Genomic DNA, 922,746 nt, shown 5'->3' on the forward strand with positions numbered 1-922,746 from the left:
CGGCGGCCACCGCCTGGCGCTGCACCTGCCGCCGGCGCCGCTGCCGCTGTACGTCGACCGCCACCGCATTGCCCAGGTGCTGAGCAACCTCCTGAACAACGCCGCCAAGTACACGCCACGCGGCGGGCAGATCGACATCGATGCGGTGCTCGAAGGTGGCGAAGTGCGGATCGGCGTGACCGACAGCGGCATCGGCATCGAAGCCGGCATGCTGTCGGCGATCTTCGACATGTACGCCCAGGTGCAGGAACACGCCACCATGGCCCAGGGCGGCCTGGGCGTGGGCCTGAACCTGGTGCGGCGCCTGGTCGAACTGCACGGCGGTCGGGTCACGGCCTATAGTGCGGGGCTGGGCGCAGGCAGCCGTTTCACGGTGATCCTGCCGTACGAGGCGGTGCAGGTGGAAGACACGCCGGATGCCGGCGCCGGCGCAGCGCCTGCGGAACCGCAGCCGGTAGGCGTCGGCCTGCGCATCCTGGTGGTCGACGACAACGCCGACGCCGCCGAGATGCTGCAGGCGGTGCTGGGGATGAGCGGCCACGCGGTGGCGGTGGCCTACGACGGCAGCGCGGCCCTGGCGCGCGCCGCCAGCTTCCGCCCGGACGCCGTCTTCCTCGACATCGGCCTGCCCGACCGCAGCGGCTTCGAAGTCGCCCAGGCCCTGCGCCGCATCGACGGCATGGACCGCGCCACACTGGTCGCGCTGACGGGATGGGGCGCACACGAGGACCGCCAGCGGTCGAGCGAGGCGGGGTTCGATGCGCATCTCACCAAGCCGGCGGACCTGGACCGCGTGCACGAGGTGCTGCGCGAAGCAGCGCAAAAAGCCGGCCGATAAGGCATATTGGGGCCTGCGGCCATGACCGTACGGTGGGGGTATTGAGGCCGGGGGCCTCGATACCGAAGTGCCCACGCGGTTACGTGTTCATCCCTGGTCCATGGCCGTGATGACTCGCTCCGAGACGCTGACTGCGGCCCGAGGCGCTAACGGGATGCTTTGAGAGACGCCGGCAAGAAGCCGCGTCATCGATAAAATCAGCGCCAACAATGATCACCGTTCCGCGTGGGCACGGGGTGCCCACCCTACGAAAAGCACCATCACCTCGCCACTTGAACACATAAAAAAACCGGCATCGCAATGCCGGTTTCTCATTCAAAGCCCGAACCTCAAGCCGTCTGCTTCTCATCCCGCAACTCGCGCCGCAGGATCTTGCCCACGTTCGTCTTCGGCAGCGTCTCGCGGAATTCCACGTGGCGCGGGCGCTTGTAGCCGGTCAGCTCTTCCTTGCAGAAGGCCAGCAGCTCTTCGGCGGTCAGCTTCGGGTCCTTCTTCACCACGTACAGTTTCACGGCTTCGCCCGAGTGCTGGTCCGGCACGCCGACGCAGGCCACTTCCAGCACGCCCGGGTGCGAGGCCACCACGTTCTCGACTTCGTTCGGGTACACGTTGAAGCCCGAGACGATGATCATGTCCTTCTTGCGGTCGACGATGCGCGTGTAACCCTTCTCGTCCATGATGCCGATGTCGCCGGTCTTCAGGAAGCCGTCCGGCGTCATCACCTTCGCCGTTTCGTCGTCGCGCTTCCAGTAGCCAGCCATCACCTGCGGGCCGCGCACCGCGATCTCGCCGGACTGGCCGAAGGGCACCGGCTTGTTCGCTTCGTCGAGGATCTGCACTTCGGTCGACGGCAGCGGCAGGCCGATGGTGCCGGTGAAGGCGGTGATGTCGCAGCGGTTGGCGGTGACCACCGGCGAGGTCTCGGACAGGCCGTAACCCTCGACGATCGGCGTGCCGGTGATCTTCAGCCATTTATCGGCCACGGCCTGCTGCACCGCCATGCCGCCGCCAGGGCAGACCAGGTAAGTCGAGTGGTCCAGGCTGGCGAATGCCGGCTGGTTGACCAGACCGTTGTACAGGGTGTTCACGGCCGGGAAGACGTTGATCTTGTACTTGCCGAGCTCCTTGATGAAGCCGTCCATGTCGCGCGGGTTCGGGATCAGGACGTTCATGCCGCCCAGGCGCATGCCCAGCAGGGCACAGACGGTGAGCGCATAGATGTGGTACAGCGGCAGCGCGCACATGAATTCAAGCTGCTTGCCGGCCGGGGCCTTGCCCAGCGAAGGACCGAACCAGGCTTCGTTTTGCAGCACGTTGGCCAGCACGTTCTTGTGCAGCAGCACGGCGCCCTTCGAGACGCCGGTGGTGCCGCCGGTATACTGCAGGAAGGCGATGTCCTCGTGGCCCAGCTTCACTGGCTTGAAGGTACGGCGCGCGCCGTCGGCCAGGGCTTTCTTGAACGGGACATGGCCGGGCAGCGACCAGGCCGGCACCATCTTCTTGACCTTGCGCACCACGAAGTTGACGATCGTACCCTTGATACCGCCGAGCATGTCGCCCATGGTGCCGACCACCACGTGCTTTACCTGGGTGCCGGCGATCGCCTGCTCCACGGTATGGGCGAAGTTTTCCAGCACGACCAGCGCTTCGGCGCCGGAGTCGTTCAGCTGGTGCTGCAGCTCGCGCGGCGTGTACAGCGGATTCACGTTGACGATGGTGTAGCCGCCGCGCAGGGCGGCCGCCATGGCAATCGGGTATTGCAGCACGTTCGGCAGCATGATCGCCACCCGCGCGCCCTGCTGCAGGCCGCGGCTTTGCAGGAAGGCCGCCATCTGCTGCGACAACCGGTCCAACTCGCCGTAGGTAATGGCCTTGTCCATGCAGGCGAAGGCCTTCTGGCCGGCGTACTTGCGGAAGGATTCTTCCAGCAAATGGGTCAGGGAACGATACTGCGTCGGGTCGATTTCCAATGCCACCCCTGCCTCGTACGACTTGAGCCAAAACTTGTCCATCTCTGCCTCGCCTTCTTAAACTTTGTATCCAATAAAATGCAAAACCGCCCGGAATGCCCGGGCGGTCTTGGCCGGCCAACCTGCGCCGTACTACGGCCTCAGGCGGCTTCTTTCTGTTTCTGCTGCTGTTCGTCGCGCAGCGCACGCCGCAGGATCTTGCCGACGTTGGTCTTCGGCAGTTCGTCGCGGAATTCGATGTACTTCGGTTTCTTGTAGCCGGTGAACTGCGCCTTGCAGTATTCCTGCAGCGCGCTTTCCGTCAGGTTCGGGTCCTTGCGCACCACGAAGACCTTCACCGCCTCGCCGGAATGCTCGTCGGGCACGCCCACGACCGCGCATTCGAGCACGCCCGGGTGGCCGGCGATCACGCCTTCGAGTTCGTTCGGGTACACGTTGAAGCCCGACACCAGGATCATGTCCTTCTTGCGGTCGACGATCTTCACGTAGCCACGCTCGTCCATGATGCCGACATCGCCCGACTTGAAGTAGCCGTCGGCGGTCATGACCTTGGCGGTTTCGTCCGGACGGTTCCAGTAGCCGGCCATCACCTGCGGGCCGCGGATGCCGATCTCGCCAGTCTGGCCGAGCGGCAGGATATTCCCGTCGTCGTCGAGGATGGCGATGTCGGTCGACGGTACCGGCAGGCCGATGGTGCCCGTGAAGCCCTGCTCGTCGGCGCGGTTGCAGGTGGCCACCGGCGAGGTTTCCGACAAACCGTAGCCTTCAATGATACTCTTGCCGGTTATTTGTTTCCACTTGTCATTAACCGCTTGCTGGACGGCCATGCCGCCGCCGTTCGCGGTCTTCAGCGTGGAAAAGTCGATGCTGGCGAAGTCCGGGTGGTTGACCAGCGCGTTGTACAGCGTGTTCACAGCCGGCAGCGTGGTGATCTTGTACTTGCCCAGTTCCTTGATAAAGCCCGGGATGTCGCGCGGGTTCGGGATCAGGATGTTCATGCCGCCGACGCGCATGCCCCACATGGCGCAGGCCGTCAGCGCGAAGATGTGGTACAGCGGCAGCGCGCAGACGATGTTCGGGAACTCGACCGCCGGCGGCTGCGACAGCGCGGGCTGGGCCCAGGCCTCGGTTTGCAGCACGTTGGCGATGATGTTGCGGTGGGTCAGCGTGGCGCCTTTCGAGACGCCGGTGGTGCCGCCGGTGTATTGCAGGAAGGCGATGTCGGATGCGCTCAGCGTGGGCGCGGTGTACGGCATCTTCGCGCCCTGCGCCAGCGCATCCTTGAAGCGCACCATGTTCGGCAGCGTGAAGTCCGGCACCATCTTCTTGATGCTGCGCACCACGAAGTTGACCAGCATGCCCTTGGCGCCGCCCAGCATTTCGCCCATGCTGGCCACGACCACGTGGCGCACCGGGGTGCTTTTGAGCACCTGCTCCACGGTATGGGCAAAGTTTTCCAGCACGATGATGGCTTCGCTGCCCGAGTCCTTCAACTGGTGCTCGAGTTCGCGCGCGGTGTACAGGGGATTGACGTTGACGACGGTGTAGCCGGCGCGCAGGATCGCGGCAATCGCGATCGGGTTCTGGAGGATGTTCGGCATCATCACCGCCACCCGCGCACCCTTGGCCATGCCGCGGCTTTGCAGCCAGGCGGCCAGCCGCTTCGAGCAGGTGTCGAGCTCGGCGTAGGTGAGGAACTTGTCCATGCAGACGTACGCATTGTTCTGCGCGTACTTCTGGAACGACTCTTCCAGCAGGTGCACGAGCGACCGGTACTGGTCCGGGTTGATTTCAGCTGGTACGCCAGCTGGATACGACTTCAGCCAAATCTTGTCCATCAGATGCCCCTGTCTCCAATAGTATCGTTGTCGTTCAGCCTACATTGTCGAATTATATTTGCAAACCGAACGTGCGTGCTTATGCCTTTGCTATTGCCGCATATGATGCTATCGGGCAGCGCGCTCCTATGCAAGCGCTTTTGCCTTAATTGGAACAGGGACTCTACGGCACCCTCTTGGGCAGGCTCTACGGCATGGCTACATTGGTGCGCTGCACCATGACCGGACCGCCTGGTACTGCGGCATCGAACACCTTCAGCGCCGCGGTCCGCTCCGACTTGTCGCGCTTCGACAGCAGCGTGACTTCGCGGTAAAACTTCCGGAAATCCTTGTCACGGCGCAGCATCGCGCGGAAGGCCGGCACGTAGTCGTTATAGGTGGCAATCGACGCCAGGTGGGCATTCGAGAGCGGCTCGGCGAAGAAGCGGTCGTAGCCGGCATAGCCGCCCCACTGCGCTTTCAGCACCTGGTATTCGTCCTTCAGCCCCATGAACAATTTCGCCTTGGCGATGCGCTTGTCCTCGTCGCCGACCGGGGACGCATAGGTACGCTCGAGCTCGCGCCGGTATTTCAGCAACAGTTCGAGGAAGCCCTTGCGCCGCACCGAATAACGTTCGTAGGCGTCGCGCATGGCCGGGTTGCCAAATTTTTCCAGCCACATTTCCACGCCTGCTTCTTCGACGGCGCTGGCAAACGATTCGTTGAAGCGCGAGTCGCCCGGCACATACACCACCTGGTGGGCCAGCTCGTGGAAGATCAGGCGCGCCAGTTCGGCGTCGGGGTAATGGATGAAGGTGGAGATCAGGGGATCGCTGAACCAGCCCAGGGTCGAATAGGCGCTGACGCCGCCGACTTCCACATCGCGGCCCTGCTCGCGGAGTTCCTTGGCATAGGCCTGGGCATCGGCCTTGTTGTAATAGCCGCGGTAATTCACGCAGCCGGCCACCGGGAAGCACCACTGCAGGGGTTTGAGCGACAGCTCGGGGGTCGCCACCACGTTCCATAGCACGTACTGGCGTTTCAGGGCGGCGTAGTTCTTGTAGCTGCCGTTGTCGGGCAAGCCCATCTTCTGGACCGCGAACAGGCGGATCTGGCGCGCCGTCTCCAGACGGTGGCGCAGCGAGGTTTTCGTGGTGGGATCGGCCAACCAGTCGTCGATTGGCCTTGCATCGGAGAGGAGTTCAAGCTGGCCTTGCGCCGCCTGGGTGTAGTAATTCAGAGTAGAACAACTGGCAAGCATTCCGGCGGCAGCGCCCGCAATGAGCGCAGGCCGGAAGAGTCGGGGTAGTCTAAGAAGTAATTTCTTCATGTCCGGGTCGGGGCGCGGCCTTTTCGACCTGCACCAGGGTGTCGTAGAAAGTGGGCGCCCTGCCCATGTCGGTCAGGCGCTGGCTGGTGACTTCATTGGCGTTCTTGCCGTCGCTGGCGAGTTTCTTCCACCAGATCGACAAGCCCACCACGAGGCCCGGTCGCGCTTTCTCGGTCACGCGCGCCTTGGCAACGAAAGAGCCGCGGTCGTTGAAAATACGTGCCATGTCACCGTGGGCGATGCCGCGCGGGGCGGCGTCGTTCGGGTGCATGTCGAGGTGCGGCTCGCCCTCAGTTGCACGCAGGCTCTGTACATTGACAAACGTTGAGTTCAGGAAGTTCCTGGCTGGCGGAGAAATCATCGCCAGCGGATATTTCTTTGCCAATTGCGGGTTCGACGCCACCGACTCATACGGCGCGATATACGCCGGCAGCGGGTCGAGACCATCGCGCTCCATCGTGCTCGAATAAAACTCGCACTTGCCCGACGGGGTCGGGAAACCGCCCTCGGCAAACGGCGCGTCCGGCATGTTCAGTTTTTGCCAGCCCTTCTGCTTCAGCGATTCCCAGTCGAAGTGGATCGCGCGGACGTGGTTCTTGTCGAAAGCCTGGGCCGCGAGTTCCTCGTCACTCTCCTGGAAGCAGGGATCGTCGAAGCCCATGCGCGCGGCCAGCAGGCGGAAAATCTCGGTGTTCGGCTTGGCTTCGCCCAGCGGCGCAATCGCGGCGTTATTCGCCAGCATGTACAGGTGGCCATAGGCCAGGTGCGCATCGACGTGCTCCAGCTGGGTGGTGGCCGGCAGCAGGATGTCGGCGTAGTCGGCACTGTCGGTGCGGAACTGTTCCATCACCACGGTAAAAAGGTCTTCGCGCTCGAAGCCGGCCTGCACCTTGGCCGAATCCGGGGCGATCGCCAGCGGATTGGCGTTGTAGACGATCACGGCCTCGACTTTCGGGCCGAATTCCGGCGAGGCCTCCTTCAGCAAATCGTCGCCGATGGTGGTCATGTTGATGGTGCGGGTCTTGCGGCCGGCCAGCAGGTCCGGGCGCTGCAGCACGGCGCGGTTCGCCGGGAACGAGCCCGAGGTCGACAGCTGGATGCCGCCGGCCGCATGGCGCCAGGCGCCGACCAGCGCCGGCAGGCAGCTCATGTTGCGCACGGCCATGCCGCCGCCCTTTGCGCGCTGCACGCCGTAGTTGCAGCGGATCGCCACCGGCTCGCCGCGCTTCGCGGTTTCGCCGTACAGGCGTGCCAGGTCGATCACTTCCTGGGCGCTGATGCCGCAGGTGTCGGCGGTGCGTTCCGGCGTCCACTCGGCGGCGCGTTCCTTCAGCTGGTCGAAGCCGAGGGTGTAGCTGGCGATGTAGTCGTGGTCGAGCAGGTCTTCCTTGATGAGCACGTGCATCATGCCCAGCGCCAGCGCCGAGTCCGTACCCGGCAGCAAGGCAATGTGCTGGTGGCACTTCTCGGCCGTCAACGAGCGGTAGGGATCGATGGCGATCAGCCTGGCGCCGCGGCGCTTGGCTTCCTGGGCGCGCATCCAGAAGTGCAGGTTCGAGGCGATCGGATTGCCGCCCCAGATCAGGATCAGCTTCGCATCCTGGAACTGCTCCATGTCGGTGCCGATCGAGGCGCCGATGGTGTACTTGTAGCCGGTAAAGCCCGCGGTGGCGCAGATGGTGCGGTCGAGCAGCGAGGCGCCAAGCTGGTTGAAGAAACGCAGCGACATTGACTCGCCCTGCACCAGGCCCATGGTGCCGCAATAGCTGTACGGGAGGATGGCTTGCGGGTCGCGAGAAGCGATTTCGCCCAGGCGCTCCGCGATCTCGTGGATCGCTCGCTCCCACGTAATCTGTTCGAATTTGCCTTCACCCTTCTTGCCGACGCGGCGCATCGGATGCAGCACGCGGTCCGGCGAATAGGTGCGCTCGACGTAGCGCGAGACCTTGGTGCAGAGTACGCCGGCGGTGGTCGGATGTTCCGGGTCGCCACGCACCGCAGTGGCCACGCCGTCCTCGACGGTGACGAGGATGGCGCAGGTATCGGGGCAGTCGTGGGGGCAGGCGGCGCGGACTTGGGTGATGCTCATACTGAATCAGTTCCAGGAAAAAAACGTCGAGAAACCAATACTTTATCCGATTCCGGCTGGCTTCGTTGCGGACCGGTCCGGCTTTTCCTGCCGGGCTGGATTTCATCTGGTGACAAGGGCTACAATGGTTTTGAATAGGCTTAGTTGAACACCATGCTGCTAGGGAGAACAAGATGAGACTGGTAGAACCTATCCTCGCTTTCCAGACCGAACTGGAACAGATCCGGCGCGACATCCACGCCCATCCGGAACTCTGCTACGAAGAACAACGCACCGCCGACGTGGTGGCTGCGCGCCTGACCGAATGGGGCATTCCCGTCGTGCGCGGGCTGGGCGTCACCGGCGTGGTCGGCATCATCAAGAATGGCAACTCGCCGCGCGCAATCGGCCTGCGCGCCGACATGGACGCGCTGCCCATGCAGGAACTCAACACATTTGACCATGCGTCGCGCCACCCCGGCAAGATGCATGCATGCGGTCACGACGGTCATACCGCGATGTTGCTGGGCGCAGCCCACTATTTGTCGCGTCACCGCAACTTCGACGGCACGGTGTACCTGATTTTCCAACCCGCCGAAGAAGGCGGCGCCGGCGCGCGCAAGATGATCGAGGATGGTCTGTTCGACCAGTTCCCGATGGACGCCGTGTACGGCATGCACAACTGGCCAGGCCTGCCGGCAGGCAGCTTCGGTGTGATCCCGGGGCCGATGATGGCATCCAGTAACGAGTTCCGCGTGACCGTCAAAGGCAAGGGCGCGCACGCCGCGCAACCGCACCGCGGCATCGACCCGGTGATGGTGGCAGTGCAGATCGCGCAAGCCTGGCAAACCATCATTTCGCGCGAAAAGAATCCGCTGGAAACGGCGGTGCTGTCGATCACGCAGATTCACGCGGGCAGCGCCACGAATGTGATTCCCGACGAAGCGGTGCTGATCGGCACCGTGCGCACCTTCTCGACCGCCGTGCTGGACCTCATCCAGGAACGTATGGAGGCGATGGCGAGGGGCGTGGCGGCAGGCTTCAATGCCACCGTCGACTTCGGCTTCAAGCGCAACTATCCGCCGCTGATCAACGACCCGGAAAAGACCGCATTCGCGGTCGAGGCGATGCGCGCGGTGGTGGGGCCGGCGGCCGTGAACACGGCGGTCGAACCGACCATGGGCGCGGAGGATTTCGCCTTCATGCTGCAGGCCAAGCCAGGGTGTTATGTGTTCATCGGCAACGGCGACGGCGAGCACCGCGCGGGTGGGCATGGGCTGGGGCCTTGCCAGCTGCACAATGGCAGCTATGACTTCAACGATGACTTGCTGCCGATCGGGGCGAGTTATTGGGCGCGGCTGGTGGAGATGAGTTTGCCGGTAGCGTGACGGCGCCAGGGTTCAAGCGGTGAGATCCGATGGTACGAGTACCCACTCTACCGATGCGCTGCATAGGGTGGGTTCTCGAACCCACCGGCAGTTCAACCGGTGAGACAGCGTGGACAGTAGGGCTGGCTAAATGCCAGCACTACGAATGGCCACCCTACAACGCCGCTTTTCGTAGGGTGGACACCTGTGTCCACGCTGTCGTACTCATACTCACCTCAACGCCACACTCGGTCACATATCCGGCAACTGATCCTCGGCCAACCCCAACCTCACCCCCGGATTGACCCGCTCCAGCGCCAGCAAGGCCGCCGCGTGATCGGCCCCACCCAGCTCCGTCTCGATCGCTTCGTAACTGCGCGTCGCCGCCGCGGCCATCGGCAAGCTCACCCCCGCCTGCCCGGCCGCCGCCAGCACATTGCGCAAATCCTTCAACTGGCTCTTCACCTGCCCGCCCGGCACGAAATTCCGGTCGAGCATGCGCTGCCCATGCAATTCGAGAATCCGGCTGCCCGCAAACCCGCCACGGATCGCCTCGCGCACCGTCGCCGGGTCGGCCCCGGCCGCCTGCGCCAGCAACAATGCCTCGGCCACCACGTTCAGGGTCGCGCCAACGATCAGTTGATTGCACAGCTTGGCGACCTGCCCGCTGCCCGCCGGCCCCACCAGCCGCGCGCTGCCGAGTACCTCGAACAGCGGCAGCGCCTCCTCGAAGTCATGCAGACTGCCGCCGGCCATGATCGCCAGCTTGCCCTCCTGCGCGCCCGGCACCCCGCCCGACACCGGCGCATCGAGAAAGCGCATGCCCTGTCCGCCAAGGCGCGCATGAAAGGCCAGGGCCTCGTCGTGCCGGGTTGAACTCATGTCGATCCACAGGGTTCCCGGCGCCATTGCCGGCAGCGCCACGTCCATCGTCGTGCCCACGGCCGGCCCGGCTTCCAGCATCGAAACCACGATTGCGACGCCCCGCACCGCTTCTTCAACCGATTCGCATACGCGTGCCCCATGCGTGGCAAGCGTGCGCGCCTTGGCTGTGCTACGGTTCCAGGCGTGCAGGGGAAACCCGGCATCGGCCAGGCGCGCCGCCATCGGCTGGCCCATCAGGCCGATGCCCAGGAATGCCACGGCAGGGTAGCTGGCAGGGTCACTCATACGCCTCCTTTTGTCGTTTTGGGTCGTGCGCTACGCGTTTTCATTTACACCAGTAAAATATTCGGCGATCGCCAACATGGATTGGCGACTATTCATGAAAGCAATTATGTTCTCTAATAAAAAAATTGGCAGCCTCCTTGCTGCCGCTGTCCTGATGACGGCTGGCCAGGCCTTTGCCGCCGACAATGGCTGGGTCGACTCGGCCACGTTCGAATTCGGCACCGGATCGAAAGTACGCATGGGCCGCGTGGCCGTCCAGTCGAACTGGGACAAGCAGTGGTTCTCCTCGAACGGCCGCCACCTGGGCGGCTACTGGGATCTGTCGGCCGCCTACTGGCGCGGTTCGGCCTACCGCAATGTCGATGGCCAGCACCAGAACATCGGCGTGATTGGCATCACCCCGGTATTCCGCTACCAGCGCGACGACAAGCTCGGCCTGTACGTCGAAGGCGGCATCGGCGCCAACCTGATGTCGGAACTGTATAACAACAGCGACAACCGCCTGTCGACCGCCTTCCAGTTCGGCGACCACCTCGGTATCGGCTATGTCACCACGAATAAGTGGGACCTGGGCCTGAAGTTCCAGCACTACTCGAACGGCAGTATCAAGAAGCCGAACAGCGGCGTCAACTTCGTGATTGTCCAGGCGCGCTACCAGTTCTGAGTTCCTACCCATCAGCAAACGTCCGGTTGAAATCGGCGTTTGCTGATTTATGTAACAATTCGATCAGGCGCCGCAGCCCGCGTGCGCGGGATTGGATGAGGGCCGATTGGATAGTTCCGCTGTCAAGACTTACCTGCCATGGCTGGTCGCCACTGCCCTATTCATGGAGCAGCTCGACGCCACGGTCGTCAACACCGCCATTCCCAGCATCGCGGCCAGCCTCGGGGTCACCCCGCTGAGCCTGAAATCGGTCGTCACCAGCTACATCCTCGGCCTGGCCGTCGGCATTCCCGTCAGCGGCTGGATGGCCGACCGCTTCGGCACCCGCCGCGTCTTCCTCACCGCGATCGGCATCTTCACTTGCGCTTCGGTCCTGTGCGGCCTGTCGGTGAGCGCCGAGATGATGACCGCCGCCCGCCTGCTGCAGGGCCTGGGCGGCGCCATGATGATGCCGGTCGGGCGGCTGGCCATCGTGCGCACCTTCCCGAAATCCGAACTGCTCGGGGCGATGAACTTCGTCATCATCCCCGCCCTCATCGGCCCGCTGCTGGGCCCGACCGTCGGCGGCCTGATCGTGCACTGGACCTCCTGGCGAGCGATCTTCTTCATCAACCTGCCCTTCGGCCTGATCGCCATGTACCTGGTCTGGCGCCACATGCCCGACTACCACGGCGACGAGCGCCGCCCGCTCGACGTGCTGGGCCTGATCCTGTTCAGCACCGGCACCGCGATTTTGTCCTGGCTGCTGGAAATCTTTGGCGAACACACGCTCAGCGGCCCCACCATGGGCCTGCTGCTGGCGGTGTCGATCGGCCTGCTCGGCACGTATGCGCTGCACGCAAGCCGCATCAAGTTCCCGCTGCTGCGCCTGACTTTATTAAAAGTGCGCACCTTCCGCATTTCCGTGGTCGGTGGTTTTGTCACCCGCCTCGGTGTCGGTGGCCTGCCCTTCCTGCTGCCGCTGCTGTACCAGCTGGGCCTGGGCCTGCCGGCCTGGCAGTCGGGCTTGCTGATGATGCCCTCGGCGGCGGCGGCGATGGGCATGAAGCTGATCGCGCCCAAGGTGCTGGCGCGCTTCGGCTACCGCCAGGTGCTGGTGGCCAATACCCTGTGCATCGGCATCACGATCGCGCTGTTCGGGCAGGTCGGACCGAGCACGCCGCTGGCGGCCATCGTCTGCATCAGCCTGATGCAGGGCTTCTTCAATTCGCTGCAGTTTTCCAGCATGAACACGCTGGCCTATGCCGACATCGAGACCAGGGATTCGAGCATGGCGAGCACGATTGCCAGCTCGTTCCAGCAATTGTCGATGAGCTTTGGCCTGGCGGCGGGCTCGCTGGTGACGGCCTGGTTCCTGGGACGGGTACCGCAGACCAACCACGTGCTGGTGACCGGCGCCCTGCACCACGCCTTCGATTTCCTGGCGGGGTTGACGGTGGTATCGGCGATTATCTTCTGGCGCCTGCGCCGCGAGGACGGCGACAGCATCAGCCGCGGACGGGAAAAGGCGACTCAGGCCGAGCCGGTGGCCCAGCAGGCCTGAGCGCCAAGGTTCAGGCGGCCCTGCTGACCAGGGTCGCAAACACGCGTTCGCGGTTACTCATCACAAAGTTGACGAACATCGGTTCCTTGACGGCCAGCCGCAGCAAGCCCGGCAGCAAGGGATAGCAAAAGGTCGCCACCTTGCGCACCGCTTCGTCGTTGGCCAGCGCGGCGCGCGCCGCCGCTTCGCCGCCACCCAGCAGGGGCAGTACGCTGCTCCTGTGCTTGTCGAGAATGTCGTTCATGGGCGCCATCAATTTGCTGCCCAGGCCTGCCGCGTCGCTACCAGTCTGCATAGTGCTCTCCTCATGATAGAAAGTGGCTATCATCTCGCGGCGCTCTATGATCAGAGATGATTTTGAGCAACTAACAGTCTCCTGCTAAGCTGCCTTCCGTTAGCTTTTACGCAACGCATGCCAGCCGGGTTTGCCTAGAATAGCGGGCGGCCTTTGCCATGTTCCAAGGAGAACTTTCGCATGATAAGCACCCGTCTCGCCATTCTCGAACTCACCCACCGGCACCGGCTCGACGCGGCGACGCTCGGCGCGCTGTGGCGCATTGCCCGTCTCGGCCAGCCATCGCCGGAGCTGGACACCCTGCTGCGCCGCGCTGTCGGCATGCTGGCCGCGCTGCTTGCCGGCCTGGGCCTGATCTTCCTGGTCGCCGCCAACCTCGATGCGCTGGGGCGGCGTGAGATATTTATCCTGCTCCAGTTGTGCGTGGGAGCGGCTTGCCTGGGTGCCGCCTTCCTGCCGCGCCTGCGCACCTCGCTGGCGCTGCTCGGGCTGCTCGTCATTGGCGCGCTGTTCGCTTACTTTGGCCAGACCTACCAGACCGGCGCCGATCCATGGCAACTGTTCGCGGTCTGGGCCGTCCTGGCGCTGCCGCTGGCGCTGGGCGCCCGCACAGACATCGTCTGGAGCGCCTGGGTGATCGTCGCCATGACCGGGCTTACCGCCTGGGACGCCGCGCAGTCGGGATGGTGGCGCTTCGCCGGCCCCAACCTTGGCGCCCACATGCTGGTGGCGCTGCTGGCAAGCGCGCTCGCCGTGCTCATGAGCCAGCCGCTTGCCCGCTTTAGCGGCGCCGGCAGGGTGGCGTTCAACCTTGCCGTGCTGTTCGCAACCACCTCGCTGGGCAGCGCCGGCATGCTGGCCTTGTTCGCCTCGAGCAGCGGGACCGCGCTGTACTATCTGCTGAGCCTGGTCCTGCTTGTCGTTGCGGCAGCCCTCCTGACCCGGCGCAGGCTTTTCGACGTGACCGCGCTCAGCGTGATTGCGCTCGGCCTGATCATCCTGTTCATCGCCGGCATGGTACGTGTCATCGGCCTGGGCCATGGCGGTGAAATCGGCATGCTGCTGGTGGCTGGCTTCACCACGGTCGGACTGATGGCCCTGGCAGTACGGGGCATTCTTGCGCTGATGCGCGAATACGGCAGCGGAGGCAAACCATGAGCAAGCATCTCGACAAGGTGTTGCGTGAAGCGGTCGACCAGGGCTTGCTTGCCGCCGCCCATGCCGAGCTGGAAAGCCAGCACCGGCCATGGCCAGTGATCGTCATGATGGCCATTGCAGCCTGGTTTGCCGCGATTCCCCTCGGGGCGGTGGTCGGACTGCTGTTCCTGACGGGCGCCAATGTGTATGGCACCGCCCTTGTGCTCGGCGTTATTTTCCTGGGTGCGGCCGTGGCCCTGCTGCGCCAGCGCGACATCCCCCTGTTCCTGGAACAGCTGGCCATCCCCTGCCTGATCTTCGGGACCGGGCTATTTGTTGTCGGGCTCGGCAACATGGACTTCGCCAAAAACAACATGGGCCTTGCCATGGCCATCACGGCAAGCCTGGTGTTCGGCCTGGCCTTCCTGCTGCACCAGGTCTGGCTGCGTGTCCTGCTCGGCGCGGCGGGGGCCACCCTGGCGGCGCTGGCGATGTCGGGCGTCCCCCACATTGGCCGCGGCCTGCTCGACCTGCCCTACAGGCAAGCCTGGACCTGCCTGGCGGCCGTGTGGGTGCTCGGCCAGGGCCTGCTGTCGCAGCTGGAACGCACGCCGCTGCGCGCCGGCACGGCCGCCACCCTGGAAACCATCCTGACCGGCATCGGCGGCATGACCCTGCTGGCCCTGGCCTATTGTTCCGGCCCCACTTTCCTGCTCAGCGCCAGCCTGCCGGCCGGACTCGACGGCGGCTATGGCGGGGCGCTGCCGGACAGGTTCGATGGCGTCCTGTCCCTTGCCTGCGCACTGGGCGCGGCCGGATGGATGATGCAGCGCTGGCCCGCGCTGCGCAGCGCCTGGTTCGCGGCGCTAGGCGGCACGGCCGTGGTCCTGTGCTGGCTGGCGCCATCGATGGGACCCGTGCTGCTTATGCTGGCAATCTGCGTGACCACCGGCCGCCGCAACCTGGCCTTGCTTGCCGGAGCGTCGGCGTTGTGGATGGTCGGCGCGCTGTATTACTACCTGTACTGGCCGCTTGCGCACAAGGCCGTGCTCCTGCTCGGCTGCGGCCTGGCCCTGGGCGCCATCGTGCGCTTCGCGATGCCGGGCGCCCTGCTGCCATCGACACCGGAAGCCTTGCCCGAGCTCCAGCCGGCCCCGGCCGCCCCGGATACCAATCCACGCTGGAAACGCGGCCTGCTCGCCGGCGCCGGGATACTGGCGCTGGTCGTCGCCAACGCCGCCATCTGGGAAAAGGAGGCGTTGATCAGCACCGGCCAGGTCGTCTTCGTCGAGCTGGCGCCGGTCGACCCGCGCTCGCTGATGCAAGGCGACTACATGACGCTGAACTACGCCTTCCCTCCCGACTTCGCCATGGTCGACACGGCCAGGACGAAGCTGGTGGCGCGGCGGCCCGAACGGCGTGGTGACCTTGCTGGGCGAGCACGACGGCCGGCCCCTCGGCCCGCAAGAGATGCTGATCGAAGCGATCAGCAAGCGCAGCCGGCCCCTGATCGTGACCGACGCCTGGTACTTCAAGGAGGGCGAAGCCGAACGCTGGGCGGCGGCGCGTTATGGCGAGTTCCGGGTCGATGCGAACGGCAAGGCATTGCTGGTGGGCTTGCGCGGCCCGAAGCTGGAAAAACTATGACGACAGGCGCAGCACCCGGCTGCGCCTGTACGCCGGCAGCCATTGCAGGCACAGCAGCAGCGTGAATAGCACTGCGCAGGCGATCCAGACCGACCACAAAGTATGCGTCAGGAAGTGCGCGCCACGCAGCTGCTGCAACCAACCGACGGCGCCGCCAACAGCGAGCGCAGCCAGGAGGGCACGCAACGCGGTGCGCGGCCGCTCGGGCAGCCACAGCACGCAGAGTGACACCAGCCACAGCGCACTCGATGCATGCCCGGCAGGCAGGCAATGCCCCGGCTGCACACCGAACGGCAATGCATCGAACAGGCGCAGGTAAGGCTCGCTGCCGCCATAGCGCGCCAGGTCCCAGGGACAGTGGGCGACGCTGGCCTGCTTGAGCGAACTGGTCACCAGCGGCACCAGCAGCGCCGACAGGCCCATCACGCGCAGGCGCAAGCGCTGCAAGGGGCTGCGGCCGGGCTGCGGGCGCGCCACATCGTGCAAGGCCAGCAGGATGCAGCCGATCGCCGCCAGCGTCAGCATCATCTTGAGGATGCCGTGGCTGAAGGTCTCGGTCAGCCAGGCGTGGCGCCAGGGAAAGTCGTGCAGGCCGGCATCGTAGAAATCGTCGGCCAGCATCAGGTCGATGTCGGTGCAGCGGCCCAGCCAGAGGATGAAAGCGGCGCCGGCGAGCAGGACGGCGGCGATCCGCCATGCGCTGCGCGCGCCGATCAGTGCCGGCGCGGCCTGGTGTCGCGTGCGCTGCATCAGATACCCCGCGCGCAGCCGTGGAGCAAATCGAGCTTGGGATTGAGCACAGCCGTATTCACGTCGAGCAGGCCCAGCACCGAGTGGAACACGTTGTCGTGCGACAGCGGCTCACCGCGGCGCGCCATCAGGCAGGTGCGGTCGATGCCGAAGCGTTCGCTGAAACCGTCCGACATCCACAACATCATCGGTACCCGGGTCTGCTCGGCGGGCGCGAACAGGTAGGGCGCGCCGTGCAGATACAGGTTGTTTTCGCCCAGCGATTCGCCGTGGTCGGAAAAATACAGCATCGCCGTGTCCATGCCTTCTTGCGCAGCCGTCTGGCGCAGCAAGTCGATGGTCTTGCTGAGGAAGTAATCGGTATACAGAATCGTGTTGTCGTAGGCGTTGGCAATCGAGGAGGAGGAACACTTCTCGAACTCGTTGCTGTCGCACACAGGGCTGAACTTCCCGAAACCCTGGGGGTAGCGCTTCGCGTATGCCGGGCCATGGCTGCCCTTCTGATGCAGCACGATCACCAGGTCCTTGTCGCTGTTGCGGATCAGTTCGGGCAAGCCCGCCAGCAAGCGTTCATCGTGGCACTCCTCGTCTTCGCAATAGGGGTCGCCGGCGACGGGGCGCGACAGATCCTCGTAGCCCACGCGCGCGCATACGCCCTTGCAGCCGGAGTTATTGTCGCGCCACACGACTTTCAAGCCGGCGTGCTGCAAGACGTCGAGCAAGCCTTCCTGGCTGGCGGCCTTCGATTCGGAATACTCGTCGCGGCCAAAGGCGGAAAAGACGCAGGGCACCGAAACTGCCGTCGCCGTCCCGCACGAACTCACGTTCGAGAAATTGATCAGGCCAGGCTGGCGGGCCAGCAGCGGATTGGTCTCGCGCTTGTAGCCGTTCAGCGAAAAGTTCATCGCGCGCGCGGTTTCGCCGACCACGATCACGGTGACGGTCTTGCGCGTCTGTCCGGCCCAGGCCTTGCCCTTCATCGCATCGCGCCCCAGCGGTGCCACCACCACCGGCGTGCTCCACTTGCCGCGCAAATAGCCGTTCATCGCCTGGATGGTATTCGTCGGCGTGAGCAGGAAGCGCAGTTCGCGGTGCTCGCGCACCGCCGGCGCCAGGCTTTTGAAGAGCAACACCAGCAGCAGCACCGCCAGTAGCAGCGAGCCGCCGGCAATCCCCGCGCGCTGCAGCAGGCCGCGCCGTCCTTGCGGATACGCGACCTGGGCACGCGCGATCCAGGCCGCCGGCACCAGCCCGAGCAGGCCGACCGTCAGCAGCATGTGCCAGCTGACCAGTTCGGTCGCTTCGCGCACGTCGGTCTCGAATACGTTCTGGATCATGGCGCGGTCGATCACGATGCCGTACGCGGCAATGAAATAGCTGGCCGTCGAGGCCGTCACCAGCAGCAGGATGAAGACCGGCTTGGCGACGAAACGGAAGCTAGCCAGCGTCAGGCAGGCGTTGAAGAACAACACGATGATGAGCATGGCGCCGGCCAGCAGCGGCAGGTGCGCCAGCGTCAGCCCGCCGGCAGCCTCGGTGAAGGTGGTCCAGAACTTGATGTTGCCGGCGGTGGCAAGGAAGATCGCGACCGCGAGCGTGAGAAATGGCGCGCTGATGCGCTTTGCAAGAAGCTTGTCCAAACTGACATCCGTGCATACATGGCGGCCGGGATCGGCCACGCTTGCATCAAGGATAGAAAACAGCGCGTCAGGCGCTGGTCAGCAGAACGTTAAGAACGTGTGAAATCGCTGGGGAAGCCGATGGTGAAGCGGCTGCCGCCGCCTGCGCGGTCTTCATACGTCAACGTGGCGCCGAGGTATTCGCAGATGCGGCGCACCAGCGACAGGCCGAGGCCGGTGCCGGCCGAACCTTTCGAGGGCACCGCTGCCGGCGTGCCGCCCGGCTGGCGCAGGGTCTCGCGTACCGCGTCCGGCAGGCCGGGGCCGGTGTCCTCGACAACGACCTGCCCCTGCTGGATTTGCACCAGCACCTCGCCGCGCTCGGTGTACTGGCAGGCGTTGCGCACCAGATTGCCGATGGCGGCGGCGCACAGTTCCGCCGGCGCCTGGATGGAAAAGGCCGGCCCGTCCTGGTAGCGCAGCGCGATCGGACGGTTGGCGACCAGGGGACGATAACGTTCGGCTTCGCGCGCGGCGATGGCATCGACCTGTACCGGCGGCAGGCGGCCCAGCTCGGGGGCGCGCGCCAGCAGGAGCAGCACGGTCACGCACTCGGCGGCTTCGTGCGCGGCGCGGTAGATGCGCTCGGCCGGTGCGCGGATGGCGTCGCTGTCGGCCTGGGTCATGAGGATCTCGGCGGCGCCCATGATCACGGTGAGCGGGCTGCGCAGCTCATGGCTGACGTCGCCCGTGAAGAAGCGTTCGCGGTCGAGGAAGGCGCGCAGCTCGGTGGTGTGGGCTTCGAGCGCGCGCGCCAGGATGCCGAGCTCGTCGCCGCGGCCGGTCAGCGGCAAGGTATTGCTGCCCTTGGCGACCGCTGTGGCAAGTTCGGTGATCGGATTGACGATGCGGCGCGCCAGGAAGCGGCCCAGCACGGCGGCGAACAGCATGATGCCGAGCAGGACCGCCGCGAACATCGAGTACACGACCAGCTCCACCTTTTCGTAGTCGCTTTCGTGGTCGACCACGATATACGGGCCACTGGCATCGGTCCCGGTCAGCACGTGCAAGCCGACGCCGTCGACGTCGACTTCGGACACGCCCTCCGGCAGGCCGCGCAGCGATTGCGGAATGTCGCCGCCACGGTGGAAGCGTAGGCCGGCAGGCATGTCGGTCGGCAGGCCTGCGGTCTGGCGTGGCGAAGCCCAGCGCGCCGCTTCGGCCAGGCGATTGTCGACCAGGTGCACCTCGATGCCTTCGATCGCCAGCGCCGCGATCGCCGCGATGAACAGCGACAGGATGATACTGAAGGAAACAAAGGCGACGACGATGCGCCGGCGCAGCGACTCAGCCGCGCGCATCGGGCAGCACCAGTCGGAAGCCGACGCCGGCCACCGTGCGCAGCATCGCGTGCGCGTAGGGTTTGTCGATCGCCTGCCGCAGCGCGTGGATGTGGGTGCGCAGGGCGTCGCTGTCGGGACGGTCCTCGCCCCACACCGCCTGCTCGAGCGTTTCGCGCGGCACGATGCGCGGCGCGGCGCTCATCAGGGTGCGCAGCAGGATGTAGCCGGTTTTGGTGAGCACCACGGGCTGGCCTTCGCGGCTCGCTTCCATGGTGTCGGGATCGAATACCAGGTCGCCGAAACGCAGCGTGTGGCTGACCGCATGCTGGCCCTCCGCGCGGCGCACCAGGGCTTTCAGGCGCACGTCGAGTTCGACCAGCGAGAAGGGTTTGATCAGGTAATCGTCGGCGCCGCTGTCGAAGCCGGCTACCTTGTCGCTCAGGCTATCGCGCGCGGTGAGCATCAGGACCGGCGTCGTGATGTTCAGTTCTTCGCGCAGCTTCTGGCATAGCTCGATGCCGTTCAGGCCGGGCAGACCGATATCGAGGACGATCACGTCGTAGGTGTGTTCCGAGACCAGCGCGAGTCCCGCATAGCCGTTGCGCGCCGAATCGAGAACATGGCCTTTCGGCTCCAGGAAACCATACAGGTTGGCCAGGATATCGGGGTGGTCTTCGACGATCAGGATGCGCATGTGCGTATTGTACGGCCAGCAAACTTTGGTAGGGTGGGTTCTCGAACCCACCACGTCACCGTTCGCATATCGGCGCCGTTTGAAACGCTCCCGCAAGGTTTTGTAGGGTGGGCACCTGTGCCCACGCTGTCTCATCGAACGATCATCGGCGCTGTCTGCAAACAATCACGTACGCAAAATGGACGCACCAAAGCAAAAAGCCCGCTAGCTTTCGCTAACGGGCTTTCGCATATAACTAGCCTGACGATAACCTACTTTCACACTGGTTGCAGCACTATCATCGGCGCAAAGTCGTTTCACGGTCCTGTTCGGGATGGGAAGGGGTGGGACCGACTTGCTATGGTCATCAGGCATGACTTGTACGAGCTTCGTTCGTGGTGAACGCGGCTCAGAATCTGGAGGAAGTAAAGTTCGGTAGTAACTGTCGTGTCAACAAACAGCACTGTAATCTCGATTTTCTATACCTGCTAAGGTTATAGGGACAAGCCGTACGGGCAATTAGTACTGGTTAGCTTAATGCATTACTGCACTTCCACACCCAGCCTATCAACGTCCTGGTCTCGAACGACCCTTCAAGGAGCTCAAGGCTCCGGGAAATCTCATCTCAAGGCAAGTTTCCCGCTTAGATGCTTTCAGCGGTTATCTCTTCCGAACTTAGCTACCCGGCAATGCCACTGGCGTGACAACCGGTACACCAGAGGTTCGTCCACTCCGGTCCTCTCGTACTAGGAGCAGCCCCCTTCAAATTTCCAACGCCCACGGCAGATAGGGACCAAACTGTCTCACGACGTTTTAAACCCAGCTCACGTACCACTTTAAATGGCGAACAGCCATACCCTTGGGACCGGCTACAGCCCCAGGATGTGATGAGCCGACATCGAGGTGCCAAACTCCCCCGTCGATATGAACTCTTGGGAGGAATCAGCCTGTTATCCCCAGAGTACCTTTTATCCGTTGAGCGATGGCCCTTCCATACAGAACCACCGGATCACTATGTCCTACTTTCGTACCTGCTCGACTTGTCGGTCTCGCAGTTAAGCACGCTTATGCCATTGCACTATTAGCACGATGTCCGACCGTACCTAGCGTACCTTCGAACTCCTCCGTTACACTTTAGGAGGAGACCGCCCCAGTCAAACTGCCTACCATGCACTGTCCCCGATCCGGATAACGGACCAAGGTTAGAACCTCAAACAAACCAGGGTGGTATTTCAAGGATGGCTCCACGAGAACTGGCGTCCCCGCTTCAAAGCCTCCCACCTATCCTACACAGATTGGTTCAAAGTCCAATGCAAAGCTACAGTAAAGGTTCATGGGGTCTTTCCGTCTAGCCGCGGGTAGATTGCATCATCACAAACATTTCAACTTCGCTGAGTCTCGGGAGGAGACAGTGTGGCCATCGTTACGCCATTCGTGCAGGTCGGAACTTACCCGACAAGGAATTTCGCTACCTTAGGACCGTTATAGTTACGGCCGCCGTTTACTGGGACTTCAATCAAGAGCTTGCACCCCATCATTTAATCTTCCAGCACCGGGCAGGCGTCACACCCTATACGTCCACTTTCGTGTTTGCAGAGTGCTGTGTTTTTATTAAACAGTCGCAGCCACCAGTTTATTGCAACCCTTTCACCCTTCCACAGTAAAGTGGTCAAGCTACCGGGGCGTACCTTTTCCCGAAGTTACGGTACCAATTTGCCGAGTTCCTTCTCCCGAGTTCTCTCAAGCGCCTTAGAATACTCATCTCGCCCACCTGTGTCGGTTTGCGGTACGGTCTCGTATGACTGAAGCTTAGAGGCTTTTCTTGGAACCACTTCCGATTGCTTCGTGGCGCATGGCCACACGTCCCAGTCCCTTGAATTACGTACCCGGATTTGCCTAAGTACCTTCTATGAACCAGAAACCAGCTATTCCAACAGCTGGACAACCTTCCGCGATCCGTCCCCCCATCGCATCATACGACGGTGCAGGAATATTAACCTGCTTCCCATCAGCTACGCATCTCTGCCTCGCCTTAGGGGCCGACTCACCCTGCTCCGATGAACGTTGAACAGGAAACCTTGGGCTTACGGCGTGCGGGCTTTTCACCCGCATTATCGCTACTCATGTCAGCATTCGCACTTCTGATACCTCCAGCATCCTTTACAAGACACCTTCGCAGGCTTACAGAACGCTCTCCTACCATATGTCCTAAGACATATCCGCAGCTTCGGTGACTGGCTTAGCCCCGTTACATCTTCCGCGCAGGACGACTCGATCAGTGAGCTATTACGCTTTCTTTAAATGGTGGCTGCTTCTAAGCCAACATCCTGACTGTTTTAGCCTTCCCACTTCGTTTTCCACTTAGCCAATCTTTGGGACCTTAGCTGGCGGTCTGGGTTGTTTCCCTCTTGACGCCGGACGTTAGCACCCGACGTCTGTCTCCCAAGCTCGCACTCATCGGTATTCGGAGTTTGCAATGGTTTGGTAAGTCGCAATGACCCCCTAGCCATAACAGTGCTCTACCCCCGATGGTGATACTTGAGGCACTACCTAAATAGTTTTCGGAGAGAACCAGCTATTTCCAAGTTTGTTTAGCCTTTCACCCCTACCCACAGCTCATCCCCTAATTTTTCAACATTAGTGGGTTCGGACCTCCAGGGCGTGTTACCGCACCTTCATCCTGGCCATGGGTAGATCACTTGGTTTCGGGTCTACACCCAGCGACTGTCGCCCTGTTCGGACTCGATTTCTCTACGGCTCCCCTATCCGGTTAACCTCGCCACTGAATGTAAGTCGCTGACCCATTATACAAAAGGTACGCCGTCACGGAACAAGTCCGCTCCGACTGTTTGTATGCACACGGTTTCAGGATCTATTTCACTCCCCTCCCGGGGTTCTTTTCGCCTTTCCCTCACGGTACTGGTTCACTATCGGTCGATTACGAGTATTTAGCCTTGGAGGATGGTCCCCCCATGTTCAGACAGGATTTCTCGTGTCCCGCCCTACTTGTCGTACGCTTAGTACCACCGGTCTGATTTCGTGTACGGGGCTATCACCCGCTATGGCGCCTGTTTCCAAAGGCTTCCACTATCAGTCCGACTATCACGTACAGGCTCTTCCCATTTCGCTCGCCACTACTTTGGGAATCTCGGTTGATTTCTTTTCCTGCAGCTACTTAGATGTTTCAGTTCGCCGCGTTCGCTTTGCATGCCTATGTATTCAGCATGCAATGACCTAAAAGGCCGGGTTTCCCCATTCGGAAATCTGCGGATCAAAGTGTGTTTGCTCACTCCCCGCAGCTTATCGCAAGCTACTACGTCCTTCATCGCCTGTAATCGCCAAGGCATCCACCATGTGCACTTATTCGCTTGTCCCTATAACGTTAGCCCCTGCTGACAACAGGGAGCGTTATAGAAATCAAGAGTACAGCTTAATTGCATGTTTGTTGATACTTGATTACTACCCTAAGTGTGCTCGCTCATCATTTCTGATTCGCTTACACGCTTAAAAAAACTTTACTTCTTCCAGATTGTTAAAGAACAGAACAACAGTGATCTCGAAAAGATCAAACCTAAACCGCACAGGCTTACGTTTGAACTTTAATGGTGGAGGATGACGGGATCGAACCGACGACCCCCTGCTTGCAAAGCAGGTGCTCTCCCAGCTGAGCTAATCCCCCATTGGGTATGACTGGTAGGGCTGGTTGGACTCGAACCAACGACCCCCGCGTTATCAACACGGTGCTCTAACCAGCTGAGCTACAGCCCCGAAACTGTGTTCTTCTTGTTCAACAGTCGATAAGTGCGGACGCTTGATGATGAGCGTTAGCTCCGGTGCTACTCTAGAAAGGAGGTGATCCAGCCGCACCTTCCGATACGGCTACCTTGTTACGACTTCACCCCAGTCACGAATCCTACCGTGGTAAGCGCCCTCCTTACGGTTAAGCTACCTACTTCTGGTAAAACCCGCTCCCATGGTGTGACGGGCGGTGTGTACAAGACCCGGGAACGTATTCACCGCGACATGCTGATCCGCGATTACTAGCGATTCCAACTTCACGCAGTCGAGTTGCAGACTGCGATCCGGACTACGATACACTTTCTGGGATTAGCTCCCCCTCGCGGGTTGGCGGCCCTCTGTATGTACCATTGTATGACGTGTGAAGCCCTACCCATAAGGGCCATGAGGACTTGACGTCATCCCCACCTTCCTCCGGTTTGTCACCGGCAGTCTCATTAGAGTGCTCTTGCGTAGCAACTAATGACAAGGGTTGCGCTCGTTGCGGGACTTAACCCAACATCTCACGACACGAGCTGACGACAGCCATGCAGCACCTGTGTTCAGGCTCCCTTTCGGGCACATCCAGATCTCTCCGGACTTCCTGACATGTCAAGGGTAGGTAAGGTTTTTCGCGTTGCATCGAATTAATCCACATCATCCACCGCTTGTGCGGGTCCCCGTCAATTCCTTTGAGTTTTAATCTTGCGACCGTACTCCCCAGGCGGTCTACTTCACGCGTTAGCTGCGTTACCAAGTTAATTAAAACCCGACAACTAGTAGACATCGTTTAGGGCGTGGACTACCAGGGTATCTAATCCTGTTTGCTCCCCACGCTTTCGTGCATGAGCGTCAATCTTGACCCAGGGGGCTGCCTTCGCCATCGGTGTTCCTCCACATCTCTACGCATTTCACTGCTACACGTGGAATTCTACCCCCCTCTGCCAGATTCAAGCCTTGCAGTCTCCATCGCAATTCCCAGGTTGAGCCCGGGGCTTTCACGACAGACTTACAAAACCGCCTGCGCACGCTTTACGCCCAGTAATTCCGATTAACGCTTGCACCCTACGTATTACCGCGGCTGCTGGCACGTAGTTAGCCGGTGCTTATTCTTCAGGTACCGTCATTAGCAAAGGATATTAGCCTCTACCGTTTCTTCCCTGACAAAAGAGCTTTACAACCCGAAGGCCTTCTTCACTCACGCGGCATTGCTGGATCAGGCTTGCGCCCATTGTCCAAAATTCCCCACTGCTGCCTCCCGTAGGAGTCTGGACCGTGTCTCAGTTCCAGTGTGGCTGGTCGTCCTCTCAGACCAGCTACTGATCGTCGCCTTGGTGAGCCTTTACCTCACCAACTAGCTAATCAGATATCGGCCGCTCCAGGAGCATGAGGTCTTGCGATCCCCCACTTTCATCCTTAGATCGTATGCGGTATTAGCGTAACTTTCGCTACGTTATCCCCCACTCTTGGGTACGTTCCGATATATTACTCACCCGTTCGCCACTCGCCGCCAGGTTGCCCCGCGCTGCCGTTCGACTTGCATGTGTAAAGCATGCCGCCAGCGTTCAATCTGAGCCAGGATCAAACTCTTCAGTTCAATCTCTGTAATGACTTTACGTCATAGTCGGACTGTTTTTAATCAGTCCTTACGCTTCCCATTGGGAAGCGTAAGCTCACTCAAAATACTGACCGTCATCCCATTGCTGAGATAACGTATTTCTTTTGTGCGAACATTTGATAATTTAAGTAATCAGCTGAACAAGTCAGCTGGCACCTTCATCAAACGCCCACACTTATCGACTGTTAATTGTTAAAGAACTTATTCGGTATTGCTTGCTGCGTTCCGACAAATCGTTTTGTTTGTCAGCAGCAGAGAAGTGAGATTATGCAGTGTTTCGTTTGCGTCGTCAACTTCTCTTTTTTACTGCGCCGCGTTTTCCGCGGTTCTCGCTACACCCGTCAACTACTTGATTTCGTTGTCGTTTTCGCGAGGGACCGAACTATAACAAAGCCTGCCGTGGCTGACAAGTGCCTTTCGCGGCAGTGCGGCAATCGCGGCGACGTTGTTCAGCCGGACATACTATGATTGCCAGCTCATCAACACACCACTTCTGCGATGCTTACCTGCCCTGCCCGCGTCAAACTTGTTCCGGCTATGCTGGCTTCCCTCACTGCGTCCGCCTTTGCCCAGGTTCCGGCCCAGCCGCAAACGCCGACCCAGGTCGTGGTCGTGACCGGCAGCCGTGCGGAGCAGGCCAGCTTCGACCTGCCCGCTGCGATCGATGTGGTCGATGCCGCGCGCATCCGCGACAACCAGCCGCGGGTCAATTTGTCGGAAGCGCTTGTTGCGGTTCCTGGTGTGGTGGTCCAGAACCGCCAGAACTATGCGCAGGACTTGCAGATCTCTTCGCGCGGCTTCGGCGCCCGCTCGGCCTTTGGCGTACGGGGAGTGCGCCTGATTACCGACGGGATTCCAGCGACCATGCCGGATGGCCAGGGCCAGGCCGCTACCTTCAACCTCGACATGGCGGAACGGATCGAAGTATTGCGCGGCCCCTTTTCTGCGCTGTACGGTAACCATTCCGGCGGCGTGGTGCAGCTCTTTACGCGCGATGCCAAAGGCCCACCGGAAATCGAATTCAGCGCGGTCGCAGGCAGCGACGGCATGCACAAGTTCGACCTGAATGCCGCGGGCCAGGCCAACGGCATCGGCTACGTGCTCGACGCCTCGCGTTTCGAGACCGATGGCTACCGCGCCCACAGCGCTGCCAAGCGCGAGCAAGGCTATGCCAAGCTGACCGTGCCGACTTCCCGCGACGGCAAGTTGACGGTCATTGCGAATTCGCTGCACCAGCGCGACACGCAGGATCCGCTTGGTATTACCTGGGCGACCTTCCAGCGCGACCCGCGTGCCGGCGAGATCGACACCAGCGACACCCTGTCGCCGCAGCGCACCTTTGCCGACCGCTACGACACACGCAAGAGCATCGACCACCAGCAGGCCGGCCTGCAGTGGCAGCAGAACTTCGGCGCCGACCGCCTGCAGCTGACCGTCTACGGCGGCAACCGCGAAGTCATCCAGTACCAGTCCTTCTCGCGCGCCTTCCAGGCGCCGGCCACCCACTCCGGCGGCGTGGTCGACTTCGACCGCGACTTCCATGGCGTCGACCTCAACTGGCGCGACGTACGCAGCCTGGCCGGCGGTACCCTGCGCACCACGCTGGGCCTGGAATACGCCAGCTCGAAGGATTCGCGCCAGGGCTACGAAAACTACGTGGGCGACCAGTTCGGCGTGCGTGGACGCCTGCGCCGCGACGAACAGAACGACCTGTCCAGCCTTGACCCGTATGTGCAGACGGAATGGGAAGGCGGCCAGTGGGTGCTGACTGCCGGGCTGCGCCGCACCTCCCTGGATGTGGACGTGACCGACGATTTCCTCGGCAACGGCAACGACAGCGGCGGCGTCGACTACAGCGGCACCGCCCCGGTGCTCGGTGTTCTCTATAAATTGACGCCGAACCTGAACGTGTATGCCAGCGCCGTGCGCGGCTTCGAAACGCCGACCCTGAACGAGCTGTTCTATTCAGGCAGCGGCAACGGCTTCAACTTCAACCTGCGCCCGAGCCGCAGCACCAACCTCGAGGCTGGCCTGAAGACCATGCTAGGTGCCGACACCCGTCTCGACCTGGCCCTGTTCCAGGTGCGTACCGATGGCGAACTGACCGTCGACGCCTCCAGTGGCGGACGCACCAGTTACCGGAATGCCGGCGAAACCCTGCGCCGCGGCGTGGAGCTTTCATTCGACACGCGCTTCGGCCCCGGCCTGAACGCGCGCGTTGCCGCCAGCGCGCTGCGCGCCGTGTACGAAGACGGCTTCGGGACTATCCCGGCCGGCAACCGCCTGCCCGGCGTACCGCGCGCCAGTTTGTACGGCGAACTCGGCTGGACAGCTGCCGACGGCAAACTGAACGCCGCGCTGGAAACCATCGCCACCGGCAAGGTGAACCCGGACGACGCCAATGCCGCCACGCCAGCACCCGGCTATGGCATCGTCAATGCACGCGTGCAGGCGCGCCAGGAAATGGGCGAATGGCGCTTCAAGCAGTTTGCACGCCTGAACAACCTGTTCGACCGCGATTACGTTGGTTCTGTGATCGTCGGCGACAGCAATCGCCGCTTCTACGAACCGGCGCCCGGCCGCAACTGGGTGCTGGGCGTCAGCGCGCAGTACCAGTTCCGCTGACAACACCGCTGTCGACACCGCTGACGACGCCGCTGTCGGCAGTGGTGTCGGGCCCAGCCGGCAGCGCGCCGAGCTTAACGCCGGGATACAGCTTGGCCAGGGTGGCGTCGGTTACCTGCGTCACCACCGGATTCACATGCTCCAGCGCCGCCTCGAGACTTGGAGCGGCACGCACGGCACGCCACAAGGCAGGCAAATCGCCGCCATGCGTCTTCAAGGCCTCCTCGACTTCCGCCTGCCAGAACGCCGGCGCCTCGCTGGCCACATAATTGCCGCGCCCCCGGCCAAAGTGGGCCACGGCCAGGTAGCGCAGCACCGCGCCCACCAGCAGCGTCTGCAGGAAGGCGTCGGCAAACTGCACCGCCGCCTCGTTGCGGTCGGCGCGCTGGTTGAAGCCCCAGGCGGCGCCAGCGGCCGTCAGTCCACCGACGAGCGCCCCGAGCAAGGCGCCGCCGCCGAGCGTAAGGCCGCCCGCCATCAGGTCGGCCGACAGCCCGGTGGCCGCGCCCGACACCACGGCGCCCAGCAGCCCGGCCTGGGCCTTGTCGACCGGCGCGCGTACGGCAAAGTTTTCGCGCACGCGAGCGTTGATCGCTTCCGCCTCGCCCGGATCGACCTTGTGCAGCACCAGCATGCGCATCGTCGTCTTGTTGATCTCCCCATTCAAGCGTTCGACCAGGGCCGCCATGGCCGCTTCCTGGCGCCGCTGCTCGTCCTTGCCCAGGCCGACGGCCTTGAGCGCGCTGCGCACCACGCCGCGCCCTTCCTCGGGTACGGGCTCGCTGTCGCGCACGGCGCTCGCAACCTGCTCGGCCGTCATGCGCAGGGCGCTGGCATAGCGCTGGCGGTTGCCGGCCTCCCATGCGGCGCGCAGGCGGAGGTAGCCGGCCTGCTTGCCCGGCTCGACCAGCGGCGCCACCGCTTCGTAGAACACATGCTCGTGCACCCAGCAACGTGCAAACGCGTCCAGCGCCAGCACTTCGCGTACCACGGGGAAGCGTGCCAGGTGCTGCTTCCACTGTTGCCCTTCCGCACTTTCTTGTGCGCCCGGGCGGGGTGGCCCCATTCCGTTGAGCAGCACGACCACCGGCTTGCCCAACCATTCGAGGATGTTCATCTCTGCTGGTAGATAGCCGGCGTCGCCCGGAGGTTCCGCTGAATTGACGAGGTAAAGCACGATATCCGCCTCATCCTTGGCCGCGCGCAAAGCCTGTTGACTCAGCCAGAACGGACGGTCGCGGTAGCGGTCGAATACTTCACGCAAGAACCAGCCAATCGGGTTGCCCGCCATGGCCAAGCGCTTGAGCAGGCGCACCGAATCGCCAAAGCCGGGGGTGTCCCACAGCAGCAGGGTGTCACCGGCGGGGCTGGTCAGCAAGGGATGGGCTTCCGCAAACGTGGTCACGTGGGCGGCGTCGCGCACTTCGCCCACGTCCACGCCGGTCATGGTGCGGGCCAGCGTGGTCTTGCCGTTATTCGTGTGCGATACCAGCGCGAACTGGATCTTGACTGGCGCTTCGTTCATCGCAGCTCCGGCAGGGCGAGGCCGGCGCCGAGTTCGATCGGGTGGCGCTCGGGTTGCAGGAGGTTCACCACCGTGGCGGCGGTGCCGTGGAAGCTGCAGAACTGGCGCCACAGGGCAATGCGTTCGGCGATGCGCGCCTCGGCGCCGCCCTGGCCGCCCGCACGCTCGAGCATGCCCGATTCGTCGAGCAGCACGGCCACGCCACGCTTGCTGTTGCGGGCAAGGTAATCGAGGAAGGCGCCGTGGTTTTCCTTTTCCGGCGTGGCGGCCAGGTTGAACAGCGCGGCGGTGACTGTGACGCCGGCTTCATCGAAGCGCGCATCTTGCAGGCCCGCCTGCAGCGCCTCCTTCGGCTCCTCGCCATACGGCACGGTGGGGCGCAGCAAAACGCGCGCCTGGGCGCCCAGCGCCATCGCGGCCACGGTCCACAAGCCGCGGTCGCGCGCTTCGTCGAGCGTGAAGCTGTAGGGCAGCACGCGCAGGACGGCCGGGGTGCCGGCGCCGATACTGTCGGCCAGCTTGCGGAAATAAGGGTGTTCGAGGTCGAGCGGGAAGCGCCGCGCCAGGCGCCGTGCGCGCAGGGCGGCGATGCTGGCTAACACGATGCGCGGCACGATCACCAGCAGCAGGATGGTGGCGCCATACAGGTGTACCCAGCGCTCACCGGCGCCGGCAGTACCGGCAACGGCGCCGGCCGTGCCGGACAAGGCCCCAGGCACTGCCGCCAGGCCCGGCACTGCACCAGTGGCCACGCCGGCGCCGGCCTGTACACCAAACTGCAGCGCCTCGATATCGGCCAGCGTGAACCCTTGCAGGAAGGGGAACACGGCCAGGGCCGGCGTGAACAGCCAGGACAGCAGGGTATGAACCTCGGTGGCGTCGAGGAAGGTGCTTTCCCAACCGGCCGCGTATTGGGTAAGCAGGCCGCGTGCGTACAGCGAGACGACGGCGCCAAGCGCGAACGCCGCCGCCGCCAAATGTACCGTGCGCGACAGGCGCAGCCGCGTCAGCGGTTCGCTCAATTGGGCCCACTCGGCCATGAAATTGCCCAGGCCCGTAGCCAGCGCCGCCGGCAGCTTGCGCGGCGCAGCCACTTTGCCCACGCTCAGGCGGCGCAGCAGGCCCGCGCCGGCCCAACCGGTCTTGCGGCCAGGAACCAGCGCCCACACCAGCAGCGCCACATACACGAGCAGGTTCCAGCCGACGATGAACAGGAGCGGCGCCGACAGCAGGTCGACCCGGTGCGGGTCGGCGATCCGGTCGAGCAGCGCGCCGGCAAACAGGGCCAGCAGCGGCAGGGCTGCCCAGAAACCGGGCAGGCCGAGGGCGCGCTTCTGGAAGGCGGCAAAGGCCGGCGTGCGCTCGGCCAGCCGCTTCAGGATCTGCTCCGAGCGCTGTTGCAGGAAATGCTCCTGCGTCACCGCGCTCTTGCTGTCGGATGCCTGCCAGGCCGCCAGCTCGCGCGCGCTGCGGCTCGCGTACTTGCGGTCGTCCTCGCTCAGCACGGCATGGCCGGCGTCGGCCGTTTCGATGGCGCGCACCAGCACGACGCGCCTTGCTACCTGTTCATTCATGCGGCTCCCATTTATTCGATTGGCAACACTCCCCCGTATTGTGCCGCAGATCGCGGGCAAGCCCCAGCACGGGCCGCAAGCGCGCCCACCTGGCGGCGAACGGCGCCCTGGCGCGCCTTCCCTCTCAAACCTGATAGCTTGCATTGCCGGCTTTTTGCGCGTGACCATCGATACTCGTCGATGTTCCCGCCGATCTGCCTGTTCCTGACGCCGGTCTGGCTTGTGCGAGGTAGGCAAGAATGCCTTCTGCGTGGGCATAAAATGACGGGACAATTCGCGTTGACACGGTGTATTCTGTAGCCGTATCGCTTGTGTTGAGTTGGTCGAGAACAGTCCAATAAAGTAACGGCGCATGACGCCAGTTACGGACCCAGGAGACAACATGTCGAGGTTTGCCGTTGAACACGTCAAGCGCGTCCGTTCGGTCGTCCAGGACCGGATCGGTACCGACCATTTGGGCACGGCCAACCGGATCACCCGGTCCTGGATCCGATGCCTGAACGATTACCAGCTCGACCCGGGCACCTGCGCCGAGCCCGAAGTCGTCGCCGCCAGCGAACTGCAGGAACGCCAGGCGCGCCTGGCCGATGTGCAGGCGGTCGCCAAGGTCGAAATGGCCAACCTCTACCAGCAGCTGGCCGGCTCCGGCTACGCCATCATGCTGACCGACCGCGAAGGCGTGCTGCTGAACTACTTCGGTGACCCTGCCTTTACCCATGCCGCCTCGAAGACCGGCCTGGCCCAGGGCGCGGTTTGGAGCGAACGGGTGCAGGGCACGAACGGCATGGGCACCTGCCTGGTCGAGCGGCGCCCGATCACCGTGCACCGCGACGAGCATTACCTGTCGCGCAACATCGGCCTGAGCTGCGCCGCCGCCCCGATCTTCGACCACGAGGGCGACCTGGTCGGCGTGCTCGACGCGTCCGGCGAATCGCGCCTGGCCCAGCAGCACACCCTGGCCCTGGTCTGCATGTCGGTGCAGATGATCGAGAACCGGGTCTTCCTGCATCAGTTCCGCCACGACTACATCCTGCGCTTTCATAACCGGCCCGAGTTCGTCGGCACCCTGCACGAAGGCGCGATCGCCCTGAGTACCGAAGGAAAGGTCTTGGCCGCCAGCCGCGGCGCCCTGTTCCAGCTCGGCTTTTCCGGCCCGGACGAAATCGCCGGGCGCGACATCGGCGAACTCTTCAACGTTACCTTCCCCGGCCTGGTCGACAGCAGCGTGCGGCGCGCCTTCCACCCGGTACCGATTTTCGAGGTGCGCAACAGCGCGCGCTTCTTCGCCGTGGTCTACCAGCCGGTCGCCACGAACGGCCTGCGGCGCGCGCCGCGCAGCCTGCCGGGCCATGGCGCCGGCCAGCAGGCCCCCACCGCGCTCGACACCGTGCAGTTCGGCGACCCGGTCATGGCCGGCCATGTCGCTACCGCGCGCCGCATCGCCGAGCGCAATGTCGCTACCGTGCTGCTCGGCGAAACCGGCACCGGCAAGGAAGTGTTCGCGCGCGCCATGCACCTGTCCGGGCCACGGGCATCCCGGCCTTTCGTGGCCATCAATTGCGCCTCGATCCCCGAGTCGCTGATCGAGAGCGAACTGTTCGGCTACCGTTCCGGTGCGTTTACCGGCGCCAGCAAGGATGGCCAGCGCGGCAAGCTGCTGCAGGCAAACGGCGGCACCCTCTTCCTCGACGAGATCGGCGACATGCCCTTCTCCCTGCAGGCGCGGCTCCTGCGCGTACTCGAGGAGCGCGAGGTGGTGCCGCTCGGCGGCGAGGCGCCGGTCAAGCTCGATATCCGCCTGATCAGCGCCACCCACTGCGACCTGGCGAAGAAAATCGCCGCCGGCGAGTTCCGCGAAGACCTGTATTACCGGCTGCAAGGCGTCACGCTGCGCCTGCCGCCGCTGCGCGAACGCGCCGACCGCCGCGCCCTGATTGCCTACCTGGCCGCCCAGGAAAGCGACGAAGGCAGCGTGGTGGAACTCGACGAGCCGCTGCTGGCGGCGCTGGAGCGCCTGCGCTGGCCCGGCAACGTGCGCCAGCTGCGTCACCTGCTGCGCAGCATGATCGCGCTGCGCGAGTCGGACAGTCTCGGCCTGCGCGACCTGCCGCCGGAATACCGGCTCGACCTCGACGACGCCGCTCCTGCGCTCCCCTTGGAGCCGGCTCCCGCCCTGGCAGCAGGCGTTTGCCCGGTCTCCGCCAGCGGCGCCGGGCAGGCCCTGACGGCGCTCGAAAGCGCGGAACGCGAGGTGCTGCTGCAGGCGCTGGACCGGCACGGCTGGAACATGAGCGGCGTGGCGCGCGAACTCAACATCAGCCGCAACACCCTGTACCGCAAGCTGCAGCGCCTGAACATCCAGCATCCCGACAAGGCGCTGTTCCACTGAGCGGGTGCGCGCCGCGTTGCCTCTCCTTCAACCTGTCCATGGAGACCACATGACCATGCCGTCGCTTCGCCGTATCCTGCCAGGCGCCCTGGCATGCCTGGCCACCCTCGCCGCAACGCTGGGTTCGCCGGCCCTGGCGGCGCCCTTTGCCTACGTGCCGAACGAAGGCAGCGGCACGATTTCCGTGATCGACACCGCCAACGACCAGGTCGTCGGCGAGATGCCGGCCGGTACCAAGCCGCGCGGACTCGCAATCGGCGCCGACGGCCGCTGGCTGTACGTGAGCGACCAGCCGAACAACAGCCTGCAGGTGCTCGACCTGAATGCGCGCAAGCCCGGCCCCGCGGTGGCCCTCGGCGAATCGCCCGAAGGCGTGTCGATCTCGCCCGACGGGCGCTGGGTGGTCGCGGCCATCGAGGGCAAGAACGAGATCGCGGTAACCGACACCCGCACCCGCAAGCTGGCATTTGCGATCCAGGTCCACGGCAAGAATCCCGAGCACGCGGTGTTCAGCCCGAACGGTCGGCTGCTGTTCGTCAGCGCCGAGGAAGGCGACGCGGTCGACATCATCGATTTCGCCAGCCGCAAGCAGGTGGCCCAGGTGGCGGTGGGCGCCCGCCCGCGCGGTATCGGTTTCCTGCCCGACAGCAGCCGCGCCTATGTCGCCACCGAGAACGCCAACGAGGTCTTCGTCATCGATGCCAAGACCTACGCCATCGTCGCCCGCATCAAGGCCGGCTTGCGCGCCAACGGGATTGCCGTGCACCCGGGCGGCGGCCAGGTCTATGTGTCGAATGGCGGCGATGCCAACGTCTCGGTCATCGATACCGCGAGCAACCAGGTGGTGGCCACGATCCCGGTCGGCCAGCGGCCCTGGAACATGGCGCTCACGCCCGACGGCAAGAAACTCTACGTGGCCAACGGCCGCAGCAACAACGTGTCGGTGATCGACACCGCCAGCCGCAGCAAGCTGCGCGACATCCCGGTCGGCAAGCTGCCCTGGGGCGTCGTGATCAAGTAAGTCAAGTAAGCCAACTAAGCCAACCAAGCCAGGCAAGCGGCACTCAGGCTTGGCCGAAGCTGTCGACATCGACGGAGACTGCGCGCCGCCGCGTGACCGGAAGCGGCGCAGCCTGCAGTGCGGCCGGGCCCTTTAGCAAGGCAATCACCAGGCCAGCCGGGTTGCAGCCAATCGACGCATGCAGGCCGGCATAGGCGGCCGTCAGGCGCGGATTTACATCCAGCACCACGGTTCCCTGTGCGCTGCGGATGAAGTCCACCCCGACATAGCCCCACAGCGTAGGCAGGGCCGCCGCAACCTGTTGCGCCAGGCCGGCCAGCGCGCCGTCGGCGTCCAGCAGGCCGTTCACGGTACTGCCCAGGAAGTGGAAGCGGTTGTTACGCACGGCCACGCGCTCGCGGTTGCACGCCAGGACCCAGGCCTTGCCGTCGCAGCACAGCAGGGACAGGCTGCCCAGTTCGCCGGGAACGAAAGGCTGCAGCACATAGTCCTGCCCGGCGTTGGCGCGCACGTGGGCCAGGGCCGCGGCGCGGTCGCTGAACAAGCGGGTGTCGAGGCAGCCGGCGCCATTGTCCGGCTTGACCACCCAGGCGCCCGGGCCTTCCGGCAGGCTCGCATGCGGACTGTAGGTGGGCACGGCCGGCACGCCGGCGTCGCGCAGCGCACGCGTCATCTCGCGCTTGCTGGCCGCAACGCGGACGGCGCCGGGCGCGCTGCCCAGCAGGACGCGCTTGCCGCGCAGGACATCGCGCGACACTCCCTCCAGCAAGCCTTCGGTCTCGAGCGCCAGCGGCCAGACGGCATCGGCCGCCTGCACACAGTCGGCGAAACGCTCGCCGAAGTCCCTGTCGCCGAAGGACTTCCCACCGAAGGATGGGGCGGGCGCCCAGGCGGCGCCGGCAGCCGGCATGGTCTGCAGTTCGACCCCGGGTACGGCGCCCAGGTCGGCCAGCAGGGCCTGGAGCAGCATGCCCCCCTGCTGTGCGAGCGCGCATGGCACAGCAGGAGCGCCCGGACCACCGGCGATGGCGTAATCGAATGCGAGAACTTTCAAGCGCGCCATGGCATCCTCCGGTGATGACGGGCCGGGCCTGCAATCGTGCCAGGCTCAGCGCTTCGGATCGGCAACCTTGACCAAGGTAAGTGTTTCTTCAAGCGAGGGAATGCTGCCTCCCCCCGCACCGGGCACTTGTGCGGTGGAGCCGGCCGTGCCTGGGCCGGCCGTACCGGATTGCGCGCGGGCAGTGCCTTCGGCCGGACGCTTGGCCACCCTGCCGTCCGCCAGCGCGCTCGATTGCACGCCAGCTGCCGCATTGATGGTCCGTCCGCTGCCGCTCGTACCCAGCGAGGTCGACAGCTGGTACACGCCGCCCGGTACGGCCTCGCTCAGGATGAAGGTGTAGGTCTTGTGCACGTAGGCTTCGAAGCGCGCATGCAGCGGGTCGTCCAGGTAGGGCTGGATGCGCACCACCTGTCCCTCATACGACTTGCCCTGGAAGTTGATCGTCTGCTTGCCCAACTGGCCGGCATTCGCCAGCGCCATGCGAATGCGCTTGCGGAAGTAGGTAGTGGAGCCCCCGGTCAGGCGTTTCATCTCCGCGATGTCGTGCTCGAGGAAGCCGAGCAGCACCGGATTGCCGTGGGCATCGTCGATGTCGGGCAGCTCGCGCTTGCGCGCTCCGGAAAGAAAGCGCAGGCGCGCATGCATCCGCCCGTTTTCCCTGGTCAGGTCGAGCTCGACCGTGTCGGTAAAGCCCGGTTCGATGTTGCTGACCTTGCGAAAGTCGTAGACCAGCGCCGCCGGCGCCCTGGTGCGCGCCAGGTGGTCGGTCTCGAACAGCAGGGTTTCGGCCGGCGATACCGGCTGGGCCTGCACCAGGCCGGCGCCCAGCCCACCAAGTGCACAGAGCATGCCGAGTGCGAAGCGCATCGACCGGGCGTGCACGCCATGCCGCGGGCCTGCGCCCCCGCCGCGCTGTTGCTGTATGCAGATCATGGCGTCCTCAAGGTGAGGAAGACTGGGGCGGCGGGAGTGCCGACAAGGGCACGCCGTATTGCTCGAGGATGGCCTGGATCTTGCCCTGATTGGTGTCGATCAGCCGGTCGATCAGCTGGCGGAAGTCCTTGTCGGCATGGCGTACGCCCATGGCGATTTCGAAATCGAATTTCATGCCCGGACGCGACTGCAGCGGGATGGCGACGATGGACGCGCCGCGCGTTCGTTTGGCGAAGTAGCCGGCGATCGGCCCCCAGGCAAAGGCAACGTCGATCTTGCCGCTGGCCAGGTCCTTCTCGACGATCTCGCCGGGGTATTGCTCGGCATCGCCGGTCTGGCTCTGGTACCAGTTCACCTGCTCCATCAAACCATTCTGCAGCAGCCACTCGGTGACCGGAGAGCCGGCAAACGCGCCGAAACGCAGTTTCTTGCGTTGCGAGGGGTCGAGCGCCAGCAGGTCGTCAAGGGTACGCACCGTGTCCAGTCCATGGTCTTTTACATAAGCCATGGCATAGCTGGAGCGGTAGTAGGAATGGGTGTTGGCGGCCAGTTCGAACCCCTTGGCGACGCCGGTGACGAGATCGCACTTGAAGCGCTCGGAATGCTCTTCCTTGGCACGCAGGGTATTGCGAATGAAACCCATGCGCTGCGGATACCAGGTGTGCTCCAGCTTCCAGCCCAGCTGCTGGGCGAACAGGGCCGCGATCTTGTTCTCGAAGCCCTCCCCGGCCCGGTTCGACAGCGGCAGGTTGTTCGGGTCCTGGCAGACCCGCAAGACCTTGTCCGCGCCGGGCGCCTCGGTCGCGGCGGACTGCGCGGCCGCCGGTGCAGCCAGGCACCCCAGCAGACTGGCCGCCAGCCCGGCCCGCGCAAGCTGCGTGACAACCCGCGTAGCAACCCGGGTGGCAACCCGTGGCGCAAGTCGCGTGGCAAGGAAGGGCCTGCGCCTCATTTGCCGATCTCCTGCAGCCGGCCCGGTTCGATGGCGCCGTCGGAACGCCCTTTCAGGTAGGCATAGAGGCTGTCGATGTTCTCGGTCACCATCTTGCTGCCGTCGAAGTTCGGCATGCCCTTTTCGATGCGGCCCTTCAGGACCGCGGTCTTGAACTGGTCCTTGCTCAGGACCTTCAGGCTGTCCACCAGCGAGGGGCCGACCATGCCTTCCTGGGCGGCGCCGTGGCAACGTTCGCAGGCCATGGCGCGCCAGGTCTTCCAGCCGCTCAGGGTCTGGGCGTCGACCTTGTTGCCTTCGGCAACCTTGTACGGCGGGGTATCGCCGGCCAGCGCGCTGCCGGGGAACGCTGTGGCGAACAGGCCCACGGACCAGCACAGGGCGGCACACAGGGCGGTACACAGGGAGGCAAGGGGCGCCCGCTTCATGAATGTCTTCATCTCGTTTCCTGGCAATGCATGGCCACGGCGGACGGCATCCTGCGCCGGCCGCCGGGTCCGGTGTTCATCGAAGTGCGCGGCAGCGATGAAGCCGCCGCGCGGCACGGCGTGGCGCGGGCTCAGCGGTCGGGCAGTGCGAACACCGTCAGCACGCCACCCAGCTCGGTATACTTGGCCAGGTCCTTGTAGCCGCCCACCGCACCCAGGCCTTCGGTGCCCTTGGTGAGCCCGGCCGCAAGGCCGATCCCGGCCCAGCCGCCGATACCCGACAGGACCCCGATGTACTGCTTGCCCTTGTATTCCCAGGTGTGGACGTTGCCGATGATGCCCGAGGGCGTCTTGAACTTCCACAGCTCCTTGCCGTTGTGATCGACCGCCTTGATGTGGCCTTCCAGGGTGCCGTAGAAGACCACGTCGCCGGCGGTGGACAGCGCCCCGCTCCAGACCGAGAATTTCTCCGGCTTGGACCAGACGATCTTGCCGGTGCTGGCGTCAAAGGCGATGAAGTTGCCCAGGCCACCGTGGCTGCCCGGCGCCGCGTACATCGAGAGCGTCGAGCCAACGTAGGGCTGGCCCGCCGTGTACTCGATCTGGAAGGGCTCATAGTCCATGCACACGTGGTTCGTCGGCACGTAGAACAAACCGGTCTTGCGCGAGTAGGTGGCCGGCTGCTGGTCCTTGGTGCCGAGCGCCGACGGGCAGATGCCCTTCGAGTTGAAGTCGGGGCCGTTCTTGTCGGTGCTGTACTTGGCCACCACCTGCGGCCGGCCGCTCTTCATGTCGACGTGTGTCGCCCAGTTGACCACCGGGTCGAATTTTTCCGCCACCAGCAGTTCGCCGCTGACGCGGTCGAGCGTGTAGGCAAAGCCGTTGCGGTCGAAGTGCACCAGGGCCTTGCGGGCCTGGCCCTTGACCTTCATGTCGACCAGGATCATTTCGTTGACGCCGTCGTAGTCCCACTCGTCGTGCGGCGTCATCTGGTAGACCCACTTGGCCTGCCCGGTGTCGAGGTCACGCGCGAAGATCGTCATCGACCACTTGTTATCGCCAGGGCGCTGGCGCGGGTTCCAGGTGCTCGGGTTGCCGGTGCCGTAGTAGACCAGGTTCAGGGCCGGGTCATAGCTGTACCACCCCCAGGTGGTGCCGCCGCCCAGCTTCCATTGGTCGCCCTGCCAGCTTTTCAGCGAGGAGTCCGGGCCGATCGGCGCCATCTTGCCATTCGTCCAGGTCATGGTCTTGGCGGGATCGACCAGCAGCTCGTTGTCGGGCCCGGTGCTATAGGCTTTCCACAGCACCTTGCCGGTATTGATGTCGTGCGCCGTGATGCGCCCGCGCACACCGAATTCGCCGCCGCTGATGCCAGTGATGATCTTGTCCTTGAACACGTGCGGGGTATTCGTCGTGGTTTCGCCGATCTTCGGATCGCCGACTTTCACTTTCCACAGCTCGGCGCCGGTCTTGGCGTCCAGCGCCACCAGGGTGGTGTCGGCCTGCTGCAGGAAGATCTTGCCGTTGGCATAGGCCACGCCGCGGTTGACCGTGTCGCAGCACATCACCGGGATCACGGTCGGGTCCTGCTTCGGCTCGTATTTCCAGCGGATGGCCTGGTCTTCCAGCGCGATCGCGAACACCTTGTTCGGGAAGGGGCTGTGGATGTACATGGTGTCGCCGATCACCAGCGGGCCGCCTTCGTGGCCGCGCAGGACGCCGGTGGAGAAGGTCCACGCCACCTGCAGGTCCTTGGCGTTCTTGCTGTTGATTTGCTTGAGTTCGCTGTACCGGTGGTTCGCAAAATTACCAGATTGCATTGCCCAGTTCTTCGGGTCCTTGGTCAATTGCTCCACATCGGAATTGGCAGCCAGCGCCGGACCGGCAAGCAGCGCCAGACACGGCAACCAGCGGATGAGTCTTGTTGGGAATGACATGGTAAGTCTCCTATGGTTTTTATCGGCGGCCGCTTCCGCTGGCCTTGCAAACCTCGACCTGGTGGGATGCCCCATCTTTTCCACAGCACAGAACGTGCCAACCGCGGACCAGTCATTGCGCCGCCCGATCCGCTGCTGCCACGACGGTCCCTGTTCAGATTCGTGACAGTCGCTGCCGCCGCTGTGCCGTCCTGCTGTGCCATCCGTGGCGCAGCACCACACTCATGCAGCAATGCGCCTGCCTCACTGCGCATACTTCAACGCTGCTGCACGTAGCAAGCCTTGTCGGCGCTGGCCTGGAGCGCCTTGTATTTGCTGGCCATTTCTTTCACCGGAACGGGATCGCGGAACATCGCGCCGCGCTCGCCGGCCATGGTCTGGTTACGCAGGGCCGTCGACATCGTCACGTAATCGTCGTAGGACATCTGCCTGGCGATGTGGTCGATGACGCAGGAGCACTTGTAGAGGTACTCGTACTTGCCGTCGTGCTTTTGCATGCACTCGAGCACATACTCCACGCGTCCGCTGGTGGGATAGTCGTTGGCTTGCGCTGCCGGGGGTGTTGCCAGCGATGGCGCCATGGGTAGGGCCAGCAGCGCCGGCAACAGCAGCAGGAACAATCGTTTCATTCGTGTGTCTCCGGTATCCGGCAGGTCGGCACGCCCGCGCTGGTGCGCCGGCGTGCGTTGCTGCTTCTTGCTTGTCCTCGCCTACGCGTCCTGCAGCACGCCGCGTTGCTTGGCGACGTGGGTCGAGATCGCATCCATCAGCGGCGGCGACAGCGCGTCGTAGGGCGGCAGGCCGATCTCGTTCAGGCGCGCACGCACGGCGCCCATGTTTTCCGGACGCGCGCCGGACTCGATGATCGAGGACACGAAGGCGGCGAACTCGGGCGGCGACCAGCCCTTTTCCTTCGACAGCTCGGTGTGCACGAAGTCGAGCCCGTAGAAAGCGTGGCCGGTGTTCTCGATGCGCCCGTACATGTGCACGCCGCAATCGCGACAGGCGTGGCGCTGGATGGTGGCGCTCTCGTCGACCACCTGCAGCTTGTCTTCGTTGGCCGTCACCTTCACCTTGTCCTTGCCGACCACGGCCACCTGCGAGAACAGCGAGCCGTCTGGTTTCCAGCACTTGGTGCAGCCGCACACGTGGTTGTGCGCCACCTGGCTGGTCAACTCCACCGTGACGGGATTGCTGGTGCACAGGCAGGTCAGGGTGCCGCCGGCAAAGCCGGGCGTGGCAGGGGGGATGCCGTTGTCGACGGCGGGATGGATCTTGACTGCGGTATTCATGTCTGTGTCGCTCATGATTGCGTCTCCATGGTTGATTGCTCCCTCAATACAGCACCACCGAGCGGATCGACTGCCCGCTCTTCATCAGCTCGAAGCCCTCGTTGATGCGTTCGAGCGGCAAGGTGTGGGTGATCAGGTCGTCGATGTTGATCTTGCCGTCCATGTACCAGTCGACGATCTTCGGCACGTCGGTGCGTCCGCGCGCGCCGCCAAAGGCCGAGCCTTTCCATTCGCGCCCGGTGACCAGCTGGAACGGGCGTGTAGAAATTTCCTGCCCGGCCGCAGCGACGCCGATGATGAAGGACTGGCCCCAGCCTTTATGGGTGCATTCGAGCGCCTGGCGCATCACGGTGGTATTGCCGATGCATTCGAAGCTGAAGTCGGCGCCGCCGTCGGTCAGTTGCACGATGTGGTCGACGATGTTCGGCACCTCGCCCGGATTGACGAAGTGGGTCATGCCGAACTTGCGCGCGATCTCGGCCCGGCCGGGATTCAGGTCGATGCCGATGATCTTGTCGGCGCCGACCATGCGCGCGCCCTGGATCACGTTCAGGCCGATGCCGCCCAGGCCGAACACGACCACGTTGGCGCCGGCCTGCACCTTGGCCGAGAACACCACGGCGCCGACGCCGGTGGTGACGCCGCAGCCGATGTAGCAGGCCTTGTCGAAAGGCGCATCTTCGCGGATCTTCGCCAGCGCGATCTCGGGCACGACGATGTAGTTGGAGAAGGTCGAAGTGCCCATGTAGTGGAACAATTGCTGGCCGTCGATGGAAAAGCGCGAGGTGGCGTCGGGCATCAGGCCACGGCCCTGGGTCGCGCGGATCGCCTGGCATAGATTGGTCCTGCGCGAAAGGCAAAACTTGCACTGCCGGCATTCCGGCGTGTACAGGGGAATCACGTGGTCGTCGCGCTTGACCGAGGTGACGCCGGGGCCGGTGTCGAGCACGATGCCGGCGCCCTCGTGCCCGAGGATGGCGGGGAAGATGCCTTCCGGGTCGGCGCCGGACAGGGTGTAGTAATCGGTATGGCAAATGCCGGTGGCCTTGATCTCGACCAGGACTTCGCCGGCGCGCGGGCCTTCCAGGTCGACCTCGGCAATGGAGAGCGGTTCTCCCGCTTTCCAGGCGATGGCTGCTTTCGTTTTCATGGTGTCCTTGCTGTGGTGTGTGTCGTCAGGCGCCCGGTCCGGTGACGGGAGCGGGCAACTGCGCCAGTTCGGCGTCGCTGAACAGGCGCGAACGCGTGAGGAAGCGCTGCCCGGTGCCGTTATCGAGCGAGAACATGCCGCCGTTGCCGGCGACCACGTCGATGATCAGCTGGGTGTGCTCCCAGTAGGCGAACTGCTCGGCGCCCATGTAGAACGGCGCGCCGCCCAGCTCGCCGAGGCGCACGTCGGTGTCGCTGACGCTGAATTCGCCGGCCGGGTAGCACATCGGCGCGCTGCCGTCGCAGCAGCCGCCGGACTGGAAGAACATCAGCGGGCCATGGCGCTGGCGCAGTTGCTCGATCAAGCCCAGCGCGGCGGCGGTGGCGACCACGCGCCCGGGCGCGGCACTTGGCTCGGCGCTGTGCAAGCCACTGTCCGGGCTAGCGTCCGGGCCGCTGCCCGCGCCGCCGCTCAGGCCGCTGTTCAATTCGTCCGCACTGTCCATGGCCGCCCCGCTCCGCTCAGAAGAAGCCCAAGGCCTTCGGGCTATAACTCACCAGCAGGTTCTTGGTCTGCTGGTAATGGTCGAGCATCATCTTGTGGTTTTCGCGGCCAATACCCGACTGCTTGTAGCCGCCGAAGGCCGCGTGCGCCGGATACAGGTGGTAGCAGTTGGTCCAGACGCGCCCAGCCTGGATCGCACGGCCGACGCGGAAGGCGCGGCTGCCGTCGCGCGTCCACAGCCCGGCACCCAGGCCGTACAGGGTGTCGTTGGCAATCGCCAGGGCGTCGGCTTCGTCGCGGAAGGTCGTCACCGCCACCACCGGCCCGAAGATCTCCTCCTGGAAGATGCGCATCTTGTTGTGGCCCTTGAACACGGTCGGCTTCACGAAATAGCCTTCCTTCATGTCGCCCTGCAGGGTGTTGCGCTCGCCGCCGGCCAGCACCTCGGCGCCTTCCTGCTTGCCGATGTCGAGGTAGGACAGGATCTTTTCCAGCTGCTCCTGCGAGGCCTGGGCGCCGAGCATGGTCGTCGCATCCAGCGGGTTACCCTGCTTGATGGCGGCCACGCGCGCCAGGGCGCGGTCGATGAACTTGTCGTAGATCGATTCCTGGATCAGCACGCGCGACGGGCAGGTGCAGACTTCCCCCTGGTTCAGCGCGAACATGGCAAAGCCTTCCAGGCACTTGTCGAAGAACGCGTCATCGGCATCCATCACGTCTTCGAAGAAAATGTTTGGCGACTTGCCGCCCAGCTCGAGCGTGACCGGAATCAGGTTTTGCGCGGCATAGCCCATGATCAGGCGGCCGGTCGTGGTTTCGCCGGTAAAGGCGATCTTGGCGATGCGCTTGTTCGAGGCCAGCGGCTTGCCCGCTTCCAGGCCGAAGCCATTCACCACGTTCAGCACGCCCGGCGGCAGCAGGTCGGCGATCAGCTCGACCAGCACCATGATCGAGGCCGGGGTCTGCTCGGCCGGTTTGAGCACCACGCAATTGCCGGCCGCCAGCGCCGGCGCCAGCTTCCAGACCGCCATCAGGATCGGGAAGTTCCAGGGAATGATCTGGCCAACCACGCCCAGCGGTTCGTGGAAGTGGTAGGCATAGGTTTCGTCGTCGATCTGGGCGATCGAACCCTCCTGGGAACGGATGCAGCCGGCGAAGTAGCGGAAATGGTCGATCGCCAGCGGGATGTCGGCGGCGGTGGATTCGCGGATCGGCTTGCCGTTGTCGATGGTCTCGGCGGTGGCGAGCAGCGACAGGTTCTGTTCCATGCGGTCGGCGATGCGGTTCAGGATGCCGGCGCGTTCGGCGGGCGAGGTCTTGCCCCAGGCAGCTTTCGCGGCGTGGGCGGCGTCGAGTGCGAGTTCGATGTCCTCGGCACCGGAGCGTGCGACTTCGCAGAAGGGCTGGCCGGTAATCGGCGTCAGGTTGGGAAAATACTCGCCCTTCACCGGCGCTACGAACTTGCCGCCGATGTAGTTGTCGTAACGCTGCTTGAAGGGATTGGCAACGCCGAGTTTGCTGATGTCCGCGAGATTCATGTCGTCCTCTTTCTGGTTTGTATTGGGTCCCCGGCTGGATCGGTATGGCCGTCCAGATCTGAAACAGTGCCACGCCGGCTGTCCTAATCTGGAACAGGTGCTGCGCCGTTTGCTCAGGCAAGTACCGGGCGGACAGCACGTGGCGTGTGCAGAGCCAAGGCTATGCAAGGGCCGTGCCATTCAGGTCCTGGCGGCCTGGCAGAGATATTGCTTCGTCAACTGCACAGAATATGGAGACATGCATGGTCCAGCTTTCCCTGCGGCGCAAGCCGCTTGCCCTGCTGTGTGCGGGCAGCACCCTGTTTGCAGGCGGCATGGGTACGCCGGCAATGGCCGGCGCGCCCTCGCCCGCAGCTGCGTCTGATGCAGCGCCGGTACCGGTGGTGGTGGTTACCGGCAGCCGCATCGAGCACGACAGCTACGATTTCCCGGCCGCCATCGACGTGGTCGACGCCACGCGCATCGGCAATGCCCAGCTGCGCGTGAATGCGTCGGAGGCGCTGGTGGCGGTGCCGGGACTGGTGGTGCTGAACCGCCAGAACTATGCCCAGGACTTGCAGATTTCCTCGCGCGGCTTCGGCGCCCGCTCAGCCTTCGGGGTGCGCGGGGTGCGCCTGATTGCCGACGGGATTCCGGCTTCGATGCCGGACGGCCAGGGCCAGGCGGCCACCTTCAACCTCGACATGGCCGAACGCATCGAGGTGCTGCGCGGACCGTTTTCCGCCCTGTACGGCAATCACTCGGGCGGCGTGGTGCAGCTGTTCACGCGCGATGGCCAGGGCCGGCCGACCGTCGAGACCACGGTGTCGGGCGGCAGCGACGGCACTTATAAAGTCGACCTGAATGCGCAGGGCGAGGCAGGCGGGATCGGCTACGTGGTCGATGCCTCGCGCTTCGGCACCGATGGCTACCGCGAGCACAGTGCGGCGCGGCGCGACCAGGGCTTTGCCAAGCTGACCACTCGCCCGAGCGCGACCAGCCGCCTGACGATTACCGCCAGCAGCCTGACCCAGGACGATACCCAGGACCCACTGGGCGTGACCTGGAACACTTTCCAGCGCAACCCGCGCGCCGGCGAGATCGACGCCACCGATACCCAGGTGCCGAACCGTACCCTGGCCGAGCGCTACGACACGCGCAAGAGCATCGACCACCAGCAGGGCGGCGCGGCCTTTGAACAGCGTTTCGGCGCGGACCGATTGCGCGTCATGGCGTATGTGGGCAAGCGGCAGGTGATCCAGTACCAGGCGTTCTCGCGTGCTTTCCAGGCGCCGCCCACCCATTCCGGCGGCGTGGTCGATTTCGACCGCGACTTTTATGGCCTCGAGCTCCAGTGGATGACGGTACGCGAGCTGGCCGGTGGCAAGCTCAGCACCACGGCCGGCATCGAATACGGCCGTTCGGTCGACGACCGCCAGGGTTACGAAAACTTTGTCGGCAGCCAGTTAGGGGTCAAGGGCGCCTTGCGCCGCAACGAAAAGGACAAGCTGTCGAACCTCGACCCCTACGTGCAGACCGAGTGGGCCGGCGGCCCCTGGGTGCTGACGGCGGGCCTGCGCCGCAGCAGCCTGAAGGTGGACGTGGACGACCGTTTCCTGGCCAATGGCAACGATAGCGGGTCCGTCGACTACAGCCGCGTAACGCCGGTGCTGGGGGCGCTGTACAAGGTGTCGGATAAATTAAACGTGTACGCCAGTGCGGCGCGCGGCTTCGAGACGCCAACCCTGAACGAACTGTTCTATTCGAGCGGCGGCGGTTTCAATTTCAACCTTGCGCCGGCGCGCAGCAAGCACCTGGAGCTGGGCGCCAAGGCGCAAATGGGCGATGACACGCGCATCAACGCCGCCCTGTTCCAGGCACGTACCGAGGACGAGATGGTGGTCGACACTGCCGGCGGCGGACGCACCAGTTACCGCAACGCCAGCTCGACCTTGCGGCGCGGCGCGGAGGTATCGCTGGAGTCGTCGCTGGGTGCCGGTTTCAGTGCGCGCGCTTCGGTGACGCTGCTGCGGGCCACTTATGAGACCGGATTCGGCAGCGTGGGCGCCGGCAGGCGCTTGCCGGGCGTGCCGCGGGCGAATGGCTATGCCGAGCTGGCCTGGACGGAGCCAAACGGCCGCCTCAGCGCAGCGCTTGAGACCGTCGCTTCGAGCAAGATCTATGCGGAAGACACCAATCTGGAGCGGGCCGCGCCGGGGTATGCGGTGGTGAACGCGCGCATCCAGGCGCGGCAATCGATCGACCGCTGGCGCTTCAGGCAATTCCTGCGGGTGAACAATTTGTTCGACCGCAGCTATGTCGGTTCGGTGATCGTGGGTGATACCAACCGCCGCTATTATGAAGCCGGCACCGGGCGCCAGTGGATGGCGGGCGTCAGCGCCGAGTACACGTTCTGAGCGGGCAGTCTGAATACGGGTTCCCGATATGTGTTCTGACTGCGCGTTTTAAATACGCATTCTGAAACGGCCGGCCGCTTGTATCGTACCGGCCGGCGTCTGGCGTTTCAGAATGTATAGCGCAGGCCGGCAACGAAGGTACGCGGCGCGCCGGGCGCCACGAAGCGCGTGTGCCCGGGTTCAACCTCGCCTTCGTGCGGACGCAATACCTGGCCGTTCGGGAACAAATCGGGCGCCACCGCGCCATAGGTTTCGTAGCGGCGGTCGAAGACATTGCTGATGCGGGCAAAAATTTCCCAGTTCGGCGCCGGCCGGTAGCTGGCGCGCAGGTTCACCAAGGCATAACCGCGCACGCGCCAGTCGGCGCGCTCGGGTTCTTCGCCCTCCTCTGGATCTTCGATCAGGCCATCCTCGTTGCCCTGGCTGAGCAGGCTGCTGGCCGCCTGCAGGTCGGCACCGAAGCGCAGCTGCGGACTGGCGTCCCAGTCCAGCGACAGCTTGCCGCTGTGACGCGGCAGGCCGGCCAGGCGCATGCCGCGTTCCACCTCGACGTTGCGCGCACCGGTGAACAGTTCGCCGTCGGCGTCGTACACGGCTTCCAGGTAGCTGTAGGCGAAATGCACATTGACAGGTCCGAACTGCCGGGCGACGGTGGCGTCCAGGCCCTGGTGGCGGGTGCGCTCGAAATTGGCGAAGTAACCCTGGCGCGATGGCGAGCTGAGGAAGAGGATGTCGTCGCGGTTGACGGTGCCGTGCAAGGACACCGAGTAATTGCCGCCGGGCAGACGACCGCGTACACCGGCCTCGATCGTACGCGCGACCACCTGCTTCAGGTAAGGGTCGGCCTGCAGGCCCACCGGCAGGCGGCAAGGGTTTTCCGGATCGGCGCAGCCGAGCTCGATGACGGTGGGCACGCGGTTACCCTGGGCGACATTCGCGAAAACCGTCGCGCCATTGCCCAGCTGGTGGGTGATGCCGAGCGAGGGGTTCAGGCGGGTGTAGGTAAAGCTTTCCCGTGGCTGGACGCCGCGTTCGTTGGTCAGGGTATTGCTCACGCGTGCGCGATTCAAGCGTGCGCTGGCAGTCAATTGGGTGCTGGCACTTGCGGCCCAGCTGCCGGCGACGTAGACACCCAAGGCACGCGCACTGCCAACCACCGACGACGAGGGCTCGCGCTCTTCGTCGGGGTCGCCGATGACTTCGCGGGCGTCGGTGACAAAGGCTTCCTGTTCGAACTGGGCGTACTCGGCTTCGCTGTGGTCGAAGCTAAAGCCGGCATCGAGCCGGTAGGCGCCGCGCCGGGTGCTGAAGGCGGCGCTGATGCCGCGGCTTTCCTGGCGCGTGCTGGTGGTGTTCAGCACGCCGGGATGCAGGGCGGCGCCTTCGGCCAGGGTGAAGCCGCACTCGTCCGATTCGAGCGGGGCGCCGCTGGCGTCGAAACCCTCCGCGCAGTCTTCCACGTAATCGTCGTATTCCTCGCTGACATCGCCGTTGACGGTGTCGCGGCGGCTGTTGCGGGCGTAAGCCGTGGCGCTCAGTTCGCTGTCCTGGCTGAAGCGATGGGTGAGATTCAATGTGCCCTGCACCAGGCGGTTGCGGGTGGTGTCGGGGTAGGTATAGACGGCGTGCCGGTCGGCTTCGTACAGGGAATCGGGCAACAGGCCATTGCCGAGCAGGCGGCTGCGTCCGCCCAACAGGCTCGCTGACCAGTCGGTCGCCCCGAGCGAACGGCCGACCTTGACCAGCACATTGCCGAGGTGACCGGAAGAGTGGTCGCGCCAACCATCGTCGTCGAACCAGGTAGCGCCGATAAAGCTGTGCCAGCCACCCGTACCCTGCCAGCCGTAGGAAGCATCGGCGCGGCGCCGGCCTTCGTCGGTAAGCGAGAACTCGAACTCGCCGCCGGGATGGCTGAGGCCAGACTTGGTGGTAAAGGCCAGCGCGCCCCCCAGGGTGTTCAGGCCATACAAAGGATTGGCGCCGGGGACCAGCAGCAGGCTGCCGATCGCGGACTCGGGCAGCATGTCCCAGTTGATGACGTCGCCAAAGGCTTCGTTCACACGCACGCCGTCCAGGTAGACCGAAATGCCTTGCGAACTGCCGAGCACCGGGGAGGCGCGGAAGCCGCGGAAGGTCAGGTCGTTCTGGAAGGGGCTGCCCGAGGTTTCATTGACGTTCACACCGGTAAGGTTGCGCGACATGTACTCGGACAAATTTTCCCCTCCAGCCTTACGGATCGTCTTTTCAGTGGCGAGCTGTACCGGATAAGGCAGCAGGTCGCGCTCGATGCCCAGACCCGGCAGCGGCGCGAAGCCGACAATCTCGACGACCGGCATCGTGCCCTCGGGTTTCTCCGGCCTTTCCGGCTCAGCCGCGGCGCAGGGAGCAAGCACGGCAGCCGCAAGGAAACAGCAGACACGTTCGGTGTGATGGCGAGGAGCGAAAGCCTGCCGGATGGATGCGCGAAGTTCCATGGAGTGTCCCGTCGTGAGCAACTCTTAATCCAACAGCAAGGGACGTGCCACGGCTCAGCCGGGGCAATACCTGACCAGGTTGCTCCAAAACAGAACAGGTTGATGTGCCAAGTGTTCAAACACGTGGGGTGGACCGGGCCGCGCTAGGCACCTGTGTCCACGCTGTCTCACCGGCTGATCAGCGGCGCGGGTTGAAAAAGGCTGATTAAACAAACACGACGCCCAAAGCAAAAAACCCCGCAGAGATCACTCTGCAGGGTTTTTCATATAACTAGCCTGACGATAACCTACTTTCACACTGGTTGCAGCACTATCATCGGCGCAAAGTCGTTTCACGGTCCTGTTCGGGATGGGAAGGGGTGGGACCGACTTGCTATGGTCATCAGGCATGACTTGTACGAGCTTCGTTCATGGTGAACGCAGCTCAGAATCTGGAGGAAGTAAAGTTCGGTAGTAACTGTCGTGTCAACAAACAGCACTGTAATCTCGATTTAACTATACCTGCTAAGGTTATAGGGACAAGCCGTACGGGCAATTAGTACTGGTTAGCTTAATGCATTACTGCACTTCCACACCCAGCCTATCAACGTCCTGGTCTCGAACGACCCTTCAAGGAGCTCAAGGCTCCGGGAAATCTCATCTCAAGGCAAGTTTCCCGCTTAGATGCTTTCAGCGGTTATCTCTTCCGAACTTAGCTACCCGGCAATGCCACTGGCGTGACAACCGGTACACCAGAGGTTCGTCCACTCCGGTCCTCTCGTACTAGGAGCAGCCCCCTTCAAATTTCCAACGCCCACGGCAGATAGGGACCAAACTGTCTCACGACGTTTTAAACCCAGCTCACGTACCACTTTAAATGGCGAACAGCCATACCCTTGGGACCGGCTACAGCCCCAGGATGTGATGAGCCGACATCGAGGTGCCAAACTCCCCCGTCGATATGAACTCTTGGGAGGAATCAGCCTGTTATCCCCAGAGTACCTTTTATCCGTTGAGCGATGGCCCTTCCATACAGAACCACCGGATCACTATGTCCTACTTTCGTACCTGCTCGACTTGTCGGTCTCGCAGTTAAGCACGCTTATGCCATTGCACTATTAGCACGATGTCCGACCGTACCTAGCGTACCTTCGAACTCCTCCGTTACACTTTAGGAGGAGACCGCCCCAGTCAAACTGCCTACCATGCACTGTCCCCGATCCGGATAACGGACCAAGGTTAGAACCTCAAACAAACCAGGGTGGTATTTCAAGGATGGCTCCACGAGAACTGGCGTCCCCGCTTCAAAGCCTCCCACCTATCCTACACAGATTGGTTCAAAGTCCAATGCAAAGCTACAGTAAAGGTTCATGGGGTCTTTCCGTCTAGCCGCGGGTAGATTGCATCATCACAAACATTTCAACTTCGCTGAGTCTCGGGAGGAGACAGTGTGGCCATCGTTACGCCATTCGTGCAGGTCGGAACTTACCCGACAAGGAATTTCGCTACCTTAGGACCGTTATAGTTACGGCCGCCGTTTACTGGGACTTCAATCAAGAGCTTGCACCCCATCATTTAATCTTCCAGCACCGGGCAGGCGTCACACCCTATACGTCCACTTTCGTGTTTGCAGAGTGCTGTGTTTTTATTAAACAGTCGCAGCCACCAGTTTATTGCAACCCTTTCACCCTTCCACAGTAAAGTGGTCAAGCTACCGGGGCGTACCTTTTCCCGAAGTTACGGTACCAATTTGCCGAGTTCCTTCTCCCGAGTTCTCTCAAGCGCCTTAGAATACTCATCTCGCCCACCTGTGTCGGTTTGCGGTACGGTCTCGTATGACTGAAGCTTAGAGGCTTTTCTTGGAACCACTTCCGATTGCTTCGTAGCACATGGCTACACGTCCCAGTCCCTTGAATTCCGCACCCGGATTTGCCTAAGTGCCTTCTATGAACCAGAAACCAGCTATTCCAACAGCTGGACAACCTTCCGCGATCCGTCCCCCCATCGCATCATACGACGGTGCAGGAATATTAACCTGCTTCCCATCAGCTACGCATCTCTGCCTCGCCTTAGGGGCCGACTCACCCTGCTCCGATGAACGTTGAACAGGAAACCTTGGGCTTGCGGCGTGCGGGCTTTTCACCCGCATTATCGCTACTCATGTCAGCATTCGCACTTCTGATACCTCCAGCATCCTTTACAAGACACCTTCGCAGGCTTACAGAACGCTCTCCTACCATATCGATCTCGATGCAAGCATCAAGAAAAATATCCGCAGCTTCGGTGACTGGCTTAGCCCCGTTACATCTTCCGCGCAGGACGACTCGATCAGTGAGCTATTACGCTTTCTTTAAATGGTGGCTGCTTCTAAGCCAACATCCTGACTGTTTTAGCCTTCCCACTTCGTTTTCCACTTAGCCAATCTTTGGGACCTTAGCTGGCGGTCTGGGTTGTTTCCCTCTTGACGCCGGACGTTAGCACCCGACGTCTGTCTCCCAAGCTCGCACTCATCGGTATTCGGAGTTTGCAATGGTTTGGTAAGTCGCAATGACCCCCTAGCCATAACAGTGCTCTACCCCCGATGGTGATACTTGAGGCACTACCTAAATAGTTTTCGGAGAGAACCAGCTATTTCCAAGTTTGTTTAGCCTTTCACCCCTACCCACAGCTCATCCCCTAATTTTTCAACATTAGTGGGTTCGGACCTCCAGGGCGTGTTACCGCACCTTCATCCTGGCCATGGGTAGATCACTTGGTTTCGGGTCTACACCCAGCGACTGTCGCCCTGTTCGGACTCGATTTCTCTACGGCTCCCCTATCCGGTTAACCTCGCCACTGAATGTAAGTCGCTGACCCATTATACAAAAGGTACGCCGTCACGGAACAAGTCCGCTCCGACTGTTTGTATGCACACGGTTTCAGGATCTATTTCACTCCCCTCCCGGGGTTCTTTTCGCCTTTCCCTCACGGTACTGGTTCACTATCGGTCGATTACGAGTATTTAGCCTTGGAGGATGGTCCCCCCATGTTCAGACAGGATTTCTCGTGTCCCGCCCTACTTGTCGTACGCTTAGTACCACCGTTTGAATTTCGTGTACGGGGCTATCACCCGCTATGGCGTCTGTTTCCAAAGACTTCCACTATTCAATCGACTATCACGTACAGGCTCTTCCCATTTCGCTCGCCACTACTTTGGGAATCTCGGTTGATTTCTTTTCCTGCAGCTACTTAGATGTTTCAGTTCGCCGCGTTCGCTTTGCATACCTATGTATTCAGTATGCAATGACCTAAAAGGCCGGGTTTCCCCATTCGGAAATCTGCGGATCAAAGTGTGTTTGCTCACTCCCCGCAGCTTATCGCAAGCTACTACGTCCTTCATCGCCTGTAATCGCCAAGGCATCCACCATGTGCACTTATTCGCTTGTCCCTATAACGTTAGCCCCTGCATGAGTACAGGGAGCGTTATAGAAATCAAGAGTACAGCTTAATTGCATGTTTGTTGATACTTGATTACTACCCTAAGTGTGCACTTTTACATGCACGCTTAAAAAAACTTTACTTCTTCCAGATTGTTAAAGAACAGAACAACAGTGATCTCTAAAAGACCAAACCTAAGCGTCATTCGCTTACGTTTGCACTTTCAGCTTTCGGTACCAAGTAATGGTGGAGGATGACGGGATCGAACCGACGACCCCCTGCTTGCAAAGCAGGTGCTCTCCCAGCTGAGCTAATCCCCCATTGGGTATGACTGGTAGGGCTGGTTGGGCTCGAACCAACGACCCCCGCGTTATCAACACGGTGCTCTAACCAGCTGAGCTACAGCCCCGAAACTGTGTTCTTCTTGTTCAACAGTCGATAAGTGTGAGCGTTTGGTGACTGGTCTCTAGGACCGGTGCTACTCTAGAAAGGAGGTGATCCAGCCGCACCTTCCGATACGGCTACCTTGTTACGACTTCACCCCAGTCACGAATCCTACCGTGGTAAGCGCCCTCCTTGCGGTTAAGCTACCTACTTCTGGTAAAACCCGCTCCCATGGTGTGACGGGCGGTGTGTACAAGACCCGGGAACGTATTCACCGCGACATGCTGATCCGCGATTACTAGCGATTCCAACTTCACGCAGTCGAGTTGCAGACTGCGATCCGGACTACGATACACTTTCTGGGATTAGCTCCCCCTCGCGGGTTGGCGGCCCTCTGTATGTACCATTGTATGACGTGTGAAGCCCTACCCATAAGGGCCATGAGGACTTGACGTCATCCCCACCTTCCTCCGGTTTGTCACCGGCAGTCTCATTAGAGTGCTCTTGCGTAGCAACTAATGACAAGGGTTGCGCTCGTTGCGGGACTTAACCCAACATCTCACGACACGAGCTGACGACAGCCATGCAGCACCTGTGTTCAGGCTCCCTTTCGGGCACATCCAGATCTCTCCGGACTTCCTGACATGTCAAGGGTAGGTAAGGTTTTTCGCGTTGCATCGAATTAATCCACATCATCCACCGCTTGTGCGGGTCCCCGTCAATTCCTTTGAGTTTTAATCTTGCGACCGTACTCCCCAGGCGGTCTACTTCACGCGTTAGCTGCGTTACCAAGTTAATTAAAACCCGACAACTAGTAGACATCGTTTAGGGCGTGGACTACCAGGGTATCTAATCCTGTTTGCTCCCCACGCTTTCGTGCATGAGCGTCAATCTTGACCCAGGGGGCTGCCTTCGCCATCGGTGTTCCTCCACATCTCTACGCATTTCACTGCTACACGTGGAATTCTACCCCCCTCTGCCAGATTCAAGCCTTGCAGTCTCCATCGCAATTCCCAGGTTGAGCCCGGGGCTTTCACGACAGACTTACAAAACCGCCTGCGCACGCTTTACGCCCAGTAATTCCGATTAACGCTTGCACCCTACGTATTACCGCGGCTGCTGGCACGTAGTTAGCCGGTGCTTATTCTTCAGGTACCGTCATTAGCAAAGGATATTAGCCCCTACCGTTTCTTCCCTGACAAAAGAGCTTTACAACCCGAAGGCCTTCTTCACTCACGCGGCATTGCTGGATCAGGCTTGCGCCCATTGTCCAAAATTCCCCACTGCTGCCTCCCGTAGGAGTCTGGACCGTGTCTCAGTTCCAGTGTGGCTGGTCGTCCTCTCAGACCAGCTACTGATCGTCGCCTTGGTGAGCCTTTACCTCACCAACTAGCTAATCAGATATCGGCCGCTCCAGGAGCATGAGGTCTTGCGATCCCCCACTTTCATCCTTAGATCGTATGCGGTATTAGCGTAACTTTCGCTACGTTATCCCCCACTCTTGGGTACGTTCCGATATATTACTCACCCGTTCGCCACTCGCCGCCAGGTTGCCCCGCGCTGCCGTTCGACTTGCATGTGTAAAGCATGCCGCCAGCGTTCAATCTGAGCCAGGATCAAACTCTTCAGTTCAATCTCTGTAATGACTTTACGTCATAGTCGGACTGTTTTTAATCAGTCCTTACGCTTCCCATTGGGAAGCGTAAGCTCACTCAAAATACTGACCGTCATCCCATTGCTGAGATAACGTATTTCTTTTGTGTGAACATTTGATAATTTAAGTAATCAGCTGAACAAGTCAGCCGGCACCTTCATCAAACGCCCACACTTATCGACTGTTAATTGTTAAAGAACTTATTCGGTATTGCTTGCTGCGTTCCGACAAATCGTTTTGTTTGTCAGCAGCAGAGAAGTGAGATTATGCAGTGTTTCGTTTGCGTCGTCAACTTCTCTTTTTTACTGCGCCGCGTTTTCCGCGGTTCTCGCTACACCCGTCAACTACTTGATTTCGTTATCGTTTTCGCGAGGGACCGAACTATAACAAAGCCACTGCAGAGTTGCAAGGGCCTTTCTGTGTGCTATCTTTGCCGCCGCCTCCACTCATCTATATAAGAACAGCGATGCGTATTCCAGAACTGGCACCACTCCGTAACGACGACCTTGCCGCCGCCCTCTCCGCCGCGATCGACAACAAGACCAAGCCGCTCGGCAGCCTGGGCCGCCTGGAAGCCCTGGCCAGACAGATCGGCCTGATTCAAGGCACGGCCACGCCGTCCATCGACTCCCCTTCGATCCTGGTATTCGCCGGCGACCATGGCGTGGTGGCGGAAGGCGTGTCCGCCTACCCGCAGGAAGTCACCTGGCAAATGGTCGAGAACTTCCTGGCCGGCGGCGCTGCGATCAATGTCTTTGCGCGCCAGAACGGCTGCGCGATCGGGGTTGTCGATGCTGGCGTGAATCACCACTTCGGCGAACGCGCCGGCCTGGTTGATCGCAAGGTCGGCCCAAGCACCCGCAACTTCGCCCATGAGGCAGCAATGACGCCCAGCGAATGCGCGCTCGCCCTGGAACATGGCATGGACCTGGCGCGTGCGCTGCCGGGCAACGTGGTCGGCTTCGGTGAAATGGGGATCGGGAACACCACCGCTGCCGCAGCGCTGATGCACAAGCTGGCCGGCATCCCGGTGGCGGACTGCGTCGGCGCCGGTACCGGCCTCACGCCGGAAGGCGTCAGCCACAAGCAGGCCGTGATCGAGGCGGCAGTGGCCAGGCATGCCGGCGTCGACGAGCCGCTCGCAGTGCTAGCCACCTTCGGCGGCTTCGAGATCGCGATGATGGCCGGCGCCATGCTGCAGGCGGCCGCGCTACGCAAGGTGCTGCTGATCGACGGCTTCATCGTTACCAGCGCACTGCTGGTGGCGGCCCGCCTGCAGCCGGCCATCCTCGACTACTGCGTGTTTGCGCACTGCTCGAACGAGCAGGGTCACCGCCAGATGCTCGCGTGTCTAGAAGCGCAACCGCTGCTGCAGCTCGACCTGCGCCTTGGCGAAGGCACCGGCAGCGCGCTGGCCCTGCCCCTGCTGCATGCGGCCGTGAACTTCCTGGCGGAGATGGCGACCTTCTCCTCGGCCCAGGTCAGCACCCGGTCCGAATAAATGCAGCAACTGCGCCTGTTCTTCATCGCGCTGCAGTTCTTCACGCGCCTGCCGATCCCGCGCTGGGTCGGCTTCCAGCCCGAGTGGTTGCAACATGCCTCGCGCTACTTCCCGCTGGTCGGCTGGGTGGTGGCGGCGGTGGCGGCAGGCGTCTACGCCCTGGCCGCGCTGGTGCTGCCGGCGCCACTGGCTGCCGTGCTGTCCACCGCCGCCTCGATCTACGTGACCGGCGCCTTCCACGAAGATGGTTTCGCCGACGCCTGCGACGGCCTGGGCGGTGGCATGACGCGCGAACGCGTGCTCGAGATCATGAAGGATTCACGCGTCGGCGCTTACGGCGCCATCGGCATCGTCTGCATGCTGGGCGTGAAGTGCACCGCGCTGGCGATGCTGCCGCCGACCAGCGCCATCGCCGCCCTGTTCCTGGCGCATCCGCTCTCGCGCCTGGCCGCCACCAGCCTGATCTGGCGCATGACGTATGCGCGCGACCAGGGCAAGTCCAAGCCCATGGCCCAGCAAATGCGCGGTGGAGAGTTCGCCATCGCCGCTGTGACCGCCCTACTGCCGGGCGTCGTGCTGGCGGCATGCGGCCTGCTCGCGCCGGCCTGGCTGGCGGCCTGCATCGCGGCGGCGGCCCTGTCCACCTTCTGGCTCGCGCGTAAATTCCAGGCGCGCCTGCAGGGTTACACGGGCGATTGCCTGGGCGCCGTGCAGCAGCTGGCGGAAGTGGCGATCTACCTCGTCATCGTGGCCAGCATCGGCCACGCCGCGCTAGCCTGAACCTGGTCTGACCACATGCGCCTGCTGCTGGTACGCCACCCGCGCCCCGAGGTCGACCCCGGCCTCTGTTACGGGCGCAGCGATGTCGCGGCCGAGGGCGCCGACCTCCTGCGCGTGCGCGCCACCCTGCCGGCCGGCCTGCCCACCTGGAGCAGCCCCTTGCAGCGCTGCGCCAGCTTGGCCCGCGCATTGAATCCGCCGCAGCTGCGCTTCGACGCGCGCCTGGCCGAGATGGACTTCGGCGCCTGGGAGCTGCGCAGCTGGGACGACATCCCGCGCATCGAGGTCGACGCCTGGGCCGCCGACCTGCTGCACTACCGTCCCGGCGGCGGCGAATCGGTACTGGATGTCGCGCGCCGCGTCGCCGCCTTCCTCAACGATCTGTACAAGGAAGGCCACGCCGAGGCACTGGTCGTCTGCCACGCCGGCACCATCCGCCTGCTGCGCGCCCTGCACACCGGCCTGCCACTGGAGGCCGCCGCGCTGGAAGCGGCGCGCACCCCGCACCGCATCGGCTACGGCGAAATCCTTGCGCTGGGCGGCTGACATCGCCGTATAATGACGCCGTTTTGGTGCTCGCGCCCGTGTTCACAGGCGCAGTTAAACGGGAAACACGAAGCTTCATCAAGCCAACGTGTGCTGCCCCCGCAACGGTAAGCAGGTACCGCGTTCACGCGGCAAATCGTCCTCCACACCACTGTGCTTCGGCATGGGAAGGTCGGACGGCTTCACCTGCCAGCCCGGAGACCGGCCAAAAGGTGGAAGCGTATCGAACAATACGCTTCTGTTCAATCTGGCCTACGGGGACGTGGGCTGGTTGTCCGACCCAGGCTTATCATGACCTTTCACGTTTCACGGCAAGCGGCCGCATCGTCGCTCGCCCTCGCCATGGCCGCGCCTTTCGCGTGCGCCGACTCCGCATCCATCGCGACGCCCGTCGACACCGTCGTCGTCACCGCGGCACGCACGCCGCAGCGCGCCGACGCCGTCATCGCCCAGACCACCGTCATCCAGGCCGAGGAAATCGCGCGCTCCGGCGCCGGCTCGGTGGCCGACGTGCTGCAGCGCCAACCCGGCATCGAGATCACGCGCAACGGCAGTGCCGGCGCCAGCACCAGCGTCTACCTGCGCGGCGCGAATGCCAACCAGGTCGTGGTGTTGCTCGACGGCGTGCGCATCGGCTCCTCGACCAGCGGCGTCGCCAGCTGGAACGCCGTTCCGCTCGAGGCCATCGACCGCATCGAAGTCGTCTACGGCCCCCTGAGCACCCTGTACGGCGCCGATGCCATCGGCGGCGTGATCCAGATCTTCACGCGCAAGGGCGAAGCGGGACTGCACGCCAGCGCCACGATCGGCGCCGGCAGCGACGCCACGCGCCAGGCCAGCGCCCGCATTGCCGGCGCCAGCGGCGGCAAGCACGCGGTGACCTACGCCTTTGGCGCCGGCCACGACGAGTCCGACGGCTTCTCGGCCACCCGGCCGGGCGCATCCGGCTACAACCCGGACGACGACGGCTACCGCCGCACCAACATCCACGGCCGCGTGGCGGTCGCCATCGCACCGGGCCATGAAGCGGGCGCCCAGTTTCTGCACAGCCGTTTGCGCGCCCAGTACGACAGCGGCGCCGGCAGCTTCGACACCAACAACCGCCAGGACCTGGACACGGCATCGGTCTTCATGTCGAACCAGTTCGCGCCGAGCTGGCGCAGCACGCTGCAGCTGGCGCGCGCCAAGGATGAACTGGGCAGCTTCACCAGTGCGGCGGCCAGCGGCGCCAGCCAGATCGACACCCGCCAGGACGAATTCACCTGGCAGAACACGATCACGCTCGGCAGCGACACCCTGCAGCTGCTGTACAACCACCGCAAGGAAGAAGTGGCATCCAGCGCCACCCGCGCGCTGGAACGCGAACGCATCACCAATTCGTACGCCGCCGCCTACGCGCTGCGCCGCGGCCCGCACCTGGTCGACCTCAGCGCGCGCCAGGACCGTTCCGTCTACGGCGACAAGAATACCGGCGCCGCCGGCTACGGCTATAACTTCGGCAACGGCCTGCGCGCCACCGCCAGCATCGGCTCGAGCTTCCGCGCACCGACCTTCAACGAGTTGTACTACCCGGGCTATGGCGTCGACACCAACCAGCCCGAGCGTGGCCGCAACGCCGAACTCGGCCTGCGCTACGACAGCCGCGCCGTGCAGCTGGACGCCACCGTTTACCGCAACCGCCTGAGCGACATGATCGTCTCGGCCAATCCCTGCCCGGACAACCGCGACGGCCGCAGCGGCAGCTGCGCCTACAACGTGGCCTCGGCCACCCTGGAAGGCGTGAGCCTGGCGGCCAGCACCCGCATCGGCGCCCTGCGCCTGCGCGGCAGCGCCGACTGGTCCGACCCGCAGGACAACGGCAGCGGCAAGCGCCTGGCGCGCCGCGCCGCCAGGCACGCCAGCTTCAATGCCGAATACGGCAGCGGCCAGTTGAAGGCCGGCGCCGAATGGGTGCTCTCGGGTGCGCGTTTCGACGATGCCGCCAACCTGCGCCGCCTCGGTGGCTATGGCCTGCTGAACCTGTACGCGAGCTGGCAGATCAATGAAGACTTCTCGCTGCTGGCACGGGTGAACAACGGCTTCGACAAGGACTACGAACTGGCCCGCAACTACAACACCGGTGGCCGCAGCTGGTTTGCCGGCCTGCGCTACGGTATCCGCTGACCAAACTTCACCATGAACCGCCCGCCCCCGCCCCTCTCTAAGCCGTTAGCACTGCGGCCGCTGCACCAGCGCGCCCTGCTGGTCACGGGGGCGATGCTGCTCGTGGCGATCGCCTGCATGCTGTATGCGGGCATGACCGGCTCGGTCGAGGTAGGGCTGGCCGACGTGCCGGCGGCGCTGCGCGAATTATTCGAAGGGCGTCCGCAAACGCTGGCCGCCTCGCTGCTGGAACTGCGCGCCGGCCGCGCCACGGTGGCCTTTGCCACCGGCGCCGCCCTGGCCCTGGCGGGCGTGCTGATGCAGGCCCTGCTGCGCAATCCCCTGGCCGATCCCTACATCCTCGGGATCTCGGCCGGCGCCTCGGTCGGCGCCCTGGCCGCACTGATGCTGATGGCGGCCATGGCCACGGTGGAACTGGCGGCCGTCGCCGGCGCCATCGTGGTCTCGCTGCTGCTGTATGCGCTGGCGCGCCAGGACCTGCGCGGCGGCGCCGGCAGCGGCGGCGGCACCTCCACCCTGCTGCTGACCGGCGTGGTGATCTCCTCGCTGTGCGTGGCATTGATCACCATGATGCTGTCGATCGCGCCCGAAGGCCGGCTGCGCACCATGGTGTTCTGGATGATCGGCGACGTCGCCGGCGCGCCGGTGCGGCTGCTGCCCTGGCTGGTGCTGGGCGCCGCCCTGCTCTACGCGCTGCGCAACGCGCGCGGCATGAACGTGCTGGCCCTGCATGCGGAAGCGGCGGTCACGCTGGGCGTACCCGTCGGCAGCCTGCGCCGCGGTTTGTTCCTGGTCTCGGGCATCCTGACCGCCAGCGCCGTCACCAGCGCCGGCTCGATCGGCTTCGTCGGCCTGATCGTGCCGCACGCCTGCCGCTTTGCCTTCGGGCCCGATCACCGCCTGCTGATCCCGGCCTCGGTGCTGGCCGGCGGCAGCTTCCTGGTGCTGTGCGATACGCTGGCGCGAACAATCGTCGCGCCGCAGCAGCTGCCGGTCGGCGCCGTCACCGCCATCATCGGCGCCCCCATCTTCCTTTATCAACTGCACCGCCTGCGCCGCCACTGAGGCGCAGCAATCCCCGGAGCCTCCCATGAACGACATGACACCCGAACAGACGGCCGCGCTCAACGAACGCCATCGCGTGCGCATGGAGCGCAAGAAAGCCATCATCGACGCCCGCATCGAGGCGGCCGACAAGCAGGTCGGCATCATCATCGTCAACACCGGCAACGGCAAGGGCAAGAGTTCGAGCGCCTTCGGCATGGCGGCGCGCGCCCTCGGCCACGGCATGCGCGTGGGCGTGGTCCAGTTCATCAAGGGAGCGATGGCCACCGGCGAAGAGCAGTTCCTGCGCCGCTTCCCCGATGAGGTGAGCTTCCACGTGATGGGCGAAGGCTATACCTGGGAAACCCAGAACCGCGAGCGCGACATGGAAAAGGCGGCCGAAGCCTGGGCCCAGGCCCGGCGCTTCCTGGCCGACCCGGCCATCGGCATGGTGGTGCTCGACGAACTGAACATCGCTTTGAAGTACCGCTACCTCGACGTGCACAGCGTGATCGAGGATTTGCTCGACCGCCCGCCGATGCAGCACGTGGTGATCACCGGGCGCGGCGCACCGCCGGAACTGGTGGCCGTGGCCGACACCGTCACCGAGATGAACGTGGTGAAGCACGCCTTTGCCGCCGGCATCGGCGCGCAAGCGGGGACCGAATGGTAAGCACCCTGCACAGCGGCGCACGCATGGTGCTGGTGGCGGCCGTCTCCTCGGGCCAGGGCAAGACCACCGTTACCGCGGCCCTGGCACGCAGCCTGGTGCGGCGCGGCCAGCGCGTGCGCGTCTTCAAGTGCGGCCCCGACTTCATCGACCCGATGCTGCTCGAACGCGCCTGCGGCGCCCCGGTCCACACGCTCGACCTGTGGATGGTGGGCCGCGACGAATGCCGGCGCCGCCTGGCGCAAGCGGCGCGCGAAGCCGACGCCGTGCTGGTCGAAGGCGTGATGGGCCTGTACGACGGCACGCCCTCGGCGGCCGACCTGGCGAACGAATTCGGCATGCCGGTGCTGGCCGTAATCGACGCCTCGGCCATGGCGCAGACCGCCGGCGCCGTGGCGCGCGGCCTGCGCGACTATGGTCCAGTGCAGATGGCCGGCGTGATCGCCAACCGCATCGCCAGCCCCGGCCACGCGCAGATGGTGGCGGGCTCGCTGCGCGACATCCCGCTGATTGCTTCCTTGGGGCGCCAGGCCGCCAGCCTGCCGGAACGCCACCTCGGCCTGGTGCTGCCAGGCGAGCAGCCGCAGATCGACGCCTACCTCGATGCCCTGGCCGATGCGCTGCAGCTGGACGCCGCCGCCTGGGATGCATTACCGTTCCTCTCACCCGCGGTCCAGGATGGCCCGGCCATCGCACCGGCACTGGCCGGCAAGACGGTCGCCATTGCGCGCGATGCCGCCTTTGCCTTCCTGTATCCGGCCAATCTCGATACCCTGCGCATCCTCGGCGCGCGCCTGACCTATTTTTCGCCGTTGGCCGACGAGGCCCTGCCGCCGGATGCCGACGCCGTCTACCTGCCCGGCGGTTATCCGGAACTGCATGGCGAAGCATTGGCGCAGGCCGCACGCTGGCGTGCCTCGATCAGGGCGGCGCACGCGGCCGGCCTGCCGATCCTGGCCGAATGCGGCGGCATGATGGCACTCGCCGACGAACTCACCGACCCGGACGGGCGCTGCTGGCCGATGGCCGGGCTGCTGCCTGGCGCGGTGACGATGGGGACGCGCCTGGCCGGCCTCGGCGCCCAGGCCCTGGATACGCCGGACGGCACGCTGCGCGGCCACACCTTTCATTATTCGCGCCTGGAGACGCCGGTCGCGCCATCGCGGCACACGGTGCGCAATACTTCCGGCACCCAGGGCGAGGCGGTGTACGAGGTCGGTTCGCTGACGGCGTCCTACTTCCACGGCTACTTCGCCTCGAACCCGCAGGCGGTGGCCAGCCTGTTCACGCGGGCGGCGCCATGAGCGCCACGCTGATCCTGGGCGGCGCCCGCTCCGGCAAGAGCGCGCTGGCCGAGCGCCTGGCGCGCGAATCGGAAAAGGAGGTGGTCTACCTGGCCACCGCCCATGCGGGTGACGGCGAAATGGGCGCACGCATCGCGCATCACCGCGCGCGCAGGCCGGCGCACTGGGCCACGCTGGAAGAACCGCTGGCGCTGGCCGCGCTGCTGCGCCGCGAATGCACGGCCGGGTGCCTGGTGCTGGTCGACTGCCTGACCCTGTGGCTGACCAACCTGATGCTGTGCGGGGATGCACCCTTGCCGGAAGCCGGCGACCTGCTGCTGCCGGCGCGCTTCGATGACGAACGCGCCGCCCTGCTCGAACTGCTGGACGCCGGCCTGTCGGGCGAACTGATTTTGGTCTCGAACGAGGTCGGCATGGGCATCGTGCCGCTGGGCGCGCTGTCGCGCCGCTTCGCCGACGAGGCGGGGCGCCTGAACCAGGACGTGGCGGCGCGCGCCGGCCGGGTGATCCTGGTGGCGGCCGGCCTGCCGCTGGTGCTGAAAGGCGCGCCGTGCTGATCGGCCTGCCGCTGGTCGAACTTTCGCTGCTGCTGGTGGCGGGCGTGGCGTTTGACCTGCTGCTGGGCGAGGCGCGGCGCTGGCATCCGCTGGTCGGCTTCGGGCGGCTGGCGAATGTGCTCGAGGCGCGCATCAACCGCGCTAGCGGGCGGCTGGCACGCGGCGCCCTGGCCTGGATGCTGGCGGTGCTGCCGCCGGTGCTCGCGGCGGCATGCCTGGCATCCGTGCTGCCGGATGCTGCCACCATGCTGCTGCATGCCTTCCTGCTGTATTTCGCCCTCGGCCTGCGCAGCCTGCGCGAGCACACCATCCCGATCTTCCGCGCCCTGCGCGCCGGCCAGCTGGATGAAGCGCGCCGGTTGACCGGCCGCATCGTCAGCCGCGACACGCGCGACGCCAGCGCGTCCGACCTGGCCAAGGCCGGCGCCGAATCGCTGCTCGAAAACGGCAACGACGCCGTGTTCGGCACCCTGTTCTGGTTCCTGGTGGCGGGCGGGCCGGGCGCGCTGCTGTTCCGCCTCGCGAATACGCTCGATGCGATGTGGGGCTACCGCAGCGAGCGTTTCAATCTGTTCGGCCGCACGGCCGCGCGCATCGACGACGTGCTGAACTTCGTCCCCGCGCGCCTGACTGCACTCAGCTACGTGCTGCTGGCGCCGCGCGGCGGCCATGGGCGCGCCTGGCGCTGCTGGCGCGCCCAGGCCCCGGCCTGGAGCAGCCCGAACGCCGGCCCGGTGATGGCCAGCGGCGCCGGCGCGCTCGGCATTGCGCTGGGCGGCGCGGCGCGCTACGACGGCGTGGTCGAACAGCGTCCGCCGCTCGGTCTCGGCCGCAATGCAGCCCCGGTCGATGTGCTGCGCGCCTGGCGCCTGGTGCTGGGCACCACCTTGCTGTGGCTGGGCGCCGCCTGCACCCTTGCGCTATTCACGTGGGGAGCGGGCCATGCTTGAACACGGCGGCAACCTGCGCGCAGCCGCGCAGCGCTACGGGCGCGACGACTGGATCGACCTCTCGACCGGCATCAACCCCTGGGGCTATCCGGCGCCGGCGCTGCCGCCGGATGCCTGGCACCGGCTGCCCGAGCCCGATCCGGGCCTGGCGGCGGCCGCGTGTGCCTGGTACCGCGCGCCGGCCCTGCTGCCGGTGGCCGGCACCCAGGCCGCGATCCAGGCCCTGCCGCGCCTGCGTCCGCCCTCGCGCGTGGTGGTGGCCGCGCCCTCGTATGCGGAGCACGCGCACCACTGGGGCCGGCACGGGCACAGCCTGCGCCAGGTGGCGTATACCGATTTGGAACAGGCGGTCGATACCTGCGAGGTGCTGGTGGTCTGCAATCCGAACAACCCAACCGGCGCGACCATCCCTGCGCCGCAGCTGCGCACGTGGGCGGCGCGCCTGGCGCGGCGCGGCGGCTGGCTGGTGGTCGACGAGGCCTTTGGCGACACGGCGCCAGGCTTGAGCGTGGCCCCCGACAGCGGCCAGCCGGGACTGGTCGTGCTGCGCTCGGTCGGCAAGTTCTTCGGGCTGGCCGGCCTGCGCCTGGGCTTCGTCGGCGCGCATCCGGCGCTGCTGGCGGAACTGGCCGATCTGCTCGGCCCCTGGTCGGTCAGCGGCCCTGCGCAAACGGTGGCGCGCGCGGCGCTCGAAGACCGGACCTGGCAGGACCGGACGCAAACGCGCCTGCTGCTGGCGGGCGAGCACATGCGCGCGCTACTGGGTGCGCACGGCATCGCGGCGAGCGGCACACCGCTGTTCCACTGGTGGCCGCATGCGCGGCCGGAAGCGTTTCACGAACACCTGGCCAGGCAGGGCATCTGGTGCCGCCTGTTCACCGGGGCGGCGCGCGGCATCCGCCTTGGCCTGCCTGCCAACGACGACGAATGGCGGCGCCTCGCGCGCGCGCTGGAAAACTGGAGTGAAGGATGAGGGAAAGCATGGGGCGAGGTAGCCAACGAGGTATGCAAGGAACCGTGCGGCTCGGCGCCGTGCTGGCCGGCCTGGTGCTGGCCCAGGCGGCGCAGGCCGTGACGGTGAAGGACGACGCCGGCGCCAACGTCAGCCTGGCCAAGCCAGCGCTGCGCGTGATCTCGATGGCGCCGCATGCGACCGAACTGCTGTTCGCGGCCGGCGGCGGCGCGCGCGTGGTGGGCGCGGTCGACTACAGCGATTACCCTGAAGCGGCCAAGCGCATCCCGCGCATCGGCTCGAACCGCGAGGTCGACGTCGAGCGCATCATGGCGCTGAAACCCGACCTCATCGTGGCCTGGATGCACGGCAGTTCGGAACGCCAGATCGAGCTGGTGCGCCGGACCGGGGTGCCAATCTACCTGAGCGACCCGCAGACCCTGGAAGGCATTCCCGACAGCCTGCAGCGCCTGGCCCAGTTGATGGGCACCGAGGCGGCGGCGCAGCCGGTGGCGTCTGAACTGCGCGCGCGCCTGGCCAATTTGCGCAAGCGCTATGCGGGCCGCTCGCCGGTACGCACCTTCTACCAGGTGTGGGACAAGCCGCTGTACACCTTGAGCGGCAAGCACATCATCACCGACGCGCTGCGCCTGTGCGGCGGCGAGAACATCTTCCATACGCTGCCGGTGACGGCGCCGGTGGTGACGCTGGAAAGCGTGCTGCAGTCCGACCCGGAAGCCATCTTCGGCACCGCCGAGAAGAACTACGGCGGCGTGAACCTGTGGCGCCAGTATCCGACCATGACGGCGGTGCGCAACGAGAACCTGTTCACGGTGGACGGCAACCTGCTGAACCGCGCCGGCCCGCGCATGATCGACGGCGCCGCCGTGATGTGCGAGAAGCTGGAAGAAGCGCGCAAGCACCGCAAATAAGCGCAGATGACTTCCTTCCCCTTCCAGACCCTGATGGTGCAGGGCACGACCTCGGATGCCGGCAAGAGCACGGTGGTGGCGGCGCTGTGCCGCCTGTTGAAGCGGCATGGCGTGCGCGTGGCGCCCTTCAAGCCGCAGAACATGGCACTCAACAGCGCGGTGACCCGGGATGGCGGCGAGATCGGGCGCGCCCAGGCGCTGCAGGCAATCGCCGCCGGCATCGAGCCGCATACCGACATGAACCCGGTGCTGCTGAAACCGTCGAGCGACACCGGCGCCCAGGTGATCATCCACGGCCGCGCGCGCGCCGAGATGAATGCGCGCGACTACCACCGTTATAAAACGGTGGCGATGGCGGCGGTGCTGGAATCGCACGCGCGCTTGAAGGAGCAGTACGACTGCATCGTGGTCGAGGGCGCGGGCAGCCCGGCCGAGATCAATCTGCGCGAGCGCGACATCGCCAATATGGGTTTCGCCGAAGCAGTCGACTGCCCGGTGATCCTGGTGGCGGACATCGACCGCGGCGGCGTGTTCGCGCACCTGGTCGGTACCCTGGCTTGTCTATCCGAGAGCGAACGCGCACGCATCGCCGGCTTCGTGATCAACCGCTTCCGCGGCGATATCGGGCTGCTGGAGCCGGGCCTGGACTGGCTCGAACGCGAGACCGGCAAGCCGGTGCTGGCGGTGCTGCCCTATCTGCACGGGCTGTATCTCGACGCCGAGGATGCGGTGCAGCCGGCCCAGGCCGGACGCGGCGCCTTCAAGGTGGTGGTGCCCAGCCTGCCGCGCATGAGCAACCACACCGACTTCGACGCCCTGCGCGCGCATCCGGACGTCGATGTCCGCTTCGTGCGCGCCGGCGAAACGATACCGGGCGCCGACCTGATCATCCTCCCCGGCAGCAAGAACACGCGCGGAGACCTGTCATGGCTGCGCGAGCAGGGCTGGCCGGACGCGATCGGTCGTCACCTGCGCTACGGCGGCAAGGTGATCGGCGTGTGCGGCGGCTTCCAGATGCTCGGCAAGGTGGTGGACGATCCGCATGGCGTCGAAGGCGGCGCGGGCACGTCGATCGGTCTTGGCCTGCTCGACCTGGCGACGACGATGACGCGCGAGAAGCGGCTGTGCCGGGTGAACGGCGTATGCGCCTTCGATGACGGCGCGGCACACGTGGAAGGCTACGAGATCCATATGGGCGAGTCGCAGGGAACGGCTTTCGAGACGCCGGCTTTCCGTATCGACGGACGGCCGGAAGGAGCCTGCTCGGCCGACGGACAGATCCTCGGGACTTACCTGCACGGCCTGTTCGACCATCCGGATGCCGGCGCTGCCCTGCTGCGCTGGGCCGGCGCGCGCAGCGAGCACCGGGTGGATACTGCCGCGTTGCGCGAGGACAGCCTGGACCGGATTGCGGATGCGGCCCAGCCTTTGTTCGAGCGCTTGATGGCGTTGTCCGATAATGATAGGCAAGGCCTATCGACTCGCTTAAATCAATTTACTTTATCTCATAGATGAGAATGACTATCATTTGCTTCAGATTGTTAAGAACTGGAGCAGTACATGATCGTCGCAGCCAAACGCCTCAGCCAAGTCCTCACCCACATGGCCATCGCCTATACCCTTGCCTACACGGTAACGGGCTCGGCGGTGTTCAGCGGTCTGGCCGTGATTGCGGAACCGATCATCAACGTGCTGCTGCTGCCGTTCCACGAGGCGGCTTGGGCGAAACGCCGCCGCATGGCGCGTGACGACAAGGCGCGCTACGTGGCAATGGCCGGCGAAAAGCTCAGCCAGACTTTCCTGCACGCCGGCGTTGCCTTCAGTGTGATGTATGTGACGACCGGCTCCTGGGCGATTGGCGGCGTTGCTGCGGTGCTTGAACCGATCTGCAACGTGATCATCCTGCCGCTGCACGACCGTCTGTGGGAACACGCCGAGCGTACCAGTACGCCGGCCGTGCGCCTGCACGGCGCCTGAATCGTTCTAAGCGGGCCGGCTCAGCGCCGGCCTCGTCCGTATCCCCAGCCCCCACCGCGGTGCGACCAGCCACCGCCTCGTCCATGCCAGCCGTGCGATCGTGCGCCATGGTATTTGCCATAGCCATGGCGGTGCCCATAGCCGCCGCGATCGTAATAGCCAAATCCAAAATTCAGCGCGACCGGAGGACCGACATAGGTCGGATAGCCATAGCTCGGGTAATAGTAGGGGTCGTAGGCCGCGGCGTAAGGTGGCCCGTAGACAGCGCATCCGCCCAGGCTGCCAGCAATCACCAAGTCAACAGTAAGACGCTTCACTGCACGCATACCTGGAGTGTTCATGTCAGATCCCCGAACGCGAACCTGGTTTCATTCTAGTTCGGTACGCCAGGTTTGCAACGTGAACGTTTGGCTATAAGAGATGGGTTCCGTAGGGTGGGCACCTGTGCCCACGCTGTCTGACCGCTTGAATATCGGCACAGTGCGCAAACGGTCCTCTGCACAAAATGCGATTCCCAAAGCAAAAAACCCCGCAGAGATCACTCTGCGGGGTTTTTCATATAACTAGCCTGACGATAACCTACTTTCACACTGGTTGCAGCACTATCATCGGCGCAAAGTCGTTTCACGGTCCTGTTCGGGATGGGAAGGGGTGGGACCGACTTGCTATGGTCATCAGGCATGACTTGTACGAGCTTCGTTCGTGGTGAACGCAGCTCAGAATCTGGAGGAAGTAAAGTTGGTAGTAACTGTCGTGTCAACAAACAGCACTGTAATCTCGATTTAACTATACCTGCTAAGGTTATAGGGACAAGCCGTACGGGCAATTAGTACTGGTTAGCTTAATGCATTACTGCACTTCCACACCCAGCCTATCAACGTCCTGGTCTCGAACGACCCTTCAAGGAGCTCAAGGCTCCGGGAAATCTCATCTCAAGGCAAGTTTCCCGCTTAGATGCTTTCAGCGGTTATCTCTTCCGAACTTAGCTACCCGGCAATGCCACTGGCGTGACAACCGGTACACCAGAGGTTCGTCCACTCCGGTCCTCTCGTACTAGGAGCAGCCCCCTTCAAATTTCCAACGCCCACGGCAGATAGGGACCAAACTGTCTCACGACGTTTTAAACCCAGCTCACGTACCACTTTAAATGGCGAACAGCCATACCCTTGGGACCGGCTACAGCCCCAGGATGTGATGAGCCGACATCGAGGTGCCAAACTCCCCCGTCGATATGAACTCTTGGGAGGAATCAGCCTGTTATCCCCAGAGTACCTTTTATCCGTTGAGCGATGGCCCTTCCATACAGAACCACCGGATCACTATGTCCTACTTTCGTACCTGCTCGACTTGTCGGTCTCGCAGTTAAGCACGCTTATGCCATTGCACTATTAGCACGATGTCCGACCGTACCTAGCGTACCTTCGAACTCCTCCGTTACACTTTAGGAGGAGACCGCCCCAGTCAAACTGCCTACCATGCACTGTCCCCGATCCGGATAACGGACCAAGGTTAGAACCTCAAACAAACCAGGGTGGTATTTCAAGGATGGCTCCACGAGAACTGGCGTCCCCGCTTCAAAGCCTCCCACCTATCCTACACAGATTGGTTCAAAGTCCAATGCAAAGCTACAGTAAAGGTTCATGGGGTCTTTCCGTCTAGCCGCGGGTAGATTGCATCATCACAAACATTTCAACTTCGCTGAGTCTCGGGAGGAGACAGTGTGGCCATCGTTACGCCATTCGTGCAGGTCGGAACTTACCCGACAAGGAATTTCGCTACCTTAGGACCGTTATAGTTACGGCCGCCGTTTACTGGGACTTCAATCAAGAGCTTGCACCCCATCATTTAATCTTCCAGCACCGGGCAGGCGTCACACCCTATACGTCCACTTTCGTGTTTGCAGAGTGCTGTGTTTTTATTAAACAGTCGCAGCCACCAGTTTATTGCAACCCTTTCGCCCTTCCACAGTAAAGTGGTCAAGCTACCGGGGCGTACCTTTTCCCGAAGTTACGGTACCAATTTGCCGAGTTCCTTCTCCCGAGTTCTCTCAAGCGCCTTAGAATACTCATCTCGCCCACCTGTGTCGGTTTGCGGTACGGTCTCGTATGACTGAAGCTTAGAGGCTTTTCTTGGAACCACTTCCGATTGCTTCGTAGCACATGGCTACACGTCCCAGTCCCTTGAATTACGCACCCGGATTTGCCTAAGTGCCTTCTATGAACCAGAAACCAGCTATTCCAACAGCTGGACAACCTTCCGCGATCCGTCCCCCCATCGCATCATACGACGGTGCAGGAATATTAACCTGCTTCCCATCAGCTACGCATCTCTGCCTCGCCTTAGGGGCCGACTCACCCTGCTCCGATGAACGTTGAACAGGAAACCTTGGGCTTACGGCGTGCGGGCTTTTCACCCGCATTATCGCTACTCATGTCAGCATTCGCACTTCTGATACCTCCAGCATCCTTTACAAGACACCTTCGCAGGCTTACAGAACGCTCTCCTACCATATGTCAAAGACATATCCGCAGCTTCGGTGACTGGCTTAGCCCCGTTACATCTTCCGCGCAGGACGACTCGATCAGTGAGCTATTACGCTTTCTTTAAATGGTGGCTGCTTCTAAGCCAACATCCTGACTGTTTTAGCCTTCCCACTTCGTTTTCCACTTAGCCAATCTTTGGGACCTTAGCTGGCGGTCTGGGTTGTTTCCCTCTTGACGCCGGACGTTAGCACCCGACGTCTGTCTCCCAAGCTCGCACTCATCGGTATTCGGAGTTTGCAATGGTTTGGTAAGTCGCAATGACCCCCTAGCCATAACAGTGCTCTACCCCCGATGGTGATACTTGAGGCACTACCTAAATAGTTTTCGGAGAGAACCAGCTATTTCCAAGTTTGTTTAGCCTTTCACCCCTACCCACAGCTCATCCCCTAATTTTTCAACATTAGTGGGTTCGGACCTCCAGGGCGTGTTACCGCACCTTCATCCTGGCCATGGGTAGATCACTTGGTTTCGGGTCTACACCCAGCGACTGTCGCCCTGTTCGGACTCGATTTCTCTACGGCTCCCCTATCCGGTTAACCTCGCCACTGAATGTAAGTCGCTGACCCATTATACAAAAGGTACGCCGTCACGGAACAAGTCCGCTCCGACTGTTTGTATGCACACGGTTTCAGGATCTATTTCACTCCCCTCCCGGGGTTCTTTTCGCCTTTCCCTCACGGTACTGGTTCACTATCGGTCGATTACGAGTATTTAGCCTTGGAGGATGGTCCCCCCATGTTCAGACAGGATTTCTCGTGTCCCGCCCTACTTGTCGTACGCTTAGTACCACCGTCCAGATTTCGTGTAAGGGGCTATCACCCTCTATGGCCAACATTTCCAGGTTGTTCCACTATCTGATCGACTATCACGTACAGGCTCTTCCCATTTCGCTCGCCACTACTTTGGGAATCTCGGTTGATTTCTTTTCCTGCAGCTACTTAGATGTTTCAGTTCGCCGCGTTCGCTTTGCATACCTATGTATTCAGTATGCAATGACCCAAAGGGCCGGGTTTCCCCATTCGGAAATCTGCGGATCAAAGTGTGTTTGCTCACTCCCCGCAGCTTATCGCAAGCTACTACGTCCTTCATCGCCTGTAATCGCCAAGGCATCCACCATGTGCACTTATTCGCTTGTCCCTATAACGTTAGCCCCTGCTGACACAGGGAGCGTTATAGAAATCAAGAGTACAGCGTGTTGCATGTTTGTTGATACTTGATTACTACCCTAAGTGTTTAGTTTCGCTGCTTGCGCAGCTGACTAAACGCTTAAAAAAACTTTACTTCTTCCAGATTGTTAAAGAACGCAAACTACACTTATCGAAGGCACGCGCCTTGAATAAGTACAGTTCATTCAACAGTCGATAAGTGTGAGCGTTTGGTGACTGGTCTCTAGGACCGGTGCTACTCTAGAAAGGAGGTGATCCAGCCGCACCTTCCGATACGGCTACCTTGTTACGACTTCACCCCAGTCACGAATCCTACCGTGGTAAGCGCCCTCCTTACGGTTAAGCTACCTACTTCTGGTAAAACCCGCTCCCATGGTGTGACGGGCGGTGTGTACAAGACCCGGGAACGTATTCACCGCGACATGCTGATCCGCGATTACTAGCGATTCCAACTTCACGCAGTCGAGTTGCAGACTGCGATCCGGACTACGATACACTTTCTGGGATTAGCTCCCCCTCGCGGGTTGGCGGCCCTCTGTATGTACCATTGTATGACGTGTGAAGCCCTACCCATAAGGGCCATGAGGACTTGACGTCATCCCCACCTTCCTCCGGTTTGTCACCGGCAGTCTCATTAGAGTGCTCTTGCGTAGCAACTAATGACAAGGGTTGCGCTCGTTGCGGGACTTAACCCAACATCTCACGACACGAGCTGACGACAGCCATGCAGCACCTGTGTTCAGGCTCCCTTTCGGGCACATCCAGATCTCTCCGGACTTCCTGACATGTCAAGGGTAGGTAAGGTTTTTCGCGTTGCATCGAATTAATCCACATCATCCACCGCTTGTGCGGGTCCCCGTCAATTCCTTTGAGTTTTAATCTTGCGACCGTACTCCCCAGGCGGTCTACTTCACGCGTTAGCTGCGTTACCAAGTTAATTAAAACCCGACAACTAGTAGACATCGTTTAGGGCGTGGACTACCAGGGTATCTAATCCTGTTTGCTCCCCACGCTTTCGTGCATGAGCGTCAATCTTGACCCAGGGGGCTGCCTTCGCCATCGGTGTTCCTCCACATCTCTACGCATTTCACTGCTACACGTGGAATTCTACCCCCCTCTGCCAGATTCAAGCCTTGCAGTCTCCATCGCAATTCCCAGGTTGAGCCCGGGGCTTTCACGACAGACTTACAAAACCGCCTGCGCACGCTTTACGCCCAGTAATTCCGATTAACGCTTGCACCCTACGTATTACCGCGGCTGCTGGCACGTAGTTAGCCGGTGCTTATTCTTCAGGTACCGTCATTAGCAAAGGATATTAGCCCCTACCGTTTCTTCCCTGACAAAAGAGCTTTACAACCCGAAGGCCTTCTTCACTCACGCGGCATTGCTGGATCAGGCTTGCGCCCATTGTCCAAAATTCCCCACTGCTGCCTCCCGTAGGAGTCTGGACCGTGTCTCAGTTCCAGTGTGGCTGGTCGTCCTCTCAGACCAGCTACTGATCGTCGCCTTGGTGAGCCTTTACCTCACCAACTAGCTAATCAGATATCGGCCGCTCCAGGAGCATGAGGTCTTGCGATCCCCCACTTTCATCCTTAGATCGTATGCGGTATTAGCGTAACTTTCGCTACGTTATCCCCCACTCTTGGGTACGTTCCGATATATTACTCACCCGTTCGCCACTCGCCGCCAGGTTGCCCCGCGCTGCCGTTCGACTTGCATGTGTAAAGCATGCCGCCAGCGTTCAATCTGAGCCAGGATCAAACTCTTCAGTTCAATCTCTGTTTGTTGACACTTTCGTGTCACCGGCATTGCTGCCGGGTCGCTCACTCAAAATACTGACCGTCATCTCATTGCTGAGATAACGTATTTCTTTTGTGCGAACATTTGATAATTTAAGTAATCAGCTGAACAAGTCAGCTGGCACCTTCATCAAACGCCCACACTTATCGACTGTTAATTGTTAAAGAACTTATTCGGCACTACCTGCTGTGTTTTGCGAATCGTTTTGTTCGTCAGCAGCAGAGGAAGAAGATTATGAAGCAATTTCTGTTTCTCGTCAACCCCTTCTTTGCTTCGCCTCAGTTTCCTGAGTTCGCTGTTGCAAGATCAACTACTTGATTTCGTTGATGTTTTACAGCAGCGCCGAAGCGGAGGCGAACTATAGCAAAGCCGAACAACTCCTGCAAGGGTCGCCTGCCAAAATCAGGCGCAGACCAGGCGACGCGGTTCCCTGCGGAGTTTACCGCCATCCGTCAGAAGTGAATGATGCCGCCCAACGCGATTCCGTTCATCTTGTCCCGTGGCCCGGCAAACGCCTTGGAGCGGGTCTGGCTACCTTCCGCGACCAGGGTGATCGCATCGTTGAGCGCATAGTAGGCCCCGGCGGTGACATTGCTGTCCGACTTCAGTCCACCCGTACCAACGGTGTCGTCCGCGTTCTTGCTGTGGCCATAGCTGAGGCCGACTTTGAGTTTTTCCGACAGCTGGTAGGTGCCCTGTGCGAACACGTGGGTCGTGCGCACCCTGCCCTGGTCGGCATCGGCCAGCATGCCCAGCCCCCTGCCGCGCTGCACATTGAACAGAATGCCAATCGGACCGGACGCGTACAGCACACCCGCCTCAATGCCGCGCAAGGTCAGGTCGGGCGTTCCCGGGGCTTCCGGGTCGAGCCGCTGCGTCTTCGCGCCCAGCCAGCCCTTGATCTCGCCGACCGTCATCGTCAATTGCGCCTGGAACTGGGGCGTCGAGTCGGCCGAGTAGGCCGAACCGGCAACTACCGGCGTGTCGTCCACTGGACTCATGATCCCGATGTCGATACCTAGCCCGTGGTCGAGCTGCGGCGAGGTGTAGGCGATCTGGCCGTATTGACCGAAATAGGCGTAACCGGCGCCGATATGGCCCAGCGCGACCCGGCCGCGCTGGGTCGCCTGCACGGGGGCACCGGCGCCCATCAGCGTCATGTCGTTGAGGATGGCATTGGCACCGAAGATGCCGTTATCGCGCCCCAGCTTGAAGGTGCCGAGCGTCGCATTCCCGAACGAGAAATAGGCTTGGCGCACATCGACTTCGCTGTTCTGCGCGATGGCGCTATCAGTGGCGGCATGCACGTAGATGCCGATCAGCGCCTTGACGTCGTAACCGCCCCTGGTCGACGTGGCGGAGGTAACCAGTGCACTCGGCAGCAAGCCATTGCCAACCGTCGTGCGATTATCCTTGCCGGCACAGCCCAGCGCCTGGCCTGCCAGGGCCAGGCCGCCGACCTCGCCGCCATCGCAATCGACATAGGTGTAGTACGCGTTGACGTTGCCGCCGACGTTCAGCGTCCAGTCCCCGGCCTTGATGTCGACCGCCAATGCCGGCTGCATGCAGGCGGCCAGCGCGCCAAAGACACACATCTTCTTCATCGCCGTCTCCTTGTTGAGCTCGTGGTTATGCGCATCGGATGATGCTGAGCACAGCACTGGCAAGTCTCGTGCCTGGCAGCCGTCCTGCCGTTCATGAGGCGAAGCGAGCAGCGTTTTCCTGCTGAGCCGCGTCGAAACGGATCAGCTGTGCTTGTGCTCGCTGTGCCGATTCCGGTCTCGCAGTCTGTGCATCGATGGCGCGCGCACGTGGTTCGCGCGGTACAACCTGGCGCCAAAAGAAAAAGCCCATCAGTTTCATCTGGTGGGGGCTTATGTGTCTGGTCCTCACCCTCGCCATCGTCGTCGAATATTCGTTCGCGCCGCAGTACGGCAAGCACGATGGCCGCCACCGGTAGTTGCGCCAGCACCGTCTGCGCTTGCCCGAGCGATCGCTGCGTTCACTGCGCCGTTCGTTGAGGTTGGATTGCACTTGAGCGGCCGACCAGATCGCTGACGAATCGGTTCAGGTAATCGATCAGGCGCAGCTTGAAGGCGATCACGACCTGCACGTCGGCCTGCTGCAGCTCGATCGTACGGGCGACACCGGCCATCAAGGCCTGGGCCTTGTCGGCCAGTCCGTCGAACACGCGCACCAGGTCGCGCAAGGCAGTGTGCGCCTTGCCGGGTGAGTGGTTTAAAAGAGTGAGACGCCTAAAAACAAAAAGCCCCGACCAGTTTCCTGGGCGGGGCTTCTTTGCTTACTGCTTATTAACTAGCCTGACGATAACCTACTTTCACACTGGTTGCAGCACTATCATCGGCGCAAAGTCGTTTCACGGTCCTGTTCGGGATGGGAAGGGGTGGGACCGACTTGCTATGGTCATCAGGCATAACTTGTACGAGCTTCGTTCGTGGTGAACGCGGCTCAGAATCTGGAGAAAGTAAAGTTCGGTAGTAACTGTCGTGTCAACAAACAGCACTGTAATCTCGATTTAACTATACCTGCTAAGGTTATAGGGACAAGCCGTACGGGCAATTAGTACTGGTTAGCTTAATGCATTACTGCACTTCCACACCCAGCCTATCAACGTCCTGGTCTCGAACGACCCTTCAAGGAGCTCAAGGCTCCGGGAAATCTCATCTCAAGGCAAGTTTCCCGCTTAGATGCTTTCAGCGGTTATCTCTTCCGAACTTAGCTACCCGGCAATGCCACTGGCGTGACAACCGGTACACCAGAGGTTCGTCCACTCCGGTCCTCTCGTACTAGGAGCAGCCCCCTTCAAATTTCCAACGCCCACGGCAGATAGGGACCAAACTGTCTCACGACGTTTTAAACCCAGCTCACGTACCACTTTAAATGGCGAACAGCCATACCCTTGGGACCGGCTACAGCCCCAGGATGTGATGAGCCGACATCGAGGTGCCAAACTCCCCCGTCGATATGAACTCTTGGGAGGAATCAGCCTGTTATCCCCAGAGTACCTTTTATCCGTTGAGCGATGGCCCTTCCATACAGAACCACCGGATCACTATGTCCTACTTTCGTACCTGCTCGACTTGTCGGTCTCGCAGTTAAGCACGCTTATGCCATTGCACTATTAGCACGATGTCCGACCGTACCTAGCGTACCTTCGAACTCCTCCGTTACACTTTAGGAGGAGACCGCCCCAGTCAAACTGCCTACCATGCACTGTCCCCGATCCGGATAACGGACCAAGGTTAGAACCTCAAACAAACCAGGGTGGTATTTCAAGGATGGCTCCACGAGAACTGGCGTCCCCGCTTCAAAGCCTCCCACCTATCCTACACAGATTGGTTCAAAGTCCAATGCAAAGCTACAGTAAAGGTTCATGGGGTCTTTCCGTCTAGCCGCGGGTAGATTGCATCATCACAAACATTTCAACTTCGCTGAGTCTCGGGAGGAGACAGTGTGGCCATCGTTACGCCATTCGTGCAGGTCGGAACTTACCCGACAAGGAATTTCGCTACCTTAGGACCGTTATAGTTACGGCCGCCGTTTACTGGGACTTCAATCAAGAGCTTGCACCCCATCATTTAATCTTCCAGCACCGGGCAGGCGTCACACCCTATACGTCCACTTTCGTGTTTGCAGAGTGCTGTGTTTTTATTAAACAGTCGCAGCCACCAGTTTATTGCAACCCTTTCGCCCTTCCACAGTAAAGTGGTCAAGCTACCGGGGCGTACCTTTTCCCGAAGTTACGGTACCAATTTGCCGAGTTCCTTCTCCCGAGTTCTCTCAAGCGCCTTAGAATACTCATCTCGCCCACCTGTGTCGGTTTGCGGTACGGTCTCGTATGACTGAAGCTTAGAGGCTTTTCTTGGAACCACTTCCGATTGCTTCGTAGCACATGGCTACACGTCCCAGTCCCTTGAATTACGCACCCGGATTTGCCTAAGTGCCTTCTATGAACCAGAAACCAGCTATTCCAACAGCTGGACAACCTTCCGCGATCCGTCCCCCCATCGCATCATACGACGGTGCAGGAATATTAACCTGCTTCCCATCAGCTACGCATCTCTGCCTCGCCTTAGGGGCCGACTCACCCTGCTCCGATGAACGTTGAACAGGAAACCTTGGGCTTACGGCGTGCGGGCTTTTCACCCGCATTATCGCTACTCATGTCAGCATTCGCACTTCTGATACCTCCAGCATCCTTTACAAGACACCTTCGCAGGCTTACAGAACGCTCTCCTACCATATGTCCTAAGACATATCCGCAGCTTCGGTGACTGGCTTAGCCCCGTTACATCTTCCGCGCAGGACGACTCGATCAGTGAGCTATTACGCTTTCTTTAAATGGTGGCTGCTTCTAAGCCAACATCCTGACTGTTTTAGCCTTCCCACTTCGTTTTCCACTTAGCCAATCTTTGGGACCTTAGCTGGCGGTCTGGGTTGTTTCCCTCTTGACGCCGGACGTTAGCACCCGACGTCTGTCTCCCAAGCTCGCACTCATCGGTATTCGGAGTTTGCAATGGTTTGGTAAGTCGCAATGACCCCCTAGCCATAACAGTGCTCTACCCCCGATGGTGATACTTGAGGCACTACCTAAATAGTTTTCGGAGAGAACCAGCTATTTCCAAGTTTGTTTAGCCTTTCACCCCTACCCACAGCTCATCCCCTAATTTTTCAACATTAGTGGGTTCGGACCTCCAGGGCGTGTTACCGCACCTTCATCCTGGCCATGGGTAGATCACTTGGTTTCGGGTCTACACCCAGCGACTGTCGCCCTGTTCGGACTCGATTTCTCTACGGCTCCCCTATCCGGTTAACCTCGCCACTGAATGTAAGTCGCTGACCCATTATACAAAAGGTACGCCGTCACGGAACAAGTCCGCTCCGACTGTTTGTATGCACACGGTTTCAGGATCTATTTCACTCCCCTCCCGGGGTTCTTTTCGCCTTTCCCTCACGGTACTGGTTCACTATCGGTCGATTACGAGTATTTAGCCTTGGAGGATGGTCCCCCCATGTTCAGACAGGATTTCTCGTGTCCCGCCCTACTTGTCGTACGCTTAGTACCACCGTCCAGATTTCGTGTAAGGGGCTATCACCCTCTATGGCCAACATTTCCAGGTTGTTCCACTATCTGATCGACTATCACGTACAGGCTCTTCCCATTTCGCTCGCCACTACTTTGGGAATCTCGGTTGATTTCTTTTCCTGCAGCTACTTAGATGTTTCAGTTCGCCGCGTTCGCTTTGCATACCTATGTATTCAGTATGCAATGACCCAAAGGGCCGGGTTTCCCCATTCGGAAATCTGCGGATCAAAGTGTGTTTGCTCACTCCCCGCAGCTTATCGCAAGCTACTACGTCCTTCATCGCCTGTAATCGCCAAGGCATCCACCATGTGCACTTATTCGCTTGTCCCTATAACGTTAGCCCCTGCTGACACAGGGAGCGTTATAGAAATCAAGAGTACAGCGTGTTGCATGTTTGTTGATACTTGATTACTACCCTAAGTGTTTAGTTTCGCTGCTTGCGCAGCTGACTAAACGCTTAAAAAAACTTTACTTCTTCCAGATTGTTAAAGAACAGAACAACAGTGATCTCTAAAAGATCAAACCTAAGCAGCTTGTCATTGATGACTTGCTTACGTTTGCACTTTCAGTTTTCGGTACCAAGTAATGGTGGAGGATGACGGGATCGAACCGACGACCCCCTGCTTGCAAAGCAGGTGCTCTCCCAGCTGAGCTAATCCCCCAAGGATTTCATTCGCATGAAACGTGGTAGGGCTGGTTGGACTCGAACCAACGACCCCCGCGTTATCAACACGGTGCTCTAACCAGCTGAGCTACAGCCCCGAAACTGTGTTCTTCTTGTTCAACAGTCGATAAGTGCGGACGCTTGATGATGAGCGTTAGCTCCGGTGCTACTCTAGAAAGGAGGTGATCCAGCCGCACCTTCCGATACGGCTACCTTGTTACGACTTCACCCCAGTCACGAATCCTACCGTGGTAAGCGCCCTCCTTGCGGTTAAGCTACCTACTTCTGGTAAAACCCGCTCCCATGGTGTGACGGGCGGTGTGTACAAGACCCGGGAACGTATTCACCGCGACATGCTGATCCGCGATTACTAGCGATTCCAACTTCACGCAGTCGAGTTGCAGACTGCGATCCGGACTACGATACACTTTCTGGGATTAGCTCCCCCTCGCGGGTTGGCGGCCCTCTGTATGTACCATTGTATGACGTGTGAAGCCCTACCCATAAGGGCCATGAGGACTTGACGTCATCCCCACCTTCCTCCGGTTTGTCACCGGCAGTCTCATTAGAGTGCTCTTGCGTAGCAACTAATGACAAGGGTTGCGCTCGTTGCGGGACTTAACCCAACATCTCACGACACGAGCTGACGACAGCCATGCAGCACCTGTGTTCAGGTTCCCTTTCGGGCACATCCAGATCTCTCCGGACTTCCTGACATGTCAAGGGTAGGTAAGGTTTTTCGCGTTGCATCGAATTAATCCACATCATCCACCGCTTGTGCGGGTCCCCGTCAATTCCTTTGAGTTTTAATCTTGCGACCGTACTCCCCAGGCGGTCTACTTCACGCGTTAGCTGCGTTACCAAGTTAATTAAAACCCGACAACTAGTAGACATCGTTTAGGGCGTGGACTACCAGGGTATCTAATCCTGTTTGCTCCCCACGCTTTCGTGCATGAGCGTCAATCTTGACCCAGGGGGCTGCCTTCGCCATCGGTGTTCCTCCACATCTCTACGCATTTCACTGCTACACGTGGAATTCTACCCCCCTCTGCCAGATTCAAGCCTTGCAGTCTCCATCGCAATTCCCAGGTTGAGCCCGGGGCTTTCACGACAGACTTACAAAACCGCCTGCGCACGCTTTACGCCCAGTAATTCCGATTAACGCTTGCACCCTACGTATTACCGCGGCTGCTGGCACGTAGTTAGCCGGTGCTTATTCTTCAGGTACCGTCATTAGCAAAGGATATTAGCCCCTACCGTTTCTTCCCTGACAAAAGAGCTTTACAACCCGAAGGCCTTCTTCACTCACGCGGCATTGCTGGATCAGGCTTGCGCCCATTGTCCAAAATTCCCCACTGCTGCCTCCCGTAGGAGTCTGGACCGTGTCTCAGTTCCAGTGTGGCTGGTCGTCCTCTCAGACCAGCTACTGATCGTCGCCTTGGTGAGCCTTTACCTCACCAACTAGCTAATCAGATATCGGCCGCTCCAGGAGCATGAGGTCTTGCGATCCCCCACTTTCATCCTTAGATCGTATGCGGTATTAGCGTAACTTTCGCTACGTTATCCCCCACTCTTGGGTACGTTCCGATATATTACTCACCCGTTCGCCACTCGCCGCCAGGTTGCCCCGCGCTGCCGTTCGACTTGCATGTGTAAAGCATGCCGCCAGCGTTCAATCTGAGCCAGGATCAAACTCTTCAGTTCAATCTCTGTTTTCGCCATTTCTGGCAACTTCTTTCGAAGTGTCGCTCACTCAAAATACTGACCGTCATCCCATTGCTGAGATAACGTATTTCTTTTGTGCGAACATTTGATAATTTAAGTAATCAGCTGAACAAGTCAGCCGGCACCTTCATCAAACGCCCACACTTATCGACTGTTAATTGTTAAAGAACTTATTCGGTATTGCTTGCTGCGCTTCGACAAATCGTTTTGTTTGTCAGCAGCAGAGAAGTGAGATTATGCAGTGTTTCGCGATCTTCGTCAACTCCTCGTTTGCTTCAGCTCAGTTTCCTGAGTTTGCTGTTGTTAGATCAACTACTTGATTTCGTTGATGTTTTCATACAGCGCCGAAGCGGAGGCGAATCATAGCAAAAGAGGATGAGGTATCGCAAGGGGGTTTTTCGCTGATGATCGAGCGATGAGACCGCGTGGGCTCGAGAGCCCACCCTACAAAAGCTACAAAAGCGGCGCCCCAAATGATGGGAGCGCCGCATCGAAGGTACAGGCCGGAGCTTCTCTCTATCTATTCTTTCAAAGTGACCGTGGTGTAGTTGGGGTCGGCCTTGATCTTCGCCGGCGTGAACGGCAACACCGGCCACTCCTTGCGCGAAAAGACCTGCGTTTGGTCTGCGTACCAGGGCGACTTCGGATCGGTCGACTGGCCGTAGGTCAGCATGGCCTGGGCCACCGGGCCGGCGTCGTCGAAGGTGACGGTCTGGATATAGCTCTGGCCCCAGTGCACGCCTTCGTAGCCGCCCGCGCCCAGAGGATTACGCATGGTCAGCGAGTTGTACGAGCCGTCGAGGTTGCCGATGCCGCCGTGCAGCGGAATCCGCACGCCGTTACGCGGTTCGACCTGGTAATCGCCGAGGCGGCCATCCAGCGGAATGCCGAGACCCTGCAATTTAACAGCAGCATTCTTCAGTGCGGTCAGCATGGCAGGGACGGCAGCCGGCGCCACACCGTTTGGCGTGCGGACCGGATCGGCTGGATTGAACGGTACCGCCCACTTGTTCGGAATGCTGGCGGCCGTATTCCAGAACTCGCGGAACAGGACGGCCCCGCGGCTATCGATGTTCACGCGGCGGTCCCAGGCACTCAGGACATTGCAGGCCTGGACCAAGACGGCGTCGGCATTCCCGGCGCAGGCCGGCAACAGCTCGGGCAGCACCAGTTCGGCGGCGTACAGGCGATTGGCAAAGGCCAGTTCCTGGATATCGGTGAGCTTGAGCTTACCGCGCTGGGCGACCATTTCCTCGAACTGCAGGAAGCCGATGCGGGTGCGCAGGCTTTGCTCGACGCCCACGCGGCCGTACAACGGCGAAAAGCCGAGCGGCGCCGGGCCGGTCAGCAGGGCCTTGGGATTGCTCAGCCAATAGCTGTCGTTCGAATTCCCGACGTAATCGGTGCGCAGCAGCCAGGGGGCATTCGCCGGCGAGTAAATGCCCGGAGGCGCGCCCGCATCCTGGCCCCATCCGCAGCTGCTGCGCGAGCCGTCGAACAGCAGCGCCGCCTGCAGCAGCAGGCAACCGTTGACGAACTTGTCGGCATTCATGTGCGGCACCACGCTGGCGTCGGCATACAGGGCATTGCCGGCGCGGTCGGCCGCCACCGTGTTCACCCAGGGCAGGCCCGCCGCTCTATCGAGCGAGGTTTTCAGGGCCTGCACGCTGTTGGCGGTGCCGATGCCCAGCCATTGCTCGACCAGGCGCGTGTTGTTGCGGTTCGGGTCGGCCAGCACGTAGGCGGCACTGGCGGTCCAGGTCATGCCCGCTTCCGGCTTGACGATGACGGCGCCCTGCTTCGCAAAATAAAAGGTCTTGCTGCGCTTCTGGATGGCGCCGTCGGCCTGCAGCAGGTCCACCGTCACCGTCTTCGACGTCATCTTCTGGCGTTCGCCATCGATCATGTAGGTGGTGCCGCTGGCGTCGCCGGCGTCCAGCGCCAGCCGGAAGGTGGTGAAGTGCATCGCCGTGGTGACGGTATGGCTCCAGGCGACATCCTTATTGAAGCCGATGACAACCACCGGCACGCCGCCAATGATCACGCCCATGGCGTCGTAGCGGTTCGGCACCGTCAGGTGGGCCTGGTAGAAGCGGTCGGTCGTGGTCCAGGGATAGTGCGGGTTGCCGAGCAGGAGGCCACGGCCGTTGCTTGATAAATCCTTGCCGACCGCCAGCGCATTGCTGCCGAAGCCCTGCCGGTTCAGCTTGTCGAGCCGCGCCACCAGGAAGGAAGGGTCCAGCTTGCCCGGCGCGCGCTTGGCCAGGCTGACCGGGGCGGCCGGGGAGCGCCCTGCGGCGACGAACTCCTTGGAGAATGCCTGGCCGGAAGCGTGCAGGGCCTTTTCGGCGATCACCAGGTACATGTCGTCGACCGTCATCGGGCGTACCCAGCGGGCGGTGGCGCAGGGAGCGGGCAGCTTGCCGGCGTAATCCTTGAGGTAGCGGTTATAACCCTCGACGTAGCCTGCGAGAAGGTCGCGTGTCTCTTGGCCGCCGGCGGCATAGTTGGCGCGCAATTGTTCAAGGTCGAGGTAGCCCTTGAAGAAGAAGTCGCTGTCCTCGTTCTTCAGGTCCATGAAGCCGCTGGCGGCGCCGTATTCGTCGGCGCTGCGTTTTGGCGCCCGCGCTTCGCCGCCGAAGAAGGCCGAGCGCTCGCCGCGCACGGTGAGCAGGGAATCGGCGAACATGCAGACATTGTCCTGCGCGTAGGCATAGGCCAGCCCGTAGCCAAGGCTGCGGAAATCGTTGGCCTGCACGTGCGGCACGCCGTGGGTGGTGCGGGCCAGCTCGACGCTGATGCGCGAGGCGGTGGCCGGCGGCGGGGGCGGCGCCGCTTCATCGTCGTCGTCGCTGTGGTGGCAGGCGCCCAGGGTCAGGGCCAGGGATGCCGCAAGGAGGAGACGGCACGATGGATGGCTCGCGCTGTTGCTACGCTTCATAAGGACGCTTTCTGCGGCTGTGGCCGCGTAACCGGGTGGGAAAGTGAACGTACATGGGGCAGGCATGCCCCAGATTGATGCGAAGAACCAACTTGAATGCTGGCATGCACCTTATAAACTCGTCAAGCTGCTGGGCTCGCTATTCCTGCCGCGCCATGGCTTGTGTCGCTTTTATGCGGAGCTTGCCGTCATCCCTTACTTTGGAGCAACGAGCGGGACCACGGCGCGGACCGGCAGGCCCTGCTGCGCAATCGCCGCCCTCAAGGCAGCGATGCGCTCCCGCATGGCCGGGTGCGAAGCGAAATAATGCGAGCCCGGGATCTCCTCGCCCTTGTCGAGCGCCTCGAAGAATTCGGTGGCGCCGCCGGCGTGGCCATAGCGGCAGGCCAATACCTGCAGGGCGCGGGCATCGGCCGCCGATTCGCGCGCACGCGAGTAATCGGCGTCGCCCAGCTGCCGCACCGGCGCCAGCACGCTGGCCAGGGCCGAGGTATCGCCGCTGAGCAAGGCGGCAAGGCCGTACAGCACGATGCCACGCCCCAGCGTGCGCAGGTGGTCGCGGTGCGACAGGTGGGCCATCTCGTGGGCCAGCACGAAGGCCAGGCCGTTTTCCGACTGCACGTGCCCGAGCAGGGCCGAGAACACGTAGATGTTCCCGCCCGGCAGCACGACCGCGTTCGGCACCGTCGATTCGGTCAGCCTGAGCGTGGCCGGCCCGGTAAAGCGGGCGCAGCTGCGCAGGCTGTCGACCAGGGCCTGCAGCCGGGCCTCGCGCGCATCGCCCTGCCCCGGCGCGGCGATTTCGGGCGTCTTGTCGGCAAGCAGGCGCGTGAGCGAGGCCTCGGTCGAGGCGTCCATGCGGTCGACCACGGTATCGACCAGCAGGCCGAGCAGGAAAAACGCGAGCAGCCCCAGCAGTGCCAGCTTGGACAGGATAGACAGGAAATCCTTGAGCGGATGCGTGTCGCTGACGTTGTCGTTCTGGCTGGGCAAGGAGGGCTGGTACGTTGGCCGATGCGTCATACCGCGCCTGGCTCCACCATATAAATGGCGGTGGCAAAGGCAAACACCTCGACGGCGCCGATGCCGCCCCGGGCATTTTTTGAGAGCGGCGCCGTTTCCAGGCGCAGGTTGACGATCTCGTGGGCGCCGGGACAGCCTTCCTTCAGGCGCAGGATGGCTTCGCGCTTGGCGCGGTCGAGCAGGCTTTCGTACGATTTCACTGGGCCGCCGACAATGCTGCGCAGGCCGGCGGCGGCGCGCTTGAAATAATCGACCGAGACGACCACGCTGCCGCCCACCAGTTCGCTGCGCGCGACCTGCCCTTGTAGCAAGGGATAGCAGCTGGCCGTGGCCGGCAGGTGCAGCCAGGCTTTTTCGCGTTCGTGGATCGAGCGGTAGTGGCGCTTTTCGTTGAGCTGCCCGAACACGAAGCCGAGCACGAGCGGCACGACCCAGACCAGCAGCGGAAAGAAGGGAACGAAGGCTTCCATGTCAGGCGACCGTGACCGCGGTGCCGTAGACGTAGATCTCGGCGGCGCCGACCGCCACCGAGGAGGTCGAGAAGCGCACGTTGACGATGGCGTTGGCGCCCATCTGCTGCGCTTGCGCCTTCATGCGTTCGATGGCCTGGTCGCGCGATTCGTTCAGCAGCTCGGTGTAGCCGCGCAGCTCACCGCCGACGATGTTCTTCAGGCCAGCCATGATGTCGCGGCCAACGTGCTTGGCGCGCACCGTGCTGCCCGAGACAACGCCGTGACTGGCAGTGATGGTCTTGCCGGGGATGGTTTCGATATTGCTGAGGAACATGATCTGCTTTCATGGAAAATCGCGGAACATGCATTCTATGCATGATCGTTTGATAATTTCAATACGGAAAGCGTAGGGTGGTCGGCTTCGCCGCCCACGCGTTCAGTGCATGCCAATGTAATTTGATGCACGGGCACGAAGCCGGAGTTTGAACGCGTGGACGGGAGACCCGTCCACCCTACAATCTCGAGACGAAAAAAAACCCCAGCACACGGGCTGGGGTTTTTCTCTATAACTAGCCTGACGATAACCTACTTTCACACTGGTTGCAGCACTATCATCGGCGCAAAGTCGTTTCACGGTCCTGTTCGGGATGGGAAGGGGTGGGACCGACTTGCTATGGTCATCAGGCATAACTTGCTGGAAAACTGTTCCACAACTGGGCAACAGGCTTCCTGAATTCCGGAGCGCATTCTAACAGGCAATATCTGAAAAGGCCAGTGCCGCAGGAAGCGCCAGCGCGTAAAATGCCGGTTTCTCCACACAGCACCGCGCCATGACCATCCTGCTCGCCACCCTGAACGCCCGCTACGCCCACGCATCCCTGGGCCTGCGCTACCTGCTGGCGAACATGGGGCCGCTGCAGGACCAGACCGCGCTGATGGAATTCGTGATCGGCGCCAAGACCACCGAGGTGGTCGAGCGCCTGCTGGCACGCAAGCCGCGCATCGTCGGCTTCGGCGTCTATATCTGGAACGTCGAGGAAACGACGAAAATCGTCGCCATGCTGAAACGCGTGGCGCCCGAGGTAACGGTCGTGCTGGGCGGCCCGGAAGTCTCGTTCGAGACGAACGAACAGGAAATCTGCAGGCTGGCCGACTACGTCGTGACCGGCTGGGGCGACGTCACCTTCCCGAAACTGTGCGGCGAGATCCTGCACGGCCCCAAGCCGCTCATGAAAACCCACGCCGGCGTGCAGCCGCCAATGGCGGAGATCGCCCTGCCCTACTCTTTATATAGTAGCGAAGACATCGCCCACCGCACGGTCTACGTGGAAGCCTCGCGCGGCTGCCCCTTCAAGTGCGAATTCTGCCTGTCCTCGCTCGACAAGACGGCCTGGCCCTTCCCGCTGGACGACTTCCTGGCGCAGATGGAAGATCTATATGCTCGCGGCGCGCGCCTGTTCAAGTTCGTCGACCGCACTTTCAACCTGAACGTGAAGACCAGCCTGCGCATCATGCAGTTCTTCCTCGACAAGCTGGAAGCCAATCCCGACGACCCGGTGTATGCCCACTTCGAGCTGGTGCCCGACCACCTGCCGGAAGCGCTGAAGGAAACGATTGCGAAATTCCCGGCCGGCGCCCTGCAATTCGAGATCGGCATCCAGAGCTTCAACCCGGAAGTGCAAGCCCTGGTCAGCCGGCGCCAGAACAACGAAAAGGCCGCCGACAACATCCGCTGGCTGTGCGAGCAATCCCAGGCCCACCTGCACGTCGACCTGATCGCCGGCCTGCCCGGCGAAGACATGGCCAGCTTCGCGCGCGGCTTCGACCAGCTGGTGGGACTGGGCGCCCACGAAATCCAGTTCGGCATCCTGAAGCGGCTGCGCGGCACGCCGATCATCCGCCACACCGGGCCGTTCGCCATGGTCTACGACCCCTACCCGCCCTACACGGTGCTGGCCACCAGCACGGTCGACTTCCCAACCATGCAGCGCCTGGTGCGCTTTGCCCGCTACTGGGACCTGGTGGCGAACTCGGGCCGCTTCGCGCATACGGTCAAGGCCTTGCTCGGTGACCAGCCCTTCGAGAACTTCATGGCCTTCTCGGACTGGATCTACGGCCGCACCGACGCCACCCACCGCATCGCCCTCGACAAGCTGGCGAAACTGGTGGGCGAGTGGCTGGTGGAGACCGGCATGGACCGTGAGGAAGCCGCGCGCCTGCTGGCCAGCGACTACGCCGGCAAGGTCGACGCCAGGGCACACAGCGCGCCGCAACCGGTCGCCGCCCCGGTGCGCCAGGTACGCCATTTGGCAGCCTGAACACTCTACAGGAGCGCGTCCGAGCAAATTTGGCCGATTCCTTTTACACTGCAATAATGCAGATTGATAATGCGCCAATATTAACTATCCAGAAATCCGCCTCCGGCGCGGGGCAATCTGTCATGGCGAGCGGCGTCTGGCAGGTGCATGCCCTCACCGCCAGCGGCAAGCTGAAAGGCATCAACCGCAGCCTGGCGGCCCTGAAGAAGGGCGGCACGCTGGAATGGGACCTGACCGAAGTCGACAGCATCGACCACATCGGCGCCCAGATGTTCTGGAATGCCTGGGGCAAGAAGCGCCCCGCACAGCTGAAGCTCGACCCGCGCCAGGAAGAACTCTTCGCGCGCATCGAGAAAGCCACCGAGATCAGCATGCCGCGCCCGCGTACCAGCGCGCTAAACTGGATCATCGTGCTCGGCCAGGGCCTGCTGACCTTCTTCGAGCACCTGCACGGCTTCGTGGAACTGATCGGGCGCCTGGTGCAGGACTTGGGGCGCTTCGTGCGCCGCCCGAACACCGGCCCCTGGCGCGAAATCTCGGCCAACATCTACCACTCGGGCTTCCAGGCCCTGGGCATCACGGCCCTGGTCGGCTTCCTGATCGGCGTGGTGCTGTCCTACCTGTCGGCGCAGCAGCTGCGCCAGTTCGGCGGCGACGTCTACCTGGTCGATATCCTCGGCATGGCCGTGATCCGCGAACTCGGTCCGCTGCTGGCGGCAATCCTGGTGGCCGGCCGTTCCGGTTCCTCGATCACGGCGCAGCTGGGCGTGATGCGGGTGAACGAGGAACTCGACGCCATGCTGGTCATGGGCATCTCGCACGGCTACCGCCTGATCATGCCGAAGGTGATCGCGCTCGGCATCGCCATGCCGCTGCTGGTGGTCTGGACCGACGCCATGGCCCTGCTCGGTGGCGCCGCCTCGGCCAAGCTGGAGCTCGGCCTGTCGTTCCGCTACTTCCTGCAAAAGCTGCCGGACGCGGTGCCGATGGCGAACTACACAATCGGCCTGTTGAAAGGCATGACCTTCGGCATGCTGATCGCGCTCGTCTCCTGCCACTTCGGCCTGCGCATCAAGCCGAACACCGAAAGCCTGGGGCGCGGCACCACCACGTCCGTAGTCACCTCGATCACGGTCGTCATCCTGGCCGACGCCGTGTTCGCCATCATCTTCAGCGGGGTGGGTTTCTGATGGCCGAACAAAAGCAGCCACGCCAGCAGCAGCTGAACCGCAAGCCGGAAGAAGACGTCGGGCCGCCGGTGGTCGAGATCCGCAATTTGTGGACCAAGTTCGGCAAGACCGTGGTGCACCAGGACCTGAGCCTGGAAATCTATTCCGGCGAAATCCTGTCCATCGTCGGCGGCTCGGGCACCGGCAAGACCGTGCTGCTGCGCCAGATGCTGGGCCTGGAACGGCCGACGCGCGGCTGCGTGCGCGTGTTCGGCGAAGACATCAGCGAGGCCGGCCCCGAGCAGCTGCAGCGCATGCGCAACCACTGGGGCATGCTGTTCCAGCAAGGTGCGCTCTATTCGGCCCTGACGGTGTTCGACAACATCGCCCAGCCGATGCGCGAGCTGCGCGCCCTGCCGGAAGACGTGATCCGCGACGCCGTGCTGCTGAAGATGGACATGGTCGGCCTCGGCGCCGAGCACGCCAACAAGATGCCGTCGGACCTGTCGGGCGGGATGGTCAAGCGCGCCGCACTGGCGCGCGCCCTGGCGCTGGAGCCGCGCCTGCTGTTCCTGGACGAGCCGACCGCCGGCCTCGACCCGGACCTGTCGGACGCCTTTGTGTCCCTGATCCAGGCCCTGCACCGGGAACTGAAACTCACCGTGGTGATGGTGACCCACGACCTCGACACGCTGTTTGCGCTTTCCTCGCGCATCGCGGTCCTGGCCGAGAAGCACGTGCTGGCGGTCGGACCGTCGCGCGACGTGCTGCGGGTCGACCACCCGTTCATCAAACATTTCTTCCTCGGCCCGCGCGGGCGCCGTGCACTCGAAGTGCTCGACGAACGCGACGAAGCCGCCGAAGACGAAGCGAAGGAGTGACATGGAAAACCGATCCTATGCCCTGATGACAGGCGTGTTCACGATTGCCCTGTTGGTGGCCACCGTGCTGGTGGGCCTGTGGCTGAACCGCGATAAAACCGAACTCGCGCCCTACGAGATCGTCACCACCCAGTCGATCCCGGGCCTGAACCCGCAGGCCACGGTGCGCTACCGCGGCCTGGAAGTCGGGCGCGTCGACGAGATCGTGTTCGACCCGAAGGTCACCGGCCAGATCCTCATCAAGCTGTCGGTGGAAGAAGGCTCGCCGATCACCACCACCACCTTCGCTTCGCTGGGCTACCAGGGCGTGACCGGCATCGCCTTTATCCAGCTCGACGACGAGCGCACCGGCTCGCCGCTGCTGAAGACCGAACAGGACCACGTGGGCCGCATCCCGCTGCGCCCGGGCCTGCTGGACCAGCTGGAAAAGCGCGGCCTGGCCATCCTCGACCGCACCGAGGAAATCACGGCGCGCATCAACAATCTGATGAGCGAAGAGAACCAGAAGACCATCATCGGGGCGTTCGACAACATCAGCAAGGCCGCCGCCGCCTACGGCGAGATTCCGCAAAAGCTCGGCCCGACCATCGACCGCCTGCCGGCCCTGGCCGAGAAGATCGACCGCAGCGCCGATTCCTTCGGCGCCTTCTCCGACAGCGCCAAGGCCACCGCCGAGAATTTCGACCGCCTGGCCACCGGCCTGCAGGCGCCGGACGGCCCGCTGAACCGCCTGAACGGCGCCATCGATTCGCTTACCGGCGTCACCGCCGACCTGGAAGCGGAAACCCTGCCGCACGTGGTGCGCATGACCGACGAGGCGCGCACCGCCCTGCGCTCGGTGCGCCGCACCGCCGATTCGCTCTCGGACCGCCCGCAAAGCATCCTGTTCGGCGCGCCCGACGCCACACCCGGCCCCGGCGAACCGGGCTTCGTCGCCCCGACCAAATGAGGACCACCATGATTTCGCCCCGTATTCTCGGCGCCGCCACCCTTGCCATGACGCTTGCCCTGGCCGGCTGCGCCTCCTCGAGCAAATCCAGGGCCAACAACGACCAGTTCGACTTCGGCCCGCTCGGCGCACCTGTGGCCCAGATGCCGCAGGCGCCGATCGCCGCCGTGGTCGTGATGGACGTCACCGGCTCGCCTGCGCTCGAGAACGAGCGCATGCTGTACCGCCTGAACTACGCCGACCCGCTGCAGGCGCGCACCTATGCCAACAGCCGCTGGAGCGCGAACCCGCTGATCCTGGTGACCCAGCGCATCAAGGCGCGCCTGGCCCAGGCCGGCGTGAAGGTGCTGTCGGCAACCGACACCATGAACAACGTGCCGATCCTGCGCATCGAGCTCGACGACTTCACCCACGCCTTTGCCAGCACCGCCCAGAGCGAGGGGCAAGTCGTGTTGCGCGCCTCGGTATTCCGCGGCCACACCCTGCTCGACCAGAAAACCATCAGCCGCGCCGCGCCGGCGCCGAGCGCGGATGCCGCCGGTGGCGTGCGCGCCCTGGCCGCCAGCACCGACGCCGCCGCCGCCGACATCGCCGCCTGGCTGGCCGGAATCGATACCCGGGCAAAATGACCGGCAAAGAAGTAAATGGAGATGGGTCCGGCAGGGAAATGCCGGGCGCAAGGACGCCCGACACGTCCCTGCCTCGCCGTGGTTCGCCCGTGGCGCGCGCGGCCCTGCTCGCCTACTTCCTGTTGATCGTCTACGCCAGCTGGTATCCGTTCACCGGCTGGCGCAACAACGGCCTGCCGGTGTTTTCCTTCCTGAACCTGGTGAAGCAGCGCTACTGGACCGGCTTCGACGTGATGGTGAACATCGTCGGCTACGTGCCCTTCGGCGTGCTGCTGGTGCTGGCCCTGTATCCGTTTGTGCGCGGCATCTGGGCGGCGCTGCTGGCCGCCATCCTCGGCGTGCTGGTTTCCGGCGGCATGGAAGCGGTGCAGAACTTCCTGCCCAGCCGCGTGCCCTCGAACCTCGACTTGCTGACCAACAGTGTCGGCTGCTTCGTCGGCGCCTGCATCGGGCCTTTCCTGGCGCGCGGCCTGCTGCAGGAGGGGCGCCTGCAACGCCTGCGCCAGCGCTGGTTCGCCCCGCATGCCAGCCAGGGCCTGGTACTGCTCGCCATGTGGCCGCTGGCCCAGATCTATCCGCAAAGCTTTTTGTTCGGCCATGGCCAGGTGCTGCCCATGGTCTCGGAATGGCTGTCGGGCTGGTTCGAGGAAGACATCGACCTGGTCGCCATGCTGCGCCCGGGGCCTGCCATGGGCGTGGAGCAGTACTGGCTGTCGGAAACCATCATCACCGCCTGCGGCATGACCGGCGCGGCCTTGACGCTGCTGTGCCTGCTGCGCCGCAGCGCCCCGCGCTATACCCTGGTGATGCTGATGCTGTTCGCGGCGCTGGTACTGAAGACCCTGGCCAGTTCGCTGCTGTTCCGGCCGGATAATGCCTTTGTGTGGGTGACGCCGGGCGCCGAGGGCGGTTTCCTGATCGGACTGATCATGCTGGCCGGCCTGGCCTTTGCGCCGCAGATCGCCCAGCGCCGGCTGGCGGTGGTGACCCTGGTGCTGAGCCTGATCGTGGTGAACACGATTCCGGCGAATCCGTATTTCACCTCCACGTTGCAGGGCTGGGTGCAGGGCAAGTTCCTGAACTTCAACGGGGCGGCCCAGTTCCTGTCGATTACCTGGCCATTTTTCGCGCTCTGGTTCCTGCTCCTGCCCTCGCATAAGTTAAACCGGCATTAGAACGGCGCATCCTCGTAGGGTGGGCACTCCGTGCCCACGCGGTACGCACGCATCCAGAGGCCGATAACGGTAAAGCGTCGCTCGAAACGCATGCGGCGGCCAGCGGCTGGGCTCGATGTTTGCGGGCGATGTTTCGCGGCTCGTGGGGAAAGGATACGCACGTAACCGCGTGGGCACGGAGTGCCCACCCTACGAAGCGGAAACGCCGCAGCATAAAGAGCGCGTATCATGGCGCATAGCCTCTGCATTGGATACGATATGAACGACGAGAAACCCTTCTACGAACACCACGTCTTTTTCTGCATGAACGTGCGCGAGGGCGAGAATTGCCGCCAGAGCTGCGGCAAGGCCGGCGCCGAGATCGCGCAAAAGCATGCCAAGAAACGCATCAAGCATCTCGGCCTGAACCAGCCGGGCAAGGTGCGCATCAACCAGGCCGGCTGCCTGGAGCGCTGCGAAGAAGGCCCGGTGCTGGTGGTCTACCCGCAAGGCACCTGGTACACCTATGTCGACACCAGCGACATCGACGACATCATCGACACCCACATCCTCGACGGCCAGGTCGTCGAGCGCCTGAAGATCTGAACCGCTTAGCTACATGAACAAGTTTTCGAAGAAGTTTTACCTGACCGGCCTGGCAGGCAAGATGGAATGCCTGCTCGATTTGCCCGAGGATGCGCCGCGCGGCATCGCCCTGGTGGCGCACCCGCACCCGCTGTACGGCGGCACCATGGAAAACAAGGTCACGCAGCCGCTGGCGCGCACCTTCGTTTCGCTCGGCTACGCCACGGCGCGCTTCAACTTCCGCGGCGTCGGCGAATCCGAAGGCGAGCACGACCGTGGCCACGGTGAGGTCGACGACATGCAGGTCATGCTGAACCACATGCGCGAACAGTATCCGGGCCTGCCGGTGGCGCTGTCAGGTTTCTCCTTCGGCACCTTTGTCCAGGCCCAGCTGCATGCGCGCCTGGCCGCCGAGGGCAAGGCGGACGCGATCGAGCGCATGGTGCTGGTCGGCACCGCGGCCGGCAAGTGGCCGATGCCGGCGGTACCGGAAGACACCATCCTGATCCACGGCGAGCAGGACGACACCATCACCCTGCAGATGGTGTTCGACTGGGCGCGTCCGCTGGAAATCCCGGTGGTGGTGATTCCGGGCGCCGACCACTTCTTCCACCGCCGCCTGAATCCGATCAAGAACCTCGTCACCCAGATGTGGCGCCGCACCTGATCCGGTGCAAAGGCGACATGAACACTGCATGATGGACACAAATTAAGGCTCCGTTAAGAATGCGGGCCGGAAGCCTGTAGAGTTGGCTCCGGCACTGGCCTATAATGGGTCTCTTCTTTTTCTCCGGGCAATGTCTTTACGGGCAATGCCCGCGCTTCACCCATCCACTGAACAGACTTACGCTCCCATGAAAAAACTGATTGCGGCTATTGCCGCCAGCCTGCTGGTGGTATCGGCCAGTGCGCAAACCGTTCCCGCACCCCAGATTGCAGCCAAGTCCTGGCTGCTGCTCGACGCCACCAGCGGCCAGGTGATCGCGGCCCAGGATCCTGGCGTGCGCATCGAACCGGCATCGCTGACCAAGATCATGACGGCCTACGTGACGTTCGAAGCCATCCGCGACAAGAAGCTGGCCCTGAACACCATGGTCAACGTCTCGACCCGCGCCTGGAAAGTCGATGCCAGCAGCTCGAAGATGTTCATCGACCCGGCCACCCCGGTCAGCGTGAGCGACCTGCTGCACGGCCTGATGGTGCAGTCGGGTAACGACGCCGCCGTGGCCCTGGCCGAAGCCGTGGCCGGCGACGAAGGCACCTTCGTCACCCTGATGAACCGCGAAGCCCAGCGCATGGGCCTGAAGAACACCCGCTTCGCCAATCCGCACGGCCTGCCGAGCCCGGACAACTTCTCGACCGCGCAAGACCTGGCCACCCTGGCCAATCGCGTGATCCGCGACTTCCCCGAGTTCTACAAGATCGACTCGGTCAAGCAGTTCACCTACAACAAGATCACCCAGCAGAACCGCAACCGCCTGCTGTGGCTGGACCCGACCGTGGACGGCATGAAGACCGGCCACACCGAATCCTCGGGCTACAGCATGATCGCCTCGGCGCGCCGCCCGAACGGCAACAGCGGCGAGCGCCGCCTGATCTCGGTGCTGTCGGGCGCCAGCTCAGATGGCGTGCGGACCCAGGAAAGCCAGAAGCTCCTGAACTGGGGCTTCCAGAACTTCGACACGGTCAAGCTGTACTCGAAGGGCCAGGCCGTGGCGACTCCGGAAGTGTGGAAGGGTTCGCAGTCGAACGTGAAGCTGGGCTTCACCAACGACGTGCTGGTGACGGTGCCGAAGGGCGTGGCCGGCAAACTCAAGCCTGTGCTGGAGCGCAAGGACCCGCTGGTCGCCCCACTGGCGCGCGGCGCCCGCGTGGGTACGCTCAAGATGATGGTCGACAACAAGCCGCTGCTGGCGCTGCCGGTGGTGACGCTGGAAGAAGTGCCGGAAGCCAGCATCTTCGGCCGCGCGTGGGATTCGATGCGCTTGTGGATGAAGTAAGCGCGTAGCGCTTCCAACAATGCCCGCCCGGCCTGTGCCTCGCGGGCATTTGTTTTGTAGGGTGGACGGCTCTACCCGGAAATGTGCATACCCACGGCGGGGATGCCGTCCACGCGTTCAACCGGCTGATGAACCACCGCGACCTGCCACCCTTTGCTCGAACGCGTGGACGGCGCACACGCTCTCACCGCGCATCGTCGCGGGTGGAGCCGTCCACCCTACAATTTCCGCCACGGCTATAATTGACCGTTACCGTTCAAGCAAGAAAGTCTTCATGATCCAGCCCGCCCGCCCCTGCCCCCGCATCGCCACCCGCCAGGGCGGCCTCGACCTGTCGCGTATTGTCGCCGGCATGTGGCGCCTGGGCGAATGGAACATGCCGGTGGCAGCGCGCGTCGCCTTTATCGAGGAATGCATCGCCCTCGGCGTGACCACCTTCGACCACGCCGACATCTATGGCGACTACGGCGTCGAGACCCTGTTCGGCGAAGCCCTGCGCGCCCAGCCCGGCCTGCGCGAGCGTATCGAGATCGTCAGCAAGTGCGGCATCAAGCTCCTGTCGGGCAAGCGCCCGGCGCACACCATCCAGCACTACGACACCAGCTTCGACCACATCGTCGCCTCGGCCGAGGCATCGCTGCGCCAGCTCGGCACCGACCATCTCGACCTGCTGCTGATCCACCGCCCCGACCCGCTGATGCATTTCGACGAAGTCGCCGAAGCCTTCACCCGCCTGCAGCAGGACGGCAAGGTGCGTCACGTGGGCGTGTCGAACTTCACGCGCCACCAGTTCGAAGCGCTGAACCGGCGCGTGCCGCTGGCCACCAACCAGGTCGAGTTCTCGCCGCTGCACGTGGCGCCGCTGTTCGACGAAACCTTCGACGGCCTGCAAGACCTGGGCGTGGCGCCGATGATCTGGTCGCCGCTGGGCGGCGGGCGCCTGTTCACCTCGGACGAACCGCACATCGCCGGGCTGCGCGCCACCATCCAGGAAATCGCCGACCGCCTCGGCCAGTCGTTTGCCAGCGTGGTGTTTGCCTGGATCATGGCCCTGCCGAGCCGGCCGCTGCCGCTGACCGGCAGCGGGCGCATCGAGGCGATCTCGGCGGCAGTCGCCGCCACCGGCTTCACGCTCGATCGCAGCGACTGGTTTGCCATCCTGCGCGCCGCGCGCGGGCACGAGGTGGCGTAAGCCATGGCCGAGCAGCTGAAGATCGTCGAGGGCAGCGCGCTCACGGCCCAGCAGAAGAAGGACCTGCTGAACCGCCTGGCGCGCATCGAGGGCCAGTTGCGCGGCGTACAGAAGCTGATCGCCATGGCCGCCGACCCGTCGGATTGCGATGCGGTGGCCCAACAGATGGCGGCGGCGCGCAAGGCGCTCGACCGGTCCTTCGTCCAGCTGCTGATGGCAACCGTCGTGACCGGCAGCGAGCAGGCCGGCAATGTGGAAGAAGCGCGCGCCACGGCGGCGCGGCTAGCGGCCTTGCTCGACAAGTTTGCCTGAACGCCTACACGTTCACACCCCGGCCGGTTCCTCTTCGTCATACACCTTCGGCGGCGCAATGCCGCGCCAGCCGCCCTGCCAGGCGATGTTCAGCAGCAGGGTCGCGCAGATGTACAGCAGGAAGAACAGCACGAAGAAACGCGTCTGCAGTATGACCAGCAACAGCACCGCCACCGCCAGCACGATGTACAGTCCCTTGGTCAATTTTTGCTTGCTGCTAGGAAAGCGTACGGTCGAGACCATCAGGGTGCCGACGGCCACCATCAAGGCCATCACGGCAAATGCCTGGGCCATGTTAACCACCGGATCGGGCCAGGCGACGACCACCGCCGCCACGCAAGCAGCGCCGGCCGTAATCGGCATGCCGACGAAGTAGCGCGGGTCGGTCTTGCCGACCGAAACATTGAAACGCGCCAGGCGCAGGGCGCCGCAGGCAACGAAGATGAAGCAGGCCAGCCCGCCCATGCGCACGATGGTGGGATGTGCCGCGCCCAGCTGGGCGAAACCGTAGCAGTACAGCAGCAAACCCGGTGCGCAGCCGAAGTTCATCACGTCGGCGATCGAATCGAGCTGGACGCCGAAGCTGGACTGGGTGTTGGTGGCGCGGGCAACGAAGCCGTCGAGGGCGTCGAACACGCCGGCCAGCACCAGCAGGATGGCGGCCAGCCGGAAGTCGCCCGGCGCGCCGACCTGGGCATTGTCGACCGAGATGACGATGCTGCCGAAGCCGCAGGCGATCGACAGCAGGGTGACAAAACTCGGCAGGGCAAACTTGGCGCGCGCCAGGCGCTTGGGTCGGGGCTGGTTCAATTGGTGTCCGCAAGAGAGGTGGTTGGGCGTATTCTACCGTGGCGGCCAGCGCACGGTCGCGCACGCCCACGCGGTCATGCATTCGGGATTTGCCCTAGAATGTGCATCCACAGACATGATTGACATCGGGAGTGACGGATGAGCGAACTGCTTCGCGCGAGGACGATTCTGGCGGGATGCGTCACCGCCCTGGCCCTGGCTGCCTGTGGCGGCGGCGGTGGCGGCAACGACAGCCCGGCGCCGACCAGCCCGCCGACCGGCAACGCGCCGAACCCGAATCCGGCCACGCCCACGCCGGACCCGGGCGCGCCGACCACGCCGGCCCCGCAGCCGACCACCCCTACCCCGGACCCGAGTCCGCCGGTCCTGCCGAACCCGCTCACGCCGAGCCCGCCCGTGCCCGATACGCCGGCCGCCCCGGGCGCGCCCGCCGTCACCGGCAACATCGCCGTCGATGGCCGCGAATGGCTGAACTTCCGGCGCAGCCAGATCGGCATGTCCACGCTGAACCAGAACAGCACGATCAACATGGCCGCCCAGAATCACTCGGATTACCAGCGCCTCAACAACACCATCACGCACGACCAGGTCGCGGGCCGCCAGGGCTTTACCGGCGTTACCGTGAGCGACCGCCTGACCGCAGCCGGCTACGTGTTCAACACCAGCGCCGCGCGCGCCTATGGCGAAGTGATCTCGGCCACTTCGAGCGGCACCGGCCAGTACATGGCCGAGGAACTGATCACCGCCATCTACCACCGCTTCGTCATCTTCGAGCCGGTGTTCAAGGAAATCGGCACCGGCGCCGCCACCGCCACCAACGGACGCAGCTACTTCACCGCCAACTTCACCGCCAACAACGGCTACGGTGCCGGCCTGGGCCGCGGCCAGGTGGCGGTCTGGCCCTACGATGCCCAGACGGCCGTGCCGCGCAACTTCTTCAGCGATACCGAATCGCCGGACCCGGTCCCGAATCGCAACGAAGTCGGCTACCCGATCAGCGTGCACGCGAACATCAACGTGCCGGTCACGGTGACGAGTTTCACGGTGCGTCCGCGCGGTGGCGCCGACCTGGCCACCCGCCTGCTGAGCAACGCCAACGACAGCCATACCGGACGCTCGTCGGCCGCCATCGTGCCGCTGCAGCCGCTGGCGGCGGGCACCACCTACGACGTCACTTTCACGGGCACGGCCGACGGCGTTGCGGTCACCCGCAGCTGGTCCTTCACGACCCGCTGAACGGAATGGAGAAGCCGCCCGCGGCTGGGAGTGTCATGCCGGTGCCGGCGGCAGCGGGCAAGGCGCCTGCGCCGCTGGTCGATGTCGAGGCCGGCGTCGAGCGCCTGATGGGCAACCGGCAGGTTTATTTGCGCGCACTCGCGCGTTTCCGCCACGATTACCGCAGCGCCGGCGCCGCCATCGGCACGGCCCTCGAGACCGGCAACCCGGCACTGGCCGGGCGCCTGGTGCACACGCTCAAGGGCGCTGCCGGGATGATCGAGGCACGTTCCCTGCATGCGGCCGCGCTGGCGCTGGAAACGGCGCTGCGCACGGGCGGGCCCGCTTCCGCATCTGCTGCCGATCCTGCCCAGGTGGATGCGCTGTTCGTGCGCCTGGATGCCGAGCTGGCCCACGTGCTGCGCGAACTCGACGGCATGGCGGACCTGAGCGAGGCCGTCGTGGCGGCGCCGCGCCCGGTGCGCCCGAACAATGTGCTGGAGCGCCTGCGCGCCCTGCTCGACATCGGCGATGGCGAAGCGGTCGACCTGGCCGAGCAGGCGCAGGACGAATTGATCGTGCAATTGGGGGAAAGCGATTACCGCAGCTTCAGCGCCGCGGTGGCGGAGTTCGACTTCGAGCGCGCGCTCGCGCTGCTCGACCGGCCCGGGTGGGCCGGCACGGCCGGTTAGACGGGAACGGCTGTCAGCGCGTGTACTCGGCTTCTTCGTCGAACGAGTCGGTGCAAGTCTTGCCGCAGAAACGGCGTACGCTGTCGAGCGGCTTTTCGCAGTACCAGCAGGAACCCTTGGGCGGCAAGCTCAGGCGCGTAGGCCTGGCTTGTGCGGCAGCCGCTGCAGCAACCATGGGTTCGGCCATTGCGGTTTCGCCAGTCAAACTTTCTTGTATCGTTTCCAAGATCACCTCCAACCAGCAGCACGTCAATCCGTAGAGCAAGATTACTTCAGCGGAACATTCCAGGCATGACAAAACGCAATCCGTTCGTCTGGCCAGGCACCTGCGTGGCAGTGTGTTCCGCAAGACCGCAACAGCCGTTTCGATAAGCCAGTGTGCGCCGAACCCGGCGCCTCTGCAATGTCATCCACGACCGACTTTCGTTGTTGCGGCAACAGAACAACACCTTGTCGTTTTCCGTGGGCGCTGGATGCGGCAGCGTTTCCAGCTGCGGAAATCTTAGCAGTATTGACAACAATTTCAGCACGATTCCAATCGTGCGCACTGCTTTTGGGGAGGAAATTTTGTAACGGCGTTCAGCGCTTTGGCTCGGGTTCAAGCGAGACGCGCAAGCCGTTCGCCGTGGTCACGATGCGGGTTGGGACGTACTGCACGCCGGCATAGCGCAGGTCTTCGCTGCGGAAGGTGTAGACCGGAATGTCGAGCACGACCTTGTCCATCAGCCCGTTCGCGGCGCGCGCCAGCTGGCGCTGCACGGATGGGTCGATCCCCCTGATCTCGAAACGCTCGATGCGCGGCTCGGCCATGAAGACGCCGCTGCGCGCCGCGTCGATGTACAGGCGGCCGGAGAAGGCCAGGCTGCCGGCCAGGGGCTGGCGCAGGAAGGACTGGGCCACGGTGGCGTCGACGCTGAGCGACACGCGGTCGCCTTCGTGGACGGCCAGTTGCGGACGCGACAGGCGCACGTCGAACAGTTCCAGCATGCGGTTGTCCATGGGGAAGCGGCGGTCGAGGCTGGCCTGGAGTTTCGACAGCGGCAGGTCGACTTCGCGCGGGCCGAGCATGCTGGCGCAGGAAGAGAGCAGGACGGCGCCGGAGACGGCGGCAAAGCTGGTCAACAATCGGCGGCGGGTGATGGTCATGCAAACTCCTCGGGGTTGTAGGTTGCAGGTTGTAGGGTGGGCTCTCGAGCCCACGCGGTACGGCGTATGAAATTTGATGCGCGTCTGGCGCATGCCCCGTTATCAGCAGTCCAACGGTACGGCTTGACGGTGACGGTGCGACTGATTAACCGGTGAGACCGCGTGGGCACAGGTGCCCACCCTACGAACGGCAAGATTCAACCGTAGTCGTCCGTAAGACCCAGGTCGATTATTTACCGATACAGAAGCGGCTGAAGATCACCCCGAGCAGATCATCCGGCGTAAATTCCCCGGTAATGCTCGACAGCTGGTCCTGCGCCAAACGCAACTCTTCGGCAAACAGATCCAGCGACTGGTCATCCTGCGCCGCATGCTGCCCCGCCACGTCCAGGTGCGCACGCGCCGCGCGCAAAGCGATCAAATGCCGCTCGCGCGCCAGGTACAGCGATTCGCCGGTCTGCTGCCAGCCGGCGATGCGCAGCAGCTCCGCGCGCAGCAAATCGATGCCGGTCTTTTCGTTCGCCGAGAGATAAATGTGGGTGGCATCCGCCGCCCCTTCCACCGCCGCGCGGTGCCCCGACAAGTCGATCTTGTTCCAGATGCGCAGCACCGGCACGCCCTCGGGGAAGGCGGCGACAATCGCCTCGTCGGCCGCGCTCGGCCCCAGGTTGGCGTCGAGCAGGTGCAGGATCACATCGGCCTTGCCGACCTCCCCCCAGGTGCGCTCGATGCCGATGCGCTCGACCACGTCGATGCCTTCGTCGATGGCGCGGATACCCGCCGTGTCGATGATATTCAGCGGAATACCCTCGATCTGGATGGTTTCGCTGACCTTATCGCGGGTGGTGCCGGCGATCGGCGTGACGATGGCGACTTCCGCCCCGGCCAGCGCGTTCAACAGTGAAGACTTGCCGACGTTCGGCTGCCCCACCAGCACCACGTTCAGCCCCTCGCGCAAGAGCGCACCCTGCGCCGCCTGGCGGAACACGTGTTCCAGCGACTCGACGATACCGGCCAGCTGCCCGCGCGCGTTCGATTTCTCCAGGAAGTCGATTTCCTCTTCCGGGAAGTCCAGCGTGGCCTCGACCAGCATGCGCAAATTGATGGTCTGCTCGACCAGCCGGTGCACGACTTGCGAGAACGCGCCCGACAGCGACTGCGAGGCGGACTTGGCCGCCGCTTCGGTCGAGGCGTCGATCAGATCGGCCACGGCTTCGGCCTGGGCCAGGTCGAGCTTGTCGTTGAGGTAGGCGCGGCGCGTGAATTCGCCCGGCTCGGCCAGGCGCAGGCCGTGCTCGGCCCCGGCTTCCAGCACGCGCGCCAGCAGCATCTGCAAGACCACCGGGCCGCCGTGGCCCTGCAGTTCCAGCACGTCTTCGCCGGTATAGGAATGTGGCGCCTTGAAGTACAGGGCCAGGCCCTGGTCGAGCACCGTGCCGTCGGCGGACTTGAAGGGGATGTAGGTGGCGTTGCGCGGCGCCAGTGTCGTGCCGGGGAACAGCGATTCGATCAGCGGCCCGAGCGACTTGCCCGAGGCGCGGACCACGCCGATGCCGCCGCGTCCCGGTGCGGTGGCAATGGCGGCGATGGGAGAGGTATCAAGCTTCATGCGGAAATTGTAATGGATAAAAAAAGCCCGTGACGTGCACGGGCTTTTTGGAAAGAAAGCGCTTGGCTTACTTCATGGTCGCAGGTGCGAGCTTCTTGGTAATGACCCACTGCTGCGCAATCGACACCAGGTTGTTGACCACCCAGTACAGCACCAGGCCCGACGGGAAGAACACGAACATGACCGAGAACGCCAGCGGCATGAACAGCATCATCTTCGCCTGCATCGGATCGGCCGGCTGCGGGTTCAGCTTGGCGGTGATGAACATCGAGATCGCGTACAGGATCGGCAGGATGAACCACGGGTCTGGCTGGGTCAGGTCGGTGATCCAGCCGATCCATGGCGCGCCGCGCATCTCGACCGAGGCTTGCAGCACGTAGTACAGCGCCAGGAAGACCGGCATCTGGATCAGGATCGGCAGGCAGCCGCCCAGCGGGTTGATCTTCTCGGCCTTGTACAGCTCCATCGTGGCCTGCTGCATCTTCACCGGGTCGGCTTTATAACGCTCGCGGATCGCCTGCATCTTCGGCGTGACCACGCGCATCTTGGCCATGCTGCGGTAGCCGGCGGCCGACAGCGGGAAGAAGGCCAGCTTGATCAGGATGGTAAAGGCGATGATGGTCCAGCCCCAGTTGCCGAGCAGCTGGTGGATGTGGTCCATGATCCAGAACAGCGGCTTGGCGATGATCGCGAACATGCCGTAGTCCTTCACCAGCTCCAGGCCCGGGGTGATGGTTTCCAGCTTCTTCTCGTCCTGCGGGCCCGAATACAGGCGCGCGGTGTTCGAGACGGTGGCGCCCGGCGCCACGCTGCCCAGCGACTGGGTGGTGCCGATGGCGTACATGTTGGTCGCCAGCTTCTTGGTGTAGATGTCGCGCGCGGTGTTATCGGCCGGAATGAAAGCCGACACGAAGAAGTGCTGCGAAATCGCCACCCAACCGCCGTTCGACTTGGTCGAGTGCTCGGCCTTGTTCTTCTCGATGTTCTCGAAGCTCAGCTTCTGGTACTTGTCTTCCGGGGTCCACAGGGTCGGGCCGGTGAAGCTCGGCGTGAACCAGGAATCGCCAGGCGGCTTGTTGCCGTCGTGCTGGAGCTGCAGGTACAGGGCTGGCTGGACCGGCGCGGCCGTCAGGTTGGTCACATCGTGGCGCACGTCGATGACGTAGTCGCCGCGCTTGAAGGTGAAGGTCTTGGTCAGGCGCACGCCGGCCTGCTCGGCTTCGAGCACCAGTTGCACCTGGTTGTTGCCTTCGATGGTGCGCACGCCTGGCTTGGCGACGAAGGTCGTGTTGTGGTTCGGCAGCACGCCGGCCGGGGTCGTACCGATCAGGCCGGTCTGGCCCAGATAGGTGTTGTTGCCAGCAACGTCGAACAGGACCTGGTTCTTGGTCTTGTCGAAGTGGTCCGGGTAATGCAGCAGCTCGAGACGGCGGATCACGCCGCCCTGGGTGTCGACTTCGGCCTTGACCACGTCGGTGGTGATGGTGATGCGCTCGGCGCGCACCGGGGCCGGAGCGGCAGGCTGGCCAGGGACGGCCGGTGCGCCAGCCTGGGCCGGTGCACCCGGCACGCCGGTGGTGTTATGGGTGTTGGCTGGCGCCTCGGCGACCTTGGCTGGCGGCGCCGGCGAGAACATCGACTGCTTTCCGTTCGACACCATCCAGTTGTTCCACAGAACGACTAGCGAGACGGCGAAGACAATCCACAGAATGGTACGTTTGTTGATTTCCATTGAGGTATTCGTCAGGAGTGGTTGCAACCGCAAGCGGCTGATGAGGAATGCTTGTGCCGCTTGGGCGGTACGGGATCATGCCCGCCCGCGTTCCAGGGATGGCAGCGGCCGAGGCGGCGCACCGTCAGCCAGCTGCCGCGCAGCGCACCATGGGTCTGGAGCGCCTCGATGGCATAGCAGGAACAGGAAGGATAGAAACGGCAGTTCTGCCCGAGCATCGGGGACAGCACGAGCCGGTAGGCTCGCACGATCCAGATGAGCAGGATTTTCATGGCGAGGACGGCGACGGCTGCACGGCAGCCGGAGGAGCCGCCACTTTCGCCGGCGGCGCCGGCTTGCGCGGACGCTGCGAAGCGAGCAGGCGCGACAATTCCGCGTGCAACAGGCGCTTCAGGGCGCTGTTGGTCGCGGGGCCTTGTTTCGTGTTCACCGGACGCGCCAGGCGCACGATGCAGTCGACGGACTGGATCTGGCTGGTGCGGAACAGCTCGCGCGTGATGCGCTTGATGGTATTCCGGGTCACCGCGCGCGGCGCGAAACGCTTGGCCGCAACGATGCCCAGCCGCGCATGCGGCAGCGGGCTGGGCCGGGTATAGAGCACGAAATGCGCGGATTTTTGCGTGGGCCGCAAACGAAAAACGGATGAAAATTCATCCGTTTTCAGAATGCGCCGAGCGCGCGCGAAGTCGTGCGAACCTTCGCCTGTCATGTGACCGCGGTCAGCTGGTGCGGCTGGCTTAGACAGCCAGACGCTTGCGGCCCTTGGCGCGGCGTGCGTTCAGAACCTGACGGCCACCACGGGTAGCCATACGTGCGCGGAAGCCGTGCGTGCGCTTGCGACGAACGACGGAAGGTTGGTAAGTACGTTTCATGGTGGTCTCGCTTAAAGCAAATAAGTATGCAAAATCGGGTCTGACGTCTGTTCGTCAGGAATCGGCGCCAATGACAGTTCGCTTCGTTAAGCCAGCGTCACGCCACAGCTAGTCCGTGCATTTCTCGACCATCAAACGAAGGCTGAGCAGGCGGGCGGACAGGGAACCCTGAATTAGACCCTACTTGACAACCCTCTGTCAAGAAGCCTGTTGTTTTCGACGGCTGGTGATAACTTTACATTTATCCCCAGCCCGTTACGAAAATCTGTGGCTCACCTGTGGATAACCTTCGCGAAGACAGGTAAAATAGCGTGTTACGTATCACTAAGCCGCACACAATGGATAACTTTTGGCAGACCGCTTCCGCGCAGCTGGAGCTCGAGCTGACGCCGCAACAATATAGCGCATGGATCAAACCGCTCGTCGTGCTCGACTACGAGGACGGCAAGCTGCGCATTGCGGCGCCGAACCGCTTCAAGCTCGACTGGGTCAAGACGCAGTTCGCCAACCGCATCACCGCCCTCGCCTGCCAGTTCTGGGAAGCGCCGGTCGAGGTGCAATTCGTGCTCGACCCGAACAACGCCCCAAAAAAACCGGCCGAGGTGCGCCCGGCTCCGGACAATTCCCCGATGCCGGGAGAATTGCGTCCGTCGGTACCGGCGCAAAGCATCGAGCCGCAGGCAAACCTGAACATCGCCAACTCGCCGAAGCGCGAGCAGAGCCGCATCAACCCGGACCTGACCTTCGACAGCTTCGTGACCGGTAAGGCCAACCAGCTGGCGCGCGCCGCTGCGATCCAGGTGGCGAACAACCCGGGCGTGTCGTACAACCCGCTGTTCTTCTACGGCGGCGTCGGCCTCGGTAAGACCCACTTGATCCACGCGATCGGCAACCAGGTGATGGTCGACAACCCGGGCGCCCGTATCCGCTACATCCACGCCGAGCAGTACGTGCGCGACGTCGTCACCGCCTACCAACGCAAGGGCTTCGACGACTTCAAGCACTACTACCACTCGCTCGACATGCTGCTGATCGACGATATTCAATTCTTCGGTGGCAAGAGCCGCACGCAGGAAGAATTCTTCTATGCGTTCGAGGCCCTGATCGCGGCCAAGAAACAGATCATCATCACCTCGGATACCTATCCGAAAGAGATCACCGGCATGGACGACCGCCTGATCTCTCGCTTCGACTCCGGCCTGACGGTGGCGATCGAGCCGCCGGAACTGGAAATGCGCGTGGCGATCCTGCTCAAAAAAGCGCAATCCGAAGGCGTGGTCCTGTCGGATGACGTCGCGTTCTTCGTGGCCAAGCACCTGCGCTCGAACGTGCGCGAACTGGAAGGCGCGCTGCGCAAGATCCTGGCCTACTCGCGCTTCCACGGCAAGGACATCACGATCGACATCGTGAAGGAAGCCCTGAAGGATTTGCTGTCGGTGCAGAACCGCCAGATTTCCGTGGAAAACATCCAGAAGACGGTGGCCGACTTCTTCAACATCAAGGTCGCCGACATGTATTCGAAGCGCCGTCCGGCGAACATCGCCCGGCCGCGCCAGATTGCCATGTATCTGGCGAAGGAACTGACGCAAAAGAGCTTGCCGGAAATCGGCGAACTGTTCGGCGGGCGCGACCACACCACCGTGCTGCACGCGGTGCGCAAGATCGCCAGCGACCGCCAGAAGAATGCCGAGTGCAACCACGAATTGCACGTGCTGGAGCAGACCCTCAAGGGTTGATTGGTCATCGGCTACGTGCGTTGACTGTAGGGTGGACGGATCTCCCGTCCACGCGTTCAACGAACAGAACCAAGCCACAAAAACGTATCAACATGCAAACACCTGTTGAACGCGTGGACGGACAAGCCGTCCACCCTACGGAAGTTTGTATTTGTACCCAGCACACGGCAAAATAGTGCTGTAGCAACAATTTCACTGTATTAACACTTATCCGAGGATAACTATGCAACTGGTCAAAACCACCCGAGACACGCTTCTCCGGCCACTGCAGATCGTGAGCGGTATTGTCGAGCGTCGGCACACCATGCCGATTCTGGCCAATATCCTCATCCGCAAGGACGGCGAGAGCGTCTCCTTCCTGTCGACCGACACCGAAGTGCAGATCACCACGCATGCCAACATCGGCTCCGGCCCGGACGTGACCGGCACCACCGTGGCCGCGCGCAAGCTGCTGGACATCCTGCGCGCGCTGCCGGAATCCGGCGACGTGACCATGACCCTGGCCAACAAACGCCTGGCCGTCCAGAGCGGCAAATCGCGCTTTGCCCTGCAAACCCTGGCCGCCGAAGAATTCCCGACCGTCTCGGTCGCGGAAAGCCACAACGCCTCGGTCGTCCTGCCGCAAAAAACGCTGAAGCACCTGTTCAACATGGTGCACTTCGCGATGGCCCAGCAAGACATCCGCTACTACCTGAACGGCCTGCTGCTGGTGTTGGACGGTAACAAGGTCATCGCGGTCGCCACCGACGGCCACCGCCTGGCGTTCTGCCAGGTCGAAGCCGAGCAGACCTTCGAGCGCCAGGAAGTCATCATCCCGCGCAAGACCATCATCGAACTGCAGCGCCTGCTGGAAGAAAGCGACGAGACCGTCCAGCTGGACATCGCCGCCTCGCAGGTCAAACTCACCTTCGCCGACATCGAACTGGTGTCGAAGCTGGTTGAGGGCAAGTTCCCTGATTACACCCGCGTGATCCCGAAGGGCTACAAGAACGACTTCACGATCAGCCGCGAAGAACTGCTGCGCTCGCTGCAACGCGCCGCGATCATGACCAGCGATAAGTTCAAGGGCGTGCGCTGCATCATCACCCCGGGCAGCATGAAGATCAGCTCGACCAACGCCGACCAGGAAGAAGCGGTGGAAGAACTGGAAATCGACTACGGCGGCGACGCGATCGACATCGGTTTCAACGTCACCTACCTGCTCGACGTGCTGAACAACCTGAAGTGCGACCAGGTGAACATCGCCCTGGGCGATTCGAATTCGTCGGCCCTGATCTCGATTCCCGACAATGGCGACTTCAAGTATGTCGTCATGCCGATGCGTATTTAAAAACGCATCGGGGGCCGCGCCTTGTTTTATGCGGGTTGCGGCCCGAACTGAGCAGTCTGAATACACCGTTTTTTGAGAAAGCAGTCCATGTCCGAGAACACCAATCCAATGCCGGAAACGCCGAAAACGCCGGACGAATACGGCGCCGCCTCGATTCAAATTCTGGAAGGCCTGGAAGCTGTCCGCAAGCGTCCGGGCATGTACATCGGCGACACCTCGGACGGGACCGGCCTGCACCACCTGGTCTTCGAAGTGCTGGACAACTCGATCGACGAAGCACTGGCCGGCTACTGCACCGAAATCCACGTCACCATCCATTCGGATAACTCGATCTCGATTACCGACAACGGCCGCGGCATCCCGACCGGCGTCAAGATGGACGACAAGCACGAGCCGAAGCGCTCGGCCACCGAAATCGCCCTGACCGAACTGCACGCCGGCGGCAAGTTCAACCAGAACTCGTACAAAGTCTCGGGCGGCTTGCACGGCGTGGGCGTGTCCTGCGTAAACGCGCTGTCGAAACTGCTGCGCGTGACCGTGCGCCAAAAAGGTAAAGTCCACCAGATGGAATTCGCGCGTGGCGTGCCGCTGAACCGCGAAATCGAAATCGTCGACGGCTTTGAAGTCTCCCCGATGAAAGTCATCGGCGAAACCGACAAGCGCGGCACCGAAGTGCATTTCTGGGCCGACGAAGAAATCTTCACCACCGTCGAATTCCATTACGAGATCCTGAGCAAGCGTATTCGCGAACTCTCGTTCCTGAACAACGGCGTGAACATCAAGCTGAGCGACCAGCGCACCGGCAAGGAAGAAATCTTCGCCTTCGAAGGCGGCACCCGCGGCTTTGTGGAATACATCAACAAGGCCAAGGCCGTGTTGCATCCGACCGTGTTCCAGGCTACCGGCGACCGCGTGTCCGACCAGGGCACGAATATCTCGGTGGACGTGTCGATGCAGTGGAACGACTCGTACAACGAACAGGTGCTCTGCTTCACGAACAACATCCCGCAGCGCGACGGCGGCACCCACCTGACCGGTTTGCGTGCGGCGATGACGCGCGTGATCAACAAATACATCGACGAGAACGACTTCGCCAAGAAGGCAAAAGTGGAAATTTCGGGCGACGACATGCGCGAAGGCCTGACCTGCGTGCTGTCCGTCAAAGTGCCGGAGCCGAAGTTCTCGTCGCAGACCAAAGACAAGCTCGTGTCGTCGGAAGTGCGCGGCCCGGTCGAGGAAATCGTGGCGAAGACGCTCACCGACTTCCTGAACGAAAAGCCGAACGACGCTAAGATCATCTGCGGCAAGATCGTGGAAGCCGCCCGCGCCCGCGAAGCGGCGCGCAAGGCACGCGACCTGACCCGCCGCAAGGGCGTGATGGACGGCCTGGGCCTGTCGTCGAAGCTGGCCGACTGCCAGGAACGCGACCCGGCACTGGCCGAGCTGTACATCGTCGAGGGTGACTCGGCAGGCGGCTCCGCCAAACAGGGCCGCGACCGCAAGTTCCAGGCGATTTTGCCGCTGCGCGGCAAGGTATTGAACGTGGAAAAGGCGCGCTTCGAGAAGATGCTGTCGTCGGAGCAGATCACCACCCTGATCGCGACCCTCGGCACCTCAATCGGCCCGGACGAATTCAACGTCGACAAGCTGCGCTACCACCGCATCATCATCATGACCGATGCGGACGTCGACGGCGCCCACATCCGTACCCTGCTGCTGACGCTGTTCTACCGCCAGATGCCGCAGCTGGTCGAGCGTGGCCACATCTACATTGCCCAGCCGCCGCTGTACAAGGTGAAAGCCGGCCGCGACGAGCGCTACCTGAAGGACGACGTCGAGGAAGCGAGCTACATGATGATGGTGGCGCTGAACACCGCGTCGCTGCTGCCACGCGAAGGCGCCGACCCGATCACCGGCGAAGCGCTGTCGGAACTGGTGCGCCAGTACAACCTGGCGAACGCCATCATGATGCGCCTGACCCGCGTGATCGACCGCGCGGCGCTGACCGCGATCGTCGCCGGCGGCGTGACCCTGGACCTGACCACCCTCGACAACGCGCAAGCCTCGGCCAGCGCGATGGCGGCGGCAATCGGCGACCCGAGCGTGACGGTGAGCGTGCGTTCGGACGAGCTGAGCGAGAAGCACGCGCTGCGCATCGAGCGGATTCGCCACGGTAACGTGCAGGTGACCCAGATCGATGCGGACTTCGTGGCCAGTGCCGATTATGGCGTGCTGGCGGGTTCGGCTGCGACCTTCAAGGGGCTGATGGGCGAAGGCGCCATCATCCGCCGCGGCGAAGGCGAGAAAATGAAGGAATTCGCGGTGACCGACTTCCACACGGCGATGCAGTGGCTGCGCGATGAAGCGGAGCGTGGCGTGTCGAAGCAGCGTTATAAAGGTCTGGGTGAGATGAATCCGGAGCAGCTGTGGGAGACGACCATGGATCCGACCGTGCGCCGTCTGCTGAAGGTGCAGATCGAGGATGCGATTGCGGCGGATCAGATCTTTACGACGCTGATGGGGGATGAGGTGGAGCCGCGCAGGAACTTCATTGAGTCGAATGCGCTGCAGGCGGGGAATATTGACGTTTAAGCGTGCACGTACCTAAACATGAAACGCCGTCCAAAGGACGGCGTTTTTTTGCTGTCACACCCGTAAATACATTTCAGCAATCATGTGGTCTAGCCCAGTGAAATTATTGTAAAGATATTGAACAAAAAGTAGACTCAGCTGTTTCCAGTGATCTACTGCAAATGTCCGACTTACAAGAATCTGCGCAGCGCCCACAAGCCTGGAGCGACACCGAGCTAAGCAGCTCGGTACAAGCCTACCTTCTAATGCTCCGACTCGAGCTGGCCGGGGAGCGCTATAGTAAAGCGGAAGTCAATCGGCAGCTACGGGAGGGCCCCCTGGTTACACGGAGCCAAGCGTCTGTCGAGTTTCGCATGCAGAATATCTCAGCCGCGCTGTATGAGCTGAAGATGCCTTGGATTACAGGCTACCCACCAGCTCGAAACATCGGTAGCGCGGTGAAAGAAAAGATCTTGCATCACTCTTCGAGGAGGGCATCGATTTTCTAGATGCCTATATCGCAACATCCCATGTCGAAACTCTTCATACCAGGGTTTCCGAGCTTCGACAGCACCACCTTGGTAGAAAGCCACTCGGATCGTCCAGACCGTTGACCGAGACACGCACTATGACCACTCATGTTCGTGATCCAGCAGTGAAAGCCTGGGTCTTGCAACTGGCCGATGGTGTTTGTGAAGGTTGCAGACACAAAGCACCGTTTATAGGACAGGATGGGTTGCCCTATCTAGAGGTGCATCACGTAATGCCCTTAGCCTGCCACGGCTCTGATACGCCATCGAATGCCGTAGCACTCTGCCCCAATTGTCATCGCCGCTGCCACTACGCGCTCGACCGCGATCAATTCAAGCTTGAGCTTTACGAGAATATTCCGCGGTTAATCCTCGAAGTACCCGAACCAGTACCATCAGATATGGATGTGTTTATCAATCCGGATGTTGCATGAGTTTCTAGCTATTTGATTTCCATAAGATCGTACTCCTCGTCATAGCTGGCCTTTGTTTTGTGCAAAGGCTGCGCTCAGCGCGTTGATCGCTGGGTTCATCAGCCCAGATACTCAATACCTAGCAAAAGCCATCATCCGTATCGCCATATTCAAGCGGTTTCACGCCCTCCTCCATCACCAGCATGGGGTAGTCCTGCCCCTCCAGCGCCTTGGTCTCCCGCCCCTTCCTGACAATGTGAAATTTCCAGTCCGCCCCCAAGTCGTAGCGGTAGTACAGCTTCTTGTTATGCCCAAGCGGGTAGATATCGCATAGCCGGGCCTGCGCAGCGTCCGCATCTTCTTCCGGGTCGCCAAGCCATATCGACCATGCTCGCTTGCCGTGCGGCGTATTCGCCACGTAAAGTTCGGAGTAATGGTCACCGTCGAAACCGAGCACATCGAGGATGCATGCTGCGAGTTCCTCCAGGGTGGAATCGGCCTGCAAGGCAAGCACGAAGCGATAGTCTCCAGCAAGATACGCACCGGAGATGCAAGTAATCGACAGTGTCAGGACAGTATTCATTGCTCAGCCCGGCGCCGGTCGGCGCGGTGGATGATGGGGTCGGATGTGGGCGGCAGGCCTGCCAGGCCAAGCAGGCGATCGATGTTCCGGTCATACAGGGGATCGGCCAATTCCTTCGCAAGCGGAAGGTTGAGTGCGGAAAACACCGGCACCCAGGCGTCAACGCCGTCGGCGCCCGGCCGGCGCAGCGAGAGCGCGGGATTGAGCTGGTAGACGCCGGTCGCCACGCGCTGGAACAGGTGCCGGTTGTAAGCGTAGTCGCGGTCGATTTCGTTGCGCGCCAGGATACTTGAAATGTAGGCGCGCTTCTTGCGCTCCGGCGCCAGCACACTGGCCGGCATGCGTTCGTAGGCGGCGAGCAGGGTACCGGCATCGAAGCCGCCGCGGTCGGTGCGATCGGCATTGCCGAAGCAGGACTTGAACAGTACCCACATTATTTGCAGCATCAGGTATTCGGCGTGGCGCGCGTCGAGGCGTACCAGGCGCTCGCCCGCCATCAGGTCGATATGCGAGGGCGCCACCAGACGGTAGACCGCACCGAACGGACCCTGCGCATAGTCGGGATCGCGCAGCGCGGTGGCGATGGCCCAGTGCAGGGCATTCCGGCCCAGGTGGTCGACCGCGCGGGTGTCGGCGCCACGTTGGAGCAGCGCCTCGACCAGGGCCACGTTGCCGGCCGCTGCGGCGGCCATCAGCGGCGTCTGGTTCATCGGTGTGCGGTGCTCGACACCATGCTTGTCGCACAGTTTCAGGATGTCCTTGAAATTGCGTGCGAAATAAGGCAAGTAGTGACGTCGGCCGTAGACGGCGCCATGCACCGGGAACGCGCGCGCCTGTTCATAGCCGGCATCGTGCGCCAGGAACCAGGCGAGGACCGGCTCGTCGAAGCAGGTGGCGTAATCGTAGAGCTGGCCCTTGGTCTTGTTGCCTGGCGCTTTTTCGAGGAAGACCCTGGACAGTGTCTCGCGCAGCCTGACTTCGTCGAGCACGGGCCACGGAACGGGCGCGGTTTTCAGGATCATGCGTTCGATCGCATCGGCCTGTTCCTGCTTGCCTTGCAAAGCCAGCTTGCGCGCTTCCTTCTGCCACTCTTCCATGCTCGATGCCTGCGCGGCCACCTTTTCCGGCGCGCTCAGCTGTGCGATATCGAGCAGGCGCAGTAACGGATGCCCACTGTCCGATTCGACGAGGTAGACGCTGCGAATGGCGCGCGTCAAGGCCACATACAAGGCGTTGACGTAGAACTTGTAGATTTCGAGGGACTTGTCGCTTTTGTCTTTGGCACGGCTGTATTCCAGCTCATCGCCCGCGACATCGTCCGTGCCAACTCCTTCCGCGATCTCCGAGAAGGGAGCGCGGTTGTCGGACACGAAGCGGTACAGGACGATGCTGTCGTACTCGAGGCCCTTGGCTTCGTGGACCGAAAAAATCAGGGGGGTGTCGAAATGCTTGCGCGCTTCGGCTTTGTCCTCATCGCGCAGCACCAGCACCGCAAAGCGGGTCGAACGGCGCGTCTGCGCATTCAGGTCGCGCCGCACGGCCTCGCTGTCGGAAAGCAGGCTGACGGCGCCGGCATCCTGGTTGACCGCATCGACTAGAAAATTGCTCTCGCGGTCAATCGAGCCGAAGCGTCTGTGCTTGATTTTCAGGAGCGTGTTGGCGATTCGCGTGACCTGCTGCCCATTTCTGAAATTGGCCCGAAGGACTTGTAATTGCTGCCTTTCGGCGAGTTCGGGATCTTGCCAGAACAGGCTCTTGACTTTGCCCCAAGAGAAAAAGTTTGGGTGAACAATCTGGTTAGAGTCGCCGCACAGCAAAAACTGCCCTGGCTTGTTGAGCATGCCAAGCAGCAGCGCCAATTGGACCGGCGTCAGGTCCTGCACCTCGTCGATGACAATGAAATCGTAGCGCGGCCGCGCTTGCTGCCGCCATTCGTGGGACACCAGATTCAGGTCGAACAGACAGGCTTCCCGCAGCCACGCCTGGTACTTTTCAAAGAGGTCGTACAGGGCGTCGCGCTCGCCGGAGGCGAAGATCGACTGGCGCGTGCCGAGCGCAAGGTATTGCTCGCGGGTCAGCACGCCGTTGGCGTTTGCGGTGATCACGCCGCGGATTTCCTCAAAGGCCTGGTGGGCGTCGATCCCCTTGAATTGCTGGCGCATGCGCGCGAACCAGGCGGCAAAATCGGGCCAGCCCGCCTCACGGCCGGCGGGAACGCGCAGCGATTCGAGGACTTCGCGGAAGGAGAGAAAATCAGTTTCCTGCCCTTCCCGTTCAAAGCCGTGCGCGTAGTACAAGTCGCGTGCGGACTGGGCCAGATACGCCGACAGCGTCACATACAGGACATGGCCTTGTGCCTGCTTCATTTTCTCGAGCGTCAGCGCGGTTTTGCCGCTGCCGGCGCTGCCGACGATGATCAGGGGGGCGGCCTGCAAATAGACATTTTGCTGGGCATCATCGAAGGAAATGATCTTGTCGAGCCAATGCACCCGAGGCTGGCTGGGATTCAGGTAGCCGATCGGCTGGGCTTCGCCAATGGCTTCGCCCGGGTCGGCTGCCGGGATTTTTGCATCGTCGATCAGGGCGCCGCGCATGAAACGCGATTTATCGTAGGCGTGCTGCTCGATCACTTCCAGCATTAGCGCATAGGCTTCGCCGTTATAACGGACGATGGAGAACAGCAAGCGGTCGGCGTAATCCAGTTTCGCCCGGTAGAACTTGCCATGACTCAGGTTCGATAGCTTCTTGACATCGGCCGCCCGGAAATCGTCACGCTCGATCGCTTCACGTACCCTAGCATACAGGTTCTTGTTGCGTGGCGGAGAGAACTCAATGTATTCGAGAATTTTCATGGAAAGCAGCGTGCGTGCTGGCAAAGGATTACTGATCGATAACGACCGCCACTGTCGGCTGCTTGAGCGAAAAGGTCAACCGCCAGATGCGCTTGTTGGACAATTTTGTGCACGCGAATGCTCAGCGTCGATGTGAAATCCTGTGACCCGTCCTTTGCCAAGTGCAAACCAGCGGCCTAAAGGGCGCTCGACCCATCGATAAAACAGTGCGCCGGCGAGCATACTGGCCGCCCAGGCACTGCACACCCCGATCGCTTGCATCCCGGGCCGGCTATCGATAAAGCGGACAAAAACGGCATTCATGACCAGGCAAACCGGGAAATGAACCAGGAAAACGGAGTATGAGGTATTTGCAGCAAACTGCAATACGGATACTGCGAGCGAACGTGCTGTGGACAGGGTCGAACGTCCGAACATGAACAGGGAACATGCAACGATCAATGCCAGGGCAATGCGCTCCCTGAAGTCCACTGCGAGCGCCGTCAGTGCGGGGACCAGCATCATGCCGAGCAAGATTGTTACCGTTTGCGGTGATCGTTTTGCGTCGCCCGCCCACCAGGCCAAAGCGCCCAGCCCGTAGCTGCCGAAGAAATAAAGCGCCGAAATATCCCAGCTGGACTGACGATTGAAAAAGAAGAGTGAACTGCTGACTGCCGCCAGGATTATCGTGGGCACCAACCAGCTTGGTAGTCGGCCGGGCGCCAACCACCGGGAACCCCACAGCAGCACAGTCATCAGAAAATACAGCTGAAAGTCGATCGCCACATACCAGGCGCCGGCGGACAACGCTTCATAGCCAAGTACATCGTGCAGCAGCAGCGCATGCGCACTGAATTGCGCAAAGCTTGGTGGCGCAGAGATCGACGGATGCATCATCCACAGGCTGGCGAGCGCAGATGCGCTAATCGCTAGCAGCATAGCGACCAAAAACGGCGGGGCTAACTTGAGGTAACGTCGATAAATCGTTTGCAAGGGATTGGCGATGCCAGGCAAGCCGTGCGGAGAAAGCGACTTCGCAGCGAGGAAGCCGCCGATCACCAGGAACACCTGCACCGCAATCCGCGCATCATCCGCCAGCCAATCGAACACCGCCGGCACCAGCACCCGCGCATGATCCGCCATCGGCCCGTAGAACGCCAGGTGATGCAGCACGATCAGCTGCGCCGCCACGGCTTTCAGTAAATTAATCAGTACATACTGTTTATCTTGCGCCCCTGCTGAACCGGGCGTTGCTGCCACTGCTCCACTCATCAGAACTCCACCTGCTTTACCTCCAACATGCCCGCTCGACATAACCAGAGCAAAATGTTGTCGATACTGCCGGCGGGCCGTCATCATAGCCGAGCCTGCAACTTTGTGTCGCCAATACGGATGAGCTTGCAATACTGCTCCCGTAAGTGAAAGTTGCTCACCAGTGCAGTGTGGTACCCTCGGCGCATGCGCATGCGCAAGTGCACGATGCACGCCAGGCACAGGCAATTGGTCCGCGCATTGTTTTCGTAACCCAAGCGTGGCGTCACCTGATGAAATTCGAAACAAAAATCAAAGCCGCGGCAGCCGCCATCATCCTGGTGATGTCGACGGTGGCCATCCTGCCAATGATCGTGAACCGCCAGGTCACGATGGTAATGGATGAGCTCGACACCGCCGCGAATGTCGAACGCCTGCAGCTGACCTTGCTGGAAATGCTGCTGAACGCCGAGACCGCCCAGCGCGGCTTCGTCATTACCGGAAGCGAACGCTTCCTTGAGCCCTACTATTACGCCGTCAACACCATCCCTTCCACCCAGGTCGCCCTGCGCAAAGAGATGACAGGCAGCGTGGAAATCGCGCGTGCCGAGGCGATCGAACAGGCCACCGCTGCCAAGCTGCGCACCGTGACCGAAACGATCAACCTGCGCCGCGACCAGGGCTTCGCTGCTGCCTCCGCCTTCATCACGGGCGGCACCGGCAAGGCGCAGATGGATATACTGCGCAAACTCATCGGCAACGAATTGTCAGTATCCGCACAGCACCGCAGCGAAATCACCGCGCGCCTGCGTGCCACCTCGAACTCGGCGGCAAATGCCAGCCTGGTCGCCACGCTGACGAATATCCTGTTCCTCGGCGCCATGCTGATCGCCGGCCAGCGCGTGCTGCGCCAGCGCAACGCCGCCGAGCATAAAGCCCAGGCCGCCGCCGAGCAGGCGGAAGTGACGGCCGGGCGCATTTCCACGCAGAACGACCTGCTCTTCCGTAGTGCCGAGCTGATGCATTCGCTGGAGCTGGCGGAGTCGGTCGACGAATCGGCCGGCATCATCGCCAGCTACCTGCCGCGCCTGCTGCCTCGGCTGTCGGGCAGCCTGTATTTGTATAACAACTCGCGCGATATCCTCGAGCGCAAGGTGGGCTGGGGCAGTTTCGACGGCGAGCCGGAGATCATCGAGGCGCTCGACTGCTGGGCGCTGCGGCGCGGCAGTCCGCACCTGTTTGCCGGCGGTGACGGCCTCGTTTGCCGGCATGCGGCCGATGCCCAGGTCGACCGCCTGTGCCTGCCGTTGGTCACGCAAGGCGACGTCATCGGCTGCATCACCGTCACCGGACAGGAACTGGCCGGCAAGGAGGAAAGCCAGCGCGCCTGGATCGGGCAGGTGGCCGAGCAGCTCGGCCTGGCGGTCAGCAACGTCAAGCTGCGCGTGTCGCTGCGCCAGCAGTCGATCATCGACCCGCTCACCCAGCTCTACAACCGCCGTTACCTGGACGAGGTGCTGAAGCGCGAGCTCGCACGCTCCAGCCGTAGCGGCACGCCGCTGAGCGTGCTGGTGCTCGACCTCGACCACTTCAAGCGCATCAACGACACCTATGGCCACGAGGGCGGCGACGCCATCCTGCGCAAGGTAGCGCAGGCGCTGCGCGAGAACATCCGTTCGGGTGACGTTGCCTGCCGCATGGGCGGCGAAGAGATGGTCGTTCTGCTGCCCGAGTGCGACACCGAGGACGCCGTCAAGCGCGCCGATGCGCTGCGCCTGGTGATCGCTGCCGGCGACGTGCTGCACAATGGCCAGCGCATCGGTGCTACCGCATCGATCGGGGTGGCCTCCTATCCCGCGCATGGGCACAACGTGCAGACGCTGGTGCATGCGGCCGACCTGGCGCTGTACGAGGCCAAGCATGAGGGGCGCAATTGCGTGCGCGTGGCGCAGACCAGTGCATTGCTTGAACTGGGTGAGCAGGATTTTGCCGCGGACAATAAAGAGCGTCGATCCAGCTAAGAATTTTCTTACCTCGGCAGGAATTCAACAGTAACTGCTAGCGTCAAACCGGCGAGCTATTCAATCAGCTCGCCGTCTCTTTTTCTTATCCGCTCATCAAACTCTCCAGCAATTGCCAAGCGCTCCCGGCGTTGACCTTCCTTAACGTCGGCCAGTAATCCTGGCTCCACAATCTCGGCTGTTCGAATCGCTTGCAGTGGCCTGCTCGCGTTCACGAGCACCCCATTTAACAACTGGATTGGAGCGAACATGGCTATCGATGCGTATCTGCAAATAGACGGGATTAAAGGTGAGTCCCAGGACGATGGGCACAAGGGTTGGATCGAATGTCTCGATGTGGACTTTGGCGTGACACAGCCGCGCAGTGCAACGGCATCCACGGGTGGCGGCCACACTGCGGAGCGTGCCGAGTTCGACGACATCCTGCTGTCGAAGATGACGGACCTGTCGACACCCATCCTGCTTCAGCACTGCGCGATGGGCAAGACCATTCCAAAGGCGAAGTTCGAATTCATGCGTGCGGACGGCGATGGCAAGCCGATCAAGTATTTCGAGATTGAGCTTGAGAACGTGCTGATTGGCATGTGCAAACCAGGCGTTCAACCCGGCACTGGAATGACCGAGAACCTCTGCCTCAAATTTTCGAAAGTGAAATGGAAGTACACACAGCAGAAGATCGCTGGCGGAACGGGAGGCAGCACGCTTGGTGGCTGGGACTTGGCAGTGAATAAAGTGGCAGCGTAGGGGTACGCATGCCGCTCGATACCGAAAAACTCGCGAAGCATTTGCGCGACAAGGCGGTGGAAAGAAGTCGAGGCCAATGCGCGTACTACGTTCGACTTGCTTTACAGGCTGGTGGTGCGAACCTGGAAGGTCATCCCAAACATGCTAAAGACTACGGACCTACCCTGCGAAGAATTGGATACAAGGAAATCGCAGTGGCGAACCCGGCAAGCTATAAATTCATGAAAGGCGACATTGTTGTGCTCCAGCCCTACGCGGGAGGGAATAAGTCCGGACACATTGCAGCATATGACGGAACGCAATGGATTTCGGATTTCTTTCAAAAGGACTTTTGGTCCGGTCCAAACTATCGAAAGCACAAACCCAGCCATGTATTTTACCGCCCTTAGCCGCCTTGTTTCGGCAGCCACTCTGGCGATGGCCACGGCCAGTTCAGTTGCAGCACTGCCATCTCCTCGTATCCTGAGCGAACCGGTCCTGGGCCTTCGCTACGAAGCGGCTCGAGTGAAATTCGAACCACTGCCCAAGCATGTAATTGCGAACTGTGAAAATATGGACGGTAACGCCGAGTGGCAAAGTGTATGGTTTATTTATGCACAAGCCACAACGCCATCAGGCAGAACGTACTATGCTACCGGCGGCTATGAGATTGCCAGGAATTCATCTAGCAAACCTGGCTTCACGACCGGCGATGCGGGTCTTATCCTGTTCACGGACCGCGGCACCTGCACCACCCTCGAGCAAGTGCGCGACACATTCGATGCCAGATTATTCGATGACGAGATAACGGAACCTGTTCTCAAGCTTCTTGCAGGAGATTATGCAAAAAGACTGGAGCGCGCCTTTGGAAGCAAGGCAAAGGTTCGAGCAGAAATACGGAATCAACACATCGACGAAGAATCGCTGTCGATCGAGCTGAAACAGGCGTTAAAACCGTATTTTTCGAAATAGGACATCATATTCGTCGCTAGCGATTTATAGCGAATAGGCCTCAACGGGGTGGTATCGGCAACGATACCGCCCTTTTAACCAACTTAGCGGCAACTTGGCTAAGGCTCCTTCGCCAGCATCCTCTTCGTCTTCCGGCTGATCACCTTCCCCGCCACCATGAACTCCCCCGCCCCCGTGTAATGCAAGGTCTCCGGATGCTTCGGTGAGCGCGCCACCCGTGCCGCCACCACTTCCCAGATAAAGAAGTTGTACTTCCCAACCAAACTGTCGTCATGCAGCCGGCAGACAAAATTCGCGTAACACTCGCGAATCATCGGCGTATCGAACCCATCCTCGACCGTCAGCCCGAAGCGCTCGAACTTGTCGACCTCGCTTCCCGAACAGGTACCGATCCCCACCACCGCATCCACCAGCGCCGCGGTCGGCACATTGATCACACACTCCCGACTCCGTCGCACCAGCTCGAAGCTGTGATTCGACGCCGCAATCACGCACCCCACCAATGAAGGCGAAAACTCCATCACCGTATGCCACCCCATCGTCATCACATTCCGCTCACCCGCATGCGATGAACTGAGCAGCACGATTGGCCCCGGCTCCAGGACACGCCGCACCTGCTCCAACGGCAAATCGACCTTGTCGAAGCGGCATGTCACGTCACCGCCTCGCTGCGGTCCAGCACCTGAAGCGACGCCCGGTCGCTCATCACCATCACCAGCTTCAATCTGGCCCGCGTCATGCCGACGAAGAGTTTACGCAGCACCAGGTCGTTCATCTCTTCGAAATCGATCTCGGTAAAGATCAGGCAAGGCGCGCTCTGTCCCTTGAAGCGGTAGACCGACTCCGCCAGCAACCCACCCTCGCGAAACACCGGATTGCCAAATAAATCGTAGGCGCCGGTGAACGAGCGCAGCGTGTGCGCATCGCTCAATTTGTCCATGTTCAGGATGGTCGACTTCTCGCGTCCGCGGAACGAGCAAATCGCGATGTCCTGGCGCTGAAAGCCGGCCTGCAAACACAGTGTCACCGCGCGCCGGGTCTGGGCCAGCATCGCCTCGACATCGCCCTCGGGATAGGTCAGCTCCTCGATCTCGGCGCCCTTGAACGGGCTGCCCGCCTCCACCGGCTGGCGCGCCGCGCCGAGCGACTGCAGCATGCTGACGATCTGGCGCGGACTGCGGTAATTCGTGTTCGAGTGCAGCACCACCCAGCCCGGCAGCGGCACCATGGCGCGGCCATACAAATTCTGGTCCGGGTCCTCGAGCCAGATCGCACGCCCGTTTTCCTTCAGCATGCCGAGCACGATGTCGCGCCAGGCCAGCGAAAAATCCTGGCCTTCGTCGACGATCAGCACGTCGAACTGCCAGGTCTCCGGCAGCGTGGCGGACGACAGCGCGCCTTCGATCTTGTCCCAGACCTCGGGTGCGCCGTAGTCGGGCGTTACGTCCTGGGCGCGCATCCAGGCGTCGCTCAGCATGTGGAAGGTGGCGACGCGTCCGCCGGCCGGCACCAGGCGCTCGATGTGGTCGGCCAGCGGCCGGTTGAAGCACACGTACAGCGGGCGCAGCCCGGCGTCGATGGCGGCGGTGTATTCGGCCAGCGCCAGCTGGGTCTTGCCGCTGCCGGCCGTGCCCACCACGCGCAGGCGGAACGGGGAGAATTCCAGGCGCCGCGCCCAGGTTGCCAGGCCGCCGGACAGGCGTGTCACCATCTTCACGGCCGAGCCGATCATGGCGCTCGGGTCGGGGCGCAGGCTCAGGGTGTCGCCCAGGAAGCGCGTCACCTTGTCGAAGTCCTCGGTCTTCTCGGTCAGCGGCAGCGCCTCGCGGATGGTCTGGGCCAGGCGGCCCTTGCGCGTGGAATCGATGATGTGGGCGGGGTCGATGCCGGCCAGGTGCGGGTCGCGCACGATGTAGTCGGGGCAGTACAGCAGGTAGTCGATCGACAGCTCGCCCTGGTAGCGCCGGGTCAAGCCTTCGATGGTGTGCAGGATCTGGGTGCGGATCTTCCGTGGTTTACCCTGGTAGTTCTTGACCAGGCCGTCGCGCGTTTCGTTGAGGAAGCCGGCGACCTGCTCGATCAGCAGCATGCGCCCGTTCGGTGCGACCACGATGAAGTCGACGTCGCCGTACACCGAGTAGCCTTGCTCCACGTTGGTCCAGTGCACGCCGTGGTAAATCACGTAAGGATCGTTGACGAAGCGCTTGTCGAGCAGGGCGAGGGTTTCGATCTCGCGCGCGGCGGCGCCGGTGACCGACATTTCGCGCCAGCCAGTAGGGTGGATTTGGGCCATGGTGGTTTCCAGCATCTGCCGTGACGATGATGACAAGATTGTAATGGTGTTCGGGCGAAGCAAACACACGGTTGGCAAGGCCGTTCCCAGGGGCGCACGCCTCGTTTGCCGAGCGCCTATGCAATTGCCATAAGCTACAATCGTGTAGGCAATTACACCCACGACCGGACACACACATGAGGCCACACGCAGCAGGCTTGGATTTCGACGGACTGAAGAATGTCCTGTCGATCGCGGTGCGCGGTGCGCCCTATGAAGACACCCTGCAAAGCCTGCTGGGCGAGGTGCGCCGCCTGATCGGCGTGCCGTCCTGGGTCGCCAACTACCTGGCCGGCGACGCCGGCACCCGGCTGCGCCTGGCCGCACATGATGGTTTGCCGCCGGCATTCGCCGAGGCGCTGGCGCTGCTGCCGGTCGGCCCTGCCGAGGCCGCCTGCGGACGGGCGGCGCACTCGGGCCAGATCGTCGTCGTCGACGACGTGCTGACCGAACCGCTGCTCGAACCCTATCGCCCCTTGGCCGCCAGCCACGGCGTGCGCGCCTGCTGGTCCTTCCCCCTGCATTCGCCAGGCGGACGCGTGCTCGGTACCCTGGCCTTCTACCTCCCGGCGCCCGGCGCCCCGAGCGTCGCACTGGCCGGCGAGATCGCCTATTTCGCCGACCTGGTCGCCCTGCTCACCGAGCGCCACCTGCGCGAACAGGAAAACGAGGCGCGCCACGAACATGCCCAGCGCGAGCTGGCGGCGATGGTGGCCGCATCCGAACGCGAACGCCGGCTCTACGAGGCCGTGCTGTCGAACACGCCGGACCTGGCCTACGTGTTCGACCTCGATCATCGCTTCACCTATGCCAATGCGGTGCTGCTGCAGATGTGGGGCATGACGCGCGAGCAGGCGCTCGGCAAGAACTGCCTCGAACTCGGCTACCCGGACTGGCACGCCGCCATGCACGGCCGCGAGATCGAACAGGTGAAGGCGACCCGCGCCCCGATCCGCGGCGAGGTGCCCTTCCACGGCACCTTCGGGCGCCGCATCTACGAGTACATCTTCGTGCCCATCCTGGGGCCGGACGGCGAAGTCGAGGCGGTGGCCGGCACCACGCGCGACGTTACCGACCGCAAGCGCTTCGAGGAAGAGCTGCGCGACAGCGAACTGCGCTTTCGCACCATCACCAACGCCATGCCGCAGATGGTGTGGACCGCGCTGCCGGATGGGACGATCGACTACCACAACGAACAGTTCTACGAATTCGTCGGCCTGCAACCCGGCGAGGCCGAAGGCACGACCTGGGCCGAGGTCCTGCTGCATCCCGACGACCAGGCAGCCTCGCACGCGCGCTGGATGCGCAGCGTCGCCAGCGGCGAGCCGCACGAGATGACCTTCCGCCTGCGCCACCATTCCGGCACCTACCGCTGGGTCCTGGCGCGCGGCCTGGCCCTGCGCAACGAGGCCGGCGAAATCGTCAAGTGGCTGGGCACCGACACCGACATCCACGAGAACAAGCTGAACCAGGAAGCGCTGCAGGAAGCCAACCACCGCAAGGACGAATTCCTGGCGATGCTGGCGCACGAGCTGCGCAACCCGCTGGCGCCGATCAGCGCCGCGGCCCAGGTACTGCGTACCGCGCCCGGACAGCCCGACAAGGTGCGCCAGTACAGCGAGGTGATCACGCGCCAGGTGAACCACATGACGACGCTGGTGAACGACCTGCTCGACGTCTCGCGCGTCACGCGCGGCATGGTGCAGCTGGAGATGGCCGAGGTCGACCTGAATGCGGTGGTCAGCCAGGCCGCCGAGCAGGTGCACCCGCTGATCGAGGCCGGCCGCCACACGCTGCTGGTGCAGCCGGGCGCGGCGCCCGCGCTGGTGCGGGGCGACCGTGCGCGCCTGATCCAGGTGACGGCCAACCTGCTGGCGAATGCGGCCAAGTACACGCCGGCCGGCGGTCGCATCGTGCTGTCGGTGGAAGCGCTCGGCGACAAGGTCAGGATCGACGTCGCCGACAACGGCAGCGGCATCGAGGTCGCCCTGCTGCCGCAGGTGTTCGACCTGTTCGTACAGGGCAAGCGCACGCCCGACCGCGCCCAGGGCGGCCTCGGTCTCGGCCTGGCGCTGGTGAAGAACATCGTCGGCATGCACGGCGGCCAGGTGGCGGCGCGCAGCGACGGGCCGGGCCAGGGCAGCACCTTCACGGTGGAGTTGCCGCTGCTGGCGCGGGCAGGGGCCGTATCGGCTGCGCCCGCGGCTGCCGTGGCGTCGGCACCGGCCGTGGCGCCGCGCGTCGCGGCCGCCGCCACGCGGCGCCTGCGCATCATGCTGGTGGACGACAACGTCGACGCCGCGCAGACCCTGGCCGCGCTGCTGGAAGGCGCGGGCCACCTGGTCCAGACCATCAACGAACCGCGTGCGGCGCTGGCCGCCGCCACGGCCCAGGCGCCGGACGTGTTCATCCTCGATATCGGCATGCCGGACATCGATGGCCACGCGCTGGCACGCCAGCTGCGCGCCCAGCCGGCGCTGGCCGGCGCCGTCTATCTGGCGCTGACCGGGTACGGGCAAGCCAGCGACCGCGCCAGCTCGCGCGAGGCCGGGTTCGATCATCACCTGGTGAAGCCGGTGGATGCGGGGCAGTTGCTGGCCTTGCTGGATGAGCGGGCGAATGCGCCTGCACGCGACGTGGCCTGAGCACTGCGCGTTGCCGCGCTGCTTCCGGTTGTCGAAACGGTGACTGTACGGTGGGGTCATTGATGCCGGGGGCATCAATGACGAAGTGCCCACGCGGAACGTTGATCATTGTTGGCCTTGATCGATGATGGGACGCTGGCCTACCGGTAGCGCATCCAAATGATCATCCGCATACGTCACGTCTTGGCGGCACGCGCGATTAGAAACCTAGTCAACATCACGCATGCATTCGCGTGGGCACGGAGTGCCCACCGTACGGTCACGGCCAACGCAGTGATCTCCCGCTAACGAATCTCGGTTTTTACAACGCCCGCCCCACTCCGCCCATTTTTGTACTATCATAAGTTACATGAGACGCGACAGCAAACTATCCTCGGTCCTGCACCTGCTCCTGCACATGGCCCACAGCGACCGGCCGCTCACTTCCGACGAGCTGGCCGGCTTCCTCCACACGAACCCGGTGCTGGTGCGCCGCACCCTGGCCGGCCTGCGCGAGCGCGGCTATGTCGGCTCGGGCAAGGGCCACGGCGGCGGCTGGCTCGTCACGGCCGACCTGCACCAGGTCACCCTGCGCGACATCTACGAAGCCGTCGGTGCGCCGACCGTGTTCGCGATGGGGAACCGGGTCGAGGAGCCGACCTGCCTGGTCGAACGGGTAGTCAACCAGTCGCTCGCCTCGGCCTTCGACGACGCTGAAGCCCTCCTGATCAGCCGCTTCGCCGACGTCACGCTGGCGGAGCTGTCCGAACGCTTCAACGCGCAATACGCCCAACATTCCCAATATCGAGGAGCACACCATGTCCACCATCCAGAACGGGATTGAATTCGACGCCATCGTCATTGGCGGCAGCTATGCCGGCCTGTCCGCCGCCATGCAACTGGCGCGGGCGCGGCGCCGCGTGCTGGTGGTCGACGCCGGCCAGCGCCGCAACCGCTACGCCGACCGCTCGCACGGTTTCCTGACGCAGGACGGCACCAGGGCCGCCGACATCGCCGCCCAGGGCCGCGCCCAGTTGCTGGCGTATCCGACCGTGCGCTGGCTGGAAGGCAAGGCGGTGCAGGCCGTGGCCGAGGGCGAAGGCTTTCGCATCGTGCTGGCAGACGGCGCCGCCGTGCACGGCCGGCGCCTGGTGCTGGCCACCGGCGTGACCGACGACCTGCCAGCCATCGAGGGCCTGGCCGAGCGCTGGGGCAAGAGCGTGTTCCACTGCCCCTACTGCCACGGCTATGAGCTAGATGAGGGTGCGATCGGCGTCATCGCGACCGGCGAGCTGGCAATGCACCACGCGCTGATGCTGCCGGACTGGGGGTCGGTGACGCTGTTCCTGAATGGGGCGTTCGCGCCGGATGCGGCGCAATTGGCGGCGCTTACCAAGCGTGGCGTGGCGCTGGAGCGTACGCCGGTCGCGCGTATCGAAGGCGAGGCCGACGTGGTGCTGGCGGACGGACGCACGCTGCCGATGGCGGGACTGTTCGTGATGTCGCAGATGCGCATGGCCAGTCCGGTCGCCGAGCAGCTCGGGTGCGCGATGGAGGATGGCCACGCCGGCCAGTTCGTGCGCACCGATATGATGAAGGCGAGCAGCGTGCCGGGTGTGTTCTGCTGCGGCGACATGGCGCGCGCGGCGGGGAACGTGGCGATGGCGGTGGCGGATGGGGCGATGGCCGGGGTAGGAGCGCACCGGTCGTTGATCGAGGCGTTCAACGTCCCGGCTTGACGGGCCACAAGCAGCAACCGTACGGTGGGGTCATTGATGCCGGAGGCATCAATGACGTGCCCACGCGGAACGTCGATCATTGTTGGCATTGATCGATGATGAGACGCCGGCCTACCGGTAGCGCATCCAAATGATCATTTGCATACGTCACGTCTTGGCGACATGCGCGATAAAAACGTAGCCAACACTCCGCATACATCCGCGTGGGCACGGAGTGCCCACCGTACGGTCAGCGCCGCCGACGTCATCATGCGCTGCATGAACGCACGCCACGCAACCTGAACACGTTCCCCACCCTCCTGCCGCGTTCCCATTGGTGCTAGACTGCACGCGCCGACCGACTTCCGCCGCCCCAGCATTCGATGCCCGATTCAACCCTCTTCAAACACCTTACCGCCAGCACCATCGTCACGGCCACCTGCGTCCTCGGTTTGCTGTATTTCGGCCGCGACGTGCTCGAACCGCTGGCGCTGGCCTCGATCCTGAGCCTGGTGCTCGCGCCCCTGATCCGCACCCTGCGCCGCGTCGGCCTGCCGCAGCTGCCGGCCACGCTGCTGTCGGTGGTCCTGGCCGGTACCTGCGTGGTCGGCATCGGCACCATCCTCGCTTTCCAGCTGGTGGCCGTCACGCGCGACCTGCCGCAATACCGCGCGGCGATCAAGTCGAAAGTGGAAAAGGTGCGCGAGATCACAGAGCGCCCCTTTGCCCGCCTCGAGGCCGAGCTGAGCGCGGTCACGCCGCAGTTCGCGCCGCCGCCGGCGCCGCCGGTAACGGTCAAGCGCGGCACGCTGACCACCGCCGCGAATCAACCGCTGCCGGTGGAAGTGCGCGCGCCGCGTCCGACCACGCGCGACGCCCTGGCGCGCATCCTGTCCTGGGTGCTGGGGCCGATCGGCGAGGCCGGCCTGGTGCTGGTGCTGCTGGTCTTCATCCTGCTCGAACACGAATCCCTGCGCGACCGCGCGATCCGGCTCGCCGGCCAGGCCGAGATCGGCCGCACCGTGCGCGCCCTGGCCGACGCCACGCGCGGCGTGTCGCGCTTCTTCCTGTCGCAGTTCATCGTCAACCTGACATTCGGCGCCCTGATCGGCGCGGTGCTGTGGGCCTTCGGCGTGCCGCACGCGCTGCTGTGGGGCGCCCTGAGTGGCCTGATGCGCTTCGTGCCCTACCTCGGCATCATGGCCGCCGGCGCCATGATTGCCGTGTTCGTGGCGGCCATCGACCCCGGCTGGACCCTGGCCCTGTCCTGCCTGGCCGTGTTCGTGGCGCTGGAACTGCTGGTGGCGAACGTGATCGAGCCGAAGGTATACGGCCATAGTTCCGGCCTGTCGCCGCTGGCGGTGATCGTCTCGGCGCTGTTCTGGGGCGCGCTGTGGGGGCCCATCGGCCTGCTGCTCTCCACTCCGCTGACCCTGTGCCTGGTGGTGGCCGGGCGCCACGTGCGGGCGCTGGAACCGGTCGCCATCCTGCTCGGCGAAGTGCCGAACGTGACCCACTCGCAGCGCTTCTACCAGCGCGTGCTGAGCGGCGACCGCCGCGCCATCATCGAGGACGCACGCGGCTACATCGCGCGCCATGGTTTTGCGCGCTATTGCGACCAGGTGCTGCTGCCGGGCCTGGTGCTGGCCGTGGCCGAGCAGCGCGGCAACCAGCTCGACAGCGCGCAAGCCGAACATATCCGCGCCACGATCGCCGACGTCGCCACTGCGCTCACCCCGGTCTCCGCCTTCCCGGGCAACCGCCGGCGCCAGCGCGTGTCGCTGCTCGACGCGAACGTCGGCGCCCACCTGCGCAAGATGCGCGAAGAAAAGCTGGGCCGCTGGCAGGGGTCGCTCGACGTGCCCGCGCGCTCGGTGGTGCTGTGCGCGGGCCTGGGCACCGAGCGCGACGACATTCTCACCGAGCTGCTGGTGCGCACCCTGCGCGAAGCCGACATCGATGCGCGCAGCACGGTGGTCGGCGCCGAGCAGGAAAGCCCGGGGCCGGATGCGGCCGACCTGATTTCGACCGTGTTCATCACCTACCCGGTGGAAGCGACGCTGGCGCAGTGGCTGGACGCGGCCAAGGACCTGCACGCGCGCCTGCCGAACGTGCTGCTGGTGACGATCCGCCTGCCGTTCGGCGAAGCCTCGGTCAGCCAGGCCGTGGTGCAGGAGCACGTGGACATGGTGTTGCGCTCGTTCGAGGAAAGCCTGGCCTTCGTGGCGCCCGAGCGTACCGCCCAGGCCGCCTGACCCTGGCGGAACAAGGCCTGCGGGCGCTCTTGTGTATCATGCAAGTGCGCCCACCGACCTTCCGCCAGCATGACCTACCGTCTCGCCATCTTCGACTTCGACGGCACGCTCGCCGATTCGTTTCCCTTCTTCCTCAGCGTGTTCAACCAGATCGCCGACCAGCACGGTTTCCGGCGCATCGACATCACGCAGGTGGAGCGCTTGCGCCACTACGAACCGCGCGACATGATGCGCCACGTCGGCATGCCGCCCTGGAAGCTGCCGCTGGCCGCCGCCAGCTTCAAGGCCCTGATGAGCGAGAACGCCGGCCAGGTGCGCCTGTTCCCGCAAGTCGACCACGCGCTGCGCGAACTGGCGCGCGGCCATCTCGAGCTGACCATCGTGTCGTCGAATTCCGAATACAACGTGCGCCAGGTGCTGGGGCCGGAACTGGCTTCGCTGATCAGCCAGTATGAATGCGGGATGTCGATCTTCGGCAAGACCTCGCGCATCCGCAAGGTGGTGAAGCGGGCGATGGTGGAACCGTCGGCGGCGCTGTACATCGGCGACCAGGCCACCGATGCCGAGGCCGCGCGCAAGGCCGGCGTCGACTTCGCGGCGGTGCACTGGGGCTATGCGCCAATCGAGGTGCTGCGCAAGGTCGATCCGGAGCATGAGTTCGATATGCCGGCGTCGCTGGTGGCGATTTCTACGCTGCAGGCAAATCGCTAGACGTAGGGTGGACGGCTTTGCCGTCCACGCGGTGATAGTTAGCAGCGAGATCATCCCGTACGAGATCGGAGCCGATACCGATCGACGCGTGGACGGCAAAGCCGTCCACCCTACAAATCCGCCCACCGCCTGCAAAAAAATACTTCGCATGCTAAACTTTAGTACTCAAATGAATTCCCGCACAGCATGAATCCCCTCGATCAAACCCTGATGCAACTCACCGCGACGCTGACCCACGCCTCGCGCGCCTACAAGGCCATGGCCGACAAGGTCGCCTCGCAATACAGCCTGTCCCAGGCCACCGCCCTGCCGGTGCTGATCCTCGGCCGCCTCGGCCAGGACGGCGTGCGCCCCGGCGTGCTGGCCGAGGCCCTGGGCCTGGAAGCGTCTTCGCTGGTGCGCGTGATCGACCTGCTGATCGAAAACGGCCTGGTCGAACGCCACGAAGACCCGCAGGACCGCCGCGCCAAGCTGCTGCAGCTCACCGCCGATGGCAAGACCCGCGCCGCCCAGATGGAAGCAGCGCTGATTCCCTTCCGCCGCAATCTGTTTGCCGAGTTCGACCAGGCCGACATCGAGACCTGCCTGCGCGTACTGACCGGCCTGCAATCGAAGATCAAGCCTTGCGAACAACAGCCTGGGGACAAGCAGGCGTGAAGCTCTTCAGCAAGGCCGAAGTCCTGTTTTCGGTAAAAAGTTTCACGGCAGCGATGCTCGCGCTTTACCTGGCGATGCGCATCGGACTGCCGCGTCCATTCTGGGCGCTGATGACGGCCTACATCGTCGGCGCCCCCTTCTCCGGTCCTACCCGCTCGAAAGCGCTGTACCGTTTCGGCGGCACTTTCCTTGGCGCCTTTGCCACCGTCTTGATCGTGCCGGCCTTTGCCAACTCGCCCGAACTGCTGTCGCTGGCCCTGGCGCTCTGGGTCGGCGGCTGCCTGTACGTGTCGCTGCTGGACCGCACGCCGCGCTCCTACGTCCTGATGCTGGCCGGCTATACCGCCGGGCTGATTGCCTTCCCGGCAGTGAATGACCCAGGCACCATCTTCGACATCGCCCTCGCGCGTGTCGAAGAGATTTTGCTCGGGATCACTTGCGCGACTGTCGTGCACTCGCTGGTGTTCCCGCAGAGCTTCGGCCCGGTGATGCTGGCGCGCCTCGACAACGCCCTGCGCGACGCCCGCAACTGGATCGCCGATGCGCTGGCGCCCGCCGGCGCCGAAAAGAGCAGCAGCGACCGCCGCAAGCTGGCCGGCGACATCACCGAACTGCGCATGATGGCGGTGCACCTGCCCTTCGACACCTCGCACCTGCGCTGGACCGGGAACGCCATCCACGCCCTGCAGGAACGCCTGGCGGCGATGGTCCCTATCCTCTCCGCCATCGAAGACCGCCTGCTGGCGCTGCGCCAGCAGGGCGCCCTGGACGAGAGCGCGCGCTGGCGCACGCTGCTGGCCGACATCACCGCCTGGGCCGGCACCCGCAAGGACGCCACGCCGCAAGACCCGCAAGGTTTGCGCAACGCCATCGACGCCCTGGCGCCCCAGCCTTCGCGCAACAGCAGCTGGCTGGAACTGGTGCAGCTGAACCTGGCCGCCCGCCTGCGCGCCCTGGTCGACGCCGGCGCCGAGGCGCAAACGCTGCGCCGCCACATTGGAGCGGGTGCGGCGGGCGCCTTGCCGCCGGAAGCACGCCACCTGCCCGGCGTGCCGGCGAACGCCCTGCACCTGGACCGCGGCATGGCCGTGGTGTCGTCGCTGGCGGCGATCATCGCCACCCTCGCCGGCTGCGCCTTCTGGATCGCCACCGGCTGGCCTTCGGGCGCGGCGGTGCCGATGATGGCGGCCGTGATGTCCTGCTTCTTCGCTACCCAGGACGACCCGGTCCCTTTTATCAAGGGCTTCCTGGTGTGGACGATCTATTCGGTGCCGCTGTCGGCCTTTTACCTGCTGGCGGTGCTGCCGGCCATCCACAGCTTCGAGATGCTGGTGCTGGTCTGCGCCCCGGCCTTCCTGGTGCTGGGGGCGCTGATCGCGCGGCCCGCCACCTTTGGCCGCGCCATGCCCTTCCTGTTCGGCATCGGCGGGACCCTGGCCCTGCAAGACACGAATACCGCCGACGCCGCCTCCTTCATCAATGCGACCCTGGCGCAACTGGCTGGGCTGGCGCTGGCGGTGCTGGTGATCGGGATGTTCCGCAGCGTCAGCGCCGGCTGGACCGCGCGCCGCCTGCTGCGTGCTGGCTGGAAGGAACTTGTCACCATGGGCGATGGGCGCCAGGCGCCGTCAGTGCCGGAATTCTCGGCGCGCATGGTCGACCGCATTGCCCTGCTGACGCCGCGCCTGGCCATGGCCGGCGCCCAGCAGGACCTGCAGGCGGCCGACGCCCTGGTCGACTTGCGTATCGGCCTGAACATGACGCAATTGCTCGCCGCGCGCCACGAACTCGGCCGCAGCCAGGCCGCGCTGTGGGCGCTGCTCGAACATTTATCGCAGCATTTCGATGCACGTCCGCATGTGGACACTGAAGAAAATGCGCACCTGCTGGCCTCGATCGACAACGCCTTGCGCTCGGTCAGCGCGGCGCAAGCCTCGACCGCACAGCGCGACGCCCTGGCGGCGCTGGCCGGCATCCGCCGCGACATGTTCCCCGAGGCGCCACCCTATCAACCCTCGCCCGTACTGGAAAAGGAGATCCGATGATCGGCGAAGTCAGCCTTTATGGCATCTATGTTCCACCGCTGCTATTGCTGGCCCTGCTCGCACTCGTGGTCTCGCGCCTGTTCAACTGGGTGCTCGCGCGCACCGGCTTCTATCGTCACGTCTGGCATCCGGCGCTGTTCGACTTTTCGCTGTTCATCATCGTGCTCGGCGCCCTGGTGTTCTTTGGTTCCAATCTGTTCTGAATTTGTCCTGAATTTACTTTGATCATGTTCAAGAAATTTTCTCTTCCGGCAGTGGGCCGGGTCGGTATCACCCTGATCGCCGCCGCCGGCGCCGTGTATGCGGGCTGGCAGTTGTGGCGCCATTACGAAGTCGAACCCTGGACCCGCGACGGCCGCGTCAAGGCCTACGTGGTGCAGGTCGCGCCCGACGTCACCGGCCAGGTAACGAAGGTCTATGTGCACGACAACCAGCAGGTGGACGCGGGCGATCTGCTGTTCGAGATCGACCGCGCGCGTTTCGAACTCGCCCTGCGCCAGGCCGAGGCCGCCGAGCAATCGGCGCAGGCAGCGCTGAACCAGGCCCAGCGCGAATCGCGCCGCAACGTCCAGCTCGACGACCTGGTGGCGGCAGAGACCCGCGAGCAAGGCCAGTCGCGCGTGGAAACGGCGCGCGCCGCCCTGGCCCAGGCCGTGGTGAACCGCGACACCGCCAAACTGAACCTGGAACGCACGCAGGTGAAATCGGTAGTCAACGGTTTCGTTACCAACCTCGACTTGCGGCCGGGCGCCTACGTCAGCGCCAGCCATCCGGTGATGGCCCTGGTCGACCGCGCTTCCTTCTACGTCGAAGGCTATTTTGAAGAAACCAAGCTGCCGCAGATCCACCTCGGCGACCGGGTCGCCGTGTCGCTAATGGGCGCCCAGCAAAAGCTCGGCGGCCACGTGGAAAGCTTTGCCGAAGGCATTTCCGACCGCGACCGCACCACCGGCACCAACCTGCTGCCGAACATTAACCCGACCTTCAACTGGGTCCGCCTGGCGCAGCGCATTCCGGTGCGCGTGGCGCTCGATCCGGTGCCCGCCAACGTGCGCCTGGTTGCCGGCCAGACCGCCACCGTGCAGGTGTTGCCGGGCGCGGCCAAGCCGGCGGCGCGCCCCCAGGCACAGGCGATGGCGGCGCCGAGTTCGCTGAAAAACTAAGCGGTGACCATAATGGACTATCGAACTTTTTCCTTGAAAGCGGGAGCGCTGGCGGCCTTGCTGGCCGTAAGCGCCTGCAGCACCACCGTCGGCCCGAACTACCATGTGCCGGACGAAGCCGTGATGAAGCGGCCCGACGCCGCCGCGCCCTTCGTCGGCAGTGCGGAAAAACCGTTCACGCCTGAACCGCTGCCGAAGCAATGGTGGCGCCTGTACCACGACAGCACGCTGGACGGCCTGGTCGATAAAGCCTTTGCCGCGAACACCGACCTGCGCGTGGCCGCCGCCAACCTGGCGCGCGCCCGCGCCGTGCTGTCGGAAGCGGAAGAACTGCGCCGGCCGGAAGCGAGCGTCTCGGCTGCGCCGGCTTATGGCCGCGCATCCGGCGCCGCCAACGGCTTGCCGGGTTCGATGGCAGACCGCGCCACCTACGACACCGGCCTGCACGTGTCCTATCAACTCGACTTGTTCGGCAAGATCCGGCGCGCCATGGAAGCGGCCGGCGCCGATACCGAGGCCGCCGAGGCCGCGCTCGACCTGACCCGGGTGACCGTGGCCGCCGACACCGCGCGCGCCTACGCCGAGGCCTGCTCGGCCGGGCAGCAGATCGCGATTGCCCAGCAATCGGTGGACCTGCAGCGCAAGTTTGCCGAGTCCACCGCCCAGCGCGTGAAACTGGGACGCGGCACGGCGCTCGACAACAGCCGTGCGCTGGGTCAATTGGAGCAACTCCGCGCAGCCCTGCCGCCGCTGGAGGCACAGCGCCGCACGGCCCTGTACAGGCTGGCGGTGCTGACCGGCGAAACACCGGGCAATTTCTCGAAGGAGGTGGCGCAGTGTGTCAGGGTGCCGCAACTGGCGGCGGCGATTCCGGTGGGCGATGGCGCGGCGCTGCTGCGTCGGCGTCCGGATATCCGCCAGGCCGAGCGTTCGCTGGCGGGCGCGACGGCGCGCATCGGCGTGGCCACCGCCGAGCTGTATCCGCAGATCAGTTTGGGGCTGACGGCGGGCAGCACCGGCGGCTTATCAAGCCTTGGCGAAGGCAATACCTTCCGCTATAGCCTGGGGCCGCTGATTTCCTGGACGATTCCCTCGACCGGCACGGCGCGCGTCCACATCGAGCAGGCGGAGGCGAGCACGGCGGCATCGCTGGCGCGGTTCGACGGCGTGGTGCTGAATGCCTTGCGCGAGACCGAGACTGCCCTGACGGCGTATGCGCGCGAGCTGGACCGGAATGCGGCGCTGAAGGCGGCGCGCGACCAGAGTGCGCTGGCGTCGCAACAGGCGGCCCGGCTGTACCGGTTCGGGCGGACGGACTTCCTGACCACGCTGGACGCGGAGCGGACGCTGGCGTCGGCGCAGGCGGCAGTGGCAGCGTCGGATGCGAAGCTGGCCAGTGACCAGGTGGGGCTGTTCCTGGCGCTGGGTGGGGGTTGGGAAAAGGCCGGGGAATAACTGAGACGTTATCGTTTCCCGTACGGTGGGCCGGGCCGCGCTAGGCACCCCGTGCCCACGCGGTTACGTGCGTATGCGTGCGGCCGGCGGCGGTGAATCGTCGCCCGCGAAACATGCAAACAAACGCGATGCAAACGCGGGCGACTGGCGGTGATGGCGCGAGCGACATTTCACCTTTAACAGCTGAAGGAGACGCACGTAACCGCGTGGGCACTTCGTCATTGATGCCCCCGGCATCAATGACCCCATCGTACGGTTGAGTGCGTAGGTGCCGCACCGGCTATCGCCATGCGCGCACCCATTGAAACCAACAGCTTACAGCAACTTATCGAGCGTGATCGGCAACTCGCGTATCCGCTTCCCGGTCGCGTGATACACGGCATTCGCCACTGCCGCCGCCACGCCCGTAATCCCGATCTCGCCGATCCCTTTCGCCCCCAGCGGATTAACATGGGGATCGTCCTCATCCACCACTTCCACCTCGATGCTGCCGATGTCGGCATTCACCGGCACGTGGTATTCGGCCAGGTTGCCGTTCACGGCCCGCCCGTCGCGCAGGTCGAATACCGTTTCCTCGAACAGGGCCATGCCCAGCCCGAAGACGATGCCGCCCATTAGCTGGCTGTGCCCGGTCTTGGCATTCATCAGCTTGCCCACGCCATACACGCCGACCACGCGCGGCACACGCACCGTGCCCAGCGCTTCGTCGACGTGCACCTCGACGAACACCGCGCCAAAGGCATGCATCGAATACTTCTTGCTGGCGTCGCCGGGATCGGCTTCGGCCCGGGCCTCGATGGCCGCGCCTCCATGGCGCACGACGATGTCGGTCATCGATTCGCCTTTTGCCGCATCGCCGCGCAGGAACAATCGGCCGCCATCGATCTCGACTTCATCGGCCAGCGCACCGTGCAATGGCGAGCGCTCGTCGGCGACGGCGATGCCGACCAGCTTGAGCTTCAGGGCATGCGCCGCAGCCTTCACCGCCGGCGCCACGCTGGCCACCGTGGTCGAGCCGCCCGAGACCGGCGCCTCCGGCAAACGCGAGTCGCCCAGTTCGAAGCGCACACGGTCTACCGGCAAGCCGAGCGCCTCGGCCGCCACCTGGGTCATCACGGTATAGGTGCCGGTGCCGAGGTCCTGGGTGCTGGAGCGCACCACCACCATGCCATCCGCATCGATCGTGGCCGAGGCCGCGCCTTTCGAGCGGTTGGTCGGGTAGGTGGCCGTTGCCATGCCCAAGCCGACGAGCTTGTCGCCTGCGCGCATCGAACGCGGTTGCGGGTTGCGCCGGCTCCAGCCGAAGCGTTCGGCGCCGACTTCATAACACTGGCGCAGGGACTTGCTCGAGAACGGCAAGTCCTTGCCGGGGTCGCGCTCGGTGTAGTTCTGCAGGCGCAGTTGCAGCGGGTCGATGCCGAGCTCGCAGGCGAGCTCATCCATCGAGGACTCCAGCGCGAACGAACCCGAGGCTTCGCCCGGCGCGCGCATGAAGGTCGGCGTGCCCAGGTTCATGCGCGCCAGGCGGTGCGTGGTTTCCTCGTTCGGCACTTCGTACATCATGCGCGTCATCAGGCCGCAGGGCTCGATCCAGTCCTCGATCATCGAGGTGTAGGCGACGGTGTCGTGGGCGGTAGCGGTGAGCCGGCCATCAAGCATCGCGGCCAGGCGCATGCGCTGGTCGGTGACCGGTCGCGCACCCACCGGGCCGAACATCTGGTTGCGGTCGAGCACCAGCTTGACCGGGCGCCCCGCGCCTTTCGCGGCCATCGCCGCCAGCACCACGTGCGACCACACCGAACCCTTGCAGCCGAAGCCGCCGCCCACATACGGGCACAGCGCCGTGACCTTGTCTTCCGGAATACCGAGCGTGCCGGCCACGGTGCGCTGCACGCCTTTCATGTACTGGGTCGAGTCGTACAGGGTGAGATGGTCGCCGTCCCAGGCCGCGATTGTCGCGTGCGGCTCGATGGGGTTGTGGTTCTCGACCGGCGTGCGGTAGCTGGCGTCGATGCGCGCGCTGCCCGACAGCAGGCCGGCTTGCAAGTCGCCGCGCTGGGTATCGGGTTTCTGGGTCAGCACCTTTTCCGGCGGATGGGTGTGCTGCTTCGCTTCCTCGAAGTCGAGCTGGGCCGGCGTGCGTTCGTACTCGATGCGCAGCCGCGCCGCAGCCTCGCGCGCGGCCTCGAAGGTCTCGGCCACGACCACGGCAATCGGCTGGTTGTTGTAGTGAACCTGATCGTCCTGCAGCAGCGACAGCACGCGGCCGATCGGCGGCGAGACCTTCCCCTCCTTCGTTTCCTGCGGCAGGCGCAAGGCGTTTTCGTGCGTCATGATGTAGAGGACGCCCGGCACGCCCTCGGCCTCGCCGGCGTCGATGCGGGTGATGCGCCCGTTCGGCACCGTGCTGGTGACCATGACGGCATGCGCAAGATTGTCTACGGGATGCTCGGCCGAGTAGCGGGCGCCGCCGCTGACCTTGGCCCAGGCGTCGACTCGATTGATGGGTGCGCCGATGATGCTCATGCCGATTCTCCTGCCTGTTCCGTTGCAGCCGGTCCGGTGATGCCTGCGGCCACCTGCAGCGCCCGTACCACCGCGCGCTGCGCCAGTGCGATCTTGAATCCGTTATGGGCCTGCGCCTGGGCGCCGGCAACGGCCAGCTCGCCCGCGCGGCGCAGGTTTTCCTCGCTCAAGGACTGGCCGCGCAGCGCATCCTCGGCCTCCTGCGCGCGCCAGGGCTTGTGCGCCACGCCGCCCAGTACCAGGCGCAGGTCGCGCACCATGCCATCCTGGATATCCAGTGCTGCCGCCACCGACACCAGGGTAAAGGCATAGCTGGCGCGGTCGCGCACCTTCAGGTAGTGCGACTGCGCGCCGAAGGGCGACGCCGGCAAGTCCACCGCCGTGATCAGCTCGCCGTCTTCGATGACGGTATCGAACTGCGGCGTGTCGCCCGGCAGGCGGTGGAAGTCGGCGATCGGCACGCTGCGTTCGCCGTTCGGGCCGGAGAGACGCACCGTGGCGTCGAGCGCCGCCAGGGCCACCGCCATGTCGGACGGGTTGGTGGCGATGCAGTCCGGGCTGGCGCCGAGGATGGCGTGGATGCGGTTGAAGCCGTCGATGGCGGCGCAGCCCGAGCCCGGGTCGCGCTTGTTGCAGCTTTTAAAGGTGGGGTCGGTGAAGTAATAGCAGCGCGTGCGCTGCAGCAAATTGCCGCCGACGGTGGCCATGTTGCGCAGCTGGGCCGAGGCGCCGTTCAGGATCGCTTCCGACAGCACGCGGTAGCGCCCGCGCACCAGCGGGTGGTTCGCGGCGGCGGTGTTGCTGGCCATGGCGCCGATGCGCACGCCTCCGTCGGGCAATTCTTCGATGGCATTCAGCGCCAGGCGGCTGACGTCCACCAGCCGCGTCGGGCGTTCGACGCCGCTCTTGTACAGGTCCAGCAGATTGGTGCCGCCGCCGATGAACTTGGACCCAGGCGCACGCGCCAGCTCGACCGCGTGGGCGACGTCGCGCGCCCGCTCGTAGGAAATCGAATGCATGGCCTCTCCTCAGTTGACCGGCGCAGCCGCCGCGGTGCGGATCGCAGCCACGATGTTCTGGTAGGCGCCGCAGCGGCACAGGTTGCCGCTCATGCGTTCGCGGATCTCGTCCTCGTCCAGCCCCTGCGGGCATTCGCCGCGGGTAACCGCGCTTGCCTGGCCTTCGGCGATCTCGCGCAGCAGGGCCACGGTCGAACAGACCTGGCCCGGCGTACAGTAGCCGCACTGGAAACCGTCGTGGTCCATGAAGGCCTGCTGCACCGGATGCGGCTGGCCATCCTGGGCCAGTCCTTCGACGGTGGTGATCTCGCGGCCGTCGTGCATCACTGCCAGGGTCAGGCAGGAATTGATGCGCTGGCCGTCGACCAATACCGTGCAGGCGCCGCACTGGCCGCGGTCGCAGCCCTTCTTGGTGCCGGTCAGGTGCAGGGTTTCGCGCAGCGCGTCGAGCAGGCTCACGCGCGGCTCGAGGTGCAGTTGATGCTCGCTTCCGTTGATGCGCAGCGTCAGCGGCTGCGGTGGAACATACGGCGCCGCCACGGGCGCCAGCGGGGTCAGTTCGTCGTCTGGCATCGTCTACTCTTCGCTAAGGTTATTGGGGTGGTTCCATCCCTGGCTTCAGCCCTTCACGCAGACGATCTGCTTCAGGGTATGCACCACTTCCACGAGTTCGTCCTGGGCCTGCATGACGGCGTCGATGTCCTTGTAGGCCATCGGGATTTCATCGATCACGCCGTCGTCCTTGCGCGATTCCACGCCCTGCGTGGCACGTTCGACGTCGGCGCGGGTGAAGCGGCGCTTGGCTTCGGTGCGGCTCATGGTGCGTCCTGCGCCATGGCTGCAACTATTAAAACTTTCCGGGTTGCCCTTGCCGCGCACGATGAAGCTTTTTGCGCCCATCGACCCGGGAATGATGCCCAGTTCTCCGGCTTTTGCCGAGACCGCACCTTTGCGGGTAATCAGCACATCGCGGCCGAAGTGGCGTTCCTGCTGCACGTAGTTGTGATGGCAATTGACTGCCTCTACGTGGGTCTCGAAAGGCTTGGTGATCACGCTGCGTACCGCGTGGACCAGGTTCTGCATCATCACTTCGCGGTTGGTGCGGGCGAACTTCTGGGCCCAGCCGACCGCCTCGATGTAGTCCTGGTAGTGTTGGGTGCCTTCTTCCAGGTAGGCCAGGTCCTGGTCGGGCAGGTTCACCATGTGGCGCCGCATGTCCTGCTTGGCCAGCTCGATGAAATGGGTGCCGATGGCATTGCCCACGCCGCGCGAGCCGGAATGCAGCATCAGCCACACGAAATTGTCTTCGTCCAGGCAGATTTCCACGAAGTGATTGCCGCTGCCCAGGGTGCCGAGGTGCTTGTAGTTATTCGTGCCGCGCAGCTTGGGCCACTTGCGGCACAGGGCGTCGAATTCGTCCTTCAGTTTGGCCCAGCCGGCGTCGACCGGCGGCGGCGGACGGTCCCAGGAACCGACGTCGCGCCCCTTTGCATTGCGCGTCTTGTGCGACATGCCGTGCGGGATGGCCTGCTCAATGGCGCTGCGCAGCTTGCCCAGGTTGTCGGGCAGGTCGGTCGCGCGCAGGGTGGTCTTGGCAGCCATCATGCCGCAGCCGATGTCGACGCCGACGGCAGCCGGAATGACCGCGCCGAGCGTGGGGATCACGCTGCCGATGGTCGATCCCTTGCCGAGATGCACGTCGGGCATGACGGCTACGTGATGGTAGATGAAGGGCAGCTGGGCAAGCTTGCTTAATTGCTCCCTGGCGGCTTCCTCGACCGGCACGCCGCGGGTCCACATCTTGACCGGCTTGGCGCCGCGGGCTTCCAGCGTTTCGTATGCGGGCTGTTTCATGGATGCGCTGACTGGTGAAATCGACAACGGCTTCATCATGGCCCAAATCGCCGGAGCGGGGAGTCCGGGAGGATTCGACTGCGCAGTTGCGGCGCGCGGAGAGGCCGTTCTATACTGGCTGAGGCGCTATGTCGCGCCGGACCATGGAACCTTGCATGCGAAAACTTCTCCTGTTGACTCCCCTGCTGCTGGCCGGCTGCGTCGACGACTCGGCCACGTATTACATCGAGGGCAATACGCACGCGCTGACCGTGCGCGCGGTGCAGGAGCAGTTCTGGAAGAAGGAAGTCACGCTGGACCTGATCGCGGCGCGCATGCCTGATTGCCAGCGCCGCTTCGAGCTGGCCACGCTGCCGGTGTCGGATGTGGAACTCGAACTGTTCGGCTCCGGGGATAACGTCTACACGATCCGCGCCGGCGACACGGCCTGGCGCTTCGAGACCGGGGGCTGCAGCCAGATGGAAGAACCCGAGCAGGTGACCGGGCAGCCGCTCGGCCTGTTCCACTTCGACGAAAACAAGCAGCTGGTGTTCGAAGAGGCGGAAGCGCCGACCGAGTGACCTGGTGCGCTAGGGGCGCAGCCAGCCGCGGGCGATCGGCGTTTTAAGTACGCGCCGATACACTACCTGCATCTGCGGCACCACCAGCGCCGCCAGCGCCTGGCCGGTCCTGGTATTCACCAGCAAAGCCGCCACACTCGAGGTGACCAATGCCCCGGCCATGTCCAGCGGCCAATGCACACCCAGGAACACCCGCGCCCAGGCCACCACCACACCCAGCGCCAGCAAGGCGATGCCGAAGCGGCGTGCTTCGCGCAACGGTCCGAACGCCAGTGCCAGTGCCACCGAGAACATGCTGGTGCCGTGGTCGCTCGGGAAGGACGAGTCCGGCGCATGGAACATGAAGGTCTGCCCGACCTCGGCCATGAAAGGGCGCGGATGGAACCACGCCAGGCCGATCATCTTGTTGAGCGTTAGCGCGATCACGGCGGCCAGGAAGGCGCGCACGGCGGCTTCACGCCCGGCGGTATCGCCGTTTATCCACATCAGCACCAGGCCGAGCGGCAGGATCATGATCACCCATTCGGCGGCAAACACGGCACCGTGCAGGCGCCAGCCTTCCAGGCCGGGTGCGGAATTGATCAGTGAAAACAGGTACAGGTTGAGTTGGTCGAACATCGGGGCGCCGGCGTGAAAGAAAGACAATAGCTCCAGCGTAGCTCAGCCGTTCGGCGCGCACGGCTTGAAATCGCAACAGAATGTGACAAGGCAGGAACTGGCTGCACGGCACAGGCTGTTATGATCGCTGTTGTTATCAGTTTATACAATTCCAGCGCAAACGCGCCACACGGCTGAGCGCACTCAGCTCGGCCGCATCAGCCGCTGCAGCTGGGCCAGCTCGACGTCGCGCCCGAGCGTGTCGAGCGTTTGCTCGAGCAGCGAGCGCTCGCCGTTGCGCAGCATGGTCCATTGCGTGAAATATTCGTGCACGGTGCGCCAGGGTGGAAACTCGCGCGGCAGACTGCGCCAGGCAGCCCCCGTGTGCAGGAACCAGAGGACGGCGCAATACACGTCGTACAAATCGTGCTTGCGCGGACGCGTCTTGCGGCGCGCCGCTTCAAGTGTGTCGCGCACGAGCTCGAACTGCTCGCGGGCTATATCGCTGGGAAATTCGGGCCGGGCCATGACGTTCGCCCCCTAAACCTCCTTTGAGGGCGAAGTTAATGAACAGGTTCCCGGCGGGCCGGGTTGGCCCCTGATTTAGTCGCGTGCGAGCGACAGGAACTCGGTGCGCAGCGCCAGGTTCGGCTGCAGTTCGCCCAGCATGCAGGAGGTGATGGTTTCCTCGCCCTGGGTGCGGATGCCGCGGCTTTCCATGCACATGTGGCGGCACTTGACGACCACGCCCACGGCTTTCGGTTCCAGCACTTCCATCAGCGCATTCGCGATCTGCATCGTCATGCGTTCCTGCACCTGCAGGCGCTTCGAGAAGATGTCGACCAGGCGGGTCAGCTTCGACAGGCCGACGATCTTCCCGTTCGGCAGGTAGCCGACGGTGGCCTTGCCAAAGAACGGCGCCAGGTGGTGTTCGCAATGGCTGTAGACCGGGATGCCGCGCACCACGATCAGTTCGTTGTACTGCTCGGCGCCATCCTCGAAGGCCTTCAGGACTTCGACCGGGTCCTGGCCGTAGCCGGAGGTCCAGTGTTTCCAGGCCTTGGTGACGCGCGCAGGCGTTTCGTGCAGGCCGGGACGGTTTGGATCTTCACCGAGGCTGGTCAGCAGACGGCGCCAATCCTGTTCGGTAAATGCTTCTTTGTCAGACATGACATACCCTAAAAAATCGATTGCCGCCAGTATATAGAAAATGCGCCGAGCCTTCCGGCGCCTGCCGATTTCTTGAGCAAAACGGACTCCTCTGTTGCGCCGATGCGCTAGCGTGGACAGGTTTTCTTGCGAAAGGGAGGCGCTATGTTCGGAAGTTCGGTACTGGAATTGGCAATTGGCTTGACCTTCTGCTACGGCACCGTGGCGCTGATCGTCGCCACCTTGCAGGAAGCGCTGGCGGCGGCTTTCCGGCTGCGCGCCAACACCCTGCTGGCCGGCATCAAGAGCATGCTCAACGACCCGCGTTTCGACGCCCTGGCGCAGATGGTCTATGCCCATCCCCTGGTCAACCCGCACAGCAACGGCACGCCGGTCGACGAGCGCCACCTTGCGGCCCGCCCATCCTACATCGAACCGGCGCAGTTCGCGATTGCGCTGATCGACAGCATACAGCGCGTTCCGGGCGACTTCGCGCGCCTGGGCGCCGACATCGACGGCATCGCCGATCCGCAGGTGCGGCGTGCACTGCACGCCCTGTACGCGCGCGCCGGCGGCGACCTGGAACGCTTCCAGGCGCTGGTGGCCGGCTGGTTCGACAACGCCATGGAGCGCGTGTCCGGCGCCTATAAACGGCGCCAGCTGCTGATCTCGCTGTTGCTGTCGCTGCTGCTGGCGATCATGTTCAACATCGACAGCATCTCCCTGTTCCGCACCCTCTGGCAGCAGCCCCAGCTGGCGGCCCACATCGATGCCGTGCCCGGCGCCCTCGACGCTGCCACCCTGAGCAAGCTGTGGGCGCTGCCGATCGGCTGGACGAGTTTTCCGCCGGTGTGGGATACCGCCTTTGCCCTGCAGGCGGCCGGCTGGCTGATCACGGCGGCGACCACCCTGTTCGGCGCGCCGTTCTGGTTCGATTTATTGCAGCGCGCGGTGCAGTTGCGCGGGACCGGCGCGCGGCCGGAAGAAGCGCCGCGCACCATGCCGGCTGCTGCGGTAGCCGTGGCCCCGGCCGTTGCACTGCTTCCGGCACGCAGCGCGCCGGCGTTACCGGCGGCGACCGAAAGCTGAGCTGTTATTTTCCAGGCGGCCGGTGCGCGTCCACCAGCACACTCGACACCGAGATGTGCGGCACGCGCTCCGGCCATTCGTCGTTTGGTCCGAACCAGCGCGCCTCGGCGATTTCGCTGGCATCCACGCGGATCTCGCCGCCGGTGTAGTCGGCGGTAAAGGCGATCATCAGCGAATGCGGGAAAGGCCATGACTGGCTGGCGAAATACTGCAGGTTCGTCACCCGCAAGCCCACCTCTTCCATCACTTCGCGGTGGATCGCTTCCTCGATCGATTCGCCCGCCTCCAGGAAACCCGCCAGCGGCGTGAAACGCTTCGCCGCCGAGGCATGGTGCAGCGCCAGCAGCACCTTGTCGTCCTTCTTGATCAGGACCATCATCGCCGGCGAAATGCGCGGGTAGGCCAGGTGGCCACAGTGGGTGCACTTGAAACTGCGTTCGTGCATCAGGCGTTCCATGCGATGCGCGCAGGCGCCGCAGTAACGGTGGGTACGCGCCCATTCGGCGATCTGGGCCGCGCGGCCGGCCACGCCGAGCCGTTCCTCGTCCATGTCGCCGAACAGCGAACGCAGGCCGCGCCAGGCGTGGCCCGGCGGCGCCGCTTCGCTTTCGCTCCATCCAGCCTGGCAATAGCGATCACCCAACAGGCCGACCGGCTGCATGTGCGCCGGGTCGAGGTCGAGCGTGGCCAGGGCCGCGGCGTCGGGCAGCGCCAGGTCGTGCTCGCGCACCAGCAGGCGGCCGCCGTGGAACAGGAAGGTGAGCGGAGCGGGATGGGCTTGCGGCGCCATCAGCGCCGTGAAAGTGGAAGGCGTATGCAGCATGGACAGTGGTCGAGGCTCGGATGAGAAGATGTTTTTCATGATACCGCGAGCCGTGCGCGCCCGCCCGCGCCTGTTTGAAAACCGTGCCGAACTAATCGCTGTGCATCGCGCTCCAAGTAGGGCTGGAACGCTCATCCAGACGACCAGAGAACAGCGCGTCTGATTCCTTGTCCTTTCCGCGAAGCCGTAGATCGTCGATGGCCGCCGTTGCGATTCCGGCGGGCTGGCATGCGCTGTCGGCCGAGCATGACCTGCCGCGTTGCGCTGCCAGGATAGTCATTGATGGAGGAAACCGTGCAACGCCGTCCGCTTTTCCACCGGCTCGACATCGATTCCGTGGCCGTGTTCCGCGCCCTGCACCTGGGCGACATGCTGTGCGCGGTGCCGGCCCTGCGCGCGCTGCGCACGGCGCTGCCGCATGCGCGCATCACCCTGGTCGGCCTGCCCTGGGCCAGCCAGTTCGCCGCGCGCTTTCGCCACTACATCGACGATTTCCTGCCCTTTCCCGGCCATCCGCTGCTGCCCGAGCAGCCGGTGCGGCACGCGGAACTGACGCCCTTCTACGCCAGCATGTGCGCGCGGCGTTTCACGCTGGCGCTGCAGCTGCACGGCAATGGCGGCATCAGCAACGAGATCGTCGCCGGCTTCGGCGCCCAAGCCGTGGCCGGCCACTGCCAGGGCAAACCAATTGCCACCGAGCGCACTGTGCTGTTTCCCTACCCCGAAGTCGGCGCGGAGTCCGAACGGCTGCTGCACCTGGTCCAGCGGCTGGGGGCCAGCGCGGTCGGCGACTACCTGGAATTCCCGCTGGCCGCGGAAGACCGGCAGGAACTCGAAGCGAGCGGCATCGCCACGGGCCTGCAACCCGGCAGCTATATCTGCGTGCATCCCGGCGCGCGCAAGCGCGACAAGTGCTGGCCGGCGCGCCGCTTCGCCGACGTGGCGGACCGCCTGGCGGCCGAATTCGGGGTCGACGTGGTGCTGACCGGTTCGGCAGACGAAGCCGACCTGGCCGCGGAAGTGGCAAGCCACATGCAGGCGCGCGCCGTGAATGCGGCTGCGCCGATCTCGATCGGGGCGATGGCGGTGTTGATGAAGCAGGCCCGGCTGCTGGTCTGCAACGACACCGGCGTATCACACATGGCCGCCGGCCTGCGCCTGAAAAGCGTGGTCATCTTCAGCAAGGCCGACATCGCGCGCTGGGCCCCGCTCGACCGCGACAACCACCGCTGCATCTGGGACCCGGACGCCCAGCGCTCGGCCGCCGTGCTCCAGCATGCGCGCGCCCTGCTGGCCGGGACCGCCCCCGGCCGGCAGCGCAGGGCGGGAATGTGGCCGTACTGGTAGGCGAATGCTACAGGCCGATCATCGCTCGCCCTTCACGGCGCAGCCCGCCCGGAGTTGCGCGCTTGCCCGTACAGGCAGGGCTTGTAAAAGAATGAGGGAACATGTTCAAGTATGCGCAGTCGTACGCATTATGAATAAAGTCGTCTCCATCAGTTTGGCTGCAAAAGCACTCGGTGTCTCGACCAGCACCTTGCGGCGCTGGGAGGCCCGCAGCCAGCTGGTGCCGCTCAGGACCGAGGAGTTGGTGGCCGATGTACTCGAGATCATCACCGTGTTTTCCGCCCGCCTGTACGGAAGCCGCGGTCACCGTAATCAGAAACTAATCGACGGCATGGAGCATGCGATAAAGGAGACACAATGTTCCTAGCCCACCGTATCCGTCTCGATCCCAACAATCTCCAGGCTACGTATCTGGCACGTGCGGCCGGAACTGCCCGGTTTGCCTACAACTGGGCCCTAGCCGAATGGCAGCGCCAGTACACGGCGTATAAAGCCGACCCAGCCTTGCCGAAGCCAAATGAAGCGGCATTGCGGCGCCAGCTCAACGCGATTAAACGTCAGCAGTTTCCGTGGATGCTGAAGGTAACGAAGAGCGCACCGCAGATGGCAATCATCCAGCTCGGCCGTGCTTTCCAGAATTTCTTCGAAAAACGGGCACGCTACCCGCAGTTCCGACGCAAGGGCCGCGATGACCGGTTCGCCTTGACCAGCGACCAGTTCCGCGTCGAGAACAAGCGCATTCGACTTCCGAAACTCGGCTGGGTAAGAATGCGCGAAGCCTTGCGCTTTACAGGGAAAATTCCCTCAGCCTCGATCTCGCGCACGGCCGATCACTGGTATGCCAGCATCACAGTCGACATCCCGGAAGTACCGCTACCGCACGCTGAAAACGGAGGCGCGGTAGGTATTGACCTTGGTGTGACGCATTTGGCGACTTTATCGACCGGAGAAACCGTAGCCGGACCGAAAGCATTGCGAACTTTATTGGATCGTCTGCGGCGCTTATCACGCAATCTGTCGCGCAAGGTGAAGGGCTCACGCAATCGCAGCAAGGCGAAAACCAAGCTGGCGCGCTTGCATGCCAGGATCGCCAACGTGCGTGCCGACAGCTTGCATCAGCTCAGCACAGCTATCACCCGGCGCTTCCACACCATCGGCATCGAAGACTTGCACGTCAAGGGCATGCTCGCCAACCGCTGCATGTCACGTGCTATTGCCGACATGGGGTTTGCCGAACTACGGCGTCAGCTCGCGTATAAGGCACAACAGCGTGGCAGTCAACTCGTCATCGTGAACCGCTGGTATGCCAGCAGCAAGACATGTTCAGGCTGCGGACATCAGCTCGACGTGCTCGATCTGGGAACACGCCAGTGGTCCTGTCCGGCGTGTGGGGCGCTGCACGACCGCGACATTAATGCAGCAATCAATTTGAAAAACATGGCGGTGAGTTCCACCGCATCGGCCTGTGGAGGAGAAGGCGCTGGCCCTGTGCCTGAGGCGCAGGGTGGAACCGGCTCCAGTGAAGCAGGAAGCCAGCGCAAGAGCTAACTATGTGTAGCTTTTGGTAAGTCTGGGTGAACGGGAACGGTCGTTGTACATCTTGTACTGCCGGTACACCTTGAACCAGGCGCGCCCGATTTCCGCCTCGCGCAGCAGGCGTTCCAGGCAGCCGGCCAGGTCGGTGCGCTGCTGCTGCAGGCGCTGCAGGCGGGCGGCGCAGGCCTGGACGTGGGCGCTGCCGGCGTCGACGCGGCGGGTCTGTTCGCGCATGTGGTGGATCTTCAGGGCCAGGATGGACAGGCGGTCGATCATGGCGCCCGCGGTTTCGCTCGACAGCCAGGCGCCGGGAGCGGGTACGACGGCGGCCTGCGCCAGCGCGGCCAGGATGGCTTCGTCGATGGATTCGACGGCGTCGTTGCGCTGCTGGTTGTAGGCGTCGATGTGGCGCTTGCTGGCGGCGATTTCGCTCGCGGCTACGTCGCGCCGGCGTGCCTTGTCTTCTTCTCGCCACAATAGCAGATTAAATTCGTGGTTCGCGGCGATGGCCGGCCAGGCGCCGCGGCCCGTGATCGGCACCGGCGCGTCGGTGGCGGACAGCCGCAATACCGCGTCGTGATACTGGGTGATCGAGCGTACATCGGGTTCGTGCAGCATCGCCGCCTCCTTGTCGCGAGCAGGTTTGCTCGGCTCATCATTGGAGGCAGGTGGGGGCTTGAAAGTTCTGCGCCATTGGAGTGTACTTTACGAGAGCGCAAATACGCAGTGAATACCGCATTCCGCCCCTCCCCCACCCTGTTTTCACGACCATCATGCAAACGTTTGTAGACCCCCGCGCGCACCACCCGCGCCCCCAAATGGTGCGCCAGCAATGGGCCAGCCTCGACGGCTGGTGGGAATTCGCTTTCGACGACCAGGACGCCGGCCTGCACGAGCGCTGGTTCGACGGACGCGCGCTTCCCCGGCAGATCCTGGTGCCCTTCCCCTATCAATCCCAGGCCTCCGGCATCGGCACCCGCGACATCCACGAGATCATGTGGTACAGCCGCAGCTTCGAGGTGCCCGAAGGCTGGGACTACGGCGCCCTGCTGCTGCATTTCGGCGCTTGCGACTACCGCGCCGATGTCTGGGTCAACGGCCGCGTTGCCGGACGCAACCGCGGCGGCCACGTGCCGTTTTCCTTCGACATCGCGCCCTACCTGAAGCCGGGAGCCAACCGCGTCACCCTGCGCGTGGAAGACCGCCAGGACCCGTATCAACCGCGCGGCAAGCAGTCGTCCTCGGGCACGCCGGTGCGCATCTATTACTACTGCACCAGCGGCATCTGGCAAAACGTCTGGCTGGAACCGGTACCGGCGCTGCGCATCGACCACCTGCGCATCCACGAAGCGCACCCGGACGGCACGCTGGCCCTGACCGTCCACCTGCACGGCCCCGCCAGCGAATGGGAAGCCGAGCTCGACGTACTGGAGAGCCTGGACTCGGAACAGGTCTGCGCCACGGCGCGCGTTGCCAGCCGCGGCGCCAGCCTGGACCTGCGCACCCAGGTGCCGGACCCGCGCCCCTGGTCGCCCGCCTCGCCGCACCTGTACAAGCTGCGCGTGCGCCTGCTGCATCGCGGCCAGCCTGTCGACACGGTCGAGGCCTACGCCGGCCTGCGCTCGATCGAACTGAAGGACGGCTTCTTCCACCTGAACGGCAAGCGCACCTTCCTGCTGATGGCCCTCGACCAGGGCTACTGGCCCGACACCCTGCTGGCTGCGCCGTCCGACGAAGCCTTGCGCGCGGATGTGGAATGGGCGCGCCGCTTCGGGTTCAACGGCGTGCGCAAGCACCAGAAGATCGAGCACGAACGCTGGCTCTACTGGTGCGACGTGCTGGGCCTGATGGTGTGGGAAGAAATGCCGAACGCGCGCTCCTGGTCCGAGGAGTCGGAAGAGCGGCTCGAGCTGGAATGGCTGCGCGCCGTGCTGCGTGACGCGAATCACCCGGCTATCGTCGGCTGGGTGCCGGTGGTGGAAAGCTTTGGCTTCCCGGAACTCACGCGCCACCCGCACCAGCACGATTTCTTGGAACGCATGGTGGCGCGCACGCGCATGGTCGATCCGTCCCGCCCGGTGATCGACAACGACGGCTGGCAGCACACCGACGTCACCGACATCTGCACCATCCACGATTATTCGCATCCGGTGGAAAAGCTGCTGGAGCGCTATGCCGGCACCCTGCTCACCGGCCTGCCGCCGGAAACCGGCTGGCACAAGGCGCGCGAACTCTTTTTGGCCGGCGCCCAGTACCGTGGCCAGCCGATCGTGTTTTCCGAAGTCGGTGGCTACCTGCTCAAGCCCGATGGCCCCGAGCGGCGGCGCGACCGCCTGTACGACCACTACGGCAACGTCGGGGATGTCGACGAGCTGGGCCAGCGCTACCGCATGCTGATGCAGGGCCTGGGTTCGCTCTCCTTCCTGGCCGGACTGTGCTACACCCAGCTCACCGATGTCGAGCACGAGCAGAACGGCTTGCTGACGGCGCAGCGCGAACCGCGCCTGCCGCCGGAGCAGGTGGACGCCCTGCACCGCAGCCTGTGGCCGGACGCCTGGTGATTTAACGGATTTGATGAAAAGAAGCAACGCATTGTCAGGATTTTTATCCTGAAGGCACGGAAAACTGGCAATTCGCTTTCCAAGACTTAGCAAATCGTCCAGAATAGATAGGGAATTCGTCAAATTCTCATTTCTATGGACAAGATCTCGTCGCTGGTGGGCCGTTATTCGTTCCGTGCACGTGTGTTTTTCAACGGCGTCTTCTGCGACGCCAACGCTTTTCCGGAAGACCCGGCCGCGGGCCAGCTGCACCTGGTCCGTTCCGGTACGGTCGTTTTCCGCCAGGACGGCGCCGAGCCGCTGCGCGTGGACGAGCCGGCGATGGTGTTCTATCCGCGCGGCAGCGCGCATACGCTGGAAATCCCCGACGGCGCCGGCGCCACCCTGCTGTGCGCCCACATCCGCTTCGAGGATGGCGGTGCCAACCCGCTGGCGCGCGCCCTGCCCGACCGCCTGTACCAGCCGCTGAACGAGATGGGCGCCCTGCGCCAGACCCTGGAACTGCTGTTCACCGAGGCGGCCAGCCCCAGCCAGGGTCGCGAGGTGATCCTCGACCGCCTGTGCGACGTGCTGATGGTGCAGGTCTTGCGCAATGAGTTCGACAAGGGAGAGATGTCGGTCGGTTTGCTGGCGGGCCTGGCCGACCGCCAGCTGTCCCTGGCCCTGGCCGCGATCCACGAACGTCCCCACGAACCCTGGCAGCTGACCTCGCTGGCGCGCCTGGCTTGCATGTCGCGCGCCCGCTTTACCGAGCACTTCCGCAACGTGGTGGGCATGCCGCCCGGCGAATACCTGACGCGCTGGCGCATCGGCATGGCGCAGAACCTGCTGCGCAAGGGCCTGCCGGTCAAGGTGGTCAGCGCCCAGGCGGGCTATACCAGCGCACCGGCATTCACGCGCGCGTTCACGACAATGGTGGGCATGTCGCCACGGCAGTGGCTGAAAGAAGCGGCGCCGGCCTGAGATTGCTCTCAGCCGGCGCCGTGGGGTACTGCTTCAGGAAGATTGACTGCTTATTTGAGCAGCTTGGTGCGGCTTGCAACCAGGGCGATCACGATCGACAGGACGCCGACATAACCGATGGCCATCTGCATGCCGACGTGGCTGGCGATGGCGCCGATCACCGGCGGGCCCATCAGGGTGCCGCTGTAGGCCATGCTGGCCACGCCTGCCAGGGCGATCGGGCCCTGGGCGCCGGCGGCGCTGAACACGAACGGGAACAGCAGCGACAGGCCGAGGCCGGCGACCGCGAAGCCGCCCAGTGCGGCGTGGGCGCTCGGCGCCATCACCGCGAAGAACAGGCCCATGGCCGAGACGACTGCGCCGACGGTCACCAGGCGCTGGGCGCCGAAGCGGGTCTTCAGTTTGTCGCCAACCAGGCGCGACAGCAGCATCATGACCGAGAAGCACGACAGGGCCAGCGGCGCCAGGCCGTCGGTGGCGTTGAAGTGTTCTTTCAGGAACACGCCGCTCCAGTCGGCGATCGAGCCTTCCGACATCGAACCCAGGAAGCCCAGCAGACCCAGCAGTGCCATCGGACCGCGCGGCAGGGCGAACTTCTTCTTTTCCACTTGCTCGGCTTCGTCCGCGATGTTCAGCACTTGCGAGGCAGCCCACAGGATGGCGGCCATCGGACCGGCGACCATCATGAAGTGAATCGCAGGCGCGATCTTCATGCCGGCCATCACGCTGCCCAGGGTGGCGCCAGCCAGGCCGCCGGCGCAGGCCAGGCCGTGCAGCATCGACATTTCCGACTTGCCGGTGGCTTTTTCGCGCTTGCTGGCGGCGGCGTTCATGGCCACGTCGTAGGTGCTGGCGGTGATGCCCAGCATCAGGACGGCGCCCATCACGCTGGCGACGGTCGGGGCGATGCCGATCGCCACCAGCACGGCCAGCAGGGCCAGGCCCGAGTACAGCATGGTCTTGCGGGCGCCGCAGCGGCGCATCAGGAAGGACGAGACCGGGAACGACAGCAGGGCGCCGACGCCGCCGCACAGCAGCACCATCGACAGCGACGAGTGCGAAATGTTCAGGCGTGCGGCCATGGCCGGGATACGACCGGCCCACGAGCCCATGATCACGCCGAAAATGGTGAACATCACCGGCAGCGACAGGTTCTGGATCTGGGCGAAGACTTTGCTGCGGCGCGAGGCGACGACAGTGCCGGCGGCGCTTGCGGTGTTCAGGGTATCAACGGCTGGAACAGTAGTTTGCATTTGGTATGAATCTAGTTGTAAGAGCCTGTGGCTACAGGAGTTTCTTAAGAGTGCGATCCAATCGGAAAGTTTCCGCCTGGAAGAATTTTTTTCAGCTGCTCTGCCATTCGTAAAAGCTTGCTAACTGGGGCAGAAAAAACAAACGCCAACCGAAAAAGTTGGCGTCAGGAAGCTGATGGGAGGCAATTTTACGCATCTGGCCGCGCTTTTGCATTTTCCATGCGGAAAAAAATTATGCGCGTTGCGTGGTGTTCACAGTCAACTTTTTAACTGTTAACAGAGGGTTACGAGGTGTGATTCGTCTTGCATGTCGGCAAGCTACTTTTGCTCACTCGAATGTAAGAGAGTGTGACGAAGGCTTGCAGAAACGGCGACACATTGTTCTTTTTCGCAGGCATAAAAAAGCCGGACAAAGGTCCGGCTGGCGCGATTTTGCTGCAGAGCAGCAGATGAGTTAGCCGGCCTCGCCGGTCTTGCCGGCCTCGCCCGCTGTGCGCATCTGCGCCTTGAACGCCGCGATGTACTCGCGGTAGGCAGCGGCAATCGGCGCAAACAGCGGATCGTCGCGGTGCGCCAGCATGACTTCGCTGAACAGCTTCATGCCCAGTGCCAGCGCAGCCGCTTCGTCGTGTTCGAAACGCCCCGCAGCGCGTACCCGGGCGATGATCTCGAAGATGTCGTCGTGGTTGCCGACCTCGAAGGAAAGCGGCGCCGGCGGATCGGCTTCCTTCTTGCCGCCTGTGTATTCGAGGGTGATCCGGAAATTGTGCGCACTCATCAATGCTCCTTCCTGGTCCATGTTCAAAGGAACATGATGCCGCAGGCACGCCACACACTGCGCCCGGGTTGGCCGTCTTGCGCCATATCACAACTCCTGTGCATGGCTCACGGTAGCGTTGAAGCTTCCGACTGGAAACTTCGATTGGAAACCTTTAACCCGACACCGAGGAGAACGCGATGACGCACGCATCCTGGCCCCTGCTGCTGGCACTGCTCCCGGCACTGCTCCGGGGCGGCGCCAACGCCGCCGCCGCGCCCTACCCGAACGTGTATGGCGCGCCACCGGAGGTTTTGCGCGGGAGCGACTGGTACCGCCAGTGCCTGCGCGTACGCGCCGAAAAGCCGCGCCAGCCGCCGCCGGCCGCCACCGAATCCGGCCGCTGCGATGCCTCCGCCCTCTACTACGATACCCTCGGCGCTCCCGATGCGCGCGAGGCCGACTGGCGCCGCGTGCACGCCTGCGCAGCGCGCACGAACGCCCACGGCGTGCTGATGATGCTGTATGCGAACGGCCACGGCGCCAGGCCGCAGCTGGCCCTGGCCACGCGCCACGCCTGCAGCATCCAGAGTCCGGTGAATGAAATGAAGAGCCGGGTCCAGCACCTGCAGCGCGTGGCCGCGAACCGCGAGCCGGGGCCGGTCGATTTGTGCGACGACGTGGCCAGCGCCGAGATGCGCGGCCAGTGCGGCGCGGTGCGCGAGCGCCAGCGCATGCATCAGAACAAGCGACAGCGCGCCGCCCAGCTGGCCACCCTGTCGCGCGGCTGGACCGAAAAGGAGCAACTGGGCCTGGAGATGGCGAGCAAGGCGGCGCAGTATTTCGCCCAGCACCGCATGGATTACGAAACCGACAAGGACAGTGGCGCGGCGCGTTCGCTACAACTGGAAACCCAAACTGCCGAACTCGATACCTTTGCCGCCGACGTGCTGGATTTCGAGGCGGGCCGCGGGCCGCGTTTCTCGGAAGCGGAATTCGCCAGCCTGGAAAAGAAGATGGATGCGCTCTACCGCCAGTTCATGCTGAACCGCCCGGCGAGCGGCGCCTATCTCGGCTCGATCCGCAAGACCGGCGTCGAAAAGACCCAGCACGCCTGGCTCGCCTACCGCGATGCGATGGAGCTGTTCGGCGCGATCCGCTACCCGGCGCTGCCCGGTTCCGGCCTGCGCGCCCTGCTCACCGCGCGCCGCATCAGGCAGCTGACGGAACTCGACAACGCCGCCGCCGGAAGGTAATGCATGTAGGGTGGACGGCTCCGCCCTGCACGCGGCATGGCGGCAATGCCTGCGCCGTCCACGCGTTCAACCCACGCCCACGCCCACGCCCACATACATGCGTCACGCCTCCAACCTGAACAGCGCCGCCGCATCCGCCGGCAGCTCCCCGCAACTCAGCATCACCAGCCGGTGGCTGGCCCGCGTCATCGCCATGTACAGCTTGCGCGCATCGGCTTCCTGTCCGGGCGCGCCGTCGAACAGCAAATCCTCCATCCCCAGCAGGAACACCACCGCGCCTTCCAGCCCGGTGGCCGTTTCCAGGTTCGCCAGGCGCAGGTAGTCGGGGCCGTAGCCGGCCGGCGGCTGCTTCTTGTCCTTGTTCAGCCACCAGATCCGCTGCGATCCCAGCGCGCGGCACAGGCGTTCGTAGAGCAGCTTCTTCGGCGTGCCGGCGCCGTAGATCACCAGGAAGCTCGACAGCGGCAGCTTGTGGCGCGCGGCCAGCGCCACGATCTCGTTGACGGCGCGGTCGACCGCATCCTGGGGCGAGGCCACGCGCAGCAGGATCGGCGGCGCGCCCTGCTCCATGCCGGCATAGTCGGGCGCCAGGTAGTGCTCGGGATCGTCCTGCACCGTGCGGTTCAAGAGCGTGCCGGCCGTGTGCAGGATCGCCTGCGTGGTGCGGTAGGAGCGCAGCAGCTTCTTGGTGCGGCCGGTGACGTCCAGGCCGGCGTTGCGCCAGCTGAGGCGGCTCTTCATGAAGCCCTGGTTCGGGTCGGCGCACAGGAAGAGGCGGCCTTGCGGGCGCAGCGCCAGCTTCACGGTGTGGAACCAGGACGGCGCGAAGAACTGGGCTTCGTCGACCAGGATGTGTTCGTAGCGCTCCAGGGCCGCGTGGTCTGGCGCGCGGCAGATGTCGGTGGCGACCGCGCTCCACAGGCGCAGGCCCTGTTCTTCCAGCGCGGCCGTGGTGGCCGTGAACAGCTGCCAGACCTCGCTGCGCTCCCTGGCCCGCAGCGCGAAGCCGCGGCCGGCGCGGCTGGTGTCCATGTACTCGGCTTCGCTGGCCACCAGCATCTCGTTCAGGAAGTCGAACTCCTCGATCAGCTGGGCATCAGGCAGCTTCAGCTCCGGCCAGCCTGTTCGCAGGCGGCGCAGCAGTTGCGGCAGGTGCGTCGGGTCGGACGGCATGGCCAGCGGCGCGCGGTACAGGCGGCGCCACTGGCGGTGGGCCCAGGCCGAATACGTGGTGATCTCCAGGTTGCGCGGCAGGCTGCCGTTGGCGCGGTGCAGGCGCTCGCGGATGTCGGCCACGATCGGCGTGTTGTGGATGAGGATGAGCACGCGCTCGCGCGGATGCAGGCGCGCCAGCAGCAGCGCGCGGCTGAGCGCAATCAGGGTCTTGCCGCTGCCGGCCACGCCGTTCACCAGGCGCACGGCGAAATCCGCGGCGGCGGCGGCCTGCTCGTCGGGCAGGGCCAGCTCCTGCTCGAGATCGAGATCGAGATCGAGCTTGGAAGCCCATTCCTGCTGGGCGTCGAGAAAGAGCTGCGCCTGGTTGTTGCGCAGGAAGCGCCGCCGCGCCACCGAGGCCAGCGCAATCGCGGACTCGGGGAAGAAGCGGGTGCGCAGGCCTTCGTCTTCCTGCGGCGAGACGGGCCGCTGCAGCGCCGCCAGTGCTTCCGCGCCGCGCGCCAGTAAACCCTCGCGCGCCAGCAGGTGCAGGGCCGGCTGCTCGCCCAGCTGGCGCGCCAGGGTGTGCGCTTCGTCGTCGCTGCAGGCCCACAGCAGCACCAGAAGCGGCAAGGCCGGCGGCAACGCGGCGCGCCAGGCTGCCAGCTGGGCCTCGAAGGCGGCGCGGGTGTCGTTCGCGAACAGCTGGGCGCCGTCGAGGGCGTCGAAGGGCGTGTCGACCACGGCCAGCGCCAGCCAGCCGCGCTCGGGATGCTCGATGAAGAGCTCGGGCGTACCGGTCTCACCGCGCTGTGGCTTGCGCAAGGGTTGTCGAACGACGCTGGCTTCGTCGAGCGCGTTCAGCACGCGCTTGAGCTGCAACTGGTGGCCGCTGGCGCGCGTCCATTCGGGAATGAAGAGGGCCATGCTTATAACTCGATGCGCCGTGCCTGCGCCAGCAGGCTGCGGTACAGGTCCAGCCAGCGCGCCATTTCGTCGTCGATGGCCTGGAATTCGGGCGGCAGCTCGGGGCCGATGATGATCAATTTGGTCATGGCGCGCGTGACCGACACGTTCAGGCGCTCGGGCTGGAAGAAGAAGCCGGCCACCGCGGCGAGAAAGCGCAGGTTGCCGGCGGCAAGCGACAGGATCACCAGTTCGCGCTCCTGGCCCTGCATGCGCTCGACGGTGTCGGCCACGATCTGTTGCGCCGTGTGCCAGCCCAGGTGTTCGGCCAGCACGCGGCGCACCGTGCGGCCCTGGGCGCGGAAGGGTGTGACGATGCCGATGTCGTGCGGCGCCAGCCCGCCGGCAATCGCCGCGGCGCACAGGCCGGCCACCCGTTCAGCGTCCTGCGGGTTGCGGCTGCGCGCCGTCGGGTCGGTGGTCGGGATGAAGACGGCGCTGGCCGGGTCGCGCAGTACCGCGTCGAACACGTCCTGGTTGGCGCGTTCGGCCAGCACCAGCCTGCGTTCGCGGTTCGGCCCCGCCGCGCGCAGGCGGCCACCGTAGAAGGACTTGCTCGGCCAGGCGGTCAGTTCCGCGTTCAGGCGGTAGGTATCGGTCAGCATCACGCTGTCGACGTTGTGCGCGGTGAGCTTGGCGAAGATCGAGCCCGGGATATCCTCGAGCACCGAGCGCGCCAGCAGCACCGGCGGCAGCTGCTTCTGGTCACCGATGAACACGAAACGGCTGCCGCGCCGCATCGCCATCAGCGCCATCGGCAGCGTCACCTGGCTGGCCTCGTCGAAGATCATGGTGTCGAACTCGCAGTTCTCCAGGCGGTAGGTGCAGGTGGCGAACGGCGTGGCGCCGACCACGTAGCCGCCTTCGGGCCGCCCATGCCATTCGGCGAAGCTGTCGGCGCCACTCACACCCTCGAGGCCGAGCGCTTGCGTGCCACGCCCGATCTTCGCCGTCTTCACGCCCTGGGCCGCGATCTTGTTCAGTGCGTTGTTGATCGCCATGTGGGTGTGCGAGGTGACCAGCACGCGCTCGCCGCGCTCGACCAGCAGGCGCGCCGCCAGCGCCAGCACGCGCGTCTTGCCGGTGCCGGGCGGGCCCTGGATGCAGGCCACCTGCTCGGCCGCGAGGATCTTGCCGACCGCCTCGGCCTGGGCGGCGTTCAGGCCGGCGGCGAGGGCGGCGGCTTCGGCTTCCTCGAAGTCGCGCGGGTCGAAAGCGTCGCTGATGCGTCCGTCCAGCAGCGGCATTAGCGTGTAATGCGCGCGCGAGGGCGGGATCGCCTGGCCGATGTCTTCCAGCACCTGGTCGTAGTATGTCGACAGGTCGAAGTCGTCGGGGTCGACGTAGCAGGGCGTGTCGCCGAATTCGCGCACGATGATGCTGGCCTGGCGCACGCGCAGCAGCCAGCGGTCTTCGTCCTCGGCCTCGAAGGCGGCTTCGCGCGCGATCATGGCCGTCAGCGGCGAGCCGCCGTGCAGGCAGACCAGGTCGCCCTGGCGGAAACGCGAGTCGGTGCCGTCGGTATAGGCCCAGACGGTGCCGGTGTCAGGGCCGTTTTCGAGTTTCAGGAAGCGCTGGCACAAGCCCTTGGCCAGGCGGTCCGCCAGCGGCTGGCGCCAGACCTCGAACAGCTGTTCCTGGGCCGCCTCGCGCTCGGCCTGCACGAACGCGCGCAGGCCGTCGAGCAGGCGCGCATAGCGGTGCGACCGCTGGCGTGCACGTTCGGCTGTTGCGGCTGCTGCGGCGGCTTTGTCGGCTGGGTCGGTCATGGATGGCTTGTACGGTGAAGCATGGCTTATAAGACGGCGCAGGGCTGGCGTCAAGCACGGGCGGCCGCCACGCATGAGCAGGTGGCGCCAGCGTGGTTTTCCGGGGCGATGTAGGATGGTGTCTTTGCCACTTCAGGATACCGACACATGAGCGCCAACCTGTACGACATTCCCCTGCGCCGCCTCGAAGGCCAACCCGCTTCGCTCGACGCCTACCGCGGCAAGGTCATGCTGATCGTGAACGTTGCTTCGCAATGCGGCCTGACTCCGCAGTACTCGGGGCTGGAAAAATTGTTCGAACAATACGAAGAGCGCGGCCTGGTCGTGCTCGGCTTCCCGTGCAACGATTTCGGCGCCCAGGAGCCGGGCAGCGAAACCGAGATCGCCGACTTTTGCCAGCGCAACTACGGCGTGCGCTTCCCGATGTTCGAGAAGATCGAAGTCAACCGCGAGGGCCGCCACCCGCTCTACCGCGAACTGATCGCCGAGCAGCCGCAGGCGCAGCAGGCCGAGGGCAGCCAGTTCGGCGAGAAGCTGGCCCAGCATGGCCTGAGCCCGAAAAACCCGACCGACGTGATGTGGAATTTCGAGAAGTTCCTGGTCGGCCGCGATGGTAAAGTCATTGGCCGCTTCGCGCCGGACATGAAACCGGACGATCCGGCACTGGTGTCCGCAATCGAGGCTGCGCTCGGGTAAACCGTATTCCTTCGATATGCCGGTTTAGACATACGTCAGGCCCGGCGCGGGCCCCAGGATTTTTTGCTTGTCGATGAGGTCTGAACAGCACCTTTACAGCGAGGAGAACATCATGGCGTATGTCGATGGTTTCGTGATTCCCGTTCCAAAGAACAAGCTCGATGCCTACCTGGAGATGGCGCGCAATGCCTCCGCCATCTGGCGCGACCATGGCGCCATCGAGTTCCGCGAATGCGTGGCGGACGACGTCAAGCCCGGCCAACTAACCTCCTTCCCGCAGAGCGTGAACCTGCAGGACGGCGAAGTCGTCATCTTTTCCTGGATCGTCTACCCCTCGCGCGAGGTGCGCGACGCCGCCAACGACAAGGTCATGCACGACCCGCGCATGGCCGAGTACATGAAGCCGGAAAACATGCTCTTCGACGGCAAGCGCATGATCTACGGCGGCTTCGACATGCGGGTCGATTCCTAGTTCGCCGGCCTCTTCATCGCCGGCGCTGGGCCATGCACCGGGTTGCCGCCGTCCCGGCAGCCCGCGCCCGCGCACGTCCGCTCCACGGCGTCGGCCACGGCTTCCACGAAGAATCCAACAATTGTTTTGAATGGCAGACAATTGTTGAGATACGACACGCATGCCGGCCTGGACACCCCTTATCAAGTCAACAATGGTTTCACGAGGCTAACGCGTTGCCGCAATCCATGTAAAAACAGTACAGTGAGGCTGGTCTTTGTCCAGTCCTGTGCGGAGGTTTGCGTGAACGAAGGGTACGATGCGTCACAGCCACGGAAGTTGTTGCTCGCCACCGATCTGAGTGCGCGTTGCGACCGTCCGCTCGAGCGCGCCAAGGCGCTGGCGGCGCAATGGAATGCGCAGCTGACGCTGCTGACGGTGCGCGAGGGTCCACAGGTGCCGGCGGAAGTCGTGCAATGGCTGGCCGGCAGCGAAGCGGGCACCGAAGCGGAATTCGTCGCGCGGCGCGACATCGCCCGCGAATTCGAGAACGCCGGCTTTCCCGTCAGCCTGCAGTTTGCCGACGGCGACGTGGCCGACGCCATCCTGGCGGCAGCCGCGCAGACCGACAGCGAACTCGTCATCGTTGGTGATGCGCGCATCAATACCCTGGGCGAAATCTTGCTCGGCTCGACCGTGGAGCAGGTAGCCCGCGACCTGGCGCAGCCCTTGCTGGTGGTGCGCCAGCGCGCCCGCGCTCCCTACGCGCGCATCCTGGTCCCGACCGATTTTTCCCCGGCCGCACGCCTGGCGCTGGAAACCGCCGCCCGCCTCTTCCCCGATGCGCAATTGATCGTCTTCCATGTCCACGAAGCGGGGCTGGAAGGCCTGGCCGACGGCTCACGCAGTGCGAACAGCAGCGCAATCCGGCTGCGCTGCGAACAATTTATCGACAGCTGCACGCTGGCGCCGGGAATACGCGCCCGCATCGCCATCGACAGCGCCGCTGGCGCGCCGGAATTGCTGACCGCCCGCTACGCCCTCGAACACGGGATCGACCTCGCCGTGCTCGGCCTGCACAGCCAGTCCGGCATGCTGCGCCTGTTCATGGACAGCAAGGGCGAACAGGTGCTGCGCGGCCTCGACTGCGACACCCTGCTGGTCAACACGGGAGCACGCGATGGGGACCGCTGACATGCACACGCCGGGTCGAACGCGTCCACCACGCCAGGCAGGATAGCCCATGCTCGAACTCCTGGTCCTCCTCCCCTTCCTCGGCGCCTTCGTGGCCGGCTGCATGCCGGACGGATCGCGCAACCGGCCCTTCGGCGCCGCCGCCCTGGCCACAGGCCTGGCGCTGGCGCTGGCCATCTCCCGCTTCGACGACGTTGCCGCCCGCGACACCCTGAAGGTCCACTACGAATGGCTGCCAGCCTTCGGCCTCGACCTGGTGCTGCGCATGGACGGCCTGGCCTGGGTGTTCACCGTCATGGTGCTCGGCATCGGCCTGCTGGTGCTGCTGTATGCGCGCTACTACATGTCGCCGCGCGACCCGGTGGCGCGCTTCTTCGCCTACATGATGGCCTTCATGGGCGCCATGCTGGGCGTGGTGTTGTCGGGCAACCTGATCCAGCTGGTGGTGTTCTGGGAACTCACCAGCCTCACTTCCTTCCTGCTGATCGGCTACTGGCAAAGCCGCAACGATGCCCGCCGCGGCGCGCGCATGGCCTTCACGGTCACCACGGTCGGCGGCCTGTGCCTGCTGGCGGGCGTGCTGATCCTCGGCCACATCGTCGGCAGCTACGACCTCGACCTGGTGCTGGCCGCCGGCGACCGCATCCGCGCCCACGACCTGTACCTGCCGGCCCTGGTACTCGTTGTCCTGGGTGCGCTGACCAAGAGCGCGCAGTTCCCCTTCCACTTCTGGCTGCCGCACGCGATGGCCGCGCCCACGCCGGTGTCGAGCTACCTGCACTCGGCCACCATGGTCAAGGCCGGCGTGTTCCTGCTGATCCGCCTGTGGCCGGCCCTGTCCGGCACCGAGGCCTGGACCTGGATCCTCGGCACAGCCGGCGTCTGCACCCTGCTGATCGGTTCCTTCTTCGCCATCTACCAGAACGACATGAAGGGCTTGCTGGCCTATTCCACCATCAGCCACCTGGGCCTGATCGTCGTGCTGCTCAGCATAGGCACGCCCCTGTCGGTGGTGGCGGCCGTGTTCCACGTGATGAACCATGCCGTGTTCAAGGCTTCGCTGTTCATGGCGGTTGGCATCGTCGACCATGAAACCGGCACGCGCGACATGCGTGTGCTGCGCGGCCTGCGGCAAGCCATGCCCTACACGGCGGCCCTGGCCATCGTCGCCAGCGCGGCCATGGCCGGCGTGCCGCTGCTGAACGGCTTCCTGTCGAAGGAAATGTTCTTTGCCGAGACCATGATCGTCGGCGGCACCGAGGACTGGTCGATGTCGGTGGCGGCGGTGCTGATGGGCGTGTTCAGCGTGGCCTATTCGCTGCGCTTCATCAGCGTCTTCTTCGGCCCGCTGGCGAAGGACCTGCCCAAGCACCCGCACGAGCCGCCGCGCTGGATGCGCTTCCCGGTCGAATGCCTGGTGGTGCTGTGCATTGCCGTCGGCGTGATGCCCGAGCGCGTGGTCGGGCGTGTGCTGGAAGTGGCCACGCATTCCGTGGTCGGCCCCGACATGCCCGAGTACGACCTCGGCATCTGGCACGGCTTCAATCTGCCGCTGGTGATGAGCATCATCGCCCTGCTCGGCGGCCTGGCCTTCTATGTCGTGCTGCGGCGCCGCTTCAACCTGGCCGAGCGCGACCGGGTGCCGGTGCTGCACCGGGTAAAAGGCGCGCAAGCCTACGAGAACGCCCTGCTCGGCCTGTACGCCGGCGCCGCCTGGCTGCTGCGCCGCGCCGGCACCCTGCGCCTGCAGCCGCAGCTGCTGGTGCTGATGCTGGCGATGGTGGCGGTGCCGCTGCTGCTGGTGCGCCCGCTGCCCAGCCTGGCCTTGCCCGGCCTGGCCGACATCGACATCCTGTTCGCCCTGCTGTGGCTGATCGGCGCGGCCTGCGCGCTGGGCGCCGCCTGGCAAGCCAAGTACCACCGGCTGGTGGCGCTGATCCTGGCCGGCGGCGTCGGCGTCGTGGTCAGCCTCACCTTCCTGTGGTTGTCGGCGCCCGACCTCGCGCTCACCCAACTGATGGTGGAAACCGTGACCACGGTGCTGATCCTGCTCGGTTTGCGCTGGCTGCCGCCGCGCCTGCCGCCGCCCGGCCTGGCCCCGCGCGTGCCCCGCAGTACCTGGCTGCGCCGCGCGCGCGACGGCTCGATCGCCGCGGCCGGCGGCCTGGGCCTGGCCGCCGCCACCTGGGCCCTGCTGACCAGCGAGCCAACCAAGACCATCAGCGACTTCTACCTGCTGCGCGCCTTGAGCGAAGGCGGCGGCGCCAACGTGGTCAACGTGCTGCTGGTCGACTTCCGCGGCTTCGACACCATGGGCGAGATCACCGTGCTTTCCGCCGTGGCGCTGACCGTGTACGCCCTGCTGCGCCGCTTCCGCCCGGCGCCGGAAAGCGTGGCGATTCCCGTGCAGCAGGCGTCCGACGTCGACCCGGCCGTGGCCCAGGCGCCCGCCGTGCAGGCGCGCAGCGGCTACCTCGCCATCCCGGCCGTCTATTTGCGCTTCCTGCTGCCCTTCATGGGCATGATCGCGGTCTACTTCTTCATGCGCGGGCATAACCTGCCGGGCGGCGGTTTCGTCGCCGGCCTGATCTTCGCCACCGCCCTCATCGTGCAGTACATGGTGGCCGGCACCGACTGGGTCGAATCCCACCTGCGCCTGCGCCCGCACCGCTGGATCGGCTTCGGCCTGCTCACCGCCTGCCTCACCGGCATCGGCGCCTGGTTCTTCGGCTACCCCTTCCTCACCAGCCACACCGCGCACGTGACGCTGCCGCTGCTGGGCCAAATCCACATCCCGAGCGCCTTCGTGTTCGACCTGGGCGTGTTCCTGGTGGTGGTCGGCACCACCATGCTGATCCTGGTCGCGCTGGCGCACCAGTCGCTGCGCAGCCACCGCATGCCGCCCGGCGCCACCCGCCACGCCATGCCGCCCACCAAGGAGATCGCCTGATGGAACTCGTCATCGCCCTGGCCATCGGCATCGTCTTCGGCTCCGGCATCTGGCTGCTGCTGCGTCCGCGCAGCTTCCAGGTGCTCACCGGCCTGATGCTGATGTCCTACGCCGTCAACCTCTTCATCTTCATCATGGGCCGGGTCTGGCTGGATAAAGCCCCGTTCACCCCGGCCGGCACAGCCGTCGACCCCAGCCAGCTGGCCGACCCGCTGCCGCAGGCGCTGGTGCTGACCGCGATCGTGATCGGCTTCGCCACCACGGCCCTGTACCTGGTGGTGATGATCGGCGCGCGCGGCCTCACCGGCACCGACCACGTGGACGGGGAGGAACCCGAGGTATGAGTTTGTCCCTGAGTTTTTCGCAGCACCTGGTAATCCTGCCGATCCTGCTGCCGCTGATCTGCGCCGCCCTGCTGGCGCCGTTCACGCAAGGCAGGCATCGCCTGAAGTTCGGCCTGGCCTATGCCTCGGTGCTCGGCCAGCTGGCGATTGCCGTGATGCTGATGCTGCAGACCGACCGCGAAGTCTGGCAGGGCGGCATCGGCGTCTACCTCGCCGCCAACTGGTCCGCCCCCTTCGGCATCGCCCTGATGGCCGACCGCCTGTCGGCGCTGATGCTGCTGCTCACCAGCGTGCTGGCCCTGGCCGCCCTGCACTACGCGATGCAGCGCTGGAGCCGCATCGGCGTGCACTTCCACCCGCTGTTCCAGATCCTGCTGATGGGGATTAACGGCGCCTTCCTGACGCACGATCTGTTCAACCTGTTCGTGTTCTTCGAGGTGATGCTGGCCGCCTCGTACGGCCTGGTCCTGCACGGCTACAACGCCGAGCGCCTGCGCGCCAGCATGCAGTACATCGCCGTCAACCTGGCCGCCGCCCTGCTGTTCCTGCTCGGGACCTCGCTGATCTACGCCACCACCGGCACCCTGAACATGGCCGACCTGGCCGCGCGCATCGCCGCCATGCCGGCCGAGAGCAGCGGCCTCCTGAAACTCGGCGTGACGGTACTGGTGCTGGCGTTCCTGGTGAAAGGTGCGATGTGGCCGCTGGGCTTCTGGCTGCCCACCACCTACGCCGCCGCCTCGCCGCCGGTGGCCGCCATGCTGGTGTTGATGACCAAGGTCGGCGCCTACGTGATCTTGCGCCTGTGGCTGCTGCTGTTCTCGGAAGGCTCCAGCGCCGGCTTTGGCTTCGATGCCCTGCTCTGGGGCGGCATGGCGACCATCGTGTTCGGCGCGGCAGGCATGCTCTCCACCGACACGGCCGGGCGCATGGCCGGCTACAGCGCCGTGATTTCGTCCGGCACCCTGCTGGCGGTGATCGGCTATGGCCAGCCCTCGCTGGTAACGGCCGGCCTGTACTACCTGATCGGCTCGACGCTGGCGGTGGCCGCCTTCCTGCTGCTGATCGAACTGATCGACCGCATCCGCACCCCGAGCGCGGCCATGCTGGCCCTGACCATGGAAGCCTGGGCCGTGGACGACGAGGAAGCCGACGACAGCCCGAACGAACCGCGCGGCAAGGGCGTGCCGGCGGCAATGGCCTTCCTGTCGGTGAGCTTTGCCGCCTGCGCCCTGATGATCGCCGGCCTGCCGCCCTTGTCCGGCTTCGTCGCCAAGTTCGGCATGTTCCATGCCCTGCTCAATCCCGAGGGCGAGGCCGTGCGCAATGCCGGCTGGACCCTGATGGCGCTGATCTTCGTTTCCGGCCTGATCGCCATCATCTCGATGCTGCGCTTCGGCGTGCGCACCTTCTGGGCCACGCCCGTGGTCACGCCGCCGCGCCTGCATTTGTCGGAAGTGGCGCCGATCACGGCGCTGCTGCTGCTGTCGGTGGCGATGACGGTGCAGGCACGGCCCCTGTTCGACTACCTGGGCCGCGCCAGCGCCGACATCCACCGCCCGGCCAACTACATCGAGCGGGTCTTGCAGGAGCCGGCCGTTCCCAGCCCGGCCGCCAGGGGAGACGCGCCATGACACGCTGGCTTCCCTACCCGCTGGTGTCGCTGGCCCTGTGCATCCTGTGGCTGCTGCTGAACCAGGCCTTCGACCCTGCCAGCATCCTGCTCGGCGCTGTGCTGGGCATCGTCGTGCCGCTGCTGGTGCGCAACTTGCAGCCGCTCGGCTACCCACGCCTGCGCGCACCGCTCACTTTTATCCGCCTGATGGGCATGGCCGGGGTCGAGATCGTGCGCTCCTGCTTCAACGTCAGCCGCATCATCCTGTTCGCCGACTACGGCAAGGTGAATTCGCAGTTCATCCGCATTCCGCTGACGATGACCGACCCCTATGGCCTGGCGATGCTGTCCTGCCTGATCAACATGACGCCGGGGACGGTCTGGGTCGAGATCCTGGAGGACGGCTACCAGCTCTCGCTGCACGTGTTCGATTTGCACGACGAGCAATGGTGGATCGACACCATCAAGACCCGCTATGAACAACCCTTGATCGAGATTTTTGAAACGGAGGCAGCCCGTGGCGACCCTGCTTGAGTTATCCGTCGGCTACGCCCTGGTGTGCGTGCTGGTGGCGATGGTGTTCTGCGCCGTGCGCCTGCTGCGCGGCCCCTCGGCCCACGACCGCGTGCTGGCGCTCGACACGCTGTGGATGACCGGCATGCTGTTTGCGCTGGTGCTGGGCATCCGCTTCGGCACGCAGGTGTATTTCGAGGTGGCGGTGCTGATCGCGCTGATCGGCTTCGTGTCGACCATCGCCATGGCCAAGTTCCTGATGCGCGGGGAGATCATCGAATGAGCGGCGTCGAGGATTTGCCGGGTTGGGCGGCGGCGATCGTGTCGCTGCTGTTGATCCTGGGCGCCAGCATCGTGCTGATCGGCGCCCTCGGACTGCTGCGCCTGCGCACCTTCTACCAGCGCATGCACGGGCCGGCGATCACGATCACGCTGGGGGCGGGCTGTTTGCTGATTGCGTCGATGGTGTTCTTCACCGTGGGGCAGTCGCGCCTGGTGGTGCACGAGGTGATCATTTCGGCTTTCCTCCTGATGACCGCGCCGGTGGTGTCGATGATGATCATCCGCGCGGCGGTGTACCGCGATTTGCGGGCGCGGAAGGGCGAAAGCGGGGCGACGGCGGGCGGGGTCTACACCATCGTCGAGAACGAGGTGCCGAGCAGCCCGGCGCCGGGGGAACGCTAGCTGTCGCGTCCGGTCTGGCGGTAAAGCGCAGCCAGGCGTTCGCGTGTCTCGCGCAGGCGCGGATGGGTGGGCAGCATCAGCTTCGTCCGGATTGCCAACGCGCGCTGCAAGAGCGGCTCGGCCGCAACGGTGTTCCCCTGTGCCAGGTACAGGCTACCGAGCTCGTGCGCAGTGCTGGCGACCTGGGAATGGTTGGCGCCCAGGTAGCGTTCGCGCAGCTTCATCGCACGCTCGAGATAAGGCCTGGCCTGCGCATGCTCGCCCTGGCGGGCCAGGATCGCGCCGATTTCATGCAGGCTGAACGCGAGATCGGCGTGATCGGGGCCAAGCATTTCCTCGCGTATTGCCAGCACTTCTGTGCATAGCATGTACGCTTCCTGGTAACGGCCCATCTCCTTGTACAGCGCGCCAAGGTTATTCCGGAACACGGGCAGGAGATTGCGGTCATTGCCATTGACTGCCACCTGCATCTCGATCGCCTTCTTGAACGCCGCCTCGGCCTCGCCAAACCGGCCCTGCAGCTGGTAGATCGACGCCAGCTCGTTCAGGCTGACGGCAGTATGGATTTCGCGCGACCGGAGTCGCAGCTCGGACAGGGCAAGTACGCGTTTGGCCAGGGTCTCGGCCTGGCCCAGCTCTCCATGCAGGGATGCAACAACAGCCAGTTGTCCCAGAGCGCGGTTCAGATCAGGGTCATGCTCGCGCTGCCGTTTCGCCAGCAAACCCAGCTGACGCTGCAGTATCGCTTCCGCCTGCGCCAATTGCTCCGATTTAACATACAAGGATGCCAAAGCCGCAAGGGCATCCACCAGTTCCGCATCATCGGTGCCAGGCGCCTGCTCGGCCACCAGCAGGGCCTCGCGATAGAACGGCTCGGCCTCGCCAAACCGGGCTCGCTGGAAGTAATTTTCTCCTACGCTAAGCAGGTGCGCTTGCAGCTGCGCAGGCGTCACATCCTTTGCCTTGCGGGCCACTGCAAGCCTGCGTTCCAGATAAGGAAGCATCTCCTCGAAACGGAATTGTCGCTCCAGGCTTTTGACCAGCAAATCGAGTATTGCCTGCTCCTGGCGCGGCGTGACAGCAGCCTCGCGTCCGGTCAAGGCCAGGGCACGCCGCGAAAGCGCCTCGGCCTGTGCGGGTTTGCGCAGCGCAAAATAGAGTTCGGCCAGGCTGAAGATCTGGTCGACGTCACCGTCCTGTTCCGCCTGCGCCAGGCGTGCCTGGGCTTCCCGCTTCCTGGCCGGGCCTGCCACGCCGTCGAGATACAGCCGCGCCAAATGCAGGCTGGCCTGCTGTTGCCCGTTCGCTTCAGCCTGTTCGAACAATGGCAGGGCAGCCTGCTCGTCCGGCGGCTGGCCACAGCCCTGTTGAAGGCAGGAAGCCAGCAGGAATTGCGCGCGTGGCTGCGCCTGCCTGGCCGCCTGTTCCAGCAGCGTCCGTGCCTGGACCGCATCTTGCGGAAGACCCTCCCCGAGCAGATACAGGTTGCCCAGCATGGTCTGGGCAAGCGGCTGGCCCTGCGCCACGGCCAGGCGATACCATTTGATTGCTTCGCCGAGGTCGCGTTCCGTGCCCAGACCTTGCATCAACGATATGCCGAGGTGGGCTTGCGCATCCGCGTCGCCGTTCTCGGCGGCTTTCCTGAACCAGGCGTAGGCCTGCGTTTCGTCGGGTTCGACTCCCTTGCCGTAGCGGTACATCAGGCCCAGGTTGTACTGCCCGATGGCATTGCCCTGCTCCGCGGCCCGGCGATACCAGCGCTGTGCCTCTGCCGGGTCTTGCCCGACGCCCTCGCCCTGTTCATACAGGCGGCCGAGATTGGACTGGGCCTGGGAATGGCCCTGCTCGGCAGCGGCGTGGTAAAGGCGTGCAGCCTCGGCGACATCCTGCGGCACGCCATTTCCGGTCTCATAGGCATGGGCAAGCTTGTACAAGTCCTCGAGCGCAGCAGGGGTGCGGCTCGCCGGTATCGCCTGGTGCGGCAAGGGGATGTCGGCGATTGCCGGATTGCTCAGCATGGCGGCGGCCAGCATCAGCAGGACAGTCCTGGTGTGCATCTTTTTTCTCGTGGGTTTGCCGCGGTTTTGCCGGCGCGCGTTAAAGTGTGCTCGGAGGCAATGCTCCGACATGCGCTGTCATTATTGCATTGTTAGAACAATAATGCATTAAAGAAATATCGGAACAGCTTCAGTCGCAACGGCACGTAGCGCCCATAAAAAAACCCCGCCGTTCGGATGCGCGGCGGGGTTTTCAGATCGATGCCGTACGGCGCGGATCAGAATGGAATATCGTCGTCCATGTCCGAGAAGTTCGGTGCCGGACGCTGTGGCTGCGGACGGGCTGCCGGTGCCGGAGGCGCCTGGCGTGGAGCTGGGCGCTGTGGCGCGTCGTAGCCGCCGCCGTCGTCCATGCCCATGTCGCTGCCGCCGCCCATGCCCGAGCGACCGCCCAGCATCTGCATGTTTTCAGCGACGATGTCGGTAGCGTAGCGCTCGATGCCGTCCTTGTCGGTGTACTTGCGGGTTTGCAGGCGGCCTTCGACGTAGACCGACGAACCCTTCTTCAGGTACTGGCCGACGATTTCAGCCAGGCGGCCGAAGAACGAAATACGGTGCCATTCGGTCAGCTCTTTCTGTTCGCCGGTGTTGCGGTCCTTCGACTTGAACGAGGTGGCGACCGCGATGTTCGCGATGGCGTCGCCGCTCGGCATGTAGCGGATTTCCGGATCGCGGCCGAGGTTGCCGACGATGATGACCTTGTTGACTGATGCCATGGTGTGACTCCTTCAGGATGTGTGAGCCCTGGCTCTGCTTGCAGACTAGGCGCCAGGGAACTGGGGTGATGCAGCTCGCTATTATGGGGCCACTAGCACTTCAATAAAAGGGTAAATTTTGGGGTCCCTCAAGCCAGTTTGGGGGCTTGGTCAGGACACCTGAATGCACATTGTGGTTGGACGCGTGGAGTAGTTCAGGCTGGGGGCCTGAACTACGAGCCGTCCACCCTACGAACACAGCCGCATGCCCAGAAAACGACGCGTTATCAAAAATTTTTTTCGGATTCTGAACGCTTTGCCATTGAAGCGGCCTTGAAACGGCACATATGCATCCGGAGCGGTCGCGTGCGTGAAGAAGTACTTTCCAGTGCGACATGCCAGCTTGCCATCGCTGGTACACCACCACTGGATAAACGTACAGCCGCAGCGAAAAAGCGCTAAACTAGCAGATTCCCCCCGATTGGCCCGCCCACCGCGACAGTATCGTGCGCGGCCCGCACAAACTTATAGAAAGCCTGCCAAAAAACTAATGGAAGAAATTCGTATTCGTGGTGCCCGCACGCACAATCTGAAGAACATCAATCTCGACCTGCCGCGTAACAAGCTGATCGTCATCACCGGCCTGTCGGGCTCGGGCAAGTCCTCGCTCGCCTTCGACACCCTGTACGCCGAAGGCCAGCGCCGCTACGTCGAGTCGCTGTCGGCCTACGCGCGCCAGTTCCTGCAGTTGATGGAAAAGCCGGATGTCGACCTGATCGAAGGCCTGTCGCCGGCCATTTCCATCGAGCAGAAGGCAACGTCGCACAATCCGCGTTCGACGGTGGGCACCGTGACCGAAATCCACGACTACCTGCGTCTGCTGTACGCACGCGTCGGCACGCCTTACTGCCCGCAGCACCCGCACGAGCCGCTCGCTGCCCAGACCGTGTCGCAGATGGTCGATGCCGTGCTGGCCATGCCGGAAGGCACCAAGCTGATGATCCTGGCGCCGGTCGTGGCTGGCCGCAAGGGTGAGCATGGCGATCTGTTCGCGTCCATGCAGGCGCAAGGTTTCGTGCGTTTCCGTATCCAGAGCGGCGTGAATCCGGCCAAGATCTACGAGATCGACGAGCTGCCGAAGCTGAAGAAGACCGAGAAGCATTCGATCGACGTCGTCATCGACCGCGTGAAGGTGAATGCCGAGATCAAGCAGCGCGTGGCCGAGAGCTTCGAGACGGCCCTGCGTCTGGCCGATGGCCGTGCTGTTGCCTATGAAATGGACACCGAGAAGGAAACGGTGTTCTCGAACAAGTTCGCCTGTAACGTCTGCGGTTACTCGCTGCAGGAACTCGAGCCGCGCCTGTTCTCGTTCAACAACCCGATGGGCGCCTGCTCGGAGTGTGACGGCCTGGGCCACATCGAGTTCTTCGATCCGAAGCGCATCGTTGCCTTCCCTAACCTGTCGCTGGCCTCCGGCGCCGTGAAGGGTTGGGACCGCCGCAACCAGTTCTACTTCCAGATGCTGTCGAACCTGGCGGCCTATTACGACTTCGACCTCGACACGCCGTTCGAAAAGCTGCCGAAGACCGCCCAGGAAGCCGTGATGTTCGGCTCCGGCAAGACCTCGATTCCGTTCACCTATGTGAACGAGCGCGGCCGTACCGTGATCCGCGAGCATACCTTCGAGGGCGTGGTGAACAATTTGCAGCGCCGCTACCGCGAAACCGATTCGATGGCGGTGAAGGAAGAGCTGGCGAAGTTCATCAACGAAAAGAAATGCCCGGCCTGTGAAGGTGCGCGCCTGCGTACCGAAGCGCGTTTCGTGAAGATCGGCCAGGGCGCCCAGCAGCGCGCGATCTATGAAGTGTCGGACCGTCCGCTGCGCGAGACGCTGGCTTATTTCGAGTCGCTCGAACTGACCGGCGCCAAGCGCGACATCGCCGAGCGCGTCATCAAGGAAATTACCGCACGCCTGAAGTTCCTGAACAACGTCGGCCTGGATTACCTGTCGCTCGACCGCAGCGCCGATACCCTGTCGGGCGGCGAAGCCCAGCGTATCCGCCTGGCGTCGCAGATCGGTTCCGGCCTGACCGGCGTCATGTACGTGCTGGATGAACCGTCGATCGGCCTGCACCAGCGCGACAACGACCGCCTGATTGCGACGCTGAAGCATTTGCGCGACATCGGCAACAGCGTGCTGGTGGTCGAGCACGACGAGGACGCGATCCGTACCGCCGACTACATCGTCGACATGGGTCCGGGCGCCGGCGTGCATGGCGGTGTGGTCATTGCCGAGGGTACGTTGGACGAGATCATGGCCAACGAGCATTCGGTGACTGCGCAGTACCTGGATGGCCGCCGGAAGATCCACGTGCCGAAGAAGCGTACGCCGGCGAATGAAGAGCGCCAGCTGGTGATCACGAATGCGACCGGCAACAACCTCAAGAAGCAGACCCTGACGCTGCCGGTCGGTTTGATGACCTGCGTGACGGGTGTGTCGGGCTCGGGTAAATCGACGCTGATCAACGACACGCTGTATCCGGCCCTGTCGCGCCACCTGTACGGCTCGCAGACCGAACCGGCGCCGCACGATGCGATCTTTGGCCTGGAGCATTTCGATAAGGTCATTTCCGTTGACCAGGCACCGATCGGCCGTACTCCGCGCTCGAACCCGGCAACCTACACCGGCGTGTTCACCCCGATCCGCGACTTGTTCGCGACGGTGCCGACGGCCAAGGAGCGTGGCTACAGCGCTGGCCGCTTCTCGTTCAACGTCAAGGGCGGCCGCTGCGAAGCCTGCCAGGGCGATGGCGTGATCAAGGTCGAGATGCACTTCCTGCCGGACGTGTATGTGCCTTGCGACGTCTGCCACGGCAAGCGCTACAACCGCGAGACGCTGGAAGTGCAGTACAAGGGCAAGAACATCACCGAAGTGCTGGAGATGACGGTCGAGGATGCGCACGAGTTCTTCAAGCCGGTGCCGGTGATTGCACGCAAGCTGCAGACCCTGCTGGATGTGGGCCTCGGCTACATCAAGCTGGGCCAGAGCGCGACCACGCTGTCGGGTGGCGAGGCGCAGCGCGTGAAATTGTCGCTGGAACTGTCGAAGCGCGATACCGGGCGTACCCTGTACATCCTGGACGAGCCGACCACCGGTTTGCACTTTGCCGACATCGACTTGCTGCTGAAGGTGATCCACCGCCTGCGCGACCAGGGCAACACGCTCGCGATCATCGAGCACAACCTGGACGTGATCAAGACGGCGGACTGGATCGTCGACCTGGGGCCGGAGGGTGGCGCGGGTGGCGGTACGATCGTGGCGACCGGTACGCCGGAAGAGGTGGCGGAAAATCCGAACAGTGTGACGGGCAAGTACCTGAAGCCGTTGCTGACGCAGTAAGCGTCAAGCTTGGGTGACGAAAAGGCAGAGCTGCGGCTCTGCCTTTTTTGTTGGCTTTCGGTTTGGCTTTTGTAGGGTGGGCTCTTGAGCCCACGCGGTCGACCAGTTGAGCAGCCCTAACATTTGCACGAGGTCGCTACGGTTGAGTCCGCGTGGGCACAAGTGCCCACCCTACAACCCGACGGTTCAACAGTTGAGTAGCCATAACAGCTTTTCGAGACGCGACAGCCGAATCCGCGTGGACACGGGTGTCCACCCTACCACCCCGGTTTGTGGTGGGTTCGAGAACCCACCCTACGTTCGATGCGGCTTTTGTAGGGGTGGGTTCTTGAACCCACCGGTTTTACCTTGACACGCTGACAAGACAAGCAGACATTGAACACACCTTCACTGTCGAGCACTTGTCATGACCGATCTCCTGCTGGCCATTCTCCACCACCTGATCGTCTTCGGCCTCGCCGCTGTGCTGGCCGCCGAACTGGCCCTGATGCGCTCGTCCACCATGTCGCCGCAAACGGTCAAACTGCTCGGCCGCTTCGACTTCTTCTACGGCATGCTGGCCATCGCCATCCTGGTCGTCGGTTTCATCCGCGTCTGGTACGGCGCCAAGGGTCCGGACTTCTACCTGCACAATCACGCCTTCTGGGCCAAGGTCGCCGCCTTTGCCGTGGTCGGCCTCATCTCGATCAAGCCGACCATGCGCATCCTGGCCTGGCAGAAGTCGCTGAAGGCGAACGCCACTTTCGTGCCAACGCTGCCGGAAATCGCCAAACTGCGCCGCTGGCTGCTGATCGAACTCCACGTGTTCGCGCTGATCCCGATCTTTGCCGCGATGATGGCACGCGGCGTCGGCTACGGCGCCGGCTGAGCGCGTAAGGTCTGCATCGCCGCGCGGATGAAATCGCGCATGCGGTCGTCCACCATGCCGCCCTGGCGCAACGCGGGTTCGTTCTCGAGCGCCAGCCGGATCTTCTGCTGGGTCGCCGGATCGTCGCCGGCAAACGAGCGGAACAGGTCGAACCACTGCACCGCCAGTGCCTTGGCCGTCGATGAATCCGGCGCGCAGCCCTCATCCATGGCCGTGCGTACGCGGGCGATCAGGGGCGGCCACTCGGCGTCGCGCTTGCCGAGGTTGGCGCGCACGAAGGCCAGCTCGTCGGCATCCAGGTATTTTTCGTAGACGGCCAGCTGGTTTTCCTTCACCGCAGCCAGCACGAAGGCCATCACCTCGAGCGTGATGCCGGTACGCTGCTGCACTTCCGGCTCCTGTTCATGCATCGTGTTCAGCTTGGCGAACAGGACCGGGTTGGCGCCGGTGTCGCGGCCTACCATCGTCATCCAGCGTGCGGCCAGTTCGCGTACCCGCGCGTCAAGCGGGCTGGCGCCGCCATCCATCAATTGCCGCACCTCTTCCACCAGCGCCTTCCACTCGGCTTCGATCTGTTTGGATGGGGTGTACAGCGGCAGTTGCTGCAGTTCTTCCTGCGAAAAATATTTCTCGTACATGGTCATGTGCTCCAGGGTGGTCAGCCAATCGGCCAGGTCCGGTTCCTGCCCTTCCGCCAGCTGTCCGCGCAGGCCTTGCAAGCGGCTGCGCAAGGTAGCGGCCTGGTCGATCTGGCTCGTCAGCATCGCGATCTGGCGATCGACGACATCGATGAGCGGCAGGTCCGGTCCGGTGAGATAGGTGCCGATGTCGGCCAGGCTCATGCCGAAGCGGCGCAGCGCCAGGATGCGGTGCAGGCGGGCGATGTCCGTTTCGTTATAGAGCCGGTAGCCGGCATCGGAACGCGCCGAAGGAGAAAGCAGCTTGATGTCGTCGTAGTGGTGCAGCGTGCGCACGGTCAGGCCGGTGCGTTTTGCCAGTTCTCCGATTTTCAGCATGAATTCTTCCTCAATCAACGTGGGCACAAGATGGAGCCTCACCTTGCGTGAGGGTCAAGCACTTCATGGAACGCGTTAATATTAATACTTCAAGGAAATGAGGCTGGGAAGAATATGCGCGTACTCATCATGGGCAATTCGGGATCGGGCAAGTCCTACCGGGCGCAGGCACTGGCGGCGCAGCATGGATTGGCGCACCTGGACCTGGACACCATCGTGTGGGAGCCGGGGCTAATCGCCGTGCCGCGTGCGCCGGAACAGGTGCGGGCGGAGTTGCTGGCTTTTGTGGAGGGCAACGCAAGCTGGATAGCGGAAGGTTGCTATGGCGATCTGGTCGAGGCAGCATTGCCCTTTTGCTCGGAGCTGGTGTTCATGAATCCGGGGCTGGAGGTGTGCCTGGAGAACAACCGCCGGCGTCCGTGGGAGCCGCACAAGTATGCGTCGATGGAGGCGCAGCAGAGCAAGCTCGCTTTCCTGCTGGAGTGGGTGGCGGGATATTACACGCGGGACGATGCGATGTCGTATGCAAGACACCGACAGATTGTTGATGGCTTCAGCGGGAACAAGACAGAAGTGAACGCATTGTAGGGTGGGTTCTCGAACCCATCGGCATGCATTCGCAACGTTGTGGTGGGTTCAAGAACCCACCCTACAACATCGCGCAATCCGGAAGAAAAAAGGGCAGGACCACACGGCCCTGCCCTCTTTCATGTGACGGCGCTCAGCACGCGCCGTCCCTCCTCAGAAACTTGACTCAGCCCAGCTGCTTTTCCAGCTTCTGCTTGGCCGCCACCAGCTCTTGCGGCAGGTGGTAGGACAGCTTCTCGAACAGCTCGGTGTGCAATTTCAGCTCTTCGCGCCAGGCGTCCTGGTCGATCGAGGTGATCTGCGTGAACTGCGCCTCGGTGAAGTCCAGGCCGTCCCAGTTCAGGTCGCCATAGTTCGGCGAGGTGCCGAACAAATGTTCGCTGCCGCCGGCCTGGCCTTCGGTGCGTTCCAGGATCCACTTCAGCACGCGCATGTTGTCGCCGTAGCCCGGCCACACGAAGTTGCCCGACTCGTCGGTGCGGAACCAGTTGACGCAGAAGATCTTCGGCAGCGCGGCGCCGTTCTTCCCGGCGACTTTCTTGCCGAGATCGAGCCAGTGCTGGAAGTAGTCGCTCATGTTGTAGCCGATGAAAGGCAGCATCGCCAGCGGATCGCGGCGCACCACGCCCATCTGGCCGGCAGCGGCGGCGGTGGTTTCCGAGCCCATGGTCGCGGCCATGTACACGCCTTCGACCCAGTCGCGCGCTTCGGTGACGAGCGGCACGGTGGTCGAGCGGCGGCCGCCGAAGATGAAGGCCGAGATCGGCACGCCGGCCGGATCGTCCCAGGCCGGGTCGATCACCGGGTTCTGGGTCGCAGCCACGGTGAAGCGTGCGTTCGGGTGGGCGGCCTTGGTGCCGGACGCCGGGGTCCAGTCCTTGCCTTGCCAGTCGATCAGGTGCGCAGGGGCTTCCTTGGTCATGCCTTCCCACCACACGTCGCCGTCGTCGGTCAGCGCGACGTTGGTGAAGATCACGTTCTCGCGCAGCGAGGACATGCAGTTCGAGTTGGTCTTGTCGTTGGTGCCCGGGGCCACGCCGAAGTAGCCGGCTTCCGGGTTGATCGCGTACAGCTTGCCGTCCGCGCCCGGCTTGATCCAGGCGATGTCGTCGCCGATGGTGGTCACTTTCCAGCCGTTGAACGAGGTCGGCGGGATCAGCATGGCGAAGTTGGTCTTGCCGCAGGCCGAAGGGAAAGCGGCGGCGACGTATTTCTTGTCGCCCTGCGGGGACTCGACGCCGAGGATCAGCATGTGTTCGGCCAGCCAGCCGGTGCCGCCCTGCTGGGCTTCCTGGTAGCCCATGTTCGAGGCGATGCGCAGCGCGAAGCATTTCTTGCCCAGCAGCGCGTTGCCGCCGTAGCCCGAGCCGAAGGACCAGATTTCGCGGGTTTCCGGATAGTGGACGATGTACTTGGTGCTGTTGCAAGGCCAGCGCACGTCTTGCTGGCCCGGGGTCAGCGGCATGCCGACACTGTGCACGCATGGCACGAACTCGCCATCGTTGCCCAGCACGTCGTACACGGCCTTGCCCATGCGCGTCATGATACGCATGTTCACGGCAACATAAGGCGAGTCGGACAGCTCGACACCGATGTGGGCGATCGGCGAACCCAGCGGGCCCATCGAGAACGGCACCACGTACATGGTGCGGCCGGCCATGCAGCCGTCGAACAGGCCGTTCAGGGTGGTGCGCATCTCGGCCGGGTCGGTCCAGTTGTTGGTCGGGCCGGCCTGCTCTTTCGTTGCCGAGCAGATGAAGGTGCGGTCTTCCACGCGCGCCACGTCCGACGGGTCGGAATGGGCCAGGTAGGAATTCGGACGTTTTTCCGGGTTCAAGCGGATCATCGTGCCGGCGTCGACCATCTGTGCGCACAGGCGGTCGTACTCTTCTTCGGAACCGTCGCACCAGTAGATGGCGTCAGGCTTCGTCAGGGCAGCAATGTCTGCCACCCAATTGATGAGCTTTTGATGGTTGATGTAAGCTGGGACGTTCAGGGCGGCGACGCCGCTCATCACGGGCTGGTTCATGAGTACCTCCAATAAAGAATTCTGGTCATGTCCCGGCAGATCGTCGTGGGCCAGGGACTGCGCTTCGGAATCCCTTTGCTCGCATGAGAGCACGGCGTACGGCGGTCGTGTCGACAGCCTCGTTCGCGAGGCTGGGTGGAACGGAGCTGCTGGGCCTGTGTGATATACACAATCGTGCTGTCAAACCCTCAATATTCGGGCGATTGTACACCCCTGAAAATCATGCACAAGCTCTTCGGGGCTAAAAATGTAGGAAATATAGTTGACTAAAGTAGTGGGCTACTTTCGATTTTCCGGATCATGTACTTCCTTTACGCGCTCATCAATAACTTCGTTCAACTTCGATGAAAATTGCCATTCTTGACGATTACCAGAACGCCGTGCCCGGTCTCGACTGTTACAAAATTTTGGACGGCCATGAGGTCAAAGTGTTCAATACATCGGCGCGCGGGGTGGGCCAGCTGGCGGTCCGGCTGGCGCCCTATGATGCGCTGGTGCTGATCCGCGAGCGCACGCATTTTCCCGCCGCGCTGCTGAACCGGCTGCCGAATCTGAAATTGATCTCGCAGACGGGCAAGGTCAGCGGGCATATCGATGTGGCCGCCGCCACTGCGCGCGGCATCGCCATTGCCGAGGGCGTCGGCTCGCCGCTGGCGCCGGCTGAGTTGACCTGGGCGCTGATCATGGCGGCCAGCCGCAAGATCGTTCCGTATGCGAACAACCTGCGGGAAGGCGCGTGGCAGATGGCGTCGGTCAATCCGCGGCTGAACGGCCTGGGGCGGGTACTGCATGGGCGCACGCTGGGGCTCTGGAGTTACGGCAAGATCGGCAAGCTGGTGGCGGGGTATGGCAGGGCCTTTGGCATGAACGTGGTGGTGTGGGGGAGCGAAACCAGCCGGGCGCAAGCGGTGGCGGATGGGTTCACTGCGGCGGCGTCGCGCGCGGCCTTGTTTGCCGATGCGGATGTGCTGAGCCTGCATTTGCGGCTGGCCGACGCCACGCGCGGCATCGTGACTGCCGAGGACCTGGCGCGCATGAAGCCGGATGCCTTGTTCGTGAACACGAGCCGGGCGGAACTGGTGGCGGAAGGGGCGCTCGAAGAGGCTTTGCGGCGCGGCTACCCTGGTGGGGCGGCGGTGGATGTGTTCACGAGCGAGCCGCTGGCGCCGGATGCGCCGTTATTGAAGATACCGACCGTACTGGCAACGCCGCACTTGGGATATGTCGAGCGGGACAGTTACGAGATGTATTTCAGGGCGGCGTTCGATAACATCGTGCGCTTTGCGGCTGGCGAGCCGGTCAATATATTGAATCCGGAAGCGTTGAAACTGTAAACGTGAATGTATGCGGCGACATCGACTGTACGGTGGGCACTCCGTGCCCACGCGGAACTACGCACAGTGGTAACACTGCACAGACAACCCAAGCCAGCCATTCATCAACGTTTCCAAATGATCATTTGAGACGTTTCGATTATGTGAAAGTCACGGGTGTAACGTGCGCTAACATGAAGCATCGTTCCGCGTGGGCACGTGTTTGAAGCCCCCGCTTCAAACACCCCACCGTACGGTCACGGCATCGGGCTGGATTAGCCCAGCTCCGGCTCACCCGTCAGCTTGATGCGCCGCGCCGGCATCACATGCCTGCCGGTCCACAATCCCGCCCAGCCCGGCGGCCAGCCGATGTCCGGCCCGGCATACGGTTTCACCCCGGCCCGCACCGGCACGATCGGCACCGGCGGCGCCTCGATCAATCCTCCACCAGCGGGACGCTCCATGTTCAGGCTGTACATGTACCCCGGCAGCAGCAGATCGCACACATCGGCAAACCACGCCGTGTGATCCTCGTCGCGCCCCAGCGCCTGCGCCAGGCCTTGCGGGTCGAATTTGGCCAGCGCATGGATCAATTCCTCGGTCGTGGCGCCGGGCGAATCGCCCCAGCCCAGCACCGGATTGTTGTTGTACTCGGCGCCCGAGCCATACCAGCCTTCGCGCCAGGAGCGCTGCATCCAGTTGCGCTGGCCGGTGAACAGATGCCAGCGCCAGTGCAGGCCGGATGGCTTCGGCCAGGAATACAGATACAGCTTCTGGTAGCCGGCCTGGTGCAGCTCGCGCACCACGGCCATCAGGCGCGCGTGCGGCATGCGGTCGGGCGGGGTGCGGCGGAACAAAATCGGCTCGCCGTCCGCGTGCTGCACTTCGTCGCTCGACAGATTCAGGTCGAGGGTGCGCGCTTCATTGCCGAAACGCGCGGAAATCCACCCGGTCAGCAGGTTGACGTGGGTGATCACGCCATACCCGCGATGACGGTGAAAAATAACGGTTCCTGGTGCAACGGCTTTCATGTTCTATCGTAGGCAAGTGCCTGGCAAAAAGAGGAGTCTACTCATCCGATCCGGCTGATTCTAGCGCAGTCACATAGGGATACACTACGGTTTGCGGCTATCATTACCCACCTTTTTTCACTGCCTTTACAAACCGATATGACTTTGCGCCTCATCGCCACCGGCGGCACCTTCGACAAACATTACAATGAACTGAACGGTGTGCTCGGCTTTGCCGACAGCCACCTGCCGGCAGTCATCGCCCGTGCCCGCATGACGATTTCGGTCGAGCTCGAAGTGCTGCCCCTGCTCGATTCGCTCGACATGGGAGACGAAGACCGCGCCCGCGTGCTGGCCTCGTGCCAGGCCTCGCCTGAAAAAGCCATCGTCATCGTCCACGGCACCGACACCATGCGCGAAACCGCCGGCGTGCTCGGCGCTGCCCCCCTCGGCAAGACCATCGTGCTGACCGGCGCCATGATCCCCTACGAAATCGCCAACTCCGACGCCCTCTTCAACCTCGGCTTTGCCTGCGCCGCGGCGCAAACCCTGCCGGCCGGCGTCTACGTGGCGATGAATGGCCAGGTGTTTGCCTGGGACAACGTGACGAAAAACCGCGCCGCCGGCGTTTTCCAGCCGCTGTAAGAGGCTGCGTTTTTCCGCAGGGCAGCCGGGCGCTGCCCCCTGGAGGAACTTCCTATACTTTTCTCTCAATGTGTCCAGAGAGGAGAGTTTCCCATGTCAGACCGTCCCATCCTGACCACGCGCCAGGGCCATCCCGTGCGCGACAACCAGTCGCTGCGCTCCGTCGGTGAGCACGGCCCGGCTACGCTCGAGAACTACCAGTTTATCGAAAAGATCACCCACTTCGACCGCGAACGCATCCCCGAACGCGTGGTCCATGCGCGCGGCACCGGCGCCCACGGCTATTTCGAGGCCTATGGCAAGATCGGCGACGAACCCGCCTCCAAGTACACGCGCGCCAAGGTACTCACCGAAGTCGGCGTCCAGACGCCAACTTTTGTCCGCTTCTCGACCGTGATCGGCGGCAAGGAGTCGCCGGAAACGGCACGCGACCCGCGCGGCTTTGCGGTGAAACTGAAAACCGTCGAAGGCAACTGGGACCTGGTCGGCAACAACCTGAAGGTCTTCTTCATCCGCGACGCAATCAAGTTCCCGGACATGATCCACGCCTTCAAGCCGGACCCGGTGACCAACCAGCAGGAACCATGGCGCTTCTACGATTTCATTGCGAACCACCCGGAATCGCTGCACATGGTTACCTGGGTCAAGAGCCCATGGGGCATCCCTGCCAACTACCGCGAGATGGAAGGTTCCGGCGTCAACACCTATAAGCTGGTGAACGACGAAGGCGTGGCCCACCTGGTGCGCTTCCACTGGCAACCGCGCCAGGGCGTGCGCAATCTCACCACGCAACAGGCGGCCGAGATCCAGGCCCACGACACCAGCCACGCCACGCGCGACCTCTACCAGGCAATCGAACGGGGCGACTATCCGGAATGGGAATTCTGTATCCAGATCATGGCCGACGGCGAGCATCCCGAGCTCGACTTCGATCCGCTGGACGATACCAAGCGCTGGCCGGAAGACCAGTTCCCACTGCTGCCGGCGGGCCGCATGGTGCTTGATAAAAACCCGGACAACGTCTTCGCGGAAACCGAGCAATCGGCCTTCGGTACCGGCGTGCTGGTCGACGGCATCGATTTTTCCGACGACAAGATGCTGCAGGGCCGCACCCTGTCCTACTCGGACACCCAGCGCTACCGCGTCGGTCCCAACTACCTGCAATTGCCGATCAACGCACCGCAGGAACGGGCGCGCGCCAAGACCAACCAGCGCGACGGCCAGATGGCGTATTACGTCGACGATGGCGGCGAGAGCAAGCACATCAACTACGAGCCGAGCCTGATGGGCGGGCTGCAGGAAGCACCGCAACCGCAGCGCGACTACCACCAATATGTGGAGGGCCACCTCGGCCGTTACCAGACCACCTCGACCGCGGCCGACTACAAGCAGGCCGGCGACCGCTACCGCACCTTCGAGGACTGGGAGCGCGACGACCTGGTCAACAACGTCGGCGGCGACTTGAAGCAGTGTCCGGAAGTGATCCAGCTGCGCATGGTGTGGCACCTGTGGCATTGCGACGAGGATTACGGGCGCCGTGTGGCGGAGATTGCCGGCATCGACCTGGAAAAGGCCAAGGCCCTGCCGCCGCTGCCGGGCAAGCCGGCGCCGCACGAGAACCGCCAGGGTGCGACCTATACCGACGGCAAGGCCGAGGAGCCGGCGACCAGCGAGGAAGTGGCGGCCAAGTAAGCGTCTCTACTAAAACAAAACGGCCCGGTTTCCCGGGCCGTTTTTCATGCGGCCATCATGTGGATGGCTGGCAAGCTCAGCGCGTTACCAGATAGTAGCGAATGCCCGAGGCGTTCTGCTGGTCGCTACCGGTCTGCACCAGGGTGACGTGGTTGTCGTTGGCGCTGTGGAAGATATTGATGCCATAACTCTGCTGGCCGTTTACCAGCGGCAGCGCGATGCTCGTATCGGGCAGGAACAGGGCGCCCATGAAGCGCTGGTAGCTTGCCTGGTAGGTCACGGTGCCGTTAAACGAATAGCTGCCCTGTGGCGAATAGCTGTTCGACAGGACAAGCGCTTCGTCCGCCGCCGCCGAATGACTCATCGACAGCAAGGGACCGTTCATCGACAGGCGCCCGGCATACTGCAGCGTGTCGGTGCGGAAGAAGGTGCCGCTCGACGTGAACAGCAGGTCTTCGTTCCCGCTCAGGTAGAACGGCAGATTCATCGCATAGTCACCGTGATACGGCGAATCGCCGGTGCGCACCAGGGCGCCGGAGGCCGGATCGACGTCGAAATAACTGATGTCGGATGGCGACAGGCCATTCGACATGACGAAACCCTTGTTCTTGCTGGCCGCGAACACGCCGCGCATGGTGCCGTAGTAGGAACCGCCGTAATACCCACTGGCATTACTCAAATCGGCACCGGTACGGCCATTCAGGATCCAGACCGAACGATCGACCCATTGGCCACCCGATTGTCCTACCAGGTAGATCAAGCCGGCATTGGTCGGGAAAGCATCGGTTTGCGACCCGCCGGTCAACGAAGAACGGACCAGCGTGGCCGAGGCGATATCGACCAGGCTGACGATGCCTTCGTGCAGCACTGCCGCCAGCTTGCCGTCGGCGCTCAGGTTGAACGATTTCACGCCCAGCGGCAGCGGCACCGTACGCGTGGCGCCGTTGAATGGATCGACGATGTACAGCGCATTCGGATTGGTGGCAATCGCGACGAACTGGTCGAGGCCGCGGCTATAGCGCATTTGCAAGGGTGCGAAAGACAGCGGCACGTTGCTGGTTACGCTGGACAAGGCCTTGATCGTCATATAGGTCACACTGGCATTCTTGCCGTCGCTGACGGTCAGCGACGCGACATAGGTGCCGGCCGTGTCCGGCGTGAACGCCAGCTGCACCGCATTCGGCGCCGCAATCGTGGCAACCGAACCGGCCGGACGCGCGTCGATCGCCCAGCTGTAGCTGAGCGCATCGCCATCGTCGTCGTAGCTGAACGAGGCCGAGGCGCCGATGGCGTTGCCGGCCAACACCGACAGCCGGCTCTTGTCGATCACCGCGGTCGGTGCGGTATTTCCGCTGTTGATGCTCAACAGCCTTTCGGACCAGGCGCCGGCCGTGTCGGTCACGCGCAGGCGCACCTGGTAGCTGCCCTCCACGTCGGTGGTCAGCTGCACGGTGGCGCCGCTGTTCGACGACAGGGTCGCCGTGCTGTTGGCCGGCTTGTCGGCGAAGCTCCAGGCATAGGTCAGCGTGTCGCCATCGGCATCGGTGCTGGACGTGCCGCGCAGGGTCAACGTGGTACCGACCGGCAGGCGCACGGCCGGGCCGGTCGGCAGCGCCTGCGGCGTGGCATTGCTGCCGATCACGGCTTGCGGCGGACGGTTGCGTACCGATACCGTGGTCTGGTAGCTGCTCGATGCGCCGCTCGGATTGGTCGCGACCAGGCGCACGACATAATCACCCATCAGGTCGGGCGTGAACTGGCTGAAGGCGCCATTCACTACACTCAGCGCAGCCGTGCTGCCTGCCGGACGCGACACCAGGCTCCAGGCATGGGTCAAGGCGCCGCCATCGGGATCGCGGCTGCCTTCGCCGCTGAGCGCAACCAGGTAACCGATCGAAGCCTGCACGGTGTTCTGGCCCGAATCGCCGGTGACGTTCGTCACAGTGCTGGTAATCACAGTCTGCGGAGCATCACCCAATGCCTCGATCGGATAGACCGTTTCGCTGTAGGCGCCGGAAGGATCGGCGGCGCGCGCACGGATCTTGTAGGCGCCGACCGCGTCGGCCACGAAGCGCGCGGTCTTGCCGACGATGGTCAGGCTGGCGCGGCTGGCGGCCGGGCGTTCGATGAGGTCGAAGGTGGTAGTGACGGGATCGCCGTCGGCGTCCTGGCTGGCGCTGGCGTCGACCAGGATGACGGCGCCGAGGGTAACGCTTTTCGTCGCCAGGGTGGTCGGCACGGCGCTGTAGCTCACGCTCATCGACAGGGTCGTGACCGGCGCATTCGTGTTCGCCAGGATCGTTACCTGCTTGTCGGCGTAGGCGCCGCGGCTGTCGGTCACGCGCACGCTGGCCACGTAGGTGCCGGCGATGTCGGCCTTGAAGGCAGCCTGGGCGGCCGTGCCCGGCAGCACGAGTGTACTGCCTGCCGGTTTCGACACCAGGGTCCAGGCATAGCTCAGCTTATCCCCATCGGGGTCGGTGCTGGCGCCGGCGTCGAGCGTGACGCTGCTGTTGGTGAAGGTGGAAATGTCGGCGCTGCCCGCACCGGCGCCGACCGTCCCGGACATGGCAATGGCCGGCACCGGCGCCTTGTTGGCAACCGGCGGCGTCACGGCGACCGGCGTGTCGCCACCGCCGCCACCGCCGCCGCAGCCGGCAAGCAGGCCAAGCAGCAGCAAGGCCGCGCCTGCACGGGCGCACCATGCGCGTGCTGTCTCTTTTTTCATCAGATCATCCCAATAATAATTTTATTATTGAAATAATATCTGTAAATATTTGTAAAAAGAAATCGGGATAGGGGCAGTCAGCATGCTGACCGGCCCCTCCCACACCACCCGGCATGCGGGTCCGCACCGGGCGGTTCGAGTAGTTGAGGTTAAGTGAAGCGAGGCATGTCGAGACGGTCGAAGTAGGCAATCGTCAGCACTTTATTGAGGCCAAGCCTGCTGTTATGCCACCATCGGCAGCTATTACATGCCACCTGTAGCGCAACGTTACGCGTCGCCCCCAGTTTCAGCAGCTCACGACAAATTCTTGGTCCATGCCTCCAGTGCTTGAGGTGGATTGCGCGCATCCGGCGGCGCATCCATTCGTCCAGTCTATTCAGGACACCCGGGGTTTGCGCCAAGCCGAAATAGCCTTTCCATCCCAGTACATAAGAACGCAGGCCTTCAATCACCTCGCCGATGCTGCGCCCGCCAGATCGGCGAGTGAGTTGCCTGATCTTTTGCCGGAACGCTTCCAGCGCTTTCTTCGACACCGCGCGTTTGACCTCGCCTCTCGGGGCCACCCATAATTCGTAGCCCAGAAATTTGCGGCCAAACGCTCGGCTTACTGCGCTTTTCGATGCATTGATCTTCAAGTGCAGCTTGTCGTATCGACGCTTGAGTAGAGCCATCACCCGCTCGCCTGCCTTCTGACTGTGCACGTACACGTTGCAGTCATCGGCGTAGCGGGCAAAGCGGTGGCCCTGTCGTTCCAGCATCCGATCCACCTCGTCAAGAAGCACATTGGCCAACAGCGGCGAGAGCGGTCCGCCTTGCGGCGTTCCTTCTCCCCGCTCGACCACCACACCACCATCCATGATGCCCGCGTTCAGGTAGGCGCGTACCAGCCGGATGACTCCAGCGTCGTTCACGCGTTTCTTTAGACGGTCGATCAGGATGTCGTGGTTGACCCGGTCAAAGAACCTCGACAGGTCGACATCGACCACGGTGCGGTAGCCCTCCTGCACGTACTGCTGTGCTGCAAGCACGGCATCACGCGCACGCCGGCCGGGCCGGAACCCGTGGCTGTGCTCACTAAAAGTGGGATCGATCAGCGGCTGCAGCACCTGCAATAGTGCCTGCTGAATCAGACGGTCGGTCACGGTGGGTATTCCCAGCTCACGCTCGCTTCCATCCGGCTTCGGAATGCCGACGCGCCGTACCGGCATGGGCCGGTACGTGCCATTCATCAGTTGCTGCCTGATGAAAGGCCAAGCGTGCTTCAGGTGCTGTCCGGTCTGGGCAATGTCCAGACCATCGACGCCTGCGGCTCCCTTGTTCGCCTTCACGCGTTTCCACGCGCGTTGCATGTTCTCCCTCGCGAGCGCTTGCGCAAGCAAGTCTCGCCCTGTGCCTGCCAAGTCTTGTCGCGGGAACCTTGTTTCATCGCTGATCGCTTGGGATGAGGCTTCACCCCGCCTTGCCGCGACCCGCCCCGCTGTTGCGGGCATCTGATGCCTTACACGATTCATCGACAAGTTGTTCGACACTCCTACTCGTTCAGCCCTTCGCTAAAAAAAAACTCAGCTACTACGGCCTCTGCTGACTTCTCGCTCCGATTTTTTTTTCTCGTCGCCCTTTCAGGCACAAGGCGAGATCTCCCCAGGTAAGAACGCACTCCTTCACTGCACAACCGCCGGATTTACGCCGCTTCGCCTTGACCACAAGAACTTCGCGGTCTCATGCCCGCTCGTCCTGCTCGGCAGCGCCTTATATCCGATTCTTGTTCATCGGCTCGCAGTTTCGCTCCACACTTCCTCCCCACACTCGGTCACCCTCATGCAGTTGTGCTTCGCTTCGCTCGCTGTGGTCAGCTTGCGGCGGGACTTACACCCGCAAGAGTGCGCCCATGCTGGGCGCACACAAAAAAGCCCGGCAGCTGCTCGCTACCGGGCTTGTCGCAGAGGCGCATTGAGACGCCGGCGTCCGAATCAGGCCTTGGCTTCGCCGCCCAGTGCTTCCACCACGTCGGCCAGCATCTTCGACAGCTCACCTGTCATCAGCACGATGTCGTTGTCGAAACGCTCGTCGTCGCTGTAGGTCACGGTTTCGCCTTCCTTGATCACGTCCAGCGGCTTGACGCCCTTGATCGCCAGGGTTTCGGTCAGCACGAACGAGACGCGGCTGTTCCAGGTCATGGCCAAACGGGTGCATTGCTTGCCCGAAGCGATATGGCGGCGGATGTCTTCCGGGTCCAGCGAGTGCTTCACATAACGCACGGCGGCGCGGCTTTCGCCGGTGGCGCGCAGTTCGGTGTCCTGGTCGATCGTGAAGTTGTACGGCGCTTCGTCGGACTCGAGCCAGCCGGTCATCACGGCCACCGGCGAGCGCTGCACGCGCAAGGACTCCAGCGGCATGCGGTCGACGGCTTTCAGCAGCAGCTTGATGACTTCGTCGGCCTTGGCCGGGCTGGCGGCATCGATCACGAGCCAGCCGTTGACCGGGTCGATCCAGGTCCAGGTGTTGCTGCGGATGGTAAAGGCGCGCGGCAGCAGTTCGTCGGCGACACGCTCCTTCAGTTCCTTCATCGCCTTTTTACCAGGCGGGAAACCTTGCTGCTCTTCCAGTTCGGCCGCCTTGGCCTTGGCCACCTGGTTGATGACCGAGCTCGGCAGCAGTTTCTTTTCCGTGCCCAGCATCATCAGCATCTGCTTGTTGACCACGTGGACCAGCTTGCCGTTCGGGCGCGGTGCATCCCAGCCCTGGCGCAGCAATTCATTGCTGCTGGCCGGCGTAAAGGCCTGCGACTGCAGCGCCTCTTCCATTTTTTCAGGCGCGAAATCCCAGTTGGTGGGCAGGCGGTAAATCTGAAGATTCTTGAACCACATAGTTGCTTTCTGTTGTCTCAGTATTTCAGGGGAACGACATTCTACACGCTGAAGCTGGCCTATTTTCGGCTGGCAACAGAGGGTTTTTCAATGTGTTGCGTGTTCGTCAAACAGGCTGAGCTGCTCGACATTTTCTGTTTCGCCAAGGCGTACACCCACGCCCAGCAGGCGCACCGGGCGGCTGGCGCGGGCCCAGCCGATTTCCATCAGCCGGGCAAAGGTCGGCAGGTGTGGCGTGTAACCGACACACTCCACCGTGGTCTGCTGGAAGTCCGAAAACTTGATCTTCACGAACAGCTTGTTGATGAATTTTTCGGCAGCGTTGCGCTTGATGCGGCCCAGCAGGTGTTCGTGCAGGTCGGGCAACAACGCCAGGCAGCCCGCCAAATCCGGGATATCGGGCGTGTAGGTTTCCTCGGTGCTGATCGACTTGCGCTCGCGCTCGGGGCTCACTTCGCGGTAATCGATGCCGCGGCACAAATCGTGCAGGCGCGCACCGAAGCTGCCGAAGTGCTCCTGCAGCTTTTGCAGGCTCCAGGTGCGCAAATCGGCGCAGGTCTGCAGGCCCAAGTTGTTCATCTTGGCAGCGGTGACCTTGCCAACGCCGTGCAATTTCTTCACCGGCAGCGCGGCGACAAAGGCATCCACCTCGTCCGGGCGCACCAGGAACAGGCCGTCGGGCTTGTTCCAGTCACTGGCGATCTTCGCCACAAACTTGTTCGGCGCCACCCCGGCCGAGGCGGTGATGCCAACGGTCTCGAAAATACGGCGCCGGATTTCCTGGGCGATCAGGGTCGCGCTGTTCTTGCAGTGCGGCGAGTTGGTCACGTCCAGGTAGGCTTCGTCCAGCGACAGCGGTTCGACGAGGTCCGTGTAGTCGCGGTAGATGTCCATGATCTGCCTGGAGGCGATGCGGTACTTTTCCATCGCAGGCGGAATGATCAGCAAGTCCGGGCACAGCTTGACGGCCTGGGCCGTGGCCATGGCCGAGTGGATGCCGTAGCGCCGCGCCTCGTAATTGCAGGTCGCCACCACGCCGCGTTGATCCTGGCGCCCACCGACGGCCAGCGGCCGGCCGCGCAAGGACGGATCGTCGCGCATCTCGACCGACGCGTAGAAGCAGTCGCAGTCGCAATGGATGATTTTACGTGCGGGGGCGTTCACTCGGGCGGCGGCGGAGGCCGACTACTGTCATTCCATACAGTATCTCGTCAATTCGGGATTGGTGCAAGGTCCGAAGGTGTTTCGTGGATGGGATTCGATGCGGGGGCCACAGACATCGACCGTACGGTGGGCACCCCGTGCCCACGCGGAATGTGGCACCGTGTTGGCTGCAGTGCTCGCCCCAAACCATGAAGATCGTTGACGTCTCCAAGAGAGCAGCCGCTAACACCTCTCTTTTGGATACTCATCAACATGCCACCGCTACCACTATCACGCCAGCCGCCGATGACGCATCGTTCCGCGTGGGCACTTCGGTCGAGAGGCCCCCACCGTACGGTTGCGGCCGCATGTCACCGAAACGTACGTGGTACATCCCAATAAAAAAGACGCGCGGCAAGCCGCGCGTCTTTCACCCTTGGTACTCGACTGTTTTACGGAAACTTACCAACCCAACTTCAGCGTGTACTTGCCGTTGGTCGCACCCGTACCGCCGCTGTAGTACTTGACGCGCACATACCGTGCGGCGGTGGCGCTGGTGGTGTTGGCCACCGAAGCGGTGTCGGTCGCGCCGGCGCCGTTTTCGCTCAGCGCCAGCTGGGTGCCGGAGCTGTTGTAGATGTACACGTCGTAGTCGGCGGTCGACGAACCCGGCGTCATGGTCGCGGTGAGGGTTTTACCGGCCGGCAGCTGGACCACGAAGTAGTCGCTGTCGGTGCTGGAACCCATGTTGCCGGTCACGGTCGTGTTGGCGGTGCTGACGACGTCGGCGGTGGCGATCGTGTTGTTCGATTCGCTTTCGGCGATCGTCGGGCCGGTCGGCGTGGTGCCGCCGCCGGAGGTAGCCGAAGCCACGGCCGCTGCCGCGTCGACGATACCCGTGCCGCAACCCGAGCAGGTGGCCGGGAAGGCGCGCGCCGTGCTCTTCAGCTTCGACTCGATCTGGTCCGGCGTCAGCGCGCCGTTTTTCGCCAGCATCAGGGCAGCCACGCCGGCCACGTGCGGGGTGGCCATCGAGGTGCCCTGGTAGGAGGCGTAGGTGTCGGCGCCAGGACCGTTGGTGCCGCTGTTGAGCGTCGACAGCACGCCGCCGCCGGTGCCGCCGCCAGGTGCCGCCACGTCGACCACTGTGCCGTAGTTCGAGTAGGAAGCGCGGCCGCCGGCCTTGGTGGTCGCGGCCACGGTCACCACGCCCGAGCAGTTGGCCGGGCTGGCGTTCGAGGCGTTCTGGTTCTCGTTGCCGGCAGCAACGATCACGACGGTGCCGCGCGAGCGGGCGCTGTTGATCGCGTTCTGGGTGGTGGTGTCGCAGGCGCCGCCGCCGCCGAGCGACATGTTGATCACGTGGGCGCGGGCCGCGATGTTCGGCACGCCGCTGACGCTGCCGCCCGAGGACCAGACGATGGCGTCGGCGATGTCCGAGGTGTAGCCGCCGCATTTGCCGAGCACGCGCACCGGCACGATTTTCGCGCCAAAGGCGACGCCGGCCACGCCGACGCCGTTGTTGGTGGCGGCGGCAATGGTGCCGGCCACGTGGGTGCCGTGCCAGCTCGAGCTCGATGCCGGCGAACCGGCGTAGCAGGCGCCGGCGGTGACGGCGTCGCCCGGGTCGGAAGCGTCGCTGTCGCGGCCGTTGCCGTCGTTCGAGACGGCGGTGTCGGAGATGAAGTCGTAGCCTGCCAGGAACTGGCCGGAGAGGTCGACGTGCGGACGGTAGCCGGTGTCGATGACGGCCACGCGGATACCGGCGCCGGTCGAGTTATCCCAGGCGGCCGGCAGGCGCAGGCCGCCGGTCGCGTCGAAGTAGTGCCACTGCTCGCTGTAGCGCGGGTCGTTCGGCGTCATCATCTTGGTCATGATGCGGTCCGGTTCCGCGTACTCGATCTGCGGATCGCGCGCCATCATTTCCTTGGCCAGCGCGCGCGCTTCGGTCAGCGCCATCTTGCGGCTCAGCTTCATGACGTTGGCGCCGGTGGCGATGCCGTGCAGGGCCTGCAGCTTGACGCCGTAGTCCTGGCCGGCGCGGTCGGCAACCGACTGGCGCGCCGCCGTCACGGCCGGCACCATGGCGCGGCCGTTCACGACTTTCGCATCCTTGTACTTCACGATCATGCGGTCGGTATGGAGGATGTATTGCTGCTCCGTGGCGGCGCCGGGAACGGCGTCGGGAACAGCGGCCGAGGCGTGGAGCGGGCCCACGACGACGGCCAGTGCAGCGGTGACTTTCAACAGGCTCGGATAAAGCGATTGCATCGACTTCATGGTTCGTCCTTTTGTGTAGTTTTCCGTCAAGGCGAGATGCCTTGTTTATGTATCTCCGGTCATCTTCTACCGGAGTTGCCCTCTGCTGGCGGCTTGGAAAGACTACTCTCGAGTAAATATGCATGAGGGGAATTTCCAATCGTGTGAGGCACTTTCACAACGTTTTCTGTGCTTGACTTAACAAAAACATGGAATATTTGCCACATTCGTATGTACGTCAAATAACATATGGCCCATTTTCATTATTAAGTGACAACATCAATTACCTTGCGCATAAGACAAGATATTTCCTCTCCCAACATGCATAAAAAAAGGCCGCGATCGCTCGCGGCCTTGTGCTGTGTCAGGTTCCTGTAATTAGAAGTTACCCTTGAATTGCACACCCCAGGTGCGCGGTTCGTTGGTGAAACCGGTCAGGTTGTTGAAGTCGATGGCGCCGGTAATGCGGCGTTCGTCGAGGATGTTGCGGCCGAACACGGCGGCTTCGTACTTGCCGTTGGCCCAGGTATAACCCAGGCGCAGGCCGCCTTCGGTCAGCGGCTTGCCGGTGAACTCGGCGGCTTCGTACAGGAAGAAGTTGACCTTGCTGCGGTACGACCAGTCGGTGAACACGAAGAATTCGCCGTCGGCGACCGGCACGCTGTAGCGCGCGGTGGCGTTCACGATCCAGCGCGGCGCCTGCGGCAGCATGTTGCCGTCGACGAAAACGCGGCCGGCGGCGGCGAGCGGATCGCGCACCGTGCAGGCGGCGCTGCAGCTGGCCACGACCAGGGCGGCGTCACGGATTTCCGTGAAGTTGTAGCTGGTGCTGGCGGTCAGGCGCAGCGACGGGCTGATCGCCGCTTCAACGTCGAGCTCGACACCACGGCCCTTGGTCTTGTCGGCATTCAGCAGCTGGTTGGCGTTCGAGGCGCCGCCGACGGCGGTCAATTGCTGGTCCTTGACGGTGTAGTCGTAGACCGAGAAGGCGACGCGGCCGCGGCGGTCGAACAGATCGGCCTTCACGCCGGCTTCGACCGAGGTGATGGTTTCGGCATCGGCCACGGTGATCGGCACCGACGCCGAGGCGGCGGCGATACTCGGGGCGCGGAAGCCGGTGGCCACGCGGCCGTACACGTTGACGTCGGGCGTGAGCTTGTAGGTGCCGCTCAGGTCCCAGCTGATCTTGCCCTTGCTGGTGCTGACCGAGGTGGCGCCCACTTGCGGCGAGTTCACGGCGCGCACGGTGGCGAAGTCCTTCTCGTCCTTGGTGTAGCGCAGGCCGGCGCGCAGGTCGAAGACTGGGGACACCTGGTAGGTGGCCGAACCGAACACGGCCCAGGCTTCGTTTTCCTGGCGACTGGCCAAGCTGGAAATGCGCGCGCCGGTGGCGCTGTTGAAGCCGTCGCTGCCGCCGGTGGCGCTTTCCTCGAACCAGTAGACGCCGGCCTGCCAGTTCAGCGGCGCCGCGTACTGCGATTCGATGCGGAATTCCTGGCTGTACTGCTCCAGGCGGTCGAGGTTACTCGCGGTTTCGACCTGGAACGGAACGCGGCCCGGGCCGGCCGGGATCCCGCCGTCGATGTCGCCACGGCTGAAGTACTCGCCCACGGTCTCGTAGCCGGTAACCGAATGCAGGCGGTAGTCGCCCAGGTTCCAGCTCATGCGCACGTTGGCGCCGCGCGTGCCCAGGCGCTGGTCGTTCAACGCGTTGGTGACGATGCGGTCCAGGTCCAGGCCGTCGGCGATGTCGTTGCTGCCCTGGCGGATCAGGTTGGCGCGGAACAGGCGGGCGCTGCCGGTGGTGCTGCGCTGGTGGATGTTGACCAGGGCGTTAAAGTCCGCGTCCGGCTGGTACAGGAACTGCACGCGCTCGGCGTGTTCGTTGTAGCCGTCGAGCTTGCCGCGATACTGGGTCTGGGCCAGGTCGCCGTAGTTCTTGACGTAGTCGTCGCGGTGCTGGCGCAGGGTCGACACGCGCATGGCGACGGTGTCCGACAGCGGCACGTTGACGGCGCCTTCGACGTTCACGGTTTTATGGGTGGCGATCGAGGCGTTGTAGTAACCCTCGGTCTTGCCCAGGCGCGGCTTCTCGGATTCGAACTTCACGACGCCGGCCGGAGTATTGCGGCCGAACAGGGTGCCCTGCGGGCCGCGCAGCACCTCGACGTTGGCCACGTCGAAGATCGGGAAGCCTTTCAGGATCGGGTTTTCCTGCACCACGTCGTCATAGATCAGCGAGACCGGCTGCGAGGCGAAGATGTTGAAGTCGGTGTTGCCGTAGCCGCGGATGTAGAAGCGCGGGAAGGTACGGCCGTTCGACGATTCCACGTTCAGGCTCGGCAGTTTGCCGGCCAGCAGGCGAATGTCCTGGCCGCCCGAGTTCAGCACGTCGAGCTTTTCGCCGCGCAGGGCGCTCACGGCCAGCGGCACGTCGCGGATGTTCTCGCTGCGGCGCTGGGCCGTCACGGTGACGGTCTGCAGCTCGGCTACGGGTGCGGCCTGTGCAGGCGCAGTCTGTGCAGCCGGGGCCGGCGTTGCGGCGTCGGTCTGGGCCAGGGCCGGCAGGGCGGCCAGCGCCAGCATGGCGGCATGTGCCTGCACCACGCGGCGATGCATCTTGGACATCTTGATCATGATTGTTCTTTCGTGAGTAGTGAAACCGCGATGTCCACTCTTTCCTCCATGCGCCGCTCGTCGTGAAGCAGCAAGGCGGTTTGCCCGCCGCGGCACCTGCATCTTGTTGATGTCTCAAGGTTGCCGTCCAACAAAGGCGTGATTGTTCGCTATACGATTTTGAATATCAAGTGAATATTCATATGCAGATGTCAAATAACAACAAATGTGCTAGGACGATGCAATAATGATGGCGCGGAAATCGTTGACGTTGGTGCGGGTCGGCCCCGTGACGACCAGGTCGCCCAGTGCGGCGAACAAACTGTAGCCATCGTTATCGCGCAGCATGGCGGCGGCATCGAGCCCGCCTGCCGCCGCGCGCGCCAGCGTGTCGGGGCGCAGCAGTGCGCCGGCATTGTCTTCGGTGCCGTCGATGCCGTCGGTGTCGCAGGCGATCGCGTGCACGCCTTCCAAACCGCGCAGGGCAAGCGCCAGCGCCAGCAGGAATTCGGCATTCCGCCCGCCCCTGCCCTTCCCGCGCACCGTGACCGAGGTTTCGCCGCCGGACAGGATCACGCAGGGCCGCTGCAGGGGCTGGCCGTGCTCGATCACCTGGCGTGCAATTGCCGCATGGACGATTGCCACCTCGCGCGCCTCACCCTCGATGCTGTTCGACAGGATCAAGGGCGTGAATCCGGCTGCGCGGGCTGCCTCGGCTGCCGCATCGAGTGCCGCCTGGGCGGTGGCGATGACGACCGTCTTGTTGCGCGCCAGGCGCGGGTCGTCCGGACGTGGCGCGGCCAGGGCCGGGTCGGCCAGCACGGCGCGCGCCGCTTCCGACACGGCAATGCCGTACTGCTGGAGGATAGCGAGGGCATCGGCGCCGCTGCTGCCGTCGGGCACGGTGGGGCCGGAGGCGACCACGGCCGGATCGTCGCCCGGCACGTCGGACACCACCAGCGTCAGCACGCGCGCCGGGTAACACGCCAGCGCCAGGCGCCCGCCCTTCACCGCCGACAGGTGGCGCCGCACGCAGTTCATCTCGCCGATCGGCGCGCCGCTGCGCAGCAGCTGGCGGTTGATGTCGCGCTTCTCCTCCGCCGTGATGCCGGGCGCCGGCAGCGACAGCAAGGCCGAGCCGCCACCGGACATCAGGCACAGCACCAGGTCGTCCTCGGTAAGCCCCTGCACCAGTTCCAGCATGCGGGTGGCGGCGCGCACGCCGGCTTCGTCCGGCACCGGGTGGCCGGCCTCGACCACCTCGATGCGGCTGGTCGGTGCGCCATGGGCATAGCGCGTGACCACCAGGCCGCTCAGTTCGCCCTGCCAGTGCGCTTCGACCGCTTCCGCCATGCGCGCGGCTGCCTTGCCGGCGCCGATCACGATCGTGCGTCCGCGCGGCGGCGGCGGCAGGTGCTGCGCGATCAGCTTGGCGGGGTCGACGGCGGCGAGGGCCGATTGGAACAGATGGCTCAGGAACTGGCGGGGATCGAACGCTTCCAAACGGTTCTCCTGGGGTGGGATGGAACGATATTGACATAAAACCAAGGCAACGGCTCAGCTCACGCGAAAAAACGCTTTTTGCATATTTTTCAGAAAAACCCTTGCGCAATCGCTAGGGCTTAGCTATGATTCGGGCCTCTTCAGACGCAATGACAAGCGTTAGACGAAACGAATAAAGTGAGCGGGGCGCTTAGCTCAGTTGGTAGAGCGGATCCCTTACAAGGATTAGGTCGGGAGTTCGAGCCTCTCAGCGCCCACCAAGTTCAGTTTCAGAAAACGAAGAACCGATCAGTTAAAACGGAGCGGTAGTTCAGTTGGTTAGAATACCGGCCTGTCACGCCGGGGGTCGCGGGTTCGAGCCCCGTCCGCTCCGCCAGCATCAAAGAAAAAGGTCCGATTCGTCGGACCTTTTTCTTTTTCCGCACAGGAGTTCTCCCCCTGCGGGGAGTAATTCCGACCAATGGGAGGAATTACGTATTGGGGCTCGAAGGGATTCCCCTGCAAGGGAATCCGCGGCCCGCGGAACGTGGGCGAGCCCCGTCCGCTCCGCCAGCATCAAGAAAGAAGGGTCCGATTCGTCGGACCCTTCTTTCGTTTACGGCTCCATATAAGCAGCGCTTTCAATGGCCTGCGGCTGAGACCGTACGGTGGGCACCCGTGCCCACGCGGAACGACGCGCTAACGGAACGCTCGGGCGAACGTTGGCCAATGATCATGTGATCCGCGTCAAAGAGAGCGGCCACGGTGCATGCTTCCGCGTGGGCACGGGGTGCCCACCGTACGGTCGCCTTATCGATCAATCCCGCCTGAATGGCTTATTCACGCCATCCGGCGCACCGCCTCCCCCAACTCCACCCGATTGCGCCCATTGCGCTTGGCCTGGTACAAGGCGCGGTCCGCGCGCGCGAGCGCGGCCGGCAACTCCTCGTTGGCCTCGATCACGACCACGCCGATACTCACCGTCATCTCATAACTGTTGCCGCAGCTGGGCAGGCAGATCGCCATGGTGGCCTGGCGCAGGCGTTCGGCGGCCTGCAGGGCGCCTTCCAGGTCGGTGCCCGGCATCGCCAGCGCGAATTCCTCGCCGCCCATGCGGCCCAGGATGTCGTGCTCGCGCAGGGAGCCGCCGGCGGCGCGGGCAAACAGCACCAGCGCCTCGTCGCCACTGGCATGGCCAAAGCGGTCGTTGAGGCGTTTGAAGTGGTCGATGTCGATCATCAGCAGCGTGATCGGCTTGCGCAGCCGCAGCGCCAGCAGCCGCGCCTCGTTGGCACGGGCCAGGAAGGCGCGCCGGTTCAGCAGGCCGGTGAGGTCGTCGAGGGTCGCCAGGCGCTTCAAGACGGCATCGTTGCGCTGCTTCGACATCAAAAGGAAGCCGAAGCCGTTCACGATCATCAGCATGTAGCCGGAGATATAGCCCGCCATTTGGTGGCCATCGGCTTCGGTCATGTTCAGCTCCCCACGCAGGAAGGCGCCGACCGCCCAGCTCGCGATCGCCGCCCCGAACACGCCGTTGTTCACGCCAATGATCCGCTGCAGCAGCGTAGGATTCTTCAACCGTGGACTGAGCAGCACAAAGGCAGCCGAGATCGTTGACAGGGCGAACACGCAGGCCACCAGCCCCACGAGTTCGCCATAACTGGTCATTTCCAGCGGCACGATGCAGGCGGCCGCCAGCAGCGCCAGGCCGGCGATCGGAATGGCATAGCGTTTCCAGTTGCGCACTTCGAAGAAGGTGCAGAACGCGGCCACTTCCAGCGCCCAGCCGATGAACCAGCCCAGCGCTTCGACCAGCGCCAGCACTGGCAGCCCCAACTGCGGACGGGCAAAGGCCAGCAGCTGGGTGGCGCCGGTCACCAGGCGCGCACAGGTCCAGAAACGCAAGCCGGGGCTGGGTTCGGTGTCGCGGATGTACGCAACCATCAGCACGGCAAACGAAATGTTGCCGATGCCGAGTGCCAGCATATAGGTATGGATATCGATCACTGCATTCCTTGCGGGAGCATCAGCATGACGAAAACATCAAATTTGTCTGCGCAACGCTATAAAAATGCTAACAACTATTTCCCAAAGGAATCATATTACCGTCTTTTGCCCTTGCTGTTCGCACGATTGGGCGATTTAGATACCAGTCTCGCGTCGCGCGGGGCAAGTGCCGCATGACAAGGACTGATGCAATGTCGTGCATACACAACAGGAATGAAAAGGCCAGCCACGCATCCCTGCGCGGCTGGCCTTGATCGGAACCGACAATACGCTTACTTGCGCGGCGCCTTCGGCTTGGTCTTGATGGTCGACAGGATCGACGGCCGCGTCTTTTCCGGCGCGGCAGCAGCGGCGCGTCCGCCGGCACCGGCACGCTCGGGCTGGCGCTTTGCCGCGGCCTGGGCATTCACCACATGCGGAGCCGGCATGCCATTGCCGCGCTTGGCCACCGGCGCCGGCGGCGTACGGGCGGCCGGCGTACGGGCAGCCGGCGTACGGGCAACCGGCTGGCGTGCCGTACGCGCACCGGTCTCGCGCACCGCGGGCACGGCGCCCTCTTCCGACGGATGCCAGGCCGGCACCAGGTGGCGCTCACCATTGCCGATCAAATCGCCGCGGCCCATCTTGACCAGGGTCTCGCGCAGGATCGGCCAATTCTCCGGGTGGTGCCAGCGCAGGAAGGCCTTATGGGCCTTGCGCATCTTGCCGCTGCGCGCGGTTTCCACGACTTCCGAGTCTTCCGTCACCTTTTTCAGCGGATTCTTGCGGCTGTGGTACATGGTCGTCGCCATCGCCATCGGGGTCGGCGTGAAGGTCTGCACCTGGTCCAGCTTGAAGTTGTTCTTCTTCAGCCACAGGGCCAGGTTCAGCATGTCCTCGTCGGTCGAGCCGGGGTGGGCGGCGATAAAGTAGGGAATCAGGTACTGCTTCTTGCCGGCCTCGATCGAATACTTCTCGAACATGCGCTTGAACTCGTCGTAGGCGCCGATGCCCGGCTTCATCATCTTCGACAGCGTGCCCTGCTCGGTGTGCTCGGGTGCGATCTTCAGCAGGCCGCCCACGTGGTGGGTGACCAGTTCCTTCACGTATTCCGGCGAGCGCACGGCCAGGTCGTAACGCAAGCCCGAGCCGATCAGGATCTTCTTCACGCCGGGAATCGCGCGCGCCTTGCGGTACAGCGAGATCAGCTTGCTGTGGTCGGTACCGAGGTTGCTGCAGATGGTCGGGTACACGCAGGAAAGGCGGCGGCAGGATTCCTCGATGCTCTTTTCCTTGCACGCGAGGCGGTACATGTTGGCCGTCGGGCCGCCAAGGTCGGTAATGGTGCCGGCGAAGTTCTTGGTCGTGTCGCGGATCAGCTCGATCTCGCGCAGGATCGACGGCTCCGAACGGCTCTGGATGATGCGGCCTTCGTGCTCGGTAATCGAGCAGAAGGTGCAGCCGCCGAAGCAGCCGCGCATGATGTTCACCGAGTAGCGGATCATTTCCCACGCCGGGATATGGGCCTTGCCGTAGCTCGGGTGCGGCGCGCGGGCGTACGACAGGTCGTAGACGTTGTCCATCTCGTCCATGGCCAGCGGCAGCGGCGGCGGGTTCAGCCAGACGTCGCGGTCGCCATGGGCCTGCACCAGCGCGCGGGCATTGCCCGGGTTCGATTCCAGGTGGAACACGCGCGAGGCGTGGGCATACATCACCGGGTCTTCGCTGACGGTTTCAAAGCTCGGCAGGCGCACCACGGTCTTCGCCGCCTTTTCGCGGGCGGCGGCCTGGCGCTGTTCGCGCGTCATGATGATGACCGGTTTGACTTCCGGCTCCGGCGCGGCATTGTCCAGCGCGCAGGCTTTCGGGTCTTCCAGCGCCATCGCATACGGGTTCGGCTGCTTGTCGATGCGGCCCGGCACATCCACGCGGGTGGAATTGTGCACAGACCATTCTTCGTCCGGCAGCCAGCCCTGCGGCACCAGGAAGGCGGTGCCGCGCAAGTCGCGGATGTTCTTGATGTTCTCGCCCGCGGCAATGCGGCGCGTGACGTCGACCAGGGCGCGTTCGGCGTTACCGAAGATCAGCAGGTCGGCTTTCGACTCGAACAGCACCGAGCGGCGCACCTTGTCGGACCAGTAATCGTAGTGGGCGATGCGGCGCAGCGAGGCCTCGATCGAGCCGACGATGACCGGCACGCCGGGATAGGCTTCGCGCACGCGCTGGGCATACACGGTGACGGCGCGGTCCGGGCGTTTATTGGGCTCGGCGTTCGGGGTATAGGCGTCGTCGGAACGGATCTTGCGGTCGGCCGTGTACCGGTTGACCATCGAGTCCATGTTGCCGGCGGTGATGCCCCAGTACAGGTTGGGCTTGCCCAGCGCGCGAAACGGGTCCACCGAGGTCCAGTCGGGCTGGCTGATGATGCCGACCTTGTAGCCTTGTGCCTCTAACAGACGCCCGACCAGGGCCATGCCGAAGCTCGGGTGGTCGATGTAGGCGTCGCCGGTGACGAGGATGATGTCGCAGGAATCCCAGCCGAGCGCGTCCATTTCGGCGCGGGTCATCGGCAGGAAAGGCGCGGCAGGTGCGCGGCTGGAGCGCTTGGGCACGCTCGCGAAGAGATTGGCTGGGGAGTTCATTGGCCGGCATTGTACCGGAATTCCCCTTTTGCGGCTGCTCCCTGCCCGGAAAATTGCTTACATTTCAATGACTTGTGGCTGAGCAGCCTCTCTTTTCGGCGCTTCAGATGCCCATGTTCGACAGGATGCTGCCGAGTTCGTTCAGCGTGGTGGCCACTTTCGGGTGGCGCGCAGTGAAGCGGGCGCTCAGTTCCTGGGTGCGCGAGCCGAGGCCATAGGTGTTGGCGTCGAGGTCCTGGTCGGCGCGGCGCTCGAGCACCTGCTTGATGTCGCCATCGAGCTGGCGCAGCAGCATCTGCAGTTCCTCGTCGACCTCGTCGGTTTCCGACAAGCTGCGGTGCAGGGTCTTCAGGCGTGTTTTCAGGTCCGGATCGTTCTCGTTCAGCATGGCATTCTCGCTAGTTGGGGAAGCGGGTCTCGAGATACAGCTTCTCGACCTCTTCGCGCGCCCAGGGCGTGCGGCGCAAAAACTTTAGGCTCGACTTGATGCTCGGATCTTTCTGGAAACAGTTGATATCGATCCGGCGGCCGAGTCCGTCCCAGCCGTAGTGCTCGACCAGGCGGGTTAACAGCGATTCTAAAGTAATACCGTGGAGGGACTGAACACTCATCGCTTGAGGGGATTTTTCGTTGTGGGAATCGAGGTGTTTATACACCGGATTCGGTGGGCGGTGGGGTATTCATGGACACGAAAAAAGACGGTGGGCACGAGTGCCCACCCTACAACATCCGAACCGTCGCAGGCTTCGGTTTTGTAGGGTGGGCTCTCGAGCCCACGCGGTACATCATCGGATCAATCGAAATGTTGCCGGCACGGCCATGCGTGCCGGCATATCAACGATTACTCCCCGGTCAACCCACGACGCTCCAGCAGCGGCTGCACCTGCGCATCACGCCCGCTGAAATTACGGTACATCTGCATCGCATCGAGCGTGCCGCCCCGCGACAGCAGGGTCTTGCGGAAGTGGTCGCCGTTCTTGCGGGTCAGGCCGCCATTTTCCTTGAACCAGTTGACGGTATCCGCGTCCAGCTTCTCGGCCCACAGGTAACCGTAGTAACCAGCCGAATAGCCGCCCGAGAAGGTGTGCGAGAAGTAGGTCGTGCGGTAGCGCGGCGGCACCGGTGCGAAGTCGACGCCGGCCTTCTTCAGTGCCTCGGCTTCAAACGCCAGCACGTCGGTCGGGATCTGCGATGGGCTCAGCTGGTGCCAGGCCTGATCCAGCAGCGACGCGGCCAGGTACTCGGTGGTGCGGTAGCCTTCGTTGAATTGCTGCGAAGCCTGCACCTTGTCGAGCAGTTCCTTCGGCATCGGTTCGCCGGTCTGGTAGTGCTTGGCGTAGTTGGCCAGCACTTCCGGCCAGGCCATCCACATCTCGTTCACCTGCGACGGGAACTCGACGTAGTCGCGCGGCACGCGCGACAGGCGCGGGTATTTCACTTCCGAGAACATGCTGTGCAGCGCGTGGCCGAACTCGTGGAAGGTCGTGCGCACTTCGTCGTAGGTCAGCAGGGTCGGCTCGCCGGCGGCCGGCTTGGCGATGTTCAGGTTGTTCGCGATGACCGGCTTCGTGCCCAGCAGCTTGCTTTGGCCGACGTGGGCATTGGCCCAGGCGCCGCCGCGCTTGTTGGCGCGCGCGTACGGGTCGAAGGTGAAGATCGCCAGCTGCGAGCCGTCGGCGTCGAACACGTCGAAGGTGCGCACGTCTTCCACGTAGGTCGGCAGGTCCTTGCGTTCCTTGAAGGTCAGGCCGAATTCCTTGTTCGCGGCGAAGAACACGCCGTCCTGCAGGACGCGGTTCAGCTCGAAGTAAGGACGCAGCTGCGAAGCGTCGAAGGCGTAGCGCTGCTGGCGCACCTTGTCGCTGTAGAAGTTCCAGTCGTGGGCGGCGACCTTGAAGCCACCCTTCTCGGCATCGATCACCTTCTGGATCTCGGCCGCTTCCTTCTTGGCGTTGTTCACGGCCGGCTTGGCGAATTCGGCCAGCAGGCTGTTGACGGCGCCGGTGGTCTTCGCGGTCTGGTCTTCCAGGTTGTAGGCGGCGAAGTTCGGGTAGCCCAGCAGCACGGCGCGTTCGGCGCGCAGCTTGGCGATTTTGAGGACCACGTCGCGGTTGTCGAACTCGCCGCCGTGCGAACCGCGCGCCAGCGATGCGGCCAGCAGCTTCTCGCGGGTGGCGCGGTTGGTCAGCACCGACAGGCCGGCTTGCTGGGTGGTGTTCACGACCGGGATCACGAACTTGCCGTCCAGGCCGCGCTTCTTGCCTTCGGCGGCGGCGGCGTCGATCTGCTTGTCGGTCATGCCGGCCAGTTCTTCGCGGGTGTTCACGACCAGGGCCGAAGCGTTGGCTTCCTTCAGCACGTTCTGGGCGAACTGGGTCGACAGTGCGGCCAGTTGGCTGTTCATCGCCTTCAGCTTCTGCTTGTCGGCCTCCGACAACTGCGCGCCGGCGCGCACGAAGTCGGTGTGGTAGCGCTCGAGCAGGTACTTCGACTCGGCGTCCAGGTTCAGCTTGTCGCGCTTGTCGTACAGCGCCTTGATGCGCGCGTACAGCTTGGGATTGAGGCGGATCGCGTCGTTGTGGGCAGCCTGTTTCGGCGCCAGTTCCTTGGCCAGGGCTTGCAGGGTGTCGTTGGTGTAGGAGCCTTGCAGGGTGCCGAAGGCCGCGCCGACGCGGTCGAGCAGGCGGCCCGAGCGCTCCATGGCGACGATGGTGTTCTCGAAGGTCGGCGCCGCCTTGTTGTTGGCGATCGCTTCCATCTCCGCCGCTTCCTGGCGCATGCCTTCTGCGAAGGCCGGCGCGAAGTGCTCGTTCTTGATCTTGTCGAACGGCGGGTACTGGTACTGCAGGGTGCTCGGCTTGGCGAACGGGTTCGAGGCTTCCAGCATCGAAGCAGGTTGGGCATAGGCCAGGTTCGCGACGGCGACGCTGGCGGCGATCAGCAGGAGTTGGGGACGGGTCATGGGGTCTCTGTTTCTAGTGTGGTGCGGTGAAAAATTCAGGGTTCCGTGGTGGCGTCGTTCCGCGTGGGCACGGAGTGCCCACCCTACGGTCAACGCTATTGGCAAGGATCGGCGACGCTTGTGTTCAAGCGATCTGAACCGTACGGTGGGCACTCCGTGCCCACGCGGAACGATGATCATTGTTGGCGGTGCTCTCGCATACCGCCAACGCCAACCATCACTGCGTCAAACCACGACGCTCAAGCAGCGGCTCGATGATCGGATCGCGCCCGCGGAAGTTGCGGAACAAATCCATTGCATCGGCCGTGCCGCCGCGCGACAGCAGGGTCTTGCGGAAGTGGTCGCCGTTCTTGCGCGACAGGCCGCCGTTCTCGGTGAACCACTGCACCGTATCCGCGTCGAGCTTTTCGCTCCACAGGTAGGCGTAGTAGCCGGCCGAGTAGCCGCCGTTCATCGAGTGCGAGAAGTAGGTCGTGCGGTAGCGCGGCGGCACCGGTGCGAAGTCGACGCCGGCATCCTTCAGCGCCTTGGCTTCGAACGCCAGCACGTCGGTCGGCACCTGGGCCGGGGTCAGCTGGTGCCAGCGCTGGTCGAGCAGCGAAGCCGACAGGTATTCGGTGGTCACGAAGCCCATGTTGAACTTCTTCGAGGCGACCACTTTATCGAGCAGCTCCTTCGGCATCGGCGCACCGGTCTTGTGGTGCTTGGCGTAGTTGGCCAGCACTTCCGGCCAGGTGGCCCACATCTCGTTCACCTGCGACGGGTACTCGACGAAGTCGCGCGGCACGTTGGTGCCCGAGAAGTGCGGGTACTTCACGTCCGAGAACATGCCGTGCAGCGCGTGGCCGAACTCGTGGAAGGCGGTGCGCACTTCGTCGTAGGTGAGCAGGGTCGGCTCGCCGGCGGCCGGCTTCGGAATGTTCAGGTGGTTGCCGACCACCGGGTGGCGGTCCAGCAGGTGCGACTGCGACACATACTCGTTCATCCAGGCGCCGCCCTGCTTGTTGGCGCGCGCGTACGGGTCGAAGATGAAGATCGCCAGCTGCTTGCCGTTGGCGTCGATGACGTCGAAGGTGCGCACGTCCGGGTCATACACCGGCAGGTCCTTGCGTTCCTTGAAGGTGATGCCGTATTCCTTGGTGGCGGCGAAGAAGACGCCGTTCACCAGCACGTTGTTCAGTTCGAAGTAAGGGCGCAGCTGGCTTTCGTCGAAGTTGTACTGGGCGGCGCGCACTTTATCCGTGTAGTAGGCCCAGTCGTGGGCCGCGATCTGGAAGCCGCCCTTTTCGGCGTCGACGATCTTCTGCATCTCGGCCGCTTCTTTCTTCGCGTTGTTCACGGCCGGCTTGGCCAGTTCGGCCAGCAGCTTGTTCACGGCGGCCGGGTTCTTCGCGGTTTCCAGTTCCTGCGAATAGGCGGCGTAGTTCGGGTAGCCCAGCAGGACGGCGCGTTCGGCGCGCAGCTTGGCCAGGCGCAGCACCAGGTCGCGGCTGTCGAATTCGCCGCCGCGGCTGCCGCGCGCCATCGACGCCGCCTGCAGGCGCTCGCGCACGGCGCGGTTGGTCAGGCTGGAGAGCGGCGGCTGGATCGTGGTGTTGACGATGGCGATGACGTACTTGCCGTCCATGCCGCGCTTCTTGGCTTCGGCGGCGGCGGCGGTGATTTCGGCATCCGACAAACCGGCCAGTTCTTCGCGGGTGTTGACCACCAGCGCCGAGGCGTTGGCTTCCTTCAGCACGCGCTGCGAGAACTCCGATTGCAGCGAAGCGATCTGGCCGTTGTAGGCCTTCAGCTTTTCCTTGTCGGCGTTCGAGAGCTTGGCGCCGGCGCGCACGAATTCCTTGTAGTAGCGCTCGAGCAGGTGCTTGGCTTCGGCGTCCAGGCCGAGCGTGTCGCGCTTGGCGTGCAGGGTCTCGACACGCTTGAACAGGTTCGGGTTCAGGTAGATGGCGTCGCCATGCGCGGCCAGCTTCGGCGACATCTCGCGGTCGACGGCGTCCAGGCGGTCGTTCGTGTTCGCGGTCTGCAAATTCGAGAAGGTGGCGGACACACGCGACAGCATCTGGCCCGAGCGCTCCATCGCGACAATGGTGTTTTCGAACGTCGGCGCCGCCTTGTTGTTGGCGATGCTGGCCACTTCGCGCAGCTGCTCGCGCATGCCGGCTTCAAAGGCGGGCAGGAAGTGCTCGTCCTTGATCTTGTCGAAGGCCGGGTAGTTGAACGGCAGGGTGCTGGGCTTGGCGAAGGGATTCGATGCATCCAGGGCAGTGCCGGAACCGGCCGGAGCGGCGAAAGCGGTGCCGGCGAACGCCAGGCTGGCCGCGATGATGAGCATGGTTGGGCGTTTCATTGTCTCTCTCACGAATTCGACTTGGGCTGCCCGCGGGATCGCCGCGCGGCAGGTGCGCCGGAGATCATAACAGGCTTTGTTTCCGTATCGTCACAGTGAAACAAAGTGCTAACAAACGCGCAGGGACAGGGGTATTGACGGTGTTTACACGCAGCTTGACGCCTATTTTTCGAAATTTTTGCGGTATTCGGCGAAGGGTTCCAGGCCCATGCTGGCGCGGCGTTCGTCGATGTGTTCGAAGTCCTCGACCGGCAGCAGGAAGGTCTTGCCGTCCTGGTTGGTCTGGAACTGGCTGCCGTAGATCTGCTTCTGCTGGTCTTGCGTGAGCACGCGGTCGATCGACAGCGCCAGGTGGTTCGGTGTGATTTCACCGTCCGCCGCCGCCGCTTTCATCAGCACCAGGCAGCGCTTCAGGAAGTCGTCCGTGCCATGCTGGGCGATCAGCCAGGCGGCGTTCGCGGCCCGGTGTCCAACCTGGGAGATGCGCGGCCAGCCCTTTTCGGCAATGATCCGGGCCAGGCGCTCTTCACGTACGCGGTCGTTCTCCTGCCAGCGTTTGATGAACGCCGCGTCGGGCTGCCTGGGGATGTTCTTGCGAAAATCCTGGTCTTCTTCCCCCATGCGAAGCAGCTCGGCCGCCAGTTCCGGCTCGGGCAGCTTGGCCGGATACAGCAGGAAGTCGCGTGCACCGGTGGTCTGCGGATCGAAGACGAGCTTCGGTTCGGCTTCCCAGCCGGGTGCCTGCAGGCGCACGCGGTACATGCCCGGGCTCGGCAAGTCGATACGGTAGCGGCCATTCTCGACGCTGCCGACAAGGACAGTCTTCTCGCCGCGCCGGTCGGCTTCGACTTCGATGGACGAGGGCAGCGTGCCGGTCGAACTGCGGATCAGGCCGCTGAACTCGACCGCCTGGGCGGCAGTGGCCAGCAGCGGCAGGGCAAACAACAGGACGCGTGGACGAAACGCCATGGCAGACTCGATTAGTTTTAAATTGGCAAGATTCTCGCACAGTTCCCGGTTGGATTGTCAGGATGCCATGCCTGTTGCCAGGCAGTGAAGAAGCAGCGCTGCGTGCTAGCATCCGCCTGTCACGATCGCCCTTTTCCTTCATGCTTCCCAAGCTGCATCCCTCATATGACGCCGTCGTCGCCGGCAGCGGCCCTGGCGGCGCCAGTACGGCGCGCGAACTGGCCCGCGCCGGCATGCGCGTGCTGGTGCTGGAACAGGGCAGCGCCGCCCCGCTGACCGGTACGGTAACGCAGATGGCGGCGATGGCCGCCGTTCCCGGCAAGGGCGCCTGGCTGCACCGCGACGCTTCGCTGCTGGTCGGCGGCGTCACCCTCGGCGGCAGCTCGGCCATCAACTTCGCCACCGCCGCCCCGCCACCGCAGGCCATGTTCGCGCGCCACGGTATCGACCTGGCGCCGGCCCTGGGCGCATTGCGCGCCGAACTACCGCTGGCGCCCCTGCCCGATTCGCTGGTCGGTCCGATGGCCGCGCGCATGATGGCGGCCGCCCGTTCGCTCTCGCTCGACTGGCGCAAGCTCGACAAGATGATCCGCCCCGCCGCCTGCCGCAGCGGCTGCTGGCGTTGCGTGTATGGCTGCCCTTACGGCGCCAAGTGGACGGCGCGCGACTTCATCGACGAGGCCTGCCGCGCCGGCGCCCGACTGGTGGACCGTGCCCGCGTGCTGCGTGTGCTGGTGCAAGATGGCCGCGCGGCCGGAGTCGAGGTCGACATGCAAGGCAGCGTGCAGACGATCTCGGCGCCGATTGTGGTGCTGGCTGGCGGCGGCATCGGCAGTCCGCGCATCCTGCACGCCTCAGGTCTCGGCCCGCGCCGCGTGCCCTTCTTCAGCGACCCGGTGGTGGCGGTGATGGGCACGGTGGACGATATCGATGGCGGAGCTGAAGTGCCAATGGCGGCCGGCCTGCACCTGCACGACGAGGGCGTCGCGCTGGCTGATTTGACGCTGCCGCAACCGATGTATGCGGCATTCGCGGCGCAGGTGGGCCGGGTCGACCGTTTGTTCGCGCACCGCCGCACCCTGTCGATGATGGTCAAGATCCGCGACGAGATCGGCGGCAGCGTCGGTCCGCGCTGGGCCGACAAGACGCTGCAGGCGAGCGACCGCAGGAAGCTGGCGCATGGGGTAGCGATGGCAAAGGCGATCCTGCGCGAGGCGGGCGCGCATCACATCTTCAAGTCCTGGCATTTCGCCGCGCACCCGGGCGGCAGCGTGCGCATCGGGGAAGGCGTCGATGCGGATTTGCAGACGCCGACGCCGGGCTTGTTCGTGTGCGACGCGTCGGTGATTCCCGAGCCCTGGGGCTTGCCGCCGACCTTGAGCTTGCTGTGCCTGGGCAAGCGCCTGGGTGAGCGGCTCGGCGCAGGTTCGTAGGGTGGACACCTGTGTCCACGCGGTCCGGCTTTTGCAGGTCGATCAACATCCAGAGCCGCGTACGGTGGGTCGGTCCGCGTGCGGCTCGAACCCACCTAGGACAACACGATCAGTAATGCGGCGGACGCTCGTTGATCGGGTTCTGGCCCGCCTCCTGCAGGTTGCGGATGTGCTCGGCCAGCTTGGCGACCATGGCTTCGAGCTGGTCGATCTTGCGCGCCTGCTGGTACACGGTCTGGTTCAGCGTGTCGACCAGGTCTTCCTGCAGCGCCAGCTTGATTTCGATATCGACAAAACGGTCTTCGTGGTCCACGGGGGTCTTTTCAGAATACAGATTAAGGAGCCGGCATTATGCCGGGTTTCGTAGGGTGGGCACTCCGTGCCCACGCGGTACAGGCGTGTCCTTGCACCTGCGGCGGTGATCGATCGCTCGTACCGTTTCGGCGATTACGTACGCTTGAATATCGCCCTTCGAATACTGTGCGAGCGATTCATTGCGGCCGCAGGTGCAATCACGAACACGTAGCGCGTGGGCACGGAGTGCCCACCCTACGGAAAACGGCGGCGATGCATCAGCCTACCGGGTAGCGCTAGAGGTGATCACGCCACCGGATTCGGCGCGTCCGGCTTCGGCGTCGCCAGCAAGGCCTTCAAACTGGCCAGCCGGTCCTTCGGGCTGATGATTTCGCTTTCCTTCGGTGGCGCATCGCCCTCGTCCAGCGCCATCTCCTTGATGAAGCGCGAGGGGTCGCAGTGAACCAGCTCGCCCGCGCGCTTCCTCTTCTTGCACCAGGTGATCTGCAAGGTGCGCTGGGCGCGCGTGATCCCCACGTACATCAGGCGCCGCTCTTCCTGGATGCGTGCGGCGATCTTCTCGATCGGGTCGTCCGGGTCGCCCTTGTGCGGCAAAATCCCCTCTTCCACGCCCACCAAAAACACGTGCGGATACTCCAGCCCTTTCGAGGCGTGCAGGGTCGACATGCGCACCGCGTCCGGCGTTTCGTCCTGGCCCTCGAGCATGGACATCAGCGCCACCATCTGCGTCAATTCGAGCAGGTTCTTTTCCTCGCCATCGCGGTCACGCCCGCCACGGCCGCGTTCCTTCAGCCAGTTGGTGAACTCCAGCACGTTCTGCCATTTACTTTGCGCCGCACGGTCGTCGAAGTTCTCGTACAGGTAGTGCTCGTAGTTCATCTCCTTCATCATGTCGTCCAGCACCTCGGCGGCATTGTCGCCGCTGCCGGACGGGCCGGGCCGCGTGGCACGGTCCTCCAAGTCGTCGATGAAGCGGCAGAAGTCGCGCAGCGGGTGCAGCTGGCGGTCCTGCAATTTGGCTTCGATGCCGCCCTTGCCGGCCGCCTCGAACAGCGAGCAGTTCCACTGGCGCGAGAATTCGCCCAGCACTTCCAGCGTGGCCATGCCGACGCCGCGTTTCGGCGTGGTGACGGCGCGGATGAAGGCCGGGTCGTCGTCCTGGTTCGCGATCAGGCGCAGGTAGGCGATGATGTCCTTGATCTCGGCTTTATCGAAGAAGCTCTGCCCGCCCGACATCGTGTACGGAATGCGTTCCTTGCGCAGCGCCTGCTCCATCACGCGCGCCTGGTGGTTGCCGCGGTAGAGGATGGCGTAGTCCGACCACTTGTTCTTGCGCTGGAAGTGGTCGGCCGAGATCATGATCGCCACCTGGTCGGCTTCCTGGTCGTCGTTCTGCATGCCCATCACCTTGATCGGCTCGCCCAGGCCGTGTTCCGACCAGAGCGACTTCTCGAACAGCTTCGGGTTATTGCCGATGACGGCATTCGCCGCCTGCAGGATGCGCGTGGTGGAGCGGTAGTTCTGTTCCAGCTTGATGACGCGCAGGTCGGGGAAGTCGACCTGCAGCGTCTTCAGGTTTTCGACCGAGGCGCCGCGCCAGGCATAAATCGCCTGGTCGTCGTCGCCGACGGCCGTGAACATCGGCTTCTTGCCGATGCCGGTGACCAGCAGTTTCACCAGCTCGTACTGGCAGGTATTCGTGTCCTGGTACTCGTCCATCAGCAGGTAGCGCAGGCGGCGCTGCCAGCGGTCGCGGATCGGGTCGTTATTCCGGAACAGCTCCACCGGCAGGCGGATCAAGTCATCGAAGTCGACTGCCTGGTAGGCCTGCAGCGTGGCCACGTAGCTGCGGTAGACGCGCCCGGCCTGGGCTTCGTCCTCGTCCTTGGCCTGCTTGATCGCGTCGTCCGGGTCGACCAGGCCGTTCTTCCACAGCGAGATGGCGTTCTGGATGCGGCGGATTTCCTGCTTGTCGGTGGTGAGGCCAAGATCGGAGACGATGGTGTAGCAATCGTCGCTGTCCATGATCGAGAACTTGTCCTTCAGGCCGACGCCGGCCGCTTCCTGGCGCAGGATCTTCACGCCCAGCGAGTGGAAGGTCGAGACGGTCAGCTGCTTGGCCTGCTTCGGCTGTTTCAGCAGCTTGGCGATACGCTCCTGCATCTCGAGCGCGGCCTTGTTGGTGAAGGTGAGCGCGGCGATCGTGCGCGGATCATAGCCGCGGTCTTCGATCATGTAGGCGATCTTCTGGGTGATCACCCGCGTCTTGCCCGAGCCGGCGCCGGCCAGCACCAGGCAGGGGCCGTCGAGATAGAGCACGGCTTCGCTTTGCGGCCCGTTCAGGCCGAACTTTGGTGCATTGGACATGGGGATGCAATCGTGAGGACAGCTGAGTATTGTAGCGAAGCCGGCGCGGCTGTGCGCGGCGAACTTGGCGCTTTCTGGCCGCTTCCCGGGAGCGCCCTGGTCGATCCGGCAATCTTGCTGTGCAAATCTGCAACGCTGGCGGATGAGCACGGGCGCGCAGGTTGAATTCCGCCAGGCTGGCGGCATATGGGCTGCTTCGGGCGCGATCGGTTACCATCGCCCCATCGCGCCCCGCGCCCACTGCTACGAGCTGACAACAATGAAATTTGAACACCTGATCGAAATTAACGACCCGCTCAACCCGCTGATCGACACGATCACCCGCGAACAGCTGTGGCGCGGCCTGGTCATCCGCGCCGAATCGCCGAAGCTGTTCGTGCCGCACCTGGACGAGTGCGAGATCGGCGAACGCGAAAGCGGCAGCTTCCAGCGCCGCCTGCGCTACGGCGACCTGGTGGTGCACGACACCGTCATCCTGACCCCGCTGCAGGAAGTGCGCTATGAGGTGCCGGCCCAGGGCGAAATCCAGGCATCGCTGCTAACCATGACCATCGAAGCGCCGGACTCGGCACGGCTGTACGTGCGCTTCGCGTACGACGACGGCACCGGCGAGCACAGCGATCCGGCCAACAAGATGTACGACGATTTCAAGAAATCGGCGTATGAGGAGGCGGATATCGATACGGTGCGCATCCTGCGGCAGATGGCGGCCGAGGGGAAGCTGGATGCGAGTTACCTGAACTGAGTTAGCGTGTCTTGAGACGTTGGCGTCACCCGTACGGTGGGCACTCCGTGCCCACGCGGAACGCCGCGTCGCGATAACCCCTGTTCGGTCGATCCGGACGCGTCTTACTGACGCGTCTCAATGATCATCCACACCGCCTCCCGTGCGATGGTGAACGCGCCCTACAATCCGCGCCACCATGTCCCGCTACCGCCGCGCCCGTGATGGCCAAACCTACTTCTTCACCTTGGTGTCGTACTGGCGCCGTCCCATTCTCTGTTCGGTCCCGATCCGCACGGCCCTGCGCTCAGCCCTGATCGAGGTACGCCAACGCCGCCCTTTCGACATCGATGCCTGGGTCCTGATGCCGGATCACCTGCACACCATCTGGACCCTGCCGCCGGATGATGCCGACTATTCGACACGCTGGGCCCTGATCAAGCGTCTCGTTTCCCGTTCATGCGCGACCCAGTTCGAAGATGGCTGGCAACCGTCGGCATCACGCATCAAGCACCGCGATGCGAGCATTTGGCATCGCCGCTTCCACGAGCACAGGATTCGCGACGAATGGGATTTCGAGCGGCATGCGGATTACATTCATTTCAATCCGGTCAAGCATGGGTATGCTGCAAGCGCGGCGGTGTGGCCGTTTTCGACGTTTCATCGGTATGTGCGCGAGGGTGTGTATCCGGCGGATTGGGGTGGGACTGTGCATGCGCAGCGGGTGGAGTGGGATTAGTTCGCGTGCGTAGCCGGGGTTGAAGCCGCGGAGCGAATCATTGCGGCAGCGGGGATAAGGAGGCGCACGTAACCGCGTGGGCACGGAGTGCCCACCGTACGGTCATTTTTTCGATCCTTGATCAGTTACCGATGACTTACGTCCCCGGCTCCGAATCGGCCGGGTCGGTATGGTTCACCCCCTTCGCCAGGTTCGCCGCAAGGTCGCGCAGCGCCGTGCGCACGCCCTCCTCGATCACAGGATGATAGAACGGCATCTCCAGCATCTGCGGCACGGTCAGCCGTGCCTGTACCGCCCAGGCCAGCAAATGGCTGATGTTCTCGCCGCGCGGCGCGATCATCTCGGCGCCCAGGAAGCGGCAAGTGCCGTACTCGGCATACACCCGCAGCATGCCCTTGTTCTGCAACATCACCCGGCTGCGCCCCTGGTTCTCGAACGAGACCTGGCCGATGGCGAACTTCGGCCGGCCGCCTTCGCACAGGGCTTTGTAGTTCTTGCCGCAGGTGGCGATGTTCGGCTCCGTGAACGCGATCGCCAGCGGCGTGCGGCGCAGGCCAGGGCGCACGTCGGGGAAGCGGCCCGCGTTCTCACCGGCGATCTTGCCGTGGTCGGCCGCTTCGGCCAGCAGCGGCAGTTCGTTGTTGGCGTCGCCGGCAATGAAGATGTGGCTGTTCCCGCATTGCATGGTGCGGCTATCAAAAGCCGGGATGCCGTTCGGCTGCAGCTCCAGCCCCGTTTCTTCCAGCCCCATGCCGTGCACGTTCGGCGTGCGGCCGGTGGCCAGCAGCACGTACTGGAAGCGCTCGCTCGTCTCCTTGCCGAGTGCGTCGCGCGTGGTGAGCAGGACCTCGCCGCCCTGCTGCTCTGCGCGCACGACTTCGGTCTGGAAGCGCAGGTCGAGGTCCTGCGACAAGGTACGCGTGGCCGCGCGCAGCACTTCCGGGTCGCTCAGGTGGGCGACGCTGCCGCCGCGTGCGAACAAACTCACGCGCACGCCAAGGCGCGTCAGCGCCTGGCCGAGTTCCAGTCCGATCACACCGGTGCCGATCACCGCCACCGAGCTGGGCAGATCGTCCCAGTAAAACACGTCGTCGCTGGTGACGATGCCGGGGCCGACGTCCTTCAGTTGCGGCAGCACGGTCGGCGTCGAGCCGGTGGCGATCACAACTGTCTTTGCTTCGATCTCGGTATGCTCGTCCACGCGCAGCGTGTGCGGCCCGATGAAGCGTGCCCGCCCCTGGATCTTGTCGGCGGCCGGAAAACTCTCGACGCTTTCGAGCACGAAGCCGACGAAGCGGTCGCGCTCGCGGCGCACGCGTTCCATCACGGCGCGCCCGTCGACGCGCTTGCCCTCGGGGTGCACGCCGAAGCCCGGTGCCAGGTCCAGCACGTGGGCCGCATCGGCGGCGGCGATCAGGAGCTTGCTCGGCATGCAGCCGACGCGTGCGCAGGTGGTGCCGTAAGGGCCGCTTTCGATGGCGACCACGCGCGCCCCTTCGGCACGGGCGGCGCGGTAGGCCGACATGCCGGCGGTGCCGGTGCCGATCACGGCCACGTCCACATTCATTTTGTTCATTGTTGTCCTCGTCGTTCTGGCTCCGAGAGGTTACGCTTTTTTTGCCGCTCTTGCCCGTTGCTGGCGCCTGCGGCGTGCTCAGATGTCGAGCGGATCGACCTCGAGCGACCAGCGCACGCGCGTCTTCAGCGCCCGCAGCAAGCCCACCCACTCCTTCAGGAAGGCCTGCAGCGCCGGACGCGAGCTCGACTCCACCAGCAGCTGGGCGCGGTCGACGTTGTACACGCGCGTCATGGTCATCGGGATCGGGTCGTTCAGGGTCACGGCATCGCTCGGCAGGATGTCGCGCGTCTCTTCCAGGAAGGCGATCGCGGTGGCCAGTTCCGGCGCCTCGGCGCGCAGCAGCGCCTGGTACATGTAGGGCGGCAGTGCGGCTTGCCGGCGCTCTTCCAGCAAGCTGCCGGCATAGCGGTCGTAGTCGTGCTTGACCACCGCCGCGTACAGCGGATGCTGGGCATAGCGGGTCTGGATCAGTACTTCCGACGCCAGCCCGGCGCGCCCGGCGCGGCCCGCCACCTGCATCAGCTGGGCGAACAGGCGCTCGCTGGCGCGGTAGTCCTGCGAGAACAGGGCCGTGTCCGGGTTCAGGATGCCGACCAGGGTCAGCTTCTTGAAGTCGTGGCCCTTGGCGACCATCTGGGTGCCGATCAGGATGTCGACTTCGCCGCGGTGCACGGTGTCGAAGGCTTCCTGGGCGCTGCCCTTCTTGCGCGTGGAGTCGGCGTCGATGCGCAGGATGCGCGCTTCCGGGAACATCGCCGCCAGCCCTTCCTCGAAGCGCTGGGTGCCGCGCCCCAGGGGCTGCAGATCGACGTTGCCGCAGGTCGGGCAATGGCGCGGGATGCGCAGCTCCAGGCTGCAATGGTGGCAGCGCAGGCGGTGCTCGGGCTTGTGCAGCACCATGAACGAAGTGCAGCGCGTGCAATTGCTGATCCAGCCGCAGGATTCGCAGGTGATCACCGGCGCATAGCCGCGCCGGTTCAGGAACAGCAGCGACTGTTCGCCGCGTTCGAGGCGCCGGCGCAGTGCGGCCAGCAGGCCGGAGGTGAGGCCTTCCTTCGGCTTGTCGCGCTCCATGTCGAGCAGGCGCACGGTGGGCAGCACGGCGTCGCGCACGGCGCGTTCGCGCAGTTCCAGCTTGCGGTAGCGGCCCGTCTGCGCGTGGTGCCAGCTTTCCAGCGAGGGCGTGGCTGAACCCAGCACGATGGGAATGCGCAGCTGGTGCGCGCGCCACACGGCCAGGTCGCGCGCGGAATAGCGCAGGCCTTCCTGCTGCTTGTACGACGGGTCGTGCTCTTCGTCGATGACGATCAGTTTCAGGTGCGGCAGCGACGCCAGGATCGCCAGGCGCGTGCCGAGCACGATGCGCGCCTGCCCCCCATGCGCGGCCAGCCAGTGCAGCATGCGCTCGCCTTCCGACAGGCTGCTGTGCAGGGTGGCCAGGGCCAGGCCCGGGAAGCGCGCGCGGATGTTCCCTTCCAGTTGCGGCGTCAGGTTGATCTCCGGGACCAGGATCAGGATCTGCGCCTGCGGGTCGCGCGCCAGCACCTGGGCGCAGGCTTGCAGGTAGACCTCGGTCTTGCCGCTGCCGGTCACGCCGTACAGCAGCAGCGGCTTGAAGCCGATCGCGCCGCCGATGGTATCGGCCGCTTCGCGCTGCTCCGGGTTCAGGGGCGGCATGCCGGACGGGGTGGCATCTGTTGCGGCATCGAGCTTGGCCAGCTTTTTCAATGCGCGGTCGAGCGCCACGGTTTTCGGGATGCGCAGGTTCTTCGGCAGGCCGGGCAAGGCCACTTCGCCGAGCGGACGCTGGTAGTAATCGGCCGCGAAACCGGCCAGCGCCAGCCACTCTTTCGACAGCGGCGCGAGCTGGCTGCGCACTGCCAGTGCATCCTTGAGCTTTTCGGGCGGGACGTCGGTCTCGTGCTTGACCGCGACGATCAATCCCATCACTTCGCGCCGCCCGAAGCTCACCAGCGCCAGCTGTCCGACCAGGGGCACGGCGCCTTCCTCATGCGGCCAGCCGTAGTCGAACACGCTGTTGAGCGGTGTGTCGAGTGCGATTTCTAGGATGCAATGCGGCAAATTTATCCTTGTCGTACAGGCTGTGGAAAACTTTGTGGAGAATGGAAGGCTTGACCGGTGGAGAAGTTTACGTTAAGTCAAACGATACGTAGATACACGGAAATACAAGAAAAATAAGCCCTGTATATTCAATCACTTACGCCAGCCAAAGTAGTCCACAGCAACTTGGTTCCCGCTCTGCAATGATTGTGCATAACCTCCGTTTCCACGCTAAGGCATGCAACAAAGTAATGAAGATTTAAACAATAATCTACGAAGCTTTGTCTAAGTATCGGTAAACACGGAAGTTTTTATAGCCGAGCTCAGCGTGCTGTTGATAACTTTGTGAACAAGGAAGTGAAAAGCACTGATTTCGCTGGGAAAACTCGCTTTCGTACCAGCAAGCCAATCGACTAAACAAAGAAAAACTCTTTGAATTCAATAGCTTGCTGTTTACGCTAACCCAGCCAATTGTCCACAGCCTCTGGACTTGCATTTTTGAAACTTGTGAACAAGTGTGATTTTGCTGCGCCGCGGTGGACATTTTGTCCACCCTGCCTGGCAAAAATCAGCCGGCGCGCTGGCGGCGGCTGAAGCTGTGCACAGCTTCCACCATGGCGCTTACCGATTCCGGCGGCGTGAACTGCGAAATGCCGTGGCCGAGGTTGAACACGTGGCCCGAACCGGACGACGGTGCACCATAGGCGGTGAGCGAACGTTCCACCTCGGCGCGGATCTGGTCCTGCTCGGCGAACAGGATGGCCGGGTCGAGGTTGCCCTGCAGGGCCACGCGGTCGCCGACCAGGGCGCGGGCGCGGCCCAGGTTCACGGTCCAGTCCAGGCCCAGCGCGTCGGCGCCGATGTCCGCCATTTCGTCGAGCCAGATACCGCCGCCCTTGGTGAAGACGATTGCCGGAATGCGCACGCCATCCTTTTCGCGCTGCAGCTGGCTGACGACCTGCTGCATGTACTTCAGCGAGAACTCCTGGTAGGCGCCGTCGGCCAGCGCACCGCCCCAGGAATCGAAGATCATCACGGCCTGGGCGCCGGCGTCGATCTGGGCGTTCAGGTACTGCGCCACGGCGGTGGCGTTGATCTCCAGGATGCGGTGCATCAGGTCCGGGCGCGCGTACAGCATCTTCTTGATCGTGTGGAATTCGCGCGAGCCCTGGCCTTCGACCATGTAGCAGGCCAGCGTCCACGGGCTGCCCGAGAAGCCGATCAGCGGCACGCGGCCGTCGAGCGCCAGGCGGATCGAGGTGACGGCCTTGAACACGTAGTCGAGCGCGTCCATCTCCGGCACGCGCAGCGCCAGCACGTCGGCCTCGGTGCGCAGCGGACGCTCGAACTTCGGGCCTTCGCCGTCGGCGAAGTACAGGCCCAGGCCCATCGCGTCTGGCACGGTCAGGATGTCCGAGAACAGGATCGAGGCGTCCAGCGGGTAGCGGTCGATCGGCTGCAGCGTGACTTCGGTGGCGTAGTCCGGGTTCTTTGCCAGCCCCAGGAACGATCCGGCGCGCGCGCGGGTGGCGCGGTATTCCGGCAGGTAGCGGCCCGCCTGGCGCATCAGCCAGACTGGCGTGTACTCGGTCGGCTGGCGCAGCAGCGCGCGCAGGAAAGTATCGTTCTTGAGCGGGGCAAATTGTGGCATGGCTGACAATAAAGGCGTCGGGAAGAGGGTTATTATCGCATTCTTGAGGGGTCTTGGCATCTGGTTGGGCGAGAATCAGAGGCGCTTGCCGGGTTTGTAGGGTGGGCACTCGTGCCCACGCGGTACGCCGCTTGTGGAGTCGAAGCACCACCGCGAGTTGCGGATCGTGAATCCGCGTGGGCACGAGTGCCCACCCTACGAAAACCAGGCTAACTCTTATAATGCTGGTTCATCTTCCTGAGCTAACCGCCATGACCGACTCGACCCGCCCACAGGCCGCGCCCTGCGGCACCTGGACTTCCCCGATCAGCGCTGCCGTGGTCGCCGCTGGCGCCATGCCGCTGTCCCAGCTCGCGCTCGACGGCCAGGACGTGCTGTGGCTGGCCGGTCGCGCCAGCGAAGCCGGCCGCACCACCCTGCTGCGCCGGCGCGCGCACGACGTGGCCGAACTGACCGCAGCGCCGTTCAACGTGCGCACCCGCGTGCACGAATACGGCGGCGGCGCGTATGCGGTCGACGGGGGCACGGTCTGGTTCTCGCACCACGCCGACAACAAGCTGTACCGCGTGGAAAACGGCGGCGAACCGGTGCTGATGACGAAGGAAGACGCCGTGCGCTACGCCGACTTCGTGCCGGACCGCGCGCGCCAGCGCCTGGTCGCCGTGCGCGAAGACCACCTGGCCGGCGAAGCCTACCCGGTCAACACGGTGTGCGCGGTCGGCTTCGACGGAACAGAGACCATCCTCGTCGACGGCAACGACTTTTATGCCGCCCCGCGCCTGTCCCCCGATGGCAAGCAGCTGGCCTGGCTGTGCTGGGACCACCCGCGCATGCCCTGGCAAGGCACCGAGCTGTGGGTGGCCGACGTCGGGGAAGACGGCAAGCTGGTCGACGGCCGCCTGGTCGCAGGCGGCATGGATGAATCGATCTGCCAGCCCGAGTGGTCGCCCGACGGCCTGCTGCACTTCGTGTCCGACCGCAGCGGCTGGTGGAACCTGTACCGCTTCGAGCACGGCGTGGTGCACGCGCTCTGCCCGCGCGAGGCGGAGTTCGGCGGCCCGCACTGGAGCTTCGGCGGCTCGATGTACGGCTTCCGCTCGGAAGACGAAATCGTCTGCACCTATATCGAGGACGGCGTCAGCCGCCTGGCCAGCCTGTCGACGCGCGGCTGCGCACTCACGCCCATAGCCACGCCCTACCAGGAAATCCGCGAGCTGCGCGTAACGCCGCAAGCGGTGGCGGTGCTGGCCGGTTCGCCGACCATCGCCCTGGAACTGGCCCTGATCGACCCGACCACGGGTGCGCGCGAAGTGCTGGCGCGCTCGATCGAGGCCCTGCCCGACACCGGCTATTTGTCCGTCCCGCGCAGCATCCGCTACGCTAGCGCGAACGGCCGCAGCGCCTATGCCTTCCACTACGCGCCGACCAACAAGGATTACGCGCCGCAGGACGGCGAGCTGCCGCCCTTGATCGTGATCGGCCACGGCGGCCCGACCGGCATGGCCACCAGCACCCTGAAACTGGCGACGCAATTCTGGACCAGCCGCGGCTTCGCCGTGCTCGACGTGAACTACGGCGGCAGCAGCGGCTTCGGGCGCAGCTACCGCGATTTGCTCAAGGGCCAATGGGGCGTGATCGACGTCGAGGATTGCGTGGCCGGCGCGCGCCACCTGGCCGAACAAGGCCTGGCCGACCCGGAGCGCCTGCTGATTCGCGGCAGCAGCGCCGGCGGCCTGACCACGCTGTCGGCCCTGGCCTTCCACGACGTCTTCAAGGCCGGCGCCAGCTACTATGGCGTGTCCGACCTGGCGGGTCTCGACGCCGACTCGCACAAGTTCGAGTCGCACTACAACGAATACCTGATCGCACCAAAGGCGCAGGCCGATGCGGTCTACCGCCAGCGCTCGCCGATCCACCACACGGCTTCGCTCAAGCGCCCGATGATCTTCTTCCAGGGCCTGGACGACAAGGTGGTGCCGCCCCAGCAGTCCGAGTCGATGGTGGAGGCGCTGCGCGCCAGCCGCGTACCGGTGGCCTACATCACGCTCGAAGGCGAAGGCCACGGCTTCCGCAAGGCCGACAGCGTCGTGAAAACGCTGGAAGCGGAACTGGTGTTCTACCTGCGTGTGTTCGGCATGCCGGTGCCCGCCGGCCTGCCCGAAGTCGAGATCGAGAACCTGGCTGCATGACGTCGATCGACCTACGCCACGTCATCTCCGGAATCGCAGACGAATTCAAACGCCCGCTCGGCCTGCTCGCACTGGCGGGCGAGCCGATGGGCCGCAAGCGCATCTTCGACTGCCTGAAGCTGCTGTACAAAGACGGCTTTACCGAAAGCGCGTCGAATGCCTGCCTGACCACATTACGCGAACATGGCTTCATCCAGGAAGTCACGGGCCGCGGCTTCATCATCGCGCCCGAGGCCTCCTGGCCGGCGCTGAAGGCGGTGCTCGACAACGGCGAACTCCAGGAACTGGCAGCATGCTACATGCACGACATGCCGATCCGGATGGACTGGCAGGGCCGGCCGGTGCTGCGCAGTTACCGCCAGGGCGTGGCCCTGCTGCGCCTGGCCCTCATCACCGGCAAGGACCAAGCGTATATCGCGCCGGCGCTGGCCGCCTGCCTGGCCTGCCACGAAGCAGCCTATTCGCCGCCCTTCGTCGATATCTGCGCGCGGCCTTTCGAACCGGAACTGCTCGACCACATCCACCCGCATGTGCGCGAAGGCGTGCTGGCGGTGCTGATCCACCACGCCCAGCGCGAACCGGAGGTGGCGGCGGACATTCGTGCCTACACCGAGCGCCACGTGGCCCAGGGCGGCGCCTCGATGGGCCTGCGCGTGGCGCTGGCCGAGCACCTGATCCTGTGCGGCCGCCTGGACGACGCCGCCGAGCTGCTGGTCGACCTGGACGACTCCACCGCCCTGTTCTACCGCAGCGTGATCCTGCTGCTGCGCGACGGGCTTGACGAGGCCCTGGCCGGCTTCGACGCCGCCCTGAAACTGCTGCGCCGCGAAACCGGCAGGCGCAAGGCTGTCTTCCCCGGCATCGGCGGCTATTTGTATGTTACGGCCATGCTGCGCCGCGACGACGCCAAACTGCATAAAGCCCTCGACAGTTACCTCGACAGCGCCACGCGCGCCGTGCAAAGCTTTGACACCGCCGTCTACCAGCAACTGAGCATGCTGCGCCAGATCCGCGGCGGCACCGTCGACGCCAACGTGCTGCCATCGCGGAACTGGGAAACCGCGCTGCAGCCGGTACTGTTCCGCGCCCTCATGCACTGGTGGCTGGGCATGCCGCAGCTCGCCAACCGCAGCGAACTATTGGAAGAAACCCTGGCCCTGTCGGAAGCGGCCGGCTTCGACCTGGTCAGCGCCCAGCTGGCCGGCGTGCTCGGGCAGATGGGCAGCATCGCCCATGAACAGCGCGCCATCGCCCTGCGCCGGCAGCACCGCCTCACCGACATAACGCTCTGGTTCGAGCGCGAGCAGGCCTGGGAGCGCCAGCTGAACGCCCTCATCAACCTGCAGCCGGCCGTGAACGTGGAAGTGGTGAAGGAATCGCGCCTGGTCTGGCTGCTGCGCTACGACGCCCAGTACGGCGTGCAGGAAGTCGAGCCGCGCGAACAGAAGCGCGATGCGCAGGGCGCCTGGAGCCGCGGCCGCCCGATGGGCCTGAAGCGCCTGCTCGAAGACGCCGCCTCGCTCGACTTCGTCAGCGCGCAAGACCTGCAGGTGGTGGCCAGCATCGGCGCCCAGCGCCAGCAATACAGCAGCAACCTGCGCTACGACTTCGACCTCGACAAGGCGGTGGCCGCGCTGGTCGGCCACCCGATGCTGTTCTGGATGGATTCACCGGGCACGCGCGTGGAACTGCTGCCGGGCGAACCCGAACTGCTGGTCAAAGCCGACCGCGACAACGTGACGATCTCGCTGCGCCCGCCCCTGCACCGCGGCGCCGGCGACGTGGTGGTCACGCGCGAATCGCCGACGCGCCTGCGCGTGGTGCGCGTGCGCGACGAGCACCGCCGCATCGGCGCCATCGTCGGCGAGTCGCTGGTCGTGCCCCTGGAGGCCGAAGTGCGCGTGCTGCAGGCGATCGGTGCGATTTCGTCGATCGTCACGGTGCAGTCGGACATCGGCGCCAGCTCTGCGGATATCGAACGCATCGCCGCCGACCCGCGCCTGCACGTGCACCTGCTGCCGTATGGCCAGGGCCTGCGCATCCGCATCCTGGTGCGGCCGCTGCCGGATACTGGCGCCTATTACGCACCGGGCAGCGGCGCCGAGCGCGTGATCGCCGACGTCAACGGCGTACGCACCGAAGCCAAGCGCGACCTGAATCTTGAGCGCGAAAGCCAGCGCCAGCTGCTGCTTGAATGCCGCGCACTCGAAGGCGCGGAAGAAGAACACGGCGAATGGCTGCTCGGCCAGCCCTTCGCCAGCCTGGAACTGGTCAGCGAATTGCAGGAACTGGACCCGGCGCGCGTAGTCATCGCCTGGCCCGAGGGCGAGCCTTTCCGCGTCAGCAAGAAGGTCAGTTCGAAATCGGTGCGCCTGAACATCAAGCGCGACAAGGACTGGTTTGCCGCGAATGGCGAAGTCGTGGTCGACGAAAACCGGGTGATGGACCTGGTGTCGCTGCTGGAAAAGATGCGCGGCAGCGAAGGCCGTTTCATTGCCCTGGGCGACAACCAGTTCCTGGCGCTGACCAACGAACTGCACCGCAGGCTCACCGACCTCGCCGCCTACACCGATGCCAACGGGGACGCGCTGCGCGTGCACCCGCTGGCCAGCTTCGCGCTGGAAGAACTGGCGCTTGACGCCGGCAACGTGGAATTCGACAAGGCCTGGCGTACCCACCTGAAGAAGATGGCGGACAACGCCGCCTATGAGCCGCAGCTACCGTCGACCCTGCAGGCCGAGCTGCGCGACTACCAGCGCGAAGGTTTTGAATGGCTGGCGCGCCTGGCCCACTGGGGCGTGGGCGCCTGCCTGGCCGACGACATGGGCCTCGGTAAAACCCTGCAGGCGCTGGCCCTGATCCTGCTGCGCGCACCGAACGGCCCGACCCTGGTGGTGGCGCCAACCTCGGTCTGCACCAACTGGATCGCGGAAGCGGCGCGCTTTGCGCCGACGCTCAACATCAAGCTGTTCGGCACCGGCGAGCGCGCAGGGATGCTGGAAACCGCCGGCCCCTTCGACGTGATCGTCGCCAGCTATGGCCTGCTGCAGCTGGAAGCGCCGCTGTTCGCCAAGAAGACCTGGCACACCATCGTGCTGGACGAAGCACAGGCCTTCAAGAACGCGGCCACGCGCCGCTCGCAGGCGGTGATGGCGCTGCGCGGCGACTTCCGCATGATCGCCACCGGCACGCCGCTGGAAAACCACCTGGGCGAACTCTGGAACCTGTTCCGGTTCATCAACCCGGGTCTGCTGGGTACCGCCGACCAGTTCCAGCTGCGCTTTGCCGGCCCCATCGAAAAGGCCCAGGACAAGCGCGCCGAGGCTGGCGCGCGCACGCGTTTGCGGCGCCTGACGCAGCCCTTCATTTTGCGCCGCACCAAGAGCCAGGTGCTGACCGAACTGCCGCCGCGCACCGAGATCGTGATCCCGGTCGAGCTGACCGAGGAAGAAACCGCGTTCTACGAATCGCTGCGGCGCGAAGCGCTGGACAAATTGTCGGCACTCGAAGCGCCGGAAAGCCAGAAGTCGATTGCGATCCTGGCCGAGATGATGCGGCTGCGCCGTGCGGTCTGCAATCCGGAGCTCGTCGCCCCAGGTCTCGGCATCGCCAGCAGCAAACTCAATACCTTTGCGCACCTGATCGACGACCTGCTGGAGAACCGCCACAAGGTGCTGGTGTTCAGCCAGTTCGTCGACCACCTGACCCTGATCCGCAAGCTGCTCGACGAACGCGGCATCGCCTACCAGTACCTGGACGGTTCCACGCCCATGCAGGAGCGGAAGAAACGCGTCGACGCCTTCCAGGCCGGCGAGGGAGACCTGTTCCTCATCAGCCTGAAGGCGGGCGGCGTTGGCATCAACCTGACGGCGGCCGACTACGTGATCCACATGGACCCGTGGTGGAACCCGGCGGTGGAAGACCAGGCCTCGGACCGTGCGCACCGCATGGGCCAGCAGCGGCCGGTGACCATCTACCGCCTGGTGGCGCGCCACACCATCGAGGAAGGCATCGTCGAACTGCACGGCCACAAGCGCGACCTGGCCGACAGCCTGCTCGAAGGCGGCGACATGGCGGCGCGCATGTCGCCGGGCGAGATGCTGGCGATGCTGCAGCAGGGACTGGCGCGCTGAGCCCATCCATGTGATCATTGCCGCTTTTGCAAGCGCAGCCGCATGCGAAGGGGCCGGCGCAGGCTGGCGCAAAACGTGACGTATTGTTTCAAGCACCCGCAAGCAACCTGAATGGTGCTACGCTGGCGCGCTGGCCTGCGTTCTCGTTGCGCCCGGCGCCCCGATTCATACTCCACAGGGCCGATCAAGATGATGAAAACGAAACTCGCGCTGGCGGTCATGCTCGCCAGCCTCGCGCTGGCGCCCGCCAGCGCCAAGCAAAGCAAGAACGCCAAGCCGAAGGCGTCGAAAGTCGTCAAATCCAAGGCATCCAAAGCCAAGGCGCCCGCCGCCAAGGGCAAATCGAAAACCAAGGCCGCTGCGGTTGCAGCGGCGGCAACCGGTGCTTCGCTCGCAGCAGCCAAGTCGACCGGTCCGGAAAAGCGCCTCGACCGCCGCGCCGATTCGTACAGCATGCAGTACCTGACGGCGCTCTGGCGCGTCGATCCCGAAGGCGGCATCTCGGTCGGCAAGTTCGACGCCGCCGCGAATCTCACCATTCCCGACGACGCCACGCGCGCCAAGAAACTCACGTTCGCCAACGAGTGGCTGGAAAAATTCCGCAAGCTCGACCAGCGCCAGATGTCGCCGCGCCAGCGTACGGACGTCGCCCTCCTGATCAACAAGCTCGAGACCGACCGCTGGCGCCTGACCACGCTGCGCGAGTTCGAATGGAACCCGTCGCTGTACAACGTGGCCCAGCCGCTCGACCTGATCCTGAACACCGACTACGCGGCGAAGCCGCAGCGCCTGCGCACCATCCTCAGGCGCCTGGCCGACGTGCCTGCCTACTACCAGGCAGCGCAGGCGACGATCAAGAACCCGACACGCGAGCATACCCAGCTGGCGATCGCCCAGGCGCCGGGTACCCTGGCGGTGCTGGCCGACCTGGGCCAGGCGGCCCAGGAATCGATCCTGAACGCCCAGGAAAAGGCGATCTTCGCGCAGCGCATCGCGAATGCCGGCACTGCGGTGCTGGGTTACGTGGACTATTTGGAAAAGACGGACAAGACCCTGGCCCAAAGCGGACAGGCGCGTCCGTTCAGGCTCGGCAAGGCACTGTACGAACAGAAGTTCGCGCTCGAGATCCAGTCGGCCAGCAGCGCCGAGCAGACCTTCCGCAAGGCCCTGCGCACGCGCGAGGAACTGCTGGCGCGCATGGACACGATCTCGGACGAACTCTGGCCGCGCTACATGGCCGGCGTGAGCAAACCGAACGACCGCTTCAAGAAGATCGGCCTGCTGATCGATAAGCTCTCCGCACGCCACGTCGCGCGCGAGAACTTCGTGTCCGAAATCCGGCGCCAGATTCCGGAGCTGCAGGACTGGGTGATCAAGCACGACCTGCTGACCCTCGACCCAAGCAAGCCGCTGGAAGTGCGGGAGACGCCGATGTACCAGCGCGGCGTGGCCGGCGCCAGCATCGACGCGCCGGGCCCTTACCGTCCGAAGGACCGCACCTACTACAACGTGACGCCGCTCGACGGTCTGTCGGCCGAACAGGCCGAGAGCAGCCTGCGCGAGTACAACGAGTGGATCCTGCAGATCCTGAACATCCACGAAGCCATCCCCGGCCACTACGCCCAGCTGGTGCATGCGAACCGTTCTCCGTCGCTGGTGAAGTCCCTGTTCGGCAACGGCGCCATGGTCGAAGGCTGGGCTGTGTACGGCGAGCGCATGATGCTCGAATCGGGCTACGGCGGCAACGCGCCGGAAATGTGGCTGATGTACTCGAAGTGGAACCTGCGCAGCGTGACCAACACCATCCTCGACTACTCGGTGCACGTGCTCGGCATGCGCCAGGAAGCGGCGATGGACCTGCTGGTGAACCAGGCCTTCCAGACGCGCCAAGAGGCGACCGAGAAGTGGCGCCGCGTGCAGCTGTCGTCGGTGCAGCTGACCAGCTACTACAGCGGCTACAGCGAGATCATGGAACTGCGCGAGCAGCGCAAGCAGGCGCTTGGGGACCGCTTCAACCAGAAGCAATTCCACGACCAGTTCCTCAGCTACGGCAATGCGCCGGTGAAGATGATCGCCGAACTGATGCGCAACTGAGCATCGCCGCATCCACGACGACCGGGCCACGCGCCCGGTTTTTTTTCTGTCGTTCGCTGGCGTGAAACTTGCATATTTACAAGCTCACCTGACGCGGGGAGGGTTCGCCGTATGCTGCTGCGTAACGATCTGCTGGACTATGCCGGAGGCCGGCCGCATACGATCCGCATCCTCTGGATCGACAGCGGCGCGACCCTGGCCTATATCTATGCATTGAAAGTGGCCGACGCCCTGCCGCGCGCGGTGGCGCTGGCGGACCTGGTGGACGACGTGCGCCAGGGGCGGGCGCGCCTGCTGGCGGACGATCCCTGGCGCATCCCGGCCGATGCCGCCAGGCTGCCGCCGAAGTACCTGGCCCTGCGCGACCAGGCCTGGGCCGTCGTCGGCGACCTGGTGCACGCGGAGCCGGCCCTGTTCGACGCGCGCAGCCGCGGTCCGCTCGTAGCGGCCTGCGCCCTGGCGCACGGCGTGTCGCATCCCACGGTGTACCGCTACCTGCGCCGCTACTGGGCGCGCGGCCAGCATCCGGACGCCCTGCTGCCGGACTACGCCAACTCCGGCGCACCCGGCAAGACACGCGGGACGAATGCCAACGTCAAGCGCGGCCGCCCCAGCAAATCGGGCGCGGTCGGCCTGAATGCCGATGCGACTGTGCGCGACATCATCCGCGCCGCCGTATTGCGCCACGCCGCCATGCATCCCGTGTTTTCGCGCCGCGCGGCCTACCGCCAGATGATCGCGGACTACTTCGACGCCCGTCCGGAAACCGCCCCCTCCTACGGCCAGTTCTGCTACTGGATCGACCGCGACAGCGATCCTTCGCAAGCCGGCTGAGCTCTTCGGCCGCACGCATCGCCCGCTGCGCGTTCGTGATGCGTTATGTCAAAAAAATCCTATTGCAGTGCATGCCTGCTCAATTTGGTGCGGCGCATCAAATTTGCCTGGAATGGCTGCGTGCCGTCCCTTCTTTGCCTGTCTGAACAGGACGAAAAATAATGTTTGCACATCAAAATAATGTGTGTTTCCCGCTTCCAGTGATCGATCAAGGCCTTGCCAGCACCATGTAAAGACATTGTTTGTGCAGCGCATCACAAGTGACGCTTCCGCGCCGAAAACACATTGTTTTCAGCGTCGAGTCCCAGCTTTTTTCCTGCATCCCAGGCACAGCGCTTGCTATCCGTTGCATATCGACAACAAACAAGGAGCAGCGCATGGATGGAGCGAAGGGAACATGGACGCGGCGTGACTTTTTGTACCGGGCCGCGGCAGTGGGCGGGTCGGCGCTGCTGCTGACGACGATGAACGCCTGGGGCATGGGCATCGCCTCGCGTGCCAGTGCACCGCCAGCCTTGTCGGGCAGCGGCAAGGGCAAGCGGGTATTGGTGCTGGGCGCCGGCCTGGCCGGCATGACCGCCGCCTTCGAGCTGGGCAAGCTGGGATACGAGGTGCAGGTGATCGAGGCACGCGACTTCGCCGGCGGGCGTTGCCAGACGGCGCGCAAGGGTTTCCGCTTACAGGAGCTTGGCGGCGACGTGCAGGAATGCCGCTTCGACGAGGGCCACTACATCAACCACGGCCCCTGGCGCATCCCGATGCACCACCAGTCGACCCTTTATTACACGCGCCTGTTCGGCGTGCCGCTCGAAGTGATGGTCAACGATAACGACCAGGCCTGGGTCTACCTGGAGAACGGCGGGCCACTGGCAAAACAGCGCCTGCGTCCGGCCCAGATCAAGTCCGACCTGCGCGGCCATGTGGCCGAGCTGCTGGCCAAGTCGGTGAACGACGGCCAACTCGACCGCCAGCTCGGCGCTGCCGACAAGCAGAACCTGCTCGACTACCTTGCCAACGAGGGCCACCTGGACGCCGGCGACCTGCGCTACAAGGGCCGCAGCGGGCGCGGCTTCAAGGTCAACCCGGGCGCCGGCATGGTGCCCGGCGCCGGCCAGGCGTCCGACCCGCTCGGCTTCGGCGAGCTGCTGGCCTCGAAGATGGGCAAGGTCTACAGCGCGGTGCAGGACTTCCCGATGCAGAACACGATGTTCCAGCCGGTGGGCGGCATGGACCGCATCGCGCGCGCTTTTGAGGCGCGCGTAGGCCGCCGCATCCGCTACGGCGCCGAGGTGCAGACCATCCGCCAGGACGCTGGCAAGGTCACGGTGACGGTGAAGGACAAGGCCAGCGGCAAGCTGTCTTCCTTCAGCGCCGACTACTGCCTGTGCACGCTGCCGCTGTCGGTGCTGCGCCACGTCGACACCGGCTTTTCGCCGCGCCTGCAGGAAGCGGTGAAGGCGGTCGCGTATATGCCGGTCGGGAAGATCGGCCTGCAGATGCGGCGCCGCTTCTGGGAAGAGGACGACGGCATCTACGGCGGCCACGTGCTGACCGACCTGAAGGGCATCAACACGATTTCCGTACCGTCCTCGAACTGGCAATCGAAGAAGGGCGTGGTGCTCGGCTACTACAACTACATGCTCGATGCGATCGAGGTCAGCGCCATGACGCCGCCCGAGCGCGCCGAATTCGCCCTGGCCGCCGGCCAGCAAATCTTCCCCTCCTACCGCTCCTCGTTCGAGAGCGCCTTTTCGGTGGCCTGGCACCGCGTCCAGTACAACCTGGGCGGCTGGGCCGAGTGGACCGAGGAAAGCCGCAAGGCCGCCTATCCGGTCCTGCACGAGGGCGAAGGCCGCATCCTGCTCGCCGGCGAGCACCTGAGCTACCTGACCGGCTGGCAGGCCGGCGCCATCGAATCGGCATGGCAGCAGATCGAACGTCTCCACGCGAGGGCCCAGGCATGAACTTCCGACTCTTGTTTATCGGCGCACTCTGCGCCGCTTCCGTGCACAGCGCTGCCGCCCAGGACATGGACGGCAAGGCCCTGTTCCTGAAAAACTGCGCGGCCTGCCACCAGGCCAACGGCAAGGGCATTCCCGGCGCCTTTCCCGCGCTGGCCGGGAGTGCCCTGGTCCAGGGACCGGCGGCGGACAGCGCCACGGTCCTGCTCAAGGGGCGCGGCGGCATGCCGGACTTCAGCGCCAGCCTGAACGACGCCGACATCGCCCGCGTGCTCACCTATGCCCGCACCAGCTGGGGCAACGCCGCCGCGCCGGTGCCGGACGCCGAGGTCGCGGCCCTGCGTACGGCGCTGCAGGCTGCCAAGGCCGGCACCGGCCGCCTCAGTAACAAACATTGATCCCCACCCACAAGGAACCCCCATGAAACCAGGCTCGCTTCCCCTCCTCCTCGCCCTGCTGGGCGCCGCCCTGCCCGCCGCCGCCCAGGACATCGTGCGCCACAAGATTCCCGGCTCGGACTTCCCGATCGCCCAGGCGGTGACGTTGCCGCCGAATGCCACCATCCACTTCATCAGCGGCCAGGTGCCGCCGGTGGTCGACAAGAACGCGCCCGGCGATTCGCTGGCCGCCTTCGGCAACACGAAGCAGCAGACGGTCGGCGTCCTCAACAAGATCAAGGAGATCCTGGCCGGCATGGGCCTGGGCATGGGCGACGTGGTCAAGATGCAGGTCTTCCTGGTGGGGGATCCGGCGCGCGGCGGCAAGGGCGACGTGGCCGGCTTCATGGAGGGCTATACCCAGTTCTTCGGCGGCGCCCAGCCGAATTTGCCGGCGCGCGCCGTGATGCAGGTGGCGGCGCTGAGCAACCCCGGCTGGCTGGTCGAGATCGAGGTCGTCGCCGCCAAAAAATAAGAGCGCAGTCCTTTTCATAAAAACCCGTACGCCAACCAATAACAAGGGATCACCATGCTCAAGGCCAAACTCACCAAAGGCGCCGCCGCCGTCTTCATGCTGTACTCCGGTCTGTCGCACGCGCAGGAAACGCCGCCTACCCAGGTCGCGATGGCCGACGTGCCGGCGCCCGCCAATATCGATGCCGGGCCGGTTACCAGCGGCGTCGTGATCGTCACCGGCACCCGTGCCTCGGGCCTGAAGGTCGAGAACAGCGCCTCGCCGATCCAGGTGCTCGACGCCGCCTCGCTGAACCGCACCGGCCAGGCCGACCTGCGCCAGGCCCTGGGCCAGAACCTGCCCTCGTTCACGATCCAGGCCTTCGGCTCGGACATGGCGGCGATGACGCTGTCGGCGCGCCTGCGCGGCCTAAGCCCGAACAACACCCTGGTGCTGGTGAACGGCAAGCGCCGTCACGGCACCGCCAACCTGGCCGTGCTGGGCGGCGCCTTCCAGGGCGGCGCGGCGGCCGACCTGAACTACATCCCGCTGGGCGCGATCGACCATGTGGAGGTGCTGCAGGACGGCGCCGCCGCGCAGTACGGCACCGACGCCATCGCCGGCGTGATCAACATCATCCTGAAATCGAACGGCAGCGGCGTGAGCGGCAACGTCAACGGCGGCGGCTACGACGACGGCGGCGGCCACACGGGCAATGCCAGCGCGAACCTCGGCCTGACGCCCTTCGATTCGGCCTACCTGAGCCTGACGGCGGAGACCAAGTACCACGGCTTCAGCAACCGAGGCGGCATCGACCCGCGCGTGATCGACCCGGCCACGCTGGCGGCCCAGCCGCAGCTGCTGCAGGCGCCCGGCTACCCGCACCTGAACCGCATCCAGGGCGACGCCCAGTACCGCCAGCACGTCGGCGCCGCCAACTTCGGCTTCGACCTCGGCGCCAATGCGAGTTTCTACAGCTTCGCCACCTACGGCGAGAAAAAGGCGCGCGCCTACGAGAACTACCGCATGCCGAACCGCATCCCGGCCGTCTACCCGCTCGGCTTCAGCCCCCTCGAGACCTTCGACGAGACCGACTACGCGCTCACCGCCGGCGTCAAGGGCAGTCTCGGCGCCTGGCGTTGGGACCTGTCCAGCACCTACGGCAAGGACATCACTCGCCTGGGCGTGGACGATTCGGTCAACGTCTCGCTGTTCACCGATACCGGCTTTTCGCCGACCACCTTCAAGGCCGGCGAATTTCGCGCCAGCCAGTGGACCAACAACCTCGACATCAGCCGCGAGTTCGACATCGGCTGGGCCGCGCCGCTGAACGTGGCGCTCGGCCTGGAGCAGCGCCGCGACACCTACGAGATCGTGGCCGGCGAACCGGCCTCGCGCTACAAGGAAGGCTCGCAGTCCTATCCCGGCTTCCTGCTCACCGACGCCGGCAAGCACGACCGCGACAACGAAGCCGTGTACATCAACTTCTCCTCGCAACCGGTGACCGGCTGGACGGTCGACCTGGCCGGACGCTACGAGCACTTCAGCGACTTCGGCAACGCCAAGGTCGGCAAGCTGACCTCGCGCTACGACTTTTCGCCGGCCTTTGCCCTGCGCGGCACCTTCAGCAACGGCTTCCGCGCGCCGACCCTGGCCGAGTCCTATTATTCGGCAACGAATGTCTCGCCGCGCAGCGCCTTCGTGCAGCTGGCGCCCAACTCGCCCGGCGCGCGCCTGGTCGGCATCGACGGCCTGAAGCCGGAGAAGTCGACCAACCTCTCGGCCGGCCTGGTGCTGAACCCGGCCCCGGGCGTCACCGTCACCCTCGACGCCTACCAGATCAAGATCCGCGACCGCATCGTCGGCAGCGGCGCCTTGTACGGCTCGGGCGGCGCGGTGAATTCGCCGGCGGTGACGGCGGCCATCCTCGCCAACGGCAACGTGCTCGATCCGACCGTGGTTGAAACCGGCATCAACATCTTCTCGAACGCCATCGACACGCGCAGCCGCGGCCTGGAACTCGTGGCCACCAAGAGCAGCAACTACGGCAACTACGGGCGCGTCGACTGGTCCGCCGCCGCCAACTACAACACTGTAAAGGTCACCAAGATCAACCAGGCGCCGAGCCAGCTGCAGCCGCAGGTGCTGCTCGACGCCACCGCGATCTCGGACATCGAGACCGCCTCGCCGAAGATGCGCGTGAACCTGGGCGCGCTGTGGCGCAGCGGCGCGTGGACGGTGAACCTGCGCGAAGCGATCTACGGCAAGTCGTCGGAGATGCAGTCGCCGGACGGCGGCGCCACCTACTTCAAGAGCGAGATCGGCACCCTGGCCGTGACCGACCTCGAAGTGAGCTACCGCCTGAGCAATGCCTGGACCGTGTCGGTGGGCGCGAACAACCTGTTCAACAAGTATCCGGACCAGGTGAACGCGGAGGTGCTGCGCATCCAGCGCGAGAACCTCGACAACGGCGCGGTGACGATCTACCCGTCGTTCTCGCCGATCGGGATCAACGGCGGCTATTACTACGCGCGCGCCAACTTCAAGTTCTGATGCGGTAAAACGGGCCGGCAGTACCGGTCCTCCTGCCTTCGTGCTGTGCAACGGCGCACAAGCGGCGTGCTTGTGCGCCGCTTGCATGCCGGCACTCCCTGCCTGCATTCGGCTTGCGACATCGTGTCGCGATAACCATACCGACAGCGGACTCGCACACCGCCGCCGGCGACGTCATCGACAGCACAGGCGACAAGGGCTACACAGCATCGCGCTCTCCGTAATGTTGTCCGATTGCACATAACGATAAAGCCTGACGCCGCGTCAGGGTCAAGCATGTTTGCTGAGCAGGTATGATGGTGTTTTTATCGGACGACAACCAGCATGAGCACTGACGGACAGATCACGACCGACGCCATGGCCGCCCTGCGCGCCCGCTTTGATGCGCAGTCGCGCAAGGCGCAGGTGTATTACGCGGTCATGCACGAGATGAAGGGGATACTCGGCAAGGACGAGGCGGCCAGTGCCTGGATGGATGCGCCGCTCGAGGCTTTCGGCGGCCAGACGCCAGCCCAGCTGGTGGCGGCCGGGCGCGAGCAGGAGGTGCTGGCGCATATCCGCGGCGGCGCACAGGCGAAGCCGGGCAAATAATCACGGGACGTAAAAAAACCGGAGCGCGCTCCGGTTTTTTGTTGGCTGCTTCCCCGCTTACGCCTCTTCCGGCGCCTGCGTCATGCGCACGAACATCGGCGCCACCAGCAGGCCCAGCTCGAACAGCAGGCACATCGGAATGGCCAGGGCCAGCTGGCTGACCACGTCCGGCGGCGTGACGATGGCCGCGATCACGAACGCGCCGACGATCATGTAGGGGCGGATCGACTTCAGCTTCTCGATGCTGACAATCCCCATGCGCACCAGGATCACCACCACCACCGGCACCTCGAAGGTGGCGCCGAAAGCCAGGCACATCGACATCACGAAATCGAGGTAGTTCTCGATGTCCGGCATCACCGCGATCGTCGAGGGCGCGAATTCGGCAATGAAGTGGAACACGCGGCCGAACACGAGGAAGTAGCAGAAGGCCACGCCGCCGATGAACAGCAGCGAGGACGAGATCACCAGCGGCAGCACCAGGCGCTTTTCGTGGGCGTACAGGCCGGGGGCGACGAAGGCCCAGATCTGGTAGAACACCCAGGGCAACGCGATGATCAGGGCGACCATCAGCGTCACCTTCATCGGCACCAGGAAGGGCGAGACGACGCCGGTGGCGATCATCTTTGCACCCGGCGGCAGCGATTGCAGCATCGGCTCGGCGAGGAAATCGTAGACCTCCTTCGGCCCCGGCCAGATCATCAACGCGATGCAGACCAGCGCCACGCCGATGATGGCCTTGACCAGGCGGTCGCGCAGCTCGACGAGGTGGGAGATGAAGGTTTCTTCGACTGGCGCTTCTTCGGTCGTCATCTAGAAAAAGGAATTATTGGAGGATTTCACGCCAGGGCGGAACTTGCGCACGCGCGCGGCGCCCGACAATACCCGGGTCTTGCCGCCATGGCGGTGCTTGTACCAGGCGGGGATGGCCGACGAGCGCACCAGCTTCTTGCGCCGGAAGTCGCGCGCCTTGCGTTCGAGGTCGTCGAGCGTGGCCGATGGCGCGGCAGGCGTGGCGATGGTCGGCTGGATATCGCCCTGCCAGGCCGACTTGACGTCGTTCACGGCGCCCGACATGTGGTGCTCGACGTCGGATTGGAACTCGGCCGCGCTGTCCGCCACTTCCTTGTGCAAATTGCGCAATTCGTCGAGCTGGATCTCGCGGCTGACCTCGGATTTCACGTCCTGCAGGTAGCGCTGGGCGCGGCCGTACAGGGTGCCGGCCATGCGCGCCACCTTTGGCAGCTTTTCAGGGCCGATCACGATCAGCGCCACCACACCGATGATGGCGATCTTCGACAGTCCCAGGTCGATCATGGGGCGAGCGAATTACGAACGGTGTTTTTCGCGGGTTTCGACGTCGATCGTCGACTTGTCCGCCACCTGTTGCGTCGGGCTGGCAGGGTTGGCCGGGTTCGAAGCCGACTTCTCTTCTTCACCCTTCACGCCATCCTTGAAGCCCTTGACGGCCTTGCCGATGTCCGAACCGACATTGCCCAGTTTTTTGGTACCGAACAGCAGCACCACCACCACCAGCACGATTACCCAGTGCCAAATACTCATCGAACCCATCGTTATCTCCTTCGCAGACGCTTGCGCCTGAAATTGGTGCAGTCAAACATACCGTGCCAGTATAAGCCATGCGGCCCGACTTGACCCGGCCAAAAGAAACTTGTCAAGAGCCAATACCACAGCGTGCCTCATTGGGAACGTTGCTATGGCTTGGCTGCCGCCCGTACGGTGGGCACTCCGTGCCCACGCGGTTACGTGCGCGTGCGGTTTGTGCTGGCGGTGAAACATCGCCAGCCAGCCCCAAGCGAGGAGACGCACGCGTCGCTTTTCATTGCATATGTTTCGAGCGATCGATCACGGCCAGCGGTGCATGCATGAACACGTAACCGCGTGGGCACGGAGTGCCCACCGTACGATATCGGCCGCAGGCCGCCATTTACGATCGCCCGCTTCCGATGTTAAGTACCCAAACCCCGCCACGGCCGTTCGCCGCCGTACATGTGCAGGTGCAGGTGATACACCTCCTGCCCGCCGTTCGGACCGCTGTTGATCAGGGTCTTGAAGCCGCCGCTGCGCTGGCCGTTGGCATCCGTGGTCACGCCCACGCCCTGCTCGGCCGCCAGCCGCGGCGCCAGCGCCAGCATCTTGCCCAGCACCGCGGTGTGGTCGTCGGTCACGTCGGACAGGGTCGCCACGTGCACCTTCGGGATCACCAGCAGATGCACGGGCGCAGCCGGGTTGATGTCCTTGAAGGCCAGCACATCGTCGTCCTCGTACACCACGTTCGCGGGAATCTGTTTCGCGACGATCTTGCAGAAAATGCAGTTATCCATGTTGTCTCCTTGTGTCCGGCATACTAAGCGCAAACCATGACGGCGCCATGACGCAAACGGTTTCTATGCTTCCTTGCGGGCGGCCTTTTCTTCCAGACCCGACACGCCCTCGCGCCTGGCCAGTTCGTCCAGCACCTGTTGCGGGTTCAAATCGAACTTCGCCAGCAGCAGCATCGAATGGAACCACAGGTCGGCCACTTCGTACACGATTTTCGACGTGTCGCCCGACACGCGCGCGTCTTTCGCCGCCATCACGGTCTCAGTGGCTTCTTCGCCGATCTTTTTCAGGATGGCGTCGTCGCCTTTGGCGAACAGTTTGGCGGCGTACGACGTCGCCGGGTCGCCGCCGTTCTCGGGCTTGCGGCCTTCGATGGTCGCGGCCACGCGGGCCAGGATCTCGCTCATGGGGTCTTCTTCGTATTCGTGTAAATCGTTTCCGGGTCCTGCAGCACCGGCTCCACCGCCTGCCAGTCCTCGCCATCGAACTTCTGGAAGAAGCAGGAATGGCGGCCGGTATGGCAGGCGATGCCGCCGGCCTGCTCGATCTTCAGGAGGATCACGTCTTCGTCGCAATCGAGGCGCATTTCCAGCACCTTCTGCGTGTGGCCGGACTCTTCTCCCTTGTGCCACAGCTTCTTGCGCGAGCGGCTCCAGTAGACGGCTTCGCCCAGTTCCACCGTGCGCGCCAGGGCGTCGCGGTTCATCCAGGCGAACATCAAAATGTCGCCCGTGGCGGCTTCCTGGGCGATCACCGGCACCAGGCCGTTCTCGTCCCAGCGCACTTTTTTCAGCCACTTCGCGTTCGAAGCGGCGTTCGCATTGGTTGGCGTCATCTTCAATCCAGTCGCATCGGAATGCCGCGTTCGGCCATGTAGCGCTTGGCTTCGCCGACCGTGTGTTGGCCGTAGTGGAAGATGGATGCCGCCAGCACCGCATCGGCATGCCCTTCGAGCACGCCATCGGCCAGGTCTTTCAGCCCGCCGACACCGCCCGAGGCGATCACCGGAATGCCGACCGCATCCGACACGGCGCGCGTCAGGCCCAAATCAAAACCGGACTTGGTGCCGTCGCGGTCCATGCTGGTGAGCAGCAGTTCGCCGGCGCCCAGTTCCTGCAGTTTGATCGCCCATTCCACCGCGTCCATCCCGGTGGCATTCCGGCCGCCATGAGTGAACACTTCCCATTTTCCGGGCGCAGTCTGCTTGGCGTCGATCGCCACCACGATGCACTGCGAGCCGTGCTTTTGCGCGGCGTCGAACACCAGCTGCGGGTTCTGCACGGCCGAGGTGTTCATGCTCACCTTGTCGGCGCCGGCATTCAGCAGGCGGCGCACGTCCTCGACCTTGCGCACGCCGCCACCGACGGTGAGCGGAATGAACACGGTCGAGGCAACGGCTTCGATGATCGGCAGGATCAGGTCGCGGCCGTCGCTCGACGCGGTGATGTCGAGGAAGGTGATTTCGTCGGCGCCTTGTCCGTCATAGCGGCGCGCGATTTCGACGGGGTCGCCGGCGTCGCGCAGCTCGGTGAAATTGACGCCCTTGACGACGCGCCCGCCCGTCACGTCCAGGCAGGGGATGATACGTTTTGCCAGCATGGGGTTAAGCTTCTTCGCCCTCGGTCAGTTCGTCGGCGCGGGCCTGGGCCGATGCCAGGTCGAGCGTGCCTTCATAAATCGAACGGCCGCAGATCACGCCTTCGATGCCTTCGTCCTGCACCGCGCACAGCGCTTCGACGTCGGCCAGGTTGTGCAGGCCGCCGGAAGCGATGATCGGGATGCGCACCGCCTGCGCCAGGCGCACGGTGGCTTCGATGTTCACGCCGCCCATCATGCCGTCGCGGCCGATGTCGGTGTAGATGATGGATTCGACGCCGTAGCCTTCGAACTTCTGCGCCAGGTCGATCACTTCGTGGCCGGACATCTTGCTCCAGCCGTCGGTGGCCACTTTACCGTCTTTCGCGTCCAGGCCGACGATGATCGAGCCAGGGAAGGCGCCGCAGGCGTCGTGCAGGAAGCCAGGGTTCTTCACGGCCGCGGTGCCGACGATGATGTAGCTGATGCCGTCGTCCAGGTAACGCTCGATGGTGTCGAGGTCGCGGATGCCGCCGCCCAGTTGCACCGGGATTTCCTCGATGCCGTTCTCTTCGGCGAACTCCTGCACGACTTGCAGGATCGACTTGATGGCCGGCTCGTTCTTCGGTTTACCGGCAAAGGCGCCGTTCAAATCGACCAGGTGCAGGCGGCGCGCGCCACGTTGCAGCCAATGCAGGGCCATTTCGGCGGGGTCTTCGGAGAAGACGGTGGCGAGGTCCATATCGCCTTGTTTCAGGCGAACGCAGTGACCGTCTTTCAGGTCGATGGCGGGGATCAGCAGCATGGTCGTGGTCGGTAAAGGAACGGAGGAAGTGAGCGGAAGAGTGAACGGATGTTCAAGGATTCCAGTGGATGAAATTGCGGTACAGGCGCAGGCCGGCGGCTGCGCTCTTCTCGGGGTGGAACTGGGTGGCGACGAGGTTATCGCGTGCGACGGCGCAGGTGTACAGGCCGCCGTAATCGGTTTCGCCGATGGTGTCGCTGGCTTCGTCGGGCGCCACGTAATAGCTGTGTACGAAGTAGAAATAGCTGCCGTCGGCCACGCCTTCCCACAGCGGGTGGGCGCGGGTCTGCTGGACGCGGTTCCAGCCCATTTGCGGGACCTTGAAGCGCGAGCCGTCGGCCTGGGTCTTGCCATCCAACTGGAAGCGCACCACCTTGCCCGGCAACAGGCCGAGGCCCGGGGTTGTTCCACCCTCGCCGCCATTTTCTTCGCTTTCGTCGAACAGCATCTGCTCGCCCACGCACACGCCCATCACCGGGCGGGTGGCGACGGCGCGGCGCAGCGCGTCTTCGGCGCCCGAGGCGCGCAAGCTGTCCATGCAGTCGCGCATGGCGCCCTGCCCCGGCAGCACGATGCGGTCGGCCGCGTCGATGTCGGCGGCGCTATTCGAGACCAGGATGTCGGCTTCCGGCGCGGCGGCGCGCAGGGCCTGCGCTACCGAGCGCAGGTTGCCGAGGCCATCGACCACTACGATCTTGTTCGCCATGGTGTTTACAGGCTGCCTTTGGTCGAAGGGATGATGCCGGCGGCGCGCTCGTCTAACGTGGTCGCCATGCGCAGCGCGCGGCCGAAGGCCTTGAAGACGGTCTCGCACTGGTGGTGGGCGTTCACACCGCGCAGGTTATCGATGTGCAGGGTCACGCCGGCGTGGTTCACGAAGCCGCGGAAGAATTCGCCGGTGAGATCGACGTCGAAGGTGCCGATCATGGCGCGCGTCCAGGGGATGTGCATTTCCAGGCCAGGACGGCCGGAGAAGTCGATCACCACGCGCGACAGCGCCTCGTCCAGCGGCACGTAGGAGTGACCGTAGCGGGTCATGCCCTTCTTGTCGCCGACGGCCTTGGCGATCGCCATGCCGAGCGTGATGCCGGTGTCTTCGACGGTATGGTGGGCGTCGATGTGCAGGTCACCCACGGCCTCGACTTCCAGGTCGATCATGCCGTGGCGGGCGATCTGGTCCAGCATGTGGTCCAGGAAGGGCACGCCGGTGTTCAGTTTCTGGCGGCCGGTGCCGTCCAGATTGAGCGCGACGCGGATCTGCGTCTCGTTGGTGTTGCGGGTGATGTCTGCGGTGCGGGTCATGAAAAGGTGCTCGTTTGGCTCAGGCGGAGGCTGTTGGGAGGGCCGCCTTCAGGCCGTTCAGGAATGCGGAGTTTTCTTCCGGCGTGCTGACCGTCACACGAATGCAATTGGCCAGCGATGGGTGCATTTTACTCAAATTTTTGATCAGCACCTTCTCGGCAAGGAGTTTAGTGCAGACAGCGGCGGCGTCCGCTACCCGCAGCGAAATGAAATTCGCCGCCGACGGAAATACTTCGACTCCCGGCAGGGCCGCCAGTTCGGCCGCCAGGCGCTCGCGCTCGGCGTTGATCGAGGCGGCCTGGGCATCCAGCACCTCGACGTGATCCAGCACGAACTCGGCCGCCACCTGGGTCAGCACGTTCACGTTATACGGCGGGCGTACCTTCTCGAACTCGGCCAGCAGGGCTGGGGCGGCCGTCATGTAGCCCAGGCGGATGCCGGCCAGGCCCAGCTTCGATACGGTGCGCATCACGACCAGGTTATCGAATTCGCCGAGGCGGTCCATGAAGGTCTGGCGCGCGAACGGTTGATAAGCTTCGTCGAGCACGGCGATGCCGTTGTCGCCCAGGGCGCGCAGGATGGCTTCGATGTCCTCGGTGGCGAACAAATTGCCGGTCGGGTTGTTCGGGTAGGCCAGGAAGACCACGGCCGGCTGGTGTTCTTCAATCGCCGCCAGCATCGCCGGCAAATCCAGCGTGAAGTCGGCCTTCAACGGCACGCCAACGAAATCGGCGCCTGCGAACTGGGCCGAGCGCGAATACATGACAAAGGCCGGCACCGGCGCCATCACGACGGCGCGCTGGTCCGTGCTGGCGACCGTGGTGGTGACGATCTGGATCAGCTCATCCGAGCCGTTGCCGAGCAGGACACCGTAGCCGTCCGGGATGCCCAGCTTGGCGCTGACCTTGTCCTTTAGCGTGGCATACGACGCCACCGGGTAGCGGTTCAGCACCGCGTCGGCCAGGCGCGTGGCCAATTCCTGGCGCAGCGCGTCGGGCAGCGCGTACGGGTTTTCCATCGCGTCCAGCTTGATGTAGCCGCTCGCATCGGGCACGACATAGGCGCTGTTGGCGCGGATGTCCGCGCGGATGACGTTGGCGATCAGGTTCTCGATGGGCATGCTCATTCCTCGGTGGCGGTGGCTGCTGCGCGACTCTTGCGCGCGATACTCTTGCGTTGCTTGATGGTGGGTTCGGGATCGGGCGAGGCCAGGCGCGTTTCGATGATGGCGCAATAGGCCGGGTTCAGCTCGAAGCCGGCGAACTGGCGCCCCAGGCGCTTGGCGGCAATCGCCGTGGTGCCGCTGCCCATGAAGGGGTCGAGCACGACGCCGCCCGGCGGGCAGGACGCCTTGATCATGCGCTCGATGATCTCGAGCGGCTTTTGCGTGGGATGGTCGGCGCGCTCCGGGTGCTCGCGGTGCAGGCGCGACACGCTCCACAGGTCTTTCGGGTTGTAGCCGACTTCGAGCCACTTGGCGCCCACGAAAATCGAGCGCGTGCGTGCCTTCTTGGTCGCTTCGTCGTAGGGCACGCGGACCGCATCGAGATCAAAATAATAATCCTTGCGGTTCACGAAGAAGCCGATGGTGTCGTGTACCGACGAGAAGCTGCGCACGCTGCCGCCCATCGAGGGCACGCGGCGGTCCCAGATGATCTCGTTCATCATCGTCATGCGCTTTTTCAGCATGACGAAGATCTCGGGCGCGAAGCGCCAGGTCAGGAAGATATACAGGCTGCCGTTGGCCTTCAGCTTGGGCAGCGCCGCATTCACCCATTCCTCGGTCCAGGCAAGATAGGCCTCGACGCTCTGCTGGTCCGAGGCATTGCCGTAGTCCTTGCCGAGGTTGTAGGGCGGGTCGGTCAGGATCAGGTCTACCGAACCGTCGGGGATGCGCGCCAGCCCTGCCAGCGCGTCCTCGCAGAAGACCTGGTTGACCCAGTCCGTCATGACTGTTTGATACGCAGTTCTGCGCTGCGGGCGTGCGCCTGCAGTCCCTCGCCATAGGCCAGTTCGGCCGCGACACGGCCCAGCGTCTGGGCGCCGGCTTCGCTTACCTGGATGACCGACGAGCGCTTCTGGAAGTCGTACACGCCCAGCGGCGACGAGAAGCGCGCCGTGCGCGAGGTCGGCAGCACGTGGTTCGGGCCGCAGCAGTAGTCGCCCAGCGACTCCGACGAGAAGCGGCCCAGGAACATGGCGCCGGCGTGGCGGATCTGCTCGGCCCACTGCTGCGGGTTCTCGGCCGAGATTTCCAGGTGCTCGGCGGCGATGTCGTTGGCGATCGCGCAGGCTTCTTCCATGTCGCGCACCTTTACCAGGGCGCCACGGTCGGTGAGCGAGGTCGTGATGGTCTCGGCGCGCGGCATGGTTGGCAGCAGCTTGTGGATGCTGGCCTCGACCTGCTTGATGTAGTCCGCGTCCGGGCACAGCAGGATCGCCTGCGCCAGTTCGTCGTGCTCGGCCTGCGAGAACAAGTCCATCGCTACCCAGTCCGGGTCAGTGGTGCCGTCGCACAGCACCAGGATCTCGGAAGGACCGGCGATCATGTCGATACCGACCACGCCGAACACGCGGCGCTTGGCGGCGGCGACATAGGCATTGCCGGGGCCGACGATCTTGTCGACCTCCGGAATGGTCTCGGTGCCGTAGGCCAGCGCGCCCACAGCCTGGGCGCCGCCAATGGTGATCACGCGCGTCACGCCGGCAATCGCGGCGGCGGCCAGCACCATCTGGTTTTTGACGCCGTCCGGGGTCGGGACTACCATGACGATCTCTTTTACACCGGCCACCTGCGCCGGAATCGCGTTCATCAGCACCGACGATGGATACGCGGCCTTGCCGCCCGGGACGTAGATGCCGACGCGGTCCAGCGGCGTCACGCGCTGGCCCAGCACGGTGCCGTCAGGCTCGGTGTAGGTGAAGCCGTTCAGTTCCTGTTTCTGGCGCTCGTGGAAGACGCGGATGCGCTCGGCCGCGGTCTGCAATGCGGCGCGCTGGGCGTCCGGCAGTGCGGCCAGGGCGGCTTGCAATTCGTCCTGGGTCAGGTCGAAGGCGGTAATGCTGGTGGCGTTCACGCGGTCGAAACGGTTCGTGTATTCGAGCACGGCCGCATCGCCGCGCTTCTTGACGTCGGCGAGGATCTTTGCCACTGCGGTTTCGATTGCATCGTCGGTCGCGGCCTCGAAAGCCAGCAGCGTATGCAGTTGCTGTTTGAAGTTGGCGTCGGTGGAATCGAGGGTGCGGATCTGTACTGCCATGGTTCAGCCTTGTAGTCTGGATGCCTTGTCGAAGGCTTCGATAATCGGTTGCAGGCGCTCGCGTTTGAGCTTGAGCGCGGCCTGGTTCACCACCAGGCGCGAGGAGATCTCCATGATCTTCTCGACTTCGACCAGGTTGTTCGCGCGCAGGGTGTTGCCGGTCGAGACGACGTCGACGATGGCGTCGGACAGGCCGACCAGCGGCGCCAGCTCCATCGAGCCGTACAGCTTGATCAGGTCGACGTGCACGCCTTTCGACGCGAAGTGCTCGCGCGCGGTGTGCGTGAACTTGGTGGCCACGCGCAGGCGCGCGCCCTGGCGCACGGCGGTTTCGTAGTCGAAGCCGGCGTTCACCGCCACCGACATGCGGCAGCAGGCGATGTTCAAATCCACCGGCTGGTACAGGCCTTCGCCGCCATGCTCGAGCAGCACGTCCTTGCCGGCCACACCGAAGTCGGCCGCGCCGTACTGCACGTAGGTCGGCACGTCGGTGGCGCGCACGATCAGCACGCGCACCAGCGGGTCGTTCGTCGCCAGGATGAGTTTACGCGACGTCTCCGGGTTTTCGGTTACGGTGATGCCGGCCGCCTCCAGCAGCGGGAGGGTGTCTTCGAAGATGCGGCCCTTGGACAGCGCCAGGATCAGGCCCGGCTCCGTCGATTGTGTTGCGATGCTCATGAACTTGTTTACCCGATCGATTACTTGATACGCACGATGTCGGCGCCCACCGCCGACAGCTTCACTTCCATGCGGTCGTAGCCGCGGTCGAGGTGGTAGATGCGGTCGATCAGGGTCGTGCCTTCGGCGGCCATGCCGGCGATCACCAGCGAGGCCGAGGCGCGCAGGTCGGTTGCCATCACCGGCGCGCCGACCAGGCGGTCCACGCCCTTGATGAAGGCGGTATTCCCTTCGGTGGAAATGAAGGCGCCGAGGCGGTTCATCTCCTGCACGTGCATGAAGCGGTTTTCAAAAATGGTCTCGGTCACGCGGCTCGGGCCGGCGGCGATGGTATTCACCGCCATGAACTGGGCCTGCATGTCGGTCGGGAAGCCCGGGTATTCGGTGGTACGGAAGGACACCGGCTGCGGACGGCCATCCATGCGCGCACGGATGGTGTTGCTGCCCACTTCCATCTGCAAACCGACTTCGCGCAGCTTGTCGAGCGCGACGTCGAAGATGTCGGTGCGGGTATTCGTCAGCACGATATCGCCGCCGGTGGCAGCGACGGCGCAGAGGAAGGTGGCCGCTTCGATGCGGTCCGAGATCACGGCGTGCTTGGCGCCATGCAGTTCCGAGACGCCCTGGATCACCAGGCGGTCCGTGCCGATGCCCTCGATCTTCGCGCCCATGGCCACCAGCAGGTTGGCCAGGTCGGTGACTTCCGGCTCGCGCGCGGCGTTTTCCAGCACGGTCTCGCCTTCGGCCAGGGTCGCGGCCATCAGCAGGTTCTCGGTGCCGGTGACCGTGATCATGTCGGTCAGGATGCGCGCGCCCTTCAGTTTCTTGGCTTTGGCGTAGATGTAGCCGCCTTCGATGGTGATCTCGGCGCCCATCGCACGCAGGCCCTTGATGTGCTGGTCGACCGGACGCGAACCGATGGCGCAGCCGCCCGGCAGCGAGACCTTGGCTTCGCCGAAACGCGCCAGCAGCGGGCCGAGCACCAGGATCGACGCACGCATGGTCTTCACCAGCTCGTACGGCGCTTCCAGGCTGGTGATGTTGGCGCCGTTCAGGGTGACGTTTTCATCGTCCTGGTTCACGCTCAAGCCGGTCTGGGCCAGCAACTTGAGGATGGTTTTCACATCGTGCAGGCGCGGCACGTTGGTCAGTTCGACGTCGCCTGCCGTCAGCAGGCCAGCGCACAGGATCGGCAGGGCCGCGTTCTTCGCGCCCGATACCGAAATCTCGCCGTTCAGGCGCTTGCCGCCAACAATCTGGAGCTTGTCCATGCTTATCCTTGGTACTCGTCCGGGGTCAGGGTCTTCATCGACAGCGCGTGGATTTCCTCGCGCATGCGGTCGCCGAGCGCGGCGTACACCAGCTGGTGGCGCTGGATCGGGCGCTTGCCGGCGAATTCAGGCGAGACGATCAGGGCCGAAAAGTGCCGGCCATCGCCCTCGACCTGCAGGTGGGTGCATTGCAGGCCCTTTTCGATGTAGCTGTGGATCAGTTCTGGGGTGGTCGACACGATAAATCCTAAATAATGTATTAGTGGCGCAGCTTGTAGCCGTGCCGGAGCAAATTGATCGCAATGGCCGCCAATACCGCGAAGAACACGGAGACGATGGCCAGGCTGGTCCAGGGCGAAATATCGGACGTGCCGAAGAAGCCGTGGCGGAACCCGTCAATCATATAAAAGAACGGGTTGAAATGCGAGACCGCCTGCCAGAAGCCGGGCAGCGAGTGGATCGAATAGAACACACCGGCCAGGAAGGTGGCGGGCATGATCAGGAAGTTCTGGAAAGCCGCGAGCTGGTCGAACTTGTCGGCCCAGATACCGGCGATCACGCCCAGGGTACCCAGGATGGCCGCGCCCAGCACGGCAAACACGATGATCCACAGCGGCGCCGCAAAGCTCAGGTGGGCGAACCAGGCGGTGATTGCGAACACGCCGGCGCCGACCACCAGGCCGCGCACCACGGAAGCGGACACATAGGCCAGCAGGATTTCCCAGTGCGACAGCGGCGGCAGCAGGATGAACACCAGGTTGCCGGTGATCTTGGACTGGATCAGCGATGACGACGAATTGGCAAAGGCGTTCTGCAGCACGCTCATCATCACCAGGCCCGGCACCAGGAAGGCGGTGTAGCTGACGCCCGGGTAGACTTCGACCCGGCCTTCGAGCACGTGGCCGAAGATCAGCAAATACAGCATGGCGGTCAGGATCGGCGCGGCGATGGTTTGCGTCGCCACTTTCCAGAAACGCAGCATTTCTTTGTAGAACAGAGTACGGAAACCCACGGAAACGAAACTCACAGTGCACCCTTTCCGGCTTTGGCATCGCCCATGATTTGCAGGAAGATGTCTTCCAGGTCGGCTTGCTGGAGCTGCATCTCGTCGACCACGGCGCCGCTTTCGCGCAGGCGCGCCAGGATGGCCTCGACTTCGCCCGGCGCATTGATGCGCAGGCTGTAGCGGTTGCCCTTGCCATTTTCCTGTTCGTCGTGCGAGACCAGCGGACGCAGGCCTTCGGGCAGCGTGCCTTCCTTCAGGTGGACGATGAGTTGCGAGCCGGACACGCGGCGCAGCAGGCCCTGCATGCTGTCGAGCGCCACCACTTCGCCGAGCTTCAACATGGCCACGCGCTGGCACATGGCCTCGGCTTCTTCCAGGTAGTGGGTGGTCAGCACCACGGTGTGGCCTTCGCGGTTCAGGCGCGAAATGAATTTCCACAAGGTCTGGCGCAGCTCGACGTCGACGCCGGCGGTCGGCTCATCGAGCACGATGACGGGCGGCTTGTGCACCAGGGCTTGCGCCACCAGCACGCGGCGCTTCATGCCGCCGGACAGGGCGCGCATGTTGACGTCGGCTTTATTCGTGAGATCGAGGTTGTGCATGACCTCGTCGATCCAGGCGTCGTTGTTCTTGATGCCGAAGTAACCCGACTGCAGGCGCAAGGTTTCGCGCACGGTGAAGAAGGGATCGAACACCAGTTCCTGGGGCACCACGCCGAGGTTCTTGCGCGCATTGCGGAAGTCGGTGACGACGTCGTGGCCGTGGATCTTGACGCTGCCGACGTCGGGCCGGATCAGGCCGGCGATGGTGGAAATCAGGGTCGTCTTGCCGGCGCCGTTCGGGCCCAGCAGGCCGAAGAATTCGCCTTGTTCGATGTTCAGGGAAACGCCCTTGAGGGCCTTGAAGCCCTTGTAGCTTTTCTCGACGCTGTTGATCTGGATCGCTGTCATTGTTCTTGGGAGTGGCCGTGGCGCAGGACGCGCGCGAGCCGAGCGGGGAAACGACCCATTATAGGGGAAATCGGAAATGCAAGAGCTTGGGGGAATGAGAAGCCAAGAATGCCGGCTTATAGGAGGTGCCGAAGGAATTGGCGAACTCAACCGTAGGGTGGGCACTCCGTGCCCACGCGGAATGTCGCGTCATCGGCGGCGGTCGTGGCAGAGGCAAAATGTGGAAGCCAATCAGGCTCCGGAAGAGAGTCGATAACGCATCAGGCCAAAATGGGCGTTATCGAAACGCCCCCATGGGATGAGCCGCGGGCCTGCATGCTTCACGCGTGGGCACGGAGTGCCCACCCTACGGTTCACCGTCGCGGCCATTTATGGCTGCAGCGGCACACTTACGACCGCTCCAGCACCCCATCCAACCCATACAAATTCGCCAGCGCATCGATATTCGCCGGCACATTGATGAACGTGAGCTTCTGCCCCGCATCGCGTGCGCGGCGCTGCCAGGCCAGCAACAAAGCCACGCCCGAGGAATCGGCGGCGCGCACGCCGCCCAGGTCGAACACGGTCTCGCCGGCGCGGATGGCGGCGATGCCCTGCTCCAGGGCCGCATCGGCGGTCTCGAAGGTCAGGGCGTCGAGTGACAACATAGGATTTGCTTCGGCCATTATTTCTTCGGCGTGTTCAGCGGCTTGCTGGCCAGCTGCTTGTTGCGTTCGGCCAGGCGGTTGATCAGGCCATCGATGCCGGACTTGTTGATCTCGGCGGTGAAGGTGCCCTTGTAGGTTTCCACCAGCCAGGCGCCCAGCACGTTGATGTCGTAGATCTTCCAGCCGCCGTCGCCCTTGGCCAGGCGGTAGTTCAGGGTGATCGGCTCGCCGCGCGACACGTTCACCTGCGAACGCACTTCGACGTCGGTGTCGGTTGGGCTGGCACGCATCGGCTTGAACTCGACGGTTTCATTCTTGATCGTCGACAGCGCGCCCGAGTAGGTGTAGACCAGCAGCGTGCGGAATTCTTCCGACAGGCGCTTTTGCTGTTCCGGGGTAGCCTGGCGCCAGAAGCGGCCGGCTGCCTGGGCGGTCATTTTCTCGGCATCCACGTACGGCAGGATCTTCGAGTTGACCAGGTCCATGATCTTGTTGCGGTTACCGGCCTGGATGTCCTTGTCGGACTTCACGGTGTCGATGACTTCGGCGCTGATGCGCTTGACCAGCACGTCCGGTGCTTCGTTGGTGGCAGGCGCCGGCGCAGCGATGACGCTGGTGGCAAAGGCGACGGAAGCAACGGTGGCAATGAGGTGGGCGATGGGTTTCATGGGCTCTCTCTTTTCTGTTCGTTGTAGGTTCCGGCTGGGGCGCCGCGTCAAGCGGGGCGACAGCCGGTTCCCTGGACTGCGCAGTGATTACTGCGTCTTCGCAGGCGTTTCCGCCGCGGCAGGTTCGGCCGGCGCCGGCGATGCCGGCAGCGGCACTACCTGGCTGCTGGAGGCCGGCGCATCGTCGCCGTCGTCTTCGGCCGCGGCACGCGGCACGTTGCCGTCGTACACCTGGCTCTGGCGGCGCTGCAGGTAACCGTCGCGCAGGAATTCGTAACGGTCGAGTGCGGCTTCTTCCAGCAGGTTCGATGCATCCAGCAGCGAAGCGCGCTGGTCGATCACACGAATACCGCTGCCGATGTTGCGCCAGTTGTGCGGGTCCTTGTACTTCCATGGATCGCCCCAGCGGTCCGCCGGCAAGGCGGTGGTGTCACGGATCGTAGATGGGCCCAACAGCGGCAACATCAAGAAGGGACCCGAAGGAACACCCCAATAACCGAGGGTTTGGCCAAAATCTTCGTTGTGCTTCTGCAAACCGGCTTCCGACGCGATGTCGAGCAGGCCCAGGATGCCGAAGGTCGAGTTCAGCGCCACGCGGGTAACGTCGGTCATGCCGGCTTCGCCCTTGCCCTGCAGCAGGTTGTTGACGGCGCTCCAGGCATCCGACAGATTGCCGAAGAAATTGCCGACGCCGGTCTGGACGAAGCCCGGGGTCACGTTCTTGTAGCCGGTGGCGACCGGCTTCAGCACGGTGCGGTCGACCGCGTCGTTGAAGGCGAAGCTTGCGCGGTTAAACTTTTCCAGCGGATCCTGCGGGTTGGCCGAGGTAGCGCAACCCGACAGCACGGCGCAGGCGGCCACTGCCAGGGCCAGGCCACTCAGTCGCGGCAGGGTAGTCATCTTCTTGCTTTTCATTCGCTGCCATCCTTTCCTTCGGCGGCCTTGCTGTAGATGAACTGGTTGATCAGGTCTTCCAGCACGGTGGCCGATTGCGTACGGTTGATTCGATCGCCGTCGACGAGGTTCTTGGTGTCGCCGCCCGGTTCGATGCCAATGTATTGCTCGCCCAGCAACCCTGCGGTCAAAATCTTGAGCGACGAATCTTTCGGGAACTGATAGTTTTCGTCCAGATCCAGGGTCACATTCGCCTGGAACGTTTTATCGTCGAAGCTGATGTCGCCAACGCGACCCACCACGACACCGGCGCTCTTGACTGGCGCCTGCGGCTTCAAGCCACCGATGTTGTCGAATTTCCCTGTCACGACGTAGGTGTCGGTAAAGGAAAGCGAGCTCATGTTACCGGCCTGGAGGGCCAGGAACAGGACAGCGGCCGCGCCCAGCAGAACGAAGAGGCCGACCCAGACGTCGATGATTTTACGGTGCATAGTAATTCCTAGTAGTCAGGCCATCTGTGCGCGGCCAAACGAAACGGTTCTGATTTGTTGAGTTGTTTATTTGTCGATTACTGCGTGAACATCAGCGCGGTCATTACGAAATCCAGGCCCAGCACCAGCAGCGACGCGATCACGACGGTGCGGGTGGTAGCACGCGCCACGTCGGCCGGGGTCGGCTTGGCGTTGTAACCCTGGAACAGCGCGGTGAAGGTCACGGCGATACCGAACACGAAGCTCTTGATAATGCTGCTCATCACGTCGCGGTTGACGTCGACGCCGGCCTGCATCTGCGACCAGAACGCGCCTTCGTCGAGGCTGAGCAATTTCACGGCCACCAGGTAGCTGCCGACGATGCCGACCGCCGAGAACACGGCTGCCAGCACCGGCATGGCGATGACGCCGCCCCAGAAACGCGGCGCGAGGACGCGCTGCACCGGGTTGACTGCCATCATTTCCATGGCCGACAGCTGCTCGCCCGCCTTCATCAGGCCGATCTCGGCCGTGAGCGAGGTGCCGGCACGGCCCGCGAACAGCAGCGCGGTAACGACCGGGCCGAGTTCGCGGATCAGCGACAAGGCCGTCAGCGAACCGAGCTTTTCCTCGGCGCCGAACTGGATCAGGTTGACGTAGAACTGCAGGCCCAGCACCAGGCCGACGAACAGGCCGGAGACGATGGTGATGACCAGCGAATAGTTACCGATGAAGTGGACTTGCTCGGAAATCAGCGAGGGACGGCGGAAGGCGCCCGGCGAAAAACGCAGCAAATTGAAAAACGCGCGCGTGGCAAAGCCCAGGGCTTCGACGCCTTCGCGCGCGGTGCGGCCGGCCGCTTCCAGGAAACGCACGATCATCGCTTCGCTCCCAGGCCCAGGTCGTCGCCGAGCGACTTGCCGGGGTAATGGAAGGGCACCGGGCCGTCCGGTTCGGCGTTCACGAACTGCTTCACGTACGGGTCGGTCGAGACGCGCAGTTCTTCCGGCGTGCCTTCGGCCACGATTTTGCCGGCCGACATGAAGTAAACATAGTCGGCAATAGCAAAAGTTTCCTTGACGTCGTGCGAGACCAGGATCGAGGTCGAGCCGAGCGCGTCGTTCAGGTTGCGGATCAGGTTGGCGGTCACGCCCATCGAGATCGGGTCGAGGCCGGCAAAGGGCTCGTCGTACATGATGAGTTCGGGGTCGAGCGCGATCGCGCGCGCGACGGCCACGCGGCGCGCCATGCCGCCGGAAATCTCGCCCGGCTTGAGTTTATGGGCATTGCGCAGGCCGACGGCATTGAGCTTCATCAGCACCAGATCGCGGATCAGTTCTTCGGACAGATCGGTATGTTCGCGCAGCGGGAAGGCAACGTTGTCGAAGATGGACAGGTCGGTAAACAGGGCGCCGAACTGGAACAGCATGCCCATGCGGCGGCGCAGGCGGTACAGGCCGTCGGTGCGCAACTCGTGCACGACCTCGCCGCCGACCCGCACCTGGCCGCGCTGCGGACGGATTTGTCCGCCGATCAGGCGCAACACCGTGGTCTTGCCGCAGCCGGACCCGCCCATGACGGCAATAAGCTTGCCGCGCGGGAAGTCCATGCGCAGATTCGACAGGATCTTGCGGTCGCCGTAGCCGAACTCAAGATCACGTATTTCTACTAAGTTAGACACAGGGGGTAATTAGATTTGGGGAATCTCGTATTGTAGTGCAGAAACGGCAACCGCTGCTTGAGGCCCCTCGGTTTCCACCCATTGTACGACGCACAATTACAACACAAATAACTCGAAAGTCAGCTATTTAATGTTGTAAGTAATTGTTTTTTCTAGGATATGCATATAAGACAATATTTCTATTTGTTGTCTTATATAAACATTACTCTGGAGAAGCGCGAAAACTGGATGACAAGATGGGGCCGCTTTCAAGGAAAGCAAGAGTGATCGTTTGCGGCTCGAAAGAGATCGAAAAACCGGCGGGGAGGCAGAGGTTTGACTGGCGTTTTGGCGGGAAGTTGACCCTTCCCGCCGGTTCCTTCTCATTAGCGCGGCAGTACCGACGAACCCATCAGGAACTCATCGACCGCGCGTGCGCATTGGCGCCCTTCCCGGATCGCCCATACCACCAGCGACTGGCCGCGGCGCATGTCGCCGGCGACAAACACTTTCGGCACCGAGGTCTGGTAGGCGTTTTCGCCCTCGACCGTGGCCTTGGTATTGCCGCGTGCATCTTTCTGCACGCCGAAAGCGTCCAGCACCTGCTGCACCGGCGACACAAAGCCCATGGCCAGGAAGACCAGGTCGGCCTTCAGTTCGAATTCCGAGTCCGGCACTTCGGTCATCTTGCCGTCTTTCCACTCGACGTGGCAGGCGACCAGTTTTTCCAGCTTGCCGTTCTTGCCTTCGAAGCGCTTGGTGGCCACTGCGAAATCGCGCTCGCAGCCTTCCTCGTGCGAGGACGAGGTGCGCAATTTCGTCGGCCAGTAGGGCCAGACCAGGGGTTTGTTTTCCTGTTCCGGCGGCATCGGCATCAGTTCGAACTGGGTGATCGATTCGGCGCCGTGGCGGTTCGAGGTGCCGACGCAGTCGGAACCGGTGTCGCCGCCGCCGATCACGACCACGTGCTTGCCGGTGGCCTTGATCTGGTCTTTCAATTTGTCGCCAGCATTCACGCGGTTCTGCTGGGGCAGGAAGTCCATGGCGAAATGCACGCCCTTCAGCTCGCGGCCCGGCACCGGCAAATCGCGCGGCTGCTCGGCACCGCCGGCCATGACCACGGCGTCGAATTCGGCGGCCAGGTCTTCGGGGAAGATGGTGTCGCGCGCCATGTTGCTGACGGCGGCCGGGAAATCCTTGCCGATCAGGACGCCCGTGCGGAAAGTCACGCCTTCCGCCTGCATCTGTTCCACACGACGGTCGATCAGCGTCTTTTCCATCTTGAAGTCGGGGATGCCGTAGCGCAGCAGGCCGCCGATGCGGTCGCTCTTTTCAAACACCGTCACGTCGTGGCCGGCGCGCGCCAGTTGCTGGGCGGCGGCCAGGCCGGCGGGGCCGGAGCCGACCACGGCGACTTTCTTGCCGGTTTTATGCGTCGGTGGTTGCGGCACGACCCAGCCGTGTTCCCAGGCGGTGTCGGCGATCTTGCGCTCGATCGACTTGATGCCGACCGGATCGTTGTTGATGTTCAGCGTGCACGAGGCTTCGCAAGGGGCCGGGCAGATGCGGCCGGTGACCTCGGGGAAGTTGTTCGTCGAGTGCAGGTTGTCGATCGCGCCGCGGTAGTTGTTGTGGTAGACCAGGTCGTTCCAGTCAGGGATCTGGTTGTTGACCGGGCAGCCGGTGTTGCAGAACGGGATGCCGCAGTCCATGCAGCGTGCGCCCTGGACCTTGGCTTGCGGGTCGGTCAGTGTGAGGACGAATTCCTTGTAGTTCTTGATACGGGTGGCGGGATCGAGGTATTGCTCTTCCTGCCGTTGAAATTCCATGAAGCCAGTGATTTTGCCCATGTTGCTGTTCCTTTGTTCTTTGCCGGATTCACGTTCCGGTCGTTCGCGCGGCAGAGCACGCCATGTTTGAACTTGATCGGCTCCGCTTTCGTGTGCGGCGGAGCGTGCGGTGGTTGAACGCGTGGACGGCAAAGCCGTCCACCCTACGCCGCGAGTTCGATCTTGTCGTTGGCTTCTTCCATGCTGCTGTTGTGCATTTCCTCGAGCGCGCGCTTGTAGTCGGTCGGGAAGACCTTCACGAACTTGGCGCGGCTGTTGGCCCAGTCATCGAGCAGGTTGCGCGCGCGCGTGGAACCCGTGTGCTTGAAGTGGCGCTCGATCAGGCGGCGCAGGATGATCTCGTCCGACTCGCGCTCGCCGCCGCGGGTCTGGCTGTGCCAGCCGGCTACGTCGCCCTGCTCTTTCGTCGACACCACGCGTTCCAGGTTCACCATGGTCGTGTTGCAGCGGCTCTCGAATTCGTTCTTCGGATCGTAGACATAGGCCACCCCGCCCGACATGCCGGCGGCGAAGTTGCGGCCAGTGTCGCCCAGCACCACGACGGTGCCGCCGGTCATGTATTCGCAGCCGTGGTCGCCCAGGCCTTCCACCACGGCGACGGCGCCCGAGTTACGGACCGCGAAGCGTTCGCCGGCCACGCCGTTAAAGAAGGCTTCGCCGGCAATCGCGCCGTACAGGACCGTGTTGCCGACGATGATGTTGTCGACCGCCCAGCCACGGAACTCGGTGTTCGGACGCACGATGATGCGCCCGCCCGACAGGCCCTTGCCGACGTAGTCGTTGCCCTCGCCCACCAGGTCGATCGTGATGCCGGCTGCCAGGAAGGCGGCGGCGGACTGGCCGGCCGTGCCCTGCAACTGGATGTGGATGGTGTCGTCCGGCAGCCCGGCATGGCCATAGCGCTTGGCAACCTCCCCCGAGAGCATGGCGCCGACCGTGCGGTTGACGTTCTTCACCGGCGAGATGAAGGAGACGCGCTCGCCCTTCTCCAGCGCCTGCTTGGCCTGCGCGATCAGTTTGTGGTCGAGCGCGCGGTCCAGGCCGTGGTCTTGCGCATCGGTATGGAACAGGTTCGCGCGGGCATCGGTCTTCGGCTGGTAGAAGATGTTGCTGAAGTCCAGGCCCTGCGCCTTCCAGTGCGACACCGCCTTCGATTTGTCGAGCAGGTCGGCGCGGCCGATCAGTTCGTCGTAAGTGCGGATGCCGAGCTGGGCCATCAACTGGCGCGCTTCTTCGGCCACGAAGAAGAAGTAATTCACCACGTGTTCCGGTTTACCCTGGAACTTGGCGCGCAGCACCGGGTCTTGCGTCGCGACGCCGACAGGGCAAGTGTTCAGGTGGCACTTGCGCATCATGATGCAGCCTTCAACCACCAGCGGCGCCGTGGCAAAGCCGATCTCGTCGGCGCCAAGCATGGCGGCAATCACCACGTCGCGGCCGGTCTTCATTTGGCCGTCGGCCTGCACGCGGATGCGGCTGCGCAAGCCATTCAGCACCAGGGTCTGCTGCGTTTCCGCCAGGCCCAGTTCCCACGGCGTGCCGGCATGCTTCACCGACGACAGCGGCGAGGCGCCGGTGCCGCCATCGTGGCCGGCAACGACCACGTGGTCGGCCTTGGCTTTCGAGACGCCGGCGGCCACGGTGCCGATGCCCACTTCCGACACCAGCTTCACCGAGATCGAGGCGTTCGGGTTCGTGTTCTTCAAATCGTGAATCAATTGCGCCAAATCTTCGATCGAATAGATGTCGTGGTGCGGCGGCGGCGAGATCAGGCCCACGCCCGGCACCGAGACCCGCAGAGAGGCAATGTATTCCGTGACCTTGTGGCCAGGCAGCTGACCGCCCTCGCCCGGCTTGGCGCCCTGCGCCATCTTGATCTGGATCTGGTCGGCCGAATTCAGGTATTCGGCGCTGACGCCGAAGCGGCCCGAGGCCACCTGCTTGATCTTCGAGCGCAGCGAGTCGCCGTCTTCGAGCGGGATGTCGGCAGCCACGCGATCCGAACCCAGCACCGAAGCCAGGGTTTCGCCCTTGCTGATCTTGATGCCCTTGAATTCGTTGGCGTAGCGGCGCGGGTCTTCGCCACCCTCACCCGTGTTGCTCTTGCCGCCGATGCGGTTCATGGCAATTGCCAGGGTCGCGTGCGCTTCGGTCGAGATCGAGCCGAGCGACATGGCGCCGGTGACGAAGCGCTTGACGATCTCCTTGGCCGGCTCGACTTCGTCGATGGCAATGGCCTTGCTTGGATCGATCTTGAACTCGAACAGGCCGCGCAGGGTCAGATGGCGGCGTGTCTGCTCGTTGATCAGTTGGGCGTACTCTTTATAGGTGCTGAAGCTGTTGGCGCGCGTCGAGTGCTGCAGCTTGGCAATCGCGTCCGGCGTCCACATGTGGTCTTCGCCGCGCACGCGGAAGGCGTATTCGCCGCCGGTATCCAGGGCATTCGCCAGCAGCGGATCGGCGCCGAAGGCCAGGTTATGCAGACGCAGCGCTTCCTCGGCAACTTCGAACAGGCCGATGCCTTCCACGGTCGACGAGGTGCCGCGGAAATATTTATCGACGAGCGACTTGTTCAGGCCGACTGCTTCGAAAATCTGCGCGCCGCAGTAGGACATGTAGGTGGAGATGCCCATCTTCGACATCACCTTCAGCAAGCCCTTGCCGATGGCCTTGGTGTAGTTGGTCATCGCCGTTTCCGGCGCCATTTCGTGCGGCAGGTGCTGGGCCAAATCGGCCAGGGTTTCCAGCGCCAGGTAAGGATGCACGGCTTCCGCGCCATAGCCCGCCAGCAAGGCGAAGTGGTGGGTTTCGCGGGCCGAGCCGGTTTCCACGACCAGGCCGGTCGAGGCGCGCAGGCCGCGCATCACCAGGTGCTGGTGGATGGTGGAAGTGGCCAGCAGGGCCGGAATCGCCACCATGTCGCCGGACAGCGCGCGGTCCGACACCACCAGGATGTTGTGGCCGGATTTCACGGCGTCCACTGCCTCGGCGCACAGCGAGGCCAGCGAGGCTTCGATGCCCTCCTTGCCCCAGGCGACCGGGTAGCAGATGTTCAGCTCATACGACTTGAACTTGCCGCCGGTGTGCAGGCTGATGTTGCGCAGGCGCGCCATGTCGTTGAAACCGAGCACGGGCTGCGACACTTCCAGGCGCATCGGCGGATTCACGTTGTTCGTGTCGAGCAGATTCGGCTTCGGACCGATGAACGACACCAGCGACATGACCATGCTTTCGCGGATCGGGTCGATCGGCGGATTGGTCACTTGCGCAAACAATTGTTTGAAATAATTGTACAAAGGTTTGAGCTTGTTCGACATCACCGCCAGCGGCGAGTCGTTGCCCATGGAACCGGTTGCTTCCTCTGCCAGAACCGCCATCGGCGCCATCAGGAATTTCAGATCTTCCTGGGTGTAGCCGAAGGCTTGCTGGCGGTCCAGCAGTGTGATCGCGGCTTTTTCGCCTTGCGCCGGGGCCGCATGGGCGTACCCGTCCTTCACGCGGTGTTGCGCCAGCTGCGATTCGGAGAGCTTGATTTCGTTCAGCTTGATGCGCACCGACTTGATCCAGGCTTTATACGGCTTGGCGTTGGAATAGGTGTCTTTCAGTTCCTTGTCGTCGATGATGCGCCCTGCTTCGAGGTCGATCAGGAACATCTTGCCCGGCTGCAGGCGCCATTTCTTGACGATGCGCGATTCCGGGATCGGCAGCACGCCGGACTCCGAAGCCATGACCACCAGGTCGTCTTCGGTCACGACATAGCGCGCCGGGCGCAGGCCGTTGCGGTCCAGGGTACCGCCGATGTGGCGGCCATCGGTGAAGGCCATCGCCGCCGGGCCATCCCAGGGCTCCATCATGGCCGCGTGGTATTCGTAGAAAGCCTTGCGGTTGTCGTCCATCGAGGTGTGGTTTTCCCAGGCCTCGGGGATCATCATCATCATCGCCTGGGCGATCGGGTAGCCGGCCATCACCAGCAGTTCGAGCGCGTTGTCGAAGCAGGCGGTGTCGGACTGGCCTTCGTAGATCAGCGGGAACAGCTTGTTCAGGTCCTCGCCCAGCACGGCCGACTTCATCATGCCTTCGCGCGCACGGGTCCAGTTGAAGTTGCCCTTCACGGTGTTGATTTCGCCGTTGTGCGCGATCAGGCGGTACGGGTGGGCCAGCGGCCATTCCGGGAAGGTGTTGGTCGAGAAGCGCTGGTGCACCAGGGCTAGTGCCGAGACGCAGCGCGGGTCTTGCAGGTCCTTGAAGTAGACGCCGACCTGGTCCGCCAGCAGCAGGCCTTTATAGACAATCGTACGCGCCGACATCGAGGGCACGAAGAATTCCTTGCCGTGCAAGAGTTTCAGCGCCTGGATGGCGTGGCCGGACGACTTGCGGATCACGTACAGCTTACGCTCGAGCGCGTCGGTGACCATGATGTCCGGGCCGCGGCCAATAAAAATCTGGCGGATCACCGGTTCCTTGGCGCGCACGGTGGGCGACATGGGCATGGCTTCGTCGACCGGCACGTTGCGCCAGCCCAGCACGACCTGGCCCTCGATGCGCACGGCGCGCTCGATTTCCTGTTCGCAGGCGATGCGCGAGGCGTGTTCCTTCGGCAGGAAGACCATGCCGACGCCGTATTCGCCGGGCGGCGGCAATTCGACGCCTTGCTTGGCCATCTCGTCGCGGAAATACTGGTCGGGAATCTGGATCAGGATGCCGGCGCCATCGCCCATCAGCGCATCGGCGCCGACCGCACCCCGGTGGTCCAGGTTCTTCAGGATCATCAACCCCTGGTCGATGATGGAATGGCTCTTGTTGCCCTTGATATGGGCGATGAAACCGACGCCGCAGGCATCGTGTTCATTGGCGGGATCGTACAGACCTTGGGCAATCATACTCGGCTCTCCACAGCTTTTTCAGGGGGTGAAGGCCGAGAATAGTGCAATGCAGCAGACGCATCAAGCAGAACAATTAGGGTCGGAGTCGAATTAAATGATGACTTACCCTCTTAAATTTTAATTGGGGACATGTTCGTTAGGTGGTCATCAGGCGGTTTTTGGCCGATCTTTATTTGAACGGCTGGCTTTCCTGCGGCAGGAAATTGCGGATGCCGTTTTTCTCATCAGTCCGCAGAAACCGATGCAGCCTGCTTGGCAGGCCGGCCCCGCTTGGCAGGCAGGATGCGGCGCCCGCTCTTCTGTTCGAGCCTGATCTTGAAGGCTTGCGTGCCTAGCGGCTGGCCTTTCTGGACGCTGGAGGCGATCAGCGCCAGCTCGTCGGGCGCGATGCCTTGCCCGACCAGTTCGGTGTAGGCCGCTTCGCGCTGGAAAGGCGTATTGCCGAGGGCCCAGAACAGGGCATGGTCGGTAATCGCCGGGTCGGGGTGCAGGCCGGCGTGGTGGGAATAGCTCGACCACACGTAGTGGGCCGGTTCCATGGCCTGGCCTTCGCGCACGGGCGCCAGTTCGATGAAGCGGCTGCACATCAGGAAATGGCGGTCGGTATCGACCACGGCGGTGCGGAAACGTCCCTCGAACAAACCGCCGGCGCGGGCGTATTTGGCGTTGTACCAGGGAACGTAGAGGCGGCCGATCTTCTGCATCATGGCGGCCAGGCTGTCTTCGTCGGGCGGAGTGGCGAGCAGGTGCAGGTGGGTCGGCAGCAGGGCGTAGGCGTGAATTGCCACCTTGTAGAAGCGCGACGCTTCCTTCAGCCAGACGAGGAATTGCGTGTAGTCTTCGTCGGCGCGGAAGATCAGCTGCGGGTCGTTGGCACGCTGGAGGATGTGGTGCGGTTGCTTGGGGAGGATGAGGCGGGGTTGGCGGGCCATGGCAGGGGCGGAAACGATTTGGATAGCGTATTTTACTGCGCCCTCGCCGCTCTGTCCCTCATTATAAAATCGGGTCGCTCAATTTGCGCATACTCTGTCCCGCTTTTGTAGGGTGGGCCGGGCCGCGCTAGGCTCTTGAGCCCACGCGGTACCCTGGTTCCGTGGTCGAAAACGCGTTTCGACCGACATGCAATCTACAGCGTGGGCTCAAGAGCCCACCCTACAAAACCGCGCGTCTGCTTAGGGTGGGTTCTCGAACCCACCCTACCATCAGGCCAGGGTAAATCCGGCCGACAGGCTGTACCCTTCACCGTAAGCACTGCGCAGCGGCAAATCCTGCCCCAGCCCGGTACGTGCTTTCTTGCGCAGGCGGTACACCAGCATGTCCACGCGCCGGCTCGCATCCGGGTCGTCCCCGCCCATGCCGGCAACGATGGTCGCGCGCGGCACCGGCCGGGTGTTGATTGTCAACAGATGCAGGAAATTGAATTCCTTCTCGGTCAGATCGATCACCTTGCCGCCCAGCTCGAGCTGGCGGGCGCTGACGCGCAGGGTCCACTTGCTCGGCAGCGGCGCCGGTTCGCTCGGGCGCACGCGGCGGCCCAGGGCCTCGATGTGGGCGGCCAGTTCCGGGAACTTGATCGGCTTGGTCAGATAGTGATCCGCTCCCAGCTGCAGGCCGAGGATGCGGTTGTCGAAGGCGACGCGCCCGGTCAGCACCAATAGTCCGATCTCGGGATACAGCTGGCGCATGCGCGGAATGACGGTAAAGCCGTCTTCGTCGGGCAGGCCCAGGTCGAGCACCACCACGGCGGCCGGGGTGCGCGTGAGCGCGGCCCACATTTCGCTGGCGGAGGTGGCCACCGTTACGTCGTGGTCGAGTTCGCGCAGGAAGTCGGCCATGTCGCCGGCATAGTCGCCGTTGTCTTCAACAATCAGTATCTGGGTCATGGGTGGGCCACGTTCATTGTTTTACTTGTGCCTGCCTGTTGCGGCAGGGTCGTCGCCCGCGGGTTGCGGGGGAGGTTCGCTACCGGGCGCCGGCCGGGACAGCGTTTTCCCGGCGCCGGCAAGCGGCAGCCAGATGCGGAATTCGGCGCCGCCGGCGGCCGGCGATACCAGGTTCAGCACGCCGCCATGTACTTCCACGATCGAGCGCGCCATGTACAAGCCCAGGCCGCTGCCGGGCAGGCCCTCGGCATTCCGGCCGCGGAAGAACTTGTCGAAGAGGCGCGCCTGTTCCTCCAGCGGCACGCCGGCGCCATGGTCGCGCACCGCCAGCTCGATGCCGCTGGCCGCCAGGCGCCCGCGCAGCAGGATGGGCGTGGCCTCGGGCGAAAACGCAATCGCATTGTCGACCAGGATCTTCAGCGCCAGGCGCATGCCGTCCGGTTTGCAGCGCAGGGCGTCGGGCAATTCGCCGACCTCGACGCTGGCGACGCGGCCGGCGGCGCGCACCTGCGCCGCCGCTTCGTCCAGCAGTTCGCGCGGCGCCACCGAGGTCGGCTTGCGCTCGACGCCGATCTCGGCCATGCGATCCGGCGACAGATAGTCGTCGAGCATGGCGATCAGGCGGTCGGTGGCCAAGGCAATCTTGCGGTAGCGCTGGCGCGTCGGCTCGTCGGCATCCTGGCAGGTTGCTTCCAGGCGCTGCACGGCGCCGTCGATGGTCGACAGCGGGGTGCGGAATTCGTGGTTCAGCATGCTGGCAAAATGCTTGCGCTCGGCTTCGCGCTGGCGCCGCGCCGACAGATCGCGCACCTGGCCGACCAGCGTTACCGGTTCGCCTGCGGCGTCGCACAGCAGGGCCGAGATGACCTCGACCGGCACCATGTAGCCGTGCGCGCCGCGCAGTTCGGTTTCGCGCACCAGGCGCAGGCGGCTGCGGTCGCCGCCGCGCAGGCGCCGGATCCGCGCCGGCATCCCGGCGCACAGCGCGGCCAGCGCGCTGCCCGGGTCGCCGAGCTGGGCGGCGATGTCGGCAGGGCTGTATCCCAGCAATTGCTCGATTGCGGGGCTGAGGTAGCGCAGGGCGCCGCTGGCGCAATCGATGCTGAACGCGATGTCGCCGCCGATCTCGGCGATAACACGGAACTGCTCGGCCAGTTCCGCACCGGCCGCGCCGGAACAGTCAAGGCTGGCACTGCAATTCATTCCATACCATCCAATCAGAGAGTCATGCACGAGGGCAATATCGAGCCCGCGAGCGAGTATATCGCTGCAACTGCTTGTTTGTATAGGTAAGCGTTGTAGCGCTATCGTTTAACTAAAATTGCCGATTTTTTAAATTGATTAAATATTGTTAAATCAAGGTCCCTTGCTGCCGAATCCTATTCGCTTTGCATAGCTTTACCTGCCTGAATCATGCAAACACGCCGTTCCAGTGAAAACGCCCGCTGGCAGCGGGCGTCTTCATCTACTTCTGGTTGCTTACTGTTCGTCGAGCGGCGCGAAGATGGCTTGCAGGTCTTCCTGCGTCAACGCCATCTTCTGCGATTCGCCTTCGGCCAGGATTGACTGCGCCAGCTCCGACTTCTTCTGCTGCAGCTGCTGGATCTTTTCTTCCAGCGTGCCCTTGGCGATCAGCTTGTACACGAACACCGGCTTGTCCTGCCCGATGCGCCAGGCGCGGTCGGTAGCCTGGGCCTCGGCCGCCGGGTTCCACCACGGGTCGTAGTGGATGACCGTATCGGCCGCGGTCAGGTTCAGGCCGACGCCGCCCGCCTTCAGGCTGATCAGGAAGATCGGCACCGCGCCTTGCTGGAAGGCCGCCACCTGGGCCGAGCGGTCGCGCGTTTCGCCGGTGAGGATGGCGTAGCGGATGCCGCGCGCCGCCAGTTCTTCCTCGATCAGGCCGAGCATGCTGGTGAACTGCGAGAACACCAGGATCTTGCGGCCTTCTTCCAATAAATCGTCGACCATCTGCATCAGGTCGGTCAGTTTGGCGGACACGGCGGCCGTGTTCTTCTTCGACGGCATGGCTTTCACCAGGCGCGGGTCGCAGCAGACCTGGCGCAGCTTCAGCAGCGCCTCCAGGATCACGATCTGGCTGCGCGCCACGCCCTTGCGGTCGATTTCCTCGCGCACCTTCTTGTCCATCGCCAGGCGCACGGTCTCGTAGAGGTCGCGCTGCGGGCCGGACAGTTCGATGCGGCGCACGACTTCGGTCTTTTCCGGCAGTTCCTTGGCCACATTGTCCTTGGTACGGCGCAGCAGGAAGGGACGGATGCGGCGGTTCAGCAAGGCGCGGCGCACCGGATCGTCCTGGCGCTCGATCGGGTGGCGGAACTGGGTATTGAAGGTCTTTTCCTCGCCCAGCAGGCCTGGCAGCAGGAAGTGGAATTGCGACCACAGTTCGCCCAGGTGGTTTTCCAGCGGGGTACCGGTCAGGCACAGGCGGTGGCGCGCATTCAGCGAACCGGCCGTCTGCGCCGCCTTCGAGCGCGTGTTCTTGATGTAGTGCGATTCGTCGAGGATCACCAAGTGGTACTCGTGCTCGCGCAGCTTTTCCTCGTCGCGCGGCAGCAGGGCGTAGGTGGTCAGCACGATATCGGCCTGCTCGATCTGGTCGAACATGTCCATGCGTTCCTTACCTTGCAGCAGCAGCACCTTCAGGCTGGGGGCGAAGCGCGCGGCTTCTTCCTGCCAGTTGGTCATCAGGCTGGTCGGCGCGATCACCAGGGCCGGGCGGGTCAGGCGGCCGGCTTCCTTTTCGGTCAGGATGTGGGCCAGGGTCTGCACGGTTTTACCGAGACCCATGTCGTCGGCCAGGATGCCGGCCAGGTCGTATTCGCGCAGGAACTGCATCCACGACAGGCCGTCGAGCTGGTAGTCGCGCAGGGTGGCTTGCAGGCCGGCCGGGGCGGCGACCTTTTTCACGGCGCCGAACTGGCTGAGCTTGCGGCCGGTTTCGCGCAGCTGCTCGCCGCCGAACCAGCGCAGCTCCACGCTGCGCGCCAGTTCTTCCAGGCGGCTGGCGTCCAGCGTCGACAGGCGCACGCGCCCCTTGATCTTGTCGTTGAAGTAGAGCTCGCCGAGCGTGGACAGGATGGGCTTGACGCGGTTCCACGGCAAGGCAACCCGCACGCCTTCGGGCAGGGTGGCCAGCATCTGGTCAGCTTCGCCATGGGCGGCCAGCACCGCCGGGTCGAAGTCCATCGGCGCGTTGCGGATGAGTTGCACCAGCACCGGCAGCAGCGGCACGCGCTTGCGGTTGACCACGATGCCCAGTTCCAGCTCGAACCAGGCCTTGCCCGCTTCTTCCGGCTCGTCGATCTCGGCGTACCAGTCTTCCACCGCGACCACGTCATAGCGGTATTTGTTCGATTTTTGCAGGTGCCAGCCGGCATCCGACAGGGCGTCGAGATCGTTCTCGGCAAAGCGCAGCCAGTGCGCCTGGCTATCGAGCTGCAGGGCGCCGGCCACGCCCGACAGCGGGGTGGTGGCGGGCTTGCGGAAACCGAGCTCGGTCAATTTATCCAGGGCCGCCGCTTCAGCATCCAGATTGCGCTCGATGATTTCGGTAACGTCGCCGATCTGGCGCACCACGCGCTGGGCCGGATCGAAGGAAACGCGCTGGCCATCGTAATCAAAGGAGAGCACGGCGAAATCCTGCCAGCGCTGGGTGCCGGTATCGGCCAGGGCCACGGAATCGAGCAGCAGGAAGGGTTGCGGCGCGACGTCGGTGCGCAGGCGCTGGGTCAGTGGCTGCGGCAGCGGCATCAAGGTTTGCAAGCCATGGGCCAGCAGCAGTTGCGAGACGCGTTTTTTATCGTTGCCGGTGAGGATGGGCGCCTGGGCCACCAGGGCTTGCAGCTCGGCCAGCGAAATGTCCACGCCACCACGGTTCAGTTCCAGTGGGCCGCAGGACAAATTATCGATGTACCAGGGCGGATCGGTCGGCAGCATGTAGTCGATCAGGTCGGCGCCGGGGTGGGTGGCGCCGTTGGCCGGTTCCACCGACCAGCCCAGCTTGGCCGCACGGCCTTCGTCGCGCCAGGCCAGGTTCGCCTGCCGGGTCGGACCGGCTTGCAGCGGATACACCAGCCCGTTCGACATGTCTTGCCAGGAATTGGCCCACAGCAGTTTGCCCTGTTTCAGCAGCATGTCGAGCAGGATGGCGCCGACCTTGCCCTTGGGCTCGGTGGCGCTGGTGCTCTGCGAGGCGCCGCTGCGCATGGCGATGAAGAAGCGCACCAGGTCTTCGTCCTCGCCTTCGAGATAGGCGGGCGGGGCCGACAGCAGCGAGAACACCTCGTTCACCGGGCTGGCGGCGGCCACGTCTCCGTTCGGACGCAGGCGCGCCTTGCACAGGCAGACGGCCACATGGCGGCCGCCGCTGGTCGGGGCCATGACGTAGACAAACTTGTACTGGACTGCCTTCGGATCGGCGAGCTCGACGGTCAACTTCGGTTGCGGATGGGCGGCTGCCTCGACCCTTTGCAGCCAGGTTGTCACGGGTGCCGGCAAGGCGGGCGCGCGTGCCGGCGTCGCACGCGGCGCGGGGGCATCGCTTGCGTGTTCGCGTGGGTAATCAACTGTGTGCATGGGTCTCTGGATGGTGTGTGAAAAAGAACAACAAACGACATTATCTCTCATACGGACGGTTCAGTTTTGTTCGGAATCGCACGTAGTCGGGAAATCTTTACAGTATGAAATTTTAAGAATCTTTATTCCAACACTGATTTAGGTATCATTCCCGCTTGACCCACGGATTCCCGCACCATGCTGCCTTCTATCGAACAACGCCTCGCCACTGAACTTGCCGCCAAGCCGGCCCAGGTTGCCGCCGCCATCGCCCTGCTCGACGAGGGCGCGACCGTTCCCTTCATCGCGCGCTACCGCAAGGAAGCCACCGGCGGCCTCGACGACATCCAGCTGCGCCTGCTGGAAGAACGCCTGCGCTACCTGCGCGAGCTGGAAGACCGGCGCGCGGCGATCATCGAATCGATCACCGAACAGAACAAGATGACGCCGGCGCTGCTGGAAGCGATCGCGCTGGCCGAGGACAAGACCCGCCTCGAAGACCTGTATTTGCCGTACAAGCAGAAGCGCCGCACCAAGGCCCAGATCGCGGTGGAAGCCGGCCTGGCGCCGCTGGCCGATGCGCTGCTGGCCGACCCAATGCTGAACCCGGAAGAAGTGGCAGCGCACTACCTGCGCGAGGCCTTCAGCAATGCCGACGGCGTGAACAACCCGGGCGTGCCCGATACCAAGGCGGCACTGGACGGCGCGCGCCAGATCCTGATGGAGCGCTTTGCCGAAGACGCGACCCTGCTGCAGTCGCTGCGCGAATACGTGCAGGAGCACGGCGTGGTCGATTCGAAGGTGGTCGACGGCAAGCAGGACGAAGGCGAGAAGTTCGCCGACTACTTCGATTATTCCGAGCCACTGGCGAACGTGCCGTCGCACCGCGCGCTGGCCCTGATGCGCGGGCGCCGCGAAGGCATCCTCGACGTCACCCTGCGCCTGGACACCGAGCCTGAAAAACCGAAGTGGGATGCGCCGCATAACCCGTGCGAAAGCCGCATCGCCGCGCGCTTCGGCATCAAGGGCCAGGGCCGCCCGGCCGACAAGTGGCTGCTCGACACCGCGCGCTGGACCTGGCGCGTGAAAAGCTTCATGTACATCGAGACGGAACTGATGGGCGCCCTGCGCGAGAAGGCCGAGCAGGATGCGATCGGCGTCTTCGCGCGCAATTTGAAGGCGCTGCTGCTGGCCGCGCCGGCCGGCCAGCGCGCCACCATGGGCCTGGACCCAGGCCTGCGCACCGGCGTGAAGGTGGCCGTGGTCGACGCCACCGGCAAGGTGGTCGACACCGCCACCATCTACCCGCACCAGCCGCGCAACGACTGGGACGGTTCGCTGCACGTGCTGGGCCAGCTGGCGGCGAAGCACAACGTGTCTCTCATCTCGATCGGCAACGGCACCGCCTCGCGCGAGACCGACAAGCTGGCGCAGGACCTGATCAAACAACGGCCGGAACTCAAGCTGACCAAGATCGTGGTGTCGGAGGCCGGCGCCTCGGTGTACTCGGCCTCGGAATTCGCGTCGCGCGAACTGCCGGACCTGGACGTGTCGATCCGCGGCGCGGTGTCGATTGCGCGACGCCTGCAGGACCCGCTGGCCGAACTGGTGAAGATCGACCCGAAATCGATCGGCGTCGGCCAGTACCAGCACGACGTCTCGCAGACCCAGCTGGCGCGCTCGCTCGACGCCGTGGTCGAGGATTGCGTGAACGCGGTCGGCGTGGACGTGAACACGGCCTCGGCGCCGCTGCTGGCGCGCGTGTCGGGCCTGTCGTCGAGCGTGGCGCAGAGCATTGTCAGCTACCGCGACATGCAGGGCGCGTTTGCCTCGCGTGCGGCGCTCAAAAAAGTGCCGCGCCTGGGCGAGAAGACCTTCGAGCAGGCGGCGGGCTTCCTGCGCGTGATGGGCGGTGACAATCCGCTGGACGCGTCGGCGGTGCACCCGGAATCGTATCCGGTGGTGCAGAAGATTTTGGGCGACGTCGGGCGCGAGATGAAGGCGGTAATCGGCGACACCTCGCTGATCAAGACCCTGAATCCGGCCAAGTATGCGGATGACAAATTCGGCGTGCCGACCGTGACTGACATCCTGAAGGAACTGGAAAAGCCAGGCCGCGACCCGCGTCCGGAATTCACCACCGCCACCTTCAAGGAAGGCGTGGAAGAGATCTCGGACCTGCGGCCGGACATGATCCTGGAAGGCGTGGTCACCAACGTGGCGGCGTTTGGCGCCTTTGTCGATATCGGCGTGCACCAGGATGGGCTGGTGCACATCTCGGCGCTGTCGAACACCTTCGTAAAGGACCCGCACACGGTGGTCAAGGCCGGGCAGGTGGTCAAGGTAAAGGTGCTGGAAGTCGATCCGAAGAGGAAGCGCATTGCGCTGACCATGCGCCTGTCGGACAGCGCGCCGCAAGCCGGTTCGCAGCCGCAGCAGCGCGGCGACCGCGACGACCGCAAGCGCGTGGCCCAGCACCAGAACCGCCAGGAACGCACGGCGCCGGCAGCCGGCAACAATGCGATGGCGGCGGCGTTCGCCAAGCTGAAGAAGTAAGCGATGGTGGCCTGCGCGCCTGTCGATCCGGATTGCGATGCGGCGCGCGGACTGATCGCGGAACTCGACGCGGCACTGGCAGCGATCTGCGGCGACAGCGGCGCGCAGTCGTTCGATGCGAACGATGTGCGCGGGCCGAGGTCGGTGTTCCTGGTGGCGCGCGATGCGGCGGGCCTTGCTGTCGGCTGCAGTGCGCTGCGGCCGCTCGAGGGCGATGTGGCGGAAGTGAAGCGGATGTATGCGCGGCCCGGGAGCGGGGCGGGTGTGCAGCTGCTGGGCGAGCTGGAACGGCGGGCTTTACAGTTCGGTTACCGCGAAGTCTGGCTGGAGACGCGACGCGTGAATGTACGCGCGGTGGCGTTCTACGAACGGCACGGGTACCGGGTTATTCCGAATTACGGCAAGTATGTCGGGCGCGAGGATGCCGTTTGCCTCGGCAAGGTGCTGTAGGGTGGGCCGGGCCACGCAAGGCACTTGTGCCCACGCGGTCTCACCCTTTGCTATCCGCCGGCGCTGTTTCGACCACTCAAGCGTGGTACAGCGTGGACTCGGGAGTCCACCCTACAACACCCGGCGCGATGCAACAGGCGCAAACCGCCGATTCATCCCCCAAAGAACTGCGCCAGCTCCGGCACCCGCTTGACCATCACTCCCACGAAGTACAGCGCCAGGCACCCCAGTCCGATGGTGTTGATGCGCCGCCGCGTCATGGCCGGCACCCCGGTCTTCTTGATGTGCAGGGCGTCGCGCAGCAGCACGGCGGCATAGATCGCCAGTGCCAGCCCGGTCAGGAACACACCCAGGCCGTCGCCGCGCACGCCGCTGACGAGGTCGAATATGCCGATGAAGCCGAGCACCACGGCCAGCACGAAATTGAAGCCTGCCGAAGGCCCGGCGGAGGGACGTTGTTGTTGCATGTGCATGAAGGAAGAAGTGAAATCCGGGCGATCATACCGCAAGCTGTCGCGGCATCGGAACAGGCGCCGCCAAACCCGGCCCCGGCCCGCACCGCGACAGTGGAATTCTTATAGAATGTCGCCATCTCACCCATTTCTTTCCGAAGGCAGAATCACATGAGCGACGTACAAACCTGGATCAAAGACACCGTGACCAACACCCCGGTCGTGCTGTTCATGAAGGGCACCGCGCAGTTCCCGCAATGCGGCTTCTCGGGCCGCGCTATCCAGATCCTGAAAGCCTGCGGCGTCGATAACATCGCCACCGTCAACGTGCTGGAAGATCCGGAAGTCCGCCAGGGCATCAAGGACTACTCGAACTGGCCGACCATCCCGCAGCTGTACGTGAACGGCGAGTTCATCGGCGGCTCCGACATCATGAACGAGATGTTCGATTCGGGCGAACTGCAAGCGATGTTCAAGAAGTAAGTGAACCCATCCAGACCGCGCCGGGTCGCCGGCCGCCGCATCATCGTCGCCATCACCGGCGCGACCGGCGCGGTCTACGGCGTGCGCCTGCTCGGGCGCTTGAGTGCCGTGCCCGGCGTCGAGACCCACCTGGTGATGTCCGACGCCGCCTCGCTCACCCTGCACCAGGAAGTCGGCCTGCAACGGCGCGACGTCGAAGCCCTGGCCCATGTCGTGCACAAGAACCGCGAAATCGGCGCGACGATCGCCAGCGGTTCGTTCCAGACCGACGGCATGGTGATCGCTCCCTGTTCGATGAAGACCCTGGCGGCCGTGGCCCATGGCCTGGCGGACAACCTGGTCGCGCGCGCGGCCGACGTGGTCCTGAAGGAACGCCGGCGCCTGATCCTGATGGTGCGCGAAACGCCGCTCAACTTGGCGCACCTGCGCAATATGACGGCCGTGACCGAAATGGGCGGCATCGTGTTTCCGCCCTTGCCGAGCTTTTACCACCGGCCGGCGAGCATCGAGGAGATGGTCGACCATACCCTGGACCGGGTGCTCGACCTGCTCGGCATCGAGAACCCGCAGGCTGCACGGTGGCCCGGCATGCGCGGCGCCGACAGCGGCGCGTAGCGCTTTAACGAAGCGTCTGACAAAGCCTTCAGGGCAAGGGATACGGCCTACCGGGGCAGAGTCGAAGACGGTACGAACGTACGGCGAGACGCTGCAACGCAGCCATGGAGGCTTTGTCCAGACGCGCTCGGCTAGCGTTTGCTGCCGTAGCTGCTGTCACCGGCTTTCTTCAACTCCCTTGCTTCCTCCAGCATCCTGCGCTGGGCGATGCGCTTGCGCATCACCTCGGCGTGACGGGCCGCGCTCATCGGCGGTGCCGTCATCAGTTCCTTCAGCTGGGCAGTGTTCACATAATTGCTTTTCATAGGCAGGCACGATCCTCGGCTGTGACGAGTTCGATTATGCGCCAGTGCAAGCGGTTTGTACTGCCTGATTCGGAAGAAAATTTGTAAGCGGGAAACCTAACGCGAGGAAGGACCAGGCTTACTTGGACTGGGGCTGATGGTTGACGCGGACCAGCATGCGGATGAATTCGCGCGCCAGCTGGCGATGGTGCTCGTCCAGGCGCTGCAGGTCGGCGATCAGCTTGACGTCGGCCGATTCGAAGCGGGCGGCATTGCCGGTCTCGACCGCTTCGCCCGGCGCTTCGGGGCCACCGAAACGCAGCCAGTCGGCAGGCACGCCCAGCCATTGCGCGATCATGCGCAGCTTTTCCTGTGTGGGAATGGCTTCGCCGACCAGCCACTTGCGGGCGGCGTGGACGGTGATGGGCCGCCCTTCGAAGCGAATGTTAAATTCACGTGCCAGTCGAGTCGGGCTGTCTGGTGAGTAGTGGGCGTTCTTCAGCGCCTGTTGGAGACGCTCGCTGAAGCTCTCCCGTTCATTCGTGGAATTCATGATGGCACTATTTCATGCTGGACTATAAATGTCAGTCTCTTGTCCGTACAGACCAGTTGTGACAGTTTACGAACAGATAAGTAACAAAGAAGTGTGAAGTGAGAATGTGAGAGTTTGTGACATCATGCCACAAAATTTCCGCACAGAATCGACATATTCACCGTGAATAACATTCGTACAAATGTTTTGTCGCATGAATGCCACGCACATTCGGTTACTCGCCCCCAAGCGCCTGTTGCGGCAGGTTCCGAGTCGGGGCCGGGCGGGCTGGGGAAGCCCGCGAGAATCCGGCTCTGGTTCGTCAGTTCAGTTGGAAACGAATGATCCCGTCGGCGCCAGTTACACGCTCCAACATACCATCATTCCAAAGTTTGTGCAGGTGTGCGAGTGCTTCGCCGAGTGCAAAGCTGAGCTGGTGGGCATCGAGCTGGCGCCGGAACATGATCGGCACGATGTCGACCGCGCTGCGGGCTTGCTTGCAGGCTTCGAGTACCTCGTCCAGCCGCTCCACATGGTGCTGGCGCAGCTGCGCGATGCGGGTATGCAAACCGCGGAATGGCTTGCCGTGCGAAGGCAGCACCAGCACGTCGTCGGGCAGGCCGGCGAACTTGTCGAGCGAGTCCAGGTACTGCTGCAGCGGGTTGCCTTCCGGCTCGATCGCGAACACCGAGACGTTGGTCGAAATGCGCGGCAAGACCATGTCGCCCGAGACCAGGACGTTCAGTTCCTGCGAGTACAGCGAGGCGTGTTCCGGCGAGTGGCCGAAGCCGGTAATCACGCGCCATGCCGTATTGCCAATCGTGACATACTGGCCATCCTGCAGGCGCGTGTAGGCCTCCGGTACGCCCGGCACCAGCGAGGGATAGTAATTGCGGCGGCTGCGCATCTGCTCCAGCATGGCCTGGTCGGCCAGGCCGTGGCGTTCGAAGTGGGGAATGGCCGAGGGGCCGTCGACGCCGGGCAGGGCCGCCGCCATCATGCGCGCAAAACCGTATTCGCCGGCGGTCAGCCAGAAGGGTGCGCCGAAACGTTCGCACAGCCAGCCCGACAGGCCTACATGGTCGGGATGGCTGTGGGTGGCGATCACGCGCACGACCGGTTGATTCTCCAGCGGCCCGGCCAGCACCTGCTCCCAGGCGGCGCGGGTGGCGTCGGTGGCCACGCCGCAATCGATCACGCTCCAGCCCTTGCGACCTTCGCGCTCGTCCCGCAGCACCCACAAATTGATGTGGTCGAGGGCGAATGGCAGCGGCATGCGCAGCCAGCCGATGCCGGGCGCCACCTCGCGCACCGTACCAGGGGCAGGCAGTTCGTCGGCAAAGGGATAGGTCAACTGGGCTTCAAGCGGATTCATGTTCAGCAATCTTTCGTATTCCATGCAAGACGGGCGCGCTACAATGGGTGACGTTAACGTAAACGGCAATGCCGGATACCGATTCTAGCCGTTTCCTCCAGCTCTTACCCGCATCTGCTTTTTTTCATGGCCACCACCTATACCATCGCCGAACTGGCGCGCGAATTCGACATCACCGCGCGCGCGATCCGTTTCTACGAAGACCAGGGCCTGCTCAGCCCGAAACGCGAAGGCGTGGGCGGACGCAACCGCGTGTACACCCCGCGCGAGCGCACGCGCCTGAAACTGACCCTGCGCGGCAAGCGCCTGGGCCTGACGCTGTCGGAGATCAAGAGTATCGTCGACATGTACGAGTCGCCGAAGGACACGGTGGCGCAGATCAACCGCTTCCTCGGCGTGCTGGCGCACCAGCGCGAGACGCTGGAACAGCAGCGCGCGGACATCGAGATGGCTCTGGAAGAAATTTCCGCGCACGAGGAAGAATGCCGGCGTTTGCTGGGTGAAGAGCATGTGCCGGGCACTGCCGCAAAAGCGCTGCACAGCGCCGGCGACGTCGCCTGAATCACCGCGCCGCAGTGGTACACAAACGCGGCGTAAGCGCGCCTGCTGCTTGACGTTTACGTTAACGTCACACGCGAGTATGATGCCGAGAGCTTTTAGAGCGCCTAACAAAACCTTCAGGGCAAGGCGCGCCGTCGAAGACAGTACGTGTCTGTACGGCGAGACGGTGCAACGCCGCCATGGAGGTTTTGTTAGGTGCTCTTCATTTCACGTTCACCGAGAGGACGATATGCTGCATCTTCCAGGCTTGACCTTTGACCATGGCGAAGACATCGCCGCGCTGCGCGAAGCAGTGCAACAATTCGCGGCCAGCGAAATCGCGCCGCGCGCGGCCGAGATCGACCGCACCGACCAGTTCCCGATGGACCTGTGGAAGAAGATGGGCGAACTCGGGCTGCTGGGCATTACCGTCGGCGAGGAATACGGCGGCGCCAACATGGGCTACCTGGCCCATATCGTGGCCATGGAAGAAATCTCGCGCGCTTCGGCCTCGGTCGGCCTGTCCTACGGCGCCCACTCGAACCTGTGCGTCAACCAGATCAAGCGCAACGGCACCCAGGAACAAAAACAGAAATACCTGCCGAAGCTGATCTCGGGCGAACACGTTGGCGCACTGGCGATGTCCGAGCCGAACGCCGGTTCCGACGTGGTGAGCATGAAGCTGCGCGCCGAGCTGAAGGGTGACCGTTATGTGCTGAACGGCACCAAGATGTGGATCACCAACGGCCCCGATGCCGACACCCTGGTGGTCTACGCCAAGACTGACCTCGAGGCGGGCCCGCGCGGCATGACCGCCTTCTTGATCGAAAAAGGTTTCAAGGGCTTCTCGATCGCGCAAAAGCTCGACAAGCTGGGCATGCGCGGCTCGCACACCGGCGAACTGGTGTTCGAGGATTGCGAAGTGCCGGTCGAGAACGTACTGGGCGGCGTGGGCAAAGGCGTGAACGTGCTGATGTCGGGCCTGGACTTCGAGCGCACCGTGCTGTCGGGCGGTCCGCTGGGCATCATGTCGGCCTGCATGGACGTGGTCGTTCCCTACATCCATGAGCGCAAGCAGTTCGGCCAGGCCATCGGCGAATTCCAGCTCATGCAGGGCAAGATCGCCGACATGTATTCGACCATGATGGCGTGCCGCGCCTATGTGTATGCGGTGGGCCAGGCCTGCGACCGCGCCGAGAACCCGGCTGCCGTGCGCGCCCTGCGCAAGGATGCCGCCGGCGCCATCCTGTACAGCGCCGAAAAGGCCACCTGGATGGCGGGCGAAGCGATCCAGACCCTGGGCGGCAATGGTTACATCAACGAGTATCCGGTCGGTCGTCTCTGGCGCGATGCGAAGCTCTACGAAATCGGCGCTGGTACCAGCGAGATCCGCCGCATGCTGATTGGGCGTGAATTGTTTGGTGAGACGGCGTAAACGTCAGGCGACCGAAAAGCAGCCGCGGCGTTCTTGATGCCGGCGGCTGCAACCGTACGGTGGGCACCCCGTGCCCACGCGGAAAGCGATATTGTGTTGGCCGTGTTTGAATGTTGCGATGTGCATTGGCACACGGTGTCGAAATGCGTGCCACGCGGCCTCAACCGGGCCAACATGATGCGACGTTCCGCGTGGGCACGGAGTGCCCACCGTACGGTTGTTGCCGCAGGCCATTTTGCTGCCAACACGTTTACATTGCATTGCAATAAAATACCCGCTCAACCGACCCACGCGCGAACCGAACGATGACCCAGGTGACGTTCCCCAGATTGCTGTCTTCGCAGATTGCATTCGACATCGCGCGCGCCATCGTCGACGGCTTCGACAAGCATTACCGCCTGTTCCGCGCCGCCAGCCAGCAGGCGCGCCGGCTGTTCGAACAGGCCGACTGGCCCGCCGCCCAGCAAGCCGCGCGCGAACGCATCGATTTCTACGACCGCCGCGTGCAGGAAGCCGTGCAGGCCCTGGAACAACGCTACCCGCCCGCCGACCTGACCGACAACGTCTGGCGCGAGGTCAAGCTGCACTACATCGGCCTGCTGTCCGATCACAAGCAGCCGGAACTGGCCGAAACCTTCTTCAACTCGGTCAGCTGCCAGATCCTGCACCGGCGCTATTACCACAACGATTACATCTTCGTTCGCCCGGTGGTCTCGACCGAGTACATCGAGACCGAGGAACCGCTGCCGACCTACCGCGTCTACTACCCGGCGGCCGATGGCATGCGCTTCGCCCTGAAACGCATCGTCGGCAACTTCCAGCTCGAACGCCCCTTCGCCGCGCTCGACCGCGATACCGGCCTGGTCGAAGCACGCATGATCGCGGAATTCGGCCTCGACCAGGCCGAACCGAACCTGCAGTTCCACGTCTTGTCGAACCTGTTCTTCCGCAACAAGGGCGCCTACATCGTCGGCCGCGCCATCAACGGCGCGCGCGAACATCCTTTCGTGATTCCGGTCCTGCACGACCAGCACGGCGAACTGGTGCTCGACACGGTGATCACCGACCCGGACCAGGTTGCCCTGCTGTTCTCGTTCACACGCGCCTACTTCCAGGTCGACATGGAAGTGCCGTCGGCTACCGTGCAATTCCTGCGCAGCCTGCTGCCGCGCAAACCGCGCAGCGAGATCTACACCGTGCTCGGCCTGCAAAAGCAGGGCAAGACCCTGTTCTACCGCGACTACTTGCAGCACCTGAAGCACAGCTCGGACAGGTTCCGCATCGCCCCCGGCATCCGCGGCCTGGTAATGCTGGTGTTCGAGCTGCCATCCTTCCCTTACGTGTTCAAGGTGATCAAGGACTGGTATCCGCCGCCGAAAGACACCACGCGCGCCCAGGTAAAGGAAAAATACCTGCTGGTGAAGCACCACGACCGCGTCGGACGCATGGCCGACACGCTCGAATACTCGGACGTCGCTTTCCCATTGAACCGCTTCGGCGAGGAACTGCTGGCCGAGCTGCAGCAGCACTGCCCCTCGCTGGTCGAGATCGAGGGCGAGCGCCTGATCGTCAAGCACCTGTACATCGAGCGGCGCATGGTGCCGCTGAACATGTACCTGGCCGATGCCCAAGCGGCAGGCGACGACGGCCGGATCGAACACGGCATCGCCGAATACGGAAATGCCATCCGCGACCTGGTTGCGGCGAACATCTTCCCCGGCGATATGCTGTACAAGAACTTTGGCGTCACGCGCCAGGGCCGGGTCGTGTTCTACGACTACGACGAAATCGAATACCTCACCGATTGCCAGTTCCGCGACATCCCGCAGGCGCGCAACGAGGAAGACGAGATGGCGGCCGAGCCCTGGTACCCGATCGGCAAGCACGACGTGTTTCCCGAACAATTCGGCCGTTTCCTGCTTGGAAACGCGACGATCCGCCACCATTTCATGCAGTATCACGCGGACCTGCTCACGCGCGCCTGGTGGCAGGCGCACAAGGACCGCATCCTGGAAGGCGAAGTGGAAGACGTCTTTCCTTACCCGCAGCACATCCGCTTCCACCAGACCATCACCCCTTTGGCGCAACCAATACCTCACCCAGCGCCATCCTCTTTGGAGACCTTAGAAAATGAATGATCCAGTCGTTATCGTTGGCGCCGCCCGTACCCCGATGGGTGGCTTCCAGGGCGATTTTTCCTCGAAGTCGGCGAGCGACCTCGGCGCGGTGGCGATCCAGGCGGCAGTCGAACGCGCCGGCGTCGATCCGCAAACCGTCGAACATGTCTATTTCGGCAACTGCCTGATGGCGGGCCAGGGCCAGGCACCTGCACGCCAGGCCCTGATCAAGGCCGGCCTGCCGCTCTCCACCGGCGCCGTGACCCTGTCGAAAATGTGCGGTTCGGCCATGCAGGCCGCCATCTTCGCCCACGACCAGCTGGTGGCCGGCAGCGCCGACATCGTGGTGGCCGGCGGCATGGAGTCGATGACCAACGCCCCTTACCTGATTCCGAAGGCACGTGGCGGCTACCGCATCGGCCACGCGCCGATGTTCGACCACATGATGCTCGACGGCCTGGAAGACGCTTACTCGCGCAACGAAAAGACCGGCGAAGGCCGCTCGATGGGCACCTTTGCCGAGGAATGCGTGGCGACGTACCAGTTCACCCGCGAAGACCAGGACAACTTCGCCATCGAATCCGTGAAGCGCGCGCAGGCGGCCAACAACGATGGTTCGTTTGCCTGGGAAATCGCCCCGGTCATGCTGGCCACCCGCACCGGTGAACTGATCGTGGAAAAGGACGAAGGCCCGATGAAGGCCAAGATCGACAAGATCCCGTCGCTGAAACCCGCGTTCAAGAAGGAAGGCACCGTTACCGCCGCTTCGTCCTCGTCGATCAACGACGGCGCCGCCGCGCTGGTAATGATGCGCGAATCGAAGGCGAAAGAGTTGGGCTTGAGCCCGATCGCACGCGTGATCGGCCACGCCACCCACGCCCAGGAACCGAACCTGTTCACCACCGCTCCGATCGGCGCGATGAACAAGCTGTTCAAGAAGACCGGCTGGATGCCGGGCGACGTCGACCTGTTCGAGATCAACGAAGCCTTTGCCGCCGTGCCGATGGCCGCCATGCGCGACCTCGACATCCCGCACGAGAAGGTCAACATCCACGGCGGCGCCTGCGCCCTGGGCCACCCGATCGGCGCCTCGGGCGCGCGCATCATCGTCACCCTGCTGGGCGCGCTGAAGAAGACCGGCGGCAAGCGCGGCGTGGCGTCGCTGTGCATTGGTGGTGGTGAAGCCACCGCGATGGCGATCGAGATGGTGTGATGTCGGTGACCGGAGAGCCGGACCGTTGAGGTTTCCGTTTTCCGGTTACGATGGTTGTTTGGATACGTTGTACCGTGTTCGTAGGGTGGACGGGTCCCCCGTCCACGCGTCCAATCAATGCATGCGTCGTTGAACGCGTGGACGGGAAGACCCGTCCACCCTACAACACGCCATCACGCCACCCGAAGGAACAATCACCATGCCAACCGCTTTAATCCTCGGCGCCTCGCGCGGCATCGGCCACGAACTCGCACGCCAATACCGCGCCGAGGGTTGGCGCGTGATCGCCACCGCCCGCAAGCAGCAGGACCTCGACGAACTGGCCAGCCTCGGCGCCGAACCGCACGCGCTCGACGTCACCGACCCGGAAGCCATCGCCGGCCTGGGCTGGAAACTCGACGACGAAAAGATCGACACCGCCTGGCTGGTCGCCGGCCTCTACGGCCCGCGCCACGACGGCTTCCCCACGCAACAGGACTTCGACGCCGTGATGCACACCAACGTGCTGGCCGCGATGCGCCTGCTGCCCATCGTCGCCCCGCTGGTGGCCAACACGCGCGGCAAGCTCGGCGTGCTGTCCTCGCGCATGGGCTCGATCGGCTCGCGCACCAGCCCCGGCGGCTCGCTCTACCGTGCCAGCAAGGCCGCACTGAATTCCGTCCTCACCGACACCGCGCTGACCTACGGCCCGCAAGGCGCCACCTGCATCGCCTTCCACCCCGGCTGGGTCCAGACCGACATGGGCGGTGATGGCGCGGCGATCAGCGTCGAGCACAGCGTGCGCGACCTGCGCGCCACCCTGGCGAATGCCAAGCCAGATGCGAATGGCAGCTTCCTGAACCACGACGGCGACCCCATCCCCTGGTAAGCCGCCACGATAAAAACACACACGAGACACCATGATCCTGACCGAAGAACACCAGATGATCCGCGACGCCCTGCGCAGCTATGCGCAGGAGCGCCTGGCCCCGCAAGCCGCCCGCTGGGACAAGGAACACTACTTTCCGAAAGCCGAACTGAAGGAACTGGCGCAACTGGGCGCCTTTGGCGTGGCCGTGCCCGAGCAGTACGGCGGCGCGGGCCTCGACTACGTGTCGCTGGCGCTGGTGCTGGAAGAGATCGCGGCCGGCGACGGCGGCACCTCGACCATCATCTCGGTCAACAACTGCCCGGTGTGCTCGATCGCCATGATGTACGCCAGCGAAGAGCAGAAGCAGCAATGGCTGGTGCCGCTGGCGCAAGGCGACATGCTGGGCGCGTTCGCCCTGACGGAACCGCACACCGGCAGCGATGCCGCCGCCCTGCGCACCACGGCCACGCGCGACGGCGATGACTACGTCATCAACGGCACCAAGCAGTTCATCACCAGCGGCAAGCACGGCGACGTGGCCATCGTCATGGCCGTCACCGATAAAGCCGCCGGCAAGAAGGGCATCAGCGCCTTCTGGGTGCCGACGAATACCCCCGGCTACATCGTCGCCGGCCTCGAACACAAGATGGGCCAGCACTCCTCGGACACGGCGCAGATCGTGTTCGAGAACTGCCGCGTCCCGGCCGCCAACCTGATCGGCGAAGAAGGCATGGGCTACAAGATCGCGCTGTCGGGCCTGGAGGGCGGCCGCATCGGCATCGCCTCGCAATCGGTGGGCATGGCGCGCGCCGCTTTCGAGGCGGCGCTGGCCTATGCGAAAGAGCGCACCAGCTTCGGCAAGGCCATCTTCGAGCACCAGTCGGTGCAGTTCAAGTTGTCGGAAATGGCAATGAAGATCGAGGCGGCGCGCCAGCTCATTTTGCACGCGGCCTCGATGAAGGATGCCGGCTTGCCCTGCCTGAAGGAAGCGGCGATGGCCAAGCTGTTCGCTTCCGAGATGGCGGAACGCGTGGTGTCCGATGCGATGCAGGTCTTCGGCGGCTACGGCTACGTGGCCGACTTCCCGATCGAGCGCATCTACCGCGACGTGCGCGTCTGCCAGATCTACGAAGGCACGAGCGACATCCAGAAAATCCTGATCGCGCGCGCGCTGTGATGGCGGCGCCGGCGATCATCCCGCTCACCCAGCAGGACTTGCCGGCGCTGTTCGTCTACCTCGACGACCACCTCGGCGACAACGGCCGCAACGGCACGCCGCTGTTCCAGCCGATGCCGCGCGCCGCCTCCTTCTTCCCGGTCGAGAAGCGCGCCGGCTTCGTGCTCGGCCTGGGCACCGCGCTGGATGCGCCCGGCTGGCGGCGCGGCTGGCTCGCCATCGATGCCAACGGCGCCATCTGCGGCCACATCGACTTGCGCGCGCGGCCCGAACGCACGGCAGCGCACCGCTGCCTGCTGGGCATGGGCGTGCACCGCGATTATCGTGGGCAAGGGCTGGGCGCGCGCCTGCTCGACACGGCCCTGACCTGGGCTCGGCAGCAGGGCCTGGCCTGGGTCGACCTCGAAGTCCTGTCCAACAACCTGCCGGCACGCCGCCTGTACGCACGCAGCGGCTTCGTGCAGACCGGCGAGATACCCGACCTGTTCCGCATCGATGGCGAGCAGCACGGCTATGTGTTCATGAGCCTTGCCGTTGGGAAGCGATAAGGCAGATTTTTTCCCGCTTTTTCCTTTAACGACGCTTAAGTGCGCCGCAAGTGTGCGGGAAGTGTGCATTACCTAACAAACATCGCGCATCGACTCTGCCAAGGTAGCCGAAGTTGCACAGCCCGCCGACATGGCGGCTGCATTGCAAGTTCACATCCACCTTACCGAAGGAGAGATTCATGACGACGTCTGCAGAAGAACATCTGAACGACTGGCTGCGCGATGCGCACGCGATGGAACAGCAAGCCGACAAGATGCTGAACGCGCAAGCGGAACGCCTGGAACACTATCCGGAACTGCGCGCCCGCATCGTCCAGCACATCGAGGAAACCCGCTGGCAGCAACAACAGCTCGACGCCATCCTGGCCCGCCGCGGCATCAGCAACTCGGTGCTGAAAGACCTGGGCGGCAAGCTGGCTGCCTTCGGCCAGGCAGTCGGCGGCATGACCACCTCCGACGAAGTGGTGAAGGGCGCGATGGCCGGCTATGTGTTCGAGAACCTGGAAATCGCCAGCTATACCTCGCTGATCGGCGCCGCCCAGGCTGTCGGCGACACCGCCACCGCCGCCGCCTGCGAGCAGATCCTTGCCCAGGAAAAGGCAATGGCCGCCTGGCTGCTGGAACACCTGCCGCAAGTCACGCAAGCCTTCCTGGTGCGTTCGGAAACGCCGGGCGCCGAAGCCAAGGTCTAAGTCAGGCAGCATTGCCTGCGCGGTCGGCCGGCGCAGCTAGCTGACCGCCGCTTCCAGCAAGGTCACCGTCTGCCGTTCGGTATCGAGGGTGGCCTTGATCCCCATCGGGATCGTGAACTGGTTGCGGATGTGGCCGATCGAATAGCCGGTGACCGCCGGAATCGCCAGCGGCTGCAGGTGGAGGTCGAAGGTCTGGTCCAGCGTCAGCGACACGTCCTCGTGCTCGGGCCCGCAATCCTCGCAGATGCCGATCATCAGCGCCGCCGCTTTCCTGAAGCCGACCGCCAGGTCGAGCTGGGTCATCCAGCGGTCGATGCGGTAGGGCGCTTCGTTCACTTCTTCCAGGAACAGGATGGCATCGCGGAAGTCGGCCGCATACGGCGTGCCGGCCAGCGCTGCCACCAGGCTCAGATTCCCGCCAATCAAGGGTCCGGTAGCACTGCCGCCGTGCACGGTGCGCATGCCGAAGTGCGGTTGCAACACGGCGCGGCGGCTGTTGTCCAGCGCCATCGGAATCGTGTAGGTCGGCTGCGGATTGCCCAGCACGGCCAGCATGTGCTCGCGCGCATAGTCCGACAGCGTCGACGAGGCCACCGGGCCGTGGAAGGTCACCAGCCCGGTCTCCTTCAGGATCGCCAGGTGCAGGGCGGTGATGTCGGAGTAGCCGAGCAGGATCTTCGGGTGCCGGCGGATCAGGCCGTAGTCGAGTTCCTTCAGCAGCGAGATGCAGCCCGAGCCGCCGCGGATCGGCCACAGCATCGTCACTTCCGGGTCGCTGAACATGGCGTGCAGGTCCGACAGGCGCTGCTCCACGGTGCCGGCGTAATTCCCGTTCACTTCGCGCAGGTACTGTCCTTCGCGCACCTTCAGGCCCAGGCTCTCGATATTCGCGCGCGCCTTGGCGATCGATTTTTCGCTGGTATAGCCGCCCGGCGCGATCAGGCCGACGGTGTCGCCACGGCGCAGGCGCGGCGCTTTGATCAGGGGTTTCATGGAACGTTTCAAATCAGGTTTGCGCGTGCGCGGCCTGGCCGCCTCGCTATGGACAGGAAGAAGGGCTGCGGCGGCAAGCCAGGCGGCAAAGGCGCGCCGGCTGATTGTCATGCTGGACATGCGTTCGGTGTCAATGAAAAACGGCCCGCGCCGTGGAGGCGCGGGCCTCCTTCGGCTGCGGGCCGCAAACGAAGCGGCAAATCAGAAGAACTTGTACTTCATCGACAGCGAGAACGAACGGCCACGCGGGCTGGCCACGCGTGGGTCCCAGCCGGCGCCTACGACTTCGTCGACGTTGTGCGCGGTGAACGGCGGGTCGCGGTCGAACAGGTTCTGGATGCCGAAGGTGAGCGAGGCGTTCTGGATGCCGGTGTACTTGGCCGACAGGCCCCAGGTGGTGTAGCTCGACACGGTCGGGTCGAAGCCCGGCGGCGGCGCGCCGATGCCCTTGTTCGGCACCTGGTCGTTGTAGCCGCTGGCGAAGTTGTTGCTCAGCGTGCCGCTCCAGTCGCCACGGGCAACGGTGAAGGTGGCGTTGTGCTTCCAGCGCAGGTACAGGTCACGCGTGTAGAAATTGCCCACGTATTCCTTGTAGGCCTGGCCGGCCAGTTCGGCGAACTGGAAGTGCTGGGTCCAGGTGCCGTCCAGGCCGGCGCTCCACTTGAAGTCGCCAAACTTGCCATCGCCACGCAGGCCGAGGTCGGCGCCGCGCGTCTTCACGCCGCCGGCATTGATCCAGCCTGCCTGCACGTAGTTAATGGTGCCGGGGTTGCCGTCGTTGTTGCGGATCACGTTGGCCGAGAGGCCGGGCTGGTTGGCCAGGATGATCTGCGGCGTGCGGTTCAGGATCTTGTCCTGGGTGTTGATCATCCAGTAATCCACCGATGCCGAGAAGCCCTTGAACGGCTCGACTACCACGCCCAGCGTGCCCTGCTTCGAGGTTTCCGGCTTCAGGTTCGAGTTGCCGCCGCTCTTGTAGTCGAGGCGGGCGATCGCGCAGTAGGCCGGGTCGCCCGGATTCAGCGGGCAGCCGACCGGGTCGATCACGCCGTTCGGCAGTTCCTGGTCGAGCGAGGCCGAATACAGCTGGGTGAAGCTCGGCGCCAGGAAGCCCTTGTTGGCCGAACCGCGCAGCAGTAACCAGTTGGCCGGCTGGTAGCGGAAGGCGACCTTCGGATTGGTGGTGGCGCCGATCACGCTGTAGTGGTCGCGGCGCAGGGCCAGCTGCAGCTCCAGGTCCTTGACGACCGGCACGATCAGCTCGGCGTACACGGCCTTGATGTCGCGCTCGGCCTTTTTCAGGGCGGCATTGCCCGGCGCCAGCCAGATCTGCGTGGCGTCGGCGTCCTGGCCGTAGGCATAGCCCTCGCGGCGCAGGTCGAAGCCGACCGCGGCGGCCAGCGGGCCGGCCGGCAGGTCCCAGATCTCGCCCGACACCGAGCCGTCGAGCTGGGTCAGCGTGGTGCGGCCATGCTGCAAATCGCCGCGGAACTTGGTCGACTCGATCAGCGCCATCGCTTCCGGCGTCTGGCTCTGGCCCGGCTGCAGCCACGGGTTGATCAGGCCGGTGCCCAGCGCCTGGTACATCGGCGTGGTGTAGGCATAGCCGTCGGTCAGCGTGGTCTGGGTCTTGCTGATCGCGCGCGACAGGCCCAGCTTGTAGTCGTACTTGCCGACGTTGCCTTCCAGGCCCACCAGCAGGCGCGCGCCGTCGGTGGTGTTGTCCATCGTGCGGTTGCCGAAGTCGGCCGCGCGCCACTTGTAGATGATCGGCAGGTTGCGGTTGAAGCTGGAGATATAGGGCGACAAATCCTGGTAGTAGGCGCCGCCGACCGGGTAGGCGCTTTGCGTCGCCAGCGAGGTCGAGATCTGCATCGGCGTCAGGATCGAGGTCACTTCCGAGCGCGAGGCCAGGCCTTCGACGAACAGGCGGTGGCCCGGCGCGATCTGGAAGGCGCCGCGCAGCAGGGCATTCGCGCGCTCGACCGGCGGCGACATGACGTAGTCGGCGCCGTAGTCATAGGCGCAGGAATAGCGGCTGCGTGTCACCGGGGTGACGTCGGGCCAGAGCTGGCTCTGGTACTGCGACATCCAGGGGATCGAATCGCATTTGCCTTGCAGGCTCAGCAGGTTGGCCTGCAGGTAGCGCGTGGCGTCGCCCGGCATCTGGAAGTTGGCGCCCAGGGCGGTGCCGGCGCCGGTCAGCTGGTTCGCGAACGGGGTGCCGGTGGTGTCCGGCGACAGGCCGCGCTCGGGCTGGAAGCCGTTCGCAAAGCTGCGCTGGTGCGAGTGCAGCATGTTGTTCTTGTCGACCGTCAGCGAGGCCATGATGTTGTAGCGGTCGCTGTCCAGGTCGCCCGTGCCGGCCAGGATCGAGGCGCGGCGGGTCAGGCCGCCGCCGGCTTCGGTGGCGTTCACGTTGGCGCTGGCCTCGAGGCCTTGGTAATCCGTCTTCAGGATGAAATTGACCACGCCGCCGACGGCATCGGTGCCGTAGATGGCCGAGGCGCCGTCCTTCAGGATCTCGACGCGCGCGATGGCCGCCAGCGGAATCGAGTTCAAATCGACCGCCTTGCCGCTGCCGCCGTGGGTGGCGATGCGGCGGCCGTTGAGCAGCACCAGGGTGCTGTTCGGACCCAGGCCGCGCAGCGAGGCAAACGAGGCGCCGCCGCTGACACGGTCGGCATCGGCGCCGAACACGTTGTTACCCGAGGTCATGTTGTCGGCGCCGGTACCGTTGGCGGAAATGGTGCGCACCAGCTCTTCGGTCGTGTTGATGCCCTGCTTTTCGATGTCGTCGAAGGTGATCACCTGCACCGGCAGCGCGCCTTCCTTGGCGATGCGCTTGATGCTGGAACCGGTGATCTCGACGCGTGCCATCGGTGGCGATTGCACCTGCTGTGCGACCGCCGGGCTGACGACGCCGATCAAGGCAATGAGATGGGCCAGTTTTTTTAATTTCACGCGTCTCTCCTGAGGGGTGTGGACGATGCGGGCCCGAGCGGCCGATCGCTGTTTTCCGTCGTCCTGTCCAGGCACTGCGGGTCGGCAGCGACTTGGCAAGACGTTATGTTTGATTTGAGGGTAAGCCTGATGATTTGGCATGAGCCAATGAAATAAGCACCGGGAAGTATAACTTCCAGGAATGTTTATAGTTGGAAAACAACTATGTACTAGGGGCGCTGTCTTGACGAGCGTGCCCTTTGCGCAACATCGACGTCCAGGTAACGCCAGTTGGTGAATTCGACGGGGTGGCGCTTGTAGTTTTTTAGCCACGGCTGGCGGATGTCCGCCGACAGCACATGGGTCAACGGCACCCAGGGGTTGTAGGCGTGGATCAGCTGGTTCATCTCGAAGTAGAGCTTCTGGCGCGCCGGGCCATCGGCCAGTGCGCGCGCCTGTTCGTAGCGTTCGTTATAGGCCGGCAAATTGAAGCGCGCGTAGTTGGCGCGGCCGGCGTTCGGGCCGTAGAGCAGCTGGTAGAAATTGTCGCCGTCGGGGAAGTCGGCGATCCAGTTACTTTCGAACATGGTCACCTTGCCCAGGCGCGAGGCCTTGATGATCTCGGTTTTCTTGTCCGACTTAAACACCACGCGCAGGCCGATGGCGTTCAGGCATTTGCGCCACAACTCGTCGCGCAGGCGCCCGCCGACCGTGGCTTCGCTGTGCATGGTCAGCGTCAGCGGCTTGCCGTCCGGCGCTTTCCTGAACCCTTCTTTGTCGCGCTTGCCGTAACCGTGGCGGTCGAGCAGGGCGTTAGCCAGCGCCGGGTCGTAGGGCACGGGGCTGCGGTAGGCGGGGTCGTAGCCGAGCACGTTCGGCGGCAGCGGCGACTCGGCCTTGATCGCGAAACCCTTTTTCAGCAAGGCGATGTCTTCGGCGCTGTTGTAGGCCAGCGAAATGGCGCGGCGCAGGGCGATCCGGTCTTTCGTATAGCCGCCCAGCAACGGATCGTTCATGTTCATCCACATGTAATAGGTCTGCAGCACCGGGAAGCGCGACAGCTGCATGCCGCGCGCCTGCAGCTCCGGCTTCAGCGCGCCGTCGCGGATCACCATGTCGGTCATGGATTCAGGCACCTGCTCAAGGTAATCGTATTCCCCATTCAGGAAGCCGAGCATGCGGCCCTGGAATTCCTCGGCGATTTTCACCTCGACGCGGTCGACGCGCGGCAGGCGCTTGCCTTCCAGGCTCTTTGCGATGGCTTGTGCTTCGGGGTCGGCGCCGGGGCTGGCGTGGAAGACGGCGGTTGAGTAAGGATTGGCTTGCAGGACAATGCGGTCGCTGCGTTTCCACTCTTTGACCAGGAAGGGGCCGGTGCCGATTGGGTGGTTGCCGGCCTGGCCGGGATAGGCCTCGATCACTTCGCGCGCCACCACGCCGGAAGCTGGCGTGGCCATGTAAAACAGGAAGTTGTTGTCGGGTTCTTTCAGGCGGATGCGCAGGGTGTGGCGGTCGGGGGCTTGCAGGCCGCTGACCGGCGTGTCGATATCAAAATTGTTCTTGAGCGCTTCATCGCCTTCGATCTTGCCGTCGAACATGTAGGACCATGGGGATTTCAGGGTCGGGTCGTACAGGCGCTTGATGCTGTAGACGTAGTCTTGCGCGGTCATTTCGCGCCGCTTGCCCTTGAAGGCGGGGTCGTCGGTGAAATGGATGCCGGGGCGCAGGCGGAAGGTGTAGGTACGGCCATCCGGGCTTACTTCAGGCATCTGGGTGATTGTGTTCGGACGCAGTTTCAGCGGGCGGGCGAGGTAGTCGTAGCGCAGCAGGGGGTCGAAGATGTTTTCCAGCAGGGATAGCGTGGCGATGTCGGAGGCGGCGGCGGGGTCGAGGCCGGTTTCGCTGGTGGAGAGGAACATGCGCAGGACTTTTTCCGGGGCTGCGCTTGATGGCGCCGTTGGGGCCTGGGCGGCGGCAGGGAAAGCAAAGACGCCGGATGCGAACAGCAGCGCGGGCAGGGCGGAGCGTAGTTTCATTTGTGCATGTCCTGGTTGAGCGTTCGTATCATAGGCGGGGTGGTGGAGTGATGCAAACGGAGACAATACCGGCCGAGTACCTGCTTCTTCATCGGAGCCGGATGCATCAACCGTACGGTGGGCACCCCGTGCCCACGCGGTTACGTGCGTCATCTTTCACCTGCGGCGATGACGATTCGCTCCGCGGCTCAACCATGGATACAGAGGGTAGCGGGACGCTTTTGGACACGTCGCCGAGATGCGCGATGTTTGATAAAAACGAGCGCCAACCACGATCATCGTTCCGCGTGGGCACGGGGTGCCCACCGTACGGGAGACCGCCCGGCCTAATGGAACCTACCGGCCAATCGGCGTCCACCATAACTTTTGTGCATGGCGCCGCTGCATTCTTTCATCTTTGCAGCTTGCTGTGCGCCTATACTCTCAGCTGCACAATCGTGCGCAGGAATGCCGTGATTCCACATCCGCGGCTGGTGAACGCGTGGCGGCGCCGTATCGGCATCCGCCCTTTCGGACTGAACATGGCATTAAATTACATCTGGACCGGTTTCTTCCTCGTTGGTTTCGTCGCAGCTCTTGCACAGTGGCTGTTCCTCGGCGATACCGAAATCTTCAAGCGCATCATCGACGGCACCTTTTCCTCGGCCAAGATGGCAGTCATGGACATCGCCCTGCCGCTGGCTGGCGTCATGACCCTGTGGCTGGGCATCATGAACGTGGGCGAAAAGGCCGGCGCCATCAATTTGTTCGCGCGCATCATCGCCCCCTTCTTCTCGCGCATCTTCCCCGAAGTGCCGCGCGACCACCCGGCCAACGGCCACATGGTGATGAATTTTTCGGCCAACATCCTGGGGCTGGACAACGCCGCCACGCCCTTCGGCCTGAAGGCGATGGAAAGCCTGCAGACGCTGAATCCGCGCAAGGATGAAGCCAGCAACGCCCAGATCATGTTCCTGGTCATCCAGACCTCCGGACTCACCGTGATTCCGCTCGCCATCATGGCCCAGCGCGCCATCCTCGGCGCGGCCAATCCGGCCGACATTTTCATTCCGACCCTGATCGCGACCTTCTGCTCGACCCTGACCGGCATCGTGGCCGTCAGCCTGCGCCAGGGCATCAATTTGCTGCATCCGGTGGTGTTCGGCTGGATCGGCGGCCTGACGGCAATCGTCGCCGGCATCGTGTTCTACCTGACGAACTTCCTGGCCAAGGCCGAGATCGAGCTGGTCTCGGTGGTGGCGGCCAACCTGATCCTGTTCTCGATCATCGCCGCCTTCATGGTCGCGGCACTGGTGCAGCGGGTGAACGTGTTCGAGTCCTTCATCGAAGGGGCCAAGGGCGGCATCGAGACCTCGCTGAAGATCATCCCCTATCTGGTCGGCATGCTGGTGGCGATCAGCGTGGTGCGCAACTCCGGCATCCTGGGCATGATCGTGAACGCCTTTGCCTGGGTGTTCACCCAGCTCGGCCTGCCCACCGATTTCGTCGGCGCGCTGCCGACCGCGCTGATGAAACCGCTGTCGGGCAGCGGCTCGCGCGCGATGATGATCGACGCCATGACCACCTACGGCGTCGATTCCTTCGTCGGCCGCCTGGCCTCCATTCTGCAGGGCGCGGCCGACACCACCTTCTACATCGTCGCCCTGTACTTCGGTTCGGTCGGCATCCGCAAGACCCGCTATGCGATCGGCTATGGCCTGATCGCCGACCTGGCCGGCGTGATCGCCGCCATCTTCGTTGCCTACCTCTTCTTCGGTTAAGGATGCCCATGCCACGCCGCCTCGCTCTCGCCACCGCCGTCCTTGCCTGCCTGTCCGCTTGTGCCCAGGTGGAGCGGGCGCCCGCCGCGCCGTCGGCATCCGTCCCTGTGCCCCGGGCCTCGGCCCCTGTGCCGCCTGTAGCGCAGCCTTCCGCGGCTGTGCCGCAAGCGTCCGCCATGCCGCAATTGGTGGACGGCACGGCCCTGCCAGCGAACAGCCTGCCCCAGCCGGTGATGACGCTGCTGGCGGCGAACGGCATCGCGCCGGCATCGCTCAGCGCCCTGGTGCTGCGCGGCGGCCAGACCGTGCTGGCGCACGGCGCAGGCCGTCCCATGCAGCCGGCCTCGACCATGAAGCTGGTGACGACCCTGGTGAGCCTGGAGCAGCTGGGCCCGGTGTTCCGCGGGCGTACCGAGCTGCTCAGCAATGGCGAGGTGAAGAACGGCGTGCTGCAGGGCGACCTGGTGCTGCGCGGCGGCGCCGACGCCGATTTCTCGGGCGAGGCGCTCGACACCATGCTGCGCGCGCTGCGACTGTCGGGCATCGAACGCATCGCCGGCAACCTGGTGCTGGACCGCAGCCTGTTCAATCCGGCGCGCCAGGACCGCGGCCTGCCGCCCTTCGACGAGTCGCCGGAAGCCTATTACAACGTGATTCCCGACGCGCTGCTGGTCAACAAGAACATGCTGCAAATCGACATGCGCTCGACCGGCAAGCGCCTGACACTGACGATGCAGCCGGAACTGGAAGGCGTGCGCGTGGTGTCGGAAATGACCCTGGTCGACGCGAATTGCGCACGCTGGGAAGATGGCTGGAAATTGCCGGAAGCGGTAAAAGGCGCCGATGGCCGCGTCAAGGTGGTGCTGCGCGGGACCTTCCCGAAGAACTGCGTCCAGACCAACAGCATCAACGTGGTCGACCGCGACGATTACCTCGACGGCCTGGTCCGCATGAAGTGGAAACAGCTCGGCGGCACGCTCGATGGCAAGACAATGGAGGGCATTGCGCCGCCGGATGCGCGCCTGCTGGCCCTACACAGCGCGCGCGCCCTGCCGGAAGTCGTGCGCGATACGAATAAACCGTCGGACAATGCGCTGGCGCGCACCCTGTTCCTCAGCCTGGGCGCGCTGGAAGCCGATCCGGTGCTGGGCAGCCGCCCGCTGCCGCTGGTTCCGGGCCAGAGCACCTACACCCGCGCCGATGGGGTGGTGCGCAACTGGATGCGGGCGCGCGGCATCGACGACAGCGGCTTCGTGATCGAGAACGGCTCGGGCCTGTCGCGCATCGAACGCATCAGCCCGCTGCAGATGGGCGGCCTGCTGCAGGCTGGCCTGCGCAGCAACTGGGCGCCGGAATTCCAGGCCAGCATGCCGATTGCCGCCGTCGACGGCACCATGCGCCGCCGCCTGCATGGCAGCCCGGCGGCCGGCCGTGCGCGCCTGAAGACGGGGACGCTGCGCAATGTGGTGGCGGTGGCCGGCTATGTGCCGGATGCCAGCGGCGTGCAGAACGTGGTGGTGGCGATGGTGAACGACGAGCGCGCTGGGGAAGGCCGTGGCCGCGCCGTGGTCGATGCGCTGGTGGACTGGGTGGCGCGCTCGGGCGCGCCGGCGCAAGTGCCGGCGCCGGCGACGGTGCCGAATACAGTGTCTGCGACGATGCCGGCCATGCCCCCTGGCTCGGACAGGACTACCGCCGCCCCGGGAACGCCGGCCCTGCACTAGCCGCACCCGGTATCGCCGGGCGATACGTTTGCGTCAGTAACACAATACTCCGCAGGCCCCGGTTGGCCTGCAGCCGCGATTTCGAGATGATGCTTGCACCTGATCAAAGGAGCATCTCATGAAACGCCTTGTGCTGTCCTCCCTGCTCGCATCCCTCCTCAGTCTTTCCTGCGCCACGGCGTCGGCGGCCGGACAGTCCGCGCCGTCGCAGGCCAGCGCCAATCTGTCCGGCGTGGTCGTGTTCGGTTCCGTGCTCACCGTGGCGGCGGCCGGCAGCGTGGTCGTCGCCAGCGTCAAGACGATCGGGGACGGACTCGAAATCGTGGTCGAAAGCCTGGCCGACGGCAGCCGCGCGACGCTGCGCCTGTCCGGTGCGGTGGCGGGCGGCCTGTCGGTGGCGGCCGGCACCTCGGTCGAGGTGGTAACGGCCTCCACCGGCCACGTGCTGGTGTTGGCGGGCAAGGCGATTGCCTTTATCCCGAACGAAGTGGGCAAGGCCCTGCTGCACCATGCACGGGTGGGCTGACATGCGCCGCCATGCATTCGCCGCGCTGGCCGTCTCCCTGGCCATCTCCCTGGCCACTGCGTCCCCCGCCCAGGCTGGCCAGGCCTGCGCCGACAAGCCGCTCACGCCGACCGAGGTCGTGATGTCGATGGACCTCGCCCAGCGCACCGTGCAGGCGCTCGACGCCAGCGGCGCGAAGGTGGCGCTGGTATCGCGCGCCGGCCAGGACCTGAGCCGCTACCGCCTGCGCTACTCGCACATGGGCGTGGCCGTGCGCGACCACCCGGCCGGGCGCTGGACAGTCGTGCACGAGCTGAACGAGTGCGGCACGGCGGCCTCGAACCTCTACAACGAGGGCATGGGCAATTTCTTCCTGACCGATCTGTACCGGCACGAAGCCCAGCTCGTGATTCCGGGCCCGGTCGCACAAGAGCGCATCGCGCAGGTGTTCGCCACCCGCACGCCGCAGCGCATGCACGAAGGGCACTACAACATGCTGGCCTACGTGTACTCGACCAAGTACCAGAACTCGAACCAGTGGGTGCTCGAATCCCTGGCCGCCGCCATGGCGCCGCCGGGGCAGGTGGAAACCCGCGGCGAGGCCCAGGCCTGGATGCGCTCGCTCCGCTTCCAGCCGCTGACAGTGGAAGTGCCGGCCGCAACGCGCCTGGGCGGACGCATGTTCCGCGCCAACGTCGCCTTCGACGACCACCCTTTCGATCGGCGCATGGCCGGCCAGATCGATACCGTGACCACCGATTCGGTCGTACGCTTCGTGCGCATGACCGATCCGGATGCGAAGACCATGGTGGTCGACTAGCCTTGGACGGGGCGGATTCCTGGTGAAAGATTATTTCATGCTGACTCTCCCGGTGAAATAATATTTCAGGCATCAAAGGGTTGAAGCATCAAGGCTTCGAGGTCTGGCTGCTACGCGGCGCCACGCCCGAGGGTTCGAGCCAGGGTGCGCCCGCCACCTCGGGCCTGGCTTCCACCAGCGCCACCTGGGCATTCGTGGTTTCGCGGATCGTGCGTACGATGTCGAGCATGGTCTTCTCGGCGTACTTGTCGGGCGTGCCGAACACGTAGCCGGTGGCGCGGCGCGGCCATTCGAGCCAGCCGCCTTCCTTCTTGGTGAAGCCGGCGTACATGTCGAGGTGGTAGCCGCCCTTGTAGGGGAAGAGGCAGGCGACGATGTTCATGTCCTGGCTGCCGCGCACGTCGGGCGTGGCCTTGGCGGTCCAGCTCGCGCCTTCGCAGCTGGGGCCGCGCGCGGGGATGGTGCCCGGCGGCGCGCCAGCGGGATCGGCCAGCTTGAAGCGGCCGGGCTGGTCCTGCACCTCGGCGCTGTCGGGCACCGGCGTGGCCAGGGTGGCGTTGCTGATGTTGCGGCTGATGCCTTCGCTGGCGGCGCGCGTGACCATGGTGCCGGCTGCGTCGGTCCTGATGTCGAAGACGCGAATGTATTCGACCGCCGTGTCGCGCGAGGCGAACATGTTACCGCTGCCGGTGCTGCAGCCTGCGAGCGCGGCGGCGACTGCCACGGCCATCATCGAAGCTTTCATGACTTACCTCTCTTGTCCGTTGGAGATGGAATCGTTCTCGCGGAAGAAGCGGCCTCGAGCGTCAAGCGGGGGCGTCAAATCTTCCGTCGGTATGGAACGATTCTCCGGGGCGGATGAAGGGGAAGGATGAGAAAGCTCAAGTGTGCGCGTGCGTGTCGCGGTGGCGTGTTTGATGGAAGGGTGGTAGACGGGAGTCCGGGCGCGGAGCGGAGAATGCGCCGTTTTTCATGTGGTGAGACAGCGTGGACTCAGGAGTCCACCCTACGAAACCCGCCTTGGTAGGGTGGACATTCGTGGTGCTGGCATTTAGCCAGCCCCACTGTCCACGCTGTCTCATAGCCAAATAAACGGCGAAATCACATCACGCGCCGGAACGTCGAGCGCACCACATCACGGTCGCCGCAATCGAAATGCCACCATTCGGTACGAATCCCCACGAACCCGGCCCCGAACATGGCGTCGCGTAGCAGCCGGCGGTTCGCCACCTGCTGCTCGCTCAATTTGCCCGCAGCGAGAAACCCTTCCTCCAGCGCCGGATGCGACAAATCCGTCATGTCGTCGAAGCCCGTGCCCATGTCGAGCTCGCGGCCCTGCGGGTCGAGGATGGTGATGTCGAGCGCCATGCCATACGAGTGGATCGAGCCGCGCGCCGGGTCGGCCAGGTACATCTGCAGGCCGGTGCCGGCCAGCGCGTCCCACAGCTGCTGCTGCACGCGCTGCGGGCGCAGGGCGTCGAGCACCAGGGCCGTGTGGCCGGGCGCGTGTTCGGCCAGCCAGGCCACGGCCCGCTCCAGCGCCGCGGCGGCGTCGCGGTGCAGCCAGGCGCAGTCGTAGGGCGAATACAAGTCGCGGCCGACGAAGTTGTTGGCGCTGGCGTAGCGCAGGTCGACCCCGATACCCGCAATCGACGACAGGTGCCGGAATTCAGGGCTGGCGGCGATGTCTTCGCTGGCAAGCATTGCGCCGGGAACGAGACTCATGCACTTCCCCGTGCGAGACAGGCGCGCGCGGTGGCGGCGATGCAGTTGGCCAGTTCGCGCGCGCCGTGCGACAGCGGGGCGTGGCTGGCCGAGAGCAGATACATCTGCACCGGCATTGCCGGCGCCCACTGGCGGCGCTGCACCTTGCCGGGCGCGGCCGAGGCCGCCGTGAACGGGTCCAGCACGGCGGTGCCGGCGCCGGCTTCGACCAGCGAACGCGCGATCTGGTAGGTCTGGACCACGGTGCGGAAAATCGGCTGCACGCCCTGGGCCTCGCAGGCGGCCACCACGATTTCGCCGAGCGGGTCGTTGTCGGCCAGGCCGATCAGTTCTCCCGTGAGGCCTTCGGCGCCGATCGGCTGGGTGCATTCGGCCTCGGTCCAGGTGCCGGCTGGCGCCATCACGGTCAGCATGCCTTGCGCGATGGGTTCGGCGACGATGCCGGGGTGGCGCGGGTCCTGCAGCGACAGGGCGAGATCGGCTTCGCCCAGGCGCAGGGCGTTCACGATTTCGCTGGTGTGGTGGGTGGCCAGTTCGCAGCGGGTCTCGGCGAAGTCGCGGCGCCACAGGGTCATGGCCTCGGGCAGCACGCCGATGGCGAGCGTGGGCGTGGACACCAGGCGCACGGTCTCGAGCGCGCGGCCCTTCAGGCTGGCGGCGAGGCGGCGGATGCCTTGCAGGTCGCGGTTCAGCTTTTCGGTTTCGGCGAACAGGCGGTGCGCTTCCGGCTTCGGATACAGCTTGCCGCGCACGCGCTCGAACAGCGGCATGCCCAGCTGCAGTTCGGCGTGCTGCAGCACTTTTGTCACCGCCGGCTGGGAGATGTGGAGAACCTGGGCGGCACCGCTGATGGTGCCGACCTGCATGATGGCGTGGAAAACTTCGATGTGGCGCAGGCGCATTGCTCAATCCTTCAGTGGAACGCCCGCGCCAGGCGCGGGTCGGTCGAAGGATACAGGTTAAAAGTGGGCACGGCGATGCTTACTGTTGGGTTGGTGCAACTGGCTGCACGGGTTGCACGGGCTGCACGGGTTGCACAGGCTGAACCGGCTGCACAGGCGGCACCGCCGGCGCCGGCGGCACGGCCTGGACCGGCGGCACGCCCGGCACCGGGACCGGCGTTCCCGGCACGGCAGGCGAAGTGGGCAACTGCGGCAGCTGCGGCGCAGGCGGCACCGGCGGCAGCGGTGCATTCGCCGGCGTGGTCAGCACTTCCAGCATGGCCGCGGTTTGCGCATCCGGTTCGCCGGCAATGTTCGACGGACGGTATTTCATCTGGAAGGCGCCAATCACGGTGCGGGTCTGCTGGTCCAGCACGCCGGTCTGGGCCAGCGCGAAGCCATGGGCGGCGAGTTTCTTCTGGAACCAGGCGGCGTCCGGCACCTGGATATCGAACACCTGGCGCACGGCGGCCACGCGGTTCGCATCCGGCCACACCACCAGGCCGGCCTGGGCCAGCTGATGCCACGGGAACAGCGGGCCCGGGTCCTGCTTGCGCAGCGGCGCGATGTCGCTGTGGCCGAGCACGTTTTCCGGCGCAATCTTGTGGCGCGCGATGATGTCCTTGATCAGCGGCACCAGCACGTCGATCTGCGACTGCGGGAAGGGCGCGAACACGCGGCCCTGCGGCGTGTCCTTCCAGCCGGCGTTCACGATCTCGATGCCGATCGAGCTGCTGTTCAGCTGGGTGTAGCCCTTCCAGCTCGAGATGCCCGCATGGTAGGCGGCGCGGGTCTCGTCGACCAGGCCGTAGATCGTCGGCTGCGGATCGTCGGTGACGAGGTAGTGGGCGCTGACCTGCTGCTGGGTCAGGATCTTGATCGAGGCCGGCTTGTCGGCCACGGTGTAGTGCAGCACCAGGAAGCGCACGCGGCTGGCCTGGCCGGTGGCGCTCAGGCTTTTGTCGATGCGCGGGCCGGGGGTGGTACAACCGGCCAGCAGGGCAATCATGAAGGCAGCAAGGATTTTTTTCATTGGTAGCGTGAATAGTGAATGATCAGGAAGCGGCGGCGGCCAAACGGGCGGCAGCATGGTGGGCGCGCGTGGTGCTATGCGTCAGGATAGTGCCGGGCGGCAGACTGGCGCGCATGCTTGCCGCGATTGCCGGGTGCAGCCCGGCGGCGCGCCCGCCCAGCGCCACCGGACGCGGCCCGAAACGCGCGAGCAGGGCCTGCGCCAGGCGCGCCAGTTCGCGGCCAGCGTCTTCCAGGATGCGCAGCGCCGCCGGGTCCTGTTCGGCGCTGGCGGCAACGGCCAGCGCCAGCTTGCCCACGGTCCCGCGGTCCTGGCCATAGATGAACTGGCGCGAAAACGCCCAGTCCGCGCCGCCGACGTGGGCGAACACGGCATGCGCCATGGGCGAAGCTTCCCAGCGGCCCGGGCATTCGTCCTCGTTGCGCCAGATGTGGCGCAGGGCTTCGCGCGCGATCCAGAAGCCGCCGCCGCCATCGTCGAGCACCACGCCGCGTCCGCCGGCGCGGTGGAAGGCGCCGCCGGCGTCGATGAAGGCGCCGATCGAGCCGGTGCCTGCATACACCAGGTAGCCTTCGCCGGGTGCGAAGCTGGCGCGGTAGGCGATGTCGATGTCGTTGCAGAGGGTAATGGCGTCGGGGGCGATGCCGAGCAGGCCGGCGAGCCACTGCTGGAGTTGCCCGCCGTCGCCGCCGAAGCCGGTGAGGCCGGCATGCACCTGCTGCGGCTGCGCCACGTTCAGCACCTGCCGCGCCAGTTCGACGAAGGTGGCGTGCACGGCATTGCGGCCATCGTTGCTGGCCATTTGCAGGGCCGACAGGCCGGCGACGGCGCCTTCGGACAGCAGCGTGCCGTCGGCCGTGCACAGGGCCCAGCGGGTTTGGGTGCCGCCGGCATCGATACCGAGGCCAATGGAGTGATGAGTCGACATAAGACGAGAACGTTGATTCGTAGGGTGGGCGCCCTGTGCCCACGCGTGACGTCCGAATTGTGTTAGCGTGAAGCAGGCCAACAATGTGCACAGTTCACGCGTGGGCACGGGGCGCCCACCCTACGTTCGCACATGTTGCAGTTATTGCTTGCTCCACACGCGGATACGGTCGCTCTCGTTCCCGAGACGATCGACGGCGCTCACGAACACGGCATCCGCCGCCCCCAGGCGCCCATCGTCATTCAGCGTCCAGTCCACTTTCGAGGCCGGCACCACGTGGAACTTCCATTCGTTGCCGTGGCGCTCCCACACCGTGTACAGCGCGTTCGCCTTGCCGGCGGTGAACTTCAGGGCCATGCCGCGGGCCAGGCGCGTCGCCTTTACCGTCGGCAGGCCGGGCTTGGTGCTGCCCAGCCAGGGCGTGGCCGGCACCAGCGCCGGGCCCGCATACGACTGGGTGCGCAATTGGTCGGCGATGCCCTTGCGGTTCTGCATCAGCGCAACCATGCTGAAGTGCACGTGGCCGCCGGCCTGCGGGCGCGAACGGGTGACGCTGATCTGGTCCAGGATCTCCTGCGGCTGGTAATCCTTGGTCGGCGCGCCGATCCGGCTGGTGAACAGGCCCGGCCAGATGTGGCGGCCCATGGTGTTCTGGCCGATCCAGTAATCGAGCAGCACGTCATACGACTGCGCCTTCTGCGAACGGGCCCAGTACAGCTGCGGCGTGAAGTAATCGAGCCAGCCTTTCTGCAGCCAGAGTTCGGCATCGGCATACAGCTTGTCGTACTGCGAGAAGCCGGCAATGCCCGGCGGGCGGCGGTCGGGGCGGCCGAGACCGAACGGGCTGATGCCGAAGCGCACCCAGCTCTTTTCGCGGTGGATGCCCTTGTACATGTCCTCGATCAGGTGGTCGACGTTCTGGCGGCGCCAGGATGCGCGGTCGAGCCTGCCGCCGCCGGCCAGGTAGCGTTCCCAGGCCGGCGTGTCCGGGAAGTCGAGCTCGGCCTTGGTGGCGGGCTTGCCGTCCAGCGCCGCCTGGTTGCCGGCCACGGCCGGGGTCGCTTCGATCGGGTAAGGGTAGAAGTAATCGTCGAGGTGCACGCCGTCGATGTCGTAGCGGCGCACCACGTCGAGGATCACGTCCAGGGTCTGCTTCGATGCCGACTCCTCGCCCGGGTCCATCCACATGAACTTGCCGTAGCGCTTCACCGCAGCCGGATTGGTGCGCGTGATGTGGTTGCTGGCCGCCGGCGAACGGGCGCCGTCGTGGCGGGCGCGGTAGGGGTTGAACCAGGCGTGCAGCTCCAGGCCGCGCGCGTGCGCTTCGGTGACCCAGAACTTCAGCGGGTCGTACCAGGGCTGGGGCGGCTTGCCCTGCGCGCCGGTCAGGTATTCCGACCACGGTTCGATGGTCGAGGCGTAGATGGCGTCGGCCGACGGGCGTACCTGCAGCACGATGGCATTCATGTTCATCAGCTTGGCGCGGTCGAGGATGGCAATCGCCTCGGCCTGCTGCTGGGCCGCGCTCAGGTTCTGCTTGCTCGGCCAGTCGATGTTGGCCACCGTCGACACCCAGGCGGCGCGGAATTCGCGCGGCGCGGCCGGCGGCGTATCGCTGCTGCCGATGATGCTGCCGTCCGGCAGCGTGGCGTGTTGGGTGGTCGGCGTCGAGCAGGCGCCCAGGAAGCCGCCCATGGCCAATGCGCCCACCATGCCGGCCAGCGTCAACGCGCGTCGTTTCTTATCAGCTTGCACTACCAGTCCCCTTTATTCTTTCCAGTGTTTCGAGTTCTATACTTTGACAAACCACTTCCGGCGCCACATGAACCAGGCCACCGCGAACATGCAGGCATTGAACAGCAACGCATGCAGCAGCGAGCTGTTCACGGCCCCGATCGGCAAGTCGCGCAGCGGCGCATACAGCGCCCGGCCGAGCGACACCGCGCCGCCATCGGCCGCCGTCAGCTTGATGAAGCCGAGCATCTTGGCCAGCAGGCCGGACAAGGCGAAAATGAACAGCGCATTCATGCCGTAGATCTTGAACGGCCTGGCCCAGCGCGCCGCCGCCTCGCGCAGCGCGCGGTAGGGGTTGGCGTCGAGCAGCCAGAAGAAGGCGCAGAATAGTAACAAAGCCCAGCCCGTCATCAGGAAACAGTAGGACGGTGTCCACAGGCTTTTATTGATCGGCATGAGGATGGCGTCGAGCACCACGCCCAGCCACACGAACAACAGGCCGGCCAGCAGCATCCAGACGATCTGCTCGGTGCGGTCCAGTTTCGTCAGCAGGAAGCGCCCGGCCAGCACGCCGAACAGCTGGCTGCACAGGGCGGGCAGGGTGCTGAACAAGCCTTCCGGGTCCCAGGTTTTCGATTGCACCCACATGTGGCCGTCGAGCAGCATGCGGTCGAGGTACGCGCCGAAGTCCTGGCCCGGTTCCAGCACGCCGGCGCCGATGCCGGGCACGGGATAGAACAGCATCAGCGCGCTGTACAGGGTGAGCAGGAAAGCGATGATGGCCAGCTGCATGCGCCAGCCGCAATACACCACGATGGGCGCGGCCAGCAGGGTGCACAGGGCGATGCGCTGCAGCACGCCGGGGATGCGCACGGTGGCGAGGTCGAAGCGGGGAATGAAATTGAGCAGGAAGCCGATCAGGAAGATCAGGCAGGCGCGCCTGGCGAGTTTCAGCAGCAGTTGCGGCCTGTCGGCGCCAGCGGCGGCCAGGCGGCCCAGCGACAGGGCCATGGCCATGCCGCCGATGAACAGGAAGAAGGGGAAGATGGTGTCGGTGAAGGTCCAGCCGTGCCACTTGGCGTGGGCCAGCTGGGAATACAGGTTACCCCAGTCGCCGGGATTGTTCACCAGCACCATGGCGGCGATGGTGAAGCCGCGGAAGGCGTCGAGCGCATCGAGTCGATTGGGGGCGTCGCGCATTGGCGGCGGGGTCTCCATGTATTGTGATGGTTCGATTTGCGGACGTGCGTTGAACGCGTGGAGTCATTCAGGCTGGGGGCCTGAATGACGACCCATCCACCCTACTTTTTGCCGAACTCGGGATCGATCTTTACCAGCGCCGCCATGATGAAGGCCGGGATCGTGGCCAGGCAGGTCCAGATGAAGAAGTTCTTGTAGCCCAGGAATTCCTGCAGGGCGCCGCTCCACATGCCCGGCACCATCATGCCCAGCGCCATGAAGCCGGTGCAGATGGCGTAGTGCGCCGTCTTGTGCTCGCCCTCGGCCACCATGATCATGTACAGCATCATGGCCGTGAAGCCGAAGCCGTAGCCGAATTGCTCCACGGCCAGGAAGGCCGAGATCAGGTAGAAGTTGGTCGGCTGCGCCTGCGACAGGTACACGAACACCAGGTCGGGCAGGTGCACCGCGAACACCATCAGCCACAGGCAGCGCTTCAGGCCCAGGCGCGAGATGAGGTAGCCGCCGGCCAGCCCGCCGATGGTCAGGAAGATGATGCCGATGGTGCCGTAGGCGATGCCGTACTCGGCCGTCGTCAAGCCCAGGCCGCCCTGTTCGATCGGGTCTTTCAGGAAAGGCGCCACGAGTTTCAGCAGCTGCGACTCGCCCAGGCGGAAGGTCAAGATAAAACCGAGGATCAGCCAGATGTCGCGCTTGCCGAAGAAGGCGCCAAAGGTGCCGAAGAATTCGCGCAGCGGGTTTTCGCCGCGCGCCACGGCGTGGTCTTCCTTCGGGCGCGGCAGCAGCATCTGGTGCCAGGCAAAGGCCAGCGCAAAGAAGCCGGCCAGGATGAACAGCACGATCGACCAGGCCTGGTGCGCATCGCCCAGCGACACCGCCAGGTAGCCGGCCAGTACCACCAGCGGGCCTTGCCCGGCCAGCGTCGCCAGGCGATAGAAGGTGCTGCGCACGCCAACAAACGCGGCCTGGTCCTTCTGGCGCAGGCCCAGCATGTAGAAGCCGTCGGCGGAAATGTCGTGGGTCGCGGAACTGAAGGCCATCAGCCACATCACGGCCAGGCTGACGCTGAAGAACGCCGGCAGGTGCAACACCGCGCCCACTGCCACCAGCGAGGCGGCAATCACCAGTTGCAGGCATACCGTCCAGCCGCGCTTGGTGCCGAACATGTCGACCACGGGCGACCACAGCGGCTTGATGACCCAGGGCAGGTAGAGCAGGCTGGTGTAGAAGGCGATGTCGGTGTTCGAGATCCCCATGTCCTTGTACATGATGACCGACAGATACATTGCCACCACGTAGGGAATGGCCTGGGCAAAATACAGCGAGGGCACCCACAGCCACGGACTTTTCGCTTGCGAAGTTTGCATAACTCTTTCGTGATCGGGTGAAGAGAACCGCTGTGCCCGGCAACGGTCGCGCCGGCCTGCTCTTACCCGGCCAGGGCTTGCCGCACGCTGCCGCGCGCCGTTTCCAACAAGGCGCGTGCTTCCTCGACACCAGTTTGTTTGGACAAGGCCACGATGGCGGTCTTGACGTGGAAATCGCACTGTTCCAGCACGGCGCGCGCGGCCTCTTCATCGGCGCCGGTGGCGAACGAGGTCAGGCGGATGGCGCGGCGTACCAGCTTGGCGTTGGTAGCCTTCAAGTCTACCATCAGGTTCCCGTAAACCTTGTTCAAACGCACCATCAAGGCACTCGAAAAACTGTTCAGGGCAATCTTTTGCGAGGTGCCGGCTTTCAGGCGCGTGCTGCCCGAAATGATCTCGGCGCCGGTGTCGAGGGTGATGCCGATCTCGGCCTCGAGGGCAACCGGCGCATCGGTGTTGTTGGCAAAGCCGATCGTCAGCGCCCCGGCCGCACGCGCGGCGCGCAGGGCGCCCAGCACATAGGGCGTGGCGCCGGAGGCGGCGATCAGGAGCACGACGTCGTCCGCCATCACCTCCACCGACTGCAAATCGGCCGCGCCCTGGACGATATCGTCTTCGGCGCCTTCGACCGCCACGAACATGGCATCGCTGCCGCCGGCCAGCAGGGCCACGGCGCGGCCATGCGGCCAGGAAAAGGTGGGATACAGTTCCACGCTGTCGAGCAGGCCCAGGCGGCCCGAGGTGCCGGCGCCCACATAGATCAGGCGTCCGCCCGCTTCCATGCGCGGCACGGCGGCGGTGACGGCGGCGGCCAGGCGCGGCGCAGCGGCGCGCACCGCGTTCACCGCGTTCAGCTGGTCATCGACCAGCGCATTCACCAGCTCCGTGGTCGGATACTGGTCGAGCTGGGCATGGTCCAGGGCGGGTGTTTCGGTCTTGAGCATGGTCGCGGCCGTTTGGCGGGATTGTCGATAAAACCAGTGTAATACCAATTACGGACGCCTTCCCATGAAAGGAAAGGCCGTCATCATTCCGAAAAGTTATGCGGCCATCAATTGGGCGCGCGCCGCAGTTCGGCCACGAAATCGTAGTAATCGCTGCGGCAATACGAATGGGTCAGCTCGACCGCGACGCCCGATTCCAGGTAGCCGACGCGGGTAATGAACAGCACCGCCTGTCCCTCCGGCACGCCCAGGCGCTCGGCCAGTTCCTTCGGCGCGTTCATGGCGCGGATATGCTGCAAGGCGCGCACCGGCACCTGGCCGCCGCGCTCGAGGTGGGCGTACAGCGAGTGCGACACGTCCTGCGGCTGCGGCAACACCGAGGCCGGGATCACGCTGGTTTCGTAGGCCATCACCACCTCGTCGGCCAGGCGCAGGCGCTCCAGGCGCGCCACGCGGGCGCCCGGCGACAGGCCCAGGGCCAATTGTTCGTCGGCGTCGGCGGCCACCACCTCGCGTTTCAGCCAGTGCGAGTTCGGCGTGTAGCCGCGCTGCTGCAATTGCTCGGAAAAACTCGACAGGTTCGACAGCGGCTGCTCGATGCGCGGCGCGATATAGTTGCCCGAGCCGCGGCGGCGCACCACCAGGCCCTGCTCGACCAATTGGTCGATGGCCTTGCGCGCGGTGACCCGCGACACATCGAGCGTTTCCGACAGGGTGCGCTCGGAAGGCAGGGCCTGGTCGGCCTGGTAGCGGCCCTCGCGCACGTCCTGCATCAGCTTGCGCGCCAGCTGCATGTACAGGGGAGAATTGTCGTTCAGGTCGATCCTGAAGTCGTTGAAAGACTGGTTCATGCGTTCAAGTGTAAGCCAGCGCTGCGCTCACAGCGGCGATTTTGTCGAGTTGTGCGCAAGCGCCATAGCGAAAACGTATGATGCAGCCACGGCATTTCATTGGCGAGCGGGGCAATCGCTGCCTATGCTCGAACCACTACTTGGAAAGGACAGGCATGAACCAGGGCAGGCGAACGGTATTGGGAATGGCCTTGTTGGGCGCGCTCGAACCCGTGTGGGCGGCAGCGCCGGGCGCCGGCTCATCGCATGCGGCATTGGACCGGGCGCTGGCGGCCATCGCCGCCGACTCGGCCTGCGAGCTGGCCAGCCTGTCGGTGCTGGCGATCCGCGACGGGCAGGTGGGGTACGAAGGCGCCTTTGGCCGACGCAGGATCGGTAATGGCGCTACGGCGGACCTGCCGGCAACATCAAGCACCCTGTACCGCATCGCCTCGGTCTCGAAGCTGATGACCACGCTCGGCCTGATGCGGCTGATGGAAGCGGGCAAGTTCGAGCTCGATGCCGACGTGTCCGCCTACCTCGGCTTCACGCTGCGCAATCCGCACTTCCCGGAACGCGCCATCACCCTGCGCCACCTGCTGACCCACACTTCCTCGCTGCGCGACGAGGCCGGCTATTCCTTCCCGGCCGGCACCTCGCTGCGCAGCGTCCTGGTGCCCGGCGCAAGCGCCACGTATGCAAAGGAAGCCGGCCCCGGCGACTGGTTCACCTATTGCAACCTCGGCTGGGGCCTCATCGGCACCATGATGGAGCGCGCCACGGGCGAACGTTTTGATCGCCTGATGCGGCGCCTGCTGCTCGATCCGCTGGGCCTGGACGCCGGCTACAACCCAGCCGAGCTGCCGCCGGCGGCGCTGGCCAACCTTGCCACCCTCTACCGCAAGCGCACAATCGATACCGAAGTGTGGAATGCGGACGGCCCCTGGATCGCCCAGGCCGACGATGTGCGTCCGCCGGCGCCGCCGCCCGGCCTCGACCGCTACGTGATCGGCGAAAACGCCACGCCCTTCAGCCCGACCGGCGGCCTGCGCATCTCGGCGCGCGGCCTGGGCGTGGTCATGCGCATGCTGATGGACGGCGGCATCCACGAGGGCAAGCGCATCCTGCAAGCCGCGACCCTGGAACGCATGTTCGCGCGCCAATGGACGGCGAACGGCAGCAATGGCGACAGCATGAACGGCTTCTTCAACGCCTGGGGCCTGGGCAATGCCCAGTTCCCGGACCAGCCGGGCATGCGCCTGGTGGAAGGCTTTGATGCCGTCGGCCACCTGGGCGACGCCTACGGCCTGCGCTCGGTGTTCGCGTTCGACCGCAAGCGCCGCAATGGCCTGGTGGTGCTGGTGGGCGGCACCTCAAGCGACCCGGGCACACGCAAGGGACGCTACTCGGCACTCGCCAGCTTCGAGGAAAACATTCTTACGAGCATGTTTCAGCATGCCATCGCCAGCTGAGACAGGGGGCGCATGCATCTTGCATGGGATGCATGACTGCCGGTTATGGCGTGGCTTGTCACTTTCATTGGCTTGGAACCGGGCCGAGCGCCTAAGCTCTTCCCTTATGTCAGCAAATAAAAGTGTGGCGGGATGCAACAAGTAATTGTCATCGGCGGCGGTGTCGTCGGCCTGACCTCGGCCTGGTGGCTGCTCGAGGCCGGCTACAAGGTGACCCTGGTCGACCGCGCGTCCGACGTGGCGAGCGGCGCCAGCCATGGCAATGGCGGCCAGCTGAGCTACCGCTACGTGTCGCCGCTGGCGGACGCCGGCGTGCCGCTGAAGGCCATTGGGTGGCTGTTCCAGGAACACGGCCCGCTGCGCTTCAAGCCTGAGGCCGACCTGCGCCAATGGACCTGGCTGGCCAGCTTCCTCGGCCAGTGCACGGCCGCCGCGAACCGCCGCACCACCGCCAAGCTGCTGGAACTGGGCGAACTGTCGCGCACCGGCATGCAGCAGCTCGGCGCCATCATTTCCCCCGACGAATTCGACTGGCGCGATGCCGGCAAACTGGTGGTGTACCGCTCCTCGAAGATCTTCGAGCAGGCCGCCGGCAAGGCCACCGCCGGCGAGATCTGGACGGGCGCCGAATGCGCCGCGCGCGAACCCTCGCTGGCGGCGGCGCGCAGCCTGCTGGCCGGCGGCATCTACAACGCCGGCGAAGCGGTGGCCGACTGCTACGCCTTTTGCGTGGCCCTGGCCGAACGCGTGCGCAGGCATCCGCGCTTCGGCGGCTTCGTCCATGCCGAGGTGCGCGGCCTGGCCGTTGCCGGCGGACGCGTGAGCGGCCTGGACACCAGCATCGGTGCGCTCGGCGCCGACGCCTATGTGCTGGCGGCCGGCATCCAGAGCCGCGCGCTGGCCGAATACGCCGGCATCAGGCTACCCCTGTATCCGCTCAAGGGCTACAGCCTGACCGCGCCGATCCGCCCCACCGATACCGGCCCCCAGATCAGCGTGACCGATTTCGAGCGCAAGGTGCTGTACGCGCGCATCGGCAACAAGCTGCGCGTGGCGGCGATGGTCGACATGGTGGGCGAAGACCTGACGCTGGACCCGAAACGCGTGGGCAGCCTGACGCGCCAGGTGCAAGAAACCATGCCGCATGCGGCCGACTACAGCCAGGTGACTGCCTGGGCCGGCCTGCGCCCGGCCACGCCGAACAGCGCACCCATCGTCGGCGCCACGCCGTTGTCGAACCTGTGGCTGAACGTGGGCCATGGTCCGCTCGGCTTCACCTTTGCGGCCGGCACTGCCCAGTTATTGAGCAGCCTGATGCAGGGGAAGGCGCCGCCGTTCGCGCTGGAGATGCTGGCGCTGCGGCGCTGATTTTCCTCGGCTGCTCGGCAGTACAATGTCCGGATCGCCAAGCGGACCGCCCATGACCGAACCCGTTTTCTTTGCTACCCCCGCCGCATTTCGCGGCTGGCTGGAAGTGCACGCCGCTACAGCGAGCGAATTGCTGGTCGGCTTCCACAAGGTCGGCAGCGGACAACCCAGCATGTCCTGGTCGGAGTCGGTCGACGAGGCGCTGTGCTTCGGCTGGATCGACGGCCGGCGCCGGCGCTTCGACGACACGGCCTATTCGATCCGATTCACGCCGCGCAGGGCCGGCTCGATCTGGAGCGCGGTAAACATCGCCAAGATGGACGCATTGCGTGCCGCCGGACGCATGCGGCCCGAAGGCGAGCGCGCCTTTGCGCTGCGTACCGAAGCGAAATCCGGCATCTATTCGCACGAGCAGGCACAGGCGGCCGAACTGGCCGAATCCGAACTGCAGGCATTCCGGCGCGACGCCACTGCCTGGGCCTATTTTGAGAAGCTGCCGCCGGGCTACCGCAAGACCGTTCTGCACTGGATTACCACGGCGAAGAAGCCGGAAACCCGGGCGGCGCGCCTCGCGAAGCTGGTACAGGCCTGCGCCGCCGGCGTGCGCCTGCCCTGAAGCTGCCCAGCGGTACGCCAGGATATCGGGCCAGGCATGTGCTGCCGCACCAACATTTGTTTGGGCCATAAACATTTGTTTATAGGGCAAACATTTGTTTGTCCGGTCATCGGCCGCGCAGCCACGCCGAGTGCGCCGCTCCATGGAAATCGCGGATAATCCGCGCATGCCTACTTCGAAAAAATCGCCTGGAACCTGCCCCTGCGGCGGTCCAACGCTTGCCGCCTGCTGCGGCCCCTACATCGCCGGCGACGCCTTGCCGCCTACTGCCGAAGCCCTGATGCGCTCGCGCTATACCGCCTACACCCAGCGCAACGAGGATTACCTGCGCGCCACCTGGCACCCGAGTACCCGGCCGCAGGACGCCATTCTCGATAAAGACGAGCACCTGCGCTGGCTCGGCCTGGAGATAAAATCTGCTTTACGTTTACGTCAACGTAAAGCAGAATTGCCGGATCATCCAGATAGCAGTCCAGATAGCGACACGGTCGAATTCGTCGCCCGCTTCAAGGTGGGTGGCCGCGCACACCGGCTGCATGAAACCAGCCGCTTCCTGCGCGAGCCCGACCCGGCCATCGGCGGCACGCCGCGCTGGTTCTACCTGGACGGCACCTTTCCCGAATAATTAAGAGAGACGGCAATGCCCCATATCGAGAGCAAACTCAACCCGCGCGGTGATGACTTCAAGGCGAATGCCGCCGCCATGCAAACCATCGTCGACGACCTGCGCGCCAAGGTGGCGGCGATTGCCGAAGGCGGCGGCGAAGCGGCGCGCGCCAAGCATGTCGCGCGTGGCAAACTGCTGCCGCGCGACCGCGTGCAGATGCTGCTCGACCCGGGCACGCCCTTCCTCGAGTTTTCCCAGCTGGCCGCCTACGAGATGTACGACGGCGCGGCGCCAGCGGCCGGCATCATCACCGGCATCGGCCGCGTCGCCGGCCAGGAAGTCGTGATCGTCTGTAACGACGCCACCGTCAAGGGCGGCACCTACTACCCGATGACGGTGAAAAAACACCTGCGCGCCCAGGAGATCGCCGAGCAAAACCAGCTGCCGTGCATCTATCTGGTCGATTCGGGCGGCGCCAATTTGCCGAACCAGGACGACGTCTTCCCCGACCGCGACCACTTCGGCCGCATTTTTTATAACCAGGCGAATTTGTCCGCCAAGGGCATCCCGCAGATCGCGGTCGTAATGGGTTCCTGCACTGCCGGCGGCGCCTACGTGCCGGCCATGAGCGACGAATCCATCATCGTCAAGGAACAGGGCACCATCTTCCTGGGCGGCCCGCCGCTGGTGAAGGCAGCCACCGGCGAAGTGGTGAGCGCCGAAGACCTGGGCGGCGGCGACGTCCACACCCGCTTGTCAGGCGTGGTCGACCACCTGGCGCAGAACGACTTGCACGCGCTGTCGCTGGCGCGCACCATCGTCTCGAACCTGAACCGGGTGAAACCGGTACAGGGCGCGACGCGTGAAGTGGTGGAACCGAAGTACGCGTCACAAGAACTGTACGGCGTGATTCCCGTGGACACCCGCAAGCCCTTCGACGTGCGCGAAGTGATCGCGCGGGTAGTCGACGGCAGCGAATTCGACGAATTCAAGGCGCGCTACGGCACCACCCTGGTCTGCGGCTTCGCCCACATCTACGGGGTAAAAGTCGGCATCATCGCGAATAACGGCATTTTGTTCTCGGAGTCGGCGCTGAAGGGCACCCACTTCATCGAACTGTGCTGCCAGCGCAAGATTCCGCTGGTGTTCCTGCAAAACATCACCGGCTTCATGGTCGGCCGCAAGTACGAAAACGAAGGCATCGCGCGCAACGGCGCCAAGATGGTGACGGCTGTCGCTACCGCCTCGGTGCCGAAGTTCACGGTCATCATCGGCGGCAGTTTTGGGGCCGGTAACTACGGCATGTGCGGCCGCGCCTTCTCGCCGCGCTTCCTGTGGATGTGGCCGAACGCGCGCATTTCCGTAATGGGCGGCGACCAGGCGGCGTCGGTGCTGGCGACCGTCAAGCGCGACGGCATCGAAGCCAAGGGCGGCCAGTGGTCGGCGGAAGAAGAGGCCACGTTCAAGCAGCCGATCAAGGAGCAGTACGAGCACCAGGGCCACCCGTATTACGCGTCGGCGCGCCTGTGGGACGACGGCGTGATCGATCCGGCCGATACGCGGATGGTGTTGGGTTTAGGTTTGTCGGCTGCGCTGAACGCGCCGATCGAAGAAACGAAGTTCGGCGTCTTCCGCATGTAAGGAATGGATATGGAATATCAGACTCTCAGCATTGCCATCGCCGACAAGGTCGCCACCGTCACCCTGAACCGCCCCGAGCTGCGCAACGCCTTCAACGAGCAAGCGATTGCCGAACTGGCGCTCGCTTTCGATGAACTCGGCCGCAACGAACTGGTGCGCGCCATCGTGCTGGCCGCGAACGGCCCGGCCTTCTGCGCCGGCGCGGACCTGAACTGGATGAAGAAGATGGCCGGCTACTCGCACAGCGAGAACGAGCTTGATGCCGCGCGCCTGGCCGACATGCTGCGCACGATCTACCTGTGCCCGAAGCCGACCGTGGCCAAGGTCCAGGGCGACTGCTACGCCGGCGGCATGGGCCTGGTTGCGGCCTGCGACATCGTGGTGGCCGCCGAAGGAGTAAACTTCTGCCTGTCCGAAGTGAAGCTGGGCCTGATCCCGGCGACGATTTCTCCCTACGTCATCAAGGCGATGGGCGAGCAGGCCGCGCGCCGCTACTTCATCACCGCCGAGCGTTTCGACGCCGCCGCGGCCGCGCGCATGGGCTTTGCCCACGAAGTCGTGACGATGGAGGCGCTGGACACGACCGTGGCCGGCATCGTCAAGTCGCTGGTCTCGAACAGCCCGCACGCCGTGGTGGAAGCGAAGAAGCTGGTGCGCGAGGTCGTCGGCAAGCCGGCCGACGAGGCGATGGTGCTCGATACCGCGCAGCGCATTGCGGCCATCCGCGCTTCGGACGAGGGACGCGAAGGCGTTTCTTCCTTCCTGGAGAAGCGCAAGCCGTCATGGCTGAACTAAAGAAGTATTGGATTCATTTTGAAGCATCAAACATCGTCCGACTGGATCGCACGCAGCCTGCGCAGCGTGTGGCACCCCTGCACGCAAATGCAGCACCACGAGGAAGTGCCGCTGATCGCGGTCAGCCACGGCAAGGGTCCGTGGTTGTACGACCACGAGGGTAAACGCTACCTGGACGGCATCAGCTCCTGGTGGGTGAATTTGTTCGGGCACGCGAACCCGCGCATCAACGCGGCATTGAAAGACCAGCTCGACAAGCTCGAGCACGCGATGCTGGCAGGCTTCACCCACGAGCCGGTGATCGAACTGTCGGAACAACTGGCCGCCCTCACCGGCCACGCGCTGGGACACGCCTTCTACGCCTCCGACGGCGCCTCGGCGGTCGAGATCGCGATGAAGATGAGTTTTCATACCTGGCGCAATGCCGGTTATCCGGCCAAGCAGGAATTCGTCTGCCTGCAGGGCAGCTACCACGGCGAGACCATCGGCGCCCTGTCCGTGACCGACGTGCCGCTGTTCAAGGACGCCTACGGCCCGCTGCTGCGCGCTTCGCACGTGGTGGCCTCGCCCGATGCGCGCAATGCGACTGAGGGTGAATCGAGCCAGGACGTGGCGCGCCGCGCGCTGAAGGACGTCGAACAACTCTTCGAGGAACGCGGCGACAAGATCGCCGCCATCATCGTCGAGCCGCTGGTGCAATGCGCCACCGGCATGGCGATGTACGACCCGCTCTACCTGGAACTGCTGCGCGAGCTGTGCGACCGCCACCACGTGCACCTGATCGCCGACGAGATCGCGGTCGGCTGCGGGCGTACCGGCACCTTCTTCGCCTGCGAACAGGCGGCGATCTGGCCGGACTTCCTGTGCCTGTCGAAAGGCATCAGCGGCGGCTACCTGCCGCTGTCGCTGGTGCTGTGCACCGACGAAATTTATCAAGCCTTCTACAGCGAAGACATCACGCGCGGCTTCCTGCACTCGCACTCGTACACCGGCAACGCGCTGGCCTGCCGCGCCGCGCTGGCGACGCTGCAGATCTTCCAGGAAGACGACGTCTTGAACCGCAACCGCGAGCTGGCAACCAGGCTGACCGTGGCGCTGGCACCGCTGGCCGAGCACGAGCGCGTGCGCCACTTCCGCCAGCGCGGCATGATCTTCGCGTTCGACGCCATCGAGCCGGATGCCGCGCGCGCCTCGACCTTCTCGCGCCGCTTCTTCACCGAGGCCACCGAAAAAGAATTGCTGCTGCGCCCGATCGGCCGCACCGTCTACATGATGCCGCCATATGTCTTGAGCGACGAGGACATCGAGCTCCTTGCGATCCGCACGCAGAGCGTGTTCGAGTCGGTGATCGGGTCGTGAACATGGACCTGATCGACAAGGTCCAGGGCAAGCTGGCGGCGCTGGAAGCGCAGAGCCTGACGCGCCGGCGCCGCATTGCGGAATCCGCCTGCGCGCCGCAGCAGCTTGTCGATGGCCGCGCCATGCTGGCATTTTGCAGCAACGACTACCTGGGCCTGGCCGCGCATCCGCGCGTGGTCGAGGCCCTGGGCGAAGGCGCGAGCCTGTACGGCGCCGGCAGCGGCGCCTCGCACCTGATCAGCGGGCATAGCCGCGCGCATGCGCTGCTGGAAGAGCGCCTTGCCGCCTTCGTGGCGCCGAACCTGGTCGATGCACGTGCCCTGTATTTCAGCACGGGCTACATGGCCAATCTCGCCGTGCTCACCGCGCTCGGCGCGGAACCGGATGCGATGATCTTCTCGGAAGCGCTGAACCACGCCTCGCTGATCGACGGCGCCCGTTTGGCGCGCGCCAATGTGAGCGTTTATCCGCACGGCGACGTGGCCGCGCTGGCGGCCCAGCTGGAAGCGAGCAGCGCATGCACGAAGATCGTCGTCACCGACAGCGTCTTCAGCATGGATGGCGACCTGGCGCCGCTGCCCGCACTGCTGGCCCTGTGCGAACGGCATGGCGCCTGGCTGGTGGTGGACGATGCCCACGGCTTCGGCGCACTCGGCGCACACGGCCGCGGCGCATTGGAACACTTTGCGCTGCGTTCGCCGAACCTGGTCTATGTCGGCACGCTGGGCAAGGCGGCCGGTGTGTCGGGCGCCTTCATTGCCGCGCATGCGAGCGTGATCGAACTGATGATCCAGCGCGCGCGGCCCTACATCTACACCACGGCCTCGCCGCCGGCCATCGCGCATGCACTGCTCACCAGCCTCGACATCATCGAAGGCGAGGAGGGCGCAAGCCTGCGTGCCCACCTGGCCGCACTGATCGCGCAGCTGGACGACGAACTCAGGCTGACGCGCTGGCAGCGCCCGGTCTCGCACACGGCGATCCAGCCGATCGTCATCGGCGCGAATGACGAAGCATTGCGCGTGGCGGCCAGCCTGCATGCGCAGGGCCTGTGGGTGCCGGCGATCCGCCCGCCCACCGTGCCCGCGAACACGGCGCGCCTGCGCATCACGCTGTCGGCTGCCCATACCCCCGAACAGGTCACGCAACTGGCGCAGGCCATCAACCAACTGGAGGCCCTGTGAGCCGCAACCTGAACGAACCCCAGGAACCGGCGGTCGAAACCGCCATCGCGCCGGTACTCGCGCAACCAAAACCCGCCGATGCACCGGCGCTTGCCGTGTCGGAAGCGCTGGCCGCCGAAGGCATTCCTTCGCGTTTCGCCTGCTTCGTCACCGGCACCGACACCGAGATCGGCAAGACCCTGGTCTCCGCCGCGATCCTGCACAAGCTGGTGGAAAGCGGCCAGCGCGCCTGCGGCATGAAACCGGTTGCCGCAGGCGCCGCGCTGCGTGACGGCGAACTGCACAACGACGACGCCGACATGCTGATCGCCGCGGGCAACGTGCACCTGCCACAGAACATCACCACGCCCTTCATGCTGCGCGAACCGGCAGCGCCACACATCGCCGCCGCGCTCGAAGGCGTGACCATCGAAGCGGTGCCGATCCTGGCCGCCTACACCGAGATCCTGGCCGCCTCCGATTCGGTGGTGGTCGAAGGCGTGGGCGGTTTCCGCGTGCCCTTCAACGACACCTTCGACAGTGCCGACCTGGCCGCCCAGCTGAACTTGCCGGTGATCCTGGTGGTCGGCATGCGCCTGGGCTGCATCAGCCACGCCCTGCTGACGGTGGAAGCCATCGTCGCGCGCGGACTGGTGCTGGCCGGCTGGGTCGCCAACACGGCGGACCCGGACATGCGCTTCTTCGACGAGAATGTCGAGGCTTTGGCGGCGCGCATCCCTGCGCCCCTGCTGGGCGTTGTGCCGCGCCTGGAACAAGCCACTGCCGCGAATGCGGCCCCATTCATCGATCTCGCGGGACTGCCGGGCTGGCCGTCGCCGCGGGGCTCTGCTTCAAAATAAGGAAACATCATGAACGCCCCAACCAACACCGTCGCCCTGCACCGCCCAACCGCCGCCATCAAGGAGCGTCCCGACGCCACCTGGCCGCTGGCCAACGTCCTGGCCCTGTTCGAACTGCCGTTCAACGACCTGATGTTCCGCGCCCAGCAGGCGCACCGCGCCCACTTCCCGGGCGGCGACGTCGAACTGGCCACGCTCCTGTCGATCAAGACCGGCGGCTGCGAGGAAGACTGCGGCTACTGCCCGCAGGCCGCGCGCTACGACACCGGCGTCGAAGCCAAGAAGATCCTCGACATCGACACCGTGCTCGACGCCGCGCGCCAAGCCAAGGCCAACGGCGCCACCCGCTTCTGCATGGGCGCCGCCTGGCGCAGCCCGAAAGAGCGCGACATGGACAAAGTGGAAGAGATGGTGCGCGAGGTAAAAGCGCTGGGCATGGAAACCTGCGCCACCCTCGGCATGCTGGAAGAGGGTCAGGCCGAGCAGCTGAAGAACGCTGGTCTCGATTTCTACAACCACAACATCGACACCGCGCCGGACTTCTACAACAACGTGATCTCGACCCGCGAATACCAGGACCGCCTGGACACGCTGGGCCGCGTGCGCAACGCCGGCCTGAAGGTGTGCTGCGGCGGCATCGTCGGCATGGGCGAAACGCGCGAACAGCGCGCCGGCCTGCTGGCCCAGCTGGCCAACTTGAACCCGTATCCGGAATCGGTCCCGGTGAACCACCTGGTGCAGGTGGAAGGCACGCCGCTGCACGGCCTCGATCCGCTCGACCCGCTGGAGTTCGTGCGCACCATCGCGGTGGCCCGCATCATCATGCCGGAAGCGCGCGTGCGCCTCTCCGCTGGCCGCCGCCAGCTGGGCGAAGCAGTGCAGGCGATGTGCTTCATGGCCGGCGCCAATTCCATCTTCTACGGCGACAAGCTGCTCACCACTGGCAACCCGGAAGCCGAAGACGACCGCGCGCTGCTGGCCAAGCTGGGCCTGAAAACCCGCTCGGCCACGCTGGAATCGGCGCCGAAGGAAGCCTGCGGCTGCTAAGCCGCTTCGGCCTGCGCTAACCCGATCAACATCAAGAATATATAAAGCGAGACAAACGCATGTTCACCAAGATCCTCATCGCCAACCGTGGCGAAATCGCCTGCCGTGTCGCCGCCACCGCGCGCCGCATGGGCATCCGCACCGTCGCCGTGTATTCCGAAGCGGACGCCGGATCGAAACACGTGGCGGTCTGCGATGAGGCGGTGTTGATCGGGCCGGCCCCGGCCAAGGAAAGCTACCTGCGCGGGCCGAAGATCATCGAGGTCGCGCTGGCCACCGGCGCCCAGGCCATCCACCCGGGCTACGGCTTCCTGTCGGAGAACGCGGAGTTCGCCGAGGCCGTCGAGGCGGCCGGGCTGGTCTTCATCGGCCCGCCGGGCTCCTCGATGCGCGCCATGGGCTCGAAGTCGGCTGCCAAGCAGCTGATGGAAGGCGCGAACGTGCCGCTGGTGCCGGGCTACCACGGCGAGAACCAGGACCCTGAATTCCTGCGCGAGCAGGCCGACCGCATCGGCTACCCGGTGCTGCTGAAAGCCAGCGCCGGCGGCGGCGGCAAGGGCATGCGCGTGGTCGAGCGCAGCGAAGATTTCGTCGCCGCGCTCGGCTCCTGCAAGCGCGAAGCGATCAGCTCCTTTGGCGACGACAAGGTGCTGGTCGAAAAATACCTGACGCGTCCGCGTCACATCGAAATCCAGGTGTTTGCGGATAAGCTGGGCAACTGCGTCTACCTGCACGAGCGCGACTGCTCGGTGCAGCGCCGCCACCAGAAGGTGCTGGAAGAAGCGCCGGCGCCGGGCATGACGCCCGAGCGCCGCGCAGCCATGGGCGAAGCGGCGGTGGCCGCGGCGCGCGCGGTCGGCTACGTCGGCGCGGGCACCGTCGAATTCATCGCCAACCAGGACGGTTCGTTCTACTTCATGGAGATGAACACCCGCCTGCAGGTGGAGCATCCGGTGACGGAAATGATCACCGGGACCGACCTGGTGGAATGGCAGCTGCGCGTGGCGTCCGGCCAGCCGCTGCCGAAACAGCAACACGAATTGGCCATCCACGGCCACGCCATCGAGGCGCGCATCTATGCCGAGAACCCCGAGAAGGGCTTCCTGCCGTCGATCGGCACGCTGCGCCACATGGATACCCCTGGCGCCGTCAGCTTCGAGCTGGGCGGCACGGCAGGCGTGGAGCCGGCCGCGGTGCGCATCGATTCCGGCGTGCGCGAGGGCGATGCCATTTCCCCGTTCTACGATCCAATGATCGCCAAGCTGATCGTCTGGGGCGCGGACCGTACGCAAGCGCTGGCGCGCCTGTCGCAGGCGCTGAGCGAATTCCAGATCGTCGGGCTGGCGACCAACATCGCCTTCCTGAAGCGCCTGGTCGAAGGCCAGGCCTTCTCGACGGCCGACCTCGACACCGGCCTGATCGAGCGTAACCAGGAGTCGCTGTTCCCGGCCTCGAAAGCAGCGCCAGCCGGCGCGCTGGCGCTGGCAGCGGTGGCCCTGACCGAAGCAGAAAAGAACCAATCGCGCGGCGCCTCGCGCGTTGCCGCCGACCCGTGGGGCCAGGCCCAGGGCTGGCGCCTGAACGGCGACTACCGCCGCTTCCTCTCGTTCACCGACGAGCATGCGGCCGGCCAGGATGGCGGCGCCTACAACGTCGGCCTGGTGTACCACCCGCAGGGCTGGGAGCTCGACATCGAGGGCAACAAACAGGCATTGACCCTGCTGGCGCACGCAGGCGCGGCTTACTCGATCCGCCTGGGCGAGCAGTCGATGCACGGGAATGTGCGCCGCGACGGCGAGCTGTTCCACGTGTTCACGAACGGCGAGCACCACACGCTGTCTTACCAGGACCCGATGGCCCACGCCGGCGAGGCGGAAGCAGCGGGCGGGCGCCTGACCGCGCCGATGCCGGGCAAGGTCGTGGCCGTGATGGTCGAGGCCGGCCAGGAAGTGAAAAAGGGCGAGCCGCTGGTCATCATGGAAGCGATGAAGATGGAGCACACCATTGCCGCGCCGTCGGATGGCCTGGTGGAAGAAGTGTTATATGCGGTCGGCGACCAGGTAGCGGACGGCGCGCCGCTGCTGGCTTTCAAGGCTGCGTAATATGACGTCCGCTGTACGCATCCTGCTGTACCGCGGTGATGGACAGACCGGGCCCTGGGCCGAGGATTTCGCACGCCTGCTGCCGGGCGTCGAGACCGTCAGTTGGCGCGAGGGCGAAACGCTGCCCGCCTGCGACTATGCGGTGCTGTGGAATCCGGCGCCAGGCCTGCTGCCGCAGCTGTCAGGGGTCAAAGCCATCTTCCTGATGGGCGCCGGCGCCGATGCGGTGCTGAAGTTCGGCGAGGCGCTGCCGCAGGTGCCACTGGTGCGCCTGGGCGACGCCGGCATGGCGGTGCAGATGGCCGAGTACGTGGCGTATGCGACGCTGCGCTACTTCCGCCGCTTCGACGAATACGAGGAGCAGGCGCGCCACGGATTGTGGGCGCCGCTGCCGGCGCACGAGAAAAAAGACTTCACGATCGGCGTGATGGGTCTCGGTAAGCTGGGCCTGCGCGTGGTGGAAACCATGCGCGGCTTCGGCTTTCCGGTGCGCGGCTGGAGCCGCACCGCCAAGGACTTGCCGGGCGTGGAGTGCTTCGCCGGCATGGCGTCGCTCGATGAATTTTTAAGCGGCACGCGCGTGCTGGTGTCGCTGCTGCCGCTCACGGCGGAAACGAATAACCTGCTGGACCGCCGGCGCCTGGCCACGCTGCCGAAAGGCGCCTACCTGATCAACGTCGCACGCGGCGCCCAGGTGGCCGAGCCGGATCTGCTAACGCTGATCCGCTCCGGCCATATCGCCGGCGCCACGCTCGACGTGTTCCGCAACGAACCGCTGCCGGCGCCGCACCCGTTCTGGGAAGAGCCGCGCATCACGATCACGCCGCACATCTCCGCGCTCACCGTGCGCGAGGATGCCGTGCGCCAGATCATCGATAAAATCGCCGCCTTCGAGGCGGATCAACCGGTCGCGGACATCGTCGACCGCCAACTGGGATACTGACACCATGAACAGCCAAGCCACCCTGCCGAAGAAGGTCAAGATCATCGAAGTCGGTCCGCGCGACGGCCTGCAAAACGAAAAGGAAACCATCAGCGCCGACGTGAAAATCGAGCTGGTCGACCGCCTGTCGCGCGCCGGTTTCGCCAACGTGGAAGCGGCGTCCTTCGTGTCGCCGAAGTGGGTGCCGCAGATGGCGACCAGCACCGAGGTGATGGCGCGCATCACGCGCCTGCCGGGCACGATCTACTCGGCGCTGACGCCCAACATGCAGGGCTTCGAAGCGGCGCTGGCGGCGAAAGCCGATGAAGTCGTGATCTTCGGCTCGGCCTCGGAAGCCTTCTCGCAAAAGAACATCAACTGCTCGATCGCCGAATCGATCGCACGCTTCGAACCGGTGGCGAAAGCCGCCAAGGCGAACGGCATCCGCCTGCGCGGCAGCATCAGCACGGCGTTCGGCTGCCCCTACCAGGGTGAGGTGCCATTGGAGGCCGTGGCCGACGTGGTGCGCCGCATGCGCGACCTCGGCTGCGATGAGATCGACATTGCCGACACCATCGGCGTCTCGACGCCGCGCAAGACCCAGGAAGTGATGCTGGCGGCAAGCCGCGAATTCCCGCTGCAGCAACTGAGCGGACACTTCCACGACACCTATGGCCAGGCGCTGGCCAATATCTACGCCAGCCTGGAAGTGGGCGTGCAGATTTTCCATTCTTCGGTGTCGGGCCTCGGCGGCTGCCCGTATGCGAAAGGTGCGACCGGGAACGTGGCGACCGAGGATGTGGTCTACATGCTCAATGGCCTGGGCATCGAGACCGGGATCGACCTCGACCAGGTGGTCGATGCGGGGCAGTTCATTTCGCAGCAGCTGGGGCGCAAGGGCGCAAGCCGTGTCGGGAATGCCTTGCTGGCGAAGCGAGCGGGGTGAACTAACCGAAACGCTGCGGTTGACCGTTGCATCGTAGGGTGGACGGCTATGCCGTCCACGCGTCGATCGCCGACGGCACCGTGTTCGTGCCGGATGATCTCGCTGCTAACCATCGACGCGTGGACGGGGAACCCGTCCACCCTACAAACAACATCGCCACAAAAACAGCCACGTAAACGAAAAAAGCCGACAACTTTCGCTGTCGGCTTCTCTCTTAATACTGGTCGGAGTACAAGGATTCGAACCTTGGACCCTCTGGTCCCAAACCAGATGCGCTACCGGGCTGCGCTACACTCCGAAGACATCAATAATACCGGTCCCCAAGCTTTCGGTCAAGTTGATGTGGGAAAATAGATGATCTTTCCGGTTTTTCGCGCAACAGGAGCAGGGATGGTGAATGTGGCACTGACAAGATTCGAAGCAATGTCCGCCGAGGACAGCCGCCGCATGCAGCGCGTGGGCTTCGGGATTGTCTTGTCGATCCTGGTACACACGGCGCTGCTGACGATGTGGCGCAGCGCGGGCCGTCCCGACGACGTGCCCGAGCCGCCGCGTTCGATCGCGGTACGGATCCAGCCGCCCCCGCCACCGCCGCGTGTCGAGGCCCCGGAACCACCACCACCGCCTGCACCAACGCCCAGGGCCGAGCGGCCCTCACGCGTGAAGAAACCGGCTACGCCACGGCCCGTCATCGCCGTCCCGCCCGACACCGGCAAGGCTGCGGAACCCGATCCCTTCGTTGTCGAACAGCCGCAGACGCCGGCGGCGCCAACGGAGACGCCGCGTTTCGACCTCGACGCCGCCAAGCGCAGCGCCCGCTCCCTGGCCAACATGCGCGATCCGGCAAAGGAGGGCACGGCCGTCGGCCAGTTCCCCGAGAAACCGCTGGAAACGGAAACCAAGGCGGCACGCATGATTGGCGCTGCGAAACGGCGCAATTGCAAGGATGGCGTGCCGGGCGGCTTGCTGGCGCCGCTCTTCCTTCTGGCGGACAAGAAGGACAGCGGTTGCAAGTGGTGAATGGTAAGGCAGTGCAGGCGGTGATTGAACGCGTGGGCGGCGCGCGCGTTACGTTAATGCACATTATCGGGTGGAGCCGACCACCCTACGTTCGGTAGGGTGGTCGGCTATACCCGAACGTATGCATGCCGCCTGCCTGTACGCCGCCCACGCGTTCAGCAAGCGCCCGCACAGCCCCACCGGCAAGCGAACGCCTATTCGCCCCTGATCTGCAAGGCGCGCTCATACAGCGCATTCTTCTTGCGCCCGGTAATCTGGGCCGCCAGGTTCGCCGCCTGCTTCACCGAGCACTCGGTTAGCAAAATCTGCAGGATACGCTCGGCTTCGGCATCGGCCGCATCGGTCTCGAGCGTCGCGCCTTCGACCAGCACCACGAATTCGCCGCGCTCGCGGTGCTGGTCAGCCTTCACCCAGGCCAGCGCCTCGCCCAGCGGGCAGCGGTGCACTTCCTCGAACAGTTTGGTCAGTTCGCGCGCAAACACCACCTGGCGCGTCGGCTCGAACACGGCCAATAAACCTTCCACGCAATCGACGATGCGGTGCGGCGCCTCGTAGATCACCAGCGTGGCCGGCTCGCGCACCAATGCCTGCAGGGCCGCTTCGCGCTGCTTGGCCTTGGCCGGCAGGAAGCCGACGAAATTGAAACGGTCGTTCACCAGCCCGCTGGCAGACAGCGCCGTGACCGACGCCGACGCGCCCGGCAGCGGCAGCACGCGCAGCCCGGCCTCGCGCACGGCGTCGACGATGCGCGCACCCGGGTCGGAGACGGCCGGCGTGCCGGCATCCGAGACCAGCGCCACGCGCTCGCCGGCCTGCAATCTTGCGATCAATTTATCTGCCGCTTCGCGCTCGTTGTGCTGGTGCGCGGCGACCATCTGCTTGTTCAAGCCGTAACGGGTGAGCAGGGCGCCGGTTTTGCGCGTATCCTCACAGGCGACCACGTCTGCCAGCGCCAGCAGGTGCAATGCGCGCAGGGTGATGTCGGTTGCATTACCGATCGGGGTGGCCACGACGTACAGCGTTGCGGTAGGATAGGACTGCTGAGCTGCCTCGGCCATTACTGGCAGTTTGGCAATGTCGATGGACTGGTTGTCGGTCATGTTGGAGATACGATGCTCGTGAATTATCTGAAAGGCCTGCGCGTGATTGCCACTGCAGCCGCTGCCGCCGCCATGGTGGCCGGCTGCGCCAGCACGCCCCTGCCACCCGATCTGGGATGCGGCGTACCGGGCGGATTGTGCGCGCCCGCAGAGCCAAACACAAGTGCGCCACGCCCGGCGCCCGCTGCCGAACCCGCCCCTGCGCCGCGCTCGGAAACCCGTACGATACCGATCGAGCTGTACCCGCGCGAGGATGGCGCCCAGGCCGCCGTGCCCGGCGCACGGGCGCGCGTGGCCCTGCTGCTGCCGCTCGAATCGAACGCGCTGGGCAAGGCCGCCGAGTCGGTGCGCGCCGGCTTCATGGCCGGCCACGAGCGCGACGGCGCTGGCATCGAAGTCCAGGTCGTCCCCAGCGGCAACTCGGCCGAAGACACGCTGCGCGCCTATGCCCGCGCCGCCGAACAGAACGACATCGTGGTCGGCCCGCTGGCCCGCTCCGCCGTTGCCGCCGTGGCGTCCAGCAATGTCGTCACCAAGCCAACCGTTGCCCTGAACCATCCGCAGATCGACCGCCCGCTGCCGGCGCAGATGCTGGTGATCGGCCTGTCGCTGGAAGAAGAAGCACGCCAGGTGGCCGACTGGGCCGCCCAGGAACAGCCGGGCGGCCGCGCCCTGGTGCTGGGCGGCAGCGCCGCCTGGCAGCAGCGCGTGGTCGGCGCCTTCACCTCGCACTGGGCGCGCCTGGGACGTAACAATGCCACGGTCGACTTGCCGGTGCTCGACGGCTACGTCGATGCGAACGCCCTGTCCGATTTGCGCAAGCGCCTGGAAATCGACCGCCCCGACCTGGTCTTCGCCGCACTCGACGCCAATCAATTGCGCCAGGTACGCAGCGCCATCGGCACCTCGCTGCCGACCTATGGCGTGTCGGCCGCCAATCCGGGCCGCAGCGCCAGTTCAGCTGGCGGCTGGCCCGAGCTCGACGGCGTGCGCATGCTCGATCTGCCCTGGACCATCCAACCCGAACATCCGCAAGTGATGGTGTATCCGCGTCCGGTGGATACCGACACCCTCGACATGCAGCGCCTGTACGCGCTCGGCATCGACGCCTTCCGCGTGGCGCGCGAAGTGGCCCAGCATCCGGGCAGCGGTTTCGAGCTCGACGGCGTCACCGGCCGCCTGTCGGTGCGCATGAACAATGGCGCGTATGCCGTCAAGCGCCAGGAAGCGGCCGCCATCTACCGCGACGGCCTCGGTTTCGAAGCGGTGGCAACCAGGCCATGACATGCCGACGCGCCTTTCCCCAAAGCAGTCCCAGGGCCGCGACTGGGAGCAAACGGCGCTACGCTACCTGAAACGCCAGGGCCTCTCATTCATCGAGGCCAATTTCACCTGCAAGGGCGGCGAGATCGACTTGATCATGCGCGACGGCGACACCCTCGTCTTCGTCGAAGTGCGCCAGCGTGCCGACAGCAAACATGGCGGCGCCGCCGCCAGCATCACCCCCGCCAAGATCCGCCGCCTGGTGCGCGCCGCCCAGGTGTATCTGCTGCGCTTCCCCCGTGTGCCTCCCTGCCGCTTCGACGTGATCGCCATCGATGGCGACCATCTCGCATGGCTGCGCAACGCCATAGAAGCTTAAGCCTGCATGAAATGTAAGCAATTTTAAAAACGGTTTGTCCGTCCCCCCTTTCCACTGCACTATAATCCCCGGCTATGAACACTCAACGCATCCTCGCTCACTTCCAGGAGAGCGCCGATCTCAAATTGAAGTCGGCCGCGGCCCTGTCTTCCCCTATTTCGCAGGCGATTGAACTGATGTTCAGCGCCCTGTCCAACGGCAACAAGATCCTGGCTTGCGGGAATGGCGGTTCCGCCGCCGACTGCCAGCATTTCGCTGCCGAACTCGTTGGCCGCTTCGAGCGCGAGCGCTTTCCGCTGCCCGCCATCTCGCTGACCACCGACACCTCGATCATGACGGCGGTTGCGAACGACTACAGCTTCCGCGAAGTGTTTTCGAAGCAGGTGCAGGCCTTTGGACAGGCCGGCGACATCCTGCTGGCGATCTCGACTTCGGGCAATTCGGCCAACGTGCTGGCCGCCGTCGAAGCGGCGCTCGAACGCGAGATGCGCGTGGTGGCGCTGACCGGCAAGGACGGCGGCGCGCTGGCCAAGCTGCTGACCGATGCTGACGTGCATATCAACGTGCCGCATAGCCGTACCGCGCGCATCCAGGAAGTCCACCTGGTCGCGATCCATTGCATTTGCGACGGCATCGACGTTGCGCTTTTCGGAGGAGACGAGAATGAGTAAGACTGGCCAGGCCCTGAAGGGGTCGTTGACCAAAGTAATGCTGGGCGCCGCCCTGCTGGGCGCGCTGCAGGGCTGCGTGCCGCTGGTCGTGGGCGGCGCCGCCTTCGGCGCGGCATCCACCATGGACCGCCGCACGCTGGGCGCGCAGACCGAGGACAAGTCGATCACGGTGAAAGCCGAAGTGCAGATTCCGAAGATCGTCGGCGACGCCGGCCACGTCAACATCGCCAGCTTCAACCGCAAGGTGCTGCTCACCGGCGAAGTGCGCGACGAAGCCATGAAGGCCAGGGTCGAGGCCGAAGTGCGCCGCATCGAGAACGTGGTGTCGGTCATCAACGAATTGGCGATCGCCGGCCCGTCGAGCTACACCTCGCGCTCCTCGGACGCGCTGATCACCACCAACGTCAAGGGCAGCCTGGTCGAGATGAAAACGATCTCGGCCACCTCGTTCAAGGTCGTCACCGAGCGCGGCACCGTGTACCTGATGGGCCGCGTGACCCAGCGCGAAGGCGACCTCGGCGCGAAGATCGCCCAGAGCGTGTCCGGCGTCCAGCGCGTGGTGAAGATCTTCGAATACATCACCGAAGAAGAACTGCGCACCCAGTACCCGCAATCCTCGTCGGTTGCCCTGTAAGACCATGACCACCGCCGCCCGCTCCTGGATCAAGCCCGCTGCCGCCGCGGCGGTCGTGCTCGCATTGGCGGGCGTCGGCTACGCCACCTTCAGCAGCAAGGAAACGGCGCCCGACGTCACTTTCATCAGCATTGCCGGCGACAAGATCAGCACGCAGGGCTTGCGCGGCAAGGTGGTGATGGTCAACTTCTGGGCCACCTCGTGCACCACCTGCGTGCGCGAGATGCCGGCGATGGTCGACACCTACAACAAGTTCAAGGGCCAGGGCCTGGAATTCGTGGCCGTGGCCATGCAGTACGACCCGCCGAACTACGTCGTCAACTTCACCGAAACGCGCAAGCTGCCCTTCATCGTGGCGCTCGATTCGGGCGGCGACATCGCCAAATCCTTCGGTGACGTGACCCTGACGCCGACCACCTTTGTGATCGGCAAGGATGGCGCCATCCTCAAGCGCTACGTGGGCGAACCCGACTTTGCCCAACTGCATACCCTGCTGCAAAAAGCACTCTAAGAACCTTTCCCGGTAGGGAATGCGCCGGCTCGCGGCCGTGCTCGCCTTGCCGCTCTTCTTCTCCCTGAGTAAACTGGCGCCTTGGACGATCTATGCGCCAATGCCACAGCACGCCTGACTTAGCTCAAGCCTGGAGCACTCGATTGGTCCAAGCTTGATGCGGTCGCAAGCGCCTGGACGGGCGCGCAGGCTCGCAAAGGAGTTTCAATGGGTCACTTACTTCGCAGGATAAGCAGCATTGCCGCGCTCTGTGCGCTGGCCGGGTGCGCAGGACAGGCGCGCAAGGCCGATGCTGTCCTGCATTACCAGCACGTGGCCAATGCGCACGAAATCCACTTCACCAACCCGATCGCCCTGTCGGCGGCGCTGTACCGGGTGGGCTACCTGGCGCCGGTGGATTCGCAGGGGTTCTGGGCGATTTTCTTGCTGTGCAATGTCGACGTCGCCGAAGGGGCGGGGCGCGGTTTCCAGTACAACGTCGAGCAATTCCGCGTCATGTACGAGGGGCGCGAGTATGGCGGCTTGCCGCCCTACAGCCTGCGCTACCAGGGCCAGGCCGACCTGAACAATGCCGGCGACCGGCTGCCCATCCTCGACGCGATTGCCGCCGAAATCCAGGAAGGACCGCCCGCCCAGATTTTCCACAGCGGCTTTTATGCCAAGCTGAATTACCGCTTCGCCGTGTTCATTCCGAAGGCACTGGACGGTTATGCGGGCGAGCAATTGCAGCTCAGTTACAAAGGCCAGCCGGCGATCTTGGTCGGCAACGGCAAGTCGCCCTCGGACCTGCCGGCCGTGGGCGGCACGGCGGCCGGGGTGGCGGCGGCCTGCCTGCCGCCCTGATCAGGCGCCTGCCGCGGCAGGCTTCAGGCCGCTTTCGGATACAGGATCATCTGGGTGCAGCGGAACAGGGCGATGGTCTTGCCGTTCGCCTCGTCGGTGACCGTCACGTCCCAGACCTGCGTGGTGCGGCCCAGGTGGGCCGGCGTGGCCACGGCCGCAATGGCGCCTTCGCGCGCGGTGCCGAGGTGGTTGGATTTCAGTTCGATGGTGGTGAAGCTGTGCGCGCCTTCGGGCAGGTGGGCCATGCAGGCGTAGCCAGCGGCGGTGTCGGCCAGGGTGACCACGCTGCCGGCGTGCAGGTAGCCGTTCGGCGCCAGCAGTTGCTGGCGTACCGGCAGGCGGGCCGATACGCGGTTCTCGGCGATTTCCAGGATTTCGATGCCCAGGTAGCCGGGCAGGGTGTTGGCGCCGCGTTCGTTGAAGACGTCGGGGGTGAGCTGGTTGTTCATGGTGTGTGATGACGGATGAGAATTCGTCATCGTACACCGCGCGTCAGGCCTGCGGCGGAAACCGTACGGTGGGCGCGGCCGGCGTGGGCACTCCGTGCCCACGCGGAAGCGTGCGTTACGTTGGCGTTGGTTGGAGCCGCGTGGCCCGCATTCTGACGCCGCATCTCAGAGCAGACAGCAACATCCAAACGAAGCCAACACCGTGCGACATTCCGCGTGGGCACGGAGTGCCCACCGTACGGTTGAGGCTGCGTGCCCTTTACGCGCGGCGCTTTTGCTTGCCGCTACCTCCACCCGCATGCCGCTTTCGCGTCGCCGAATTCTGCTGCTGCAGCATCGAATCGACCCGCTCCGCCGCTTCGCGCGCCAGCTTCTGCGCTTCCTCGATGCTGGGGAAGAAGTCCGGCTGGCGGTAGCCCAGCCAGGCATAGGCCGAGTACATGCGGCAGGTGTCTTCCACCTCCTGCAAGTTCATGAAGAACAGTTCCTGAGTATGCGGCTGCAGCTTGCAGATCTTCTTTTTCGCCAGCGACAGCGACCAGTGCTCCCAGGCGCTTTGCAGGACCGGCACCTTGGTCGAGATCGGCACCAGCGACAGCATGAACTTCTCGGCCACCGACAGGGGCAGGGTATCGAGCCATTCGGCACGCTCGTTCTGCTCTTCCGTAATGCGCGGATAGAAAAAGCCGTCCGGCACGTCGATGTTGTGGACGAAGCGCTTCAGCAGTTTTACCAAAGACGTTTCCCCGGTCACCGACGAAATCCGGTGCAATTGTTCCAGCGATGGCGCCACCGCGAAACCGCTGGCCGGCACCGGCGGAATCTTTTCCTTCATCAGCGCGCGCATCACCTCGTGGGTGTCGTCGTCGTAGCCGGCAACGAAACCTTCCTCGTGCACGCCATAGCGCCCCGCGCGACCGGCGATCTGCTTGGCCAGCGCTGCCGAAATCTCTTCTTCCTCGTAGCCGTTGTACTTCACGGCGGTGGTCATCACGATGCGCGCGATCGGCATGTTCAGGCCCATGGCGAGAGCGTCGGTGCCGACCACGATGTCGGCCTGGCCCTCGCGGAAACGCTCGGCCTGGGCGCGCCGCACTTCGGGCGACAGATTGCCGTAGACCGTGGCGACCGACAGGCCCTTTTCGGTGATCATGTCGCGCCACATCAGCACGTCGCGCCGCGAGAAGGCAATCACGGCGTCGCCGCGGCGCAAGTTGCCGAGCTTGCGCACCGGCGACGGTTCCATCGCCAGCGGCGCCATGCGTTTCAGCACATGCACTTCCAGTGGCACTTCGAGCCGTTCGGCCAGCGCCTCGATGGCGCGCCGTGCTTCCGGCGCCCCGACCAGGTAGACGGTGGTCGCCGGCGCGCCGCAGACGGCGGCGGTCCAGGCAGCGCCGCGGTCGCGGTCGGCCAGCATCTGGATTTCGTCGATCACGGCCACTTCCACCGCCTTCTTGGTATCGAGCATCTCGACCGTGCTGGCGACGTGGGTGCTGCCCTCGGCAATGCGGCGTTCCTCGCCGGTGATCAAACTCACCTTCAATTCCTCGCCGTGCGGACGGGCCGCCTGCAGGCGCTCGTAGTTTTCCAGCGCCAGCAGGCGCAGCGGCGCGAGATACACGCCGCTAGCGGCTTTTGCCAGCGCTTCCATCGCACGGTGGGTCTTGCCGGAGTTGGTCGGGCCGAGCAGGGCGATGAACTTGCGCGGCATGCGGCTGGCGACCTCGAAGGATTCCGGGTACTCGGCCAGGTTGATGCTTTCCTTGGTACGGGCGGCGTGGCGTTCTTCCTGCTCGCGCTCGATGGCGTGCTCCACGCGCTGGCGGATGCGCTCGAACACGTATTCGGCCGGCTCCGAGGTTTCCAGCTCCTCGAGCACGCCCAGGAAGACGCGCGGGTCGAAACCGGCATCGTCGGCCTGCTCGGCGATCTCGGCCACGAACTCCTCGGCATCCATCTGGAGTTCGGCCAGGGCCTTGTCGCCGGTGCGTTCCTCGATCAGGTCGCGCCGCGCCAGCGGGTCCATCTTGCGCCACTTGCTCGGCTTGGCCAGCACGCCGCGCGCCGGCACCAGGGCGTAGCGCACGCGCAGGCCGTGGTATTTCACTTCGCCGGAAAAACGCAGGAAGACGCGGCCTTCCATCTTGACCAGCTCGATGCCGCGCTCGGCCAGTTTCAGGTCCTGTACAAGGAAGGCGTCGTCGCCGCTGTCGGAATCGTTATCGGAATGGTCGTTGCGAAAATTACTCATGTGTGAAAAGACGCTGTCTGGTTGTTACCACTATATCGCGGATGCCGGCGTCGACCCGTTCCGAAACCCGCCTGGCGCGCCAGTGCACGGGCTCTGTGCATACAAATGTGTTGCAGCCGGCTCAAATATTTGACCAGTTCACATTTGCGTGCAGAATGTTATTTTCCTGCAAGAAATTTTCAACTATAGTCTAGCGCTTTAGACCTACCGCATTCCGTTTGCCGTTCTCCACGGCCCCAAGGACCGCCCCACCATGAAAAATAACCGGATCGGCCTTATCCTCGTCGTTTCCTCGCTGGCCGTCATCGCGCTGGTGGTCTCCCTGCTGCTGAAACGCCAGCATACCGAGCAGCTCGAGCAGCTACGCGCCCAGGGCCTGGGCACGGTGCGCTCGCTGGCGGTGCTGCCGGCGGACGTCCTGCTGCCGCCCCAGGGCCAGCCGGGCGTGCTGGCCTCGCTGCTGGCCATGCGCGGCAATCCCGATGTCGCCTACGCCGCCATCAGCGGCGAGGATGGCCGCAACCTGATTGAGATGGCCAGCCCCGGCGCCATCGTGCCGCCGGCCGCGCCGCTGGCCCTGGCCAGTTTCGACGAGCGCGGCGTGGCCGCCGGCCAGAACGCGCGCGCGATCCGCGAATTCCGCGGTCCGCTCGCCAGCCAGGACGGGCGCCTGCAGCTGCGCATCGGCTACTTCGAGCCGCAGGGCCCCTTCGACCTGAAGGACTTGCCGTTCTACGCCTTGATCGCGCTGGCCGTGTTCCTGCTGGTGCCCCTCATCTACATCGTGATCAAGCGCGAGATGGCGCCGCTGGCCGCCCTCGGCGAACAGCTGAAGACCCTCGGCGCGGCCCAGGCCCAGGCTGCGCCCGAGCCGGACGCGGGGCAGGACGTGCGCGGCCTGGCCGGCAAGCTCAATCGCTACCTGGACCACACCAGCGCCCGCATCCGCGAGCTGGAGCAGGACAGCATCGCCAGCATGGCCAGCGGCCGCCTGCTCGAATACGGCAGCAACAAGATGCAGGCGGTACTGCAATGCCTGCCCGACGGCCTGCTGGTGCTCGATCCGGCCGGCGAAGTAACGTTTGCCACCGGGAAGATCGAACCGCTGCTTGGCGTGCCGGTGGCCGATGTGCTGTCGCAGCCGGTGGAGGCCTGGTGCCGCGACCCGGAACTGCGCGCGATGCTGGCGCGCTTTCGCGGCGCCGGACAGGATGCGCGCAGCCAGATGACGATCGAATTCAATCCGCTCGGGGTGCCGGGCAAGCGCCTGTGGGCCACGGCCCAGGCCCTGACCGGGCATGCGATGGCCTACGGCACCCTGGTGGTGCTGCGCGACGCCACCCGCGAACACCTGGCGCGCCAGGCCGGCAACGACTTCGTGGCCCACGTGGCGCACGAGCTGAAGTCGCCGCTGAACGTGATCGGCATGTATGGCGAGATGCTGGCCGACGTCGGCAACGACGACCCGGCTGTGCGCGTGGAAGCCATCAACGTGATCCAGGACGAGGTCGAGCGCATGACTTCGCTGGTGAACAACCTGCTCAACGTGAGTAAACTCGAGATGGGCAGCATGCGCCCCGAGCGCCACCGCGTAAAACTCGACGATCTGCTGCGCGACGCCTGGCAGCAGGCGCGTTCGCGCGCCGACGCGAAGAACATCCGCCTCGACCTGCAGGTGGCGCGCGACCTGGCCGCGGTATCGGTCGACAAGGACATGTTCCGCATCGCCCTGAACAATTTGCTGAACAACGCCATCAAGTACAACAGCGCCGGCGGCAACGTGACCCTGAGCGCGGAAGAAGGCGACAGCGACGTCGTCATCGCCGTACGCGACAGCGGCATCGGCATGACGCCGGAAGACCGCGAGCGCGTGACCGAGAAATTCTTCCGCGTGCGCGAGACGGGCGACGAGCAGCGCGGCGGCCACGGCCTGGGCCTGTACCTGAGTAACCAGATCGTCGAACTGCACCACGGCCGCCTGACCATCGAGAGCGAACTCGGACACGGCAGCGTGTTCTCCATCTACCTGAAGAAAATGCCGGCACTGGCAGAAGAAAGCCAAGTCCTATGAAGAAATCGATCTTGCTGGTGGACGATGAACCCCACGTGATCCGCGTGCTGCGCCTGATGCTGGAACGCGAAGGCTTTGAGGTGGCCAGCGCCAACGACGGGGTCGAGGCGCTGGAAAAAATGGCCGCGCGCCGCCCCGACGTGATGGTAAGCGACATCCAGATGGCCGGCATGGACGGCCGCGAACTGTGCCGCACCGCGCGTGCGCGCTATCCCGACGAACGCTTCCCGATCTTCGTGATGACCTCGATGACGGCATCGCAGGAGCGCGAATGGGTGCGCGAACTGGCGAACGTCGAGTTCCTCGAAAAGCCGCTCAGTCCGCGCCAGCTGATCGCCCGCCTCACCACCTACTTCACCAACGCGGCCACGCAGGAGAACCCGCATGCATGATGTCCTGAACGATCTCGACTTTTCCCGTCACGCGCGCTGGCTGCGCCGCACCACCGGCGTCGACTACGACTTTGCGGTCTGCGGGCCGGATGGCGCCGTGCGCTGGCAGCAGCAGGCCGGCAGCGACATCGGCGCCTGGATCGCCGCGAGCATGGCGGCCGGCCTGTCTTGGGCCCAGGACGGCGACGGCATGCAGCGCCACGACCGCGACGGCGCCACGCTGCTCTACATGGCCATGCACGGCAAGACCGGCCTGCTCGGCTACCTGGCGGTGCGGGTCGATGCCGTGGCCGAGGCGCCCACCGCCTGGGACGCGCTGGCCGAAACCTTCGAGGACATCGGCGCCGGCATCGCCGACGAAGTGGCATCGCGGCGCGAGCTCGACTCCATGGCGATCGAACTCTCCGAGCGCTACGAAGAACTGCACCTGGTGTACGCCATCGACAAGACCGTGCAGCAGCTCGAACCCGGCGCCGACCTGTTCCAGCGCCTGTTGCAGAGCTGGGCCGAGCACATGGACGCCGACGTCGCCGCCTTCGTGAAACCCGGCGAAAACCTGTGCGTGCACGCGACCAACCTGTCGGCGCCGATCCACAACCTCGATTTGGTGCTGGTCGAGATGCGCGGCGACTTGTACCGCTTTACGCATTCGGCGCGCGCCCCGATCGTCATCAACGACGTCAACGACCCGCGCCGCGCCTACATCTTCACCGACCTGCCTTTCAAGCTGCTGTGCTGCCCGGTGATCCACGACCGCAGCGTGGTGGCGATCCTGGTGCTGGCGAACCACCTGGCAAAACCCGATTTTTCGAACAGCGACCGTAAACTCGGCGAGCTGCTGGCCAACCAGCTCTCGGGCCTGTCGAAGATGTACGGCATGCTGGCCGAAACCCGGAAGTTCAACGACCAGATGGCGAACGCCCTGATCGAAGCGGTGGAAGCGAAGGACCCGTACACGCGCGGCCATTCCGAGCGCGTGCACTACATCACCATGGAGATCGGCAAGGCGATGAACCTCGGCACGCGCGACACCGAAGACCTGTTCTGGGGTTCGCTGCTGCACGACGTCGGCAAGATCGGCATTCCCGACGCGGTGCTCTGCAAACCGGGCCGCTTAACAAGCGACGAGTTCACTTTCATCAAGGTGCACCCGGAGCGCAGCTACGAAATCCTGCGCCACATCGACCGCCTGAAGGGCGCGGTGCCGGGCGCGCGCCACCACCAGGAAAAGTACGACGGCACCGGCTACCCGCATGGCCTGAAGGGCAACGACATTCCGCTGCATGCGCGCATCATCGCCGTGGCCGACACCTATGACTCGATCACCAGCTCGCGCGCCTACCGCGCCGGCCGCAGCCACGAAGTGGCGATGGCGGAAATCGCACGCGTGGCCGGCAGCCAGCTCGACCCGACCATCATCAAGGTGTTCGAGGAAGTCTGCGCCGCCGAGCCTGAATGGATCGCGCGCTTCAACATCGCCCGCGATTTACCGCAGCAGGCGGCATAAGGCATGAGCGACGCCGTCACCCGCAGCCGCATCGGCTCGATGACCTACCTGGCGCCGTCGATGGCGCTGGTGGCCGCCGACGCCGTGGATGCGGTCGACAACGCCATCAACGAATGCATCGCCCAGCACCAGGTCAGCATCGTGCTCGACCTGGGCAAGGTGGCGCTGCTCTCGGGCCGTGCGCTGGAAATGATGACGCGCGCCGCCAACCGCCTGGGTAGCCTGGGCGGCTGGTTGAAGCTGGCCTATCCGAGCCCGCTGCTGCTCGACATCCTGAACGTGACCGGCGTGTCCGACAAGGTGGCGCTGTACGACGCGCCGCAGGCGCCATCGAAAGCGCCGCGCGGCGCCGGCCAGCCGAAGCTGGGCGACATCCTGGTCGAACGCGGCGTCGTCACCGCCGCCCAGGTGGCGGAGGCGGCGCGCCTGCAGGAGCAGACCGGCAAGCGCATGGGCCTGATCATGGTCGAGAAGAAGTGGCTCACCGAAGCGGCGCTGTTCCAGGCCCTGGCCGAGCAGCTCGATTTGCCGTTCGTGAGCCTGCGCGCGGGCCTGTACGACCCGGTGGCCGTGTCGCTGCTGGAACGCGACGTGGCCAAGCGCCTGAACGTGATTCCGCTGTTCGTGGTCGAGAACACGCTGACCCTGGCCACGGGCGAGCCGCAGGCGGTGCACAGCATCGACGAAATCCGCGCCCGCACCGGCTGCCGCATCCGCGTGGCGATGGCACCGCCGGCGGACATCAACCGCGTGCGCGACGATGCCTACGGCGGCACCATGCCGGATTTTATTCACAGCGAAGCGAACGACCTGGAACTGGTGGACAGCCAGATCCCGGACGACTACACGCAGATCGACCAGATGGCCGGCGCCAGCCCCGTCATCAACATGGTCAACGCCGTGATCCAGCGCGCCATCCACGACAACGCCAGCGACATCCACATCGAAATCTCGCGCAACAAGTCGCGCATCCGCCTGCGCATCGACGGCATCCTGTACGAAGTGATGTCGCCGCGCGTGGAGCTGCATCCGGCCATCGTCTCGCGCTTGAAAGTCATGGCGCATCTCGACATCGCCGAACGACGACTGCCGCAGGATGGCCGCATCCAGGTGATGACCCAGGGCCGCACGGTCGACCTGCGCTTCTCTTCGCTACCCGGCATCTACGGCGAAAAGGTGGTGCTGCGCGTGCTGGATAAAAACCAGTCGATCCTGGATGTGGACAAGCTGGGCATGGAGCGCGGCACGGTCGAAACCTTCAAGCGTTTGCTCGGGCGCAGCCACGGGCTGATCCTAGTCACCGGCCCCACCGGCAGCGGCAAGACCACCAGCCTGTACGCGGCAATCAACTACCTGAAAAGCATCGAGAAGAACATCGTCACGATCGAAGACCCGGTCGAGTACCAGCTGGACATCATCAACCAGAACCAGGTGAACGATGCGATCGGCCTCACCTTCCCGAAGATCCTGAAGCACGTGCTGCGCCAGGACCCGGACATCATCATGGTCGGCGAGATCCGCGACCGCCAGACCGCGGAAATCGCGGTGCAGGCGGCGCTGACCGGGCACCTGGTGCTCACCACCCTGCACACCAACGACACCCTGGGTGCGGTGGCGCGCCTGGTGGAGATGGGCGTCGAGCCGTATTTGCTGTCGTCGGCGCTGATCGGCGTGATGGCGCAGCGCCTGGTGCGCCGCATCTGCCCGGCCTGCAAGACCGGCTACCTGGTGCCGCCCGGCGCGGCCCTGGCCTACGGCTGGAAGGGAGAGGGCAACCTCAAGCTGCAAAAGGGCCGCGGCTGCCCGTCGTGCTACGACTCGGGCTACAAGGGGCGCCTGGGGATCTACGAACTGCTGGAAGTGGGTTCGGATTTGCAGCGCATGATCGTGGCGAATGCCAGCAAGGATGCGCTGGTCCAGCACGTGGCCGGCAAGGGTCACCGCGATCTGTACGCCGACGGCATGGAGCGCGCCTTTGGCGGCGACACCACGCCCGAGGAAATCGCACGCGTCGTGCATTCGCTGTAAGGGGAACCAGGCATGGCAATCGAATGGGATGACGCGGGGGCCGCATCTTCGTCAACGCCGGCATCGGCATCGACAGCGGCGCCGAAGCGCGCCGCCTTTGCCTTTGGCGGCGACGCCCGCATCGGCAGCGCCGACCGCGTGCTCTTCACCGAACGCCTGGTGCTGCTGCTGGAAACCGGCGTCGCCCTGCACGACGCCCTGCGCGCGCTGCACGAGCAGAGCGACAAGCCGCGCCTGAAGGCCATCATCGGCCAGGTGGCGGACGACATCGTCGGCGGCGAGCGTTTTTCCGAGGCGCTGGCCAAGCACCCGGAACTGTTCCCGTCCACCTACATCAATTTGATCGGCGCCAGCGAGGCCGGCGGCTTCCTGCCCGAGGTGCTCGAGCAACTGGTCGACATGGACGAGAAACAGGAAAGGCTGCGCAGCACCATCGTCTCGGCGCTGTCCTATCCCGGTTTCCTGATTGTGTTCTCGGTGCTGGTGGTGCTGTTCATCCTGGTGGTCGTGTTCCCGAAATTCTCGGTGATGTTCGGCTCGATCTACGCCGAGCTGCCGTTCACGACCAAGATGTTTATCGGCGCCAGCAACTTCCTGATCCAGCATGGCGTGGTCTTCGGCGTGCTTGTCCTCGGCCTGGCCGGTGCGGCGCTGGTGGCCCTGCGCCGCCCGGATGCGCGCGCCTGGCTCGACCGCGCCAAGCTGCGCCTGCCCTACGTAAAAGACATCTTCATCAAGATTTACCTGACGCGCCTGATGCGCGTGATGGGCATTTCGCTCGAACGCGGCGTGACCATCCTCGATACGCTCGGCGCCTGCCGCAACGTGATCCCGAACGCCGAGTTCCAGCGCTTTTTGGGCGAACTCGAGGTGCAGGTGACCGAAGGGCGGGGCATTGCCGCCGGCTTTCGCGACAGCCCGCTGATTCCCAGCAGCGTGAAGCAGATGATCGACACCGGCGAAGCTACCGGCTCGTTGGGCAAGGTGATGGCGCGTGTCGCCGACTTCTACGAACGCGACCTGACGCGCCAGCTGAACCGCCTGGCGAAGATGGCCGAACCGGTGATGTTGATGGTGATGGGCGTGCTGGTGGGGACGATTGTGACGTCGATCATTCTGCCGATTTTCAAAATGTCACGAGCGGTTCACTGAAAAGCAACAATCCGTAAAAGTTAATGCGCAGTGGCAATTAAAATAGCTGTTGTTCATGTTACTCTTCGTTGCCACATGTTAAGAATTTGCTATACAGCAAACCTTCCTTAACCCATCCACTTACTAAAATGACCACTACCATTCGCCATTACGCCGCCAAAGGCTTCACGCTCATCGAGCTCCTGATTGTCGTGATCATCATCGCCATCCTGGCGGCGATCGCGATTCCGCAGTTTTCGAATACCTCGGGCGACGCCCAGGAATCGGCGCTCCAGGCCAACCTGACCACGATGCGCTCGGCAATCGAACTGTACCGTGTGCAGCACCGCAATGTCTTGCCGGGCGTGGCTGCGGCCGACGCCACCGCTGCCGAAACCGCGGCGTGCACCGGTGCGGGCGGCGTCATTGTGGAGCCGGCAGCGGGTGCAGACACGTTCACCGCTCACATGACCAGTTCCACGAGCGCGAATGGCGTCGTCTGCTCGGTGTCCACGCCGAACGGCCTCTTCAGCATGGGTCCTTACCTGCGCGCGATCCCGGCCGACGGCATCACCACCCCGGCCAACGACGACGTGGTCATGGTGGCAGTCGCCGGCAATGGCGCTGCGCCGGACCCTAACGCAGCTACCGGCGGCTGGCAGTACGACCCACGCAACGGCAACATCCGCGTCAACAGCAACGCGACTGGCCGCCGCGGCGTCCCGCTCTTCCAGTACTAAAGACCCATCCCCGTGAAGCTCGCACTGAACGCTCTTCGGGGCCAGGCGGGCTTCACGCTGGCCGAGATGGTGACCGTCGTCGCCATCGTCGCAGTCGCCGCCGCGATTGCCATTCCCAAGGCCGATCCGCAATCGGCGCTGGCCGCCGACGCCGCCGCCGGCGAAATCGCCCGCGCCGTCCGCTTTGCCCAGCGCGAGGCGGTCCGCACCGGCATCTACCACACCATCAGCATCGATCCCGCCAGCCAGGTGCTGCGCATCCAGCGCCCGGCGCCGTCCGGCAGCGGCAGCATCACCGTCACCCACCCCGTCGACAAGCGCGACTACCAGATCAACTTCGCCGACGACGGCATGCCGCGCGCGCGCATCGTCGGCGCGCTGTTCCGCTACCAGAGCAACGCCGTGACGAACGGCACGATCTTCGGCCCGGATGGCGCACCGGTCGACGTCGCTCCATCCAAGTTCCTGGGCCTGCCGATCGGCATCGTCCTGGGTACGAAGGAAATCTCGCAGCTGAAGGAAGACGCGCAGATCACGGTCCGCTACGGGAACGTCGAACGCGTGGTGCGGGTGGCGCCGGTCACCGGGCGGGTGAGCCTGTGATGGGCCGGTTTGTCACCGTGCGCGCGCATGATGCCGGCTTCTCGTTCGTGGAAGTCATGGTCGCCGTGCTGCTGCTGGCGATCTGCGCCGTGCCGATGATGGAGGCCATCCGCAACGGCCTGTCGGTATCGAGCGCCGGCGCCGACAAGGCGCGCGAACTGCGCTGCCTGAAGAACACGATGGAAGCCGTGCTGGCCGAACCCTACCAGACGCTGTGGCTGGCGGCATCCCAGGACAATGCGGCCAGCTACGTGCTGCCGGAAGACGCTTCCTGCGCCGGCGTCAACCGCCGGCTCGCCATTTCGCTGTGCGAGCAGACCGGCTCGACCACCGTGTTCCTGAGCTCGGGCAGCGCCCAGAACCGGCGCGAGTCGGCCATGCTGTACATTGCCCTGAGCGCGGACAAGGGCTATTCCTTCACGACGATGGTGGCGCGATGAAGGCAGGCCGCCTGCTGCGCATCCGCACCGGGGGCCTGAGCCTGACCGAGCTGCTGCTCGGGCTGGCCATCGGCGCGCTGGTACTGGCGCCGCTGGCGCCGATACTGCAAAGCGCCGGCGCCAGCGCGCGCGTGGCCGAGGACCAGGTCGCCCTCGAACGCGAAGCCGACTTCGCCCTCGAACGGATCGCCGCGAGCATCCGCAACACCGCCGTGCCACCCGACCTGGCAGACAAACCGGCCAGGGACTGGCTGAAACCCGCCGTCTACAGCGTCACCGCCGACGGCATGCTGGTCGAGCAGCAGGGCAAGGACAGCTACGTGCTGGCCGAATCGGTGAGCGACTTCAGCCTTGCCGCAACGGTCCCGGAATCCGGCCAGCCGCTGGTCAAGGTCAGCCTGAGCCTGACGCGCAACACCGGGACCGTCGCCACGGCGACCGCCACGGCCAGCGTGCGCCTGGGGTCTGCGCTGTGAGCGTCCGCACCGCCAGCCAGCGCGGCATCCTGCTGCTGCCCGTGGCGCTCACACTTGCCGTGGTCGGCATCCTCGCATACACGATGGCGCGCGAAGGCAGCATGCAGGTCTCCGCCGTCGACGACCAGTACGACATCGAGGTAACGCGCTACCTGGCCGCCAGCGGCCTGGAAGTCGCCAAGTGGCGCGCCTCGAAGGACGACTGCGACGAGGACGAAGCCGAACTCGGCACCCTGCGGCTGCCCGGCGGCAGCGTCACCGTCGCCAGCGCCAAGGAGAGCCGCGGCATCCTCACCGTCACCCTCACCGCCACCAGCGACCGCGTTCCCGTCGGCGCCAACGGCAAGAAGACGATGACGACCGTCACGCGCGCCATGCAGCTCTACGACCTGGACGAAGTGCGGGCTGCGACTCTCATCGGCAAAGGCGAAGAAGACACGACGATCGTCAAGAACGGCACGGCCAACCTGGTGAACTCCGATACGCTCACCGCCACCGAAGGTACGGCCCACCCGCTGATCCTGTTCAAGCTGCCCGGCGATCCGGACCGCAGCTCGATCATCCAGGCCGACCTGAAACTCACCAAGAAATCGGGCAACAACAGCCAGCCGGGCCGCCTGCTGTCCGTGCACCGCCTCACCCGCGAGTGGAACAAGAACGCAAGCTGGACCAGCCCGCGCGGCGATGCCACGCCCTGGACGACCCTGGGCGGCGACTACGTGGAAACGCCGGCCGCCAGCGTCGTCATCGACCCGGGCAGCGGCGCCTACAACGGCACCTACACCTTGCGCATCGATACCCTGGTGCAGGGCTGGGCCAGCAATGCCAGGACCAACTACGGCCTGCTACTGAAACCGACCGCGCTGTCGAACGTCCCTTTCATCAGCTTCGACGGTTCGAACAAGCCCGAACTGTCCCTGCGCTATTACAAGCGCTGTACCTGATCCACACCACTGGCCATGAATACACCTGCCTTTAACCTCGCCGGCAACGTCGCCAGCGCCTGGTCCTGCCGCGATATCGGGGCGCCGGAGCTGCGCGCTCATGCCGCTCCCGTCATCACCCACGAAACCCGGCGCGGCGTGGCCCTGCTCGGCCTGGTCGCCCTGCTGCTCCTGCGCGTGGCGGCGGCAACCACCGGCGGCACCGCGATCCGCGGCAGCATGGAAAGCGGCACCGCATGAAGGCCTGGCTCGCATCGCTGAAGGAGCGCGGCGCCGCGGCGCCGGCACCAATCGGGCTCGACTTCGCGGCCCAGCGCCTGAACCTGCTGCAGGCCATGCCGTCGCCGGCAGGACCAGGCGTGCGCGCAGCCGTCTCGCTGCCCTACCCGGTGGAGCGTGCGCAGCTGCTGGCCGATGCGCCGCGCCTGAAGCGCTTCGTGCGCGACGCCCTGCACGCCGCACCTTTCGCCGGACGGCGCGTGGTGTCGGTGCTGGCGCCGAGCGAAGTGCGCATCCTGCCGCTGACGGTGCACGTGCAGAACGGGCAGAACGAAGGGCAGGCGGTGGCCAAGGCCGTGCGCGAGCAGCTCGGTGCGGCCGCCGCCGAATCGGTGGTCGATTACTACCAGGTGCGCAGCGTGGAGGCGGCGGGATCGGAACGCCAGGTGCTGGCGGCGGTGGCGGCGTCGAAGAACGTGCTGGCCTACCTGGACACCCTGCGCGGCGCCGGCCTGGAGCCGGTGGCGCTCGACATCGGCCCGGCCGCGATCGCGCGCCTGCTGGCGGCGATGCAGGAAGACTTCGACCAGTCGGTCCTCCTGATTAACTTCGGCGCCAGCAAGAGCTATCTGACCGTGATCTGGGGCCGGCGCCTGATGCTGGACCGCGAGATCGACTTCGGCGAGCAGCAGCTGGTCGAGCGCCTGGCGCGCGCGCTGGGGCTGGACAACGAAGTGGCGCTGGCGCTGCTGCGCGAGCACGGCATCGGCACGCCGGCCGGCTCTCCCCAGGGCGGCGGCGCCCAGCCCGACATCGGCCGCACCGTGCGCGAGATCCTGTACCAGGAATTCGCGGCGCTGGCCGAGGAGCTGGTGCGCACCCAGGTGTACGTGGCGTCGCGCACGCGCGGCAGCAGCATCAGCCGCGTCTACCTGAACGGCAGCGTGGCGCGCTACCGCCACATTGGCGAGCGCATCGGCGAACTGGTGCGCCTGCCGGTCGAGCTGCTCGATCCGTTCAAGGCTTTCCATGGCGCGCCGGGCGCCGCGGTGGGCGAGGCGCACGCCATCGCCCTGGCCGCCGGCCTGGCGCTGCGGGGAGGCGCCCGTGGCTGATATCGACATGATCCCGCGCAGCTGGCGCGAAGGCCTGCGCGTGCGCCGCACCCTGGCCGCCTATGGTGCGGCGCTGGCGGCGCTGCTGCTCGTGGGCGGCGGCGCCAGCGCCTTCTTGCACTGGCGCCTGGCGGTGGAGACGCCGCGCCTGGAGCAGGAACGCGCCGCTTCGCTGCAGGCCAACGCCATGCGCACCCAGCTCACGGGTGCGCAGGCACGCAAGGATGCGCTGGCCGAGAACCTGGATGCGCTGGCCGGCCTGCGCGGCACCGGCGAAGTGGCGGCGCTGGCAAAGGTGCTCGACCACGCCCTGAACGAGCGGGTCTGGTTCCAGACCCTGCGCCTGGCGCGCACCCAGGAAACCCTGCAGGCGCCGCCGTCGCCGCTGCCGCCGGGGACGGTGCAGGCACGCGCGCTGCAGAACGGCACACCCCAGGCCTGGCGCCTCGGCACCCAGGTCGAGATCACCGGCGGCGCGCTCGACGACGCGGCGATGACGGCCTTCCTCGCCGCCCTGGCCGCCGACCCGGCGCTGTCCGAAGTGCGCTTCCTGAACAGCAGCACCGCCGCGGAAGAAGAGGGCGGCGCCGTCGGCTTCAGCGCTTCCGCATCGCTCGTCAAACGCCAGGAGGCGCCATGAATCCCGACTGGATCCGCAAGGCCGCCGCGCTGCCGGCGCGCCAGCTGCACCTGGCCGGCGCCGGCCTGCTGCTGATCGCCGGCGCCGCGCTCTGGTTCCATGCGCTGCGCGCGCCGCTGACGGCCCTGCGTGCGGTACGCGCCGAACAGGCGCAGCTGGCGCAGGCGGCCGGCGACCCGCGCCTGCTCGCGGCCCAGCTGGCCGCACTCGCCGCCGACAGCCGGGAACTGGAAAAACGGCTGGGCGCCGGACCAGGTCCGGCATCGACACAAGCGTCGGCCCAAGCCCAGGTGCGCCTGGTCGGCAGCCTCGGCGCGCTGGCGCGCGAACAGGGCGTGACCGTGCACGGCGTCGCGCCGGCGCCCGACGAGATGGCGCTGGCTTTCGTGCGCCTGGGCTTCGACATCGATGCCAGCGGCCCGTATGCGTCGCTGCTGGCCTGGATGAACGCGATCGAGCGTTCGCAGCCTAACCTGTCGATCGCCGGCTTCGACATGCGCACCGGCACCGCGCCCGGCCAGGTGACCATCCGCATCCGCATCGCGGCGTACCAGACCCAGGAGACCGCGCCATGAAGCGCTTCCTCTTCGTGATCGCCATCGCCTGCCTGCCGCCGTTGCAGGATGTGGCGCAAGCCCAACCGCCCCGCGATCCATTCGCACGCCCGGCACGGGCGGCACAGGCGCCGGCCGCCGCCGAGCCGGCGCAGGAACCCGCGCCGCCGCCAGCGCCCCGGCTGCGTGCCGTGATGGTCACGCCCGGCCGCGCGCTGGCAAACATCAATGGCCAGATCCTCGCCAGCGGCGAGTGGTTCGGCGACTATCAACTGATCAAGGTGGAGGAACGCGGCGTCACGCTGAAAAAGCGTGGCGTGACCAGCGTCCTGCTGCTGGACGAGAGCCGCAAATGAAGCACATTACACACACAGGCATGGCCGTTCTGCTCGGCGCCGCCGCCCTGGCTTTGAACCCCGCGCACGCCGCGCCGCAACGCACGCCGGCACAAACGCCGCCCCAGCCGGCTACCGCGGTCTCGTCGACGGTGGCGCCGCTCGGCGCGCCGACCTCCTTCGTGTTCCGCGACACCCCGATTGCCGAGCTGTTCGAGATGATCTCGCGCCACGAGCGCGTCAACATCATGCTCGGCAAGGGCGTTACCGGCAACGTGGCCGTCAGCCTGTACGACATGACACCGCGCCAGGCGATCTTCGCGATCGCCGAGGCGGGCGGTTACCAGGTGCTGACGCGCGAGAACGGCTACATGATCGTGAACCCGGCCGACGGCGCCGCGGCCGGCGCGCCGGTCTCCGCCAACATGGAAGTGCGCGCCCTGAAGGTGCTGTATTCGGAGCCGCAGCTGGTGGCCGACATCCTGTCCAAGCACGTCAGCCGCGGCGGCAAGGTGACGGTGCTGCCCTCGCGGCGCACGCTGGTGGTGGAAGACACGCCGGAAGGCATGGCGCGCATCGTGGCGCTGCTGCGCGAGATCGACACCCAGCCGCAGCAGATCATGATCGAGGCGAAGATCCTCGAGATCACGCTCGACGAAAACGAGAACTTCGGCATCGAGTGGAACAAGGTCTTCAGCGGCGACGGCGTGAACCGCATCGGCACCAGCCGCCTGCTCGAGCGCACCACGCCCGGCCTGGTGTTCAACTTCGTGAACAATAACGTCGACGTCTTCCTCAACGCGCTGAACAACAAGGGCCGGGTACGCACCCTGGCCACGCCGAAGCTGCTGACCCTGGAAAACCAGGAGGCGACGACGAATATCGGCGACAAGCTGGGCTACCGCGTGACCACCACCATCAACAACGTCACCAGCGAAACCATCGAGTTCCTGGAGACCGGCGTGATCCTGCGCGTGACGCCCTCGGTCGACGCCGATGGCCGCATCGCCCTGCGCGTGCGGCCCGAAGTCAGCTCGGGCACCCTGCTGGGCGGCATCCCGTCGAAGAAGACCACCGAGGTGAACACCCAGCTGGTGGCCGACAACGGGCAATCCATCCTGATCGGCGGCCTGATCAAGGCGACCGCGGGCCAGCGCCGCATCGGCGTGCCGCTGCTGGGCGACGTGCCCGTGGTCGGCAAGCTGTTCTCGAACAACGAGCACTCCGGCACCTCGACCGAGACCATCGTCCTGATCACGCCGCGCATCGTGCCGACCCGGCCAGGCGGCGCCGATGTGCAGGAAATCGAACGGGTGCAGCAAGCCGAAGGCGAGATCCAGGGTGCGTTCCAGGGGCCGGCAAAGCTGAAGGCCCGGTAATACAACCGCTTATTCCTCGGGATTGTGCCGGCACATCGACCGGCACATCTGCTCGCGATCATCCTTGCGGATATCCATTTCTTCCTCTTCGGCCTTGTCCAGGGGCCTCAGCTTTTCCGGATCGGTTTCGTTCTTGCGCGCCTCGTGGATGCGCAGCAGTCGTTCCTTGTGTTTGATAGTGACGGGAAGCGCAGGAAAATCGACTTTGCTGTCGCTGGAATTGCAGCGGCGATTGCACTCCTGTTTCGTGGTCGGTTTCAGTTGCGCAGCCGCGTGAAAGGACAGTGAAGACAGCGTGCTTGCCAACAAAAAGAGGAAAAGGTTTTTCTTCATATGCAAAGTCTTCATGGCGGTTTGCAATCGGGTTCCGGACGACGTCCCCTTCATAATTTTGTTTCGAAGCGGACCGTAAAACGTGCGTGATGGTCGCTGTCGGTCAGCCGTTGTACGAACGTGGACGAACCCATGTACTCGTCGATACGCCGATTCGTCTGCGGGAAAAGGTTGTCCAGGTTGAGCGTGATACGCGCGTCGGCGTTGATTTTCCAGTTGGCGTTGGCATTCAGCGTGAACCTGCTGTCCTGGTAGAGGCGCTCGCGCAGATTGCTGCGCACCCAGTCGGCAGGCAGCAGATTGGCGTCAAGACCCAGCTTCAACGGTGTGGCCGCCAGGGTATAGGTGCCGCCGAATTTCGCACGCCAGGGAGTTTGTCCGGCGACGCGGTTATCGGGACCGGACAGTTCGCTCAATGCCGAACGCGCGAAGCCCAGGCTGCCGTAAAGTTGCACGTTCGGCGCACCCTTCCAGGTATTCCGGACGGTCCAGCGGCCTTCCAGGTTCACGCCGCGCACCGTCGCTTTTCCCAGATTGGCCGGACGCGACAAATAGCGCGGGGTATTCGCCCATGCCACGTTTTCCAGCACCAGCTCGCGTCCGATCTTGTCCTGAATGTCGCGCGAATAGAGTTCCGCAACCAGCTCGCTGTCTGCGCCGAGGCCATGCGTGTACGACAAATTCAGGCCAAGCGCGCGTTCGGGCCGGAGATACGGGTTGCCGGCACTGTCGGCATCCTCGATGCCATTGGCGCCGCACAGGGCCGCGCCGCCGCATGGAGCAAACGGATTGATCCACGGATGGACCAGCATCTGGTCGATACCTGGCGCCTGGAAACTGCGGGCCAGCGAAACGCGCAGTTGCCGCTTGTTGTCACCCTTGATTTTCTTCGACAGGTGCACCGATGGCGACCACATCGTGAAGCGCGCCCGATTATCGACCGGTCCCTCGTTGAAGCTGTAGCGGCGATTTTCAGCCGAGGAGCCCAGGTTCATGGCCAGGCCCCTGTCGATCCGCCATTCGTCCTGGATGAAGAGCTGGGCGCTCTCCATCTGCGCCGCGTTTTCGCGGCCAAAGACGGCCAGACTGGGATCCGGCAAGCCATTGACGAGGTCGGCATAACGCCTGTGCGCATCGTTGCGTACCAGTTTCACACCGGCCGAGATGACATGACCGCTGTTCGTCTCGGTATTCAGGTCCAGGTTGAGATGATAATTCTTCTGGTCCTGCGCCATGCCGTTCCTGCGCCGCAGTCCAAGCCCGTCCGACGGGGTATCGATGCGGGAGAAATCGGTATCCAGGCGGGTGCGACTCATACTCAGTTGCAAGGTGACGCTGCTGTCCTCGTCGACTTGCCAGTTCCAGCGCACCGGCAGCGAATAACTGCGCATCGGCTGGTCGTTCAGCTGTTCTACCGCCAGGCTGCGCATGCCGGGCCAGCGGCGCTGCTCCGTACTGCTGTCGGCAATGACCACCTTTCCGGCATCCGGACTGAAGCTCAGCTTGTGGTTCGCGTCGATGGTCCACATGAACTGGCCACTGGCCGTCAGCATCCGGAAGTCGCTCGATGAGGCGAGATCGCCCTCGAATTCGCCTTGCGCAGGGGCGCCGTCCGCGCCCTGTAGTTGTCGATAGCGTGTACGGCCAGGCGTCGGCTTGCGGCTGGCCGACAGCATCAGGTTGTAGCTCAGCGGAGTGTCGGACGCGAGCTGGTTACTCGACCAGGACAGGTCGCCGCCCGCATGCCCGTCCATTGCATTCGCCCCCAGGCGCAACTGGGTAGATGCCTTGCGCTCGATTTTTCGCCTGATGATGTTGATGGTGCCGGCAATGCTGATCGGACCTGTCGCCGCGGTGGTCGACTTGATGATCTCGATCCGTTCGATATGGACGAGATCGATAGAGAGCGGATCGCCTTGAAAAGGCAGGCCGTCAACCAGGACCTGGGTATAACCGGGCATGCCGAGCAGGCCGAGGCGGCCGTCTTTGCCGATGCTGACGGCAGGTTCGCGGCGCAGCAATTCACCGGTATTCTGCAGGCCGCTATCGGCTACGCGCTGGCGCCCGATAATGATTTTACCTGCGACGAAATCGCGGCTGGCCTCGACGTCGGTGCGGGCGCCATTCACGATGACCTGCTGCGGCAAGGGTGCAGGTGTTTCCGGATCGGCCAACGCTGGTGCGGCAACGCACATCAGCAACAGATGAAAACGCGTACGCATCGATTACTGCAAAAAGCGACAGATCATTTCGCTCCGCGGATGAGTATTTAAGGAAAGAAACATTATGAGTAATGTGTCTTTCCGTCAATTCATATCGGGTATTTCCAGTTTCAATGAAGCGCGGCTTCAACAGCCCTGCATGGTGCGGGTACCTGTCCAGGCAAATAAAAAAGCCGGGCCCCGATGAATCAGGACCCGGCTTACTTCAGGCTCGCTTACGAAATACGGTTACGCCGCCACACCTGCATTATGCGCCTGCTGGTCCGCGTGGTACGACGAGCGTACCATCGCGCCGACCGCCGCATGCACGAAGCCCATTTCGTAGGCCGCTTCCTCGAACTTTTTAAATTGGTCCGGGTGCACGTAGCGGCGCACCGGGAGGTGCGAGTTCGACGGCGCCAGGTACTGGCCGATGGTCAACATGTCGATGTCGTGCTCGCGCATGTCGCGCATTACTTGCAGGATTTCCTCGTCGGTTTCGCCCAGGCCGACCATGATGCCCGACTTGGTGACGGCGTTCGGATACATCTTCTTGAAGTCGCGCAGCAGCACCAGCGAATGCTTGTAGTCGGCGCCCGGGCGCGCTTCCTTGTACAGGCGCGGCACGGTTTCCAGGTTGTGGTTCATCACGTCCGGCAAGCCGTCGGCGAAGATGTTCAGCGCCTTTTCCAGGCGGCCGCGGAAGTCCGGCACCAGCACTTCGATCTTGGTATTCGGCGACAAGGCGCGCGTCTTGGTGATGCACTCGACGAAGTGGCCGGCGCCGCCGTCGCGCAGGTCGTCGCGGTCGACCGAGGTGATCACGACGTACGACAAACGCAGGTCGGCGATGGTCTTGGCCAGGTTGCCCGGCTCGTTCACGTCCAGCGGATCAGGACGGCCGTGGCCGACGTCGCAGAACGGGCAGCGGCGCGTGCACTTGTCGCCCATGATCATGAAGGTGGCCGTGCCCTTGCCGAAGCATTCGCCGATGTTCGGGCAGCTGGCTTCCTCGCAGACGGTGACCAGGTTGTTCGCGCGCAGGATGTCCTTGATTTCGTAGAAACGCGAGGAGGCGGTGGCGGCCTTGACGCGGATCCAGTCCGGCTTCTTCAAGCGCTCGGCCTCGGCGATCGGCACGATCTTGATCGGGATGCGCGAAGTCTTGCTGGCGCCCTTCTGCTTGTCGCTGGCGTTGTAGGCGGGAGTGCTGGCAGGATTCAGGACGGTATCGGTTTCGGTAGTCATGTCGCTCATGCCCGCAGGGGCTCAATTGAATTGTTCGGTTCGGCAGGATCGGCGGCCAGCTGGCGTACCAGTTCGCGCGCCAGGGCTTGCTGCACGTCGGCGAGGGGCGCCTCGACGCCCATGGTGCGCATGTCGACGGTGGCCAGGCCCGAGTAGCCGCAGGGGTTGATCCACGAGAACGGCGCCAAGTCCATCGCCACGTTCAGCGAGACGCCGTGGTAGGTGCAGCCGTTGCCGCGCACTTTCAGGCCGAGGGCGGCGATCTTGGCGCCGCGGCGCGGGCCTTGCGCGATATAGATGCCGGGCGCGCCGGCCACGCGTTCGCCCCCGAGATTATACGCCGCCAGCACCTCGATGACCGCCTGTTCGATTTTTGCCACAAATTGTCGGGCATACAATTTACCACCCGGCTTGTTGCGGCGCAGGTCCATCAGCAGGTAGATCACGACCTGGCCGGGGCCGTGGTAGGTGACTTCGCCGCCGCGGTCGGTCTGCACCACGGGAATGTCGTGCGCCGGGACGCCTGGTCCGGCCAGCAGGTGCGCGCGGTCGGCGCCCAGGCCCAGGGTGAACACCGGCGGGTGCTCGACGATCCACAACTCGTCGGGCGTGTCGGGCGTGCGCGCATCGGTGAACGCGCGCATGGCGGCAAAGGTCGGTTCGTAGTCGGCGCGGCCGAGCTCGCGGATGAGCGGGCTGGCGGGGCGGGTCGGTTGCATGGGAGTCTGGTCAGGGATGGTGACAGCCCCGACATTATATGCCAGTGCCCCCGGCATTGCCGGGGCCTCGGACAGTGTTTCGTTACAGAACGATCTTGACCATCGGGTGCGACGACAGGGTGCGGTAGATGTCGTCGAGCTGCTCGCGGCTGGTGGCGCGCACGATGCAGGTCAGGCCGGTGTAGTTGCCCTTGCCGGAAGGACGCACTTCCATGCGGCCGTGGTGGAAGGTCGGGTCGAAACCGGTGACCACTTCGACGATGGTGGCGGCAAAGGCGTCGTGCGTCGGGCCCATTACCTTGATCGGGAAGTCGCTCGGGTATTCGATGAGGGATTCTTTCGGGTCCATTGTTCAATTCCTGTGCAAAAGCACATTGTAGCCAAAGCGCGCAGGCGGCGTATCGTTCCCGCCGCGATTGCACTGGCGCAGGCGAAAAAAGGCCGGCACGCGGGCCGGCCCGGATGGTTCAACGCTCCATCTGGCGTGCGGGGCCGCGGCGGCCGCCGCCATCGTCGGCATTCCTTGGCTGGGCCGCGGGTGCGTGACGGCGTTCCGGAGCCGCCGACGGCGCCGGAGAGGGCGCAGGCGCCGCGATGGCCGGGGCCGGAGCTGGCGGAGGCGAAGGCATGGCGCGCGGCGGGGGTGCGGAGATGGCGGCCGGCACCGGACGCGCCTGCTGCTGGGCACGCGCCGCTGCGGCAGCCGCCGCCGCTTCCATGGCGCCGGCGCTGCCGAAGCGCGGCGACTCCCTGTGGACATCGCGCGCTGCGTCCCTTTGCGCTTCCCGCTGCACCTCGCGCTGTGCATCTCTCTGCGCGTCCCTTTGCGCATCGCGCTGCACATCGCGCGACCAGTTGCGCTGCGGCGCAGGCTGGGCGCTCATCACCGGCGCCGGCTGGCCGCTGAGTACCGGCACGGCCGAACGCGGGACCTGGACCTCGTTTTCGGCGCGCTGCTGGTAGCGGTTGCGGCGTCCGTCCTCGGACCGGGCACGCAAATCCTGGTACACACGGTCGTCGCGGTCGCGCTCGCGGCCACCGCCGACAATCACGGGCACGCTGCTGCCGATCACGGCCGCCTGGGGCGCCGCCGGCAGGGGGCTCGCGGCCGGCGCCGCCGACACTGCCGGGCTTGCCGGAACGGCGGCTGGCTGGCTGCCGCGCCCGGCATAGTCGGGACGCCCATCCGGACGCGCATCAGGACGCCCGTCGCGGTTCCAGTCGCGGCGCTCATTGCCGCGTCCATCGCCACGTCCATCGTTACGGCCGGCGGCGCGCGCGGCATCCTCGGCAACGGCGCGCGCCGCATCGCGCACGTTCGCGCCCTGGCCGATGCTGCCGAACTTCACCGGCGGCGTCGGCGGCAGCGCCACCGGCGCGCGCGCCCAGTTGGCCGGCGGCGTGGCGCGCGGCTCGCGCGGCACCACCACTTCGCGGCGCCCGCTGAAGCGGTCCTGCGGCACCACGGTCAGGCCCTCGCGCCGGTAGTCGCGCTTCTTGCCATCATGTTTGCCATCCGGCCTGGCGTCGCGCCCGCGCGCGGCTTGCCAGGCCAGGCGCCGCAGATGGTCGTCGGACAGCCGGTAGCCGGGCACGAAGCGCTCGTGCGGCGCCAGCGGATACCAGCCTTGCCCGGCCGAGGGACGCGAATTGAAATTCAGGTTCCAGCCGGCGCCGCCGACCCAGCCGACCAGGGCCGGTGCCCACACCGGGCGGCGCTCGTGGTGGCCAGGCGCCCAGGCCCAGCGCCGGTTCACCTGCACCCAGCGGCCATAGTGGAAGGGCGCATAGCCCCAGGGCGCATTGTCGACCCAGGTCCAGCCCCAGGGAGCGATCCAGGTCCAGCGCCCGTCGCGGTAGGGCACCCAGGTCGACGACACCGAAGGTATCCAGAGCGTGCCGTATTCGCTGTCGTTGCTCCAGCTGCCATAGCGGTCGAGGTCTTCATAGCCCGTCATTTCGCGCGGGATGTAGCGCGTGGCGAGGGCCGAGTCGGCCTGGCGGTCGCGCTCCAGCGCCCAGTCGTCGAAGGCATCGCGCACGGCCTGGGCGGTGCGCAGGTCGGGTCCGGTGATGTCGGCGCGGCGCCCGGCGCGCACGGTCAGGCGCTCGCCGCCGCCTTCGACGATGGCCACGCCGTCGAACACGTTGATGCTGCTGGTGTCGGCGGCCAGTTCGGCGTCCACGCGCAGGCGGCCCGCTTCCTGCATCAGCACCCGGCCCTGGGGCGTGGACAACTCGAAGCCGCCCAGCACCTCGGGATTCACGATGCGGATGTTGACGCTGCCGTAGTACAGGCGCAGGCGCAGGTTGTCGTCGTCGAGCTGGATCACGTCGAGGCTGGAGTCGCCGTCGAGGCGGATCGCGCTCGAGCCCACGCGCAGCTCGGTGCGTGCGCCCGGCGCCGTGGTGACGGTATTGCTGGAAGTGACAGGCCAGTTGACCAGGGCGGTGCTGGCGGCGTCTCCTTGCCCGGCGCTGATGCTGACCTGGCCCTGGGTGAGCGCGATCCGCCCGACCTGGGCCGGCGGATCGTCGGCCAGCGCCAGCGTGGAGGACACAGCCAGCGCCAGGAGCGCTGCGGTTTTCATCAGAAAGCGTGGTTTCATCGAAGGCTCCAGGGGTAGAGGATGTGAAAAAAACGTCAGGGCAAGGCGCCGAGTCGAAGACAGTACAAGCGTACGGCGAGACGAGGCAACGCAGCCATGGCGATTTTTTCGCATCCTCTTAGGGACGGAAGGCGTCTACCTGATTACAACGCGCGAGGGCACGCGCGGACAACGCGGGTTACAGACGGTTTCAACTTGTGCATGAGCGAAACATACACCGCCTGTGCCAAACGCTTAGTTCGCTCCAGCTCGCTTCACGAAGAACAGCATCGAACCGACGACGACCAGCACTGCGCCGAAGAACCGGTTCTGGATACGCATCGCACGCGCATCGCGGAACAGGCGCTGCATCGACGAGGCAAGAAAGGCGTAGCCGTGCATCACCAGGCTGTCGATGGTGACCATGGTCACGCCCAGGATCAGCAATTGCGGCAGCAGCGGCGCATCCTTGGAAATGAATTGCGGCAGCACCGCGACCATGAAGATGATGCCCTTCGGATTGGTGGCGTTGGTCAGGAAACCGGTCAGCACGCGCTTTTTGAAGGGCGGATGGGCGGCCAGGCCGGCGGCGCTGGCCGTCGGGCCCGCTTCCGCCTTCGAACGCATCTGCGAGATGCCGAGATAAATCAGGTACAGCGCGCCGATCACCTTCACCACGGTGAACGCGGTTTCCGAGGCCAGCAGCAGCGAGCCGACGCCGGCGCCGGCGATGGCCAGCACCATGATCAGGCCCAGCTGCAGGCCGAGCACAGTGGCGCTGGCTTTCTTCACTCCGTAGGCGAGCCCGTGCGACATCGACAGCACGGCGCCCGATCCCGGCGAAATGGCGATGACGGTGCCGGCGATGACGAAGGCAAACCAGGTGGCGAAAGACATGGAGGAACTCGGAAGGGAAAAGAGGAAGAACGGGAATACTGACACAGCCGGCGCGGGGACGTGGGCCGCCGCGCCTGCCGTGGGAAAGACGGGATTACTTCTTGCGCGGGTTGACGGCGGCCTTCAGGGTCGCACCGGCAGCGAAACGCGGGGTTTTCGACGCGGCGATCTTGATGACTTCGCCGGTTGCCGGGTTGCGGCCTTTGCGGGCTGCGCGCTTGGTCACCGAGAAGGTGCCGAAGCCGGTGATACCGACGGTGTCGCCTTTTTTCAGACGTTCGGTGATGATCTCGATGATGGTGTTGACCGCGCTGTTGGCCGCGGTACCGGACATTTCGGTACGCTTGGCAAATTCAGCGACCAGTTCGCCTTTTTTCATGGTGCCTCCGGGGTTGAAAGAGCGGAAAGATTAGCATAAAAAATTCTCAGCTGTAATCTTTCACACGGCCGTGCGCGACGGCCGCGTTTCCCGGCGTGCCTGAAAATACGGGCGTTCTGCGAAAGTAGGGTGGACGGGTTGCCCGTCCACGCGGTGATTGTTACCGCAATCCAGTCGCGCAGGATGATCTTGCTACGTCAGACCAGTCCAACATCCGGCTTGGCGCTCGCCAGGCGGGTACGCAGCGCCGCGTTGATCAGCGTCTGGTAACCGGTGCCCGAGCGTTCCGACAGGGTGCGGAACTCGTTGAGCACCTCGTCGTCGAGGTAGATGGTGATGCGGGTCTTGCGTTTCGGCGGACGGGTGCGGCGCACCGGCGCGGCGGCCTGGGGCATGGCTTGCGATACGGCTGGGGTCATGGTCGGGTTCATCGAGGTCTCCTTCGTCTGGGCGAAGCTGCCGTAGCGCAGCTTTGACGATGACTATACGTATGCCCTGCACGAAATACCGGCGAAAGCGACGAGTTGCAGTTTTCCAGGCCTGAAATGCAAGAAAAACGCGCTGAACCGTGTGCCCGCGCGGCCTGCGCTCGGTTAAGATGCTGCCATATTGACATCTTGGGAGTAGGTTCATGGCTGCAGGCAGTTTGCTGGCATTACTAGACGATATCGCCAGCGTGCTGGACGATGTGACGCTGATGAGCAAGGTGGCGGCGAAGAAAACCGCCGGCGTGCTCGGCGACGACCTGGCCCTGAACGCACAGCAGGTGAGCGGCGTGCATGCCGAGCGCGAACTGCCGGTGGTGTGGGCAGTGGCCAAGGGTTCGCTGGTGAACAAGGCGATCCTGGTGCCGGCCGCGCTGCTGATCTCCGCGTTCATTCCCTGGGCCATCATTCCGCTGCTGATGATCGGCGGCGCCTTCCTCTGCTTCGAAGGCTTCGAAAAGCTGGCCCACAAATTCCTGCACAGCCCCGAGGAAGACGCGGCCAACGAGGAACGCCTGGCCACGGCGCTGGCCGCCAGCCAGGTCGACCTGTGCGCGGTGGAGAAGGACAAGATCAAGGGCGCGATCCGCACCGACTTCATCCTCTCGGCCGAGATCATCGTGATTTCGCTGGGCGAAGTGTCGAAGATGCCGGTCAGCCAGCAGCTGGCGGTGCTGGTGATCATTGCGCTGGTGATGACGATCGGCGTGTACGGCCTGGTGGCGGGCATCGTCAAGCTCGACGACGCCGGCCTGTACCTGAGCAAGAAGACGAGCGGCTTCGCGCGCGGCCTGGGCCGCATGCTGCTGGCCGCCGCCCCGCGCCTGATGAAACTGCTGACCATCGTCGGCACCGCCGCCATGTTCATGGTCGGCGGCGGCATCATCGGCCACAACTGGGAACCGCTGCACCACTTCGCGCTGGAATCGGCCGAACGCATGGCCACGGTGCCGGGCGTCGGCAACGTGCTGGGCGCGATCACGCCGACCGTGATCGATGCGCTGGCGGGTGTGATCGTGGGTGCGCTGGTGCTGCTGGTGGTGACGGTGGTGAACAAGCTGCGCGGGAAGAAAGCGGTGCCGGCGCACTAATGGTGTTTCGATTGTTCTAATGCCGTACCGCGTGGACACAGGTGCCTGCGCGGTCCACCCTACGAGAATCGATTTTGTAGGGTGGACCGGGCCGCGCAGGCACCCGAGTCCACGCGGTACAACGTCTCTCCATCGAAACGCCTTTACACCGCAGCCACATCCCTCCGGCGCATCGCCGCCACCCCATCCCGCACCGCCCAGATCGCCGACAGCACCGACATCGCCGTCAGCACCCAGCTCGCCCATCCGTAATCCACGCGCACCAGCTGCGCCGGCCCGCCATGCCACCAGAGCAGCGCATGCGCCACCAGCGTGATGGTGATCCCCAGGTTCACGAACATCAGCAGGTGCAGCACGCGCTCGGACACCGGCAGCACGCGCGTGTCGCCTTCCACGATCACGTCCCAGGACGAGACGCACACTTCGCACAGCAGCAGCCCGGCGATCCACCACACCAGCACCCCGTGCCACTCGAACCAGGCGAGCGAGGCGAACAGGCAGGCGAAGATGGTCTCGCGCACCGCGTGCAGGCCTTCCTCGTGCGAGGAATCGCCGCGCGCGGGCAGTTTTTCGAGCAGCTCGTGGTTCACGATGATGTCGATGAAGCCGAGCACACCATGCAGCATCAGCACATAGACAAAGGGCGGCACGTTTTCCCTGCCTGCTCTAGACTGGTGGGCGGTTGCGGCGCAGGACAATCGCGCCGATCGCCATGCCGACGGCAAACGCGGCGTACACACCGGCCAGCGATTTCTTCGACAGGCGTTTTTCGTAGCCCGGCTGCAGGCGCTGGGGCGTGAGCTTGTAGTCGGCAAAGCAGGCAAGCGCCGACGTGGCGGCCGAGGTGGCAAGCGTCACGCGCAGGTCCTTGCGGTCGAGCTTTTCGCCGGCCAGGTGCTCGAACAGCACCGACCAGAAGGTGGCGCTGAGGTGGTGGATGACGTAGCCGGTGATGGTGTACTTCAGCGAAAAGCCGTCGTGTTCGGCCGCCTCGTCGCCCCAGATCCAGTGGCTGACGGCGTTGGTCGGGGCATAGGCGCTGCCCGTTTCGCCACGTCCGACCAGGACCAGCGCCGCGGTCGATACCAGGCTGGATGCGGCGCCCGACACCAGGCCGCGCTCCAGGGATGTAGTCCAATCTGCCATCTTCATTGTCCTCGCTGAATCGAATGAAAGGAAATGCATGCGGATCTTGCTGACGGGCGCCAGCGGCTTCATCGGGCAACACCTGCTGCCGGCGCTGCTGCGCGAGGGCCACGACGTGCTCTGCGCGGTGCGCACCCCCAAACACAGCGACGATCCGCACCTGCGCTACGTGCAGGCCGACTTCGTCCACGATACCGAGAAATCCGTGTGGGCGGCGCGCCTCATTGGCGTCGACGCCGTCATCAACCTGGTCGGCATCTTCCGCGAATCCGGCAGCCAGACATTCGAACGCCTGCACCTGGACACGCCGCGCGCGCTGTTCGCCGCCTGCGCCGACGCGCCGCAGGTGCGGATGGTCGTCCAACTGTCGGCACTCGGCGCCGACAGCGAAGCGAATACCCCTTATCACCTGACCAAGAAGGCGGCCGACGATGTCCTGGCGGCGCTGCCCCTGCAGGCGTATATCGTCCAGCCCTCGCTCGTGTATGGCAAAGGCGGGGCCAGCGCGCGCATGTTCAAGACCCTGGCCAGCCTGCCGTTCGCGCTGCGTTTCGGCAGCGCGCCGCAGCCCGTGCAGCCGGTACACATCGACGATGTGGTGGAAGCCATCCTCGGCCTGTTGCGCGGGCGGCTACTGCCTTCTCCAGGCATGACCGCCCAGCGCGTGCCCCTGGTCGGGCCGCAGGCACTCTCCTTTACCGATTACCTGGCGGCGCTGCGCAAGGGGATGGGCATGGGCCGCCTGCGCGTGCTGCCGCTGCCCGGCGTACCGGCGCGCGCCATGGCCAGATGCGGGCGCTGGCTGCCGGGCGGCCTGCTCGACGAAGACGCGCTGCGCATGCTCGACCGCGGCAATGCCGGCGACCCGGCGGCCATCACCCAGCTGCTCGGCCGCGCCCCGAAGCCGATCAGCGAATTCGTCACCGACCCGCAGGCCGAGCGCACCCTGGCCAAGCTGGCCTGGCTGCTGCCGGCGCTACGCTGGAGCATCGTGGCGGTGTGGCTGGCCACGGCCATCGTTTCCTTCGGCCTGTACCCGGTCGAGGCCAGCTACGCACTGCTGGCGCGCAGCGGCATCCCGCCATCGCTGCAGCCCTTGATGCTGTACGGCGCGGCCGGCTTCGATTTGCTGCTCGGCCTGGGCATCGCTTTCCTGCCGCGGCGGCGCCCCCTGTGGCTGGCACAATTGGGCCTGATCGGCTTCTACACGATCGTGATAGCGTGGAAGCTGCCTGAATTCCTGCTGCATCCCTACGGTCCCCTGACCAAGAACCTGCCCATGCTGGCGGCCATCTGGCTGCTGTACGAACTCGAGGAAACATAGATGGATTACGTTGTCGTGAAGTGGCTGCACATCCTGTCGTCGACCTTTTTGTTCGGCACCGGCATCGGCTCGGCCTGGTACATGCTGTTTGCGAACATCAGCGGCGACGTGCGGGCGATTGCCGTGGTCGCGCGCAACGTGGTCATCGCCGACTGGGTCTTTACCGCTACCACCGCCGTCATCCAGCCGGCCACCGGCTTCTACATGATCCACCTGGCCGGCTACCCGCTGGACAGCACCTGGATCAGATGGTCGATCGCCCTCTACGTCCTGGCCGGCGCCTGCTGGCTGCCGGTGGTCTGGATCCAGATGCGGCTGCGCGACCTGTCCGCCGAAGCGGTGCGCAACGACACCGACTTGCCGCCGCAATACTGGCGCTACTTCAAGACCTGGGTGGCGCTGGGCGTGCCGGCGTTTGCGGCGTTCATCGTCATCTTCTGGCTGATGGTGGCCAAGCCGATGTAGCGAACGAACCCTGCGGTTCGTCCGCAGTAGAATGACCGCGCCTTTGATGACCAACCATGGAGAACGAGATGCGGGCTTACCAGATACTTCCCGGCAGTAACATCGACGGACTGCAGTGCGTGGACTACCCCGAGCGCGAGCTGGCGCCGGGCGAAGTACGGATGCGGGTGCATGCGGTATCGCTGAACTACCGCGATTTGATGGTGGCCAGCGGGAATTACCTGGTGAACGTGGACGACCCGATCATCCCGTGCTCGGACGGCGCCGGCGAAGTGCTGGCCGTGGGCAGCGGCGTGACGCGCCTGCAGGTGGGCGACCGCGTGGCCGGCTCCTTCTTCCCGCACTGGCACGAGGGCCGCACCGCGCCCGAGAAGATCCGCCACGCCCTGGGCGGCGACATCGACGGCATGCTGGCCGAGGAAGTCATCCTGCACGAAGACGCGCTGGTGAAGATTCCGCCGCAGCTGAGCTTTGTGGAGGCCTCGACCATGCCCTGCGCCGGCGTCACGGCCTGGAATGCGATTTTTGTCTCGAGCAACGCCATCCAGCCGGGCGACACCGTGCTGCTGCTGGGTACCGGCGGCGTGTCGGTGCTGGGCCTGCAGCTGGCGAAAGCGGCCGGCCTGCGCACCATCATCACCTCCTCGAGCGACGAAAAGCTGCAGCGTGCGCGCGAACTGGGCGCCCACCACACCATCAACTACCGCAGCACGCCGGAGTGGCAGGAAGAAGTGCTGCGCGTGACCCACGGGCGCGGCGCCGAGGTGGTGCTGGAAGTCGGTGGACAAGGCACGGTGAACCGCTCGGTGGCCTCGGCGGCGATGGGCGGCAGCGTGGCCATCATCGGCGGCGTGTCGGGCTTTGGCGGCGAGGTGAATCCGGCCACGCTGCTGGCCAGCGCCAAGCGCATGGTCGGGATTTTCGTCGGCAGCCGCAAGATGCTGGAAGACGTGATGCGCTTTGCCGCCACCACCGACATCAAGCCGGTGGTAGACCGCGTGTTCACCTTCGACCAGGCGAAGGAAGCCTACCGCTACATGGAATCGGGCTCGCACTTCGGCAAGGTCGTCATCGCGGTCACGGCTTAGGTTTTATCTGCCTCTCATCTGCCTTCAAAGCGGACCAGCTCGATCTCGAATAGCTTCGGCCAGAACTTGCCGGTGACGTACAGCCGGCGACTCTTGCCATCCCAGGCGATGCCGTTCAAAACGGCGTCGACCGAGGTGGTGCCGCGCTGCGCGGGCGGCAGCAGGTTGCGCAGATCGACCCAGCCGACCACCTTGCCCGACACCGGGTCGATGCGCGCGATCACGTCCGTTCCCCAGACGTTCGCATACAGTTCGCCGTCGACGATTTCCAGCTCGTTCAGCGACGCGATCGGCTTGCCCTCGGCCGTCACCTGCACGCGCCGCACTTCCTTCAGGTTCTTCGGGTCCAGCACGCGGATGCTGGCGCTGCCGTCGCTCATGTAGACGTGCTTCGCGTCGCTGGCCAGGCCCCAGCCTTCGCCCTCGTAAGGAAAGCGGCCCTTCACGGCGAAGGTCCTGGCGTCGAACACGAAGCCGAACTTCGATTGCCAGGTCAGGCCATAGATGTTGTCGCCGAATGCCGTTGCGCCTTCGCCGAACACCTCGGCCGGCAGGTCGGTCTTCTGCAATACCTTGCCGGTCTTGAGTTCGACCTTGCGCAACGTCGAGCGGCCGTTCAAGCCGGTGCTCTCGTACAGGTGGCCGTCGCGGAAGAACAGGCCCTGGGTAAAGGCTTGCGGGTCGTGCGGGTAGGTGTTCTTCACAACGAAGCCGTAGACGGGGATCGCGGCCTGGGCTGCGTGGCTGGCGACTGCGGTGACGAGAACGGCGGCGAGGGCGGAGGTTTTCAGCATGGTGGGCCGGATGAGACTGGTCGGGATGGCCACTCTAGCATGAAGGCGCGGGCGCTGTTGCCAGCACCACAGCGGGGGGCTACAGCGCAGTTACAAATAAGCCAGCAGGCGCCCGCAGGTGATTACGCCGAGCCAGAGCAGGATCGACAGCAGCGCGTGGGCACGCGCGGCGGGCGGCGCCGGCTTCTCGCGGTCCCAGTTCGCCACGCTGCGATAAGGAAACACGTGGAAGGCCAGCGCATTCAGGCCGGCAGCGGCGATCAGCGCCAGTTTCCACTGAAAGGCCGGGTTGCGCGCCAGCTCGGCGGGATGGGCGGAAAACAGCAGCAGCCCGGCCGGCACGATCAGGAGCAACGCGGCAACCGCCCAGCGCAGCAGATGGCGCGCCAGGAGCTGCACCGGCAAACGGCGCGCAAAGCCGAGCACGCGCAAATCGAACAGCACCACGCTGCCCACCAGCACCGCGAAGCCGAAGATGTGGACGATCTCGACAGCCGGATACAGCCAGGGATCGCCGCGCATCGCCTGTGACAGCGGCGTCCGTTCCAGCCAGGCCGCCGCCGCCGCGAACCCCATCAGCGCAGCTCCGTGGTCTTGCCCTCGATGGTGATGCGTTCGGCGCGCAGTTCGTCGCCCTTGCTGCGGTGCGGATAACCGTGGACGCTGGCTTTCTGGCCGGCCACCAGCTTGTCGCGCGGCAGGCCGCGGCTTTCCATGCGCGACGGCGGGGCCAGCACCACCAGCCAGGTTTTATCAGCCGTTTTCAGGCGCACGAAGCCGTGCGGCTGCTCGTAGCCGGCCTGTTCGATGGTGCCGGTCAGGTCGAGCGGTTTGTCGGACTGGTATTCGCTCCAGCCATGGTGGGCAAGGGCGCTGCCGGCGGCGGCCAGCGCGGCGAGCAGGAACAGACGCTTTTTCATGAGGGTCTCCCGGAACGCGACAGGATGAGATGCACGATTGTACGTCCGTTATGTGCGGATGCGGCTGGCCGGCGTCTATCGTGCGCCGGCCCCGGCCTGCCTGCCGCGGTGGGCGTTCAGGCGGCCGATGACCTCCAGCCGGCCGTCGCGCAGCACGGTGAGGACCATTTCTCCCTGGGCCACGTATTCCCCGGTGAGGGCGCGGATGTTCACGTCGTGGGTAACCAGCACCAGCGGCCCCATGCCGCGCCATTCTTCCAGGCGGTTGTAGAGGTCGCGCACCCTGGCCGCGCCGCTGGCCTCGTCGACATTGAACATCGAATCGAGCGTGGGTTCGGGTTTCACCCCATCGAAGGCGAGGCGCGCCGTTTCCAGGCAGCGGCACCAGCGGCTGGACCAGACGGCGCCGGGCACGATGTTGTGGTGACGGAAAGCGGCGCCGATGGCGCGGGCGTCGTCGCGGCCGGCGGCGGAGAGGTTGCGCTGGGTGGCGCACTTGCCGAGCTCAAAGCCGGGCGGGTCGCCGATGCCGGGCGTGGTGGCGGCGTGGCGCATCAGCACGATGACGCCGTTGCCGCGCAGGCGTTGCCACAGGGCGTCATCCCCTGCATCGGCAGCCTGCGCAGTCGGAGAGAAGACCAGCAGGCAGAGCAGCAGACGAAACAGCAGGCGAGGAAGGACCCGACTCAGCATGACGCTCTCCCGTTGGTGGCTGGTTCGATTATGAACCTCCCATCGCCGGACGAGCGCACGCGCCGTGTTACTCTTTAGAAATTATCTTTTTGAGAACACAGCATGCGATCGTTGACGGTACGAAGAATGATGCGGATCTGCCTCGTTGGCGCGGGTCTGGCGGGTGGGGCGGCACAGGCGCAGGACAACGCCGCCTGCGCGGGATATGGCGAAGAAGTGCAGGTCATGCTGGAAGCCGACGGGGCCCTGCGCGGGCGCCAGGATTACCTGGCCGCGCCGGAAGACGGCGGACAGGCGCGGCGCGGGGCGCAGCTGGCCCTGGTCGAGCGCAGCAATGCCATGCGCCTGGAAACACTGCTGGCGCGCTGCGGCTGGCCCCTGCGTTCCGTCCATGGCGCCAAAACGGGGGAGGCAGCCTGGCAGCTGGTGCGCCAGAGCCTGGCGCTGCAACAGGCGGCGGCGCCGCACCTGGAACGCGCGGTGGCCGCCGGCGAAGCGGATGGCCGCATGCTGGCGCAGCTGCTGGACCGCATCGCCATTGCCAAAGGAGAGCCGCAGCGCTACGGCACCCAGATGCGCCAGCTCGACGGCTGCCGCTGGACGCCGCAGCCGATGGACGACCGGGCTCTTGTAGAAGAACGCCGGCGAACGCTGGGCCTGCCCGGCCTGGAGGAGCAGGAAAGGCAGGCGAACGTCATGGTCATCCACGAAGGGTGCGAAAACCAGGTCACCATGCCGCCGCTTCAAACCAAAAAATAATACCGTTTATACCGTTTATTTTGAATAAATTATATAAACGGTATGACGGATAAAATGCTGGTTTTTTACGGTCCGGAAACCTCATCCATAAATTCCCGCGAGACGCCCAAAAACCCCGCCGATTTCACTCCCCGAAGCCTTCCAGCACCACCTTGCCGCTGGCTGCGCCGCTCTCGATAAAGGCGTGGGCACGGCGCAGGTTGGCGGCGTTGATGGCACCGAAGTGCTCGGCCAGCGTGGTGCGGATGCGGCCGGCGTCGACCAGCTGCGCCACCTCGTTCAGCAGATCGTGCTGGGCCTGGATGTCGGCCGTCTCGAACAACGAGCGGGTAAACATCAGTTCCCAGTGCAGCGAGATGCTCTTGCGCTTGAGCAGGCGGATGTCGATCGGCTCCGGATCGTCGATCAGCGCCAGCTTGCCCTGCGGTTTGATGGCGTTCACCAGGGCGGCGAAGTGCTTGTCGGTGTGGGTCAGGCTGATGGCGTAGTCGACTTCGCCCAGCTCCGCGTCCAGCAGGGCTTTATCGAGCGGCTGGCTGTGGTCGATCACGTGCTGGGCGCCCAGATCGCGCACCCAAGCCTGGGTTTGCGGACGCGAGGCGGTGGCAATCACCGTGATGCCGGTCAGCTGGCGCGCCAGCTGGATCAAAATCGAACCGACGCCGCCGGCGGCGCCCACCACCAGCAGTTTTTCGCCGGCATGGCCGCCGCGCTGCAGGCCGAGACGGTCGAACAGCAGCTCCCAGGCGGTGATCGCCGTCAGCGGCAGGGCCGCGGCTTCGGCAAAGCCGAGCGAGGCCGGCATGCGGCCGACGATGCGCTCATCGACCAGGTGCAGTTCGCTGTTGCTGCCCGCGCGGTTGATGGCGCCGGCGTACCAGACGCGGTCGCCCGGCTGGAACAGGGTGACGTTCGGGCCGACGGCGCGCACGATGCCGCTGGCATCCCAGCCCAGCACGCGCGGTTCGGACTGGCCCTCGGCCGGCAGGCCGCGGCGCACCTTGGTGTCGACCGGGTTCACGGAGACGGCATGCACTTCAACCAGCAAATCGTGGCCGCTGGCGACCGGGTCGGCCAGGTTCAGGTCTTGCAGGGCGCTCGGATGGTCGGCGGGCAGGGCGGCAAAGGCGGCAATGGCTTTCATGGGTGTTTCCTTGTTGGTTTGAACAAAGCCAGTGTAGCCACAAAAGATTGTATTGATTAGCCGCTATAATCCGAAAAGACTATCCAAAAGGACGGACAATGAAGCTCGACGCGATGGCGCTGTTCGCCCAGGTGGCGCATGCCGGCAGTTTCACGGCGGCGGCCAGTGTTACCGGGCTGCCGAAATCCACGGTCAGCCAGCGCGTGGCCGAACTCGAAACCGCGCTCGGCGTGCGCCTGCTGCACCGGACCACGCGCCGCCTCAGCTTGACGGCGGCCGGCCAGGTCTACCTCACCCACTGCGAAACCATGCTCGACGCGGCCCACGCCGCCGACGCCGCCATCTCCCGCCTGCGCGACGAACCGGCCGGCAACCTGCGCCTGACCGCGCCGGAAGCATCCGGCATCCTGCTGCTGCCGCCTCTGCTGGCCGCTTTTCACGCGCGCTACCCGGCGGTGAGCGTCGAATGCGTGATCACCGACGCCCACCTCGACCTGGTGGCCGAGCGCATCGACCTCGCCCTGCGCACCGGACAGCTGGGCGACTCGAGTTTCGTCTCGAGCCGCGTGGGCACGGTGCGGCGCGTGCTGGTGGCCTCTCCCGGCTACCTGCAGCAGCACGGCACGCCGGCGCAAGTGGCGGACCTGGGCCGCCACCAGCTGCTGCTGCACGACGTCCTGCCCGAATGGCCGCTGCAGAGCGACAGCAGGATCGTCCACATTCCCGCCCTTGGTGCGGCGCTGCGCGCCAACAACCTGAACACCCTGCGCGGCCTGGCAATCGCCGGCGCCGGCATCGCCCTGCTGCCCTGGTTCATGGTGCGCGATGCGCTGGAAGCCGGCAGCGTGCAGCTGGTGCTGCCCGAGCATCCGCCCACCGACAACAGCTATTACGCGGTGTATCCGGGGCGCAGCCACCGGCCCGCGGCTTTGTCTGCCTTGCTGGAATTTATCGATCAGTTCGACCTGGCAAGTTACTTGTCCTGAGTTGCCGTAACAGGGCGCAAGCAGGGCCGGTGAGGCCGGCTAACGTGCGCCAATTACACAAAAGATAATACTAAGATGACCACATCGGGATGCATCACGTATCCCCATGGCTGCCTGTCGCCCGGAGCCTGTACCGGCGCGGCCGCGGCTTTTTGCCATCATCCAGAAAGGATTCACCATGCCAGCTCCCGAGCGCCATCCGCTCACCCTGCGCATCAACGGCCGCGAACACCAGCTGGAACTGGAAGCCTGGGTCACGCTGCTCGACGTGTTGCGCGAGCGCCTCCAACTCACCGGTTCCAAGAAGGGCTGCGACCACGGCCAGTGCGGCGCCTGCACCGTGCTGGTCGACGGCCGCCGCATCAATTCCTGCATGACCCTGGCCGTGATGCAGAACGGCCGCGAGATCACCACCATCGAAGGCCTGGCCGAAGACGGCAAGCTGCATCCGGTGCAGCAGGCTTTCGTCGACAACGACGCCTTCCAGTGCGGCTACTGTACGCCGGGGCAGATCTGCTCGGCGATCGGGCTGATAAAGGAAGGGCAGGCGAAAACCGCCGCCGACGTGCGCGAACTCATGAGCGGCAACGTCTGCCGCTGCGGCGCCTACCCGCAGATCCGCATGGCGGTCTGCAAGGCCGCCGGCATCGACGATATGGACAACGCGGTACACCCAGTGGTGCCGGGGACGGTGCCGGCATGAACCCGTTCACCTTTACCCAGGCGGACAACGCCACCAAGGCCATCGGCGAGGTGGCCGGCAACGCCAGCTTCGCCGGCGAAGCCGTGCGCTTCATCGCCGGCGGCACCAATCTGCTCGACCTGATGAAGGAAGGCGTCATGTTGTCCGGCCGCCTGGTCGACATCAACCGCCTGCCGCTCGATCAAATCGAGGAAAAGGACGGCGGCCTGCTGCTCGGCGCCACCGCGCGCAATGCCGATACCGCCTACCACCCGCTGGTGCGCGAGCGCTACCCACTGCTCACGGCCGCGATCCTGGCCGGCGCTTCTCCCCAGCTGCGCAACATGGCCAGCAACGGCGGCAACCTGCTGCAGCGTACCCGCTGCTACTACTTCTATGACGTCGGCACGCCCTGCAACAAGCGCGAGCCGAACACCGGCTGCGCGGCCCTGGAAGGCGTGAACCGCCAGCACGCCATCCTCGGCACCAGCCCGCACTGCATCGCCACCCATCCGTCGGACATGTGCGTGGCCCTGGCAGCGCTGGAAGCGACGGTGCACGTGGAGTCGGCACGCGGCAAGCGAGACATCCCCTTCGCCGAATTCCACCGCCTGCCCGACGACGCGCCGCAGTACGACACCGTGCTCGAAGCGGACGAACTGATCACCGGCATCTCGCTGCCCGACGCCAGCCGCTACGCCGCCCACTCGGCCTACCTGAAGATCCGCGAGCGCCTGTCGTATGCGTTTGCCCTGGTGTCGGTGGCGGCAGCTCTCGACATCGGTCCCGATGGCGCAATCAGGAGCGCGCGCATCGCTCTTGGCGGTGTGGCCCACAAGCCGTGGCGCAGGCCAGAGGCCGAGCAGCTGCTGGAAGGTAAGCAGCCCGATCCAGCGCTGTTCGGCCAGGTGGCCGACAAGCTGCTTGAAGGCGCCATGGGCCACGGCCATAACGACTTCAAGGTCCGTCTGGCGCGCAACGCCATCGTGCGCGCACTGAAAACGGCGGTGGAAGGCACCGTCACCAATACCGGAGAGCGCAATGACTGATTTGATCCACGATCTACGCGCGCCCGTCGCCGAACCAGGCACCGGCCAGGTGCGCACCGGCACCGCCGTCTCGCGCGTCGACGGCCGTGCCAAGGTTACCGGCGACGCCAGGTACGCCGCCGAACACTTTGCCCCCGACATGCTGTATGGCGTGGTCGTGAGCAGCACCGTGGCCAAGGGCCGCATCGTCACCATCGACGCCACCGAGGCCCTGGCCCTGGAAGGCGTGGTCGAGGTGATGAGCCACCTGAACCGCCCGAAAGTGCGCTCCTTCGATATCAGCTACAAGGACATGACGGCGCCGGCCGGCTCGCCGTTCCGTCCGTTCTACGACGACGGGGTGATCTACAGCGGCCAGCCGGTGGCGCTGGTGCTGGCCGAGACCTTCGAGGCCGCACGGCGCGGCGCCGCCCTGGTGCGCATCCACTACCACGAGGAAGCGCACGACACGCGCCTGACCGCGAACCTGGACAAGGCCTATAAACCGCGTCCGCTGAAGGCCGGCTACGAGCCGCCGCCGCCGGAAAAGGGCGATGCCGAAAAGGCCTGGCAGGCCGCGCCGGTGCGCATCGAATCCGAGTTCCACCATGGCGTCGAGCACCACAATCCATTGGAGCTGTTCGCCTCCACCGTGATCCGCGGCGAAGACGGCCACTTGACCATCTACGACAAGACGCAAAGCTCGCAGAACAGCCGCTGGTACGTGTCGCACGTGTTCGGGCTGTCGAAGAACAAGGTCACGGTGCGCAACCCGTATGTCGGCGGCGCCTTCGGTTCCGGCCTGCGCCCGCAGTACCAGCTGACCCTGGCCGTGATGGCCTCGCTGAAGATGAAACGCTCGGTGCGCGTGATGCTCACGCGCCAGCAGATGTTCAGCTTCGGCCACCGTCCCGAAACCGTGCAGTACGTGAAGCTCGCCGCCGAGCAGGACGGCACGCTGCGCTCGATCATGCACGAGGCGATTGCCGAGACCTCGCAGATCGAGGATTACGTCGAGGTCGTGGTCAACTGGTCCGGCCTGCTCTACGCCTGCGACAACATCAAATTGGGCTACAAGCTGGTCAGCGTCGACCAGTACACGCCGATCGACATGCGCGCCCCCGGCGCGGCGCACGGCACCCACGCGCTCGAAGTGGCGATGGACGAACTGGCCTATAAACTCAAGATGGACCCGCTGGCGCTGCGCCTGAAGAACTATGCCGAGCGCGCACCGATCGAGGACAAGCCCTTCTCCAGCAAGGAGCTGCGCGCCTGCTACGAGCAGGGCGCCGCCAAGTTCGGCTGGGACAAGCGCCCATTGGAGCCGCGCTCGATGCGAGAAGGGTCGGAACTAATCGGCTGGGGCATGGCCACCGGCGTCTGGGATGCGATGCAGATGTTCGCGCGCGCCAGCGCCGTGATGCATGCCGACGGGCGCCTGGTGGTGTCGAGTGCGGCCACGGACATCGGCACCGGCACCTATACCGTGATGGCGACGATTGCCGCCGAAGCGATGGGCCTGCCGCTGGAACGCGTGACCTTCCAGCTGGGCGACTCGACCCTGCCGGTGGCGCCGATCGAAGGCGGTTCCTCGCACGTGGCGACCGTCGGTTCGGCGGTGGCGGGCGTGTGCGACAAGCTGCGCCTGACCCTGCTGCGCTATGCGCAATCGGCGGCCGATTCGCCGTTCCGCGATAAGCGTTTGAAGGACGTGGAATTCGTCGACGGCGCCATGCGCCTGAAAAAGGACCCGCGCACCTGGATTTCGCTGGCCTCGATCGTCGGCGCCACCGGCCGCGACCGGCTCGAGGAAAAGTACCTGATGCTGCCAAACATGCTCAAGCAGCGCAAGTACCGGCGCCTGGTTCACTCGGCGGTGTTCGTCGAGGCGCGCGTGGACGAGGAGCTCGGCATCGTGCGCATCACGCGCGTGGTCAGCGCGATCGCGGCGGGACGCATCATGAACACCAAGACGGCGAGCAGCCAGATCGTCGGCGGCGTGGTGTGGGGCATCAGCCAGGCGCTGCACGAAGAAAGCCATACCGACCACCGCTTCGGGCGCTTCATGAACCACAATTTGTCGGAGTACCACGTGGCGGTGAACGCGGATATCCACGACATTGACGTGATTTTCGTGGAAGAAGACGACCGTATCGTCAGCCGCCTGGGCGCCAAGGGCGTGGGCGAGATCGGGCTGGTGAGCGTGTCGGCGGCGGTCAGCAATGCCATCTTCCACGCGACCGGCAAGCGGATTCGCAGTACGCCGATCACGCCGGACAAGGTGTTGATGGGCGGGCCGTGATGTAAGGGCGGCACGCATGGGATAGGCGCTGTTGCGTATGCCGTTCGTGGTGTGCGAAATCCGCGGTGTGCGGGCGGTAATGGGGCTGTTGCCTGTGGCGTTGTTGGTATGTTGAATCCGCGTGGGCTCAAGAGCCCAGCGTGGCCCGGCCCACCCTACGGTCACCGCTATCGGCGAGTTCATACGAAACCCGGATACGCAGCGTGTCCCGTACGGTGGGCACGCCGTGCCCACGCGGATCACGCACACCACGAACGCAACACGCAACAGCGCCACGTCCCCGAAAGGAGGAAACCAAGCATGCAAAACCCACCAACCGGGAAAACCGCCATCGTCACCGGTGCCTCGCGCGGCATCGGCCGCGCCATCGCCCTGCGCCTGGCCCACGACGGTTACGCGGTCGCCGTCAACTACGCCAGCCGCTCGCAGGACGCCGATGCTGTCGTCGCCGAGATCACGGCAAACGGCGGCCGCGCCATCGCCCTCCAGGCCGACGTCTCCCAGGCCGCCGACTGCACCCGCCTGTTCAAGCAGGCCGAAGCCGCCTTCGGCCCCATCGACATCGTCATCAACAACGCTGGCGTGATCCAGCCCGGCACCACGATGCTGGCCGACACCGACGACGCCCTGTACGAGCGCATCTTCGCCATCAACACGCGCGGCACCTTCCATATGCTGCGCCTGGCCGCCACGCGCTTGCGCCAGGGCGGACGCATCGTCAACTGCTCGACCAGCGCCATCGGCCTGGCCATGCCGGGCTACGCCGTGTATGCGGGCGCGAAAGCGGCGGTCGAGACCTTCACCAATATCTTTGCCAAGGAAATGCGCGGCAGGGGCATCTCGGTGATGTGCGTGGCGCCGGGGCCGACTGCGACCGAACTGTTCCTGGACGGGAAACCGCCCGAACTGGTCGAGCGCCTGGCGAAAGCCGCACCGCTGGAACGCCTCGGCACGCCGGAAGACATCGCGAATACGGTGGCGTTTTTGGTGGGTCCGGAAGGCGAATGGGTAAACGGCCAAACGCTGCGGGTGAACGGCGGCGTTGTGTAAAACTGTCGAGTTATCCCCACCCCGTTTCGACCGACATACTCATTCAGCAATTATCATCCATTCTGATATCTCCATGCGGCGTGGTTAACTCTTGGTTTCAGTTCAATCCAGGGGTTGAAAAGTGCTGCCGGATTTACTGATTAACGGTATTTGAAGGGGATATCAGCCGCCCAGCAGGTCATAATGCACGTCCCTGCGGTTCTGCGTTTGCGGCCCTTCGACCAGGTAGGCATCCCAGCCGAGACGACCAACATTGCTCGCCTGTGCAATCGTGACCGGCCGCACATCGGCAGCGCGCAGCACCAGTTCGACTTCGTATTCGAGCGCCAGCCCGGTGAACATGGTCAGCAGGCTTTTCAGGGCGCGTGCCGCCAGCCCGCCCGGCAGGAAAGCCATGAAGCCGGCATGGTCGAGCGGTCCGACGACCAGGCGCAGGCGCAAATCGCGTTGCCAGACGCGGCCGCCGGCGATCGCATCCTTGCCCAGCACGCCGATCTCGCCGCCGAGCACGGTTTGCTGGGGCAGCGGCACCTCGTACCAGCGGCCGACGAATTGCTGGGCTTGCACCGGATGCCCGAAATACTCGCCCAGCACCCGCGCCAGCTGCACCGCCGAACTCGGCCGGTGCCGGATCGACGCCGCAAAGTAGCCGATCGATTCGTCGAGCACGGCGCCATCCTGGCGGCGCGACAGGCGCTGGCGCAGCGCGTTGTTGCCCAGGCCCGCCAGGGACAGCAGCAGCGGCAGGAAATGGTCCTGGCCATCGACCTGGTATTTCAGCGCCAGCCGGTACTTGCGCCAGGCTTCATAGAACAGCGCCAGCGAACGGTTCGAAAAGGTGTCGAGGAAGGCGCGTGCGCCCTCGTCCTTTTCATTGAACAAGTGCTCGGCGATGCGCTCGGTGTAATGGACCGGCAGCACGCCGGTGCCGCCGAGCAGGCCCATGAAGGCCGGCGTGATGCGCACGTATTTCAGCGTGGCGTCTTGCAGGGCCGTGCCGAGCGAAGCGGCATCGCGTGCGATATCGCGCGGTTCGGTGGCGATGGCCTCGATCTGGCTGGCCGGAAAGCGCAGCGAGGTCGAGTTCTGGAAGCGCAGGAAATTGGCCACCATGCCTTGCCGCGGCATGCCGTTGCGCTTGAGCCAGAGCTCCAGCACCCGCACCGCCTGGAAATACTCGAAGCGGTAGGGTTCGCGGAACAGTTTTTCGATTACAGCAGGCTCGAATCGCCGCTTCTTGGCAAACATCTGAGCAGCTCCTGGCCGTTTTTGTTGGAAACCACCACCAGCTGGGTGAAGCTGTTGGCATGCACATACAGCGAGAGGAAGCGTTCGACGATGTGGGCAAAGGCGTGGATGCCGCTGCCGACAAAGGCTTCTTCATCGATGCTCAGGCGCACTTCCACGCCACGCACCAGGCAGGTAAACGGATTGCCGGACAGCCAGGCCGTGGCCGGCTGCTGCACGATGTCGGCAATGCCGCCGATCTGGCGCTGCGACGACGGCGAGCGCGGCAGGTCGTACAGCGCCAGCATTTCGCGGAAGGCGTCGATGCCGCCATCGGCCAGCGACAGATGGTTCAGCGACAAATGGGAAATCAGGCGCCAGTGGGCGCTGCGTCCGCGCGCAAAGCGCCAGGAGGGTGTTGGCTTGCGCAGGAGGGCGATGCCGCGCGTGCCGGCGCCACCCTCGAAGAACAAATCGCCGCCGGGCTGGCCGTAGCCGAGCAGCGAGGGCAGGTCGCGGTTGCTGCAGGTCAGTTCCAGGTTCAGCGTTTCGGTCTCGACCGCGGCCGGGTCGAAGTCGATGTCGACGATCGTGATCTGCGATTCGAAACCCGGGCTTTTATCGGCTAACTCCTCATCGCGCCGCATCGCCCAGTAATGGCCATGCTGCTCCGGCGTTTGCGCATGCTTGAGCGAATAAAACGGACGGAACTCGACGATCGCTTCGCCCTGCGGCGTCTGGCGCACCAGGTTCACTGAATCGACGGAATACACCTCGAAAGCGAAGGCGCGGCGGGCGTCGCCCAGTACCGGATAACTGGCCGTGGCATGGGTCAGGCGGATCGGCTCGCCGCGCTGGCGGAACAGATTGATCACCGGCGTGCAGCCGAGCAGGACATTGTTTGTGCTCAAGGTGCCGAGCATGCGCGCGGTATTCGAGTCGGGGCGGATGCCCTGCAAACCCAGGTGCAGGGTCAGCGTCCTGCAGCCCACGGGCAACAGCGGCGCCAGCGCGGCCAGGTCGATATCGAAGAAGTTGAACTTTTCCGGGAAGCAGAAGTACTCGGTGAGCAGGCGGTACGCCACATGCGAGCGCGCCGGAAAATCGATCAGGGCGTCTTCTTCCCCGAAGCCGGCGGGCTGGACCGGCATGACGGGCAGGGGAATCCAGCGTCCGTTGTTGTCGGTCTCCAGCCAGGCGGCAGCGCCGCGCATGAACAGCGCATCGCGCAGGGCTGCGCAGAACGACGGCTCGCCGTCGATGAACACGCGCAGGGTGGGCAGCACCAGCTGGCCGGTCCGGATCTGCTCGAAGGCGCCGGACAGGCCGAGGTGGATGCAGGCGCCCGCGCCGGCGGGCAGGCGCACCGCTTCCGGCGGGCTGATGATGGCGTCGAAGCGGGCGGTGCTGAACGCCAGCGGCGCCACGGTGACCGGATACACCGTGCGGAAGGTGCAGGAGCCGCCGCGCACCTGGCGCGTGGCCAGCTGGGTGCCGCGCGGGACCGTGCCCATGCCTTGCGTCGCGCTGGCGTCCAGGTGGGCGATCGAGCAGGACGGAAAGGGCCGCAGGTAGTGCGGATACAACACGTCGAACAGGGCTTCGGTGAATTCCGGGTAATCGTCGTCGAGGCGCTTGGCAATGCGGGCATTGAGCAGGGCAAACGATTCGATCATGCGCTCGGTATGCGGGTCTTCGCACACTTCACCGCTAATCAACAGGCGCCCGGCGATCTTCGGGTAGCGCTCGGCGAATTCGCGAAAGTTGCGGCGCAGGTAGCCCAGCTCGCTTTCGTAATACGGCAGTAATTGTTCCAAATCAGGCTCCCGCAGGCGCGGTACGGCCTGCCTTGCTGATGCTGTAGCTCAGCGTTGATGGTTGCAGCACTGCGTCGAAGTTCACCGATTCCTGCGAGGTGCTGATCACGAGCAGGGCGGTGATCGAGAAGTTCAGGCGGTTCACCGTGTCGTCGCGCAATTCGAGCGAGGCCTTGACGTTCTTCAGGCGCGGCTCGTGGCGGGCAATGACGCTTTCAATGCAGGCGCAGATGTGGGCGCGGTCGGTCGGGCTCGACAGCGACAGGTCCGCAAAATCGATCAGCCCATAGCTGACGAGCGAATTGGCGCACTCCGGATACGGTTCCAGCATTTCGTCGGGCAACACCGAGCGCGTGTTCAGCAAGGCTTCGAGGTCGCGCGCCACCATGTCTTTCATGTCTTCGAGCAGGGCGCGCGGGGTGTTGCCACGCAGCGGCACGCCCAGCAGGCGGTCGAATAGTCCAGGCGTAAAACCTTTCATTGGCGTCCTTCGTGCTGGTGGTCGATGCGGAGCAAACCGCATGTTGCCACGCCGTCCAGCGCCAACGTTTGAGCAACTTCACATGCGCAACTTTTGGTCTTGTTATTGTCCTTTGAGGAAAGTTCGGCCCACATCAACAAATACTTGAGGGATGCCAGAAACATGAGCAGCAAAGTACTCTGGGGCGAAGGCCTCCTGTTACGTCCACAACATTTCCAGCGTCAGGACGCATACCACGAACATTGCCTGAACAAGGGCATCAAGGCGCTCCATCCCTACGCCTGGGGCGTGGAGCGCCTGCAGATCGACCGCGAGGCCCTGGCCAGCAATGTGCTGCGCATCGTCGACCTCGCCGTGCGCTTCCAGGATGGCGAACTGGTCGATGCCCCCGGCGCCGACGAGTTACCCGACGCGATCGACCTGGGCGCCCTGCAGCAAGCGCAGGGGAGCGTGACGTATTACGTGGCGCTGCCCGGCCTGAAACCCTTCAACGGCAATTTCGCCCAGCCGGGGCAGGCCTCGAACACGGCGCGCTTCGTGCAGGCCAACCAGGACACACCGGATCTGTACACGGGCGCCGCCCCGGTGCAGCTGGCCTACCTGAAAAAATCGGTGCGCCTGATCTCGGACGCCGATCCGCGCGACGCCTATGTCCACTTTCCGCTGCTGCGCCTGCGCCGCGTGAGTACGGGCGGCTTCGAGCTCGACCCGTCGTTTGTCCCGCCCAGCCTGACGGTTACTGCCGCGCCACCGCTGTTCCAGCAGTTGCGGCGCCTGCTCGACGCCCTCCAGGCCAAGGTCAGCGCGCTGTATGGCCACCATCGCGAGCCGAGCAAGAACGTGATCGAATTCCGCTCCGGCGACATGAGTTCGTTCTGGCTCCTGCACACGGCCAGCGCGGCGTATGCCGAACTGACGCACCACTTCCACCATCCGACCCTGCATCCCGAGCGCCTGTACGAACAATTGCTGGGCGTGGCCGGGCGCCTGATGACCTTCTCGAAAAGCTGGACCCTGTCCGACCTGCCGCCCTACCAGCACAGCGACCCCGGGCCCGGCTTCACCAAGCTGCACCAGATCATCCGCGAGCTGCTCGACACCGTGATCTCGTCGAAATACTTCGCGATCACCCTCAACGAAAGCCGGCCCTGCTACCACATCGGCATGCTCGATTCGGGCAAGATCGACGAGAAAACCACCTTCTACATCGCGGTTGGCGCCGACGTTCCCGCCATCGAGCTGGTCGACATGGTGCCGCTGCGCTTCAAGGTCGGCGCCCCGGACGACGTGGAGAAATTCGTGCTCTCGGCCCTGCCCGGCGTGCGCCTGCAGTACACGCCGCAACTACCAGCGGCGGTGCCGGTGCGGCCCGATACCTGCTACTTCCTGCTGGAAGCGAAAGGGCAGATGTACGAGCGCATGCTCAAGGCGCAGTCGATCTCGCTCTACGTGCCGGCCGGGATGAAGGAACTGCGGCTGGAACTGCTGGCCGTGGCGTCCTGAGGAGGAAACAGGCATGTCCGGACCCCTCATTGTTCTCGGCGACAAGACCTCGCACGGCGGCGCCGTCATCGAAGCCTCGCCCAACAGCGATTCTGGCGGCAAGGGCATCGCCCGCGTCGGCGACAAGGCGACCTGCCCGAAGCACGGGCCGAACACGATCGTCAGCGGCGACAGCACCCTGATCGTCGACGGCAAGCCAGCCGCACGCAACGGCGACAAGACCGCCTGCGGCGCCACCCTGATCGCCGGCCAGCAGGCCACGATCGACAACATCTGAACCGATTCCCATGACAACTGCGATTGCTTCGCCGGGCGCCTTGCCCGGCCCGCTGAAGGGCGGCCTGCTGGCCGCCGGCGTGTTTGCCGCCTGCTGGAGTGGCGCCATCTGGTACTGGCGCGGCGCGGCCAGCACGCCCGGCACCGCCGAGCTGACGCTGGTGCTGCTGGCCTTGCCGCTGGCGCTGGTGGGGTCGATGTGGTTCGGCGGCAAGCTGCTGGCCAGACGCGCGGCAGCGGCGCCGGCTGCCTTGACGCCGGCTGCCGTTACCGCACCGGCGCCCGCTGCTGCCCTGCCGGCGCTGGCCATCGTTTCGAGCGCAGTGCGTTCGCCGTATGGCGCGTCGGCCGAGGAACTGGCGGGCGCCATCGCCGGCAACACCTTGCGCCCCGACCTGGATGCCGAACTGGTCGACGACGACGGCTTTCCAGTGGCGGCGGCGCGCTGCGAAGAAGCCCAGGACGAGGCCTTCCAGGAAGAAATGGGCGAATGGCTGGTGCAGAACGGCATGCCGGACCTGCGCTTCGGTGACGTGCAGTGGCGCGCCCTGACCCTGGGCAGCGCGGTCGTGGCCGAGCTGGCCAGCCGCGCCGGCGATTTGCTGCCGGCCGAGGACAAGCCGCCCGTGTTGCGCCTGCTCCCCTCGCTGCCGGCGGACTGGACGCAGGAACAGCGGCGTGGCGCCGGCCTGTGGTTCAAGCATCTGGCCGCGAGCTTCGGCTGGCCCGCGGCGCAGGTCGTGCTGCCGGAAGCGGACAGTACCTCCGCTTCGGCAACGGCATCCTGCACCCAGCTGGCACGCGAAGCGGCAAAGGAGACGGCCCCTGTCGTGGCGCTGGTGATGGCCTGCGGTTCGCATATCGGGCAAGACATTGTCGACGAATGGGCCGGCAAGGGTATCCTGTTCACCTCAGGCCGGCCGCAAGGTCTGGTTCCGGGCGAGGGCGCGGCAGGCCTGTTGCTGACCGACGCGCAGCTGGCGCAATCGATCGCAGGCACCTTGTTTGCCCTGCTCGATCCGGCCGAGGAAGCCCAACGCGAGACGGCAACGCCGGCACGGCAACGTGCAAACCCGGCCCTGCTGGGTGAATTGGTGCAGCGTGCCGGCCGTGGTGGCGAGACCGGGCTGGCCGACATCGCCATGGTGGTGGCCGACAGCGGGCAGCGCCAGGGGCGCACCCTGGAGCTGATGGGCATGGTCTCCAGCGCCATGTCCCAGCTCGACGAAAGCGAAGACGTGTTCTGTGTGGGCAGCGCCAGCGGCGCCTGTGGCGACGTGCCTTTTGTGACGGCGCTGGCGCTGGCGCAGCACGGGGCGCTGGTGCGCGCTGCGCCCGTGCTGTGCATCGGTAACGAAGGTGCGCAGGGGTGCCATGCATTCCTGCTGCGTCCACCGGCGTCCGACCTCATCTGAAACCGTTCACGGCAGGCCTCGTCCGAAGCGTCCTACACCGTCTCAAGTCGCGCGCCGATTGGCTCTGCCGGTCATCGGACTACCATCGGGTTTTCTGCATTCGAGCTGGGAGAACATGATGGCAGGTAACAACGAGAATGGACGCGGCAATCGCCAGGATCGCCAGGACACGCAAGACAAGGGCAGCAGCATGCGCAGCCGCGCCGATACCCTGTCGGCGCCGGTTTCCGCGAACGAAGCGGGCAACCAGCAGCAAGGCGCCGGCTCGGCGCGCCAGGGCGGCTTTCCGAGCGCCTCGCCCGAGAGCAATGTGAATCCGCCGGGCGCGCCGCAAAGCAGTCACGGCAGCGCTAGCGGTCCGATTGCCGGCGGCACTGTCGGTGCGGCACGCGGCAACGGCAACCGCCAGTCCGGCATGGGCGCCGCCGCTGCCGGCGGCAACCCGGGTACCTCGATGGGTAGCCCGGACGGCGCCGGCCAGCAGGGCCGGGTCACCGGTATTTCGGACGGAAATGAAGTCGAGAAACTGGCGGAGAAAGACGAAGGCGGCGCGGGTGGCGCCGACTCGCGCTAAGCAGGTAGCCCGTTCGCTGGTTCGGCGGATCGATTGATCGGCTGAACCAGCTGGCGCGCCACCGCCTCGTACGCCTGTCGAGCGAAAGCCGGTTCAGGCCAGGGCGGTGGACAGACGGGGCAGGCCCTACTGCTCGAGCGCACTTGCGGCGGTGTATCCAGCACTGCCATGCTCACCCTTGAGACGGAAGCACTGCACGACCTGCTCGAGCGCGCTGGCCTGGTCCTGCAACGGCTCCGCCGTCGCAGCAATTTCCTCGACCAGGGCCGCATTGTGCTGGGTAATCTGGTCCATTTCGTTGACTGCCTGGTGGGTCTGCTCGATGCCGGCCGATTGCTCGCTGCCGGCAGCGGCAATGTCGGCCAAAATATCCGACACCTTGGCAATGCCGCCGACGATGTCCTGCTCCGTGTCGCCAGCCTCGCGCGCCAGGCTGGCGCCCTGGTTCACCTGGGCCATCGAATCGTTGATCAAGACCTTGATTTAACGCGAGGCCGTGGCCGAGCGCTGGGCCAGGGTACGCACCTCGCTGGCCACCACGGCAAACCCGCGGCCCTGCTCGCCGGCACGCGCCGCTTCCACCGCCGCATTCAGCGCCAGGATATCCGTCTGGAAGGCAATCCCGTCGATGACGTCGATGATCTCGACGATGCGTGCCGACGAGGCCTCGATATGCCCCATCACCTCGACCACCTCTTACGCATCGAGCGGCAGGGTGTTCAGTTTGGTAAACGCGCGGTCGTATTGTTCGCGCGCCGCCTCGATCTTCGGTGCCTTGCTTGATTTTTCACAACAATTCTGAATGAGCAAGCTCTAACCTAATCAGCACTACAAGCTTGGCAGCGGTGCCCTATCTGTAAGAAATTTCTTCCCTTTAGTCAACCACAGCAATGGTACGGTGACCATGGACCTGGCTGCACAAATCACTACTGCAATAGCCCAATTCTCGAGTGCAACTCGACTGTACGCACTGAGCCTCGATCGTGATACATCCAAGATCGCGGACGGCTTGTTAGTTGAAGCTTTCATATCCGATGAAGAGGTACATGGGATCGGGGATCGCGATGTAATTGTAGTATCGACCAATGCCCATATGCCACTTGAGCCACTTCTTGGCCGACATGCTGCACTGGAAGTAAGCCTGACCAATGGCAGTCGTACCCGTTTTTCAGGCGACATTACCGAGATTGCAATGCTGGGCAGCGATGGTGGATTTACGCGCTATCGCTTGCGCTTGTCTCCTTGGCTATGGCGTTTAAGCCAAGTGCGTAATTGTCGGGTATGGCAAGACGCGACTGTTATCGACATCGTCGATTCGGTTTTTAAATCCTACTTGCCGCTTGCACAATGGAGATGGAGTAGCGAGGTGCAGTCCTTTATGAAGGATGCAATGCCCCGTAACTATTGCTGCCAGTACCGTGAGTCCGATTTGGATTTCGTACGGAGGCTGTTGACCGAGGAAGGTGTTTGTTGGAGATTTGAACAAAGCAAGGAGGGCCTGACTGCTGTGCTGTTTGCGGACAGCACCCGCCAGACTGCAATTCCGGAAGATCTCAGCAGCGAAGCTGGCGGTGGTGTCCGCTTTCACAGTGCCCACGCCTGTTTGGATCACGACACCGTACAGTCGATGCGGGTACAGCATCGTTTGGGCGCATCGTTGTCCACAGTGCTCAGTTATGACTACAACTCGAAGATGATCAAAGCCGCTAGCTCGCCGTCTCTCCTGCGAAACAATAACAAGCTGCCTCCTCTCGAGCTGTTCGACTCGCCAGGTCAGTCTCTCTTTGCCACTGCCGATCAAGCGCGGCGCTACACAAACCTGCAGATGGACGGGCGTGAAGCCCGCTGTCAGATGTGGAGCGGCAATTCGACATTGCGTACGCTGCGAGCCGGGACGCGTCTCAGGATTCTCGGTATGCCATTGAAACAACTTGGCAATGCGCCCATGTTCACGGTACTTCGTGTCGTCAGCGTCGGAGTAAATAATTTGCCGCCTCCCGCACAGCACGCGCTGGCGGAACTGTTCGGTACCATCCCGGAATTACTGCAACAAATCGTTCACAAAAACATGCCGGCGGATTTTTCGCTGGCAGCCGAGCAGGCGAAAAAAACCGGCTATGCGAACTGTTTTGAAGCGATCAAGGCCGACGTCGTCTGGCGTCCTGAGCTGGCAGGTACCGATGGCCGGAGCAGGGTACGTCCAACCGCACCCGGTTCACAAACCGCCATCGTGGTCGGTCGCGACGGCAGCGACTATCCGAACGGCGCAGACGAACTGTATTGCGACCGGCTTGGCCGTGTTCGAATTCGTTTCCATTGGCAGGAAACCACTGCCAGCTGTTGGGTACGAGTAGCGCAACGATCTGCCGGTGGTGGCATGGGATTCCAATTCCTGCCGCGCATAGGGACGGAAGTGTTGGTGAAGTTCCTTGAAGGGGATATCGACCGTCCAATTATTGTCGGCGCCTTGTATAACGGGCGCGGCGAAGGCGGCATTGTCCCGACGCCAGGCGGCCGCTATCCAGATGAGAACAGTACATCGCCCTTCGCCATGGCGCATGACCACGTACCTTCGGGACAAGGCAACCTCACAGGCGGCAAGAGCCCCGTGTGGCACGGCGCGTCGAGAGACAGCGCGGGACACTGTAACGGCGCGGCGCAATGGGGGATAAGAAGCAAGGAATTTGGCGGCGCAGGATACAACCAGCTTCTATTCGATGACACCGATGGGCAGGGACGTATTCAACTCAAGAGTACGCATGCTTCCAGTGAACTCAACCTGGGCCATCTGATACACACCGCTGATAATTATCGGGGGAGTTTTCGTGGCACAGGTGCCGAATTACGTACCGATGCCTATGGTGCCATTCGAGCCGGCGCGGGGTTGCTCATTACAAGTTACCAGATTCACCACAACGCAAGCTACCGTGATCCCGCAGGCGAGAATGCAGGGGGCGTAGCGATGATGAGGCAAGCCGTCAAGCTGGGTGAGGCACTCAGCAATGCCGCTGCCACACACCAAACGGTTGCTCTTGCTACCCACGTCGGCACACTCGCGCCAGGTGCAAGTGTTTTGAACGCGACAGCACCTCCTCTCCAGGCATTGTTGACTGCCGTTTCGGGAATAGTCAGCAACCAAAATCTTGAGTCTGCGAAAGCCGATACGGAAGAGAAGCTTACGGGTTCCGCTGAAGACAAGCTGCCGCACACCAGCGATGCAATCATCGCGGTCTCCGCGCAGGCGGGCTTTGGAGCAAGTGCCGGACAAAGCATGCAATTGGCCAATGGAGAAACCGTCACGATCATGAGCGGCCAAGACACGCAATTCGTCACGGGCGGGCAGATGCGCGTTCATACCGGTCAAGCCATTGGCGTTCTGGGCGGTGTCGTGAAGGCGGGAACAGACAACATCGGCTTGCAATTAATCGCCGCAAAAGATGCAAACGAATTCCAGGCATTGCGCGACAGCCTAACAGTCCAGGCACGTGATGAAGTCAACGTGATCAGCGCCAATGCGCATATCGATTGGGCTGCCGCGAAAAGCCTCAGCCTGTCCACTGCAGGTGGTGCCAACATCACGATTGAAGGCGGGAATATCACCGTCCAGTGTCCAGGGAAAATCAAAATACATGCAGGGAAGAAGAGCTTCACCGCCCCGGAGAAACTGGACTATCCCCTTCCACGCCTGCCACGGGATGCCTGCATTGAATGCTTGTTGAAAGCGCTAAAAGCAGGCAGCGCCTTGTCGCTCAAGTGAGGTAAACGAATGTACTTTGCATGTGATGCTTCCAACACCACGGCTGTCTGTACGGCGCTAATCGAAAAAATTATTGCCCAGCCTGAACTAAATTGGCTAGCTTTGATCGACAGTGCATTCGATCATGGTCGTACCGGCGTTTCCCTACCTAATGAACGTCATGCTATGTATGACTGTGAGGGAATGTCGGACCTGCTTTCCGCCTCGCCCTTCCTGATTGTGCTAACCCCACATGACACAGAACGGCTCCGCCTTGAACTGACTACCTTGGTTCGGCACAAAAAGGAACGGCCAATGCTGAGCATCATCGGCACGTCCGCATCAGCATCCTCTGTCAACGAGAACTTCCGATCATTCCTCAATGCCGTGACGGACGATGGTCAGGAATTTCTTCTTCGTTTTGCAGATACACGCGTGTTGCCGGGACTCGCAAGTGTCTTGCGGCAGACGTACTGGGGCGGGATGACATGTTTGCTATCGGAATGGATTGCGATCGACCGTGAGGGAAGCCTTCAGGCACTTCCATTACATTCGGACCGCGCGCCATTGGAAAACCGATTCCAGCTATCCCCTGCCGAGTTCGCAGATTTGGTAACCCATGGCGAACCCGATGCTGTTATCGACGTCATCGCGGAGAATAATCCTGAAGCGTTTCCCAAAGTAAGTCGTGCAACGATCTATCGCACGGTAGCCGATTCCTGTTCCTTCGCACATCAACATAATGTGCACGCCTTTCCCGATCTCGTTGCGCTTGCTTATCTCGCTCTTTTAAATGAGGGAAAAGCGTTGCGAGATCCGGCCCTGAGCAACATGTTGCGACGCACTGACTGGACGGCTGGAAGCCTGATCGATGATTTGGTCGATTTCGTTGACTAGGGCCGTAGTACCACAATGGCACAACGACTAGCGAAGTGCTTGAACCGGTAGTGCTTGGCTTATACGTTCTTGATCAGTTCACACAAACAGCACAGTACGAGAGGGTAATATGGTTTTTAAGTCCTCGATCTCCCTGTTACTTCTGATGTGTTCTTTAACTGCATGTTACGAAAAAAAAAGCGCTAGCGTTGAATTGTCAGGATTGAACTATACGAACACTTGGATAACGGAATTTTACGTCGACGGTTACGCCGGACACGGCATTTCGCCTAATGGTGGCGGAGGGAAATACGTATGCTGTGTCAACGTACCACGCAAATGGCATAAGGGTATGAAAGTCACTATTCGGTGGCTGAAAGATGACCTTGTTCCCAATTTATGGAAAGAGCAGGTCGTAGAAGTACCTGAATACACGGCAGAAGATATCGGCACTTTTGCAGTTCATTTCTATCCAGACGATTCGGTGAAAGTTCTGATTACTTCAATAATCGAAGGTCATCCCAATTACCCATATCCAAGGCCAAATTAAACATGGCAACGCTTTCCCCTCAACCTTTTCCAAAAACTGGCCTTCGAAAACTCAGCTCGAAGGAAGTCATGCAACGCGCAAAATCATTGAATTGTACATTAAAAGAGAAAACTAGCCCATCCTGTACAGGTCAGTTGCATATTGGGATTTTTTTCGATGGAACCGGCAACAACATGACTGCTGATTACAAAAAGCCCAAGCCTTCCGACCGTAAACATAGCAATGTTGTAAAACTTTTTAATACTTATCCCGACCAAAATGATAAGGGATACTTTGCTCACTATATTCCTGGTGTGGGAACCCCATTTCCGGAAATCGGCGATTCTGGACACTTGCTAGGTGGACCATTTGCTTGGAACGGGGAGAACAGGATTATCTGGGCATTTACACGCCTACTTAACTCTATACAACGATACGTATTAAAAAAGGACCTCTTAGACGAGGAGCTTTCAGCCAGTGTATCAAATAACATGGCATCGATCACCAATCCTGGGTTCATGAGACGATTAGGGTTAAAGGATTGGCAGAAAACACTTATATCGAATTTAAAAGGACAAAAGCCATACGTTGAATTGATCAACTTGTCTGTATTTGGTTTTTCCCGTGGCGCGGCTGAAGCGCGAGCTTTTTGTAACTGGTTGTTCGAGGTATGCGAATCGGTAGACGGCGGTTGGGAATTTGCACGAATTCCTATTCGGATCAGCTTCTTGGGGATATTCGACACCGTCGCTTCAGTCGGCATTCCTAACTCGCTTGTAAATTCAATTGTCGAGGGGCACCAATCGTGGGCGGATAATAATATGCAAATACACCCGGCTGTCGAACAGTGTGTTCACTTTGTAGCCGGACATGAAGTGCGTGCTGCCTTTCCCCTTGATTCAGTGCGAATTGGTAATGATTATCCTGGAAATGCTAAAGAGGTAATGTATCCTGGCGCTCATTCTGACCTTGGGGGCGGTTATGCTTCGAACGCAGTCGGCATTGCACCAGAAATCACAAATGAAATGGCCCGCATTCCCGGGGCGCAAATGTATAAAGAAGCTCGGCTTGCAGGCGTGCCGATCTTTAGTTGGGACCAATTACCAACGCACTTTCAAGAGGACCTGAAAGTCGCGCCAAAGACAGCTGCCGACTTCAACGCTTACCTCAAAGCCGCTAACATAATGGCGGGACCAGTCGAGTACGCACACCAACAACACATGAGTCTCTATTTGAGTTATCGATACAAGTACCGCAATTCCATCGATTCTTTGCCGTTCTATCGGCGTGCAACTGCAAGCCATAAAAGGTTCATCAAGATCACCACAGACACGTTCAATGATCGTATGCGGCACTTGACCACTTATCCGATTCCGCCATCTGACGAGAATTACAATTTTTCCGATGCAGTTGCTCAACATCGAAAACTGCTTAAAGCTTCCGGACTGGAAGCAAACGAATCAAAACAAGCACAGCATCTGTTTACGCTGACAGATGCAATCAACCCCAAAAAACTGAACCCAGCAGTCGAAGAATTTTTTGGAAATTATGTGCATGATTCGATGGCGGGTTTTATAGAAATGGGCGGAAGTGCAACCAACGAATATAAAATTAACGGCCTAGGTATCCTTAAGTTTCGTAAGATTTTCAATGGAAACGACTAAACATCGAACGGGCTCCAATAGTGCAAAAAAAACCCGAGCATGTCTGTTCGGGTTTTTCTCTGAACAACGATAGAAAAATATATTTTATCTACCGTTACATCCCGACTTATTCAACCGTCACCGACTTGGCCAGGTTCCGTGGCTTGTCCACATCCGTACCGCGTGCCAGCGCCGTGTGATACGCCAGCAATTGCAGCGCCGCCACGTGCAGGATCGGCGACAGTTCGCCGTAGTGCTCGGGCAGACGAATCACGTGCAGGCCGTCGCCCGAGGTGATGCGTGAATCGACGTCGGCAAACACATACAGTTGACCGCCGCGGGCGCGCACTTCCTGCATGTTCGACTTCAGCTTTTCCAGCAGCGCATCGTTCGGGGCAATGGTCACGACCGGCATTTCTTCGGTCACCAATGCCAGCGGGCCGTGCTTCAGTTCGCCTGCCGGATACGCCTCGGCGTGGATGTACGAGATTTCCTTCAGCTTCAGCGCGCCTTCCAGGGCGATCGGGTAGTGCATGCCGCGGCCCAGGAACAGGGCGTTTTCCTTGCGCGCGAATTCTTCGGCCCAGGCGATGATCTGCGGCTCCAGCGCCAGCACCGAGGACAGGGCGACCGGCAGGTGGCGCATCTGCTTCAGGTGCTCGGCTTCTTCTTCGTCGGTCAGGCGGCCGTTCACTTGCGCCAGGGTCAGGGTCAGCAGGAACAGGGCGGCCAGCTGGGTCGTGAACGCCTTGGTCGAGGCAACGCCCACTTCCACGCCGGCGCGGGTGATGTAGGCCAGTTCGCATTCGCGCACCATGGCGCTGGTCGAGACGTTACAGATGGTCAGCGTGTGCGGCATGCCCAGGCTGCGCGCGTGCTTCAGGGCGGCCAGGGTGTCGGCGGTTTCGCCGGACTGCGAGATGGTGACGACCAGGGTGTTCGGGTGCGGCACACTGTCGCGGTAACGGTATTCGCTGGCGATCTCGACGTTGACCGGCACCTTGGCGATGCACTCGATCCAATACTTCGCGGTCAGGCCGGCGTAATAGCTGGTGCCGCAGGCCAGAATCAGCACGCGGTCGATTTCCTTGAACACTTTATAGGCGTTGTCGCCGAAGAGTTCCGGCATGATGCCGGTTACGCCTTCGAGGGTATCGCCGATTACGCGTGGCTGCTCGAAGATTTCCTTCTGCATGTAGTGGCGGTAAGGACCGAGCTCGGCCGCGCCGGTGTGGGCGTGCACGGTTTTTACTTCGCGCTCGACCGGGCGGCCTTCCGCATCGACGATCCAGTAGCGCGACAGTTGCAGGTCGACCACGTCGCCTTCTTCCAGGTAGATGATCTGGTTGGTGGTGCCGGCCAGCGCCATCGCATCCGACGCGACGAAGTTCTCGCCTTCACCCACGCCGAGGATCAGCGGCGAGCCCTGGCGCGCGGCCACCACGCGGTGCGGTTCTTCGCGCGAGAACACGGCGATCGCGTAGGCGCCGTGCAGGCGCTTCACGGCCTGCTGGACGGTGTCGAACAGATCCCCGTTGTACATGTGGTCGACCAGGTGGGCGATGACCTCGGTATCGGTCTGGCTCTGGAAGACGTAACCAAGTTCCGTCAGTTCGCGGCGCAGCTCGTCGTGGTTCTCGATGATGCCGTTGTGGACCAGGGCGATGCGCGCGGCGTCTTCGCTTGGCGAGAAGTGCGGGTGGGCGTTGTGCGAGGCCGGGGCGCCGTGGGTGGCCCAGCGGGTGTGGGCGATGCCGGTAAAGCCTTGCAGGCCGGTGCCCGCGATTTGCGTTTCGAGGTCGGCCACGCGCGAGGTGCTGCGCGAGCGCTGCAGGCGGCCATCCACGTGCAGGGCCACGCCGCAGGAATCGTAGCCGCGGTATTCGAGACGCTTCAGGCCTTCGATCAGGATAGGGGTGATGTTACGTTGCGCTACCGCGCCGACAATGCCGCACATGGAAAGACCTCGAGTAAAAAATTAGCAATAAAGCATATCCTATGGCAATGCGAATGAAATAAGCTTTCAGAATTCAATCGAAAACGTTATAAAATTTCATGCTCTAGTGGAAATGAAATATTATTTCATTTTATACGAAATTCTTACATTAAATTTCATGACTGAACCTACGCCCTTGGATGAACTTGATCGTCGCATCCTGAACGCACTCCAGACTGATGCATCGCAGACGAACACCGAACTGGCGGAATTGGTGCATGTGTCGCCGCCCACTTGTCTGCGGCGCGTCAAGCAGCTCACCGATGCAGGTGTTATCGAACGGCAAGTTGCGATTGTCGACCCGGCCAAGGTGGGGGCGCGCCTGACCGCCATCGTCGAGATCACGCTCGATGTCCAGGCCGCCGAACGCATGGAAGCGTTCGAGAAGCTGGCCGCGGTGGAAGATGCCGTGCTGCAGTGCTACCGCGTGGCGCCCGGGCCTGACTTCGTGCTGGTGGTGCAGGTGGTTGACATGCCGGCCTACCATGCGCTGGCGCACCGCCTGTTCGCCACCCACGCCAACGTGCGCAACGTCAAAGCCTATTTCTCCACCTTCCGCAGCAAGTTCGACACTCGCATCGCCGTATAACGGCGGCTAAACGCCCTGTGGATAAACCGGTGGATGACCATGTGGAATCGGTATGGGTATCCCGTGCATAAGCCGGTGGATACCCATGTGAATTTGCTGTCGATTTCCGGTGAATACGCGGTGGATTACTTCTTCGCTTTCACTGGGCGGGTCCAGCCGTCGAGCGTCATTTGCTTGGGACGCGAGATGGTCAGCTTGCCGGCCGGCGCATCCTTGGTCAGCGTGGTGCCGGCGCCGAGCGTGGCGCCCTTGCCAACGGTCACCGGCGCCACCAGCTGGCTGTCGCTGCCAATAAAAGCATCGTCCTCGATCACGGTACGGAACTTGTTCGCGCCGTCGTAGTTGCAGGTAATCGTGCCGGCGCCGATGTTCACGCGCGAGCCGACCGTGGCGTCGCCCACGTAGGCCAGGTGATTGGCCTTGCTGTGCGCGGCGACCTGGCTGTTCTTGATCTCGACGAAGTTACCCACATGGACGTCTTCGCCGAGCTCGGTGCCCGGGCGCAGGCGCGCATACGGCCCGATCTGCGACTTCGGGCCGACAAGCGCATCCTCGATGTGGCAGAACGGCTTGATGTTGGCGCCTGCGGCCACTTTGGCATTCACCAGCACGCAGTGTGGGCCGACTGTCACGCCGTCGGCCAGTTCCACGCGGCCTTCGAACACGCAGCCGACGTCGATCACGACATCGCGCCCGCACACCAGTTCGCCGCGCACGTCGATGCGGGCCGGGTCCATCAGCGTCACGCCTTTTTCCAGCAGGGCGTTTGCGATGTTCAGCTGGTGGCGGCGCTCGAGTTCGGCCAGCTGCACCTTGCTGTTCACGCCCGCCACTTCCCATTCGGCCATTGGAGAGGCCGACACCACCTCCACGCCTTCGATCACGGCCTGGGCCACGATGTCGGTCAGGTAATACTCGCCCTGTGCATTGTTGTTCGACAGCGCGGCCAGCCAGCGCTTCAAGTGGCGCGTCGGGATGCACATGATGCCGCTGTTGATCTCGCGGATCGCACGTTCGGTCTCGCTGGCATCCTTTTCTTCGACGATGCGCACGATGCGGCCGTTCTCGCGCACGATGCGGCCCAGGCCAAAGGGATTGGCCTGCTCGACGGTCAGGATGCCGAGCTTGTCGTTGCCGGCGGCGTCGACCAGGCTGCGCAGCGATTGCTCGGTGGTCAGCGGCACGTCGCCGTACAGCACCAGGGTCGGCGCGTCTTCATCGAGCTGCGGTACAGCCTGCATCACGGCATGGCCGGTGCCCAGTTGCGGCTGCTGCAAGGCGGTGTCGATGGCAGCGCCACTGTCCAGCGCCAGCTTGCCCACCATCTCCGGCACCGCTGCGCCGCCGTGCCCGTAGATCACGCATAATTTACTGGGCGACAGGCGTCGCGCCGTATCGATGACATGCTGCAACAGCGGCTTGCCAGCCAGCGGATGCAGAACCTTAGGCAGAGCGGACTGCATCCGCTTTCCCATGCCGGCGGCAAGGATGACAACGTTCATAAGCCGATTTCAAAAAGAGTTAATAAGATGAAAAAGTTTAGCACGCATGACACCCTGTTCCAGCGCACGCGCGCATTGTTCCTGATCGGGCTGCTCGCTTTACTGGCCGCCTGCAGCACCATCCGCTTCAGTTACAACCACGGCGACACCTTACTGTACTGGTGGCTGGACGCCTATGTCGATTTTGAGGGCGATCAGTCCGACGGCGTCAAACAGGACATCAAAGAATTGTTCCAATGGCATCGAAAAACCCAGCTGCAAGACTATGCGGCGTTGCTCGGCAAATACCAGCGCCAGCTGGCGGCCAATCCAACCCAGGCCGATTTGCTGAATGCATACAAGGAAATCCGCAGCCGTACCGAAACCCTGGCCTACCACGCCGTGCCGGACATGGTGGACCTGGCGCTTTCGCTCACGCCCGAGCAGATCAAGCAGATGGAAGAACGTTTCGAGAAGAAAAACCGCGAATACCGCAGCAAGTTTGTCAGCGGCAGTGTTGAAAAGCGCAACGAAGCGCGGTTTGACAAATCGATGGAGCAACTGAAACTCTGGTTCGGCAGCTTCAGCCGCGAGCAGGAAGCGGCGCTGCGCCGCGCGTCGGATGCCCGTCCGCTCGACAACAATATCTGGCTGGAAGAGCGCATCCTGCGCCAGCGCAAGATCCTGGCGCTGGTACGCAAAATTCAAGCGGAAAAGCCGAGCAAGGAACAAACAACGACGATGATCAATGGCCTGATCCGCGAATTCTTCACCCGCATGGATGCGCCGGAACGCAAGGCTTTCTACGACGCCTATACGAATGCGACCACGAACTACATCTTGAGCGCAATTCGCATCGCCACGCCGGAACAGAAAGCGCATGCGCAAAAACGCATGCAGGGCTGGATCGACGATTTCAACGCCTTGGCCAAAGAGGCGAAATAATCGGATAAACCAGCGTGGTATAGTGCGCGCCATGCAAAGAAAGCCAGCAAAACCCCAGGGCCAGCACGGGCGTCCGCGCCTGGCCCCACAGCAAGTGCGCATCATCGGCGGCGAATGGAAACGGCGCCTGCTGCCGGTGCTCGACGCCCTCGGCCTGCGCCCCACGCCCGACCGCGTGCGCGAAACCGTCTTCAACTGGATCAATCACCAGGTCGCAAACGACTGGGAGGGCGTCGACTGCCTCGACTTGTTCGCCGGCAGCGGCGCGCTCGGCTTCGAGGCCGCCAGCCGCGGCGCCCGCTCCGTCGTCATGCTCGACTACCACGGCCCCGCCGCGCGCCAGCTCGAACTGAACAAGGAAACCCTGAAGGCGCAGAACGTCTCCGTGCTGCGCGGCGACGCCTTCGTGGTGGCGCGCGACATGGCTGCGCGCGGCCAGCGTTTCGACGTGATCTTCCTCGATCCGCCGTATCAGCAAGACTTCATTGCCAAGGCGCTGCCGCTGTGTATCGATCTGCTGAACGAGGGCGGCATGGTGTATGTGGAAGCGGAATTCGCGCTGCCGCAGGGCGCAGACACGCCCGATTGGCTCCTGCCCTGGGAACAGGTCCGTGCCGACAAGGCCGGCATGGTTTTCTACCACCTGCTGAAATTGCACGAAAACAAGGCATAATGCCCTTAATTTTGCTCAATTAACGGGCAAAGTGGCTCCGAGGGTGGGGCAACTGCCGGATTTTCATGCATAATGCGCCTTTAAACACAGGTGTTTCTCCCAGGGAGCCACAATGGTTGTAGCCGTTTATCCAGGTACCTTCGATCCGCTCACCCGCGGCCATGAAGATTTGGTCCGCCGCGCGTCGGGTCTGTTCGATACGCTCGTGGTCGGTGTTGCCGACAGCAAGAACAAGAAGCCTTTCTTCTCGCTCGAGGAACGCCTGGAAATCGCCAACGAGGTGCTCGGCCATTATCCGAACGTGCAGGTCGAGAGTTTCTCCGGCCTGCTCAAGGATTTCGTGCGCAAGCACGATGCGCGCGTGATCGTGCGCGGCCTGCGCGCCGTGTCCGACTTCGAATACGAGTTCCAGATGGCGGGCATGAACCGCTATTTGCTCCCGGACGTCGAGACCCTGTTCCTGACCCCGTCCGACCAGTACCAGTTCATCTCCGGCACCATCGTGCGCGAGATCGCTATGCTGGGCGGCGACGTGTCGAAATTCGTCTTCCCTTCGGTGGACCGTTGGCTGCAAAAGAAAATCGCAGCAATGAACCTGCCGAAAGCCTGAATCCGCATACCGATTCGGGCATTTAACAGGCAATAAGCGAGCAGTATCATGGCCTTACTGATTACCGACGATTGCATCAATTGCGACGTGTGCGAGCCCGAGTGCCCGAACGACGCGATTTCGATGGGCGAAGAGTTCTACCAGATCGATCCGAACAAGTGCACCGAGTGCGTCGGCCACTTCGACGAACCCCAGTGCGCCTCGCTGTGCCCGGTCGCCTGCATTCCCCTCGATCCGGCCTGGCGCGAAACGCGCGAGGAATTGATGATCAAGTACGAACGCTTGACCAGCGCAAAGAACACCGCCTGAATATCACGCCGGCCCCGCGCCGGCGTTTTCCTGCCTGGCGCGCACGGTATGTGCGTATTCCGACAAGCGCGATTTGCCATGCTAATCTTCCTGCATGGCCCCTCCGGACGATAACGATGCTTGCAATGCGCTGCCGCACAGCGTCAGCGAGAACATCGGCACGATCGCCGAATACTGCGAGCGCAACGAAGAGCAGGTCACCGTCGCCCAAAAGGTGGTCGAGAAAGTCAGCCTGTTCCTGGGCAGCCCAAGCTATTTCGCCGTTAACGTCACCTTCATCGTCTGCTGGCTGCTCTGGAACAGCCTGGCGCCGGCGTTCGATCTCGAGCAGATCGACGAGCCGCCTTTTTATTGGCTGCAGGGTTTTGTCTCCCTGAACGCCTTTATCATTTCCACCACTGTGCTGATCCGCCAGAACCGCATGTCCAAGCTGGCCGAGCGCAATGCCCATCTCGATTTGCAAATCAGCCTGCTGTCGGACGAAAAGACCAGCAAGATCATCGCCATGCTGGAAGAAATCCGGCGCGAGAGCCCAAACCTGATGGACACGCCCGACCGCGAAGCCGAGGAACTGGCCAAGCCGGCCGATGCGCCCAGCGTGTTGAGCGCCATCGAACGCGAGACGAAATAAACGAAACGGCATCGGGCAAACGAATCACGCCGGAATGTGCTCCCGCAGCATCGAAATAAACTTCGACTGTTGATTTCAGACAAGAATTCAATGCTATATTGCTATCCAAGTTTTAGCACGGTCATCCTTTTTTAATAGCGATTGGCCGGATGTACACCGATAAACTAGGAGACAGCATGAAAGCGTTGAAAACCCTCGCTGCTGGCGCCGCCCTGGCGCTCGCGTTTTCCCTGCCGGCCATGGCCGCCATCGACGTCAACGGTGTCAAGTTCGAAGACACGGCCAAGGTCGGCGGCAAAGACTTGAAACTGAACGGTGCCGGCATGCGCACCAAACTGGTGATCAAGGTCTATGCGGCCGGCCTCTACCTTCCCGAGAAAAGCAAGAATGTCGCCGAGATCCTGGGCATGGAAGGCCCGCGCCGCGTAACCCTGGTCATGGCGCGCGATATCTCGTCCGAAGACCTGGCCAAGGCTTTCATGGACGGTATCAACGACAACCTGGACAAGGCGGAGAAGGCGAAATTCGTCACCCAGATCAACAAGTTCGGCGAAATGTTCGCCAGCGTCGACCAGATCAAAAAGGGTGACGTGCTGCACATGGACTGGGTTCCGGGCACCGGCACCGTGTGCGAATTGAACGGCAAGCGCATCGGCGGCACCGCGATCGACATCGGCTTCTATAACGCCGTGCTGCGCATCTGGCTGGGCGACAAACCGGCCGACAGCTCGCTCAAGCCAGCCCTGCTGGGCGACGCGAAGTAATCGCCGAAATCTTCTTTGTCAGGACATAAAAAAACGCGGCGCCGGTAATCCGGGCGCCGCGTTTTTTATTCAAGACGCAGTAATCAGGCGCGCGCTGCAACCCGGGCCGGTTTGGCGATACGCGGGCGCACGGTCAGTACCAGTGCGCGCACGATGCCGCTCAACAGCGGGCGGAAGAACATGACAAAGCCCACACCCAGCGCCAGCATCAGGGCCATGAGCAGCAGATCCGCGGCCGGCAGGGGCGGGAAGGAAAACTGGGTAACGCTATCGACGAAGGCCATGATCTTGTTGAGTTGATGTTGTTTTTTTCAACTATAGTGCAGTGCAGCATATAAATCTAATTCCGTTCGATGATGGCGCTTATATGGATCGTGAATGGAAATGCGTTACACTGACAGACAGACTTAAAAAACCGGCTACAGCGCCTAACGAGACGAGATCATGAGCTTTCTGACCCTGGACCTGAATTTGCTGCGCGTTTTCGACGCAGTGATGACCGAGCAAAACCTGACGCGCGCCGCCGGCCATCTGGCGATGACCCAGCCTGCGGTATCGAACGCCATCAAGCGCCTGCGCGAGAGCCTGGGCGACGAATTGCTGATTCGCACCGCCTATGGCGTGAAGCCCACGCCGCGCGCCGAAGCCTTGTGGCCCTCGGTTCGCCAGGCGCTGGCGGCGCTGGAAGCGGCGGTGATGCCGGAAACCTTCGACGTCTCAAAAGCCCAGGCCACGTTCCGCATGGCGATGGCCGACGCCACCGCCGCCTATTGGCTGCCTTCGCTGATGCGTTCGATCGAAGCGGAAGCGCCGGGCGTGAACATCCGCATGGTGCCGCTGACCACGCGCGAACCGCGTCCGATGTTGCTCCGTGGCGACATCGACCTGGCGGTGGGTTTCTTCCCGGGCGTGGCGGCGCAGCTGTCCTACGAAACCGGTTCGCCGATCCGGCATGAACGTTTGTATTCGGGACAGTACGTGTGCGTAATGCGCAAGAAGCATCCGCTGGCCGAGGGCAAGCTCGACCTCGATGCGTATTGCAAGGCGAATCACCTGCTGGTGAGTTTCTCGGGCCGCGCCCATGGCCTGGTCGACGAAGCGCTGGCGCAGATCGGGCGCGAACGCCGCATCCTGCTGACCGTGAACCAGTTCTTTACCGCAGGGCGGGTGGTGGCGAATTCGGATTTGATTACTGTGCTGCCGAAGCACCTGATGGTCTCGACCGGCATGACCGATGCCCTGATCTGGCGCGAGCTGCCGTTCGCGCTGCCGGCCGTGCACCTCGACATGCTGTGGCATGAGCGCGATGGCCGCAGTCCGGCGCATCGCTGGCTGCGGAATAACCTGGAAACGACGGCGGCAGCGGCGACCAAGCCTTTGATGGAACGCCAGGCCGCCTAGGTTTTGTAGGGTGGGCACTTGTGCCCACGCGGTGCAGAGCATCCGGCTACGGAACGTGTGACAACATCTCGCGGCCTCGCAATTGTGTTTGCCGCGCAAAAAAGCGTATCGTTGAATTAAAAACGCCGCGTGTCCGCATCAAGACAACGCCACGTTACCTCATCCGTTTCGACAAAACGAAGCCAACACGACGCATCGTTCCGCGTGGGCACGAAGTGCCCACCGTACGGTTACAGCCAACGATTCAAGCAAACGCCAGCCAACATCACCGAATCGGCAACTTCGTCGTATTCTTGACCTCTTCCATCACCGCATACGTGTGCGTCTCGCGCACACCCTTCTGCAGCAGCGTCTTGCCCAGGAATTCGCGGTAAGCCGCCATGTCCTTCACGCGCGCCTTGACCAGGTAGTCGAAGCCGCCCGCCACCATGTGGCATTCCAGCACTTCCGGAATCAATTGCACGCTCTGCTTGAAGGCGTCGAACACCTCCGGCGTGGTGCGGTCCAGCACGACTTCGATGAAGACCAGCAGCGACACATCCAGCAGCTGCGGATTGAGCTGGGCCGTGTAGCCCGTGATGTAGCCCGACTCGTGCAGCTTGCGCACGCGCTCGAGGCAGGCGGCCGGCGACAGGTTGACGCGCGCGGCCAGCTCGACGTTGCTGATGCGTCCATCGTTCTGCAACTCGGCCAGTATTTTTTTCGAAATCTTGTCCAACATGGCGTCTCCGCTCTCACCGTAAATATTATTTGGCCGAATTCTCGCACCAAAAACTATCTATTGCTAGTGCCCGTTAAAAACAGAATTAATCCAGAAGAATTCCTTCTACAATCAAACGATTGAAGCACGGTACAAATCGCGCGTCGCTTGCTCCTGCAAGCGGCGCTTTTTTCTGTGCGCTTTCCCTTTTCCTGACCTTTCACAAGACCCGCCATGCAGATCGCCGCCACCCCGGCCACCACCTTCGTCCCATTCGATACCTTCCAGGCTGAAATCAAGCAGGAGCAAGCGCCATTGCGCGCCGCCATCACCGCCGCCTACCGCCGCGACGAGACCAAAGCCGTGCAGTGGCTGCTGGCCCAGGGTGCGCGTCCGAGCGCGGATGCGAAACCGCTGGCACACCGCCTGGTCTCGAACGTGCGCACGAAACGCACCCGCGCTTCCGGCGTCGACGCGCTGATGCATGAATTCTCGCTGTCATCGGAAGAGGGCGTCGCGCTGATGTGCCTGGCCGAAGCGCTGCTGCGTATTCCCGACAGCGCCACTGCCGACCGCCTGATCGCCGACAAGATCAGCAAGGGCGACTGGCGCAGCCACCTGGGCGAATCGCCGTCGCTGTTCGTGAACGCCGCCACCTGGGGCCTGCTGGTCACCGGCAAACTGGTGTCGAGCAACAGCGAACGCGGCCTGGGCTCGGCCCTGACGCGCCTGATCGCCAAGGGCGGCGAACCGCTGATCCGCAAGGGCGTCGACATGGCCATGCGCATGCTGGGCAACCAGTTCGTCACCGGCCAGACCATCGAGGAAGCGCTGAAGAACAGCCAGGCCAACGAAACCCGCGGCTACCAGTATTCCTACGACATGCTGGGCGAAGCGGCGCTGACCGAAAGCGATGCCCAGAATTACTATGCCTCCTACGTTGCGGCGATCCACGCGATCGGCAAGGCCTCGAATGGACGCGGCATCAAGAATGGCCCCGGCATCTCGATCAAACTGTCGGCCCTGCATCCGCGCTACAGCCGCGCCCAGCATGCGCGCGTGATGGGAGAGTTGCTGCCGCGCGTGCGCAACCTGGTGCTGCTGGCGAAAAGCTACAACATCGGCATCAACATCGATGCGGAAGAAGCAGACCGCCTGGAAATTTCCCTCGACATGCTGGAAGCGCTGGCATTCGACGCCGAGCTCGCCGGTTTCGAGGGCATCGGCCTGGTGGTGCAGGGCTACCAGAAGCGTTGCCCTTTCGTGATCGACTACGTGGTCGACCTGGCGCGCCGCAGCGGCCAGAAATTCATGGTGCGCCTGGTCAAAGGCGCCTACTGGGATGCCGAGATCAAGCGCGCCCAGGTGGACGGCATGCCGGGTTACCCGGTGTACACGCGCAAAGTCTACACAGACGTGTCCTACCTGACTTGCGCGCAAAAACTGCTGGGCGCAACCGACGTCATCTACGCCCAGTTCGCCACCCACAATGCGCACACCCTGTCCGTGATCTACACCTGGGCCAAGGAACGCGGTGTCGACAACTACGAATTCCAGTGCCTGCACGGCATGGGCGAAACCCTGTACGACCAGGTGGTCGGCAAGGACAATTTGAATAAGGCTTGCCGCATCTACGCCCCGGTCGGTTCGCACGAAACCCTGCTCGCCTACCTGGTGCGCCGCCTGCTGGAAAACGGCGCGAATTCCTCGTTCGTGAACCAGATCGTCGACGAAAAGATCCCGGTCGAGTCGCTGCTGAACGACCCGTTCGAGGTGGCGCGTGCCAGCGGCGGCTTGCCGCACACCGGCATTCCCCTGCCGCGCGCCATGTTCGGCGCCGAGCGCAAGAATTCGGCCGGCATCGATTTGACGAACGAAGACGCGCTGCGCGTGCTCGGCACAGAGTTGTCGCGCCAGCGTGAATATGCCGCCGCGCCATTGATCGCGGGCGAAGTGCAGGGTACGGATTCCTCCAACGTGGTGAATCCTGCGCAATCGGCCGATATCGTCGGCAAGGTTCTCGAGGCATCGAAAGCCGATGTCGATACTGCCCTGGCCGCGGCAACCGCCTTTGCCGGCGAATGGCAAGCCAGCGCCAACGGCGAGCGCGCCGCCGTCCTGGTGCGCGTGGCCGATCTGTTCGAGGAAAACATGGCCGAGCTGATGGCCCTGGCCGTGCGCGAAGCCGGCAAATCGCTGCCGAACGCGATTGCCGAGATCCGCGAAGCAGTCGACTTCCTGCGCTACTACGCCGCCCAGGCGAAAGACGCCACTGCAGCCCAGGCGCTCGGTCCGGTCACGTGCATCAGCCCATGGAACTTCCCATTGGCGATTTTCACTGGTCAAGTAGCTGCAGCCCTGGCTGCCGGCAACGTCGTGCTGGCCAAACCGGCCGAGCAGACCCCGCTGATCGCTTACCGTGCGGTGCAGATGTTCCACGAAGCCGGCATCCCGGCCGCGGCGCTGCAATTGCTGCCGGGCCGTGGCGAAGTGGTCGGCGCTGCCCTCACCGGCGACGCGCGCGTCAAAGGCGTGATCTTCACCGGCTCGACCGAAGTGGCGCAGCTCATCAACCGCACGCTGGCGAAACGCGGCGAAGTCGAAGGCGTCGACATTCCGCTGGTGGCGGAAACCGGTGGCCAGAACGCGCTGATCGTCGATTCGTCGGCGCTGCCCGAGCAGGTCGTGCAAGACGTGCTGAGCTCGGCATTCGACAGTGCCGGCCAGCGCTGCTCGGCCCTGCGCGTGCTGTTCCTGCAAGACGATATCGCCGACAAGACCATCCGCATGCTCAAGGGCGCGCTGGGTGAACTGCGCGTCGGCAGCCCGGACCGCCTGGCCACCGACATCGGCCCGGTGATCGATGCCGAAGCCCAGCGCAATTTGCTGGCCCACATCGAGCGCATGAAGGCCACCGCGAAAAACCACTTTGCCCTGGAACTCCCGGCCAGCGTGACCTCGCAGGGCACCTTCGTGCCGCCAACCGTGCTGGAAATCGGCTCGCTGGATGAGCTCAAGCACGAAGTCTTCGGCCCAGTGCTGCACATCGTGCGCTACCGCCGCGCCGACCTGGGCAAGGTGGTCGATTCGATCAACGCCACCGGTTACGGCCTGACCCTGGGCGTGCATTCGCGCATCGATGAAACCATCGACTTCATCACCACCCGCGCGCACGTGGGCAATATCTACGTGAACCGGAACATCGTCGGCGCCGTGGTCGGCGTGCAGCCTTTCGGCGGCGAAGGCAAATCCGGCACCGGCCCGAAAGCCGGCGGCCCGCTCTACCTGAAGCGCCTGCAGCGCGGCGCGGCGCCACTGCTGGAGCACAATCGCAAGGCTTACCCGGCGCTGGTGTCGCTGCTGGTCTGGGCGCGCACCCATGGCCACGCACACATTGTCCAGCTGGGCGAGCGCTACACCCGCACCCAGCTGAACGGCAGCGAACTGGTCTTGCCGGGCCCGACCGGCGAGCGCAACACCCTGGCCTTCTGCCCGCGCGGCGCCGTGCTGTGCGCGGCCGATACCTTGCCGGCGATGCTGAACCAATTGGCAGCGGCGCTGGCCACCGGCAACCGCGCCTATGTGCTGGCCGGCGCCGGTCTGGCCGTTCCGGACGATCTGCCGGCCGAAGTGAAAGACCGCATCCGTTTCGTCGGTGCGGCCGACGTGGCGCAATGCGATTTCCAGATCGCGCTGGTGGAAACCGGGCTGAAGGGTGCACTGCGCTCGCAACTGGCGGCGCGTCCGGATGCGATCGTCGGCATCGTCGATACCGATGGAAATGCACCAGTGGATCTGTGGCGCCTGGTGGCCGAGCGCGCGCTGTGCGTCAACACGACCGCGGCTGGCGGCAACGCAAGCCTGATGACGCTGGGGCTGTAATCATGTAGCAGTTTTATTCTTACAAACGGAGGAAGACATGCTGGTCGGCGTTCCAAAAGAGATAAAAAACCATGAGTACCGGGTCGGCTTGACCCCGCCTTCCGTGCACGAGCTGGTCGCACGGGGGCATCAGGTGATTGTTCAAACGAACGCCGGCAGCGAGATCGGTCTGCTTGATGATCAGTACCTGGCCGCCGGCGCCAGCATCGTGGAAACGGCGAAAGAGGTCTTTGCGCGCGCCGACATGATCGTCAAGGTCAAGGAGCCGCAGCCGCAGGAGTGCGCGATGCTGCGCGCAGGCCAGATCCTCTACACCTATCTGCACCTGGCGCCCGATCCCGAGCAGACCGCGGCGCTCATTCACTCCGGCGCCGTCTGCATTGCCTACGAAACCATCACCGGCCAAGGCGGCGGCTTGCCCTTGCTCGCGCCGATGAGCGAAGTGGCGGGGCGCATGGCGATCCAGGCCGGCGCGGCCCACCTGGAAAAGTCGAAAGGCGGCATGGGCCTGCTGCTGGGCGGCGTGCCGGGCGTGGCGCCAGGCCACGTGGTGATCATCGGCGCCGGCGTGGTCGGCACGAATGCGCTGCAGATGGCGGTAGGCACCGGCGCCCGCGTGACCGTGCTCGACAAGAACATCGACCGCCTGCGCCAGCTCGACCTGGTCTACGGCAACCGCATCTCCACCCTGTATTCGAATGCCCATGCGATCGAGGAAGCGGTGCTCTCGGCCGACCTGGTCATCGGTGGCGTGCTGGTACCGGGCGCGGCAGCGCCGAAACTGGTCACGCGCAACATGATCGCGCGCATGAAAAAGGGGTCGGTGGTGGTGGACGTGGCCATCGACCAGGGCGGCTGCTTCGAGACCTCGCACCCGACCACGCATGCCGATCCGACCTTCGTGGTCGACGGCGTCGTGCATTACTGCGTGGCGAACATGCCGGGCGCCGTGGCCCGTACCTCGACCTTTGCCCTGAACAACGCCACCATCGGCCACGCCGTGGCGCTGGCGGGCAAGGGCTGGCGCCAGGCATTGGCGGATGACGTTCACCTGCGCAATGGCCTGAACGTTTGCCAGGGCAAGGTCACCTACCAGGCCGTGGCCGAGGCCCTGAACTACGACTACACGCCAGCCGATTCCCTGCTCGACTGATTCGCCTTTACGACACCGTGCTTTCCGTCTCCAGGCAGAAGCGCCTGACGATGTGAAACGCATAACGCGCGGCCACTGATTTCACGAAACGCATGAAATCATGGGCCGCGTTTTCATTGGCGTTGTCGGAAATCGTCCGGATCACGCCAAACGGCAGGCCCAGCTCGTAGCAGACCTGGGCCACCGCCGCACCTTCCATTTCCACCGCCACCAGCCCGGGCAGGGCCGCATTCAAGGCATTGATGTGCTGCGCATCGTTAATGAACTGGTCGCCGCTGGCAATCAGGCCGCGGTGAATGCGCGGTCGCGTAAGCCCGAACACCGATTTTTCGCGCGGATCGATGGCGGTGTCGAAGTCGTTGTCCAGGAAACCATGCGCCGCATCGACCAGACGCGTGCCGAGCTGGTGATCGACAGGGAAGTGGGTCAGGCCGGTCAGCGGCACCTCGAAGCGCGGGAACAAGGGACTGGCATCCATGTCGTGCTGGACCAGCGATTCGGCCACCACGATGTCGCCAACCTGCACCGTTTTGTCGCCGGCGCCGGCAACGCCGGTAAACAGGATGTGCGTAACTCCGAACTTCTCCACAAGCGTGGTCGCTGTCATGGCAGCTGCAACCTTGCCTATACGCGATAAAACGCACACAGCGTCGATTTCCCAGAGTTGTCCGAGCCAGTACTCGCGTTGACCATGGATGAGCTTGTAGGGGCTCTGCATGGCCTCCACGAGCCCCTGCTGTTCTTCGTGCAAGGCGCTGATGATCCCTAGACGCATGTTTTTGCTTGTTTTGAGTTCAAAAAAGAGCCTGCAGACGAGCTGGAGGCCCTGGAAATGGCACTGATGCCCGCTGTTCGCGTTTTTTACTGTTTACAGTAGTAAACGTATATATAAAGCTGGTAGTGATAGTAAACGATGATGTTGTTGTGGATAAGAAGAGTTTTCTCCACAAGATCAGCAGTTTACGCCGGCGCTAACTGACTGGACAAGGATTGTATCCAGCCAGCATAGATATTGGAGAAAAAACGGCTTGTCGATCAAGACGTCGTTTTTGCACATCCGATCCTGTGCATATCCAGCGGCTTGTCCACAGCCGAACTGCCTTCAGGCCGCTTTTTGCTGGCAAAACAGGGGTTGAGCAGTGTCTCCGCTACCTGGCAGGGCGCATTCGGCGCAGCGCTGCAATGCCGGCAGCTTGCCCCTGGCGGATGCGATTCCAGCCTGGCCGCGATCGCGATCGGGTTTGGCATCTCCTTTCGTCCCGTTTCGACAGCGCGGACAAAACCAGGTCAAACAGGACCGGCAAGATTTCGGCAGGCTCCAACAAACGCGTGCTCAGCAGTCGTTTTTTCCGCAGTCGATAGCGAACGCGTCTTCGCGACTTTTTGCCAAACCTTTCTTCAGCAGCGTACGCGACAGCGTTTGCAGCACAGCAGGCGGTTTTTTTTGCTTTTCCCCCGCACTTGCGCACTTCATCTTCTTAATAAGTAGATAGATATAAAGTTGGTAGTAGTAGTAAACGCCCCCTCATCTGTGGATAAACCCGTTTTTCTCCACAGCGTCAACGGTTTACGTGCTTCCGGATGGGCTGGACAAACCTTGTTTCTGGCTTGCATGGTTTTTGTACAAATTCTGCGTGCATGTGAAAGTCGGCCGTTCTGCACATTCCTTCCTGTGGATATACATGGGCTTGTCCACAGTTGGCGGCGCCAGGTCGACCAGCATCGACTTGCCGAACCTGCTTGTTGGCGAGCAGAGCGCGTTTTACGGCCTGGGCCAGCATGCCGGAGGCGAGCAGGGCGTGATGTGCAGCTTTCTGCCAACAGTCGAGCTCGCAACGAAAAAATTTTTTTTCGAGCGCGCAGCGCGAAGCACCTTAGGTTTACAACCAAAATCTGTATACAAGGATAGTAGTAGTGTTAACAACTGCCCTTTTCTGTGGATAAGCCGGTTAACGGACGAGAAATCATCGGTTTACGCGCGGTATAAGCCGGTGATTTGCCCCTGTATGTTCCTGGTGGCAAATCTGGACAACAATCGCGGACGTGGAAAAAGCCGCGTTTTTTCACAATCCGTTCCTGTGGATATCAAGAAGCTTATCCACAGTGGCCCCTCTGGCGCAGCGTTTACGATCTGGTAAGCTAGGTGTTGTGAACTGAAACGCAAGCCGGCAAGGGCGTGCGCTGGCCGTTCGCGTCCGTTTTCGTGGCAGTGCTGGGTGGAGCATTGCCGGGAAAGCGCCTGGGCTGGCGCTTCAGGCCGGATGCACGTCGGCCGCCAGGATGTAGCCATTGCCCCAGACGGTCTTCAGCAGTTGCGGCCGGCGCGGATCGGTTTCGATTTTCTTGCGCAAGCGGCTGACCTGGCTGTCGATGCTGCGGTCGAACGCTTGCGGATCGGTGCCGGCGGTAAGTTCCAGCAAGCGTTCACGGCTGAGCACGGTATTCGGATGGGCCAGCAAGACCCGCAACAGCCGGAATTCCCCGCTGCTGAGCGCAACAGGCAAGTCCTCCAACCCGCGCAGCTGGCGTTGTTCGACGTCGAACAGCCAGTCGCCGAAACGGTAACTGCCGGAAGGCAGGGCAGGAGGCGCTTGCCGCTGGCGCGACATGCGGCGCAATACCGCGTGAATGCGCACGACCAGTTCGCAGGGATTGCAGGGTTTCACGATGTAGTCGTCGGCGCCGCTACCATAACCCGCGATCAATTGTACCGGGTCTTGTTGCCTTGCCAGCAGGATGACCGGCGTCCCCGATTTCATCCGCAGCGTGCGGACCAGGGCCAGCGTTTCCGCACCTGGCGACGGAAAATCCAGCACCGCGAGGTCGAAACATTGTTGCCGGCACAGGCGTCTGGCGTCAGCGATGTTGCATGCCTCGGTCACCGCCATGTCGTATAGCCGCAGTTGCTTACCCAGCTGTTCGCGCACTGCCTCGTTCGGATCCATCAACAGGATATGGCTCCTGTTTTCCATCACATCCCCCCTACTTCAGCTGCTCCCGGCGGCACTGCCACAATTTGACAAACTTTTCGTGAAGTAAATGTTTATGATAATGATTATCATTTACAAGTTTCGGGTTTGACAAGGCACGCCCGCCTGTGTCGGCCGTTCCATCATGTTTTGTGCTGAAAAGTTCACATCGGCCGCCTTGCCGATGCCAGCGCCAACGGGTGAGCGCCGCATTACGGCAGCGTCTGCCTGCATCGCAGGATATGCCGGCGCCTGGCGCACAAGACAAGAGCGAATACGTTTCCAGATTGCGGTTCGTACGGCACACGGTGCCCGCTGCGGCGCCTGCACCCCGGTCTGACGGCAGGTAGCGGATCGCCGCTGCCCGGCAGCGCCAAAGAATATTCCAAAGTAAATAGAGAGAGAGCAAAAGTGAAAAGCAATAAAGTCATGCCGTCCGCCCTGCGTGTGATGTCCCTTGCCGTCTGCGGCACCCTGGTCTTCGGCGCCGCCCATGCCGCCGCCGCTGTCGCTGGCGATGCGGCCATCAGCACCAGCGCCGGCACCGAAGAAGGCCGGATGGCCACCGTCGTCGTCACCGCCGCTGGTTTCGAGCAGCAGATCGCCGACGCGCCGGCCAGCATCAGCGTGATCACCCGTGCCGAACTCGACAAGCGCCCCTTCCGCGACCTGACCGACGCCCTGCGCGACCTGGAAGGCGTGAGCATCACCGGCTCGACCAACGAAAAAGACATCCTCATGCGCGGCCTGCCGGGTTCGTACACCCTGATCCTGGTCGACGGCAAGCGCCAGAGCACGCGTGACGCGCGCACCAATGGCAATTCGGGCTTCGAGCAAAGTTTCATTCCGCCTCTGGAAGCGATCGAGCGCATCGAAGTCGTGCGCGGCCCGATGTCCTCGCTCTACGGTTCGGATGCGATGGGCGGCGTGATCAACATCATCACGCGCAAGGTGGCGCAGGAGTGGGGCGGCTCGCTCGGCTTCGACACCACGTTGCAGGAACACAGCGAATCGGGCGATTCTTACCAGGCCCGGTTCTACCTGAGCGGCCCGATCAAGCTTGATACCGTCGGCCTGCAGATCTGGGGCAAGCAGTACAAGCGCGACGAAGACGCGATCCTGGCCGGCTTCACCGGCGCCAAGGACCGCGACCTGAACGCGCGCCTGGCATTCACGCCGAATACCGATCACACCGTCATGGTCGAAGGCGGCGTCACCGACGTGCGCCGTCATGCGTCCGGCGGCGAAACGCTGGCCGCAACCGCCGCCAACACCTACAACAAGCACAAGCGCAACCATTATTCGATTTCGCACGACGGCCGCTGGGGCATCGGCAAGTCGGAAATCTCGCTGCAGCATGAATCGGCGCAGCGCTGGGCCTATACGCAAAACAACGCCGGCGACTTCGTGGCGAATGTGCGCGCGCCGAAAATCGAGAACACTGTCTTCGATGCCAAGCTGAACATGCCGCTGGGTGCGCATTCGCTGGTGGTGGGCGCACAGTGGAACGAAGCGAAACTGACCGACCAGAACCCGGGCCGCCGCACCGGCGTCGACGAGCACTTCAACGTCAAGCAGCAGGCGCTGTTTGCCGAAGACGAATGGAAACTCACCGGCACCGTGTCGCTGACTGGCGGCCTGCGCCTGGACGACCACGAAATCTACGGCAAGGAATGGAGCCCGCGCGGCTACGTGGTCTGGCACGCAAACGACATGATGACCGTCAAGGGCGGCATCTCGAAAGGCTTCCGCGCACCAGACATCCGCACCATCGCGCCGGGCTACGCCTACACCACCGGCGGCGGCGGCTGCACCTACGGCCCGAACGGCACCTGCGGCGTGATCATCGGCGACCCTGACCTGAAGGCGGAAACCAGCACCAACTACGAACTCAGCGCCCACCTCGACAACAAGCGCGGCTGGACCGGCGGCGCCACCGTGTTCTATACCGACTTCAAGGACAAGGTCGCGAATGCCCTGATCTACGCCTCGCCCGGCGTGCCGGCGCGCTGGTCGGAAGACCCGAACTACCGCCTCTGGTACAGCTACAACATCGACAACGCAACGATTCGCGGCGTAGAACTGACGGCGCGCTACAAACCCTCGCGCGCGCTGAACGTCAGCGCCAACTACACCTACACCGATTCCGAGCAGAAGGGCGGCGACTACGCCGGCTACGCCCTGACCCGCACCCCGAAACACGCGGCGAACTTGCGCGCGGACTGGACGGTCAAACGTGGGCTGACGGTGTGGTCGGCAGCGAATTACCACGGCAAGGAAATCAACGCCGCGGCGCGCACCGGCACCAACGGCCAATTGCTGGCCAACGGGGTGCGCCAGTACGACGACTACACCCTGGTCGAGGCCGGCGTGTCCTACCGTGTGAACCGCAGCGTCACCCTGAATGCCGCCCTGTACAACATCGGCGACAAGCAGCTGGACGATTTGACCTACAACACCGTGGGCGATGGGCGCCGGGTGTGGATTGGCTTGAACAACAGCTTCTGATGCTTGAGCCCGCTATTGGATTTTCGTAGGGTGGGCACTTGTGCCCACGCGGTATAGCACGGTTGGAAGTCGAAACGCTTCCGCAAGTTGAAGTTTTCGCATTTCCGCCACCCGTTTTGCGATCTGGTAAGCTTTGCTTCATTGAATCGCTTAATTGCGTCGCTTTCCGGAAGGATGCCGTATGGAGTTCAGTTCGCTGTTCAGGCTGCCGATCATCCAGGGCCCGATGGCCGGCGGCGCCACCACGCCCGAACTGGTGGCCGCCGTCTCGAACGCCGGCGCCCTCGGCTCCTTCGCCGGCTCCCTGCTGTCCCCGGCCGCCCTGCGCACCGGGGTCGAGCGCATCCGCAGCCTCACCACCCAAGCTTTCCTCCTGAATTTCTTCGTCCAGCGCACTCCCACGCCGTCGAGCGAGGAAGTCGAACGCGGCGCCGAACTGCTGCGCCCCGTCTGGGAAAGCCTGGGCTGGAGCGCACTCCCGCAACCGAAGCAATGGTGCGAAGACTTCGACGCCCAGTTCGAAACCCTGCTCGACCTGCGCCCGGCCGCGGCCAGCTTCACCTTCGGCATCCTCGACGCCGTCCAGGTCGAGCGCCTGCACGCGGCCGGCATCCTGGCCATCGGCACTGTCACCACGGTCGATGAAGCGCTGGCCTGGCAAAGCATCGGCGCCGATGCCGTGATCGCCTCCGGCATCGAGGCCGGAGGCCACCGCGGCACCTTCATCGGCCGCCAGGAAGACGCCACATTGACCGCCCGCGAACTCTGGCCGGCAGTGGCGCAGGCGGTGGACATCCCCGTGATCGCCGCCGGCGGCATCATGGACGGCAACGATATCAAGGCGGCGCTGGCGCTGGGCGCCGCGGCGGTGCAGATGGGTACGGCCTTTCTCGTCACCATTGAATCCGGCATCCACCCCGCCTACAAGCAGCGCCTGATCGAGGCCGAAGGCCAGCCGACCCGCCTGACGCGCAGCTTTTCCGGCCGTTACGCGCGCGGCATCGAGAACCGCTTCATGCGCCAGATGGCGCCGGTGGAAGCGCAGGTGCCGCCTTACCCGGTGCAGAACGCCTTGACCGGCAGCATCCGCGCCGCCGCCGCAACGAGCAACGACACCGAGCTGATGTCGCTCTGGGCCGGCACCGGCGTGGCGCGCGCACGTCCCATGCCGGCTGAACAATTGATCGCATTATTGGCATCCGAACTGCAGTCCTGACAGGAGACCCTGCGTGGAAACGGCTGGAGAATACGACTACATCATTGTCGGCGGCGGCACCTCGGGCTGCGTATTGGCCAATCGCCTGACCCGCAACAAACACGTCAACGTGCTGCTGATCGAAGCCGGCGCGCGTGACGATTACCTGTGGATCCACATCCCGGTCGGCTATTTGCACTGCATCGGCAACCCGCGCACCGACTGGCTGTTCAATACCGAACCCGACCCGGGCCTGGGCGGGCGTGCCCTGATCTATCCGCGCGGGAAAGTACTCGGCGGCAGTTCCTCGATCAACGGCATGATCTACATGCGCGGGCAGAAGGGCGACTACGACCGCTGGGCAGTCGAATCCGGCGACGATTCCTGGCGCTGGGACCGGGTGCTGCCGCTGTTCAAGAAGAGCGAAGACCATTACCTCGGCGCCAGCGAACTGCATGGCGCCGGCGGCGAGTGGCGCGTGGAAAAGCAGAGACTGTCGTGGAAAATCCTGGATGCCTTCCGCGATGCGGCGGCCGAAGTCGGCATCGCGAAAATCGACGATTTCAATACCGGTGACAACGCCGGCTCGTCCTATTTCGAAGTGAACCAGCGCCGCGGCATCCGCCTGAATACGGCGAAAGCCTTTTTGAAACCGGCGGCGCAGCGCCCGAATCTCACCATCATGACGGGCTGCCACGTGGAACGTTTGCTGATCGAAGACGGGCCGCAAGGCAAGGTGTGCAGGGGTGTGCAGTTCACCGGCGGCGGCCGCGCCTTTACTGCAACGGCGCACCGCGAAACCCTGCTGGCGGCGGGCGCGATCGGCTCGCCGCACATCCTGCAACTGTCCGGCATCGGGCCGGCGGCCAGCCTGCAGCGTCACGGCATCGGGCCGGTCGTGGATGCGCCAGGCGTGGGCGAAAACCTGCAAGACCACCTGCAGCTGCGCATGGTCTACAAGGTAACGGGCGTAAAAACGCTGAACACCAGCGCCGCCAGCTGGTTCGGCAAGATGAAGATCGGCATGGAGTACGCGCTGTTCCGTAGCGGACCGATGTCGATGGCGCCCTCGCAGCTGGGCGCCTTTGCGCGCTCGGGTCCCGAAGAAGCGACGCCGAATTTGCAGTACCACGTGCAGCCGCTGTCGCTGGAAAAGTTCGGCGATCCCTTGCACGGTTTTCCGGCATTCACGGCCAGCGTGTGCAATTTGCGGCCGACTTCGCGCGGACATGTGCGCATTGCGTCAAACGACAGTTATGCGCCGCCGAAGATCACGCCGAACTACCTGAGCACCGACGCCGACCGGCGCACGGCGGCGCAGGCGCTGGCGCTGACGCGGCGCATCGTGGCAGCGCCGGCGCTGGCGAAATACCGGCCGGAAGAGTTCAAGCCGGGGCCGCGCTTCCAGACCGAGGAAGAACTGGCGCAGGCGGCGGGACTGATCGGGACCACGATTTTCCATCCGGTGGGCACCTGCCGCATGGGGCGGCGCGACGATCCGGCAGCGGTGGTCGACAGCGAATTGCGCGTGATCGGGGTCGACGGTTTGCGCGTGGTGGATGCGTCGATCATGCCCTTTATTACCTCGGGGAACACGAATTCGCCGACCCTGATGATTGCGGAAAAGGCGGCGCAGATGATCGCGGCGGATGCGCGGGAAGCGGTAGAGCGGCCGGCGCTGGCGACCGTCTGACGCGTACGCCGGGCAGGGCGCCCAGGTACCCGGTGCTTACGCTGTGTGGTTCACTGACGTTTTGCGCACCGTCCAAGTGCATTTATCAGCAGGTTTGCGCGATCTCGTCCGCAGCGCGAAACACGAAACGGCATGGTGCAAATATGCACACCGGGTGCGCAAAACTACCCAGCCTGTGCAGCGGCGCACAAAGGCTGTGTTGTATTGTCCACTACAACTCTTCTGTGTAATATCCGTCAAGAGTCTACGCAGATAGGCTGATTGGTTGTCGAGGCAGCACGTGTAAAACGTACCGGAGACACAATGACAGACGTCATTCTTGAGACAAAGCGCCTCACCAAGGAGTTCAAGGGTTTCACCGCCGTGAATGGCGTGGACCTGCAGGTGCAGCGTGGCCATATCCACGCCTTGATCGGCCCGAACGGCGCCGGCAAGACCACCTGTTTCAATCTGCTTACCAAATTCCTGATCCCATCGTCCGGCCAGATCCTGTTCAACGGCAAGGACATCACGGGACTGAAACCCGCGCAGATTGCGCGCATGGGCATCATCCGTTCCTTCCAGATTTCCGCGGTCTTCCCGCACCTGACTGTGCTGCAGAATGTGCGCATCGGCCTGCAGCGCGGGCTCGGCACCAGCTTCCATTTCTGGCGCAGCGAAGGCTCGCTCGACCGCCTGAACGCGCGCGCGATGGCGCTGCTGGCCGAGGTCGACCTCGAAGGCTTTGCCGATACCGTCACCGCGGATTTGCCTTACGGCCGCAAGCGTGCGCTCGAGATCGCCACCACGCTGGCGATGGAACCGGAACTCATGCTGCTCGACGAGCCGACCCAGGGCATGGGCCACGAAGACGTGCACCGCGTGACCGAGCTGATCAAGAAGGTCTCGGCGGGCCGTACCATCCTCATGGTCGAACACAACATGAACGTCGTGTCCGGGATCTGCGACCGCATCTCGGTGCTGCAGCGCGGCGCCATGCTGGCCGAAGGCAGCTATGCCGAGGTCTCGAAGAACCCGCAGGTAATGCAGGCCTACATGGGCACGGCGGACGGCGAACTCGAAGGAGCGCATTCATGACGGCAGCACTCGAGATCCGCAACCTGCAGGCCTGGTACGGCGAATCGCACATCCTGCACGACATCGGTTTTACGGTAGCCCAGGGCGAAGTCGTGACCCTGCTGGGCCGCAATGGCGCCGGCCGCACCACCACGCTGCGCGCCATCATGGGCCTGACCGGGCGCCGCACCGGCTCGATCAAGGTCAACGGCACCGAGTCGATCGGCATGCCGACCCACCGCATCGCCCACCTCGGGGTCGGCTATTGCCCGGAAGAGCGGGGCATCTTCGCCTCGCTGTCGGCCGAGGAAAACCTGCTGCTGCCCCCCGTGCTGCCAAAGGCTGGCACCGCGATGTCGCTCGACGAGATCTACGAGATGTTCCCCAACCTGTACGAGCGCCGCCACAGCCAGGGCACGCGCCTGTCCGGTGGCGAGCAGCAGATGCTGGCGGTGGCGCGCATCCTGCGCACGGGCGCGCGTTTGCTGCTGCTCGACGAAATCTCGGAAGGGCTGGCGCCGGTCATCGTGCAAACCCTGGCGCGCATGATCACGACGCTCAAGAACAAGGGCTACACGATCGTCATGGTCGAACAGAATTTCCGCTTCGCCGCACCGCTGGCGGACCGGTTCCACGTGGTCGAGCACGGGCAGATCGTCGAGACCATCGCATCAAGCGAACTCGACGCACGCATGCCCGTCCTCACCGAACTGCTCGGAGTCTAGACCACCCGGGCAGCTTTTAACGCTTTCATGCTTCAACGCTTCACATACAACAACGGAGACAAGATGAAACGCACAACCCTCGCCCTCGCCACCGCCGCCGCCTTCGCCACCGCAGGCTTCACGCTGCCGGCCCACGCCCAGATCAGCGGCGACACCATCAAGATCGGCATGATCACCGACCTGTCTGGCGTCTATTCCGACGTCGACGGCAACGGCGGCGCCGAAGCCGTGCGCATGGCGATTGCCGACCTGGGCGGCGCCGTAAACGGCAAGAAGATCCAGTTCATGGTCGCCGACCACCAGAACAAGCCGGACATCGCCGCCTCCAAGGCGCGCGAATGGTTCGACCAGCAGGGCGTCGACATGCTGATCGGCGGTACCAACTCGGGCGCCAGCCTGGCCATGGCGAAAGTCGCGGCGGAAAAGAAAAAGGTCTTCATCTCGATCGGCGCCGGCACCGCTCAGCTGACCAACGAACAGTGCTCGCCCTATACCGTGCACTACGCCTACGACACCGTGGCGCTGGCGCGCGGCACCGGATCGGCCGTGCTGAAGCAGGGCGGCAAGAGCTGGTACTTCCTGACCGCCGACTACGCCTTCGGCCAGTCGCTCGAAGGCGATACCACGGCTGTCGTGAAAAAGAACGGCGGCACGGTGCTGGGCAGCGTGAAGCACCCGCTGTCGGCTTCGGACTTCTCGTCCTTCCTGCTGCAGGCGCAATCCTCGAAGGCGCAGGTGCTGGGCCTGGCCAACGCCGGCGGCGACACCATCAACTCGATCAAGGCCGCCAACGAATTCGGCCTGACCTCGAAGATGAAGATCGCCGGCCTGCTGGTGTTCATCAACGACGTCCACACCCTGGGCCTGAAAACCACCCAAGGCATGTACCTGACCGACGGCTGGTACTGGGACCAGAACGCCGACACCCGCGCCTGGTCGAAGCGTTATTTTGCCAAGATGAAGAAGCAGCCGTCGATGCTGCAGGCGGCCGACTATTCGGCGACCACGAACTACCTGAACGCGGTGAAGGCAACCGGCACCGACGATTCGACCAAGATCATGGAACACCTGAAGGCGACCAAGATCAACGACATGTTCGCCAAGAACGGCGTGATCCGTCCGGATGGCCGCATGGTCTACGACATGTACCTGATGCAGGTGAAGACGCCGAAGGAATCGAAAGGGCCGTGGGATTACTACAAGGTCGTGTCGACGATTCCGGGCGATCAGGCGTACACGACCAAGGCCGAGACCAAGTGCGCGGCGTGGAAGTAATCAGTCGTCATTGTTTAAAAAAGTACCTCGTAACGCACGCGTGATCTGAACGCGTGGACGGCAAGCCGTCCACCCTACCGACATGCGAAGAAGTAGGGTGGACGGGTTCCCCGTCCACGCGTCCAACGATACTTCGCATCACCGCCGCACAAACCGGCATCGCCATCATGCCGGCGTGATTTGAACGCCCACCCCGATACCCCTGGTGCCTATGGAAATCTTCGGAGTCCCCCTGCAAGCCCTGATGTCCCAGCTGCTGCTGGGACTGGTCAACGGCTCCTTTTACGCGATGCTCTCGCTCGGCCTGGCCGTCATCTTCGGCCTGCTGAACGTCATCAACTTTTCCCACGGCGCCCTGTACATGATGGGCGCCTTTATCGCCTTCATCGGCGTCAATAACTACGAGCTGAACTACTGGATGATGCTGGTGCTCGCGCCGCTCGTCGTCGGCGCCTTCGGCATCGCGGTCGAAAAGACCATGCTGCGCTGGCTTTATAAACTCGACCATTTGTACGGCCTGCTGCTGACCTTCGGCATCACGCTGCTGCTCGAAGGCGTGTTCCGCTCCTTCTTCGGCGTTTCGGGCCAGACCCTGGACGTGCCGGAGCAACTGGCCGGCGCCACCGACCTCGGCTTCATGATCCTGCCGAACTATCGCGCCTGGGTGGTGGCTGCCTCGCTGGTGGTCTGCCTGGGCACCTGGTTCGTGATCGAAAAGACCCGCCTCGGCGCCTACCTGCGCGCCGGCACCGAGAACCCGAAACTGGTCGAGGCCTTCGGCATCAACGTGCCGCGCATGGTCACGCTGACCTACGGCTTCGGCGTCGCGCTGGCCGGCCTGGCCGGGGTGCTGGCCGCACCGGTGATCAACGTCACGCCGCTGATGGGCTCGAACCTGATCATCGTCGTCTTCGCCGTGGTCGTGATCGGCGGCATGGGTTCGATCCTCGGCTCCATCATCACCGGCCTGATGCTGGGCGTGATCGAGGGCCTGACGCGCGTGTTCTATCCGGAAGGTTCCGAGGTGGTGGTGTTCGTGGTGATGGTCATCGTGCTGCTGCTGCGCCCGGCCGGCCTGTTCGGGAAGGAGAAGTAAGCATGAACAAGAAAATCCTGTACGCCATTGCACTGGCCATCGCGCTGGCGGCGCCGTTCTTCGGCTACCCGGTATTCCTGATGAAGCTGCTGTGCTTCGCGTTGTTCGCCTGCGCCTTCAATCTGCTGATCGGCTTCACCGGGCTGCTGTCGTTCGGTCATGCCGCCTTCTTCGGCAGCGCCGGTTACGTGACCGGCCATTTGCTGGCAAACGTCGGCCTGTCGCCCGAACTCGGCATCCTGGCCGGCGTGGCGGCCAGCGCCGTGCTGGGGCTGGTGATCGGTTCGCTGGCGATCCGCCGCCAGGGCATCTATTTTTCCATGATCACCCTGGCGCTGGCGCAGATGGTGTACTTCGCCGCGCTGCGCAGCCCTTATACCCACGGCGAGGACGGCTTGCAGGGTGTGCCGCGCGGCAAGCTGCTGGGGCTGGTCGATTTGTCGAGCGACTTGACCCTGTATTACGTGGTGCTGGCCATCTTCGTGTTCGGCTTCGCCCTGATCGTGCGCACCGTGCATTCGCCCTTCGGCCAGGTGCTGAAAGCCATCAAGGAAAACGAGCCGCGCGCCATCTCTCTCGGCTACGACGCCGACCGCTACAAGCTGCTCGCCTTTGTGCTGTCGGCCGCGCTGACCGGCCTGGCCGGCGCCACCAAGACCCTGGTGCTGGGCTTCGAGACGCTGACCGACGTGCATTGGACCATGTCCGGCCTGGTCGTGTTGATGACCCTGGTCGGCGGCATGGGCACCATGGCCGGGCCCATCATCGGCGCCTTTATCATCGTGGCGCTGGAAAACAAGCTGGGCGAAGTCGGCACCGCGCTGGCCGAGACCACGGGCATCGAATGGTTCTCGTCGCTGGGCGAATCGGTGGGCATGGTGACCGGCCTGATCTTCATCGTCTGCGTGCTGCTGTTCCGCCGCGGCATCGTCGGCGAGATCGGCGCGCTGTTCGAGCGCCGTGCCCGCAAGAAGCCGGGCACAATGAAGCCGAGTGTCGTGAATGCCGACAGGGAAATCGCATAGGAGAAATCGTATGAAGGAAACCTCGCAGATTCTGAGCGTGAACGGCTTGCGCATGCATGTGATGACTGCGGGGGAGGGGCCGGCCGTGCTGTTGATGCACGGCTTCCCCGATACCCACCTGGTCTGGCGCAAGCAGGTCGGTCCGCTGGTGAACGCCGGCTACCGCGTGATCGTGCCCGACATGCGCGGCTATGGCCAGACCGATGCGCCGACGGCCGTATCGGCCTACCGCACCAGATACATCTGCGACGACATGCTGTCCCTGCTCGACCATCTCGGCATCCAGAAGGCACGCCTGGTCGGCCATGACTGGGGCGCGCTGATCGGCTGGCTGCTGTGCATGCGCGCGCCGGAGCGCTTCGAGCAATACGTGGCGCTGTCGGTCGGACACCCGGCCGCATTTGCGCGCGCCGGCATCATGCAACGCCTGCGCAGTAGCTACATGCTGTGGTTCATGGTGCCTTTCCTGCCCGAGCAATCGCTGAGCTTCAACGATTTCCAGGCAATGCGCAGCTTCACCAAGGAACCGACGCAATACGATGTCTGGCGCCGCAACCTGCGTGAGCCGGGCCGCCTGACGGCAGCCTTGAACTATTACCGTGCGAATGTGCCGCGCATGATGCTGCCCGGCGGGAAGGCCGATCCGGTCTCGGTGCCGGTCATGGGTGTGTGGAGCAGCCGCGATGCGGCGCTGACCGAAGAACAGATGCGCGACTCGGCGCAGTTTGCAAGCGCCGGTTTCCGCTACGAGCGCATCGACGGTGCCGACCACTGGCTGCAACTGACGGCCGCCGATCGCCTGAATGCCTTGCTGCTCGACTTCTTTGCGGCCGTGCCGCAGTCCCGCGCGGCAGCGGCCGAGGTGTGATTTTTACCTTGTGATGCGCTACAGCGCGGCGGCGTAGATCGCCCGCGCATCCGCGCGCGTCAGGGTGCGCGGATTATTCCCCAGCAGGCGGGTCTGGAGCATGGCGTCGTCCGCCAGCCGGTCCAAGTCGCTTTCATGGATTCCCACTTGTTGCAGCGTGGTCTGGATGCCCGTGATGCGGGCCGTCTGCTGCATCGCCGCGACCAGTGCTTCGGTGCGCGCTTCCTCGCTGCCGCTGGCCTGCGGCACCGCAATCGCCGCCAGCTCCGCATACAGCGGCGCCGCTTCCGGCGCATTGAAACGCAGCACATGCGGCAGCACCAGCGAGTTCGACAGGCCATGCGGCACGTGGAAGATGCCGCCCACCGGGTAGGCCAGCGCGTGCACCGCCGCCACCGGCGCGTTCGAGAAGGCCTGGCCGGCCAGGCAGGCGCCGAGCAGCATCGCCTGGCGTGCCGGCAGGCGGCTACCGTTTTCACAGGCGGGAATCAGGTTTTTCGAGAGTAGCTCGAGTGCCTGGCGCGCCAGGGTGTCCGACATCGGATTCTTCTTGTGCTTGCTGGTATAGGCTTCGATCGCGTGGACCATGGCGTCGATGCCGGTGGCGGCGGTCACCATCGGCGGCAGGCCCAGGGTCAGCGTCGCGTCCAGGATGGCGATGTCGGCGTAGAGCTGGGGCGCGACCACGCCCATCTTGGTGGTGGCGCCGGTCGTCACGATGGCGATGTTGGTCACTTCCGAACCGGTGCCGGCAGTGGTCGGCACCTGCACCAGCGGCAGGCGCGATCCGCTGACCTTGCCGATGCCGTAGATGTCGGCGAGCTGTTGTTCGCCGGTGGCCAGGATGGCGATCAGCTTGGCGACGTCCATCGAGCTGCCGCCACCGAGGCCGATGACCAGGTCGGTGTCGTTTTCCTGGGCGAAGCGCACCGCATCGATCACCACGTCTTCGGGCGGGTCGGCCACCACGCGGGAGTAGAGGGTGACGGTAAAACCGTGGCGCTGCAAATCCAGGCAGGGGAGTTCGGCCAGGCCGGTGCGCAGGAATCCGGCGTCGGTGACGACCAGGGCGCGGCGCGCGCCGGGGAAGCGTTCGCGGACGATCTCGCCGAGGCGGGCGGCGGCCCCGGTCTCGGAAAGGATGCTGGCAACGGTGCTGAAGGCAAAGTCGGTCATGGTCTCGTTCCGGTGTTGTTATCGGCTTAGCTTACACCAGAATGGCCGGGCTGCGACGATGGGCAGGCGGCCAGGGCCGCGCTGCACTGCTTGGCAAGATCATGCGTACAATTTCACCTTTCCAAGTTTTGAAAGCAGTCGATGATTGACTTTGTATGGCTGGGCGGCGCCGCCTTCCTGGCGGGGCTGGTGGATGCGGTGGTCGGCGGTGGCGGGCTGATCCAGGTGCCGGCGATCTTTTCCGTGTTGCCGAAGGAAGTGCCGGCGACGCTGCTCGGCACCAACAAGCTGGCCAGCATTTTCGGCACGAGCGCGGCGGCGCTGAAATATGCCCAGCGTGTAAGGGTGGCATGGAGCGCGGCGGCGCCGGCGGCACTGGCGGCGTTTGCCCTGTCCTTTGTCGGCGCCTGGACCGTGACCCGTGTGCCGGGCGACTTCGTGCGCAGCCTGCTGCCGTTGGTCCTGCTGGCGGTGGCCATCTATACCTTCCGCAAGAAAGACCTGGGCTCGGTGCATGCGCCGGTGCACAGTGGGTCGGCCGAGCGCTGGTGGGCAATCGGCATGGGTGCGGCCATCGGTTTCTACGACGGTTTCTTCGGCCCGGGTACGGGCAGCTTCCTGATCTTCCTGTACGTGCGCTTCTTCGGCTTCGATTTCCTCAGCGCTTCGGCGGCCGCGAAGATCGTGAACGTCGCCTGCAATTTGTCGGCCCTGATGTGGTTCGGTTACAGCGGACACATCTTGTGGCAGTTGGGCTTGCTGATGGCGGTGTGCCAGGTGGCGGGTTCCTTGGTTGGCACCAGGCTGGCAATCCAGCACGGCAGTGCTTTCGTGCGCAAGCTGTTCCTGGTCGTGGTCTCAGTGCTGATCGTCAAGACGGGTTTCGATGCCATTGTCAGGTGGTTCAGCTGAGGCTTAACTGACTTGTTTCACGTGGAACAAAAGCCGGCCCAACCGGCTTTTTTTACGTCGCAGCGGCCCGATTGTTTCACGTGGAACGTCGTTATCAACTTCGAAAGCTGTGTTCCACGTGAAACAAAAACGGCTGTGTTTTTCCGTCGAGCTGAGTCTGCGTCGAGAAAAGCTCCTATAATCCGCTTCTATACTCCGCGTCTACGCGCAACTTAGTCCTTTGCTTCACACATCCCATCATGCTATTTCCAACTGAATTCGACGTGATCGTCGTCGGTGGCGGCCATGCCGGCACCGAGGCAGCGCTCGCGTCCGCGCGCACGGGGCAGAAGACGCTGCTCCTTACCCACAACATCGAGACCCTGGGTCAGATGTCCTGCAACCCTTCGATCGGCGGTATCGGCAAGGGCCACCTGGTCAAGGAAGTCGACGCCCTGGGTGGCGCGATGGCGATTGCCACCGACGAGTCCGGCATCCAGTTCCGCATCCTGAACTCCTCGAAAGGCCCGGCTGTGCGTGCCACGCGCGCCCAGGCCGACCGCATCCTGTACAAGGCGGCAATCCGTTCGCGCCTGGAAAACCAGCCGAACCTGTGGCTGTTCCAGCAGGCGGTGGATGACCTGATGGTCGAAGGCGACCGCGTGGTCGGCGCCGTGACCCAGATCGGCCTGCAGTTCCGCGCCCGTGCTGTCGTGCTGACGGCAGGTACTTTCCTGGATGGGAAGATCCACGTCGGCCTGCAAAACTACTCGGCTGGCCGCGCCGGCGACCCGCCTGCGCTCTCCTTGTCAGCGCGTCTGAAGGAACTCAAGCTGCCGCAAGGCCGCCTGAAAACCGGAACGCCGCCGCGCATCGATGGCCGCAGCATCGACTTTTCGCAACTGGCAGAACAGCCGGGCGACCTCGATCCGGTGCCGGTATTCTCGTACATGGGCAATGCCGCCATGCACCCGCGCCAGGTGCCGTGCTGGGTTACGCACACGAATGCCCAGACCCACGACATCATCCGCAATGGCCTGGACCGTAGCCCGATGTACACCGGCGTGATCGAAGGCGTCGGCCCGCGTTATTGCCCGTCGATCGAAGACAAGATCCATCGTTTCGCCTCGAAGGAATCGCACCAGATCTTCCTGGAACCGGAAGGCTTGACGACCAACGAGTTCTACCCGAACGGGATCTCGACCAGCCTGCCGTTCGACGTGCAGCTGGCCCTGGTGCGCTCGATGAAGGGCATGGAAAACGCCTTTATATTGAGACCGGGCTACGCCATCGAATACGATTATTTCGACCCGCGCGGCCTGAAATCGACGCTGGAAACCCGCGCCATCAAGGGCCTGTTCTTTGCCGGCCAGATCAACGGCACCACCGGCTACGAAGAAGCGGCGGCCCAAGGTTTGCTGGCCGGCCTGAACGCTGCCCTGCAAACCAAAGGTGAAGAGTCCTGGACCCCGGGCCGCTCGGAAGCCTACCTCGGCGTGCTGGTCGACGACCTCACGACCCAGGGCGTGGCCGAGCCTTACCGCATGTTCACCAGCCGCGCGGAATACCGCCTGTCGCTGCGCGAAGACAATGCCGACATGCGCCTGACCGAGATCGGCCGCAAGCTCGGCGTGGTCGGCGATGCGCAGTGGCAAGCGTTTGAAACCAAGCGCGAATCCGTGGCGCGCGAGCTGGAACGCCTGCGTTCGACCTGGGTGAACCCGCGCATCCTGGCCGCTGCAGAATCCGAGCGCGTGGTGGGGCAGGCGATCGAGCGCGAGTACAACCTGGCCGATCTGCTGCGCCGTCCGGGCGTCGAATACGACACGCTGATGAGCATGAACGGCGTCGAAGGCCAGGCCCTGGCCGGCCCTGGCGTGGAAGATCCTGCGGTCAAGGAACAGGTGGAAATCCAGCTGAAATACTCGGGCTACATCGACCGCCAGGCACGCGAAGTCGAGCGTCACGACTATTACGAAAACCTGAAATTGCCGGATAACCTGGACTATCTGGAGATCGCGGCACTGTCGATCGAAGTGCGCCAGAAGCTCGATAAACAGCGTCCGGAAACCCTGGGCCAGGCTTCGCGCATCTCCGGCGTGACCCCGGCGGCGATTTCCCTGCTGCTGGTCCACCTGAAAAAACGCGGCGCCAAGGGCTTCACGAGCGCACCGGCCACTAGCGAGGAGGCTGCACAGTGAGGGGTTTTGACCGAGAAAAACTAACCGCGGTGCTGAACGACGGCATCGACGCCATGGATTTGCCGCTCTGGGCCGCCCAGCGCGAGCAGCTCATGGATTACCTGGCGCTGATGGCCAAGTGGAATGGCGTCTACAACCTGACCTCGCTGCGCGATCCGATGCAAATGGTGACCCACCACCTGCTCGATTCGCTGGCGGCGGTGTCGGCCTTCGAAGGCGCGAAAAACGTGCTCGACGTCGGGGCCGGGGGCGGCTTGCCGGGCATCGTGCTGGCCATTGCCCGGCCCGACATGCAGGTATCGCTGATCGACACCGTGCACAAGAAAACCGCCTTCCTGACCCAGGTAAAGGCGGAACTGGGCCTGAAAAACGTGACCGTGTACACGATGAAGGTGCAAGACCTGAAGGCAGGCCCGTTCGACGTGATCACCTCGCGCGCTTTTGCCGACCTGTCGGATTTCGTCAACTGGTCCGGACACTTGCTGGAAGAGGGCGGCCGATTCATCGCCCTGAAAGGCACGGCGCCGGCGGACGAACAGGAACGGCTGCCAGGCGAATGGAAGGTAAGGGAATTGAGGCCGATCAAGGTGCCAAAAGTGGAAGCGGAGCGTCACCTGGTTTTCATCGAAAAATCGAAGCAGGACGATTCAACCAATCAATAACAAAGCTAATCGACTAAACGGTTTATATCGTTTAAACAAAATAAACCGTTTATACGGTTTAAACGGAATGAACGATATAACCGAAATCGCTAGCATCCGGATCAAATAGATGGCAAAGATATTTTGCGTAGCAAACCAGAAGGGCGGCGTCGGCAAGACGACCACCAGCGTCAACCTGGCCGCAGGCCTGGCCAAGCTCGAACAGCGCGTGCTGCTGGTCGACCTCGACCCGCAGGGCAATGCCACCATGGGCGCGGGGATCAACAAGGCCACGCTGGAAGCGTCGACCTACCACGTGCTGCTGGGCGAAGCCGACGTCACTGAAGCGCGCGTGCGCTCGGAAGCAGGGCGCTTCGACGTGCTGCCTGCGAACCGCGACCTGGCCGGCGCCGAAGTGGAGATGGTGGAGCTCGACAGCCGCGAGCGCCGCCTGAAGAACGCATTGGCCAAGGTCGATGCCGAGTACGACTTCATCCTGGTCGATTGCCCTCCGGCCCTGTCGATGCTGACCCTGAACGGCCTGTGCGCCGCGCACGGCGTCATCATCCCGATGCAGTGCGAGTACTACGCGCTGGAAGGGCTGTCGGACCTGGTCAACACCATCAAGAAGGTGCACGCCAACCTGAATACGGACCTAAAGATCATCGGCCTGCTGCGCGTGATGTTCGATCCGCGCATGACGCTGTCGCAGCAGGTGTCGGCGCAACTGGAGCAGCACTTCGGCGGCAAGGTGTTCAAGACCATCATCCCGCGCAACGTGCGCCTGGCCGAAGCGCCGTCCTACGGCATTCCGGGGGTGACCTTCGATCCTTCGTCCAAAGGGGCGCAGGCGTATATCGCGTTCGGGGCCGAAATGGTCGAGCGCATCAAGACCATGTAATCAGCGAAACGAGCAGCGGAGACATTTAAAAATGGCTACAAAGAAATTCAAAGGCCTCGGCCGCGGTCTTGATGCTTTATTGGGCGGCGACCTGGACGCGGTGCCGGCCCCGGCCCACGCACCATCGTCGCTCGCCATCGCGCAGCTGCAGGCGGGCAAATACCAGCCGCGTACCCGGATGGACGAGGGGGCCTTGCAGGAGCTGGCCGCCTCGATCAAGACCCAGGGCGTGATGCAGCCGGTGCTGGTGCGTCCGGTCGACAGCGGCCGCTACGAGATCATCGCCGGCGAACGCCGCTTCCGCGCGGCGCAGCTGGCCGGCCTGGACGAGATCCCGGTCCTGGTGCGCGAAGTGGACGACCAGGCCGCCGCGGCGATGGCCCTGATCGAGAACATGCAGCGCGAGGACCTGAACCCGCTGGAAGAAGCGCAGGGCATCGCGCGCCTGATCTCGGATTTCAATTTCACCCATGAGCAGGCAGCGGGCGCGGTCGGCCGTTCGCGCAGCGCGGTGTCAAACCTGCTGCGCCTGGTGAACCTGGCCGGGCCGGTGCAGACCATGCTGATGGCGGGGGATATCGACATGGGCCATGCCCGCGCGCTGCTGTCTGTGGATAACGCCAGCCAGATCGCCCTGGCCACGCAGGTGGTGGCCAAGCGCCTGTCGGTGCGCGAGACCGAGAAGCTGGTGGCGCGTGCGATCGAGGAGCTCGACGCACCGGCAGCGGCGGCAAGGCAAAAGGAAAAGTCGGGCGACATCGTGCGGCTGGAAGAAGAGCTGTCCGACAAGCTGGCGACGCCGGTCGCGTTCAAGATGGGGCCGAAGGGGAAGGGGCAGATGATCATCGACTTCTCGAACCTGGATGTGCTTGAAGGCGTGCTGGCCCGACTGCGCGCGTAAATCGTAGGGTGGACGGCTGTGCCGTCCACGCGTTCAATCCAAGCCTGAGGCTTAAACAACTGTCGTATTCATCCAACAATAGTTGAACGCGTGGACGGCGAAGCCGTCCACCCTACGTGCCAGACCAACTGGCCAACACCGCATCCGATTTCAAAATCTCTGTACCACCCCATTCTCCCCGGGTAAATCCCCTCCAAACGGCCCCATCCGGCATCTGCATTCCGCCCCGCGAACTGCGCGTAAAACCTGCCGATCTATCAAGATTTATGTGACATTTCAAGCCCTTGCACGCTACTACCGCACAGCTGGAATCGTTTGACTCAGATGCACTAACGAACATATAATCCCGCTGATTCATGTAATTACCACACCGTAACTCGGTTCAAACGGCCAAGGCAGAAGAAAAAAAATGTTGCGCCTGGTCTCCCTGCAATTGATCGCAACAGCTGTCGCCGGCCTCGTCGCCGCACTGCTGGGGGGATGGCCTGCCATGTTTTCGGCGGTACTCGGTGGAATCTGTTGTGTTGTGCCCAACGGCATCATGGCGCTGCGCTTGTTCGCCGCCGCACACCAGCCGGGCGGGACCAACCCGTTCACGTTTTTCATCTGGGAATTTATAAAGATTGCGTTAACGCTTGCCCTGCTGGCGGCAACTGCGTGGCTGTACCGTGACCTGAACTGGCTGGCGCTCCTCGCCGGGTTCATCGTGGCGCTGAAAAGTTACATATTCTTATTATTTAGGCACTGATATGACGACAACCGTAGAAGGCGCAGCACACCACGCGCCCACCGCAGGCGAGTACATCAAGCACCACCTGGCGCACCTGTCGAACACGCACCAGAATGGCCCGGTCGACTTTTCGGTCTTCCACTACGACACCATGTTCTGGTCGATCCTGATGGGCGCGATCGGCTGCCTGCTGATGTGGGCTGCCGCGCGCCGCGCCACCTCGGGCGTGCCGGGCCGCTTCCAGGCTGCCGTCGAGATCCTGTTCGAAATGGTCGACAACCAGGCCAAGACCATCATCCATGGCGACCGCAGCTTTATCGCCCCGGCCGCGCTGACCGTGTTCGTCTGGGTCGCCCTGATGAACTCGCTGGACTTCCTGCCAGTCGATTTGTTCTCGGCAGCCTTCGGCTGGTTCGGCGTCGAGCACCTGTTCCCTTACCACCGCGTCGTGCCAACCGCCGACCTGAACGGTACTGTCGGTATCTCGCTGGGCGTGCTGGTCCTGATGCTGTACTACGGCATCAAGATCAAGGGCCTGGGCGGCTGGCTCCACGAGTTGTTCGCAGCGCCGTTCGGTATCTGGCTGGCGCCGTTCAACCTGCTCCTGAACATCATCGAATACGCAGCAAAAATGGTGTCGCTCGGTATGCGACTGTTCGGCAACATGTTTGCCGGCGAGCTGCTGTTCCTCTTGATCGCCTTGCTGGGCTCGACCGCTACCGTCTTCGGCTTCGCAGGTCAGGTCATCGCTGGTTCGATCTGGGCAATCTTCCACATCCTGATCGTTTTCCTGCAGGCATTCATCTTCATGATGCTGACGCTGGTGTACCTCGGTCAGGCCCACGAAGGCCACTGATCGGCGCCGCAAGCATCGAACAGATCGTAGTAGTACCGAAGTAGTAGTTTTTAATTTAGTTTTCATTTAACTTTTTGGAGTAATCATGACTGACGCATCTTTTGTTGCACTGGCTTGCGGTTTAATCATCGGCCTCGGCGCTATCGGCGCATGTATCGGTATCGCTATCATGGGCGGTAAATACCTGGAAGCCTCGGCACGTCAGCCAGAACTGATGAACACCCTGCAAACCAAGATGTTCCTGCTGGCCGGCCTGATCGACGCGGCATTCCTGATCGGCGTTGGTATCGCCATGCTGTTCGCTTACGCCAATCCGTTCAGCGGCTAAGCAACAAAGCATCTCGGGTTTTGAATGGCCGAACCATCGCGGTTCGGCATCCGTTTTTGTGAGAAGGAAAATACAGTGAACCTTAACGCAACCCTGTTTGCCCAGTTCGCCGTCTTCTTCGTCCTGGCGCTATTCACGATGAAGTTCGTGTGGCCGCCGCTGATGAAGGCACTCGACGAGCGCGCCGAGCGGATCGCCAACGGCCTGGCCGCTGCAGACCGCGGCAAGGCCGACCTGGCCGCCGCCGAAAAGCGTGTGCAGGCCGAACTGGCCGGCGCCCGTGACGAAGGCCAGAAGCGCATCGCCGACGCCGAAAAGCGCGCCGCGCTGATCATCGACGAAGCCAAGAAGACCGCTGCTGAAGAAGCCGCCCGTATCGTTGCCAACGCAAAAGCCGACGCCGAGCAGCAAGTCACGCGCGTGCGCGAAGAACTGCGTGGCCAGGTTGCCGCGCTGGCAGTGCAAGGCGCCGAGCAGATCCTGAAGCGTGAAGTGAACGCAGAAGCGCACGCCGCCCTGCTGTCGCAACTGTCGGCCGAGCTGTAATCATGGCTGAACTCGCAACCGTCGCCCGTCCCTACGCCGAAGCGCTGTTCCGCGTTGCCCAACAGGGCAACATGGCAGCCTGGTCCGACCTGGTGTCCGAGCTGGCCCAGATCGGCGCCAACCCTGATGTGCAGGCGTTTGCCGCCAATCCGAAACTGACCGCAACCGACCTGGTCGCTACGCTGACCTCGCTGGTGAAGTCGCCGGTGACCCCGGAGGCGTCGAACTTCCTGGCGATGCTGGCCGAAAACGGCCGCATCAGCCTGCTGCCGCAGATCGGCGCGCAGTTCCAGGAACTGAAGAACGCCCAGGCAGGTGCTGCCGACGCGATCATCTTCAGCGCCTTCGACCTGACCGACGCGCAAACCGCGCAACTGGTCGGTACGCTGGAAAAGAAATTCGGCCGCAAGCTCAACCCAACGGTGACCGTCGACCCGTCGCTGATCGGTGGTGTGCGCGTGGTGGTCGGTGATGAAGTGCTCGATACCTCGGTACGCGCCAAGCTGCAACAGATGCATGTTGCGCTGGTGTCGTAAGCGAACTTCGCACGCATCCCCGCATTCACGTCCTTGCCCTACGCATCAAGAAACTATTAGGAGTTAGCACTCATGCAACTTAATTCATCTGAAATCAGCGAACTGATCAAGAGCCGCATCCAGGGTCTCGAAGGTTCGGCTGACGTTCGCAATCAAGGCACGGTGATCTCCGTCGCCGACGGTATCTGCCGCATCCATGGTCTGTCGGACGTGATGCAGGGCGAGATGCTGGAATTCCCGGGCAACACCTTCGGTCTGGCGATGAACCTCGAGCGCGACTCGGTCGGCTCGGTCATCCTGGGCTCGTACGAGCACATATCGGAAGGCGACACCGTCAAGACCACCGGCCGCATCCTGGAAGTGCCGATCGGTCCTGAACTGCGTGGCCGCGTGGTCAACGCCCTGGGCCAGCCGATCGACGGCAAAGGCCCGATCGACGCCAAGCTGACCGCCCCGATCGAAAAGATCGCTCCTGGCGTTATCGCCCGTGAGTCGGTGTCGCAGCCTATGCAGACCGGCATCAAGTCGATCGACGCGATGGTGCCGATCGGCCGTGGCCAGCGCGAGCTGATCATTGGCGACCGCCAGACCGGCAAGTCGGCCGTGGCAGTGGATGCGATCATCAACCAGAAAGGCCAGAACGTCACCTGCGTGTACGTTGCAATCGGCCAGAAGGCTTCGACCATCAAGAACATCGTGCGTTCGCTGGAACAGCACGGCGCGATGGAGTACACCATCGTCGTTGCAGCATCGGCGTCGGAATCGGCCGCCATGCAGTACATCTCGGCCTACTCGGGCTGCGCGATGGGCGAATACTTCCGCGACCGCGGCGAAGACGCACTGATCGTGTACGACGACCTGTCGAAGCAAGCCGTTGCCTACCGCCAGATTTCCCTGCTGCTGCGCCGCCCACCAGGCCGCGAAGCCTACCCAGGCGACGTGTTCTACCTGCACAGCCGTCTGCTCGAGCGCGCAGCACGCGTGAACGCCGACTACGTGTCGAAGTTCACCGACGGCGCCGTGACCGGCAAGACCGGCTCGCTGACCGCACTGCCGATCATCGAAACGCAAGCAGGCGACGTCTCGGCCTTCGTGCCGACCAACGTGATTTCGATTACCGACGGCCAGATCTTCCTGGAGACCTCGCTGTTCAACGCCGGTATCCGTCCTGCGATCAACGCCGGTATCTCGGTCTCGCGCGTCGGTGGTGCAGCACAGACCAAGGTCATCAAGAACCTGTCGGGCGGTATCCGTACCGACCTGGCCCAGTACCGTGAACTGGCTGCGTTCGCGCAGTTCGCATCGGACCTGGACGAATCGACCCGCAAGCAGCTGGACCGCGGTGCACGCGTGACCGAACTGCTGAAGCAGCCGCAATTCTCGCCGCTGCCGGTGTCGCTGATGGCCGCTTCGCTGTACGCCGTCAACAAGGGCTATTTCGACGACATCGAAGTCAAGCAAGTGCTGGCATTCGAGAGCGGCCTGCATGGCTACCTGAAGACCAAGCAGCCAGCGCTCCTGTCGAAGATCGAAGAAACCAAGCAACTGGACAAGGACGCCGACGCAGCACTCGCGGCCGCCATTGCTGATTTCAAAAAGTCCGGCGCATTCTAATTGAAATGAAGGATCCGGCAGCGCTTGCTGAAAGCGCTGCCGGTGACCGGAAGGAGTAAGGACTCATGGCAGTAGGCAAAGAGATTCGTGGCAAGATCAAGAGCGTAGAGAATACGAAGAAGATCACCAAGGCGATGGAAATGGTCGCCGCATCGAAAATGCGCAAGGCGCAGGACCGTATGCGCGCCGCCCGTCCCTACAGTGAGAAAGTTCGGAACATCACCGCCAATCTGGCCGGCGCAAATCCGGAGTACACCCACGTGTTCATGGCGCAAGCCAAGCACGTGCAGGCAAAAGCTGTCGGCTTCATCGTCGTCACGACCGACAAGGGTCTGTGCGGCGGCATGAATACCAACATCCTGCGCCAGGTGACGCAGAAGTCGCGCGAAATGGAAGCGGCGGGCAACCGCATCGAGGCAGTTGCCATCGGCAACAAGGGCCTGGGCTTCCTGAACCGCGTGGGCGTCAAGCTGGTGTCGCACGCCACCCAGATCGGCGACACGCCGCACCTGGAAAAGCTGATCGGCCCGATCAAGGTCATGCTCGACGCATACCAGGATGGCCAGCTGGACGCGGTTTACCTGTGCTACACCAAGTTCATCAACACGATGAAGCAGGAACCGGTCGTCGAGCAGCTGCTCCCGTTGCCGTCCAAGCACCTGGAACAGGAAAAGGGCGCCATCTCGTGGGATTACATCTACGAGCCGGAAGCGCAGGTCGTGATCGACGAATTGCTGGTGCGTTATGTCGAGGCCCTGGTCTACCAGGCTGTCGCCGAAAACCTGGCGTCCGAGCAATCGGCACGCATGGTGGCGATGAAGGCCGCGAGCGACAACGCAGGCAGCGTCATCGGCGAACTGAAGCTGGTCTACAACAAGACCCGCCAGGCAGCGATTACCAAAGAACTCTCCGAGATCGTCGCCGGCGCGGCAGCGGTCTAAAAAACGAATTTAACTATATCTGAAGGAACGAACATGGCTGATGGCAAAATCGTTCAGTGTATCGGCGCAGTGGTCGACGTGGAATTCCCGCGTAACGCGATGCCGAAGGTTTTCGACGCACTGAAAATGGAAGGCTCCGCACTGACCCTGGAAGTGCAGCAGCAGCTGGGTGACGGCATCGTCCGTACCATTGCGCTGGGCTCCTCGGAAGGCCTGCGTCGCGGCATGACCATCCAGAACACCGGCAACCCGATCATGGTTCCAGTTGGCGTCGCCACCCTGGGCCGTATCATGGACGTGCTGGGCAACCCGATCGACGAATGCGGCCCGGTCAGCAACGAGCGCATGGCATCGATCCACCGCTCGGCACCGGTGTACGACGAACTGTCGCCATCGACCGACCTGCTGGAAACCGGCATCAAGGTCATCGACCTGGTCTGCCCGTTCGCCAAAGGCGGTAAAGTCGGCCTGTTCGGCGGCGCCGGCGTCGGCAAGACCGTCAACATGATGGAACTGATCAACAACATCGCTAAAGCGCACTCGGGTCTGTCCGTGTTCGCCGGTGTTGGCGAGCGTACCCGTGAAGGCAACGACTTCTACCACGAGATGGCGGATGCAAAAGTCGTCGACCTGGAAAACCCGGAAAACTCGAAGGTCGCGATGGTCTACGGCCAGATGAACGAACCGCCAGGCAACCGTCTGCGCGTCGCGTTGACCGGCCTGACCATGGCCGAAGCCTTCCGTGACGAAGGCAAGGACGTGCTGTTCTTCGTCGACAACATCTACCGCTACACCCTGGCCGGTACCGAAGTCTCGGCACTGCTGGGCCGTATGCCGTCGGCGGTGGGCTACCAGCCTACCCTGGCCGAAGAGATGGGCCGCCTGCAAGAGCGCATCACCTCGACCAAGACCGGTTCGATCACCTCGATCCAGGCCGTCTACGTCCCTGCGGATGACTTGACCGACCCATCGCCAGCGACCACCTTCGCCCACTTGGACTCGACCGTCGTTCTGTCGCGTGACATCGCCTCGCTGGGTATCTACCCTGCGGTCGACCCACTGGACTCGACCTCGCGCCAGCTGGACCCGCTGGTCGTCGGCCAGGAACACTACGAGACCGCGCGCGCTGTCCAGGGCACCCTGCAGCGTTACAAGGAACTGCGCGACATCATCGCGATTCTGGGCATGGACGAACTGGCACCGGAAGACAAGCTGACCGTGGCACGCGCACGTAAGATGCAGCGTTTCCTGTCGCAGCCTTTCCACGTCGCTGAAGTGTTCACCGGCGCACCGGGCAAGTACGTTTCGCTGAAAGACACGATCAAGGGCTTCAAGATGATCGCATCGGGCGAACTGGACCACATGCCGGAGCAGGCGTTCTACATGGTCGGCACCATCGAAGAAGCAATCGAAAAAGCCAAGAAACTGGCTTCCTAATCGGTTTCTTCAACCTGAAGGACACACATGGCAAACATTTTTCACGTTGACGTGGTCTCGGCCGAAGAGCAGATCTTCTCCGGTGAAGCGACCTTCGTCGCGTTGCCGGGTGAAGCGGGCGAGCTGGGTATCTACCCGAAGCACACCCCGCTGATCACGCGGATCCGTCCGGGCGCCGTGCGCATCCAGACGACCGCGGGCAATGAAGAGTTCGTCTTCGTCGCCGGCGGCATCCTCGAGGTGCAGCCGAACGGCGTGACCGTGCTGGCCGACACCGCGATCCGCGGCGGCGACCTGGATGAAGCGAAAGCCCAGGAAGCCAAGCGCCAGGCGGAAGAACTGATGCAGAACCAGGATTCGCAGATCGACTACGCGAAAGCCCAGGCGGAACTCGCCGCGGCGATCGCGCAGCTGGCGGCGATCCACAAGCTGCGCTCGAAGGGCCGTTAAGCTTTTCGTCAGCAGCACACAAGAGGCAGCCTTCGGGCTGCCTTTTTTCGTTTTCGCCCAGCGGATTTCCACGTTCATCGCGCCCATCGGCAGTCCGTCGCATTCGTAAACACAGGCGTACCAGGCTGGGTTAGAGTTTCCGCACTCTCACTCTTCCTGAAAGGTGTCCGTCATGCCGAAGCTGTCCGCTGTTTGCGTTGCCGTGTTCGCCTTGCTGGGCGCTCCCGCCGTTCATGCGCAGGAGGCCCCAGGCGCCGCCCAGGCCGCGCAATCGTCGCAAGCCGTGGAAGCGCGCCTCGACGCCCTGGTCTCCGCCAGCTACAAGCCCACCGAGCCTGGCGCCACGGTCATCGTGGTCAAGGACGGCAAGACGCTGCTGCGCAAGGGCTACGGCCTCGCCGATACCAGCGGCATGCAGCCGATGGACCCCGCCATGGTCCTGCGCCTCGGCTCGATCACCAAGCAGTTCACGGCGGTGGCGATCCTGATGCTGGCGGAAGAAGGCAAGCTGTCACTCACCGACGACCTCACGCGCTTCTTCCCCGACTATCCGACGCGCGGCAAGAAGATCACGGTCGAGCACCTGCTGACCCATACCTCAGGCATCGCCAGCTACACGGGCCGGCCGGACTACCCGCTGACCATGGGCAGCGACGTGACCGTGGCGCAGATGATCGACTCCTTCAAGAACGATCCGCTCGATTTCGAGCCCGGCAGCGCCTACCGCTACAACAACTCCGGTTATTTCCTGCTTGGCGCCATCATCGAGAAGGTGTCGGGCATGCCGTATGCGAAGTTCCTCGAACAGCGCATCTTCGTGCCTCTTGGGATGAAGGACACGGCGTACGAAGGTTTCGAGCGCGGCAGCACGGCGCACGCGGCAGGGCATACCCCGGGACCGAAAGGCTTTGAGCGCGCCGCGCCCTTGAGCATGACCCAGCCTTACGCGGCCGGTTCGCTGGTGTCCACGGTTGACGACCTGGCGCGCTGGGACGCTGCCATCACGCAGGGCCGGCTGTTGAAACCGGCCAGCTGGCAGCGCGCCTTCACGTCCTACACGCTGGCCGACGGCAAGCCGACCGGCTATGGCTACGGCTGGCAAATCGGGCAGTTGCAGGGCGCGCCGACCGTGGCGCACGGCGGCGGCATCAATGGCTTCAGTACCTATGCGCTGCGCCTGCCCGAGCAGAAGGTGTTCGTCGCGGTATTGAGCAATGCCGACGGCGGCCTGGCCAACCCCGGCGTGGTGGCCAGCAAGGCGGCTGCCCTCGCCATCGGCAAGCCCTTCCGCGAATTCAAGGAAATCGCGCTGGATGCGGCCACGCTCGACCGCTATGTCGGCGTCTACGAAGTCGAGAAGGGCGTCACGCGCACCTTCAAGCGCGAGGGCGGGGTGCTGGTCATGCAGCGAAGCGGGCGGCCGCCGATGCGCCTGAAAGCCTTTTCGCAGAATGGCTTCTACCTGCCGGACGGCTTCGACTGGTTCGAGTTTGCCCTCGACGGCAAGGGCAAGGCCGGCAGCGTGACCCAGTACGCCGACAGCAGGGAAATGAAGCAGCCGCGCATCGGCGACGCGCCGGCTGAACGCAGTGCCGTGAAGATCGCCAATGCCGTCTACGACAAGCGCGTCGGCCGCTACCAGCTGGCGCCGGGTTTTATTTTGGAGCTGACGCGCGACGGCGACCGTTACTACGCCCAGGCCACCGGCCAGGGCAAGCTCGAGATCTTTGCCCAGGACGAGAACGTGTTCTTCACGCGCGCCATCGAGGCCGAGGTGCGCTTCGACGGCGGCGATAGCAGCTACCTGGTGCTGCACCAGAACGGCCAGCAGATCAGGGCGCCGCGTCTGTAATCACTTAGAACCTATCCCAGCAGGGATGAGTCGCTTTCGGCGCGCCTGACAAGCGGGGGCGGCGTTGCTCGTCGTTGCATGGCTAGCCATGCGGCCTCCTCGCGCCTTGCCCGCGCTTGCCATGCATCGCCGCCAGCTTCCTCCTCCCTACTGGGATAGGTTCTTAGCGCCCAGCTTCGCCGCCACCTGTTCGCGGAAGTAGCCGCTCTGGACGAAGCGGTACAAATTGGCGCCGGGGCAGACGGTTTTATCGGAGTGGTCGCGGTGGCTGGCGATGTTCTCGACCGGTACACCGTACTGCACGGCCAGGCTCGCCATCAGCGCCACCACGGCGTCGAGCTGTTGCTGGTTCGGCTCGACCTCTTCAAAATTGCCGACCACTTCGATCAGGGCATGGCCCTTGGGGTCGTATTCGGTGTTGGTGTCGCCGGCATAAGCGATGTCGCGCGCGGCGTAGGTATGGCCTTCTAGGTCGATCACGTAGTGGTAGGGGATGTCGAGCCAGCCCTTGGTGTTGCGCGACCAGGCCTGCAGGTTGCGCAGGTACTTGTGCACGTCGGTGCCGGGCTTGAAGGTCTCGCCCTGGTGGTGCAGGGTGATGTGGGTGATGGTGTGCCGGCGCGCGCGGCTGGCGTCGGCCGGCGTGCCGCCCCATTGCGCCACCGGGACGATCTGGGGCGCGGCAGGGGCCGGCGGTTTCACGGCGCAGCTGGCGCAGGCCAGGGCGATGGCGAGCAGGGCGAGGGAACGTTTGGCGTGCAGGCGGAAGGTCATGGATGGGCTCGCTGTGGAAAACACGCCATCTTTCCACAGGCTGCCTGCCTTGTGCAATGGCCGTGCAAGCGTGCTCGCAAGGGGTGATGCTTTCCTGTTAAGCTAGGCGTGACATCCATACCGATCCCACTCATGAGAACCATTGCCCAGATCCTCAAGGACAGCAAGACGATCGCCATCGTCGGCCTGTCGAACAAGCCCGAGCGCGCCAGTTTCGGCGTTGCCGAGTACCTGCAGCAGCAGGGCTACCGCATCATTCCCGTGAACCCGGCCTACGAGGGCCAGGACATCCTCGGCGAGCGCGTGTATGCCGATTTGCAGGCCGCGGCCGACGCGCTGGCGCCGAGCGGCACCCGCATCGACATCGTCGACTGCTTCCGCAAGTCCGAAGACATTCCGCCGCTGGCGCGCGATGCGATTGCGATCCGTGCCGGCTGCCTGTGGATGCAGCTCGAGATCGAGAACCAGGCCGCCGCCGACCTCGCGCGCGCCGCCGGCCTCGACGTGGTGATGAACCACTGCCTGAAAATCGAACACCGCGCACTCAACGCCTGAACCTCATCTCATCCCACGCCATGCTGAAATCCTCCCTCATGCTCCTCGGCCTCGCCGCCGCCTCCCTGTCTGCCCTGGCGCAAACCCCGGCGGCCCCGGCCCGCGCCGGCGCACCGGCCGCACCCGCTGCCGCCGCGCCGGCATCCTGCCCGGCCCTGCTGCACCAGAACTTCAAGCGCCTGCAGGACGAAGCGCCGCAGGACCTGTGCCAGTACGCCGGCAAGGTGGTGCTGGTGGTGAACACCGCCAGCTACTGCGGCTACACCAAGCAGTACGAAGGGCTGGAAAAGCTGAATGCGAAATACGGCCCGCGCGGGCTGGTGGTGCTGGGCTTCCCGTCGAACGACTTCAAGCAGGAATCCGCGAACGCCAAGGAAATCGCCGACCTCTGCTACAACACCTATGGCGTCAAGTTCCCGATGTTCTCGACGACCGTGGTGTCGGGTCCGAACGCCAATCCCCTGCACGCCAGCCTGGCCAGGCAGACCGGCAAGGAACCGAAGTGGAACTTCACCAAGTACCTGATCGGGCGCGACGGCAAGGTGATCGAGCACTTCCCGAGCAAGGTGGCGCCGGAAGATCCTGCGCTGGTGAGCAAGATCGAAGCGGCGCTTTGATGATCGCATCGTCGCGCAGGTCATCGGCGCCGGCTGTTCGTAGGGTGGGCCGGGCCGCGCCAGGCACTCCGTGCCCACGCGGTACGCACGGTTCCGCCAGTCCGCTGCCGCAAGGTGTCGCTCGAAACGCATGCGGCGGACAAGGCCGTGTCCGGGTTTGACCTTCGCGAGCGAGTCCCCACGGCCAGCGGTGCAATCACGAGCACGTAACCGCGTGGGCACGGAGTGCCCACCGTACGGTCGAGGCCGCAGGCCATCAGCCACCAGCCATCAGCCGCAGGCCACCAGCTGCAGGCCAACAATATCGGTTTTGATCTGCATCAACGATTTTGTTGCGACGCATCAATAGACTTACCTCATCGCACAACGACACACGATGAGGTAAGAAAAATGAAGAAGTTGAGTATCAAACTGCTGGCAGTTGTCCTGGGCCTGGCAAGCGGCGCCGTCATGGCGCAGGAATCTCCCTGGCTGGTGCGCGCACGTGCGGTGCACATCGATACCGCCAACAAATCCGACCCGGTAGGCGGTGCCGGCGCCGCGAACCTGATTCGCGTCGAGAGCAAGACCATTCCCGAACTCGACGTCAGCTACTTCCTGACCCCGAACATCGCGGCCGAACTCATCCTCACCTATCCGCAGAAGCACGACGTCACCCTGGACGGCGCGAAGATCGGCAGCTTCAAGCACCTGCCGCCAACGCTGACGCTGCAATACCACTTCGCGCCGGCGCAGACTTTCAGCCCCTACGTGGGCGCGGGCTTGAACTACACGCGCATCTCGAAGGTGCGCCTGCTGGACGGCGCCGGCGACCTGGAAAACGATAGCTGGGGCGGCGCGCTGCAGGCCGGCTTCGACGTCAAGCTCGACCGCAACTGGTCGCTGAACGTCGACGTGAAAAAGGTGCAGATCCGCAGCGACGTGTATGTCGGCGGCGCGCACGCCAGCAAGGTCAAGGTCGACCCGGTGCTGTTCGGTATTGGCGTCGGCTACCGCTTCTAGGCTTCAGGCGTCGCTGCGCGGTGCATCCAGCACCGCCAGCATCGGGCCGCGCAGGGCATTGCAGACCATGATGCCCTCGGCCTCTTCCAGCATCGCGCGCGTGACGATGCCCTCGACGGCCTGCCAGGCCGGCGCCTGCAGGATCACGGCGCGCGTCACTCCCGGCAGCAAACCGCACGACAGCGGCGGCGTGATCCACTGCCCGCCAACCCGCACGAACACATTGCTGCGTCCTCCTTCCGTCAATTCCCCGCGCTCGTTGAAGAACAGGGCGTCGAAGGCGCCCTGCGCTTCGGCTGCGCGCCAGGCTGCGTCGTAGCGCGCGCGTACCGAGGTCTTGTGGCGCAGGAAGATGTCGCCTGACTCCACCGGCGTATCGGCCAGGACCACGCGCACCGGCTCGTGCAGCGGCGCCAGCGGCGCGGAAGTGAGGGCGAGCTTGCCGTCGGCGCTGCTGGCCAGGCGCAGGCGGAACATGCCTTCGCGTGGCAGGGCCAGGCAGGCATCAACCACCATCGCCCGTGCGGTGTCGCGGTCGAAGGCGCGGCCGAAATACGCGCAGGAGCCGGCGATGCGCGCCAGGTGTTCGCCCAGGTGGCGCGGACCGTCTTCCCACGAGGCCTTGATGGTCTCGAAGATCTCGACGTCGTTCGTCAAGCCGGTCAGGAAGCGCGCCTTCAGCTGGCATTCGGCGAATTCGGCTTGCGGGTCGCTGTCGTGCACGATGCCGGCACCCACGCCCAGTTCGCCGCGCCGTACGCCTTCGCCGGGGCCGAGGGCCAGGGTGCGGATCGGCACTGACAGGCAGAAGTCGCCGAAGGCCTTGCCTTGTGCGGAAGGATCGAACCAGCCGATGGCGCCGGTGTAGACGCCGCGCGGGTCCGGTTCCAGCTCGTCGATGATTTCCATGGTGCGGCGCTTCGGCGCGCCGGTGATCGAGCCGCACGGGTAGAGCGCGGCGAACACCTCGGCCAGCGTCGCATCCTGGCGCAGCCGGGCCTGCACCGTGGACGTCATCTGCAGCACGGCGCCGAAGCGCGTGACCTCGAACAGCTTCGGCACGGCCACGGTCCCCGTTTGCGCCACGCGCCCGAGATCGTTGCGCAGCAGATCGACGATCATCAGGTTCTCGGCGCGGTTCTTGGTGTCGAGCGCCAGGCCGGCGGCGCGCCGCGTATCGGTGTCGGAGTCGCCGCTGGCCGGCGCCGTGCCCTTCATCGGCCGCGCCAGCAAGGTGCCGGCCTGGTGGCGCACGAAGAGTTCGGGCGAGAAGGAAAGCAGGGCGCCGCCGTCGGGCAAGCCAACCAGGGCGCCATACGGCACCGGCTGGCGCGCGCGCAGGCGCTGGTAGAGCGCGAAGACCGAGCCGAAGGCATCGAAGCGCAAGCGGTAGGTGTAGTTCACCTGGTAGGTGTCGCCGGCGGCGATGTAGGCGCGGATGCGCCGGATGGCGTCGACGAACTGCGCCTCGCCGACGTTCGCTTCGATGGCGGCGATGCCGGCCGGGGCGGTGTCCAGTGCGCGCGTGGCGACCCAGCTGGCCGCCTGCTGCGCCGTCATGCGTTCGCAGCGCTCGAACAGCAGCACCTGGGCCAGCGGCGTTTCCAGGGGCTTGGCGGGGATGCCGAGCAGGTGGGCGCCGAGTTCGTAGCTGAGCACCGGCACCGCATGCAGGCCGCGCGCCAGCGCCGCTTCCAGCTGTGCCAGCAGCGCGCCGAAGCCGGCGGCATCATGGCAGGCGAGGGTGCCCATGTGACCCGTGTACAGGCGCGACAGGGCATGCGCGTGCCCGTCCGGGCTCGCATCGTCGAGCAGGGCAAAGACTGCGGAGGAATGCATGGGGAAGTGGATGAATGCGTCAGGCTGCCAGCAGGAGCGACAATTGTACGCCGCTGCCGTCCGACGGGTGCTGGCGGAAGCCGCTCTTGGCATAGCGGTGCCAACGCCCGGTGACGTAGCTCACCAGCAGGCTGGCGCGCGCGGCCACTTCAGGCTCGCTGCCATGGCCCTGCGTCACCGCGAGGCGCAGCGCGCCCTTGCAGGCCAGTTCGACGCGGTCGTAGAAGGCGTTCATGCGCAGCTGCAGGCGCTCGTCCTCGTTCACCAGGGCGTCGCCGATCAGCACGCGCGTCATGCCGGGATTGTTCGCGGCGAACGACAGCAGCATCTGCAGGATCGCATGGGCCTGGTCGACGCCGCGCTCTTCGTTCTCGACGATCTGGTTGATGACGCCGAACACGCTGGTCTCGATGAAGTCGATCAGCCCCTCGAACATCTGGGCCTTGCTGGCGAAGTGCCGGTACAGCGCCGCTTCCGATACGGACAGGCGCGCCGCCAGTGCGGCGGTGGTGATCTTCTCGCCCTTGGGATGCTCGAGCATCGCGGCCAGGGCCTGGAGGATTTGCAGCTTGCGCTGGCCCGGCTTGGTACTTGCCATTGGTTCCCAGGGTAGAGGTGGATGAATCAGCGCGGCCGGCGTGGCTGGCGCAGTTGGTCCAGGCGCTTCGGCAGCTGGCGCACGGATTTTACTTTGACATCGACGTACGTGGGGCGAATCAGCCGCCGCGGCCTGGCATTGGCCAGCGTGCTGCGTTCGATGCGGCGCAGGTAGCCGGTGACCCATACCGTGCGCAGGCCGAGCTGCCTGGCGCTTTTCAGGTTGGCCAGCGTGTCCTCGACCAGCACGCAGTCGCGCGCGGCCACGCCGTGGCGCCGCAAGACCCGCTGCAGCATCAGCTTCGAGGGCTTGGGGCGCAGCTGGCGGTGCACGTGCATCTGTTCGATGGCGATGTGGCGGGCGAAGTGGCGGCCCAGGTTCAGGTGGCGCATCACCTGGGTCGAATAGTCGAGCGGCGCATTCGTGAGCAGGATCTTGCGGCCCGGCAGGCGCTGCAGCAGGCGCCCGAGGCCGGTCTCGGCGCGCATCATCGCGCGCAGGTCGCCGATGTCGTGGGTCTCGCGCAGGAAGTCGGCGGCGCGCACGTCGTGGTGGCGCATCATGCCGAGCAGGGTGGCGCCGTAGCGCTTCCAGTAGCCGAGTCGGGCGGCATCGACCTGGGCCTGCGTGACCTCGTTCACGCCGCCGTTGCTCAGCACGCGCGCGATGTACAGGTTCATGTTGGCGCTGATCGCCGGGAAGATGGCATGCGAAGCGTCATGCAGGGTGTTGTCAAGATCAAACAGCCAGACGAGCGAAGAAGGCTTAATATTTGGCAAGATTTTTAACAAGGAGATAAAGAATGCAAGGTCCGATTATAGTGGTGTTCCGCAGCCTGTTCCTGGGCCTGTTTTTGCTGGCGTTCCAGGCGATGGCCGCCGAGCGCGGCGCGCTGTTCAAGGTCAGCGACAAGGAGCACACGCTTTACCTGTACGGCACCATCCACGCCGGCAAACCCGCCTATTACCCGCTCGAGCCGCGCATCCGCGACGCCGTGGCGGCCGCGCCCACGCTGGCGCTGGAAGTCGATGCGACGCGCGATCCGCAGGCAGCGGCGGCCGCCTTCATGCAGCATGGCCTGTTCACGGCCGGCAGCCCCGGTTATGGCGCCCTGGCGCCGGAACGCCGCGCCCGCATCGAAACCGCGCTGAAGGCGCAGGGCATCGATCCGGCCGCGGTGGTGCAGCTGAAACCCTGGATGCTGACCACGCTGCTGGCGATCACCGACCTGGCCAAGCTCGGCGTCGACCCGGCGCTTGGCGTGGACGCGCACCTGGCCGGCCAGGTGCGCGGCAGGACCCCGATCGTGGAACTGGAAACGCTGCAGTTCCAGGCGGCGCTGCTGGACCGCCTGCCGATCGACATGCAATGGAAGATGCTGGAAGAAACGCTGGAGCACATGGCCTCGGGCCAGCAGCTGCGCGAGGCGCGCGAACTGTTCGATGCCTACGAGCGTGCCGACCAGGCGGCGCTGGACCGCATCGCCAAACGCATCGAGACCGACGACAGCCTTGTCGCCAAATTTACGCGCGAAGTGGTGCTCGACGAGCGCAACGGGCCGATGGCCGACAAGCTGGCCGCGATGATCCAGCGCGAGAACAATGCGGTGGCGGCGGTGGGCCTGCTGCATTTGCTGGGCAAGCGTGGCGTGCCGGAGCTGCTGCGCGAACGCGGGATGAAGGTGGAGCGGGTGTACTGAAAAACGGGGGAGGGTACTGCTGAAGAGAGTGGTGCCCTTGACGTGGATTGAACACGTGGCCTCTCCCTTACCAAGGGAGTGCTCTACCACTGAGCTACAAGGGCTGGTAGATAAGATTGCGGCGGGCGAACCCGCCGTAACGACAATTGCTGCCGTCGAAAATCTTAGTGCGACCGGATCATAGTGCCAAAAGCCTGTTCGGTCAAGACTTCCAGCAACAAAGAGTGCTCGATGCGGCCATCGATGATGTGCACGGTGTTCACGCCCGACTTGGCGGCGTCCAGCGCCGACGAGATTTTCGGCAGCATGCCGCCGGAAATCGTCCCGTCCGCGAACATCTCGTCGATCTCGCGCGCCGACAAATCGGTGACCAGGTTGCCCGACTTGTCCTGCACGCCGGCGATGTTGGTCATCATGATCAGCTTTTCGGCTTTCAGGATTTCCGCGATCTTGCCGGCGACGACGTCGGCATTGATGTTGTAGGCCTGGCCGTCCTGGCCGAAACCGATCGGCGAAATGATCGGGATGAAGGCGTCGTCCTGCAGCGCTTTCACGACGGCCGGGTTGATGGCTTCGATCTCGCCGACGAAACCGATGTCGAGGAATTCGCCCGGTTTTTCCTTGTCCGGCATGGCCATGCGCCGTGCGCGGATCAGGCCGCCGTCCTTGCCGGTCAGGCCGACTGCCTGGCCGCCGTAGTGGTTGATCAGCATGACGATGTCCTGCTGCACTTCGCCGCCCAGCACCCACTCCACCACTTCCATGGTTTCTTCGTCGGTGATGCGCATGCCTTGCACGAAGGTGCCCTGCTTGCCGATTTTCTTCAGCGCGTTGTCGATCTGCGGACCGCCGCCGTGCACCACGACCGGGTTCATGCCCACCAGTTTCAGCAGGATGACGTCGCGCGCGAAGCCGTGCTTCAGGCGCTCGTCGGTCATCGCGTTGCCACCGTATTTGATGACGATGGTCTTGCCGTGGAAATTGCGGATGTAAGGAAGGGCCTCGGCCAGGATCTGTGCCTTGATCTGCGGCGAGACCGCAGTCAGGTCACTCGATTGGTCCTCGGTCTTCAGGCTGGTCAACTGAGCGTTCATGGAGAGTCCGGAATAAAAGTGGCGGAGATTTTACAGGCAACACGCCCACCCCTGCAGGCATTATATGGCGATCTTGTTGTATTTTATTGTGTAACCCACCGAGGATGGCCGCCGATGAATGCTTGGACGATATTACACATGACACAGGAACCCTGTCGCGAGGCAGCGCGATGAGCCTCTGCAGCCGCTGCGGCGCCGCCTTCGGCTGCGCCATGGCCGATGGCGGCGACGGCCCGTGCTGGTGCACGCAATTGCCGCCGGTGGTGCCGGTACCGAACGTGGCGACGGCCGCTGTGCCCGCGAGCGGCACCGGCGTGGCCGCCGAGACGGCGTGCTGGTGCCCGGCCTGTCTGAAGGCGCATATCGCGGAACGCTCGCGCACCAAACATACCGATTGATGGGGTTGCCGTTGTAGGGTGGGCACTTGTGCCCACGCGGTACGGCAGTTGAAAGTCGATACGGCAGCATATGATGGCAAGCCCATGTTTTTCGAGCTTCAACCGTGGCACCGCGTGGGCACAAGTGCCCACCCTACGACCCCGTACCAGCAAAGTTGAAATGTCCGCTCACCGGCGCCGGCAAAGTAGAAATGCCCGCTCCGCCGCCCGTCACCGCTGCGTCGTAAAGAACCGCAGCATCTCCCTGCTCGCATCCGGCCCCTTGCCATCGGTATAGCTGCCATGCGCGCTGCCGCCCGACCAGGCGTGCCCGGCCCCATGGATCACCCAGTGTTCGGCATGCACCTTGCCGTCGGCGCGCTTGTGCGTGGTGCGGGTGAACGCGTGCCCATCCGGCACGTGACCGGGTTCGACCGCCATGGCATCGGTGTTGTCACGCGCATGCACCATCAACTGGTCGCCGTTTGCCGGGTGCACGGTCTTGTCCTGGTCGCCGTGGAAGACGATGATCGGGATCGGCTTGCCGGCTTGGTGGCGGCGCTGGAAGTCGCCCTTCATCGCCGCCAGCGCCGACGGCAGGTCGTGCGCCGAGGCGAAGGGCAGGCCCGAGTGCACGCCCACCGCCGCATACAGCTCGGGATACAGCGTACCCATGATGGTGGCCATTGCGCCGCCGGCCGACAGCCCGGCCACGTACACCTGCTTCGAATCGACCGCGTATTCCTGCATCACCTGGCGCGTGATGCCGGCGATGATCGAGGGTTCGCCCTGGCCGCGCTGCTGGTCGACGTTGTTGAACCAGTTCCAGCAGCGCGAGGGATTGGCCTGGCGCGACTGCGCCGGATACACCACCAGGCAGCCGGTTTCCTCGGCCAATACGTTCATGCGGGTGCCGCGCGCGAAGTCGTCGGGGTCCTGGGTGCAGCCGTGCAGCATCACCACCAGCGGCGCCGGCGCGCCGGTGTAGGTACTCGGCACGTAGAGCTTGTAGCTGCGGGTGCCGGCCGCATTCGTGTGGCTGCCTTCGCTGAAGCTGCCGGGCAGGGCAGGGGCGGCTTCGTTGGCGGCGCCCATGCCCGCACCCATACTCCCACCCAGGCCGCGGCTCAGTTCAGCAAGCATGTCCTGCATCCCGGTCTTGCCCGCACCCGGCAACCCGGCGCCGGGCTGCAGCTGCGACAGATTGCGCATCTGCTGCTGGGCGGCCTGGGTCATGGCCGATGCATTTTTCAGCGCGTCTTCGATGACCTTGCCGGTGTCGACCGGATGCTTGTGCATCATCTTTCGAGTGGCCGCACGCATTTGCGCGAATAGTTTGTTATTCAGTTTCATGTGGCTTCCTTTCGTGCGCCTAGCGGATACGCTCCGCCAGTGCGGCTTTCAATGTGTTGCTTGCGTGGAGTGCCCCAAGTACCGAAATCGATTCGATGGTGGCCAGCGCCAGTTCCACCGGCACGTCGCTGGCGATGCTGGCCATGCCCAGCACCTGGATCTGCAGGCGCACGCCCGCCGCCTGCGCCGCTTCCAGGTCGGCGCGCGAATAGTGGTGCATGCCCAGCACCAGGCTGCGCCGCGCTACGGTCTGCCGCACCACGTCTGCATGCGTGGCGAGCTGGTTCCGGATCGCGGTGCGGATGAGGTCAGTGCGGTTGCTGTAGAAGCCCTCGCTGACCAGCAAATCGATCTGGCCCAGGTCGATCATGCCCAGGTTGATCGTGATCTTTTCCGAGTCCGCGATCTTCGGCTTCGGCTCGTTTTTCAGCTCGCTTTTCAACGCTTCGTTGCTGACAATGTCGCTGCGCATCCTTACACCTGCCTTTCACTGCTTGTATCGAATACCATCTGTTTACCATCCAACTGGATGGTGATTGGATGGGAAGTCTACGCCGATCGACCCGAAGGTCAAGCACAATCCGATTGAATCGGGTAATCTCTTCCGCCATGAGTCCAGAATTGCAACCCGGCCTGCGCTTCGAATGGCGCTATACCGTCCCGCCGCGCGCCACCGTGCCCGCGCTTTACCACGACACCGCCTTTTGCCGCGACATGCCCGATGTGCTGGCCACCGGCTACCTGGTCGGCATGATGGAGCTCGCCTGCGTGAACGGCATGCTGCCCTACCTCGACTGGCCGAACGAGCAGAGCCTGGGCACGATGGTGGATTTCCGGCACTTGGCGCCGACGCCGCCCGGCATGACCCTCACCATCCGCGGCGAGGTCCTCGAGGTCGAGGGCCAGCGTGTGCGCTTCAGGGTCGAGGCCTGGGACGATCTCGAACGCATCTGCGAAGGCACGCACGAACGCTGTGTGATCGATCCGCAACGCTTCAATGCCCGCGTGGCGCGCAAGATCGCAGGAGCGTCCGCATGAGCGGCCTGTTGCCACCCGAGCGGCAGACGCCGGTGCCGTCGCCCTGCATCAGCCTGTGCCAGATGGACAAGCAGACCGGCCTGTGCCAGGGCTGCATGCGCACCATCGACGAGATCATCGCCTGGAGCAAGGCCGACGACGACTACAAGCGCGCCGTGTGGAAGGAAATCCGCCGCCGTGAATCGGAACTGGACTTCGGCTGAATGATCGCGCGCCTGCCCGACTCCATGCAGGTGTTCGAACGCGGCTGGCTGTCGGCCAACAATATCCTGTTTACTGGCGAAGAAACCGCGCTGGTCGACAGCGGTTACGTCACGCATGCGCCGCAGACGCTGGCGCTGGTGCGCCATGCGCTCGGCGGCCGTGCGCTGGACCGCCTGATGAATACCCACCTGCATTCGGACCACTGCGGCGGCAACGCGGCGCTGCAGGCGGCGTATGGCTGCCGCACCGCGATTCCGGCGGCGGAAAGCGCCAGGGTCGCCGCCTGGGACGAGGAGGCGCTGAGCTACCGCGCAACCGGACAGCAATGTCCGCGTTTCGGTTTCGATGCGGTGCTGACTCCCGGTGATGAATTGGAGCTGGGCGGCCTGCGCTGGCAGGTGCTGGGCGCGCCGGGGCACGATCCACATGCGCTGCTGCTGTTTTGCGCGGACGAGGGCGTGCTGATCGCGGGGGATGCGCTGTGGGAGAACGGCTTCGGCGTGATTTTTCCCGAGTTGGCAGGGGAGCCCGGCTTCGACGAGACGCGGGCGACGCTGGACCTGATCGCCACGCTGGACGCGCGCGTGGTGGTGCCGGGGCATGGGCGGGTGTTCGATGACGTGCCCGGCGCGCTGGCGCGGGCGTATTCGCGGCTGGATTATCTGTCGGCGGACCCGCGCCGGAATGCCGAGAATGCGGTGAAGGTGCTGGTGAAGTTCCTGTTGCTGGAGCGGCAGCGGATTGCGTTGGCTGAGTTACCTTTGTTGCTGGCGTCGATCCCGGTTGTCGCGGCTGCGTCAAGGCTGGTTGGACGCGTGGACGGGGAACCCGTCCACCCTACATCTCAGGGTAGGGTGGACGGCTCTGCCGTCCACGCGTCCAACGAACGTTCGAACGTCGAACACGATCCCTATCACGCCCTCGCCACCTGGGCCAGCACCGCCCTGGTCCGCGCCAACGCTGCCTGCATCGACGGCCCCTGGCTCGTCGACAATTGAATTAGAGCCAGAAATCTAGCACGACCGTGCTTTTATCACACTATAATCGACCAGCTGGTCCGATCAACTTAGCCGAGAGCTGCCCATGTCGCTGCCTACCGTACTGCAAAACCTGTCCCTTCCCGTCATCGCCTCGCCGATGTTCATTGCCAGCGGTCCGGCCCTGGTTGCCGCCCAGTGCAAGGCCGGCATCGTCGGTTCCTTCCCGGCGCTGAACGCGCGCCCGGCCGAACTGCTCGACACCTGGCTGACCGACCTGCAGCGCGAGCTGGCCGAGTACAAGGCAGCCAATCCCAGCGCCATCGTCGGCCCGATCGCCGTCAACCAGATCGTGCACGCCTCGAACGCGCGCCTCGAGCACGACGTCGAAGTCTGCGTCAAGCACCAGGTGCCGATCATCATCTCCTCGCTGCGCGCGCCGCCGAAGGAGATGCTGGACGCCGTCCACAGCTACGGTGGCATCGTGCTGCACGACGTGGTCTCGATCCGCCACGCGCACAAGGCGCTGGAAGCGGGCGTCGATGGCCTGATCCTGGTGGCGGCCGGCGCCGGCGGCCATGCGGGCGCGCTGTCGCCGTTCGCCCTGGTCGGTGAAGTGCGCAAGTTCTTCAATGGCCCGATCGCGCTGTCCGGCTCGATCGCCACCGGCGACGCCATCCTCGCGGCCCAGGCCATGGGCGCCGACTTCGCCTACATCGGCTCGCGCTGGCTGGCGACCCAGGAATCGAACGTCAGCGACGACTACCGCGACGCCATCGTGGAATCGAGCGCGGCCGACGTGGTCTACACCAACCTGTTCACCGGCGTGCACGGCAACTACCTGAAGAAATCGATCGTGAACGCCGGCCTGGACCCGGACGCGCTGCCGGAATCGGACAAGAGCAAGATGAGCTTTGGCGACGGCGCCTCGAAGGCCAAGGCCTGGCGCGACATCTGGGGCGCAGGGCAGGGCGTGGGCCTGATGGATGACGTGCCGACCACCGCCGAGATGGTCGAGCGCCTGAAGCGCGAGTACGAGGCGGCACGTGCGCGCCTCAGCCTGCGTTAAGAGGCCGCAAGCGGCATTCTTTGCGTTGACTTGAGTCCCGTACGGTGGGCACTCCGTGCCCACGCGGATGGTGATGCTGTGTTGGCTTCATTCGAACGTTGTGGTTTGCCCGGGCACACGGTATCAACATGCATGCCACGCGGCCTCAACAACGCCAACATGATGCCGCCATTCGCGTGGGCACAGGGTGCCCACCGTACGATTGCGTTCGCCGGGTGATCAGGCGCTGGGCTTCGCATCCGGCACCGGAAACGCCGGTTCCGGTTCCACGCTCAAATCCGCCACGTTGATCGACCACAGTCCCGGCAAATTGCGCCAGTAGCCATACACGTCCATCCCGAAGCCGACCACGAATTCGTTCGGCAGCGTCAGGCCGACGATATCCGCCTGGATTGGCTTGGCGCGGCCGATGTTCTTGTCCGCGAAGACAGTCACGATGACCTCGGCCGCGCCCATGTCGAGCAGGCGCTGCTTCACATGCGCCAGGGTCTCGCCCTCGTCGAGGATGTCGTCGACCACGACGATGGTCTTGCCCGCCACGTCCTGGCGCGGGATCACCTTCCACACCACCTGGCCGCCGCGGTCGTCGTCGCCATAGCGGCTGACGTGGATGTAGTCGAATTCGAGCGGGAAATCGAGCTGTGGCAGCAGGGTGCCGGTGAAGACGACGGCGCCGCCCATCACGCCCAGCACCAAGGGGAAACTGCTGTTGTCCGGTGCGCCGAAGCGCGCGTTGAGCACGTCGGCCACTTGCCGCACGGCGGCCTGCACTTCTTCAGGACTGACGATCTGGCGCGCATTGGCAAGCAGGGCGCGGGCACGGGCGTGGTGATAGTCTTGCATGGTCGTTCCGGTGATTAATTTACTCAATATTTACCAGGGCATTATGCGGCAATTGCCGCGCCGGCGAAGTTCGGTTGGCGCGGCCGTCAGGATGCCGCTGCCTCGGTGATGTCGCGCTGCAGTTTCTTGGTCAGCTTCGCAAACACGAGTTCGTAGGCACGGCGCAGCAGCGCGGCCGCTTCCTCGTCGCCGAGGTCGGCGCTGGCATCCACCCGCACCCATTTCGCGCGCGCCAGGTAGGGCGCCGGGATGATACCGGGGCGGTCGGTCAGTTCCAAAAAGCGCTCGTCCTCGGCCTTGAAGCTCATGGCCTGGGCCGGCGCCGCGTTGCCCGTCACGGCAAACATTTTTTCGCCGACCGAGAACACCAGGTCCTCGCCCCATTTGATGTCTTCGGTGACGCCGGGAAAGCTGCGGCAGAGCGCCTTGGCGGCTTCGAAATCCATGTCATCGTCTCCCTGTTATCGGTTTATCCGCCCAGTTTAGCGCGGCGGAGAACCGGCTGGATCGTTTTGATGTTTCAGCGCAAGATTCGTCTGCGCCATTGTCCTTGTTTGCGGCGTATCATACGTGGCTTGAATAACATCCCAGCAAGCCATGTCCACCTCTGACTTCCATGTCCAGCGCGACGCACGCCTGGCCCAGCTGCGCGCCGCCATGGCGCGCCACGGTATCGACGCCTGCATCGTGCCGTCGAGCGATCCCCACCTGTCCGAATACCTGCCGCGCCGCTGGCAAGGGCGCGAATGGCTGTCCAGCTTCACCGGCTCGGTCGGCACCTTCATCGCCACGGCGGACTTCGCCGGCGTCTGGACCGATGGCCGCTACTACACGCAAGCCGAGACCGAACTGGCCGGCAGCGAGATCAGGCTGATGAAGATCCCGTCGGGCGCGAGCCTGCTGCACATCGACTGGCTGGCCGCCAACATGCAGCCTGGCCAGACGGTGGCGGTGGACGCGCGCGTGCTCGGCCTGGCCGTGGCGCGCCTGCTCGGCGACGCCCTCAAGGCGCGCGGCGTCACCCTGCGTACCGACATCGATTTGCTGGACGAGATCTGGAGCGACCGTCCTGGCCTGCCTGCTGACGCGCTGTACGAGCACGCGGCCCCGCATGCCACGGTGTCGCGCGCCGACAAGCTGGCCGCCACCCGCGCCGAGATGGACAAGCTGGGCGCCGAGCGCCACTTCCTCTCGACCCTGGACGACATCGGCTACCTGTTCAACCTGCGCGGCTCGGACGTCAGCTTCAACCCGGTGTTCGTGGCGCACGCGCTGGTCGAACGCGAGGGCGCGACCCTGTTCGTGGCCGAAGGCAAGGTATCCGATGCGCTGCGCGCGCGCCTGCTGGAAGACGGCGTGCGCCTGGCCTCGTATGACGAAGCCGCCGCCGCCCTGGCCGCGCTGCCGGAAAACAGCACCTTGCTGGTCGACCCGCGCCGCATCACCGCCGGCATGCGCGCCGCCGTGCCGGCTTCGGTGCGCGTGGTCGAGGCGATCAACCCGACCACCTTTGCCAAGTCGCGCAAGACCGAAGCGGAAGCCGCCCACGTGCGCGCCACCATGGAGCAGGACGGCGCCGCCCTGTGCGAATTTTTCTCCTGGCTGGAAGCGACCCTGGACGATGCCGACCGCGCACCGATCACGGAACTCACCATCGATGAGCAGATCACGGCCGCACGTGCGCGCCGCCCTGGTTTTGTCAGCCCGAGCTTTGGCACGATCGCCGGCTTCAACGCCAACGGCGCCATCATGCACTACCGCGCCACGCCTTCCGCGCATGCGGTGATCGAAGGCGACGGCCTGCTCTTGATCGACTCCGGCGGCCAGTACCTGGGCGGCACCACCGACATCACGCGCGTGGTCCCGGTCGGGAACATCACCGCGGACCACAGGCGCGACTTCACCCTGGTCCTGAAAGGGATGATGGCGCTGTCGATGGTCCAGTTCCCGCGCGGCACCCGCGGCCCGATGCTCGACGCCATCGCGCGTGCGCCGATCTGGGCCGCCGGCGTGGACTACGGCCACGGCACCGGCCACGGCGTCGGCTACTTCATGAACGTGCACGAAGGCCCGCAGGTGATTTCGCCGTCGGCGCCGCCCGACCCGCACACGGCCATCGAGCCGGGCATGATCACCTCGAACGAGCCGGGCATCTACAAGCCGGGCCGCTGGGGCATCCGCATCGAGAACCTGGTGCTGGCGGTACCCGCCGCCAGCGGCGAGTTCGGCGAGTTCCTGCGCTTCGAAACCCTGACCCTGTGCCCGATCGATACCCGCTGCATCGACCTGGCGCTGCTGCAGCCGCACGAGAAGGAATGGCTGAACGGCTACCACGCCGAAGTGCGCGCGCGCCTGCTGCCGCACGTCGACGGCGCCGCACGCGCGTGGCTGGAACTGCGCACGGAGGCGATCTGATGGCCTCCGCCCGTTCCACCCGCGCCAGCGCCGCCGTCGAGCGCCTGAAACGCCGCACCGGCCACACCGGCTACTCGATGGCCCGCACCGCCGACGGTTCCTTCTTCCTGTCCGAGACGCCCGGTGCGCCGCCGCTGTGCGCGCCGCTGGAACTCGACGACTTCGTCGCCTTCGTCAACGGCCTGGGACCGCAGGAGGTCAAGCGCATGACCAAGAACGACCTCGCCTTCGAGAAGCAGCTAGTCAAGAAGAAACCTTGAAGTCCTGAGCTGCCCGCGCAGCCTAGCGAAAGACCGTCATGACGACGTCCGAACTGATCGCGACCTACTGGTCGCCTTCCGAGATCGCCACCAATGGCGTGATCCTGCTGCACCTGGCCGGCGCGCTGCTGCTCGGCCTGCTGGTCGGCTACGAGCGTTCGTACCACGGCCGCGCGGCCGGCATGCGTACCTATGGCCTGGTGTGCATGGCCTCGGCGGCGCTGACCATCGTCAGCGGCTACCCCGAGTTCTGGTACGGCGGCGGCACCGGGGCGATTGCGCCGGTCGACCCGACCCGCGTGATGCAGGGCGTGGTCACCGGCATCGGCTTCCTCGGCGCCGGCGTGATCATGCGCGAAGGCTTCACCATTAGCGGCCTGACCACCGCCGCCTCGATCTGGAGTTCGTCGGTGATCGGCATCCTGGTCGGCGTCGGCTTTTATTTGTCGGCGATGGGCCTGGCCTTTTTCTCGGCCATGATCATGATCTACCTGAACCGGGTGGAAGCGGTGCTGCCCTCGCGCCGCGCGGTGGCCGTGATGCTGCGCTTTCGCGAGCACTTCCTGCCGAAGGAGGAGGCGCTGCGCGAAGCGGCGCTCGAGCGCGGCTACCAGATCGCCGGCAGCTCGCTGACGATTGCCAGCAGTAACGGCCGCCAGGAGTGGCGCTTCGTGGCGCTGGCCCTGTCCAGCCACAACCGCGCCACCCTCACCGAACTGGCGGCCGAACTGGCCGCCTTCGAAGGCGTGGAGGGCTTCCAGCTCTCGCACGCACGTAACTGATAAAAAAAACACACGGGATACACGACATGACCCATCAAGACGTACTCGATTTCTGGTTCCTGCCGCGCAGCGACGCCGGCTACGGCAAGGCGCGCCCGGAATGGTTTCGCAAGGACGCCGCTTTCGACACCGCGATCCGCGAGCGCTTCGGTGCCCTGATCGCCCAGGCGGTGGCCGGCGGCCTGCGCGAGTGGGACATCGACCACGGCGCCGAAGGCACGCTGGCGCGCATCCTGGTGCTCGACCAGTTCACCCGCAACGCCCACCGCGACACCCCCGGCGCCTTTGCCGGCGACGCGCTGGCGCTGGCCGCCGCCCGGCAGCTGGTCGACAGTGGCGCCGACCGCACGCTGGACCCGCAAAGACGTTCCTTCGTCTACATGCCTTTCGAGCATGCCGAGGACGCGCGCATGCAGCAGTGCGCGGTCGATCTGTTCACCCAGCTGGCGGGCGAGCACGAAGGCTTCGGCGAGATGCTCGACTATGCGCACCGCCACCGTGGCGTGATCGCGCGCTTCGGCCGCTTCCCGCACCGTAACCCGATCCTTGGCCGCGCTTCCACGCCCGACGAACTGCAGTACCTGGGCCAGCCCGGCGCCGGTTTCTGATGCCGGTAACGCTGAACATCGTCGGCGCCGGCCACGTCGGGCGCACGCTCGGCCGCCTGTTTGCCGCGCACGGGGCCTTTGATGTGCAGGACGTGCTGACCCGCTCGCTGGACAGTGCGCAGGAAGCGGTGGCCTTCATCGGCGCCGGCCGTGCACTGGCCGACCTTGCCGACCTGCGTCCGGCCAGGGCCTGGATGCTGGCCGTGGGCGACGATGCGATCGCACCCACTTGCGCCGCGCTGGCCGAAGCCGGCCTGCTGAAGGACGCCGTGGTCTTCCACTGCAGCGGCGCCAAGTCATCCGGTGAACTGCAGGCCGCCATCGATGCCGGCGCACTCGTCGCCAGCGTGCACCCGGTGCGCAGCTTTGCCGATCCCGAGGGCGTGGCGCGCGCGTTTGCCGGCACCTGGTGCGGCGTCGAGGGCGATGCCGCGGCGCTGGCCCTGCTCACGCCCGCCTTCGAAGCCATCGGCGCGCGCCTCGTCCCGATCGACGCCGCCGCCAAGACCGTCTACCACGCCGCCTCCGTGTTCGCCTCGAACTACCTGGTGACGGTGCTCGATGCCGCCCTGCGTGCCTATGTGGCGGCCGGTGTGCCGGAGCAGGTGGCGCGCGAACTGGCGCAGCCGCTGGCAAGCGAGAGCCTGGCCAACGTGTTCAGGCTGGGCCCGGCCGTGGCCCTGAGCGGCCCGGTGGCGCGCGGCGACCTGGCCACCGTTGCGCGCCAGCAGGCGGCGGTATCGAACTGGGATGCGCCGACCGGACGGCTGTACGACGCGCTGGTCGAGGCCACGACCGCTTTGGCCGAACGCAAGCGGCGCGGCCAACCCTGAATCAACCACAAGGAAAACGAATGTACTTGAGTGCCTGGGCCACGCTGGCCGCGTTGGGCGTGTATTTCTGGACCGGCGTGGTGGCCGGCGCGGCGCGCGTGCGCTACAAGGTGCCGGCGCCCTCGATGGAGGGGCCGGAAGCCTTCCAGAGCCGCCAGCGCGTGCAAATGAATACCCTCGAGCAGTTGCCGCTCGTGCTGGTGCCGATGTGGCTGTGCGCCTGGTACCTGGGCGATACCTGGGCGGCGGCTGGCGGCATGCTGTGGTGCTGCGCGCGCGTGCTGTATGCGCTCGGCTACTACCGCGACCCGGCCAAGCGCGAACTCGGCTTCATCCTCGGCATGCTCGCCTGCGGCGCCCTGGTGGCCGGCGCAAGTGTTGGGTTATTGATGCAGTAGGGCAAGTTTATTGCTCCAATGCATCGACAAAGCGGTCAAACGACAATAAGCTTGCTGCCTGATTCCGTCAATACACGGTGACTGGTGCGCGTCGCGCCCGGGCCGGCTTCGACGCAGGAGGCAGCATGTTGTTCTTGAAGAGTACCGCAACGACCAAGGCACCGGGGATCTACGAAGTCGACATCGCCGCCAAGCCGCCAGGAAAAACCTATGGCGTCTTCCTGGCCACCGATCCCGACAATCCGCCACATTCGGTGCTGGCCGCATTGACCGAGCTCGGCTTCAAGGGCACCTACCAGAAGCGCTATACGCACCGCGACAGCGGCCACGTGCTCGACCTGCACTTCGAAAAAGACGGCACCGACCTCTTCAAGGGCTGGAAGGCCGAGGAGTGCAGCGCCAACCTGGCCGCCATCGACGTTCTGTTCGGGAATGTCGGCATTGCCGTTACGCCGCGGGTGATGACGATGGCAGAGGCGTATTCCTGAGCTTGTTTTGTGGTGGGTTCTCGAACCCACCAACCTGCGTCAGGATCGGATAAAGTGCTGCATGGATTTATTCGACTCGCCCGGCACGCTCACATCCATTCCCATCGAAGACGGTGCGCTAGCGCTGATGGCGCGCCTGCCGCTTCCGTATTCCAATGACGAGATACTGTCGCGCCTGCTGGCCGAAACTCCCTGGCGCCAGGACAGCATCGTCCTGTTCGGACAGCGCCACCTGCAGCCGCGCCTGACTGCCTGGTATGGCGACGCCAGCTATACCTATTCCGGCCTGCGCCTCGACCCGCTGCCTTGGACGCCCTTGCTGGCCGAAATCCGCGCAGCCGTCGAAACGGCCTGCGGTGTGCGCTTCAACAGCGTGCTGCTGAACTATTACCGCAACGAACGCGACAGCATGGGCATGCATAGCGACGACGAACCGGAACTGGGGCCGGAGCCGAGCATCGCTTCGCTCAGCTATGGCGCCACACGCAGCTTTGTTTTGCGGCATAAACGCAACAAACGGACAGTCAAGCTCGACCTGCACGATGGCAGCTTGTTATTGATGAGTGGAAAGCTGCAGAGCAACTGGCTTCACGGCATCAATAAATCGGCACGCGCCATAGGAGCGCGCCTGAATTTAACCTTCAGGTACGTCGTCTAATCTGACGGCTTCAGGCGTCATTTTGTCATCAAAAATAACTGAACCATTGGTCAGTTATGTTACATTTGATTACAGTTCTTACGGGATTCACACTGCCTTATCCTTTTGACCAGTGCTATCTTGGACTCATCGCGATTCAAGATGAATGGCGAACCAGACTAATACGTGAAAAGGATTCGCAATGAAAAAGCTGATTTTTGCACTGATCGCAGGCGCCGCTACCATCACCGCCGCCCAGGCCCAGACCACCATCACCCCACGCCCTTACGTCGGCGTCGGCGTGTCGGGTGCCGACCGTGAATACTATGTTCCAGGCGCCACCATCAACGACACCGATGGCTACCGCTTCTCGGGCAAGATCTTCGGCGGCGCCGAGCTGACCGAGAACTTCGGCGTCGAAGCCGGCTACACCGACTTCCGCAAGGCTGGCGCCAACTACACGCTTAACGGCGCGAACGCCCGTACCGAAGCCGACGGCTACAATGCCTACATCGCCGGCAAGGCCACCAAGGCCCTGAACGACAAGTTCTCTGTCTACGGCAAGCTGGGCGTGACCCACACCAAGGCTGAAATGGAATCGGCTACCGCCGGCCTGAACCGCAAAGTCAGCGACAACGGCGCCTACGGTGCGCTGGGCATGCAGTACAACGTGAACCAGCAGGTCGCGCTGATCGCCGAATACGAACGCTTCGGCAAGAAACAGGATTTCGGTCCGAAGCCGGACGTCGTGACCATCGGCGCCAAGTACACCTTCTAAGCAATAGCTTCTGATTGCTTGTTCCGAGAGTGTGTGAAAGGGCCCTGTGGGGCCCTTTTCTATTGGTGCCGGGCGTTCAACCCGGCCCGCTGCCTCAACCTTAATCCATGCCTTGCGCGGCCCGGCCCACCCGAGGGTTCTGTTAACCCGGCGCCCCGAACTGCAGGGGACCGGCGCCGGGATGCACGAAACTGCGCACCCAGGGCGGCAGCACGGCCGGGTCCGGCTCCGCGAAACCCGATGACATGAAGCGGTGCAGGGACGACCACGGCCAGTCGGCTAGCTTCTCGCACAGGCCATGGCGCATCGGATTGGTGTGCATGTAATCGATCAGTGCCGCATACTGGGTCTCGTCCTGCACCCGGAACTGCTGGTACTGGCGTTCCCAGATCGCGCCATCGGGAGAGTTTGTTACCAGCGACTTGCGCAGCGCCTTCGAAAACGCGATTTTCACTGCCCGCCAGCGGCTGGAACAGTCGTGGTCGCCTGGCGGCAGGGTCCACATGGCATGCGCATGGTCGGGTAGCACGACCCAGGCATCGACGTGGAAGGGTTTGCGCACGCGTGCCTGGCGGATGGCGTCACCGAAAGCCGAGATATGGTCCGTCAGCAGGGAGCTGCCACGGTCCAGCAGGCGAACCGTGAAGAAGAAGGTCCCGCCGGGGACCCGGTTGTCGCGGTAGTCTGTCATGGATAGGGGGCCAATAAGGGGGGCCAATAAGCGGGCCAATCGCAGGTGGTCGCCAGGTCGATCGGCGCAAAATGGCGCGGGGCCAGAATCCTCATCAATGGGCGATTCTACACACGGAATTTTTTCGACCGCGATCCATTTCCGCGCGTAAAAGAAAAGCACGCGCAAACATGAAAAACCCCAGCGGCCTTGCGGCGGCTGGGGTTCCTGGCGATGTCGGCGGACGATCAGGTCGTCAGCGGCTTGTAGCGAATACGCTTCGGCTTGGCCCCTTCTTCACCCAGGCGTTTCTTCTTGTCGGCTTCGTATTCCTGGTAGTTACCGTCGAAGAAGGTAACCTGGGAATTGCCTTCGAAGGCCAGGATGTGGGTTGCGATACGGTCGAGGAACCAGCGATCGTGGGAAATGACCATCACGCTGCCGGCGAATTCGAGCAGGGCGTCTTCCAGCGCGCGCAGGGTTTCCACGTCCAGGTCGTTCGACGGTTCGTCCAGCAGCAGGACGTTGCCGCCTTGCAGCAGGGTCTTGGCCAGGTGCAGGCGGCCGCGTTCACCACCCGACAGGTTGCCCACCACTTTCTGCTGGTCCGAACCCTTGAAGTTGAAACGGCCGAGATAAGCGCGCGACGGCATCTCGAAGCGGCCGACGCTCAGCATGTCGGCGCCGCCGGTGACGTCTTCGAACACGGTCTTGTTGTTGGCCAGGTCGTCGCGGTGCTGGTCGACCAGCGAGACCTTGGCGGTCTTGCCGATCACGACTTCGCCGCTGTCCGGCTGTTCGCGACCGGCGATCATCTTGAACAGGGTCGACTTACCGGCGCCGTTCGGGCCGATGATGCCCACGATCGCGCCCGGCGGCACGGTGAACGAGACGTTGTCGAGCAGCAGGCGGTCGCCAAAGGCCTTCGAGACGTTCTTGAACTCGATGACTTCGTTGCCCAGGCGCTCGGCCACAGGGATAAAAATCTCCTGGGTCTCGTTGCGCTTCTGGTATTCGTATTCGCTCAGCTCGTTGAAGCGGGCCAGGCGGGCCTTCGACTTGGCCTGGCGCGCCTTTGGATTCTGGCGCGACCATTCGAGTTCCTTCTGCAGGGCTTTCTGGCGTGCCGATTCGGTCGCTTCTTCCTGCTTCAGGCGCGCCTGTTTCTGGTCCAGCCAGGACGAGTAATTGCCCTTCCATGGAATGCCCGAACCGCGGTCCAGTTCCAGGATCCATTCGGCGGCGTTGTCGAGGAAGTAGCGGTCGTGGGTGATGCCGACCACGGTGCCCGGGAAGCGCAGCAGGAATTGCTCCAGCCACTCGACCGATTCGGCGTCCAGGTGGTTGGTCGGTTCGTCGAGCAGCAGCATGTCGGGCTTGGAGAGCAGCAGCTTGCACAGCGCCACGCGGCGCTTTTCGCCACCCGACAGCACGCCGATCTTGGCATCCCATGGCGGCAGGCGCAGCGCGTCGGCGGCCATTTCCATCTGCAGGTTCAGGTTGCCGCCGTCGGCTGCGGCGATGATCGATTCCAGGCGCTCCTGTTCCTTGGCGAGGGCGTCGAAGTCGGCGTCTTCCTCGGCATAGGCGGCGTACACGGCTTCCAGCTTGGCTTGCGCCTCGAAGGCTTCGCCCAGGCCGGATTCGACTTCCTGGCGCACGGTTTTTTCCGGATCGAGCTGGGGTTCCTGCGGCAGGTAGCCGATGTTCAGGCCCGGCATCGGACGTGCTTCGCCCTGGATGTCGGTGTCGATGCCGGCCATGATCTTCAGCAGGGTCGATTTACCGGAGCCGTTCAGGCCCAGCACGCCGATCTTTGCGCCTGGGAAGAACGACAGCGAAATGTCTTTCAGGATCTGACGTTTCGGCGGGACGATTTTGCCCACGCGGTTCATGGTGTAGACGTAATTTGCCATCTTTAGTAACTGTTATGAAATCAAGGTGCACAGGATACGATAGAAGCGGTCCGACAGACAGCCTTTATCGTGATTCTTTCGCCGCTGCCGGGCCGGACACAGGCTGGGCCGTGCTTCTCCCACGTTGCAGCAATCCCTCGCCGGCGAACAGCCCCAGCGCCGCCCAGATCAACGCGAAGCCCACCAGGCGGTCGGCCGTGAACGCTTCCTTGAACAGCAGCACGCCGAGCAGGAACTGGATGGTCGGCGCCAGGTATTGCAGCAGGCCGAGGATGGACAGCGGAATCTGGCGCGCGCCGCTGGCGAACAGCAGCAGCGGGATCGCCGTGATCGGACCGGAAGCGATCAGCAGCCAGCGCGTGGTGTCGGACGTGGTCGTCAGGAAGGCGTTTTCGCCATGCAGCGTCAGCCAGCCGACGTAGATCGCCGCGATCGGGAACAGCACCATGGTCTCGAACGACAAGCCTTCCAGCGCGCCGAGCGCGGCCGTCTTGCGCAGCAGGCCGTAGGCGCCGAACGAGGCCGCCAGGCACAGGGCGATCCAGGGCACCGAACCCGATTGCCAGGTCAGCCAGGCCACGCCCAGGGCGGCGATGCCGATCGCGATCCACTGCACGCGGCGCAGGCGTTCCTTCAGGAGCAGGTAGCCGAACATGATGTTCACCAGGGGATTGATAAAGTAGCCGAGGCTGGCCTCGATCACATGGCCATTGTTCACGGCCCAGATATACAGCAGCCAGTTCGCGCTCAGTAAAAATGCCGAGGCGACGAAACTGCCGAACACGCGCGGCTGGCGCACCTGATTCAACCAGGCCCATTGCCGGCGCAGTGCCAGCACCACCAGCAAAAAGGCAAGCGACCATAGCATGCGGTGCGCCAGGATCTGCATCGACGGCACTTCGCGCACGGCGTGGAAATACAAAGGGAACAGGCCCCAGCACAGGAAGGCCAGGGCTGCGGAGAGGACGCCGGTACGCATGGAATAGGGAAGAAGAGTTGCCAGTCCAGCATTATCGGCGAAGTCGGGAAGGCTTGCCGGAGGGGCCCGGTTTTGATGGGGATGCAGGGCTAACGCGCGACTGTTCCCAGCCTCTTCGGGCAAACTTGCAACACTCTTTGCCGCGGGCCGGTGGACTGCCTGATTCTGCTTGCAATTTCCTTGTCGTTATTTTATGGTGCGCCGCACCAGAACAACAATATGGTGCAATCTTGACGTCGCAAAATAACAAAAGCAGCCTGGCGGCAACGACGCTGGCTGCCATTGGCATCGTCTACGGCGATATCGGTACCAGCCCGCTGTACACCCTCAAGACCATCTTCGACCCCACCCACGGCCTCGCGCTGAACACCCCCAACCTGCTCGGCATCATCTCCCTGATCTTCTGGGGGCTGACCCTGATCGTCTCGCTGAAATACGTCACGCTCGTGCTGCGCGCCGACAACCGCGGCGAGGGCGGGATCATGGCACTGATGGCCCTGGCCCTGAATTCCGTCACGCGCACCTCGCGCTGGCACTATCCGCTGATGGTGATCGGCGTGTTCGGCGCCACCATGTTCTATGGCGACAGCGTGATCACGCCCGCGATTTCCGTGCTCGGCGCCATCGAAGGCCTGGAAGTGGCCACGCCGGCGCTGTCGCACTACGTGGTGCCGATGGCGGTGGTGGTGCTGGTCGGTTTGTACAGCCTGCAGCGCCACGGCACCGCCGGCATCGGGCGCTGGTTCGGTCCGGTGATGATCGTCTGGTTCGCCGCGCTGGCCATCATGGGCGTGATCAACATTGCCAAGGCCCCGGTGATCCTGGAAGCGCTGAACCCGCTGCACGCGGCGCGCTTCGTCATGGAAAACCAGTTCATCGCCTTTGTCGCCCTGGGCGCGGTGGTGCTGGCGCTTACCGGCGCCGAAGCCCTGTACGCCGATATGGGCCACTTCGGCAAGAAGCCGATCCGCGTGGCCTGGTTCATGATCGTGTTCCCGGCGCTGGCCCTGAACTACCTGGGCCAGGGCGGCCTGCTCATCACCGACCCGACCGCCGTGGAAAATCCCTTCTTCCACCAGCTCGGCACCTGGAGCGTGTATCCGCTGGTGATCCTGTCGACCATGGCGGCGGTGATCGCCTCGCAGGCCACGATTTCCGGCACCTATTCGATGACCAAGCAGGCCATCATGCTGGGCCTGCTGCCGCGCATGCGCATCCTGCACACCTCGGAAAGCGAGATCGGCCAGATCTATATTCCGGCGGTGAACTGGCTGCAACTGATCATCGTGCTGATCGCCGTAATCGGTTTCGGTTCCTCGGACCGCCTGGCCGGCGCCTACGGCATCGCCGTCACCGCCACCATGCTGGCCACGACCCTGCTGACCTTCTTCGTTACCCGTTACCGCTGGCATTTGCCGCTGTGGGTGTGCCTGGGCGCGACCGGCTTCTTCATGCTGATGGACATCGCCCTGTTCTCGGCCAGCACCCTGAAACTGCTGCACGGCGGCTGGTTCCCGCTGCTGCTGGGGGCGGTGCTGCTGACCGCCATGCTGACCTGGAAGCGCGGGCGCGAGCTGGTGTTCGAGAACCTGGAACGCCACGCGATCCCGCTCGACGCCTTCCTCGATTCGCTGTTCGTGGCGCCGCCGACCCGGGTGCCGGGCACGGCGATTTTCCTGCGCGGCGAAAGCGACGGCGTGCCGCATGCGCTGCTGCATAACCTGTTGCACAACAAGGTGCTGCACGAGCGCGTGGTGTTCCTGACCGTGCACATCCGGGAGGAACCTTTCGTGTCGCTGGTGGAACAGGTGCAGATCGTCGAGCTGGGCCACAACTGCTTCCAGCTGAACGTGCATTACGGCTTCAAGGACGAGCCGGACATCCCGGCCATCATGGCCCATTGCGGCACGCTCGGCCTGGTGTTCGAGAACATGGAAACCTCGTACTTCATCGCGCGCCAGACCGTGATCTCGGCGCCGGGCGGCGGCATGGCGCCGTGGCGCGAACACCTGTACGTGGCGATGTCGCGCAATGCGCGGGCCGCCGCCGACTATTACCAGATTCCGGCCAACCGGGTCATCGAACTCGGCACGCAAGTGGAGATCTGACCAACGCATACAAAAGCGATACAAAAAGCGGACACTCTGGCGGTCCGCCCTCGGTTAAGGTGCAGCGTTTCCTGTTTTAAACATCTGCACACTTATCCGGGAGTAGACCCCATGACATTCAAGTTCCCGCTGATGGCCGCTGCCTGCGCAGCCGTCTTCAGCCTCACCGCCTGCGGCGGCGGCGGTAGCAGCGGCAGCAATGCCGCGCCGGAAGCCGTCAGCGCCCCCACCGCCCTGAAGACCATCGACTCCGTGATCGGCACCGGTGCCGAAGCGGCAAACGGCAAGAAGCTGACCGTCAAGTACACCGGGTGGCTGTACAGCACCACGGCGGCCGAGAACAAGGGCAACCAGTTCGAAACCAGCACCATTACCTTCACGCTGGGCGTCGATTCGGTGATCGCCGGCTGGACCCAGGGCATTCCCGGCATGAAGGTCGGCGGCAAGCGCACCCTGCACATTCCGGCGAGTCTCGCCTACGGCAAGAACGGCCGCGGCCCGATTCCGCCGAATACCGGCCTGGTGTTCGATGTCGAGCTGCTGAAGGTCGAGTAAGCATCCAGGTTGAGCGCCAGCGCGCACTCCTGCGCTGGCGCAGATGACATGCACGTGCTTTCCTCCATCCTCGGGCTGCCCGGCCGTTTGTACACGGCCCATCCCGAACCGACGAGGAAACGATGCTTCATTACTGCCTGCGGCTACTCCTGCCCCTGCTTGCCTGCGCCTGGATGCCCGGCGCCCTTGCGCAGCCGGCATATGCGCTGGTCTTCGGACCCGAAAATTCCAGTCCGGGCGCCATCGACAATGCCGGGCGCATCGTCGGGCAGGTCGATGGACGCGCCTTTCTCTGGGACGGCGGCGCCGTCATCGACCTCGGCACGCTGGGCGGGGGCAGTAGCGCGGCGTTCGGGATCAGCGACAACGGCCTGATTACCGGCGGCGCCGACCGCCCGGACGGCAGCAGCCACAGCTTCCTCTACGATGGCGGCATCCGCGACATTGGCCAGCTCGGCGTGGCCAGCAGCGGCGCCGCTGTCAACAGCGCCGGCCAGGTGGCCGGCACCTGGGTCGATGCAGCCGGCGAAAACCATGCCTTCCTCTACAGCGGCGGCCTGGCGCGCGACATCGGCAACCTCGGCGCCGATTCGGCACGCGCCACCGGCATCAACGAAGCGGGCGACGTGGTCGGCTCGTCCTTCCTCGCCGGTTTCAGCGCCTTCCAGGCCTTTCTCTACCGCGACGGCGTCATCCGCAGCCTCGGCACGCTAGGCGGGCCGTCGAGCTGGGCGGCCGGCATCAACGACAACGGGCAAGTCGCCGGCACCAGCTTCATCGACGAGGAAACACTACACGCCTTTCTCTACACCGGGGGCGTGCTGCAGGATATCGGTTCCTTTGGCGGCGCCTTTACCGAGGCGCGCGGCCTGAACGATGCCGGCTGGGTGGTCGGCTATTCCACCTATGCCGACGATATCCCCGGCATCGATTTTTCCAGCGCCTTCGTCTACCGCGACGGCGCCATGTTCGACCTGAACGCCATCGTCGAGCGCCCTGGCGTGTGGTCCATCCTCGACGCCTGGGGCGTCAACGACCTGGGGCAGATCGCGGCCACGGCCTGCACCCAGGAAGGCGATTGCCGCGCGGTGCGGCTCGACCCGATCCCGCCGGTGCCCGAGCCGAAGCCGGGTGCCCTGATGCTGGCCGGGCTGCTGCTCGGCGGCGCCTGGCTGCGGCGTGGCATGCGCCGCAGACGATGACTGCCAGAGTGCATGGCGCCTCGTCCTACGTCGTCCCGTGCGCGCTCCTGTCTTGTGTACGATACAAGCAAGGTTTCGCCTGTCGAAACCCGCGTATGTCGAATAACAGGAGCACAGCCGCATGTCGCAACACATGACCCCTCACGAAATCGAAGAGCTCACCCCGCGTCAACGCATCTACGCCATTGTCGGCGCCTCGTCCGGCAACCTGGTCGAATGGTTCGACTTCTACATCTACTCGTTTTGCGCGCTGTATTTTTCGGCCGCCTTTTTCCCGTCCGGTAACCCGACCACCCAGCTCTTGAACACGGCCGGCATCTTTGCCGCCGGCTTCCTGATGCGTCCGGTGGGCGGCTGGATGTTCGGCCGCATCGCCGACCGCTATGGCCGCAAGAACGCGATGATGATCTCGGTGCTGATGATGTGCGGCGGCTCGCTGATGATCGCGGTGCTGCCGACCTATGCCCAGATCGGCACCGCGGCGCCGGTCCTGCTGCTGCTGGCGCGCCTGTTCCAGGGCCTGTCGGTGGGCGGCGAATACGGCACCAGCGCCACCTACATGAGCGAGGTGGCCGAGCCGGGCAAGCGCGGCTTCTTCGCTTCCTTCCAGTACGTGACCCTGATCGGCGGCCAGCTGCTGGCGCTGCTGGTGCTGGTGATCCTGCAGCAGCTGCTCAGCGACGCCGAACTGCGCGCCTGGGGCTGGCGCATTCCCTTCGTGCTGGGCGCCTGCGCGGCCCTGGTCTCGCTTTACCTGCGCCGTTCGCTGACCGAGACCACGAATGCCTCCGAGCGCAAGCGCAAGGAAGCCGGCAGCGTCGCCACGCTGCTGCGCGACCACCGCAAGGCCTTTGTCACCGTGCTCGGCTTCACCGCCGGCGGCTCGCTGATCTTCTACACGTTTACGACCTACATGCAGAAATACCTGGTCAACACGGCCGGCATGGACGCCAAGACCGCCAGCGCCGTCATGACCGGCGTGCTCGTCATCTACATGTGCCTGCAGCCGGTGTTCGGCGCGCTGTCCGACCGCATTGGCCGCAAGACCTCGATGATCTGGTTCGGCGCCCTGGCGGCAATTGCCACGGTGCCGATCATGACGGCGCTGCGCAGCGTCGACAGCCCGCTGATGGCCGGCGTGCTGATCGTCTGCGCGCTGACCATCGTCAGCCTGTACACCTCGATCGGCGGCCTGATCAAGGCCGAGATGTTCCCGGTGGAAGTGCGGGCGCTCGGCGTCGGCCTGTCGTATGCGGTGGCGAACGCGATCTTTGGCGGCTCGGCCGAATACGTGGCGCTGTGGTTCAAGCAGGCCGGGATGGAGTCGAACTTCTACTGGTACGTGAGCGCGATGTGCGCGGTCGCCTTCATCGTCGCCCTGCGCATGCCGGACCCACAAAAGTCCGGTTTGCTGAAGTAAGCCTGCTGAAACGAGCAGGCCCGGGGGACATGCTGCGCGTCAGCGCAGCATGTCGATGTGCATGATCCCGTCTTCGTCGTAAGCGTCGGAGATGGTCTCGAAGCCGAAGTCCTGGTAAAACTTTTCCAGGCGCTGCTGGGCCCCGATGCGGATGCGGTGGCCCGGATGCAGGGTTTCCGCATACTGGATGCCGTGCGCCACCAGCTCGCGGCCGACGCCCGAGCCGCGCACGTCGTTCGTGGTCAGGATGCGCCCGAGCGACATCTCGTCATATTTCGCGCCCGGGGCCAGGCAGCGCAGGTAGGCCACCAGCACGCGCCGGCCGCCGATGTCGCGCCAGCCGAGCAGGTGGTGGGCGTCGAGGTCGTAGCCGTCGATGTCCGGATACAGGCAAGTCTGTTCCAACACGAATACCTGCTGGCGCTGGGCCAGCACTTCGTACAGCTGCGCGTTAGTCAGGTCGGCGAAGCTGCACCACTGCCATTCGATCATGTGTCTTCCGATTCAAGAGTAAAAGATTCAGGCGGCCGTCTCGAAACCTTCGAGCACGTTGACCGTGTTGATGCCGACGTCGCCGGCCTGGCCGCCTTCGAGCACGAAGACGGTTGGCAGGCCGAGCCAGGCGATGCGCTCGCCGATGCGCAGGAAGTCGGCGCCCTGCAGGCCGAAGCCGCCGCCCGGTTCGGCCGCGGCGGTATTCACGCCCAGCGCGACGACCAGCGCTTCCGGCGCGAACATGCCGAGCCTGATGCAGGCCGTTTCCAGCGCCGCCATCCATTCCTGGGCATCGCTGCCTGTCGCCAGCGGCAGGTTGATGTTGTGGCCATGGCCGCCGCCGTCGCCGCTTTCGTCGGCATGGCCCACGAAATAGGGATAGGCGGCGCGCGGGTCGGCATGGATCGACACGCACAGCACCTCGCCGCGGTTGTAGAAGATGCCTTGGGTGCCGTTGCCGTGGTGGTAGTCGAGGTCGAGGATCGCGACCCTTTTGAGGCCATCGTCGAGCAGGTGCTGGGCGGCCAGGGCCGCGTTGTTCAGGTAGCAGCCACCGCCGAAGAAATCGAAGCCGGCGTGGTGGCCCGGCGGGCGGGTCAGGGCAAAGCTGCCGCGTTCGCCCAGGCGCAGCGCGTGCGCGGCGTTGATGGCGCAGTCGGCGCCGGTCTTCACCGCGTTCCAGGTGCCGCCCATCAGGGGCGTGGCGCTGTCCATCGAATACAGGCCGAGGCGGCCGGCAAAGCTGTCCGGCTCGATGTCGCTGCGCATGGTGCGGATCGGCCAGCTGGAGGGCAGGGCGTCCTTGCCGGCATTGCCCGGGTCGAGGGCGGTCCACTCGCTCCAGGCGCTGCGCAGGAAGTGCAGGTAGCGCGGGCTGTGCACCCGCTCCAGCGACACCAGCGGCACCCGGTGCGGCGTGACGATCTCGCCTAGCCCGCGCCGCTGCAGTTCCGCCAGCACCAGGCCGGCCCGTTCGAGCGTGTCACGACGAAGCGCCATGTCGCCGCGGTCGCCGTCGTGGCCGCGGTGCTGCGCATGGTGTTCGTTGTAAAAGGTGAGCAAGGCATCCCCGGTATCGACGATCAGCTATGGTTACCGCACAGTGTACTGCTGTTGTACGCCGCCACGAAGTCGTCGAAGCTGCCGGTGTCGCTCTGCTCGATGATGGCCTGTTCGGCCAGCGACGCGGCGGCCTGTTCGAGGAAAACGGCTTCCTCGGCCGGCATCAGCGGGCTTTCGCGGAAGTAGGCCGCGTGCAGCTGGCTCTGGCGCAGCCCGAAAGCGGCGGCAGAACCGAGGGCGCGCACTTCTTCCAGCACGCGCGCCGACGGCGTCTTGCCCGGGTCGGCGATCTTGGCCTTTTGCTGCTCGAGCGAGGCTTCGTGCACGCCCGGCTCGTTGTGCTCGGCGTCCAGCAGGCGCGCCAGCGGGCGGATGCGCTCGACCAGCTCGTCGGCCCATTCCAGCAGCGGTACTTCCTCGCCGTCGCGGGTGAGCGTCAGGCCCGGCTTGCGGCCTTCCTTCACGGTGCGTGCGAAGTTGCGCGCGTGGACCTGGCCTTCGGCGGCGCTGATCAGGGGGCTTTCGTCGAGGGCGCAGAACAGCAAAAAGGCGTCGAGGAAGCGGCCGGTCTCCAGGCTCACGCCCACCGGTTCGAACGGGTCGACGTCGAGACAGCGCACTTCGATGTACTGCACGCCGCGGTTGCACAGCGCCTGCACCGGACGCTCGCCGGTGCGGATCACGCGCTTCGGACGGATGGTCGAGTAGTACTCGTTCTCGATCTGCAACACGTTGGTCGACAGCTGCACCCACTCGCCATCCTTCTTGGTGCCGATCGCCTCGTAAGGCGCATACGGGCGGTTCACCGCGTCCATCAGGCTGGTGACGTAGCTTTCCAGGCTGTTCTCGTGCGGGCGCAGGCCGGACTGGGCATCGTTCTGGTAACCCAGGTCGCTCATGCGCAGGCTGGTGGCATGTGGCAGGTAGAGGGTGTCCGGCGACAGTTCCTCGAGGCCGTGCTCGCGCCCGCGCAGGAAGCTCTTGGTCAGCGTCGGCGAGGCGCCGAACAGGTACATCAGCAGCCAGCTGTAGCGGCGGAAGTTGCGGATGGTGGCGATGTAGCTTTCGGACTGGAAGTCGCGCAGGGCATTGCGGCGCTCTTCCTGGACGCCCTCGCTGGTGCGCAGCAGTTCCCACAATCCCTCGGGCAGCGAGTAGTTGTAGTGGATGCCGGCGATGCATTGCATGGCCTTGCCGTAGCGCAGGGCCAGGCCGCGGCGGTACACGTGCTTGAGCATGCCGATGTTCGACTTGCCGTACCAGGCAATCTCGATGTCCTCTTCGGAAGGCAGTTCGCCCGGCATCGACTCGCTCCACAGCATCTCGTCGCCCAGTTTCGAGTAGGCGAAGCGGTGGATGGCGTCGAGGCGGTGCAGGGCCAGGCCGATGTCGTGCTCGGCCGGGGTAATGAACTCGAGCAGGGCCTCGGCGTAGTCGGTCGTGATCTGCGAATGGGTCAGGGCCGAGCCGAGCTGGACCGGATGGGGCGTGCGCGCAAGCTGGCCCTGGCGATCGATGCGCAGGGTTTCGCGTTCGATGCCGCGCAGGCCCTGGCCGAGCAAGCCACGGTGCGCGTCGTCGTCGAGCAAGGCCAGGCGGCGGGTCAGTTGGTTCGACACAGTGTTTCCTTTCTAATACTGCCTAATCAATTGGTGCAGAGAGTAACCGAAAATCGGACTGCGCGTCGGCGGACGCTGCATTTCCGAACCGCCAGGCGACGACTTGTGCACAGCTTGTATACAGCGTATCTACAGCATATCGACAGCCTGTCTACAGGCTGTTCACAGCCTTGTCTACCCCTTGCTCACAGTCTTGCCCACAGTCTTGTCCACAGGCGCGGGAGGCAAGGCAGGGGTGGGAGCGGCAGGGGACGCCGGCGCGGATGCCGGATTTCCGGCAGGTTTGTCGGCCGGCTTGTCCGCAGGATTTTCAGTCGGCTTTTCGGCCGGCTTTTCGGCCGGTCTTTCGGCGGCCCTGGCCGGCGGGGTCAGCGGGAAGGGGCCGGGTCCGGGCAATGCGGCAGCCGGCGCCGGCGTGGACGGCAGCGGCAGCAGGATCGGTCCCGGTCCGGCTGGCGGGGCGGGCGGCGCCAGCTGGGCCGCCAGCCATTGCCCCATCTCGCGTTCCAGCAGCGGCAGCGGTAGCGACCCCTGGCCGAGCAGCGCATCGTGGAAGCGGCGCAGGTCGAAGCGCGGCCCGAGCGCCGCTTGCGCCTTCTCGCGCAGCGCCTTGATGCGCAGCTGGCCGATCTTGTAGGCCAGGGCCTGGGCCGGCTGGGCGATGTAGCGGTCGACCTCGACGGCGTTGTCGGCGGCGGCGTTCGCGGTGTTCGCGTTCAGGTAGTCGATGGCCTGCTGGCGCGTCCAACCCTGGGCGTGGAGGCCGGTGTCGACCACCAGGCGCGCGGCGCGGAACATGTCGTCGTTCAGGTAGCCGAACCAGGAAAAGGCGTCCTTGAAGAAGCCGAGTTCCGGTCCCAGGCTTTCGGCATAGGTGGCCCAGCCTTCGCCGAAGGCCTCATCCCAGCGGTGGCGGCGAAACGCCGGCAAGCCGCCCAGCGCCTGGGCGCGCGCCACCTGCAGGTGGTGGCCGGGCAGAGCTTCGTGCAGGGCCAGCGTCTCGACTTCCCACAGCGGCTGGCGGTCCAGGCGCGCCGTGTTCACCACCAGCGCGGCGCTGCGGCTTGGCGTGCCGGCCTCGTAGTAGGCCGCCACCTGGCCGGCGGCGCCTGCCTGGCCCAGCGGCTTGACGCCGATGCTCTCTTGCGGAATGGCGCCGAACAGCGCGGGCAGGCGCGCCTCGGCGCGGGCGATGGTGCGGCGGTAGCGCGCCAGCAGGCTGTCGGCACTGGCCGGGAACAGGCGCTTGTCGCTGCGCGCAAAGGCCAGGAACTGCGGCAGCGTGCCCTGGAACCCGGTGCGCTTGACGGCATCGAGCATGGCGACGCGGATGCGCGCGACTTCCTTCAGGCCCAGCGCGTGGACCTCGGCCGGCGTGAGCTCGGTGCCGCCCGCCTGGCGCACCAGGAAGGCATAGTAGCCGGGACCGCCCGGCAGGCTGGCGGCGCCCAGCGATTCGCGCGCGGCCGGCAGGTAATCGTTGCGGACGAAGTCTTCCAGCTTGCGCAGGGCGGGGGCGGCGCTGTTCTTCAGGGCGGCATTGCCGGCGGCGAGCAGCTGTTCCCGGACTGCGGGATCGATGGTGGCGGGGATGCGTTTGAACGGCGCAGCCAGGGCGCCGTCCATCAAGCCATCGCGCATGATGCGCAGCATGTCGGGCAGGGCGCGCACGCTGGCTTTCGGCGCGGTCCAGCCGGTGCGCATGCCTTCGCGCAGCTGCTCGACAAGGCCGTCGACGTGGGCCGGCAATGCCTCCAGGCGGGCGATGTAGTTGCGGTAGTCTTCCTCGGTGGCGAAAGGCATCTGGGCGACCAGACGCGGCAGGCGCACGTGCAGGCCGTCCCAGGCGCTGATCGGCTGCGGGTCGAAGGGGTGGAAGGCGAACAGGGCGAGCTGGCGCTCCTTGTCGGCAATGAAGAGGTCGAGCGAGAGGCGGTCCTGCGGGCCCAGGCCGTTACGGTCGATGGCGCGCGCTTCGCCCAGGGCGCTGCGGGCGTGGTCGAGGGCGGCCTTGCTGGCGGCCAAGGTGGTGTCGGACAGGCGCGCATTGAAGCGGGCGTCGCCGAGCGTGGTGGCGTATTCGGGGTTGTGCTCCAGCTGCCATTCCCAGTCGCGCTCGAACAGCGCCCTGGCGTCTTCCGGCGCACCGCGCGCCACGCTGTGGAAGAGCGCGGTGAACAGGACGAGGAGGGCGAATAGGCGGCGCATGGGGGAGGCGTGGTGGGGGTGTGAGCATTGTAGCAACGCTCGTTAGCGCGGGGCGCAGCGGTGCTTTGCGGTTTGCTGCGGTTCTTGTGGTGGGTTCTCGAACCCACCGTGCGACCGACGCTTACCTGCGCCGCCCGCCACTGACGCGCTCGATGCCCGCCAGGTCGCGCCAGCTCTGCGCTTCCAGGTACCCGGCGTCGGTCAACAAGGCGCGCACCGCCTCCGCCTGGTCATAGCCATGCTCCAGCAGCAGCCAGCCGCCCGGCGTCAGGTGCGCGGCCGCGCCCGCGATAATCGTCCGCAAATCCGACAAGCCATCCGCATGGTCGGTCAGCGCATCGGCCGGCTCGAAGCGCAAATCGCCCTGCGCCAGGTGCTCGTCGCCGGAAGCGATGTAGGGCGGGTTCGACACCACCAGCTCGAAGGTTTCACCTTCCAGCGCCGCGAACCAGTCGCTGCGCAGGAAGCGCACCCGCGCGCCATTCGCCTCGGCATTCGCGCGCGCCACCGTCAGCGCCTCTTCGCTGACGTCGAGCGCCGTCACCTGCGCATCGGGCCGCGTATGCGCCACCGCCACCGCGATCGCGCCGCTGCCGGTGCCCATGTCGAGCATGCGTGCCTGCGCCGGCAGGCGTTCGAGCGCCAGTTCGACGATCAGTTCGGTGTCCGGACGCGGAATCAGCACCGCCGGCGTAACGCGGAAGGGCAGCCCGAAGAATTCGCGCTGGCCGACGATGTAGGCGATCGGCTCGCCGCCGATGCGGCGCCCGACCAGGGCCGACAAACGCGCCGCTTCTTCCCCGGTGAGCTGGCGCTCGGACTGCGTGATCAGGCCCACGCGCGTGATGCCCAGCGCGTGGCACAGCAGGATGCGGTTTTCCAGCGGATCGAGGGGCAGGCCCGCCTGCAGGGACCCGATGCTGGCGCCGGCGGCAATCATCGTGCGCGCCGCACCAATACCCAGACCAGGGTGACGGTCAGCAGCACGAACCACACCGCCGACCACTGCGGGATCGACAGGCCGAACAAACCGTCGGTGGCGTTCTCGCACAGGCCGTCGGCCTGGAACAGCCAGGGCAGCAGGGTCGCGGTCGGGATCTTGTTCAGCATGGTTTCCATCGGGTCGATGCCGCAGGAGAAGCCGGGATTGGCCAACACGTACAGGTGCTTGCCGACCACGCCCAGGCCGCCGAGCGCCGCCAGCAGGGCCACGCCGGCGCCCGCCTTGATCTTGCCGGCGAATGCGCCAACCAGGCTCGCGATGCCGACCGCCAGGAACAGGTAGCGCTGGATCACGCACAGCGGGCAGGGCAGCATGTCGTGGGCGTGCTGCAAATACAGGGCGGCGCCGATCAGCGCGAAGCTGACCGCGGCGACGATCAGGAGGACGGTACGGGAAGCGGGCATGCGGTTCGGCTCTCGATGGTCAGGAAACAGGGGCGATTCTCGCACGAAGGCCAGGACCGCAGGGCTGTATTTTCACATTGGCAACTTAGTGCGGACTTAATTCCCCGCCTTGGTGTTCGCTCAGTCGCCCAGCGCCGCCAGCAGTTCGGCCTGGTGCTCGGCCGCCAGCGCATTCGTCAGTTCCGCCAGGTCGCCATCCATGATGAAGTCGAGTTTATACAGCGTCAGGTTGATGCGGTGGTCGGTCAGGCGGCCCTGCGGGAAGTTGTAGGTGCGGATGCGCTCGCTGCGGTCGCCCGAACCGATCAGGCTCTTGCGGGTGGCCGCCTCTTTCGACTGCTGCTCGCGCAGCTGCACGTCCTTGATGCGCGCGGCCAGCACCTTCATCGCCTGCGCCTTGTTCTTGTGCTGGCTGCGGTCGTCCTGGCACTCGACCACGATCCCCGTTGGCAGGTGCGTGATGCGCACCGCGGAGTCGGTCTTGTTGATGTGCTGCCCACCCGCGCCCGAAGCCCGGTAGGTGTCGATGCGCAAATCGGCCGGGTTGATGTCCACGTCCTCGACTTCGTCGGCTTCCGGCATCACGGCCACGGTGCAGGCCGAGGTGTGGATGCGGCCTTGCGTTTCGGTGGCCGGCACGCGCTGCACGCGGTGGCCGCCCGACTCGAACTTCAGCTTCGAGTAGGCGCCGTTGCCGACCACGCGCACGATCACTTCGCGGTAGCCGCCGAGATCGGACGCCGATTCCGACACCATCTCCACCTGCCAGCGGTTGCGCTCGGCAAAACGGGTGTACATGCGCAGCAGGTCGCCGGCGAACAGCGCCGACTCGTCGCCGCCGGTGCCGGCGCGGATCTCGAGGAAGATGTTGCGCTCGTCGTTCTCGTCCTTCGGCAGCAGCATTTTCTGCAGCTCGAGGTCGAGTTCCGCCAGGCGCGCCTTGGCCGCCTCGATCTCCTCTTGCGCGAAGTCCTTCATGTCGGGATCGGCCAGCATCTCCTGGGCCGCGGCGATGTCGCCGTTGGCGTCGCCATACTGCTTGTAGACGTCGACCAGCGGCGCCAGCTCGGCGCGCTCGCGCGTCATCTTGCGGTAGCTGTCCATGTTGGCGGTGGCGCCTTCGGACATCAGGAGTTCGTCGAGTTCGACCAGGCGGTTCGCCAGTTGGTCGAGCTTGGCCAGCATCGATGGTTTCATGGGCTCTTGTTGGATACGTGTACGGGAGCGCACGAGGGCGCGGGGAAGCGCCCGCATGCCGGGCGCGCAATACGGGAGGGCCGCTAACGGCGGCCGCGGAACAGCTGGGGCAAGAGGCTGGCCAGGCGCGCGCGTTCGTCGCCCTGGGCGCGGTGCAGCGCCTGTTGCGGGCCATGCAGGAACTTGGCGGTCAGGCCTTTCGACAGCGCTTCGAGCACGGCGTCGACGTCTTCGCCGCGCGCCAGCAGCTTGCGCGCGCGTTCGAGTTCGGCCAGGCGCAGCGCCTCGCTGGACTCGTGCAGGTCCTGGATCACGGGCACCATGGCGCGGTCGCCGACCCAGTGCATGAAGGAGGCGACGCGGTTCTCGATGATGGCTTCGGCCTGGGCCACGGCGGCCTGGCGGCTTTCCATCCCGGTCTGCACCACTTGCGCCAGGTCGTCAACGGTGTACAGGAACACGTCGTCGAGACGCGCGACTTCGGGCTCGATGTCGCGCGGGACGGCCAGGTCGGCCATGAACACCGGACGGTGGCGGCGCGCCTTGATCGCGCGTTCGACCAGGCCCAGGCCCAGCAGCGGCAGGGTCGACGCGGTACACGACACCACGATGTCGAAGCGCGGCAGCTGTTCTGGCAAGTCGGCCAGGCGGATCGCGCGGCCGTTCAGGCGCGTGGCCAGCGATTCGCCGCGCTCCATGGTGCGGTTGGCGATGGTGATCGACTTCGGATTCTGGGCCGCGAAGTGGGCCGCACAGAGTTCGATCATTTCGCCGGCGCCGATGAACAGCACGTGCTGGTCGGCGATGCGATCAAAAATGCGCTGCGACAAACGCACGCAGGCGGCGGCCATCGACACGCTGTGGGCGCCGATCTCGGTGGTCGTGCGTACTTCCTTCGCCACCGCGAAGCTGCGCTGGAACAGCTGGTGCAGGTAGGTGCCCAGGCCACCGGCTTCCTCGGCGGTGCGCACCGCGTCCTTCATCTGGCCCAGGATCTGCGGCTCGCCCAGCACCATCGAATCGAGGCCGGAGGCGACGCGGAAGGCGTGGCGCACGGCTTCGTCCTGCGGCAGCATGTAGAGGTGGGGGCGCAGCTCGGCGTAGTTGAGCGCGTGGTAATGGGCCAGGAACTGGGCCGAGGCGTCGAGCGGATCGGGCACGCCGCTGGCCGCATACAGCTCGGTGCGGTTGCAGGTGGAGAGGATCGCGGCTTCGTCGCTGCCGCGGCGCTCGAGCTGGCCAAAGCGGCCGAACCATTCGCGCGCGGACTGCACGGCACGCCCGAGCTGCTCCGGGCCGAGCGCGAGCTCTTCGCGCAGCGCGACCGGTGCAGTCGTGTGATTCAGGCCAACGGCGAGCAGTTGCATTTCAAGACAGGGCGATGGGAGGGGATGGGGAGATTATACCCTTATGGGCGCAGGGTTTCATGGGACCCCAAGATTGTTGGCAATGGTTCAATCAGGTGGCCGATGATCATTGCAAACGCTTCACGGTATCGTGGTTGACGATCATTGGCAGCGTTTCCCGTATGGTGGGCACTCCGTGCCCACGCGGAACGACGCGCAACGTTGTGGCAACGTTTTCATCGTGCCCGGCGCCACCAGCCAGCGTGTGCGCATGATCATTTGGACACGTTTCCGGGTTTTCGCCGTCGCGTCGACCAACAGCGCCAACGTGACGCCAGCTTCCGCGTGGGCACGGCGTGCCCACCGTACGGTCGAGGCCGCGTTACGCGCCGAGCTTTTCGAGGCGATAGCCGTAGCTGTACACCGGTACCAGCCTGAATCCATTCTCCGGACGCAGCGCCAGTTTATTGCGTACGCGCGACACGTGGGTATCCATGGTGCGCGAAGGCACGGCGGTTTCGCGCACCCACACCGATTCATGGATATAGGCACGCGACAGCGGGCGGCCGATGTTCCGGAAGAACAGCAGGGCCAGGTAAAACTCTTTCTGGGTCACGTCGATGACGCTGCCGTTCTTCAGCAGGCGGCCCGGTCGGGTTTCGAATACGTATGGGCCGAACTGCAATTGTTCGGTGCCGGTCTGGGCCGGGTAGGCGCGGCGCAGCAGGGCGGAAACGCGTGCCACCAGTTCGCCGCGGCGCAGCGGTTTCACCACGTAGTCGTCGGCGCCGGCATCCATGCCGGCCACGATGTCGTCCTCGGCGCCGCTGCCCACCAGGAACATCGCCGGCGCATCGGGCACCATCTTTTCCTTGGCGCGGCGCAGGATGTCCGCCGCTTCGCCATCGCCGGCCGGCCAGTCCATGATCAGCAAATCGGTGCTGTCCTTGCGCATCTGGCTCAGCATTTCCCTGCCGCCATCGAAGGACTGGCAGCTGTGTCCGGCAGAGCTGAGTACCTGGCAAATCAGGTCGGCTTGGCTACGGTCATTGTCAAGGACAGCTATTTTCATGGCGGCACACTGTTGTCAAAAATAACATGTAGGAGCAATCCTACATCGTTAAACCGACTATAGCAGACTTTGACAAAATAATGCTATGCGTTAACTTCCAATTTTTTGCCGAAAGGTATTGCTGAGCAGGAAAGCTGTCAACGTTTCACTCGTGCTTCACTCTATAAACGCTCAATTTCGACAGTTTTCCAGAAGCCGCTTAACAACCACAAAATGCGGCAGAAACACAACATAATCGACGAAAAAGGCCGTGAATTCACAATTCCTTTGTAAATCGCTCAACAATTCATGGAGCAATCCCTGCGCTCCTCCGTACCGGCAAAGTCCGAAAAAGTGAAATCTGTGAAATGTGCATATTCCGAAAAAACCGGAACACGCCAGATTGTATGTACACGAATTGCAACTATTGGTAACGAACGGAGAACATGCTGTGCAGCCTGAAGATAAAGCGGCAGGCGGTCGGAATGGTGGCTGGCGCCGGGGAGGGAGAGCCCGTCCGGCTGGCGGACGGGCTACAGGTGGGATCAGGCGTCCGGCAGCACCACGTTCACGTCGAGCACTTCCAGGTTGCCCTGGCGGTCGAGCGAAATCTTGATGTCGTCGGCATTCACCTTGGTGTACTTCGAGATGACTTCGATCAGCTCGCGGTGCAGGGCCGGCAGAAAGTCCGGGCCGGTGCGGTTGGTGCGCTCGCGGGCGATGATGATTTGCAGCCGTTCCTTGGCCGCGTTCGCGCTCTTCTTCTTTTCGGGGAACAGGAATGAGAGCAATGCCATGTCACTTGGTCCCAAAGATGCGTTGCAGCAGGCCCGGCTTTTCGTAGGTCGTGAAGCGCAGCGGACGCTCTTCGCCCAGGAAGCGCGCCACCACGTCCTCGTAGGCTTCGGCCACGTCGGTGCCCTTGAAGTGGATCGCCGGGTTGCCCTGGTTCGAGGCGTGCAGCACCGATTCCGATTCCGGAATAATGCCGATCAACGGAATGCGCAGGATTTCCTGCACGTCCTGGTAGGACAGCATTTCGTCGTTCTCGACGCGTTTCGGCGAATAACGGGTGATGAGCAGGTGTTCCTTGACCGGCTCGCCGCCGGTCTGGGCGCGGCGCGACTTGGCCTGCAGGATACCGAGGATGCGGTCGGAATCGCGCACCGAGGACACTTCGGGATTGGTCACGATCAGCGCCTCGTCGGCGAAGGTCAGCGCCATCAGGGCGCCGTGCTCGATGCCGGCCGGAGAATCGCAGATGATGAACTCGAAGTCCATCTTGACCAGCTCGTTCAGCACGCGCTCGACGCCGTCTTCCGACAGCGCGTCCTTGTCGCGCGTCTGCGAGGCCGGCAGGATGAACAGGTTGTCGCAGTGCTTGTCCTTGATCAGGGCCTGGTTCAGCGTCGCTTCGCCATTGATCACATTGACCAGGTCGTATACCACGCGGCGTTCGCAGCCCATGATCAGGTCGAGGTTACGCAGGCCGACGTCGAAGTCCAGCACCGCGGTCTTGTGGCCGCGCAGGGCCAGGCCGGTCGAAAAGCTGGCGCTCGAGGTGGTCTTGCCTACACCGCCCTTGCCGGACGTCACAACAATAATTCTTGCCACAAAAATGTCCTTTACAGTAACTGGTCAGTGCTGCTTACACGCGGGCCGGCGCCGGGGTCAGCGATGATATATCGATCCGGTCGCCAACCAGGCGGATTTGGGCCGGCTGGCGTGCCAGCTCGGCAGGGAAACCTTCGTCGAAGGTACGGTACACGCCGGCGATCGACACCAGCTCGGGCTGCAACGACAGGCCGAAGATGCGCGAGTTGGCATTGCCCGAGGCACCGGCCAGGGCGCGCCCGTGCATCGGTGCGTACACGTGGATGCTGCCGTCGGCAATGATCTCGGCGCCATTGTTCACCACCGCGGTGATGATCAGGTCGCAGCCGCGCGCATACACGCGCTGGCCGGCGCGCACCGGGGTGTCGACGATCAGGGCCGGGATCGGCGCGGCCGGAGCTGGTGCCGGAGCAGGCGTTGGCGCAGGGGCCGGAACCGGCGCCGGGACCGGCGCAAAGCTCACGGCCGTGGCTGCCGTGGCAGCCGCCACGTCTTCGCGGGCACGGTCGGCACCGGCGCCGTCATCGAGCGCCAGGCCCAGCGCCTTGACGGCCTCGGCCATCTCGGGCGTGGCGCCGCGCACGGCCACCGCGTTCAGGCGGTACTTCTTGAGCAGGTCGACCAGCGCGCGCCAGTCGAGGTAAGCGGTCTCGCCGGCGATCGCGCCGACGTCGATGACGGCGAATTCGTCCTCGAAAAAGTCCGACACGCCGCCGGTCATCTGCTTCAGGGCCGCGTCGATCGCGATCGGATCGGACGAATGCAGGATCGCCGAGATAGCGACAACCGTCGAGATCTTGATTTCGATGGGGAGGCTGGACGGGCTTTTCGACATAAACAATTCTGGTTGGCTATAGCCCGTGCATTCTACTGTGAAATTTGCTGCAAAGGACAGCATTTCACCATCATTCCTATAGGCAATTAGGGATACCGGCATGTTCCGGATTTTGCCCAGCCTAACGGGAAAAATACCGGGCATCGCCCCTCCGGCAATACAGGTTGTTTTCCGTGGATAAGCTGATAAGATTGATTCAGATCAAACGAAAACGCAGCCTCGAAAATTAACATGCGGAGCTTGCGCCGCGTCCAACCCGCGGCAACGCCAAGGCGCGGCCCGCCTTTTGCAGTTGTGTTCGCCATTGGCTGCGCCCGCTTTGGCTCGCTTATTGGCCCGCCTTTGGCCGCATCGCCGCCCATCAACCCTGGCCCAGCCAGATACCGGAGACAAGCATGGAAGACGTCGTCATCGTAGCAGCAGGCCGTACACCGGTCGGCAAATTCGGCGGCTCGCTCGCCAAGATTCCCGCCGCCGAGCTCGGCGCCCACGTGATCCGCCAGCTGCTGGCGAAAACCGGCATCGACCCGGCCAGCGTCAGCGAAGTCATCCTGGGGCAAGTGCTGACCGCCGGCGTCGGCCAGAACCCGGCGCGCCAGGCCGCACTGAAAGGCGGGCTGCCCGACATGGTGCCTGCCTACACCATCAACAAGGTCTGCGGCAGCGGCCTGAAGGCCACCCATCTCGCCACCCAGGCCATCCGCTGCGGCGACGCCCAGATCGTCATTGCCGGCGGCCAGGAAAACATGAGCGCCTCGCCGCACGTGCTGCCGAACTCGCGCGACGGCTTCCGCATGGGCGACACCAAGCTGGTCGATACCATGATCGTCGACGGCCTGTGGGACGTCTATAACCAGTACCACATGGGCGTCACCGCCGAGAACGTCGCGCGCAAGTACGACATTTCGCGCGCCGAGCAGGACGAATTCGCGCTGCAGTCGCAACTGAAGGCCGAGGCCGCCGTGAAGGAAGGCCGCTTCAAGGACGAGATCATCCCGGTGGAAATCCCGTCGAAGAAGGGCGCCGTCGTGTTCGATACCGACGAATACCCGAAGCACGGCAGCACCCTGGAGGCACTGTCGAGCTTGCGCCCCGCTTTCAACAAAGAAGGTACAGTCACGGCCGGCAACGCGTCGGGCATCAACGACGGCGCCGCCGCGGTCATCATGATGAGCGCCTCGAAGGCGCGCGAGCTCGGCTTGCAGCCGCTGGCGCGCATCAAGGCCTATTCGTCGGCCGGCCTGGACCCGAGCATCATGGGCATGGGTCCGGTATCGGCCTCGCGCCTGTGCCTGCAAAAGGCCGGCTGGACCCACGAAGACGTGGACCTGATGGAAATCAACGAGGCCTTCGCCGCGCAGGCGATTGCCGTCAACAAGGAAATGGGCTGGGACACGTCGAAGATCAACGTCAACGGCGGCGCCATCGCCCTGGGTCACCCGATTGGTGCCTCGGGCGCGCGCGTGCTGGTGACCCTGCTCCACGAAATGGCGCGCCGCGACGCCAAGCGTGGACTGGCCAGCCTGTGCATTGGTGGGGGGATGGGCGTGGCGCTGGCGGTCGAGCGTGACTGATTACAACTGATCGCAAAGAGCAGCAACAGGTAGTCTAAAAGCGACGGACAAAAACTAGGAGAAGACAATGGCTAGAGTGGCATTAGTAACCGGCGGCATGGGCGGCCTGGGCGAAGCAATCTGCATCAAGCTGGCCGCACTGGGATACACGGTGGTCACCACGCACTCGCCGGGCAGCACCAAGGCGGAAAGCTGGCTGGCAGGCATGCGCGAGCAGGGCTACAACTTCAAGGCCTATGCCTGCGACGTGGCCGACTACGAGTCGGCGGCGGCCTGCGTGAAGCAGATCGAGCAGGAAGTCGGCCCGGTCGACGTGCTGGTCAACAACGCCGGCATCACGCGCGACATGACCTTCAAGAAGATGGACAAGGTGAACTGGGACATGGTCATGAAGACCAACCTGGATTCCGTGTTCAACATGACCAAGCCGGTCTGCGACGGCATGGTCGAGCGTGGCTGGGGCCGCATCATCAACATCTCGTCGGTGAACGGCCAGAAGGGCGCCTTCGGCCAGACCAACTACTCGGCCGCGAAAGCCGGCATGCACGGCTTCACCAAGGCGCTGGCGCTGGAAGTGGCGCGCAAGGGCGTGACCGTGAACACCATCTCGCCGGGCTACATCGGCACCAAGATGGTGATGGACATCCCGAGCGACGTGCTGGAAACCAAGATCGTGCCGCAGATTCCGATGGGCCGCCTGGGCAAACCGGAAGAAGTGGCCGGCTTGGTGGCGTACCTGTCGTCGGACGAAGCAGCATTCGTCACCGGCGCGAATATCGCGATCAATGGCGGGCAGCACATGTCTTGATTGGGAGTTTGCTCCGTTGCGCAAGCACCGCTGCGGCTTCGGCCGGGCGGTGCTTTTTTGTTTTACGGACCGCATACCCATTTTGGGAACGATCGTACCCAGATTGGGAGCGATCATACCCAGATTGAGAACGATTCAGGATCCTGGGCCTTGCCGGGCTTCGTCAAGAGCGCGGCCAATCCGCCGCATTGCTTGTATCCTGCACTGAACCCCACTTCAACACCGCCGCTCATGGAACCCAGCGACACCGCTTCCGTCATCGTTCTTCCCAAGCAGCTGCGCTACGAGCATTTCGTGCGCCGCGTGGCCGCCACCGGCGAGGTCTGGGGCCTGTACCAGGACGGCTGGGCGATCGGCAAGACCGACGATGGCGCACTGGTCTTCCCGATGTGGCCGACGGCCGAGCTGGCCCAGCAGTGCGCCGTACTCGAATGGACGGGCTACGAACCGCATGCCTTCGCATTGAGCGAGCTGCTTGGGGAATTGCTGCCGCAGCTGGAAGACGATGGCGTGCTGCCGGGCATTACCTATACACCGGATGAATACGGGCTGACGCCGTCCCACGCCACGCTGCGTGCCGACCTCGAATGGCGGATGCGCCAGCACGGCGAACACGCAGCGTCCACCCCTACCGAATAACACGACACCATGCACACGCTGCCATACGACGGCCTGGCCCTGGCCAGCCTGGATGAACAATTGTTGAGTCCGGGTAACAAAGGTTTGCCGATAGTCGAGCCGCTGCGCCAGGGCGCGATCGGCGTGCAGGGCTGGAATGTGCTGCATGCCGACACCAGTTTCCCGGTTGCCGTGCTGAAAACGGCTGCACTGAAACACAACCTGGAGTGGATGCGCGCGTTTTGCGAGCGCCACGGTGTATTGCTGGCGCCGCACGGCAAGACCACGATGAGCCCGCAGCTGTTCGGCGCCCAGCTCGCCAACGGCGCCTGGGGCATCACCCTGGCCAGCGCCAGCCAGGTGCAGGTGGCGCACCGCTTCGGCGTGCGGCGCGTCTTATTGGCTAATCAATTGATCGCACCCGCCGACATCAGGTCCATCCTGGCCCTGCTGCGCGGCGACCCGGATTTCGCCTGCGTGGTGCTGGCCGATTCGCTGGCCGGCGTGGCGCGGCTGGCGCAGGCGGTCGCAGCCCATCCCTTGCAGCGTCCGCTGCCGGTTTTGGTCGAGCTGGGCCTGGCGGGAAAACGCGCCGGCTGCCGCACGCCGGAGGAAGCGCTGACCGTGGCGCGCGCCATCGCCGGCGCCCCTGGCCTGCTGCTGGCCGGCTTCGAGGGCTACGAAGGCTTGCTGGTGACCGACGACCGCGAGTCCGACTTGCGCGCCGTCGATGCATTCCTGGCGCAACTGGTGGCGCTGGCGCAAAGCGCCGACGACGAAGGCCTGTTCACGGGCACGGAGATCCTGCTGTCGGCCGGCGGCTCGTCCTACTTCGACCTGGTGGCGCGCGGCTTCGCCAGGGCGGGCAGCCTGTCGAAACCGGTAACAGCCATCCTGCGCAGCGGCTGCTACCTGACGAGCGACCACGGCCTGTACGAACGTCATATCCGTGAGCTGAATGTGCGCGAAGACGAAGGGGAGGGCCTGCGTCCGGCGCTGGAAGTGTGGTCCATGGTGCAGTCGCGCCCCGAGCCAACGCTGGCGATTCTCACCATGGGCAAGCGCGACGCTTCCTACGACGCCGGCCTGCCCGTGCCATTGGCCTGGCACCGTCCGGGGCCGGGTGTGCCGCACCCCCTTCCCGAAGGCGCGGCCATCGCCAAGATGAACGACCAGCACGCCTACCTGCGCTTGCCCGAGGGCCACCCGCTGTGCAGCGAACTGGCCGTGGGCGACCTGGTCGGCTGCGGCATTTCGCACCCGTGCACGACCTTCGATAAGTGGAAACTGCTGCTCGAAGTGGACGACGGTTACGCCGTGCGTGGCGCCATCAACACCTTCTTCTGAAAGCGGGGGGCGGTAGGCTACAATTCTTGCTCGACCTTCAAGAGAGCCGCCATGCCCGCCACCCCGTCGTCGCTGTTTCCCCCGATTCAACCGCTGCGCCACGGCATGCTCGCGGTCGACGCGCTACATACGATCTATTGGGAAGAGGTAGGCAACCCGAACGGCATCCCGGTGCTGTTCCTGCACGGCGGCCCCGGCGCCGGCCTGTCGCCCCAACACCGCCGCTTTTTCGATCCCCAAGCCTACCGCGTGATCCTGTTCGACCAGCGCGGCGCCGGCAAGTCCACGCCGCTGGGCGAGTGGCGCAACAACACTACCCAATTGCTGATCGAGGACATCGAACGCCTGCGTGTGATGTTCGGCATCTCGCAGTGGCTGGTGTTCGGCGGTTCCTGGGGCTCGACGCTGGCGCTGGCCTATGGCCAGGCGCATCCGCAGCGCTGCCTCGGTTTTGTCCTGCGCGGGATCTTCCTGTGCACCCAGGCCGAGGTCGACTGGTTCCTGCACGGCGTGCAGTGGTTCTACCCCGAGCTGTACGAGGAATTCATCGAACCGATCCCGCAAGGCGAACGCGGCGAGCTGCTGCAGGCCTATGCGCGGCGCCTGCTGTGCGACGACCCGGCCGTGTTCTGGCCGGCGGCGCGCGCCTGGAGCCGCTTCGAGGGCCGGCGCGTGTTCCTGCTGCCGCAGGAAGAAGAGCAGCCGTCGGACACGCTCGACCTCGGCGTGGGCCGCCTGGAAGCGCACTATATGGCGAACGGCGCTTTCCTTTCGGAAGACCAGCTGGTGCGCAACATCGGCCGCATCGCCCATCTGCCGGCCGTGATCGTGCAGGGCAGGTATGACGTGATCTGCCCGCCGCTGTCGGCGCACCGCCTGTACCAGGCCTGGCCGGGCGCGAAGATGCGCATGATTCCCGATGCCGGCCACGGCGCGCTGGAAACGGGGATCGCGCGGGCGCTGGTCGGGGCCACCGAGCAGTTCAAGCGGAACCGGCGTTTCGATTGACGATTTTCGCATCCACGCGCCTGCTACACTACGCCTGACACACCCACAACGCCAAGAAACGTGTTTTCATGAATATCCAGATTAGCGACATCGGCCACATGATCCAGCTGGCGATCGCGCCCGTGTTCCTGCTGACCGGCGTGGCGACCAAGCTGACGGTGCTGACCAACCGCCTGGCCCGCATCATCGACCGCACGCGCGTGCTGGAAGACCGGCTGCACATCGCCGCCAACGACGAGTACACCGAAGAACTCGAAGTCCTCTACCAGCGCTCGCACCTGATCAACTACGCCATCACCTCGAGCACCTTCTGCGGCTTTCTGGTGTGCCTGGTGATTGCGATGCTGTTCCTGGGCGACTCCACCAACATCAAGCTCGACAAGTACATCGCCGCCTCCTTCGTGCTGGCGATGGGTGGCCTGATCAGCAGCTTCGTCTTTTTCCTGCGCGAGATCTTCATCTCCTCGCGCTTCATGCGCATGCGCCACGACGCCAGCCTGGTGCCGCCGGTGCGCCGCGCCCAACCATAGAATCGAGTACCACATGCAAGACTACCAGCGCCCACCCACCTTGCACAGCTACGGCATGCGCAGCGACCTCGAGCAGGCGCTCACGGCCGGAAAATTCACGCTGCTGCCGTCCGGCGGTTTCCTGTCCCTGTCGTTCTCGCGCGAATGGAACAAGAACCTGTTCGAGATCCTGTCGCCGGCCGACTGCTGCCTGGTGATCCACAACACCGAGGAATTCGGCGAACGCCTGCACCGCGCCGTGCAGCGCGCGCTGCCCAATTGGGCCGGCATCGACGGCGCCATCGAATACGGCGCCCGCTCGCCGCTGGGCGCCGCGTTCACCAAGAGCCCGGGCCAGGCGCGCGAGAAGGAATGGCAGTTCGCCTGGCGCTCGATGTCGCCGGGTGCGAGCCTGAATCCGGTTGTCGTGCGCATCGGCAGCATCGAGCAGTTTGCCGAGTTGCGGGCGCCGGAGAGCCATTTGGTGTAAGTGGTTTGCACAGGTACGACCGCGTGGACACAGGTGTCCACCCTACGAAACTCGCTGTTGTAGGGTGGACCGGGCCGCGCAGGCACCTGTGTCCACGCTGTAGAACGCCTGCATATCGAAACGCCACCCGACGTTTAGAACCACTGCTCCACAGTTTCACGGTCTAATGCCGTGATGACCATTCCCGCCTACCCCCACCTGCTGCAGCCCCTCGACCTCGGCTTCACCACCCTGAAGAACCGCGTGATCATGGGCTCGATGCACACCGGCCTCGAAGACCGCTTCTACAACTACGGCAAGCTCGCCGCCTTCTACCGCGAGCGCGCGGCCGGCGGCGTCGGGCTGATCGTCACCGGCGGCATTTCGCCGAACCGGCAAGGCTGGCTGCTGCCCATGGGCGGCACCCTGAACTTCCTCGGCGACGTGCCGAACCACCGCCGCGTCACGCGCGCCGTGCACGAGGAGGGCGGCAAGATCCTGCTGCAGATCCTGCACGCCGGCCGCTACGGCTACCAGCCCTTCGTGGTCTCGGCCTCCGATAAAAAATCGCCGATCTCGCCCTTCAAGCCGCGCGCCCTCACCGAACGCGGCATCGAGTCGACCATCCGCGCCTATGCGCGCTGTGCGAAGCTGGCGAAACAGGCCGGCTACGACGGTGTCGAGGTGATGGGCAGCGAAGGCTACCTGCTGAACCAGTTCCTGTGCGCGCGCGTGAACAAACGCGAGGACCGATGGGGCGGCCCGATCGAAAACCGCATGCGCCTGGCGCTGGAAGTCGTGCGCCGCATCCGCCAGGCCGTCGGCCAGGATTTCATCATCATGTACCGCCACTCGGTGCTCGACCTGGTCGAAGGCGGCAATACCTGGGACGAAGTGGTGACCGTGGCGCGTGCGCTGGAAGCGGCCGGCGTCACCATCCTGAACACGGGTTACGGCTGGCACGAGGCGCGCGTGCCGACCATCGTCACCTCGGTGCCGCGCGCGGCCTTTGCCGGCGTGGCCGGGCGCCTGCGCAAAGAGGTAGGCATTCCGGTGGTGGCCTCGAACCGCATCAACATGCCGCGCGAGGCCGAAGAGGTGCTGGCGCGCGGCGACGCCGACATGGTGTCGATGGCGCGCCCCTTCCTGGCCGATGCCGCCTTCGTCGCCAAAGCCGCGAGCGGCCGCGTCGACGAGATCAATACCTGCATCGGCTGCAACCAGGCCTGTCTCGACCACACCTTCGCCAACAAGCGCGCCAGCTGCCTGGTCAATCCGCGCGCCTGCCACGAGACCGAACTGGTGTACGCAAGGACGGCCAGGCCGCGCCGCATCGCCGTGGTCGGCGCCGGGCCTGCGGGCCTGTCGGCGGCTACCGTGGCGGCCGAGCGCGGGCACGCGGTCACCCTGTTCGAAGCTTCAAGCCACATCGGCGGCCAGTTCAACGTGGCCATGCAGGTCCCCGGCAAGGAAGAATTCGCCGAGACCATCCGCTACTTCGCGCGCAAGCTGGAGACGACCGGGGTGAACGTGCAGCTGAACCGCCGCGTCACGCGCGAGGAACTGCTGGCCGGAGCTTTTGATGAGGTGATCGTCGCCACCGGCGTGCGTATGCGCAAACCTGCGATTCCCGGCATCGAGCACCCGAAGGTGCTGTCCTACCTCGAGGTCCTGCGCGACAAGGCGCCCGTGGGCAAGCGCGTGGCCATCATCGGCGCCGGCGGCATCGGCTTCGATACAGGGGAATTCCTGCTGCACGATCCCGGCCACCCGCTGTCGCAGCCGGTCGCCACCTGGACCGGCGAATGGGGAGTCGACTTGACCGTGGGTACGCCGGGCGGGCTGGTGAAGCCGGTGCCGGCCCATCCCTTCCGCCAGCTCTGGCTCCTGCAGCGCAAGACCACGCGTCCCGGTGCGGGACTCGGCAAAACCTCGGGCTGGGTGCACCGCGCGGCCCTGCAGCGCGGCGGCGCGACCATGCTGGCCGGCGTGCAGTACGACCGCATCGACGACGCCGGCCTGCACATCACGGTGGGCGGCGAACACAAGCTGCTGGAAGTGGACAACGTGGTGATCTGCGCGGGGCAGGAGAGCCTGGACGAGCTGACGGCGCCGGGTGCGGCTGGCGGCCCGGCCTTCCACAAGATCGGCGGCGCCGTGCTGGCGGCCGAGCTGGATGCGAAGCGGGCGATCCGCGAAGGGGCGGAGCTGGCGGCGCGCTTGTAACGGGTGCGTCTCTGCAGGCTTGGGTTGGACGCGTGGAGTCGTTCAGTCCGGGGGACTGAATGACAAGCCGTCCCCCCTATATGCGCCGTCAGCCGGAAAGCATTGGGCAAAAAAATGGACCGCAAGCGGTCCATTTGTCGTTCCAGGCCACCGGCCCAGAGGATTTACTTCTTGCGAACGACCACACAGCCGATCGAGTAACCGGCGCCGAATGAGCAGATCACGCCGTTCGCGCCCTGCGGCAAATCGTCCTGGTAGGTGTGGAAGGCAATGATGGAACCGGCCGACGAGGTATTGGCGTAGCTGTCGAGGATCACCGGCGCTTCGCCCGGCTCGGCGTCGCGGCCGAGCAGGGTGCGCGTGATCAGCAGGTTCATGTTCAGGTTCGCCTGGTGCAGCCAGTAGCGCGACACCTGCGGAATCTCCAGGCCGGCCGCTTCCACGGTCTCGCGGATCATCTCGGCGGCCATCGGGCACACTTCCTTGAACACCTTGCGGCCCTGCTGGCGGAACAGCTTGTCGGACGCGCCCACGCCGGATTCGTCGAAGCGGTTCATGAAGCCGAAGTTGTTGCGGATGTTGTTCGAGAACTTGGTCTTCAGTTTCGAGTCGAGGATCTCGAACTGGTGCTCGCCCACGGCGGTGTCGGCCGCTTCGATGATCATCGCGGTGCAGGCGTCGCCGAAGATGAAGTGGCTGTCGCGGTCGCGGAAATTCAGGTGGCCGCTGGTGATTTCCGGGTTCAGCACCAGCACGGCGCGCGCCTGGCCGGTCTGCACGGCGGCCATCGCGGTCTGGATGCCGAAGGTAGCCGAGGAGCAGGCCACGTTCATGTCGAAGCCATAGCCTTCGATGCCCAGGGCTTCCTGGACTTCGACCGCCATCGCCGGGTAGGCGCGCTGCATATTCGAGGCGGCGACCAGCACCATGTCGATGTCGCCCGCCACGCGGCCGGCGCGCGCCAGCGCATCCTTGGCGGCAGCGACACACATCTCCGCCTGCAGCGAGATCTCGTCGTCGCCGCGCTCGGCGATGCGCGAGGTCATGTGCTTCGGATCGAGGATGCCTTCCTTTTCCATCACATAGCGCGACTTGATGCCGGAGGCTTTTTCGATAAAGGCGCTGCTCGACGGTTCGAGGGCGGTGACGCTGCCGGCGGCGATCGCTTCGGCGTTTTCCTGGTTGTGCAGCTCGACGTAGGCATTGAACGCCGTCACCAGCTCGTCGTTCGAGATGGAATACGGAGGCGTAAACAGGCCGGTGCCGCTGATGACGACAGATTTCATGTTCGGACTTTCAAAGGAGATAAGGGGTCTTTCCCCAAGACTGACGGCGATTCTACACAATCGGGGGGAGCCTGGGAATTGTCGGGGTGACTATTTTGTAGGCAGATTATTCGGAATGGATGACTGGTTTTGTCATATCGGTAACGCGTTCCTTGTCGATGTGGCATCCGTAGGGTGGGCACTCCGTGCCCACCCTACGGATGCCGTCAACAACGGAAGTATGTTGGTGTTAATCCTGCTTTGCCGCCCCCGCCAGCTTCGCCCCGTCCTGCCGCGTCGACAACTGCATGCTTTCGCCCTTCAAATGCTTCACCGCCTGCGCCAGCTGGAAATCGGTAGCGCTGCCGTAGGCCAGCGGCTTGCGCTGGCGCAGCTTGGCCAGCAAGGCCATCTGCTCCTCGATGTCGTCTTCGCGCGTGGCTTCCTCGGCGTCGCCGCTCAGGTGGTGTTCGAGGTCGGCCTCGCGCATGCGCAGGGCGTTCAGGCCGTCGTCCTCGGCGGTTTCGTCGACGGCAAAATCGGGCACGATGCCGCGTGCCTGGATCGAGCGCCCGGCCGGGGTGTAGTAGCGCGCCGTGGTCAGCTTCACCGCGGCATCGGTGCCGATCGGGCGGATGGTCTGCACCGAACCCTTGCCGAAGGTCCGGGTGCCGACGATACTGGCGCGCTTGTGGTCCTGCAGCGCGCCGGCCACGATCTCGGAGGCCGAGGCCGAGCCGGTGTTCACCAGCACCACCAGCGGCAGCGTCTTGAAGAGGTTCGGCACGCCGGCCAGCGGATCGCGTCCGCTGCGCAGCATGTAGTACTCGGGCCGGCCATAGAAGCGCTGGCGCATCTCGGCCAGCTGGCCGTTCGTCGACACGATCTCCACGCCCTCGGGCAGGAAGGCGGCGGCCACGCCGATCGCGCCCTGCAGCAGGCCGCCCGGGTCGTTGCGCAGGTCGAGCACCAGGCCCTTCAGGTGCGGCTCCTTGCGCACCAGCTCGGCCAGCTTGGCGGCCATGTCGTCGACGGTCGGTTCCTGGAATTGCGCGATGCGCAGCCAGGCATAGCCCGGCTCGACGATCTTCGCCTTGACGCTCTTCTGCACGATTTCGCGGCGCTCGACGGTCAGCACCAGCGGCTGCGGCGCGCTGGCGCGGGCGATGGTGAGGGTGACGCGGGTGCCGGGCGTGCCACGCATGCGCTTGACCGCTTCGTCCAGGCCCAGGCCGCGCACATCCGCGCCGTCGATGCGGGTGATCAGGTCGCCGGCCTGGATGCCGGCGCGTTCGGCCGGCGAGTCTTCCATCGGCGCGACGATTTCCACGTAGCCCTCGTCGCTCTGGCCGATCTCGATGCCCAGGCCGACGAAGCGGCCTTCGGTGCCTTCGCGCAGTTCGCGGTAGGCGGCCGGGTCGAGGTAGCCGGAATGCGGGTCGAGCGAGCCGACCATGCCGTTGATGGCCTCGGTGAGCAGCTTGTCGCCCTTCACTGGCTCGACGTAGTCGGACTGGATGATGTCGACCACCCTGGACAACTGGCGCAGGCCGTCGAGCGGCATGCTCGGCTCGACCGGCTTGTAGGCAAGCGCGGAAAACTGCATCGTGACCGCGACGCCGGCAACGACGCCGACAGCCAGCAAGCCGGTGTTTTTCAGAGTGGAACGCATAAGTAAATAGTGACGGCGTGATAAAGGCAACGCGCGGCTGCCTGGCACGCATGAGATAGCGTGGGACCAGTATAAACCCGATTCGCCCGCTTCCGCAGGGCGCAAGCGATCCGTGATGGCTTTGTCAAGCCGATTGTAAAGCCGTCTTTGCGTCCGGTAAGCAATTGTAAGAGTCGACGCGCCGGCTCGGTCGTGGTCCTATAGTCAATTGCAGTTTTTCTCTCTCCACACCCCAACAGTGGATTTTGCCCGTGGCCCATCCATGGGCTTTTTTTTGTCCAGAGCCTTTATGAACCTGACATTTTTTGCACGCGCCGCCGCCCTGGCCCTGATCCTGCACGCCGGCGCCGCCACGGCGTCGCCCCTGATGGACCTGCGCGCCGACGACCTGCTGGCGATGGCGCCGGAGCTGCGCAAGGCGCTGGCGCTGAACGCCAACCAGCAGCTGCTGTGGCAGCAAAGCGAACAGCGCACCCGCGCCCTGCTGCGCGAACGGCAAGGGCGGCGCGAGCGCCTGCAGGCGCAGGCCGCGGCGCTGGCCAGGAATCCGGGCGCCGAACTGCGCGAGCTGGGCACGGCGGCCGACGCCGAAGCGCAGGCCAGCGAGCAGGAAGACAAGGCCCTGCGCGCGCAATGGCTGCTGCTGAACGACGCCCTCGACGACCGCCAGCGCGCCGTGGTGCTGCGCTTCCTGGCCGACCAGCTCGAACGGGTGCGCGACGCCGCGCCTCCGCGCGGGGAGGGCGGCCGCGAAGGTGGACGTGACGGCGGCCGCGAGGGTGGCCCTGGCGGCGGACGCGGGCGGCCGGGCGGCGGCATGGGCGGCGGCATGGGCGGCGCCGGCGGAGCCCCGGCCGGTTTCTGAAGGCGCGGCGCCATGCCGTGTATCGAAACGTAACAAAGGCAGCGGCAGCCACGTTCGTGGCGTAGAGCGCTGCTAGAATGTTTTGGAGATAATAGAGTGCAATCCGCTGCCCGGCCATCGCAAGGCGATGGCGCGCAAGGACGGAAGCACCGACCGACGGAATACGTACTGAACAAGCATACAAGAAGAACATGAGCAAACGCGATAACCGGCTCGACACGCTGCGCGGTATCCTGCTGGTCATCATGACGCTCAACCACCTGGGCGTGATGGCGACGCGTGAGCCATTCGGCTTCGTTTCGGCCGCGGAAGGCTTCATCCTGCTGTCGGCCTATACCTTTGCCATCACCACGCGCGTCGCCCAGTCCTCGTTCGCGGCCATGCTGCAAGGCGCCGCCCGGCGCGCGCGCAAGATCTACAAGTACCACCTCCTTTCCTTCATCCTCCTGCTCGGCGTGATGCTGGCGGTACCGGCCTACGACCGCTATTTCGGGCATACCTTCGTCGACGACGCCTCGCTGATGGAGTCGGTAGCGGGCACCATGCTGCTGGTACACCAGCCCAAGTATTTCGACATCCTGCCGATGTACATCGTCTTCGCCCTGCTCACGCCGGTGCTGCTGTTTGCCATGCACCGCGGGCGCAGCGCGCTGGTCCTGGCGGGCAGCGTGGCGCTATGGATGGCCGGGCAGCTGTTCGATCCGGGGCCGGCCATTGCCGAAGCCTCCGGCATCAGCGAGCGCGCCGGCTTCTTCAACCTGCTCAGCTGGCAGCTGCTGTGGGCCACCGGGCTGTACCTCGGCTTCGCCCACAAGCACCAGCGGCGCACCGACCTCCTGCCGAGCAAGGCCTCGATGGCGATTGCCGCCGGCATCGTCGGCTTCTGCCTGCTGGCGCGCCATGGACTGATCGACCTGCCGCGCATGACGCAGGTGTACTTCGACAAGACCGACCTCGGCTTCTTCCGGTTTGCGAACGTCATCGCCCAGCTGACCCTGCTGCTGGGCCTGTTGCGCCTGATCCGCCGCGAACATGGGCTGCCCTGGTTCAGCTTCATCGGCAGCCATTCGCTGCAGGTGTTCGCCTTCCACCTGGTCATCGTGTACCTGCTGGCGCCGGTCGCCATCGCGTTGTCGCGGCAGCATGGCACCGTGGCGAACCTTGGCTTCGACCTGCTGGTCGCCGCCAGCCTGACCCTGCCCGCGCTGCTGCACCGCGAGGTGCTCAGGCGCCGCGATGGCGGCCGGCCTGCGCGCGCCGTCCTGGCCCAGCCGGGGCCGCCTCCATGACGCCTGGCGTCAGCGGCGTTTGCCTCCATTTTTTATCGCGTTTGTACTGTGTAGTGACTCCCGGCCCCGCGCCGTTCTTTTTGTAGATTGAGGACCATCTTGAAACGTACCCTTCTGAGCACCCTGACCCTGTCCGTGCTGGCCGCGTTCGCCCACGCCGGCGACGCCACCCCGACCAGCGCCCAGGCATCCGCGCCGATCTCCGGGATCGACACCCAGTACATCGACAACTCGGTGCGCCCGCAGGACGACTTCTTCACCCACCTGAACGGCAAATGGCTGAAGTCGACCGAGATCCCGGCCGACAAGGCCAGCTGGGGCACCTTCATGCAGCTGCGCGACGACGCCCAGGCCCACCTGCGCGAAATCATCGAAGCGGCCCAGAAAGACCAGGGCAAGAAGGCCGGCACCGACGCCCAGAAGATCGGCGACCTGTACGCCAGCTTCATGGACGAAGCCAGGCTCGAAACCCTGGGCGTGAAGCCGCTCTCGAGCGAGCTGCAGCGCATCCGCGGCCTGAAGGATAAAAAGGCCGTGCCGGAGCTGGTGGCCCACCTGTCGAAGATCGGCGTGTCGACCCCGTACGGCATCCGCGTCGGCCAGGATGCGCGCGCCTCCACCAAGTACGCCACCTACATCGGCCAGAGCGGCCTGGGTATGCCGGACCGCGACTACTACCTGAAACTCGACGACAAGCGCATGGCCGATACCCGTGCCAAGTACGAAGCGCACGTCGCCCAGATCCTGACCCTGGCCGGCGAGAAGAACGCCGCGGCGCAAGCCAAGGCCATCGTCGCCTTCGAGACCGAACTGGCGCAAGTGCAGTGGACCAAGGTCGAGAACCGCGACCCGGTCAAGCGCTACAACAAGATGAGCCTGGCCGAACTGGCCAAGCTGACCCCGGGCTACGACTGGAACGCCGCCCTCAATGCTTCCGGCATCGGCAACAAGATCGACTACATCATCGTCGCCCAGCCGAGCTACCTGACCGGCTTCAACGCGGTGCTGGCCAAGACCGACCTGGCGACCCTGAAGTCCTACTTCGAATGGCAGCTGCTGCGCGAATACTCGCCTTACCTGTCGAAGGCATTCGTCGACGCCAACTTCGCCTTCTACGGCACCGTCCTGACCGGCGTCACCGAGAACCGTCCGCGCTGGAAGTCGGGCGTGTCGCTGGTCGAAGGCGCGCTGGGCGAAGCCGCCGGCAAGCTGTACGTGGAAAAATACTTCCCGGCCGAGCGCAAGGCGCGCATGGAAGAGCTGGTGAAGAACGTCACCGCCGCCTACAAGGAAAGCATCGACAACCTCGACTGGATGACCCCGGCCACCAAGGTCGAAGCCCAGGCCAAGCTGGCGAAATTCGTGCCGAAGGTCGGCTACCCGAACAAGTGGCGCGACTACTCGAAGCTCGCCATCCGTAGCGATGACCTGATCGGCAACGTCAAGCGTGCTTCGGAATTCGGCTACAACCGCAACATCACCAAGCTGGGCCAGCCGATCGACCGCGAAGAGTGGGGCATGACGCCGCAGACGGTGAACGCCTACTACAGCAGCTCGATGAACGAGATCGTGTTCCCGGCCGCGATCCTGCAGCCGCCGTTCTTCGACATGCGCGCCGACGACGCCGTCAACTATGGCGCCATCGGCGCCGTGATCGGCCACGAGATCGGCCACGGCTTCGACGACAAGGGCAGCCAGTCCGACGGCGAAGGCAACCTGCGCAACTGGTGGACCAAGGAAGACCTGGACGCCTTTAAAAAGCGCACCGACATGCTGGTCAAGCAGTACAACAGCTACAGCCCGCTGCCTGGCTATAACGTCAACGGCGAACTGACCCTGGGCGAGAACATCGGCGACAACTCGGGCCTGGCGATTGCCTACAAAGCCTACAAGATCTCGCTGAAGGGCAAACCTGCGCCTGTCATCGACGGTCTCACCGGCGACCAGCGCTTCTTCATGGGCTTCGGCCAGGTATGGCGCTCGAAGATGCGCGAAGCCCAGCAGATCGTGCAAGTGAAGACCGACCCGCACTCGCCGGGCCAGTTCCGCGCCAACGGCACCGTGATGAACCACCCGGCCTTCTACGAAGCCTTCGGTGTGAAGGAAGGCGACAAAATGTACCTGGCACCGAAAGATCGCGTCTCGATCTGGTAAAGTCATCGGTCTGATCGTGCAGAACGCCTGAATCTACGGGACGTATGCATATCTGACGCAATGGAAAAATGCGGCCGGCGCTCGCAAGGCGCTGGCCGCATTTCATTCAAGAGACATTATTCAAAACAGTGGAGAGACACATGAAAAAGCACATGCTGAGCGCCCTGACGCTGGCACTGATCGCCGGTTTCGCACAGGCCGAATCCGGCGCAGCCGCTGCCGCAGTTACTTCTTCCAAGACTGCAAAGGCCCCGGTCCTGTCGGCCGGCATCGCCACCGAATACATCGAATCGAGCGTGCGTCCGCAGGACGACTTCTTCGAATACCTGAACGGCAAGTGGCTGAAGAACGTCGAGATCCCGGCCGACAAGTCGAGCTGGGGCTCGTTCATGGAACTGCGCGAGAACACCCTGCCGCAGATCCGCGGCATCATCGAGAAAGCGTCCGCCGGTAACCCGGCCGCCGGCACCGATGCCCAGCGCATCGGCGACTTCTGGGCCAGCTTCATGGACGAAGCGCGCCTCGAGCAGCTGGGCGTGACCCCTTTGAGTAGCGAACTGGGCAAGATCGCCGCCATCAAGGACAAGTCCGAGCTGCCGGCCGTGCTGGCGCGCCTGGGCAAGATCGGCGTCAACGTGCCGTTCGACTTCGGCATCCACCAGGACAACAAGGATTCGACCAAGTACGTGGCCGACATCTACCAGGGCGGCCTGGGCATGCCCGACCGCGACTACTACCTGAAAACCGACGACGCGAAACTGGCGGACGTAAAAGCCAAGTACCTGACCCACATCGAGAAGACCCTGACGCTGGCCGGCGACAAGAACGCCGCCGCGAATGCGAAAGCCATCGTCGACTTCGAGACCGAGCTGGCCAAGGTGCAGTGGACCAAGGTCGAGCTGCGCGACCCGATCAAGGCCTACAACAAGGTCAACCTGGCCGACATGGCCAAGATCGCCCCGAACTACGACTGGGCCACCTGGCTGCAAACGGCCGGCATCACCGGCAAGACCGATTACGTGATCGTCAGCCAGCCGACCTACCTGAAGGGCTTCGCCGAGCTGTCGAACAAGACCTCGCTCGACACCTGGAAAGCCTACCTGGCGATGCACCTGGTCGACAGCTACAGCAGCTACCTGTCGAAGGCCTTTGTCGACCAGCGCTTCGACTTCTACGGCAAGACCCTGTCGGGCGTGACCCAGATCGAACCGCGCTGGAAGCGTGGCGTCGGCGTGGTCGAGCGTGCCCAGGGCGAAGCCGTCGGCAAGCTGTACGTGGCCGAGCACTTCCCGGCCGAGCGCAAGGCGCGCATGGAGACCCTGGTCAAGAACCTGCTGGTCGCCTACAAGCAGAGCATCGACAAGCTCGACTGGATGAGCCCGGCCACCAAGAAGGAAGCGCAAGCCAAGCTGGCCAAGTTCACCCCGAAGATCGGCTACCCGAACAAGTGGAAGGACTACTCGGCGCTGGTGGTCAAGCGTGACGACCTGGTCGGCAACGTGATGCGTTCGCGCGTGGTCGAGGCCGACCGCGAGCTCAACAAATTGGGCAAACCGATCGACCGCGAAGAGTGGGGCATGACGCCGCAGACCATCAACGCGTACTACAACCCGGAGATGAACGAAATCGTGTTCCCGGCCGCGATCCTGCAGCCGCCGTTCTTCGATGCGAATGCGGACGACGCGGTCAACTACGGCGGCATCGGCGCCGTCATCGGCCACGAGATCAGCCACGGCTTCGACGACCAGGGCGCCCAGTACGACGGCGACGGCAACCTGCGCGACTGGTGGAGCCCGTCGGACCACAAGAACTTCAAGGCCAAGACCAAGATGCTGGTCGAGCAGTACAACGCCTTCGAGCCGCTGCCTGGCTACCACGTGAACGGCGAACTGACCCTGGGCGAGAACATCGCCGACAACTCGGGTCTGGCGATTGCGGCCAAGGCCTACCAGATCTCGCTGAACGGTAAAAAAGCGCCGGTCATCAACGGCTTCACCGGCGAGCAGCGCTTGTACATGGGCTGGGCGCAAGTGTGGCGTTCGAAGATGCGCGAACCGGCGCAGATCGCCCAGGTGAAGACCGACCCGCACTCGCCGGGCCAGTACCGCGCCAACGGCACCCTGAAGAACCAGCCGGGCTTCTACGAAGCCTTCAAGGTGAAGCAGGGCGACAAGATGTACTTGGCGCCGAAGGACCGCGTGATCATCTGGTAATGCGTATCTGGTAATGCTGTTTGCCTGATCGAAGCCGCCCCGCGCAAGCCGGGCGGCTTTTTCATTTCTGCATCGCATCATTCTGTAGCAAAGCACGCACACGATTGAAACCTGCGACGCTTCAACCCGCTCTTGCGTTACTATTTTTTAATAATATAAATAGGGATGCTGCGATGCAGTATGAAGACGAGGTTCGCAAGCGCATATCGATGCTGCGCTTCCTGATGATTTTCGGTGTCGTGCTCCTGCACACCCCGCCTTTCGTGCCGATCAAGGAGGTGGGGGGCGGCACCTTCGACCTGATCAAGTCCTTCTTCCAGAATGCCGCCTTCCGCACCACGGTGCCGGTGCTGACCTGCATCTCCGGCTACCTGCTGTTTCGCTCGATGCTCGACCTGAAACCGGGCAAGCTGGCGCTGAAAAAATTCCGCACCATCGTCGTGCCCTTCCTGTTCTTTAACCTGACGCTGCTGGGCGTCGCCGTCGTGCTGGAAAATGGCCTGCACGTCAGCCTGGGTGACGACATGGTGCCCGACAATCCGCGCGGCTGGGCCAACGCCGCCTTCGGCGTATTCGATTCGCCCATCAACTATCCGCTTAACTTCCTGCGCGACCTGATCATGCTGATGCTGGTTGCGCCGCTGTTCGGCTGGATGCTGCGCCACTGCCCCTGGCTGGGCCTGGGCGCGGTGCTGCTGGTCTTCATGAACAACTTCGACGGACGCTTCCTGCTGCGCGACGTGATGGCGCCGGTGTTCTACCTCGGCGGCCTGGCCGCGGTGCGGCGCTGGAATTTGTGCGCGCTGGACCGCTACGCGCTGCCCTGCCTGGCGCTGTTCGTGGGCCTGTGCGCGGCGGTGGTGGCCTTCCGCGTGGCCAATACCAACTACCTGCGCATGGCCGGCCCTTTCCTGATCTGGCCGGCGGCCGCCCTCCTGAGCAGCACCGCCTTCGGCGCCTGGCTGGCGCGCATGAGCAAGTACAGCTTCTTCGTGTTCGTCGCCCACGCGCCGGTGCTGATGGCCACCTGGATCGTCTACCGGCCGCTGGCGAAAGCGGTGCCTTATCCGGTGTACTGGCTGCTGGCGCCGGTGCTGACCACGGCCGTGCTGGTGGTGGCCTACCGGCTGGCGATGCGCATCGCGCCGAACGCCTTCAGCGTCCTGATCGCCACGACGCCGCCGCGCCGGTCGGGCGCGGACGGTGCGCCGCTGGCGGCGCCGGGCCTGGCCAAGGCCGAATGACAGGGTAACTGGACGAAAAAAAGCCCCGGCGCCTTGTGGCGGCCGGGGCTTTTGTTTTTACTGAAGGACGGCGGTCAGCGCGGCACGATCGCGAACTGCGGGCTGGTGCCGTAGTTCGGCTTCACGGTACGGGCCATGAACCTGGTCCAGGCGGCTGCCGCGTTCGGCAAGCCCGCATCGGCGGCGTAGGCCAGGGCCGGCTGCATGTTCGACGGGTAGCCGGTCACGCTCGAGGAGTAGCCGGTCATCTCGCCCACTTTCAGGCCGAGGAAGGTCGCCATCGCCGCGCTGCCGCAGGCCAGGGCACGGAAGCCTTCCGACTGGCTGGCCGTCACGGACGACGCCATGCTGGTGAAGAACGGGCTGGTTTCCGTGTCACGGATGACCATCGAGTACAGCGAGGCATCGATCCAGCACATCGCCGGGTCGGTCATGCGCAGGACCGGCGCCTTGCCTTTCCAGCTCATCAGGGTCTTGGCGCTGGTGAAGCCGAGTTCCGCAGCGTGGCCGACGGCCTGGGTGAAGAAGTCGTCCTGCCACGGTGCGATGCCGCGCTTGCTGTTGTAGATCACCGCGCTACCCATGTCCAGCACGCCGAAGAAGTTGGCCGAGGCGTTGCGGGTATAGGTGGTGTTGTACCACTCCATGTTGCTTTCCAGGATGCGTGCGAAATGCTCCTTCAGGCGGTCGCTGTCCGGCGTGATGTAGGCCGCTTCGGCCAGCGTACGGACGCTCCATGCCTGGGCGCGCACCTGGTCGCGGTGCAGCAGGCCCTTGATGTTCGAACGGTAGCCCGGGTTCGACTGGAACACGTTGTACATGCCCCAGAACTGCAGCTCTTCCAGGTAGTAATAGTCGCCGGTCACCAGGTAGGGCAGGTAGGCAAAGCCAGGCTGGTGCGAGGCATCGTGGCTGTTCGGCGTGGTGCAGACCGATTTCGGGCAGGCCGGGAAGGCTTCGTACTGCTTGGTCGCCGGGTTCTTGGTGTCGGTCGAACGGCCCAGGATGGTCATGTACGGATAGTCGATCAGGCTGACCGGACGGTCCGTGTTCTTGTCGCGGTAGTGCGACGACCAGCTGCCGGCCAGGTCGGCCGTGCCCAGGGTGACGGTCTTGGCGCGCGGGTCCATGCTCAGCAGGTAGGTCGCGGCCCAGCCCGGCATGATGCCGAGGTCGTTACGCCCGCCGGTGCTCGGCATGTAGGAGTTGGCCAGGCCCACGCCCATCGGCTCGATGGCCTTGCCGGTCCACTTGGTCATCAGGCTCTTCAGGTTCGCTTCCGACGTCACCACGGTCTGGTCGTAGTTCGGCACGGCGCGGCTGGCGATCAGGTAGGCAGTGTTGTGGCGCACGTACACTTGCGGCGCCTCGCCCCACCAGAACAGCTTGCGCCAGCGGCTATGGTGCAGGTGCGTCATGGCCGGCGCGTTATACACTTCCTGGCCACGCACCACGACTTTCGCGTCGTAGGTGATGTTGCTCGGGTTCGGCTCGTAGGCCCAGTTGTTTTCCAGGGTGACGTCGACGCGCGCCCTTTTGATGCCCTCGTACCAGCGGATCGCGAAGCGTGCGCTCAGGTGCGGGTGTTCCACGCCGGCGGCGCTGGTCAGCGGCGCCGAGACCTGCCATTCGTTGGCGATGGCGCCCGACAGCCAGGTGTTGTATTTCCAGCCGCTCTTGATCAGGTCGTCAGCCGAAGCCTTATACTCGACGCCGTTGATGGTGGCATGCACCGAGGCGCTGAAACCGTTCGACAGCAGGGTCTTCGGCGATGGCGCGGCCTGGGCCACCGGCGCATTCGTCTTCAGCAGCGTCATGGTGCGCGCTTCGCTGGCGGCCAGGCCAGGCAGGATGGCCGAGATCACGGCATGGCGCACCGAACCGTCCGGGTGGCTGGCCTTGACGTCGAGCTGCAGCGGGACCATGGTGCCGTTGTCGAGGCGGCCGACCAGCATTTCATTGCGCAGCAGGTCGCCGGCGGCGAATACCTGGCCGAAGGTGACCGGCGCATTCGCCTGGGCCGCGGCGCCGGTGTTTTGCAGGCGCACGTCGGTGACCGGGCCGTACACGGCGTAGCTAGGGGCCGGCGTTGCGACCGGAACGAGCGGGGCGATGACTGCCGGCATGGGGGCCGGGATCGAACCCGAGATCGGGGCGGTCGTGGCGCCGCTGGCGGGCACGTCGGCAACCGGGACAGTAGTAACCGGCACGGTGGTGACCGGTGCGGTCGTCACGGGCGCCGTGGCGACAGGAGCCGTCGCAACCGGACCCGTACCGATCGGGGCCGGGATAGCCGGCACATTGGTCACGACCTCTGCCGGTTCGGATTCGGGAGCGGCATTGCTGCCGGTATTTTCTTCGGTCAGTTCGATCGCTTCAGGATCGGCGCTGCTGGCCGGGATGGCCGCTTCAGGCGCTGGCGTGGCGACCGCTGCGGGTGCCGGAATGCTTGCCGAGGTGCCGGCCAGGCTGGTGTTCGAGCCCGAGCCGCCGCCGCCGCCGCCGCAGGCTACCAGGGTGCTACCGAATGCCGCGATTGCGGCAATTCGCATTGCAAGAGTATGGAGTGGGAGAGTCATGGCAGTCTTCAGGAAGTTACTGAGAGGCACAAATTATTGCCTCTGGGAATTCCTGAAGGTTACGCCAAAGCAAAAATTCGGAACAGCAAAATCAGGCTGCCTGTTCACAATTTCGCCCAAATACAACATAAAATTATCGCTTTTTTCACGACCATTATTCGGTTTATAAGCGATTTTGCTGTGTATTTATATTGACCTTTTCAGCAGTAGCAGAATAAAAAAACCGCCCTTTCAGGCGGTTTCAATGCCAGAGTTTTAATCTGGCTCAATCAGATTGGCTGGACTTTGCGCCAGATCGCGTGTAACCAGCTGTCACTCTGGCAATCGCATACTTCCCATTAGCGCGCTGCAGCCACCATGAAGTCGACGGCTGCCTTGACGTCGGCGTCCGGCGCGCTGGCGCCGCCCTTCGGCGGCATCATGCCGGTCTTGCCCTGGAAGCCCTTGATCGCGTGCTCGTACAGCACGGCCGTGCCTTGCTGGATGCGCGGCGCCCAGGCTGCCTTGTCGGCCAGCTTCGGCGCCCCGGCGATGCCGGCGCCGTGGCAGGCCACGCAGGCGCTGTTGTAGAGGGTCTTGCCGGTGTCGGCGCTGGCGACGGCCGGCGCTGCTGCGGGAGCGGCTGCCGGGGTGGCAGCAGGGGCGGGCGCAGGCGCACTTGCCGGCGCAACCGATGGCGTACCGGCGACTGGCGCGGCGGTGGCGGCGTTCTGGGCGGCCGGGGCAGCGGCGGCTTCGGCCGGCGTACCGGCGGCGGCCGGTGCGGCCGCCTGGACTGCGGGAGCGGCCGGCTCCTTGAACTTGGCCCCGCTCTGGTTGGCCATGTAGACCACCGCGCGTTCCACTTCCAGGTTGTCCAGGTCCGGGTTGCCGCCCTTGGCCGGCATCGCGCGGATGCCTTCGATGGCGTGTTTCACCAGGGTGTCGTAGCCCTGGGCCAGGCGGGCGGTCCAGTCGCCCGCTGCCCCTACCTTCGGCGCACCGGCCACGCCGGCACTGTGGCAGGCCGCGCACACGGCGGTGTACACGGCGTCGCCGGCCTGCAGCACTTTCGGGGCATTCGCGTCGACCAGGGTGAAGCCTTCCTCGGCCACCGGGCGCAGGCGCGCCGCCACGGCTTCTTCGCCCAGGCTCTCGGTGCCCGCGCCTTCGAGCTTGTCGGTGGTGACAAAGGAAACCAGCAGGATGATGCCGATAACGATTACCAGGAAGAAGCCAGCGACCACCGCGATGAGCTGCTTGGGCGTCCGGATAAACGATTGTTCATTGTGTGCGTCGCTCATGATTTCCTTAATACGATTAAAAAAACCTGCCACTAGACTTGCAACTTGGTTCCGTCCGGCGCTTACGCTTCTTGCATGACATTTTGCAAAGGCCGCCAACGGGCGATTATAGTCCCAAAAGATGCCCTATGGCATATGCAGAAGGCGCGGCGCGACACTTTCCGTGGACGCCACGCGCGAAAGACTGTATCCTTCGCATCGCTCAGGAGTTTCCCGTGCGGCTGTAGCTCAGTGGATAGAGTATTGGCCTCCGAAGCCAAGGGTCGCTGGTTCGATCCCAGCCAGCCGCACCACCTGACGCATTTCTTCCTTTGCCCTTGCGGCGACACTTTCCCCGTACTCTGCTTGCATCAAGACGAATGGCTGCCCGCATCTGCAGACAGCCATTGCTTTCCTTGCTAACTATATAAATAGATTGTCGATCCAGAATCGCTTGCTTTGCCTGCTGCCTACAGCGTGATGTAGCGCCTCAAGCGCGGCCCCAGGCTGTTCGTCACCGCCAGCGGCAACCTCTGCCACGCACTCTCGATCATCGGCCGCAAGTTCGACTTGATCCCTCCGCCGGCCCCCGGCACGGCAATCGGCGCGGCCTGCAAGGCCACGCCTTGTCCATCCCACTCGCGCCAGTCGAGCGCCACCGGCAGCGCCCCCCATTGCTTCTTGAATTTATAGGTCCCCTCGCCATAGGTCGAGCGCCCGAAATCGAACTGGCGCACGCCGCGCTCGCACAGCTGGGACTGGATCGTCCAGTACAGCAGCATGTTTGGCGCCAGCGGGTTGTAGTCGGCCAGGGTCGAGGCCCAGGGGATTACGGCCTTGTCGCCGCACAGCAGCACCCAGCCGGCGCCGACCGCCTTGCCCTCGTGGCGGACGATGACGATGAGCATGTCGCCGGCCGCGCTGTAGTGGCGGTGGATCGCGTCGAACCAGGCGCGGCTGTGCGGCGGGCTGCCGAGGCGGCGCATGTTGCGGCTGTAGACATCGTAGAACGCGGCCACCGCCGAGGCGCCTTCCGCCACCTCCGAGGTCAGCCCGTTCTTTTCCGCCTTGCGCACCTGGCTGCGCAGTTTCGGCGGATAGCTCTGCATCAGGGCCGCCGCGCTGTCGGGCAGGCCGAGCAGCATGCGCACCTTGCGGCCTGCCAGCGCCGCTTCGTCGAGCGCGTCGTCATGCGAGCAGCGCAATTCCAGCCCGTTGGCACGGGCGCCGCCGATGTCCATTCGCGCACGCGCGGCCAGCGCCTCGCTCACCTGCGGCGACGCGGCCAGCGGGCCGCCCAGGTCGCAGAAGGGCAGCGAGATCCAGCGCGGCCGTCCCAGCGGGCGGTTGACCGCCGACAGCGGCAGGAATCCAAGCAGCTTGCCGGCGCGGCGCGCCACCAGGGCCTGGCCCGGATAGCCATAGGCATCGGCCACCGCGCGGCGCCAGGCCGCCAGGTGGTAGGCGCTGCCGTCCGGGCAGGCGCGGGCAAAGGCGTCGAGCTCGTCGTTGCCAGGGGCGTCGAGGCTGAGGTAGGAGAATTCGAGGTCGTTCAAGCGCTGCTCCTGTGCGCACCGGGCGTTTCTAGCGGTGCATGATTGATCGCGCCAGATTGTATACGATTGACAACTTCTTCCCGGTTTGGGTGCGCAAAAGTGTGGCCTGCGCACGATTCATTTTCTTACGGAACTTGTTTATCAGAAAATGCTAATATTGCATTGTGTCCCTGTGGCGAGCGAATCGCCCGGACACCGCAGCAAGTCTGCACAGACACGTAAGGAGAACGTCAGACATCGGCGCCCGGTTACGCATCGTCCGGCACAGCCGCCATGTTCAGGCAAGTTCATCCAGCATGCATGGAACGGGAGCCTTGGGAAGCGTTCAGATGCAAATACAACATCGTCCAAAAACGTCTGTTGTTGGTATTCTACAAACAGGAACCCGGTGTTGAGGCGGCTCCTGTTTCCATGCTATATTAAAAATTAGCATAATAGCAAAACTTTATTCGATAACGGAAGCTGATAATGAAAGCAGATCAGGTCGTCGCAGTAGTTGGACTGGGTTACGTCGGGCTGCCACTGGCAGTGGAGTTCGGCAAAAAAGTAAGAACGATCGGTTTCGACCTGTCGGCAGCCAAAATCGAGAACTACAAACAATTTATCGACCCGACGGGCGAAGTCTCGACCGAGCAGCTGAAGTCGGCCAGCCAGCTGGAAGTGACGACCGACCCGGCCATGCTGGCCGAGGCCGATTACGTGGTGGTGGCGGTGCCAACCCCGGTCGACATCGCCCATAACCCGGATTTCACCCCGCTGATCGGCGCCAGCACCACGGTCGGCAAGCACATGAAGAAGGGCGCGATCGTCGTCTTCGAATCGACCGTGTACCCGGGCGCCACCGAGGAAGTCTGCATTCCGTTGCTCGAAAAGCATTCGGGCCTGAAGTGGAAGGACGATTTCCACGTCGGCTTCTCGCCTGAGCGCATCAACCCGGGCGACAAGGAACATACGCTCACCACGATCCTGAAGGTCGTGTCGGGCGACGACGACGAATCGCTGGAACAGATTGCCCAGTTGTACGAATCGGTGATCACCGCCGGCGTGCACCGCGCCTCGAGCATCAAGGTGGCGGAAGCGGCAAAGGTCATCGAGAACACCCAGCGCGACCTGAATATCGCGCTGATGAACGAACTTGCGATCATTTTCGACAAGATTGGCATCGACACGCTGGAAGTGCTGAAAGCGGCCGGCACCAAGTGGAACTTCCTGCCGTTCCGCCCGGGCCTGGTCGGTGGCCACTGCATCGGCGTCGATCCTTACTACCTGACGCACAAGGCCGAGATGGTCGGCTACCATCCGCAAGTGATCCTGGCGGGCCGCCGCATCAACGACGGCATGGCCAAGTTTGTTGCGGAAAAAACCGTTAAGTCGATGATTTCCTCGGGCTTCCAGGTAAAGGGCGCGAAAGTCAACGTCATCGGCCTGACCTTCAAGGAAAACTGCCCCGACCTGCGCAACTCGAAGGTGGCCGACATCGTCCATGAGCTGGAAAGCTACGGCGTCGACGTCCACGTCTACGATCCGCTGGCTGAAAGCGCCGAAGCCGAGCACGAGTACGGCATCAAGCTGGAATCCTGGGACAGCCTGCCGAAAGCCGACGCCCTGATCGCCGCCGTGCCGCACAAGGAAGTGCTGGCGCTGTCGCTGACCGACTTCCAGGCCAAGCTGAACGACGGCGGCTGCTTCATCGACGTCAAGTCGCAATTCGACGAGGCAGCCCTGCGCGAGGCCGGCTACTGCGTCTGGCGCCTGTAAATTTGCCTGTAGCCAGGGCCGCCTGTGTGCAGCCGCCTGTGTGGCGGCTGCGCCGTCTCCAGCGGTTCCTTGCATGGCGCAATCGAGAAAGTGTTTCGAAACTGTGAATAAGATTCAAGACGTAAGGCAGCATCTGGGCCAACACAGCCACCATTGGCTGGTTACCGGCGCCGCCGGCTTCATCGGCTCGAACCTGGTGGAGGCGCTGCTCGCGCTCGGCCAGCGCGTGACCGGGCTCGACAATTTTGCGACCGGGCATCGCCGCAACCTGGAGCAGGTGAAAGAATCTGTCACAAAAGACGCCTGGATGAAATTTAATTTCATCGAAGGCGATATTCGCAACAAAGCGGACTGTGCGCTGGCATGCGAGGGCGTAGACTTCGTGCTGCACCAGGCCGCGCTCGGCTCAGTGTCGCGTTCGATCGACGATCCGATTGCCACCAATGAAACGAATGTCACAGGTTTCCTGAACATGCTCGTTGCCGCCCGCGACGCGAAAGTCCGTCGCTTCGTCTATGCCGCGTCGAGCTCGACCTACGGCGACCACCCGGCCCTGCCGAAGGTGGAAGACGTGATCGGCAGCCCGCTGTCGCCGTATGCGGTGACGAAATATGTGAACGAGCTGTACGCGAACGTGTTCGGCCGTACCTATGGCATGGAGTCGATTGGCCTGCGCTACTTCAACGTGTTCGGCCCGCGCCAGGACCCGAACGGCGCGTATGCCGCCGTGATCCCGCAGTGGGTGGCGGCGCTGATCCGCAACGCGCCGCTGCGCATCAATGGCGACGGCGAGACCAGCCGCGATTTTTGCTACATCGACAACGTGGTGCAGGCGAACCTGCTGGCCGCGCTGGCGCCGGGCGAAGCCGCCAACACGGTGTACAACGTGGCGCTCAACGAGCGTACCAGCCTGAACGCGCTGTACGCGATGATGCGCGGCCTGCTGGCCGAACGCTTCCCGCATGTGGAAGCGCACCGCCCGGAATACGTCGACTTCCGCCGTGGCGACGTGCGCCACTCGCAGGCCGACATCACGAAGGCGGAAACGCTGCTGGGCTATGCGCCCACGCACCGCATCGAAGAAGGCCTGCGGCAAGCCATGGACTGGTACGTCCGCGACCTGCAAGGGTCGCAAGCGGTATCCGGATAAGCAAGAAGAAACAAGAAGAACTGGAGGGCTGACGTGTTTAGAATCTCTAATCACTACGTGTCGAAGATCGTTTCCGTGCTGCTGGTGGTGGAAGTGCTGGTGCTGCTCGGCGCCGCCTACGCCGGCGCGGCCCTGCGCTACATCGAGGTCGACAATGGCGTGACCCTGCCGCCGCTCGACCATTTCTTCACCTCGGCCGTCGCCTTTGCCCTGGCCATCGTGTTCAGCATGAGCGCGATGGGCATGTACCAGCTCGACTTCGAGGATGGCCTGCGCCACCCCTTCCTGATGAAGCTCCTGCCGTCGTTCGTGATGGGCTTCCTGATCCTGACCCTGGTGTTCTACATCGCGCCCGAGCTGTCGCTGGGCCGCGGCATCCTGCTGCTGGTGTTCGGCCTGGCGGCGGTCGGCATCTACCTGGCGCGCATGATCTTCTTCAAGACGTCCGAGGCACGCTTCCTGCAGTCGCGCATCATGTTCCTCGGCGGCGGCCCGCTGGCCAAGGAATGCGCCGAGCTGGCCGACCGCGCCGCGCGCTACCACCGCTACGACATCGCCGGTTTCATCCCGGGCGCCGGCGAAGACTTGTGCGTGCCGCAGAATGGCCTGCTCAAGGTGCGCGAAGGCGATTCGCTGGTCAAGCTGGCGCGCCAGTATAACGTGCAGGAAATCGTGGTCTCGGTGCAGAACCGCCGCGGCGGCTTCCCGATCAAGGAACTGCTGGACTGCAAACTGCAAGGCGTAAAGGTCACCGACGCCGCCACCTTCTTCGAGCGCGAAACCTGCCAGATCCGCGTCGATTCGATCCAGCCGAGCTGGCTGGTGTTCGGCGGCGGCTTCGACCAGAGTTTCGTGCGCACCTTCATGAAGCGCAGCTTCGACCTGGTGTGCAGTACCGCCATCCTGGCGCTGACCTTCCCGATCATGCTGCTGGCGGCGCTGGCCGTTCGCCTGGAAGACCGCGGCCCGATCTTTTATTCGCAGGAGCGCGTCGGCAAGGATGGCAAGAGTTTCTTCGTCCATAAATTCCGCAGCATGCGCGCCGACGCCGAAAAGAGCGGCAAGCCGCAGTGGGCGGCGCAGAACGACCCCCGCGTCACGCGCGTGGGCAACTTCATGCGCAAGACCCGGATCGACGAGCTGCCCCAGATCCTCAACGTGTTCAAGGGCGAGATGTCCTTCGTCGGCCCGCGTCCGGAGCGTCCTTACTTCGTCGAGCAGCTGATCGAAGTGGTCCCGTACTACAATGTCCGCCACAGCATCAAGCCGGGCATCACCGGCTGGGCCCAGGTGCGCTACGGCTACGGTTCCTCGGCCGAGGACGCGCTGCAGAAACTGCAGTACGACCTGTATTACGTGAAGAACAACAGCCTGTTCCTCGACTTCCTGATCCTGATCGACACGCTGAAGGTGGTGCTGTTCCGCAGCGGCCGTTAAGCGTTTGCGGTTCGACCTGTCCCGGCTGCGGCCGGGATCGGCTTTTTGCGGGCCCTCCCAGACCATGGATAGTGTTTCCCTGACCAGTATCGCCGCGTTCAGCTATGGCTTTGCCGCCATTGGCTTCGCGGCGCTTGCCGTGCCGCTGCTCACCCGCTGGCGCAGGCGCGCCTATGGGCCGGTGCTGACCCTGGCCTGCGTCGCCACGGCGCTGTGGGGCGCGGCGCTGGCCGCCGCCGCGGGCGACGGCATGCTCTGGACCGATCTCAGCGACGCCATGGAAGTGGCGCGCAATGCCGCCTGGTCGCTGTTCCTGGTGGTGCTGCTGGGCGACTACCACCAGAAGGGCAGCCGCCTGCCTTTCGGCGTGCGGCCCTCGCTGTTCGTCGCCGCCGTCTGCTACCTGCTGGCGCTGGGCGCCGCCTTTGCCGGCTACTGGGACCTGGCCCTGCTCGACTCGGTGCTGCCGGTGACGGCGCGCGTGGCCCAGGCCGTGGGCGGCATGCTGCTGGTCGAGCAGGCCTACCGCAACAAGACGGCCCAGGAGCGCTGGGCCATCAAGTTCGTCTGCCTGGCCATCGGCGGCATGTTCGCGTATGACTTTTATTTGTACAGCCACGCGATGCTGTTCCGCGAGGTCGATCCCGACATCTGGGCCGCGCGCGGCGTGGTGAACGCGCTGACGGTGCCGCTGATCGCGGTGTCGATGCGGCGCGCCAAGTCCTGGAGTTCGCCGCTGGCCGTGTCGCGCCGCGCCATGTTCCACTCGGCCGCGCTGTTCGGCTCCGCCATCTATCTGCTGGCGATGGGCTCGGCCGGCTACTACCTGCGCTACTTCGGCGGCAGCTGGGGCACGGTGATGCAGGTGACCTTCCTGTTCGGCGCCTTGCTGCTGCTGGCGGGGATCCTGTTCTCGGGCACCTTCCGCGCCTGGTTGAAGGTCTTCATCAGCAAGCATTTCTATAGCTACGGCTACGACTACCGCGAAGAGTGGATGCGTTTTACGCGCACGCTGTCGGAAGGCGGCGAGAACCTCGGCGAGCGCGCCATCCAGGCGGTGGCGGCCCTGGTCGAAAGCCCGGGCGGGCAGTTGTGGCAGCGCCGCGAAGGGGGAGCTGACGGCGTCGGTTCCTACGAGCCGGCCGCCAACTGGCAGGGGCCGGAAGTCGACGTCAAGGAGCCGGGCGACTCGGCCCTGTGCCGCTTCCTGGAAAGCACGCAGTGGGTGATCGACCTCGGCGAATTCGTGACCGAGCCGGAAAAATACGATGGCCTGGAACTGCCGCAGTGGCTGAAGGAGTACCCGCGCGGCTGGCTGGTGGTGCCGCTGATGATGGGGAATAAGCTGTTCGGCTTCGTGGTGCTGCAGACCGCGCGCAGCCCGATCAAGCTGAATTGGGAAGTGATCGATTTGCTCGACATCGCCGGCAGCCAGGCCGCCAGCTACCTGGCGCAGCAGGAAGCGGCGAACGCGCTGATGGTGGCGCGCCAGTTCGAGTCCTTCAACCGCATGTCCACCTTCGTGGTGCACGACCTGAAGAACCTGGTCTCGCAGCTGTCGCTGATGAACGCCAACGCCGCCAGGCACAAGGACAATCCCGAGTTCCAGGCCGACATGCTGGAAACGGTGTCGCTGTCGGTGCAGAAGATGCGCCTGATGCTGCAAAAGCTGAGCCGCATCGACGTCCAGGAAAAGCCAGCGCCGCAGCCGCTGGAAACGGTGGTGCGCCAGGCGATGGCGCAAAAGGCCGCGTTCGAACCGCGCCCGCAGCTGCGGGTAATCGATGCCGGCCTGCGCGTGCTGGCCGACCGCGAACGCCTCGAACGCGTGCTCGGTCACCTGATCCAGAACGCGATCGAAGCCACGCCGAAGGAGGGCAGCGTCACCATTTCGCTGGTGCGCGCCGGCGAGGCGGTGCAGGTCGAGATCGCCGACACCGGCGAAGGCATGAGCGAGGAGTTCATCCGCGAGCGCCTGTTCAAGCCTTTCGAGTCGACCAAGTCGGCCGGCATGGGCATTGGCGTGTTCGAGAGCCGCGAATACATCAACGAGCTGGGTGGACGCCTGGAGGTCAGCAGCCAGCCCTCGCGCGGCACCACGTTCAAGGTCATCCTGCCGCTCTACCAGCGCGATGCGCTGCTCGAGCGGGCAGCCTGACCGACGAGTACAAGACGAGACAATACGAGACGATACGAGAGCAAGGGACAAGGAACACCGTGACACAGAATAAACCGAAACTCCTGATCATCGAAGACGACCCTGGCCTGCAAAAGCAGCTGAAGTGGAGCCTGGATGCCTACGACGTAGTCGTGGCCGGCGACCGCGAAGCGGCGCTGGCCCAGATCCGCCGCCACGAACCGGCGGTGGTGACCATGGACCTGGGCCTGCCGCCCGACCCGGACGGCTCGACCGAGGGCCTGGCCACGCTGCAGCAGATCCTGGCGCTGGCGCCGGACACGCGCGTGATCGTCCTCACCGGTAACCAGGACCATGCGAATGCCGTGAAAGCGATCGGCCTGGGCGCCTACGACTTCCACCAGAAGCCCTGCGACCCCGAGGTATTGAACCTGGTGATCCAGCGCGCCTTCTTCCTGCACAACCTGCAGCAGGAAAACCGCCGCATGCAGCAGCAGCAAGCCGATTCGCCGATGTCGGGCGTGATCTCGCGTGCGCCGAGCATGCTGAAGATTTGCCGCAGCATCGAGAAGGTGGCGCCGACCTCGGCCTCCGTGATGCTGCTGGGCGAATCCGGCACCGGCAAGGAAGTGCTGGCGCGCGCCGTGCACGCACTGAGTCCGCGCGCCAAGGAACGCTTCATGGCGATCAACTGCGCGGCAATTCCCGAAAACCTGCTCGAATCCGAACTGTTCGGCTACGAGAAGGGCGCCTTCACGGGAGCGGCGAAGCAGACCAAGGGTAAAGTCGAGCTGGCCCACGGCGGCACCTTCTTCCTCGACGAAGTGGGCGATTTGCCGATGCCGCTGCAGGCCAAGCTGCTGCGCTTCCTGCAGGAGCGCGTGATCGAGCGCATCGGCGGCCACGAAGAAATTCCGGTCGACGTGCGCATCGTCTGCGCGACCCACCAGAAGCTGAAGGAACTCTGCGCCACCGGGCGCTTCCGCGAAGACTTGTATTACCGCCTGTCCGAGATCGTGGTCACCATTCCGCCGCTGCGCGAGCGCGAAGGCGATGCCGCCCTGCTGGCGCACCACTTCAAGAACAAGTTCTGCGCCGCCGAGTCGCGCCCGTCGCTGCACTTCGCGCCGGATGCGATCGCCGCCATCGAGGCCTACAACTGGCCGGGCAACGTGCGCGAGATGGAAAACTACATCAAGCGCGCCGTGATCATGGCCGACGGGAACACGATCGTCGCCGACGACCTGGGCCTGCCGGGCGAGGGGCTGGAAGAAGAGCCGATCAATCTGCGCCAGGTACGCGACGAAGCCGAGTACAAGGCCATCGTCAAGGCGCTGGCACGGGTGGACGGCAACATCGTCAAGGCGTCCGAGATCCTCGGCATCAGCCGCCCGACCATGTACGACCTGATGAGCCGCCACAACATCAAGACCGGAACGTGAAGCGCCTGGCCGGCGCGCTGGCGCTGCTGGCGCTGCTGTTCGTGGGCGCCGTTGCCGGCGCGCTGGCGTATCTGCAGGCGCAAGGCGTGGCGCCGCGCGCGCTGGCGCCTTACCTGCTGCACCGCACGAGCGGGCACAACGCGCTGATCGAAGGCGCCGGCCGCGTGACTGCGGGCGCCTTGCTGCGCCTGGACCGCGGCAGTGCGCTGGGCCAGGCGATGCCGCCGCTGGTGGTCGGCGCCCAGCCGCAGGCCGCGCCCAGCGAAGGCAACGAACGTCCGGTTGCCACGGTCGAGGAAGCGCGGCGGGCGCTGGCCGCTGCCGCCCCCGGCGACGTCATCACCTTCCTGCCCGGCAGCTATGCGGTCAAGGGCAAGCTATTCGCCAGCCGTGCCGGCAGCGCGGAGGCGCCGATCGTCGTGCGCGCCGCGCTTCCCGGCACGGTGCGGATCGCCTTCGACAGCGCCGAGGGCTTCGTGGTGTCGGCGCCCTACTGGCGTTTCGAAAACCTGGGCATCCGCGGCGCCTGCCGCTACGACGACAACTGCCAGCATGCCTTCCACGTAGTCGGCAACGCCCACCATTTCGTTGCCCGCAACAACACGCTGGCCGACTTCAACGCCCACTTCAAGATCAACGGCGAAAAGGGCGCCTTTCCCGACCACGGCCTGATCGAATCGAACACCCTGTCCAACACGGGCGCGCGCCGCACTGCCAGGCCGGTGACGCCGATCGACCTGGTCGGCGCCAGCGACTGGACGGTGCGCGCCAACATCATCCGCGACTTCGTCAAGGGCAGCGGCGACCGCATCAGCTATGGCGCCTATGCCAAGGGCGGCGCCCAGCGCACGGTCTTCGAACGCAACGTGGTGCTGTGCGAGGAAAAGCTGCTGGGCGCGCCGGGGCAGCGCATCGGCCTGTCGTTCGGCGGCGGCGGCACCGGCAAGCGCTATTGCCGCGACCGCCAATGCATCACCGAGCACGACGCCGGCATCATGCGCGCCAACCTGGTGGCCGGCTGTTCCGACGTCGGCATGTATTTGAACAGCGCAGCGGGCACGCGCATCCTCGACAACACCCTGCTCGACACGGCCGGGGTGCAGGTGCGCTTCCCCACCAGCAGCGCCACCTTCGAGGGCAACCTGGTCGACGGGCCGATCCGCAGCGATGCCGGCGGCGTGGTGCGGCTGGGCGAGAACCTGGTCACGCCGATCTGGCAGCTGTACCTGGGGCGGCATCCGCAGCGGGCGCTGTTCACCGATAGCGCGCGTGTCGATCTGCGTTGGCGGGATGGCGCACCCCGCCGTCAAGCCGGGGAGCCTGGCAGCGATCTGTGTGGCCAGGAGCGCGGGGCACAACGCGCTTTCGGTGCATTCGAGGATTTCAGGCAGTGCCTGCGCGCCGTGCCGTGAGCGTGAAAGGCTTATCGACAGATATCTTTCGATAAGCGGAGAATCAGTCTGGTACCGCCAGGATCACGCTCGACGCCTTGAAAATGGCCGTCACCGGCTTGCCTGCCGCCAGCTCCAGCGCCTCGCTGCTGTCGTTGGTCACGATCGCCGCCACCGCCACGCCGCCGTCCAGGTCGATCACGACCTCGGTGTTCACGGCGCCCGGCTGCACCCGCGACACGGTGCCGCGCAACTGGTTGCGTGCCGAGAAGCGCGCGGTTTCGTCTGCTGCCACCAGGATGATCGACGAGGCCTTGATCAGCGCAAATGCTTCGGCGCCGGGCTTGAGGCCGAGTTCCTGGGTGCTGCCATGGGTGATCACTGCCACGATGCGGTGGCCGCCGGCGACGTCGAGTGCGATCTCGTCATTGACGGCGCCGGTCTTGACCGAGGCAACTTTACCGAGGAACTGGTTACGGGCGCTGGTGCGCATGCTGATTCTCCTGATGAGCAGGTATTCGTCGGCCAGGCCTGCGCTCTGCCGTCCGAGTTGTTCGACAAAGCGCCGGTGTTCCTGTTCCACTTGCTGGAAGTTCTGCACCAGCTGGACGCCGCGTGGCGTGAGGCGGGTACCGCCGCCGCCCTTGCCGCCGGCCGCGCGCTCGACCAGCGGCTCGCCGGCGAGGTTGTTCATGGTGTCGATGGCGTCCCAGGCCGCCTTGTAGCTCATTCCGGCGGCTTTGGCGGCCTGGGTGATCGAGCCGCACTCGGCAATCTTCGCCAGCAGGGTCAGGCGGTTGCCGCCGCCAAAGTTTTCGCCGCCGACGGTCAGCCAGAGCTTGCCCTGCAGTTCCAGGGGCTTGTCGGAAGGCGCACTCATGCTGCGGCCTCTTGGCAGGACAGGAAAGAGATGAAGAACATGGTGGCTCCGGTAAGGTTGCGCAGGCAGCGCGCAAGGATGCGCGATCCTACCTGTGCGTTTTCTTTTCAGCAAGTACGGGGTCGATGTCGGCATCCATGACGAGCGCGCCATGGTGGACGGCGCCATCCTGCATGCGCACTACGTGGTCGCCGAAGACCTCGGCGTCGGCCACGTCGTGGCTGATCAGGATCATCGGCAGCGCCAGCTCGCGCTGCAGGCGGTCCAACTCGCCGCGCAGGACCGTGCGCAGGTCCGGATCGAGGGCGGCGAAGGGTTCGTCCAGCAGCAGGGCCGCCGGCTGCGCCACCAGGGCGCGCGCCAGGGCCACGCGCTGGCGCTGGCCGCCCGAGAGTTCGCCCGGCAGCTGGTGCGCCAGGTGCTCGAGGTGGAAGGCGGCGAGCCAGCGTTCGACTGCCTCGCTGCCGGCCCGCCTGCCCGGATTGTGCCAGCCCGGCGTCTCGCCAAAGGCGATGTTCTGGCGCACGCTCAGGTGCGGGAACAGGGCGTAGTCCTGGAACAGGTAGCCCATGCGGCGCGCCTGCGGCTTCAGGTTGATGCGCTGCTGCGCATCGAACAGCAGGGCGCCGCCGACCATGATGCGGCCGCTGTCCGGGCGCAGCAGGCCGGCGATCGCGCGCAGCGTCTGGCTCTTGCCGGCGCCCGAAGGACCGAGGATGACCAGGCGCTGGCTGTCGGACTGCAGGCGCAGGTTCAGATGAAACGTGCGTTTGCCGGAGCGCAGGGTTTTCTGGATGTCGAGATCGAATTGCATCGGATGATTCTAGCGGTACCCGACGCGGCCCGGGGCAAGCCGCCCCGCCGTCAGCAGCACGGCGATGCAGACCGCCGAGGTGATCAGGACCAGGGTATTCGCGATGTCGTCCTGCCCGGCCTGCACCGCCTCGTAGACGGCAATCGACAGCGTCTGGGTGCGCCCCGGGATGCTGCCGGCCACCATCAGCGTGGCGCCGAATTCGCCCATCGCGCGTGCGAATGCGAGCAGGGCGCCGGCCAGGATGCCGCGCCAGGCCAGCGGCAGGGTCACGCGCAGGAACAGCGCCGCCTCGGAGATGCCGAGCACGCGCGCCGCGTCTTCCAGGCGGCCGTCGACGGTCTCGAAGGCGGCGCGCGCCGGCTTGAATACCAACGGGAAGGCGACAATCGCCGCGGCGATCACGGCGCCCTGCCAGGTGAAGATCAGGTTGATGCCGAACCAGTCCTGCAGGCTTTGCCCGATCCAGCCCTTGCGGCCCAGCAGCACCAGCAGGTAGTAGCCGAGCACGGTGGGCGGCATCACCATCGGCAGGGTGAGGATCGTGTCCAGCAGTTCGCGCCCCGGAAAGCGGCGCCGCGCCAGCAGGAAGCCGACCGCCACCCCCAGTACGAGCGCAATCGCGGTGGCCCAGCAGGCGACTTTCAGCGACAGGGCGAGGGCGGTCCAGGTCGGGTGCATCGAGGATCAGCGAATCGTGTTCAAGGCTTGAGGAAGCCGTAGCGGGCCAGCACGGCCTGCGCTGCCGGGGCCCGGACCCAGGCGATGAAGCGGCGTGCCTCGGCAAGGTCTTTCGCGCCGGCGGTGGCGGCGATCGGGTAGCTGATCGGCGTGGACAGCGGCACCTCCATCGTCACCTTGACCTTGCCCTTGAAGGCGACGGCGTCCGAACCGTAGACGAAGCCGGCCTCGGTTTCGCCGCGCGCCACGTAGTCGAGCGCCTGGCGCACGTTCTGCGTCATGATCATTTTCGGGCCCAGCGGCGCCCACAGCTTCGCCGCCACCAGGGCGTCCTGGGTGTAGCGGCCGGCCGGTACGCTGGCCGGGTTGCCGACGGCCAGGCGCGTCACTTTTTCCTGGCGCAGGTCGTCGACGCGTTTCAGGTTCAGGGTGCTGTCGGCCGGGACCACCAGCACCAGGGTATTGCGCACGAAATTCACGCGCTCGTTCGGGGCCACCAGCTTCTGCTTGACGGCCGCGTCCATGGTTTCCTGGTCGGCCGAGGCGAACACGTCGACCGGCGCGCCCTTGGCTATCTGCTGCAGCAGGGCGCCGGAGGCGGCGAAGTTCAGCAGCACCTTGCTGCCCGGGTGGGCGGCTTCGTAGCTTTGCGCGATTTCCTTGAAGGCGTCGGTCAGGCTGGCGGCGGCCGAGACGGTGATTTCGGCGGCTTGGGAAGTGATGTGAAACGCGGCGCTGGCCGCGAACAGGACGGCGGTGGCAAGCAAACGGCGGGTGGTCACGGCAGACACGGGAAGTCCTCTTGATGGGTAAGTCCCGCCAGTGTAACAGCGTTATATACTTCCGTATATTGCGGTTCGTACGGATGCGTTGACGCGGGACTGTTTACCAGGAACGCAGCCAGTCGCGGGTCCAGCTTGACACCTGGTCTTGCCAGGGGCGGCGCGAGAAGGTGTGGTCGGCTTTCTCGATCTTCTGGCGCGTGAAGCGCGGTGCGGCCAGCAGTGTTTGCCAGGCGCCGGGACGCGCGGACAAATCGGCGAATTCCTGGGCCGTCAGGTCGGCGCCGCTCAGCACCACCAGCACGCGGCCGCCGAAACGGGTGAGCGCCGTTTGCATGCGTTCGGGCAGTGGGGAATCTGACGGCGCAGCCACGCTGGCTTCGGGCTGCGGGCGCGGCCGGAAGGCCTTGCCCAGGTCTTGCCACAAGCCGCGCACCGAGGCTTTCACGTCGAACTGGCCGCTGGCGACCTTCTTCCACAGGCGCGCATCGAACAGGCGCGCGCGGTAGTAATGCTTGATGGTGGCGCGCGCCGCGCCTTCCTCGGTGCGCACCCAGGGATTGAGTAGCACCAGCCCGGCCACGCGCGCATCCTGGGGCGCGTACATGGCAGCGGCCGAGGCGCCGTCGCACAGGCCCCAGAGCACCACTTCCCGCATGCCCGGTACTTCGAGGAAGAAGCGGTCGATCGCCGCGCGCAGGTCGTCGTCGACGCTGTCGAAAGCGCGCAAGTCTCCCTCGCTATCGCCCATGCCGCGGTAGTCGAAGCGCATCGCCGGCACGCCAGCCGCGGCCAGGTCGCGTGCCAGCAGGGTGAACTGGCGGTGGCTGCCGGCGCGGTATTGCGGGCCGCCGACCACGATCAGCACACCGCGCTGGTGCGGCGTATTCGCTGCGGCGGGCAGGCTGACGATCCCGTACAGCCAGGCGTCGCCGCAGGCGAAGGAAAGGGCGCGTTCTTCAGGCATTGGCTGCATCGTGGGTCAGGGCGGCGCTGCTGGCCGCGATCAGGTTCGGGCAATCGACGGTCTCGGGCGCGGCCCAGAACTGCGGGCCGGCGGCCAGGTGCACATTCACCCGGCTGCCCTGCAGGCGCCAGGTCTCGACCACGCGCGCGGCGGCCGGCGGCAGCGGGCGCTCCGGCGCGGCCACGACTTCGCACCAGTCGATAGTGCAGCGCGGCGCCAGGGCGCGCGCATCGGCCGCATCGATGCCTTCGGCCAGCGCCGGGCTCAAGGCATAGCCGGCGATTTCCAGCGCTTCGCCGGCTTTTAACGCTTCGCGCAGCGCGTCGGTGCCGCCGCTGTCGCTGCCGCCGGCCAGCAGTTCGCCCGCCAGTTTCAGGCGCAGGAACTGGTTCAGGTAGCCCGAACCGATGGTCACCGGTTGCCACAGCAGCAGCCGTGCCGGCGGTACCGGTGCACGCTGGGCGTGGCAGACCGCGAGCAGGGCGCCCAGGCGCAGGCCCCACAGGCCGGCGGTGCAACCGGTCTTTTGTTCGAGCCAGCCACGCGCTTGCGCGACGTCGCGCAGCCAGCCATCCCAGGACGCGTCGCCGAAGTCGCCGTCGCTGTCGCCGCAGCCGTGCAAATCCAGCAGCAGCACGGCGAATCCTTGCGCGGCCAGCGCGCGCGCCTGCAGCGCGGCCATGCGCCGCGCACGGTTCATCTCCTCGGCAAACGGGTGCAGGTAGACCAGCGCGCCGCGGCACTCGCCCACGGGGGCGTGGTAGAGGCAAAAGCGCGGGCCATCCGCTGTGTCGAGGAAAAAGGCGTCGGCGGGAGCGTGGCCGGGCGCGCCCATTTACTGTGCGCGCTCTTCGACAAAGGCGGCCAGGCTGCCGAGGGTGGCAAAGGTGCTGGCGCTGATGTCGTCGTCGTCGATGGCGATGCCGAAATGTTCATCCAGGGCGCCGATCAGGGTGACCACGCCCATCGAGTCGAGCTCGGGCAGGCTGCCCAGCAGCGGCGAATCGGCGTTCAGGGCCTGGCCGGCGGGGCCGAGGTTCAGCACGTCGATCAGGAGGGTTTTGACTTCTTCAAGGTACTTCATAAGCTCGTCGTCGGTGTGGGGGCGGGCCGGTTGCGTGCATTTAACCGTGCGTCGAGCATCGTGTGCAGGCGGCGCAGTCCGGGCCAGCGGTAATAATTAACATGGTACATAGTGCGTACCTCGTCCGTCCAGCGCAGGTGCCAATCCATCACGCGGCCGTAGAACTCGATGCGGGCAAAACGGCCGGCGTCGAACAGGGCGCGCGTCGCTTCCTCGCGCATCAGCAGCGTGGGCGACCAGTTGCTCGGCACGCTTTCGTCGTAGCTGGTCTTCAGGACCACGATGCTGTCGGCGTCTTCCACGCACAGGTCCATCGCGACCAGCTGCTCGTTGAAATAATACCGGTAAACACTGGAGGAGATGCGGCTCGCGGCGTTTCGTTGCGCCAGCGCTTCGAGCATGGCGCGGTAGTAGCGGCCCTGGGCGTTATCGGCGCTGACCGCCGTGCCCTTGCCGGCCTTCCAGCCCGAGCTTTCCAGGCGGCCGTAGTCGGCCACGGCCTGCGCCATGGCTGCCGGGTCGCGGTCGATTTGCAGGCGGGTGGCGATGCCTTCGCGTTCCAGGCGCGCGCGCTGCTTCTTCAGGTTGCCGCGCAGGTTCTTGCCGCGCCCGGCCCAGTAGTCCTCGAAGCTGCCGCCCAACGTCACGCGTGCGGTGTCGATGTAGTCGAGGGTGCGGGTGCAGGGGCCGTCGGCCGGCCGCGGCATCAGCATCGGGTCCATCTGGGTCAGCGCGAAGATCAGCGGAAAGCCGGGCAGGGCGCCGAGCAGGCTGCGCGCCAGCTTTTCCGTGTCCAGGCCGGGCTGCTGCAACCACAGGCCGAGCGGCGCCTGCGCCGGCTGGAAGGTGGCCCAGGCGCCGCGCCGCGTCGGGCGCACGATGGCCATGGCGCCGACCGTGCCATCCTTGCGCCAGACGGCCAGCAGATCTCCCTCGCGGCCGAATTGCTCGACCAGCGGCGCGACAAAGTCGACCGCCAGCAGGCTGATGGCCGGGCCGCGTGCATGCAGGCTTTCCCAGTCGGCGGCATGCCGGGCGAAGTCGCGCGCAGGATGGATGCGCCAGCTCATGCCAGCACCGCCTTGCGCACGGCCTGGACCAGCCAGTCGACTTCCGCCTCGCGCAGCTCCTGGTGGCAGGGCAGCGACAGCACCCGGCGCGACAGCATGGCGGCGTTCGGGCAGGTGCCGGCATCCATGCCTCCCCACAGCGGGTGGCCGAAGCGCGTCAGCGGCACCCCCGCCGTTTTCAGGCGCGCGAACAGGGCTTCCGGGTCGTCGGCCAGCAGCGGGAAGACCCAGGGACAGGCGCCGTCGGGCAGGCGTTCGTGCAGCGGGCGCACGCCGGGCAGGCCGCGCAGGGCTGTGTCCAGCCGCGCGTAATGGCTGCGGCGCAGCGCCTGGATGCGTGCCGGCGAGGCCAGCTTCAACATGCTGCGCGCGAACAGGGAAGAGCGCTTGTCGAGCCAGCGCGGGTCGAAGTTGAAGCTGCTGTCCGAGGAGTCCGGGGCCAGCGCCCTGGCCGGTGTGCTGCGGCCGCGTTTCAGCATGCCCCAGAGGGCCCCCTTCGCCCGCAGCGGCAGCCACAGGGCGGCCTGCACGGCGGGCAGGCGGCCGTAGGCAAAGCCGCGTTCCAGCGAATTGAGAAGCGCTTTCGCTTCGAAGCCGGCGCCGGCCGAGCGCACCTGCACGCCTTCCAGGCTGCGCTGCTTCGACACCAGCGCGCCGCCTTCGTAGATCGGGAAGAACTTCATGCTGCTGGCAATCGCATAATCGCCCCAGCTGCCCAGCGGCTGGCCACCATGCTCGCCGATGAAGGCATGGGCGCAGTCCTCGACCAGGGCAATGCCGCGCGCGTCGCACAGGGCGCGGATCGGCGCCATGTCCTGGGGGAAGCCGAAGTAATGGGTGACCATCACGGCGCGCGTGCCGGCATCGATCCTGGCCGCCAGGTGGTCGAGGTCGACACGCGCATCGGGGCCGACCCGGTAGAACACGGGCGTGGCCGCGCGCCAGAGGACCGGCGGGATCATCGAGGGGCTGTGGTAGGCCGGCACCAGCACCGTGTCGCCGGCCTGGACGCCGAGCTCGCGCAGCGCCAGCGCGATCGCCACGCGTCCGCTCGTCACCAGCCTATACGACCCTGCATCGAGCACCGTGCGCGCAGGTGCACTTGCCGCGCGCCGGAACGACGAAGCGGACAAGACCGGTGCCAGGGGAATGGCCGGATGGGTGGAAGACGAAGACGCAAGCATGGCTTCAGTATAAACCTTGTGTTGAATAATTTGCCACAGAACATGTTTAGAGCCTATCCCAGCAGGTCCGAGTCGCTGCTGGCGCGCCTGACAAGCGGGGGCGGCGTTGCTCGTCGCGCAGTTGGTAAACTCGTGGAACCACCATGCGGCCTCCTCGCGCCTTGCCCGCGCTTGCCATGCTGTCGCCATCCGCTTCCCCGTACCTGCTGGAATAGGCTCTAACCAAAAACCGTGCTGCGGTCAAAAGCTGCAAGCTGTTAAGATTGCGGGCTGCGCGTCCCCTGCCGGCGCGACCCACGAATCCTTGCCATGGCTGACCTGATCCACGACTTCATCTTCGATTCCGCGCGCCGCACGCCTGGCGCCGAAGCGCTTGTGTATGGCGCGGCGCGGCTCGATTACGCCGCGCTGGCCGCTGCCGTCGAAGGCGCGGCTGGCGCTTTCATCGCCGCCGCGGTACAGCCGCGCGAGCGCGTTGCCGTGTTCCTGGAAAAGCGGATCGAGAACGTGGCCGCGATGTTCGGCGCCTCGCTGGCCGGCGCCGTGTTCGTGCCGGTCAATCCGCAGCTGAAGGCCGAGCAGGTCGCGCACATCCTGGCCGACTGCAATGTGCGCGTGCTGCTCACTTCCCCCGAGCGCCTGGCGCAGCTGGGCGAAGCGTTGGCGCAGTGTCCGGATTTGAAGACCGTCTTCGTCACCGGGGCTGCCGTCCCGGCCGGGCGCTTCGAGGTGCGCGGCTGGGATACCGCGCAGGCAGCGCCTGAGCAGGCCGTGCTGGCCGCGCGCCGCGCCATCGACGCCGACATGGCCGCCATCCTCTACACCTCGGGCAGCACCGGCAAGCCCAAGGGCGTGGTGCTCTCGCACCGGAACATGGTGGCCGGCGCCCGCAGCGTGGCTAGCTACCTGCACATCGCGCCGCAGGACCGCATCCTGTCGGTGCTGCCGCTCAGTTTCGACTATGGCCTGAGCCAATTGACCTGCGCCTTCCTGGCCGGCGCCACTGCCGTGCTGCTGAACCACCTGTTCGCGAAAGACGTGCTGAAGGCCGTCGTGGACGAGCGCATCACCGGCCTGGCCGCCGTGCCGCCGCTGTGGTTCCAGCTGTGCGCCTTGCCCTGGCCTGCGGATTGCACGCTGCGCTATCTCACCAATTCCGGTGGCGCCATGCCGACCACCACGGTCGCCGCCCTGCGCACCGCGCTGCCGCGGGCCGAACTGTTCCTGATGTACGGCTTGACCGAGGCCTTCCGCTCGACTTACCTGCCGCCGTCGGAACTCGAGCGCCGCCCCGATTCGATGGGCCGCGCGATTCCGAACGCGCAGGTGATGGTGGTGCGTCCGGACGGCACGCCGTGCGAGCCGCACGAGCCGGGCGAACTGGTGCACCGCGGCGCCCTGGTCTCGCTCGGCTACTGGAACGACCCCGTGAAAACCGCCGAGCGCTTCAAGCCGGCGCCGGGGCAGGATCCGGCCCTGCCGCTGGTCGAGATGGCCGTCTGGTCTGGCGACACCGTGCGCATGGACGAGGAAGGCTACCTGTACTTCATCGGCCGCAGCGACGACATGATCAAGGTCTCGGGCTACCGTGTCAGCCCGAACGAGGTCGAGGAAGCGGTGTACGCGACCGGCCTGGTGGCGGAAACCGTCGCCTTTGGCGTGCCGCATCCGCAGCTGGGCCAGGCCATCGTGCTGCTGGCCCTGCCGAAGGAGGATGTGGGCAACAAGGCCCTGTTGAAGGAATGCCAGCGCCGCCTGCCGGCCTGGATGGTGCCGGCGCATATCGCCTTCGTGATGGAAGCCTTCCCGCGCAACCCGAACGGCAAGATCGACCGCAAGACCCTGCGTATGAATTACCTGACGATGTTTGAAGACACCCCATGAACGCCAAGCCCGTCCACGCCGCCCAGACCCTGTTCCCCGTGGTCGACGATTGCCTGCAGGTCGGCGGCATCCCGCTCACCCGCCTGGCCCAGCGCGTCGGCAGCACGCCCTTCTATGCCTACGACCGCCGCCTGTTGAGCGAACGCGTCGCCCATGTGCGCGCCCACATCCCGCCAGCCGTCGAACTGCACTTCTCGATGAAGGCGAATCCGATGCCGGCCCTGGTGCAGCACATGGCGGGCCTGGTCGACGGCATCGACGTCGCTTCCGGCGGCGAACTGAAGGTGGCGCTGGACACCGGCATGGCACCCGCCCGCATCAGCTTTGCCGGCCCGGGCAAGTCGGATGCCGAACTCACGCGCGCGGTGGCGGCCGGCATCGTGGTGCATGCCGAATCCGAGCGCGAGATCCGCGTCCTGGCGCGCATCGGTAACGCACTCGGGATCGCACCGCTGCTGGTCCTGCGCATCAACCCGGACTTCGAGCTGAAGGGCTCGGGCATGCGCATGGGCGGCGGCGCCAAGCAGTTCGGCATCGACGCCGAGGAAGCGCCGCGCATGCTGGCGCTGGCCTTCGAACTTGGCTTGACCGTGCTGGGCTTCCACATCTTCAGCGGCTCGCAAAGCCTGAAGGCCGAGGCCATCGTCGAGGCCCAGGCCCAGACCCTGCTGCTGGCCGAGCGCCTGGCGCAGGACGCGCGCGATCCGCTGCGTATCCTGAACATCGGCGGCGGCTTCGGCATCCCCTATTTTCCGGGCGAAGCGGCGCTCGACCTGGCGCCGATCGGCGCGGCGCTGGAAGCCGCCCTGCCGCGCGTGAAGGCCAGCCTGCCCGATGCCCAGCTCTCGATCGAACTGGGGCGCTACCTGGTCGGTGAAGCCGGCGTGTACGTGGCGCGCGTGGTCGACCGCAAGGTCTCGCGCGGCCAGGTCTTCCTGGTCACCGACGGCGGCCTGCACCATCACCTGGCGGCATCGGGCAACTTCGGCCAGGTGATCCGCAAGAACTACCCGGTCGCCATCGGCAACCGCATGGGCGCCGGCGCGGTGCTGGAAACGGCCTCGGTGGTCGGCCCGCTGTGCACGCCGCTCGATCTGCTGGGCGAGCGCATGGAGCTGCCGCAGGCCGAGGTGGGCGACCTGGTGGTCGTGTTCCAGTCCGGCGCCTATGGCCGCTCGGCCAGCCCGCAGGGTTTCCTCAGCCATCCGGATGCGCCCGAGGTGCTGGTGTAAAGCGACGGGAGCGTCTGGCAGGCATCCAATCGTGTGGAAGGTCCTGTTGAATTTGCGATAAATTCATTGTTGCAGGAAAATAAACAACGAACCATACTTTACCTGCGGCGGCTCTCGGCGTCGTTGGACGCCGCTCCGGAACGGTTGCGGCCACCCAGGACCCACGACATGCTAGCGCACCAGACCTACAGCTTCGAATCCCGTTTGTCCGACCAGTTGCAGCGCGCCCTCGCGCTGTGCGCGGTCCACCTGCCCGATGCGGCCGTGCGCGTGCGCGCCTTTCTCGCGCACTTTGCCAATCCCGATCCTTACGCCGGTTTCAAGGCCATTCCGCCGGCGGCGCGCGCCATGCACGACGCGGTGGTAGCCGAACGCGGCGAACAGGCCGGCGCCTGCTTCCTGCTGGCCGCGGTGCTGATGGGCGTGCGCGATGCGCTGAAGAGCGAGCTGATGGCGCGCCTGCCGCCGCGCGTGCGCACCCACCAGCTGCGCCAGTTCGCGCGCATCGCCAACCACGACGAAGCCTTTTTGCCGTTCTGCCGCCTGTACAGCGACGTCTTTTTGAAAGAGTTCGGCCTGGCCACGCTGCGTTTGTACGCAGGCGCCTCGAGCGTGATCGACCCGCGTTCCGGCGTGGGACGCTCGATGCTGTGGAAGGGCGGCCTGCTGCAACTACCGGGCCGCGCCCTGTTGTTCGCGCGCGCCGGCGGCTTCAAGCCTTACTTTGAAATCCACGTGAACCGCCTGTACCAGGACGAGTTCAACGAGGAAGGCCGCAACGAGTGCTACCGCTGCTGCGTCGACCTGTATGAACTGCATCCGCAAGCCCTGGGCATGATCGCCGGCAGCTGGTTCTACGACCCGGTGGTCGAGATCATCAGCCCGCACCTGGCCTACCTGCGCACGGTGCCGGAAGAGGGCGGCGCGCGTGCGCTGTTCGTCTCGCACGACGAGCAGGCCGTCAAGAACGCCACCGCCACCTCGGAAAAGCGGCGCGCCCTGCAGGCTGCCGGACAATATCGTCCGGCCGCGTGGGCGCTGGTATGGCCGCGCCGCGCGCAAATGGCATGGGCGCTCCGCCACAAGGACAAGAACGACTGACATGACCATCAAACAAGCCGTACTGCGCGCCGCGAAAGCCGCCGGGGTCTTCGCCCTGGTGCGCGCCGCCACCCGCCGCCAGCCACGCATCCTGTGCTACCACGGCGGCAACCTGGGCGACGAGCGCCGCTACAACCCGAAACTGTTCTGTACCCGCGAACAGCTGCGCGAACGCCTGGAATGGCTGCGCCGCACCGGCTTCGTGCCGGCCACGCTCGACGAAGTCGCCACCCCCGGCTTTGCGCCCGCCAAGGGCATCGCGGTGGCGATCACGCTCGACGACGGCTGGTATTCGTCCTGGCACGATCTGCTGCCGTCGATGGCCGAATACGGCTACCGCCCGGCGCTCTACCTGCACACCGAAGCGTATGAGGCCGGCGCACCGATCATTCCGGTGAGCGTGCGTTACATCCTGTGGAAAGCGGGGCCGGTGTCGGCCACGCTGGCCGGCTTCGGCGCGGGAATGGACGGGCAGTGGACGCTGGCCGAACGGGAAGCGCGCCACCGCCTGTGCGCCGCCGCCGAGGCCTGGCTGCTGGCGCTGCCGCCGCAGGACGTGGCGCCGGCCCTGGAGCGCTTCGCTGCGGCACTGGGCGTGGCAAAGGCCCAGCTTGACCTGGCCTCGCGCCGCTTCAGCTACATGACGCGCGAGGAATTGCAGCAGGCGGCCGCCGGCGGCTGCGCGATCGAGCTGCACGGCCACCTGCACGAATACCTGCCCGGCCAGCCCGAGCGCAACCGCGCGAATATCGAACTGTGCCGCGAGAAGATCGTCGCTGCCGGCCTGCCGCATCCGACCCATTACTGCTACCCGAGCGGCGCCTTCGACGCCCAGGCGCCGGATGTGATGCGCGCCGCCGGCGTGGCCACCGCCACCACCTGCCTGCCCGGCCTGGTGCGCATCAAGGATGGCGACACGCGCTACCTGCTGCCGCGTTTCCTCGATGGTGGCGACGTGTCGATGATCGAGTTCGAGGCCGAGATGAGCGGCGTGCTGGAACTGCTGCGCAAATTGACCGGGCGCTGAAACGCCGCCGCAAAAAGAAACGCGCCCGAGGGCGCGTTTTTTGTTTCGGCGAATCCGCTATCGGCTTCGGATACTGCATCACCCCACCAGCTTGACCCGGATCCCCACCTTGCCCAGCACCTTTTCCACCCGTCCGAAGCCATAGCGTTCCAGCCCCTGCGGCGACTTGGCCAGGCGCCACAGCACGTACAGCGTGACGGCATAGGTCAGCGCGCCGGTCGCCACGCATACGGCCAGGGCGATCAGGTAGTCGAGCGTCACGCCATGGCGCAGCTGCAGCTGGCTCTTCACGGCCAGCACGGCGCCGCCCATCACCAGCGAGGCCACGAACGGCCGCACCAGCTGGCGGCAGAAGGTGGTCCAGCCCAGGTTCAGGCAGCGCGCCACCATGCCCTGGTTCACCGGGATCATGGCAATGCCGGTCGTCAGGTAAGCCATGGAGGCACCGATCACGCCGAAGTACTTTACCGCCGGGACCAGCAGCGCGCACATCACCACCGCCTGCACAGCCCACACGATGGTGATCAGGCGCGGCCGGCCGAGGGCCAGGTAGACGTAGGTGATATTGGTCTGCACCGCCTTGATCACGCCGTGCACGGCCAGGATCTGGATCAGCGGGATCGCAGCCAGCCATTGCCAGCCCAGCGCCGCCGGCACCAGCACGTCGGCGATCACGCAGATGCCGATCCCGGCCGGGATCGAGAACAGGGCGATCGACGAGATCACCTTCAGGAAGCTGTCGCGCAGCAGCTCGAGGTCGTGCGCGGCCTTGGAATAGCCGGGGAAGGCGGCGCGGTTGATCGGCGCCACCAGCTCGGTGGTTGGCAGGGTGGCGATCTCGGTGGCGATCGAGTGCGTACCCAGCAAGGCCGGGCTCGTGTAGTGGGCCAGGATGAACTGGGCCGCGCGGTTGTTCACGAACTGGATGATGTTGTTCACCACCAGCCATTTGGAGGCGTGGAACATCTCGCCGCGCGCCGCCAGCGACAGGCGCGGGCGGTAGGTCGAGATCACGTAGGACTGGATCACCGACAGGATGGTGCCGGCCAGCTGGCCCAGCACCAGCGCCCAGTAGTTGCGCATGATGAAGGCCAGGGGAATGGTCACCACCAGGGTCGCCAGGCGTTTACTCAGCAGGAAGCGGAACTCCTTGTCGAAGCGCATCTCGCGCTGGAACTTGACGGTGCCGATGTTCGAGAAGCCCTGGATCACGAAGCCCAGGCCCAGGATGTACAGGATGTTCGCCAGGTCCGGCTGGTTGTAGTAGGCCGCTGCCGGAATCGCGATCGCCGCCATGCAGATGCCGCAGATGGTGGCGAAGATGACGTTGAAGGTCCAGGCCGTGTTGAAATGGTCCGGCCCGGCCTTCGGGTTCTGGATCAGCTGGATGTCGAAGCTGAACGACACCAGCAAACTCAGGGCCGAGTTGATGATCATGGCCATCGCCACCAGGCCGAAGTCGGCCGGCACCAGCATGCGCGCCAGGATCAGGGTGCTGATCAGGCCGATGCCGCGGTCCAGGAATTTAAAGGCGACCATCCACACCGCGCCCTTGGCGATCTTGGTGTCGATCTCGGACACGGGCTTCAGGCTCATCGCACCGCCTCGTCGAACAGGCGCGCCAGCTCGGCTGCCTTGTGCGCGCGCGCGGCCTGGGCGATCACTTCGTCCGGGGCGATGTAGGCGCTGCCGTCGCGCAGGCCCGGGATGAAGCATTCCAGCGCGGCGCCGATTTCACCTGGGTTGTCGACCTGCGCGGTGAGCGTGAAGCCGGCGCCGCGCAGCACCTGCGCGGTTTCGCCAGCCGGGTCGACCAGGCCGAGGATGGGTTTGCGGGTGCGGAAGTATTCGTAGACCTTGGCCGGGATCTGGTTGTTGAAGGGCGTGCCCTGGAACAGCAGCAGGCCGTCGGCGGCCAGCATCTCGCCCAGTGCGTCGCGGTAGGGCACCGGCGGCAGCACCTCGACGATGTCGCCCACGCCATGGCGGTCGACCTTGGCCTGGGTGGCCGGGATGTTGCCCGGTGCGCGCAGCACCACGCGCAGGGTGGCGGCGTCGATCTTGCCGGCGGCCTTCAGGGCGGCCAGCGCGGCGAGGAAGGATTCCGGATTGCGGCCGGCGTCGTACAGCACGCCGCTGTGCAGCAGGGTGGTGCGCGGCGAACGAGCCACAGGATTCGCAGCCGCCGCTTCCAGCAGGCGGCCGAATTCTTCTTCGTCGTAGCCGTTCTCGATCACCAGGAACTTGGCCGGATCGACGTCCGGAAAACGTTCGCGGTAGGAGCGCAGCGCGCTATGCGTGGTGAATACCGCGAAGCGGCAGCGGGTAATCGTCTGGCGTTCGATCCAGCCATAGATGGCGCGCAGGCGCTTCGAGGTCGGATGCGAAGGCTGCAGCATGGGGTCGCGGAAGTCGGCGATCCAGGGCAGGCCGGTGAGGCGGTGCAGGCCGAGGGCGATCAGGTGGGCGGTGGCCACCGGGAAGGTCGACCACAATACCTGCGGCTTGTAGCGGCGGATCATGGACAAACCGGCCGGCATGGCGCCGAACCACCACGACACATAGCGGTCGGGCATGGCCAGCGCTTCCACGTAGCGGCCCTTCCAGCCGAGATGGACCTTGGTGTCGAGCGCGAACGGGCGCTTGACGACCAGTTCCGGCGGGATCGCGGCCAGTTGCGAGGAATTCTTCACACCGTAGGCGCGCGGGTGGGCCGACAGCACCATCGGTTCCCAGCCGTGGCGGCCAAGGAGGCGGGAAAAGCTCAGCGTGCGCTGGATGCCGCTGCTGCCTGCCTGCGGCGGAAAGTGGAATGCGATGAGTAATGCGCGTTTGTTCATGGGTGTTTCGCCTGGCCTTGCGGCCCGTGTTTTTCTTGTTATGCCGTTCAGCCGCGCGCCAGCCACTGCAGCAGGCGCAGCGCGAAGCGGTTCGGGGTGCGGTCCCAGGGCCGGCTGCGCGGCAGCTGGAAGCGGTCGTGGTGGCGCGTCATGGCCCCCACCGCGGTCGTAAAGGCGGCCAGGAAGCCGGCTTCGCGCACCATCGCCACGTGGCGCGCGTCGTAGTCCTTGCCGACCTTGCCGTTCGGGTAGGCGAACATCGGCACCGGTTTGCCGATGATGGCTTCGAGGTCGCGCTTGCTGCCCGCGATCTCCGCCATTGCGCTGGCGTCGTCGAGGCTGGTCAGGATCGGGTGGGTCACCGTGTGGGCGCCGATCTCGATGCCGTGGCGGTCGAGGTTGACCACCATCTCGGGCGTGAGCATCAGGCCCTCGGCGGCGCTGTCGCCGACCAGGGTCTCGAGTCGCAGCACCAGGCGGCTGCGTTCCTGCGGCGGCAGGTATTTCGAGGCTTCGGTCAGCTTGCCCAGCGTGGTTGCGCGGTCCGGCATGCTGCGCAGCGAGTACACGCCGAGGCCGAATTCGGCCAGGTCGAGTTCTTCGGCCGGCAGGGTCTCGACGGCTTCGACGATGCGGTCGTTCCACATGGTATGGCCGTTCACGAAGCCGCTGCTGACGAACACGGTTGCCGGCAGCTTCAGGCGGCGCAGCACCGGCAGCGCCAGCTCGTGCACCGAGCGGTAGCCGTCGTCGAAGGTGATGCAGACCGCGCGCGGCGGCACCCGGCCCGATTCGATGGCGGCCAGGGCGTCGCGCAGCGACAGCACGTTGAAGCAGCGCGCCAGCAGTTCCATCTGCCAGGTGAAGGTGTCGATGTCCGGCTCGGAGGCCAGGAAGGGACTGGGCGCGGCCAGCACCCGGTGGTAGTTGACGATCGCGACACGGCCATTGCCGCGCGTGAAGCGGGCGATGGCATTGCCGGCGGATCGGATCAGTTGGTCATTCATCGGTAGGGAAGAATCCGCGATTATTATTCGTTTGCCAACCACTATACATGTTGGGAGGCAATTGTGGATGCGGATACGGTGCGCGCGTGCGCAGGCTGCAGGGGCGCGGAAGGAGGAATGGAAGTTGATGCAGGAGCAGGAACAGAATCAGGGCGCGCCGTCAGCGCTCCCTGATTCTGGGCCATTTCCGCCAGCGTGGCCGGCAGCAGGCGCTTCTCGATCACCAGCACCAAGCCGAACAGGCAGAAGATCAGGTCGACGTAGGCGAAGCTGAGCGCGGCGCCGCCCAGGGCAAAGGCGAAGATGCTCAGCTGGATCATGGTGGCCATGGTCGGCAGCCAGGACGGCGCGCCGGCGCGTTTCGCGCGGCGTGCGATGCCGCCGGCCTTGAAGAAGGCGCTCGCCAGGCAGCAGAGATACAGGAACAGGCCGCCGAAGCCCTGTTCGCCCATCACCTGGAAGTACACGCTGTGCGCGGCGCGCCCGACCGTGGTGTTCGGCACCGCGTGGCCGGTATAGAACCAGGGGTAGGAGAAGAAGTCGCGCGACAGCTCGGTCCAGACCGGGAAGTATTCGAGCGACTTGAAGCCGCCGCCGAAGAAGGGGTGCTTCATCGCCATGATGAACGACAGCTTCCAGGCCACCACGCGGCCCATGAACGAGGCATCCTCGTCGGCCGCGCCGATGGTGTCGATACGGCTGGTGTAATCGGCGCTGATGAACGGGATCAGGGCCGCCACCAGACCGATGATCAGGAAGGTCAGCAGCACCTTGCGGTCGCTCTTGATGTACAGGTAGGCGCCCAGCGCCGCCAGGGCCACGAAGCCGCCGCGCGACTGGGTGCCGATCACGCCGAACACCAGCAGGGCCATGGTGCCCAGCAGGCCCAGGCGCAGCGCCTTCGACTGCTTGCCGTACTCGCCCAGCAGGTAATAGCAGACCGGCAGCGTCATGACGAATGCCAGCGACAGCTCGTTGCGGTCGCCCAGCACGTGGCCCGGCATGCCGGCGATGTTGTGGCCGCCGCCGCTGGCCAGGAACTTCAGGCTTTCCAGGTCGGCATAGAAACCGACCGACAGCACCAGGCACCACAGCACGAAGTCGACGTGCAGCTTGTCCTTGATGGTCAGGACCACGAACACGAACAGCATCACCACCTTGAAGAAGCGGGTCAGGTATTCGAGCGAGACCTCGGGCGGCGCGATGGTGGTCATCGTACTGATGCAGGTCCAGAGGAAGAACAGCAGCACGAAGCTGCCGATCATGCCCAGCTGGACCCTGGGCTTGTGCTTGTAGGCGAGGTAGCCGAGGATGGCCACCGCCGTGAACAGCAGGTTGTAGCGGATGTGCCCGGCCATGCCGTAGACCCAGCCGTTCGGGAAGAACAGCGCGGTCCAGACCCACATGCCGACCGCGATGAAGGGACGCTGCACCATCGCGTACAGCATGATCGGCAGCAGCGCCAGCAGGAAGAGGTCACGCATGGCCGCGCTCCTTGTTCAGGGCTGCGGTGTGTGCCGCCCGGGTTTGCACGTCCTGCGCCTGGCGGCGCTTTTCCGCCTCGGCTTGTTCGGCCGCCTTGGCGCGCGCCTTGTCGGTGCGCAGCGCCCAGAGGCAGAGATAGACCACGGCGCACAGGTCGATCGCCCACAGAAGAGATTCCATCGTTCAGTTCATCCGTTTCAAGGTCGGGCTCAATGTCGGCTCGAGTTCAGGCTTCAATTCAGGCTTCAATCCGGGCCAGGGCCGGCGTGCCGGCGCGGCGCGCCAGGACCTCGCCGAACAGGCGCAGCTGGCCTTCGGTGGTGTCGTCCCAGCTGAAGCGCTCGGCGTAGCGGCGCGTGGCCGCGCGATCGGGGTAATTGGCGCGCAGGGCGTTCACGGCGTCGGCCACGCCCTGGTAGCTGCGTTCGCGCATCAGCACGCCCGCTTCTGGCGCGGCCACCACTTCGGGCGTGCCGTAGACGCGGCTGGCCACCACCGGGGTGCCGCAAGCCATGGCTTCGAGCAGCACGTTGGCCCAGCCTTCGCGGCTGGACGACAGCACCAGGGCGTCGGCGCTGCCGTAGTGGCCGCGCAGCTGGGCTTGCGGCACGGCGCCGAGGAAAGTCACGCGGTCGGTCACGCCCAGCTGGCTGGCCAGCGCTTCGAGTTTCGCGCGGTCCGGGCCGTCGCCGGCCAGCACCAGGCGCACGCCCGGCAGCAGGGGCAGGGCGCCGATGATCAAGTCCTGGGCCTTTACCGGCACCAGGTGGCCGACCGCCAGCAGCGTGAACATGGCGTTCGGGGTACGCTCGGTCGGGCGGAACAGTTCGAGGTCGACGCCGTTCCTCAGCGAGACCACGCGTTCGCCGCCGATGCCCATGCCGATCACTTCGTCGCGCAGGGCATTGCATACCGTGATGATGGCGTCGGCGCGCTTTGCCGCCCACAGGATCTGGCGGCGCGGCAGCGCGTATTGCGGGAACAGGGTGATGTCCGAGCCGCGCGCGGTGATCACCAGCGGCTTGTTGAAGGTGCGCGCCAGCATGGCGGCGGCCACGCCGTCGGGGTAAAAGTAATGGGCGTCGATCAGGTCGAAATCGAAGCCTTCGTCGATCATGCGCCCGATCGCCGGCTTCACCGCCTGTGCCAGCAGCAGCGGCGCCACGCTCATGCCGATCTTCGGCAGCACCGGATAGCGCGGATGGCGCACGTCGATCCCGTGGCGCATTTCCTGGCGCGGCGCTTTCGCAAAGCGCGCGTACTGGCCGTAACGCGGGTTGGTCGAGGGGAACCAGGGAATCGGCGCCACCACGCGCGATTCGACCCGCTTGCTGGCCACCAGGTGGCGCAAGCGGGTTTCCACGAAAATCCCGTGCCCCGGCTTTTCCGCGTTCGGGAACAGGGTGCTGAAAGTCAGGATCTTCATGCAGCCTTCAAGCCGGTCAGGCGGCCATAGATGTTCTTGTAACGCGACACGCTCACCGGCCAGTTACGTTCGGTCTCCACATAAGCGCGTCCGGCCGAGCGCAATGCGGGCCACAGCATCTTCGCGTCGAGCAGGTCGCCGACCTTGGCGGCCAGCGAAGCCGGGTCGTCCGGTGCGAACAGCACGCCGGTCTTGCCGTCGACGATCAGCTCGCGGTGACCGCCCACGCTGGATGCGGCCAGGATGCGGCCCTGGGCCATGGCTTCCAGCGGTTTCAAAGGCGTGACGAGGTCGGTCAGGCGCATCGACAGGCGCGGGTAGACCAGCACGTCGAGCAGGTCGTAATATTTTTGCACCTGGTCGTGCGGCACGCGGCCGGTGAACACCACCTTGTCGGCGATGCCCAGGTCCTTTGCCTGCTGGCGCAGGTTGGCGTCCTGCGGGCCGCCGCCGACCAGCAGCACGCGCAAATCGGGGTGGCGGCTTGCGAGCGCCGGCACCGCGCGCAGCAGCACGTCCAGGCCTTCGTAGGCGTAGAAGGAACCGATGAAGCCGATCAGGCGGTTGCCTTCGAAGCCGAGCTTGCGCTTGAGTTCGAGGTCGGCTTCGCCGCCAACGGCGAACTTGTCGATGTCGACCGCGTTCGGGATCACCGTGACTTTCGCCGCCGGGATGCCGCGGGCGACGATGTCGCCGCGCAGGCCTTCGCAGATCGTGGTCACGGCGTCGGCGCGCTTCAGGGCATAGGTTTCCAGGCCGCGCGTGAGTTTATAGCGCAGGCCGTTCTCGGTGCTGGTGCCGTGGTCGACGGCGGCGTCTTCCCAGAAGGCGCGCACCTCGTACACCACCGGGATGCCGAACTTGCGGCCGGCGCGCAGGGCGGCGATCGCGTTGAGGCAGGGAGAATGGGCGTGCAGCACGTCGGGTTTCACCGTCGGGATGATCTCGATCAGGCGCTTTTCCAGGCCGCGAATCACGTCGAGCTGGTTCAGCACCGGCATCCTGGCCAGCGCGCCGGTGGAACGCGGGGTGCGGTAGAAATGCAGGCCGTCGGCCGTTTCTTCCGCGAGGTCGTTGCCGCCCTGGTGCTTGGCGCCGGTGACGTGGAAGGTTTCCCAGCCGAGCGCGCGCTGTTCGCGCAGGATCGAGGCGGTGCGGAAGGTATAGCCGCTGTGCAGCGGGATCGAATGGTCGAGGACGTGAAGGACACGCATGTAAAGCTCCGGAATGCCGTTATGCCGCGGTGGCGATCAGTTGTTGGGTGCCGCCGCCGTGGATGCTGCTTGCGCCGTCGGCGCCGTTCTTGCGCAGGAAGGCTTCGAACATCAGCACCGCCCACAGCGCCGTGCTGTGGTCCTTGGTGCCGGCCAGGTGTTCGTCGACCATGCGCTGCAGGTAATTCGGGTTGAAGATGCCGGTATCGACCAGCATCGGGTTCAGCACCGCCGCCTTCATCGCTTCGCGCAGCGGGCCGCGCAGCCAGGATGCCAGCGGGATCGAGAAGCCCATCTTCTTGCGGTACAAGATGTCGTCGGACAGGTAGGGCTGGAGCGCCTTCTTGAAGATGTGCTTGCCTTCGCCGTTGCGCAGCTTGCACGAGGACGGCAAGCCCGACACCCATTCCACGAACTTGTGGTCCAGCAGCGGCACGCGCACTTCGAGCGCATGCGCCATGCTGGCGCGGTCGACCTTGGTCAGGATGTCGCCTGGCAGGTAGGTCTTCATGTCGACGTACTGGGTGATCGACAGCGGGTCGTCGGTCGGCGCGTTCGCTGCATGGCCGCGCATGACTTCGACCGCGCGGTAGCCTTGCAGCTGGCGGCGGAAGCCTTCCGAGAACAGCTGGTCGCGCACGCGGTCGACCAGGATCGACACGCCGTGGAAGTAACCGTCGACCAGGTCGCGCGCCAGCGCTTCGAAGGTGGTCTTGGCGCGGAAGATGCGCGGCGCCCAGTCGGCCTTCGGATAGGCCTTGCCGAGGAAGCCGAACACGGGTTTGCGCAGGGCCAGCGGCAGCATCGAGCGCACCTGCTGTTCGCCCATGGCCATGCGGTAGCGGCGGTAGCCGGCGAAGTTCTCGTCGCCGCCGTCGCCGGACAGGGCCACGGTGACGCGCTTCCTGGCCAGTTCGCAGACGCGGTAGGTCGGGATTGCCGAGCTGTCGGCATACGGCTCGTCGTACAAACCGGCCAGCAAATCGACCAGGCCGTAGTCGTCCTTGTCGACGGTGTCGCACTGGTGATTGGTCTTGTACTGCTCGGCCACCTGGCGCGCGTAGGTGGACTCGTCGAAGGCAGGGTCGTTAAAGGCGATCGAACAGGTGTTCACCGGGCCCTTGTTCAGGCCAGCCATCATGGCCACGATGGCGCTGGAGTCGACGCCGCCGGACAGGAAGGCGCCCAGCGGCACCTCGGCTTCCAGCTGGCTTTCGACCGCTTCGCGCAGGCGCACGATCAGCTCTTCTTCCATCTCCTTTTCGGACATGGCGCCGTGCGGCGTGAAGGGCACGTCCCACCAGCGTTTCGGTTTCACATTCGCTGCATTGGCGCCAACCTTCAGCGTCAGCGAGTGGCCCGGTTCGAGCTTGAAGGCGTCCTTGAAGATGGTACGCGGCTCCGGCACGTAGCCATAGGCGAAGTACTCCTCGACGGCGCGCGGTTCGATCACGCGCGGCAGTTCCGGGAACGACAGCAGCGACTTCAGTTCCGAGCCGAAGACAAAGGTGCCATCCGGCAGGAAGGCGTAGTGCAGCGGCTTGATGCCGAGGTGGTCGCGCGCGACAAAGAAGGTCTGCTGGTTGCGGTCCCAGATGGCGAACGCGAACATGCCGCGCAGGTGCTTGACGCAGTCTTCGCCCCATTCTTCCCAGGCGTGGACGATGGTCTCGGTGTCCGACCTGGTGGCGAAGGTGTAGCCGAGGGCCGTGAGTTCTTTCGTCAGCTCGCGGAAGTTGTAGATCTCGCCGTTGAAGACGGTGACGACCGAGCGGTCCGCGTTGAACAGCGGCTGCTGGCCGGCGGCCAGGTCGATGATCGACAGGCGGCGGTGGCCGAAGCCCACGCCGGGTTCCAGGTAGACGTCGCCCTCGACCGGACCGCGGTGGAACTGGGTCTGGTTCATGCGTTCGAGGGCGGCGCGCTCGAAATTGCGCCCGCCGCGCGGGTCAAAAATGCCAACTATTCCGCACATGGTTGAGTGATCTCGTTGAGGTTGTTCGTGCGCTTGCCGAGACGGTCGTACAGCGCCGTGTAGGCACCGACCATCGCGGCAACGCTGTAATGGCGTTCGATGAGGGAACGCGCCGCAGCACCCTGCACGCTGACGCGGTCAGGGGCTGCTGCGTACAGGCCGAGTGCAGCGGCCAGCGCTTGTGGATTGCTGGCCGGGACCAGGGCGCCGTTCACCCCGTCCTGCACCACTTCCGGAATGCCGCCGACTTTGGTCGCGACGACCGGCAGACCGCAAGCCATGGCTTCGAGCAGGGTCACCGGCGTGCCCTCGGCAATCGAGGACAGGGCGAACAGGTCGAAGCTGCGCATCAGTTCCGGGATATCGTTGCGCGCGCCGGGGAACCAGACCAGGTCCGCTACCCCAAGCGACTGCGCTTGTCGTGCCAGCTTGTCGCGCAGCGGGCCGTCGCCGACCACCGCCAGGCGCAGGCGTGCGCGCTCCTCCGGCTTGCTGTCCACCAGCAGGGCAAATGCTTCGATCAGGCTGGCCTGGTCCTTCACGTCCTGCAGGCGGCCGACGGTGCCGATGACGAACACGTCCTGCCCGGCCCACGGCGTCACCGCTGCCGCGAGACCAGGGGCGAAGCGCACCGTGTCGACGCCGTTCATGATCAGCTCCGACTTCGCAGAAGGAATCCCGACCACGCCGGTCAGCCAGCGCGCCAGGTCATGCGAGACCGGCACATAGCGGTGAATGAAAGGCACCAGCGCGCGGCGCAAGAAATTGTGCTTGCGGTTCAGGCCCTGCGGGTCGCTGGCGTCGCGCCCGTGCTCGGCGTGTACCCGCACCGGCACGCCCGCCAGCCAGGCCGGCGCCGCGTATTCGGCACAGGCGAAGTTATAGGTGTGCAGCACGGAAGGACGCAGCCGGCGCAACAGCTTGAACAGCTTCACATGGATGCCCAGGCCCAGGCCGGGCTGCTTGTCCAGTGCGTACAGTTCCACGCCAGGGCGCGTGATCTTGTCCGCGAACGCCGTGTAGCCGGTCAGGCAGACGACCGCGTGGCGGTAGCGTTCCGGCGGCATGTGGTTGATGCAGTCGACCAGCAGGGTTTCCAGCCCGCCGAAGTCGAGCCGGTAGATCAGGTGCACGACCAGCGGAATGTCCGCCGGCCGGTTGTTCGTTACCGCCATCTTACCGTCCCCGTGCCGCCTCGAGCGTGGCTTCCAGCGGCGCCAGGTTGGCGCCGAGGAAGCTGCGCAGTGCCGCGCGTGCCGTTTCCGGGTTCTCGCCGACCGGGGTTGCCACCATCAGCGCCGCGCCGTCGTCGCCGTGCATCAGGAGCTTGGCCTTGGCCTGGCGCAGCTTGCCCACGTAGTCGTTGGCGGTAAAGCTGCCGTCGACCCAGTTCCAGTGCCAGACCAGGTAGTTCCCATGCGGACCGCGCACGCGGGTTTCGCGCAGCGCCAGCGGCTGGCCGCCGATGTCTTCGACGCGGCCGCTGGAGGCGACCTGCTGGAAGCCTTCCTTGCGGCTGTCGACGCGGTTCACGGAGCTGATCAGGCGCTTGTCCGGACCCTGGTTGCGGTAGTACAGCACGTTCAGTTCCACGGGGGCGCCGCCGGCGCTGTAGCTGCCGCGCAGGGTGGCGTCGGCCGCCTGGTAGCTCGGGCTCCAGGTCGGCATGCCCTGCGGGTTCGACGCCAGGCGCTTGCCGTCCAGTTCCACCGGTGCCGGGTTGTGGGCCGCCTTGTCGCTGACATAGGCCAGGGCCGGCCACAGGGCGCAGACCAGTACCGCGACGACCGCCGCGCCGAGCACCGGGCGCGAGGCCGCGGAATGAAGAGCCGCGCCGTTAGTCCCGGCTGTCGCCGGCACGATCGGCGCTTCATCTTCCCTCCAGTAGCTGCCGATCCAGAACATGATGAACATCACCAGGCCGAAGAACAGCCAGCCGTAGATCAGGTGGTCGACGCCGGTGGCCAGGGCCATGTCGCTGGTGTGGCCGATCATCACGATCATGTAGGCGCGCAGTCCATTGGCGACGATCGGCACAATGATCGAAAGGCCGATGAACAGGGCGCGGCGCCAGTTCGAGCGGTAGCTGAGGTAGGCGTACAGGCAGCCCAGGGTGATCGAGGAAATCAGGTAGCGCACGCCGCTGCAGGCTTCGACCACCGACCAGTTCCCGGTCGGCAGTTCGAACATGGTGCCGTTGCGCAGGACCGGAATGCCGGTGGCGCGCACCGCGGCGACAGTAAAGTCGGCGGTGAAGTTGATCAGGGGCTGGACGAACACTTCGCCGAAGGGCACGGAGAACAGCAGGAACAGCAGCGGGAAGGTCAGCGCGCCGGCCAGGCGGCGGCCGAGCACGGCCAGGGCCATGGCCGGGAACATGGCGACAAAGGCGTACTGCATCACCACGCCGACTTCGCCGGCACGCGCGACCAGCCAGCCGGCGCCGCACAGGGCCAGCAGGCCGATTGCCGGCCACCAGGGCGCAACCGGGATGTGCTGGAACACTTCGCGCCGGCGCCAGATCAGCCACAAGCTGATCGGGGCGATGGCATAGCCGTGGGCGAAGGTTTCGGAACTGTTCCAGACCGAGACGATCGAAGCGGCCGTGCTCCAGTACAGCAGCAGCGGCGCCACCAGGGCGGCAACGATGATGGCCACGGTCGGCACGGCCATGCGGCCACCCGCTGCTCCGGACAATGCCGGGTTATCGTTCATCAGCATTCGAACCTCGTTTCGATGGTGGACAGGTGGGCCGGCCAGCTGTAGCGGCGCTCGACGCTGGCGCGCGCGGCGCGGCCCATGGCCGGGTGGGGCGAACGCAACAGGCCGACCACGGCGTCGGCATAGTCTTGCGGCGCATCGGCGACCAGCAGCTCGCGGCCCTCGATCGCCTCGATGCCTTCATAAGCCTGGGGCGAAGCGACCACCGGCCGCGCCATGGCCATCGCTTCCAGCACCTTGTTCTGGATGCCGCGCGCAATGCGCAGCGGCGCGACCGCGGCCTTGCAGTGGGCGAGATAGGGCCGCACGTCGGGCACGGTGCCGGTGACGACGATGGCGTCGCCGGCCAGGCTTTGGACTTCCGGCGAAGGACGGGCGCCGACGATGTAGAAGCGCGCCTGCGGCACCGCTTCCAGCACGCGCGGCAGCACTTCGCTTGCGAACCACTTCACGGCGTCCACGTTCGGCCAGTAATCCATGGCGCCGGTGAACACCAGGGCCTGCTCGCCTTCCTCGAAGGGATTGTCGTAGCTGCGGTCCGGGCTGAAGTAATCGGTATCGACACCGTTGTTGAAGAAGCCGATCTTGGCGCGGCTTTCCGGTGCCAGGGTGCGGAACAGTTCCGCTTCCGGGTCGGACACGAACAGCGAGGCGTCGAACTGGTCGGCCACGCGGCGCTCGTAGTCGAGCAGGCTGCGCGCTTCATGGCGGTAGACCCAGCTCATCGGCCAGGATTTCTTTTCGGCGTACTGGCGCCATTTGTCGGAGTCGACGTCGCAGAAGTCGATCACGCGGCGCGCCGCCGGATAGGCCTCGGCGTACTGCGCCATCACCGACGAGAACATCATGATGCGGGCGATGCCGCGTTCGCGCATGGTCTTCGCGATCCAGGCCTTCATGCCGGCGTCGCGGTAGTAGCCCAGCGAGAGCGACTTGCCGGTGGCCAGGGCGACGGCGCTGCGCAGCTTGCCCGCGGTGGGTTGAAGGCGCGCGAAGTGGCTGGAGGCGCACAAAGCCTCGACCTTCGGCACGTACTGCCAGTCGTCCTCGTCGTCGACGAACGTGGCCAGGTGCACGCGGTACTTGCTGCTCAGGTGCTTCAGCAGGTGATAGGAGCGGATCTTGTCGCCCTTGTTCGGCGGGAAGGGGATGCGGTGCACCAGCAGCAGCAGGTCGGGCCTGGCTGCTTCCGCGGCTTTCGCCGCGCGCTTTTCCAGCACGCCCTCGATGATCGAATTCATGGCCGTTCCAGGAAGATGCGGTCCATGCGGTCCCAGGCGAAGTCCTGGGCCAGTGCCGCGATGCGCCTTTCCATGCGCTCGATGTTGATGTAGTGGCGGAAGCGCGCCTTGGCGCCCAGGCCCTCGGGGCGCGGCTGGCCAGGGTCGACTTCCCACGGGTGGAAGTAGAACAGGGCCGGCTCGTTGTCCATCTCGTTGACGCGCTTGACCATCCAGCGCGACAGCGCATACGGCAGCAGGCGGAAGTAGCCGCCGCCGCCGGCCGGCAGCTTTTTGCCGCCCAGCTGCACCGTGGTGATCGGCACTTCGAGCAGGCCGTCCGGGCCGTTCGGATAAAACGCGAAGCGTGGCGCGTCCGGCATGCCGTAGTGGTCGTGGCGGATCGGGTAGATGCTGGAGCTGTAGCGGTAGCCGGCTTCGGTCAGGGCGTCGAGCGCCCACAAATTGCCTTCGCCGATCGAGAAGCTCGGTGCGCGGTAGCCGATCACTTCCTGGCCGCCGATGTCTTCCAGCATGGCCTTGCTCGAGCGGATGTCGTTGTCGAATTCGGCGCGGCTCTGGTCCGAGGCGCGCAGGTGGCCGTAGCCGTGGCTGGCCAGCTCGTGGCCGGCGGCGACGATGCGGCGCACCATGCTCGGATAGCGCTCGGCGATCCAGCCCAGGGTGAAGAAGGTGCCTTTTACATCATGGCGTTCGAACAGCGCCAGGATGCGCTCGATGTTGGCCTCGACGCGGCATTCGCGCGTCGGCCAGCTGTCGCGGCTGATGTAGGGGGCAAAAGCCGAGACCTGGAAGTAATCCTCGACGTCGCAGGTCATGGCGTTGCGGATGCGCTCGCCCGGCTGGCGCTGCGGCCGGGCTGCGGGAGTTTGCATTCTCATTCGGGGGTATCCACGTGTTGGTTCGCCTGCACCCCGTTTTGCGGGTTGGCGACGATTTTCTTCAGGATCGACAGCACCGAGACGATCGATTTTTCGAGGCGCATCATGCGCTCGTCCAGCACGTCGGCGCTGGCGCGGCGTTCCGGCAGGTGGCCGAGCGGGTCTTCGCCCAGGGGCATGCCCATCGCTTCCGGCGCCGGCGTGCCAACCGCCGTCGGCAGCTGGAATTCCTCGGCGATGTCGCCGATCACGGTCTTGATGTGTTCTTCGTTGAACGCGTGCAGCTCTTCCAGGTAGCCCATCAGCAGCACGCGGTCGAGCAGGGTGTTCGTCTTGCGCGGGATGCCGCCGGTGTAGCCGAAGATGGCGGCATGCGCGCCCTCGTCGAAGGCCGGGTCGCCGTTCCAGCCCACGGTGTGCAGGCGGTGCTCGATGTAGGCAGCGCTTTCCTGCGCATCCATCGGGCCCAGGTGGTAGCTGGCGATCACGCGCTGGCGCAATTGCTGCATGGTCGGGCTGTGCAGGGTGGCGCGGAACTCGGGCTGGCCGAGGAGGAAGGTCTGCAGCAGCGACTTGTCGTCGGTCTGGAAGTTCGACAGCATGCGCAGTTCCTCGACCGTCTGCGGTTTCAGGTTCTGGGCTTCGTCGATCACCAGCAGGGCGCGCTTGCCCTGGCGGTCCACGGCGCGCAGGAACTGCTCCAGGCGCGTGAGCAGGTCGGTCTTGCTGGCGCCCTCGTACGGCAGGCCGAAGCCCGAGACCACCATGCGCAGCGTGTCGTCCGGGTCGAGGTGGGTGTTGACGATGTGCGCGGCGACGATCTGGTCCGAGGGCAGCTTGTTGAACAGATTGCGCACCAGCGTGGTCTTGCCGGCGCCGACTTCGCCGGTGATGACGATGAAGCCTTCACCCTGCGACAGGCCATATTCCAGGTAGGCCATGGCCCGCTTATGGCCTTTGCTGCCGAAGAAGAAATGGGGATCGGGGCGCAGCTGGAAAGGCTTGGCCGAGAGTCCGTAATAACTTTCGTACATCGTGTCACTCCATGTTTTAGAGCTGCACCGTCACGGTGGCCGAGACGGCGTTTTCGGTGTAGTCGCGGCGCGTGATGTCGCTGTCGCCGGTGGTGCGGCGCAGTTCCAGGCTGCCGCGCACGGAACGGCCGAAGCGGTGGGTCAGCCCCAGGCGCAGCGAGTTCTGTTTGCCGCTCAAGTCGGTGTCGAGCGAGCGCGAATGGCTGGCCGACAGCGAGGCCAGCGCGGTCGAGCGGGCGCTCAGGCGGTAGCTGTAGGAGCCGGTCAGGCCGGTCTGGCGCACGCTGTCGTTCAGGGCGCGCAGCTGGCTGCCGAGCAGGCCGCTGTCGCTTTCCGACGACGACAGCGCGGTGCGCTCGCTGGCATACGCCGACAGCACCGCGCTGCTGTGGCGCCAGTTGAAGGCGCTCGACGCCTGCAGCAGCTTCTGGCGCATGTAGCGGTTGGTCAGGTAGTTGATGTTGTCGGCCAGCGAAGACGGCAGGCCGGCGGACAGGATGTAGGCTTCCACGGCCTGGCGGCGCAGCACCGGGTCCGGGATGGTCGCCGTGAACAGCGAATCGAGCATCGAGGCGGTATCGATCGCGGCCGGCAGCGAGAACTGCGAGCGGGTAGTCGTGACGGCGTCGGAGTAGCCCAGCTTCCAGGTGCTGTGGCGGCTGCGGTGCAGGGCCAGCAGCGAGCCGGTGTTGCCGAGGTAGTGGCGGCCGACCGACATCTGGATGTTGGTGCGCGGCGACGGCGCCCAGCCGAAGCCCACCGACCAGCTGGCGCCCTGGGTCTCGCCGCCCAGGGCCTGGTAGTCGTACTTGTCGTAGCCGCCGGTGGCGGTCAGGTTCAGGCTGGTGCCGACGCGGTAGCTCAGGCCCAGCGTCGCGTTCTGCGAGGAGGTGTCGCCGAAGTTCTCGTTGTCGACGTTCTGGCGCGCGACGTGGATGTTCCAGCCGACGTTGCGAAAGCCCGTGCCGCTGGCGACGTCGAGGACCACGCCGTCGGCCGTGCTGTTGCCGAAGATGCTGCTCGAATCCGACTTCACGCTGTCGTGGCTGTAGCGCAGGATGCCGGAAGCGAACGTACCGAAGCGGTGGGTCAGGTAGGGGCTGATGCGCCAGGTCTTGACGTCGGTCTGGTTTTCGCTGGTATAGCGGTTGCCGTTCGGGTCTTCGGCCAGCGGGCCGAAGGCGGAAATGCTGCGCGAGCTGGCGCCGGCGCCGGCGTCGACGTAGAACAGCTGGTCGACCACGTTGAAGCGGCTGTCGGCGTCGTACTGGTACTGGCTGTTGCGCACGCCGGGCACGTCTTCTTCGCTGTAGTCGTACCAGTAGGCGCGCGCATTCGCGTTCAGTTGCACGCGCGAGCTGTTCGCCTGCACGGCGATCGCCGGCGTGGCCTCGGTGATCCAGGACGAGCGCTTGGTGGCGTCGCCGCGCTGGTTGACGTTGTCGGAATAGCTCTCGGTCAGGCTGAAGGAAGGGGTGACCTTCCATTCAGCATGGACGCTGTTGCTGGCCATGGCCAGCAACAGCGCGGCCGCTACTGGTGTCAGACGAAGCGGACGCAACATGCGCGAACGCTTAGCCGTAGTGATAGTCATACGTTTCTTCGATGCCGGGGATGTCCCGGGCCTTGTTGTAGATGAGGTTCACGTTGCTGCAGCCTTCGAGCTGGCGCAGCGATTCCTTGACTGCATGCTGGGTCGTGGTCTGGGCCTCGACCACCATCACGATCTGGCCCATGTGGCTGGCCAGCACGCGCGATTCGCTGGTCAGCAGCAGCGGCGGCGAATCGAAGATGACCACGCGGTCCGGATAGCGGTTGGCGATCTCGTTGACCATGTTGCTCATCGTCGAGCTGGCCAGCAGTTCGGTGGCGCGCGGGGTGCTGGTGCCGGCCGGCAGGATGCTCAGGGTATCGACGTTCGTGCGCAGCATGACGTCGGAGAGGTCGAGCTTGTCGTCGATCAGGATGTCCATCAGGCCGCGCTGGGCCGGCAGGCCGAGCGTGCGCAGTACCGAAGGACGGGCCACGTCGGCGTCCACCAGCAGCACGGTGTGGTCGAGTTCCATGGCGATGCTCATCGCCAGGTTGATCGCGCAATAGGTCTTGCCTTCGCCCGGCAGCGAGCTGGTGACCATGATCAGGTTGTTCGGACGGCCCGGCATCGATGCTTCGCTGAAGGCGCGTTTCAGCAGCGGGCGCTTGATGACGCGGAAGTCTTCCAGCAGGCTGGTGCGGCCGCTGGCGGCGGTCACCATGCCGGCGTCGCGCATGCGGGCCAGGTCGAGGTCGACCTTGCGCGCGCTGTGCTTGCTCGGGGCGCGGCCGGTGTGCTGCTGCGGGAACGGCGCCGCGTGCGCATGGGCGGACGGCGCGGCTGCCGTGGCTGCAGTGGCCGAGGCCACGGCGGCGGCGGCGCTTTCGGCCGGCGTCGGCGCAAAGGTCTCGAGCGGCACAGCGTGGATGGCCGCGGGGGCCGGAGCCGCGGGGGCCGGAGCCGGCGCGGCTGCGCTCACGGCCGGCTGCGGCGCCGTGTGTGGATTCAGCGCCAGCACCTGTTCGTCGGTCTCGACGGGCGCCGGGGCAGGGGTGTTGCGGGTGTGGTCAATGCGGCTGGCCGCTTTTTCGATAATGCTCACATTCGCTCCTAAGATTCTTCCTTACAGGCCCGGGCGGGCCATCATGGTCGCAATGCCCGCGCCATACAGGCCGATCAGCAGCAGCACGGTGGCGCCCAGGCCGTACAGGCGCTTCTTGCGGCGCACCTTCTGGCCATCGGTCCAGTGCATGTTGATGGTGCCGAGGATCGGCATGCCGGTCACTTCGCGCAGCGCCGCCTGGCTCAGGAAGGTCGGGCGGAACTGGCTCATCAGGAAGGCGCCGGCCAGGCCGGCCGCCAGCGCCACCAGGAAGGCGGCGGTGAACAGCACCGGACGGTTCGGGCCGGTCGGCACGGCCGGCGCCAGTGGCGGCTCGATCACGCGGAACGACATGATGTCGGTGGCCGAGGACAAATCGCCCGACAGGCGTGCCTGTTCGCGGCGCTCGATCAGGCGCTGGTGGTTTTCGCGGTTGACCTGGTAGTCGCGGTTCAGCTGGGCCAGCTGGGCTTCGACTTCCGGCGCGGTGGTGCTCTGGGTGCGCAGGGTATTGACGCGGTTCTGGTATTCGTTGACGCGGGCGCGCAGGGCGGCCACGCGCGATTCGGCGTCGGACAGGGTCACGTTCAGCTGCTGCATCATCGGGCTGGCGGCCAGGTTCGGGTTCACGCCGCCTTTCTTCGCCTCTTCCTTCTTGCGTTCCTGCAGCTGGTCGAGCAGGCGCTTGGTGGCGATGATGTCGGGGTGCTGCTCGGTGTACTGCAGGCGCAGCGAGTCGAGGTTCTTCTGGGTGGTGGCGATGCGCTCGGCCAGTTCCGGATCGACCGGGCCGGCGCCGTCCTTGCCGCCGCCCGTCATGCGGCGGCGGATGGCGTTGCGCGACTGCTCGGCTTCGGCCAGTTCCAGCTTGGCCTGGCTCAGGGCGTCGCTGGCCGAGGCCACCTTGCTGCCGAAATCGGCGCCTTCGCGCGGCAGCAGGCCCATGTTCTTGATCTTGAATTCCTTCAGCGTGTTCTCGGCGGCCGCCAGCTTTTCTTCATAGCTGCGGATCTGGTCGTCGATGAACTGGACAGCCTTGTCGGATTCCTGCTTCTTGCCGCCGTAGCTGCCTTCCATGAAGATGGTCAGCAGCGACTGCACCACGTCCTTGCCCAGCTTCGGGTCGGGGGCGCGGTAGCTGATCGTATAGATGTCGTCGCGTTCGGTGCCGGCGATGGTGATCTTCGACATCAGGTTGTCGATCATCTTTTCCTTCTCGTCGGCGTCGCGCGCTTTCACGTCGAGGTCGGTCATGCGCATCACCCGTTCCACGTTCGGACGGCTGATCAGGGTCTGGCGCATGAAGGTGACCTGCTGGTTGATGTTCGGCAGCGAAGTCATGCCCGACAGCAGGGGCTTGAGGATACTCTGGGTATCCACATAAACCCGGGCCGTGGTCTCGTACTGGTTGGGCAGCCGCAGCACGATGGCCCAGCCGATCAGCGCCACCACCCAGGCGATGGTCACTGCATGCCAGCGGTATTTACCGATGGCCTTGAGGAAATTCAGGATAAGGGCTGTTATTTCTGCCATCTCGTCAGTCTCGCCATGAATGCCGACGCTGCTGCGCCGGCTACAACAATCAACAAAGAACCCGCATCATCGCTTGTAGTTTGTGCAATTGCAATTGCGTGCCGGAAAATCGTGCTAATAAACGCGCCGGATGGCACTGCTTACAACACAAATTCTTAGCTGCAACGCATAAAACCCGCGCCCAGGCTTGCCTGACAAGGTATTATTGTCAGCAGGCAAACTTTGCTGGGCCTAAGATGTTGCACTAGGTCAACCCTAAGAAGTGCCGGGGAAGGGCACAGGATCGCTTTGCTCAACATCAAGCTGATGTATTGTAATGTCTAAAATGCAAAAGGGTCTGCACGATTGATTCCTAATCGAAATAATAAAAAACTGCGGGCATCAGTGCCGCAGCGGCCGCTTTACGATTGGCCTCGCGCCTGGCTGGGCGCCGCCGTGCTGGGCGTGGCCAGCCTGCTGGTGCTGCCGATGCCGGCGGCGCGGGCCGATGGCCTGGTCCGTACAATTCCACTTGTCAAGCCATCCGTGGTCGGGGTCGGCACCTTCCTCAAAACGCGCAGCCCGTCGGTCATGTTTACCGGCACCGGCTTCGCGGTTGGCGACGGCCTGAGTATCGTGACGAATGCCCACGTCGTGCCCGACAAGCTCGACGGCGCCAAGATGGAGCAGCTCGGCGTGGTGGTCGGCAGCGGCCAGGACATCGCTTTCCGCCCGGCGCGCCTGGTGGCGCTCGACCGCGAGCACGACCTGGCCCACCTGCGCCTGGAGGGTGGGGCGCCGCTGCCGGCGCTGGCGCTGGGCGACTCGCGCAACGCGCTCGAGGGCCAGGCGCTGGCGTTTACCGGCTTCCCTCTGGGCATGGTGCTGGGACTGAACCACGTGACCCACCGCGCCAATTTGTCGGCGCTGACGCCGATCGTCATGCCGTCGATGAGTTCGAAGCGCCTCGATGCGCGCGCCATCGCCCAACTGCAGCGCGGAGGCCTGAAAATCTTCCAGCTCGACGGCACGGCCTATCCGGGCAACAGCGGCAGCCCGGTTTACGATCCGGACAGCGGCGCCGTACTGGGGGTGATCAATATGGTGTTCGTGAAAGGCTTGAAGGAAACGGCGATTACGACGCCCAGCGGCATCAGTTATGCGATACCGTCCCAGTACGTCGCCGAACTCTTGGCCAGGCCGTGATGCAACGAGTATGAAAAAAGAGAAGTATTTCAATCGTGCATGCCTTTGAGGAAACACGATTACGATACAATACGCCGGTTTGATGGCTAAATAACAATTTTGTGGCATTCGACACAGCGGGGCGTTGCCGGTCGCTGCATGCCGGGAAAGGAATTGACGTGAACAAGATCATGACGAACCTGACGAAACTGACCCTGGCGGTCGCCTGCGGCCTGGCCCTGGCGGGTTGCGCCACCAAACCGGCCGCGCCGTCGGCCGCTGCCATGGCCCAGGCCGCGCCGGCCGACTACCTGATCGGACCAGGCGACTCCGTCAACATCATCGTCTGGCGCAATCCGGAAGTATCGATGTCGGTGCCGGTGCGTCCGGACGGCAAGATCACTACGCCGCTGGTCGAAGACCTGCCGGCCGCCGGCAAGACCTCGACCGCGCTGGCGCGCGATATCGAGACCGCCCTGGCCAAGTTCATCCAGCAGCCGGTGGTCACCGTGGTCGTGACCGGCTTCGTGGGCAACTACGGCGAACAGATCCGCGTGATTGGCCAGGCCGCCAAGCCGCAAGCGCTGGCCTATCGCCGCGACATGTCGCTGATGGATGTGCTGATCGCCGTCGGCGGTGTCACCGAATTCGCATCGGGCAACAAGGCCATCATCATCCGCACGATCGACGGCAAGCAGGAAAAACTGAACGTGCGCCTTGACGACCTGATCAAGGAAGGCGACATTTCGGCCAACATGCCGATGCGCCCGGGCGACATCCTGGTGGTCCCGGAGAGCTTCTTCTAAGAGCCTACTGAGATAGACTCCAAGCCTCTGTCGGCGCCGACGCACTGTCGGGTTTTCTTACAACGGCGCTGCAGAGGCGTCGTTGTATTTTGGTCTGCCGCCCTGCCGCTCCTTCTAAGTACTTGATTTTTAGTTGCATTTAGTCAATTTACTGGAGCTGGTACGGGGCTTGCTTTGTCTATAAAGAGAGCAAGGCTTCGCCAGGCTTATGGCATACTTTCGATGACCCAGGAAAACGTCGATATGGAAGATCACGAAGACCGCAGCGCCCCGGCCAACGGGACGCAGGAAAAACAGGGAGCAAACGCCGCGGCGGCACCGGGGCAGCTCGACGCCCGTGGCGCGTCGCGACGCCGCTTCACGCGCGCCGGCGCCGGCGCGGCCGGTGTCATCCTGACTTTATACAGCCAGCCTGGCATGGCAAGCTCGGCCAATCTGGCCGAGACCTGCACGACACCGTCAGGCTTTATGTCGATCAAGGGAAGCAGCCACGATCCGAACAATACCTGCAGCAACAATCGCTCTGCGGCGTACTGGAAAGCCAATCCCGGCGCCTGGAAAGCGCGTGCCGGCGTTGTCCCGGAGACCCTGTTCGGCGATGTGTTGCGCGCCCAGGGCGCATACGAAGGCTTGAAGACGGTTACGTTGTTGCAGGTTCTCGAGCGTCCGGACGCAGTGGCCGCCATCGACACGTCGTTTGTTGCCTCGCAAGCTGTCACGGCCCTGCTCAACGCCCGCTCCGCCCGCCTGGCCGGTACCCCGAGCGTATTACCGGAAGAGACGGTGGTGACGATCTGGGATGAATTTGCGCTCAAGAATTCCTATCGGCCGAGCCGCAGCGCAAGGCCGTGGACCGGCGCCGAGATTGCGGCTTACGTCCAGACGACTGTCCGCTGAGTAGTTGACTGAAAGGCCGCCGTCACGCATGAGCAGTTCGCCGACCTGGCGCCTGGCACCCGGGCAGCGCCTGGCACACCGCTGCCATGACGGCGAATGCGTGCTCTTCAACGATCTGACAGGCGACACCCACCTGCTGGACCAGCCCGCCTTCGATTTGCTGGAGGTGCTGCGCGCCGCGCCGCAGACCGCACTGGCGCTGCTTGCCCTCGACGGCGGCGATGCCGCATCCGACCCCGCCCTCCTGGACGACCTCACTGCATTGCTGGACGACCTGGCTGCGCTCGAACTGATCGAGGCCCTGCCATGCTGACGGTTGCCGGCCTGGGCCGGGACGAACTGGTTGCACGCCTGCGCGGCCCCGGCCTGCGGCTGCGGACGGGCCCCTTCGTCACCTGTGTGAAAAGCCCGCTGGCGCTGCTGGCGGAGACCCTGGGCACCATGTACGCCGACTATCCGGTACTGGGCGAGGGTGGCCTGGCCGACTTTCATGTGGCCCTGTCGGGTTCGCGCGGCCTGCGCCGCCTGCTGCGCCCGCAAGTGCATTTCCACTACGATGGCATGGCGCCTTTCCAGCCGCTGCCCCTGGACCAAGCCTTTCCGATGTTCGAGTGGGCCATGAACTGGTGTGTCTCGAGCCAGGCCCACTCCTGGCTGGTCATCCATGCGGCGGTGATCGAGAAGGGCGGCGTCGCCGCGATCCTGCCGGCGCCGCCGGGATCGGGAAAAAGCACGCTGTGCGCAGCCCTGGTCAACCGCGGCTGGCGCCTGCTGTCGGACGAGCTGACACTGGTGCGCCTGGACGACGGCAATATCGACCCCTTACCGCGTCCGGTCAGCCTGAAGAACGCGTCGATCGGCATCCTGCGCGAGTATGCGCCACAGGCCATCTTCACGCGTCCGGTGGCCGATACCGTGAAGGGTACCGTGGCGCACATGCGCGCATCGAGCGACAGCGTCGCCCGCGCCGGGGACGCGGCCAGCCCGGCCTGGATCGTGTTTCCGCAGTGGCGCGCCGGCGCGCTGGCCGAACTGACGCCGGTGGCGCCGGCGCGCGCCCACATGCGCCTGGCCGGGAACGCCTTCAACTACAGCCTGCTGGGCGCCGCCGGCTTCGAGGCCGTGGCGCGCCTGGTCGGCGCCGTGCGCACCTACGACTTCTGCTACGGCATGCTGGACGACGCCGTTGCCGTGTTCGAGCGCCTGCTGCTGGAGCGCGCATGAAGGAAATGCCCTTGTTGTTGCGCGCGCTGCGCGCGCCGGCCTGCATGGCCAGAATGAGCGAAGACGAATGGGACCTGCTGCTGCGCCAGGCGCTGGCGTCGAACCTGGCCGCCACCCTGGGCCTGCTGGCCGAGGAAGCGGGCATATCGGCGGCGCTACCGGCGCGCGTGCGGCGCCGCCTCGCCTGGTCGCGCACGGTATGGGAGCGTCACCTGCGGGCGGTCGCTTTCGAGCTGCGGCAAATACAGAAGGCGCTGCGCGACACCGGTTTGCCGCTGATCCTGCTCAAGGGCGCGGCGTATACCGCAGCCGGTTTGCCGGCCGGGGGCGGGCGGCTGTTCTCGGACGTCGACATCCTGGTGCCCAAGGAGCGCCTGGCCGACGTCGAGAGCGTGCTGATGCTGCACGGCTGGGCCGGCAGCCACCACGACGAATACGACCAGCGCTACTACCGCGAATGGATGCACGAGCTGCCGCCGATGCAGCACGTGCGCCGCGCCAGCGTGATCGACGTGCACCACGCGATCCTGCCCGAAACGGCGGCGGTGCGCCCGGACCCGGCGCGCCTGCGCGCCGGCGCACGGGCGATTCCCGGCCGCGACGGCTACTACACCCTCGCGCCTTGCGACATGGTGCTGCACAGCGCGGTGCACCTGTTTTCCGAGGGCGAATACCACCACGGCCTGCGCGATCTGTTCGACCTGCACCGCCTGCTCTGCCATTTCGGCGCCGATCCGGGTTTCTGGGCGGCCTTGCCGGCCCGTGCGCGCGAGCTGGAACTGGCGCGTCCGCTATGCTATGCCCTGCGTTACTGCACGCGCCTGCTGGGGACCCCGGTGCCGGCCGGCGTGCTGGACGCTGCGCGCGCCGGCGCGCCGAACCCGGCCCTGCTGGCGCTGATGGACGCGCTGTTCCTGCGCGCCCTGCAGCCGCCGCATCCGAGCTGCGCCGACGCCTTCGGCGCCGCCGCCCGCGCCGCGCTATATATCCGCGGTAACTGGCTGCGCATGCCGCCGCTGATGCTGTCGCGGCATTTGTTTCACAAGGCATTCCTGTCCCCGAAGGCCGAGCCGGCGCAGTAAGGAAGCGCCGGCAGGGCCGCCGGGACAACAATGGACGGGCAGTGTCCTGTCGAGGAGGAAGTGGAATGGAAGGGAGCCAGGGTCTGGAGCGCCTGCAAGCACTGCGCGCGTTCGTCTTCGAGGGCAGCCTGGAAGACAGCTTGCAAGGCCAGGCGCGCGAATGCGCACGCCTGCTCGACGCCGACAGCTGCTCGATCATGCTGCTCAGTGGTGGCGCCACGGAAGAAGACGGGCGCCTGCGCGTGCATGCCCATGCCGGCGCACCCGGCGACCGCCTGCCGGCAGCCGCGCTGGAAGCGAGCATCGGGCGCGGCGAGGCGATTTGCGGGCAGGTGCTCGCCAGCGGCCAGGCCTTGCTGGTCGAGGATATCGGCAAGTCGGCCTATGCGCTGCTGGCGCGCCGCCCCGGCGACCCGGGCCGCAGCATGATGTCGGCGCCGATCCGCATCGATGGCCGCACGGTCGGTGTGGCCAACGTGGCCGGCAAGGGCTTCACGGAAACAGACCTGGTCTTGTTCGAGGTGGTCTGCCTGTTCATCGGCAAGTCGATCCAGGTAGCGCAATTACAACACTTGCTGGCTTCGCGTTTTGCCCGCGAAGCCCTGGCGCACGAGGCCGAAGGTCCGGCGCTGACGGCCTACCGCAACCCGGAACAGGTGGCGCGCATCCTGGCCCGCTCATTCTATAAAGAGCTGACGCGTGCTGGTTTCGAGGCCCCGCAGATCGTGGGCGCCACCAGCGAGATCATCGACCAGCTCAACAACAAATTGCACAAAAGACATTAAACATTCTTCTTGACATTTTCCAATAAGAAATGTATGTCGAGATACTTTACAGATGAGTTGGCGAAACTTTAACGAATACTGCTAAGTTATTGATTTTAAAAGAATGTGAATTCCTGGCACGGGCCTTGCTAATAGTTGAGTGTGTTTGCCAAAACCGATCAACCACATCGAGGATTACCGATCATGAAATTTCTGAAGAAACTGACCTGCGCTGCAGCTGTTGCAATGTCCATGGCCTCGGCCGCCCACGCTGGTCCTGTCCTGAACAACTGGGTGTTCAACCCGAACGGCGGCGGCTACGAAGCCGGCCAGAAAGTCAACGAATACCTGGACGTGAACGGCAATGCCTTCATCCAGATCAACCCAACCGGCGGCAACAGCTTCTCGTTCACCGAACACGCTGTGTTCAACATCGTGCAGGCTGACGGTAAAGGCAAGCTGTTCCCAGTTGGCTACGAAGGCGGCAACATCACCGCGACCTTCGAAGCGACCGGTACCGGTAACTTCAGCGGCGCGTTCTCGTTCACCGGCGGCACCATCCGCATGTACCAGAACCCGGTTGATGGCGAATACGCCGGCACCGAAGGCGTGTACGGCGCCAACCTGGGCAACCTGATCGCTGAATTCAACGTGCTGCAAGGCGGCGGCGGCCTGGTCGATGCAAGCGGCGACCCAACCAACAACGGTCAAGTGACCGTGCTGGCACGCGCAGCGGCAGGCTCGCTGGCTGAAGGTTACTTCTTCCGCGGCAACGGCGACGACCTGGCCATGGAATCGATCATGTCGTTCGCGTTCACCAACGCCAACACCGTCTCGAATCCTGACGGCACCCTGGTCAGCGAAGTCGCTTGCCAATTCGCCGGCTTCAGCGGCGCCGGCTGCGGCGGCGGTAGCTACGCCAATGCTCCTGGCCAGTACTTCTTCGTCGGCAACAACGGTCAGTTCAAACTGGCTGAAGTGCCAGAGCCAGGTTCGCTGGCCCTGTTCGGCATCGCCATGCTGGGCGCCGGCGTCGCTGCTCGCAAGCGCGCCAAGAAGGCCTAAGTCTTCGGGAATTTCCTGAAACTACGAAAGGAGCGGGCTTGCCCGCTCTTTTTGTTTTACGTCCTACCGATGGGCGTGCAAAAAAAACGGCAAGCGCAGGCTTGCCGTTTTGCTTGGTGTGGCTTTCCTCAGCGCTGCATCAGTTCCGCCACTGGCCTGCGCACCGAACGCGATGTCGGCCGCGGCCCATAGCCCAGCCGCCCCATGTAGACCGGATGCCCGGCGCCGCCGAAGATCAGTGTTTCGGTCTGGCGCTGCAGGTCGCGCGCCGCGTTTTCCAGGCGTGCGTCCGCGGTGAAGCGGGTATTCTCGCGCGCGTATTTCGAGAAGATCAGCGGCGTCATTTCCGGCTGCATGTAGAGGCCGAGCGTGGTCATGGTCAGCCAGAAGCGCTGCAGCGCGCGTCCGGCGGCCACGTAGTCGTCGATCGAGGACGGTTTGCTGGCGGCGCGCAGCACGAAGTGGCCGGCGCAGGCCATGCCGGGCGCCAGGTCCATCTGCAGGCGCGGGGCCCAGGTGCCCATCAGGGTGTTCACCGACTTCATGCGGCGCCAGCTGACCATTGCCCATTTCATCAAATGCAGGGTCATGGCATCCACGCCCAAGGCATTCGCCGGCACCTTGTCCGGGCTTTCGACGCGGTTTTCCCAGTCGATGATGCTGCGGTGGGTGTCGAACGCCTCCGGCATCGTCAGGCGCAGCCGCGCGTTGTTGTACATGAGCTTGGCCGCCTTCCACTTCTGGTCGCGGCTTTCCAGCCAGCCCAGGGTGTAGTGGGGCGCCACCACCGCTTCCAGCTGGCGCTTGTGCTCGGCCGTGAGCGGCGTGGTCTTCATCGGGCGGCGCTGCACCGTGCGTTCCCGGATCGCGCCGATCAGGGGGCTGGGCGCGACGGCCGCATCGGCGACCAGGTGCACGTCGAACACCGGATGGGTCTCGCGCCCGGCCGGGCGGCGCGCGATGTCGGCGCGCAGGCCGTGGCCGCTGGCGGCAATGGCGATCGTCTCCAGCAAGGTGCCGAAGGCGATCTGGCTCGGGTGGCCGTCGAGGTCGTAGACGCAGTGGTCGCGCGTATCGTAGGCGTGTACCACCAGGTGGTCCGGCGCGGCGATCTCGAAGCGCCAGGTCTGCATGTTGTCGCCGCTGGGCGCCCAGCGCGCCAGGTCGAGGATCTGTTCGATCGCCTGCATGTTCATCGCGTTACTCCTGCGGCGGCCAGGTCCTTGGCCAGCTGCTTCTTGCCCACCGCAATCATGAGGCGGTGCAGCGGATTCTTGTTGCCGCCCGGGCGCCAGGTGCGCACCAGCTTGTTGCGGTAGGCGTCGAACTGAACGCCCCAGGGCGCGGCCAATACCTTGCCGCGGCCGAGCAGGATCTTCAGCGCTTCGGTGCCCATCACGCCGGCGCACAGCTGGCAGGCCATGATGGTCGAGGGGCCGCGCCGCTCGACGAAGTTCACCGCTTCCGGCACCACCAGGTAGGGGCGGTGCAGGCCGGCCGGCGCCAGGCCGACCACGAAGTGCACGGCCTTGTCGGTTTCCGGCAGGTCGCCCCACTGGAAGTATTCCTCGAAGGTCATCTGGCCCGGCAGGAAGTTCAGCAGGGCCGCGCCCATGCCCAGCGGCGCCACCGTGCTGGCCGGAATGCCGAGCCTGGCGCACAGGGCGAAGGTCTGCTGGCGGATCTCGAAGGCGAAGAAATCCAGGGCGTCGACGTACATGTCGACGCCCTGCAGGAAGGCTTCCAGGTTGCCGGCATTGATGCCTTCGCCGAAGACCGTGACTTCGCAGTCCGGGTTCACGTCGAGCAGCATGCGGCGGATCACGTCGGCTTTCGGCTGGCCCAGGGTCGAGACCATGGCGCCGACCTGGCGGTTGAAGTTCGGCACGTCGAAACTGTCGAAGTCGGCGATGTGGAACTTGGTCACGCCCAGGCGCGCCAGGGTCATCGCATGTACGCCGCCGACGCCGCCGCCGCCGGCAATGGCGACCCGCTTTTGCCGCAATCTTGCCTGCTCCTCCTTCGTTACCCAGCCAATGTTTCGGGAAAAAGCCTGCTCGTAGGGGAAAGGAGTCGTCATCTGCGGAAAAGGAAAGGCGGGGAATGGAGCGGAAATGAAGCAGGAAGGAGGGCGCCAGGCGCCCGCCGATGGAATTACGCGACCTGCTGTTCGTCGATGCGGCGCAGGCGGTTGATAATGCCCTGTTCCTCGCGCGGCGAAAAGAAATACGGATAGAAGGAACGCTCGTTGGTGGTGGTCGACCAGGTGCCGCCGAGACTCTTGATCTGCTCCGTTACATAATCGAGGCTGATACGCAGGAGGTAAGCCGGCGCATTCACGCGCGGATTGGTCTTGACGTCGCCCACGCGTTGAAAACCGAGCATGTGCTCATAAAAGCGGCGATGCCGCGGATTGACTTCGATGACGATATCCGTGCAATCGTGGATATCGCGGGCGTAGATCACTGCCAAGTGAAACAGGTTGGCCAGCGAGGTTTTCGAGCGTACCGTGGGGTCGAATGCGAGCTTGGTGAATTCACACAGCTTGGCGCCATTCGCGCGGTAGGCGTCGAGTTCTTCCTTGAAAATCTGGTCCGCCATGAGGCCGATCGGCGAATCGATCCCCAGCGTCAGGGTCCCCACCACGTCGCCCTTGTCGGTGGCGGTGAGGGTGATGCGATTGGGGTCGTCCGAGAACTGGTGCGTCCCTGCATAGCCACGCCAGGCATACATCTTGTTGACCAGCATGCTGGCCGAATTGCGTCCTTTCGCCGTATCGGTAAGCCGGATTCCATATGAATCTTGGTTCACGATAACATCCTCTAATTCCGAGCTCGCTATATTATCGCGATCCTCAAAAACATGAGCGTTCGATAGAATTTCCACGGATATATCTCCGTTTTCTTTCACATCTTGGTTATTCGTCATCGCCGGACACCTCGTTTGACGGTGCTGCCGGCATCCGGCAGCACCCCGATTGTGACGTGCGCACCAGGATTTTCGCTTGTCGAAAACCCCGGCGTGACGCACCCCTATCCATCCATTTATCGAATTGCCTGTATGGCTTTTTTAGTATGTTCAGATAGTAGAACGTTATAGCGTTTTCAGCAACGCGCGCGCGTCCTCGAGCTGCGGGAAGGGGCGATTCAGGGCCAGCAGGGTTTCCAGTTCCTTGCGTGCGGCTTTCTTGTCGCCCGATTTATTCAGGCCGACCGCCAGGTGATAACGCAGTTCCGGCGCCCCCGGCGCACCCGCCACCGCCTTTTGCAGCAGCGGCAGCCCGCGTTCGACATTGCCCTGTTCCACCAGCATCCAGCCCAGCGTATCCATCACGGCGGCGTTGTTCGATGCCGCCTTGTAAGCCTGCTCGGCCGTGGCCAGGGCGCGCGGGTCCTTGTCCTGCTGGTAGGCCCAGGCCAGGTTGTTCAGGGCCGCGCCATTGCCCGGCTCGCGCTTGACCAGGGCCTCGAGGATGGCGATGGCCGGCTTGAACTGCTTCTCGGCCATGTGCGACTCGGCCAGGTACATCTGCACCGAGGCATCGTTCGGATTCTGCTTGGCCCAGGCCGCGATGCGCGCCTGCGCTTCCTTGGTCTTGCCGGCCCGGCGCAGGGTCTCGGCGCTGCGCAGCATGATCGCGCCCGACTTGGTGATCGCCAGCGCCTTGTCGTAGGCGGCCACGGCCAGTTCCGGTTTCTTCAGGGTCTGCTGGAGGTCGCCTTCGAGCAGGAAGCCAACCGGCGAACCCGGGGTCTTCTGCTGCAGTTCGCGCGTCATCGCCAGCGCTTCGTCCTGGCGGCCGCGGCGCATGGCCAATTCCACCTGGGCCACGCGCGCCTGCAGCAGGTCGGGCTGCAGGGCGACGGCTTTTTTCAGCGCGTCGGCGGCCGCGGCGTCGTTCTTCAGGCGCGCCTGGGCGCCGGCCAGGCGCATCTGCGCCAGGGCCGACTTCGGCATCATGCCGGCCAGCTTGCTGTAGCTGTCGAGTGCGCCCTGGGCGTCGTCGTTGGCCAGCTGGGCCTGGCCGAGCAGGTCGAGCATGTCGGCGCTGGACGGGTTCGAGGCCTGGAACTTGCGTGCCAGGGTCAGGGCCTTTTTCTCCTGCTTGGTACCGAGGTAATGCACGCCCAGCTTCAGCACGGCGGGAATCGCATCCGGGTTCTCGGCTTGCGCCTTTTCCAGCCAGGTGGTGGCTTCGTCCGGCTTTTGTTGCAGCATGGCCAGGTCGGCCAGCGCGGCCATTGCGCCGAAGTTCTTCTTGTCCTTTTCGAGGATGGTTTCGAAGCGCTTGCGGGCGGCGTCGGGCTTGTTCTCGCGCAGGTCGAGCTGGGCCAGGTTGGCGGCGGCCGGGAAGAAGGTCGGCTGCAGCTGCAGCGCCTTTTCAAAGGCCGCGCGCGCGGCGGCCACGTCGCCCTTGGCCAGTTGCACCGAGGCCTTCAGGTTCTGGGTCTGCGGATTATCGGGCTGGGCCTGCTCCAGCTTCTCGGCCGCGGCCAGGGCCTTGTCGTAGTGCTTCAGGTTGAGTTCGGCCTGGACCAGCGCGGTCAGGGCGCGCGGCGACTTCGGATCGAGTTCGGCGGCGCGCTGCAGCTCGTTGATGGCCTGGGCGCTGTCGCCCTGGTTCAGGCGCGACAGGCCGAGCGAGGTGTGGACCACGGCAGCGTCGGGCGCCAGCTTGGCGGCCTTTTCGAACAGGGCGGTGGCCTTGCCGAAGTCGCGCGCCTGCATGTAGGACTCGCCGGCCAGGGCCAGCAATTGCGGGTCGTTGGTGCTGTCGATGGCCGGGGCCAGCGCGGCGACGGCGTCGCCCGGCTGCGCGCCCTTGAGCAAGGCCTGGGCCAGCAGCTTGCGCGCATACAGGTTGTTCGGGTCGGCCGCCAGGTACTTGCGCAGGTGGCTTTCGGCCGCCCCGTTGGCACCCAGGTTGAGTTCGACGGCGCCGGCCAGCAGGATGCTCGGCAGGTGTTCCGGCGCGCTCTTCATGATCTTTTGCAGCGATTCGCGCGCGGCCGGGTACTTGCCTTCGGTGTAGTCGACCAGGGCCTGGGCATGGACCACGGCCAGGCTGTTCGGTGCGGCCTTGCGGCCGGCTTCGATCTCGGCGCGCGCTTCGGCGTACTTGCCCTGCTCGATGCGGATATAGGCTTTTTCGACGTTGGCATTGCGGTCGTTCGGACGCAGGGCCAGCACCTTGTCGAAGGCCTTGACGGCTTCGTCGCTCTTGCCGGTGGCGCGCAGCATGCCGCCGCGGAACATCCAGACGTCGGCATTGTTCGCGTCCTTGGTAATCGCTTCGGTCGCATAGCGCTCGGCGGCTTCGGCGTCGCGGTTGACCAGGGCATGGCGCGCCAGGCCGGTCAGGGCCGCGCCATTGTTCGCCTGCAGGGCCAGCGCCGCTTCATACGATTTCTTTGCCTCGTCCTGCTGGTTCTGGGCCAGCAGGGCGTCGCCGCGCAGGGCCAGCAGCGGAGCCGACTTGGCCACCAGTTCCGGCTTCAGTTCGTCCAGCGTTTCCTTGAACTTGCCCTGCGATTGCAGGGCGCGCGCCAGCTGCGGCAGCACGCGCTCGGCCGGGGCGCCCAGGCTGGCCGCCTTGCGCAATTCCTTCTCGGCCGAGACCGGATCGGCGGTCTCGACATACAGGGTGCCCAGCTGCAGGCGCGCTTCGGCGTCTTCGGGGCTCTTCGACACCGCATTCTTCAACTGGATCAGGGCGGCCTTGGTATCGCCTTTCTGCTGGTACTGCTTGGCCTCGGCCAGCAGAGTTGCGGTCGATTCGTCGCGGCTGCAGCCACCCAGGGCGCCGAGCAGAAGGGCGCTCGTCAGGGCGGCGGTGGTCAGGGTGATCTTGGAGACTTTACGGGACATGGGTTCCTCAGGGGTTGTGCAGGTGCCGTCCGAAAGGCGGGCGACGAGTTTCCTCACTAACAATAATACCTCAAGGAATGGGATGTATCCCGCACAATCCTACCCGCATTTTTATTGCTGTTGCATGCACGCGATTTCTCCTGAGAACGTTATTTCCTGGAGGAATATTCGGCGGAATATTTATTCGCAGGGAGGAGGCTTTTCGGGGCTATATAACCCTAGCCGGCGTCGCCCTTGCGCAGGCGGCCGAGCAGGGCCTCGACGTTTTCGCCCACCGGCAAGCCATGGCGGCGCAGCAGCTGTATGTGCAGGACCATGTTTTCCAGCACCAGCTTGGCCGACACCGCCAGCAGGGTCATCAGGCGGTCTTCGGTGCTGAAGTTCTCCATCGACGCGGCCATCTCGCACAGGTGGCTGGCCACCAGCTCGCGCAGGTCTTCCTCGGCAAATGGCAGGTCGGCGAAATCGATCGGGTCTTCCTGCTCGACTTCGCGCATCAGTGCGGCGAGTTGTTCGGGTTTGATCGGCATGCGAATCTCCCTCCATTAGCGGTAGAGCCATTCTAGAACATCTACTAGAATGGCCTGATGATGCCAAATGGAAACTCACTGGAGGTGGGAGTCATCGGCGCCGGGACCGCGGGGCTGGCCACGGCCATTGCCCTGGCGCGTGCCGGCCATGCGGTGACGGTGTTCGAGAAGCACCGCGCTCTGGTGCCGCTGGGCGCGGGCATCCTGATCCAGCCCCAGGGCATCGCGGCGCTGGATGCGCTCGGCGTCGGCGCCGCCTTCCATGCGGCCAGCGTGCCGGTCACGCGGCTGAGCGGCACCTGTCACCGCAACTGGCGCATCGTCGATATCGATTACGGCCAGGGCGAGGCGCGCGGCGTCAGCCGCACGGCGCTGGCGCAGCTGCTGCTCGATGCGGCGCTGGGCCTTGGCGTGCAGGTGCGCTATGCCAGTCCGGTCGAGCGGGTGGTGGTGCATGGCGCACAGGCGGCGATCGTCACGCCCGATGCGGATCGGCGCTTCGACCTGGTGGTGATCTCCGATGGCGCCGCCTCCGTGCTGCCGGCCCAGGTCGGACTGGCGGTGGCCTCGACGGTCTACAAGTGGGGCGCGCTGTGGGCCATGTTCGACGTGGCCGACTGGGCCGGCCAGGCCCTGCTCGAGCAGCGCTACGGCGGCACGCGCCAGATGTACGGGCTGATGCCGACCGCGCGAATTGGCAGCAAGCTGCGCCTGTCGATGTTCTGGAGCCTGCCGTGCAGCGCGTATGCCGCCTGGCAGGCGCGGCCTATCGGGGACTGGAAGGACGAGTTGCTGGCCCTGTGGCCGGAATCGCATCCGGTGGTCGAACAGATCGTGGGCCACGACCAGTTTGCGCTGGCCACCTACCGCCACGCGCGCGCCAAACGCCTGGCCAGCGGGCCGGTGTGCGTGGTCGGCGACGCCGCGCACGCGATGAGTCCGCAGCTGGGCCTTGGGAGCACGCTGGCGGTGCAGGATGCGCTGGCACTGGCCAACGCGGTCGGCGCAAAGGGCGCGATCGAAGGCGGCGCGCAGTATTCGGACGAGCGCCTGTGCGCGGTACGCAACTACCAGCTGTTCAGCAAGGCGCTGACACCCTGTTTCCAGGCCGAGGGCAACGGCCTGTGGCGCGATGTGCTGTTCGGGCTGGGCCTGAAGCTGCCCGGCATCCCGCAGCTGATGGTGCGCAGCATCGCCGCGCCGCCCCGGCAGGCGAAAAAAATCCCCGTGCCGGTCGCAGGGACCTTGCACGGGGACTGAGCGCCAGCGTCGCGGCTTACATGTTGCGGCGGTACTGCCCACCCACCTCGAACAGCGCGGTGGTGATCTGGCCCAGCGAGCAGACGCGCACGGCGTCCATCAGTTTCTCGAACACGTTCTGGTTGTCGATCGCGGCCTGCTGCAGGGCGGCCAGGGCGGCCGGCGCCGCATTCGCATTGCGGGCGTGGAAGGCGTCCAGGCGCGTGAGCTGCGACTGCTTCTCGTCGTCGGTGGAACGGGCCAGCTCGATCGTCGCCGGGGCTTCCGCGCCCTTCGGATTGCGGAAGGTGTTCACGCCGATGATCGGCAGTGAGCCGTCGTGCTTCTTGTGCTCGTACAGCATCGACTCTTCCTGGATCTTGCCGCGCTGGTAGCCGGTTTCCATCGCACCCAGCACGCCGCCGCGCTCGGCGATGCGCTCGAATTCCTGCAGCACGGCTTCTTCGACCAGGTCGGTCAGTTCGTCCATGATGAAGGAACCCTGGTTCGGGTTCTCGTTCTTGGCCAGGCCCCATTCGCGGTTGATGATCAGCTGGATGGCGAGGGCGCGGCGCACGGATTCGTCGGTCGGCGTGGTGATCGCTTCGTCGTAGGCGTTGGTGTGCAGTGAGTTGCAGTTGTCGTAGATCGCGATCAGCGCCTGCAAGGTCGTGCGGATGTCGTTGAAGTCGATCTCCTGCGCGTGCAGCGAGCGGCCCGAGGTCTGGATGTGGTACTTCAGCTTTTGCGAGCGGTCATTGGCGCCGTACTTGTCGCGCATCGATACGGCCCAGATGCGGCGCGCCACGCGGCCCAGCACCGTGTATTCCGGGTCCATGCCGTTCGAGAAGAAGAAGGACAGGTTCGGCGCGAAGTCGTCGATGTGCATGCCGCGCGCCAGGTAGGCTTCGACGAAGGTGAAGCCGTTCGACAGCGTGAACGCCAGCTGCGAGATCGGGTTCGCGCCGGCTTCGGCGATGTGGTAGCCCGAGATCGACACGGAGTAGAAGTTGCGCACCTGGTGGTGGACAAAGTATTCCTGGATGTCGCCCATCACCTTCAGCGAAAACTCGGTGGAGAAGATGCAGGTGTTCTGGCCCTGGTCTTCCTTCAGGATGTCGGCCTGCACGGTGCCGCGCACGTTGGCCAGCACCCATTCCTTGATCTTCGCGGCTTCGTCTTGAGTCGGCTGGCGGCCGTTGTCAAGCACGAACTTGTCGATCTGCTGGTCGATGGCGGTGTTCATGAACATCGCCAGGATGGTCGGGGCCGGGCCGTTGATGGTCATCGATACCGAGGTCGACGGGCTGCACAGGTCGAAGCCGTCGTACAGCACCTTCATGTCGTCCAGGGTCGCGATCGAGACGCCCGAGTTGCCGACTTTACCGTAGATGTCGGGACGCAGCGCCGGGTCGGCGCCGTACAGGGTGACCGAGTCGAAGGCGGTCGACAGGCGCTTGGCGTCCATGCCGGTCGAGACCAGCTTGAAGCGCTTGTTCGTACGGAAGGCGTCACCTTCGCCGGCGAACATGCGGGTCGGGTCTTCACCCTCGCGCTTGAAGGCGAACACGCCGGCCGTGAACGGGAAGGAGCCCGGCACGTTTTCCAGCATCAGGAAGCGCAGCACTTCGCCGTGGTCCTCGAAACGCGGCAACGCGACCTTGCGGATGGTGGTGCCGGACAGGGTTTTCTGCACCAGTTTGGTGCGGATTTCCTTGTCGCGGATCTTGACCACGTAGTCGTCGCCGGCGTAGGCGGCCTGCATGTCGGGCCACATGTCGAGCAGCTTTTTCGCATTGCCGTCCATGGCGTTTTCGCGCTCGGTGATCAGGTCGTCAAGCACCACTTCGCGGTTGGCGGCGGCCAGCATGCGCTTCGTTTCGCGCAACTGCTGGCGCTCGCGGGCCAGTTTGACCTGCTTGGCCGTGTTCTTGTGGTAGCCGCGCACGGTGTCCGCGATCTCGGCCAGGTAGCGTGCGCGGGCCGGCGGCACGATCACGTTCTTGCCGCTCGAATGCTTTTGTTCCGGCGCCGCCAGTTTCGAGGCTTCGATCTTCAGGCCGAGTTCCGCCAGCTTCGGCAGCAGGCCGTGATACAGGGCGGTCACGCCGTCGTCGTTGAAGCGCGAAGCCTGGGTGCCGAACACCGGCATCTGGTCCGGGCTCTGCATCCACAGTTCGCGGTTGCGTTGGTACTGCTTGGCCACGTCGCGCAGCGCATCCTGGGCACCCTTGCGGTCGAACTTGTTGATGGCGATGAAGTCGGCGAAATCGAGCATGTCGATTTTTTCCAGCTGCGAGGCGGCGCCAAATTCCGGGGTCATCACGTACATCGAGGCGTCGACGTGCGGCACGATGGCGGCGTCGCCCTGTCCAATGCCCGAGGTTTCGACGATCACGAGGTCGAAGCCGGCGACCTTGCAGGCCGCGATCACGTCTGGCAGGGCGTGCGAGATTTCCGAACCCGCTTCGCGCGTGGCCAGCGAGCGCATGAAGACGCGCGCTTGCCCATTCCACGGATTGATGGCGTTCATGCGGATGCGGTCGCCGAGCAGGGCGCCGCCGGATTTACGGCGCGACGGGTCGATCGAGATCACCGCGATGTTCAGGCGATCGTTCTGGTCGAGGCGGATGCGGCGGATCAGTTCATCGGTCAGCGAAGACTTGCCGGCGCCGCCGGTGCCGGTGATGCCCAGCGCCGGCACGCGCAGGTTGTCGGCGGCCTCCACGATCTGCTTGCGCAGTTCCGGGTCGGCCTTGCCGTTTTCCAGGGCAGTGATGAGCTGGGCCAGCGGGCGGTGGCGTGCGGCGATGTCGCCTTGCTGGAGCGCGTCGATGCTGGTCGGCGCGTAGGGCGAAAGGTCGATGTCGCAGGCTTCGATCATCGAGCGGATCATACCGACCAGGCCCATGCGCTGGCCGTCTTCCGGGCTGAAGATGCGCGTCACGCCATAGGCGTGCAGTTCGGCGATCTCGGACGGGACGATCACGCCGCCGCCGCCGCCGAACACCTTGATGTGGGCGCCGCCGCGTTGTTTCAGCAGGTCGATCATGTACTTGAAGTACTCGACGTGGCCGCCCTGGTAGCTGGAGATGGCGATGCCTTGCACGTCTTCGGCCAGGGCCGCGGTGACGACGTCGTCGACCGAGCGGTTGTGGCCGAGGTGGATGACCTCGACGCCGTTCGACTGCAGGATGCGGCGCATGATGTTGATCGAGGCGTCGTGGCCGTCGAACAGGGAAGCGGCGGTAACGAAGCGCACCTTGTTGGCCAGTTTTGGCTGTTCAGGCAGGTCGAGCTTGGCGGCAGGGGTGATGTCGTTCATGGTGTTCCTTCTGGAAGCGGAAGCGGACAGGGTCGATTTGTACGGTATATGACGTTAACGTTAACGTCAAGTTCGGGGTGTGATCAAACGGTGGCGTGTGATGTAGGGTGGACGGGTTCCCCGTCCACGCGTTCAACGAATGTCGGATCGTTCGCGAAATATCGATGGATGGTTGAACGCGTGGATGGCGGAGCCATCCACCCTACGATCATGCAGCGCGTCGCTTGACGTTGCCGCTGAGCAGCTCAGCCTTGCGCAAACGGAAAGTCTCGACCGCCTTTTCCTTCACATGACCGAAGCCACGGATCTGTTCCGGCAGGCTGGCCAGTTCCACCGCATCGGCATGCGAGGCGGCAGTCAGGGACGGCAGCAGTGCCTCGATCATCTGGCGGTACTCCGCGATGAGGGCACGTTCCATCCTGCGCTCGGCCGTGTAGCCGAACACGTCGAACGCACCGCCACGCAGGCCTTTCAGCTTGGCCAGCAGCCTGAACGCGCCGAACATCCACGCGCCGAACTCCCGCTTCACCAGCTCGCCCTTGGCATTCTTCTTGGCGAACATCGGCGGCGCCAGGTTGAACTTCAGCTTCACGTCGCCTTCGAACTGCGACTTCACGCTTTCCAGGAAACGGCCATCGGTGTACAGGCGCGCCACTTCATACTCGTCCTTGTAGGCCATCAGTTTGAAGTAGTACTTGGCCACGGCCATCGACAGCCGGTTGCCCATGCTGACCGCCGTTTCGGCCGCGCGCACGCGCTCGACCAGGTCCAGGTACACGCCGGCATAGGCCGCATCCTGGTAAGCGGTCAGGAAGTCGACGCGCTTCTTGATGACGTTGTCCAGGCTCTGCGGCATCTGCACCAGCACCGCCTGGGTCGGCGTCGCGGTGCGCTCGACGCGCTTGAAGTCGACCGCGGCGCGGCGACCCCACAGGAAGCTCTTCTTGTTCGAGGCCACCGCCACGCCATTCAGCTCGATCGCGCGCATCAAGGATGCTTCGGTCAGCGGAATGCGGCCCTTCTGCCAGGCGTAACCCATCAGGAACAGGTTGGTGGCGATCGAGTCGCCCATCAGCGCGGTCGCCAGCCTGGTGGCATCGACGAAATCGGCCCCGGATGCACCCCCGACCGCTTCCACGATCAGGCCGCGCACGTCCTCGGCCGGGAACTGCCAGTCGGCGTTCTGGGCAAAGGTACCGGTCGGCTGCTCGTGCAGATTCACGATGGCCAGCGTGCGGCCCGGACGCATCTTCGAGATCGCATCGGCCGCGCCGGTGGTGAGCATGTCGCAGCCCAGCACCAGGTCGGCCTCGCCGGTGGCGATGCGCTGGGCGCGCAGGCGTTCCGGCGTGGCGGCAATCTTTACGTGCGAGGTGACCGAACCGTTCTTCTGGCTCATGCCGGTCATGTCCAGCACCGAGGCGCCTTTCGCTTCCAGGTGCGCGGCCATGCCCATCAGGGCGCCGACGGTGATCACGCCGGTGCCGCCGATGCCGTTGATCAGGATGTTGTACGGGTGCTCGACCGATGGGAGCACAGGCTCGGGCAGCGCGCCCCAGCCATCGTCATCGCCCTTGCTGACACCGGCCTTGTTCTTCTTCAGCGTGCCGCCTTCGACGGTGACGAAACTCGGGCAGAAGCCCTTGGCGCAGGAATAATCCTTGTTGCAGGACGACTGGTCGATCTGGCGCTTGCGCCCGAACTCGGTTTCCTTCGGCAGGATCGAGACGCAGTTCGACTGGATGCCGCAGTCGCCGCAGCCTTCGCAGACGGCTTCGTTGATGACCATGCGCTTCGGCAGATCGGGGAACTCGCCTTTCTTGCGGCGGCGGCGCTTCTCGGCGGCGCAGGTCTGGTCGTAGATGATGACCGACACGCCCGGCAGGTCGCGCAATTCGCGCTGGATGTCGTCCATCTCCTTGCGGTCGTGCAGGGTCACGATGCCCGGCAGGCTAGATCTGTCGGCATAGCGCGACAGGTCTTCGGTCACCAGGGCGATGCGCTTCACGCCTTCGGCTGCCATCTGCTGGGCGATCATCGGCACCGAGGTCTGGCCGTCGACCGGCTGGCCGCCGGTCATCGCCACCGCATCGTTGTAGAGGATCTTGTAGGTGATGTTCACCTTGGCCGACACCGCGGCGCGCACCGCCAGGTAACCCGAGTGGAAGTAGGTGCCGTCGCCCAGGTTCTGGAACACGTGCGGCACTTTCGAGAACGCGGCCTGGCCGATCCAGGGCGCGCCTTCGCCGCCCATGTGGGTGGTCAGCTTGTTCATCTCGGGGTAGATCGAGGTGGCCATCACGTGGCAGCCGATGCCGGCCAACGCGGAGGAACCGTCGGGCACCTTGGTCGAGGTGTTGTGCGGGCAGCCGGAGCAGTAGAACGCCGGGCGGAAAGGCGTGGTGATCGCCTTTTGCAGCACCGCGTCTTTCGCATCGAGGAAGGCCAGGCGTGCGCGGATCAGGTCGCGCGTGGTGTCGTCGGCGACCAGGCGCGCGATGCGGCCGGCGATCACGCGCGCCACTTGCGCCACCGAGAAGTCGGCTTTCGGCGGCAGCAGCCAGTCGCCGCGCGGCGCCACCCACTCGCCCTTGTCGTCGAACTTGCCGATGATGTGCGGACGGACGTCGTCGCGCCAGTTGTACAGCTGTTCCTTCAACTGGTATTCGACGACCTGGCGCTTCTCTTCGACCACCAGGATTTCTTCCAGACCCTGCGCGAATTCGCGCACGCCTTCCGGCTCCAGCGGCCAGATCATCGCGACCTTGAACAGGCGCAGGCCGACTTTCGCGGCCATGACTTCGTCGATGCCGAGTTCTTCCAGCGCTTCCAGCACGTCGAGGTAGGATTTACCCGAGGCGATGATGCCGAGCTTGGCGTTCGGGCTGTCGATGGTGGTGTGATTCAGCTTGTTTTCGCGGGCGTAGGCCAGGGCTGCATAGATCTTGTAGTCCTGCATCAGCGCTTCCTGGTTGCGCGCCTGCTGGCCCAGCGGGACCGACGACAACTTGGTATTGAGGCCGCCTTCGGGCATCACGAAGTCCTGCGGCAGTTTTACCTGCACGCGGTGCGGATTGGCGTCGACCGAGGCGCTCGATTCGACCGTGTCGGCCAGGGCCTTGAAGGCGACCGCACAGCCCGAGAAGCGCGACATCGCCCAGCCGTGCACGCCGAGGTCCAGGTATTCCTGCACGTTGCAGGGGTAGAGCACCGGGATCATGCAGGCTGAGAAGATGTGATCCGACTGGTGCGGCAGCGTCGAGGAGTAGGCGCCGTGGTCGTCGCCGGCCACCAGCAGCACGCCGCCGTGTTTCGATGTGCCGGCGTGGTTCATGTGCTTGAAGACGTCGCCGCAACGGTCGACGCCCGGGCCCTTGCCGTACCACATGGCGAACACGCCGTCGTACTTGCTCGGGCCGATCAGGTCGACGGTCTGCGTGCCCCAGACGGCGGTCGCGGCCAGGTCTTCGTTCACGCCCGGGACGAACTGCACGTGGTTCGCTTCCAGGTGCGCCTTCGCCTTCCACAGCGTTTCGTCGAGGCCGCCCAGGGGCGAACCGCGGTAGCCGGAGACAAAGCCGGCCGTGTCGAGGCCGGCGGCGGCGTCGCGCTCGCGCTGCATCATCGGCAGGCGCACCAGGGCCTGGATACCGGACAGGAAGATGTTGCCGGTCTTGGCGGTGTACTTGTCGTCGAGGGTGACGGTGGTGAGGCGCGAGGAATAGTCGAGCGCAGGCTCGCGCGGCGCGGCGGTGTCGGGCATGTGTGTCTCCAGCTTGTGATGGTTTTTACCTGCCGCTCGGCGGCGCCGGGTAGGCGTGCTTCAGGGCAGGTGCTTGTCGCGGTAAGCGACTTGTCAAGCGGCGTGGAGTGTAGATCCTGCGTCAGGGAAGGGGGAAATACGGAATCGGGATGGGGGTATAAGAAAAAATGATGGCCTACTGCCGCAAGCGCGCGCCCGGCCATTGCCCGTTCGTGCACAGCGTGTCCGTCACCTCGCGCACCAGGCGGCCGATGGCCGCCGCTGCATTCGTCAGCGGGATGTTGCGCGAGGCGCAGAGCGTGACGCCGCGCCGGATCGGCGGGCTGTGCACCGGCACGGCGACCAGGGCGCCGCTGTCGATCTCGGCGCGCAGCGGCGCCAGCGGCAGCAGGGTCGCGCCCATGTCGGCCAGCAGGGCGGATTTCAGGATCGCGATCGAATTGATCTCGATGATGTTGGCCAGCGCCAGCCCGGCGCCGGCGGCCGTCTGCTCGATCAGCGGGCGCACGCCGTGCTGGCGCGCCGGCAGGATCAGGGTGCTGGCCAGCGCCACGCCGAGCGTGATCGCGGGGCCTGGCGGCACCCAGCTTGAACCTGCGCGGCAGATGTACACCAGGTCTTCCTCGACCAGCGGCGTCGCATCGAGGCTGCCGAGCTGGCCGTCGTCGAACAGCACCGCCAGGTTCAGGCGTCCGGATTTCAGCTGCTCGATCAGGTTGCCGGTGATTTCCTCGGTCAGCTGCAGGGTGATCTCGGGGTAGGTGGCGCGCGCGGCGGTGAGCAGGGGCAGGGCCAGGGCGCCGGAAATGCTGTGCGGCAGGCCGAGGCTGACGCTGCCCGAGGGGCGGGTGGCCGACTGGGTGACGGCTGCGCGCGCATCGGCCACCTGTTTCAGGATGGCCTGGGCATGTTCATAGAAGATCTTGCCGGCGTCGGTGCTGAGCACGCCGTGGGCCGAGCGGTGCAGCAGCTGGGCGCCGAGCTCTTCTTCCAGCTGGCGCAGCTGCTGGGTCAGCGCCGGCTGCGCCACGTGCAGCACCAGCGCCGCGCGCGAGAGCGAGCCATGGTCGACGATGGCAACGAAATAACGGAGTTGTCTCAATTCCATTAATACGGTTTTCCGCCTAATTTTGTGCCTAGTTGCAACAGTTGTTGCGATGCTTTATCGACGAAAAAAGTTTATGCATGGAAAGTAGATTGATATACTTCACTATCCGCCGGGTGGCGGAGATTAACACAGGCCGGACCACTGCAATGCTCAAGAAAATCGATTCCTCCCAGCTGCGCCTCGGCATGTCCATCCACGATCTGGATTGCGGCTGGATGGAGCATCCCTTCGTACGTGCCCGCTTCGTGCTGACGAGCGAGGACGAGATCCGCAAGATCGTCCAGGCCGGCATCCGCGGCGTGGTGATCGATTGCGCCAAAGGCCTCGATGTGGCGGACGCACCGACCCTGGCCGAGGTCCAGGCCCAGACCGAGCAGGAAGTGATCGAGATCGCGGCCCGGCCGGTCAAGCCCGTGCGCGCCAGCCTGGCCGACGAAATGCAGCGCGCCGTGAACATCCGGCGCCAGGCGGTGGGCCTGGTACGCACCGTGATGCAGGACGCGCGCCTGGGCAAGGCGGTGGAACTCGACAACGTGAGTCCGGTGGTGCAGAACATCACCGAATCGATCCTGCGCAATTCCGGCGCGCTGCTCGGCCTCCTGCGCATCAAGACCAAGGACGACTACACCTTCCTGCATTCGGTCAGCGTGTGCACGCTGCTGGTGGCGTTCTGCCGTTCGCGCGGCATGGACGACGAAACGATTTACCAGGCCGGCATCGGCGGCCTGCTGCACGACACCGGCAAGGCGCTGGTGCCGGATGCCATCCTGAACAAGCCGGGCCGCCTCACCGACGAGGAATTCGCGATCATCAAGAAGCACCCGCGCGACGGCTACGACATCCTGCGCCAGAATCCCGAGATTGGCGCGATCCCGCTCGACATCACGCTGCACCACCACGAGCGGCGCGATGGCAGCGGCTATCCGGACCTGCAGAAAGAGGGCGAGATCAGCGAACTGGCGCAGATGACAGCCATCGTCGACGTCTACGATGCGATCACCTCGGACCGCAGCTACCACAAGGGCATGCCGGCGGCGGACGCGCTGCGCAAGATCTATGAGTGGAGCAAGTTCCACTTCAACCCGGCGCTGACCCAGGAATTCATGCGCTGCGTGGGCATCTACCCGGTCGGCACGATGGTCATGCTGGAGTCGGGACGCCTGGGCGTGGTGGTCGAGCCGCACGAAAGCAACCTGCTCACGCCGAAGGTGAACGTGTTCTTCAACACGAAAAGCCAGACCTATATCCGGCCCGAGCTGCTGGATTTGTCGCGTCCGTTCGGCTTCGGCGGCGGCGACAAGATCCTGCGCCACGAATCGCCCGACAAGTGGCAGGTCGATCCGAACCGCTTTTTACTCGTGGCTTAGAAGAATTCGGCCGTATCGTTCGAGGCCACCGTCTGCAACAGGCCTTGCTCGACCAGCTCGTTGTAGTGGCAGGCCTGGTTGCGGCCGTGGGTCTTGGCGAAATACAGGGCCTGGTCGGCGTGACCGAGCGTGACCACCGGCGAATCGAAGGGGCTGATGCTGACGAAACCGACGCTTACCGTGACCCGCCCCACCTGCGGGAAATCGTAGGCTTCGACATTCGCGCGGAAGCGGTCGATGATGCGGCGCGCATTCTCCAGCGTGGTGGCGCGCAGCAGCACCACGAATTCCTCGCCGCCGAAGCGGAACACCCGGTCCTGGGCACGAAACGAAGCCTGCAGCTGGTTCGCGATCAGGATCAGCACTTCGTCGCCATACAGGTGGCCGAAGGTGTCGTTGACGAGCTTGAAATGGTCGACGTCGACCACGGCCAGCCACTGCTTTTCCTCTTCGCGATGCTGGCGCCGCTCGGGTTGGCCGGGCTGTGGCGGCTCGGGTTCGCACGGACATTGCAGCATGCGCGCCAACTGGTCCTCGAAGGTCTTGCGGTTCAGGAGGCCGGTGAGCGAATCGCGTTCGCTGTAGTCGAGCAGGTTCTGGAAATTCCGGTAGACGCCGACGATCCCGGCCACCGTATGGATGGTCTGGGCCGGGAAGGGCGCCGCGCGCACGATCTCGAGGCAGGTATCGGCCTTGTCGCCGAACCAGATCGGCAGCCACAGGGTGCGGGTGCCATCGGGCGCCACGGCTTCGGCGCTGGTTTCGCGGGCGGCCAGGCAGGCCGCGAGTTCGGGATAGCTGGCCAGCGGCACTCCTGGCGCGGCGCTGTCGAGCGCATCGTGGACCCGGGCGCCGGCGCCGGCTTCGATGCTGGCACGGACCCGCACATGGAGCTGGCCGGCAATGTTATAGAGGGATAACACCCGCGTCTGCGCGGCGGCGGCCAGTTCCTGGACTGCCGCGATCACCGAGATATCGAGCATCGTGTGGTCGCGGTGGCCAGTCATGTCCACCATGTGTTTCAGAAGGGAATCCATGTCATTCTCAGAAATGTAATCTACCCACTCGCCGTAAAACGGCGCCCTGCCACTTCTCTACAGAAGGTTAAATTTCCAAAGAGCAAGTGGAACAGCATAAACGTTTTTTGCATTTACAGCAATAATTTCGCCTATTCTTTTGGCGATATGGCAGCACGGTATTTCTCGTTTGCGACAGCTCAAACATTTCCCGAAGCAAATAATTCCCGTGGGAAAGTTTGAGTGCACTCAAGTTGCCGTACGGCACTAAAACATATGATGAACTTACTGAAACGGAAACGACAACGCAGTGTCAGCCGAGTCAGGGAAGTGCTCCGTTTCAGGGTTGTTCTTATAAACCACCATATGGAGTTTGTCATGAAAACGATCTTTACCGCTATCCAAGCTTTCGTTGCTGATGAAGACGGTGTGACTGCCATCGAGTATGGCCTGATCGCTGCCCTGATCGGCGTCGCGATGGCCGGTGCGGCTACGCTGCTGGGTGAGCAGATCGAAACGACCTTTACCACCGTGAAAGACAAGCTGGTGGCTGCACTGGCTCCGTAATTCACTAGGTCTTGCCCTCCGGACTCCGGTCCGGAGGGCTTTTTTTTTTGAGGAGCGCAATCATGCCCGTGCAAACCTGGCTTGACCTGATGCTGCTTGTCCTTGCCGTCGGCGCCGCGGTGACCGACCTGGCGATCCGCAAGATCCCGAATCTCCTGTTGCTTGCCGCTTGGTGCGGCGTCTTCGGCTTGCACCTTTCCGGCGCCACCCCGGCGGGATCTGCCGCCGCCGCGCTGGGCGGCGCCGCAGTCGGCTTCGCCTTGTTCATCCCCCTTTATATGTTGCGCGGCATGGCTGCCGGCGACGTCAAGCTAATGGCCACCGTCGGCCTGTTCTTCGGTCCCGGCCAGACTCTCCATGCCTGCATCCTGGCCTGGTGCGCGGGCGGGGTCATGGCGCTCCTGATCATTCTTGCCACCGGACGCTGGCAGCTGGCCTGGAGCGCGCTGCGCAAGCTGGTGCTGGCGCTGCTGCCCTTGCCGCTGCTGGCCTGGCTGCGCGTCAATCCTGGCCCCGGGCCTGGTTCCGCTACGGAAGGCGCGCCTGCGCAGAGCGCCGGCTCCATGCCCTATGGACTGGCGATCGCGCTGAGCGCGCTCTGGCTGCTGGCGCAGCGTTACCACGGCTGAGCGCCATAGCTTGCTACATCTCAAGGGCGCCAGGGACCGGCTCGCTAGAATTGATGACGTCAGGAAATATTTTGCTGCTGTACGAGGAGAAAGCGATGGTCGAAACCTTGTCGTGGAGCCCAGGGACCGCCGCCGAGCGCATGGCGCCGGCCGCGCCGCCGGGCGAGCTGGAGGTGGCGGCAATCCTGCCGCGCCAGGCCAAGTCGGTCAGCGACACCGGGCTCGATGCACGCCTCGTGGCGGCGCTGGCGCTGAAGACCCTGCATGCAACCGGACGCGCGCCGCTGCCGCTGCTTGCCGGCAGGCTGCGCCTGTCAGTCAGCGTGCTGCGCGAAGTGCTGGCCGGGATGATGGCCGAACAGCAGGCTGAAGTGGCCTGGTGCGGCGAATCGGACATCGATGTCCAGTACCAGTTGACCCCGATCGGCCAGCGCGCCGCGCTCGCGGCCCTGGCCGAATGCCGCTATGTTGGCCCGGCGCCGGTGACGCTGGCGGCCTGGCGCGCGCTAATCGAGCGCCAGTCGCTGCGCCAGCCCGGCGCCAGCCGTCCGCGCACCGCCGACCTGGCCGCGCTGCTGGCCGGCGATGCCCTCGATGCGGCCCAGCGCGACCTGCTCGGCGCGGCCCTGCAGTCGCAGCGCGCACTGCTGCTGCACGGACCCAGCGGCAGCGGCAAGACGACCCTGGCACGCAAGCTGGCGCGCCTGCTGCCCGGGGCGGTGGCGGTGCCGCACGCGGTGCTGATTGGCGGGCGCATCGTGCGCCTGTACGATCCGGCCTGCCACCCGGCGCCGCTGCCGCTGGCGCGCCAGCTGGAAGAGCGGCGCAGCTGCGACGCGCGCTGGATGATTTGCCAGCGTCCGCTGGTGCACGTCGGCGCCGACTTCGACGCCGCCGACTTCGAACTGCGTTTCGATAGCGAACATGGCGTGCTGCAGGCGCCGCCCCAGCTGCAAGCGAACAACGGCATCCTCGTGATCGACGACCTCGGGCGCCAGCGCCTGCCCGCTTCCGAGCTGCTGAACCGCTGGCTGGGACCGCTCGACGGCGGCCCGCTGCGCCTGGGTGGACAGGCCGAGTCCCTGCCTTTCGATGCGCTGCTGGTATTCGTTACCAACCTGGCGCCGTCGAGCGTGTTCGATCCGGCCATGCTGCGCCGGGTCGGCTACCGCATCGGACTGGGGGCGTTGCAGGACGCCGGCTACCGCGCGCTGGTACGGCGCCAGTGCCGCCTGCGCGGCCTGGACTGCCCCGAGAACGTGCTCGAGCACCTGGTGACGCGCCTGCACCGCCAGAGTGGCACGCCGCTGCTGGCCTGCTACCCGCAGGAACTGCTCGGCCGCCTGTCCGATTTCGCCAGCCTGGCCGGCGCCGAGCCGTGCCTGAGCATTGCCGCCCTGGAGCAGGCATGGAACAGCGTCTGCGCCAGCGTCCCGACCCCTGCCGCAGGAATCGCATCATGAAAAACAAGCGCGCCCTCGCCGTGATGGCGGTTGCCATCCTGTTCGGCCTGACGGCCGTGATCCTGGCCTCGCGCTGGCTGCTGATGCAGCCGGGGTCCAATTCCGGCCATATCGTGGTGGCCGCCACCGACATCAGCCTCGGCCAGCGCCTCACGCCCGAGATGCTGAAACTGGCCGACTGGCCGTCCGACAGCGTGCCGAAAGGCGCCTATGCCGATCCGCAGAAGCTGGCCGGCCGGGTGCTCAGGAGCAGCGTGCTGGCGGGCGAACCGGTCAGCGAAGCCAAGCTGGCGCCGGCCGGCACCCTGGGCGGCCTGTCGGCCCTGATCACCGAAGGCAAGCGCGCCATCACGGTGCGTGTGAACGACGTGATCGGCGTGGCCGGCTTCACCCTGCCGGGCAACTACGTCGACATCATCGTCAGCACCCGCAAGGACCCGCAGCCCGGCGAGAACCGCGAGCAGGACATCTCGAAGATCGTGCTTGAGAGGATTTTGGTGCTGGCCGTGGCCCAGGAAGTCAACCGCGACGAAACCAAGCCGCGTGTGGTGAACGCCGTCACGCTCGAAGTGTCGCCCGAGCAGGCCGAGACGCTCGACCTGGCGCGCAGCGTCGGCACCCTGTCGCTGGCGCTGCGCAACCAGGTCGACCCGCAGTCGGCCCAGACCGGCGGCGCCACCAAGCTGACGCTGCTGCCGGGCGCCACGCCGCCGAAACCCGTGCTGGCGAAGCCCGCCGCCGCGCCGCGTCCGCCAAAACCGGCCGTGCACCGCGTCGCCACGCCTCCTGCGCGCCGCAACTGCGTTGCTGTCATCAATGGCCTGCATTCCTCGCAAGAGTGCTTCTGAACCCTAAGTGTGCCAGGTGAAACCATGAACACGAGTCCCACGAAAACTCGCCGCCGCCTGCTGCTCGGCGGCCTGGCGCTGGCGCTGGCTGGCACGGCGCAGGCGGCGCGTCCCGCGGCCCAGGCCGATACTGCGCCGGCGGCCGGCGCGCGCAGCGAACTCGGTCCGCGCTGCAGCGGCGAGGCCGCGCGTCCGGCCCAGGTTGCGCTCCAGATGGGGAAGTCGACCCTGATGCGGCTGCAGGAGCCGGTGCAGAACCGCAGCGTCGGCAACCCGTCGGTGGTGCAGGCGATGCTGGTGGCGCCCGACACCATGTACATCGCCGGCATCGACGTCGGCACCACCAACATGATCGTGCAGGGCAGGAGCGGCCTGTGCAGCGTGCTCGACATCACCGTGGCGATGGACCCGAGCGCCTTGCAGGCCACGCTGGCCGCGGTCATGCCCGAGGAAAAGGACATCCGGGTGCTGGCCGCCGCCGACTCCCTGGTCCTGAGCGGTACCGTGTCGGATGCCGGCGCCGTGGCGCGCGCCGCCGAGCTGGCGCTGGCCTATGTGCGCAAGCCGCTGCGTCCGATGAATGCGGTGCCGAAGGAGCTGGCGCCGGACCAGCAGAATGCCGCCGCCAACGGCGGGTCGAATGCCGCCAACCTGCGCGTGGTGAATTTGCTGAGCGTGAGCGCGCCGCAGCAGGTGCAGCTCGAAGTCAAGGTGGCCGAGGTCTCGAAGACCCTGCTCGAACGCCTCGAGGCCGGCGTCAACTGGCGCACGGCGTCCGGCAGCTGGGCGGCCGCCCTGGCCTCGAATTTCCTGAGCGGTAGTATCAACGGAGGCCTGCGCCTCGGCAAAGGCAACGGTAACGGCTTCGGCGTCGATGCCGAAACCAAGGACAGCCTGGTGCGCGTGCTGGCCGAGCCGAACGTGATGGCGATCAGCGGCCAGGAAGGCAGCTTCCTCGCGGGCGGCAAGTTCTACATCCCGGTGTCCCAGGACCGCGACAGGGTCACGCTCGAGGAAAAGGAATTCGGCGTCGGCCTGCGCTTCACGCCAACGGTGCTCAGCGGCGGCCGCATCAACCTGCGCGTGACGCCCGAGGTCTCGGAACTGTCGCGCGAGGGCATCGGCATCAGCGCCGTCGGCCTGTCCGGCGGCGCCATCCTGCCGGTGGTGACGACCCGGCGTGCCAGCACCACCGTCCAGCTGTACGACGGCCAGAGCTTCGCCATCGGCGGCCTGATCAAGAACAACCTGGTGACCAACCTCAAAGGCCTGCCGCTGCTCGGCCAGGTACCGGTGCTGGGCGCGCTGTTTCGCAGCACCGACTTCCAGCAGGACCGCACCGAACTCGTGTTCGTGATCACGGCGCGCCTGGTCAAGCCCCTGACGGAAACGGCTTACGCGCTGCCGACCGACCGCGTGGACGCCCCTTCGCGCGCCGCGCTGATGCTCGGGGGAAGGCTCGAGGGCCCGCCAGCGCCGAGCAATGCCATCGCCCGTCCGGCCCAGAGCGTCGACGGTTTCGAACTCAAATAGGAGGCGGCCATGGCTACCTGCAAGACCATCGCGTGCGTGGCGTTGCTGCTGCTGACCCAGGGCTGCTCGACCGCTCCGCGCTTCACCAAGAACTTCGGCGCCTCGGTACGCGCCAACCTGGCGGCGCAGACCATCGCGCCGCAAAACGCCGCCAATGCCAATCCGGCACACGGCATCGACGGGCCGGCGGCGCGCGCCGCGCAGGCCCGCTACCAGCGTTCGTTCGCCCAGCCCGAGCCAGAGCCGGCGCCGGTCATCAGGATCATGGGCAGCGGACAGTGAGCATCGTCATGCGCGCTTGTGCGCTGCGGACGCGCAGGCCGGCGCCCGAGACGCCATGGCGGCGTGCCGAGCGCCGGCTGGCGCGTTCGCCTCCCGATTTCCACTTGCAATCTGAGCCTCAACGAGGATCGTCATGAAAGCCCTATTGATCAGCCGCGACAGCCTGCTGTATGCCGACATCGCCTCGCAGGGCGCGGCGCGCGTGCCGCCGCTGAACGTCGCCAACAGCCGCGTGTCGATGCGCGAAGCGCTCGACCGCCCCCTGGCCGAAGCGCCCGGCCTGGTGATCGTCGATGCCGGCGCCGGGGCGCCCGACGACGCCGACCTGCTCGAACGCCTGGCGCGCCAGTATCCGGAAGCGCAGTTCATGCTGCTCACCGGCGAACACCATACCCAGCTCCTGATCCGCGCCATGCGCGCCGGCGTGCGCGAAGTGCTGCAGCTGCCGCTGGCGCACCGCGCCTTCCATGAAGCCATGGACCGCATTGCCGCCGCCGCCGGCGTCGCCCAGCTACGCGAAGGCAAGGTGCTGGCCTTCATCGCCTGCAAGGGCGGCAGCGGCGCCACCTTCATCTCCACTAACTTCGGGTATGCGCTGGCGACGCTGGCCGAGAAAAAGGTGCTGTTGATCGACCTGCACGGCCAGTTCGGCGATGCCGCGCTCTACGTGTCGGACCAGAAGCCGACCATGACCCTGTCCGACGTCTGCGAACAGATCGCGCGCCTCGACGGGCCTTTCCTGGAGTCCTGCCTGGTGCACGTGACGCCCGGCTTCGGCGTGCTGGCCGCGGCCGACGATCCTGCGCAAACCAAGGAAGCCAAGCCGGAACACATCGATGCCATCCTGCGCGTGGCACGCCAGCATTACGACTACATCGTGCTCGACGTCGGCCGCCAGATCGACGCCGTGTCGCTGCGCGCGCTCGACAGCACCGACACCATCTACCCGGTGCTGCAGCTGGCGCTGCCCGACATCCGCGATGCCCGCCGCCTGCTCGACATCTTCCGCTCGCTCGGCTACCCGATCGAAGGTATCCGCCTGATCGTCAACCGTTACGAAAAGGGCGGGCGGCTGCGCCTGCCCGACCTGCACGCCGCGCTCGGCTGCGAAGTCGTGCACACCATCCCCAACGATTACATCGCCGTCACCGACTCGGTGAACCAGGGTGTGCCGGTGCTGGAACTGTCGCGCGCCAGCGCGGCGGCGCGCAGCCTGGCCGACCTGGTCGAACTGGTCACCGCGCGCCGCGCGCCCGAAAGCCGCGGCCTGCTCGGCCGCCTGTTCGGCCGCAGCGAAAACGATTACTGAAAGGAGTAGCCATGTCGCTGCGCGAACGCCTGTCCGTATCCGATGACGAACGCCGTCCCGGAGCCCATTCCGCCGACGCCACGAACGGCGCCTACCAGGAACTGAAGAAGTCGATGCACCAGATGATCCTCGACCGGATCGACCTGGAGCGCCTGAAGCGCCTGACGGTCGAGCAGTTCAAGCACGAACTGGCCTTGCTGATCCAGCGCATCATCGAGGAAGAACGCATCGTCCTCAACCAGCACGAGCGCCACAACCTGGTGCTCGACATCCAGCACGAAATGCTCGGCTTCGGCCCGCTCGAGCCACTGCTGAACGACCCGACCGTGTCCGACATCCTGGTCAATACCGCCAGCCGCGTCTACGTCGAACGGCGCGGCAAGCTGGAACTCACCGACATTGCCTTCCACGACAATGCGCACCTGATGAAGATCATCGAGAAGATCGTCTCGCGCGTCGGCCGCCGCGTCGACGAGTCGAGCCCGATGGTCGACGCACGCCTGCCGGACGGTTCGCGCGTAAATGCGATCATCCCGCCGCTGGCGGTGGACGGCCCGCTGCTGTCGATCCGCCGCTTCGGCGCCGCGCCGCTGACGGTGCAGAACCTGCTCGACTACAAAAGCGTGACGCCGCCGATGATCCAGGTGCTGCAGGGCCTGGGCATCGCCAAGATCAACATCCTGATCTCGGGCGGCACCGGCAGCGGCAAGACCACCTTGCTGAACCTGCTGTCCGGCTTCATCCCGGCCAGCGAGCGCATCGTCACCATCGAGGATGCCGCCGAGCTGCAGCTGCGCCAGCCGCACGTGGTGCGCCTGGAAACGCGGCCGCCGAATATCGAAGGCAAGGGCGAAGTTACCCAGCGCGCGCTGGTGAAGAATTCGCTGCGCATGCGCCCCGACCGCATCATCCTGGGCGAGGTGCGCGGCCCCGAGGCGCTTGACATGCTGCAAGCGATGAACACCGGCCACGAAGGTTCGCTCGCCACGATCCACTCGAACACCCCGCGCGACGCCCTGGCGCGGCTCGAGAACATGGTCGGCATGGCCGGCGTGAACCTAACGCCGCGCGCGATCCGCCAGCAGATCTGCTCGGCGGTGACCGTGGTGGTACAGGCCTCGCGCCTGATCGACGGCTGCCGCAAGCTGGTCAGCATCCAGGAAATCACCGGCATGGAAGGCGACATCATCTCGATGCAGGAGATCTTCCGCTTCGAGCAGACCGGGGTCGACCGCGACGGCAAGGTGCAGGGCCAGTTCAGCGCCACTGGCGTGCGGCCGCGCTTTGCCGACCGCCTCAAGATGTATGGCGCCGCGATCCCCGACGACACCTTCGACCCCGACCGCATCTTCCAATGAACCGGCAGGCCGCGCCTGCAGTGGAGCCGCACGATGGATGTCCTTTTCTACAGTTTCACCGTGTTCCTGTTCGCCGCCGTCATCCTGCTGATCGAAGGCGTCTGGCTGTGGTGGTCGAGTAACCATGGCAAGGCGGCGCAGCGCGTGGCGCGCCGCCTGCAGGTGATGTCGGGCGGCGCCGGACGCTCGGGCGAGCGGATTTCGATCCTGAAGCAGCGCCGCTTCAGCGGCAACGACGCCCTGGACCGCCTGCTGCACGGCATACCGCTGCTGAAGCGCCTCGACGTGCTGCTGGTGCAGGCCGGCAGCAAGCTGACGGTCGACCGCTTCCTCGGCTGCTCGCTGGCGGCGATGCTGGCGGCCCTGCTCTTGAGCGCGCGCCTGCCGGCGCCGCTGCCGGCGCGCTTCGTGCTGGCGCTGCTGGCGTTCGGCCTGCCCTGGATGCTGCTGCGGCGCGCCCGCACGCGGCGCCTGCGCCGCATCGAGCAACAGCTGCCGGATGCCGCCGACTTCATCGCGCGCGCGCTGCGCGCCGGCCACTCATTCACCAACGTGCTGCAAATCGTCGGCAACGAGCTGCCCGAGCCGCTCAGCGGCGAGTTCCGCATCGCGCGCGAAGAAATCAACTACGGCGTGCCGATGGGCGAGGCGCTGCACAACATGGCGGCGCGCATTCCGCTGACCGACCTGCGCTACCTGATCATCGCGGTGCTGATCCAGCGCGAATCCGGCGGCAACCTGGCCGAAATCCTCGGCAACATCAGCCACATCATCCGTGGCCGCCTGAAGCTCGCCGCCCAGGTGCGCGTGCTGTCGGCGGAAGGGCGCATGTCGGCCTGGATCCTGGGCCTGCTGCCGTTCGGCGTCGCCCTGGTCCTGACGATCGTGAACCCGAAATACGTGTCCATGCTGTGGACCGATCCGAGCGGCATCCGCCTGCTCTGGTACGCGGCCGGGATGATCCTGTTCGGCGTGGTCTGGCTGCGCCGCATCATCCGCATCCGCATCTGAGGAACCGCCATGCAAGCCGCCCAACTCACTTTCCTCCTGGTCGTCTTCACGATCGTCTGCGCGCTGGCCGGACTGGCCATGGCGCTGTTCGCGCCGGTTGCCCTGCGCACCCGGCTGCGCCGCTTCATCGGCAAGTCGGAGCCCACCCAGCTCGAATCGAACGGCTGGGTCGAGAAAGTGGCCAAGGTCACCCAGCCGCTGACCAAACTCTCGATTCCCGAAGAGGGCTGGGAAAAGTCGGCGCTGCGCACCCGCTTCATGAATGCCGGCTGGCGCAACCCGGTCGCGCCGACCCTGTTCTTCGCGTCGAAAACCGCATTGGCACTGCTCGGACCGGCCATCATCGGCGTGCTGGTGGCGCTCTCGGTCATTACGCTGGCCGGCAGCAAGCTGCTGTTCCTGCTGCTGCTCACCGCCACGGTCGGCTACTACCTGCCGAACATGATCCTGAACCGCATTGCCGGACGCCGCAAGCGCGAGATCTTCGAAAGCCTGCCCGACGCCCTCGACCTGCTGACTGTCTGCGTCGAGGCCGGCCTGAGCCTGGAACGGGCCTTCGTGAAGGTAGCCGGCGAAATCCACATCAAGAGCGTGATCCTGGCCCAGGAGCTGCAGATCGTGCTGATGGAAATGCGCGCCGGCTTCAGCAAGGAAAAGGCGCTGCGCAATTTCGCGCTGCGCAGCGGCGTCGACGACGTCGACACGCTGGTGGCGATGCTGATCCAGTCCGAGCGCTTCGGCACCAGCGTCGGCGACTCGCTGCGCGTGTACTCGGAAAACCTGCGCAACAAGCGCCGCGTGCTGGCCGAGGAATGCGCTGCCAAGATCGGCCTCAAGCTGCTGTTCCCGCTCATCTTCTGCATCTTCCCGACGCTGCTGATGGTGTTGATGGGCCCGGCCGTCATCCAGCTCACCCGTACCCTTGCCCAGGTCGCCGCCACGCGCTGATTTCTCCAGGAGCACGATCATGACACCTCGCAGTCTTCTCAAGAACCTCTCGGTTGCCTGCGCCGGCGCGCTGCTGCTCGCCTGCGCCGATTTGCAGCGCCAGCCGGAAACGCAGGCCGGCCCGGATGCCGAGTTCGCCTACGGCCAGGGCCGCGCCCATCATCTCGCCGGCCGCTATCCGGAAGCCGTGCAGGCCTACCGCGCCGCGCTGGCCGCCGACCCGCGCCACGTACGCACCCGCAATGCCCTGGCCGCCGCCTATGCGCGCCAGGGCGAGTTTGCCCAGGCGATCCCGATCTGGCGCGCCCTGACCGCCGAGCTGAACCTGGACTCCGGCCCGGGCAGCGCCTACCTGTTCGCCAATCTCGGCTACGCCTACCTGCTTGGCGGCGACTATCCGCAAGCCGTCGCCGCGCTGGAAAAAGCCTGCCTGCTCGACCCGCTGAACGGCCGCGCCTGGAACAACCTGGGCGAAACCCTGCGCCGCATGGGCCAGCACGAGCGCGCCGACCTGATGTTCCGCCAGGCCAGCGCCCTGCAAGAGCACGATTTCCGCAGCGATTACAGGGCCGCGGGCGGCAGCGCCGTGGCGGCGATCCAGGCCGCGGTGGAGGCGCAGCGCCCCGACCCCGAGTGGGCCGCGACCCAGGTGCTGGCCGCGGCCGATGGCACCCTCAGCCTGCGCCGCCTGCCGTCGCTGCATGCGCTGGCCCAGGACTTGCCGGCCGGGCTGCCGCCCCAGCCGCTGCCTTCGCGGCCACGCAATCGTCCCGAGGCGGTACTGCTGGAAATCCGCAATGGAAACGGCGTGACCGGCATGGCGCGCGCATTGTCGCGCCGGATCGGCGCCGACGACCTGCTGGTCACGCGCCTGAGCAACGAGCCGGGCTTCAGGGTGCGGCACACGCGCATCGAGCATGGCGCCGCCTACCGCGACGTGGCCGCGCGCCTGGCCTTGCGTTTCAATGGCGTGGCGCTGGTGCAGGTCGACACCACCCAGCCGGTCGACGTACGCCTGGTCATCGGCCAGGACCTGGCGCGCGGCGAGCTGGTCCTGCGGCCGGCACCCTCCCACGCAGAACCGCCGGTGGCCCTGGCGGCCCTGGCCGAGGTGCCCTGAAGCCTCACAGCCTCCGGCACCTTTGCTGCGTATCAAACGCAGTTCGCACGCCACCCTGAAAATGGGACGATATCGTCTCATTCAAGGGAGCGTTGCCATGAAAATTGCACAGCGTTTCATTTCCATTCTTGCCGCCGTTGCCACGCTCAGCCTGGCGGCCTGCGCACCTACTGCGCACCGCCAGGGCACCGGCGAATACATCGACGACGCCGTCATCACCAGCAAGGTCAAGGCCGCCTTTGCCGCCGACCCCACCGTGAAGGCCACCGAGGTCAAGGTCGACACGTTCAAGGGCACCGTGCAGCTGAGCGGCTTTGTCGAATCGCGCGAAAGCGCCCAGAAGGCGGTACAGCTGGCGCGCGAGGTCCAGGGTGTGCGCGAGGTGCGCAACAATACCAGCATCAAGTAGCGCAGCCGCTTATCGCCAGCTGACCTTGCCCATGCCGTCGGTGCTGGCCTTGCGCTGCGCCGGTTTGCCATACACGGTGGCCGAGCCCATGCCGCTCAGGTTCAGGTTTGCCGCCGTGCTGGCGTACACGGTGGCGCCGCCCATCCCACTGAGGTCGAGGTCGACGGTCTCGGCACGCAGTTTCTCGGCGTCGAGATTGCCGACACCGGCCAGCGTGGCGCGCAGGGCCCTGGTCTGGCCCGACACGGCCAATTGGCCGGCGCCGCCCAGTTCCAGCTCCATGCGCTCGGCCTTGCCGGCGTCGATGGTCATGCTGCCGACGCCGCCGAGGCGCGCATCGACCTTGCGGTAATTGCCCTGCATGGTCATGGCGCCGGCGCCGTCCAGGTTCAGCACGATGCGCTCGCCGCCGAAGCCGCTGACCGTGCTGGCGCCCACGCCTTCCGAACTGAGTTCGGCCAGGTTCGGCACGGTCAGCTCGGCGCGCAGCTTGGGCCGGCGTCCCGTACTGTAGTGGTTGCGGCGTTCGGTGTCGATTTCCAGCGTCTCGCCGTGCTGGCGGGTAATCACGCGCGCCACGTCGGCGCGTTCGCCTGCAATGACGAGCGAAGGCTTGGGCCCCTGGCGCACCACCAGGTCGACCACGCCGTCGAGCTTGATGCGGCTGACGCGGGCATCGACGGCACGTGTTTCGCGGATGTCGTCGGCAAGGGCGTTGCCTCCAGCCAGAAACAGGGCCGTGGCCATCAGGGTACTGCCGAGGAATGTGTTCATGGTCGTCTCCGGGCGGGTTGGGATGATGGCACTGTAATGCCGTCCTCCACGCGCGGCGCGGCCCGTGCGACAGGCTGCACGAACGGCGTCACAAACCGCTGAAAACGCCAGCCGGGCCAGCCGGCGCCGGTTCAGCGGCGCAGCGCACGCCGTACCAGCAAGCCGGCGCCGGTGATGGCCAGCACCACGACGCCCAGGGCAACCCAGCCTTCGTACTCGTGGATCAGGTGTGGCACGCCGGTGTCGTGGGCCTGGGCAGGCCCGCCGGTCAGCACGGCGGCGCAGATCGCCAGCATGATGGCGGCAACAGGGGCAAAACGGCGCAGGGAAAACGGCATGGCGGCTCCTCAGGTGGATGGTGACAGGAAATCAGCGGCCTGCATCGAGCAGGCCTTCGTGGCGGATGAAATCGACAATGGCGTCCACGCCCTCGCTGTGGCGCAGGCTGGCGAACACGAAAGGACGGCTGCCGCGCATGCGGGCGGCGTCCGCGCGCATGACCTCGAGATTCGCGCCCACATGCGGCGCCAGGTCGGTCTTGTTGATGACCAGCAGGTCCGAACGCGTGATGCCCGGCCCGCCCTTGCGCGGAATCTTTTCGCCACCGGCCACGTCGATCACGTAGATCGTCAGGTCCGACAGCTCGGGGCTGAAGGTGGCCGCCAGGTTGTCGCCGCCGGACTCGACCAGGATCAGGTCCAGCTGCGGGAAGTCGGCGCTCATGCGCGCGATCGCTTCCAGGTTGATCGAGGCATCCTCGCGGATCGCCGTGTGCGGGCAGCCGCCGGTTTCCACGCCCATCAGGCGCTCGGCCGGCAGGGCGCCGGCGCGCAGCAGGATGTCCATGTCCTCGCGTGTGTAGATGTCGTTGGTGATGACCGCCATCTCATACTGTTCGCGCATCGCCTTGCACAGCATTTCGCACAGGGCCGTCTTGCCGGAGCCGACCGGTCCGCCGATCCCGACGCGCAGCAGGTTTTTTTCCATGTTGATGTCCTCGTTCAAGACCGGTATAGCCGGCTGTACTGCACTTCATGCTGCATCGACAGCAGGGCAAAGCCCGGCGCCCAGTTCGACAGCGCGGCGTCCGGCATTTCCTGGGCCTGGCGCACCACCGCATCGACCGTCGCGCCCAGCGCCAGCAGCATCTTCTGGCCCGCCACCTGGCCCAGCGGCACGGTCTTCACACAGACCAGCACCTGATTCTCGGCCCAGGCGAATACGGAACCGAGCAGGGCCGCAGGCGGCGGCACGTCGAGCGCGGCGGCGGCGCAGGCATAGGCCGCCGGCAGCGACAGCCCGCCCGCATCGAGCATCTGCATCAGGACAGGATCGGCATCCGGCCGCTCCTCGAGCAGCGCCGCCAGCAGCTGGCGCAGCGAATAGCCCATCTGCAGGGTTTCGGCGCGCAGCTCGGCCGTGTCGCGCGCGGCCAGCCAGCGCTCGTTCCAGTACAGCGCCGCGTCCATGTCGCGACCGGCAAAGGCGCGCAGCAAGCGCCATTGCAGCGGCGCGTCGAAGCGCCCGGCTACCTCGACCAGCTGCGCCGTGATCCAGCGCTGCGCACCCGCCGCATCGCGTACCGAGCCCTCGTCGATGGCGCTTTCCAGCCCCTGCGAATAGCTGTAGGCGCCGATCGGCAGCGAAGGACTGGCCAGTTGCAGCAGGCGCAGCAGGGCGATGCCGGCGATCATGGCAAGTCCGACGGCCGGTGGATCTTCTGGCGCAGCGGCACCGGCGCCAGCGGATGCGACTCGCCGTGGTGATGCCCGCCGCCATACGCACCGGCCTCCGGCTCGAAGGCCGCCCGTTCTTCGGTCACCTGCGCACCCAGGCCGAGCAGCATCTCGCGCAGCACGGCATCGGCGCGGATGCGCAGCCAGCCCTGGCCGACTTCGGTCTGGGTGTGACGGTTCCCCAGATGGAAAGCGCAGAGCAGCAGGCCGTTCTCCTGACCGTGCGCGACGCGGTAGACGGCTTCCAGCTCGGCCACCACGCGCACAACGCGTCCATCTTCACCCCGCAGCAGGTCGCCGCCGCGCAGCACCGTCCCGCGCGGACGCAGCACCGCCACCTCTTCGCCATTCGTCAATGCCGCGCGCAGCCGGCTTTTCTCGCGCAGGTGGAAGGGCAGGACCAGCTCGCCGTCCACCGGCGCCGGTCCATCGATCCTGGTGTGCAGGGTAAGCATCGTCGGCCTCTCAGAACAGGAAGTAACGCTGCGCCAGCGGCAGCTCGCGCGCCGGCTCGCAGGTGAGCAGCACACCGTCGGCGCGCACCTCATAGGTTTCGGGATCGACCTGCATGTGCGGCGTGGCGTCGTTGTGCACCATGTCCGCTTTACCCAGGCCACGCATGCTGCGCGCCACGAGCAGCGGCTTGGCCAGGCCGAGGCGTTCCTTGATGCCGGCATCGAAGGCCGCCTGCGAGACGAAGGTGTACGAGGAACGGAACAGCGCCCGCCCAAAGGCGCCGAACATCGGCCGCGCATGCACCGGCTGCGGCGTCGGGATCGAGGCATTCGGGTCGCCCATCTGGGCCGCCGCGATCATCCCGCCTTTCAAAATCATCGACGGCTTCACGCCGAAAAAGGCTGGCTTCCACAGCACCAGGTCGGCGACCTTGCCGGCTTCGACCGAGCCCACCGCATGCGCGATGCCGTGCGTGATGGCCGGGTTGATCGTGTACTTGGCGATATAGCGCTTGACGCGCGCATTGTCGTGGCGCGCGCTATCTCCTGGCAGGGCGCCGCGCTGCAGCTTCATCTTGTGCGCGGTCTGCCAGGTACGCAGGATCACTTCGCCCACGCGGCCCATGGCCTGCGAATCCGAGGACATCATCGAGATCGCGCCCAGGTCGTGCAGGATGTCCTCGGCGGCGATGGTCTCGCGCCGGATGCGCGACTCGGCGAATGCGATGTCCTCGGCAATCGAGGCGTCCAGGTGGTGACAGACCATCAGCATGTCGAGGTGCTCGTCGAGCGTGTTGACGGTGTAGGGCCGGGTCGGATTCGTCGACGACGGCAGCACATTCGCCTGGCCGACGGCGGCGATGATGTCCGGCGCATGGCCGCCGCCCGCACCTTCGGTGTGGAAGGTGTGGATGGTGCGGCCCTTGAAGGCGGCCAGCGTATGCTCGAGGAAGCCCGCTTCGTTCAGGGTGTCGCTGTGGATCGCCACCTGGATGTCCATGCGCTCGGCCACACTTAAGCAGGTGTCGATCGCGGCCGGCGTCGTGCCCCAGTCCTCGTGCAGCTTCAGGCCGATGACGCCCGCCTGCACCTGCTCGACCAGCGGCTCCGGCCGGCTCGCATTGCCCTTTCCAAAAAAGCCCAGGTTCATCGGAAAGGCCTCGGCCGCCTGCAGCATCGAGTGGATGTGCCAGGGCCCCGGCGTGCAGGTGGTGGCCGCCGTGCCCACCGCGGGCCCGGTGCCGCCGCCCAGCATCGTCGTCACGCCGCTCATGAGCGCTTCCTCGATCTGCTGCGGGCAGATGAAGTGGATGTGGCTGTCGATGCCGCCGGCGGTCACTAACATGCCTTCGCCGGCGATGATCTCGGTGGCCGCGCCGATCACGATCGTCACGCCGGGCTGGATGTCCGGATTGCCGGCCTTGCCGATGGCGGCGATCATGCCGTCCTTGATGCCGATGTCGGCCTTCACGATGCCCCAGTGGTCGACGATCACCGCGTTCGTGATCACCGTGTCTGCCACCTGCGCGTGGGGGCGCTGCGACTGGCCCATGCCATCGCGGATCACCTTGCCGCCACCGAACTTCACCTCTTCGCCATAGATCGCGTAATCGTGTTCGATCTCGATCACCAGGCTGGTATCGGCCAGGCGCATGCGGTCGCCCGTGGTCGGGCCATACATCTCGGCATAGGCCTGGCGCCCGATGCGACTCATGGCGCCTCCTCCAGCAAGGGACCGGAGACCAGCGCATTGAAGCCGTGGACGATGCGCTCGCCGCCCAAGGCAATCAAGGTCACCGTGCGCACCTGGCCCGGCTCGAAGCGCACCGCGGTGCCGGCCGGGATGTCCAGGCGCATGCCATACGACAGTCGCCGCTCGAACTGCAGCGCCGGATTGGTTTCAAAGAAGTGGTAGTGCGAGCCGACCTGGATCGGCCGGTCGCCGCCATTCGCCACCTCGACCACGACAGTCGCACGGCCCGCGTTCAGTTCGATCTCGCCTGGCTCCACCAGCAGTTCTCCCGGAATCATGATGTCTCCTAGACGATGGGCTGGTGTACGGTGACGAGCTTGCTGCCGTCGGGGAAAGTCGCCTCGACCTGCACGTCGGGGATCATCTCGGGCACGCCCTCCATCACCTCGTCGCGCGTGAGGATGCGCGTGCCTTCGCTCATCAACTCGGCCACGGTCTTGCCGTCGCGCGCACCCTCCATGATCGCGGCCGAGATGTAGGCTACGGCTTCCGGATAATTCAGCTTCAGGCCACGCCCCTTGCGACGCTCGGCCAGCAGGGCGGCAGTGAAGATCAGCAGCTTGTCCTTTTCGCGCGGGGTGAGTTCCATGCTGTCCTTTCAGGTATTCCACAGGCGCGGGATGACGGCTTCGCGCTGCATCAGCACCGGACGCAGGCGGCGCCAGGCCGCCACCATCACGGCGCGTGCCGCCTGGCTTGAGCAGCCGAGGTGGCGCACCACCACGATCTGCGGCAGCTGGGTTGCGCCGCCCCGGCCATGTACGCCGATCTCCTCGCGCAGCTGGCGTAGCTGGCTGGCGTCGAGCGTGGCGCCGCAGGCGATGAAAGTGGCGCAGACGGTATGCCCGCCCAAGCCGAACGGGCTGTGCATGCCGGAGCCTGCGCCGTCGATATTCCCCTCTTCGTGCCAGACCAGCTTTCCTTCGCGCCGGATGCGCGTGCTTTGCCGGATGCTGCCGCTGTCGAACGTCTCGCCGGAAGCGCTGCGTCCGAAGCACAGCACTTCGCTGCCGATGTAGCGCGCGTTCGCCGCCAGCGTCACCTCATGCCGCATCTCGACCGCGGCTTCGCGGTAGAACAGGGTTTCCTGCGGCAGCCATTCGAGCGACGCGCCTTCCGCCACCTCGATGCGCACATCCTGGCGCGAGGAATGCCCATTCGCGCGGTACCACTTGCCGGCGCCGGGCGTGGTGAGCAGGGCATGCGCGCCGGCGCCGGCCGCGATGCCGATATCGAGCACGTCGCCGCCGACCACGCCGCCGGGCGGGTGCACGATCACGGCATGGCAAACCTCGGCGCCTTCCGGATACAGCGGTTTTTGCACGCGCAGCGGTCCGGTGTGGCGGCGCTCGCCCAGGATCGTGCCGCCGGCACGCGCCATGAAACCCAGGCGCAGGCTGGCCTCCCAGCGGGTGCGGGAATCGACGAAGAGGGAAGGCAGGGCCAGGCGATCGTTCATTGCCGATAGGTCAGCAAGAAGCGTGCCGCGCGCCAAAGCGCCCGTTTGGAAGGAAAAGAGGGAAGCGCTGCCCGGAATTGGTGCAGGCTGTACGCCGCGTGTGCACAGCGCGTGAAGATGGTGCCGGGGCGGTGTTGTCGGCCGCCCCGGATCAGCTAGCGGAGATGGGCGTCAGTCCGCCGCGTTCAGGGTCGATTCCGGCAACTCGAGCGCGCTCAGCTGCCAGCTCCAGAGACCGGTGCGTTTCAGGATGAACTTGCCCGCGTCCTGCTGCGACGTCGAGATCGCCACCTTGCTCCAGCCGCGGTAATCGACCGAATAGTCGGTGGTTTCTTTCGCAGCATCCGCATCCGCTGCCGGCGCCGGGCGTGCGCCCGGCTTGACCTTGCCCGCCTCCATCATCGCCATCACACCCGCCGGCGACACGGCAGCATCGACCACTTGGTTGACCAGGGCAGCGCCCATCATCTGTCCCATGGCGGCGAAGGGATTGTTGGCCATCCCGGCCGAGCCCATGCGCTCCTGCATCATCGTCATCATCTGCCCCTTGAAGCTCTCGCGCAGGGCAGGAAAGTCGATGTGTTCCGACAAACCGTCGGCGTCTTTCTCGGCGATAGCCGTCTTCATCTGGTGCAGGGTCCAGTAGGGGCTGGCGTAGCTGCTGAGGGCGAGGAGAGCAGCGGCGATGGCGGCAGCGCCAAGGGCAGGGGTCTTTTTCATGGGCGATGGGTGAAGTAATGTTGGGACGAGTATATCTGTTAAGAAACACCCAAAGCTCACACAAAATTGCACGGACAAAGGCGTCCGAAAAAGCAAAAAGCCCAACCGTGAGGCTGGGCTTTTTGCTTCTTACTGATGTCTGGTGCCGGCTGCCGGTTTCGAACTGGCCACCTGATGATTACAAATCACCGTGTATCGGTATTCATGGGTGTTGATTGGCGTTGATTTTTTCACTTAATATCATTAATAATCAATTGCTTAGTGCGCATTTGCTGTTGAGTTCAGGTGGATGCGTGTTGATGAGTATGCTACCATCTGGGTTACATGGCGGTTACACAGCGCTTCTTCGTGGGATATTAGTGAGAAAAACAAAATTTGCGGCAGGCAGGGTAGAAGAGTTCACCTGCGAGAGCGGAAAGAGTCAGTCATTCCTTTGGGACACCGCTTCACCTGGTCTCGGGTTGCGGGTAACGGCGAAGGGAGCCAAGTCTTATATTTTTCAGGGAAAGCTGGATGGCGCCACTATCCGGCTAACGATTGGTGACCCACGCACATGGGACATTGCCAAGGCTCAGGCAGAAGCACGTCGTCTGAAAGTGTTGATTGATAATGGGCTGGACCCGCGAAAAGTGAAGGAAGATGCGCTCGCTGCAGAGAGAGCGGCGCGCGCGGTGCAGGAAGCTGCGGTTGTAGCGGAGCACGAAAAACGGATGCGCGAGTCCGTGACCTTGGGCCACGTTTGGCCTGAGTACATTGCCGATCGCATCGCCACGCGAGAAGCTGGCTGGTCGGATCATCATATTGCCGCGCATCGCAAGATTATCCAGGAAGGTGGCCAGCCTCGAAAGCGCAGTCCAGCACTGACGAAGGCTGGTCCACTCTGGTCTTTGTCCAAGCTGCGGCTCGTCGACCTGACGAATGAGCGGGTAGAGGCTTGGGCAAGGGAAGAAGCAAAGATCCGCCCCTCAAGCGCGCGACTGGCGTGGAGGCTGCTCAAGGCGTTCATGAACTGGTGTGCTTCGCATAAAACGTATTCGATTCTGGTTCCTACCAATCCCACCAAGAGCGCGAGGACCCGCGAAAGCCTGGGTAAAGAGAAGCGGCGCCACGACGTTCTTCAGCGCGAGATGTTGCAGTCGTGGTTCAGCGCAGTGCGCAAGATCGGGAATCCGGTCATTGCAGCCTACCTTCAAGTTCTGCTGGTCACCGGCGCCCGGCGCGAGGAGCTTGCTGCACTGAAGTGGGCAGACGTGAACTTCCAGTGGGGTAGCATCAAGCTGTCTGACAAAGTCGAGGATTTCCGAATGGTTCCACTGACTCCCTTCGTTGCTGAGCTTCTAACCAATCTGCCGCGTAGGAACGAGTACGTCTTCTCCAGTCCAACGTCAGCGTCGGGCCATATCGCAGAGCCGCGAATTGCTCATAACGAGGCTGTCGCAGTGGCTAATTTGCCGAAGCTTACGCTGCACGGCCTGCGACGGTCATTTGCCACCTTGAGCGAGTGGATTGAGACACCGAAGGGAATCGCGGCGCAGATACAAGGGCATGCGCCGCAAGGCGTGCGAGAGCAAAATTACATCCGTCGGCCCCTCGATCTGCTTCGTGTTTGGCATACAAAGATTGAAGCATGGATTCTTGAGCAGGCGAGCATCGACCAAAAATCGTCAGCCGCAACACTGCGCGTTGTGGGCGCTTAGAAAATCAGCAGTTGAATCTGGCGCATTGCGCATGACCTTCCACGATTGCTAGATTCCTCCCTGTCTAGTGGATCCTTAAACATAAGAAATAAAACTTGACCTCCTAAAACAAAATTGCAAATATCAAGAGATATTCAATCTTTAAATCCTTGATATTTTCTATGTCTGCTTGTGCAAACGCACGTTCCACTGTCGAAGAGCGCCCGATTACTACCGCATCCCTAACCCATGAGACGCTAAACGAGATTCGCGGCCGTTTTTTCGTGCCGACCTACCAGAGAGGATACCGCTGGGGGAAGGATGAGGTGTGGCATTTGCTCGAGGATATTTGGGCGAGTGGAGGGAAGCCATACAGCCTGCAGCCGATTGTCGTCAAGCTGCGCAGGGAGGCCGCAAGCAAGTCGGAAAGAGAGTGGGAACTGATCGACGGACAGCAGCGACTGACTACCCTATATTTGATCCTGCACTACATCCAGCATGAACTCAGGCACGGCATGGGTGCACCGTACACACTGCACTACGCAACGCGCACTGACAGCACCGAATTTCTCGCCACGATCCACTTGCCTCACCAAGAGGACAGCAGAAACATTGATTACTTCCACATGCATGCCGCATATGGAGCAATCGGCGACTGGTTCGCGAGTCATGGCGACCTTTACAGCCGTAACCGCGCGGCGGGCAAGCTGCACGGCTACCTGTTCGATTCGGTGCGGGTGATCCGCTATGAAGCGCCGGCCGACGTCGCGGCGATTCCGCTCTTTACGCGCCTGAACATCGGCAGGATTCCCCTTACTGCAGCCGAACTCGTCAAGGCCGCCCTACTGTCGGGCGCTGGCGAGCGCACGCTCGAGATCGCCTCGCAGTGGGATGCGATCGAGCGTGATTTGCACGACCCCGATACCTGGGCCTTTGTGGCCGGGCTCGATGCCGAAGACGGCGACACGCAGTATCCGACCCGCATCAGCCTGCTGCTTGACGCGCTGGCTGATGGGATCAAGGCGCCCGAGCGCCGCCGCGACCGCTACCATACCTTCGATACTCTGCTGCCGTCGATCCGCGCGGATGGCGCCGCTTTCTGGAGCAGCGTGCTGGCAATGCATGCCCAGATACTCGGTTGGCACCGGCAACCCGGCATTTACAACAAGATCGGCTTCCTCGTGGCGACGGGCATGTCCCTCGGCCGCTTTACCCGCTTGGCGAGCGGCATCAGGAAAAGCGCCTTCGAGGAGGCGCTAGACCGCGACATCCGCGCTCACATCAAGACGAGCAACGAACAGCTGGCCACGCTGAACTATGTGTACAACCGCGCGAAGCTGATGGACATCCTGCTGCTGCTCAATGTCCAGACTGCTACGCAGGCCGGGCAGCATTTCCCGTTCGCGCGGCATGTCGGCCGCCGCTGGTCGCTCGAACACATTCACGCGCAAAACGCAGAAGACCTGAACCGGGCCGACCAGTGGAAAACTTGGCTCGAGTCGCACCAGAAGGCATTGCGGGCGCTGGGCAAGAGTCCCGAGATGGACGCGCTCGACGCCAAGATCGACGCGGTCATTGCCGAGATTGCCGTGGGCAAGGGTTCCGGCGACACGTTCAAGTTGCTGAGCGAAGACATCCTCGGCCTGCTGAACCGGGATACCGACGCCGACCACTTAATCCATAACTTGGCATTACTGTCGAGCGCCCATAACAGCAGCCTGAACAATTCGGTGTTCGAGGTCAAGCGGCAGATGATCATGAAGCTCGACAGCGCCGGAGAATACGTGCCGCCGTGCACGCGCAACGTTTTCCTGAAGTACTACACGGGCGCCGATGCCCAACAGCCCCATTTCTGGAGCGAGCTGGACAAGATTGCGTATACCAAGGCGATCCGCAAACAGCTGCAACCCTACCTGACCTCGACCAGCGAACTCTGATCATGCATTCTCCCAATTCCCCCGCGCCAGCGGCCGCCCCGCTGGTCAGTTTTGCCGACCTGTTCGGCCTGCGCTTCGGCGACCTCGACATTTCGCGCATCGAAATCCCTCCAATCCAGCGCGACTACGCGCAAGGCCGCAATTCGATCGAAGTCAGCCGCATCCGGGATGCCTTCGTCACGCCCCTGTGCCGCGCGCTGCTGCCGGGCGAAGAGCCGGTCGACCTCGATTTCATTTTCGGCGATGTCAGCGAGGATGGGCAGTTCCTGCCGCTCGACGGCCAGCAACGCCTGACGACGCTGTTCCTGCTGCATTGCTACTTGGCCTGGCGCACACGGCTATCCGGCGCCCACCAGCCGTGGTCGCGGTTTAGCTACGAAACCCGGGCTAGTGCACGGGCATTTTGCGCATTCCTCGTGCGCGAGGCGCCGCCGTTCCCGGTCAAGGTGTCGGACTGGATCCGCGACCATGCCGATTATCTGCCGACTTGGGACTTCGACCCTACCATTCAATCGATGCTAACGATGCTCGACACGCTGCATCACAAAATGACGGAACTGGGCATCACCGATTTTGACGCGGCCCTCGGCCGACTGCTTGACCCGGTCCGGCCCGCCATCCGCTTTTACGTACTGCCAGTCGCAGCCAGCGGTCTCACCAACGAGCTGTACATCAAGATGAATTCGCGCGGCAAGCCATTGACCAGATTCGAGAACTTCAAGGCGCACTTCGAAGCAGTGCTGACACAGGCTGGCCATGCTCAAGCGCCGCATTTCGCGCTAAATGTCGACACCAGATGGTCGAACATCCTGTGGGACTACCGTGGCAGCGACAATGTAGTCGACGACGAATTCATGCGCTACTTCCGCTGCATTACCGAGATCAATGCTTGGAACGCTGGCATCGAATTCAATGCGGAGCTACGCGACGACGACCTGGCGGACATGGTGTACAGCGCCGGCCATTCGCAGGCATCAAAGAGTGTGGATTTCCTGTTCGCCGCCTTTAACGCATGGGACGGCAAGGACATCAAGGTGGAGTTCGAGTCCGTGCTGGCGCCGCGCGAAGCCGCCAGTGACGGTCGGGTTCCCCTGTTCAAGACCCTCAGGACCTTCGAAGAGGATGGAGTGAACCTGTTCGCTGCCTGCTGCCGCCTGCACGGCACTAGGGGCTGGACCTTGGGTCATACCCTGTTGCTGTACGGCGTACTGGTGGAGAAAACCGGCGGCGCGCCGCAGCCGCGCTTCGCCAAGCGCATGCGAATCCTGCGCAATCTAATCGAGGCGTCCGGCGACGAAATTCGCGTCGGCGAAAGAAATACGATGCCGCGCTTGCTAGCCGAAGTACACGCCTTAATTACCATCGAAGACCTGGGCGCGCTCGCCACCTTTAATCAGGTGCAGGTTCGCAACGAAATCGCCAAGGCGGCCATGCTGCGGGAGGCGCCCGAACTCGAAGCCGATATGCATTTGCTGGAAGACCATGACTTGCTACGCGGTGGATTGACAGCCTTTTTCTTGGAGCCGCAGCACTTCGCCGCACGGGCGAAGGCCTTTCTGCAGCTTTTTGACACGGCCCGGACCGTCAATGTACAACCCTACCAGCACCTGACCGGTCCACTGCTCGCCCTCGGCGATTACTCTCGACCATCCATGCGTACTTCAGGCTACTGGCTGCGCGACTTCGGTGCTGCAAAAAACGACGAACCGTGGCGTGACATTTTCCGAGGTAGGAAACGCGAAACCAACCAGCCCGTCAACGGCCCACTGGCCGCACTGCTTGACGCGCATGCTAATGGCACCCCGCTACACAGCCTGGTCGACCGCTATCTTGCTGATCCGGCGACACCGATGGACTGGCGATACTATTTCGTCAAATACGATGTGATGCGTAGCGGTGCTTCAGGGCGCTATATCATCGGGCCGGGTGCTGGTTATCAAACCTGCATGCTCAATAAGGAAAAGCTGACCAGCAATTATTACGATCCTTATGTGCGTGCCATCGTGATGAGAAGCGAATTTCCCCGCAACCGCATCGGTAACCTAGCATGGCCTTATTTCACAGGTTCCGAAACGCTCGCGCGGACCCTCGTGCTAAAGAACAGCAAAATCAGCATTCGTTCAGTGGATGAAGGATGGGAAATCGGTCCACCGGGTGACTTAAAAGATACCGACGCATTCTCTGAAACATGCGCAACTTGTGGGGTTGAGTTGGTGGGCGATAAATGGCTTTTGCGAATAAAGCAGGTCGATGGCTTTGATATGGAAGACCGCATTCAGAAAGGCGAAACTTTATTGCGTGCGTTGGCCACAGCCGACCTGTAGATATTTAATCTGTCCAAGAATTTCGAGGGCTCGTGTTCGTCGTACTCCCAGGCCGTTCTTAATAACGAACCGATCTTTTCATCTGACATCGACGTGAAGTCGCCATCGGCCAATTCTTCGCTTGTAAAGAGGTCACTATGCTGATCTGCCTGCGGTCCAAGTTGCCGTCCTTGGTTCTTGTAAGCAACCATTTTATGGTATGACTTCCAGTATCGAAAGCCAAATTTGGCCTTAGTTGCGCTGAATAACAGTTTTCTCCGGCAGCTAACGCCAAGAGTGGTCATGCGCCGTAAGCCGCACATTGCAGGTTCGCTATCGGCCCTATTAGGGAACCACACCTTAAGATGTAGATCAAAGTGGATGCCTTTAATCGGGATCGCGAATCAAACCGGATTACCTTTAAAAGTGTACTAAGGCCAAGATTTTCCTATTTAACTGTATGGTCAGTGGCGTTGGCCGACATTTACCACAACCTTTAGGCATTTGCGAGCAGGAGCCCGCGAGCCCAGAACGCTGTCAGCCATGGAATAGCACAGGTTCGCCAAGTCGACGAAACCTTTTGCGCGCGCTTCTAGCGTGACTTCTCGAAGGGTGCTGCTTACTAGCTCCACCAAACGTTTCTCGCTCAGATCGCTCACCAGCGAACCGCCGCTTATATCCCGAAGCCAGTCCTCGAAACCGTCATTGCATATGTCGTACAGATTATGCGGCATCACTATCCTTATTAATAAAGCAAATAATTTTCTTATTGTATAAAAGCATATCGGACGCGCAAGCCGCGATACCGGAAAGCTCGAATAGAGGCGATTCACCTAGGTCTGAAGCCATCTTTTAATGGATGATGAGGTCCCAAGTGTCTCTTCCGAAGTAAAGGCCGCTTGTGTTGTTATCGGAGGTCCAGAAGCATAAACTTGACTTGTGCTCGCACTACTCGCCCTAACTAAGAGCTTTGATTCGAAACTGCGTCCTGAATACGCCGTTGATTCTTCCCTCGCATTTCGAGACCTCAGCCACTTAGAAATGACATGGATCTGCTGCTCAACGTCGCCAGCGGGATGATCTGTTTCTGCGATGTATCGTTCAAGTGCCAAGCGCACGAGTTTTCCGCGTTCGCGCACCGGCGTCATCGCCAGCAGCGTATGGACATCAGGAACATCTTGAAAAGTCAGACTGATCCGAACGGTAATCTCAGTACCGATTTTCGGCGGCTTTTCCGTTTGTAATGACATGGGATATCCCGGCGTCAGGACTGGAGCAGTGACAGCAAGCCTAGGCGGCAGAAGCCTTCCGCTACCATCATCCGCGGTTCGTCGCTAGATACAGCGTTGGGGAACCGCTGCTTGAGTCCATTGATAAGCATTTCGGCACCCCCGCCGCCGACGATGATGCCGTCCAATGCCGCAGCCTTTTGCCCAAACACTCGGTTGGCTTCATCCATGACCACGGCCTCGAAGCCCGCTTTCGCTTGATTAAGCAGGGGCGAAACGTCGACTCGTTCACCAAAGTGTTTTATGCCTCCGGTGTGTACTGCAGCTTCAACCACGTCCAGTGATGTCGGCAACTTGGCTTGCGCCAGTGCGCTTGACATGCCATCGTAGACCAAGTGCATTCCCGCGCATGATATGGCCGCGTATTCCATCATCGCGCCTCGGTCGCACAGAGCGAAGTCAGTCGTGTAATGCCCAATCTCGATTACGCCCCAAGCCTCGTTGTCGAGGTCCCGCCCAGGATGGAGGCGGCCGTTGCCATGAATCGAAAGCCACTGAAGCGGTGCGTCTGCTTGGCTCTGGACCATCACCCGGAGTGTCTGTCCAGGCAGGAGCCGCGGCGTTAGTAAAGCCACAATACGGTTCCGGAGCGCATCGCGTTGCGGCCCGACGAATTTTGCGGGCAAACCCATCACCAGATGCACTCGAGCGGAGGGGTTCCCGAACGCCTGCATAGCCTTACGCCACGCTCCAAGCACCAGTGCGTCGTGCTGGGAGCTCTCAATCCAGTCATTATTTTGCCCTGTATAGACTTCTGAGCGACCTTGCCGTAGTGCGGTGTCACCGATGAAGTATCGGCGACCGTCCACTTCGACGGTCTCGAGCTCGGCTTTTTGCCGGGTCTGCTCGTTCGTCAGTGCGATCGCTGGCATCACGACGGTAGGAATCTGAAACGAGAGGCGCTCATCGGGGGACGCCAGTGAGGCCGCCCGGACTTTGAACATTGAGTGGCCGCCGTCAATTGCGATCGAGAGTTTTTCCATTTATGGTGCTCCAAGCGTGAGGAAGAGATACAAAGGTAACGTGCAAGTCGGCGTGCGCAAGTCAGGTCCCGTTTTGCGGCACCAAGCCGGTGTCCGAACCTGAATTTCGTCCGTGTCGAAATTCGATGTCAGAAATCACGCCGCCGCTACCTATCGCTGCTTGCGGAAATTTGAGCGAAATTCCGAAAAGAAATAGTTCTTGCAAACTATCTATGTTTGGAGTACATTAGAGCGGTCGGTTTTCGGCATTTTTGTACCCCTCTTTATAAGTTGTTCTGTCCGCAGGGAGAGACCAGCTTTTCGCAACGCCAGCCTTTTGGCACCGTCTTGCTTTCATTCGATGGCAAGCACTCACTTCATTAAAAATCAGCTCTTACTTGGCTGAGTCTCGCCCGCGAGTCTCCACAGACAGGTACAGAGTGATCCCGAAACCGTGTCGTCATCGGCTTTTTAACGCAATGGCAGGGAAAACTCGATCACAGATCGAAATCCCTGCCTGAACCGTTTTCGATTTCGGCCATTCTTAAACCATCTTCACATCCGCTCTCCGCCTCGGAGACTCGTGTCTTCCATCATTCACTACAACCATCGTGATCGGGCTAGTTGCCCCTTAGGCCGCATGTGCTCTTGGCACGGCACCTATGAACATCACGCCAGCTTCCCTGGTCGTTCCGCAACTGGAGGCGCGCATCCTCAACGCCTGGACTTGGTCCGGGAATGCGTAGCGAGACACTGCTTCAAGTTCTGTTCTCTTCCCGGGAAGAGAGACCGATTACCGCGAGGGTTCGGCGCATCCGTGGTTGGCAGTAAGGCCCGCGGACGCGAAACTGGTTTATTTAAGACGGGTGCCTTACCCCCGCCAAGCCCAGCGGCCGCGCTTCCGCCCTGGGCGATAACAGGTATCGACAGTTTTTTTGAGGGGATATATGTGGCAGCAAAAAGTGAACGCCGAGATGAAGTCGCACGGTCAGCGCCGAATGAATGGGAAAGTCGCGTCCGAGCGAACCCAGACCCTGACAAAAGACGTGGTGTATGCAGCGATCCGGTGTCTACACAAACTCGGCTACAAGCTCCAAGACCCGAAGAACTTGGGCGAGCGGCACATTGAAGCGCTCGTCAAGCATTGGTGGTATTCCCAGCATAAGAAGATAAAGACAATCCAGAACGACCTGTCGCGGTTACGCATGTTCTGCTTAATGCTCGGCAAGCCCGGTATGGTCGGCTCCGTTCAGAAGTATCTCCCAGACGTGGACCCCGATTTGTTGAAGGTGCGCTCCGTTGCGCAAACCACGAAGTCTTGGTCTGGAAACGGGATCGATCCCGTAGAAACGTTTCGCAAGGTCGACGAGCGCGATTCGCGCCTTGGTCTGATGTTGCGTCTCGAACTGGGCTTCGGACTACGGCGCGAAGAGGTCCTGAAATGTAATCCGCATGTCCAGGACTACGGTCACTACCTCCAGGTTTTCCCTGGTATGGGAAAAGGTGGTCGCTGGCGGAACATTCCGATCGAGTCGAGCGCACAGCGCGAGCTTCTGGAGTACGTCAAAGCCCGGGTGCCAAAAGACAAACCGCTTGGGTGGGAACGGGCCCAATCGGGCCAGGCAGCCAGCCTCGAACAGAACATCCGCCGATACGAAAATTTAATGGCATCGCTCGGCTTCACCAAGGCCAACGCCGGCGTGACCGGACACGGTTTGCGGGCACAGTTTGCAGAGAACCATGCGCTGCTACTTGGGATGATTCCGCCCACGATGGGCGGCGATGTTGAGCAACTGGGCAGTACGGATCGGAATGTGGCGAAGGCCAAGGTCGCTCAGGCGCTAGGCCACAATCGACCGTCAGTAACGGGCGCATATATCGGTTCCTTCGGGTCGTCCGCACCAAAGTCAACTGAGAGCGATCAAGGTATCGCAACGATTCAGAAAGCGCTTCGGATTCTCGACGTGGTTGGGCTGCAGCAGGTCTCCGCCGAGCGGGTAGAGGACTGCCGGCTTATGCAGGACACGATGGCTGGCCTGGGTCTACGCGTGTCTGCAGAACAGATTCACATTCTGTGGTCGGAGCACTCGCGGCGGAACGGAGCGGAATGGATGACTCCCGGGCGCGGAGTTTTAGTAGCACTAAGCGCCACAGCCCAAGCAATGATCAAAGATTTTTTGTTGTAATAAAAGGAGAAGTAAATTGAACAGTAATAAAAACACGATTCTCGAACAAGCCAGCTTGCATCTTCTGAACAACGGATGTCCGGTATTGCTTGGCATGCCGGCTTATGGAATAGCGAGCTGTGTTTTTCGCAAAGAGAACCCTGCGTCTCATGCGGAAATCATGGGTATCGGGGAAAGGAGATTTAGCACCAGTATCCTTGAAGATTACCAACAGTTGCGCGGGTACCATTTTCCATGGGGGACAGTAAGCGAAACATCGTTCGAAGGTGACGAGGAATACGAGGGAGTGCGCTATGTGAAATTTACGTTTGATCCGCGGGACGTGTATTTAGCCTTCCCAAGCGGCTGGCATCTCGCGGATCTGTTCTATTGGTTATACCAGTCGCATCCGCTCCGCCACCGTATATTCGACACTGACCCTGATGATGTCACTTTTGATTGGTCGGTAATTTCATTTCAGGCAAGGGGAGAGCGCCAAATCAAAGCGCTACGGTCATGGCTGGAAGAGGTTTTCATACCGCTGATTTGGCCCGATCTGCAGCGAGAAGCGATGAGACTCATCGGCCAGAAAAAAGCAAGCATTTTTAGTCCAGATGGTTCATTCGAAGAACTCCTGTCGGACCGGTCGCGTTGGCTGCTGTGCAGCGACCCTGCAGAACTCTCGTATTACACAGGAGAGTAAAATGATTTTATATAGCTAAATATGTAGCTTGTCAATCTGGCTAGAATTAAGCTATGAGCGGTGATATCAAGGCTGGCAATCAAATGGTTGCCAGCCTTGCTCACTTCATCAAGTATAGAATGTATACTCAATGCCGTCCGGTTGAAGCTTTAGGAGTAGCGTAGTGTACTTATCTTGTAGAACTAACGAGTCAAGCGATACAGCGAAAAATATCGCGGCACTCACGAGATAGGCGATTGAAAAGCCATTGAAGAAGATCGCAATGAGTGTGACGATCGAGAGAAGGGAAAAAACTCGGCATCCGATTAAGAAGATGGTTTTTGCCAAAGGATGAAAATAAAACAACAAGTAGAAGATGGTGCTTCTCATTGATTGTCTCCTTTTCTATCATTTTTCTTCGAGCGCTTGAGACGCGAAGAAAGCGCCCTGAAGAGTCGGCGAATAAAGCGGCCTATCGCCATGTATGGTTCAAGAAAAAGGAGGCTGTCTGCGATGGCAATTTTTTTAATATGCGCAAAAAATTCTTTCATTTAATGTGTGCCTTTATGCTATTAAGGTAATCGGTATTCTTAGTGTGAGTGCCGCACGTTTAATGGTTCAGCAATTTTGTGCCTGCTGTATTGCAGACAAGTGCTGCATTTAAAAAAGCCTATTCTCCTTGCTTGAGGAAACCCCACGGCGAATTCCTGCGATGACCCCTTTGGACTGGATGACATTAGCCACTTCCTGGACGTCGGCCCGATACTTTAGGCTTAACAAGGTGATTACGTGATGCCGCGAATGGAAGCAAAACATAATCTTCGCCAACGAAGGTTTCGGGCGGAATAATTGGTGAGTCAGGCGGTTGATGTTCCACCACAGTACTCGACAATCACCGTTACCGGCGAGATAGGCTTTTACGGAGCGCCGGTCTCCTTTTGCCCAGTCGGTCGTAAAAATGGTTTGGTTCGTGATCTCTTTAGTATTCATTGGGAAAGCTCCTTTGGTCTGCTGCGCTGAACGGTATATATAACCGTCACAGATCAATCTTAATTCCCATTCTTCCTAACGCAAGTCGAGTTCCGGAGAAAAAAACTTTCGCCTCAAGATGTCGATCAGCAGAAGTCTTGCCGTTAATCGGAGTCGTAAGTTATTAATTTTTGCCGAGGACGAAGCGATGAACTGATGAAGAGATTTCGCTGTTTCGTAGTAAATTCCTTGCAGGGTGTACTATTCATACATAACCAAAACTCGGACGGAGTTTTCTCGGACGGAGTTTTAGATGACCATGTCAATGATTGATCTATCGACCTAAAGGGCACCTCGAAAAACCCCGTCAAGTCTGGCATGATGCTGACGCCTCGAGCCTGACGTAATTTCCATGATCAAGACCAGTCTGTTTGCCGATCAGGAGCGCGAAGCCAAGCTGAACAAGCTTGGCGATGCGCTGCGGGTGTTAGAGCAGCATGTCGACTTCGCGGTACTCGCCGCTGAAGTCGACACTGCGGCACCACGCCCCAGCCGTGAACGCGGCGGCCGTCCGCCGTTTCCCACCGAATTGATGGTCCGCGTGCTGTTGATCCAGCAGTTGTTCAACCTTTCCGATGAGCAGATGGAATTCCAGCTGCTTGATCGCCTGAGCTTCCAACGCTTCGTCGGCTTGCGTGCCAGCAGCCAGATCCCGGACCGGACAACGATCTGGACCTTCAAGGAGCGCCTGATCCAGGCCGGCGCCAGCGAGAGCATTTTCGAAGCGGTCAATCGGCAATTGTCCAAGCACGGTTACATTGCGCGTGGCGGCCAGATGATCGACGCGAGCATTGTGCAGGCGCCCAGGCAGTCGCTGAACAAGGAAGAGAAGGCCCTGGTTGGTGAAGGTGCGATGCCGGCCGACTGGAAAGCAGCCAAACGGCGCCAGAAAGACATGGATGCGCGCTGGACGAAGAAGCACGGCAAGTCCTATTTCGGCTACAAGGTCTCGGCCAACGCCGACAAGCGCTATAAGCTGGTGCGTAAGATCAAGGTGAGCACGGCCAGCGAACACGACACCACGCATTTCGAGGACGTGCTCGACCCTGCCAACACGAACCGGAACATCCTGGCCGACAAGGGATATGTCGACAGCGAGCGTGAAGCGCGGCTGGGCAAGCAGGGCTGGCGGATGCACATCCAGCGCAAGGGCAGCAAGGACAAACCAATCTCCGATACACAGCAGCGACGCAATCGCCGCATCGCCAAGACACGTGCGCGCATCGAGCACGTGTTTGCCGGCATGGCACAGATGGGTGGGAAGGCGCTGCGCTCCATCGGCCTGGCGCGCGCCACGCTGCACCTGAACTGGAAGGTGGCTGCGTACAACCTGCAGCGCCTTGTCTACTTGAAGGAGGCCCGGGTCGCGGCGTTCTGACGCCCGAGGTCCGCCCGGACCGCCAAAATCGGGCATCTCAACCTGAAAAACAGCCCCAGAAATGGCGCGGTCCGCTCATTCCCAGCCATATTCAACCGCTCGGCCCGCGCGTGGCGCCGAAATCACGGGTTATTCGAGGTGCCCTAAAGCTTGGGCGAACTGAAGGGGCTTCACTACGACATCGAAAAAGAGATCAAGAGCCCCCAGCTCCACGAGGTCAGCAAAGCGCGCGAGCAAATCCTCGCGATTGCACAGAAATTAGGTGGTTCAGTCCAAGATTTACTCGGCGTGATAAAGAAAACCAAAGCTGGGAAGGCTGAAAAAGGGGAAGGCGCGGTACAAGAATCCTGGCGACAGTTCGAAAACGTGGTCAGAGCGTGGGGGGCAGCCGAGGTGGATGGTGGAAGGATTGGCGAGCGGGAGAAAGCTGGACGACTTCCTGATCTAGTTGTTATCCAGCGAGCTGGATCCTGCATCCAGCACTAAATCTGGCACCTGGATTCGCAATGTCACGGGCAGGAAAGTGTTACCTATCAACTTTTTGTAGCCCGCGCCAGCTCAATGTTATAGGATTGGTTAGGGACGGAAGAAGATAACTGAAGGGAAAGCAAATGGCCGCGTATGGCAACGCCGCAGTGAGAGCTGTCACCCTGTACACAGCTGGGAAAGCATCATCGATTGTTGATGGCTGGGAGATCGCCACACGCGAATTCTTCAACACGGAATCAGCTCAAAAGAAAGGTTGCCCGAGGACGACCTTTCTTGGTATTTGCGAAGGGGGCAATGTCCATGGCGTTCCGTCTGGTGAGTACAACACCAAGCTGTCGGATAACAAGCAGTACGGCCTCAAGGCCATTGCGGCTCTCAGGTCGAATCCCATGCTCGTAGACGACCAGGCTTTGCTGTGGAAGAAAATCGGTAACGACAAGCTGAAACCGAATAGCCAGATGGACGTCGTCACTGCGCTATGGAAGGCCGGATTGATCAGGACCACCCGCTGATGGCATTCGTAATCTGCGCTGACAGGCCGTACACGGTTCAGGTTGTCCCCCAAGCCACGTCGCGACCGGTCGGAAGCGCCGCCAGATGGCTAACCGATGTAACGGAAAAACCAGTGTCCTACATAGCATGAATGCGACACATCCCACCGGCGAAGCCCGCGTTGCGGTCCTCGTTGACTGCGACAACACGACCCCCGAGATACTGGACTATGCACTAAGGGTTTCTTCGCAGTTCGGCCGCGTCGTGCTGCGCAGGGGATACGGAAACCACGCTACGCTTGCGAAAACCTGGCAGGAAGCGCTCGTCGAGAAAGCGTTTACTCCGTGTTTGCAGTACCAGTACGCTGCCGGCAAGAATACGTCCGACATCGCTCTCGCCCTGGATGCACTCGAGGCGATGTTCGACGGCCGGGCCGAGAAATTCTGTATTGTCACAAGCGACTCCGATTTCGCCTATTTATGTCGCAAGCTGCGGGAACGCGGCGCGACAGTATCGATCGTAGGCGAGGCAAAGGCCCCGAACGCATTGCGAAATGCTAGTGACCAGTTCTTCGAATGGGTCCCTGAATCGGGAACAACGGAAAGCGACGACCCGAGCAAACTATCGATCGCGAAGTCGAAACTGGCACTGGTCAAGCGCCGCCCTAGGTTCGTGGTCGAAGCTGTCTCATTGTTGGCAAGTGCCACCTCCGACGGTCAGGTCCACCTCTCGGCGCTCGGCCAGTATCTTAAACGTACCGATCCTGCCTTTACGCCTGCAGCGTATGGCCACGCCGGATTGGTTGACATGCTGAAGACCTACGATCTTCTGGTACTCACGCGGGCAGAGAAGGGCCACTATACCGTTGAGCTAGCGCCGATCGAGCAGTAGTCGTACTAGGAAGTGTCCTGAAATGCCGTGCAACAGCCAGCGCGGTCCAATACAAATGAATGCATATCTGACACCGTGAACTCCCCTGATATTTCCATCGGTACTTTCGAGCAGCAACTTGCCGACATCATCGGTAGGCCAACGGCACTGCGACCGTTCGTCTGCAGCGGATCGCCGCTCGCATGCCGCATTTTCATCGTTGGACTGAATCCCGCTTCGCCAATGAAGGCGACTTTCTGGGATTTCTGGCGCCCAGGTATTGGCTACGACAAGGGCGCATGGATGGACGCTTATCTGGGCGAACGTGCAGAGCGCCCGTTGAAGCCTGGACGAATCCGACGCTCCAGGATCAGCCCGTCGCGTGCGGTGATTGAATGTCTGGTTGAGGAGATCGACCCGGCGATTTGTCTGGAAACGAATATCTACGCAACGCCAACCGAAGAGTTTTGCGACCTGGGCACCGAGCTGCGCGATACAAAACCTTTTGACTACCTTCTTGCCACGCTCAAGCCGGAGGTGATTATCGTGCACGGCAAAGACGCCGTAGCGCACATGCAAAACAAAGCTTCTGCTGCGACCGTGCTGCCAGTGCCGCATTTTAGTCGTGGCTGGAGTCACGAGCAAGCACGGGAGCTCGGCCGCGAGGTAAGGCAGAAGCTCGGCGGCTGACGCTGGCGCGCAGGGATCGGATCGGCAAGGGATCGGTGAGAACGAAAAGCTCTACACCGGGGACGCCTTCGAAATGTGCCGCCGCTTGAGTCGTGTTCTATTCCCTCTGGAATTTTGCAGTGTTCATCTGAAATTATTTTAATAAATTATGCTCCCGTCCCTCAACCACCCACAGCAGGACGCCGAGGCTGACATTGCCGAGGACGCACAAGCCGACCTGTGTAAGAACCAGCTCGGCGCCGAGACCGATTTAGTCCCGGCCGGCGAGACCCTTGCCAGCTTCCTCGCGTCCTATCGCGCCAGTCCTGACAGCCAACCACTGGAGAGTTGGCTGGCCGCCGAATTCGCGAAGTACCCGTCGCTCTGGGATGAGCGGGAGAGCGCGAGGGCCGCCGCGGCAGACGTCATCGCCAGCATCACCCGCGCCAACGAAGCGAAGGCATCTCTCGCTGACCATCTCGATCGCGGACAGTCGCGCGCCAGCTGGATTGCCGCGAAGATGGAGGAAGCTGCCACCGCCCAGGCCACGCTTAAAGTAGGCGACTATGCAGCAGCGATCGACGGGGCGCTGGAGCAGGCGAATGCCGAAAACTGGCGCGTGCTGCTCCGTCAAGATGGCGGAATCAGCCAATGTATGAACCTGGACGGGTTTATCGCCGAGCAGCACCACGTCGGCACGTTTAACGTCGATGCAGCAGCCAAGGGCAGTGCCTATCGGGCGCGCGTCCTCAAGCCAGGGGCGGGGGAAGCGTACGGAAAGAATTCGGTCGACATCGGCATCTACGACGGGAACGGCAAGCTGGTGCGCCGTTACCAGGTCAAGTATGGTGCGGACGGCGAGGTCACCACTACCCTGTTTGAGAAAGGCGACTATCGCGGGCAACGCAAGCTGGTACCGGAAGGGCAGGGCAACGACGTCCAGGGAAGTACCGAGGCGATCGAAATTGACGGGGTCACGTCAGCGCCGCTATCGAAGGAAGAGGCAAAGGAACTGCAGCGCCGCGCGCAGGAAGAGTACGAGGCTCGCCAGTACGACTGGAACCAGGCGAGTCGCCTGGACATAGCCAAGCAGTTCGGCAAGCAAGCGCTTGTCGGGGCGTGCATTGCCGCGGCGTTGCAGGGCGCACGCATCCTCGGGCGGCGCGTATGGAACCGGCTTACCGGCAAGGCAAATGCCGCAGTCGGCGAGGACCTGAAGGAATTCTTCGAGAGCTCGCTCAAGAGTTGCGGCCACGTCGGCCTGCAGGTGGCAGTGTCCGGGGCCTTGGTAGTCGCCATTAAGTCCGGGTGGCTCGGCAAGGCGCTGAAGAACACGCCGGCGGGGCGCATCGCCAACATTGCCTTCGTCGCGCTGGAGAATGCGAAAGTCCTGTTCAAATTGGGCAAAGGTGAAATCACGCGCGACCAAGCGCTCGATGCGATGGGCAACGTAACCGTGACCTGCGCGCTGTCGCTGGCCGCGACCGCGGCCGGCGCCGAACTGGGCGCGGCCATCGGCTGCGTGTTCGGCCCGGTTGGCGCCATCGTCGGGGGCTTCCTCGGCGGACTCGCCGCGGGAATTGCCGGCGGCGCCATCGCCGACAAGGTCTACCAGGGCGGTAAGGTAGTCGCCCGGGCGGCGCTGGACATGGCCAAGTCGGTCCACACGACCGTCACCGACGGCGCCAAGGCCTTGGGCCGGGTGGTCGGCTCGGCGTTCTCGGGGTTGCGTAGCCTATTTGCCTAATGTCGGACATAAAAAGATGACGATGAACGTTTCCACAAAATTGCAGTCCTTGGTACGCGCCGGTTGGCCCGGTGTATTGATCCATTCGGCCGAAGACGCCCGCGTGGACCGGATTCTCGCCGGCGTCGCGAGCGACCTCGGCCTAACCGCGACCGAATGGAACCTTGGCTATGGCTGGGTGCGCGCTGATAACAAGCAGCCGCTTCGCACCCCAGGTAGCGGCGACACGAGCTTGGCCGCCTGCCTGCCTGACTTGCTCGACGAAGACCTCGACGGCAAGCTTTTGGTCATCAAGGATGCGGCGCTGGCACTCGAACAGGAGCGTATGGCCATCGCCCGGCTGCGGCAACTACTGAACCGCATCGAGCGCCATCATCGCGCGCGGTGCGCCGTGGTGCTCGTGTCCGAGCGCACGATACTGCCGTCGGAAATTGAGCCGCTGGTGGCGCTACTGCCGCTCCCCCTGCCGGCGCGCGACGACATTGAGGCGCTGCTGTACCAGTTCTGTGCGCAGCACGGCGTCGAGATCGCCGACGCGGTGCGGCCCATGGTCGTCACAACCTGCAGCGGCTTGTCGGAACTGGAACTGAGTGCCGTGTTGACGCTGGCTGCCGGCCCGGCTCGACGCATCGACGACGCGGCGCTCGACACGATCGCGCGCGAGAAGGAACTCATCATCGCCAAGAGCGGCGTGCTTGAGATGGTCGGTGTGCACAACGACATCGGCGATATCGGCGGCTTGGCCGACCTCAAGACCTGGTTGCAGCGCCGCGCCGAGATCATCCGCCGCCTCGACAAGGCGCAGGCCTTCGGCGTCAAGGCGCCGAAGGGTGTGCTGATCGCCGGAATGCCGGGCTGTGGCAAGTCGCTCGCTGCGAAGGTGGCGGCCAGTCTGTTCCGCCTGCCGCTGCTGCGCCTCGATATTGGCTCCCTGCTGGGCAAGTACGTCGGCGAGAGTGAACACAACATGCGGCGCGCGCTGCAGATGGCCGAAACGGTCAGCCCGTGTATCCTATGGGTCGACGAATTGGAAAAGGCGTTCGTCGGTATGGGCGGCAGCGGGGCGTCCGAAGTGAGTTCGCGCCTGCTCGGCTTTTTCCTCACGTGGATGCAGGAAAAGTCAGCCGCCGTTTTCGTTATCGCGACGGCCAACGACGTGACGGCCCTGCCGCCCGAATTACTGCGCAAAGGGCGCTTCGACGAAATCTTCTATGTTGGCTTTCCGAGCACGGAAGAGCGCGAACAGATCTTGGGCATCCATCTGCAGAAGGCCGGCCAGCCGCTGGACGGGTTCAACCTGTCCGAACTGGCGGCACTATGTCGCGACTACGCCGGCGCCGACATTGAGTCCGCCATCAATGAGGCGCTGGAGAACGCTTTTATCGACGCCATCCCGCTCACCCAGGACCTGCTGCGAAAGGCCATCCGCGCCACCGTTCCGCTACGCGAGACGCTGCGCGACCAGGTCGGCCGCTACGAGGAGTTATTCGAGAAGCTCAAGCTCAAGCCAGCGTCGAGCGCGGCGGGGATGAGCGTGGCGCGGATGATCCGCCAGGCCGACGATCCGAACAAGGTCAAGCGAGAGGAAGTTGCTGCACACCCCGATTGTCCGGACAACCTGCTCGAAAAGCTGGTCAAGGACAAGGAAGCGGCAGTACGCCAGGCAGCCTACCGCAATCCGCGTTGCCCGGAACGCGTGCTCACCTTGCGGATCGACATCGGCAAGAGCGACCCGCAGTTCGATGCCGAGCTGCTTGAGATCGCGTGCCTGCACGGGAATGCGCCGCTGGACCTGCTGCTGCGACTGATCGACGAGGAGCTCTTCGACCCTAGCCTTTGCACGAAGATTTTCAATGACAGCGCGCAACGGGATACATTGCGCGACCTATATCCGGACTGGAAGAAATTCGAACCGTCGAAGTACGCAGATGTTTCCTCTGTTGGCAGCGTAGCGTGGCCGTTCGGGACGTGGTCGCGCCCCTAGGAGCGGCCACCGATGCGGTAGCGGAATTCAGCACCCGCCAGCTGCTGTAGGATCTCACCTGTGATCTTTTGCAACCGCACCATCCTTTCAGCGCCGCCGCGCTTGGCGGATCTGCCTGCCTTAGACGGCGAAGGTTTCCACGTTCTGGACCACGGTGCGGCGCCGGGTCGTGCGCGTTCGCGCCATGTTGTTCGCGACCGATCAACACCACACGTCCGCAGACGGGAGGTGCCGGTTCACCACCGGGCCACCATTAGTTAGCCCTAGGGCTACAAGATCAGCTTGTGGCCAGTTGCCGACCTACCTGTTTGGTCTGCTTACGGGTCCGATTACGGCAGCTGCAGCAGGGCCATGTTAGGCGCACGCCCAACGGTGTGAGGCTAGGTTACGCCTAGTCTTAGGAAATAACGGGATTAGCAGTCGCATCAGCTTGCACTTAGCCGTTTCCTTGGGTATCGCCCACTTCCCGTTTTCAGCCAAGAAGTGGGTCGTAGAGCCATCTACCTCAGTTTCGAAATAAGCGGTCGCCTTGCTAAGTTGGCGCTACGTTATCTTGCATAAACTGCGTTTCCAGCCAGCGTTTGAACTCGATTCTCTCGGCTGGATTGAGAAAATCGTCGGTCGCAAAATCGAACGATGAAGTGCTAGCAGAGCCGTTTTGCTCAATAAATTTCAATACGAACTTACGACGGTCGCTTGGCGATAACTGTTGCGCGGCTTTACTTGCGGCTCTGCGGCTATCCCTTTCGTTCTTGCCGTCGTCGTATTTACTAAGCAACTGGGAGGTCTGCTTGACCATATCCGGTCCCAATGTCCGGGACAATATTTTTTCTACCGCCGAAGGGAGTAGACGTTTGCCCGCATTCTGAAGCTCTAAAACCGCGCTGCGAACTTTCACTTCTCCATGTTTTTCTAGCAAAGAAATGACAAGTTGTTTGTCCGAGTCAAACCAGCATTCGACCCCTTCAATTTCCACCATCATCTTGCGGCTAGCTTTGATGCCGGAACCTCCGGCAGCCTGACAGCTCGGGGTTGGGTTGTCATACCTGGCAACTGGGTCTGGCGTGGGAGGTCTGCTTTTTTTAGCTTCTATACTCTTTGTACTAGAGTGCGGAATTTCACTTTCTGGAACGTTGGATTCTGCCTTCATGAAAGTCATTTCCTGCTTCCCTGAACGCGCAATATTGCGCTCATCGTTCACCCATTTGTCGGCGTGCCTGCGCAAACCATCGAGATCGATTAGGTATTCGATGCGCCCTTGGTAAGTCGAGCGCCGCTCCGTGAGGACACCTAGTTCCTTCGCGGCCCTGCGTGCACTCGCCTGTTCTGAACGGGTTAATCCGGTTTCATACTCGAAGCTTTGGTCGATTTCCCGTTCAGGCCGAATCATCTGCCCATTTTCATCGCGGTCCGCGAGCAGTTTCTTGGACCACAAGCGGCCGGCCCCGGCTTTCACTTGGGTATAGACGGCTTGGCATAGCCATGCCGCCGCCGTTGTTCCCAGTTTTCGGGCAAAAAGGGAGCTAAGCGCTACGACCCTGTGAAATTCGCCGTCGGGACCTATATCGAGTTGCAAGGTGTTTGCGATCATCAGCGCACCTCCTCAAGGCAGAGCTCGAACTGGTTGGACGTCGCATGCTCCTCGCGCAGCTGTTGCAGTATTTGTCGTGCGCGGCGGGGAGTGACGCCAATTAGGCGTGCGAGTTCCGAGCTTGACTTTCCGCTTACAAAACGTGCGACCGACAAAGCTTTTGCAATGCCGGGCTTGTTCGACTCGCCTAGAACAGGTTCGTCGTCATCCTCTGACGGTGCCGCCAGGTTTTCGATGAGGCCGCGTGCATTCATGCCAAAACTATCGTCAAGGTCGAGCGAAACGGCGAAGGTGTGAGCGCCTAGCTGGCGGCGCATTCTTTTCTCCAAGTGTCCGAAAACGAATTGGCACAGTGTTCCCTTTGCTGGGTCAAATGTGGCACCCTTGTCCAAGATGATTTCGCTTGCTTCTTGGGCGATGTCGTCTGCCGGCGTGCGGTACTTAGCCGCCTTGGTATTGATCTGAGCTGCGTGCGTCCGTGGGAACGTCACAGCAAGCTGGGCTACTTCGGTAGGAGTAAGGGACATGTCTTTCTTCTCGATCCAATATGCGTACAGGAATGGGTAAAGCGTGACGACAGCTCTGCGATGGAAAAGGACGAATCCTCTTCCGCCCGGTCGCACCCAGGTAAAACATTGCATATGGATCAACCAGATAAACCTGTTCGTGGAGCTGATCACGAGAGGTTCAAGTAGACAAGAAATCTTGAGGGGGAGGGCGGGCTATTGATGTGTCGAGATGGCGAGTGTAAGAGGGATTCTCTTCTGCTCGGTCCACTCAGGCCATGCATTGCACCGGATCTATTACTAACCAATCGAAAAGTGGGTTCGAAAGTTCAGGTAGATCCAGAAAGGATTTTAGGAAGCGTAGACGGACCAAGGGTGCGTCCAAGGTGCAATGCTAACTTATCGCAGCAGAGGTGGAAGTTGGTTGTGCTGCATGACGGCGCGGACAAGGTGCGACGAGGGCGTACAACGGCCATACGAAGAGTAATGCAGCCGCTTGTCAGGCGCTTGGTAGCGGCGCCATTCTACTGAGATAAATTCTAAGCATGCTCGCAGAACATTACGACTACATGCTTGTTGAAAAGCGGAGTGAGCCGACGAAATGCGAGGCGTTTTGCGATGATTTTGGCAAGCGAGTGCCAGTTGGGTACAACAATGCCACAGGGTGACCTGCAAATTATTACACAGATTAGTTTTCTTGGGCAAACTTTTATTGCATCAATGCATGTGGCTCTGATACGGGGCTGTGAAACGCCAACTTATAGCTACCAGCTTTGCACGTACATATGCATGGGGGTAATGCAGCGTAAATTCGCATGACGTGCAAGCTGAGGCAACACCGGCTGATGCGCGAACACGACGAGAGATGCCAGCGTAAACCATCAAAAAGCAGGTTTCGAGACTTGTTGACAGGAAACATTGGTTCCAGTATTCTACAAGCTCGCTCTGCGGAAGTGCTCAGGATTTTTCCTGGAACCCAAACAAAAATTTCTCACTGTCGTGGGATTTTGCTCCCAATTCTCGCCGTTGCTGGCGCAGCAACTCTCGATTTTTCGTGTAATCAGGCTACCGATTTCTTGTCTAGCCAAGAAAATCACGAATTTCGTTCAAATCTCAATCTCTCATAGCTGCTTGTCTAACGTGGCGTTTGTTTGCATTCGCTGTAGCTTTTAGGCCTTCAAAAACGATAGTTGTCGCGAACCGCGACCGTAGCACCACCCGCCACATCATGAATTAGTCAAATTCTGATCTGTCACGGCAGCTTGCTCACAGGCTATTTTTGTCCCGCTCACTCCAGCTCGTCCTCCTCGAAAATACCAGTCTTGGCTCGGCGCAAGCGAGAAGCCAAGAGAGGTATCAAGAACTATTGGTGTCGTCGGCACGCCGATGTCACGAGAAAAATCGGTGCTAGCGCCACCATTGACCTGTCTGTTGGCAGGTAGCGCTAAGCGATGGAAGCCACGTAAAAGTTCAGACCGGGCGATTGGAAGTCGAGAAGTCGGTGCTGCGAGGCACCTGTGTCTCGTTGGATTGCCGGGGAGGGCGATACGTAAACGTAGTCTTGGGCTAGGGCTTTGCCTTGGTGTTGTTTAGCCATGTGTCGGACATGGTGGTATTGATCGCTGGTGGTTGGATACCTATGGCGATGAATTGAGGGGCGATAAATGAATCAGCAGCAGAATGCCGCGCAACATGCACATGTAGTGCGCGCTAAGGAGGGGTTTTTCACATCGCTTGACCTCGAGCGGCGAACACATGTCGATACCGCATGCGCTGCTTACCATTTGGGGCGGAAGCCGCAAACATTGCGGGTATGGGCATCTTCTGAAAATGGACCTCTTCGACCGGTTCGTGTGAATGGTCGCTTGGCTTGGCCGGTGGCGGAGATCCGTCGCGTTCTACGCGCTTGAGTCGCGATATAGCTGCACAAGATGGTGCTGCTTGCTGGCAGCGACTCTCGCCGCGAGGGGGGGTATGCAGCAATACCTCGGCCTAGGGGAACACGTCACATGATATTCTAGGAGCGCTTGCTTTACGGTCGCGTAGGCGATGACGAGGCACCTACGCTGCGATCAAAAGCGGTAATTTCCCGCGATGCCTTTAGTGTAATGACTGGAACCCCGCGTTTGCTCCGGCTTTATCACGTATAAGACCGAGCTCCCTTTCAAGGTGAACGCACAGGCAGCGGTGAGCGTGTTCGGAGGCGTCTCGGCCATCAGTGCGGGAGCTGTTGAGTGGTTGGGAAGATCTCTGGAAGGCAATGCTCAAGCCAAGCTCCGGCTAGTCATTAGCATCCATCCAACCTGCAGCAGAGTAGGGGGGGCGTTTCCGGCGTGAAATATAGCTTCATGCTGAAAGTGACGACCGGTCTTATGACTGCTGGAGCTTGTGAACATGCCCGATAAAGCGTTCCACATCCATTAAGGTTGCCTTTTGGTCTGCTGTATAGGTAGCGTGTATCGAAGCCGGAATCACAAGCTGCAGGCTGTGGGATTGCATTTCTTCCAGTTGCACGCCGCTAATAGCAGGTTCCAGCGTGACCAGATGTTTTGATTCGATGCGCTTCGCCTCGGACAGAACCTGGCGCCAGCGGTCTTTGCAGGTTGTCTTGGCCCCTAGCATCGTTAGCCTGAATTCTGAAAAGTTCCTGTCATGGTACGCCGCAAATGACGGGAATATGAAGTCCGGTTTTGAATTATTCTCGGTGACCATATTCTTCCCGCGCCCCTGCTGAAACTGCAGGCCGTGATGCCGGAACAGACAGTCCAGATGGCTTTCAAAGGCGTGACCTGCTCTGGATTTTCGGCGATTCTGGACACTCAATGAGAAGCTGATAAAGGCTTCCACGTCTTCACCAAAACCTTTGGCCAGACGCTCCCGTACGAGATGACGCTCATAAATCTTGAACAGACTCTCCTCACGTTCCATCCAAGCCATAAGTGTGGCGTCAGGCGCATCAAGGGGTGCTACATCGTCACCGATACTCTTCCTGGAAAATCCCGAAAAAGCGGATGTCGTTGGGAATTCCTTGCCACCAAAGGCGCCGATTAATCTGTCGAGCCACTTTTCTTCCTGCGAAATGCCTGTCCCGGTTTCCACGCCCAGGCTTTCCAGCATCGAGCGAAGCGGTAACAGTAAATCAACCGTATCCAGTGTGCCTGCCTTGAGAGTGTTCTCAATGTCGTTCAGACCGAATATTACCCTCAGCTGATGCTCCACACTGCTGCCGGCAGGGGCGAACACCATCAGGAACGATCCTGAGCGGAATTGCTCACCGCCCATTTCAGTCGTACTTGCAAGCAACGGAAGCTCGTTCCGGAGTTTTGCTATCAGCAGAAAATCGCCTGCCCCCATCAGCTCCGTAACCGGACTGTCGTAATAATAAAGCCTGTATTCCGGACCCCGGCTGTCGTCATCTCTCCGGGTATCGTACCAAGTGACATGTCCATCACAAATGACCGGTTCCTCAAGGTCATCGGTCACATAAATCTGGCGGACGCGGTAGTGGAAGTTTTCGCTACCCTGACCCAGATACCTTCCGAATCCAGCTCTGATGAGTCCGCCAATCTCATGCTGGTTTGACCTCTTGTCTTTCTTGGTATCTACGGAGCTTAAATATTTCGCCGCTACGCCTTCGATGTAGTCACTTATTTTGTCGTTGAACATAAATTCCGGTTAGATCAATATGTACCGATTTTTAGCCGTTACAGGCCAGAGTACATCGAAGCGAACATGAAAGTGCCCTGCATCGTAATTCTGCTCCGGCCGTGTTCACATAACACAGGCACGCCAGCCCGTTGCATGCAACCCGCCTAACTGTGACTGTTGGCCCGCTGTTGCTACCACTGCTGTTCTCCACGTGTGTGCGGCCTTGCGTGCCTAAAAGGACCTGCAGGCGTGTTACTTTCAGAAGCTTTTCCGAACGATACGACGATACTACGTTTCCTGTCTGAAATCCAATTCCACTTACTGTGGGATACACGAGCTAGTATCACGTTCACGGTGTGCTGCCGTGATGCGAGGGAGTATGCCGGGTAGGGACACGACACCCAATACCGTTTTGCGCTTGGTGTTCGCGGTTTTAACGCTGAAGGCTTTCGGTGCCGTCGCACAGTTTGATTCATTCGGCCAAGGGCCAACCAGCGCAGTCCGGTGCTTCGCTGTCCTGCCCGCGCCTGCCGCCCGGGATCCCAACAGTCCGTCACGGGTACCCTGAGGCTGCGAAGTCAGTTAGTTTTCAGGACTCGGCAGTCTGATACCCTGCCTTGCCAAGAAGACTCGTGACGCGAGTGTGGCTGGCGCATCGGACAGTACGCTGAGGCAGTTAAAGGATTCGAAAGGAATGCTTTTGAACGGAATGCTCGACGCGCCAGTAATGACCTATGGGCCCGACCTGCCAGAACCTTCCCGCAGAAGTGCAGCTGTCCGTGAAACATCGAGGATTGTCGCAATCAAGCCGGCCGGTGCACGCATCGTAGGTCGTTGAGGAGGTACATAGAGCCGACGATCGGCCCCAGAACGGCTTGACCAATGTCGTGTGCAGACACCGCACGCCGGTCCAGGCAAGTCTGTCGAGGACGCGCAGCTCACGATCCTTGATCCCGAAACTGAGTCTGGCACCTGCTATCGGATATTTGTGCCTGATCTCGAACAGTTAAACGACCCCGTCCGATATAAACATGCGCTATAGGTTCAGTACCGACCGGAAAGAAAGCTGGACGGCACAATTGATGAGTAGCTTACGAGCCTTACCCTAGACCCGAGGTCCCGGCCGTAATCCTCGGATAGAAATCCCCAGAAGACCTAGCGCTGCCGGGTCACATCGTTGACGGATACAGCCCCTTGAAACGGGGGTAAAACGCCCGCCCGACAGCTGGCGCATCAGGTCCTCAAGCGGCTGGTATTCCTCAGCGTGCTGTCCGTTCAGGACCCGTGCCGCAACGAACGTCCCGTTTCGAAAATCCAGCAGATGCGTGACAGCGGCAGTCCCGAGAGCCAGAAGATAACGGCTGAGGGCGGGGGCTCTGGTGCGGGACCAAACAACGCAACCCAGCGGTCACGTGTCGCCGCATGTCGACCGTAATGGTTTTGAGGTCCAGAGAGAGTATCTGCTGTCCGGCCGATGGACACTGGACGCAATCTGGCCGAAAAGGCACTCTACCCAGCCCTTCGACGATCTAGTGCTTGTCTGCCGCGAGAATCTTCGCTGCAAGATTATGGTCAGCTAGGTCCAGCTGTGCAAGCGGGCCCTATGGTGTATCCATCGTTGTTCCGGAAAATAGGCTGGTTCAGGCATAACGGTGCGCATACGACCGGACAGAAACTTTTTCAGGCTGTACCCGTAACTTCCGCCATGGTGCCGTCAGAAGGGCCAATTTGGCTGACGCAGGCCAGTCCGGTGCGTTGTAACGCATCTGGGTTGCCATGTCACGGCTGTCGGCGCCCGCGATCTGCTTCAGAGGTTACGCAGTCACGGATGCTACATCCGCTGCATCGGGGATGGCTGGAAGCCCGGACACTCGTATGCGCCCTCGCATCCCACTGTGAGATATGATGCTCATACACTTTTCCTGAAGCAATAAATGGTCGATATCGTAGACAGCGCCACCCGCAGCCGCATGATGTCCGGTATCCGTGGCCGCGACACAAAGCCGGAGATTCTGATTCGGAGTCTGCTTCACCGTAAAGGTTTCCGGTTTCGCGTCAACCGCCGGGACCTGCCCGGCAAGCCCGACATCGTGTTTTCCGGACGACGCGCGGTAATTCTCGTCCATGGCTGTTTCTGGCACGGACACGACTGCCCCCTGTTCAGGTTGCCTGGAACGCGCACCGACTTCTGGGCCGGCAAAATTGCCGGGAACCGCAGCAATGATGCCCGCGTAAAACAGGCCCTGCTGGACGCGGGATGGCGTGTGGGAACGGTCTGGGAATGCGCACTGCGCGGACGTCACCGAGACATTCCCGGCGCGGTCGACGCGCTCGCAGAATGGCTGCGCGGTGACGCCCGCTTGATCGAACTGCGCGGCCCCTTTAGTACTGCTCAACCAGCGCCGGCTGCAGTGTCCTGACCCTACCATCTCCGTGGTCTGCGTCATGCGATCCGAAGGAGTGGCCGCTGGCGGATGAACCGGCGATTGTGCGCCTAGCGTGCTTGGTGCCGGAATCCCTCGTCCTCTGCTGACCTGCAGATAAGGGCCAGCTTCCTGTGGTCTTTCGGCTGCGTCCTGAGGAATCCCTGTAACGTGCTCGCCTTCGAAACCAGTTCGAGCTCGGCTGGCGTAAGGTGGCTGACCTTCCGTGACCATGCATGCAACGCTGTCCAGTAGCCGGTGCTAGTGAGGTCCAGCATTTTTCGCTGGAGTTCGATGCTGTCATCGACCTGTCCCTGTTTTCTGCTGTCGGTCCTCTTCGCCGCGTGGTCGCTTTTCGGAATCGCAATACGGCGCAGGTCGGCCGTCCAGGGAATGTCGAGGGCCGCGATGCTTTGCCAGCACTCTTCCCGTTTGCACCATTCGCCCACGTTTTTGACCCCGGACGGAGGGAGCAGCAGCGACTGCTGTACGCTGGGCGCTAGCTGTTCCAGGCGCTCCGCCACGTCCAAGCCGGCGCCCTGGCTGTTCCAGATGCGGTCGAGGTCGACCTCTCCGCCGGCTTTGCGGATGTCATGGAAGAGCTTTGCAACCGTATAGGTCACGATGTTGATACGGTATCCGCCTTCGTACCATGAGCTGCGCGCGGCATCAACAATGTTCTCCATTCGTCGCCATACCAGCGCTATAGCCACCATGGACCGGAAATAGTCATCGCCATAGTCGGGACTGAGCTTTTCCCAGTTCTCCGCTTCGGTTACGTCGGCGCTTTTGCTGGAAAATCTCGACGCGAATTTCGAAAAATTCTTCTGTGCCCCCAAACTGACCCAGTGAGGTTTTCCTTCCAGCGTGTGCGCATACTTGGCGAGGTCCGTTTTGCTGACAAGCTGGTCTGGCGGATACTGGCTTTCGAACGCGGTTTTTGCCGACGGCGCGAGATACAGGCGCTCGTTCTGGTACTGACCGCGTGAGCGCTCGTAAAACCATTTGCTCTGGATTCGTTGGCCGGCCTTTGCCGGCGTGAGCAGACGGCGTGAAATTTCTTCCATTTTGCGGTGGAACGGGTGATTCGCAAAAAAGTCGGCCGCCGCAACCTTGTTCTGCGTGTTGGCATATTCCGCGATACTTGGGATCAGCTCCTGCGCCCGGGCTGGCAGAACCCGCGTCAGCTTCATCTGGACCGATACGCCTGCAAGGCTGAGCCTGTCCTTCTTGCGGGCGTTCAGGATGCTTGCGGTCGTTTGCCCTCCGTTGACGATCTGCAGGTCGGTCAGGCCCGTAATGACGAGCTGTCCACTTCTGGACTCGACCGTCACATCGGACGCCGTTGCAGCGATCCCGTTGTTGTACGCAAAAAAAAGACCTGGTGCATCTTGGATCGTGGTGCGGATACCCTTGTTAACCCCGCCTTTCATCCCGAGGAAAGAACGTACATTGCCTTCGAGAAGACGGCTGCCATACCGCTCGAACAGATCGGCCAGCTGGTCTCCCGGGACCACACAGAGATAGGAGCATAGATCGTCGGTACGTGCTGCCACGAGACAGGGAATCGGGGCGGCACCGGATTCGGCGAAATTAATGTGGACCGCCTCGCGTTCACGGCTCGATTCATACAGCGCTGCAAGACGCTTCAGGTCCCAAATATGACGCTCGACCGGGATGCCGGCAATGGTACCGTGCAGCTCCTCCCTGAACCGGCTGCTGAGGGTGAGGTTGGTAAATACGTGCAGCCGGATCCGGTTAATTTTATGAACATCGTTGTGTAGCTGCAGCGCCAGTTCATAGGCAGGGTTCGCTTCCGCAATGTATTGATGCAGGCTGTTCTCGACCGCTTCACGGACAAAATTCTCCATCCATCCAGACAGCTGGTCCGCCATAGCCGTGTTGAGCGTCGTGGGCGCCTGCAGCTCTTCCCACCTGCCAATGACAAGTCCGATGCTACCGTCCGACTCGTCAAATCGGGTAAATCCGTGCAGTTTGAGTCCCCGGTTTTTCGCCCCGGTGCCCTGATATTCGATCTGCTCGAATTCGCCGAAGACGGGGTCCTCTTCAAGCCGTTCGGCTACTTCGTTAACGAACGCAAGGGTATCCACCAGTTCCGTTGCGCGGCTGCGTCGGGCCACGAGCTGGCCCAGTTCGTTCAAAAAGTCTTCAGGCTGCATGAGAATTCGGCGGGTTCAGGAAAGAGGTAATTGAGGAGAACAGAATGCTGTAAGTGACGTCCGGGATTCCGGCTGGAAGCGTTGCGGGAACAAGGCGTGGAAACCCGTCGCCTACGGCATAGTGCCTGGTTTCCATCGGCGTAAATGCGGTATTGCGGTAATGATCGTGCTCGACGTAGCCGGCCTCGAGAAGCCTGTCGCGGTATGCGGTGGTGGCACCAGCAGAATCGGCAAGCAGCTGTTCAATCCGGGTTACCAGCAGCGGCAGCGTGAGCGCCCCCTTTTCGGAGGGCGACGCTTCGCGGAGCACGCAAACCCGGAGCGAAAGGGGGACCGGCGCATCAAGCTGTTTCGCGGACGAGATGCCGACAGCTTCCGCGTCTGGCGACACCGCCTTTACCTCGACAGCGTAGCCGGCAAACACGAAGTCCTGACTGGTGCCGCTTGGCCCGGTCCACGCGGCCAGGGGCTGCAGGGGATCGGCGGCATTCGCGCTTATGAACTCTTCCAGTGCAAGCATCTCCGCGATCAGTCCTTTGATCTGAAATTTCTGCAGCAGTCCGGACCCGCCATCGCGGAACAGCCGCTTCCACAGCAGCAGGCGGTCCCTGAACAGCGCGACGAGGGCCGTTTCGGTGGCGACCCCTGCTGCCGTATCCACAAGGTCTTGGCAGAGCCGGCCGAACACGGCCTCGAGTCCCGATCCTTCGAGCCGTAGTCCCATCACCCAGTCGCCGCCTGCGCGCTGGATCCGGACATAGCCGAGTGCGCCAGTATCGGCGTCAATTGCAAGCGGACGGCTGCTGACGCCGATGGCCAGCATGGCGGATCCGTTGCCGTCCACGCCGGCGTAGATATTGAACGGGTGCCGCGGGTCCACACGTACCAGCGTCCAGCTGCTCCCGGCGAGCTGCTCCCCGGCCATATCGCGCCGTATTTCGAGCCAGAGCTGTTCAATCCGTGTCATCCGCGTCTCCTTCCTCTTCACCGAAGAGGTCACGCAGTGCCACCCGGTTCAGCCGATAGACGACCTTCTCCCCGTCGCCCGAATCATCGAAATTCGGAAAACTGAGGCTGAGCGCAACCATTGGGGCCGTTCCGATTTCACTGGCAGGCATGATCCTTTCGGGGTGCTTGCCGGTTGGGTCCTTTGCTTGGATGAAGTGGATGGTGAGAAGCGGACGCGAACGGTATCTGCGATACCAGTTTCCCGACACGGTGGCGCCTCTTTGCTCCTTCTCGCTCTCGCGCTCCCAGTCAGCCTCGGCCTTTTTGATCTGCTCATCCGTCATCAGCATGCGTTCGTCACTGGTGTCGCCAACGCGCTGCTTGTTGAGCTTCAGGTAGGCAACCCCTTTTGCCGTTTTCTCGAACTGCCGCTCGCGGCTGCGGATGCTTCCGGACAGGCCATTCATGAGCGGCACGTTCAAATCGGGTACGGGATCCCCCAAGCCCTGCGGTATACAGACATCCCACTCCTTCAGCCTGTCGTAACCGTTGTTACGGATGAAACGGACGAGTGGTCGCGTACCGTCCTCCTGATCAGGAACGAACTGCATGTTCATGATGCTGACGTTGAGTTCCGCAAGCAGGGTGGCAATGCGGTTTTTGTCGATCCCGGTCCAGACATAGCGGTTGCCCGTCAGCGTGGCCGGCCCCTCCGCCCGCATGAAGGCTTCGATCCGCTGGATATTCTGGGCATTAAGCGCTATTGAGCGCGGAATAAACGCTGTCTCCGTTCCAAACGCGTTGAAGGAAACCGAATGGACGACGTTCTGGCCGCTCCTCATCTTGTTCTGGGCGGTAACGATCAGTGTGTCCGGGTGGGCTTTTACGCGGATGCCGAACTGCGATGGCGGCAGGCGGTTGGCGCTCATGCGCCGGAAATCCCTGCGCAGTTCTGCTACCGCACCGGCGATGTGTGCGTACCAGTCCTGGGCGTCGGCGTCCATCCAGATGCGGAACACGTCGTCATAGCCCTGGCGGTAGCCGAACCAGCGGCCCATCTGCAGCAGCGTGTCATAGGCTTTGGAATTGCGGTAAAAATAGCTGACACAGAGTCCTTCCAGCGTCAGGCCGCGGGACAGCGTCAGGCCGCCCACGGCGATGACACGGCGCCCCTTCGCGGTGTTCTGGTAGGTGGAATAGTCGAGCTTTTCCTCCGGCGCCGACTTCTGGTTGATGGTTACAACCTTTACCGATGCAATAGCCTCGTGCAGTTTTTTACGGACCTGTTCCCAGCTGACTTCGGTATCAGCGAACTCCTCTTCCCACACCGCCTGAAGGCGGGCGAGAGCAGGATGCTTACGCCACGATGCGCCGGCAAGGTACTGGTGGATCTCCTGCTGCAGCCCATACAGGAACCCACGGATTTTTTCGGACACGCGGCCCTGCACATCCGTGAAGCGGCTGACATTGACAAGCATCGAACGGTGACGCAGCTCTTCACCCCTGATGTCGCGGATCGCGCAGCTCAGCAGGAAAACCCGAATCGCATCCCTGAGGCTTTCTGGCAGGTCATTGACCGGATAGTCCTTTTTGTGGATGTAGGGGAAGCTGTTTTCAGCGTCGTCAATGTCGCGCAGCTGGCCATGGTGCTTCCCATCTTCAAGGAAAATGCTAGAAGCACCAATGTAATGTGATGGCGTGTTGAGGCTGTAGATGAAGTTCGACGGGAACAGGTCGGTTTCGTTGTCCGGATTGATGAACACGTTCGCAAAGGGCGTCGCAGTGTAGGCGACATATGACGAGCGCGAGAACTTTCCGATGATGTCGCGGATGAGACCGTTGATCGTCGCAGGTTCCTGGCCTTCTTTACGAACGTTGACGGACGCGTTGTCCGCCTCGTCGTCGATCACGAGCAGCGGGAGTTCATGTTTCTCGTAGCCTGTTAGCTCCAGCTGTGCCTGCAGCCAGCTTTTCAGGTTTTCCAGCGGTGACTTATTTTTCTTCATCACGAACAGCAGCGGTTCGTTGATGTTGGCGAGTGGGATCCCGCCCAGAATCCTCGCGTTATTGGTCAGAAAATCGAAGTTGACCGAGGTAAGAACATTTGCCGACCTGTTTCTGTAAATTCCCGCACCAATGGGCGTGGCAGTGCGGCTGTCTCCAAACACGTCGCGGCTGTCGCGGCCAACAAAGCCGAGATCAAGGCGTTCTTGGGTCTGGCGGCGCAGATCCTCGATCACGCCGGTTAGCAGTACGATAACCCGGTAGCCGGCATCCGCAGCCTTGGCGATCAGTCCGCTGTAGCTGGCCGTCTTACCGGACTGGACATCTCCCATGACGAGACCGCGCAGAGCCCAGGAACCCTTCCATGCGGGATTGCCGCATTCTGTCAGGATGTTGTCGGTGTCCTCGTCCAGAACACGCATGACCGTGGGGCTCCATCCCTGTTTGGCAAGCAGTCTGGTATAGCTGTCCCAGTAATGCCAAACCGTGCTTCCTTTGGCGTCCGACACCCATGGCGCAAAGCTGCTGTCACGCACAACCTCACCGACCGTCATGCGGATGCCGATGGTGGATTCGAGTTTTTTGCGTACACGCTGTAGGTCTTCGTGGCCAAGCGCTGCATCCAGCCCTGAAAGCATGACGAGCACCTGCTCGAGAAGGGTGTCCGTCAGCGGGCGGCCGTTAATGATGCTCATTGCCATGCCTACATGGTCCATCGAATAGCCGTTCATCAGCCAAGTTCCTTTTGAATCTGTTCGTGGTACTGCGGAAACTGTGCCACCGGGTCAAGCGATAGAACCGTTCCGAGCGGCAGTCGGGTTATCTGCATGATTCTTGCTGCAAGCGCGACGAGTTCCGTCTGCCGGTCGGGTGGTTCTGCTGGACGGCGGTCGCCGCACATGTCGGAGTAGATCGCTTCGAACGGAAGTGCCGTAGAGACGAGTTCGAGAAGCTGCTGCAGCGCCTTCTGTGCAGCAGTATCGAGCCCGTCGGACAACTGGCGGATGACCGGGTGGTCCGGATTAAGCTGATAGCGGAAGCTGCCTCTGGTAGGCTCAATCCGCTCCCACAGGGGAACGAAACCTGCCCGCTGCTTCTGTTTGCGGCCCGGATAGGTGATGGTGCTGTGGCTGGTGCGCGCAAAATGCGGGATCAGTTCGCGCAGGCGGTCACGGATAACGGCGGGCGGATAGGCTACCGATTTCTTAATGTCCAGCGACCAGAGGTGATCAAGTGAATTCGGAATGTCCACCTGAACCCGTGTAAGCTTGTAAAATTCCTCTTTCGGCACAAGGCGGAACCAGGTGCCCGAAATCACCAGCCGGCGGTTGCGGTAGACATAAAATCCCTGGCTGCTTCGCAGCCCGTCCCGGCCGCCCGCAGTCTCGGCTTCGTCCATGCTGAGATGGCTCATGTGCGGGAGTACGTAAGGCTGGACGGTAATTAGCTCTCCGCCAACGCGTATCGGCTGGCCTTCGAGCGGCTGGGTAAACCGGTTGTCCTTGAGGAATGGGTCGAGTGACTTGAGCCTAAGTCCGTTGACGGTAATGTCGACAGGGGGCAGGTTGCCTTCGCGACGCGTATAACGGTGAAACACCGACGAGAGATGGTGGTGGAGGTTTCCCATCCGGACCGTCATTTCATCGGCCGGACGGGATGAGCCTGACATCAGGCGGTCCAGCGACTGCCAGACCACAAGTGTCCCGCTCTCCAGCGCCATGAGGTCATCGTATAACGGTAGCTTTTCCCGGTCCCGAGCCGAGGGAACCACGACAACCCAGCGGTTTTCTGCCTGAACGACGTCCAGATCCCAGCAGCGGGCATGAATTTGGTCGCCCTGTTTGCTGATCACCGTCAGACAGCGGCACTGGGACAAAGATGCAGTTTTCAGTCCCAGTCCGAACCGGCCTAGGTCCTGCGCACTGCGCGTATCGGTCGGATTACGGCTGCCGTGGCGCATCGCGTTCGTCAGTTCCGCAGCGTCCATGCCATGGCCGTTGTCCAGCAGCGCGACAAAAGGTTCGCCCGTTGCGTCGTATTCGATATGCACCGCCGACGCCTTGGCCGAAATGCTGTTATCGATGAGATCTGCAAGCGCAGTTTCGGGTGTATAGCCGATGGCGCGCATTGATTCGATAAGGCTTACCGGATCGGGAAGCACCTCCAGAAATTCAGTCAAACCTGTTCCCGCTTGGTAAAAATAGTTGAAATGTCGTACCGGTAGCCTGCCGCACGTATTGCCCGGCGCCCGGCATTTCTGCTTGTATCGACTGCGGAGACGTGAGGTGAGCTATACAAGTTGTACCGGTTTAACACGGGCGGGTTCGCGAACGCTGCCCTGAGAAAATTGCCGGAGTTTTGTTTCTTTTAATAATAATTTGTTCCTTATTTCATATCAATAAATATCTTTATTCGTGGAAAAACTGCCTTGTGATCGTTGTTCGGAAGAGATACATGTCTGGCTGCGGAAAGTGCAGGCACGCACTTCGGTCACTTAGGACGGTCTGTTGATATGACATGCGACACATCTGGTTGCAGACGGTGCGCACATGGGCTGTCTTCATTCGCGGAATCGCAACGCGGGCTCCTGTCTTTGGGCGGCCAATACATCGGAAGAGGCAGTCGGCGACCAAGAGCGCTACAGGCTGGGATTGTGGTAGCGTCCGGACATATACGATCGCCATGCGGGGGGATGGCGGCCGCTCCGCAGCATGCTGATGCGTGCCGGCACCGGGTGGAGCGGCGCATAATGACGGCGGCGGGAATAATGGCCCAGCGGGTAGTGGTCCGAGTGCCTGTGACCTAGGCAAGGGCAGGCTGGCAGGACCAGTCCTGCAGAACGTCGCAAGTTTTTCAGCCCACAGTCTGGCGCTGCCTGACGCCATTACCTAGGGTGGCTTCCATGCACTTCTCGTACGGTCTGCTCGCATCGTTGGCCATGCCTGTGTCCTCTTGCTTCACCAGGAACCGGTAATTTTAATGGCGGAAGCTGTGTTAACATCCAGTATAATGTTGAGCTTTCCGTCCACCCATATGGGATGAGGCTGGCACCTGCCAGGAACTGAGTCTTCACATGTCCGAAATGAACACCACGTCACCCGAAAGCGACAACCTGCGCCTTCTCAAAAAGGCACTGGAGAGCTACGAGCCGAAGTCCATTGCAGAACACCTGAATCAGGTTTCTCCCGGTGTATGGACACGCGAGCTGCTGAAACGTTGTGCCGGGGGGAAGCAGGCACTCCAGTTTAGCGATGCGGAGTACAGGCAGCTGCAGCTGTTGCTGCCCGTAGCACCGCCTCCGGACAAAAAATACGACTTTGATTTCATCGACCTGTTTGCCGGCATCGGCGGAATTCGAAAGGGTTTTGAACAGGCAGGTGGACGCTGCGTGTTCACAAGCGAATGGAATCCCTTCGCCGTACGTACCTACAAGGCAAACCATTATTCGGACGAGAATGTTCACACGTTCAACCAGGATATCAGGGAAGTGACGCTCAGCACTAGGGAGGACGTCTCCGAAGAAGCGGCGTACCGCCATATCGATGCAACAGTGCCGGATCACGACGTGCTGCTTGCCGGGTTTCCTTGCCAGCCGTTCTCGATTGCAGGCGTGTCCAAGAAGAATTCCCTTGGCCGTAAACATGGGTTCGAATGTGATACCCAAGGAACGCTCTTCTTTGACGTGGCTAGGATCATTGCCGCAAAGCGGCCGGTAGCCTTCGTTCTCGAAAACGTCAAGAATCTCAAGAGTCATGACAAGGGCAAGACCTTCAGCGTCATCATGGCAGCCCTTAACGAGCTCGGATACTGGGTTGCCGACGCCGATGCCCACGGCTCGCCAGATCCGAAAATTATTGATGGCGCCCACTTCGTGCCTCAGCATCGTGAACGGATTGTGCTAGTCGGATTCCGCAGGGATCTCGCCGTGCACGATGGGTTTACCCTCAGAGATATCTCCCGCGAATATCCGGACACGAAACCGAAGCTTGGCGATATTCTCGACCGTGAAGTAGATCCACTGTATACCCTGACGCCGAAGCTGTGGGAGTACCTCTTTAACTACTCGCTCAAGCACAAGGAAAAGGGGAACGGCTTCGGTTACGGCCTCGTGCGGGAGAGCAGCACTACCCGGACGCTCTCGGCGCGCTACCACAAGGATGGCTCGGAGATTCTTGTAGACCGTGGATTTGACCCGGCATTAGGTCTTAACCACGAGGACAACATGAAAAACCGTCCGCGCCGTCTGACGCCCCGGGAGTGCGCACGCCTGATGGGTTACGACGCACCGGGACAGTCCGAATTCCGTATTCCGGTGTCCGATACCCAAGCGTACAGACAGTTTGGCAACTCGGTCGTTGTGCCTGTGTTTGCGGCAGTAGCCCGGCTGATGAGGGAACGCGTTGTCCAAGGGAAGAGGATAGTTCACGAGACGCAAGAGCGGCAGGGCAAGCAGGCTGCATAAAGGGGCGCAGACCGCTCTTCCGGGAGTATCTGAAAGAGCCGATCAGCCTGCCATCCGGGGACAGATTCAGCTAGGCGGCGACGCCAATGCCATGCTTAAGGGCGGACGCTTGGCGACCCGTCACCGGCTCTGAACGAACTCGACATTGGGAAGTGTCGTGTGAGTATGAGGGAGCCGCGATCCGGCGGCCGGAAAGGTACGTCTATTCGTGAAGGCAGTCAGGTCGGGCTTTGAGCTGCCGGTGGACCGGTGGCTAGCTTACTGCCAGCCAGCCGGATCCATCGTCAGTCCTGCACCTGTCCAGATCACTCATGTTTCCCACGCTTCCCCTTATAGCAATCATGCCGGACATGGGATTCTCCTCTAACCGCTAATCCGCAAATACATTGCAGCTACAGGTCGGGACTTGGGACGATAGCCCCCGGCGATCCTCACCCACTGGTCCATGTCTCTGGCATAAGGGCGGGCTGCGCGTCTCTGCAGTACGCCATCCAGTCCATCAACACGGCAGACCCAATCGACGAGAGCAATAAACCATTAAGCCAATATCACTTCAGCAGTGTCCTTCGCAAGCGGTCGAACATACATCGAGCAGGTTCAACTTCCAAAAGATGCCTTTTCACTCATGCATGATTACCCGATCATTGCAAAGCTTGCTGTAGTTGAATGTTATGATTCGAATCGAGGTATGCGCTCGTGCACGGTGCACGTAGCGGGTATGCTGCAGAGCATCGGCGGATCAATGGACAAGAACGAATGGATCAACCAGTTTCAGGATGGGTTGCGGCAGCAGAAGCCGGATAACTCGCTGAAGAACTATGTCCGCACCCGCGAAGGCCCGCTCAATGCAAAACTGAGTGCGTCAGTATCGCCATGCGTGTGGCTCTACGACTTGCCTTTTCAGATTTCGGTAAAGCTTGTGGGAGGCGGTCTTACGATCGTAATCGACGACAGCGTACGTTTCAGCGATGCCACCGAAGCGGACGTCACTCGCCTGCTCGACAGCGTCGGGATCGTCAAGTGTAGGTCGCGCGGATGTCATAACCCTGCGTTTGACCCGGCCTCGACAGTGAAGCATCGGGACGGAAAGTGCGAGCAATGCGCTCTCGCCATGTTTGACAAGGAACTTGCGAAGGCGCAGGCAGCCGAACAGAAGAAGCTGGCGCAGCTGGACAGAAAATACAAGGCACGTGGCTTCACGCACAGGGTCGACGCTTGGATTCATGCCGAAGGTGGTGACCAAGAAGTTTCTGTCTGGCTTTCCGATCCGGCTGATACTGTCATCCGCAGCGAACTGCTTCGTCTGGGTGCCCTTGATGTCCAGAGCTACACCCTGCATCAGCTGTAGCTGCCCCGGCTCCTGAAAGAGTGCTGCCAGCCATATCCCTGTGTTTTCCTGATAATCAAAGGGTAACTTCTAGATCGTCCCCTGAAACCAATGTATTCCGGCTAAGCGGGCAGCTGTCGCATTCTGGCAGACGTACCACCGCGACTACACCGGAAATGGCTTGACGTCAGATGCCCCGTAATTCCACAATTCCACCAGAGCAATAAAGACATGGAAGAGATTGCGCAGCTAAAAGAACAGAACACCGTGCTTCGGCTGGCCCTGCAGCAGGCCAGGAACACAGCCCTCGAGGAAGCGGCGCTGGTGTGCGACAGCGATCGGAGCTTGATCACGAAGAAACCGCATCTGCGATCCGGTCCCTGAAACATAGCACACCTGCTCGTACCCGCGCACCCGGATTGCCCGGTGACTGGCAGCCTGTCATGGACGAGGTTTGGCGGGCGACACGCAAGTTCCCGACTTGGCCGACCGACCCGCTCCACGCCGTCGCCATTTTGGGAGAAGAGTTCGGTGAACTGACAAAGGCCGTGCTGCAGAGCATCTATGAGCCGCACAAGGTGCAGGAAGGCGAACTACGAACCGAGGCGGTTCAGACGGCGGCGATGGCTTTGCGCTTCCTGGCCAGCCTAGACCACTACGGGTTTGCTCCAAGCGCACAGCATGAGCAGTCATCGTGGCTGAAATACCGGGCAGATGTATAAACCATTCCGTGCAACTCTGCGACGTCCTCCTGCTTCCACTGAACCATCTGATCGACGCAGAAAGCTTGAATCCGCAGGGGTGCCGGCCGTTGGTCGTGCCCATGGCAGGAAGGAATACCTGCGCGCTTCATGTCGGTCATTCTTAACGTATTCACCACGTCCGCTTTTGGCGTGGATTCAACTAGTGAACGCAACACTCTAAGCCTTATGAGCTTTATGGAGGAGTGTTTATATGGAAAGCGACCTCAAATTTACTAAACAGACAGTCAAAAGGCGCTAATGTGGGAGCGATGGCGCCAAGGCGATTCGCTGCAAAAGATCGCCCAGTTGTTCGACCGAAATCACTCGTCTGTTATCCGGATTCTCGCGGAAACAGGGGGGTATCCGTCCAGCCCAAAGATGCCGTTCTCGACTGGCGCTAACGCTCGCTGAGCGCGAAGAAATATCGCGTGTAATGGTGGCTGGCCAATCGATTCGCTCCATTGCCGCCGCTCTCGGACGCGCACCCTCTACAGTCAGTCGAGAGGTCAGACGAAATGGTGGCCTGGAGAGCTACCGGGCAACCCAAAGCTGATCAGCGTGCCTGGGATCGGGCGCGGCGTCCCAAGCCGTGTAAGCTCGTGTGAATCGAAAGCTGTCCGACATTGTCGCTGGCAAACTGCAGTTTCAATGGTCGCCGGAGCAGATCGCTGGCTAAAGCAGGCATACACGGGTAACGAGGATTTGCACGTGTCGCACGAAACGATCTACCGTAGCCTTTATATCTAGGCTCGAGGCGCTTTAAAAAAGGAATTGCTCGAGCACTTGCGGCGCAGCCGAAACATGCACCGCTCTCGCCATCACACACAAAAGACCGACGACCACGTTAGGATTAATGAGACAGTATCGATCAGCGAACGTCCTGCCACTGCTGAGGATTGAGCAGTACCGGGCCACTGGGAAGGTGACCTTCTCTTTGGCAGCCACAACAGCCAGATAATTGACTTCGTACATGGCCGAGCGCATTGCGTAGGCATTGGTGGAGATTCGCCCCGATTACGTGACGATTGGTGCACATTCCGCGTCAGGTGGTGCAACGCTAACGGCCTTGCTTTACAGGTTAATGCCGTGCGATCTACGTTCTACGGCATCAATGCCTGTCGGACGGCATCTTGCGCCATGCGCCCCCAGCGTTCCCGCGGGTGGTGCTTTTCGCCTAGCCATTGCCCCAGTAGTGGTCCTTGCGATTTGAAGTGTTCTACGTGGACGACGATTAGTTTACCGTTGGTATAGGCGACCTCGTTCAGCGGCTGCCAAGTCCCGCCAAGGCTCCGGCGGAACAGTGCCAGACATTCGCTCACGTAATTCAGCCTGTTGCCCATGCCGAACATCACCACCAGTTTGGTGTGTGCGCTCGCGTTGCGCAGGAAGCGGTCGATGCAATTGTGTGCGATCTGCCGACCGAATGGCGTGGTGACGAACTTATTGAGGACGCCCCCGCCTGTCCCTGTCCAGCCGCCGGCCTTGCGCTGCTCGACTGTGCATCGAACCAAGGAGCCGAAATGGAAGCGTCCGTTTTGGTCGGCAATCAGGCTCGAGACCGCACTCGCCAAATCGTCGTCGCCGACGCCGGGTAGCAGCCCCACGTGACGCAGGATCCTGCCAAGCTGTTTGCGGCCACCGCGGTACGCGACCTCGTCATGTGAAGCTATGGCAAGCGCACCGGCTTGGGTCGGCCCCTTGGAAAAGCCCAGCACGATGATTTCCGGGTCGGTGCTGCCCCAGGCGAGAGGATTGGAGGTAATGCGCCAGCTGTCCTCGACGCGCTGAGTACGGTCGAATTCGATATTGACGCAGCCGGCGAAACAAGCGTTGCAGGTAACCCTGCCATGGGCAGGCAATGCGTTTATGGATGTCATAGGTGATCTCGGCCTTTTGAAATGACGGAACCGTCAGCTGTTGTAGTTCGTATGGGCCACCCGCCGCCCGAGGTGCATGACGGTCGCCACCGCCTCCTGAGGCGTTTTGACGAGCGCCACCGCTTCGAGCCGGTCGATCGCCTCGCGCAATTGCTGCAAGCGCTTTCGTGGGATATAGCTGAGCGTACAGCCGCCACTTTGGTAATGGTCCTCGCCAAAGGTGCTGATCAGTTGGATCTGCAAGCTACTGATGCCCCTTTGTTGGCTACGCTTGCGGGCGTGGTGCGTCAAGGGGAGGGCGTTCATGGCGCCATCGCACTGCTGGGTGCGCCCACGATCGCATCGAGCTCAGCCCGGAAAAATACACGCATCACGCATGCCAAAAACTCCTGACGGGGCAACTGATAAAAATCGGCCAGCGGGAACACGGCGTCGAGCGGCAACGAGAACACGCCCGCCTCCAGCTGGGTCAGGGTTGCCACCGTCACCGCCGGGTGCAATGGCACCAGCTTCGAATCCTTCGTATTCATACGAACCTGCTTGCGCTGACGCGTCAATAGGGCAGCGAACTGTGCTGGCGTATCGACACCACCCATCTCCAGCGCCCACGTGTTGCCGTCAACCTCCGTCGGCTTGAAACCGCGGCGCCCGGCCAGCCAGCGCCGTGCCGATGCGTTGTCGATGAACTGCAATCCGCCTTCCTTCGTCGCCAGCATTTCGCCGTTGCTCACCGCGTTGCGCACGGTACGCACGTCGACATGCGCCAGCAATGCGACGCGACCGAGCTCGATCGCCTCTCCCTCATCGAGCCCAGAGCGAGCGTCGGCCATCGCCACGATACGTTGCCAACGTTCTTCTGGACGATGGTTTTCCGTCGTGACCAGCGCCAGCACGCCGGCGCCGTCGATCACGATGTCTCGAGGCTCCCGGCCGCCCAGACGGCCAAGCAGCGCGTAATCGTGCAGTCGACACAGGGTGGCCCAAGCAGGCGAAGCCAACAACGCCTGCTGCTGTTCGGTGGTAGCACTTGGGCCGAGTACTTGTTCGTACACTCCCTGGATGCCAAAAAGGCTTTCCAGCGCAGATATTGCCTCCTGCGTTGAGTAGAAGAAATCCTTGAAGAGATCGTCGCGGTCGTAGTTCGTAGCCATTTGTGATTTTTTCCTGTAAAAGTTCATATTACGTACTCAGTGTCGCGCACATTGATGGTGATGTCAACCGTTTATGTCCTTTACCAGTAAAAAATCATAATTAGGTCGTAATGAACTGACTACCTTGTCCGTCTGGTTGAAGATGTCGAAGGATGCTACTGATACGAAAGTGCCCTGTGTCACGACCCCGTTTCGTGAGCGATCCTATGTGTTGGGAAGGATGTCCACCGGGGAATTGCGAGCTCGTCCAGCAAATTTTCCCTGGTGGAACGTGCCGCCCATCGTGCTTAAAGTGGACCCAACTCAACCGTAATAGCGCGGCTCCAACAGGCGCGCTTCCCTATAGGAGTCCAAACGATGAACAGCCTCTTTGCCAATTTCTTCTCTGATGTGTCGACAGTGTGCGGACATGAAGCGACACTGCATGCTAACTTCATGCACCAGTTACTCATCGACGGAGTACCAAACGTTTGTATCGAGCGCGAGCACCGGATCGACGGTAAGCGCATTGACCTGGTCCTGTCGGCAACGCGATGCGCCGACACATGGACCACAAGCGAACACGTCACCGCGGCGTTCGAATTCAAGGGTGGCGCCTACAATGCGCGCAACGCCTTGTGTGACGAGATCGATGCGGACGGCTATTGCAGCGACCTCGACAAACTGGCGCCGCTGGCCCGCCGCGGGATCGAGTGCTGGTTCGTCTGTACCGACATGGCCGAACTCGGCATTGCCCTCTCTAGCGCAGCGCAGCGCCGCATAGCCGCCCAGTGCACGCGGCGCGGTATTCACTTCGCCTACCATGCCCAGGGACAGAGCTGGTGCACCGTCGCGCGCGCGGGCGCGGGCGCTGGCCAAGTTCAAGTTCCACTGGTCCCCGCTCCTTCCCTAAGTCGCAAAGACGGGCGCTGGCAAGACTCTCTGCCGCGCTTGGCACTCCAGCTACACCAGGCAAGCTTCACAGAGGACACGGCAGCTGGCATGCTCTATCACGCGCTGCAGCAGTCGGGCTTGGGCACAAACCAAATCTCGCTCGAGACCTACTTCCGCTGCGCGAAGGGCACCAGCCGCATGCAAAAGCGTCCGGACATCTGCCTCTTCGGAGAACGGGTCGCAGGGCGGTTCAACCTGTATCGGGGAGGAGACCGCAAGCGATCCAACGACGGCATCAAAATCGGCAACCTGCAAGCGCTTATCGAGATCAAGGGCAGCAGTGGCGCCAGCCGCGCTAGCGAACAGACATTCGCAACCGGGATTGCTGCCGACATTGACAAACTGGCCGAGTGGCGCGCGCGTTTTCACGCTAGCGGCTATCTGCCAAGGGGCAGCGCGGCCATTCACCCCGACTACGTTATGATTGCTCTTGATAACAGGAAAGTACCGCTGGCGGCGGCAAGGTTGGACGCGCTGCGTGACCAGGCGAACCAACATGCAGTCGATTTCCACTACCTGAGGGTTGCCCCATGATGAAGAAGCCGGAAACGCTCGCAGCGCTCGAGGAACTCGGACGCGTACGCCTCTCTCGCTCGTTCTACTTACGCGATTTCCTGTACAGCGAGATCGCGGCCATGCACGGCTTGCGTAATGTGCCCGACGACCCTGAGCTGGCCATTCGCGTCGGCAAATCACTGTGCGAAGAGCTGCTCGAGCCGCTGCAAGAGCGCTTTGGCAGGATTGCCATTCGGTCCGCCTACCGTTCCTGCGCCATCAACGAATTTGGCAACAGTAAAGGTCTTAATTGCGCATCGACCGCGAGCAATTATGGTCGCCATATCTGGGACATGCCCGACGCGAACGGTCGACACGGCGCCATGGCCTGCGTCGTGCTGCCCTGGTTTGCCGACCGCTACGCGGCGGGCACCGACTGGCGCACCATGGCCTGGTGGATCCACGACCATTTGCCGTATTCTTCCCTGTGCTTTTTCCCGAAGCTCGCTGCTTTCAACATCGGCTGGCATGAGGCGCCGGAACGCCGCATCGATAGCTATATCGCACCGCGCGGCTGCCTGACGCGTCCGGGCATGTCCAACCACGAGGGGCGTCATGATGCCCTGTATGCGGACCTGCTTACCCTACGGGAGCCGGCGTGACCGAGTTCCTCGACAGGCTCGCCGATCCCGTCGCGTTCTGGACGAAGAGCTGGAACGACCACCTTGCGCGCCATCCAGGCATCAAAGGCGAAACGAGTCTGGCGCTACTCCAGGAGTATGCTAGGACGAGGCTCAACCCGGTCGACCGCGAGCGGATCGCGCTGGGCCTGCATGCCGAGACTGCCCGCCTGTTGCGTGCAGGAGCGCGGCCGGGATTCAGCAACGCCGAATGGATGCGCGCTGCCGGACTGGACGACGAACCTGCCAATGCGAGCAAGCGCATCACAGAATATCTGCTCCCACCCTACGGGCAGACCGGTCCCGGCAAGTGGGATCCAGACGGCTGGGAGTTACGCGTTAAACGGCTCAGCGCCGACGCGCGCAAGTTCGCCCTCCTCATCGATGCCTTGCGCCAGTTCACCGACGAGGACCACGGCCAGATCTGCACCCGCATCTTCACCGGCACCTCGTTTGCGACGACCCCAGCCGAAATCGAACGCCACGCGCGCTTAGCCGCTACCCTCGACGCACTAGTCATACAGACCGACAAGCTGGTCGAGCGCGTACTGGTGGGCACGAACCTGCAGCAGCTCTTTGCGCGGACGGCCGAGGCCAAGGCGACGATGCTACGCACGGGCTGCGCGTCGGCCTGGTGGCCGTATTTCGATCGTCACGAAGGCGTTGCCGCGGATGCATCATTGCCCGACCCATACTGGGACGTTCACTACGACGGCCCTGCCACGACCCTAGACCCGTCCGATCCCGGCTATCGCTATCTGTTTCAGCCACCGTTCGCCTGGCTCGACGCATTGATGCACCTGCCGCGCGCCTACCTCGGCTGCGCCACTTGGGTGCCTGCATGGATTCCCGAGCCTAAGGCGGCGCCTGAGGAGGTAGGGCAGCTAATGGCTGAGCTGTACCAGTATCAGTCGACGATCATCGAGGAACACCATCTGCTAGGGCGCGAAACGCAAATCGGTGTGCGATCGCCGCCGCAGGGGAACGGAGCCCGCGCCACGCAACTCGATGATCCAGCGGATCGCCGCTTTCCGAGTGAGGAAGGACACTGCTGGCTCGTGATCTATCCTGCTCGGGACCATAAAGGCTTGTGCCCGTTGCTCTACTGGAGCTTGGACGACGGTCATGTATTCGTCTGCAGCCTTGACCGCGACAGCATGCATGCGGCGTCGCAACTGCACATGCCGAGCGAGCAGGGGGTTCTGACCGTGGTCGAACGCATAGAACAGTTGATCCAGGACCCGCGCCGTCCGCTGGCGCAGGATTGGGCGCGCACGGCGTTCGACCTGCAGGACAATCCGATTCTTGCGAACGCACGGTTACATCGGTGACGCGGTTGGGTACTTAGCAGGACCGTTCGGAACAGACCTTCACAGGTAGAACCCAGCGGTCGGCGGGATAAACGGTACCTCCGTATTGGAGGCAGGTAGGGGGCAGTGCACTGAACGCCACAAAGTCTGAGAGCTGTGGATTTCTCATGGACAATCACTATGGATGTGATTAGGATTGCAACACTAGCTTTTCCTCATCATTAGGATGCCATGGTTTCACCTCAGCTCGTCGCACCCCAAGAGGATCCAGAAAGTAAGGACGGTCGCTCCCGCGGCCGTGCTCTGCTCAGGGCCCTTGGTATGGGTGTCTTGCTCCTAGGATGGACGACCTACACCGTGCTAACAGACGATTCATTTCGTAACCGGGCTGTTCGGCAAATCCCATCAGGACTTCGTCCTGCATCTAGCCTAGTCGAGAGCAAAGAAGATCCTAGAATTGCCGAAGCGGCGACACGCGAAGCGGCACTAACAGCGAGAATCAATGCGCTGCAACGTAGCGTCGCTGTGATGACAATTGATGCGGTAGCGCTACGCAACGCGAACGCAAACCTGATCGCGCGAGAACGAGCGACGAGCGCCAAGCTTGTCATCGCTGAGAAGCACCGATTGGCTGGCGTTGCGGCGGCCCAGCAATTGGGAGGCAGATTGAAAGCACGCGTCGCGAACAGTGTCGCGCGTCAGCTGGCAACGCTGCCTGGAAAGGTATTGCCAGCCGTTGGCGCCACGGTCGTCGTCGGCAGTACCATCCTCGAGTTGCGCGATCTGTGTGACAGCATGCAGGATATGGCCGCAATGAACGTAGCGGTCGGCTTACCGGCAATCGACAATCGCGAGGTCTGCGGTGTGCAAATCGGCTCGGTACAAACGATTGTGGCAAAGGCAAAGCGAAATATGACATCGACTGTCGCCTCAGCAATGCACGCCGCCGGTCTTGCGCCATCCACCGGCCCTTTACCAGCGCGTTTCCCGCCGGGCATGCCTACGCCATTAGCGCCCAACGATTCCGCTCGTGTATCGAGGTAGGGAGTCGCGCGGCCGGACAAGACCACTGAGACCACTGATGCTGATCTCCCTGATCCGATAGCGGACGGTTGGTACGGCTCAGTATATGCAGCTGTTGCTTTCAGGGAAACTTTGGGGGGCTGTACGCACTCTTATTCCGAGCAAACTGCGGTCACCGGGTAGCAGCCAGAATGGCCTTGATCGCAATGTTCGTAGGCACCTCGAAAAACTCTCTGTTTGCCGCAACGCGGTAAGCCGCAAGGCATTCATGAATGCGCCGCTCCGCTTGTGGACTATCAGCTACGAACTGGTCGAATACCAGTTCGAACGGCGTCGGCACTCCAGTGGGCCGGGAAAGCTCCGCGATTCGGTCACCGGAGGCACGGGTAGTGTGGCCAATCTTCACTAAGCCAGGCATTGAGCGGTTCGTTAGCAAGTAGATGAATCCTGATCTTCCTGTTTCGATCCCAATACTGACGACATGGTCGATCAGCGCAATAAGTTGGTTGACGCCCGTATCGTCGAACGGTCGGAATGAAAAGTGGAGCTCATAGGCAGTGATATGGCCGGGATCGTCGCCTCGCTTCAGTTTCGCAGATGCTGCGCTGACCAGGTCCACGGCCTTCAACCCGAGCTGCTCGAAGTGAACAAGCAGTCTCCGGCTTTCTTGTTTCAGATAACTGAGCATTTCAGCATACACAGCCTCGAACGCATCTTTCGATAGCGAAGGAAAGTCATCCGAGAATGACCATGTGCATTTGTTAATATGGCACGACAGAACGCGCGCGTCCCTATAAACGGCCGAAAGATCGCTTGCCACTGCGATGATCGCGTCAACGTCCCCAGGGGCTCCTTTTGGCCCTACGGCGGCACGTAGGGGCTCAATGTAACGCTTATTGAATTCGGCAAGACATCTGGATAGCGCGAGCGCCTGCTCTTTGGTCCATGCGCTAAAGGCCGTCAGGCTGTCGATTTCTGCAAGGTTAAAGTAGAACTCTGTCGTTGAGCACGTCTTCCCGTCTTCCTGTTCATTCACCTGCGCGATCAAATCCGCGAATACTTGCGAGAACAACCAAGGCTCCCATATACGCGGCTTGTCCTTGATAATCTCTACCGCGCGGCGACTTAATATTTTGTTCAATTTTTCCTCAGGATGTAGCACTTACCATTTGGATGATGTCCCTAAAGCCAGCGGCGCGGCGGGCGGCCCGGTGCGGTCGCTCTGCCATGCTGAGCCTGCCGAATATCGGCTAGAATCAGGCGTTGGCGCTGCTTGTCAATGCGTCCGAGTAAACCTTCTCGCAGCCGGCACACCAGCGCATGCCCGTCCGGCCTTCGATGCGGCTACGCAGCGCCCGCGGCTTCTCCATGGCACGCTGAAAGTCCCGTTCGGCGGACGCGAGTTCCGCCCGGGCCTCATCGACACTCAGCGGGGATGGGGTCAGAAAGGCAGCCAGCCGCTGGAACATGCTGCTCGGGGCCGGCTTGGCCGCAGCTTCTCGTTCCGCTTCCTCGGCATCGCGCAAGCGCTGCCGAGCACGGTCCCGGGCGGATCTCGCGTTCTGCTCGAGGTGCGTCGCCACGGCTGCAGGATCCTTCCAGAAATACGACTGGCAGTGCGGGCAGTGGCGCTCCTGGCCTGCGAAGCGAAACAGCATCGGTGCAGGTTGCTGGATTTGGGTGCGGGCGTCGACAAAGGTTGCAGCGCAACGCAGGCAGGTCCGAGTGGCCTTCCATAGTGCGAGGTCGGCGTCGAACTGCTGAAGCGCCAGAAGATTCCCCGCGTTGCGGTTGAAGCCCCCCGCCTTCGCATCCGGACCTCCGCGGAGAACGCTTGGAAGCATTTCCTTGGGCTGCTGCCAGGCGGCATCAATCTCGGCGAGTCGCGCTTCCGCTTCCGCAATCGCGTTCGCACATTCCCTGCGATAGCGCTCCTTCTGGTCGTAGTCGGAAGGAAGCGACGGCCGCGCGTGCGCCACTGCCGCTTCGCTCGTTTCGGACCCTTCGGTCTTGCGGCGATGCCCGAGGTGGTGGCCGGTCGTGGTTGAACTGGCGCGGGTACGATCGCTTAGAGCCAGCGCTTCGAGCGTTTTCCAGTTGCCGCTCTTGCAGAGCGGGCAGTCGCCGTTCGACGAGGTAAGTGTTTGCGTCATCTAGCTGTCAGGTCTGGAAAGGAAGTCATCCAGCATTGTGCAGCCACAAGTATATGATTGGCAACATCGCCGCGAATCTGCGTCCTAGTCTTTTGCAATACCGGAGCAACTCCAGCAACCCCGCCGGCAAAGCCGTAATCATGACGAACGAATGCATCAACGATGTTCTGTAGAGCCGGCTGCCACACTGACGTTATCGGCCCTTCACCTGCTGAGTCTTTGGTTGCTGGAACTTACGTGTTCTCATTGAATAGTCGTCTGCATGCATCTTTGAAAACGAAGCCGTTAGCTTTCAATACGTCCGCTTCCGACCTATTGTGTTGAAAAACTCCAAGACAAGAGTTGTCCTGGTGAAGTAACTGTACAGGAGAGCCGAGTGGCGTAGTCAGATGCTGGGCTTGTTTAACTCAGCACTAATTTCATGTTTTGGCCCGGTTTGGAGCAGTTTTTTGACTTCAAGAACTCCGGGTTGGTAGTCATCGGGCGCAAGAATAGTCACAGTTGTAAGCGCACCAGCAAAGACACTTAAGGTTTCCATTAGAGACATGAAACTCTCCCATTATCATTCTCCAAGATCGACAAACGTGCCGAAGTTAAACAGAAAATTTAGATTGGCGTCGTCCAGAAATCTAAGCTCGTGAAAGAGACCCAAATCTCTTAATAGCTTCAACAAGCCGTGATCTTCACTATACGCGTACAGCAGTAGGAATTTAATCTCCACCTGCGATAAATGAGAAGAGATGATATCGACATACTCAGTTTTTTTTTTGTTCGTCTATATATTGTGGATGTTGACGATTTATCCAGATGATCAGTCCAGCCAACGATTTCAATGAAGGTAGCAATAAATAATTATATGACTTTAGAACAAAGTCCCATTGCGCCATTATTGCCTGATTTATCGCAACTATTGCTTCGCGCTCGTCGATTCGCTCTCTTCTAGCATAAGCATCGGCAAACTGAGAAAAGCCTGCATTTGTTATCCGTTGCGCTATTCGTCCAGTATGAAACGCATCGTTGTACAAGCGTTCCAGAACCTCTAGTCCGGCGGCATTCGGATTCTCGCTGAACGTGTATTTGAGACCTGAGATTATCTCGCGGTAAGTAGTCAGCCATTGGAAGAATGTATTCTGGACACCCTGTTGCTCAATCGCGACGTTTTGTTTCGCAAGCGCAGCATTAGAATTTTTCATTTCACGCAGGGCATACCCTAGCTCCTTTTTTTGCATCCTCACGTTCATCAAGACAAGATATACAGTCACGAGCCCGACGGCCGGATTAAGCACGCCGCCGAGGAAATCGCCGAAGGTACCCCAAGTATCAGGGCCGCTGAGATTAGAAAGCAGAAATTGCTCGCGATCGGTTGAGTTCCAAATACCGTAGAGAAATGGAACGCCAAATCGAACGAAATATAGGGTGAGCCCGAATAAAGATAGCCTAACTATCCACTTGAACGCGCGCTCACCACGTACGATCATTATTTTGTCTTGTTCTTCTGAGATGACAGAATCGATCTGCTCTTCCATTTGATGCACCGCAAGGTTTGACATCGTTCTATTTCATTAGCGTTGTAAAACTGATTAGTAGCTACTGTATTGATATTAAGAATTGCTGCGCCTCGTTTGATCAGGCGGGCAATATTAAGAAGCTGGACTGTCAGATGATGGCTGATAGCAGACTATTGGATGACTTCGTGCAGATCTTCTTCTACCGACCTGCAGTGTCGGCAGCTCAAGGCGAACTTGAGGCGTCGACTCGTTTTTAACAATCCCGCATATTGCTTCTGTTACACTTATCGTCGCGTAATTTTGATGTCTGGGAGTAGGAGGCCGCATGCCGTTAAGGCATTAAATACTTACATTGAAAAAGAAGCTTAGTTTGCGACTGGAGCAACCTTTATTTCTTCTGTGTCAACTTTGTAATCCTCGCCGGCGATCACCTTCTTTAAGAGGTCGACAAAGGCATCGGAGTACTTGTGCGACTTGCTGGTCTCCGCCACGCCGAACTTTACGTTCACGTGGTACTTGTTGTCGAAACCTTTGATATTCACGCCCTTCTCGTCCTCTATCCGCTTGATGAGGTCGTTAACGTTCTTCCAACCTTTCAAGCCAAGTAATTTGTAAACCTCTGTAATCACATACCTGTGCGTGAGATTGATCTTGGATGAGTCACCGACCGAAGTCACGCCGAACAGGTTGGCAAAGTTCTCGCCAGACTCGACAGCGTGTTCCAGCATCTTGAAGTTAATCTCGATTTGCTTCTTTGGGATGTCGGAGCGGACCAGATTCACAGCACGTGCCATCAGAGCTCGCAGCAGCTTGGTGTCAATCTTTTCAAGATTCCCAGCCTGACCGAATGCTCTAAACACCCACTCGAACGACTTCGCCGTGATGCTTTTAATACGAATATTGCGGTCAGGGGTAACCGCTAGAACCTTGTCACGTGGCGGGTATGAAGTTTCGTCCTGGGCCTCATCCCATTCAAGGATATAAATGTTTGGGATAAGCTCATATTCTTGAGCCCTGACCATGCGGTCAACGTCGGACAGAATCTTCTTAATGTTTGGATCGTTGGCACGATAGCCGATGAAAACCAATGGATGCTCAATGAAGTATGTCAGAAGTTTCGCGCTGAGGTATTTGTGGTCCTCCTCGAAGCGTTGATAATCAGCCTCATTGATGACAATGGACTCAGGCATTGAGCGGCAGCCATGAATTTTGAAAATCTCGCCGATGGCGAGGTAGGGCTTACGCAGAATCTGTTGGCTGATGACCCGCTCATAGTCCGGAAATAGCGGCTCGATCACCTCGTCGTAGTTAGTGGTGACGATGGCATGGGCGCTGATGGCTTTCAGTGCGGTGATTTCGGCATCCAGTTCCGGAGAACCGTATGACCCCGTTGCGTCAGGGCCGAGCGTCGCGAGGATGTCGGCGACCGCATGCTTAATGAAGATGTCGCTCGACGTGTTTGCGGCAAAGTATTCTTGAGGAAATTGCTCCTTGCCTGCGTTCCATGCCCACTCGTGATAGAGCTGCGAAAAGACCGTACCAATTTTTGTTAGGTCGCTCCCATGAGCTTGTTTGTAGTAAGCAAAATCCTTATCGATCAGTGGGCAGTTTTTTGCTAGTAATTCCAACAATTCCATCCAGTTCGGACCTTTAGCGTAGCGCTTCGTAAATCCAGAACCGATAAACAAAATCGGCTGACAACTCGCATCCGCGATAATTTTTGCGACGTCTGCGGTTACCTCTTCTTGATATTGCTTGTAATCCATCGGCATTGAGTATCTCCTGATTTGAAGGCGTAGGTATTGTGCTGTGACACTTCACATAAGCAGAATACCTTCTATTTACCCAGTCTGTATATTCGCCTGCAGAGTTGAGCCGAACACTGCCTTTATTTCTAGTCGCGGTCGCGTTCGGTGTTGACTTCCGGTGAAATTCACTTGCCATACATGGCCATTGGCAAGCTCGGCGCAGCGTCCGCTTCTAGCCTATTGTGTTGAAAAAGTCGGACGGCAACATTTATGGCGAATTTTCGGTGACGTCGACGGTCCAACTAACCTGCGTTCGAGCCCTAGAAGCGGTTTTGAACAGTCGAGTTACCGATCTTTCGTTTCCGCCCGACACTAGCTCTGGTTTTTTCAACGCAATAAGCCGAAAGCAGAAGTCAGTCAGGGTGGTGCGGATTTACGAAAGTCCTTGTTTCATCAGGAAGTCGTCGGATTTCTTACCGTTCGCCACCGGTAGCTTTACACATGCCTGCTGAGTTAATCCTAGTCGCCAGATGAATCCTCCTCGCAGATGGGTTACACGGCGGTTACATAGAGCACAGATAGCAAAAAGCCCAGCCATGAAGGCTGGGCTAAGTGCTTGATTTTACTGGTGCCGGCTGCCGGTTTCGAACTGGCCACCTGATGATTACAAATCAACTGCTCTACCAAATGAGCTAAGCCGGCGTAATCTGTACGGCTGGGATTATACCGCTATTTAATCCGCGTCAGCGTTGGGCGTCCGCCTTTTTTCGGGGGCTCGTCGCCGCCGTTGTCGGGGGCAGGCGGCGCTTCCGGGGCAGTGTCCGGGCTGCTGTCGGGCACTGCGGACAGGGCAGGCGCCGTTGCCGGGGCAGGGGCGGATGCGTCCGCTTCCGGCATCTCGGCCGCCGTGGTGCTCACATCGAAGGCCATGCCCTGGCCATTCTCGTTGGCATAGATTGCCAGGACATTTTGCACCGGCACGTAGATTTCGCGCGACACGCCGGCGAAGCGGGCGCGGAAATGGATCGCGTCGTTGTCCATCTTCAGGCTGGATGTGGCGCCATAGCTGATGTTGAGGATGATTTCGCCCTTGCGCACGTATTCCATCGGAACCGTGGTGGCCGCGTCAACCTTCACCGCAAGATAAGGCGTGAAACCGCTGTCGGTGCACCATTCGTAGATGGCGCGCAGCAAATAAGGCTTGGTGGAGATGTCAGGCATGTGCAAATGAAATCAGTTTGTCCGCGAGACGCGTGGACACGGCGTCAGGAAAAATATACCCGGCGCGCATACGCGAAGCGCCAGTCTACTGCGATTCGCCAAACGGCGTCGCAGGCTGGCGCTTCAAGGAAGTTGCAGCATATGGGCGCAGCGCGCCACTATGCTGTAACTTTTACCCATCTATTAACGGCGCATCACCTTTTCCGAAGGCGTCAGCGCTTCGATGTAGGCAGGGCGCGAGAAGATGCGCTCGGCGTACTTCATCAGCGGGGCTGCGGTCTTCGACAGTTCGATGCCGTAGTGGTCCAGGCGCCACAGCAGCGGTGCGATCGCTACGTCGAGCATCGAGAACTCGTCACCCAGCATGTACTTGTTCTTCAGGAACAGCGGGGCCAGCGTGGTCAGGCGGTCGCGGATTTCGGCGCGTGCCTTGTCGTGGGCCTTTTCGTTCGTCTTGTTGCGGTCGCTTTCCAGGACATGCACGTGGACGAACAGCTCTTTCTCGAAGTTGAACAGCATCAGGCGGGCACGGGCGCGCATCAGCGGGTCGGCCGGCATCAGCTGCGGGTGCGGGAAGCGCTCGTCGATGTACTCGTTGATGATGTTCGATTCGTACAGGATCAGTTCGCGCTCGACCAGGATCGGAACCTGGCCGTACGGGTTCATCGTCGAGATGTCTTCCGGTTTGTTGAACAGGTCGACGTCGCGCACCTCGAAGTCCATGCCCTTTTCGAACAGGACCAGGCGGCAGCGTTGGGAGAACGGGCACGTGGTGCCGGAGTAGAGAACCATCATGGTTTGTCGTTCCTTAAGACACAAAGGGGTGAAGCGCCGAGCGACTCACCCCGAAAAATGATTGCCCGTATTATAGCCAAGCGGGCAATGAAAACGAATTTACTTCACATCTTTCCAGTACGACTCGTTCAAACGCCAGGCCAGGAAAGCGAAAATCGACAGGAAAATCAGCACGATAACACCCAGTTTCTTGCGGGTTCCTTGCGCTGGCTCAGCCATCCAGTTCAGGTATGCAACCAGGTCAGCCGTCGCGGTGTCGAACTCGGTAGCGCTCATGGTGCCCGGCGCCACCTGGTTCCAGCCGGCGAACCGGTGCACGGTCTTGCCCGCCTCGTGCGGGTCCGGCGCGTCTTCCATTTTCGGCGTGCGGATGCCCTGCAGCTGCCACATCGCATGCGGCATGGCCACGTTCGGCACCACCATGTTGTTCCATCCGGTCGGACGGGCATCGTCCTTGTAGAAGGTGCGCAGGTAGGTGTACAGGTAGTCGGCGCCGCTGCCGGCCGGCGAGGCCTTGGCGCGCGCGATTACCGACAAATCCGGCGGCACTGCGCCGAACCAGGCCTTGGCATCGGCCGGGCGCATCGCCGTCGTCATCATCTCGCCGACTTTGTCGGCTGAGAACAACAGATTGTTGCGGATCTGGTCGTCTGACAGGCCCAGGTCGCGCAGGCGGTTGTAGCGCATGGCGTTCGCCGAGTGGCAGTTCAGGCAATAGTTGACGAACAATTTAGCGCCGTTTTGTAGCGAGGCCATGTCGCTGCGTTCCGGTGCACGGTCGAGCGGGAAGCCGCCCTCGGCCGCGAAAACCAGCCCCGGCACCAGGGCCAGGACCGCGATCAGTTTCTTCGTGAAGTTCATGGTTGTCCTTTATCCGGTGGCAATCAGTGCGGCGTGAAGGTCAGGCGCGTCGGCACCGGCTTGAACCGGCCGGCGGCGCTCCACCATGGCATCAGGAGGAAGAAGCTGAAGTACAGCAGGGTACACACCTGCGAAATGATGGTGTACGCCGGGGTCGGCAGCTGGGTGCCCAGGTAGCCGAGCGCCACGAACGAGATGCCGAACAGCGCATACACCCATTTGTGCCAGTCCGGACGGTAGCGGATCGACTTCACCGGCGAATGGTCCAGCCACGGCAGCAGGGCAATGATCACCACCGAGGAACCGAACAGCACCACGCCCCAGAATTTCGCTTCCAGCACCTGCGGCAGCATGCCGATGATGAGCAGCAAGGCAATCGCGGCCACGATGACCTTAGTGCGGAAAGCCAGGCGCGACTTCAGCCAGATGAAGATCACGTACAGGGCGATGGCGCCCATCAGCACGTACATGAAGTCGGCCGTGGTGGCGCGCAGTACCGAGTAGAACGGGGTGAAGTACCAGGTCGGCGCGATGTGCGCCGGGGTCTTCATCGAATCGGCCGGGATGAAGTTGTTGTACTCCAGGAAGTAGCCGCCCATCTCAGGCGCAAAGAACACGATTGCCGAGAAAATCAGCAGGAACACCGAGACGCCGAAGAAGTCCTTCGTCGAGTAGTAGGGGTGCGATGGAATCGCGTCCACCGGATGGCCGTCCGGTCCGATGTTGTCCTTGACTTCGATGCCGTCCGGGTTCGAGGAGCCGACTTCGTGCAGGGCGATCAGGTGGGCCGCCACCAGGCCCAGCAGCACCAGCGGCAGGGCGATCACGTGGAAGGCGAAGAAGCGGTTCAGGGTCGCGTCCGACACCACGTAGTCGCCGCGGATCCAGAGCGACAGGTCCGGGCCGATGACGGGAATCGCACCGAACAGGTTCACGATCACCTGGGCGCCCCAGTACGACATCTGCCCCCATGGCAGCAGGTAGCCGAAGAAGGCTTCGGCCATCAGGCACAGGAAAATCGCGAAACCGAAGAGCCAGATCAACTCGCGCGGCTTGCGGTAGGAACCGTAGATCAGCCCGCGGGTCATATGCAGGTAGACGACGATGAAGAACATCGAGGCACCGGTCGAGTGCATGTAGCGCACCAGCCAGCCCCACGGCACTTCACGCATGATGTATTCGACACTGCCGAAAGCCAAGTTGGCGTCCGGCTTGTAGTGCATGGTCAGGAAGATACCGGTGATGATCTGCATCACCAGGATCAGCATGGCCAGCGAACCGAACAGGTACCAGATATTGAAGTTCTTCGGGGCATAGTATTTGCCCCACTGGTCATTCCAGAGTTTCGACAGCGGGAAGCGGTCGTCGACCCAGGCCAGCGCCTTGTGGCCGACCGGCGCACTGGCCGGCAGTTTGGTTTCCTTGAACGGGCCGCCCATGTTATGCCTCCCCTTTTTCGTCTTTGCCGATCACGATGCGGTTATCCGACAGGTACATGTAAGGAGGAACGTCCATGTTGGTCGGGGCGGGCTTGTTCTGGAACACGCGGCCGGCCAGGTCGAAGGTCGAACCATGGCAGGGGCAAAGGAAGCCGCCGTGCCAGTTGTCCGGCAAATTCGGCTGGGGGCCTTCGGCAAAGCGCGAGGAGGGCGAGCAGCCCAGGTGCGAGCAAATGCCCACGGTCACCAGGACTTCCTTGTGCTCGGAGCGGGCGCGGAATTCGTTCTTTGCGTACTCCGGCATGTCGAGCTGGTAGATCTTTTCGGAGTTTGGGTCGGCAAGTTGCGCGTCGTTCTTGGGGAGGCTGGCCATCATTTCCGGCGTACGGCGCAAGATCCACACCGGCTTGCCGCGCCATTCCACGACTTTCATTTCGCCCGGCTTGACGTCGGAAATATCCACTTCGACCGGAGCGCCGGCCGCCTTGGCGCGCTCGGATGGCTGGAACGTGCTGACCAGGGCGCCTGCCGTGGCAACGCCGACGACGCCGCCCGCCGCACACGTCGCGACCAGCAAGTTACGCCGGCTTGAATCGACCTGCTTATCATTACTCATACCAACCCCACTCCGTGAAATTACGAAACTTTAGAATCAATAAAGAGCTTGCAGCAACACAAAATTATATGTGAATGGCAATCTTTATTGGAGAAAAAATATTGCAAACAGGGCAGTGGTGAGACGATTTGTCCATGCTGCACTGCACTGTCTATGCGGTTTGCGTGAGGATGAGGTCAAACCCGGGCGTGCGAACGGCATGGAAGCCCTTGCGGTATCATCGCTTACAGCTTTTTCAATAACAAAGGAGCGTCAAAATGGCGATGATGGAAGAGTTCAAGAAATTTGCCATGCGTGGCAATGTGGTCGACCTCGCGGTGGGCGTGATCATTGGTGGTGCCTTCGGGCGCATCGTCGATTCGCTGGTGCAGGACGTGATCATGCCACCCATCGGCCGCTTGTTCGGCGGCCTCGATTTCGCGAATTACTACATTCCCTTGAATAACCAGGGCACGACATTGGCGCTGGCGGAAGCAAAGAAAGCCGGGGCCGTCATTGCTTACGGAAATTTCCTCACGATTCTCCTGAATTTCATCATCCTCGCCTTCATCATTTTCCAGATGGTGCGCCTGATGAACCGTTTACGCCAGCGTGTCGCACCCGAAGAAGTGGCCAAGGCGCCGGCCACGCCGGAAGACATCTTGCTACTCCGTGAGATTCGCGACTCCCTGCGTAAAACCGAACCGCCTACACAGTGAAAGACCTCGCCACCACGACCACCCCGGGCACGGCGCGACGCCTGTGGCTGCTGTTCGCCCAGGCGGTCACGATCGTGCTGGCGATCTATTTCGTCCTGAGCGTGTTCCGCCCCGACTGGCTGGGACGCGCGGCGCCGCTGCAGGTGCCGGTCGGCCCCGGCGCCAAGACCGTGCCGGTGCTGCAGGCGCCAGCCGTGCCCGCTTCCGGCAGCTACCGCGAAGCGGCCGGGCGCGCCATGCCGGCAGTGGTGAACATCCTCACCAGCAAGGCTTCGCGCGAAGCGCACCCGATCCTGAAGGATCCTTTTTTCCGCCGCTTCTTCGGCGACCGCCTGCCGCCGCAGGAGCAACTGGCCAGTCTCGGCTCGGGCGTGATCGTCAGCGGCGAAGGCTATATCGTTACCAATAACCACGTGGTCGAAGGGGCGGACGCCATCGAAGTCGGCCTGGCTGACGGACGCAAGGCGGCAGCGAAGATCGTCGGCACCGACCCCGAGACCGACCTCGCCGTGATCCGCATCAAGGAAGGCAATTTGCCGGTGATGGTGCTGGGCCAGCCCGATGACGCGCGCGTCGGCGACGTGGTGCTGGCCATCGGCAATCCCTTTGGTGTCGGACAGACCGTTACGATGGGCATCATCTCGGCCGTGGGACGCAACAATTTGCACATCAACCATTTCGAGAATTTCATCCAGACCGACGCCGCCATCAACTTCGGCAACTCGGGCGGGGCGCTGGTCGATACCCACGGCAATCTGCTCGGCATTAATTCAGCCATCTATTCCCAGACCGGCGGCTCGATCGGCATCGGCTTCGCCATTCCCGTCTCGACGGCGCGCACGGTGCTGGAGTCGATCATCAAGCACGGGCAAGTCGTGCGCGGCTGGATCGGCATCGAATCCCAGGACATCACGCCGGAACTGGCCACCAGCTTCGGCCTCGGGCGCCAGAGCGGGGCAATCATCGCGGGCGTGGTGCGCAACGGCCCGGCCGACCGTGCCGGCGTGCGCCCCGGCGACATTTTGCTGGCCGTCGAAGGCAAGCCGGTGGCGAACACCGGCGACATGCTGAACCTGGTGGCCCAGCTGGAGCCGGGCGCCAAGGCCACACTCAAGCTGATGCGCGAGAACCGCGAATCCACGGTCGACGTGACCGTCGGCAAACGCCCGCGCCAGCGCCAATAAATTACTTTTCCGGACTTTCCATGCACCTGCGTGACCTGACCCAATACCTCACCGAACTCAAAGACAACAACAGCCGCCCCTGGTTCATCATGAACAAACCGCGCTACGACATCCTGCGCGAAGAGTTCCATGCCGTGGTCAGCGAACTGATCCGCGAACTGGCGAAGTTCGACCGCCAGGTGGCCGCTTGCGACCCGAAGAAGGCGATGTTCCGCATCAACCGTGACATCCGTTTTTCCAACGACAAGACGCCGTACAAGACGCGTTTTTCGGCCGGGATCGCGCCGAACGACAAGCGCCGTCCGAGCGCGGGTGCCGGTCCCACCTATTATTTTCAGATCGAAGGCGACGGCACGCTGGGCTTCGGCGCCGGCGAATACCTGCCGCCGAGCCCGCGTTTGAAAGCGATCCGCGAACACATCGTCAACGATGCGACAGGATTTGCGAAAATATTAAAGAATAAACACCTGCGCGCGACCTACCGCAGCCTGCTCGAGGAAGACCGGCTGCAGCGGCCGCCGAAAGGCTTCGACGCCAGCCACGAGCACATCGAGTACATCAAGCTGAAGAGCTTTTTTGCCTGGACCGAGGTGCCGCTGGCCCTGAACAAGCCGGACGAACTGGTGCCGCAGCTGGCGCGCGGATTCGAGGATGCGTTTGCGCTGGTCACCTGGCTGCGCGGCGTGCCTTATACCAACGAAGAGTAGAAAGGAGGCGACATGGCCTTGCAACACGCAGCATCGGGCGAACGGATCGCCTTGGAACGCGGCGAAGACGACATCGCCAATTTCACGTCGATCGCGCTGGCGAAGACCGAACACATGGAACTGATCCGGCTGGTGGTGCCGGTCGACAAGCCGATGCCGGAGCACCGGGTCGAGGGTGAGATGACGCTGCTGTGCCTGCAAGGCGAGATCGCCTTCGACGCCCACGGCCGCACCATCGTGCTGCGCCCGAACGAAATGGTCTACCTGGCGGGCGGCGAGCCGCATGCGATCCGCGCGAACACGGATGCGGTGGCCTTGATGACCATCCTGCTGGGGCCGGTGCGCACCGGCGGCCCGACGAACGATCCGCGCGGGCAGGGTAGTTGAAAGTCCGCCGACGCGGGTGTCGTAGGGTGGACGGCTAGGCCGTCCACGCGTTCAACGAACAGCGACATCGTAGGGTGGGCACGCGGTGCCCACGCGGAAGCCTGAATGGTGCTGCCAGCTTTCAAATCATATCGCTGGCAAATGTTAGCGTTTCCAAATGATCATTCGAAACGTTTCGACATGATCGGGATGCGGATCGTCGGTCAGCCAACAATGTGCATGGTTCCGCGTGGGCACAGCGTGCCCACCGTACGGTTGCAGCCGCAGGTCAACGGTCAAAGCCGCAGGTCATATCGAGCCGCGGCTAACGCAGGCTTTACGCCAACTCATTCCTCGGATCACGTGCCAACAGCTGCGCCGCCATTTCCTTGGCATCGTAGCCATCGAACAACACCGCCGCCACCGCATTCGTGATCGGCATGTCCACGCCCAGCCTGGCCGCCAGTTCGCGTACCGCCTTCGAGCAAGGTACGCCCTCGGCCACATGACCGAGCTCGGCCACGATGGTCGCCAGCGGCTTGCCCTCGGCCAGCGCCAGGCCCACGCGCCGGTTGCGCGACAAATCGCCGGTACACGTCAGGATCAAATCGCCCATCCCCGTCAGCCCCATGAAGGTGCCGGCCTGCGCGCCCAGCGCCTCGCCCAGGCGGGTAATCTCCGCCAGCCCGCGCGTGATCAGCGCCGCGCGCGCATTCAGGCCCAGGCCCAGCCCGTCGGCCGTCCCGGTGGCAATTGCCAGCACGTTCTTGACCGCACCGCCCACTTCCACGCCGATCAAATCGTCGCAGGCATACACGCGCAGGTTACCGCCGTGCACCGCGCCGACCACGCGCTCGCGCAGTTCGGCCGAGGACGAGGCCACCGTCAACGCACACGGCAAGCCCTTCGCCACTTCCTGCGCAAACGACGGCCCTGACAGCGCCGCACCCGGCACGTCGTCGCCCAGGATTTCTCGCACCACCTGGTGCGGCAGCAAGCCGGTGCCGTATTCGAAACCCTTGCACAGCCAGACCACGTTCGGAATGCGGCGGCCTTTCAGGCTTTCCAGCAACGGACGCAGGCCGGCCACCGGGCAGGCTGCAATCAGCAGCGGCGCGTCGTCGTCCGAGGCATCGCAGACATGCGCCAGCGCCGCGTCGAAATCGGCCGTGACGCGCAGCGCAGCGGGCAGCGGCTGGCCCGGCAGGTAATGGGTGTTCTCGCGCGCAGCCTCGGTCGCGGCCATTTGTTCGGCGTTGCGGCCCCACAGCAGCACGTCATGGCGCGCGGCCACGGCGATCGCCACCGCAGTGCCCCAGGCGCCCGCGCCCAGCACGGTAATCTTGTTCATGTTCTTGAGTTCTTGCATGGTATCCGTTCAGTTGCCCCAGACATCGGTAATGCGTACGAAGCCGACGATGCCGTCGCGATGGCGCACCTGGGCCCAGCCGGTGCCCAGCGTGTCGATCAGTTCCAGCAGGACGCCCTTGTCGGCGGTCATCACGACCGCCGCGCTGTCGTCGGGCGAGGCGCGTACCCTGGCCGCCGCAAGCCTGACGACGACATTGCGCTGGGCCACCAGGCCCCTGGCTTCGGTCCAGGAGAGTTCGCCTTCGGCATCGCGCACCTTGACCCAGTCGCCATAGCGCGCCACGATTTCGAGCGGCATGCCGCGCGGCGCGACGTAGCGCTTGACGCCCTTGGCGGACGGCGTGTCGTACAGCACCACCGAGGGCTGGCCGACCGAACGGAACTCGAAGGCGGATACGGTACCGCATGCCAGCATCAGCAGCACGCTTGCACAGGATCGGGAAAGGGTCATCGCGGGGCCCCGGGTGGTAAAACCAGACGCCAATATGGCAGGAAGGGCAACCGCATCATGGCGGCTGCCCGTCGAGGATCTTGCCGCCACCCGTGCGGGCGGCAGCGCTACTACTGGACTGCTTAGTTTGCCGGTGCGGCAGCGGCTTCGGCCATTGCCTGGCGACGCTGCTGGTAGAACACTTCGAAGTTGATCTCGGCCAGGTGCACAGGTGGGAAGCCGGCACGGGTGATCACGTCGGCGATGTTGCTGCGCAGGTAAGGGTAAACGATGTTCGGGCAGCCGATGCCCAGCAGCGGGTCCATCTGGTCGGCAGGGATGTTGCGTGCCTCGAAGATGCCGGCTTGCTTGCCTTCGACCAGGAAAGCAACCTTGTCCTTGACCTTGGCGGTCACGGTGATGGTGACGGTCGACTCGTAGATGCCGTCGGCGATGGCTTCCGCGCCAACGTCCAGCGAGACCTCGATGGTCGGGGCTTCCTGCTCGAGGAAGATCGCCGGGGAATTCGGTTGCTCCAGCGACATGTCTTTCAAGTAGACGCGTTGGATTTGGAATACTGGTTGCAGGTTTTCGTCAGACATGGAACGCTTTCGTGGTGAAGTAAAAGGGACGGCAACGCGCCGCCCCGATGGGCTTGGAGTCAAACGCACCGGCAATTGTATCAAAATCAATTTGGATGCAATAGCTCCGGCGGCGGGCCATTTTCTGGCCCTCTCGCGCCGGCGCCGGCTTGCAGGGTGGGGACGCGTCCCCACCAGGGAAACCACGTGCCGCCAGGTGCCATCAGCCCTGGTTAGACCCGATTATTCGCCCTTGAGCAGCGGGTCCAGGCGTCCCGCCTGATCCAGCGCATACAAGTCGTCGAAACCGCCCACGTGGGTTTCGCCCACGTAAATCTGCGGCACGGTACGGCGGCCGGTCTTTTGCATCATGATCTGGCGCTGTTCCGGGTCGAGGTCGACACGGATGCGTTCGATCTCGGTCACGCCCTTGGCTTCGAGCAGGCGCTCGGCACGGACGCAGTAGGGGCAGCTGGCGGTGTGGTACAGGACAACATGGGCGCTCATCATTCTTCCTTCCAAATGCTGGTTTACTTGGTGACCGGCAAGCCAGCCGCGGTCCAGGCGGTCATGCCGCCTTCCAGGCTGACCACGTCTTCGAAGCCGGCCGCTTTCAGTTGGCGCGCTGCCTTGTCGGCACGGGCGCCACTCTGGCATACGACCACGATGGTGCGGGTTTTCGATTTTTCAAGTTCACCGATGCGATTGCCCAAGTCTGCCAGCGGAATGTTTTTCGCGTCGCGCAGGTGGCTGGCGGCGAACTCGTCGGCGCTGCGCACGTCCAGCACCAGGGTCTTGCCGCGGTTGATGAACTGGGTTACTTGCAGTGCGGTAGCACGGCGGCCCTTGGGCATCAGTGCCGGGAACAGCAGCGCACCACCGGAAATGGCAGCAATTGCAACAATGAAGATATTATCGAGGATGAATTTCACAAGGCTTCCATTGGTTGAAGTCAATCCGCGCATTATAAAATAGAAGCCGGACCGGGCATCGGTTGGGGTATCGAGAAACTTTTTGCAGACTTTTTAAAGAAGAGCTTATGTACAAGATCGTATTCATGCGCCATGGCGAATCCACCTGGAACCTCGAGAACCGTTTCACCGGCTGGACCGACGTCGACCTCACCGAAAAGGGTGTCAACGAGGCGCGCACCGCTGGCCGCGTGCTGCGCGAAGCCGGCTTTGCCTTCGACCTGGCCTATACCTCGGTCCTGAAGCGCGCCATCCGCACCCTCTGGCTGGCCCTCGACGAAATGGACCAGATGTACCTGCCAATCATCAACGACTGGCGCCTGAACGAGCGCCATTACGGCGCGCTGCAGGGCCTCGATAAAGCCGAGACCGCTGCCAAGTTCGGCGACGAGCAGGTGCTGGTCTGGCGCCGCAGCTACGACACGCCGCCGCCGAGCCTGGAAGAGTCGGACGAACGCGTCTCCTTCAAGGACCCACGCTATGCCGGCCTCGACAAGGCGCAGATCCCGCTCACCGAATGCCTGAAAGACACGGTGGCACGCGTGATGCCGGCCTGGGATGAGGAAATTGCCCCGGCCATTCGTGCCGGCAAGCAGATCCTGATCTCGGCCCACGGCAACAGCCTGCGCGCCATCATCAAGATGCTCGACAACATCAGCGACACCGACATCGTCGGCCTGAACATTCCGAATGGCCAGCCGCTGGTCTACGAGCTCGACGAGAACCTGAAGCCGATCCGCCATTACTACCTGGGCGACCAGGACGCCATCAACGCCGCCATGGCGGCCGTGGCCAACCAAGGGAAGGCAAAGTAAGTCTTGCGTTTTCCAGTCAAGAAGTCGGCCGGCAGCGCGCTGCTGTGCGGCCTGCTGGCCGCAGCACTGACCCTGCCGCTGGCAGGGTCGGCGCTGGCCGCCGGTAAACCTACCGAACGCAGCCGTCAAAAGGCCGCCGCCGAAGCCAAGCGCGCCGGCATCCAGAAGCAATTGTCGGTGCTGAAAAAAGAAATCAGCCGTACCGAGGACGAGAAGGAAGACGTGGCCGACGACCTGGCCGAGTCGGAAGCAGCGATCTCGAACGCCAACCGCGCCCTGCGTGACCTGGCCAACGAGCAGCAGGAAACCAATACGCGCCTGGCTGACCTGGCGACCGAACACGGGCGTCTCGAGCAAACAATTGTTTCTCAGAAAAAACAATTGTCGGCCCTGCTGCGTGAGCACTATGTTGCGGGAAATGAGGACCGCATCAAGCTGCTGCTCTCGGGCGACAACCCGAACCGCATCAACCGCGACCTGCAGATGATGGCCTACGTGTCGCAGGCCCAGGCACGCCTGATCGATTCGCTGAATGCGAACCTGGCGCAGGTGCAGGAAAACCGCGACAAGGTCGAGAACGCCAAGACCGAGCTGGAAGAAATCGCCCAGGAACAGCGCGACCAGAAATCGGTGCTGGAAAAAGAAAAGGCCAAGCGCGCCGCCCTGCTCAGCAACTTGTCGAGCAAGCTGGTAGCCCAGCGCAAGCAGGCCGATACCCTGCAGCGCGACGAGCAGCGCATGAGCGGCCTGGTCGACAAGCTGACCGTGCTGATCCGCCAGCAGGCCGAAGCCGAGCGCAAGCGCCAGGAAGCCCTGGCCGCCGCCCGTGCCAAGGCCGCTGCCGAAGCGAAAGCCCGCGCCGAAGCGCGCGCCGCTGCCAAGGCCGAGCGTGAACGCGAGCGCGAACGCCTGGCGCGCGAGGCGAAGAAAGCCGGCAAGCCGGCGCCGAAACCCTTGCCGGAGCCGGAAGAACCGAAGGTGGCCGAGCAGCCGAAGGCCGAGGAACGCACGCCGGATATTTCCCTGGCGCCAGCCGCACCGGCCGGGGCCTTTGCCAAGATGAAGGGACGCCTGAGCAGCCCATTGAGCGGCACCATCGCGGCGCGCTTCGGCGCCAAGCGCGGCGGCGCCGGCCCGAGCTGGAAGGGCATGTTCATCAAGGCGCCCGAAGGCAGCGAGGTGCGCGCCGTTGCGGTCGGACGCGTGGTGCACTCGGGCTGGATGCGCGGCTTCGGTAACTTGATCATCGTCGACCACGGCGGCGACTACTTGTCGATCTATGCCAACAACCAGACATTGCTGAAACGCGTGGGCGACGCCGTGCGCGCCGGCGAGCCGATCGCCAGCGCGGGCAATACCGGCGGTAACGAAGAATCGGGTCTATACTTCGAGCTCAGGCATCTTGGCAAGGCATTCGATCCGGCGAGCTGGATCAACTTCTAGGGGTAAAGATGGGGAATAGAGCGAAAAGCGCGGGGCTGGTCGGCCTGGGACTGGTGGCCGGTGTCGCCCTCACGGTGCAGGTATCGGCCTGGGCCCAGAAAGGCGAGGGCAGCCCGCTGCCGCTGGAAGAACTGCGCCAGCTGGCCGATGTGTATGGCCTGATCAAGAGCGACTACGTGGTGCCGGTCGAGGACAAGAAGCTCTTGTCCGAAGCCATCTCCGGCATGGTCGCTTCGCTCGACCCGCACTCGGTCTACCTCGACCAGAAGGCCTACCGCGAAATGCGCGAAAGCGTGCAGGGCAAGTTCGTCGGCGTCGGCATCGAAGTCGCCGCCGAAGACGGCTACGTGAAGATCGTTTCGCCGATCGAGGATTCGCCGGCCTACCGCGCCGGCATCAAGGCCGGCGATTTGATCACCCGCATCGACAACACCCCGGTCAAGGGCTTGTCGATTGATGACGCCGTGAAAAAGATGCGCGGCAAGCCCGGCACCAAGGTGACGCTGACCATTGCCCGCCGCGGTGACGACCGCCCCTGGGTGGTGCCGGTGATGCGCGAGCAGATCCGCGTCCAGAGCGTGAAGGCGAAGATGGTCGAGCCTGGCTATGCCTGGGTGCGCATCAGCCAGTTCCAGGAAGCCACGCTGGAAGAACTGGCGAGCAAGACCGCTGCGCTGTACAAGGAGAATCCCGGCATCAAGGGCCTGGTGCTCGACCTGCGCAACGACCCGGGCGGCCTGCTGCCGGGCGCGATCGGCGTCTCGACCGCCTTCCTGCCGAAGGAAGAACTGATCGTCTCGACCAAGGGGCAATTGCCCGACTCGAACGCGTCCTTCTATGGCCGCCGCGAATTCTATGCGCCGCGTGGCGCCGATCCGCTGGCGACATTGCCGGCTGAACTGAAAACCGTGCCAATGGTGGTGCTGGTGAACGGCGGCTCGGCCTCGGCCTCGGAAATCGTTGCTGGCGCCCTGCAGGACTACAAGCGCGCCATCGTGATGGGCAGCCAGACCTTCGGCAAGGGCTCGGTGCAGACCCTGCGTCCGCTGTCGGCCGACACCGCGATCAAGCTGACCACGGCGCGCTACTACACGCCGAAGGGCCGGCCGATCCAGGCCACCGGCATCGTGCCCGACCTGGCGGTGGAAGAAACCGCCGAAGGCGACGGCCTGAATGCCCTGCGCGTGCGCGAAGCCGATTTGCAGCGGCATTTGACCGGCGAAAACGAAAAGCCCGACGCCGCCAAGGCCCGCGACGAGGCCGAGCAGCGCCAGAAAGCGCTGGCCGCCCTGAAGAACCGCCAGCCGCTGGAACTGGGCGGCAAGGACGACTTCCAGCTGGCCCAGGCGCTGAATCACTTCAAGGGCTTGCCGGTGAAGACGGTCAAGGCGGAGGAGCAGGAGGCGAAGGAAGCGGCCTCGACTGAGCCAAAGGAACTGCCGGGCGCCGAGACCAAACCGCCGGAGATCAAGGGCGGTAAAAAGTAATTCCGGCCCCGGTGCTGTTTTGGCTGGGAACGGTGACCGTACGGTGGGCACCCCGTGCCCACGCGGTACGTGCGTATCCTTGCACCTGTGGCCGCGACATATCGCCCGCAAAGCAACTACGAACGGCCAAACCTGCATGGCGTTGTTTACTCGGCGTTGTGTTTGCGGGCGATATATCACGAGCAAGTAGTGCAAGGATGAACACGTAATCGCGTGGGCACTTCGTGTCTAAGGCCCCCAGCCTCAAACACCCCACCGTACGGTCTGCGCTCCTGGCTCCGATTGCCTGCCCGAAAAATTTTCATCCCGATGAACGACACCCAACTCCTGCGCTACTCGCGCCACATCCTGCTCGACGACATCGGCATCGAAGGCCAGGAACGCCTGCTGGCCGCGCACGCCGTCATCATTGGCGCCGGCGGCCTCGGTTCCCCGGCCGCCCTGTACCTGGCCGCCAGCGGCGTCGGCCGCATCACCCTGGTCGACGACGACGCCGTCGACCTCACCAACCTGCAGCGCCAGGTGATGCACACGACCGAACGCATCGGCATGCCGAAGGTCGACTCCGGCCGCGCCGCCCTGCATGCCATCAACCCCGAGGTCGAGGTCGTCGCACTGCAGGAACGGGCAGACGCGGCCCGCCTGCTGGAACTGGCCCGAGAAGCCAGCGTCGTGCTCGACTGCAGCGACAACTTCGCCACCCGCCACGCCGTCAACCGCGCCTGCGTTGCCACCGGCACACCCCTGGTTGCCGGCGCCGCCATCCGTTTCGACGGCCAGTTGTCGGTGTTTGACATGCGTCAGGAAAACTGCCCCTGCTATGCCTGCGTCTTCCCCGAAGACAGCGGTTTCGAAGACATTGCCTGCAGCACCATGGGCGTGTTCGCCCCGCTGGTCGGCATCGTCGGCGCGGTCCAGGCGGCCGAGGCATTGAAACTCATCATGGGCGTAGGCCAGCCGCTGGCCGGCAGGCTACTCATGCTCGATGGCCGCGCGATGGAGTGGACCAGCATCGGCGCCGCCCGCAATCCGGCTTGTCCTGTCTGCGCCCGACGCGCCGTACACGTTTGAGGTGCGCGCCCTGAAGCTCTGCAATACAATGCGTCACCCTGCTGGCGCACTGCGACACATTCACGATGGCCGCCACCCGCAATCCGCCTTATACTAAGCCGATTGTTCCGATCCACTTATCCAAGATTGACTATGCAGATCGTTTCGCACCGTGCAGTTGGCCGCCGTTTCGCGCGCGGCTTCACCCTCGTTGAAATCATGGTGGTCGTGGTCATCATCGGCATCCTCGGCGCCCTGGTGCTGCCGAAGGTGCTGGGCCGTACCGGCGAATCGCGCGTGGTGGCCGCCAAGACCGACATCGCCACCCTGATGCAGGCGCTCAAGCTCTACAAGCTCGACAACCAGCGCTACCCGACCACCGAGCAGGGCCTGCAAGCCCTGACCACGAAGCCGACCTCGGGCCCGTCCGCGAATGGCTGGAAGGAAGGCGGCTACGTCGAGCGCCTGCCGAAAGATCCATGGGGCAACCCTTACCAGTACCTGCAACCCGGCCTGCATGGTGAGATCGACGTGTTCTCGTTTGGCGGCGACGGCCAGGCTGGCGGCGAAGGCGAAGATGCCGACGTCGGTTCCTGGCAGCAGTAACGCTTGACCATGGCTGCCGTCGCGGCGCCGCGCAGGGGCACCGGCCGCAGGAATGCTGCCGGCGCCGGCTTTACGCTGGTGGAAATCCTGGTCGTGATGGTCATCATCGGCATCACGCTCGGGATGGCGTCGCTCAACGCCATCCCCAGCCCGCGCCAGGACCTCGACAACGAGGCCAAGCGCCTGACCCTGCTGCTGCAACTGGCGCGCGACGAAGCCATCGTACGCAACCGCGAAGTGGCCTTCGAGGCCACCCCCGAACGCTACCGCTTCATGGTGCGCAACGACACCGGCTGGATGGCCATGAACCAGGACGACCTGCTGCGCGAACGGCCTTTCCGCAACGCGCCGCTGCGCCTGCTGCTCGACCCGCCCGTGGCCACCAACGGCAACCTCGGCGGCGACGTGATGCGCATTACCTTCGGGCGCGAACCCGTGCACAAGCCTTTCCGCCTTACCCTTGCCACCGGCAACTACAGCGTGGCGATCCAGGCCGACGGCGTCGGCCATTTCACCGTCGTCGATCCTGGCAGCGAAGGCGCCCCATGACCACCCGTACCGACCGCGGCTTTACCCTGCTCGAAGTGCTGGTAGCGCTGGTGATCGTCGGCACCGCGCTCGGCGCCGGGCTGCGCGCCATCGGCAGCCTGGCCCAGAACAGCGCCGGCCTGCGCGCCTCCATGATGGCCACCTGGTCGGCCGAGAACCGCCTGGTGCAGATCCGCCTGAACCGCGAATTCCCGGAAGTCGGCAAGCGCAATTTCGACTGCGGCCAGGGCGACCTGAACCTCACCTGCCAGGAAGAAGTGCTGGTCAGCCCGAACCCGCTGCTGCGCCGGGTCGAGGTATCGGTGTACGACAAGGCCAACCCCGAGCGCCGCATCCTGAAACTGGTCCAGCTGGTCCTGAGGCGATGACACCCGGCATGCACAAGACGCGCGGCTTCACGCTGATCGAACTGCTGGTGGCGATCGGCATCCTGGCCATGGTGGCCGTGCTCGGCTGGCGCGGCCTGGACGGCATCGTGCGTGCGCGCTCGTCGCTGACCGAGCAGATGGAGTCCACGCGCGGCATGCAGCTTGCCTTTGCCCAGCTGCAAAGCGACTGCGAACACGCGGCCGACGCCAGCATCCTCGGGCGCCGTCCCTTCCTGCTCCAGAACGAAGGCCGCATCACCCTGGTGCGCACCGTGTTCAACGAAAACGAGCCGGCGCGCCTGCAGGTCATCGCCTATCGCCTGGTGAACGGGCAATTGCTGCGCCGCGAATCGATTGCCACCCGCGACCTGGTCCAGCTCGACGCGCTGTGGCAGGCCGCAGTCACCGACGCCGACACCACCCCGCCGGTGGTGCTGCAGGGCGGCATCGAGGCGATGGGCGTGCTGGTCTGGCAGAACGGCGCCTGGCGCGCCCAGGTCGAAGCGAATCCGCCGGCGCCGGTCACGAGCGCCTCGGCCCTGGCCGTGACCGGGCTGCAAGTGGTGCTGCGCACGCGCGGCTACCCGCAGCCGCTGACCAAATCCTTCCTGCTGGGGAGCCTCTGATGCGCCCTTATCGCCCCTATCGCCGGCAGCGCCAGCGCGGCGTCGCCGTGATCACCGCCTTGCTCCTGACCACGCTCGCCATCACCATCGTGGCCAGCCTGTTCTGGCAGCAGCAGGTCGAGGTGCGCTCGATGGAAAACCAGCGCCTGAACCTGCAGACACGCTGGATCTTGCGCGGCGCGCTCGACTGGTCGAGCGTGGTGCTGCGCCAGGACGCCATCGACCACCGCGACCATACCGCGCTGACCCACGTCTGGGCCACGCCGCTGGCCGAAACCCGGCTCGACCAGTACATCGAGCGCGAGCGGGTCGAAGGCGAAGTATTCGACGCCACCCTGTCCGGCAACATCACCGACGCCACCTCGCGCTACAATCTCACCAACCTGACCAACAACGGGCGGATCGACCTGGCGCAGATGGCGATCCTGGCGCGCCTGATGACCAACCTGCAGATGAATCCGGCGCTGGCGAAGACCACCGCCAACCTGGTCGCGGCCGGGGCGCCGCCAGCGGTCACCACCGGCATGGTCGATCCCATCACCGGGCAGGAAGTGGGCGATACGGTCGGCAAGCAGGGCGGCGGGCCAACCCAGGTCAACAATGCCGAAGACGGCGGCCAGGGCGGCGTGGGCAATACCGGCGGTGTCGACGATGGCAGTGGCGGCCTGGGCGGAACGGTCGGCGTGCCGCCGCAGACCCAGGCCGTGTCGCGCGAAGGCATCGGCACGCCGATCCGCTTCCTGGAAGTCGAGGATTTGTTGGCAGTAAAAGGGTTTACGCCGGAGATGGTGGAAAAGCTGCGTCCCTTCGTGACGGTCTTGCCGGAGGCGACGCCGGTGAACGTGAACACCGCGCCGCCCGAAGTGCTGGCGGCGGTGATCCCGAATTTTTCGCTGTCCGAGGCGAACGCGCTGGTGCAGCGGCGCAGGAGCGCGCCCTGGCGCGACCTGCAGTATTTCATGACCGAGCTCGGCGGCAATACGCCGGTGCCGGGCTCCGTGAGCGTGCACAGCGATTATTTCATCGTGTCCAGCCGCATCCGGCTCGACCGGGGCGCCCTGAACGCCGACGCGCTGATCAAGCGCGCCGCGTCCTTCGGCCCGGGCAGCATCACGGTGGTCTGGGTTCGTCAAAACTAGAAGAAAGCGAGACGGTTTGACTACACTTTATATCCGGCATCCCGCGCGCGCCGAAGGCGAAGGCGCCCCGTGCCGCTTTGCCGTCGTGGGCGACGCCGGCGCCATCGAGCAGCAGGGCGAAGGCACGCTGCGCAACCTGACCGACCTGGTCGCCGCCAGCCGCCGCGTGGTGCTGCTGCTGGCCGGCGCCGACGTCAACCTGATTTCCGTGCAGGCGCCTCCGCTGTCCGGCAACAAGCTGCGCGCGGCGCTGCCCGGCCTGGTCGAGGAACACATCCTGGGCGACCCGCTCGATTGCGTGCTGATGGCCGGGCCGCCGGCCGGCGACGGCACCCGCCCGGTGGCGGTGGTGCAGCGCGAGTGGATCGAGCCGCTGGTGCGCATCCTGCTGGGGCAGGGCGCGCGCGCCGTGGTGGTCCTGCCTGCCCAGCTGTGCCTGCCGCTGCAGCCGGGCGGCGTGAGCGCCGCCATCGGCGGCACGATCGGCAGCAATGAGCTGCTGCTGCGCACGAGCCAGTACGGCGGCCTGGGCCTGGCGCTGGATGCGAATCCCGCCGCCGCCCTGCAGACCGCGCGCGCGCTCGCCGGCGACGCGCCGCTCACCCTGTATGTGCCGCGCGAGCAGCTGGGCGAGTACGGCGTGCTGCTGGCCGAGGCCGGCCCTTCCACCCAGCTCGAGGCCGACGACTGGGCGCACTGGGTGAACGGGGCGAAGAGCACCGGTTTCGACCTGGTCCCGGCGCTGGGCGCGGCCGGCGCCCGCCAGCGCGACTGGCGCCGCTGGCGCGTGCCGATCGCGCTGGCCTTGCTGGCCGTGGCGGTGAACTTGGCCGGCATGAATATCGAATGGCTGCGCCTGCGCGGCGAATCGAACGCGGTACGCCAGCAGATGACGCAAACCTACCGCTCGGTCTACCCGAACGAACCGATTTCCGATCCGGTGGCGCAGATGCGCCAGCATATCCGCCTGGCCCAGGCCGGTAGCGGCCAGATCGGCGCCGACGAATTCCTGTACCTGGCCGGCGCCGTGGGCGACGCAACACGGGAAATGCCGCGTCCGCCCGGAATTACATCAATGGAGTACAAGGAACGGGCACTGCATTTGCGCGTCAAACCGGAAACGGTCGACCCCGGCGGCGTGCAGCAGCTGCGCGCATCCTTGTCAGCACGCAATTTGAATCTGGAAGAAACCGCGCCCGCCAACTGGACGGTGCGCAGCACGGGAGCCAAGCCATGAGTCTGGGCAGCACAATCGGCGGGGTGCGCGAACGCGCCCAGGCCTACTGGATCGCACGCACCGGCCAGGAACGGCGCTTCCTCACGGCCGGCTTCGGCGTCGTGGTGCTGGCGCTGCTCTACATGGTGCTCGTCGAGCCGGCCGTCGAAGGCCGCGCCCAGCTCCAGCGCTCGCTGCCGGCGCTGCGCCAGCAGGCCGCCGAGCTGGCCGGCATGGCCGAGCAGGCGCGCGGCCTGGCCGGGCAGGCCCCGGTGCCGGTCACGCCCATGACCCAGGAAACACTGAATGCCAGCCTCACCGCGCGCGGCATCAAGCCCGCTTCGCTCTCGCTCACCGGCGAGTACGCGCGCATGCAGATCAACAACACCTCGTTCGCCAACCTGCTGGTCTGGCTCGACGCCCAGCGCCGCGAAAACCGCGTTGCAGTGCAAGAAGCCATCTTTACCGCGCAAGACCCCGCCGGGCAGGTTGATGCCAGCCTGACCCTGCGCCAGGACACCGGGACCGGTGCCCGATGAGGCGTATCCTGTTGTGGACAGGCGTCGTTGCGCTTGCAGTGGCCGTCACGGTGCTGGTGTTCCTGCCGGCGAGCTGGCTCGGCAATATCGTCGAGCGCCAGACCGGCGGCCGTTTGACTCTCGGAGACGCCACGGGTACGCTCTGGAACGGCTCAGCTTTCGTGGGTGGCGCGCCGGGGCCGGGCGGGGCGGTCACGCCGCTGCTGCCGGGGCGGTTCAGCTGGCGTTTGTCGCCGCTGGTGCTGTTCGGGCAGGTGAACATGACGCTGGAAAACCCGCAGGCCCTGGCCCAGCCGGTGCTGGTCGAAGGCAGCTGGAGCGCATGGCAGGTGAGTGCCGGGCAATTGCTGCTGCCGGCGGAAGGGCTGGCCGGGCTCGGCGCGCCGCTGAACACGCTGGCGCCCTCGGGCAAGATCCGGCTTTCCTGGAACCAGCTCGACCTGGTACGCGAAGTCAACAATGTCAGGGTCACGGGCCGTACCGTCCTGAGCATGGACGACATGGGCTCGCGCATGGCGCCGATCCGGCCGCTGGGCAGCTACCAGATGGCGATGGACTGGCGCGGCCCGCAGGCCGACCTGGTGCTCTCCACGGTGCGTGGCGCGCTGCTGCTGTCGGGATCGGGGCAGTTACAGAACGGACGCCTGCGCTTTTCGGGGCAGGCATCGGCCGCGGACGGCTACGAAGACACGCTGGGCAACATGCTGAACCTGCTGGGACAGCGACGCATGGTGAACGGTAAAAACATAATCGCACTCGAGTTCAGATAATGAAAACATCCTTCCGTCGCACCCCTGCCAGCACCTCCGCCAGCACTGGCCGTACGCCGGCGCTGCACCGCATCGCCGCCGGCGCCATGCTGTGCTGCACGCTGTTCACGGCCCTGCCGGTGCCTGTGTTCGCGCAGGAAAACTCCGCTGCCCTCAGCTTCGTGAACGCCGACATCGAATCGGTGATCAAGGCCGTCGGCCACTACACCGGCATGACTTTCATCGTCGACCCGCGCGTCAAGGGCACGCTCACGCTGCAGTCGGAAAAATCGCTGACCAAGAGCCAGGCCTTCGGCCTGCTCACCTCGGCGCTGCGCCTGCAGGGCTATGCGGTGGTCACCACCGGCGAGGGGTATGCCAAGGTGGTGCCGGAAGCCGAGGCCAAGCTGCAATCCTCGCCGACCCAGGTCGGCACCCGCGGCTCGCGCGTCCAGGGCGACCAGATCGCCACCCAGATCTACCACCTGCAATACGAGTCGGCCGCCAACCTGGTCGCCGTGCTGCGTCCGCTGATTTCGCCAAACAATTCCATCATGGCGAACCCGGGCAACAACAGCCTGGTCATCACCGACTACGCCGACAACCTGCGCCGCCTGTCGCGCATCATCGCCGCGCTCGACGCGCCGGTGGCGGCCGACCTCGACGTCGTGCCTATCCGTAACGGCATCGCCAGCGACATCGCCACCCTGGTCGGGCGCCTGATGGAGCCGGCCGCCGGCGGCGATTCCGGCCGCGTGGCCGTGCTGGCCGATCCGCGCACCAATTCCATCGTGGTGCGCGCGCCGTCGCAGGCACGCGCGAATCTCGCCAAGTCGCTGATCGCCAAGCTCGACCAGCCGACCACCGAGCGCGGCAACATCCACGTGGTCTACCTGAAGAACGCCGACGCCAGCCGTGTCGCGCAAACCCTGCGCGCCGTGGTCTCGCAAGACGCCTCGGCGGTCCCGGTGCAGCAGCAGGGCACGTCTGGCGGCAACATCCAGGCCGGCGCCCAGGGCGGGGCCGGCACCGGCGGCAACCTCGGCGGCCAGCAGGGCCAGCAGAGCAGCATCGGCATGGGCGGCACCGGCAACACCTACGCCCAGCAGGGCCAGGCCACGGCAACCGGCGCCGGCGGCGGCCAGGGTTCCGGCTTCATCCAGGCCGATGCCTCGACCAACAGCCTGATCATCACCGCGCCGGATGCCATCTACCGCAACCTGCGCGGCGTCATCGACCAGCTCGACGTGCGCCGTGCCCAGGTCTACATTGAGGCCCTGGTGGTGGAAATGACCTCCAGTAAAGCATCGGAATTCGGCGTCCAGTGGCTCGGTCTGTCGGGTGACAATGCCAGCAAGTACCGCGTCGGCGGCATCCAGTCCTTCAATGGCACCGGCACCAACAACCTGATCAACCTGGCCGCTGCGGCGCGCGGTGGCCTGACCGGCGAAAACGCCGCCATCCCTTCGCTGCCGGGCCTGACGCTGGGCGTGTTCCGCCAGGTGAATGGCGAGCTGGGCCTGGGCGCCGTGGCCAGCGCCCTTGAAAACGGCGGCAATGCCAACATCTTGTCCACACCGAACATGATCACCCTCGACAACGAGCTGGCGACCATCAAGGTAGGTCAGAACATCCCGATCATCACGGGTTCGTTCACCACGGGTACGAGCGGCGCCAACAACCCGTTCCAGACCGTCGACCGCAAGGACATCGGCCTCTTGCTGAAAGTGCGCCCGCAGATTTCCGAGGGCGGCGTCGTCAAGCTGTCGATCTACCACGAGAATTCGGGCATCGACAGCTCCATCACGCGGACCGAAGGCATCGTGACCACGGTGCGTGCCATCGAAAGCAATGTCCTGGCCGACGACGGCCAGATCATCGTGCTCGGCGGCCTGATCCAGGACAACTCGAATACCGGCGAGGAAAAAGTGCGTGGACTGGGCGACATCCCGGTGCTGGGCAATTTGTTCAAGTATCGCTCGCGTACCCGCGACAAGACCAACCTGATGGTGTTCCTGCGCCCGGTCGTGGTGCGCAGCAAGGAACAGAACAACAGTATCTCGATGGACCGCTACGAATACATGCGCGCCCTGGGTATCTCCTCGCAGCCGCAGGACGATACGATCCTGATGCGCAACCTGGGCGCGCCGGTCCTGCCTCCTTTGAACAATGGCCAGCCACCGGCAGGCGGCGACATGGCGACCCTGCCGCCGCCAGCGCCGCCGTCAGCGCGTCCGGGCGCCGCAACCGGTACCGGAACGGCCCAGCCCGCGCCATCGGCAGGCCAGCAGGCGCCCGTGCCCGAGTACCGCCCGGTGCAGCCATCGAACCAGAATTGATGAGCCATGACTAATCTGTTGCCTTACGCCTTTGCCCGCGATCACGGGGTGCTGGCGCGCGCCGGCGACGACCCGGCGCAAAGCATCGAAGTGCTGATCTCGAACGCCACGCCGCCGGCGGCGATCGCCGAAGTGTCGCGCCGCTTCGGGCGCATTGCCCTGCGCCGCCTTGAGCGCAGCGAACTCGACGACGCCATCGCCAGCGCCTATTCCTCGGCCGGCGGCGACGCCAACCAGGTGGCCGACGAATTCGACGCCGACCTCGACCTCACGCGCCTGCTGCAGGACGTGCCGGCCATCGAAGACCTGCTCGAATCCTCCGACGACGCGCCAGTCATCCGCATGATCAATGCGCTGCTCACGCAATCGCTGCGCGAAGGCGCGTCCGACATCCACATTGAACCTTTCGAGCAAACCTCGGTCGTACGTTTCCGCATCGACGGCGCGTTGCGCGACATCGTGCGTCCGCGCAAGGGCATCCACGCCTCGCTGATTTCGCGTATCAAGATCATGTCGCAGCTCGACATCGCCGAAAAACGCCTGCCCCAGGATGGCCGCATCACGCTGCGCATCGGCGGCAAGCCCGTCGACGTGCGTGTGTCGACCCTGCCGACCGGCCACGGCGAGCGCGCCGTGCTGCGTCTGCTCGACAAGGAAGCCGGCCGCCTTGATCTCTCGCACCTGGGCATGAGCCCGGATTTGTTGCCGCAGTTCGACAAGCTGATCAACCAGCCGCACGGCATCGTGCTGGTCACGGGCCCGACCGGCTCCGGCAAAACCACCACGCTGTATGCGGCGCTGTCGCGCCTGAATGCCTCGACCACCAACATCATGACGGTGGAAGACCCGATCGAGTACGACCTGAACGGCGTTGGCCAGACCCAGGTGAATGCACGCATCGACATGACCTTTGCCAAGGCCCTGCGCGCCATCCTGCGCCAGGACCCGGACGTGATCATGATCGGCGAGATCCGCGACCTGGAAACGGCGCAGATCGCGGTCCAGGCTTCGCTCACCGGCCACCTGGTGCTGGCGACCCTGCACACCAACGATGCCGCCGCCGCCGTCACCCGTTTGCTCGACATGGGCATCGAACCCTTCCTGTTGTCGTCGTCGCTGCTGGGCGTGATGGCGCAGCGCCTGGTCCGCAAACTCTGCCCGCAGTGCAAGAAAAGCGACGGCGTGCAATGGCATGCGGTCGGCTGCGAGCGCTGCGGCCACACCGGCTACCAGGGCCGCGTCGGCGTCTACGAGCTGCTGGAAACCGACGAACGCATCCGCGCCCAGATCCACAACCAGGCGTCCGAAGCCGACATCCGCACGGCGGCCCAGGCCAGCGGCATGAAAACCATGCGCGAAGACGGCGAACGCTGGCTGCGCGAAGGCGTCACCACGCAGGCGGAACTGCTGCGCGTGACCAAGGACTGAGGCGATGCCGGCATTCCGTTACGAAGCCGTCGATGCGGGCGGCGCCACGCGCAAGGGCGTGGTCAATGCCGACAGCCCGCGCGCCGCGCGTGCCGACCTGCGCACCCAGGGACTGACGCCTTTGAGTGTCGAGGCCATCGCGGCCCAGGTCGATGCCTCCGGCGCCACCCGCGCACGCGGCATCGGCGAGCGCCTGTCGCAAAACGAGCTGGCGCTGTTCACGCGCCAGCTGGCCAGCCTGCTCGAAGCCGGCCTGCCGCTCGAGCAGGCATTCACGGCGCTGCTGGAGCAGGCCGAAAAGCCGTATTTGCGCGACCTGATCGCCTCGATCCGCTCGGAAGTGATGGGCGGTATTTCCTTCTCGGCGGCGCTGTCGCACCACCCGCGCGACTTCGCCGAGATCTACCGCGCCCTGGTTGCGTCGGGCGAACAGATCGGCCAGCTGGCCAAGGTGCTGTCGCGCCTGGCGGACTACATCGAGCGCCGCAATGCGCTGGTGCAAAAGGTGCGCCTGGCCTTTACCTATCCGGCCATCGTTACCGTGGTCGCGTTCGCCATCGTGATTTTCCTGCTCACCTATGTGGTGCCGCAGATCGTCTCGGTGTTCGCGAATACCAAGCAGAAGCTCCCCTTCCTGACGGTGGTGATGCTGGCCGTGTCCGACTTCATGCGGGCCTGGGGCATCGTGCTGGGCCTGGCCCTGGTCGGTGCCTGGTTTGCCTGGCGTAACGCACTGAAGAATCCCGTGCTGAAACGGCGCTGGCACACCTGGCTGCTGACCGCTCCGGTCTACGGCAAGTTCGAGCGCAGCCTGAACACGGCGCGCTTTGCCAGCACCCTGGCGATCACCACCGGCTCCGGCGTGCCGATCCTGCGCGCCCTGGACACCAGCCGCGAAACTTTATCGAACGTTGCGATGCGCGAGCTGGTCGAACAGGCGACGGGCAGCGTGCGCGAAGGCGTCAGCCTGGCGCGGGCCTTGTCGGCGCAAAAGCATTTCCCGCCGATGCTGGTGCACATGATCCGCGCCGGCGAGATCACCGGCGAACTGCCGGCCATGCTGGAACGCGCCGCCAACTCGCAGCAGGCCGACCTCGAGCGCCGCACCCTCACCATTGCCGGCCTGCTGGAACCGGTGCTGATCCTGGCCATGGGCCTGGTCGTGCTGCTGATCGTGCTCGCCGTCCTGATGCCGATCATTGAAATCAACCAGCTGGTGCGCTAACAAGGACATCATGAAGCGTTTGCCTCTCCTTCTCACCCTGCTTGCCCTGGTCTTCCTGGTGGTCTCCGCCACCTATTGGGGCATGCAGTTGTACAAGCCGCAGCAGCGCCAGATCGCCGCTGCGCCGCCGGCCGGCATCCCCGAACCGGCGCCCGATGCCGCCGCCACCCTGTTCGGCGGCCAGGCCGCTACCGCTGTCGTCACCAATTACCAGTTGACCGGCATCGTCTCGGCCGGGCGCGACAGCGTGGCCATCATCGTCGCCGACGGCCAGCCGCCGAAAGCCCTGAAGGTCGGCCGCGAGCTGGCCCCGGGCGTGACGATCAGCGAAGTGCACCCGCGCTACGTGATGCTGTCCGACGGCGGCGTCATGAAGCGTGTGGAACTGATGGCCGACACCAAGCCGGCGATTCCCTTGTCGGGCGCGGCCATGCCGCCGCAGGCGCCAGCCATGCAGGCCGCCCCGGTCGGCGCCATGCCCGCGGTCGAACCGCAAACCGCACCGGGCGCCGTGGTGCGCGGCCCGCCGCCGCCGGGCGAAGTCGACCCGGTAGTGGGGCCGAACGAGGAACCACCGCAGGAAACCCCGCCATCGCCGGCCGCCGCCAACTACAACCAGATAATGCAAGGCAACAACAACGTGCCACCGCCACCGGCCGAGCCGCAAATGCCGCCGCCGACGCGCGTGATGGGGCAGCCGTCTAGCGACCAGCCGACGCAGTAAGGATAGCGGGGCCGGCGGACGCTCGCGTTCCGTGAACGTGCACCCGGCCAGCGGCAGCAACCGTAGGGTGGGCACGCCGTGCCCACGCGAAACACCGCGTCATCCGTGTCTCCTGCACGAGGGTTAGCAGAAGCTTGTTGATCAGGTTCGAAAGAGACACGCTAACGCTGATCTCTCCACCCGCCAACACGTCACCACGTCCTCGGCAAGCTCTGGCAGCGCATCGCTGCCAGCTTCCGCGTGGGCACAGCGTGCCCACCCTACGGTCGCATTCGCCGGCCAGCTCCAGCGCATTACCTTGCAGGCAATTACCGCCGCAGCGCCGTAAACGCCGCAAACTCCCACGACCTGAACCCCACCACCAAACTCATCCCATCCCGCTCCTCGGCCGGCAGCCTGCGGTCGTGCTTGTGCAGCCGCGCCAGCTCGGCCGCCAGCTGGGCGATCTTCTGCGCCACCTCGGCGGCGCTGGCTGCCGACAGCCGCGCAGGCAAGCACATCAGCGTCTCGCCCGGCCCATCGAAACGGCCCGCAAAGTAATCCGGCACCATGTGCTCGCGGAAGAATTGCTGCACCGGCCCATCCGGCAGCCAGTGGAAGGCATGCGAGACCCGCATGCCGTAGCGGTTCAGCGGACGCAGCTCGATCAGGCCCAGCCGGTCGAGCTCGGCCATGGCGGCGATGCATTCGGGCTGGGTCAGGCGGTAGTTGTCGACGATCTGCTCGAAGGTCCAGTGGCCCAGGCAGCAGATCGCCACCAGCAGCAGGTGGGGCTTGGCGACCAGGGCGGTTTCCTGGGGCAGGGTCAGGGCGTCGGCCTGGGGACGGGCATCGGCCGCGCGGCGCAGCACGTCTTCCAGGGCAATACCCCCCGCCTGGCAGATCTGCGCCAGGCGCGACAGCGGCATGTCTTTCTGCCCGAACAGGCGCTTGACGCTCGACTCGCTCATGTCGATGCGCTCGGCCAGGGTTTTATAGGTGAGATTCGCCGCACGCAGCTCGGCGCGCAGCACGTCGACGATCAGCTCGGGTGAGCTCATGGGAGTCCTGTTGGGTGGCGGTTAGCGCCGCACAATGTACAGGTGAATTGTTAGACAGGCAAGATGGGGAGCGAGGGTGTTGACCATGGCACCGCTCACGGTGTGGGTATGGTACGCCTCTGTTCAAATGATGAGACCGCGTGGGCACAAGTGCCTTGCGCGGCCCGGCCCACCCAACAACATCGTACGTAGGGTGGACTCCCGAGTCCACGCGGTCTTTCGTGTCGATGCAAACCCGACGGTTTGAAACGAGCCGGGCAGGGAGCCACAGCTCCTCCACCTCACTCGTCCTCGTCCGCCGTCAGCTTTACCTTCTTCAACTGTCGCTTGGCATCCTGGCGCTCGCTCGACAAGGGTTTGGCGTGCGGCCCGGCCGAGCGGGCCTTGGCCAGCGCGGCGAGCGGGTTGCGCGGCTTGCCGAACTGCTGCGACGGCTCGACGCGCAGCCGCATTTTTTGCCGGGTCGCGAGTGCCTTGTTTGCCATGCTCGCCTCCGTTACAGCACGTAACGCGACAGGTCTTCGTTGGCCGACAGCACGTCCAGGCGCTCGTTCACATAGGCGCCGTCGACCGTCACCAGCTTGTCCTGCATGTCGCTGGCGCCGAACGAGACTTCCTCGAGCAGCTTTTCCATCACCGTGTACAGGCGGCGCGCGCCGATGTTCTCAGTGCGTTCGTTGACCGAGAAGGCGATCTCGGCCAGGCGGTGGATGCCGTCTTCGGTGAAGTCGACCTTGATGCCCTCGGTACCCAGCAGGGCTTCGTACTGGGTCGTCAGGCAGGCGTCGGTGCTGGTGAGGATGCGCTTGAAGTCGTCGATCGACAGCGATTCCAGCTCCACGCGGATCGGGAAGCGGCCCTGCAGCTCGGGAATCAGGTCCGACGGCTTCGACAGATGGAAGGCACCCGACGCAATGAACAGGATGTGATCGGTGCGGATCATGCCGTACTTGGTGTTCACGGTCGTGCCCTCGACCAGCGGCAGCAGATCGCGCTGCACGCCGGCACGCGAGACATCGGCGCCGCCGTGTTCGGAACGGGTGGCGATCTTGTCGATCTCGTCGAGGAAGACGATGCCGTTGTTCTCGACATTGTGGATCGCCTTCTGCTTCATCTCGTCTTCGTTGATCAGGCGCGCCGCTTCTTCCTCGGCCAGCACCTTCATCGCTTCCTTGATCTTCATCTTGCGCGCCTTCTTGCGCGTGTTGCCGACGCCGGCGAACATCGACTTGATCTGTTCCGTCATTTCTTCCATGCCCGGCGGCGCCATGATTTCCATCTGCGGCGCGGCGTCGGCCACTTCGATTTCCACTTCGCGGTCGTCGAGCGAGCCTTCGCGCAGGCGCTTGCGGAAGGTCTGGCGCGTGCTGTCGCCTTCCTTTGCTTCGGCGGCGGCACTGACGTTGAAGCCGAAGTCGCGCGCCGGCGGCACCAGGATGTCGATGATGCGGTCTTCGGCCGCGTCTTCAGCGCGCTGGCGCACCTTTTTCATTTCCGATGCGCGCGTTTGTTTGACGCCGATGTCGATCAGGTCGCGGATGATGGTGTCGACGTCGCGGCCGACATAGCCGACCTCGGTGAACTTGGTGGCTTCGATCTTGATGAAGGGCGCGTCGGCGAGCTTCGCCAGGCGGCGCGCGATTTCGGTCTTGCCGACGCCGGTCGGGCCGATCATCAGGATGTTCTTCGGCGTGATCTCGTGGCGCAGCGGCTCGGCCACCTGCTGGCGGCGCCAGCGGTTGCGCAGGGCGATGGCGACGGCGCGCTTGGCCTTGCCCTGGCCGACGACGTGCTTGTCCAGTTCCGACACGATTTCGAGAGGAGTCATGTTCATGATATGCATGCCGGTCAGTCCAGCGTTTCGATGATGTGAGACAAATTCGTATAGATGCAGAGCTCGCCGGCAATCGTAAGCGCTTTCTTGACGACCTCGGCAGGCGGTAGCTCGGTATTTTCCTGCAGCGCCTTGGCGGCGGACTGGGCGTAGATGCCACCCGAGCCGATCGCGCCGATGCCGTCTTCCGGCTCGAGCACGTCGCCATTCCCGGTGATGATCAGGGTCACTTCCTTGTCGGCCACCAGGAGCATGGCTTCGAGCTTGCTCAGCATGCGGTCGGTGCGCCAGTCCTTGGCCAGCTCGACCGAGGAGCGCAGCAAATTGCCTTGATGCTTTTCCAGCTTCGCTTCGAAGCGGTCGAGCAGGGTAAAGGCGTCGGCGGTGGCGCCGGCGAAACCGCACAGGACCTTGCCCTGGTAGAGTTTGCGCACCTTGCGCGCCGAGCCCTTCATGACGACGTTCCCCAGGGTGACCTGGCCGTCGCCGCCCAATGCGACTTGCGAGCCGCGACGCACACTCACAATGGTGGTGCCGTGAAATTGTTCCATATCTGCCTCGTGGTTAACTAGCCCTTCGCAAGTGGGGCTGTTGCACAAAATTGCAAGACAGGATGACCTCAAAGCTCAGCAGTATTCGCGCAGCCGCGATGTCCTGTTCCAAAAAGCCGTTCACGATACAGTTCAATACTTGTGGGCATACAGGCGCGCACAGTCGCCATAGTTCAGGAGGCGCAGCAGGGCCGCCACCATGTGGTTCAGTTCGCGCAGCTCGACCGGATGCCCCGCGCCGGCCAGGCTGCGCAGCCGTACGTGCAGGGCGCCTGCCGCGCTGAAACTGATGCGCGCCAGGCGCGAGCAGTCGAGCACGACCGGTGCCGCAAGGGCGGGGACACGGGTATCCGGCTGGCCCGCGCCAGGACTGGCGCCTGCGGCCTGCTCCAGCGCCGGGACTGCCGTTGCACCTGCCGTCTGGACGGATGCCACCTGTGCCGACGCATATGCATCGATGGCCGCCAGCAGCGCGCCGATATCGCCGTCGACTAGCGGCGGCAACAGGAAACGTTGTTCGGCCCCGGGCGCTGCCGCAGGGGAAGGGGCCGCGTTGCCCTGATCGGCCGCACCGCCGATGCCGTCCGCAGCGCGCAGCGGCGTCTCGAACGAAGGCGGCGAGACTTCGAAGGTCACGCAATAGTCCATCGCGGTTTCCTCGAAATCCTTTTCGCGGTCCAGCAGCTGCAGCAATTCGAGCAGGAGCAGCCAGGGTGCTTCGCCGCTGCCGCGTTCGCCGATCGCCAGCATCGGCCGCAGCACCGCCAGCAGCGCGTCGGCGCCGGCCAGCACCACCGGCCGCCCCGCGCGGCGCAAGGCGTGCAGGCTGGCGAGCAGGGCGGCGCAGCCTGCGGCATTCGCGCTGCGCACGGCGCCGAAGTCGAGCCGCACGGGTGTGTCCGGCGGCGCCGGCTTATGCAGGGCCGGCAGGGGGGCGCCCAGGCTGGCGTCGAGCGTGGCCGGCAGGCGCAGGGTGGGCGCCACGCCGGCAAAGGCTTCTTGCACCTGGCGCGGCAGGCGGTCGGTGTAGGCGGGCGGGGAGGTTTCGAAATGGCTGGCGTAGTCGATGGCGATGCTGTCGAATTCCTGCTCGCGGCCCTGGGCCTGGTAGAGATCGAACAGCATCCACCAGGGCAGGCGTTCGGACCGTCCGAGTTCGGCCAGGCAATCGCGCAGCATGCCCTCGGCCAGGTCGGCCTGGCCGTTGGCGTAGAGGATGGCGCTTTCCTCGACCACGGGCGCATTCGCCGGCGTGAGGGCGGCTTCCGGCTGGCCGTCCAGGGGGCCGAGTTCGGTATCGGCGTCCGAGGCCAGCGGCGCCGCGGCAGCGGCCGGCGGGCGGTGGCCGCTGCCCCAGCCGGTGTCGCCATCGTCGAGCAGGTCGGTGGTCATGGCCAGCTCGATGGCGTCGATCTTTGCGGCGGTGGCGCGGGCAATGTCGCGCTGGCGCTCGCGTTCGGCCTCGGCGGACAGGCGCGAAGGCTCGCCCGCACGCAGGCGCGTGGCCGGCGCTTCGGCTACCTGTTCGTTCTTTTTCTTCAGGAAGGAAAATAAGCCCACGTCGTTTCCGCCTATCGTTTGCCCCGTGTTTATTGCTTGATGCGCGGTGGCACCCCCTGGGCCGGAGCGCTCATCCATGACGGTAGCACGGACGCCCGCGGCACGCCCTGCGCACACGTGCGCAGGCGCAAACCCGCTGCGGGCCAGTACCCCTCTCAGTACCAGTGTATCCCATAGGAAAGATTTCGACGGCACACTTGAGGCGGTCGGGCAGGTGAAAAAGAAAAAAGCATGCGGTTTCGCGCATGCTTTTTCGGTGGGGGCTGGAAGCGATCAGTCGCCGTACAGCTTTTGCTTCAGTTCGCGGCGCTGTTGGGCTTCCAGCGACAGGGTGGCGGTCGGGCGCGCGATCAGGCGCGGGATGCCGATCGGCTCGCCGGTTTCTTCGCACCAACCGTATTCGCCGGCTTCGATGGCGGCCAGCGATTGCTGGACCTTTTTCAGCAGCTTGCGCTCGCGGTCGCGGGTGCGCAGTTCGAGCGCGTGCTCTTCCTCGATGGTGGCGCGGTCGGCCGGGTCCGGGACCAGGACGGTTTCGCGCAAGTGCTCTGTGGTTTCACCGGCGTTTTTCAGCAGCTCTTTCTCGAGCTGTTGCAGGCGGTCCTTGAAGAACGCGAGCTGGGCCGGGTTCATGTAGTCCTCGTCGCCCATCGCCCGAATTTCCTCTTCCGAAATGAGTCGGTCTTCGGACTGCGCGGCGGTATTCGATTTCGTTGTTTTAGTCATGTTGCCTTCGATACGACAGAGGTTTCATTTTATCAGCTGGCTCATCAGCATTGGGTTACCCGCAGTGAGCACTGCCAGCTGCCATGACGGCGCTGCAATCTGCCGTCCTCGCCCCCGGGCTGGCCGGCGGCGGCTACTCGACGGTGCCTGTCACGCCGTGGCAAAAAGCGCAACGGGTACCGTAAAACCGGGATAGTTTATACCAAACACTGTTCCAATCCGCGGATAAATACGTCTTTTGGTAAATTTTTACCAATAAACACCATTTTACTGCCACGGGCTTCGTTCTCTTCCCACTTTGCGCCCAGGTCGCTGCCCATGATTTGATGCACGCCTTGGAACACGACTTTGCGGTCGGCGCCCTGCATCGACAGTACACCCTTGTAGCGCAGCATGTTCGGGCCGAATACCTGCACCAGGCTGCCGAGGAACTGGTCCAGGCGTTCCGGGTCGAAGGCGCGCTCGCTCTTGAACACGAAGGCGGCGATGTCGTCGCTGTGGTGCGAATGGTGGTGGTCGTGGCTGCAGGCTTCGCCGTGTGCGTGGTCGTGGCCGCAGTGCGCATGGTCGTGATCGTGGTGCGCGTGATCATGCTCATGCTCGTCGGCGCGCAGGAAGTCGGGGTCGAGCTCGAGCTTGTCGTTCAGGTTGAAGCCGCGCAGGTCCATCACCTCGCTCAGCGGCGCACTGCCGAAGTCCGAAGTCGAGATCGGCGCACGCGGGTTGATCCGCGCCAGGCGCGCCTTCAGGGCCTCGATGGCGGCGGCGTCGACCAGGTCCAGCTTCGAGAGCAGGATCTTGTCGGCAAAGCCAACCTGGCGCTGGGCTTCCTCGTGACGGTCCAGCTGGTCCATCGCATGGCGCGCGTCGACCACGGTTACCACGGCGTCGAGCAGGTAGTGGGCGCCAACTTCCTCGTCGACGAAGAAGGTCTGCGCCACCGGGCCGGGGTTGGCCAGGCCCGTGGTTTCGATGACCACGCGGTCGAAAGCGAGTTCGCCGGCCTCGCGCTTTTGCGCCAGGTTCGTCAGTGCCACGATCAGGTCGCCGCGCACGGTGCAGCAGATGCAGCCGTTGTTCATCTCGACGATCTGTTCGCCGCTGTCCTGGACCAGGATTTCGTTGTCGATGTTTTCCTGGCCAAATTCGTTTTCGATGACGGCGATGCGCAGGCCGTGCTCCTCGCGCAGGATGCGGTTGAGGAGGGTGGTCTTGCCGGCGCCGAGGAAGCCGGTCAGGATGGTGGCAGGGATCAGTGACATGGTCTTTACGTTGCGTTCAGCCCGGTTTGGGCGCGGAGAATCGAAAGATTATGCCGTAATTTGCAATCTGCCACCATCAACCGTGCCTGCCTTGCGCCAGCTCAGGCGAATCCTTGGCTATTTCGCTTTCGCGCGCGGATGGGCCTGGTCATACACTGCGGCAAGATGCTGGAAGTCGAGCGCCGTATATACCTGGGTCGATGTGATGCTGGCGTGGCCCAAAAGTTCCTGCACCGCGCGCAGGTCGCCCGAGGATTGCAGCAGATGCGAGGCGAACGAGTGGCGCAGCACGTGCGGGTGTACGTGCACCGGGGTGCCGGCCTTCAGGGCATGCCCCTTCAGGCGGTGCTGTACCACGCGCGGCGTGACCCGGGTGCCGCGGCTGGACAGGAACAGGGCGGCACTGCCGTCGCTTGCTGGCGGACGCACCGCCAGCCAGGCCGCCAGCGCCTCGCGCGCCGGCCCGCCCACCGGCACCCGGCGCATCTTGCCGCCCTTGCCGGTCACGACCACGTCGCCGGCGGCGGCATCGAACCAGCCGAGCGAGGCGCCGTGTGCATGGTCGGTATACGCCAGGTCGAGGCCGGCCAGTTCGGATACCCGCAGCCCGCTCGAATACAGCAGTTCGAACATGGCGCGGTTGCACAGTTCGTCCGGTTCGGGATGGCCGTGCCGGTTTGCTTCCAGCAATTGCACCGCGTCGTCGACGGCCAGCGCCTTCGGCAGCGACTTGGCGCGGCGCGGGGCACGCACGCCGTCGACCGGGTTGGCCGGCAGGGCGGCGTGCAGCGACAGCCATTGATAGAAACCGCGCCAGCCGGATAGCTTGCGGGCGATCGAGCGTGGATTCTGGCCGGCGGCATGCAGGCGCGCGGCGAAGCGGCGCATGTCGGCGTGGTTCAGCCTGGGCCAGTCGGTGTGGCCGGCCAGCTGCGCCAGTTCGGCCAGGTCGCGCCGGTAGGCGGCGATCGTGTGCGGCGACAGCTGGCGCTGGGTGAGCAGTTCACCCAGGTAGCGCTGCGACCAGTCGGCGCCGCCCTCCATGCTCAGGCGCGCAGCGGGGCCAGCGCGGTGCTGGCGCTCTTGCCCAGCTGGACCAGGAAATCGGTGGCCATTACCGGGCTGAAGCGTTCGGCATCCGGCGAACCCAGCACCAGCAGGCCGAAGGTCTTGCCGTCGGCCACCAGCGGCAGCAGCACGGTCGAGCGCACCGCCGCCGGATCGTCGAGCCAGCGCACCGCTTCGAAGTCCTTGTTCGGGCCGCAATAAGGGGCACGCAGGCTCGATGCGAACAGGCGCGCATCCTCGGCCACGCCGGCCGCGAACGGGGCATCGGCATGTTCCGGCGCCACGTTCCACAGGCGCAGGGTGGCTTGCGGCACGCCGAAGTGTGCGCGCAGGCCGTTGACCAGGTCACGCGCCATCGCCGCGCCGCCTTCCGAGCGCAGCAGCGTCAGATGCCATTCGTGAAAATTGTTCAGGATCGTGGTGTTGTCGGCCGCCGTACGCAGCAGCTCGGCCATGCGCAGCTCCAGCGCGTTGTATTTCGCGCGCATCACTTCCATTTGCCGTTCCTGCAGCGAGACCGTCTTGCCGGTCAGCGGACTCGACAGTTTAACTTCGCCCAGCAGGCCGGCATGTTCTTCGAAAAAGCGGGGGTGGTCGGCCAGGTATTGGGCGACAGCAGCGGAGTCCAGGGTGGCGGTCATCTCAGGCTTGCGGTAATGGTGTGTGTGCAATTTTACCCGAGTCGAGCAGGGCGGCGGGCAGAAAAACGGCCCTGGCGCCACCGCTGCAACGCCAGGCCCTCACGAAAAAAGGCGGACACCGTTGCCGGTGTCCGCCTTCCTTATCCATTCTGCCGGGCCGGAGCCCGCATCAGCTTAGAACGAGTGGTTGATGCCCAGGTCGTAGTAGTTGACCGAACGCTCGTCACGCAGGGTGGTGGCGTTTTGCGGACCCTTCTTGCGCGATGCGTCGATGTACAGGTAGGTGCGCTTCGACAGGCTGTACTCGTAGCCCAGCGAGAACTGCTTGGTCTTGACCCAGTTGTCCGGATCTTTTTGGCCGTAACCAACCAGGACCTTGCCCGGACCCATGGTGTAGTTGGCGCCCAGCACCCATGCGTTGGTCTTCGAGCCTGGCAGGCCGGCGAAGAAGGCGGTGTTGTCCTGGTCCTGGCGGGTGTACAGGGCCATCAGCTTCAGTGCCGGGGTAGCCATGAACGAACCGGCGGCCGACCAGACCTTGGTTTCGACAGCGTTACGCTCGTAACCCAGCATCAGGGCTGCCGGACCGTTGTTGTAGGTGGTCGAGATCGAGAACGGGTTGGCCGAGGCTTCTGCGCCGGCAGCGTACTGGCCGACTGCGCGACCGTTGGCGCCTGCACCTTCCTTGGTGGCGATGGCGGCGTTCACCTGGAAGCCGCTGGTGACCGGCGAGTTGTACCAGAAGGCGTTCGACCAGCGGTTGTTCGACGAGTTGTTCGGCTCCAGCGGTGCCGAGTTGTAGCCGGCGACTGCCAGGTCGGTATAGAAGCCGCCCTGGTTCGGCAGTGCGTGCCATGGCTCGAAGGCGCCGATGGTTTCCTGGTACGGGGTCAGGCCACGGCCGATGCGGACCATACCGAAGTCGCCCTGCAGGCCGACGCGGCTCTGGCCCTGGAACAGCGGACGCGAACCGTTTTCGACGGTGCCGGTGTCCGACTCGTAGCGGATTTCCAGTTGGAACAGTGCTTTCAGGCCATTGCCCAGGTCTTCGGTGCCCTTGAAGCCCAGGGTGTTGGCAGCGCGCTTGCCGATCGACAGGGTGTTACCGGATTGCTTCTGGACGCCTGCGTCCAGGGTGCCGTAGATCTGAACGGCGGTTTGTGCATGGGCAACGCCGGCGAAAGCGCCAACAAGAGCGACTGCCATCAGTGACTTTTTCATTTATTCGTATCCTTCTTATAGGTGAATCGGGATCCAGAGAGCATTGAGACTTTATTGGTTTGCTGAACACTCGGACGAGTGAACAGTAATTGCTTAATGCGTCAAGGTTGTCGGATTGGTTAATTATGCGTGCTGGACTTGGTGGAAAGCCAATTTAACCAATCGTGCTGTTGTATTTTCGAAACGCCGAGTTCGCCTTTTTGCACCACTGGAGTGCTTGCCGCACTGCAATGTGGCTGAGTTCCGCTTCCTTTCGGTGCCCTTGTTCGATATCAATCATTGGACGGTTCGGGACATGCCGGGCCCGGTGCTGGCTTAGACTTTTCCCAAACCGATGCAGTGTGGGCGCGATCTGAGCGGTTCTTGTATATTGGCAACTTTGGCCGCGGCACCGAGCCGCCGGTCACCGCCTTGCCGGTCCTGATCGCGCTCCTGCTGCCCCCATCCCACTAGTAAAGACCCGAACGATGGCTAATCGTGAAGAACTGGCGATCATCCGCGGCGCCCGCGCCGGCCGCGCCGATGCCCAGCTCGCGCTCGGCAAGCGCTACCTGTTCGGCAGCGCCGGCCTGCCGCAGAGCCTGCCCACCGCGCTGCACTGGCTCGACCGCGCCGCCCACCAGGGCTGCCTGGAATCCTGCCAGTTGATCGGCAATCACGTGCCGGTCGAGCTGGCGCGCCAGCACGCGGGCCCGCTGGCGCCCTGGTACGAGCGCGCCTACGACGCCGGCAATACGCGCGCCGGCCTGGTGCTGGCCCAGCTGCTGCTCGAGGAGACGGGCACGGCCACGCCGGCGCTGCGCGCGAAAGCCCTGCGCGCCCTCGAAGACGCAGCCCGCGCCGGCTTTGCCGAGGCCCAGTGGCTGCTGGCGCGCCAGCCCGAAGCCGCCACCGGCGCCGGCGTGGCGCAGGCATCCGGCCCGTCGGTGCGCAGCACGCCCGGCGCGGGGGCGGGCACGGCCGGCGCCGCCCAGCCCTGGCTGCGCCGCGCCGCCGACAATGGCCTGGCCGAGGCCCAGTTCGCCCTGCTCGAGCAAAGCTGGGAAGCCGGGCGCTGGGCGGATTACCTCGAACGCGCCTTGCCCCTGGCGCGCGTGCTGGCCAAGGGCGGCAAGGAGCAGGCCCAGCGCCTAACCCCGGGCGAAGTCGGCCTGCTGTCGCGGGTAGCGCGCCTGCTCGAGCAGGGCGAGGCGACGGATGGCGCCGATGGCGCCAGTGAAGCCGAGCTGCATACCTTCTGGGAACTCGCCGCGGCCGAACACGACCGGCATGCCCAGCTTGCCATGGGTCTGTGGTATGCGCGCATGCAGGTCGACGGCACCCGGGTCGCCGGCGGCGCCGGTGCGGCCAATTTCAAGAAAGCGATCCGCTGGCTGATGCTGGCCGGCGAGCAGGGCCTGGCTGCGGCCTGGTATGCCCTGTCGCGTATCTACATCAAGCCTGAATTCTCCCAGCGCAATGTGGCCGATGCCCAGCGCTACCTGGAAAGGGCGGCCGAGATGGGATACCGGGTGGCCCAGCTCGAGTGCGGCAACAATGCCTGGCGTGCGCGCCGCGAAAACGAAAGCAACGATGTGCGCGCCGTGTACTGGCTGCAGCAGGCGGCGGCCAGTGGCTGTCCCGAGGCTGCCGAGGCGCTGCACAAGATCGCCCCGCGCCTGCTCGACACCGTGCACACCGAAACCGGTGCATTGCTGGGCTGTGCGATCGACCTCTCCAGCCATCCCTTGCTGGCTGCGCGCCTGGAACTGGCGGCGCTCTTTGGCCTCAGCCGCGCCGAGGCACTGCTGGTCGACCTGCATGCCGCCGACCAGGGGCACTGCCTGGTCATCGACATCCGCGCCAGCTATGGGCGCAGCAAGCGGCGGCTCGTCATGATCGACACTGCCCAGGAACGCCAGGCGCTCGACCGTATCGTGGCCTTGTTCGAGAACATCGATTGCGGCCCTGGCGGGCCGGAAGGCAATTACCGCCAGCGCCTGTACAGGCTGCGCACTGTGGTGGCCGAAGCCGGCGCCGGGCTCAACCCCGGTGGCCCGGGCGCGGGACGCAACGGCGCACCCTATGGCATGGCGGCCTGAGGCGGCACGGGGCCGTACCCACTGTTATATAGTGGTTGATTGAATGGCGTTACAAATCGATCTCGCCTTCGAACACGGTGACGGCGGGACCGCTCAGATACACGGGCTGGCCTTCGCCGGCCCAGGCAATCGACAATTCGCCGCCGCGCGCCGACACCCGGACCGGCGAGTCCAATAAGCCGCGGCGGATACCGGCCACCACGGCCGCGCAGGCGCCCGTGCCGCAGGCCAGGGTTTCGCCGGCGCCGCGCTCGAACACACGCACCTTGACGTGAGCGCGTTCGACCACCTGCATGAAGCCGGCGTTCACGCGCTTTGGAAAGCGCGGATGGTGTTCGATCTGCGGGCCGAGCTCGGCCACCGGGGCCGTTTCCACATCCTCGACCACCTGCACCGCATGCGGATTGCCCATCGACACCGCCGACACCCGCACGGTGTGCTCCGCGCCATGCAGCGTCAGGTCCAGCGGCCACAGGGTATCGCGGCCTTCGGACTGGCCCGCCAGACCGGCGCTGTCGAAGGGCACGGCCGGTGCATCCAGCACGGGGGCACCCATGTCGACCGTCACGCTGCCATCGTCTTCCAGGCGCGGCTCGATGATGCCGGCCATGGTCTGCACGCGGATGCTGCGCTTGTCGGTCAAGCCCTTTTCGCTGACGAAACGCACAAAGGCGCGCGAGCCGTTGCCGCACTGTTCGACTTCGCCGCCATCGCTATTAAAGATGCGGTAACGGAAATCGCAGCCGGGCTCCGTCGGGCGTTCGACCACCAGGATCTGGTCGGCGCCGATGCCGAAGCGGCGGTCGCCCAGCTTGCGCCATTGTTCGGTGCTGAAATCGACGTTTTGGTTGATGGCGTCGATCACGACGAAGTCGTTGCCGGCGCCGTGCATTTTGGTGAACTTGAGTTTCATTTATTCGTCGTACAAGGAAGGTTCGCCGGGTGGACGCGTCTTGAAGCGCTTATGGGTCCAGAAGTATTCGCTCGGGGCCTCGCGCACGCGCTCCTCGATAAAGGCGTTCATGCGCCGCGTCGCTTCGACCATGTCGGTGCCGGGATAGTTTTCCCAGGCAGGATAAAAGCGCACGCGCCAGCCCCGGTAGTTCGGCAGGAAAGTGGCGACCACCGGGATCACCTTGGCGCCGGTGGTCGCGGCAATGCGGCCGAGCGCGGTCAGCGTGGCCGCCGGCACGCCGAAGAAGGGCACGAACTCGGCGTCTTTTTCGCCGAAGTCCATGTCCGGCAGCATGAAATAGGGCAGGCCGTCGCGCAGCGCCCGCAAGATCGGCTTGATGCCTTCCTTGCGCGTCACCAGGCGTACCGGGCCGTAGCGTTCGCGGCCGTGGCGCAGCAATTTGTCGAAGGCGGCGTTCTTTTGCGGCACGTACATGCTGCACACCGGGATCACCCGCGAAGCAACGCCGGCCACGTCCAGGCAGACGAAGTGCGGGCACAGCAGGATGGTCGGGCCGGCTTCCATCTCGGCCTGCGGCACCGCCGGCTCGACGTGGATGAGCTTGCGCACACGCGCTTCCGGCGCCCACCACAGGATGGAACGCTCGAAGATGCTGCGCGAATAGCCGCGGAAGTGCTGGCGCGCAATCGCGTGCCGCTCTTTTTCGCTCAGTTCCGGCAGGCACAGGCGCAAATTGGTCAGGGCGATCCTGCGGCGCTTGCCGAGGATCAGGAACATCAGGCTGCCGACCGCTTCGCCGAAACGGCCGAGGATGGGCAGTGGCAACCAATGCAGCAGCCACAGGAAAGCAATCAGGACCCTCATGCGACGGCCCCGGCTTGCGGCGCATCGACGCCCTGCGGCTGCTTGTAGCGGTTATAGCTCCAGAAATACTGGGCCGGGGCACGTGCAATGAGTTGTTCCATGGCGCGGTTGATGCTGGCTGCCTGCTCGGCAGGACCGCCGCTCAGTTCGCCCTCGAAGGGCACGAAGCGCACCACGTAGCCGCGTCCCTTCGGCAGGCGCTCGGCATACACCAGCAGGATGTCGGCCTTGCCCAGCTGGGCCAGCTTGGCGGGCAGGGTCATCGTGTACGCGCTGCGGCCGAACCAGGGTGCCCAGGTGCCTTCGCCTTCCTGTGGCACCTGGTCGGGCAGCAGGCCGATCGGCTGGCCGCTTTTCAGGGTTTTTGCCAGGATGCGCACACCCGACAGGTTCGCCGGCGCCAGGTGCAGGTTGTGGCGCGCACGCGCGCCTTCGACCAGCGGCCGCAGGGCGTCCTTGCGCGGCGGGCGATACATGACCGTCAAGGCCGTGTGCAGGGCGATTTGCTGGGCGGTCATCTCGAAGCAGCCCAGGTGTGGCGTCAGGAACACAATCCCGCGGCCGGCATCGAGCACGCGCTGGACCATGTCCCAGTTCTCGACGGTGGCATGGCGCGCCACGCGTTCCGGCTTGCCGCACCACACAAAAGCCAGCTCGACGATGGCTTTGCCGGCCTCGGCGACAGCTGCGCGCCGATAGGCGCTATAGCCGGCCTGGGCCAGGTTGGCGTCGAGGCGGCGGCGGTAGGAAGGGGAGAGCAGATAGACTAGCCAGCCCAGCGCGGCGCCCAGGGCGTGCAGCATGCGCAGGGGAAAAATTGACAAGACTCTGAATAAAATAACTAGCATGCGTTTGATCGGGGTTGAGGACGAGACGGCCCCCTCCGCCAAAAATTTCTTAAAGGAGCGTAAAATACCACTTTACGCAGGATCCGCCGAGTTAATAGACAACTTGCGAAGCGGAATATAAATGTCGCTAAAGCGTCGCAGGCTTGTTGCTGCGGCAGTTTTATGAACAGTAACAGGAGCCTCCATGTCCAACGACTACCTCTTTACTTCCGAATCCGTCTCGGAAGGCCATCCCGACAAAGTTGCCGACCAGATTTCGGACGCGATTCTCGACGCCATCCTCGAGCAGGACCCGCGCGCGCGTGTCGCCGCCGAAACGCTGTGCAATACCGGCCTCGTCGTGCTGGCAGGTGAAATCACGACCCACGCCAACGTCGATTATATCGGCGTGGCACGCAACACCATCAAGCGTATCGGCTACGACAACACCGACTTCGGCATCGACTACAAGGGCTGCGCGGTCATGGTCTGCTACGACAGGCAGTCGCCAGACATCGCCCAGGGCGTCGACGAAGGCGCGGGCCTCGATCTCGACCAGGGCGCCGGCGACCAGGGCCTGATGTTCGGCTATGCCTGCGACGAAACCGCCGAGCTGATGCCGGCCGCCATCCACTACGCCCACCGCCTGGTCGAGCGCCAGTCGCAGCTGCGCAAGGACGGCCGCCTGGCATGGCTGCGTCCGGACGCCAAGTCGCAGGTCACCCTGCGCTACGTCGACGGCCGCCCGGTCGCGGTCGACACCGTGGTCCTCTCGACCCAGCACCACCCAGATGTCACCCACTCGCAGATCGAGGAAGCGGTGATCGAGGAAATCATCAAGCCTATCCTGCCGCGCGAGTGGCTGCAGGGCACCAAGTACCTGGTCAACCCGACCGGCCGCTTCGTCATCGGCGGCCCGCAGGGCGACTGCGGCCTGACCGGCCGCAAGATCATCGTCGACACCTACGGCGGCGCAGCCCCGCACGGCGGCGGCGCATTCTCGGGCAAGGATCCGTCGAAGGTCGACCGCTCGGCCGCCTACGCGGCCCGCTACGTGGCGAAGAACATCGTCGCCGCCGGCCTGGCGCGCCAATGCCAGGTGCAGGTCAGCTACGCCATCGGCGTGGCGCGTCCGATCAACATCACCGTGTACACCGAAGGCACCGGCGTGATCTCCGACGAGAAAATCGCCAAGCTGGTGATGGAACACTTCGACCTGCGCCCGAAAGGCATCGTCCAGATGCTGGATCTGCTGCGCCCGATCTACCAGAAAAGCGCCGCCTACGGCCACTTCGGCCGCGAAGAGCCGGAATTCACCTGGGAGCGCACCGACAAGGCGGCGCTGCTGCGCGCGGAAGCCGGCCTGTCGTAAAAGATGAAGCGGCCAGGAGCCTGGCCGCTTTGGTAGGGTGGGCCGGGCCGCGCAAGGCACCTGTGCCCACGCGGTATGGTACTCGTGCATACCACTGGCGTTGACGATTGCCTGATAGTTCGACCCTCAGCTTAGAAGGCTGATGCTCTGATGGCTTCGGTCATGCCCGAATACTCAACGGTGCCATACCGCGTGGGCACAGGTGTCCACCCTACGAAAATCAAGACGCATCGCGAAGATCAATTCCGGAGCCATATTCCAGACTCATGTTGCAGGTGCAGCAAATCGGGCACCGCTGAGGTTCCCGAAACCGCCATCCGTGCTAAACTACTCCGTTCCGAGGAGCGTTGCGACGAAAAGATTCCTTTTCGCCAGGCTCGGACATCAACACCGCGCTCACGTTACTTTTTTCTAAACATTGAAAGGAGGGCGTGATGAGCGCCGTACTGAAAGACACCCAAGATTTCCTCGTTGCAGACATCTCCCTGGCCAGCTGGGGCGAGAAGGAAATCCGCATTGCCGAAACCGAAATGCCGGGCCTGATGGCGATCCGCGAGGAATACGCCGCGACCCAGCCCCTGAAGGGCGCGCGCATTGCCGGTTCCCTGCACATGACTATCCAGACCGCCGTGCTGATCCGCACGCTGGAAGCCCTCGGCGCGCAAGTGCGCTGGGCATCGTGCAACATCTACTCGACCCAGGACCACGCCGCCGCCGCCATCGCTTCGGTCGGTACGCCGGTGTTCGCCATCAAGGGCGAAACCCTGGACGAATACTGGGAATACACCCACCGCATCTTCGAGTGGCCAGGCGACAACCACGCCAACATGATCCTCGACGACGGCGGCGACGCGACCCTGCTGCTGCACCTGGGCACCCGCGCCGAGAAGGACATCTCGGTCCTGGCCAATCCTGGCTCGGAAGAAGAAATCTGCCTGTTCAACGCCATCAAGGGCCGCCTGGCAAAAGATCCGACCTGGTACTCGAAGCGCCTGCCATGCATCCTGGGCGTGACCGAGGAAACCACCACCGGCGTGCACCGCCTGTACCAGATGCACCAGGAAGGTAAACTCGCCTTCCCGGCGATCAACGTCAACGATTCCGTCACCAAGTCGAAGTTCGACAATTTGTACGGCTGCCGCGAATCGCTGGTCGACGGCATCAAGCGCGCCACCGACGTGATGGTTGCCGGCAAGGTCGCCGTCATCGCCGGTTACGGTGACGTCGGCAAGGGCTCGGCCCAGGCCATGCGCGCCCTGTCAGCGCAAGTGTGGGTTACCGAGATCGATCCGATCTGCGCACTGCAGGCGGCGATGGAAGGCTACCGCGTCGTGACCATGGATTACGCTGCCGAACACGGCGACATCTTCGTTACCTGCACCGGCAACTACCACGTCATCACCGAAGAGCACATGCTCAAGATGAAGGACCAGGCGATCGTCTGCAACATCGGTCACTTCGACAACGAAATCGAAGTCGCCGCGCTCAAGAAGTACGAGTGGGAAAACATCAAGCCGCAGGTCGACCACGTGATCTTCCCGTCGGGCCGCCGCATCATCCTGCTGGCCGAAGGCCGCCTGGTGAACCTGGGCTGCGGCACCGGTCACCCGTCGTACGTGATGAGCTCGTCGTTCGCGAACCAGACCATCGCCCAGATCGAGCTGTTCGCCAACACCGACAAGTACCCGGTCGGCGTCTACACGCTGCCGAAGCACCTGGACGAAAAAGTCGCGCGCCTGCAGCTGAAGAAGCTGAACGCCCAGCTGACCACGCTGACCGAAGAGCAGGCTGCCTATATTTCGGTGAGCCAGGACGGTCCGTACAAGCCGGATCACTACCGCTATTAATTAGCGCGCAATCCGTGTAGCAACAAGGCGGGCGCCGCGTGCGCCCGTACATGGGCAGGCATGGCCGCCCATGACGGATCATGCCCCTGTCATATGGCGCTGGCATGATCCGTGTCTTCCTACCCAATAACAAGAAACGCACCACGAAAGAAGTTGAACATGCGCCTGCTCCTGACCTGGCTGATCAACGCTGCTGCGCTGATGGCCCTGCCTTACCTGATGCACTCCGTCGCCGTCAGCAATGTCGGCACCGCCCTGATCGCCGCGCTGGTGCTGGGCCTGGTCAACACGCTGATCCGGCCCCTGCTGGTATTGTTGACTTTGCCCGTCACGCTGCTGTCGATGGGGCTGTTTATCCTGGTCATCAATGCCTTGCTGTTCTGGCTGGTGTCGCACTGGGTGAGCGGTTTCGAGGTGGCGGGTTTCTGGTCAGCCTTCCTGGCGGCTATCCTGTACAGCATCATTTCGTGGGCGCTTTCTACCTTGCTCCTGAAAGACGATGGAAACGCATAATTTCAGCATCGAGTTCTTCCCGCCCAAGACGCCCGAAGGCGTGGAAAAACTGCGCGTCACGCGCCGCAAGCTGGCCGAACTGAACCCGACGTATTTCTCGGTGACCTTCGGCGCCGGCGGTTCGACCCAGCAGGGCACCCTCGACACCGTGCTCGACATCATGGCCGACGGCCACATGGCCGCGCCCCACCTGTCCTGCATCGGTGCCACGCGCGAGTCGATCCGCGCCATCCTGCAGCAGTTCCAGCAGCAAGGCATCCGGCGTCTGGTGGCGCTGCGCGGCGATTTGCCGAGTGGCTATGGCGGCGCTGGCGAACTGCGCTACGCCAATGAATTGGTGGAATTCATTCGCCAGGAAACCGGCGACTGGTTCCACATCGAGGTGGCGGCGTATCCGGAAATGCATCCGCAGGCCCGTTCGCCCCAGGACGATCTGCAGAACTTCGCACGCAAGATCGGCGCCGGCGCGAATGCCGCGATCACCCAGTATTTCTACAATGCCGACGCCTATTTCCAGTTCGTCGACAACACGCGCAAGCTGGGCATCGAGGTGCCGATCGTGGCCGGCATCATGCCGATCACGAACTACACGCAGTTGATGCGTTTTTCCGATATGTGCGGCGCCGAGATTCCGCGCTGGGTGCGGCTGAAGCTGGCCAGCTTCGGCGACGACAGCGCCTCGATCAAGGCCTTCGGCCTGGACGTGGTAACCGGCCTGGCCGAACGCCTGCTGGCTGGCGGTGCGCCCGGCTTGCACTTCTACAGCATGAACCAGGCGGCGGCCACCACTGCCATCTGGCAGCGCCTGACTGGAACTGAGCGGCAACTGAGCGGCAACTGAGCGGCAAATTAACCGCAGTGCAAAGGGCTTCAACACAAGAAATCCCGGCAGCGCCCCAAGCGTTGCCGGGATTTTTTATTCCCTGGCTATTCCAGGCTTGTCTTTTCGGTCACGATCAGGTCGAGCGGCAAGTCGTGCACATCGATATCGAACTGCGCAGCCTGGCAGGCATAGGCCACGCCGATTGTTGCCGGACGCACGCCGCCGGCCAGCGTGCGGTCGTAGAAGCCGCCGCCATAACCGAGCCGGTAACCCTGTTCGTCGAACCCGAGGCAGGGCACCAGCAGCGCCGGCGGACGGGCAACGAAGCGCAGGTCGGCCGGCACCGCGATGCCCGTCAAGTCCTTGCCCATCGGTTCACCCGGCGTCCAGGCCGCAAATGCCAGTGGTGCATGGCGCTCCAGCACCACCGGCAGCGCCAGGGCTGCGCCTTCCAGGGCGAGCTGGCGATAGGGTTCGCTCAAATCCGGTTCGCCGCCCAGCGGCCAGTAGACGGCCAGCAGCGGCGGACGGGTACGGCGCCACCAGGCCAGCACCTGCTCGCCGATGCGGCGGTCGGCGGCGTGTTTGTCGTCGCCGGTGAGTCCGGCACGTTGGGTTTTGAGGTGTTTGCGCAACGCCGCCTTGGCTGCGGCCGCGCTTGCCTTGTCCAGACCTGTCCCGCTTGAGGCGTTCTCTGGCGGCACGATTGATGCGCGTGGTATTCTTGATTCGCCGGTCATGTTATCGAATGAGGGTAGAACAGCTGTGTTTTTGCTTCCAAGGAAATTGATCGCCGGCGCCGTTTTTGCTGCAACAAGCGTCGCCGCCACCAGTGTTGCCGCCATGGCCGATGCACCGCCAGCGGCGACTCCTCCCGTACCGGGTGTTATCACCGTTCCTGCCGCGCCGGGCGCCGCCCCGGCCAACGAGGCATCGCGCGCCGACGACGACACCTTCCTGCTGCTGCGCGAAGCCGCGCGCCAGAACGACGCCGCCCGCACGCATGCCCTGGCGTCGCGCCTGCCGAACTACGTGCTGCCCGGCTACGTCGAGTATTATCGTCTGAAACCGCGCCTGCGCGAGGCCACGCAGGACGAGGTTCTCGGCGTGCTGCGCCGCTTCGAGGGCAGCGCCGTGGCCGACCGCCTGCGCACCGACTGGCTGCTCGAACTCGGGCGCCAGCGCGAATGGAATGTATTCGAGCGCGAGATGGCCCTGCTCACGCGCAGCGACGACCTGCAAGTGCGCTGCTATGCCTTGCTGGCGCGCGCCCTGCGCGGCGAGCGGGTGGCGGCCGAAGCGCGTGCCTTGCTGGTCAATCCGCCTGCCTACGGCGAAGGCTGCGCGACACTCATGACCCAGCTGTCGCAATTGAACCAGTTGGGCGAGGCCGATTTGCTGGCCCAGCTGCGCCTGGCCGGCGAAATGGGCGCCACCGGCCCCTCGCGCCGCATCGCCGCGCTGCTCGGCGCCTCCGACACGCGCGCCGCCCAGGCGGTCGACGTGCCGGCCGTGGCCATGGCGCGCGGCATCGGCGCGAATCGCGTCGAACACGAAATCTACCTGGTGGCCCTGGGCCGCATGGCGCGCACCAGCCTGAAGCTGGCCACCGTCGCCCTGGAAAAGAACAGCAGCAAACTAAGCGCGGAGGAAAGGGCGATCGGCTGGGCGAATGTCGCGCTGGCCGCCTCGATCGTCCTGTCGAACGAGGCCCACGACTACTGGAAGCGCGCCGCCGGTGCCCCGCTGACCAATTTCCAGCTCGAATGGAAAACCCGCATGGCGCTGCGCCGCGGCGACTGGGCGACGGTGGCGGCCACCATCGACGCCATGCCGCCGGCGCTGGCTGCCGAGTCGGGCTGGATCTACTGGCGCGGCCGCGCGCACAATGCCCAGGGCCGCAAGGAAGATGCACAGGCCCTGTACCGCCGCATTGCGACCCCGAACAATTTCTATGGTCAGCTGGCAACCGAAGAATTGGGCGAACTGGTGAGCACGCCGCCGCTGGCCGCGCCGCCCACGCCGGGCGAAGTGGCCTACGTGGCCGCGCTGCCGGCGATGCGCCAGGCCATGAAGTTCTACGAATTGCGCCTGCGCGCCGAGGGCAACCGCGAATGGAACTGGGCGCTGCGCAATTTGTCGGAGCGCCAGCTGCTGGCCGCCGCCGAATATGCGCGCCGCAACGAGCTGCTCGACCGCATGGTCGAAACCTCGCTGCGCACGCGTAACGAGCTCGACTTCAACCAGCGCTTCCCGGCCCCGCACAACGACATCCTGCAGCCGGCAGCGAAAAACCTCTCGCTCGACACGGCCTGGGTCTACGGCCTGATCCGCCAGGAATCGCGCTTCGTCAGCGATGCGCGCTCGGGCGTGGGCGCGGCCGGCCTGATGCAGGTGATGCCGGCCACCGGCAAGTGGGTGGCGGCGAAGATCGGCCTGACCGACTTCGTGCACGACATGCTGCACGACGCGCGCACCAACATCACGCTGGGCACCAATTACATGAACATGGTGCTGGAAAATAACGGCGGCTCGCAGGTGCTGGCCACTGCCGCCTACAACGCCGGCCCGGGCCGTTCGCGCACCTGGCGCGGTGTGCTCGACGCGCCGATGGAAGGCGCGGTGTTCGTCGAGTCGATTCCGTTCTCGGAAACCCGAACCTATGTGCGCAATGTGATGTCGAATGCGACGAACTATGCCGCTTTGTTCGACAAGCGGCCGCAGTCGCTCAAGGCGCGCCTGGGCACCATCGCACCGCGGGGAGGCTCGGGCGCCTTGCCCTGATCGATTTACCTGCATTGCCTTTCTGGCGAGGCCCCCATGCGCGACCTGTCGGTGGTGGTATTCGGCGGTACCGGTTTCATCGGCAACCATTTGCTGGCGCTGCTTGCCGAGGAGAGCATCCCAGTGCTGGCGCCCGCGCGCCACCCCGAGCGCGTGCGTCATCTCACCATGCTGCCCGGGGTCGACGTGGTCGAGGCCGACATCCACGACGACGCCACCCTGCGCCGCCTGCTGGACGGGCATACGAGCGCGATCAACCTGGTCGGCATCCTGCACGGCAGCCGCGGCCGTCCCTACGGCCCCGAATTCCAGCGCCTGCACGTGGACCTGCCGCGCCGCATCGCCGAAGCCTGCGCGGTAAGCGGGGTCGGGCACTACCTGCACATGAGCGCCCTGGGCGCCAACATCGACGGCCCCTCGATGTACGCGCGCTCGAAAGCCGACGGCGAACTGGCCGCGCGCAGCCGGCCCGAGGTTGCCGCCACCATCTTCCGCCCCTCGGTGGTGTTCGGCCCGGGCGACCATTTCCTGACCGTGTTCGCGCGCCTGCAGCGGCGCTTCCCGGTGCTTCCCCTGGCCTGCGCGAACGCCGTGTTCCAGCCGATCTACGTGTGCGACGTGGCGCGCGCCTTCCTGCATGCGCTGCGCGACCCGGCCACGCGCCAGCAGGTCTACCAGCTCGGCGGGCCGAACGTCTACACCCTGGCCGAGCTGGTGCGCCTGGCCGGGCGCTATGCCGGCTGCGAGCGTCCCATTATCGAGTTGCCGGAACGGCTGGCGCGGCTCCAGGCGCGTCTGTTCGAGCGGCTGCCGGGCGAACCCATCCTCACCCGCGACAACCTCGACTCGATGCGCGTCGATAACGTGATCGACCCGGCGGTCCAGGACTTGACAGCGGCCGCGCTGGGAATCAAGCTCACTGCGCTCGAGTCGGTCGCCCCGCATTACCTGGCGCCGGGCGAGCCGCTCGACCGCCTGCGCGCCCGCGCCGGCCGCTGATCCATTACCCCTCGACAGGAAAGCCATGCAGACCACGGAACTCGACCCGACCCTCAGCGATGCACTGAACAAGGCGCGCCAGCCCGGCCTCACGCTCGTCATCGGCAACAAGAACATCTCGTCGTGGTCGATGCGGCCCTGGGTGGCGGCGGTCGCGTTCAACATTCCGTTCACCGAAGTACGCCTGCTGCTCGACCAGCCCGACACCGCCACCAACATCGCCAACTACTCGCAGGCGGGACGGGTGCCGGTGCTGCTGGCCGGCGAGATGACGATCTGGGACAGCCTGGCCATCTGCGAATACCTGGCCGAGCAGTTCCCCGACAAGCATTTGTGGCCGCAGGACGTGGCCGCGCGCGCCATGGCGCGTGCCATCACCGCCGAGATGCACTCGGGCTTCGCCGCCCTGCGCAACGACATGTCGATGAACATCCAGGCCAGGCTGCCGGGCCGCGGCCGCACGCCGGGCGCCCAGGCCGACATCGGCCGCATCTGCGAAATATGGGAAGAATGCCTGGCGCGCTTCGGCCACCACGAGTACCTGTTCGGCGATTTTTCCATTGCCGACGCCTTTTATGCGCCGGTGGTCACGCGCTTCAAGACCTATGGCGTGGCGCTGGCGCCGGCCCTGCAGGCTTATTGCGACCGCGTGCTGGCCCATCCGGCGGTGGCGCGCTGGGTGCGCGAAGCGATGGCGGAAACCGATCCGACCCCGCTGCACGACGCGGACTTGCCGCGCGCATGACGATGAAGATCTACGTTGTCGGCGGCGCCGTGCGCGATGCCCTGCTCGGCCTGCCGGTGCAGGACCACGACCACGTCGTGGTCGGCGCTACCCCGGAGCAGATGGTCGCCGCCGGTTTCCGCCCGGTGGGCAAGGACTTCCCCGTCTTCCTGCATCCGAAAACGCAAGAGGAATACGCACTGGCGCGCACCGAGCGCAAGACCGCGCCGGGCTACCACGGCTTCGTGTTCCACACCTCGCCTGACGTTACGCTGGAAGACGACCTGGTGCGGCGCGACCTCACCATCAACGCCATGGCGCGCAGCCATGACGGCGACGGCGCCATCGTCGACCCGTATGGTGGGCAGCGCGACCTGGAAGCGCGCCTGTTCCGCCACGTCTCCGAGGCCTTTGCCGAAGACCCGGTGCGCATCCTGCGCGTGGCGCGCTTCGCGGCCCGCTTCGCCGAGTTCCGTGTGGCGCCGGAGACGAATGCGCTGATGCGCGCCATGGTGGAAGCGGGTGAGGCCGATGCGCTGGTACCCGAGCGCGTCTGGCAGGAGATCGCGCGCGGCCTGATGGAAGCGCGGCCCTCGCGCATGTTCGCGGTGCTGCGCGACTGCGGCGCGCTGGCGCGCATCATGCCCGAGCTCGATGCATTGTGGGGCCGGCCACACCCGCTGGAAGCGGACAGCGGTGTCCGCGCCATGCGCGTGATCGACCATGCCGCCGCGGGTGGGCACACGTTGGCGGTGCGCTTCGCCGCGCTGGTGCTCGACGTGGCGGCGATCGACGGCCTGTGCGCGCGCCTGAAGGTGCCGAACGACTGCCGCGACCTGGCCCTGATGACGGCGCGCGAACATGGCGGCATCGGCGCCGTCCTGGGCGAGCCGGCCGAGAGCCTGGTCGCCCTGTTCGCCCGCTGCGACGCCTACCGCAAGCCGGAACGCTTCGTCGACATGCTGCTGGCGCTTGAGTGCGCCACGTTGGGCGGCGACTATCCGCAGCGCCCCTGGCTGCTCGGCGCCCTGGGCGCGGCGCGCGGCGTGAACGCCGGCGAGGTCGCCGCCCGCTGCGGCGCCGACAAGGCGGGCATTCCGGCAGCCGTGCTGGCCGCGCGCGTGGCGGCGGTGCGCGCTTGGATGGGGCAATCGCCTTCGACGCCGCCATGAACGCGCGCTTCCGGCCGGCCTGAATCGCGCGCGATGCCTTGCCTGACTCGCCGCTTGATTCTTCGCTCAACTCGTCCGTTAACTCTTGTTACAAGCGCGTACGCGAACGGCCCCACGCTTGCGCTATGCTCATCGCACTATGGGTAAATTGCTACGTTGGTCGGACCAGGCGTTTGCAGGCACGATGCGCCGGATGGAAGCGCTGCATCCGCGCCGGCGGCTGCAGTACGTCGCGGGCGCGGCGGCGGTGCTGATCGCACTGCTGGCGGTACTGTACACGCGTACCACCGGGGTCGATGTCGACAACCAGAACCGCGTGATGTTCCAGCTGCACGAACTGCAGCAGCTCGACGCCGGCTGGGATGCCGACCTGCTGCGCGCCCACATCGGCAGCGGCCTGGCCGACGCGCGCCTGGCCGCGCCGGTGGCGCAGATGCGCGAACTGATGAGCGACCTGGAAGAGGCGCTGCCGGCCAGGCGCGACCGCGCCGCGCGCCAGGCGCACACGGCGCTGGCGGCGTCGCTGCGCATGAAGGCCGACCTGGTGGCCGAATTCGGCACCCTGAACCCGCCGCTGCGCGCCGCCCTGCAGTCGCTGCCGCCGGCGCTGGCCGACCTGAAGACGGAACTCGGCGGCATCGAAGGCGCGCTGGCGCCGGGCCGGGTGGTGGTGCGCATCGACGCATTGCTCAACGATCTGCTGGCCGACACCCTGCGCTACAACCTGGCGCCGAATCCAGGCCTGGCCAGGCGCATCGAGATCACCCTGGCCCAGATCGAGCCGCAGAAGTCGCGCTTTTCGCAGGCCATCATGGACCAGATCGACGCCCTGGCGCGCGACACCCGTACCATCCTGGCCAACCGCCCGCGCGAAAACGCGCTCGAAATGCAGATCGCCGCGCTCGGCACTGGCGAGGCGATGGCGCGCCTGGGCCGCGAGTTCGACCGTGCCTTCCAGGCCGAGGTGCTGGAGCGCCAGCGCTACCGCGGCTTCCTGTTCGGCTATTCAATCCTGCTGCTGGCGCTCCTGGCCTATGCCGGCTGGCGCCTGCGCCGCAGCTACCGCATCATCAACGACGTCAACCACCGCCTGAAGGCGGCCAACGACACCCTGGAACACCGCGTGGCCGAGCGCACCGCCGAGCTGGAAGAGCAGTCGAAGAAGCTGGCGCGCCTGGCCCAGCACGACAGCCTGACCGGGCTGGTGAACTATGGCCAGCTGACCCGGCTGCTGGAACTGTCGCTGGTGCGCGCGGCGCGGCGCGACACCGTGGTGGCGGCGATGTTCATCGACCTCGACGGCTTCAAGGGCGTGAACGATACCTGGGGCCATGCCACCGGCGACCTGGTGCTGCAACTGGTGGCGCGCCGCGTGCAGAAGGTGCTGCGCGCCGAGGACGTGCTGGCGCGCCTGGGCGGCGACGAATTCGTGATCATGCTCGAAGGCGTCGGCATGCCGGACGGGGCGTTGCGCGTGGCGCAGACGGTGCTCAACGAAATCGAAGGCATCAACGAGGCCGACGGCAATCCGGTACGGATCTCGGCCAGCATCGGCATCGCCAGCGCGCGCGGCCGCGCCGGCGCCGAGCATGGCGCGGCGGCGCTGCTGGCCGATGCCGACAAGGCCATGTACGCGGCCAAGCAGGCCGGCAAGGGCACCTTCGTGATCAGCCCGAACGCGCAGTGGGGCAGCCCGGAATCCGATGAAGCCGCGGGGGCGGATCAGGGCGGCTGATGGGCTAGAATGTCCGCATGTCCGAAAACCCGCGCCGCGCAAACCCTTTCACCCACTGGCTGGCCAGCCTGGCCGGCAAGACCGACCGTCCGGCTGTCCTGGTCAAGGAGCTGGGCAAGCGCGACCGCCGCCGCATGCTCAAGCATTTCCTGGCACTCGACACGAACGACCGCCTGCTGCGCTTCGGCACCGTGCTGCCCGACGAGCAGGTCCATGCTTATGTGAACAAGATCGATTTTTCGCGCGACATCGTGTTCGGCGTGTTCAGCAACGTGTTCCAGCTGGTCGGCGTCGGCCACCTGGCCTTCGGCCCGGCCGAGCCGGGACGTGCGGCCAATACCAGCAAGGAGCGGGTGGCCGAATTCGGCGTCTCGGTCTCCAGCAGTGCGCGCGGGCAGGGCGTGGGCACGCGCCTGTTTCAGCGCGCATCCATCCACTGCCGCAATTCGGACATCGATACCTTATACATGCAGTGTTTGTCGACCAACCGCACCATGATGCACATCGCGAAGAAGGCGGGGATGGAGATCAAGCGCGAGTATGGCGAGGCGGATGCCTACCTGCACCTGCCGCCGCCCAGCCCGGGCAGCGTGATGCGCGAGGCGCTGGATGAACAATTGGCGGTGATCGACTACACCGTCAAGGCGAATGCACGCGCGGCGGTGAAGTGGTTCACGCCAAGGAAACGCAGCAAATAGGGTTGGTAGGGTGGGCCGGGCCGCGCTGGGCACCTGTGCCCACGCGGTACCACAGGTGCACCTCGAAAAGCTGCCCGGTAGGCGACGAAAACGGCCGCTTCGCGACCCTTTTCGACCAATCATGCGTCCTACCGCGTGGACACAGGTGTCCACCCTACGAACACCCAGTACCACGGTTGAGCATCGAAAAATATCCCGACAGGGAAGCAGAAGCAACCGTTTTGCGAGATTGTCGATAGACATGCGTTGAACCGCGTGGGCTCGAGAGCCCACCCTACGAACCCACGAAAATCGACGCAACCGTGATTACCGCGTCGGCGGCGCCTCGATCGGCAGCGCCGTCGTTTCCTTGATCCGCTGCAGCGCAAAGCTCGACTTCACATCCAGCACCGACGGGTGGCGCAGCAAGGTCGCCATCATGAAGCGCGAGAAGTGGTCCATGTCTTCCACGTGCACGCGCAGCAGGAAGTCCATTTCCCCGGTCATCGCGTAGCAGGCCACCACTTCCGGCCAGGCCGCCACCGCCTGGGCGAATTCGAAACGCGGCGAAGTCGCCGGCACGCGCGAGTTGGCCGGGCCTTCGCTGTGCTTTTCCAGGCGCACGTTCACATAGGCCAGCAGGCCCAGCCCGATCTTGTCGGGGTCGACCAGGGCCACGTACTGGCGGATGACGCCGGCTTCTTCCAGGCGCTTGATGCGGCGCAGGCAGGGCGAGGGCGACAGGTTCACGCGCTCGGCCACGTCCTGGTTCGACAGCCGTCCGTCGGCCTGGAGGATTTCCAGGATCTTGCGGTCTGTTTTATCGAGCTCGATCTTTGACATAAATTTTCCTTCCATTCTATACAGCCGCAATTTTATTGCGCATTTGATTCCGCGTGGGGAATTGATTGGTATTTAATGCCGGGGACACGGGACTATACTGTCGCCAAACGCGGAGGAGACATCTCCGTGGCGCTCCCAATAATAAAAACGGCGCCAAATTCGAAGGACGTGTATCGGGTAGCGGGGCTTGCCAGGACGGCGGCCCCGCTGCCTTGCGTCCTGCATAACGATGACGGAGACACCATGAACGCACCTCTCGACCCCTCCCAGCTGCAGCCATCCCAGCCGGACCACGCCATCTCGCTCGACGACAAGTGGACGCTCGAACGCGGCCGCGCCTTCATGACCGGCACCCAGGCCCTGATCCGCCTGCCGATGCTGCAGCGCGAACGCGACGTCAAGGCTGGCCTGAACACCGCCGGCTACATCACCGGCTACCGCGGTTCGCCCGTCACCGCCGTCGACCAGACCGCGATGAAGGCCAAGAAGCACCTCGACGCCCACCACATCAAGTTCCACCCGGGGATGAACGAAGACCTGGCGGCCACCGCCGTCTGGGGCACCCAGCAGACCAATCTGTACAAGGATGCCAACTACGACGGCGTGTTCGCCATGTGGTACGGCAAGGGCCCGGGCGTGGACCGCTGCGGCGACGTCTTCAAGCACGGCAACAACGCGGGTTCGTCGCAGCACGGCGGCGTGCTGGTGCTGGCCGGCGACGACCATGCGGCCAAGTCCTCGTCCACCGCGCACCAGTCGGACCACATCCTGACTGCCTGCGGCATCCCGGTGCTGTACCCGTCGTCGGTGCAGGAATACATCGACTACGGCCTGCACGCCTGGGCCATGAGCCGCTACACCGGCCTGTGGGTGTCGATGAAGTGCGTTACCGACGTGATCGAGTCCGGCTCAGTGGTCGACCTCGACCCGGACCGCGTGCAGACCGTTATCCCGACCGACTTCGAAGTGCCCGAAGGTGGCCTGAACATCCGCTGGCCCGACGCCGTGCTGGACCAGGAAGTCCGGATGAACAACCACAAATGGTATGCGGCCCTGGCCTATGCCCGTGCGAACAAGCTGAACAAGATCATCTGGGATAGCCCGATGCCGAAGATCGGCATCATCACCGCCGGTAAAAGCTATGTCGACACGCGCCAGGCCCTGGCCGACCTCGGCATCGACGAGCAGGCAGCCGCCGACATCGGCATCCGCCTGTACAAGATCGGCATGACCTGGCCGCTCGAATCCGAAGGCGTGCACGCCTTCGCGCGCGGCCTGGACGAAATCCTGGTAGTGGAAGAAAAGCGCCAGGTGATGGAATACGCGCTGAAGGAAGCGCTGTACAACCTGCCCGACGGCGAGCGTCCGCGCGTGGTCGGCAAGTTCGACGACACCGGCGAATGGAGCAACAAGGACCGCAAGGGCCATGGCGACTGGCTGCTGCCGGCCACCTATGAACTCAATCCGGCCCAGATCGCGCGGGCGATTGCCTCGCGCATCACGCACTACTGCGCCGGCCATCCGGTGGCCGAGCGCGTGCGCGAACGCATCGCCTTCCTCGAGGCGAAAGAGCTGGTGCTGAAGAATATCCCGGCCAAGGCCAATCCCGAGACCGACCGCATTCCCTACTTCTGCTCGGGCTGCCCGCACAACAGTTCCACGAAAGTGCCGGAAGGCTCGCGCGCCATGGCCGGCATCGGCTGCCACTACATGGTGCTGTGGATGGACCGCGAGACCTCGACCTTCACCCACATGGGCGCCGAGGGCACGACCTGGATCGGCCAGTCGCCGTTCACCAGCGAGAAGCACGTGTTCGTGAACCTGGGCGACGGCACCTACTTCCACTCGGGGATCCTGGCGGTGCGCGCGTCGGTGGCGGCCAAGGTGAACATCACCTACAAGATCCTGTACAACGACGCGGTCGCCATGACCGGCGGCCAGAACGTCGACGGCCCGCTCGACCCGGGCATGATCACGCGCCAGATCGCGGCCGAAGGCGTCAAGCCCATCATCGTCGTCACCGACGAGCCGGACAAGTACCCGAGCGACTATGCCTGGGCCGAAGGCGTGACCGTGCGCCACCGTTCCGAGCTGATGGACGTGCAGAAGGAACTGCGCGAGATGCCGGGCGTGTCGGCCGTGATCTACGACCAGACCTGCGCTTCCGAGAAGCGTCGCCGCCGCAAGAAAGGCGAGTTCCCCGACCCGGCCAAGCGCGCCGTCATCAACGAGGCCGTGTGCGAAGGCTGCGGCGATTGCTCGGTGCAGTCGAACTGCCTGTCGGTCGAGCCGCTGGAAACGGAACTGGGCCGCAAGCGCCAGATTAACCAGTCCTCGTGCAACAAGGACTTCTCGTGCGTCTCCGGCTTCTGCCCCAGCTTCGTCACGGTGGAAGGCGGTGGCCTGAAGAAGCCCAAGAAAGCCGCAGCGGCGACCGATAACGCTGCACCTGCGCTGCCTGCGCCACGCATCCCGGAAATCGGCGCACCGTTCGGCATCCTGGTGGCCGGCATCGGCGGCACCGGCGTGGTCACCGTCGGCCAGATCCTGGCGGTGGCGGCCCACGTCGAGGGCAAGGGCGCCATCGTGCTCGACCAGTCCGGCCTGGCCCAGAAGGGCGGCCCGGTGATGTCGCACGTGCGCCTGGCCCGGCAGCAGTCCGACCTGTATTCCACCCGCGTCGGCACCGGCAGCGCGGACCTCGTGATCGGCTGCGACCAGATCGTCGCCGCCAGCCGCGATGCGCTCTCGCGCATGGGCGAGGGCCGCACCTGGGCCGCCGTCAACGGCACCGGCGCCACCACCGCCGCCTTCGTGAAGAACCCGGACTGGCAATTCCCGGCCGAAGGCTCGCGCGGTGCGATCGTGCAGGCCTGCGGCGAGGGCAACGTCGATTTTATTGACGCCGGCCGCATCGCCACCGCGCTGATGGGCGACGCGATTGCCACCAACATGTTCATGCTCGGCTACGCCTTCCAGAAGGGCCGCGTGCCTTTGACGGAAGCAGCGCTGATGAAGGCCATCGAACTGAATGGCGTCTCGGTGCCCTTCAACAAGGCGGCCTTCCACTGGGGCCGCACGGCCGCGCACGACCTGGCATCGGTAACCAGGCTGGTTACGCCGGCCAAGGTGGTCGAGTTCAAGCGCACGCAAACGCTGGACGAGTTGATCGCCCGCCGCGTCGAACTGCTTACCGCCTACCAGAATGCCGGCTATGCGGCGCAGTACAAGGCCTTCGTCGAGGGCGTGCGCGCGGCAGAGGCCAAGCTGGGCAAAGGCACGCGCCTGACCGAGGCGGTGGCGCGCTACCTGCACAAGCTGATGGCCTACAAGGACGAGTACGAGGTTGCGCGCCTACATACCGATCCAGCCTTCCGCGAGAAGATCGCCAACATGTTCGAGGGCGACATCACCGTGAAATTCCACCTCGCGCCACCGCTGCTGGCGAAACACGACAAGGAGGGCCGTGCGCTGAAGCAGGAATACGGTCCGTGGATGGCGAAAGCCTTCGGTGTGCTGGCCAAATTGAAAGGACTGCGCGGGACCCCGTTCGACGTGTTCGGCTATACCGAAGAGCGCAAGCTCGAACGGGCCCTGATCGCCGAGTACCGCGCCACCGTGGCGGCGCTGCTGCCCAAGCTCTCGGGCGAGAACCTGGCCCAGGCAGTGGCGATCGCCAGCATCCCGGAAGACATCCGCGGCTATGGCCACGTGAAGGCGCGCCACCTGAAGGCCGCCAAGGAGAAGGAAGCGAATCTGTTGTCGGCTTTCCACAACCCGACGCCGAGCAGCCGCGCTGCCTGATCCTCGATCGCAGCTGCGTTGATCGCCTGAATACGCCGGTGCTGGCTCTATGCCAGCCCGGCGTTTTTTTCGTCCAGGAATACGCCAGTATGTGAAAAGTTATGCAAAATAAATTTAAAAAAAGCAATCGTGCGCTCTTCTCAAATTGACAAGCTTGTCTTACTCTTTCTTAACAAACTTGTCCATTACTTAACGAATGCCATGAAGACGACAACCTCTTCCCAGGGTCAGATGACCTCTTCGCTACGCCTGATCTGCGCCGCCGTCATGGCGGCATCCGCACTTGCCGCCTGCGGCGGCGGCGGTGGCGGCGGCGGCGGCTCGACCACGAATCCGCCGGTCGGCACGAATCCGCCGACGAATCCGACGCCGGCCCCGACCCCAACGAATCCGACGCCAACGCCAACGCCAACGCCGACGCCGACCCCAACGCCAACGAATCCGACCGGCCCGGCCAACCCGACCGCGCCGGATCCGGACATCGCGACCCTGGGCGACGCCTTCGACACCTACTGGAACTACTGCGCCACGCCGCGCCAGGGTACCGATCCCTACACCGGCAAGGCCTACCCGGACAAGCAGGGCACCCTGCGCGACGAGCTGACCTTCCTGCGCGCCTGGTCGGACCAGTACTACCTCTGGTACAACGAAATCCCGACCGACTTCAAGATGGCCGATTTCAACAATCCGGTCGACTACTTCACGAAGCTGCGCTCGGCACGCGACAAGGACGCCTACCACTTCACGTATCCGTCGGCCGAGTGGGATAAGCTGAGCAATTCCGGCATCGAACTGGGCTATGGCTTTGCCCTGGCGATCGACCAGGCCGAGGCGCCGCGCAACTGGATGCTGACCATCGTCGAAGAGAATTCGCCGGCCAGCCGGGCAGGCCTGCGCCGCGGCGACCAGGTGATCCGGGTGGACGGTGTCGACCTCGTCAACGCCAAGGAAACCGCAGAAGTGGCAACCCTGAACGCCGGCCTGTTCCCGTCCGCCATCGGCGAACAGCACACCATGACGGTCAAGCGCGCCGGTGTCGAGATGACGGTTACGCTGAAGGCGGAAGACGTGCAGGCGAAGTCGGTGAAGAACACCAAGGTGATCGAGACCGCGACCGGCAAGGTCGGCTACCTGAGCTTCGAGAACCACAACGCCGTGGCGGAGCGCCAGCTGATCAATTCGTTCAACACGCTCAAAGCGCAAGGCGTGAACGACCTGGTGCTGGACATGCGCTACAACGGCGGCGGCCTGCTGAACATCGCCAGCGAACTGGCCTACATGGTGGCGGGCCCGACGTCGCAAGGCCAGGTGTTCGAGCGCCTGGTGTACAACAACAAGATCGAAGCCAAGCAGTCTTCCGAAGTCATCCGCTTCGAGCCGACCGCGTATGGCTTCGCCGCCGGCGCGGACAGCGTCGCGAAGGGCACGGCCCTGCCTTACCTGGGCCTGCGCCGCGTCACCATCCTGACCTCGCCGGGCACCTGCTCGGCCAGCGAAGCGGTGATCAACGGCCTGCGCGGCATCGACGTCGAAGTCAACGTCATCGGCGGCCAGACCTGCGGCAAGCCGTACGGCTTCACCCCGGTCCCGAACTGCGGCACGACCTACTTCTCGGTCGAGTTCCAGGGTGTGAACGCGAAGGGCTTCGGCGACTACGCGAACGGCATCGCCCCGACCTGCGCCGTGGCCGACGACCTGACCCGCGAACTGGGCGACCAGAACGAAGCCATGCTGGCAACCGCCCTGAGCTACCGCGCCAACGGCGTCTGCCCGGCCCAGGCCCGCAGCTCGGCGCAGGCGATGAAGGCACGCTACCCGATCCAGTCCGCTCCATCGCAGATCGCGGTCTACCACAAGGCTCGTTGATCGAGGGCGCGGCGCCTGCCGCGCTCCTGCTAGGGCACAACGATGCGCCACCTTCGGGTGGCGCATTTTTTTCGCCAGTGTCTGCCTTAATTGGTCAGCACCGCCGCGATCACCATGACCAGGCCCACCAGCGACACGGCCCACACCAGCGAACGCAGCACCGGCACGCCGAACGCGTACAAGGGCAGGTAGACCACGCGCGCAACCAGGTACAGCCAGCAGCCCCACAGCGTCAGCGCGCCTTCGGCCGCGGCGGCATCGGCGATCAGCACCGCGGCGGCGAACAGCGGCAGGGTCTCGAACAGGTTTCTCTGCGCACGCTGCAGGCGCGCCGTGATGGGCCGCGGCGGCGGCGTTTCGCCATCGCGCGCGCTCATGCTGTAGCTCAAGCCGGTTTCCTGCGTACGCATTTGCGCGGTGAGCAGGATCTGCACCAGCGCCAGCACCAGGGTCCAGGCCAGGATCGTCAGTTCGGTCGTCATCGTTTTCTCCAGTGGATGTCAATACGGCCGACGATAGCAAAGCGCACACCGCGCATCTGTGGGCACGCGAACACGACTATAATTTTCTTCTTTGCATCTTTCTTGACTCTTCCTTTCGCCGGAGCCCCTTCGATGATCCGTTCTGCGTTACTGCTTGCCCTGCTTGCCGCCTCACCTTTTGTCCACGCTGCCCCGGACTTGACCACCATCTCCGAGCGCTCGGGCTTCCAGGCCACCGGCCGCTACGACGAAGTCATCAAGCTGTGCGCCGACTTCCAGAAGGCCTACCCGAAGGCAGTGAAGTGCATCGAATTCGGCCGCACGCCCGAAGACCGCCCGATGCTGGCGCTGGTCGTGACCCGTAGCGGCGCGTTTACCGCGCAGGCGGCGGCGAAAGCGAACCTGCCGGTGACCCTGATCCAGGGTGGCATCCACGCCGGCGAGATCGACGGCAAGGACGCCGGCTTCCTGGCGCTGCGCGAAATGCTCGAAGGCCGCCTGGCGAAAGGCGCGCTCGACAAGCAGGTGCTGCTGTTCGTCCCGGTCTTCAACGTCGACGGCCACGAACGCTTCGGCCAGTGGAACCGCCCGAACCAGCGCGGCCCGGTCGAGATGGGCTGGCGCACCACGGCCCAGAACTTCAACCTGAACCGCGACTACGTGAAGGCCGACGCGCCCGAGATGCAGGCCATGCTGGCCCTGGTGAATGCCTGGGACCCGCTCACCTACGTCGACCTGCACGTGACCGACGGCGCCAAGTTCCAGCACGACGTATCGATCCAGGTCGAGCCGGTGTACTCGGGCGACCCGGAGTTCCGCAAGGCCGGCCTGGCGCTGCGCGACAACGTGATCGCCGACATCGCCAAGCAGGGCTCGACCCCGCAGTCCTACTACATGTCCTTCGTGAAGACCGACGACCCGATGTCGGGCTTCATGGACGGCGTGTCCGACCCGCGCTTCTCGACCGGCTACTTCCAGCTGCGTAACCGCATGGCGATGCTGGTCGAGACCCATTCGTGGAAGGACTACCCGACCCGCGTGCGCATCACCCACAACAGCTTCGTGTCGGTGCTGGAGCAGGTGGCGAAACACGGCAAGGAATGGCAGCAGGCCGCGCGCGCCGCCGACGCCCGTGCATTGCAGCTGGCCGGTACGCCGGTGCCGCTGACCTGGAAGACCCTTGAAAAATCGAAGATGGTCGACTTCAACGGCTACGAATACACGCGCACACCGTCGGATGTCTCGGGCATCCTGATGACGCGCTACGACGAAACCAAGCCGCAGGTCTGGCGCGTGCCGCTGCGCGACGAGGTGGTGGCCGATCTGCAGGTGGCGGCGCCGCGCGCCGGCTACATCGTGCCGGCCGCGCATGCGGCGATGGTGGCGACGAAGCTGACCCAGCATGGCATCGCCTTCCGTAAACTCGACAAGGGCATAGCCCGCTTCGACGCCGAGACCTTCCGCGCCGACAAGGTGAGCTTCGGCGCCAAGTCGCTGGAATCGCACCAGCGTCTGACGGTCGAAGGTAGCTGGAAGGCGGAGGCAAGGGGCGTGGGCCGCGGCGCCCTGTTCGTGCCGATCGCCCAGCCGAAGGCGCGCCTGGTGATGGCGATCTTCGAGCCGCAGGCGCCGGACTCGCTGCTGGCCTGGGGCATGTTCAACAACGCCTTCGAGGCCAAGGAATACATGGAAGAGTACGTGGCCGAAGACGTGGCGCGCGAGCAGATGGCGGCCGACCCGGCCGTCGCCGCCGAGTTCAAGCGCCGCATCGACAGCGACCCGGCGTTTGCGAAGAACCCGCACGCGCGCCTGGAGTTCTTTGCGCGCCGCCACGCGTCGTGGGACGAGCGCCTGAACCTGTACCCGGTGCTGCGCGCGAACGTCGCGCCGTAAGCAAAAACGGTCAGGCCGGTAGGGTGGGCACTTGTGCCCACGCGGTGCCACCGTTGGAAATCGAAAATGCGTTTCGACACGTAACCGTGCCATACCGCGTGGGCACGAGTGCCCACCCTACGGCGCCGCGCCCGTCTCCAGCAGGCGTCATAACTATGCCTACAATGGTAGGTTCGAAGCCGCACGCGGACCGACCCACCATTACGGCGCCGCATCGGTCTCCGGCAGCGACGTAAACACCACCGTCCCCATGCTGCCGTTCGTACCCGGCGTCAACTGGTACACCCGGTCGTATTCGTTGTCCGCGATCTCCGCTCCCGGCTGGCCGCCGAACAGCCGCACTAGCTCCGACAGCGTGTTCGAATGCCCCACCACCAGCACCGGCCCATTCAAGGCCTTCACCTGCGCCACCAGCGCCTGCGGCTTGCGCGGGTCGTAGAGCCGCACCTCCAGCTTGCTGCGCTCGGCCAGCGGCTGCGCGGTCTGCTGCGTGCGTGCGGTCGGCGTGCTGAAGATGTGCCGTATGCCCGCCTTATGCAGCATGACCGCGATGTTCTGCGCACGCTGCCGTCCCTGTGCCGTGAGCGCCGGGTCCTGGCCCGCCGCTTCCTTTTCGCCGTGGCGCACCAGATAAATGGCGGCGGGGTCGGCAAGGGCAGCGGTGGAAGACATCATGGCGACGGCGAATGCGAAGACGGCGGACAGGCGTGGCAGCAGGGGCATGGATTGACCTTGTGTTGGATTCAGCAGATTGTAATACCGATAACGCCCGATACGCCGCGTTTTGAACTTACAATCGCAGCATGGACCGCCATGCCCACACCGGATCGACCCTGCCGCCCGGCCCGCGTTCGCTCGCAGCGCGGCGTCCTTTTCTCACCGCCTTTGCCCTGTCGCTCGGTGCCGCCGTGTCGCTGGGCCTGACGCGCTTTTCGTATGCGCTGCTGCTGCCGCCCATGCGCGCCGACCTCGGCTGGACCTATTTCCTGTCCGGCGCCATGAATACCGGGAATGCGCTCGGCTACCTGCTCGGCGCCCTGGCCACGCCGGCGCTGATGCGGCGTTACGGCGCGCAGGGCGCTCTCGTCGGCGGAGCGATCCTGGCCAGCCTGTTCATGCTGCTCTCCGGCTTTGTCGTGGACGCAGGCCTGCTGATCGGCCAGCGCGTCCTGGCCGGCATCGCCAGCGCCTTCATCTTCATTTCCGGAGGCCTGCTGGCGGCGCGGCTGGGATTGCTGCATCCGGAACGTTCCGGCCTGCTGCTCGGGATCTACTATGGCGGCACTGGCCTGGGCATCGTCGCCTCCGCGCTGCTGGTGCCGCTGGCGATGGATGCGGCCGCCGCCCGTGGCGCAGCGCATGCCTGGCAATGGGCCTGGATAGCACTCGCCGCGCTCTGCCTGCTGGCGACGCTGGCCATGCTCAAGCCCGCGCGCCAGGTCGACGGCGCGCCTTCGAAGGCGGGCGGGCAGGGCGGCTTCAGTGTGAAACCTTTCGGCTTCGGCCTGGCCGGCTATCTGATGTTCGGCGTCGGCTACATCGGCTACATGACCTTCGTGATCGCCTTGCTGCGCGAGCAGGGCATGGGCGCCGCCACCATCACGCTGTTCTACGCCATGCTGGGCCTGGCCGTGATGGCGTCGTCGCGCATCTGGGCGCGCATGCTGGACCGCTTCAAGGGCGGACAGGCGATGGCGATACTGAATGGTTTACTTGGCGTGGCGACGATCCTGCCGGCACTCACCAGCGCGCCGGCATTGATGTTCGTCTCGGGCCTGATGTTCGGTGGGATCTTCCTATCGGTGGTGGCCTCGACCACGGCGCTGGTGCGCCACAACCTGCCGCAGCATGCGTGGTCTTCCGGCATCAGCGCGTTCACGATCGTGTTCGCGCTGGGCCAGATCGTCGGCCCGTCGGTCATCGGCTGGATCGCCGACGGTCCCGGCGGCTTGCAGCGCGGGCTGGTGTTTTCCGCGCTGGCGCTGTTTTCCGGGGCGCTGCTGGCGTCGCGCCAGCGGCCCCTGTCATCGATTACAGCTGCGTTCAGAGCTGACTAAGCGAAATCGTGTTCGCCACTGGCGTCGAGCAAGGCTCTTCGTCAAAGGCGATATCGCCCAGCGGATTCGGCACGCCATCGGTCTTCAGGTCGACGAAACCGAACAGGTTGCGGTCCTGCAGGTGCGACGGCACCACGGTCGACAGCGACGAGAACACGTTCTCCACACGCCCCGGGTGCTTCTTTTCCCAGTCGCGCAGCATGGCCTTGATCTGCTTGCGCTGCAGGTTTTCCTGCGAGCCGCACAAGTCGCAAGGAATGATCGGGAATCCCTTCACCTCGGCATAGCGCTCGGTGTCGGCTTCCTTCACATACGCCAGCGGGCGGATCACCATGTGCTTGCCGTCGTCCGACACCAGCTTGGCCGGCATGCCCTTCAGCTTCCCGCCGAAGAACATGTTCAGGAAGAAGGTCTCGAGGATGTCGTCGCGGTGGTGGCCGAGGGCGATCTTGTTGCAGCCGAGTTCATCGGCCACGCGGTACAGGATGCCACGCCGCAGGCGCGAGCACAGCGAGCAGGTGGTCTTGCCTTCCGGGATCAGGCGCTTGACGATGCTATAGGTGTCCTGGTTCTCGATGTGGTAGGGCACGCCCAGCTTGTCCAGGTAGGCCGGCAGCACATCGGCCGGGAAGTTCGGCTGCTTCTGGTCCAGGTTCACCGCCACGATGTCGAAGTGGATCGGTGCGCGCTCGCGCAGCGTCATCAGGATGTCGAGCAGGGCGTAGCTGTCCTTGCCGCCGGACAGGCAGACCATCACCTTGTCGCCGTCCTCGATCATGTTGAAGTCGCCGATGGCCTGGCCGACCAGGCGGCACAGGCGCTTGTGGAGCTTGTTGTTTTCGCGCGCGACCTTGTCGAGTTTCGGGTCGCTGACGGCGTCCTGCGCCGGCGCTTCATTCATTACTGCTGCATTCATGCTTCATCCTTGATCTTGAAAACTTCCACGCCGACGCCTTCGCAGTCGGGATACACATCCGGCTTCATGGTCGACAGGCACACGGCGCGCACGCGCGGGTGGGCCAGCAGGGCCTGCACCAGGTCGTCGACCAGGGTTTCCTGCAGGTGCACGTGGCCCTGCGCCATGCGTTTCGCCACCGTCTCGCGCATGAAATCGTAGTCGACCACTTCGTCGAGCTGGTCCGCCGTCGGCGTCGATTCGGCCAGCGGGATGTACAGGTCGACGTTGATCAGCACGCGCTGTTCGCCCTTTTTCTCGAAGTCGTGGACCCCGATGTTGATCATCACTTCGTAATTGCGCAGGAACAGCCGGCGGCAATCGCGCAAGCTCGGGTGGGTCAGGGCGGACAGCATAAGGAGCCTTGTTAAGTTCTGGGTAGGTTATTTGGTAAGGAACATCACGTCGCGCACCGAAGGCACCAGGTGCTGGCCGCCGTCGACCACCAGGGTGGTGCCGGTCAGGGCGCGCGCCGAGGCCGCGTACACGACGGCGTCGGCGATGTCCTGCGGGGTCGAGGAGCGTCCCAGCGGCGTGGCTGTGTGCGCCTGGGCGAAACCGGCTTCGCTCTGGTCGCCCGACACCATGGTGATGCCGGGCGCCACGCCGACGATGCGCAGGCGCGGCGCCAGCGCCTGGGCCAGCATGTTGGTGGCGGTATCCAGTGCCGCCTTCGACAGCGTGTACGACAAAAAATCCGGGTTGAGATTGTACAGTTTCTGGTCCAGCAGGTTGATCACCACCGCCTGTTCGTTTTCCGGCGTGGCCGCGTGCAGGGCCTGGGCCAGCAGCAGGGGCGCGGCCAGGTTGGCGCTCATGTGGGCGCTCAGCAAAGCCGGAGAAAATGTGGTCGCGTTGTCGTATTCGAACAACGAAGCGTTGTTGACGATGCAGCTCAGGCGGCCCAGGGCCTCGGCCGCGCGGCCGGGCAGGGCGCGCACCGCCGCCTCGTCGGCCAGGTCGCATTGCAGCGTTGCGGCGCGCCGGCCGAGCGCGCGGATGGCCGCGGCGACTTCCTCGGCTTCGCGTTCGGAATGGCGGTAATGGACGGCGACGTCCCAGCCGGCGGCGGCCAGGCCGAGGGCGATCGCGCGGCCGATGCGCCGGCCGGCGCCGGTGACGAGCGCAGTCCGTGGCGGGTGATGCGGCGTTGTGTCATGCATAGTCATGGATACGAGCGGTGTGGCGTCCCTGAAATTGTTGATCCCTGCCGATCTGGCTACAATGCCGGGATGTCCCTACCCCTTCCCGACAGCGACGCGCTGGCCGCGTCCCACGCCTTGCAGCAACTGATTGCCGCTGAGATCGAACAGCAGGGCGGCGCGATCGCCTTTTCGCGTTTCATGGAGCTGGCGCTGTATGCGCCCCGGCTCGGCTATTACAGCGGCGGCGCGGCCAAGCTGGGCGCCGCTGGCGATTTCACCACCGCGCCCGAGATCACGCCCCTGTTCGGCGCGACGCTGGCGCGCGCGGCAGCCGCTATTATCGCCCAAAGCGCGCCCAACATCATCGAATTCGGGGCCGGCACCGGCAAGCTGGCGCGCGACGTGTTGACGGCTTTGCAAGCCGACGGCGTGGCGGTGGAGAGCTACACCATCATCGAACTCTCTGGCGAACTGCGTGCGCGCCAGCAGGAAGCGCTGAAGGATTTCCCGCAGGTGCGCTGGCTCGACGGCTTTCCGGATGCGTTCAGCGGCGTGGTGCTGGCCAACGAGGTGCTCGACGCCATGCCGGTCGAGCTGGTCGTCAAGACCGCCGGCGGCTGGCGGCGCCAGATGGTGACGGTGGAGGCGGGGCACTTCGCCTACGTCCAGCACGAACTCGATGCGGCACTGATGGAGCAGTTGCTGCGCCAGATACCAGGCGCCGACACGCTGCCGGAAGGCTACCTGACCGAGATCCACCCGGTCGCCTGCGGCTTCATGGCCTCGCTGGCGCGCATGTTCGAAAGCGGCAAGGGTGCGGCCTTGCTGTTCGACTACGGCTTCCCGGCCCACGAATACTATGTCGACCAGCGCAGCGGCGGCACCCTGATGTGCCATTACCGCCACCATGCGCATCCGGAACCCTTCTATTTGCCGGGCCTGCAGGACATCACCGCCCACGTCGATTTCACGGCCATGGCGCTGGCCGCCCAGGACGCCGGCCTGGAAGTGCTGGGCTACATGAGCCAGGCCGGCTTCCTGCTCGGCTGCGGCATCGGCGAGCTGCTGATGCGCACCGATCCGGAAGACGCGGTGCGCTTCCTGCCGCAGTCGAAGGCGGTGCAGAAGCTGGTATCGCCCGCCGAAATGGGCGAGCTGTTCAAGGTGCTGGCCGTGGGCCGGGATGTGGAACTGCCGGCGGCGCTCCTGCAGGCTGACCGCAGCCACAGGTTGTAAGACTAAATCTTGCTTTAGAGACACAAATCCGGCTATGCTGTGCCGATGAGCCGGACCTTGTTTCGGCTATCATTCGGAATTAACGGACGCTTCCGCATTACCGACCCCAGCGCAGACCATGGCCAAGATCCACACCCATTACGACAACCTGAAGGTGGCGCGCGGTGCGCCGCAGGAAGTCGTGCGTGCGGCCTACAAGGCGCTGAGCCAGAAATACCATCCCGACAAGAATCCGGGCGACGAAAAGGCCGCCCGCATCATGGCGATCGTCAACACCGCCTACAACACCCTGTCCGACCCGGTGCGCCGCAAGGAGCACGACGAGTGGATCGCGGCCGAGGAGTGGGAAGTCGAGTGGCTGGAAAGCAGCGGCGAAGAGGGTGGAAGAACGCGTGAGGGCGGCTGGGAAGCGCCGCCGGCGCCGGCCCTGCCGCGCCCCAGCCTGCTGCGCGACCCGAAATGGTGGCTTGGCATCCTGGGCGGCGTCACCGTCGGCGCCGGCGCGGTGTTCCTGCTGCTGCAGCCGCCGGGCGTGCTGCCGTCGGCCCTCGCCTTCCATGCCAAGCCGGCCGCTCCCCGGGCCGAGAGCGCGGCGTCCGTGCCCACTCCAGCCCCGGTCTCGGAAGCCGAACCCGACGCCTGGGCCGGCCTGGATGGCGCGCGCCTGCCGGCCAGCCAGGTGAAAGCCCTGGCCGTGACCCAGCTGGTGGTGCCGCCGCGCCAGCCCGATTGCGCCACCGACCTCGCCACGCCCGGCGCGCCGAACGGCGAACCCTGGCCGGCCGATTCCGGCTACATCGCCGGCTATCCGGTCGGTAACCAGGGCAAGGAAATGTCGGTGGTGGTCGACAACAGCGCCAACGAGTCGCCGGTCTTCGTCAAGATCCACGACCTCGACCGCCGCTCGAACGTGCGCCATGCCTACGTGGAGTCGCACGCCACCCTCACCATCGACGCGCTGGCCGCCGGCCGCTACGAAGTGCGTTACCAGAACGTGGTGACCGAGGCCGCGCACGCCGCCTGCGCCAGCGCCGCGCCCCTGCGCCAGGCCGCCGCTGGTCTATAGAACCTATCTCAGCAGGTAAGGGTCGCTGCTGAGGCGCCTGGAAAGCGGGGGCGGTGTTGCTCGTCGTTGCATGGCTGGCCATGCGGCCTCCTCGCGCCTTGCCCGCGCTTCCCAGTCATCGCCTACGCGCATGTCCTCATCAGCTTCCCCTGACCTGCTGAAATAGGTTCTTAGACAAGCTTCTGTCTCATTTTCCCCATCTGCCTGGCGCTTTTGCCGCCGGCCTGACCCGATTTAACTAATTCTTTTCCCTGCCGTAATATACTTGGCTCCGCAGCGGCCAACGTAGTCGCGCCGGCCTGCCGAGCCGGCATGCAGACAGGCCCCAGGCCGAACGGAGAACAATTCTCATGAATGAACTAGACGGCCTCACCGCACTCCTGATCGAGCCCCATGCCGGGATGCGTGCGAACATCCACAGCATGCTCGCCATGTGCGGCCTGACCCGCATCGACCACGCCAGCAGCGCCAACCTGGCCGTCAAGCAGCTCGGCCTGAAGAGCTTCGACCTGGTGCTGTGCGAATACGACCTGGAAGGCGGCCAGGATGGCCAGCAGCTGCTGGAAGACCTGCGCCACCACAAGCTGATCTCGCTCTCGACCATGTTCTTCATGGTGACCGCCGAGGGCGACTACGGCAAGGTGGTCAGCGCCGCCGAGCTGGCGCCCACCGACTACATCCTCAAGCCCTTCACGGCCGACCGCCTGCTGGAGCGCATCGCGCGCGCCCTGGAGCGCCGCAACGTGCTGCTGCCGGTCTACCGCATGATGGAAGCCGGGGCCCAGCACGAAGCCATCGAAGCCTGCATCGAGGGCGAGACCGTGCATCCGCGCTACGCCTTCGACTTTCTGCGCCTGCGCGCCGAACTGCACCTGTTCCTGGGCGAAGCGGTCCAGGCCGAACCGATCTACCGCAAGCTGGCCGAGAGCCGGGCGATTGCCTGGGCGCGCCTGGGCCTGGCGAAAACCCTGTACCTGCGCGAGGAATACGAGGAAGCCGGCAGCGTGCTGACCGAACTGGTGCAGACCAACTCGAATTTCGTCGACGCCTACGACTGGCTGGCGCGCACCCATTCGGCGATGGGAGAACTGGAAAAATCGCAGCAGGTGCTGACGAAAGCGGTGGCGGTGTCGCCGCATGCGGTGCGGCGCCTGCGCACGCTGGGCGAAGTGGCTTTCGAGGCGGGCGACAACGACACCGCTGAAAAGGTGCTGAAGCAGGTGATCCATAAAGCCAAGTACTCGGAGTTCCGCGACCCCGAGGACCACGTGAAGCTGGTACGCACCCTGGTGCGCAAGGGCGATCCGGTGGCGGCGGCCTCCGTCATCCGCGAACTCGACCGCTCGATGGGCGGACACCAGCACGCCGATGCCTGCAGCGCGATCTCTTCGGCCCTGCTGCACGAATACACCGGCAACGAGGAGCGCCTGGCGCAAGCCCTGACGGCGGCGGTGGCCGCCAGCCGCGACATCCCGGCGATGTCCCCGGATTTGAAGCTGGAGCTGGCGCGCAGCTGCCTCGACCACAACATGGCCGAAGGCGCGGCCAGCATCGTGCGCGACGTGATGCGCAACGCCAGCGACGTTACCGCCATGGACCGCGCCATGAGCGTGATGGCCCAGGCCGGCCAGGCAGAACTGGGCGCCAGCCTGGCCCAGGAAGCGCGCCAGCACGTGGTCGACCTGGTCGCCGGCGGCGCCGAGCGCGCCAGGAGCGGCGACTACATTGGCGCCGTCAGCCTGATGCAGGAAGCGGCCCTGCGCATGCCGGGCAACCCGCAGGTCGCCTTTAACGCCGCGCTGGCGCTGCTGCGCTGCCTGGAGCACACCGGCTGGGACGACAAGCTCGGGCAGCAGGTCCTGGCCCAGATGGCGGCGGTGCGCCGGCTCGACCCGCGCAACCCCAAGCTGCCGGCGCTGAGCGCGCTGCACCAGGCGGTACTCAAGAAATACAACAAGGGCGCACGCGCCAGGAAAGCCGGGTAACGGAGCATGGCAGCGGTCCCCCCAGCCGCATCGGCGGCATCCCCGCTCCAGGACGAACAGGCCACGCGCCGCGTGCGCGCGGCCCTGATGCAGAAGGTGTGCGGCGAAGAAGAGATGTTCGCCCTCGGCAGCGCGGTGGCGCGCGTGATCGAGCTGGCGTCCTCGGACGACCAGGGCACCCACGACCTGGCCTACTTCGTGCTGTCCGACCTGGCGCTGACCCAGCGCATCCTGCGCCTGTCGAACACGGTGCAGTACCGCACCGTGGCCGGCACCGTGGTCACCACGGTCTCGCGCGCGATCGCGCTGCTCGGCTTCGACAACGTGAAGACCACGGCGCTGGCGATGCTGCTGGTCGACACCCTCGACAACGGCGCACACGCGGGCGCGGTGCGCGCCGAGCTGGAGGCCTCGCTGTGCGCCAGCCTGGTCGGGCGCGAGATGGCGCGCCTGTCGTTCTACCAGGGCGCCGAGGAAGCGGCCATCGGCGCCCTGTTCAAGAACCTGGGCGCGTTGCTGGTGGCCTCGCACGAGCACGAGCGCTACCGCGAGATCCGCCAGATCGCCGCCGCCGGCAAGCATACGCCGGCGCAGGCCTCGCAGCTGATCCTCGGCTGCAGCTACGACACCCTGTCGGCCGCCGTGCTGGCCGAATGGAAGATCCCCGACGTCATCGTGCGGGCCCAGGCGGCATTGCCGGCCGGCACCCTGAAGGTGGCGGCCAACCGCGGCGAATGGATGCGCCAGGTGGCCTCGTTCAGCCTGGACGTGGCGCGCCTGCTGGCAAAGGTGCCGGAGCCGGGCGCCTCGCCGGAAGCACGCGCGCTGCTGGCGCGCTACGGCGCCGCCTTCGAGCTCGACGCGGCGGCGCTGGACAAGCTGTTCGCCAACGTCGCCGAGGGCATGCAGGGACTGATGGAGAGCATGAACCTCCAGCCCCTGGCCGCCCCCGAGCTTGAGACAGGCGAGGGCTTGCCGAACGTGCTGCTGCTGGCCACCCTCGACGCCGGCGAGGAAGAAGCGGGCGCCCACCCGAGCGGCAAGCCGAAGAATGCGCGCGAGCTGCTGCTGGCCGGCGTGCAGGACGTGACGCAATTGCGCGCCGGCGGCACGGCGCGCCTGAACGACGTGATCCTGGCCGTGCTCGAAACCTTGTATGGCGCGCTCGGTTTTCGCTTCGCCACGGTGTGCCTGAAGGATGCGCGCCAGAACCTGTTCCGCGCCCGCGTCTCGTTCGGCGAGGAGCATGCGCGGCTGCAGGCCGGCTTCACTTTCCCGGTGAGTACCACCGGGCCAGGACGCGACTTGTTCCTGCTGGCGCTGGAAAACGACGCCGACCTGATGATCTCGGACACCGCCGCACCCAAGATCCGCGAGCTGCTCCCGGGCTGGCACCGTACGCTGCTGCCGGACGCGAAGAGCTTCATCGTGCTGCCGCTGGTGGTCGGCAAGGCCCGGCTGGGCTTTTTCTATGCCGACCGCACGGCCACGGCGCCGGAAGGCGTGCCGCCCGACGAAACGGCGCTGATCCGCGCCCTCAAGCGCCAGGTACTGGCTGCGCTTGCCGCCGGATGAATTCGCGGAACTCCGACGCCGGCATCGGCCGCGCGAACAAATAGCCCTGGGCTTCGTCGCCCAGCTTGTCGCGCAAGAAGCCCCACTGGGCCTGGGTTTCCACCCCTTCGGCCACCACCGCCAGCCCCAGCGCGTGCGCCAGCCCGATGGTGGCGGCGACGATCACCGCATCGTTCGGATTGTGCTCGATGTCCTTCACGAAGCCGCGGTCGATCTTGATGCGGTCGATCGCGAACAGCTTGAGGTAGGCCAGCGACGAGTAGCCGGTGCCGAAGTCGTCGATCGCCAGCTTGAAGCCGCGCGTGCGCAGTTCGCGCAGCAACTGGCGCGTGTTTTCCGGGTCGCGCATGGCGGCCGTTTCGGTGATCTCGAGTTCGAGCCGGGCCGGGTCGATGCCGTAGCGCGCCACCAGCTGGTCGAGCCGTTCGAGCAGCGCCCCGCCCGAGAACTGGCGCGCCGACAAATTCACCGCCAGGCGCAGGTGGTCCAGGCCCTCGCGCTGCCATTCCGCCAGTAGGGCCATGGCCTGGGCCAGCACCCAGTCGCCCAGCGGCACGATCATGCCGCTTTCCTCGGCCACCGGGATGAAGCGGCTCGGCTCCACGCTTCCCAGCTCGCTGTCTTGCCAGCGCAGCAGCACCTCGGCGCCGATCACGCGGCCGGTATCGAGCGCCACCTGGGCCTGCAGGTGCAGGCTGAAGCCCTCGGCGTTCAGGGCGCTCCACATGCGGTTTTCCAGCAGCAGGTGCTCGTGCGTCGCCGCGTTCATCGCCGGCGAGAAGAACTGGAAGTTGCCGCGCCCCTCGCGCTTGGCCGCGTACATGGCCATGTCGGCGTGGCGGATCAGGGTGGCGGCATCCTCGCCGTCGTCGGGGAACAGGGCCACGCCGACGCTGGCGCCGCTGTGCGCCGTATGCCCGGCCAGCTGATAGGGCTGGGACAGCGACTCGACCAGGCGCACCGCCACGCCGGTGACGCTGTCGGGCGTCAGCGGGCCGGCCAGCACGATGATGAATTCGTCGCCGCCCAGGCGCGCCAGGGTGTCGACGTCGCGCAGCAGGTCCTTCATGCGCTCGGCCGCGCCCACCAGCAGCTTGTCGCCGGCCGCGTGGCCGAGCGAATCGTTGATCTTCTTGAAGTGGTCGAGGTCGATGAACAGCACCGCCGCCGGCTCGTTGTGGCGGCGCGCCGAGGCCAGCTGCTGCTCCAGGCGCACGTTCAGGGCCACGCGGTTTTCCAGGCCGGTGAGCACGTCGTGGTGGGCCAGGCGGTAGATGTGCTCCTGCGAGCGCTGCTGCTCGGTCAGGTCGCGCAGGATGCACACGAAGAACTGCTCGCGCTGGAGCTGGACCGGCGCCACCGAGATCGACAGCGGAAACACCTCGGCACGGGCATTGCGCCCTTCCAGTACGCATTCGTCGGGCGTGGACTGCGACAGGCGCGTGAGCTGGGCGCTGGCGTCGCCGTCGACGCCGGCCGGCACCAGCGAGCCGAAGGGCAGGCCGACCAGGTGCTGGGCCGGGTAGCCGAACAGGCGCGCGGTGGCGGCGTTCGCCGACACCACCATGCCGTTCGCATCGACGGTGAGGATGGCGTCGGCCGCGTTGTCGAGGATGGCCTCCAGGCGCGCCTCGCGGTCGCGCAGGCGCGCGGTGCGGTCCTGCACCTGGGCTTCCACGGCGGCGCGCTCGCCGCTCACCAGGAGCAGCAGGGCGCCCAGCAGGCCGGTCAGCAGCAGGCCGGCCGACAGCACGGTCCAGCTGGCCACGCCGCGCTCGCTGGCGGCGTAGGCGGCGGTGGGGTGGAAGGCGACCACGTAGCTGCGTCCGGCGAACGACAGCCCGACCCGGTATTCGTCGGGATGGACGCTGTCGATATTGCCCACCAGCGGCAGCGCGGCCCCGCCGGTGATGTCGACCAGCGACACATGGAAGCCGTCGAAGCCGGCGCGCGCGATCGCCTGTTCCAGCAGGACCCCGGCGTTCAGCACGAATACGACCGCGCCCGATGCCTGCCCGTTCGGCTCGCCCACCGAGCGGAACAGGCCGATGCCCATCTCCCCGCTCATCATCAGGCGGAAGGGTTCGGTCGCCAGTGGCGTGCGCGAGGCCAGCACTTGCGCCGCCACCTCGGCGCGTCCGGGCGCGGTGAGGAAGTCGACCCCGCGCAGCACCGAGTTCGAGGGCGGCCAGGTGTAGAGCACCGGCAGGTAGAGCGCACGCTGCGCGGCCGGCTGCCGGCGCAGGCCGGGCGTGACATCCTGGATGCCGGTGAACGAAGCGTCGAGCGTGCCGCGCACCCAGTCCTCGAAGCCGGCGCGCTCGGCGCCCTTCACCGGCACCGCCCAGTTCACGCCCTGGATTTCCGGGCGCCCGTCGACGTAGCCGCTGGCCACGCGCAGGAACTTGTCGCGCGCGAGGATGTGCTCGGTATCGGCCAGGGTGCGCGCAAAGGTGCCGACGAAGCGCACGTGCTCGTTGAATTCGGCCTGCAGCAGGTCGGCCGTCTGCTGGGCCTTCAGGCGGTAGGGCTGCAGGTGCTGCTCGTGCTCCCAGCCGAGCGTGAGGCGGTAGATCGTCACCACCGCCGCGCTGGCCAGCAGCAGGGGAAAGCCGACGACCGGCGCACGCGCGCGCCACAGGCGGCGCGGCTGTCCGCAGACGATCCAGCACAGCGGCGCCGCGATCAGCACGCCGATGGTGTCGCCGGCCCACCAGCCCAGCCAGTTCAGCACGCGTTCCGGCTCGGTGATCGCGCCCAGCAGGTACAGGGAGGGCACCGCCACGCTGGCGCTGACCAGGCAGATCAGGGGCGTGAGCAGCAGGAAGGCGAACACGTCGCGCCCGGAGTCGATGGCCGGGCGCATGCGGCGCCGGAACTGGCGTGCGCCGAGCCAGGCCTGCAGCGTGGCGCCCACCAGCTCGGCGAAGCTGGCCAGCAGCGCCTGCGCCAGCGACAGGGCCGGATTGTCGAGGTGGCGCGGCAGGGTGGCGACCAGGATGCCGAACGCGATGCCGGGCAGCACGCGCACCCCCGCGGCGGTGGCCAGGGCCAGGGCCACGCCGGCCGGTGGGAACAGGGGCAGGGCGTACCCGGCCGGCAGCGCGAGCGCGTCCGCAACCAGCCGCGTGGCCACGTAGGCTGCGACGATCGCCAGGTTGGCCAGCAGCAGCGGCCGCCAACGCCAGCGGGGATAAGCAGGCTTCTTGGTGTCCATGCGCCCCGTATTGACAGATGCTTTAGGCGTACAGTACCGCAGCCCATAAGCGCGCAGCGCACTCCTTGCGCATCGACTTGAAAAAAGACCCTTGCAGGTTTGCCGATGCTACGGTTACAATCACGCCCCGAAGCAACGCTGCTATTGAGCCAGGTTCGTAGTGATGGCAAAAATAGTTGACAGTACGTTGAGCTTGCTTCATACTCTGCGGTTCTTCGCGGTGGGGTGGCCGAGTGGTTAAAGGCAGCAGACTGTAAATCTGCCCTCTCTGAGTACGCTGGTTCGAATCCAGCCCCCACCACCAAAAAGAAGAAGTCGTGAAGTCGAATTGAAGTTGTACCTCGCGGGTGTAGCTCAATGGTAGAGCTGAAGCCTTCCAAGCTTACGACGAGGGTTCGATTCCCTTCACCCGCTCCAGTTATTGTGGTGCAGCTGTGCACTGCAAACAATCAGCCCTTGTAGCTCAGTGGTAGAGCACTCCCTTGGTAAGGGAGAGGCCACGTGTTCAATCCACGTCAAGGGCACCAGAATTTAAAGCGGCAGTCCGTTAGTACTCGTCCGTCAGGTGTGCCTGGTAATTCTCAAAATATCGTTAGGAGTCTCAAATGGCAAAAGGTAAATTCGAACGGACCAAGCCGCACGTCAACGTCGGCACCATCGGTCACGTTGATCACGGCAAAACCACCCTGACGGCTGCAATCGCAACCGTTCTGTCGAAGAAATTCGGCGGCGAAGCCAAGGCATACGACCAGATCGATGCGGCTCCGGAAGAAAAAGCACGCGGCATCACCATCAACACCGCGCACGTCGAGTACGAAACCGAAAACCGTCACTACGCACACGTTGACTGCCCAGGCCACGCCGACTACATCAAGAACATGATTACCGGTGCAGCGCAGATGGACGGCGCGATCCTGGTGTGCTCGGCCGCCGACGGCCCAATGCCACAGACCCGCGAGCACATCCTGCTGGCGCGTCAGGTTGGCGTTCCGTACATCATCGTGTTCCTGAACAAGTGCGACCTGGTCGACGACGCAGAACTGCTGGAACTGGTTGAAATGGAAGTCCGCGAACTCCTGTCGAAGTACGAGTTCCCAGGCGACGACCTGCCAATCATCAAGGGTTCGGCACGTATGGCGCTGGAAGGCCAGCCAGGCGAAATGGGCGAAGAGTGCATCGTCCGTCTGGCCGAAGCCCTGGACACCTACATCCCAACCCCGGAACGTGCTGTTGACGGCGCCTTCCTGATGCCAGTCGAAGACGTGTTCTCGATCTCGGGCCGCGGTACCGTGGTCACCGGTCGTGTCGAGCGCGGTATCATCAAGGTCGGCGAAGAGATCGAAATCGTCGGTATCATCGACACCGTGAAGACCACCTGCACCGGCGTGGAAATGTTCCGCAAGCTGCTGGACCAGGGTCAAGCTGGCGACAACGTCGGTCTGCTGCTGCGCGGCACCAAGCGTGAAGACGTGCAACGTGGTCAGGTTCTGGCGAAGCCAGGCTCGATCAAGCCGCACAACCACTTCACCGGCGAGATCTACGTTCTGTCGAAAGATGAAGGCGGCCGTCACACCCCGTTCTTCAACAACTACCGTCCGCAGTTCTACTTCCGTACCACCGACGTGACCGGCTCGATCGAGCTGCCAGCGGACAAGGAAATGGTCATGCCAGGCGATAACGTGTCGATCACCGTCAAGCTGATCAACCCGATCGCGATGGAAGAAGGCCTGCGCTTCGCAATCCGCGAAGGCGGCCGTACCGTCGGCGCCGGCGTGGTTGCCAAGATCATCGCCTAAGCAATAAAGTAGTAGTGTTGTACCGAGGAGGTGGTGCCAACCACCTCTTCAAAAACATTCCCACCATGTGCGCACATGGTGTAGAATGCGCGATTCAGCTGAAGTCTTCGTAGGGGTGTAGCTCAATTGGCAGAGCGTCGGTCTCCAAAACCGAAGGTCGCGGGTTCGATTCCCTCCGCCCCTGCCACCGAATTCTGGTGCGCAGCACCGAAAGTAAAGAAGAATGTCTAATCAATCCGTGCAAACCGTTAGCACCTCGAATGACAAGTTTAAGGTGGCCCTGGCGGTGGTTGCCGCGATTGCAGGCGTAGTCGGGTTCTTTTACCTGAAAGGCCAGAACAAACCAGCCTTGGTCGCCGCCGGCGCCCTCGTGGCTGGTTTAGTTTTTGCTGTCCTGCTTTTGTGGACCTCCACTTCCGGCCGTGATTTCCTGAACTTCGCCAAAGAGTCCGTACGCGAAACCAAAAAGGTTGTCTGGCCTACCGGCAAGGAAGCACGCACCATCACCATGATCGTGTTTGCCTTTGTCGTCGTGATGGCGATCTTCCTGTGGGGCACGGATAAGTTGCTGGAATTCCTGCTGTACGACCTGGTCCTGGGATGGAAACAATAATGAGCGATAACGTACAAGACAATCAGCCGGAAGAGATTCCGGCGATCGGCGCATCGGAAGCCGATGCCGGTACGACGCCTGCAGCTCCCGTGAGTGTCCCGGTCAGCAACAAGCGCTGGTATGTCGTGCATGTGTACTCCGGCATGGAAAAGAGCGTCATGCGTGCGCTCACCGAGCGCGTCGAGCGCGCCGGCATGCAAGAACAATTCGGCCAGATCCTGGTCCCGACCGAAGAAGTCGTGGAAGTCAAGAACGGCAGCAAATCGGTTACCGAGCGCCGCTTCTTCCCTGGCTACGTGCTGGTCGAGATGGAAATGACCGACGAAACCTGGCACCTGGTGAAGAACACCAGCAAGGTCACCGGTTTCATCGGCGGCAAGTCGAACAAGCCAACCCCGATTCCGACGCGCGAGATCGACAAGATCATGCAGCAGGTCCAGGAAGGCGTCGAGAAGCCAAGGCCGAAAGTGCTGTACGAAGTGGGCGAGCAGGTCCGCATCAAGGAAGGCCCGTTCACCGACTTCAACGGCAACGTCGAGGAAGTGAACTACGAAAAATCGAAGGTGCGTGTGACTGTCACCATCTTCGGCCGCGCAACTCCGGTGGAACTGGAGTTCGGGCAGGTAGAAAAGGTTTAAACGCTTTAATCGGAGCGTCGCAGCAGGCAGGCGGAATCCGGTAAGAGGAGCCCCGCCGAGCGAGTAGTCGCGGTGGGGCGCTACTACTCAAAGCCAATTTAGGAGCACTCCATGGCCAAGAAGATTATTGGTTTTATCAAGCTGCAAGTGGCAGCTGGTAAAGCAAACCCATCCCCACCGATCGGCCCAGCACTGGGTCAGCGCGGCCTGAACATCATGGAATTCTGCAAGGCGTTCAACGCCCAGACCCAGGGTTTCGAGCCGGGCATGCCGATTCCTGTCGTGATCACCGCGTTCGCCGACAAGTCCTTCACCTTCGTGATGAAGACCCCACCGGCAACCTACCTGATCAAGAAAGCCGCTGGCATCACCAAGGGTTCGCCGAAGCCACATACCGACAAAGTCGGTACGCTGACCCGCGCCCAGGCTGAAGAAATCGCAAAAACCAAGCAGCCGGACCTGACCGCAGCCGACATGGACGCAGCAGTGCGTATCATCGCCGGTTCGGCACGTTCGATGGGCATCACGGTGGAGGGTGTGTAATGGCTAAGCTGTCCAAGCGCGTCAAAGAAATGAAAGCGAAAGTCGACCGTAACAAGGTCTACGCCTTCGACAACGCAGTGTCGATCGTCAAGGAATTCGCAACCGCCAAGTTCAACGAATCGATCGACGTGTCGATTCAGCTGGGCGTGGATCCGAAGAAGTCGGACCAGGTCGTTCGTGGTTCGGTCGTCCTGCCAGCAGGCACCGGCAAGACCGTGCGCGTCGCTGTCTTCGCTTCGGGCGACAAGGCTGAAGCTGCAAAAGCAGCCGGCGCCGACATCGTCGGTATGGAAGACCTGGCCGAGCGCGTCAAGGCCGGCGACATGCCGTTCGACATCGTCATCGCTTCGCCTGACACCATGCGTATCGTCGGTACCCTGGGCCAGATCCTGGGCCCACGTGGCCTGATGCCTAACCCGAAAGTCGGCACCGTGACCCCGAACGTCGCTGAAGCCGTCAAGAACGCCAAAGCCGGTCAGGTCCAGTACCGTACCGACAAGGCAGGCATCATCCACGCGACCATCGGCCGCAAGTCGTTCAGCGACGCCGACCTGCAAGCCAACCTGGCTGCACTGATCGACGCACTGAACAAGGCCAAGCCGGCCACCTCGAAGGGCGTGTACCTGCGCAAGGTCGCGATCTCGTCGACCATGGGCGCCGGCGTCCGTGTCGACCACGCTTCGGTCGCCGCTTAAGTTTCAAGAATCAAGTCCTCGCAAAACACTAGCGAGGCGCATCTTTGGGCTGCCGGGGCAAAGCACCGCTCCGGCAGGCAGTCAAAGACCGTTGGGCCGAAAGCAGAGGTTGAGCGATCGGTTAATAGACCACCCAACGCAGATGGTGTACCCGAACAAGTTTTGTAGTTCATGCTGCGTGAAAACATCCACGCTGGTTTGACTTCTTAACTTCGGACGCCGTGTGTTCGAACCGATGCGGACATGTCGTTCGCATCATTTAAGGAGATTGACCGTGGGTCTTAATCTGAATGACAAAAAGGCCGTCGTCGAAGAAGTGAGCGCAAAAGTAGCAACCGCGCAAACGATCGTCGTGGCCGAGTACCGTGGCATCCAGGTTAGTCACTTGACGAAACTCCGTGCAGCCGCGCGTTCGCAGGGTGTGTACCTGCGTGTTCTGAAGAACACGCTGGCACGCCGCTCTGTCGAAGGCACGCAGTTTGCCCCTCTGGCTGACGCCATGACCGGTCCGCTGATCTACTCGATCTCGGACGACGCCGTTGCAGCAGCGAAAGTCATCAATGACTTCGCCAAAACCAACGACAAGCTGGTCGTGAAAGCCGGTAACTACGCAGGTAAGCAGCTCGACGTAGCTGGCGTTACCGCGTTGGCAAGCATTCCTTCCCGTGAAGTCCTCATTTCGCAGCTGTTGGGCGTCATGCTGGCTCCGGTGTCGGGCTTCGCACGTGGTCTGGCTGCCCTGGCAGCGAAAAAAGGCGAAGGTTCGGAAGCTGCTCCTGCAGCCGAAGAAACCGCTGCAGCGTAAGCGCACGTCTCTTTTCTCAAGAACTAAACCTGTACTACAAACACTACATACCTGGAGTTTCAAATGGCAATTAGCAAAGACGATATCCTGAACGCAGTTAGCGAAATGTCCGTCATGGACCTGAACGAACTGGTCAAGGCATTCGAAGAGAAGTTCGGCGTGTCGGCAGCTGCAATGGCAGCACCGGCAGCTGGCGGCGGCGCAACCGCAGCCGCTGCTGAAGAGCAGACCGAATTCAACGTCGTTCTGACCGAAGTCGGCGCGAACAAGGTCGGCGTCATCAAGGCCGTCCGCGAAATCACCGGTCTGGGCCTGAAAGAAGCCAAAGACGTGGTCGATGGCGCACCGAAGACCGTCAAGGAAGCCCTGCCGAAAGCCGACGCAGAAGCTGCCAAGAAGAAGCTGGAAGAAGCTGGCGCCAAGGCCGAGCTCAAGTAATAAAAAGCAATGGGTACCGCAAGGTACCCGGAGCCGGAGTCAAAGCTTGCAAACCCCGCCGCAAGGTGGGGTTGCGGCTTTGGCTCTTTTGTCGTCCCTGCGGCAAACGCAACACCTGCATGGCTGTATCGGCAACACAGTTTAAATCGTAACACAGCAGTAGCCTGTCCTTTTCATCCGGCGGAACACGAAGAGACTTGAGGCCTTGTATGTGGCACGCCGCCACTGGCAATCCCTGAATTCTCATCCTTTCTGTCACTCACGGAGTGTCCATGCACTACTCATTTACTGAGAAGAAACGCATTCGCAAGTCGTTCGCGAAGCGCGCCAACGTTCACAACGTTCCATATCTTCTGGCTACCCAGCTCGAATCCTACGAGAACTTCCTGCAAGCAGACGGCGTGCCGTCGGCACGCAAGAACGAAGGCCTGCAATCGGCTTTCAGCTCGATCTTCCCGATCGTGTCGCACAACGGCTTCGCCCGTCTCGAATTCCTGTCCTACGTGCTGGGCGACCCTGCCTTCGACGTCAAGGAATGCCAGCAACGTGGCCTGACCTTCGCTTCCCCGCTGCGCGCCAAGGTGCGCCTGGTGATCCTGGACAAGGAATCGCCGACCAAGCCGGTCGTCAAGGAAATGAAAGAGCAGGAAGTGTACATGGGCGAACTGCCGCTCATGACCGCCAACGGTTCCTTCGTCATCAACGGCACCGAGCGCGTGATCGTTTCGCAGCTGCACCGTTCGCCGGGCGTGTTCTTCGAACACGACCGCGGCAAGACGCACTCGTCGGGCAAGCTGCTGTTCTCGGCCCGCATCATTCCTTACCGTGGCTCGTGGCTGGACTTCGAGTTCGACCCGAAAGACATCCTGTTCTTCCGCGTCGACCGCCGCCGCAAGATGCCGGTAACGATCCTGCTGAAGGCCATTGGCATGACGCCGGAACAGATCCTGGCGAACTTCTTCGTCTTCGACAATTTCAATCTCCGCTCCGAAGGCGGCGAGCTGGAGTTCGTGTCCGAACGCCTGCGCGGCGAAGTCGCGCGCTTCGACATCGTCGATCCGAAGTCGGGCAAGACCATCGTCACCAAGGACAAGCGCATCAATGCCAAGCATGTGCGCGACATCGAGGCCGCCGGCATCAAGTCGATCTCGGTGCCTGAAGACTACCTGGTCGGCCGCGTGCTGGCGACCAACGTCGTCGACGGCGACACCGGCGAAATCATCGCCAACGCCAACGACGAGCTGACCGACGAGCTGCTGGGCAAGCTGCGCGACGCCAGCATCGAATCGATCCAGACCCTGTACACGAACGACCTGGACCAGGGCGCCTACATCTCGACCACCCTGCGCACCGACGACACCGCCGACCAGATGGCTGCGCGCGTGGCGATCTACCGCATGATGCGTCCTGGCGAACCGCCAACCGAGGAATCGGTCGAAGCCCTGTTCAACGGCCTGTTCTACAGCCCGGAACGCTACGACCTGTCGGCTGTCGGCCGCATGAAGTTCAACCGCCGCATCGGCCGCGATGAACTGACCGGCGACATGACCCTGTCGAACGAAGACATCCTGTCCGTGATCAAGATCCTGGTCGAGCTGCGCAATGGCCGCGGCGAAGTCGACGATATCGATCACCTGGGTAACCGCCGCGTGCGTTGCGTCGGCGAACTGGCCGAAAACCAGTTCCGCGCCGGCCTGGTGCGTGTGGAACGCGCCGTCAAGGAACGCCTCGGCCAGGCCGAAGCGGACAACCTGATGCCGCACGATTTGATCAATTCCAAGCCGATTTCTGCTGCGATCCGTGAATTCTTCGGTTCGTCGCAGCTGTCGCAGTTCATGGACCAGACCAACCCGCTGTCGGAAATCACGCACAAGCGCCGTGTTTCCGCCCTCGGCCCTGGCGGCCTGACCCGCGAACGCGCCGGCTTCGAGGTGCGCGACGTGCACCCGACCCACTACGGCCGCGTCTGCCCGATCGAAACGCCTGAAGGCCCGAACATCGGCCTGATCAACTCGCTGGCCCTGTACGCCCGCCTGAACGAATACGGCTTCCTGGAAACCCCGTACCGCAAGGTCGAAGGTTCGAAAGTCACCGACAAGATCGACTACCTGTCGGCGATCGAAGAAGGCCGCTACATCATTGCCCAGGCCAACGCGAAGATCAACGAAGAAGGCCAGCTGATCGACGAACTGGTCTCGGCTCGCGAAGCCGGCGAAACCATCCTGGTCTCGCCAGAGCGCATCCAGTACATGGACGTGGCCCCAGGCCAGATCGTGTCGGTTGCAGCCTCGCTGATTCCGTTCCTCGAGCACGATGACGCGAACCGTGCACTGATGGGCGCCAACATGCAGCGCCAGGCCGTGCCTTGCCTGCGTCCTGAAAAGGCCGTCGTCGGTACCGGTATCGAGCGCACCGTCGCGGTCGACTCGGGCACCACCGTGCAAGCCGTCCGCGGCGGCGTGGTGGACTACATCGATGCAGGCCGTGTGGTGATTCGTGTCAACGACGACGAGGCGCAAGCCGGCGAAGTCGGTGTCGACATCTACAACCTGATCAAGTACACCCGTTCGAACCAGAACACCAACATCAACCAGCGTCCGATCGTGCAGGTTGGCGACCGCGTTGCCCGTGGCGACGTGATTGCCGACGGCGCATCGACCGACCTGGGCGAACTGGCCCTGGGCCAGAACATGCTGGTGGCCTTCATGCCGTGGAACGGCCTGAACTTCGAAGACTCGATCCTGATCTCGGAAAACGTGGTCAAGGACGACCGCTACACCTCGATCCACATCGAAGAGCTGTCGGTCGTTGCCCGTGATACCAAGCTGGGCGCGGAAGAAATCACCCGCGACATCTCGAACCTGGCCGAGAACCAGCTGGCTCGCCTGGATGAATCCGGCATCGTCTACATCGGCGCGGAAGTCACCGCCGGCGACGTGCTGGTCGGTAAGGTCACCCCGAAAGGCGAGACCCAGCTGACTCCGGAAGAGAAGCTGCTGCGCGCGATCTTCGGCGAAAAAGCGTCGGACGTGAAAGACACCTCGCTGCGTGTGCCTTCGGGCATGGTCGGCACCGTGATCGACGTGCAAGTGTTCACCCGCGAAGGCATCCAGCGCGACAAGCGCGCCCAGCAGATCATCGACGACGAGCTGAAGCGTTTCCGCCTGGACCTGAACGACCAGATGCGTATCGTGGAGGGCGACGCCTTCCAGCGTCTGGAGCGTATGCTGGTTGGTAAAGTCGTGAACGGCGGTCCGAAGAAGCTGGCGAAGGGCGCGGTCATCACGTCCGAATACCTGGCGGACCTGGACAAGTTCCACTGGTTCGACATCCGCCCTGCGGACGACGAATCGGCGAACGCACTGGAAGCGATCAAGGAATCGATCAACGAGAAGCGTCACCAGTACGACCTGGCCTTCGAAGAAAAGCGCAAGAAGCTGACCCAAGGCGACGAGCTGCAGCCTGGCGTGCAGAAGATGGTCAAGGTCTACCTGGCCGTCAAGCGCCGCCTGCAGTCGGGCGACAAGATGGCGGGCCGCCACGGTAACAAGGGTGTGGTCTCGCGTATCGTGCCGGTCGAAGACATGCCATTCATGGCCGATGGCCGTCCGGCAGACGTCGTGCTGAACCCGCTGGGCGTTCCGTCGCGTATGAACGTCGGCCAGATCCTGGAAACCCACCTCGGTTGGGCGGCCAAGGGCCTGGGCTGGCGCATCGGCGAAATGCTGGCAGCACAAGCGAAGGCGCAAGACCTGCGTACCTTCCTGGGCAAGATTTACAACGAAACCGGCCGCAAGGAAGACCTGGACAACTTCAGCGATGAAGAAATCCTGAGCCTGGCGCAAAACCTGAAGAACGGCGTGCCGTTCGCGACCCCGGTGTTCGACGGTGCGCACGAGGAAGATATCCGCCGCATGCTGGACCTGGCGTTCCCGGACGACATCGCTGCCCACCTGGGCATGACGCCGTCGAAGAACCAGGTCACGATGTACGACGGCCGCACCGGCGAAGCGTTCGAGCGCAAGGTCACGGTTGGCTTCATGCACATGCTGAAGCTGCACCACCTGGTCGACGACAAGATGCATGCCCGTTCGACCGGTCCGTACTCGCTGGTGACGCAGCAGCCGCTGGGCGGTAAAGCCCAGTTCGGTGGCCAGCGCTTCGGTGAGATGGAGGTGTGGGCACTGGAAGCCTACGGCGCGTCGTACGTGCTGCAGGAAATGCTGACTGTGAAGTCGGATGACGTGAATGGCCGTACCAAAGTGTACGAAAACCTGGTCAAAGGCGACCACGTGATCGACGCTGGCATGCCTGAATCGTTCAACGTGCTGGTCAAGGAAATCCGCTCGCTGGGTATCGATATCGACCTCGAGCGTAACTAAGAAGCAGACGAAAGGGCTTGTTTTACGAGCGGGAGTCCCCAACTACTCCCGTTCCCCTTTCAAAATGCCGCTTGGTTTGAGACGCGCTGTAGTCAGCGCGTTTCGCATTGAAATTTAGTCACCTCTGGAGTGATACATGAAAGCACTGCTCGATCTATTCAAGCAAGTACAGCAAAATGAAAGCTTCGACGCCATCAAGATTGGCCTGGCGTCGCCCGAAAAAATTCGTTCGTGGTCGTTCGGTGAAGTCAAGAAGCCCGAGACCATCAACTACCGTACCTTCAAGCCTGAGCGTGACGGCCTGTTCTGCGCCAAGATCTTTGGCCCGATCAAGGATTACGAATGCCTGTGCGGCAAGTACAAGCGCCTGAAGCACCGCGGCGTCATCTGCGAAAAGTGCGGCGTCGAAGTCACGCTCGCCAAGGTGCGCCGCGAGCGCATGGGCCACATCGAACTGGCCTCGCCAACCGCGCACATCTGGTTCCTGAAATCGCTGCCGTCGCGCCTGGGCATGGTCCTGGACATGACCCTGCGCGATATCGAACGCGTGCTGTACTTCGAAGCATATGTGGTCACCGATCCTGGCATGACCCCGCTGAAGAAGTGCCAGATCATGTCGGAAGACGATTACGCCGCCAAGTACGAAGAGTACGGCGACGACTTCACCGCCTACATGGGCGCCGAAGGTATCCGTGAACTGCTGCGCTCGATCGACATCCACCGCGATGCCGAAGCCCTGCGCGTGGAACTGAAGGAATCGAAATCCGAAGCCAAGATCAAGAAATACGCCAAGCGCCTGAAAGTGCTCGAGGCGTTCCAGCGTTCGGGCATCAAGCCTGACTGGATGATCATGGAAGTGCTCCCGGTCCTGCCGCCGGAGCTGCGTCCGCTCGTCCCGCTGGACGGCGGCCGTTTCGCGACCTCGGACCTGAACGACCTGTATCGCCGCGTCATCAACCGTAATAACCGCCTGAAGCGCCTGATGGAACTGCGCGCGCCGGAAATCATTACGCGTAACGAAAAGCGCATGCTGCAGGAAGCGGTCGACTCGCTGCTGGACAACGGCCGTCGCGGTAAAGCGATGACCGGCGCCAACAAGCGTCCGCTGAAGTCGCTGGCCGAGATGATCAAGGGTAAGGGCGGTCGTTTCCGTCAGAACTTGCTGGGCAAGCGCGTCGACTACTCGGGCCGTTCGGTCATCGTGGTCGGTCCGCAGCTGAAACTGCATCAGTGCGGCCTGCCGAAGCTGATGGCCCTGGAACTGTTCAAGCCGTTCATCTTCAACAAGCTCGAACTGATGGGTCTGGCCACGACCATCAAGGCGGCGAAGAAACTGGTCGAAATCCAGGAACCGGTGGTCTGGGACATCCTGGAAGACGTCATCAAAGAACACCCGGTCATGCTGAACCGTGCACCAACCCTGCACCGTCTCGGTATCCAGGCGTTCGAACCAGTCCTGATCGAAGGCAAGGCGATCCAGCTGCACCCGCTGGTCTGCGCGGCGTTCAACGCCGACTTCGACGGTGACCAGATGGCAGTCCACGTCCCGCTGTCGATCGAAGCACAGATGGAAGCCCGCACCCTGATGCTGGCTTCGAACAACATCCTGTTCCCGTCGAACGGCGAACCGTCGATCGTGCCGTCCCAGGATATCGTGCTGGGTCTGTACTACGCGACCCGCGAGGCGATCAACGCCAAGGGCGAAGGCATGATGTTCCCGGACGTGTCGGAAGTCATCCGCGCGTACGACAACAAGGAAGTCGAACTGGCGACCCGCATCACCGTGCGTATCGTCGAGTACCCACGCGTGGGCGGCACCGATGAGTTCGAGCGTACGGTCACCCGTTACGAGACGACCGTCGGCCGCGCCATCCTGTCGGAAATCCTGCCGAAGGGCCTGCCGTTCAGCGTGCTGAACCGCGCCCTGAAGAAGAAGGAAATCTCGAAGCTGATCAACACGTCGTTCCGCAAGTGCGGCCTGCGTGCCACCGTCGTCTTCGCCGACAAGCTGATGCAGTCGGGCTTCCGCCTGGCAACCCGCGCCGGTATCTCGATCGCTGTCGACGACATGCTGATCCCGGATGTCAAGAAGGGCATGATCGCGACCGCCGAAGCGGAAGTGAAGCAGATCGAGCAGCAGTACGCTTCGGGTCTGGTCACCGCCGGCGAGCGTTACAACAAGGTCGTCGACATCTGGGGCAAGACCTCGGACGAAGTCGGCAAGGCGATGATGGACCAGCTGAAAGTCGAGCCGGTCACCAAGCGCGACGGCACCGAAGGCACCCAGGAATCGTTCAACGCGATTTACATGATGGCCGACTCGGGCGCCCGTGGTTCGGCAGCCCAGATCCGCCAGCTGGCGGGTATGCGTGGCCTGATGGCGAAACCGGACGGTTCGATTATCGAAACGCCGATTACCGCGAACTTCCGCGAAGGCCTGAACGTGTTGCAGTACTTCATCTCGACCCACGGCGCTCGTAAAGGTCTGGCGGATACGGCACTGAAGACCGCGAACTCGGGTTACCTGACCCGCCGCCTGGTCGACGTGACCCAGGATCTGGTGGTCATCGAGGACGATTGCGGCACCACCAACGGCACGCACATGAAGGCGATGGTCGAAGGCGGTGAAGTCATCGAACCGCTGCGCGACCGTATCCTCGGCCGCGTGACCGGTACCGACGTCGTCAATCCGGAAACGCAGGCAACCCTGTTCGAAGCCGGCACGCTGCTGGACGAAGACATGGTCGAAGAGATCGAACGCGTCGGCATCGACGAAGTGAAGGTCCGCACCCCGCTGAACTGCGACACGCGCTACGGCCTGTGCGCCAAGTGCTACGGCCGTGACCTCGGCCGCGGCATGCTGGTCAACAGCGGCGAAGCAGTCGGCGTCGTGGCAGCACAGTCGATCGGTGAGCCGGGTACCCAGCTGACCATGCGTACCTTCCACATCGGTGGTGCGGCATCGCGTGCGGCAGTGGCCTCGTCGGTCGAAGCCAAGTCGAACGGCACGGTCCGCTTCACCGCGACCATGCGTTACGTCACCAACGGCAAGGGCGCCCAGATCGTCATTTCGCGTTCCGGCGAAGTGCTGATCACGGACGACCACGGCCGCGAGCGCGAGCGCCACAAGGTGCCGTACGGTGCGACCCTGATCGTCAAGGATGGCCTGACCGTGAAAGCCGGTACCGCCCTGGCAACCTGGGATCCGCTGACCCGTCCGATCATTACGGAATACGGCGGCACGATCCGCTTCGAGAACGTGGAAGAGGGCGTTACCGTCGCTCGCCAGGTCGACGAAGTGACCGGTCTGTCGACCCTGGTCGCGATCGATCCGAAGCGCCGCGGTTCGGGCAAAGTGCTGCGTCCGCAGGTCAAGCTGCTGAACGACGAGAACCAGGAAGTCAAGATCGCCGGCACCGAACACGCCGTGACGATCGGTTTCCAGGTTGGCGCACTGATCATGGTCAAGGATGGCCAGCAGGTATCGGTGGGTGAAGTGCTGGCACGTATCCCGACCGAATCGCAGAAGACCCGCGACATTACCGGTGGTCTGCCGCGCGTTGCCGAACTGTTCGAAGCACGTTCGCCGAAAGACGCGGGCATGCTGGCGGAAGTCACCGGTACGGTTGCCTTCGGTAAGGAAACCAAAGGTAAGCAGCGTCTGGAAATCACGGACATGGACGGCAACAAGCACGAGTTCCTGATTACCAAGGACAAGCAAGTGCTGGTGCACGACGGCCAGGTGGTGAACAAGGGCGAGATGATCGTGGACGGCCCGGCCGATCCGCAAGACATCCTGCGCCTGCTGGGTATCGAAGCACTGGCCCGCTACATCGTCGACGAAGTGCAGGACGTCTACCGTCTGCAGGGCGTGAAGATCAACGACAAGCACATCGAAGTGATTGTTCGTCAGATGCTGCGCCGCGTGCAGATCGTGGAAGCCGGCGACACCGACTACATCGTCGGCGAGCAGGTCGAGCGTTCGGAGCTGCTGGAAGAGAACGACCGTATGGATGCGGCAGGCAAACTGCCAGCGACCTACGAAAACGTGCTGCTGGGTATTACCAAGGCATCGCTGTCGACCGACTCCTTCATCTCGGCCGCATCGTTCCAGGAAACCACCCGCGTGCTGACCGAAGCGGCGATCATGGGCAAGCGCGACGGTCTGCGCGGCCTGAAAGAGAACGTCATCGTCGGCCGCCTGATTCCTGGCGGTACCGGTCTGGCATTCCACCGCGCCCGCAAGGAGAAGGAAGTGTGGGAAGCGGAAGAGCGTCAGGCGCTGCTGCAGCAGGAGAAGGCCAACATGGCTGCCGAGCTGCAGGCGATGGAAGATCAGGCGCAGGCGCAGACTACGGAGCATCACGGCGACGCGGAGTAATCGATCTGATTGCTGCGTGAGCGCTAGCGAAAACGGCACCCCGAGGGGTGCCGTTTTTTTTGCGGGGAAAGATTAAGGGATCAACAGCTTCCGCCGGAAATGCTTTGACCTGTTCTGAGATTGAAACCCAAGAAGCACCGGTATCCGCCACTCGGCGAATATGCGCACCAAATCCGTCCTTTCCTCCTTAATCGCTCCCCGTTCTCATCGCTACATTTTACTCCCCGGGCGTCCGGATAAAGCGAATCGAAAATCTCTTTCGCCGCTTTGCCCGTTACCTCGACAGCAAGTTTGCGGTCGTCCTTGCTTGGCGCCTGCTCATCACCGAGACTGCCAGAATAGATCGTGTACTCAGCAGTAAGAGGCTTCGCGGGTGCTGGGTAAACAGCCTTGTGCTGCGCACTGGCCGTAGAAAGTACGACGGCGCTCGCGCATTCCAGGAATAGACGGATGCTCATTTTTTCGCCGCCGTCATGCTGACGTGGAAGTGGTCGTCGTCGCCTTCCCATGGCTTCACGCCGGTTATCCGGATGTCATTGAACAGAATCGATCTGACCGATGGATGAGAGCGAAAGAAGGCATCGATTGCCATGGTCGTTGCTCCCTTTGAGATATGCACAAATAGTGATTCTCTCGGTCACGCTCGATTCGTGATTTGGCAAAGCGCAAGCAATTGCAGGAGGTCGACTCCTGCATGTCACAACCCTATTCGGAGGGAGGAGGCCAAAGCATGCATAATTGCCGAGTGTACATCCGACCGGTCCTCGCCCATGACACCTTCACGCATCATTCGCCCCGCACGCGCCGCCGATGCCGGTGCGATCTGCGCCATCTACCACCATTACATTGCCACTACCGCCATCAGCTTCGAGGAAGCGCCTGTGACCGCAGCTGACATGGCGCAGCGCATCGCGGCGGTTGCGGACGCCGATCTGCCCTGGCTGGTCATGCTCGAAGGCGAAACCCTGATCGGCTATGCCTACGCAACGAAATGGCGGGTCCGTGCGGCCTACCGGTATTCGGTCGAAAGCTCGATCTACATGGCGCCGGAAAGCGCCGGGCAGGGTGCGGGCCGCATGCTGTACGAGGCACTGCTGGCAGCGCTGCGTGAGCGCGGCCTGCACCTGGTCATTGGCGGAATCGCCCAGCCGAACGAAGCGAGCGTGCGCCTGCATGAGCGGCTGGGCTTTCAAAAGGTGGCGCATTTCAGCGAAGTCGGCCTGAAGTTCGGACGCTGGATCGATGTCGCCTACTGGCAGCTGAAACTGAATGGATGACATGAATAGAGCCGTCATCAAAGGCGGGATTGGCCAGTACCCGTCAATGCAGATAGGTACGTCTCTTCTCTAAATATGCATGGCGCCCGATAACTATTTATTCAGCATAAATCAGTAAATACAAAATGCAAGGCGGTTAAAAATAGGTTTTGCCATCAAAAAACTGCAGTGATAGCATCAATGGCCGTTATTTTGATGGCGCAGTTCATGAAATTCTATTCGCATACCTGTTCTACCTACTTGGAGAAGCGTAATGAATAAATTGAAGAAAACTGTTTTCGCTGCCGCTGTGGCCGCTGGCGTCATGGTCTCGTCCATGGGGCCAGCCTGGGCCCGTCCTACCTATGAAACCTGCCTGGCCATGCAAGAAGCTTGCTACGCAGGCGGCGACTGCGGCACCTTCCGCCGCCTGTGCAGCATCTACGGCCTGGATTAATCCGCAACGGCAGACTAGCCGCACAATCAGACTATAAAAAAGGGGAGGGATCATGAATTTCTTCAAGAAGGCAATCTTCTGCGTCGCCGTGGCATCGGGTGTCAGCCTGTCGACCATGGCGCCGGCATTTGCCTTGCCGAGCTTCGAATCGTGCGAAGACATGCGCATGATTTGCGAGGAAACCGGCGAGTGCACGACCTTCAAGTGTCTTTGCTGGGTCTATTACCCATAAGTCATTGCTTCAAGCCTTAAACAGCGATGGACCGGTACATGCCGGTCCATTTTGCTTCTAAAGTTTACGATCACTCACTTTATGGAGCGAGAGACATCGACAATGTTGAAAAGTGTACGATCCCTCACTTTATGTCATCCAAACGAGCTTTTGAGTAAAATGTGAGCGTAGGCTCACTTTTTAGGCTTTTTAGAAGCATGAATGCTAAAATGTGAGCGATGTATCACATTGAGGCCGACATGAGCACATCCGAAACCGTCTCGACCATGGCGCATCTTGGACAGTTGGTCCGACATGTACGTAAGGAACAAGGCCTAACGCAACTCGACGTTGCTGGATTGGCCGGCTTGAGCAACCGTTTCATCATCGATCTCGAACGCGGCAAAGAGACGTTGCAGGTACAAAAGGTATTCGATGTGCTGTCCCTCCTGGGACTGGAGCTGACGGCCAGAAGGAAATCGTGATGGCAATCCGGCTTCCCATTCCCCCTGCCTTATGGGTCTACGGTCCCGATGGCTTGATCGGGACCTTGCACAATACCGATCCACTGTCATTCAGCTACAGCGAAGAATGGTTGCGCAAGAGCGGCGCCGAAGCCATCCATCCCGACGTGCCGCTGCAAGCCGGAACCATTGATACCCCGTATATTGGCGCATTCTTTGAAAACCTCTTGCCGGAAGGCGAGCAGCGCACCGTGATTGGCTTGCGTGAACAGGTCAGCACGGTGTTCGGCATGCTGGCGCGCATCGGCGGTGAGAGTGCCGGCGCCTATACGCTGTTACTGGAAGGCGAGACGCCGCAGCCGCCCGTCTACCAGCCATTGAGCTGGGAGCAGGTAAAGGTTTTGGTGCATGCCGATGGCGCCCAGTCGGCCGAGCGCGAAGCCATCGAGCAAGCGGTGAAAGACATGCCCAAGCCGCGCATGTCGATGTCCGGCGCGCAGTTCAAGATACTGCTCTGTCTGGACGAACAGGGCATGCCGTCGCGTCCCCTGGGGAATGCTCCCGCCACCCATATCCTCAAGCCGGACATCGGGCGTCCTGACATCAAGACCTTCGCCTCGTCCGTCAACGAAACGATCGTGATGCGCGCGGCGGCGCTGTGCGGGCTGCCCACTGCGCGCGTTCATTACCAGCCGATTGCACAGGCCTGTCTCGTCGAGCGTTACGACCGGGTGCGCCAGCAGGATGGCTCCTTGCGCCGGCTGTGGCAAGCCGATTTGTGCCAGTTGCTGGGCGTGCAATCTGGAGCCAAATATGAACATGAAGGAGGACCAAGCTTCAAGGACTGCTACGAAAGACTGTCCCTCTCGGTCCAGCCTGCACCGGACCGGCGTAACCTGTTGCGCTGGCTATTTTTCAATTTGTGCGTCGGGAATAATGATTCCCATGCAAAGAACCTGTCTTTGCTGGCGACCCCGGGCGGGCTGCGCCTGGCGCCGTTCTACGACATGATGTGCACTCGCGTGTATGCCGGGCTGTCTCCACAGTTTGCATTCGATATCGCAGGCGAATCGGAACCCGGAAAACTCACGCAGGACCATCTGGTCGAACTTGCCAGGCAGCTCGGCATTGGGACGCGTTTTCTCCAGAAGCTGGCGGTCGACATGGCACGGCAGGTCGGTCCCAACATTGCCGCGGCCGCCGAAGAGATCAAGCCGCACCTGGCACACAAGGAGCGCATCATGGTGGAGCGGCTGGTGTTCAAAATCACGTCGATCTCGACCAGGCTTGGCAATCGCTTCCTGGGGCAAGAGCCGGGGCCTGACATGGCATCGGAGCAGGGCGCCGACCGGCCCGATCACTGACGTTCCGGCCGAGCGCTCCCGATTGCGCGAATCCTCTACACTCATGCGCGTTGTCTCGTTCAAATACTGTCCAATGAAAGGGAATGCCATGAAAGCTCAATGGATTGTCGCAGCGCTGCTGTGCTCCACTTATGCCGGCGCGGCCGTGCACGCCGCCGAAATGCGCGCGACGATGAATGCGGTGTCGGATGCCGGCGTCGGCAAGTCGACCGGCACGGTCACCATCAGCGAAACCAAATACGGGCTGGTGTTCACGCCGAAGCTGGACGGGCTGCCGCCGGGCGTGCATGGCTTCCACGTTCACGAGAACAAGAGCTGCGACACGAACCAGAAGGATGGCAAGCCGGTGCCGGCGGGTGCGGCGGGCGGGCACCTGGATACGACGGGCAGCAAGAAGCATGGGCTGCCGTGGGGCGATGGGCATATCGGGGATTTGCCGGCGCTGTATGTCGAGAGCTCGGGGGCGGCCATGAATCCGGTGCTGGCGCCGCGCCTGAAGCTGGCCGATGTGAAGGGCAAGGCGCTGATGGTGCATGCGGGTGGGGATAATCATGCGGATCATCCGGCGCCGTTGGGTGGTGGCGGGGCGAGGATTGTTTGCGGGATTATTGAGTGAAATAAAATTTCATTTACCGCATGGGGTGAAAGAATATTTCACCGCAGATAGGTATTGCGAAGCGTGCCATTTGCATACGCCGTACCGCGTGGGCACAGGTGCCCACCCTACAAAAGCGAAACGCCCGGTCAGCGATGATCGGGCGTTTTTGATTACGGCGCGGTGGGTACGAGTACCCACCCTACAAATGCCCGGCCAGTTCAATGGCCGGGGTTTGCGATTACTTGGCGACGGCGCGGATCTTGCCGAAGGCGTCGCCGGCTTTCCAGGCTGGCATCTTTGGGCTGTCGGCGATCATGCGGCCGAGGTTCAGCGTGAACTGGGCCTGCTGCACCATGCCTGCCAAGTCCCAGCTCGGGTCGTATTCGTCGCTCACCTGGTGGTAGCGCGCGCGGTAGGCCTTGGCCTTGGCGTTGTTCGCTTCCACGTTCGACACCCAGGCGCTGCCGCCGCCGACCGAGAAGGCGGGGATGCCGGCTTTCGCGAAGCTGAAGTGGTCGCTGCGGAAGTAGCCGCCGGCCAGGTCCGGCTTGGCCGGGGCGATCACCAGGCCCATCGCTTTCGCGGTGGCGGCAGCCATCGCGCCCAGTTCGGTGCGCTCGCTGCCCTGCACGCCGATGTCTTTCGCGGCGCCGACGAAGTTCAGGCTGTCGAGGTTGAGGTTGGCGGCGGTTTTATCCGCCGGCCACAGCGGCTTGGCGGCGTAGGCGGCGCTGCCCAGCAGGCCCTGTTCTTCGGCGGCCACCCACAGGAACATCTGCGAACGCTTGGCCGGATGGCGCACGGCTTCCTGCGCCATTGCCAACAGGCCCGCGGTGCCGGAGGCGTTGTCGACGGCGCCGTTGAAGATGGTGTCGCCTTCGGTCCCTTGCTTGCCCATGTGGTCCCAATGGGCGCTGTAGATGACGACTTCGTCCTTCAGCTTTGGATCGGTGCCGGGCACGATGCCGGCCACGTTGTATTCGTTCAGCGTACGCACGGCGGCGCGCGCTTCGCCTTTCACGCGTGCGTTCAGCGTGACCGGCTTGAAGGATTTATCCTCGGCGGCGGCGCGCAGCTTATCGAGGTCCTGGCCGGCAGCCGTGAACAGTTTGCGCGCGGCGGCGTCGGTCATCCAGCCCTGCATGCCGGTGCCGAGGTCGGCGTCGGCCAGCTGGAAGCGCTCGGCGGCGGCCCAGCTGTTCTGCACCACGCTCCAGCCGTAGGAGGCCGAGGCGTCGGTGTGGATCAGGATCACGCCGGCCGCGCCCTGGCGCGCCGCTTCGGCCAGTTTATAGGTCCAGCGGCCGTAGTAGGTCAGGCCGGCGCCGTTGAAGCGCTTCGGCTCGGCGGCGGTGGGGGCCGGGTCGTTGACCATCATGACCAGCACCTTGCCCTTGGCATCCAGGCCCTTGAAGTCGTCCCAGCCTTCTTCCGGCGCGGTGATGCCGTAGCCGACGAAGACCAGTTCCGCATCCATGGTGTGGTCGGGCTTGGCATCGCCCGGCGCCCACACCCAGTCGGCGCCGAAGCTCAAGGGCAGGGCCTGGCCGTTAGCGATTACGCCGACATTGCTCTTTTCCGGCAGCGGACGCACGCCCGCGATCTTCACTTCCTGGCGGTAGCTGTTGCCGTTGGCCGGCTTCAGGCCGGCGGCCATTGCCTGGCTTTCGAGATAGGTAACGGTCAGTTCGCCGCCGCGCTGGCCGGTGCCGCGGCCTTCCATGGCGTCGGATGCGAGGAAGGCCAGGTGGCCGCGCAGCGGTGCTTCCTGGACGGTGGCGGCTTGCGCCTTGTTGGCCGCGTAGGCGGGGAAGGCGAGCGCCAGGCTGCTGGCGAGGGCGGTAACGACAACGGAGGAGACGATCTTGTGCATGGAATCCTGCTGCGATAGTTAATGGGAAGTGCCGCAGCATTGTAGAGCACTCCCTAGTAAAACCACAGCATGTCCGCCGCCACCGAGGTGCCGCTGCCCGGAATCAGGGCCGGCGTATGCGCTGGCCGCGGCGGCAGCAGGTGCTCGGGCAGCCCGGGCACGATCTCCTTTACCTGCACGCCGAAGATCGGGTCGGCCTTCACGCGGATATGAAAGTGCAGCGTCTCGTCCTCCATGCCATACGCGATGATCTTCAGGGTCTTGGCTTCCTTGTCCAGCAGCGTGCGCCCGTTCATGGTGGCGCGCAGCACGCGCGCGTTGATCACGTCCAGCCGGATCTCGGGCGCGCGGTTCTTCGAGGCCAGCGTGAAGTCGGCATGGCGGTCTGGCGCCTTGCCGTTTCTGAGCACCCGGATGAACGGGAATTCGAGTCCCTTGCGCGGCGCCCAGGCATACCACTGTTCCGGCTCGCTCCAGCCGAACACGCTGACGAAATAATGCGGCCGCGTGAGGTTGGCGAACAGGGTGCGCTCCCAGTCGTCGAGCGGGCCGGCGGGTTTCAGCCAGTAGGCATCCCAGCTCGGCATGTCCCTGTAGTACACGAGATTGTTGGCGCGCATCGAGGGCGCTTCGCGCGTTTCGTCGGCGCTGCCAGCCAGGGCCAGTCCGCCCAGCCCGAACAGCAGCAGGGTGCGCGCCACGTAGCGCCGCGCCTGCGCCGCCAGCAACAAGGTGGACACGCCCAGCAGCAGCGCCAGCATCGCTACCGGCAGGTTCATGCGCTGCGGCGAGAGCACCAGGAAGCTGTCGCGCAGCGCCGCCGGCACCAGCACCACGGCCGGCGCCACGCCCAGCACCAGCAGGGCCAGGCGCGCGGCCGGCGGCCAGGCCTGCACGCGCTCCGCATGCAGGCCGGCGCAGCAGGCCAGGGCCGCCAGCAGCGGCCAGGCAAGCAGGTAGCTGGCGCCGGGCGCGAGCCAGCTGGCCAGCAGCAGCACGGCCGTCAATGCGCCGAGCGCGGCCAGCGCCGCCGCCATGGCGCCGGTATGGCGCTGCAGCCAGCGCTGGGCGAGCAGGTAAAAGGCCGCCGCCAGCGCGGAGACGCCCAGCAGGTAGGCCAGCGCTTGCCGCGGCGCGGCCGGATTCCAGGCGCGGTGCAGCGCGGGCACGTGCATCCACAGCTGCCAGGCGCCGATGCCCAGCAGCACCGCAAGCGCCGGCACCACGAACGCCGCCTGCACGAAGGGTGTGTAGCGCATGCCCGCCTGCCGCCAGGCCAGGCGGCCCGCGCCCGCCAGCAGCAGGCAGTTAAAAAAAGCGAGCGGCCAGGCCAGGGTGGCGCTGTAGTGCACGGTGGCGCCGAAGGGCAGGTCGAAGTACACCTGGCCACCGCCATTGCCATCAATGCGTGGGTCGAGCCGCGCCTGCCCGAAGTGATGCACCAGGCGCAGCATTGCACTGCCCATGTGCTGCAGCGTGGCCGGCTGCAGGCGCGCCAGCGTATCCAGTTCGCCCGCGCGGTCCAGCGGCAAGCCGGTGTTTGCAAACTGCAGCACCGGCACCCCGAGCCTGTCGAGCGCGCCGATGCGCAGCGTGCCCGGCGCCAGCTGGTGGACCTCGTGCATCAGCGACGAACCGCGCACGTCGGGCACGGCGCGGCGCCAGCCGGCGATGGCCGCGCTGTTGGCATTGCGCGTGTTGTAGAGGATGAGCGGCCCGCCGCTACCGCCGCCATCGAAGCGCAGCGCCAGGCCCACCTCGCGTGCCCACGGGTGCTGTTCGGCGAAGGCCTGCATGCCCAGGCTGCCGGCGCGTTCGCCATCGGCGAACAGCACGATCACGTCGTTGGCCGGCGCCGGCCCGTGGCGCAGGGCGCGCAGCATCTCCAGGCTGGCTGCCACCGGCATGCCGCCGCGCGCCACGCCCAGGCTGCCGCGCTCGCTGTCGTAGTACACCGCCAGCAGCAGGGCAGGGCGCGGGTGGCCAGCGTTGCTGCCGCCTGTGCCCTGGACGCGCACCAGCACGTTGTGCACCACGCCGACGATGGCCTCGTAGTTGGCGTTGTAGTCGACGTAGTTCTTCTGCACCACGGCGCGCTGTACCTGCGGCGCATAGCCCAGCGCCTGCAGCTGCCCCACGATGTGCTCGCGCGCGCGGCGGTTGGCGCTGCTTGCGATCGGGCGCGGCGTTTGCGTCATGGCGGCCAGCTGGTCGAGGGCGCGCGCGGCCGAGAAGCGCTGCGCCGGCGCATCGCGTGCGAGCGGCTGCTGCTGTTGCTGGCGCTCGGGCGCGCCGTGGTCGCGCAGCGCCAGCCAGGCCAGCAGCGCAAGGAACAGGAAGGCGATGAGGCCGGCCAGGGCGCCGTGGCCGGTGCGCCGCCGTTTGTGCTCGTGTGCATGTGCGGGCGCGTGCTCGTGTACGTGATCGGACATCATCCAGGCTTCCAGAAAAAGGCGAAAAATGGCGCAAAAAAAGCCCGCCAGGCTGAGGAGTGGCGGGCAAAGAGGGGAGAACCGGTTCAGTCGCCCAGGGTCCAGACAAAGGCCATCTGCCCCCATCCGGCCTCGGGCACGCCGTTGTTGGTGGCGGGCTTGAACTGGCACATGCTCAGGGCGTTCAGGGCGGCCTTGTCGAGGTCGCGCGAACCGCTGCTCTTCTGCACCCGGGCATTCGCCACGCGGCCATCGGTGCCGATCAGGAGGGCCAGGACCACGGTGCCGCTGTCGCCGTTGCGGGCGGCGCGCGCCGGATAGGCGGGCGTCGCGCAGCCGCTGGCTTCGGCCAGGGCGATGGTCCGCACCGCACCGCTTGTGCCACTTCCCGTGCCGCTGCCCGTGCCGCTGCTCGACGAGGCGGCCGGCGGCTGGTCCGTGACCCCGGTTTGCGCGGGCGGCTGCGGCGTCGGGTCGGTCTCGAAGATGGTGCGCACCGGGTTCTCGACCGGCGGTGGCGCGATCTCGACCTCGACCTTCGGCACCACGATGTCGGGCGGCGCAAGACGCTGCACCGGCGTGGGCGGGTCGGGCGGTACGGGCGGCGGATCGATCGGCTTCGGTGTGAAGACCGTGACCGCATCGGGCAGCCTGGGCAGCGAGAGCACCCTCCCGTTCATCATGTTGACGACCCCAATCGCGATCAGGGCGTGCAGCCCGGCGACGAGGGCAAACTTGCCGGCCTTGTTGCCGTTATCGTGATACGCGGGTGAGAAATGCATGATGTTCTCCTCAAGGAAAGAATATCGAACTGCCATCTGTTGGAAGTAATATATGCCATCAAATGGCAATCAGTAAAGCGATTTGTCAGCAGCGGTGTGCCTGCGGACCTAACCCGGGGCGACCGGCTCGCTTCGCCCCGCGTTGTATGGAATAATCAAGCTGCAGAGCGCTGTTGTTCTGCCCATTGGCAGACGCCGCTACCACCTTCTGGCAAGCGGTCGGCTGCAAAACCGAGGGAGAAACCAGGTGAAAACCAAAGCAATCCGCGTCATGCTGGCCGACGACCACCCGATCGTGATGACCGGCTTCGCCATGTCGCTGGCAGCCGAAGGCATGGAAGTGGTGGGGCAGGCGCGTACGCCGGATGAAGCGATCGGCCTGTATGCCGAGTGCAAGCCGGACGTGGTGATCCTCGACATCCGCTTCGGCACCGAACTCACCGGCCTGGATGCGGCCCAGCAGATCCTGAAGGCCGATTCGCATGCGAAGGTGGTCTTCCTCAGCCAGTTCGACCAGGACAGCCTGATCAAGGAAACCTACCGCATCGGCGCCCATGCCTTTGTCACCAAGGATTGCGACCCTGCCGACCTGGCCGCCGCCGTACGCCAGGCGCATGCGGGCAAGCTCTACTTCCCGCCGCAGATCGCCGAGCGCCTGGCCAGCATCGCCGTGCGCGGCGACGTGTCGCCGCAGTCGCAGCTCGACGAGCGCGGCCTGGAGATCTTCAAGATGATGGCCGAGGGCCTGACGAACGCCGAGATCGCCGAGCGCCTGAACCTGTCGACCAAGACCATCAGCAATACCAGCCAGTCGATCAAGGAAAAGCTGGGCGTGGAGCGCCAGGCCCACATTACCCGCCTGGCCGTGAAGTACGGCCTGATCGAGCCCTGAGCCGCGATGCGCCGCGTCGCGCATTCCCTGCGCAGGCTGCTGGCAAGCCTGGCCCTCGGGTTGGCCAGCTCCATGGCCGCCTGCACCGCCACGGCCGCGCCGCCGGATAAAACCCAGGGCTACCGCTTCGAGATCGTCACCGGCGACGACAGCGCCGTCAGCGCGCGCATCGCCGAAGACCTGTACAAGCGCCTGGTGCCGACCTTTGCCGCCTTCCGCACCGAGCTGGCGCAGAACCGGCGCATGGTGACGATTGCCATCGGCCCGGATGCACTGCGCCAGGCGGTGGCGCGCCGCTGCGACTGCATCGTGATTGCGGCGTTCACGTCGAGCCAGGTGTGGCGCTCGGTCGTCGGCACCCTGCCGCCCGCGCGCGCCGCCTTGAACACGGCGGTGTATGCCGAGCCGGCGCCGCTCGACCAGCTGCAGCTGGCCAGCCTGCTGTACCGGCGCCCGGTGCGGGTGGCGGCCATCGTCGGCCAGGATGCGGACGTTTTCGTCCACGCCCTGCAGGGCAAGGTTGACCTGGTGCGCGCGGCGCCGGATGATGACATCGGCGAATTGCTGGGCCGGATCGGCCGCAGCGAAGCGCTGCTGGCGCTGCCGGACAGCGCGGTCTATAACCCCGAAAACGTGCGCAGCATCCTGCTGGCCACCTACCGCCGCAAGCAGGCGGTGATCGGGTTTTCGGGCGACATGGTGAAGGTGGGGGCGCTGGCCACCACCTATTCCGACATCGAGGACATCAACGCCCAGGTGGCCGAAGTGGCGGCCGCCTTTGTCGCCAGCGGCGCGCTGCCCGCGCCGCAGTTCCCGCGCTACTTCCACACCACGATCAACGAAGGCGTGGCGCGTTCGCTCGACATCGTGGTCGGCAAGGACGCACGCGCTTTCGCCAGGCCGCGGCCATGAGACTCCGGCGCATTGTCCAGCCCTGGCGCAGCTGGAGCATCGGCCTGCGCATGGCCTTCATCACCATGCTGCCGGTCGCCTTCCTGTTCACTTCCTTCCTCTGGTATTCCTGGTACGCGCACCGGGCCCAGGTGGCCGAGGAACTGGCCGAGCGCGGCCGCATCCTGGCGCGCGCGCTGGCCGAGACCAGCGAATACAACGTGATCTCCGGCAACCTCACCGACCTGCGCCTGACCATCAACGGCCTGGTGCAGTCCGACAAAAGCATCTACCGCATCGACGTGGTCGACGCCACGGGCAAGCGCGCCGTGCGCGTGACCTCCGAGAGCGCGGCGGACGCCGAGCCGCATTACTACGAAGCGCCGATCCGCAAGCAGGTGGTGTGGATCAACCTGTTCACCGACAACGGCATCCCGCACGTCTCGGCCTCCAGCGACACGCGCCCGCCGACGCTGACCACCGAAGTGGTGGGCGCGGTGCGCGTGACCATGTCGCCGGCGAACATGCTGGCCAAGCAGCAGCGCCGCTTCCAGGTGGAGGTGGCGATGGCGGCGCTGGCGCTGGCGGCCAGCGGCGTGCTGGCTTGGGTGCTGGCGCGCTCGCTGATCCTGCCGCTGCGCGACGCGATCGGCGCCCTGCGCGAGATCCGCGGCGGGAACTACCGCATCGCGCTGCCGGTGACGACCGGCGGCGAGGTCGGCGAGCTGCAAGGCTCGATCGGCGAGATGTCGGTGGCGCTCGACCAGTCCAAGCAGGACCTGGAAAACAAGGTGGCGGCGCGCACGCAAGACCTGCTCGAATCGCGCAACGAGGCACTGCGCGCCGACGCCGACAAGCGCAAACTCATCCAGAAGGTGAACAGCATCATCGAGGACGAGCGCAAGAGCATCGCGGTCGAGATCCACGACGAACTGAATGCCTCGCTGATCGCGGTGCGGCTGGAAGCGCAGAGCATCGCCACGCTGGCCGGCAGGGCCAGCACAGCACCGACCGGCGCCGAGGTCGAGGAGATCCGCAACAAGGCGCAGGCCATCACCAAGCTGGCGCTCGATTTGTACGCCAACGGCCGGCGCCTGGTGCGGCGCCTGCGGCCCGAGGTGCTCGACATGCTGGGCCTGCACGGCGCCGTGGAAGAGATGCTGCGCCACTACGACAGCGGCTCCGGCTGCCGCTTCGCCTTCCACTCCGAAGGCGACTTCTCGCGCCTGGGCAACGAGCTGGCGATTTCCGCCTACCGCATCGTGCAGGAAGCGCTGTCGAACGTGATGAAGCATGCCGGCGCCAGCTTCGCCCAGGTCAGCCTGGTGCTCGACGAAGACGAGAATGTGCTACGCATCGCGGTCGAGGACGATGGCCAGGGCTTCGAGCCGGCCCTCAGTTCCGAAGGCATCGGCATCATCGGCATGCGCGAACGGGTGTACGCGCTGCGCGGTGCGATCGCCGTGCGCTCGGCGCCGCAGCGCGGCACCACCGTTGCCATCACCCTGCCACTTTCCGCCGCCAGTGCTGTATCGTAGCGGCTCGATTTTCTCTCCTTGCCGGAACCTCCCATGTCGAACGAAATGAAGACGCCCTACGAACTGGGCAACCAGAACCAGACCACCACCTGGAGCGACTGCGTCGCCTGGTACGAAGCGCTGGCGCGCCGCTACCCGAGCGTGCTGCGCTTCGGCGTGATCGGCACGTCCGACGCCGGCCTGCCGATCCACGCCGGCGTGGTCAGTGCCGACGGCGTGTTCGGGCGCGAGCAGATCAAAGGGAGCGGGCGCCCGGTCTTCTTCAACAACAACGGCATCCACCCGGGCGAACCCGAAGGCGTGGATGGCTGCATGGCGCTGGTGCGCGACTTCTGCACCCAGCCGGCGCGCCTGGCGGCCCTCGGCGAGACCGTGTTCATCTTCATCCCGCTGTACAACGTGGACGGCAGCATCAACCGCGCCAACACCTCGCGCGTGAACCAGGACGGCCCAGAACAGTTCGGCTTCCGCGGCAACAGCCGCCACCTCGACCTGAACCGCGACTTCGTCAAGTGCGACACCCTGACCGCCCAGGTCTTCAACCGCTTCTTCACGTCCTGGGACCCGGACGTGATGGTCGACACCCATACCTCGAACGGCGCCGACTACAGCTACACCATGACCCTGATCCACACCCAGCCCGACAAGCTGGGCGGAGAACTGGGCGGCTTCCTGCGCGACACCATGCTGCCGGCGCTGTACGCCGACATGGCGCAGCGCGGCTGGCCGACCTGCCCCTACGTGAATCCGGTGCAGGACAGCCCGGACCACGGCATCGCCGACTTCCTGGAAACCGCGCGCTTCTCGACCGGCTACGCGGCCCTGCACCACACCATCGGTTTCATGCCCGAGACCCACATGCTGAAACCCTTCAAGGACCGCTACGAATCGATGCGCGCCCTGGTTGAGAGCGCGCTCGACTTCACGGTGCAAAACGCTGCGCAGATCCAGGCCCTGCGCCGCGCCGCCAAGGCCCTGGGGCGCACGCGCGCCGAATGGCCGATCCACTGGACCATGGACGACGCCAACCCGGGCAGCTTCCGCTTCAAGGGCTACGAAGCCAAATACAAGCCGAGCGTCCTGGGCGGCTACACGCGCCTGCACTATGACCGCAACAGCCCCTGGGAACGCGACATCGCCTGGTACAACCGCTTCAACGCCGACATCACCGTGCCCGCACCGAAGGCCTACGTGATCCCGCAAGCCTGGCGCGAAGCAATCGAGCGCCTGCAGCTGAACGGCGTGCACATGGAGCGCGTCGCAGCCGACCGCATGGAAGAGGTGGACTACTACCACATCGTCTCGGTGGCATCGCGCCCCAGCGCCTACGAGGGCCACATGTTCCACGACGACGTACAGCTGGAAAAGCGCCGTGCCCAGGTACTGCTGCGCGCCGGCGACCATATCGTCCCGCTCAACCAGGACACCGCCCGCTACATCGTCGAGACCCTGGAGCCCCTGGCCCACGACAGCTTCTTCCGCTGGGGCTTCTTCAACAGCGTGCTGGAAAAGAAGGAAGCCTATTCCGACTACGTGTTCGAAGACGAAGCCGAACAGCTGCTACTGGACGAACCCGAACTGGCATCGAAGTTCACCGAATGGAAAGCCGCAAATCCCGGCCTGCTGTCGAACCAGGAAGCCGTGCTCGACTTCATCTTCGCCAACTGCGCCAAGTACCGCGAACCCGAATGGCGCCGCTACCCCGTTTTCATGATCGCCTGAGACTTGGCCAGAAGCAGAGGCGCCGCGTAATCCACCCGCAGCGCTTCCCGTAGGGTGGGCACTCGTGCCCACGCGGATCAAACACACCAATAACAGTGCAGGCAACAGCCCCACTAACGCCAGCACACCGTCCCCAAGCCAAAGAAAAAACACCATGAGACACACCACCATCGCAGCCCTCTGCCTGGCCTTCACCGCCGCAGCCAACGCCGCCCCATCCCCCGGCCAGACATTCTTCACCCAGAACTGCGCCAGCTGCCACACCGTCGACCCCAAGCTCTCCGCGCTGGCCGGCCCCGGCCTGTTCAACGTCGTCGGCCGCAAAGCCGCCGCCGTCCCCAACTTCAACTACACCGACGCCCTGACCAAGGCCGGCGCCGCCGGCAAGACCTGGACCCGCGAAGAACTCGACGTCTTCCTGCGCGACCCGAACAAGGACGTCCTCGGCACCGCGATGCCGATCGGCGTCGCCGACCCCAAGCAGCGCGCCGCCGTCATCGCCTACCTCGCCACGCAAGCCGGCCAGGCCTCCGCGCCCGTGGCCGCCGCGGCAAGCGCCAAACCAGCCGACCAGGCCGGCGCCTGGACCCAGGACAAACCCGGCGACCTGCACCACATCAAGCCGACTGAGCTCATCCAGCCCTACGCCAGCGACAGCGCCGGCAACGGCCCGAAACTCGCCGCGCGTCCCGAGGGCGCCATGCCTGCCGTCCCGCCAGGCTTCACGGTCGGCATCTACGCCGACAAGCTCGGCAAGTCGCGCCTGCCGCTGCGCGCGCCGAACGGCGATATCTTCCTGTCGGAAGCCGCCAAAGGCCAGATCACGGTCCTGCGCTCGAAGGACGGCGCCAAGGCCGACACCGTCAGCGTCTACGCCACCGGCCTGTCGCGCCCCTACGGCATGGCCCTGTGGCCGGCCGACAAGCCGCAATACCTGTACGTCGCCAACGTGAATTCGGTGGTGCGCTACCCCTACAGCGTCGGCGACCTGAAGGCCAAGGGCGAACCCGAAACCGTGATCGGGAAGATCAGCGACACCAGCGGCGGCCACGTCACGCGCACCATCGCCTTCTCGAAAGACGGCAAGACGATGTTCCTGTCGGTCGGCTCGGCTACCAACGTGGCCGCCGGCATCGGCGCCCGGCCGCCGCAGCCGCTGGCGCAATGGGAAGCAAAGTATGGCGTCGGCGCCGCCTGGGGCGAGGAGACCGAGCGCGCCGCCGTCCTCGCATTTGACGCCGACGGCAAGAACCGCCGCGCCTATGCCAACGGCCTGCGCAACTGCGTCGGCATGATCGTGCACCCGACGACCGGTGAGCTGTTCTGCAGCGTGAACGAGCGCGACGAACTGGGCGACAACCTGCCGCCCGACTACATCACGCGCGTGAAGCAGGGCGGCTTCTATGGCTGGCCTTGGTACTACATCGGCGCCAACGAAGACCCGCGCCTGAAGGGCATCCGCCCCGACCTGAAGAACAAGACCATCGTGCCCGACACCCTGATCCAGTCGCACTCGGCGCCGCTGGGCATGGTCGTCTACCAGGCGCCGCAGGGCGCGCAACACGCCTTCCCGAAAGAGTACGAAGGCGATATCTTCCTGGCCCTGCACGGCTCCTGGAACCGCGGCATCCGCACCGGCTACAAGGTAGTGCGCGTGTTCATGAAGAACGGCGTGCCGACCGGGCAGTACCAGGACTTCATGACCGGCATGGTGCTGAGCGACCGCGATGTGTGGGGCCGTCCGGCGGCCGTCGAGGTGGCGGCCGACGGGGCGCTGCTGGTGGTCGACGATGGCGGCGGCGTGGTTTGGCGGATCGCACCGGCGCGCTCGAACTGAGCACGTACGGTTCCAGCGTGCGCAGGCGCCGGTGAGGGTAGCTGCCGGCATCTGCCTGCCACACGATTTACCGGGAACGTCCAGGTCCACCAGCCGGTCCTGGCTGCGCGACTCCGCGTAGTGGCAGGCGGCATGCTTGTCCTGGTACATCGTACTAAAGTGACAATGTGTGAGTTTTCCAGGCAGCATCGCAAGGCATAATGCGCGGTCAAGCGCATGTTGCACTGCGGGGCTGTTGGAACCACCGCTTCAACCGGTGTTCTCCGGCATCTACCCGTGCCTACTTTCGGAGAACACCATCAATCCGCCCATTCGTCTCGAACACCTGCCGCGCGCGCCGCTCCTGGCTGCTTCCTTGCTGGCCGTCTCCCTGCTTGCCGCCGGCTGCGCGGTGCAGCCGAACAACCGCGGCGGCGTGCTGATCGGCCTGGATACGGCGGAGCTCTTCGGCAAGCAGCTGGGCGGCTTCCGCCTGGCCGACGGCACCCTCGGGTCGCTGCGCCACGATCCCTCGACCGGCGCCTTTTCGGTGAAGATCGGCAGCTACCGCGTGGTGCCGCTGCCGAATGCGGTAGGCGCGCGCATCGCCATGGTGGCCCAGGTGGAGTCGCGCCTGGTGGTGATCGTCGAGACCCAGGAACGCAACTGCAACTACAAGTACACGCTGATGGCCATCGAAGGCACCGACGTGCTGCAGTGGGGCTTCGGGAATTGCCAGGACCGGCCCCAGGCCACGCTGGACGAGGATGGCCGCGCGATCTACATCGACTTCCCCGAGTACAACCGCCTGAAGCGCTACAGCTACATGGACCAGCGCCTGTACTCGGGCGTGGCGCCGGCGCCGGCGGGCGTGAACCTGGCGGCGCGTCCCTTCGCCGACGAGAACCTGCGTCCGGCCTTTCCGATGCCGCCGGCACGCGGCGACGGCCGCCCCGGCAGCATGCCCGGCTCCGCCGCGCCGAACCGTCCGGGCATCGCCGGCAGCGGCGGCCGCGTGATCCCGGCGCCGCCGCAGCGCGCCGCCCTGGCCGGCACCAAGGCACCGGCGCCGCGCGATGTGCCGGCGCCACGCGATAACGGGCGCGACACCGCGGCCGCACGCGACACCACGCCGCAGCGCAAGCGCAGCGACGAGCTGCCGCGCGGGCGTCTCACCATTCCGGACGAGGAAATCAAGCCGGTCCGCATCGACCTGAGGAAGTAAGCCATGATGCGCACCCAACAACTCAAGCAACTGGTCTTCCTGATCCTGCTGACGCTGGTCTATTTGTGCTTCGAGCTCGGTTTCAATGCGCGCCTGCTCGACGTGGTGGGCGGGAATGCGGGCCCGCACGATGTGGAGCGCCTGGAGGTGTTCGGCCGTACCCTGTCGGGCGTGGCCGCGGCGCTGGTGCTGCTGCAGGTGCTGCTGCGCCGGCGCCTGCACAGCCCGAGCAAGCGTCCTTCGCTGCTGCACATCGCGGTCGGCTGCCTGCTGGTGGCCGGCGCCGTGTTCGTGACGATCAAGGTCTTCGTCGACGTACTGGTCGCCACGCGCGACGCCGAGTTCCGGCGCGTGGCCTACAACACCATCCTGCTGCAACGCTCGCTGGTCAACGGCCAGGCCGAACTCGATGGCCTGGTCGACGACAAGCTGCTGTTCGCCCAGCCCGAAGGCAAGGCTTTCCTGGCGCTGTTCCCCTTCCTGGCCCTGTCCAACCAGCGCCTCGACGAGCGCATGAAGGGCACCAAGGACCAGGTGATCGGCAACATCGTGCGCAGCTCGAAGACCGGCCAGCAGTACTACGAGGACTACCTCGACGCGATCAAGCGCACCCACACCAGCTGGCAGAAATATGCGCGCATCCCCTCGGCCTCGAACGACGACCTGCAGCGCGAGCAGGACAAGGCGTGGAACGATTACGTCGATTCGCTGCGCAAGCATAACTGGACGCCGTACACGGTGCCCGGCTACCGGCGCGCGGCGGTGGTGAAGAAAGTGCGGCAGAAGGTGCCGGTGAGTGCGCGCTGGGACCCGTCCGACGAAGTGGCCTTCCGCGACGCCGTCGAGCAGCGCTACCGCAAGTCGACCAGCGGCATCACAGTCGGGCGCGACCGCATTCCGCCCGGCCTGTCGTTTGCGCAGTTCGTGGCGCGCCCCGGCGTGCAGGCGCAGCTGCGCGAGGCGCTGGCGCTGCCGCCCGGTGCGGTGGTGGCACACGACTACGGCAGCGCGGCCGAATTCAAGCGCCTGTACGAGGCGATGGTGGGCAAGGCGGTGCGCGACAGGCGCGCCAGCTACGACTCGGACGCGGCGCAGTTCGAATACGGCGCGCGCCTGTTCAAGGACGGCAACGAGGCCGCGCGCGCCGCCATCGTGCCGCCGGTGGCGCTGGCCTTTTCGCTACTGGGCGCAATCGGCCACTTCTCGAAGCTGCTGTACTTGATCGCCACGCTGGTGCTGTTGCTGCGCGCGCCCGGCCAGGACACCCTCAGCCGCCGCGCCGGCTGGACCGCCATGACGGTGCTGCTGGCCGTGTTTATCGGCGTCTGGAGCGTGCTGTCGCTGATCGACAACCGCGTCACGCGCAGCCCGCTGTTTACCCAGATGCTGGAGCAATCGCGCGCGGCGGAAGAAGGCGATACCGGCTGGACCCGTGCGCGCAAGGCCGTGGTGGCCAACGTCACCCACGTGGTAGCGGTGGGGCAGGGCTACAGCTACCCGCTCAATGAAGCGATCCGCGTCAATCTCTTGCAGGACCTGAACTATGGCTATGAACCCACACCGTAAGTCCACGCTCGCGGCATGCCTGCCGGCCGCGCTATTGTCTGCGCTGCTGGCCGCCGCGCCCGTGCAGGCGGCCTGCCTCGGCATGCAGATCCATTCGCACCGCGGCAATGGCCAGGCGCCGGAGAATTCGCTGGGTGCGCTGCGCGCGGCCTATGCCGGCGGCTTCGACGGCGTCGAGACCGACCTGCAAATGCTGGGCGACCGCGAATGGGTGGTGCACCACGACCAGGCCACCGGCCGCGTGGTGCGCACCGCGGCGCCGGTGCCGGTGAACAGCCTGCGCAGCGCCGACTGGCGTGCGGCGCGCATGACGCTGCGCGGCGTGCCGACGAGCGAGGCCCCGCCCTTCGCCAGCGACCTGGCGCAACTGGCGTCCAGCTACCCGCAGGGCACGCTGAACGCCGAGATCAAGACGGTGGCGGCTTGCCAGGACGTGGGCGCGCTGGTGCAGCAGCTGCGCGGCGAAGTCGGGCACGGCAACTGGTTCCTGACCTCGCCGGTCGAGGGCAACCTGCGCTGCGCGCGCCAGGCCGACCGCGAGGGTTATCTTGGACTGATCGTGCTCGATCCGCGCAATGCCCAGGCGCTGGGCAATACGCGCGCCACGCGTTTCGTTGCCAGCCACGCCCAGGCGCCGCGCCTGGACCGCAACTGGCTGGGCAATCTGCAGGGGCGGGTGGGGGCGCCGGTGGGCGTGCACGTCGATGCGCGCACGCTGGAGGCGAACCGCAATCTGCTGCTTGACGCGGCGGCGCTGGCCATGCCCGTGTTCGTGTATGCGGTGGAGGGAGATAGTGCGCTGGCGTCCGCCTTGCAGAAGGCACGCCGGGCCACGGGGATGTGGCCGAGCGGGGCGATCATCGATGGCGGCGCTGAGGCGTTCTGCGCGAAGCTGAGGTAGGGTGGACGGCTTCGCCGTCCACGCGTTCGGCCAAAGCATGCATGACCACAGAGCCGGCTGTGTTGAACGCGTGGACGGAAAATCCGCCCACCCTACGCATCACATTTCCGCCAGCACCGTGCCGCGCGCATCCAGCAAGCGCACCTTCATCACCTGCAGCTTAATGCGGCGGTTGCTCGGATCGGCGTCCTGGGCATACGCATAAGTCTCCAGGCGCAGCGGTTTATACGAACTCAGGTAGCCCTCGATCTCCCGCGCCCTGGCTTCGTCGGTCACCTTGAAGGCGGAGAAGTCGGCCGCGTTGGTGGTGGCCAGCGTGTACTGGCTGTTGTCGTTGAAGAAGGTGTAGCGGTCGTCCGAGAAGTCGTTGAGGGCAAAGGACTTCTTCTCGAAGTCGTAGCGCTGCAGCAGGCGGCTGTCCTGCTGGTCGACCACGACGTAGCGGCCGTTCTTCGCCCCGGCGATCTCGCCGTCGATGCGCGGCTGCAGCGCCTTCAGGATGTCGCGCTGCTTGAAGCTGTCGCTGGTGCGGCGGTATTCATCGGAATAGGTCTTGGCGATCTCGTCGTAGGGCGCGGGCATGTTCGACAGCGCGTAGTACATGAACATGACCTGATGGCCGCTGTCGATCTTGCGGTAGGCGTTCAGGGGCGTGGCCGGGTCGCCCTTCGGCAGGGTGGCGGCAACCGCCTTGTTGACGGCGTCCGGGTTCTGCAGGTCGGCCAGGCTTGCAGGGGGAGCAGATGCGGCAGCAGGAGCGGCGGAGGCCGGGGGCGTGCCGGCCGGCGCTTCGTTCTTCTTCGAGCAGGCGGCAAGGCTGAAGGCGATGGCGATCTGGACGGCGAGGATGGTGGTCTTTTTCATGGTTGTGCTCGGAAGGTTGATGGTGGCAAGGATGAGGATGGATTAACGTTGACGGAGTGCGCGCAGGCCGATCCAGGCCAAGTAGAGGGCGGCGGCCAGCGACACATAGATGCCGAAGCCAACCGAGACGGCCTGCATCACTTGTTTCATCATGGCGCCGACGATGTCGCCCATACCGCTGCCGGCCAGGCTTCCCATCTGCTCGGTGGCGGCATTGGCCATGGCGTTCATCTTCATGTAGATGCCGAGGCCGACGGCGGCGAGGAAGGCCAGCGGCGCAAAGTAGCCGAGCGGCGCCAGGCGGTGCTTCCACAGGGCCGGCAGGGCGGGTGCGGCCATGGCCAGGATGCACAGCAAGCCGTAGATGCCGGCGCTGCCGCCGCGGCCGAAGTCCTGCAGGCTGGCGCCGGCGTTCACCATGCGCAGCACGTCGAACATGGTGGCGCTTTGCGCCATGCCGGCCATGATCTGCACCGTCACCGCCGGCAGCCAGATCCAGCTGATGGCGACGATGGCCATGGCCACCAGCACCGGCGTGCCGATCTTCTGCACCGACGCGCGCAGCACCGGCGCGCCCTTGCCCAGGGCCTGGCGCGCCAGCTCGCCGGCGATCTCGAGTTCTTCCTTGCCCACGCCGACCGGGTTCACCGTGCGCAGCTGGCCCGCTTCGTCGAAGCCGATGTCGACGGTGCCGCCGGTCTGGGGCGGGGTGGTGCCGGCCCAGTGGTCTTCGAGCGTGAAGGGGATCTTGTTGCCGTCGACCGCCAGCAGGCCGGGGCCGGCCTGGGTGTCGCGCAGGATTTTCCCGCGCACGGTGCGGGTGGAAGTGGTCAGGGTTTGCATGGGTGGTGGCTCCTCGGGTCAGGGTGGGTCGGTGTTAGCATCTGTGCCCGTGTATCGCTGCCGGGTTCGAACCGGTTCAATCTTTTTCAGATTTTTTTTGACGAACATGCGAAACCTTCCCCGCCATGAAGTGCGGATGCTGTTGAACCAGATCGCGCGCGGCGACGATACAGCGTTGGCCAGGCTGTACGCGGCCTACCAGCCCATCATGTATGGCTACGTGCGTGCCCAGGTGTGGGACGACCCGCATGCGGTCGAGGAGATCGTCAGCGACACGCTGCTGGTGGCCTTCCGCAAGACCGATGCGTATACCGGCGTGTCGGAGTTCTCGACCTGGCTGTGCGGCATCGCGCGCAACAAGGTGGCCGACTGGCGGCGCCGCAAGGGACGGATCGACGAAGTGATCGTCAACGATCCCGACGCCATCGACAACGCCGCGGCGCCGGGTTGGGGCGTGCTGGAACTGATCGAGGAGCGCGAGCGCGGCGCGGCGCTGGTCGAATGCATGGACCGGCTGCCGGACAGCCAGCGCGAGGCGCTGTACTGGAGCGCGGTGGAAGAGTGCGGACTGGATGAAGTGGCGGCACGCACCGGCGTGCCGGAAGGGACGGTGAAATCGCGCCTGTTCCATGCGCGGCGCCGCGTGCGCGAGTGCCTGGAACGGGCCTTTGGTGGCGGCTTCGGAGGAGAACGGAATGGATGACAAGGCACAGGCACGCGCCAGCTTCCGGGCGGCGCTGCCTTTTTATATCAACGGCACGCTGCCGGAGGGCGAACATGCCGGAGTCGAGGCGTTTCTTGCGCGTGACGCCGAAGCGCGCGAAGAACTGGCATTCGCGCAGGCGCTGGCCGGCGCCGCGCGCCGGCATGTGGAAGAACGCGACCCGATGGCCGGCTTTGCGCAATTCCAGCAGCGCCTGGCCGCGGCGCGCGCGGAGGAGCGGCAGCCGCCCAAGCGCAGCTGGCGCGCCTGGGCCGCGAGCTGGGGCTTCTCGCCGGCGCTCGGCTTCGTCATCGCCCTGCTGGGACTGCAGACGGTGATGAACCTCGGCGTGATCACACGTCCGCTGGACGAACCCGTGACCCGCTCGCTGGCCACGGCGCAGCGTGCGGCCAACCTGAAGATCGTGGTGAGCGCCAACGCCAGCATGGCGCAACTGGCCGAACTGCTGCAGGGGCAGCGCTGCCAGATCGTCTGGGGGCCGGGCAGCGGCGGCGAGTTCTGGCTCGTGGTCGACGACCGCAAGCGCATCGAGACCGTGCGTGCGGCCCTGTTGCGTTCGAACCTGGTCGACGACGTGCTCGTGCTGGAGCAGGAATGATGCGGCGCTTCTTCCTGCTGCTCGCGATGTTGTCCACTGCGTTGCTGGTCTTTGCACCGGCAGGGGCGCAACTGAAGACGCAGGCGCCGGCGGCGCTGACGAACCGTTATGCGCTGGTGATCGGGAACGGCAACTACGGCGCCAACAGCCTGCCGAACACGCGGCCCGACGCCGAACTGATCGCCGCCAGCCTGCGCCAGGCCGGCTTCGACGTAACCCTGAAGACGGACCTGACGCGCAGCGGCATGTTCGACGCCACGCGCAGCTTCGCCGAACGCCTGCCGGCCGGCGCTTCGGCCGTCGTCTACTATGCCGGCCACGGCATGCAGATCAAGGGCGAGAACTACCTGCTGCCGGTCGACATGGTCATCACCGGCGAGGAGGGGGTAAAGGCGCGCGCCTTTCCGCTGCAGGCCCTGCACGAAAGGCTGGCGCTGTCGAAGTCGTCGGTCAACGTGATGATCCTCGACGCCTGCCGCAACAACCCCTTCCAGCCGGTGAAGCCGGTCAAGCTGCGCAGCTTCGAGAACCTGGGGCTGGCGCCGTCCAGCGCCGCGCGCGGCACCCTGGTGGCCTACTCCACCGCGCCGGGCCAGCTGGCCGAAGACGGTGCCGGCCGCCGCCACAGCATCTATACCGAGACCCTGGCCAGGCTGCTGACCCAGCGCGGGCTGCCGGCCGAGACGCTGTTCCGCACGCTATCGGACCAGGTGCGGCGCCAGACCCGCGAAGACCAGCAACCCTGGTTCGAATCCTCGCTGGCCGGCGATTTCTATTTCCTGCCGCCGCCGGGCTGGCGGCCGGGTGCGGCGCCGCTGACGGCACGTTCGAAGGCCGCCAGCGGCCGCTCGCGCGGCATCGGCTCGATCGGCAGTACCGGCAATGACGCCTGGTACCGCGACATGGATGAATCGGATTGGACCGCGCTCGATCATGAACTGGAAGCACGCGCGCAGGCGGCGGACAGCAACGAGATGGCGCTGCTGCGGCGCCAGGCCGGCAAGGGCAATGTGGTGGCGATGACCACGCTGGGGTTGGCTGCCTTGCAGGATGCGGGCGGCAGCGGTGCCGAGCGCCGGCAGGCCAGGGCGCAGGCCAAAGGGTGGTTCCTGAAGGCGGCGCGGCTGGGCTTCCCGGTGGCGCAGACCGAGCTGGGGGAGATGCTGTATGCCGACCGCACCGCGCAGTCGCGCGAGGAGGCGATAGGGTGGCTGGAAAAAGCGGCGCAGGCGCGCTATCCGCGTGCGCGCATCGATTTGGCCCAGCTGCGCATGCAGCAGAACCCGACGCCGGAATCGGTCAAGGCGCTGTGGGGGACGATCATGGACAGCAATGCGACCATGATGAAGCAGGGGAAGATGCAGCCGAAGACGGGGCAGTAGGGCAGATACCGAGCGGTTGTCGGGAGCACAGTTTCCACTGCTGACCTTCCCCCGCCGTTGGGTGAGATTGACGTGATGAGGCAAGTGGTGCTGCAAAACGTCGGTAGATGTTTACATTTACCGACGATATGCAACAATAGCCGCATGAATACCCAGCTCCTGCCTACCGCGCTGCAAGCTGTCAATAAACCAGCCTTCCGGGCGAAGGATGCCATCGACGCCGGCCTGTCGCGCATGGCGTTGACGCGTCTGGTGCGTCAAGGCGATATCACGCGCATCGCACGCGGCCTGTATGCAGTCACCAACAGGCCCAGCACGGAACTGGACAGTCTGGTCGACCTTGCCGCCTACAGCGAGCAGAGCGTCTTCTGCCTGCTGACTGCCCTGCGGTTTCACAAGCTGACTACCCAGTCGCCCTTCGAAGTCTGGCTGGCACTGCCCAACAAGGCACGTGCCCCGAAGATCGACTATCCCCCGGTCAGGATTGTCTGGCACTCAGGCGCGGCACTCACGGAAGGCGTCGAACGGCACGAGGTGGCCGGACAGGCCATCAAGGTCTACGGTATTGCGAAGACAATTGCCGATTGCTTCAAGTACCGCAACAAGATCGGCGTCGATGTCGGCATCGAGGCGTTGCGCGAGGCATGGCGTGAAAAGCGCGTGACGATGCGCGAGCTTTACCATTTCGGTAAGGTTTGCAGGGTCGAGAAAATCATGCGTCCTTATCTGGAGTCGCTTGTTTGAACGGGACAAGTAACATGCCGCAGTCGGTTCTGGCCCGGCTCAAGAACACGGCAAGGGACGGGCATCTCGAGTATCCGTTTTGGCTGGCAGCGTAGGCAGCCAGCACTAGGCAGGTGGAGGACCGTGGCGGTAAATTTCCGCAAGGCGTAACCCTGTCGCAGCAATCTCCATCAAGAGCCGGCGCGCGAAGTGTTGGTTCAGTCTGACGTCCTGGCAGTGTTGGCAGGTCGCGCAGGCCAGTAGCTTCAGTGCGGCGCGCTGCATGACGCAGGTATAAAAAGGTGGGCATTGCCCACCTTCGCATCAGGACTGCTTGCTCTCCGCAATCCAGCGATCCACCTTCGCCTCCAGCAGCGACAGCGGTAGCGTTCCTTCACCCAGCACGATGTCGTGGAAGGCGCGCAAATCGAACTTCGGCCCCAGCGCGCTTTCCGCGCGGCGGCGCAACTCGATGATCTTCAGCGCGCCGATCTTGTAGCCCAGCGCCTGGCCCGGCCACACCATGTAGCGCTCGATCTGCGCACGCGAATCCGCTTCGCTGTAGCCCAGCGTCTCGGAAAAATACTTGATGCCCTGCTCGCGCGACCAGCCCTTGGTGTGCATGCCGGTGTCCACCACCAGGCGCGCGGCGCGCAGCATTTCGTCGTTCAGGTGGCCGAAATAATCTTCCGGCTTGTCGAACAGGCCCATGTCCTTGCCCAGGGTCTCGGCATACAGCGCCCAGCCTTCGGTGAACGCGTTGTTGCCGCCGAACTTGCGGAAGTTCGGCAAGCCGAGTTCCTGCAGCAGCGCGATGTGGAAGTGGTGGCCCGGCTGGCCTTCGTGCAGGAACAGCGTGACCATGCCGGTGCTGCCGTACTGCGTCGGGTCGTTCACCACCGACCAGAACACGCCCGGACGCGAGCCGTCCACCGCCGGCGGGGTGTAGTGGTCCGAGGCCGTAGCGCGGCTCAGTTCAGGTTCGAGGCGCAAATCGAGCGGGGATTTGGGCATCAGGTTGAACATGGCCGGCAGCTTGGTGCGCAGCTGGGCGTCGAGCTTGCGGTAGACGTCGATGACTTCCTGGTCGGTCTTGAAGGGCTTGTACTTCGCCTGCTGCGATACCCAGGCCGGCAGGCCGGCGGCCGGCCCGTTGTAGCCCATCTTCGGGCCGGTGCGGCCATACTCGCCCTGGATGCGCGCCACTTCCTTCAGGCCGATCTCGTGGATCTGCTCGGGCGTGAGGCTGGTCGTGGTCTGGCTCGCCACGCGCACCTTGTACCACTCGGCGCCGTTCGGCAGCGCGTCCCAGCCGGTGCTGGTGCGCGCGGCGGGCAGGTATTCCTTTTCCAGGAAGGTCGACAGGCGCGCCAGCGCAGGATTCAGTTTGCCGCCAATGGTGTCGCCGTACAGTTTGGTCAGGCTGCGCTTGTCCGCATCGGAGAACGAGGCCGGGAAGCTCTTCACTGGCGAATAATAGATGCTGTCCTCCGGCGTGGCCGCCACCAGCTGCCTGAACTGGGGCAGGGCGGACGCCATCACCGACTTCGGATTGGTGACGCCGCGCTTGACCCCCTCGCGCATGTTGGCGATGGCCTGGTCGATCCACGGGCCGAGCTGGGCCAGGCGGCTGGCGTAGGCGCGGTAGTCCGCCACGCTCGACAGCGGCTGGGCGCCCTGTCCGCTGGCGTAGTTGGCCAGCGTTACCGGCATGCTGTCCATCTGGTTGATCGGCAACAGGTACTCGGGGAAGGGCTCGAAGCGCAGTGCGGTGGCCAGCTCGTAGTCGAGGATGTCGTAGCTGGTCTGGTCGCGCGGGCTCAGGCTGTCGCGCTTGATGGCGTGCAGGCGCTTCTGGAACGCTTTATACCGTGCAAACTGTTTAGCCCGTTCTTGCGGCGAGATCGTCATGCCGATCTGGTCGATGAAGCGGTTGTCGCCGTTTTCGCTGGCCGATACCGGGTCGAAGCGCGCGATGGCGTCGTAGTACTCGTCGGCGAGCTTGTTGAGCGCCTTGCCGGCTTGCGGGTTGGCGGCGGCCTGTTTGCTTGCGGGTGCTGCCTGCTCTGCCGCCAAGGCCGGCGCGCAGGCGATGAAAGCTGCTGCGGCGAACGCGCCGAGCTTGAACAACTGGGTCATGTGATTGAATCCTTAATAGCTTGCCAGCGGCGCCAATGCGCCGTTCTTGAAGGTGTAGACGGTGACGGTGGTTTTCTTCAGGTTGCCCTTGTCGTCGTAGCCGTAGGTGCCGACCACGCCCGCGTAGCTCTGGCTGCGCAGCTGCTGGGCCACTGCCGCCGGGTCGATGGAATTGGCGGTCTTCATCGCCTGTGCGATGAACATGGTCTGGTCATAGAACGACGGCGCATACACGTCCGGCTCGCGCTTGAAGCGCGCCTTGTACTTGTCGAGGAAGGCCGGGCCGCCGGGCTGCTTGGCGATAATGGCGCCGGCCTGGGCGCAGCGCACGTTCTCGCCGACGGCCGGGCCGCCGAGCTTCGCCATCTCGGGACTGCACAGGGTGTCGCCGCCGAGCAGCGGCACGTTCAGGCCGAGCGCCTTCATCTGGCGCGCCATCGGCGCGGCCTGCGGCGCATAGCCGCCGAAGAAGATGGCATCGACCTTTTTCGCGCGCAGCGAGGTCAGGATGGCGGCGAAGTCGCTCGCCTTGTCGTTGGTGAATTCATGGCCCGCGATCTTCATGCCGGCGGCCTGGGCCTGGCGCTTGAATTCGGCGGCGATGCCGGTGCCGAAGGCCGTGCGGTCGTCGATCACACCGACGTTCTTCACTTTCAGTTCCTTGGCCGCGTAGCTGGCCATCGAGCCGCCCACCTGGGCGTCGCTGGCGACGGTGCGGAACACGGTCTTGTAACCGCCTTGCGTGATCTTCGGATTGGTGCCGACCGTCGACATCAATGCGCCGGCTTCGTTGTAGACGCGCGAGGCGGGAATCGCGACGCCCGAATTGTAGGGACCGAGGACGAACTTCACGCCGCCGTCGACCAGTTTCTGCGCCACCGTCACGCCCTGCTTCGGGTCGCCGGCGTCGTCTTCGGATTGCAGTTCGAAGCGCACGGTCTTGCCGGCCACCTTGATCTTCTGCGCGTTGAGGTCCTCGACCGCCAGGCGCACGCCGTTTTCGTTGTCCTTGCCGGCAAAGGCATTGGCGCCCGAGAGCGGCCCGGTGACGCCGATTTTCACGACCTGCTCCTGCGCCAGCGCGGCGTTGGTCATGGTCGTCGATACGCACAGCAGCGCGGCCAGCGCCAGCGGCGCCATGTTCATTTTCGATGGCATCAGCCTGTCTCCTTGATTGCGAACAGCTGCAATCATCGCATGAAAAGAGCCAGGTGCTCCAGACCTCCGGGGCCGGAGATTCAGGCTGGAGATTCAGGCCGGCAGGCCGTGCGCGATCAGCTCCAGCGGCAGCGCGGTGGTGTACTTGATCTGCTCCATCGAGAAGGCGGAGGACACGCCGGCCAGCTGGGCGGTCTTGATCAGCTTCTTGTAGAAGCGGTCGTAGCCTTCGATGTCGGTGGTGACCACTTTCAGCAGGTAGTCGACGTCGCCGCTCATGCGGTGGAACTCGAGCACTTCGGGCAGGGCGGTCACGGCGGCGGCGAAGCGTTCGAGCCACTTTTCGTCGTGCTCGCGGGTGCGCACGCTCACGAATACGGTGACCGGCAGCCCGACCTTCTGGCGGTTGACGATCGTGACCCGGCTTTCGATGTAGCCCTCTTCCTCGAGGCGCTTGACGCGCTTCCAGCAGGGAGTGCTCGACAGCCCCACCTTTTCGCTCAGGCCCGAGATCGACAGCGTTGCGTCCGCCTGCAGCGCCGCGAGAATGGCACAATCAAATTTGTCTAGTGAATTCATTCTATTTATATGTCACTATTAGAACAAACATGCTTAGTTTTGGAGATTTGGAAACGAATTAAGAACAAATACTTCTATACAAATTCGTACCATATTGCCTAACAATAACACGATCTCTGCCCGATATTTCACTTTTATTATGGTTCCCGAACTCTATCTCGACGCCAATGCCACATCGCCCGTGCTGACGGCCGCCATCGCCGCCGCGCACGCCGCTCTCGAGATCGATTTCGGCAATCCCAGCAGCAGCCATGCGGCCGGCCTGCGCGCCCGCCTGATCCTCGACGATGCGCGGGCACGGGCGCACCGCGTGCTGGGCGCGGCGACGGGCCGGGTGATGTTCACCAGCGGCGCCACCGAGGGCATCCAGACCGCCGTGCTGTCGGCCCTGTGCGCCGTGCGCGAACGGCGCGCCGCTGGCGAGGCTTGTGGCGACCTGCTGCTCTACGGCGCCACCGAGCACAAGGCCGTGCCGGAGAGCCTGGCGCACTGGAACCGCATCCTCGGCACGGAGCTCACCCTGCAGGCGCTGCCGGTCGATGCCGACGGCCGCCACCGCCTCGACCTGCTGCGCGAACTGGCGCCGCGCACGGCCTTCCTGTGCACGATGGCCGCCAACAACGAAAGCGGCGTGGTGTCCGACCTGGACGGCATCGCGGCGGTGCTGGAGCAGACCGGCAGCCCGGCGCTGTGGATGGTCGACTGCGTGCAGGCGCTCGGCAAGCTGCCCCTGGCGCTGGACCGCACCCGCATCGACTACGCGCCGTTCTCCGGCCATAAACTGTATGCGCCGAAGGGCGTCGGCATGCTGTACGTGCGCGCCGGCGCACCGTTCACGCCGCTGATGTGCGGCGGCGGCCAGGAAGCCGGACAGCGTTCGGGCACCGAGAACATGGCCGGCATCGCCGCCCTCGGCGCCGTCCTGCAGGCGCTGGAAGAGGGCCGCACCTTCCGCACCCACACCCATCTGCTCGCCGTGCGCGAACGCCTGGCGGCGGCCCTGCGCGCGGCCTTCCCGGCGATCGAATTCAATACCCCCTTCGAGCACGCGCTGCCGACCACGCTGAATTTCGCCGTGCCCGGCCTGTCCGGCAAGGCGCTGCTCGATTTGTTTGACGCCGCCGGCATCCGCGTCAGCGCGGGTTCCGCCTGTTCGGCGGCCAAGGCGGCGCCGAGTTATGTGCTGGAAGCGATGGCGCTGCCCGGCTGGCGCTGCGCGAACGCGGTGCGCCTGTCGGTCGGGCCGCTGCTGGACGACGCCTTTGTCGATGCGGCCTGCGCGCGCATTGCGCGTTGCGGCGAGGCCTTGCGCCGCAAGCCGCTGGCGGCATCGCCTTCCGGAGATGGGCGCGCCGGCGTGTACTACTGCGGCCTGGACGGCGGCTGGCTGGTGTTCGATCCGAAAGGCGGCGACTGCGTGGCGATCGACGTGCCCGCGACCCAGGCCGATACCGCCGCGGCCCTGCTGCAGCGGCACGGCTACCGATTGCGCGCGGCGCTCGGCGCGGGCGCCGCGGCCTTGTGCGCACAGGTCGATGCGGATGCCGGCGCCTGGCCGGCCGATGGCGAAACGGTGCGCCTGGCCGACGGCACACCGGCCTCGGCGATCCGCCTGGGCCGCGACCTGCTGGTGCGGCGTCCTGGCGGCGGCTACCTGCTCGGCGCGCCTGAAGACGGCGTGCTGCGCCAGGCGCGCCTGCTGTTTGCCCACACGCCTGCCGACACGCATGAGGCAGGCAGCGCGATCGTCTGCCTGCCCATGGGCATCGAGGCGCCACCGGTGGAACGCAAACCCGCCGAGCTGGCGCGCTACCACCTGAAACACTTCTTTGCCGAGCACCCAGATGCGCTCCTGATCGACGTGCGCGAGGCCTGCGAGCACGCGGCCGGCGCGCCGACCCTGCAGGGCCGCGCCGCCTACAGCCTGCCGCTGTCGCGCCTGGCCGAATATGCAGCCTGGCTGCGCGACGAAGCGCGTCCGCTGCTGTTCTTCTGCCGCAGCGGCAACCGCAGCCTGAAGGCGGTGCAGTGCCTGCAGGGGCTGGGGCGCGAGCGCGTATGGCACCTGGCCGGCGGGCTAGCCCTCCTGCGCAACTGAGCGCAACTGCGCCCGGCTGAACTCGACCGAGCGCAAACAGCGAGCAGGCAGGCCGCCGCGCGGAAACACAGCGTACGTTAGCGCACGGTTTCTCATCAGATGTTCTTCTAGCATGCCTTGACACGTGCGCCGCCCGTCGGGTCTTCGGACCCGGCGGGCGGCGTCCATATTCGTATTCGAGGCTACTGTTGACCGAAGAACCGCATCTCCCTCCCGGCGCCGGGCGCACGGGGCGTGACCCTGTCCGCGCGCACGCCAGCGCCGACGAGGCGCCCCTGCGCGCGGAGCTGTTCGGCGCGGCGCAGATGGCGGTGCACGGGCGCCAGCTCGCCGCGCGCCATGAGCTGTCGCAGGAAGACACGCCGGACCGCCTGCTGGTGCGCCTGGCCGCGAACGCCGCCGTCATCGCCCAGGCCGGCGCTGCCCTGGTGCGCGCCGCCAGGTCCGGTGAAGCGCTGGCGCCCGGCGCCGCCTGCCTGCTCGACCATCTTTACCTGGTCGACGAACACGTGCGCGCCGCGCGGCATTGGCTGCCGCCGGCGCGCAGCCGCGACCTGCCGCGCCTGGCCGGCGGCGCGCCGCGCGTCTACCAGCTGGCGCTGGAGATCGTCTCGCACGGCGACGGCCGGCTGGAACAGGAAAGCCTGGCGCGCTTCGTCGCAGCCTACCAGGAAGGCGCTCCCCTGGCGCTGGACGAGCTGTGGGCGATGCCGGTGATGCTGCGCCTGGCGCTGGTCGACAACCTGCGCCGCATCGCCGCGCGCCTGGACCGCCAGCGCGTGCAGCGCGCGCTGGCCGGTGGCTGGGCCGAGCGCATGATCGCCACCGCCGGCCAGCGTCCCGGCGACCTGGTCCTGCTGGTGGCCGACATGGCGCGCGCCGTGCAGCTGGACGCGGCCTTTGTTGCCGAATTCACGCGCCGCCTGCAGGGCCAGGGTGGCGCCCTGGCGCAGGTGCTCGACTGGACCGGCGCGCGCCTGGCCGACGAAGGCTCGGGCATCGAGGCCCAGCTGCGGATCGATGATGCCGGCCAGGCCGCCGACGGCGCATCGGTTGCGAACAGCATCGCCAGCCTGCGCCTGGTGGCCGCCATCGACTGGGGCGAATTCGTCGAGACCATGAGCGCGGTCGAGCACACGCTGCGCCTCGACCCCTGCGGCGCCTATGCCCGCATGGACGCCGCCACGCGCGAGCACTACCGCCAGGCGGTGGCGCGCCTGGCGCGCCAGTCCCTGCACAGCGAAACCGAGGTGGCGGCCGAGGCCCTGGCCCTGGCTGGCGGCGAGGATGGCGGCGCGGCCGATGGCGAGCCTGATCGCGACACGCGCCGGCGCCACGTCGGCCATTACCTGGTCGGCGACGGCCAGCCGGCCCTGCGCGCCCGGCTGCGCATGCGTGCCGGCGTGCTGCCCAGCCTGCGCCAGGCGGCGCGGCGCCGGCCGCTGCTGTCCTGGCTGGGCGCGGTCGGCGCCTTTACGCTGCTGTTCACGGCCTCGTTGCTGGTGCACGCCTACATCGACGGCGCCGGCATGCCGCTGCTGCTGGCGCTGGCCGTGCTGTCCGTCTTCGGCGCCAGCCAGCTGGCGCTGGTCCTGGTCAACCTGATGACGGCGCGCCTGGTGCGTCCGCAGCCGCTGCCGCGCATGGATGCCGGCGCCGGCATCCCGCACGATGCGCAGACCCTGGTAGTGGTGCCGGCGCTGCTCGACAGCGAGGACAAGATCGCCGCCCTGTGCGCCGGCCTGGAAGTGCGCTACCTGGCCAACCCCGACCCACAGCTGCGCTTCTGCCTGCTCGCCGATGCCGCCGATGCGCCGAGCGAAACCATGTTCGAAGATGCCGGCCTGGCCGAGCAGGCGCGTGCCGCCATCGCCGCCCTGAACGCGCGCTATGGCGCCGCTGCCGACGCCGTTGCAGATAAGCGTACTCCCTTCCTGCTGCTGCAACGCGCACGCAGCTGGAGCGAAGGAGAGGGCGCCTGGATCGGGCGCGAGCGTAAGCGCGGCGCGCTGGCCGACCTGCATGCCCTGCTGCGCGGCGGCGCGCGCGCACCCTTCGCCGTGATCGAAGGCGATACCGAAGGCCTGGCCGCGGTGCGCTACGTGATCCTGCTCGACCCCGCAACCCAGCTGCCGCGCGATGCCGCGCGCCAGCTGGTGGCGGCCATGGCGCACCCGCTGAACCGGCCGCTGCTCGATGCCGGCGGCAGCCGCGTGATTGCCGGCCACGGCCTGCTGCAGCCGCGCGTGACGCCTGCGCTGCCGGCCGCCGACGCCTCGCGCTACGAGCGCCTGCATGGTGGCGCACCCGGCGCCGACGCCGGCGCGCGCAGCGCATCCGACATCTACCAGGACCTGTTCGGCGCGGGCGACTGGAGCGGCCAGGGCATCTACGAGGTCGACACCTGGGAGCGCGTGCTGGGCAGCGCAGTGCCGGAAGGGCGGGTGCTGTCGCACGAGCTGCTGGCGGGCTGCTACCTGCGCGCCGGCCTGGCCGGCGAGGTCGAGGTGCACGAAACCTGCCCGGCGCGCTACAGCGACGACGTCGGCCGCCGCCACCGCTGGATGCGCGGCGACTGGCAACTGGCCGGCTGGCTGCGCGCGCGCGTGCCGGCCCCAGGCGGCAAGCGCGTGACCAACCCCTTGCCGCCGCTGGCGCGCTGGAAGCTGTTCGACCGGCTGCGCCGCAGCCTGGTGGCGCCGACCCTGGCCGTCACCCTGGTGCTGTGCTGGTCGCTGCTGCCCGAGCCCGCGTTCTGGAGCGCGGCGGCGCTGGCCGTGTTCTTCCTGCCGGCCTTCCTCGGCATGTTCATCGCCTGGGGCGACCGGCCGCACGACATGCTGTGGCGCCAGCACCTGGCCAACTGGTGGCGCGGCGCGCGCAATGCGCTCAGCCATGCGGTGATGCGCACCGCCTTCCTGCCGCACGAAGCCTGGTACAGCCTGGACGCGATCGGGCGCAGCGGCTGGCGCATGCTGGTCTCGCGGCGCCGGCTGCTGGAATGGAAGGCGCCCAGCCTGGCGCGCTCCAGCCTCGATTTGGAGGCGAACTGGCGCAACATGTGGTTCGCCCCGGCGCTGGCAGTGGGCACCGCGCTGCTGCTGACCTTTGCCCATCCATTCGCGCTGTTCGCCGCCGCGCCCCTGCTGCTGCTGTGGTTCCTGTCGCCGATCCTGGCCTGGTGGGTCAGCCTGCCCGCCGTGCGCCGCACGCCCCGGCTGTCGGAAGGGCAGACCCTGTTCCTGGCCCGGCTCGCGCGCCGCACCTGGAGCTTCTTCGAGACCCAGGCCGGCCCGCAGCACAACTGGCTGCCGCCCGACAGCCTGCAGGAACACCCGCACACGATGGTGGCGCCGCGTACCTCGCCAGGCGCCATCGGCCTCGGGTTGCTGGCCAGCCTGGCGGCCTGGGACTTCGGCTTCATCCCGGCCTCGGCCTTGCTGGCGCGGGTGCGCGCCTGTTTCGACAGCATGGCGCTGCTCGAGCGCCACCGCGGCCACTTCTACAACGGGTACGACACGCGCACCCTGGCGCCGCTGCAGCCGGCCTACATCTCGACGGAGCAAAGCGGCAGCCTGTCCGGCCACCTGCTGACCCTGGCCGTGGGCCTGGAGCAGCTGGCCGACCAGCCGATCGCCGGCGTGCGCCTTCTCGCCGGTGCACGCGCCACACTGCAGGTGATCGAGGACATGCCGCAGGCGCAGGCCGCATGCGGCGCGGCGCTGGCGGCCTGCCGCACGGCGCTCGGCCCCGCGGGCTGCCGCAACGCCGACACCCTGCCGGGCCTGGCCGACTGCCTGGGCACCGCCGCCGGCGCCACCGCGGCGCTGTGCGCGGCCCTGCCCGAGGATTCCGACCCACTGCTGCGTATCTGGTGCGAACGCCTGGACGGCGAGTGCCGCGCGGCCCAGGCCGATCTGCTGGCGCTAGCGCCGTGGATGCGCGCGGTGCACGAATACGTGCTCGACGCCAGCCTGACGCGCATTCCGACGCTGCGCGAACTGGCCGCTTTCACGCCGCCCGCCGCCGCTGGTGGTGGCGCTAGTGGTGATCCTGCACGCGTATCGACAAGCCTGGCAGCCCTGGTGGAAGAAGGCGTGGCCGCGGCGCGTACGCGGCTGGACGAGATCGCCGCGCTGGCCGGCCAGGCGCGCGCGTTCGGTGCCATGGACTTCGGCTTCCTGTACCGGCGCAACCTGGGCCTGCTGGCAAGCGGCTACCACGTTGCCGAGGAGCGCCTTGACGGCGAAAGTCACGCGCTGCTGGCGTCGGAGGCGCGCCTGGCCAGCTTCCTCGGCATCGCCGGGGGCCAGCTGCCGCAATCGCACTGGCAAGCCCTGGGCCGCCCGCTGGCCTTTGTCGGCAGGGAGCAGTTGCTGCTGTCCTGGCACGGCGGGCTGGACGAGTACCTGGCGCCGCTGCTGCTCATGCCCTCCTGGGACGGCACCCTGCTCGAGCGCAGCTGCCGCGCGGCGGTGCGGGTCCAGGCCGAGCAGGCGCGCCGCCATGGCATGCCCTGGGGGATGGCAGCATCCGGCTGCCACGCCGTCGACGCCGCGCTGCACTACGAACACCGCGCCTTTGGCGCACCCGGCATGGGCCTGCGCCGCGGCCTGGATGAAGACCTGGTGGCGGCGCCCTACGCAGCGATGCTGGGCCTGATGGTGGAGCCGGAGGCGGCGTGCGCCAACCTGGAACGCCTGGCGCAGCTGGGCTGCCTGGGCGAATACGGTTTCTACGAGGCGCTCGACTGCACCGCCGCCCGCCTGCCGCGCGGCCGGCGCCAGGCCGTGGTGCGCGCCTTTACGGCGCGGCACCAGGGCATGGGCCTGCTGGCGCTGTCGTGCCTGCTGCATGGCGGCCCGATGCGGCAGCGCTTCGCGGCCGACCCGCGCTGCCGGGCGGCGCTGCCGCTGCTGCAGGAGCGCGTGCCTTCGACGGGCGCCTTCAGGGCGGCCAGCCACGAGACCGGGGCCATGCGCACGCCGCCACCGGCCCGTTCGCTCACGCGTCCGGGCGCGGCCCTGCCGCAGGTGCAGCTGCTGTCGAACGGGCGCTACCACGCGCTGGTAACGGGCGACGGCGCCGGCCGGCAGCGCTGGCAGGATTGCGACCTGACCCACTGGCGTGCGGATGCGGCGGGCGAGGAGGGCGGCCTGGTCTGCTACCTGCGCGACGCGGACAGCGGCGCGGTCTGGACCGATGCCTGGCGGCCGGCGCTGGCCGAACCCGAACAGTACGAGGCCGTCTTCGCGCAGGAGAGCGTGACGCTGCGCCGGCGCGACCACGGCATCGAACTCGCCACCGAAATCATGGTGGCGCCGGAAGACGACGTCATGCTGCGCCGCCTGCGCATCCGCAACGTCTCCGGCCGGGCGCGCACGATCGAGCTGACGAGCTACGCCGAGGTGGCGCTGGCGCCGGCCGCGGCCGATGCTGCAGCCGCCCCGGTCTTCGTGCAGAGCGAGATCCTGGCCGATCACGGTGCCATCCTGTGCACGCGCCGGCCGCGCGAACCCGGAGAGCAAACGCCCTGGCTGCTGCACCTGATGCGGACCGAAGGGGGCGCCGGCGCCTCCTTCGAGACCAGCCGCGCCGATTTCCTCGGACCCGGCGCCGGCCACGGACTGCCGGCCGCCGTGCGCACCGGCGGCGCCCTCGGCGGCCATGCCGGCTTCGTGCCCGAGCCGGCCGTCGCGATCCGGCGTGTGATCGCGCTGGCGCCCGGCGAAGAAGCCACGGCCGACCTGGTGCTGGGCGCCGCCGCGACGCGCGAGGCAGCCCTGCGCCTGGTGGAAAAATACCGCGCGCGCGCTGCGGCCGACGCCGTGCTTGAGCTGGCCTGGACCTGGAACCAGGCCCTGCTGCGCCAGCTCGATGCCAGCGAAGCCGAGGCCGAGCTATATGCGCGCCTGGCCGGCTTCCTGTTGTATCCGCAGCGCGCGCTGCGCGCCGGGCCGGCCGTCGCCGCCAATGGAGCAAGCCGCGCAGCATTGCAGCGCTGCGGCATCGCCGGTGCGCATCCGCTGGTCCTGGCCAGCATCGGCGATGCGGCGAACCTGGACCTTGCTTACCAGCTGCTGCAGGCCCATGCCTGGTGGCGCCTGAAAGGACTGCAGGCCGACCTCGTGCTCTGGCTGGACGGCACCGATGACGCCTTGCACGACCAGGCCAGGAACCTCGTTGCGTCGCGTGTCGATGCGCAGGCAATCGGTTGCCCCGGTGGCGTGTACGTGTTCGCGGTCGGCCAGCTGGCGCCGGAAGAACTGGCGGCGCTGCAGGCGGCGGCCAGCGTCGTGCTGAAGGATGCCGGCGGCAGCCTGGGCGACCAGCTGCGCCGCGCGGAGACGGCCAGGGCCACGCTGCCGCCCGCCCTGCAACCCGACCCGCATCCCGAGGCCTGGAGCGTGCGCATGCCGGAACCACAGGGAGTACATGAGCAGCCACTGCTGCTGGACAACGGCATCGGCGGCTTCAGCGCCGATGGCCGCGAATACTGGATTCGCACCGGGCCGGGCCAGCACACGCCGGCGCCCTGGACGAACCTGCTGGCGAACCGGCACTTCGGCTCGGTGGTGTCGGAAAGCGGGGCTGCCTGCACCTGGCGCACCGATGCGCCAGCCTTGCAACTCACGCCCCGGCATGCCGACCCGCTGCGCGGCGCCGCCGGCGAAGCCTTTTACCTGCGCGACGAGCACAGCGGCGCGTTCTGGTCGCCCACCGCCTTGCCCGCGCCATCCGGCGGCACGTACACCACGCGCCACGGTTTTGGTTACAGCGTCTTCGAGCACACGGCGCAGGGCATCCATTCCGAACTCACCAGCTTCGTGCCGCTCGACGCACCGCTCAAGTACAGCGTGTTCAGGCTGCGCAACGACAGCAGCGTGCCGCGCCGCCTGTCGCTGACCGGCTATGTCGAGTGGGCGTCCGGCGCATCCCGCATGCAGGTGGTGACCGGACGCGACGAGGCCAGCGGCGCCCTGTTCGCCCAGGATGCCGACAGCCCTGGCGCCGCCTTCTTCCACCTCGATGCCGGCAACGCCGCCTTTACCTGCGACCGCATCGAGTTCATCGGCCGCGGACGCAACCCGATGCGGCCGGCCGCCCTGGCACGCGCCGGCCTGTCCGGGGCGCTTGGCGCCGGCCTCGACCCCTGCGCCGCCCTGCAGGCCGTGTTCGAACTGCAGCCGGGCGAACAGAAGGAACTGGTGTTCATGCTCGGCGCCGGCGCCGGCATTCACGATGTGGGCGAACTCGTGCACCGGCACCGCGGCGCGGCGGCGGCCGGTGCGGCCCTGGACAAGCTGCGCGAGCACTGGCGCACGACCCTGGGCGTGTTGCGCATCGCCACGCTCGACCCGGCGCTCGACGTGCTCGTGAACGGCTGGTTGCCCTACCAGCTGATTGCCGGCCGCATGGGGGCGGCCAGCCAGGAGGGCCAGGGTTTCACGGGTTTCAGTGCGGGGCTGCAGGATGCGATGGCGCTGGTTCAGGTTCGTCCGCAACTGCTGCGCGAACAGCTGTTGCTGGCGGCGGCGCACCAGTTCGCCGAGGGCGATGTCCAGCACTGGTGGCAGCCGCCAGGCCTGCGCGGCGCGCGCACGCGCTGCTCGAGCGACTCCCTGTGGCTGCCGCTGGCGGCCTGCCGTTACGTTGCGGCCAGCGGCGACATGGCCGTGCTGGACGAATCCATCCCCTGGCTGGAAGGCCCGGCTCTGCAGGACGGGGAGGCATCGTATGTCGGCACGCCCGCGCAGTCAGGCGGCCAGGACAGCCTGTATGAACATTGCGTGCGCGCGATCCGCCATGGCCTGCGCTTCGGCGCCCACGGCCTGCCGCTGATCGGCAGCGGCGACTGGAACGAGGGACTCGACCGTGTCGGCGCGGCGGGAGCGGGCGAGAGCGTCTGGCTGGGCTTCTTCATGGCCGAGGTGCTGGCGCGCTTCGCCGAGCTGGCCGAGCGCCGCGCCGACTTCGGCTTCGCCACCACCTGCCGCGCGGCGGGCCAGGTGCTGGTCGGCCGGCTCGAGGAGTACGGCTGGGACGGCGAATGGTACCGGCGCGGCTATTTCGACGACGGCGCGCCGCTCGGTTCGCACGATAACGCGGAAGGCCGCATCGACGCGGCGACCCAGGGCTGGGCCGTGCTGTCCGGCGTGGCGGGCGAGGAGCGCGCGGCGCGCGGCATGGCGGCGCTGGACGCCCACCTGGTGCGGGACAGCCTGGTGCGCCTGCTGGACCCGCCTTTCGACGGCGCTGGCCCCGACCCCGGCGCCATCCGCGCCTGGCCGCCCGGCATGGGCGAGAACGGCGGCCAGTCGAACCAGGCCGCGGCCTGGGCCGCGATGGCCTTTGCGCGTATGGGGCAGGGCGAGCGCGCCTGGGCACTGCTGGACATGATCAATCCGCTGAAGCGAAGCCGGACCCGCGAAGATGCGGACCGCTACCGGCTCGAACCGTATGTTGCGGCAGGCAGCGTCGCCGCCGCCGCGCCGCATATCGGACGCGCCAGCGGGAGCTGGTACACTGGCTCGGCTGGCTGGATGTATCGGCTGATCGTCGAATCGCTGCTCGGCGTCGAATGCAACCATGCGCATCGGCGCGGGCGCAAGACCGGGCAAGCCGGCGATCAGTTGGTGCTGGCGCCGCAGCTGCCTTGCGGGTGGCCGGGCTTCCGCATGGAATACCGCTACCGCAGTACCGTGTACGAGATCGAGGTGCGCTTCGCCGAGGCGGGCGCGCTGCTGGTCGATGGCCGGGCACGCGAGGGCAACGTGCTGGACCTGGCCGACGACGGCCAGCGCCACCGCGTCGAGCTGCTGGTGCCGCGCCGGCACGGGCCCGCCATGGCGGCGGCATGCGAACCAACCCAATCGAAGTCCATCACATGAAGAAAACCACGCTGGCGGCTGGCGCCGCCTTCCTGCTGTCCGGCGGCGCCGTCCAGGCCGCCGACTGGAGCGACACGGCCATCAGCTGGCGCTACGGCACCCGCTTCGCCGAGCCCTACAACCCGGAACACATCAAGAAGCACATCTTCGCGCTGACCCACGCCAGCGGCTACAAGTACGGCAGCAACTACTTCAACGTCGACCTGCTGCAGTCCGACAAGACCGACCCGGCCTCGCTCGGCCAGTCCGAAGGCGCCCAGGAAGCCTACGTGGTCTACCGCCACACGCTCGACATCGGCGCGCTGCGCGGCAGCGAGCTGCGCTACGGCCCGGTGAAGGGCGTGGGCGTCACCTTCGGTTTCGACTGGAACACCAAGAACGACGTCGGCTACAACTCGCGCAAGCGCATGCTGGTGGCCGGGCCGACGCTGATGTGGGACGTGCCGGGTTTTCTCACCACCAGCATCCTGCTGCTGAAGGAATCGAATGCGCCGAGCGGCGCCTTCCCGCCGATCTCGAACGTGAACGGCCGCTACACCTACGACACCCACGCCATGCTGAACGCGAGCTGGGGCATTCCCGTGTCCGAGCGCCTGTCGTTCGAGGGCTACCTGAATTTCATCGCCGCCAAGGGGCGCGACGAGGTCGGCAACGGCACCGGCGCCGAAACCAATCTCGACATGACGCTGATGTACGACGTCGGCGCCCACTTCGGCCAGCCGAAGAACCGCTTCCGCGTCGGCCTCGAGTACCAGTTCTGGAACAACAAGTTCGGGAATACGCGCCAGACCACGGGCGGCGCCGGCCAGCGCGCCAGCACGCCGATGGTGCGCGCGGAATACCACTTCTGACACCATTTCTGAAGCCTCCCGGCGCCGCGCCGGTGTGTAACGGACGAGCATTGCATATCGGAATCGCATAATATAATGGCAATTCCGGTTGGCATCTTTTGCGCCGGCCCCGACACACTGGACAGAGCATGCAAGTCATCAACGATATACGCCGCGCTTGGGCGCAACTGAGCGCCGGAAAGGCGGGCCAGCCTTACCTGCCGTTCTGGCGCCAGCTGGCCGAGATGGCCTACCTGTTTTTCGTGCGCCGTATCGGCCCCGGCTACTACCTGCAGGCGCGCTGGTGGCGTACGGCGGTGCCGTTTGCCGACAAACGGGCCCACATGAACAAGAACGAGTACAACGAGTTCATCGACCGCTGGAACCGCCGCCCTTACCAGAAGAGCTCGCAGCACAAGGTGATCGAAAAGGCGATCCTGCAACTGGTCGGCGTGCCGACCCCGGAATTCATCGGCTTCATCCATCCGCAGCGCGGCGCCCGTGCCGATGGGACCGCCCTGCGCAGCCTGGCTGATCTCGACGCCCTGTGTCGCGGCCTGGTGGGCCGGAAGATCTGCTTCAAGCTGGTGGAAGGGTATGGCGGCGCCGGCTTCTTTGCCTTCCAGGTCGAGGAGCGGGCAGGGCAGCCGGTGTTCGTGCACCCGTTCACGGGCGCGGTGACGACCCTGGCCGAATGGTGGCAGCAGGCCGGCGGCAACCGCGACGGCTACATCGTCGAGCATTACCTGCCCCAGCATCCGGTGCTGGCGGCGATCCACCCGAATTCGCTCAACACCCTGCGCATCTGGCTGTACCAGGCGCGCGGCGAGTGCCGCATCGCCGGCGCCTTCCTGCGCGTGGGGCGCAAGGGTAGCCTGGTCGACAACACCAGCAGCGGCGGCATCTTCTGCCCGGTCGATCTCGCCACCGGCACGCTGACCCATGCGGCGAATGCCAAGAATCCGCTCGACACCATGGACGTGCACCCGGACACCGGCGGCCGGATCAGCGGCGTGCAGCTGCCTTACTGGCGCGAATGCCAGGAGGTGGCGATACGCGCGCTGCAGGCTTTCCCGCATGTGAACGTGGCCGGCGTGGACGTGGCGATCGGCGTCGATGGGCCGCGCATGATCGAGCTGAACGTGCGGCCGGACCAGATCGGCTGCGCCAGGATCAACCTGCCCTTGAAACAGGTGGATCGCTGGATGAGCGCGGCATAAGTCGCCTAAGCTATTGTTCAAGTGACATTGTCCTTTTATCAAAAAAGGTGGAATGAGGTGGGAGCGTTTCTGCTCCTAGCGCAAGAGGGGAGGGTGGTGCAGTTGCAAAAATTGCATCATGAAAACCTCTCTCTTTCCCCTCTCTTTGGCCGCCCTGTCCATCCTGTCTGGCTGCGCTTCGGCGCTGCCCGTGCTCGACGAACACGGCGAATTCGAAGCCACCCTGCATGCGCCGTATCGCGCCCCGGATTCGGGCCGAACGGATGCGCGCACCTTCACGCTCGCCTTCGATTACCCGAACGCCCAGCGGCCGCAACTGGTCGACTGGCAGCTGGAGCTGATCGCGCCGAGCGGCCTGGTGGTGCGCCGCTGGCAGGGCCAGACGGCATTGGCAGAGCAGGCAGTGTCGGTGCAGGTGCCCTGGTCGGGCCTGGACGCCGGCAAGCTGGCCGCCGGCGTCTACCAGGTGCGGCTGCGCGCCGGCAGCCGCGATGCCGGCAGCACGGCGCCGTCCGCCGACGTGCACGAGCAGGGCTGGCAGATCGAAGTCGGCCCGGCGCAAACGCCCAGCACGCCGCGCTTTGCGCCGCTGCCCGTCGGTCGCACGCTGGGCGCCGCACCGGCGCCCGAGTCCTTGCCCTACACCGTCTACCTCGGCAACCTGCACAGCCAGACCAACCACAGCGACGGCGGCGCCGCGCTGGACAGCTGCAAGGGTGCGCAGGAACCCTTGAAGGCGCCGTATGGTCCCGAGGCCGCCTACGCCTACGCACACAGGCACGGGCTGGACATCCTGGTGACGTCCGAGCACAACCACATGTATGACGGCTCGGCCGGCACCGGCAAGGATGCCGACGCCTCCGTCCCCGGCGCGCTCTACCGCAAGGGGCTGGAGGCCGCGGCAGGCTACAGCGCCGCCCATCCGGACTTTCTAGCGCTGTACGGCATGGAATGGGGCGTGATCGACAAGGGCGGCCACATCAACATCTTCAACAGCGACCAGTTGCTGGGCTGGGAAAAGAACGGCAAAGGTGAATTGCTGGCCGATGTGCTCACGCCGCGCAGCGATTATCCATCCCTGTACACCCTGATGCGCGAGCGCGGCTGGATCGGGCAGTTCAACCACCCGTCGTCCAGCGGCCAGTTCATGGCCGGCGGCGCCGCGCTCGGCTACACGGCGGACGGCGACGAGGCGATGGCGCTGTGCGAGGTGGTCAACAGCACGGCCTTTTCGGTCAACGACAAGGAAGGCGAAACCCGGCGCAGCAATTTCGAAGGGGCCTGCAACAAGCTGCTGGAAGCGGGCTTCCACGTTGCCTTCAGCACCAACCAGGACAACCACTGCGCCAACTGGGGTACCGCTTCCGGCAACCGCACCGGGGTCTTGATTCCGAACGGCGTGGCCCTGGGCCGCGACAGTTTCATCGACGCGTTGAAAGCGCGGCGGGTGTTTGCGACCATGGACAAGGGGTCGCAACTGATCTTGACTGCGAACGGGCGCCTGATGGGCGAGCGCTTTTCGAATAGCGGCCCGTTGACGCTGGTGGCGAATTTCGCCAGCGTCACCGGCAAGCAGGTGGCGGCGGTGGCGATCATGGAAGGCGTGCCGGGGCGGGGCGGGGTGGTGACGCAGATGTCGAGCGAGGCGACCACGACCTTCACGCCGGCGCCGGGTGCGCATTTCTATTATGCGAAGGTGACGCAGGCCGATGGCAACGTGCTGTGGTCGGCGCCGGTGTGGGTGACGCAGGAGCCGTAGTCCGGGACGGTGACCGTACGGTGGGCACTCCGTGCCCACGCGGAAGCATGCGTCACGGCTGCTCTCCTCGATGCGCATCATGTGATCGGACGCCAACGCCCGCACAAGCGTTGCGTTAGCGCGTCGTTCCGCGTGGGCACAGAGTGCCCACCGTACGGTCGGAGCCAATGACTCCGGACTGGCTGCGAGTTATTCGAGGCCGGCTGCACAAACAAAAACGGCGAACCCGCAGGCCCGCCGTTCGCATGCATGCCGATGAAGCTTATTCGCCCATCTGGCTCTGCAGGTAGTTCTGGATGCCGACCTTGACGATCAGGTCGAGCTGGGTTTCCAGCCACTCGATGTGTTCCTCGGTGTCTTCCAGGATCATCAGGAGCAAGTCGCGCGACACGTAGTCGGCGGCGGCTTCGCAGGCGGCGATGCCTTCCTTGACGGTGATCTGGGCGCCGCGCTCGAGCTTCAGGTCGCATTCCAGCATTTCCTGGGTCGATTCGCCGATCAGGATCTTGTGCAGGGCTTGCAGGTTCGGCAGGCCGTCGAGCATCAGGATGCGGTCGATCAGCTTGTCGGCGTGCTTCATTTCGCCGATCGATTCGTCGTACTCTTTCTTGCCGAGCTTGGTGAAGCCCCAGTGACGGTACATCCGCGCGTGCAGGAAGTACTGGTTGATGGCCGTGAGTTCGTTGGTCAGCTGCGCGTTGAGCAGCCGAATGACGTTGGGATCGCCCTTCATGATGGTGTGCCTTGTTCTGGTGGAGGTTGCCGCCATCATAGCAAAGGGCGCGACGGCGCGTGCCGGAAAACCGGCACGGCGGGGATAACTACAACGCTCAGGCCAGCTGGGCCGGGCGGAAGCTCAGTTCGGTAACGGTCGTCTTGCTGTCGATGTGTTCGTTCAGGACTTCGCGGGCATAGCTCACGCATTTGCCACAGCAGGTGCCGAGGCCCAGTTCCTGGCGCAGCTCGGCCACGGAGGTGATGCCGAGGTCCACGGCCTGGCGGATTTCACGGTCGGAGATGTTGTTGCAGACACAGACGATCATCGAAAGCTTCCTTAACGCCGGGATAACGTTGCTTGATAATTAATGAGAATCGTTCTCATTCGTGTTGTATTCTGCTGAAACTCGGCCACGAACGCAAGCGGATTTGTTGTGTATGGGCCCCTTAAATAGAAATAATTCGCATTTAGGTTTATGATGCTAGTATCTGTCTCATCAGCGCTACACGGATTGCGTCGCATCAGTGATCAGTCGACCACTGAACCGCACCACGAGCGCGCATTGGCACTACTTCAACGGAACCCGCGATGACTCTCAATCCCACCCTGACCACGCTCGACGCCCTGAAGGTCGGGCAAAGTGCCACCGTGATCCACCTCACGCCCACCACGCAGGGCGGCGCCGACGTGCCGCGCCGCCTGATGGAGCTGGGCTTCGTGCCGGGCGAGCGTATCCGCATGCTCAAGCGCGGCCTGCCGGGCGGCCCGGTGGCGGTCAAGGTCGGCGAATCGACTTTCGCATTGCGCAAATTCGAGGCCGCACTCGTATCAATTCAGCCGGAATAATCGATGGGTGTCATGGAACAACAGGTGGCGACGCGTGCGCCCCTGATCGCATTGCTTGGTAATCCGAACTGCGGCAAGACTGCCCTGTTCAACCGTCTCACCGGCTCGCGCCAGAAGGTCGCCAACTACGCCGGCGTCACCATCGAACGCAAGGAAGGCCACTTCACGTCGCCCAAGGGCCACGCCATGCGCGTGCTCGACCTGCCGGGCGCCTACAGCCTCACCGCCCAGACCCCGGACGAAGCGATCACGCGCGACGTCGTGGCCGGCCTGCGCGCCGGCGAAAAGTCGCCCGACATCGTGGTCTGCGTGGTCAACGCCACCAACCTGCGCCTGAACCTGCGCCTGGTGCTGGAAATCCAGCGCCTCGGCCTGCCGATGGTGCTGGCCCTGAACATGGTCGACGTCGCGAAAAAGCGCGGCATCGAAATCGACAGCGAACGCTTGTCGAAAGAGCTCGGCATGCCGGTGGTCGAAACCGTGGCGATCCAGGCCGGCGGCGAACGCGCCCTGGTCGAGCTGCTCGACAAGGCGGACCTCGACCTCAACGTCAAGCCGCAGCCGCTGGCCGCCATCGACGCCGTGCCGGTCGAACAGACCCAGCGCGAAGTGCGCCGCATCGTCGAGGCCAGCACCAGCTATGCCCACGACAAGGGCAATTTGTCGGAAAAGATCGACAACGTGGTGCTGCACCCGGTGGTCGGCCCTATCCTGCTGGCGGCGCTGATGTTCATCATCTTCCAGGCCGTGTTCAGCTGGGCCGAAGCGCCGATGGACTTCATCGAGAGCAGCGTCGGCGCCATCGGCGAATTCGTCGGCTCGGTGCTGGCCGAAGGCCCGCTGCACAGCCTGATCGTGGACGGCATCATCGCCGGCGTCGGCGGCGTGCTGGTGTTCCTGCCGCAGATCCTGATCCTGTTCTTCTTCATCCTGATCCTGGAAGACATCGGCTACCTGCCGCGCGCCGCCTTCCTGCTCGACCGCATGATGGGCGGCGTCGGCCTCTCGGGCCGCGCCTTCATTCCGCTCTTGTCGTCGTTTGCCTGCGCGATTCCCGGCGTGATGGCCGCGCGCACCATCCAGAACCCGCGCGACCGCCTGGTGACGATCATGATCGCGCCCTTGATGACGTGTTCGGCGCGCCTGCCGGTGTACGCCCTGATCATCGCCGCCTTCATTCCCGAGCGCGAGGTCGGCATCTTCAATTTGCAGGGCCTGGTGCTATTCGCGCTGTACGTGATGGGCATCGTCAGCGCCATGGGCGTGGCCTGGTACATGAAGCGCCGCAGCGGCAGCGGCCAGCATCCGCTGATGATGGAACTGCCGGCTTACCACTGGCCGCACCTGCGTTCGCTGGCGCTGGGCCTGTGGGAACGCGCGGTGATCTTCCTGATGCGCGTCGGTACCCTGATCCTGACGCTGACGATCCTGCTCTGGTTCCTGTCGAGCTTCCCGGGCGCCCCGGAAGGCGCGACGCAGCCGCCGATCTACTACAGCGTGGCCGGCATGCTGGGCCGCGCGCTGGAGTTCATCTTCGCGCCAATCGGCTTCGGCTGGCAGATCTGCATCGCCCTGGTGCCGGGGATGGCCGCACGCGAAGTGGCGGTTGGCGCGCTGGGCACCGTGTATGCGCTGTCCGAATCCGGCGATGACGTGGCCAACACCCTCGGCCCGCTGCTCGCTACCTCGTGGTCGATGGCCACCGCACTGTCGCTGCTGGCCTGGTACGTGTACGCGCCGCAGTGCCTGGCGACCCTGTCGACGGTGCGCCGCGAAACCGGCAGCGCAAAATATGCCTGGATGATGGCGGGCTACATGTTCGGCCTGGCCTACGTGGCCTCGTTCATCACCTACCGCGTCGCGCTGGCGCTGGGCGGCGGCTGACATGTGGCAGGAGCTGGTCGTCGCCGTGTTCGTGCTGGTGGCCGCCGTGTACGTCGGCGCCAAGTACCTGCCGGCGGCCTGGCGCGTGCGCATCGTGAACCGCCTGTCAAAGGGCGGGGCGGATTCGAAGCTGGTGCGCTGGCTCGATACGGGCGGGAGCTGCGGGAGTGGGTGCAATAGCTGCAATACCTGCGAGACGCCGGCGGAGCCAACCCCGCCTGAAAGCGGAAAGCACCGCGTCATCAAAATCCACCAGGACCGCTGACGGCTTGTCGGCGATCACGTCAAATTCGTAGGGTGGGCACTTGTGCCCACGCGGTCGTACCTCCTGCACGCCGCCAGTGTCGCCATGTGACGCTACTTCTGCATACGCTTGACCAACCACACAAACAGACGCGGCCGACGGTAATACGATGCCGCACCATGTCCCGCTATCGTCGCGCCATCACCGGCTCCACCTTTTTCTTCACGGTCGTCGCACACCGGCGGCGTCCCATCTTCTGTAACCCGGCAATACGGGCCAGCCTCCATCAAGCGATTCGCTTCGTGCGGGCCACGCGGCCATTCGTCATCGATGCATGGGTAGTTTTGCCCGACCACATGCATTGCATCTGGACCTTGCCGGAGGATGATGTCAATTATTCGAACCGCTGGTTTGCAATCAAACGGTTCGTGTCGAGCGGGGCGGGGCATGCCTTGCATGATCCATCTCTGTTGACCGCATCGCGACGAAAGCATCGAGAGTCAACGATCTGGCAACGGCGGTTCTGGGAGCATCAGATCCAGGACGAGAACGATTTCGAGCGACACATGGATTACATCCATTTCAATCCCGTGAAGCACAAGTACGTCCAGCAGGTCAGGGAATGGCCGCATTCGACGTTTCATCGGTATGTGCGTGATGGCGTGTATCCGTCGGATTGGGGCGGGAGGCCAGGTATCGAAGAGATGTTGATCGAATAGGCGGTGGGGTATGCATCGGTACGACCGCGTGGGCACGAGCGCCCACCCTACAACCCCAGTGCTGCGATCAGGCGCTTGGCATCATACGGCGCATGCACCTTGATATCGTTGTCAAAGTAGCAGTAAACGTCCCTGCTCTTGCGCCTGGGCGGGGCTTTGGGTGACACCCGCCCGCCATCTTCCGGCTGCCCACCCATGCTCCACGCCCGTATCTTCCCGGCCCAGCGCTCGATCGCCGCATCGCCATACCCGCTCGCGTACAGCTCCTCATCCCCATGCAAGCGCAGGTACATGAAGTCGGCCGTCACATCCTCCATGTACGGCCACTTGCCCGCCGTATCGGCCACCACCAGCGCCACGTTGTACTTGCGCAGCAGCGCAATGAAACGCTCGTCGCGAAAACTCGGATGCCGCACTTCCACCGCATGCCGCATCGGCCGCTTCGCATCCATGGCCAGCGACACCTTGCCCTCCATGCGCGGCTGGTACTGCAGCGCGCGTTCCAATGCCGCTTCGGTATCCTGCGGCAGCAGGGAAAGAAAATGCTCGAAGCGTTCATGGTCGAACTTCACCATCTCGGGAAACTGCCACAGGAAGGGCCCGAGCTTCTCGCGCAGTTCGAAGATGCCCGAGGCCAGCACGTTGGCCAGCGGCCCCTCGATCTCCTTCAGCTTGAGCATGTGGGTGATGAAGCGGTTGCCCTTTACCGCGAAGAGAAAACCCGGCGGCGTGGCGGCATACCAGGCGGCGTAGCTCTCGGGGCGCTGCAGCGAGTAGAACGAGCCGTTGATCTCGATGGTCGGCAACTGGCGCGACGCGTAGTCGAGCTCGCGCGCCTGGGCCAGGCCCTTGGGATAGAAGACGCCGCGCCACGGCACGTAGCGCCAGCCGGAGATACCGATGTAGATCGCCATGGGGCGATCATAGAGGCGCAGGCTGCCGCGCTCGGTGCGTTGCCGAACGCGTGCAGCCAGATGCAGGCGTCAGGTCAAGGCGAGAGGGCGGCGCACGCCGCCGGCTGCCGCCACCTTGAACACGCCCACCACCTCCGACAGGCGCTCGGCCTGCAGGCGCATCGATTCGGCGGCGGCCGCCGCTTCCTCGACCAGGGCCGCGTTCTTCTGCGTCACGCCATCCATCTCGGCGATCGCGCGGTTCACCTGGCTGATGCCGGCTTCCTGCTCGGCGCTGGCGGCGGTGATCTCGCCGATGATGCCGTTCACCTGGCGCACGCTGGCCACGATTTCCTGCATGGTGGCGCCGGCGTGGTGCACCAGGGCGCTGCCCGCATCGACCTTGCTCACCGAATCGTCGATCAGGGCTTTCACTTCGCGCGCCGCCGCCGCCGAGCGCTGGGCCAGGCTGCGCACTTCGCTTGCCACGACCGCGAAGCCGCGCCCCTGTTCGCCGGCGCGCGCCGCTTCCACCGCCGCGTTCAGGGCCAGGATGTTGGTCTGGAAGGCGATGCCGTCGATGACGCCGATGATGTCGACGATCTTGCGCGAGGAGGCGTTGATCGAGTCCATGGTCTGCACCACCTGCTGCACCACCTCGCCGCCGCGTACGGCCACGTCGGCCGCCTGCGAGGCCAGCGTGTTGGCGTGGCGCGCGTGCGCGGCGTTCTGCTGGACGGCGCCGGTCAGTTCCTCCATCGAGGATGCGGTTTCCTCCAGCGAGCCGGCCTGCTGCTCGGTGCGGTTCGACAGGTCGTGGTTGCCGGCCGCGATCTGGGCCGAAGCGCTGGCGATGGCCTGGATGCCGGTGTCGACTTCGCCGACAATGCTGTTCAGGCTGCCGTTCATCTCGCGCAGGGCGCCCAGCAGGTGGGCGGTTTCGTCGTGGCCGCGCACGTCGATCACGGTGGTGAGGTCGCCGGCGGCAACGGTGCGCGCCACGCTGACGGCGCGCGCCATTGGCCGGGCAATGCTGCGCGAGAGCGACAAGCCGAACAGCATCAGGATGGCGGACAGGACGAGCGTCGCACCCGAGAACCAGGCCACGCGCGGCCAGAAGATGGCGCCGATGGTGTCGGTATAGACGCCGGAACCGACCACCCAGCCCCAGGCCGGCACGCCCTTCACGTAGGAGATCTTCGGCACCGGCGCGTCCTGGCCCGGCTTTGGCCACAGGTAGGCGACGAAGCCGGCGCCATCCTTCTTGACGACGTCGACCATGGCCACGAACAGGTGCAGGCCGTTCGGGTCGGTATGCGCACGCAGGTCCTGGCCATCGAGCTCGGGCTTGATCGGGTGCATCAGCATGCGCGGCGTCATGTCGTTGACAAAGATATATTCCTGGCCGCTGTAGCGCAGTGCCTTGAGCGTCGCCAGGGCGGCGCGCTTGGCGTCAGGCTCGTCTATCGTGCCGGCGGCGGCCGCCTGCCGGTAGTGCTCGACGACACTGGTGGCCAGTTCGACCGCCTGGCGCACGCCGCTGCCGCGCTCGTCCTCGATCAGGCCGCGTTCGGATAGCAGGAAGCAGGCGGCAACGATGGCCATGCCGAGGCCGGTACTGAAGGTCAACAAGCCAAGTTTCTGGGCGATGGTCAGGCGTAGCAGTGTGAGCATGGATCGGTCGTGGCGCAGTGGGAAAAGTGACGGAAAAGCCGATGAGCGAGGGCAACGGCGCGTAAATACAAGGAATTCCTTATGTGAAAATGATAAAACTGAGCAAGTATAGCGAATGTTGCCTAAATAAAACGTCTAATCTGAAAATGTTCCTTGTCTTTTTGTGATGGCTCAACAATGCTAAGCTAGCGCTCCCTTCCACCACGGCATCGCGACCATGATCACCGTCCATCACCTGAACAATTCGCGCTCCCAGCGCATCCTCTGGCTGCTCGAGGAACTGGGCCTGGAATACGAGATCAAAAAGTACCAGCGCGACCCGAAGACCATGTTGGCGCCGCCCGAGCTGAAGGCCGTGCACCCGCTGGGCAAGTCGCCGGTGATCACCGACGACGGCACCGTGGTGGCCGAATCCGGCGCCATCGTCGAGTACCTGGTCGAGCGCTACGGCAACGGGCGCCTGGTGCCCGCGGCCGGCACGCCGGAAAAACTGAAGTACACCTATTTCCTGCACTTCGCCGAAGGCTCCGCCATGTCGCCGCTGCTGATGAAACTGGTATTCGACCGCATCGAGAACGGCCCCATGCCCTTCTTCGTCAAGCCGGTCGCGCGCGGCATCGCACGCAAGGTGAAGGAGGGCTTTGTGAACCCGAACATCCAGGCCCAGCTTGATTACCTGGAATCCGAACTGAAGGCGCGGCCCTGGTTCGCCGGCGGCGAATTTTCCGCCGCCGACATCCAGATGAGCTTTGCGCTGGAAGCGGCGGCCTCGCGCGGCGGCCTGGGCGCCCAGTACCCGCAGCTGAGCGGCTTCCTGCAGCGCATCCATGCGCGTCCGGCCTACCAGCGTGCGCTGGAGCGCGGCGGCAAGTACGACTATGCCCGCTGATGATGACAAGGTGATGGCAAGCTGATGGCAAAACTGCTCGCGATCGACGGACTGAACATCGTGCGCCGGGTTTACGAAGCGAGCCCGGAGCCCGACTCCGACCTGAAGGCCAGCATCGCGCTGCGCCACGCGTTCTCGTCCTTCCGCAACGTGCTCGAGGTGCACGCGCCGACCCACGTGCTGGCCGCCTTCGACTATGGCGGTGAGAACTGGCGCCACGCGCTGTATCCGCGCTACCGCGAGCACCGCGCGCCGATGCCGGCCGTGCTGCGCGAAGCGCTGCCGGAATTCCAGGAGCGACTGAAGGCGGCCGGGGTGCCGGTGGCGATGCTGCCCGGCGTCGAGGCCGACGACGTGGTCGCCACCTGCGTGATGCGCTGGCTGCAGGAGAATCGCGGCGAGGCCATCGTCGCCACCACCGACAAGGACCTGCACGTGTTGATCGCGCACGGCGCCCTGGTCTGGGACCACTTCAAGAACGAGTGGCACGACGACGCCTGGGTGCGCAACAAGTTCGGCGTGGCGCCCGAGCTGCTGCACGATTTATTGGCGCTGATGGGCGACGCCACCGACGGCGTGCCGGGCGTGTCGAAAGTCGGCATGAAGACCGCCGCGCGCCTGCTCAACGCCTATGGCAGCCTGGACGCCGTGATGGCCGGCGCCGGCATCCTCAAGACCCCGCTAGGCGAGCGCTTGCGCGCCGAACGCGAGATACTGTATCTGTCGCGCCAGCTGGTGCAGCTGAAGACCGACGTGCGCCTGGGCGTGACGTGGAAGATGCTGGCCTACGAGTCGCATTGAGAAAGGAGGCCCGGACATGCTGAAGGCAGTATTGGTGGATTCGAACGCGATCTCGCGCGGCTTGCTCAATACCGTGCTCACCGAAGGCAGCTACGACGTGGTCGGCCAGACCCACACCGGCCACGGCGGCATGCTGCTGGCCACGAAGTTCCGTCCGCACCTGATCTGCATCGCGCGCGAGCAGGTCGAGGACAGCGACATCGTCGAGCAGCTGCGTGCCACGCTGCCCAAGACCCTGATCTTCATGGTCTCGGGCACGCTCGACGCGCCCACCATCCAGGGCGCCCTCGCGCGCGGCGTGCACGGCTTCATCGTCAGGCCCTTCAAGGCCGACGCCGTGCTCAAGACCATCCGGAATACCGTGCTTGCCGTGGTCAAGAAGCAGCAGGGCGGCGCCTGATTTCCTCGGCCGCAATCGCAGCCAGTTCCTCCAGGGCGCGCAGTTCGCGTTCGCGCAGGCGGCGCGGTTCGCGGTCCATCACGCACAAGGCCCCCAGCCGGAAACCCCGGGCGTCGACCAGCGGCACGCCGGCATAGAAGCAGACGTGCGGGGGGCCGGTCACCAAGGGGTTGTCGCGAAAGCGGCCGTCGAGCCGGGCGTCGGCCACCATCATCGGCTCGCCGCCCAGGATCGTGTGGCTGCAAAAGGCCATGTCGCGCGGAGTCTCGGTAAAGCCGATCCCGACCCGCGACTTGAACCACTGGCGCTGTTCGTCCACCAGGGTCAGCATGGCGATCGGGCTGCCGGTGATCTGGGCCGCCAGCCAGGTCAGGCGGTCGAACACGGTCTCGGGAGCGCTGCCGACCAGGCCGGTGGCGGCCAACGCGGCCAGGCGTGCCGGCTCGTTGGCTGGCAGCGCGGGCACGGCCTGCGCCCGGTGCATGGGGTTGGCAAGACAATCCGGGTCGGCCGGCGACAGCAGCGGCGCCAGGCCGGCGCGTTCGCGCAGCAGGGCGCTGACTGCGCTCAGGCGCACGCGGCGATGGCCGCCCGGCGTTTTCCAGGCGGGAAGCAAGCCGTTTTCGATCCACTGCTGGGTCGTGCTGACCGCAATGCCGAGCAGCGCGGCAGCCTCGCGGGTGGTCAGGATCGGATCGTCCGAATGCTCGGAAAGATGCGCAGACATGACAAAAATTCTTTCAACTCACAAATAAATGGAGTGTGCATTCTACTTTATGCCAACAAAAATTTATCGAATTTGATGATGGCAGGTTGCCATAAAACATCACGGATCGTCCAGTTTGTGGAACTATGGAGCGAATGCCTGGAATTTATGTTGACGTGTAGAAATTTGACGATCAAAATGGTGGTAACCGTCAAATCCGTCATTTGTTTGCGCGCACCGCCAAGGAAGCCATGTCCCACCACTCAATGTCAGCACAACAGGAAGCAGAGCGTCTCGACGCCCTGCGCAAGCTGGAACTGCTCGACACGCCGCCCAGCGAGGCCTTCGACCGCATCACGCGCATGGCGGCGCAGCTGTTCCAGCTGCCGGTGGCGGCGGTATCGCTGACGGATGCGGACCGCCAGTGGTTCAAGTCGCGCGTGGGCGTCGACCATACCTCGATCCCGCGCGAGAACGCTCCCTGCGCCAAGGTGGCCGACAACGGCAACATGCTGGTGGTGAGCGACATGCAGACCGACGAATGCTTCCACGACAGCCACCTGGCGCGTTCGGGCGTGCGTTTCTATGCGGGCGCGCCGTTGATCACGCGCGACGGCTACTGCCTGGGCGCGATGTGCGTGCTCGGCACCGAGCCGCGCGAGATTACCGGCGCCGAGCGCGAAGGCCTGGCCGACCTGGCGTCGATGGTGATGGCGCAGATCGAACTGCAGCACGCCATCGGCCGCATCGACCCGGCCAGCGGCCTGCCGAATCGCAGCCAGTTCATCGAAGACATGAGCGACCTGGCCAACGAGCGCCCGCTTGGCGAGACCCGGCTGGCGGCAATGGTCAACCTGACCACGCCCGAGCAGCTCAGCGACGCCATGCGCGCGATGGGCGCCGGCTACCTCGACGAGATCGTGGAGGAGGCCGTGCGCATGCTGCGCGCCGCGCTCGGCCCGGGCCGCAAGGTCTACCACGTGGCCCCGACCCAGTTCGTGTTCCTGGCCGAGCCCGGCGCCGACGTCCAGCGCTTCTGCGACTGGCTGGCCAGCTGGATCGAACTGCGCGCGAACGCCATGACCTCGCGCTTCATGACCACGACCACCATTGGCGTGGCGCCGTTCCAGGTCGGGAAAAGCGACACGCTCGAGGTCCTGCGCGACATGCACAGCGCCGCCCACGACGCCCTCGACGGTTCGCGCCGCGTGCGCGTGTTCTCGGCCGAGCAGAACGCGGTGTTCCTGCGCCGCTTTTACCTGGTCAACGAATTCGGCGCGGCGCTCGAGAGCGCCGACCAGCTGCGCCTGGTGTTCCAGCCGAAGGTCGAACTGCCGACCGGGCGCTGCCTCGGCGCCGAAGCCCTGCTGCGCTGGAGCCATCCGGTGCTGGGCGAGGTGTCGCCGGGCGAGTTCTTCCCCTTGATCGAACAGACCTCGCTGGCGCGCGCCACCACGCGCTGGGTGCTGGCCCAGGCGCTGCGGCAGCTGGCCGCATGGCGCAACGCCGGCCTGAAGCTGCAGATGGCGGTAAACGTCTCGGCGGTGAACCTGACCGAAGCGGACTTCTGCACCCACGTGGCCGAGCAGCTGCGCCGTCACGGTTTGCCGCCCGAGGCGCTGGCGCTGGAAATCACGGAAAGCGCGCTGATGAAGAACCGCGCGCAGGCCATGAAGACCCTGGCGGACCTGGCCGCGGCCGGCGTGCACCTGGCGATCGACGACTTCGGCACCGGCTACAGCAGCCTGGCCTATCTGCAGAGCGTGCCGGCCAGCGTGGTCAAGATCGACCAGAGCTTCGTGCGCGACCTCGATACCGACAAGCACAAGCGGGCGCTGGTGAGTACGGTCATCAAGCTCTCGCACGACCTTGGCCGCAGCGTGGTGGCCGAGGGCGTCGAAACCGCGGCGGTGGCCGCCCTGCTGCAGGCGGAAGGCTGTGACCAGGCGCAGGGTTACCTGTACGCGCGCCCGATGGCGCCGGAAGACTTCGAGCGCTGGATCTGCGCCAAGTGGACGCTGCCGCGCGAGCGCCAGGCGGTGGCGCCGAAGCTGGCCTGCGCTTGACGGACGTTTGAAAAAACGGCTGGATCGGTATGTAGGGTGGGCACTTGTGCCCACGCGGTCTCATCGCATGCTGGTACGCGGCGTCGATTTCGTCGGGATTGCTTGGTGTACGGCTTCAGTTAATGGCGCGAATGATCGCCGGCTCTACCGCGTGGGCACAAGTGCCCACCCTACAAGAACGAACACGACAAAAACAAAACGACAAAACAAAAACGGCGCACCGGATGATCCTGGTGCGCCGTTTTTGTTCATGCGAGCCTTACGTCAAAACTCTTCCCACTCATCCCCAGCCGTGCTGGCCAACTGCGCCTTGCGCACTGGCACCGCCGGCTTGGCTACCGCGACCTTCCCACGCGGCGCCGCTGGCGGCAGTGCCACCTTCACCGCACGCGGCGCAGCGGCCACAGGCGCCACCACCGTCGCGGCCGCCACCGCCTCGCCGGTCCGGAACACCGCCACCGCTTCGGCCAGCTTGGCCGCCTGCATGCGCATCGCGTCGGCCGCGGCCGAGGTTTCCTCGACCAGGGCCGCGTTCTGCTGGGTCACCTGGTCCATCTGCACCACGGCGCCGTTGATCTGCTCGATGCCCGCGCTCTGCTCGCCGCTGGCGGCGCTGATCTCGCCCATGAGGTCGGCCACGCGGCGGATGCTCTCGACGATCTCGTGCATCGTGCTGCCGGCTTCGTTGACCAGGCGGCTGCCGTCGCCGACCCTGCCGGCCGAATCCTCGATCAGTCCCTTGATGTCCTTGGCCGCCGCCGCCGAACGCTGGGCCAGGTTGCGCACCTCGGTGGCCACGACCGCGAAGCCGCGCCCCTGCTCGCCGGCGCGCGCCGCTTCGACCGCCGCGTTCAGGGCCAGGATATTCGTCTGGAAGGCGATGCCGTCGATCACGCCGATGATGTCGGCCATGCGCTGCGAACTGGCGTGGATGGCGTCCATGGTGCCGACCACTTGCTTGACCACGGCGCCGCCGCGTTCGGCCACGTTCGAGGCCGCGCCGGCCAGCAGGTTGGCCTGGCGCGCGTTGTCGGCGTTCTGGCGCACGGTCGAGGTCAGCTCTTCCATCGACGACGCGGTTTCTTCCAGCGCGCTGGCCTGTTCCTCGGTGCGCGAGGACAGGTCCATGCTGCCGGCCGCCACCTGCGAGGAAGCCGAGGCGATCAGCTCGGTGCTGCTGCGCACGATCGTCACGGTGCCCAGCAGGCTGTCGTTCATCTTCTTCAGGGCCGCCAGCAGCAGGCCGAGTTCATCCTTCGTGGTGACCTCGATGCGGCTGGTCAGGTCGCCCGCGGCCACGGTCTCGGCAATCGCCAGGGCGCGCGCCACCGGCGTGGTGATCGAGGCCGTGATGCGCCAGGCGATGATGGCAGCCAGCGCCAGGATCACCGCGCTCAGGGCCAGCATCAGGCGCAGGGTGTTGTCGTAGGTGGCGTCGGCTTCAAGCGCAGCTTGGGCGGCCAGCTTCTTCTGCATGTCGATCTGGCCGTTGATGACCTTGCGGTATTCGGCCAGCAGCGGACGGTACTCGTCCACCAGGTAGCTGGACGCCTGCTCGGTCTCGCCGGCGCCGATATGGCGCAGCAGCACGTCCTGGGCGGCGACGAACTTGCCGTTGTATTCCAGGCTCTGGCGCAGCAGGGCCTTGCCTTCTTCGCTGACGATGGCCGGGGCCAGCTTGTCGAAAGTGGCGGCGATGCTGGCGCGCGCCTTGTCGACGTCCGCGGCCTGGGCCTTGCGGTCGGCCGGGTCGGCGTTCAGCATCATGTTGCGCAGCGCGATCGAGATGTTGTTGACCTCGGTGAGCACGGCGTTCGAGGCCTCGATCTTCGGCATGTAGTTGTTGACGATGACGTCGGTACCGGTCTTGATACGGCCGAGCATGGCCGTGCCGAGCACGATGACGGCGATGAGAAAGGCGCACAGGAGGCCGAAGCCGGCGAAAAGCCGGGTCCGTACGCGCAGGTTGGCGATGTTCATGGATTTCGTCTCTGAGGTTGGGGCGGCAGGACTGACATGTGCCGGCATGGTTATCGTTATTGCTGATTTTCCGTCTAGCAATGTAGGGTAACGGTGCCGTGCGGCCCAACTCAATGGCGAACTACCAACTGCGGGAAAATTTTGTGCGATGTGTTGCGGGCCTGCCGCAGGCAGGCCCGGAAGAAGAAACGCCGGCGCAAGGCCGGCGTTCGCTCAGGTGCCGAGCGCCCCGTCGATGATGCCGCCGCCCAGGCAGATGTCGCCGTCGTACAGCACCGCCGACTGCCCCGGGGTCACGGCCCATTGCGGGTCCGTGAAATCGAGTGCGAAGCGGTCCATGCCCTCGGCCAGCACGCGGCAGGCCACATCCTGCTGGCGGTAGCGCGTCTTGGCCGACAGCAGGCGCGGTTCCGGCGCTTCGCCCGCGACCCAGCTGGCCTGGCCGGCGTCGAGGCGGCTCGATAGCAGCCACGGATGGTCATGGCCCTGCACGATGTACAGGGTGTTGTTGGCGATGTCCTTGCGCGCCACGAACCACGGCTCGCTGGTGCCGTCGGCATTCTTGTGCGACTTCAGGCCGCCGATGCCGATGCCCTTGCGCTGGCCGAGCGTGTAGAACGACAGGCCGATGTGTTCGCCCACGGTCTGGCCGTTGTCGAGCTTGATCGGCCCCGGCTTGTGCGACAGGTAACGGTTCAAAAAATCGCGGAAAGGGCGCTCGCCGATGAAGCAGATGCCAGTCGAATCCTTTTTCGCCGCGTTCGGCAATTGCAGCTTTTCGGCGATCTTGCGCACTTCGGTCTTCGGGATTTCGCCCAGCGGGAACAGCGACTTCGACAGCTGCGCCTGGTTCAGGCGGTGCAGGAAGTAGCTCTGGTCCTTGGTGTGATCGAAGGCCTTGAGCAGCTCGAATTTGCCGGCGGCGTTTTCGCGCACGCGCGCATAGTGGCCGGTCGCGATCAGATCGGCGCCCAGCTTCATCGCGTGGTCGAGGAAGGCCTTGAACTTGATCTCGGCGTTGCACAGTACGTCCGGATTCGGCGTGCGGCCGGCCTGGTATTCGCGCAGGAATTCGGCGAACACGCGGTCCTTGTATTCGGCGGCGAAGTTCACGGCCTCGATATCGACGCCGACCACGTCGGCCACGCTGGCCGCGTCGATCCAGTCCTGGCGCGACGAACAGTATTCGGAATCGTCGTCGTCTTCCCAGTTCTTCATGAACAGGCCAACGACTTCGTAGCCCTGTTCCTTCAACATCCACGCCGCGACCGAGGAGTCGACTCCGCCCGACATCCCGATCACGACTTTTTTCTTGCTCATTTTTTAAACCTGATTTGTGGTGGTGAGCCCACCCTCGAACACCGACGGGTGGGTGTGCAGCAGCGCCAGTTCGGTGCGCTTGCCGGCGAGGTAATCGTCCACGCATTGCAGCACGATGGGGCTGCGGTGGCGCTCGGCGCTGGCGGCGATTTCGTCGCGCGTCATCCACAGGGTGCGCAGGATGCCTTCGTCGAGCGGCTGGTCATACTGCCTGCCCGCCTTGCCGCAGAAGGTGAAGCGCAGGTAGGTGACATCGGCGTTGCGCGACTTCGAGTGGTAGCGCGACATGTACATGCCGACCAGCGCCTCGGGAATGAACTCGTGCGCGGTTTCTTCCAGCGATTCGCGCACGACCGCCTGTTCCAGCGATTCGTGCGGGTCGAGGTGACCGGCCGGCTGGTTCAGCTTGATTCCTTCGCTCGTCTCTTCCTCGATCAGGAGGAAACGGCCATCGCGTTCGATGATGGCAGCAACGGTAACTGACGGTCTGAAGGTATGGGTCATGCGCGTCCTTGGAAATGAGCCGATATTCTACAGCGACCCGCAAAGCGTTGCTCGACAGTACGTGTGCAATGCAGCAAAAAAGCCCGAAGAAGCGCAATTTGATACAAAAAACGTGTGCATCTCGCCTCAGCTGTATCGTATTTACCATCGAAAGGCCGAGCGAAATAGACTTGTCATTCTAAGTAGATTCTTGTGCATGTTTACGTGTTAGATTGTGAACACAACATCCATCTGAACGGAGGCGTGCATGAGAATCGGCATCCCGGCGGAGACGCGGCCAGGCGAAACGCGCGTGGCGGCGACTCCGGAAACGGTCAAGAAACTCGCGGGCAAGCACCAGGTCCTTGTCCAGGCCGGCGCCGGGCTGCACGCCGCCGTCACCGACGAAGCCTATGCCGCCGCCGGGGCAAGCATTGTCGGCGCGGACGAGGCCTTCGGCGCCGAGATCGTGTTGAAAGTGCGCGCGCCGAACGAAGCCGAGCGCGCGCGCATGCAGCCGGGCACCGTCGTGGTCGGCATGCTGAATCCTTTCGACTCTGACAACATCGCCGCCATGGCGGGCGCACGCCTGAGCGCATTTGCGCTGGAAGCCGCGCCGCGCATCACGCGCGCGCAGTCGATGGATGTGCTGTCCTCGCAAGCCAACATCGCCGGCTACAAGGCCGTCATGCTGGCCGCAAACACTTATCAACGCTTCATGCCGATGCTGATGACGGCCGCCGGCACCGTGAAGGCGGCGCGCGTGCTGATCATGGGCGTGGGCGTGGCCGGCCTGCAGGCGATCGCCACCGCCAAGCGCCTCGGCGCCGTGATCGAAGCCTCGGACGTGCGCCCGCCGGTCAAGGAACAGGTGGAATCGCTCGGCGCCAAATTCATCGACGTGCCTTTCGTCACCGATGAAGAGCGCGAAATCGCGCAGGGCGTGGGCGGCTACGCGCGGCCGATGCCCGCCGACTGGATGCGGCGCCAGGCCGAACTTGTGCACGAACGCGCCAAGCTGGCCGACATCATCATCACCACCGCCCTGATCCCGGGCCGGCCGGCGCCGGTGCTCATCCGCGAGGAAACCGTGCGGGCCATGAAGCCGGGCTCGGTGATCGTCGACATGGCCATCGAGCAGGGCGGCAACTGCCCGCTGACGGAACTCGGCAAGACCGTGGTCAAGCATGGCGTCCACATCATCGGCGAGCCGAACCTGGCGGCGCTGGTGGCGGCCGACGCCTCGGCCCTGTACGCGCGCAACGTGCTCGACTTCCTGAAGCTGGTGTTCGACAAGGACGACAAATTCCACATCGACCTGGAAGACGAGATCGTGCGCGCGACGCTGCTGTGCCACCAGGGCGAAGCATTATCACGTAAATAAGACTGCGCACATGCAGGCCAAGAAAAGGAGACGGGAATGGACATCAGCCACACCATCATCAACCTGATCATCTTCGTGCTGGCGATCTACGTCGGCTACCACGTCGTCTGGACCGTCACGCCGGCGCTGCACACGCCGCTGATGGCGGTGACGAACGCCATTTCCGCCATCATCATCGTCGGCGCCATGCTCGCCGCCGGCCTCACCGAAGGCGCGCTCGGGCAGGTCATGGGCACGCTGGCCGTGGCCCTGGCCGCGGTGAACGTGTTCGGCGGCTTCCTCGTCACCCAGCGCATGCTGGAGATGTTCAAGAAAAAGGAGCCGAAAGCCGCTGCGCCGAAAGCCGCAGTCGATGCCGCAGCCACCAAGGGGGCCGCATGAACATGATCAGCATGAACATGGTCACGCTGCTGTATCTCGTGGCTTCGGTCTGCTTCATCCAGGCGCTGAAGGGCTTGTCGTCGCCGTCGTCCGCACGCATGGGCAATACCTTTGGCATGGCCGGCATGGCGATCGCGGTGGCTACCACGATTGCCCTGATCTTCAAGCTGCAGGAACAGTTCGCAAGTGGCCATGCCGGCATGGGCTTCCCGCTGGTGCTGCTGGGCGTGGTGGTCGGCGGCGCGATTGGCGCTTACGCCGCGAAAAAAGTCGAGATGACCAAGATGCCGGAATTGGTGGCGGCGATGCACTCGCTGATCGGCCTTGCCGCCGTGTGCATCGCGGTGGCAGCTGTCTCGGAACCGTGGGCCTTCAACATCGCCGAACGCGGCGGCGCACTGCCTTTCGGGAACCGGCTCGAACTCTTCATCGGCACCTTTGTCGGCGCCGTTACCTTCTCGGGTTCGGTGATTGCCTTCGGCAAGCTATCGGGCAAGTACAAATTCCGCCTGTTCCAGGGCGCGCCGGTGCGCTTTGGCGGCCAGCACATCCTGAACCTGGTGATTGCCATTGCGATCATCGCGCTGGGCCTGGTGTTCTGTTTTTCCGACGCGGTGGAGCCAGCCTGGACGCCGTTCGCCATCATGGCCGCGCTGGCCTTCATCCTCGGCGTGCTGATCATCATCCCCATCGGCGGCGCCGACATGCCGGTGGTGGTGTCGATGCTGAACTCCTACTCGGGCTGGGCGGCGGCCGGCATCGGCTTTTCGCTGAATAACTCGATGCTGATCATCGCCGGCTCGCTGGTGGGCTCGAGCGGCGCGATCCTGTCTTACATCATGTGCAAGGCCATGAACCGCTCCTTCTTCAACGTGATCCTGGGCGGCTTCGGCGGCGAAGCGGCAGCCGCAACCGGCGGCGCACAGGAACAGCGCCCGGTGAAGTCCGGCTCGGCCGAGGATGCCGCCTTCATCCTGCAGAACGCCGAATCGGTGATCATCGTGCCCGGCTACGGCCTGGCGGTGGCGCGCGCCCAGCACTCGGTGAAGGAACTGGTGGACAAACTCACCGAGCACGGCGTGACGGTACGCTATGCGATCCACCCGGTGGCCGGACGCATGCCTGGCCACATGAACGTGCTGCTGGCCGAGGCCGAGGTGCCCTACGACCAGGTGGCCGAGATGGAAGACATCAACGGCGAATTCGGCCAGACCGACGTGGTGCTGGTGCTGGGCGCGAACGACGTGGTGAACCCGGCGGCGAAGGACCCGAAATCGCCGATCGCCGGCATGCCGATCCTGGAGGCGTACCGCGCCAAGAGCATCATCGTCAACAAGCGCTCGATGGCTTCGGGCTATGCGGGCCTGGACAACGATCTGTTCTACATGCCGAACACCATGATGGTGTTCGGCGATGCCAAGAAGGTGATCGAGTCGATGGTGAAGGCGGTGGAGTAGGGCTAGAAGACTTCGCCGGCGATCTGCTTGCCGTCGACCACGATCTTGACGCTGACCGAGAGCAGTGCGTAGGCGTAGACCTCGACGAAATACGATTTGCCATCCGGGCGTGCGATGGTCGCCGCCGCCACGGGGCGGGTCTTGTCGAGGGCGAACAGCTGGCGGGTTTCGGCGACCTGCTCGCCGTCGACGAAGAGCTTCAGGCCATCGTTCCACGAGTTGCGCACCTTGATCTCGCTGCCCTCCCAATTGGCGAGCCACTCCTTGACGAACCATTCCTTGCTGTCCGTCGGTGTGAAGCGCTGCTGCGCCGCCTGGCGGGTCATGCCCATCAGGGCGCCGAGTTCGGCCCAGGAGCGGCCAGCCTGGCGCGCCTTGCCGGCCGCTTCCCTGCGCAGGCCCTCGCAGATCTGCAGGCCGGCGCTGCTGGCTGCCAAGAGGCGCAGGGCGTTGTCGGCTTCGGCGTCAGGCGTGTCAACCAGGCCGGCGTGGGCGACGACGGCGGCTTCGATGGACTGCTGCAGGCTGGCGCGCCGTTCGGGAGAGAGGGGGGCGGGCTGGGTGGGCGTTGCGGTGGGCATCGTGTCCTCCGTGGATGAATGGTGCGTCAAGATTAGTTGACACATAAATGAGTGTCAAGAAAAATTGACGCACACCGATTGGCGGAGTTTTTGTAGGGTGGGCCGGGCCGCGCAAGGCACCTGTGCCCACGCTGTCTCACCTTTTATGTAAATGCGGCTTTTGTAAATGCCACCATGCTGGCATTCCATTAATTGCAAATGGCACATAGGCGCATGCGATGAGACCGCGTGGGCACAAGTGCCCACCCTACGAAACCCGGCAGCCTCAGTTCTGCCGATGCGGCAAAAACGACGACCCGCCGCGCCGCCCATACATCATGACGTCGGCCAGCAGCGTGCGCGCCGGCTTCACCGCATCGAGCGTCGCCAGCCCCAGCCCGAGCACCGATTGCAGCGGACCGCTGCCGACAAAGGCGCGCGCCATGGTGTCGGTGAGGGCGATGGTGAGCTTGCGGTCCTGCGCGCGTTCGTCGAGGAAGCGGCCGATGGCTTCCGGCCCCGGGCAGCGTGCCAGCAGGCGCGCCAGCACGGCGGCGTCGCGCAGGCCCAGGTTCAGGCCCTGGCCGGCCACCGGGTGCAGGGTCTGCGCCGCATTGCCGATGGCGACCGTGCGCGTGGTGGCGTGGGCCTCCGCATTCAGGCCGAGCGGATACGCAAGGCGCGCCGACACTTTCGTGAAGCGCCCCAGGCGCCCGCCGAAGGCTTCGCCCAGTTCGGCCAGGAAGCGGCTCTCTTCCATCGCCTGCAAGGAAGCAGCACGCTCCGGCTGCACGCACCAGACCAGCGCGTACTGCAAGCCATCCGCGCCTTCCTGCGGCAGCAGGGCCAGCGGCCCTTCGTCGGTGAAGCGCTCGAAGGCGCGGTGCGGGATCGGGCTGCTGGCAGCCACGCGCGCGATCACGGCATGCTGGCCATAGTCGCGCGTCTGCTTCTTGTCTTCCTGCTGGCCGAACACGCCGCCCTCGGCGCCCACCGCCACCTGGGCCGTGAGGGTGCGGCCATCGTCCAGCGCCAGGGTGACCTGGCCGCCGTCTTCGGCCAGCGAGGCCACGCGCGCCGGGCGGATCACCTCGACGCCGGCGGCATCCACCGCGCGCGCCAGCGCATCGACCACCTCGCCGTAGCGGGTCACGTAACCCAGCGCATCGAGCCTGTGCTCGGCGCGGTCCATCAGGCTGCGGCCCAGGTGGCCGCGGCGCGAGACGTGGATGCTGTGGATGGGGGTAGAAGGGAAGGGCCAGGCGCCGACTTCTTCCAGCAGCATGCGGCTGCCCCAGGCCAGCGCTATCGAGCGCGGGTCGGAAATCGACTGGCCGAGCGCGCGCGCGTCGATCAGGACGATGCGCTTGCCGGCGATGCCGCGCCGCGCCAGCAGGGCGGCCAGGGCCAGGCCCACCGGGCCGGCGCCGCAGATCGCCACGTCATAATGATCCTGGTGCTGTTCCATCATTGTCCTCCCATCAGGGCTTCGCGCATCGCAGCTTCAATGTCGGCCACCGTCTTCGGCGCCGCCCCCGATATTACCTGTGGACCGGCTTCGCCCACGATCACGTTGTCCTCGATGCGGATGCCGATGTTCCAGAACTGCTCGGGCACGCCGGGCGCCGGGCGCACGTAGATGCCCGGCTCCACCGTCAGCGCCATGCCCGGCATCAGCGCGCGCGAAGGCTTGCCTTCGGCGGCCAGGTCGCGGTAGGCGCCGGCGTCGTGCACGTCCAGGCCCAGCCAGTGACCGGTGCCGTGCATGTAGAACTGCGCATGCGCGCGTTCGGCCAGCACGTTCTCGACGCTGCCGTATTTGGCCCGGTCGAGCAGTCCGAAATCGAGCATGCCCTCGACCAGCACCTGCACGGCGGCCTCGTGGAAATCGCTATAGGGCCGGCCCGGGTGGATCGCGGCCAGCGCCGCATCCTGGGCGCGCAGCACCAGTTCGTACAGCTGCCGCTGCGGCGCGCTGAACACGCCATTCACCGGGAAGGTGCGCGTGATGTCGGAGGCGTAGCTGTCGAATTCGCAGCCGGCGTCGATCAGCACCAGGTCGCCGTCGCGCGTCCGCGCATTGTTGGCGTTGTAGTGCAGGATGCAGGCATTCGCGCCACTGGCGACGATGGGCGTATAGGCCGGGAACTGGGCGCCGCTCCTGCGAAATTCGTAGAGCAGCTCGGCTTCGATTTCGTACTCGAACATGCCGGCCCTGGCGGCACGCATGGCGCGCAGGTGGGCGGCGCCGGCGATCTGCGCCGATTTTTCCATCAGCGCCTGTTCGCTCGCGTCCTTCAATAAACGCATCTCGTCGAGCAGGGGCAGCAGGTGCTGGATACGGGCCGGCGCCACGACGCCACTGCGCGATTGCCCACGCACTGCCTTCAGCCAGCCGGCCACTTGCGCGTCAAAGGCGGCATCGCGCGCGTTCGCGTAGTACACGGCCGGCACGTCGGCCAGCAGCCTTGCCATCTGGGCATCGAGTTCGGCTATCGGAAACGCCTCGTCGAAGCCGAAGGCCTCGCGCGCCGCGGCCGGGCCGTATCGAAAACCTTCCCAGGTCTCGCGCTCGACGTTCTTCTCGCGGCAGAACAGGATGGAACGCGCAGGCAGCTCGCCGCGCGCCGCCACCAGCACCAGCACGCTTTCCGGTTCGGTGAACCCGCTCAGGTAATAGAAATAGCTGTCGTGGCGGTAGGGATACTCGCTGTCGGCGTTGCGCAGCGCTTCCGGCGCGGTGGCCAGCACCGCCACCGCGCCCGGCTCCATGGCCAGGGCCAGGCGGGCGCGGCGTGCGGCGTAGGGATTCACGCGCCGGCCTTTTTCGCCAGCGGCGCATTCAGCTCCTCGAGCTGTTCGACCGTGCCGACATTCACCCAGGGGCCGTTGTAGATTTCGCCGCCGATGCGTCCCTGCTCGATGAAGGTGCGCATCAGCGGGCCGATGCGCATGACTTCGCCCGGGGCGATCCCGTCGAACATCTCGGGCCGGTAGACGCCGATGTTCGCGAAGTTCCACTTCGGGTTGCCGTCGTTGGTCAGCGAGTACATGTTCAGCCCGAAGTCGCCTTCCGGGTTGTGCCAGGGGTTCGGCGTCAGGTAGAGCCAGGCGATGTCGCGTTTTTCGACGGGAATCGGCTGCCCCAGCATGTCGCGCTCGGGCAGGGCGTCGAGCACCTGCGAGAAATCGAAGTAGGGCGCGTAGATGTCGCCGGAGATGGCGAGGAAGGGTTCCTCGCCCAGCAGGTGGCGCGCATTCGCGATACCGCCGGCCGTTTCCAGCGCCTTCGGCTCGTGCGAATACACGATGCGCGCGCCGTACTTGCTACCGTCGCCCAGCTCGTCCTCGATCATGTGGCCGAGGTGGGCGTGGTTGATGACGATGTCCGTGATTCCGGCGCGCACCAGGTTCAGCACGTGCCAGACGATGAGCGGACGGCCGCGCACCTTGAGCAGGGGTTTCGGGCAGGTGTCCGTCAGCGGACGCATGCGCTCGCCGCGGCCGGCGGCGAAGATCATGGCTTTCATAACAGTTCCCGGTGCGCTCAGAAGGTGTAGCCGACTTGCGGCGCCTTGCCGTCGCCGAAGGCGTCGACGCTGTCGAGCAGGCGCAGCAGGGGCTTGAGTTCGGTGTAGCGGTTGGCGGTCTTGCGCACGTAGTCGAGCACGGTCGGCAGGTCGCCCATGTAGATGGCCTTGTTGTCGCGGTAGTTCAGGCGGCAGAAGATGCCCAGGATCTTCAGGTGGCGCTGCAGGGCCATGAACTCGAAGTCGCGGTAGAAGGCGTCGATGTCCGGGTTCACCGGCAGGCCCACCTGCTTGGCGCTTTGCCAGTAGCGCACGACCCAGTCGAGCACGATCTCTTCGTCCCACTGGATGTAGGCGTCGCGCAGCAGCGAGGCCAGGTCGTAGGTGACCGGGCCGTACACGGCGTCCTGGAAGTCGAGCACGCCCGGGTTGCCGGCGTCGAGGAACATCAGGTTACGCGAATGGAAATCGCGGTGCATGAAGACCTGCTGCTGGGCCAGCACGTTGGAGGTGATGGTCTCGAAGACTTTATCCAGCTGGGCCTGCTGCGCCTCGGAGAGGGTGACGCCCAGGTGGCGCCCCAGGTACCACTCGGGGAACAAATTCATTTCGCGCAGCACGAAGGCGCGGTCGAATTCCGGCAGCACGCCGGGCTGGCTGTGCAGCTGGAACTTGATCAGGGCGTCGACCGCATCCGAATACATGAAGGCCGAATTGTCCGGGTCGAGGCGCTGCAGGTAGGTGGTGGTGCCGAGGTCGGACAGCAGCAGGAAACCGCGTTCGACGTCGCGCGCGACGATGTTCGGCACGGTGACGCCGGCTTCCTGCAGCAGGCCCTGGACGTGGATGAAGGCCGGGACGTTCTCGCGCTCGGGCGGCGCATCCATGGCGATCAGGGTGTCGCCCAACTTGTCGCGTAGCGCAGGCGCCACATCGAGACGGAAGTAGCGGCGGAAGCTGGCATCGGTCGACGCCGGGCGGCGCGAACCGGTTTCCACCAGGTTCAGCGAGCCCAGCCATTCGGTCAGCAGTACGAGGCGCGCGTCCTGCTCGGAGGAAGTGGGGGTGTTTTGATACAAAGAAGACATGAAGCGTCCAGGGGAAACCGGTTGAGTGAACTAATTCCCATATAATAAGGGATTCAATCTAAAAAATCGCCCTTTATGGTGCAGCCCAGGATTCCATGAGCTGGTTTACGGCCCTACCATTCCCGCCGCGGCAGGCAGTTGCCTTTTCCGCGCTCGTTACCATGGCCTCGGGGCCCTTGCATGCGCAAACCGCGCCGGCCACGCCCCGTGCAGACGAAAACGATCTTCCCGTCACTGTACGCGCCGAGGAGATCGGCGGCCGTCCCGACCGTGAGATCAACCTGAACCGCGACGTCGAGATCACGCGCGGCCAGACGAAGATGACGGCCGACACGGCCTGTTACCGCCTGGTCGAAGACGAGGTCACGGCCAACGGCAACGTGAATCTGTGGCGCTTCGGCGACCGCTACCAGGGCGACTCGCTGCAGCTGAACCTGGAGACCGGGCGCGGCTGGTTCCTGAATCCGGAATACCAGCTGCAGCTGAACAATGCCCAGGGCCGTGCCGACCGCATCGACTTCCTCGGCGAAGACCAGGCCCTCGTGGTCGACGGCACCTATAGCACCTGCCAGGGCACGAACCCCGACTGGTACCTGAAGTCGAGCACGCTGCGCCTGGATTCGGGGCGCGACGTCGGCGTCGCCGGCAAGACCATCGTGTATTTCAAGGACGTGCCCATCCTCGGCACGCCCGCGCTGTCGTTCTCGCTGTCGGGCGCGCGCCGCTCGGGCTGGCTGCCGCCTTCGATCGGCGCCGGCTCGAAGGGCAAGACCGAGATCATGGTGCCGTATTACTTCAATATCGCACCGAACCGCGATCTGACGGTGTTCCCGCGCATGATGTTCGACCGCGGCCTGCAGCTGGGCGCGACCGGACGCTATCTCGGCACCACGGGCCGCGGCCCCTACAGCGGCGAAACCCACTTCGAGTACCTGCGCAACGACCGCATCACCAAGACCGACCGCTGGCTGGTCGATTCGCTACACAACCAGCAGCTCAGCCCGCAGTGGACCTTCGGCTGGAACCTGCACGGCGCGTCCGACGACCAGTACCTGAGCGACTTCTCGCGTTCGGTCTCGGTCAGTGCCGAGCGCCAGCTGTTGCGCGAAGTGTCCACCGCCTATAACACCGAATTCTGGAACCTGACCGTGCGCGCCCAGAACTTCCAGGTGCTGCAGGAACCGGCGGCGGTGACGAATCCGTCGCTGACGATTTCGCGTCCGTATGCGCGCATGCCGCAGGTTAACTTCCATACCGGTCGCTTCGACGTCAACGGCTTCGACTGGGCGGTCGATGCCGAGGCGACCCGTTTCACGCATTCGACCTGGGACAGCGGCAACCGCGCGACGGTGCTGTCGCAGGTGAGCTATCCCTGGGTGCGTCCGGGCTACTACATCACGCCGAAGCTGATGCTCCATGCGAGCAAGTACGACATGGACAGCAGCGCCGCCAATGCCGGGCGCGATACCAAGCTCTCGCGCGTGCTGCCGACGTTCTCGCTCGACGCCGGCATGGTGTTCGAGCGCGAGACGACGCTGCTCGGCACCGCCGCCACCCAGACCCTGGAGCCGCGCCTGTTCTACGTGCGCACGCCGTACAAGGACCAGGACGACTTCCCGATCTTCGACACCGGCGAGGCCGGCTTCAGCTACGCCCAGCTGTTCAGCGAGAACCGCTTCGTCGGCAACGACCGCGTGTCCGACGCCAACCAGCTGACCGCGGCCCTGGTGTCGCGCTACATCGAGGGCAGCGGCGCCGAGCGCCTGCGCCTGGCCTTCGGCCAGCGCTTCTATTTCACCGAGCCGCGCGTGCAGATGCCGGGCCGGCCGACCCAGGACCGCAAGGACCGCTCCGACCTGCTGCTGGCGGCGTCGGGCCGCATCGTCGAGAGCCTGAACGTCGACGCCAGCGTACAATACGATGCGACGAGTTCGAGCGTGTACAGCCGCAACTATGGCCTGCGCTGGAGCCCGGGCATGCTGAAGGTGCTCAACGCCGAGTACCGCTACGTGCGCGACAGCTTCCGGAATGCCGACATCTCGGCCCAGTGGCCGCTGTCGACGCGCTGGTTCGGCGTCGGCCGCGTCAGCTATTCGCTGCAGGACCACAAGGTGCTCGAAGGCCTGGTCGGCCTCGAATACAAGGCCGACTGCTGGGTGTTCCGGATGGGTGCGCAGCGCTTCGTGACGGCAGCCCAGTCGACCTCGACGCCGGTGTTCTTCCAGCTCGAGCTGAACGGCCTGTCGGGCTTCGGCATGGGCAACCCGCTCGACTCGTTTTACAAGAGTATTCCCGGCTATACCCGGCTGAACACCAACGTGGGCCGCCGCTGACCGGGACCATGGATGATTTTTGACCTGAATGAGTGCTTCCCAGATTATGCGTACTACCCGTTTGCATCAACTTAAGCTCGCAGCGGCGCTGCTGTGCGCGCTCACGGCCGGCACGGCCCTTGGCCAGGCAACTCCGGCGAGCACAGGCAGTGCCCAAGGCACTGCCGGAGCGAGCGCTTCTTCCTCCTCCACCGCGCCGGCCACTCCGGGCAGCGGCTTCCTGCCGCCGGCATCCAGCAACGCCAACGTCGTCGACGCCATCCGCGTGGTCGTCAACGACGAGGTCATCACCCGCAACGAAGTCGCCAACCGCGTGGCCCAGATCGTCCAGCGCATGCGCGCCCAGAACGCCCAACTGCCGCCGCAGGCCGACCTCGAGCGCCAGGTGATCGAGGCGATGATCGTCGAACGCGCCCAGGTCCAGCTGGCCAAGGAAATGGGCGTGCGCGTCGACGACCGCATGCTCGACGCCGCCATCGGCCGTATCGCCCAGGACCAGAAGCTGTCGGTCCAGGACATGCGCAACCAGATGGAAAAAGAGGGCATGGCCTTTGCCGCCTTCCGCGAAGAGATCCGCAACGAGATCATGATGCAGCGCCTGCGCGAGCACGAGGTCGACAGCAAGATCCAGGTGTCGGATGCCGAGGTCGACACCTTCCTGGCCGCCGAAAAGGCCGCCGCCGCCGACCGTATCGAGGTCGACATCGCCCAGATCCTGGTCGGCATCCCGGCCAACGCCACGCCCGAGCAGATCGCCGCGCGCCGCGCCCGCGCCGACGAGGTGATGCGCCAGCTGCGCACCGGCGCCGACTTCGCCAAGGTCGCCGCCACCTATTCCGACGCCGGCGACGCCCTGAAGGGCGGCGCGATCGGCTGGCGCGAGGCCGACCGCCTGCCGCCGATCTTCACCAACGAACTGCGCAAGCTGAGCGCCGGCCAGGTGACCCCGGTCATCAAGACCAACGTCGGCTTCTACATCCTGAAGCTGGTCGACAAGCGCAGCCTGGCCAGCGCCGCCGCGCAGGAACAGGCGGTAGTCGAGCAGACCCGCGCGCGCCACATCCTCATGAAGGCGACGCCGACCATGCCGGTGGCCGAGGTCAAGCGCAAGCTCGAGGAAATCAGGGCCAAGATCGAGAGCAAGGCCGCCACCTTCGAGGACATGGCGCGCCAGAACTCGCAGGACAACGGCTCGGTATCCAAGGGCGGCGACCTGGGCTGGCTGTACCCGGGCGACGTGATGCCGGAATTCGAAACCGCAATGGCGGCATTGAAGCCCAACGAACTGTCCGGCGTGGTCGAGACCCCGTTCGGCTTCCACCTGATCCAGGTCCTCGAGCGCAAGAGCGAAGACGTGACCGCGCAGAAGGAGCGCAACCGTGCGCGCCAGGTGATCCGCGAGCGTAAACTCGGCGAAGCGTTCGAGGACTGGGCGCGCGAAGTGCGCGACCGCGCCTACGTCGAGTACCGCGAGGAAGGCTGAGGCCATGACGATGCAGGCAGCACGTCCGGCCCTGGCGCTCACGGTCGGCGAGCCGGCCGGCATCGGCCCCGAGATCGCGATCCGCGCCGCCTGGGCGCTGCGCGAGCAGGCCAACTGCGTGCTGGTGGGCGACGCCGCTTTCCTCGCGCTCACGGCCAGCCTGATCGACCCGGCGATCCGCCTCTCGGCCCTGTCCACGCAGGCGCTGCGCAACGGCGGCCTGCCGCATTTCGGCAAGGACCGCCTTGCCGTGGTCGACGTGCCGCTCGCGGCCCACGTCACGCCCGGCCTGCTCGACCGTGAGAACGGCCGCGCGGTGCTGGCCACGCTCGACCTCGCGATCGAAGGCGTGGGGGCAGGGTGGTTCGACGCCATCGTCACCGCGCCGCTGCAAAAAAGTACCATCAACGACGCCGGCGTCGCCTTTTCCGGCCACACCGAATACCTGGCCGAGAAGACCGGTACGCCGCAGGTGGTGATGATGCTGGCCGGGCAGCCAGGGAACGATCAACCCTACCTGCGCGTGGCGCTGGCCACCACCCACCTGCCGCTGAAGGAGGTGCCGGGCGCGATCACGCAAGAAGGCCTGGGGCGCGTGCTCGATATCCTGCAGCGCGACCTGAAGACGAAATTCGGCATCGCCGCGCCGCGCATCCTGGTCACCGGCCTGAACCCGCATGCCGGGGAAAACGGCTACCTGGGACGCGAGGAAATCGAGGTCATCGCGCCAAGCCTGGCGGCGGCGCAGGCGCGCGGCATCGACGCGCGCGGACCGTATCCGGCCGACACCCTGTTCCAGCCCAAGTACCTGCGCGACGCCGACTGCGTGCTGGCCATGTACCACGACCAGGGCTTGCCGGTCCTGAAGCATGCCACCTTCGGGCGCGGCATCAACGTCACCCTCGGCCTGCCCCTGATCCGCACCTCGGTCGACCACGGCACCGCGCTCGACCTGGCGGCGCAAGGCCTGGGCCATGCCGACTGCGGCAGCATGGAAGAAGCGATCCGCGCCGCCGCCGCCATGGTCGCGGCCAGCCGCGCCGCATCACACTAAACGAAAGCACCAATGAAACACGTAGCACGCAAGCGCTTCGGCCAGAACTTCCTGACCGATAACCACGTCCTGGGGAACATCATCGACGCCATCGGCCCGCGCCGCGGCGAGGCGATGGTCGAGATCGGACCGGGCCTGGCGGCGATGACGGCGCTGCTGCTGAAGGAGCTCGACCACATGCACGTGGTCGAACTCGACCGCGACCTGGTGGCGCGCCTGGAAAAGGCCTACCCGCGCGAAAAGCTGACGATCCACGCCGGCGACGCATTGAAGTTCGACTTCGGCAGCATCCCGGTGCCGGAAGGGCAGAAGCTGCGCGTGGTCGGCAACCTGCCGTATAACATCTCCAGCCCGCTGCTGTTCCACCTGGCCGAGTTCGCCCACCTGGTCGAGGACCAGCACTTCATGCTGCAAAAGGAAGTGGTCGAGCGCATGGTGGCCGAGCCGGGCACCAAGGCCTATGGCCGCCTGTCGGTGATGCTGCAATGGCGCTACGACATGGCGCTGATGTTCATCGTGCCGCCCACCGCCTTCGATCCGCCGCCCCAGGTCGACTCGGCCATCGTGCGCATGGTGCCGACCCGGCGCCCGTTGCCGGCCGACGGCCCGACCCTGGAAGCGGTGGTGCAGAAAGCCTTCTCGCAGCGCCGCAAGGTGATCCGCAACTGCGTGGCCGGCATGTTTACCGAACAGCAGCTGCTGGACGCCGGCATCGATCCCGGCGTGCGTCCGGAGACGGTGTCGCTCGAACAGTACGTGGCGCTGGCGAACATCCTCAAGCCGGTGCAATAAGCTTCTTCCCGGCGGCCCGCGCGGCCGCCGCGGTCTCTTCTCGCCGTTCCCTGTACCAGCTTGCTTGCGGCGCTGCACAAACGCGCGCCGCTACACCTTACATCGCCGCCTGGCGCGCTTCGGCGCCCGCTTTTTGCAGTTCGTCGCAGGCCGATGGAAGCGGGGGAGGGTGCTTGCTAAAGTACTCCCATCGAAAGCCCGAACGCAAACGCCAAGGGCCAGCCACTCAACCGAAGGGAGCCTGAAATGAACGTCCTCAAACACATGGAATCGATCTTCGTCGTCGCCGCACTGCTGGTCGGTGTCAGCACCTACGCCAGTGCCGAGAGCTACAAGGCGCAAGTGCGCGCGGAATCGATGGTGGCGGTGAGCACCGGCAAGATGGCCATCGTGAAGGTCAGCGGCAAGCGCCTGGTGCCGGTTACCAAGCTCGGTTGAGCGGCTGGGGCAAAAAAAAGCCCACCATTGCGGGTGGGCTTAAATCCAATTCTTTTCTGAGGAGAGTTGGAGGAGACAGGTAGGATTATGCTGCGCTACAACATATAAATCCAATTTTCTTTTGGAATGATCGTCATCAGCGCAGCCTATATCTGTCTCAGGTCGGGTTGGCGACGCAGGTAACGTCGATGTTCGAGACCGGGTCGTCGCGCATCGTGCCGGTGGCATTGGCGACGGTGCAGGTATAGCCCGCGGGATTGGTCTGGACCGTCACGCCGTAGGTCTTGCCGTAGGTGACCGCCACCGGGAAAACGTAGGCGATGTCGGCCGGCGGCGTCGCGGCCGGGGTCGGCGCAGGAATCGACACCAGACTGTCGCTGCCGTTGTTCAGCACCAGGGTGCCGGCGCCCAGGCCCTTGACCTTGCCGCCGATGGTCGGCGCCACCAGCTGGCAGACGAAGTCGGCGCTGATGACCGACAGGCGCCCCGCCGTGTCGCTGGTGCGGCTGTTGCTGGCCGGTCCGCAAATCTGGTGCGGCGGCTGCTGGATGGTCACGTTGCCGGACGCATCGGTGACCTGCTTGATGATGACGTCATACACATCGCCATACTCGAGCTTTTCCGGGAAGGTATACGTCACCTCCTTGACCTCGGCGGCCGTATTGGCCGGGTTCGGCTGGACGGATGCCTCCATGCCGTTCGTGGTGAGTACCAGCGGACCATACTGCAGCCCGTAGACGACGCCGCCGATGGTGTACTTCGAGCCGCCGCCACCGCAGGAAGCCAGGGCCGCGGCCATGACCAGCGCCAGGCCCGCGCGGGCCAACACAGTGTTCTTCAAATTCATCTCCTGGAATGCGTTAAGCCGTCAGGCGCAAGTCACGCTGACGTCGATCGTTTTCGGTTCGTCGGCGCTCGGCACCGTGCCGACACCGTTCTGGACGGTACAAGTCTGGCCGCTCGGCTGCTCGTACACGGTCACGCCGTAAGGCTGGCCCCAGCCGGCCCTCAGCATCTCGAAGCTGCCGTTGGCCGTGACATCCTTGCGTACCGAGCCGTTGACCAGGACCAGGGTGCCGCTGCGCAGGCCGCTCACGTTGACGTTCAGGGGCTTCGACTTCAGCGTGCAGACGATCTCGATCGTGTTGATGTTGAAGGTGGCGCGGCCGACGCCGGTCGGCGAAATGACCTCGCACTTCTCGGCATTCTTGGGTGCCTGTTTGACCTCGACCCGGTACGAGGAATCGGCATCGACCAGCTCGGGGAAGTAGAAGGTGGTGGCGCCGGCGGGCACTGCATAGTCGGAGCCGCCGTTATTCGTGACAATCAGGCCTTCCGCCGTGTTGTTGAGAATGCTACCGCCCAGGTAGAACTCACCGTCGCCGCCGCCGCAGGCGGACAGGCTCAACGCGCAAGCCAGCGCGACACCGGCACGCAGGGGGGAACGAATCATAATTTCTCCAAATAAAAGGGAACTGGACAAGACGCGCGACGGCGTCCGTGCCGCGTCGAAGCTGGAAGTTTGCCCATCATTTTAGAGCATTTGACAAGGCCCGGGCTCATCGCCGTTTGTATCACGGTGTAACGACGGGGCCGCGCACGGCGCGCGTTTGCATTTCGCGGCCGGCCTCGCTATGCTCGGCTCACCCTCTTTTCGCCCCGATGCCGCCTTGAAGCCCGAATTGAAGCCTGATTTGAATCCCGACCCGCAGCCCGCCACGACGCCTGCGCGCCGGCCCTGGCCGCGCGCCGTCCTGTTCGACCTGGACGACACCCTGTGGCCGATCGCTCCCGTGATCCTGCAGGCCGAACAGACCCTGTTCGCCTGGCTGTCCAGCAACGCCCCGCGCGTGGTCCAGCGCTTCACCATCGACAGCCTGCGCCAGGCGCGCCTGGAACTGCTGGCCAGCCGCCCCGAATTCCAGCTCGACCTGGGCGCCCTGCGCCGCGCCGGGCTGCTCGCCGCGTTCGAGCAGGCGGGAGAAGACACGGCCAAGGTGGAACTGGCGATGGTCGAGTTCTTCGCGGCCCGCAACGCCGTGACGCCCTACGACGACGTGCTGCCGGGCCTGCTGCGCCTGAAGAGCCGGGTGCTGCTCGGCTCGGTCACCAACGGCAATGCCGATTTGCAGACCATCGGCCTGGCCCACCATTTCCAGGCTTCGGTGTCGGCCCCGCAGTTCGGCCGCGCCAAGCCGGACCCGGCGATCTTCCATGCCGCCTGCGCCGCGCTCGGCGTGGCCCCGCAGGAAGCGGTGTACGTGGGCGACGATCTGATCCTGGACGTGCAGGGCGCCCAGCGTGCCGGGCTGCGCGGCGTGTGGATGAACCGCACCGCCAGCCGCCGCCACCTGGAAGAGGGCGTACAGCCGGACGCGATCGTGGCGAACTTCGACGAACTGCTGGCCTGGCTCAGACACGAATTTGGCTGACTGCTTGGCTGACTGCGCGCCTGACTGCGCGGCCAACTGCACAGCCGCCTGCCAAAGGTGCATAATGGAAGCGCATCGCTTCCGATCCTCTTCCGCTTTCGCTTCTGCCCTTGCCTCTGCCTTATGCAACTTGATACCCGTGCCCAAACCCTGCTGAAAGCCCTGGTCGAGCGCTACATCGCCGACGGCCAGCCGGTCGGGTCGCGCGCGCTGTCGAAGATCTCGGGCCTGGACGTGTCGCCGGCCACGATCCGCAACATCATGGCCGACCTCGAAGAGATGGGCTATGTCGCCAGTCCCCATACCTCGGCCGGGCGCGTGCCCACGCCGCGTGGCTACCGCCTGTTCGTCGATACCCTGCTCACCGTGCAGCAGCTGGGCGAGGGCGGCGTCGACACCGAGCGCATGTGCCTGAGCGCCCACCAGCCGCAGAAGGTCATCGCCAACGCGGCGCAGATGCTGTCCTCGCTGACGCAATTCGCCGGCGTGGTGCAGAGCCCGCGCCGCGAGTCGGTGTTCCAGCAGATCGAATTCCTGCGCCTGTCGGAAAAGCGCATCCTGCTCGTCATCGTCGACCCGCGCGGCGACGTCCAGAACCGCCTGCTGCTCACCGAGGCCGACTACACGCCGGCCCAGCTGGTGCAGTCGGCCAATTACCTGAACCAGAACTTCGCCGGCCTCTCGTTCGACGAGGTACGCACCCGCCTCACCGGCGAACTGCGCCAGCTGCGCGAGGACATCGGCGGCCTGATGCAGGTGGCGGTGGAGGCCGGCAGCGAAGCCATGGCCGAAGGCGAGGACATGGTCATCGCCGGCGAGCGCAACCTGCTGTCGGTGTCGGATTTGTCGTCGAACATGAGCTCGCTGCGCCAGATGTTCGAGATGTTCGAGCAGAAGACCGGCCTGATGCAGCTACTTGATGTTTCCAGCCGCGCCGGCGGCGTGCAGATCTTCATCGGCGGCGAATCGAAGCTGGTGCCGATGGACGAAATGAGCGTGGTCACCGCACCCTACGAGGTGAATGGCAAGATCGTCGGCACCCTGGGCGTGATCGGGCCCACGCGCATGGCCTACGAGCGCGTGATCCCGATCGTCGACATCACGGCCAAGTTGCTGTCGAATGCGCTGAGCCATTCCTGACAGGTGTAAAACGGCGTAAAAAGATCTACGGTAAAAAAACGGCGCCGCGGCGCCGTTTCTTGTTGTTGCTATCGCAATTTCGCGATCAATTGTTCCCGCGGTGAGGGCAGGCCGTCTTGATGCAATTGCCATAGATGGCCAGCGCGTGCTCGGCGATCTTGAAGCCGCGTTCGACGGCGATCTTGTTCTGGCGCGATTCGATTTCCTCGTCGAAGAATTCCTCGACATGGCCGCAATCGAGGCAGACCAGGTGGTCGTGGTGCGAGCCGGCGTTCAGCTCGTAGATGGCCTTGCCGGTTTCGAAGTGGTTGCGGTTCAGCAGGCCGGCCTGCTCGAACTGGGTCAGGACGCGGTACACCGTCGCCAGGCCGACATCCATGTTGTCGGCCAGCAGGATCTTGTAGACGTCTTCCGCCGTCAGGTGCCGCACTTCGCTGTTCTGGAAGATTTCCAGGATCTTGAGGCGTGGCAGGGTAGCCTTCAGGCCGCTCGCCTTCAGGTCGGTGGGTTTGTTACTCATGTTTGTTACTCGTAGATGGGCGGAGTGCTTTATGATATAGCGTTTTGGAAGCTCCCGCTTAAACGTTTTGAGGTTACTTATGCGTGTCACCGATGCCGTTGTTCACAGTTTTAAGGTCCGGGCTGCGCTCGCCGCGGGCCTCGCATGCACGCTGTTGCTGTCCGGCTGCGCATCCTGGCGTAACCAGACCCGGCCTGCTGCACCGGCAAGCACCGACGCGACAGCCGTAGCAGCCGACGCCGACAAGGCGGCCGCCCTGGCAAATGCCGGCGCACAAACGACCCAGGTGAGCAAGCTGCAAAAATTCCTCTGGGTCTTTTCGCCCTACCGTCCAGACATTCAGCAGGGCAACTTCGTATCGCAGGAAATGCTGGCCCAGCTGAAGCCGGGCCAGACCCGCGACCAGGTGCGCTTCCTGCTCGGCTCGCCGATGATCGCCGACATGTTCCACGCCGACCGCTGGGATTTCCCCTTCTACCTGGCGCGCGGTGACGGCGAGCTGACCACCAGCCGCGTGACCGTCTACTTCAAGGACAATGTCGTCGAGCGTTTCGACGGCGGCAATCTGCCGACCGAGCGCGAGTACATCGACCGCATCGCCGGCCCGAGCAAGTTCCCGAAGAAAAACGCGCCGACCCGCGCCGTGGCCCCGGTGACGCCCGCGTCGCCGACCAATTCCAACATCCAGTAACAGTACGTCATGACGCAATTGAAAATCGCGGTTGCCGGCGCCAGCGGGCGCATGGGCCGCATGCTGATCGAGGCCATCGCCGCCGCGCCCGATGCCACCCTGTCCGGCGCCCTCGACGTCGCCGGCTCGCCCTTCATCGGCAGCGATGCCGGCGCCTTTTCGGGCCAGCTGACCGGCGTGGTGATCCACTCCGAATTCGAGCGCGCGCTGGCCGGCGCCGATTGCCTGATCGACTTCACCCGTCCTGAAGGCACCCTCAAGCACCTGGAATACTGCGCCGCCAACGGCATCAAGGTCGTGATCGGCACCACCGGTTTCGACGAGGCCGGCAAGGAAGCGATCCGCGCCGCCGCCGAGAAGGTATCGGTCGTGTTCGCACCGAACATGAGCGTGGGCGTGAACGTCACCCTCAAGCTGCTGGAAATGGCGGCCAAGAGCTTCGCCGAAGGCTACGACATCGAGATCATCGAAGCCCATCACCGCCACAAGGTCGACGCGCCGTCCGGCACCGCGCTGAAGATGGGCGAAGTGATTGCCGACGCCCTGGGCCGCGACCTGAAGGACTGCGCCGTGTATGGCCGCGAAGGCGTGACCGGCGAGCGCGACCCGTCGACCATCGGCTTTGCCACCGTGCGCGGCGGCGACATCGTCGGCGACCACACCGTGCTGTTCGCCGGCACCGGCGAGCGCATCGAGATCACCCACAAATCCAGCAGCCGCGTCACCTACGCCCACGGCGCCCTGCGCGGCGCGCGCTTCATCGCCGGCAAAGCCAACGGCCTGTACGACATGCAGGACGTGCTGGGCCTGAAGGGCTGACATGGCCAGCGTCCAACTGAACGGCGCCGCGATCGTCGACGAAGCGGCCTTCCATGGGGAGAGCCGCCGCGCCTTCGGCTTCCCGGAAACCTACGCCGACACCATCGACGCCTGGGTCGACTGCCTGAGCTACCTGCGCGACGACGAGAACATGACCAAGTTCAGGCTGAAGCCGAACGAGGTGCTGGAAATCGTCATCACCGACGGCGCGGCCCTGCAGGCGCGCCTGCCCGACCTGGTCGAGGAAATCGCCTACTGCGTCGGCGGCATCAACGAGCGCTACGAAGACTACGGCGAAAAGCCGGCCCTGAAACTGGTGCTGCGCTAAGAAGCACCTTCATTGCCTCCCGCCTTTTGCTCGCAAACGGCCTGGAGCAATACCGCCTTTTGCCTGCAAACGGCCCGGAACAATACGCCTTTTGCCCGCAAACGGCCCGGAACAATACCCGTAGGGTGGGCTCTTGAGCCCACGCGGATCGAGCATACCGATAACAGTGCAGCTGCAGCTCCACCAGCCTGGATAGCCATGACCGCCGACGACCTCCTGCGCATCGCCGACTACATCATGCCGCCCCTGCCGGCCCAGCCCTCCACGCTGGGCTTCCTGTTCGGCACCCGCCACGGCGTCGACGCATTCTGCCTCCAAACCCACGCCCTCTGGCAAGCCGGCATGTTCCGCCAGCTGCTTGTCTCGGGCGGCCCCACCGGCGGCAATCCCCAGGCAGAAGCCCTGGTCATCGCCGAACGCCTGGTCCAGCTCGGCGTCCCCGCATCCATCCTGATCCTGGAAACCGCCGCCACCAACACCGGCGAAAACGTACTCCTCGGCCGCGCCAGGGTCGCCGAGACAATCGGCCTGGAACACATCGACAGCCTGCTGGTCATCGGCAAGGTCTGCGCCATGCGCCGCTACCTGATGACCCTGGCGCGCCACTGGCCCGAACCGCGCGTCTCCGCTCATCCCGTGAACTACTTCGGCCTGCCCGCCGAGCGCTGGCACGAGCACGACGAATTCCGCGCCCGCGTGCTGGGTGAGTTCGGCAAGATTCCCGGCTACATCGAGCAAGACTTCCTGCGCGAGATCGCGGCCCTGGGCGCCTATCCCGACGTGGCCAGGTCGCCATGAAGCGCCTGGGCAAAGCCATGCTGGCGCTGCTGGCGGCGCTGGTCCTCTACCTCGCCATCGCCGCCGGCTGGGCCGCCGCTTCCTTCGACGATCTGCTGGCGCGCTGGCCGCAAGACAGCACACCAGCCGCGCTGTCGCCGCGCCAGGTCGAGATCCTGCTGCGCATCGAAGACCCCACCTTCTACACCCACCACGGCCTGAGCCTGGCCGAAGGGCAGGGCGTGGCCACGATTTCCTCGGCGCTGGCGCGCGAGTTCTTCCTCGAAGGCCCGCAGCTGGATGGAACGAAAGGCCTGCTGCAGCGCTTCTACCGCCGCGTCTTCGACTGCTGCAAGCGCATCGACTTCGGCCGCGACACCATGGCGCTGGTGCTGGACGCCCGCCTGTCGAAGGAGCGGCAACTGGCGATGTATGTGCAATCGGTCTACATGGGCCGTCATGAGGGGCGCCAAGTGCGCGGTCTGGTGCAAGCAGCTGAGGCTTATTCCGGCAAGCCGCTGGTCCGGTTAAGCGACGCCGAAACTGCCGGCCTGGTCGCGATGATCAAGGCGCCGAACACTTACCACCCGCTGCGCGAACCCACCGCCTACGCCTTGCGCCTGGCCCGGGTCAAAGCGGTGCTGGATTCAAGCTGCCGCCCGTCAGGCTGGTTCGATACCGATTACGCGCATTGCACCGCACCCAAATGAAGCATCAGGCGTAACTGATCACTCTCGCGGGAAGGCGCCGCCGCACTACGCCGCAGTGCAGGATGAACCAGTATAATGTCCTGTTAAAGCGCCTAACAAACCCGCCATGCCTGCGTTGCATCGTCTTGCCGTACTAGCGTACTGTCTTCGACGACGCGCCTTGGCCTGACGGCTTTGTTAGCCGCTTTCCACCTCCAAAAATTTCTTCCGCAGAACATCATGCAAGATAAATATAGTCCAGCCGAAGTTGAACAGGCCGCCCAGGCGTACTGGAAGTCGATCGACGCCTACAAAGCCGTCGAGAACGACCCGCGTTTCCCGAAGGGTAAATACTACGCCTGCTCGATGCTGCCTTACCCATCCGGCAAGCTGCACATGGGCCATGTGCGCAACTATACGATCAACGACGTGATGTATCGCTACCTGCGGATGAACGGCTACAACGTGCTGATGCCGATGGGCTGGGACGCCTTTGGCATGCCGGCCGAGAACGCGGCGATGGCGAACAACGTGCCGCCGGCCGAGTGGACCTATTCGAACATCGCCCACATGCGCGGGCAGATGGAATCGATGGGCCTGGCCATCGACTGGTCGCGCGAAATGACCGCCTGCAAGCCGGAATACTACAAGTGGAACCAGTGGATGTTCCTGAAGATGCTCGAGAAGGGCATCATCTACCAGAAGACCGGCACCGTGAACTGGGACCCGGTCGACCAGACCGTGCTGGCCAACGAGCAGGTCGTCGACGGCAAGGGCTGGCGTTCGGGCGCGCCAATCGAAAAGCGCGAAATCCCGATGTACTACGTGCGCATCACCGAGTACGCCGACGAGCTGCTGGATTTTGTCGACAACAAGCTGCCGGGCTGGCCGGAGCGCGTGCGCATCATGCAGGCCAACTGGATCGGCAAGTCGACCGGTGTGCGCTTCGCCTTCCCGCACGTGATCATGGACGATGCCGGTGAGCTGATCAACGACGGCAAGCTGTACGTCTTCACCACCCGCGCCGACACCATCATGGGCGTGACCTTCTGCGCCGTGGCGCCGGAACACGCGCTGGCCCAGCACGCTGCGAAAAACAATCCGGAACTGCAGGCCTTCATCGCCGAATGCAAGCTCGGTTCCGTCATCGAAGCCGACATGGCGACGATGGAGAAGAAGGGCATGCCGACCGGCCTGTCCGTCACCCACCCGGTGACCGGCGAGCAGGTGCCGGTCTGGGTCGGCAACTACGTCCTGATCACCTATGGCGACGGCGCCGTGATGGGCGTGCCGGGCCACGACGAGCGCGACTTCGAATTCGCCAAGAAATACGATCTGCCGATCAAGCAGGTCGTGGCCGTCGAAGGCCAGGAATACTCGCTCGACGGCTGGCAGGAGTGGTATGGCGACAAGGAAACCGGCCGTACCATCAACTCCGGCAAGTACGACGGCCTGGACTACACCGCCGCCGTGAACGCGGTCTCGGGCGACCTCGCGGCCCAGGAACTGGGCGACAAGAAGGTCACCTTCCGCCTGCGCGACTGGGGCATCTCGCGCCAGCGCTACTGGGGCACGCCGATTCCGATGATCCACTGCGGCGACTGCGGCGTGGTCCCGGTGCCGGAAAAAGACTTGCCGGTCGTGCTGCCCGAGCACCTGGTCCCGGACGGCACCGGCAACCCGCTGAACAAGGACGAAGCGTTCCTGAAGTGCGATTGCCCGAAGTGCGGCAAGCCCGCGCGCCGCGAGACCGACACGATGGACACGTTCATCGATTCGTCGTGGTACTACATGCGCTATACCTCGCCGGGCTCGAACGACGCCATGGTCGACGCGCGCAACGATTACTGGATGCCGATGGACCAGTACATCGGCGGCATCGAGCACGCCGTCATGCACCTGCTGTACGCGCGCTTCTGGACCAAGGTCATGCGCGACTTCGGCCTGGTGAAGTTCGACGAGCCCTTCGTCAACCTGCTCACGCAAGGCATGGTGCTGAACGAGACCTACTACCGCGAAGACGCGGCCGGCAAGAAGACCTGGTACAACCCGGCCGACGTGGAACTCACGTTCGACGACAAGGGCCGTCCGCAGAGCGCGGTCCTGAAGGCCGACGGCGAGAAGGTCGAGATCGGCGGCACCGAGAAGATGTCGAAGTCGAAGAACAACGGCATCGACCCGCAAGCGCAGATCGAGCAGTACGGCGCCGACACCGCGCGCCTGTTCACGATGTTCGCCTCGCCGCCGGAACAGACCCTGGAGTGGTCGGACAGCGGCGTCGAAGGCGCGAGCCGCTTCCTGCGCCGCGTCTGGGCCTTCGGCTATGCGCAGTCGGGCCGTATCGCCGCCGCGCTGGGTAACACCGATGGCGCCGCGACCCTGGACGAAGCGCACAAGACGCTGCGCCGCGAAGTGCACAAGATCCTGCAGCAGGCCGACTACGACCTGAAGCGCATCCAGTACAACACCGTGGTGTCGGCCTGCATGAAGATGCTCAACACGCTCGAACAAGCCAAGCTGGCCGAAGGCCCGGCCGGCGACAGCGTGATCGCCGAAGGCCTGTCGATCTTCCTGCGCATCCTGAACCCGGTGGCGCCGCACATCACCCACGCGCTGTGGCAGGAACTCGGCTACGCGAAAGCGCACGGCGACATCCTCGACGTGCAGTGGCCGCAGGTCGACCCGGCCGCGCTGGAACAGGCCGAGATCGAGATGATGATCCAGGTGAACGGCAAGCTGCGCGGCTCGGTCAAGGTACCGAAGGAAGCCGACAAGGCGGCCGTCGAGGCGGCGGCGCTGGCCTCGGAAGCGGTACAGAAGTTCGTGGAAGGCACGCCGAAGAAGGTCATCGTCGTGCCCGGCAAACTCGTCAACATCGTGGTGTAACCCATGCGCGCATCCTTTCCTTCCCTGATGCGCGCCGTGTGCGCGCTGCTGCTGGTGTCCAGCCTGGCCGCCTGCGGCTTCCAGTTGCGTGGCTCGAACGGCTCGTACAACATGCCGTTCCAGACCATCCACCTGGGCTTCGGCGATGCTTCGCCGCTCGGCAACGAGTTGAAACGCAACCTGCGCGCGATCGACAACGTCACCATCGTGCCGAAGGCGGAGGGTGCGCAGGCGCGCTTCGAGGTCGTCTCGGAAGCGCGCAACAAGGCGATCCTCTCGCTGAACAACCTGGGCCGGGTGCGCGAGTACCTGCTCAGCTACACCCTGGTGTTCCAGGTGCGCGATACCGCCGGCAACCTGATCCTGGGCCCGACCGAGATCACCCTGCGCCGCAACCTCACGTTCAGCGAGGAAGCCGTGCTGGCCAAGGAAGGCGAGGAAGCGCTGCTCTACCGCGACATGCAGTCCGACCTGGTGCAGCAGATCATCCGCCGCCTGGCGGCGATCAAGACCTGATCAGCGGAGCAGGACCGGATGCAATTGCGGCTTGAGGCGCTCGAAGGCCATCTGTCGAAAGGCCTGGCGCCGCTGTACGTGATCACCAGCGACGAGCACCTGCTCGCGCTGGAGGCCGCCGACAAGATTCGCCGCGCCGCGCGCGCGGCCGGCCACACCGAGCGCGACGTGCTGACGGTGGAGCGCACCTTCAAGTGGGGCGAACTGCTGGCGGCGAACCAGGCCTTGTCGCTGTTCGGCGACAAGAAGCTGATCGAGCTGCGCATCCCGGGCGGCAAGCCGGGCAAGGACGGCAGCGCCGCGCTGCAGGCTTACGCCAAGGACCTGAGTCCCGACAACCTGACCCTGATCACCCTGCCCAAGCTGGACTGGCAGACGGCCAAGGCGTCGTGGGTAGCGACGCTGCAGCAGGCCGCGGTGTACATCGAGATCCCGAACGTGGAAAGGGCGCAGCTGCCGGGCTGGATCGGCATGCGCCTGAGTGCGCAAGGGCAGAGCGCGGACCGCCAGAGCCTGGACTTCATCGCGGACCGCGTCGAGGGCAATTTGCTGGCGGCGCACCAGGAAATCCAGAAGCTGGGGCTGCTGCACGAGCCGGGCAAGCTGACGTTCGAGCAGGTGCACGACGCGGTGCTGAACGTGGCGCGCTACGACGTGTTCAAGCTGTCGGAGGCCATGCTCAGCGGAGACGCGGCGCGGTTGGCGCGCATGCTCGACGGGCTGAAGGGGGAAGGCGAGGCGCTGCCGCTGGTCTTGTGGGCGGTGTCCGAGGAAATCCGCACGCTGCTAAAATTGAAGTCCGGGATGGCGCAGGGGCGGCCGCTCGGGGCGCTTTTGAAGGAATACCGGATCTGGGGGCCGCGCGAGCGGATGATGGAGCCGGCCTTGCGGCGGGTGTCGCTGCCCACGCTGGAAGCGGCGCTGCAGGATGCGGCGCAGGTGGACAAGATGGTCAAGGGATTGCGGGCCAAGGCGTTTGCGGGGGATGCGTGGGATGCGATGCTGCAGTTGGCGTTGAGGGTGGCCAGGTAGATCGTTAATCGTCGGTGGCCTATTTAGGCCGCTGGACCTGCAGGTGCACCTGTATCGGCATGCATGACCCGCGTGGGCACAGAGTGCCCACCCTACGGGAGACGTTCGTAGGGTGGACGGCTTCGCCGTCCACGCGTTCACACTACGCTCGCATTTTCGGCTCCATTTAACGTTACCCAAACGCCGCCAACCCGCCATTCAACGCACACTGGAACCAAACGATGGACATCACCGACTACATGCACACGCTGGGCCGCAATGCCCGGGCCGCGTCGCGGGCGATGGCGCGCGCCGATGGGGCGACGCGCAACCGCGCGCTGCTCCTGATCGCCGAGGCCATCGAACGCGAGGCCGCGGCGCTGTCCGCCGCCAACCGGCTCGACCTCGACGCCGCCCGCGCCAGCGGCCTGGCCCCGGCGCTGCTCGACCGCCTGGCCTTGTCGCCAAGTGCGATCACGACCATGGTCGACGGCCTGCGCCAGATCGCCGCGCTGCCCGACCCGATCGGCGAGATCTCGAACATGAAGTCGCGCCCGAGCGGCATCCAGGTCGGCCAGATGCGCGTGCCGCTGGGCGTGATTGGCATCATCTACGAAGCGCGCCCGAACGTGACGGTGGATGCGGCCGGCCTGTGCATCAAGAGCGGCAACGCGGCGATTTTGCGCGGCGGCTCGGAAGCCATCCACTGCAACCGCGCGCTGGCGAAGCTGGTCACCGAAGGCCTGACGAAAGCCGGCCTGCCGCTGGACGCCGTGCAGGTGGTGGACACCGTCGACCGCGCCGCCGTCGGCACCCTCATCACCATGCCGCAGTACGTGGACGTGATCGTGCCGCGCGGCGGCAAGGGCCTGATCGCGCGCCTGATCGAGGAAGCCACGGTCCCGATGATCAAGCACCTGGACGGCATCTGCCACGTCTACATCGACGACAAGGCCGACCTGGCGAAAGCGCTGCCGATCGCCTTTAACGCCAAGTGCCACCGCTACGGCACCTGCAACACCATGGAAACCCTGCTGGTGGCGCGCTCGATCGCCCCGGCGGTGCTGCCGCAACTGGCCGAACTGTACAAGACGAAGGAAGTCGAGCTGCGCGCCGACGACGAAGCACGCGCGATCCTGGCCGGCTACCCGCACCTGGCCGCGGCGCTTGAGGAAGACTGGAGCACGGAATACCTGGCGCCGATCCTGGCGGTGAAGGTGGTGGCCGGCATCGAGGAAGCGATGGACCACATCGACCGCTATTCGTCGAAGCACACCGAGGCCATCGTTACCGAGGACTACAGCGCCGCGCTGCGCTTCCTGCGCGAAGTGGACTCGGCCTCGGTGATGGTGAACGCCTCGACCCGCTTTGCCGACGGCTTCGAGTACGGCCTGGGCGCCGAGATCGGCATCTCGAACGACAAGCTGCACGCGCGCGGCCCGGTCGGACTCGAGGGATTGACCTCGCTGAAATACGTCGTGTTCGGCCACGGCGAAGTACGCAGCTGAACGATTGATAAATAAAGGACCCGCATGTACCTCTGGATCAAAGCCTTCCACATCGTCTTCATCGCCTCCTGGTTCGCCGGCCTGTTCTACCTGCCGCGCATCTTCGTGAACCTGGCCCAGGAAACCAACAACGTCGCCACCGCGCGCCTGCTGCTGATGGCGCGCCGCCTGTACCGCTTCACCACCATGCTGGCCGTGCCGGCGCTGCTGCTGGGCCTGTGGATGCTGTGGCTGTGGATGGAGGCCGGCATCAAGGGCGGCGGCTGGCTGCACGCCAAACTGGCGCTGGTGGTCCTGGCGATCGGCTACCATCATGCCTGTGGTTCGATCCTGAAGAAGTTCGAGGCCGGCGTGAACAAGCGCAGCCACACCTGGTTCCGCTGGTTCAACGAGGTGCCGGTGATCCTGCTGCTGCTGATCGTGATCCTGGTGGTCGTGAAGCCGTTTTAATTTTTGCGGCGTGGTCATCCGCGCGGCATGTTCGTGCGTTGATGGGCGTTCGCGGCTGTGCTGGCTGTGCAATGGTGGGTACAAGTACCCACCCTACGTAGGGTGGTTCTCGAACCCACCGCTCCACCGCCCGACGATAACAATTAACTGAATCACCAACGTGGCTGCAAGCGACCGGCGCTTCCAGCCACATTATTTTTTTAACACCAACGGACAAAGGGTACCCCCATGACCTCATATTTTTGCCCATGCCCGCGCGGCATGGAAGCGGCGCTGGCCGAAGAACTCACTGAAATCGCCCAGCAACACAGCACCACGCTGAAGGTGCACAACCAGGTTCCTGGCGGCGTGCACTGCTCCGGCACCCTGGTCGATGCCTACCGCGTCAACCTGCACTCGCGCATCGCCTCGCGTGTGCTGATGCGCATGGGCCAGCGCAGCTACAACAACGAAAACGACATCTACGACCTGGTGCTCGAGCAGCCCTGGGAAGACTGGTTCGGCTATCACCACACGATCCGCGTCGACGTCACCGCTGTGAAGTCGCCATTGAAAAGCCTGGAATTCACGACTCTGAAGATCAAGGATGCGATCTGCGACCGCTTCCGCGACCAGTTCAACAAGCGTCCGTCGGTGGACACGCGCGAGCCCGACATGCGCATCGTCGGCTTCCTGGATGCGCGCAACTTCATCATCTACCTCGACACCTCGGGCGAAGCGCTGTTCAAGCGCGGCTGGCGCGAAGAGACGGGCGACGCGCCGCTGCGCGAAAACCTGGCCGCCGGCATGCTGCGCGTGTCGGGCTGGAAGCCGGGCACGCCGCTGTTCGACCCGATGTGCGGCTCGGGCACCATCCTGGTCGAAGCCGCGCAGATGGTGCAGGGCATCCCACCGGGCGCGCGCCGCCGCTTCGCCTTTGAAAAATTCGCCGGCTTCGACAGCAAGGCCTGGCAGGAAATGAAGGCCGCGATCAAGGCCAACCCGCTGCCGAGCGAGCCGACCATCTTCGGCTCCGACATCTCGGGCGACATGGTTGCCATGACCCGCCATAACCTGAAGATCGCCGGCATCCTGTTCGACGTGCCGCTCAAGCAGATCGAAGCCCAGCACGTGTCGCCCCCGGTCGACGGCCCGGGCATCCTGCTGACCAACCCGCCGTACGGCGAGCGCATCGGCGTGCGCGGCGATTCGACGGTGCCGCAGGACGAAATGGCGGTGTCGTTCTATTCCGCGCTCGGCACCACGCTGAAGCAGCGCTTCGCCGGCTGGACCGTGTTCCTGTTCACGGCCGACCTGTCGCTGCCCAAGCTGCTGCGCCTGAAGGAAGCGCGCAAGACCCCGTTCTTCAACGGCGCCCTCGAATGCCGCCTGTTCCGCTTCGATATGGTGGCGGGTTACAACCGCCGCGAGGAAGCAAAGCCCAAGCAGGAACCGACCGCAAACTAAGTAGACCATGCTGCCACCCACCGAACCCGACGAACTGCCCAAGGACCCGGTGATCCCGGTTCCGCTGCCCGAACCGCACAAGATCGCGCTGCTCTCGGCCGGCGGCCTGGCCACCTTGCTGGCCGGGCTGTCGATGCTGGGGCCGTTCTCGATCGACGCCTATTTGCCGGCCTTTCCGCAGATCCAGGCCAACCTGCACGCCTCCGCGCTCGAGGTGCAGCAGACCCTGACCGCCTACATGCTGGCCTTTGCCGGCATGGTGCTGTGGCATGGCGCGCTGTCGGACGCCTTCGGGCGGCGCAATGTGATCCTGGTGTCGCTGGTGGTGTTCGCCATCGGCACCTTTGGCTGCGCGGCGGCGTCTTCGGTGCATTACCTGTGGGTGTTCCGCATCATGCAGGGGGTGTCGGCCGGGGCCGGGGTGGTGGTGGGGCGCGCCATCATCCGCGATCTGTATTCGGATACGGCGGCGGCGCGCCTGCTGTCGATGGTGACGATGATCTTCTCGATCGCGCCGGCCATCGCGCCGGTGCTGGGCGGCTGGATCGTGATCCTGTCGGGCTGGCGCACGATCTTCCTGGCGCTGTGCGTGTTCACGGTTTTCCTGGGCTGGATGTGCTGGAAGCACCTGCCCGAAACCGTGCCCAGGGAAAAGCGCCAACCCTTCAACCCGCGCTTCCTGGCGGGCAGCTACAGCGCCATCTTCGGCTCCTTCCTGTTCCACATGAAGGCCGGGATCACGGCCCTGAACTTCGCCGGCCTGTTCCTGTATATCACGGCCTCGCCGGTGATGCTGCCGCAGCAGCTGCACCTGGGGCCGTCGGGCTTTGCCTGGCTGTTCGTGCCGACCGTGAGCGGCATCTTCCTCGGGTCGATGGCGGCCAACCGCATGGCCGGCAAGAAGAGCTTTTCGTACCAGATCTGGGCCGGCTTCGCCTTCATGCTGGGGGCGGTGGCGTTCAACGTGGGCTACCACCTGTTACTGCCGCCGGCGCTGCCCTGGACCGTTCTGCCGATGTTCTTCTTTACTTTTGGTAGCTCGATCATCGCGCCTGGCGCCACGCTGCTGGCGCTGGACCTGTTCCCGCACATCCGCGGCACCGTGGCGTCCTGCCAGTCCTTCGTGTCGACCCTGCTGGGCGCCATCGTCGCCGGGCTGATCGCGCCGGCGCTGTCGCATTCGGTGCTGGCGCTGGCGCTGGGGCAGGCCGGCTTTGCCCTGGCGGCGCTGGCGTGCTGGATGATCTCGCGCCAGTACCGGCGCATCAAGGCGCGCAATGGCAAGCAGGTGTAGCGGCGTTCGCCAGGGCCACTATCTTGATGTTTCCATATAGATAATGAAATTGTCTTGAACATACAAATCCGCATGGAAAAGCTCACACTTTTGACAGAAAGTATTGTTCCTGATCAGAAATGTATATATGCTAAGACGCTTATTTCGTGCGAAATGGCAATAAAAATAACATCCGGTTTCATCAATACCTAAATGTCATGTCGTGGTAGCTCAGGGATGGAGCGCCACCTTCAAACCTTAGTGGCGTCCTCGAGCGAGACCATGCACCAACCAGACCAGGATATTCGCAATCGCCTGCTTGTTGCCAGGCTGCCGGCGATGCCGCAAATTCTCGTGAAGCTGCTCGGGCACCTGCAGGCCGACGACCTCGGCATGCAGGAACTGGCGGCCCTGATCGCCAAGGACGCCGGCATCACCGGCAAGCTGCTCACGGTGGCCAACAGCTCGGCCTACCACCGCGGCAACCGCGCGGCCAACCTGGAACAGGCGCTGGTGTCGCTCGGCACCGACATGATCAAGACCCTGGTCATCAGCGATTCCGTCTTCCAGACTTTCAACAACTTCCCGCATTCCGGCAGCACCGACCTGCGTGCCTTCTGGAAGAATTCGCTGGCCGCGGCCGTGATCGCGCGCGACGTGGCGCGCCGCATGGACTATCCGCACCTGGAAGAAGCCTATCTTGCCGGGCTGCTGCACAACGTCGGCCGCCTGGCCCTGCTCGCCACCGCGCCCAAGGAATACGCCTTCAACTTCACCGCGCTCGACGACGAGGACCTGTGCGCGGTCGAGCAGCGCACCCTGCAGATCACCCACGCCGAGGCCGGCGCCTGGCTGATCGAGCGCTGGGAGCTCGATTCCTTCCTGGCCGACGCCGTGCTGTACCACCACGAGTCGAGCGAACGGCTGGAATCGGCGCACCCGCTGATCCGCATCGTGCGCCTGGCGCACCTGATGGCCGGCCACCCCGACGACGACGCGGCCCTGGCCGAAGGCGCGCTGCTGTGCGGGCTGGAGCAGGACGAGGTCGGCGAGATGCTGGCCGCCAGCGCGCGCCAGGTCGACAAGGCCGCCCTCCATCTCGGCATTGACCTGGCCGGCGCCGACGACATTCCCGCGCCGCCGGCCTATGCCCCGCCCGTGGTCGATCCGGTCCAGCAGCGCCTGTCGGAAGAAGTGCGCAACCTGGTGCTGGTGTCCGAGGTCGGCCAGGTCTTCGCGCGCCAGGAAGGCGAGAGCGCGCTGCTCGAGTCGATGACGCGCACCGCGCGCATCCTGTTCGACTTCGACAACACCGTGATCCTGCTGGAGAACCCGACCGGCCAGCTGCTGGTCGGCGCGCCGGGCGTCGCCACCGCGCGCATCGCCGAATTCGCGATCCCGCTGGCCAAGGGCGGCCCGATCGCCGCGGCCACGCTGGCGCGCCGCCCGGCCTACCTGCAGCGCGGCGGCGACGCCCTCGGCCTGCCCGAGGAGCAGCTGCTGCGCATGCTCGGCACCGAGGGCCTGGTCTGCCTGCCGCTGGTGTCGGGCGCGCGCTGCCTGGGCGTGCTGGTGGGCGGCGTGGGGGCGTGGCAGCTGGCGGCCAGCCAGAAGCGCGAGCGCTTCCTGCAATCGTTCGGCACGCAAGCCGCCACCGCACTGGAAAGCGCGCTGCAGGAACGCGCCAACGCGCGCCGCCAGGTGGCCAGCGTGGCCGAGGAATACCGCGAAGCCTCGCGCCGCGTGCTGCACGAAGTGAACAACCCGCTGTCCATCATCAAGAACTACCTGAGTGTCCTCGACAGCAAGCTCGAACGCCAGGAACCGGTGACGGGCGAGATGTCGGTGCTGAACGAGGAGATCGACCGCGTCGGCCAACTGATCGGCACCCTCGCCGACATCAAGCCGGTGGAGACCGGCCCGCGCGCGCTCGATGCCGTGAAAGTGGCGGAAGACGTGGTGCGCCTGTTCCGCGCCGGGCAGTTCGTGCCGGGCAGCGTGCAGATCACCACCGCGTTGCACGACGATGCGCGCCTGGTCGAGGGCGACGCCGATACGCTCAAGCAGATCCTGGTCAATCTGGTCAAGAATGCGGTCGAGGCCCTGGCCGGCAGCGGCGGCGGGCGCATCGAGATCGCGAACCGCGGCCACGTGCACCGCGAGCGCCGCCTGTTCCTGGAGCTGAGCGTGTCCGACACCGGCCCTGGCCTGGCGCCCGAGGTGATGGCGAACCTGTTCGTGCCCGTGAAGAGCACGAAGGACGGCGCCCACCGCGGCATCGGCCTGTCGATCGTGCATGGCCTGGTGAAGAAGCTGAACGGCCACATCGCCTGCCGCAGCGGCCGCACCGGCACCGTATTCGAAATTCTGCTGCCGGCGTGGTCCGGCGCCAGCGCCGCGCCGGCCTTGCCCGCGCGCGCCCTGGGTTCTGTATAAGGTAAGACCAACGTGTACTCAGCCAGCGCAAGTTCAGCCATGTTCGGAGATGCAGAGGGCCAGGGCGGCCCCGTGGCCGGCTCAGTTGCCAACCCGGTTGCCAACGGCGAGATCCAGCTTGAGCCGCGCCTGCTGCTGGTGGACGACGAGCCGCGCCTGCTGGCCTCGCTCCATGAACTGCTGCGCGGCCGCGGCTACCACCTCACCACCGCCAGCTCGGGCGGCGAGGCCATCGCCCAGCTGTCCTCGCAGCGCTTCGACCTGGTGCTGCTCGATTTGCGCCTGCCCGACATTGGCGGCCACGAGATCATGGACTTCATCAACGCGCGCGGCATCGATGCCGACGTGATCGTGATGAGCGGCGAAGTCGGCATCGACGCGGCCATCGGCGCCCTGAAACGCGGTGCCTATGACTACCTGCGCAAGCCCTACGCCCGCGAAGAACTGCTGAAGACGGTCGGCAACGCATTGGAACAGCGCCGCCTGGCGACCATGAATGCGCACATCGCCAACCAGCTGGAAAACTCGGAAAAGATGTACCGCTACCTGGTCGACAGCTCGCCGGACATCATCTACACGCTGAACCACGAAGGCCGCTTCACGTTTGTGAACGACCGCGCGTACCAGCTGCTCGGCTTTTCGCGCGATGAACTGATCGGCAAGCACTACTCGATCCTGGTGCACGACGAAGACCTGGAACGCGCGCGCTACGTGTTCAACGAACGCCGCGTCGACGAACGCGTCTCGCGCAACGTCGAGCTGCGTTTGAAGTGCCGGGGCGCGCGGAGCAACGCCGGCGACCGCACCTTCAACAACACCCTGATGACGATCTCGCTGAACTCGATCGGCATGCACGTGCCCGACCAGGACGTCAAGAGGCTCGAGTTCTTTGGCACCTATGGCGTGGCGCGCGACATCACCGACCGCAAGCGCGCCGAAGAGGTGATCTCCTACCAGGCCTACCACGACATCCTGACCGACCTGCCGAACCGCATCCTGTTCAAGGACCGCCTGGGCCTGGCCGTGATCCAGGCCAAGCGCAAGCAGACCGAGCTCGCCGTGATGTTCATCGACCTCGACCGCTTCAAGCTGGTGAACGACACGCTCGGCCACGTGAAGGGCGACGAACTGCTGCAGCAGGCCGCCGTGCGCCTGAAGGAGTGCCTGCGCAAGGGCGATACCCTGGCGCGCCAGGGCGGCGACGAGTTCACCATCGTGCTGCCGGAGCTGCGCGACCGTGACGACGCGCGCATGGTGGCCGACAAGTTCCTGGAAAGCCTGCACCGCCCCTTCGACCTCGATGGCCACGAAGTGCATATCTCGGCCTCGATCGGCATCGCCATCTACCCGGGCGACGGCGAATCGATCGACGAGCTGCTGCGCCATGCCGACATCGCCATGTACCAGGTAAAAGCGCTGGGCAAGAACGGCCACAGCTTCTATCACGACTCGATGCTGGACGTGTCGCACCAGAAGATCGCGCTCGAACACGCGCTGCGCCGCGCGCTCGAGCACAACGAACTCGAGATGTATTACCAGCCCCAGCTCGACGCGACCACGGGCCGCATCGTTGGCGCCGAGGCGCTGATGCGCTGGAACCACCCGACCCGCGGTCTGCTGTCGGCCGGCGAGTTCCTGCCTTTCGCCGAGGACAACGGCCTGATGCTGCCGATCTCGGACTGGATGATCGGCGCCCTGTGCCGCGACATGCTGCAATGGAACCTGGCGAGCGGCCAGGCGGTGCGGCTCTCACTGAACCTGTCGCCGCAATACCTGGACCGCGGCGACTTCTTCGAGAAGATGCGCGGGGCCCTGGTGCGCTACGGGATTTCGCCGAGCCAGATCGAGGTCGAGATCACCGAGAACATCTGCATCCGCAACCCGCAGTACGCGATCGAGCAGCTGAACAAGCTGTGCCAGCTGGGCGTGTCGGTGGCGATCGACGATTTCGGCACCGGCTACTCCTCGCTGTCCTACCTGCACCGCTTCCCGATCCACACGATGAAGATCGACCAGTCCTTCGTGAAAGAGATCCACGACGAGAACGGGCACTACCCGGTGATCCTGGCGATCATCTCGATCGCGCGCGGGCTCGGGCTGCACCTGATCGCCGAAGGCGTCGAGACCGAGGTGCAGGCCAACTACCTGAAGGCCAACGGCTGCGAGACCATGCAGGGCTATCTGTTCTACCGCCCGATCTCGCTCTCGAACTTCATCGGCGTGCTGCGCGCGCAGGGCGCCCCGGCAGGGCCGATTGCCGCGCGCGCCGGCCTGGCCTGACCCCCGACTCCACCGATGGATTCCGCCACCGCCCCCGCCCAGGAACGCCACACGGCCGAATTCCTGCGCGTGAAGGGGCTGGCCGAGCGCGGCGTCGCCAGTGCCCAGCACAGCCTGGGCTTCATGTACGTGAACGGCCAGGGCGTGCCCCAGGACTACGAACTGGCCGTCTCCTGGTACCGCATGGCCGCCGCCGCCGGGCTGGAACAGGCCCAGTACAACCTCGGCGTGATGTACCAGAAAGGCCAGGGCGTGGCCCAGGACCACGCGCAGGCGCTGTACTGGTATGGCTGCGCGGCCGAGCAGGGTTATGCGCCGGCCCAGTACAACCTGGGCTGGCTGTACGCCAAGGGACAGGGCACGCCCGCCGACGTGCACAAGGCGCTGCACTGGTTCCGCCAGGCCGCCGAGCAGGGCGACGCCGGGGCCCAGCACAACCTCGGCCTGATGTACGAGGGCGGCAAGGGCATCGCCCAGGACCAGGAGGCGGCCTCGAACTGGTACCGGCGCGCGGCCGAAGGCGGCTATGCGCGCGCCCAGTTCGCGCTGGCGCTGCGTTACGACAGCGGGCAGGCGGGCCTGGGAACGGCGCGCGACCCGGCCCAGGCCCTGGCCTGGATGCGCCGCGCGGCGGACCAGGGCCATGCGCCGGCCCAGTTCAACCTCGGCCTGCGCTACGACAAGGGCCAGGACGTGGCGCAGGACAGCGCCCAGGCGCTGCACTGGTACACGCGCGCGGCCGAGCAGGATCACCTGAGTTCCCAGTTCAACCTGGCCCTGGTCCACGACAGCGGCCACGGCGTGCCGCGCAACGAAGAGGCGGCGCTGAAGTGGTACCGGCGCGCGGCCGAGGGCGGCCATGCCGGCGCCCAGGACAACCTCGGCCTGCGCTACGAACACGGCCAGGGCGTGGCGCGCGACGCCGGCCTGGCCGCGCACTGGTACCGCAAGGCGGCCGAACAGGGCCTGCCGGCGGCGCAATACCACCTCGGCCAGCTGTTCGATGCGGGCCAGGGCGTGGAACGCGACGCCGAGCAGGCCGCCGCCTGGTTCGCGAAAGCCGCCGAGCAGGGCCACCTGCGCGCCCAGTTCGACCTCGGCCTGCGCTGCGAAGCCGGCAACGGCGTGCCGCGGGATACGGCGCGCGCCCTCGACTGGTACCGGCGCGCCGCCGCGCAAGGCTATGCGCCGGCCCAGCACATGGTCGGCGCCCTGCTCGAACGCGAAGACCAGGGCGACCCGCGCGAGGCGGCCGAGTGGTACCGCAAGGCCGCCGAGGGTGGCCATGCGCTGGCCCAGTTTGCGCTGGCGCTGCGCTATGACAGCGCCCACGGCGTCGAACGCGACTACGAAGCCGCCCACTTCTGGTACCTGTGCGCCGCGCGCCAGGGCCATGCGCGCGCCCAGTTCAACCTCGGCGTGATGGCGGCGGCGGGGCAGGGCACGCAGCGCGACCCGGTCGAGGCCTATGGCTGGCTGCATCGCGCGGCGCGCGGCGGCATCCCGGCCGCCACGCCCTACCTGAAACGCCTCGCGGCGCGCATGGCGCCGGTGCAGCTGGCCCAGGCCCAGGTGCATACCGAAGGTGCGTAGGGTGGACGGGTATTTCCGTCCACGCGTCCAGGCACCATCCGCATACCGATATCGCTTCGCAAAAGTCCGCATACGCGAGGCACTCCATATAGAATACCGCCCACAACAAACCCCCGCTTTCGGAGACACATGAACAAGAAGCTTCTCGCCGCGCTGGCGCTCGCCTTTGCCGGCAGCGCGCTGCACGCACCTGCATTCGCCGCACCTTCTGCCGCATCGTCCGCAGCTGCCGCCAAGGCCGCCCCCTTCGACCGCGCCGCCTACAACATCAACTACAAAAAGTTCGTGCTGCAGAACGGCCTGACCCTGATCGTGCATGAAGACCACAGCGTGCCCGTGGTCGGCGTGAACATGTGGTACCACGTCGGTTCGCGCAACGAAAAGCGCGGCAAGACCGGCTTCGCCCACCTGTTCGAGCACTTCTTCTTCAACGGCTCCGAGAACTACCCGCACGGCTTCCGCGAGGCGATGGACGACCTCGGCGCGAACAACCGCAACGGCACCACGAATACCGACCGCACCAACTTCTTCGAAGACGTGCCGGTGTCGGCGCTGGAGCGTACCCTGTTCCTGGAATCGGACCGCATGGGCTTCCTCGGCAACTACATCTCGAAAGAGATGCTCGAGCGCGAGCGCGGCGTGGTGCAGAACGAGAAGCGCCAGGGCGAGAACCAGCCGTATGGCCGCGTGCGCATGGAAGTGAGCGCCAAGATGTACCCGTACTCGCACCCATACTCGTGGTCGACCATCGGCTACATGGAAGACCTGCAGGCCGCTTCGCTGGACGACATCAAGGAGTGGTACCGCACCTATTACGGACCGAACAACGCGGTGATCGCGCTGGCCGGCGACATCACGCCGGAACGCGCGCTGGAACTGGTCAACAAGTACTTCGGCGCGATCCCGCCGGGCCCGCCGCTGCCGCGTACCGAGGCCTGGATCCCTACGCTCGACCGCAACATCCGCGACGAGATGGAAGACCACGTGCCGCAGGTACGCATCTACCGCAACTGGCATGCCGCCGCGTGGAAGGACGCCGACGCCGCGCGCCTGTCGCTGCTGGGCGCCGTGCTGGCCGGCTCGAAGAGCGCGCGCCTGGACAAGCGCCTGGTCTACGACAAGGGCCTGGCCACCAGCGTCAACGCCTACCTGAACGACGCCGAACTGGCCGGCACCTTCAACCTGGTCGTCACCGTCAAGCCGGGCGTCGATCCGCTGCTGGTGGAACGCGAAGTCGACGCCATCGTCGCCGAGCTGCTGGAGAAGGGCCCGAGCGCCGCCGAACTGGCGCGCGTGAAGACCAGCATCCTGGCCGACTTCTCGCGCAGCGTCGAACGCCTGGGCGGCATGGGCGGCCGCTCCGACGTGCTGGCCGAAAGCATGACCTACGGCGGCCGCCCGGACGCCTACCTCGACCGCCTGGAACAGATGGCGAACACCACCCCGGCCGAAGTGAAAGCCGCCGGCGGGCGCTGGCTGCGCGCGAACCACTACACGATGACGGTGCGTCCGTTCGCCAAGCTGGCGGCGGCCAAATCGACCATCGACCGCAAGCAGCTGCCTGCCTTGGGTGAGGCGCCGGACGTGAAGTTCCCGGCCCTGCAGCGCGCCCAGCTGAAGAACGGCCTGAAGGTGATCCTGGTCGAGCGCCACAGCGCGCCGATCGTGAACGCGACCCTGGCGATCGACGCCGGCGCCGCCTCGGACAGTACGGCCAAAGCCGGCGCCGCCGCGCTGACGCTGGACCTGCTCGACAAGGGCACGAAGACGCGCGACGCCTTTGCGCTGTCGGACGCGCTGGAAAGCCTGGGCGCCAACCTGTCCACCGGCACCGGTCTCGACCAGTCGCTGGTGCGCCTGCAGGCGACGTCCGCCAATCTGGCGCCGTCGCTGGCGATCATGGCCGACGCCGCCTTGAATCCGAGCTTCCCGCAAGACCAGTTCGCCCTGCAAAAGGGACGCCGCCTGGCCGGCATCGGCCAGGAAAAGGCCCAGCCGACCAGCCTGGCAACGCGCATCCTGCCTGGCCTGCTGTACGGCCAGGAGCACATGTACGGCAAGCCGGCCAGCGGCTATGAAGCCAGCGTTGCCGGCATCACGCGCGACGACCTGGCACAGTGGCACGCGATCTGGTTCAAGCCGGGCAGCGCGACCCTGGTCGTGGCCGGGGATGTGACCATGGACAAGCTGCTGCCGGCGCTGGAAGCCTCGTTCGGCAAGTGGGCGGCCGGTTCGGCGCCGGCCAAGCAGGTGAATGGCGCTGCAGCTGGCGCGCCACGCAAGATCTACCTGATCGACAAGCCGGACGCGCCGCAGTCGACCATCGTCGCGGCCCAGCTGTCGCTGCCGTACGGCCAGCCGGAAGACCTGGCGATCGAGCCGGTGATGACCAACTTCGGCGGCATCGCCACCTCGCGCCTGAACCGCAACCTGCGCCTGGACAAGCACTGGAGCTACGGCACCAGCGCGCGCCTGTCGGAAGTGCGCGGCCAGCGCAGCTTCGTGACCATCGCGCCGGTGCAGACCGACAAGACGATCGAGGCAATGCGTGAAGTGCGCAAGGAAGTGCAGGGCGTGGCGGGCGAGCGTCCGCTGGTCGGCGCCGAGTACGAGAGCATCATGCGCAACATGACCTCGCGCCTGGCCGGCCGCTTCGGCACCCTGAACGCGCTCGAAGGCGCGGCGCTGGCGACCGTCAACCTGGGCCTGCCGGAAGACTACTGGGCCAACTACGCGCGCAACGTCAAGGCGCTGACGCCGGCGCAGCTGGGCCAGGCGGCCGGCAAGTTCGTCAAGCCGGAAGAGGTGACCTGGCTGGTGATCGGCGACTTGCGCAAGGTCGAGGCGGGGATTCGTTCGCTGGGCTGGGGCGAGGTGGTCGTGCTGGACCAGGACGGTAAGCCAATCCGGTGATTGCGTGATGGACTCGCGGCAACGGTAGCGGGCGATACGCCGCTGCCGCGGGTTCAAGGATGAGCACGTAACCGCGTGGGCACGGAGTGCCCACCGTACGGTTGCCAGCCCGGCCATAAGGCCGTTAGCACTGCATTGCTGACCGTACGGTGGGGTCATTGATGCCGGGGGCATCAATGACGTGCCCACGCGTAACGATGCATGGTGATAGCGCCATTCCGATCGAAACCTTGGCACCCCGCCAACGCCTCCAAACGCACACCCGCAGCTTTTCCACCCACCCTGTTGTACCCCAACCTCACCCGCGCGCCACGCGCAACGCGACTGGTATATACTGTACATCCATACAGCTCCACCTTTCGCGATGGAACTTACCGACAAGCTCGAAATCCTGGCCGACGCCGCCAAGTACGACGCCTCCTGCGCCAGCAGCGGCGCCCCGAAGCGTGCGTCCGACAGCAGCGGCGACGGCATCGGCGCCACCACCGGCATGGGCATTTGCCACAGCTACACGCCCGACGGCCGCTGCGTCTCGCTGCTGAAGATCCTGCTCACCAACTTCTGCATCTACGACTGCCAGTACTGCGTCAACCGGCGCAGCTCGAACGTGCCGCGCGCCCGCTTCTCGGTCGAGGAAGTGGTCAAGCTCACCCACGATTTTTACCTGCGCAACTACATCGACGGCCTGTTCCTCAGCTCGGGCATCATCCAGTCCAGCGACTACACGATGGAGCAGCTGGTCGAGGTAGCGCGCCAGCTGCGTGAAGTGCACAAGTTCCGCGGCTACATTCACCTGAAAACCATCCCCGACGCCGACCCCGCGCTCATCGCCAAGGCCGGCCGCTATGCCGACCGCCTGTCGGTGAATATCGAGCTGCCCACGCACGACAGCGTGACGCGCCTGGCGCCGGAAAAGAACGTGCACACCATCAAGCTGGCGATGGGCTCGATCCGCCGCAAGCTCGACGAAAAGGCCGAGGAGCCGAAAGCGCCCGCGTTCGCGCCGGCCGGGCAGAGCACGCAGATGATCGTCGGCGCCGACGCCAGCGACGACCACACCATCCTGAACACGGCCGAAACCCTGTACGGCAGCTATAAACTCAAGCGCGTGTATTACTCGGCCTTCAGCCCGATCCCGCAAAGCCCGAAGAGCGTACCGCTGGCGCCGCCGCCGCTCATGCGCGAGCACCGCCTGTACCAGGCCGATTTTCTCTTGCGCGGCTATGGTTTCACGGCCGGCGAAATCATTCCGCAATCGGGCAACCTGGCGCTCGACATCGACCCGAAACTGGCCTGGGCGCTGGCCAACCGCGAGCACTTCCCGATGGACCTGAACCGCGCCGACGCCGAAATGATCGCGCGCGTGCCCGGCATCGGCATCCGCAACGCCAAGCGCATCGTCGAGCTGCGCCGGCTGCGCCGCGTGCGCTGGGAAGACCTGTCGCGCCTGCGCTGCAGCATGAAGAAGATCGCACCCTTCGTCGTCACGGCCGACTACAAGCCGGCCCAGGGACAATCGAGCACCCACCTGCTGCGGCGCCACCTGGCCGACGCACCCGAGCAGATGAACCTCTGGCCGGAATTGCAGGCCGCATGAGCGCGGCAGCAGCGGCGTCGGCAGTTGCGGCCGGACAGCCGCTGCTGGTCGCCAGCTTCGCCGAATGGCGCGAAGCGGCGCGCGACTTACTGGTCCACGCCGTGCCGCCCGAGCTCGTTACCTGGGGCCAGCCCGGCGCCGGCGATCTGTTTTCAAGCGCGCCGATGCCGGACACCGCGGCGCAGCATCCATCCATCAGCCTGGATCAGACACGGCCCGCGCCGCATGTGCCGCGCTCGCTGATGGACATGCTGCAGACGGCCGCCTGCTGCCGCATGCCGGACCGCTGGGCCTTCCTGTACCGCGTGATCTGGCGCTGGACGCAGGGCGAGCACGACGTGCAGTCCGCCGCCGATGCCGACGGCGGGCGCCTGCATTCGATGGTGAAGGCGGTGCACCGCGAGGAGCACGACATGCACGCCTACATCCGTTTCCGCGAACGTCCCGAAGCGGCCGGGCCGCCGCGTTTCGTGGCCTGGTTCGAGCCGCGCCACGACGTGCTGCCCCAGGTGGCCGAGCATTTCGTCAGCCGCATGGGCAAGGTCAGCTGGATGATCGCCACGCCCGACGCCAGCGTGCTGTGGGACGGCGCCACCCTGCACAACACCGGCCCCCTGATGAGCAGCGCGGCCGATCTCGACGACGCCGGCGAAGCGCTCTGGCTCACCTATTACCGCAGCATCTTCAACCCGGCGCGCCTGAATACCCAGGTGATGCAAAGTCATATTCCCGCGCGTTTCTGGAAGAACCTGCCTGAAGGAGCGATTGTGCCGAACATGATTACCGATGCCGCCCTCGGCGCCCGCCGCACCGGCCAGGCCCAGGCCGTCGGCCGCAAGAGCGGCGCCACCATCCCGATTGCCCCGGCCGATGCCCAGCCTGAGCGCCAGCAGCCGTCGAAGCTCGACGAATGCCGGCGCTGCGAACTGTGGCAGTACGCCACGCAAGCCGTGCCCGGCGAAGGGCCGAAGCATTCGCCGATCATGCTGGTCGGCGAGCAGCCGGGCGACCAGGAAGACCTGGCTGGCCACGCCTTCGTGGGGCCCGCCGGCAAGCTGCTCGACAAGGTGTTCGATGCCGCCGGCGTCGAGCGGCGCGGGCTGTATCTCACGAATGCGGTCAAGCACTTCAAGTGGGAACCACGCGGCAAGCGCCGCCTGCACAAGACCCCGGCCCAGCGCGAGGTCGAGGCCTGCCATTACTGGCTGGACAAGGAACTGGCGGCGGTGAAGCCGAAGGTGATCGTGGCGCTGGGCAGCACGGCGCTGAAGTCGGTGTTGGGTACCGGCAGCGTGACGCTGAAGGACACGCTCGGCAAACCGATCCGGCACGACGGCCGCTGGGTGGTGACCGTCTACCACCCCTCGTACATTCTGCGCGTGCCGGATGAAAACGCCAAGCAGCAGGCGTTCAAGGTGATGGTCGATGGGCTGAAGCTGGCGCAGGAATTATTAGAGCGGCCGCCGGAAGAACCGCCGGCCTGAGACGGTTCGGGATGTCGCGTCGCGTGACCGTCGTTCCAATCACGAACATCGAGGAAGGCGTAGGGTGGGCTCTCGAGCCCACGCGCTACGGCAGGGGCCAACGATTGTGGATGAGCTTGCATGCGGCCGCAGATCAACCGATATCGATTCGAATATCGTCTCGGCCACCAAACGCAGCACCGCGTGGGCACAAGTGCCCACCCTACAACATCAAGGCCCCACCGCCACATCGAAGCGCACCAGATCCCCCGCGCTGACCTGCTTCGCCGCCGACGCCGGCTCGATCCGGCCGATCGCAAACCCCGGCTGCACCTGCACGATCGCCACCGTTCCCAGCGGCGCCTCCACCGTCCCCAGCGGCACCAGCGGATCATTGCCGTACACCTGCTGGCGCGCGTCGCTCCGGTACAGCACCAGCTGGTCGCCCGGCGTCACCGACGAGGTGCTGCCCGCATCGATGAAAATCCGCTCGCCCTGCACCTGCACCACCTTGGCCATGAAGGGCAGCGGCGCGATGTCGCGGGTGATCTGGGCAATTCCCTCGTCGAGCGCGCGCAGGATGGCGCCGCCGAAAGGCGTGGCGGCAAAGCTGGCGCTGCCGAAAGGCTTGTCGCGCCCGATGCGGCGCTCGCCGACACCCTCGGCCACCACGGTGCGGCGTGCCACCAGGGCGCCGCTCAAGCCGTCGTGCACATAAAAGGCGATCTCGATGCGGCGTGCATCCTTCTTGAGCAGGCCGTAATAGGCCGGCTTGCCGAAGTTGCTGGCGTCGATGATCTCGCCCGAGATCACGAACTGGCTCTCGTACAGGGCGGCGATGCGGCGCACCGCGGCGGTGTCGACGGCCGGGCCGGTCGTTCCGGGCGCGATCACGTAGGGGCTGTCCTTGCCGAGGAACTTGCCGCTCTCGCCCATGCGGCGCAGCAGTTCCTGGGGCAGGCGGGTGGCGATGTTGTCGATGTCGTCGAGCTGGGGCGAGCTGCGCACATGGAAGGGCGTGACGACGATCTTCTTGCGGTAGGCCAGATTGACGTTGCCGCGCGGACGCGCCTCTTCTTCCTTGACGGCCACGCGCACGTGCAGCAGCTGGCCGGTCTGCCATTCGCGCACGACCTGGTAGTTGTCGAATTCGGCGCCCGGCTGGACGCGGCTGCTTTCCAGCGGCTTGCCCGCTGGCTTGGCGCCGCTGCCGGCGGCCACGTCGACCCGGGCCGCACTGCGCAGGCCCAGCTGTTCGAGGGCGTCGCGGATTGCCAGCTGGCGCGCACGCGCGGTGCCGCCTTCGTCGATCAGGGCCACGCCTTCGGCTTCGGCCGGTGCCGCCTGGGCCGGGGCGTTGAATGCCAGCAGCAGCGCCAGCAGGGCACTGCCCAAGGAGCGGATGATCTTATTGCTGGGCATGGTAGAACGACGCGCCGTAGGCAGCGCTGGGGCCGGCGTTGCCCACCAGGGTGCGGACGTTCTTTGCCACGGCGGGCTGGGCGGGAGCTTGCGCCCCGGTCGGAACCTGCATCTGCGGTGCATTGGTGTCGAAATCCATCTCCACGGTGGTTTCATAGCTGCCGTCGTCGCGCGGGGCGACGTTGGTCACGCGCGCGCCACGGATGAAAGCGTCAATATACACCTTGAAACTGTCATCCTTCAGGGCCAGCGAACCAACCGTGCTGCCGCCTTCGACGCGCACGCCATACACCTGCTCGGCCATGGCGCGGTAGGCGTCCAGGCGCGCCGCGCGCATGGCCAGCAGCCGGCGCTGGGCCGGCGAGATGCGGTCGCATTCGCCCTGGCAAACGGCAGTGTTGACGGCGCCATAGCCAGTGGCGGTGAGGGTGACGATGGCAGGCTGGGCACGCTGGATGGGCGCCGGCTTGGCGGACATGGTGGGCATGCGCACGGTGCCGCATGCGGTCAGCAGCGTGGTAGCGGCAAGGGCGAGAGCAACGACGAGTTTCATGACGTATCCGTAGAGTGTTCGATGCGCATTCGAGCGCGGTATCTCCATGGATAACGGATGCGCCCGCCGTATCTTGATGGCTTCAGGAAATATTTGTACCGAAATGTCGCAAAAATGCGCGATTCCTGATGCGTTTGATATGGGTCCTGGTCGGAACGGCATCGGCGAGATATTAATCATGCATATGTCTCTTGTAACATCTTGTTTCTTGCTTATATCGATTAATCGGATGACAATGCTTTTAGTCAACTCAAAAAGAGGGATGTCACGATGTTCACACGCGCTTTACCCGCTTTGACCCTGTGTTTCCTGACCTTGCCGGCGCTGGCCCAGACCGTCGCGGTGGCCGACCCCGCACCCGTCACCGATGCCGCACCGGCCGACGCTGCCGGCGAACCGCTGCCGCAGACCATCCTGGTATCGGGTTCGCGTCCTGGTCCAGGACTGTGGAAGGTGTCGAAGGGCGACCACGTGATGTGGGTGTTCGGTGCCTACGATGCGCTGCCCAAGAGCATCGAATGGCGCTCGAAGGATGCCGAGCGCAAGATCGCGCAGTCGCAGGAATACCTGGGTGGGCCCGGCATGGGTGTCGGCGTCGGCTGGGGCGGCATTGCTGCTTTGCCGTTCATGGTCGGCTTCAAGAAAAATCCGGACGGCGTCACGCTCAGGGACTTGTTGTCGCCCGATTTGTACGCGCGCTGGGCTCCCCTGAAACAGAAATATTTCGCCAACGATGACGATATCGAGCGCGAACGCCCGGTATTCGTGGCGCAGGAACTGTACCGCCGTGCGATGGTCGAGGCCGGCCTGGCCAGGGGAACGGAGCCACGTGAAGTGCTGGGCAAGCTGGCCAAGAAGCACAACGTCAAGTACACCGAGACGACCGTCCGAATCCAGGTGAAGGAGCCGGTCCGGACCGTGCGCGAGTTCAAGAAGACCGTGATGGAAGACGTTCCTTGCCTGGCTGCGACCATGAGCAGCCTGGAAACCGACGTCGAGGCCATCCGCGTGCGCGCGAATGCCTGGGCCGTCGGCGAGCTCGACGCCATTGAAAAACTGGATTTCAGCGAGCGCGAAACCGCCTGCACCAATGCCTTCCTCAGCAGCGCCATCACCAGACTGCAACCGGAAATCCTGACGGCCAAGGCACGTTCCATGGACAACTGGATGGCTGCCGCCGAAAAGGCGCTGGAGAACAACACTAGCACCTTTTCTGTGCTGAGCATGAAGGAAGTCCTGTCGCCGCAAGGCGCGCTGGCGAAATTGAAGGCAAAAGGCTATACGGTCGAGAAGCCGAACTGAGCGGCTTCACAAGAAGAAGGCGGGGCAGGGCGGGCCAGTGCGGCCTGCCAGCCGCGCGCACGCCTACCGTGCACTGAAATTATTGCTATTGCGATATGATCGCTGTCGTTGCGACATGGTTCTGTAACAATTTAAGCCAGCGCACCCACAGAACAACATCAGTGTAAAAGGCCAGAGCATGAAGTTATCCCGCGTCGCCGAGACGATTTCGAATTACGCGCGCGCTGAAATGTACGCGTTGTCTTCGATCCGCAAACTATCGGACGTGCACCTGATCTGGGGACCGCTGTATGCGCGCTCGGCCTACGGCATCGGCGCCAAGGATTTTTCGCTGTACCGCCTGGCCAGCACGCCAAAGCACGCCTGGTCCGATTACCTGATCAACGAGCCGCTCAAAGCCAAGTACGCGGCCATCACCTCGAAGGAAGCGCGCCTGATCGCGGACGACAAGTCGCGCTTCTTCGAACACTGCCATACACACGGCATCCGCACCATCCCGATCCTGGCGCTGGTCACCAGCCAGCCTTCGCAGGGCGGCATCATCCCGCACCTGAACTCGGCCGAGGAACTGGCGCGCGTGCTGGTGCCGGGCGACTACTTCTTCAAGCCGAGCGGCGGTTCGCACGGGAACGGCACCTTCTCGCTGCGCGTCGAGGGCAATACCCTGCACTGGCTAGGCCGCAGCGGCTCGTTCGAGGACTTCTTCAAGCACTGCCAGGCCGCGCTCCAGTTCACGCGGGCACTGATCGTGCAGCCGAAGATGGTGAATCACCAGACGATCCGCAACATCACGCAGGCCAGGGGCCTGTCGACGGTGCGCATCGTCACGGTGAGGAAGGGAAGCGAGATCAAGGTGATCGGTTCCTGCCTGCGCATCATCGTCGGCGACGGCGAGACCGACAACTTCACGCATGGATCGAGCGGCAACCTGGTCGGCGCCATCGATTCCGAGACGGGCGAACTGATCGGCGTGCGCTGCTCGATCTCGCGCACCTGGCCAAAGATGACCGACGTGCTGGCCCACCCGCGCACTGGCAAGACCATCGTCGGCCTGAAGCTGCCTTATTGGCAGGACGTGGTGGAACTGGTGACCCGAGCTCACCACTCGATCGACAGTCTGTACACGGTGGGCTGGGACGTGGCGATTACCGACGATGGTCCGGTGATCGTGGAAGCGAACTGGCGCTACGACATCGACATCCTGCAGGTGGCCTACAAGAAGGGCTACCGCCAGGTGATTGCCGAGAACATGAGGTTCTGACTGCCTGCAAAGTTGTCAACGCGCCGCAAACACGCGTAGAATGCTGGCAACGCGGGTGTAGTTCAATGGTAGAACGGCAGCTTCCCAAGCTTCATACGAGGGTTCGATTCCCTTCACCCGCTCCAGATCTCCTTCTTCCTTATCGCGCCGCCTTCTGGCGCAGCCAATCCGTGCTGCGGTGAAAACCGCTGCCCGCCGGACCGAAAAATACCCCACTCGGCAATCCTTGCAGTGCACACCGTGAGCGCGGCAGCGCCATGCTGGAATCGTGCTTGCCGCCTTCCATGGCGAAGGTGATGTGCGGATGGCTGCCGGCAATCGTTAGCAGCTGCCGCTGGCGCGGCGCCGGAAGACCCGGGCCGGGCACATCCGGGCTGGCCGCCACGCGCGGCTGGTCGGCCAGCGACTTGCCTTTGAAACGTATCCTGAGCATTAACGACTGTGGGAGAGAAGTGGTTTCCATGCGAAAGCCTTGATCGGTAAGGGGCGCGGACACGCCGATGATTGTGTTTTTTATATTCTAGTGGAGCCGCCGCCAGAAGGCCGCCCGGCTGGGCCCAAGCGTGCGCCCCTTGAGCGCGCCGGGGAACTGTGATGACATGGGGGCTTTGCTGGTCCATACCGATCCTTGCCGGAGCGATCCATGTCATTGCCGTCCATCGAGCGCAGGCGCATCCTGACAGCCTCGCTGCAAGCCATGCTTGCCGCCGGCGGCTGCGCGTTCGCTCCACCCTTGCTGGCGCAGCAGCAGTCACCCATCCTCACGCGCTCGATCCCGTCGTCCGGCGAACAACTCCCCGTGGTCGGCCTGGGCAGCTGGATCACCTTCAATGTCGGCAACGACGCCCAGGCGCGCGTCGCCTGTACCGAGGTGGTGAAAGCCTTTTTCGCCGGCGGCGGACGCCTGATCGACTCGTCGCCCATGTACGGCTCGGCCCAGTCGGTGATTGGCGACGCGCTCGCAAGACTCGGCAATCCCGCGAACCTGTTCTCCGCCGACAAGGTCTGGACCGGCTCCGAAAGCGGCGGCGCGGCCCAGGCCGAGGCTTCGCGCAAGCTATGGCGCATCCCGCGCTTCGACCTGCTGCAGGTGCATAATTTGCTGGCCGTCGATGCCCACCTGCCGCTGCTGCTGCGCATGAAGGCGACCAAGCGCCTGCGCTACGCCGGCATCACCACGTCCGAGGGGCGGCGCCACGGCGAGATCGTCAAATTGATGGAAAGCCAGCCGCTCGACTTCGTGCAAGTCAGCTACAACGTGCTCGACCGTGAAGTGGAGAACCGCATCCTGCCGCTGGCGCGCGAGCGCCGCATCGCCGTGATCGTCAACCGGCCCTTCCGCCAGGGCGAGCTGACGCAAGCGCTGGCCGGCAAGCCGCTGCCCGGCTGGGCGGCCGAGATCGGCTGCACGACCTGGGCGCAGGTGCTGCTGAAGTTCATCGTCTCGCACCCGGACGTCACCTGCGCCATTCCCGCCACCTCGAACCCGCGCCATGCAAGCGAGAACATGCTGGCCGCGCGCGGGCCGATGCCAGACCAGAACCTGCGCCGGCGCATCGTTTCAGAAGTAACGAAGCTGACATAAGGAAGCTGAGATGAGCGAGTGGTGGACCTATACCCTGTCGGACCTGCTGATGTTCTCGAAGCCGACATATTTCCGCCTGTTCGCCCTGCTGAACGAGGCGGTGTGGCCGGCGCACCTGGTGGCGCTGCTGGCCGGGCTGGCGCTGGTCGCGGCCATCGTGCGCGGCGCCGGCAAGGCCGGGCGCCTGGCGGCGGCGCTGCTGGCGCTGTGCTGGATCTGGGTGGCCTGGACCTACCACGCCCAGCGCTATGCCGGCATCAACCTGGCGGCGCCGTACTTTGCGATGGCCTTCGCGCTGCAAACCGTGCTGCTGTGCTGGCTGGCCACGCGGCGGCGGGCGCCGGCCATCGCCTCCTGGCGCGGGCCGCTGGGCGGGCTGGCGTTTGCCCTGGTGCTGGCGGCGCTGCTACTGTATCCGCTGTTTGCCGTGTTCGATGGGCGCGGCTGGCAACAGGCCGAGGTCTTCGGCATCGCGCCCGACCCCACCGTGGCGGCCACCCTCGGCATGCTGCTGCTGTGGCGCGCGCCGTGGTTTTTGTGGATCGTGCCGCTGCTGTGGTGCGCGGTCAGCGGCGCCACCCTGATGGAACTGCGCTCGCCGCAGGCCTGGGCCTTGCCGGCCGCGGGTCTGCTGGCGCTGGCGGCGATGCTGGTTGCACGCCTGCGCATGCGGCCCCTGCCGCGCCAGCACCAGCACACCTCGTCTATTGGCTGAGCAGGCTGCCGGTACGGTAACCCGTTTCGCCGGCGATCTTGCAAACGTGCATGCCACGCAGCAGGTGGCGGTGGGAGGTGCTGGCAAAGAAGACGCCGGCGCGCGTCGGCTTCACCGGCGTGACCTTCCCCGTCACCGGGTTGACGATCTCGGCCACGGTTTCATCGGCTTGCACCCGGTCGCCCAGCTTTTTCAGGAACACCAGCACGCCCGAGTGCGGCGCGGCCAGGGGTTCCACGGCGTCGAGCGGGGTCGGCTTGCAGATTGCCTGCGGCAGCGGTTCGACTGGAATATCGAGCACGCCGGCGCGCGCCAGGTATTGCAGCAGGGCTTGTGCGTCCGGCTGGGCCAGGTCGTAGCGCACGTCGTTTTCGCCGCGCAGCTCGACGGTGATCGCCACGCAGGCCGGCGGAATCGACACCTCCGGCCCGAAGTGCTCGGCCAGGTCCCACCACAGGCGGCTGCAGGCTTCGTCGAAGGGCTCGCCGCCCGACTCGCGCGCCAGCAGCACGGCGTGGGCGCCCATCAGCGCCGCCAGCGGCTGGGCCGCCTCGGCCAGCGGTTCGCCGGCGTACATGTGCAGCACCGATTCGTTATCGCAATGTAGATCGAGCATGATGTCGGCATCGATCGCCATCGACAGCAGGGCTTTCTTCAGCACGCCGCCTGCGGTCGATGGCGCCCATTCGGCCAGCGAGCTGCGCGCGTGTTCGCGGATCAGGGCGACGTTCTTCTCGGCATCCTGGCCCAGCTTGCCTTCCAGGGAAACCTTTAGGTCTTGCGCCACGTGTTTGTAGGCACGGTTGAAGTTCACGCCGGTCGACAGATCGTAGCGGCCGAAGGGCGTGCCGTGGATGGTCTGCGACAGGCCGATCGGGTTGGCTGCCGGCACCAGGATGATTTCGCCCCGGATGCGACCTTCGGCTTCCAGGCGGTCGAGTTCCTGGCGCAGGAAGTGGGCGACCAGCATGGCCGGTACTTCGTCGGCATGCAGCGAGGCCTGGATATAGACCTTCTTCCCGCTGCCTGGCTGGCCGTAGTGGAAGGAGGTGAGCTGGAAAGTGGCGACGTTGTCTTCGATCGCGATCGGGTGTTTGGTCGAATGCATCATGGCCTCGGCAGGTGCTGGAAGGAGGAAATATTATCGCGCAAATTGTCTTTATGACCACGCGCTAATGTGGCGTAGCAACAGCTGTGTGGCATGGTTACAGCGGTAATGATGCCGGGAGGGTAGGCTATAATGTCGCCGTTCTATCCTCCTACTCCAGATTCCCATGTCCGAAGAAAAGCCAAGCAACGGCCCAGCCCGTACGATGCTGTACGACCCTACCGAACACCGCATCCGCAGTTTCGTCACGCGCGCCGGCAGGCTGTCGACGGGCCAGGCGCGCGCCTTTGAGGAATTCGGGCCGCAATTCCTGGTCGAGTACAAGAAGGAGCTGCTCGACTACGAAGCCGCCTTCGGCCGCAAGGCGCCGGTCATCCTGGAGATCGGCTTCGGCATGGGCGACACCACGGCCCACATCGCGCGCCTGATGCCGGAGAAGGATTTCATCGGCGTGGAAGTGCACACGCCGGGCGTGGGCAGTTTGCTCAAGCAGATCGGTGAGCAGTCGATTTCCAACCTGCGCCTGGTCCAGCACGACGTGTTCGAAGTGCTGAACCACATGATCCCGGACGGTTCGCTGGCTGGCGTGCACGTGTTCTTTCCCGATCCCTGGCACAAGGCGCGCCACAACAAGCGCCGTTTGATCCAGGCGCCGTTCGTCAAATTGCTGTGCCAGAAGCTGGAAACCGGCGGCTACATCCACCTGGCGACCGACTGGGAAGATTACGCGGTGCAGATGCTGGAGGTGCTGGGCGCCGAAGAGCAGCTGGCGAATACCGCCGAGGGCTATGCGCCGCAGCCGGCGTACCGGCCGCTGACCAAGTTCGAGAACCGTGGCCTGAAGCTGGGGCACGGGGTGTGGGATTTGGTGTTCACGAAACGCTGATTGCTGGCGATGTTGTTGTAGGGTGGACGGGTTTCCCGTCCACGCGTTCAAACCACGTATGTGTCATACATCCGCAGCTCACAGCGGTGAGTTGAACGCGTGGACGGCTAAGCGGTCCACGCTACTGTATCGATGCTGGCGTTCGCAACAATGAATCCGTACACGTAGCGTTACGTCATCGTCACAGCGCGTGGCCGGCGCGCAAAAATCCCGAAGCACAGGATGATGGCGTAGCAGATGGCCGGCACGGCCAGCGCCATCTTCAATCCCACCAGGTCGGCCGCGTGCCCGGTAATCAGGGGCACGATCGCGCCGCCGACGATCGCCACGCAGATCAGGCCCGAGCCTTCCGCCGCGCGCTCGCCCAGCCCTTCGCTGGCCAGCGAGAAGATGGTCGGGAACATGATCGAATTGAACAGACCCACCGCCAGCAGCGACCAGCCCGACACCAGGCCGGTGCTATTCGCCGACACCAGCAGCAACAGGATCGTCATGCCCGCCGCGCAGGCCAGCACCTTCCCCGGCGAGAACATGCGCAGCAGGGCCGCGCCGATGAAGCGGCCGACCATTGCGCCGCCCCAGTACAGCGGCACGTGCTTGCCCGCCGCCTCCGCACCCAGCCCCAGCACGTTGGACTCCATCAGGTAGTTCACGATCACCGAGCCGACCGCCACTTCCGCACCCACGTACAGGAAGATGCAGGCCGCGCCGAAGGCAAAGCGCGGCTGCTTCAAGAGTTCGAAGGCCTTCAGGATGCTCACCTGCGGCGCCGGCGTTTCCACCAGCTTGGTGCGGTTGTGCCAGACCAGGGCCGCCACGATCACCAGCGCCACCGCCAGGCCGATATAGGTCTGCACCACCACCCGCGTTTCCTCGGCGCGGTAGGCGTCGAGCGCGGCGCCGCTCAGGGTACTTGCATCCACCGTTGCCAGCGAGCCGAGGATCAGGATCGCGCCCACATACGGAAACACCGTGGTGCCGAGCGAATTGAAGGCCTGGGCAAAGGTCAGGCGGCTGTGCGCCGTCTGCGGCGCGCCGAGCAGGGAAATCAGCGGATTGGCCACCACCTGCACGATCGTGATGCCCGAGGCCAGCACGAACAGCGCGATCAGGAAGGTGGCGAACACGCCCGACGAGGAGGCAGGAATGAACAGCAAACAGCCCGCCGTCATGGTCAGCAGGCCCACCACGGCGGTGCGCATGTAGCCGATGCGGCGCACGATGGCGGCGGCCGGTATCGAGACGATGAAGTAGGCGGCGAAGAAGGCCGACTGCACCAGCATCGCCTGCGCATAGCTGAGCGTGAACAAGTCCTTCAGCTTGGGAATGATGACGTCGTTCAGGCTGGTGATGCCGCCAAAGATGAAGAACAGCGCGAAGACGAAGGTCTGCAGGCTGGCGGCATTCGCCGGCACGGCATGGGCAGGGGCGGGGGCGGTAGAGGATTCGATCTGCATGAGGTCAATGTGTGAATCGTGCCGCGCCAAAGGGCTACAGCATCTCGTTGATGATACCGACGATGTCATCGCCGTAGGAAACCAGTTTTTTCTCGCCGACGCCGGACACGCCGCGCAGTTCCTGCAGCGAGGTCGGCTTGACCTTGGCGATCTCGCGCAGGGTAGCATCCTGGAACACCACATAGGCCGGCACGCCGTGCTCGCGCGCCGCGCCCATGCGCCAGGAACGCAGGCGGTCGAAAATCGCCTGCTCGGACTTCGACAGTTCCAGCTCCTCGTAGCCTTTCGAGGACGCAAAGCTGCGCTTCGGCTTGACCGGCTTCTGGTACTGGCGCAGCTGCACCTTTTGCCCGCCCTTGAGCACCGGACGGGCGGCGTCGGTGAGCTTCAATGAACTGTAGGCGTCGTGGTCGACCGTCAGCAGGCCGAGCGCGATGGTCTGGCGCACGATGGCGCGCCATTCCTGCTCGCTGCGGTCGCTGCCGATGCCGTACACCGACAGCGCATCGTGGTGCCACTGGCTGATGCGGTCGGTCTGCACGCCGCGCAGCACGTCGATCACGTGGCCGGCGGCAAAGCGCTGGTCGACGCGGTAGATGGCCGACAGCAGCTTCTGCACCGGCACGGTGGCATCGAAACTCACCGGCGGAATCAGGCAGGTATCGCAGTTGCCGCAGGGGCCGGACTTTTCGCCGAAATAGTCGAGCAGGCGCATGCGCCGGCAAGACAGGGTCTCGCACAAACCGAGCATGGCGTCGAGCTTCACCGACAGCACGCGCTTGAAGGTTTCGTCGGCCTCGGACTCGTCGATCATCCGGCGCTGCAGCACCACGTCCTGCAAGCCATAGGCCATCCAGGCGCTGGCCGGTGCGCCGTCGCGGCCGGCGCGTCCGGTTTCCTGGTAATAGCCCTCGATGCTCTTCGGCAGGTCGAGGTGGCAGACGAAACGCACGTCCGGCTTGTCGATGCCCATGCCGAAGGCGATCGTCGCCACCATCACGATGTTTTCTTCGCGCAGGAAGCGCGCCTGGTTTCCGGCGCGCAGGCTGTGCTCCATGCCCGCATGGTAGGGCAGGGCGCGGATGCCGTTCTCGTTCAGGAACTCGGCGGTCTCCTCGACCTTTTTACGCGACAGGCAGTACACGATGCCCGAGTCGCCCGGGTGCTCGGCGCTGATGAAGTCGATCAGCTGCTTGCGGCCATTGGTCTTTTCGACGATGGCGTAGCGGATGTTCGGGCGGTCGAACGAGGACACGAACTGGCGCGCTTCGTCGAGCTGCAGGCGGTGCGCGATCTCGGCGCGGGTCTGCCCGTCGGCCGTTGCCGTGAGGGCGATGCGCGGCACCTCGGGGAAACGCTCGTGCAGGATCGACAGGCGGATGTACTCGGGCCGGAAGTCGTGGCCCCATTGCGACACGCAGTGCGCTTCGTCGATGGCGAACAGCGAGATGCGCGAATCGGCGAACAGGTCGAGGCAGCGCTGGGTCATCAGGCGCTCGGGCGCCACGTAGACCAGGTCGATCTCGCCGGTGCGCACCAGGCGCTCGATGCGCAGGGTTTCCTCGAAGGTTTGCGTCGAATTCAGGAAGGCGGCGCGCACGCCGACTTCTTCCAGCGCGTCGACCTGGTCCTGCATCAGTGCGATCAGCGGCGAGACGACCACGCCCACGCCGTCGCGCAGCAGGGCCGGGATCTGGTAGCACAGCGACTTGCCGCCGCCGGTCGGCATCAGGACCAGGGCGTCGCCGCCATCGGCCACATGCTGGACGATGTCGGCCTGGTTCCCGCGGAACGCAGGGTAGCCGAAGACGGTCTGCAATACGTGCAGTGCGCGCGCTTCGGTGTCCTGGGCGTCGATCTCGGTGTTCATGATAAAAAGTTTCCTGGCTTTATTCCGCCCAGTCCACCAGGCCGTAGTGCGCGGTGACGAGGACGATCACGCCGAACACGATACGGTACCAGGCGAAGATCGTGAAGTCGTGCGTGCTGATGTAGCGCAGCAGCCAGCGCACGCACAGGAAGGCCGAGACGAAGGCGGCCAGGCCGCCGATGCCGAACATCGGCAGGTCGCTCATCGACAGCAGCGCGCGTTCCTTGTAGACCGAATACACGGTGGCCGACAGCAGGGTCGGGATTGCCAGGAAGAACGAGAATTCGGTGGCCGCCTTGCGGGACAGGCCGAACAGCATGCCGCCGATGATGGTGGCGCCCGAGCGGCTGGTGCCCGGGATCAGGGCGAATGCCTGGGCGCAGCCGACCTTCAGCGCGTCGAGCACGGTCATGTCGTCCACGGTCTCGATGCGCGCGGCTTGCGGCAGGTTCTTGTGGCGGCGCTCGACCCAGAGGATGACAAAGGCGCCGACGATGAAGGCCATCGCCACCGGCACCGGCTTGAACAGCTCGGCCTTGATGGCGCTGGCGAACACCAGGCCGAGGAGGGCGGCCGGCAAAAAGGCCACGATCAAGTTGATCACGAACTTCTGCTGGCGGCGCTCGGAAAACAGGCCACTCAATACGCGGGCGATGCGCGCGCGGTATTCCCAGATCACGGCCAGCATGGCGCCGGCCTGGATCGCGATTTCGAAGACCTTCACTTTCTCGCCCGTGAAATTGAGCAGGCTGCCGGCGAGGATCAGGTGGCCGGTCGAGGAAATCGGCAGGAACTCGGTGAAGCCCTCGACCAGGCCCATGATGATCGCCTTGACGGCGAGAAGAATATCCATGAAGGTGTGCGTGTGATGAGTGGGAGGAAAGTAAAGGCGCGGATGAAGCGGAGGCGACCCACAAGGCGTCGAAGCTTACCACGGACCGGGCCGTTGCCGCTGAGTTGGCCACAACGGCAGGGGATATTTTACGACGCGCATGTTGCCTGTTTGTTACCGGAAATTGCTCGCTCTGCAAGCCGGGTACAGACGCGCACAATTGTGAACAGGATGTGCGCCACGCCGGTTTGATCGTGCTAGACTGGTCCGCATGAGTAACGCTGCCGTTTTCAAATGAGCATATTGGCGATCCTCGTCCTGCTGGCCGTTGCATGGTCGGCGCTGACATTCGGTCAACTGCCCAACCCCTTGCTTACCCGTACCAGCCAGGGCCGTTCATGGCGCCGCGCCTTTCCGCGGGCGTCGAACAGGCAAATCCGCGAATTCCTCTCCGTCTTCACCTCGGCCTTCGACTTCCGCGATGTCGACATGCTGAAGTTCCGCCCTGACGATCAATTAATCGGCATCTGCCGCACCCTGCATCCGTCGAAATGGGCCGCCGATGCCGCCGAGTTCGACACCTTTGCGCGTGACCTGCGCACCCGCTTCGGCGTCGTGCTCGAAGACATCTGGGACGAAGGCCTGACGCTGGGCGCCTTGTTCTCGCACATCCAGCAGGCGCGTCCGGCGTCGCGCTGAAGCGGGGCGCGGCCCGCGCCACCCGCTGCGCAGCATATTTACACGGCAGCTCTTGAACTGCCATTGCCAGTGCTCATCTATTGGCAATGATGAAACAAAAGCTCAACTGGAAGCGTCCGCTCTTCTACCTGCTGCTGCCGGTGTTTTTCATCATGGTCTTTCTCGGCTTTCCGATCCCGGTGGCGCCGCCGCCAGCTACCAAGCCTGGGCAGGAAATTTCCACCACGGTCAAAAAGAAGAAAAAGGCGCGCCTGCTGATGCCGGGCCAAACCGATGCCGATGCCGACGCTGATGCCGACTCCGACGACGGCAAGCAATAGGCGATAGCCCAGGGTCAGGGCGCCGTCGCCCGTTCGAGTTCCTCCAGCCACATCATCGCCTGCTCGCGGCTGTTGCCGCACATCTCCAATGACGGCTGCAAGCCGGCGCACACGGCCGGCCGCCCCGGCTGCCCGAAAATACGGCAGCGGTTGTCGTCGGCCAGCTGCACGCAGCGCACGCCGGCCGGCTTACCGTTCGGCATGCCGGGTATCGGACTGGTGATCGAAGGGGCGGTGCAGCAGGCACCGCAATGGTCGCGGCAATTCATGGATTCAAGGGAACAGGCGCCCGGCATGCGCCCGGCAGCCGGCAAGTATAACGCGCCGGCGCAGCCCCTGGACAGCAATGCTTGGCGGGCGCTGCGTTGTTGACGTTCCTGCTATGGTTGGCGCACCACATCACCGGAGCGCCGCAGATGGCCAGTTCGCTGAAACTCCTCAACCAGCAAGTGATGGTCATCACCGGCGCCTCCAGCGGCATCGGCCTGGCCACCGCGCAAGACGCCGGCCGGCGCGGCGCCAAACTGGTGCTGGCCGCGCGCAGCGGCGACGTGCTGGCGGCGGTCGTCGAGGGCCTGCGCGCCGGCGGCGTCGAGGCCATCCACGTGGTGGCCGACGTGTCCGACCGGGCCCAGGTGGACGCGGTGGCGCAGGCGGCGATCGAGCGCTTCGGGCGCATCGACACCTGGGCCAACGTGGCCGGCAGCACCATCTACGGGCGCCTGGAGGAAGTGAACGAGGCCGACAGCCGGCGCCTGTTCGACGTGAATTTCTGGGGCATCGTGAACGGTTCGCTGGCGGCGCTGCCGCACCTGCGCCTGACCGGCGGGGCCCTGATCAACGTCGGCAGCGAAGCGTCCGAGGTGGCCATTCCCCTGCAGGGCATGTACACGGCCACCAAGCACGCGGTGAAGGGCTTCACCGACGCCTTGCGCATCGAGGTCGAGCAGGTCGATGGCGCGGCGGTGTCGATCACCCTGATCCAGCCGACCGCGGTCGACACGCCGTTGCCCCAGCACGCGCGCAATTACATGGCGCATGAACCGAAGCTGCCTTCGCCCCAGATCGACCCGCACCAGGTGGCCGAGGCGATCCTGGCCGCGGCGACGGCGCCGGCGCGCAACGTGAAGGTGGGCGCGATGGCCAGCCTGGATGTGGCCGTGGAAAAATTCCTGCCGGGCGTGGCCGACGTGATGGCGGCCTTCCAGGTGCCGCGCCAGCAGACGGGCCAGCCGGCGCAAACCCGCGAGGGCGCGCTTTACCGGGCCGGCGCGGAAGGGCGTATTTATGGTTGCGGCAAAGGCAAGGCGCAGCGCTGACATGCGGCGCGCGTGCCGGTAAACACGGGCCGGATGGATCGCCACGGCAGGCGCATGCGCGCTTGACTGGCCTCCCACCCGGGACTATATTCGATGACTCTTTGAAAGTTGTCGGACAGAAGCATGGAATGCCCACTTGACACCAAGCCGCGCTGGGAGCGCCGCAAGGATGCTCGTCCGCAGGAGTTGCTGGCGGCGGCCATCGACCTATTCGTCGAGCGCGGCTTTGCCGCCACCCGGCTGGAGGACGTCGCCCGCCGCGCCGGCGTATCGAAGGGCACCTTGTACCTCTACTTCGAGAACAAGGAAGAACTGTTCAAGGCCGTGGTGCGCAACAGCATCGTGCCGGTGATCGGCCAGGCCGAATCCTCGGTCGCCGAATTCGACGGCCACAGCGCCGAACTGCTGCGCAAGGTGTTGATGGACTGGTGGGACCGGGTCGGCGCGAGCAAGGTCTCCGGCATCGTCAAGCTGGTCATGGCCGAAGCGAATAACTTTCCCGAACTGGCCAGGTTCTACCAGGTCGAGGTCATCAACCGCGGCACGCGCATGATTTCCAGCATGCTCGAGCGCGGCATCGCCCGCGGCGAATTCCGCGCGATCAACGTCACCCAAACGACGCAAGTGCTAATGGCGCCCATGCTGATGCTGGTCACCTGGAAGCATTCGGTCGGCCCCTGCGAGCGCGGCGACCTCGAACCGCTGGCCTTCCTCGATTCCTTCCTCGACATGGCGCTGCACGGCCTGCTGCCTCCTGCCGCTCCGGCGGCGGCGTGAACGGTCGAGCGCAGTACCGTCCTCTTCAGGACGCCTTTTTCGGGCGTTCATTCCCTGTAAACTGCAGACTGTCGCAATTTCACGCGATCTCGATGCCATCCCGATAAGATGTGCGTCCTGAGGCAGTTCAACGATAAAATATCGGATTATTTCTTTTACCACTGAGTATCAAGATGAATATCGAACAAGCCCGCTTCAACATGATCGAACAGCAGATCCGTCCCTGGAACGTGCTGGACCAGGACGTCCTCGACCTGCTGCACGTGGTCAAGCGCGAACAGTTCGTGCCCGAGGCCTACCAGAACCTGGCCTTCGCCGACGTCGAGATCCCGCTGCCGGGCGGCGCGGCCATGTTCAATCCGAAAGTCGAAGCGCGCATCCTGCAGGAACTGAAGCTGCAAAAAAACGAAACCGTGCTGGAAGTCGGCGCCGGGTCCGGCTACATGGCGGCGCTGATGGCGCACCGGGCGCGCCAGGTCACCACCGTCGAACTGTCGCCGGAAATCAAGGCGCTGGCCGAGCAGAACCTGAAAAAGGCCGGCGTCGATAACGTGACCGTGGTCGAAGGCAATGCCGCCGCCGGCTGGGACAAGGGCGCGCCGTTCGACGTGATCGTCATCTCGGGCGGCCTGGAAAGCCTGCCGGAAGCCTTCCTGAAGCAGGTCAAGGTCGGCGGCCGCATTGCCGCCATCGTCGGCCAGGCGCCGGCGATGTCTTGCGAGATCGTGACCCGCGTATCGGAAACCGGTTACGACACGGTCAAGCTGTTCGAGACCAACGCCAAGCCGCTGGCCGGCGCGCCGGTCGCTTCGCGCTTCACGTTCTGACAGGCGGCGCGATGCAGCACATTACCGCTCCCGAGCTGGCTGAAAAGCTGGCTGCCGGCGTGGCCGCTCCCGAAGGCGAGCGCCCGCTGCTGCTGGACGTGCGCGAGAACTGGGAATTCGAGACCTGCCACATCGCAGGCTCGACCCAGATTCCGATGCACCTGGTGCCGATCCGTGCCGGCGAGCTGCCCGACGACCGGGAAATCGTCTGCATCTGCCACCACGGCGCGCGCAGCATGCAGGTGGCCGCCTTTTTGGAGCGCAACGGCTTCGACAACGTAACGAATTTGACGGGCGGAATACACGCCTGGGCTGTACAGGTCGATCCGGCCATGCCGAAGTATTGACCTGCTTTCCTAACTTTTGATGACTCCGACGGAGACCGCAATGCAGAAACCCCTCATCGCCATGCTGCTGGCCAGCGCGTTCGTGTCGTTCGATGCGAACGCGATCGACCTGATCCAGGTTTACCAGCAGGCCCTGGCCAACGATGCCGCCTACGCCAGCGCGCGCGCTTCGCTCGCCGCCGGCCGCGAACGGGTCACACAGGGGCGTGCGGGGTTGCTGCCGACGATCGCCGCATCGGGGTCTTACGCCAAGAACGACAACGATTTTTCGCCGTTCAACCAGGGCCAGACCGTCGTCATCGACGGCGTGCCGACCGTGGTCACCGGCAGCGGTTCCGACCTGCGCACCAACCAGTACGGCCTGTCGCTGACCCAGCCGCTGTTCCGCTGGGACCGCTGGCAGACTTACGAGCAAAGCAAACTTGCCCAGGCCATTGCCGAAGCCCAGTTTGCCCAGGCCCAGCAAGACCTGATCACGCGCGTGGCGCAAGCCTACTTCGACGTGCTGGCGGCGCAAGACACGCTGGAATCGACCCGCGCCCAGAAAAGCGCCGTGACCGAACAGCTGGCCTCGGCCAAGCGCAACTTCGAGGTCGGTACCCAGACCATCACCGACACCCACGAAGCGCAGGCCGCGTACGACCTGGTGGTGGCGCAGGAGTTTGCCGCCGTCAACGAGCTGGAAAACCGCCGCACCATGCTGCAAGTGATCATCGGCAAGGCGCCGGATGCGCTGGCCCCGCTGCAGGCTGGCGTCACGCTGACTTCGCCGCAGCCGGCCGTGGTCGACCCGTGGGTGAGTTCGGCCGAAACCCAGAACTATGGCGTTACCGCCTCGGAACTGGCACTCGAATCCGCCAAGCGCGACATCTCGCGCAACCGCGCCGGCCACCTGCCGACCCTCGACCTGGTGGCGAATACCGGCCGCACCAACGTCAGCGGCCGTACCCCCAGTTCCGGCGACGGCCGCAATAACTCGATCGGCGTGCAGTGGTCGGTGCCGATCTTCAGCGGCTACGCCGTTACCAGCCGCGTGCGCGAATCGATCGCGCTGGAAGACAGGGCCCGCAACGACCTCGAATCCACCCGCCGCAACGCGGCCCTGCAGGCACGCCAGGCTTTCCTGGGCGTGAACAGCGGCATGGCCCAGGTGAAGGCGCTGGAAGCGGCCGAGGTGTCGAGCCAGTCGGCGCTGGAATCGAACAAGCTGGGCTACCAGGTGGGCGTGCGCATCAACATCGACGTGCTCAATGCCCAGCGCCAGCTGTACTCGACCCGCACCGACCTGGCCCGCGCGCGCTACAACACGATCCTGAACGGCCTGCGCCTGAAGGCGGCGGCCGGTTCGCTGCGCGAGGCGGACCTGATCCCGGTGAACAATCTGCTGCAAAAATAAGCATGCATATAAAATTTGCATCCTGAGCTTCCGATGCAAATAAAAAACGGCGCCTGCGTGGCGCCGTTTTTACGTCCGCTTTGCCATCATTTACGCGGCCGCAGCAAGCCCAGGCCGGTACGGGTGCGCACCGCAATCGCGCCATCGTCGGCCACCGCCACCGCCTCCAGCAGCTCTATCCCCGCCGGCAAATCCTTCACCCGCGTGTTCAGGTCGACGGGGCCATAGTCCCGGCCCCAGGCGACGGCATGCTCGGAGCCGGATGGCCCATTCACCGCCTGGCCCACGATCAGGCCTGAGGCATTGATGGCGTTGGCATCGGAGAAGCGTCCGCCGTTCAGCGTGCCCAGGCCGCGCATGGCCGTGCCGTCGTGCACAAAGGCGACCTGGCCGCCATCCGGATAGTAGACGTAGCCGACCACGTGCCCGGCCTCGCTGATTGCACGCGGTTCCGAACCCAGGGCGCCGGGCAGCAGGCCGAGATCCTGGAGCACGCCGCCGCTGTAGCGGTAGGCGCGCAGGTGTTCATCGACCGGATCGCGGGTCGTGATGGCCACCTGGCCCGCCTCGTTGATGTCGTAGGCCTGCGAGAAAGTGCGACCGGGCGGATTCAGGTCCTGTACGGCGCCCCGGTGCGGGCGTCGTACAGGAAGGCGTGCAGCTCGTTGACGCCGGGAATGGTGGAGGTGCCGACCACCTGGCCGACCGAATTCACATCGAATGCTTCCGAGATCGCCCCGCCGAAGACGCCGAGGTCGCGCATCGTCTTGCCGTCGTAATAGAACGCGTGCCGCCCGCCCGAGGGCAGCGTGGACCAGCCGGCGACCTTGCCGCAGGTGCTGATGGCGACGCCCCATGATTCCGTACCGCCCAGCGTACCAAGGTCGCGCAGGGTGCCGTCATAGAAGAAGGCATGCGGAATGCCGGCTGCCGTCTGTCCCCAGCCGGCCACCTGGCCGCAGCGGTTGACGGCAAAGGCGCGCGCGTTCGGCCCGCCAAAGCTGCCGAGGTCGATGTTGGTCTTGCCGTTGTACAGGAAGGCGCGGTTGATGCCAGCCGCGTCCAGCGAGGTGCCGGCGACCAGTCCGCCGTTGGCGATGCCTTGGCGCAGGACCCGCCCGGCCGTGATGCCGGGCAGGCCGATTTCGGTGAAGTCGTAGAGCGGACCCTGGCTGACTGGCGGTGACGGTGGGACGGGCGGCACCGGGCGTGGAGGATGGCTGTGGCCGCCACCGCATGCCGTCAACGCGGCGCAGAACAGGGCGCCCAGCGCCAGGGCCGCGCCCGGCATCGTTTTGCGGGGTGGATGGGATAGCTTGAACAAGCGGAAACCGGACATGGCGCGCCTCCATTGACGAGTTGAAGCTTCAGTCTAGGTCGGGCTCGCTCGATTCGTTCACGTATTGAAGAGCTGGCTTGGCTTCGGTCAAAGTGGCCGTTGACGCGATGCAATGATGGCTCGTAAAAGCTTCCGCAAAGAAAAACGGCGCCGCAGCGCCGTTCGTCATGCCCGGCTGATTGCCGGGTTCAGGCCTGCCTTTTGCGCCACTCGATCATCTCGGCAATCGTCAGGATCGGGAAGCCGCGTTCCTCGGCGAAGCGCTCGATGGCTTCGCCGCGCATCATGGTGCCGTCCGGGTTCATCAATTCGCACAGCACGGCCGACGGCTGCAGGCCGGCCATGATGGACAAATCGACCGAGCCTTCGGTATGGCCGGCGCGCGACAGCACGCCGCCCGGGGTGGCGCGCAGCGGGAACACGTGGCCCGGGCGGACCAGGTCGTCCGGTTTCGCATCGGCAGCGATGGCGGCGCGGATGGTGGTGACGCGGTCGGCCGCCGAGACGCCGGTGGTCACGCCATGGCGCGCCTCGATCGACACCGTGAACGGCGTGCCGTAGCGGCTGCCGTTCTCGATGGCCATCGGCGGCAGCTCCAGCTCGCGCACGCGCTCGGCCGACAGGCACAGGCAGACAATGCCGCTGCATTCGCGGATCATCAGGGCCATGGTTTCGACGGTCAGCTTTTCGGCGGCAACGATGAGGTCGGCCTCGTTTTCGCGGTCGAAATCGTCGAGCAGGATGACGGGGATACCGGCACGGGTGGCAGCCAGCGCCGCGGCGATGCGGCCTTCCAGGTCGGTGCTGTGAAGGGAGTAGGTATTGACTAACATGTGAGACGCTCCTCGCGTAAAGTTGGCGAAAAACGCATCAGGGCAAGCGAATTGACACACCTCGCCCGCGCGCCGCAGGGACGAGCAAAGGCAAGGCGCATTGCAGCGCACATCTTCTTTCATCCGGACTATGACCGTCGGCCCTGGAGTCGCACCAGATCTGCTGACCCTGCTCGTTAAAGCAGGCGCTCGCGGGCTTGGCCATGGCTGGCCTTACCGCCGGTGGGGATTTCCACCCCGCCCCGAAGACGTATTGTTGCCTGTGGAAACAGGCACAGGAATTTTAACAGCAAGCATGCAACCCTGCCGGGCAGGGCCGATTCTTGCCGTAACTGGCGCGCTTGCCTTAGTTGCTCAGGCCGCCGCCGCCTTCGTTGTCCTTGCGCTGGATGAACTCGATCTTGTAGCCGTCCGGATCGGTAACGAAGGCAATCACGGTCGAGCCGCCCTTGACCGGGCCCGGTTCGCGCGTGATGTTGCCGCCGGCGGCACGCACCGCGTCGCAGGTGGCGTAGATATCCTCGGCCGAGATGGCGATGTGGCCGTAGGCCGTGCCCATGTCGTAGCTGTCGGTGCCGTAGTTGTAGGTCAGCTCGAGCTCGGCGTGGTCGGGGTTGCTGCCGTAGCCGAGGAAGGCCAGTTTGTACTGGTACTCGGGATTGTCGCTGGTGCGCAGCAGTTTCATGCCGAGCACGGTGGTGTAGAAATCGATCGAGCGTTGCAGGTCGCCGACGCGGAGCATGGTGTGCAGGATGCGCATGGGGTGGTGTCCTTCTGGGAAACGGAAAACAGCAATTTTATGCGTTCGGGGCGAACCTTGCCGGAGGCGGGTGTGACGGAAGTTGCAATGGCCGTTGCGTGATGCTCCAGCGGCGTCATTCCATCGCTGCATTAATCGTACGGTGGGCACTCCGTGCCCACGCGGTACGTGCGTTTGCTTACACCTGCGGCCGTGACTATTCGCTCGTACCATTTCCGATGACAAGGAACCGAGGCATAGCGGCTTTCGGATACGTCACGAGCGATCGGTCACGGCCATGGGGGCAAGGAAGCGTGCGTAACCGCGTGGGCACTTCGTCATTGATGCCCCCAGCATCAATGACCCCACCGTACGGTCAGCGCCGCGGGTGACAGGCAGCGCCGACCGTTCATCCAATTACGAAAACGAATCAGTTTTCCAGCCGCGAAGCCAGCGTGATCTCGGCATTGAGCAGCTTCGACACCGGGCAGTTTTCCTTGGCGGTGGTCGCCGCCTTGTCGAACGCTTCCTGGCTAGCGCCCGGAATCTTCGCGACCAGGTCCAGGTGCACGGCGGTGATCTTGAAGCCGCCTTCCACCTTTTCCATCGACACGGTGGCCGTGGTGCGCAGTTCCTCGGCCGTCAGCCCGGCCTGGCCGAGCTGGCCCGACAGCGCCATCGTGAAGCAGCCGGCATGGGCCGCGCCGATCAGTTCTTCCGGGTTGGTGCCGGGGCCGTCCTCGAAGCGGGTGTTGAAACCGTACTGCGAATCCTTCAGCACGCCGCTGCCGGTGGACACGGCGCCCTTGCCGTCCTTCAGGCCGCCGCTCCAGACGGCGCTGCCATTGCGTTTGATGGTCATGTGTTCTCCTTTATCGGTTCTTGCCCGGCACGGGCTCGACGGAATCGTGGTCGCGCATCGAGCGATGGCGGTCGGGTTGCGGGTTGGCCTGGCCGGTGGCGTCGGCGTCGGGTTCGACCGCAACGCTGATGCCAGGGGTGTTGCGGGCATCGGTGTCGACTAGGCCCTGGGCCAGGTCTTCGGCGGCCTGCTTGATGATGCCGCGCGGCTCGGTGTCCTGGCCGTCGGGCGACTCGTCGCGCTCGTGCGGCTCGCGCTTGACGCCGTCGTTTTCGATCTTCGCATCGGTGTTCACGAAGCGGTCTTTGGTTTCGGTAACCATGGGTATTCTCCTGTTGCTGACTCTTGCATGAATCCTAACGCGTCGGGCGAGCGTCAGTCGCGCAATTGAATGCGCGTTTTATGATGCTTTTTTGCAATTAACTGGATAACATGAACACTTCGCCATCATTGTGCTCGCCCGTTCCGTGAATTCCGACGCCCACCTGCACCACAGCGCCACCCATTGCCCGAATTGCGGCACCTCCCTCGGCGGCAATTTCTGCCAGGAGTGTGGCCAGGCCGCCGTCCTGCACGTGCCGAGCGCGCGCGAATTCCTGCACGAGTTCGTCGCCCATTACGTGGCGCTGGAAGGCAAGCTGTGGCAATCGGTCAAGCTGCTGCTGTTCAAGCCGGGCCAATTGACGCGCGAATACATCGAAGGCCGCCGCGTGCGCTACGTCGAGCCGCTGCGCCTGTACCTGACGTTCAGCATCATTTTCTTTGCGCTGTTCAAATTCAGCGGCATCAATATCGGCGCCCAGGAAAGGGAGGCGGAAGCGTCGCAGCCGAAGGCATCTGTCGTGCAGCCGGCGCCGGCGGGGCAGGGCAAGGCTGCCGTCGCGCCGCCCGCCGCCAGGCCCGCAGACAAGAAAACCAAGCAACCCGCCCTGATCGAGATCGAGGACGACGACGAAGACCTGCGCAAGCTGGCGGCGAATGTGTCTCCATCCCTGGGCGCAAAGATCGAACATTTCGGCAAGCTGCCGAACGAGGTCCGCAACGAAGCCCTGAAGCGCGCCTTCTTCAGCTACGCTCCGTATGCCATCTTCCTCTTGATGCCGGTGTTCGCCGCCTTCCTGAAACTGTTGTATCTCGGCTCCGGGCGCCGCTATGGCGAACACGTGCTGTTCGCGCTGCACACGAATGCCTTTGCCTTCCTTTGCCTGAGCCTGCTCATGGTCATACCGGACTTCATCCCGCTGGTCGGCAAGGCACTCGGGCTCTGGCTGGTGTTCTATTTACCGACCGCCATGCGCAAGGTGTATGGCGGCAGCCGCACCCTCACGGCGCTGCGCTGGATGGTCCTGATGACGGCGCATATCGTGAGCATCATGCTGGCGGCCGTGTTCGCGGCAGCGATGGGTATGATGGGCTGAACTTGCAGTTACCGCACCCGCCCATCTATACTGTGATTTTGTACAGTATTCGATGCGCGGCCAAGTGGCAGGCGCTGGGATTATCGGTTAATCTCAGCGTGTTCGCCTTCTACTGCCGAGAGACCCATGCCCCCTGAGCAAGAAACAAATCAAGCGCAACAACTCATCGCGCTCGTGGTGCGGCAAAACACGGCCGGCATCGAAGAACCCGTCGAACGCATCCTCGCCTTCTTGCAGGAGGCCGGCTACCGCGTGGTGTTCGAGGCCGATACCGCGGCTTACCTGGCCATGCCGGCCATCGAGGCGATGGACGTGAACGCCATCGGCGAGCAGGCCGACCTCGTGATCGTGATGGGCGGCGACGGCACCATGCTTGGCATCGCGCGCCAGCTGGCCAAGTACGACGTTGCCCTCATCGGCATCAACCTCGGCCGCCTCGGCTTCATCACCGACATTCCGGTCGAGCGCATGCTGCCGGCGCTCGGCGAAATCCTGCAGGGCAAGGCCACCGCTGAGAAGCGCAGCCTGCTCGAGGGGCGCGTGATGCGCGACGGGCAAATGATGTTTTGCGGCGTGGCCGTGAACGACGTGGTGGTGGCGCGCGGCAGCGGCGCCGGCATGGCCGAGCTGCGCGTGACGGTCGACGGCCAGTTCATGTACAACCAGCGTTCGGACGGCCTGATCGTCTCCACGCCCACCGGTTCCACGGCGTATGCGCTGTCGGCCGGCGGTCCGCTGCTGCACCCCAGCCTGCAAGGCATCGTGCTGGTGCCGATCGCGCCGCACGCGCTGTCGAACCGGCCGATCGCCGTGCCCGACACCAGCGAGATCGTGGTCACCATCGTCAGTGGCCGCGACATCTCCGTGAACTTCGACATGCAGACCTTCGCCAGCCTGCAGCACGGCGACGAAATCGTCATCTCGCGCTCGCCGAACACCATCACCTTCCTGCACCCGGAAGGCTGGAGCTATTACAACACCCTGCGCGAAAAGCTGCACTGGCACGAATACCCGTCCTACGACGGCAAACTCAAGTAAAAGAACCGACAGGAGACCTGTTTCTTCATGCTGCGCACACTGACCATCCGCGACTTCGTCATCGTCGACGCGATCGAACTCGAATTTGCCAACGGCTTTTCGGTCTTCACCGGCGAAACCGGGGCCGGCAAGTCGATCCTGATCGACGCGCTGCAACTGGCGCTCGGCGGCCGTGGCGAAGCGAGCATGGTGCGCGAGGGCGCGGCCAGGGCCGACATCACGGCCGACTTCGCCCTCACCACGCAGGCCGCAAGCTGGCTCGAGCAGCACGAGTTCGCCAGCGAAGAGGGCGGGGCACTGCTGCGCCGCGTGATCGACAACGCCGGCCGCTCGAAGGCCTACATCAACGGCATCGCCGCCACCGCCGGCCAGCTGCGCGAACTGGGCGACATGCTGGTCGACATCCACGGCCAGCACGCGCACCAGAGCCTGTTGAAGTCCGACGCCCAGCGCGCTTTATTGGATAACCAGATCGCCGTGCGCGACCCCGCCGCAGTGGCCGAGGCCCAGGAAGTGGCGAGCGCCTGGCGTGCCTGGCGTGCGCTGTCGCGCCAGCGCGAGGAATACGAAACGAATGCCAAGAACGTGCTGCTCGAACGCGAGCGCCTCGAATGGCAGGTGAGCGAACTCGACAAGCTGTCGCCGAAGCCGGGCGAGTGGACCGAGATCACCAACGAACACAGCCGCCTGTCGCACGCCGCCAGCCTGCTCGACGGCGCGCAGGAAGCGCTGGCCGCGATCTCGGAATCGGACCACCCGATCCTGTCGCAGCTGTCCTCGCTGAACACCAAGCTGGGCAAACTCGTCGATGTCGATGCCGAACTGCAGGCCGTGCTCGACTGCATGGAACCGGCGCGCATCCAGCTGCAGGAAGCGGTGTATGCGCTGAACAACTACATCGACAAGGTCGAGCTCGACCCGGCCCGCCTGCGCGAAGTCGACGCCCGCATGGACGCCCTGCACAGCGCCGCACGCAAGTACCACGTCACGCCGGAAGAACTGCCCGAGGAACACGCGGCGCTCGCCGCCAAGCTGCGCCAGCTGGCCGACGCCACCGACATCGATGGCTTGAAGCGCCAGGAAGAAAAAGCTGAAAGCGCCTACAGGAAGGTAGCGAACCGCTTGTCGGCGCGGCGCGTGACGACCGCGAAAGCCCTGAGCGAACAGGTGACGCTCGCGATGCAGGAACTGAGCATGGGCGGTGGGCGTTTTGCCGTGGCGCTGAACCCGTCGGAACCGGGCGCGCATGGCCTGGAGCAGGTGGAATTCCTGGTGGCCGGCCACGCCGGTGTGGCGCCGCGGCCGCTGGCGAAAGTCGCCTCGGGCGGCGAACTGGCGCGTATCTCGTTGGCCATTTCCGTCATCACCTCGAATGCGACCGTGACGCCGACCCTGATCTTCGACGAGGTCGACAGCGGCATCGGCGGCGGCGTGGCGGAAGTGGTGGGGCGCCTGCTCAAGCGCCTCGGCCAGCAACGCCAAGTGCTGTGCGTGACCCACTTGCCGCAGGTGGCAAGCCAGGCCAACCAGCACTTCCAGGTGGCCAAGGGCACGACCGGCGAAGGGCGCACGGTCTCGCGCATCGAGGTGCTGAACAACCGGGCGCGCGTGGAGGAAGTGGCGCGCATGCTGGGCGGGATCGAGATTACCGAGACCACGCGCAAGCATGCGCGGGAGTTGCTGGCGTCCTGACCTGGCGGAGGCATTTTCACAGGTATCACCGGTACCATCGCTGGTACACCTTTCGCACCAGATCATGCTTCGCAGACCTGTGGCAGCGCTTCTACCGGGCGCTGTCCACTTCACCCATCTGCCACAATCTGCCCTCCCAACCACACACGGAGGATCGCATGAGCATCGACAAAGTCCTGTACCGCGCCAAGGCCACCTCGCAGGGCGGCCGCGAAGGCACCTCGCGCAGCGACAACGGCGTGCTGGACGTGAAGCTGACCACGCCGAAGGAACTGGGCGGCAACGGCGCCACCGGCACCAACCCGGAGCAACTGTTCGCTGCCGGCTACTCGGCCTGCTTCCTCGGCGCGCTGAAATTCGTCGCCGGCCAGGCGAAAGTGAAACTGCCGGAAGACCTGACCGTGACCGGCGAAGTCGGCATCGGCCAGATTCCGACCGGCTTCGGCATCGAAGCGGACCTGACGATCCACGGCCCCGGCATGGAGCAGGGACAGCTGCAGGAACTGGTCGACAAGGCCCACATCGTTTGCCCGTATTCGAACGCGACGCGCAACAACATCGATGTGCGCCTGCACGTGACGACCTGAGCGTCATCAAGTGGCGCTAGCGTCTGTTCGCCAGCACCCCAGCACGAAAGCGCCACCCTCCTGCGGTGGCGTTGTCGTTTCCATTGACCGCGCCTATCGGTTCGATCAACTGTTGGGCTATCGCCGCAATCAGGAATATCTTCTCGAAAGCGGGACGGCACCCACCTATAATGGAGCACCACGCGTTTCCGTCTCCCTTATGCCCTTTCGAAAAGAACCACCCCACACCCACGGCAGCATTGCCCAAAGCGCCATCGTCCTCGTCAACCTCGGCACGCCGGACGCACCCACCCGGTCCGCGGTCAAGCGCTACCTGAAGCAATTTTTATCGGACCCGCGCGTGGTCGAGATCCCGCGCCTGGTGTGGTCGTTCATCCTCAACCTGATCATCCTGCCGTTCCGATCGGGCGCCTCGGCCAAGAAATACGGAATGATCTGGACGAAAGACGGTTCACCGCTGAAGGTGCACACCCAGAAGCAGGCGCAACTGTTGGAGGCCGCGCTCGAGCAGCGCGGCCACGAAGGCGTGCAGGTGCGCATGGCGATGCGCTACGGCTCGCCTTCGCTGCCGGAAGTGCTGGATCAACTGAAGCTGGATGGCTGCGACCGCATCGCGGTGCTGCCGGCCTACCCGCAGTATTCCGGCACCACGACCGCCTCGATCTGGGATGCGGTGTTTGCCCACTATAAAAACGTGCGGAATATCCCCGAACTGCGCCTGGTAAAGCATTACCACGATCACGACGGCTACATCGACGCCCTGCACGACACCGTGCTGGCCTACTGGGACGCGCACGGCCGCGGCCAGAAGCTGGTGATGAGTTTCCACGGCGTGCCGAAGCGCACGCTGGAACTGGGCGACCCGTATTACTGCGAGTGCCAGAAGACCGCGCGCCTGCTGGCCGCACGCCTGCGCCTGGCGCCGGACGAGTATGTCGTGACCTTCCAGTCGCGCTTCGGCAAGGCCGAGTGGCTGCAGCCCTACACGGCGCCGACCGTGGCCGAGCTGGCGCGCCAGGGCGTCGAGCGTGTCGACGTCATCTGTCCAGGCTTTACCAGCGACTGCCTGGAAACGCTGGAAGAAATCTCGATGGAAGTGAAGCACGACTTCGAGGCGGCTGGCGGCAAGGAGTTCCACTACATCCCCTGCCTGAACGAGGCGCCGACCTGGATCGTGGGCATGGCCGAGATCGCCGAGCAGCATTTGATCGGCTGGCCGACCATGATGAGTCCGTCGCAGCGCGAGGCCGAGCGGCGCGATGCGGAGATGGCGCGCGAGCACGCGTTGCGTTTGGGCGCGTAACCCATCAGGGGCGGCACGGTTGCGTTTTATCCAGCAATAGCGATCGACGCGTGGACGGGGAGCCCGTCCACCCTACCTGTATCCGCAAATCTGTAGGGTGGACGGGTCACCCGTCCACGCGTTCAACGTTCGCCGGCACGCCGTATCCAATCCCGGCCATTTCCGGCCATTTGTTCCAACCTGCTAAAATGGCACGTTTTTGTGGCGTGGTTTACACCCCGGCGTAGCAAATGCACGCCGTTGCAAGGGCGGTGTAGACCACGACGGCGCTGCTGATCAAGTGCAATCTCATGCTGCTCTCCCACGTTGGGTTCTTGTTCTGTTCACGCATCGAATGCGTGTTAAGGAGCATGTTAGAACCTTGAACGCGGGAAAGAATCACCTCATCGGTAACTGTTGTAACAAATGTTGTCAGTCATTCTGCTAACAGAGTCGCAATATCCCTTGAAATTGTAGGAGATCGCCCCATATGCGGCGCTGTACGACAAGCAGCACTTGTCCAACCATTCAGCCAAGTCCTTGATTTCAGGAGTTTTTTCGATGCATGACCAAGAAAATCCAGAGGTGAATACCCAGCCGGAGGCCGAGGCCGCACCTGCCGCGGACACCACCGCAGCGAAAAGCGAACCGACCCTCGAAGAGCAACTGAGCGCGACCGAAGCCAAGCTGGCTGAAATGCACGATGCATTCATGCGCGCCAAGGCCGACGGTGAAAACATCCGCCGCCGCGCCCAGGAAGATGTCAGCAAGGCCCACAAGTTCGCCATCGAAAGCTTCGCCGAGGCCATGGTGCCGGTGCGCGACAGCCTGGAAATGGCCCTGAAGGTCGAAACGCAGACCGTCGAAGCCATGCGCGAAGGTGTGGAAATGACCCTCAAGCAGTTGACCGCCGCGTTCGAAAAGAACCGCCTGGTCGAAGTGATGCCGGCGCAGGGCGAAAAGCTCGACCCGAACAAGCACCAGGCCGTGGCCGTGGTGCCGGCCGAGCAGGAAGCAAATACCGTCGTGACGGTTCTGCAAAAGGGCTACATGATCGCCGACCGCCTGCTGCGTCCGGCCATCGTCACTGCAGCACAAGCGAAGTAAGAAGAAAAAGTATTGTGCTGCTTGGCAAGAGGCCTTGAAAGCAGTCAGGTATTTCCCCATATCCGAAGCATTAAAACATTTCAGCATTCAAAGGAAAATAAATCATGGGCAAAATTATCGGTATCGACCTGGGGACCACCAACTCCTGCGTCGCGATCATGGAAAACGGCCAGCCTAAGGTGATCGAGAACGCCGAAGGCGCGCGCACCACGCCGTCGATCATCGCTTACCAGGAAGACGGCGAGATCCTCGTCGGCGCACCTGCCAAGCGCCAGGCTGTCACCAACCCGAAGAACACCCTGTTCGCGGTGAAGCGCCTGATCGGCCGTAAATTCGACGAGAAAGAAGTCCAGAAGGACATCTCGCTGATGCCTTACCAGATCAGCAAGGCCGACAACGGCGATGCATGGGTCGGCGTGCGCGACAAGAAACTGGCGCCACCACAGATTTCCGCTGAAGTCCTGCGCAAGATGAAGAAGACCGCCGAAGACTACCTCGGCGAAGAAGTCACCGAAGCCGTCATCACCGTGCCGGCCTACTTCAACGACTCGCAGCGCCAGGCAACCAAGGACGCCGGCCGCATCGCTGGCCTGGACGTCAAGCGCATCATCAACGAGCCGACCGCTGCCGCACTGGCATTCGGCCTGGACAAGACCGACAAGGGCGACCGCAAGATCGCCGTGTATGACCTCGGCGGCGGCACCTTCGACGTGTCGATCATCGAGATCGCGGACGTGGACGGCGAGAAGCAGTTCGAAGTGCTGTCGACCAACGGCGACACCTTCCTGGGCGGCGAAGACTTCGACCAGCGCGTGATCGACTACATCATCGACGAGTTCAAGAAGATCAACGGCCTCGACCTGTCGAAAGACCCGATCGCCCTGCAGCGCATCAAGGCCTCGGCCGAGCGCGCGAAGATCGAGCTGTCGTCGTCGGCACAGACCGAGATCAACGAGCCGTACATCGCCATGGCGAACGGCGCGCCGGTCCACCTGAACCTGAAGATCACCCGCGCCAAGCTGGAGTCGCTGGTCGAGGAACTGATCGCCAAGACCATCGAGCCATGCCGCACCGCCATCAAGGATGCCGGCGTCAAGGTTTCGGACATCGACGACATCATCCTGGTCGGCGGCATGACCCGTATGCCGAAGGTCATGGAAAAGGTCAAGGAGTTCTTCGGCAAGGAGCCACGCCGTGACGTGAACCCGGACGAAGCCGTCGCCGTTGGCGCCGCTATTCAAGGTTCGGTCCTGTCGGGCGAGCGCAAGGACTTGCTGCTGCTGGACGTGACCCCGCTGTCGCTGGGTATCGAAACCCTGGGCGGCGTGATGACCAAGATGATCCACAAGAACACCACGATCCCGACCAAGTTCTCGCAGGTGTTCTCGACCGCCGACGACAACCAGCCGGCCGTGACCATCAAGGTCTACCAGGGTGAGCGCGAGATCGCTGCAGGTAATAAAGGTCTGGGCGAGTTCAACCTCGAAGGCATCCCGCCGGCACCACGCGGCACCCCGCAGATCGAAGTGACCTTCGACATCGACGCCAACGGCATCCTGCACGTCGGCGCGAAAGACAAGGCCACCGGCAAGGAAAACAAGATCACCATCAAGGCGAACTCCGGTCTGACCGAAGAGGAAATCCAGAAGATGGTGAAGGACGCCGAGCTGAACGCCGAGGAAGACAAGAAGGTCAAGGAACTGGCCGAGTCGCGCAACCAGGCCGACGCCCTGGTGCACTCGACCCGCAAGTCGCTGACCGAATACGGCGACAAGCTGGAAGCCGGCGAGAAGGAAAAGATCGAAGCGGCGATCACCGACCTGGAAGGTTCGATCAAGTCGGGCGACAAGGCTGACATCGAAGCCAAGACGGCCGCTCTGTCGACCGCTGCCCAGAAGCTCGGCGAAAAGATGTACGCCGACATGCAGGCGCAGCAGGCTGGCGGTGCTGAAGGCGGCGCAGGCGCGGCCGGTGGCGCCGACGCATCGGCCAAGGCCGACGACGTGGTCGATGCCGACTTCAAGGAAGTGAAAGACGCGAAGTAATCCTTAGCGCGTAACGAACCGAGCCGACGTAGCCCCCGGGTGCGCGGCTCGGTTTTTTTGCTCAAACAGTTTCGATTAGTAGACAACAGCAAGGTGCCAAATGGCAAAGCGTGATTTTTACGAGATCCTTGGGGTCGCAAAGGGTGCTTCGGAAGAAGAGATCAAGAAGTCGTATCGCAAGCTGGCGATGAAGTACCACCCTGACCGCAATCCCGACAACAAGGAAGCGGAAGAGAAGTTCAAGGAGGTCAAGGAAGCCTACGAGATGCTGACCAATCCGGAGAAGCGCGAGGCCTACGACCGTTACGGTCATGCCGGCGTCGACCCGAACATGGGCGGCGGGGGCTTTGGCGGCGGCGCGGGCGGTTTCGGCGATGCCTTCGGCGACATCTTTGGCGACATCTTCGGCGGCGGCGGACGCGGCCGCAGCTCGGGCCCGCAGGTGTACCGCGGCGCCGACCTGCGCTACAACCTCGAGATCACGCTGGAACAGGCGGCCAACGGCTTCGACACCACCATCCGCGTGCCGAGCTGGGACAAGTGCGACACCTGCCACGGCAGCGGCGCCAAGCCAGGCACCCAGCCGGTCACCTGCACGACCTGCCACGGCCACGGCCAGGTACGCATGCAGCAGGGCTTCTTCAGCATCCAGCAAACCTGCCCGAAGTGCCACGGCAGCGGCAAGATGATTCCGGAACCCTGCCCATCGTGCTCGGGCGCCGGCCGCATCAAGCGCAACAAGACGCTGGAAGTGAAGATCCCGGCCGGTATCGACAACGGCATGCGCATCCGCTCGACCGGCAACGGCGAGCCGGGCACGAACGGCGGTCCGTCGGGCGACTTGTACGTGGAAATCCACATCAAGCCGCACGCGGTGTTCCAGCGCGAAGGCGACGACCTGCACTGCGAGATGCCGATTTCGTTCTCGAAGGCGGCCTTGGGTGGCGAGATCGAAGTGCCGACCCTGTCGGGCAAGGTGTCGTTCACGGTGCCTGAAGGTACCCAGACCGGCAAGACCTTCCGCTTGAAAGGCAAGGGCATCAAGGGCGTGCGCTCGGGTTACCACGGCGACCTGTTCTGCCATGTCATCGTCGAGACGCCGGTGAAGCTGACCGACAAGCAGAAAGACCTGCTGCGCGAATTCGAGCGCATGACGGTCGAGGGCGGTTCCAAGCACAGCCCGCAGAGCAAGGGCTGGATGGATAAAGTAAAAGACTTCTTCGAATAAGAAGTTGAAATGAACCGCCGGAAGACGCGAGTCCCCGGCGGTTTTTTTTCGATGAATGAACGCTGCGTCGTTTGCGGCCGGGCTGTTGAATATCGTACGGTGGGCACTCCGTGCCCACGCGGAACGACGAACATGGTTGGCCGGGTTCACCCGCTACCATACGATGGTCGAAACGCGTCCAAATGATCATCTCGAAACGCTAACCATGGGCCGCCAGCGCGCTTCGAAAATCTGCCATCACCACGCACGCTTTCGCGTGGGCACGGAGTGCCCACCCTTGTATCTTGACCGAGTTGGTGGTTAGCTACTGCCAGCAGAGGTGAAGACCAGCTTGGGCCCACCCTTAAGGCTCGACCTTGGAAGGTAGATCAAGCCCTTCACCTCGTTCCCACACCATGCCAAACACTGGACGGTAGCCAAGGGCAATGACCCTGTATGCACAAGGAGAGTGGGTGTGTTGATCGAGGACGCAAGGAGAATTTATGTTTTATCTAGGTGTAGACGTTGCCAAGAAAAACCTTGACTGCATGCTGCTCGATAGCGAGACCGGCAAGCTCAAGTCGAAGAGTAATATTCCAAATACAGCTGCTGGCTTTGTGGAGTTGCTTGACTGGCTGAACGAAAAGAAGGCGTCCAATCCACACGTGGTGATGGAGCCGACAGGGATGTATCACGAAGCCGCTGCATTGGCCCTGGCCGATGCTGGACTGGTCGTATCGCTGGTTAATCCAGCTCAGCTGCGCGCTTTCGCGCAAGGACTGGGGGTGAAGAACAAGACCGATAAGCAAGACAGTGCGGTGCTGGCTCGCTTCGGCATGGCCCAAAATCCTGCACCATGGCAGCCACCATCGCCGTCAGCACGTCACCTCAAAGCCCTGCTGGCGCGCCGTGATGCAGTCGCCGACGATCTACAGCGCGAACGCAATCGCAAGGAAGCAAACGACTTTAGCTCGGTACCAGAAGCTGTAAGCGCCTCTATTGCAGAATCAATCGCTTTTCTGCAGGCCGAACTGAAGCGGTTGGAAAAGATGATTGCCAAGCACATCAATGACGACCCGGACCTGCGCAACAAGAAAGAACTACTCGAAACGATACCTGGTGTCGGTCCTCGTGTTTCGACCCATATGACGACGTTATTTGCTGGTCGAACGTTTGAGAGCGCCGAGCAGCTGGCAGCCTATCTGGGGCTCGTGCCAGTTGTATGGGAGTCAGGATCTTCGGTACGTGGCCGGCCGCATATGTCGAAAGCCGGCCCTGCTTACTTACGCAAAGTGCTGTACATGCCTGCCGTCGTGGCAACACGCTGTAATCCGCATATTAAGGCGCTGAATGAGCGACTGCTCGCCAAAGGTAAAACCGCGATGGCCGCAATTGGAGCCGCTATGCGCAAGCTGGCACACCTGTGTTTTGGTGTCATCCACTCCGGCAAGCCCTACGACCCAAAATTTGCATGTAGGGCTTGACGGGTAAGACGGTATCTACGGAACCCTCCGTCACCGTGCACGCTTCGACGCCCTGCGCTTACAATACGAAAAATCACCGAACATCACGGGCTGCCCCGCGCCGCCCGCAGCAAGGAGAACCACATGGCAAAAACCCCCACCGGCCTGACGGCGGAAGACCTGTTCGAACGCAACCGTAAATGGGCGGCCTCGATGGTCGAGCAAGACCCGGGCTTCTTCAAGGACCTGGCCTCGCAACAAGCCCCTGAATACCTCTGGATCGGCTGCTCCGACAGCCGCGTTCCCGCCAACGAACTGCTCGGCATGGCCCCGGGCGAACTGTTCGTGCACCGGAACATCGCCAACGTCATTTCGCATTCGGACCTGAACGCCCTCACCGTGCTGCAATTCGCGGTCGACGTGCTGAAGGTGAAGCACATCATCCTCTGCGGCCACTACGGCTGCTCGGGCGTGGGCGCCGCACTGAACAATACCCGCGTCGGCCTGGCCGACAACTGGCTCGGCCACGTGCGCGACGTGCGCGACAAGCACGGCCAGTACCTGGGCAACGTCAGCGGCGTGTCGGCCATCAACCGCCTGGTCGAATTGAACGTCGCCGAGCAGGTGATCAACGTGGCCCAGACCACCGTCGTGCGCGACGCCTGGGAACGCGGCCAGCCGCTGACCATCCACAGCTGGGTCTACGGCGTGCACGACGGCCTGCTGCGCGACCTCGGCATCACGGTCAGCAGCTACGACCAGATCGCGCCGAAGCTGGAAGTGGTGCTGGACGGCTACCGCGACCGCGGCGAGGAACTGTGAGTTCTTCCGCCGGGCCGGACGCGCCCGGTGACCTCGCCCGGCTGCGCGAGCTGGTCCGCGTCTTCGTCGACGAGCGCGACTGGGACCAGTTTCATACGCCAAAGAATTTGTCGTCGGCGCTGAGCGTGGAGGCGGCCGAGCTGCTGGAGCATTTCCAGTGGCTGCAGACGGGGCAGGCCGAGGAGCTGGGCGAAGCGAAGTTGCGTGAAGTGCGGCATGAGATGGCCGATGTGCTGGTGTATCTCGTGCGGCTGGCTGACAAGCTTGATGTCGATTTGATGGCGGCGGTGGAGGAGAAGATGGTGCTGAATCGTGCCAAGTATCCCGCCGACAAAGTGCGCGGGGATGCGCGCAAGTATGACGAGTACAAGGACGCGTAATCCGCTTTTCCAGTCGGCTGATCTCGACTACGTGCCCTTGCAAGGGCGTAGGGTGGGCCCGTCATTGAAGCCCCCAGCTTCAATGACCCACGCGGTCGTACTGATGCGTTCTGGTAAGCATCGCGCAGCGGTTGCGCCATATGCAAAAGCTTACGAGCGACACCTGCAGGCACGTGTCCAGGTGATGAGCACGTAACCGCGTGGGCACGGAGTGCCCACCCTACGGAGCACTTGTACCGATAATCGCGAGCATTTCCTTCAGCGCATTGCCGAATCGCTTACGTGCCTCGGCATCTTCTTCCTCCACCGCTTCCCGCGACTTCTGCACCTGCTTCAACACCCAGAACCTGGTCGGATGCCCCTCGATCCCCTCCAGCAAGCGGCCGCGCAAATGCTCGAACTCCGCGGCAGCCAGACCCTCCAGCCCCGGCCGATACCCCCGCAAGCCCTCCAGCACCCGCGGCACGATGAACAACGGCGCATCCGCCACATCGCGCAGCGGGTCGCGCGCCATCACATGCCGCCCATGCAGATGTACTTCACCACGAGATAATCCTCGATCCCGTAGGCCGAGCCTTCGCGCCCCAGGCCGGATTGCTTGACGCCGCCGAAGGGCGCCACCTCGGTCGAGATCAGCCCGGTGTTCACGCCTACCATCCCGCTTTCGATCGCCTCGGCCACGCGCCACACCCGCCCGATGTCGCGCGAATAAAAATACGAGGCCAGGCCGAATTCGCTGTCGTTGGCCATGGCCACGACTTCCTCTTCGGTCTGGAAGCGGAACAGCGGCGCCAGCGGGCCGAAGGTTTCCTCGCGCGCCACCATCATCTCCGGCGTCACATCGGCCAGCACGGTCGGCTGGAAGAAACTGTGGCCCAGTGCATGCCGCTTGCCGCCCAACATCAGGCGCGCGCCTTTCGACAGCGCATCGGCAATGTGCTGCTCGACTTTCACCACGGCTTTTTCTTCGATCAGCGGACCCTGGGTCACGCCGTCTTCCACGCCATTGCCCACCTTCAGTTTTTCGACGGCGGCGACCAGCTTGCGTGCGAATTCCTCGTACACGCCGTCCTGCACATACAGGCGGTTGGCGCACACGCAGGTCTGGCCCGCATTCCTGTATTTCGAGGCAATCGCGCCTTCCACGGCGGCGTCGATGTCGGCATCGTCGAAGACGATGAAGGGTGCATTCCCGCCCAGTTCCAGCGAGATTTTCTTCACGGTCGGCGCGCACTGTTCCATCAGTAGGCGGCCCACGGCGGTCGAGCCGGTGAAGCTGAGCTTGCGTACTGTCGGGTTGCTCGTCATTTCGCCGCCGATGGCTTTCGAGTCGCCGGTAACGACGCTGAACACGCCTTTCGGCACGCCGGCGCGCTCGGCCAGCACCGCCAGCGCCAGGGCAGAATAGGGCGTCAGTTCGGCGGGCTTCAGCACGATGGGGCAGCCGGCGGCCAGTGCCGGGGCCACCTTGCGGGTGATCATCGCCGCCGGGAAGTTCCAAGGCGTGATGGCGGCGCACACGCCGATCGGTTCCTTCGTCACCACGATGCGGCGGTCCGGCCAGGGCGATTGCAGGGTGTCGCCATTCACGCGCTTGGCTTCCTCGCCGAACCACTCGAAGAAGGAGGCGGCGTAGGCGACTTCGCCTTTCGATTCGGTAAGGGGCTTGCCCTGTTCGGCCGTCATCAGAAGCGCCAGGTCGTCGGCATTCTCCAGCATCAAATCGTTCCACTTGCGCAGGACCAGGCTGCGCTCGCGTGCGGTCTTCTTGCGCCAGGCCGGCCAGGCGGCGTTCGCGGCCTCGATGGCGCGCCGGGTTTCCCCGGCGCCCATGTGCGGCACGGTGCCCAGTTTCTCGCCGGTGGCGGGATTGATGACGTCGACCGTGGCGCCTTCAAGGGCGTTGCACCAGGCGCCGTCGATGTAGGCCTGCTGGCGCAGCAGGCTGGTGTCTTTCAGGTTCAGCATGAAGTCCTCGGTTCGGTGAACAATGCTTCATGGTAGACCTTTTTCCGACACTGCCGGTTCCGCTACCCTGGGCAGGACGCGTCAGTTGCCGCGGTAGGTCGAGTAGCCGAAGGGGCTCAGCAGCAGCGGAATATGGTAGTGCTGCGTGGTATTTTCCACCTTGAACTCGACCGGAATGCGCGGAAAGAAAGTGGCCTGGCCCTGGCGTGCATAGTGCTCGCCGGTCTTGAAGACGATGCGGTATTCGCCGGCCGCGATCGGCTTGCCCTCCGGGTACAGGGCGGCGATCCGTCCCTGCGCGTTCGTGACGCCGGCCGCCAGTTCGCGCCATTGTTCGCCGCTGCGCTGCTCCAGCGTCACGCCGATGCCGGCGGTTGGCTGGCCACTTTGCAGGTCGAGCACGTGCACGCTCAGCGGGTTGGGGGCGGCGAGGGCGGAACCGGCAGCCAGGAAGAAGGCGCCAGCCAGGATCAGGGGGCGGAATGCTTGCATGATATTTCCTTTAAAGAGAGGTCAGGGTTGGTCGAGTTGCGGGACGGCGGCCAGTGCCGCAAGCGCGCAGGCATGGTCGTTGACGGCGCCGCCACCGCCGGCCACGCCGATGGCGCCGACCGGCTGGCCCTTTGCCATCAATGGCAGGCCGCCGCCCAGCAGCAACAGCTCGGGCAGGCTGGCCAGGTTGCGCGCATCCGGGTCGGCGGCGGCCTTGCGCGCCAGGGTGAGGGTGGCGCTGCGCGTCGACAGGGCGGTGTAGGCCTTGCGCCGGCTCGCTTCGGTGTTGTGCGGGCCGACGCCGTCGGCGCGCTGCAGGGCGACCAGGTTGCCGCCGCGGTCAAGCACGCTGACCACGATGGCGCGTCCCTGGCGCCCGCAGGCGTCGACGGCGACGCTGGCCAGCCGGTTGGCGGCGGCCAGCGTCAGCTCGTCGTGCTGGCGCAGCTGGGCGCAAGCGGAGGAGGCAGTGGCGGAGGCGCAAACGGCGAGCAGGACGGCAAGGAATGAGCGCATGGTGTTTCTCGGATAAGTGGGACAGCCGTCACCTTAACCGGCGCCAGGCAACGCGCAGCTGACCGCCAGATGACAATCCTGTCATCTTCGGCCCGGTGCAAACGGCATAGAATGGCGCTTTTGCCCGAGCATGCCATGGCCATCCTGGTGATCGAAGACGAGCCGAAGACCGGCGACTACCTGCAGCGCGGCTTGGGCGAGTCGGGCTTTACCGTGCATCTCGCGCGCAATGGCCGCGACGGGCTGTTCATCGCGCGCGAAGAAGAGATCGACCTGGTCGTGCTCGACGTCATGCTGCCGCGCATGGACGGCTGGCAAGTGCTGGAAGCCTTGCGCGGCGATCCGGCGACCGAACAGATCCCGGTGTTGTTCCTGACCGCCCGCGACGAGGTCGAGGACCGGGTGCGCGGGCTGGAACTGGGCGCCGACGACTACCTGGTCAAGCCCTTCGCCTTTGTCGAGTTGCTGGCGCGCATACGCACCCTGTTGCGGCGCGGCCCGGTACGCGAAGAAGAACTGATCCGCATCGGCGACATGGAGATCGATGTGCTGCGCCGCCGTGTGCGCCGCGGCGGGCAGGCGATCACGCTCACGGCCCAGGAGTTCGCGCTGCTGCACCTGCTGGCGCGGCGCCAGGGCCAGGTGTTGTCGCGCTCGCTCATCGCCTCCCAGGTCTGGGACATGAACTTCGACAGCGATACCAACGTCATCGACGCGGCGGTGCGCCGCCTGCGGCGCAAGATCGACGATCCTTTCACTGACAAGCTGATCCACACACGGCGCGGCATGGGCTATGTGTGCGAGACCGGGGCGGCGCAGTGAGCGGGGCAGTACGCGGTTCGCTGACCCTGCGCGTGACGCTGGTGTTCACGCTGATCGTGGCGCTGGCGGCGTCCGGCCTGGGCGTCTACCTGTACCGCGCCTTTGCCGGGGAAATCGTGCGGCGCGACGATATCCAGCTGCTCGGCAAGCTGCGCCAGGTGCAGATGCTGCTGGGACGTCCGGGCGCGGCCGAGCTGCTGCGTGCGCAACCGGATGTCTTTCGCGACACAATGAGCGGCCAGGAAAATTCCCTGGTGCGCATCCTGGCCGCCGACGGCCGGCTGCTGGCCGACATCAATGCCCTCGGCGAACACTATCCGGTACCGCCGGCCGCCGGCGCCGCGCCGGGCGTTGCCGCAATCGCGGCCTGGACCACGCGTGGCGGCGACCCGGGCCGGGTAGTGGCCGGCAGCGCGCGTCTGGACGCGGGCGAGGTGACGGTGGTGGTCGCGCGCGCCTACGGCGAGCGCAACGCCATGTTCGCGGCATACCGGCGCCAGATTGCCGGCGCGGTGGCGGTCAGTGCGCTGGCCGCGGCCTTGCTGGCGGCCCTGATGCTGCGCCGCGGCCTGCGGCCCTTGCGCACCATGGCCGAGCATGCTGCGCTGGTGCGCCCGGGGACGCTGGCGCGCCGCCTCGATAGCGGCAGCGCGCCGTCGGAACTGCGCCCGCTGGCCGAGGCCATCAATGCCATGCTCGACCGGTTGCAGGCAGGCTATGTCCGCCTGTCCGGTTTTTCGGCCGACCTGGCGCACGAGTTCCGCACACCGGTAACGAATTTGCTGGGGCAAAGCCAGGTCATGCTGGCGCAGGCGCGCAGCGTCGCCGACTACGAAGCCCTGACCGTATCCAACATCGAAGAGCTGGAACGGCTGGCGCGCATGATCGACAGCATGCTGTTCCTGGCGCGCGCCGAGCAGGACGAGGTAAGGCTGCAGCGCCAGCCGCTGGCGGCGCTGGAGGAGATGCGCAAGGTGGCCGACTTCTACGACGGCATGGCGCAGGAGCGCGCGCTGGCACTGGAATGTGCCGGCAATGCCACGGTGCTGGCCGACGCCGCCTTGTTGCGCCGGGCCCTGGCCAATGTGCTGTCGAATGCCGTGCGGCATGCCGACTCAGGCAGCACCATCGTCCTGCACGCGCGTGAACAGGGCAACCGGGCCGTGATCAGTATCACGAATACCGGCCCGTCGCTTGCGCCGGCCCACCTGGCGCACCTGTTCGAGCGCTTTTATCGGGCCGACGCCGCGCGCAGCGATGCCGAAGGCTCCACCGGCCTGGGATTGTCGATCGTCAGCGCCATCATGGTGCTGCATGGCGGCGAGGCCGCGGTCGAGGCGGATGGCAAGCGCATGACTTTCACCCTGACATTTCCTGGCGCATGAGCCCGGCCACGCGCAGGCGGTGTCAAGTTTTCCGACAAGCATGAAAAAGAGCGCCGCATGGGCGCTCTCCGTGTTTCCGCTCCCGGCAATGCCGGGCTGTCATTACTTGCGGCGGCGCGCCGCGGCCAGGCCCATCATGCCCAGGCCCAGGGTCAGCAGGGTAGCCGGCTCGGGAACGTCCGACGGCGGGTTCGGAGTGGTCGGGGGCGTGGCAATCTGCACGTGCTTGATATCGAGGTGCACGTTTTTCAGCCAGACGTCCTGGTCATAGCAGAAGAAGATGCCGCGGGTGCAGCCGAGCGAAACCGAGAGGTTCAGCTTGTGATCTTCCAGCATCGACGGCATGACATCGAACCCGTAGGTAACGTAGTGGCTCACATTCTTGATGGTGTCTACGAAGATATTGTCGAGCTTGACGGTAATGGTTTCCCGGGTGGTCAAGGCCAGGTTCAACGGGTCGGCAAAGCTCAGGTAGAGCCTGGCCGATTCGATCTCGTAGCCTTCCTTTTCGGCGATCTTCAGGGTGAGGTCGTACGGATTGTCCGTCGTCACGTAAGCCGGCAGGTAGGTTGCCTGGGCTGCGGAAGCAAAACCAAGGGCGAGGACGGCGGTAGCAATGATCTTTTTCAGCATGGACATGGATCCTTGTTCTGGTTGAATGAGTGAATCGACTTGATTTCAATTAAAGCAATTACTATGCCTGAAAGGAAATAGTCATTTCTTTCAATCACTTATACTTTCCAGGGTGGGCCGTACTAGCTCAGCTGTAAGATTTTTCGACAGGTCCGGCAGAAGGCAGGCGCCAACCGCGGCTGCCGGATCGTGTTGGCACCGGTCTTCGGTTAACGTTAAGATTTTGCTATGGAAATCGCGTTTTACTAGCAGATCGGCGCTGCCTGCGCGCGCAAAGCGCACGGTGTTTGATCTGGATTAACGGCCACTCGCGCCTGGACCAGATTGCTCGTATGATGGTCTTCGTGCGCTCACGACAAGGTAGACACCATGCGCCCCATCGTTATCGTTCCAGCATGCACGCGTGACTTCGGCGAACACCCGTATCACGCTGCCCAGCACAAGTATTGCGACGCCGTCGTCCTGGGAGCCGATTGCGCTCCCATGATCCTGCCCTCGCTCGGGCCGGCGCTCGACCTGGAAACCATGCTGCAACTGTGCGACGGGATCATGCTCACCGGTTCGGCCTCCAACGTGCACCCCAGCTATTACTCCGAGGACGTGCTCGACCCGTCGCTGCCGCAAGACCCGGCGCGCGACGAAACCACGCTGCCGCTGATCCGCGCAGCCGTGGGGCGCGGCATTCCGATCATCGCGATCTGCCGCGGTTTCCAGGAGATGAACGTGGCCCTTGGCGGCAGCCTGCACCAGGCGGTGCAAACCGTGCCCGGCAAGTTCGACCACCGCGAAAACGCCGAACTCGGCATGGACGAACAGTACGGCGATGCCCATAAAGTCAGCATCGTGCCGGGCGGCTTCCTGCACGGCGTGCTCGGCGCCGACGAGATTCCCGTCAATTCCCTGCACGGGCAGGGCGTCAATGAACTGGCGCCCGGCCTGGTGGTCGAAGCCACTGCCGAGGACGGACTGGTCGAAGCATTCTCGGTCGGCGCCGCGCCCGGCTTCACGCTGGCGGTGCAGTGGCACCCGGAATGGCGCATCACCCACAATCCGTATTCCATGAAGATGTTCGGCGCCTTCGGCCAGGCTTGCCGCGATTACCGCGCCAGGAAACAGGGACGCCTATGACCGCCTGGGAAAAGTGGGCGGCGCGCGCCGTTCCCTAGCTTGCCTCGTTCTCTCCAGCACCTACGTGCCGGCGTGCCTTTGCGCGCCTGCGAACCGAAGCGAACAATGAGGCAAACATGGCAATCCGCGAGAATTTTAGCTACACCGACATGGACGACTGGCTCAATGCCAAGCGCGTCACCGAAATCGAATGCCTGGTCCCCGACCTGACCGGCGTTGCCCGTGGCAAGATCCTGCCGCGCGTGAAATTTACCGAAGAGCGCGGCATGCGCCTGCCGGAAGCCGTGCTCGGCATGACCGTCACCGGGAATTCGCCGACCCACGACGCCGCCTACGACAAGGCGATCTCGTCCACCGACCGCGACATGATCCTGAAGGCCGACCCGACCACCATCACCATGGTGCCGTGGGCGGTCGACCCCACCGCGCAGGTGATCCACGACTGTTACTTTGCCAGCGGCGAGCTGGTCGACTTCGCGCCGCGCTCGGTACTGCGCCGCGTGCTGAAACTGTATGAGAAGAAGGGCTGGAAGCCGCTGGTCGCGCCGGAACTCGAGTTCTATCTCACCGCCAAGAACATCGACCCCGACCTGCCATTGACGGCCCCGATCGGCCGCAGCGGGCGCTCGGAAACCAGCCGCCAGGTCTACAGCATCGACGCCGTCAACGAGTTCGACCCGCTGTTCGAGGACATCTACGATTACTGCGACATGATGAACCTCGACGTCGACACCCTGATCCATGAGATCGGCGCGGGCCAAATGGAAATCAATTTCCAGCACGGCGATCCGCTGGGCCTGGCCGACAAGGTGTTCTACTTCAAGCGCACCCTGCGCGAAGCGGCGCTGAAGCACGACATGTACGCCACCTTCATGGCCAAGCCGATGGCCGGAGAGCCGGGCTCGGCCATGCACGTGCACCAGAGCGTGGTCGACGTAAACACCGGCCGCAACATCTTCAGCAACGAGGATGGTTCCGCTTCCAGACTGTTCCACCAGTACATTGGCGGCCTGCAGCGCTACATGCCGTCGGCGATGGCGGTGGTGGCGCCCTACGTGAACTCCTACCGCCGCATCGTGCGCCACACGGCCGCGCCGATCAATCTGCAATGGGGCATCGACAACCGCACCGTCGGCTTCCGCGTACCGGTGTCGGGTTCGCAGGACCGCCGCGTGGAAAACCGCATCATCGGCGCCGACGCCAACCCTTATCTGGCGCTGGCCGTCACGCTGGCCTGCGGCTACCTCGGCATGATCGATGGCACCGAGCCGTCGCCAATCGTCGAGGGCAGTGCCTACAACATGCCGGTCGAGCTGCCGCAAGGCTTGCCGGAAGCCCTGAACCTGCTGCGCGGCGAAGCGGCATTGCGCGAAGTGCTGGGCGAACGTTTCATCGACGTGTATTCGGCGATCAAGGAACTCGAGCACCAGGAGTTCATGACCGTCATCAGCCCATGGGAGCGCGAACACCTGCTGCTGCACGTCTGAAAACCAAAACAGGGATTTTCAACAACAACGAGGTGCCATCATGGCAACCGACGACACGGCGGTGCTTGCCGCCAGCTTGAGCTCCACGCGCCTGCCGGACGTGGAAACCTTCGACACGCGCGCCATCCAGCAACGCGACGCGGCGCATTTCCTGCACCCGTTCACCGACCACGCGGCGCTGCGAAGTCGCGGCGCACGCGTGATCGTGCGCGGGCAGGGCGTGTACCTGTGGGATTCCGAAGGCAAGCAATTGATAGACGGCATGTCGGGCCTCTGGTGCGTGAACGTGGGCTATGGCCGCACCTCGATTTCCCAGGCTGTGTACCAGCAGATGGAAACCCTGCCTTTCTATAACAGCTTCTTCAACACCACCAACGTGCCGGCCGTCGAGCTGGCCACCGAGCTGGTGGCCCTGGCGCCGCCGCAGTTCAGCCACGTGTTCTTCACCGGCTCGGGCTCGGAAGCCAACGACACCGTGGTGCGCATGGTGCGCCGCTATTGGGACGTGATGGGCCAGCCCGCCCGCACTGTCATCATCAGCCGCCACAACGCCTATCATGGCAGCACCATGGCCGGGGCTTCGCTGGGCGGCATGGCCGGCATGCATGCGCAGGGCGGGCTGCCGATCCCGGACATCGTGCACATCGGCCAGCCGAATTATGCCGAGAGCGGCCACGGCATGAGCGAGCACGCCTTCGGGCTGCGCGCCGCCGGCTGGCTCGAAGAGCAGGTCCTGGCCAGCGGGCCGGAACGGGTGGCCGCCTTCATCGGCGAGCCGGTGCAGGGCGCAGGCGGCGTCATCATTCCGCCGGAAACCTACTGGCCGGAAGTGCAGCGCATCTGCGACAAGTACGGCATTTTGCTGATCGCCGACGAGGTGATTTGCGGCTTCGGGCGCCTGGGCACGATGTTCGGCTCGGAGCTGATGGGCATGCGGCCGGACCTGATCAGCTTTGCCAAGGGCGTGACCTCGGGCTACGTGCCGCTGGGTGGCGTTCTGGTCGGCAAGCGGGTGGCGCAGGCGCTGATCGAGCGGGGCGGCGACTTCAACCACGGCTTCACCTATTCCGGCCACCCGGTGGCCTGCGCGGCGGCGCTGGAAAATTTGCGCATCCTGCGCGAGGAAAAACTGGTGGACAAGGTGGCGCTGGAAACCGGGCCGCATCTGAAGGCGGCGTTTGCCGAACTGGCCACGCATCCGCTGGTCGGGCATGCCGAGAGTTGCGGCATGGTGGCGGGGCTGAACCTGGTGCGGCGCAAGGGAACCGGGCCGCACGATTGCGAGCATTTTGCACGCGAGCTGGGGGTGGGGATGCTGTGCCGCGGGCACATGTTCGACAACGGGGTGATCATGCGCGCCGTGGGCGACCGGATGATCGTGGCGCCGCCGCTGGTGATGACGAAGGCCGAGATCGACGAGATGGCCGAGCGGATCTGGGATTGCCTGGACTTGACGCTGGCGGATGGGTACAACCGGGGCTGGATCTAGCCTGGAATGGTGGCGTGTTTATCTTTGCGTGGCGATCGGACATGCGTATGTGATCTGAACGCGTGGACGGCAGAGCTGTCCACCCTACGATATTTTCAGACCCGTAGGGTGGACGGGTTTCCCGTCCACGCGTTCAGCTAACAATGTGCTGTGGCACGGCTAACATTGCTCATCGTTCCGCGTGGGCACGGAGTGCCCACCTTACGCACCAGCCGCGATGGTCTTCGTCGGCTCCGTCCGGTTCTTCAGCACCTGCGGCGCCAGCGAACCCACGAACATGCCCACGAACGCCGCCAGCAGGCCGGCCAGCTGCCCCGGGAAATGCTCGCCCAGCGTCGAGATCTGCGGGAAGAACGCTATCCACACCACCAGCCCGGCCACGATCGAGAAGATCCCGCCCTGGGTCGTCGCTCGCTTCCAGTACAGGCCCATCACCAGCGGCACGAAGGCGGCCACCAGCGTCACCTGGTAGGCCGAGGACACCAGCTCATAGATCGAGGTGCCTTCCATCGCAATCGCATACACCAGCACCAGCGCCGCGAAGATCACGATGGTGATGCGCATGGCCAGCAGTTGCTGGCGGTCGCTCATGCCCGGGCGGATATTTTTCAGGATGTTCTCGGTGAAGCTGGTCGACGGCGCCAGCAGGGTAGCCGACGAAGTGCTCTTGATCGCCGACAGCAGGGCGCCGAAGAACAGGATCTGCATGATCAGCGGCATTTTCGTCATGACGAAGGTCGGCAGCAGCTGCTGGTAATCGTTGCGCGCGATTTCCATGGCGTTACTGCCCATCACCACCACCGCGGCGGCGACGATGAACATCGGCACGAAACCGAACAGGATGTAGCTGGCGCCGCCGATCACGGCGCCGGCGCGCGCGGTCGGCGCGTCCTTGGCCGACATCACGCGCTGGAACACGTCCTGCTGCGGAATGCTGCCGAACATCATGGTAATCGCCGCGCCGATAAAGAAGACGATGTCGTTGAAGGTCGGCTCGGGCAGCAGGCGCCACAGGTTGGCTTGCTGGGCCATGTCCAGCACCTTGTCGGCGCCGCCGGCCAGGTCGGCCGCGAAGAAGGCGATGATCGACATGCCGATCACCAGCACGATCATCTGGATGAAGTCGGTCAGCGCCACGGCCAGGAAGCCGCCCACCACCACGTAGATCAGCACGGCCAGGGTGCCGATCACCATGCCCACCGCAGGCGGCATGGCGCCATTGGTCAACACCGAGAACACCAGGCCGAGCGCCGTGATCTGGGCCGCGACCCAGCCGAGGTAGCTCAGGATGATGGCCACCGAGCAAAAGATCTCGATGCCCTTGCCGTAGCGCTGGCGGTAGTAGTCGCCGATGGTCAGCAGGTTCAGTTTGTACAGCTTGGTCGCGAAGAACAGGCCGACCAGGATCAGGCAGGTGCCGGCGCCGAAGGGGTCTTCGATGATGGCGTTCAGGCCGCCCTGCACGAACCTGGCCGGCACGCCCATCACGGTTTCGGCGCCGAACCAGGTGGCAAACGTCGTCGTGATGACCATGATCAAAGGCAGGCTGCGGCCTGCGACAGCGAAGTCGCTGGTATTCTTGATACGCGAGCCTGCCCACACGCCCAGCGCCAAGGTGCCCAGCAGGTAGATGACGACACAGGTAATCAGGGTGTAATTCATAGGGAAGATGCCTCGGCTAGGGCAGGAAATTATCGGGCGGAAAATCGGCGATTATAGCGGCAGAAACTGGCAGGGGGATCAACCTTGCCCGGATTTTCGTGGTGTTTTCTTTCATCATCGGGGGAATACTGGCATGACAACAACACACTGGCACGACCGTGCCGCCGCGCTGGAAATCGATGGCCGCGCCTTCATCAACGGCGAGCGGGTCCATGCGCGATCCGAAGCGCGTTTCGACTGCATCTCGCCGGTCGACGGCCGCAAGCTGGCCGAGGTGGCGCGCTGCGACCTGGCCGACGTCGACGCGGCCGTCGCCTGCGCCCGCGCCGCTTTCGACGACCGGCGCTGGGCCGGCAAGGCGCCTGCCGAGCGCAAGCGCGTATTGGTCCGCTTCGCCGATCTGATGCTGGAGCAGCGCGACGAACTGGCCCTGCTGGAAACCCTGGACATGGGCAAACCGATCCGCTACAGCCGCAGCGTCGACGTGCAGCTGGCCCAGAACTGCATCCGCTGGTATGGCGAAGCGGTCGACAAGCTCTACGACCAGGTGGCGCCCACGCCCGAAGACAGCCTGGCCCTGGTCACGCGCGAGCCGGTCGGCGTGGTGGCCGCCATCATTCCCTGGAACTACCCGATGCTGATGGCGGCCTGGAAGATCGGCCCGGCCCTGGCCGCCGGCAACAGCCTGGTATTGAAACCGTCGGAAAAGGCGCCGCTGACGGCCCTGCGCCTGGCCGAGCTGGCGCTGGAGGCCGGCGTGCCACCGGGCGTGTTCAACGTGCTGCCCGGTTATGGCGAGGAAGCAGGAAAGGCGCTCGGCCTGCACATGGACGTCGACTGCATCGCGTTCACCGGATCGACCCGCACCGGCAAGCAGATCGTGCAGATGGCGGGGCAATCGAACCTGAAGCGCGCCTGGACCGAGCTCGGCGGCAAGTCCGCCAACATCGTCTGCGCCGACTGCCCGGACCTCGATGTCGCCGTGGCCGCCGCGGTCGGTTCCATCTATTTCAACCAGGGCGAAAGCTGCAACGCGCCCTCGCGCCTGTTCGTCGAGGCATCGATCAAGGATGCATTCCTGGAAAAGGCCCTGGCGCTGGTGCCGAACTTCACGCCGGGCGACCCGCTCGATCAAGACACGGTGATGGGCGCGATCGTCGACGCCGTCCAGATGAAGACCGTGCTCGGCTACATCGCCTCGGGCCAGGAAGAGGGCGCGCGGCTGCTGGCGGGCGGCGAGGCAGCGCGGGTCGAGTCGGGCGGCCTGTACGTTGCGCCGACGCTGTTCGATGGCGTCGCCCCCGGCATGCGCATCGCGCGCGAGGAAATCTTCGGGCCGGTGCTGTCGGTGCTGTCGTTCACCGACCTCGACGAGGCGGTGCGCCAGGCGAATGCCACGCCCTACGGCCTGGCGGCGGCGGTGTGGACGTCGAACATGAGCAAGGCGATCCGCAGCGCACGCAGCCTGCGCGCCGGCACGGTCCACGTGAACCAGTACGACAGCGACGACATCACCGTGCCCTTCGGCGGCTATAAGCAGTCCGGCAACGGGCGCGACAAGTCGCTGCACGCCTTTGACAAGTACACCGAGCTGAAGACGACCTGGATCGGGCTCTGAGCGCGGGCGATGGCATGAATCCTGCAGGTTGGTAAGGAATCAGGAAGCCTATGATCTATGTATTGAATGCGGCATTGGTGTGCGTCTGGCTTGCCATCTCGAGCGCCATTTACGCCGGGCTGTGGCATGCCTGGCTGCGGAGAACGACGCTGCCATGGCGCACCGTGCTGAACCTGCTTGCGGCGGCGTTGTTGAGTCCCGGCGTTGTGACCGGACACGGCGTCGCGCCCGTTCCCGGCGGTCTTGCCTTCCTGGCGACAGCAACAGCCCATGGCAATTCGCTACGCATCTTCAACTTCAGCATGTGCTTGCTGACCTTCGTCCTCTTCCTCGTGCTGGACCGGCGGCTCCAGCGCAGGAAAGCCCGGCCCGGGGAAGCGTGGCGCTAGCCCGGGCCGAAGGCGGTGCGTTTCGTGTCCTGACAGCCCGGGATCAGGGCTTGGCCGCCGCCAGCGCCTGCGCGATCCAGCTGTCGAACAATTGCTGGTGGAACTTGATCCAGCCCGCCGTATGGCGCGCGATATCGTCCTGGGAATTTTCGCCGGTGCGCATGCGCTCGTTCTGCGCATTGATGTCGGCAATCGGCAAACGCATGACCTGGAACAGCTTGACGGCCGCCGGGTTCTTCTCGGCCCAGGCACGGTTCACGACGATGCGCGTGGTGTTCACCGAAAAGCCGTAGTCGCTGCCATCGTCCAGGCGGGTATTGTCCTTGCGTGGATTGGCCGAGAACGGCACCTGCAGCCACACCACATCCTTGCCCGGCACCAGCACGCCGCTCACCCAGTAGGGCGTCCAGGTGTAGTACAGGATCGGTTCGCCACGCTCGTGGCGGCCGATCGTGTCGGCGATCAGCGCGGCGTAGCTGCCCTGCACGTGCTTGACGGTGGCGCGCAGTTTGTAGGCGTCCATGTGGTGCTCGATCATGGCTTCGCAGCCCCAGCCCGGATCGCAGCCGGTCAGGTCGGCCTTGCCGTCGCCGTCATGGTCGAACAGCTTGGCCAGGCCCGGGTCGCGCAGCTGCTCGATGTTCGTGATGTTGTATTTCTCGGCCGTTGCCTTGTCGATCAGGTAGCCCTGCGCGGCCGGGCCGGCGTAGGCGCCGGTGCGCAGCAGCTTGGCATCGCCGCCGGCATTGTCGTAGTAATCCTGGTGCAGCGGGTCCCAGTGGACCGCGAGGAAGGTCGCATCGCCATTGCCCACGGCGACGTGGGCGGTGGGGTAGGCGACTTCCTTGATCGGCTGGATCTCGTAGCCCAGCTTTTCCAGGGCGCTGTTCACCAGCATGGTCTGGAAGGTTTCCTCGGCAACCGAGCCTTGCAGCGCCTGCACCTGGATGCCCTTGCCGGGCAGTTCGGCAGCCGGCGTTTGCGCCATGGCCAGGCTCGTGGTGAGGGTGAGGGCGGCAAGCGCCATGGCCGAGAACCACTGGAAGCGGCGCTTCGTCCTGGCTGTGTCTTTAAAGTTTGCAAGTTGATGCATCAAAATCCTTTCTTTTATTGGGTACGCATCGAGCGAACGGGTGCGGCGGCCGCATCGCCGCGTGCCTGGCTGCCCCGCACCAGGCGCAGGACGACGCCGGCCGGCCCGGTCTGGTACCAGTGCCGCACGCCGCGGCGCGGCTGGCCCATCGCCTGGGTCAGGCGGTCCAGCATGATGGCCAGCAGCACGATGCCGAGGCCGCCGACGGTGGCCATGCCCATGTCCAGGCGGCCAATACCGCGCAGCACCATCTGGCCCAGGCCACCGACCGCGATCATCGAGGCGATCACCACCATCGACAGCGACAGCATCAGCGACTGGTTGATGCCGGCCATGATCGACGGCATCGCCAGCGGGAATTGCACGCGGGTGAGCAGCTGCCAGGGCGAGGCGCCGTAGGCACGCGCCGCTTCGATCAGGTCGGGACGGACTTGCCGGATGCCGAGATTGGTCAGGCGCACGAGCGGCGGCAGGGCGAAGATGATGGTGACGATCACGCCAGGCGCATTGCCGATACCGAACAGCATGACCACCGGCACCAGGTAGACAAAGGCCGGCGTGGTCTGCATGGCGTCGAGCAGCGGGCGCAGGATGTTCTGCGCGCGGTCGCTGCTGGCCAGGAAGATCCCCAGCGGCAAGCCAAGCGCCAGGCAGAAAGCGAGCGAAGTCAGCACCAGCGACAGGGTGACCATCGCTTCCGGCCAGACGCCCAGCACCGACACCAGCAGCAGGGACACCACGGTGCCAACGGCCAGCGCGCGGCTGGTGAACTGCCAGGCCAGCAGGCCGATGATGGCGATCACCACCAGCGAAGGCGCGGCCAGCAGCAGGTGGCTGAACGCATTCAGCGTGGCGTCGATCGGCGCGCGCACGGCCTGGAAGAAGGGTCGGAAATGCGCGACCACCCAGCCCAGGCCTTCGTTGATCCAGGACTGCAGCGGCAGCGAACCGTCGAGGATATGCGCGACGTCGATGCCGGCTGCGTGTTCGGGCGTGGCCGAAGGCGGCACCGCGTCGAGCCAGGAGGTGTCGGACGGCGGCGCCGGCAGCCATGGGTTGACCTGGGCGGCCTGCTCGGCGACCGGTGCGCTGACCGGGGCAACGGCCGGTGCTGCGAACCCTTCTACTGCCGCTTGCGCAGCGCTGACGGTACTCGAATTCATGCTTGTCCTTTCTGTGTCTGCATTTCAGGAACGGCCGGCGTATCGCGGTCGAGGAACTTCAGCAAGGTGGTCTTGCTGATGGCGCCGCGGAAGCTGCCGTCGTTGGCCACCACCGGCACCGCGTACGGCAGCTGCGCCACCTGGCCGAACAAACCGGCGACGGGCTCGTCGGCATGGATGGTTTGCACGTCCGGGAGAAAGGCATGCGCCAGGCCCAGCGGGCCGGTATGGCCGTCGAGCGCGCTGCGCAGCGAATCGGCCGAGACCACGCCGAGGAATGTGCGCCCCGGGCTCACGACATAGGCGTAGGCCCGGTCCTGTTCTTCCAGCATCGACAGCGCCGCACGCGAACCGCGGGTGGGCGACTCCGACACCACGATCTGGCTCTTGCGGGCGATGTCGCCGGCCTTGAAGACGGCCGCCGCATCGACGCCGCGCACGAAGTTGCGCACGTAGTCGTTGGCAGGCTGGCGCAGGATTTCCTCCGGCGTGCCGACCTGCACCACGTGGCCATCCTTCATGATGGCGATGCGGTCGCCGATGCGCATGGCTTCGTCGAGATCGTGCGAAATGAAGACGATGGTGCGGCGCTTGATCTGCTGCAGGCGCAGCAGCTCGGACTGCATGTCGGTGCGCATGATCGGGTCGAGCGCGGAAAACGCTTCGTCCATCAGCAGGATCGACGGGTCGGATGCCAGCGCACGGGCCAGGCCCACGCGTTGCTGCATGCCGCCCGAAAGTTCATCGGGATAGCTGGCGGCATAGCCCGCGAGGCCGACCTGTTCCAGCGCCTGCAGCGCCTGCGCATGGCGCTCGGCCTTGGGAATGCCGGCCAGCTCCATGCCGAACGCGGTGTTGTCGAGCACGGTGATATGCGGCAGCAGCGCGAACGACTGGAACACCATGCTGATGTCCTTGCGGCGCAGGGCGCGCAGTTGCGCGTCGGGCAGGGTATTGATGTCGTCGCCGTCGACCAGGATGCGGCCGGCGGTCGGCTCGACCAGGCGGTTGAGCATGCGCACCATCGTCGACTTGCCCGAACCGGACAGGCCCATGATGACGAAGATTTCGCCGGCCTCGATGGTGAAGGTGGCGTCGAACACGCCGATGGTGCAGCCGGTACTGGCCAGGATGTCCTGCTTGCCGGCGCCCTGGCGGACCAGTTCCAGCGCCGCTTCGGGTTCGTCGCCGTAGACCTTGAAGACATGGTCGATGATGATTTGTTTTGCCACGTTGTGGTTCTCCTTCGATTTGGCGAATGGGCACTTGGGCAAAAAACCTGGGCCATACCCGCCAAAGGGAATGAATGGACCCGAGCCGTCGGCGATGCAAGGCGCACGAGCGCACGAGCGCGCAGGCGACGGAAAGGGGCGAGACACGCATTGCCGGAGCAAATGCCGTTCAAGGGTGTCGGTTGCGTGTTAAAAGAGGCTGGGGTTCAGGACTTTTAAGCACGCAGGCGCCGCGCATGCACGGCGCCAGGAGTGTTGACGCAAAAGCTGCTTCAAACGATTACAGGTGTGGGCGCAAGGCCCTGGAGTGATTTTCCACGGGTGGAAAATACGGTGCAGCAGAATGCCGTATTGACGACAATTGTTGTTAATTGTTGCCAATTTTAGTGCAAAATGACAAGAAAGTCAATTGGCACGGCGAAACGGATGTGCTAGTAATGTGCTCTGGCGTACCGATTGCGGAAACTACGTAGACAGTGATGACGATGAACTTAGCTGTTATTCAGCTAGATTGACTTTATCCGCTTTACAGATAAAATGATTTTATCTGGATATCGGATATTCTCATCTATGTCTTTTTCGCCTGCCACCCCTGTTCTCATCACCGCAGCGCAGCTGGGCCAGTTGCTGATAGCGACCCGCAAACGGCATAGGCTTACACAAACAGCTGTGGCGAATCGAGTCGGCCTGAGCCAGAACCGTATCTCTTATCTTGAGAGCCATCCTGAGGAAATCAGCGTCAAGCAATTGCTCAGCTGGTGCTCGGCACTCGAGTTGGAACTGCGTCTGGGTGAGCGGGATATACCGGCCGCAAGCAGTTCTTCGGAGTGGTAGGCATGGGGCGCCGTTCACATAGCCAGATACTGCACCTTTGGGCCAATGGGGATTACGTTGGCCGGTGGACGGTCAAGGCCAATGGAGACTCCGAACTGCAGTACGACATCGCCTGGCGCCGTTCCGAGCGTGGCCGCCCGATTTCGCTGTCGATGCCGTTCAATCTGCGTAACGAACCGCTCAAGGGGGCGCACGTCTCGCACTATTTCGAAGGGCTTTTGCCTGATAGCGATACCATCCGCAAGCGTGTTGCAGCCCGCTTCAAGACAGGTTCCATCGAGGCGTTTGACCTTCTTGCGGCGATTGGCCGGGACTGCGTCGGCGCCTTGCAGCTCCTGCCCGAAGGCGTCGAACCGGAAGGGGTTGCCCAGGTTGACGGCATTGCCGTGGACGACGACGCCATCGAGCGGCACCTGCTCGAAGTGATCGACCCAGGCAGGTATGGCACGCCGCAGGACCCCGACGACGACTTTCGTATATCGCTGGCGGGAGCGCAAGAGAAAGATGCTTTCTTACGGTGGGAAGGAAAATGGCTCAAGCCACGTGGAGCTACACCGACGACCCACATCTTCAAGCTGCCGATTGGAATGGTAGGTGGCCGCAAGGCTGACTTCTCCACATCGGTAGATAACGAGTGGCTATGCCTGCGCCTGTTCAAGGAGTACGGACTGCCCACTGCGAATGCCGAGATTGCGACGTTCGGCTCGCAACGGGTGCTCGTTGTCGAGCGTTTCGACCGTACGCTATCGGCCAACGGCAAGCAGCTCTTCCGGCTTGTCCAGGAGGACTTCTGTCAGGCAACCGGGACCTCGCCGCTGGTGAAATACGAAAATGAAGGTGGCCCAGGTTTACAGCAGATGTTTACGCTCCTGCAGCAATCGCAACAGGCCGCTACGGACATGCGTACGCTGATGGCCACGCAACTGCTGTTCTGGATGCTGCGTGCACCAGATGGTCACGCCAAGAACTTCAGTATCCAACTGCTCGCCGGGGAGGGACGTTTCAGGCTGACGCCTATCTATGATGTGATGTCGGCTTATCCTGTTATCGGTGCTGGGCCGAACCAGTGGGCAGACCACGACATCAAGATGGCGATGGCCCTGCTTGGGAAGAGCCGGCATTATCTGGCACGCGGCATCATGCGGCGGCACTTTAACAGCACTGCCAGGAAGGTCGGTTACGGCAACGACGCCGAGCCGCTGCTACAGGAATTCATTGCCCGCACGCCTGGGGTCGTGGAGAAGATCCGCACCGACCTTCCGGTTGGGTTGTCGGAACAGGTCGCCGACAAGATTCTGGGCGGCCTTCTCAATGCAGCAGAGGCGCTAGAACGGATGGGACCAGGCTAATCGACACCAAGGCCCATACTTTCCAGGATGGAAATTCAAAGCCCTGAGCATGTATTCGATCCGATTCAGGTGTGCAAATCCGGAAAGCCACTGCTTTGCCAGATACTTCAGGAATAGGTTTCCAGCACCTGGTACACGCCGCCATTGTCCGGCTGCGATTCGACCAATGCATAGCCGTCGACTTTCCACACCAGCGGCGGCGCTGCGGGCGGCAGCGCGACGCCGCTGGCACGCCGTGCAAACGTTACGTGTGGACGGTACTTGCGCGCTTCCGGCTGCAGGCCGAGGGCAACGAGGGCATTGCTCAATTGTGCGTGCAGGTCCAGCAGTTCCGGCGGTTCGCTCGAAGGCTCGAGCACGGCAATGCCGTTATGCCAGAGCTTGGGCACACCCAGCGTCAATTCGAAGGGAGTGAAGGGAACGGCAAATCCACGCCGCAGATCGGGCACGCGTTCGCCCGGCACGCTGCCGAGGAAGTGCAGCGTCACATGGAGTTTATCGGGATGCACCGGACTGGCGCCACGCGGCCAGTCCCAGAGGTCGCGCCGCTCGCGCAGCGCATGCCGGACCGCAGGGTCCGGCCACAGGGCGAGGAACAGGCGCGTACTGGAAACGCTGTCCATCGCTCCCCCTCGATCAGAAGCAGTGTTCCGGCGCCGGGAAACTGCCGTCCTGCACCGCCGCCACATAGGCCTGCACGGCGCCGTCGATGCTGGTCTGGCCGTCCATGAAGTTCTTCACGAAACGCGCCTTGTGGCCTGGGAAGACGCCGAGCATGTCGTGCATCACCAGCACCTGGCCCGAGGTGTCGGGGCCGGCGCCGATGCCGATGGTCGGCACCTGCAGCGATTCCGTGACTTCCTTGCCCAGCGCCGACGGCACCGCTTCCAGCAGCACGATGGCTGCGCCGGCCGCCTGCAGGGCCAGCGCATCGTTCTTCAGGCGCTCGGCGCCCTCGCTGGTTTTACCCTGGACCTTGAAGCCGCCCAGCTGGTGCACGAACTGCGGGGTCAGGCCGATGTGGGCGCAGACCGGGATGCCGCGTTCGGCGAGAAAAGCAACCGTCTCGGCCAGCCAGGCGCCGCCTTCGATCTTCACCATCTGGGCGCCGGCGCGCATCAGGGCAGCGGCGCTTTCGAAGGCGATTTCCTTGGTGGCGTAGCTGGCAAACGGCAGGTCGGAAACGATCAGGGCATTCTTGTTGCCGCGTACGACAGAGGCGGTGTGATAGACCATGTCGGCCAGGGTCACCGGCAGCGTCGACGAGTGGCCGGCGCAGACCATGCCCAGCGAATCGCCGATCAAGAGGATGTCGACGCCGCAGCGGTCCATCAGCGAGGCGAAGCTGGCGTCGTAGCAGGTCAGCATGGCGATCTTGGTACCCGCCGCACGCATGGCGTGCAGGGCGGGAATCGTGACGGGTTTGCGCGCCGGCCTGGATGGTGGTGGGGTGTCGCCGCCAGTCATTTCCTTGCCTTGCAAATAAGCGCTCATGGTCATCCTTTGAAATACGAAATAATCAACGGCGTAGTGTAATGCCGTCTACAAAATCCTGCCGAAGCCGCCGGTTTTTCCCCAGCGCTTCAGCTACGGAAAATGAAATACACCGCGCCCACCAGGCACAGCGCCGCCCACACGTAGTCGAGCTTGAACGGCTGGTTCATGTAGAACATCGCGAACGGCACGAACACGGTCAGCGTAATCGCTTCCTGCATGATCTTCAGCTGGGCCAGGCTGTACTGGGTGGCGCCGATGCGGTTGGCCGGCACCTGCAGCAAATATTCAAACAGGGCGATGCCCCAGCTGATCAGTGCCGCGATATACCAGGCGCGGTTGTTCAGGCTCTTCAGGTGCCCGTACCAGGCAAAGGTCATGAAGATGTTCGACAGGACCAGGAGGCCTGCGGTCTGGAAGAAAACGGGAATCTGCATGCGCTAGTCCAGTCTGGCGATCGCCTGGTCGGCCACGCCAGGCAGGAAATCGGCGGCGCGGCCGCGGCCGGGAATGGCGATGTCGGGCGCGATGTCCAGCAGCGGCGCCAGCACGAAGGCGCGCTCGTGCATGCGCGGATGCGGCACGGTGAGGGTGGGCGTATCGATCACGGCATCGCCATACAGCAGCACATCCAGGTCCAGCGTGCGCGGCGCGTTGCGGTAGGGGCGCTCGCGGCCGTGCGCCTGTTCGATGTCCATCAGCGCCGCCAGCAGGGCGTGCGCATCGAGTTCGGTATCGACGGCGGCCACCGCATTGATGTAGTCGTCGCCCGAGGAGTCGACCGGCGCGGTGCGCCAGCAGCCGGAGGCGGCATGCAGACGGCAGCCCGGATACGCATCCAGGCGCGCCAGGGCGTCGCGCACATTCGCGCGCGCATCGCCCAGGTTGGCGCCGATGCCGATGTAGGCGATCATTCCTCGGCGCCGCCTGAACCAGCAGCGGCGGTGGCGGTGGCGCCGCCTTCGGCGTTGCGGTGGCGCGGGCCACGGCGCGGTGCGCGCTTTTTCTTTTCGCCGGCGGCCGGGCGCGCATTCGCCTGGGTCAGCAGGCGTTCGCGTTCGCCGGATTCGGCTTCGTAGAAGGCGGTCCACCATTCGCCGATCTCGGCATCGAGTTCGCCCGAGGCGCAGCGCAGCAGCAGGAAGTCGTAGCCGGCGCGGAAGCGCGGGTTCTCCAGCAATTTATAAGGCGCCTTGCCCTGGCGGCGCTCGAAGCGCGGCTGCATGGCCCAGATGTCGCGCATGTCGGTGGCGATGCGGCGTTGCAGGGCCAGGTTCTCGGTCTGGGTTTCCAGTACGTCGTCGGCGGCCAGGTGCAGGGCCGGAATCGGCGACTCGCCGGCGGCGCGGTAGGCGGTCCACTTCTCCAGCACCTGGTGCCACAGCAGCGAGGCAAACAGGAAGCCCGGCGACACACCCTTGCCGGCTTTCACGCGGCCATCGGTCGACTCCAGCGCCAGGGTCACGAACTTCATGCCGATCGGCTGCTCCAATACGACGTCGAGCAGGGGCAGGAGGCCGTGGTGCAGGCCGGCCGAACGCAGCTCCTTCAGGCAGGCCAGCGCGTGGCCCGAGAGCAGGAGTTTCAGCATTTCGTCGAATACACGCGCGGCCGGCACGTTGTCGATCAGCGGCGCCATCACGGGGATCGGCGCGCGCGTGGTCGGCTCGATCGTGAAGCCGAGTTTCGCGGCGAAGCGCACCACGCGCAGCATGCGCACCGGGTCTTCGCGGTAGCGCGCTTCGGGCACGCCGATGATGCGCAGGGTCTTGTCGCGGATGTCCTCGATGCCGCCGTGGTAGTCCAGCACGGTTTGCGTGGCCGGATCGTAGTACATCGCGTTGATGGTGAAGTCGCGCCGCGCGGCATCCTCGTGCTGGGGGCCGAAGTTGTTGTCGCGCAGGACGCGGCCGTGTTCGTCCTTCGGCGCGTTGGCGCTGCCGGCGCCGCGGAAGGTGGTCACTTCCAGCAGCTCCTGGCCGAACATCACGTGCACGATCTGGAAGCGGCGGCCGATGATGAAGGCGCGCCGGAACAGCTTTTTCACCTGCTCGGGCGTGGCATCGGTGGCGATGTCGAAGTCTTTCGGCTTCACGCCCAGCAGCAGGTCGCGCACGGCGCCGCCGACCACGAAGGCCTTGAAGCCGGCCTCCTGCAGGGTTTGCGTCAGGCGGATCGCGTTCGGCGACAGCAGTTTGAGGTCGATGCCGTGCTGCTCGACGCCGAGGGTCACCGGTTCGGTAGGGTTGCGCCCGTCTTTCACGCCAAGGATTTTACGGATGAATTTTTTAATCATTGAAAAGATGAAGTAGTGGCCAGCCGTTGGCGTGTGCGTGTTGGGCGAGCGCCGCGTTGGGGTTGGTCGCAACCGGGTCCGACACTACGGATAATAGTGGAATATCGTTGTGCGAGTCGCTGTAGAACCAGCTGCGCTCGAAGGAGGCGAACGGTCGGCCCAGGCCTTCCAGCCAGGCGTGCATGTGCGTGACCTTGCCCAGCCCCGAGGTCGGGGTGCCGGCCAGCTTGCCGGTCAATTTGCCGGCATCGTCCAGCTCGGGCATGGCGGCGATGTGGTGCTCCACGCCGAAGGCCCTGGCGATCGGGGCCGTGATGTAGTGGTTGGTGGCGGTGATGATGGCCACCAGGTCGCCGGCGTCGAGGTGGCGCTGCACCAGGGCGCGCGCCTGCGGGCGGATCGCCGGAACGATCACCTCCTCCATGTACCGGGCGTGCATGGCGTCGAGCTCGCTGCGCGGATAGCGCGCCAGGGTGCCGAGGGCGAATTCCAGGTATTCCACGGGGTCGAGCACGCCGGCCTGGTACTGGGCAAAAAAGTCGTCGTTGCGGCGCTTGTATTCGAGCGCGTCGACGGCCCCGATTCGCACCAGGAACTGGCCCCACTCGTAATCCGAGTCGATCGGCAGCAGGGTGTGGTCGAGGTCAAACAGCGCAAGGTTTTTCATTCTTTGGATTCCGACTGCGGGGTGCCCTGGAGCAGCAGGTCGCGCAGCAGCGGCAGCGTGACGGGGCGCTGGGTTTCGAGCGAATACTGGTCGAGGGCGTCCAGCATCGTCGCCAGGGAGCGCATGTCGCGCTTGAAATGGGACAGCAAATAGGGTAACACGCTGGCCGACAGCGTCAAACCGCGCGCCTCGGCAGCTTGTGTGAGGGCGGCGATCTTCTCGTCGTCGGACAAACCGTGGATCAGGTAGATCAGGCCCCAGCCCATGCGCGTGCGCAGGTCTTCGCGCACCGGCAGCACGGCCGGCGGCACCGGGCCAGTGGAGACCATGTAGGCGCCGTGTTCGCGGATCTGGTTGAACAGGGCAAAGGCGTCGATCTGGGCTTGCGGCGACAGCAGGTTGCAGTCGTCCAGCAGGTAGAGCGTGATCTCCGGCGTAAACACGAACTCTTCGCTCGGCGCATCGGCGGCGATGTAGCGCGAGGCCGGCGTGGCCGCCAGGCCCTGCAGCAGGTGGGTCTTGCCGGCGCCGGTGTCGCCCCACAGGTAGGCGAAATGCTCGCGCGATGCACGCTGCGCGAACTGGTGCATCAGGTGCGTCAGTTCCGCATTCGCCCCAACCTGGAAGGTATCGAGGCTCTGCGCCGGATGTTCGGCGCCTAGATCGAGCACCAGCTGTTTCATTGGGGAGCTCGACTTTCGTAGGGTGGGCACTTGTGCCCACGCGGTCTCACCGCATGCACAGCGCGACATGCAACCATGGAAATGACCGTCGCATCTCGCCGGAGCGCCGCCACAAGCTCGGCAAATTGTTCTCCAGTTGGCGAAAAGAATGGCATGTTTTTGTTGTTATCTCGGTTTAGCGGCGGTTTAGCGGTTGGGGCCAGCCCGTTTTGCTAGAATAGCGAATTGACCAGAAACAGGTCTACGCCTTCTATTTTACCGCCTCCGCTGCTAAATACCATGAGCCAACCATCTAATGTTTCTCTGTCTTACCGCGACGCGGGTGTCGATATCGACGCCGGCGATGCCCTGGTCGAAGCGATCAAACCCCTTGCCAAGCGCACCATGCGCGAAGGCGTGCTCGGCGGCATCGGCGGCTTCGGCGGTCTGTTCGAGATCAGCAAGAAGTTCAAGGAGCCGGTCCTGGTCTCGGGTACCGACGGCGTCGGCACCAAGCTGAAACTCGCCTTCGAGCTGAACCGCCACGACACGGTCGGCATCGACCTGGTGGCCATGAGCGTCAACGACATCCTGGTGCAGGGCGCCGAGCCGCTGTTCTTCCTCGACTACTTCGCCTGCGGCAAGCTGGACGTGGCCACCGCCACCGCCGTGGTCTCGGGCATCGCCAAGGGTTGCGAAGAATCGGGCTGCGCCCTGCTGGGCGGCGAGACGGCCGAGATGCCGGGCATGTACCCGGACGGCGAATACGACCTGGCCGGCTTCGCCGTCGGCGCGGTGGAAAAATCGCAGATCATCGACGGCAGCAAGATCGTGCCGGGCGACGTGGTGCTGGGCCTGGCGTCGTCGGGCATCCACTCGAACGGTTACTCGCTGGTGCGCAAGATCATCAGCGTCGCCAAGCCGGACCTGGAAGCCGATTTCCACGGGCGCAAGCTGGCCGACGTGCTGATGGCGCCAACCCGCCTCTACGTGAAGCCGCTGCTGGCGCTGATGGCGGCGATGGAAGTGAAGGGCCTGGTGCACATCACCGGCGGCGGCCTGGTCGAGAACATCCCGCGCGTGCTGGCAGACAACCTGACCGCGGTGCTGGACGGTTCGTCGTGGACCATGCCGCCGCTGTTCCAGTGGCTGCAGCAGCATGGCGGCGTAGCGGATGCCGAGATGCACCGCGTGTTCAACTGCGGCATCGGCATGACCGTGATCGTGGCCAAGGAAAATGCGGATGCGGCCATGGCCCAGCTGCAGGCGGCTGGCGAGACCGTGTACCGCATCGGCGAAATCCGTGCGCGTGAAGAAGGCCAGGCGCAGACCGTGGTGGTGTAAGCTGGTCTGCAGCTCAGCAAAAAGGCGCTCCGAGGAGCGCCTTTTTTATTGCTTTCGTAGGGTGGACCGGGCCACGACAAGGCGGCTATGCCGTCCACGCGTTCAATCAAAGCGTCATTGCCACGCGGCGCGACCTCAGGTTGAACGCGTGGACGGGAGACCCGTCCACCCTACGTACAAGCTGATCGGTTATTTCGCCCCACTCCCGATATTCCGGTCCAGGAACTTCTCGACCCGTCCCCAGAAATCGACCCGGTTCGCCGGCAGGCTCCAGCCGTGCCCTTCATCTTGGTACTCGAGCCACTCGACCTGTGGGTTGGTCGGCTTCACCGCGTCGAGGAATTTGCGGCCGTGGAACATCGGCACGCGGCGGTCGACGCCGCCGTAGGCCAGCAGCAGCGGCGCCTTGATGCGTGCCGCCTGCTGGATCGGCGAGGTCGCCTTCAACTGCGCCGCGTCCTTGACCTGGTCGCCGATCAGGTCGGGCATGCCGTACTGCTTCCACTGCGCAGTCATGTCCGAGGTAAAGCTCCAGTGGCCGTCGTAGAGCAGGTTGATGTCGGTAACGCCGGCCCAGCTGACGCCGCACTTGTACAGGTCGGGGTCGTTCACCAGCCCCATCAGGGTGGCGTAGCCGCCGTAGCTGGCGCCGGCGATGCAGATGCGCTTCGGATCGGCGTAGCCCTGCGCCACGGCCCAGCGGGCGCCGTCGGCGATGTCGTCCTGCATCTTCAGGCCCCATTGCTTCCAGCCGGCGCGGAAGTGCTTGTCGCCATAGCCGGTGCTGCCGCGGAAGTCCGGCTCCAGCACCGCATAGCCGCGCGAAGCCAGGAACTGGGTTTCCGGGTCCCAGCCCCAGTGGTTGCCATGCACGTACGGCCCGCCATGCACCAGCACCACCAGCGGCGCATTCTTCGCGCCGCTTGCCGGCAGCGTCAGCAGCGCGGGAATCTCCATGCCGTCGCGCGCCTTGTAGCGCACCGCGTCCTGGCGCCCCATGCGCGCCGGGTCGATGCCCGGATAAGCCTGGCCGACCAGGTTCAGCTTGCCGGTCCGGACGTTGTACAGGTGATAGAAGGGCGGCTTTTTGTCGGAATACGAGCGCACCAGCGCCCATTCGGCGTGGTTCCCGGAAGGGAAGGACATCAAATTGATCGTGCCGGGCAGGGCTTCGTCGAGCTTTTGCTGCACCGCCTGCATCGGCGCGTCGAGCCAGACCGTGGTGACGGCATCGGTGCGCAGCCGGATGCCGAGCAGCTTGTCGCCGCTGCTGACGAGCGAACCCGAGAAATCGTAGCCGGGCGTGACCACGAGCGGCTCGGCGCCCAGCTTGCCGGTGGCGGTGTCGACGGTGAAGACGCTGGTGGTGTCCTTGCCGCCGTGGGCCACCGCGTACAGGGTGCCGTCGCTGCCGAAGCCGAGCGGCTCGAAGGCATCCTTGCCGCCTTTATAGGTGTCGAAGGTGCTCAGCACGCGCCAGGCGCCCGTGGCGGGTTCGCGGTACCAGATGGTGGTCATGCCTTTGTCGCTGCCCGAGGCCAGGCGCGGCTCGCCCTTGTGGTCGAGCATCCAGCCGGTGACCCTGGCCGGCCGCTGCACGGTCTGGGTGGCGCCGGTGAGGGTGTTCAGCTTCAGCAGGTTCACGGTGCGGATGTCGTAGCTGTCTTCCGCGTACTCGACGCTCTGGACGTAGACAAAGGCGGAATCCTGGGCGCCGCGCTCGTCCATCATGAAGGTATGCCAGGGCAGCACCTTGCTTGCGATGAGGGTGCCGGTCGACTCGATGGCGTTGCCGCGGCGGTTGGCCAGCTGGCGCAGGTTGGCGCCGTCCTTGTCGACCGCGTACAGCCCGGCCGCCATGTAGGCGCCGCCCGGCGCCACCTGGCGGTCGGTCACGTTGAAGAGCAGGCGGCCGTCGTTGACCCATTCGAAGTCGAGGATGTCGGCATCCTTGTAGCCGGCCACCGGCTTGGCGCTATTGGCCTGCAGGTCGATCACTACCAGGATGTCGCGCCGCCCGGGTGCGCTCGATACCGCCGCCAGGTAGCGCGCGCTCGGCGACAGCTTGGCGCCGGCCAGCACCGGATTGATGAAGAAGCGTTCGATCGGCGGCAGCGCGGATGCGGTGGCGGCGGGGGCGGCGGTGGGTGCGGCGTCGGGTGCGGCGTGCAGCGGCGCGGCGACGCACAGGGCCAGCGCCAGCGTGCTGGCGAGCCGGCCCGGGAGGGGGCGTGAAAGCATGGATGTTCCGTTCAGGTCGTTATCGTTATCGGCCGCGTGCGCAGCCATTTGTGCCGGCAGCATAGCAGTTGGGCAAGCCGAAAAAGCTCACCAATTCCCACGGCACGTTCGGTATTCAGCGTCCCAGCACCTTCGGCACCCGCGCTCCGCGCAGGCGGAAGGCGTCCGACATGCCGGACCCCAGCAGCGGGCGCAGGTAGAGGCGGAAGGCGTCGGTCACGTCGGTGCCGCTTTCGCTGATGAATTCGTCTTCCATGGTGCGGGTCTTGCCGGCCACGGCGTCCAGCGGCAGCAGTTCGTAGTCGACCGAATAAAAACCGGTGCGGCGGATCGCCACCGAACCGTCGCGCTCGCCCCAGAACGCGAACTGGACCGCCTTTTCGCCGACTTCGCGCGCCTCGCGCTGGTCGACGTCGGACACGCAGCCGATGAAGGAGCGCTGCAGGTAGCCGAAGGTGTCGCCGCGCACGCGCTTGATGCCGAGTTTCGCCTTGATTTCGTCGCACAGCAGGTCGGCCAGGGCGCCGCTGCCCGAGAGTTGCACGTTGCCGTGCTGGTCGCGCTCGATTTCCCTGGCCAGCAGGGTGGCGACCGGTTCGCCGGAAGCATCGTGGATGCCTTCCGAGACCGCGATCACGCAGCGCCCGTGGCGTTCGACCATCGTCTTGACGTCGGCCAGGAAGCGTTCCAGGTCGAACACGCGCTCGGGCAGGTAGATCAGGTGCGGGCCGTCGTCGGGGAACTTCTTGCCCAGGCTGGCTGCCGCGGTGAGGAAGCCGGCATGGCGCCCCATCACCACGCCGACGTAGACCCCGGGCAGGGCGGCATTGTCGAGATTGGCGCCGGCAAAGGCCTGGGCCACGAAGCGCGCCGCCGACGGAAAGCCGGGCGTGTGGTCGCTGCCGGCCAGGTCGTTGTCGATGGTTTTCGGAATATGGATGCAGCGCAGTGGATAGCCGGCCTGGCGCGCCTCCTGGCTGACGATGCGCACCGTGTCGGCCGAATCGTTGCCGCCGATGTAGAAGAAGTGTTCGATCTCGTGCGCGCGCAGGGTCTCGAAGATGCGCGCGCAGTAGGCGGCGTCGGGCTTGTCGCGCGTCGAGCCCAGCGCCGAGGACGGCGTGGCGGCCACCAGTTCCAGGTTGTGGCTGGTTTCCTGGGTGAGGTCGAGGAAATCCTCGTCCACGATGCCGCGCACGCCGTGCAGGGCGCCGTAGACGCGGGTGACGCCCTGGAAGCGGCGCGCTTCGAGCGCGACGCCGACCATGGACTGGTTGATGACGGCGGTCGGACCGCCTCCCTGAGCTACGAGGATCTTGCCAGATGACATAGGACCTCCTTCGGGTGATGGCAGGGCGCCGCCGTCGATGCGCTTACAAGGCTGCGCCCTTGCCGATGTTTTTGTCGAGGAACTTCTCGACACGGCTCCAGAAATCGATGCTGTTCTTCGGCAGGTAGAAACCGTGGCCCTCGTCCGGGTACTCGACCCATTCGACGTTCGGGTTGGTGCGCTTGACCGCCGAGTAGAACTTGGTGCCGTGGTCGATCGGTACGCGCACGTCGGCGCCGCCGTAGGCCAGCAGCAGCGGCTGCCGGATGCGCGCCGCCTGCTCGATCGGCGAGGTCGCCTTCAGCTGGGCCGCGTCCTTGACCTGGTCGCCGATCATTTCCGGCATGCCGTAGCGCTTCCATTCGTCCGGCATGTCGCTGGTATGGTTCGCGCTGCCGTACATCAGGTTGATGTCGGTCACGCCGACCCAGTCGACGCCGCACTTGTACATGTCCGGATCGTTGATCAGGCCCATCAGGGTGGCATAGCCGCCATAGCTGGCGCCGGCAATGCAGACGCGCTTCGGATCGACCAGGCCCTTGTCGACCGCCCAGCGTACGCCGTCGGCGACGTCGTTCTGCATGGCCAGGCCCCACTGCTTGAAGCTGGCCTTGTAGTGGGCCGAGCCGAAGCCCAGGCTGCCGCGGAATTCCGGCTCCAGCACCGCATAGCCGCGCGAGGCCAGGAACTGGGTATGCGGATTCCAGCCCCACGAGCTGCCGCGCACCCAGGGGCCGCCGTGCACCAGCACCACCAGCGGCAGGCCGCTCTTCTTGCCGCCCGGCGGCAGCGTCAGCAGCGCCGGAATCTCGAGGCCGTCGCGCGCCTTGTAGCGCAGCGCCTGCTGGCGGCCCATCTGCTTCGGATCGATGCCGGGGGCGGTTTCGCCGACCTTGTTCAGCAGCTTGGACTCGCGGTTGTACAGGAAATAGGTCGATGGAATCACATCCGAATAGGCACGCACCAGCACCCATGGCGTGGTGCTGTGCTGGGGCGGCGGCGACACCAGGTTGACGGTGGCCGGCAGCAGCTTGTCGACGCTGTCCTGCACCGCCTTCATCTCGGGATCGATCCACTCGATCGATTCGGCGTCGGTGGTGAAGTGCATGCCCAGCACCTTGTCGCGGCTGGTCAGGATGTCGCCGTCGAAATCGTAGCCGACCGCATTCAGCACCGGTTCGCTTGCCAGCTTGCCGCTGGCGATGTCGAAGGTGTACACGGCGTTGGTGTCCTTGCCGTTGCGCGCGGCCACGTACAGTTTGCCGTCCGGGCCGAAGGCCAGCGGCGTGATGTCGTCCGGGTTGTCGCCGTAGGACTTGAAACTGGTCAGCTTGCGCCATTCCTTGCTGGACGGGTCGAGGTAGAAGATGTTCGTCACATCCTCGTCCTGGCCAAAGGCGATGCGCGGTTCGCCCTTGTGGTCGAGCAGCCAGCCGCTCACGTCCTGCTTCGGCCGGCTCACTTCCTGGGCCTGGCCGGTGAGCGTGTTCAAGCGCAGCAGGCTGACGCGGCTGCGCTTGTAGCCGGTCTTCCAGACCACGTTGCGCACGTACACGAATTCGGAATCCTGGGCGCCGCGCGCCGGCATCAGGTAGGTGTGCCAGGGCAGGATGCGGCGGCCGGTCATCGTGCCCGTCTGCGAACGCACGCCGCGGTCGGCCAGCTGCACCAGTTGGCTGCCGTCGGCATTCACGGCAAACAGGCCCGGCGCGTATTCGACATCGCCCTGGGCGACGGTACGGTCGTTGACGTCGAAAATCAGGCGTTCGCCATTCACCCACTGGAAGGCACCGATGTCGGCATCGTTGTACGAGGCAACCACCTTGCCCTGGTTGGTTTGCAGGTCGACCACCACCAGGAAGTCGCGCTGGCCCTTGGCGCTCGAGCGTGCGGCCAGGTAGCGGCCGTTCGGCGAGAGCAGGCCGCCGTTGAAGGCCGGGCGCGAGAAGAACTGTTCGATCGGCGGCAGGGCGGGACTAGCCTGTACCTGGGCCTGGGCAACGGGGCCGGCGCACAGCGACAGGGCCAACAAAACGGCGTGACAGAGTGAAGCTCGGGTGAACGACATGCTGATTCCTGAGAAGGTAAGTGGCCGCCCGCAGGCGGAACAGTTGTTTCTTAAGAATAACATTTGTGCATGCCGAAAAGCTATGCCTTTTGGGTAGACTGAGGCGGTGTTGCGTTCTTGCCGCAGCCGCCGCCGCCACAATCGAGCCAGCCCGCACGCCTATTCCGGCGCCCGGATATAGTCGACCAGGCCATTGCTGGCGCGGCTGGGCGGCGCCGTCAGCAGGCTGACCAGCACCACCGCCGCGATCCCCGCCGGCACCCCGAAGATCCCGGCCGACATCGGCGCGATGTCGAACCAGGCCGCATCCATCCGCCCGCCCAGGATCGGGTTGGTGCGCAGCATGTAGTACAGGCAGGTGAGAAAGCCGGCGATCATGCCGGCGATCGCTCCGGCGTGGTTGGCGCGCTTCCAGAACACGCCCAGTACCAGCGGTGCGAACAGGGTCGAGGCCGCCAGCGAAAACGCCGCGCCCACCAGCGACAGGATGTCGGCCGGCTTCTGCGAAGCGGCATAGGCGGCGATGAAGGCGACGGCCAGCAGCAGCAGCTTCGAGATCGTGACCCGCTTCTGGGTCGACGCGCCGGGGTCGACGATCTTGTAGTACACGTCGTGCGACAGGGCGTTCGAGATCGCCAGCAGCAGGCCGTCGGCGGTGGACAGGGCGGCAGCCAGGCCGCCGGCCGCCACCAGGCCCGAAATCACGTAGGGCAGGCCGCCAATTTCCGGCGTTGCCAGCACCAGCACGTCGCCGTCGATGGCGATCTCGGCCAGCTGCACCAGGCCGTCGCCGTTGATGTCGGTCACGCTGATCAGGGGATTGATCTTGTCGACATTCGCCCAGTAGGAAATCCAGGTCGGCAGCGAGCGGAAGTCGCTGCCGACCAGGCTCGTATAGATGTCGTATTTGGCCAGCACCGCCAGCGCCGGGATGCTCAGGTAGATCAGCAGGATGAAGAACAGGGTCCAGAACACCGAGCCGCGCGCCGCGTGCACCGAGGGCGTGGTGTAGGAGCGCATCAGGATGTGGGGCAGGGCGGCGGTACCGAACATCAGGCAGAACACCAGGGCCAGGAAGTTGTTGCGGCGCGCATTCGATTCGGCCTCGGTGGCGCCGGGGAAGGGCGCGGCATGCGCTTCCGGGGGCTGGGCCCGCGCCAGCAGGCGCGCCCGCTGCGCGCGCCACAGGGCGTCGGCATCGTCCACGGTCTTCGGGTAGGCGGCCAGGGCGCGCTCGGCATTGCGCACTTCGCCCAGCGAGGCGTTGCGCAGGCGCGCGGTGTCGAGGCGGCGCTGGGCTTCCAGCCGGCCTCCTTCCCAGGATTCCGGCAGGGCCGCCAGGCGGGCGCCGTACTCCTCGGCCTGGCGCCGGAACTGGGCGCGCACCGCTTCCTCGCGCGGATCGGCCGCCAGCTGCGCTTCGCGCTGGGCCAGCTTCGGCAGCACCGAACCATAGGCCACTTGCGGCAAGGGATTGTCGGCATGCTTGGCCGACAGCCACATGGTTGGAATCAAGAAGGCGACCAGGATGATGATGTACTGCGCCACCTGGGTCCAGGTGATGCCGCGCATGCCGCCCAGGAAGGAACAGACCAGGATGCTAGCCAGCCCCAGGAAAATCCCCACCGAGAAATCGACGCCGGTAAAGCGCGAGGCGATCAGCCCCACCGCATAGATTTGCGCCACCACGTAGATGAAGGAAACGATGATGGTGGCGCCCACGGCCAGCGCGCGCACCGGCCCGCCGCGCCCGCCCGCGCCGCCGCCGTAGCGCGCCGCCAGGTAGTCGGGAATCGTGTACTGGCCGAACTTGCGCAAGTAGGGCGCGATCAGCAGGGCCACCAGGCAATAGCCGCCGGTCCAGCCCATGATGTAGGCCAGGGCGTCGAAGCCATACAGGTACAGGCCGCCGGCCAGGCTGATGAAGCTGGCCGCCGAGATCCAGTCGGCGGCGGTGGCCATGCCGTTGAACAGGGCCGGCACGCGGCGCCCTGCCACGTAGTATTCGGTCACGTTCGAGGTGCGGCTGACCACACCGATGGTGGCGTACAGCACGATGGTGGCGAACATGAACAGGTGGCCGATCCACAGGCGCGGCATGCCTTCCTTTTCCAGCACCGTCAGGGCCAGCAGGAAACCGGCGAAGCAGACGCAGAACCAGGCGTAATAGCCGGACAGGCGCCGGAAGTAGCGCTTATTGCTGCCCGGGGCGCTCAAGGCGCTCCCTCCGGCGCCTGGTTTTGCGTCGAATCCAGCGCGTTCGCATAGGCGGCGTCGAGCTGGCGCATGCGCCAGGCGTAGAAGCCGATGATGGCCAGGCAGACCAGCGACGCACCCTGCGCCGCCATGTAGAACGACAGCGGCCAGCCGAACACGGTGATGTGCGCCAGCTCGCGCGCAAAGTACACGGTGCAAAAGCCGGTGAGCAGCCACAGTCCCAGCAGGATGGCGGTCAGGCGCCGGGTGCGGCGCCAGTGCAGGGCGCGTTCGGCCAGCAGCAGGCGCTGGCGCCGCAGGTCGGCGTCGTGCGGCGTGGCTGGTGGGGGCGGGGATTCAGGCGGCATCGATGGGATCGCTGGCAGGTGGCGGGAAGGTCAGCCGGAACAGGCTGCCCGGGAATTTCTTGGAAAGACTGCGCGGGTTGTTGAAGATGTCGACCTCGGCATTGTGCTGGCCGGCGATCTCGCGCACGATCGCCAGGCCCAGGCCGCTGCCGCTGGCGCTGTTGCCGAGGATGCGGTAGAAGCGCTCGAACACGTGGGCGCGCTCGGCGGGGGCGATGCCGGGGCCGGTGTCCTCGACTTCCAGCAATGCATGCTCGCCATCGCGGCGCACGCGCACCGTGACGCTGCCGCCGGCTGGCGTATACCGCAGGGCATTGTCGATCAGGTTCGACAGCAGTTCGCGCAGCATCATGGCGTTGCCGGCAATGACCACCGCTTCGTCGTGCGGTTCGTAGCCGAGGTCGATGTCGTGGGCGAACGAGGCCTGGACCCAGTCCTGCACCACGCTCACGGCCAGCGCGCCGAGCTCGATTTCCTCGAAGGCGAGGCCGGCATGCGGCTGGTTTTCCGCGCGCGCCAGGGCCAGCAGCTGGTTCACCAGGCGCGTCGCCGATTCCGAGCTCTTTGCCAGTTGTTCCAGCGAGCGGTGGATTTCGCCCGGGTCGACCTGGCGCAGCGCCAGCTCGGACTGCATGCGCATGCCGGCCAGCGGCGTCTTCATCTGGTGCGCGGCGTCGGCAATGAAGCGCTTCTGCATGTCGATGGTCTGGGCTAGGCGCCCGAGCATGTCGTTCAGCGAGCCGACGAGCGGGGAAATTTCTTCGGGAACCTGGCGTGAGTCGATGGGCGAGAGGTCGTCCGAGGAGCGCGCGCGGATGCGCTCCTGCAGTTCGGCCAGCGGCGACAGCCCGCGCGACAGGGCAAACCAGACCAGGGCCAGGATCACCGGCAGGATAATGAACTGGGGCAGGATCACGCCCTTGATGATCTCGTTGGCAAGCAGGGCGCGTTTATCGAGGGTTTCGGCCACCTGCACCAGGGCCTTGCGCGGCGCCGGTTCGCCGTCGTTAGCCGCGGCATCGGCCTGGTGGAAGGGGTCGAGGTTCAAATACAGGTAGGCCACGCGCACCGGCGTGCCGTGCACGGCGTCGCCGCGGAAGTGGACCGCGCCGTCCTTGTCGGCCTCGTCCTCGCGCGGGCGCGGCAGCTCGCGGTCGCCGTCCACATGCCGGCCCTGGGCATCGAGGATCTGGAAGTAGACGCTGTCGACGTCGTCGGCGCGCAGGATGTCGCGCGCGCTGCCGGGCAGGCGGGTGGCGATCGCGCCGTCGACCTCGCGCACCTGCTGGGCCAGCACCGTGACCCGGTCTTCCAGCGCATGGTCGAAAGGCTGGTTCGCGATCGACTTCGCCACCAGGTAAGTAATGGCGATGCTCATCGGCCACAGCAGCAGCAGGGGCGCCAGCATCCAGTCGAGGATTTCGCCGAACAGCGAATGCTGGATGCTTTCCTCGGGTTCGGGATTCGGCGGCGCGTACAGGGGTTCGAGCGGCGGCTCGAACGCGCCCGGGGGCAGGGCGCTGTCGGGCGGCACCAGGCCGGCATCGCGGTCGTTCACGTGCGCTCGTCCGCTGCTATTCGTGTCACTTGTGCTCGCTGGCAGGCTCGGCACCTGCACCTGCGCCTGAGCGTGCGGCGTCGGAATACTTTTCCAGGCAGTAGCCGAGCCCGCGCACGGTGGCGATGCGCACGCCGCCGACTTCGATCTTCTTGCGCAGGCGGTGCACATAGACCTCGATGGCGTTGTTCGAGACTTCCTCTCCCCATTCGCACAGGTGGTCGACCAGTTGTTCTTTGGAGACCAGGCGCCCGGTGCGCGCGAGCAGGATTTCGAGCAGGCCGAGTTCGCGCGCCGAGAGGTCGAGCATCTGCTCGTTGATGTAGGCGCTGCGGCCGACCTGGTCGTAGACCAGCGGCCCGTGGCGGATCACGGCCGGGCCGCCGCCGGCGCCGCGCCGGGTCAGCGCCCGCACCCGCGCTTCGAGTTCCGACAGGGCGAAGGGCTTGGCCATGTAGTCGTCGGCGCCCAGGTCCAGGCCCTCGACGCGCTGCTCGACCGAGTCGGCGGCGGTGAGGATCAGCACCGGCAGTAGGGAGGAGCGCGCGCGCAGGCGGCGCAGCACTTCCAGGCCGGACATGCGCGGCAAGCCGAGGTCGAGGATGAGGAGGTCGAACTCCTGGGTGGAGAGGGCGGTGTCGGCATCGGCGCCGTTGCGCACGCAATCGATCGCGTAGCCGGATTGGCGCAGGGAGCGCGTCAACCCGTCGGCGAGTACGCTATCATCTTCTGCAAGTAGAATTCGCATGGTTGTACCTTGTTTTTCGATTAAACCCCGGTGCCGCCTTCATTGTGTTTGATTTAGCGCAACAATGCGAGTTTTCTCAAACCGACAATTCATTTTTTCGCTTGCCAAAACCACTGGATTTTTATACAGTACTAGCTATTGAAACGCGCGACGGCGCCCACACCTTGGTTACCTCCAAGACTGAAAGAAAATTATGGACGACAAAAAATCCGCAGTAAATGCCTCCGAAAAAGGCAAGGCGCTGGCTGCCGCCCTCGCGCAAATCGAAAAGCAGTTCGGCAAGGGCTCGGTCATGCGCATGGACACCAGCGCACCGGTCGAGGAAGTGCAAACCGTGTCCACCGGCTCGCTGGGCCTGGACATCGCCCTCGGCGTCGGCGGCCTGCCGCGCGGCCGTATCGTGGAAATCTACGGTCCGGAATCGTCGGGTAAAACCACGCTGACCCTGCAGACCATCGCCCAGATGCAAAAGCTCGGCGGCACCTGCGCCTTCATCGACGCCGAGCACGCGCTCGACGTCACCTATGCGCAAAAGCTGGGCATCAAGCTCGACGAGCTGCTGATCTCGCAGCCCGACACCGGCGAACAGGCCCTGGAAATCACCGACGCCCTGGTGCGTTCGGGTTCGGTCGACCTGGTGGTCATCGACTCGGTGGCGGCACTGACCCCGCGCGCCGAGATCGAAGGCGACATGGGCGACTCGCTGCCGGGCCTGCAAGCCCGCCTGATGTCGCAGGCGCTGCGTAAACTCACCGGCTCAATCAACCGTACGAACACCCTGGTCATCTTCATCAACCAGATCCGTATGAAGATCGGCGTCATGTTCGGCAGCCCGGAAACCACGACCGGCGGTAACGCGCTGAAGTTCTACGCCTCGGTGCGCATGGACATCCGCCGTACCGGTTCGATCAAGTCGGGCGACGAGGTGATCGGTAACGAAACCAAGGTCAAGGTCGTCAAGAACAAGATCGCGCCTCCGTTCAAGGAAGCCCACTTCGACATCCTGTACGGAGAAGGCACCTCGCGCGAAGGCGAAATCCTGGATCTGGGCGCCGACAACAAGATCGTCGAGAAGTCGGGTTCCTGGTACAGCTACAACGGCGAACGCATCGGCCAGGGTAAAGATAACGCACGTCAGTTCCTGAAAGACCGTCCGGCACTGGCACGCGAAATCGAAAACAAGGTCCGCGCTACCCTGGGCGTGCGCGAGCTGCCGCCGGTCAGCGCCGACGCTGCGCCGGAAAAGGCCGTCTCGGAATAAGTTGAGCGCGGTTTTGGCAATAACAGCAACATCGGCAACACTGGCAGCACCATGCGCGCGCCACCGCTGAGCCTGAAGGCACGGGCCCTGCGCTTCCTCTCCATGAGGGAGCACAGCCGGCTCGAGCTGGGGCGCAAGCTGGCGCGCCATGCCGAGGAGGGCGACGACGTCGAAGCCCTCCTCGATTTCCTCGAAAAGAACAACTGGCTGTCGCAGGAGCGTTTCGCCGAATCGCTGATTCACCGAAAAGCCTCCCGCTACGGCAACAGCCGTGTCGTGGCCGAGCTGCAAAGCCACGGCGTGAACGGCGAAGCCCTGGCCGAGCTCAAGTCCGAGCTGGCCTCGAGCGAAAAAACGCGCGCCGTCGAAGTCTGGCGCCGCAAGTTCGGCACCGTGGCGCAAGACGCGGCCGAGCGCAGCAAGCAAATGCGTTTCCTGATGGCGCGCGGCTTCTCCAGCAGCGCCGTGCGCGAAGCACTCAAGGGTGCGCCGGAAGACGAAGACGACTTCTAGTCCGCCCACATCGTTGTAGCGCGTTGTAACGTTTAAACCAACTTTTGCAGGCGCCAGCGCGGAGCGCCATTCGTTGATATGCCTGGCATATTCCTCAACGACGGATGGTGCTGCGCGCTGGCGCCTGCACGCGGCTGCACTTTGGGCGGCCGAGCTCGCGGCGCTTGCCGCAACCCACGCGAACAAGAAGGACAAGCATGAAAGCGTTGCTCGCACTGGCACTGGCTGCCACCCTCGCCGGCTGTGCCCAGCCTCCCGTCACTCCCACCGGCGTCTACGTCCTCAGCACCGCCGAGATGTCGGTCGTCCTCGACGTGCGACCCGGCGGCGACTACGTCCTGCAAACCAGCGGCCCCGGCCGCAATACCGACGAAATCCGCGGCTCCTGGCGCGAAGAGGTCGGCCCGGCCCTGTCGGTGTCGTTCTCCGGCATCGTCTGGCATGGCACCGAACCCGAGGCCGGCAACGCCGTCTGGGCCGCCACCATCGACAGCGATTCCCAGATCTGCCTCGACCGCGACGGCCAGAACTGCTTCTTCCGCAACGACTTTTCCTGAGCCGGACAGGGCCGCGCCGCGCATCCATACCTGGGGACAGGCAACATTGGCAGGCTTGCCACGCTTCCCGCGATACCCCGCCTTCCAGTATGGTCAATCGGGCATGTAAGAGTGCAACCGCTACCCGCCTGTGCTAAACTTTCACGGTTTAAGCAGCGCCGCATGAGCGGTTGTTGCCGCAGAAGCTGCGGCGACGTGCGAATCAAGCACACCGGCTGCATACATTTACCGCCGCCCTGTCGGCACCGTTTTTATGCCCTTGTCTTCTCCCGCTTCGCGCCAGCTCCGGCACACGCGCGCCATTACCGTCGAAGCGTATGCGCGCGACGATGGCTTGTGGGATCTTGACGCGCGTATCCGCGACGTCAAGGCGCAAGACATCGTGCTCGCCTCCGGCAGGCGTCCCGCCGGCACCGCCGTGCACGACCTCAGCCTGCGCATCACCATCAACCGCGACCTCGAGATCGTCGACGCCGAAGCCTCGTCCGACTCGGTACCGTACCCTGGCTACTGCGACACCATCGGTCCTGCTTATAAAAAGCTGATCGGCATGTCGCTGGCCAAGCATTTCCGGCTGCACCTGAAAGACCGCTTATCAAGCGTGCTCGGATGCACCCACCTGACTGAACTGGCGCAGGTCTTGCCCACGGCGGCAATCCAGGCCTTCGCCGATGATGCGTTCGAGACGCGCAATGCCGCCGATGCCGGCGACGCTGAGCGTCCTTACGAGATCGACCGCTGCCACGCCTTGCGCGCCGATGGCCCTGCCGTGGCACAGTATTACCCTCGCTGGGCGATCAAGGCCGTACCGGAGTAGACTTCGCTGTCGAAGTTTTCCACGAAGTTTCTAATTAACTATCCAAATCAGTAACAGAGAAGAAGGGAAGCCAGCATGAAAATCCATGAGTATCAGGGCAAAGAAATCCTCCGGAAGTTCGGGGTGACGGTACCGCGCGGCATTCCGTGCATGTCGGTGGAAGAAGCCGTCAAGGCAGCTGAAGAGCTGGGCGGCCCGGTGTGGGTCGTCAAGGCCCAGATCCATGCTGGCGGCCGTGGTAAAGGCGGCGGCGTGAAGGTTGCCAAGTCGCTGGAGCAAGTCAAGGAATACGCAGAACAGATCATGGGCATGCAGCTGGTCACGCACCAGACCGGCCCGGAAGGCCAGAAAGTGCGCCGCCTGCTGATCGAAGAAGGCGCCGACATCAAGAAGGAACTGTACGTCTCGATGGTCACCGACCGCGTGACCCAGAAGGTCGTCCTGATGGCCTCGTCGGAAGGCGGCATGGACATCGAAGAAGTCGCCCACAGCAACCCTGAAAAAATCCACTCGATCGCGATCGACCCATCGGTCGGCCTGACCGACGCCGAAGCGGACGACATCTCGACCAAGATCGGCATTCCTGCCGAGTCGCTGGCCGAAGCCCGCCAGAACCTGAAAGGCCTGTACCAGGCTTACTGGGAAACCGATTCGTCGCTGGCCGAAATCAACCCGCTGATCCTGACCGGTTCGGGCAAGGTCATCGCCCTGGACGCGAAGTTCAACTTCGACGCCAACGCCCTGTTCCGCCAGCCGGACATCATGGCTTACCGCGACCTGGACGAAGAAGATCCAGCCGAAGTCGAAGCATCGAAGTTCGACCTGGCCTACATCTCGCTCGACGGCAACATCGGCTGCCTGGTGAACGGCGCCGGCCTGGCCATGGCCACCATGGACACCATCAAGCTGTTCGGCGGCGAGCCGGCCAACTTCCTGGACGTGGGCGGCGGTGCGACGGCCGAGAAAGTCACCGAAGCATTCAAGATCATGCTGAAGAACCCAGGCCTGAAAGCCATCCTGGTCAACATCTTCGGCGGCATCATGCGTTGCGACGTCATCGCCGAAGGCGTGATCACCGCATCGAAGGCCGTATCGCTGCAAGTGCCGCTGGTCGTGCGCATGAAGGGCACCAACGAAGACCTGGGCAAGAAGATGCTGGCCGACTCCGGCCTGCCGATCATCGCCGCCGATACGATGGAAGACGCAGCCAAGGCCGTGGTCGCCGCTGCAGCTGGTAACGCCTAATTCGAAGGAATAAACAAATGTCGATCCTGATCAACAAAGATACAAAAGTCATCACCCAGGGTATCACCGGCAAGACCGGTCAGTTCCATACCCGCATGTGCCGCGACTACGCGAACGGCAAGGCTGCCTTCGTTGCTGGCGTGAACCCGAAGAAAGCCGGCGAAGACTTCGAAGGCATCCCAATCTACGCCAACGTGTCGGAAGCCAAGAACGCCACCGGCGCGACCGTCTCGGTCATCTACGTGCCGCCGGCAGGCGCCGCAGCCGCCATCTGGGAAGCCGTCGAAGCCGACCTGGACCTGGCGATTTGCATCACCGAAGGCATTCCAGTCCGTGACATGATGGCCCTGAAGGACCGCATGGCCAAGGCCGGCTCGAAGACCCTGCTGCTGGGCCCGAACTGCCCAGGCCTGATCACCCCGGACGAAATCAAGATCGGCATCATGCCTGGTCACATCCACAAGAAGGGCCGCATCGGCGTCGTCTCGCGCTCGGGCACCCTGACCTATGAAGCAGTCGGCCAGCTGACCGCGCTGGGCCTGGGCCAATCGTCGGCAGTCGGCATCGGCGGCGACCCGATCAACGGCCTGAAGCACATCGACGTGATGAAGATGTTCAACGACGATCCTGATACCGACGCGGTCATCATGATCGGCGAAATCGGCGGTCCGGACGAAGCCAACGCCGCACGTTGGGTCAAGGACAACATGAAGAAACCAGTCGTCGGCTTCATCGCCGGTGTCACCGCTCCTCCGGGCAAGCGCATGGGCCACGCCGGCGCGCTGATCTCGGGCGGCGCCGATACCGCGCAAGCCAAGCTGGACATCATGGAAGAGTGCGGCATCAAAGCCACCAAGAACCCATCGGAAATGGCACGCCTGCTGAAGGCCATGCTGTAATACCAAACAGTTCTTGTCTCGTGAAGGGAGCCTGCAGGCTCCCTTTTTTATTTCGACAACAACTGAATGGCACGGACGGCGACGAATTTTTCGCGTTCGATCATTGCCTGACAGAAATTGCGTGTGAGCTGACAAAATTTGTCATGCCAGAAGCGAGCTCTGCCGTAATTTGTCAGTTTTGTTTCAAAGGAACTAATGATTTTGTGGGGAAATGGCCTGGCACGGCGCTTGCAATAGGTAGAACGTGGCACCAAGCAAAGCATGACCAACCGAATTCTTTAATACCTCTGGAGAGACTTACCATGAAACAGATGAAAATCGTCAAGAAAGCACAAGCCGGCTTCACCCTGATCGAACTGATGATCGTTGTTGCCATCATCGGCATCCTGGCGGCTGTCGCTATCCCTGCATACCAGGACTACATCGCCAAGTCGAAGGCAGCTGCTGCTTACGCTGACGTCAGCGGCGGCAAAACCGGCTACGAGATGGCTGTTGTCGAAGGCAAGACCAGCGACGTGACTGGTTATACTGCTGCGACCGGCCTGGCCAATAAAACCGGCAACTGCTCGGGCTTCACCATCGCTACCCCACCAACTGCTGGTGGCGCCGTGATCACCTGCGCAATCGACAATCCTGGCCGTCTGGGCGCGGGCTCGACCATCGCCCTGCACCGCTCGGCTGCTGGCGCCTACAGCTGCGTTGCAACCGGCTTCGCTGATCCGAAATTCCTGCCGACCGGCTGCACCCAAGTTGGCGCTCCTGAGGAAGACGACGGCGACACCACCGAATAATACACAAGTCGCATAAACGAAAGCCGCCCTCGGGCGGCTTTTTTATTGGCGCTGCGGTTTGCAACGCAGCGCCAACGTCTTGCGCCGCTATTCAAACGATCTTCTGCCGATCCGCCAGCAGCCTGCACGTAGAACAATGGCCGCATGAACACACGCTCGACGGTGCAGGCAAACGAACACACCTTGATTCTTGAGAACACGCGGATCGTCAGGCGCTCGCCTTCCACATGATCAAAAAAAGCCCGCTGGGTAAGCGGGCTTCGCAGAAGCGCGAGGGATCAGCGTTTCAGGTAATGGTCGAGCCAGTCGATCACGGTATGGTGCCAGAGCACCGAGTTGGCCGGCTTCAGCACCCAGTGGTTCTCATCCGGGAACATCAGGAACTTGCTTTCGATGCCCTTGCGTTGCAATGCCGTGAAGGTCGACAGGCCTTGCGCGGTCGGGATGCGGAAGTCGAGGTCGCCCTGGATCACCAGCATCGGCGTCTTCCACTTGTTCACGTGGTGCACCGGGTTGAAGCGCTCATGGTTTTCCGGCACTTTGAAATAAGGGCCGCCGCTTTCCCAGTCGGTGAACCATTGTTCCTCGGTCGAGTAGGCCATGCCGCGGGTGTCGAACACGCCGTCGTGGTTGACGATGCACTTGAAGCCGTCCGGCCAGTTACCCTCGATCCAGTTCATCATGTAGCCACCGTAGGAAGCGCCCAGCGCGCAGCTGCGCTCGCGGTCCAGCCACGGGAATTTTTCGACAGCCGCAGCCAGGCCCTTCTGCAGGTCTTCGAGCGGCTTGCCGCCCCAGTCGCCGCTGATGGCGTCGGTGAACTTCTGGCCGTAGCCGGTCGAGCCGTGGAAGTCGATGAACACGGCGGCGTAGCCGGCGCCGGCATAGATTTGCGGATTCCAGCGGTAGCTCCAGGCATTGCCGAAGCTGCCCTGCGGGCCGCCGTGCACCAGGAAGGCGACCGGGTACTTCGCGCCCGGCGTGGCATTCCACGGTTTCATCACGTAACCATGGACCGTGTCGCCGCCCGCGCCCTTGAACGAGAACTGCTCGAATTCGCCGAAGCGCACGTCGGCCAGTTTGTCGGCGTTATTCGTGGTCAGTTGCTGCGGCTTGCCACCAGCCAGTTTCACCGAGTACAGCTGGGCCGGCGAATCCAGGGTGGCCAGCGAGTAGGCGACCGTATCGCCGCGCACGTCGAAGCCGCCGATCGACCCCTTGTCGGTCAATGGCGTGATCTTGCCGCTGGCCACCTCGATGCGGAACAGGCGGTGCTGGCCGATGTCCTCGGCATCGACCACGACCGATTTGCCGTCGCGCGACCATTGCAGGCCGCCGGCCGAGCGGTCCCAGTCGGCGACCAGCTTGCGCTTGGCGCCGGTGGCCACGTCCATCAGCATGATCTGGTAGCGGTCGGCTTCGAAGCCGGGGCGCGCCATGGCCAGGTAGGCGAGGGTGCGGCCGTCCGGCGAGAACACGGCCTTGGTGTCCCAGGCCGGATTCTCGGCGGTGAGGTTGCGCGGTGCGACGCCGCCGGCGGCCGGCACGCTGTACAAATCAAAATTGGTCGACCAGGCTTCGGTCTTGCCGGCAATGCGCGCTGCGAACACGACGGTCTTGCCGTCCGGGCTGAAGCGGTATTCTTCGCGGTCGCCGAAGGGTTTCGAGGGCACGTCGCCGTCGAGCGAGCCCGACAGGCTAACCGGCGCGCCGCTCACCACGCCCTTGCCATCCAGCGCAGCCGAGAACAGCACGGCATTGCGGCCATCGTTCCAGGTATCCCAGTGGCGCACGAACAGGCGGTCGTAGACCTTGCCGCTGGCCTTGTTCTTGGCTTGTTCCTTCAGGCGCGCCTCCGTGCAGGCCAGGTCCGGGCAGTCGCGGAACACCGCCATGCTCAGGGCGATGCGGTCGCCGGCAGGGGAGACGCGGAAGTTGTCGACGTCCAGCGGCAAGTTCGTCACCTGCACCGGTGCGCCGCCGGAGGCCGGCTGGCGCCACACCTGCGCGCTGCCCGAGCGGCTTGAAAGGAAATACACGGCGTCGCCCTTCGGCGACCATTCCGGATCGGTGCTGCTGCTGTCGTGGCTTATGAAGACGGCCGGGGCAGGCTTGGTCCCGCGCAAATCGACCATCCAGAGTTTGGTATGGCCGCGGTTCTTGTCCATGTCCGTGCTGCGCACGGTGTAGACGGCGCGGCTGGCGTCCGGCGACAGCACCGGGGCGCCGACGCGTTCCAGGGTCACCAGGTCTTCCACGGTCAGGCCGCGCGGCGCGGCGACGGCGCTGGAGGCGGCCACGGCCGCGCCCAGCATCAGCAAGCGTAATGTCATTCAATCCTCTTCAACGTGTCTCGGTGTTGTTGTGTTTCGCGCGCATGGTTGTGCCGCGGGCAAACCAGCAATTTAACACGTTGCAGAAATGACCGGAATGGGCGGCCAGCTGCGGGCACGCGCCTGTGCGGTTCAGGGCGCCACGCTGAGCGATACGGCAACCAGTGTGTGCCGCGCATAGGTCAGGCGGGCGATGCCGTTGACGCCTGGGTCTTTGTCGCGGTACTCGACGATGCGTGCGCCGTCCTCGTGCAGGTAGTAGGGCGTCGTCCAGTCGACGTGCAGCCCGCGCTTGTCGGCATAGGCGCGCAGTTGCGCAGCCGCCTCCTTGGCGTGGGGCAGGCCGCCCGCGCGCGCGTAGCGCATGATGGATATCTCGGGCGGCAAGACCGTTCTTTCGAAACGCGACCCGTCGGGCCAGGAAAACGCCACCCAGCTTTGCGCCGCATGGTCTGCCGCGCCTTCCGCCACACCGGCCTTGCCCCTGCATGCCGACGGAGCGCCCTTGCGTGCGGCCAGGTAGCGATAGAAGGTGTCGCCGGAACGGATGTCCGCGGCCAGGGCGGCCAGCGCGACCGGCGAGCCGCCGTCCGGGCGGCAGGGCAGGGCGCCGCTTGCCGCCGCCGAAAAGGAAGCGGCGGCAAGGGCCAGGCCCAAACCAGGCCCCATCGTGCGTAGCAGGTCTTGTTCACAGGTTGCCTAACGCTGGGTATTCATATGATAGGTATGAAGACAGTTAGAAACTGTAAAATTACACGACCCTGATTGATTCGTTTCCTGCACAAAGGTAATGTTGCAGAATCGAATTTAATAATCAGGGGACAGCATGTTGTTTTCCGTTCTAACGGTAGGGGCGGTCATCGCCGTGATCGCTGCACTGATTGCCGTAGCAATCTACCAAACGAAGGAAATTAGAGCAGCCAGGAAACAGTACAAGCAGTGCTTGTCTCTGCTTGCCCGTGATCCAGCCAATCCGCAACTACGCTCCATGACCTTGACGATGGGCCAGATTTACGTGGGTCTGGTGAATGACGGCAGGGGCCGCTAAAGACTGAATGAGTGGCAGACCATGCGGGATATCGAAGCGGCCTGTGCCCGCGCTCCCATGGTTTCGACAGCGCCACCGATAGACCCCACGCTCGATCCGGAGAGTCCGGAAGCTCGCCTTGCAATACTCAATCACTCCCTTTCGCAGGGCCTGATCACTGGGCAAGAGTACATCGTGAAGCGCGAACAGTTGGTAGGCAAGGGCTGAGGCAGCCGCTTGCGTAGCGTCGCATCATCCGTCGATGTCCCGCGGTCCAGTTGCCGCTCTTGCCGCCATGCTTTTCGAGCACCCGCAGGTTGGTCATCACCATGCCGCCGCCGGCCGCCTTGCACATCGGCGGCACCAGGTCGCTGGTGCACTCGGGGGCCATGGGCTACCGACTGGATGGCATGACAATTTGATGACACCTGGAACTTGTTAGATTCGCAATGTGCGTACATACTTTGATGAGGCGACGATATCGTCGTCACAATAGCTAACAAGGACACTGATATGCGTATATTGCTTCCAGTTTTGGCAGTAGCATCGTTGGCCGCGTGTGGTGGCGGTGACAGCGGGGGACCGGACATCGAGACCAGAGCCGCCGGAATCAAGGTGTTCAAAGCGACGGGCTCGCTCCAGTGCAGCGGCGGCGGTCTCTCGCTCAGCGCCCTGCAAGCGCAACTAACAGCGGCCAACGTCCAGGTCCGCTCTGCCGAGTGCGGGACGGATGGCCAGCCCGTGCCGGCAGTATGCGGTGTCCCGGACGGCAAGATCGGGATCTTCGAGCTTCCGATCGCTGAGGAGGCTGCAGCTGCCGCAGCCGGCTTCAAGCCCCTGAGCACCCTGCCGGGTGCAAAGACGGCTCCTTGCTCATGAAGGGATGTCGGGCTGGCCGAACGACGGCTATACAGCCGCCGTCCAATCGCCCGATTTCCCGCCATGCTTTTCCAGCACCCGCACATTCGTCATGACCATGCCGCGGTCGGCCGCCTTGCACATGTCGTAAATCGTCAGCAAACCCACCTGCACCGCGGTCAGCGCCTCCATCTCGACGCCGGTCTTGCCCACGGTTTCCACCTGCGCGCGGCAATGCACGCTATGCGCAGCAGCATCCACCTCGAAATCCACCGCCACCCGCGTGATCGGCAGCGGATGGCACAGGGGCACCAGGTCGCTGGTGCGTTTCGCCCCCATGATGGCGGCGATGCGGGCGATGCCAAGCACGTCGCCCTTCTTGGCGCTGCCCGACTGGATCAGGTCGAGGGTGGCCGGCTGCATGCGGATGGTGCCGGCCGCCACCGCGATGCGGTGGGTTTCCTGCTTGGCGCCGACGTCGACCATGTGGGCCTGGCCGCTGGCGTCGAAATGGGTGAGCGGGCTGGTACTGGTGGTCGGCTTGGAACTGGTCATGGTCGTGTTGGTATGCTCGAGTAAGAAAGTGTTTCCGCTCGCGGCAAGCCGTGCGCGGATGCGGTTATCATAGCACCGTGAAATCGCTGACCTATTCCGCGTTCCTGCCCACGTCCCGGACACGCTCCCGGCGCTGGCGCCGTTCCCTGGCCGTCCTGCTCGTGTCGGCCGCAACCGGTTTCGCCTGGGCGCCGGCGTCCGGGCAATCCCCGAATGCCGCCACCGGGCCGCGCCTGCCGACCTTGGGCGACGCCGCGCGCGAAGACCTGTCGCCAGTCACCGAGCGCAAGCTGGGCGAGGAAATCATGCGCCAGATCCGGCGCGACCGCGATTACCTCGACGACGACCAGATCCTCGATTACCTGAACCATTTCGGCGGCGCCCTGGTCGATGTCGCGCCCGGCGCGCGCGGCGAAACCGGCTCCGATTTCGGTTTCTTTGCGGTGCGCGACCCGGTGCTGAACGCCTTTGCCCTGCCTGGCGGCTACATCGGCATCCATTCAGGGCTCCTGATCGCGGCGCAGACCGAGTCGGAACTGGCCTCGGTGATGTCGCACGAGATCGGCCACGTGTCGCAGCGCCACATCGCGCGCATGCTCGGCCAGCAAAAGCAGGATGCGCTGCTGCCGATTGCGGCCATGATCCTGGCGGCGCTGGCCGCGCGCGCCAGTCCGGATGCGGCGATGGGCGTGCTGATGGGCGGGCAGGGCCTGGCGCTCGACCGCCAGCTGTCCTTCAGCCGCGACGCCGAGCGCGAGGCCGACCGGGTCGGCTTCCAGATCATGAGCGCCGGCGGCTACGACACCACGGGCATGGTCGCCTTCTTCAAGCGCCTGCAAAGCGCCAACAAGGTGTATGGCGAAATGCCGGCCTTCCTCAGCAGCCACCCGCTGACCGGCGAGCGCATTGCCGACATCCAGGCGCGCATCCGCGAAACGCCGCAGCGCCAGCGCGCCGACGCCATCGAATTCCACCTGGCCAAGGCGCGCGCCCGCGTGCTGCAGGACGGCAGCACGACCGGCCTGCGCGACACCCGCACCACTTTCGAGACGCAGATGAGCCAGCCGCAACGCCAGCAGCAGGTGGCGGCCCAGTACGGCCTGGCCTACCTGTCGCTGAAGCAGGGCGACCTGGCGGCGGCGCGCAGCTGGCTCGATAAAGCGCGCGCCAGCATGAAGCCGAAGGAAGGCGTGCTGTCGGTGGCGCCCGCCAGCGATGGCGGCGCCATGTTTGCCGGGCTCGACCTGGAGATCAAGCTGGCAGCCGGCCAGCCGAAAGACGTGGTGCAAGGCGCGGTAAAGGATGCCGAACAGGCCGTTCACGCCTACCCGCTGTCGCGCGCGCTGGCGCGCCAGTATGCCGAAGCGATGATTGCCGCCGGCAAGTTCGAGGATGCCACGCGCTACCTGCGCGACCAGGTGCGCATGTACCGCGAAGACCCGAAGCTCTACGACCTGATGGCGAAAGCCTATTCCAGCCAGGGCAAGATCGCGCTGCAGCACATGGCGCTGGCCGAATCCTACGTGCTGGCCGGCGCCATGCCGGCGGCGGTGGACCAGCTGAACTTTGCGCGCAAGGCGGGCGACGCCAGCTTCTATGAACAGTCGGTGATCGACGCCCGCGAACGCGAGATCAAGGAGCGCCAGCGCGAGCTGAAGGAACTCGAAGAGAAGGTCAAGTAACAGTCAGGCGCAAGAGCCGGGGTCAGGCTTGTGGCGTGCGCACGAAGCCGAAGCGCTGGGGCAGCGCGTCGCGCGCCACCCGCTCCACCGGTACCTGGGCGCCGCGGTAACGCAGCGTCAGCGTTCCCGTTTCATTGTCCAGCCAGGCCAGCAAGGCTTCGTCGCCAACCGGCTTGCCATCCAGTTCAAGATGCTCGAACAATGGCGCCACGTCGCGGTCGTCGACCTGGGCGACGATCTCGCCCGCCTGCACGATGGCCTCGCCGGACTCGGTGAGAAGCAGGCGCTCGATGGACGGCAGCGCGGCGCCGGTCTGCACCGTCATGCCCTGGGCCGGGTCGGTGCGCGCGATGAAGGGCGTCGCTTCGAGATTCACGTACACGCGCTGCGGGCCGTTCTGGAAATACCAGCGGCCCTGCTCGTCGTGCCCGTAATTGCGGTTGATGAAGCCGACCAGCGTCGGGTTGTTCAGCTTGTCGCCGGGTGCATTGGCCCCCTGCGCCGCCTCGTCGCGCATGCGCCAGGCGCCGCGCGCATCGAGCGCCAGCCACCCGTAGCAGTGCGGCACGTTCGGCCACTTGGCCATTGCCTGTTTTACGATGTCATCCATGGGCTTGAGCATTGCATAAACCCGGGTCATTCGGCGCGCGCATGGCCAGGTTGTCGAAGAAGGAGAGGATGCGCGCCGGCAGCCAGTCGATCCGGCTCGGGAAGGGCCCGGCAGGGAAACCGACGTGGCCGCCTTCTTCGGGGTATTCCAGCGTCACCGTTTTCGAGGCCGATTCAGGCAAATACTGGCCCGGCAGGAAGGGATCGTTGCGCGCGTTCAGGACCAGCGTCGGCACGGTAATGTCATGCAGCACGTGGCGGGCGCTGGCGCGGTGCCAGTAGTCGTCGGTGTCGCGGTAGCCGTGCAGCGGGGCGGTCACCACGTTGTCAAAGGCGTAGAGGTCGCGCGCAGCGAGCAGGGCCGTCTTGTCGAACAGGCCGGGAAATTGCTCCAGCTTGGCCAGGCACTTCGGCTTCAGGGTTTGCAGGAACATGCGCGTGTAGAGCATGTTCAGGCCCGAGGACAGGGCTTCGCCGCCGCGCGCCAGGTCGAGCGGGGCGGAAATCGCGGCGGCGGCTGTGACGAAACCGGCGCCGTGGCCGGATTCGCCCAGCCAGCGCAGCAGGGCATTGCCGCCCAGCGAGACGCCGGCCACGTACAGCGGACCCGGCGCACGTTTGCGCAGGCGCGCCATGATCCAGTCGATTTCGGCGGCGTCGCCGGAGTGGTAGAAGCGCGGCGTGAGGTTGGCTTCGCCGGAGCAGCCACGGAAATGCGGCACCGCGCCGGACCAGCCGCGCGCTGCCAGCGCCGCCATCAGGCCGCGTGCGTAATGGCTGTGCGAGGAACCTTCCAGCCCGTGGAACAGGACGACCAAAGGTTTACCCGGTTCGCCGTCGACGAAATCGACGTCGACGAAGTCATCGCCCAGCAGCGGGTCGTGCACGCCCCAGCGCTCGCGTCGGTAGGCGACCGGCGGCTTGGCGATGCAGGTCGCCGGGTAGATGGTTTGCAGGTGGCCGCCGGGCAGCCACCCTGGAGCGCGGTAATGCATGGGCATGCGGCGAAAGTATGCGGCGAACGACGGCCGCGCGCCGGATCAGTGGTGCTTGAACTCGACGCCGGCGGCCAGGCGGTAGTGGGTGCCGCAGTACGGGCACTTGGCCGTGCCTTCATGGTCGAAGTCGAGGAAGACGCGCGGGTGCGACGACCACAGCGGCATGGCCGGGTTCGGGCAGTGGGCCGGCAGGTCTTTGGCCTGCAGTTCGACCACAGGCATCGTCTTTACGTTCATTGCAATTCTCCGTCGGGCAGGGTTTGGATAAAGATGGGATTTTAACGGATTCGAGCGAGGGGGCGGGATGATCGGTAGAATGCCGGAATGATCACATCAGCGTGCGGCTCGCAGACGCGGTGCGAGCGACAGCCTTCGGCAGCGGGCCAGCGCATAGGCAGGTAACGCGTGGGCACAGCATGCCCACCTTACGGGCACCTGCCAGGCCGAATTCAAGACCTTCATTTCTCGACGTTTCATGTCCCATCATTTTGGTTTCGTTCTCGCTGTAACTCATCCAGGCTGTTGCAGGAAGGCGACATGAGCGCGCCGCCAGCCACGCAATCGACTCCCGTTATCGAAGAACACGATCCCGACCTCTGGCGCGAAGGCCTGAAGACGGGTCTCCCGACCCTGTTCGGTATTGCCGCCTGGGGCATGGTGGTCGGTATTGCCATGGTCAAGACCGGGCTCACGGTGTGGCAGGCGTGCGGTATGACCTTGCTGGTGTTCGCAGGTTCCGCCCAGTTGGCCTCCTTGCCGCTGATCGTTGCGAACGCGCCGATCTGGGTGGTCTTCGCCACCGCCCTGGTGGTGAACCTGCGCTTCGTGATCTTCTCGGCCCTGCTGGCGCCGCACTTCACGCACCTGCCCTGGCGCCAGCGTTTGTTCTACGGCTATATCTCGGGCGACTTGACGGTGGCGATGTTCCTGCAGCGCTTCCCGACCGCGGTGCCGGTGAAGGGCAAGCTGTCGTATTTAAAAGGGCTGATGTTCCCGAACTGGTGCGCCTGGCAGGTCGGCTCGCTGATCGGCATCTTCCTCGGCAGCACGATTCCCAGCGAATGGGGCCTGGGCTTTGCCGGGACGCTGGCCATCCTCTGCATCACGGTGCCGCTGATCATCAACAGCGCCGCGCTGTGCGGGGTGCTGGTGGCCGGCGCGGTGGCGGTGCTGGCGAACGGTTTTCCCTATAAATTGGGCCTGCTGGTCGCGGTGGTGGCCGGCATGCTGGCGGCCTTGGTAGCCGAGAAACTGACTGAAAAACGAAAGGCGCGCCATGGCTGAGTGGGAAATCTGGGCCGTCATTGGCGTGCTGGCGCTGTCCACCGCCATTACCCGCAGCGGCTTCTGGCTGATCGGCCACAAGGTCAGCATTCCGCCGCGCATCCAGGACATGCTGCGCTATGCGCCGGCCTGCGCGCTGGCGGCCATCATCGGCCCCGACCTGCTGCTCGACAGCGGTGGCAATGTGCACCTGGAATTGGGAAATCCGAAGCTGCTGGGCGGCATCGCCGCGCTCGGCTTTTACCTCTGGCGCCGCAACATGCTGCAGACGATTGTATTCGGCATGCTTGCTTTCACACTGTTGCGGGTAATGCACGTTTTTACAGGTGCAGGCTAAGGTAGAATATCGTTCTTTCATTATTTCACTGTTGAGTCGCCATGGACGCCGTTCTCAGTTTCACCCGCTTGCAAGACCTGATCGACCGCGATGCGCTGAAAAACAAGCGCGTCTTCATCCGTGCCGACCTGAACGTGCCGCAAGATGATGCCGGCAACATTACCGAAGACACGCGCATCCGCGCTTCGGTGCCTGCTATCCAGGCCGCCCTGAAAGCCGGCGCCGCCGTGATGGTCACCTCGCACCTGGGCCGCCCGACCGAAGGTGAGTTCAAGCCGGAAGACACGCTGGCGCCGGTCGCCGCGCGCCTGTCCGAGCTGCTCGGCCAGCCCGTCGAACTGAAGCAGGACTGGGTCGATGGCGTAGACGTGGCCCCAGGCCAGGTTGTGCTGCTGGAAAACTGCCGCGTCAACAAAGGCGAAAAGAAGAATTCGGATGAACTGGCCCAGAAGATGGCCAAGCTCTGCGACGTGTACGTGAACGATGCCTTCGGCACCGCCCACCGCGCCGAAGCGACCACCCACGGCATCGCCAAGTTCGCACCAGTCGTCTGCGCCGGCCCATTGCTGGCCGCGGAACTCGACGCACTCGGTAAAGCCCTGGGCCAGCCTGCGCGTCCGCTGCTGGCCATCGTGGCCGGCTCGAAAGTGTCGAGCAAGCTGTCGATCCTGCAAAGCCTGGCGGGCAAGGTCGACAACCTGGTCGTCGGCGGCGGCATTGCGAACACCTTCATGAAGGCCGTCGGCCTGAACATCGGCAAGTCGCTGGTCGAGAACGACCTGGTCGCTGAAGCGAAATCCATCATCGACATGATGAGCGCGCGCGGCGCCTCGGTGCCGATTCCGGTCGACGTCGTCTGCGCGAAAGAGTTCTCGCCGACCGCCGCTGCCACGGTGAAGGATGTGGCGGACGTCAGCGACGACGACATGATCCTCGACATCGGCCCGAAGACGGCCGCCATGCTGGCCGAGCAGGTGAACAAGGCCGGCACCATCGTCTGGAACGGCCCGGTCGGCGTGTTCGAGTTCGACCAGTTCGCCGAGGGCACCAAGACCCTGGCGCTGGCGATTGCGGATTCGAACGGCTTCTCGATTGCCGGCGGCGGCGACACCCTGGCGGCGATCGCCAAGTACGACATCGGCGAAAAGATCGGCTATATCTCCACCGGCGGCGGCGCCTTCCTCGAGTTCCTGGAAGGGAAGACCCTGCCGGCAGTCGAGATCCTGCTGCAGCGTAATAACAAGTAAGCCAGGTAATATCGAGCGCAGCCCAGGCTGCGCTTCTCTTTTTGAAGAACAAGGATCAACATGTATTGCGCTACCAAGATCGTTGCCACCATCGGCCCAGCCTCGACCGATTTCGATATCCTCGTCCGCATGATCCGCGCCGGCGTCGACGTCGTGCGCCTGAATTTCTCGCACGGCAAGGCCCAGGACCATATCGACCGCGCGGCCCTGGTGCGCCGCGCCGCCGAGGCCTGCGGCGTGGAGGTGGCGATCATGGCCGACATGCAGGGTCCGAAGATCCGCGTCGGTAAGTTCGAGGAAGGCAAGATCTTCCTGAACAATGGCGACAAGTTCGTGCTGGACGCGAAGTGGGGCGAGAACGGCGAGTTGGGCAACCAGGAACGTGTCGGCCTCGACTACAAGGCGCTGCCGCGCGACGTGCGTCCCGGCGACAAGCTGCTGCTCAACGATGGCCTGATCGTCCTCATCGTCGACAAGGTCGTCGGCCACGAAATCTGCACCACGGTGAAGGTGGGCGGCGAGCTGTCGAACAACAAGGGCATCAACCGCCAGGGCGGCGGCCTGACCGCGCCGGCGCTGACCTCGAAGGACATGGAAGACATCAAGACCGCGATGAGCTTCCAGGCCGACTATCTCGCCATTTCCTTCCCGAAGAGCGCCACCGACATGGAAATGGCGCGCCAGTTGGCCAACATCGCCGGCGAGCCTTACCAGCACAAGCCGATGATGATCGCCAAGATCGAGCGTGCCGAAGCCATTCCCGTGCTGCAGGAAATCCTGGACGCGTCGGACGGCATCATGGTCGCGCGCGGCGATTTGGCTGTGGAAGTGGGCAATGCCGCTGTGCCGGCGCTGCAGAAGCGCATGATCCGCATGGCACGCGCCTCGAACAAGCTGGCGATCACCGCGACCCAGATGATGGAGTCGATGATCGTGAACGCCGTGCCGACCCGCGCCGAAGTGTCGGACGTGGCGAATGCCGTGCTGGACGGCACCGACGCCGTCATGACCTCGGCCGAAACCGCATCGGGCAAGTACCCGGTGGAAACCGTCGAAATGATGGCCGCGATCTGCCTGGAAGCGGAACAATCCGAATACAACAAGCTCGATACGGACTTCCTGAACGTCGAGTTCACCCGCATCGACCAGTCGATTGCCTACGGCACCCTGTTCACCGCCCACCACCTGGCTGTGAAAGCGATTGTCGCCCTGACCGAATCGGGCTCGACCGCGCTGTGGATGAGCCGACATAATATCGACACCCCGATTTTCGCCCTGACCCCGTCACAAACGACGCAGCGCAAGGCCTCGCTGTACCGGAACGTGCGAGCATTCCCGTTGATGCAGGAAGGCGGCAGCCACGCCGTGCTGCGCAAGGCGGAAGAGCTCCTGATCAAGGAAGGCATGGTCAGCCCGGGCGACACCATCGTCGTGACCTGGGGCTCGCCGATGGGCGAGGCCGGCGGCACCAATGCGCTCAAAATCGTGCGCGTGGGCGAAACGTATAAAGACTGAACATCAAGGATTCATGGCGGCTTCGCGTTGTCGAAGCGCCTGAGCAGATTTCTTTTATCTGGAGTACAACCATGGCACTCGTATCACTGCGTCAACTGCTGGACCACGCTGCCGAAAACAGCTACGGCTTGCCGGCATTCAACGTCAACAACCTGGAGCAGGTGCAGGCCATCATGGCCGCGGCCGACGCCGTCGGCGCGCCGGTCATCATGCAAGCCTCGGCAGGCGCGCGCAAATACGCCGGCGAAGCCTTCCTGCGCCACCTGATTGACGCCGCCGTCGAAGCCTACCCGCACATCCCGGTCGTCATGCACCAGGACCACGGCCAGTCGCCGGCGGTTTGCATGGCCGCGATCCGCTCGGGCTTCTCCTCGGTGATGATGGACGGTTCGCTGGAAGCCGACGGCAAGTCGGTCGCTTCCTACGAATACAACGTCGAAGTCTCGAAGGAAGTCGTGAAGTTCGCGCACTCGATCGGCGTGACCGTCGAAGCCGAGCTGGGCGTGCTCGGTTCCCTGGAAACCATGAAGGGCGACAAGGAAGACGGCCACGGCGCCGACGGCACCATGACCCGCGAGCAATTGCTGACCGACGTAGACCAGGCGGCCGACTTCGTGGCGCGCACCCAGTGCGACGCCCTGGCGATCGCCATCGGCACTTCGCACGGCGCCTACAAGTTTACTCGCAAGCCGACCGGCGACATCCTGGCCATCGACCGCATCAAGGAAATCCACGCGCGCATCCCGAACACCCACCTGGTGATGCACGGCTCCTCGTCGGTGCCGCAGGAACTGCTGGCCATCATCCGCGAATTCGGCGGCGACATGAAAGAGACCTACGGCGTGCCGGTCGAAGAGATCCAGGAAGGCATCAAGCACGGTGTCCGCAAGATCAACATCGACACCGACATCCGCCTGGCCATGACCGCGGCGATCCGCAAGTACATGTTCCAGAACCCAAGCAAGTTCGACCCGCGCGACTACCTGAAGCCGGCGCGCGAAGCGGCGATGGAAGTGTGCAAGGCGCGCTTCCAGTCGTTCGGCTGCGAAGGCATGGCCGCCAAGATCAAGCCGATTCCGCTCGAAAAAATGGCCGAGCGTTACAAGGCCGGCGAGCTGGCCCAGGTTGTAAAGTAATATAGCGTTTGGAACGGGCTGCTGCGGCAGCCCGCGTTTCTTTTCGGCGGGTGCGCCCCCTGTGTCCGCCGTTTCTGCTTCCCTGATACTCCTTCTATGAACAGCCTCTACCAATCCACGATCCAGTCCCTGCCACTGCTTGGCCACGGCAAAGTGCGCGATAACTACGCTGTCGGCGACGACAAGATCCTGATCGTCACCACCGACCGCCTGTCGGCATTCGACGTCGTCATGAACGAGCCGATCCCGGGCAAGGGCATGGTCCTGAACCAGATGAGCGATTTCTGGTTCGAGAAACTCGGCCACATCGTGCCGAACCACCTGACCGGCGTGGCGCCGGAAAGCGTCGTGGCTGCCGATGAAGTCGAGCAGGTACGCGGCCGCGCCGTAGTTGCCAAGCGCCTGAAGCCGATCCTGGTCGAGGCCGTGGTGCGCGGCTACATCATCGGTTCCGGCTGGAAGGACTATCAGGCGAGTGGAAAGATTTGCGGCATCGAACTGCCGGCAGGCCTGCGCCAGGCCGACAAACTGCCCGAGCCGCTGTTCACCCCGGCTGCGAAAGCCGACATCGGCGAGCACGACGAGAACATCTCGTTCGCCGAGATGGAAGAGCGCATCGGCGCCGAACTGGCCGCGAAAATGCGCGAGGTTTCGATCGCCCTCTACACCGCGGCCTCGGAATACGCTGCCACCAAGGGCATCATCATCGCCGACACCAAGTTCGAATTCGGCCTCGACGAAAACAACGTGCTGCACCTGATGGACGAAGTCCTGACGGCCGACTCCTCGCGCTTCTGGCCGGCCGATTCCTACGCGCCGGGCATGTCGCCGCCATCGTTCGACAAGCAGTTCGTGCGCGACTACCTGGAAACCCTGAGCGACTGGAACAAGACCGCGCCGGCGCCAGCCCTGCCGGCGGACGTGATCGCCAAGACCCAGGCCAAGTACTTCGAAGCCATCGAACGCCTGACCGGCGAAAAGCTGAAAGTTTAAGATGACCGAGAACGTAGTCAAGCCGCTGGTCGGCGTCATCATGGGTTCCTCGTCCGACTGGGACGTGATGAAGAACGCCGTCGACGTGCTGAAGCAATTCGGCGTGCCCTTCGAGGCGCAGGTCATTTCGGCGCACCGCATGCCCGACGAAATGTTCCGCTATGCCGAAACGGCGCGTGCGCGCGGCCTGCGCGCCATCATCGCCGGCGCCGGTGGGGCCGCCCACCTGCCGGGCATGGTGGCGGCGAAAACCATCGTGCCGGTGCTGGGCGTGCCGGTGCCCTCGAAATACCTGCGCGGCGAGGATTCGCTGCTGTCGATCGTGCAGATGCCGAAAGGCGTGCCGGTCTCGACCTTCGCCATCGGCGAAGCCGGCGCCGCGAATGCCGCGCTGACCGCGGTGGCGATCATCGCCGCCGGCGACGATGCCCTGGCCGCCCAGTTGGAACAGTTCCGCAAGGACCAGACCGCCGCCGCCCAGGCGATGACCCTGCCAGTATGAGACCGTATGAGTAATTCGCAGCATCCTTCGTTTCTTCCCACCGCCAACCCGCCGACCTGGCTGGGCGTGATGGGAGGCGGCCAGCTCGGCCGCATGTTCGCCCACGCCGCCCAGGCGATGGGCTACAAGGTCGCCGTGCTGGAGCCCAGCGCCGACTGCCCGGCCGGGCAGGTCGCCGAGCGCCTGGTGCAGGCTGGCTACGACGACAGCATCGCCCTCGGCCAACTGGCCGCCCTGTGCAGCGCCGTCACCACCGAGTTCGAGAACGTGCCGGCCGACAGCATGAATTTGCTGGCGCAAGGCAGCTTCGTTGCCCCTGCGGGTTCGTGCGTGGCGATTGCCCAGGACCGCGTGCTGGAAAAGCGTTTCTTCGTCGATTGCGCAGCGAAATCCGGCGTGCTGCCGGCGCCGCACAAGGTGATCGCCTCGATCGAGGACATCGAGGCCGTCGGTGACGATCTGCTGCCTGGCATCCTGAAAACCGTGCGCATGGGCTACGACGGCAAGGGGCAGGTACGCGTGAAGAGCCGCGAGGATGTGCGCGCCGCCTTCGAGTCCATGGGGCAGGTCACCTGTCTGCTGGAAAAGATGCTGCCGCTGGCCTACGAGGTGTCGGTGCTGACCGCGCGCGGCGCCGATGGGCAATCCGTGGTGTATCCGATTGCCGAGAACGTGCACCGCGACGGCATCCTGTTCACCACCACCGTGCCGGGGCCGAACGTGTCGGCCGAATGCGCGCAGAAGGCGCAGGATGCGGCGCGCGCCATCGTGGCCGAGCTCGGCTATGTAGGCGTGCTCTGCATCGAATTCTTCGTGCTCGAAGACGGCTCGCTGGTCGTCAACGAAATGGCGCCGCGTCCGCACAACAGTGGGCATTACACGATCGACGCCTGCGTGACGAGCCAGTTCGCGCAGCAGGTGCGGGCCATGGCGCGCTTGCCGCTGGGCGATGTACGCCAGCATTCGCCGGCCGTGATGCTGAACATCCTGGGCGATGTCTGGTTCGATGGTGACAAGGTGCGCGAACCCGCCTGGGACCGCGTGCTGGCGCTGCCGGGCGCCTTCCTGCACCTGTACGGCAAGGACGATCCGCGCCGTGGCCGCAAGATGGGCCACGTGACGTTTGTTGCGCCAACGCTGGCTGAAGCGCAGGAACAATTGCGCGCCGCCTGCGCCATCCTGGGGATCGCAGCATGAGCCAGGATGGAGCAATCGACCAGGCCGCCATCGACGCCGGCGCGCGCGCACTCGAAGCCGGCCAGCTGGTCGCCTTCCCGACCGAAACCGTGTACGGCCTCGGCGCCGATGCCGAGAATCCGGCCGCGGTGGCCGCCATCTACGCCGCCAAGGGCCGGCCGCAGGATCACCCGGTGATCGTGCACCTGGCGCCGGAAGCGGACATCGCGCACTGGGCCTGCGCGATTCCGGCCGAGGCACATGCGCTGGCCGAGGCTTTCTGGCCCGGCCCGCTGACCATGATCCTGAAGCGCGCGCCGAACATTCCCGATGCGGTGAGCGGCGGCCAGGACACGGTCGGTTTGCGCTGCCCGTCGCACCCGGTGGCGATCGCCCTGCTGCGCGCCTTCAAGGGTGGGCAGGGCGGCGTCGCCGCGCCCTCGGCCAACAAGTTCGGCCACGTGAGCCCGACGCTGGCGCACCACGTGCGCGACGAGTTCGATGCCGACGGTTCGGTGGCGCTGGTGCTCGACGGCGGGGCTTCGCAGGTGGGCATCGAGTCGACCATCGTCGACTTGTCGCGCCTGGCCACGCATGGGCCGGTGCTGCTGCGTCCCGGTCATGTGAGCGCCGAAGCAATTGCCGCCGTGATCGACCGGATGCCGGCCGCACCGGATGTGGCCGCGCCGCGCGCCTCCGGCACCCTCGAATCGCATTACGCGCCGCATACGCCGGTGGCAATGCAGGACACGGCTACCCTGGCCCAGACCCTGGCGCGCATGACGGCAGCCGGCCGCAAGGTAGCGCTGATCCATTACTCGGACTTGCCGGCGGCCCACGCCGCCACGCGCCTGCCGGCCACCCCGGAAGGCTTCGCGCACGCCCTGTATGCCGCCTTGCGCGCCATGGACGGGCAGGGCGCCGACGTGATCCTGGTCGAAGCGCCGCCGCAGGATGGCGCCTGGCTGGGCGTGAACGACCGCCTGCGCCGCGCCGCGCATGGCTCGACCGGCATCGTGCATGGGTTGCTGAACCGCGACGTCTGATGCGATCCTTGGATGAAATGGTATGTATCGCATACCTGTAGGGTGGGCTCTCGAGCCCACGCGGTCTCACCGTTCGCAATCACGCGACAACTTTTCGACTGCACCTGTGCTGTACCGTGTGGGCTCAAGAGCCCACCCTACCTATGTCAGCGATCGGTGCGGTTTTGCGGGATGATCATCCATGGTTCTCCCATCTCTTTGCGCAAAAAAACAACCGCCGGTCACACATCCCTTGTACCAACACCTTTCGACATATAACCAGCGTCAATGCTTGTTATAATCCGGCGCGTTGCCAGGACTTTATCGCTGTCAACTGTTGCCTCCAGCCTACGGTACGACAATTGACTCATATACAAGCGGAAAGAACACTGGCATATTAGTTACGGCACGAATAGCACGGGCGTTCGTTTCACACAAAAAACATCCTTCCCATCAGGAGACACAATGCGTCAAAAGAATTTTGCGCTCGCACTGCTGACCGCAGCTGCGCTCGCCGCTTGCGGCGGCACCGGTAGCAGCGGTGGCGACCAATCGCACCCGATTACCTTCAGCCAGCAAGTCACCTTCGGTGACAGCCTGTCGGACGTCGGCACCTACAACGTCGGCGCCGTGAAGGCTGCCGGTGGCGGCAAGTTCTCGATCAACGGTTCCGAAACCTCGAAAGACCCGGCGCTGACCGGCCTGAACTGGACCGAAGTGCTGGCCGCCGAGCTGCGCCTGCCGGCCCCATGCGCGGCCCAGACCGGCCTGGAAGGCACCAACAACGACGCCAATCCGGCACTCGACTTCAACGTCCCGATCGTCAACAACGCGAACTGCTTCAACTACGCCCAGGGCGGCGCCCGCGTGACCAATCCTATCGGACCGGGCAACAAGGTGGTCAAGCCTGAAATCGGCGAAATGACCGTGCCGGTCGCTACCCAGGTCCAGATGCACCTGTCCAAGACCGGCGGCAAGTTCAGCGGCACCGAACTGGTCACCATCATGGCCGGCGGTAACGATGTCCTGTCGCAGCTGAGCGCCGTCAGCGCCGCCGGCACCGCAGCCGGCCAGCAAGCCTTCCCGGGCCTGCTGATCGCTGGCCTGGCCGCGACCACGACCAACCCGGCCGCCGCGCTGCCGATCATCCAGCGTGCCGTCGCGACGAATGCCGCCGGTGGCCAGACCGCGATCATCAACGCGGGTGTCGGCGCTGCCATGTCGCAAGGCGCGACCCAGGCCGCAGCCGTTGCCGCCGCCACCAAGGCCGGCGCCGATGCCCAGGCCGCCGGCACCAAGGCTGCCGGCGAGTACGCCGCCGCGAACGCACAAACCCTGGTCGCCGAACTCGGCAAGGCCGGCGCCCAGAAGGCCGCCATCGTCAAGGACATCGTCGCCAAGGGCGCCAAGTACGTCATCGTGAACAACCTGCCGGACGTGGCGAATACCCCGTCGGGCCGCGCACAGCCTGCGCTGCAGCCGCTGATCGACAACATGGTCAACGCCTTCAACGCACAGCTGAAAGCTGGCCTGGGTAATGACGCTGCGATCATGTACGTCGACCTGTACAGCATCAGCCGCGACCAGATGACCAATCCGAAGACCAAGGAAATCTATGGTCTGAGCAATGTCACGACCCCGGCCTGCGACCTGGCCAATCCAGCGGTCAAGGAAACCTCGCTGCTGTGCACGACCCGTACCCTGGTGGCCGGCGATACCGCCCACTTCATGTACGCCGACAGCATCCACCCGACCCCATACGAGTACTGGCTCATCGCGCGCTATATCTTGAAAGATATGGCCGTCAAGGGTTGGCTGTAATCCAAGAATAAAGCTGGCTGCGCGGCGCCTGTGGCAATGCGCAGCCCCAACAAGAATCAGGAGAAATAATGAAAGTACGTCTGAATAGCGTCGTGAAAATGGCGGTCGCCGCTGCCGCGCTGGCCTGCGCGACCGGCGCGTCGGCCCAGTCGGCCGGCCAGTGGACCGCCAAGTTCGGCTTCAACCAGCTGACCCCGAAAGTCGAGAGCGGCGATTTGTCCGGCCCGGCCCTGCCGTTCACCAAGGCGGATGTCGAGCGCGACATCCAGCCGGTGCTGATCTTCGCCTACGGCCTGACCAACAACATCTCGGCTGAAGTTGCGCTGGGTACGCCATACAAGCACAAGATCAATGGCGCCGGCTCGATCCAGGGCACGGGCCAGTTGGCCACCGTCGAAGCCTTGCCGGCAATCGCCTTGCTGCAATACCGCTTCTTCGAGCCAAGCGCAACCTTCCGTCCTTACGTCGGGCTGGGCGCGACCTACGCCTACTTCATGAAGGAACGCGGTTCGGGCAAGCTGACCGCGCTGACCAATCCGGGCGGTCCGGCCACGACGCTGAGCATCGACAACAAGTTCACCTACACCGCCCAGGTTGGCCTGGCAGTGAACCTGAACGAGAAATGGTTTGTCGACGCGACAGTCAACAAGACCCGCCTGCGCACCGTGGCCAACTTCTCGACCGGCCAGCGCCAGGACATGAAGCTCGACCCGGTGTCGGTCATCCTGGCTGTCGGCTACAAGTTCTAAGCAGTCACGCAATCGAGAAAGCCAGCATGGTTAGCCCTGCTGGCTTTTTTTATTTGAGGGCGAGGTTGTCGTAGGGTGGGCACTCCGTGCCCACGCGGTACGCACGGGTCCGGATTCGATGGCGGTGATGTTTCGCTCGAAACGCATGCGACGGCCAATGGCCTGGCTTTGGGCTGGTGGGCGACATGTTGCAGCCAACGTAGAAAGGATGCGCACGTAACCGCGTGGGCACGGGGTGCCCACCGTACGGTCACCGCTGGCGGTACAAAATTGAACTCAATGCGCCCCCGCCGCGTACTGCGCAAACCGTTCGCCGCTGAGCGCCTTTTCATACAGGTAGCCCTGGAAGCCGTAGCACCCCGCCTCCGACAGGAATTCGCGCTGCCCCGCCGTCTCCACCCCTTCCGCGATCACCTGCAGCCCCAGGCTGCCACCCAAAGCGATAATCGAGCGCACGATCGAGGCGTCGTTGCCGTTGGTGAGCACGTCGCGCATGAAGGAATAATCGATCTTCAGCTGGTCCAGCGGCAGCTTGCGCAAATAGGCCAGCGACGAATACCCGGTGCCGAAGTCGTCGAGCGAGAAGGTGATGCCGAGGCGGCGCAGGGTTTCCATGGTCTGCACCGTGTGCGCGAAATCGGTGACGACCAGGGTTTCGGTGAGCTCGAACTTCAGGCCGTGCGGATCGACGCCGGTGGCCGCCAGGATTTCCTGGGTCATGGCCACGAAGTCGGGTTCGACGAACTGGCGCGCGCTGACGTTCACCGACAGCGACAAATGCCGGGTGGCCGGATTGCGCTGCCAGCTGGCCAGTTCGGCGCAGGCGGTGCCCAGCACCCAGCGCCCGATGTCGACGATCAGGCTGGTTTCCTCGGCCGCCTTGATGAACTCGGTCGGATACAGCACATCGCCGTTCGGCTGGCGCCAGCGCAGCAGGGCTTCGGCGCCGATCACGCGGCTGGCGCCGTCGAGCTGCGGCTGGTAGTTCAGCATGAACTCGTGGTTGCGCAAGGCGCGCCGCAGGCCGGTCTCGAGTTCCGAGCGCGCGCTCCAGGCCGCCTGCATGGCCGGGTCGAAGAAGCGGAAGGTGTTGCGGCCGGCCGCCTTGGCCTGGTACATCGCGGTGTCGGCCTGCTTCAGGGCCGATTCCACGGTATCGGTCATGCCGCTGATCATGGTCACGCCCACGCTGGTCGAGACCGTGTACATGAAATCGGCCAGCTGGAAGGGCGCCGACATGGCGGCCACGATCTTCGCCGCCACGGTCTCGGCCTGGTGCACGGCGCCGGCCATCGTGTCTTCCTCGGGCGGCACCAGGATCACGAATTCGTCACCGCCCAGGCGCGCCACCATGTCGGCTTCGCGTACGCTGTTTTCCAGGCGGCGCGCCACCGCCTGCAGCAGCACGTCGCCGGCGGCGTGACCATGGGTGTCGTTCAGGGTCTTGAAATTGTCGAGGTCGCAGAACATCAGCGCGCCGAACTTGCGCGAGCGCGCGCTGCTGATCAGGGCGCGGCGCAGGTGGTCCATCAGGCTGGCGCGGTTCGGCAAGTCGGTAAGGGCGTCGAAATACGCGAGGCGGTGGATGCGCGCCTCGTTGCTCTTGCGCTCGCTGATGTCGGTGCTGATCACCAGGATCTTTTGCGGCATGCCGGCAGCCGCGTTCGCCGGCACCAGGGTCCAGCGCGTGTCGGCCTGCATGGTGCTGCCGTCGCGCCGGTGCTGGGCCAGTTCGCCGACCCATTCTCCCTCGGCCAGCGCAAGTTGCCAGGCTGCGCTGTACTCTGCGTGATCGTCGCACAGCAGGTCGGACATGTGCTGGCCGCGCGCCTCGTCGGCGTTCCAGCCGTACAGCCGTTCGGCGCCCTTGTTCCAGTAGGTGATGCGCGCACTCATGTCCATCACGAAAATGGCGTCGTGTGCCTTGTCGAGCAAGCTGGCCTGCTCCAGCATCAGCGTGTCGGCACGGCGCAGGACGGTGATGTCGCCAATAAAGCCTTCGAGCGCCACCACCACGCCACGCTCGTCATAGACGGCGGCGCCTTGTTCCCAGGCCCAGCGCGTCTGGCCGGCCGCATTCGTGATCCGGTAGCTCAGCTGGTAGGAGCGGCGGTCGCGGATCGCGGCATTCGTGTCGTCGGCCACCTTGGCGCGGTCGTCGGGATGGATCAGGCTGGCATACGAGACCGGGTCCGGGCCGATAAAGGCGGAGGCCGGGTAGCCAGTGAGCTTTTCGACGCCGGCGCTGATGAACTCCATGGTCCATTCCGGGTCGTTCAGGCAACGATATACCGCTCCTGGCAAATTGCTGAGCAACAAATCCAGGGACAAGGCGAAAGCATCGTTAGAACGGGAATTTGTCGATGCCGCAGTATCGGTAAAAGTCATGTTCCGCGCACTTTTATATAGGTGGAACACTGATTCAGAATTAATTTATTGTACACAAGAAAAGGCGATGTAAGTACAAATTTGTATTCGTGCGCACCTGTTTGAACGGGAATAGTGAATAAATTAATACGAATCTTAGCGATTATTGGGATGGCGAGGAGAAACGTGGCGCGATGGCCTGGACTGCAGAGGAGGATGCCACTGCACCCCGCACGTCAATCTGATGAGACGAATACCGCACGAGCAGTCGTTTTCGGTAATTCGAGTAAAGAATGGATTATGCCGCTATGCCAGACTGAAAAAGCTTTACGGTCGGGCCAGGATAAAGATACACTTTATTCGCGCAGAAATCGATTTCAAGGAATACGATAACCGCGCGACTGGAGCAATTAAAACGCGGCGATGCCCGTTTGCGCACGGCCGAGAATCAGCGCGTGGATATCGTGCGTACCTTCATAGGTATTCACCACTTCCAGGTTCACCATGTGACGAATGATCCCGAACTCGTCCGAAATACCATTCCCGCCCAGCATGTCGCGCGCGGTACGGGCGATGTCCAGCGACTTGCCGCAGGAATTGCGCTTCATGATCGAGGTGATCTCGACCGCGGCCGTGCCTTCGTCTTTCATGCGGCCCAGGCGCAGGCAGCCTTGCAGGCCCAGCGTGATCTCGGTTTGCATGTCGGCCAGCTTCTTCTGCACCAGCTGGTTCGCCGCCAGCGGTTTACCGAACTGGTTGCGGTCCATGGTGTACTGGCGCGCCGTGTGCCAGCAGGCTTCGGCCGCACCGAGCGCGCCCCAGGCGATGCCGTAACGCGCCGAGTTCAGGCAGGTGAAAGGACCTTTCAGGCCGCGCACGTCCGGGAAGGCATTCTCTTCCGGGCAGAACACATTGTCCATGACGATCTCGCCGGTGACCGACGAGCGCAGGCCGAACTTGCCGTGGATCGCCGGTGCGCTCAGGCCTTCCATGCCTTTTTCCAGCACGAAGCCGCGGATCGCGCCTTCATCGTCCTTGGCCCAGACCACGAACACATCCGCCACCGGCGAATTGGTGATCCACATCTTCGAGCCGGTCAGCGAGTAACCGCCGTCCACTTTACGCGCACGGGTCACCATCGAGCCCGGATCGGAACCGTGGTTCGGTTCCGTCAAGCCGAAGCAGCCGATCCATTCACCGGTCGCCAGCTTCGGCAGATACTTCTGCTTGGTCGCTTCGTTACCGAATTCAAAGATCGGCACCATCACCAGCGACGACTGCACGCTCATCATCGAGCGGTAGCCGGAATCGA

789 protein-coding genes, 17 tRNA genes, 13 rRNA genes, 7 pseudogenes and 3 riboswitches (2 of these 829 cut by a window edge) are annotated in these 922,746 nt (G+C 64.2%); of the genes and pseudogenes, 452 read left to right on the forward strand and 374 right to left on the reverse strand.

Annotation, left to right across the window (positions count from 1 at the left end):
- Positions 1–838, forward strand: partial view of an ATP-binding protein gene (locus ACWYRN_RS07010; RefSeq protein ID WP_488691754.1) — the end only. It extends 3,398 nt beyond the left edge of the window; the window shows 838 of its 4,236 coding nt (coding positions 3,399–4,236); the start codon falls outside the window, past its left edge; its stop codon occupies positions 836–838.
- 329 nt (positions 839–1,167) lie between these two features.
- Here the strand turns inward: ACWYRN_RS07010 and ACWYRN_RS07015 are convergent, their stop codons facing one another.
- From ACWYRN_RS07015 to ACWYRN_RS07030, 4 genes are all read right to left on the reverse strand, one after another.
- On the reverse strand, positions 1,168–2,850 hold the full coding sequence (locus tag ACWYRN_RS07015) for a long-chain-fatty-acid--CoA ligase (protein ID WP_488691755.1): 1,683 nt from the start codon (positions 2,848–2,850) through the stop codon (positions 1,168–1,170).
- A gap of 98 nt (positions 2,851–2,948) precedes the next feature.
- A complete protein-coding gene (locus tag ACWYRN_RS07020) occupies positions 2,949–4,646 on the reverse strand; it encodes a long-chain-fatty-acid--CoA ligase (RefSeq protein ID WP_488691756.1) in 1,698 nt (565 codons plus the stop codon).
- A 187-nt stretch (positions 4,647–4,833) separates the two neighbouring features.
- The gene (locus ACWYRN_RS07025; RefSeq protein ID WP_488691758.1) at positions 4,834–5,886 is read right to left on the reverse strand and encodes an aminopeptidase; all 1,053 of its coding nucleotides are present in this window, start codon (positions 5,884–5,886) and stop codon (positions 4,834–4,836) included.
- Positions 5,887–5,935: 49 nt separating this feature from the next.
- Entirely contained in the window at positions 5,936–8,044 is a 2,109-nt protein-coding gene (locus ACWYRN_RS07030) for a molybdopterin-containing oxidoreductase family protein (protein ID WP_488691759.1), read from the reverse strand.
- Between the two features lie 173 nt (positions 8,045–8,217).
- Between ACWYRN_RS07030 and ACWYRN_RS07035 the strand changes: the two genes are divergently transcribed.
- Positions 8,218–9,411 (forward strand): M20 aminoacylase family protein, encoded by a 1,194-nt coding sequence (locus ACWYRN_RS07035; RefSeq protein WP_488691760.1) that lies wholly within the window; start codon positions 8,218–8,220, stop codon positions 9,409–9,411.
- Between the two features lie 231 nt (positions 9,412–9,642).
- On the opposite strand, the gene ACWYRN_RS07040 is transcribed toward ACWYRN_RS07035, so the two are convergent.
- The gene (locus ACWYRN_RS07040; RefSeq protein ID WP_488691761.1) at positions 9,643–10,560 is read right to left on the reverse strand and encodes an NAD(P)-dependent oxidoreductase; all 918 of its coding nucleotides are present in this window, start codon (positions 10,558–10,560) and stop codon (positions 9,643–9,645) included.
- A gap of 94 nt (positions 10,561–10,654) precedes the next feature.
- Between ACWYRN_RS07040 and ACWYRN_RS07045 the strand changes: the two genes are divergently transcribed.
- Together ACWYRN_RS07045 and ACWYRN_RS07050 are read left to right on the forward strand one after the other, a co-directional pair.
- A complete protein-coding gene (locus ACWYRN_RS07045) occupies positions 10,655–11,224 on the forward strand; it encodes an acyloxyacyl hydrolase (RefSeq protein WP_488691762.1) in 570 nt (189 codons plus the stop codon).
- Between the two features lie 163 nt (positions 11,225–11,387).
- Positions 11,388–12,767, forward strand: a complete 1,380-nt coding sequence (locus ACWYRN_RS07050) for an MFS transporter (RefSeq protein ID WP_488692786.1) — start codon at positions 11,388–11,390, stop codon at positions 12,765–12,767.
- Positions 12,768–12,777: 10 nt separating this feature from the next.
- Here the strand turns inward: ACWYRN_RS07050 and ACWYRN_RS07055 are convergent, their stop codons facing one another.
- A complete protein-coding gene (locus ACWYRN_RS07055; protein WP_488691763.1) occupies positions 12,778–13,062 on the reverse strand; it encodes a hypothetical protein in 285 nt (94 codons plus the stop codon).
- 180 nt (positions 13,063–13,242) lie between these two features.
- Between ACWYRN_RS07055 and ACWYRN_RS07060 the strand changes: the two genes are divergently transcribed.
- The 3 genes and pseudogenes from ACWYRN_RS07060 (at position 13,243) to ACWYRN_RS07070 (ending at position 15,846) form a co-directional block, all read left to right on the forward strand.
- Positions 13,243–14,220 carry a DUF2157 domain-containing protein gene (locus ACWYRN_RS07060; protein ID WP_488691765.1) on the forward strand — a complete coding sequence of 326 codons (978 nt, stop codon included), beginning with the start codon at positions 13,243–13,245 and terminating at the stop codon, positions 14,218–14,220.
- Between the two features lie 107 nt (positions 14,221–14,327).
- A pseudogene (locus ACWYRN_RS07065) lies at positions 14,328–15,500 on the forward strand (DUF4401 domain-containing protein); the annotation flags it as partial.
- A gap of 169 nt (positions 15,501–15,669) precedes the next feature.
- Positions 15,670–15,846, forward strand: a complete 177-nt coding sequence (locus ACWYRN_RS07070; RefSeq protein ID WP_488692787.1) for a GDYXXLXY domain-containing protein — start codon at positions 15,670–15,672, stop codon at positions 15,844–15,846.
- Here ACWYRN_RS07070 and ACWYRN_RS07075 read toward each other — a convergent pair.
- The 9 genes from ACWYRN_RS07075 to ACWYRN_RS07115 form a co-directional block, all read right to left on the reverse strand.
- Positions 15,841–16,596: a phosphatase PAP2 family protein gene (locus ACWYRN_RS07075; protein WP_488691766.1), complete on the reverse strand. Its 756-nt coding sequence runs from the start codon at positions 16,594–16,596 to the stop codon at positions 15,841–15,843. The two genes, ACWYRN_RS07070 and ACWYRN_RS07075, sit on opposite strands and share 6 nt — an antisense overlap.
- The gene (locus ACWYRN_RS07080) at positions 16,596–18,236 is read right to left on the reverse strand and encodes a phosphoethanolamine transferase (protein WP_488691767.1); all 1,641 of its coding nucleotides are present in this window, start codon (positions 18,234–18,236) and stop codon (positions 16,596–16,598) included. The genes ACWYRN_RS07075 and ACWYRN_RS07080 overlap by 1 nt, the downstream gene beginning before the upstream one ends.
- An 89-nt stretch (positions 18,237–18,325) precedes the next feature.
- Entirely contained in the window at positions 18,326–19,576 is a 1,251-nt protein-coding gene (locus ACWYRN_RS07085) for a sensor histidine kinase (RefSeq protein WP_488691768.1), read from the reverse strand.
- Complete coding sequence (locus ACWYRN_RS07090; protein ID WP_488691769.1) at positions 19,563–20,252, reverse strand: response regulator transcription factor; 690 nt, start codon at positions 20,250–20,252, stop codon at positions 19,563–19,565. Before ACWYRN_RS07090 ends, ACWYRN_RS07085 begins: the two co-directional genes overlap by 14 nt.
- A 238-nt stretch (positions 20,253–20,490) precedes the next feature.
- Positions 20,491–20,603 (reverse strand): 5S ribosomal RNA (gene rrf, locus ACWYRN_RS07095).
- A gap of 126 nt (positions 20,604–20,729) precedes the next feature.
- Positions 20,730–23,605 (reverse strand): 23S ribosomal RNA (locus ACWYRN_RS07100).
- A gap of 229 nt (positions 23,606–23,834) precedes the next feature.
- Positions 23,835–23,910 (reverse strand) — tRNA-Ala (locus ACWYRN_RS07105).
- A gap of 12 nt (positions 23,911–23,922) precedes the next feature.
- Positions 23,923–23,999: transfer RNA gene (locus tag ACWYRN_RS07110), tRNA-Ile, on the reverse strand.
- Between the two features lie 77 nt (positions 24,000–24,076).
- Positions 24,077–25,605 (reverse strand): 16S ribosomal RNA (locus ACWYRN_RS07115).
- Together the 16S, 23S and 5S rRNA genes with 2 tRNA genes alongside form the textbook arrangement of a ribosomal RNA operon.
- 558 nt (positions 25,606–26,163) lie before the next feature.
- Between ACWYRN_RS07115 and ACWYRN_RS07120 the strand changes: the two genes are divergently transcribed.
- A complete protein-coding gene (locus ACWYRN_RS07120) occupies positions 26,164–28,251 on the forward strand; it encodes a TonB-dependent receptor family protein (RefSeq protein ID WP_488691770.1) in 2,088 nt (695 codons plus the stop codon).
- Here ACWYRN_RS07120 and ACWYRN_RS07125 read toward each other — a convergent pair.
- Together ACWYRN_RS07125 and ACWYRN_RS07130 are read right to left on the reverse strand one after the other, a co-directional pair.
- A complete protein-coding gene (locus tag ACWYRN_RS07125; RefSeq protein WP_488691771.1) occupies positions 28,226–29,776 on the reverse strand; it encodes a DUF3482 domain-containing protein in 1,551 nt (516 codons plus the stop codon). The genes ACWYRN_RS07120 and ACWYRN_RS07125 overlap by 26 nt on opposite strands.
- Positions 29,773–31,350 carry a DUF2868 domain-containing protein gene (locus ACWYRN_RS07130; RefSeq protein ID WP_488691772.1) on the reverse strand — a complete coding sequence of 526 codons (1,578 nt, stop codon included), beginning with the start codon at positions 31,348–31,350 and terminating at the stop codon, positions 29,773–29,775. The genes ACWYRN_RS07125 and ACWYRN_RS07130 overlap by 4 nt, the downstream gene beginning before the upstream one ends.
- A 382-nt stretch (positions 31,351–31,732) precedes the next feature.
- On the opposite strand from ACWYRN_RS07130, the gene ACWYRN_RS07135 reads away from it, so the two are divergent.
- Positions 31,733–33,739 (forward strand): sigma-54-dependent Fis family transcriptional regulator, encoded by a 2,007-nt coding sequence (locus ACWYRN_RS07135; protein ID WP_488691773.1) that lies wholly within the window; start codon positions 31,733–31,735, stop codon positions 33,737–33,739.
- A gap of 49 nt (positions 33,740–33,788) precedes the next feature.
- Complete coding sequence (locus ACWYRN_RS07140) at positions 33,789–34,760, forward strand: beta-propeller fold lactonase family protein (protein ID WP_488691774.1); 972 nt, start codon at positions 33,789–33,791, stop codon at positions 34,758–34,760.
- A 43-nt stretch (positions 34,761–34,803) separates the two neighbouring features.
- On the opposite strand, the gene ACWYRN_RS07145 is transcribed toward ACWYRN_RS07140, so the two are convergent.
- The 10 genes from ACWYRN_RS07145 to adh form a co-directional block, all read right to left on the reverse strand.
- Entirely contained in the window at positions 34,804–35,823 is a 1,020-nt protein-coding gene (locus tag ACWYRN_RS07145; RefSeq protein ID WP_488691775.1) for an ATP-grasp domain-containing protein, read from the reverse strand.
- A 45-nt stretch (positions 35,824–35,868) separates the two neighbouring features.
- Positions 35,869–36,690, reverse strand: a complete 822-nt coding sequence (locus ACWYRN_RS07150) for a hypothetical protein (RefSeq protein WP_488691776.1) — start codon at positions 36,688–36,690, stop codon at positions 35,869–35,871.
- 73 nt (positions 36,691–36,763) lie between these two features.
- Positions 36,764–37,708: a quinoprotein dehydrogenase-associated putative ABC transporter substrate-binding protein gene (locus tag ACWYRN_RS07155; RefSeq protein ID WP_488691777.1), complete on the reverse strand. Its 945-nt coding sequence runs from the start codon at positions 37,706–37,708 to the stop codon at positions 36,764–36,766.
- Entirely contained in the window at positions 37,705–38,148 is a 444-nt protein-coding gene (locus ACWYRN_RS07160; protein WP_488691778.1) for a c-type cytochrome, read from the reverse strand. Before ACWYRN_RS07160 ends, ACWYRN_RS07155 begins: the two co-directional genes overlap by 4 nt.
- 119 nt (positions 38,149–38,267) lie before the next feature.
- Positions 38,268–40,073, reverse strand: a complete 1,806-nt coding sequence (locus tag ACWYRN_RS07165) for a methanol/ethanol family PQQ-dependent dehydrogenase (protein WP_488691779.1) — start codon at positions 40,071–40,073, stop codon at positions 38,268–38,270.
- 257 nt (positions 40,074–40,330) lie between these two features.
- Positions 40,331–40,702, reverse strand: coding sequence for a hypothetical protein (locus ACWYRN_RS07170; RefSeq protein WP_488691780.1), 372 nt, complete (start codon positions 40,700–40,702; stop codon positions 40,331–40,333).
- 81 nt (positions 40,703–40,783) lie between these two features.
- The gene (gene gfa, locus ACWYRN_RS07175) at positions 40,784–41,380 is read right to left on the reverse strand and encodes an S-(hydroxymethyl)glutathione synthase (RefSeq protein WP_488691781.1); all 597 of its coding nucleotides are present in this window, start codon (positions 41,378–41,380) and stop codon (positions 40,784–40,786) included.
- Positions 41,381–41,408: 28 nt separating this feature from the next.
- A complete protein-coding gene (locus ACWYRN_RS07180; RefSeq protein WP_488691782.1) occupies positions 41,409–42,515 on the reverse strand; it encodes an S-(hydroxymethyl)glutathione dehydrogenase/class III alcohol dehydrogenase in 1,107 nt (368 codons plus the stop codon).
- A gap of 25 nt (positions 42,516–42,540) precedes the next feature.
- Positions 42,541–43,020, reverse strand: a complete 480-nt coding sequence (locus ACWYRN_RS07185; protein ID WP_488691783.1) for a DUF779 domain-containing protein — start codon at positions 43,018–43,020, stop codon at positions 42,541–42,543.
- 16 nt (positions 43,021–43,036) lie between these two features.
- Positions 43,037–44,557: an aldehyde dehydrogenase gene (adh, locus tag ACWYRN_RS07190; RefSeq protein ID WP_488691784.1), complete on the reverse strand. Its 1,521-nt coding sequence runs from the start codon at positions 44,555–44,557 to the stop codon at positions 43,037–43,039.
- 242 nt (positions 44,558–44,799) lie between these two features.
- On the opposite strand from adh, the gene ACWYRN_RS07195 reads away from it, so the two are divergent.
- Entirely contained in the window at positions 44,800–46,953 is a 2,154-nt protein-coding gene (locus ACWYRN_RS07195; RefSeq protein WP_488691785.1) for a TonB-dependent receptor family protein, read from the forward strand.
- A gap of 107 nt (positions 46,954–47,060) precedes the next feature.
- On the opposite strand, the gene ACWYRN_RS07200 is transcribed toward ACWYRN_RS07195, so the two are convergent.
- From ACWYRN_RS07200 to ACWYRN_RS07225, 6 genes are all read right to left on the reverse strand, one after another.
- A complete protein-coding gene (locus tag ACWYRN_RS07200; RefSeq protein ID WP_488691786.1) occupies positions 47,061–49,289 on the reverse strand; it encodes a TonB-dependent receptor in 2,229 nt (742 codons plus the stop codon).
- 412 nt (positions 49,290–49,701) lie between these two features.
- Positions 49,702–49,814, reverse strand: a 5S ribosomal RNA gene (gene rrf, locus ACWYRN_RS07205).
- Positions 49,815–49,941: 127 nt separating this feature from the next.
- Positions 49,942–52,833, reverse strand: a 23S ribosomal RNA gene (locus tag ACWYRN_RS07210).
- A 234-nt stretch (positions 52,834–53,067) separates the two neighbouring features.
- Positions 53,068–53,143, reverse strand: a tRNA-Ala gene (locus ACWYRN_RS07215).
- A 12-nt stretch (positions 53,144–53,155) separates the two neighbouring features.
- A tRNA-Ile gene (locus tag ACWYRN_RS07220) sits at positions 53,156–53,232 on the reverse strand.
- Between the two features lie 78 nt (positions 53,233–53,310).
- Positions 53,311–54,839: ribosomal RNA gene (locus ACWYRN_RS07225) — 16S ribosomal RNA — on the reverse strand.
- Between the two features lie 488 nt (positions 54,840–55,327).
- Between ACWYRN_RS07225 and cobT the strand changes: the two genes are divergently transcribed.
- The 13 genes from cobT to ACWYRN_RS07290 all read left to right on the forward strand — a co-directional run bounded on the left by cobT (position 55,328) and on the right by ACWYRN_RS07290 (position 68,237).
- Entirely contained in the window at positions 55,328–56,362 is a 1,035-nt protein-coding gene (gene cobT, locus ACWYRN_RS07230; RefSeq protein ID WP_488691787.1) for a nicotinate-nucleotide--dimethylbenzimidazole phosphoribosyltransferase, read from the forward strand.
- Positions 56,363–57,142 (forward strand): adenosylcobinamide-GDP ribazoletransferase, encoded by a 780-nt coding sequence (locus ACWYRN_RS07235; protein ID WP_488691788.1) that lies wholly within the window; start codon positions 56,363–56,365, stop codon positions 57,140–57,142.
- Positions 57,143–57,157: 15 nt separating this feature from the next.
- Entirely contained in the window at positions 57,158–57,688 is a 531-nt protein-coding gene (locus ACWYRN_RS07240) for a histidine phosphatase family protein (RefSeq protein ID WP_488691789.1), read from the forward strand.
- A gap of 7 nt (positions 57,689–57,695) precedes the next feature.
- Positions 57,696–57,912: riboswitch (cobalamin riboswitch) on the forward strand.
- 67 nt (positions 57,913–57,979) lie between these two features.
- Positions 57,980–59,851, forward strand: coding sequence for a TonB-dependent receptor domain-containing protein (locus ACWYRN_RS07245; RefSeq protein ID WP_488691790.1), 1,872 nt, complete (start codon positions 57,980–57,982; stop codon positions 59,849–59,851).
- Positions 59,852–59,863: 12 nt separating this feature from the next.
- On the forward strand, positions 59,864–60,916 hold the full coding sequence (locus tag ACWYRN_RS07250; protein ID WP_488691791.1) for a FecCD family ABC transporter permease: 1,053 nt from the start codon (positions 59,864–59,866) through the stop codon (positions 60,914–60,916).
- Positions 60,917–60,941: 25 nt separating this feature from the next.
- Positions 60,942–61,568 carry a cob(I)yrinic acid a,c-diamide adenosyltransferase gene (gene cobO, locus ACWYRN_RS07255; protein ID WP_488691792.1) on the forward strand — a complete coding sequence of 209 codons (627 nt, stop codon included), beginning with the start codon at positions 60,942–60,944 and terminating at the stop codon, positions 61,566–61,568.
- Positions 61,562–62,869, forward strand: coding sequence for a cobyrinic acid a,c-diamide synthase CobB (locus ACWYRN_RS07260; protein WP_488691793.1), 1,308 nt, complete (start codon positions 61,562–61,564; stop codon positions 62,867–62,869). The genes cobO and ACWYRN_RS07260 overlap by 7 nt, the downstream gene beginning before the upstream one ends.
- Positions 62,866–63,426 carry a bifunctional adenosylcobinamide kinase/adenosylcobinamide-phosphate guanylyltransferase gene (gene cobU / locus ACWYRN_RS07265; RefSeq protein WP_488691794.1) on the forward strand — a complete coding sequence of 187 codons (561 nt, stop codon included), beginning with the start codon at positions 62,866–62,868 and terminating at the stop codon, positions 63,424–63,426. The genes ACWYRN_RS07260 and cobU overlap by 4 nt, the downstream gene beginning before the upstream one ends.
- A complete protein-coding gene (cbiB, locus tag ACWYRN_RS07270) occupies positions 63,420–64,376 on the forward strand; it encodes an adenosylcobinamide-phosphate synthase CbiB (RefSeq protein ID WP_488691795.1) in 957 nt (318 codons plus the stop codon). The genes cobU and cbiB overlap by 7 nt, the downstream gene beginning before the upstream one ends.
- Complete coding sequence (cobD, locus tag ACWYRN_RS07275; protein ID WP_488691796.1) at positions 64,369–65,349, forward strand: threonine-phosphate decarboxylase CobD; 981 nt, start codon at positions 64,369–64,371, stop codon at positions 65,347–65,349. Before cbiB ends, cobD begins: the two co-directional genes overlap by 8 nt.
- Before the next feature lie 32 nt (positions 65,350–65,381).
- Entirely contained in the window at positions 65,382–66,260 is an 879-nt protein-coding gene (locus tag ACWYRN_RS07280; RefSeq protein ID WP_488691797.1) for a cobalamin-binding protein, read from the forward strand.
- Positions 66,261–66,266: 6 nt separating this feature from the next.
- Positions 66,267–67,775 (forward strand): cobyric acid synthase, encoded by a 1,509-nt coding sequence (locus ACWYRN_RS07285; RefSeq protein WP_488691798.1) that lies wholly within the window; start codon positions 66,267–66,269, stop codon positions 67,773–67,775.
- 45 nt (positions 67,776–67,820) lie between these two features.
- The gene (locus tag ACWYRN_RS07290) at positions 67,821–68,237 is read left to right on the forward strand and encodes a DUF2061 domain-containing protein (protein ID WP_488691799.1); all 417 of its coding nucleotides are present in this window, start codon (positions 67,821–67,823) and stop codon (positions 68,235–68,237) included.
- 566 nt (positions 68,238–68,803) lie between these two features.
- On the opposite strand, the gene rrf (ACWYRN_RS07295) is transcribed toward ACWYRN_RS07290, so the two are convergent.
- The 15 genes from rrf (ACWYRN_RS07295) to rrf (ACWYRN_RS07365) all read right to left on the reverse strand — a co-directional run bounded on the left by rrf (ACWYRN_RS07295) (position 68,804) and on the right by rrf (ACWYRN_RS07365) (position 86,343).
- A 5S ribosomal RNA gene (gene rrf / locus ACWYRN_RS07295) occupies positions 68,804–68,916 on the reverse strand.
- Positions 68,917–69,042: 126 nt separating this feature from the next.
- Positions 69,043–71,917 (reverse strand): 23S ribosomal RNA (locus tag ACWYRN_RS07300).
- A 273-nt stretch (positions 71,918–72,190) separates the two neighbouring features.
- Positions 72,191–73,719: ribosomal RNA gene (locus ACWYRN_RS07305) — 16S ribosomal RNA — on the reverse strand.
- A 479-nt stretch (positions 73,720–74,198) separates the two neighbouring features.
- Complete coding sequence (locus ACWYRN_RS07310) at positions 74,199–75,350, reverse strand: porin (protein WP_488691800.1); 1,152 nt, start codon at positions 75,348–75,350, stop codon at positions 74,199–74,201.
- 398 nt (positions 75,351–75,748) lie between these two features.
- Entirely contained in the window at positions 75,749–75,955 is a 207-nt protein-coding gene (locus tag ACWYRN_RS07315; RefSeq protein WP_488691801.1) for a DUF2397 family protein, read from the reverse strand.
- Positions 75,956–76,065: 110 nt separating this feature from the next.
- Positions 76,066–76,178 (reverse strand): 5S ribosomal RNA (gene rrf, locus ACWYRN_RS07320).
- Between the two features lie 127 nt (positions 76,179–76,305).
- Positions 76,306–79,181: ribosomal RNA gene (locus ACWYRN_RS07325) — 23S ribosomal RNA — on the reverse strand.
- Between the two features lie 258 nt (positions 79,182–79,439).
- Positions 79,440–79,515 (reverse strand) — tRNA-Ala (locus ACWYRN_RS07330).
- 23 nt (positions 79,516–79,538) lie between these two features.
- Positions 79,539–79,615, reverse strand: a tRNA-Ile gene (locus ACWYRN_RS07335).
- Positions 79,616–79,692: 77 nt separating this feature from the next.
- A 16S ribosomal RNA gene (locus tag ACWYRN_RS07340) occupies positions 79,693–81,221 on the reverse strand.
- Positions 81,222–81,762: 541 nt separating this feature from the next.
- Positions 81,763–84,183 carry a penicillin acylase family protein gene (locus ACWYRN_RS07345; protein WP_488691802.1) on the reverse strand — a complete coding sequence of 807 codons (2,421 nt, stop codon included), beginning with the start codon at positions 84,181–84,183 and terminating at the stop codon, positions 81,763–81,765.
- Positions 84,184–84,378: 195 nt separating this feature from the next.
- Positions 84,379–85,176, reverse strand: coding sequence for a M48 family metallopeptidase (locus tag ACWYRN_RS07350; protein ID WP_488691803.1), 798 nt, complete (start codon positions 85,174–85,176; stop codon positions 84,379–84,381).
- 26 nt (positions 85,177–85,202) lie between these two features.
- Complete coding sequence (locus ACWYRN_RS07355; protein ID WP_488691804.1) at positions 85,203–85,676, reverse strand: YbjQ family protein; 474 nt, start codon at positions 85,674–85,676, stop codon at positions 85,203–85,205.
- Position 85,677: 1 nt separating this feature from the next.
- Positions 85,678–85,992: a YbjQ family protein gene (locus ACWYRN_RS07360; protein ID WP_305822351.1), complete on the reverse strand. Its 315-nt coding sequence runs from the start codon at positions 85,990–85,992 to the stop codon at positions 85,678–85,680.
- A 238-nt stretch (positions 85,993–86,230) separates the two neighbouring features.
- Positions 86,231–86,343: ribosomal RNA gene (gene rrf / locus ACWYRN_RS07365) — 5S ribosomal RNA — on the reverse strand.
- A gap of 145 nt (positions 86,344–86,488) precedes the next feature.
- Between rrf (ACWYRN_RS07365) and ACWYRN_RS07370 the strand changes: the two genes are divergently transcribed.
- The 11 genes from ACWYRN_RS07370 (at position 86,489) to ACWYRN_RS07420 (ending at position 96,847) form a co-directional block, all read left to right on the forward strand.
- Positions 86,489–87,976 carry a B12-binding domain-containing radical SAM protein gene (locus tag ACWYRN_RS07370; RefSeq protein ID WP_488691805.1) on the forward strand — a complete coding sequence of 496 codons (1,488 nt, stop codon included), beginning with the start codon at positions 86,489–86,491 and terminating at the stop codon, positions 87,974–87,976.
- Positions 87,977–88,032: 56 nt separating this feature from the next.
- A complete protein-coding gene (locus ACWYRN_RS07375) occupies positions 88,033–89,166 on the forward strand; it encodes an MlaE family ABC transporter permease (protein ID WP_229440102.1) in 1,134 nt (377 codons plus the stop codon).
- Positions 89,166–90,026: an ABC transporter ATP-binding protein gene (locus tag ACWYRN_RS07380; protein WP_488691806.1), complete on the forward strand. Its 861-nt coding sequence runs from the start codon at positions 89,166–89,168 to the stop codon at positions 90,024–90,026. Before ACWYRN_RS07375 ends, ACWYRN_RS07380 begins: the two co-directional genes overlap by 1 nt.
- Before the next feature lies 1 nt (position 90,027).
- Positions 90,028–90,975 carry an MlaD family protein gene (locus ACWYRN_RS07385; protein ID WP_488691807.1) on the forward strand — a complete coding sequence of 316 codons (948 nt, stop codon included), beginning with the start codon at positions 90,028–90,030 and terminating at the stop codon, positions 90,973–90,975.
- An 8-nt stretch (positions 90,976–90,983) separates the two neighbouring features.
- The gene (locus tag ACWYRN_RS07390) at positions 90,984–91,604 is read left to right on the forward strand and encodes an ABC-type transport auxiliary lipoprotein family protein (protein ID WP_488691808.1); all 621 of its coding nucleotides are present in this window, start codon (positions 90,984–90,986) and stop codon (positions 91,602–91,604) included.
- A 38-nt stretch (positions 91,605–91,642) separates the two neighbouring features.
- Positions 91,643–92,779 (forward strand): VanZ family protein, encoded by a 1,137-nt coding sequence (locus ACWYRN_RS07395; protein WP_488691809.1) that lies wholly within the window; start codon positions 91,643–91,645, stop codon positions 92,777–92,779.
- Positions 92,780–93,037: 258 nt separating this feature from the next.
- On the forward strand, positions 93,038–93,364 hold the full coding sequence (locus tag ACWYRN_RS07400) for a (2Fe-2S) ferredoxin domain-containing protein (RefSeq protein ID WP_488691810.1): 327 nt from the start codon (positions 93,038–93,040) through the stop codon (positions 93,362–93,364).
- Between the two features lie 13 nt (positions 93,365–93,377).
- Positions 93,378–94,010, forward strand: coding sequence for an alpha/beta hydrolase (locus tag ACWYRN_RS07405; protein WP_488691811.1), 633 nt, complete (start codon positions 93,378–93,380; stop codon positions 94,008–94,010).
- Between the two features lie 187 nt (positions 94,011–94,197).
- A complete protein-coding gene (locus tag ACWYRN_RS07410) occupies positions 94,198–95,343 on the forward strand; it encodes a D-alanyl-D-alanine carboxypeptidase family protein (protein WP_488691812.1) in 1,146 nt (381 codons plus the stop codon).
- A 274-nt stretch (positions 95,344–95,617) separates the two neighbouring features.
- The gene (locus tag ACWYRN_RS07415) at positions 95,618–96,535 is read left to right on the forward strand and encodes an aldo/keto reductase (RefSeq protein ID WP_488691813.1); all 918 of its coding nucleotides are present in this window, start codon (positions 95,618–95,620) and stop codon (positions 96,533–96,535) included.
- Positions 96,536–96,538: 3 nt separating this feature from the next.
- Positions 96,539–96,847, forward strand: coding sequence for a metal-sensitive transcriptional regulator (locus ACWYRN_RS07420; RefSeq protein ID WP_488691814.1), 309 nt, complete (start codon positions 96,539–96,541; stop codon positions 96,845–96,847).
- Between the two features lie 12 nt (positions 96,848–96,859).
- Here ACWYRN_RS07420 and pssA read toward each other — a convergent pair whose 3' ends face one another.
- The gene (gene pssA / locus ACWYRN_RS07425) at positions 96,860–97,657 is read right to left on the reverse strand and encodes a CDP-diacylglycerol--serine O-phosphatidyltransferase (protein ID WP_488691815.1); all 798 of its coding nucleotides are present in this window, start codon (positions 97,655–97,657) and stop codon (positions 96,860–96,862) included.
- A 138-nt stretch (positions 97,658–97,795) separates the two neighbouring features.
- Between pssA and ACWYRN_RS07430 the strand changes: the two genes are divergently transcribed.
- Both ACWYRN_RS07430 and ACWYRN_RS07435 read left to right on the forward strand, forming a co-directional pair.
- Entirely contained in the window at positions 97,796–98,893 is a 1,098-nt protein-coding gene (locus ACWYRN_RS07430; RefSeq protein WP_488691816.1) for a CAP domain-containing protein, read from the forward strand.
- A 5-nt stretch (positions 98,894–98,898) separates the two neighbouring features.
- Entirely contained in the window at positions 98,899–99,564 is a 666-nt protein-coding gene (locus ACWYRN_RS07435; protein ID WP_488691817.1) for an Hpt domain-containing protein, read from the forward strand.
- A 13-nt stretch (positions 99,565–99,577) separates the two neighbouring features.
- Here the strand turns inward: ACWYRN_RS07435 and ACWYRN_RS07440 are convergent, their stop codons facing one another.
- The 7 genes from ACWYRN_RS07440 to rpmH all read right to left on the reverse strand — a co-directional run bounded on the left by ACWYRN_RS07440 (position 99,578) and on the right by rpmH (position 104,923).
- Entirely contained in the window at positions 99,578–99,751 is a 174-nt protein-coding gene (locus tag ACWYRN_RS07440; protein ID WP_229439890.1) for a hypothetical protein, read from the reverse strand.
- Positions 99,752–100,143: 392 nt separating this feature from the next.
- On the reverse strand, positions 100,144–100,710 hold the full coding sequence (locus ACWYRN_RS07445; protein WP_488691818.1) for a DUF1439 domain-containing protein: 567 nt from the start codon (positions 100,708–100,710) through the stop codon (positions 100,144–100,146).
- 229 nt (positions 100,711–100,939) lie between these two features.
- The gene (mnmE, locus tag ACWYRN_RS07450; protein WP_488691820.1) at positions 100,940–102,319 is read right to left on the reverse strand and encodes a tRNA uridine-5-carboxymethylaminomethyl(34) synthesis GTPase MnmE; all 1,380 of its coding nucleotides are present in this window, start codon (positions 102,317–102,319) and stop codon (positions 100,940–100,942) included.
- A 67-nt stretch (positions 102,320–102,386) separates the two neighbouring features.
- Entirely contained in the window at positions 102,387–104,051 is a 1,665-nt protein-coding gene (gene yidC, locus ACWYRN_RS07455) for a membrane protein insertase YidC (RefSeq protein WP_488691821.1), read from the reverse strand.
- Positions 104,052–104,062: 11 nt separating this feature from the next.
- Positions 104,063–104,323 carry a membrane protein insertion efficiency factor YidD gene (gene yidD, locus ACWYRN_RS07460; RefSeq protein WP_229439886.1) on the reverse strand — a complete coding sequence of 87 codons (261 nt, stop codon included), beginning with the start codon at positions 104,321–104,323 and terminating at the stop codon, positions 104,063–104,065.
- On the reverse strand, positions 104,320–104,682 hold the full coding sequence (locus ACWYRN_RS07465; RefSeq protein WP_488691823.1) for a ribonuclease P protein component: 363 nt from the start codon (positions 104,680–104,682) through the stop codon (positions 104,320–104,322). Before ACWYRN_RS07465 ends, yidD begins: the two co-directional genes overlap by 4 nt.
- A gap of 106 nt (positions 104,683–104,788) precedes the next feature.
- Positions 104,789–104,923 carry a 50S ribosomal protein L34 gene (gene rpmH, locus ACWYRN_RS07470; protein WP_040378179.1) on the reverse strand — a complete coding sequence of 45 codons (135 nt, stop codon included), beginning with the start codon at positions 104,921–104,923 and terminating at the stop codon, positions 104,789–104,791.
- A 338-nt stretch (positions 104,924–105,261) separates the two neighbouring features.
- On the opposite strand from rpmH, the gene dnaA reads away from it, so the two are divergent.
- The 4 genes from dnaA to ACWYRN_RS07490 all read left to right on the forward strand — a co-directional run bounded on the left by dnaA (position 105,262) and on the right by ACWYRN_RS07490 (position 111,524).
- Positions 105,262–106,659, forward strand: a complete 1,398-nt coding sequence (dnaA, locus tag ACWYRN_RS07475) for a chromosomal replication initiator protein DnaA (RefSeq protein ID WP_488691824.1) — start codon at positions 105,262–105,264, stop codon at positions 106,657–106,659.
- Positions 106,660–106,882: 223 nt separating this feature from the next.
- On the forward strand, positions 106,883–107,989 hold the full coding sequence (dnaN, locus tag ACWYRN_RS07480) for a DNA polymerase III subunit beta (RefSeq protein ID WP_488691825.1): 1,107 nt from the start codon (positions 106,883–106,885) through the stop codon (positions 107,987–107,989).
- An 87-nt stretch (positions 107,990–108,076) separates the two neighbouring features.
- The gene (gyrB, locus tag ACWYRN_RS07485; RefSeq protein ID WP_488691826.1) at positions 108,077–110,581 is read left to right on the forward strand and encodes a DNA topoisomerase (ATP-hydrolyzing) subunit B; all 2,505 of its coding nucleotides are present in this window, start codon (positions 108,077–108,079) and stop codon (positions 110,579–110,581) included.
- A gap of 607 nt (positions 110,582–111,188) precedes the next feature.
- Positions 111,189–111,524: an HNH endonuclease gene (locus ACWYRN_RS07490; protein ID WP_488691827.1), complete on the forward strand. Its 336-nt coding sequence runs from the start codon at positions 111,189–111,191 to the stop codon at positions 111,522–111,524.
- Positions 111,525–111,642: 118 nt separating this feature from the next.
- Here ACWYRN_RS07490 and ACWYRN_RS07495 read toward each other — a convergent pair whose 3' ends face one another.
- From ACWYRN_RS07495 to ACWYRN_RS07505, 3 genes are all read right to left on the reverse strand, one after another.
- A complete protein-coding gene (locus tag ACWYRN_RS07495; protein WP_488691828.1) occupies positions 111,643–112,086 on the reverse strand; it encodes an IS1096 element passenger TnpR family protein in 444 nt (147 codons plus the stop codon).
- Positions 112,083–114,938: a UvrD-helicase domain-containing protein gene (locus ACWYRN_RS07500; RefSeq protein WP_488691829.1), complete on the reverse strand. Its 2,856-nt coding sequence runs from the start codon at positions 114,936–114,938 to the stop codon at positions 112,083–112,085. The genes ACWYRN_RS07495 and ACWYRN_RS07500 overlap by 4 nt, the downstream gene beginning before the upstream one ends.
- Positions 114,939–115,013: 75 nt before the next feature.
- The gene (locus ACWYRN_RS07505) at positions 115,014–116,276 is read right to left on the reverse strand and encodes an acyltransferase family protein (RefSeq protein WP_488691830.1); all 1,263 of its coding nucleotides are present in this window, start codon (positions 116,274–116,276) and stop codon (positions 115,014–115,016) included.
- A gap of 185 nt (positions 116,277–116,461) precedes the next feature.
- On the opposite strand from ACWYRN_RS07505, the gene ACWYRN_RS07510 reads away from it, so the two are divergent.
- Positions 116,462–118,189, forward strand: a complete 1,728-nt coding sequence (locus ACWYRN_RS07510) for a sensor domain-containing diguanylate cyclase (protein ID WP_488691831.1) — start codon at positions 116,462–116,464, stop codon at positions 118,187–118,189.
- A gap of 56 nt (positions 118,190–118,245) precedes the next feature.
- Here the strand turns inward: ACWYRN_RS07510 and ACWYRN_RS07515 are convergent, their stop codons facing one another.
- Positions 118,246–118,440, reverse strand: a complete 195-nt coding sequence (locus tag ACWYRN_RS07515) for a hypothetical protein (protein WP_488691832.1) — start codon at positions 118,438–118,440, stop codon at positions 118,246–118,248.
- On the opposite strand from ACWYRN_RS07515, the gene ACWYRN_RS07520 reads away from it, so the two are divergent.
- The 3 genes from ACWYRN_RS07520 to ACWYRN_RS07530 are packed head-to-tail and all read left to right on the forward strand — an operon-like array spanning position 118,439 to position 119,884.
- Positions 118,439–118,933, forward strand: a complete 495-nt coding sequence (locus ACWYRN_RS07520) for an Hcp family type VI secretion system effector (RefSeq protein ID WP_290420929.1) — start codon at positions 118,439–118,441, stop codon at positions 118,931–118,933. The genes ACWYRN_RS07515 and ACWYRN_RS07520 overlap by 2 nt on opposite strands.
- 8 nt (positions 118,934–118,941) lie before the next feature.
- Positions 118,942–119,322, forward strand: coding sequence for a hypothetical protein (locus tag ACWYRN_RS07525; protein ID WP_488691833.1), 381 nt, complete (start codon positions 118,942–118,944; stop codon positions 119,320–119,322).
- Positions 119,303–119,884: a hypothetical protein gene (locus ACWYRN_RS07530; RefSeq protein WP_290420931.1), complete on the forward strand. Its 582-nt coding sequence runs from the start codon at positions 119,303–119,305 to the stop codon at positions 119,882–119,884. The genes ACWYRN_RS07525 and ACWYRN_RS07530 overlap by 20 nt, the downstream gene beginning before the upstream one ends.
- A 98-nt stretch (positions 119,885–119,982) precedes the next feature.
- Here ACWYRN_RS07530 and ACWYRN_RS07535 read toward each other — a convergent pair whose 3' ends face one another.
- Both ACWYRN_RS07535 and ACWYRN_RS07540 read right to left on the reverse strand, forming a co-directional pair.
- Complete coding sequence (locus ACWYRN_RS07535; protein WP_488691834.1) at positions 119,983–120,540, reverse strand: flavin reductase family protein; 558 nt, start codon at positions 120,538–120,540, stop codon at positions 119,983–119,985.
- Entirely contained in the window at positions 120,537–122,177 is a 1,641-nt protein-coding gene (locus ACWYRN_RS07540) for an ATP-binding domain-containing protein (RefSeq protein WP_488691836.1), read from the reverse strand. The genes ACWYRN_RS07535 and ACWYRN_RS07540 overlap by 4 nt, the downstream gene beginning before the upstream one ends.
- Positions 122,178–122,353: 176 nt before the next feature.
- Here ACWYRN_RS07540 and ACWYRN_RS07545 point away from each other — a divergent pair, with 176 nt between their 5' ends.
- The 10 genes from ACWYRN_RS07545 (at position 122,354) to ACWYRN_RS07590 (ending at position 134,844) form a co-directional block, all read left to right on the forward strand.
- A complete protein-coding gene (locus tag ACWYRN_RS07545) occupies positions 122,354–124,861 on the forward strand; it encodes a hybrid sensor histidine kinase/response regulator (protein WP_488691837.1) in 2,508 nt (835 codons plus the stop codon).
- A gap of 349 nt (positions 124,862–125,210) precedes the next feature.
- A complete protein-coding gene (locus tag ACWYRN_RS07550; protein WP_488691838.1) occupies positions 125,211–125,684 on the forward strand; it encodes an Rrf2 family transcriptional regulator in 474 nt (157 codons plus the stop codon).
- Positions 125,659–126,579, forward strand: a complete 921-nt coding sequence (locus tag ACWYRN_RS07555; protein WP_488691839.1) for an NAD(P)/FAD-dependent oxidoreductase — start codon at positions 125,659–125,661, stop codon at positions 126,577–126,579. Before ACWYRN_RS07550 ends, ACWYRN_RS07555 begins: the two co-directional genes overlap by 26 nt.
- 362 nt (positions 126,580–126,941) lie before the next feature.
- Positions 126,942–128,813 (forward strand): AI-2E family transporter, encoded by a 1,872-nt coding sequence (locus ACWYRN_RS07560; RefSeq protein WP_488691840.1) that lies wholly within the window; start codon positions 126,942–126,944, stop codon positions 128,811–128,813.
- Between the two features lie 69 nt (positions 128,814–128,882).
- The gene (locus ACWYRN_RS07565; protein ID WP_488691841.1) at positions 128,883–129,524 is read left to right on the forward strand and encodes an HAD hydrolase-like protein; all 642 of its coding nucleotides are present in this window, start codon (positions 128,883–128,885) and stop codon (positions 129,522–129,524) included.
- A 186-nt stretch (positions 129,525–129,710) separates the two neighbouring features.
- Positions 129,711–130,181: a MarR family winged helix-turn-helix transcriptional regulator gene (locus ACWYRN_RS07570; RefSeq protein ID WP_488691842.1), complete on the forward strand. Its 471-nt coding sequence runs from the start codon at positions 129,711–129,713 to the stop codon at positions 130,179–130,181.
- Positions 130,178–132,226, forward strand: a complete 2,049-nt coding sequence (locus ACWYRN_RS07575; protein ID WP_488691843.1) for an FUSC family protein — start codon at positions 130,178–130,180, stop codon at positions 132,224–132,226. Before ACWYRN_RS07570 ends, ACWYRN_RS07575 begins: the two co-directional genes overlap by 4 nt.
- Complete coding sequence (locus ACWYRN_RS07580; protein WP_488691844.1) at positions 132,223–132,429, forward strand: DUF1656 domain-containing protein; 207 nt, start codon at positions 132,223–132,225, stop codon at positions 132,427–132,429. Before ACWYRN_RS07575 ends, ACWYRN_RS07580 begins: the two co-directional genes overlap by 4 nt.
- A gap of 24 nt (positions 132,430–132,453) precedes the next feature.
- On the forward strand, positions 132,454–133,389 hold the full coding sequence (locus ACWYRN_RS07585) for an efflux RND transporter periplasmic adaptor subunit (RefSeq protein WP_488691845.1): 936 nt from the start codon (positions 132,454–132,456) through the stop codon (positions 133,387–133,389).
- A gap of 12 nt (positions 133,390–133,401) precedes the next feature.
- A complete protein-coding gene (locus ACWYRN_RS07590; protein ID WP_488691846.1) occupies positions 133,402–134,844 on the forward strand; it encodes an efflux transporter outer membrane subunit in 1,443 nt (480 codons plus the stop codon).
- 315 nt (positions 134,845–135,159) lie between these two features.
- Here the strand turns inward: ACWYRN_RS07590 and ACWYRN_RS07595 are convergent, their stop codons facing one another.
- The 4 genes from ACWYRN_RS07595 to ACWYRN_RS07610 are packed head-to-tail and all read right to left on the reverse strand — an operon-like array spanning position 135,160 to position 140,243.
- On the reverse strand, positions 135,160–137,370 hold the full coding sequence (locus tag ACWYRN_RS07595) for a xanthine dehydrogenase family protein molybdopterin-binding subunit (RefSeq protein WP_488691847.1): 2,211 nt from the start codon (positions 137,368–137,370) through the stop codon (positions 135,160–135,162).
- The gene (locus ACWYRN_RS07600) at positions 137,367–138,389 is read right to left on the reverse strand and encodes an FAD binding domain-containing protein (RefSeq protein ID WP_488691848.1); all 1,023 of its coding nucleotides are present in this window, start codon (positions 138,387–138,389) and stop codon (positions 137,367–137,369) included. Before ACWYRN_RS07600 ends, ACWYRN_RS07595 begins: the two co-directional genes overlap by 4 nt.
- A 9-nt stretch (positions 138,390–138,398) precedes the next feature.
- Positions 138,399–138,962, reverse strand: coding sequence for a (2Fe-2S)-binding protein (locus tag ACWYRN_RS07605; protein WP_488691849.1), 564 nt, complete (start codon positions 138,960–138,962; stop codon positions 138,399–138,401).
- Between the two features lie 45 nt (positions 138,963–139,007).
- Positions 139,008–140,243, reverse strand: coding sequence for an RtcB family protein (locus ACWYRN_RS07610; RefSeq protein ID WP_488691850.1), 1,236 nt, complete (start codon positions 140,241–140,243; stop codon positions 139,008–139,010).
- Positions 140,244–140,398: 155 nt separating this feature from the next.
- Between ACWYRN_RS07610 and ACWYRN_RS07615 the strand changes: the two genes are divergently transcribed.
- Entirely contained in the window at positions 140,399–140,803 is a 405-nt protein-coding gene (locus ACWYRN_RS07615; protein ID WP_229436555.1) for a hypothetical protein, read from the forward strand.
- Between the two features lie 9 nt (positions 140,804–140,812).
- Here ACWYRN_RS07615 and ACWYRN_RS07620 read toward each other — a convergent pair whose 3' ends face one another.
- From ACWYRN_RS07620 to folE, 3 genes and pseudogenes are all read right to left on the reverse strand, one after another.
- The gene (locus ACWYRN_RS07620) at positions 140,813–141,421 is read right to left on the reverse strand and encodes a phosphatase PAP2 family protein (protein ID WP_488691851.1); all 609 of its coding nucleotides are present in this window, start codon (positions 141,419–141,421) and stop codon (positions 140,813–140,815) included.
- 231 nt (positions 141,422–141,652) lie between these two features.
- Positions 141,653–141,928 (reverse strand): annotated as a pseudogene (locus ACWYRN_RS07625) (transposase); the annotation flags it as partial.
- Positions 141,929–142,003: 75 nt separating this feature from the next.
- Positions 142,004–142,570 carry a GTP cyclohydrolase I FolE gene (folE, locus tag ACWYRN_RS07630; RefSeq protein WP_229436553.1) on the reverse strand — a complete coding sequence of 189 codons (567 nt, stop codon included), beginning with the start codon at positions 142,568–142,570 and terminating at the stop codon, positions 142,004–142,006.
- A 144-nt stretch (positions 142,571–142,714) separates the two neighbouring features.
- On the opposite strand from folE, the gene ACWYRN_RS07635 reads away from it, so the two are divergent.
- Positions 142,715–143,638, forward strand: a complete 924-nt coding sequence (locus tag ACWYRN_RS07635; RefSeq protein ID WP_488691852.1) for a hypothetical protein — start codon at positions 142,715–142,717, stop codon at positions 143,636–143,638.
- 4 nt (positions 143,639–143,642) lie between these two features.
- On the opposite strand, the gene nudC is transcribed toward ACWYRN_RS07635, so the two are convergent.
- Positions 143,643–144,461 carry an NAD(+) diphosphatase gene (gene nudC / locus ACWYRN_RS07640; RefSeq protein ID WP_488691853.1) on the reverse strand — a complete coding sequence of 273 codons (819 nt, stop codon included), beginning with the start codon at positions 144,459–144,461 and terminating at the stop codon, positions 143,643–143,645.
- Positions 144,462–144,755: 294 nt separating this feature from the next.
- On the opposite strand from nudC, the gene ACWYRN_RS07645 reads away from it, so the two are divergent.
- The 3 genes and pseudogenes from ACWYRN_RS07645 to ACWYRN_RS07655 all read left to right on the forward strand — a co-directional run bounded on the left by ACWYRN_RS07645 (position 144,756) and on the right by ACWYRN_RS07655 (position 147,356).
- Positions 144,756–145,808 (forward strand): glycosyltransferase family 9 protein, encoded by a 1,053-nt coding sequence (locus ACWYRN_RS07645; RefSeq protein WP_488691854.1) that lies wholly within the window; start codon positions 144,756–144,758, stop codon positions 145,806–145,808.
- Positions 145,809–146,043: 235 nt separating this feature from the next.
- Positions 146,044–146,175 (forward strand): annotated as a pseudogene (locus ACWYRN_RS07650) (IS607 family transposase); the annotation flags it as partial.
- Positions 146,166–147,356: an RNA-guided endonuclease InsQ/TnpB family protein gene (locus tag ACWYRN_RS07655; protein ID WP_488691855.1), complete on the forward strand. Its 1,191-nt coding sequence runs from the start codon at positions 146,166–146,168 to the stop codon at positions 147,354–147,356. The pseudogene ACWYRN_RS07650 and the gene ACWYRN_RS07655, both read left to right, overlap by 10 nt.
- On the opposite strand, the gene ACWYRN_RS07660 is transcribed toward ACWYRN_RS07655, so the two are convergent.
- Entirely contained in the window at positions 147,357–147,962 is a 606-nt protein-coding gene (locus tag ACWYRN_RS07660) for a DUF4254 domain-containing protein (RefSeq protein ID WP_488691856.1), read from the reverse strand.
- A 155-nt stretch (positions 147,963–148,117) separates the two neighbouring features.
- On the opposite strand from ACWYRN_RS07660, the gene ACWYRN_RS07665 reads away from it, so the two are divergent.
- Both ACWYRN_RS07665 and ACWYRN_RS07670 read left to right on the forward strand, forming a co-directional pair.
- Positions 148,118–149,905 (forward strand): glycoside hydrolase family 2 protein, encoded by a 1,788-nt coding sequence (locus ACWYRN_RS07665; RefSeq protein ID WP_488691857.1) that lies wholly within the window; start codon positions 148,118–148,120, stop codon positions 149,903–149,905.
- A 135-nt stretch (positions 149,906–150,040) separates the two neighbouring features.
- On the forward strand, positions 150,041–150,868 hold the full coding sequence (locus ACWYRN_RS07670; protein WP_488691858.1) for an AraC family transcriptional regulator: 828 nt from the start codon (positions 150,041–150,043) through the stop codon (positions 150,866–150,868).
- A 50-nt stretch (positions 150,869–150,918) separates the two neighbouring features.
- Here the strand turns inward: ACWYRN_RS07670 and ACWYRN_RS07675 are convergent, their stop codons facing one another.
- On the reverse strand, positions 150,919–152,121 hold the full coding sequence (locus tag ACWYRN_RS07675) for an MFS transporter (RefSeq protein WP_488691859.1): 1,203 nt from the start codon (positions 152,119–152,121) through the stop codon (positions 150,919–150,921).
- 454 nt (positions 152,122–152,575) lie between these two features.
- On the reverse strand, positions 152,576–152,899 hold the full coding sequence (locus ACWYRN_RS07680) for a DUF3861 domain-containing protein (protein WP_488691860.1): 324 nt from the start codon (positions 152,897–152,899) through the stop codon (positions 152,576–152,578).
- Positions 152,900–153,078: 179 nt separating this feature from the next.
- Between ACWYRN_RS07680 and ACWYRN_RS07685 the strand changes: the two genes are divergently transcribed.
- The gene (locus ACWYRN_RS07685) at positions 153,079–154,134 is read left to right on the forward strand and encodes a hypothetical protein (protein ID WP_488691861.1); all 1,056 of its coding nucleotides are present in this window, start codon (positions 153,079–153,081) and stop codon (positions 154,132–154,134) included.
- A 102-nt stretch (positions 154,135–154,236) separates the two neighbouring features.
- Here ACWYRN_RS07685 and ACWYRN_RS07690 read toward each other — a convergent pair whose 3' ends face one another.
- The gene (locus ACWYRN_RS07690) at positions 154,237–156,216 is read right to left on the reverse strand and encodes a UvrD-helicase domain-containing protein (protein ID WP_488691862.1); all 1,980 of its coding nucleotides are present in this window, start codon (positions 156,214–156,216) and stop codon (positions 154,237–154,239) included.
- A gap of 2 nt (positions 156,217–156,218) precedes the next feature.
- Positions 156,219–158,024: a DEAD/DEAH box helicase gene (locus ACWYRN_RS07695; RefSeq protein WP_488691863.1), complete on the reverse strand. Its 1,806-nt coding sequence runs from the start codon at positions 158,022–158,024 to the stop codon at positions 156,219–156,221.
- 147 nt (positions 158,025–158,171) lie between these two features.
- Here ACWYRN_RS07695 and ACWYRN_RS07700 point away from each other — a divergent pair, with 147 nt between their 5' ends.
- The 9 genes from ACWYRN_RS07700 (at position 158,172) to mnhG (ending at position 166,471) form a co-directional block, all read left to right on the forward strand.
- Entirely contained in the window at positions 158,172–158,720 is a 549-nt protein-coding gene (locus tag ACWYRN_RS07700) for a glutathione peroxidase (protein ID WP_488691864.1), read from the forward strand.
- A gap of 112 nt (positions 158,721–158,832) precedes the next feature.
- Complete coding sequence (locus ACWYRN_RS07705; RefSeq protein WP_488691865.1) at positions 158,833–159,192, forward strand: DUF1428 domain-containing protein; 360 nt, start codon at positions 158,833–158,835, stop codon at positions 159,190–159,192.
- Positions 159,193–159,513: 321 nt separating this feature from the next.
- Positions 159,514–160,365 (forward strand): universal stress protein, encoded by an 852-nt coding sequence (locus ACWYRN_RS07710; RefSeq protein WP_488691866.1) that lies wholly within the window; start codon positions 159,514–159,516, stop codon positions 160,363–160,365.
- Between the two features lie 49 nt (positions 160,366–160,414).
- The gene (locus ACWYRN_RS07715) at positions 160,415–163,315 is read left to right on the forward strand and encodes a monovalent cation/H+ antiporter subunit A (protein WP_488691867.1); all 2,901 of its coding nucleotides are present in this window, start codon (positions 160,415–160,417) and stop codon (positions 163,313–163,315) included.
- A complete protein-coding gene (locus ACWYRN_RS07720) occupies positions 163,315–163,659 on the forward strand; it encodes a Na+/H+ antiporter subunit C (RefSeq protein ID WP_229436529.1) in 345 nt (114 codons plus the stop codon). Before ACWYRN_RS07715 ends, ACWYRN_RS07720 begins: the two co-directional genes overlap by 1 nt.
- Positions 163,656–165,293, forward strand: a complete 1,638-nt coding sequence (locus ACWYRN_RS07725; RefSeq protein WP_488691868.1) for a monovalent cation/H+ antiporter subunit D — start codon at positions 163,656–163,658, stop codon at positions 165,291–165,293. The genes ACWYRN_RS07720 and ACWYRN_RS07725 overlap by 4 nt, the downstream gene beginning before the upstream one ends.
- Positions 165,290–165,808, forward strand: a complete 519-nt coding sequence (locus tag ACWYRN_RS07730) for a Na+/H+ antiporter subunit E (protein WP_488691869.1) — start codon at positions 165,290–165,292, stop codon at positions 165,806–165,808. The genes ACWYRN_RS07725 and ACWYRN_RS07730 overlap by 4 nt, the downstream gene beginning before the upstream one ends.
- Before the next feature lie 40 nt (positions 165,809–165,848).
- The gene (locus tag ACWYRN_RS07735; protein ID WP_229436587.1) at positions 165,849–166,070 is read left to right on the forward strand and encodes a K+/H+ antiporter subunit F; all 222 of its coding nucleotides are present in this window, start codon (positions 165,849–165,851) and stop codon (positions 166,068–166,070) included.
- On the forward strand, positions 166,067–166,471 hold the full coding sequence (gene mnhG, locus ACWYRN_RS07740) for a monovalent cation/H(+) antiporter subunit G (RefSeq protein ID WP_488691870.1): 405 nt from the start codon (positions 166,067–166,069) through the stop codon (positions 166,469–166,471). The genes ACWYRN_RS07735 and mnhG overlap by 4 nt, the downstream gene beginning before the upstream one ends.
- Here the strand turns inward: mnhG and ACWYRN_RS07745 are convergent.
- Positions 166,468–168,528, reverse strand: coding sequence for a tetratricopeptide repeat protein (locus ACWYRN_RS07745; RefSeq protein ID WP_488691871.1), 2,061 nt, complete (start codon positions 168,526–168,528; stop codon positions 166,468–166,470). The genes mnhG and ACWYRN_RS07745 overlap by 4 nt on opposite strands.
- 218 nt (positions 168,529–168,746) lie before the next feature.
- Entirely contained in the window at positions 168,747–169,244 is a 498-nt protein-coding gene (ssb, locus tag ACWYRN_RS07750; protein WP_488691872.1) for a single-stranded DNA-binding protein, read from the reverse strand.
- Between the two features lie 529 nt (positions 169,245–169,773).
- Between ssb and uvrA the strand changes: the two genes are divergently transcribed.
- Positions 169,774–172,623: an excinuclease ABC subunit UvrA gene (gene uvrA / locus ACWYRN_RS07755; RefSeq protein WP_488691873.1), complete on the forward strand. Its 2,850-nt coding sequence runs from the start codon at positions 169,774–169,776 to the stop codon at positions 172,621–172,623.
- A gap of 406 nt (positions 172,624–173,029) precedes the next feature.
- Positions 173,030–173,491 (forward strand): DUF2214 family protein, encoded by a 462-nt coding sequence (locus tag ACWYRN_RS07760; protein WP_488691874.1) that lies wholly within the window; start codon positions 173,030–173,032, stop codon positions 173,489–173,491.
- Here ACWYRN_RS07760 and ACWYRN_RS07765 read toward each other — a convergent pair.
- On the reverse strand, positions 173,476–174,507 hold the full coding sequence (locus ACWYRN_RS07765; RefSeq protein ID WP_488691875.1) for a MerR family transcriptional regulator: 1,032 nt from the start codon (positions 174,505–174,507) through the stop codon (positions 173,476–173,478). The two genes, ACWYRN_RS07760 and ACWYRN_RS07765, sit on opposite strands and share 16 nt — an antisense overlap.
- A 114-nt stretch (positions 174,508–174,621) precedes the next feature.
- Between ACWYRN_RS07765 and ACWYRN_RS07770 the strand changes: the two genes are divergently transcribed.
- Positions 174,622–175,095 carry a P-loop NTPase family protein gene (locus ACWYRN_RS07770; protein WP_488691876.1) on the forward strand — a complete coding sequence of 158 codons (474 nt, stop codon included), beginning with the start codon at positions 174,622–174,624 and terminating at the stop codon, positions 175,093–175,095.
- Positions 175,096–175,261: 166 nt separating this feature from the next.
- Here ACWYRN_RS07770 and ACWYRN_RS07775 read toward each other — a convergent pair whose 3' ends face one another.
- Entirely contained in the window at positions 175,262–177,124 is a 1,863-nt protein-coding gene (locus ACWYRN_RS07775) for a phosphoenolpyruvate carboxykinase (GTP) (protein ID WP_488691877.1), read from the reverse strand.
- Between the two features lie 344 nt (positions 177,125–177,468).
- On the opposite strand from ACWYRN_RS07775, the gene ACWYRN_RS07780 reads away from it, so the two are divergent.
- Positions 177,469–178,458 carry a D-2-hydroxyacid dehydrogenase family protein gene (locus ACWYRN_RS07780; protein ID WP_488691878.1) on the forward strand — a complete coding sequence of 330 codons (990 nt, stop codon included), beginning with the start codon at positions 177,469–177,471 and terminating at the stop codon, positions 178,456–178,458.
- A gap of 254 nt (positions 178,459–178,712) precedes the next feature.
- On the opposite strand, the gene ACWYRN_RS07785 is transcribed toward ACWYRN_RS07780, so the two are convergent.
- Positions 178,713–179,468: an L-asparaginase gene (locus tag ACWYRN_RS07785; protein WP_488691879.1), complete on the reverse strand. Its 756-nt coding sequence runs from the start codon at positions 179,466–179,468 to the stop codon at positions 178,713–178,715.
- A gap of 138 nt (positions 179,469–179,606) precedes the next feature.
- Here ACWYRN_RS07785 and ACWYRN_RS07790 point away from each other — a divergent pair, with 138 nt between their 5' ends.
- Together ACWYRN_RS07790 and ACWYRN_RS07795 are read left to right on the forward strand one after the other, a co-directional pair.
- The gene (locus ACWYRN_RS07790; protein ID WP_488691880.1) at positions 179,607–180,092 is read left to right on the forward strand and encodes an asparaginase domain-containing protein; all 486 of its coding nucleotides are present in this window, start codon (positions 179,607–179,609) and stop codon (positions 180,090–180,092) included.
- 93 nt (positions 180,093–180,185) lie between these two features.
- Positions 180,186–181,784, forward strand: coding sequence for a catalase (locus ACWYRN_RS07795; RefSeq protein WP_488691881.1), 1,599 nt, complete (start codon positions 180,186–180,188; stop codon positions 181,782–181,784).
- 76 nt (positions 181,785–181,860) lie between these two features.
- On the opposite strand, the gene ACWYRN_RS07800 is transcribed toward ACWYRN_RS07795, so the two are convergent.
- The 7 genes from ACWYRN_RS07800 to ACWYRN_RS07830 form a co-directional block, all read right to left on the reverse strand.
- A complete protein-coding gene (locus ACWYRN_RS07800; protein ID WP_488691882.1) occupies positions 181,861–184,512 on the reverse strand; it encodes a PKD domain-containing protein in 2,652 nt (883 codons plus the stop codon).
- Positions 184,513–184,661: 149 nt separating this feature from the next.
- Complete coding sequence (gene ltrA, locus ACWYRN_RS07805) at positions 184,662–186,023, reverse strand: group II intron reverse transcriptase/maturase (protein WP_488692788.1); 1,362 nt, start codon at positions 186,021–186,023, stop codon at positions 184,662–184,664.
- Positions 186,024–186,482: 459 nt separating this feature from the next.
- Positions 186,483–187,379 carry a recombination-associated protein RdgC gene (locus tag ACWYRN_RS07810; protein ID WP_229436489.1) on the reverse strand — a complete coding sequence of 299 codons (897 nt, stop codon included), beginning with the start codon at positions 187,377–187,379 and terminating at the stop codon, positions 186,483–186,485.
- Between the two features lie 87 nt (positions 187,380–187,466).
- The gene (dinB, locus tag ACWYRN_RS07815) at positions 187,467–188,543 is read right to left on the reverse strand and encodes a DNA polymerase IV (RefSeq protein WP_488691883.1); all 1,077 of its coding nucleotides are present in this window, start codon (positions 188,541–188,543) and stop codon (positions 187,467–187,469) included.
- Positions 188,544–188,984: 441 nt separating this feature from the next.
- On the reverse strand, positions 188,985–190,802 hold the full coding sequence (locus ACWYRN_RS07820) for a S8 family peptidase (RefSeq protein WP_488691884.1): 1,818 nt from the start codon (positions 190,800–190,802) through the stop codon (positions 188,985–188,987).
- Between the two features lie 357 nt (positions 190,803–191,159).
- Positions 191,160–193,418, reverse strand: coding sequence for a TonB-dependent receptor (locus tag ACWYRN_RS07825; protein WP_488691885.1), 2,259 nt, complete (start codon positions 193,416–193,418; stop codon positions 191,160–191,162).
- Positions 193,419–193,628: 210 nt separating this feature from the next.
- Positions 193,629–194,900 carry a glycerate kinase type-2 family protein gene (locus ACWYRN_RS07830; RefSeq protein WP_488691886.1) on the reverse strand — a complete coding sequence of 424 codons (1,272 nt, stop codon included), beginning with the start codon at positions 194,898–194,900 and terminating at the stop codon, positions 193,629–193,631.
- Positions 194,901–195,084: 184 nt separating this feature from the next.
- Between ACWYRN_RS07830 and ACWYRN_RS07835 the strand changes: the two genes are divergently transcribed.
- Positions 195,085–195,160: transfer RNA gene (locus ACWYRN_RS07835), tRNA-Val, on the forward strand.
- 39 nt (positions 195,161–195,199) lie between these two features.
- A tRNA-Asp gene (locus ACWYRN_RS07840) sits at positions 195,200–195,276 on the forward strand.
- A 443-nt stretch (positions 195,277–195,719) separates the two neighbouring features.
- Here the strand turns inward: ACWYRN_RS07840 and ACWYRN_RS07845 are convergent.
- From ACWYRN_RS07845 to ACWYRN_RS07875, 7 genes are all read right to left on the reverse strand, one after another.
- Positions 195,720–196,886, reverse strand: coding sequence for a GGDEF domain-containing protein (locus ACWYRN_RS07845; RefSeq protein ID WP_488691887.1), 1,167 nt, complete (start codon positions 196,884–196,886; stop codon positions 195,720–195,722).
- A gap of 272 nt (positions 196,887–197,158) precedes the next feature.
- Positions 197,159–199,507 carry a YgiQ family radical SAM protein gene (locus tag ACWYRN_RS07850; RefSeq protein ID WP_488691888.1) on the reverse strand — a complete coding sequence of 783 codons (2,349 nt, stop codon included), beginning with the start codon at positions 199,505–199,507 and terminating at the stop codon, positions 197,159–197,161.
- A gap of 103 nt (positions 199,508–199,610) precedes the next feature.
- The gene (locus ACWYRN_RS07855) at positions 199,611–199,895 is read right to left on the reverse strand and encodes a DUF4404 family protein (RefSeq protein ID WP_229436483.1); all 285 of its coding nucleotides are present in this window, start codon (positions 199,893–199,895) and stop codon (positions 199,611–199,613) included.
- Positions 199,896–199,905: 10 nt separating this feature from the next.
- Complete coding sequence (locus ACWYRN_RS07860) at positions 199,906–200,118, reverse strand: VF530 family protein (RefSeq protein WP_229436482.1); 213 nt, start codon at positions 200,116–200,118, stop codon at positions 199,906–199,908.
- Positions 200,119–200,348: 230 nt separating this feature from the next.
- Positions 200,349–202,469, reverse strand: a complete 2,121-nt coding sequence (locus ACWYRN_RS07865; RefSeq protein WP_488691889.1) for a M3 family metallopeptidase — start codon at positions 202,467–202,469, stop codon at positions 200,349–200,351.
- A 217-nt stretch (positions 202,470–202,686) separates the two neighbouring features.
- Entirely contained in the window at positions 202,687–204,819 is a 2,133-nt protein-coding gene (locus ACWYRN_RS07870) for a M3 family metallopeptidase (protein ID WP_488691890.1), read from the reverse strand.
- 162 nt (positions 204,820–204,981) lie between these two features.
- Positions 204,982–205,788, reverse strand: coding sequence for a DUF6624 domain-containing protein (locus ACWYRN_RS07875; RefSeq protein ID WP_488691891.1), 807 nt, complete (start codon positions 205,786–205,788; stop codon positions 204,982–204,984).
- A 140-nt stretch (positions 205,789–205,928) separates the two neighbouring features.
- Here ACWYRN_RS07875 and ACWYRN_RS07880 point away from each other — a divergent pair, with 140 nt between their 5' ends.
- Entirely contained in the window at positions 205,929–207,221 is a 1,293-nt protein-coding gene (locus tag ACWYRN_RS07880) for an FAD-dependent oxidoreductase (RefSeq protein ID WP_488691892.1), read from the forward strand.
- 109 nt (positions 207,222–207,330) lie between these two features.
- Here the strand turns inward: ACWYRN_RS07880 and ACWYRN_RS07885 are convergent, their stop codons facing one another.
- The gene (locus ACWYRN_RS07885) at positions 207,331–207,534 is read right to left on the reverse strand and encodes a SlyX family protein (RefSeq protein ID WP_488691893.1); all 204 of its coding nucleotides are present in this window, start codon (positions 207,532–207,534) and stop codon (positions 207,331–207,333) included.
- A gap of 287 nt (positions 207,535–207,821) precedes the next feature.
- A complete protein-coding gene (locus tag ACWYRN_RS07890; RefSeq protein ID WP_488691894.1) occupies positions 207,822–209,903 on the reverse strand; it encodes a UvrD-helicase domain-containing protein in 2,082 nt (693 codons plus the stop codon).
- A 259-nt stretch (positions 209,904–210,162) separates the two neighbouring features.
- Here ACWYRN_RS07890 and ACWYRN_RS07895 point away from each other — a divergent pair, with 259 nt between their 5' ends.
- Together ACWYRN_RS07895 and ACWYRN_RS07900 are read left to right on the forward strand one after the other, a co-directional pair.
- Positions 210,163–210,648: an SRPBCC family protein gene (locus ACWYRN_RS07895; protein ID WP_290421002.1), complete on the forward strand. Its 486-nt coding sequence runs from the start codon at positions 210,163–210,165 to the stop codon at positions 210,646–210,648.
- Positions 210,649–210,826: 178 nt separating this feature from the next.
- Entirely contained in the window at positions 210,827–211,366 is a 540-nt protein-coding gene (locus tag ACWYRN_RS07900; protein ID WP_488691895.1) for an REP-associated tyrosine transposase, read from the forward strand.
- Positions 211,367–211,502: 136 nt separating this feature from the next.
- On the opposite strand, the gene ACWYRN_RS07905 is transcribed toward ACWYRN_RS07900, so the two are convergent.
- From ACWYRN_RS07905 to hemE, 3 genes are all read right to left on the reverse strand, one after another.
- On the reverse strand, positions 211,503–212,942 hold the full coding sequence (locus tag ACWYRN_RS07905; protein WP_488691896.1) for a dihydrolipoyl dehydrogenase: 1,440 nt from the start codon (positions 212,940–212,942) through the stop codon (positions 211,503–211,505).
- A 78-nt stretch (positions 212,943–213,020) separates the two neighbouring features.
- Positions 213,021–215,027 carry a primosomal protein N' gene (locus ACWYRN_RS07910; RefSeq protein ID WP_488691897.1) on the reverse strand — a complete coding sequence of 669 codons (2,007 nt, stop codon included), beginning with the start codon at positions 215,025–215,027 and terminating at the stop codon, positions 213,021–213,023.
- A 547-nt stretch (positions 215,028–215,574) separates the two neighbouring features.
- Complete coding sequence (hemE, locus tag ACWYRN_RS07915) at positions 215,575–216,657, reverse strand: uroporphyrinogen decarboxylase (RefSeq protein ID WP_488691898.1); 1,083 nt, start codon at positions 216,655–216,657, stop codon at positions 215,575–215,577.
- A gap of 251 nt (positions 216,658–216,908) precedes the next feature.
- On the opposite strand from hemE, the gene ACWYRN_RS07920 reads away from it, so the two are divergent.
- The 9 genes from ACWYRN_RS07920 to ACWYRN_RS07960 all read left to right on the forward strand — a co-directional run bounded on the left by ACWYRN_RS07920 (position 216,909) and on the right by ACWYRN_RS07960 (position 231,903).
- Positions 216,909–218,846, forward strand: a complete 1,938-nt coding sequence (locus ACWYRN_RS07920; protein ID WP_488691899.1) for a S9 family peptidase — start codon at positions 216,909–216,911, stop codon at positions 218,844–218,846.
- A complete protein-coding gene (locus ACWYRN_RS07925; RefSeq protein WP_488691900.1) occupies positions 218,843–222,979 on the forward strand; it encodes a DEAD/DEAH box helicase in 4,137 nt (1,378 codons plus the stop codon). Before ACWYRN_RS07920 ends, ACWYRN_RS07925 begins: the two co-directional genes overlap by 4 nt.
- 189 nt (positions 222,980–223,168) lie before the next feature.
- Positions 223,169–225,073, forward strand: a complete 1,905-nt coding sequence (locus ACWYRN_RS07930) for a DUF885 domain-containing protein (RefSeq protein ID WP_488691901.1) — start codon at positions 223,169–223,171, stop codon at positions 225,071–225,073.
- Positions 225,074–225,184: 111 nt separating this feature from the next.
- A complete protein-coding gene (locus ACWYRN_RS07935; RefSeq protein ID WP_488691902.1) occupies positions 225,185–225,907 on the forward strand; it encodes a hypothetical protein in 723 nt (240 codons plus the stop codon).
- A 377-nt stretch (positions 225,908–226,284) separates the two neighbouring features.
- Positions 226,285–227,871, forward strand: a complete 1,587-nt coding sequence (locus ACWYRN_RS07940) for a flavin monoamine oxidase family protein (RefSeq protein WP_488691904.1) — start codon at positions 226,285–226,287, stop codon at positions 227,869–227,871.
- The gene (locus ACWYRN_RS07945; RefSeq protein WP_488691906.1) at positions 227,868–228,266 is read left to right on the forward strand and encodes a c-type cytochrome; all 399 of its coding nucleotides are present in this window, start codon (positions 227,868–227,870) and stop codon (positions 228,264–228,266) included. The genes ACWYRN_RS07940 and ACWYRN_RS07945 overlap by 4 nt, the downstream gene beginning before the upstream one ends.
- Before the next feature lie 22 nt (positions 228,267–228,288).
- Positions 228,289–228,780, forward strand: a complete 492-nt coding sequence (locus tag ACWYRN_RS07950; RefSeq protein ID WP_488691907.1) for a RidA family protein — start codon at positions 228,289–228,291, stop codon at positions 228,778–228,780.
- 54 nt (positions 228,781–228,834) lie between these two features.
- Positions 228,835–231,312 carry a TonB-dependent receptor plug domain-containing protein gene (locus ACWYRN_RS07955; protein ID WP_488691908.1) on the forward strand — a complete coding sequence of 826 codons (2,478 nt, stop codon included), beginning with the start codon at positions 228,835–228,837 and terminating at the stop codon, positions 231,310–231,312.
- Positions 231,313–231,636: 324 nt separating this feature from the next.
- Entirely contained in the window at positions 231,637–231,903 is a 267-nt protein-coding gene (locus ACWYRN_RS07960; RefSeq protein ID WP_488691910.1) for an MbcA/ParS/Xre antitoxin family protein, read from the forward strand.
- Between the two features lie 57 nt (positions 231,904–231,960).
- On the opposite strand, the gene tatC is transcribed toward ACWYRN_RS07960, so the two are convergent.
- The 30 genes from tatC to ACWYRN_RS08110 all read right to left on the reverse strand — a co-directional run bounded on the left by tatC (position 231,961) and on the right by ACWYRN_RS08110 (position 262,644).
- Positions 231,961–232,716, reverse strand: a complete 756-nt coding sequence (gene tatC / locus ACWYRN_RS07965) for a twin-arginine translocase subunit TatC (RefSeq protein WP_290421011.1) — start codon at positions 232,714–232,716, stop codon at positions 231,961–231,963.
- The gene (gene tatB, locus ACWYRN_RS07970) at positions 232,717–233,220 is read right to left on the reverse strand and encodes a Sec-independent protein translocase protein TatB (RefSeq protein ID WP_488691911.1); all 504 of its coding nucleotides are present in this window, start codon (positions 233,218–233,220) and stop codon (positions 232,717–232,719) included. It lies immediately after the preceding gene.
- Positions 233,221–233,232: 12 nt separating this feature from the next.
- Positions 233,233–233,475, reverse strand: a complete 243-nt coding sequence (gene tatA, locus ACWYRN_RS07975) for a Sec-independent protein translocase subunit TatA (protein WP_290421013.1) — start codon at positions 233,473–233,475, stop codon at positions 233,233–233,235.
- Between the two features lie 398 nt (positions 233,476–233,873).
- Positions 233,874–234,248: a histidine triad nucleotide-binding protein gene (locus ACWYRN_RS07980; protein ID WP_229436450.1), complete on the reverse strand. Its 375-nt coding sequence runs from the start codon at positions 234,246–234,248 to the stop codon at positions 233,874–233,876.
- 63 nt (positions 234,249–234,311) lie between these two features.
- Positions 234,312–234,653 carry a phosphoribosyl-ATP diphosphatase gene (locus ACWYRN_RS07985; RefSeq protein WP_290421014.1) on the reverse strand — a complete coding sequence of 114 codons (342 nt, stop codon included), beginning with the start codon at positions 234,651–234,653 and terminating at the stop codon, positions 234,312–234,314.
- Positions 234,650–235,081, reverse strand: a complete 432-nt coding sequence (gene hisI, locus ACWYRN_RS07990) for a phosphoribosyl-AMP cyclohydrolase (RefSeq protein WP_488691912.1) — start codon at positions 235,079–235,081, stop codon at positions 234,650–234,652. Before hisI ends, ACWYRN_RS07985 begins: the two co-directional genes overlap by 4 nt.
- A gap of 2 nt (positions 235,082–235,083) precedes the next feature.
- The gene (gene hisF / locus ACWYRN_RS07995; protein WP_488691913.1) at positions 235,084–235,845 is read right to left on the reverse strand and encodes an imidazole glycerol phosphate synthase subunit HisF; all 762 of its coding nucleotides are present in this window, start codon (positions 235,843–235,845) and stop codon (positions 235,084–235,086) included.
- A gap of 4 nt (positions 235,846–235,849) precedes the next feature.
- Positions 235,850–236,626, reverse strand: coding sequence for a 1-(5-phosphoribosyl)-5-[(5-phosphoribosylamino)methylideneamino]imidazole-4-carboxamide isomerase (gene hisA, locus ACWYRN_RS08000; protein ID WP_488691914.1), 777 nt, complete (start codon positions 236,624–236,626; stop codon positions 235,850–235,852).
- A gap of 52 nt (positions 236,627–236,678) precedes the next feature.
- Entirely contained in the window at positions 236,679–237,332 is a 654-nt protein-coding gene (gene hisH, locus ACWYRN_RS08005) for an imidazole glycerol phosphate synthase subunit HisH (RefSeq protein WP_488691915.1), read from the reverse strand.
- 5 nt (positions 237,333–237,337) lie between these two features.
- Positions 237,338–237,928 carry an imidazoleglycerol-phosphate dehydratase HisB gene (gene hisB / locus ACWYRN_RS08010; RefSeq protein WP_056341024.1) on the reverse strand — a complete coding sequence of 197 codons (591 nt, stop codon included), beginning with the start codon at positions 237,926–237,928 and terminating at the stop codon, positions 237,338–237,340.
- A 19-nt stretch (positions 237,929–237,947) separates the two neighbouring features.
- Positions 237,948–239,048: a histidinol-phosphate transaminase gene (gene hisC, locus ACWYRN_RS08015; protein WP_488691916.1), complete on the reverse strand. Its 1,101-nt coding sequence runs from the start codon at positions 239,046–239,048 to the stop codon at positions 237,948–237,950.
- A 2-nt stretch (positions 239,049–239,050) separates the two neighbouring features.
- Positions 239,051–239,878 carry a DNA-methyltransferase gene (locus ACWYRN_RS08020; RefSeq protein WP_488691917.1) on the reverse strand — a complete coding sequence of 276 codons (828 nt, stop codon included), beginning with the start codon at positions 239,876–239,878 and terminating at the stop codon, positions 239,051–239,053.
- Positions 239,875–241,188: a histidinol dehydrogenase gene (hisD, locus tag ACWYRN_RS08025; protein ID WP_488691918.1), complete on the reverse strand. Its 1,314-nt coding sequence runs from the start codon at positions 241,186–241,188 to the stop codon at positions 239,875–239,877. The genes ACWYRN_RS08020 and hisD overlap by 4 nt, the downstream gene beginning before the upstream one ends.
- A gap of 3 nt (positions 241,189–241,191) precedes the next feature.
- Positions 241,192–241,866 carry an ATP phosphoribosyltransferase gene (gene hisG / locus ACWYRN_RS08030; RefSeq protein ID WP_488691919.1) on the reverse strand — a complete coding sequence of 225 codons (675 nt, stop codon included), beginning with the start codon at positions 241,864–241,866 and terminating at the stop codon, positions 241,192–241,194.
- Between the two features lie 20 nt (positions 241,867–241,886).
- Positions 241,887–243,137 (reverse strand): UDP-N-acetylglucosamine 1-carboxyvinyltransferase, encoded by a 1,251-nt coding sequence (gene murA / locus ACWYRN_RS08035; RefSeq protein ID WP_488691920.1) that lies wholly within the window; start codon positions 243,135–243,137, stop codon positions 241,887–241,889.
- Positions 243,138–243,139: 2 nt separating this feature from the next.
- Complete coding sequence (locus ACWYRN_RS08040) at positions 243,140–243,376, reverse strand: BolA family protein (protein ID WP_229436430.1); 237 nt, start codon at positions 243,374–243,376, stop codon at positions 243,140–243,142.
- Positions 243,377–243,396: 20 nt separating this feature from the next.
- A complete protein-coding gene (locus ACWYRN_RS08045) occupies positions 243,397–244,119 on the reverse strand; it encodes an ABC transporter permease (protein ID WP_229436585.1) in 723 nt (240 codons plus the stop codon).
- 41 nt (positions 244,120–244,160) lie between these two features.
- Positions 244,161–245,093, reverse strand: a complete 933-nt coding sequence (locus tag ACWYRN_RS08050) for an ABC transporter ATP-binding protein (protein WP_488691921.1) — start codon at positions 245,091–245,093, stop codon at positions 244,161–244,163.
- Between the two features lie 389 nt (positions 245,094–245,482).
- Entirely contained in the window at positions 245,483–245,740 is a 258-nt protein-coding gene (locus ACWYRN_RS08055) for an STAS domain-containing protein (RefSeq protein ID WP_229436427.1), read from the reverse strand.
- Between the two features lie 17 nt (positions 245,741–245,757).
- Positions 245,758–246,408: an MlaC/ttg2D family ABC transporter substrate-binding protein gene (locus tag ACWYRN_RS08060; protein ID WP_488691922.1), complete on the reverse strand. Its 651-nt coding sequence runs from the start codon at positions 246,406–246,408 to the stop codon at positions 245,758–245,760.
- Positions 246,409–246,495: 87 nt separating this feature from the next.
- Complete coding sequence (locus tag ACWYRN_RS08065) at positions 246,496–247,323, reverse strand: MlaA family lipoprotein (RefSeq protein WP_488691923.1); 828 nt, start codon at positions 247,321–247,323, stop codon at positions 246,496–246,498.
- On the reverse strand, positions 247,320–247,793 hold the full coding sequence (gene mlaD, locus ACWYRN_RS08070) for an outer membrane lipid asymmetry maintenance protein MlaD (protein ID WP_229436422.1): 474 nt from the start codon (positions 247,791–247,793) through the stop codon (positions 247,320–247,322). Before mlaD ends, ACWYRN_RS08065 begins: the two co-directional genes overlap by 4 nt.
- A 77-nt stretch (positions 247,794–247,870) precedes the next feature.
- On the reverse strand, positions 247,871–248,653 hold the full coding sequence (mlaE, locus tag ACWYRN_RS08075) for a lipid asymmetry maintenance ABC transporter permease subunit MlaE (RefSeq protein WP_229436420.1): 783 nt from the start codon (positions 248,651–248,653) through the stop codon (positions 247,871–247,873).
- The gene (locus ACWYRN_RS08080) at positions 248,650–249,453 is read right to left on the reverse strand and encodes an ABC transporter ATP-binding protein (RefSeq protein ID WP_229436419.1); all 804 of its coding nucleotides are present in this window, start codon (positions 249,451–249,453) and stop codon (positions 248,650–248,652) included. The genes mlaE and ACWYRN_RS08080 overlap by 4 nt, the downstream gene beginning before the upstream one ends.
- Positions 249,454–249,818: 365 nt before the next feature.
- On the reverse strand, positions 249,819–251,282 hold the full coding sequence (locus ACWYRN_RS08085) for a glutamate synthase subunit beta (RefSeq protein ID WP_488691924.1): 1,464 nt from the start codon (positions 251,280–251,282) through the stop codon (positions 249,819–249,821).
- A gap of 143 nt (positions 251,283–251,425) precedes the next feature.
- The gene (locus tag ACWYRN_RS08090; RefSeq protein ID WP_488691925.1) at positions 251,426–256,162 is read right to left on the reverse strand and encodes a glutamate synthase-related protein; all 4,737 of its coding nucleotides are present in this window, start codon (positions 256,160–256,162) and stop codon (positions 251,426–251,428) included.
- Between the two features lie 227 nt (positions 256,163–256,389).
- Positions 256,390–257,097: a transposase gene (locus tag ACWYRN_RS08095; protein ID WP_488691926.1), complete on the reverse strand. Its 708-nt coding sequence runs from the start codon at positions 257,095–257,097 to the stop codon at positions 256,390–256,392.
- Between the two features lie 270 nt (positions 257,098–257,367).
- Entirely contained in the window at positions 257,368–258,048 is a 681-nt protein-coding gene (locus ACWYRN_RS08100) for a response regulator transcription factor (protein ID WP_229436415.1), read from the reverse strand.
- A 21-nt stretch (positions 258,049–258,069) separates the two neighbouring features.
- Positions 258,070–259,251, reverse strand: coding sequence for a PAS domain-containing sensor histidine kinase (locus ACWYRN_RS08105; protein ID WP_488691927.1), 1,182 nt, complete (start codon positions 259,249–259,251; stop codon positions 258,070–258,072).
- Between the two features lie 276 nt (positions 259,252–259,527).
- Positions 259,528–262,644, reverse strand: a complete 3,117-nt coding sequence (locus tag ACWYRN_RS08110) for a DEAD/DEAH box helicase (protein WP_488691928.1) — start codon at positions 262,642–262,644, stop codon at positions 259,528–259,530.
- A gap of 177 nt (positions 262,645–262,821) precedes the next feature.
- On the opposite strand from ACWYRN_RS08110, the gene ACWYRN_RS08115 reads away from it, so the two are divergent.
- Together ACWYRN_RS08115 and ACWYRN_RS08120 are read left to right on the forward strand one after the other, a co-directional pair.
- A complete protein-coding gene (locus ACWYRN_RS08115) occupies positions 262,822–265,179 on the forward strand; it encodes a Tex family protein (protein ID WP_488691929.1) in 2,358 nt (785 codons plus the stop codon).
- Positions 265,180–265,182: 3 nt separating this feature from the next.
- Positions 265,183–265,629: a GNAT family N-acetyltransferase gene (locus ACWYRN_RS08120; RefSeq protein ID WP_488691930.1), complete on the forward strand. Its 447-nt coding sequence runs from the start codon at positions 265,183–265,185 to the stop codon at positions 265,627–265,629.
- A 152-nt stretch (positions 265,630–265,781) separates the two neighbouring features.
- Here ACWYRN_RS08120 and ACWYRN_RS08125 read toward each other — a convergent pair whose 3' ends face one another.
- The gene (locus ACWYRN_RS08125; RefSeq protein WP_488691931.1) at positions 265,782–266,096 is read right to left on the reverse strand and encodes a hypothetical protein; all 315 of its coding nucleotides are present in this window, start codon (positions 266,094–266,096) and stop codon (positions 265,782–265,784) included.
- A gap of 156 nt (positions 266,097–266,252) precedes the next feature.
- Here ACWYRN_RS08125 and grxD point away from each other — a divergent pair, with 156 nt between their 5' ends.
- Both grxD and ACWYRN_RS08135 read left to right on the forward strand, forming a co-directional pair.
- Complete coding sequence (gene grxD, locus ACWYRN_RS08130) at positions 266,253–266,564, forward strand: Grx4 family monothiol glutaredoxin (protein WP_229436404.1); 312 nt, start codon at positions 266,253–266,255, stop codon at positions 266,562–266,564.
- Positions 266,565–267,179, forward strand: coding sequence for a UbiX family flavin prenyltransferase (locus ACWYRN_RS08135; RefSeq protein ID WP_488691932.1), 615 nt, complete (start codon positions 266,565–266,567; stop codon positions 267,177–267,179).
- A 131-nt stretch (positions 267,180–267,310) separates the two neighbouring features.
- Here ACWYRN_RS08135 and ACWYRN_RS08140 read toward each other — a convergent pair whose 3' ends face one another.
- The 3 genes from ACWYRN_RS08140 to ACWYRN_RS08150 form a co-directional block, all read right to left on the reverse strand.
- The gene (locus tag ACWYRN_RS08140) at positions 267,311–267,484 is read right to left on the reverse strand and encodes a hypothetical protein (RefSeq protein WP_488691933.1); all 174 of its coding nucleotides are present in this window, start codon (positions 267,482–267,484) and stop codon (positions 267,311–267,313) included.
- Positions 267,485–267,602: 118 nt separating this feature from the next.
- Positions 267,603–268,016: a hypothetical protein gene (locus tag ACWYRN_RS08145; RefSeq protein WP_488691934.1), complete on the reverse strand. Its 414-nt coding sequence runs from the start codon at positions 268,014–268,016 to the stop codon at positions 267,603–267,605.
- A 301-nt stretch (positions 268,017–268,317) separates the two neighbouring features.
- Positions 268,318–269,370, reverse strand: a complete 1,053-nt coding sequence (locus ACWYRN_RS08150; protein ID WP_488691935.1) for an MBL fold metallo-hydrolase — start codon at positions 269,368–269,370, stop codon at positions 268,318–268,320.
- 126 nt (positions 269,371–269,496) lie between these two features.
- Here ACWYRN_RS08150 and ACWYRN_RS08155 point away from each other — a divergent pair, with 126 nt between their 5' ends.
- The 8 genes from ACWYRN_RS08155 (at position 269,497) to ACWYRN_RS08190 (ending at position 277,942) form a co-directional block, all read left to right on the forward strand.
- Entirely contained in the window at positions 269,497–269,931 is a 435-nt protein-coding gene (locus ACWYRN_RS08155) for a MerR family transcriptional regulator (RefSeq protein WP_488691936.1), read from the forward strand.
- A 229-nt stretch (positions 269,932–270,160) separates the two neighbouring features.
- On the forward strand, positions 270,161–271,345 hold the full coding sequence (locus ACWYRN_RS08160; protein WP_488691937.1) for an isovaleryl-CoA dehydrogenase: 1,185 nt from the start codon (positions 270,161–270,163) through the stop codon (positions 271,343–271,345).
- A gap of 305 nt (positions 271,346–271,650) precedes the next feature.
- The gene (aceK, locus tag ACWYRN_RS08165; RefSeq protein ID WP_488691938.1) at positions 271,651–273,483 is read left to right on the forward strand and encodes a bifunctional isocitrate dehydrogenase kinase/phosphatase; all 1,833 of its coding nucleotides are present in this window, start codon (positions 271,651–271,653) and stop codon (positions 273,481–273,483) included.
- Positions 273,476–274,675, forward strand: coding sequence for an acetyl-CoA C-acyltransferase (locus ACWYRN_RS08170; RefSeq protein ID WP_488691939.1), 1,200 nt, complete (start codon positions 273,476–273,478; stop codon positions 274,673–274,675). The genes aceK and ACWYRN_RS08170 overlap by 8 nt, the downstream gene beginning before the upstream one ends.
- A 199-nt stretch (positions 274,676–274,874) precedes the next feature.
- The gene (locus tag ACWYRN_RS08175) at positions 274,875–275,543 is read left to right on the forward strand and encodes an SDR family oxidoreductase (RefSeq protein ID WP_488691940.1); all 669 of its coding nucleotides are present in this window, start codon (positions 274,875–274,877) and stop codon (positions 275,541–275,543) included.
- A 31-nt stretch (positions 275,544–275,574) separates the two neighbouring features.
- Complete coding sequence (locus tag ACWYRN_RS08180; RefSeq protein WP_488691941.1) at positions 275,575–276,702, forward strand: acyl-CoA dehydrogenase family protein; 1,128 nt, start codon at positions 275,575–275,577, stop codon at positions 276,700–276,702.
- Positions 276,702–277,250 carry a GNAT family N-acetyltransferase gene (locus ACWYRN_RS08185; RefSeq protein WP_488691942.1) on the forward strand — a complete coding sequence of 183 codons (549 nt, stop codon included), beginning with the start codon at positions 276,702–276,704 and terminating at the stop codon, positions 277,248–277,250. Before ACWYRN_RS08180 ends, ACWYRN_RS08185 begins: the two co-directional genes overlap by 1 nt.
- A gap of 179 nt (positions 277,251–277,429) precedes the next feature.
- On the forward strand, positions 277,430–277,942 hold the full coding sequence (locus ACWYRN_RS08190) for a ferritin-like domain-containing protein (protein ID WP_488691943.1): 513 nt from the start codon (positions 277,430–277,432) through the stop codon (positions 277,940–277,942).
- Positions 277,943–277,978: 36 nt separating this feature from the next.
- On the opposite strand, the gene ACWYRN_RS08195 is transcribed toward ACWYRN_RS08190, so the two are convergent.
- The 3 genes from ACWYRN_RS08195 to ACWYRN_RS08205 form a co-directional block, all read right to left on the reverse strand.
- Entirely contained in the window at positions 277,979–278,935 is a 957-nt protein-coding gene (locus ACWYRN_RS08195) for a S66 peptidase family protein (RefSeq protein ID WP_488691944.1), read from the reverse strand.
- Positions 278,936–279,136: 201 nt separating this feature from the next.
- Positions 279,137–281,899 carry a TonB-dependent receptor gene (locus ACWYRN_RS08200; RefSeq protein ID WP_488691945.1) on the reverse strand — a complete coding sequence of 921 codons (2,763 nt, stop codon included), beginning with the start codon at positions 281,897–281,899 and terminating at the stop codon, positions 279,137–279,139.
- A 209-nt stretch (positions 281,900–282,108) separates the two neighbouring features.
- Positions 282,109–283,914, reverse strand: coding sequence for an ABC transporter substrate-binding protein (locus ACWYRN_RS08205; RefSeq protein WP_488691946.1), 1,806 nt, complete (start codon positions 283,912–283,914; stop codon positions 282,109–282,111).
- A gap of 521 nt (positions 283,915–284,435) precedes the next feature.
- Between ACWYRN_RS08205 and ACWYRN_RS08210 the strand changes: the two genes are divergently transcribed.
- From ACWYRN_RS08210 to ACWYRN_RS08225, 4 genes are all read left to right on the forward strand, one after another.
- Entirely contained in the window at positions 284,436–285,674 is a 1,239-nt protein-coding gene (locus tag ACWYRN_RS08210; RefSeq protein ID WP_229436385.1) for a nucleoside recognition domain-containing protein, read from the forward strand.
- 176 nt (positions 285,675–285,850) lie between these two features.
- Positions 285,851–287,398 carry a D-alanyl-D-alanine carboxypeptidase/D-alanyl-D-alanine endopeptidase gene (dacB, locus tag ACWYRN_RS08215; protein ID WP_488691947.1) on the forward strand — a complete coding sequence of 516 codons (1,548 nt, stop codon included), beginning with the start codon at positions 285,851–285,853 and terminating at the stop codon, positions 287,396–287,398.
- A gap of 118 nt (positions 287,399–287,516) precedes the next feature.
- Positions 287,517–287,924, forward strand: a complete 408-nt coding sequence (locus ACWYRN_RS08220; RefSeq protein WP_488691948.1) for a hypothetical protein — start codon at positions 287,517–287,519, stop codon at positions 287,922–287,924.
- Position 287,925: 1 nt separating this feature from the next.
- The gene (locus ACWYRN_RS08225) at positions 287,926–288,723 is read left to right on the forward strand and encodes a DUF2145 domain-containing protein (RefSeq protein ID WP_488691949.1); all 798 of its coding nucleotides are present in this window, start codon (positions 287,926–287,928) and stop codon (positions 288,721–288,723) included.
- An 88-nt stretch (positions 288,724–288,811) separates the two neighbouring features.
- Here the strand turns inward: ACWYRN_RS08225 and ACWYRN_RS08230 are convergent, their stop codons facing one another.
- From ACWYRN_RS08230 to ACWYRN_RS08275, 10 genes and pseudogenes are all read right to left on the reverse strand, one after another.
- On the reverse strand, positions 288,812–289,468 hold the full coding sequence (locus ACWYRN_RS08230) for a hypothetical protein (RefSeq protein WP_488691950.1): 657 nt from the start codon (positions 289,466–289,468) through the stop codon (positions 288,812–288,814).
- A gap of 356 nt (positions 289,469–289,824) precedes the next feature.
- A complete protein-coding gene (locus ACWYRN_RS08235; RefSeq protein WP_488691951.1) occupies positions 289,825–290,448 on the reverse strand; it encodes a M15 family metallopeptidase in 624 nt (207 codons plus the stop codon).
- Entirely contained in the window at positions 290,445–291,350 is a 906-nt protein-coding gene (locus ACWYRN_RS08240) for a LysR family transcriptional regulator (RefSeq protein ID WP_488691952.1), read from the reverse strand. Before ACWYRN_RS08240 ends, ACWYRN_RS08235 begins: the two co-directional genes overlap by 4 nt.
- Positions 291,351–291,651: 301 nt before the next feature.
- Positions 291,652–292,422, reverse strand: a pseudogene (locus ACWYRN_RS08245) (N-acetylmuramoyl-L-alanine amidase); the annotation flags it as partial.
- A 22-nt stretch (positions 292,423–292,444) separates the two neighbouring features.
- Complete coding sequence (locus tag ACWYRN_RS08250) at positions 292,445–293,350, reverse strand: N-acetylglucosamine kinase (RefSeq protein ID WP_488691953.1); 906 nt, start codon at positions 293,348–293,350, stop codon at positions 292,445–292,447.
- A 141-nt stretch (positions 293,351–293,491) separates the two neighbouring features.
- On the reverse strand, positions 293,492–295,105 hold the full coding sequence (locus ACWYRN_RS08255; RefSeq protein ID WP_488691954.1) for a glycoside hydrolase family 10-like protein: 1,614 nt from the start codon (positions 295,103–295,105) through the stop codon (positions 293,492–293,494).
- A gap of 36 nt (positions 295,106–295,141) precedes the next feature.
- Positions 295,142–296,284 (reverse strand): acyltransferase family protein, encoded by a 1,143-nt coding sequence (locus tag ACWYRN_RS08260; RefSeq protein WP_488691955.1) that lies wholly within the window; start codon positions 296,282–296,284, stop codon positions 295,142–295,144.
- Between the two features lie 101 nt (positions 296,285–296,385).
- Positions 296,386–297,651 carry an MFS transporter gene (locus tag ACWYRN_RS08265; RefSeq protein ID WP_488691956.1) on the reverse strand — a complete coding sequence of 422 codons (1,266 nt, stop codon included), beginning with the start codon at positions 297,649–297,651 and terminating at the stop codon, positions 296,386–296,388.
- Positions 297,652–297,713: 62 nt separating this feature from the next.
- Positions 297,714–298,595 carry an N-acetylmuramic acid 6-phosphate etherase gene (locus tag ACWYRN_RS08270; RefSeq protein ID WP_488691957.1) on the reverse strand — a complete coding sequence of 294 codons (882 nt, stop codon included), beginning with the start codon at positions 298,593–298,595 and terminating at the stop codon, positions 297,714–297,716.
- Positions 298,596–298,702: 107 nt separating this feature from the next.
- Positions 298,703–299,446 (reverse strand): GntR family transcriptional regulator, encoded by a 744-nt coding sequence (locus ACWYRN_RS08275; protein ID WP_488691958.1) that lies wholly within the window; start codon positions 299,444–299,446, stop codon positions 298,703–298,705.
- Positions 299,447–299,601: 155 nt separating this feature from the next.
- Here ACWYRN_RS08275 and ACWYRN_RS08280 point away from each other — a divergent pair, with 155 nt between their 5' ends.
- The 13 genes from ACWYRN_RS08280 to ACWYRN_RS08340 all read left to right on the forward strand — a co-directional run bounded on the left by ACWYRN_RS08280 (position 299,602) and on the right by ACWYRN_RS08340 (position 314,323).
- Positions 299,602–300,897, forward strand: coding sequence for a serine hydrolase domain-containing protein (locus ACWYRN_RS08280; RefSeq protein WP_488691959.1), 1,296 nt, complete (start codon positions 299,602–299,604; stop codon positions 300,895–300,897).
- 132 nt (positions 300,898–301,029) lie between these two features.
- Positions 301,030–302,265, forward strand: coding sequence for a D-amino acid dehydrogenase (locus ACWYRN_RS08285; RefSeq protein ID WP_488691960.1), 1,236 nt, complete (start codon positions 301,030–301,032; stop codon positions 302,263–302,265).
- A gap of 52 nt (positions 302,266–302,317) precedes the next feature.
- Entirely contained in the window at positions 302,318–302,881 is a 564-nt protein-coding gene (locus ACWYRN_RS08290; protein WP_488691961.1) for a YdeI/OmpD-associated family protein, read from the forward strand.
- Positions 302,882–303,023: 142 nt separating this feature from the next.
- Complete coding sequence (locus ACWYRN_RS08295; RefSeq protein ID WP_488691962.1) at positions 303,024–303,506, forward strand: YchJ family protein; 483 nt, start codon at positions 303,024–303,026, stop codon at positions 303,504–303,506.
- 15 nt (positions 303,507–303,521) lie between these two features.
- Positions 303,522–305,129, forward strand: a complete 1,608-nt coding sequence (locus ACWYRN_RS08300) for a carboxyl transferase domain-containing protein (protein ID WP_488691963.1) — start codon at positions 303,522–303,524, stop codon at positions 305,127–305,129.
- Between the two features lie 9 nt (positions 305,130–305,138).
- Complete coding sequence (locus tag ACWYRN_RS08305; RefSeq protein WP_488691964.1) at positions 305,139–305,924, forward strand: enoyl-CoA hydratase/isomerase family protein; 786 nt, start codon at positions 305,139–305,141, stop codon at positions 305,922–305,924.
- Positions 305,925–305,942: 18 nt separating this feature from the next.
- Positions 305,943–307,283: an adenosylmethionine--8-amino-7-oxononanoate transaminase gene (bioA, locus tag ACWYRN_RS08310; RefSeq protein ID WP_488691965.1), complete on the forward strand. Its 1,341-nt coding sequence runs from the start codon at positions 305,943–305,945 to the stop codon at positions 307,281–307,283.
- Between the two features lie 2 nt (positions 307,284–307,285).
- Complete coding sequence (gene bioF / locus ACWYRN_RS08315) at positions 307,286–308,467, forward strand: 8-amino-7-oxononanoate synthase (RefSeq protein WP_488692789.1); 1,182 nt, start codon at positions 307,286–307,288, stop codon at positions 308,465–308,467.
- A gap of 44 nt (positions 308,468–308,511) precedes the next feature.
- On the forward strand, positions 308,512–309,306 hold the full coding sequence (bioD, locus tag ACWYRN_RS08320) for a dethiobiotin synthase (RefSeq protein WP_488692790.1): 795 nt from the start codon (positions 308,512–308,514) through the stop codon (positions 309,304–309,306).
- Positions 309,307–309,315: 9 nt separating this feature from the next.
- Positions 309,316–310,353 carry a biotin synthase BioB gene (bioB, locus tag ACWYRN_RS08325; protein ID WP_488691966.1) on the forward strand — a complete coding sequence of 346 codons (1,038 nt, stop codon included), beginning with the start codon at positions 309,316–309,318 and terminating at the stop codon, positions 310,351–310,353.
- A 59-nt stretch (positions 310,354–310,412) separates the two neighbouring features.
- Positions 310,413–312,455 (forward strand): acetyl/propionyl/methylcrotonyl-CoA carboxylase subunit alpha, encoded by a 2,043-nt coding sequence (locus ACWYRN_RS08330; RefSeq protein ID WP_488691967.1) that lies wholly within the window; start codon positions 310,413–310,415, stop codon positions 312,453–312,455.
- A 1-nt stretch (position 312,456) separates the two neighbouring features.
- Positions 312,457–313,398, forward strand: a complete 942-nt coding sequence (locus tag ACWYRN_RS08335) for a 2-hydroxyacid dehydrogenase (protein WP_488691968.1) — start codon at positions 312,457–312,459, stop codon at positions 313,396–313,398.
- A 4-nt stretch (positions 313,399–313,402) separates the two neighbouring features.
- Complete coding sequence (locus tag ACWYRN_RS08340; protein WP_488691969.1) at positions 313,403–314,323, forward strand: hydroxymethylglutaryl-CoA lyase; 921 nt, start codon at positions 313,403–313,405, stop codon at positions 314,321–314,323.
- A 221-nt stretch (positions 314,324–314,544) separates the two neighbouring features.
- Here the strand turns inward: ACWYRN_RS08340 and ACWYRN_RS08345 are convergent.
- Positions 314,545–314,621: transfer RNA gene (locus ACWYRN_RS08345), tRNA-Pro, on the reverse strand.
- 125 nt (positions 314,622–314,746) lie between these two features.
- Between ACWYRN_RS08345 and ACWYRN_RS08350 the strand changes: the two genes are divergently transcribed.
- Positions 314,747–315,343, forward strand: coding sequence for a hypothetical protein (locus ACWYRN_RS08350; RefSeq protein WP_488691970.1), 597 nt, complete (start codon positions 314,747–314,749; stop codon positions 315,341–315,343).
- A 194-nt stretch (positions 315,344–315,537) separates the two neighbouring features.
- Here the strand turns inward: ACWYRN_RS08350 and rsmI are convergent, their stop codons facing one another.
- Complete coding sequence (gene rsmI, locus ACWYRN_RS08355; RefSeq protein ID WP_488691971.1) at positions 315,538–316,443, reverse strand: 16S rRNA (cytidine(1402)-2'-O)-methyltransferase; 906 nt, start codon at positions 316,441–316,443, stop codon at positions 315,538–315,540.
- A 12-nt stretch (positions 316,444–316,455) separates the two neighbouring features.
- Between rsmI and ACWYRN_RS08360 the strand changes: the two genes are divergently transcribed.
- The 6 genes from ACWYRN_RS08360 to ACWYRN_RS08385 all read left to right on the forward strand — a co-directional run bounded on the left by ACWYRN_RS08360 (position 316,456) and on the right by ACWYRN_RS08385 (position 320,744).
- On the forward strand, positions 316,456–317,727 hold the full coding sequence (locus ACWYRN_RS08360) for a penicillin-binding protein activator (RefSeq protein ID WP_488691972.1): 1,272 nt from the start codon (positions 316,456–316,458) through the stop codon (positions 317,725–317,727).
- Position 317,728: 1 nt separating this feature from the next.
- Positions 317,729–318,085: a YraN family protein gene (locus ACWYRN_RS08365; protein ID WP_488691973.1), complete on the forward strand. Its 357-nt coding sequence runs from the start codon at positions 317,729–317,731 to the stop codon at positions 318,083–318,085.
- Between the two features lie 74 nt (positions 318,086–318,159).
- Entirely contained in the window at positions 318,160–318,756 is a 597-nt protein-coding gene (locus ACWYRN_RS08370; protein WP_229436342.1) for a phosphoheptose isomerase, read from the forward strand.
- A complete protein-coding gene (locus tag ACWYRN_RS08375) occupies positions 318,749–319,390 on the forward strand; it encodes a BON domain-containing protein (RefSeq protein WP_488691974.1) in 642 nt (213 codons plus the stop codon). The genes ACWYRN_RS08370 and ACWYRN_RS08375 overlap by 8 nt, the downstream gene beginning before the upstream one ends.
- A 4-nt stretch (positions 319,391–319,394) precedes the next feature.
- Complete coding sequence (locus tag ACWYRN_RS08380; RefSeq protein WP_488691975.1) at positions 319,395–319,901, forward strand: peroxiredoxin family protein; 507 nt, start codon at positions 319,395–319,397, stop codon at positions 319,899–319,901.
- A gap of 207 nt (positions 319,902–320,108) precedes the next feature.
- A complete protein-coding gene (locus ACWYRN_RS08385) occupies positions 320,109–320,744 on the forward strand; it encodes a hypothetical protein (RefSeq protein ID WP_488691976.1) in 636 nt (211 codons plus the stop codon).
- Between the two features lie 23 nt (positions 320,745–320,767).
- Here ACWYRN_RS08385 and ACWYRN_RS08390 read toward each other — a convergent pair whose 3' ends face one another.
- Together ACWYRN_RS08390 and ACWYRN_RS08395 are read right to left on the reverse strand one after the other, a co-directional pair.
- A complete protein-coding gene (locus ACWYRN_RS08390; RefSeq protein WP_229436337.1) occupies positions 320,768–321,193 on the reverse strand; it encodes a PaaI family thioesterase in 426 nt (141 codons plus the stop codon).
- Between the two features lie 259 nt (positions 321,194–321,452).
- On the reverse strand, positions 321,453–323,447 hold the full coding sequence (locus tag ACWYRN_RS08395; RefSeq protein WP_488691977.1) for a helicase-related protein: 1,995 nt from the start codon (positions 323,445–323,447) through the stop codon (positions 321,453–321,455).
- A 253-nt stretch (positions 323,448–323,700) separates the two neighbouring features.
- Here ACWYRN_RS08395 and ACWYRN_RS08400 point away from each other — a divergent pair, with 253 nt between their 5' ends.
- From ACWYRN_RS08400 to ACWYRN_RS08475, 16 genes are all read left to right on the forward strand, one after another.
- Complete coding sequence (locus tag ACWYRN_RS08400; RefSeq protein WP_488691978.1) at positions 323,701–325,518, forward strand: ATP-binding protein; 1,818 nt, start codon at positions 323,701–323,703, stop codon at positions 325,516–325,518.
- Positions 325,515–325,910: a response regulator gene (locus ACWYRN_RS08405; protein WP_488691979.1), complete on the forward strand. Its 396-nt coding sequence runs from the start codon at positions 325,515–325,517 to the stop codon at positions 325,908–325,910. The genes ACWYRN_RS08400 and ACWYRN_RS08405 overlap by 4 nt, the downstream gene beginning before the upstream one ends.
- Positions 325,903–327,417, forward strand: coding sequence for an HD domain-containing phosphohydrolase (locus ACWYRN_RS08410; RefSeq protein WP_488691980.1), 1,515 nt, complete (start codon positions 325,903–325,905; stop codon positions 327,415–327,417). The genes ACWYRN_RS08405 and ACWYRN_RS08410 overlap by 8 nt, the downstream gene beginning before the upstream one ends.
- 3 nt (positions 327,418–327,420) lie before the next feature.
- Positions 327,421–329,445 carry an ATPase, T2SS/T4P/T4SS family gene (locus ACWYRN_RS08415; RefSeq protein WP_488691981.1) on the forward strand — a complete coding sequence of 675 codons (2,025 nt, stop codon included), beginning with the start codon at positions 327,421–327,423 and terminating at the stop codon, positions 329,443–329,445.
- 12 nt (positions 329,446–329,457) lie between these two features.
- The gene (locus ACWYRN_RS08420) at positions 329,458–330,597 is read left to right on the forward strand and encodes a type II secretion system F family protein (protein ID WP_488691982.1); all 1,140 of its coding nucleotides are present in this window, start codon (positions 329,458–329,460) and stop codon (positions 330,595–330,597) included.
- Positions 330,598–330,725: 128 nt separating this feature from the next.
- Positions 330,726–331,316 (forward strand): prepilin-type N-terminal cleavage/methylation domain-containing protein, encoded by a 591-nt coding sequence (locus tag ACWYRN_RS08425; protein WP_488691983.1) that lies wholly within the window; start codon positions 330,726–330,728, stop codon positions 331,314–331,316.
- A 12-nt stretch (positions 331,317–331,328) separates the two neighbouring features.
- A complete protein-coding gene (locus ACWYRN_RS08430; protein ID WP_488691984.1) occupies positions 331,329–331,919 on the forward strand; it encodes a prepilin-type N-terminal cleavage/methylation domain-containing protein in 591 nt (196 codons plus the stop codon).
- Positions 331,919–332,359, forward strand: coding sequence for a type IV pilus modification PilV family protein (locus ACWYRN_RS08435; protein WP_488691985.1), 441 nt, complete (start codon positions 331,919–331,921; stop codon positions 332,357–332,359). Before ACWYRN_RS08430 ends, ACWYRN_RS08435 begins: the two co-directional genes overlap by 1 nt.
- Complete coding sequence (locus ACWYRN_RS08440; protein ID WP_488691986.1) at positions 332,356–332,835, forward strand: hypothetical protein; 480 nt, start codon at positions 332,356–332,358, stop codon at positions 332,833–332,835. Before ACWYRN_RS08435 ends, ACWYRN_RS08440 begins: the two co-directional genes overlap by 4 nt.
- Entirely contained in the window at positions 332,832–333,779 is a 948-nt protein-coding gene (locus ACWYRN_RS08445) for a DNRLRE domain-containing protein (RefSeq protein ID WP_488691987.1), read from the forward strand. Before ACWYRN_RS08440 ends, ACWYRN_RS08445 begins: the two co-directional genes overlap by 4 nt.
- Before the next feature lie 15 nt (positions 333,780–333,794).
- Positions 333,795–334,019, forward strand: a complete 225-nt coding sequence (locus tag ACWYRN_RS08450) for a hypothetical protein (protein WP_488691988.1) — start codon at positions 333,795–333,797, stop codon at positions 334,017–334,019.
- Complete coding sequence (gene pilM / locus ACWYRN_RS08455; RefSeq protein ID WP_488691989.1) at positions 334,016–335,113, forward strand: pilus assembly protein PilM; 1,098 nt, start codon at positions 334,016–334,018, stop codon at positions 335,111–335,113. The genes ACWYRN_RS08450 and pilM overlap by 4 nt, the downstream gene beginning before the upstream one ends.
- Positions 335,106–335,753 (forward strand): PilN domain-containing protein, encoded by a 648-nt coding sequence (locus tag ACWYRN_RS08460; RefSeq protein ID WP_488691990.1) that lies wholly within the window; start codon positions 335,106–335,108, stop codon positions 335,751–335,753. The genes pilM and ACWYRN_RS08460 overlap by 8 nt, the downstream gene beginning before the upstream one ends.
- The gene (locus ACWYRN_RS08465; protein WP_488691991.1) at positions 335,750–336,328 is read left to right on the forward strand and encodes a GspMb/PilO family protein; all 579 of its coding nucleotides are present in this window, start codon (positions 335,750–335,752) and stop codon (positions 336,326–336,328) included. Before ACWYRN_RS08460 ends, ACWYRN_RS08465 begins: the two co-directional genes overlap by 4 nt.
- A complete protein-coding gene (locus ACWYRN_RS08470; RefSeq protein WP_488691992.1) occupies positions 336,325–336,663 on the forward strand; it encodes a hypothetical protein in 339 nt (112 codons plus the stop codon). Before ACWYRN_RS08465 ends, ACWYRN_RS08470 begins: the two co-directional genes overlap by 4 nt.
- Positions 336,660–338,021, forward strand: a complete 1,362-nt coding sequence (locus ACWYRN_RS08475) for a type II secretion system protein GspD (RefSeq protein ID WP_488691993.1) — start codon at positions 336,660–336,662, stop codon at positions 338,019–338,021. Before ACWYRN_RS08470 ends, ACWYRN_RS08475 begins: the two co-directional genes overlap by 4 nt.
- A 9-nt stretch (positions 338,022–338,030) precedes the next feature.
- On the opposite strand, the gene ACWYRN_RS08480 is transcribed toward ACWYRN_RS08475, so the two are convergent.
- The 9 genes from ACWYRN_RS08480 to ACWYRN_RS08520 all read right to left on the reverse strand — a co-directional run bounded on the left by ACWYRN_RS08480 (position 338,031) and on the right by ACWYRN_RS08520 (position 346,817).
- The gene (locus ACWYRN_RS08480) at positions 338,031–338,369 is read right to left on the reverse strand and encodes a hypothetical protein (RefSeq protein WP_488691994.1); all 339 of its coding nucleotides are present in this window, start codon (positions 338,367–338,369) and stop codon (positions 338,031–338,033) included.
- 35 nt (positions 338,370–338,404) lie between these two features.
- Entirely contained in the window at positions 338,405–340,576 is a 2,172-nt protein-coding gene (locus ACWYRN_RS08485; protein WP_488691995.1) for a TonB-dependent receptor, read from the reverse strand.
- Positions 340,577–340,804: 228 nt separating this feature from the next.
- Positions 340,805–341,812, reverse strand: a complete 1,008-nt coding sequence (gene lipA / locus ACWYRN_RS08490; RefSeq protein WP_488691996.1) for a lipoyl synthase — start codon at positions 341,810–341,812, stop codon at positions 340,805–340,807.
- Positions 341,809–342,597, reverse strand: coding sequence for a lipoyl(octanoyl) transferase LipB (lipB, locus tag ACWYRN_RS08495; protein ID WP_488692791.1), 789 nt, complete (start codon positions 342,595–342,597; stop codon positions 341,809–341,811). Before lipB ends, lipA begins: the two co-directional genes overlap by 4 nt.
- A 7-nt stretch (positions 342,598–342,604) precedes the next feature.
- Positions 342,605–342,871, reverse strand: coding sequence for a DUF493 family protein (locus ACWYRN_RS08500; protein WP_229436307.1), 267 nt, complete (start codon positions 342,869–342,871; stop codon positions 342,605–342,607).
- A 118-nt stretch (positions 342,872–342,989) separates the two neighbouring features.
- On the reverse strand, positions 342,990–345,131 hold the full coding sequence (locus ACWYRN_RS08505; RefSeq protein WP_488691997.1) for a DUF6600 domain-containing protein: 2,142 nt from the start codon (positions 345,129–345,131) through the stop codon (positions 342,990–342,992).
- A gap of 234 nt (positions 345,132–345,365) precedes the next feature.
- A complete protein-coding gene (locus tag ACWYRN_RS08510; RefSeq protein WP_229436303.1) occupies positions 345,366–346,007 on the reverse strand; it encodes a LysE family transporter in 642 nt (213 codons plus the stop codon).
- 94 nt (positions 346,008–346,101) lie between these two features.
- Positions 346,102–346,386, reverse strand: coding sequence for an HU family DNA-binding protein (locus ACWYRN_RS08515; protein WP_229436301.1), 285 nt, complete (start codon positions 346,384–346,386; stop codon positions 346,102–346,104).
- A 197-nt stretch (positions 346,387–346,583) separates the two neighbouring features.
- Positions 346,584–346,817 (reverse strand): BrnA antitoxin family protein, encoded by a 234-nt coding sequence (locus tag ACWYRN_RS08520; protein ID WP_488691998.1) that lies wholly within the window; start codon positions 346,815–346,817, stop codon positions 346,584–346,586.
- Between the two features lie 200 nt (positions 346,818–347,017).
- On the opposite strand from ACWYRN_RS08520, the gene ACWYRN_RS08525 reads away from it, so the two are divergent.
- Positions 347,018–347,962: a DUF808 domain-containing protein gene (locus tag ACWYRN_RS08525; protein ID WP_229436299.1), complete on the forward strand. Its 945-nt coding sequence runs from the start codon at positions 347,018–347,020 to the stop codon at positions 347,960–347,962.
- Between the two features lie 143 nt (positions 347,963–348,105).
- Here ACWYRN_RS08525 and ACWYRN_RS08530 read toward each other — a convergent pair whose 3' ends face one another.
- Positions 348,106–348,612: a hypothetical protein gene (locus tag ACWYRN_RS08530; RefSeq protein WP_229436298.1), complete on the reverse strand. Its 507-nt coding sequence runs from the start codon at positions 348,610–348,612 to the stop codon at positions 348,106–348,108.
- A gap of 16 nt (positions 348,613–348,628) precedes the next feature.
- Positions 348,629–349,108, reverse strand: a complete 480-nt coding sequence (locus ACWYRN_RS08535; protein ID WP_488691999.1) for a hypothetical protein — start codon at positions 349,106–349,108, stop codon at positions 348,629–348,631.
- A gap of 37 nt (positions 349,109–349,145) precedes the next feature.
- Here ACWYRN_RS08535 and ACWYRN_RS08540 point away from each other — a divergent pair, with 37 nt between their 5' ends.
- From ACWYRN_RS08540 to ACWYRN_RS08550, 3 genes are all read left to right on the forward strand, one after another.
- Entirely contained in the window at positions 349,146–350,432 is a 1,287-nt protein-coding gene (locus ACWYRN_RS08540) for an SDR family oxidoreductase (protein ID WP_488692000.1), read from the forward strand.
- Positions 350,433–350,897 (forward strand): DUF2269 family protein, encoded by a 465-nt coding sequence (locus ACWYRN_RS08545; protein WP_488692001.1) that lies wholly within the window; start codon positions 350,433–350,435, stop codon positions 350,895–350,897. It begins immediately after the preceding gene.
- Between the two features lie 68 nt (positions 350,898–350,965).
- Entirely contained in the window at positions 350,966–351,985 is a 1,020-nt protein-coding gene (locus ACWYRN_RS08550) for a zinc-dependent alcohol dehydrogenase family protein (protein WP_229436578.1), read from the forward strand.
- A 14-nt stretch (positions 351,986–351,999) separates the two neighbouring features.
- Here ACWYRN_RS08550 and ACWYRN_RS08555 read toward each other — a convergent pair whose 3' ends face one another.
- The 4 genes from ACWYRN_RS08555 to ACWYRN_RS08570 all read right to left on the reverse strand — a co-directional run bounded on the left by ACWYRN_RS08555 (position 352,000) and on the right by ACWYRN_RS08570 (position 354,392).
- On the reverse strand, positions 352,000–352,779 hold the full coding sequence (locus ACWYRN_RS08555) for a glutaminyl-peptide cyclotransferase (protein WP_488692002.1): 780 nt from the start codon (positions 352,777–352,779) through the stop codon (positions 352,000–352,002).
- Positions 352,780–352,869: 90 nt separating this feature from the next.
- Positions 352,870–353,355, reverse strand: a complete 486-nt coding sequence (locus ACWYRN_RS08560; protein WP_488692003.1) for a DUF6644 family protein — start codon at positions 353,353–353,355, stop codon at positions 352,870–352,872.
- Positions 353,355–353,699, reverse strand: coding sequence for a DUF6152 family protein (locus ACWYRN_RS08565; RefSeq protein WP_305825690.1), 345 nt, complete (start codon positions 353,697–353,699; stop codon positions 353,355–353,357). Before ACWYRN_RS08565 ends, ACWYRN_RS08560 begins: the two co-directional genes overlap by 1 nt.
- A 75-nt stretch (positions 353,700–353,774) precedes the next feature.
- Positions 353,775–354,392 (reverse strand): histidine phosphatase family protein, encoded by a 618-nt coding sequence (locus tag ACWYRN_RS08570; protein WP_488692004.1) that lies wholly within the window; start codon positions 354,390–354,392, stop codon positions 353,775–353,777.
- A 126-nt stretch (positions 354,393–354,518) separates the two neighbouring features.
- On the opposite strand from ACWYRN_RS08570, the gene ACWYRN_RS08575 reads away from it, so the two are divergent.
- A complete protein-coding gene (locus tag ACWYRN_RS08575; protein ID WP_488692005.1) occupies positions 354,519–355,151 on the forward strand; it encodes a DUF6624 domain-containing protein in 633 nt (210 codons plus the stop codon).
- Between the two features lie 124 nt (positions 355,152–355,275).
- On the opposite strand, the gene ACWYRN_RS08580 is transcribed toward ACWYRN_RS08575, so the two are convergent.
- Positions 355,276–356,295: a zinc-binding alcohol dehydrogenase family protein gene (locus ACWYRN_RS08580; RefSeq protein WP_488692006.1), complete on the reverse strand. Its 1,020-nt coding sequence runs from the start codon at positions 356,293–356,295 to the stop codon at positions 355,276–355,278.
- A 98-nt stretch (positions 356,296–356,393) separates the two neighbouring features.
- On the opposite strand from ACWYRN_RS08580, the gene ACWYRN_RS08585 reads away from it, so the two are divergent.
- The 5 genes from ACWYRN_RS08585 (at position 356,394) to ACWYRN_RS08605 (ending at position 362,343) form a co-directional block, all read left to right on the forward strand.
- Complete coding sequence (locus ACWYRN_RS08585) at positions 356,394–357,281, forward strand: LysR family transcriptional regulator (protein ID WP_488692007.1); 888 nt, start codon at positions 356,394–356,396, stop codon at positions 357,279–357,281.
- A 178-nt stretch (positions 357,282–357,459) separates the two neighbouring features.
- Positions 357,460–357,984, forward strand: a complete 525-nt coding sequence (locus tag ACWYRN_RS08590; RefSeq protein WP_488692008.1) for a (2Fe-2S)-binding protein — start codon at positions 357,460–357,462, stop codon at positions 357,982–357,984.
- On the forward strand, positions 357,981–359,012 hold the full coding sequence (locus ACWYRN_RS08595; protein ID WP_488692009.1) for an FAD binding domain-containing protein: 1,032 nt from the start codon (positions 357,981–357,983) through the stop codon (positions 359,010–359,012). Before ACWYRN_RS08590 ends, ACWYRN_RS08595 begins: the two co-directional genes overlap by 4 nt.
- A complete protein-coding gene (locus ACWYRN_RS08600) occupies positions 359,005–361,293 on the forward strand; it encodes a xanthine dehydrogenase family protein molybdopterin-binding subunit (RefSeq protein WP_488692010.1) in 2,289 nt (762 codons plus the stop codon). Before ACWYRN_RS08595 ends, ACWYRN_RS08600 begins: the two co-directional genes overlap by 8 nt.
- Positions 361,294–361,593: 300 nt before the next feature.
- Positions 361,594–362,343 carry an SDR family oxidoreductase gene (locus ACWYRN_RS08605; RefSeq protein ID WP_488692011.1) on the forward strand — a complete coding sequence of 250 codons (750 nt, stop codon included), beginning with the start codon at positions 361,594–361,596 and terminating at the stop codon, positions 362,341–362,343.
- Between the two features lie 162 nt (positions 362,344–362,505).
- On the opposite strand, the gene tssG is transcribed toward ACWYRN_RS08605, so the two are convergent.
- The 3 genes from tssG to tssE are packed head-to-tail and all read right to left on the reverse strand — an operon-like array spanning position 362,506 to position 365,868.
- Positions 362,506–363,591 (reverse strand): type VI secretion system baseplate subunit TssG, encoded by a 1,086-nt coding sequence (gene tssG / locus ACWYRN_RS08610; RefSeq protein ID WP_488692012.1) that lies wholly within the window; start codon positions 363,589–363,591, stop codon positions 362,506–362,508.
- A complete protein-coding gene (gene tssF / locus ACWYRN_RS08615) occupies positions 363,555–365,387 on the reverse strand; it encodes a type VI secretion system baseplate subunit TssF (protein WP_488692013.1) in 1,833 nt (610 codons plus the stop codon). The genes tssG and tssF overlap by 37 nt, the downstream gene beginning before the upstream one ends.
- 1 nt (position 365,388) lies before the next feature.
- Complete coding sequence (gene tssE / locus ACWYRN_RS08620) at positions 365,389–365,868, reverse strand: type VI secretion system baseplate subunit TssE (protein ID WP_488692014.1); 480 nt, start codon at positions 365,866–365,868, stop codon at positions 365,389–365,391.
- Positions 365,869–366,030: 162 nt separating this feature from the next.
- On the opposite strand from tssE, the gene tssK reads away from it, so the two are divergent.
- The 4 genes from tssK (at position 366,031) to ACWYRN_RS08640 (ending at position 369,636) form a co-directional block, all read left to right on the forward strand.
- On the forward strand, positions 366,031–367,371 hold the full coding sequence (gene tssK / locus ACWYRN_RS08625; protein ID WP_488692015.1) for a type VI secretion system baseplate subunit TssK: 1,341 nt from the start codon (positions 366,031–366,033) through the stop codon (positions 367,369–367,371).
- 13 nt (positions 367,372–367,384) lie between these two features.
- Positions 367,385–367,648 (forward strand): PAAR domain-containing protein, encoded by a 264-nt coding sequence (locus ACWYRN_RS08630; RefSeq protein ID WP_488692016.1) that lies wholly within the window; start codon positions 367,385–367,387, stop codon positions 367,646–367,648.
- A gap of 10 nt (positions 367,649–367,658) precedes the next feature.
- Positions 367,659–369,062: a hypothetical protein gene (locus ACWYRN_RS08635; protein WP_488692017.1), complete on the forward strand. Its 1,404-nt coding sequence runs from the start codon at positions 367,659–367,661 to the stop codon at positions 369,060–369,062.
- A 115-nt stretch (positions 369,063–369,177) separates the two neighbouring features.
- Positions 369,178–369,636, forward strand: coding sequence for a hypothetical protein (locus tag ACWYRN_RS08640; RefSeq protein ID WP_488692018.1), 459 nt, complete (start codon positions 369,178–369,180; stop codon positions 369,634–369,636).
- Between the two features lie 126 nt (positions 369,637–369,762).
- On the opposite strand, the pseudogene ACWYRN_RS08645 reads toward ACWYRN_RS08640, so the two are convergent.
- Positions 369,763–370,332: pseudogene (locus ACWYRN_RS08645) on the reverse strand (methyl-accepting chemotaxis protein); the annotation flags it as partial.
- A 208-nt stretch (positions 370,333–370,540) separates the two neighbouring features.
- Between ACWYRN_RS08645 and ACWYRN_RS08650 the strand changes: the two are divergent.
- From ACWYRN_RS08650 to ACWYRN_RS08665, 4 genes are all read left to right on the forward strand, one after another.
- Positions 370,541–373,393 carry a type VI secretion system Vgr family protein gene (locus tag ACWYRN_RS08650; protein WP_488692792.1) on the forward strand — a complete coding sequence of 951 codons (2,853 nt, stop codon included), beginning with the start codon at positions 370,541–370,543 and terminating at the stop codon, positions 373,391–373,393.
- Between the two features lie 183 nt (positions 373,394–373,576).
- On the forward strand, positions 373,577–374,269 hold the full coding sequence (locus ACWYRN_RS08655; protein ID WP_488692793.1) for a DUF4123 domain-containing protein: 693 nt from the start codon (positions 373,577–373,579) through the stop codon (positions 374,267–374,269).
- 145 nt (positions 374,270–374,414) lie between these two features.
- A complete protein-coding gene (locus tag ACWYRN_RS08660) occupies positions 374,415–374,798 on the forward strand; it encodes a DUF3304 domain-containing protein (protein ID WP_488692794.1) in 384 nt (127 codons plus the stop codon).
- A 2-nt stretch (positions 374,799–374,800) separates the two neighbouring features.
- Entirely contained in the window at positions 374,801–376,441 is a 1,641-nt protein-coding gene (locus tag ACWYRN_RS08665) for a T6SS phospholipase effector Tle1-like catalytic domain-containing protein (protein WP_488692019.1), read from the forward strand.
- A 106-nt stretch (positions 376,442–376,547) separates the two neighbouring features.
- On the opposite strand, the gene glmS is transcribed toward ACWYRN_RS08665, so the two are convergent.
- The gene (gene glmS, locus ACWYRN_RS08670) at positions 376,548–378,377 is read right to left on the reverse strand and encodes a glutamine--fructose-6-phosphate transaminase (isomerizing) (RefSeq protein WP_488692020.1); all 1,830 of its coding nucleotides are present in this window, start codon (positions 378,375–378,377) and stop codon (positions 376,548–376,550) included.
- 157 nt (positions 378,378–378,534) lie between these two features.
- On the opposite strand from glmS, the gene ACWYRN_RS08675 reads away from it, so the two are divergent.
- On the forward strand, positions 378,535–379,005 hold the full coding sequence (locus tag ACWYRN_RS08675; RefSeq protein WP_488692795.1) for an Lrp/AsnC family transcriptional regulator: 471 nt from the start codon (positions 378,535–378,537) through the stop codon (positions 379,003–379,005).
- A gap of 125 nt (positions 379,006–379,130) precedes the next feature.
- On the opposite strand, the gene glmU is transcribed toward ACWYRN_RS08675, so the two are convergent.
- Complete coding sequence (gene glmU, locus ACWYRN_RS08680; protein WP_488692021.1) at positions 379,131–380,507, reverse strand: bifunctional UDP-N-acetylglucosamine diphosphorylase/glucosamine-1-phosphate N-acetyltransferase GlmU; 1,377 nt, start codon at positions 380,505–380,507, stop codon at positions 379,131–379,133.
- On the opposite strand from glmU, the gene ACWYRN_RS08685 reads away from it, so the two are divergent.
- The 6 genes from ACWYRN_RS08685 (at position 380,409) to ACWYRN_RS08710 (ending at position 384,418) form a co-directional block, all read left to right on the forward strand.
- Complete coding sequence (locus tag ACWYRN_RS08685; protein WP_488692022.1) at positions 380,409–381,431, forward strand: DUF6279 family lipoprotein; 1,023 nt, start codon at positions 380,409–380,411, stop codon at positions 381,429–381,431. The two genes, glmU and ACWYRN_RS08685, sit on opposite strands and share 99 nt — an antisense overlap.
- Before the next feature lie 31 nt (positions 381,432–381,462).
- On the forward strand, positions 381,463–382,104 hold the full coding sequence (gene rsmD, locus ACWYRN_RS08690; RefSeq protein WP_488692023.1) for a 16S rRNA (guanine(966)-N(2))-methyltransferase RsmD: 642 nt from the start codon (positions 381,463–381,465) through the stop codon (positions 382,102–382,104).
- A gap of 112 nt (positions 382,105–382,216) precedes the next feature.
- Entirely contained in the window at positions 382,217–382,714 is a 498-nt protein-coding gene (gene coaD / locus ACWYRN_RS08695) for a pantetheine-phosphate adenylyltransferase (protein ID WP_305824826.1), read from the forward strand.
- 48 nt (positions 382,715–382,762) lie between these two features.
- Positions 382,763–383,023, forward strand: a complete 261-nt coding sequence (locus tag ACWYRN_RS08700; protein WP_229436262.1) for a YfhL family 4Fe-4S dicluster ferredoxin — start codon at positions 382,763–382,765, stop codon at positions 383,021–383,023.
- A gap of 94 nt (positions 383,024–383,117) precedes the next feature.
- Positions 383,118–383,654 carry a DUF1003 domain-containing protein gene (locus tag ACWYRN_RS08705; RefSeq protein WP_488692024.1) on the forward strand — a complete coding sequence of 179 codons (537 nt, stop codon included), beginning with the start codon at positions 383,118–383,120 and terminating at the stop codon, positions 383,652–383,654.
- Positions 383,655–383,830: 176 nt separating this feature from the next.
- On the forward strand, positions 383,831–384,418 hold the full coding sequence (locus tag ACWYRN_RS08710) for a chalcone isomerase family protein (protein ID WP_488692025.1): 588 nt from the start codon (positions 383,831–383,833) through the stop codon (positions 384,416–384,418).
- A gap of 83 nt (positions 384,419–384,501) precedes the next feature.
- Here ACWYRN_RS08710 and ACWYRN_RS08715 read toward each other — a convergent pair whose 3' ends face one another.
- Positions 384,502–384,702 carry a hypothetical protein gene (locus ACWYRN_RS08715; RefSeq protein ID WP_488692026.1) on the reverse strand — a complete coding sequence of 67 codons (201 nt, stop codon included), beginning with the start codon at positions 384,700–384,702 and terminating at the stop codon, positions 384,502–384,504.
- 160 nt (positions 384,703–384,862) lie between these two features.
- Between ACWYRN_RS08715 and ACWYRN_RS08720 the strand changes: the two genes are divergently transcribed.
- Complete coding sequence (locus tag ACWYRN_RS08720) at positions 384,863–385,819, forward strand: LysR family transcriptional regulator (protein WP_488692027.1); 957 nt, start codon at positions 384,863–384,865, stop codon at positions 385,817–385,819.
- Between the two features lie 265 nt (positions 385,820–386,084).
- On the opposite strand, the gene ACWYRN_RS08725 is transcribed toward ACWYRN_RS08720, so the two are convergent.
- Complete coding sequence (locus ACWYRN_RS08725) at positions 386,085–386,540, reverse strand: Lrp/AsnC ligand binding domain-containing protein (protein WP_229436257.1); 456 nt, start codon at positions 386,538–386,540, stop codon at positions 386,085–386,087.
- Between the two features lie 213 nt (positions 386,541–386,753).
- Between ACWYRN_RS08725 and putA the strand changes: the two genes are divergently transcribed.
- A complete protein-coding gene (gene putA, locus ACWYRN_RS08730; protein WP_488692028.1) occupies positions 386,754–390,401 on the forward strand; it encodes a trifunctional transcriptional regulator/proline dehydrogenase/L-glutamate gamma-semialdehyde dehydrogenase in 3,648 nt (1,215 codons plus the stop codon).
- Between the two features lie 37 nt (positions 390,402–390,438).
- On the forward strand, positions 390,439–391,554 hold the full coding sequence (ald, locus tag ACWYRN_RS08735) for an alanine dehydrogenase (protein ID WP_488692029.1): 1,116 nt from the start codon (positions 390,439–390,441) through the stop codon (positions 391,552–391,554).
- A gap of 7 nt (positions 391,555–391,561) precedes the next feature.
- Here the strand turns inward: ald and ACWYRN_RS08740 are convergent, their stop codons facing one another.
- The gene (locus tag ACWYRN_RS08740) at positions 391,562–392,329 is read right to left on the reverse strand and encodes a 5'-methylthioadenosine/adenosylhomocysteine nucleosidase (RefSeq protein ID WP_488692030.1); all 768 of its coding nucleotides are present in this window, start codon (positions 392,327–392,329) and stop codon (positions 391,562–391,564) included.
- 907 nt (positions 392,330–393,236) lie between these two features.
- Between ACWYRN_RS08740 and ACWYRN_RS08745 the strand changes: the two genes are divergently transcribed.
- Positions 393,237–393,692, forward strand: a complete 456-nt coding sequence (locus ACWYRN_RS08745; RefSeq protein ID WP_488692031.1) for a hypothetical protein — start codon at positions 393,237–393,239, stop codon at positions 393,690–393,692.
- 114 nt (positions 393,693–393,806) lie between these two features.
- Here the strand turns inward: ACWYRN_RS08745 and ACWYRN_RS08750 are convergent, their stop codons facing one another.
- Positions 393,807–394,481 (reverse strand): winged helix-turn-helix domain-containing protein, encoded by a 675-nt coding sequence (locus ACWYRN_RS08750; RefSeq protein WP_488692032.1) that lies wholly within the window; start codon positions 394,479–394,481, stop codon positions 393,807–393,809.
- A 471-nt stretch (positions 394,482–394,952) separates the two neighbouring features.
- On the opposite strand from ACWYRN_RS08750, the gene ACWYRN_RS08755 reads away from it, so the two are divergent.
- The 9 genes from ACWYRN_RS08755 (at position 394,953) to ACWYRN_RS08795 (ending at position 405,964) form a co-directional block, all read left to right on the forward strand.
- On the forward strand, positions 394,953–397,031 hold the full coding sequence (locus tag ACWYRN_RS08755) for a TonB-dependent receptor domain-containing protein (protein ID WP_488692033.1): 2,079 nt from the start codon (positions 394,953–394,955) through the stop codon (positions 397,029–397,031).
- 181 nt (positions 397,032–397,212) lie between these two features.
- Positions 397,213–398,247, forward strand: coding sequence for an NAD(P)H-dependent flavin oxidoreductase (locus ACWYRN_RS08760; RefSeq protein WP_488692034.1), 1,035 nt, complete (start codon positions 397,213–397,215; stop codon positions 398,245–398,247).
- 13 nt (positions 398,248–398,260) lie between these two features.
- Positions 398,261–399,919: a GMC family oxidoreductase gene (locus ACWYRN_RS08765; protein ID WP_488692035.1), complete on the forward strand. Its 1,659-nt coding sequence runs from the start codon at positions 398,261–398,263 to the stop codon at positions 399,917–399,919.
- Between the two features lie 303 nt (positions 399,920–400,222).
- The gene (locus ACWYRN_RS08770) at positions 400,223–400,996 is read left to right on the forward strand and encodes an ABC transporter ATP-binding protein (protein ID WP_488692036.1); all 774 of its coding nucleotides are present in this window, start codon (positions 400,223–400,225) and stop codon (positions 400,994–400,996) included.
- Complete coding sequence (locus ACWYRN_RS08775) at positions 400,993–401,700, forward strand: ABC transporter ATP-binding protein (RefSeq protein ID WP_488692037.1); 708 nt, start codon at positions 400,993–400,995, stop codon at positions 401,698–401,700. Before ACWYRN_RS08770 ends, ACWYRN_RS08775 begins: the two co-directional genes overlap by 4 nt.
- Before the next feature lie 63 nt (positions 401,701–401,763).
- Positions 401,764–402,975, forward strand: coding sequence for an ABC transporter substrate-binding protein (locus ACWYRN_RS08780; RefSeq protein ID WP_229436244.1), 1,212 nt, complete (start codon positions 401,764–401,766; stop codon positions 402,973–402,975).
- Positions 402,976–403,186: 211 nt separating this feature from the next.
- Positions 403,187–404,071, forward strand: a complete 885-nt coding sequence (locus ACWYRN_RS08785) for a branched-chain amino acid ABC transporter permease (protein WP_488692038.1) — start codon at positions 403,187–403,189, stop codon at positions 404,069–404,071.
- A 2-nt stretch (positions 404,072–404,073) separates the two neighbouring features.
- A complete protein-coding gene (locus ACWYRN_RS08790) occupies positions 404,074–405,096 on the forward strand; it encodes a branched-chain amino acid ABC transporter permease (RefSeq protein ID WP_488692039.1) in 1,023 nt (340 codons plus the stop codon).
- Positions 405,097–405,106: 10 nt separating this feature from the next.
- Complete coding sequence (locus ACWYRN_RS08795; RefSeq protein WP_488692040.1) at positions 405,107–405,964, forward strand: alpha/beta fold hydrolase; 858 nt, start codon at positions 405,107–405,109, stop codon at positions 405,962–405,964.
- An 18-nt stretch (positions 405,965–405,982) separates the two neighbouring features.
- Here ACWYRN_RS08795 and ACWYRN_RS08800 read toward each other — a convergent pair whose 3' ends face one another.
- Complete coding sequence (locus ACWYRN_RS08800) at positions 405,983–407,140, reverse strand: iron-containing alcohol dehydrogenase (RefSeq protein WP_488692041.1); 1,158 nt, start codon at positions 407,138–407,140, stop codon at positions 405,983–405,985.
- Between the two features lie 141 nt (positions 407,141–407,281).
- Here ACWYRN_RS08800 and ACWYRN_RS08805 point away from each other — a divergent pair, with 141 nt between their 5' ends.
- From ACWYRN_RS08805 to ACWYRN_RS08875, 15 genes are all read left to right on the forward strand, one after another.
- Entirely contained in the window at positions 407,282–408,052 is a 771-nt protein-coding gene (locus ACWYRN_RS08805) for a sulfite exporter TauE/SafE family protein (protein ID WP_488692042.1), read from the forward strand.
- Positions 408,053–408,291: 239 nt separating this feature from the next.
- A complete protein-coding gene (gene mnmG, locus ACWYRN_RS08810; protein ID WP_488692043.1) occupies positions 408,292–410,232 on the forward strand; it encodes a tRNA uridine-5-carboxymethylaminomethyl(34) synthesis enzyme MnmG in 1,941 nt (646 codons plus the stop codon).
- Positions 410,229–410,894 carry a 16S rRNA (guanine(527)-N(7))-methyltransferase RsmG gene (gene rsmG / locus ACWYRN_RS08815; RefSeq protein ID WP_488692044.1) on the forward strand — a complete coding sequence of 222 codons (666 nt, stop codon included), beginning with the start codon at positions 410,229–410,231 and terminating at the stop codon, positions 410,892–410,894. Before mnmG ends, rsmG begins: the two co-directional genes overlap by 4 nt.
- Before the next feature lie 109 nt (positions 410,895–411,003).
- Complete coding sequence (locus ACWYRN_RS08820) at positions 411,004–411,774, forward strand: ParA family protein (RefSeq protein WP_229436233.1); 771 nt, start codon at positions 411,004–411,006, stop codon at positions 411,772–411,774.
- 31 nt (positions 411,775–411,805) lie between these two features.
- Positions 411,806–412,675 carry a ParB/RepB/Spo0J family partition protein gene (locus ACWYRN_RS08825; protein WP_488692045.1) on the forward strand — a complete coding sequence of 290 codons (870 nt, stop codon included), beginning with the start codon at positions 411,806–411,808 and terminating at the stop codon, positions 412,673–412,675.
- A gap of 409 nt (positions 412,676–413,084) precedes the next feature.
- On the forward strand, positions 413,085–413,423 hold the full coding sequence (locus ACWYRN_RS08830; protein WP_229436230.1) for an ATP synthase subunit I: 339 nt from the start codon (positions 413,085–413,087) through the stop codon (positions 413,421–413,423).
- 1 nt (position 413,424) lies between these two features.
- Complete coding sequence (atpB, locus tag ACWYRN_RS08835) at positions 413,425–414,261, forward strand: F0F1 ATP synthase subunit A (RefSeq protein WP_229436228.1); 837 nt, start codon at positions 413,425–413,427, stop codon at positions 414,259–414,261.
- Between the two features lie 85 nt (positions 414,262–414,346).
- Positions 414,347–414,589: a F0F1 ATP synthase subunit C gene (gene atpE / locus ACWYRN_RS08840; RefSeq protein ID WP_229436226.1), complete on the forward strand. Its 243-nt coding sequence runs from the start codon at positions 414,347–414,349 to the stop codon at positions 414,587–414,589.
- Between the two features lie 75 nt (positions 414,590–414,664).
- On the forward strand, positions 414,665–415,135 hold the full coding sequence (locus ACWYRN_RS08845) for a F0F1 ATP synthase subunit B (RefSeq protein WP_229436225.1): 471 nt from the start codon (positions 414,665–414,667) through the stop codon (positions 415,133–415,135).
- A gap of 2 nt (positions 415,136–415,137) precedes the next feature.
- Entirely contained in the window at positions 415,138–415,671 is a 534-nt protein-coding gene (locus ACWYRN_RS08850; RefSeq protein WP_229436223.1) for a F0F1 ATP synthase subunit delta, read from the forward strand.
- Positions 415,672–415,743: 72 nt separating this feature from the next.
- A complete protein-coding gene (gene atpA / locus ACWYRN_RS08855) occupies positions 415,744–417,285 on the forward strand; it encodes a F0F1 ATP synthase subunit alpha (RefSeq protein WP_229436222.1) in 1,542 nt (513 codons plus the stop codon).
- Between the two features lie 65 nt (positions 417,286–417,350).
- Positions 417,351–418,226, forward strand: a complete 876-nt coding sequence (gene atpG / locus ACWYRN_RS08860) for a F0F1 ATP synthase subunit gamma (protein WP_488692046.1) — start codon at positions 417,351–417,353, stop codon at positions 418,224–418,226.
- Between the two features lie 33 nt (positions 418,227–418,259).
- The gene (gene atpD / locus ACWYRN_RS08865; protein WP_229436219.1) at positions 418,260–419,663 is read left to right on the forward strand and encodes a F0F1 ATP synthase subunit beta; all 1,404 of its coding nucleotides are present in this window, start codon (positions 418,260–418,262) and stop codon (positions 419,661–419,663) included.
- A gap of 27 nt (positions 419,664–419,690) precedes the next feature.
- Positions 419,691–420,113, forward strand: coding sequence for a F0F1 ATP synthase subunit epsilon (locus tag ACWYRN_RS08870; RefSeq protein WP_229436218.1), 423 nt, complete (start codon positions 419,691–419,693; stop codon positions 420,111–420,113).
- Between the two features lie 172 nt (positions 420,114–420,285).
- Positions 420,286–421,965 carry a serine hydrolase gene (locus tag ACWYRN_RS08875; RefSeq protein WP_488692047.1) on the forward strand — a complete coding sequence of 560 codons (1,680 nt, stop codon included), beginning with the start codon at positions 420,286–420,288 and terminating at the stop codon, positions 421,963–421,965.
- A gap of 147 nt (positions 421,966–422,112) precedes the next feature.
- On the opposite strand, the gene ACWYRN_RS08880 is transcribed toward ACWYRN_RS08875, so the two are convergent.
- Complete coding sequence (locus ACWYRN_RS08880) at positions 422,113–422,739, reverse strand: peptidoglycan recognition protein family protein (protein WP_488692048.1); 627 nt, start codon at positions 422,737–422,739, stop codon at positions 422,113–422,115.
- 132 nt (positions 422,740–422,871) lie between these two features.
- Here ACWYRN_RS08880 and ACWYRN_RS08885 point away from each other — a divergent pair, with 132 nt between their 5' ends.
- The 3 genes from ACWYRN_RS08885 (at position 422,872) to ACWYRN_RS08895 (ending at position 424,913) form a co-directional block, all read left to right on the forward strand.
- Positions 422,872–423,294: a CoA-binding protein gene (locus ACWYRN_RS08885; protein ID WP_488692049.1), complete on the forward strand. Its 423-nt coding sequence runs from the start codon at positions 422,872–422,874 to the stop codon at positions 423,292–423,294.
- Positions 423,295–423,314: 20 nt separating this feature from the next.
- On the forward strand, positions 423,315–423,911 hold the full coding sequence (locus ACWYRN_RS08890; protein ID WP_488692050.1) for a glutathione peroxidase: 597 nt from the start codon (positions 423,315–423,317) through the stop codon (positions 423,909–423,911).
- A 390-nt stretch (positions 423,912–424,301) separates the two neighbouring features.
- Positions 424,302–424,913: an OmpW/AlkL family protein gene (locus ACWYRN_RS08895; protein ID WP_488692051.1), complete on the forward strand. Its 612-nt coding sequence runs from the start codon at positions 424,302–424,304 to the stop codon at positions 424,911–424,913.
- A gap of 3 nt (positions 424,914–424,916) precedes the next feature.
- On the opposite strand, the gene pabB is transcribed toward ACWYRN_RS08895, so the two are convergent.
- Genes pabB through ACWYRN_RS08910 form a run of 3 tightly spaced genes read right to left on the reverse strand, consistent with a single transcriptional unit; the run spans position 424,917 to position 428,129 of the window.
- Positions 424,917–426,752, reverse strand: coding sequence for an aminodeoxychorismate synthase component I (gene pabB, locus ACWYRN_RS08900; RefSeq protein WP_488692052.1), 1,836 nt, complete (start codon positions 426,750–426,752; stop codon positions 424,917–424,919).
- A 19-nt stretch (positions 426,753–426,771) separates the two neighbouring features.
- On the reverse strand, positions 426,772–427,350 hold the full coding sequence (gene slmA / locus ACWYRN_RS08905) for a nucleoid occlusion factor SlmA (RefSeq protein WP_488692053.1): 579 nt from the start codon (positions 427,348–427,350) through the stop codon (positions 426,772–426,774).
- 26 nt (positions 427,351–427,376) lie between these two features.
- On the reverse strand, positions 427,377–428,129 hold the full coding sequence (locus ACWYRN_RS08910; RefSeq protein WP_488692054.1) for a pyrimidine 5'-nucleotidase: 753 nt from the start codon (positions 428,127–428,129) through the stop codon (positions 427,377–427,379).
- 23 nt (positions 428,130–428,152) lie between these two features.
- Here ACWYRN_RS08910 and ACWYRN_RS08915 point away from each other — a divergent pair, with 23 nt between their 5' ends.
- Entirely contained in the window at positions 428,153–429,049 is an 897-nt protein-coding gene (locus ACWYRN_RS08915) for a TraB/GumN family protein (protein WP_488692055.1), read from the forward strand.
- A gap of 29 nt (positions 429,050–429,078) precedes the next feature.
- Here the strand turns inward: ACWYRN_RS08915 and ACWYRN_RS08920 are convergent.
- Both ACWYRN_RS08920 and argB read right to left on the reverse strand, forming a co-directional pair.
- Positions 429,079–429,153: transfer RNA gene (locus ACWYRN_RS08920), tRNA-Thr, on the reverse strand.
- Between the two features lie 60 nt (positions 429,154–429,213).
- Positions 429,214–430,143, reverse strand: coding sequence for an acetylglutamate kinase (gene argB, locus ACWYRN_RS08925; protein ID WP_229436204.1), 930 nt, complete (start codon positions 430,141–430,143; stop codon positions 429,214–429,216).
- Positions 430,144–430,313: 170 nt separating this feature from the next.
- On the opposite strand from argB, the gene ACWYRN_RS08930 reads away from it, so the two are divergent.
- On the forward strand, positions 430,314–430,541 hold the full coding sequence (locus ACWYRN_RS08930; protein ID WP_488692056.1) for a cysteine-rich CWC family protein: 228 nt from the start codon (positions 430,314–430,316) through the stop codon (positions 430,539–430,541).
- A gap of 210 nt (positions 430,542–430,751) precedes the next feature.
- On the opposite strand, the gene ACWYRN_RS08935 is transcribed toward ACWYRN_RS08930, so the two are convergent.
- Both ACWYRN_RS08935 and ACWYRN_RS08940 read right to left on the reverse strand, forming a co-directional pair.
- Positions 430,752–431,873, reverse strand: a complete 1,122-nt coding sequence (locus ACWYRN_RS08935) for an extracellular catalytic domain type 1 short-chain-length polyhydroxyalkanoate depolymerase (protein ID WP_488692057.1) — start codon at positions 431,871–431,873, stop codon at positions 430,752–430,754.
- A gap of 19 nt (positions 431,874–431,892) precedes the next feature.
- Positions 431,893–432,345 (reverse strand): CopG family transcriptional regulator, encoded by a 453-nt coding sequence (locus tag ACWYRN_RS08940; protein ID WP_488692058.1) that lies wholly within the window; start codon positions 432,343–432,345, stop codon positions 431,893–431,895.
- Between the two features lie 137 nt (positions 432,346–432,482).
- On the opposite strand from ACWYRN_RS08940, the gene ACWYRN_RS08945 reads away from it, so the two are divergent.
- From ACWYRN_RS08945 to ACWYRN_RS08960, 4 genes are all read left to right on the forward strand, one after another.
- A complete protein-coding gene (locus tag ACWYRN_RS08945) occupies positions 432,483–432,911 on the forward strand; it encodes a thioesterase family protein (protein ID WP_488692059.1) in 429 nt (142 codons plus the stop codon).
- Positions 432,908–433,114, forward strand: coding sequence for a DUF1289 domain-containing protein (locus ACWYRN_RS08950; RefSeq protein ID WP_488692060.1), 207 nt, complete (start codon positions 432,908–432,910; stop codon positions 433,112–433,114). Before ACWYRN_RS08945 ends, ACWYRN_RS08950 begins: the two co-directional genes overlap by 4 nt.
- Complete coding sequence (locus ACWYRN_RS08955; protein WP_488692061.1) at positions 433,115–434,113, forward strand: MBL fold metallo-hydrolase; 999 nt, start codon at positions 433,115–433,117, stop codon at positions 434,111–434,113.
- Between the two features lie 85 nt (positions 434,114–434,198).
- The gene (locus ACWYRN_RS08960; RefSeq protein ID WP_488692062.1) at positions 434,199–435,161 is read left to right on the forward strand and encodes an NAD(P)H-dependent flavin oxidoreductase; all 963 of its coding nucleotides are present in this window, start codon (positions 434,199–434,201) and stop codon (positions 435,159–435,161) included.
- A gap of 219 nt (positions 435,162–435,380) precedes the next feature.
- Here the strand turns inward: ACWYRN_RS08960 and ACWYRN_RS08965 are convergent, their stop codons facing one another.
- Both ACWYRN_RS08965 and ACWYRN_RS08970 read right to left on the reverse strand, forming a co-directional pair.
- On the reverse strand, positions 435,381–436,004 hold the full coding sequence (locus tag ACWYRN_RS08965; protein ID WP_488692063.1) for a hypoxanthine-guanine phosphoribosyltransferase: 624 nt from the start codon (positions 436,002–436,004) through the stop codon (positions 435,381–435,383).
- Between the two features lie 86 nt (positions 436,005–436,090).
- Positions 436,091–436,450 (reverse strand): MmcQ/YjbR family DNA-binding protein, encoded by a 360-nt coding sequence (locus ACWYRN_RS08970; protein WP_488692064.1) that lies wholly within the window; start codon positions 436,448–436,450, stop codon positions 436,091–436,093.
- Between the two features lie 151 nt (positions 436,451–436,601).
- Between ACWYRN_RS08970 and ACWYRN_RS08975 the strand changes: the two genes are divergently transcribed.
- From ACWYRN_RS08975 to ACWYRN_RS09015, 9 genes are all read left to right on the forward strand, one after another.
- Complete coding sequence (locus ACWYRN_RS08975; RefSeq protein ID WP_488692065.1) at positions 436,602–438,419, forward strand: aminopeptidase P family protein; 1,818 nt, start codon at positions 436,602–436,604, stop codon at positions 438,417–438,419.
- Positions 438,419–438,679 (forward strand): hypothetical protein, encoded by a 261-nt coding sequence (locus ACWYRN_RS08980; RefSeq protein ID WP_488692066.1) that lies wholly within the window; start codon positions 438,419–438,421, stop codon positions 438,677–438,679. The genes ACWYRN_RS08975 and ACWYRN_RS08980 overlap by 1 nt, the downstream gene beginning before the upstream one ends.
- 38 nt (positions 438,680–438,717) lie before the next feature.
- Positions 438,718–439,461 (forward strand): MgtC/SapB family protein, encoded by a 744-nt coding sequence (locus tag ACWYRN_RS08985; RefSeq protein WP_229436191.1) that lies wholly within the window; start codon positions 438,718–438,720, stop codon positions 439,459–439,461.
- Between the two features lie 26 nt (positions 439,462–439,487).
- The gene (locus ACWYRN_RS08990) at positions 439,488–440,069 is read left to right on the forward strand and encodes a DUF924 family protein (RefSeq protein ID WP_488692067.1); all 582 of its coding nucleotides are present in this window, start codon (positions 439,488–439,490) and stop codon (positions 440,067–440,069) included.
- Entirely contained in the window at positions 440,069–440,902 is an 834-nt protein-coding gene (locus tag ACWYRN_RS08995; protein WP_488692068.1) for a Rossmann-like and DUF2520 domain-containing protein, read from the forward strand. Before ACWYRN_RS08990 ends, ACWYRN_RS08995 begins: the two co-directional genes overlap by 1 nt.
- A gap of 20 nt (positions 440,903–440,922) precedes the next feature.
- Positions 440,923–441,300 carry an MAPEG family protein gene (locus tag ACWYRN_RS09000; protein WP_488692069.1) on the forward strand — a complete coding sequence of 126 codons (378 nt, stop codon included), beginning with the start codon at positions 440,923–440,925 and terminating at the stop codon, positions 441,298–441,300.
- A gap of 125 nt (positions 441,301–441,425) precedes the next feature.
- Complete coding sequence (locus ACWYRN_RS09005) at positions 441,426–441,788, forward strand: hypothetical protein (RefSeq protein ID WP_488692070.1); 363 nt, start codon at positions 441,426–441,428, stop codon at positions 441,786–441,788.
- A gap of 61 nt (positions 441,789–441,849) precedes the next feature.
- On the forward strand, positions 441,850–442,446 hold the full coding sequence (locus tag ACWYRN_RS09010; protein WP_488692071.1) for an alpha-ketoglutarate-dependent dioxygenase AlkB family protein: 597 nt from the start codon (positions 441,850–441,852) through the stop codon (positions 442,444–442,446).
- Between the two features lie 181 nt (positions 442,447–442,627).
- Positions 442,628–443,203 (forward strand): porin family protein, encoded by a 576-nt coding sequence (locus ACWYRN_RS09015; RefSeq protein WP_488692072.1) that lies wholly within the window; start codon positions 442,628–442,630, stop codon positions 443,201–443,203.
- A 142-nt stretch (positions 443,204–443,345) separates the two neighbouring features.
- Here ACWYRN_RS09015 and ACWYRN_RS09020 read toward each other — a convergent pair whose 3' ends face one another.
- The 3 genes from ACWYRN_RS09020 to rarD all read right to left on the reverse strand — a co-directional run bounded on the left by ACWYRN_RS09020 (position 443,346) and on the right by rarD (position 446,768).
- Complete coding sequence (locus tag ACWYRN_RS09020; RefSeq protein ID WP_488692073.1) at positions 443,346–443,894, reverse strand: REP-associated tyrosine transposase; 549 nt, start codon at positions 443,892–443,894, stop codon at positions 443,346–443,348.
- A gap of 227 nt (positions 443,895–444,121) precedes the next feature.
- Positions 444,122–445,789 carry an energy-dependent translational throttle protein EttA gene (gene ettA / locus ACWYRN_RS09025; RefSeq protein ID WP_229436181.1) on the reverse strand — a complete coding sequence of 556 codons (1,668 nt, stop codon included), beginning with the start codon at positions 445,787–445,789 and terminating at the stop codon, positions 444,122–444,124.
- A 64-nt stretch (positions 445,790–445,853) separates the two neighbouring features.
- Positions 445,854–446,768, reverse strand: a complete 915-nt coding sequence (gene rarD, locus ACWYRN_RS09030; RefSeq protein ID WP_488692074.1) for an EamA family transporter RarD — start codon at positions 446,766–446,768, stop codon at positions 445,854–445,856.
- 230 nt (positions 446,769–446,998) lie between these two features.
- On the opposite strand from rarD, the gene ACWYRN_RS09035 reads away from it, so the two are divergent.
- The 4 genes from ACWYRN_RS09035 to ACWYRN_RS09050 all read left to right on the forward strand — a co-directional run bounded on the left by ACWYRN_RS09035 (position 446,999) and on the right by ACWYRN_RS09050 (position 452,053).
- Positions 446,999–448,876 (forward strand): potassium transporter Kup, encoded by a 1,878-nt coding sequence (locus ACWYRN_RS09035; RefSeq protein ID WP_488692075.1) that lies wholly within the window; start codon positions 446,999–447,001, stop codon positions 448,874–448,876.
- 111 nt (positions 448,877–448,987) lie between these two features.
- Positions 448,988–449,431: an FKBP-type peptidyl-prolyl cis-trans isomerase gene (locus ACWYRN_RS09040; RefSeq protein ID WP_488692076.1), complete on the forward strand. Its 444-nt coding sequence runs from the start codon at positions 448,988–448,990 to the stop codon at positions 449,429–449,431.
- A 122-nt stretch (positions 449,432–449,553) separates the two neighbouring features.
- The gene (locus tag ACWYRN_RS09045; protein ID WP_488692077.1) at positions 449,554–450,633 is read left to right on the forward strand and encodes a DUF3466 family protein; all 1,080 of its coding nucleotides are present in this window, start codon (positions 449,554–449,556) and stop codon (positions 450,631–450,633) included.
- A 121-nt stretch (positions 450,634–450,754) separates the two neighbouring features.
- Positions 450,755–452,053: an MFS family transporter gene (locus ACWYRN_RS09050; RefSeq protein ID WP_488692078.1), complete on the forward strand. Its 1,299-nt coding sequence runs from the start codon at positions 450,755–450,757 to the stop codon at positions 452,051–452,053.
- A 39-nt stretch (positions 452,054–452,092) separates the two neighbouring features.
- Here ACWYRN_RS09050 and ACWYRN_RS09055 read toward each other — a convergent pair whose 3' ends face one another.
- The 12 genes from ACWYRN_RS09055 to minC all read right to left on the reverse strand — a co-directional run bounded on the left by ACWYRN_RS09055 (position 452,093) and on the right by minC (position 464,887).
- Positions 452,093–452,545, reverse strand: coding sequence for a GNAT family N-acetyltransferase (locus tag ACWYRN_RS09055; RefSeq protein ID WP_229436170.1), 453 nt, complete (start codon positions 452,543–452,545; stop codon positions 452,093–452,095).
- A gap of 27 nt (positions 452,546–452,572) precedes the next feature.
- Entirely contained in the window at positions 452,573–453,610 is a 1,038-nt protein-coding gene (locus tag ACWYRN_RS09060; RefSeq protein ID WP_488692079.1) for a histone deacetylase family protein, read from the reverse strand.
- A gap of 20 nt (positions 453,611–453,630) precedes the next feature.
- The gene (gene gshA, locus ACWYRN_RS09065) at positions 453,631–455,229 is read right to left on the reverse strand and encodes a glutamate--cysteine ligase (RefSeq protein ID WP_488692080.1); all 1,599 of its coding nucleotides are present in this window, start codon (positions 455,227–455,229) and stop codon (positions 453,631–453,633) included.
- 174 nt (positions 455,230–455,403) lie between these two features.
- Entirely contained in the window at positions 455,404–457,437 is a 2,034-nt protein-coding gene (locus ACWYRN_RS09070; protein WP_488692081.1) for a DUF885 domain-containing protein, read from the reverse strand.
- 121 nt (positions 457,438–457,558) lie between these two features.
- Complete coding sequence (prmC, locus tag ACWYRN_RS09075) at positions 457,559–458,377, reverse strand: peptide chain release factor N(5)-glutamine methyltransferase (RefSeq protein WP_488692082.1); 819 nt, start codon at positions 458,375–458,377, stop codon at positions 457,559–457,561.
- Positions 458,374–458,844 carry a disulfide bond formation protein B gene (locus tag ACWYRN_RS09080; RefSeq protein ID WP_488692083.1) on the reverse strand — a complete coding sequence of 157 codons (471 nt, stop codon included), beginning with the start codon at positions 458,842–458,844 and terminating at the stop codon, positions 458,374–458,376. The genes prmC and ACWYRN_RS09080 overlap by 4 nt, the downstream gene beginning before the upstream one ends.
- Positions 458,845–458,964: 120 nt before the next feature.
- Positions 458,965–460,041 (reverse strand): peptide chain release factor 1, encoded by a 1,077-nt coding sequence (prfA, locus tag ACWYRN_RS09085; protein ID WP_488692084.1) that lies wholly within the window; start codon positions 460,039–460,041, stop codon positions 458,965–458,967.
- Between the two features lie 83 nt (positions 460,042–460,124).
- The gene (hemA, locus tag ACWYRN_RS09090; protein ID WP_488692085.1) at positions 460,125–461,408 is read right to left on the reverse strand and encodes a glutamyl-tRNA reductase; all 1,284 of its coding nucleotides are present in this window, start codon (positions 461,406–461,408) and stop codon (positions 460,125–460,127) included.
- A gap of 361 nt (positions 461,409–461,769) precedes the next feature.
- Positions 461,770–462,459, reverse strand: a complete 690-nt coding sequence (locus ACWYRN_RS09095; protein ID WP_488692086.1) for a response regulator transcription factor — start codon at positions 462,457–462,459, stop codon at positions 461,770–461,772.
- Positions 462,460–462,983: 524 nt separating this feature from the next.
- Positions 462,984–463,235 (reverse strand): cell division topological specificity factor MinE, encoded by a 252-nt coding sequence (gene minE, locus ACWYRN_RS09100; RefSeq protein ID WP_056340553.1) that lies wholly within the window; start codon positions 463,233–463,235, stop codon positions 462,984–462,986.
- Position 463,236: 1 nt separating this feature from the next.
- Positions 463,237–464,052, reverse strand: coding sequence for a septum site-determining protein MinD (gene minD / locus ACWYRN_RS09105; RefSeq protein WP_488692087.1), 816 nt, complete (start codon positions 464,050–464,052; stop codon positions 463,237–463,239).
- Positions 464,053–464,086: 34 nt separating this feature from the next.
- Positions 464,087–464,887, reverse strand: coding sequence for a septum site-determining protein MinC (minC, locus tag ACWYRN_RS09110; RefSeq protein WP_488692088.1), 801 nt, complete (start codon positions 464,885–464,887; stop codon positions 464,087–464,089).
- 395 nt (positions 464,888–465,282) lie between these two features.
- Between minC and ACWYRN_RS09115 the strand changes: the two genes are divergently transcribed.
- The 8 genes from ACWYRN_RS09115 (at position 465,283) to ACWYRN_RS09150 (ending at position 473,446) form a co-directional block, all read left to right on the forward strand.
- Positions 465,283–466,461 carry an acetyl-CoA C-acetyltransferase gene (locus tag ACWYRN_RS09115; RefSeq protein WP_488692089.1) on the forward strand — a complete coding sequence of 393 codons (1,179 nt, stop codon included), beginning with the start codon at positions 465,283–465,285 and terminating at the stop codon, positions 466,459–466,461.
- A 67-nt stretch (positions 466,462–466,528) separates the two neighbouring features.
- Positions 466,529–467,269 carry an acetoacetyl-CoA reductase gene (phbB, locus tag ACWYRN_RS09120; protein WP_488692090.1) on the forward strand — a complete coding sequence of 247 codons (741 nt, stop codon included), beginning with the start codon at positions 466,529–466,531 and terminating at the stop codon, positions 467,267–467,269.
- A 231-nt stretch (positions 467,270–467,500) separates the two neighbouring features.
- Positions 467,501–467,908, forward strand: a complete 408-nt coding sequence (locus tag ACWYRN_RS09125) for a DUF2750 domain-containing protein (protein WP_488692091.1) — start codon at positions 467,501–467,503, stop codon at positions 467,906–467,908.
- Positions 467,909–467,917: 9 nt separating this feature from the next.
- On the forward strand, positions 467,918–469,234 hold the full coding sequence (locus ACWYRN_RS09130) for an amino acid deaminase (RefSeq protein ID WP_488692092.1): 1,317 nt from the start codon (positions 467,918–467,920) through the stop codon (positions 469,232–469,234).
- A 51-nt stretch (positions 469,235–469,285) separates the two neighbouring features.
- Positions 469,286–470,242, forward strand: a complete 957-nt coding sequence (pip, locus tag ACWYRN_RS09135) for a prolyl aminopeptidase (protein WP_488692093.1) — start codon at positions 469,286–469,288, stop codon at positions 470,240–470,242.
- Between the two features lie 68 nt (positions 470,243–470,310).
- Entirely contained in the window at positions 470,311–470,772 is a 462-nt protein-coding gene (locus tag ACWYRN_RS09140) for a DUF2721 domain-containing protein (protein ID WP_229436144.1), read from the forward strand.
- A 13-nt stretch (positions 470,773–470,785) separates the two neighbouring features.
- Positions 470,786–471,241 carry a hypothetical protein gene (locus ACWYRN_RS09145; RefSeq protein ID WP_488692094.1) on the forward strand — a complete coding sequence of 152 codons (456 nt, stop codon included), beginning with the start codon at positions 470,786–470,788 and terminating at the stop codon, positions 471,239–471,241.
- A 174-nt stretch (positions 471,242–471,415) separates the two neighbouring features.
- Positions 471,416–473,446: a 2,4-dienoyl-CoA reductase FMN-binding domain-containing protein gene (locus tag ACWYRN_RS09150; RefSeq protein WP_488692796.1), complete on the forward strand. Its 2,031-nt coding sequence runs from the start codon at positions 471,416–471,418 to the stop codon at positions 473,444–473,446.
- Positions 473,447–473,610: 164 nt separating this feature from the next.
- Here the strand turns inward: ACWYRN_RS09150 and ACWYRN_RS09155 are convergent, their stop codons facing one another.
- A complete protein-coding gene (locus tag ACWYRN_RS09155) occupies positions 473,611–474,732 on the reverse strand; it encodes a beta-ketoacyl-ACP synthase III (protein WP_488692095.1) in 1,122 nt (373 codons plus the stop codon).
- 229 nt (positions 474,733–474,961) lie between these two features.
- Positions 474,962–476,383, reverse strand: a complete 1,422-nt coding sequence (locus ACWYRN_RS09160) for a S41 family peptidase (RefSeq protein ID WP_488692096.1) — start codon at positions 476,381–476,383, stop codon at positions 474,962–474,964.
- 289 nt (positions 476,384–476,672) lie between these two features.
- On the opposite strand from ACWYRN_RS09160, the gene ACWYRN_RS09165 reads away from it, so the two are divergent.
- From ACWYRN_RS09165 to ACWYRN_RS09185, 5 genes are all read left to right on the forward strand, one after another.
- On the forward strand, positions 476,673–477,248 hold the full coding sequence (locus tag ACWYRN_RS09165) for a hypothetical protein (RefSeq protein ID WP_488692097.1): 576 nt from the start codon (positions 476,673–476,675) through the stop codon (positions 477,246–477,248).
- Positions 477,249–477,439: 191 nt separating this feature from the next.
- The gene (gene opgC, locus ACWYRN_RS09170; RefSeq protein ID WP_488692098.1) at positions 477,440–478,537 is read left to right on the forward strand and encodes an OpgC domain-containing protein; all 1,098 of its coding nucleotides are present in this window, start codon (positions 477,440–477,442) and stop codon (positions 478,535–478,537) included.
- A gap of 99 nt (positions 478,538–478,636) precedes the next feature.
- Positions 478,637–480,691 carry a M13 family metallopeptidase gene (locus tag ACWYRN_RS09175; RefSeq protein ID WP_488692099.1) on the forward strand — a complete coding sequence of 685 codons (2,055 nt, stop codon included), beginning with the start codon at positions 478,637–478,639 and terminating at the stop codon, positions 480,689–480,691.
- A gap of 140 nt (positions 480,692–480,831) precedes the next feature.
- Positions 480,832–482,904: a M13 family metallopeptidase gene (locus ACWYRN_RS09180; RefSeq protein ID WP_488692100.1), complete on the forward strand. Its 2,073-nt coding sequence runs from the start codon at positions 480,832–480,834 to the stop codon at positions 482,902–482,904.
- A 173-nt stretch (positions 482,905–483,077) separates the two neighbouring features.
- Complete coding sequence (locus tag ACWYRN_RS09185) at positions 483,078–484,148, forward strand: acyltransferase family protein (protein WP_488692101.1); 1,071 nt, start codon at positions 483,078–483,080, stop codon at positions 484,146–484,148.
- Positions 484,149–484,222: 74 nt separating this feature from the next.
- Here ACWYRN_RS09185 and ACWYRN_RS09190 read toward each other — a convergent pair whose 3' ends face one another.
- Positions 484,223–486,727 carry an RIFT barrel domain-containing protein gene (locus ACWYRN_RS09190; protein WP_488692102.1) on the reverse strand — a complete coding sequence of 835 codons (2,505 nt, stop codon included), beginning with the start codon at positions 486,725–486,727 and terminating at the stop codon, positions 484,223–484,225.
- Positions 486,728–487,065: 338 nt separating this feature from the next.
- On the reverse strand, positions 487,066–488,010 hold the full coding sequence (locus ACWYRN_RS09195) for a c-type cytochrome (protein ID WP_488692103.1): 945 nt from the start codon (positions 488,008–488,010) through the stop codon (positions 487,066–487,068).
- 217 nt (positions 488,011–488,227) lie between these two features.
- Here ACWYRN_RS09195 and ACWYRN_RS09200 point away from each other — a divergent pair.
- Positions 488,228–488,303: transfer RNA gene (locus ACWYRN_RS09200), tRNA-Arg, on the forward strand.
- A 156-nt stretch (positions 488,304–488,459) separates the two neighbouring features.
- Here the strand turns inward: ACWYRN_RS09200 and ACWYRN_RS09205 are convergent.
- Entirely contained in the window at positions 488,460–489,545 is a 1,086-nt protein-coding gene (locus ACWYRN_RS09205) for a GNAT family N-acetyltransferase (protein ID WP_488692104.1), read from the reverse strand.
- A gap of 468 nt (positions 489,546–490,013) precedes the next feature.
- On the opposite strand from ACWYRN_RS09205, the gene ACWYRN_RS09210 reads away from it, so the two are divergent.
- The 6 genes from ACWYRN_RS09210 (at position 490,014) to ACWYRN_RS09235 (ending at position 498,881) form a co-directional block, all read left to right on the forward strand.
- The gene (locus ACWYRN_RS09210) at positions 490,014–491,303 is read left to right on the forward strand and encodes a nucleotide sugar dehydrogenase (protein ID WP_488692105.1); all 1,290 of its coding nucleotides are present in this window, start codon (positions 490,014–490,016) and stop codon (positions 491,301–491,303) included.
- Between the two features lie 73 nt (positions 491,304–491,376).
- A complete protein-coding gene (locus ACWYRN_RS09215; protein WP_488692106.1) occupies positions 491,377–492,453 on the forward strand; it encodes an SDR family oxidoreductase in 1,077 nt (358 codons plus the stop codon).
- Positions 492,454–492,486: 33 nt separating this feature from the next.
- Positions 492,487–493,890, forward strand: coding sequence for a TIGR03013 family XrtA/PEP-CTERM system glycosyltransferase (locus ACWYRN_RS09220; RefSeq protein WP_488692107.1), 1,404 nt, complete (start codon positions 492,487–492,489; stop codon positions 493,888–493,890).
- Positions 493,891–493,954: 64 nt separating this feature from the next.
- A complete protein-coding gene (prsK, locus tag ACWYRN_RS09225) occupies positions 493,955–496,048 on the forward strand; it encodes an XrtA/PEP-CTERM system histidine kinase PrsK (protein ID WP_488692108.1) in 2,094 nt (697 codons plus the stop codon).
- Positions 496,049–496,107: 59 nt separating this feature from the next.
- The gene (prsR, locus tag ACWYRN_RS09230) at positions 496,108–497,469 is read left to right on the forward strand and encodes a PEP-CTERM-box response regulator transcription factor (RefSeq protein WP_488692109.1); all 1,362 of its coding nucleotides are present in this window, start codon (positions 496,108–496,110) and stop codon (positions 497,467–497,469) included.
- On the forward strand, positions 497,466–498,881 hold the full coding sequence (locus ACWYRN_RS09235) for a right-handed parallel beta-helix repeat-containing protein (protein ID WP_488692110.1): 1,416 nt from the start codon (positions 497,466–497,468) through the stop codon (positions 498,879–498,881). The genes prsR and ACWYRN_RS09235 overlap by 4 nt, the downstream gene beginning before the upstream one ends.
- A 43-nt stretch (positions 498,882–498,924) precedes the next feature.
- Here ACWYRN_RS09235 and ACWYRN_RS09240 read toward each other — a convergent pair whose 3' ends face one another.
- From ACWYRN_RS09240 to ACWYRN_RS09280, 9 genes are all read right to left on the reverse strand, one after another.
- Positions 498,925–499,740, reverse strand: coding sequence for a TOBE domain-containing protein (locus tag ACWYRN_RS09240; protein ID WP_488692111.1), 816 nt, complete (start codon positions 499,738–499,740; stop codon positions 498,925–498,927).
- Between the two features lie 88 nt (positions 499,741–499,828).
- Positions 499,829–500,554: an ATP-binding cassette domain-containing protein gene (locus ACWYRN_RS09245; RefSeq protein ID WP_488692112.1), complete on the reverse strand. Its 726-nt coding sequence runs from the start codon at positions 500,552–500,554 to the stop codon at positions 499,829–499,831.
- A gap of 9 nt (positions 500,555–500,563) precedes the next feature.
- Positions 500,564–501,235 carry a molybdate ABC transporter permease subunit gene (gene modB, locus ACWYRN_RS09250; RefSeq protein ID WP_229436118.1) on the reverse strand — a complete coding sequence of 224 codons (672 nt, stop codon included), beginning with the start codon at positions 501,233–501,235 and terminating at the stop codon, positions 500,564–500,566.
- Between the two features lie 20 nt (positions 501,236–501,255).
- Positions 501,256–502,026: a molybdate ABC transporter substrate-binding protein gene (gene modA / locus ACWYRN_RS09255; protein WP_488692113.1), complete on the reverse strand. Its 771-nt coding sequence runs from the start codon at positions 502,024–502,026 to the stop codon at positions 501,256–501,258.
- A gap of 94 nt (positions 502,027–502,120) precedes the next feature.
- Complete coding sequence (locus tag ACWYRN_RS09260; RefSeq protein WP_488692114.1) at positions 502,121–502,984, reverse strand: hydrolase 1, exosortase A system-associated; 864 nt, start codon at positions 502,982–502,984, stop codon at positions 502,121–502,123.
- Complete coding sequence (locus ACWYRN_RS09265; protein WP_488692115.1) at positions 502,977–503,819, reverse strand: hydrolase 2, exosortase A system-associated; 843 nt, start codon at positions 503,817–503,819, stop codon at positions 502,977–502,979. Before ACWYRN_RS09265 ends, ACWYRN_RS09260 begins: the two co-directional genes overlap by 8 nt.
- Positions 503,820–504,068 (reverse strand): acyl carrier protein, encoded by a 249-nt coding sequence (locus ACWYRN_RS09270; RefSeq protein ID WP_488692116.1) that lies wholly within the window; start codon positions 504,066–504,068, stop codon positions 503,820–503,822.
- A complete protein-coding gene (locus tag ACWYRN_RS09275; protein ID WP_488692117.1) occupies positions 504,065–505,138 on the reverse strand; it encodes a GNAT family N-acetyltransferase in 1,074 nt (357 codons plus the stop codon). Before ACWYRN_RS09275 ends, ACWYRN_RS09270 begins: the two co-directional genes overlap by 4 nt.
- Positions 505,135–506,322: a DegT/DnrJ/EryC1/StrS family aminotransferase gene (locus ACWYRN_RS09280; RefSeq protein WP_488692118.1), complete on the reverse strand. Its 1,188-nt coding sequence runs from the start codon at positions 506,320–506,322 to the stop codon at positions 505,135–505,137. The genes ACWYRN_RS09275 and ACWYRN_RS09280 overlap by 4 nt, the downstream gene beginning before the upstream one ends.
- Before the next feature lie 309 nt (positions 506,323–506,631).
- Between ACWYRN_RS09280 and ACWYRN_RS09285 the strand changes: the two genes are divergently transcribed.
- From ACWYRN_RS09285 to ACWYRN_RS09300, 4 genes are all read left to right on the forward strand, one after another.
- The gene (locus tag ACWYRN_RS09285) at positions 506,632–508,206 is read left to right on the forward strand and encodes an acyl-CoA ligase (AMP-forming), exosortase A system-associated (RefSeq protein ID WP_488692119.1); all 1,575 of its coding nucleotides are present in this window, start codon (positions 506,632–506,634) and stop codon (positions 508,204–508,206) included.
- Positions 508,203–509,438 carry a pyridoxal-dependent decarboxylase, exosortase A system-associated gene (locus tag ACWYRN_RS09290; protein ID WP_488692120.1) on the forward strand — a complete coding sequence of 412 codons (1,236 nt, stop codon included), beginning with the start codon at positions 508,203–508,205 and terminating at the stop codon, positions 509,436–509,438. Before ACWYRN_RS09285 ends, ACWYRN_RS09290 begins: the two co-directional genes overlap by 4 nt.
- A 168-nt stretch (positions 509,439–509,606) precedes the next feature.
- The gene (locus ACWYRN_RS09295) at positions 509,607–510,539 is read left to right on the forward strand and encodes a hypothetical protein (protein WP_488692121.1); all 933 of its coding nucleotides are present in this window, start codon (positions 509,607–509,609) and stop codon (positions 510,537–510,539) included.
- Between the two features lies 1 nt (position 510,540).
- Positions 510,541–511,566, forward strand: a complete 1,026-nt coding sequence (locus ACWYRN_RS09300; protein WP_488692122.1) for a polysaccharide deacetylase family protein — start codon at positions 510,541–510,543, stop codon at positions 511,564–511,566.
- A 78-nt stretch (positions 511,567–511,644) separates the two neighbouring features.
- Here the strand turns inward: ACWYRN_RS09300 and ACWYRN_RS09305 are convergent, their stop codons facing one another.
- Genes ACWYRN_RS09305 through ACWYRN_RS09380 form a run of 16 tightly spaced genes read right to left on the reverse strand, consistent with a single transcriptional unit; the run spans position 511,645 to position 531,559 of the window.
- The gene (locus ACWYRN_RS09305) at positions 511,645–513,162 is read right to left on the reverse strand and encodes a lipopolysaccharide biosynthesis protein (RefSeq protein WP_488692123.1); all 1,518 of its coding nucleotides are present in this window, start codon (positions 513,160–513,162) and stop codon (positions 511,645–511,647) included.
- Entirely contained in the window at positions 513,159–514,406 is a 1,248-nt protein-coding gene (locus ACWYRN_RS09310) for a glycosyltransferase (protein ID WP_488692124.1), read from the reverse strand. The genes ACWYRN_RS09305 and ACWYRN_RS09310 overlap by 4 nt, the downstream gene beginning before the upstream one ends.
- 47 nt (positions 514,407–514,453) lie before the next feature.
- A complete protein-coding gene (locus ACWYRN_RS09315) occupies positions 514,454–515,413 on the reverse strand; it encodes a polysaccharide deacetylase family protein (RefSeq protein ID WP_488692125.1) in 960 nt (319 codons plus the stop codon).
- Between the two features lie 41 nt (positions 515,414–515,454).
- Positions 515,455–516,897: a putative O-glycosylation ligase, exosortase A system-associated gene (locus tag ACWYRN_RS09320; RefSeq protein WP_488692126.1), complete on the reverse strand. Its 1,443-nt coding sequence runs from the start codon at positions 516,895–516,897 to the stop codon at positions 515,455–515,457.
- Complete coding sequence (locus ACWYRN_RS09325) at positions 516,890–517,078, reverse strand: hypothetical protein (protein WP_488692127.1); 189 nt, start codon at positions 517,076–517,078, stop codon at positions 516,890–516,892. The genes ACWYRN_RS09320 and ACWYRN_RS09325 overlap by 8 nt, the downstream gene beginning before the upstream one ends.
- A gap of 58 nt (positions 517,079–517,136) precedes the next feature.
- Positions 517,137–518,324 carry a glycosyltransferase family 4 protein gene (locus ACWYRN_RS09330; protein ID WP_488692128.1) on the reverse strand — a complete coding sequence of 396 codons (1,188 nt, stop codon included), beginning with the start codon at positions 518,322–518,324 and terminating at the stop codon, positions 517,137–517,139.
- Entirely contained in the window at positions 518,321–519,538 is a 1,218-nt protein-coding gene (locus ACWYRN_RS09335) for a TIGR04063 family PEP-CTERM/XrtA system glycosyltransferase (protein WP_488692129.1), read from the reverse strand. Before ACWYRN_RS09335 ends, ACWYRN_RS09330 begins: the two co-directional genes overlap by 4 nt.
- A gap of 19 nt (positions 519,539–519,557) precedes the next feature.
- Entirely contained in the window at positions 519,558–521,513 is a 1,956-nt protein-coding gene (locus ACWYRN_RS09340; RefSeq protein WP_488692130.1) for an XrtA/PEP-CTERM system amidotransferase, read from the reverse strand.
- The gene (locus ACWYRN_RS09345) at positions 521,501–522,688 is read right to left on the reverse strand and encodes a TIGR03088 family PEP-CTERM/XrtA system glycosyltransferase (protein ID WP_488692131.1); all 1,188 of its coding nucleotides are present in this window, start codon (positions 522,686–522,688) and stop codon (positions 521,501–521,503) included. Before ACWYRN_RS09345 ends, ACWYRN_RS09340 begins: the two co-directional genes overlap by 13 nt.
- Position 522,689: 1 nt before the next feature.
- Positions 522,690–524,234 carry an exosortase A gene (xrtA, locus tag ACWYRN_RS09350; RefSeq protein WP_488692132.1) on the reverse strand — a complete coding sequence of 515 codons (1,545 nt, stop codon included), beginning with the start codon at positions 524,232–524,234 and terminating at the stop codon, positions 522,690–522,692.
- Positions 524,228–525,475: a TIGR03087 family PEP-CTERM/XrtA system glycosyltransferase gene (locus tag ACWYRN_RS09355; protein ID WP_488692133.1), complete on the reverse strand. Its 1,248-nt coding sequence runs from the start codon at positions 525,473–525,475 to the stop codon at positions 524,228–524,230. The genes xrtA and ACWYRN_RS09355 overlap by 7 nt, the downstream gene beginning before the upstream one ends.
- Positions 525,472–526,356 (reverse strand): XrtA system polysaccharide deacetylase, encoded by an 885-nt coding sequence (locus tag ACWYRN_RS09360; RefSeq protein ID WP_488692134.1) that lies wholly within the window; start codon positions 526,354–526,356, stop codon positions 525,472–525,474. Before ACWYRN_RS09360 ends, ACWYRN_RS09355 begins: the two co-directional genes overlap by 4 nt.
- Positions 526,353–527,390, reverse strand: a complete 1,038-nt coding sequence (locus ACWYRN_RS09365) for an XrtA/PEP-CTERM system-associated ATPase (RefSeq protein ID WP_488692135.1) — start codon at positions 527,388–527,390, stop codon at positions 526,353–526,355. The genes ACWYRN_RS09360 and ACWYRN_RS09365 overlap by 4 nt, the downstream gene beginning before the upstream one ends.
- Before the next feature lie 16 nt (positions 527,391–527,406).
- A complete protein-coding gene (locus ACWYRN_RS09370; protein ID WP_488692136.1) occupies positions 527,407–528,984 on the reverse strand; it encodes a TIGR03016 family PEP-CTERM system-associated outer membrane protein in 1,578 nt (525 codons plus the stop codon).
- Complete coding sequence (locus ACWYRN_RS09375) at positions 528,965–530,026, reverse strand: XrtA-associated tyrosine autokinase (protein WP_488692137.1); 1,062 nt, start codon at positions 530,024–530,026, stop codon at positions 528,965–528,967. The genes ACWYRN_RS09370 and ACWYRN_RS09375 overlap by 20 nt, the downstream gene beginning before the upstream one ends.
- 21 nt (positions 530,027–530,047) lie before the next feature.
- Positions 530,048–531,559: an XrtA system polysaccharide chain length determinant gene (locus ACWYRN_RS09380; protein ID WP_488692138.1), complete on the reverse strand. Its 1,512-nt coding sequence runs from the start codon at positions 531,557–531,559 to the stop codon at positions 530,048–530,050.
- Between the two features lie 384 nt (positions 531,560–531,943).
- On the opposite strand from ACWYRN_RS09380, the gene ACWYRN_RS09385 reads away from it, so the two are divergent.
- The 8 genes from ACWYRN_RS09385 (at position 531,944) to pepA (ending at position 538,561) form a co-directional block, all read left to right on the forward strand.
- Positions 531,944–532,744 carry a S1 family peptidase gene (locus ACWYRN_RS09385; protein WP_488692139.1) on the forward strand — a complete coding sequence of 267 codons (801 nt, stop codon included), beginning with the start codon at positions 531,944–531,946 and terminating at the stop codon, positions 532,742–532,744.
- Between the two features lie 170 nt (positions 532,745–532,914).
- On the forward strand, positions 532,915–533,529 hold the full coding sequence (locus ACWYRN_RS09390) for an XrtA/PEP-CTERM system exopolysaccharide export protein (protein WP_229436570.1): 615 nt from the start codon (positions 532,915–532,917) through the stop codon (positions 533,527–533,529).
- 222 nt (positions 533,530–533,751) lie between these two features.
- Positions 533,752–534,426 carry a hypothetical protein gene (locus ACWYRN_RS09395; protein ID WP_488692140.1) on the forward strand — a complete coding sequence of 225 codons (675 nt, stop codon included), beginning with the start codon at positions 533,752–533,754 and terminating at the stop codon, positions 534,424–534,426.
- A 28-nt stretch (positions 534,427–534,454) separates the two neighbouring features.
- On the forward strand, positions 534,455–534,739 hold the full coding sequence (locus tag ACWYRN_RS09400) for an HPr-rel-A system PqqD family peptide chaperone (protein WP_488692141.1): 285 nt from the start codon (positions 534,455–534,457) through the stop codon (positions 534,737–534,739).
- Positions 534,733–535,650: an HprK-related kinase A gene (locus ACWYRN_RS09405; protein ID WP_488692142.1), complete on the forward strand. Its 918-nt coding sequence runs from the start codon at positions 534,733–534,735 to the stop codon at positions 535,648–535,650. Before ACWYRN_RS09400 ends, ACWYRN_RS09405 begins: the two co-directional genes overlap by 7 nt.
- Entirely contained in the window at positions 535,647–536,732 is a 1,086-nt protein-coding gene (locus ACWYRN_RS09410; protein WP_488692143.1) for a nucleotidyltransferase domain-containing protein, read from the forward strand. The genes ACWYRN_RS09405 and ACWYRN_RS09410 overlap by 4 nt, the downstream gene beginning before the upstream one ends.
- A gap of 65 nt (positions 536,733–536,797) precedes the next feature.
- On the forward strand, positions 536,798–537,517 hold the full coding sequence (locus ACWYRN_RS09415; protein ID WP_488692144.1) for a GAF domain-containing protein: 720 nt from the start codon (positions 536,798–536,800) through the stop codon (positions 537,515–537,517).
- Positions 537,518–537,700: 183 nt separating this feature from the next.
- Entirely contained in the window at positions 537,701–538,561 is an 861-nt protein-coding gene (pepA, locus tag ACWYRN_RS09420) for a flocculation-associated PEP-CTERM protein PepA (RefSeq protein ID WP_488692145.1), read from the forward strand.
- A 128-nt stretch (positions 538,562–538,689) separates the two neighbouring features.
- Here pepA and ACWYRN_RS09425 read toward each other — a convergent pair whose 3' ends face one another.
- The 5 genes from ACWYRN_RS09425 to ACWYRN_RS09445 form a co-directional block, all read right to left on the reverse strand.
- Positions 538,690–539,757 (reverse strand): nitroreductase family protein, encoded by a 1,068-nt coding sequence (locus ACWYRN_RS09425; protein ID WP_488692146.1) that lies wholly within the window; start codon positions 539,755–539,757, stop codon positions 538,690–538,692.
- Positions 539,754–540,641 (reverse strand): ThiF family adenylyltransferase, encoded by an 888-nt coding sequence (locus ACWYRN_RS09430; RefSeq protein ID WP_488692147.1) that lies wholly within the window; start codon positions 540,639–540,641, stop codon positions 539,754–539,756. Before ACWYRN_RS09430 ends, ACWYRN_RS09425 begins: the two co-directional genes overlap by 4 nt.
- Before the next feature lie 74 nt (positions 540,642–540,715).
- Positions 540,716–541,372 carry an N-acyl amino acid synthase FeeM domain-containing protein gene (locus ACWYRN_RS09435; protein ID WP_229436083.1) on the reverse strand — a complete coding sequence of 219 codons (657 nt, stop codon included), beginning with the start codon at positions 541,370–541,372 and terminating at the stop codon, positions 540,716–540,718.
- Between the two features lie 282 nt (positions 541,373–541,654).
- Positions 541,655–544,429 (reverse strand): XrtA/PEP-CTERM system TPR-repeat protein PrsT, encoded by a 2,775-nt coding sequence (prsT, locus tag ACWYRN_RS09440; RefSeq protein ID WP_488692148.1) that lies wholly within the window; start codon positions 544,427–544,429, stop codon positions 541,655–541,657.
- A gap of 218 nt (positions 544,430–544,647) precedes the next feature.
- Positions 544,648–544,959: a hypothetical protein gene (locus tag ACWYRN_RS09445; RefSeq protein WP_488692149.1), complete on the reverse strand. Its 312-nt coding sequence runs from the start codon at positions 544,957–544,959 to the stop codon at positions 544,648–544,650.
- A gap of 57 nt (positions 544,960–545,016) precedes the next feature.
- On the opposite strand from ACWYRN_RS09445, the gene ACWYRN_RS09450 reads away from it, so the two are divergent.
- Entirely contained in the window at positions 545,017–546,219 is a 1,203-nt protein-coding gene (locus ACWYRN_RS09450; protein WP_488692150.1) for an FAD-dependent oxidoreductase, read from the forward strand.
- 16 nt (positions 546,220–546,235) lie between these two features.
- On the opposite strand, the gene icmF is transcribed toward ACWYRN_RS09450, so the two are convergent.
- The 3 genes from icmF to ACWYRN_RS09465 form a co-directional block, all read right to left on the reverse strand.
- Complete coding sequence (gene icmF / locus ACWYRN_RS09455; RefSeq protein WP_488692151.1) at positions 546,236–549,523, reverse strand: fused isobutyryl-CoA mutase/GTPase IcmF; 3,288 nt, start codon at positions 549,521–549,523, stop codon at positions 546,236–546,238.
- Between the two features lie 208 nt (positions 549,524–549,731).
- Positions 549,732–553,286, reverse strand: coding sequence for an indolepyruvate ferredoxin oxidoreductase family protein (locus ACWYRN_RS09460; protein WP_488692152.1), 3,555 nt, complete (start codon positions 553,284–553,286; stop codon positions 549,732–549,734).
- Between the two features lie 175 nt (positions 553,287–553,461).
- Positions 553,462–554,394, reverse strand: a complete 933-nt coding sequence (locus ACWYRN_RS09465) for a LysR family transcriptional regulator (protein WP_488692153.1) — start codon at positions 554,392–554,394, stop codon at positions 553,462–553,464.
- A 146-nt stretch (positions 554,395–554,540) separates the two neighbouring features.
- Here ACWYRN_RS09465 and ACWYRN_RS09470 point away from each other — a divergent pair, with 146 nt between their 5' ends.
- The gene (locus ACWYRN_RS09470) at positions 554,541–555,761 is read left to right on the forward strand and encodes an HD-GYP domain-containing protein (protein WP_488692154.1); all 1,221 of its coding nucleotides are present in this window, start codon (positions 554,541–554,543) and stop codon (positions 555,759–555,761) included.
- On the opposite strand, the gene ACWYRN_RS09475 is transcribed toward ACWYRN_RS09470, so the two are convergent.
- Positions 555,758–556,798, reverse strand: coding sequence for a GGDEF domain-containing protein (locus tag ACWYRN_RS09475; RefSeq protein WP_488692155.1), 1,041 nt, complete (start codon positions 556,796–556,798; stop codon positions 555,758–555,760). The genes ACWYRN_RS09470 and ACWYRN_RS09475 overlap by 4 nt on opposite strands.
- Before the next feature lie 357 nt (positions 556,799–557,155).
- On the opposite strand from ACWYRN_RS09475, the gene ACWYRN_RS09480 reads away from it, so the two are divergent.
- From ACWYRN_RS09480 to ACWYRN_RS09535, 12 genes are all read left to right on the forward strand, one after another.
- Positions 557,156–557,344 (forward strand): Flp family type IVb pilin, encoded by a 189-nt coding sequence (locus tag ACWYRN_RS09480; RefSeq protein WP_229436074.1) that lies wholly within the window; start codon positions 557,156–557,158, stop codon positions 557,342–557,344.
- A 62-nt stretch (positions 557,345–557,406) separates the two neighbouring features.
- Complete coding sequence (locus ACWYRN_RS09485) at positions 557,407–557,973, forward strand: A24 family peptidase (protein WP_488692156.1); 567 nt, start codon at positions 557,407–557,409, stop codon at positions 557,971–557,973.
- A 95-nt stretch (positions 557,974–558,068) separates the two neighbouring features.
- A complete protein-coding gene (locus ACWYRN_RS09490; protein ID WP_488692157.1) occupies positions 558,069–559,436 on the forward strand; it encodes an ATP-binding protein in 1,368 nt (455 codons plus the stop codon).
- The gene (gene cpaB, locus ACWYRN_RS09495) at positions 559,433–560,284 is read left to right on the forward strand and encodes a Flp pilus assembly protein CpaB (protein WP_488692158.1); all 852 of its coding nucleotides are present in this window, start codon (positions 559,433–559,435) and stop codon (positions 560,282–560,284) included. Before ACWYRN_RS09490 ends, cpaB begins: the two co-directional genes overlap by 4 nt.
- 24 nt (positions 560,285–560,308) lie before the next feature.
- Complete coding sequence (locus ACWYRN_RS09500; protein WP_488692159.1) at positions 560,309–561,817, forward strand: type II and III secretion system protein family protein; 1,509 nt, start codon at positions 560,309–560,311, stop codon at positions 561,815–561,817.
- Positions 561,818–561,826: 9 nt separating this feature from the next.
- Positions 561,827–562,099, forward strand: coding sequence for a hypothetical protein (locus tag ACWYRN_RS09505; RefSeq protein WP_229436069.1), 273 nt, complete (start codon positions 561,827–561,829; stop codon positions 562,097–562,099).
- A 133-nt stretch (positions 562,100–562,232) separates the two neighbouring features.
- On the forward strand, positions 562,233–563,408 hold the full coding sequence (locus tag ACWYRN_RS09510; RefSeq protein ID WP_488692160.1) for a CpaE/TadZ family protein: 1,176 nt from the start codon (positions 562,233–562,235) through the stop codon (positions 563,406–563,408).
- Between the two features lie 11 nt (positions 563,409–563,419).
- Positions 563,420–564,766, forward strand: a complete 1,347-nt coding sequence (locus ACWYRN_RS09515) for a TadA family conjugal transfer-associated ATPase (protein ID WP_229436067.1) — start codon at positions 563,420–563,422, stop codon at positions 564,764–564,766.
- A gap of 33 nt (positions 564,767–564,799) precedes the next feature.
- Complete coding sequence (locus ACWYRN_RS09520; RefSeq protein WP_488692161.1) at positions 564,800–565,777, forward strand: type II secretion system F family protein; 978 nt, start codon at positions 564,800–564,802, stop codon at positions 565,775–565,777.
- Between the two features lie 9 nt (positions 565,778–565,786).
- A complete protein-coding gene (locus ACWYRN_RS09525; protein WP_229436065.1) occupies positions 565,787–566,725 on the forward strand; it encodes a type II secretion system F family protein in 939 nt (312 codons plus the stop codon).
- Positions 566,726–566,744: 19 nt separating this feature from the next.
- Positions 566,745–567,845 carry a tetratricopeptide repeat protein gene (locus ACWYRN_RS09530; RefSeq protein ID WP_488692162.1) on the forward strand — a complete coding sequence of 367 codons (1,101 nt, stop codon included), beginning with the start codon at positions 566,745–566,747 and terminating at the stop codon, positions 567,843–567,845.
- A 97-nt stretch (positions 567,846–567,942) separates the two neighbouring features.
- Positions 567,943–568,254 carry a BON domain-containing protein gene (locus ACWYRN_RS09535; RefSeq protein WP_488692163.1) on the forward strand — a complete coding sequence of 104 codons (312 nt, stop codon included), beginning with the start codon at positions 567,943–567,945 and terminating at the stop codon, positions 568,252–568,254.
- 9 nt (positions 568,255–568,263) lie between these two features.
- Here the strand turns inward: ACWYRN_RS09535 and ACWYRN_RS09540 are convergent, their stop codons facing one another.
- From ACWYRN_RS09540 to ACWYRN_RS09585, 10 genes are all read right to left on the reverse strand, one after another.
- Complete coding sequence (locus ACWYRN_RS09540; RefSeq protein ID WP_488692164.1) at positions 568,264–569,028, reverse strand: head GIN domain-containing protein; 765 nt, start codon at positions 569,026–569,028, stop codon at positions 568,264–568,266.
- 131 nt (positions 569,029–569,159) lie between these two features.
- The gene (locus ACWYRN_RS09545; protein ID WP_488692165.1) at positions 569,160–569,366 is read right to left on the reverse strand and encodes a hypothetical protein; all 207 of its coding nucleotides are present in this window, start codon (positions 569,364–569,366) and stop codon (positions 569,160–569,162) included.
- A 31-nt stretch (positions 569,367–569,397) separates the two neighbouring features.
- Entirely contained in the window at positions 569,398–570,015 is a 618-nt protein-coding gene (ureG, locus tag ACWYRN_RS09550) for an urease accessory protein UreG (RefSeq protein ID WP_488692166.1), read from the reverse strand.
- Positions 570,016–570,029: 14 nt separating this feature from the next.
- Positions 570,030–570,719: an urease accessory protein UreF gene (locus ACWYRN_RS09555; protein WP_488692797.1), complete on the reverse strand. Its 690-nt coding sequence runs from the start codon at positions 570,717–570,719 to the stop codon at positions 570,030–570,032.
- Positions 570,719–571,219 (reverse strand): urease accessory protein UreE, encoded by a 501-nt coding sequence (ureE, locus tag ACWYRN_RS09560; protein WP_488692167.1) that lies wholly within the window; start codon positions 571,217–571,219, stop codon positions 570,719–570,721. The genes ACWYRN_RS09555 and ureE overlap by 1 nt, the downstream gene beginning before the upstream one ends.
- A 10-nt stretch (positions 571,220–571,229) precedes the next feature.
- The gene (gene ureC / locus ACWYRN_RS09565; RefSeq protein WP_488692168.1) at positions 571,230–572,933 is read right to left on the reverse strand and encodes an urease subunit alpha; all 1,704 of its coding nucleotides are present in this window, start codon (positions 572,931–572,933) and stop codon (positions 571,230–571,232) included.
- Positions 572,930–573,250, reverse strand: coding sequence for an urease subunit beta (locus ACWYRN_RS09570; protein ID WP_488692169.1), 321 nt, complete (start codon positions 573,248–573,250; stop codon positions 572,930–572,932). Before ACWYRN_RS09570 ends, ureC begins: the two co-directional genes overlap by 4 nt.
- An 8-nt stretch (positions 573,251–573,258) precedes the next feature.
- Complete coding sequence (gene ureA / locus ACWYRN_RS09575; RefSeq protein WP_488692170.1) at positions 573,259–573,561, reverse strand: urease subunit gamma; 303 nt, start codon at positions 573,559–573,561, stop codon at positions 573,259–573,261.
- 9 nt (positions 573,562–573,570) lie between these two features.
- The gene (locus ACWYRN_RS09580) at positions 573,571–574,431 is read right to left on the reverse strand and encodes an urease accessory protein UreD (protein WP_488692171.1); all 861 of its coding nucleotides are present in this window, start codon (positions 574,429–574,431) and stop codon (positions 573,571–573,573) included.
- A gap of 171 nt (positions 574,432–574,602) precedes the next feature.
- Positions 574,603–575,151, reverse strand: a complete 549-nt coding sequence (locus ACWYRN_RS09585) for a DUF2939 domain-containing protein (RefSeq protein WP_488692172.1) — start codon at positions 575,149–575,151, stop codon at positions 574,603–574,605.
- A 215-nt stretch (positions 575,152–575,366) separates the two neighbouring features.
- Here ACWYRN_RS09585 and ACWYRN_RS09590 point away from each other — a divergent pair, with 215 nt between their 5' ends.
- From ACWYRN_RS09590 to ACWYRN_RS09600, 3 genes are all read left to right on the forward strand, one after another.
- A complete protein-coding gene (locus ACWYRN_RS09590; protein ID WP_488692173.1) occupies positions 575,367–576,848 on the forward strand; it encodes a tyrosine-type recombinase/integrase in 1,482 nt (493 codons plus the stop codon).
- 263 nt (positions 576,849–577,111) lie between these two features.
- Positions 577,112–578,764: a DUF262 domain-containing protein gene (locus ACWYRN_RS09595; protein WP_488692174.1), complete on the forward strand. Its 1,653-nt coding sequence runs from the start codon at positions 577,112–577,114 to the stop codon at positions 578,762–578,764.
- A 2-nt stretch (positions 578,765–578,766) separates the two neighbouring features.
- A complete protein-coding gene (locus ACWYRN_RS09600; protein WP_488692175.1) occupies positions 578,767–581,088 on the forward strand; it encodes a DUF262 domain-containing protein in 2,322 nt (773 codons plus the stop codon).
- Positions 581,089–581,531: 443 nt separating this feature from the next.
- Here the strand turns inward: ACWYRN_RS09600 and ACWYRN_RS09605 are convergent, their stop codons facing one another.
- The 3 genes from ACWYRN_RS09605 to ACWYRN_RS09615 all read right to left on the reverse strand — a co-directional run bounded on the left by ACWYRN_RS09605 (position 581,532) and on the right by ACWYRN_RS09615 (position 583,339).
- Complete coding sequence (locus tag ACWYRN_RS09605) at positions 581,532–581,801, reverse strand: hypothetical protein (protein ID WP_488692176.1); 270 nt, start codon at positions 581,799–581,801, stop codon at positions 581,532–581,534.
- Between the two features lie 99 nt (positions 581,802–581,900).
- Entirely contained in the window at positions 581,901–582,317 is a 417-nt protein-coding gene (locus tag ACWYRN_RS09610; RefSeq protein ID WP_488692177.1) for a hypothetical protein, read from the reverse strand.
- 14 nt (positions 582,318–582,331) lie between these two features.
- Positions 582,332–583,339 carry a ParM/StbA family protein gene (locus ACWYRN_RS09615; RefSeq protein WP_488692178.1) on the reverse strand — a complete coding sequence of 336 codons (1,008 nt, stop codon included), beginning with the start codon at positions 583,337–583,339 and terminating at the stop codon, positions 582,332–582,334.
- Between the two features lie 926 nt (positions 583,340–584,265).
- Between ACWYRN_RS09615 and ACWYRN_RS09620 the strand changes: the two genes are divergently transcribed.
- Both ACWYRN_RS09620 and ACWYRN_RS09625 read left to right on the forward strand, forming a co-directional pair.
- A complete protein-coding gene (locus tag ACWYRN_RS09620) occupies positions 584,266–585,504 on the forward strand; it encodes a phage integrase N-terminal domain-containing protein (protein ID WP_488692179.1) in 1,239 nt (412 codons plus the stop codon).
- A gap of 16 nt (positions 585,505–585,520) precedes the next feature.
- Complete coding sequence (locus ACWYRN_RS09625; protein ID WP_488692180.1) at positions 585,521–586,186, forward strand: hypothetical protein; 666 nt, start codon at positions 585,521–585,523, stop codon at positions 586,184–586,186.
- A 365-nt stretch (positions 586,187–586,551) separates the two neighbouring features.
- Here ACWYRN_RS09625 and ACWYRN_RS09630 read toward each other — a convergent pair whose 3' ends face one another.
- Together ACWYRN_RS09630 and ACWYRN_RS09635 are read right to left on the reverse strand one after the other, a co-directional pair.
- On the reverse strand, positions 586,552–586,716 hold the full coding sequence (locus ACWYRN_RS09630) for a hypothetical protein (protein WP_488692181.1): 165 nt from the start codon (positions 586,714–586,716) through the stop codon (positions 586,552–586,554).
- A 109-nt stretch (positions 586,717–586,825) separates the two neighbouring features.
- The gene (locus tag ACWYRN_RS09635) at positions 586,826–587,155 is read right to left on the reverse strand and encodes a hypothetical protein (protein WP_488692182.1); all 330 of its coding nucleotides are present in this window, start codon (positions 587,153–587,155) and stop codon (positions 586,826–586,828) included.
- A 391-nt stretch (positions 587,156–587,546) separates the two neighbouring features.
- Between ACWYRN_RS09635 and ACWYRN_RS09640 the strand changes: the two genes are divergently transcribed.
- The 7 genes from ACWYRN_RS09640 to ACWYRN_RS09670 all read left to right on the forward strand — a co-directional run bounded on the left by ACWYRN_RS09640 (position 587,547) and on the right by ACWYRN_RS09670 (position 594,823).
- Positions 587,547–588,572, forward strand: a complete 1,026-nt coding sequence (locus tag ACWYRN_RS09640; protein WP_488692183.1) for an IS5 family transposase — start codon at positions 587,547–587,549, stop codon at positions 588,570–588,572.
- 150 nt (positions 588,573–588,722) lie between these two features.
- Positions 588,723–589,058, forward strand: a complete 336-nt coding sequence (locus ACWYRN_RS09645) for a hypothetical protein (RefSeq protein WP_488692184.1) — start codon at positions 588,723–588,725, stop codon at positions 589,056–589,058.
- Between the two features lie 125 nt (positions 589,059–589,183).
- The gene (locus tag ACWYRN_RS09650) at positions 589,184–589,573 is read left to right on the forward strand and encodes a DUF6979 family protein (protein ID WP_488692185.1); all 390 of its coding nucleotides are present in this window, start codon (positions 589,184–589,186) and stop codon (positions 589,571–589,573) included.
- A 127-nt stretch (positions 589,574–589,700) separates the two neighbouring features.
- Positions 589,701–590,444: an NYN domain-containing protein gene (locus ACWYRN_RS09655; protein WP_488692186.1), complete on the forward strand. Its 744-nt coding sequence runs from the start codon at positions 589,701–589,703 to the stop codon at positions 590,442–590,444.
- A gap of 75 nt (positions 590,445–590,519) precedes the next feature.
- Positions 590,520–591,113: a hypothetical protein gene (locus ACWYRN_RS09660; RefSeq protein WP_488692187.1), complete on the forward strand. Its 594-nt coding sequence runs from the start codon at positions 590,520–590,522 to the stop codon at positions 591,111–591,113.
- Positions 591,114–591,261: 148 nt separating this feature from the next.
- Positions 591,262–592,839, forward strand: a complete 1,578-nt coding sequence (locus ACWYRN_RS09665) for a hypothetical protein (RefSeq protein ID WP_488692188.1) — start codon at positions 591,262–591,264, stop codon at positions 592,837–592,839.
- A gap of 16 nt (positions 592,840–592,855) precedes the next feature.
- Positions 592,856–594,823: an AAA family ATPase gene (locus ACWYRN_RS09670; RefSeq protein ID WP_488692189.1), complete on the forward strand. Its 1,968-nt coding sequence runs from the start codon at positions 592,856–592,858 to the stop codon at positions 594,821–594,823.
- A 532-nt stretch (positions 594,824–595,355) separates the two neighbouring features.
- Here the strand turns inward: ACWYRN_RS09670 and ACWYRN_RS09675 are convergent.
- The 3 genes from ACWYRN_RS09675 to ACWYRN_RS09685 all read right to left on the reverse strand — a co-directional run bounded on the left by ACWYRN_RS09675 (position 595,356) and on the right by ACWYRN_RS09685 (position 600,586).
- Positions 595,356–596,414 (reverse strand): hypothetical protein, encoded by a 1,059-nt coding sequence (locus ACWYRN_RS09675; protein WP_488692190.1) that lies wholly within the window; start codon positions 596,412–596,414, stop codon positions 595,356–595,358.
- Positions 596,414–596,941 carry a sigma-70 RNA polymerase sigma factor region 4 domain-containing protein gene (locus ACWYRN_RS09680; protein WP_488692191.1) on the reverse strand — a complete coding sequence of 176 codons (528 nt, stop codon included), beginning with the start codon at positions 596,939–596,941 and terminating at the stop codon, positions 596,414–596,416. Before ACWYRN_RS09680 ends, ACWYRN_RS09675 begins: the two co-directional genes overlap by 1 nt.
- 2,349 nt (positions 596,942–599,290) lie before the next feature.
- Complete coding sequence (locus tag ACWYRN_RS09685; protein ID WP_488692192.1) at positions 599,291–600,586, reverse strand: type II restriction endonuclease; 1,296 nt, start codon at positions 600,584–600,586, stop codon at positions 599,291–599,293.
- Between the two features lie 1,916 nt (positions 600,587–602,502).
- On the opposite strand from ACWYRN_RS09685, the gene ACWYRN_RS09690 reads away from it, so the two are divergent.
- Positions 602,503–602,988 (forward strand): very short patch repair endonuclease, encoded by a 486-nt coding sequence (locus ACWYRN_RS09690; protein WP_488692193.1) that lies wholly within the window; start codon positions 602,503–602,505, stop codon positions 602,986–602,988.
- A 74-nt stretch (positions 602,989–603,062) separates the two neighbouring features.
- Here the strand turns inward: ACWYRN_RS09690 and ACWYRN_RS09695 are convergent, their stop codons facing one another.
- Genes ACWYRN_RS09695 through ACWYRN_RS09710 form a run of 4 tightly spaced genes read right to left on the reverse strand, consistent with a single transcriptional unit; the run spans position 603,063 to position 610,302 of the window.
- Positions 603,063–605,171, reverse strand: coding sequence for an AIPR family protein (locus ACWYRN_RS09695; protein WP_488692194.1), 2,109 nt, complete (start codon positions 605,169–605,171; stop codon positions 603,063–603,065).
- Complete coding sequence (locus ACWYRN_RS09700) at positions 605,161–606,138, reverse strand: PD-(D/E)XK motif protein (protein ID WP_488692195.1); 978 nt, start codon at positions 606,136–606,138, stop codon at positions 605,161–605,163. Before ACWYRN_RS09700 ends, ACWYRN_RS09695 begins: the two co-directional genes overlap by 11 nt.
- The gene (locus tag ACWYRN_RS09705) at positions 606,125–608,854 is read right to left on the reverse strand and encodes a Z1 domain-containing protein (RefSeq protein ID WP_488692196.1); all 2,730 of its coding nucleotides are present in this window, start codon (positions 608,852–608,854) and stop codon (positions 606,125–606,127) included. Before ACWYRN_RS09705 ends, ACWYRN_RS09700 begins: the two co-directional genes overlap by 14 nt.
- Positions 608,854–610,302: an ATP-binding protein gene (locus ACWYRN_RS09710; protein ID WP_488692197.1), complete on the reverse strand. Its 1,449-nt coding sequence runs from the start codon at positions 610,300–610,302 to the stop codon at positions 608,854–608,856. Before ACWYRN_RS09710 ends, ACWYRN_RS09705 begins: the two co-directional genes overlap by 1 nt.
- Before the next feature lie 903 nt (positions 610,303–611,205).
- Between ACWYRN_RS09710 and dcm the strand changes: the two genes are divergently transcribed.
- The 5 genes and pseudogenes from dcm to ACWYRN_RS09735 form a co-directional block, all read left to right on the forward strand.
- The gene (gene dcm, locus ACWYRN_RS09715; protein WP_488692798.1) at positions 611,206–612,585 is read left to right on the forward strand and encodes a DNA (cytosine-5-)-methyltransferase; all 1,380 of its coding nucleotides are present in this window, start codon (positions 611,206–611,208) and stop codon (positions 612,583–612,585) included.
- Between the two features lie 718 nt (positions 612,586–613,303).
- On the forward strand, positions 613,304–613,933 hold the full coding sequence (locus tag ACWYRN_RS09720) for a hypothetical protein (protein ID WP_488692198.1): 630 nt from the start codon (positions 613,304–613,306) through the stop codon (positions 613,931–613,933).
- Between the two features lie 210 nt (positions 613,934–614,143).
- Positions 614,144–614,296, forward strand: coding sequence for a hypothetical protein (locus ACWYRN_RS09725; protein ID WP_488692199.1), 153 nt, complete (start codon positions 614,144–614,146; stop codon positions 614,294–614,296).
- A gap of 59 nt (positions 614,297–614,355) precedes the next feature.
- Positions 614,356–614,634, forward strand: coding sequence for a nucleoside triphosphate pyrophosphohydrolase family protein (locus ACWYRN_RS09730; RefSeq protein ID WP_488692200.1), 279 nt, complete (start codon positions 614,356–614,358; stop codon positions 614,632–614,634).
- Positions 614,635–614,913: 279 nt separating this feature from the next.
- A pseudogene (locus ACWYRN_RS09735) lies at positions 614,914–615,624 on the forward strand (IS30 family transposase); the annotation flags it as partial.
- Positions 615,625–615,755: 131 nt separating this feature from the next.
- On the opposite strand, the gene ACWYRN_RS09740 reads toward ACWYRN_RS09735, so the two are convergent.
- The 3 genes from ACWYRN_RS09740 to ACWYRN_RS09750 are packed head-to-tail and all read right to left on the reverse strand — an operon-like array spanning position 615,756 to position 617,710.
- Positions 615,756–616,532 (reverse strand): hypothetical protein, encoded by a 777-nt coding sequence (locus tag ACWYRN_RS09740; protein ID WP_488692201.1) that lies wholly within the window; start codon positions 616,530–616,532, stop codon positions 615,756–615,758.
- Between the two features lie 33 nt (positions 616,533–616,565).
- Positions 616,566–616,838 (reverse strand): hypothetical protein, encoded by a 273-nt coding sequence (locus tag ACWYRN_RS09745; protein ID WP_488692202.1) that lies wholly within the window; start codon positions 616,836–616,838, stop codon positions 616,566–616,568.
- Positions 616,835–617,710 carry a hypothetical protein gene (locus tag ACWYRN_RS09750; RefSeq protein WP_488692203.1) on the reverse strand — a complete coding sequence of 292 codons (876 nt, stop codon included), beginning with the start codon at positions 617,708–617,710 and terminating at the stop codon, positions 616,835–616,837. The genes ACWYRN_RS09745 and ACWYRN_RS09750 overlap by 4 nt, the downstream gene beginning before the upstream one ends.
- Before the next feature lie 330 nt (positions 617,711–618,040).
- Between ACWYRN_RS09750 and ACWYRN_RS09755 the strand changes: the two genes are divergently transcribed.
- From ACWYRN_RS09755 to ACWYRN_RS09770, 4 genes are all read left to right on the forward strand, one after another.
- A complete protein-coding gene (locus ACWYRN_RS09755; RefSeq protein ID WP_488692204.1) occupies positions 618,041–619,150 on the forward strand; it encodes a hypothetical protein in 1,110 nt (369 codons plus the stop codon).
- Positions 619,147–619,773: a hypothetical protein gene (locus ACWYRN_RS09760; RefSeq protein ID WP_488692205.1), complete on the forward strand. Its 627-nt coding sequence runs from the start codon at positions 619,147–619,149 to the stop codon at positions 619,771–619,773. The genes ACWYRN_RS09755 and ACWYRN_RS09760 overlap by 4 nt, the downstream gene beginning before the upstream one ends.
- Entirely contained in the window at positions 619,770–621,122 is a 1,353-nt protein-coding gene (locus ACWYRN_RS09765) for a hypothetical protein (protein WP_488692206.1), read from the forward strand. The genes ACWYRN_RS09760 and ACWYRN_RS09765 overlap by 4 nt, the downstream gene beginning before the upstream one ends.
- A 300-nt stretch (positions 621,123–621,422) precedes the next feature.
- The gene (locus tag ACWYRN_RS09770) at positions 621,423–622,145 is read left to right on the forward strand and encodes a hypothetical protein (RefSeq protein ID WP_488692207.1); all 723 of its coding nucleotides are present in this window, start codon (positions 621,423–621,425) and stop codon (positions 622,143–622,145) included.
- A gap of 151 nt (positions 622,146–622,296) precedes the next feature.
- Here ACWYRN_RS09770 and ACWYRN_RS09775 read toward each other — a convergent pair whose 3' ends face one another.
- From ACWYRN_RS09775 to petA, 11 genes are all read right to left on the reverse strand, one after another.
- Entirely contained in the window at positions 622,297–623,265 is a 969-nt protein-coding gene (locus tag ACWYRN_RS09775) for a GIY-YIG nuclease family protein (RefSeq protein WP_488692208.1), read from the reverse strand.
- Between the two features lie 115 nt (positions 623,266–623,380).
- Positions 623,381–624,277 (reverse strand): hypothetical protein, encoded by an 897-nt coding sequence (locus tag ACWYRN_RS09780; protein ID WP_488692209.1) that lies wholly within the window; start codon positions 624,275–624,277, stop codon positions 623,381–623,383.
- Between the two features lie 385 nt (positions 624,278–624,662).
- Positions 624,663–624,824, reverse strand: coding sequence for a hypothetical protein (locus tag ACWYRN_RS09785; RefSeq protein ID WP_488692210.1), 162 nt, complete (start codon positions 624,822–624,824; stop codon positions 624,663–624,665).
- 208 nt (positions 624,825–625,032) lie between these two features.
- Positions 625,033–625,803, reverse strand: a complete 771-nt coding sequence (locus ACWYRN_RS09790) for a hypothetical protein (RefSeq protein WP_488692211.1) — start codon at positions 625,801–625,803, stop codon at positions 625,033–625,035.
- Between the two features lie 347 nt (positions 625,804–626,150).
- On the reverse strand, positions 626,151–627,551 hold the full coding sequence (locus tag ACWYRN_RS09795; RefSeq protein ID WP_488692212.1) for an SIR2 family protein: 1,401 nt from the start codon (positions 627,549–627,551) through the stop codon (positions 626,151–626,153).
- A 608-nt stretch (positions 627,552–628,159) separates the two neighbouring features.
- A tRNA-Thr gene (locus ACWYRN_RS09800) sits at positions 628,160–628,235 on the reverse strand.
- Positions 628,236–628,262: 27 nt separating this feature from the next.
- On the reverse strand, positions 628,263–628,754 hold the full coding sequence (locus ACWYRN_RS09805) for a ClpXP protease specificity-enhancing factor (protein WP_488692213.1): 492 nt from the start codon (positions 628,752–628,754) through the stop codon (positions 628,263–628,265).
- Between the two features lie 183 nt (positions 628,755–628,937).
- Entirely contained in the window at positions 628,938–629,549 is a 612-nt protein-coding gene (locus tag ACWYRN_RS09810; protein WP_056342583.1) for a glutathione S-transferase N-terminal domain-containing protein, read from the reverse strand.
- A 99-nt stretch (positions 629,550–629,648) separates the two neighbouring features.
- Complete coding sequence (locus ACWYRN_RS09815) at positions 629,649–630,410, reverse strand: cytochrome c1 (protein ID WP_488692214.1); 762 nt, start codon at positions 630,408–630,410, stop codon at positions 629,649–629,651.
- Positions 630,411–630,433: 23 nt separating this feature from the next.
- Positions 630,434–631,849, reverse strand: coding sequence for a cytochrome b (locus tag ACWYRN_RS09820; protein ID WP_488692215.1), 1,416 nt, complete (start codon positions 631,847–631,849; stop codon positions 630,434–630,436).
- Position 631,850: 1 nt separating this feature from the next.
- Positions 631,851–632,465, reverse strand: coding sequence for a ubiquinol-cytochrome c reductase iron-sulfur subunit (gene petA / locus ACWYRN_RS09825; protein WP_229436050.1), 615 nt, complete (start codon positions 632,463–632,465; stop codon positions 631,851–631,853).
- Positions 632,466–632,722: 257 nt separating this feature from the next.
- Here petA and mscL point away from each other — a divergent pair, with 257 nt between their 5' ends.
- Genes mscL through ACWYRN_RS09845 form a run of 4 tightly spaced genes read left to right on the forward strand, consistent with a single transcriptional unit; the run spans position 632,723 to position 635,441 of the window.
- A complete protein-coding gene (gene mscL / locus ACWYRN_RS09830; RefSeq protein WP_488692216.1) occupies positions 632,723–633,163 on the forward strand; it encodes a large conductance mechanosensitive channel protein MscL in 441 nt (146 codons plus the stop codon).
- Positions 633,160–634,347, forward strand: coding sequence for a Do family serine endopeptidase (locus tag ACWYRN_RS09835; RefSeq protein WP_488692217.1), 1,188 nt, complete (start codon positions 633,160–633,162; stop codon positions 634,345–634,347). Before mscL ends, ACWYRN_RS09835 begins: the two co-directional genes overlap by 4 nt.
- Before the next feature lie 20 nt (positions 634,348–634,367).
- Positions 634,368–635,054: a DUF2461 domain-containing protein gene (locus tag ACWYRN_RS09840; RefSeq protein ID WP_488692218.1), complete on the forward strand. Its 687-nt coding sequence runs from the start codon at positions 634,368–634,370 to the stop codon at positions 635,052–635,054.
- A gap of 12 nt (positions 635,055–635,066) precedes the next feature.
- Positions 635,067–635,441, forward strand: coding sequence for a cupin domain-containing protein (locus tag ACWYRN_RS09845; protein WP_229436047.1), 375 nt, complete (start codon positions 635,067–635,069; stop codon positions 635,439–635,441).
- Between the two features lie 316 nt (positions 635,442–635,757).
- Here the strand turns inward: ACWYRN_RS09845 and ACWYRN_RS09850 are convergent, their stop codons facing one another.
- The 5 genes from ACWYRN_RS09850 to ACWYRN_RS09870 all read right to left on the reverse strand — a co-directional run bounded on the left by ACWYRN_RS09850 (position 635,758) and on the right by ACWYRN_RS09870 (position 638,734).
- Complete coding sequence (locus ACWYRN_RS09850; RefSeq protein WP_488692219.1) at positions 635,758–636,789, reverse strand: NAD(P)H-dependent glycerol-3-phosphate dehydrogenase; 1,032 nt, start codon at positions 636,787–636,789, stop codon at positions 635,758–635,760.
- Positions 636,790–636,798: 9 nt separating this feature from the next.
- Entirely contained in the window at positions 636,799–637,242 is a 444-nt protein-coding gene (locus ACWYRN_RS09855; protein ID WP_229436045.1) for an SH3 domain-containing protein, read from the reverse strand.
- A 122-nt stretch (positions 637,243–637,364) separates the two neighbouring features.
- Positions 637,365–637,823, reverse strand: a complete 459-nt coding sequence (gene secB, locus ACWYRN_RS09860) for a protein-export chaperone SecB (RefSeq protein WP_229436044.1) — start codon at positions 637,821–637,823, stop codon at positions 637,365–637,367.
- Positions 637,824–638,045: 222 nt separating this feature from the next.
- Complete coding sequence (grxC, locus tag ACWYRN_RS09865) at positions 638,046–638,309, reverse strand: glutaredoxin 3 (protein WP_056342617.1); 264 nt, start codon at positions 638,307–638,309, stop codon at positions 638,046–638,048.
- A 23-nt stretch (positions 638,310–638,332) separates the two neighbouring features.
- Entirely contained in the window at positions 638,333–638,734 is a 402-nt protein-coding gene (locus ACWYRN_RS09870; protein WP_229436567.1) for a rhodanese-like domain-containing protein, read from the reverse strand.
- A 107-nt stretch (positions 638,735–638,841) separates the two neighbouring features.
- On the opposite strand from ACWYRN_RS09870, the gene gpmA reads away from it, so the two are divergent.
- The 16 genes from gpmA (at position 638,842) to ACWYRN_RS09950 (ending at position 655,076) form a co-directional block, all read left to right on the forward strand.
- Positions 638,842–639,588, forward strand: a complete 747-nt coding sequence (gene gpmA, locus ACWYRN_RS09875; RefSeq protein WP_229436043.1) for a 2,3-diphosphoglycerate-dependent phosphoglycerate mutase — start codon at positions 638,842–638,844, stop codon at positions 639,586–639,588.
- A gap of 42 nt (positions 639,589–639,630) precedes the next feature.
- On the forward strand, positions 639,631–641,031 hold the full coding sequence (locus tag ACWYRN_RS09880; protein ID WP_488692799.1) for a murein hydrolase activator EnvC family protein: 1,401 nt from the start codon (positions 639,631–639,633) through the stop codon (positions 641,029–641,031).
- An 8-nt stretch (positions 641,032–641,039) separates the two neighbouring features.
- Positions 641,040–642,518: a S41 family peptidase gene (locus ACWYRN_RS09885; RefSeq protein WP_488692220.1), complete on the forward strand. Its 1,479-nt coding sequence runs from the start codon at positions 641,040–641,042 to the stop codon at positions 642,516–642,518.
- A 309-nt stretch (positions 642,519–642,827) separates the two neighbouring features.
- Entirely contained in the window at positions 642,828–643,589 is a 762-nt protein-coding gene (locus tag ACWYRN_RS09890; protein ID WP_488692221.1) for a HesA/MoeB/ThiF family protein, read from the forward strand.
- A 132-nt stretch (positions 643,590–643,721) separates the two neighbouring features.
- On the forward strand, positions 643,722–644,174 hold the full coding sequence (gene gspG, locus ACWYRN_RS09895; RefSeq protein WP_229436040.1) for a type II secretion system major pseudopilin GspG: 453 nt from the start codon (positions 643,722–643,724) through the stop codon (positions 644,172–644,174).
- A gap of 9 nt (positions 644,175–644,183) precedes the next feature.
- Positions 644,184–644,723 carry a GspH/FimT family pseudopilin gene (locus ACWYRN_RS09900; RefSeq protein WP_488692800.1) on the forward strand — a complete coding sequence of 180 codons (540 nt, stop codon included), beginning with the start codon at positions 644,184–644,186 and terminating at the stop codon, positions 644,721–644,723.
- Positions 644,720–645,091 carry a type II secretion system minor pseudopilin GspI gene (gspI, locus tag ACWYRN_RS09905; protein ID WP_229436039.1) on the forward strand — a complete coding sequence of 124 codons (372 nt, stop codon included), beginning with the start codon at positions 644,720–644,722 and terminating at the stop codon, positions 645,089–645,091. The genes ACWYRN_RS09900 and gspI overlap by 4 nt, the downstream gene beginning before the upstream one ends.
- Before the next feature lie 8 nt (positions 645,092–645,099).
- Complete coding sequence (locus ACWYRN_RS09910; RefSeq protein WP_488692222.1) at positions 645,100–645,717, forward strand: PulJ/GspJ family protein; 618 nt, start codon at positions 645,100–645,102, stop codon at positions 645,715–645,717.
- Positions 645,717–646,856 (forward strand): type II secretion system minor pseudopilin GspK, encoded by a 1,140-nt coding sequence (gspK, locus tag ACWYRN_RS09915; protein WP_488692223.1) that lies wholly within the window; start codon positions 645,717–645,719, stop codon positions 646,854–646,856. Before ACWYRN_RS09910 ends, gspK begins: the two co-directional genes overlap by 1 nt.
- Before the next feature lie 16 nt (positions 646,857–646,872).
- Entirely contained in the window at positions 646,873–648,093 is a 1,221-nt protein-coding gene (gspL, locus tag ACWYRN_RS09920) for a type II secretion system protein GspL (RefSeq protein ID WP_488692224.1), read from the forward strand.
- Positions 648,090–648,611: a type II secretion system protein M gene (locus ACWYRN_RS09925; RefSeq protein WP_488692225.1), complete on the forward strand. Its 522-nt coding sequence runs from the start codon at positions 648,090–648,092 to the stop codon at positions 648,609–648,611. Before gspL ends, ACWYRN_RS09925 begins: the two co-directional genes overlap by 4 nt.
- Positions 648,608–649,381, forward strand: a complete 774-nt coding sequence (gspN, locus tag ACWYRN_RS09930) for a type II secretion system protein N (protein ID WP_229436034.1) — start codon at positions 648,608–648,610, stop codon at positions 649,379–649,381. Before ACWYRN_RS09925 ends, gspN begins: the two co-directional genes overlap by 4 nt.
- Entirely contained in the window at positions 649,381–651,699 is a 2,319-nt protein-coding gene (gene gspD / locus ACWYRN_RS09935; protein WP_488692226.1) for a type II secretion system secretin GspD, read from the forward strand. Before gspN ends, gspD begins: the two co-directional genes overlap by 1 nt.
- A gap of 6 nt (positions 651,700–651,705) precedes the next feature.
- Positions 651,706–653,127: a type II secretion system ATPase GspE gene (gene gspE / locus ACWYRN_RS09940; protein WP_488692227.1), complete on the forward strand. Its 1,422-nt coding sequence runs from the start codon at positions 651,706–651,708 to the stop codon at positions 653,125–653,127.
- A 4-nt stretch (positions 653,128–653,131) separates the two neighbouring features.
- Positions 653,132–654,352, forward strand: coding sequence for a type II secretion system inner membrane protein GspF (gene gspF / locus ACWYRN_RS09945; protein WP_488692228.1), 1,221 nt, complete (start codon positions 653,132–653,134; stop codon positions 654,350–654,352).
- A gap of 10 nt (positions 654,353–654,362) precedes the next feature.
- Positions 654,363–655,076, forward strand: a complete 714-nt coding sequence (locus ACWYRN_RS09950) for a type II secretion system protein N (protein WP_488692229.1) — start codon at positions 654,363–654,365, stop codon at positions 655,074–655,076.
- Between the two features lie 308 nt (positions 655,077–655,384).
- On the opposite strand, the gene ACWYRN_RS09955 is transcribed toward ACWYRN_RS09950, so the two are convergent.
- The 10 genes from ACWYRN_RS09955 to ACWYRN_RS10000 form a co-directional block, all read right to left on the reverse strand.
- Complete coding sequence (locus ACWYRN_RS09955; RefSeq protein ID WP_229436029.1) at positions 655,385–656,116, reverse strand: helix-turn-helix domain-containing protein; 732 nt, start codon at positions 656,114–656,116, stop codon at positions 655,385–655,387.
- A 281-nt stretch (positions 656,117–656,397) separates the two neighbouring features.
- Complete coding sequence (locus ACWYRN_RS09960; RefSeq protein ID WP_488692230.1) at positions 656,398–656,601, reverse strand: hypothetical protein; 204 nt, start codon at positions 656,599–656,601, stop codon at positions 656,398–656,400.
- 11 nt (positions 656,602–656,612) lie between these two features.
- Positions 656,613–657,950, reverse strand: coding sequence for an ATP-dependent protease ATPase subunit HslU (gene hslU / locus ACWYRN_RS09965; protein WP_307729160.1), 1,338 nt, complete (start codon positions 657,948–657,950; stop codon positions 656,613–656,615).
- A 14-nt stretch (positions 657,951–657,964) separates the two neighbouring features.
- The gene (gene hslV, locus ACWYRN_RS09970; protein WP_488692231.1) at positions 657,965–658,501 is read right to left on the reverse strand and encodes an ATP-dependent protease subunit HslV; all 537 of its coding nucleotides are present in this window, start codon (positions 658,499–658,501) and stop codon (positions 657,965–657,967) included.
- Positions 658,502–658,633: 132 nt separating this feature from the next.
- A complete protein-coding gene (locus ACWYRN_RS09975) occupies positions 658,634–660,061 on the reverse strand; it encodes an STAS domain-containing protein (RefSeq protein WP_488692232.1) in 1,428 nt (475 codons plus the stop codon).
- Between the two features lie 273 nt (positions 660,062–660,334).
- Entirely contained in the window at positions 660,335–660,787 is a 453-nt protein-coding gene (dksA, locus tag ACWYRN_RS09980; RefSeq protein ID WP_229436024.1) for an RNA polymerase-binding protein DksA, read from the reverse strand.
- 197 nt (positions 660,788–660,984) lie between these two features.
- Positions 660,985–662,049 carry a CobW family GTP-binding protein gene (locus ACWYRN_RS09985; protein ID WP_488692233.1) on the reverse strand — a complete coding sequence of 355 codons (1,065 nt, stop codon included), beginning with the start codon at positions 662,047–662,049 and terminating at the stop codon, positions 660,985–660,987.
- A 117-nt stretch (positions 662,050–662,166) separates the two neighbouring features.
- Positions 662,167–663,093, reverse strand: a complete 927-nt coding sequence (locus tag ACWYRN_RS09990; protein ID WP_488692234.1) for a tyrosine recombinase XerC — start codon at positions 663,091–663,093, stop codon at positions 662,167–662,169.
- Positions 663,094–663,095: 2 nt separating this feature from the next.
- Positions 663,096–663,758: a DUF484 family protein gene (locus ACWYRN_RS09995; protein WP_488692235.1), complete on the reverse strand. Its 663-nt coding sequence runs from the start codon at positions 663,756–663,758 to the stop codon at positions 663,096–663,098.
- 174 nt (positions 663,759–663,932) lie between these two features.
- The gene (locus ACWYRN_RS10000; protein ID WP_488692236.1) at positions 663,933–664,979 is read right to left on the reverse strand and encodes a porin; all 1,047 of its coding nucleotides are present in this window, start codon (positions 664,977–664,979) and stop codon (positions 663,933–663,935) included.
- Positions 664,980–665,446: 467 nt separating this feature from the next.
- Between ACWYRN_RS10000 and ACWYRN_RS10005 the strand changes: the two genes are divergently transcribed.
- Positions 665,447–667,060 (forward strand): tetratricopeptide repeat protein, encoded by a 1,614-nt coding sequence (locus tag ACWYRN_RS10005; protein WP_488692237.1) that lies wholly within the window; start codon positions 665,447–665,449, stop codon positions 667,058–667,060.
- Between the two features lie 49 nt (positions 667,061–667,109).
- Here the strand turns inward: ACWYRN_RS10005 and dapF are convergent, their stop codons facing one another.
- The 3 genes from dapF to ACWYRN_RS10020 are packed head-to-tail and all read right to left on the reverse strand — an operon-like array spanning position 667,110 to position 669,688.
- On the reverse strand, positions 667,110–667,973 hold the full coding sequence (gene dapF / locus ACWYRN_RS10010) for a diaminopimelate epimerase (RefSeq protein ID WP_488692238.1): 864 nt from the start codon (positions 667,971–667,973) through the stop codon (positions 667,110–667,112).
- Entirely contained in the window at positions 667,974–668,840 is an 867-nt protein-coding gene (locus ACWYRN_RS10015) for an LpxL/LpxP family acyltransferase (RefSeq protein WP_488692239.1), read from the reverse strand. It abuts the gene before it with no gap.
- Positions 668,837–669,688, reverse strand: a complete 852-nt coding sequence (locus ACWYRN_RS10020; protein ID WP_488692240.1) for a lysophospholipid acyltransferase family protein — start codon at positions 669,686–669,688, stop codon at positions 668,837–668,839. Before ACWYRN_RS10020 ends, ACWYRN_RS10015 begins: the two co-directional genes overlap by 4 nt.
- A gap of 184 nt (positions 669,689–669,872) precedes the next feature.
- Here ACWYRN_RS10020 and metK point away from each other — a divergent pair, with 184 nt between their 5' ends.
- From metK to metF, 4 genes are all read left to right on the forward strand, one after another.
- Entirely contained in the window at positions 669,873–671,039 is a 1,167-nt protein-coding gene (gene metK, locus ACWYRN_RS10025; RefSeq protein WP_305824919.1) for a methionine adenosyltransferase, read from the forward strand.
- Between the two features lie 333 nt (positions 671,040–671,372).
- A riboswitch (S-adenosyl-L-homocysteine riboswitch) is annotated at positions 671,373–671,444 on the forward strand.
- Between the two features lie 29 nt (positions 671,445–671,473).
- A complete protein-coding gene (gene ahcY / locus ACWYRN_RS10030) occupies positions 671,474–672,886 on the forward strand; it encodes an adenosylhomocysteinase (protein ID WP_313175029.1) in 1,413 nt (470 codons plus the stop codon).
- Between the two features lie 159 nt (positions 672,887–673,045).
- Entirely contained in the window at positions 673,046–673,399 is a 354-nt protein-coding gene (locus ACWYRN_RS10035; protein WP_229436013.1) for a phage holin family protein, read from the forward strand.
- Entirely contained in the window at positions 673,386–674,240 is an 855-nt protein-coding gene (gene metF, locus ACWYRN_RS10040; RefSeq protein ID WP_488692241.1) for a methylenetetrahydrofolate reductase [NAD(P)H], read from the forward strand. Before ACWYRN_RS10035 ends, metF begins: the two co-directional genes overlap by 14 nt.
- Before the next feature lie 86 nt (positions 674,241–674,326).
- Here metF and ACWYRN_RS10045 read toward each other — a convergent pair whose 3' ends face one another.
- Positions 674,327–674,857, reverse strand: coding sequence for a 5-formyltetrahydrofolate cyclo-ligase (locus ACWYRN_RS10045; protein ID WP_488692242.1), 531 nt, complete (start codon positions 674,855–674,857; stop codon positions 674,327–674,329).
- Between the two features lie 208 nt (positions 674,858–675,065).
- Between ACWYRN_RS10045 and ACWYRN_RS10050 the strand changes: the two genes are divergently transcribed.
- From ACWYRN_RS10050 to ACWYRN_RS10075, 6 genes are all read left to right on the forward strand, one after another.
- The gene (locus ACWYRN_RS10050) at positions 675,066–677,006 is read left to right on the forward strand and encodes a lytic transglycosylase domain-containing protein (RefSeq protein ID WP_488692801.1); all 1,941 of its coding nucleotides are present in this window, start codon (positions 675,066–675,068) and stop codon (positions 677,004–677,006) included.
- A 36-nt stretch (positions 677,007–677,042) separates the two neighbouring features.
- Complete coding sequence (locus tag ACWYRN_RS10055; RefSeq protein ID WP_488692243.1) at positions 677,043–678,005, forward strand: complex I NDUFA9 subunit family protein; 963 nt, start codon at positions 677,043–677,045, stop codon at positions 678,003–678,005.
- Positions 678,006–678,030: 25 nt separating this feature from the next.
- Complete coding sequence (locus ACWYRN_RS10060; protein ID WP_488692244.1) at positions 678,031–678,750, forward strand: glutathione S-transferase family protein; 720 nt, start codon at positions 678,031–678,033, stop codon at positions 678,748–678,750.
- Positions 678,751–678,752: 2 nt separating this feature from the next.
- Positions 678,753–679,901, forward strand: a complete 1,149-nt coding sequence (locus ACWYRN_RS10065; protein ID WP_488692802.1) for a tRNA nucleotidyltransferase/poly(A) polymerase-related protein — start codon at positions 678,753–678,755, stop codon at positions 679,899–679,901.
- A gap of 193 nt (positions 679,902–680,094) precedes the next feature.
- A complete protein-coding gene (locus ACWYRN_RS10070; protein ID WP_488692245.1) occupies positions 680,095–681,636 on the forward strand; it encodes a diguanylate cyclase in 1,542 nt (513 codons plus the stop codon).
- A 17-nt stretch (positions 681,637–681,653) separates the two neighbouring features.
- Positions 681,654–682,334, forward strand: a complete 681-nt coding sequence (locus ACWYRN_RS10075) for a GNAT family N-acetyltransferase (protein ID WP_488692246.1) — start codon at positions 681,654–681,656, stop codon at positions 682,332–682,334.
- A 306-nt stretch (positions 682,335–682,640) separates the two neighbouring features.
- On the opposite strand, the gene ACWYRN_RS10080 is transcribed toward ACWYRN_RS10075, so the two are convergent.
- Positions 682,641–683,156 carry an Lrp/AsnC family transcriptional regulator gene (locus ACWYRN_RS10080; RefSeq protein ID WP_229436002.1) on the reverse strand — a complete coding sequence of 172 codons (516 nt, stop codon included), beginning with the start codon at positions 683,154–683,156 and terminating at the stop codon, positions 682,641–682,643.
- A gap of 243 nt (positions 683,157–683,399) precedes the next feature.
- Between ACWYRN_RS10080 and ACWYRN_RS10085 the strand changes: the two genes are divergently transcribed.
- Together ACWYRN_RS10085 and ACWYRN_RS10090 are read left to right on the forward strand one after the other, a co-directional pair.
- Positions 683,400–686,960, forward strand: a complete 3,561-nt coding sequence (locus ACWYRN_RS10085; RefSeq protein WP_488692247.1) for an indolepyruvate ferredoxin oxidoreductase family protein — start codon at positions 683,400–683,402, stop codon at positions 686,958–686,960.
- Positions 686,961–687,161: 201 nt separating this feature from the next.
- The gene (locus ACWYRN_RS10090; RefSeq protein WP_488692249.1) at positions 687,162–688,826 is read left to right on the forward strand and encodes a S41 family peptidase; all 1,665 of its coding nucleotides are present in this window, start codon (positions 687,162–687,164) and stop codon (positions 688,824–688,826) included.
- An 86-nt stretch (positions 688,827–688,912) separates the two neighbouring features.
- Here ACWYRN_RS10090 and ACWYRN_RS10095 read toward each other — a convergent pair whose 3' ends face one another.
- Positions 688,913–689,308, reverse strand: coding sequence for an MAPEG family protein (locus ACWYRN_RS10095; RefSeq protein WP_229435999.1), 396 nt, complete (start codon positions 689,306–689,308; stop codon positions 688,913–688,915).
- Positions 689,309–689,440: 132 nt separating this feature from the next.
- On the opposite strand from ACWYRN_RS10095, the gene ACWYRN_RS10100 reads away from it, so the two are divergent.
- Positions 689,441–691,201, forward strand: a complete 1,761-nt coding sequence (locus ACWYRN_RS10100; protein ID WP_488692251.1) for a M14 family metallopeptidase — start codon at positions 689,441–689,443, stop codon at positions 691,199–691,201.
- Positions 691,202–691,402: 201 nt separating this feature from the next.
- On the opposite strand, the gene ACWYRN_RS10105 is transcribed toward ACWYRN_RS10100, so the two are convergent.
- Complete coding sequence (locus ACWYRN_RS10105) at positions 691,403–691,924, reverse strand: SixA phosphatase family protein (RefSeq protein ID WP_488692252.1); 522 nt, start codon at positions 691,922–691,924, stop codon at positions 691,403–691,405.
- 80 nt (positions 691,925–692,004) lie between these two features.
- Between ACWYRN_RS10105 and ACWYRN_RS10110 the strand changes: the two genes are divergently transcribed.
- Positions 692,005–693,258 (forward strand): YbfB/YjiJ family MFS transporter, encoded by a 1,254-nt coding sequence (locus tag ACWYRN_RS10110; RefSeq protein ID WP_488692254.1) that lies wholly within the window; start codon positions 692,005–692,007, stop codon positions 693,256–693,258.
- Here ACWYRN_RS10110 and ttcA read toward each other — a convergent pair.
- Genes ttcA through ACWYRN_RS10125 form a run of 3 tightly spaced genes read right to left on the reverse strand, consistent with a single transcriptional unit; the run spans position 693,245 to position 695,382 of the window.
- A complete protein-coding gene (ttcA, locus tag ACWYRN_RS10115) occupies positions 693,245–694,174 on the reverse strand; it encodes a tRNA 2-thiocytidine(32) synthetase TtcA (protein ID WP_488692255.1) in 930 nt (309 codons plus the stop codon). The two genes, ACWYRN_RS10110 and ttcA, sit on opposite strands and share 14 nt — an antisense overlap.
- Positions 694,171–694,569, reverse strand: a complete 399-nt coding sequence (locus tag ACWYRN_RS10120) for a dihydroneopterin aldolase (RefSeq protein WP_229435994.1) — start codon at positions 694,567–694,569, stop codon at positions 694,171–694,173. Before ACWYRN_RS10120 ends, ttcA begins: the two co-directional genes overlap by 4 nt.
- Positions 694,570–694,596: 27 nt before the next feature.
- Complete coding sequence (locus tag ACWYRN_RS10125; protein ID WP_488692257.1) at positions 694,597–695,382, reverse strand: SDR family oxidoreductase; 786 nt, start codon at positions 695,380–695,382, stop codon at positions 694,597–694,599.
- A gap of 63 nt (positions 695,383–695,445) precedes the next feature.
- On the opposite strand from ACWYRN_RS10125, the gene ACWYRN_RS10130 reads away from it, so the two are divergent.
- The 4 genes from ACWYRN_RS10130 to ACWYRN_RS10145 all read left to right on the forward strand — a co-directional run bounded on the left by ACWYRN_RS10130 (position 695,446) and on the right by ACWYRN_RS10145 (position 701,220).
- The gene (locus ACWYRN_RS10130; RefSeq protein WP_488692258.1) at positions 695,446–696,594 is read left to right on the forward strand and encodes a class I SAM-dependent methyltransferase; all 1,149 of its coding nucleotides are present in this window, start codon (positions 695,446–695,448) and stop codon (positions 696,592–696,594) included.
- 118 nt (positions 696,595–696,712) lie between these two features.
- Positions 696,713–697,660 carry a J domain-containing protein gene (locus ACWYRN_RS10135; RefSeq protein WP_488692260.1) on the forward strand — a complete coding sequence of 316 codons (948 nt, stop codon included), beginning with the start codon at positions 696,713–696,715 and terminating at the stop codon, positions 697,658–697,660.
- A gap of 350 nt (positions 697,661–698,010) precedes the next feature.
- On the forward strand, positions 698,011–699,645 hold the full coding sequence (locus ACWYRN_RS10140; RefSeq protein ID WP_488692261.1) for a response regulator: 1,635 nt from the start codon (positions 698,011–698,013) through the stop codon (positions 699,643–699,645).
- Positions 699,646–699,651: 6 nt separating this feature from the next.
- Positions 699,652–701,220, forward strand: coding sequence for an HDOD domain-containing protein (locus tag ACWYRN_RS10145; protein WP_488692262.1), 1,569 nt, complete (start codon positions 699,652–699,654; stop codon positions 701,218–701,220).
- On the opposite strand, the gene ACWYRN_RS10150 is transcribed toward ACWYRN_RS10145, so the two are convergent.
- Positions 701,183–704,437: a bifunctional diguanylate cyclase/phosphodiesterase gene (locus tag ACWYRN_RS10150; RefSeq protein ID WP_488692263.1), complete on the reverse strand. Its 3,255-nt coding sequence runs from the start codon at positions 704,435–704,437 to the stop codon at positions 701,183–701,185. The two genes, ACWYRN_RS10145 and ACWYRN_RS10150, sit on opposite strands and share 38 nt — an antisense overlap.
- 219 nt (positions 704,438–704,656) lie before the next feature.
- On the opposite strand from ACWYRN_RS10150, the gene ACWYRN_RS10155 reads away from it, so the two are divergent.
- From ACWYRN_RS10155 to rpoC, 13 genes are all read left to right on the forward strand, one after another.
- Positions 704,657–704,741 (forward strand) — tRNA-Tyr (locus ACWYRN_RS10155).
- Between the two features lie 39 nt (positions 704,742–704,780).
- A tRNA-Gly gene (locus ACWYRN_RS10160) sits at positions 704,781–704,854 on the forward strand.
- A 35-nt stretch (positions 704,855–704,889) separates the two neighbouring features.
- Positions 704,890–704,964, forward strand: a tRNA-Thr gene (locus ACWYRN_RS10165).
- A gap of 78 nt (positions 704,965–705,042) precedes the next feature.
- Positions 705,043–706,233, forward strand: a complete 1,191-nt coding sequence (tuf, locus tag ACWYRN_RS10170; protein WP_229435987.1) for an elongation factor Tu — start codon at positions 705,043–705,045, stop codon at positions 706,231–706,233.
- Between the two features lie 111 nt (positions 706,234–706,344).
- Positions 706,345–706,420, forward strand: a tRNA-Trp gene (locus ACWYRN_RS10175).
- Between the two features lie 36 nt (positions 706,421–706,456).
- The gene (gene secE / locus ACWYRN_RS10180; RefSeq protein WP_229435986.1) at positions 706,457–706,846 is read left to right on the forward strand and encodes a preprotein translocase subunit SecE; all 390 of its coding nucleotides are present in this window, start codon (positions 706,457–706,459) and stop codon (positions 706,844–706,846) included.
- Entirely contained in the window at positions 706,846–707,484 is a 639-nt protein-coding gene (gene nusG / locus ACWYRN_RS10185) for a transcription termination/antitermination protein NusG (RefSeq protein ID WP_229435985.1), read from the forward strand. The genes secE and nusG overlap by 1 nt, the downstream gene beginning before the upstream one ends.
- A 111-nt stretch (positions 707,485–707,595) precedes the next feature.
- Complete coding sequence (gene rplK, locus ACWYRN_RS10190) at positions 707,596–708,027, forward strand: 50S ribosomal protein L11 (RefSeq protein WP_020653552.1); 432 nt, start codon at positions 707,596–707,598, stop codon at positions 708,025–708,027.
- Complete coding sequence (gene rplA / locus ACWYRN_RS10195; RefSeq protein WP_229435984.1) at positions 708,027–708,722, forward strand: 50S ribosomal protein L1; 696 nt, start codon at positions 708,027–708,029, stop codon at positions 708,720–708,722. Before rplK ends, rplA begins: the two co-directional genes overlap by 1 nt.
- A 274-nt stretch (positions 708,723–708,996) precedes the next feature.
- Positions 708,997–709,527, forward strand: a complete 531-nt coding sequence (gene rplJ, locus ACWYRN_RS10200) for a 50S ribosomal protein L10 (RefSeq protein ID WP_136222033.1) — start codon at positions 708,997–708,999, stop codon at positions 709,525–709,527.
- Positions 709,528–709,590: 63 nt separating this feature from the next.
- Positions 709,591–709,965: a 50S ribosomal protein L7/L12 gene (gene rplL / locus ACWYRN_RS10205; protein ID WP_229435983.1), complete on the forward strand. Its 375-nt coding sequence runs from the start codon at positions 709,591–709,593 to the stop codon at positions 709,963–709,965.
- Positions 709,966–710,237: 272 nt separating this feature from the next.
- The gene (rpoB, locus tag ACWYRN_RS10210) at positions 710,238–714,347 is read left to right on the forward strand and encodes a DNA-directed RNA polymerase subunit beta (protein WP_229435982.1); all 4,110 of its coding nucleotides are present in this window, start codon (positions 710,238–710,240) and stop codon (positions 714,345–714,347) included.
- A 136-nt stretch (positions 714,348–714,483) separates the two neighbouring features.
- On the forward strand, positions 714,484–718,728 hold the full coding sequence (rpoC, locus tag ACWYRN_RS10215; RefSeq protein WP_488692266.1) for a DNA-directed RNA polymerase subunit beta': 4,245 nt from the start codon (positions 714,484–714,486) through the stop codon (positions 718,726–718,728).
- A 454-nt stretch (positions 718,729–719,182) separates the two neighbouring features.
- Here rpoC and ACWYRN_RS10220 read toward each other — a convergent pair whose 3' ends face one another.
- Positions 719,183–719,320 (reverse strand): hypothetical protein, encoded by a 138-nt coding sequence (locus ACWYRN_RS10220; protein WP_488692267.1) that lies wholly within the window; start codon positions 719,318–719,320, stop codon positions 719,183–719,185.
- A gap of 178 nt (positions 719,321–719,498) precedes the next feature.
- On the opposite strand from ACWYRN_RS10220, the gene ACWYRN_RS10225 reads away from it, so the two are divergent.
- The 6 genes from ACWYRN_RS10225 (at position 719,499) to sodC (ending at position 723,096) form a co-directional block, all read left to right on the forward strand.
- Positions 719,499–720,005 (forward strand): arsinothricin resistance N-acetyltransferase ArsN1 family B, encoded by a 507-nt coding sequence (locus tag ACWYRN_RS10225; RefSeq protein WP_488692268.1) that lies wholly within the window; start codon positions 719,499–719,501, stop codon positions 720,003–720,005.
- A 253-nt stretch (positions 720,006–720,258) separates the two neighbouring features.
- On the forward strand, positions 720,259–720,441 hold the full coding sequence (locus ACWYRN_RS10230) for a hypothetical protein (protein WP_229435979.1): 183 nt from the start codon (positions 720,259–720,261) through the stop codon (positions 720,439–720,441).
- Positions 720,442–720,493: 52 nt separating this feature from the next.
- Positions 720,494–720,673 carry a hypothetical protein gene (locus ACWYRN_RS10235; RefSeq protein ID WP_488692270.1) on the forward strand — a complete coding sequence of 60 codons (180 nt, stop codon included), beginning with the start codon at positions 720,494–720,496 and terminating at the stop codon, positions 720,671–720,673.
- A 239-nt stretch (positions 720,674–720,912) separates the two neighbouring features.
- Entirely contained in the window at positions 720,913–721,137 is a 225-nt protein-coding gene (locus ACWYRN_RS10240; protein ID WP_488692271.1) for a type II toxin-antitoxin system Y4mF family antitoxin, read from the forward strand.
- Positions 721,137–722,480: a type II toxin-antitoxin system HipA family toxin gene (locus ACWYRN_RS10245; protein ID WP_488692273.1), complete on the forward strand. Its 1,344-nt coding sequence runs from the start codon at positions 721,137–721,139 to the stop codon at positions 722,478–722,480. The genes ACWYRN_RS10240 and ACWYRN_RS10245 overlap by 1 nt, the downstream gene beginning before the upstream one ends.
- An 88-nt stretch (positions 722,481–722,568) precedes the next feature.
- On the forward strand, positions 722,569–723,096 hold the full coding sequence (gene sodC / locus ACWYRN_RS10250) for a superoxide dismutase family protein (protein ID WP_229435975.1): 528 nt from the start codon (positions 722,569–722,571) through the stop codon (positions 723,094–723,096).
- A 220-nt stretch (positions 723,097–723,316) separates the two neighbouring features.
- Here sodC and ACWYRN_RS10255 read toward each other — a convergent pair whose 3' ends face one another.
- From ACWYRN_RS10255 to ACWYRN_RS10265, 3 genes are all read right to left on the reverse strand, one after another.
- On the reverse strand, positions 723,317–724,951 hold the full coding sequence (locus ACWYRN_RS10255) for a M28 family peptidase (RefSeq protein ID WP_488692274.1): 1,635 nt from the start codon (positions 724,949–724,951) through the stop codon (positions 723,317–723,319).
- A gap of 53 nt (positions 724,952–725,004) precedes the next feature.
- Positions 725,005–727,383, reverse strand: a complete 2,379-nt coding sequence (locus ACWYRN_RS10260) for a M28 family peptidase (RefSeq protein WP_488692275.1) — start codon at positions 727,381–727,383, stop codon at positions 725,005–725,007.
- A gap of 86 nt (positions 727,384–727,469) precedes the next feature.
- Positions 727,470–728,165 (reverse strand): energy transducer TonB, encoded by a 696-nt coding sequence (locus tag ACWYRN_RS10265; protein ID WP_488692276.1) that lies wholly within the window; start codon positions 728,163–728,165, stop codon positions 727,470–727,472.
- 247 nt (positions 728,166–728,412) lie between these two features.
- Between ACWYRN_RS10265 and ACWYRN_RS10270 the strand changes: the two genes are divergently transcribed.
- The 8 genes from ACWYRN_RS10270 to ACWYRN_RS10305 all read left to right on the forward strand — a co-directional run bounded on the left by ACWYRN_RS10270 (position 728,413) and on the right by ACWYRN_RS10305 (position 738,716).
- Positions 728,413–729,057, forward strand: a complete 645-nt coding sequence (locus ACWYRN_RS10270; protein ID WP_488692278.1) for a response regulator — start codon at positions 728,413–728,415, stop codon at positions 729,055–729,057.
- 6 nt (positions 729,058–729,063) lie between these two features.
- Positions 729,064–729,969 (forward strand): hypothetical protein, encoded by a 906-nt coding sequence (locus tag ACWYRN_RS10275; RefSeq protein ID WP_488692279.1) that lies wholly within the window; start codon positions 729,064–729,066, stop codon positions 729,967–729,969.
- On the forward strand, positions 729,966–731,486 hold the full coding sequence (locus tag ACWYRN_RS10280; RefSeq protein ID WP_488692280.1) for a sensor histidine kinase: 1,521 nt from the start codon (positions 729,966–729,968) through the stop codon (positions 731,484–731,486). Before ACWYRN_RS10275 ends, ACWYRN_RS10280 begins: the two co-directional genes overlap by 4 nt.
- Positions 731,487–731,519: 33 nt before the next feature.
- Positions 731,520–733,208, forward strand: coding sequence for a M14 family zinc carboxypeptidase (locus tag ACWYRN_RS10285; protein ID WP_488692281.1), 1,689 nt, complete (start codon positions 731,520–731,522; stop codon positions 733,206–733,208).
- A gap of 154 nt (positions 733,209–733,362) precedes the next feature.
- A complete protein-coding gene (locus ACWYRN_RS10290; RefSeq protein WP_488692282.1) occupies positions 733,363–735,045 on the forward strand; it encodes a PQQ-dependent sugar dehydrogenase in 1,683 nt (560 codons plus the stop codon).
- A 235-nt stretch (positions 735,046–735,280) separates the two neighbouring features.
- Positions 735,281–736,249 carry a hypothetical protein gene (locus tag ACWYRN_RS10295; RefSeq protein WP_488692283.1) on the forward strand — a complete coding sequence of 323 codons (969 nt, stop codon included), beginning with the start codon at positions 735,281–735,283 and terminating at the stop codon, positions 736,247–736,249.
- Positions 736,250–736,252: 3 nt separating this feature from the next.
- The gene (locus ACWYRN_RS10300) at positions 736,253–737,815 is read left to right on the forward strand and encodes a hypothetical protein (protein WP_488692284.1); all 1,563 of its coding nucleotides are present in this window, start codon (positions 736,253–736,255) and stop codon (positions 737,813–737,815) included.
- On the forward strand, positions 737,799–738,716 hold the full coding sequence (locus ACWYRN_RS10305) for a glycerophosphodiester phosphodiesterase (protein WP_488692285.1): 918 nt from the start codon (positions 737,799–737,801) through the stop codon (positions 738,714–738,716). The genes ACWYRN_RS10300 and ACWYRN_RS10305 overlap by 17 nt, the downstream gene beginning before the upstream one ends.
- A gap of 99 nt (positions 738,717–738,815) precedes the next feature.
- Here the strand turns inward: ACWYRN_RS10305 and ACWYRN_RS10310 are convergent, their stop codons facing one another.
- Positions 738,816–739,580, reverse strand: coding sequence for a hypothetical protein (locus ACWYRN_RS10310; RefSeq protein WP_488692286.1), 765 nt, complete (start codon positions 739,578–739,580; stop codon positions 738,816–738,818).
- 42 nt (positions 739,581–739,622) lie between these two features.
- The gene (locus tag ACWYRN_RS10315; protein WP_488692288.1) at positions 739,623–740,423 is read right to left on the reverse strand and encodes a hypothetical protein; all 801 of its coding nucleotides are present in this window, start codon (positions 740,421–740,423) and stop codon (positions 739,623–739,625) included.
- A 106-nt stretch (positions 740,424–740,529) separates the two neighbouring features.
- On the opposite strand from ACWYRN_RS10315, the gene ACWYRN_RS10320 reads away from it, so the two are divergent.
- The 4 genes from ACWYRN_RS10320 to ACWYRN_RS10335 all read left to right on the forward strand — a co-directional run bounded on the left by ACWYRN_RS10320 (position 740,530) and on the right by ACWYRN_RS10335 (position 743,871).
- Positions 740,530–741,126: an RNA polymerase sigma factor gene (locus ACWYRN_RS10320; RefSeq protein ID WP_488692290.1), complete on the forward strand. Its 597-nt coding sequence runs from the start codon at positions 740,530–740,532 to the stop codon at positions 741,124–741,126.
- Positions 741,119–741,745, forward strand: a complete 627-nt coding sequence (locus ACWYRN_RS10325; RefSeq protein ID WP_488692292.1) for a hypothetical protein — start codon at positions 741,119–741,121, stop codon at positions 741,743–741,745. The genes ACWYRN_RS10320 and ACWYRN_RS10325 overlap by 8 nt, the downstream gene beginning before the upstream one ends.
- A complete protein-coding gene (locus ACWYRN_RS10330; protein WP_488692294.1) occupies positions 741,742–743,127 on the forward strand; it encodes a caspase family protein in 1,386 nt (461 codons plus the stop codon). The genes ACWYRN_RS10325 and ACWYRN_RS10330 overlap by 4 nt, the downstream gene beginning before the upstream one ends.
- Before the next feature lie 144 nt (positions 743,128–743,271).
- Positions 743,272–743,871, forward strand: a complete 600-nt coding sequence (locus tag ACWYRN_RS10335) for a type IV toxin-antitoxin system AbiEi family antitoxin domain-containing protein (protein WP_488692296.1) — start codon at positions 743,272–743,274, stop codon at positions 743,869–743,871.
- 303 nt (positions 743,872–744,174) lie between these two features.
- Here ACWYRN_RS10335 and ACWYRN_RS10340 read toward each other — a convergent pair whose 3' ends face one another.
- From ACWYRN_RS10340 to ACWYRN_RS10350, 3 genes are all read right to left on the reverse strand, one after another.
- Positions 744,175–745,989, reverse strand: coding sequence for a DUF885 domain-containing protein (locus ACWYRN_RS10340; protein ID WP_488692298.1), 1,815 nt, complete (start codon positions 745,987–745,989; stop codon positions 744,175–744,177).
- Between the two features lie 12 nt (positions 745,990–746,001).
- On the reverse strand, positions 746,002–747,147 hold the full coding sequence (locus tag ACWYRN_RS10345) for a branched-chain amino acid ABC transporter substrate-binding protein (RefSeq protein WP_488692300.1): 1,146 nt from the start codon (positions 747,145–747,147) through the stop codon (positions 746,002–746,004).
- 93 nt (positions 747,148–747,240) lie between these two features.
- A complete protein-coding gene (locus ACWYRN_RS10350) occupies positions 747,241–747,726 on the reverse strand; it encodes an Lrp/AsnC family transcriptional regulator (RefSeq protein ID WP_229435953.1) in 486 nt (161 codons plus the stop codon).
- Between the two features lie 139 nt (positions 747,727–747,865).
- Between ACWYRN_RS10350 and ACWYRN_RS10355 the strand changes: the two genes are divergently transcribed.
- The 5 genes from ACWYRN_RS10355 (at position 747,866) to ACWYRN_RS10375 (ending at position 762,524) form a co-directional block, all read left to right on the forward strand.
- A complete protein-coding gene (locus tag ACWYRN_RS10355; RefSeq protein WP_488692303.1) occupies positions 747,866–749,824 on the forward strand; it encodes an aminotransferase class V-fold PLP-dependent enzyme in 1,959 nt (652 codons plus the stop codon).
- A 188-nt stretch (positions 749,825–750,012) separates the two neighbouring features.
- Entirely contained in the window at positions 750,013–758,715 is an 8,703-nt protein-coding gene (locus ACWYRN_RS10360) for a GH36-type glycosyl hydrolase domain-containing protein (RefSeq protein WP_488692305.1), read from the forward strand.
- Positions 758,682–759,566 (forward strand): outer envelope protein, encoded by an 885-nt coding sequence (locus tag ACWYRN_RS10365; protein WP_488692307.1) that lies wholly within the window; start codon positions 758,682–758,684, stop codon positions 759,564–759,566. Before ACWYRN_RS10360 ends, ACWYRN_RS10365 begins: the two co-directional genes overlap by 34 nt.
- A gap of 128 nt (positions 759,567–759,694) precedes the next feature.
- Positions 759,695–760,765 carry a sugar-transfer associated ATP-grasp domain-containing protein gene (locus ACWYRN_RS10370; protein ID WP_488692309.1) on the forward strand — a complete coding sequence of 357 codons (1,071 nt, stop codon included), beginning with the start codon at positions 759,695–759,697 and terminating at the stop codon, positions 760,763–760,765.
- A 118-nt stretch (positions 760,766–760,883) separates the two neighbouring features.
- Positions 760,884–762,524, forward strand: coding sequence for a CehA/McbA family metallohydrolase (locus ACWYRN_RS10375; protein WP_488692311.1), 1,641 nt, complete (start codon positions 760,884–760,886; stop codon positions 762,522–762,524).
- A 262-nt stretch (positions 762,525–762,786) separates the two neighbouring features.
- Here the strand turns inward: ACWYRN_RS10375 and bfr are convergent, their stop codons facing one another.
- Both bfr and ACWYRN_RS10385 read right to left on the reverse strand, forming a co-directional pair.
- Positions 762,787–763,257: a bacterioferritin gene (gene bfr / locus ACWYRN_RS10380; RefSeq protein ID WP_229435948.1), complete on the reverse strand. Its 471-nt coding sequence runs from the start codon at positions 763,255–763,257 to the stop codon at positions 762,787–762,789.
- A 97-nt stretch (positions 763,258–763,354) separates the two neighbouring features.
- Complete coding sequence (locus ACWYRN_RS10385; RefSeq protein WP_488692313.1) at positions 763,355–763,567, reverse strand: (2Fe-2S)-binding protein; 213 nt, start codon at positions 763,565–763,567, stop codon at positions 763,355–763,357.
- 263 nt (positions 763,568–763,830) lie between these two features.
- Here ACWYRN_RS10385 and ACWYRN_RS10390 point away from each other — a divergent pair, with 263 nt between their 5' ends.
- The 4 genes from ACWYRN_RS10390 (at position 763,831) to ACWYRN_RS10405 (ending at position 766,935) form a co-directional block, all read left to right on the forward strand.
- The gene (locus tag ACWYRN_RS10390; protein WP_488692315.1) at positions 763,831–764,088 is read left to right on the forward strand and encodes a FeoA family protein; all 258 of its coding nucleotides are present in this window, start codon (positions 763,831–763,833) and stop codon (positions 764,086–764,088) included.
- A gap of 3 nt (positions 764,089–764,091) precedes the next feature.
- A complete protein-coding gene (gene feoB / locus ACWYRN_RS10395; RefSeq protein WP_488692316.1) occupies positions 764,092–765,972 on the forward strand; it encodes a ferrous iron transporter B in 1,881 nt (626 codons plus the stop codon).
- 1 nt (position 765,973) lies between these two features.
- Positions 765,974–766,237 (forward strand): DUF6587 family protein, encoded by a 264-nt coding sequence (locus ACWYRN_RS10400; protein WP_488692317.1) that lies wholly within the window; start codon positions 765,974–765,976, stop codon positions 766,235–766,237.
- Positions 766,238–766,395: 158 nt separating this feature from the next.
- On the forward strand, positions 766,396–766,935 hold the full coding sequence (locus tag ACWYRN_RS10405) for an REP-associated tyrosine transposase (protein ID WP_488692319.1): 540 nt from the start codon (positions 766,396–766,398) through the stop codon (positions 766,933–766,935).
- Between the two features lie 47 nt (positions 766,936–766,982).
- Here ACWYRN_RS10405 and ACWYRN_RS10410 read toward each other — a convergent pair whose 3' ends face one another.
- Positions 766,983–767,849, reverse strand: coding sequence for a DUF72 domain-containing protein (locus ACWYRN_RS10410; RefSeq protein ID WP_488692320.1), 867 nt, complete (start codon positions 767,847–767,849; stop codon positions 766,983–766,985).
- 69 nt (positions 767,850–767,918) lie between these two features.
- Positions 767,919–769,502: a methyl-accepting chemotaxis protein gene (locus ACWYRN_RS10415; protein WP_488692322.1), complete on the reverse strand. Its 1,584-nt coding sequence runs from the start codon at positions 769,500–769,502 to the stop codon at positions 767,919–767,921.
- A 217-nt stretch (positions 769,503–769,719) separates the two neighbouring features.
- Between ACWYRN_RS10415 and ACWYRN_RS10420 the strand changes: the two genes are divergently transcribed.
- From ACWYRN_RS10420 to ACWYRN_RS10430, 3 genes are read left to right on the forward strand one after another with little or no spacing between them, the layout of a single operon-like run.
- Complete coding sequence (locus ACWYRN_RS10420) at positions 769,720–770,391, forward strand: glutathione S-transferase (protein ID WP_488692323.1); 672 nt, start codon at positions 769,720–769,722, stop codon at positions 770,389–770,391.
- A gap of 24 nt (positions 770,392–770,415) precedes the next feature.
- Complete coding sequence (locus ACWYRN_RS10425; protein ID WP_488692324.1) at positions 770,416–771,192, forward strand: 5'-3' exonuclease; 777 nt, start codon at positions 770,416–770,418, stop codon at positions 771,190–771,192.
- 16 nt (positions 771,193–771,208) lie between these two features.
- The gene (locus tag ACWYRN_RS10430) at positions 771,209–771,592 is read left to right on the forward strand and encodes a response regulator (RefSeq protein ID WP_488692326.1); all 384 of its coding nucleotides are present in this window, start codon (positions 771,209–771,211) and stop codon (positions 771,590–771,592) included.
- Here ACWYRN_RS10430 and ACWYRN_RS10435 read toward each other — a convergent pair.
- Positions 771,567–772,319 carry a GAF domain-containing protein gene (locus ACWYRN_RS10435; RefSeq protein WP_488692328.1) on the reverse strand — a complete coding sequence of 251 codons (753 nt, stop codon included), beginning with the start codon at positions 772,317–772,319 and terminating at the stop codon, positions 771,567–771,569. The two genes, ACWYRN_RS10430 and ACWYRN_RS10435, sit on opposite strands and share 26 nt — an antisense overlap.
- 230 nt (positions 772,320–772,549) lie before the next feature.
- Here ACWYRN_RS10435 and ACWYRN_RS10440 point away from each other — a divergent pair, with 230 nt between their 5' ends.
- Positions 772,550–774,364 (forward strand): putative bifunctional diguanylate cyclase/phosphodiesterase, encoded by a 1,815-nt coding sequence (locus tag ACWYRN_RS10440; protein ID WP_488692329.1) that lies wholly within the window; start codon positions 772,550–772,552, stop codon positions 774,362–774,364.
- A 264-nt stretch (positions 774,365–774,628) separates the two neighbouring features.
- On the opposite strand, the gene ACWYRN_RS10445 is transcribed toward ACWYRN_RS10440, so the two are convergent.
- From ACWYRN_RS10445 to ACWYRN_RS10455, 3 genes are all read right to left on the reverse strand, one after another.
- Positions 774,629–776,344: a methyl-accepting chemotaxis protein gene (locus ACWYRN_RS10445; protein ID WP_488692330.1), complete on the reverse strand. Its 1,716-nt coding sequence runs from the start codon at positions 776,342–776,344 to the stop codon at positions 774,629–774,631.
- Between the two features lie 213 nt (positions 776,345–776,557).
- Entirely contained in the window at positions 776,558–777,664 is a 1,107-nt protein-coding gene (mnmA, locus tag ACWYRN_RS10450) for a tRNA 2-thiouridine(34) synthase MnmA (protein WP_488692331.1), read from the reverse strand.
- A gap of 3 nt (positions 777,665–777,667) precedes the next feature.
- Complete coding sequence (locus ACWYRN_RS10455) at positions 777,668–778,168, reverse strand: NUDIX hydrolase (RefSeq protein ID WP_488692332.1); 501 nt, start codon at positions 778,166–778,168, stop codon at positions 777,668–777,670.
- 247 nt (positions 778,169–778,415) lie between these two features.
- Between ACWYRN_RS10455 and ACWYRN_RS10460 the strand changes: the two genes are divergently transcribed.
- From ACWYRN_RS10460 to ACWYRN_RS10470, 3 genes are read left to right on the forward strand one after another with little or no spacing between them, the layout of a single operon-like run.
- Entirely contained in the window at positions 778,416–779,531 is a 1,116-nt protein-coding gene (locus ACWYRN_RS10460; RefSeq protein WP_488692333.1) for a Re/Si-specific NAD(P)(+) transhydrogenase subunit alpha, read from the forward strand.
- A 36-nt stretch (positions 779,532–779,567) separates the two neighbouring features.
- Positions 779,568–779,912 carry an NAD(P) transhydrogenase subunit alpha part 2 gene (locus ACWYRN_RS10465; RefSeq protein WP_488692334.1) on the forward strand — a complete coding sequence of 115 codons (345 nt, stop codon included), beginning with the start codon at positions 779,568–779,570 and terminating at the stop codon, positions 779,910–779,912.
- Entirely contained in the window at positions 779,909–781,369 is a 1,461-nt protein-coding gene (locus ACWYRN_RS10470; protein WP_229435930.1) for an NAD(P)(+) transhydrogenase (Re/Si-specific) subunit beta, read from the forward strand. Before ACWYRN_RS10465 ends, ACWYRN_RS10470 begins: the two co-directional genes overlap by 4 nt.
- Positions 781,370–781,371: 2 nt before the next feature.
- Here ACWYRN_RS10470 and ACWYRN_RS10475 read toward each other — a convergent pair whose 3' ends face one another.
- The 5 genes from ACWYRN_RS10475 to ACWYRN_RS10495 all read right to left on the reverse strand — a co-directional run bounded on the left by ACWYRN_RS10475 (position 781,372) and on the right by ACWYRN_RS10495 (position 786,547).
- Positions 781,372–781,950, reverse strand: coding sequence for a hypothetical protein (locus ACWYRN_RS10475; protein WP_488692336.1), 579 nt, complete (start codon positions 781,948–781,950; stop codon positions 781,372–781,374).
- Positions 781,951–782,215: 265 nt separating this feature from the next.
- A complete protein-coding gene (locus ACWYRN_RS10480) occupies positions 782,216–783,397 on the reverse strand; it encodes a UbiH/UbiF/VisC/COQ6 family ubiquinone biosynthesis hydroxylase (RefSeq protein ID WP_488692338.1) in 1,182 nt (393 codons plus the stop codon).
- Positions 783,397–784,743 carry an aminopeptidase P N-terminal domain-containing protein gene (locus tag ACWYRN_RS10485; protein ID WP_488692340.1) on the reverse strand — a complete coding sequence of 449 codons (1,347 nt, stop codon included), beginning with the start codon at positions 784,741–784,743 and terminating at the stop codon, positions 783,397–783,399. The genes ACWYRN_RS10480 and ACWYRN_RS10485 overlap by 1 nt, the downstream gene beginning before the upstream one ends.
- Positions 784,740–785,459 carry an N-acetylmuramate alpha-1-phosphate uridylyltransferase MurU gene (gene murU / locus ACWYRN_RS10490; RefSeq protein WP_488692341.1) on the reverse strand — a complete coding sequence of 240 codons (720 nt, stop codon included), beginning with the start codon at positions 785,457–785,459 and terminating at the stop codon, positions 784,740–784,742. Before murU ends, ACWYRN_RS10485 begins: the two co-directional genes overlap by 4 nt.
- 17 nt (positions 785,460–785,476) lie before the next feature.
- Complete coding sequence (locus ACWYRN_RS10495) at positions 785,477–786,547, reverse strand: aminoglycoside phosphotransferase family protein (protein ID WP_488692342.1); 1,071 nt, start codon at positions 786,545–786,547, stop codon at positions 785,477–785,479.
- A gap of 95 nt (positions 786,548–786,642) precedes the next feature.
- Between ACWYRN_RS10495 and ACWYRN_RS10500 the strand changes: the two genes are divergently transcribed.
- The 5 genes from ACWYRN_RS10500 to ACWYRN_RS10520 all read left to right on the forward strand — a co-directional run bounded on the left by ACWYRN_RS10500 (position 786,643) and on the right by ACWYRN_RS10520 (position 792,647).
- A complete protein-coding gene (locus ACWYRN_RS10500; protein ID WP_488692343.1) occupies positions 786,643–788,880 on the forward strand; it encodes an LPS-assembly protein LptD in 2,238 nt (745 codons plus the stop codon).
- 46 nt (positions 788,881–788,926) lie between these two features.
- Positions 788,927–790,363 (forward strand): peptidylprolyl isomerase, encoded by a 1,437-nt coding sequence (locus tag ACWYRN_RS10505; protein WP_488692344.1) that lies wholly within the window; start codon positions 788,927–788,929, stop codon positions 790,361–790,363.
- Positions 790,364–790,367: 4 nt separating this feature from the next.
- Positions 790,368–791,417 (forward strand): 4-hydroxythreonine-4-phosphate dehydrogenase PdxA, encoded by a 1,050-nt coding sequence (gene pdxA, locus ACWYRN_RS10510; protein WP_488692345.1) that lies wholly within the window; start codon positions 790,368–790,370, stop codon positions 791,415–791,417.
- 12 nt (positions 791,418–791,429) lie between these two features.
- On the forward strand, positions 791,430–792,209 hold the full coding sequence (rsmA, locus tag ACWYRN_RS10515; RefSeq protein WP_488692347.1) for a 16S rRNA (adenine(1518)-N(6)/adenine(1519)-N(6))-dimethyltransferase RsmA: 780 nt from the start codon (positions 791,430–791,432) through the stop codon (positions 792,207–792,209).
- 246 nt (positions 792,210–792,455) lie between these two features.
- Positions 792,456–792,647 (forward strand): hypothetical protein, encoded by a 192-nt coding sequence (locus ACWYRN_RS10520; RefSeq protein WP_229439104.1) that lies wholly within the window; start codon positions 792,456–792,458, stop codon positions 792,645–792,647.
- Between the two features lie 157 nt (positions 792,648–792,804).
- Here ACWYRN_RS10520 and ACWYRN_RS10525 read toward each other — a convergent pair whose 3' ends face one another.
- Together ACWYRN_RS10525 and ACWYRN_RS10530 are read right to left on the reverse strand one after the other, a co-directional pair.
- Complete coding sequence (locus tag ACWYRN_RS10525; protein WP_488692349.1) at positions 792,805–793,488, reverse strand: hypothetical protein; 684 nt, start codon at positions 793,486–793,488, stop codon at positions 792,805–792,807.
- Between the two features lie 27 nt (positions 793,489–793,515).
- Positions 793,516–794,100 carry a hypothetical protein gene (locus tag ACWYRN_RS10530; protein WP_488692351.1) on the reverse strand — a complete coding sequence of 195 codons (585 nt, stop codon included), beginning with the start codon at positions 794,098–794,100 and terminating at the stop codon, positions 793,516–793,518.
- Positions 794,101–794,329: 229 nt separating this feature from the next.
- On the opposite strand from ACWYRN_RS10530, the gene ACWYRN_RS10535 reads away from it, so the two are divergent.
- Together ACWYRN_RS10535 and hrcA are read left to right on the forward strand one after the other, a co-directional pair.
- Positions 794,330–795,079, forward strand: a complete 750-nt coding sequence (locus tag ACWYRN_RS10535) for an HAD family hydrolase (RefSeq protein WP_488692353.1) — start codon at positions 794,330–794,332, stop codon at positions 795,077–795,079.
- Between the two features lie 123 nt (positions 795,080–795,202).
- Complete coding sequence (hrcA, locus tag ACWYRN_RS10540) at positions 795,203–796,219, forward strand: heat-inducible transcriptional repressor HrcA (protein ID WP_488692354.1); 1,017 nt, start codon at positions 795,203–795,205, stop codon at positions 796,217–796,219.
- Between the two features lie 85 nt (positions 796,220–796,304).
- Here hrcA and fur read toward each other — a convergent pair whose 3' ends face one another.
- Complete coding sequence (fur, locus tag ACWYRN_RS10545) at positions 796,305–796,739, reverse strand: ferric iron uptake transcriptional regulator (RefSeq protein ID WP_229439108.1); 435 nt, start codon at positions 796,737–796,739, stop codon at positions 796,305–796,307.
- A 79-nt stretch (positions 796,740–796,818) separates the two neighbouring features.
- Here fur and ACWYRN_RS10550 point away from each other — a divergent pair, with 79 nt between their 5' ends.
- From ACWYRN_RS10550 to ACWYRN_RS10635, 18 genes are all read left to right on the forward strand, one after another.
- Positions 796,819–797,430, forward strand: coding sequence for an outer membrane protein assembly factor BamE (locus ACWYRN_RS10550; RefSeq protein ID WP_488692356.1), 612 nt, complete (start codon positions 796,819–796,821; stop codon positions 797,428–797,430).
- Between the two features lie 9 nt (positions 797,431–797,439).
- The gene (gene dapB, locus ACWYRN_RS10555) at positions 797,440–798,249 is read left to right on the forward strand and encodes a 4-hydroxy-tetrahydrodipicolinate reductase (RefSeq protein WP_488692357.1); all 810 of its coding nucleotides are present in this window, start codon (positions 797,440–797,442) and stop codon (positions 798,247–798,249) included.
- Position 798,250: 1 nt separating this feature from the next.
- Positions 798,251–798,577: a barstar family protein gene (locus ACWYRN_RS10560; protein ID WP_488692358.1), complete on the forward strand. Its 327-nt coding sequence runs from the start codon at positions 798,251–798,253 to the stop codon at positions 798,575–798,577.
- Between the two features lie 198 nt (positions 798,578–798,775).
- Positions 798,776–799,375 (forward strand): YdcF family protein, encoded by a 600-nt coding sequence (locus ACWYRN_RS10565; RefSeq protein WP_488692359.1) that lies wholly within the window; start codon positions 798,776–798,778, stop codon positions 799,373–799,375.
- Positions 799,372–800,064 carry a transglycosylase domain-containing protein gene (locus ACWYRN_RS10570; RefSeq protein ID WP_488692360.1) on the forward strand — a complete coding sequence of 231 codons (693 nt, stop codon included), beginning with the start codon at positions 799,372–799,374 and terminating at the stop codon, positions 800,062–800,064. Before ACWYRN_RS10565 ends, ACWYRN_RS10570 begins: the two co-directional genes overlap by 4 nt.
- A gap of 219 nt (positions 800,065–800,283) precedes the next feature.
- Positions 800,284–802,929, forward strand: coding sequence for a leucine--tRNA ligase (gene leuS, locus ACWYRN_RS10575; protein ID WP_488692362.1), 2,646 nt, complete (start codon positions 800,284–800,286; stop codon positions 802,927–802,929).
- Positions 802,930–802,932: 3 nt separating this feature from the next.
- Complete coding sequence (locus ACWYRN_RS10580; RefSeq protein WP_488692363.1) at positions 802,933–803,445, forward strand: LPS-assembly lipoprotein LptE; 513 nt, start codon at positions 802,933–802,935, stop codon at positions 803,443–803,445.
- A gap of 18 nt (positions 803,446–803,463) precedes the next feature.
- Entirely contained in the window at positions 803,464–804,477 is a 1,014-nt protein-coding gene (gene holA, locus ACWYRN_RS10585) for a DNA polymerase III subunit delta (RefSeq protein WP_488692365.1), read from the forward strand.
- Positions 804,478–804,698: 221 nt separating this feature from the next.
- A complete protein-coding gene (locus ACWYRN_RS10590) occupies positions 804,699–805,964 on the forward strand; it encodes a glutamate-5-semialdehyde dehydrogenase (RefSeq protein WP_488692367.1) in 1,266 nt (421 codons plus the stop codon).
- 24 nt (positions 805,965–805,988) lie between these two features.
- Positions 805,989–806,414: a CopD family protein gene (locus ACWYRN_RS10595; protein WP_488692369.1), complete on the forward strand. Its 426-nt coding sequence runs from the start codon at positions 805,989–805,991 to the stop codon at positions 806,412–806,414.
- Between the two features lie 261 nt (positions 806,415–806,675).
- A complete protein-coding gene (locus ACWYRN_RS10600) occupies positions 806,676–807,860 on the forward strand; it encodes a THUMP domain-containing class I SAM-dependent RNA methyltransferase (protein ID WP_488692803.1) in 1,185 nt (394 codons plus the stop codon).
- A 7-nt stretch (positions 807,861–807,867) separates the two neighbouring features.
- A complete protein-coding gene (locus ACWYRN_RS10605; protein WP_488692370.1) occupies positions 807,868–809,154 on the forward strand; it encodes a multidrug effflux MFS transporter in 1,287 nt (428 codons plus the stop codon).
- Positions 809,155–809,415: 261 nt separating this feature from the next.
- On the forward strand, positions 809,416–811,569 hold the full coding sequence (locus ACWYRN_RS10610; protein ID WP_488692372.1) for an HDOD domain-containing protein: 2,154 nt from the start codon (positions 809,416–809,418) through the stop codon (positions 811,567–811,569).
- 39 nt (positions 811,570–811,608) lie between these two features.
- Positions 811,609–813,849 carry an EAL domain-containing response regulator gene (locus ACWYRN_RS10615; RefSeq protein ID WP_488692373.1) on the forward strand — a complete coding sequence of 747 codons (2,241 nt, stop codon included), beginning with the start codon at positions 811,609–811,611 and terminating at the stop codon, positions 813,847–813,849.
- Between the two features lie 15 nt (positions 813,850–813,864).
- Entirely contained in the window at positions 813,865–815,442 is a 1,578-nt protein-coding gene (locus ACWYRN_RS10620) for a tetratricopeptide repeat protein (protein ID WP_488692374.1), read from the forward strand.
- A 129-nt stretch (positions 815,443–815,571) separates the two neighbouring features.
- Positions 815,572–818,355: a M16 family metallopeptidase gene (locus tag ACWYRN_RS10625; RefSeq protein ID WP_488692376.1), complete on the forward strand. Its 2,784-nt coding sequence runs from the start codon at positions 815,572–815,574 to the stop codon at positions 818,353–818,355.
- Positions 818,356–818,719: 364 nt separating this feature from the next.
- Positions 818,720–819,952: a putative DNA modification/repair radical SAM protein gene (locus ACWYRN_RS10630; protein WP_488692377.1), complete on the forward strand. Its 1,233-nt coding sequence runs from the start codon at positions 818,720–818,722 to the stop codon at positions 819,950–819,952.
- Complete coding sequence (locus ACWYRN_RS10635) at positions 819,949–821,436, forward strand: UdgX family uracil-DNA binding protein (protein ID WP_488692379.1); 1,488 nt, start codon at positions 819,949–819,951, stop codon at positions 821,434–821,436. Before ACWYRN_RS10630 ends, ACWYRN_RS10635 begins: the two co-directional genes overlap by 4 nt.
- Before the next feature lie 210 nt (positions 821,437–821,646).
- On the opposite strand, the gene ACWYRN_RS10640 is transcribed toward ACWYRN_RS10635, so the two are convergent.
- A complete protein-coding gene (locus ACWYRN_RS10640) occupies positions 821,647–822,837 on the reverse strand; it encodes a flagella assembly protein FlgT middle domain-containing protein (RefSeq protein WP_488692380.1) in 1,191 nt (396 codons plus the stop codon).
- Positions 822,824–823,390: an LPP20 family lipoprotein gene (locus tag ACWYRN_RS10645; protein WP_488692382.1), complete on the reverse strand. Its 567-nt coding sequence runs from the start codon at positions 823,388–823,390 to the stop codon at positions 822,824–822,826. The genes ACWYRN_RS10640 and ACWYRN_RS10645 overlap by 14 nt, the downstream gene beginning before the upstream one ends.
- Positions 823,391–823,660: 270 nt before the next feature.
- On the opposite strand from ACWYRN_RS10645, the gene ACWYRN_RS10650 reads away from it, so the two are divergent.
- From ACWYRN_RS10650 to ACWYRN_RS10660, 3 genes are all read left to right on the forward strand, one after another.
- Positions 823,661–824,692: a TraB/GumN family protein gene (locus tag ACWYRN_RS10650; protein ID WP_488692384.1), complete on the forward strand. Its 1,032-nt coding sequence runs from the start codon at positions 823,661–823,663 to the stop codon at positions 824,690–824,692.
- 178 nt (positions 824,693–824,870) lie between these two features.
- Entirely contained in the window at positions 824,871–825,953 is a 1,083-nt protein-coding gene (locus ACWYRN_RS10655; RefSeq protein ID WP_488692385.1) for a sugar-transfer associated ATP-grasp domain-containing protein, read from the forward strand.
- Between the two features lie 51 nt (positions 825,954–826,004).
- Positions 826,005–826,078 (forward strand) — tRNA-Gly (locus tag ACWYRN_RS10660).
- Positions 826,079–826,092: 14 nt separating this feature from the next.
- On the opposite strand, the gene ACWYRN_RS10665 is transcribed toward ACWYRN_RS10660, so the two are convergent.
- Complete coding sequence (locus tag ACWYRN_RS10665; protein ID WP_488692387.1) at positions 826,093–826,416, reverse strand: hypothetical protein; 324 nt, start codon at positions 826,414–826,416, stop codon at positions 826,093–826,095.
- A gap of 180 nt (positions 826,417–826,596) precedes the next feature.
- Between ACWYRN_RS10665 and ACWYRN_RS10670 the strand changes: the two genes are divergently transcribed.
- A complete protein-coding gene (locus tag ACWYRN_RS10670) occupies positions 826,597–827,538 on the forward strand; it encodes an aldo/keto reductase (protein WP_488692388.1) in 942 nt (313 codons plus the stop codon).
- A gap of 10 nt (positions 827,539–827,548) precedes the next feature.
- Complete coding sequence (locus ACWYRN_RS10675) at positions 827,549–828,253, forward strand: DUF6064 family protein (protein ID WP_488692389.1); 705 nt, start codon at positions 827,549–827,551, stop codon at positions 828,251–828,253.
- Here the strand turns inward: ACWYRN_RS10675 and ACWYRN_RS10680 are convergent.
- Complete coding sequence (locus ACWYRN_RS10680; RefSeq protein WP_488692390.1) at positions 828,243–829,361, reverse strand: succinylglutamate desuccinylase/aspartoacylase family protein; 1,119 nt, start codon at positions 829,359–829,361, stop codon at positions 828,243–828,245. The genes ACWYRN_RS10675 and ACWYRN_RS10680 overlap by 11 nt on opposite strands.
- A gap of 205 nt (positions 829,362–829,566) precedes the next feature.
- Here ACWYRN_RS10680 and trmB point away from each other — a divergent pair, with 205 nt between their 5' ends.
- Positions 829,567–830,247, forward strand: a complete 681-nt coding sequence (gene trmB / locus ACWYRN_RS10685) for a tRNA (guanosine(46)-N7)-methyltransferase TrmB (RefSeq protein ID WP_488692804.1) — start codon at positions 829,567–829,569, stop codon at positions 830,245–830,247.
- 170 nt (positions 830,248–830,417) lie between these two features.
- Here trmB and ACWYRN_RS10690 read toward each other — a convergent pair whose 3' ends face one another.
- From ACWYRN_RS10690 to ACWYRN_RS10700, 3 genes are read right to left on the reverse strand one after another with little or no spacing between them, the layout of a single operon-like run.
- On the reverse strand, positions 830,418–831,704 hold the full coding sequence (locus ACWYRN_RS10690; RefSeq protein ID WP_488692392.1) for a sugar MFS transporter: 1,287 nt from the start codon (positions 831,702–831,704) through the stop codon (positions 830,418–830,420).
- A gap of 34 nt (positions 831,705–831,738) precedes the next feature.
- A complete protein-coding gene (recQ, locus tag ACWYRN_RS10695; protein ID WP_488692393.1) occupies positions 831,739–833,574 on the reverse strand; it encodes a DNA helicase RecQ in 1,836 nt (611 codons plus the stop codon).
- A 19-nt stretch (positions 833,575–833,593) separates the two neighbouring features.
- Entirely contained in the window at positions 833,594–834,427 is an 834-nt protein-coding gene (locus ACWYRN_RS10700; RefSeq protein ID WP_488692394.1) for an undecaprenyl-diphosphate phosphatase, read from the reverse strand.
- 282 nt (positions 834,428–834,709) lie between these two features.
- On the opposite strand from ACWYRN_RS10700, the gene ACWYRN_RS10705 reads away from it, so the two are divergent.
- Both ACWYRN_RS10705 and ACWYRN_RS10710 read left to right on the forward strand, forming a co-directional pair.
- Positions 834,710–835,105, forward strand: a complete 396-nt coding sequence (locus ACWYRN_RS10705) for a hypothetical protein (RefSeq protein ID WP_488692395.1) — start codon at positions 834,710–834,712, stop codon at positions 835,103–835,105.
- Between the two features lie 89 nt (positions 835,106–835,194).
- The gene (locus ACWYRN_RS10710; protein WP_488692396.1) at positions 835,195–835,425 is read left to right on the forward strand and encodes a hypothetical protein; all 231 of its coding nucleotides are present in this window, start codon (positions 835,195–835,197) and stop codon (positions 835,423–835,425) included.
- Between the two features lie 14 nt (positions 835,426–835,439).
- Here ACWYRN_RS10710 and ACWYRN_RS10715 read toward each other — a convergent pair whose 3' ends face one another.
- Positions 835,440–835,694, reverse strand: a complete 255-nt coding sequence (locus tag ACWYRN_RS10715; protein ID WP_488692397.1) for a YkgJ family cysteine cluster protein — start codon at positions 835,692–835,694, stop codon at positions 835,440–835,442.
- A gap of 147 nt (positions 835,695–835,841) precedes the next feature.
- Between ACWYRN_RS10715 and ACWYRN_RS10720 the strand changes: the two genes are divergently transcribed.
- The 5 genes from ACWYRN_RS10720 (at position 835,842) to ACWYRN_RS10740 (ending at position 840,091) form a co-directional block, all read left to right on the forward strand.
- Positions 835,842–836,744 (forward strand): SDR family oxidoreductase, encoded by a 903-nt coding sequence (locus tag ACWYRN_RS10720; RefSeq protein ID WP_488692398.1) that lies wholly within the window; start codon positions 835,842–835,844, stop codon positions 836,742–836,744.
- Between the two features lie 123 nt (positions 836,745–836,867).
- Positions 836,868–837,521: a TetR/AcrR family transcriptional regulator gene (locus ACWYRN_RS10725; protein WP_488692400.1), complete on the forward strand. Its 654-nt coding sequence runs from the start codon at positions 836,868–836,870 to the stop codon at positions 837,519–837,521.
- A gap of 173 nt (positions 837,522–837,694) precedes the next feature.
- Entirely contained in the window at positions 837,695–838,348 is a 654-nt protein-coding gene (locus ACWYRN_RS10730; protein WP_488692401.1) for a protein-L-isoaspartate O-methyltransferase family protein, read from the forward strand.
- Between the two features lie 11 nt (positions 838,349–838,359).
- The gene (locus ACWYRN_RS10735) at positions 838,360–838,695 is read left to right on the forward strand and encodes a rhodanese-like domain-containing protein (protein ID WP_229439143.1); all 336 of its coding nucleotides are present in this window, start codon (positions 838,360–838,362) and stop codon (positions 838,693–838,695) included.
- Positions 838,696–838,735: 40 nt separating this feature from the next.
- Entirely contained in the window at positions 838,736–840,091 is a 1,356-nt protein-coding gene (locus tag ACWYRN_RS10740) for a TolC family outer membrane protein (RefSeq protein ID WP_488692403.1), read from the forward strand.
- 86 nt (positions 840,092–840,177) lie between these two features.
- Here the strand turns inward: ACWYRN_RS10740 and ACWYRN_RS10745 are convergent, their stop codons facing one another.
- From ACWYRN_RS10745 to ACWYRN_RS10770, 6 genes are all read right to left on the reverse strand, one after another.
- Complete coding sequence (locus ACWYRN_RS10745) at positions 840,178–840,648, reverse strand: hypothetical protein (RefSeq protein ID WP_488692404.1); 471 nt, start codon at positions 840,646–840,648, stop codon at positions 840,178–840,180.
- Between the two features lie 53 nt (positions 840,649–840,701).
- Positions 840,702–841,430: a hypothetical protein gene (locus ACWYRN_RS10750; protein ID WP_488692405.1), complete on the reverse strand. Its 729-nt coding sequence runs from the start codon at positions 841,428–841,430 to the stop codon at positions 840,702–840,704.
- Between the two features lie 188 nt (positions 841,431–841,618).
- Positions 841,619–842,263 (reverse strand): 3,4-dihydroxy-2-butanone-4-phosphate synthase, encoded by a 645-nt coding sequence (ribB, locus tag ACWYRN_RS10755; RefSeq protein WP_488692406.1) that lies wholly within the window; start codon positions 842,261–842,263, stop codon positions 841,619–841,621.
- Between the two features lie 107 nt (positions 842,264–842,370).
- Positions 842,371–842,517, reverse strand: a riboswitch (FMN riboswitch).
- Between the two features lie 92 nt (positions 842,518–842,609).
- Positions 842,610–843,023, reverse strand: a complete 414-nt coding sequence (gloA, locus tag ACWYRN_RS10760) for a lactoylglutathione lyase (RefSeq protein ID WP_488692407.1) — start codon at positions 843,021–843,023, stop codon at positions 842,610–842,612.
- Positions 843,024–843,432: 409 nt separating this feature from the next.
- Positions 843,433–843,864 carry an OsmC family protein gene (locus tag ACWYRN_RS10765; RefSeq protein WP_229439148.1) on the reverse strand — a complete coding sequence of 144 codons (432 nt, stop codon included), beginning with the start codon at positions 843,862–843,864 and terminating at the stop codon, positions 843,433–843,435.
- Positions 843,865–843,874: 10 nt separating this feature from the next.
- Positions 843,875–844,186 carry a hypothetical protein gene (locus ACWYRN_RS10770; protein ID WP_229439149.1) on the reverse strand — a complete coding sequence of 104 codons (312 nt, stop codon included), beginning with the start codon at positions 844,184–844,186 and terminating at the stop codon, positions 843,875–843,877.
- A 130-nt stretch (positions 844,187–844,316) separates the two neighbouring features.
- Between ACWYRN_RS10770 and ACWYRN_RS10775 the strand changes: the two genes are divergently transcribed.
- The 11 genes from ACWYRN_RS10775 (at position 844,317) to ACWYRN_RS10825 (ending at position 856,905) form a co-directional block, all read left to right on the forward strand.
- Entirely contained in the window at positions 844,317–845,282 is a 966-nt protein-coding gene (locus ACWYRN_RS10775) for a DUF3667 domain-containing protein (RefSeq protein WP_488692409.1), read from the forward strand.
- Between the two features lie 126 nt (positions 845,283–845,408).
- Positions 845,409–846,320, forward strand: a complete 912-nt coding sequence (locus tag ACWYRN_RS10780; protein ID WP_229439151.1) for an NAD kinase — start codon at positions 845,409–845,411, stop codon at positions 846,318–846,320.
- Between the two features lie 27 nt (positions 846,321–846,347).
- On the forward strand, positions 846,348–848,012 hold the full coding sequence (gene recN / locus ACWYRN_RS10785) for a DNA repair protein RecN (protein ID WP_488692411.1): 1,665 nt from the start codon (positions 846,348–846,350) through the stop codon (positions 848,010–848,012).
- 158 nt (positions 848,013–848,170) lie between these two features.
- Complete coding sequence (locus ACWYRN_RS10790; RefSeq protein WP_229439154.1) at positions 848,171–848,599, forward strand: organic hydroperoxide resistance protein; 429 nt, start codon at positions 848,171–848,173, stop codon at positions 848,597–848,599.
- Positions 848,600–848,798: 199 nt separating this feature from the next.
- Positions 848,799–849,902 (forward strand): ferrochelatase, encoded by a 1,104-nt coding sequence (gene hemH / locus ACWYRN_RS10795; protein WP_488692412.1) that lies wholly within the window; start codon positions 848,799–848,801, stop codon positions 849,900–849,902.
- A 540-nt stretch (positions 849,903–850,442) separates the two neighbouring features.
- Positions 850,443–850,988: a nucleotide exchange factor GrpE gene (grpE, locus tag ACWYRN_RS10800; RefSeq protein ID WP_488692414.1), complete on the forward strand. Its 546-nt coding sequence runs from the start codon at positions 850,443–850,445 to the stop codon at positions 850,986–850,988.
- 104 nt (positions 850,989–851,092) lie between these two features.
- A complete protein-coding gene (dnaK, locus tag ACWYRN_RS10805; protein ID WP_488692416.1) occupies positions 851,093–853,033 on the forward strand; it encodes a molecular chaperone DnaK in 1,941 nt (646 codons plus the stop codon).
- 100 nt (positions 853,034–853,133) lie between these two features.
- Positions 853,134–854,261, forward strand: coding sequence for a molecular chaperone DnaJ (gene dnaJ, locus ACWYRN_RS10810; protein ID WP_488692417.1), 1,128 nt, complete (start codon positions 853,134–853,136; stop codon positions 854,259–854,261).
- Positions 854,262–854,743: 482 nt separating this feature from the next.
- A complete protein-coding gene (locus tag ACWYRN_RS10815; protein ID WP_488688451.1) occupies positions 854,744–855,724 on the forward strand; it encodes an IS110 family RNA-guided transposase in 981 nt (326 codons plus the stop codon).
- 123 nt (positions 855,725–855,847) lie between these two features.
- Positions 855,848–856,525, forward strand: coding sequence for a carbonate dehydratase (gene can, locus ACWYRN_RS10820; RefSeq protein WP_229439159.1), 678 nt, complete (start codon positions 855,848–855,850; stop codon positions 856,523–856,525).
- The gene (locus ACWYRN_RS10825) at positions 856,522–856,905 is read left to right on the forward strand and encodes a nucleotide pyrophosphohydrolase (protein WP_488692418.1); all 384 of its coding nucleotides are present in this window, start codon (positions 856,522–856,524) and stop codon (positions 856,903–856,905) included. Before can ends, ACWYRN_RS10825 begins: the two co-directional genes overlap by 4 nt.
- 220 nt (positions 856,906–857,125) lie before the next feature.
- On the opposite strand, the gene ACWYRN_RS10830 is transcribed toward ACWYRN_RS10825, so the two are convergent.
- The 4 genes from ACWYRN_RS10830 to ACWYRN_RS10845 form a co-directional block, all read right to left on the reverse strand.
- Positions 857,126–857,419: a DUF4844 domain-containing protein gene (locus tag ACWYRN_RS10830; RefSeq protein WP_488692419.1), complete on the reverse strand. Its 294-nt coding sequence runs from the start codon at positions 857,417–857,419 to the stop codon at positions 857,126–857,128.
- Positions 857,419–858,873 (reverse strand): NADP-dependent succinate-semialdehyde dehydrogenase, encoded by a 1,455-nt coding sequence (gene gabD, locus ACWYRN_RS10835; RefSeq protein ID WP_488692420.1) that lies wholly within the window; start codon positions 858,871–858,873, stop codon positions 857,419–857,421. The genes ACWYRN_RS10830 and gabD overlap by 1 nt, the downstream gene beginning before the upstream one ends.
- A gap of 81 nt (positions 858,874–858,954) precedes the next feature.
- Entirely contained in the window at positions 858,955–859,365 is a 411-nt protein-coding gene (gene uraH, locus ACWYRN_RS10840; protein ID WP_488692421.1) for a hydroxyisourate hydrolase, read from the reverse strand.
- 21 nt (positions 859,366–859,386) lie between these two features.
- The gene (locus ACWYRN_RS10845; protein ID WP_488692422.1) at positions 859,387–859,881 is read right to left on the reverse strand and encodes a GlcG/HbpS family heme-binding protein; all 495 of its coding nucleotides are present in this window, start codon (positions 859,879–859,881) and stop codon (positions 859,387–859,389) included.
- Positions 859,882–860,016: 135 nt separating this feature from the next.
- On the opposite strand from ACWYRN_RS10845, the gene ACWYRN_RS10850 reads away from it, so the two are divergent.
- Positions 860,017–860,703: a heavy metal response regulator transcription factor gene (locus tag ACWYRN_RS10850; RefSeq protein ID WP_488692805.1), complete on the forward strand. Its 687-nt coding sequence runs from the start codon at positions 860,017–860,019 to the stop codon at positions 860,701–860,703.
- Positions 860,700–862,088, forward strand: coding sequence for a heavy metal sensor histidine kinase (locus ACWYRN_RS10855; RefSeq protein WP_488692423.1), 1,389 nt, complete (start codon positions 860,700–860,702; stop codon positions 862,086–862,088). Before ACWYRN_RS10850 ends, ACWYRN_RS10855 begins: the two co-directional genes overlap by 4 nt.
- A 102-nt stretch (positions 862,089–862,190) precedes the next feature.
- Here the strand turns inward: ACWYRN_RS10855 and ACWYRN_RS10860 are convergent, their stop codons facing one another.
- Positions 862,191–862,721 carry a PEP-CTERM sorting domain-containing protein gene (locus ACWYRN_RS10860; protein ID WP_488692424.1) on the reverse strand — a complete coding sequence of 177 codons (531 nt, stop codon included), beginning with the start codon at positions 862,719–862,721 and terminating at the stop codon, positions 862,191–862,193.
- A 369-nt stretch (positions 862,722–863,090) separates the two neighbouring features.
- Here ACWYRN_RS10860 and ACWYRN_RS10865 point away from each other — a divergent pair, with 369 nt between their 5' ends.
- The 3 genes from ACWYRN_RS10865 to ACWYRN_RS10875 all read left to right on the forward strand — a co-directional run bounded on the left by ACWYRN_RS10865 (position 863,091) and on the right by ACWYRN_RS10875 (position 866,825).
- Positions 863,091–863,849: a gamma-glutamyl-gamma-aminobutyrate hydrolase family protein gene (locus ACWYRN_RS10865; protein ID WP_229439168.1), complete on the forward strand. Its 759-nt coding sequence runs from the start codon at positions 863,091–863,093 to the stop codon at positions 863,847–863,849.
- Between the two features lie 116 nt (positions 863,850–863,965).
- Positions 863,966–865,336, forward strand: a complete 1,371-nt coding sequence (locus ACWYRN_RS10870; RefSeq protein WP_488692425.1) for a glutamine synthetase family protein — start codon at positions 863,966–863,968, stop codon at positions 865,334–865,336.
- Between the two features lie 40 nt (positions 865,337–865,376).
- Entirely contained in the window at positions 865,377–866,825 is a 1,449-nt protein-coding gene (locus ACWYRN_RS10875; protein WP_488692426.1) for an aspartate aminotransferase family protein, read from the forward strand.
- A 201-nt stretch (positions 866,826–867,026) separates the two neighbouring features.
- Here ACWYRN_RS10875 and ACWYRN_RS10880 read toward each other — a convergent pair whose 3' ends face one another.
- Positions 867,027–868,487, reverse strand: a complete 1,461-nt coding sequence (locus tag ACWYRN_RS10880; RefSeq protein WP_488692427.1) for a high affinity choline transporter 1 — start codon at positions 868,485–868,487, stop codon at positions 867,027–867,029.
- A 133-nt stretch (positions 868,488–868,620) separates the two neighbouring features.
- On the opposite strand from ACWYRN_RS10880, the gene ACWYRN_RS10885 reads away from it, so the two are divergent.
- On the forward strand, positions 868,621–870,105 hold the full coding sequence (locus ACWYRN_RS10885; protein ID WP_488692428.1) for an aldehyde dehydrogenase: 1,485 nt from the start codon (positions 868,621–868,623) through the stop codon (positions 870,103–870,105).
- A 50-nt stretch (positions 870,106–870,155) separates the two neighbouring features.
- Positions 870,156–870,494, forward strand: coding sequence for a hypothetical protein (locus ACWYRN_RS10890; protein ID WP_488692429.1), 339 nt, complete (start codon positions 870,156–870,158; stop codon positions 870,492–870,494).
- Positions 870,495–870,537: 43 nt separating this feature from the next.
- On the opposite strand, the gene proX is transcribed toward ACWYRN_RS10890, so the two are convergent.
- From proX to proV, 3 genes are read right to left on the reverse strand one after another with little or no spacing between them, the layout of a single operon-like run.
- Positions 870,538–871,587: a glycine betaine/L-proline ABC transporter substrate-binding protein ProX gene (gene proX, locus ACWYRN_RS10895; protein ID WP_488692430.1), complete on the reverse strand. Its 1,050-nt coding sequence runs from the start codon at positions 871,585–871,587 to the stop codon at positions 870,538–870,540.
- Positions 871,588–871,601: 14 nt separating this feature from the next.
- Positions 871,602–872,750 (reverse strand): glycine betaine/L-proline ABC transporter permease ProW, encoded by a 1,149-nt coding sequence (proW, locus tag ACWYRN_RS10900; protein WP_488692431.1) that lies wholly within the window; start codon positions 872,748–872,750, stop codon positions 871,602–871,604.
- On the reverse strand, positions 872,747–873,982 hold the full coding sequence (proV, locus tag ACWYRN_RS10905) for a glycine betaine/L-proline ABC transporter ATP-binding protein ProV (protein ID WP_488692432.1): 1,236 nt from the start codon (positions 873,980–873,982) through the stop codon (positions 872,747–872,749). The genes proW and proV overlap by 4 nt, the downstream gene beginning before the upstream one ends.
- A 570-nt stretch (positions 873,983–874,552) precedes the next feature.
- Between proV and ACWYRN_RS10910 the strand changes: the two genes are divergently transcribed.
- Entirely contained in the window at positions 874,553–874,816 is a 264-nt protein-coding gene (locus ACWYRN_RS10910) for a helix-turn-helix domain-containing protein (protein ID WP_488692433.1), read from the forward strand.
- 2 nt (positions 874,817–874,818) lie between these two features.
- Positions 874,819–876,165 carry a type II toxin-antitoxin system HipA family toxin gene (locus tag ACWYRN_RS10915; RefSeq protein WP_488692434.1) on the forward strand — a complete coding sequence of 449 codons (1,347 nt, stop codon included), beginning with the start codon at positions 874,819–874,821 and terminating at the stop codon, positions 876,163–876,165.
- Positions 876,166–876,272: 107 nt separating this feature from the next.
- On the opposite strand, the gene thpR is transcribed toward ACWYRN_RS10915, so the two are convergent.
- The 7 genes from thpR to hda all read right to left on the reverse strand — a co-directional run bounded on the left by thpR (position 876,273) and on the right by hda (position 881,305).
- On the reverse strand, positions 876,273–876,788 hold the full coding sequence (thpR, locus tag ACWYRN_RS10920; protein ID WP_488692435.1) for an RNA 2',3'-cyclic phosphodiesterase: 516 nt from the start codon (positions 876,786–876,788) through the stop codon (positions 876,273–876,275).
- Positions 876,789–876,801: 13 nt separating this feature from the next.
- A complete protein-coding gene (panB, locus tag ACWYRN_RS10925) occupies positions 876,802–877,659 on the reverse strand; it encodes a 3-methyl-2-oxobutanoate hydroxymethyltransferase (protein ID WP_374041378.1) in 858 nt (285 codons plus the stop codon).
- A gap of 89 nt (positions 877,660–877,748) precedes the next feature.
- The gene (locus ACWYRN_RS10930) at positions 877,749–878,096 is read right to left on the reverse strand and encodes a DMT family protein (protein WP_136220979.1); all 348 of its coding nucleotides are present in this window, start codon (positions 878,094–878,096) and stop codon (positions 877,749–877,751) included.
- Between the two features lie 3 nt (positions 878,097–878,099).
- A complete protein-coding gene (gene folK / locus ACWYRN_RS10935; RefSeq protein ID WP_488692436.1) occupies positions 878,100–878,573 on the reverse strand; it encodes a 2-amino-4-hydroxy-6-hydroxymethyldihydropteridine diphosphokinase in 474 nt (157 codons plus the stop codon).
- Positions 878,570–879,955, reverse strand: a complete 1,386-nt coding sequence (pcnB, locus tag ACWYRN_RS10940; RefSeq protein WP_488692437.1) for a polynucleotide adenylyltransferase PcnB — start codon at positions 879,953–879,955, stop codon at positions 878,570–878,572. Before pcnB ends, folK begins: the two co-directional genes overlap by 4 nt.
- Positions 879,948–880,622, reverse strand: coding sequence for a histidinol-phosphatase (locus ACWYRN_RS10945; RefSeq protein ID WP_488692438.1), 675 nt, complete (start codon positions 880,620–880,622; stop codon positions 879,948–879,950). The genes pcnB and ACWYRN_RS10945 overlap by 8 nt, the downstream gene beginning before the upstream one ends.
- Complete coding sequence (gene hda / locus ACWYRN_RS10950; protein WP_290421955.1) at positions 880,619–881,305, reverse strand: DnaA regulatory inactivator Hda; 687 nt, start codon at positions 881,303–881,305, stop codon at positions 880,619–880,621. Before hda ends, ACWYRN_RS10945 begins: the two co-directional genes overlap by 4 nt.
- 279 nt (positions 881,306–881,584) lie before the next feature.
- Here hda and purM point away from each other — a divergent pair, with 279 nt between their 5' ends.
- A complete protein-coding gene (gene purM, locus ACWYRN_RS10955; RefSeq protein WP_488692439.1) occupies positions 881,585–882,628 on the forward strand; it encodes a phosphoribosylformylglycinamidine cyclo-ligase in 1,044 nt (347 codons plus the stop codon).
- A 189-nt stretch (positions 882,629–882,817) separates the two neighbouring features.
- On the opposite strand, the gene ACWYRN_RS10960 is transcribed toward purM, so the two are convergent.
- The 7 genes from ACWYRN_RS10960 to ACWYRN_RS10990 form a co-directional block, all read right to left on the reverse strand.
- Complete coding sequence (locus ACWYRN_RS10960; RefSeq protein ID WP_488692440.1) at positions 882,818–884,869, reverse strand: alpha/beta hydrolase family protein; 2,052 nt, start codon at positions 884,867–884,869, stop codon at positions 882,818–882,820.
- A 115-nt stretch (positions 884,870–884,984) separates the two neighbouring features.
- A complete protein-coding gene (locus tag ACWYRN_RS10965) occupies positions 884,985–886,199 on the reverse strand; it encodes a 6-phosphofructokinase (protein WP_488692441.1) in 1,215 nt (404 codons plus the stop codon).
- A gap of 43 nt (positions 886,200–886,242) precedes the next feature.
- Complete coding sequence (locus tag ACWYRN_RS10970) at positions 886,243–888,267, reverse strand: S9 family peptidase (protein ID WP_488692442.1); 2,025 nt, start codon at positions 888,265–888,267, stop codon at positions 886,243–886,245.
- A 159-nt stretch (positions 888,268–888,426) separates the two neighbouring features.
- Entirely contained in the window at positions 888,427–890,484 is a 2,058-nt protein-coding gene (locus ACWYRN_RS10975) for a VC_2705 family sodium/solute symporter (protein ID WP_488692443.1), read from the reverse strand.
- Positions 890,481–890,831 carry a DUF4212 domain-containing protein gene (locus tag ACWYRN_RS10980; protein ID WP_488692444.1) on the reverse strand — a complete coding sequence of 117 codons (351 nt, stop codon included), beginning with the start codon at positions 890,829–890,831 and terminating at the stop codon, positions 890,481–890,483. The genes ACWYRN_RS10975 and ACWYRN_RS10980 overlap by 4 nt, the downstream gene beginning before the upstream one ends.
- Complete coding sequence (locus tag ACWYRN_RS10985; protein WP_488692445.1) at positions 890,821–892,389, reverse strand: sensor histidine kinase; 1,569 nt, start codon at positions 892,387–892,389, stop codon at positions 890,821–890,823. The genes ACWYRN_RS10980 and ACWYRN_RS10985 overlap by 11 nt, the downstream gene beginning before the upstream one ends.
- Positions 892,390–892,414: 25 nt before the next feature.
- Entirely contained in the window at positions 892,415–893,137 is a 723-nt protein-coding gene (locus ACWYRN_RS10990; RefSeq protein WP_488692446.1) for a response regulator, read from the reverse strand.
- Between the two features lie 193 nt (positions 893,138–893,330).
- On the opposite strand from ACWYRN_RS10990, the gene recA reads away from it, so the two are divergent.
- The 7 genes from recA (at position 893,331) to ACWYRN_RS11025 (ending at position 899,220) form a co-directional block, all read left to right on the forward strand.
- Complete coding sequence (gene recA, locus ACWYRN_RS10995; protein ID WP_488692447.1) at positions 893,331–894,398, forward strand: recombinase RecA; 1,068 nt, start codon at positions 893,331–893,333, stop codon at positions 894,396–894,398.
- Positions 894,399–894,449: 51 nt separating this feature from the next.
- Complete coding sequence (gene recX, locus ACWYRN_RS11000) at positions 894,450–894,911, forward strand: recombination regulator RecX (RefSeq protein WP_488692448.1); 462 nt, start codon at positions 894,450–894,452, stop codon at positions 894,909–894,911.
- Positions 894,912–895,108: 197 nt separating this feature from the next.
- Complete coding sequence (locus tag ACWYRN_RS11005; protein WP_488692449.1) at positions 895,109–895,468, forward strand: hypothetical protein; 360 nt, start codon at positions 895,109–895,111, stop codon at positions 895,466–895,468.
- Positions 895,469–895,721: 253 nt separating this feature from the next.
- Complete coding sequence (locus ACWYRN_RS11010; protein ID WP_488692450.1) at positions 895,722–896,285, forward strand: DUF2889 domain-containing protein; 564 nt, start codon at positions 895,722–895,724, stop codon at positions 896,283–896,285.
- Between the two features lie 75 nt (positions 896,286–896,360).
- A complete protein-coding gene (sucC, locus tag ACWYRN_RS11015; protein WP_488692451.1) occupies positions 896,361–897,530 on the forward strand; it encodes an ADP-forming succinate--CoA ligase subunit beta in 1,170 nt (389 codons plus the stop codon).
- Positions 897,531–897,547: 17 nt separating this feature from the next.
- Positions 897,548–898,429, forward strand: coding sequence for a succinate--CoA ligase subunit alpha (sucD, locus tag ACWYRN_RS11020; RefSeq protein ID WP_488692452.1), 882 nt, complete (start codon positions 897,548–897,550; stop codon positions 898,427–898,429).
- A 311-nt stretch (positions 898,430–898,740) separates the two neighbouring features.
- The gene (locus ACWYRN_RS11025) at positions 898,741–899,220 is read left to right on the forward strand and encodes a pilin (RefSeq protein ID WP_488692453.1); all 480 of its coding nucleotides are present in this window, start codon (positions 898,741–898,743) and stop codon (positions 899,218–899,220) included.
- 278 nt (positions 899,221–899,498) lie between these two features.
- Here the strand turns inward: ACWYRN_RS11025 and ACWYRN_RS11030 are convergent, their stop codons facing one another.
- Both ACWYRN_RS11030 and ACWYRN_RS11035 read right to left on the reverse strand, forming a co-directional pair.
- A complete protein-coding gene (locus tag ACWYRN_RS11030) occupies positions 899,499–901,553 on the reverse strand; it encodes a S9 family peptidase (RefSeq protein WP_488692454.1) in 2,055 nt (684 codons plus the stop codon).
- Positions 901,554–901,685: 132 nt separating this feature from the next.
- Positions 901,686–902,222 carry a hypothetical protein gene (locus ACWYRN_RS11035; protein WP_488692455.1) on the reverse strand — a complete coding sequence of 179 codons (537 nt, stop codon included), beginning with the start codon at positions 902,220–902,222 and terminating at the stop codon, positions 901,686–901,688.
- Between the two features lie 157 nt (positions 902,223–902,379).
- Between ACWYRN_RS11035 and ACWYRN_RS11040 the strand changes: the two genes are divergently transcribed.
- Positions 902,380–902,601: a hypothetical protein gene (locus ACWYRN_RS11040; RefSeq protein WP_488692456.1), complete on the forward strand. Its 222-nt coding sequence runs from the start codon at positions 902,380–902,382 to the stop codon at positions 902,599–902,601.
- Between the two features lie 244 nt (positions 902,602–902,845).
- Here ACWYRN_RS11040 and moaC (ACWYRN_RS11045) read toward each other — a convergent pair.
- Both moaC (ACWYRN_RS11045) and moaC (ACWYRN_RS11050) read right to left on the reverse strand, forming a co-directional pair.
- A pseudogene (gene moaC / locus ACWYRN_RS11045) lies at positions 902,846–902,935 on the reverse strand (cyclic pyranopterin monophosphate synthase MoaC); the annotation flags it as partial.
- Between the two features lie 551 nt (positions 902,936–903,486).
- The gene (gene moaC, locus ACWYRN_RS11050) at positions 903,487–903,993 is read right to left on the reverse strand and encodes a cyclic pyranopterin monophosphate synthase MoaC (RefSeq protein WP_488692457.1); all 507 of its coding nucleotides are present in this window, start codon (positions 903,991–903,993) and stop codon (positions 903,487–903,489) included.
- Between the two features lie 77 nt (positions 903,994–904,070).
- On the opposite strand from moaC (ACWYRN_RS11050), the gene ACWYRN_RS11055 reads away from it, so the two are divergent.
- Positions 904,071–905,675, forward strand: a complete 1,605-nt coding sequence (locus ACWYRN_RS11055) for a M48 family metalloprotease (RefSeq protein ID WP_488692458.1) — start codon at positions 904,071–904,073, stop codon at positions 905,673–905,675.
- Between the two features lie 22 nt (positions 905,676–905,697).
- Here the strand turns inward: ACWYRN_RS11055 and ACWYRN_RS11060 are convergent, their stop codons facing one another.
- The 3 genes from ACWYRN_RS11060 to ACWYRN_RS11070 are packed head-to-tail and all read right to left on the reverse strand — an operon-like array spanning position 905,698 to position 907,519.
- Positions 905,698–906,285, reverse strand: coding sequence for a DUF2946 family protein (locus ACWYRN_RS11060; RefSeq protein ID WP_488692459.1), 588 nt, complete (start codon positions 906,283–906,285; stop codon positions 905,698–905,700).
- Positions 906,278–907,279, reverse strand: coding sequence for a YheT family hydrolase (locus ACWYRN_RS11065; RefSeq protein WP_488692460.1), 1,002 nt, complete (start codon positions 907,277–907,279; stop codon positions 906,278–906,280). The genes ACWYRN_RS11060 and ACWYRN_RS11065 overlap by 8 nt, the downstream gene beginning before the upstream one ends.
- A 45-nt stretch (positions 907,280–907,324) precedes the next feature.
- Positions 907,325–907,519, reverse strand: coding sequence for a zinc-finger domain-containing protein (locus ACWYRN_RS11070; RefSeq protein ID WP_488692461.1), 195 nt, complete (start codon positions 907,517–907,519; stop codon positions 907,325–907,327).
- A gap of 300 nt (positions 907,520–907,819) precedes the next feature.
- Between ACWYRN_RS11070 and ACWYRN_RS11075 the strand changes: the two genes are divergently transcribed.
- The 11 genes from ACWYRN_RS11075 to ACWYRN_RS11125 all read left to right on the forward strand — a co-directional run bounded on the left by ACWYRN_RS11075 (position 907,820) and on the right by ACWYRN_RS11125 (position 919,067).
- Positions 907,820–908,566 carry an AzlC family ABC transporter permease gene (locus ACWYRN_RS11075; protein ID WP_488692462.1) on the forward strand — a complete coding sequence of 249 codons (747 nt, stop codon included), beginning with the start codon at positions 907,820–907,822 and terminating at the stop codon, positions 908,564–908,566.
- Positions 908,559–908,903, forward strand: a complete 345-nt coding sequence (locus ACWYRN_RS11080) for an AzlD domain-containing protein (RefSeq protein WP_488692463.1) — start codon at positions 908,559–908,561, stop codon at positions 908,901–908,903. The genes ACWYRN_RS11075 and ACWYRN_RS11080 overlap by 8 nt, the downstream gene beginning before the upstream one ends.
- A 41-nt stretch (positions 908,904–908,944) precedes the next feature.
- Positions 908,945–910,150: a phosphoglycerate kinase gene (locus ACWYRN_RS11085; protein WP_488692464.1), complete on the forward strand. Its 1,206-nt coding sequence runs from the start codon at positions 908,945–908,947 to the stop codon at positions 910,148–910,150.
- A 60-nt stretch (positions 910,151–910,210) separates the two neighbouring features.
- Complete coding sequence (gene pyk / locus ACWYRN_RS11090; RefSeq protein ID WP_488692465.1) at positions 910,211–911,665, forward strand: pyruvate kinase; 1,455 nt, start codon at positions 910,211–910,213, stop codon at positions 911,663–911,665.
- Between the two features lie 71 nt (positions 911,666–911,736).
- Positions 911,737–912,801 (forward strand): class II fructose-bisphosphate aldolase, encoded by a 1,065-nt coding sequence (gene fba / locus ACWYRN_RS11095; protein ID WP_229439213.1) that lies wholly within the window; start codon positions 911,737–911,739, stop codon positions 912,799–912,801.
- 96 nt (positions 912,802–912,897) lie between these two features.
- Complete coding sequence (locus tag ACWYRN_RS11100) at positions 912,898–913,794, forward strand: phosphoribosylaminoimidazolesuccinocarboxamide synthase (protein WP_488692466.1); 897 nt, start codon at positions 912,898–912,900, stop codon at positions 913,792–913,794.
- A gap of 1 nt (position 913,795) precedes the next feature.
- A complete protein-coding gene (gene purE / locus ACWYRN_RS11105; RefSeq protein WP_488692467.1) occupies positions 913,796–914,296 on the forward strand; it encodes a 5-(carboxyamino)imidazole ribonucleotide mutase in 501 nt (166 codons plus the stop codon).
- 6 nt (positions 914,297–914,302) lie between these two features.
- On the forward strand, positions 914,303–915,493 hold the full coding sequence (locus tag ACWYRN_RS11110) for a 5-(carboxyamino)imidazole ribonucleotide synthase (RefSeq protein WP_488692468.1): 1,191 nt from the start codon (positions 914,303–914,305) through the stop codon (positions 915,491–915,493).
- Positions 915,490–916,518, forward strand: a complete 1,029-nt coding sequence (locus tag ACWYRN_RS11115) for an L-threonylcarbamoyladenylate synthase (RefSeq protein WP_488692469.1) — start codon at positions 915,490–915,492, stop codon at positions 916,516–916,518. The genes ACWYRN_RS11110 and ACWYRN_RS11115 overlap by 4 nt, the downstream gene beginning before the upstream one ends.
- 444 nt (positions 916,519–916,962) lie before the next feature.
- Positions 916,963–918,318 carry an SGNH/GDSL hydrolase family protein gene (locus ACWYRN_RS11120; protein WP_488692470.1) on the forward strand — a complete coding sequence of 452 codons (1,356 nt, stop codon included), beginning with the start codon at positions 916,963–916,965 and terminating at the stop codon, positions 918,316–918,318.
- A 68-nt stretch (positions 918,319–918,386) separates the two neighbouring features.
- A complete protein-coding gene (locus ACWYRN_RS11125) occupies positions 918,387–919,067 on the forward strand; it encodes an OmpW/AlkL family protein (protein ID WP_488692471.1) in 681 nt (226 codons plus the stop codon).
- 276 nt (positions 919,068–919,343) lie between these two features.
- Here ACWYRN_RS11125 and ACWYRN_RS11130 read toward each other — a convergent pair whose 3' ends face one another.
- Both ACWYRN_RS11130 and ACWYRN_RS11135 read right to left on the reverse strand, forming a co-directional pair.
- Positions 919,344–921,326, reverse strand: coding sequence for a putative bifunctional diguanylate cyclase/phosphodiesterase (locus tag ACWYRN_RS11130; RefSeq protein ID WP_488692472.1), 1,983 nt, complete (start codon positions 921,324–921,326; stop codon positions 919,344–919,346).
- 518 nt (positions 921,327–921,844) lie between these two features.
- Positions 921,845–922,746 carry the 3' portion of an acyl-CoA dehydrogenase gene (locus ACWYRN_RS11135; RefSeq protein ID WP_488692473.1) on the reverse strand. Its footprint extends 292 nt past the window's final position, so 902 of the gene's 1,194 nt are visible here — the last part of the coding sequence; the start codon falls outside the window, past its right edge; it ends in the stop codon at positions 921,845–921,847.

It is taken from the genome of Massilia sp. BAP21, from assembly GCF_057801335.1.

Bases quoted from the DNA above. Each gene is read 5' to 3' on its own strand.
- ACWYRN_RS07130 (WP_488691772.1), bottom strand. From the start codon at position 31,350: ATGAATGAACAGGTAGCAAGGCGCGTCGTGCTGGTGCGCGCCATCGAA.
- gspE (WP_488692227.1), top strand. From the start codon at position 651,706: ATGACTAATCTGTTGCCTTACGCCTTTGCCCGCGATCACGGGGTGCTG.
- ACWYRN_RS08020 (WP_488691917.1), bottom strand. From the start codon at position 239,878: ATGACGGACTGGGTCAACCAGGTCTTCTGCGAGGACGCGCTGGCAGGG.
- ACWYRN_RS07180 (WP_488691782.1), bottom strand. From the start codon at position 42,515: ATGAAAACGAAAGCAGCCATCGCCTGGAAAGCGGGAGAACCGCTCTCC.
- ACWYRN_RS08085 (WP_488691924.1), bottom strand. From the start codon at position 251,282: ATGGGCAAAATCACTGGCTTCATGGAATTTCAACGGCAGGAAGAGCAA.
- ACWYRN_RS07390 (WP_488691808.1), top strand. From the start codon at position 90,984: ATGATTTCGCCCCGTATTCTCGGCGCCGCCACCCTTGCCATGACGCTT.
- secE (WP_229435986.1), top strand. From the start codon at position 706,457: ATGTCTAATCAATCCGTGCAAACCGTTAGCACCTCGAATGACAAGTTT.
- xrtA (WP_488692132.1), bottom strand. From the start codon at position 524,234: ATGCTGATGAACGATAACCCGGCATTGTCCGGAGCAGCGGGTGGCCGC.
- ACWYRN_RS07370 (WP_488691805.1), top strand. From the start codon at position 86,489: ATGACCATCCTGCTCGCCACCCTGAACGCCCGCTACGCCCACGCATCC.
- ACWYRN_RS09725 (WP_488692199.1), top strand. From the start codon at position 614,144: ATGGAAGAGATTGCGCAGCTAAAAGAACAGAACACCGTGCTTCGGCTG.
- ACWYRN_RS07520 (WP_290420929.1), top strand. From the start codon at position 118,439: ATGGCTATCGATGCGTATCTGCAAATAGACGGGATTAAAGGTGAGTCC.
- ACWYRN_RS07185 (WP_488691783.1), bottom strand. From the start codon at position 43,020: ATGGACAGTGCGGACGAATTGAACAGCGGCCTGAGCGGCGGCGCGGGC.
- ACWYRN_RS10645 (WP_488692382.1), bottom strand. From the start codon at position 823,390: ATGAAACTCGTCGTTGCTCTCGCCCTTGCCGCTACCACGCTGCTGACC.
- proX (WP_488692430.1), bottom strand. From the start codon at position 871,587: ATGCATCAACTTGCAAACTTTAAAGACACAGCCAGGACGAAGCGCCGC.
- ACWYRN_RS09635 (WP_488692182.1), bottom strand. From the start codon at position 587,155: ATGAATACTAAAGAGATCACGAACCAAACCATTTTTACGACCGACTGG.
- ACWYRN_RS10260 (WP_488692275.1), bottom strand. From the start codon at position 727,383: ATGTCCGATCACGTACACGAGCACGCGCCCGCACATGCACACGAGCAC.
- ACWYRN_RS11125 (WP_488692471.1), top strand. From the start codon at position 918,387: ATGAAAGTACGTCTGAATAGCGTCGTGAAAATGGCGGTCGCCGCTGCC.
- ACWYRN_RS10700 (WP_488692394.1), bottom strand. From the start codon at position 834,427: ATGGATATTCTTCTCGCCGTCAAGGCGATCATCATGGGCCTGGTCGAG.
- murU (WP_488692341.1), bottom strand. From the start codon at position 785,459: ATGAAAGCCATGATCTTCGCCGCCGGCCGCGGCGAGCGCATGCGTCCG.
- ACWYRN_RS08340 (WP_488691969.1), top strand. From the start codon at position 313,403: ATGAACAGCCAAGCCACCCTGCCGAAGAAGGTCAAGATCATCGAAGTC.
- ACWYRN_RS08575 (WP_488692005.1), top strand. From the start codon at position 354,519: ATGATGCGGATCTGCCTCGTTGGCGCGGGTCTGGCGGGTGGGGCGGCA.
- ACWYRN_RS08485 (WP_488691995.1), bottom strand. From the start codon at position 340,576: ATGCGTACGCGTTTTCATCTGTTGCTGATGTGCGTTGCCGCACCAGCG.
- ACWYRN_RS08565 (WP_305825690.1), bottom strand. From the start codon at position 353,699: ATGAAAAAGCGTCTGTTCCTGCTCGCCGCGCTGGCCGCCGCCGGCAGC.
- ACWYRN_RS07585 (WP_488691845.1), top strand. From the start codon at position 132,454: ATGTTCAAGAAATTTTCTCTTCCGGCAGTGGGCCGGGTCGGTATCACC.
- ACWYRN_RS07500 (WP_488691829.1), bottom strand. From the start codon at position 114,938: ATGAAAATTCTCGAATACATTGAGTTCTCTCCGCCACGCAACAAGAAC.
- ACWYRN_RS09680 (WP_488692191.1), bottom strand. From the start codon at position 596,941: ATGTCCCTTACTCCTACCGAAGTAGCCCAGCTTGCTGTGACGTTCCCA.
- ACWYRN_RS08125 (WP_488691931.1), bottom strand. From the start codon at position 266,096: ATGCAACAACAACGTCCCTCCGCCGGGCCTTCGGCAGGCTTCAATTTC.
- ureG (WP_488692166.1), bottom strand. From the start codon at position 570,015: ATGGAAAAAAACCTGCTGCGCGTCGGGATCGGCGGACCGGTCGGCTCC.
- ACWYRN_RS07665 (WP_488691857.1), top strand. From the start codon at position 148,118: ATGCAAACGTTTGTAGACCCCCGCGCGCACCACCCGCGCCCCCAAATG.
- ACWYRN_RS08555 (WP_488692002.1), bottom strand. From the start codon at position 352,779: ATGCTGAAAACCTCCGCCCTCGCCGCCGTTCTCGTCACCGCAGTCGCC.
- ACWYRN_RS08950 (WP_488692060.1), top strand. From the start codon at position 432,908: ATGAGCGGCCTGTTGCCACCCGAGCGGCAGACGCCGGTGCCGTCGCCC.
- ACWYRN_RS10530 (WP_488692351.1), bottom strand. From the start codon at position 794,100: ATGATTCGTTCCCCCCTGCGTGCCGGTGTCGCGCTGGCTTGCGCGTTG.
- ACWYRN_RS08180 (WP_488691941.1), top strand. From the start codon at position 275,575: ATGATCCTGACCGAAGAACACCAGATGATCCGCGACGCCCTGCGCAGC.
- glmU (WP_488692021.1), bottom strand. From the start codon at position 380,507: ATGAACGTTGTCATCCTTGCCGCCGGCATGGGAAAGCGGATGCAGTCC.
- ACWYRN_RS07605 (WP_488691849.1), bottom strand. From the start codon at position 138,962: ATGCCAGACGACGAACTGACCCCGCTGGCGCCCGTGGCGGCGCCGTAT.
- ACWYRN_RS08800 (WP_488692041.1), bottom strand. From the start codon at position 407,140: ATGACCGACTTTGCCTTCAGCACCGTTGCCAGCATCCTTTCCGAGACC.
- ACWYRN_RS08745 (WP_488692031.1), top strand. From the start codon at position 393,237: ATGGGCTTGTCCACAGTTGGCGGCGCCAGGTCGACCAGCATCGACTTG.
- rsmA (WP_488692347.1), top strand. From the start codon at position 791,430: ATGAAACACGTAGCACGCAAGCGCTTCGGCCAGAACTTCCTGACCGAT.
- atpD (WP_229436219.1), top strand. From the start codon at position 418,260: ATGGCTGATGGCAAAATCGTTCAGTGTATCGGCGCAGTGGTCGACGTG.
- ACWYRN_RS08365 (WP_488691973.1), top strand. From the start codon at position 317,729: ATGCCGACGCGCCTTTCCCCAAAGCAGTCCCAGGGCCGCGACTGGGAG.
- ACWYRN_RS08605 (WP_488692011.1), top strand. From the start codon at position 361,594: ATGCAAAACCCACCAACCGGGAAAACCGCCATCGTCACCGGTGCCTCG.
- ACWYRN_RS10225 (WP_488692268.1), top strand. From the start codon at position 719,499: ATGACACCTTCACGCATCATTCGCCCCGCACGCGCCGCCGATGCCGGT.
- ACWYRN_RS07090 (WP_488691769.1), bottom strand. From the start codon at position 20,252: ATGCGCATCCTGATCGTCGAAGACCACCCCGATATCCTGGCCAACCTG.
- ACWYRN_RS07925 (WP_488691900.1), top strand. From the start codon at position 218,843: ATGACGTCGATCGACCTACGCCACGTCATCTCCGGAATCGCAGACGAA.
- ACWYRN_RS07310 (WP_488691800.1), bottom strand. From the start codon at position 75,350: ATGAAGAAGATGTGTGTCTTTGGCGCGCTGGCCGCCTGCATGCAGCCG.
- cobD (WP_488691796.1), top strand. From the start codon at position 64,369: ATGCTTGAACACGGCGGCAACCTGCGCGCAGCCGCGCAGCGCTACGGG.
- ACWYRN_RS09195 (WP_488692103.1), bottom strand. From the start codon at position 488,010: ATGAGCGACGCACACAATGAACAATCGTTTATCCGGACGCCCAAGCAG.
- hisD (WP_488691918.1), bottom strand. From the start codon at position 241,188: ATGGCAGTACAGATCCGCACCCTCGATTCCACCGACGCCAACTTCAAA.
- ACWYRN_RS08820 (WP_229436233.1), top strand. From the start codon at position 411,004: ATGGCAAAGATATTTTGCGTAGCAAACCAGAAGGGCGGCGTCGGCAAG.
- ACWYRN_RS09780 (WP_488692209.1), bottom strand. From the start codon at position 624,277: ATGACGCAAACACTTACCTCGTCGAACGGCGACTGCCCGCTCTGCAAG.
- ACWYRN_RS10600 (WP_488692803.1), top strand. From the start codon at position 806,676: ATGGAAGCGGCGCTGGCCGAAGAACTCACTGAAATCGCCCAGCAACAC.
- ACWYRN_RS08105 (WP_488691927.1), bottom strand. From the start codon at position 259,251: ATGAATTGCAGTGCCAGCCTTGACTGTTCCGGCGCGGCCGGTGCGGAA.
- ACWYRN_RS09790 (WP_488692211.1), bottom strand. From the start codon at position 625,803: ATGGAAGAGCAGATCGATTCTGTCATCTCAGAAGAACAAGACAAAATA.
- hisG (WP_488691919.1), bottom strand. From the start codon at position 241,866: ATGAGCATCGCAACACAATCGACGGAGCCGGGCCTGATCCTGGCGCTG.
- ACWYRN_RS10880 (WP_488692427.1), bottom strand. From the start codon at position 868,487: ATGAATTACACCCTGATTACCTGTGTCGTCATCTACCTGCTGGGCACC.
- atpE (WP_229436226.1), top strand. From the start codon at position 414,347: ATGACTGACGCATCTTTTGTTGCACTGGCTTGCGGTTTAATCATCGGC.
- ACWYRN_RS07445 (WP_488691818.1), bottom strand. From the start codon at position 100,710: ATGACCATCACCCGCCGCCGATTGTTGACCAGCTTTGCCGCCGTCTCC.
- purE (WP_488692467.1), top strand. From the start codon at position 913,796: ATGACCGAGAACGTAGTCAAGCCGCTGGTCGGCGTCATCATGGGTTCC.
- ACWYRN_RS07060 (WP_488691765.1), top strand. From the start codon at position 13,243: ATGATAAGCACCCGTCTCGCCATTCTCGAACTCACCCACCGGCACCGG.
- ACWYRN_RS10665 (WP_488692387.1), bottom strand. From the start codon at position 826,416: ATGGAAACCACTTCTCTCCCACAGTCGTTAATGCTCAGGATACGTTTC.
- ACWYRN_RS07490 (WP_488691827.1), top strand. From the start codon at position 111,189: ATGACCACTCATGTTCGTGATCCAGCAGTGAAAGCCTGGGTCTTGCAA.
- ACWYRN_RS09395 (WP_488692140.1), top strand. From the start codon at position 533,752: ATGACCCAGGAAAACGTCGATATGGAAGATCACGAAGACCGCAGCGCC.
- petA (WP_229436050.1), bottom strand. From the start codon at position 632,465: ATGAGTAATGATAAGCAGGTCGATTCAAGCCGGCGTAACTTGCTGGTC.
- dnaJ (WP_488692417.1), top strand. From the start codon at position 853,134: ATGGCAAAGCGTGATTTTTACGAGATCCTTGGGGTCGCAAAGGGTGCT.
- ACWYRN_RS10845 (WP_488692422.1), bottom strand. From the start codon at position 859,881: ATGCGCTCATTCCTTGCCGTCCTGCTCGCCGTTTGCGCCTCCGCCACT.
- ACWYRN_RS07570 (WP_488691842.1), top strand. From the start codon at position 129,711: ATGAATCCCCTCGATCAAACCCTGATGCAACTCACCGCGACGCTGACC.
- ACWYRN_RS10070 (WP_488692245.1), top strand. From the start codon at position 680,095: ATGGAAGCGCTGCATCCGCGCCGGCGGCTGCAGTACGTCGCGGGCGCG.
- ACWYRN_RS07375 (WP_229440102.1), top strand. From the start codon at position 88,033: ATGCAGATTGATAATGCGCCAATATTAACTATCCAGAAATCCGCCTCC.
- hemH (WP_488692412.1), top strand. From the start codon at position 848,799: ATGCCCTTTCGAAAAGAACCACCCCACACCCACGGCAGCATTGCCCAA.
- ACWYRN_RS09285 (WP_488692119.1), top strand. From the start codon at position 506,632: ATGGCTGACCTGATCCACGACTTCATCTTCGATTCCGCGCGCCGCACG.
- ACWYRN_RS08720 (WP_488692027.1), top strand. From the start codon at position 384,863: ATGAGCTTTCTGACCCTGGACCTGAATTTGCTGCGCGTTTTCGACGCA.
- ACWYRN_RS09520 (WP_488692161.1), top strand. From the start codon at position 564,800: ATGGATGTCCTTTTCTACAGTTTCACCGTGTTCCTGTTCGCCGCCGTC.
- ACWYRN_RS09755 (WP_488692204.1), top strand. From the start codon at position 618,041: ATGAACAGCCTCTTTGCCAATTTCTTCTCTGATGTGTCGACAGTGTGC.
- ACWYRN_RS09380 (WP_488692138.1), bottom strand. From the start codon at position 531,559: ATGGCAGAAATAACAGCCCTTATCCTGAATTTCCTCAAGGCCATCGGT.
- ACWYRN_RS09450 (WP_488692150.1), top strand. From the start codon at position 545,017: ATGATGCCAAATGGAAACTCACTGGAGGTGGGAGTCATCGGCGCCGGG.
- folE (WP_229436553.1), bottom strand. From the start codon at position 142,570: ATGTCTGACAAAGAAGCATTTACCGAACAGGATTGGCGCCGTCTGCTG.
- ACWYRN_RS09140 (WP_229436144.1), top strand. From the start codon at position 470,311: ATGAATATCCAGATTAGCGACATCGGCCACATGATCCAGCTGGCGATC.
- hisA (WP_488691914.1), bottom strand. From the start codon at position 236,626: ATGCTGCTGATCCCCGCCATCGACCTGAAAGACGGTCACTGCGTTCGC.
- ACWYRN_RS09245 (WP_488692112.1), bottom strand. From the start codon at position 500,554: ATGCAATTCGATCTCGACATCCAGAAAACCCTGCGCTCCGGCAAACGC.
- ACWYRN_RS08705 (WP_488692024.1), top strand. From the start codon at position 383,118: ATGGCCCCTCCGGACGATAACGATGCTTGCAATGCGCTGCCGCACAGC.
- holA (WP_488692365.1), top strand. From the start codon at position 803,464: ATGCAATTGCGGCTTGAGGCGCTCGAAGGCCATCTGTCGAAAGGCCTG.
- gspF (WP_488692228.1), top strand. From the start codon at position 653,132: ATGCCGGCATTCCGTTACGAAGCCGTCGATGCGGGCGGCGCCACGCGC.
- ACWYRN_RS07775 (WP_488691877.1), bottom strand. From the start codon at position 177,124: ATGAACCAGCCCGTGATGAGCGGCGTCGCCGCCCTGAACGTCCCAGCT.
- ACWYRN_RS10440 (WP_488692329.1), top strand. From the start codon at position 772,550: ATGTCCCACCACTCAATGTCAGCACAACAGGAAGCAGAGCGTCTCGAC.
- ACWYRN_RS08395 (WP_488691977.1), bottom strand. From the start codon at position 323,447: ATGAGTAATTTTCGCAACGACCATTCCGATAACGATTCCGACAGCGGC.
- yidC (WP_488691821.1), bottom strand. From the start codon at position 104,051: ATGGAAATCAACAAACGTACCATTCTGTGGATTGTCTTCGCCGTCTCG.
- ald (WP_488692029.1), top strand. From the start codon at position 390,439: ATGCTGGTCGGCGTTCCAAAAGAGATAAAAAACCATGAGTACCGGGTC.
- ACWYRN_RS11120 (WP_488692470.1), top strand. From the start codon at position 916,963: ATGCGTCAAAAGAATTTTGCGCTCGCACTGCTGACCGCAGCTGCGCTC.
- ACWYRN_RS08525 (WP_229436299.1), top strand. From the start codon at position 347,018: ATGGCTGCAGGCAGTTTGCTGGCATTACTAGACGATATCGCCAGCGTG.
- ACWYRN_RS10475 (WP_488692336.1), bottom strand. From the start codon at position 781,950: ATGCCCACCGCAACGCCCACCCAGCCCGCCCCCCTCTCTCCCGAACGG.
- tuf (WP_229435987.1), top strand. From the start codon at position 705,043: ATGGCAAAAGGTAAATTCGAACGGACCAAGCCGCACGTCAACGTCGGC.
- ACWYRN_RS10410 (WP_488692320.1), bottom strand. From the start codon at position 767,849: ATGGCGATCTACATCGGTATCTCCGGCTGGCGCTACGTGCCGTGGCGC.
- ACWYRN_RS08995 (WP_488692068.1), top strand. From the start codon at position 440,069: ATGCCGGTAACGCTGAACATCGTCGGCGCCGGCCACGTCGGGCGCACG.
- ACWYRN_RS08550 (WP_229436578.1), top strand. From the start codon at position 350,966: ATGCGGGCTTACCAGATACTTCCCGGCAGTAACATCGACGGACTGCAG.
- gfa (WP_488691781.1), bottom strand. From the start codon at position 41,380: ATGAGCGACACAGACATGAATACCGCAGTCAAGATCCATCCCGCCGTC.
- ACWYRN_RS09505 (WP_229436069.1), top strand. From the start codon at position 561,827: ATGGCTACCTGCAAGACCATCGCGTGCGTGGCGTTGCTGCTGCTGACC.
- ACWYRN_RS08955 (WP_488692061.1), top strand. From the start codon at position 433,115: ATGATCGCGCGCCTGCCCGACTCCATGCAGGTGTTCGAACGCGGCTGG.
- gspK (WP_488692223.1), top strand. From the start codon at position 645,717: ATGCGCCCTTATCGCCCCTATCGCCGGCAGCGCCAGCGCGGCGTCGCC.
- ACWYRN_RS09570 (WP_488692169.1), bottom strand. From the start codon at position 573,250: ATGATTCCGGGAGAACTGCTGGTGGAGCCAGGCGAGATCGAACTGAAC.
- ACWYRN_RS09500 (WP_488692159.1), top strand. From the start codon at position 560,309: ATGAACACGAGTCCCACGAAAACTCGCCGCCGCCTGCTGCTCGGCGGC.
- recA (WP_488692447.1), top strand. From the start codon at position 893,331: ATGGACGACAAAAAATCCGCAGTAAATGCCTCCGAAAAAGGCAAGGCG.
- ACWYRN_RS08405 (WP_488691979.1), top strand. From the start codon at position 325,515: ATGAAGAAATCGATCTTGCTGGTGGACGATGAACCCCACGTGATCCGC.
- ACWYRN_RS10675 (WP_488692389.1), top strand. From the start codon at position 827,549: ATGAGCGAGTGGTGGACCTATACCCTGTCGGACCTGCTGATGTTCTCG.
- ACWYRN_RS07950 (WP_488691907.1), top strand. From the start codon at position 228,289: ATGAAACCAGGCTCGCTTCCCCTCCTCCTCGCCCTGCTGGGCGCCGCC.
- ACWYRN_RS08790 (WP_488692039.1), top strand. From the start codon at position 404,074: ATGAACAAGAAAATCCTGTACGCCATTGCACTGGCCATCGCGCTGGCG.
- ACWYRN_RS08755 (WP_488692033.1), top strand. From the start codon at position 394,953: ATGCCGTCCGCCCTGCGTGTGATGTCCCTTGCCGTCTGCGGCACCCTG.
- ACWYRN_RS08875 (WP_488692047.1), top strand. From the start codon at position 420,286: ATGCCGAAGCTGTCCGCTGTTTGCGTTGCCGTGTTCGCCTTGCTGGGC.
- ACWYRN_RS07610 (WP_488691850.1), bottom strand. From the start codon at position 140,243: ATGAAACAGCCCGCATACGAAACGCTGGAAGCCCGCGGCGCCAAGCCG.
- ureE (WP_488692167.1), bottom strand. From the start codon at position 571,219: ATGCTTACCCTGCACACCAGGATCGATGGACCGGCGCCGGTGGACGGC.
- ACWYRN_RS10150 (WP_488692263.1), bottom strand. From the start codon at position 704,437: ATGGACACCAAGAAGCCTGCTTATCCCCGCTGGCGTTGGCGGCCGCTG.
- ACWYRN_RS10915 (WP_488692434.1), top strand. From the start codon at position 874,819: ATGGGGCGCCGTTCACATAGCCAGATACTGCACCTTTGGGCCAATGGG.
- ACWYRN_RS09445 (WP_488692149.1), bottom strand. From the start codon at position 544,959: ATGCCGATCAAACCCGAACAACTCGCCGCACTGATGCGCGAAGTCGAG.
- hisH (WP_488691915.1), bottom strand. From the start codon at position 237,332: ATGGCGAACAAGATCGTAGTGGTCGATGGCCTCGGCAACCTGCGCTCG.
- ACWYRN_RS08370 (WP_229436342.1), top strand. From the start codon at position 318,160: ATGAACACTCAACGCATCCTCGCTCACTTCCAGGAGAGCGCCGATCTC.
- ACWYRN_RS07395 (WP_488691809.1), top strand. From the start codon at position 91,643: ATGCCGGGCGCAAGGACGCCCGACACGTCCCTGCCTCGCCGTGGTTCG.
- ACWYRN_RS08570 (WP_488692004.1), bottom strand. From the start codon at position 354,392: ATGCTGAGTCGGGTCCTTCCTCGCCTGCTGTTTCGTCTGCTGCTCTGC.
- gspI (WP_229436039.1), top strand. From the start codon at position 644,720: ATGACCACCCGTACCGACCGCGGCTTTACCCTGCTCGAAGTGCTGGTA.
- ACWYRN_RS08850 (WP_229436223.1), top strand. From the start codon at position 415,138: ATGGCTGAACTCGCAACCGTCGCCCGTCCCTACGCCGAAGCGCTGTTC.
- ACWYRN_RS09620 (WP_488692179.1), top strand. From the start codon at position 584,266: ATGTGGCAGCAAAAAGTGAACGCCGAGATGAAGTCGCACGGTCAGCGC.
- ACWYRN_RS08980 (WP_488692066.1), top strand. From the start codon at position 438,419: ATGGCCTCCGCCCGTTCCACCCGCGCCAGCGCCGCCGTCGAGCGCCTG.
- ACWYRN_RS07290 (WP_488691799.1), top strand. From the start codon at position 67,821: ATGATCGTCGCAGCCAAACGCCTCAGCCAAGTCCTCACCCACATGGCC.
- ACWYRN_RS09340 (WP_488692130.1), bottom strand. From the start codon at position 521,513: ATGTGCGGAATAGTTGGCATTTTTGACCCGCGCGGCGGGCGCAATTTC.
- ACWYRN_RS09990 (WP_488692234.1), bottom strand. From the start codon at position 663,093: ATGGAGGGCGGCGCCGACTGGTCGCAGCGCTACCTGGGTGAACTGCTC.
- ACWYRN_RS07935 (WP_488691902.1), top strand. From the start codon at position 225,185: ATGCTGCTGCGTAACGATCTGCTGGACTATGCCGGAGGCCGGCCGCAT.
- ACWYRN_RS09115 (WP_488692089.1), top strand. From the start codon at position 465,283: ATGGAAGACGTCGTCATCGTAGCAGCAGGCCGTACACCGGTCGGCAAA.
- cpaB (WP_488692158.1), top strand. From the start codon at position 559,433: ATGAAAAACAAGCGCGCCCTCGCCGTGATGGCGGTTGCCATCCTGTTC.
- ACWYRN_RS07415 (WP_488691813.1), top strand. From the start codon at position 95,618: ATGATCCAGCCCGCCCGCCCCTGCCCCCGCATCGCCACCCGCCAGGGC.
- ACWYRN_RS07765 (WP_488691875.1), bottom strand. From the start codon at position 174,507: ATGCTGAAAATCGGAGAACTGGCAAAACGCACCGGCCTGACCGTGCGC.
- ACWYRN_RS10055 (WP_488692243.1), top strand. From the start codon at position 677,043: ATGCGCGACCTGTCGGTGGTGGTATTCGGCGGTACCGGTTTCATCGGC.
- recN (WP_488692411.1), top strand. From the start codon at position 846,348: ATGCTGCGCACACTGACCATCCGCGACTTCGTCATCGTCGACGCGATC.
- ACWYRN_RS09580 (WP_488692171.1), bottom strand. From the start codon at position 574,431: ATGAACGATCGCCTGGCCCTGCCTTCCCTCTTCGTCGATTCCCGCACC.
- ACWYRN_RS08600 (WP_488692010.1), top strand. From the start codon at position 359,005: ATGACTGATTTGATCCACGATCTACGCGCGCCCGTCGCCGAACCAGGC.
- hisF (WP_488691913.1), bottom strand. From the start codon at position 235,845: ATGCTGGCAAAACGTATCATCCCCTGCCTGGACGTGACGGGCGGGCGC.
- ACWYRN_RS09630 (WP_488692181.1), bottom strand. From the start codon at position 586,716: ATGAAAGAATTTTTTGCGCATATTAAAAAAATTGCCATCGCAGACAGC.
- metK (WP_305824919.1), top strand. From the start codon at position 669,873: ATGTCCAACGACTACCTCTTTACTTCCGAATCCGTCTCGGAAGGCCAT.
- ACWYRN_RS10590 (WP_488692367.1), top strand. From the start codon at position 804,699: ATGGACATCACCGACTACATGCACACGCTGGGCCGCAATGCCCGGGCC.
- ACWYRN_RS07655 (WP_488691855.1), top strand. From the start codon at position 146,166: ATGTTCCTAGCCCACCGTATCCGTCTCGATCCCAACAATCTCCAGGCT.
- ACWYRN_RS08295 (WP_488691962.1), top strand. From the start codon at position 303,024: ATGGAAATCGCGGATAATCCGCGCATGCCTACTTCGAAAAAATCGCCT.
- rsmI (WP_488691971.1), bottom strand. From the start codon at position 316,443: ATGACCGACAACCAGTCCATCGACATTGCCAAACTGCCAGTAATGGCC.
- ACWYRN_RS09010 (WP_488692071.1), top strand. From the start codon at position 441,850: ATGGATTTATTCGACTCGCCCGGCACGCTCACATCCATTCCCATCGAA.
- ribB (WP_488692406.1), bottom strand. From the start codon at position 842,263: ATGTTAGTCAATACCTACTCCCTTCACAGCACCGACCTGGAAGGCCGC.
- ACWYRN_RS09300 (WP_488692122.1), top strand. From the start codon at position 510,541: ATGACCATCAAACAAGCCGTACTGCGCGCCGCGAAAGCCGCCGGGGTC.
- ACWYRN_RS07875 (WP_488691891.1), bottom strand. From the start codon at position 205,788: ATGGCGTTTCGTCCACGCGTCCTGTTGTTTGCCCTGCCGCTGCTGGCC.
- ACWYRN_RS07730 (WP_488691869.1), top strand. From the start codon at position 165,290: ATGACACGCTGGCTTCCCTACCCGCTGGTGTCGCTGGCCCTGTGCATC.
- ACWYRN_RS07790 (WP_488691880.1), top strand. From the start codon at position 179,607: ATGACTTTGCGCCTCATCGCCACCGGCGGCACCTTCGACAAACATTAC.
- ACWYRN_RS07510 (WP_488691831.1), top strand. From the start codon at position 116,462: ATGAAATTCGAAACAAAAATCAAAGCCGCGGCAGCCGCCATCATCCTG.
- ACWYRN_RS10245 (WP_488692273.1), top strand. From the start codon at position 721,137: ATGGCAATCCGGCTTCCCATTCCCCCTGCCTTATGGGTCTACGGTCCC.
- ACWYRN_RS07700 (WP_488691864.1), top strand. From the start codon at position 158,172: ATGAGCGCCAACCTGTACGACATTCCCCTGCGCCGCCTCGAAGGCCAA.
- metF (WP_488692241.1), top strand. From the start codon at position 673,386: ATGGAAACGCATAATTTCAGCATCGAGTTCTTCCCGCCCAAGACGCCC.
- prsK (WP_488692108.1), top strand. From the start codon at position 493,955: ATGGATAGTGTTTCCCTGACCAGTATCGCCGCGTTCAGCTATGGCTTT.
- ACWYRN_RS09810 (WP_056342583.1), bottom strand. From the start codon at position 629,549: ATGATGGTTCTCTACTCCGGCACCACGTGCCCGTTCTCCCAACGCTGC.
- ACWYRN_RS07930 (WP_488691901.1), top strand. From the start codon at position 223,169: ATGATGAAAACGAAACTCGCGCTGGCGGTCATGCTCGCCAGCCTCGCG.
- phbB (WP_488692090.1), top strand. From the start codon at position 466,529: ATGGCTAGAGTGGCATTAGTAACCGGCGGCATGGGCGGCCTGGGCGAA.
- ACWYRN_RS08305 (WP_488691964.1), top strand. From the start codon at position 305,139: ATGGAATATCAGACTCTCAGCATTGCCATCGCCGACAAGGTCGCCACC.
- ACWYRN_RS08375 (WP_488691974.1), top strand. From the start codon at position 318,749: ATGAGTAAGACTGGCCAGGCCCTGAAGGGGTCGTTGACCAAAGTAATG.
- atpB (WP_229436228.1), top strand. From the start codon at position 413,425: ATGACGACAACCGTAGAAGGCGCAGCACACCACGCGCCCACCGCAGGC.
- bioF (WP_488692789.1), top strand. From the start codon at position 307,286: ATGGACCTGATCGACAAGGTCCAGGGCAAGCTGGCGGCGCTGGAAGCG.
- ACWYRN_RS10035 (WP_229436013.1), top strand. From the start codon at position 673,046: ATGCGCCTGCTCCTGACCTGGCTGATCAACGCTGCTGCGCTGATGGCC.
- ACWYRN_RS10720 (WP_488692398.1), top strand. From the start codon at position 835,842: ATGGCCAGTTCGCTGAAACTCCTCAACCAGCAAGTGATGGTCATCACC.
- ACWYRN_RS09740 (WP_488692201.1), bottom strand. From the start codon at position 616,532: ATGACATCCATAAACGCATTGCCTGCCCATGGCAGGGTTACCTGCAAC.
- ACWYRN_RS10815 (WP_488688451.1), top strand. From the start codon at position 854,744: ATGTTTTATCTAGGTGTAGACGTTGCCAAGAAAAACCTTGACTGCATG.
- ACWYRN_RS09845 (WP_229436047.1), top strand. From the start codon at position 635,067: ATGGCCTTGCAACACGCAGCATCGGGCGAACGGATCGCCTTGGAACGC.
- ACWYRN_RS10085 (WP_488692247.1), top strand. From the start codon at position 683,400: ATGAACGCACCTCTCGACCCCTCCCAGCTGCAGCCATCCCAGCCGGAC.
- ACWYRN_RS08505 (WP_488691997.1), bottom strand. From the start codon at position 345,131: ATGAAACCACGCTTTCTGATGAAAACCGCAGCGCTCCTGGCGCTGGCT.
- ACWYRN_RS07695 (WP_488691863.1), bottom strand. From the start codon at position 158,024: ATGACCGACCCAGCCGACAAAGCCGCCGCAGCAGCCGCAACAGCCGAA.
- ACWYRN_RS08250 (WP_488691953.1), bottom strand. From the start codon at position 293,350: ATGTCGACTCATCACTCCATTGGCCTCGGTATCGATGCCGGCGGCACC.
- ACWYRN_RS10980 (WP_488692444.1), bottom strand. From the start codon at position 890,831: ATGCCGCCTGAATCCCCGCCCCCACCAGCCACGCCGCACGACGCCGAC.
- ACWYRN_RS09470 (WP_488692154.1), top strand. From the start codon at position 554,541: ATGCTCAAGAAAATCGATTCCTCCCAGCTGCGCCTCGGCATGTCCATC.
- ACWYRN_RS10060 (WP_488692244.1), top strand. From the start codon at position 678,031: ATGCAGACCACGGAACTCGACCCGACCCTCAGCGATGCACTGAACAAG.
- ACWYRN_RS07020 (WP_488691756.1), bottom strand. From the start codon at position 4,646: ATGGACAAGATTTGGCTGAAGTCGTATCCAGCTGGCGTACCAGCTGAA.
- ACWYRN_RS09070 (WP_488692081.1), bottom strand. From the start codon at position 457,437: ATGCGCCGCCTATTCGCCCTCCTCGTCCTGTTCACCGCGCTCTTCCAC.
- ACWYRN_RS10970 (WP_488692442.1), bottom strand. From the start codon at position 888,267: ATGTCGTTCACCCGAGCTTCACTCTGTCACGCCGTTTTGTTGGCCCTG.
- ACWYRN_RS09080 (WP_488692083.1), bottom strand. From the start codon at position 458,844: ATGCCCGCTTCCCGTACCGTCCTCCTGATCGTCGCCGCGGTCAGCTTC.
- ACWYRN_RS08225 (WP_488691949.1), top strand. From the start codon at position 287,926: ATGCGCCGCCATGCATTCGCCGCGCTGGCCGTCTCCCTGGCCATCTCC.
- ACWYRN_RS08400 (WP_488691978.1), top strand. From the start codon at position 323,701: ATGAAAAATAACCGGATCGGCCTTATCCTCGTCGTTTCCTCGCTGGCC.
- ACWYRN_RS09670 (WP_488692189.1), top strand. From the start codon at position 592,856: ATGACGATGAACGTTTCCACAAAATTGCAGTCCTTGGTACGCGCCGGT.
- hrcA (WP_488692354.1), top strand. From the start codon at position 795,203: ATGCAACTTGATACCCGTGCCCAAACCCTGCTGAAAGCCCTGGTCGAG.
- ACWYRN_RS10520 (WP_229439104.1), top strand. From the start codon at position 792,456: ATGAACGTCCTCAAACACATGGAATCGATCTTCGTCGTCGCCGCACTG.
- ACWYRN_RS08150 (WP_488691935.1), bottom strand. From the start codon at position 269,370: ATGAATCCGCTTGAAGCCCAGTTGACCTATCCCTTTGCCGACGAACTG.
- ACWYRN_RS09335 (WP_488692129.1), bottom strand. From the start codon at position 519,538: ATGCGTGTCCTTCACGTCCTCGACCATTCGATCCCGCTGCACAGCGGC.
- mnmG (WP_488692043.1), top strand. From the start codon at position 408,292: ATGCTATTTCCAACTGAATTCGACGTGATCGTCGTCGGTGGCGGCCAT.
- ACWYRN_RS07980 (WP_229436450.1), bottom strand. From the start codon at position 234,248: ATGGATAACTGCATTTTCTGCAAGATCGTCGCGAAACAGATTCCCGCG.
- ACWYRN_RS07430 (WP_488691816.1), top strand. From the start codon at position 97,796: ATGAGCGAACTGCTTCGCGCGAGGACGATTCTGGCGGGATGCGTCACC.
- ACWYRN_RS08100 (WP_229436415.1), bottom strand. From the start codon at position 258,048: ATGACCCAGATACTGATTGTTGAAGACAACGGCGACTATGCCGGCGAC.
- putA (WP_488692028.1), top strand. From the start codon at position 386,754: ATGCAGATCGCCGCCACCCCGGCCACCACCTTCGTCCCATTCGATACC.
- ACWYRN_RS08715 (WP_488692026.1), bottom strand. From the start codon at position 384,702: ATGGCCTTCGTCGATAGCGTTACCCAGTTTTCCTTCCCGCCCCTGCCG.
- aceK (WP_488691938.1), top strand. From the start codon at position 271,651: ATGACCCAGGTGACGTTCCCCAGATTGCTGTCTTCGCAGATTGCATTC.
- ACWYRN_RS09365 (WP_488692135.1), bottom strand. From the start codon at position 527,390: ATGTACGAAAGTTATTACGGACTCTCGGCCAAGCCTTTCCAGCTGCGC.
- ACWYRN_RS08510 (WP_229436303.1), bottom strand. From the start codon at position 346,007: ATGTCTTTCGCCACCTGGTTTGCCTTCGTCATCGCCGGCACCGTCATC.
- mlaE (WP_229436420.1), bottom strand. From the start codon at position 248,653: ATGATCGTGCGTTTCCTGGAAGCGGCCGGCCGCACCGCGCGCGAAGGC.
- ACWYRN_RS10325 (WP_488692292.1), top strand. From the start codon at position 741,119: ATGGATGACAAGGCACAGGCACGCGCCAGCTTCCGGGCGGCGCTGCCT.
- ACWYRN_RS08090 (WP_488691925.1), bottom strand. From the start codon at position 256,162: ATGATTGCCCAAGGTCTGTACGATCCCGCCAATGAACACGATGCCTGC.
- ACWYRN_RS10435 (WP_488692328.1), bottom strand. From the start codon at position 772,319: ATGTCTGCGCATCTTTCCGAGCATTCGGACGATCCGATCCTGACCACC.
- ACWYRN_RS10230 (WP_229435979.1), top strand. From the start codon at position 720,259: ATGAATAAATTGAAGAAAACTGTTTTCGCTGCCGCTGTGGCCGCTGGC.
- ACWYRN_RS10015 (WP_488692239.1), bottom strand. From the start codon at position 668,840: ATGAGGGTCCTGATTGCTTTCCTGTGGCTGCTGCATTGGTTGCCACTG.
- ACWYRN_RS07055 (WP_488691763.1), bottom strand. From the start codon at position 13,062: ATGCAGACTGGTAGCGACGCGGCAGGCCTGGGCAGCAAATTGATGGCG.
- leuS (WP_488692362.1), top strand. From the start codon at position 800,284: ATGCAAGATAAATATAGTCCAGCCGAAGTTGAACAGGCCGCCCAGGCG.
- ACWYRN_RS11005 (WP_488692449.1), top strand. From the start codon at position 895,109: ATGAAAGCGTTGCTCGCACTGGCACTGGCTGCCACCCTCGCCGGCTGT.
- moaC (WP_488692457.1), bottom strand. From the start codon at position 903,993: ATGACCAGTTCCAAGCCGACCACCAGTACCAGCCCGCTCACCCATTTC.
- ACWYRN_RS07825 (WP_488691885.1), bottom strand. From the start codon at position 193,418: ATGATCAAGATGTCCAAGATGCATCGCCGCGTGGTGCAGGCACATGCC.
- sucC (WP_488692451.1), top strand. From the start codon at position 896,361: ATGAAAATCCATGAGTATCAGGGCAAAGAAATCCTCCGGAAGTTCGGG.
- ACWYRN_RS09950 (WP_488692229.1), top strand. From the start codon at position 654,363: ATGAAGCGTTTGCCTCTCCTTCTCACCCTGCTTGCCCTGGTCTTCCTG.
- ACWYRN_RS08120 (WP_488691930.1), top strand. From the start codon at position 265,183: ATGGTGGCCTGCGCGCCTGTCGATCCGGATTGCGATGCGGCGCGCGGA.
- ACWYRN_RS08710 (WP_488692025.1), top strand. From the start codon at position 383,831: ATGAAAGCGTTGAAAACCCTCGCTGCTGGCGCCGCCCTGGCGCTCGCG.
- ACWYRN_RS10080 (WP_229436002.1), bottom strand. From the start codon at position 683,156: ATGTCAAAGATCGAGCTCGATAAAACAGACCGCAAGATCCTGGAAATC.
- ACWYRN_RS09295 (WP_488692121.1), top strand. From the start codon at position 509,607: ATGCTAGCGCACCAGACCTACAGCTTCGAATCCCGTTTGTCCGACCAG.
- icmF (WP_488692151.1), bottom strand. From the start codon at position 549,523: ATGAACGACATCACCCCTGCCGCCAAGCTCGACCTGCCTGAACAGCCA.
- ACWYRN_RS08095 (WP_488691926.1), bottom strand. From the start codon at position 257,097: ATGGCCCGCCAACCCCGCCTCATCCTCCCCAAGCAACCGCACCACATC.
- ACWYRN_RS08635 (WP_488692017.1), top strand. From the start codon at position 367,659: ATGACAACTGCGATTGCTTCGCCGGGCGCCTTGCCCGGCCCGCTGAAG.
- ACWYRN_RS10605 (WP_488692370.1), top strand. From the start codon at position 807,868: ATGCTGCCACCCACCGAACCCGACGAACTGCCCAAGGACCCGGTGATC.
- ACWYRN_RS10290 (WP_488692282.1), top strand. From the start codon at position 733,363: ATGAGACACACCACCATCGCAGCCCTCTGCCTGGCCTTCACCGCCGCA.
- ACWYRN_RS09840 (WP_488692218.1), top strand. From the start codon at position 634,368: ATGCACCTGCGTGACCTGACCCAATACCTCACCGAACTCAAAGACAAC.
- ACWYRN_RS07385 (WP_488691807.1), top strand. From the start codon at position 90,028: ATGGAAAACCGATCCTATGCCCTGATGACAGGCGTGTTCACGATTGCC.
- ACWYRN_RS09540 (WP_488692164.1), bottom strand. From the start codon at position 569,028: ATGAACACATTCCTCGGCAGTACCCTGATGGCCACGGCCCTGTTTCTG.
- ACWYRN_RS09700 (WP_488692195.1), bottom strand. From the start codon at position 606,138: ATGACACGGATTGAACAGCTCTGGCTCGAAATACGGCGCGATATGGCC.
- hisC (WP_488691916.1), bottom strand. From the start codon at position 239,048: ATGCCCATCGAGAACCTGATCGCCAACGTCATCCGCGCGGACATCCGC.
- ACWYRN_RS07960 (WP_488691910.1), top strand. From the start codon at position 231,637: ATGAGCACTGACGGACAGATCACGACCGACGCCATGGCCGCCCTGCGC.
- ACWYRN_RS09130 (WP_488692092.1), top strand. From the start codon at position 467,918: ATGCACACGCTGCCATACGACGGCCTGGCCCTGGCCAGCCTGGATGAA.
- hda (WP_290421955.1), bottom strand. From the start codon at position 881,305: ATGAAACAGCTGGTGCTCGATCTAGGCGCCGAACATCCGGCGCAGAGC.
- ettA (WP_229436181.1), bottom strand. From the start codon at position 445,789: ATGGCAAATTACGTCTACACCATGAACCGCGTGGGCAAAATCGTCCCG.
- ACWYRN_RS07515 (WP_488691832.1), bottom strand. From the start codon at position 118,440: ATGTTCGCTCCAATCCAGTTGTTAAATGGGGTGCTCGTGAACGCGAGC.
- ACWYRN_RS08960 (WP_488692062.1), top strand. From the start codon at position 434,199: ATGTCGCTGCCTACCGTACTGCAAAACCTGTCCCTTCCCGTCATCGCC.
- mnmE (WP_488691820.1), bottom strand. From the start codon at position 102,319: ATGAAGCTTGATACCTCTCCCATCGCCGCCATTGCCACCGCACCGGGA.
- ACWYRN_RS10740 (WP_488692403.1), top strand. From the start codon at position 838,736: ATGCAGAAACCCCTCATCGCCATGCTGCTGGCCAGCGCGTTCGTGTCG.
- ACWYRN_RS09430 (WP_488692147.1), bottom strand. From the start codon at position 540,641: ATGACGACTCCTTTCCCCTACGAGCAGGCTTTTTCCCGAAACATTGGC.
- ACWYRN_RS07360 (WP_305822351.1), bottom strand. From the start codon at position 85,992: ATGTTCCTCAGCAATATCGAAACCATCCCCGGCAAGACCATCACTGCC.
- ACWYRN_RS09655 (WP_488692186.1), top strand. From the start codon at position 589,701: ATGAATGCGACACATCCCACCGGCGAAGCCCGCGTTGCGGTCCTCGTT.
- ACWYRN_RS08935 (WP_488692057.1), bottom strand. From the start codon at position 431,873: ATGAAACTGAATAACAAACTATTCGCGCAAATGCGTGCGGCCACTCGA.
- ACWYRN_RS09760 (WP_488692205.1), top strand. From the start codon at position 619,147: ATGATGAAGAAGCCGGAAACGCTCGCAGCGCTCGAGGAACTCGGACGC.
- ACWYRN_RS10480 (WP_488692338.1), bottom strand. From the start codon at position 783,397: ATGGAACAGCACCAGGATCATTATGACGTGGCGATCTGCGGCGCCGGC.
- ACWYRN_RS08640 (WP_488692018.1), top strand. From the start codon at position 369,178: ATGATGGCAGGTAACAACGAGAATGGACGCGGCAATCGCCAGGATCGC.
- ACWYRN_RS10885 (WP_488692428.1), top strand. From the start codon at position 868,621: ATGACAACAACACACTGGCACGACCGTGCCGCCGCGCTGGAAATCGAT.
- gspG (WP_229436040.1), top strand. From the start codon at position 643,722: ATGCAGATCGTTTCGCACCGTGCAGTTGGCCGCCGTTTCGCGCGCGGC.
- ACWYRN_RS10465 (WP_488692334.1), top strand. From the start codon at position 779,568: ATGGACATCAGCCACACCATCATCAACCTGATCATCTTCGTGCTGGCG.
- ACWYRN_RS10830 (WP_488692419.1), bottom strand. From the start codon at position 857,419: ATGGCGCGCGACCCGCTGCGCGATGTGGCGGATGCGCCGTTGTTCATC.
- ACWYRN_RS07635 (WP_488691852.1), top strand. From the start codon at position 142,715: ATGTTCGGAAGTTCGGTACTGGAATTGGCAATTGGCTTGACCTTCTGC.
- fur (WP_229439108.1), bottom strand. From the start codon at position 796,739: ATGAGTAACAAACCCACCGACCTGAAGGCGAGCGGCCTGAAGGCTACC.
- ACWYRN_RS09040 (WP_488692076.1), top strand. From the start codon at position 448,988: ATGACATTCAAGTTCCCGCTGATGGCCGCTGCCTGCGCAGCCGTCTTC.
- ACWYRN_RS10770 (WP_229439149.1), bottom strand. From the start codon at position 844,186: ATGGTTACCGAAACCAAAGACCGCTTCGTGAACACCGATGCGAAGATC.
- ACWYRN_RS09045 (WP_488692077.1), top strand. From the start codon at position 449,554: ATGCTTCATTACTGCCTGCGGCTACTCCTGCCCCTGCTTGCCTGCGCC.
- ACWYRN_RS09160 (WP_488692096.1), bottom strand. From the start codon at position 476,383: ATGCGTTCCACTCTGAAAAACACCGGCTTGCTGGCTGTCGGCGTCGTT.
- ACWYRN_RS07680 (WP_488691860.1), bottom strand. From the start codon at position 152,899: ATGAGTGCGCACAATTTCCGGATCACCCTCGAATACACAGGCGGCAAG.
- gyrB (WP_488691826.1), top strand. From the start codon at position 108,077: ATGTCCGAGAACACCAATCCAATGCCGGAAACGCCGAAAACGCCGGAC.
- ACWYRN_RS07155 (WP_488691777.1), bottom strand. From the start codon at position 37,708: ATGAGGCGCAGGCCCTTCCTTGCCACGCGACTTGCGCCACGGGTTGCC.
- ACWYRN_RS08780 (WP_229436244.1), top strand. From the start codon at position 401,764: ATGAAACGCACAACCCTCGCCCTCGCCACCGCCGCCGCCTTCGCCACC.
- nudC (WP_488691853.1), bottom strand. From the start codon at position 144,461: ATGCTGCATACGCCTTCCACTTTCACGGCGCTGATGGCGCCGCAAGCC.
- ACWYRN_RS09095 (WP_488692086.1), bottom strand. From the start codon at position 462,459: ATGAAAATAGCTGTCCTTGACAATGACCGTAGCCAAGCCGACCTGATT.
- ACWYRN_RS10130 (WP_488692258.1), top strand. From the start codon at position 695,446: ATGTCCCTACCCCTTCCCGACAGCGACGCGCTGGCCGCGTCCCACGCC.
- ACWYRN_RS08360 (WP_488691972.1), top strand. From the start codon at position 316,456: ATGCTCGTGAATTATCTGAAAGGCCTGCGCGTGATTGCCACTGCAGCC.
- ACWYRN_RS07015 (WP_488691755.1), bottom strand. From the start codon at position 2,850: ATGGACAAGTTTTGGCTCAAGTCGTACGAGGCAGGGGTGGCATTGGAA.
- ACWYRN_RS09165 (WP_488692097.1), top strand. From the start codon at position 476,673: ATGAACCTGACATTTTTTGCACGCGCCGCCGCCCTGGCCCTGATCCTG.
- ACWYRN_RS07855 (WP_229436483.1), bottom strand. From the start codon at position 199,895: ATGCTGAACGAGAACGATCCGGACCTGAAAACACGCCTGAAGACCCTG.
- ACWYRN_RS09695 (WP_488692194.1), bottom strand. From the start codon at position 605,171: ATGCAGCCTGAAGACTTTTTGAACGAACTGGGCCAGCTCGTGGCCCGA.
- ACWYRN_RS07820 (WP_488691884.1), bottom strand. From the start codon at position 190,802: ATGAAGTCGATGCAATCGCTTTATCCGAGCCTGTTGAAAGTCACCGCT.
- ACWYRN_RS10000 (WP_488692236.1), bottom strand. From the start codon at position 664,979: ATGAAAAAGTCACTGATGGCAGTCGCTCTTGTTGGCGCTTTCGCCGGC.
- ACWYRN_RS07720 (WP_229436529.1), top strand. From the start codon at position 163,315: ATGGAACTCGTCATCGCCCTGGCCATCGGCATCGTCTTCGGCTCCGGC.
- ACWYRN_RS09150 (WP_488692796.1), top strand. From the start codon at position 471,416: ATGACCATTCCCGCCTACCCCCACCTGCTGCAGCCCCTCGACCTCGGC.
- ACWYRN_RS07085 (WP_488691768.1), bottom strand. From the start codon at position 19,576: ATGCGCGCGGCTGAGTCGCTGCGCCGGCGCATCGTCGTCGCCTTTGTT.
- mnhG (WP_488691870.1), top strand. From the start codon at position 166,067: ATGAGCGGCGTCGAGGATTTGCCGGGTTGGGCGGCGGCGATCGTGTCG.
- ACWYRN_RS08655 (WP_488692793.1), top strand. From the start codon at position 373,577: ATGTCGGACCTGCTTTCCGCCTCGCCCTTCCTGATTGTGCTAACCCCA.
- ACWYRN_RS09360 (WP_488692134.1), bottom strand. From the start codon at position 526,356: ATGAGAATGCAAACTCCCGCAGCCCGGCCGCAGCGCCAGCCGGGCGAG.
- ACWYRN_RS08990 (WP_488692067.1), top strand. From the start codon at position 439,488: ATGACCCATCAAGACGTACTCGATTTCTGGTTCCTGCCGCGCAGCGAC.
- ACWYRN_RS10430 (WP_488692326.1), top strand. From the start codon at position 771,209: ATGCTGAAGGCAGTATTGGTGGATTCGAACGCGATCTCGCGCGGCTTG.
- ACWYRN_RS08410 (WP_488691980.1), top strand. From the start codon at position 325,903: ATGCATGATGTCCTGAACGATCTCGACTTTTCCCGTCACGCGCGCTGG.
- ACWYRN_RS07345 (WP_488691802.1), bottom strand. From the start codon at position 84,183: ATGAAGCGTAGCAACAGCGCGAGCCATCCATCGTGCCGTCTCCTCCTT.
- ACWYRN_RS07880 (WP_488691892.1), top strand. From the start codon at position 205,929: ATGCTTCCCAAGCTGCATCCCTCATATGACGCCGTCGTCGCCGGCAGC.
- ACWYRN_RS08155 (WP_488691936.1), top strand. From the start codon at position 269,497: ATGGCCACCACCTATACCATCGCCGAACTGGCGCGCGAATTCGACATC.
- pilM (WP_488691989.1), top strand. From the start codon at position 334,016: ATGAAGGCCTGGCTCGCATCGCTGAAGGAGCGCGGCGCCGCGGCGCCG.
- ACWYRN_RS07280 (WP_488691797.1), top strand. From the start codon at position 65,382: ATGCAAGGAACCGTGCGGCTCGGCGCCGTGCTGGCCGGCCTGGTGCTG.
- ACWYRN_RS11085 (WP_488692464.1), top strand. From the start codon at position 908,945: ATGGACGCCGTTCTCAGTTTCACCCGCTTGCAAGACCTGATCGACCGC.
- ACWYRN_RS08140 (WP_488691933.1), bottom strand. From the start codon at position 267,484: ATGAAAAGCAATTATGTGAACACTGCCCAGCTGAAGGAACTGATGACG.
- ACWYRN_RS08540 (WP_488692000.1), top strand. From the start codon at position 349,146: ATGCGGATCTTGCTGACGGGCGCCAGCGGCTTCATCGGGCAACACCTG.
- ACWYRN_RS10075 (WP_488692246.1), top strand. From the start codon at position 681,654: ATGTCCGAAAACCCGCGCCGCGCAAACCCTTTCACCCACTGGCTGGCC.
- ACWYRN_RS09190 (WP_488692102.1), bottom strand. From the start codon at position 486,727: ATGACTCTCCCACTCCATACTCTTGCAATGCGAATTGCCGCAATCGCG.
- ACWYRN_RS09730 (WP_488692200.1), top strand. From the start codon at position 614,356: ATGGACGAGGTTTGGCGGGCGACACGCAAGTTCCCGACTTGGCCGACC.
- ACWYRN_RS11010 (WP_488692450.1), top strand. From the start codon at position 895,722: ATGCCCTTGTCTTCTCCCGCTTCGCGCCAGCTCCGGCACACGCGCGCC.
- ACWYRN_RS07250 (WP_488691791.1), top strand. From the start codon at position 59,864: ATGAACCGCCCGCCCCCGCCCCTCTCTAAGCCGTTAGCACTGCGGCCG.
- ACWYRN_RS10400 (WP_488692317.1), top strand. From the start codon at position 765,974: ATGTGGCAGGAGCTGGTCGTCGCCGTGTTCGTGCTGGTGGCCGCCGTG.
- ACWYRN_RS08975 (WP_488692065.1), top strand. From the start codon at position 436,602: ATGTCCACCTCTGACTTCCATGTCCAGCGCGACGCACGCCTGGCCCAG.
- ACWYRN_RS08055 (WP_229436427.1), bottom strand. From the start codon at position 245,740: ATGTTGTCACTCGACGCCCTGACCTTCGAGACCGCCGATGCGGCCCTG.
- ACWYRN_RS08775 (WP_488692037.1), top strand. From the start codon at position 400,993: ATGACGGCAGCACTCGAGATCCGCAACCTGCAGGCCTGGTACGGCGAA.
- pabB (WP_488692052.1), bottom strand. From the start codon at position 426,752: ATGCATTCCTCCGCAGTCTTTGCCCTGCTCGACGATGCGAGCCCGGAC.
- ACWYRN_RS07420 (WP_488691814.1), top strand. From the start codon at position 96,539: ATGGCCGAGCAGCTGAAGATCGTCGAGGGCAGCGCGCTCACGGCCCAG.
- ACWYRN_RS08065 (WP_488691923.1), bottom strand. From the start codon at position 247,323: ATGAAAAGCAAGAAGATGACTACCCTGCCGCGACTGAGTGGCCTGGCC.
- ACWYRN_RS10655 (WP_488692385.1), top strand. From the start codon at position 824,871: ATGAAGTTATCCCGCGTCGCCGAGACGATTTCGAATTACGCGCGCGCT.
- tatB (WP_488691911.1), bottom strand. From the start codon at position 233,220: ATGATCGACCTGGGACTGTCGAAGATCGCCATCATCGGTGTGGTGGCG.
- ACWYRN_RS10345 (WP_488692300.1), bottom strand. From the start codon at position 747,147: ATGCCATCGAAAATGAACATGGCGCCGCTGGCGCTGGCCGCGCTGCTG.
- ACWYRN_RS10570 (WP_488692360.1), top strand. From the start codon at position 799,372: ATGAAGCGCCTGGGCAAAGCCATGCTGGCGCTGCTGGCGGCGCTGGTC.
- ACWYRN_RS10495 (WP_488692342.1), bottom strand. From the start codon at position 786,547: ATGTCTTCTTTGTATCAAAACACCCCCACTTCCTCCGAGCAGGACGCG.
- ACWYRN_RS07945 (WP_488691906.1), top strand. From the start codon at position 227,868: ATGAACTTCCGACTCTTGTTTATCGGCGCACTCTGCGCCGCTTCCGTG.
- ACWYRN_RS07355 (WP_488691804.1), bottom strand. From the start codon at position 85,676: ATGGAAGCCTTCGTTCCCTTCTTTCCGCTGCTGGTCTGGGTCGTGCCG.
- ACWYRN_RS10715 (WP_488692397.1), bottom strand. From the start codon at position 835,694: ATGAATTGCCGCGACCATTGCGGTGCCTGCTGCACCGCCCCTTCGATC.
- ACWYRN_RS08760 (WP_488692034.1), top strand. From the start codon at position 397,213: ATGGAGTTCAGTTCGCTGTTCAGGCTGCCGATCATCCAGGGCCCGATG.
- ACWYRN_RS11030 (WP_488692454.1), bottom strand. From the start codon at position 901,553: ATGACATTACGCTTGCTGATGCTGGGCGCGGCCGTGGCCGCCTCCAGC.
- ureC (WP_488692168.1), bottom strand. From the start codon at position 572,933: ATGAGTCGCATCGGGCGCCAGGCCTATGCCGAGATGTATGGCCCGACC.
- ACWYRN_RS08190 (WP_488691943.1), top strand. From the start codon at position 277,430: ATGACGACGTCTGCAGAAGAACATCTGAACGACTGGCTGCGCGATGCG.
- ACWYRN_RS07505 (WP_488691830.1), bottom strand. From the start codon at position 116,276: ATGATGACGGCCCGCCGGCAGTATCGACAACATTTTGCTCTGGTTATG.
- rplA (WP_229435984.1), top strand. From the start codon at position 708,027: ATGGCTAAGCTGTCCAAGCGCGTCAAAGAAATGAAAGCGAAAGTCGAC.
- ACWYRN_RS10005 (WP_488692237.1), top strand. From the start codon at position 665,447: ATGGCTAATCGTGAAGAACTGGCGATCATCCGCGGCGCCCGCGCCGGC.
- ACWYRN_RS10565 (WP_488692359.1), top strand. From the start codon at position 798,776: ATGACCGCCGACGACCTCCTGCGCATCGCCGACTACATCATGCCGCCC.
- ACWYRN_RS07075 (WP_488691766.1), bottom strand. From the start codon at position 16,596: ATGCAGCGCACGCGACACCAGGCCGCGCCGGCACTGATCGGCGCGCGC.
- ACWYRN_RS08660 (WP_488692794.1), top strand. From the start codon at position 374,415: ATGTGTTCTTTAACTGCATGTTACGAAAAAAAAAGCGCTAGCGTTGAA.
- yidD (WP_229439886.1), bottom strand. From the start codon at position 104,323: ATGAAAATCCTGCTCATCTGGATCGTGCGAGCCTACCGGCTCGTGCTG.
- ACWYRN_RS10265 (WP_488692276.1), bottom strand. From the start codon at position 728,165: ATGCATTTCTCACCCGCGTATCACGATAACGGCAACAAGGCCGGCAAG.
- ACWYRN_RS08240 (WP_488691952.1), bottom strand. From the start codon at position 291,350: ATGCGCCTGCGCCACATCGAAGTTTTCCACGCCATCATGCAGGTCGGC.
- ACWYRN_RS10385 (WP_488692313.1), bottom strand. From the start codon at position 763,567: ATGATCGTCTGTGTCTGCAACAACATCTCCGACCGTGAAATCCGCCAG.
- ACWYRN_RS08060 (WP_488691922.1), bottom strand. From the start codon at position 246,408: ATGAAACCCATCGCCCACCTCATTGCCACCGTTGCTTCCGTCGCCTTT.
- ACWYRN_RS10930 (WP_136220979.1), bottom strand. From the start codon at position 878,096: ATGCAGATTCCCGTTTTCTTCCAGACCGCAGGCCTCCTGGTCCTGTCG.
- ACWYRN_RS10670 (WP_488692388.1), top strand. From the start codon at position 826,597: ATGTCATTGCCGTCCATCGAGCGCAGGCGCATCCTGACAGCCTCGCTG.
- opgC (WP_488692098.1), top strand. From the start codon at position 477,440: ATGAGCAAACGCGATAACCGGCTCGACACGCTGCGCGGTATCCTGCTG.
- ACWYRN_RS09020 (WP_488692073.1), bottom strand. From the start codon at position 443,894: ATGACAGACTACCGCGACAACCGGGTCCCCGGCGGGACCTTCTTCTTC.
- ACWYRN_RS09615 (WP_488692178.1), bottom strand. From the start codon at position 583,339: ATGGAAAAACTCTCGATCGCAATTGACGGCGGCCACTCAATGTTCAAA.
- ACWYRN_RS09415 (WP_488692144.1), top strand. From the start codon at position 536,798: ATGGAAGGGAGCCAGGGTCTGGAGCGCCTGCAAGCACTGCGCGCGTTC.
- ACWYRN_RS09995 (WP_488692235.1), bottom strand. From the start codon at position 663,758: ATGACCGCCACCCTGGACTCCGCTGCTGTCGCCCAATACCTGGCCGAC.
- ACWYRN_RS10280 (WP_488692280.1), top strand. From the start codon at position 729,966: ATGAGACTCCGGCGCATTGTCCAGCCCTGGCGCAGCTGGAGCATCGGC.
- ACWYRN_RS10405 (WP_488692319.1), top strand. From the start codon at position 766,396: ATGTCCCGCTATCGTCGCGCCATCACCGGCTCCACCTTTTTCTTCACG.
- ACWYRN_RS07405 (WP_488691811.1), top strand. From the start codon at position 93,378: ATGAACAAGTTTTCGAAGAAGTTTTACCTGACCGGCCTGGCAGGCAAG.
- ACWYRN_RS07440 (WP_229439890.1), bottom strand. From the start codon at position 99,751: ATGGCCGAACCCATGGTTGCTGCAGCGGCTGCCGCACAAGCCAGGCCT.
- rpmH (WP_040378179.1), bottom strand. From the start codon at position 104,923: ATGAAACGTACTTACCAACCTTCCGTCGTTCGTCGCAAGCGCACGCAC.
- ACWYRN_RS10350 (WP_229435953.1), bottom strand. From the start codon at position 747,726: ATGAATTCACTAGACAAATTTGATTGTGCCATTCTCGCGGCGCTGCAG.
- ACWYRN_RS08870 (WP_229436218.1), top strand. From the start codon at position 419,691: ATGGCAAACATTTTTCACGTTGACGTGGTCTCGGCCGAAGAGCAGATC.
- ACWYRN_RS10140 (WP_488692261.1), top strand. From the start codon at position 698,011: ATGAATGAACTAGACGGCCTCACCGCACTCCTGATCGAGCCCCATGCC.
- ACWYRN_RS07135 (WP_488691773.1), top strand. From the start codon at position 31,733: ATGTCGAGGTTTGCCGTTGAACACGTCAAGCGCGTCCGTTCGGTCGTC.
- ACWYRN_RS09985 (WP_488692233.1), bottom strand. From the start codon at position 662,049: ATGTCACTGATCCCTGCCACCATCCTGACCGGCTTCCTCGGCGCCGGC.
- ACWYRN_RS10105 (WP_488692252.1), bottom strand. From the start codon at position 691,924: ATGCCCCTGCTGCCACGCCTGTCCGCCGTCTTCGCATTCGCCGTCGCC.
- cobT (WP_488691787.1), top strand. From the start codon at position 55,328: ATGCGTATTCCAGAACTGGCACCACTCCGTAACGACGACCTTGCCGCC.
- tatC (WP_290421011.1), bottom strand. From the start codon at position 232,716: ATGACGACCGAAGAAGCGCCAGTCGAAGAAACCTTCATCTCCCACCTC.
- ACWYRN_RS09925 (WP_488692225.1), top strand. From the start codon at position 648,090: ATGAGTCTGGGCAGCACAATCGGCGGGGTGCGCGAACGCGCCCAGGCC.
- ACWYRN_RS07040 (WP_488691761.1), bottom strand. From the start codon at position 10,560: ATGAGTGACCCTGCCAGCTACCCTGCCGTGGCATTCCTGGGCATCGGC.
- ACWYRN_RS09795 (WP_488692212.1), bottom strand. From the start codon at position 627,551: ATGGATTACAAGCAATATCAAGAAGAGGTAACCGCAGACGTCGCAAAA.
- ACWYRN_RS09125 (WP_488692091.1), top strand. From the start codon at position 467,501: ATGGAACCCAGCGACACCGCTTCCGTCATCGTTCTTCCCAAGCAGCTG.
- recX (WP_488692448.1), top strand. From the start codon at position 894,450: ATGCGCGCGCCACCGCTGAGCCTGAAGGCACGGGCCCTGCGCTTCCTC.
- ACWYRN_RS09275 (WP_488692117.1), bottom strand. From the start codon at position 505,138: ATGAGCTGGCGCATCCATCCTGCGCGCGACTTCGCCCGGCATGCCGCC.
- dksA (WP_229436024.1), bottom strand. From the start codon at position 660,787: ATGACTAAAACAACGAAATCGAATACCGCCGCGCAGTCCGAAGACCGA.
- ACWYRN_RS08480 (WP_488691994.1), bottom strand. From the start codon at position 338,369: ATGAAGACTTTGCATATGAAGAAAAACCTTTTCCTCTTTTTGTTGGCA.
- ACWYRN_RS10680 (WP_488692390.1), bottom strand. From the start codon at position 829,361: ATGCATTCGACCAAACACCCGATCGCGATCGAAGACAACGTCGCCACT.
- ACWYRN_RS07145 (WP_488691775.1), bottom strand. From the start codon at position 35,823: ATGGCGCGCTTGAAAGTTCTCGCATTCGATTACGCCATCGCCGGTGGT.
- ACWYRN_RS10235 (WP_488692270.1), top strand. From the start codon at position 720,494: ATGAATTTCTTCAAGAAGGCAATCTTCTGCGTCGCCGTGGCATCGGGT.
- ACWYRN_RS08500 (WP_229436307.1), bottom strand. From the start codon at position 342,871: ATGGACCCGAAAGAATCCCTCATCGAATACCCGAGCGACTTCCCGATC.
- ACWYRN_RS10100 (WP_488692251.1), top strand. From the start codon at position 689,441: ATGATCCGTTCTGCGTTACTGCTTGCCCTGCTTGCCGCCTCACCTTTT.
- ACWYRN_RS08260 (WP_488691955.1), bottom strand. From the start codon at position 296,284: ATGCGCGACGCCCCCAATCGACTCGATGCGCTCGACGCCTTCCGCGGC.
- grxD (WP_229436404.1), top strand. From the start codon at position 266,253: ATGAGCGACGTACAAACCTGGATCAAAGACACCGTGACCAACACCCCG.
- ACWYRN_RS11110 (WP_488692468.1), top strand. From the start codon at position 914,303: ATGAGTAATTCGCAGCATCCTTCGTTTCTTCCCACCGCCAACCCGCCG.
- ACWYRN_RS07715 (WP_488691867.1), top strand. From the start codon at position 160,415: ATGCTCGAACTCCTGGTCCTCCTCCCCTTCCTCGGCGCCTTCGTGGCC.
- ACWYRN_RS10550 (WP_488692356.1), top strand. From the start codon at position 796,819: ATGCGTGTCACCGATGCCGTTGTTCACAGTTTTAAGGTCCGGGCTGCG.
- ACWYRN_RS08195 (WP_488691944.1), bottom strand. From the start codon at position 278,935: ATGAAACCCCTGATCAAAGCGCCGCGCCTGCGCCGTGGCGACACCGTC.
- ACWYRN_RS08280 (WP_488691959.1), top strand. From the start codon at position 299,602: ATGAACCAGGGCAGGCGAACGGTATTGGGAATGGCCTTGTTGGGCGCG.
- ureA (WP_488692170.1), bottom strand. From the start codon at position 573,561: ATGGAACTCACCCCGCGCGAAAAGGACAAGCTGCTGATCTTCACTGCC.
- hisB (WP_056341024.1), bottom strand. From the start codon at position 237,928: ATGACCCGCACCGCAGACATCACCCGCAACACCAACGAGACGCAGATC.
- bioB (WP_488691966.1), top strand. From the start codon at position 309,316: ATGAACGCCCCAACCAACACCGTCGCCCTGCACCGCCCAACCGCCGCC.
- ACWYRN_RS10725 (WP_488692400.1), top strand. From the start codon at position 836,868: ATGGAATGCCCACTTGACACCAAGCCGCGCTGGGAGCGCCGCAAGGAT.
- ACWYRN_RS09425 (WP_488692146.1), bottom strand. From the start codon at position 539,757: ATGAACATGCAGGCGATCGAACAGATCCTCGACCTGGCGCGCTGGGCG.
- sodC (WP_229435975.1), top strand. From the start codon at position 722,569: ATGAAAGCTCAATGGATTGTCGCAGCGCTGCTGTGCTCCACTTATGCC.
- ACWYRN_RS10470 (WP_229435930.1), top strand. From the start codon at position 779,909: ATGAACATGATCAGCATGAACATGGTCACGCTGCTGTATCTCGTGGCT.
- ACWYRN_RS07035 (WP_488691760.1), top strand. From the start codon at position 8,218: ATGAGACTGGTAGAACCTATCCTCGCTTTCCAGACCGAACTGGAACAG.
- ACWYRN_RS11040 (WP_488692456.1), top strand. From the start codon at position 902,380: ATGTTGTTTTCCGTTCTAACGGTAGGGGCGGTCATCGCCGTGATCGCT.
- ACWYRN_RS11035 (WP_488692455.1), bottom strand. From the start codon at position 902,222: ATGGGGCCTGGTTTGGGCCTGGCCCTTGCCGCCGCTTCCTTTTCGGCG.
- ACWYRN_RS09685 (WP_488692192.1), bottom strand. From the start codon at position 600,586: ATGTTCAACGACAAAATAAGTGACTACATCGAAGGCGTAGCGGCGAAA.
- ACWYRN_RS09600 (WP_488692175.1), top strand. From the start codon at position 578,767: ATGCATTCTCCCAATTCCCCCGCGCCAGCGGCCGCCCCGCTGGTCAGT.
- ACWYRN_RS09000 (WP_488692069.1), top strand. From the start codon at position 440,923: ATGTACTTGAGTGCCTGGGCCACGCTGGCCGCGTTGGGCGTGTATTTC.
- dapF (WP_488692238.1), bottom strand. From the start codon at position 667,973: ATGAAACTCAAGTTCACCAAAATGCACGGCGCCGGCAACGACTTCGTC.
- ACWYRN_RS09185 (WP_488692101.1), top strand. From the start codon at position 483,078: ATGCAGTATGAAGACGAGGTTCGCAAGCGCATATCGATGCTGCGCTTC.
- rplL (WP_229435983.1), top strand. From the start codon at position 709,591: ATGGCAATTAGCAAAGACGATATCCTGAACGCAGTTAGCGAAATGTCC.
- ACWYRN_RS09005 (WP_488692070.1), top strand. From the start codon at position 441,426: ATGTTGTTCTTGAAGAGTACCGCAACGACCAAGGCACCGGGGATCTAC.
- ACWYRN_RS08420 (WP_488691982.1), top strand. From the start codon at position 329,458: ATGGCAATCGAATGGGATGACGCGGGGGCCGCATCTTCGTCAACGCCG.
- ACWYRN_RS07890 (WP_488691894.1), bottom strand. From the start codon at position 209,903: ATGTCCAATGCACCAAAGTTCGGCCTGAACGGGCCGCAAAGCGAAGCC.
- ACWYRN_RS10990 (WP_488692446.1), bottom strand. From the start codon at position 893,137: ATGCGAATTCTACTTGCAGAAGATGATAGCGTACTCGCCGACGGGTTG.
- lipA (WP_488691996.1), bottom strand. From the start codon at position 341,812: ATGAGCGACATGACTACCGAAACCGATACCGTCCTGAATCCTGCCAGC.
- ACWYRN_RS09290 (WP_488692120.1), top strand. From the start codon at position 508,203: ATGAACGCCAAGCCCGTCCACGCCGCCCAGACCCTGTTCCCCGTGGTC.
- ACWYRN_RS08560 (WP_488692003.1), bottom strand. From the start codon at position 353,355: ATGGGGTTCGCGGCGGCGGCGGCCTGGCTGGAACGGACGCCGCTGTCA.
- ACWYRN_RS08515 (WP_229436301.1), bottom strand. From the start codon at position 346,386: ATGAAAAAAGGCGAACTGGTCGCTGAATTTGCCAAGCGTACCGAAATG.
- ACWYRN_RS10615 (WP_488692373.1), top strand. From the start codon at position 811,609: ATGTTCGGAGATGCAGAGGGCCAGGGCGGCCCCGTGGCCGGCTCAGTT.
- grpE (WP_488692414.1), top strand. From the start codon at position 850,443: ATGCATGACCAAGAAAATCCAGAGGTGAATACCCAGCCGGAGGCCGAG.
- hemE (WP_488691898.1), bottom strand. From the start codon at position 216,657: ATGCCACAATTTGCCCCGCTCAAGAACGATACTTTCCTGCGCGCGCTG.
- ACWYRN_RS09885 (WP_488692220.1), top strand. From the start codon at position 641,040: ATGGGGAATAGAGCGAAAAGCGCGGGGCTGGTCGGCCTGGGACTGGTG.
- ACWYRN_RS08700 (WP_229436262.1), top strand. From the start codon at position 382,763: ATGGCCTTACTGATTACCGACGATTGCATCAATTGCGACGTGTGCGAG.
- ACWYRN_RS07620 (WP_488691851.1), bottom strand. From the start codon at position 141,421: ATGTTCGACCAACTCAACCTGTACCTGTTTTCACTGATCAATTCCGCA.
- ACWYRN_RS10875 (WP_488692426.1), top strand. From the start codon at position 865,377: ATGGCAACCGACGACACGGCGGTGCTTGCCGCCAGCTTGAGCTCCACG.
- ACWYRN_RS08580 (WP_488692006.1), bottom strand. From the start codon at position 356,295: ATGAAAGCCATTGCCGCCTTTGCCGCCCTGCCCGCCGACCATCCGAGC.
- proW (WP_488692431.1), bottom strand. From the start codon at position 872,750: ATGAATTCGAGTACCGTCAGCGCTGCGCAAGCGGCAGTAGAAGGGTTC.
- ACWYRN_RS10320 (WP_488692290.1), top strand. From the start codon at position 740,530: ATGCGAAACCTTCCCCGCCATGAAGTGCGGATGCTGTTGAACCAGATC.
- ACWYRN_RS10625 (WP_488692376.1), top strand. From the start codon at position 815,572: ATGAACAAGAAGCTTCTCGCCGCGCTGGCGCTCGCCTTTGCCGGCAGC.
- ACWYRN_RS08300 (WP_488691963.1), top strand. From the start codon at position 303,522: ATGCCCCATATCGAGAGCAAACTCAACCCGCGCGGTGATGACTTCAAG.
- ACWYRN_RS08050 (WP_488691921.1), bottom strand. From the start codon at position 245,093: ATGACAGCGATCCAGATCAACAGCGTCGAGAAAAGCTACAAGGGCTTC.
- ACWYRN_RS07165 (WP_488691779.1), bottom strand. From the start codon at position 40,073: ATGTCATTCCCAACAAGACTCATCCGCTGGTTGCCGTGTCTGGCGCTG.
- ACWYRN_RS07745 (WP_488691871.1), bottom strand. From the start codon at position 168,528: ATGCACACCAGGACTGTCCTGCTGATGCTGGCCGCCGCCATGCTGAGC.
- ACWYRN_RS07850 (WP_488691888.1), bottom strand. From the start codon at position 199,507: ATGAACTCCCCAGCCAATCTCTTCGCGAGCGTGCCCAAGCGCTCCAGC.
- recQ (WP_488692393.1), bottom strand. From the start codon at position 833,574: ATGAACACCGAGATCGACGCCCAGGACACCGAAGCGCGCGCACTGCAC.
- ACWYRN_RS09805 (WP_488692213.1), bottom strand. From the start codon at position 628,754: ATGCCTGACATCTCCACCAAGCCTTATTTGCTGCGCGCCATCTACGAA.
- ACWYRN_RS09665 (WP_488692188.1), top strand. From the start codon at position 591,262: ATGCTCCCGTCCCTCAACCACCCACAGCAGGACGCCGAGGCTGACATT.
- mscL (WP_488692216.1), top strand. From the start codon at position 632,723: ATGGCGATGATGGAAGAGTTCAAGAAATTTGCCATGCGTGGCAATGTG.
- ACWYRN_RS07760 (WP_488691874.1), top strand. From the start codon at position 173,030: ATGACCGATCTCCTGCTGGCCATTCTCCACCACCTGATCGTCTTCGGC.
- ACWYRN_RS10415 (WP_488692322.1), bottom strand. From the start codon at position 769,502: ATGCTCACACTGCTACGCCTGACCATCGCCCAGAAACTTGGCTTGTTG.
- ACWYRN_RS08045 (WP_229436585.1), bottom strand. From the start codon at position 244,119: ATGCTGCGTTTCTGGAAAGTGGCGACGCAAACCATCGCCGCGCCGATC.
- ACWYRN_RS07495 (WP_488691828.1), bottom strand. From the start codon at position 112,086: ATGAATACTGTCCTGACACTGTCGATTACTTGCATCTCCGGTGCGTAT.
- ACWYRN_RS07770 (WP_488691876.1), top strand. From the start codon at position 174,622: ATGCGCGTACTCATCATGGGCAATTCGGGATCGGGCAAGTCCTACCGG.
- ltrA (WP_488692788.1), bottom strand. From the start codon at position 186,023: ATGAATCGTGTAAGGCATCAGATGCCCGCAACAGCGGGGCGGGTCGCG.
- ACWYRN_RS08470 (WP_488691992.1), top strand. From the start codon at position 336,325: ATGAAGCGCTTCCTCTTCGTGATCGCCATCGCCTGCCTGCCGCCGTTG.
- ACWYRN_RS07895 (WP_290421002.1), top strand. From the start codon at position 210,163: ATGAAATTTGAACACCTGATCGAAATTAACGACCCGCTCAACCCGCTG.
- ACWYRN_RS09910 (WP_488692222.1), top strand. From the start codon at position 645,100: ATGCACAAGACGCGCGGCTTCACGCTGATCGAACTGCTGGTGGCGATC.
- ACWYRN_RS08830 (WP_229436230.1), top strand. From the start codon at position 413,085: ATGTTGCGCCTGGTCTCCCTGCAATTGATCGCAACAGCTGTCGCCGGC.
- ACWYRN_RS10710 (WP_488692396.1), top strand. From the start codon at position 835,195: ATGAAACAAAAGCTCAACTGGAAGCGTCCGCTCTTCTACCTGCTGCTG.
- adh (WP_488691784.1), bottom strand. From the start codon at position 44,557: ATGAATCTCGCGGACATCAGCAAACTCGGCGTTGCCAATCCCTTCAAG.
- slmA (WP_488692053.1), bottom strand. From the start codon at position 427,350: ATGGCAAGTACCAAGCCGGGCCAGCGCAAGCTGCAAATCCTCCAGGCC.
- ACWYRN_RS07200 (WP_488691786.1), bottom strand. From the start codon at position 49,289: ATGCCGGTCGTCGAGATTGTCGGCTTCGCGCCGCTGCCGGGTCTGGGC.
- ACWYRN_RS10735 (WP_229439143.1), top strand. From the start codon at position 838,360: ATGCAGCACATTACCGCTCCCGAGCTGGCTGAAAAGCTGGCTGCCGGC.
- ACWYRN_RS07555 (WP_488691839.1), top strand. From the start codon at position 125,659: ATGTCCACCATCCAGAACGGGATTGAATTCGACGCCATCGTCATTGGC.
- ACWYRN_RS10065 (WP_488692802.1), top strand. From the start codon at position 678,753: ATGAAGATCTACGTTGTCGGCGGCGCCGTGCGCGATGCCCTGCTCGGC.
- ACWYRN_RS08590 (WP_488692008.1), top strand. From the start codon at position 357,460: ATGCCAGCTCCCGAGCGCCATCCGCTCACCCTGCGCATCAACGGCCGC.
- secB (WP_229436044.1), bottom strand. From the start codon at position 637,823: ATGTCTGACGAAAACCTGCAACCAGTATTCCAAATCCAACGCGTCTAC.
- ACWYRN_RS10780 (WP_229439151.1), top strand. From the start codon at position 845,409: ATGCCCCCTGAGCAAGAAACAAATCAAGCGCAACAACTCATCGCGCTC.
- ACWYRN_RS08230 (WP_488691950.1), bottom strand. From the start codon at position 289,468: ATGAAAGCTTCGATGATGGCCGTGGCAGTCGCCGCCGCGCTCGCAGGC.
- ACWYRN_RS07985 (WP_290421014.1), bottom strand. From the start codon at position 234,653: ATGAGCGAGATCCTGGCCCGCGTGGCCGCGACCATCGAAGGCCGCAAG.
- murA (WP_488691920.1), bottom strand. From the start codon at position 243,137: ATGGACAAGCTCCAGATTGTTGGCGGCAAGCGCCTGAACGGCGAGATT.
- panB (WP_374041378.1), bottom strand. From the start codon at position 877,659: ATGAGCGCTTATTTGCAAGGCAAGGAAATGACTGGCGGCGACACCCCA.
- ACWYRN_RS10090 (WP_488692249.1), top strand. From the start codon at position 687,162: ATGAAGACGACAACCTCTTCCCAGGGTCAGATGACCTCTTCGCTACGC.
- ACWYRN_RS09745 (WP_488692202.1), bottom strand. From the start codon at position 616,838: ATGAACGCCCTCCCCTTGACGCACCACGCCCGCAAGCGTAGCCAACAA.
- ACWYRN_RS07530 (WP_290420931.1), top strand. From the start codon at position 119,303: ATGTATTTTACCGCCCTTAGCCGCCTTGTTTCGGCAGCCACTCTGGCG.
- ACWYRN_RS08205 (WP_488691946.1), bottom strand. From the start codon at position 283,914: ATGAAACTACGCTCCGCCCTGCCCGCGCTGCTGTTCGCATCCGGCGTC.
- gloA (WP_488692407.1), bottom strand. From the start codon at position 843,023: ATGCGCATCCTGCACACCATGCTCCGCGTCGGCGACCTGCAACGCTCG.
- ACWYRN_RS07690 (WP_488691862.1), bottom strand. From the start codon at position 156,216: ATGGCCCTCTTCATTCCCGAATGGACGCGCGCCAGCGGCCACCAGTTG.
- rplK (WP_020653552.1), top strand. From the start codon at position 707,596: ATGGCCAAGAAGATTATTGGTTTTATCAAGCTGCAAGTGGCAGCTGGT.
- pyk (WP_488692465.1), top strand. From the start codon at position 910,211: ATGTATTGCGCTACCAAGATCGTTGCCACCATCGGCCCAGCCTCGACC.
- bfr (WP_229435948.1), bottom strand. From the start codon at position 763,257: ATGAAGGGCGATCCCAACGTCATTCGGCTGCTCAACGCGCAGCTGACC.
- ACWYRN_RS09535 (WP_488692163.1), top strand. From the start codon at position 567,943: ATGAAAATTGCACAGCGTTTCATTTCCATTCTTGCCGCCGTTGCCACG.
- ACWYRN_RS10110 (WP_488692254.1), top strand. From the start codon at position 692,005: ATGGACCGCCATGCCCACACCGGATCGACCCTGCCGCCCGGCCCGCGT.
- ACWYRN_RS07160 (WP_488691778.1), bottom strand. From the start codon at position 38,148: ATGAAGACATTCATGAAGCGGGCGCCCCTTGCCTCCCTGTGTACCGCC.
- hisI (WP_488691912.1), bottom strand. From the start codon at position 235,081: ATGACGCCAACCAATGCGAACGCCGCTTCGAACGCGAAGTGGCTGAAA.
- ACWYRN_RS11130 (WP_488692472.1), bottom strand. From the start codon at position 921,326: ATGGAGTTCATCAGCGCCGGCGTCGAAAAGCTCACTGGCTACCCGGCC.
- ACWYRN_RS07545 (WP_488691837.1), top strand. From the start codon at position 122,354: ATGAGGCCACACGCAGCAGGCTTGGATTTCGACGGACTGAAGAATGTC.
- ACWYRN_RS11065 (WP_488692460.1), bottom strand. From the start codon at position 907,279: ATGCATTACCGCGCTCCAGGGTGGCTGCCCGGCGGCCACCTGCAAACC.
- ACWYRN_RS09785 (WP_488692210.1), bottom strand. From the start codon at position 624,824: ATGTCTCTAATGGAAACCTTAAGTGTCTTTGCTGGTGCGCTTACAACT.
- ACWYRN_RS08270 (WP_488691957.1), bottom strand. From the start codon at position 298,595: ATGCTCAAGACCGAAACACCCGCCCTGGACCATGCCCAGCTCGACCAG.
- ACWYRN_RS09605 (WP_488692176.1), bottom strand. From the start codon at position 581,801: ATGCCGCATAATCTGTACGACATATGCAATGACGGTTTCGAGGACTGG.
- ACWYRN_RS08390 (WP_229436337.1), bottom strand. From the start codon at position 321,193: ATGAACAACCAGCTCACCCCCGACGTCTTCAACGAACGCGGCGCCAAC.
- ACWYRN_RS07170 (WP_488691780.1), bottom strand. From the start codon at position 40,702: ATGAAACGATTGTTCCTGCTGCTGTTGCCGGCGCTGCTGGCCCTACCC.
- gpmA (WP_229436043.1), top strand. From the start codon at position 638,842: ATGTACAAGATCGTATTCATGCGCCATGGCGAATCCACCTGGAACCTC.
- ACWYRN_RS07920 (WP_488691899.1), top strand. From the start codon at position 216,909: ATGACCGACTCGACCCGCCCACAGGCCGCGCCCTGCGGCACCTGGACT.
- ACWYRN_RS08145 (WP_488691934.1), bottom strand. From the start codon at position 268,016: ATGAATTCCACGAATGAACGGGAGAGCTTCAGCGAGCGTCTCCAACAG.
- ACWYRN_RS10275 (WP_488692279.1), top strand. From the start codon at position 729,064: ATGCGCCGCGTCGCGCATTCCCTGCGCAGGCTGCTGGCAAGCCTGGCC.
- ACWYRN_RS10850 (WP_488692805.1), top strand. From the start codon at position 860,017: ATGGCCATCCTGGTGATCGAAGACGAGCCGAAGACCGGCGACTACCTG.
- ACWYRN_RS11025 (WP_488692453.1), top strand. From the start codon at position 898,741: ATGAAAATCGTCAAGAAAGCACAAGCCGGCTTCACCCTGATCGAACTG.
- ACWYRN_RS08235 (WP_488691951.1), bottom strand. From the start codon at position 290,448: ATGAGTCTCGTTCCCGGCGCAATGCTTGCCAGCGAAGACATCGCCGCC.
- ACWYRN_RS08175 (WP_488691940.1), top strand. From the start codon at position 274,875: ATGCCAACCGCTTTAATCCTCGGCGCCTCGCGCGGCATCGGCCACGAA.
- ACWYRN_RS07800 (WP_488691882.1), bottom strand. From the start codon at position 184,512: ATGAAAAAAGAGACAGCACGCGCATGGTGCGCCCGTGCAGGCGCGGCC.
- ACWYRN_RS07050 (WP_488692786.1), top strand. From the start codon at position 11,388: ATGGAGCAGCTCGACGCCACGGTCGTCAACACCGCCATTCCCAGCATC.
- pepA (WP_488692145.1), top strand. From the start codon at position 537,701: ATGAAATTTCTGAAGAAACTGACCTGCGCTGCAGCTGTTGCAATGTCC.
- ACWYRN_RS09585 (WP_488692172.1), bottom strand. From the start codon at position 575,151: ATGAAAAAGACCCCTGCCCTTGGCGCTGCCGCCATCGCCGCTGCTCTC.
- ACWYRN_RS07525 (WP_488691833.1), top strand. From the start codon at position 118,942: ATGCCGCTCGATACCGAAAAACTCGCGAAGCATTTGCGCGACAAGGCG.
- ACWYRN_RS08945 (WP_488692059.1), top strand. From the start codon at position 432,483: ATGAGTCCAGAATTGCAACCCGGCCTGCGCTTCGAATGGCGCTATACC.
- ACWYRN_RS10560 (WP_488692358.1), top strand. From the start codon at position 798,251: ATGGCCAGCGTCCAACTGAACGGCGCCGCGATCGTCGACGAAGCGGCC.
- pcnB (WP_488692437.1), bottom strand. From the start codon at position 879,955: ATGATTAAAAAATTCATCCGTAAAATCCTTGGCGTGAAAGACGGGCGC.
- ACWYRN_RS09480 (WP_229436074.1), top strand. From the start codon at position 557,156: ATGAAAACGATCTTTACCGCTATCCAAGCTTTCGTTGCTGATGAAGAC.
- ACWYRN_RS07565 (WP_488691841.1), top strand. From the start codon at position 128,883: ATGACCTACCGTCTCGCCATCTTCGACTTCGACGGCACGCTCGCCGAT.
- ACWYRN_RS08985 (WP_229436191.1), top strand. From the start codon at position 438,718: ATGACGACGTCCGAACTGATCGCGACCTACTGGTCGCCTTCCGAGATC.
- minC (WP_488692088.1), bottom strand. From the start codon at position 464,887: ATGTCGAAAAGCCCGTCCAGCCTCCCCATCGAAATCAAGATCTCGACG.
- ACWYRN_RS09410 (WP_488692143.1), top strand. From the start codon at position 535,647: ATGAAGGAAATGCCCTTGTTGTTGCGCGCGCTGCGCGCGCCGGCCTGC.
- ACWYRN_RS10620 (WP_488692374.1), top strand. From the start codon at position 813,865: ATGGATTCCGCCACCGCCCCCGCCCAGGAACGCCACACGGCCGAATTC.
- dnaN (WP_488691825.1), top strand. From the start codon at position 106,883: ATGCAACTGGTCAAAACCACCCGAGACACGCTTCTCCGGCCACTGCAG.
- ACWYRN_RS08970 (WP_488692064.1), bottom strand. From the start codon at position 436,450: ATGGATTTCGAAGCCGCCAAGGCGCTCTGCCGCAGCTTTCCCGGCGTC.
- ACWYRN_RS09955 (WP_229436029.1), bottom strand. From the start codon at position 656,116: ATGAGCTCACCCGAGCTGATCGTCGACGTGCTGCGCGCCGAGCTGCGT.
- ACWYRN_RS08450 (WP_488691988.1), top strand. From the start codon at position 333,795: ATGAATACACCTGCCTTTAACCTCGCCGGCAACGTCGCCAGCGCCTGG.
- ACWYRN_RS10135 (WP_488692260.1), top strand. From the start codon at position 696,713: ATGGCCAAGATCCACACCCATTACGACAACCTGAAGGTGGCGCGCGGT.
- ACWYRN_RS07380 (WP_488691806.1), top strand. From the start codon at position 89,166: ATGGCCGAACAAAAGCAGCCACGCCAGCAGCAGCTGAACCGCAAGCCG.
- atpA (WP_229436222.1), top strand. From the start codon at position 415,744: ATGCAACTTAATTCATCTGAAATCAGCGAACTGATCAAGAGCCGCATC.
- ACWYRN_RS10370 (WP_488692309.1), top strand. From the start codon at position 759,695: ATGCAAGTCATCAACGATATACGCCGCGCTTGGGCGCAACTGAGCGCC.
- ACWYRN_RS08795 (WP_488692040.1), top strand. From the start codon at position 405,107: ATGAAGGAAACCTCGCAGATTCTGAGCGTGAACGGCTTGCGCATGCAT.
- ACWYRN_RS08465 (WP_488691991.1), top strand. From the start codon at position 335,750: ATGAATCCCGACTGGATCCGCAAGGCCGCCGCGCTGCCGGCGCGCCAG.
- ACWYRN_RS09485 (WP_488692156.1), top strand. From the start codon at position 557,407: ATGCCCGTGCAAACCTGGCTTGACCTGATGCTGCTTGTCCTTGCCGTC.
- ACWYRN_RS11115 (WP_488692469.1), top strand. From the start codon at position 915,490: ATGAGCCAGGATGGAGCAATCGACCAGGCCGCCATCGACGCCGGCGCG.
- prsT (WP_488692148.1), bottom strand. From the start codon at position 544,429: ATGTCCCGTAAAGTCTCCAAGATCACCCTGACCACCGCCGCCCTGACG.
- ttcA (WP_488692255.1), bottom strand. From the start codon at position 694,174: ATGAATGCAGCAGTAATGAATGAAGCGCCGGCGCAGGACGCCGTCAGC.
- nusG (WP_229435985.1), top strand. From the start codon at position 706,846: ATGAGCGATAACGTACAAGACAATCAGCCGGAAGAGATTCCGGCGATC.
- ACWYRN_RS09900 (WP_488692800.1), top strand. From the start codon at position 644,184: ATGGCTGCCGTCGCGGCGCCGCGCAGGGGCACCGGCCGCAGGAATGCT.
- ACWYRN_RS10630 (WP_488692377.1), top strand. From the start codon at position 818,720: ATGGAACTTACCGACAAGCTCGAAATCCTGGCCGACGCCGCCAAGTAC.
- ACWYRN_RS09390 (WP_229436570.1), top strand. From the start codon at position 532,915: ATGACGAACCTGACGAAACTGACCCTGGCGGTCGCCTGCGGCCTGGCC.
- ACWYRN_RS07810 (WP_229436489.1), bottom strand. From the start codon at position 187,379: ATGTGGTTCAAGAATCTTCAGATTTACCGCCTGCCCACCAACTGGGAT.
- ACWYRN_RS07070 (WP_488692787.1), top strand. From the start codon at position 15,670: ATGCTGATCGAAGCGATCAGCAAGCGCAGCCGGCCCCTGATCGTGACC.
- ACWYRN_RS09530 (WP_488692162.1), top strand. From the start codon at position 566,745: ATGACACCTCGCAGTCTTCTCAAGAACCTCTCGGTTGCCTGCGCCGGC.
- dnaK (WP_488692416.1), top strand. From the start codon at position 851,093: ATGGGCAAAATTATCGGTATCGACCTGGGGACCACCAACTCCTGCGTC.
- ACWYRN_RS08740 (WP_488692030.1), bottom strand. From the start codon at position 392,329: ATGCGTCTAGGGATCATCAGCGCCTTGCACGAAGAACAGCAGGGGCTC.
- ACWYRN_RS10580 (WP_488692363.1), top strand. From the start codon at position 802,933: ATGCGCGCATCCTTTCCTTCCCTGATGCGCGCCGTGTGCGCGCTGCTG.
- hslU (WP_307729160.1), bottom strand. From the start codon at position 657,950: ATGAACATGACTCCTCTCGAAATCGTGTCGGAACTGGACAAGCACGTC.
- ACWYRN_RS08110 (WP_488691928.1), bottom strand. From the start codon at position 262,644: ATGCACACAGTTGATTACCCACGCGAACACGCAAGCGATGCCCCCGCG.
- ACWYRN_RS09265 (WP_488692115.1), bottom strand. From the start codon at position 503,819: ATGGGCGCGCCCGGCCACGCTCCCGCCGACGCCTTTTTCCTCGACACA.
- tssK (WP_488692015.1), top strand. From the start codon at position 366,031: ATGAGCAGCAAAGTACTCTGGGGCGAAGGCCTCCTGTTACGTCCACAA.
- ACWYRN_RS09055 (WP_229436170.1), bottom strand. From the start codon at position 452,545: ATGATCGAATGGCAGTGGTGCAGCTTCGCCGACCTGACTAACGCGCAG.
- ACWYRN_RS09460 (WP_488692152.1), bottom strand. From the start codon at position 553,286: ATGCCCGACACCGCCGCGCCGCGCGAGCCTGCGCTCGACTATTCCTCG.
- ACWYRN_RS08415 (WP_488691981.1), top strand. From the start codon at position 327,421: ATGAGCGACGCCGTCACCCGCAGCCGCATCGGCTCGATGACCTACCTG.
- ACWYRN_RS09510 (WP_488692160.1), top strand. From the start codon at position 562,233: ATGAAAGCCCTATTGATCAGCCGCGACAGCCTGCTGTATGCCGACATC.
- can (WP_229439159.1), top strand. From the start codon at position 855,848: ATGGCAAAAACCCCCACCGGCCTGACGGCGGAAGACCTGTTCGAACGC.
- ACWYRN_RS10790 (WP_229439154.1), top strand. From the start codon at position 848,171: ATGAGCATCGACAAAGTCCTGTACCGCGCCAAGGCCACCTCGCAGGGC.
- ACWYRN_RS08275 (WP_488691958.1), bottom strand. From the start codon at position 299,446: ATGAACCAGTCTTTCAACGACTTCAGGATCGACCTGAACGACAATTCT.
- ACWYRN_RS10255 (WP_488692274.1), bottom strand. From the start codon at position 724,951: ATGCACAAGATCGTCTCCTCCGTTGTCGTTACCGCCCTCGCCAGCAGC.
- ACWYRN_RS08425 (WP_488691983.1), top strand. From the start codon at position 330,726: ATGACCACTACCATTCGCCATTACGCCGCCAAAGGCTTCACGCTCATC.
- ACWYRN_RS08285 (WP_488691960.1), top strand. From the start codon at position 301,030: ATGCAACAAGTAATTGTCATCGGCGGCGGTGTCGTCGGCCTGACCTCG.
- ACWYRN_RS10355 (WP_488692303.1), top strand. From the start codon at position 747,866: ATGGTTCCCGAACTCTATCTCGACGCCAATGCCACATCGCCCGTGCTG.
- ACWYRN_RS10610 (WP_488692372.1), top strand. From the start codon at position 809,416: ATGCACCAACCAGACCAGGATATTCGCAATCGCCTGCTTGTTGCCAGG.
- ACWYRN_RS07795 (WP_488691881.1), top strand. From the start codon at position 180,186: ATGTCAGACCGTCCCATCCTGACCACGCGCCAGGGCCATCCCGTGCGC.
- ACWYRN_RS07245 (WP_488691790.1), top strand. From the start codon at position 57,980: ATGACCTTTCACGTTTCACGGCAAGCGGCCGCATCGTCGCTCGCCCTC.
- tssG (WP_488692012.1), bottom strand. From the start codon at position 363,591: ATGTTTGCCAAGAAGCGGCGATTCGAGCCTGCTGTAATCGAAAAACTG.
- ACWYRN_RS08115 (WP_488691929.1), top strand. From the start codon at position 262,822: ATGCTGCCTTCTATCGAACAACGCCTCGCCACTGAACTTGCCGCCAAG.
- ACWYRN_RS07140 (WP_488691774.1), top strand. From the start codon at position 33,789: ATGACCATGCCGTCGCTTCGCCGTATCCTGCCAGGCGCCCTGGCATGC.
- ACWYRN_RS09770 (WP_488692207.1), top strand. From the start codon at position 621,423: ATGGGTGTCTTGCTCCTAGGATGGACGACCTACACCGTGCTAACAGAC.
- mnmA (WP_488692331.1), bottom strand. From the start codon at position 777,664: ATGAGCAAGAAAAAAGTCGTGATCGGGATGTCGGGCGGAGTCGACTCC.
- ACWYRN_RS09210 (WP_488692105.1), top strand. From the start codon at position 490,014: ATGAAAGCAGATCAGGTCGTCGCAGTAGTTGGACTGGGTTACGTCGGG.
- ACWYRN_RS08665 (WP_488692019.1), top strand. From the start codon at position 374,801: ATGGCAACGCTTTCCCCTCAACCTTTTCCAAAAACTGGCCTTCGAAAA.
- ACWYRN_RS07550 (WP_488691838.1), top strand. From the start codon at position 125,211: ATGAGACGCGACAGCAAACTATCCTCGGTCCTGCACCTGCTCCTGCAC.
- ACWYRN_RS09320 (WP_488692126.1), bottom strand. From the start codon at position 516,897: ATGCGTGACCTCTTCCTGCTGGCGCTGCTGCCGATCATGCTGTACGCG.
- ACWYRN_RS10340 (WP_488692298.1), bottom strand. From the start codon at position 745,989: ATGACCCAGTTGTTCAAGCTCGGCGCGTTCGCCGCAGCAGCTTTCATC.
- ACWYRN_RS08535 (WP_488691999.1), bottom strand. From the start codon at position 349,108: ATGGCAGATTGGACTACATCCCTGGAGCGCGGCCTGGTGTCGGGCGCC.
- ACWYRN_RS09315 (WP_488692125.1), bottom strand. From the start codon at position 515,413: ATGAATGACCAACTGATCCGATCCGCCGGCAATGCCATCGCCCGCTTC.
- ACWYRN_RS10865 (WP_229439168.1), top strand. From the start codon at position 863,091: ATGCGCCCCATCGTTATCGTTCCAGCATGCACGCGTGACTTCGGCGAA.
- ACWYRN_RS07030 (WP_488691759.1), bottom strand. From the start codon at position 8,044: ATGAGCATCACCCAAGTCCGCGCCGCCTGCCCCCACGACTGCCCCGAT.
- ACWYRN_RS07560 (WP_488691840.1), top strand. From the start codon at position 126,942: ATGCCCGATTCAACCCTCTTCAAACACCTTACCGCCAGCACCATCGTC.
- ACWYRN_RS07025 (WP_488691758.1), bottom strand. From the start codon at position 5,886: ATGCTTGCCAGTTGTTCTACTCTGAATTACTACACCCAGGCGGCGCAA.
- ACWYRN_RS10420 (WP_488692323.1), top strand. From the start codon at position 769,720: ATGATCACCGTCCATCACCTGAACAATTCGCGCTCCCAGCGCATCCTC.
- ACWYRN_RS09215 (WP_488692106.1), top strand. From the start codon at position 491,377: ATGGCGCAATCGAGAAAGTGTTTCGAAACTGTGAATAAGATTCAAGAC.
- ACWYRN_RS07705 (WP_488691865.1), top strand. From the start codon at position 158,833: ATGGCGTATGTCGATGGTTTCGTGATTCCCGTTCCAAAGAACAAGCTC.
- ACWYRN_RS07410 (WP_488691812.1), top strand. From the start codon at position 94,198: ATGAAAAAACTGATTGCGGCTATTGCCGCCAGCCTGCTGGTGGTATCG.
- ACWYRN_RS07590 (WP_488691846.1), top strand. From the start codon at position 133,402: ATGGACTATCGAACTTTTTCCTTGAAAGCGGGAGCGCTGGCGGCCTTG.
- ACWYRN_RS10220 (WP_488692267.1), bottom strand. From the start codon at position 719,320: ATGGCAATCGATGCCTTCTTTCGCTCTCATCCATCGGTCAGATCGATT.
- ACWYRN_RS09405 (WP_488692142.1), top strand. From the start codon at position 534,733: ATGCTGACGGTTGCCGGCCTGGGCCGGGACGAACTGGTTGCACGCCTG.
- ACWYRN_RS07240 (WP_488691789.1), top strand. From the start codon at position 57,158: ATGCGCCTGCTGCTGGTACGCCACCCGCGCCCCGAGGTCGACCCCGGC.
- ACWYRN_RS08630 (WP_488692016.1), top strand. From the start codon at position 367,385: ATGTCCGGACCCCTCATTGTTCTCGGCGACAAGACCTCGCACGGCGGC.
- sucD (WP_488692452.1), top strand. From the start codon at position 897,548: ATGTCGATCCTGATCAACAAAGATACAAAAGTCATCACCCAGGGTATC.
- ACWYRN_RS07685 (WP_488691861.1), top strand. From the start codon at position 153,079: ATGACGCACGCATCCTGGCCCCTGCTGCTGGCACTGCTCCCGGCACTG.
- ACWYRN_RS09260 (WP_488692114.1), bottom strand. From the start codon at position 502,984: ATGCCTGAAGAACGCGCCCTTTCCTTCGCCTGCGGCGACGCCTGGCTG.
- feoB (WP_488692316.1), top strand. From the start codon at position 764,092: ATGGGTGTCATGGAACAACAGGTGGCGACGCGTGCGCCCCTGATCGCA.
- ACWYRN_RS09050 (WP_488692078.1), top strand. From the start codon at position 450,755: ATGTCGCAACACATGACCCCTCACGAAATCGAAGAGCTCACCCCGCGT.
- ACWYRN_RS07580 (WP_488691844.1), top strand. From the start codon at position 132,223: ATGATCGGCGAAGTCAGCCTTTATGGCATCTATGTTCCACCGCTGCTA.
- minE (WP_056340553.1), bottom strand. From the start codon at position 463,235: ATGGCATTGCTCTCATTCCTGTTCCCCGAAAAGAAGAAGAGCGCGAAC.
- ssb (WP_488691872.1), bottom strand. From the start codon at position 169,244: ATGGCATCAGTCAACAAGGTCATCATCGTCGGCAACCTCGGCCGCGAT.
- ACWYRN_RS10240 (WP_488692271.1), top strand. From the start codon at position 720,913: ATGAGCACATCCGAAACCGTCTCGACCATGGCGCATCTTGGACAGTTG.
- ACWYRN_RS09355 (WP_488692133.1), bottom strand. From the start codon at position 525,475: ATGAATTCGATCATCGAGGGCGTGCTGGAAAAGCGCGCGGCGAAAGCC.
- ACWYRN_RS10910 (WP_488692433.1), top strand. From the start codon at position 874,553: ATGTCTTTTTCGCCTGCCACCCCTGTTCTCATCACCGCAGCGCAGCTG.
- ACWYRN_RS07865 (WP_488691889.1), bottom strand. From the start codon at position 202,469: ATGACCCGTCCCCAACTCCTGCTGATCGCCGCCAGCGTCGCCGTCGCG.
- ACWYRN_RS09475 (WP_488692155.1), bottom strand. From the start codon at position 556,798: ATGGATTCCCTTCTGAAACACATGGTGGACATGACTGGCCACCGCGAC.
- ACWYRN_RS11080 (WP_488692463.1), top strand. From the start codon at position 908,559: ATGGCTGAGTGGGAAATCTGGGCCGTCATTGGCGTGCTGGCGCTGTCC.
- ACWYRN_RS07260 (WP_488691793.1), top strand. From the start codon at position 61,562: ATGGTAAGCACCCTGCACAGCGGCGCACGCATGGTGCTGGTGGCGGCC.
- ACWYRN_RS07120 (WP_488691770.1), top strand. From the start codon at position 26,164: ATGCTGGCTTCCCTCACTGCGTCCGCCTTTGCCCAGGTTCCGGCCCAG.
- ACWYRN_RS10095 (WP_229435999.1), bottom strand. From the start codon at position 689,308: ATGACGACCGAACTGACGATCCTGGCCTGGACCCTGGTGCTGGCGCTG.
- ACWYRN_RS09705 (WP_488692196.1), bottom strand. From the start codon at position 608,854: ATGAACGGCTATTCGATGGACCATGTAGGCATGGCAATGAGCATCATT.
- ACWYRN_RS07660 (WP_488691856.1), bottom strand. From the start codon at position 147,962: ATGCTGCACGAACCCGATGTACGCTCGATCACCCAGTATCACGACGCG.
- trmB (WP_488692804.1), top strand. From the start codon at position 829,567: ATGCTGTACGACCCTACCGAACACCGCATCCGCAGTTTCGTCACGCGC.
- ACWYRN_RS09240 (WP_488692111.1), bottom strand. From the start codon at position 499,740: ATGAGTGCGCCTTCCGACAAGCCCCTGGAACTGCAGGGCAAGCTCTGG.
- folK (WP_488692436.1), bottom strand. From the start codon at position 878,573: ATGATCGCCTACATCGGCATCGGCGCCAACCTGGGCGATGCGCGCGCG.
- ACWYRN_RS07285 (WP_488691798.1), top strand. From the start codon at position 66,267: ATGACTTCCTTCCCCTTCCAGACCCTGATGGTGCAGGGCACGACCTCG.
- ACWYRN_RS08380 (WP_488691975.1), top strand. From the start codon at position 319,395: ATGACCACCGCCGCCCGCTCCTGGATCAAGCCCGCTGCCGCCGCGGCG.
- ACWYRN_RS08170 (WP_488691939.1), top strand. From the start codon at position 273,476: ATGAATGATCCAGTCGTTATCGTTGGCGCCGCCCGTACCCCGATGGGT.
- dapB (WP_488692357.1), top strand. From the start codon at position 797,440: ATGACGCAATTGAAAATCGCGGTTGCCGGCGCCAGCGGGCGCATGGGC.
- ACWYRN_RS10500 (WP_488692343.1), top strand. From the start codon at position 786,643: ATGAGCTGGTTTACGGCCCTACCATTCCCGCCGCGGCAGGCAGTTGCC.
- ACWYRN_RS10050 (WP_488692801.1), top strand. From the start codon at position 675,066: ATGGCCGATGCACCGCCAGCGGCGACTCCTCCCGTACCGGGTGTTATC.
- prfA (WP_488692084.1), bottom strand. From the start codon at position 460,041: ATGAAACCATCGATGCTGGCCAAGCTCGACCAACTGGCGAACCGCCTG.
- ACWYRN_RS07785 (WP_488691879.1), bottom strand. From the start codon at position 179,468: ATGAAAGCCGTTGCACCAGGAACCGTTATTTTTCACCGTCATCGCGGG.
- ACWYRN_RS09280 (WP_488692118.1), bottom strand. From the start codon at position 506,322: ATGCTTGCGTCTTCGTCTTCCACCCATCCGGCCATTCCCCTGGCACCG.
- ACWYRN_RS08940 (WP_488692058.1), bottom strand. From the start codon at position 432,345: ATGCGCAGCGACATTGTCAGCAACGAAGCGTTGAAAAGCGAGCTGAAA.
- ACWYRN_RS09525 (WP_229436065.1), top strand. From the start codon at position 565,787: ATGCAAGCCGCCCAACTCACTTTCCTCCTGGTCGTCTTCACGATCGTC.
- pip (WP_488692093.1), top strand. From the start codon at position 469,286: ATGCCCGCCACCCCGTCGTCGCTGTTTCCCCCGATTCAACCGCTGCGC.
- dcm (WP_488692798.1), top strand. From the start codon at position 611,206: ATGAACACCACGTCACCCGAAAGCGACAACCTGCGCCTTCTCAAAAAG.
- ACWYRN_RS09370 (WP_488692136.1), bottom strand. From the start codon at position 528,984: ATGACTATCACTACGGCTAAGCGTTCGCGCATGTTGCGTCCGCTTCGT.
- uvrA (WP_488691873.1), top strand. From the start codon at position 169,774: ATGGAAGAAATTCGTATTCGTGGTGCCCGCACGCACAATCTGAAGAAC.
- ACWYRN_RS08915 (WP_488692055.1), top strand. From the start codon at position 428,153: ATGCAAGGTCCGATTATAGTGGTGTTCCGCAGCCTGTTCCTGGGCCTG.
- uraH (WP_488692421.1), bottom strand. From the start codon at position 859,365: ATGCAAGCATTCCGCCCCCTGATCCTGGCTGGCGCCTTCTTCCTGGCT.
- ACWYRN_RS08650 (WP_488692792.1), top strand. From the start codon at position 370,541: ATGGACCTGGCTGCACAAATCACTACTGCAATAGCCCAATTCTCGAGT.
- ACWYRN_RS10730 (WP_488692401.1), top strand. From the start codon at position 837,695: ATGAATATCGAACAAGCCCGCTTCAACATGATCGAACAGCAGATCCGT.
- ACWYRN_RS09675 (WP_488692190.1), bottom strand. From the start codon at position 596,414: ATGATCGCAAACACCTTGCAACTCGATATAGGTCCCGACGGCGAATTT.
- ACWYRN_RS10335 (WP_488692296.1), top strand. From the start codon at position 743,272: ATGAATACCCAGCTCCTGCCTACCGCGCTGCAAGCTGTCAATAAACCA.
- ACWYRN_RS09690 (WP_488692193.1), top strand. From the start codon at position 602,503: ATGGTCGATATCGTAGACAGCGCCACCCGCAGCCGCATGATGTCCGGT.
- ACWYRN_RS07540 (WP_488691836.1), bottom strand. From the start codon at position 122,177: ATGGCCCAAATCCACCCTACTGGCTGGCGCGAAATGTCGGTCACCGGC.
- ACWYRN_RS08675 (WP_488692795.1), top strand. From the start codon at position 378,535: ATGACTGAACCTACGCCCTTGGATGAACTTGATCGTCGCATCCTGAAC.
- gspN (WP_229436034.1), top strand. From the start codon at position 648,608: ATGAGGCGTATCCTGTTGTGGACAGGCGTCGTTGCGCTTGCAGTGGCC.
- ACWYRN_RS11060 (WP_488692459.1), bottom strand. From the start codon at position 906,285: ATGGATGACATCGTAAAACAGGCAATGGCCAAGTGGCCGAACGTGCCG.
- ACWYRN_RS07870 (WP_488691890.1), bottom strand. From the start codon at position 204,819: ATGAAACGCCCAACCATGCTCATCATCGCGGCCAGCCTGGCGTTCGCC.
- ACWYRN_RS07125 (WP_488691771.1), bottom strand. From the start codon at position 29,776: ATGAACGAAGCGCCAGTCAAGATCCAGTTCGCGCTGGTATCGCACACG.
- ACWYRN_RS10595 (WP_488692369.1), top strand. From the start codon at position 805,989: ATGTACCTCTGGATCAAAGCCTTCCACATCGTCTTCATCGCCTCCTGG.
- ACWYRN_RS10445 (WP_488692330.1), bottom strand. From the start codon at position 776,344: ATGAACATCGCCAACCTGCGCGTACGGACCCGGCTTTTCGCCGGCTTC.
- ACWYRN_RS07595 (WP_488691847.1), bottom strand. From the start codon at position 137,370: ATGAGCATCATCGGCGCACCCATCAATCGAGTCGACGCCTGGGCCAAG.
- ACWYRN_RS08350 (WP_488691970.1), top strand. From the start codon at position 314,747: ATGTCCGCCGAGGACAGCCGCCGCATGCAGCGCGTGGGCTTCGGGATT.
- rpoB (WP_229435982.1), top strand. From the start codon at position 710,238: ATGCACTACTCATTTACTGAGAAGAAACGCATTCGCAAGTCGTTCGCG.
- ACWYRN_RS07670 (WP_488691858.1), top strand. From the start codon at position 150,041: ATGGACAAGATCTCGTCGCTGGTGGGCCGTTATTCGTTCCGTGCACGT.
- rsmD (WP_488692023.1), top strand. From the start codon at position 381,463: ATGCAAAGAAAGCCAGCAAAACCCCAGGGCCAGCACGGGCGTCCGCGC.
- ACWYRN_RS09750 (WP_488692203.1), bottom strand. From the start codon at position 617,710: ATGAACTTTTACAGGAAAAAATCACAAATGGCTACGAACTACGACCGC.
- ACWYRN_RS10455 (WP_488692332.1), bottom strand. From the start codon at position 778,168: ATGACCCATACCTTCAGACCGTCAGTTACCGTTGCTGCCATCATCGAA.
- prmC (WP_488692082.1), bottom strand. From the start codon at position 458,377: ATGATTGCCGCCGGCGCCAGCATCGGGTCCCTGCAGGCGGGCCTGCCC.
- ACWYRN_RS08220 (WP_488691948.1), top strand. From the start codon at position 287,517: ATGAAACGCCTTGTGCTGTCCTCCCTGCTCGCATCCCTCCTCAGTCTT.
- ACWYRN_RS10125 (WP_488692257.1), bottom strand. From the start codon at position 695,382: ATGACTATGCATGACACAACGCCGCATCACCCGCCACGGACTGCGCTC.
- argB (WP_229436204.1), bottom strand. From the start codon at position 430,143: ATGAACGCTCAGTTGACCAGCCTGAAGACCGAGGACCAATCGAGTGAC.
- ACWYRN_RS09145 (WP_488692094.1), top strand. From the start codon at position 470,786: ATGCAAGACTACCAGCGCCCACCCACCTTGCACAGCTACGGCATGCGC.
- ACWYRN_RS08890 (WP_488692050.1), top strand. From the start codon at position 423,315: ATGCTGAAATCCTCCCTCATGCTCCTCGGCCTCGCCGCCGCCTCCCTG.
- ACWYRN_RS08725 (WP_229436257.1), bottom strand. From the start codon at position 386,540: ATGTTGGACAAGATTTCGAAAAAAATACTGGCCGAGTTGCAGAACGAT.
- ACWYRN_RS08440 (WP_488691986.1), top strand. From the start codon at position 332,356: ATGAAGGCAGGCCGCCTGCTGCGCATCCGCACCGGGGGCCTGAGCCTG.
- ACWYRN_RS07615 (WP_229436555.1), top strand. From the start codon at position 140,399: ATGCGAAAACTTCTCCTGTTGACTCCCCTGCTGCTGGCCGGCTGCGTC.
- hemA (WP_488692085.1), bottom strand. From the start codon at position 461,408: ATGCAACTGCTCGCCGTTGGCCTGAATCACACGACTGCACCGGTCGCG.
- ACWYRN_RS09890 (WP_488692221.1), top strand. From the start codon at position 642,828: ATGAACGACACCCAACTCCTGCGCTACTCGCGCCACATCCTGCTCGAC.
- ACWYRN_RS10300 (WP_488692284.1), top strand. From the start codon at position 736,253: ATGATGCGCACCCAACAACTCAAGCAACTGGTCTTCCTGATCCTGCTG.
- ACWYRN_RS10890 (WP_488692429.1), top strand. From the start codon at position 870,156: ATGATCTATGTATTGAATGCGGCATTGGTGTGCGTCTGGCTTGCCATC.
- grxC (WP_056342617.1), bottom strand. From the start codon at position 638,309: ATGAGCGCCCATGTTGTCCTGTACCACACCGCCAGCTGCCCCTACTGC.
- coaD (WP_305824826.1), top strand. From the start codon at position 382,217: ATGGTTGTAGCCGTTTATCCAGGTACCTTCGATCCGCTCACCCGCGGC.
- ACWYRN_RS09815 (WP_488692214.1), bottom strand. From the start codon at position 630,410: ATGAACTTCACGAAGAAACTGATCGCGGTCCTGGCCCTGGTGCCGGGG.
- ACWYRN_RS07045 (WP_488691762.1), top strand. From the start codon at position 10,655: ATGAAAGCAATTATGTTCTCTAATAAAAAAATTGGCAGCCTCCTTGCT.
- ACWYRN_RS08265 (WP_488691956.1), bottom strand. From the start codon at position 297,651: ATGCAAACTTCGCAAGCGAAAAGTCCGTGGCTGTGGGTGCCCTCGCTG.
- ACWYRN_RS09650 (WP_488692185.1), top strand. From the start codon at position 589,184: ATGGCCGCGTATGGCAACGCCGCAGTGAGAGCTGTCACCCTGTACACA.
- ACWYRN_RS08880 (WP_488692048.1), bottom strand. From the start codon at position 422,739: ATGACCTTCCGCCTGCACGCCAAACGTTCCCTCGCCCTGCTCGCCATC.
- ACWYRN_RS10365 (WP_488692307.1), top strand. From the start codon at position 758,682: ATGCGAACCAACCCAATCGAAGTCCATCACATGAAGAAAACCACGCTG.
- ACWYRN_RS07675 (WP_488691859.1), bottom strand. From the start codon at position 152,121: ATGCAAACTACTGTTCCAGCCGTTGATACCCTGAACACCGCAAGCGCC.
- hslV (WP_488692231.1), bottom strand. From the start codon at position 658,501: ATGGAACAATTTCACGGCACCACCATTGTGAGTGTGCGTCGCGGCTCG.
- cobU (WP_488691794.1), top strand. From the start codon at position 62,866: ATGAGCGCCACGCTGATCCTGGGCGGCGCCCGCTCCGGCAAGAGCGCG.
- tatA (WP_290421013.1), bottom strand. From the start codon at position 233,475: ATGGGTTCGATGAGTATTTGGCACTGGGTAATCGTGCTGGTGGTGGTG.
- ACWYRN_RS09850 (WP_488692219.1), bottom strand. From the start codon at position 636,789: ATGCAAGAACTCAAGAACATGAACAAGATTACCGTGCTGGGCGCGGGC.
- ACWYRN_RS10020 (WP_488692240.1), bottom strand. From the start codon at position 669,688: ATGCTAGTTATTTTATTCAGAGTCTTGTCAATTTTTCCCCTGCGCATG.
- ACWYRN_RS10375 (WP_488692311.1), top strand. From the start codon at position 760,884: ATGAAAACCTCTCTCTTTCCCCTCTCTTTGGCCGCCCTGTCCATCCTG.
- ACWYRN_RS09330 (WP_488692128.1), bottom strand. From the start codon at position 518,324: ATGAAGATCCTGACTTTCAGCACCCTGTTCCCGAACGCGGAAAAGCCG.
- ACWYRN_RS10635 (WP_488692379.1), top strand. From the start codon at position 819,949: ATGAGCGCGGCAGCAGCGGCGTCGGCAGTTGCGGCCGGACAGCCGCTG.
- ACWYRN_RS10870 (WP_488692425.1), top strand. From the start codon at position 863,966: ATGGCAATCCGCGAGAATTTTAGCTACACCGACATGGACGACTGGCTC.
- ACWYRN_RS10640 (WP_488692380.1), bottom strand. From the start codon at position 822,837: ATGCCCAGCAATAAGATCATCCGCTCCTTGGGCAGTGCCCTGCTGGCG.
- purM (WP_488692439.1), top strand. From the start codon at position 881,585: ATGAGCCAACCATCTAATGTTTCTCTGTCTTACCGCGACGCGGGTGTC.
- mlaD (WP_229436422.1), bottom strand. From the start codon at position 247,793: ATGCACCGTAAAATCATCGACGTCTGGGTCGGCCTCTTCGTTCTGCTG.
- ACWYRN_RS08185 (WP_488691942.1), top strand. From the start codon at position 276,702: ATGGCGGCGCCGGCGATCATCCCGCTCACCCAGCAGGACTTGCCGGCG.
- atpG (WP_488692046.1), top strand. From the start codon at position 417,351: ATGGCAGTAGGCAAAGAGATTCGTGGCAAGATCAAGAGCGTAGAGAAT.
- ACWYRN_RS09310 (WP_488692124.1), bottom strand. From the start codon at position 514,406: ATGAACAAACGCGCATTACTCATCGCATTCCACTTTCCGCCGCAGGCA.
- ACWYRN_RS07860 (WP_229436482.1), bottom strand. From the start codon at position 200,118: ATGAGTGTTCAGTCCCTCCACGGTATTACTTTAGAATCGCTGTTAACC.
- tssE (WP_488692014.1), bottom strand. From the start codon at position 365,868: ATGAAAGGTTTTACGCCTGGACTATTCGACCGCCTGCTGGGCGTGCCG.
- ACWYRN_RS10425 (WP_488692324.1), top strand. From the start codon at position 770,416: ATGGCAAAACTGCTCGCGATCGACGGACTGAACATCGTGCGCCGGGTT.
- ACWYRN_RS07905 (WP_488691896.1), bottom strand. From the start codon at position 212,942: ATGAACAAAATGAATGTGGACGTGGCCGTGATCGGCACCGGCACCGCC.
- ACWYRN_RS09015 (WP_488692072.1), top strand. From the start codon at position 442,628: ATGAAAAAGCTGATTTTTGCACTGATCGCAGGCGCCGCTACCATCACC.
- ACWYRN_RS09490 (WP_488692157.1), top strand. From the start codon at position 558,069: ATGGTCGAAACCTTGTCGTGGAGCCCAGGGACCGCCGCCGAGCGCATG.
- ACWYRN_RS10310 (WP_488692286.1), bottom strand. From the start codon at position 739,580: ATGAAAAAGACCACCATCCTCGCCGTCCAGATCGCCATCGCCTTCAGC.
- ACWYRN_RS07400 (WP_488691810.1), top strand. From the start codon at position 93,038: ATGAACGACGAGAAACCCTTCTACGAACACCACGTCTTTTTCTGCATG.
- ACWYRN_RS07600 (WP_488691848.1), bottom strand. From the start codon at position 138,389: ATGCATTCGATTTCCTACGAGCGGGCGCGCGACGTCGCCCACGCGGTC.
- ACWYRN_RS10945 (WP_488692438.1), bottom strand. From the start codon at position 880,622: ATGAAAAACCTTGCGCTGTTTGACCTCGACCACACCCTGCTGCCGATC.
- rarD (WP_488692074.1), bottom strand. From the start codon at position 446,768: ATGCGTACCGGCGTCCTCTCCGCAGCCCTGGCCTTCCTGTGCTGGGGC.
- ACWYRN_RS07735 (WP_229436587.1), top strand. From the start codon at position 165,849: ATGGTGTTCTGCGCCGTGCGCCTGCTGCGCGGCCCCTCGGCCCACGAC.
- ACWYRN_RS10460 (WP_488692333.1), top strand. From the start codon at position 778,416: ATGAGAATCGGCATCCCGGCGGAGACGCGGCCAGGCGAAACGCGCGTG.
- glmS (WP_488692020.1), bottom strand. From the start codon at position 378,377: ATGTGCGGCATTGTCGGCGCGGTAGCGCAACGTAACATCACCCCTATC.
- ACWYRN_RS10860 (WP_488692424.1), bottom strand. From the start codon at position 862,721: ATGCTGAAAAAGATCATTGCTACCGCCGTCCTCGCCCTTGGTTTTGCT.
- ACWYRN_RS09515 (WP_229436067.1), top strand. From the start codon at position 563,420: ATGTCGCTGCGCGAACGCCTGTCCGTATCCGATGACGAACGCCGTCCC.
- ACWYRN_RS09305 (WP_488692123.1), bottom strand. From the start codon at position 513,162: ATGAGCCTGAAGCCCGTGTCCGAGATCGACACCAAGATCGCCAAGGGC.
- ACWYRN_RS08965 (WP_488692063.1), bottom strand. From the start codon at position 436,004: ATGCAAGACTATCACCACGCCCGTGCCCGCGCCCTGCTTGCCAATGCG.
- ACWYRN_RS08805 (WP_488692042.1), top strand. From the start codon at position 407,282: ATGATTGACTTTGTATGGCTGGGCGGCGCCGCCTTCCTGGCGGGGCTG.
- fba (WP_229439213.1), top strand. From the start codon at position 911,737: ATGGCACTCGTATCACTGCGTCAACTGCTGGACCACGCTGCCGAAAAC.
- ACWYRN_RS09720 (WP_488692198.1), top strand. From the start codon at position 613,304: ATGCTGCAGAGCATCGGCGGATCAATGGACAAGAACGAATGGATCAAC.
- ACWYRN_RS08785 (WP_488692038.1), top strand. From the start codon at position 403,187: ATGGAAATCTTCGGAGTCCCCCTGCAAGCCCTGATGTCCCAGCTGCTG.
- ACWYRN_RS10505 (WP_488692344.1), top strand. From the start codon at position 788,927: ATGCGTACTACCCGTTTGCATCAACTTAAGCTCGCAGCGGCGCTGCTG.
- ACWYRN_RS10690 (WP_488692392.1), bottom strand. From the start codon at position 831,704: ATGCAGATCGAATCCTCTACCGCCCCCGCCCCTGCCCATGCCGTGCCG.
- ACWYRN_RS10765 (WP_229439148.1), bottom strand. From the start codon at position 843,864: ATGACCATCAAACGCAATGGCAGCGCCGTCTGGAGCGGCGGCCTGAAG.
- ACWYRN_RS09155 (WP_488692095.1), bottom strand. From the start codon at position 474,732: ATGAAATCTGTCGTCATCAGCGGCACCGGCCTGTTTACGCCTCCGTAT.
- ACWYRN_RS11070 (WP_488692461.1), bottom strand. From the start codon at position 907,519: ATGAACGTAAAGACGATGCCTGTGGTCGAACTGCAGGCCAAAGACCTG.
- ACWYRN_RS08290 (WP_488691961.1), top strand. From the start codon at position 302,318: ATGACCGAACCCGTTTTCTTTGCTACCCCCGCCGCATTTCGCGGCTGG.
- dacB (WP_488691947.1), top strand. From the start codon at position 285,851: ATGCCGCAATTGGTGGACGGCACGGCCCTGCCAGCGAACAGCCTGCCC.
- ACWYRN_RS07940 (WP_488691904.1), top strand. From the start codon at position 226,285: ATGGATGGAGCGAAGGGAACATGGACGCGGCGTGACTTTTTGTACCGG.
- dnaA (WP_488691824.1), top strand. From the start codon at position 105,262: ATGGATAACTTTTGGCAGACCGCTTCCGCGCAGCTGGAGCTCGAGCTG.
- ACWYRN_RS08545 (WP_488692001.1), top strand. From the start codon at position 350,433: ATGGATTACGTTGTCGTGAAGTGGCTGCACATCCTGTCGTCGACCTTT.
- ACWYRN_RS08885 (WP_488692049.1), top strand. From the start codon at position 422,872: ATGAGAACCATTGCCCAGATCCTCAAGGACAGCAAGACGATCGCCATC.
- ACWYRN_RS10145 (WP_488692262.1), top strand. From the start codon at position 699,652: ATGGCAGCGGTCCCCCCAGCCGCATCGGCGGCATCCCCGCTCCAGGAC.
- ACWYRN_RS09345 (WP_488692131.1), bottom strand. From the start codon at position 522,688: ATGGCGGTAACGAACAACCGGCCGGCGGACATTCCGCTGGTCGTGCAC.
- ACWYRN_RS09545 (WP_488692165.1), bottom strand. From the start codon at position 569,366: ATGCCGTTTTCCCTGCGCCGTTTTGCCCCTGTTGCCGCCATCATGCTG.
- ACWYRN_RS09465 (WP_488692153.1), bottom strand. From the start codon at position 554,394: ATGGAATTGAGACAACTCCGTTATTTCGTTGCCATCGTCGACCATGGC.
- ACWYRN_RS08330 (WP_488691967.1), top strand. From the start codon at position 310,413: ATGTTCACCAAGATCCTCATCGCCAACCGTGGCGAAATCGCCTGCCGT.
- ACWYRN_RS08520 (WP_488691998.1), bottom strand. From the start codon at position 346,817: ATGAACCCGACCATGACCCCAGCCGTATCGCAAGCCATGCCCCAGGCC.
- ACWYRN_RS11100 (WP_488692466.1), top strand. From the start codon at position 912,898: ATGAACAGCCTCTACCAATCCACGATCCAGTCCCTGCCACTGCTTGGC.
- pdxA (WP_488692345.1), top strand. From the start codon at position 790,368: ATGACGATGCAGGCAGCACGTCCGGCCCTGGCGCTCACGGTCGGCGAG.
- ACWYRN_RS07955 (WP_488691908.1), top strand. From the start codon at position 228,835: ATGCTCAAGGCCAAACTCACCAAAGGCGCCGCCGCCGTCTTCATGCTG.
- ACWYRN_RS09820 (WP_488692215.1), bottom strand. From the start codon at position 631,849: ATGGGCGGCCCGTTCAAGGAAACCAAACTGCCGGCCAGTGCGCCGGTC.
- ahcY (WP_313175029.1), top strand. From the start codon at position 671,474: ATGAGCGCCGTACTGAAAGACACCCAAGATTTCCTCGTTGCAGACATC.
- ACWYRN_RS08585 (WP_488692007.1), top strand. From the start codon at position 356,394: ATGAAGCTCGACGCGATGGCGCTGTTCGCCCAGGTGGCGCATGCCGGC.
- ACWYRN_RS08895 (WP_488692051.1), top strand. From the start codon at position 424,302: ATGAAGAAGTTGAGTATCAAACTGCTGGCAGTTGTCCTGGGCCTGGCA.
- modB (WP_229436118.1), bottom strand. From the start codon at position 501,235: ATGCACCCGACCTGGACCGCCCTCGCCCTGTCGCTGAAAGTCGCCTGC.
- ACWYRN_RS09640 (WP_488692183.1), top strand. From the start codon at position 587,547: ATGATCAAGACCAGTCTGTTTGCCGATCAGGAGCGCGAAGCCAAGCTG.
- thpR (WP_488692435.1), bottom strand. From the start codon at position 876,788: ATGGACAGCGTTTCCAGTACGCGCCTGTTCCTCGCCCTGTGGCCGGAC.
- ACWYRN_RS09325 (WP_488692127.1), bottom strand. From the start codon at position 517,078: ATGGAATCTCTTCTGTGGGCGATCGACCTGTGCGCCGTGGTCTATCTC.
- ACWYRN_RS10120 (WP_229435994.1), bottom strand. From the start codon at position 694,569: ATGCTGTCCGCCCTGACCCACCCGAGCTTGCGCGATTGCCGCCGGCTG.
- ACWYRN_RS07195 (WP_488691785.1), top strand. From the start codon at position 44,800: ATGGTCCAGCTTTCCCTGCGGCGCAAGCCGCTTGCCCTGCTGTGTGCG.
- ACWYRN_RS07235 (WP_488691788.1), top strand. From the start codon at position 56,363: ATGCAGCAACTGCGCCTGTTCTTCATCGCGCTGCAGTTCTTCACGCGC.
- ACWYRN_RS08160 (WP_488691937.1), top strand. From the start codon at position 270,161: ATGCTGCATCTTCCAGGCTTGACCTTTGACCATGGCGAAGACATCGCC.
- ACWYRN_RS10650 (WP_488692384.1), top strand. From the start codon at position 823,661: ATGTTCACACGCGCTTTACCCGCTTTGACCCTGTGTTTCCTGACCTTG.
- ACWYRN_RS08825 (WP_488692045.1), top strand. From the start codon at position 411,806: ATGGCTACAAAGAAATTCAAAGGCCTCGGCCGCGGTCTTGATGCTTTA.
- ACWYRN_RS08210 (WP_229436385.1), top strand. From the start codon at position 284,436: ATGGCATTAAATTACATCTGGACCGGTTTCTTCCTCGTTGGTTTCGTC.
- ACWYRN_RS10285 (WP_488692281.1), top strand. From the start codon at position 731,520: ATGTCGAACGAAATGAAGACGCCCTACGAACTGGGCAACCAGAACCAG.
- ACWYRN_RS10960 (WP_488692440.1), bottom strand. From the start codon at position 884,869: ATGCTTTCACGCCCCCTCCCGGGCCGGCTCGCCAGCACGCTGGCGCTG.
- ACWYRN_RS07725 (WP_488691868.1), top strand. From the start codon at position 163,656: ATGAGTTTGTCCCTGAGTTTTTCGCAGCACCTGGTAATCCTGCCGATC.
- ACWYRN_RS11075 (WP_488692462.1), top strand. From the start codon at position 907,820: ATGAGCGCGCCGCCAGCCACGCAATCGACTCCCGTTATCGAAGAACAC.
- cobO (WP_488691792.1), top strand. From the start codon at position 60,942: ATGAACGACATGACACCCGAACAGACGGCCGCGCTCAACGAACGCCAT.
- ACWYRN_RS08685 (WP_488692022.1), top strand. From the start codon at position 380,409: ATGCTGCAACAGCGGCTTGCCAGCCAGCGGATGCAGAACCTTAGGCAG.
- ACWYRN_RS08475 (WP_488691993.1), top strand. From the start codon at position 336,660: ATGAAGCACATTACACACACAGGCATGGCCGTTCTGCTCGGCGCCGCC.
- ACWYRN_RS08930 (WP_488692056.1), top strand. From the start codon at position 430,314: ATGAGCCTCTGCAGCCGCTGCGGCGCCGCCTTCGGCTGCGCCATGGCC.
- ACWYRN_RS08335 (WP_488691968.1), top strand. From the start codon at position 312,457: ATGACGTCCGCTGTACGCATCCTGCTGTACCGCGGTGATGGACAGACC.
- rpoC (WP_488692266.1), top strand. From the start codon at position 714,484: ATGAAAGCACTGCTCGATCTATTCAAGCAAGTACAGCAAAATGAAAGC.
- ACWYRN_RS10750 (WP_488692405.1), bottom strand. From the start codon at position 841,430: ATGTCCGGTTTCCGCTTGTTCAAGCTATCCCATCCACCCCGCAAAACG.
- ACWYRN_RS09180 (WP_488692100.1), top strand. From the start codon at position 480,832: ATGAAAAAGCACATGCTGAGCGCCCTGACGCTGGCACTGATCGCCGGT.
- ACWYRN_RS07150 (WP_488691776.1), bottom strand. From the start codon at position 36,690: ATGCGCTTCGCACTCGGCATGCTCTGTGCACTTGGTGGGCTGGGCGCC.
- ACWYRN_RS10315 (WP_488692288.1), bottom strand. From the start codon at position 740,423: ATGCAAACCCTGACCACTTCCACCCGCACCGTGCGCGGGAAAATCCTG.
- ACWYRN_RS09855 (WP_229436045.1), bottom strand. From the start codon at position 637,242: ATGACCCTTTCCCGATCCTGTGCAAGCGTGCTGCTGATGCTGGCATGC.
- ACWYRN_RS07435 (WP_488691817.1), top strand. From the start codon at position 98,899: ATGGAGAAGCCGCCCGCGGCTGGGAGTGTCATGCCGGTGCCGGCGGCA.
- ACWYRN_RS09400 (WP_488692141.1), top strand. From the start codon at position 534,455: ATGAGCAGTTCGCCGACCTGGCGCCTGGCACCCGGGCAGCGCCTGGCA.
- ACWYRN_RS08435 (WP_488691985.1), top strand. From the start codon at position 331,919: ATGGGCCGGTTTGTCACCGTGCGCGCGCATGATGCCGGCTTCTCGTTC.
- ACWYRN_RS10330 (WP_488692294.1), top strand. From the start codon at position 741,742: ATGATGCGGCGCTTCTTCCTGCTGCTCGCGATGTTGTCCACTGCGTTG.
- ACWYRN_RS08595 (WP_488692009.1), top strand. From the start codon at position 357,981: ATGAACCCGTTCACCTTTACCCAGGCGGACAACGCCACCAAGGCCATC.
- ACWYRN_RS10390 (WP_488692315.1), top strand. From the start codon at position 763,831: ATGACTCTCAATCCCACCCTGACCACGCTCGACGCCCTGAAGGTCGGG.
- ACWYRN_RS09610 (WP_488692177.1), bottom strand. From the start codon at position 582,317: ATGTCATTACAAACGGAAAAGCCGCCGAAAATCGGTACTGAGATTACC.
- gabD (WP_488692420.1), bottom strand. From the start codon at position 858,873: ATGCTGAACCTGAAAGACACCAGCCTGCTGCGCCAGCAGGCCTACATC.
- ACWYRN_RS07780 (WP_488691878.1), top strand. From the start codon at position 177,469: ATGAAAATTGCCATTCTTGACGATTACCAGAACGCCGTGCCCGGTCTC.
- ACWYRN_RS10965 (WP_488692441.1), bottom strand. From the start codon at position 886,199: ATGTCATCTGGCAAGATCCTCGTAGCTCAGGGAGGCGGTCCGACCGCC.
- ACWYRN_RS09270 (WP_488692116.1), bottom strand. From the start codon at position 504,068: ATGAAGTACCTTGAAGAAGTCAAAACCCTCCTGATCGACGTGCTGAAC.
- ACWYRN_RS09960 (WP_488692230.1), bottom strand. From the start codon at position 656,601: ATGGCAAACAAGGCACTCGCGACCCGGCAAAAAATGCGGCTGCGCGTC.
- ACWYRN_RS08770 (WP_488692036.1), top strand. From the start codon at position 400,223: ATGACAGACGTCATTCTTGAGACAAAGCGCCTCACCAAGGAGTTCAAG.
- ACWYRN_RS08385 (WP_488691976.1), top strand. From the start codon at position 320,109: ATGGGTCACTTACTTCGCAGGATAAGCAGCATTGCCGCGCTCTGTGCG.
- ACWYRN_RS07900 (WP_488691895.1), top strand. From the start codon at position 210,827: ATGTCCCGCTACCGCCGCGCCCGTGATGGCCAAACCTACTTCTTCACC.
- gspD (WP_488692226.1), top strand. From the start codon at position 649,381: ATGAAAACATCCTTCCGTCGCACCCCTGCCAGCACCTCCGCCAGCACT.
- ACWYRN_RS10305 (WP_488692285.1), top strand. From the start codon at position 737,799: ATGAACCCACACCGTAAGTCCACGCTCGCGGCATGCCTGCCGGCCGCG.